Source organism: Pseudomonas azotoformans, assembly GCF_001579805.1.
Taxonomy (GTDB): domain Bacteria; phylum Pseudomonadota; class Gammaproteobacteria; order Pseudomonadales; family Pseudomonadaceae; genus Aquipseudomonas; species Aquipseudomonas azotoformans_A.
Map to the genome: position 1 here is coordinate 1,490,591 of NZ_CP014546.1, position 917,379 is coordinate 2,407,969.

802 protein-coding genes, 11 tRNA genes, 7 rRNA genes, 34 pseudogenes and 1 riboswitch (2 of these 855 only partly in view) are annotated in these 917,379 nt (G+C 60.3%); of the genes and pseudogenes, 430 read left to right on the top strand and 424 right to left on the bottom strand.

What is annotated here, in order from left to right:
• The 23 genes and pseudogenes from AYR47_RS06965 to rpmH form a co-directional block, all read right to left on the bottom strand.
• A pseudogene (locus AYR47_RS06965) lies at positions 1-871 on the bottom strand (Mu transposase C-terminal domain-containing protein) (it extends 1,299 nt beyond the left edge of the window).
• Positions 868-1,725: a TnsA endonuclease N-terminal domain-containing protein gene (locus AYR47_RS06970; protein ID WP_061433812.1), complete on the bottom strand. Its 858-nt coding sequence runs from the start codon at positions 1,723-1,725 to the stop codon at positions 868-870. The pseudogene AYR47_RS06965 and the gene AYR47_RS06970 overlap by 4 nt, the downstream one beginning before the upstream one ends.
• A gap of 278 nt (positions 1,726-2,003) precedes the next feature.
• Positions 2,004-3,836 (bottom strand): glutamine--fructose-6-phosphate transaminase (isomerizing), encoded by a 1,833-nt coding sequence (gene glmS, locus AYR47_RS06975; RefSeq protein ID WP_033900499.1) that lies wholly within the window; start codon positions 3,834-3,836, stop codon positions 2,004-2,006.
• 10 nt (positions 3,837-3,846) lie between these two features.
• Positions 3,847-4,614: a DeoR/GlpR family DNA-binding transcription regulator gene (locus tag AYR47_RS06980; RefSeq protein ID WP_061434700.1), complete on the bottom strand. Its 768-nt coding sequence runs from the start codon at positions 4,612-4,614 to the stop codon at positions 3,847-3,849.
• A 128-nt stretch (positions 4,615-4,742) separates the two neighbouring features.
• Positions 4,743-6,110, bottom strand: a complete 1,368-nt coding sequence (glmU, locus tag AYR47_RS06985; RefSeq protein WP_033900496.1) for a bifunctional UDP-N-acetylglucosamine diphosphorylase/glucosamine-1-phosphate N-acetyltransferase GlmU — start codon at positions 6,108-6,110, stop codon at positions 4,743-4,745.
• A 123-nt stretch (positions 6,111-6,233) separates the two neighbouring features.
• Positions 6,234-6,650, bottom strand: coding sequence for a F0F1 ATP synthase subunit epsilon (locus AYR47_RS06990; protein ID WP_003177061.1), 417 nt, complete (start codon positions 6,648-6,650; stop codon positions 6,234-6,236).
• A 44-nt stretch (positions 6,651-6,694) separates the two neighbouring features.
• Complete coding sequence (gene atpD, locus AYR47_RS06995; RefSeq protein WP_010207684.1) at positions 6,695-8,071, bottom strand: F0F1 ATP synthase subunit beta; 1,377 nt, start codon at positions 8,069-8,071, stop codon at positions 6,695-6,697.
• Positions 8,072-8,098: 27 nt separating this feature from the next.
• Positions 8,099-8,959 (bottom strand): F0F1 ATP synthase subunit gamma, encoded by an 861-nt coding sequence (atpG, locus tag AYR47_RS07000; protein ID WP_010207685.1) that lies wholly within the window; start codon positions 8,957-8,959, stop codon positions 8,099-8,101.
• A gap of 50 nt (positions 8,960-9,009) precedes the next feature.
• Positions 9,010-10,554 (bottom strand): F0F1 ATP synthase subunit alpha, encoded by a 1,545-nt coding sequence (atpA, locus tag AYR47_RS07005; protein ID WP_010207686.1) that lies wholly within the window; start codon positions 10,552-10,554, stop codon positions 9,010-9,012.
• A gap of 21 nt (positions 10,555-10,575) precedes the next feature.
• Positions 10,576-11,112: a F0F1 ATP synthase subunit delta gene (locus tag AYR47_RS07010; protein ID WP_010207689.1), complete on the bottom strand. Its 537-nt coding sequence runs from the start codon at positions 11,110-11,112 to the stop codon at positions 10,576-10,578.
• 12 nt (positions 11,113-11,124) lie between these two features.
• Positions 11,125-11,595, bottom strand: a complete 471-nt coding sequence (locus tag AYR47_RS07015) for a F0F1 ATP synthase subunit B (RefSeq protein WP_008439543.1) — start codon at positions 11,593-11,595, stop codon at positions 11,125-11,127.
• 56 nt (positions 11,596-11,651) lie between these two features.
• The gene (gene atpE / locus AYR47_RS07020) at positions 11,652-11,909 is read right to left on the bottom strand and encodes a F0F1 ATP synthase subunit C (RefSeq protein WP_002555987.1); all 258 of its coding nucleotides are present in this window, start codon (positions 11,907-11,909) and stop codon (positions 11,652-11,654) included.
• Positions 11,910-12,043: 134 nt separating this feature from the next.
• Entirely contained in the window at positions 12,044-12,913 is an 870-nt protein-coding gene (gene atpB / locus AYR47_RS07025; RefSeq protein WP_016978714.1) for a F0F1 ATP synthase subunit A, read from the bottom strand.
• Between the two features lie 16 nt (positions 12,914-12,929).
• Positions 12,930-13,337, bottom strand: coding sequence for a F0F1 ATP synthase subunit I (locus AYR47_RS07030; RefSeq protein WP_010565865.1), 408 nt, complete (start codon positions 13,335-13,337; stop codon positions 12,930-12,932).
• A gap of 148 nt (positions 13,338-13,485) precedes the next feature.
• Positions 13,486-14,358, bottom strand: a complete 873-nt coding sequence (locus AYR47_RS07035; protein ID WP_016970690.1) for a ParB/RepB/Spo0J family partition protein — start codon at positions 14,356-14,358, stop codon at positions 13,486-13,488.
• Between the two features lie 9 nt (positions 14,359-14,367).
• On the bottom strand, positions 14,368-15,165 hold the full coding sequence (locus tag AYR47_RS07040) for a ParA family protein (RefSeq protein ID WP_016978715.1): 798 nt from the start codon (positions 15,163-15,165) through the stop codon (positions 14,368-14,370).
• Positions 15,166-15,183: 18 nt separating this feature from the next.
• Positions 15,184-15,828 (bottom strand): 16S rRNA (guanine(527)-N(7))-methyltransferase RsmG, encoded by a 645-nt coding sequence (gene rsmG / locus AYR47_RS07045; RefSeq protein WP_033900490.1) that lies wholly within the window; start codon positions 15,826-15,828, stop codon positions 15,184-15,186.
• Positions 15,825-17,718 (bottom strand): annotated as a pseudogene (mnmG, locus tag AYR47_RS07050) (tRNA uridine-5-carboxymethylaminomethyl(34) synthesis enzyme MnmG). The gene rsmG and the pseudogene mnmG overlap by 4 nt, the downstream one beginning before the upstream one ends.
• 551 nt (positions 17,719-18,269) lie before the next feature.
• Positions 18,270-19,640, bottom strand: a complete 1,371-nt coding sequence (gene mnmE, locus AYR47_RS07055; RefSeq protein WP_033900487.1) for a tRNA uridine-5-carboxymethylaminomethyl(34) synthesis GTPase MnmE — start codon at positions 19,638-19,640, stop codon at positions 18,270-18,272.
• Positions 19,641-19,719: 79 nt separating this feature from the next.
• On the bottom strand, positions 19,720-21,402 hold the full coding sequence (gene yidC, locus AYR47_RS07060; protein ID WP_061434703.1) for a membrane protein insertase YidC: 1,683 nt from the start codon (positions 21,400-21,402) through the stop codon (positions 19,720-19,722).
• 2 nt (positions 21,403-21,404) lie between these two features.
• Positions 21,405-21,650: a membrane protein insertion efficiency factor YidD gene (gene yidD / locus AYR47_RS31880; RefSeq protein WP_010207715.1), complete on the bottom strand. Its 246-nt coding sequence runs from the start codon at positions 21,648-21,650 to the stop codon at positions 21,405-21,407.
• Positions 21,643-22,047: a ribonuclease P protein component gene (gene rnpA / locus AYR47_RS31885; RefSeq protein ID WP_016978720.1), complete on the bottom strand. Its 405-nt coding sequence runs from the start codon at positions 22,045-22,047 to the stop codon at positions 21,643-21,645. Before rnpA ends, yidD begins: the two co-directional genes overlap by 8 nt.
• A 16-nt stretch (positions 22,048-22,063) precedes the next feature.
• Positions 22,064-22,198, bottom strand: a complete 135-nt coding sequence (rpmH, locus tag AYR47_RS07070) for a 50S ribosomal protein L34 (protein WP_003213577.1) — start codon at positions 22,196-22,198, stop codon at positions 22,064-22,066.
• Between the two features lie 585 nt (positions 22,199-22,783).
• On the opposite strand from rpmH, the gene dnaA reads away from it, so the two are divergent.
• From dnaA to gyrB, 4 genes are read left to right on the top strand one after another with little or no spacing between them, the layout of a single operon-like run.
• Positions 22,784-24,301, top strand: a complete 1,518-nt coding sequence (dnaA, locus tag AYR47_RS07075; protein ID WP_061434704.1) for a chromosomal replication initiator protein DnaA — start codon at positions 22,784-22,786, stop codon at positions 24,299-24,301.
• A 38-nt stretch (positions 24,302-24,339) separates the two neighbouring features.
• Positions 24,340-25,443 (top strand): DNA polymerase III subunit beta, encoded by a 1,104-nt coding sequence (gene dnaN / locus AYR47_RS07080; RefSeq protein ID WP_016970682.1) that lies wholly within the window; start codon positions 24,340-24,342, stop codon positions 25,441-25,443.
• A 20-nt stretch (positions 25,444-25,463) separates the two neighbouring features.
• Positions 25,464-26,567 (top strand): DNA replication/repair protein RecF, encoded by a 1,104-nt coding sequence (gene recF, locus AYR47_RS07085; protein WP_012721452.1) that lies wholly within the window; start codon positions 25,464-25,466, stop codon positions 26,565-26,567.
• Between the two features lie 4 nt (positions 26,568-26,571).
• Entirely contained in the window at positions 26,572-28,989 is a 2,418-nt protein-coding gene (gene gyrB, locus AYR47_RS07090) for a DNA topoisomerase (ATP-hydrolyzing) subunit B (protein WP_016978723.1), read from the top strand.
• Between the two features lie 106 nt (positions 28,990-29,095).
• Here gyrB and AYR47_RS07095 read toward each other — a convergent pair whose 3' ends face one another.
• Positions 29,096-29,818, bottom strand: coding sequence for a response regulator transcription factor (locus AYR47_RS07095; protein WP_038847382.1), 723 nt, complete (start codon positions 29,816-29,818; stop codon positions 29,096-29,098).
• 254 nt (positions 29,819-30,072) lie between these two features.
• On the opposite strand from AYR47_RS07095, the gene AYR47_RS07100 reads away from it, so the two are divergent.
• Together AYR47_RS07100 and AYR47_RS07105 are read left to right on the top strand one after the other, a co-directional pair.
• Complete coding sequence (locus tag AYR47_RS07100; protein ID WP_420492053.1) at positions 30,073-30,990, top strand: FecR family protein; 918 nt, start codon at positions 30,073-30,075, stop codon at positions 30,988-30,990.
• 3 nt (positions 30,991-30,993) lie between these two features.
• On the top strand, positions 30,994-33,273 hold the full coding sequence (locus AYR47_RS07105) for a CHASE2 domain-containing protein (RefSeq protein WP_061434706.1): 2,280 nt from the start codon (positions 30,994-30,996) through the stop codon (positions 33,271-33,273).
• A 180-nt stretch (positions 33,274-33,453) separates the two neighbouring features.
• On the opposite strand, the gene AYR47_RS07110 is transcribed toward AYR47_RS07105, so the two are convergent.
• The 4 genes from AYR47_RS07110 to glyQ form a co-directional block, all read right to left on the bottom strand.
• Entirely contained in the window at positions 33,454-34,224 is a 771-nt protein-coding gene (locus tag AYR47_RS07110; protein ID WP_033900474.1) for a lysophospholipid acyltransferase family protein, read from the bottom strand.
• 82 nt (positions 34,225-34,306) lie between these two features.
• The gene (gene gmhB, locus AYR47_RS07115) at positions 34,307-34,843 is read right to left on the bottom strand and encodes a D-glycero-beta-D-manno-heptose 1,7-bisphosphate 7-phosphatase (protein ID WP_161630242.1); all 537 of its coding nucleotides are present in this window, start codon (positions 34,841-34,843) and stop codon (positions 34,307-34,309) included.
• A 2-nt stretch (positions 34,844-34,845) separates the two neighbouring features.
• On the bottom strand, positions 34,846-36,900 hold the full coding sequence (glyS, locus tag AYR47_RS07120) for a glycine--tRNA ligase subunit beta (RefSeq protein WP_061434708.1): 2,055 nt from the start codon (positions 36,898-36,900) through the stop codon (positions 34,846-34,848).
• On the bottom strand, positions 36,897-37,850 hold the full coding sequence (gene glyQ, locus AYR47_RS07125; protein ID WP_003187265.1) for a glycine--tRNA ligase subunit alpha: 954 nt from the start codon (positions 37,848-37,850) through the stop codon (positions 36,897-36,899). Before glyQ ends, glyS begins: the two co-directional genes overlap by 4 nt.
• Before the next feature lie 81 nt (positions 37,851-37,931).
• On the opposite strand from glyQ, the gene AYR47_RS07130 reads away from it, so the two are divergent.
• Together AYR47_RS07130 and AYR47_RS07135 are read left to right on the top strand one after the other, a co-directional pair.
• Positions 37,932-38,489 (top strand): DNA-3-methyladenine glycosylase I, encoded by a 558-nt coding sequence (locus AYR47_RS07130; RefSeq protein ID WP_061434710.1) that lies wholly within the window; start codon positions 37,932-37,934, stop codon positions 38,487-38,489.
• A 40-nt stretch (positions 38,490-38,529) separates the two neighbouring features.
• Entirely contained in the window at positions 38,530-39,417 is an 888-nt protein-coding gene (locus tag AYR47_RS07135) for a lysophospholipid acyltransferase (RefSeq protein ID WP_061434711.1), read from the top strand.
• 72 nt (positions 39,418-39,489) lie between these two features.
• Here the strand turns inward: AYR47_RS07135 and AYR47_RS07140 are convergent.
• The 5 genes and pseudogenes from AYR47_RS07140 to def form a co-directional block, all read right to left on the bottom strand.
• Positions 39,490-39,799, bottom strand: a pseudogene (locus AYR47_RS07140) (tetratricopeptide repeat protein).
• 19 nt (positions 39,800-39,818) lie between these two features.
• Positions 39,819-41,192, bottom strand: coding sequence for a Trk system potassium transporter TrkA (trkA, locus tag AYR47_RS07145; RefSeq protein WP_010207735.1), 1,374 nt, complete (start codon positions 41,190-41,192; stop codon positions 39,819-39,821).
• Between the two features lie 22 nt (positions 41,193-41,214).
• The gene (gene rsmB, locus AYR47_RS07150; protein WP_061434713.1) at positions 41,215-42,525 is read right to left on the bottom strand and encodes a 16S rRNA (cytosine(967)-C(5))-methyltransferase RsmB; all 1,311 of its coding nucleotides are present in this window, start codon (positions 42,523-42,525) and stop codon (positions 41,215-41,217) included.
• On the bottom strand, positions 42,522-43,472 hold the full coding sequence (gene fmt, locus AYR47_RS07155; RefSeq protein ID WP_033900458.1) for a methionyl-tRNA formyltransferase: 951 nt from the start codon (positions 43,470-43,472) through the stop codon (positions 42,522-42,524). The genes rsmB and fmt overlap by 4 nt, the downstream gene beginning before the upstream one ends.
• A gap of 68 nt (positions 43,473-43,540) precedes the next feature.
• Positions 43,541-44,047, bottom strand: a complete 507-nt coding sequence (def, locus tag AYR47_RS07160) for a peptide deformylase (RefSeq protein ID WP_016978734.1) — start codon at positions 44,045-44,047, stop codon at positions 43,541-43,543.
• Between the two features lie 135 nt (positions 44,048-44,182).
• Between def and AYR47_RS07165 the strand changes: the two genes are divergently transcribed.
• From AYR47_RS07165 to AYR47_RS07175, 3 genes are all read left to right on the top strand, one after another.
• Complete coding sequence (locus tag AYR47_RS07165; protein ID WP_061434715.1) at positions 44,183-44,959, top strand: hypothetical protein; 777 nt, start codon at positions 44,183-44,185, stop codon at positions 44,957-44,959.
• Positions 44,960-45,022: 63 nt separating this feature from the next.
• Positions 45,023-46,117, top strand: a complete 1,095-nt coding sequence (gene dprA / locus AYR47_RS07170; RefSeq protein ID WP_061434717.1) for a DNA-processing protein DprA — start codon at positions 45,023-45,025, stop codon at positions 46,115-46,117.
• 54 nt (positions 46,118-46,171) lie between these two features.
• On the top strand, positions 46,172-46,729 hold the full coding sequence (locus tag AYR47_RS07175) for an L-threonylcarbamoyladenylate synthase (protein WP_003170728.1): 558 nt from the start codon (positions 46,172-46,174) through the stop codon (positions 46,727-46,729).
• A 132-nt stretch (positions 46,730-46,861) separates the two neighbouring features.
• Here the strand turns inward: AYR47_RS07175 and AYR47_RS07180 are convergent, their stop codons facing one another.
• Entirely contained in the window at positions 46,862-47,839 is a 978-nt protein-coding gene (locus tag AYR47_RS07180) for a quinone oxidoreductase family protein (RefSeq protein ID WP_033900454.1), read from the bottom strand.
• A 159-nt stretch (positions 47,840-47,998) separates the two neighbouring features.
• Between AYR47_RS07180 and hemF the strand changes: the two genes are divergently transcribed.
• Both hemF and aroE read left to right on the top strand, forming a co-directional pair.
• Positions 47,999-48,931 carry an oxygen-dependent coproporphyrinogen oxidase gene (gene hemF, locus AYR47_RS07185; RefSeq protein ID WP_061434719.1) on the top strand — a complete coding sequence of 311 codons (933 nt, stop codon included), beginning with the start codon at positions 47,999-48,001 and terminating at the stop codon, positions 48,929-48,931.
• Positions 48,931-49,752 (top strand): shikimate dehydrogenase, encoded by an 822-nt coding sequence (gene aroE / locus AYR47_RS07190; protein ID WP_061434721.1) that lies wholly within the window; start codon positions 48,931-48,933, stop codon positions 49,750-49,752. Before hemF ends, aroE begins: the two co-directional genes overlap by 1 nt.
• On the opposite strand, the gene AYR47_RS07195 is transcribed toward aroE, so the two are convergent.
• The 3 genes from AYR47_RS07195 to betC form a co-directional block, all read right to left on the bottom strand.
• Positions 49,753-51,321 carry a SulP family inorganic anion transporter gene (locus tag AYR47_RS07195; protein ID WP_061434723.1) on the bottom strand — a complete coding sequence of 523 codons (1,569 nt, stop codon included), beginning with the start codon at positions 51,319-51,321 and terminating at the stop codon, positions 49,753-49,755.
• A gap of 160 nt (positions 51,322-51,481) precedes the next feature.
• The gene (gene choX, locus AYR47_RS07200; RefSeq protein WP_061434725.1) at positions 51,482-52,396 is read right to left on the bottom strand and encodes a choline ABC transporter substrate-binding protein; all 915 of its coding nucleotides are present in this window, start codon (positions 52,394-52,396) and stop codon (positions 51,482-51,484) included.
• A gap of 15 nt (positions 52,397-52,411) precedes the next feature.
• Entirely contained in the window at positions 52,412-53,926 is a 1,515-nt protein-coding gene (gene betC, locus AYR47_RS07205) for a choline-sulfatase (RefSeq protein WP_061434727.1), read from the bottom strand.
• A gap of 103 nt (positions 53,927-54,029) precedes the next feature.
• On the opposite strand from betC, the gene AYR47_RS07210 reads away from it, so the two are divergent.
• From AYR47_RS07210 to AYR47_RS07235, 6 genes are all read left to right on the top strand, one after another.
• A complete protein-coding gene (locus tag AYR47_RS07210; protein ID WP_061434728.1) occupies positions 54,030-54,980 on the top strand; it encodes a choline sulfate utilization transcriptional regulator in 951 nt (316 codons plus the stop codon).
• 31 nt (positions 54,981-55,011) lie between these two features.
• On the top strand, positions 55,012-55,341 hold the full coding sequence (locus AYR47_RS07215; RefSeq protein ID WP_028618611.1) for a DOPA 4,5-dioxygenase family protein: 330 nt from the start codon (positions 55,012-55,014) through the stop codon (positions 55,339-55,341).
• A 96-nt stretch (positions 55,342-55,437) separates the two neighbouring features.
• Entirely contained in the window at positions 55,438-56,397 is a 960-nt protein-coding gene (locus AYR47_RS07220; protein ID WP_033900439.1) for a 2-dehydro-3-deoxygalactonokinase, read from the top strand.
• 1 nt (position 56,398) lies between these two features.
• Complete coding sequence (locus AYR47_RS07225) at positions 56,399-57,019, top strand: 2-dehydro-3-deoxy-6-phosphogalactonate aldolase (protein ID WP_061434730.1); 621 nt, start codon at positions 56,399-56,401, stop codon at positions 57,017-57,019.
• Between the two features lie 47 nt (positions 57,020-57,066).
• Complete coding sequence (gene dgoD / locus AYR47_RS07230) at positions 57,067-58,215, top strand: galactonate dehydratase (protein WP_061434732.1); 1,149 nt, start codon at positions 57,067-57,069, stop codon at positions 58,213-58,215.
• 68 nt (positions 58,216-58,283) lie between these two features.
• Entirely contained in the window at positions 58,284-59,603 is a 1,320-nt protein-coding gene (locus AYR47_RS07235) for an MFS transporter (RefSeq protein WP_033900436.1), read from the top strand.
• Here the strand turns inward: AYR47_RS07235 and AYR47_RS07240 are convergent.
• The 3 genes from AYR47_RS07240 to trpB form a co-directional block, all read right to left on the bottom strand.
• On the bottom strand, positions 59,596-60,036 hold the full coding sequence (locus AYR47_RS07240; protein WP_033900434.1) for an anti-virulence regulator CigR family protein: 441 nt from the start codon (positions 60,034-60,036) through the stop codon (positions 59,596-59,598). The genes AYR47_RS07235 and AYR47_RS07240 overlap by 8 nt on opposite strands.
• A 136-nt stretch (positions 60,037-60,172) precedes the next feature.
• A complete protein-coding gene (gene trpA / locus AYR47_RS07245; protein WP_033900432.1) occupies positions 60,173-60,982 on the bottom strand; it encodes a tryptophan synthase subunit alpha in 810 nt (269 codons plus the stop codon).
• Positions 60,982-62,208, bottom strand: coding sequence for a tryptophan synthase subunit beta (gene trpB / locus AYR47_RS07250; RefSeq protein WP_016978751.1), 1,227 nt, complete (start codon positions 62,206-62,208; stop codon positions 60,982-60,984). The genes trpA and trpB overlap by 1 nt, the downstream gene beginning before the upstream one ends.
• A gap of 110 nt (positions 62,209-62,318) precedes the next feature.
• On the opposite strand from trpB, the gene AYR47_RS07255 reads away from it, so the two are divergent.
• Entirely contained in the window at positions 62,319-63,215 is an 897-nt protein-coding gene (locus tag AYR47_RS07255; RefSeq protein ID WP_033900427.1) for a LysR family transcriptional regulator, read from the top strand.
• On the opposite strand, the gene AYR47_RS07260 is transcribed toward AYR47_RS07255, so the two are convergent.
• Entirely contained in the window at positions 63,212-63,538 is a 327-nt protein-coding gene (locus AYR47_RS07260) for a DUF883 family protein (RefSeq protein ID WP_003170746.1), read from the bottom strand. The two genes, AYR47_RS07255 and AYR47_RS07260, sit on opposite strands and share 4 nt — an antisense overlap.
• A 156-nt stretch (positions 63,539-63,694) precedes the next feature.
• Between AYR47_RS07260 and AYR47_RS07265 the strand changes: the two genes are divergently transcribed.
• Positions 63,695-63,910 carry a dodecin gene (locus AYR47_RS07265; protein ID WP_007953919.1) on the top strand — a complete coding sequence of 72 codons (216 nt, stop codon included), beginning with the start codon at positions 63,695-63,697 and terminating at the stop codon, positions 63,908-63,910.
• A gap of 115 nt (positions 63,911-64,025) precedes the next feature.
• A complete protein-coding gene (locus AYR47_RS07270; RefSeq protein ID WP_028618619.1) occupies positions 64,026-64,253 on the top strand; it encodes a DUF1161 domain-containing protein in 228 nt (75 codons plus the stop codon).
• Between the two features lie 59 nt (positions 64,254-64,312).
• On the opposite strand, the gene AYR47_RS07275 is transcribed toward AYR47_RS07270, so the two are convergent.
• Entirely contained in the window at positions 64,313-65,314 is a 1,002-nt protein-coding gene (locus AYR47_RS07275; RefSeq protein ID WP_033900424.1) for an LLM class flavin-dependent oxidoreductase, read from the bottom strand.
• A gap of 217 nt (positions 65,315-65,531) precedes the next feature.
• On the opposite strand from AYR47_RS07275, the gene AYR47_RS07280 reads away from it, so the two are divergent.
• Both AYR47_RS07280 and AYR47_RS07285 read left to right on the top strand, forming a co-directional pair.
• Complete coding sequence (locus AYR47_RS07280; RefSeq protein ID WP_038851085.1) at positions 65,532-65,963, top strand: OsmC family protein; 432 nt, start codon at positions 65,532-65,534, stop codon at positions 65,961-65,963.
• Between the two features lie 109 nt (positions 65,964-66,072).
• The gene (locus AYR47_RS07285; protein ID WP_016969660.1) at positions 66,073-66,312 is read left to right on the top strand and encodes a DUF1161 domain-containing protein; all 240 of its coding nucleotides are present in this window, start codon (positions 66,073-66,075) and stop codon (positions 66,310-66,312) included.
• Here AYR47_RS07285 and AYR47_RS07290 read toward each other — a convergent pair whose 3' ends face one another.
• Complete coding sequence (locus AYR47_RS07290) at positions 66,313-66,735, bottom strand: PA0061/PA0062 family lipoprotein (protein WP_033900419.1); 423 nt, start codon at positions 66,733-66,735, stop codon at positions 66,313-66,315. It lies immediately after the preceding gene.
• Between the two features lie 142 nt (positions 66,736-66,877).
• On the opposite strand from AYR47_RS07290, the gene AYR47_RS07295 reads away from it, so the two are divergent.
• Positions 66,878-67,921 (top strand): aminopeptidase, encoded by a 1,044-nt coding sequence (locus tag AYR47_RS07295; RefSeq protein WP_061434734.1) that lies wholly within the window; start codon positions 66,878-66,880, stop codon positions 67,919-67,921.
• Between the two features lie 96 nt (positions 67,922-68,017).
• On the opposite strand, the gene AYR47_RS07300 is transcribed toward AYR47_RS07295, so the two are convergent.
• Together AYR47_RS07300 and AYR47_RS07305 are read right to left on the bottom strand one after the other, a co-directional pair.
• The gene (locus tag AYR47_RS07300; protein ID WP_033900415.1) at positions 68,018-68,677 is read right to left on the bottom strand and encodes an HAD family hydrolase; all 660 of its coding nucleotides are present in this window, start codon (positions 68,675-68,677) and stop codon (positions 68,018-68,020) included.
• A complete protein-coding gene (locus AYR47_RS07305) occupies positions 68,674-69,216 on the bottom strand; it encodes a gamma carbonic anhydrase family protein (RefSeq protein ID WP_033900414.1) in 543 nt (180 codons plus the stop codon). The genes AYR47_RS07300 and AYR47_RS07305 overlap by 4 nt, the downstream gene beginning before the upstream one ends.
• A gap of 54 nt (positions 69,217-69,270) precedes the next feature.
• On the opposite strand from AYR47_RS07305, the gene prlC reads away from it, so the two are divergent.
• From prlC to AYR47_RS07320, 3 genes are all read left to right on the top strand, one after another.
• Complete coding sequence (gene prlC / locus AYR47_RS07310) at positions 69,271-71,370, top strand: oligopeptidase A (RefSeq protein WP_177075791.1); 2,100 nt, start codon at positions 69,271-69,273, stop codon at positions 71,368-71,370.
• Positions 71,367-71,642, top strand: coding sequence for a YheV family putative zinc ribbon protein (locus AYR47_RS07315; RefSeq protein WP_010207776.1), 276 nt, complete (start codon positions 71,367-71,369; stop codon positions 71,640-71,642). The genes prlC and AYR47_RS07315 overlap by 4 nt, the downstream gene beginning before the upstream one ends.
• Before the next feature lie 124 nt (positions 71,643-71,766).
• Entirely contained in the window at positions 71,767-73,770 is a 2,004-nt protein-coding gene (locus AYR47_RS07320; RefSeq protein ID WP_061434736.1) for a M3 family metallopeptidase, read from the top strand.
• A 2-nt stretch (positions 73,771-73,772) separates the two neighbouring features.
• On the opposite strand, the gene AYR47_RS07325 is transcribed toward AYR47_RS07320, so the two are convergent.
• Positions 73,773-74,420: a phosphatase domain-containing protein gene (locus AYR47_RS07325; RefSeq protein ID WP_033900504.1), complete on the bottom strand. Its 648-nt coding sequence runs from the start codon at positions 74,418-74,420 to the stop codon at positions 73,773-73,775.
• Between the two features lie 231 nt (positions 74,421-74,651).
• On the opposite strand from AYR47_RS07325, the gene AYR47_RS07330 reads away from it, so the two are divergent.
• The 6 genes from AYR47_RS07330 (at position 74,652) to AYR47_RS07355 (ending at position 82,228) form a co-directional block, all read left to right on the top strand.
• On the top strand, positions 74,652-75,404 hold the full coding sequence (locus AYR47_RS07330) for a gluconate 2-dehydrogenase subunit 3 family protein (protein ID WP_033900409.1): 753 nt from the start codon (positions 74,652-74,654) through the stop codon (positions 75,402-75,404).
• Positions 75,405-75,406: 2 nt separating this feature from the next.
• Positions 75,407-77,191: a GMC family oxidoreductase gene (locus AYR47_RS07335; protein ID WP_033900403.1), complete on the top strand. Its 1,785-nt coding sequence runs from the start codon at positions 75,407-75,409 to the stop codon at positions 77,189-77,191.
• 12 nt (positions 77,192-77,203) lie between these two features.
• Positions 77,204-78,502 (top strand): cytochrome c, encoded by a 1,299-nt coding sequence (locus AYR47_RS07340; RefSeq protein WP_061434738.1) that lies wholly within the window; start codon positions 77,204-77,206, stop codon positions 78,500-78,502.
• Between the two features lie 81 nt (positions 78,503-78,583).
• Positions 78,584-79,642 carry a PA0069 family radical SAM protein gene (locus AYR47_RS07345; RefSeq protein ID WP_038851104.1) on the top strand — a complete coding sequence of 353 codons (1,059 nt, stop codon included), beginning with the start codon at positions 78,584-78,586 and terminating at the stop codon, positions 79,640-79,642.
• A gap of 227 nt (positions 79,643-79,869) precedes the next feature.
• A complete protein-coding gene (locus tag AYR47_RS07350; RefSeq protein ID WP_033899200.1) occupies positions 79,870-80,601 on the top strand; it encodes a carbonic anhydrase in 732 nt (243 codons plus the stop codon).
• An 85-nt stretch (positions 80,602-80,686) separates the two neighbouring features.
• The gene (locus AYR47_RS07355; RefSeq protein WP_061434740.1) at positions 80,687-82,228 is read left to right on the top strand and encodes a SulP family inorganic anion transporter; all 1,542 of its coding nucleotides are present in this window, start codon (positions 80,687-80,689) and stop codon (positions 82,226-82,228) included.
• 68 nt (positions 82,229-82,296) lie between these two features.
• Here the strand turns inward: AYR47_RS07355 and AYR47_RS07360 are convergent, their stop codons facing one another.
• Positions 82,297-82,944 (bottom strand): hypothetical protein, encoded by a 648-nt coding sequence (locus AYR47_RS07360; RefSeq protein WP_033899204.1) that lies wholly within the window; start codon positions 82,942-82,944, stop codon positions 82,297-82,299.
• Positions 82,945-83,311: 367 nt separating this feature from the next.
• Here AYR47_RS07360 and coxB point away from each other — a divergent pair, with 367 nt between their 5' ends.
• Genes coxB through AYR47_RS07380 form a run of 4 tightly spaced genes read left to right on the top strand, consistent with a single transcriptional unit; the run spans position 83,312 to position 87,580 of the window.
• Positions 83,312-84,439 (top strand): cytochrome c oxidase subunit II, encoded by a 1,128-nt coding sequence (gene coxB / locus AYR47_RS07365; RefSeq protein WP_033899206.1) that lies wholly within the window; start codon positions 83,312-83,314, stop codon positions 84,437-84,439.
• 58 nt (positions 84,440-84,497) lie between these two features.
• On the top strand, positions 84,498-86,084 hold the full coding sequence (gene ctaD, locus AYR47_RS07370; protein WP_033899208.1) for a cytochrome c oxidase subunit I: 1,587 nt from the start codon (positions 84,498-84,500) through the stop codon (positions 86,082-86,084).
• A 21-nt stretch (positions 86,085-86,105) separates the two neighbouring features.
• Positions 86,106-86,657 carry a cytochrome c oxidase assembly protein gene (locus tag AYR47_RS07375; protein ID WP_033899210.1) on the top strand — a complete coding sequence of 184 codons (552 nt, stop codon included), beginning with the start codon at positions 86,106-86,108 and terminating at the stop codon, positions 86,655-86,657.
• Between the two features lie 35 nt (positions 86,658-86,692).
• Entirely contained in the window at positions 86,693-87,580 is an 888-nt protein-coding gene (locus AYR47_RS07380) for a cytochrome c oxidase subunit 3 (RefSeq protein WP_061434742.1), read from the top strand.
• Between the two features lie 6 nt (positions 87,581-87,586).
• Here AYR47_RS07380 and AYR47_RS07385 read toward each other — a convergent pair whose 3' ends face one another.
• The gene (locus tag AYR47_RS07385; RefSeq protein WP_033899213.1) at positions 87,587-87,790 is read right to left on the bottom strand and encodes a twin transmembrane helix small protein; all 204 of its coding nucleotides are present in this window, start codon (positions 87,788-87,790) and stop codon (positions 87,587-87,589) included.
• Between the two features lie 28 nt (positions 87,791-87,818).
• On the opposite strand from AYR47_RS07385, the gene AYR47_RS07390 reads away from it, so the two are divergent.
• The 5 genes from AYR47_RS07390 to AYR47_RS07410 are packed head-to-tail and all read left to right on the top strand — an operon-like array spanning position 87,819 to position 91,742.
• Positions 87,819-88,583 (top strand): SURF1 family protein, encoded by a 765-nt coding sequence (locus tag AYR47_RS07390; RefSeq protein WP_061434743.1) that lies wholly within the window; start codon positions 87,819-87,821, stop codon positions 88,581-88,583.
• On the top strand, positions 88,549-89,133 hold the full coding sequence (locus tag AYR47_RS07395) for a hypothetical protein (RefSeq protein ID WP_061434745.1): 585 nt from the start codon (positions 88,549-88,551) through the stop codon (positions 89,131-89,133). The genes AYR47_RS07390 and AYR47_RS07395 overlap by 35 nt, the downstream gene beginning before the upstream one ends.
• Positions 89,134-89,143: 10 nt before the next feature.
• Positions 89,144-90,223, top strand: coding sequence for a COX15/CtaA family protein (locus tag AYR47_RS07400; protein WP_033899218.1), 1,080 nt, complete (start codon positions 89,144-89,146; stop codon positions 90,221-90,223).
• The gene (gene cyoE, locus AYR47_RS07405; RefSeq protein ID WP_033899221.1) at positions 90,211-91,110 is read left to right on the top strand and encodes a heme o synthase; all 900 of its coding nucleotides are present in this window, start codon (positions 90,211-90,213) and stop codon (positions 91,108-91,110) included. The genes AYR47_RS07400 and cyoE overlap by 13 nt, the downstream gene beginning before the upstream one ends.
• Positions 91,107-91,742, top strand: a complete 636-nt coding sequence (locus AYR47_RS07410) for an SCO family protein (protein ID WP_033899222.1) — start codon at positions 91,107-91,109, stop codon at positions 91,740-91,742. The genes cyoE and AYR47_RS07410 overlap by 4 nt, the downstream gene beginning before the upstream one ends.
• Positions 91,743-91,796: 54 nt before the next feature.
• On the opposite strand, the gene AYR47_RS07415 is transcribed toward AYR47_RS07410, so the two are convergent.
• Genes AYR47_RS07415 through AYR47_RS07425 form a run of 3 tightly spaced genes read right to left on the bottom strand, consistent with a single transcriptional unit; the run spans position 91,797 to position 94,300 of the window.
• Positions 91,797-92,567 carry a MetQ/NlpA family ABC transporter substrate-binding protein gene (locus AYR47_RS07415; protein WP_033899227.1) on the bottom strand — a complete coding sequence of 257 codons (771 nt, stop codon included), beginning with the start codon at positions 92,565-92,567 and terminating at the stop codon, positions 91,797-91,799.
• Between the two features lie 51 nt (positions 92,568-92,618).
• Entirely contained in the window at positions 92,619-93,293 is a 675-nt protein-coding gene (locus tag AYR47_RS07420) for a methionine ABC transporter permease (protein WP_010207814.1), read from the bottom strand.
• Positions 93,293-94,300, bottom strand: coding sequence for a methionine ABC transporter ATP-binding protein (locus tag AYR47_RS07425; protein WP_016978781.1), 1,008 nt, complete (start codon positions 94,298-94,300; stop codon positions 93,293-93,295). Before AYR47_RS07425 ends, AYR47_RS07420 begins: the two co-directional genes overlap by 1 nt.
• Positions 94,301-94,528: 228 nt before the next feature.
• Between AYR47_RS07425 and katE the strand changes: the two genes are divergently transcribed.
• Positions 94,529-96,658, top strand: a complete 2,130-nt coding sequence (gene katE, locus AYR47_RS07430) for a catalase HPII (RefSeq protein WP_061434747.1) — start codon at positions 94,529-94,531, stop codon at positions 96,656-96,658.
• A gap of 45 nt (positions 96,659-96,703) precedes the next feature.
• Here the strand turns inward: katE and AYR47_RS07435 are convergent, their stop codons facing one another.
• The 4 genes and pseudogenes from AYR47_RS07435 to AYR47_RS07450 all read right to left on the bottom strand — a co-directional run bounded on the left by AYR47_RS07435 (position 96,704) and on the right by AYR47_RS07450 (position 99,510).
• Complete coding sequence (locus tag AYR47_RS07435; RefSeq protein ID WP_033899234.1) at positions 96,704-97,423, bottom strand: PA5502 family lipoprotein; 720 nt, start codon at positions 97,421-97,423, stop codon at positions 96,704-96,706.
• Positions 97,424-97,460: 37 nt separating this feature from the next.
• Positions 97,461-98,249, bottom strand: coding sequence for a zinc ABC transporter permease subunit ZnuB (gene znuB, locus AYR47_RS07440; RefSeq protein ID WP_010207821.1), 789 nt, complete (start codon positions 98,247-98,249; stop codon positions 97,461-97,463).
• A pseudogene (znuC, locus tag AYR47_RS07445) lies at positions 98,242-99,028 on the bottom strand (zinc ABC transporter ATP-binding protein ZnuC). Before znuC ends, znuB begins: the two are co-directional and overlap by 8 nt.
• Positions 99,028-99,510 (bottom strand): Fur family transcriptional regulator, encoded by a 483-nt coding sequence (locus AYR47_RS07450; protein WP_028618648.1) that lies wholly within the window; start codon positions 99,508-99,510, stop codon positions 99,028-99,030. The pseudogene znuC and the gene AYR47_RS07450 overlap by 1 nt, the downstream one beginning before the upstream one ends.
• Positions 99,511-99,568: 58 nt before the next feature.
• Between AYR47_RS07450 and znuA the strand changes: the two genes are divergently transcribed.
• Entirely contained in the window at positions 99,569-100,498 is a 930-nt protein-coding gene (gene znuA, locus AYR47_RS07455; RefSeq protein ID WP_061434749.1) for a zinc ABC transporter substrate-binding protein ZnuA, read from the top strand.
• Between the two features lie 27 nt (positions 100,499-100,525).
• Here the strand turns inward: znuA and AYR47_RS07460 are convergent, their stop codons facing one another.
• Together AYR47_RS07460 and AYR47_RS07465 are read right to left on the bottom strand one after the other, a co-directional pair.
• Positions 100,526-101,479, bottom strand: a complete 954-nt coding sequence (locus tag AYR47_RS07460) for a homoserine kinase (RefSeq protein ID WP_033899242.1) — start codon at positions 101,477-101,479, stop codon at positions 100,526-100,528.
• A gap of 56 nt (positions 101,480-101,535) precedes the next feature.
• Positions 101,536-101,826: a DUF2782 domain-containing protein gene (locus AYR47_RS07465; protein WP_016978788.1), complete on the bottom strand. Its 291-nt coding sequence runs from the start codon at positions 101,824-101,826 to the stop codon at positions 101,536-101,538.
• Positions 101,827-101,900: 74 nt separating this feature from the next.
• On the opposite strand from AYR47_RS07465, the gene polA reads away from it, so the two are divergent.
• On the top strand, positions 101,901-104,678 hold the full coding sequence (gene polA, locus AYR47_RS07470; protein WP_061434750.1) for a DNA polymerase I: 2,778 nt from the start codon (positions 101,901-101,903) through the stop codon (positions 104,676-104,678).
• A 269-nt stretch (positions 104,679-104,947) separates the two neighbouring features.
• Here the strand turns inward: polA and yihA are convergent, their stop codons facing one another.
• Positions 104,948-105,589, bottom strand: a complete 642-nt coding sequence (gene yihA, locus AYR47_RS07475) for a ribosome biogenesis GTP-binding protein YihA/YsxC (RefSeq protein ID WP_010207832.1) — start codon at positions 105,587-105,589, stop codon at positions 104,948-104,950.
• Positions 105,590-105,781: 192 nt separating this feature from the next.
• On the opposite strand from yihA, the gene AYR47_RS07480 reads away from it, so the two are divergent.
• The 6 genes from AYR47_RS07480 (at position 105,782) to AYR47_RS07505 (ending at position 111,333) form a co-directional block, all read left to right on the top strand.
• A complete protein-coding gene (locus AYR47_RS07480; RefSeq protein ID WP_033899251.1) occupies positions 105,782-106,084 on the top strand; it encodes a c-type cytochrome in 303 nt (100 codons plus the stop codon).
• Between the two features lie 34 nt (positions 106,085-106,118).
• Positions 106,119-106,730 (top strand): c-type cytochrome, encoded by a 612-nt coding sequence (locus tag AYR47_RS07485; RefSeq protein ID WP_016978792.1) that lies wholly within the window; start codon positions 106,119-106,121, stop codon positions 106,728-106,730.
• Between the two features lie 168 nt (positions 106,731-106,898).
• Entirely contained in the window at positions 106,899-107,534 is a 636-nt protein-coding gene (dsbA, locus tag AYR47_RS07490; RefSeq protein WP_033899253.1) for a thiol:disulfide interchange protein DsbA, read from the top strand.
• 10 nt (positions 107,535-107,544) lie between these two features.
• Positions 107,545-108,423, top strand: a complete 879-nt coding sequence (locus tag AYR47_RS07495; RefSeq protein WP_033899255.1) for an endonuclease/exonuclease/phosphatase family protein — start codon at positions 107,545-107,547, stop codon at positions 108,421-108,423.
• Positions 108,420-110,468, top strand: a complete 2,049-nt coding sequence (locus AYR47_RS07500; RefSeq protein ID WP_061434752.1) for a GGDEF domain-containing protein — start codon at positions 108,420-108,422, stop codon at positions 110,466-110,468. Before AYR47_RS07495 ends, AYR47_RS07500 begins: the two co-directional genes overlap by 4 nt.
• 88 nt (positions 110,469-110,556) lie before the next feature.
• Positions 110,557-111,333, top strand: a complete 777-nt coding sequence (locus AYR47_RS07505) for an N-acetylmuramoyl-L-alanine amidase (protein ID WP_061434754.1) — start codon at positions 110,557-110,559, stop codon at positions 111,331-111,333.
• On the opposite strand, the gene AYR47_RS07510 is transcribed toward AYR47_RS07505, so the two are convergent.
• Both AYR47_RS07510 and algB read right to left on the bottom strand, forming a co-directional pair.
• Positions 111,330-113,117 (bottom strand): KinB sensor domain-containing domain, encoded by a 1,788-nt coding sequence (locus AYR47_RS07510; protein ID WP_061434756.1) that lies wholly within the window; start codon positions 113,115-113,117, stop codon positions 111,330-111,332. The two genes, AYR47_RS07505 and AYR47_RS07510, sit on opposite strands and share 4 nt — an antisense overlap.
• A 10-nt stretch (positions 113,118-113,127) precedes the next feature.
• Positions 113,128-114,474 carry a sigma-54-dependent response regulator transcription factor AlgB gene (gene algB, locus AYR47_RS07515; RefSeq protein WP_016978797.1) on the bottom strand — a complete coding sequence of 449 codons (1,347 nt, stop codon included), beginning with the start codon at positions 114,472-114,474 and terminating at the stop codon, positions 113,128-113,130.
• A gap of 379 nt (positions 114,475-114,853) precedes the next feature.
• On the opposite strand from algB, the gene AYR47_RS07520 reads away from it, so the two are divergent.
• The 5 genes from AYR47_RS07520 (at position 114,854) to AYR47_RS07535 (ending at position 119,230) form a co-directional block, all read left to right on the top strand.
• Positions 114,854-115,138, top strand: coding sequence for a hypothetical protein (locus AYR47_RS07520; protein ID WP_061449408.1), 285 nt, complete (start codon positions 114,854-114,856; stop codon positions 115,136-115,138).
• Between the two features lie 77 nt (positions 115,139-115,215).
• A complete protein-coding gene (locus tag AYR47_RS31890) occupies positions 115,216-115,380 on the top strand; it encodes a DUF1328 domain-containing protein (protein WP_003170804.1) in 165 nt (54 codons plus the stop codon).
• A gap of 2 nt (positions 115,381-115,382) precedes the next feature.
• Positions 115,383-115,850 (top strand): inhibitor of vertebrate lysozyme family protein, encoded by a 468-nt coding sequence (locus AYR47_RS07525; protein WP_061434758.1) that lies wholly within the window; start codon positions 115,383-115,385, stop codon positions 115,848-115,850.
• 720 nt (positions 115,851-116,570) lie between these two features.
• Positions 116,571-117,902 (top strand): glutamate/aspartate:proton symporter GltP, encoded by a 1,332-nt coding sequence (gene gltP, locus AYR47_RS07530; RefSeq protein WP_016978800.1) that lies wholly within the window; start codon positions 116,571-116,573, stop codon positions 117,900-117,902.
• 98 nt (positions 117,903-118,000) lie between these two features.
• On the top strand, positions 118,001-119,230 hold the full coding sequence (locus AYR47_RS07535) for a nucleoside recognition domain-containing protein (protein ID WP_016978801.1): 1,230 nt from the start codon (positions 118,001-118,003) through the stop codon (positions 119,228-119,230).
• Between the two features lie 93 nt (positions 119,231-119,323).
• On the opposite strand, the gene AYR47_RS07540 is transcribed toward AYR47_RS07535, so the two are convergent.
• The 20 genes and pseudogenes from AYR47_RS07540 to AYR47_RS07635 all read right to left on the bottom strand — a co-directional run bounded on the left by AYR47_RS07540 (position 119,324) and on the right by AYR47_RS07635 (position 139,735).
• The gene (locus tag AYR47_RS07540; protein ID WP_061434759.1) at positions 119,324-119,935 is read right to left on the bottom strand and encodes an ABC-type transport auxiliary lipoprotein family protein; all 612 of its coding nucleotides are present in this window, start codon (positions 119,933-119,935) and stop codon (positions 119,324-119,326) included.
• Positions 119,932-120,870: an MlaD family protein gene (locus tag AYR47_RS07545; RefSeq protein WP_033901541.1), complete on the bottom strand. Its 939-nt coding sequence runs from the start codon at positions 120,868-120,870 to the stop codon at positions 119,932-119,934. Before AYR47_RS07545 ends, AYR47_RS07540 begins: the two co-directional genes overlap by 4 nt.
• Before the next feature lies 1 nt (position 120,871).
• A complete protein-coding gene (locus tag AYR47_RS07550) occupies positions 120,872-121,675 on the bottom strand; it encodes an ABC transporter ATP-binding protein (RefSeq protein ID WP_061434761.1) in 804 nt (267 codons plus the stop codon).
• Positions 121,672-122,820: an ABC transporter permease gene (locus AYR47_RS07555; RefSeq protein WP_061434763.1), complete on the bottom strand. Its 1,149-nt coding sequence runs from the start codon at positions 122,818-122,820 to the stop codon at positions 121,672-121,674. Before AYR47_RS07555 ends, AYR47_RS07550 begins: the two co-directional genes overlap by 4 nt.
• 54 nt (positions 122,821-122,874) lie before the next feature.
• A complete protein-coding gene (locus AYR47_RS07560; protein WP_033901538.1) occupies positions 122,875-123,906 on the bottom strand; it encodes a DUF5924 family protein in 1,032 nt (343 codons plus the stop codon).
• A 71-nt stretch (positions 123,907-123,977) separates the two neighbouring features.
• Positions 123,978-125,360: a M16 family metallopeptidase gene (locus AYR47_RS07565; protein ID WP_061434764.1), complete on the bottom strand. Its 1,383-nt coding sequence runs from the start codon at positions 125,358-125,360 to the stop codon at positions 123,978-123,980.
• Positions 125,361-125,417: 57 nt separating this feature from the next.
• Positions 125,418-127,076 (bottom strand): Na/Pi cotransporter family protein, encoded by a 1,659-nt coding sequence (locus AYR47_RS07570; RefSeq protein ID WP_033901536.1) that lies wholly within the window; start codon positions 127,074-127,076, stop codon positions 125,418-125,420.
• Between the two features lie 211 nt (positions 127,077-127,287).
• Entirely contained in the window at positions 127,288-128,055 is a 768-nt protein-coding gene (locus AYR47_RS07575) for a TerC family protein (protein ID WP_033901535.1), read from the bottom strand.
• A 65-nt stretch (positions 128,056-128,120) separates the two neighbouring features.
• On the bottom strand, positions 128,121-129,428 hold the full coding sequence (locus AYR47_RS07580; RefSeq protein WP_016978810.1) for a CitMHS family transporter: 1,308 nt from the start codon (positions 129,426-129,428) through the stop codon (positions 128,121-128,123).
• Positions 129,429-129,669: 241 nt separating this feature from the next.
• Complete coding sequence (locus AYR47_RS07585; protein WP_033901534.1) at positions 129,670-131,631, bottom strand: DUF7844 domain-containing protein; 1,962 nt, start codon at positions 131,629-131,631, stop codon at positions 129,670-129,672.
• A complete protein-coding gene (locus AYR47_RS07590) occupies positions 131,628-131,948 on the bottom strand; it encodes a DUF2388 domain-containing protein (protein ID WP_061434766.1) in 321 nt (106 codons plus the stop codon). Before AYR47_RS07590 ends, AYR47_RS07585 begins: the two co-directional genes overlap by 4 nt.
• A 38-nt stretch (positions 131,949-131,986) precedes the next feature.
• On the bottom strand, positions 131,987-132,295 hold the full coding sequence (locus tag AYR47_RS07595) for a DUF2388 domain-containing protein (RefSeq protein ID WP_033901543.1): 309 nt from the start codon (positions 132,293-132,295) through the stop codon (positions 131,987-131,989).
• 80 nt (positions 132,296-132,375) lie between these two features.
• Complete coding sequence (locus AYR47_RS07600; protein ID WP_033901533.1) at positions 132,376-132,696, bottom strand: DUF2388 domain-containing protein; 321 nt, start codon at positions 132,694-132,696, stop codon at positions 132,376-132,378.
• A 136-nt stretch (positions 132,697-132,832) separates the two neighbouring features.
• Entirely contained in the window at positions 132,833-133,018 is a 186-nt protein-coding gene (locus AYR47_RS07605; protein WP_033901532.1) for a DUF1127 domain-containing protein, read from the bottom strand.
• 263 nt (positions 133,019-133,281) lie between these two features.
• Positions 133,282-133,497, bottom strand: a complete 216-nt coding sequence (locus tag AYR47_RS07610) for a DUF1127 domain-containing protein (RefSeq protein ID WP_010168694.1) — start codon at positions 133,495-133,497, stop codon at positions 133,282-133,284.
• A 318-nt stretch (positions 133,498-133,815) separates the two neighbouring features.
• Positions 133,816-135,310: pseudogene (locus AYR47_RS07615) on the bottom strand (acetyl-CoA hydrolase/transferase family protein).
• 179 nt (positions 135,311-135,489) lie between these two features.
• Positions 135,490-136,926, bottom strand: coding sequence for an NAD(P)(+) transhydrogenase (Re/Si-specific) subunit beta (locus AYR47_RS07620; RefSeq protein ID WP_033901530.1), 1,437 nt, complete (start codon positions 136,924-136,926; stop codon positions 135,490-135,492).
• Complete coding sequence (locus tag AYR47_RS07625; RefSeq protein ID WP_003187417.1) at positions 136,926-137,246, bottom strand: NAD(P) transhydrogenase subunit alpha; 321 nt, start codon at positions 137,244-137,246, stop codon at positions 136,926-136,928. The genes AYR47_RS07620 and AYR47_RS07625 overlap by 1 nt, the downstream gene beginning before the upstream one ends.
• A 15-nt stretch (positions 137,247-137,261) precedes the next feature.
• Positions 137,262-138,383 (bottom strand): Re/Si-specific NAD(P)(+) transhydrogenase subunit alpha, encoded by a 1,122-nt coding sequence (locus tag AYR47_RS07630; RefSeq protein ID WP_033901529.1) that lies wholly within the window; start codon positions 138,381-138,383, stop codon positions 137,262-137,264.
• Between the two features lie 452 nt (positions 138,384-138,835).
• On the bottom strand, positions 138,836-139,735 hold the full coding sequence (locus AYR47_RS07635; protein ID WP_061434768.1) for a LysR family transcriptional regulator: 900 nt from the start codon (positions 139,733-139,735) through the stop codon (positions 138,836-138,838).
• Between the two features lie 157 nt (positions 139,736-139,892).
• On the opposite strand from AYR47_RS07635, the gene AYR47_RS07640 reads away from it, so the two are divergent.
• The 9 genes from AYR47_RS07640 to AYR47_RS07680 all read left to right on the top strand — a co-directional run bounded on the left by AYR47_RS07640 (position 139,893) and on the right by AYR47_RS07680 (position 150,489).
• Positions 139,893-141,074 carry an acyl-CoA dehydrogenase gene (locus AYR47_RS07640; protein ID WP_003187423.1) on the top strand — a complete coding sequence of 394 codons (1,182 nt, stop codon included), beginning with the start codon at positions 139,893-139,895 and terminating at the stop codon, positions 141,072-141,074.
• Between the two features lie 12 nt (positions 141,075-141,086).
• Complete coding sequence (locus tag AYR47_RS07645; protein WP_061434770.1) at positions 141,087-142,307, top strand: CaiB/BaiF CoA transferase family protein; 1,221 nt, start codon at positions 141,087-141,089, stop codon at positions 142,305-142,307.
• 572 nt (positions 142,308-142,879) lie between these two features.
• Positions 142,880-144,416 (top strand): 16S ribosomal RNA (locus AYR47_RS07650).
• 82 nt (positions 144,417-144,498) lie between these two features.
• Positions 144,499-144,575: transfer RNA gene (locus AYR47_RS07655), tRNA-Ile, on the top strand.
• A gap of 30 nt (positions 144,576-144,605) precedes the next feature.
• A tRNA-Ala gene (locus tag AYR47_RS07660) sits at positions 144,606-144,681 on the top strand.
• Positions 144,682-144,930: 249 nt separating this feature from the next.
• A 23S ribosomal RNA gene (locus tag AYR47_RS07665) occupies positions 144,931-147,822 on the top strand.
• 162 nt (positions 147,823-147,984) lie between these two features.
• A 5S ribosomal RNA gene (rrf, locus tag AYR47_RS07670) occupies positions 147,985-148,100 on the top strand.
• 109 nt (positions 148,101-148,209) lie between these two features.
• Positions 148,210-148,325: ribosomal RNA gene (gene rrf / locus AYR47_RS07675) — 5S ribosomal RNA — on the top strand.
• Together the 16S, 23S and 5S rRNA genes with 2 tRNA genes alongside form the textbook arrangement of a ribosomal RNA operon.
• Before the next feature lie 283 nt (positions 148,326-148,608).
• A complete protein-coding gene (locus AYR47_RS07680) occupies positions 148,609-150,489 on the top strand; it encodes a methyl-accepting chemotaxis protein (RefSeq protein ID WP_061434773.1) in 1,881 nt (626 codons plus the stop codon).
• Positions 150,490-150,534: 45 nt separating this feature from the next.
• On the opposite strand, the gene AYR47_RS07685 is transcribed toward AYR47_RS07680, so the two are convergent.
• The 5 genes from AYR47_RS07685 to AYR47_RS07705 form a co-directional block, all read right to left on the bottom strand.
• Complete coding sequence (locus AYR47_RS07685) at positions 150,535-150,993, bottom strand: SRPBCC family protein (protein ID WP_033900072.1); 459 nt, start codon at positions 150,991-150,993, stop codon at positions 150,535-150,537.
• A gap of 18 nt (positions 150,994-151,011) precedes the next feature.
• A complete protein-coding gene (locus AYR47_RS07690; protein WP_061434775.1) occupies positions 151,012-154,389 on the bottom strand; it encodes an amino acid adenylation domain-containing protein in 3,378 nt (1,125 codons plus the stop codon).
• Entirely contained in the window at positions 154,386-155,333 is a 948-nt protein-coding gene (locus AYR47_RS07695) for a diiron oxygenase (RefSeq protein ID WP_061434777.1), read from the bottom strand. The genes AYR47_RS07690 and AYR47_RS07695 overlap by 4 nt, the downstream gene beginning before the upstream one ends.
• Complete coding sequence (locus AYR47_RS07700) at positions 155,330-156,088, bottom strand: DUF3050 domain-containing protein (RefSeq protein WP_033900078.1); 759 nt, start codon at positions 156,086-156,088, stop codon at positions 155,330-155,332. Before AYR47_RS07700 ends, AYR47_RS07695 begins: the two co-directional genes overlap by 4 nt.
• A 316-nt stretch (positions 156,089-156,404) precedes the next feature.
• Complete coding sequence (locus tag AYR47_RS07705) at positions 156,405-157,115, bottom strand: GntR family transcriptional regulator (RefSeq protein WP_061434778.1); 711 nt, start codon at positions 157,113-157,115, stop codon at positions 156,405-156,407.
• 367 nt (positions 157,116-157,482) lie between these two features.
• Between AYR47_RS07705 and AYR47_RS07710 the strand changes: the two genes are divergently transcribed.
• The 10 genes and pseudogenes from AYR47_RS07710 (at position 157,483) to AYR47_RS07750 (ending at position 167,765) form a co-directional block, all read left to right on the top strand.
• Positions 157,483-158,376 (top strand): TauD/TfdA dioxygenase family protein, encoded by an 894-nt coding sequence (locus tag AYR47_RS07710; protein WP_061434779.1) that lies wholly within the window; start codon positions 157,483-157,485, stop codon positions 158,374-158,376.
• A gap of 14 nt (positions 158,377-158,390) precedes the next feature.
• Positions 158,391-159,416, top strand: a complete 1,026-nt coding sequence (locus AYR47_RS07715; protein ID WP_061434780.1) for an ABC transporter substrate-binding protein — start codon at positions 158,391-158,393, stop codon at positions 159,414-159,416.
• Position 159,417: 1 nt separating this feature from the next.
• On the top strand, positions 159,418-160,269 hold the full coding sequence (locus tag AYR47_RS07720) for an ABC transporter ATP-binding protein (protein WP_033900086.1): 852 nt from the start codon (positions 159,418-159,420) through the stop codon (positions 160,267-160,269).
• An 11-nt stretch (positions 160,270-160,280) separates the two neighbouring features.
• Positions 160,281-161,129 carry an ABC transporter permease gene (locus tag AYR47_RS07725; RefSeq protein ID WP_061434787.1) on the top strand — a complete coding sequence of 283 codons (849 nt, stop codon included), beginning with the start codon at positions 160,281-160,283 and terminating at the stop codon, positions 161,127-161,129.
• A gap of 99 nt (positions 161,130-161,228) precedes the next feature.
• Positions 161,229-161,855 (top strand): TonB family protein, encoded by a 627-nt coding sequence (locus tag AYR47_RS07730; protein ID WP_061434789.1) that lies wholly within the window; start codon positions 161,229-161,231, stop codon positions 161,853-161,855.
• A 52-nt stretch (positions 161,856-161,907) separates the two neighbouring features.
• Positions 161,908-162,828 carry a LysR family transcriptional regulator gene (locus AYR47_RS07735; protein ID WP_061434791.1) on the top strand — a complete coding sequence of 307 codons (921 nt, stop codon included), beginning with the start codon at positions 161,908-161,910 and terminating at the stop codon, positions 162,826-162,828.
• 102 nt (positions 162,829-162,930) lie between these two features.
• Positions 162,931-164,466 (top strand): MFS transporter, encoded by a 1,536-nt coding sequence (locus AYR47_RS07740; RefSeq protein ID WP_061434793.1) that lies wholly within the window; start codon positions 162,931-162,933, stop codon positions 164,464-164,466.
• 15 nt (positions 164,467-164,481) lie between these two features.
• Positions 164,482-165,541, top strand: a pseudogene (locus tag AYR47_RS31900) (HlyD family secretion protein).
• Positions 165,538-166,980, top strand: a complete 1,443-nt coding sequence (locus tag AYR47_RS07745; RefSeq protein ID WP_061449409.1) for an efflux transporter outer membrane subunit — start codon at positions 165,538-165,540, stop codon at positions 166,978-166,980. Before AYR47_RS31900 ends, AYR47_RS07745 begins: the two are co-directional and overlap by 4 nt.
• A 221-nt stretch (positions 166,981-167,201) precedes the next feature.
• Entirely contained in the window at positions 167,202-167,765 is a 564-nt protein-coding gene (locus AYR47_RS07750; RefSeq protein WP_061434795.1) for a hypothetical protein, read from the top strand.
• A gap of 12 nt (positions 167,766-167,777) precedes the next feature.
• On the opposite strand, the gene AYR47_RS07755 is transcribed toward AYR47_RS07750, so the two are convergent.
• Both AYR47_RS07755 and AYR47_RS07760 read right to left on the bottom strand, forming a co-directional pair.
• Positions 167,778-168,482: a DUF3142 domain-containing protein gene (locus AYR47_RS07755; protein WP_061434796.1), complete on the bottom strand. Its 705-nt coding sequence runs from the start codon at positions 168,480-168,482 to the stop codon at positions 167,778-167,780.
• Complete coding sequence (locus tag AYR47_RS07760; RefSeq protein ID WP_061434797.1) at positions 168,479-170,647, bottom strand: hypothetical protein; 2,169 nt, start codon at positions 170,645-170,647, stop codon at positions 168,479-168,481. The genes AYR47_RS07755 and AYR47_RS07760 overlap by 4 nt, the downstream gene beginning before the upstream one ends.
• Before the next feature lie 161 nt (positions 170,648-170,808).
• Here AYR47_RS07760 and AYR47_RS07765 point away from each other — a divergent pair, with 161 nt between their 5' ends.
• The 6 genes from AYR47_RS07765 (at position 170,809) to AYR47_RS32515 (ending at position 175,662) form a co-directional block, all read left to right on the top strand.
• Positions 170,809-172,413, top strand: coding sequence for a glycosyltransferase family 39 protein (locus AYR47_RS07765; RefSeq protein WP_061434798.1), 1,605 nt, complete (start codon positions 170,809-170,811; stop codon positions 172,411-172,413).
• A 33-nt stretch (positions 172,414-172,446) separates the two neighbouring features.
• Positions 172,447-172,692: a DUF2789 domain-containing protein gene (locus AYR47_RS07770; protein ID WP_033900115.1), complete on the top strand. Its 246-nt coding sequence runs from the start codon at positions 172,447-172,449 to the stop codon at positions 172,690-172,692.
• A 101-nt stretch (positions 172,693-172,793) separates the two neighbouring features.
• On the top strand, positions 172,794-174,266 hold the full coding sequence (locus AYR47_RS07775; protein ID WP_061434799.1) for a Fic family protein: 1,473 nt from the start codon (positions 172,794-172,796) through the stop codon (positions 174,264-174,266).
• A gap of 127 nt (positions 174,267-174,393) precedes the next feature.
• Entirely contained in the window at positions 174,394-175,068 is a 675-nt protein-coding gene (locus AYR47_RS32510) for a hypothetical protein (protein WP_156487782.1), read from the top strand.
• A complete protein-coding gene (locus tag AYR47_RS31910) occupies positions 175,065-175,481 on the top strand; it encodes a hypothetical protein (protein ID WP_033900118.1) in 417 nt (138 codons plus the stop codon). The genes AYR47_RS32510 and AYR47_RS31910 overlap by 4 nt, the downstream gene beginning before the upstream one ends.
• A gap of 28 nt (positions 175,482-175,509) precedes the next feature.
• Complete coding sequence (locus tag AYR47_RS32515) at positions 175,510-175,662, top strand: hypothetical protein (RefSeq protein ID WP_156487783.1); 153 nt, start codon at positions 175,510-175,512, stop codon at positions 175,660-175,662.
• A gap of 4 nt (positions 175,663-175,666) precedes the next feature.
• On the opposite strand, the gene AYR47_RS31915 is transcribed toward AYR47_RS32515, so the two are convergent.
• Positions 175,667-175,960, bottom strand: a complete 294-nt coding sequence (locus tag AYR47_RS31915; protein WP_082461616.1) for a type II toxin-antitoxin system RelE/ParE family toxin — start codon at positions 175,958-175,960, stop codon at positions 175,667-175,669.
• Positions 175,957-176,235: a hypothetical protein gene (locus AYR47_RS07780; protein WP_033900182.1), complete on the bottom strand. Its 279-nt coding sequence runs from the start codon at positions 176,233-176,235 to the stop codon at positions 175,957-175,959. The genes AYR47_RS31915 and AYR47_RS07780 overlap by 4 nt, the downstream gene beginning before the upstream one ends.
• Positions 176,236-176,529: 294 nt before the next feature.
• Between AYR47_RS07780 and AYR47_RS07785 the strand changes: the two genes are divergently transcribed.
• The 35 genes and pseudogenes from AYR47_RS07785 (at position 176,530) to AYR47_RS07935 (ending at position 215,882) form a co-directional block, all read left to right on the top strand.
• Positions 176,530-176,940, top strand: a complete 411-nt coding sequence (locus AYR47_RS07785; RefSeq protein ID WP_061434801.1) for a MarR family winged helix-turn-helix transcriptional regulator — start codon at positions 176,530-176,532, stop codon at positions 176,938-176,940.
• A complete protein-coding gene (locus tag AYR47_RS07790; protein ID WP_061434803.1) occupies positions 176,937-179,015 on the top strand; it encodes an FUSC family protein in 2,079 nt (692 codons plus the stop codon). The genes AYR47_RS07785 and AYR47_RS07790 overlap by 4 nt, the downstream gene beginning before the upstream one ends.
• The gene (locus AYR47_RS07795; RefSeq protein WP_010214247.1) at positions 179,012-179,221 is read left to right on the top strand and encodes a DUF1656 domain-containing protein; all 210 of its coding nucleotides are present in this window, start codon (positions 179,012-179,014) and stop codon (positions 179,219-179,221) included. The genes AYR47_RS07790 and AYR47_RS07795 overlap by 4 nt, the downstream gene beginning before the upstream one ends.
• The gene (locus AYR47_RS07800; RefSeq protein ID WP_038842430.1) at positions 179,218-180,108 is read left to right on the top strand and encodes an efflux RND transporter periplasmic adaptor subunit; all 891 of its coding nucleotides are present in this window, start codon (positions 179,218-179,220) and stop codon (positions 180,106-180,108) included. Before AYR47_RS07795 ends, AYR47_RS07800 begins: the two co-directional genes overlap by 4 nt.
• On the top strand, positions 180,105-181,547 hold the full coding sequence (locus tag AYR47_RS07805) for an efflux transporter outer membrane subunit (RefSeq protein WP_033900123.1): 1,443 nt from the start codon (positions 180,105-180,107) through the stop codon (positions 181,545-181,547). The genes AYR47_RS07800 and AYR47_RS07805 overlap by 4 nt, the downstream gene beginning before the upstream one ends.
• A gap of 81 nt (positions 181,548-181,628) precedes the next feature.
• On the top strand, positions 181,629-182,261 hold the full coding sequence (locus AYR47_RS07810; RefSeq protein ID WP_033900124.1) for a hypothetical protein: 633 nt from the start codon (positions 181,629-181,631) through the stop codon (positions 182,259-182,261).
• A gap of 145 nt (positions 182,262-182,406) precedes the next feature.
• Positions 182,407-183,903, top strand: coding sequence for a YdgA family protein (locus AYR47_RS07815; RefSeq protein WP_033900126.1), 1,497 nt, complete (start codon positions 182,407-182,409; stop codon positions 183,901-183,903).
• A gap of 300 nt (positions 183,904-184,203) precedes the next feature.
• Positions 184,204-186,685: pseudogene (pgaA, locus tag AYR47_RS07820) on the top strand (poly-beta-1,6 N-acetyl-D-glucosamine export porin PgaA).
• A 12-nt stretch (positions 186,686-186,697) separates the two neighbouring features.
• Positions 186,698-188,695 carry a poly-beta-1,6-N-acetyl-D-glucosamine N-deacetylase PgaB gene (gene pgaB / locus AYR47_RS07825; RefSeq protein WP_061434805.1) on the top strand — a complete coding sequence of 666 codons (1,998 nt, stop codon included), beginning with the start codon at positions 186,698-186,700 and terminating at the stop codon, positions 188,693-188,695.
• A 2-nt stretch (positions 188,696-188,697) separates the two neighbouring features.
• Positions 188,698-190,038, top strand: coding sequence for a poly-beta-1,6-N-acetyl-D-glucosamine synthase (pgaC, locus tag AYR47_RS07830; RefSeq protein ID WP_061434806.1), 1,341 nt, complete (start codon positions 188,698-188,700; stop codon positions 190,036-190,038).
• 2 nt (positions 190,039-190,040) lie between these two features.
• Positions 190,041-190,523, top strand: a complete 483-nt coding sequence (pgaD, locus tag AYR47_RS07835) for a poly-beta-1,6-N-acetyl-D-glucosamine biosynthesis protein PgaD (protein ID WP_033900133.1) — start codon at positions 190,041-190,043, stop codon at positions 190,521-190,523.
• 366 nt (positions 190,524-190,889) lie between these two features.
• Positions 190,890-192,614, top strand: coding sequence for a ShlB/FhaC/HecB family hemolysin secretion/activation protein (locus AYR47_RS07840; protein ID WP_061434807.1), 1,725 nt, complete (start codon positions 190,890-190,892; stop codon positions 192,612-192,614).
• Between the two features lie 30 nt (positions 192,615-192,644).
• Entirely contained in the window at positions 192,645-195,887 is a 3,243-nt protein-coding gene (locus tag AYR47_RS33330; protein ID WP_061434809.1) for a two-partner secretion domain-containing protein, read from the top strand.
• A 118-nt stretch (positions 195,888-196,005) separates the two neighbouring features.
• Positions 196,006-201,168, top strand: a pseudogene (locus tag AYR47_RS33335) (hemagglutinin repeat-containing protein); the annotation flags it as partial.
• Positions 201,156-201,674: a hypothetical protein gene (locus tag AYR47_RS07855; protein WP_237142536.1), complete on the top strand. Its 519-nt coding sequence runs from the start codon at positions 201,156-201,158 to the stop codon at positions 201,672-201,674. The pseudogene AYR47_RS33335 and the gene AYR47_RS07855, both read left to right, overlap by 13 nt.
• A 120-nt stretch (positions 201,675-201,794) precedes the next feature.
• Positions 201,795-201,989, top strand: coding sequence for a hypothetical protein (locus AYR47_RS32520; protein WP_156487784.1), 195 nt, complete (start codon positions 201,795-201,797; stop codon positions 201,987-201,989).
• The gene (locus AYR47_RS31925) at positions 201,986-202,348 is read left to right on the top strand and encodes a hypothetical protein (RefSeq protein WP_082781566.1); all 363 of its coding nucleotides are present in this window, start codon (positions 201,986-201,988) and stop codon (positions 202,346-202,348) included. Before AYR47_RS32520 ends, AYR47_RS31925 begins: the two co-directional genes overlap by 4 nt.
• A gap of 36 nt (positions 202,349-202,384) precedes the next feature.
• Positions 202,385-202,639, top strand: a complete 255-nt coding sequence (locus tag AYR47_RS31930; protein ID WP_082461618.1) for a hypothetical protein — start codon at positions 202,385-202,387, stop codon at positions 202,637-202,639.
• Between the two features lie 308 nt (positions 202,640-202,947).
• Complete coding sequence (locus tag AYR47_RS07860) at positions 202,948-203,622, top strand: hypothetical protein (protein WP_033900135.1); 675 nt, start codon at positions 202,948-202,950, stop codon at positions 203,620-203,622.
• A gap of 659 nt (positions 203,623-204,281) precedes the next feature.
• Positions 204,282-204,554 carry a transposase gene (locus AYR47_RS32925; protein WP_237142538.1) on the top strand — a complete coding sequence of 91 codons (273 nt, stop codon included), beginning with the start codon at positions 204,282-204,284 and terminating at the stop codon, positions 204,552-204,554.
• A gap of 361 nt (positions 204,555-204,915) precedes the next feature.
• Positions 204,916-205,311 (top strand): SMI1/KNR4 family protein, encoded by a 396-nt coding sequence (locus tag AYR47_RS07865; RefSeq protein WP_033900136.1) that lies wholly within the window; start codon positions 204,916-204,918, stop codon positions 205,309-205,311.
• Between the two features lie 124 nt (positions 205,312-205,435).
• Positions 205,436-205,609, top strand: a complete 174-nt coding sequence (locus AYR47_RS32525) for a hypothetical protein (protein ID WP_237142539.1) — start codon at positions 205,436-205,438, stop codon at positions 205,607-205,609.
• Between the two features lie 348 nt (positions 205,610-205,957).
• Positions 205,958-206,743: a signal peptidase I gene (lepB, locus tag AYR47_RS07870; RefSeq protein ID WP_061434811.1), complete on the top strand. Its 786-nt coding sequence runs from the start codon at positions 205,958-205,960 to the stop codon at positions 206,741-206,743.
• On the top strand, positions 206,740-207,150 hold the full coding sequence (locus AYR47_RS07875) for a hypothetical protein (RefSeq protein WP_061434813.1): 411 nt from the start codon (positions 206,740-206,742) through the stop codon (positions 207,148-207,150). Before lepB ends, AYR47_RS07875 begins: the two co-directional genes overlap by 4 nt.
• 69 nt (positions 207,151-207,219) lie before the next feature.
• The gene (locus tag AYR47_RS07880; RefSeq protein WP_082781475.1) at positions 207,220-207,528 is read left to right on the top strand and encodes a hypothetical protein; all 309 of its coding nucleotides are present in this window, start codon (positions 207,220-207,222) and stop codon (positions 207,526-207,528) included.
• 17 nt (positions 207,529-207,545) lie between these two features.
• The gene (locus tag AYR47_RS07885) at positions 207,546-208,019 is read left to right on the top strand and encodes an RDD family protein (protein WP_061434815.1); all 474 of its coding nucleotides are present in this window, start codon (positions 207,546-207,548) and stop codon (positions 208,017-208,019) included.
• Positions 208,020-208,026: 7 nt separating this feature from the next.
• On the top strand, positions 208,027-208,461 hold the full coding sequence (locus AYR47_RS07890) for an RDD family protein (protein ID WP_033900148.1): 435 nt from the start codon (positions 208,027-208,029) through the stop codon (positions 208,459-208,461).
• A 260-nt stretch (positions 208,462-208,721) separates the two neighbouring features.
• Complete coding sequence (locus tag AYR47_RS07895; protein ID WP_033900156.1) at positions 208,722-209,303, top strand: hypothetical protein; 582 nt, start codon at positions 208,722-208,724, stop codon at positions 209,301-209,303.
• Positions 209,304-209,343: 40 nt separating this feature from the next.
• Entirely contained in the window at positions 209,344-210,024 is a 681-nt protein-coding gene (locus AYR47_RS07900; RefSeq protein WP_016976663.1) for a CsgG/HfaB family protein, read from the top strand.
• A 29-nt stretch (positions 210,025-210,053) separates the two neighbouring features.
• The gene (locus tag AYR47_RS07905; protein ID WP_025855472.1) at positions 210,054-210,416 is read left to right on the top strand and encodes a DUF4810 domain-containing protein; all 363 of its coding nucleotides are present in this window, start codon (positions 210,054-210,056) and stop codon (positions 210,414-210,416) included.
• Positions 210,413-211,063 carry a DUF799 domain-containing protein gene (locus AYR47_RS07910; protein WP_016976661.1) on the top strand — a complete coding sequence of 217 codons (651 nt, stop codon included), beginning with the start codon at positions 210,413-210,415 and terminating at the stop codon, positions 211,061-211,063. The genes AYR47_RS07905 and AYR47_RS07910 overlap by 4 nt, the downstream gene beginning before the upstream one ends.
• A 112-nt stretch (positions 211,064-211,175) precedes the next feature.
• Positions 211,176-212,828, top strand: coding sequence for a vWA domain-containing protein (locus AYR47_RS07915; RefSeq protein WP_061434817.1), 1,653 nt, complete (start codon positions 211,176-211,178; stop codon positions 212,826-212,828).
• A 22-nt stretch (positions 212,829-212,850) separates the two neighbouring features.
• Positions 212,851-213,423 carry an RNA polymerase sigma factor gene (locus AYR47_RS07920; RefSeq protein WP_033900162.1) on the top strand — a complete coding sequence of 191 codons (573 nt, stop codon included), beginning with the start codon at positions 212,851-212,853 and terminating at the stop codon, positions 213,421-213,423.
• On the top strand, positions 213,420-214,013 hold the full coding sequence (locus AYR47_RS07925) for a hypothetical protein (protein ID WP_033900170.1): 594 nt from the start codon (positions 213,420-213,422) through the stop codon (positions 214,011-214,013). The genes AYR47_RS07920 and AYR47_RS07925 overlap by 4 nt, the downstream gene beginning before the upstream one ends.
• A 972-nt stretch (positions 214,014-214,985) precedes the next feature.
• Complete coding sequence (locus AYR47_RS07935; RefSeq protein ID WP_235365395.1) at positions 214,986-215,882, top strand: SDH family Clp fold serine proteinase; 897 nt, start codon at positions 214,986-214,988, stop codon at positions 215,880-215,882.
• Between the two features lie 224 nt (positions 215,883-216,106).
• Here the strand turns inward: AYR47_RS07935 and AYR47_RS32530 are convergent, their stop codons facing one another.
• The 5 genes and pseudogenes from AYR47_RS32530 to AYR47_RS07950 form a co-directional block, all read right to left on the bottom strand.
• Positions 216,107-216,262 (bottom strand): hypothetical protein, encoded by a 156-nt coding sequence (locus AYR47_RS32530; RefSeq protein WP_156487785.1) that lies wholly within the window; start codon positions 216,260-216,262, stop codon positions 216,107-216,109.
• Positions 216,263-216,326: 64 nt separating this feature from the next.
• Complete coding sequence (locus tag AYR47_RS31940; protein WP_237142540.1) at positions 216,327-217,160, bottom strand: hypothetical protein; 834 nt, start codon at positions 217,158-217,160, stop codon at positions 216,327-216,329.
• 168 nt (positions 217,161-217,328) lie between these two features.
• A pseudogene (locus AYR47_RS33340) lies at positions 217,329-217,436 on the bottom strand (HNH endonuclease); the annotation flags it as partial.
• Positions 217,437-218,084: 648 nt separating this feature from the next.
• Positions 218,085-218,317, bottom strand: a pseudogene (locus AYR47_RS07945) (hypothetical protein).
• A gap of 385 nt (positions 218,318-218,702) precedes the next feature.
• A complete protein-coding gene (locus tag AYR47_RS07950; protein ID WP_061434820.1) occupies positions 218,703-219,440 on the bottom strand; it encodes a hypothetical protein in 738 nt (245 codons plus the stop codon).
• A 382-nt stretch (positions 219,441-219,822) separates the two neighbouring features.
• Here AYR47_RS07950 and AYR47_RS07955 point away from each other — a divergent pair, with 382 nt between their 5' ends.
• Entirely contained in the window at positions 219,823-220,374 is a 552-nt protein-coding gene (locus AYR47_RS07955) for a hypothetical protein (RefSeq protein ID WP_061434821.1), read from the top strand.
• A gap of 498 nt (positions 220,375-220,872) precedes the next feature.
• Here the strand turns inward: AYR47_RS07955 and AYR47_RS07960 are convergent, their stop codons facing one another.
• On the bottom strand, positions 220,873-221,574 hold the full coding sequence (locus tag AYR47_RS07960; protein WP_061434822.1) for a hypothetical protein: 702 nt from the start codon (positions 221,572-221,574) through the stop codon (positions 220,873-220,875).
• Between the two features lie 770 nt (positions 221,575-222,344).
• Between AYR47_RS07960 and AYR47_RS07965 the strand changes: the two genes are divergently transcribed.
• On the top strand, positions 222,345-222,899 hold the full coding sequence (locus AYR47_RS07965; protein WP_061434823.1) for a hypothetical protein: 555 nt from the start codon (positions 222,345-222,347) through the stop codon (positions 222,897-222,899).
• Between the two features lie 184 nt (positions 222,900-223,083).
• Here the strand turns inward: AYR47_RS07965 and AYR47_RS07970 are convergent, their stop codons facing one another.
• The 16 genes from AYR47_RS07970 to AYR47_RS08045 all read right to left on the bottom strand — a co-directional run bounded on the left by AYR47_RS07970 (position 223,084) and on the right by AYR47_RS08045 (position 233,873).
• On the bottom strand, positions 223,084-223,509 hold the full coding sequence (locus AYR47_RS07970) for a hypothetical protein (RefSeq protein ID WP_061434824.1): 426 nt from the start codon (positions 223,507-223,509) through the stop codon (positions 223,084-223,086).
• Positions 223,510-223,552: 43 nt separating this feature from the next.
• On the bottom strand, positions 223,553-224,155 hold the full coding sequence (locus tag AYR47_RS07975) for a tail assembly protein (protein ID WP_061434826.1): 603 nt from the start codon (positions 224,153-224,155) through the stop codon (positions 223,553-223,555).
• A gap of 12 nt (positions 224,156-224,167) precedes the next feature.
• Positions 224,168-224,548: a hypothetical protein gene (locus AYR47_RS07980; protein ID WP_061434828.1), complete on the bottom strand. Its 381-nt coding sequence runs from the start codon at positions 224,546-224,548 to the stop codon at positions 224,168-224,170.
• Positions 224,545-225,261, bottom strand: coding sequence for a hypothetical protein (locus AYR47_RS07985; RefSeq protein ID WP_335340609.1), 717 nt, complete (start codon positions 225,259-225,261; stop codon positions 224,545-224,547). Before AYR47_RS07985 ends, AYR47_RS07980 begins: the two co-directional genes overlap by 4 nt.
• Positions 225,262-225,562: 301 nt before the next feature.
• Entirely contained in the window at positions 225,563-225,925 is a 363-nt protein-coding gene (locus AYR47_RS32535) for a hypothetical protein (protein ID WP_156487786.1), read from the bottom strand.
• A complete protein-coding gene (locus AYR47_RS07995) occupies positions 225,922-227,715 on the bottom strand; it encodes a DUF927 domain-containing protein (RefSeq protein WP_061434832.1) in 1,794 nt (597 codons plus the stop codon). Before AYR47_RS07995 ends, AYR47_RS32535 begins: the two co-directional genes overlap by 4 nt.
• Positions 227,702-228,583: a toprim domain-containing protein gene (locus AYR47_RS08000; RefSeq protein WP_061434834.1), complete on the bottom strand. Its 882-nt coding sequence runs from the start codon at positions 228,581-228,583 to the stop codon at positions 227,702-227,704. The genes AYR47_RS07995 and AYR47_RS08000 overlap by 14 nt, the downstream gene beginning before the upstream one ends.
• Positions 228,580-228,807 carry a hypothetical protein gene (locus AYR47_RS08005; RefSeq protein ID WP_061434836.1) on the bottom strand — a complete coding sequence of 76 codons (228 nt, stop codon included), beginning with the start codon at positions 228,805-228,807 and terminating at the stop codon, positions 228,580-228,582. The genes AYR47_RS08000 and AYR47_RS08005 overlap by 4 nt, the downstream gene beginning before the upstream one ends.
• A complete protein-coding gene (locus tag AYR47_RS08010; RefSeq protein WP_061434838.1) occupies positions 228,800-229,087 on the bottom strand; it encodes a hypothetical protein in 288 nt (95 codons plus the stop codon). Before AYR47_RS08010 ends, AYR47_RS08005 begins: the two co-directional genes overlap by 8 nt.
• 106 nt (positions 229,088-229,193) lie before the next feature.
• Positions 229,194-229,511, bottom strand: coding sequence for a hypothetical protein (locus tag AYR47_RS08015; protein ID WP_237142541.1), 318 nt, complete (start codon positions 229,509-229,511; stop codon positions 229,194-229,196).
• Positions 229,512-229,983: 472 nt separating this feature from the next.
• A complete protein-coding gene (locus AYR47_RS08020; protein ID WP_061434839.1) occupies positions 229,984-230,658 on the bottom strand; it encodes a KilA-N domain-containing protein in 675 nt (224 codons plus the stop codon).
• The gene (locus AYR47_RS08025; protein WP_061434841.1) at positions 230,655-230,960 is read right to left on the bottom strand and encodes a helix-turn-helix domain-containing protein; all 306 of its coding nucleotides are present in this window, start codon (positions 230,958-230,960) and stop codon (positions 230,655-230,657) included. Before AYR47_RS08025 ends, AYR47_RS08020 begins: the two co-directional genes overlap by 4 nt.
• On the bottom strand, positions 230,961-231,221 hold the full coding sequence (locus AYR47_RS08030) for a helix-turn-helix transcriptional regulator (protein ID WP_061434843.1): 261 nt from the start codon (positions 231,219-231,221) through the stop codon (positions 230,961-230,963).
• A 96-nt stretch (positions 231,222-231,317) separates the two neighbouring features.
• A complete protein-coding gene (locus tag AYR47_RS08035) occupies positions 231,318-232,217 on the bottom strand; it encodes a DUF6387 family protein (RefSeq protein ID WP_061434845.1) in 900 nt (299 codons plus the stop codon).
• A 175-nt stretch (positions 232,218-232,392) separates the two neighbouring features.
• Positions 232,393-233,628, bottom strand: a complete 1,236-nt coding sequence (locus AYR47_RS08040; RefSeq protein WP_061434847.1) for a tyrosine-type recombinase/integrase — start codon at positions 233,626-233,628, stop codon at positions 232,393-232,395.
• 168 nt (positions 233,629-233,796) lie between these two features.
• Positions 233,797-233,873: transfer RNA gene (locus AYR47_RS08045), tRNA-Arg, on the bottom strand.
• A gap of 371 nt (positions 233,874-234,244) precedes the next feature.
• Between AYR47_RS08045 and gabD the strand changes: the two genes are divergently transcribed.
• The 3 genes from gabD to AYR47_RS08060 all read left to right on the top strand — a co-directional run bounded on the left by gabD (position 234,245) and on the right by AYR47_RS08060 (position 238,498).
• Complete coding sequence (gabD, locus tag AYR47_RS08050; protein ID WP_033898923.1) at positions 234,245-235,687, top strand: NADP-dependent succinate-semialdehyde dehydrogenase; 1,443 nt, start codon at positions 234,245-234,247, stop codon at positions 235,685-235,687.
• Between the two features lie 185 nt (positions 235,688-235,872).
• On the top strand, positions 235,873-237,150 hold the full coding sequence (gabT, locus tag AYR47_RS08055; protein ID WP_033898922.1) for a 4-aminobutyrate--2-oxoglutarate transaminase: 1,278 nt from the start codon (positions 235,873-235,875) through the stop codon (positions 237,148-237,150).
• Between the two features lie 139 nt (positions 237,151-237,289).
• Positions 237,290-238,498: an HDOD domain-containing protein gene (locus AYR47_RS08060; protein WP_061434849.1), complete on the top strand. Its 1,209-nt coding sequence runs from the start codon at positions 237,290-237,292 to the stop codon at positions 238,496-238,498.
• A 2-nt stretch (positions 238,499-238,500) separates the two neighbouring features.
• Here AYR47_RS08060 and AYR47_RS08065 read toward each other — a convergent pair whose 3' ends face one another.
• Both AYR47_RS08065 and desA read right to left on the bottom strand, forming a co-directional pair.
• Positions 238,501-239,502, bottom strand: a complete 1,002-nt coding sequence (locus AYR47_RS08065) for a sensor domain-containing diguanylate cyclase (RefSeq protein ID WP_061434851.1) — start codon at positions 239,500-239,502, stop codon at positions 238,501-238,503.
• A gap of 188 nt (positions 239,503-239,690) precedes the next feature.
• Positions 239,691-240,875 carry a delta-9 fatty acid desaturase DesA gene (desA, locus tag AYR47_RS08070; protein WP_033898911.1) on the bottom strand — a complete coding sequence of 395 codons (1,185 nt, stop codon included), beginning with the start codon at positions 240,873-240,875 and terminating at the stop codon, positions 239,691-239,693.
• Between the two features lie 166 nt (positions 240,876-241,041).
• Between desA and dibA the strand changes: the two genes are divergently transcribed.
• The 6 genes from dibA to AYR47_RS08100 all read left to right on the top strand — a co-directional run bounded on the left by dibA (position 241,042) and on the right by AYR47_RS08100 (position 247,220).
• The gene (gene dibA / locus AYR47_RS08075) at positions 241,042-242,958 is read left to right on the top strand and encodes a phosphodiesterase DibA (protein ID WP_061434853.1); all 1,917 of its coding nucleotides are present in this window, start codon (positions 241,042-241,044) and stop codon (positions 242,956-242,958) included.
• A gap of 235 nt (positions 242,959-243,193) precedes the next feature.
• Entirely contained in the window at positions 243,194-243,376 is a 183-nt protein-coding gene (gene oscA / locus AYR47_RS08080; protein WP_003170956.1) for a sulfur starvation response protein OscA, read from the top strand.
• A gap of 67 nt (positions 243,377-243,443) precedes the next feature.
• Positions 243,444-244,454, top strand: a complete 1,011-nt coding sequence (locus AYR47_RS08085; RefSeq protein WP_016975030.1) for a sulfate ABC transporter substrate-binding protein — start codon at positions 243,444-243,446, stop codon at positions 244,452-244,454.
• A 77-nt stretch (positions 244,455-244,531) separates the two neighbouring features.
• Entirely contained in the window at positions 244,532-245,350 is an 819-nt protein-coding gene (gene cysT, locus AYR47_RS08090) for a sulfate ABC transporter permease subunit CysT (protein ID WP_016975029.1), read from the top strand.
• A gap of 13 nt (positions 245,351-245,363) precedes the next feature.
• Positions 245,364-246,236 carry a sulfate ABC transporter permease subunit CysW gene (gene cysW, locus AYR47_RS08095; protein ID WP_010214166.1) on the top strand — a complete coding sequence of 291 codons (873 nt, stop codon included), beginning with the start codon at positions 245,364-245,366 and terminating at the stop codon, positions 246,234-246,236.
• 3 nt (positions 246,237-246,239) lie between these two features.
• Positions 246,240-247,220 carry a sulfate/molybdate ABC transporter ATP-binding protein gene (locus tag AYR47_RS08100; protein WP_033898897.1) on the top strand — a complete coding sequence of 327 codons (981 nt, stop codon included), beginning with the start codon at positions 246,240-246,242 and terminating at the stop codon, positions 247,218-247,220.
• 70 nt (positions 247,221-247,290) lie between these two features.
• Here AYR47_RS08100 and AYR47_RS08105 read toward each other — a convergent pair whose 3' ends face one another.
• Entirely contained in the window at positions 247,291-247,815 is a 525-nt protein-coding gene (locus tag AYR47_RS08105; RefSeq protein ID WP_061434855.1) for an Mpo1 family 2-hydroxy fatty acid dioxygenase, read from the bottom strand.
• An 83-nt stretch (positions 247,816-247,898) separates the two neighbouring features.
• On the opposite strand from AYR47_RS08105, the gene AYR47_RS08110 reads away from it, so the two are divergent.
• Together AYR47_RS08110 and AYR47_RS08115 are read left to right on the top strand one after the other, a co-directional pair.
• Positions 247,899-248,585, top strand: coding sequence for a Crp/Fnr family transcriptional regulator (locus tag AYR47_RS08110; protein ID WP_033898894.1), 687 nt, complete (start codon positions 247,899-247,901; stop codon positions 248,583-248,585).
• 38 nt (positions 248,586-248,623) lie between these two features.
• On the top strand, positions 248,624-248,989 hold the full coding sequence (locus AYR47_RS08115; RefSeq protein ID WP_061434857.1) for a response regulator: 366 nt from the start codon (positions 248,624-248,626) through the stop codon (positions 248,987-248,989).
• A gap of 16 nt (positions 248,990-249,005) precedes the next feature.
• Here the strand turns inward: AYR47_RS08115 and AYR47_RS08120 are convergent, their stop codons facing one another.
• Positions 249,006-250,010, bottom strand: a complete 1,005-nt coding sequence (locus tag AYR47_RS08120; protein ID WP_033898888.1) for an AraC family transcriptional regulator — start codon at positions 250,008-250,010, stop codon at positions 249,006-249,008.
• Between the two features lie 101 nt (positions 250,011-250,111).
• On the opposite strand from AYR47_RS08120, the gene AYR47_RS08125 reads away from it, so the two are divergent.
• The gene (locus AYR47_RS08125) at positions 250,112-251,206 is read left to right on the top strand and encodes a fatty acid desaturase (protein ID WP_061434859.1); all 1,095 of its coding nucleotides are present in this window, start codon (positions 250,112-250,114) and stop codon (positions 251,204-251,206) included.
• Here AYR47_RS08125 and AYR47_RS31945 read toward each other — a convergent pair.
• The 3 genes from AYR47_RS31945 to AYR47_RS08140 all read right to left on the bottom strand — a co-directional run bounded on the left by AYR47_RS31945 (position 251,097) and on the right by AYR47_RS08140 (position 253,747).
• Positions 251,097-252,032: a LysR family transcriptional regulator gene (locus AYR47_RS31945; RefSeq protein ID WP_033898884.1), complete on the bottom strand. Its 936-nt coding sequence runs from the start codon at positions 252,030-252,032 to the stop codon at positions 251,097-251,099. The genes AYR47_RS08125 and AYR47_RS31945 overlap by 110 nt on opposite strands.
• Positions 252,033-252,129: 97 nt before the next feature.
• Positions 252,130-253,299 carry a CynX/NimT family MFS transporter gene (locus AYR47_RS08135; RefSeq protein ID WP_061434863.1) on the bottom strand — a complete coding sequence of 390 codons (1,170 nt, stop codon included), beginning with the start codon at positions 253,297-253,299 and terminating at the stop codon, positions 252,130-252,132.
• Positions 253,286-253,747 carry a nucleoside deaminase gene (locus tag AYR47_RS08140; RefSeq protein WP_033898971.1) on the bottom strand — a complete coding sequence of 154 codons (462 nt, stop codon included), beginning with the start codon at positions 253,745-253,747 and terminating at the stop codon, positions 253,286-253,288. Before AYR47_RS08140 ends, AYR47_RS08135 begins: the two co-directional genes overlap by 14 nt.
• A gap of 108 nt (positions 253,748-253,855) precedes the next feature.
• Here AYR47_RS08140 and AYR47_RS08145 point away from each other — a divergent pair, with 108 nt between their 5' ends.
• The 12 genes and pseudogenes from AYR47_RS08145 (at position 253,856) to AYR47_RS08200 (ending at position 264,512) form a co-directional block, all read left to right on the top strand.
• Positions 253,856-254,707, top strand: a complete 852-nt coding sequence (locus AYR47_RS08145) for a LysR family transcriptional regulator (RefSeq protein ID WP_033898878.1) — start codon at positions 253,856-253,858, stop codon at positions 254,705-254,707.
• A 240-nt stretch (positions 254,708-254,947) separates the two neighbouring features.
• Positions 254,948-255,760 (top strand): energy transducer TonB, encoded by an 813-nt coding sequence (locus tag AYR47_RS08150; RefSeq protein WP_038850321.1) that lies wholly within the window; start codon positions 254,948-254,950, stop codon positions 255,758-255,760.
• A 54-nt stretch (positions 255,761-255,814) separates the two neighbouring features.
• The gene (locus AYR47_RS08155) at positions 255,815-256,534 is read left to right on the top strand and encodes a MotA/TolQ/ExbB proton channel family protein (protein WP_033898873.1); all 720 of its coding nucleotides are present in this window, start codon (positions 255,815-255,817) and stop codon (positions 256,532-256,534) included.
• Between the two features lies 1 nt (position 256,535).
• A complete protein-coding gene (locus AYR47_RS08160; protein ID WP_010565408.1) occupies positions 256,536-256,937 on the top strand; it encodes an ExbD/TolR family protein in 402 nt (133 codons plus the stop codon).
• 173 nt (positions 256,938-257,110) lie between these two features.
• On the top strand, positions 257,111-257,692 hold the full coding sequence (locus tag AYR47_RS08165; protein WP_033898867.1) for an alpha/beta hydrolase: 582 nt from the start codon (positions 257,111-257,113) through the stop codon (positions 257,690-257,692).
• A 50-nt stretch (positions 257,693-257,742) separates the two neighbouring features.
• On the top strand, positions 257,743-258,669 hold the full coding sequence (locus AYR47_RS08170) for a sigma 54-interacting transcriptional regulator (protein ID WP_061434865.1): 927 nt from the start codon (positions 257,743-257,745) through the stop codon (positions 258,667-258,669).
• A 126-nt stretch (positions 258,670-258,795) separates the two neighbouring features.
• Positions 258,796-259,578, top strand: a complete 783-nt coding sequence (locus AYR47_RS08175) for a MetQ/NlpA family ABC transporter substrate-binding protein (RefSeq protein WP_033898862.1) — start codon at positions 258,796-258,798, stop codon at positions 259,576-259,578.
• A gap of 302 nt (positions 259,579-259,880) precedes the next feature.
• Positions 259,881-261,251, top strand: a complete 1,371-nt coding sequence (locus AYR47_RS31950) for a TcdA/TcdB catalytic glycosyltransferase domain-containing protein (RefSeq protein ID WP_156487787.1) — start codon at positions 259,881-259,883, stop codon at positions 261,249-261,251.
• 336 nt (positions 261,252-261,587) lie between these two features.
• Positions 261,588-262,253 carry an amino acid ABC transporter permease gene (locus AYR47_RS08185; RefSeq protein WP_003187615.1) on the top strand — a complete coding sequence of 222 codons (666 nt, stop codon included), beginning with the start codon at positions 261,588-261,590 and terminating at the stop codon, positions 262,251-262,253.
• Positions 262,234-262,893 carry an amino acid ABC transporter permease gene (locus AYR47_RS08190; RefSeq protein ID WP_033898855.1) on the top strand — a complete coding sequence of 220 codons (660 nt, stop codon included), beginning with the start codon at positions 262,234-262,236 and terminating at the stop codon, positions 262,891-262,893. The genes AYR47_RS08185 and AYR47_RS08190 overlap by 20 nt, the downstream gene beginning before the upstream one ends.
• Positions 262,890-263,666, top strand: coding sequence for an amino acid ABC transporter ATP-binding protein (locus AYR47_RS08195; RefSeq protein WP_033898852.1), 777 nt, complete (start codon positions 262,890-262,892; stop codon positions 263,664-263,666). The genes AYR47_RS08190 and AYR47_RS08195 overlap by 4 nt, the downstream gene beginning before the upstream one ends.
• Positions 263,663-264,512: pseudogene (locus AYR47_RS08200) on the top strand (transporter substrate-binding domain-containing protein). The gene AYR47_RS08195 and the pseudogene AYR47_RS08200 overlap by 4 nt, the downstream one beginning before the upstream one ends.
• 41 nt (positions 264,513-264,553) lie before the next feature.
• Here AYR47_RS08200 and AYR47_RS08205 read toward each other — a convergent pair.
• The gene (locus AYR47_RS08205) at positions 264,554-265,714 is read right to left on the bottom strand and encodes an AAA family ATPase (protein WP_061449411.1); all 1,161 of its coding nucleotides are present in this window, start codon (positions 265,712-265,714) and stop codon (positions 264,554-264,556) included.
• A gap of 121 nt (positions 265,715-265,835) precedes the next feature.
• Between AYR47_RS08205 and AYR47_RS08210 the strand changes: the two genes are divergently transcribed.
• The 4 genes and pseudogenes from AYR47_RS08210 (at position 265,836) to AYR47_RS08225 (ending at position 273,222) form a co-directional block, all read left to right on the top strand.
• Positions 265,836-266,918 carry an efflux RND transporter periplasmic adaptor subunit gene (locus AYR47_RS08210; protein ID WP_061434868.1) on the top strand — a complete coding sequence of 361 codons (1,083 nt, stop codon included), beginning with the start codon at positions 265,836-265,838 and terminating at the stop codon, positions 266,916-266,918.
• Complete coding sequence (locus tag AYR47_RS08215) at positions 266,915-267,985, top strand: efflux RND transporter periplasmic adaptor subunit (protein WP_033898846.1); 1,071 nt, start codon at positions 266,915-266,917, stop codon at positions 267,983-267,985. Before AYR47_RS08210 ends, AYR47_RS08215 begins: the two co-directional genes overlap by 4 nt.
• Complete coding sequence (locus AYR47_RS08220; protein WP_061434870.1) at positions 267,982-271,035, top strand: efflux RND transporter permease subunit; 3,054 nt, start codon at positions 267,982-267,984, stop codon at positions 271,033-271,035. Before AYR47_RS08215 ends, AYR47_RS08220 begins: the two co-directional genes overlap by 4 nt.
• Before the next feature lie 2 nt (positions 271,036-271,037).
• Positions 271,038-273,222 (top strand): annotated as a pseudogene (locus tag AYR47_RS08225) (glycoside hydrolase).
• Positions 273,223-273,261: 39 nt separating this feature from the next.
• Here the strand turns inward: AYR47_RS08225 and AYR47_RS08230 are convergent.
• From AYR47_RS08230 to AYR47_RS08285, 12 genes are all read right to left on the bottom strand, one after another.
• On the bottom strand, positions 273,262-273,888 hold the full coding sequence (locus tag AYR47_RS08230) for a class I SAM-dependent methyltransferase (protein WP_033898832.1): 627 nt from the start codon (positions 273,886-273,888) through the stop codon (positions 273,262-273,264).
• 39 nt (positions 273,889-273,927) lie between these two features.
• Positions 273,928-274,572, bottom strand: coding sequence for a methionine ABC transporter permease (locus AYR47_RS08235; protein WP_033898824.1), 645 nt, complete (start codon positions 274,570-274,572; stop codon positions 273,928-273,930).
• Positions 274,562-275,677: a methionine ABC transporter ATP-binding protein gene (locus AYR47_RS08240; protein ID WP_061434872.1), complete on the bottom strand. Its 1,116-nt coding sequence runs from the start codon at positions 275,675-275,677 to the stop codon at positions 274,562-274,564. The genes AYR47_RS08235 and AYR47_RS08240 overlap by 11 nt, the downstream gene beginning before the upstream one ends.
• A complete protein-coding gene (locus tag AYR47_RS08245; RefSeq protein ID WP_016974992.1) occupies positions 275,674-276,489 on the bottom strand; it encodes a MetQ/NlpA family ABC transporter substrate-binding protein in 816 nt (271 codons plus the stop codon). Before AYR47_RS08245 ends, AYR47_RS08240 begins: the two co-directional genes overlap by 4 nt.
• A complete protein-coding gene (locus AYR47_RS08250; protein WP_033898813.1) occupies positions 276,486-277,865 on the bottom strand; it encodes an LLM class flavin-dependent oxidoreductase in 1,380 nt (459 codons plus the stop codon). Before AYR47_RS08250 ends, AYR47_RS08245 begins: the two co-directional genes overlap by 4 nt.
• A complete protein-coding gene (locus tag AYR47_RS08255) occupies positions 277,865-279,058 on the bottom strand; it encodes an SfnB family sulfur acquisition oxidoreductase (protein WP_061434874.1) in 1,194 nt (397 codons plus the stop codon). The genes AYR47_RS08250 and AYR47_RS08255 overlap by 1 nt, the downstream gene beginning before the upstream one ends.
• 25 nt (positions 279,059-279,083) lie before the next feature.
• Positions 279,084-280,325, bottom strand: coding sequence for an SfnB family sulfur acquisition oxidoreductase (locus AYR47_RS08260; RefSeq protein WP_061434875.1), 1,242 nt, complete (start codon positions 280,323-280,325; stop codon positions 279,084-279,086).
• Between the two features lie 187 nt (positions 280,326-280,512).
• Positions 280,513-281,277 (bottom strand): hypothetical protein, encoded by a 765-nt coding sequence (locus AYR47_RS08265; protein ID WP_033898808.1) that lies wholly within the window; start codon positions 281,275-281,277, stop codon positions 280,513-280,515.
• A 313-nt stretch (positions 281,278-281,590) separates the two neighbouring features.
• Positions 281,591-282,337 (bottom strand): L-cystine ABC transporter ATP-binding protein TcyN, encoded by a 747-nt coding sequence (gene tcyN / locus AYR47_RS08270; RefSeq protein ID WP_033898805.1) that lies wholly within the window; start codon positions 282,335-282,337, stop codon positions 281,591-281,593.
• 3 nt (positions 282,338-282,340) lie between these two features.
• Positions 282,341-283,006 carry a cystine ABC transporter permease gene (gene tcyL / locus AYR47_RS08275; protein ID WP_010214112.1) on the bottom strand — a complete coding sequence of 222 codons (666 nt, stop codon included), beginning with the start codon at positions 283,004-283,006 and terminating at the stop codon, positions 282,341-282,343.
• Entirely contained in the window at positions 283,006-283,800 is a 795-nt protein-coding gene (gene tcyJ / locus AYR47_RS08280; RefSeq protein ID WP_061434877.1) for a cystine ABC transporter substrate-binding protein, read from the bottom strand. Before tcyJ ends, tcyL begins: the two co-directional genes overlap by 1 nt.
• Before the next feature lie 175 nt (positions 283,801-283,975).
• Positions 283,976-284,968 carry a D-cysteine desulfhydrase gene (locus AYR47_RS08285; protein ID WP_061434879.1) on the bottom strand — a complete coding sequence of 331 codons (993 nt, stop codon included), beginning with the start codon at positions 284,966-284,968 and terminating at the stop codon, positions 283,976-283,978.
• A 165-nt stretch (positions 284,969-285,133) separates the two neighbouring features.
• Here AYR47_RS08285 and epsC point away from each other — a divergent pair, with 165 nt between their 5' ends.
• Both epsC and betT read left to right on the top strand, forming a co-directional pair.
• A complete protein-coding gene (gene epsC / locus AYR47_RS08290; RefSeq protein ID WP_033898799.1) occupies positions 285,134-286,060 on the top strand; it encodes a serine O-acetyltransferase EpsC in 927 nt (308 codons plus the stop codon).
• A gap of 260 nt (positions 286,061-286,320) precedes the next feature.
• The gene (betT, locus tag AYR47_RS08295) at positions 286,321-288,282 is read left to right on the top strand and encodes a choline transporter BetT (RefSeq protein ID WP_162834914.1); all 1,962 of its coding nucleotides are present in this window, start codon (positions 286,321-286,323) and stop codon (positions 288,280-288,282) included.
• 3 nt (positions 288,283-288,285) lie between these two features.
• Here the strand turns inward: betT and AYR47_RS08300 are convergent, their stop codons facing one another.
• Genes AYR47_RS08300 through AYR47_RS08310 form a run of 3 tightly spaced genes read right to left on the bottom strand, consistent with a single transcriptional unit; the run spans position 288,286 to position 289,771 of the window.
• Positions 288,286-288,534: a hypothetical protein gene (locus AYR47_RS08300; protein ID WP_061434881.1), complete on the bottom strand. Its 249-nt coding sequence runs from the start codon at positions 288,532-288,534 to the stop codon at positions 288,286-288,288.
• Between the two features lie 2 nt (positions 288,535-288,536).
• A complete protein-coding gene (locus AYR47_RS08305) occupies positions 288,537-288,995 on the bottom strand; it encodes a DoxX family protein (protein WP_061434883.1) in 459 nt (152 codons plus the stop codon).
• 44 nt (positions 288,996-289,039) lie between these two features.
• Entirely contained in the window at positions 289,040-289,771 is a 732-nt protein-coding gene (locus AYR47_RS08310) for an SDR family oxidoreductase (protein ID WP_033898784.1), read from the bottom strand.
• Between the two features lie 120 nt (positions 289,772-289,891).
• On the opposite strand from AYR47_RS08310, the gene AYR47_RS08315 reads away from it, so the two are divergent.
• The 3 genes from AYR47_RS08315 (at position 289,892) to mgrA (ending at position 293,418) form a co-directional block, all read left to right on the top strand.
• Positions 289,892-290,782 (top strand): LysR family transcriptional regulator, encoded by an 891-nt coding sequence (locus AYR47_RS08315; protein ID WP_033898782.1) that lies wholly within the window; start codon positions 289,892-289,894, stop codon positions 290,780-290,782.
• A 161-nt stretch (positions 290,783-290,943) separates the two neighbouring features.
• Positions 290,944-292,272, top strand: coding sequence for an OprD family outer membrane porin (locus tag AYR47_RS08320; protein WP_082781479.1), 1,329 nt, complete (start codon positions 290,944-290,946; stop codon positions 292,270-292,272).
• A gap of 108 nt (positions 292,273-292,380) precedes the next feature.
• Positions 292,381-293,418 carry an L-glyceraldehyde 3-phosphate reductase gene (gene mgrA, locus AYR47_RS08325; RefSeq protein ID WP_033898777.1) on the top strand — a complete coding sequence of 346 codons (1,038 nt, stop codon included), beginning with the start codon at positions 292,381-292,383 and terminating at the stop codon, positions 293,416-293,418.
• A 129-nt stretch (positions 293,419-293,547) separates the two neighbouring features.
• On the opposite strand, the gene tauD is transcribed toward mgrA, so the two are convergent.
• The 7 genes from tauD to AYR47_RS08360 all read right to left on the bottom strand — a co-directional run bounded on the left by tauD (position 293,548) and on the right by AYR47_RS08360 (position 301,664).
• The gene (gene tauD / locus AYR47_RS08330) at positions 293,548-294,384 is read right to left on the bottom strand and encodes a taurine dioxygenase (protein WP_033898765.1); all 837 of its coding nucleotides are present in this window, start codon (positions 294,382-294,384) and stop codon (positions 293,548-293,550) included.
• 11 nt (positions 294,385-294,395) lie between these two features.
• A complete protein-coding gene (gene tauC / locus AYR47_RS08335) occupies positions 294,396-295,223 on the bottom strand; it encodes a taurine ABC transporter permease TauC (protein WP_061434887.1) in 828 nt (275 codons plus the stop codon).
• Positions 295,220-295,999, bottom strand: a complete 780-nt coding sequence (gene tauB, locus AYR47_RS08340; protein WP_017254560.1) for a taurine ABC transporter ATP-binding subunit — start codon at positions 295,997-295,999, stop codon at positions 295,220-295,222. Before tauB ends, tauC begins: the two co-directional genes overlap by 4 nt.
• Before the next feature lie 16 nt (positions 296,000-296,015).
• Complete coding sequence (gene tauA, locus AYR47_RS08345; RefSeq protein WP_033898757.1) at positions 296,016-296,993, bottom strand: taurine ABC transporter substrate-binding protein; 978 nt, start codon at positions 296,991-296,993, stop codon at positions 296,016-296,018.
• Between the two features lie 165 nt (positions 296,994-297,158).
• The gene (gene gshA / locus AYR47_RS08350; protein ID WP_033898755.1) at positions 297,159-298,742 is read right to left on the bottom strand and encodes a glutamate--cysteine ligase; all 1,584 of its coding nucleotides are present in this window, start codon (positions 298,740-298,742) and stop codon (positions 297,159-297,161) included.
• A gap of 214 nt (positions 298,743-298,956) precedes the next feature.
• Positions 298,957-299,340 (bottom strand): PaaI family thioesterase, encoded by a 384-nt coding sequence (locus tag AYR47_RS08355; protein ID WP_016979039.1) that lies wholly within the window; start codon positions 299,338-299,340, stop codon positions 298,957-298,959.
• Positions 299,340-301,664 carry a Tex family protein gene (locus tag AYR47_RS08360; RefSeq protein WP_033898751.1) on the bottom strand — a complete coding sequence of 775 codons (2,325 nt, stop codon included), beginning with the start codon at positions 301,662-301,664 and terminating at the stop codon, positions 299,340-299,342. Before AYR47_RS08360 ends, AYR47_RS08355 begins: the two co-directional genes overlap by 1 nt.
• 356 nt (positions 301,665-302,020) lie before the next feature.
• On the opposite strand from AYR47_RS08360, the gene ompR reads away from it, so the two are divergent.
• Positions 302,021-302,761, top strand: a complete 741-nt coding sequence (gene ompR, locus AYR47_RS08365; RefSeq protein WP_016979041.1) for an osmolarity response regulator transcription factor OmpR — start codon at positions 302,021-302,023, stop codon at positions 302,759-302,761.
• A 117-nt stretch (positions 302,762-302,878) separates the two neighbouring features.
• Complete coding sequence (locus AYR47_RS08370; RefSeq protein ID WP_016979042.1) at positions 302,879-304,192, top strand: ATP-binding protein; 1,314 nt, start codon at positions 302,879-302,881, stop codon at positions 304,190-304,192.
• Between the two features lie 95 nt (positions 304,193-304,287).
• Here the strand turns inward: AYR47_RS08370 and rimK are convergent, their stop codons facing one another.
• The gene (gene rimK / locus AYR47_RS08375) at positions 304,288-305,193 is read right to left on the bottom strand and encodes a 30S ribosomal protein S6--L-glutamate ligase (protein ID WP_010214091.1); all 906 of its coding nucleotides are present in this window, start codon (positions 305,191-305,193) and stop codon (positions 304,288-304,290) included.
• Positions 305,190-305,673 (bottom strand): annotated as a pseudogene (rimB, locus tag AYR47_RS08380) (retropepsin-like aspartic endopeptidase RimB). Before rimB ends, rimK begins: the two are co-directional and overlap by 4 nt.
• Positions 305,674-305,969: 296 nt before the next feature.
• Between rimB and AYR47_RS08385 the strand changes: the two are divergent.
• Positions 305,970-306,377 carry an RNA-binding S4 domain-containing protein gene (locus tag AYR47_RS08385; RefSeq protein ID WP_016979044.1) on the top strand — a complete coding sequence of 136 codons (408 nt, stop codon included), beginning with the start codon at positions 305,970-305,972 and terminating at the stop codon, positions 306,375-306,377.
• A 39-nt stretch (positions 306,378-306,416) separates the two neighbouring features.
• On the opposite strand, the gene AYR47_RS08390 is transcribed toward AYR47_RS08385, so the two are convergent.
• Positions 306,417-307,217, bottom strand: coding sequence for a phosphatase PAP2 family protein (locus AYR47_RS08390; RefSeq protein ID WP_061434889.1), 801 nt, complete (start codon positions 307,215-307,217; stop codon positions 306,417-306,419).
• Positions 307,218-307,321: 104 nt separating this feature from the next.
• Between AYR47_RS08390 and hslO the strand changes: the two genes are divergently transcribed.
• Positions 307,322-308,224 carry an Hsp33 family molecular chaperone HslO gene (gene hslO, locus AYR47_RS08395; RefSeq protein ID WP_016979046.1) on the top strand — a complete coding sequence of 301 codons (903 nt, stop codon included), beginning with the start codon at positions 307,322-307,324 and terminating at the stop codon, positions 308,222-308,224.
• A gap of 179 nt (positions 308,225-308,403) precedes the next feature.
• Positions 308,404-309,945: a phosphoenolpyruvate carboxykinase gene (locus tag AYR47_RS08400; protein WP_016979047.1), complete on the top strand. Its 1,542-nt coding sequence runs from the start codon at positions 308,404-308,406 to the stop codon at positions 309,943-309,945.
• 57 nt (positions 309,946-310,002) lie between these two features.
• On the opposite strand, the gene AYR47_RS08405 is transcribed toward AYR47_RS08400, so the two are convergent.
• The 5 genes from AYR47_RS08405 to AYR47_RS08420 form a co-directional block, all read right to left on the bottom strand.
• Positions 310,003-310,866, bottom strand: coding sequence for a DMT family transporter (locus AYR47_RS08405; protein WP_237142542.1), 864 nt, complete (start codon positions 310,864-310,866; stop codon positions 310,003-310,005).
• 17 nt (positions 310,867-310,883) lie between these two features.
• Complete coding sequence (locus AYR47_RS08410) at positions 310,884-311,240, bottom strand: DUF1493 family protein (RefSeq protein WP_033898738.1); 357 nt, start codon at positions 311,238-311,240, stop codon at positions 310,884-310,886.
• 542 nt (positions 311,241-311,782) lie between these two features.
• A complete protein-coding gene (locus tag AYR47_RS08415; protein WP_061434894.1) occupies positions 311,783-312,382 on the bottom strand; it encodes a putative adenosine monophosphate-protein transferase Fic in 600 nt (199 codons plus the stop codon).
• Entirely contained in the window at positions 312,382-312,552 is a 171-nt protein-coding gene (locus AYR47_RS31955; RefSeq protein ID WP_016979054.1) for a YhfG family protein, read from the bottom strand. Before AYR47_RS31955 ends, AYR47_RS08415 begins: the two co-directional genes overlap by 1 nt.
• A 74-nt stretch (positions 312,553-312,626) precedes the next feature.
• Complete coding sequence (locus AYR47_RS08420) at positions 312,627-313,718, bottom strand: S8 family peptidase (RefSeq protein ID WP_061434896.1); 1,092 nt, start codon at positions 313,716-313,718, stop codon at positions 312,627-312,629.
• A gap of 164 nt (positions 313,719-313,882) precedes the next feature.
• Between AYR47_RS08420 and AYR47_RS08425 the strand changes: the two genes are divergently transcribed.
• Positions 313,883-315,820: a RecQ family ATP-dependent DNA helicase gene (locus tag AYR47_RS08425; protein WP_061434899.1), complete on the top strand. Its 1,938-nt coding sequence runs from the start codon at positions 313,883-313,885 to the stop codon at positions 315,818-315,820.
• A gap of 22 nt (positions 315,821-315,842) precedes the next feature.
• Positions 315,843-316,274 (top strand): acyl-CoA thioesterase, encoded by a 432-nt coding sequence (locus AYR47_RS08430; protein WP_016979057.1) that lies wholly within the window; start codon positions 315,843-315,845, stop codon positions 316,272-316,274.
• A gap of 25 nt (positions 316,275-316,299) precedes the next feature.
• On the opposite strand, the gene AYR47_RS08435 is transcribed toward AYR47_RS08430, so the two are convergent.
• The 4 genes from AYR47_RS08435 to AYR47_RS08450 all read right to left on the bottom strand — a co-directional run bounded on the left by AYR47_RS08435 (position 316,300) and on the right by AYR47_RS08450 (position 321,330).
• Entirely contained in the window at positions 316,300-316,779 is a 480-nt protein-coding gene (locus tag AYR47_RS08435) for a glycine zipper domain-containing protein (RefSeq protein WP_016979058.1), read from the bottom strand.
• A 381-nt stretch (positions 316,780-317,160) separates the two neighbouring features.
• Positions 317,161-319,509 carry an FdhF/YdeP family oxidoreductase gene (locus AYR47_RS08440; protein ID WP_061434900.1) on the bottom strand — a complete coding sequence of 783 codons (2,349 nt, stop codon included), beginning with the start codon at positions 319,507-319,509 and terminating at the stop codon, positions 317,161-317,163.
• Positions 319,506-320,345, bottom strand: coding sequence for a formate dehydrogenase accessory sulfurtransferase FdhD (gene fdhD / locus AYR47_RS08445; protein ID WP_033898725.1), 840 nt, complete (start codon positions 320,343-320,345; stop codon positions 319,506-319,508). Before fdhD ends, AYR47_RS08440 begins: the two co-directional genes overlap by 4 nt.
• Before the next feature lie 97 nt (positions 320,346-320,442).
• Positions 320,443-321,330 carry a LysR family transcriptional regulator gene (locus AYR47_RS08450; protein WP_033898722.1) on the bottom strand — a complete coding sequence of 296 codons (888 nt, stop codon included), beginning with the start codon at positions 321,328-321,330 and terminating at the stop codon, positions 320,443-320,445.
• A 132-nt stretch (positions 321,331-321,462) separates the two neighbouring features.
• Here AYR47_RS08450 and lysM point away from each other — a divergent pair, with 132 nt between their 5' ends.
• The gene (gene lysM / locus AYR47_RS08455; RefSeq protein ID WP_033898718.1) at positions 321,463-321,903 is read left to right on the top strand and encodes a peptidoglycan-binding protein LysM; all 441 of its coding nucleotides are present in this window, start codon (positions 321,463-321,465) and stop codon (positions 321,901-321,903) included.
• A 32-nt stretch (positions 321,904-321,935) separates the two neighbouring features.
• Here lysM and yrfG read toward each other — a convergent pair whose 3' ends face one another.
• Entirely contained in the window at positions 321,936-322,598 is a 663-nt protein-coding gene (gene yrfG, locus AYR47_RS08460; RefSeq protein WP_061434901.1) for a GMP/IMP nucleotidase, read from the bottom strand.
• A gap of 87 nt (positions 322,599-322,685) precedes the next feature.
• Between yrfG and nudE the strand changes: the two genes are divergently transcribed.
• Entirely contained in the window at positions 322,686-323,252 is a 567-nt protein-coding gene (gene nudE / locus AYR47_RS08465; RefSeq protein WP_016979064.1) for an ADP compounds hydrolase NudE, read from the top strand.
• Positions 323,249-324,085 carry a 3'(2'),5'-bisphosphate nucleotidase CysQ gene (cysQ, locus tag AYR47_RS08470; RefSeq protein ID WP_033898713.1) on the top strand — a complete coding sequence of 279 codons (837 nt, stop codon included), beginning with the start codon at positions 323,249-323,251 and terminating at the stop codon, positions 324,083-324,085. The genes nudE and cysQ overlap by 4 nt, the downstream gene beginning before the upstream one ends.
• Before the next feature lie 19 nt (positions 324,086-324,104).
• Here cysQ and AYR47_RS08475 read toward each other — a convergent pair whose 3' ends face one another.
• Genes AYR47_RS08475 through rfbB form a run of 7 tightly spaced genes read right to left on the bottom strand, consistent with a single transcriptional unit; the run spans position 324,105 to position 331,181 of the window.
• Entirely contained in the window at positions 324,105-324,560 is a 456-nt protein-coding gene (locus AYR47_RS08475) for a YiiD C-terminal domain-containing protein (protein WP_033898712.1), read from the bottom strand.
• Positions 324,561-324,586: 26 nt separating this feature from the next.
• Positions 324,587-325,963: a sigma-54-dependent transcriptional regulator gene (locus tag AYR47_RS08480; RefSeq protein ID WP_033898710.1), complete on the bottom strand. Its 1,377-nt coding sequence runs from the start codon at positions 325,961-325,963 to the stop codon at positions 324,587-324,589.
• Positions 325,960-327,768, bottom strand: coding sequence for a sensor histidine kinase (locus AYR47_RS08485; protein ID WP_033898706.1), 1,809 nt, complete (start codon positions 327,766-327,768; stop codon positions 325,960-325,962). Before AYR47_RS08485 ends, AYR47_RS08480 begins: the two co-directional genes overlap by 4 nt.
• Before the next feature lie 36 nt (positions 327,769-327,804).
• Positions 327,805-328,686, bottom strand: coding sequence for a dTDP-4-dehydrorhamnose reductase (gene rfbD / locus AYR47_RS08490; RefSeq protein ID WP_061434902.1), 882 nt, complete (start codon positions 328,684-328,686; stop codon positions 327,805-327,807).
• Complete coding sequence (gene rfbC / locus AYR47_RS08495; protein ID WP_033898696.1) at positions 328,683-329,228, bottom strand: dTDP-4-dehydrorhamnose 3,5-epimerase; 546 nt, start codon at positions 329,226-329,228, stop codon at positions 328,683-328,685. Before rfbC ends, rfbD begins: the two co-directional genes overlap by 4 nt.
• Positions 329,209-330,102 carry a glucose-1-phosphate thymidylyltransferase RfbA gene (rfbA, locus tag AYR47_RS08500; RefSeq protein ID WP_061434903.1) on the bottom strand — a complete coding sequence of 298 codons (894 nt, stop codon included), beginning with the start codon at positions 330,100-330,102 and terminating at the stop codon, positions 329,209-329,211. The genes rfbC and rfbA overlap by 20 nt, the downstream gene beginning before the upstream one ends.
• Entirely contained in the window at positions 330,099-331,181 is a 1,083-nt protein-coding gene (rfbB, locus tag AYR47_RS08505; RefSeq protein ID WP_033898694.1) for a dTDP-glucose 4,6-dehydratase, read from the bottom strand. Before rfbB ends, rfbA begins: the two co-directional genes overlap by 4 nt.
• Positions 331,182-331,333: 152 nt before the next feature.
• Between rfbB and AYR47_RS08510 the strand changes: the two genes are divergently transcribed.
• From AYR47_RS08510 to AYR47_RS08520, 3 genes are all read left to right on the top strand, one after another.
• The gene (locus AYR47_RS08510) at positions 331,334-334,234 is read left to right on the top strand and encodes an aminotransferase (RefSeq protein ID WP_061434905.1); all 2,901 of its coding nucleotides are present in this window, start codon (positions 331,334-331,336) and stop codon (positions 334,232-334,234) included.
• Between the two features lie 124 nt (positions 334,235-334,358).
• Positions 334,359-335,465, top strand: coding sequence for an agmatine deiminase (aguA, locus tag AYR47_RS08515; RefSeq protein ID WP_033898692.1), 1,107 nt, complete (start codon positions 334,359-334,361; stop codon positions 335,463-335,465).
• 234 nt (positions 335,466-335,699) lie between these two features.
• Entirely contained in the window at positions 335,700-335,915 is a 216-nt protein-coding gene (locus tag AYR47_RS08520; protein WP_033898691.1) for a hypothetical protein, read from the top strand.
• A gap of 59 nt (positions 335,916-335,974) precedes the next feature.
• Here the strand turns inward: AYR47_RS08520 and AYR47_RS08525 are convergent, their stop codons facing one another.
• Entirely contained in the window at positions 335,975-338,062 is a 2,088-nt protein-coding gene (locus AYR47_RS08525; protein ID WP_033898689.1) for a TonB-dependent receptor, read from the bottom strand.
• Positions 338,063-338,473: 411 nt separating this feature from the next.
• Between AYR47_RS08525 and AYR47_RS08530 the strand changes: the two genes are divergently transcribed.
• The 3 genes from AYR47_RS08530 (at position 338,474) to AYR47_RS08540 (ending at position 340,920) form a co-directional block, all read left to right on the top strand.
• Entirely contained in the window at positions 338,474-339,790 is a 1,317-nt protein-coding gene (locus AYR47_RS08530; protein WP_033898687.1) for an OprD family porin, read from the top strand.
• Between the two features lie 204 nt (positions 339,791-339,994).
• On the top strand, positions 339,995-340,198 hold the full coding sequence (locus AYR47_RS08535; RefSeq protein ID WP_016979078.1) for a tautomerase family protein: 204 nt from the start codon (positions 339,995-339,997) through the stop codon (positions 340,196-340,198).
• A gap of 20 nt (positions 340,199-340,218) precedes the next feature.
• The gene (locus AYR47_RS08540; protein ID WP_033898685.1) at positions 340,219-340,920 is read left to right on the top strand and encodes an SDR family NAD(P)-dependent oxidoreductase; all 702 of its coding nucleotides are present in this window, start codon (positions 340,219-340,221) and stop codon (positions 340,918-340,920) included.
• Between the two features lie 15 nt (positions 340,921-340,935).
• On the opposite strand, the gene AYR47_RS08545 is transcribed toward AYR47_RS08540, so the two are convergent.
• Positions 340,936-341,820, bottom strand: a complete 885-nt coding sequence (locus AYR47_RS08545; RefSeq protein ID WP_237142543.1) for an AraC family transcriptional regulator — start codon at positions 341,818-341,820, stop codon at positions 340,936-340,938.
• Between the two features lie 92 nt (positions 341,821-341,912).
• On the opposite strand from AYR47_RS08545, the gene AYR47_RS08550 reads away from it, so the two are divergent.
• Positions 341,913-342,437, top strand: coding sequence for a hypothetical protein (locus tag AYR47_RS08550; protein WP_237142544.1), 525 nt, complete (start codon positions 341,913-341,915; stop codon positions 342,435-342,437).
• Here AYR47_RS08550 and AYR47_RS08555 read toward each other — a convergent pair.
• The 6 genes and pseudogenes from AYR47_RS08555 to AYR47_RS31960 all read right to left on the bottom strand — a co-directional run.
• Positions 342,421-343,170: a hypothetical protein gene (locus tag AYR47_RS08555; RefSeq protein ID WP_033898681.1), complete on the bottom strand. Its 750-nt coding sequence runs from the start codon at positions 343,168-343,170 to the stop codon at positions 342,421-342,423. The genes AYR47_RS08550 and AYR47_RS08555 overlap by 17 nt on opposite strands.
• A gap of 13 nt (positions 343,171-343,183) precedes the next feature.
• The gene (locus tag AYR47_RS08560; protein WP_033898680.1) at positions 343,184-343,999 is read right to left on the bottom strand and encodes an acid phosphatase; all 816 of its coding nucleotides are present in this window, start codon (positions 343,997-343,999) and stop codon (positions 343,184-343,186) included.
• Between the two features lie 14 nt (positions 344,000-344,013).
• The gene (locus AYR47_RS08565) at positions 344,014-344,859 is read right to left on the bottom strand and encodes a MipA/OmpV family protein (RefSeq protein ID WP_033898677.1); all 846 of its coding nucleotides are present in this window, start codon (positions 344,857-344,859) and stop codon (positions 344,014-344,016) included.
• A gap of 15 nt (positions 344,860-344,874) precedes the next feature.
• Entirely contained in the window at positions 344,875-345,909 is a 1,035-nt protein-coding gene (locus tag AYR47_RS08570) for a DUF1254 domain-containing protein (protein WP_033898676.1), read from the bottom strand.
• 147 nt (positions 345,910-346,056) lie between these two features.
• Positions 346,057-347,041 (bottom strand): annotated as a pseudogene (locus AYR47_RS08575) (helix-turn-helix domain-containing protein).
• A gap of 166 nt (positions 347,042-347,207) precedes the next feature.
• A pseudogene (locus AYR47_RS31960) lies at positions 347,208-347,308 on the bottom strand (DUF3077 domain-containing protein); the annotation flags it as partial.
• A gap of 528 nt (positions 347,309-347,836) precedes the next feature.
• On the opposite strand from AYR47_RS31960, the gene AYR47_RS08580 reads away from it, so the two are divergent.
• Genes AYR47_RS08580 through acpS form a run of 7 tightly spaced genes read left to right on the top strand, consistent with a single transcriptional unit; the run spans position 347,837 to position 352,703 of the window.
• Positions 347,837-348,151, top strand: a complete 315-nt coding sequence (locus AYR47_RS08580; protein ID WP_061434909.1) for a hypothetical protein — start codon at positions 347,837-347,839, stop codon at positions 348,149-348,151.
• Complete coding sequence (locus AYR47_RS08585) at positions 348,148-348,510, top strand: helix-turn-helix domain-containing protein (RefSeq protein WP_061434911.1); 363 nt, start codon at positions 348,148-348,150, stop codon at positions 348,508-348,510. The genes AYR47_RS08580 and AYR47_RS08585 overlap by 4 nt, the downstream gene beginning before the upstream one ends.
• Positions 348,510-349,397 carry an ImmA/IrrE family metallo-endopeptidase gene (locus AYR47_RS31965; protein WP_164823619.1) on the top strand — a complete coding sequence of 296 codons (888 nt, stop codon included), beginning with the start codon at positions 348,510-348,512 and terminating at the stop codon, positions 349,395-349,397. The genes AYR47_RS08585 and AYR47_RS31965 overlap by 1 nt, the downstream gene beginning before the upstream one ends.
• A complete protein-coding gene (locus AYR47_RS08590) occupies positions 349,390-350,232 on the top strand; it encodes a thymidylate synthase (protein ID WP_141698111.1) in 843 nt (280 codons plus the stop codon). Before AYR47_RS31965 ends, AYR47_RS08590 begins: the two co-directional genes overlap by 8 nt.
• Positions 350,229-351,362, top strand: coding sequence for a nucleotide kinase domain-containing protein (locus tag AYR47_RS08595; RefSeq protein ID WP_228022250.1), 1,134 nt, complete (start codon positions 350,229-350,231; stop codon positions 351,360-351,362). The genes AYR47_RS08590 and AYR47_RS08595 overlap by 4 nt, the downstream gene beginning before the upstream one ends.
• A 9-nt stretch (positions 351,363-351,371) precedes the next feature.
• Positions 351,372-352,259 carry a nucleoside triphosphate pyrophosphohydrolase family protein gene (locus tag AYR47_RS08600; protein WP_061434913.1) on the top strand — a complete coding sequence of 296 codons (888 nt, stop codon included), beginning with the start codon at positions 351,372-351,374 and terminating at the stop codon, positions 352,257-352,259.
• Positions 352,260-352,292: 33 nt separating this feature from the next.
• Complete coding sequence (gene acpS / locus AYR47_RS31970) at positions 352,293-352,703, top strand: holo-ACP synthase (protein WP_082781481.1); 411 nt, start codon at positions 352,293-352,295, stop codon at positions 352,701-352,703.
• A gap of 34 nt (positions 352,704-352,737) precedes the next feature.
• Here acpS and AYR47_RS32540 read toward each other — a convergent pair whose 3' ends face one another.
• The 6 genes from AYR47_RS32540 to AYR47_RS08625 all read right to left on the bottom strand — a co-directional run bounded on the left by AYR47_RS32540 (position 352,738) and on the right by AYR47_RS08625 (position 358,717).
• A complete protein-coding gene (locus tag AYR47_RS32540) occupies positions 352,738-353,298 on the bottom strand; it encodes a primase 1D-like protein (protein ID WP_141698112.1) in 561 nt (186 codons plus the stop codon).
• Complete coding sequence (gene dgt, locus AYR47_RS08605; protein ID WP_082781482.1) at positions 353,295-354,788, bottom strand: dGTPase; 1,494 nt, start codon at positions 354,786-354,788, stop codon at positions 353,295-353,297. The genes AYR47_RS32540 and dgt overlap by 4 nt, the downstream gene beginning before the upstream one ends.
• 103 nt (positions 354,789-354,891) lie before the next feature.
• Positions 354,892-355,260, bottom strand: coding sequence for a hypothetical protein (locus AYR47_RS08610; RefSeq protein ID WP_068580260.1), 369 nt, complete (start codon positions 355,258-355,260; stop codon positions 354,892-354,894).
• Positions 355,257-356,237: an integrase domain-containing protein gene (locus tag AYR47_RS08615; RefSeq protein ID WP_061434917.1), complete on the bottom strand. Its 981-nt coding sequence runs from the start codon at positions 356,235-356,237 to the stop codon at positions 355,257-355,259. The genes AYR47_RS08610 and AYR47_RS08615 overlap by 4 nt, the downstream gene beginning before the upstream one ends.
• 909 nt (positions 356,238-357,146) lie before the next feature.
• On the bottom strand, positions 357,147-358,469 hold the full coding sequence (locus tag AYR47_RS08620) for a tyrosine-type recombinase/integrase (protein WP_061434919.1): 1,323 nt from the start codon (positions 358,467-358,469) through the stop codon (positions 357,147-357,149).
• Positions 358,470-358,641: 172 nt separating this feature from the next.
• A tRNA-Thr gene (locus tag AYR47_RS08625) sits at positions 358,642-358,717 on the bottom strand.
• Between the two features lie 183 nt (positions 358,718-358,900).
• On the opposite strand from AYR47_RS08625, the gene AYR47_RS08630 reads away from it, so the two are divergent.
• The gene (locus AYR47_RS08630) at positions 358,901-359,311 is read left to right on the top strand and encodes a lipoprotein (RefSeq protein WP_033896881.1); all 411 of its coding nucleotides are present in this window, start codon (positions 358,901-358,903) and stop codon (positions 359,309-359,311) included.
• Between the two features lie 181 nt (positions 359,312-359,492).
• Here the strand turns inward: AYR47_RS08630 and AYR47_RS32545 are convergent, their stop codons facing one another.
• Positions 359,493-359,774: a hypothetical protein gene (locus AYR47_RS32545; RefSeq protein ID WP_156487788.1), complete on the bottom strand. Its 282-nt coding sequence runs from the start codon at positions 359,772-359,774 to the stop codon at positions 359,493-359,495.
• A 257-nt stretch (positions 359,775-360,031) separates the two neighbouring features.
• On the opposite strand from AYR47_RS32545, the gene bcsQ (AYR47_RS08635) reads away from it, so the two are divergent.
• From bcsQ (AYR47_RS08635) to bcsQ (AYR47_RS08680), 10 genes are all read left to right on the top strand, one after another.
• Positions 360,032-361,066, top strand: a complete 1,035-nt coding sequence (gene bcsQ, locus AYR47_RS08635) for a cellulose biosynthesis protein BcsQ (protein WP_033896882.1) — start codon at positions 360,032-360,034, stop codon at positions 361,064-361,066.
• Entirely contained in the window at positions 361,063-363,282 is a 2,220-nt protein-coding gene (gene bcsA / locus AYR47_RS08640; protein WP_033896884.1) for a UDP-forming cellulose synthase catalytic subunit, read from the top strand. Before bcsQ (AYR47_RS08635) ends, bcsA begins: the two co-directional genes overlap by 4 nt.
• Entirely contained in the window at positions 363,279-365,546 is a 2,268-nt protein-coding gene (gene bcsB / locus AYR47_RS08645) for a cellulose biosynthesis cyclic di-GMP-binding regulatory protein BcsB (protein ID WP_033896885.1), read from the top strand. The genes bcsA and bcsB overlap by 4 nt, the downstream gene beginning before the upstream one ends.
• Positions 365,543-366,739 (top strand): cellulose synthase complex periplasmic endoglucanase BcsZ, encoded by a 1,197-nt coding sequence (gene bcsZ / locus AYR47_RS08650; RefSeq protein ID WP_061434920.1) that lies wholly within the window; start codon positions 365,543-365,545, stop codon positions 366,737-366,739. Before bcsB ends, bcsZ begins: the two co-directional genes overlap by 4 nt.
• Complete coding sequence (locus AYR47_RS08655) at positions 366,721-370,548, top strand: cellulose biosynthesis protein BcsC (protein ID WP_061434922.1); 3,828 nt, start codon at positions 366,721-366,723, stop codon at positions 370,546-370,548. Before bcsZ ends, AYR47_RS08655 begins: the two co-directional genes overlap by 19 nt.
• Before the next feature lie 16 nt (positions 370,549-370,564).
• Positions 370,565-371,230, top strand: coding sequence for an SGNH/GDSL hydrolase family protein (locus AYR47_RS08660; protein WP_028615346.1), 666 nt, complete (start codon positions 370,565-370,567; stop codon positions 371,228-371,230).
• Positions 371,230-371,895: a cell division protein FtsQ gene (locus AYR47_RS08665; RefSeq protein ID WP_033896888.1), complete on the top strand. Its 666-nt coding sequence runs from the start codon at positions 371,230-371,232 to the stop codon at positions 371,893-371,895. Before AYR47_RS08660 ends, AYR47_RS08665 begins: the two co-directional genes overlap by 1 nt.
• A gap of 17 nt (positions 371,896-371,912) precedes the next feature.
• Complete coding sequence (locus AYR47_RS08670; protein WP_033896889.1) at positions 371,913-373,328, top strand: MBOAT family O-acyltransferase; 1,416 nt, start codon at positions 371,913-371,915, stop codon at positions 373,326-373,328.
• A gap of 12 nt (positions 373,329-373,340) precedes the next feature.
• A complete protein-coding gene (locus AYR47_RS08675) occupies positions 373,341-374,465 on the top strand; it encodes an alginate O-acetyltransferase AlgX-related protein (RefSeq protein ID WP_061434924.1) in 1,125 nt (374 codons plus the stop codon).
• A 176-nt stretch (positions 374,466-374,641) separates the two neighbouring features.
• Positions 374,642-375,553, top strand: coding sequence for a cellulose biosynthesis protein BcsQ (gene bcsQ, locus AYR47_RS08680; RefSeq protein WP_033896892.1), 912 nt, complete (start codon positions 374,642-374,644; stop codon positions 375,551-375,553).
• Between the two features lie 241 nt (positions 375,554-375,794).
• Here the strand turns inward: bcsQ (AYR47_RS08680) and AYR47_RS08685 are convergent, their stop codons facing one another.
• The 5 genes from AYR47_RS08685 to AYR47_RS08705 form a co-directional block, all read right to left on the bottom strand.
• Positions 375,795-376,982: a methyltransferase gene (locus tag AYR47_RS08685; protein ID WP_061434926.1), complete on the bottom strand. Its 1,188-nt coding sequence runs from the start codon at positions 376,980-376,982 to the stop codon at positions 375,795-375,797.
• A complete protein-coding gene (locus AYR47_RS08690; RefSeq protein ID WP_033896924.1) occupies positions 376,963-377,652 on the bottom strand; it encodes an ABC transporter permease in 690 nt (229 codons plus the stop codon). Before AYR47_RS08690 ends, AYR47_RS08685 begins: the two co-directional genes overlap by 20 nt.
• 38 nt (positions 377,653-377,690) lie before the next feature.
• Complete coding sequence (locus AYR47_RS08695) at positions 377,691-378,386, bottom strand: ABC transporter permease (RefSeq protein WP_061434928.1); 696 nt, start codon at positions 378,384-378,386, stop codon at positions 377,691-377,693.
• Between the two features lie 74 nt (positions 378,387-378,460).
• A complete protein-coding gene (locus AYR47_RS08700; RefSeq protein ID WP_016979104.1) occupies positions 378,461-379,213 on the bottom strand; it encodes an ABC transporter substrate-binding protein in 753 nt (250 codons plus the stop codon).
• A 13-nt stretch (positions 379,214-379,226) separates the two neighbouring features.
• Positions 379,227-380,000 (bottom strand): ABC transporter ATP-binding protein, encoded by a 774-nt coding sequence (locus AYR47_RS08705; RefSeq protein WP_010213906.1) that lies wholly within the window; start codon positions 379,998-380,000, stop codon positions 379,227-379,229.
• A 554-nt stretch (positions 380,001-380,554) separates the two neighbouring features.
• On the opposite strand from AYR47_RS08705, the gene gabP reads away from it, so the two are divergent.
• Positions 380,555-381,946 carry a GABA permease gene (gabP, locus tag AYR47_RS08710; protein WP_033896896.1) on the top strand — a complete coding sequence of 464 codons (1,392 nt, stop codon included), beginning with the start codon at positions 380,555-380,557 and terminating at the stop codon, positions 381,944-381,946.
• Between the two features lie 54 nt (positions 381,947-382,000).
• Here gabP and AYR47_RS08715 read toward each other — a convergent pair whose 3' ends face one another.
• Together AYR47_RS08715 and AYR47_RS08720 are read right to left on the bottom strand one after the other, a co-directional pair.
• Complete coding sequence (locus AYR47_RS08715) at positions 382,001-382,414, bottom strand: hypothetical protein (protein WP_033896897.1); 414 nt, start codon at positions 382,412-382,414, stop codon at positions 382,001-382,003.
• A 4-nt stretch (positions 382,415-382,418) separates the two neighbouring features.
• Positions 382,419-383,405, bottom strand: coding sequence for an alpha/beta hydrolase family protein (locus AYR47_RS08720; RefSeq protein WP_061434930.1), 987 nt, complete (start codon positions 383,403-383,405; stop codon positions 382,419-382,421).
• A 183-nt stretch (positions 383,406-383,588) separates the two neighbouring features.
• On the opposite strand from AYR47_RS08720, the gene relB reads away from it, so the two are divergent.
• The 5 genes from relB to AYR47_RS08740 all read left to right on the top strand — a co-directional run bounded on the left by relB (position 383,589) and on the right by AYR47_RS08740 (position 387,132).
• Positions 383,589-383,783: a type II toxin-antitoxin system RelB family antitoxin gene (gene relB / locus AYR47_RS08725; protein WP_033896900.1), complete on the top strand. Its 195-nt coding sequence runs from the start codon at positions 383,589-383,591 to the stop codon at positions 383,781-383,783.
• A complete protein-coding gene (locus AYR47_RS31980) occupies positions 383,773-384,081 on the top strand; it encodes a type II toxin-antitoxin system RelE/ParE family toxin (protein ID WP_082461401.1) in 309 nt (102 codons plus the stop codon). Before relB ends, AYR47_RS31980 begins: the two co-directional genes overlap by 11 nt.
• Positions 384,082-384,122: 41 nt before the next feature.
• On the top strand, positions 384,123-385,088 hold the full coding sequence (locus tag AYR47_RS08730) for an arsenic resistance protein (protein ID WP_033896901.1): 966 nt from the start codon (positions 384,123-384,125) through the stop codon (positions 385,086-385,088).
• Between the two features lie 87 nt (positions 385,089-385,175).
• Positions 385,176-386,768 carry an ArnT family glycosyltransferase gene (locus AYR47_RS08735; RefSeq protein ID WP_061434932.1) on the top strand — a complete coding sequence of 531 codons (1,593 nt, stop codon included), beginning with the start codon at positions 385,176-385,178 and terminating at the stop codon, positions 386,766-386,768.
• 88 nt (positions 386,769-386,856) lie between these two features.
• On the top strand, positions 386,857-387,132 hold the full coding sequence (locus AYR47_RS08740; protein WP_061434934.1) for a hypothetical protein: 276 nt from the start codon (positions 386,857-386,859) through the stop codon (positions 387,130-387,132).
• Between the two features lie 126 nt (positions 387,133-387,258).
• Here AYR47_RS08740 and AYR47_RS08745 read toward each other — a convergent pair.
• From AYR47_RS08745 to AYR47_RS08760, 4 genes are all read right to left on the bottom strand, one after another.
• A tRNA-Phe gene (locus AYR47_RS08745) sits at positions 387,259-387,334 on the bottom strand.
• Between the two features lie 103 nt (positions 387,335-387,437).
• A complete protein-coding gene (locus AYR47_RS08750) occupies positions 387,438-387,710 on the bottom strand; it encodes an oxidative damage protection protein (protein WP_010213895.1) in 273 nt (90 codons plus the stop codon).
• Positions 387,707-388,774: an A/G-specific adenine glycosylase gene (gene mutY / locus AYR47_RS08755; RefSeq protein ID WP_061434936.1), complete on the bottom strand. Its 1,068-nt coding sequence runs from the start codon at positions 388,772-388,774 to the stop codon at positions 387,707-387,709. Before mutY ends, AYR47_RS08750 begins: the two co-directional genes overlap by 4 nt.
• On the bottom strand, positions 388,771-390,981 hold the full coding sequence (locus AYR47_RS08760) for an AsmA family protein (RefSeq protein WP_061434938.1): 2,211 nt from the start codon (positions 390,979-390,981) through the stop codon (positions 388,771-388,773). The genes mutY and AYR47_RS08760 overlap by 4 nt, the downstream gene beginning before the upstream one ends.
• A gap of 326 nt (positions 390,982-391,307) precedes the next feature.
• Between AYR47_RS08760 and AYR47_RS08765 the strand changes: the two genes are divergently transcribed.
• The 7 genes from AYR47_RS08765 to AYR47_RS08795 all read left to right on the top strand — a co-directional run bounded on the left by AYR47_RS08765 (position 391,308) and on the right by AYR47_RS08795 (position 397,053).
• Positions 391,308-392,969 (top strand): OFA family MFS transporter, encoded by a 1,662-nt coding sequence (locus AYR47_RS08765; protein WP_033896905.1) that lies wholly within the window; start codon positions 391,308-391,310, stop codon positions 392,967-392,969.
• A gap of 214 nt (positions 392,970-393,183) precedes the next feature.
• Entirely contained in the window at positions 393,184-393,777 is a 594-nt protein-coding gene (gene hisB / locus AYR47_RS08770) for an imidazoleglycerol-phosphate dehydratase HisB (protein WP_003218037.1), read from the top strand.
• Positions 393,777-394,415, top strand: coding sequence for an imidazole glycerol phosphate synthase subunit HisH (gene hisH / locus AYR47_RS08775; protein ID WP_061434940.1), 639 nt, complete (start codon positions 393,777-393,779; stop codon positions 394,413-394,415). The genes hisB and hisH overlap by 1 nt, the downstream gene beginning before the upstream one ends.
• The gene (locus AYR47_RS08780) at positions 394,416-394,673 is read left to right on the top strand and encodes a DUF2164 domain-containing protein (RefSeq protein WP_061434941.1); all 258 of its coding nucleotides are present in this window, start codon (positions 394,416-394,418) and stop codon (positions 394,671-394,673) included.
• A 39-nt stretch (positions 394,674-394,712) separates the two neighbouring features.
• Positions 394,713-395,450 (top strand): 1-(5-phosphoribosyl)-5-[(5-phosphoribosylamino)methylideneamino]imidazole-4-carboxamide isomerase, encoded by a 738-nt coding sequence (gene hisA, locus AYR47_RS08785; protein WP_003187784.1) that lies wholly within the window; start codon positions 394,713-394,715, stop codon positions 395,448-395,450.
• Between the two features lie 9 nt (positions 395,451-395,459).
• Positions 395,460-396,230, top strand: a complete 771-nt coding sequence (hisF, locus tag AYR47_RS08790; RefSeq protein WP_003171107.1) for an imidazole glycerol phosphate synthase subunit HisF — start codon at positions 395,460-395,462, stop codon at positions 396,228-396,230.
• A 67-nt stretch (positions 396,231-396,297) separates the two neighbouring features.
• The gene (locus tag AYR47_RS08795) at positions 396,298-397,053 is read left to right on the top strand and encodes a substrate-binding periplasmic protein (protein WP_033896910.1); all 756 of its coding nucleotides are present in this window, start codon (positions 396,298-396,300) and stop codon (positions 397,051-397,053) included.
• Here the strand turns inward: AYR47_RS08795 and AYR47_RS08800 are convergent.
• From AYR47_RS08800 to gpmI, 5 genes are all read right to left on the bottom strand, one after another.
• Positions 397,006-398,298: a Vps62-related protein gene (locus AYR47_RS08800; RefSeq protein ID WP_061434942.1), complete on the bottom strand. Its 1,293-nt coding sequence runs from the start codon at positions 398,296-398,298 to the stop codon at positions 397,006-397,008. The genes AYR47_RS08795 and AYR47_RS08800 overlap by 48 nt on opposite strands.
• A gap of 64 nt (positions 398,299-398,362) precedes the next feature.
• Positions 398,363-399,148 (bottom strand): divergent polysaccharide deacetylase family protein, encoded by a 786-nt coding sequence (locus AYR47_RS08805; RefSeq protein WP_061434943.1) that lies wholly within the window; start codon positions 399,146-399,148, stop codon positions 398,363-398,365.
• A gap of 1 nt (position 399,149) precedes the next feature.
• The gene (locus tag AYR47_RS08810; protein ID WP_033896914.1) at positions 399,150-400,466 is read right to left on the bottom strand and encodes a S41 family peptidase; all 1,317 of its coding nucleotides are present in this window, start codon (positions 400,464-400,466) and stop codon (positions 399,150-399,152) included.
• Positions 400,467-400,496: 30 nt separating this feature from the next.
• Entirely contained in the window at positions 400,497-401,792 is a 1,296-nt protein-coding gene (locus AYR47_RS08815) for a murein hydrolase activator EnvC family protein (protein WP_061434945.1), read from the bottom strand.
• A gap of 138 nt (positions 401,793-401,930) precedes the next feature.
• Positions 401,931-403,457, bottom strand: a complete 1,527-nt coding sequence (gene gpmI, locus AYR47_RS08820) for a 2,3-bisphosphoglycerate-independent phosphoglycerate mutase (RefSeq protein WP_033896916.1) — start codon at positions 403,455-403,457, stop codon at positions 401,931-401,933.
• A 151-nt stretch (positions 403,458-403,608) separates the two neighbouring features.
• On the opposite strand from gpmI, the gene AYR47_RS08825 reads away from it, so the two are divergent.
• The 3 genes and pseudogenes from AYR47_RS08825 to secB all read left to right on the top strand — a co-directional run bounded on the left by AYR47_RS08825 (position 403,609) and on the right by secB (position 404,800).
• Positions 403,609-404,022, top strand: a complete 414-nt coding sequence (locus AYR47_RS08825; RefSeq protein ID WP_010213877.1) for a rhodanese-like domain-containing protein — start codon at positions 403,609-403,611, stop codon at positions 404,020-404,022.
• A 1-nt stretch (position 404,023) separates the two neighbouring features.
• Positions 404,024-404,279, top strand: a pseudogene (grxC, locus tag AYR47_RS08830) (glutaredoxin 3).
• A 41-nt stretch (positions 404,280-404,320) separates the two neighbouring features.
• Positions 404,321-404,800: a protein-export chaperone SecB gene (secB, locus tag AYR47_RS08835; RefSeq protein ID WP_010213875.1), complete on the top strand. Its 480-nt coding sequence runs from the start codon at positions 404,321-404,323 to the stop codon at positions 404,798-404,800.
• 45 nt (positions 404,801-404,845) lie between these two features.
• Here secB and AYR47_RS08840 read toward each other — a convergent pair whose 3' ends face one another.
• Entirely contained in the window at positions 404,846-405,301 is a 456-nt protein-coding gene (locus tag AYR47_RS08840; protein WP_016979127.1) for a tRNA (cytidine(34)-2'-O)-methyltransferase, read from the bottom strand.
• On the opposite strand from AYR47_RS08840, the gene AYR47_RS08845 reads away from it, so the two are divergent.
• Entirely contained in the window at positions 405,300-405,740 is a 441-nt protein-coding gene (locus tag AYR47_RS08845; RefSeq protein ID WP_061434947.1) for a hypothetical protein, read from the top strand. The genes AYR47_RS08840 and AYR47_RS08845 overlap by 2 nt on opposite strands.
• A 405-nt stretch (positions 405,741-406,145) precedes the next feature.
• Here AYR47_RS08845 and ntrC read toward each other — a convergent pair whose 3' ends face one another.
• The 5 genes from ntrC to glnA all read right to left on the bottom strand — a co-directional run bounded on the left by ntrC (position 406,146) and on the right by glnA (position 411,525).
• Complete coding sequence (ntrC, locus tag AYR47_RS08850; RefSeq protein ID WP_016979129.1) at positions 406,146-407,582, bottom strand: nitrogen regulation protein NR(I); 1,437 nt, start codon at positions 407,580-407,582, stop codon at positions 406,146-406,148.
• On the bottom strand, positions 407,579-408,664 hold the full coding sequence (gene glnL / locus AYR47_RS08855; protein ID WP_016979130.1) for a nitrogen regulation protein NR(II): 1,086 nt from the start codon (positions 408,662-408,664) through the stop codon (positions 407,579-407,581). Before glnL ends, ntrC begins: the two co-directional genes overlap by 4 nt.
• 287 nt (positions 408,665-408,951) lie before the next feature.
• Positions 408,952-409,377: a cupin domain-containing protein gene (locus AYR47_RS08860; RefSeq protein ID WP_061434949.1), complete on the bottom strand. Its 426-nt coding sequence runs from the start codon at positions 409,375-409,377 to the stop codon at positions 408,952-408,954.
• A gap of 77 nt (positions 409,378-409,454) precedes the next feature.
• The gene (locus AYR47_RS08865) at positions 409,455-409,961 is read right to left on the bottom strand and encodes a chorismate mutase (RefSeq protein WP_061449414.1); all 507 of its coding nucleotides are present in this window, start codon (positions 409,959-409,961) and stop codon (positions 409,455-409,457) included.
• Between the two features lie 157 nt (positions 409,962-410,118).
• Entirely contained in the window at positions 410,119-411,525 is a 1,407-nt protein-coding gene (gene glnA, locus AYR47_RS08870; protein ID WP_016979133.1) for a type I glutamate--ammonia ligase, read from the bottom strand.
• 334 nt (positions 411,526-411,859) lie between these two features.
• Here glnA and thiI point away from each other — a divergent pair, with 334 nt between their 5' ends.
• Positions 411,860-413,314 carry a tRNA uracil 4-sulfurtransferase ThiI gene (thiI, locus tag AYR47_RS08875; RefSeq protein ID WP_033897709.1) on the top strand — a complete coding sequence of 485 codons (1,455 nt, stop codon included), beginning with the start codon at positions 411,860-411,862 and terminating at the stop codon, positions 413,312-413,314.
• A 139-nt stretch (positions 413,315-413,453) separates the two neighbouring features.
• On the top strand, positions 413,454-415,274 hold the full coding sequence (gene typA / locus AYR47_RS08880) for a translational GTPase TypA (protein WP_032890153.1): 1,821 nt from the start codon (positions 413,454-413,456) through the stop codon (positions 415,272-415,274).
• Positions 415,275-415,371: 97 nt separating this feature from the next.
• On the opposite strand, the pseudogene AYR47_RS08885 reads toward typA, so the two are convergent.
• Positions 415,372-415,807 (bottom strand): annotated as a pseudogene (locus AYR47_RS08885) (YkgJ family cysteine cluster protein).
• 240 nt (positions 415,808-416,047) lie between these two features.
• Between AYR47_RS08885 and AYR47_RS08890 the strand changes: the two are divergent.
• From AYR47_RS08890 to AYR47_RS08915, 6 genes and pseudogenes are all read left to right on the top strand, one after another.
• Positions 416,048-418,498 (top strand): glycogen/starch/alpha-glucan phosphorylase, encoded by a 2,451-nt coding sequence (locus AYR47_RS08890; RefSeq protein WP_033897710.1) that lies wholly within the window; start codon positions 416,048-416,050, stop codon positions 418,496-418,498.
• 84 nt (positions 418,499-418,582) lie between these two features.
• Positions 418,583-421,633: a DUF2339 domain-containing protein gene (locus AYR47_RS08895; protein WP_061434951.1), complete on the top strand. Its 3,051-nt coding sequence runs from the start codon at positions 418,583-418,585 to the stop codon at positions 421,631-421,633.
• Positions 421,633-422,989 (top strand): annotated as a pseudogene (locus AYR47_RS08900) (DUF3999 domain-containing protein). Before AYR47_RS08895 ends, AYR47_RS08900 begins: the two are co-directional and overlap by 1 nt.
• A gap of 109 nt (positions 422,990-423,098) precedes the next feature.
• The gene (locus tag AYR47_RS08905; protein WP_061434952.1) at positions 423,099-424,109 is read left to right on the top strand and encodes a class 1 fructose-bisphosphatase; all 1,011 of its coding nucleotides are present in this window, start codon (positions 423,099-423,101) and stop codon (positions 424,107-424,109) included.
• Between the two features lie 176 nt (positions 424,110-424,285).
• The gene (locus AYR47_RS08910) at positions 424,286-424,540 is read left to right on the top strand and encodes a lipoprotein (RefSeq protein WP_033897714.1); all 255 of its coding nucleotides are present in this window, start codon (positions 424,286-424,288) and stop codon (positions 424,538-424,540) included.
• A 30-nt stretch (positions 424,541-424,570) separates the two neighbouring features.
• Positions 424,571-425,140: a lipocalin family protein gene (locus AYR47_RS08915; protein ID WP_028615380.1), complete on the top strand. Its 570-nt coding sequence runs from the start codon at positions 424,571-424,573 to the stop codon at positions 425,138-425,140.
• 38 nt (positions 425,141-425,178) lie between these two features.
• Here AYR47_RS08915 and AYR47_RS08920 read toward each other — a convergent pair whose 3' ends face one another.
• A complete protein-coding gene (locus AYR47_RS08920) occupies positions 425,179-426,543 on the bottom strand; it encodes a formimidoylglutamate deiminase (protein ID WP_033897715.1) in 1,365 nt (454 codons plus the stop codon).
• Positions 426,544-426,690: 147 nt separating this feature from the next.
• Here AYR47_RS08920 and hutC point away from each other — a divergent pair, with 147 nt between their 5' ends.
• Together hutC and AYR47_RS08930 are read left to right on the top strand one after the other, a co-directional pair.
• On the top strand, positions 426,691-427,401 hold the full coding sequence (gene hutC, locus AYR47_RS08925; RefSeq protein ID WP_232920667.1) for a histidine utilization repressor: 711 nt from the start codon (positions 426,691-426,693) through the stop codon (positions 427,399-427,401).
• Positions 427,398-427,955 carry a HutD/Ves family protein gene (locus AYR47_RS08930; RefSeq protein ID WP_061434953.1) on the top strand — a complete coding sequence of 186 codons (558 nt, stop codon included), beginning with the start codon at positions 427,398-427,400 and terminating at the stop codon, positions 427,953-427,955. Before hutC ends, AYR47_RS08930 begins: the two co-directional genes overlap by 4 nt.
• 42 nt (positions 427,956-427,997) lie before the next feature.
• Here the strand turns inward: AYR47_RS08930 and AYR47_RS08935 are convergent, their stop codons facing one another.
• Complete coding sequence (locus AYR47_RS08935; protein WP_156487790.1) at positions 427,998-428,396, bottom strand: hypothetical protein; 399 nt, start codon at positions 428,394-428,396, stop codon at positions 427,998-428,000.
• 454 nt (positions 428,397-428,850) lie between these two features.
• Between AYR47_RS08935 and hutU the strand changes: the two genes are divergently transcribed.
• The 20 genes from hutU (at position 428,851) to AYR47_RS09035 (ending at position 453,294) form a co-directional block, all read left to right on the top strand.
• Positions 428,851-430,536, top strand: coding sequence for a urocanate hydratase (hutU, locus tag AYR47_RS08940; RefSeq protein WP_061434954.1), 1,686 nt, complete (start codon positions 428,851-428,853; stop codon positions 430,534-430,536).
• Between the two features lie 43 nt (positions 430,537-430,579).
• Entirely contained in the window at positions 430,580-432,025 is a 1,446-nt protein-coding gene (locus AYR47_RS08945; protein WP_061434955.1) for a purine-cytosine permease family protein, read from the top strand.
• A gap of 69 nt (positions 432,026-432,094) precedes the next feature.
• Positions 432,095-433,060, top strand: a complete 966-nt coding sequence (locus tag AYR47_RS08950; protein ID WP_033897718.1) for an ABC transporter substrate-binding protein — start codon at positions 432,095-432,097, stop codon at positions 433,058-433,060.
• 71 nt (positions 433,061-433,131) lie between these two features.
• On the top strand, positions 433,132-433,983 hold the full coding sequence (locus AYR47_RS08955; protein ID WP_010213842.1) for an ABC transporter permease: 852 nt from the start codon (positions 433,132-433,134) through the stop codon (positions 433,981-433,983).
• Positions 433,980-434,804, top strand: a complete 825-nt coding sequence (locus tag AYR47_RS08960; RefSeq protein ID WP_005783958.1) for a quaternary amine ABC transporter ATP-binding protein — start codon at positions 433,980-433,982, stop codon at positions 434,802-434,804. The genes AYR47_RS08955 and AYR47_RS08960 overlap by 4 nt, the downstream gene beginning before the upstream one ends.
• A gap of 16 nt (positions 434,805-434,820) precedes the next feature.
• Positions 434,821-436,329 carry a histidine ammonia-lyase gene (gene hutH / locus AYR47_RS08965; protein WP_061434957.1) on the top strand — a complete coding sequence of 503 codons (1,509 nt, stop codon included), beginning with the start codon at positions 434,821-434,823 and terminating at the stop codon, positions 436,327-436,329.
• Between the two features lie 32 nt (positions 436,330-436,361).
• On the top strand, positions 436,362-437,900 hold the full coding sequence (gene hutH, locus AYR47_RS08970) for a histidine ammonia-lyase (protein ID WP_156487791.1): 1,539 nt from the start codon (positions 436,362-436,364) through the stop codon (positions 437,898-437,900).
• A 98-nt stretch (positions 437,901-437,998) separates the two neighbouring features.
• Positions 437,999-439,408 (top strand): amino acid permease, encoded by a 1,410-nt coding sequence (locus AYR47_RS08975; RefSeq protein ID WP_033897720.1) that lies wholly within the window; start codon positions 437,999-438,001, stop codon positions 439,406-439,408.
• Positions 439,409-439,423: 15 nt separating this feature from the next.
• Complete coding sequence (hutI, locus tag AYR47_RS08980) at positions 439,424-440,629, top strand: imidazolonepropionase (protein ID WP_061434959.1); 1,206 nt, start codon at positions 439,424-439,426, stop codon at positions 440,627-440,629.
• A 12-nt stretch (positions 440,630-440,641) separates the two neighbouring features.
• The gene (gene hutG, locus AYR47_RS08985; protein WP_061434961.1) at positions 440,642-441,442 is read left to right on the top strand and encodes an N-formylglutamate deformylase; all 801 of its coding nucleotides are present in this window, start codon (positions 440,642-440,644) and stop codon (positions 441,440-441,442) included.
• A gap of 129 nt (positions 441,443-441,571) precedes the next feature.
• Complete coding sequence (gene choX, locus AYR47_RS08990; RefSeq protein WP_061434962.1) at positions 441,572-442,504, top strand: choline ABC transporter substrate-binding protein; 933 nt, start codon at positions 441,572-441,574, stop codon at positions 442,502-442,504.
• Positions 442,501-443,436 carry an alpha/beta hydrolase gene (locus tag AYR47_RS08995; protein ID WP_061434963.1) on the top strand — a complete coding sequence of 312 codons (936 nt, stop codon included), beginning with the start codon at positions 442,501-442,503 and terminating at the stop codon, positions 443,434-443,436. The genes choX (AYR47_RS08990) and AYR47_RS08995 overlap by 4 nt, the downstream gene beginning before the upstream one ends.
• A 102-nt stretch (positions 443,437-443,538) precedes the next feature.
• Positions 443,539-444,510 (top strand): prolyl aminopeptidase, encoded by a 972-nt coding sequence (pip, locus tag AYR47_RS09000; RefSeq protein ID WP_033897725.1) that lies wholly within the window; start codon positions 443,539-443,541, stop codon positions 444,508-444,510.
• A complete protein-coding gene (gene dtd / locus AYR47_RS09005; protein ID WP_016979155.1) occupies positions 444,507-444,944 on the top strand; it encodes a D-aminoacyl-tRNA deacylase in 438 nt (145 codons plus the stop codon). Before pip ends, dtd begins: the two co-directional genes overlap by 4 nt.
• Before the next feature lie 267 nt (positions 444,945-445,211).
• Positions 445,212-446,948 (top strand): glucan biosynthesis protein G, encoded by a 1,737-nt coding sequence (locus AYR47_RS09010; protein ID WP_061449416.1) that lies wholly within the window; start codon positions 445,212-445,214, stop codon positions 446,946-446,948.
• Entirely contained in the window at positions 446,941-449,511 is a 2,571-nt protein-coding gene (mdoH, locus tag AYR47_RS09015) for a glucans biosynthesis glucosyltransferase MdoH (protein ID WP_033897727.1), read from the top strand. Before AYR47_RS09010 ends, mdoH begins: the two co-directional genes overlap by 8 nt.
• Before the next feature lie 186 nt (positions 449,512-449,697).
• The gene (locus tag AYR47_RS09020) at positions 449,698-450,498 is read left to right on the top strand and encodes a transporter substrate-binding domain-containing protein (RefSeq protein ID WP_061434964.1); all 801 of its coding nucleotides are present in this window, start codon (positions 449,698-449,700) and stop codon (positions 450,496-450,498) included.
• A gap of 219 nt (positions 450,499-450,717) precedes the next feature.
• The gene (locus tag AYR47_RS09025) at positions 450,718-451,515 is read left to right on the top strand and encodes a transporter substrate-binding domain-containing protein (RefSeq protein ID WP_025999974.1); all 798 of its coding nucleotides are present in this window, start codon (positions 450,718-450,720) and stop codon (positions 451,513-451,515) included.
• Positions 451,516-451,607: 92 nt separating this feature from the next.
• Positions 451,608-452,567 (top strand): amino acid ABC transporter permease, encoded by a 960-nt coding sequence (locus AYR47_RS09030; RefSeq protein ID WP_061434965.1) that lies wholly within the window; start codon positions 451,608-451,610, stop codon positions 452,565-452,567.
• Positions 452,560-453,294, top strand: coding sequence for an amino acid ABC transporter ATP-binding protein (locus AYR47_RS09035; protein ID WP_033897730.1), 735 nt, complete (start codon positions 452,560-452,562; stop codon positions 453,292-453,294). The genes AYR47_RS09030 and AYR47_RS09035 overlap by 8 nt, the downstream gene beginning before the upstream one ends.
• On the opposite strand, the gene AYR47_RS09040 is transcribed toward AYR47_RS09035, so the two are convergent.
• The 12 genes and pseudogenes from AYR47_RS09040 to ubiE all read right to left on the bottom strand — a co-directional run bounded on the left by AYR47_RS09040 (position 453,289) and on the right by ubiE (position 463,454).
• Positions 453,289-455,196 carry a methyl-accepting chemotaxis protein gene (locus tag AYR47_RS09040; RefSeq protein ID WP_033897731.1) on the bottom strand — a complete coding sequence of 636 codons (1,908 nt, stop codon included), beginning with the start codon at positions 455,194-455,196 and terminating at the stop codon, positions 453,289-453,291. The genes AYR47_RS09035 and AYR47_RS09040 overlap by 6 nt on opposite strands.
• Before the next feature lie 106 nt (positions 455,197-455,302).
• The gene (locus tag AYR47_RS33345) at positions 455,303-456,175 is read right to left on the bottom strand and encodes a methyl-accepting chemotaxis protein (RefSeq protein WP_420492059.1); all 873 of its coding nucleotides are present in this window, start codon (positions 456,173-456,175) and stop codon (positions 455,303-455,305) included.
• A 33-nt stretch (positions 456,176-456,208) separates the two neighbouring features.
• A pseudogene (locus tag AYR47_RS33350) lies at positions 456,209-457,219 on the bottom strand (methyl-accepting chemotaxis protein); the annotation flags it as partial.
• A gap of 262 nt (positions 457,220-457,481) precedes the next feature.
• Positions 457,482-458,189, bottom strand: a complete 708-nt coding sequence (locus AYR47_RS09050; protein ID WP_061434969.1) for a 16S rRNA (uracil(1498)-N(3))-methyltransferase — start codon at positions 458,187-458,189, stop codon at positions 457,482-457,484.
• Entirely contained in the window at positions 458,186-458,974 is a 789-nt protein-coding gene (gene tatC, locus AYR47_RS09055) for a twin-arginine translocase subunit TatC (RefSeq protein WP_010213805.1), read from the bottom strand. Before tatC ends, AYR47_RS09050 begins: the two co-directional genes overlap by 4 nt.
• A complete protein-coding gene (gene tatB / locus AYR47_RS09060) occupies positions 458,971-459,375 on the bottom strand; it encodes a Sec-independent protein translocase protein TatB (protein WP_061434971.1) in 405 nt (134 codons plus the stop codon). Before tatB ends, tatC begins: the two co-directional genes overlap by 4 nt.
• 10 nt (positions 459,376-459,385) lie before the next feature.
• Positions 459,386-459,664, bottom strand: a complete 279-nt coding sequence (locus tag AYR47_RS09065; RefSeq protein ID WP_003171180.1) for a twin-arginine translocase TatA/TatE family subunit — start codon at positions 459,662-459,664, stop codon at positions 459,386-459,388.
• A 26-nt stretch (positions 459,665-459,690) separates the two neighbouring features.
• On the bottom strand, positions 459,691-460,023 hold the full coding sequence (locus AYR47_RS09070; protein ID WP_003187881.1) for a phosphoribosyl-ATP diphosphatase: 333 nt from the start codon (positions 460,021-460,023) through the stop codon (positions 459,691-459,693).
• Positions 460,024-460,025: 2 nt separating this feature from the next.
• Positions 460,026-460,418 carry a phosphoribosyl-AMP cyclohydrolase gene (gene hisI / locus AYR47_RS09075; RefSeq protein WP_032890216.1) on the bottom strand — a complete coding sequence of 131 codons (393 nt, stop codon included), beginning with the start codon at positions 460,416-460,418 and terminating at the stop codon, positions 460,026-460,028.
• 41 nt (positions 460,419-460,459) lie between these two features.
• Positions 460,460-462,064, bottom strand: coding sequence for a ubiquinone biosynthesis regulatory protein kinase UbiB (ubiB, locus tag AYR47_RS09080; protein WP_033897736.1), 1,605 nt, complete (start codon positions 462,062-462,064; stop codon positions 460,460-460,462).
• Positions 462,061-462,684, bottom strand: a complete 624-nt coding sequence (locus tag AYR47_RS09085; protein WP_033897737.1) for a ubiquinone biosynthesis accessory factor UbiJ — start codon at positions 462,682-462,684, stop codon at positions 462,061-462,063. Before AYR47_RS09085 ends, ubiB begins: the two co-directional genes overlap by 4 nt.
• Positions 462,684-463,454 carry a bifunctional demethylmenaquinone methyltransferase/2-methoxy-6-polyprenyl-1,4-benzoquinol methylase UbiE gene (gene ubiE, locus AYR47_RS09090; protein ID WP_033897738.1) on the bottom strand — a complete coding sequence of 257 codons (771 nt, stop codon included), beginning with the start codon at positions 463,452-463,454 and terminating at the stop codon, positions 462,684-462,686. Before ubiE ends, AYR47_RS09085 begins: the two co-directional genes overlap by 1 nt.
• 144 nt (positions 463,455-463,598) lie before the next feature.
• Between ubiE and AYR47_RS09095 the strand changes: the two genes are divergently transcribed.
• The 3 genes from AYR47_RS09095 (at position 463,599) to AYR47_RS09105 (ending at position 465,398) form a co-directional block, all read left to right on the top strand.
• Positions 463,599-463,874, top strand: a complete 276-nt coding sequence (locus tag AYR47_RS09095; RefSeq protein ID WP_033897739.1) for a polyhydroxyalkanoic acid system family protein — start codon at positions 463,599-463,601, stop codon at positions 463,872-463,874.
• Between the two features lie 105 nt (positions 463,875-463,979).
• Positions 463,980-464,402 carry a phasin family protein gene (locus tag AYR47_RS09100; protein WP_061434972.1) on the top strand — a complete coding sequence of 141 codons (423 nt, stop codon included), beginning with the start codon at positions 463,980-463,982 and terminating at the stop codon, positions 464,400-464,402.
• A 12-nt stretch (positions 464,403-464,414) separates the two neighbouring features.
• The gene (locus AYR47_RS09105) at positions 464,415-465,398 is read left to right on the top strand and encodes a phasin family protein (RefSeq protein ID WP_061434973.1); all 984 of its coding nucleotides are present in this window, start codon (positions 464,415-464,417) and stop codon (positions 465,396-465,398) included.
• A 61-nt stretch (positions 465,399-465,459) separates the two neighbouring features.
• Here the strand turns inward: AYR47_RS09105 and AYR47_RS09110 are convergent, their stop codons facing one another.
• From AYR47_RS09110 to AYR47_RS09135, 6 genes and pseudogenes are all read right to left on the bottom strand, one after another.
• Complete coding sequence (locus AYR47_RS09110) at positions 465,460-465,987, bottom strand: fimbrial protein (RefSeq protein WP_038844790.1); 528 nt, start codon at positions 465,985-465,987, stop codon at positions 465,460-465,462.
• A gap of 17 nt (positions 465,988-466,004) precedes the next feature.
• Positions 466,005-466,940: a fimbrial protein gene (locus AYR47_RS09115; RefSeq protein ID WP_061434974.1), complete on the bottom strand. Its 936-nt coding sequence runs from the start codon at positions 466,938-466,940 to the stop codon at positions 466,005-466,007.
• A 43-nt stretch (positions 466,941-466,983) separates the two neighbouring features.
• Entirely contained in the window at positions 466,984-469,545 is a 2,562-nt protein-coding gene (locus AYR47_RS09120; RefSeq protein WP_061434975.1) for a fimbria/pilus outer membrane usher protein, read from the bottom strand.
• Between the two features lie 122 nt (positions 469,546-469,667).
• Positions 469,668-470,423, bottom strand: coding sequence for a fimbrial biogenesis chaperone (locus AYR47_RS09125; RefSeq protein WP_061434977.1), 756 nt, complete (start codon positions 470,421-470,423; stop codon positions 469,668-469,670).
• Positions 470,424-470,429: 6 nt separating this feature from the next.
• Positions 470,430-471,206: a fimbrial biogenesis chaperone gene (locus AYR47_RS09130; protein ID WP_061434979.1), complete on the bottom strand. Its 777-nt coding sequence runs from the start codon at positions 471,204-471,206 to the stop codon at positions 470,430-470,432.
• A 63-nt stretch (positions 471,207-471,269) separates the two neighbouring features.
• Positions 471,270-471,852 (bottom strand): annotated as a pseudogene (locus tag AYR47_RS09135) (fimbrial protein).
• A gap of 368 nt (positions 471,853-472,220) precedes the next feature.
• On the opposite strand from AYR47_RS09135, the gene AYR47_RS09140 reads away from it, so the two are divergent.
• Complete coding sequence (locus AYR47_RS09140; RefSeq protein ID WP_237142545.1) at positions 472,221-472,895, top strand: response regulator transcription factor; 675 nt, start codon at positions 472,221-472,223, stop codon at positions 472,893-472,895.
• A 13-nt stretch (positions 472,896-472,908) separates the two neighbouring features.
• Here AYR47_RS09140 and AYR47_RS09145 read toward each other — a convergent pair whose 3' ends face one another.
• From AYR47_RS09145 to AYR47_RS09190, 10 genes and pseudogenes are all read right to left on the bottom strand, one after another.
• Positions 472,909-473,529, bottom strand: coding sequence for a TetR/AcrR family transcriptional regulator (locus AYR47_RS09145; RefSeq protein ID WP_033897748.1), 621 nt, complete (start codon positions 473,527-473,529; stop codon positions 472,909-472,911).
• 27 nt (positions 473,530-473,556) lie between these two features.
• Positions 473,557-475,239, bottom strand: coding sequence for a class II poly(R)-hydroxyalkanoic acid synthase (gene phaC / locus AYR47_RS09150; protein ID WP_033897749.1), 1,683 nt, complete (start codon positions 475,237-475,239; stop codon positions 473,557-473,559).
• Between the two features lie 89 nt (positions 475,240-475,328).
• Positions 475,329-476,174 (bottom strand): poly(3-hydroxyalkanoate) depolymerase, encoded by an 846-nt coding sequence (gene phaZ, locus AYR47_RS09155; RefSeq protein ID WP_016979176.1) that lies wholly within the window; start codon positions 476,172-476,174, stop codon positions 475,329-475,331.
• A 22-nt stretch (positions 476,175-476,196) separates the two neighbouring features.
• Complete coding sequence (gene phaC, locus AYR47_RS09160) at positions 476,197-477,876, bottom strand: class II poly(R)-hydroxyalkanoic acid synthase (protein ID WP_061434981.1); 1,680 nt, start codon at positions 477,874-477,876, stop codon at positions 476,197-476,199.
• 249 nt (positions 477,877-478,125) lie between these two features.
• Complete coding sequence (locus tag AYR47_RS09165) at positions 478,126-478,503, bottom strand: gamma-butyrobetaine hydroxylase-like domain-containing protein (protein WP_061434983.1); 378 nt, start codon at positions 478,501-478,503, stop codon at positions 478,126-478,128.
• Between the two features lie 83 nt (positions 478,504-478,586).
• Entirely contained in the window at positions 478,587-479,924 is a 1,338-nt protein-coding gene (gene hslU, locus AYR47_RS09170) for an ATP-dependent protease ATPase subunit HslU (protein WP_038844805.1), read from the bottom strand.
• A gap of 36 nt (positions 479,925-479,960) precedes the next feature.
• Positions 479,961-480,491, bottom strand: coding sequence for an ATP-dependent protease subunit HslV (hslV, locus tag AYR47_RS09175; protein WP_003171209.1), 531 nt, complete (start codon positions 480,489-480,491; stop codon positions 479,961-479,963).
• 256 nt (positions 480,492-480,747) lie between these two features.
• Positions 480,748-481,449: an SPOR domain-containing protein gene (locus tag AYR47_RS09180; RefSeq protein ID WP_025858692.1), complete on the bottom strand. Its 702-nt coding sequence runs from the start codon at positions 481,447-481,449 to the stop codon at positions 480,748-480,750.
• Position 481,450: 1 nt separating this feature from the next.
• Entirely contained in the window at positions 481,451-483,187 is a 1,737-nt protein-coding gene (argS, locus tag AYR47_RS09185) for an arginine--tRNA ligase (RefSeq protein ID WP_033897753.1), read from the bottom strand.
• 110 nt (positions 483,188-483,297) lie between these two features.
• Positions 483,298-485,516, bottom strand: a pseudogene (locus AYR47_RS09190) (primosomal protein N').
• Positions 485,517-485,731: 215 nt separating this feature from the next.
• Between AYR47_RS09190 and rpmE the strand changes: the two are divergent.
• The 3 genes from rpmE to AYR47_RS09205 all read left to right on the top strand — a co-directional run bounded on the left by rpmE (position 485,732) and on the right by AYR47_RS09205 (position 488,233).
• Positions 485,732-485,962, top strand: a complete 231-nt coding sequence (gene rpmE / locus AYR47_RS09195; protein ID WP_033897755.1) for a 50S ribosomal protein L31 — start codon at positions 485,732-485,734, stop codon at positions 485,960-485,962.
• Positions 485,963-485,976: 14 nt separating this feature from the next.
• A complete protein-coding gene (locus AYR47_RS09200) occupies positions 485,977-486,783 on the top strand; it encodes a thermonuclease family protein (RefSeq protein WP_033897756.1) in 807 nt (268 codons plus the stop codon).
• Positions 486,784-486,964: 181 nt separating this feature from the next.
• Entirely contained in the window at positions 486,965-488,233 is a 1,269-nt protein-coding gene (locus tag AYR47_RS09205; RefSeq protein WP_016979185.1) for a malic enzyme-like NAD(P)-binding protein, read from the top strand.
• 108 nt (positions 488,234-488,341) lie between these two features.
• Here the strand turns inward: AYR47_RS09205 and AYR47_RS09210 are convergent, their stop codons facing one another.
• Positions 488,342-490,801 carry a penicillin-binding protein 1A gene (locus AYR47_RS09210; RefSeq protein WP_420492060.1) on the bottom strand — a complete coding sequence of 820 codons (2,460 nt, stop codon included), beginning with the start codon at positions 490,799-490,801 and terminating at the stop codon, positions 488,342-488,344.
• Between the two features lie 221 nt (positions 490,802-491,022).
• On the opposite strand from AYR47_RS09210, the gene pilM reads away from it, so the two are divergent.
• The 12 genes and pseudogenes from pilM (at position 491,023) to AYR47_RS09275 (ending at position 506,980) form a co-directional block, all read left to right on the top strand.
• On the top strand, positions 491,023-491,676 hold the full coding sequence (gene pilM / locus AYR47_RS09215) for a type IV pilus assembly protein PilM (protein ID WP_061434987.1): 654 nt from the start codon (positions 491,023-491,025) through the stop codon (positions 491,674-491,676).
• Entirely contained in the window at positions 491,673-492,227 is a 555-nt protein-coding gene (locus AYR47_RS09220) for a PilN domain-containing protein (RefSeq protein WP_033897758.1), read from the top strand. Before pilM ends, AYR47_RS09220 begins: the two co-directional genes overlap by 4 nt.
• Positions 492,224-493,183, top strand: a complete 960-nt coding sequence (locus AYR47_RS09225; protein WP_061434989.1) for a pilus assembly protein PilP — start codon at positions 492,224-492,226, stop codon at positions 493,181-493,183. The genes AYR47_RS09220 and AYR47_RS09225 overlap by 4 nt, the downstream gene beginning before the upstream one ends.
• Positions 493,184-493,321: 138 nt before the next feature.
• A pseudogene (locus AYR47_RS09230) lies at positions 493,322-494,578 on the top strand (type IV pilus secretin PilQ); the annotation flags it as partial.
• A 4-nt stretch (positions 494,579-494,582) separates the two neighbouring features.
• The gene (gene aroK, locus AYR47_RS09235; RefSeq protein ID WP_016979191.1) at positions 494,583-495,101 is read left to right on the top strand and encodes a shikimate kinase AroK; all 519 of its coding nucleotides are present in this window, start codon (positions 494,583-494,585) and stop codon (positions 495,099-495,101) included.
• Positions 495,102-495,226: 125 nt separating this feature from the next.
• Positions 495,227-496,327: a 3-dehydroquinate synthase gene (aroB, locus tag AYR47_RS09240; RefSeq protein WP_033897761.1), complete on the top strand. Its 1,101-nt coding sequence runs from the start codon at positions 495,227-495,229 to the stop codon at positions 496,325-496,327.
• A 10-nt stretch (positions 496,328-496,337) separates the two neighbouring features.
• A complete protein-coding gene (locus AYR47_RS09245; RefSeq protein ID WP_061434992.1) occupies positions 496,338-497,903 on the top strand; it encodes an SPOR domain-containing protein in 1,566 nt (521 codons plus the stop codon).
• A gap of 353 nt (positions 497,904-498,256) precedes the next feature.
• The gene (gltB, locus tag AYR47_RS09255) at positions 498,257-502,702 is read left to right on the top strand and encodes a glutamate synthase large subunit (RefSeq protein WP_061434993.1); all 4,446 of its coding nucleotides are present in this window, start codon (positions 498,257-498,259) and stop codon (positions 502,700-502,702) included.
• 32 nt (positions 502,703-502,734) lie between these two features.
• Positions 502,735-504,153 carry an FAD-dependent oxidoreductase gene (locus AYR47_RS09260; RefSeq protein ID WP_033897764.1) on the top strand — a complete coding sequence of 473 codons (1,419 nt, stop codon included), beginning with the start codon at positions 502,735-502,737 and terminating at the stop codon, positions 504,151-504,153.
• 109 nt (positions 504,154-504,262) lie between these two features.
• The gene (gene hemE, locus AYR47_RS09265) at positions 504,263-505,330 is read left to right on the top strand and encodes a uroporphyrinogen decarboxylase (RefSeq protein ID WP_061434994.1); all 1,068 of its coding nucleotides are present in this window, start codon (positions 504,263-504,265) and stop codon (positions 505,328-505,330) included.
• Between the two features lie 134 nt (positions 505,331-505,464).
• Positions 505,465-505,716 carry a helix-turn-helix transcriptional regulator gene (locus AYR47_RS09270; RefSeq protein ID WP_033897766.1) on the top strand — a complete coding sequence of 84 codons (252 nt, stop codon included), beginning with the start codon at positions 505,465-505,467 and terminating at the stop codon, positions 505,714-505,716.
• Positions 505,709-506,980, top strand: coding sequence for a type II toxin-antitoxin system HipA family toxin (locus AYR47_RS09275; protein WP_061434995.1), 1,272 nt, complete (start codon positions 505,709-505,711; stop codon positions 506,978-506,980). The genes AYR47_RS09270 and AYR47_RS09275 overlap by 8 nt, the downstream gene beginning before the upstream one ends.
• 24 nt (positions 506,981-507,004) lie before the next feature.
• Here the strand turns inward: AYR47_RS09275 and AYR47_RS09280 are convergent, their stop codons facing one another.
• Positions 507,005-508,231 carry an MFS transporter gene (locus tag AYR47_RS09280; RefSeq protein ID WP_420492061.1) on the bottom strand — a complete coding sequence of 409 codons (1,227 nt, stop codon included), beginning with the start codon at positions 508,229-508,231 and terminating at the stop codon, positions 507,005-507,007.
• Between the two features lie 172 nt (positions 508,232-508,403).
• Here AYR47_RS09280 and AYR47_RS09285 point away from each other — a divergent pair, with 172 nt between their 5' ends.
• The gene (locus AYR47_RS09285; RefSeq protein WP_061434998.1) at positions 508,404-509,327 is read left to right on the top strand and encodes a LysR family transcriptional regulator; all 924 of its coding nucleotides are present in this window, start codon (positions 508,404-508,406) and stop codon (positions 509,325-509,327) included.
• Between the two features lie 95 nt (positions 509,328-509,422).
• Here the strand turns inward: AYR47_RS09285 and AYR47_RS09290 are convergent, their stop codons facing one another.
• From AYR47_RS09290 to AYR47_RS09385, 20 genes are read right to left on the bottom strand one after another with little or no spacing between them, the layout of a single operon-like run.
• Positions 509,423-509,866, bottom strand: coding sequence for a hypothetical protein (locus tag AYR47_RS09290; RefSeq protein WP_061435000.1), 444 nt, complete (start codon positions 509,864-509,866; stop codon positions 509,423-509,425).
• 26 nt (positions 509,867-509,892) lie between these two features.
• Complete coding sequence (locus AYR47_RS09295; RefSeq protein WP_016979200.1) at positions 509,893-511,119, bottom strand: beta-ketoacyl-ACP synthase; 1,227 nt, start codon at positions 511,117-511,119, stop codon at positions 509,893-509,895.
• Entirely contained in the window at positions 511,119-511,847 is a 729-nt protein-coding gene (gene fabG, locus AYR47_RS09300; RefSeq protein WP_061435001.1) for a 3-oxoacyl-ACP reductase FabG, read from the bottom strand. Before fabG ends, AYR47_RS09295 begins: the two co-directional genes overlap by 1 nt.
• Positions 511,844-512,305, bottom strand: coding sequence for an ApeP family dehydratase (locus AYR47_RS09305; protein ID WP_061435003.1), 462 nt, complete (start codon positions 512,303-512,305; stop codon positions 511,844-511,846). Before AYR47_RS09305 ends, fabG begins: the two co-directional genes overlap by 4 nt.
• Positions 512,302-513,468: a beta-ketoacyl-[acyl-carrier-protein] synthase family protein gene (locus AYR47_RS09310; protein WP_061435004.1), complete on the bottom strand. Its 1,167-nt coding sequence runs from the start codon at positions 513,466-513,468 to the stop codon at positions 512,302-512,304. The genes AYR47_RS09305 and AYR47_RS09310 overlap by 4 nt, the downstream gene beginning before the upstream one ends.
• Positions 513,465-513,947 (bottom strand): hypothetical protein, encoded by a 483-nt coding sequence (locus AYR47_RS09315; protein WP_061435005.1) that lies wholly within the window; start codon positions 513,945-513,947, stop codon positions 513,465-513,467. The genes AYR47_RS09310 and AYR47_RS09315 overlap by 4 nt, the downstream gene beginning before the upstream one ends.
• Entirely contained in the window at positions 513,944-514,678 is a 735-nt protein-coding gene (locus AYR47_RS09320; RefSeq protein ID WP_061435006.1) for a class I SAM-dependent methyltransferase, read from the bottom strand. The genes AYR47_RS09315 and AYR47_RS09320 overlap by 4 nt, the downstream gene beginning before the upstream one ends.
• Positions 514,675-515,922, bottom strand: coding sequence for an NAD(P)/FAD-dependent oxidoreductase (locus AYR47_RS09325; protein ID WP_191983000.1), 1,248 nt, complete (start codon positions 515,920-515,922; stop codon positions 514,675-514,677). The genes AYR47_RS09320 and AYR47_RS09325 overlap by 4 nt, the downstream gene beginning before the upstream one ends.
• Before the next feature lie 33 nt (positions 515,923-515,955).
• Entirely contained in the window at positions 515,956-518,268 is a 2,313-nt protein-coding gene (locus tag AYR47_RS09330; protein WP_061435007.1) for an MMPL family transporter, read from the bottom strand.
• Positions 518,258-518,848 (bottom strand): outer membrane lipoprotein carrier protein LolA, encoded by a 591-nt coding sequence (locus AYR47_RS09335; protein ID WP_061435009.1) that lies wholly within the window; start codon positions 518,846-518,848, stop codon positions 518,258-518,260. Before AYR47_RS09335 ends, AYR47_RS09330 begins: the two co-directional genes overlap by 11 nt.
• Positions 518,845-519,270, bottom strand: coding sequence for an acyl-CoA thioesterase (locus tag AYR47_RS09340; RefSeq protein WP_061435011.1), 426 nt, complete (start codon positions 519,268-519,270; stop codon positions 518,845-518,847). The genes AYR47_RS09335 and AYR47_RS09340 overlap by 4 nt, the downstream gene beginning before the upstream one ends.
• Positions 519,263-520,804, bottom strand: coding sequence for an HAL/PAL/TAL family ammonia-lyase (locus tag AYR47_RS09345; protein WP_061435013.1), 1,542 nt, complete (start codon positions 520,802-520,804; stop codon positions 519,263-519,265). Before AYR47_RS09345 ends, AYR47_RS09340 begins: the two co-directional genes overlap by 8 nt.
• Positions 520,788-521,723 (bottom strand): LpxL/LpxP family acyltransferase, encoded by a 936-nt coding sequence (locus AYR47_RS09350; RefSeq protein WP_061435014.1) that lies wholly within the window; start codon positions 521,721-521,723, stop codon positions 520,788-520,790. Before AYR47_RS09350 ends, AYR47_RS09345 begins: the two co-directional genes overlap by 17 nt.
• A complete protein-coding gene (locus tag AYR47_RS09355) occupies positions 521,720-522,454 on the bottom strand; it encodes a glycosyltransferase family 2 protein (RefSeq protein WP_033897782.1) in 735 nt (244 codons plus the stop codon). Before AYR47_RS09355 ends, AYR47_RS09350 begins: the two co-directional genes overlap by 4 nt.
• Entirely contained in the window at positions 522,447-524,117 is a 1,671-nt protein-coding gene (locus AYR47_RS09360) for an acyl-CoA synthetase family protein (RefSeq protein ID WP_061435017.1), read from the bottom strand. The genes AYR47_RS09355 and AYR47_RS09360 overlap by 8 nt, the downstream gene beginning before the upstream one ends.
• Positions 524,114-524,659: a hypothetical protein gene (locus tag AYR47_RS09365; RefSeq protein WP_061435018.1), complete on the bottom strand. Its 546-nt coding sequence runs from the start codon at positions 524,657-524,659 to the stop codon at positions 524,114-524,116. The genes AYR47_RS09360 and AYR47_RS09365 overlap by 4 nt, the downstream gene beginning before the upstream one ends.
• Positions 524,656-524,910, bottom strand: a complete 255-nt coding sequence (locus AYR47_RS09370) for an acyl carrier protein (protein ID WP_016979215.1) — start codon at positions 524,908-524,910, stop codon at positions 524,656-524,658. The genes AYR47_RS09365 and AYR47_RS09370 overlap by 4 nt, the downstream gene beginning before the upstream one ends.
• A 9-nt stretch (positions 524,911-524,919) precedes the next feature.
• On the bottom strand, positions 524,920-525,189 hold the full coding sequence (locus tag AYR47_RS09375) for a phosphopantetheine-binding protein (RefSeq protein WP_014716603.1): 270 nt from the start codon (positions 525,187-525,189) through the stop codon (positions 524,920-524,922).
• A complete protein-coding gene (locus tag AYR47_RS09380) occupies positions 525,167-525,979 on the bottom strand; it encodes a lysophospholipid acyltransferase family protein (RefSeq protein WP_061435020.1) in 813 nt (270 codons plus the stop codon). Before AYR47_RS09380 ends, AYR47_RS09375 begins: the two co-directional genes overlap by 23 nt.
• Positions 525,955-526,674, bottom strand: a complete 720-nt coding sequence (locus AYR47_RS09385; RefSeq protein WP_061435022.1) for a beta-ketoacyl synthase chain length factor — start codon at positions 526,672-526,674, stop codon at positions 525,955-525,957. Before AYR47_RS09385 ends, AYR47_RS09380 begins: the two co-directional genes overlap by 25 nt.
• 348 nt (positions 526,675-527,022) lie before the next feature.
• On the opposite strand from AYR47_RS09385, the gene AYR47_RS09390 reads away from it, so the two are divergent.
• Together AYR47_RS09390 and AYR47_RS09395 are read left to right on the top strand one after the other, a co-directional pair.
• Complete coding sequence (locus tag AYR47_RS09390; protein ID WP_033897787.1) at positions 527,023-527,793, top strand: ParA family protein; 771 nt, start codon at positions 527,023-527,025, stop codon at positions 527,791-527,793.
• 337 nt (positions 527,794-528,130) lie between these two features.
• Entirely contained in the window at positions 528,131-528,355 is a 225-nt protein-coding gene (locus tag AYR47_RS09395; protein ID WP_033897788.1) for a DUF6124 family protein, read from the top strand.
• On the opposite strand, the gene trxC is transcribed toward AYR47_RS09395, so the two are convergent.
• Positions 528,343-528,777 (bottom strand): thioredoxin TrxC, encoded by a 435-nt coding sequence (gene trxC / locus AYR47_RS09400; protein WP_033897789.1) that lies wholly within the window; start codon positions 528,775-528,777, stop codon positions 528,343-528,345. The genes AYR47_RS09395 and trxC overlap by 13 nt on opposite strands.
• Before the next feature lie 237 nt (positions 528,778-529,014).
• Here trxC and AYR47_RS09405 point away from each other — a divergent pair, with 237 nt between their 5' ends.
• Entirely contained in the window at positions 529,015-529,314 is a 300-nt protein-coding gene (locus AYR47_RS09405; protein ID WP_033897790.1) for a type II toxin-antitoxin system HigB family toxin, read from the top strand.
• Complete coding sequence (locus AYR47_RS09410) at positions 529,311-529,712, top strand: helix-turn-helix domain-containing protein (RefSeq protein WP_016979222.1); 402 nt, start codon at positions 529,311-529,313, stop codon at positions 529,710-529,712. Before AYR47_RS09405 ends, AYR47_RS09410 begins: the two co-directional genes overlap by 4 nt.
• Positions 529,713-529,751: 39 nt before the next feature.
• Here the strand turns inward: AYR47_RS09410 and selO are convergent, their stop codons facing one another.
• From selO to AYR47_RS33360, 5 genes and pseudogenes are all read right to left on the bottom strand, one after another.
• Entirely contained in the window at positions 529,752-531,215 is a 1,464-nt protein-coding gene (selO, locus tag AYR47_RS09415) for a protein adenylyltransferase SelO (RefSeq protein WP_033897791.1), read from the bottom strand.
• Between the two features lie 48 nt (positions 531,216-531,263).
• A complete protein-coding gene (gene mscK, locus AYR47_RS09420) occupies positions 531,264-534,605 on the bottom strand; it encodes a mechanosensitive channel MscK (RefSeq protein ID WP_061435024.1) in 3,342 nt (1,113 codons plus the stop codon).
• 50 nt (positions 534,606-534,655) lie between these two features.
• Positions 534,656-536,398 (bottom strand): potassium/proton antiporter, encoded by a 1,743-nt coding sequence (locus tag AYR47_RS09425; RefSeq protein ID WP_016977199.1) that lies wholly within the window; start codon positions 536,396-536,398, stop codon positions 534,656-534,658.
• A 309-nt stretch (positions 536,399-536,707) separates the two neighbouring features.
• A complete protein-coding gene (locus tag AYR47_RS33355) occupies positions 536,708-537,580 on the bottom strand; it encodes a methyl-accepting chemotaxis protein (protein ID WP_370694346.1) in 873 nt (290 codons plus the stop codon).
• A 30-nt stretch (positions 537,581-537,610) separates the two neighbouring features.
• Positions 537,611-538,372: pseudogene (locus AYR47_RS33360) on the bottom strand (MCP four helix bundle domain-containing protein); the annotation flags it as partial.
• A gap of 239 nt (positions 538,373-538,611) precedes the next feature.
• Here AYR47_RS33360 and AYR47_RS09435 point away from each other — a divergent pair.
• Positions 538,612-538,842 carry a hypothetical protein gene (locus tag AYR47_RS09435; RefSeq protein WP_016977201.1) on the top strand — a complete coding sequence of 77 codons (231 nt, stop codon included), beginning with the start codon at positions 538,612-538,614 and terminating at the stop codon, positions 538,840-538,842.
• On the top strand, positions 538,839-539,132 hold the full coding sequence (locus AYR47_RS09440; protein WP_016977202.1) for a cell division protein ZapA: 294 nt from the start codon (positions 538,839-538,841) through the stop codon (positions 539,130-539,132). Before AYR47_RS09435 ends, AYR47_RS09440 begins: the two co-directional genes overlap by 4 nt.
• Here the strand turns inward: AYR47_RS09440 and AYR47_RS09445 are convergent.
• On the bottom strand, positions 539,129-540,931 hold the full coding sequence (locus AYR47_RS09445; RefSeq protein ID WP_061435026.1) for an acyl-CoA dehydrogenase: 1,803 nt from the start codon (positions 540,929-540,931) through the stop codon (positions 539,129-539,131). The two genes, AYR47_RS09440 and AYR47_RS09445, sit on opposite strands and share 4 nt — an antisense overlap.
• A gap of 166 nt (positions 540,932-541,097) precedes the next feature.
• On the bottom strand, positions 541,098-545,051 hold the full coding sequence (putA, locus tag AYR47_RS09450; protein ID WP_061435028.1) for a trifunctional transcriptional regulator/proline dehydrogenase/L-glutamate gamma-semialdehyde dehydrogenase: 3,954 nt from the start codon (positions 545,049-545,051) through the stop codon (positions 541,098-541,100).
• 460 nt (positions 545,052-545,511) lie between these two features.
• Between putA and putP the strand changes: the two genes are divergently transcribed.
• The 4 genes from putP (at position 545,512) to AYR47_RS09470 (ending at position 550,801) form a co-directional block, all read left to right on the top strand.
• On the top strand, positions 545,512-546,996 hold the full coding sequence (gene putP, locus AYR47_RS09455; protein WP_033897796.1) for a sodium/proline symporter PutP: 1,485 nt from the start codon (positions 545,512-545,514) through the stop codon (positions 546,994-546,996).
• Positions 546,997-547,200: 204 nt separating this feature from the next.
• Positions 547,201-549,162 (top strand): type VI secretion system Vgr family protein, encoded by a 1,962-nt coding sequence (locus AYR47_RS09460; protein WP_061435030.1) that lies wholly within the window; start codon positions 547,201-547,203, stop codon positions 549,160-549,162.
• A gap of 21 nt (positions 549,163-549,183) precedes the next feature.
• The gene (locus tag AYR47_RS09465; protein WP_061435032.1) at positions 549,184-549,867 is read left to right on the top strand and encodes a DUF4123 domain-containing protein; all 684 of its coding nucleotides are present in this window, start codon (positions 549,184-549,186) and stop codon (positions 549,865-549,867) included.
• Positions 549,868-549,964: 97 nt separating this feature from the next.
• A complete protein-coding gene (locus AYR47_RS09470) occupies positions 549,965-550,801 on the top strand; it encodes a 23S rRNA (adenine(2030)-N(6))-methyltransferase RlmJ (RefSeq protein WP_061435034.1) in 837 nt (278 codons plus the stop codon).
• 51 nt (positions 550,802-550,852) lie between these two features.
• Here AYR47_RS09470 and msrA read toward each other — a convergent pair whose 3' ends face one another.
• From msrA to aceE, 4 genes are all read right to left on the bottom strand, one after another.
• The gene (msrA, locus tag AYR47_RS09475; RefSeq protein ID WP_061435036.1) at positions 550,853-551,500 is read right to left on the bottom strand and encodes a peptide-methionine (S)-S-oxide reductase MsrA; all 648 of its coding nucleotides are present in this window, start codon (positions 551,498-551,500) and stop codon (positions 550,853-550,855) included.
• Between the two features lie 73 nt (positions 551,501-551,573).
• On the bottom strand, positions 551,574-554,267 hold the full coding sequence (locus AYR47_RS09480) for a putative bifunctional diguanylate cyclase/phosphodiesterase (RefSeq protein WP_061435038.1): 2,694 nt from the start codon (positions 554,265-554,267) through the stop codon (positions 551,574-551,576).
• 305 nt (positions 554,268-554,572) lie between these two features.
• Entirely contained in the window at positions 554,573-556,213 is a 1,641-nt protein-coding gene (gene aceF, locus AYR47_RS09485; protein ID WP_061435040.1) for a dihydrolipoyllysine-residue acetyltransferase, read from the bottom strand.
• Positions 556,214-556,224: 11 nt separating this feature from the next.
• Positions 556,225-558,870, bottom strand: coding sequence for a pyruvate dehydrogenase (acetyl-transferring), homodimeric type (aceE, locus tag AYR47_RS09490; protein ID WP_033897804.1), 2,646 nt, complete (start codon positions 558,868-558,870; stop codon positions 556,225-556,227).
• Between the two features lie 383 nt (positions 558,871-559,253).
• Between aceE and glnE the strand changes: the two genes are divergently transcribed.
• Genes glnE through AYR47_RS09530 form a run of 8 tightly spaced genes read left to right on the top strand, consistent with a single transcriptional unit; the run spans position 559,254 to position 569,197 of the window.
• Positions 559,254-562,193: a bifunctional [glutamate--ammonia ligase]-adenylyl-L-tyrosine phosphorylase/[glutamate--ammonia-ligase] adenylyltransferase gene (gene glnE, locus AYR47_RS09495; RefSeq protein ID WP_061435042.1), complete on the top strand. Its 2,940-nt coding sequence runs from the start codon at positions 559,254-559,256 to the stop codon at positions 562,191-562,193.
• Between the two features lie 54 nt (positions 562,194-562,247).
• Positions 562,248-563,282, top strand: coding sequence for a lipopolysaccharide heptosyltransferase II (gene waaF, locus AYR47_RS09500; protein ID WP_033897809.1), 1,035 nt, complete (start codon positions 562,248-562,250; stop codon positions 563,280-563,282).
• Between the two features lies 1 nt (position 563,283).
• Positions 563,284-564,345: a lipopolysaccharide heptosyltransferase I gene (gene waaC / locus AYR47_RS09505; protein WP_038844400.1), complete on the top strand. Its 1,062-nt coding sequence runs from the start codon at positions 563,284-563,286 to the stop codon at positions 564,343-564,345.
• Positions 564,345-565,469, top strand: coding sequence for a glycosyltransferase family 4 protein (locus tag AYR47_RS09510; RefSeq protein WP_033897812.1), 1,125 nt, complete (start codon positions 564,345-564,347; stop codon positions 565,467-565,469). The genes waaC and AYR47_RS09510 overlap by 1 nt, the downstream gene beginning before the upstream one ends.
• Positions 565,466-566,272, top strand: coding sequence for a lipopolysaccharide core heptose(I) kinase RfaP (gene rfaP / locus AYR47_RS09515; protein WP_061435043.1), 807 nt, complete (start codon positions 565,466-565,468; stop codon positions 566,270-566,272). The genes AYR47_RS09510 and rfaP overlap by 4 nt, the downstream gene beginning before the upstream one ends.
• Positions 566,272-567,006 carry a lipopolysaccharide kinase InaA family protein gene (locus AYR47_RS09520; RefSeq protein ID WP_033897814.1) on the top strand — a complete coding sequence of 245 codons (735 nt, stop codon included), beginning with the start codon at positions 566,272-566,274 and terminating at the stop codon, positions 567,004-567,006. The genes rfaP and AYR47_RS09520 overlap by 1 nt, the downstream gene beginning before the upstream one ends.
• Positions 567,003-567,755, top strand: a complete 753-nt coding sequence (locus tag AYR47_RS09525) for a lipopolysaccharide kinase InaA family protein (RefSeq protein ID WP_061435045.1) — start codon at positions 567,003-567,005, stop codon at positions 567,753-567,755. The genes AYR47_RS09520 and AYR47_RS09525 overlap by 4 nt, the downstream gene beginning before the upstream one ends.
• Complete coding sequence (locus AYR47_RS09530; RefSeq protein ID WP_061435048.1) at positions 567,755-569,197, top strand: lipopolysaccharide kinase InaA family protein; 1,443 nt, start codon at positions 567,755-567,757, stop codon at positions 569,195-569,197. Before AYR47_RS09525 ends, AYR47_RS09530 begins: the two co-directional genes overlap by 1 nt.
• A gap of 26 nt (positions 569,198-569,223) precedes the next feature.
• Here AYR47_RS09530 and AYR47_RS09535 read toward each other — a convergent pair whose 3' ends face one another.
• Positions 569,224-570,612, bottom strand: a complete 1,389-nt coding sequence (locus AYR47_RS09535; protein WP_061435050.1) for a surface-adhesin E family protein — start codon at positions 570,610-570,612, stop codon at positions 569,224-569,226.
• Positions 570,613-570,688: 76 nt separating this feature from the next.
• The gene (locus tag AYR47_RS09540; protein ID WP_061435052.1) at positions 570,689-572,791 is read right to left on the bottom strand and encodes a TonB-dependent receptor family protein; all 2,103 of its coding nucleotides are present in this window, start codon (positions 572,789-572,791) and stop codon (positions 570,689-570,691) included.
• A 201-nt stretch (positions 572,792-572,992) separates the two neighbouring features.
• On the opposite strand from AYR47_RS09540, the gene AYR47_RS09545 reads away from it, so the two are divergent.
• The 8 genes from AYR47_RS09545 to AYR47_RS09580 all read left to right on the top strand — a co-directional run bounded on the left by AYR47_RS09545 (position 572,993) and on the right by AYR47_RS09580 (position 581,543).
• On the top strand, positions 572,993-573,349 hold the full coding sequence (locus tag AYR47_RS09545) for a YceK/YidQ family lipoprotein (protein WP_061435054.1): 357 nt from the start codon (positions 572,993-572,995) through the stop codon (positions 573,347-573,349).
• A 142-nt stretch (positions 573,350-573,491) separates the two neighbouring features.
• Positions 573,492-575,249, top strand: a complete 1,758-nt coding sequence (locus AYR47_RS09550) for a carbamoyltransferase family protein (RefSeq protein WP_033897821.1) — start codon at positions 573,492-573,494, stop codon at positions 575,247-575,249.
• Complete coding sequence (locus tag AYR47_RS09555; protein WP_061435055.1) at positions 575,233-576,363, top strand: glycosyltransferase; 1,131 nt, start codon at positions 575,233-575,235, stop codon at positions 576,361-576,363. Before AYR47_RS09550 ends, AYR47_RS09555 begins: the two co-directional genes overlap by 17 nt.
• Entirely contained in the window at positions 576,363-577,259 is an 897-nt protein-coding gene (locus AYR47_RS09560; RefSeq protein WP_033897824.1) for an antimicrobial resistance protein Mig-14, read from the top strand. Before AYR47_RS09555 ends, AYR47_RS09560 begins: the two co-directional genes overlap by 1 nt.
• On the top strand, positions 577,256-578,644 hold the full coding sequence (locus tag AYR47_RS09565; protein WP_061435056.1) for a PIG-L deacetylase family protein: 1,389 nt from the start codon (positions 577,256-577,258) through the stop codon (positions 578,642-578,644). Before AYR47_RS09560 ends, AYR47_RS09565 begins: the two co-directional genes overlap by 4 nt.
• A complete protein-coding gene (locus AYR47_RS09570; RefSeq protein ID WP_061435057.1) occupies positions 578,641-579,597 on the top strand; it encodes a glycosyltransferase family protein in 957 nt (318 codons plus the stop codon). The genes AYR47_RS09565 and AYR47_RS09570 overlap by 4 nt, the downstream gene beginning before the upstream one ends.
• 52 nt (positions 579,598-579,649) lie before the next feature.
• Positions 579,650-580,411 (top strand): hypothetical protein, encoded by a 762-nt coding sequence (locus tag AYR47_RS09575; RefSeq protein ID WP_061435058.1) that lies wholly within the window; start codon positions 579,650-579,652, stop codon positions 580,409-580,411.
• A gap of 46 nt (positions 580,412-580,457) precedes the next feature.
• The gene (locus AYR47_RS09580; protein ID WP_061435060.1) at positions 580,458-581,543 is read left to right on the top strand and encodes a glycosyltransferase; all 1,086 of its coding nucleotides are present in this window, start codon (positions 580,458-580,460) and stop codon (positions 581,541-581,543) included.
• On the opposite strand, the gene AYR47_RS09585 is transcribed toward AYR47_RS09580, so the two are convergent.
• The gene (locus AYR47_RS09585; protein WP_033897832.1) at positions 581,532-582,137 is read right to left on the bottom strand and encodes a toluene tolerance protein; all 606 of its coding nucleotides are present in this window, start codon (positions 582,135-582,137) and stop codon (positions 581,532-581,534) included. The two genes, AYR47_RS09580 and AYR47_RS09585, sit on opposite strands and share 12 nt — an antisense overlap.
• A 109-nt stretch (positions 582,138-582,246) precedes the next feature.
• Between AYR47_RS09585 and AYR47_RS09590 the strand changes: the two genes are divergently transcribed.
• From AYR47_RS09590 to AYR47_RS09615, 6 genes are all read left to right on the top strand, one after another.
• Positions 582,247-583,425: an O-antigen ligase family protein gene (locus AYR47_RS09590; RefSeq protein WP_061435062.1), complete on the top strand. Its 1,179-nt coding sequence runs from the start codon at positions 582,247-582,249 to the stop codon at positions 583,423-583,425.
• 9 nt (positions 583,426-583,434) lie between these two features.
• Positions 583,435-585,243, top strand: coding sequence for a lipid A export permease/ATP-binding protein MsbA (gene msbA, locus AYR47_RS09595; RefSeq protein WP_033897835.1), 1,809 nt, complete (start codon positions 583,435-583,437; stop codon positions 585,241-585,243).
• A 152-nt stretch (positions 585,244-585,395) separates the two neighbouring features.
• Positions 585,396-586,100 (top strand): sulfotransferase family 2 domain-containing protein, encoded by a 705-nt coding sequence (locus tag AYR47_RS09600; RefSeq protein ID WP_033897836.1) that lies wholly within the window; start codon positions 585,396-585,398, stop codon positions 586,098-586,100.
• A complete protein-coding gene (cysC, locus tag AYR47_RS09605; protein ID WP_033897838.1) occupies positions 586,093-586,701 on the top strand; it encodes an adenylyl-sulfate kinase in 609 nt (202 codons plus the stop codon). Before AYR47_RS09600 ends, cysC begins: the two co-directional genes overlap by 8 nt.
• Before the next feature lie 103 nt (positions 586,702-586,804).
• Positions 586,805-588,229 (top strand): bifunctional D-glycero-beta-D-manno-heptose-7-phosphate kinase/D-glycero-beta-D-manno-heptose 1-phosphate adenylyltransferase HldE, encoded by a 1,425-nt coding sequence (gene hldE / locus AYR47_RS09610; RefSeq protein ID WP_033897841.1) that lies wholly within the window; start codon positions 586,805-586,807, stop codon positions 588,227-588,229.
• Positions 588,222-589,157, top strand: coding sequence for an NAD-dependent epimerase/dehydratase family protein (locus AYR47_RS09615; RefSeq protein WP_061435064.1), 936 nt, complete (start codon positions 588,222-588,224; stop codon positions 589,155-589,157). The genes hldE and AYR47_RS09615 overlap by 8 nt, the downstream gene beginning before the upstream one ends.
• 112 nt (positions 589,158-589,269) lie before the next feature.
• Here the strand turns inward: AYR47_RS09615 and AYR47_RS09620 are convergent, their stop codons facing one another.
• The 4 genes from AYR47_RS09620 to AYR47_RS09635 form a co-directional block, all read right to left on the bottom strand.
• Positions 589,270-590,229: a hypothetical protein gene (locus AYR47_RS09620; RefSeq protein ID WP_028615485.1), complete on the bottom strand. Its 960-nt coding sequence runs from the start codon at positions 590,227-590,229 to the stop codon at positions 589,270-589,272.
• A 41-nt stretch (positions 590,230-590,270) separates the two neighbouring features.
• Positions 590,271-591,083, bottom strand: a complete 813-nt coding sequence (locus tag AYR47_RS09625; protein WP_061435066.1) for an aldo/keto reductase — start codon at positions 591,081-591,083, stop codon at positions 590,271-590,273.
• Complete coding sequence (locus tag AYR47_RS09630) at positions 591,080-592,249, bottom strand: NAD(P)/FAD-dependent oxidoreductase (RefSeq protein ID WP_061435067.1); 1,170 nt, start codon at positions 592,247-592,249, stop codon at positions 591,080-591,082. Before AYR47_RS09630 ends, AYR47_RS09625 begins: the two co-directional genes overlap by 4 nt.
• A 138-nt stretch (positions 592,250-592,387) precedes the next feature.
• Positions 592,388-592,723, bottom strand: coding sequence for a DMT family transporter (locus AYR47_RS09635; RefSeq protein ID WP_010213655.1), 336 nt, complete (start codon positions 592,721-592,723; stop codon positions 592,388-592,390).
• 102 nt (positions 592,724-592,825) lie between these two features.
• Here AYR47_RS09635 and AYR47_RS09640 point away from each other — a divergent pair, with 102 nt between their 5' ends.
• Positions 592,826-593,716 carry a LysR family transcriptional regulator gene (locus AYR47_RS09640; RefSeq protein WP_033897848.1) on the top strand — a complete coding sequence of 297 codons (891 nt, stop codon included), beginning with the start codon at positions 592,826-592,828 and terminating at the stop codon, positions 593,714-593,716.
• Between the two features lie 23 nt (positions 593,717-593,739).
• Positions 593,740-595,014, top strand: coding sequence for a lipid IV(A) 3-deoxy-D-manno-octulosonic acid transferase (gene waaA / locus AYR47_RS09645; RefSeq protein WP_061435069.1), 1,275 nt, complete (start codon positions 593,740-593,742; stop codon positions 595,012-595,014).
• Here waaA and AYR47_RS09650 read toward each other — a convergent pair.
• Complete coding sequence (locus AYR47_RS09650; protein ID WP_061435071.1) at positions 595,008-596,447, bottom strand: TolC family outer membrane protein; 1,440 nt, start codon at positions 596,445-596,447, stop codon at positions 595,008-595,010. The two genes, waaA and AYR47_RS09650, sit on opposite strands and share 7 nt — an antisense overlap.
• A gap of 193 nt (positions 596,448-596,640) precedes the next feature.
• Positions 596,641-596,746, top strand: a riboswitch (TPP riboswitch).
• A 149-nt stretch (positions 596,747-596,895) separates the two neighbouring features.
• Between AYR47_RS09650 and thiC the strand changes: the two genes are divergently transcribed.
• Together thiC and cytX are read left to right on the top strand one after the other, a co-directional pair.
• Positions 596,896-598,785 (top strand): phosphomethylpyrimidine synthase ThiC, encoded by a 1,890-nt coding sequence (gene thiC, locus AYR47_RS09655; protein WP_033897850.1) that lies wholly within the window; start codon positions 596,896-596,898, stop codon positions 598,783-598,785.
• A 138-nt stretch (positions 598,786-598,923) separates the two neighbouring features.
• Positions 598,924-600,213 carry a putative hydroxymethylpyrimidine transporter CytX gene (cytX, locus tag AYR47_RS09660; protein ID WP_061435073.1) on the top strand — a complete coding sequence of 430 codons (1,290 nt, stop codon included), beginning with the start codon at positions 598,924-598,926 and terminating at the stop codon, positions 600,211-600,213.
• On the opposite strand, the gene AYR47_RS09665 is transcribed toward cytX, so the two are convergent.
• A complete protein-coding gene (locus AYR47_RS09665; protein WP_033897852.1) occupies positions 600,182-600,919 on the bottom strand; it encodes an RsiV family protein in 738 nt (245 codons plus the stop codon). The two genes, cytX and AYR47_RS09665, sit on opposite strands and share 32 nt — an antisense overlap.
• Positions 600,920-601,110: 191 nt before the next feature.
• Here AYR47_RS09665 and AYR47_RS09670 point away from each other — a divergent pair, with 191 nt between their 5' ends.
• The 8 genes from AYR47_RS09670 to AYR47_RS09705 all read left to right on the top strand — a co-directional run bounded on the left by AYR47_RS09670 (position 601,111) and on the right by AYR47_RS09705 (position 609,912).
• Positions 601,111-601,728, top strand: coding sequence for an NUDIX domain-containing protein (locus AYR47_RS09670; protein ID WP_033897867.1), 618 nt, complete (start codon positions 601,111-601,113; stop codon positions 601,726-601,728).
• Positions 601,719-602,168 (top strand): DUF1249 domain-containing protein, encoded by a 450-nt coding sequence (locus tag AYR47_RS09675; RefSeq protein ID WP_003171323.1) that lies wholly within the window; start codon positions 601,719-601,721, stop codon positions 602,166-602,168. Before AYR47_RS09670 ends, AYR47_RS09675 begins: the two co-directional genes overlap by 10 nt.
• A gap of 97 nt (positions 602,169-602,265) precedes the next feature.
• Positions 602,266-603,081, top strand: coding sequence for a 3',5'-cyclic-AMP phosphodiesterase (gene cpdA / locus AYR47_RS09680; protein WP_061435075.1), 816 nt, complete (start codon positions 602,266-602,268; stop codon positions 603,079-603,081).
• 49 nt (positions 603,082-603,130) lie between these two features.
• The gene (locus AYR47_RS09685) at positions 603,131-603,739 is read left to right on the top strand and encodes a YqiA/YcfP family alpha/beta fold hydrolase (protein WP_061435077.1); all 609 of its coding nucleotides are present in this window, start codon (positions 603,131-603,133) and stop codon (positions 603,737-603,739) included.
• A gap of 45 nt (positions 603,740-603,784) precedes the next feature.
• Entirely contained in the window at positions 603,785-605,692 is a 1,908-nt protein-coding gene (gene parE, locus AYR47_RS09690) for a DNA topoisomerase IV subunit B (protein ID WP_033897857.1), read from the top strand.
• Positions 605,692-606,687, top strand: a complete 996-nt coding sequence (locus AYR47_RS09695) for an esterase-like activity of phytase family protein (protein ID WP_061435080.1) — start codon at positions 605,692-605,694, stop codon at positions 606,685-606,687. Before parE ends, AYR47_RS09695 begins: the two co-directional genes overlap by 1 nt.
• 73 nt (positions 606,688-606,760) lie before the next feature.
• Entirely contained in the window at positions 606,761-609,025 is a 2,265-nt protein-coding gene (gene parC / locus AYR47_RS09700) for a DNA topoisomerase IV subunit A (protein WP_061435081.1), read from the top strand.
• Between the two features lie 176 nt (positions 609,026-609,201).
• Entirely contained in the window at positions 609,202-609,912 is a 711-nt protein-coding gene (locus tag AYR47_RS09705) for a PqiC family protein (protein ID WP_033897860.1), read from the top strand.
• A gap of 186 nt (positions 609,913-610,098) precedes the next feature.
• Here the strand turns inward: AYR47_RS09705 and AYR47_RS09710 are convergent, their stop codons facing one another.
• Positions 610,099-611,601: an AhpA/YtjB family protein gene (locus AYR47_RS09710; protein WP_033898478.1), complete on the bottom strand. Its 1,503-nt coding sequence runs from the start codon at positions 611,599-611,601 to the stop codon at positions 610,099-610,101.
• Positions 611,602-611,734: 133 nt separating this feature from the next.
• On the opposite strand from AYR47_RS09710, the gene serB reads away from it, so the two are divergent.
• Complete coding sequence (gene serB / locus AYR47_RS09715; protein WP_028615502.1) at positions 611,735-612,949, top strand: phosphoserine phosphatase SerB; 1,215 nt, start codon at positions 611,735-611,737, stop codon at positions 612,947-612,949.
• A 49-nt stretch (positions 612,950-612,998) separates the two neighbouring features.
• On the opposite strand, the gene asd is transcribed toward serB, so the two are convergent.
• Genes asd through AYR47_RS09730 form a run of 3 tightly spaced genes read right to left on the bottom strand, consistent with a single transcriptional unit; the run spans position 612,999 to position 616,283 of the window.
• Positions 612,999-613,859: an archaetidylserine decarboxylase gene (asd, locus tag AYR47_RS09720; protein WP_033898477.1), complete on the bottom strand. Its 861-nt coding sequence runs from the start codon at positions 613,857-613,859 to the stop codon at positions 612,999-613,001.
• Between the two features lie 15 nt (positions 613,860-613,874).
• The gene (locus AYR47_RS09725) at positions 613,875-614,690 is read right to left on the bottom strand and encodes a rhodanese-like domain-containing protein (RefSeq protein WP_061435082.1); all 816 of its coding nucleotides are present in this window, start codon (positions 614,688-614,690) and stop codon (positions 613,875-613,877) included.
• 57 nt (positions 614,691-614,747) lie between these two features.
• The gene (locus AYR47_RS09730; protein WP_061435083.1) at positions 614,748-616,283 is read right to left on the bottom strand and encodes an HDOD domain-containing protein; all 1,536 of its coding nucleotides are present in this window, start codon (positions 616,281-616,283) and stop codon (positions 614,748-614,750) included.
• A gap of 166 nt (positions 616,284-616,449) precedes the next feature.
• Between AYR47_RS09730 and motA the strand changes: the two genes are divergently transcribed.
• Together motA and motB are read left to right on the top strand one after the other, a co-directional pair.
• A complete protein-coding gene (gene motA, locus AYR47_RS09735; RefSeq protein WP_016976894.1) occupies positions 616,450-617,301 on the top strand; it encodes a flagellar motor stator protein MotA in 852 nt (283 codons plus the stop codon).
• A gap of 3 nt (positions 617,302-617,304) precedes the next feature.
• On the top strand, positions 617,305-618,324 hold the full coding sequence (gene motB, locus AYR47_RS09740; RefSeq protein WP_033898472.1) for a flagellar motor protein MotB: 1,020 nt from the start codon (positions 617,305-617,307) through the stop codon (positions 618,322-618,324).
• A 164-nt stretch (positions 618,325-618,488) separates the two neighbouring features.
• Here the strand turns inward: motB and rsgA are convergent, their stop codons facing one another.
• Complete coding sequence (gene rsgA / locus AYR47_RS09745) at positions 618,489-619,520, bottom strand: small ribosomal subunit biogenesis GTPase RsgA (protein WP_033898469.1); 1,032 nt, start codon at positions 619,518-619,520, stop codon at positions 618,489-618,491.
• A 108-nt stretch (positions 619,521-619,628) separates the two neighbouring features.
• Here rsgA and orn point away from each other — a divergent pair, with 108 nt between their 5' ends.
• Positions 619,629-620,171: an oligoribonuclease gene (gene orn / locus AYR47_RS09750; RefSeq protein ID WP_003171343.1), complete on the top strand. Its 543-nt coding sequence runs from the start codon at positions 619,629-619,631 to the stop codon at positions 620,169-620,171.
• 63 nt (positions 620,172-620,234) lie between these two features.
• A complete protein-coding gene (locus AYR47_RS09755) occupies positions 620,235-620,849 on the top strand; it encodes a trimeric intracellular cation channel family protein (RefSeq protein WP_028615507.1) in 615 nt (204 codons plus the stop codon).
• On the opposite strand, the pseudogene queG reads toward AYR47_RS09755, so the two are convergent.
• A pseudogene (gene queG / locus AYR47_RS09760) lies at positions 620,846-621,911 on the bottom strand (tRNA epoxyqueuosine(34) reductase QueG). The gene AYR47_RS09755 and the pseudogene queG sit on opposite strands and share 4 nt — an antisense overlap.
• Positions 621,912-621,974: 63 nt before the next feature.
• Between queG and AYR47_RS09765 the strand changes: the two are divergent.
• The 12 genes from AYR47_RS09765 (at position 621,975) to AYR47_RS09820 (ending at position 636,324) form a co-directional block, all read left to right on the top strand.
• Positions 621,975-622,835 carry an NAD(P)H-hydrate dehydratase gene (locus AYR47_RS09765; RefSeq protein ID WP_033898465.1) on the top strand — a complete coding sequence of 287 codons (861 nt, stop codon included), beginning with the start codon at positions 621,975-621,977 and terminating at the stop codon, positions 622,833-622,835.
• Positions 622,823-623,293: a tRNA (adenosine(37)-N6)-threonylcarbamoyltransferase complex ATPase subunit type 1 TsaE gene (tsaE, locus tag AYR47_RS09770; protein WP_016976901.1), complete on the top strand. Its 471-nt coding sequence runs from the start codon at positions 622,823-622,825 to the stop codon at positions 623,291-623,293. Before AYR47_RS09765 ends, tsaE begins: the two co-directional genes overlap by 13 nt.
• A 15-nt stretch (positions 623,294-623,308) precedes the next feature.
• Complete coding sequence (locus tag AYR47_RS09775) at positions 623,309-624,730, top strand: N-acetylmuramoyl-L-alanine amidase (protein WP_033898464.1); 1,422 nt, start codon at positions 623,309-623,311, stop codon at positions 624,728-624,730.
• The gene (gene mutL, locus AYR47_RS09780; RefSeq protein WP_033898463.1) at positions 624,730-626,646 is read left to right on the top strand and encodes a DNA mismatch repair endonuclease MutL; all 1,917 of its coding nucleotides are present in this window, start codon (positions 624,730-624,732) and stop codon (positions 626,644-626,646) included. Before AYR47_RS09775 ends, mutL begins: the two co-directional genes overlap by 1 nt.
• Positions 626,646-627,617 (top strand): tRNA (adenosine(37)-N6)-dimethylallyltransferase MiaA, encoded by a 972-nt coding sequence (miaA, locus tag AYR47_RS09785; RefSeq protein ID WP_061435084.1) that lies wholly within the window; start codon positions 626,646-626,648, stop codon positions 627,615-627,617. The genes mutL and miaA overlap by 1 nt, the downstream gene beginning before the upstream one ends.
• A gap of 94 nt (positions 627,618-627,711) precedes the next feature.
• On the top strand, positions 627,712-627,972 hold the full coding sequence (gene hfq / locus AYR47_RS09790; RefSeq protein ID WP_016976904.1) for an RNA chaperone Hfq: 261 nt from the start codon (positions 627,712-627,714) through the stop codon (positions 627,970-627,972).
• 12 nt (positions 627,973-627,984) lie between these two features.
• Positions 627,985-629,286, top strand: a complete 1,302-nt coding sequence (gene hflX, locus AYR47_RS09795) for a ribosome rescue GTPase HflX (protein ID WP_016976905.1) — start codon at positions 627,985-627,987, stop codon at positions 629,284-629,286.
• A gap of 96 nt (positions 629,287-629,382) precedes the next feature.
• Complete coding sequence (gene hflK, locus AYR47_RS09800; protein ID WP_028615515.1) at positions 629,383-630,558, top strand: FtsH protease activity modulator HflK; 1,176 nt, start codon at positions 629,383-629,385, stop codon at positions 630,556-630,558.
• Positions 630,558-631,424 (top strand): protease modulator HflC, encoded by an 867-nt coding sequence (gene hflC, locus AYR47_RS09805; protein WP_010213607.1) that lies wholly within the window; start codon positions 630,558-630,560, stop codon positions 631,422-631,424. Before hflK ends, hflC begins: the two co-directional genes overlap by 1 nt.
• Before the next feature lie 294 nt (positions 631,425-631,718).
• Complete coding sequence (locus tag AYR47_RS09810; RefSeq protein ID WP_033898460.1) at positions 631,719-632,906, top strand: ATP phosphoribosyltransferase regulatory subunit; 1,188 nt, start codon at positions 631,719-631,721, stop codon at positions 632,904-632,906.
• A 54-nt stretch (positions 632,907-632,960) separates the two neighbouring features.
• Positions 632,961-634,250, top strand: coding sequence for an adenylosuccinate synthase (locus AYR47_RS09815; protein ID WP_003217505.1), 1,290 nt, complete (start codon positions 632,961-632,963; stop codon positions 634,248-634,250).
• 139 nt (positions 634,251-634,389) lie between these two features.
• Positions 634,390-636,324: a methyl-accepting chemotaxis protein gene (locus tag AYR47_RS09820; protein WP_061435085.1), complete on the top strand. Its 1,935-nt coding sequence runs from the start codon at positions 634,390-634,392 to the stop codon at positions 636,322-636,324.
• Positions 636,325-636,417: 93 nt separating this feature from the next.
• Here the strand turns inward: AYR47_RS09820 and AYR47_RS09825 are convergent, their stop codons facing one another.
• The 4 genes from AYR47_RS09825 to AYR47_RS09840 form a co-directional block, all read right to left on the bottom strand.
• Entirely contained in the window at positions 636,418-637,983 is a 1,566-nt protein-coding gene (locus AYR47_RS09825; protein WP_061435087.1) for an ABC transporter permease, read from the bottom strand.
• Positions 637,983-639,008: an iron ABC transporter substrate-binding protein gene (locus AYR47_RS09830; RefSeq protein WP_033898457.1), complete on the bottom strand. Its 1,026-nt coding sequence runs from the start codon at positions 639,006-639,008 to the stop codon at positions 637,983-637,985. Before AYR47_RS09830 ends, AYR47_RS09825 begins: the two co-directional genes overlap by 1 nt.
• A gap of 159 nt (positions 639,009-639,167) precedes the next feature.
• Positions 639,168-639,254: transfer RNA gene (locus AYR47_RS09835), tRNA-Leu, on the bottom strand.
• Between the two features lie 152 nt (positions 639,255-639,406).
• Positions 639,407-639,493: transfer RNA gene (locus AYR47_RS09840), tRNA-Leu, on the bottom strand.
• 224 nt (positions 639,494-639,717) lie between these two features.
• Between AYR47_RS09840 and rnr the strand changes: the two genes are divergently transcribed.
• The 13 genes and pseudogenes from rnr to AYR47_RS09905 all read left to right on the top strand — a co-directional run bounded on the left by rnr (position 639,718) and on the right by AYR47_RS09905 (position 657,755).
• Complete coding sequence (gene rnr, locus AYR47_RS09845; protein WP_033897406.1) at positions 639,718-642,345, top strand: ribonuclease R; 2,628 nt, start codon at positions 639,718-639,720, stop codon at positions 642,343-642,345.
• Positions 642,342-643,097, top strand: coding sequence for a 23S rRNA (guanosine(2251)-2'-O)-methyltransferase RlmB (gene rlmB, locus AYR47_RS09850; RefSeq protein ID WP_017734971.1), 756 nt, complete (start codon positions 642,342-642,344; stop codon positions 643,095-643,097). The genes rnr and rlmB overlap by 4 nt, the downstream gene beginning before the upstream one ends.
• A gap of 193 nt (positions 643,098-643,290) precedes the next feature.
• Entirely contained in the window at positions 643,291-643,713 is a 423-nt protein-coding gene (rpsF, locus tag AYR47_RS09855) for a 30S ribosomal protein S6 (protein ID WP_003236224.1), read from the top strand.
• A gap of 28 nt (positions 643,714-643,741) precedes the next feature.
• A complete protein-coding gene (gene rpsR / locus AYR47_RS09860; protein WP_002551829.1) occupies positions 643,742-643,972 on the top strand; it encodes a 30S ribosomal protein S18 in 231 nt (76 codons plus the stop codon).
• 36 nt (positions 643,973-644,008) lie between these two features.
• On the top strand, positions 644,009-644,902 hold the full coding sequence (locus AYR47_RS09865; protein ID WP_033897405.1) for a hypothetical protein: 894 nt from the start codon (positions 644,009-644,011) through the stop codon (positions 644,900-644,902).
• A gap of 18 nt (positions 644,903-644,920) precedes the next feature.
• Positions 644,921-645,367 carry a 50S ribosomal protein L9 gene (gene rplI, locus AYR47_RS09870; RefSeq protein ID WP_003171376.1) on the top strand — a complete coding sequence of 149 codons (447 nt, stop codon included), beginning with the start codon at positions 644,921-644,923 and terminating at the stop codon, positions 645,365-645,367.
• Positions 645,368-645,478: 111 nt separating this feature from the next.
• Positions 645,479-646,876 (top strand): replicative DNA helicase, encoded by a 1,398-nt coding sequence (gene dnaB / locus AYR47_RS09875; protein ID WP_016976916.1) that lies wholly within the window; start codon positions 645,479-645,481, stop codon positions 646,874-646,876.
• A 96-nt stretch (positions 646,877-646,972) separates the two neighbouring features.
• Positions 646,973-649,276 carry a YgiQ family radical SAM protein gene (locus AYR47_RS09880; RefSeq protein ID WP_038851243.1) on the top strand — a complete coding sequence of 768 codons (2,304 nt, stop codon included), beginning with the start codon at positions 646,973-646,975 and terminating at the stop codon, positions 649,274-649,276.
• Between the two features lie 108 nt (positions 649,277-649,384).
• On the top strand, positions 649,385-650,305 hold the full coding sequence (locus tag AYR47_RS09885; RefSeq protein WP_033897403.1) for a hypothetical protein: 921 nt from the start codon (positions 649,385-649,387) through the stop codon (positions 650,303-650,305).
• Positions 650,302-650,751 (top strand): hypothetical protein, encoded by a 450-nt coding sequence (locus AYR47_RS09890; protein ID WP_061435089.1) that lies wholly within the window; start codon positions 650,302-650,304, stop codon positions 650,749-650,751. Before AYR47_RS09885 ends, AYR47_RS09890 begins: the two co-directional genes overlap by 4 nt.
• Before the next feature lie 187 nt (positions 650,752-650,938).
• On the top strand, positions 650,939-654,229 hold the full coding sequence (locus AYR47_RS09895) for a transglutaminase family protein (protein WP_061435090.1): 3,291 nt from the start codon (positions 650,939-650,941) through the stop codon (positions 654,227-654,229).
• Between the two features lie 148 nt (positions 654,230-654,377).
• Positions 654,378-656,865, top strand: a pseudogene (locus AYR47_RS09900) (circularly permuted type 2 ATP-grasp protein).
• The gene (locus AYR47_RS09905; protein ID WP_038851235.1) at positions 656,865-657,755 is read left to right on the top strand and encodes a transglutaminase family protein; all 891 of its coding nucleotides are present in this window, start codon (positions 656,865-656,867) and stop codon (positions 657,753-657,755) included. The pseudogene AYR47_RS09900 and the gene AYR47_RS09905 overlap by 1 nt, the downstream one beginning before the upstream one ends.
• A gap of 46 nt (positions 657,756-657,801) precedes the next feature.
• On the opposite strand, the gene AYR47_RS09910 is transcribed toward AYR47_RS09905, so the two are convergent.
• Positions 657,802-657,984, bottom strand: a complete 183-nt coding sequence (locus AYR47_RS09910; RefSeq protein WP_033897398.1) for a hypothetical protein — start codon at positions 657,982-657,984, stop codon at positions 657,802-657,804.
• A gap of 332 nt (positions 657,985-658,316) precedes the next feature.
• Here AYR47_RS09910 and azu point away from each other — a divergent pair, with 332 nt between their 5' ends.
• On the top strand, positions 658,317-658,763 hold the full coding sequence (azu, locus tag AYR47_RS09915) for an azurin (RefSeq protein WP_033897397.1): 447 nt from the start codon (positions 658,317-658,319) through the stop codon (positions 658,761-658,763).
• Positions 658,764-658,821: 58 nt separating this feature from the next.
• On the opposite strand, the gene nadE is transcribed toward azu, so the two are convergent.
• The 3 genes from nadE to AYR47_RS09930 all read right to left on the bottom strand — a co-directional run bounded on the left by nadE (position 658,822) and on the right by AYR47_RS09930 (position 661,867).
• Positions 658,822-659,649, bottom strand: a complete 828-nt coding sequence (gene nadE, locus AYR47_RS09920) for an ammonia-dependent NAD(+) synthetase (protein WP_061435092.1) — start codon at positions 659,647-659,649, stop codon at positions 658,822-658,824.
• 3 nt (positions 659,650-659,652) lie between these two features.
• Positions 659,653-660,867 (bottom strand): nicotinate phosphoribosyltransferase, encoded by a 1,215-nt coding sequence (gene pncB, locus AYR47_RS09925; protein WP_016976927.1) that lies wholly within the window; start codon positions 660,865-660,867, stop codon positions 659,653-659,655.
• A 103-nt stretch (positions 660,868-660,970) separates the two neighbouring features.
• A complete protein-coding gene (locus tag AYR47_RS09930) occupies positions 660,971-661,867 on the bottom strand; it encodes a LysR family transcriptional regulator (protein WP_061435094.1) in 897 nt (298 codons plus the stop codon).
• A gap of 154 nt (positions 661,868-662,021) precedes the next feature.
• On the opposite strand from AYR47_RS09930, the gene amaB reads away from it, so the two are divergent.
• From amaB to AYR47_RS09975, 9 genes are all read left to right on the top strand, one after another.
• Positions 662,022-663,512 (top strand): L-piperidine-6-carboxylate dehydrogenase, encoded by a 1,491-nt coding sequence (gene amaB, locus AYR47_RS09935; protein ID WP_033897394.1) that lies wholly within the window; start codon positions 662,022-662,024, stop codon positions 663,510-663,512.
• 102 nt (positions 663,513-663,614) lie between these two features.
• Positions 663,615-664,892 carry an L-pipecolate oxidase gene (amaA, locus tag AYR47_RS09940; protein WP_061435096.1) on the top strand — a complete coding sequence of 426 codons (1,278 nt, stop codon included), beginning with the start codon at positions 663,615-663,617 and terminating at the stop codon, positions 664,890-664,892.
• A 374-nt stretch (positions 664,893-665,266) separates the two neighbouring features.
• The gene (locus tag AYR47_RS09945) at positions 665,267-666,403 is read left to right on the top strand and encodes a branched-chain amino acid ABC transporter substrate-binding protein (RefSeq protein WP_010213577.1); all 1,137 of its coding nucleotides are present in this window, start codon (positions 665,267-665,269) and stop codon (positions 666,401-666,403) included.
• A 259-nt stretch (positions 666,404-666,662) separates the two neighbouring features.
• The gene (locus AYR47_RS09950; protein WP_003188099.1) at positions 666,663-667,577 is read left to right on the top strand and encodes an ABC transporter permease subunit; all 915 of its coding nucleotides are present in this window, start codon (positions 666,663-666,665) and stop codon (positions 667,575-667,577) included.
• Between the two features lie 2 nt (positions 667,578-667,579).
• Positions 667,580-668,857 (top strand): high-affinity branched-chain amino acid ABC transporter permease LivM, encoded by a 1,278-nt coding sequence (gene livM, locus AYR47_RS09955; protein ID WP_061435098.1) that lies wholly within the window; start codon positions 667,580-667,582, stop codon positions 668,855-668,857.
• On the top strand, positions 668,854-669,729 hold the full coding sequence (locus tag AYR47_RS09960; protein ID WP_028615532.1) for an ABC transporter ATP-binding protein: 876 nt from the start codon (positions 668,854-668,856) through the stop codon (positions 669,727-669,729). Before livM ends, AYR47_RS09960 begins: the two co-directional genes overlap by 4 nt.
• Positions 669,726-670,442: an ABC transporter ATP-binding protein gene (locus tag AYR47_RS09965; RefSeq protein WP_033897392.1), complete on the top strand. Its 717-nt coding sequence runs from the start codon at positions 669,726-669,728 to the stop codon at positions 670,440-670,442. The genes AYR47_RS09960 and AYR47_RS09965 overlap by 4 nt, the downstream gene beginning before the upstream one ends.
• A 721-nt stretch (positions 670,443-671,163) precedes the next feature.
• Complete coding sequence (locus AYR47_RS09970) at positions 671,164-671,931, top strand: SDR family oxidoreductase (protein ID WP_033897391.1); 768 nt, start codon at positions 671,164-671,166, stop codon at positions 671,929-671,931.
• 192 nt (positions 671,932-672,123) lie between these two features.
• On the top strand, positions 672,124-673,029 hold the full coding sequence (locus AYR47_RS09975; RefSeq protein ID WP_061435100.1) for a cation diffusion facilitator family transporter: 906 nt from the start codon (positions 672,124-672,126) through the stop codon (positions 673,027-673,029).
• On the opposite strand, the pseudogene AYR47_RS09980 reads toward AYR47_RS09975, so the two are convergent.
• From AYR47_RS09980 to ureE, 5 genes and pseudogenes are all read right to left on the bottom strand, one after another.
• Positions 673,001-674,120 (bottom strand): annotated as a pseudogene (locus tag AYR47_RS09980) (AGE family epimerase/isomerase). The gene AYR47_RS09975 and the pseudogene AYR47_RS09980 overlap by 29 nt on opposite strands.
• Positions 674,121-674,244: 124 nt before the next feature.
• Positions 674,245-674,817, bottom strand: coding sequence for a HupE/UreJ family protein (locus AYR47_RS09985; RefSeq protein ID WP_033897388.1), 573 nt, complete (start codon positions 674,815-674,817; stop codon positions 674,245-674,247).
• Positions 674,818-674,839: 22 nt separating this feature from the next.
• Entirely contained in the window at positions 674,840-675,454 is a 615-nt protein-coding gene (gene ureG, locus AYR47_RS09990; protein WP_033897387.1) for an urease accessory protein UreG, read from the bottom strand.
• Positions 675,455-675,463: 9 nt separating this feature from the next.
• Positions 675,464-676,138 (bottom strand): urease accessory protein UreF, encoded by a 675-nt coding sequence (locus AYR47_RS09995; protein WP_033897386.1) that lies wholly within the window; start codon positions 676,136-676,138, stop codon positions 675,464-675,466.
• Positions 676,135-676,635, bottom strand: coding sequence for an urease accessory protein UreE (gene ureE / locus AYR47_RS10000; protein WP_033897385.1), 501 nt, complete (start codon positions 676,633-676,635; stop codon positions 676,135-676,137). Before ureE ends, AYR47_RS09995 begins: the two co-directional genes overlap by 4 nt.
• A gap of 277 nt (positions 676,636-676,912) precedes the next feature.
• Between ureE and AYR47_RS10005 the strand changes: the two genes are divergently transcribed.
• Positions 676,913-677,410 (top strand): C40 family peptidase, encoded by a 498-nt coding sequence (locus AYR47_RS10005; protein ID WP_061435101.1) that lies wholly within the window; start codon positions 676,913-676,915, stop codon positions 677,408-677,410.
• Positions 677,411-677,415: 5 nt separating this feature from the next.
• Here the strand turns inward: AYR47_RS10005 and AYR47_RS10010 are convergent, their stop codons facing one another.
• Positions 677,416-678,048, bottom strand: coding sequence for a TetR family transcriptional regulator (locus AYR47_RS10010; RefSeq protein WP_025857330.1), 633 nt, complete (start codon positions 678,046-678,048; stop codon positions 677,416-677,418).
• A 151-nt stretch (positions 678,049-678,199) separates the two neighbouring features.
• Positions 678,200-678,652 carry a hypothetical protein gene (locus AYR47_RS10015; RefSeq protein WP_038851220.1) on the bottom strand — a complete coding sequence of 151 codons (453 nt, stop codon included), beginning with the start codon at positions 678,650-678,652 and terminating at the stop codon, positions 678,200-678,202.
• Between the two features lie 359 nt (positions 678,653-679,011).
• Between AYR47_RS10015 and AYR47_RS10020 the strand changes: the two genes are divergently transcribed.
• Positions 679,012-681,081, top strand: coding sequence for an AsmA family protein (locus AYR47_RS10020; RefSeq protein WP_061435103.1), 2,070 nt, complete (start codon positions 679,012-679,014; stop codon positions 681,079-681,081).
• Here AYR47_RS10020 and AYR47_RS10025 read toward each other — a convergent pair.
• Positions 681,078-681,788: a ribonuclease T2 family protein gene (locus AYR47_RS10025; protein WP_061435104.1), complete on the bottom strand. Its 711-nt coding sequence runs from the start codon at positions 681,786-681,788 to the stop codon at positions 681,078-681,080. The genes AYR47_RS10020 and AYR47_RS10025 overlap by 4 nt on opposite strands.
• A gap of 206 nt (positions 681,789-681,994) precedes the next feature.
• The gene (locus AYR47_RS10030) at positions 681,995-682,525 is read right to left on the bottom strand and encodes a ferritin-like domain-containing protein (protein ID WP_016976947.1); all 531 of its coding nucleotides are present in this window, start codon (positions 682,523-682,525) and stop codon (positions 681,995-681,997) included.
• Between the two features lie 167 nt (positions 682,526-682,692).
• On the opposite strand from AYR47_RS10030, the gene AYR47_RS10035 reads away from it, so the two are divergent.
• A complete protein-coding gene (locus tag AYR47_RS10035) occupies positions 682,693-683,583 on the top strand; it encodes an esterase/lipase family protein (protein WP_061435105.1) in 891 nt (296 codons plus the stop codon).
• On the opposite strand, the gene AYR47_RS10040 is transcribed toward AYR47_RS10035, so the two are convergent.
• A complete protein-coding gene (locus tag AYR47_RS10040; protein ID WP_061435106.1) occupies positions 683,580-684,449 on the bottom strand; it encodes a DMT family transporter in 870 nt (289 codons plus the stop codon). The genes AYR47_RS10035 and AYR47_RS10040 overlap by 4 nt on opposite strands.
• Positions 684,450-684,546: 97 nt before the next feature.
• Here AYR47_RS10040 and AYR47_RS10045 point away from each other — a divergent pair, with 97 nt between their 5' ends.
• The 4 genes from AYR47_RS10045 to AYR47_RS10060 all read left to right on the top strand — a co-directional run bounded on the left by AYR47_RS10045 (position 684,547) and on the right by AYR47_RS10060 (position 687,482).
• Positions 684,547-685,335, top strand: coding sequence for an AraC family transcriptional regulator (locus AYR47_RS10045; protein WP_061435108.1), 789 nt, complete (start codon positions 684,547-684,549; stop codon positions 685,333-685,335).
• Positions 685,336-685,406: 71 nt separating this feature from the next.
• Positions 685,407-685,706 (top strand): PsiF family protein, encoded by a 300-nt coding sequence (locus tag AYR47_RS10050; RefSeq protein ID WP_005784310.1) that lies wholly within the window; start codon positions 685,407-685,409, stop codon positions 685,704-685,706.
• A gap of 123 nt (positions 685,707-685,829) precedes the next feature.
• A complete protein-coding gene (locus tag AYR47_RS10055) occupies positions 685,830-686,843 on the top strand; it encodes an AI-2E family transporter (RefSeq protein ID WP_016976954.1) in 1,014 nt (337 codons plus the stop codon).
• A gap of 60 nt (positions 686,844-686,903) precedes the next feature.
• On the top strand, positions 686,904-687,482 hold the full coding sequence (locus AYR47_RS10060) for a hypothetical protein (protein WP_033897377.1): 579 nt from the start codon (positions 686,904-686,906) through the stop codon (positions 687,480-687,482).
• Between the two features lie 254 nt (positions 687,483-687,736).
• Here AYR47_RS10060 and AYR47_RS10065 read toward each other — a convergent pair whose 3' ends face one another.
• The gene (locus AYR47_RS10065) at positions 687,737-689,005 is read right to left on the bottom strand and encodes an Hsp70 family protein (protein ID WP_061449417.1); all 1,269 of its coding nucleotides are present in this window, start codon (positions 689,003-689,005) and stop codon (positions 687,737-687,739) included.
• A gap of 238 nt (positions 689,006-689,243) precedes the next feature.
• Here AYR47_RS10065 and AYR47_RS10070 point away from each other — a divergent pair, with 238 nt between their 5' ends.
• Positions 689,244-690,182, top strand: a complete 939-nt coding sequence (locus AYR47_RS10070; protein WP_033897376.1) for a DnaJ C-terminal domain-containing protein — start codon at positions 689,244-689,246, stop codon at positions 690,180-690,182.
• Between the two features lie 25 nt (positions 690,183-690,207).
• On the opposite strand, the gene AYR47_RS10075 is transcribed toward AYR47_RS10070, so the two are convergent.
• The 12 genes from AYR47_RS10075 to urtA all read right to left on the bottom strand — a co-directional run bounded on the left by AYR47_RS10075 (position 690,208) and on the right by urtA (position 700,383).
• On the bottom strand, positions 690,208-690,489 hold the full coding sequence (locus tag AYR47_RS10075; protein ID WP_033897375.1) for a hypothetical protein: 282 nt from the start codon (positions 690,487-690,489) through the stop codon (positions 690,208-690,210).
• 122 nt (positions 690,490-690,611) lie between these two features.
• Positions 690,612-692,312, bottom strand: coding sequence for an urease subunit alpha (ureC, locus tag AYR47_RS10080; protein ID WP_033897374.1), 1,701 nt, complete (start codon positions 692,310-692,312; stop codon positions 690,612-690,614).
• 15 nt (positions 692,313-692,327) lie between these two features.
• Positions 692,328-692,636: an urease subunit beta gene (locus AYR47_RS10085; protein ID WP_038851206.1), complete on the bottom strand. Its 309-nt coding sequence runs from the start codon at positions 692,634-692,636 to the stop codon at positions 692,328-692,330.
• On the bottom strand, positions 692,633-693,166 hold the full coding sequence (locus AYR47_RS10090; protein ID WP_016976964.1) for a GNAT family N-acetyltransferase: 534 nt from the start codon (positions 693,164-693,166) through the stop codon (positions 692,633-692,635). The genes AYR47_RS10085 and AYR47_RS10090 overlap by 4 nt, the downstream gene beginning before the upstream one ends.
• 5 nt (positions 693,167-693,171) lie before the next feature.
• Complete coding sequence (locus AYR47_RS10095; protein ID WP_033897408.1) at positions 693,172-693,684, bottom strand: GNAT family N-acetyltransferase; 513 nt, start codon at positions 693,682-693,684, stop codon at positions 693,172-693,174.
• A gap of 9 nt (positions 693,685-693,693) precedes the next feature.
• The gene (locus tag AYR47_RS10100; protein WP_010213535.1) at positions 693,694-693,996 is read right to left on the bottom strand and encodes an urease subunit gamma; all 303 of its coding nucleotides are present in this window, start codon (positions 693,994-693,996) and stop codon (positions 693,694-693,696) included.
• Between the two features lie 3 nt (positions 693,997-693,999).
• Positions 694,000-694,839, bottom strand: coding sequence for an urease accessory protein UreD (locus AYR47_RS10105; protein ID WP_033897372.1), 840 nt, complete (start codon positions 694,837-694,839; stop codon positions 694,000-694,002).
• Between the two features lie 31 nt (positions 694,840-694,870).
• The gene (urtE, locus tag AYR47_RS10110) at positions 694,871-695,569 is read right to left on the bottom strand and encodes an urea ABC transporter ATP-binding subunit UrtE (RefSeq protein WP_033897371.1); all 699 of its coding nucleotides are present in this window, start codon (positions 695,567-695,569) and stop codon (positions 694,871-694,873) included.
• Between the two features lie 12 nt (positions 695,570-695,581).
• On the bottom strand, positions 695,582-696,415 hold the full coding sequence (gene urtD / locus AYR47_RS10115; RefSeq protein ID WP_161630258.1) for an urea ABC transporter ATP-binding protein UrtD: 834 nt from the start codon (positions 696,413-696,415) through the stop codon (positions 695,582-695,584).
• Positions 696,412-697,479, bottom strand: a complete 1,068-nt coding sequence (gene urtC, locus AYR47_RS10120; RefSeq protein ID WP_061435110.1) for an urea ABC transporter permease subunit UrtC — start codon at positions 697,477-697,479, stop codon at positions 696,412-696,414. The genes urtD and urtC overlap by 4 nt, the downstream gene beginning before the upstream one ends.
• The gene (gene urtB, locus AYR47_RS10125; RefSeq protein ID WP_061435112.1) at positions 697,479-698,981 is read right to left on the bottom strand and encodes an urea ABC transporter permease subunit UrtB; all 1,503 of its coding nucleotides are present in this window, start codon (positions 698,979-698,981) and stop codon (positions 697,479-697,481) included. The genes urtC and urtB overlap by 1 nt, the downstream gene beginning before the upstream one ends.
• A 136-nt stretch (positions 698,982-699,117) precedes the next feature.
• The gene (gene urtA / locus AYR47_RS10130; protein WP_061435114.1) at positions 699,118-700,383 is read right to left on the bottom strand and encodes an urea ABC transporter substrate-binding protein; all 1,266 of its coding nucleotides are present in this window, start codon (positions 700,381-700,383) and stop codon (positions 699,118-699,120) included.
• Positions 700,384-700,696: 313 nt separating this feature from the next.
• Here urtA and AYR47_RS10135 point away from each other — a divergent pair, with 313 nt between their 5' ends.
• Positions 700,697-705,298 carry a DUF4329 domain-containing protein gene (locus AYR47_RS10135; RefSeq protein WP_061435116.1) on the top strand — a complete coding sequence of 1,534 codons (4,602 nt, stop codon included), beginning with the start codon at positions 700,697-700,699 and terminating at the stop codon, positions 705,296-705,298.
• 2 nt (positions 705,299-705,300) lie between these two features.
• Here AYR47_RS10135 and AYR47_RS10140 read toward each other — a convergent pair whose 3' ends face one another.
• From AYR47_RS10140 to AYR47_RS10200, 13 genes and pseudogenes are all read right to left on the bottom strand, one after another.
• Positions 705,301-706,311, bottom strand: coding sequence for a FecCD family ABC transporter permease (locus AYR47_RS10140; RefSeq protein ID WP_033897365.1), 1,011 nt, complete (start codon positions 706,309-706,311; stop codon positions 705,301-705,303).
• Complete coding sequence (locus AYR47_RS10145; protein WP_061435118.1) at positions 706,308-707,255, bottom strand: ABC transporter substrate-binding protein; 948 nt, start codon at positions 707,253-707,255, stop codon at positions 706,308-706,310. The genes AYR47_RS10140 and AYR47_RS10145 overlap by 4 nt, the downstream gene beginning before the upstream one ends.
• Positions 707,252-708,040 (bottom strand): ABC transporter ATP-binding protein, encoded by a 789-nt coding sequence (locus AYR47_RS10150; RefSeq protein ID WP_061435120.1) that lies wholly within the window; start codon positions 708,038-708,040, stop codon positions 707,252-707,254. Before AYR47_RS10150 ends, AYR47_RS10145 begins: the two co-directional genes overlap by 4 nt.
• Complete coding sequence (locus tag AYR47_RS10155) at positions 708,040-710,148, bottom strand: TonB-dependent receptor (RefSeq protein WP_061435122.1); 2,109 nt, start codon at positions 710,146-710,148, stop codon at positions 708,040-708,042. Before AYR47_RS10155 ends, AYR47_RS10150 begins: the two co-directional genes overlap by 1 nt.
• A gap of 150 nt (positions 710,149-710,298) precedes the next feature.
• Positions 710,299-711,681, bottom strand: coding sequence for a PepSY-associated TM helix domain-containing protein (locus AYR47_RS10160; RefSeq protein ID WP_061435124.1), 1,383 nt, complete (start codon positions 711,679-711,681; stop codon positions 710,299-710,301).
• A gap of 43 nt (positions 711,682-711,724) precedes the next feature.
• Entirely contained in the window at positions 711,725-713,785 is a 2,061-nt protein-coding gene (locus tag AYR47_RS10165) for a TonB-dependent copper receptor (protein WP_061435126.1), read from the bottom strand.
• Positions 713,786-713,878: 93 nt separating this feature from the next.
• Positions 713,879-714,268: a DUF2946 domain-containing protein gene (locus AYR47_RS10170; protein WP_061435128.1), complete on the bottom strand. Its 390-nt coding sequence runs from the start codon at positions 714,266-714,268 to the stop codon at positions 713,879-713,881.
• Between the two features lie 11 nt (positions 714,269-714,279).
• Positions 714,280-714,763, bottom strand: a pseudogene (locus tag AYR47_RS10175) (copper chaperone PCu(A)C).
• Between the two features lie 47 nt (positions 714,764-714,810).
• Positions 714,811-715,206: a DUF2946 domain-containing protein gene (locus AYR47_RS10180; RefSeq protein WP_033897357.1), complete on the bottom strand. Its 396-nt coding sequence runs from the start codon at positions 715,204-715,206 to the stop codon at positions 714,811-714,813.
• A 94-nt stretch (positions 715,207-715,300) separates the two neighbouring features.
• The gene (locus AYR47_RS10185; protein ID WP_061435130.1) at positions 715,301-715,591 is read right to left on the bottom strand and encodes an addiction module antidote protein; all 291 of its coding nucleotides are present in this window, start codon (positions 715,589-715,591) and stop codon (positions 715,301-715,303) included.
• On the bottom strand, positions 715,588-715,896 hold the full coding sequence (locus tag AYR47_RS10190; RefSeq protein WP_061435131.1) for a type II toxin-antitoxin system RelE/ParE family toxin: 309 nt from the start codon (positions 715,894-715,896) through the stop codon (positions 715,588-715,590). Before AYR47_RS10190 ends, AYR47_RS10185 begins: the two co-directional genes overlap by 4 nt.
• 357 nt (positions 715,897-716,253) lie before the next feature.
• The gene (locus tag AYR47_RS10195; protein ID WP_061435133.1) at positions 716,254-716,973 is read right to left on the bottom strand and encodes a cobalt-precorrin-6A reductase; all 720 of its coding nucleotides are present in this window, start codon (positions 716,971-716,973) and stop codon (positions 716,254-716,256) included.
• Positions 716,970-718,175 carry a bifunctional cobalt-precorrin-7 (C(5))-methyltransferase/cobalt-precorrin-6B (C(15))-methyltransferase gene (locus AYR47_RS10200; protein ID WP_061435135.1) on the bottom strand — a complete coding sequence of 402 codons (1,206 nt, stop codon included), beginning with the start codon at positions 718,173-718,175 and terminating at the stop codon, positions 716,970-716,972. The genes AYR47_RS10195 and AYR47_RS10200 overlap by 4 nt, the downstream gene beginning before the upstream one ends.
• A 38-nt stretch (positions 718,176-718,213) precedes the next feature.
• On the opposite strand from AYR47_RS10200, the gene cobG reads away from it, so the two are divergent.
• The 5 genes from cobG (at position 718,214) to AYR47_RS10225 (ending at position 723,563) form a co-directional block, all read left to right on the top strand.
• The gene (gene cobG / locus AYR47_RS10205; protein WP_061435137.1) at positions 718,214-719,560 is read left to right on the top strand and encodes a precorrin-3B synthase; all 1,347 of its coding nucleotides are present in this window, start codon (positions 718,214-718,216) and stop codon (positions 719,558-719,560) included.
• A complete protein-coding gene (locus AYR47_RS10210) occupies positions 719,553-720,179 on the top strand; it encodes a precorrin-8X methylmutase (protein ID WP_033897351.1) in 627 nt (208 codons plus the stop codon). Before cobG ends, AYR47_RS10210 begins: the two co-directional genes overlap by 8 nt.
• The gene (locus AYR47_RS10215) at positions 720,179-720,910 is read left to right on the top strand and encodes a precorrin-2 C(20)-methyltransferase (protein WP_033897350.1); all 732 of its coding nucleotides are present in this window, start codon (positions 720,179-720,181) and stop codon (positions 720,908-720,910) included. The genes AYR47_RS10210 and AYR47_RS10215 overlap by 1 nt, the downstream gene beginning before the upstream one ends.
• On the top strand, positions 720,910-722,547 hold the full coding sequence (cobJ, locus tag AYR47_RS10220) for a precorrin-3B C(17)-methyltransferase (RefSeq protein ID WP_061435139.1): 1,638 nt from the start codon (positions 720,910-720,912) through the stop codon (positions 722,545-722,547). The genes AYR47_RS10215 and cobJ overlap by 1 nt, the downstream gene beginning before the upstream one ends.
• Before the next feature lie 236 nt (positions 722,548-722,783).
• On the top strand, positions 722,784-723,563 hold the full coding sequence (locus tag AYR47_RS10225) for a hypothetical protein (RefSeq protein WP_061435141.1): 780 nt from the start codon (positions 722,784-722,786) through the stop codon (positions 723,561-723,563).
• Here AYR47_RS10225 and AYR47_RS10230 read toward each other — a convergent pair.
• From AYR47_RS10230 to AYR47_RS10290, 13 genes are all read right to left on the bottom strand, one after another.
• Positions 723,560-724,156: a MarC family protein gene (locus tag AYR47_RS10230; protein ID WP_003171467.1), complete on the bottom strand. Its 597-nt coding sequence runs from the start codon at positions 724,154-724,156 to the stop codon at positions 723,560-723,562. The two genes, AYR47_RS10225 and AYR47_RS10230, sit on opposite strands and share 4 nt — an antisense overlap.
• Positions 724,157-724,281: 125 nt before the next feature.
• Positions 724,282-727,053 carry a hybrid sensor histidine kinase/response regulator gene (locus AYR47_RS10235; protein ID WP_033897347.1) on the bottom strand — a complete coding sequence of 924 codons (2,772 nt, stop codon included), beginning with the start codon at positions 727,051-727,053 and terminating at the stop codon, positions 724,282-724,284.
• 100 nt (positions 727,054-727,153) lie between these two features.
• Positions 727,154-728,446 (bottom strand): phosphoribosylamine--glycine ligase, encoded by a 1,293-nt coding sequence (gene purD / locus AYR47_RS10240; protein WP_033897346.1) that lies wholly within the window; start codon positions 728,444-728,446, stop codon positions 727,154-727,156.
• Positions 728,447-728,616: 170 nt separating this feature from the next.
• Complete coding sequence (gene purH, locus AYR47_RS10245) at positions 728,617-730,224, bottom strand: bifunctional phosphoribosylaminoimidazolecarboxamide formyltransferase/IMP cyclohydrolase (RefSeq protein WP_033897345.1); 1,608 nt, start codon at positions 730,222-730,224, stop codon at positions 728,617-728,619.
• An 82-nt stretch (positions 730,225-730,306) separates the two neighbouring features.
• Positions 730,307-730,627: a DNA-binding transcriptional regulator Fis gene (gene fis, locus AYR47_RS10250; RefSeq protein ID WP_002555375.1), complete on the bottom strand. Its 321-nt coding sequence runs from the start codon at positions 730,625-730,627 to the stop codon at positions 730,307-730,309.
• Positions 730,624-731,637 carry a tRNA dihydrouridine synthase DusB gene (gene dusB, locus AYR47_RS10255; RefSeq protein WP_016976994.1) on the bottom strand — a complete coding sequence of 338 codons (1,014 nt, stop codon included), beginning with the start codon at positions 731,635-731,637 and terminating at the stop codon, positions 730,624-730,626. The genes fis and dusB overlap by 4 nt, the downstream gene beginning before the upstream one ends.
• 185 nt (positions 731,638-731,822) lie before the next feature.
• Positions 731,823-733,055 carry a DUF3426 domain-containing protein gene (locus tag AYR47_RS10260; protein ID WP_033897344.1) on the bottom strand — a complete coding sequence of 411 codons (1,233 nt, stop codon included), beginning with the start codon at positions 733,053-733,055 and terminating at the stop codon, positions 731,823-731,825.
• Positions 733,056-733,085: 30 nt separating this feature from the next.
• Positions 733,086-733,964: a 50S ribosomal protein L11 methyltransferase gene (gene prmA / locus AYR47_RS10265; RefSeq protein WP_061435143.1), complete on the bottom strand. Its 879-nt coding sequence runs from the start codon at positions 733,962-733,964 to the stop codon at positions 733,086-733,088.
• 248 nt (positions 733,965-734,212) lie between these two features.
• Complete coding sequence (gene accC / locus AYR47_RS10270) at positions 734,213-735,574, bottom strand: acetyl-CoA carboxylase biotin carboxylase subunit (protein ID WP_010213490.1); 1,362 nt, start codon at positions 735,572-735,574, stop codon at positions 734,213-734,215.
• 17 nt (positions 735,575-735,591) lie between these two features.
• On the bottom strand, positions 735,592-736,053 hold the full coding sequence (accB, locus tag AYR47_RS10275; protein ID WP_017136744.1) for an acetyl-CoA carboxylase biotin carboxyl carrier protein: 462 nt from the start codon (positions 736,051-736,053) through the stop codon (positions 735,592-735,594).
• A 24-nt stretch (positions 736,054-736,077) separates the two neighbouring features.
• Positions 736,078-736,533 (bottom strand): type II 3-dehydroquinate dehydratase, encoded by a 456-nt coding sequence (aroQ, locus tag AYR47_RS10280; protein ID WP_010213488.1) that lies wholly within the window; start codon positions 736,531-736,533, stop codon positions 736,078-736,080.
• A gap of 145 nt (positions 736,534-736,678) precedes the next feature.
• On the bottom strand, positions 736,679-738,640 hold the full coding sequence (locus AYR47_RS33540) for a methyl-accepting chemotaxis protein (protein WP_061435145.1): 1,962 nt from the start codon (positions 738,638-738,640) through the stop codon (positions 736,679-736,681).
• Between the two features lie 53 nt (positions 738,641-738,693).
• Positions 738,694-740,364, bottom strand: a complete 1,671-nt coding sequence (locus AYR47_RS10290; RefSeq protein ID WP_061435150.1) for a response regulator — start codon at positions 740,362-740,364, stop codon at positions 738,694-738,696.
• Between the two features lie 388 nt (positions 740,365-740,752).
• Between AYR47_RS10290 and AYR47_RS10295 the strand changes: the two are divergent.
• The 5 genes and pseudogenes from AYR47_RS10295 (at position 740,753) to AYR47_RS10315 (ending at position 745,873) form a co-directional block, all read left to right on the top strand.
• Positions 740,753-741,731: pseudogene (locus AYR47_RS10295) on the top strand (DUF2333 family protein).
• 2 nt (positions 741,732-741,733) lie between these two features.
• Positions 741,734-742,270 carry an NUDIX hydrolase gene (locus tag AYR47_RS10300; RefSeq protein WP_061435152.1) on the top strand — a complete coding sequence of 179 codons (537 nt, stop codon included), beginning with the start codon at positions 741,734-741,736 and terminating at the stop codon, positions 742,268-742,270.
• Between the two features lie 182 nt (positions 742,271-742,452).
• Positions 742,453-742,824, top strand: coding sequence for a translation initiation factor Sui1 (locus AYR47_RS10305; protein ID WP_012722004.1), 372 nt, complete (start codon positions 742,453-742,455; stop codon positions 742,822-742,824).
• Positions 742,825-742,967: 143 nt separating this feature from the next.
• Positions 742,968-744,881: an arginine decarboxylase gene (gene speA / locus AYR47_RS10310; protein WP_033897339.1), complete on the top strand. Its 1,914-nt coding sequence runs from the start codon at positions 742,968-742,970 to the stop codon at positions 744,879-744,881.
• 98 nt (positions 744,882-744,979) lie between these two features.
• Positions 744,980-745,873, top strand: coding sequence for an alpha/beta hydrolase (locus tag AYR47_RS10315; RefSeq protein ID WP_061435154.1), 894 nt, complete (start codon positions 744,980-744,982; stop codon positions 745,871-745,873).
• Here AYR47_RS10315 and AYR47_RS10320 read toward each other — a convergent pair.
• Positions 745,818-747,156: pseudogene (locus tag AYR47_RS10320) on the bottom strand (MATE family efflux transporter). The gene AYR47_RS10315 and the pseudogene AYR47_RS10320 sit on opposite strands and share 56 nt — an antisense overlap.
• Before the next feature lie 152 nt (positions 747,157-747,308).
• Between AYR47_RS10320 and AYR47_RS10325 the strand changes: the two are divergent.
• Positions 747,309-752,207 carry an alpha-2-macroglobulin gene (locus AYR47_RS10325; protein ID WP_061435156.1) on the top strand — a complete coding sequence of 1,633 codons (4,899 nt, stop codon included), beginning with the start codon at positions 747,309-747,311 and terminating at the stop codon, positions 752,205-752,207.
• 35 nt (positions 752,208-752,242) lie between these two features.
• On the opposite strand, the gene AYR47_RS10330 is transcribed toward AYR47_RS10325, so the two are convergent.
• Entirely contained in the window at positions 752,243-752,536 is a 294-nt protein-coding gene (locus tag AYR47_RS10330) for a hypothetical protein (RefSeq protein ID WP_016977007.1), read from the bottom strand.
• Positions 752,537-752,626: 90 nt separating this feature from the next.
• Here AYR47_RS10330 and pbpC point away from each other — a divergent pair, with 90 nt between their 5' ends.
• The 6 genes from pbpC to AYR47_RS10360 all read left to right on the top strand — a co-directional run bounded on the left by pbpC (position 752,627) and on the right by AYR47_RS10360 (position 759,342).
• Positions 752,627-754,957 carry a peptidoglycan glycosyltransferase PbpC gene (pbpC, locus tag AYR47_RS10335; RefSeq protein WP_061435159.1) on the top strand — a complete coding sequence of 777 codons (2,331 nt, stop codon included), beginning with the start codon at positions 752,627-752,629 and terminating at the stop codon, positions 754,955-754,957.
• 53 nt (positions 754,958-755,010) lie between these two features.
• Positions 755,011-755,319, top strand: coding sequence for a MazG-like family protein (locus AYR47_RS10340; RefSeq protein WP_061435160.1), 309 nt, complete (start codon positions 755,011-755,013; stop codon positions 755,317-755,319).
• A complete protein-coding gene (locus AYR47_RS10345; RefSeq protein ID WP_033897334.1) occupies positions 755,312-756,061 on the top strand; it encodes a methyltransferase in 750 nt (249 codons plus the stop codon). Before AYR47_RS10340 ends, AYR47_RS10345 begins: the two co-directional genes overlap by 8 nt.
• A gap of 24 nt (positions 756,062-756,085) precedes the next feature.
• Positions 756,086-756,688 carry a DUF4136 domain-containing protein gene (locus AYR47_RS10350; protein ID WP_033897333.1) on the top strand — a complete coding sequence of 201 codons (603 nt, stop codon included), beginning with the start codon at positions 756,086-756,088 and terminating at the stop codon, positions 756,686-756,688.
• A 45-nt stretch (positions 756,689-756,733) separates the two neighbouring features.
• Positions 756,734-757,291 (top strand): DUF4136 domain-containing protein, encoded by a 558-nt coding sequence (locus AYR47_RS10355; RefSeq protein WP_033897332.1) that lies wholly within the window; start codon positions 756,734-756,736, stop codon positions 757,289-757,291.
• 104 nt (positions 757,292-757,395) lie between these two features.
• Positions 757,396-759,342 carry a pilus assembly protein TadG-related protein gene (locus AYR47_RS10360; RefSeq protein WP_061435163.1) on the top strand — a complete coding sequence of 649 codons (1,947 nt, stop codon included), beginning with the start codon at positions 757,396-757,398 and terminating at the stop codon, positions 759,340-759,342.
• On the opposite strand, the gene AYR47_RS10365 is transcribed toward AYR47_RS10360, so the two are convergent.
• On the bottom strand, positions 759,339-762,056 hold the full coding sequence (locus AYR47_RS10365; RefSeq protein ID WP_033897330.1) for a PAS domain-containing sensor histidine kinase: 2,718 nt from the start codon (positions 762,054-762,056) through the stop codon (positions 759,339-759,341). The genes AYR47_RS10360 and AYR47_RS10365 overlap by 4 nt on opposite strands.
• Positions 762,053-762,496 (bottom strand): TadE/TadG family type IV pilus assembly protein, encoded by a 444-nt coding sequence (locus AYR47_RS10370; RefSeq protein ID WP_033897329.1) that lies wholly within the window; start codon positions 762,494-762,496, stop codon positions 762,053-762,055. The genes AYR47_RS10365 and AYR47_RS10370 overlap by 4 nt, the downstream gene beginning before the upstream one ends.
• Positions 762,497-762,568: 72 nt before the next feature.
• Between AYR47_RS10370 and AYR47_RS10375 the strand changes: the two genes are divergently transcribed.
• Together AYR47_RS10375 and AYR47_RS10380 are read left to right on the top strand one after the other, a co-directional pair.
• The gene (locus AYR47_RS10375) at positions 762,569-763,018 is read left to right on the top strand and encodes a prepilin peptidase (protein WP_061435165.1); all 450 of its coding nucleotides are present in this window, start codon (positions 762,569-762,571) and stop codon (positions 763,016-763,018) included.
• A 126-nt stretch (positions 763,019-763,144) separates the two neighbouring features.
• Positions 763,145-763,933: a response regulator transcription factor gene (locus AYR47_RS10380; protein WP_061435167.1), complete on the top strand. Its 789-nt coding sequence runs from the start codon at positions 763,145-763,147 to the stop codon at positions 763,931-763,933.
• Between the two features lie 3 nt (positions 763,934-763,936).
• On the opposite strand, the gene AYR47_RS10385 is transcribed toward AYR47_RS10380, so the two are convergent.
• From AYR47_RS10385 to cpaB, 8 genes and pseudogenes are all read right to left on the bottom strand, one after another.
• Positions 763,937-764,206, bottom strand: a complete 270-nt coding sequence (locus AYR47_RS10385; RefSeq protein WP_061435169.1) for a DUF3613 domain-containing protein — start codon at positions 764,204-764,206, stop codon at positions 763,937-763,939.
• Between the two features lie 10 nt (positions 764,207-764,216).
• Positions 764,217-764,928: pseudogene (locus AYR47_RS10390) on the bottom strand (tetratricopeptide repeat protein).
• Between the two features lie 10 nt (positions 764,929-764,938).
• The gene (locus AYR47_RS10395) at positions 764,939-765,826 is read right to left on the bottom strand and encodes a type II secretion system F family protein (protein WP_033897324.1); all 888 of its coding nucleotides are present in this window, start codon (positions 765,824-765,826) and stop codon (positions 764,939-764,941) included.
• Between the two features lies 1 nt (position 765,827).
• Complete coding sequence (locus tag AYR47_RS10400; RefSeq protein WP_061435170.1) at positions 765,828-766,709, bottom strand: type II secretion system F family protein; 882 nt, start codon at positions 766,707-766,709, stop codon at positions 765,828-765,830.
• A 10-nt stretch (positions 766,710-766,719) separates the two neighbouring features.
• Positions 766,720-767,991: a CpaF family protein gene (locus AYR47_RS10405; protein ID WP_033897322.1), complete on the bottom strand. Its 1,272-nt coding sequence runs from the start codon at positions 767,989-767,991 to the stop codon at positions 766,720-766,722.
• Positions 767,988-769,181, bottom strand: a complete 1,194-nt coding sequence (locus AYR47_RS10410; protein ID WP_061435172.1) for a pilus assembly protein — start codon at positions 769,179-769,181, stop codon at positions 767,988-767,990. The genes AYR47_RS10405 and AYR47_RS10410 overlap by 4 nt, the downstream gene beginning before the upstream one ends.
• A complete protein-coding gene (locus AYR47_RS10415; protein WP_033897320.1) occupies positions 769,178-770,395 on the bottom strand; it encodes a type II and III secretion system protein family protein in 1,218 nt (405 codons plus the stop codon). The genes AYR47_RS10410 and AYR47_RS10415 overlap by 4 nt, the downstream gene beginning before the upstream one ends.
• Before the next feature lie 19 nt (positions 770,396-770,414).
• A complete protein-coding gene (gene cpaB, locus AYR47_RS10420; RefSeq protein WP_033897319.1) occupies positions 770,415-771,359 on the bottom strand; it encodes a Flp pilus assembly protein CpaB in 945 nt (314 codons plus the stop codon).
• Positions 771,360-771,690: 331 nt separating this feature from the next.
• On the opposite strand from cpaB, the gene AYR47_RS10425 reads away from it, so the two are divergent.
• On the top strand, positions 771,691-771,888 hold the full coding sequence (locus tag AYR47_RS10425; protein ID WP_033897318.1) for a Flp family type IVb pilin: 198 nt from the start codon (positions 771,691-771,693) through the stop codon (positions 771,886-771,888).
• 47 nt (positions 771,889-771,935) lie between these two features.
• Positions 771,936-772,334 carry a response regulator gene (locus AYR47_RS10430; protein WP_016977027.1) on the top strand — a complete coding sequence of 133 codons (399 nt, stop codon included), beginning with the start codon at positions 771,936-771,938 and terminating at the stop codon, positions 772,332-772,334.
• A 32-nt stretch (positions 772,335-772,366) separates the two neighbouring features.
• Here AYR47_RS10430 and AYR47_RS10435 read toward each other — a convergent pair whose 3' ends face one another.
• The 4 genes from AYR47_RS10435 to AYR47_RS10450 form a co-directional block, all read right to left on the bottom strand.
• Positions 772,367-774,049 (bottom strand): ShlB/FhaC/HecB family hemolysin secretion/activation protein, encoded by a 1,683-nt coding sequence (locus AYR47_RS10435; RefSeq protein WP_061435174.1) that lies wholly within the window; start codon positions 774,047-774,049, stop codon positions 772,367-772,369.
• A gap of 188 nt (positions 774,050-774,237) precedes the next feature.
• Positions 774,238-775,746, bottom strand: coding sequence for a collagen-like triple helix repeat-containing protein (locus AYR47_RS10440; protein ID WP_082781485.1), 1,509 nt, complete (start codon positions 775,744-775,746; stop codon positions 774,238-774,240).
• Positions 775,747-776,047: 301 nt separating this feature from the next.
• Positions 776,048-776,896: a MaoC/PaaZ C-terminal domain-containing protein gene (locus AYR47_RS10445; protein WP_061435176.1), complete on the bottom strand. Its 849-nt coding sequence runs from the start codon at positions 776,894-776,896 to the stop codon at positions 776,048-776,050.
• Between the two features lie 2 nt (positions 776,897-776,898).
• Positions 776,899-778,242 carry a 3-oxoacyl-ACP reductase gene (locus AYR47_RS10450; protein ID WP_061435178.1) on the bottom strand — a complete coding sequence of 448 codons (1,344 nt, stop codon included), beginning with the start codon at positions 778,240-778,242 and terminating at the stop codon, positions 776,899-776,901.
• 114 nt (positions 778,243-778,356) lie between these two features.
• Here AYR47_RS10450 and AYR47_RS10455 point away from each other — a divergent pair, with 114 nt between their 5' ends.
• The gene (locus AYR47_RS10455; protein ID WP_033897313.1) at positions 778,357-779,634 is read left to right on the top strand and encodes an acetyl-CoA C-acetyltransferase; all 1,278 of its coding nucleotides are present in this window, start codon (positions 778,357-778,359) and stop codon (positions 779,632-779,634) included.
• Between the two features lie 124 nt (positions 779,635-779,758).
• Positions 779,759-780,658, top strand: coding sequence for a PA4780 family RIO1-like protein kinase (locus tag AYR47_RS10460; protein ID WP_016977033.1), 900 nt, complete (start codon positions 779,759-779,761; stop codon positions 780,656-780,658).
• 106 nt (positions 780,659-780,764) lie between these two features.
• On the opposite strand, the gene cueR is transcribed toward AYR47_RS10460, so the two are convergent.
• The 3 genes from cueR to AYR47_RS10475 form a co-directional block, all read right to left on the bottom strand.
• Positions 780,765-781,166 (bottom strand): Cu(I)-responsive transcriptional regulator, encoded by a 402-nt coding sequence (cueR, locus tag AYR47_RS10465; RefSeq protein WP_028615607.1) that lies wholly within the window; start codon positions 781,164-781,166, stop codon positions 780,765-780,767.
• Positions 781,163-783,364 (bottom strand): heavy metal translocating P-type ATPase, encoded by a 2,202-nt coding sequence (locus AYR47_RS10470; protein ID WP_061435179.1) that lies wholly within the window; start codon positions 783,362-783,364, stop codon positions 781,163-781,165. Before AYR47_RS10470 ends, cueR begins: the two co-directional genes overlap by 4 nt.
• 66 nt (positions 783,365-783,430) lie before the next feature.
• Positions 783,431-783,811: a hypothetical protein gene (locus AYR47_RS10475; protein ID WP_016977036.1), complete on the bottom strand. Its 381-nt coding sequence runs from the start codon at positions 783,809-783,811 to the stop codon at positions 783,431-783,433.
• Positions 783,812-783,958: 147 nt separating this feature from the next.
• Between AYR47_RS10475 and AYR47_RS10480 the strand changes: the two genes are divergently transcribed.
• Together AYR47_RS10480 and AYR47_RS10485 are read left to right on the top strand one after the other, a co-directional pair.
• Positions 783,959-784,156 carry a heavy-metal-associated domain-containing protein gene (locus tag AYR47_RS10480; protein ID WP_061435181.1) on the top strand — a complete coding sequence of 66 codons (198 nt, stop codon included), beginning with the start codon at positions 783,959-783,961 and terminating at the stop codon, positions 784,154-784,156.
• A gap of 85 nt (positions 784,157-784,241) precedes the next feature.
• Entirely contained in the window at positions 784,242-785,435 is a 1,194-nt protein-coding gene (locus AYR47_RS10485) for a Bcr/CflA family multidrug efflux MFS transporter (protein ID WP_033897310.1), read from the top strand.
• An 8-nt stretch (positions 785,436-785,443) separates the two neighbouring features.
• Here AYR47_RS10485 and AYR47_RS10490 read toward each other — a convergent pair whose 3' ends face one another.
• From AYR47_RS10490 to AYR47_RS10500, 3 genes are all read right to left on the bottom strand, one after another.
• The gene (locus AYR47_RS10490; protein ID WP_010213424.1) at positions 785,444-785,626 is read right to left on the bottom strand and encodes a hypothetical protein; all 183 of its coding nucleotides are present in this window, start codon (positions 785,624-785,626) and stop codon (positions 785,444-785,446) included.
• Between the two features lie 145 nt (positions 785,627-785,771).
• A complete protein-coding gene (locus tag AYR47_RS10495; RefSeq protein ID WP_033897309.1) occupies positions 785,772-786,785 on the bottom strand; it encodes a zinc-binding alcohol dehydrogenase family protein in 1,014 nt (337 codons plus the stop codon).
• A 22-nt stretch (positions 786,786-786,807) separates the two neighbouring features.
• Positions 786,808-787,101 carry a putative quinol monooxygenase gene (locus AYR47_RS10500; RefSeq protein WP_016977041.1) on the bottom strand — a complete coding sequence of 98 codons (294 nt, stop codon included), beginning with the start codon at positions 787,099-787,101 and terminating at the stop codon, positions 786,808-786,810.
• 118 nt (positions 787,102-787,219) lie between these two features.
• Here AYR47_RS10500 and AYR47_RS10505 point away from each other — a divergent pair, with 118 nt between their 5' ends.
• Together AYR47_RS10505 and AYR47_RS10510 are read left to right on the top strand one after the other, a co-directional pair.
• On the top strand, positions 787,220-788,146 hold the full coding sequence (locus AYR47_RS10505; protein WP_033897308.1) for a LysR family transcriptional regulator: 927 nt from the start codon (positions 787,220-787,222) through the stop codon (positions 788,144-788,146).
• Between the two features lie 137 nt (positions 788,147-788,283).
• The gene (locus AYR47_RS10510; protein ID WP_033897307.1) at positions 788,284-788,973 is read left to right on the top strand and encodes an ArsR/SmtB family transcription factor; all 690 of its coding nucleotides are present in this window, start codon (positions 788,284-788,286) and stop codon (positions 788,971-788,973) included.
• 23 nt (positions 788,974-788,996) lie between these two features.
• Here the strand turns inward: AYR47_RS10510 and AYR47_RS10515 are convergent, their stop codons facing one another.
• Positions 788,997-789,950 (bottom strand): adenosine deaminase, encoded by a 954-nt coding sequence (locus AYR47_RS10515; protein ID WP_012722045.1) that lies wholly within the window; start codon positions 789,948-789,950, stop codon positions 788,997-788,999.
• Positions 789,951-790,144: 194 nt separating this feature from the next.
• Between AYR47_RS10515 and AYR47_RS10520 the strand changes: the two genes are divergently transcribed.
• Positions 790,145-791,236, top strand: coding sequence for a calcium:proton antiporter (locus tag AYR47_RS10520; RefSeq protein ID WP_016977045.1), 1,092 nt, complete (start codon positions 790,145-790,147; stop codon positions 791,234-791,236).
• Here AYR47_RS10520 and AYR47_RS10525 read toward each other — a convergent pair whose 3' ends face one another.
• From AYR47_RS10525 to AYR47_RS10550, 6 genes are all read right to left on the bottom strand, one after another.
• The gene (locus tag AYR47_RS10525) at positions 791,237-792,592 is read right to left on the bottom strand and encodes an 8-oxoguanine deaminase (protein ID WP_033897306.1); all 1,356 of its coding nucleotides are present in this window, start codon (positions 792,590-792,592) and stop codon (positions 791,237-791,239) included.
• 144 nt (positions 792,593-792,736) lie between these two features.
• Positions 792,737-793,423 (bottom strand): SDR family oxidoreductase, encoded by a 687-nt coding sequence (locus AYR47_RS10530; RefSeq protein ID WP_033897305.1) that lies wholly within the window; start codon positions 793,421-793,423, stop codon positions 792,737-792,739.
• A 35-nt stretch (positions 793,424-793,458) separates the two neighbouring features.
• Positions 793,459-794,040 carry an IMPACT family protein gene (locus AYR47_RS10535; RefSeq protein ID WP_033897304.1) on the bottom strand — a complete coding sequence of 194 codons (582 nt, stop codon included), beginning with the start codon at positions 794,038-794,040 and terminating at the stop codon, positions 793,459-793,461.
• A 12-nt stretch (positions 794,041-794,052) separates the two neighbouring features.
• Positions 794,053-794,712, bottom strand: a complete 660-nt coding sequence (locus AYR47_RS10540) for a TetR/AcrR family transcriptional regulator (protein ID WP_033897303.1) — start codon at positions 794,710-794,712, stop codon at positions 794,053-794,055.
• Positions 794,713-794,799: 87 nt separating this feature from the next.
• The gene (locus AYR47_RS10545) at positions 794,800-796,194 is read right to left on the bottom strand and encodes a uracil-xanthine permease family protein (RefSeq protein WP_061435183.1); all 1,395 of its coding nucleotides are present in this window, start codon (positions 796,192-796,194) and stop codon (positions 794,800-794,802) included.
• A 79-nt stretch (positions 796,195-796,273) separates the two neighbouring features.
• A complete protein-coding gene (locus AYR47_RS10550) occupies positions 796,274-797,194 on the bottom strand; it encodes a LysR family transcriptional regulator (RefSeq protein ID WP_016977051.1) in 921 nt (306 codons plus the stop codon).
• Between the two features lie 125 nt (positions 797,195-797,319).
• On the opposite strand from AYR47_RS10550, the gene AYR47_RS10555 reads away from it, so the two are divergent.
• The 10 genes from AYR47_RS10555 to AYR47_RS10600 all read left to right on the top strand — a co-directional run bounded on the left by AYR47_RS10555 (position 797,320) and on the right by AYR47_RS10600 (position 809,712).
• Positions 797,320-798,669: an aspartate aminotransferase family protein gene (locus tag AYR47_RS10555; RefSeq protein WP_061435185.1), complete on the top strand. Its 1,350-nt coding sequence runs from the start codon at positions 797,320-797,322 to the stop codon at positions 798,667-798,669.
• Positions 798,670-798,708: 39 nt separating this feature from the next.
• A complete protein-coding gene (locus AYR47_RS10560; RefSeq protein ID WP_033897299.1) occupies positions 798,709-800,202 on the top strand; it encodes a CoA-acylating methylmalonate-semialdehyde dehydrogenase in 1,494 nt (497 codons plus the stop codon).
• Positions 800,203-800,769: 567 nt separating this feature from the next.
• Positions 800,770-802,306, top strand: a 16S ribosomal RNA gene (locus AYR47_RS10565).
• A gap of 82 nt (positions 802,307-802,388) precedes the next feature.
• A tRNA-Ile gene (locus AYR47_RS10570) sits at positions 802,389-802,465 on the top strand.
• A 30-nt stretch (positions 802,466-802,495) separates the two neighbouring features.
• Positions 802,496-802,571: transfer RNA gene (locus tag AYR47_RS10575), tRNA-Ala, on the top strand.
• Positions 802,572-802,820: 249 nt separating this feature from the next.
• Positions 802,821-805,712: ribosomal RNA gene (locus AYR47_RS10580) — 23S ribosomal RNA — on the top strand.
• A gap of 161 nt (positions 805,713-805,873) precedes the next feature.
• Positions 805,874-805,989 (top strand): 5S ribosomal RNA (gene rrf / locus AYR47_RS10585).
• Between the two features lie 157 nt (positions 805,990-806,146).
• Positions 806,147-806,806, top strand: a complete 660-nt coding sequence (locus AYR47_RS10590; RefSeq protein WP_033898387.1) for a paraquat-inducible protein A — start codon at positions 806,147-806,149, stop codon at positions 806,804-806,806.
• Positions 806,793-807,416, top strand: coding sequence for a paraquat-inducible protein A (locus AYR47_RS10595; protein WP_033898388.1), 624 nt, complete (start codon positions 806,793-806,795; stop codon positions 807,414-807,416). The genes AYR47_RS10590 and AYR47_RS10595 overlap by 14 nt, the downstream gene beginning before the upstream one ends.
• Complete coding sequence (locus AYR47_RS10600; protein ID WP_033898390.1) at positions 807,409-809,712, top strand: PqiB family protein; 2,304 nt, start codon at positions 807,409-807,411, stop codon at positions 809,710-809,712. The genes AYR47_RS10595 and AYR47_RS10600 overlap by 8 nt, the downstream gene beginning before the upstream one ends.
• Before the next feature lie 41 nt (positions 809,713-809,753).
• Here AYR47_RS10600 and AYR47_RS10605 read toward each other — a convergent pair.
• From AYR47_RS10605 to mksB, 4 genes and pseudogenes are all read right to left on the bottom strand, one after another.
• A protein-coding gene (locus AYR47_RS10605) for an IS3 family transposase (RefSeq protein ID WP_167351249.1) occupies positions 809,754-810,976 on the bottom strand; the annotation gives its coding sequence in 2 pieces (ribosomal slippage) (positions 809,754-810,625 and positions 810,625-810,976; 1,224 coding nt in all).
• A 113-nt stretch (positions 810,977-811,089) separates the two neighbouring features.
• A pseudogene (mksF, locus tag AYR47_RS10615) lies at positions 811,090-813,931 on the bottom strand (Mks condensin complex protein MksF).
• Positions 813,928-814,635: an Mks condensin complex protein MksE gene (gene mksE / locus AYR47_RS10620; protein WP_012722059.1), complete on the bottom strand. Its 708-nt coding sequence runs from the start codon at positions 814,633-814,635 to the stop codon at positions 813,928-813,930. The pseudogene mksF and the gene mksE overlap by 4 nt, the downstream one beginning before the upstream one ends.
• Positions 814,625-815,902, bottom strand: coding sequence for an Mks condensin complex protein MksB (gene mksB, locus AYR47_RS10625; protein WP_033898394.1), 1,278 nt, complete (start codon positions 815,900-815,902; stop codon positions 814,625-814,627). The genes mksE and mksB overlap by 11 nt, the downstream gene beginning before the upstream one ends.
• Positions 815,903-816,089: 187 nt before the next feature.
• Here mksB and AYR47_RS10630 point away from each other — a divergent pair, with 187 nt between their 5' ends.
• Positions 816,090-816,836 (top strand): hypothetical protein, encoded by a 747-nt coding sequence (locus tag AYR47_RS10630; protein WP_050572370.1) that lies wholly within the window; start codon positions 816,090-816,092, stop codon positions 816,834-816,836.
• Positions 816,829-817,281, top strand: coding sequence for a ribosomal protein S18-alanine N-acetyltransferase (gene rimI, locus AYR47_RS10635; protein WP_005784514.1), 453 nt, complete (start codon positions 816,829-816,831; stop codon positions 817,279-817,281). Before AYR47_RS10630 ends, rimI begins: the two co-directional genes overlap by 8 nt.
• Before the next feature lie 11 nt (positions 817,282-817,292).
• Here rimI and AYR47_RS10640 read toward each other — a convergent pair whose 3' ends face one another.
• Positions 817,293-817,595 (bottom strand): hypothetical protein, encoded by a 303-nt coding sequence (locus AYR47_RS10640; RefSeq protein WP_033898397.1) that lies wholly within the window; start codon positions 817,593-817,595, stop codon positions 817,293-817,295.
• A gap of 154 nt (positions 817,596-817,749) precedes the next feature.
• Here AYR47_RS10640 and can point away from each other — a divergent pair, with 154 nt between their 5' ends.
• On the top strand, positions 817,750-818,394 hold the full coding sequence (gene can / locus AYR47_RS10645) for a carbonate dehydratase (RefSeq protein WP_003188288.1): 645 nt from the start codon (positions 817,750-817,752) through the stop codon (positions 818,392-818,394).
• Here the strand turns inward: can and AYR47_RS10650 are convergent.
• From AYR47_RS10650 to AYR47_RS10670, 5 genes are all read right to left on the bottom strand, one after another.
• Positions 818,391-818,915, bottom strand: coding sequence for a hypothetical protein (locus AYR47_RS10650; RefSeq protein WP_061435187.1), 525 nt, complete (start codon positions 818,913-818,915; stop codon positions 818,391-818,393). The genes can and AYR47_RS10650 overlap by 4 nt on opposite strands.
• Before the next feature lie 147 nt (positions 818,916-819,062).
• A complete protein-coding gene (locus AYR47_RS10655; protein ID WP_033898400.1) occupies positions 819,063-820,232 on the bottom strand; it encodes a hypothetical protein in 1,170 nt (389 codons plus the stop codon).
• 122 nt (positions 820,233-820,354) lie between these two features.
• Positions 820,355-822,055: an acid phosphatase gene (gene acpA, locus AYR47_RS10660; RefSeq protein ID WP_061435189.1), complete on the bottom strand. Its 1,701-nt coding sequence runs from the start codon at positions 822,053-822,055 to the stop codon at positions 820,355-820,357.
• A gap of 82 nt (positions 822,056-822,137) precedes the next feature.
• A complete protein-coding gene (locus AYR47_RS10665) occupies positions 822,138-822,458 on the bottom strand; it encodes a hypothetical protein (protein WP_033898402.1) in 321 nt (106 codons plus the stop codon).
• Positions 822,459-822,584: 126 nt separating this feature from the next.
• Positions 822,585-824,003 carry a short-chain fatty acid transporter gene (locus tag AYR47_RS10670; RefSeq protein ID WP_033898403.1) on the bottom strand — a complete coding sequence of 473 codons (1,419 nt, stop codon included), beginning with the start codon at positions 824,001-824,003 and terminating at the stop codon, positions 822,585-822,587.
• A 184-nt stretch (positions 824,004-824,187) separates the two neighbouring features.
• Here AYR47_RS10670 and AYR47_RS10675 point away from each other — a divergent pair, with 184 nt between their 5' ends.
• The 3 genes from AYR47_RS10675 (at position 824,188) to AYR47_RS10685 (ending at position 827,193) form a co-directional block, all read left to right on the top strand.
• On the top strand, positions 824,188-825,492 hold the full coding sequence (locus AYR47_RS10675; RefSeq protein ID WP_061435190.1) for an MFS transporter: 1,305 nt from the start codon (positions 824,188-824,190) through the stop codon (positions 825,490-825,492).
• Between the two features lie 70 nt (positions 825,493-825,562).
• Positions 825,563-826,699: an ImmA/IrrE family metallo-endopeptidase gene (locus AYR47_RS10680; protein WP_061435191.1), complete on the top strand. Its 1,137-nt coding sequence runs from the start codon at positions 825,563-825,565 to the stop codon at positions 826,697-826,699.
• Complete coding sequence (locus AYR47_RS10685) at positions 826,696-827,193, top strand: DUF4411 family protein (protein ID WP_033898408.1); 498 nt, start codon at positions 826,696-826,698, stop codon at positions 827,191-827,193. The genes AYR47_RS10680 and AYR47_RS10685 overlap by 4 nt, the downstream gene beginning before the upstream one ends.
• Before the next feature lie 40 nt (positions 827,194-827,233).
• On the opposite strand, the gene AYR47_RS10690 is transcribed toward AYR47_RS10685, so the two are convergent.
• Positions 827,234-828,604, bottom strand: coding sequence for a GntT/GntP/DsdX family permease (locus tag AYR47_RS10690; protein ID WP_033898410.1), 1,371 nt, complete (start codon positions 828,602-828,604; stop codon positions 827,234-827,236).
• Between the two features lie 242 nt (positions 828,605-828,846).
• Between AYR47_RS10690 and AYR47_RS10695 the strand changes: the two genes are divergently transcribed.
• The 3 genes from AYR47_RS10695 to AYR47_RS10705 are packed head-to-tail and all read left to right on the top strand — an operon-like array spanning position 828,847 to position 834,348.
• Entirely contained in the window at positions 828,847-830,067 is a 1,221-nt protein-coding gene (locus tag AYR47_RS10695) for a TolC family protein (protein ID WP_061435192.1), read from the top strand.
• 18 nt (positions 830,068-830,085) lie between these two features.
• Complete coding sequence (locus AYR47_RS10700; RefSeq protein WP_061435193.1) at positions 830,086-831,192, top strand: efflux RND transporter periplasmic adaptor subunit; 1,107 nt, start codon at positions 830,086-830,088, stop codon at positions 831,190-831,192.
• A gap of 18 nt (positions 831,193-831,210) precedes the next feature.
• Entirely contained in the window at positions 831,211-834,348 is a 3,138-nt protein-coding gene (locus AYR47_RS10705; RefSeq protein ID WP_061435194.1) for a CusA/CzcA family heavy metal efflux RND transporter, read from the top strand.
• Here AYR47_RS10705 and AYR47_RS10710 read toward each other — a convergent pair.
• The 3 genes from AYR47_RS10710 to AYR47_RS10720 all read right to left on the bottom strand — a co-directional run bounded on the left by AYR47_RS10710 (position 834,272) and on the right by AYR47_RS10720 (position 838,043).
• A complete protein-coding gene (locus AYR47_RS10710; protein ID WP_061435196.1) occupies positions 834,272-835,708 on the bottom strand; it encodes a heavy metal sensor histidine kinase in 1,437 nt (478 codons plus the stop codon). The two genes, AYR47_RS10705 and AYR47_RS10710, sit on opposite strands and share 77 nt — an antisense overlap.
• Complete coding sequence (locus AYR47_RS10715; protein WP_028618699.1) at positions 835,705-836,379, bottom strand: heavy metal response regulator transcription factor; 675 nt, start codon at positions 836,377-836,379, stop codon at positions 835,705-835,707. Before AYR47_RS10715 ends, AYR47_RS10710 begins: the two co-directional genes overlap by 4 nt.
• 344 nt (positions 836,380-836,723) lie before the next feature.
• Entirely contained in the window at positions 836,724-838,043 is a 1,320-nt protein-coding gene (locus tag AYR47_RS10720) for an OprD family porin (protein WP_061435198.1), read from the bottom strand.
• Positions 838,044-838,269: 226 nt separating this feature from the next.
• Here AYR47_RS10720 and AYR47_RS10725 point away from each other — a divergent pair, with 226 nt between their 5' ends.
• From AYR47_RS10725 to AYR47_RS10735, 4 genes and pseudogenes are all read left to right on the top strand, one after another.
• A complete protein-coding gene (locus AYR47_RS10725; RefSeq protein ID WP_033898422.1) occupies positions 838,270-838,602 on the top strand; it encodes a DUF2790 domain-containing protein in 333 nt (110 codons plus the stop codon).
• A 195-nt stretch (positions 838,603-838,797) separates the two neighbouring features.
• Positions 838,798-839,436: pseudogene (locus AYR47_RS33370) on the top strand (PAS domain-containing protein); the annotation flags it as partial.
• Between the two features lie 156 nt (positions 839,437-839,592).
• Positions 839,593-840,024, top strand: a pseudogene (locus AYR47_RS33375) (methyl-accepting chemotaxis protein); the annotation flags it as partial.
• Between the two features lie 53 nt (positions 840,025-840,077).
• On the top strand, positions 840,078-840,653 hold the full coding sequence (locus AYR47_RS10735; protein ID WP_061435205.1) for a flavin reductase family protein: 576 nt from the start codon (positions 840,078-840,080) through the stop codon (positions 840,651-840,653).
• A 3-nt stretch (positions 840,654-840,656) separates the two neighbouring features.
• Here AYR47_RS10735 and AYR47_RS10740 read toward each other — a convergent pair whose 3' ends face one another.
• The gene (locus AYR47_RS10740) at positions 840,657-841,541 is read right to left on the bottom strand and encodes a LysR family transcriptional regulator (RefSeq protein WP_061435207.1); all 885 of its coding nucleotides are present in this window, start codon (positions 841,539-841,541) and stop codon (positions 840,657-840,659) included.
• A 122-nt stretch (positions 841,542-841,663) separates the two neighbouring features.
• Between AYR47_RS10740 and AYR47_RS10745 the strand changes: the two genes are divergently transcribed.
• Complete coding sequence (locus tag AYR47_RS10745) at positions 841,664-843,001, top strand: MFS transporter (RefSeq protein ID WP_156487849.1); 1,338 nt, start codon at positions 841,664-841,666, stop codon at positions 842,999-843,001.
• On the opposite strand, the gene AYR47_RS10750 is transcribed toward AYR47_RS10745, so the two are convergent.
• Complete coding sequence (locus tag AYR47_RS10750; RefSeq protein ID WP_033898427.1) at positions 842,978-843,799, bottom strand: AraC family transcriptional regulator; 822 nt, start codon at positions 843,797-843,799, stop codon at positions 842,978-842,980. The genes AYR47_RS10745 and AYR47_RS10750 overlap by 24 nt on opposite strands.
• A 198-nt stretch (positions 843,800-843,997) precedes the next feature.
• Between AYR47_RS10750 and AYR47_RS10755 the strand changes: the two genes are divergently transcribed.
• From AYR47_RS10755 to ddlA, 4 genes are read left to right on the top strand one after another with little or no spacing between them, the layout of a single operon-like run.
• Positions 843,998-844,561, top strand: a complete 564-nt coding sequence (locus AYR47_RS10755) for a DUF2975 domain-containing protein (RefSeq protein WP_061435211.1) — start codon at positions 843,998-844,000, stop codon at positions 844,559-844,561.
• Positions 844,562-844,568: 7 nt separating this feature from the next.
• Positions 844,569-844,790: a helix-turn-helix domain-containing protein gene (locus AYR47_RS10760; protein ID WP_033898429.1), complete on the top strand. Its 222-nt coding sequence runs from the start codon at positions 844,569-844,571 to the stop codon at positions 844,788-844,790.
• A 33-nt stretch (positions 844,791-844,823) separates the two neighbouring features.
• A complete protein-coding gene (locus AYR47_RS10765) occupies positions 844,824-845,462 on the top strand; it encodes a LysE family transporter (protein ID WP_038842764.1) in 639 nt (212 codons plus the stop codon).
• A gap of 44 nt (positions 845,463-845,506) precedes the next feature.
• A complete protein-coding gene (ddlA, locus tag AYR47_RS10770) occupies positions 845,507-846,601 on the top strand; it encodes a D-alanine--D-alanine ligase (RefSeq protein WP_061435213.1) in 1,095 nt (364 codons plus the stop codon).
• Positions 846,602-846,627: 26 nt separating this feature from the next.
• Here the strand turns inward: ddlA and AYR47_RS10775 are convergent, their stop codons facing one another.
• The 4 genes from AYR47_RS10775 to AYR47_RS10790 all read right to left on the bottom strand — a co-directional run bounded on the left by AYR47_RS10775 (position 846,628) and on the right by AYR47_RS10790 (position 850,811).
• Positions 846,628-846,942, bottom strand: coding sequence for a helix-turn-helix domain-containing protein (locus AYR47_RS10775; RefSeq protein WP_061435214.1), 315 nt, complete (start codon positions 846,940-846,942; stop codon positions 846,628-846,630).
• A gap of 444 nt (positions 846,943-847,386) precedes the next feature.
• The gene (gene pgeF, locus AYR47_RS10780) at positions 847,387-848,139 is read right to left on the bottom strand and encodes a peptidoglycan editing factor PgeF (protein ID WP_061435216.1); all 753 of its coding nucleotides are present in this window, start codon (positions 848,137-848,139) and stop codon (positions 847,387-847,389) included.
• A gap of 26 nt (positions 848,140-848,165) precedes the next feature.
• Complete coding sequence (gene ggt, locus AYR47_RS10785; RefSeq protein ID WP_051422012.1) at positions 848,166-849,995, bottom strand: gamma-glutamyltransferase; 1,830 nt, start codon at positions 849,993-849,995, stop codon at positions 848,166-848,168.
• A gap of 36 nt (positions 849,996-850,031) precedes the next feature.
• Positions 850,032-850,811 (bottom strand): PhzF family phenazine biosynthesis protein, encoded by a 780-nt coding sequence (locus AYR47_RS10790; RefSeq protein ID WP_033898437.1) that lies wholly within the window; start codon positions 850,809-850,811, stop codon positions 850,032-850,034.
• Between the two features lie 179 nt (positions 850,812-850,990).
• Here AYR47_RS10790 and AYR47_RS10795 point away from each other — a divergent pair, with 179 nt between their 5' ends.
• A complete protein-coding gene (locus AYR47_RS10795) occupies positions 850,991-855,283 on the top strand; it encodes an AvrE-family type 3 secretion system effector (RefSeq protein WP_061435218.1) in 4,293 nt (1,430 codons plus the stop codon).
• A 2-nt stretch (positions 855,284-855,285) separates the two neighbouring features.
• Here the strand turns inward: AYR47_RS10795 and idi are convergent, their stop codons facing one another.
• The 5 genes from idi to AYR47_RS10820 all read right to left on the bottom strand — a co-directional run bounded on the left by idi (position 855,286) and on the right by AYR47_RS10820 (position 859,978).
• On the bottom strand, positions 855,286-855,828 hold the full coding sequence (idi, locus tag AYR47_RS10800; protein ID WP_051422014.1) for an isopentenyl-diphosphate Delta-isomerase: 543 nt from the start codon (positions 855,826-855,828) through the stop codon (positions 855,286-855,288).
• A 31-nt stretch (positions 855,829-855,859) separates the two neighbouring features.
• Positions 855,860-856,666 carry a class I SAM-dependent methyltransferase gene (locus tag AYR47_RS10805; RefSeq protein WP_061435220.1) on the bottom strand — a complete coding sequence of 269 codons (807 nt, stop codon included), beginning with the start codon at positions 856,664-856,666 and terminating at the stop codon, positions 855,860-855,862.
• A complete protein-coding gene (locus AYR47_RS10810) occupies positions 856,663-858,858 on the bottom strand; it encodes a cytochrome P450 (RefSeq protein ID WP_061435221.1) in 2,196 nt (731 codons plus the stop codon). Before AYR47_RS10810 ends, AYR47_RS10805 begins: the two co-directional genes overlap by 4 nt.
• A gap of 300 nt (positions 858,859-859,158) precedes the next feature.
• Positions 859,159-859,235: transfer RNA gene (locus tag AYR47_RS10815), tRNA-Met, on the bottom strand.
• A 191-nt stretch (positions 859,236-859,426) separates the two neighbouring features.
• On the bottom strand, positions 859,427-859,978 hold the full coding sequence (locus AYR47_RS10820) for an RNA polymerase sigma factor (protein ID WP_033896930.1): 552 nt from the start codon (positions 859,976-859,978) through the stop codon (positions 859,427-859,429).
• A 262-nt stretch (positions 859,979-860,240) separates the two neighbouring features.
• On the opposite strand from AYR47_RS10820, the gene AYR47_RS10825 reads away from it, so the two are divergent.
• Genes AYR47_RS10825 through sctU form a run of 11 tightly spaced genes read left to right on the top strand, consistent with a single transcriptional unit; the run spans position 860,241 to position 870,387 of the window.
• Positions 860,241-861,305 carry an HrpJ domain-containing protein gene (locus tag AYR47_RS10825; RefSeq protein WP_061435223.1) on the top strand — a complete coding sequence of 355 codons (1,065 nt, stop codon included), beginning with the start codon at positions 860,241-860,243 and terminating at the stop codon, positions 861,303-861,305.
• The gene (gene sctV / locus AYR47_RS10830) at positions 861,302-863,395 is read left to right on the top strand and encodes a type III secretion system export apparatus subunit SctV (protein ID WP_061435225.1); all 2,094 of its coding nucleotides are present in this window, start codon (positions 861,302-861,304) and stop codon (positions 863,393-863,395) included. The genes AYR47_RS10825 and sctV overlap by 4 nt, the downstream gene beginning before the upstream one ends.
• Positions 863,396-863,429: 34 nt before the next feature.
• The gene (locus AYR47_RS10835; RefSeq protein ID WP_061449419.1) at positions 863,430-864,329 is read left to right on the top strand and encodes an FHA domain-containing protein; all 900 of its coding nucleotides are present in this window, start codon (positions 863,430-863,432) and stop codon (positions 864,327-864,329) included.
• Complete coding sequence (locus AYR47_RS10840; protein WP_033896933.1) at positions 864,326-865,684, top strand: FliI/YscN family ATPase; 1,359 nt, start codon at positions 864,326-864,328, stop codon at positions 865,682-865,684. Before AYR47_RS10835 ends, AYR47_RS10840 begins: the two co-directional genes overlap by 4 nt.
• Positions 865,671-866,108, top strand: a complete 438-nt coding sequence (gene sctO, locus AYR47_RS10845; RefSeq protein WP_061435226.1) for a type III secretion system stalk subunit SctO — start codon at positions 865,671-865,673, stop codon at positions 866,106-866,108. Before AYR47_RS10840 ends, sctO begins: the two co-directional genes overlap by 14 nt.
• Positions 866,105-866,563, top strand: a complete 459-nt coding sequence (locus tag AYR47_RS32010) for a type III secretion system HrpP C-terminal domain-containing protein (protein ID WP_082781487.1) — start codon at positions 866,105-866,107, stop codon at positions 866,561-866,563. The genes sctO and AYR47_RS32010 overlap by 4 nt, the downstream gene beginning before the upstream one ends.
• The gene (locus AYR47_RS10855; protein WP_061435228.1) at positions 866,560-867,573 is read left to right on the top strand and encodes a FliM/FliN family flagellar motor switch protein; all 1,014 of its coding nucleotides are present in this window, start codon (positions 866,560-866,562) and stop codon (positions 867,571-867,573) included. The genes AYR47_RS32010 and AYR47_RS10855 overlap by 4 nt, the downstream gene beginning before the upstream one ends.
• A complete protein-coding gene (gene sctR, locus AYR47_RS10860; protein ID WP_061435229.1) occupies positions 867,570-868,223 on the top strand; it encodes a type III secretion system export apparatus subunit SctR in 654 nt (217 codons plus the stop codon). The genes AYR47_RS10855 and sctR overlap by 4 nt, the downstream gene beginning before the upstream one ends.
• Before the next feature lie 7 nt (positions 868,224-868,230).
• Positions 868,231-868,494: a type III secretion system export apparatus subunit SctS gene (gene sctS, locus AYR47_RS10865; protein ID WP_033896937.1), complete on the top strand. Its 264-nt coding sequence runs from the start codon at positions 868,231-868,233 to the stop codon at positions 868,492-868,494.
• Between the two features lie 10 nt (positions 868,495-868,504).
• Entirely contained in the window at positions 868,505-869,293 is a 789-nt protein-coding gene (gene sctT, locus AYR47_RS10870) for a type III secretion system export apparatus subunit SctT (protein ID WP_061435231.1), read from the top strand.
• Positions 869,290-870,387: a type III secretion system export apparatus subunit SctU gene (gene sctU / locus AYR47_RS10875; protein ID WP_061435233.1), complete on the top strand. Its 1,098-nt coding sequence runs from the start codon at positions 869,290-869,292 to the stop codon at positions 870,385-870,387. Before sctT ends, sctU begins: the two co-directional genes overlap by 4 nt.
• Here the strand turns inward: sctU and AYR47_RS10880 are convergent, their stop codons facing one another.
• The 17 genes from AYR47_RS10880 to AYR47_RS10960 form a co-directional block, all read right to left on the bottom strand.
• Positions 870,388-870,726, bottom strand: a complete 339-nt coding sequence (locus AYR47_RS10880; RefSeq protein WP_033896941.1) for a hypothetical protein — start codon at positions 870,724-870,726, stop codon at positions 870,388-870,390. It lies immediately after the preceding gene.
• An 11-nt stretch (positions 870,727-870,737) separates the two neighbouring features.
• The gene (gene hrpT / locus AYR47_RS10885; protein ID WP_033896942.1) at positions 870,738-870,941 is read right to left on the bottom strand and encodes an HrpT family type III secretion system protein; all 204 of its coding nucleotides are present in this window, start codon (positions 870,939-870,941) and stop codon (positions 870,738-870,740) included.
• Positions 870,938-873,079, bottom strand: coding sequence for a type III secretion system outer membrane ring subunit SctC (gene sctC, locus AYR47_RS10890; RefSeq protein WP_033896944.1), 2,142 nt, complete (start codon positions 873,077-873,079; stop codon positions 870,938-870,940). The genes hrpT and sctC overlap by 4 nt, the downstream gene beginning before the upstream one ends.
• Before the next feature lie 13 nt (positions 873,080-873,092).
• Positions 873,093-873,488, bottom strand: a complete 396-nt coding sequence (locus AYR47_RS10895) for a hypothetical protein (RefSeq protein WP_033896945.1) — start codon at positions 873,486-873,488, stop codon at positions 873,093-873,095.
• 1 nt (position 873,489) lies between these two features.
• Entirely contained in the window at positions 873,490-873,708 is a 219-nt protein-coding gene (locus tag AYR47_RS10900) for a hypothetical protein (RefSeq protein WP_033896946.1), read from the bottom strand.
• An 80-nt stretch (positions 873,709-873,788) separates the two neighbouring features.
• Positions 873,789-874,337 (bottom strand): type III secretion system stator protein SctL, encoded by a 549-nt coding sequence (gene sctL / locus AYR47_RS10905; protein ID WP_335340610.1) that lies wholly within the window; start codon positions 874,335-874,337, stop codon positions 873,789-873,791.
• A gap of 618 nt (positions 874,338-874,955) precedes the next feature.
• Positions 874,956-875,756 (bottom strand): type III secretion system inner membrane ring lipoprotein SctJ, encoded by an 801-nt coding sequence (gene sctJ, locus AYR47_RS10910; RefSeq protein ID WP_061435237.1) that lies wholly within the window; start codon positions 875,754-875,756, stop codon positions 874,956-874,958.
• Between the two features lie 491 nt (positions 875,757-876,247).
• Positions 876,248-876,448: a hypothetical protein gene (locus AYR47_RS10915; RefSeq protein WP_033896950.1), complete on the bottom strand. Its 201-nt coding sequence runs from the start codon at positions 876,446-876,448 to the stop codon at positions 876,248-876,250.
• A gap of 246 nt (positions 876,449-876,694) precedes the next feature.
• Entirely contained in the window at positions 876,695-877,633 is a 939-nt protein-coding gene (locus AYR47_RS10920; RefSeq protein ID WP_061435239.1) for a sigma 54-interacting transcriptional regulator, read from the bottom strand.
• Positions 877,634-877,935: 302 nt separating this feature from the next.
• Entirely contained in the window at positions 877,936-879,036 is a 1,101-nt protein-coding gene (gene ychF, locus AYR47_RS10925; RefSeq protein ID WP_033896952.1) for a redox-regulated ATPase YchF, read from the bottom strand.
• A gap of 21 nt (positions 879,037-879,057) precedes the next feature.
• Positions 879,058-879,642 carry an aminoacyl-tRNA hydrolase gene (pth, locus tag AYR47_RS10930; protein ID WP_010213318.1) on the bottom strand — a complete coding sequence of 195 codons (585 nt, stop codon included), beginning with the start codon at positions 879,640-879,642 and terminating at the stop codon, positions 879,058-879,060.
• Positions 879,643-879,810: 168 nt separating this feature from the next.
• On the bottom strand, positions 879,811-880,407 hold the full coding sequence (locus tag AYR47_RS10935; protein ID WP_033896953.1) for a 50S ribosomal protein L25/general stress protein Ctc: 597 nt from the start codon (positions 880,405-880,407) through the stop codon (positions 879,811-879,813).
• Positions 880,408-880,544: 137 nt separating this feature from the next.
• Positions 880,545-881,486, bottom strand: coding sequence for a ribose-phosphate pyrophosphokinase (locus AYR47_RS10940; protein WP_003171603.1), 942 nt, complete (start codon positions 881,484-881,486; stop codon positions 880,545-880,547).
• Positions 881,487-881,531: 45 nt separating this feature from the next.
• A tRNA-Gln gene (locus AYR47_RS10945) sits at positions 881,532-881,606 on the bottom strand.
• A gap of 36 nt (positions 881,607-881,642) precedes the next feature.
• On the bottom strand, positions 881,643-882,446 hold the full coding sequence (ispE, locus tag AYR47_RS10950; RefSeq protein ID WP_218169695.1) for a 4-(cytidine 5'-diphospho)-2-C-methyl-D-erythritol kinase: 804 nt from the start codon (positions 882,444-882,446) through the stop codon (positions 881,643-881,645).
• 49 nt (positions 882,447-882,495) lie between these two features.
• Positions 882,496-883,113 (bottom strand): lipoprotein insertase outer membrane protein LolB, encoded by a 618-nt coding sequence (gene lolB, locus AYR47_RS10955; RefSeq protein ID WP_061435242.1) that lies wholly within the window; start codon positions 883,111-883,113, stop codon positions 882,496-882,498.
• Positions 883,114-883,117: 4 nt separating this feature from the next.
• Positions 883,118-884,842 (bottom strand): tetratricopeptide repeat protein, encoded by a 1,725-nt coding sequence (locus AYR47_RS10960; RefSeq protein ID WP_061435244.1) that lies wholly within the window; start codon positions 884,840-884,842, stop codon positions 883,118-883,120.
• A 182-nt stretch (positions 884,843-885,024) separates the two neighbouring features.
• Here AYR47_RS10960 and hemA point away from each other — a divergent pair, with 182 nt between their 5' ends.
• The 6 genes from hemA (at position 885,025) to AYR47_RS10990 (ending at position 890,391) form a co-directional block, all read left to right on the top strand.
• A complete protein-coding gene (hemA, locus tag AYR47_RS10965; RefSeq protein WP_033896957.1) occupies positions 885,025-886,314 on the top strand; it encodes a glutamyl-tRNA reductase in 1,290 nt (429 codons plus the stop codon).
• A complete protein-coding gene (gene prfA, locus AYR47_RS10970; protein WP_061435246.1) occupies positions 886,311-887,393 on the top strand; it encodes a peptide chain release factor 1 in 1,083 nt (360 codons plus the stop codon). The genes hemA and prfA overlap by 4 nt, the downstream gene beginning before the upstream one ends.
• The gene (gene prmC, locus AYR47_RS10975; protein WP_061435248.1) at positions 887,394-888,224 is read left to right on the top strand and encodes a peptide chain release factor N(5)-glutamine methyltransferase; all 831 of its coding nucleotides are present in this window, start codon (positions 887,394-887,396) and stop codon (positions 888,222-888,224) included. It begins immediately after the preceding gene.
• Complete coding sequence (locus AYR47_RS10980) at positions 888,218-888,973, top strand: molybdopterin-synthase adenylyltransferase MoeB (protein ID WP_061435250.1); 756 nt, start codon at positions 888,218-888,220, stop codon at positions 888,971-888,973. The genes prmC and AYR47_RS10980 overlap by 7 nt, the downstream gene beginning before the upstream one ends.
• Entirely contained in the window at positions 888,966-889,760 is a 795-nt protein-coding gene (gene murI, locus AYR47_RS10985; protein ID WP_061435252.1) for a glutamate racemase, read from the top strand. The genes AYR47_RS10980 and murI overlap by 8 nt, the downstream gene beginning before the upstream one ends.
• Positions 889,761-889,872: 112 nt before the next feature.
• Positions 889,873-890,391, top strand: coding sequence for an acyloxyacyl hydrolase (locus tag AYR47_RS10990; RefSeq protein ID WP_033896963.1), 519 nt, complete (start codon positions 889,873-889,875; stop codon positions 890,389-890,391).
• A 72-nt stretch (positions 890,392-890,463) separates the two neighbouring features.
• On the opposite strand, the gene AYR47_RS10995 is transcribed toward AYR47_RS10990, so the two are convergent.
• From AYR47_RS10995 to AYR47_RS11050, 12 genes are all read right to left on the bottom strand, one after another.
• Positions 890,464-890,769, bottom strand: coding sequence for a YkgJ family cysteine cluster protein (locus tag AYR47_RS10995; RefSeq protein WP_033896965.1), 306 nt, complete (start codon positions 890,767-890,769; stop codon positions 890,464-890,466).
• A gap of 52 nt (positions 890,770-890,821) precedes the next feature.
• On the bottom strand, positions 890,822-891,307 hold the full coding sequence (locus AYR47_RS11000; RefSeq protein WP_033896966.1) for a DUF2878 domain-containing protein: 486 nt from the start codon (positions 891,305-891,307) through the stop codon (positions 890,822-890,824).
• Positions 891,300-892,571, bottom strand: a complete 1,272-nt coding sequence (locus tag AYR47_RS11005) for an SAM-dependent methyltransferase (RefSeq protein WP_033896967.1) — start codon at positions 892,569-892,571, stop codon at positions 891,300-891,302. Before AYR47_RS11005 ends, AYR47_RS11000 begins: the two co-directional genes overlap by 8 nt.
• Entirely contained in the window at positions 892,558-893,367 is an 810-nt protein-coding gene (locus AYR47_RS11010; protein WP_061435254.1) for a DUF1365 domain-containing protein, read from the bottom strand. The genes AYR47_RS11005 and AYR47_RS11010 overlap by 14 nt, the downstream gene beginning before the upstream one ends.
• Positions 893,364-894,611, bottom strand: coding sequence for an NAD(P)/FAD-dependent oxidoreductase (locus AYR47_RS11015; protein WP_033896969.1), 1,248 nt, complete (start codon positions 894,609-894,611; stop codon positions 893,364-893,366). Before AYR47_RS11015 ends, AYR47_RS11010 begins: the two co-directional genes overlap by 4 nt.
• On the bottom strand, positions 894,608-895,390 hold the full coding sequence (locus tag AYR47_RS11020) for an SDR family NAD(P)-dependent oxidoreductase (protein WP_033896973.1): 783 nt from the start codon (positions 895,388-895,390) through the stop codon (positions 894,608-894,610). Before AYR47_RS11020 ends, AYR47_RS11015 begins: the two co-directional genes overlap by 4 nt.
• Positions 895,387-895,809 (bottom strand): nuclear transport factor 2 family protein, encoded by a 423-nt coding sequence (locus AYR47_RS11025; protein ID WP_033896974.1) that lies wholly within the window; start codon positions 895,807-895,809, stop codon positions 895,387-895,389. Before AYR47_RS11025 ends, AYR47_RS11020 begins: the two co-directional genes overlap by 4 nt.
• Positions 895,802-897,247, bottom strand: a complete 1,446-nt coding sequence (gene phrB, locus AYR47_RS11030) for a deoxyribodipyrimidine photo-lyase (RefSeq protein ID WP_061435256.1) — start codon at positions 897,245-897,247, stop codon at positions 895,802-895,804. Before phrB ends, AYR47_RS11025 begins: the two co-directional genes overlap by 8 nt.
• On the bottom strand, positions 897,248-898,177 hold the full coding sequence (locus AYR47_RS11035; protein ID WP_033896976.1) for a MerR family transcriptional regulator: 930 nt from the start codon (positions 898,175-898,177) through the stop codon (positions 897,248-897,250).
• A 3-nt stretch (positions 898,178-898,180) separates the two neighbouring features.
• Positions 898,181-899,140 (bottom strand): YbgA family protein, encoded by a 960-nt coding sequence (locus tag AYR47_RS11040; protein WP_061435258.1) that lies wholly within the window; start codon positions 899,138-899,140, stop codon positions 898,181-898,183.
• A 113-nt stretch (positions 899,141-899,253) separates the two neighbouring features.
• Positions 899,254-899,469, bottom strand: coding sequence for a TIGR02450 family Trp-rich protein (locus AYR47_RS11045; RefSeq protein ID WP_033896978.1), 216 nt, complete (start codon positions 899,467-899,469; stop codon positions 899,254-899,256).
• Entirely contained in the window at positions 899,466-900,452 is a 987-nt protein-coding gene (locus tag AYR47_RS11050; protein WP_016977058.1) for an NAD(P)/FAD-dependent oxidoreductase, read from the bottom strand. The genes AYR47_RS11045 and AYR47_RS11050 overlap by 4 nt, the downstream gene beginning before the upstream one ends.
• Before the next feature lie 197 nt (positions 900,453-900,649).
• On the opposite strand from AYR47_RS11050, the gene AYR47_RS11055 reads away from it, so the two are divergent.
• Positions 900,650-901,549, top strand: coding sequence for a TIGR01777 family oxidoreductase (locus AYR47_RS11055; RefSeq protein ID WP_061435260.1), 900 nt, complete (start codon positions 900,650-900,652; stop codon positions 901,547-901,549).
• Positions 901,550-901,563: 14 nt separating this feature from the next.
• The gene (gene hemH / locus AYR47_RS11060) at positions 901,564-902,586 is read left to right on the top strand and encodes a ferrochelatase (protein WP_061435262.1); all 1,023 of its coding nucleotides are present in this window, start codon (positions 901,564-901,566) and stop codon (positions 902,584-902,586) included.
• Here hemH and AYR47_RS11065 read toward each other — a convergent pair.
• Positions 902,581-904,677, bottom strand: coding sequence for a TonB-dependent siderophore receptor (locus AYR47_RS11065; RefSeq protein WP_061435264.1), 2,097 nt, complete (start codon positions 904,675-904,677; stop codon positions 902,581-902,583). The genes hemH and AYR47_RS11065 overlap by 6 nt on opposite strands.
• Before the next feature lie 112 nt (positions 904,678-904,789).
• Positions 904,790-905,944, bottom strand: a complete 1,155-nt coding sequence (algW, locus tag AYR47_RS11070) for a Do family serine endopeptidase AlgW (protein WP_061435266.1) — start codon at positions 905,942-905,944, stop codon at positions 904,790-904,792.
• A gap of 101 nt (positions 905,945-906,045) precedes the next feature.
• On the opposite strand from algW, the gene AYR47_RS11075 reads away from it, so the two are divergent.
• From AYR47_RS11075 to cysN, 3 genes and pseudogenes are all read left to right on the top strand, one after another.
• Positions 906,046-906,804, top strand: a complete 759-nt coding sequence (locus AYR47_RS11075) for a Nif3-like dinuclear metal center hexameric protein (RefSeq protein ID WP_033896983.1) — start codon at positions 906,046-906,048, stop codon at positions 906,802-906,804.
• 136 nt (positions 906,805-906,940) lie between these two features.
• Positions 906,941-907,858, top strand: coding sequence for a sulfate adenylyltransferase subunit CysD (gene cysD, locus AYR47_RS11080; protein ID WP_005784641.1), 918 nt, complete (start codon positions 906,941-906,943; stop codon positions 907,856-907,858).
• A 9-nt stretch (positions 907,859-907,867) separates the two neighbouring features.
• Positions 907,868-909,767 (top strand): annotated as a pseudogene (gene cysN / locus AYR47_RS11085) (sulfate adenylyltransferase subunit CysN).
• A 58-nt stretch (positions 909,768-909,825) separates the two neighbouring features.
• On the opposite strand, the gene AYR47_RS11090 reads toward cysN, so the two are convergent.
• The 3 genes from AYR47_RS11090 to AYR47_RS11100 form a co-directional block, all read right to left on the bottom strand.
• Positions 909,826-910,719 carry an acyltransferase gene (locus AYR47_RS11090; protein ID WP_061435268.1) on the bottom strand — a complete coding sequence of 298 codons (894 nt, stop codon included), beginning with the start codon at positions 910,717-910,719 and terminating at the stop codon, positions 909,826-909,828.
• On the bottom strand, positions 910,720-912,819 hold the full coding sequence (gene pta, locus AYR47_RS11095; protein WP_033896986.1) for a phosphate acetyltransferase: 2,100 nt from the start codon (positions 912,817-912,819) through the stop codon (positions 910,720-910,722).
• 79 nt (positions 912,820-912,898) lie between these two features.
• Positions 912,899-913,189: a DUF3565 domain-containing protein gene (locus AYR47_RS11100; RefSeq protein WP_033896987.1), complete on the bottom strand. Its 291-nt coding sequence runs from the start codon at positions 913,187-913,189 to the stop codon at positions 912,899-912,901.
• On the opposite strand from AYR47_RS11100, the gene AYR47_RS11105 reads away from it, so the two are divergent.
• On the top strand, positions 913,188-913,673 hold the full coding sequence (locus AYR47_RS11105) for an FKBP-type peptidyl-prolyl cis-trans isomerase (protein WP_016976314.1): 486 nt from the start codon (positions 913,188-913,190) through the stop codon (positions 913,671-913,673). The two genes, AYR47_RS11100 and AYR47_RS11105, sit on opposite strands and share 2 nt — an antisense overlap.
• A 279-nt stretch (positions 913,674-913,952) precedes the next feature.
• Here AYR47_RS11105 and rpsT read toward each other — a convergent pair whose 3' ends face one another.
• Positions 913,953-914,231 carry a 30S ribosomal protein S20 gene (gene rpsT / locus AYR47_RS11110; protein WP_016976313.1) on the bottom strand — a complete coding sequence of 93 codons (279 nt, stop codon included), beginning with the start codon at positions 914,229-914,231 and terminating at the stop codon, positions 913,953-913,955.
• 253 nt (positions 914,232-914,484) lie between these two features.
• Here rpsT and murJ point away from each other — a divergent pair, with 253 nt between their 5' ends.
• The 3 genes from murJ to ileS all read left to right on the top strand — a co-directional run.
• The gene (gene murJ / locus AYR47_RS11115) at positions 914,485-916,023 is read left to right on the top strand and encodes a murein biosynthesis integral membrane protein MurJ (RefSeq protein WP_033896988.1); all 1,539 of its coding nucleotides are present in this window, start codon (positions 914,485-914,487) and stop codon (positions 916,021-916,023) included.
• A 119-nt stretch (positions 916,024-916,142) separates the two neighbouring features.
• On the top strand, positions 916,143-917,081 hold the full coding sequence (ribF, locus tag AYR47_RS11120) for a bifunctional riboflavin kinase/FAD synthetase (RefSeq protein ID WP_010213269.1): 939 nt from the start codon (positions 916,143-916,145) through the stop codon (positions 917,079-917,081).
• Positions 917,082-917,095: 14 nt separating this feature from the next.
• Positions 917,096-917,379: the 5' portion of an isoleucine--tRNA ligase gene (gene ileS / locus AYR47_RS11125; protein ID WP_033896990.1), read on the top strand. It continues 2,548 nt past the right edge of the window; only the first 284 of its 2,832 coding nucleotides appear in the window; it begins with the start codon at positions 917,096-917,098; its stop codon lies off the right edge, out of view.

The following is a 917,379-nucleotide window of genomic DNA, read 5'->3' on the forward strand; positions in this document are numbered from 1 at the left end:
GCAGGGGCCACGAAGCCAGTCACGGACGGTTCCAGAAAGGGGGCGGCAATCTTTTAGCCACTTACGCATTCCCTTACGGCCACGTTCAGTTTCAACCTCGTCGAAATATTGCTTTCCCCAATAATCGAACTGTCTAAAGGAAGGAATTTCCGATTCGGGTAGCAAACGACCGCCTGATTCTGGATTTTTCGACAGGTCTTTCGCGGTATAGAACCTCCTGAGCATCTCAACATAGGCGTTGGTTATCGTAGAAGTCTTATCCCCGACAAATAACGAGTAGCCGATACGGATACAGCGCTTATCCACTGCATCGATAACCTTGGTCGGTGAAACGGCAATACCTTGATACCTTGGCTTCCTACCCGGGGGCTTTGCGGGATCATACTTGCGCTCAGGAACTCCGACGCCCGCATAGTTTTTCAAGAGCGCATTTCGAACTTGGCCGTTGATCCAGTAACGGTACAGAAGCCGATAGATGCTCTTGCGCTGTATACCGAGCTCAACAGCTCTAGCGCCGACCATTTGACCCATCTCACCAGGAGCGAATATCTGACCTGGATAACCTGAGTCGATCAGGGGTGCGATGATGTTCCACTTTTCATCCCTTTCCCGCTTCTTTTTCTCATCCAAGTCATCCTCTAACACTAAGAGAAACTCAGGCGTAACGACCTTGGCTAGCTTCGTATCACCTGCAATGACGGATCCGCGAAGCTCCTCCAGGCCCTAAACCAATCGGTTGGCGGGGCGGATCCGTTAATTGGATCAAAACGACCGCATCGTATCGCTCATTGAGGTACAAGACCCTAACGAAGCCCGGCACGACGGAAAACTCAGTAAGCGGTTCGAAACAATCATTGACTTGGACTTTCATGATAGGCCCTCCGCCGTCAGTGAAATTTTCATTGGTTTCTCAATGATTTCAAATGTTGGTAGTGGTGCAGTCATTTGAATGGGAGTACCAACCAAATCTACCTTGATCGACTTAGCCCATATCAGGTGATGATATAAAGCCCGAGAGTCTTGATAGGAGATAAATAAACGTGCGGCAATCTTTCGCAGAGATTCAGCAGTACTCCACGGGTAGGGACGACAGCTCGCTAAGTGCCCCAGAAAATCTGTGTGTAATGATGGCTCTGCCAAGGCGCGCGGCAGTTGAGCGAACTTCCTGAGTAAGCCTAAATTTTTGATCAAATCGGGGCTGAACATTTCTTCGGTGACAATGGCCCAATCAACGTGTTGGCCAGTCCAGAAACGCTTTTCGATCTCAAATTTTTCCAACGTCCTCCTGGCTTTTTTGCCTTCGAGGTCACTGCGGTATTTGATTGTTCTGGCTACGGATTTAAAGCTGCCATCGGGCTTTTTTATCGTTAATAAAAAATCCGTGGTCATAACGTAAGGAAGCACTGTCTTCGGATACTTCGGGTATCGCACTCCCATAGAGCTCGCGATTGCTTGAGCACTTTCTCGCGGTAGCAGTGGATACTGTTCGCGTATATCCACAACATTTTCCGAAAATTCACATACCAAAAAATAAGCGCGTTCGAGGTCAGAAAAGAGGTGGTGGAGACGATCGATCTTCACACCTTGGATCTTGTGGGAGCGTCCTCTGGAAGGCACGTCTTGGACGCGCAGCCACGGCAGATAACTGGCACCAGCTCCGCTACCGAATCCATTCGAAATATGCCGCTGAATATCTGTCTCAGACGAAAACCTACGACCGCGCAATGCTACCTCCTTCGTCCGCCGGGACCGCCTCTCCTCGCCCTGAAAAATAGTTATAGGAAAAAATCGCCCACCCCCTGTTCATGGTACAGCCCTCTTTAGCCTACTCCCGGAGCGTGGCGAAGCGGAGAATCTAGACCGATGGCTCAGCCAAAAAATGGAAACCCCCGTAAATACGGGGGTTTCGGCCTTGTGTCAATCTATGTTACGGCGTGTCAATCTTTATTGTTAAGTGTCAATCTTTATTGTTAGAAGCCAGCGGGCCTCCAGGATGTGGCGGATTACTCCACGGTCACCGACTTCGCCAGGTTGCGCGGCTGGTCGACGTCGGTGCCTTTCAACACAGCGACGTAGTACGACAGCAGCTGCAGTGGAATGGTGTAGAGGATCGGCGACAGGGTGTCGTTGATGTGCGGCATGTTGATGACGTGGGTGCCTTCGCCGTTGGTCATGCCGGCTTTCTCGTCGGCAAACACCACTAGTTGGCCGCCACGGGCGCGGACTTCCTGCAGGTTGGACTTGAGCTTTTCCAGCAGTTCGTTGTTCGGCGCCACGGTGACCACCGGCATGTCGTCATCCACCAGGGCCAATGGGCCGTGCTTGAGCTCGCCGGCCGGGTAGGCTTCGGCGTGGATGTAGGAGATTTCCTTGAGCTTGAGCGAACCTTCCATCGCCACCGGGTATTGCGCGCCACGGCCGAGGAACAGGGTGTGGTTCTTGTCGGCGAACAGTTCGGCGACTTTTTCCACGGTGCTGTCCATGGCCAGGGCTTCGCCGAGGCGGGTTGGCAGGCGGCGCAATTCTTCGACCAGGGTGGCTTCGACGCCTTCGGCCAGGGTGCCGCGCACTTGACCCAGGGACAGGGTCAGCAGCAACAGACCCACCAGCTGGGTGGTGAAGGCTTTGGTGGACGCCACGCCGATTTCACGACCGGCCTGGGTCAACAGGGTCAGATCGGATTCACGCACCAGGGAGCTGATGCTGACGTTGCAGATCGCCAGGCTGGCCAGGAAGCCCAGTTCCTTGGCGTTGCGCAAGGCGGCCAGGGTGTCGGCGGTTTCGCCGGACTGGGAGATGGTCACGAACAGGGTGTCGGGCTGTACCACCACCTTGCGGTAGCGGAATTCGCTGGCGACTTCGACCTGGCACGGGATGCCGGCCAGTTCTTCCAGCCAGTAACGCGCAACCATGCCGGCGTGGTAGCTGGTGCCGCAGGCGACAATCTGCACGTTGCGCACTTTGGCGAACAGCTCGGCGGCCTGTGGGCCGAAGGCGTTGACCAGCACTTGGTTCTGGCTCAGGCGACCTTCCAGCGTGCGTTGCACCACAGCCGGTTGCTCGTGGATTTCCTTGAGCATGAAGTGGCGGTATTCACCTTTGTCGGCGGCTTCGGCGCCGTCGCGGTATTGCACGGCTTCGCGCTCGACGGACTGACCGTTAACGTCCCAGATCGCCACGCTTTCACGACGGATGTCAGCAATATCGCCTTCTTCCAGGTACATGAAGCGGTCGGTGACCTGGCGCAGGGCCAGTTGGTCGGAGGCGAGGAAGTTTTCGCCCAGGCCCAGGCCGATCACCAGCGGGCTGCCACTGCGAGCCGCGACGACGCGGTCCGGTTGGCTGGCACTGACCACGGCCAAGCCGTAGGCGCCGTGCAGTTCCTTGACCGTGGCCTTGAGCGCGACGGTCAGGTCGCCCAGGTCCTTGAGCTTGTGATTGAGCAGGTGGGCGATGACTTCGGTGTCGGTGTCCGAAGTGAACACGTAGCCCAGGCCCTTGAGTTGCTCGCGCAGCACTTCGTGGTTTTCGATGATGCCGTTGTGCACCACGGCCAGGTCGCCGGAAAAGTGCGGGTGGGCGTTGCGTTCGCACGGCGCACCGTGAGTCGCCCAACGGGTGTGGGCGATACCCAGACGACCAACCAGCGGCTCGCCGGCCAGGGCCTGCTCCAACTCGCTGACCTTGCCCGGACGGCGCATGCGCTCCAGCTTGCCGGCGTTGGTGAAGACCGCCACACCGGCGCTGTCGTAGCCGCGGTATTCCAGGCGCTTGAGGCCTTCGAGCAGGATCGGGGTGATGTTGCGTTCAGCGACTGCGCCTACGATGCCACACATGGTGTTTCTCCTAGATGATTGCCGCGCATATCAGCGTAATGCCGCGGGCTTGGATCTGGTCGCGGGCCTCAAGCGGCAGGCGATCATCGGTGATAAGGGTATGGACGCTGCTCCAGGGCAGTTCCAGGTTGGGAATCTTGCGGCCGATCTTGTCGGATTCGACCATGACCACCACTTCACGGGCGACCTCGGCCATGACGCGGCTCAGGCCCAGCAACTCGTTGAAGGTGGTGGTGCCGCGCTCCAAGTCGATGCCGTCGGCACCGATGAACAGTTGATCGAAGTCGTAAGAGCGCAGCACTTGCTCGGCGACCTGCCCCTGGAACGAGTCCGAATGCGGGTCCCAGGTGCCACCGGTCATCAACAGCACCGGCTCATGTTCCAGTTCGCTCAAGGCGCTGGCCACGTGCAGGGAGTTGGTCATCACCACCAGGCCTGGCTGGTGGCCCAGTTCGGGGATCATGGCGGCGGTGGTGCTGCCGCTGTCGATGATGATGCGGGCGTGTTCACGCAGGCGCATCACGGCGGCACGGGCGATGGCGCGCTTGTACACCGAGATGGGCTGGGCAGCGTCGCCCACCAACTCCTGGGGCATGGTGATTGCGCCCCCGTAGCGACGCAGCAGCAGGCCGTTGCTTTCGAGGGCGGCCAGGTCCTTACGGATCGTAACTTCCGAGGTTTCGAAACGCTTGGCCAATTCATCCACGCTGACTTCGCCCTGTTCATTGAGCAAGGTCAGGATGTTGTGGCGTCGTTGGGGCGTATTTCGTTTCGACATTTTGGCTTTAAGTTTCGTTTCGAAAGATAACGAAGGCAATCAAAACCTATTCCGAGAAAATCGTCAACCGGCAGGTATAAAAAAACCTGTGGGTGATTAGCCAACAGGTTTCAGTGAATGTGGATAACTCAGCTCTTTTTGATTTTGACCGGGCGCTTCCAGCCGTCGATGTTGCGTTGGCGGGCGCGGGCTACCGCCAGTTGAGACTTATCCACATCCTGGTTGATGGTCGAACCCGCCGCCGTGTTCGAGCCATCTCCGATGGAAACGGGGGCGATCAGCGAATTGTTGGAGCCGATAAATACGTCTTCACCAATGGTGGTCTGGTATTTGTTCGCGCCGTCGTAATTACAGGTAATGGCACCCGCGCCAATATTGCTGCGAGCCCCAATCACCGCATCACCGAGGTAGGCCAAGTGGCCAGCCTTCGCATCGTCACCCATTTTGGCGTTTTTCAGCTCGACGAAATTGCCCACGTGCGCCCTGGCGCCCATCACGGTTCCGGGGCGCAGTCGCGCAAACGGACCCGCATCGCTGCCCTCACCCATCACCGCGCCGTCCAGATGACTGTTGGCCTTGACCACCACGCCTTTGCGCAGGGTGCTGTCCTTGATCACACAGTTCGGGCCAATTACCACGTCGTCTTCGATGATCACGCGACCTTCGAGGATCACGTTGATGTCGATCAGCACATCGCGGCCAACAGTCACTTCACCCCGTACATCGAAGCGTGCCGGGTCACGCAAGGTCACGCCTTGGGCCATCAGGCGACGGCCTTCGCGCAATTGGTAGTGACGCTCCAGTTCAGCGAGTTGCTTGCGGTCGTTGGCGCCCTGCACTTCCATCGGGTCGTGGGGCTGCTCGGTGGCAACCAACAGGCCATCACTGACCGCCATCTCGATGACGTCGGTGAGGTAGTACTCGCCCTGGGCGTTGTTGTTGGACAGACGGCTCATCCAATCGCCGAGCTTATCGGCGGGGACCGCCAGGATCCCGGTGTTGCCCTCGGTAATAGCGCGTTGGGCTTCGCTGGCATCTTTGTGCTCAACGATAGCGGCAACCTTGCCATCGGCGTTACGCACGATGCGCCCGTAACCAGTAGGATCATCCAGTTCAACCGTCAGCAGGCCCATCTGCCCAGGCACGACGTGCTTGAGCAGGCGTTGCAGGGTTTCGACTTCGATCAGCGGCACGTCACCGTAGAGGATCAGCACGGTGTCGGCGCTGATGAAGGGTACGGCTTGGGCGGTGGCGTGGCCGGTGCCCAGTTGTTTGTCTTGCAATACGAAATTCAGATCGTCCGCGGCGAGGCGCTCACGTACCACATCGGCACCATGGCCGATCACCACGTGAATGCGCTGTGGATCGAGTTGCCGAGCGCTGTGGATAACATGGCCCAGCATGGAATTGCCGGCAACCGGGTGCAGCACCTTGGGCAGGGCTGAACGCATGCGGGTGCCCTGGCCTGCGGCGAGAATGACGATTTCAAGAGACATGAGTGGCTACCAATCCTGGGCGGTCCGACTTCAGACCAGAGAAGTGTTTTGCTGAAAAAGAAAAAGGGTAGCCGAGGCTACCCTTTTTAATCAATCGCGCATGAAGCATGACGGCGTGGCCGATTACTTCTTGCGGATCTGCTGGAGCGTGCGCAGCTGAGCTGCAGCCTCGGCCAGACGTACAGCAGCAGCGCTGTAGTCGAAGTCCGCACCCTTTTCGTTCAGGGCCTTCTCAGCAGCCTTGACGGCTTCCTGAGCGGAGGCTTCATCCAGGTCGCCAGCACGTTGCACGGTGTCGGCAAGTACCTTGACCATGTTCGGCTGAACCTCGAGGAAACCACCCGAGATGTAAAACACCTCTTTTTCCCCGCCTTGCTTGGTCAGAGTAATCGGACCTGGCTTCAAGCTGGTGATCAACGGCGCGTGACCCATGGCAATACCAAGGTCACCGAGTTCGCCGTGTGCAATCACCATCTCTACCAGACCGGAGAAGATTTCCCCTTCCGCGCTGACGATATCGCAATGGACTGTCATAGCCATCTGATTGCCTCAACCTGATGAGCGCCCGTTTCCGGGCGCCTGGATTACAGTTTCTTGGCTTTCTCGATCGCTTCTTCGATGCCGCCGACCATGTAGAACGCTTGTTCTGGCAGGTGGTCGTAGTCACCGTTGAGGATGCCTTTGAAGCCAGCAATGGTGTCTTTCAGGGAAACGTATTTACCCGATGCACCGGTGAAGACTTCAGCCACGAAGAACGGCTGCGACAAGAAACGCTGGATCTTACGAGCACGGTTTACCAACTGCTTGTCGGCTTCCGACAGCTCGTCCATACCCAGGATCGCAATGATGTCCTTCAGTTCTTTGTAACGCTGCAGCACGTACTGAACGCCGCGAGCGGTGTCGTAGTGCTCCTGGCCGATCACGTTCGGATCCAGCTGGCGCGAAGTCGAGTCGAGTGGATCGACCGCTGGGTAGATACCCAGGGAAGCGATGTCACGGGACAGTACGACGGTGGCGTCCAAGTGGGCGAAGGTGGTCGCTGGCGACGGGTCGGTCAAGTCATCCGCAGGTACGTATACCGCTTGGATCGAAGTGATCGAACCTTCCTTGGTCGAAGTGATACGTTCTTGCAGAACGCCCATCTCTTCAGCCAGGGTCGGCTGGTAACCTACTGCCGAAGGCATACGGCCCAGCAGTGCGGATACTTCAGTACCGGCCAGGGTGTAACGATAGATGTTGTCGACGAACAGCAGAACGTCGTTACCTTCGTCACGGAACTTCTCGGCCATGGTCAGGCCAGTCAGTGCTACGCGCAGACGGTTACCCGGCGGCTCGTTCATCTGACCGTAAACCAGTGCCACTTTGTCCAGAACGTTGGAGTCCTTCATCTCGTGGTAGAAGTCGTTACCCTCACGGGTACGCTCACCCACACCGGCGAACACGGAATAACCGCTGTGCTCGATGGCGATGTTACGGATCAGTTCCATCATGTTTACGGTCTTGCCTACACCGGCACCACCGAACAGACCGACTTTACCGCCTTTGGCGAACGGGCAGACCAGGTCGATAACCTTGATGCCGGTTTCCAGCAGGTCGTTGCCGCCAGCTTGTTCCGCGAACGAAGGTGCTGGACGGTGAATGCCCCAACGCTCTTCGGTGTCGATCGGACCCGCTTCGTCAATCGGGTTGCCCAGTACGTCCATGATCCGGCCCAGGGTCGCTTTACCGACCGGTACGGAGATGGCTGCGCCAGAGTCGACAACGTCCAGACCGCGCTTCAAGCCTTCGGTGGAACCCATCGCAATGGTACGAACTACGCCGTCGCCCAGCTGTTGCTGAACTTCCAGAGTAGTGTCCGCGCCTTGTACTTTCAGCGCGTTGTAGATGCTCGGTACGCTGTCGCGTGGAAATTCCACGTCGATAACGGCGCCGATGATTTGAACGATACGTCCGCTACTCATAGCTGGATCCTCTGAATATTTGAACCGTTAAACCGCGGCAGCGCCGCCGACGATTTCCGAGATCTCTTGGGTGATCGCAGCCTGACGCGCCTTGTTGTAGATCAGCTGCAAATCGCTGATCAGATCACCGGCGTTATCGGTAGCGTTTTTCATCGCGATCATCCGCGCCGCTTGTTCAGCTGCGTTGTTCTCGACCACCGCCTGGTACACCTGCGACTCCACGTAGCGCACCATCAAGCCGTCAAGCAGCTCTTTGGCGTCTGGTTCGTAGAGGTAGTCCCAGTGGTGCTTGAGTTCCTGATCCGGAGTCGCCACCAGTGGAATCAATTGCTCCACGGTTGGCTGCTGGGTCATGGTGTTGATGAACTTGTTGGATACCACGGAGAGGCGGTCAATCCGGCCTTCCAGGTACGCATCCAGCATCACCTTCACACTGCCGATCAAATCATTGATCGACGGCTCTTCACCCAGGTGGCTGATAGCTGCTACGACGTTGCCGCCGAAGTTGCGGAAAAAGGCCGCACCCTTGCTACCAACAACACACAGATCGATCTCGACGCCCTTTTCGCGGTTTACCGCCATGTCCTTGACCAGGGCCTTGAACAGGTTGGTATTCAAACCACCGCACAAACCACGGTCACTGCTCACAACCACATAACCCACACGCTTAACTTCGCGGTCGATCATGAAGGGGTGGCGGTATTCCGGGTTGGCGTTGGCCAGATGCCCAATTACCTGGCGGATACGCTCCGCATAAGGACGGCTAGCAGCCATGCGCATTTGTGCCTTGCGCATTTTGCTGACCGCCACTTTTTCCATGGCGCTGGTAATTTTTTGCGTGCTTTTGATGCTCGCAATCTTACTGCGAATCTCTTTTGCGCCTGCCATGTAACACCTATCAGGTTAGCAAGCGGGAGCCTTGCGGCTCCCGCTGCGGCTTACCAGGTTTGGGTGGCCTTGAACTTCTCGATACCGGCTTTGAGGCCAGCGTCGATTTCGTCATTGAAGTCACCCTTCACGTTGATCTTGGCCAACAAGTCGGCGTGATCGCGGTTGAAGTAAGCAATCAGCGCTTGTTCAAAGCTGCCGACCTTGGCGATTTCGACGTCAGTCAGGAACCCACGCTCAGCGGCATACAGCGACAACGCCATGTCAGCGATCGACATTGGGGCGTATTGCTTCTGCTTCATCAGCTCGGTAACGCGCTGACCATGCTCAAGTTGCTTACGGGTCGCTTCGTCCAGGTCAGAAGCGAACTGGGCGAATGCCGCCAGTTCACGGTACTGAGCCAGAGCGGTACGGATACCACCGGAGAGCTTCTTGATGATCTTGGTCTGAGCGGCACCACCCACACGGGATACCGAAACACCGGCGTTCACTGCAGGACGGATGCCTGAGTTGAACATGGCCGATTCCAGGAAGATCTGACCGTCGGTGATGGAAATCACGTTGGTCGGAACGAACGCGGAAACGTCGCCAGCCTGGGTTTCGATGATCGGCAGTGCGGTCAGGGAACCGGTTTTGCCGGTCACTGCGCCGTTGGTGAACTTCTCTACGTACTCTTCCGAAACGCGGGATGCGCGTTCCAGCAGACGGGAGTGGAGATAGAACACGTCGCCTGGGTAAGCTTCACGGCCTGGTGGACGGCGCAGCAGCAGGGAAATCTGGCGGTAAGCCACTGCTTGCTTGGACAGATCGTCATAAACGATCAGCGCGTCTTCACCGCGGTCGCGGAAGAATTCACCCATGGTGCAACCGGCATACGGTGCCAGGTATTGCAGTGCAGGCGATTCCGAAGCACTGGCAGCCACGATGATCGTGTTTTTCAGTGCGCCGTTCTCTTCCAGCTTGCGAACCACGTTGGCGATGGTCGATTGCTTCTGACCAATGGCTACGTAGACGCAGAAAATGCCGCTGTCTTTCTGGTTGATGATCGCGTCGATCGCCAGAGCGGTTTTACCGATCTGACGGTCACCGATGATCAGCTCACGCTGGCCACGGCCGACAGGGATCATGGCATCGACAGCCTTGTAGCCAGTCTGTACAGGCTGGTCTACCGACTTACGCCAGATCACGCCTGGAGCAACTTTCTCGACCGCGTCGGTCTCGGTGTTGCCCAGTGGACCTTTGCCGTCAACAGGGTTACCCAGTGCGTCGACTACGCGACCCAGCAGTTCCTTACCAACCGGAACCTCCAGGATGCGGCCTGTGCACTTGGCGCTCATGCCTTCAGCCAGAGACTGGTAAGCGCCCAGGATTACGGCACCTACGGAGTCCTGCTCCAGGTTGAGGGCCATACCGAAGACGCCGCCCGGAAACTCGATCATCTCGCCGGACATTACGTCGGCCAGACCGTGAATCCGCACGATACCGTCAGATACGCTGACGACAGTGCCTTCGTTACGGGCTTGGGAGGTCACATCGAGCTTGTCGATGCGGCCCTTGATAATTTCACTTATTTCGGAAGGATTGAGTTGCTGCATTGCTCTGCTGCCCCTTCAAACTCAAGATTTCAATGCTTCGGCAAGATTCGCGAGTTTGCCGCGAATCGAGCCATCGATAACCAGGTCGCCGGCGCGAATGACAATGCCCCCAATGAGGGACTTGTCTTCCGCAACTTGCAGGCGCACTTCCCGGTCGAGTCGTGCACTGAGAACCTTGGCGAGTTTGTCTTGCTGTTCTTGGTTCAATGCAAAAGCACTGGTCACTTCAACGTCTACCGACTTCTCTTGCTCGGCCTTGTACAGGTCGAACAGAGCGGCAATCTCCGGCAGAAGCAGGAGACGGTCGTTTTCGGCAACGACGTGGATGAAGTTCTGTACCTTCACATCGAACTTGTCGCCGCACACTTCAATAAAAGTGGCGGCCTTGTCTGCGCTCGTCAGTCGCGGGGCCTTGAGCACGCGCTGCATCGTGTCGTCTTGCGACACTGCTGCAGCCAGGCCGAGCATGGCTGACCAAGAGGCCAGCTGCTGGTGGGCCTGGGCGTGCTCGAAGGCTGCCTTAGCGTAAGGTCGGGCCAACGTGGTCAATTCTGCCATGATCGCCCTCGCTTAAATTTCAGCAGCCAGTTTGTTTACCAGCTCCGCGTGCGCGTTTTGATCGATTGTGGCACCCAGGATCTTCTCAGCACCGCCGACGGCCAGAGCACCCAGTTGGGCACGCAGCGCATCTTTGACACCGTTCAGTTCCTGCTCGATCTCGGCCTGAGCCTGAACCTTCACACGGTCAGCGTCGATACGGGCTTTTTCAACAGCCTCTTCAACGATCTGGTTACCGCGTTTCTTGGCTTGCTCAATGATTTCGGCTGCTTGAGCTTTCGCTTCGCGCAGTTGTTGACCCGCTTTATCTTGGGCCAACTCCAGGTCGCGAGCTGCTCGTGCTGCAGCGTCCAGCCCATCCGCGATCTTCTTCTGACGTTCGTGCAGAGCTGCGATGACCGGAGGCCATACGAACTTCATGCAGAAAACGACAAAAATCAAGAACGCTAAGGACTGACCAATAATGGTTGCATTAATGTTCACGCCAATACCTCGCTCATTCGTTGCACAACACACCAATCACTCGAAAAGACGAGTGATTAACCGGCGAGTTGACCAACGAAAGGGTTCGCGAAGGTGAAGAACAGAGCGATACCAACACCGATCATGGTCACGGCGTCGAGCAGGCCGGCGACGATGAACATTTTAACTTGCAGCATTGGAACCATTTCTGGCTGACGCGCTGCGCCTTCCAGGAACTTGCCGCCCAGCAGGCCGAAACCAATGGCAGTACCCAGGGCGCCCAGGCCGATCAACAGTGCAACAGCGATAGCGGTTAGACCAACTACAGTTTCCATCTTTCCTCCCGACTTTTACGTCGTATGGTTTAGGTTTTTTAGATTTTAAAGCGGTAAAACAAATCGTTTCATAGCCCGGTAGGGCCTACCTTCCCGTTTGACCGGGAAGGACATCAGACTAGTCGAGACTGGTCTTAATGGTTCTCTTCGTGCGCCATCGACAGGTAGACGATGGTCAGCATCATGAAGATGAAGGCCTGCAGGGTGATGATCAGGATGTGGAACACAGCCCACGCCCACTGCAGAACAATGCCCAGGCCGCTAAGCCAGAGCAGGCCGCTGCCGAACATCACAGCGATCAGAATGAACACCAGCTCGCCGGCATACATGTTGCCGAACAGTCGCAGAGCCAGGGAAATCGGCTTGGCGATCAGCGTCACGAATTCCAGCAGGAAGTTCACCGGGATCAGCAGGGCTTGAACGAAGATGTTCTTGCTGCCGAACGGGTGCAGGGTCAGTTCGCCGATGAAGCCGCCGATGCCCTTGATCTTGATGCTGTAGAAAATGATCAACGCGAAGACCGACAGGGCCATGCCCAGGGTAGCGTTCGGGTCAGTGGTCGATACGGCACGGAATGGAATGTGCGGGTCGCCGCTGATCGCCATGGCCAGCTGAGGAATCCAGTCAACCGGGATCAGGTCGACGGCGTTCATCAGGAACACCCAGACGAAGATGGTCAGTGCCAGCGGTGCGATCACCGGGCTACGGCCATGGAAGCTGTCTTTCACGCTGCCATCGACGAATTCGACCAGTACTTCAACGAAGTTCTGCAAAGCACCTGGTTGACCGGAAGTCGCCTTCTTTGCCGCCATGCGGAAAATGAAGACGAAGATCAGACCCAATGCGACCGACCAGCCCAGAGTATCCAGGTGGAAAGCCCAGAAGCCCATTTCTTTGGCCTCTGCTGCGGAGTGGGCAAAGCCCCAGCCGCCATTAGGAAGCTGACCGAAGGTCAGGTTCTGCAAGTGGTGCTGGATATAGCCCGAAGCGGTTGTTTCTGCCATGGTTGCCTCAAACGCCCTAAGGTTTCGAAAGTCTTGTTTTCATTAGCAGGGGAGCGAACCAGCTGACCAGTTGGGTCAACACGAAGACGCCGAATACAGCCAGCGGCGCCAATGGCTTCACACCTGCAAAGGTCAGTGCAAACAGCACTGCCGTCAAAATCAGTTTCCCTGCCTCGCCGGCATAAAATGACCGGACGATAGCCTGGGCTGCTCGGGCGCCGGAAAACCGAAAGGCCCTGTGAGCAAAATACATATTGGGCAGCAAGGCTATCAGGCCTCCGCAGAGTCCTGAATATCCGGCAACGACTCCATGCCAATACCAAAGCGCCAATGCGGCGATCAGCAAAATGACAAATTGAGCCAATAAAACCGGAAAAACGGCCAAGCGATGGAACGGCAACGTGTTTGGCGTGCGGGTTTCCATCACTCTTGCTCCTCAATGGTCGGCTGCCGGAAATCAATAACTTGGCATAATTTGTGCCGACAAAATGCGCGCAGAGTATAGGGGCGGTTCTGCCCCTATTCAACTGTCGGGTAGTGATTTCCGATCACACGCTACATAAGCAAATGTTTCAGCGGATGTGGGCAAGGACGCCCTGGAGCTCATCGAGCGAGTTATAACCGATGACCAATTGCCCTTTGCCTTTCTTGCCGTGGCGAATTTGCACCGCAGAGCCCAGGCGCTCGGCCAGGCGCTGCTCGAGACGGGCGATATCCGGATCAGGTTTGGCCGTTTCGACCGGTGCAGGTTTGCCGCTGAGCCACTGGCGAACCAGCGCCTCGGTCTGGCGAACGGTGAGCCCCCGTGCGACAACGTGTCGCGCCCCTTCAACCTGTTGATTTTCCGGCAAACCGAGCAAAGCACGGGCGTGCCCCATCTCCAGGTCGCCGTGGGACAACATGGTCTTGATGACTTCCGGCAGCGCTATCAAACGCAGCAAGTTGGACACGGTCACGCGGGATTTACCCACCGCCTCGGCCACTTGTTGCTGGGTCAGCTGGAACTCCTGCTGCAAACGCTGCAGGGCGATCGCTTCCTCGATCGGGTTGAGGTCTTCGCGCTGGATGTTTTCGATCAACGCCATGGCGATGGCGGTTTCATCTGGTACGTCGCGCACCATCGCTGGGATGGTTTCCTTACCGGCCTGCTGGCTTGCGCGCCAGCGCCGCTCACCGGCGATGATTTCAAAGCGGCCGCCGCCAATCGGGCGAACCACAATCGGCTGCATCACGCCCTGGGCCTTGATCGAATTGGCCAGTTCCTCCAGCGCCTGGGGATCCATGTCCCGGCGTGGCTGGTATTTGCCGCGCTGGATCAAGTCCAGGGGCAGGTGTTGCAGCTCGCGCTCGTCGGCCTGCACCGCTTGTTCTTCAAGCGATGTGACGGTCGGACCACTCAACAGTGCATCCAGTCCACGTCCGAGACCTCGTTTCTTGACGGCCATGGGGATTCCTTAAGTTGGCTGGGCTGCAGCGGTGCGTGAGTTGCGGCGTTGACGGCGAACCATCTCGCCAGCCAGGGCCAGGTAGGCAATGGCGCCGCGCGAGGACTTGTCGTACGCCAGCGCGGGCATGCCGTAGCTTGGCGCTTCGGCCAGACGGATGTTGCGCGGGATCACGGTGTCGTAAAGCTGATCACCAAAGTGTTCCTTGAGCTGCGCCGACACATCGTTCATCAGGCTCAGGCGCGGATCGAACATGGTCCGCAGCAGGCCTTCGATCTGCAGGTTCGGATTGAGCAACTCGGCGATGCGCTTGATGTTATCCACAAGGTCGCTCAACCCTTCCAGTGCGTAGTACTCGCACTGCATGGGGATAATCACCCCATCGGCGGCCACCAACGCATTCAGCGTCAGCATCGACAGCGACGGTGGGCAGTCGATCAAAATGTAATCGTAATTCTCGCGGATCGGCGCCAAGGCGCTGCGCAGACGGCTTTCCTTCATCTGCATTTCCAGCAGCACCACTTCCGCCGCGGTCAAATCGCGGTTGGCCGGCAGCAGTTGATAACCACCGTGTTCGGAGTAGTGCATGGCCTGGGCCAGGTCACACTCGCCAATCAGCAAGTCGTAGACCGAGTTTTCCAGGCCGTGTTTATCCACACCGCTACCCATGGTGGCGTTGCCCTGTGGATCGAGATCGATCAACAGCACCCGGCGCTTGGTGGCGACCAGGGATGCTGCGAGGTTGATGCAGGTGGTGGTTTTGCCCACGCCACCTTTCTGGTTCGCTATCGCGAATACCTTAGCCATTCTTGCTTGTGTTCCCAATCATGCCGTGCGGCGCAGTATCAGCAGATGGCGTTGGCCTTGGCAACCGGGTACGGCCAAGGCGTGTTCGCTATCGAGGTGGAAGTCTGCCGGCAATGCTAACAGCTCATCGCTTGGATGGACGCCCTTCATTGCCAGCCAGCGCGTATCGCGGTCGCCGAGGTGGCGTGTCCAGTTGCTGAAGTTCTCCATGCTGCTGAAGGCCCTGGAAACAATTCCGTTGAAAGGCTGTTCAGGCGTGAAGGCTTCGACGCGACTGTGGATAACGTGCAGGTTATCCAGCTTGAGTTCGAGTTTGACCTGGGTCAGGAAGCGGGTTTTCTTGCCGTTGCTGTCCAGGCAGGTCACTTGGGACTCGGGAAACAGGATGGCCAACGGAATGCCAGGCATACCGCCGCCACTGCCCACGTCCAACCAGCGACCGTTTTCGATGAAGGGCATCACGCTCAAGCTGTCGAGCAAGTGACGGGACACCATTTCGTCGGGATCACGCACCGCGGTCAGGTTGTAAGCCTTGTTCCATTTGATCAACAACGCCAAATACCCCAACAGCAACTCATGCTGGGTTTCGGTCAGGTCGACGCCCAACTGGCGTGCACCTGTGGATAACTCTTCTGCGTGTTGCGAGGTGACCAACGAACTCAAGCGCTTTGCTCCAACTGACGGCCCGCGCCGCGTTTTTTCAAATGAATCATCAACAGCGAAATGGCTGCCGGAGTGACGCCGGGGATACGTGAAGCCTGGCCCAATGTCTCGGGGCGAGTTATCCCCAGCTTGCTTTGGATTTCTTTCGACAGCCCGGAAATCCCGGTGTAATCGATATCCGCAGGCAGCTTGGTGTCTTCACTGGCGCGCAGGCGAGCGATCTCGTCCTGTTGGCGGTCAATGTAACCGGCGTATTTGGTCTTGATTTCGACCTGCTCGGCGACCTGGGGATCTTCTGCGCCCTGGCCCGGTCACTTCGACCAGACCAGCGTAGTCGATTTCCGGACGCGACAGCAGGTTGAGCAAGTTGTATTCGTGGGTCAGCGGCGTGCCGAATTTTTCAGCGATCGCGTCGCCTTGTTCGGTGCCAGGGCGAACCCAGGTGCTTTTCAGACGCTGTTCTTCCAACGCAATGCTTTCGCGTTTTTTGCAGAAGGCTTCCCAACGCGCGTCATCGACCAAGCCCAGCTCACGACCTTTTTCGGTCAGACGCAGGTCAGCGTTGTCTTCGCGCAGGATCAAACGGTATTCCGCCCGGGAAGTGAACATCCGGTACGGTTCCTGGGTGCCCAGGGTGATCAGGTCATCGACCAGTACGCCGATATACGCTTCGTCGCGACGCGGGCACCAGCTGTCTTTGCCTTGTGCACGCAATGCTGCGTTGGTTCCGGCCAGCAAACCTTGGGCGCCGGCTTCTTCGTAACCGGTAGTGCCGTTGATTTGGCCGGCGAAGAACAGACCGCCAATCACTTTGGTTTCCAGGCTGTACTTCAGGTCGCGCGGGTCGAAGTAGTCGTATTCGATGGCGTAGCCCGGACGCACGATGTGTGCGTTTTCCATGCCACGGATCGATTGCACGATCTGGATTTGCACGTCGAACGGCAGGGAAGTGGAAATCCCGTTCGGGTACAGCTCATGGGTGGTCAAGCCTTCGGGCTCGATGAACACCTGGTGGCTTTCCTTATCGGCAAAGCGGTGGATCTTGTCTTCGATCGATGGGCAATAACGCGGGCCGATCCCTTCGATTACCCCGGAGTACATCGGCGAACGGTCGAGGTTCGCGGCAATGATTTCGTGGGTGCGGGCATTGGTGTGGGTGATCCAGCAGCTCACCTGTTTCGGGTGCTGCTCTTTGGAGCCCATGAACGACATGACCGGAATCGGCGTGTCGCCGGCCTGTTCGGTCATCACCGAGAAATCCACAGAACGCCCGTCGATACGCGGCGGAGTCCCGGTTTTCAGGCGGCCGACACGCAGCGGTAATTCACGCAGGCGTTTTGCCAGGGCAATCGACGGCGGATCACCGGCGCGACCGCCGGAATAGTTCTGCATACCGATGTGGATAAGTCCGCCGAGGAACGTCCCGGTGGTTAACACCACGGATTCTGCGAAGAAACGCAGGCCCATTTGCGTGACAACACCCCGTACCAGGTCTTGTTCGACGATCAGGTCATCCGCGGCTTGTTGAAATATCCACAGGTTCGGCTGGTTTTCCAGGGTTTCGCGCACGGCCGCCTTGTACAGGATACGGTCGGCTTGAGCCCGGGTAGCCCGTACGGCGGGGCCTTTGCGGCTGTTGAGCACGCGAAATTGAATACCACCCTTATCGGTAGCCATGGCCATCACGCCGCCAAGGGCATCGATTTCCTTGACCAGATGGCTTTTGCCGATCCCACCAATGGCAGGGTTGCAACTCATTGCTCCGAGGGTTTCCACGTTATGCGTCAACAACAGGGTTTTTACGCCCATGCGTGCTGACGCCAGTGCTGCCTCGGTACCGGCATGACCGCCGCCGATGACGATCACTTCAAAACGGGAAGGGAAATCCACCACGCACCTCGTGCCTGCTTATGTAGGTAATCAGGAATTGTCTGTTGAAAGGGTTTTGGAGCAATGGCTGCAAGTATAGGGACTTAGCCCTTCCTAAAGAACCCTTTGCACAAAATTTAACCAGCTGTGGATGAATCACAGACAATAGAAATTAAAAGAGAGAAATTTATTAAATCTTTGTTTTTATGTTTATTTCTATGTAGCTACCTTTCTGTGGATAGATCTCTACAGGCCTTTGTTTACGCTGTGTACAGCGATTCAAAAGTCTGTGGTCATGTGCCAATGAGGGGCTTGGATAAGTGCTTTAAGCCTGTGGATTAAACAGGGGCTTATCCACAGGCGGTTTTTTACTCAGGTTTCAGGCCCTGTTATCAACTGGGCACAGAGGCGGTTATTCACAGGGCTTAATCCACAGAAAAGTGCCTGCGCGACCAAATGACGCCCACGCAAAAGCCGCCACAACCAGTGGAGTCGTTCAAAAAATGGATTGAAATGCCCTGAAGTGGGCGAAATAGACAGGCGCGAATGGCCTGTCTATGGGCAACGAGGGGTTATTTACCGATACAGAAGCTGGAAAAAATCCGCCCCAGTAGATCGTCGGAGCTAAATGCGCCGGTGATTTCGCCCAACAGTTGCTGTGCCTGACGTAAATCCTCAGCCAGCAGCTCCCCTGCGCCCGCCAAGGTCAGCTGTGCCCGGCCGTGCTCCAACGCTGCGCTCGCATGGCGCAACGCCTCCAGATGCCTGCGGCGTGCGCTGAAGCTGCTTTCCGAGGTCTGCTCGTAGCCCATGCAGGCCTTGAGGTGCTCGCGTAGCAACTCCAGACCATCCCCTGCCGCTTTCGCGCTCAGGCTGATGGTGACATGGCCATCGGCGCTGGTTTCCATGGCAATGGCCTCACCGGTCAGGTCGGCCTTGTTACGGATCAAGGTGACTTTCGCCGGGTCCGGTCGTTGCTCAAGGAATTCCGGCCACAGTGCAAAAGGGTCCACGGCCTCAGGCGCGGTGGCATCGACCACCAACAGCACCCGATCCGCTTCACTGATGGCTTTGAGCGCTCGTTCTACGCCAATCTTTTCCACCTGGTCATCGGTATCGCGCAAGCCAGCGGTGTCGACCACGTGCAGGGGCATACCGTCGATGTGGATATGTTCACGCAGGATATCCCGCGTCGTGCCAGCGATCTCGGTAACAATCGCCGCTTCACGCCCCGCCAGGGCGTTGAGCAGGCTGGATTTGCCGGCATTGGGCCGACCGGCAATCACCACGGTCATGCCATCGCGCAACAAAGCGCCCTGCCCGGCTTCACGCAGTACTGTGGATAACTCATCGCGGACTTTATCCAGCATCGCCAAGACGTGGCCATCGGCGAGAAAATCGATTTCTTCCTCCGGGAAATCAATTGCCGCCTCGACGTAGATACGCAGGCTGATCAACTGCTCGGTCAGGTTATGCACACGCAGGGAAAACGCACCCTGCAGCGAGCGCAGTGCATTGCGTGCTGCCTGTGCAGAACTGGCTTCGATCAAGTCAGCGATGGCTTCGGCCTGGGCGAGGTCGAGTTTGTCGTTCAGGAAGGCGCGTTCACTGAACTCTCCTGGGCGAGCCAAGCGGCAGCCCAATTGCAGGCAACGCTGCAACAACATATCCAGCACAACCGGGCCGCCGTGACCCTGCAATTCCAAGACATCTTCGCCGGTGAATGAGTTTGGTCCAGGGAAGTAAATGGCCAGCCCCTCATCCAACACACTTTTGTCAGCATCGAGGAATGGCCCGTAATGGGCATATCGCGGCTTCAATTCGCGGCCGCTGATAGCCTCGGCCGCCTTGCCGGCGAGCGGTCCGGAGATACGAACGATACCGACACCGCCGCGACCTTGAGCGGTAGCGACAGCAGCGATGGTTTCACGAGGAGCGCTCATCAGCAGGTTCCAGAACTAAAGTGACGGAAAGCAAAACGCCCCACTAGGGGGCGTCTTGAGTGGTTATCCACAGAGTAAATTACGTAGAGGCTTTTGCGGTAGCCGCTTCGATTTTACGTGTGATGTACCACTGTTGAGAGATCGACAACACGTTGTTGACCACCCAGTACAGCACCAGACCAGCAGGGAACCACAGGAAGAAGAAGGTGAAGATGATTGGCATCATTTTCATTACCTTGGCCTGCATCGGATCCGGCGGAGTCGGGTTCAAACGCTGCTGGATGAACATGGTCGCGCCCATGATGATCGGCAGGATAAAGAACGGGTCTTTGATCGACAGGTCAGTTATCCACAGCATGAACGGTGCCTGGCGCATTTCCACGCTTTCCAGGAGTACCCAGTACAGCGACAGGAATACCGGCATCTGTACCAGAATCGGCAAGCAACCACCCAGCGGGTTGATCTTCTCTTTCTTGTACAGCTCCATCATGGCCTGCGACATTTTCTGCCGGTCATCGCCATGTTGTTCTTTCAGCGCCGCCAGTTTCGGTGCTACGGCACGCATGCGCGCCATCGACTTGTAGCTGGCTGCCGACAGAGGGAAGAAGATCCCCTTGATCAGCATGGTCAGGAAGATGATCGAGAAGCCCCAGTTACCCACAATGCTGTGGATATGTTGCAGCAACCAGAAAATCGGCTGGGCGATGAACCACAGGAAGCCGTAATCCACAGTCAGTTCCAGACCTGGGGACAACTCTTTCAGCACAGCCTGGCTTTTTGGGCCGGCATACAGGGTAGCGCTGGTTTCAGCCTTGGCACCTGGTGCGACGGTCAACGCCGGGCCAGTGAAGCCAATGATGTAGTTGCCTTGGCTGTCCTTGCGGGTTTGAACCAGGTTCGCGTCACCTTTGCTCGGGATCCAGGCGGTCACAAAGTAGTGTTGCAGCCAAGCTACCCAGCCACCTTGGACGGTTTCTTTCAGCGAGCCCTTGTCGATATCTTTCATCGACACTTTTTTGTACGGCTCGTTACTTGTCCACAAGGCGGCGCCCAGGTAAGTCGCGGTGCCGGTGGCAGTGCTGGAAGAAGGATCGGAACTGGCGTCACGCTTGAGCTGGGCAAACAGGTTGCCGCTCCATGGTTTGTCGCTTTCGTTGTCGATCAGGTAAGTGACCTTCAAGTCGTACAGACCACGGGTAAAGCTGAAACGCTTGATGTAGTTGACGCCGTCGAGGCTGAATTTCAGGTCAACGTTCAACTGGTTCTGGCCATCAGCCAGTTGATAAGTCTTCTGTTCGGTCGAATAAACCGGACGACCGGTAGCACGTGCATCCGGACCGTTGGTGCCGGTCAGGCCACTTTGCGCCAGATAAGTACGTTCACCACCGTTATCGAACAGTTGGAACGGAACATCCGGATGGTCTTGGCGACGTGGATACAGCGGCAGTTTCAACTGCGCGATATCACCACCTTGTGGGTCGATAGCCAGGTCGAGCACATCCGTTTTAACGTGGATGAGGTCTTTATTGGTGACCACTGGCGTTTCTAAAGGGGCGCTTGTCTCGCCATTCGCGCTGGGAACATCGGCACTCGCGGACGCATTGTTACCCAGCGGGGTGTCCGGAATAGCCGGCGCAGCCTGATTGGTAGCAACATTCTGAGTCGGCAGGGCAGCTTGGCCGTAGTCCTGGTTCCACTGAAGAACCATGACGTAGGACACGATTGCCAGGGCGACGATCAGGATCGTGCGTTTAATATCCATGATTACTCGGCCATCGAAGAAGAACGGGAGGTAGGGATAGGTGGAACCGGGTCATAACCACCGGGATTCCACGGATGACAGCGACCTAAACGACGAAAGGTCAGCCAGCCACCGCGCAGAAGACCATGATTTTCTATGGCCTCTAACGCGTAGCAGGAACAACTGGGGTAGAAACGACAGTGGCTGGCCATCAGAGGACTAATGGCATAGCGATAAAACTGGATCGGAACGAGGGCCAGTTTACGCATCGGTACTGTCTACCCCTACAGTTTCGGTGTTGGCTACTGGAGCTGGTTTGTTGGTACGCGCCAGACGTTTCCAGAGCTTGCCGAAATGCTGAATCAATTCGGGGTTTTCTACATCACCCAAGCCTTTGCGCGCGACGATAACAATATCCCAACCAACCAGAGTGTCCTGGTGGAGGCGAAACGATTCGCGCATCAGACGCTTGAGGCGATTGCGCTCAACGGAGAGCTTTACGCTCTTCTTGCCGATCACCAACCCGAGACGGGGGTGATCAAGATCGTTGTTACGCGCAAGGAGCAGGAGATTTTTCCCCGGAACCTTGCCGGTGGGGGAGTCAAAGACTGCCTTGAAATGCCGGGGGGTTAGCAGACGCTTTTCCCGACTGAAGTCCTGACTCACCACCAGTACCGGATTATCAAACTGCCAGACGCGCACGACCTTTGGCGCGGCGACGCGACAGGACAGCACGGCCGTTCTTGGTGGCCATGCGAGCACGGAAGCCGTGAGTACGGGCGCGTTTGATGGTGCTTGGTTGGAAAGTACGTTTCATGGCGTTGTTACCTGGTTCGTCCACAACGGGCCGGAATGGCCCCCGTTTTAAGAGACCGGCGATTCTAGAGAAAGCAAGCCTCTAGGTCAATTTCCAACCAGCTTTTCCTTTAATTAGATCTCTGCCGCTCATTTACCGTTTTCTGTCCGCTCGGCTTTCTCAGGTCAGGGCATAGATATAAAAATAAAGAAGGAAGTTATTTAAAGCTTTTCTGTAAAGCTTATAAAAGCTAGGCAGCCAATCATCTGTGGATAACTGCCTTTAGGCCATATACCACGTGATGTACAGGGAATGACAACACGGGGGAGAAACGGTGCTCTGCCTGTGCTGCGCTGTCGGATAAGCTGTGGGTGGAATGGGTTGTTATCCACAGGCCAGTTACCCACAGACTTCCGCCCCCACTTGTACAACGACCTCAAGGGCGCTTATCCACAGAGCTTATGCACAGACCATTGGTCGCATTTATCACCGTTAACACGTTGATTTTGGCTGGCCTCTGATCAACCTACATGTGGATAAGTGGGCGGCTCGCCGCTACAATGGCGGCTGTTTTTGCCTCACCGGCTTTCAACTTAGGGGATATCCGTGTCAGTGGAACTTTGGCAGCAGTGCGTGGAGCTTTTGCGCGAAGAGCTGCCTGCCCAGCAATTCAACACCTGGATCCGTCCGCTACAGGTCGAAGCCGAAGGCGACGAGTTGCGTGTCTACGCGCCCAATCGTTTTGTTCTCGACTGGGTCAACGAGAAGTACCTGAGCCGCGTTCTCGAATTGCTCGATGAACATGGCAACGGCCTCGCGCCTGTTCTCTCCTTATTAATAGGCAGCAAACGGAGCTCGGCGCCTCGCGCTGCGCCGAATGCGCCATTGGCCGCGGCTGCGTCGCAAGCCCAGGCGGCGGCAGCACCTGCTGTCAGCGCGCCGACGCCTGCACCAGCGCCCTCCAAATCCTCTGCGCAGAAAAATGCAGCAGAGAATGAAGAGCCGTCCCGCGACAGCTTTGACCCGATGGCAGGTGCTGCCTCCCAACAGGCCCCGGTCCGCGCCGAACAGCGCACTGTGCAGGTCGAAGGCGCGCTCAAGCACACCAGCTACCTGAACCGCACCTTTACCTTCGAGAACTTCGTCGAAGGTAAATCCAACCAACTGGCTCGCGCAGCCGCCTGGCAGGTTGCTGACAACCCCAAGCACGGTTACAACCCGCTCTTCCTTTATGGCGGTGTTGGCTTGGGTAAGACCCACTTGATGCACGCTGTGGGTAACCACCTATTAAAGAAGAACCCGAATGCCAAGGTCGTGTACCTGCACTCGGAGCGCTTCGTGGCCGATATGGTCAAGGCCTTGCAGCTCAATGCCATCAACGAGTTCAAGCGGTTCTACCGCTCGGTTGATGCGTTGCTGATCGATGACATTCAATTCTTTGCCCGCAAAGAACGCTCCCAGGAAGAGTTCTTCCACACCTTCAACGCCCTGCTTGAAGGTGGCCAACAGGTCATCTTGACCAGTGACCGTTACCCGAAAGAAATCGAAGGCCTGGAAGAACGTCTGAAATCTCGCTTCGGTTGGGGTCTGACCGTTGCGGTAGAGCCGCCGGAGCTGGAAACCCGCGTCGCGATCCTGATGAAAAAGGCCGACCAGGCCAAAGTCGACCTGCCCCACGATGCGGCTTTCTTCATCGCTCAACGCATCCGCTCCAACGTGCGAGAGTTGGAAGGCGCGCTCAAGCGGGTCATCGCGCACTCTCACTTTATGGGCCGCGACATCACCATCGAGCTGATTCGTGAATCCCTGAAGGACTTGTTGGCACTGCAGGACAAATTGGTGAGTGTGGATAACATCCAGCGCACCGTGGCCGAGTACTACAAGATCAAGATTTCCGACCTGCTGTCCAAGCGCCGCTCGCGCTCGGTGGCACGCCCCCGTCAGGTGGCCATGGCGCTCTCCAAGGAGCTGACCAACCACAGCCTGCCGGAAATCGGTGATGTGTTTGGCGGACGCGACCACACCACGGTCTTGCATGCGTGCCGCAAGATCAATGAACTTAAGGAATCCGACGCGGATATTCGCGAGGACTACAAGAACCTGCTGCGTACACTGACCACTTGATGACACCAGCGCAGCTTATTAAGGCAAGGGACTAGACCATGCATTTCACCATTCAACGCGAAGCCCTGTTGAAACCCCTGCAACTGGTCGCAGGCGTCGTCGAGCGCCGACAGACCTTGCCGGTGCTTTCCAACGTATTGCTGGTAGTCGAAGGCCAGCAATTGTCCTTGACCGGTACTGACCTGGAAGTCGAGCTGGTCGGTCGTGTGCAGCTGGAAGAGCCCGCTGAACCCGGCGAGATCACCGTCCCGGCGCGCAAGCTGATGGACATCTGCAAGAGCCTGCCGAACGACGCGCTGATCGACATCAAGGTTGATGATGCGAAGTTGGTGGTCAAGGCCGGTCGCAGCCGCTTCACCTTGTCCACTTTGCCGGCGAATGATTTCCCGACCGTTGAAGAAGGCCCTGGTTCGCTGACCTGCAGCCTGGAGCAGAGCAAACTGCGTCGTTTGATTGAGCGCACCAGCTTCGCCATGGCTCAGCAGGACGTGCGTTACTACCTCAACGGCATGCTTCTGGAAGTGTCGGAAGGCATCATCCGCGCTGTGGCCACCGACGGTCACCGTCTGGCCATGTGCTCGATGCGCGCTGATATCGGTCAGCCAGATCGTCACCAAGTCATTGTGCCGCGCAAAGGTATCCTTGAATTGGCGCGTCTGCTCACCGAGCCGGAAGGCAACGTCAGCATCGTGTTGGGTCAACACCATATTCGTGCGACCACCGGTGAGTTCACCTTCACCTCCAAGCTGGTTGACGGTAAGTTCCCGGATTACGAGCGCGTGCTGCCTAAAGGTGGCGACAAGCTGGTACTGGGTGATCGTCAGGCCCTGCGTGAGGCGTTCAGCCGTACCGCGATTCTGTCCAACGAGAAGTACCGTGGCATCCGTCTGCAACTGGCCAATGGTCAGCTGAAAATCCAGGCGAACAACCCGGAGCAGGAAGAGGCGGAAGAAGAAGTGGGCGTCGACTACAACGGCGGCTCCCTGGAAATCGGCTTCAACGTGAGCTACCTGTTGGATGTACTGGGTGTGATGACTACCGAGCAGGTTCGCCTGATTCTGTCTGACTCCAACAGCAGCGCCCTGGTACAGGAATCCGATAACGACGACTCGGCGTATGTTGTCATGCCGATGCGTCTGTAATCATGCTCAGCAGAAGCTAGATGTCCCTCAGTCGCGTCTCGGTCACCGCGGTGCGCAATCTGCACCCGGTGACCTTCTCCCCCTCCCCCCGCATCAATATCCTCCACGGCGCCAACGGCAGTGGCAAAACCAGTGTGCTGGAAGCCATTCATCTGCTGGGGCTCGCCCGATCCTTTCGCAGCGCTCGCTTGTTACCGGTGATTCAGTACGAGCAATTGGCGTGCACCGTGTTTGGTCAAGTCGAACTCGCTGAAGGTGGGCACAGCAGCCTGGGGATATCCCGTGATCGCGGCGGAGAGTTCCAGATTCGCATTGACGGGCAAAATGCGCGCAGTGCCGCGCAGTTGGCAGAGATTCTGCCGCTGCAATTGATCAACCCCGACAGTTTCCGTCTGCTGGAAGGTGCGCCAAAAATCCGCAGGCAGTTCCTCGATTGGGGAGTGTTCCACGTGGAACCGCGTTTCATGGCCACTTGGCAGCGCCTGCAGAAGGCCCTGCGGCAGCGGAACTCATGGCTGCGGCATGGTACACTTGACGCCGCTTCGCAAGCGGCCTGGGACCGGGAACTGTGCCTGGCCAGCGACGAAATTGATGAATACCGCCGTGCCTATATCAAAGCCTTGAAACCAGTCTTTGAGCAGACCTTGAGTGAGTTGTTGGATCTCGAGGGGCTGACGCTGAGTTACTACCGTGGTTGGGATAAAGAACGTGAGCTGAGTGCAGTGCTCGCGACATCCTTGCAGCGGGATCAGCAAATTGGCCATACCCAGGCCGGACCCCAACGGGCTGATTTGCGTCTTAGATTAGGCGCTCACAACGCCGCGGACATCTTGTCCCGTGGTCAGCAGAAGTTGGTGGTGTGCGCGCTGCGTATCGCCCAGGGGCATCTGGTTAGCCAGGCCCGACGCGGACAGTGTATTTATCTGGTGGATGACTTGCCGTCGGAACTCGACGAGCAACACCGCCGCGCGCTATGCCGCTTGTTGGAAGAATTACGCTGCCAGGTGTTTATCACCTGTGTAGACCACGAATTATTGAGGGAAGGCTGGCAGACGGAAACGCCAGTCGCTTTGTTCCACGTGGAACAAGGCCGTATCACCCAGACCCACGACCATCGGGAGTGAAGGCATGAGCGAAGAAAACACGTACGACTCGACCAGCATTAAAGTGCTTAAAGGTTTGGATGCCGTACGCAAACGTCCCGGTATGTACATTGGCGACACTGATGACGGTAGCGGTCTGCACCACATGGTGTTCGAGGTGGTCGACAACTCCATCGACGAAGCTCTGGCCGGTCACTGCGACGACATCAGCATCATCATCCACCCGGATGAGTCGATTACCGTGCGCGACAACGGTCGCGGCATTCCGGTAGACGTGCATAAAGAAGAAGGCGTTTCGGCGGCAGAGGTCATCATGACCGTGCTCCACGCCGGCGGTAAGTTCGATGACAACTCCTATAAAGTTTCCGGCGGTTTGCACGGTGTGGGCGTTTCGGTAGTGAACGCACTGTCCGAAGAGCTGATCCTGACCGTGCGCCGTAGCGGCAAGATCTGGGAACAGACCTACATCCACGGTGTTCCAAAAGAGCCGATGAAAATCGTCGGTGACAGCGAAACCACCGGTACACAGATCCACTTCAAGCCATCGGCTGAAACCTTCAAGAATATCCACTTCAGCTGGGACATCCTGGCCAAGCGGATTCGCGAACTGTCCTTCCTCAACTCCGGTGTCGGTATCGTCCTCAAGGACGAGCGCAGCGGCAAGGAAGAGCTGTTCAAGTACGAAGGCGGCCTGCGTGCGTTCGTTGAATACCTGAACACCAACAAGACTGCGGTCAACCAGGTGTTCCACTTCAACATCCAGCGTGAAGACGGCATCGGCGTGGAAATCGCCCTGCAGTGGAACGACAGCTTCAACGAGAACCTGTTGTGCTTTACCAACAACATTCCTCAGCGCGACGGTGGTACTCACCTGGTGGGGTTCCGTTCCGCACTGACGCGTAACTTGAACACCTACATCGAAGCCGAAGGCTTGGCCAAGAAGCACAAAGTTGCCACCACCGGTGACGATGCGCGTGAAGGCCTGACCGCTATTATCTCGGTGAAAGTGCCGGATCCGAAGTTCAGCTCCCAGACGAAAGACAAGCTGGTGTCTTCCGAGGTGAAGACCGCCGTGGAACAGGAGATGGGCAAGTACTTCTCCGACTTCCTGCTGGAGAACCCGAACGAAGCCAAGCTGGTCGTCGGCAAGATGATCGACGCTGCCCGTGCCCGTGAAGCCGCGCGTAAAGCCCGCGAGATGACTCGCCGTAAAGGCGCGCTGGATATCGCCGGCTTGCCAGGCAAACTGGCGGACTGCCAGGAGAAGGACCCTGCCCTCTCCGAACTGTACCTGGTGGAAGGTGACTCTGCTGGCGGTTCCGCCAAGCAGGGTCGTAACCGTCGCACCCAGGCCATCCTGCCGTTGAAGGGTAAGATCCTCAACGTCGAGAAGGCCCGTTTCGACAAGATGATTTCCTCCCAGGAAGTCGGCACCTTGATCACGGCGTTGGGCTGCGGTATTGGCCGTGACGAATACAACATCGACAAGCTGCGCTACCACAACATCATCATCATGACCGATGCTGACGTCGACGGTTCGCACATCCGTACCCTGCTGCTGACCTTCTTCTTCCGTCAGTTGCCGGAGCTGATCGAGCGTGGCTACATCTACATCGCTCAGCCGCCGTTGTACAAAGTGAAAAAGGGCAAGCAAGAGCAATACATCAAAGACGACGACGCCATGGAAGAGTACATGACGCAGTCGGCCCTTGAAGATGCCAGCTTGCACTTGAATGACGAAGCACCGGGCATTTCCGGTGAGTCGCTGGAACGTCTGGTAAACGACTTCCGCATGGTGATGAAGACCCTCAAGCGTCTGTCGCGCCTGTACCCTCAGGAGTTGACCGAGCACTTCATCTACCTGCCGGCCGTCAGCCTGGAACAGTTGGGTGATCATGCAGCGATGCAGGATTGGCTGGCTCAGTACGAAGTGCGCCTGCGTACTGTCGAGAAGTCTGGCCTGGTGTACAAAGCCAGCCTGCGTGAAGACCGTGAACGTAACGTGTGGTTGCCAGAGGTCGAACTGATCTCCCACGGCCTGTCGAACTACGTCACCTTCAACCGCGATTTCTTCGGCAGCAATGACTACAAGACCGTGGTTACCTTGGGCGCTCAATTGAGCACCCTGTTGGACGACGGCGCTTATATTCAGCGTGGCGAACGCAAGAAGCAGGTCAAGGAATTCAAGGAAGCCCTCGACTGGCTGATGGCGGAAAGCACCAAGCGCCACACCATCCAGCGATACAAAGGTCTGGGTGAAATGAACCCGGATCAGCTGTGGGAAACCACCATGGACCCAGCCCAGCGTCGTATGCTGCGCGTGACCATCGAAGACGCCATTGGCGCGGACCAGATCTTCAACACCCTGATGGGTGATGCGGTTGAGCCTCGTCGTGACTTCATCGAAAGCAATGCCCTGGCGGTTTCCAACCTGGACTTCTGATCCCGGTAAGCCTGCCAAACTAAAAAGGCCAACGCTTAGCGTTGGCCTTTTTTATTGGGTGAAAATCAGCGAATTTGAAAATGCTCCACGTGGAACATCAGCGTAATCAGCCTTGAGAAGCTGCCGCCACACTCTCCAATCGATACCCATACCCATAGATCGTCAGCAACTGCCAACCCCGATCCGCCGTCAGCCCCAGCTTGTTTCGTAACCGGTAGATATGCGTATCCAGCGGCCGTGACGACACCATTTCTTCATGGGTCCAGAACCGCTCGTAGAGGTACTCGCGAGACAGTGGTCGGGCCAAGTTAGCGAACAGACAGCTGGCCAGACGGTACTCACGTTCCGTGAGGTTGATCGGTTTGCCCGCGCGGGTAACCGTCAACTCAGCGTCATCAAAGGTCAGGTCATTGAAGCTCTGCACTTCATGGGTGGCAGACTTCTGCAGGCCATGCCGACGCAGAACCGCCGTGACCCGTGCTTTCAATTCATTAGGACGGAAAGGTTTGCTGACGTAATCATCGGCGCCACTGTTGAGCGCGGTGACGATGTCGCTCTCGGCATCACGGCTGGTGAGCATGATGACGGCAGGTGGCGACTCCATGTGTTCGCGGGTCCAGCGCAGCAACGCGATGCCGGTGATGTCCGGCAATTGCCAGTCGAGTATCAGCAGGTCGAAGGTTTCCCGGCGCAGTTGGCGTAACAGGTCTTCACCGCGTTCGAAGCAATGCAGGGACCAAGGCTGTTCGGCGGTGCTGGGGATTTGTCGCAGTGTCTGTTCCACCCGGCGCAGTTCGGCGGGTTCGTCATCCAGTATTGCGACACGCATGGGTGGGTCCTTTCATTTGAAGAGTGCGACAGCCGTCGGCCGGTTTTTGAATCTGAAGAATTGTGCGCAGATTCATCGACCCCTCGGATCTCTCTATACGCTGGGATCAATGAGCGGTTAACCCATTGAAAGTCCTCGATACCAATGTGGGAAAGATACCGGCTCCTGACCCTAAGGAAAAGGATCAGCCGACGCATGCGCTGCCGTAAACTCCTGTGCGCTGATGTCTGTTGCCCTCTGGAACCCTGACTTGTATGAGCGCCATGTTTCTTTCTCTTAATTGCCTGCGCTGCGCCCTTCCCTCTTTGTTGATCATGATGGTGGGCTCGGCGGGCGCTGCTACAAAGGTTCGTGCGCCATACATCGACGATGACTTCCTGTGCCGGGTCCAGCCTCTGCCTGCCGTAGTCCAGCATCTCACCGGCGAAGCCTGGAAGCTCGATACCCGGGGCAAGATGATTCCCCTGCTCGAAGGCATGTCTATTGATGAACAGGAAGGTGTGAAGACCTCGGCGTCGGCGTTCGTCAGCCTGTTGCTGGGTGATGGATCCCGCGTGGTGTTGCCCTCTGATTCCCAGGTGCGGCTCCACTTGGAGAAGAAGCTGTCGATTCCCCGAGTGGTACTCGAACAAGGCCAGGCCGAGGCGTATGTGATCAAGCGTGCCAGCGATCATGATCGCTTCCAGATCGTGACGCCTGTAGGGGTGCTGGGGGTGCGAGGTACGCACTTTCGGGTGCGCAATGACGCTGAGCGATCGCTGTTGGAGGTGTTGGACGGTCAAGTCGCCGCCAACCGGGATCGGACAGGCGAGATCAAAGTGGCTGCACGCCAAGGCCTGCTCTTCAAGAAACAGGGCGACCTCAATCCTGTAGAACTGCTGGCCGCACCGAAGCTGATCGGCCAAGACGGCCAGAAAGGCGACGCGCCGGTCTGGAGCTTATACCTTCGGCCATTGCCCGGCGCCCAGCGCTACCGTGCACAGGTCGCCACTGACAAAACCTTTATGAACATCAAGCAGGAAAACTTTTCCAGCACGCCGAAAATGAGCTTCACTGGGCTCAAAGCCTCGTTCTATCACGTGCGCTTGTCGGCTTACGACGAAAACGGCCTGGAGGGAGAAACCGGGGTCTATGACATCTTCTACTACCCGCCCACTGCCCAGGTACGTTGACCAATGATGCTCTGGGGCAAGGCCGAGAAACGTCAACCCACCCATGCCCAGCGCCTGTTCCACGGCCTGGTGCGTGAATGGTTGTGGATAGGTTTGCTGCTGCTGCCCATCACCGCCTATCTGTCGCTGAGCCCGGGCCTGGCCTTGAACAATCCGTTATACGACAGCCTGCGTCGCCTCACACCACTACCTGTCCATCCCCGCATCCTGCTGGTGACGATCGATGATTCCAGCCTTAAGAAGCTAGGCCGATGGCCTTGGCCACGCAGCCTGCACGCCGACTTGATCGACCGCCTGAGCGCCGCGCAACCGTCGGCCATTCTGTTCGATGTGATCTTCAGTGAGCCCGGCGACCCCGCCAATGACAAACGCCTGGCTGAGTCGGTCTGCAACGCTGGCAATGTCTTGCTACCCCTGGTGCGTGAAGGTGCTGCGAACTACAGCCAACCGGACACGCAGATGATGCCGCTGCTCAAATGCGCCAAAGGGGTTGGCCACATCAATGTGGAAGCGGACAGCGATGGTGTGGTCCGCAGCCTCTACCTGCGTGAAGGCCCGCCCGATGCCACGGCACCGCAATTGGCCTGGCTGGCCTATGAGATGAGTGGCGGGTTGTCTGACATGCCGGGCGAGCCTCTGCAATCGCTCACTCAGCACTGGCATCGGGAGCACGCTATCCGTATCCCGTTCATTGCCCCTCATACGCATTTTCCCAGCGTGTCCTACGCGAGCGTATTGCGCGGTGAAGTGGCTCCCGAGCAACTGCGTGGTCGCCTGATCCTGGTGGGGTCGACAGCCTCCGGGATGGGCGATCGTTTCGTCACACCTGTGTCTTCGACGGTGGGCACCACGGCAGGTGTGGAGATCCAGGCCAACCTGCTCAATGGCTTGCTGCAAGGCCGCAGCATCGTTGATCTGCCAGGCTGGCTTGCGGCCTTGATGGCGACCTCATTGGTGGCATTGTTATTGGGCCTGCTGCTCTATCGTCCGCGCTATGCGTTGTGGATGACCCTGGGCTGCATGGGCGCCGCGTTACTCGGTTCCCTGGCCCTGTTGCGCCTAGGGCATTGGTGGTCGCCTGCGGCCTGTCTGATTGGTTTGCTGCTCAGCTACCTGATCTGGAACTGGCGCCGCCTCAGTGTGATCCTCGCCTATTTCGGCTGGGAACTGGCACGCCTGGACAACGAACCCAAAGTCCTGCCCGAACGCCGCCGTGCACCTGCCAGCAAAGGCGATGTGTTGCAGGCACGTATCTTTGCCCTGGAACAGGCCGTAAGCCGCACACGCGACACACGGCGCTTTATGGCCGATGGCCTGGAGTGCCTGCCGGTGGCAACCCTGATTACCGATCCCAAGGGCAATATCCTGCTGGCCAACCGCATCTCTCGGCAAGTGTTCGGCAATGATCTGGTCAACGAAAACCTGTTGGAGCAACTGGCGGACTTGGGCTACCCACCGCTGCACAATGGCGTGCGCCCTGCCCTGTCGGCGCTGGAGCTTGTGGAGTTCCGGGACATCCACCAACGCAGCCTGCGCATGGAGCTTGCGCCCTTGCTGCCGGCTGAAGGCGATGTCGCCCTTGGTTGGCTGCTGAGCCTGACGGATCTGAGCAAGGAGCGCGAAGCCCAGCAACACCGCGAGACCATGTTGCGGTTCCTCTCTCACGACCTGCGCGCACCCCATTCAGCGATCCTTGCACTGCTGGATGTGCATAACGGCGAGTCCCCAGTCTTTGCCCAGATTGAACAACAAGTTCGCCGTGCCTTGGGCCTCACTGAATCCTTCGTGCAACTGGCGAAAGCCGAGGCTGACGGTTACCAGTTCCAGCCGACGCTGTTCGCCATGTTGGTCATGGATGCATTTGACCAAGTGGCGCTAATCGCCCAGCTCAAGGGGATTCATCTGGTTCACGACTTGGACGAGGCCGATGAAGGCATGGTGTCGGCTGACCAATCATTGCTAACCCGCGCGTTGTTCAACGTGCTGGAGAACGCCATCAAGTATTCGCCTTCCGGGACGACCGTGAGGTTGAGGCACAGCAGCGCAGAAGGCTGGTTGGAGTGCCGTATCAGCGACCAGGGTCCAGGGATTGCCGCACAGGACCTGCCGGAGCTGTTCAGCCAATACCGCCGCTTCGATTCGTCCCAAGGCAGCGAAGGCCTGGGGTTGGGACTGACCATGGTCAAGGCTGTGGTAGAGCGTCACGGGGGGCGTATTAGTTGCGAAAGCGTGGTGGGCAAAGGCACCACATTCAGCCTTCAACTGCCGCTGCTGGAAGACTGAAAAACGTACTTTTCTGCTGTGCATAAAAAACCGGTCACAAGGACCGGTTTTTTATGCGGAAAAAACTTATGCACCTTTTCCGTGATTTTATGAGCTTGAGAAATATGTAAGTAAAACAGTCTCTTAAAAGACAAAAAAGGCGATTCGCCAACAAACCGTACACAGGTTATCCACAGATGATCAGATGACCGGCGTGTCGACTACAACCGGCTCTGGTGGCAGCGACCCCATGGCCCGTTGCTGCGCTTCATTCCACGCCTGGGCGCGGTCATTCAGCGCGGCGATGGCACGAGGTCCTTCACCTTCGGCGTACATCGGTTCGCCGATCACCACAGTGATGGTGCCTGCGCGTTTAGCCCAGCCGGTCTTTGGCCAGAACTTGCCGGCGTTATGCGCAATCGGCAGCACCGGCAGATGTGCATTGACCGCCAAAGCCGTGCCGCCGCGTGAGAACTTGCCTACCGTGCCGTAGGGCACACGTGTGCCTTCGGGGAAGATCAGCACCCAAACACCGTCCTTGAGCAGCTCATCGCCTTTCTTGGCCACATGCTTGAGCGCGGCCTTGGGGTTGTCACGGTCGATGGCGATCGGGCGCAGCATCGCCATGGCCCAGCCAAAGAACGGTACGTACAACAGCTCGCGCTTGAGTACCTGGCTCAGCGGCGAGAAGTACGCCGACAGGAAGAACGTCTCCCAGGTGCTCTGGTGGTTCGACAGAATCACGCAGGGCTGGTCCGGGACGTTTTCCGCGCCCTTGACCTCGAAGCGGATGTTCAGGAACACCTTGGACAGCCACAACGCGCAGCGGCACCAATAGACGTTGATAAAGCGATAGCGCGCCTTGAATGGCAAAAAGGGCGCAATAAAAAAGCTCAGGGTGCACCAGAGGAACGAACTGGTGCCCAGCAGCAGGTAAAAGAAAAAGGTTCTGATGGCCTGCAAAATCGACATGGCGGCATTTACCGTTGCGGGACGCGGCCCGCCTGCTAAAAGCGCACTCCCGAGCAATCCTTGTTCAGGAAGTCGAGGGTGGCTAGTTGTTGATAAGTTCTGCGGCAACGGCCGCCAGATCGTCAAAAATCAAGGTGCCTACCGGCAGGTTTTTCGCCTGGGTCTTTTCGCCTTTTCCGGTCTTAACCAAAACTGGCTGAGAGTCGACGGCTTTGGCCGCCTCCAGGTCACCGAGGCTGTCCCCGACGAACCATATCCCAGCTAACGGCACCTTGTAATGTTCTGCAATGGTTTTCAACATGCCAGGCTTGGGTTTGCGGCAATCGCAGCCCTCATCCGGCCCGTGGGGGCAGTACACCACCAACCCCACCTCACCGCCCTGCTCGGCCACTAACGTGCGCAAGCGCGCGTGCATGGCGTCCAGGGTGGCGATGTCGTAGTAACCACGGGCGATGCCGGACTGGTTGGTGGCGATGGCCACCGTCCAGCCGGCTTTGCTCAACTGCGCGATGGCCTCGATCGAGCCGGGCAGTGGAATCCATTCCGCCACCGACTTGATGTAAGCGTCGGAGTCGACATTGATCACCCCGTCCCGATCGAGAATCAGCAGTTTCAACATGGTCAGCTCAGCGTCGAAATGTCAGCAATGTTGACGAACAGACCGCGCAGGCGCGCCAGCATGGCGTAGCGGTTTTTGCGTACGCCGGCATCGTCGGCATTGATCATCACGGCTTCGAAGAACGCATCCACCGGGTCACGCAAGGTGGCCAGGCGCGCGAGCGCTTCGGCGTAGTTGCGCTCGGCGATCAGCGGTTTCACGGCCGTCTCCGCTTTGGCGATGGCCGAGTTCAGCGAGAACTCCTTGGCATCGGCAAACAGGCCTGGGTCGACGTCAGCATTGCCCAGGCCTTCGGCCTTGCTCAGCAGGTTCGATACACGTTTGTTCACAGCGGCCAGGGCGTCGGCTTCCGGCAGTTTGCGGAAGGCCTGCACGGCTTGTACGCGCTGGTCGAAGTCCAGCGCCGAACCCGGTTGCAGGGCACGTACCGCCAGGTACACCGACACGTCCACGCCTTCGTCTTCGTAACGCGCGCGCAGGCGGTCGAACACGAACTCCAGCACTTGCTCGGCCAGGCCGGCTTGCTTGACCTTGGCACCGAACTGGCCGACGGCAAACACCACGGCCTGGGTCAGGTCGAGGTCCAGCTTCTTGTCGATCAGGATACGCAGCACGCCCAGGGCCGCACGGCGCAGGGCATACGGGTCTTTGCTGCCGGTTGGCAGCATGCCGATACCAAAGATACCCACAAGGGTATCCAGCTTGTCGGCGATGGCCACCGCAGCGCCGGTCAAGGTGCTTGGCAGTTCAGCACCGGCACCGCGCGGCATGTACTGCTCGTTCAGGGCCAGGGCCACATCATCCGGCTCGCCGTCGTTGAGGGCGTAGTAGTAGCCAGCAACGCCTTGCATCTCCGGGAACTCGCCGACCATCTCGGTGGCCAGGTCGCACTTGGACAGCAGGCCTGCACGCGCAGCCCAGGCGGAACCGCCACCAATGCGTGGCGCAATGTAGGCGGCCAGCTTGGAAACGCGCACGGCCTTGTCGTAGACGCTGCCGAGTTTTTCCTGGAACACCACGTTCTGCAGGCGCAGGTTGAAGTCTTCCAGCTTCTGCTTCTTGTCTTGCTTGAAGAAGAACTCGGCGTCAGTCAGGCGCGGGCGAACGACTTTTTCGTTACCGGCGATGATCTGCTGCGGGTCCTTGCTTTCGATATTGGCCACGGTGATGAAGCGCGGCAGCAACTTGCCGTCCACGTCCAGCAGGCAGAAATACTTCTGGTTGTCCTGCATGGTGGTGATCAGCGCTTCTTGCGGCACGTCGAGGAAACGTTCTTCGAACGAGCACACCAGCGGCACCGGCCATTCAACCAGCGCGGTCACCTCGTCGAGCAGGCTTGGCGGCACGATGGCGGTGCCTTCCTGCAGGCGGGCCAGCTCTTCGGTACGCTTGCTGATCAGCTCGCGACGCTCGTTGGCGTCGGCCAGCACGTAAGCGGCACGCAGGTCGGCGGCGTAGTTGGCCGGCGAGGTGATGCGTACAGCTTCAGGGTGATGGAAGCGGTGACCACGGGAATCACGACCGGCTTTCTGGGCAAGGAGGGTGCAATCGATGACTTGGTCACCGAGCAGCATCACCAGCCACTGGGTCGGACGTACGAACTCTTCCTTGCGAGCGCCCCAGCGCATGCGCTTGGGGATTGGCAGGTCGTTCAGCGAGTCTTCAACGATGGTCGGCAACAGGCTGGCGGTCGGCTTGCCGGTGATGACCTGGCTGAAACGCAGTTTCGGGCCGCTCTGGTCGATCTCGCTCAGCTCCACGCCGCACTTCTTGGCAAAACCAAGGGCGGCTTGAGTTGGGTTGCCTTCGGCGTCGAAAGCCGCCTGGCGCGGTGGGCCGTCGAGGTTGATGCTGCGGTCCGGCTGCTGGGTTTCCAGCGCGGTCAGCAACACGGCCAGGCGACGTGGCGCGGCGTAGACTTTCTTCGCGGCGAATTTAAGACCCGCGGTCTGCAGGCCTTTTTCGATCCCGGCCAGGAACGCGTCGGCCAGGGTGTTCAGTGCCTTGGGTGGCAGCTCTTCGGTGCCCAGTTCAACCAGGAAATCTTGAGCACTCATTGTGCAGCCTCCAGCTTAGCCAACACTTCATCACGCAGGTCCGGGGTTGCCATCGGGAAGCCCAGCTTGGCGCGAGCCAGCAGGTAGGCTTGGGCGACGGAACGCGCCAGGGTGCGTACACGCAGGATGTATTGCTGGCGCGCGGTGACCGAGATGGCACGGCGGGCATCCAGCAGGTTGAAGGTATGGGAGGCCTTCAACACCATTTCATAGCTTGGCAACGGCAGCGGCTGGTCGAGCTCGATCAGGCGCTTGGCTTCGCTTTCATAGAAATCGAACAGTTCGAACAGTTTGTCGACGTTGGCGTGTTCGAAGTTGTAAGTGGATTGCTCCACCTCGTTCTGGTGGAACACGTCGCCGTAGGTCACTTTGCCGAACGGGCCGTCAGCCCACACCAGGTCGTAGACCGAGTCCACGCCTTGCAGGTACATGGCCAGGCGCTCAAGGCCGTAGGTGATTTCGCCGGTCACCGGGTAGCATTCGATGCCGCCCGCTTGCTGGAAGTAAGTGAACTGCGTCACTTCCATGCCGTTGAGCCAGACTTCCCAGCCCAGGCCCCAGGCGCCCAGGGTCGGCGATTCCCAGTTGTCTTCGACAAAACGGATATCGTGGACCAGTGGGTCCAGGCCCACGTGCTTGAGCGAGCCCAGGTACAGTTCCTGGAAGTTGTCCGGGTTCGGCTTCAATACCACCTGGAACTGGTAGTAGTGCTGCAGACGGTTCGGGTTTTCGCCGTAGCGGCCGTCAGTCGGGCGACGACTGGGCTGCACATAAGCGGCGTTCCAGGTTTCCGGGCCGATGGCCCGCAGGAATGTAGCGGTGTGGAAAGTGCCGGCGCCTACTTCCATATCGTAGGGCTGAAGTACCACACAACCTTGCTCGGCCCAGTATTGCTGGAGGGCGAGGATCAAGTCTTGGAAGGTACGCACGGCTGGCGTAGGCTGGCTCACGAAATTCACCTGTTACTTGGGCTGCGATTTAAAGAGCGGGAGTATACCCGATTCGGCCGCGCCACCATCCCCTGGAGCCTTATGCCACGCTGCTTTTGGTGTTCTGAAGATCCGCTGTACATGGCTTATCACGATCAGGAGTGGGGAACGCCGCTGCGCGATGCGCAGGGTTTGTTCGAGTTACTTTTACTCGAAGGGTTCCAGGCGGGCCTTTCCTGGATCACCGTTTTACGCAAACGCGAGCATTATCGAAAGGTCTTGTTTGGCTTTGATGCGCAGCGGTTGACGCGGTTGACTGATGACGAGATCGAAGCGCTGATGCAGGATCCAGGCATCGTGCGCAATCGCCTGAAGCTCAACGCCACCCGCCGCAATGCCGCTGCCTGGCTGGCGCTGGAGGACCCGGTGGGGCTGCTCTGGTCCTTTGTTGGTGGCCATCCCAAGGTCAATCACTTCAAGGACCGCAGCGAAGTGCCAGCGATTACACCCGAGGCTGAAGCCATGAGCAAAGCCTTGAAAAAAGCCGGTTTCACCTTCGTCGGGCCGACCATTTGCTACGCGTTCATGCAGGCCTCAGGCATGGTCATGGACCACACTCAGGACTGCGACCGTTACGCGGACTTGGCCAACGCCGGTTAGAATGCCGGCTTTGCGCACCACACACGATCAGGAGTGACCTGTGGAAAAGTTGAAAGGCGCCTTGCTGGTAGGCGCTCTCCGGTTGTTTGCCCTGCTGCCCTGGCGCGCTGTCCAGGCCGTCGGCACGGCGATTGGCTGGATCATGTGGAAAACCCCCAACCGCTCCCGCGACACGGTGCGGATCAACCTGTCCAAATGCTTCCCGGACATGGACCCCGTCGAGCGTGAAGCTTTAGTCGGCCGCAGCCTGATGGACATCGGCAAGTCCCTGACCGAAAGCGCCTGCGCTTGGATCTGGCCGGCCCAGCGTTCCATCGACCTGGTGCGTGAAGTCGAAGGCCTGGAGGTGCTGCACGAAGCCCTGGCCTCGGGCAAAGGCGTGGTCGGCATCACCAGCCACTTGGGCAATTGGGAAGTGCTGAACCATTTCTATTGCAGCCAGTGCAAACCGATCATTTTCTACCGCCCGCCCAAGCTCAAGGCGGTGGATGAGTTGCTGCGCAAGCAGCGCGTGCAACTGGGCAACCGCGTGGCGGCGTCGACCAAGGAAGGCATCCTCAGCGTGATCAAGGAAGTGCGCAAAGGCGGCCAGGTGGGCATTCCGGCGGATCCTGAGCCGGCAGAATCCGCGGGGATCTTCGTGCCGTTCTTTGCCACCCAGGCGCTGACCAGCAAGTTCGTGCCGAACATGCTCGCCGGTCACAAGGCCGTCGGCGTATTCCTGCATGCCCTGCGGCTGCCGGACGGTTCGGGTTACAAAGTGATTCTGGAAGCGGCGCCTGAAGACATGTATTGCACCGACACTGCTACGTCCTGTGCGGCGATGAGCAAGGTGGTAGAGCGGTATGTCGGCGCTTATCCGAGCCAGTACATGTGGAGCATGAAGCGCTTCAAGAAGCGCCCGCCGGGCGAAGAGCGCTGGTATTGATGCCGGCTTGACACTTGTAGTGAGCGAGCTTGCCTCGCGCGGGGCAAGCCCGCTCACTACAAAAGCACGCGTTTACACGCGGTCGAGTTTCTTCAGGAACACCGCCATTTCTTTTTCGGCCTGTTTGTCGCCATGGGGCCTGGGCCGCTTCGATGCCCTTCTCCCACGCCAGCCGCGCCGCCGCACGATCTTCCAGCCCCAACTGCGCCTTACCCAACAACTTCCACGCCGCCGAATACTTGGGGTCGAACTCCACGCATTTGTGCAGATGCTCGGCCGCCTTGGCGTTGTCCTTCAGGTCCAGATAACCCTTGCCCAAACCAAAACGCAGCAGGGAATTATCCACACCCTTGGCGAGCATTTTTTCCAGGGATTCGAGCATGCAGGCGTACTCCGTTGTGTCAGAAAAAGCTCAGGCCCACGTGGAACAGTTTCTCCACATCGCGGATATGTTTCTTGTCCACCAGGAACAGAATCACATGGTCCCCGGTTTCGATCACCGTATCGTCGTGGGCAATGATCACCTCTTCATCACGGATGATCGCGCCAATGGTGGTGCCCGGCGGCAAGCCGATATCGCGGATGGCCTTGCCGATCACTTTGCTCGACTTCGAGTCGCCATGGGCAATCGCCTCGATAGCCTCCGCCGCACCCCGGCGCAGGGAGTGTACGCTGACGATATCGCCACGACGCACGTGGGCCAGCAAGGTGCCGATGGTCGCCAACTGCGGGCTGATGGCGATGTCGATATCGCCACCCTGGATCAGGTCCACATAAGCCGGGTTGTTGATGATGGTCATCACCTTCTTCGCGCCCAGCCGCTTGGCCAGCAGCGATGACATGATGTTGGCTTCGTCATCGTTGGTCAGGGCCAGGAAGATATCCGCATCGGCGATGTTCTCTTCCATCAGCAGGTCGCGGTCCGAGGCACTGCCTTGCAGTACGACGGTGCTGTCGAGGGTGTCGGATAAATGCCGGCAACGTGCCGGACTCATCTCGATGATCTTCACCTGGTAGCGGCTTTCGATGGCTTCGGCCAAACGCTCGCCGATCTGCCCGCCGCCTGCGATGACGATGCGTTTATAGGTCTCGTCGAGGCGGCGCATTTCGCTCATGACGGCACGAATGTTCGCCTTGGCGGCGATGAAAAACACTTCGTCGTCGGCCTCGATCACCGTGTCGCCCTGGGGCAGGATCGGGCGGTCGCGTCGGAAAATCGCCGCGACGCGGGTTTCCACATTCGGCATGTGCTCGCGCAACTGGCGCAGTTGCTGGCCCACCAACGGGCCGCCGTAGTAGGCCTTTACGGCGACCAGTTGCGCCTTGCCGCCGGCGAAGTCGATCACCTGCAAGGCGCCCGGAATCTCGATCAGGCGCTTGATGTAGTGGGTCACCACCTGTTCAGGGCTGATCAGCACGTCGACCGGAATCGCGTCGTTGTCGAACAGCCCGGCGCGGGTCAGGTAGGCCGCCTCGCGTACACGGGCGATTTTGGTCGGGGTGTGGAACAGGGTATGGGCGACCTGGCAGGCGACCATGTTGGTTTCGTCGCTGTTGGTCACGGCCACCAGCATGTCGGCATCGTCGGCTCCGGCCTGGCGCAGCACCGTCGGGAACGATGCGCGGCCTTGCACGGTACGGATGTCGAGGCGGTCGCCCAGGTTGCGCAGACGCTCGCTGTCGGTGTCGACCACCGTGATGTCGTTGGCTTCGCTGGCCAAATGTTCGGCCAGCGTGCCGCCGACCTGCCCTGCCCCAAGGATGATGATTTTCATCCAGTCACTCCCTTAAAACCATTCAGCCGCGCGCGGCGGCGATCTTGATCAGTTTGGCGTAGTAGAAGCCATCGTGTCCGCCTTCTTGCGCGAGCAACTGGCGGCCGTGGGGCTGCTTGATACCGGCCGTGGTGGCGAAGTCCAGCTCCCGGGCGCCGCTGGTGCGGGCGAGGAAGGCTTCGATCACCTCGGTGTTTTCCGTCGGCAAGGTGGAACAGGTGGCGTAGAGCAGGATGCCGCCGACTTCCAGGGTCGGCCACATTGCGTCGAGCAGTTCGCTTTGCAGCAAGGCCAGGGCGGCGATGTCGTCGGGTTGGCGGGTGAGCTTGATGTCCGGGTGGCGGCGGATCACGCCGGTGGCCGAACACGGCGCATCGAGCAGGATGCGCTGGAAGGGTTTGCCGTCCCACCAGGTGGCGGTGTCACGGCCGTCGGCGGCGATCAGTTCGGCGCTGAGGCCCAGGCGCGCGAGGTTTTCGCGTACGCGCACCAGACGCTTGGCTTCCAGGTCGACAGCGACCACACCGGCCAGGTCCTTTTCGACTTCCAGAATGTGACAGGTCTTACCGCCTGGCGCGCAGCACGCGTCGAGCACGCGTTGACCGGGTGCCAGGTCGAGCAGGTCGGCAGCCAGTTGTGCGGCTTCATCCTGCACGCTGATCCAGCCTTCGGCAAAGCCCGGCAGGCTGCGCACGTCAGTGGCGGCTTCGAGCACGATGCCGTCGACGCTGTACACGCACGGCGTGGCGTTGATACCGGCCTCTGTGAGCAATTGCAGGTAGGCGTCACGGCTGTGATGGCGACGATTGACCCGCAGGATCATCGGCGGGTGCGCATTGTTCGCCGCGCAAATAGCTTCCCATTGCTCCGGCCAGAAGGCTTTCAGGGACTTTTGCAGCCAGCGGGGGTGGGCGGTGCGCACCACCGGGTCATGTTCCAGCTCGGCCAGCAGCGCTTCACTTTCGCGCTGGGCACGGCGCAGCACGGCGTTGAGCAGGGCCTTGGCCCAAGGTTTTTTCAGCTTGTCGGCGCAACCGACGGTTTCACCGATAGCGGCGTGGGCCGGTACGCGGGTGTAGAGCAGTTGATAGAGGCCCACCAGCAGCAGCGCTTCCACATCTGCATCGGCCGCCTTGAACGGCTTTTGCAGCAACTTGGTTGCCAACGCCGACAAGCGTGGCTGCCAGCGGGCCGTGCCAAAGGCCAGGTCCTGGGTGAAACCGCGATCGCGATCTTCGACCTTGTCCAGTTGGGTCGGCAACGAACTGTTCAGCGAAGCCTTGCCTTGGAGGACGGCAGCGAGAGCCTTGGCGGCGGCCAGACGTGGGTTCATTGCGCTGCCCCGAGGAGAGTACCCACGGCAAATTTCTCACGACGGCTGTTGAACAAATCGCTGAAATTAAGCGCCTTGCCACCGGGCAATTGCAGACGAGTCAGACACAACGCCTGTTCGCCGCAGGCGACCAGCAGGCCGTCCTTGCTGGCGCCGATGATCTCACCGTGAGCGCCTTTGCCCTCGGCCAAGGTGGCGGCCAACACTTTCAAGGCTTCGCCGTTGAGGGTGCTGTGGCAGATCGGCCACGGGTTGAACGCACGCACCAGACGCTCCAGCTCCACGGCCGGGCGGCTCCAGTCGATGCGCGCTTCGTCTTTGTTCAGCTTGTGGGCGTAAGTGGCCAGGCTGTCGTCCTGCACTTCACCTTCCAGGGTGCCGGCGGCCAGGCCGGCGATGGCCTGGATTACTGCGGGCGGGCCCAACTCGGCAAGGCGGTCGTGCAGGCTGCCGCCGGTGTCTTCGCCAGTGATCGGCGTAGTGACCTTGAGCAGCATCGGGCCGGTGTCCAGCCCTGCTTCCATGCGCATCACGGTCACGCCGCTTTCGCTGTCACCGGCTTCCACCGCACGCTGGATCGGTGCCGCACCGCGCCAGCGAGGCAACAGCGAGGCATGGCTGTTGATGCAGCCCAGGCGTGGGATATCCAGCACCACTTGCGGCAGGATCAGGCCGTAGGCCACCACCACCAACAGGTCCGGCTTCAGCGCCGCCAGTTCGGCCTGGGCCTCGGCATTACGCAGGGTCGGCGGTTGCAGCACGGGAATGTTGTGCTCCAGCGCCAGCTGCTTGACCGGGCTCGGCATCAGTTTTTGCCCACGACCGGCCGGGCGATCCGGCTGGGTGTACACCGCGACGATGTCATAAGGGCTGGCAAGCAGGGCCTTGAGGTGTTCGGCGGCAAATTCAGGCGTGCCGGCAAAAACAATGCGCAGTGGCTCGGTCATGGGAGGTCTCGGTTAAAAGCAGTCACAAAAGAAAAAGGCTTGCCGCAGCAAGCCTTTGGAAGGGGGCATCAAGCTTGCTGGCGATGCTTTTTTTCCAGCTTCTTCTTGATCCGGTCGCGCTTGAGCGTGGACAGGTAATCGACAAACAGCTTGCCGTTGAGGTGGTCGCATTCGTGCTGGATGCACACCGCCAGCAGGCCTTCGGCAATCAGCTCGAACGGCTTGCCGTCGCGGTCCAGGGCCTTGATCTTCACGCGCAGCGGGCGCTCGACGTTCTCGTAGAACTCCGGCACGGAGAGGCAGCCTTCCTGGTATTCGCCCATCTCGTCGGTCAGCGGTTCGAACTCCGGGTTGATGTACACCATCGGTTCGCTGCGATCTTCCGACAGGTCCATGACCACGACGCGCTGATGCACGTTGACCTGGGTCGCGGCGAGGCCGATACCCGGGGCTTCATACATTGTTTCAAACATGTCATCGACCAACTGACGAACCTTGTCGTCCACTACGGCCACCGGTTTGGCGATCGTGCGCAGGCGCGAGTCGGGGAATTCGAGGATGTTCAAAATAGCCATAAGCGTAATTGCTGCACATGTGAGGTAGAGGCAAATCGGCGTTGGGATGGACCCACACGGCCGGTGTGAAACCCTTAAAAGCCGCGAAGGCCAAGGCATTTCACGCGAACGCACATAATAAAGGAGATTCACCCCATGAGGAAATCGCTACTCGTCTTGCTGCTGTGGGCCCCGTTTTCCATGGCCCTGCTGCCCCCGCCCGTCCAGCGTCTGGAACAACCGACGCAACAGGCTATCCAGCGCTTCCTGTTGCATAACCGCATCCTTGATACACCCCAGGACCTGGACAATGCGCCGTACATCGTTGCTGCCGAGGCTGGTCGCGTGCTCGGCGCCAATGGCGAGCGGGTGTATGCCAGGGGCAACCTGGACCCTTCCCAACCCAATTACGGCATATTCCGACGCGGCAAGGTCCACACCGACCCTCAGACCCGAGAGCTGTTGGGCATCAACGCCGACGATATCGGTACCGCCCGTTTTGTCACGGCTGGCGACCTCACCACCCTGGCTGTGCAGCGTGTCACCCAGGAGGTACGCCCCGGTGACCGCTTGCTGCGTGCGCAAACACCCGTCGACCCGGCCGCTCTTGCTGTCACGCCAACGGCCGCCTTTATCGAAGGGCAGATCATCGATATTCCCAAGGGCGTGACCCAGATCGGCGTGCTGGATGCCGTAACCCTGAACAAAGGCCGTCGTGACGGCCTGGTCGAAGGCCAACTCCTCAGCGTGATCAAGACCGGCGCCACGGTGCGCGACCGCCTGACCGGCGCGCCGACGAAACTGCCCGACGAGCGCGCCGGCACCCTGCTGGTGTTTCGCACCTACGAAAAGCTCAGTTACGGCCTGGTGCTCAAAGCCTCACGACCGCTGGCGGTGATGGACCGTTTCGAGACTGCTCATCAAACACAATGAATAGCCTGCTAAATAAGTTACCAACAGAGTTATCCACAGCTTGTTACGGTCAAGGATGATCAGATGTTTCCGACAAATAGCCATGAAATTTCCCCATCAGAACTGGAAGCCCGACTACGCTTGCACAGGCTGCCGGAACTGGGTCAGAAACGTTTTCGCTTGTTGATCGAAGCGTTCGGCTCTGCCTCAAAAGCCATCAGTGCGCCTGCCAGCGCCTGGCGTTCACTCGGGCTGCCGGCCATCAGCGCCGATGCCCGGCGCAGTCATGAAATTCGCGATGCTGCCAGCGAGGCTTTGGCCTGGCTGGCCTGTCCGGCCCAGCATTTGCTGATGTGGGACCAGCCGGACTACCCTGCACTGCTTGCCCAGATTGATGATGCGCCGCCGCTGTTATTCGCCGCCGGTGACCCTGCAATCCTGGAAAAACCGCAACTGGCGATAGTCGGCAGCCGCCGTGCATCGCGTCCCGGCATGGACACGGCGGCGGCGTTTTCGCGCAGTTTGGCGAGCGCCGGTTTTGTCATCACCAGTGGCCTTGCGTTAGGCATTGACGGTGCAGCGCATCAGGCGGCATTGGATGTGGGCGGCCAGACAATCGGCGTGCTCGGCACCGGGCTGGAAAATTTTTATCCACAGCGCCACCGACGGCTGGCAGCGGCGATGATTGACCAAGGCAGCGCGGTGGTTTCCGAGTTCCCCCTGGATGCGCCGCCCCAGGCGGGTAACTTTCCCCGACGCAATCGAATCATCAGTGGCTTGTCCCTGGGCGTGCTGGTGGTGGAAGCCAGCATGGCCAGCGGTTCTCTGATCACGGCGAAACTGGCGGCCGAGCAAGGGCGCGAGGTGTATGCGATTCCGGGCTCCATCCATCATCCCGGCGCCAAGGGCTGTCATCAGTTGATCCGCGAGGGCGCGGTGCTGGTGGAGACCATCGAACACATCCTGGAAGGTTTGCGTGGTTGGCAGGCGTTGTCACGCCCTACCCCGATGCCGGTTGTCCATCCGTTGGTGGCACTGCTGCACGCGGCACCCCACACCAGTGAAGCCCTGGCGATTGCCAGTGGGCGGTCGTTGTCCCAGGTGCTGGCGAGCCTTACGGAGCTTGAGCTCGAAGGCCAGGTAATCTGCGAAAGCGGGCGCTGGCTTGCACGCTGCTAGGTTTTGTAAAGAAGATCGGTAAACTGCGCAGAGCTTTAGTCTGGAGAGTGAACAATGGTCAACCGGTGGCGTGTGCTGGAAACCGCACGAGAAATTCGCGCAGGCGCGGTGATTGCCTATCCAACCGAAGCGGTTTGGGGCCTGGGCTGCGATCCGTGGAACGAAGAAGCAGTAGACCGTTTGCTCGCCATCAAGAACCGTTCGGTGGACAAGGGCCTGATCCTGGTGGCGGACAATATCCGTCAGTTCGACTTTCTGTTCGAAGACTTCCCGCAGGACTGGATCGACCGCATGGCCAGCACTTGGCCAGGGCCGAACACCTGGCTGGTGCCCCATCAGGATTTGTTGCCGGAGTGGGTGACGGGTGTGCACGACACCGTTGCCCTACGGGTGACTGACCATCCGCTGGTGCGGGATTTGTGCTCGCTGGTAGGGCCGTTGATTTCTACTTCGGCCAACCCGCAAGGGCGCCCGGCGGCGCGCACGCGGATTCGCGTGGAGCAATACTTCCGTGGCCAGGTGGATCTGGTGTTGGGGGGCGCCTTGGGTGGGCGCAAGAACCCGAGCTTGATTCGTGATTTGGTGACTGGCGAGGTTGTGCGGCCTTCCTGAGACCGAGGTGCGGCCTTCGCGAGCAAGCCCGCTCCCACATTTTGATCGAGTTCCAACTGAAGGAATGCGGTCAAAATGTGGGAGCGGGCTTGCTCGCGAAGAGGTCCTTAAAGTCGCCGAAAATCTATAGCCTTACGGCAACAAAATAGTCGACCCAGTCGTCCTGCGCCCCGACAACTCCGTCTGCGCCTTCGCCGCCTCCGCCAGCGCATACCGCTGGTTGATATCAATGCGCACCTTGCCGCTCTGGATCATCGAGAACAGGTCATCCGCCATCGCCTGCAGGTTTTGCGGGTTGTTGGCATAGGTCGCCAGGGTCGGCCGGGTGACGTACAGCGAGCCCTTGGCCGACAGGATCCCCAAGTTCACCCCATCCACCGCGCCGGACGCATTGCCGAAACTCACCACCAGCCCCCGTGGCGCCACGCTGTCCAGCGAGGTCAGCCAGGTGTCTTTGCCGACGCCGTCGTACACCACCGGCACTTTTTTGCCGTCGGTCAATTCCAACACGCGCTGTGCGACGTCTTCCTTGCTGTAGTCGATGGTTTCCCAGGCACCGAGGGATTTGGCCAGGGCGGCTTTTTCCGGCGAACTCACAGTACCGATCAGCTTTACACCCAGAGCCTTGGCCCATTGGCAGGCCAGGGAGCCGACGCCACCGGCAGCGGCGTGGAACAGGATGGTTTCGCCGCCCTTCAGTTCATAGGTCTGGCGCAGCAGGTACTGCACGGTCAGGCCTTTGAGCATGGCGCCGGCGGCTTGTTCGAAGCTGATGTCATCCGGCAGGTGCACCAGGTTGGCGGCGGGCAGCACATGCAGTTGGCTGTAGGCGCCCAGCGGGCCGCTGCCGTAGGCTACACGGTCACCGACCTTGAACTGGGTGACTTCGCTGCCGACCGCGTCGACCACACCGGCGCCTTCCGCGCCCAACCCCGATGGCAATGCGGGCGGTGCGTACAGGCCACTGCGGAAATAGGTGTCGATGAAGTTCAGGCCAATCGCCTCGTTACGCACGCGAACCTGCTGCGGGCCGGGCTCTGCCGGCGTGTAGTCCACATACTCAAGCACTTCGGGGCCGCCATGGGCGCTGAACTGGATACGTTTGGCCATCTGCACTTCTCCTGGGTTCGAATCGCGTAGCCCCCTATCGGACTCCTAAGCTTGATCTTCGTCAACTGCGGTGCAACCGGGTGCAGTGGTATCCTGTGCGCCCATTTGCCGCCGACGCCCAATGGCCTCGCGTAGCTTTGCCCGATTCAAGGTGATGCCATGACTACCCGCACCGAGGCTGTAAAGGCCTACCTGCTTGACCTGCAAGACCGCATTTGCAGCGCCCTGGAAACCTTCGAGACGGACACTCGCTTTATCGAAGACGCCTGGACCCGGCCTGCCGGCGGCGGCGGACGCACCCGTGTGATCGAAAACGGTTCGGTGATCGAAAAAGGCGGCGTCAACTTTTCCCACGTGTTTGGCAGCGGTCTCCCACCATCTGCCAGCGCGCATCGTCCTGAATTGGCCGGTCGCGGCTTTGAAGCCCTGGGTGTGTCGTTGGTGATTCATCCGCACAACCCACACGTACCGACTTCCCACGCCAATGTGCGCTTTTTCATCGCTGAAAAAGAAGGCGAAGAGCCGGTGTGGTGGTTCGGCGGCGGTTTCGACCTCACGCCTTACTACGGCAATGAAGAAGACTGCATCCACTGGCACCGCGTGGCCGAGCAGGCCTGTGCGCCGTTCGGTCCAGACGTGTACTCGCGCTACAAAGCCTGGTGCGACACCTACTTCCACATCAAGCACCGCAACGAACCGCGCGGCATCGGCGGCCTGTTCTTCGATGACCTGAACGAGTGGGACTTCGACACCTGCTTCGCCTTCATCCGCGCCATCGGCGATGCCTACATCGACGCCTACCTGCCGATCGTGCAGCGCCGCAAGGCCACCGCCTACACCGAGCAGCAGCGCGAATTCCAGGAGTTCCGTCGTGGTCGCTACGTTGAATTCAACCTGGTCTACGACCGTGGCACCTTGTTTGGCCTGCAATCGGGCGGACGCACCGAGTCGATCCTGATGTCGCTGCCGCCGCAGGTGCGCTGGAGCTACGACTGGAAGGCCGAGGCCGGCAGCGAAGAAGCGCGCCTCACCGACTACTTCCTGCAAGACCGTGACTGGCTGGGCCTTACCGCGCCCAAGGCGGCTCTCTGATGGACCGCTATGTCGTGTTCGGCAACCCCATCGGCCACAGCAAATCGCCGCTGATCCATCGCATGTTCGCCGAGCAGACCGGCGAGCAGCTGGACTACAGCACCTTGCTGGCGCCGCTGGAGGATTTCACTGGCTGTGCCCGTGAGTTTTTTCTACAAGGTCGGGGTGCCAACGTCACCGTACCGTTCAAGGAGGATGCCTACCGCTTGGCCAACACCTTGACCGACCGCGCCCAACGCGCGGGTGCGGTGAACACACTGAGCAAACTCGTCGACGGCAGCCTGTTGGGCGACAACACCGACGGTGCCGGCCTGGTGCGTGACCTGACGGTTAACGCCGGGTTGAGCCTGCAAGGCAAACGCATCTTGTTGCTGGGCGCTGGTGGCGCGGTACGCGGCGCATTGGAGCCGTTGCTGGCCGAACAGCCCGCTTCGCTGATCATCGCCAACCGCACGGTGGAAAAGGCCGAAATGCTCGCTGAGTTGTTCGACGACCTGGGCCCGGTGTCCGCCAGTGGTTTCGATTGGTTGCGTGAGCCGGTGGACGTGATCATCAACGCCACCTCCGCCAGCCTGTCAGGCGATGTACCGCCGATTGCGGGCAGCCTGATCGAACCGGGCAAGACCTTTTGCTACGACATGATGTACGCCAAGGAACCGACCGCGTTTTGCCGCTGGGCCACCGAACAAGGCGCAGCCGTGGCGATGGATGGCCTGGGCATGCTGGTGGAACAGGCGGCGGAAGCCTTCTTCCTGTGGCGCGGCGTGCGCCCGGACTCGGCGCCCGTACTGGCTGAGCTACGCCGCCAGTTGGCGCTGTAATCACTCCTGGAACTGGATGGGGCAGCTGTCGGCCCCTTCCAGCTTTTTCAACTCTTCTACTACCTGCGGCCTGGCCCGGCGCAATGTCAGGCTGCGCCCCAACCCGCGCAAGCGCCGTGCTTCATGGTGCAGCATCTCCACCCCGGAATAGTCGATAAAGTTGATCTGCTGCGCCTCGATCACCACCCGTTCGCCCTGCAGGCTTTGCAGGCGTACTTGCAGGTAGTGGCTGGCGCCGAAAAAGATCGAGCCGCCCACCCGCAGCACATCTTCATCGCCATCGCGCCATTGCTGTACCCGTGGCTGCGAGGTGCGCTTGAGGTAGAAAAACAGCGACGCCAGCACCCCGGCGTAAATCGCTGTTTGCAACTCCAACAGCAAGGTGGCGACGCAGGTCAGGCTCATCACCACGAACTCGGCGCGACTGACGCGGAATAACGCGCGAATGCCGCGACGGTCCACCAAACCCCAACTGATCAGCAAGATGCTCGCGGCCATGCTCGGGATCGGAATATGGGCGATCAATGCCGCGCCAAACAGCGCAAACAGTGCCACCCATAACGCGGAAAACACGCCCGCCAACGGCGAACAGGCGCCCGCCTCGTAGCTGAGGCCGGAGCGTGTGAACGAACCGGCTGACAAATACCCGGAGAAAAATCCGCCAACGATGTTGGATAAACCCTGCGCTCGCACTTCCTGGTTGGCATCGAGCAATTGCTGCGAACGCGCCGACAGCGAGCGGGCAATCGACAAGCTGGTCACCAGCCCCAGCATGCCCACCGCCACGGCGCTCGGCAGCAGGCGCAGGATCACGTCCAGGTCCATGGGCAACGGGCTGAACGGCGGCAGTTTGCCGATAAACGAACTGACCAGCGCCACATGCCCGAACATCGCCGGCCACAGCCACGCCACCAGGCTGCCCAGCGCCAAGGCGATCAACAGGGTCGGCCAGCGCGGTACGAGGTATTTGAGCAGTGCCCCCACCAGCAAGGTACCGAGCCCGAGTATGAGTGAAGCGTGATCCCATTCGCCGCTATGGTGGATCAGTGCCAGCAGGCTATTGATCGCCGTGGCCTGGCTCGGTAAATCCAGCCCCAGCAGATTGGGCAGCTGCCCGAGCGCAATCACCACGGCGGCACCCAGGGTGAAACCGAGCACCACTGAATGAGAGACAAAATTCACCAGCGCGCCAAAGCGCAGCATGCCCAGCAGCCACTGGAAAACCCCGGCGAGGAAGGTGAGCAACAGGATCAGGGTGATGTAGTCCTGCGAGCCCGGCACGGCCAGCGGGCTGACGCTGGCGTAGAGCACAATGGAAATCGCCGCCGTGGGGCCGCAGATCAGATGCCAGGAGGAACCCCAGAGGCAGGCGATCAGCACCGGGATGATTGCGGCGTACAAGCCGTATTCGGGTGGGAGACCGGCGATCAGCGCGTAGGCAATTGACTGTGGCAAGGCGAGAACCGCGCCACTGAGGCCCACCATCGCATCCCGGCCGACGCTGGCGCGGGTCTGACGCGGGAGCCAGGCGAGGAAGGGGAAGAGTGTGTGGCGGTTGGGCCGGGGCATCGCGGACTCGGGTAGAAAGGTTTAGCGCAGAGTATCAGCACATATTGGTCCCTGTGGGAGCGGGCTTGCTCGCGAAAGCGGAGTGTCAGTTAACATTTACTCAACTGATCCGACGCCTTCGCGAGCAAGCCCGCTCCCACATTTGGATTGCATCAGGCCTTTAGAGCTTGGCTTTTACAGCGCCCAGCGCATCCTTGCCATCCACGGTCTTCACGCCCTCCAGCCATTTATCCAATACCGCCGGGTTGGCCTTGATCCACGCCTTCGCCGCATCGGCATTGCTGACCTTGTTGTTGGCCACCTCGGCCATGATGCTGTTTTCCATCTCCTGGGTAAAACTCAGGTTGGTCAGCAGTTTTCCTACGTTCGGGCAGGCCTGCGCATACCCTTTGCGGGTCAAGGTATACACGCTGCCGGTGTCACCAAAATATTTCTCGCCGCCCTTGAGGTAGTGCATTTTCAACTGCACGTTCATCGGGTGCGGGGTCCAGCCGAGGAAGGTCACGAATTTCTGCTTCTTAACCGCCCGCGACACTTCGGCGAGCATCGCCTGTTCGCTGGACTCCACCAGCTTCCACTGGCCGAGCGCAAAGTCGTTCTTCTTGATGATTTCCTGCAACGAAATATTCGCCGGTGCGCCGGAGCCGATGCCGTAGATCTTTTTGTCGAACTTGTCGGCAAATTTGTTCAGGTCGGCAAAGTCATGCACCCCGGCGTCCCACACATAATCGGGCACGGCGAGGGTGAACTCGGTGCCGTCGAGGTTTTTCGCCAGTTGCACCACGTCGCCATTGGCCACGAACTTGTCATAGAAACCCTGCTGGGCCGGCATCCAGTTGCCCAGAAACACATCCACCTGGCCGTCCTTGAGCCCGCCAAAGGTGATCGGCACCGCCAGGGTGTCGACCTTGGGTTTGTAGCCCATGCCCGTCAGCAGAAAACCGGTGATGGCATTGGTGGCCGCAATATCGCTCCAGCCCGGATCGGCCATCTTTACCGTTTCACAACTGGCGTCTGCGTAAACATTGGCGCTTCCCAGCGCCAGGAGCCCCAGCATCACAGTTAACTTTTGCATGGCCTTCCCTCAGTGTTATTGGTTTTGGCAGGGTTGTGGATAACGTGCCTTGCGCTCCAGGTCGTCGAGGTCGATATGGTTGCGCATGTATTGCTGACTGGCGTCCACCAGTGGCTGGTGATCCCAGCTCTTCAGCTTGCCCTGGGTCAGTGCTTCAAACACCAGACGGCGGCGGCGTTGGCTGGCGAGCACCTGTTGGTGGATCGCCGGGATATCCCATTTGGCCCGCGCCTCGTCCAGGAAGGCTGCAAACAGCGCCCGGTGTTGCTGCGACTGGCTGAGGTCTTCCTGCTCCCGTGGGTCGTTGTGTACATCGAACAGTAGACAAGGGTCGTCTTCGCTGTAGATGAATTTGTAGGCGCCCCGGCGAATCATCATCAGCGGGCTGATGGTGCCTTCGGCCATGTACTCGCCAAACACTTCGTCATGCCCGCCCTGCCCTTGCAAGTGCGGGACCAGCGAGCGGCCGTCCAGTGGCAGGCGCGGGTCCAGCTCGCCGCCGGCCAGTTCCACCAGGGTTGGCAGCAGGTCGGCGGTGGACACGGCTTTGCTCACGCGACCTGCCGCGAACTGTCCCGGCGCACTGACCAGCAGCGGCACGCGGGCGGCCATTTCAAACCAGTGCATTTTGTACCAAAGGCCCCGCTCGCCGAGCATGTCGCCGTGGTCGCCGGAGAAGATGATGATGGTGTCGTCGGCCAAGCCGGTGTCTTCCAGGGTTTGCAGCAGCTTGCCGACGTTGCTGTCGATGTAGCTGCACGCGCCGAAGTAGGCACGCCGTGCATCGCGGATCTTATCCACAGGCAGCGGCTTGTCCCACAGGTCGTAGACCTTGAGCAAGCGCTGGGAATGCGGGTCGAGATCGCTTTGCGCGGGTGTTGTAGGCAACGGGATGTCGGCATCGTCGTAAAGGTCCCAGAACGGTTTGGGAATGGTGTACGGGTCGTGAGGGTGAGTCATCGATACCGTCAGGCAGAACGGCTGGTCGCCGTCTTCGCGGATATGGTCGAACAGATATTGCTGCGCCTTGAACACCACCTCTTCGTCGAAATCCAGCTGGTTGGTGCGCACGCACGGCCCGGCTTGCAGCACCGACGACATGTTGTGATACCAGGTGGGGCGCACGTCCGGCTCGTCCCAGTTCACCGCCCAGCCATAGTCGGCGGGGTAGATGTCGCTGGTCAGGCGTTCTTCGTAGCCATGCAACTGGTCGGGACCGCAGAAGTGCATCTTGCCCGACAAAGCGGTGCGATAGCCGAGGCGGCGCAGATAGTGGGCATAGGTCGGCACGTCGGCGGGGAAATCGGCGGCGTTGTCGTAGGCGCCGATCTTGCTCGGCAACTGGCCACTCACCAGGGTGAAACGCGACGGCGCGCACAACGGGCTGTTGCAATAGGCGGCATCGAATACCACGCCCTGCTCGGCGAGGCGACTCAGGTTGGGCAACTTGATAGGCGAAGAACCGTAGAACGGAAGCAACGGGGCGGCCATTTGATCGGCCATGATGAAAAGAATGTTCTTGCGCTTCATGATCTATCGGCATTCCATAGGCGGTGTTTATGCCAGTGAGCATGCAGCCCATGAAAATTGGGGTAAAGCCCATGAAAAGCAATGTCTAGGATAAGCACAGCTTATGTATGAAGCCCTCGGTGACCTGTCCCTCGATTTGCTGCGCGCCTTCGAAGCCGCCGCACGCCATCGCAGTTTTACCGCCGCCGCGATGGAACTGGGCACCACCCAACCGGCCATCAGCCAGCAGATCAAGCGCCTGGAAGAACAGTTGGCGATCCGCCTGTTTGATCGCATCTACCGGGGCATCGAACTGACTGACGCTGGTGCCCTGTTGTTCGAGCATGTGCAAGGTGGTTTGCAGGGCATCAACCAGGGCTTGAGCCGGATCACCCAACAGGACCAGCATGAAGTGCTGCAAGTCGCCACCGACTTCGCCTTCGCCGCCTATTGGCTGATGCCGCGCCTGCATCGTTTTCACCAGGCCAACCCTCAGGTCGATGTGAGCCTGGTGACCAGCGAGCGCAATCACGCCACTTTGCGCAGCGATATTGACGTGGCGGTGTTGTTTGGCGACGGCCGTTTCAAGCAGGGCGACAGCCTGTGGCTGTTCAACGAGGAAGTGTTCCCGGTGTGCAGTCCGCAGTGGCTCAAGGAACAGGCGACACCGCTGACTGTGCAAAATTTGCACGATGTCCCCTTGCTGCACCTGCGCCAGGAAAACAACAGCCAGTGGTTCGACTGGAGCGGTGTGTTTCGCGAATTGGGCATCGCCAGCGCACCGACGCCCGGCCAATTGCGTTTCGACAATTACACCCTGTTGATCCAGGCGGCGATTGCCGGCCAGGGCGTGGCTATCGGCTGGCGGCACCTGGTGGATAACCTGCTGGAGCAGGGCTGGTTGTGCCGACCGGTGAGCGACACCGTCATCTCGCGCTTTGGCTATTACGTGGTGCAGCCCCAGCGCAAACGCCGAGGGCAGTTGGTCGAGCGCTTCGTCGACTGGCTGGTGGCAGAACAAGCCAGCAGCGCGCAGTCGCTGACCGGGCTGGCCCTGCCGTCCATTGCGGTCTAGCATCTGGCGCCTATTGGATCCGGAGTCCGCCATGCAACGTATCAAGGGCTACCACGCCCATATCTACTTCGACGCCAGCACCATCGAACAGGCGCGCACCCTGTGCGAAGACGCCGCCAAACTCTTCCCGCTGCGCATGGGGCGTGTGCACGAACGACCGGTGGGCCCGCACCCGGATTGGAGTTGCCAACTGGCGTTCGATCCCGAATACATCGGCGTGGTGCTGCCATGGTTGGTGATCCATCGCAACGGGCTGGTGGTGTTCCTGCACCCCGAGACCGGCGATGACTTGAAGGACCACACCGACTATGCGGTGTGGATGGGGGCGATGCGGGAACTGAACTTGTCAGCCTTTTCCTGAATAAAATCCCTAAATATGGGATTGATATTTATATATTGAGACTTGCGCCCGCGTAGGTTTATATTCGCTGCATCCGCTCAGAACTCAGGTGAAGCGATGCAGGCGCAATTGATCGCGCTCGATTGGGGGACCAGCTCCCTTCGTGCTTACAAACTCGGCCCCGCAGGCACCGTGCTGGAACAGCGCTCGCTGGCGTGGGGCATCATGCATTTGCCCGCCGAACCCCGGGACATTGCCGGTGTGCGTTGCAGCAACGGCTTCGAGTTGGCGTTTGATGCGGCCTGCGGGGATTGGCTCGACGCCGAACCGGGTTTGCCGGTGATTGCCTGTGGCATGGTCGGCAGCGCCCAAGGCTGGAGCGAAGCGGCCTATCGCAATACCCCGGTCGACGTCGCCAGCCTCGGCCAGGCGCTGCACCAGGTGCACAGCCTGCGCGGCGTGGACGTGCACATCGTGCCAGGCGTGATTGAGCAGGTCGGCTTGCCCAACGTAATGCGCGGCGAAGAAACCCAAGTGCTGGGCGTGCTGCAAGGGCTGGGCGCCGATGGGTTGATCGGCCTGCCGGGCAGCCATTCCAAGTGGGTCGAGGTGGTCGACGGCTGCATCACGCACTTCGATACCTTCATGACCGGCGAGCTGTTTGCAGTGTTGAGCAAACACAGCATCCTCGGGCGTACCCAGCAACCCAGCGAGCGATTCCAGGCCGAAGCCTTCGACCGAGGCGTGCACGTGGCGCTTTCCGAAGACGGCCAGCGCGGCGTGCTGTCCACCTTGTTCAGTGCCCGCACCCTCGGGCTCACCGGCGAACTCGCGCCTGACCAGCAGCCCGATTACCTGTCCGGCTTGCTTATCGGCCATGAACTCGCCGGTCTGCCCGACAGCGCCAAACACAAGCCGATCATCCTGGTCGGCGCCGCGCCACTTTGCACCCGTTATCAACGCGCCCTCGCCCTTTGCGGCTTTGCCCACGTCAGCCTGGCGCAGGAAGCCACCGAGCGCGGCCTGTGGCAACTGGCCGTGGCGGCCGGGCTCACTCAACCTGTATTGGAGGCCTGACATGCTCAAGCAAGCACTCGCGCAAAACGGTTTGATCGCCATCCTGCGCGGCATCCGCCCGGACGAAGCCCAGGCTGTCGGCCAGGTGCTGTACCAGGCGGGGTTTCGGGTGATCGAAGTCCCGCTGAATTCGCCCGACCCTTACACCAGTATCCGCACCCTGCGCGACAGCTTGCCCGCCGATTGCCTGATCGGTGCCGGCACGGTGTTGACGCCGGAGCAGGTCGAGCAGGTAAAGGCGGCCGGCGGCCAGGTGATCGTCATGCCCCACAGCGATGCCAAGGTGTTGCGTGCCGCCAAAGCTGCAGGCCTGTTTCTGTCGCCGGGCGTGGCCACGCCGACCGAAGCCTTCGCCGCACTGGCCGAAGGCGCCGACGTGTTGAAGCTGTTCCCCGCCGAGCAAATGGGCCCTTCGGTGATCAAGGCGTGGCTGGCGGTATTGCCGGCCGGCACCTTGCTGCTGCCGGTGGGCGGCATCACCCCGGACAACATGCAGGTATTTGTCGATGCCGGCGCCAAAGGCTTCGGGTTGGGTTCCGGGCTGTTCAAACCGGGTATGACTGTGGATCAGGTAGCGAGCCGCGCCCAGGCTTATGTCGCCGCCTGGAAAGCCCTCAGCTGAATCAAGTTTCGCGCCTACCGGCGCCGCATCTATAAGAGAGATAACAGATGAAAATCACGAAATTGACGACCTTTATCGTCCCGCCGCGCTGGTGCTTCCTCAAGGTCGAAACCGACCAGGGTGTGACCGGCTGGGGTGAGCCCGTGGTCGAGGGCCGCGCCCACACCGTGGCAGCGGCTGTCGAAGAACTGTCCGACTACCTGATCGGCAAAGACCCCCGCAATATCGAAGACATCTGGACCGTGCTCTATCGCGGCGGCTTCTACCGCGGCGGCGCGGTGCACATGAGCGCCCTCGCCGGCATCGACCAGGCGCTGTGGGACATCAAGGGCAAGGCCCTCGGTGTGTCGGTCAGCGATCTGCTCGGCGGCCAGGTGCGTGACAAGATCCGCGTGTACTCCTGGATCGGCGGCGATCGCCCGGCCGACACCGCCCGCGCTGCCAAAGAGGCGGTGGCCCGTGGTTTCACGGCGGTGAAGATGAACGGCACCGAAGAACTGCAGTTCGTCGACAGCTTCGAAAAAGTCGACCTGGCCCTGGCCAACGTCGCCGCCGTGCGTGACGCGGTGGGCCCCAACGTCGGCATCGGCGTCGACTTCCATGGCCGGGTGCACAAGCCCATGGCCAAGGTGCTGATGAAGGAACTCGACTCGTACAAGCTGATGTTCATCGAAGAACCGGTGCTCAGCGAAAACTACGAAGCACTGAAAGAGCTGGCGCCGCTGACCAGCACGCCGATTGCCCTGGGCGAGCGCCTGTTCTCGCGTTGGGATTTCAAGCGTGTGCTCAGCGAAGGCTATGTCGACATCATCCAGCCGGATGCGTCCCATGCCGGTGGCATCACCGAAACCCGCAAGATCGCCAACATGGCCGAAGCCTACGACGTGGCCCTGGCCCTGCACTGCCCGTTGGGCCCGATTGCCCTGGCGGCGTGCCTGCAATTGGACGCGGTCTGCTACAACGCGTTTATCCAGGAGCAAAGCCTGGGCATTCACTACAACGAGAGCAATGACCTGCTCGACTACGTGCGCGATCCGGGCGTATTCGACTATGACCAGGGCTTTGTGAAGATCCCCAACGGGCCGGGCCTGGGCATCGAGATCAACGAGGAATACGTGATCGAACGCGCGGCCATCGGCCATCGCTGGCGTAACCCTATATGGCGCCACGCCGACGGCAGCTTCGCCGAGTGGTAAGCACCCTGTAGGAGCCGGGCTGCCGGCTCCTGCAAGCCCTCAATAAACATAAGAAGAGGCAACCCCCCATGCACCCTGAATCCTTCACCGGGCAGGCTTCTTTAGTCACGCCTACCCGAAAGCGCTTCTTCATCATGGTGCTGCTGTTTATCACCGTGGTCATCAACTACCTCGACCGCAGCAACCTGTCCATCGCCGCCCCGGCCCTGACCAGTGAGTTGGGGATCGACCCGGTGCACGTCGGGCTGATTTTCTCCGCGTTCGGCTGGACCTACGCCGCCATGCAGATCCCCGGCGGCTGGCTGGTGGACCGCGTGCCGCCGCGCATCCTCTACACGGCGGCCCTGCTGTTGTGGTCCATCGCCACGGTCATGCTCGGCTTCGCCGCCAGCTTTATCGCGCTGTTCGTGTTGCGCATGGCGGTGGGCGCGTTGGAAGCGCCGGCCTACCCGATCAACAGCCGTGTGGTTACCACCTGGTTCCCCGAGCGTGAGCGCGCCACGGCGATTGGCGTTTATACCTCCGGGCAATTTGTCGGGCTGGCATTCCTCACGCCGGTACTGGCCTGGCTGCAACATGCCTTTGGCTGGCACATGGTGTTTGTCGCGACCGGTGGCGTGGGCATTGTCTGGGCGGTGATCTGGTACGCGGTGTACCGCGAACCGAAGGATTTCAAAGGCGCGAATGCCGCTGAAATCGACCTGATCCGTGAAGGTGGCGGCTTGGTGGATATGCAGGAAAAAGCCGCCAAGGCGCCGTTCAGTTGGGTCGACCTGGGCATCGTGTTGAGCAAGCGCAAACTCTGGGGGATCTACCTGGGGCAGTTCTGCCTCAACTCCACGCTGTGGTTCTTCCTGACCTGGTTCCCGACCTACCTGGTGAAATATCGCGGTATGGACTTCATCAAGTCCGGCCTGCTGGCGTCATTGCCATTCCTGGCGGCGTTTGTCGGCGTACTGTGTTCGGGGATCTTTTCCGACTGGCTGATTCGTCGCGGCGCGTCGGTGGGGTTCGCGCGCAAGTTGCCGATCATCGGCGGGCTGCTGATCTCCACGGCGATCATCGGTGCCAACTATGTGGATTCGACGGCGTGGGTGATTGCGTTCCTGGCGGTGGCGTTCTTTGGTAATGGGTTGGCGTCGATTACCTGGTCGCTGGTGTCGACCCTGGCACCGGCCCGCCTGTTGGGGCTGACCGGTGGGGTGTTCAACTTCATCGGCAACCTGTCGGCGATTGCCACGCCGATCGTGATTGGCTTTCTGGCCAGTGGCGATTCGTTTGCGCCAGCAATAACCTATATTGCGGTGCTGGCGTTGCTTGGGGCGCTCTCCTACATATTGTTGGTGGGCAAGGTCGAGCGGATCGAGTTAGATGAAAGCCCTAGTTGAGCACACCGTCCAGAATCTCATAGACGATGCCCGTACCCACGGCGATCAACACCACATCCGGCCCCGAACGGCGCCATTCATAGCCGGGATACACCGGCAGGCGCGCCAGGGCCCGGTTATCGAGACGTTCGCCGTAATAGCCGCGCGGCAGCGGCTGGCCCCGCACCAGGCGTACATTCGGCGGTGGCGGTGCGCCACGGGCGAACTGGCCGTGGTTGTCGTGGATGATCTGGCGGACCGGGCCGAAGTCTTGGGGCGGGCCGCCGCGACGGTTGTCCTGCGGGCCGCGATGGTCGTCGCCGCGTTGTTCGTGCTGGCCCTGCGGGCCGCCACGGTCAGGGCCGCCTTGGTCATAAGGCGCAGCCTGCACCAGGGCGCTGGCGCCAAGCACCAGCACGCCAAGGCCGGCAATCACGGTTTTGGGCATTTTCATCGGGTATTCCTCAGGGCACGCAAACAAAAAAGGGATTTCGAACGAGGTTCGAAATCCCTTGGTCTTGCTGTTTAGGCCGTGCCCGGGCGGGTTGATTCCTCTGTATCAGGAACTTTACCTACTGCTTACGGGGCCCTTACTTACGAGCGTTACGCACGCCTTCCGACAATGCCGCACACAGGCTCAGTACACCGTCGATGGCTTGCTGGTCATTCTTGGCGTTGGCGATGTGGTCGATCAGCGCCGAACCTACGACGACACCATCAGCCAAGCGGGCGATGGCCGCCGCTTGTTCCGGCGTGCGGATACCAAAACCGATGCTGATCGGCAGGTCGGTATGGCGACGCAGGCGGGTCACGGCTTCTTCGACGTGCTCCAGGGTCGCGGCGCCAGCACCGGTCACACCGGCCACCGACACGTAGTACACAAAGCCGGAGCTGCCATTCAGAACCGTCGGCAGGCGCACATCATCGGTGGTTGGCGTGGTCAGGCGGATGAAGTCGATACCCGCCGCTTGGGCCGGGTCACACAGTTCGCCGTTATGCTCGGGCGGCATGTCGACCACGATCAGGCCGTCCACGCCGGCTGCCTTGGCGTCGGCAATAAACTGCGGCACGCCGTATTTGTGGATCGGGTTGAAGTAGCCCATCAACACCAGCGGCGTGTCGTTGTTGTCCTGGCGGAACTCGCGGACCATCTGCAGGGTTTTCACCAGGTTCTGCTTGGCGTTCAACGCGCGGATGTTGGCCAGTTGAATGGCCGGGCCGTCGGCCATCGGGTCGGTGAAGGGCATGCCCAACTCGATCACGTCGGCGCCGGCGGCTGGCAAGCCTTTGAGGATCGCCAGCGAGGTGTCGTAGCCAGGGTCGCCGGCCGTGACGAAGGTCACCAGGGCGGCGCGATTCTGTTCTTTGAGCTGGGCGAAGCGGGTTTGCAGGCGGCTCATCAGTGTTTCTCCTGCTGAGAAGTTTCCATGTGGTGCATCACGGTCTGCATGTCTTTGTCGCCACGGCCGGACAGGTTGACCACCATCAGGTGATCCTTCGGCAGGGTCGGCGCGCGTTTGAACACTTCGGCCAGGGCGTGGGCGCTTTCCAGGGCTGGAATGATCCCTTCCAGGCGGCAGCATTTGTGGAAGGCGTCGAGGGCTTCATCGTCGGTCACCGAGGTGTATTGGACGCGACCGATGTCGTGCAACCACGCGTGTTCCGGGCCGATGCCGGGGTAATCCAGGCCAGCGGAGATCGAGTGGGCGTCGATGATCTGGCCGTCGTCGTCCTGCAGCAGGAAGGTGCGGTTGCCGTGCAGCACGCCCGGTACGCCACCGTTGAGGCTGGCCGCGTGCTTGCCGGTTTCGATGCCGTGGCCGGCCGCTTCAACGCCGATGATCTCGACGCTGGTGTCGTCCAGGAACGGGTGGAACAGGCCCATGGCATTGGAACCGCCGCCGATGCACGCCACCAGGCTGTCCGGCAGGCGGCCTTCCTGGGCTTGCAGCTGGTCGCGGGTTTCCTTGCCGATCACGGCCTGGAAGTCGCGCACCATTGCAGGGTAAGGGTGCGGGCCGGCCACGGTGCCGATCAGGTAGAAGGTGCTGTCGACGTTGGTCACCCAGTCACGCAGGGCTTCGTTCATCGCGTCTTTCAGGGTGCCGGTGCCAGCCACCACTGGGATCACTTCGGCGCCCAGCAGCTTCATGCGGAACACGTTGGCTTGCTGGCGCTCGATGTCAGTGGTGCCCATATAGATCACGCATTGCAGGCCGAAGCGCGCGGCCACGGTGGCAGTGGCCACGCCGTGCATGCCGGCGCCGGTCTCGGCGATGATGCGTTTTTTACCCATGCGCCGTGCCAGCAGGATCTGGCCGATGCAGTTGTTGATCTTGTGCGCGCCGGTGTGGTTCAGCTCTTCGCGCTTGAGGTAGATCTTGGCGCCGCCGCAGAATTCGGTCAGGCGTTCGGCGAAGTACAGCGGGCTTGGACGACCGACGTAGTCACGTTGGAAGTAGGCCAACTCCTCTTTGAATGCAGGATCTTCCTTGGCCGCTTCGTATTCGCGGGCCAGGTCGAGGATCAACGGCATTAAGGTTTCAGCGACGTAACGGCCGCCGAACGCGCCAAACAGGCCGTTGGCGTCTGGGCCGTTGCGTAGATCGGTCTGGGACTGAGTCATGGGACGCTCCAGGAAAGAAGGGGTGTGGGAAGCAATGAGGGCCACTCTACCCCTGACGTTCTACGCTGAAAACCGATAAGATCGCCACAACCTGTCAGGAAAACTCACAGATGAGCCGAGACCTTCCGCCCCTCAACGCCCTGCGTGCCTTTGAAGCGACTGCGCGCTTGAACAGCGTCAGTCAGGCCGCCGAGCAATTGCATGTGACCCACGGTGCCGTTAGCCGCCAGTTGAAGGTGCTGGAGGAGCATTTGGGTATCAGCCTGTTCGTCAAGGAAGGTCGCGGCCTTAAACTCACAGATGCGGGCGTTCGGCTGCGGGATGCCAGCGCCGAGGCCTTCGAGCGGTTGAGGGATGTATGTGCCGAGTTAACCCAGGCCAGTGCCGACGCGCCTTTCGTGCTCGGCTGTTCGGGCAGCCTGCTGGCGCGCTGGTTGATCCCGCGCCTGGGCCGCTTGAACGCAGACTTGCCGGACCTGCGCCTGCACCTGTCGGCGGGTGATGGGGATCTGGACCCGCGCCGCCCAGGCTTGGACGCACTGTTGGTGTTCGCTGAGCCGCCATGGCCGGCGGATATGCAGGTGTATGAGCTGGCCAGTGAACGCATCGGCCCGGTGATGAGCCCGCGCTTTGCCGGCTATGAACGTTTGCGCGAGGCACCCGCCGAGGCCTTGTGTGGTGAAAAGCTGTTGCACACCACGTCACGCCCGCAAGCCTGGCCCAGTTGGGCGGCGCAGCACGGCATCGAGCCCGGCGCGTTGAAACATGGCCAGGGGTTTGAGCATTTGTATTATTTACTGGAGGCGGCAGTGGCAGGATTGGGTGTAGCCATCGCCCCGCAGCCGCTGGTGGCCGAGGACTTGCGTGCGGGTCGCCTGGTGGCGCCGTGGGGTTTCAGTGAAACCCCGGCGCACCTGGCGCTGTGGCTGCCCAAGCGCGCCGCCGATGGGCGCGCCGGGCAACTGGCGCAGTGGCTCAAGGCTGAGCTACGGCGCGAACCGGTTTAGTCGCCGCGTTTGCACAGCAGATAAGCCGCGAGCAGGCCCAGTGCACCGACGGCGACGCCGGCTGTGGTCCATGGGTGCTCTTGTGCGTAGTCCCGGGTTGCAACACCGGTTTCGCGGATTTTGACTTTGCTTTCTTCGTAGGCATCGCTGATCAAGTGGCGGGAGTGCTTGAGGGCATTCTCGGCATTGCTTTTCAGGGCCTTCAAGGTTTTGCGCGACTCGTCGGATGCATCGTCCTTGAGGCTTTCCAAAGACTTGAGCAGGCTCGAAATCTCGGCTTCCATGCTTTCCAGCGACGCTTTGCGTAAAGAAGTGTTGGCCATGTGGACTCTCCTGAAGTGATTGAGTGGCGTGTGTAGATACCGACTGCGGCCGTTTCAGAAAGTGCAGTAAATCTGAACTTTCGGGTACGAACAGTCGCCAGAAGCAGTACGAACATTGACTGCTACGCTTGCTTAACGACCCTTAGGAGAACTGCCATGAGTGATCATCACACCTACAAGAAAGTTGAACTGGTGGGCTCGTCTACCTCCAGCATCGAAGACGCCATCAACAATGCGCTGGCCGAGGCCAACAAGAGCATCAAGCATCTGGAATGGTTCGAGGTGACTGAAACCCGTGGTCACATCAAGGACGGCAAGGCCGCGCACTTCCAGGTCACCCTCAAGGTGGGGTTCCGAATTGCCAGTAGTTGATCGCATCGGTTGAACTTGCTGACTGGCCGATTGCCATAACCTGCGCTACAACCAATGGGTGCCGATGCCACAAGCGTCGGCACGCTCTTTTCGATCAGCGCAAGGAAAGTAACGGATGAAGAAGTTCCTGTTAGCGGTAGGTTTGTTGAGCATTGCAGGCACGGCCCTGGCGGCGGGCAAGCCTTGTGAAGAGCTCAAAAGCGAAATTGCAGCGAAAATCGACGCCAAGGGCGCTTCGGGTTATTCGCTGGAAGTGGTGGATAAAGGCGCTGCGCCGAGCGATCACACAGTGGTCGGCACCTGCGAGGGTGGCACCAAGGAAATTGCCTACAAGCGCGGTTAATCCCGTGTTGCAGACATAAAAAACCGACGCGTTGCGTCGGTTTTTTTCGTCTGAAGGTTTTAGCCCTTCATCACCTGCGCCAGCAGCTCGTAGGAATGAATCCGGTCGGCGTGTTCGTACAGGTCGCTGGTGAAAATCAGCTCGTCGGCGCCGGTCTGCTCGATCAACACCTCCAGCTTGGCGCGGATCTTCGCCGGGCCGCCGACCATTGCCAGGCCCAGGAAGCTGCCGACCGCGTCTTTTTCATGGGGCAACCACAAGCCGTCCATGGTTTTTACGGGTGGACGCTGCACCAGGCTTTGCCCGCGCATCAGCGCAAGGATGCGTTGGTAGACGGAGGTAGCCAGGTAGTCCGCTTGCTCGTCGGTATCTGCCGCGACCAGGGGAATGCCGAGCATCACGTAGGGTTTATCCAGCACGGCTGACGGTTTGAAGTGATTGCGGTACACGCGAATCGCCTCATGCATCAGGCGGGGTGCGAAATGCGAGGCGAAGGCGTAGGGCAAACCGCGTTCGCCTGCCAGCTGTGCACTGAACAAGCTGGAGCCGAGCAGCCACACCGGTACGTTAGTGCCGGTGCCAGGCACGGCGATGATCCGTTGGTCGGGAGTGCGAGGGCCCAGGTAGGCCATCAGCTCAGCCACGTCTTCCGGGAATTCATCCGCGCTGCCGGAGCGCTCACGGCGCAGGGCACGGGCGGTCATCTGGTCGGAGCCGGGCGCGCGGCCCAGACCCAGGTCGATACGGCCGGGGTAGAGGCTTTCCAGGGTGCCGAACTGTTCGGCGATCACCAGCGGCGCGTGGTTGGGCAACATCACGCCGCCGGAACCGACGCGAATGGTCGAGGTACCACCGGCCAGGTAGCCCAGCAGCACCGAAGTGGCCGAACTGGCGATACCGTCCATATTGTGGTGCTCGGCCACCCAGAAACGGTTGTAGCCGAATTTTTCCACGTGCTGGGCCAGGTCCAGGGAATTGCGCAGCGACTGCGCGATGCTGCCATTGGCGCGTACGGGCACCAGGTCGAGGGTGGAAAATTTTACGTCGGACAGCGATTTCATAAGCCTGCTTCTCCAATGGGGGCGCAGGCTTCTTAGACGAACCAAAACCTGCCGCTTCATGTGCATGTCTATGCAATGAGGGCATATACCCGAGATTCAATAGCGACTCAGGAAATTTCCTACTTGATTGCTAGGTTTCTCTCACAAGATGAACTTTGCCAGTCCGACTATCCTCAGAACCCTTACTGACGCAAAACCACCGTTCGAGGAGACCGCTATGAGTATTGTGAAAAAAGCATCCGCGCATTGGGAAGGTGACCTGAAGACAGGCCTGGGGTCCATTTCCACGGAAACCGGCGTGCTACGTGAAGCGCCCTACGGCTTCAAGGCGCGTTTCGAGGGTGGCAAGGGCACCAACCCCGAAGAACTGATCGGAGCGGCCCACGCCGGCTGTTTCTCCATGGCCTTTTCCATGATTCTCGGCGATGCCGGGCTCAAGGCCGACAGCATCGACACCCAGGCTGAAGTAACCCTGGACCAGGTCGACGGTGGTTTTGCGATCACCGCCGTGCACCTGATCCTCAAGGCCAAGATTCCGGGTGCAAGCCAGGCGCAGTTCGATGAATTGAGCAAGAAGGCCAAGGAAGGGTGCCCAGTGTCCAAGGTGCTGAATGCGAAAATCAGCCTGGATGCCACGCTGGTCGGCTAATCCCTCTACTTCAGGAGCGAGCAGGCTCGCTCCTGAAGCCTCAAATATGATCGAATAGCCTGCAGCCTAAGCGCACATCCGTGCGCAGTGCATTCAGGGAGCTTCACACATGAAACGTTTTGCCTTGGCAATCATCTGCGGTGTATTGGCCACTTCGGCCGTGGCCGCGCCAAAAGATTGTGAAGAGCTCAGGAAAGAGATTGAAGTGAAGATCCAGGCCAAGGCGATTCCTTCGTACACCCTGGAAATCATCACCGCCGAAGAAGCCAAGAATCACGACAGTGCGATGATTGTCGGTTCGTGCGAAAACGGCACCAAGCGCATCATCTACCAGAAAAACAACGACTGATCAGATGCAGTTGACGCTGCGTTCCTCCGCGAGCAACTGACGCGCCGAGTCATATAGCCGGATATTCGGCGTGAAGGCCAGCGAGCGCCCTTCCAGCACGTAACGCTGGCCGGCCTGGAAGTGGTCGTATTCCAGGGTCATGAAGCAGGTGCGATACATCATCTGGCTGAGCCCACCCAAACCGCCGCCGGCCGGGACTTCAAAGTCGAAGCGCACCATCAGTTCGTGATGGCCGGGCGGGAATTGGAAGAAACGCCCATCCTCCAGGTTCTTGCCATCCAGGCGCTGCGCCATCACCAGCTTGGAACCCGGTGTCGGCGTGGTGAAGTCGACCCACGCTTGCTGTGGATCCGCCGGTGGCACGGGCGTGGTGGTGCAGGCACCGAGGAACAGGGCGGCAACGGGAAGCAAGAGCTGGCGCATGGCAGGCACTCAATGGGAAGGAAGTAGTGAGCCTGGCGCCGATGGCAGCAGACTCCCTATGAGTATAAACACGTCATGCCATGGAAAAATTCCGCACAGGCGCGATAGTCTGGCGAGCAAATTACCCAGGAGCGGTCGGGGCATGGTCAGGCGTTTTCTTCCAGGGGTGATGGTCTTGCTGCTCAGCGGCTGCTCCAGCGTGAGTTATTACAGCCAGTTGGTCAGCGGCCAATGGCAATTGCTGCGGGCCCGAGAGCCGGTGGCGCAGGTCATTGCCGATTCTTCCCGCCCGCCGCTGTTACGCGAACACCTGGTGCAATCACAAAAAGCGCGCACGTTCGCCAGTGAGCATTTGCACCTGCCTGACAACCAGAGCTACAGGTTGTATGCCGATATCGGTCGGCCCTATGTGGTCTGGAATGTGTTTGCCACGCAGGAGTTTTCCCTGTCCCCCGAAACCCATTGCTTCCCCATTGCCGGCTGTGTGGCCTATCGCGGTTACTACAACCAGGGCGCGGCGCGCGGTGAGGCGGCGTTGTTGAAACAGCGCGGCATGGATGTGTCGATCGGTGGCGTCGAGGCCTATTCCACCTTGGGTTGGTTCAACGACCCGATCATGAATTCGATGATGAGCTGGGGCGATGAGCGCCTGGCCACGTTGATTTTCCATGAGCTGGCGCACCAACGTTTCTATGTGAAGGACGACACCGAGTTCAACGAGTCGTTTGCCAATTTCGTCGAGCAAGAAGGCACGCGGCAATGGCGTGCTGCGCGGGGGTTGCCGCCGCAGAGCCTGTCGACGTCGAAGCAGCGTGACCAGTTTATCCAGCTGGTCCTCGACACCCGGCAACGCTTGGAAAAACTCTATGCCCAACCGCTGGCCGCTGATGCGATGCGTCAGGCCAAGGCGGCCGAGTTCGAGCGTTTGCGCAGCGAGTACCGGCAACTGCGCGACAGCCAGTGGGGCGGGGATAAGCGTTATGACGCGTGGATCAACCAGCCGATGAACAACGCGCGGTTGTTGCCGTTCGGGCTGTATGACCAGTGGGTGCCGGCGTTTGCGGCGTTGTTTGCACGGGAAGGTGGGGATTGGGTGAGGTTTTATAAGGCGGTGGAGAAGATCGGTGGGATGCCGATTGACCAGCGCAAAGCAGCGTTGAGGCAGTTGCAAGGTGATGGCCTTTAGGGCCTCTTCGCGAGCAAGCCCGCTCCCACATTCGGCCCCGTTCCTACCGAATAAATGCGGTCGAATGTGGGAGCGGGCTTGCTCGCGAAGGCGGTCTCAAGGCCGCTGTAGGAACGCCTGATGCATCTCACCCAATGTTTCAAAATGCCAAGTCGGCGCCTCGGCATTCAGCTCTTCGAAACTGCCAAACCCATACCCCACCGCTGCCGAATCCAACCCGTTGCTGCGCGCGCCGATCAGGTCATGCTTGCGGTCACCAATCATCAGGGTGGTGGCCGGGTCCAGGCCTTCCTCGCTCATCAAGTGGGCGATCAGTTCGACCTTGTTGGTGCGCGTACCGTCCAGTTCGCTGCCGTAGATCACCTTGAAGTGCTTGGCGAAATCGAAGTGCCGCGCGATCTCGCGGGCGAATACCCAAGGCTTGGAGGTGGCGACGTAGAGTTGGCGCCCCTGGCCGCTCAAGTCCTCCAGCAACGGCATCACGCCGTCGAACACGCGGTTCTCATACAAGCCGGTCACCTTGAAGCGCTCGCGGTAGAAATTCACCGCCTCCCAGGCCTTGGCTTCGTCAAAACCGTAGAACTGCATGAACGCTTGCAGCAACGGCGGGCCGATGAAGTGCTCCAGCTTGGTCAGATCCGGCTCGTCGATCCCCAGTTTGCCGAGGGCATATTGGATCGAGCGGGTAATGCCTTCGCGCGGGTCAGTGAGGGTGCCGTCCAGGTCGAACAGCACGGTTTGGTAGTGCAGGGTCATCGGTCGAATCCTTCAGCCAGGTGCAGGTCTTTGAGCTTCACGTAGTTCGCGGCGCTGTAGGTGAAAAAGGCGCGCTCCTTGTCAGTCAGCGGGCGGACTTGTTTAACCGGGCTGCCCACGTACAGGAACCCGCTTTCGAGTTTCTTGCCTGGCGGCACCAGGCTGCCGGCGCCGATGATCACGTCGTCTTCCACCACCGCGCCGTCCATGACGATGCTGCCCATGCCGATCAGGATGCGGCTGCCCACGGTGCAGCCATGCAGCATGACTTTGTGGGCGATGGTCACGTCGTCGCCGATCAGCAACGGGAAGCCCTCCGGATTGAAGGGCCCTGCGTGGGTGATGTGCAGCACGCAGCCATCCTGCACGCTGGTGCGCGCACCGATGCGGATGCGGTGCATGTCGCCGCGGATCACGGTCAGCGGCCAGACCGAGCTGTCGGCGCCGATTTCGACATCGCCGATCACCACCGCCGAAATATCGACAAAAGCCCCGGCGCCCAGGGCCGGCGTGTGGTTCTGATAGGTGCGAAGGGTCACGATAGCCTCTCTCTCTTCTGCTGATAGCTGCGGTGGGCGTTGATTGTAATTAAGATGGCCCCATCTTTGTTCTTACATGTTTCTTCAGCCAAGGTGCCAACCGTGAGCGCGAACAACCCGCTTCTGCAGTCCTACGACCTGCCGCCGTTCTCGGCGATCCGTGCCGAGCACGTCCAGCCGGCCATCGAACAGATCCTCGCCGACAACCGTGTCGCCATCGAAGGCATCCTGCAAAGTCAGGGGAAAAATCCGACGTGGGCCGGTCTGGTCCTGGCCATGGACGAACTGAATGACCGCCTGGGCGCCGCCTGGAGCCCGGTCAGCCACCTCAACGCCGTGTGCAACAGCGCCGAACTGCGCGAAGCCTACGAAGGCTGCCTGCCGGCGTTGAGCGCCTACTCTACCGAGATGGGCCAGAACCGTGCACTGTTCCAGGCCTTCGAAGCCCTGGCCAACAGCCCGGAAGCCGCCGGTTTCGACGTGGCGCAAAAAACCATCCTGGAACACTCCCTGCGTGACTTCCGTCTGTCGGGTATCGATCTGCCGCCGGAGCAGCAAAAACGCTACGCCGAAGTGCAGAGCAAGCTATCCGAGCTGGGCAGCAAATTTTCCAACCAATTGCTGGATGCCACCCAGGCCTGGACCAAACACGTCACCGACGAAGCCACCCTCGCCGGCCTGACCGATTCGGCCAAGGCGCAAATGGCCGCCGCCGCCCAGGCCAAAAGCCTCGACGGCTGGTTGATCACCCTGGAATTCCCAAGCTACTACGCGGTGATGACCTACGCCCAAGACCGCGCCCTGCGTGAAGAAGTCTACGCGGCCTACTGCACCCGTGCGTCGGACCAAGGCCCGAATGCCGGTCAGAACGATAACGGCCCGGTGATGGAACAGATCCTCGACCTGCGTCAGGAGCTGGCCAAGCTGCTGGGTTATGCGTCGTTCTCCGAATTGAGCCTGGCCACCAAAATGGCCGAGTCCAGCGACCAGGTGCTGAGCTTCCTGCGCGACCTGGCCAAGCGCAGCAAGCCGTTTGCCGCCCAGGACCTGCAGCAGCTCAAGGCCTACGCCGCCGAACAAGGCTGCGCCGACCTGCAAAGCTGGGACAGCGGTTTCTACGGCGAAAAACTCCGCGAGCAACGCTACAGCGTGTCCCAGGAAGCCCTACGCGCCTACTTCCCGATCGACAAAGTGTTGAGCGGCCTGTTTGCCATCGTGCAACGCCTGTATGGCATCGAGATCGCCGAGCAAAAAGGCTTCGACACCTGGCACCCGGATGTCCGCCTGTTTGAAATCAAGGAAAACGGCCAGCACGTCGGCCGTTTCTTCTTCGACTTGTACGCCCGCGCCAACAAGCGTGGCGGCGCCTGGATGGACGGCGCGCGCGACCGTCGCCGCAAAATCGACGGCGTACTGCAAAGCCCGGTGGCCAATCTGGTGTGCAACTTCACCCCGGCCGACAGCGGCAAGCCTGCCCTGCTGACCCACGATGAAGTCACTACCCTGTTCCACGAATTCGGCCACGGCCTGCATCACCTGCTGACCCGTGTTGAACATGCTGGCGTGTCCGGTATCAACGGCGTGGCGTGGGATGCGGTGGAGTTGCCGAGCCAATTCATGGAGAACTGGTGCTGGGAGCCAGAGGGCTTGGCGTTGATTTCCGGTCACTACGAAAGCGGCGAACCACTGCCCCAGGATCTGCTGGAAAAAATGCTCGCGGCGAAAAACTTCCAGTCCGGCTTGATGATGGTGCGTCAGCTGGAGTTTTCGCTGTTCGACTTCGAACTGCATGCCACCCACGGTGATGGCCGCAGCGTGGCCCAGGTGCTCGAAGGCGTGCGCGATGAGGTGTCGGTGATGCGTCCGCCGGCCTACAACCGCTTCCCCAACAGCTTCGCGCACATTTTCGCTGGCGGTTATGCGGCGGGTTACTACAGCTACAAGTGGGCTGAAGTGTTGTCGGCGGATGCCTTCTCCAAGTTTGAAGAAGAGGGCGTACTCAACGCTGAGACCGGCCGCGCCTTCCGCGAGGCGATCCTGGCGCGTGGCGGTTCCCAGGAACCGATGGTGCTGTTCGTCGACTTCCGCGGACGTGCGCCGTCGATTGACGCACTCTTGCGCCACAGCGGCCTGAGTGAGGACGCGGCAGCATGAGTGAAGGGCCTGTGATCACCAAAAAGCAATTTATCGCCGGGGCGGTCTGCCCGGCGTGCAGCGAGCCGGACAAGTTGAAGATGTGGACCGAAGACAACGTGCCCCATCGCGAGTGCGTGGCTTGCGGCTATACCGACACGCTGAATGACCAGGGGCTGTCGGTGCCCAAGGAATTGGGCACGCGGGTGAATACGTCTGCGTTGAAAGCCCCAGCGGACCCCAAGGTGCAGGCGGTGCAGTTCTTTCCTAATCCGAAGCTGAAAAAAGACTGACAACGTTGATGTCTTCGCCCTGAAACAAAAACTTCAGGGCGAAGAGCGTTAAGCATTTACACCCTTCTCTGCTGTGGCGTGTTCCAGGATGACAACTCCCTGTTGTTGTCTTCAAGGAAGCACCATGCCCGACCCCAATCCCTTGTTGCAGGATTATCACCTGCCGCCTTTCTCGGCTATTCGTGCCGAACACCTCGTGCCAGCTGTCGATGCGATCGTGCTGCACAGTCGCAACGAAGTCGCCCGCATCACCGCCAGCCAGCGGCACTATCCAAACTGGGATGATCTGGTGCTGGCGATGGAAGCCGTTACCTCTCGTATCGACGAGGTGTTAGTTGTGATCTCCCTCCTCGACAGCGTAAACACCGATCAGCAGTGGATGGAAGCCAGCGCGCAAGCCACTTTTCGGGCCGTAGAGTTCGTGAGAGAACTGACGAGTCATCGTGGGCTGTTCGACTGCTACAAAATGTTGGTTGAGAGCTCACCAGCAGCTCTGTTCGATGCGTCCCGTCAGAGTTTGCTGAGGCGCACCCTGAGTAGGTTTCGGCTAGCGGGTATCGAGTTGGAGCCCGCTGCGCAAAAAAGACTGGCGACGCTCGACCGTGAAATTGCCGGTCTCCAGCAATCGTTCCTGACTCGGTTGGAACAGGCCAACAGCGCGTGGCGCAAGCACATCACCGATGAATCAGTGCTGCAGGGACTTTCTTCGGCGCTCAAAGCGCGTATGGCACGCAATGCCCGTGCGGTTAACCTGCAAGGTTGGCTGATGACATTGAATGAGGAGAGTTACCGCGACTGCATGGCTTACGCGCAGAATCGAATATTGCGAGAGGAGATTTTCACCGCCCACAACACGCGTGCTTCTGACCTGGGTCCGCACGCCGGGCAGTTCGACAATGGTCCGTTGTTGCAGAGGCTGATGGTCAGCCGTAATCAAAAAGCCAAGCTATTGGGTTACACCAACTTTGTTCAATTGGCACTCGAATTCCAAATTTTGGATACCGATGATCAAGTGCTGGCTTTTATTCGTGACCAGATTTCGGTATCACGCACAGTCTTCGCCCATGACAAGCAGGCGATCACGGCATTGGGTCAAGAGCTTGGGCTGGCAGACCTGCAACGCTGGGACCACGCCTTTCTGGCGCAAATCATTCGGCAAAGAACCAGTGGTATTGCCGAAGAGGAACTGCGCGTCTATTTTCCCCTCGATACCACCTTATCTCGGTTGTTTGCGCTAGTGGGGCGTCTGTTCGACATCCAAATTATCGAACTGTATGGCTTCGACTCCTGGGCACCCGGGGTTCGCCTCTTTCAGCTACTGGATCAGGGTGAAGTGCTGGGTCAGATCTATTTCGTACCCTATCGGCAAAATGCCGCAGACTTCCCCTACGCATTATCGTTGAGAAACCGCTGGACTACGGCTGAAAGTCGCAGAGTGCAACCGATGGTCGTGCTCTTTAGCCAGTTTGAAGGGGCTCCTGATGAGCCTTGTTTGCTCGGGCATCGGCAGCTCAAGATCCTTTTTCATGAGTTCGGTCACTGCTTCCAGCACATGATGATGGGCTTAGGCTATCGCACCAAAATGGGCGTCGATGATGTGGGTATGGACAGTGCGGAATTTTGCGGTCAATTCTTTGAACGCTGGTGTGATTCACCTGAATGCCTTGTCTGGCTTTCCAGTCATCACGAAACGAGCGCGAATTTGCCTGAGACGTTAGCCCGGCAGCAAGTGGCGTATGCCAACACCCAGACCTCTTGGGCGCGTGCAGAGTCATTGACCATGGCGTTGTTTGATATCGAAGTGCACCGCACTCAAGGCGATGGCCGCACTATTGAGCAGATATTCGCGAGTGCCAACCGTGAAGTCGGGCACCTTCCGGCGCTGGACGCTGTGCGTTACGCCAATGGCTTCAGCCACATGGTGTCGGGATATGAAAGCGGATTTTATGCCTACCAATGGTCTGAAGTGCTGGCACGTGCAGCCTTCAAAAGGTTTGAGCAAGAGGGTGTGTTCAACCCGCAGACGGGTCGTGCGTTTCGCGAGCTCGTGCTTGCTCCCGGTCACTCTCGATCGTTGGTTGAATCGGTTCGGTTATTTTTAGACGTTACACCCGGCAACGCAGTTTGAATTCAGGAGCCAGTGTTGGCAGTGTTCATCCAACTCTTCATCGAACACAGGGCGAAGGCACTGGTGCTGCATTCTCCATTGAGTAACGCATGGCGTAACTTGGCGACATCGGCCCTCATCATGTAGCGAACACCGTCTTTGAAGCCATTGCTGGTGCCGAAGCCGCCCAAGGTCATCTCGTTCAACGCTTCCTCCTTGCTCCACCCCTGAATCACCACCCGATACATTGCCGCCATCAGGCCGGTACGGTCAGAGCCGTGCTTGCAATGCATCAGCACCGGGCCGTTGGTTTCGGCTTCCTGGATGGCTCTCAGCGCCGCCAGCACGTCGGAATCATCCACATGGTTGGTGCGATAAGTCAGCTGTACCTGGCGGATATCGGGGGATTTGAGCCAGTCGGCATCGGATTCCGGCAGGAAATTGATCACGGTGCCGATCTTGAGCTTTTCCAGCAGGGGCGCTGCGTTACTGTCCGGTAGCGCGCTGCGATAAAGCGTGGGTGTCATCTGGTGAAGGTTGTATTGGCTGCCCACTGGTTGTGCCCACTCGGGGGAACGGATGGAGATCGGCTCGTCGGCTTGAACGAAGGCACTGGAAAACAGCGCGATGAACGCGAGGCCGAAGGCCGGTAGCCATTGATTCTTGAGCATGGGTGACATGACCGAGCAGGAGATAGGTGAATGCCGCTCAGGTTGGTCCAAGGGGGGTCAATGATGTGTGAGGACGCCGTCAAAGAACCGTGAATCCTCAGTCTTTAGTCGCTGAAGCGCTTCTCTCGATGCATAGCCTGCTATCATTTGTAACCATTGATTGCCGAAAAAAGCCAAGCCGCTCACCAGAAGCCGGCTGATAAACCCGTGACCACATGATGAGGTGCCACCATGTCTGATCAAGATCAAGACAACCCCCGGCGTGACTTTCTGCGCAAATCCTTGACCTTGATCCCGGTGGTCACGGTTGCCAGCACCGGCCTTGGCGGCTCGATGCTGATGGCCACGCCTGAGCCGGCCCAGGCCGCGCCGGCCAAGCCTAAAGCCAGCGAAAAGGCCTACGAGCCCACGTATTTCACCGCCGAGGAATGGGCGTTTATCAACGCCGCTGTCGCGCAGCTGATTCCCGCCGATGCCCAAGGCCCAGGTGCCCTGGAAGCGGGTGCGCCGGAATACATTGACCGCCAGATGAACACGCCATACGCCAGCGGTGCCCTGTGGTTCATGCAAGGTCCGTTCAACGCGGATGCGCCGCCGGAGATGGGCTGGCAGAGCAAATTGGTGCCCAAGGAGATCTATCGTTTGGGCATTGCCGCGACGGATGCTTGGTCGAAAGCCTTCAACGGCAAAGTTTTTGCTGCGCAAGACAGCGCTACCCGAGACGATATGTTGCGCCGTCTGGAGGCTGGCGGCGGTGAGGTGACAGCGCATTTCGAGGCGGTGCCGCCCAAGATGTTTTTCAACCTGTTGTTGCAAAACACCAAGGAAGGCTTCTTCTGCGACCCGATCCACGGTGGCAACAAAGGCATGGTCGGCTGGACCATGATCGGCTTCCCCGGCGCTCGCGCCGACTTCATGGACTGGGTTGAACGCAACGAGCAATACCCTTTCCCGGCAGTTTCCATCCGCGGCGAGAGGGCATAAACGTGGCGACCATCATGAAGAAAGTCGATGCAGTGATCGTAGGCTTCGGCTGGACCGGCGCTATCATGGCCAAGGAGCTGACGGAAGCAGGCCTGAACGTGGTAGCGCTGGAGCGCGGCCCGATGCAGGACACTTACCCGGACGGCAACTATCCCCAGGTCATCGACGAATTGACCTACAGCGTGCGTAAAAAACTCTTCCAGGACATTTCTAAAGAGACGGTGACCATTCGCCATAGCGTGAATGATGTCGCCCTGCCCAACCGTCAGTTGGGTGCGTTCCTGCCGGGCAATGGTGTGGGCGGTGCGGGTCTGCATTGGTCGGGTGTGCACTTTCGGGTCGATCCGATCGAGCTGCGCATGCGCAGCCATTACGAAGAGCGCTACGGTAAAAACTTCATTCCCAAGGACATGACCATCCAGGACTTCGGCGTGAGTTACGAAGAGCTGGAGCCGTTCTTCGACTACGCAGAAAAAGTCTTCGGCACTTCCGGCCAAGCCTGGACAGTGAAAGGCCAACTGGTTGGCGAAGGCCGTGGCGGCAACCCGTACGCGCCCGACCGTTCCAACCCGTTCCCGCTGGAATCGCAGAAGAACACCGTCTCTGCACAGCTGTTTCAGAAAGCGGCTAGCGATGTGGGTTACAAACCCTACAACCTGCCATCAGCCAATACGTCGGGGCCTTACACCAACCCCTACGGCGCCCAGATGGGGCCGTGCAACTTCTGCGGTTTTTGCAGCGGCTACGTCTGCTACATGTACTCCAAGGCGTCGCCGAACGTGAACATCCTGCCGGCGTTGCGCCAGGTGCCGAATTTTGAACTGCGGCCCAATTCCCACGTGCTCAAGGTCAATCTTGACAGCACCAAGAGCAAGGCCACGGGTGTGACGTACATCGACGCCCAGGGCCGGGAATGCGAGCAACCGGCGGACCTGGTGATCCTCGGCGCGTTCCAGTTCCACAACGTGCGCTTGATGCTGCTCTCCGGTATCGGCAAGCCCTACGACCCGATCACCAACGAGGGCGTGGTGGGCAGGAACTTCGCCTACCAGAACATGGCGACCATCAAGGCGTTCTTCGACAAGGACACCTACACCAACAACTTCATCGGCGCGGGAGGCAATGGCGTGGCCATCGATGACTTCAACGCCGACAACTTCGACCACGGGCCCCATGGCTTTGTGGGCGGTTCGCCGATGTGGGTCAACCAGGCCGGTAGCCGGCCGATTGCCGGTACGTCCAACCCGCCGGGCACCCCCGCCTGGGGCAGCGCGTGGAAGCGTGCCACCGCCGATTACTACACTCACCAGGTGTCGATGGATGCCCACGGTGCCCATCAATCCTACCGGGGTAACTACCTGGATCTGGACCCGGTGTACCGCGATGCCTACGGCCAGCCGTTGCTGCGGATGACATTCGACTGGCAGGAAAACGACATCAAAATGAACCGCTTCATGGTCGAAAAAATGGGCAAGGTCGCTGAGGCGATGAACCCCAAGGCCATTGCCGTGCTCGGTAAAAAAGTCGGCGAGCACTTCAACACAGCGTCGTACCAGACCACCCATTTGAACGGTGGCGCGATCATGGGCACCGACCCGAAAACCAGTGCGTTGAATCGCTACCTGCAGTGCTGGGATGTACACAACGTGTTTGTCCCAGGCGCATCCGCTTTCCCACAAGGCTTGGGCTACAACCCTACAGGGCTGGTGGCGGCGTTGACCTATTGGTCGGCGCGGGCCATCCGCGAGCAGTACCTGAAAAACCCCGGCCCGCTGGTTCAGGCATAAGGAGCGATGACCATGAAAGCACTTGTTATCGCGACGTTTGCCCTATTGAGCAGTTGCTCGATCAGCGCGGCTGAAACCGACTTGGTCAAGCAGGGGGAATACTTGGCCCGCGCGGGTGACTGCGTGGCCTGCCATACCGCCAAGGGCGGTAAGCCATTCGCCGGCGGCCTGCCGATGGAAACCCCCATCGGCGTGATCTATTCCACCAACATCACCCCGGACAAGACCGGCCTGGGCGACTACAGCTTCGAAGACTTCGATAAGGCCGTGCGCCATGGTGTCGCCAAAAGCGGTAGTACGCTTTACCCGGCGATGCCCTACCCGTCTTATGCGCGTGTCAGCGAAAGCGATATGCAGGCGCTGTATGCGTATTTCATGAAGGGTGTTGAACCGGTCGCCCAGGAGAACAAGGACAGCGATATTCCCTGGCCACTGAGCATGCGCTGGCCGTTGGCGGCGTGGCGCTGGATGTTTGCGCCCGAGGTGGCCGACTACCAGGCGCCGGCTAACGCTGACCCTGTGATCAGCCGCGGTGCTTACTTGGTGGAAGGCCTTGGTCACTGCGGCGCGTGCCATACGCCACGGGCGTTGACCATGCAGGAAAAAGCCCTGAGTGCCGCTGACGGCAACGCCTTCTTGTCCGGCAGCGCGCCGCTGGAAGGTTGGATCGCCAAAAGCCTGCGCGGTGACCACAAGGATGGCCTCGGCAGCTGGAGCGAGGAGCAACTGGTGCAGTTCCTCAAGACCGGCCGCAGTGACCGCAGCGCGGTATTTGGTGGCATGAGCGACGTTGTCGTCCACAGCATGCAGTACATGTCGGAAAATGACCTGACGGCTATCGCCCGTTACCTCAAGAGCCTGCCGGCGGTGGATCCCAAGGATCAGCCGCACCAGTACGACAAGCAAGTGGCCGAGGCATTGTGGAAAGGCGATGACAGCCAGCGCGGCGCCTCGGTGTATATCGACAACTGCGCGGCCTGCCACCGTACCGATGGCCATGGCTACACGCGGGTGTTCCCGGCGCTGGCGGGCAACCCGGTGTTGCAGACGGCGGATGCCATGTCGTTGATCAACATCGTGTTGAACGGCGGCACCTTGCCGGCGACCCACACGGCACCGTCGACCTTCACCATGCCGGCGTTCGCCTGGCGGTTGTCGGACCAGGAAGTGGCGGATGTGGTCAGTTTCATCCGTGGCAGCTGGGGCAATCAGGGCGCGCCGGTGAAGGCCAGCGATGTGAAGGACCTGCGCCACAACGACATGCGCACTACCTCCGGTGATGACCTGGGGCAAGTGACGCAGAAGCACTGAGGCTTGCCTGACCGCCAAACGGCACTGGTCAGAACCCTTGCGCCTCGATACTGTATATAAAAACAGTATCGAGGCGCTTTCATGTCTACTCCGCTGCCGCCCCGTGGTCGGGGCACGGCCACCAACCTGCATAACCGCTTTGCGCCTACGGTGAGCGTGGCCGAGGACGATGGCTGGTTTCAGGAAGTGCCACCGACCCAGGGCACCGAAGTGCGTATCGAGACGGCCAAGAGCATCATCACCCGCAATAACTCGCCGGACTTGCCGTTCGATCGCTCCATCAATCCCTACCGTGGCTGTGAGCATGGCTGCATCTACTGCTATGCGCGGCCCAGTCATGCCTATTGGGACATGTCGCCGGGGTTGGATTTCGAAACCAAACTGATCGCCAAGACCAATGCCGCGGACGTGCTGGAGCAGCAGCTGTCGAAGCCGGGTTATGTGTGCGCGCCGATCAACCTGGGTTCCAATACCGATCCGTACCAGCCGATCGAGCGTGAGTACAGGATTACCCGGCAAACCCTCGAGGTGCTGCTGCGTTATCGCCATCCGGTGACCATCATCACCAAGGGCTCGCTGATTTTGCGCGACCTGGACCTGCTCACCGAGTTGGCGCGCCAGCGATTGGTGGCGGTAATGATCAGCCTCACCAGCCTGGACGATGAGCTCAAGCGCATTCTGGAGCCGCGCACGGCAGCGCCGAAGGCACGGTTGCGGGCGATTCGGGTGATGCGTGAGGCGGGGATTCCGGTGGGCGTGCTGTGTTCGCCGATGATCCCGATGATCAACGACAGCGAATTGGAGAGCCTGCTGACCGAGGCCCATGCCGCTGGCGCGCAAAGCGCGGCGTACATGATGCTGCGCCTGCCGCTGGAGGTGGCGCCGCTGTTCGAGGAGTGGCTGGCGGCGCATTATCCGCAACGCGCGGCTCATGTGATGAGCCTGGTGCGCCAGGTGCGTGGCGGTGAGGTGTATGACAGCCGTTTTGGCGTACGCATGCGCGGTGAAGGGCCGTTTGCCGATTTGCTGGCCCAGCGCTTCAGCAAGGCGATCAAACGCCTGGGACTCGATCGACGGGAAGGTTTCAATCTGGACTGCACGGCTTTTTGCCCGCCGGGCAGGCAGATGGCTTTGTTGTAGACTGAAGAGGAAAGGTTTGCCTTTCTTGTAGGAATGGTCTCACTTTGACATCACTGAAACCCGCGATCTAGAGCGGTTCATTCAGTTTGAGTTAAGTTTCGACGGTTACCTTGTTCAGCGAGTGACTGATGAGTCGGCGGCCCGGTTTTGAGGCGTTTGCAACTGTTCTCCCGACCCGGCGTCGAACTGACCTGAAAGCTCCCCTGCATTAATCAAGAGGATGAATCATGAGTGACCAGGATAAACAGCCGTTGGCTGCGTCGGCTTCAGCCCCTCAGGTGGCGGAAACCGCCGATGCAGCGCTTAAGCATATCGTTGACGGCTTTTTGCATTTCCATCACGACGTCTTCCCCCAGCAGGAAGAACTGTTCAAGAAACTCGCCACGGCCCAGAGCCCACGGGCGATGTTCATCACGTGCGCCGACTCGCGCATCGTGCCCGAGCTGATCACCCAGAGCTCGCCTGGCGACCTGTTTGTGACGCGTAACGTCGGTAACGTGGTGCCGCCGTACGGCCAGATGAACGGCGGTGTGTCCACGGCCATCGAATACGCGGTGCTGGCCCTGGGCGTGCAGCACATCATCGTCTGCGGGCACTCCGATTGTGGTGCCATGCGTGCGGTACTCAACCCCGCCAGCCTGGAGAAGATGCCAACAGTCAGGGCCTGGTTGCGGCATGCCGAAGTTGCCAAGTCCATGGTTGAAGACAACTGTGACTGCGCCAACGAAGGCGAGAGCATGAAGGTGCTGACCGAAGAAAACGTCATCGCCCAGCTGCAACATTTGCGCACCCACCCTTCCGTGGCTTCGCGCATGGCCAATGGTCATTTGTTTATCCATGGTTGGATCTACAACATCGAGACCAGTGAAATCCGGGCCTACGATGCGGACCAGTCAGCGTTCCGATCGTTGAGCGGCGACGGGCCGATTCCTTCCGCGACGCCTAAAGCGCGCTTCTAAAACACTTCCCTGCCGGGTAAAGCGGTGGCTGCCATGGACGCAGCCAGGCTTTGCCGCGCCCGGCGAATGCCTCGGGAGAGTCATCATGCGTGCTGCTCAATTGAAAGCTGTATTGCCACGGGAGCTGCTCGCCTCGGTGGTTGTGTTTCTGGTCGCCCTGCCGTTGTGCATGGGGATCGCGATTGCCTCTGGCATGCCGCCGGCAAAAGGTCTGATCACCGGGATCATCGGTGGCCTGGTGGTGGGTTGGCTGGCAGGCTCGCCGCTGCAGGTCAGTGGCCCTGCGGCTGGCCTGGCGGTGTTGGTGTTCGAGCTGGTGCGTCAGCACGGCATGCTGATGCTGGGCCCAATCTTGTTGTTGGCGGGCTTCCTGCAATTGGTGGCCGGGCGTTTGCGCCTGGGCTGCTGGTTCCGCGTCACGGCACCGGCGGTGGTGTACGGCATGCTGGCGGGGATTGGCGTGCTGATTGTGCTGTCCCAGATTCACGTGATGCTCGACGGCGCGCCCAAGCCTTCCGGGCTGGATAACCTGGCGGGGTTCCCGGCGGCGTTGGCCGAGGCGATCCCAACCTTGGGCGGCGGCCTGGGGTGGCAGGCGGGATTGCTGGGGTTGTCGACCATGCTGGTGATGTACGCCTGGGACAAATTGCGCCCGCAACGCCTGCGCTTTGTGCCGGGCGCCTTGTTGGGTGTGGGCCTGACCACTGGGGTCAGCCTGGTACTGGCGCTGCAGGTCAAGCGCGTGGAAGTCCCGGAAAACCTCGCTGACGCTATCGACTGGTTGCGCCCCAGCGACCTGCTCAACCTCGCCGACCCGCAACTGCTGATCGCCGCCTTCGCCGTGGCATTTATCGCGAGCGCCGAAACCCTGCTTTCCGCTGCGGCGGTCGACCGTATGCACAGCGGTCAGCGTTCTGATTTCGATAAGGAATTGTCTGCCCAGGGTGTAGGCAACATGCTCTGTGGTCTGGTCGGTGCCTTGCCGATGACCGGTGTAATCGTGCGCAGCTCGGCCAATGTGCAGGCCGGTGCGACCACCCGTCTGTCGGCTATGTTCCACGGCCTGTGGCTGCTGGCGTTCGTGCTGTTGCTGTCGAGTGTGCTGCAAAGCATTCCGGTGGCGAGCCTGGCGGGTGTGTTGGTGTACACCGGGATCAAGCTGGTGGACATCAAGGCGTTCAAGGCGCTGGGGCGCTATGGGCGTATGCCGATGTTTACCTATGCGGCCACGGCGTTGGCGATCATCTTTACCGACCTGCTCACCGGTGTGCTGGTGGGCTTCGGGTTGACGCTGGTCAAGCTGGCGTTCAAGGCGTCACGCCTGAAAGTGAGCCTGATCGATTTGCCTAAAGACGGTGAAATGGAACTGCGTCTGACAGGCGCGGCGACCTTCTTGAAAGTGCCGGCGCTCACCCAGGTGCTGTCGACGGTGCCTGAGGGGACCACCCTGCATGTGCCGTTGAGCAACTTGAGTTACATCGACCATTCCTGCCTGGAGCTGCTGGAGGAATGGGGGCGGGCCAATGCGGCCAAGGGCTCGACGCTGGTGATCGAGGCGCGTGGGTTGAAGCGAAGGCTGGAAGGTCGGGTCAGGACGACGACGGGGATAGGCTCCGCGCCAGCCTAACCACCCAGCAACCCTGTGGGAGCCGGGCAAACCCGGCTCCCACATTTGATCGTTTGCGACCCAGGAAACTAAGCCGGCTGATCCAACGCCAACTCAACCCCCAACTGCCGCGAAAGGCACGGCCAGCGCTTCCACGCGGCTTCCGTGTCTGGACTCTTGAGTGTCTCGCGGTAGGCTTCTACCGACTCCAGCGCAAAGCTGTCCTCATTAAGCATCTCGTCCACCGCCAAATGCACGGCTTCATCCAATTTGTTGGCGAACGCTTCGCCGATCAACTGGTGGGCGATCAGGTTAGCCACCGTGGTATCCGCCGGAATCAGCGGCTGGCCAAAGTGCTTGATATACAGATCATTCACCTCTTCAACCAATCGATGCGCCAGGTAGGCCTCGTCCAGCAGGCCGTCGAGGCCTTCGTGGCCGGCCAGGATCGCGGGTGGTTGCAGGAAGAAATGTTCGGCAATCTTCAGCACCGGCTTGATCTGGCTTTCGATTCCGGCTTCGCGGGCCACGTCGTTGGCGGCGTCCAGCAAATCCGGGACGAGGTCGATGTAGGCGCTGACAAAGCGGGTCATGACAATGTTGCGATCACCGTCAGCCAGGGAAATGGCCGAATGCAGGTGCGGCAATTGTTTTTCCAGTTGCTGGGCAAGCTGGCCCGTGCTGGCTTCGTGTTGATGGGCACGGGAAATCTGCTCGCGCAATGCGGCGGTGTTCATGAAAGCTCCAGTGATGCAGGCGTAGGAAAAGGGAGAGGATAAGGTAGCTCGTTTATACGAGCGCCTAAGACGCATTTGTCATAATTATTTCATGGTTATGCGCCCGCGTTATATCGAATTGCCATCGTTCGTCGGATAAACGATTCCGCCCCCGGTTTTATTAGCCCTGACCACCCATTTCTACTCATTTGCCCCTACACATTGCGGGGTTGCAGAGCCTGTCTATACTCGGATTTGTACGCGATTAGCTGATGACGCCAGACTGCATAAGCAGGCAAGGCCAGGCGGTTGTAAGCAGTATGGAAGCCGCTCCCTTCGACGCAGGTGCAAACCGGCGGGATAACAAGAACGATAAGGGGAACCCGCAATGATGCGACATCCACACGTTTGGATGGGCCTCCTGTTGTGGTCAGTATTCGGCCAGGCACATGCCGCCTGGACAACGAATATGGCGCCAGGGGCGACAGAAGTCAGTCACGCAGTGTTCGACCTGCACATGACCATTTTCTGGATCTGTGTGGTGATCGGCATCATCGTGTTTGGCGCGATGTTCTGGTCGATGATCGTTCATCGCCGGTCCACGGGCCAGGTCGCGGCCAAGTTCCACGAGAGCACCACCGTGGAAATCCTCTGGACCGTCGTGCCCTTGCTGATCCTGATCGCGATGGCCATTCCGGCTACCAAGACCCTGATCAATATCTACGACAGCAGTGAGTCGGATATCGATATCCAGGTCACCGGCTACCAGTGGAAGTGGCATTACAAATACCTGGGCCAGGACGTGGAGTTCTTCAGCAACCTGGCTACGCCCGCCGAACAGATCCATAACCAGGCCACCAAGGGCGAACACTACCTATTGGAAGTCGACCAGCCGCTGGTGTTGCCGGTGGGCGCCAAGGTGCGCTTTCTGGTGACCGCCGCTGACGTGATCCACTCCTGGTGGGTGCCGGCCTTTGCGGTCAAGCGCGACGCCATTCCCGGGTTCGTCAACGAGGCCTGGACCCGCGTTGAGAAACCCGGCATCTACCGTGGCCAATGCGCCGAACTGTGCGGCAAGGACCACGGCTTCATGCCCATTGTGGTCGAGGTCAAGTCCAAGGCCGACTACGAAACCTGGCTGGGTGAGCGCAAGGAAGAGGCCGCCAAGCTCAAGGAGCTGACCTCCAAAGAGTGGACGCTGGAAGAGTTGGTGGCCCGTGGCGACAAGGTCTACCACACCACCTGCGTGGCCTGTCACCAGGCCGAAGGCCAGGGCCTGCCGCCGATGTTCCCGGCGCTCAAGGGCTCCAAGATTGCGACCGGCCCGGCAGCTGACCACCTGAGCATTGTCTACCACGGCAAGCCTGGCACCGCGATGGCGGCTTTCGGCAAGCAGCTCTCGGAAGTGGACATCGCCGCCGTAGTGACCTACGAGCGCAATGCCTGGGGCAACAACAAAGGCGACATGGTCACGCCTAAAGACGTGCTGGCCATCAAGCAGGCGGAAAGCAAATGACCTCTCTCAAGGCGTTTACCTCGACCCGCCCCGCCCACCCGCTTGCAGGAGAACGGCCATGAGCGCTGTGATCGATGACCATGGTCACGCCGACCATGCCCACGGCCCCGCCAAGGGGTTGATGCGCTGGGTGCTGACCACCAACCACAAAGACATCGGCACCATGTACCTGTGGTTCGCCTTCGCCATGTTCCTGCTCGGCGGCTCGTTCGCCATGGTGATCCGCGCCGAGCTGTTCCAGCCCGGCCTGCAGATCGTGCAGCCGGCGTTCTTCAACCAGATGACCACTATGCACGGGCTGATCATGGTGTTCGGCGCGGTGATGCCGGCCTTCGTCGGCCTGGCCAACTGGATGATCCCGTTGATGATTGGCGCGCCCGACATGGCCCTGCCGCGCATGAACAACTTCAGTTTCTGGCTGTTGCCGGCGGCGTTCCTGCTGCTGGTTTCGACGCTGTTTACGCCCGGCGGCGGGCCGAACTTCGGCTGGACCTTCTACGCGCCGCTCTCCACTACCTACGCGCCGGAAAGCGTGACGTTCTTTATTTTCGCGATCCACCTGATGGGCATCAGTTCGATCATGGGCGCGATCAACGTGGTCGCCACCATCCTCAACCTGCGTGCGCCGGGCATGACCTTGATGAAAATGCCGCTGTTCGTCTGGACCTGGCTGATCACCGCGTTCCTGCTGATCGCGGTGATGCCGGTGCTGGCGGGCTGCGTGACCATGATGCTGATGGATATCCACTTCGGCACCAGCTTCTTCAGTGCGGCCGGCGGCGGTGACCCGGTATTGTTCCAGCACGTGTTCTGGTTCTTCGGTCACCCTGAGGTGTACATCATGATCCTGCCGGCCTTCGGCGCCGTCAGCTCGATCATCCCGACCTTCTCGCGCAAGCCGCTGTTCGGCTACACCTCGATGGTCTACGCCACGGCGAGCATCGCGTTCCTGTCGTTTATCGTGTGGGCGCACCACATGTTCGTGGTGGGCATTCCGCTGGTGGGCGAGTTGTTCTTCATGTACGCCACGCTGCTGATCGCCGTGCCCACCGGGGTGAAGGTATTCAACTGGGTCAGCACCATGTGGCAAGGCTCGCTGACCTTCGAGACGCCGATGCTGTTTGCCGTGGCTTTTGTGATCCTCTTCACTATCGGCGGGTTCTCCGGGCTGATGCTGGCGATCGCTCCGGCGGACTTCCAGTACCACGACACCTATTTCGTGGTGGCGCATTTCCATTACGTACTGGTGCCCGGCGCGATCTTCGGCATCTTCGCCTCAGCCTACTACTGGTTGCCGAAATGGACCGGCCACATGTACGACGAAACCCTGGGCAAGCTGCACTTCTGGCTGTCTTTCGTGGGCATGAACATGGCGTTTTTCCCGATGCACTTCGTCGGGCTGGCGGGCATGCCGCGCCGGGTGCCGGACTACAACCTGCAGTTCGCCGATTTCAACATGGTCTCGTCGATTGGCGCGTTCATGTTCGGCGCCACGCAGATCTTCTTCCTGTTCATTGTGATCAAGTGCATCCGTGGCGGCCCGCCGGCACCCGCCAAACCGTGGGATGGCGCTGAAGGCCTGGAGTGGAGCGTCCCGTCACCGGCGCCATACCACACCTTCACCACGCCGCCGGAGGTCAAATGAACAGGATGACGGGAGGCTGCCATGGCTGAGTCCGTGCCCACCAAGCGCCTGGTCACCCGCCTGCTGATCCTGGTGGTGGCGATGTTCGCCTTCGGCTTTGCGCTGGTGCCGATCTACGACGTGATGTGCAAGGCGTTCGGCATCAACGGCAAGACAGCCGGGCAGTACGAGGGCGAGCAGATCGTCGACCCTACGCGTCAGGTGCGGGTGCAGTTTTTGTCCACCAACGCCATCGACATGGTCTGGGATTTTTACGCCAAGGCTGACGAAGTGGTGGTCAATCCGGGCGCGGTGACCGAGATGCTGTTCGTGGCCCACAACCCCACCGACAAGCCGATGACGGCCCAGGCCGTGCCCAGTATTTCCCCGGCCGAAGCGGCGATGTACTTCCACAAGACCGAGTGCTTTTGCTTCACCCAGCAAGTGCTGCAACCGGGCCAGCGCATCGAGATGCCGGTGCGTTTCATTGTCGACCGCGACATGCCCAAGGATGTGAAGCATCTGACCCTGGCGTACACGCTGTTTGATATCACTGCGCGCCAACCGCCGGTGGCTGCCCACAGCGGCGGCTAGCTACTGTTTGCCCCCTCAATCAGGAGAGCGAATACATGTCGTCTCATGATACGTACTACGTACCAGCGCAAAGCAAATGGCCAATAATTGCCACGTTTGGCCTGTTGATCACGGTGTACGGACTGGGTCTGTGGTTCAACGACCTTAAAGCCGCGCGGGCGGAATCCCACGGCCCGTGGATCTTTTTCGTCGGCGGGCTGTTGCTGGCCTACATGCTGTTCGGCTGGTTCGGCGCGGTGATCAAGGAAAGCCGCGCCGGTTTGTACAGTTCGCAGATGGACCGCTCGTTCCGCTTGGGCATGACCTGGTTCATCTTTTCCGAGGTGATGTTCTTTATCGCCTTCTTCGGTGCGCTGTTTTACGTGCGCCACATGTCGGCGCCCTGGCTGGCGGGTGAAGGTTCAAAGGGCGTAGCGCACATGTTATGGCCGAACTTCGAGTTTGCCTGGCCGTTGCTGAATAACCCCGACCCGAAAATGTACCCGGCACCGGAAGGCACTATCAGCCCGTGGGGCCTGCCGCTGGTGAACACCATTCTGCTGGTGAGTTCCAGCGTGACCATCACCATCGCCCACCACGCGCTGCGTAAAGGCCATCGTGGTGCGCTGAAACTCTGGCTGGCGATTACCGTGCTGCTGGGCCTGGCGTTCCTGGGGTTCCAGGCCGAGGAATACATCCACGCCTATAAAGAGCTGGGCCTGACTTTGGGCTCAGGGGTATATGGCGCGACGTTCTTCATGCTCACCGGGTTCCACGGCGCTCACGTCACCATCGGCACGATCATTCTGTTTGTGATGCTGATGCGCATCCTCAAGGGGCATTTCAATGCCGAGCACCAGTTCGGTTTCGAGGCGGCCAGTTGGTATTGGCACTTTGTGGATGTGGTGTGGATCGGCCTGTTTTTCTTCGTCTATGTGCTGTGAGGCGCTTTACCACGGCGCATGAGACACCAGCTGGCCGCTGAAAAAGCCCCAGGCGATCAGCGCCACGGTGATCACGGCCAATACGACACGCACGGTCAAGGCAGTGACGAGGCGATTGGAGTTGCCCTCGTCCTTGACCAGGAAGACCAAGCCACTGAACAGGCTCACAACGGTCGCGATCAGCATCAGGGCAATAGCGGCTTTGAGCATGGTCGGGCTCCAACGGGATGGGCGGGCAATGAAAACAAGTATAGCCAGCGCCATAAAATGCTTTCGGCCGGGAATCGCACCGACATTGGTGGTGTTGGTGCTGCTGCCGTTGATGGTGGGTCTGGGGTTCTGGCAGTTGTCTCGCGGCCATGAAAAACAGCTGCTCGTGGACAGCTACGCCGAGCGGCGCACGGCTGACCCGATCAGCAGCATGCACCTCAACGACACGGCTGACCCGGCTTTCCGCCGCGTTCGTCTGCGCGGCCAATTCGACGCCGAACACAGCGTATTCCTCGATAACCGCATGCGCGACGGCAAGGCCGGCGTAGAGCTGCTGCAACCCTTCCACGACCAGGCCAGTGGATTGTGGCTGTTGCTCAATCGCGGTTGGCTGCCCTGGCCGGATCGGCGCACGCCACCCGCCTTCACCACGCCGGATCAGCCGTTGAATCTCGACGCCTGGGTGTACGTCGCCCCCGGCGAAACCTTCCAGTTGCATCCGGATCCCGCGACCGCGCAATGGCCACGCTTGCTGACGGCTTTGCACCCAGCAGCGCTTTGGGCTGAGTTGGGTCGCAACGGTTTCGCCTATGAGTTGCGGGCCGAAGCCGGCCCCGGCACCTACGAAACCACCTGGCCGATCGTCGCGATGGGCCCGGAAAAACATATGGCGTATGCCGTGCAATGGTTCGCCATGTCGCTGGCGTTGCTGGCGCTTTATCTCTACCTCGGATGGCATAACAAAAAGGAGAAGCCCCATGGGAGCGGCCACGAATCCACTCAACATGTCTGAAACCCCGGACCGGCGCAAAGGCCGTTGGCAGTTGATCCTGATCCTGATGATGGTGATCGGGCCCATGGCGCTGGCCACCTTTATGTACAAGCTGCAGTTCTGGGTGCCGGAAAGCCGCAGCTACCACGGCGAGATGATCGGCAACGGCCAGACCCGCGCCGACATTGGCGTACAGGCCGATGAGCAGCGCTGGCAACTGCTGGTGACCGCACCCACTGCCTGTGCAGCGGATTGCCAGCAATTGGTGTACCTCGCACGCCAACTGCAAATCAGCCTGGGTCGTGATGCCTCCCGCGCCAGCCATGCCTTGGCCAGCGCGCAGCCGGTGAGCGCGGAGTACGAGGCCAAGCTGAAAATTGAATACCCGCAGCTGCAACGCTACCCGCTGGACTTGTCGACCTTCAGCAAAGACGCCGCCGCGCCGGGTGATGCGCAACTGTGGATCGTCGATCCCCACGGCAACCTGGTGTTGCGCTACGACGCCAAGGTCAAGGGCAAGGATTTGCTCAACGACCTGCGCCACCTGCTGAAACTGTCGAACATCGGATAAGGGCATCGTCATGGCCAAACCTGGATTTCGCCTCGCGCTGTTTGCCACCTTGCTGGCGCTGATCGTCGTGCTGCTCGGCGCCTATACGCGGCTGACCCACGCCGGCCTGGGTTGCCCGGATTGGCCGGGCTGCTACGGCTTCATCAGCGTGCCCAAGACCGAAGCCCAGTTGGCTCATGCCGAGCTGCATTTCCCCGATACGCCGGTGGAGGCCGACAAGGGCTGGGCCGAGATGACCCATCGTTATTTCGCCGGCACCCTGGGCTTGTTGATCGTGTTGCTGGCCGCGCGTTCGTGGAGCCATCGGCGCGATCCGGGCCAGCCGGTCAAGCTGCCGCTGTTCCTGCTGGCGGTGGTCTTCGCCCAGGCGGCGTTTGGCATGTGGACGGTGACATTGAAGTTATGGCCGCAGGTGGTGACGGGGCATCTATTGGGCGGCTTTGCGACCTTGAGCCTGCTGTTTCTGCTGACCTTGCGCTTGTCCGGCGTATTGCCCGCGTTGATCGTGCCCAAGCGCCTGCAATATTGGGCGACGGCGGGCCTGGTGCTGGTGATCGGCCAGATCGCGCTGGGGGGCTGGGTCAGTTCCAACTACGCGGCGGTGGCCTGTATCGATCTGCCGACATGCCATGGCGAATGGTGGCCGGCGGCAGATTTCGCCAATGGCTTTCATCTGACCCAGCACATCGGGCCCAATTACTTGGGCGGGCAACTGGACAGCGAGGCGCGCACGGCCATCCACCTGACCCACCGCATTGGCGCCGTCATCGTCAGCCTGGTGCTGCTGGGCCTGGCCTGGCAACTGCGTGCAGTGGGCATGACGCGCTTGGCCGGCTTGCTGCTGATCGCCCTAGCGGCGCAAATCTGTCTGGGCCTGAGCAATGTGTATTTCCACTTGCCGCTGCCGGTGGCGGTCGGGCACAACGCTGGCGGCGCGGCCTTGTTGCTGACGCTGGTGCTCGTCAACTATCACGCCCGTACCAGTCTGGTCCGGGTACGCAACCAGTTGCCGTTCGGCTGGCGTTTTATCCCACGCAAACACGTATCGGGCCTCATCACCCTTAAAGGAGAGATGCCATGGCGACCTTGATCGGCGCGCGTCACAGCCAGGCGATCTGGCGTGACTACCTGGAGCTGACCAAGCCGAAAGTGGTGGTGTTGATGCTCATCACCTCCTTGGTAGGGATGTTCCTGGCAACCCGTGCGGGCGTGCCATGGACGGTGCTGGTGTTCGGCAACCTGGGGATAGCCCTGTGTGCGGGCGGCGCGGCGGCGGTGAATCACGTGGTGGACCGACGGATCGATGCCGTAATGGCTCGCACCCACAAGCGGCCGTTGGCAGAGGGGCGTGTATCGCCGCTGGCGGCGCTGGCCTTTGCATTGTTTCTGGCTGTTGCGGGATTGGCGCTGCTGTTGGCGTTCACCAACCCGCTGGCGGCCTGGCTGACCTTGGCTTCGCTGCTCGGCTACGCCGTGATCTATACCGGTTTTCTCAAGCGGGCGACGCCGCAGAATATCGTCATTGGCGGCCTGGCCGGCGCGGCGCCGCCGCTGTTGGGATGGGTGGCCGTCACCGGGCATGTCAGCGCAGAGCCCTTGTTGCTGGTGCTGATCATCTTCGCCTGGACCCCGCCGCACTTCTGGGCCCTGGCCATTCACCGCAAGGAGGAATACGCCAAGGCCGACATTCCGATGCTGCCGGTGACTCACGGCGAGCATTACACCAAGGTGCATATCCTGCTCTACACCTTCGCCCTGCTGGCGGTGAGCCTGATGCCCTATGTGATCCACATGAGCGGCCTGCTCTACCTGGTGTGTGCACTGGTATTGGGCGGGCGCTTTCTGCAATGGGCCTGGGTGTTGTACCGTGGCGGTCGGCCGCACGCGGCGATCAACACCTTCAAGTACTCTATCTGGTACTTGCTGCTGCTGTTTATCGCGCTGCTCCTCGACCACTACCTACTGTTGAACCTATGACTCGAACTCAAAAAACTGTCTTCATCCTGGTGGCCCTGGTGGCATTGATCATGGGCCTGACCGTCAACAAAGTGCTCTCGGGCAAAGGCCAGGGCGATCCCACCGCCTTGATCGACGCCGGTATCATCCTGTTGCCGCAAAGCCGTCAGTTGCCGCCGGTGACCATGACCAATCAGGAAGGCCAGCCGGTGGTGGTCAACGAATTGAAAGGCAAGTGGAGCCTGTTGTTCTTCGGCTACACCTTCTGCCCGGACATCTGCCCGACCACCCTCGCCCAGCTGCGCCAGATCAAGAGCGAATTGCCCAAGGAGGTTGTGGATAAGTTGCAGGTGATCTTGGTCAGCGTCGATCCGCATCGCGACACGCCGACACAGCTCAAGCAGTACCTGGGTTACTTCGATCCGCAGTTTGTCGGGTTGACCGGTGCCAATGTCGAGGAGGTGCAGAAGGTGTCGAATGCGGTGAGCATTCCGTTCATTCCGGCCGATACCAGCAAACCCAACTACACCGTTGACCACAGTGGCAACCTGGCGCTGATCGGGCCGGATGGGACTCAGAGAGGGTTCATCCGTGCGCCGTTGAACAACCAGAAGCTGGTGGCGCAGTTGCCTGCATTGTTACAGCGCCCATAAACAAAACCCCCATTCGACCGGGTCGGATGGGGGTTTTGTTGTTTCAGCGGTGGATCAGAACGCCGGCTTGATCGCGCCTTTGTACTTCTCTTCGATGAACTTCTTCACTTCAGGCGTGTGCAGGGCTGCAACCAGCTTCTTCACGGCGTCCGAGTCTTTGTTGTCTTCGCGGGTCACCAGGATGTTCACGTAAGGCGAGTCGCTGCCTTCGATGACCAGCGCATCCTTGGACGGGTCCAGCTTGGCTTCCAGCGCGTAGTTGGTGTTGATCAGCGCCAGGTCGACCTGGGTCAGCACGCGCGGCAGGGTGGCGGCTTCCAGTTCGCGGAATTTCAGGCTTTTAGGGTTGGCGGTGATGTCCTTGATGGTCGACAGGATGTTGGTCGGGTCCTTCAGGGTGATCAGGCCGTTCTTGGCCAGCAGCAACAGGGCGCGGCCGCCGTTGGTGGCATCGTTCGGGATGACCACGTTGGCGCCGCTTGGCAGCTCGTCCAGCTTCTTGTACTTGCTGGAGTAGGCGCCCAGAGGTTCCAGGTGCACAGCGCCAACGCTCACCAGGTGAGTGCCCTTGGCCTTGTTGAACTCATCCAGGTACGGCTGGTGCTGGAAGAAGTTGGCGTCCAAGCGCTTTTCAGCGACTTGTACGTTCGGCTGCACGTAGTCGGTGAAGACTTTGACCTGCAGGTCTACGCCTTCTTTGGCGAGGGCAGGTTTCACGAATTCCAGGATTTCCGCATGAGGCACCGGCGAAGCAGCGACCGTGATGGTCTCGGCGTGGGCGGAAAACGCGGCAACGGCGGCGAAAGCAACCAGTAGTTTTTTCATCCAACAAGCTCCTTGTTCGGGCATGTACCGGCGCGCGGCCGGCAATGGCCGTTATTTTCGAGAAAAGTGCACCACCAGCTTGTCGCCGACGGTTTGCAGAATTTGCACCAGGATCAGCAGCATCACCACGGTGACCACCATCACATCGGTCTGGAAACGCTGGTAACCGAAACGGATCGCCAGGTCACCCAGGCCACCGGCACCGACCACACCGGCCATCGCCGTGTAGGACACCAGTGTAATCGCCGTCACCGTAATCGCCGCGAAAATGCCAGGACGGGCTTCGGGCAGCAAGGCGTTGGTAATGATCTGGCGTGTGCTGGCGCCCATGGATTGGGTGGCCTCGATGATGCCGCGGTCCACTTCACGCAGGGCGGTTTCCACCAGGCGCGCGAAGAACGGCGTTGCCCCCACGACCAGCGGCGGAATTGCACCCGCTACGCCCAGCGAAGTGCCGGTGATCAGGACGGTGAACGGGATCATCACGATCAACAGGATGATGAACGGCAGCGAACGCAGGATGTTCACGATCAGCGACAGCAGCGCGTACAGGCCTTTCTGTTCGAACAGTTGGCGCGGGCTGGTCAGGAACAACAGCACGCCCAGCGGCAGGCCGAGCACCACGGTGAAGAACAGCGAGCCGAACAGCATGGTCATGGTGTCGCCGGTGGCGAGCCAGATTTCCGACCAGTCAATATTGGCGAAGAAACTCAACAGGACGTCCATTAGCGCAGGATCTCCATGTGGACGTCAGCGGCGGTGAAGCGCGCAAACGCGGCTTCCATGTCGCCACCGGTGACGGCGAGGGTCAATTGCCCGTAAGGGATGTCTTTAATGCGGTCGATACGACCGGCGAGGATGCTGTAGTCCACACCCGTTTCGCGGGCGACGGTGCCCAGCAATGGCGCGTAGGTCGCTTCGCCCTGGAATGTCAGGCGCACGATGCGGCCTGGCACATGGGCAAAGTCGTCGCGTTGCTCGTTTTCGTCGACCTGCTCGGACTCTTGCACGAAGCGCTTGGTGGTCGGGTGCTTGGGATGCAGGAACACATCGGCCACCGAGCCTTGCTCGACGATCACGCCCGCGTCCATTACGGCCACCTGGTCGCAGACGCGGCGGATCACGTCCATTTCATGGGTGATCAACACGATGGTCAGCTTCAACTCGCGGTTGATCTCGGCCAGCAGTTGCAGCACCGAGGCGGTGGTCTGCGGGTCAAGGGCGCTGGTGGCTTCGTCGCACAGCAGGATCTTGGGCTTGGTCGCCAGGGCGCGGGCGATGCCGACGCGTTGCTTCTGACCACCGGACAACTGTGCCGGGTATTTCTTGGCGTGGTCCGACAGGCCCACGCGCGCCAGCAATTCCGCGACGCGCAAGTCGATGTCCTTGCGCGACAATTCGCCGGCCAGGGTCAGTGGCAATGCCACGTTGTCGGCGACGGTCTTGGACGCCAGCAGGTTGAAGTGCTGGAAGATCATCCCGACCTGCTGGCGGAAACGGCGTAGGCCGTTGGCGTCCAGGGCGGTGACTTCTTCGCCGTCCACCGTGATCTGGCCGCCACTCGGTTCTTCGAGGCGGTTGATCAAGCGCAGCAGTGTACTTTTGCCCGCGCCGGAATGACCGATCAGACCAAACACCTGGCCGTTCTCGACGGTCAGGCTGGTGGGGTGCAGCGCGGGAATATCCCTACCGGCGACGCGGTAGGTTTTATGGACATTTTGAAACTCGATCACGTAGCGAACCTTGTGGGGCGCATGGAAAAGGGATCAGCGGTTAGCCGGGCGCGCATTTTAGCCTGTCCGTATAGCGTTTCTTAGCATTTATTTCGCATTCATCCAGCGATTTGGCAATAACGCGATCAAAGGTCATAAAAAAGGAACGGCCCAAAACCCCATCAGTCACTACTTAAGCAATGCGATTCCCGGGTGCCGTGCCTGGGTCTGAATAAGGAGTTTTGACTGATGAGTACGAAAAAGCCAAAGAGCGAACTCGCCGGAACCGACACCCTGGACCGTAAGAACACCAATGCCAAGCTGGAGGCCTTGGAAGAATTCCGCTCTGACGCGACTGGCCAGGCCCTGCGTACCAACCAGGGTGTAAAGATTTCCGACAACCAGAACAGCTTGAAGGTCGGCGCGCGCGGGCCTTCGCTGCTCGAAGATTTCATCATGCGTGAAAAGATCACGCATTTTGACCATGAACGCATCCCGGAGCGCATCGTGCATGCGCGCGGCACCGGTGCCCATGGTTACTTCCAGACCTATGAGAACCATTCGGCGCTGACCAAGGCCGGTTTCTTGCGTGATCCTGGGCAAAAAACCCCGGTGTTCCTGCGCTTTTCCACTGTGCAAGGCCCGCGTGGCTCCGGTGATACGGTACGCGACGTACGCGGTTTTGCCGTGAAGTTTTTCACCGACGAGGGCAACTTCGACCTGGTCGGCAACAACATGCCGGTGTTTTTCATTCAGGATGCGATCAAGTTTCCCGACTTTGTCCACGCGGTAAAACCCGAGCCCCACAACGAGATTCCTACCGGCGGTTCGGCCCACGATACCTTCTGGGACTTCGTGTCGCTGCAGCCGGAATCGGCGCATATGGTGATTTGGGCAATGTCCGACCGGGCGATTCCTAAAAGCCTACGGGCCATGCAGGGCTTTGGCGTCCATACCTTTCGCTTCATCAACGCTGAAGGGAAGTCCAGTTTCGTTAAATTCCACTGGCGCCCTACCGCCGGCACCTGCTCGCTGGTGTGGGACGAAGCGCAAAAGCTCGCCGGTAAAGATACCGACTACCATCGCCGCGATCTCTGGGAAGCGATTGAGATGGGCGATTACCCCGAGTGGGAATTGGGCGTGCAGGTGATTCCCGAGGATAAGGAGCATGCGTTCGACTTCGACATCCTCGATCCGACCAAGCTGATCCCCGAAGAACTGGTGCCGATCACCCCGCTGGGCAAGATGGTGCTGAACCGCAACCCGGATAACTTCTTCGCCGAGGTCGAGCAGGTCGCGTTCTGTCCGGGCCATATTGTGCCGGGGATCGACTTCTCCAATGACCCGTTGCTGCAGGGCCGCCTGTTTTCTTACACCGATACGCAAATCAGTCGACTGGGTGGGCCGAACTTTCATGAGTTGCCGATCAACCGCCCGGTGGCGCCGTTCCATAACGGCCAGCGCGATGCCATGCACCGCACCACCATCGACAAAGGGCGTGCGGCGTACGAACCCAACTCCATCGATGGCGGCTGGCCCAAGGAAACCCCGCCTGCGGCGCAGGACGGTGGCTTCGAGTCGCACCATGAGCGCATCGACGCCCATAAGGTGCGTGAGCGTAGCGAGTCGTTCGGCGATCACTTCTCCCAGGCGCGGCTGTTTTTCCACAGCATGAGCAAGCATGAACAGGAACACATTATTGCGGCCTACAGCTTTGAGTTGGGCAAGGTGGAGCGTGAGTTCATTCGCGCGCGCCAGGTGAATGAGATCCTGGCGAATATCGACCTTGAACTGGCCAAGCGTGTGGCGCAAAACCTGGGCTTGCCGGTGCCGAAGAAAGGCACGGTGCCGGAGCGCAAGACGTCGCTGTCGCGCTCACCGGCCTTGAGCCAGGCGAACCTGTTGTCGGGCGACATCAAGACGCGCAAGGTGGCGATTCTCGCGGCTAACGGTGTGGATGGCGCGGCGATCGAGGCATTGAAGAAAGTGCTGAAGGCCGAAGGCGCCCACGCCAAATTGCTCGGGCCGACCTCGGCACCGGTCACCACGGCGGACGGCAAGAGTTTGCCGGTGGATGCGTCCATGGAGGGCTTGCCGTCCGTGGCGTTCGACGCGGTGTTTGTACCCGGCGGCGCCAAGTCGGTAAAGGCGTTGAGCGAGGACGGCGTGGCGCTGCACTACCTGCTGGAGGCGTACAAGCATCTGAAGGCGATTGCGGTGGTGGGCGAGGCCAAGCAGTTGCTGGACCTGTTGAAGCTGGAGGTAGATGCGGGGTTGATCGTCGGTGGGGATGCCAAGGCGTTGAAGGCGTTTGTGGCGGCGATTGCCCAGCATCGGGTCTGGGATCGGGAGCCTAAGGCTAAGGCGATTCCGGCTTAAGCGTTAAAAGGATCGCTCCCACTGGGTGGGAGCGATCATCTTTTCTTACTCCGCCTTGCGCGGAATCAGCACCACCTGCGCCGGGATCTTCTTCAAGATCTGCCGGTGAATCTTCAGGTCATACCCCGAATCAATTCGCTTCACCCGTTTGGTCAGCAATGTGGCCAACCACGGGTAATCCTGGGTGCGCGGCGCCTGGATGGTCACATCGCACTGGTAATTCACCACGTCGGTGGCGATCGCATCCAGCTGATGACGCAGTTCTTCAATATCGGTGAGGTTCAGCGCCACCGTGGTACTGGGCGCCGCCGGGTCGATGACCTTGGCGGCGGGCTTGGCTTCGGCGGCTTTCAGGGCGGCTTCGGCTTTATCCAACTCGGCCTTGCGGGCGTGGGTGATGGCGCTGTTGACGCCGCCGGTCAGTGCGGGCGCCTTGGGCATCAGGGCGCGGGCGCGGCTCAGGGCGGTGGCAGCGGCGTTGACGTCACCCTTTTGCAACACGATCTGGCTGCGCTGCAGGTAGGCTTCTGCCAATTGGCGCTGATAGTTTTCTAGCGCCGGGTCGTTGGGCGACTGGGCTTGCAGTGCCGCCAACTGGTCTTCGGCGGTGGCCAACTCGCTGCTGGCCAGGTTTTGTTCCAGCTGCGCGATGGCCGCAGCGCGTGCGTCCGGGGCCTCGGGGGCGGCGGGCGGTGTGCTTTGACAGGCGCCCAGCAGCAAGGAAAATGCGGCAAGGAGCAGATAACGGGAGGTGAACGGCTTCATTCCTGCGACTCTCTATTTGCGCAAAAAGCGAGCAAGTCTACACCCCTCGACGGGGCAGGACAAAACTCAGCAGAAACAGGGCGGCGGCCGTGACCACAATCGATGGCCCCGCCGGCGTGTCCTTGAACCAGGACAGCGCCAGGCCCCCGCACACCGCAAGCATCCCCAGCAGGCTGGCGCCGATCGCCATCTGCTCCGGCGAACGGGCATGGCGCTGGGCGGCGGCTGCGGGAATGATCAGCAGCGACGTGATCAACAATACGCCGACAATCTTCATCGCGACAGCAATCACCACGGCGATCAACAACATCAGGGCCATGCGCAGGCTCGGCACGGGCAAACCTTCCACCGTGGCCAGCTCTTCATGCACGGTGATTGCCAGCAACGGGCGCCACAAGGCCACCAGCAAGACCAGCACGGCTGCGCTGCCGCCGAGAATCCAGGCCAGGTCGGTGGTGCTGATTGCCAGCAGGTCGCCAAAGAGGTAGGCCATCAGGTCGATGCGCACTTCATGCATGAAGCTCAGCACCACCAGGCCCAGGGACAGCGTGCTGGGCGCCAGGATGCCCAGCAAGGTGTCGGAGGCCAGTGGCTGGCGTTGTTGCAGGGTCACCAGCAGCACCGCCAGTAACAGACAGCCCACGGTCACGGCGATAGTCGGGCTGACATCCAGCAAGAAGCCCATGGCCACGCCCAAGAGCGCGGCATGCGACAACGTATCGCCAAAATAGGCCATGCGCCGCCAGACCACGAACGAACCCAGTGGGCCCGCCACCAACGCCAAAGCCAAGCCTGCCAGCAGGGCGTAGAGCAGAAAATCAGCCATGCTTGCAGCTATCTCCATGAACGTGGGTATGAGGTGTGGCGGGATCGTCGACCACGGCGCCATGCAGGTCATGGGCGTGGTCGTGATGGTGGTGGTAGATCGCCAGGCTTTGGGCGTTCTTGCCGAACAGCTCGACGAAGGCCGGGTCGCCGCTGACTTGTTCCGGGTGGCCGGAGCAGCACACGTGACGGTTGAGGCACACCACCTGGTCGGTGGTACTCATCACCAGGTGCAAATCATGGGACACCATCAGCACGCCGCAGCCATGGCGGTCGCGCAGGCGGGTGATCAGGCTGTACAGCTCGGCCCTGGCCGGCGACGTCGACGCCTTGCACGGGCTCATCCAGCACCAACAGTTCCGGCTCGCGCAACAAGGCACGGGCTAGCAGCACGCGCTGCATTTCGCCGCCGGAGATGCTTTGTACCGGGCTGTCGATCACCTGCTCGGCGCCGACCTCCTTGAGCGCCGCTTGCGCACGGGCACGGTCCACGCCCGGCACCAGGCGCAGGAAGCGCAACACGGACAGTGGCAGGGTCGGATCCACGTGCAGCTTCTGCGGCATGTAGCCGACACGCAGCTTGGGCTTGCGCCATACACTGCCGGTGTCGGGCTTGAGCAGGCCGAGTACGGCGCGCACCAGGGTGGTCTTGCCGGCGCCGTTGGGGCCGATCAGGGTGACAATCTGCCCAGGCTCCACGCTTAGCGCGATGTTATCCAGCACGGCTTGCCCGGCGAACGTGACCCCGACCTGTTCCAGGCGGATTAACGCGTTGCTCATCAAGCCCCCTGGCAGCCCGCGCACAGGCCGACCACTTCGACCGTTTGCCCTTCGACCCGGAAACCAACGTCGGCAGAGCTCTTGATGATGGCGTCGCTGATGCTTTTTTGTTCAAGCTCGATGGCGGCGTGGCACTCGCGGCAGATCAGGAACTGGCCCTGGTGCGCATGTTCCGGGTGGCTGCAGCCGACAAAGGCGTTCAGCGAGGCGATGCGATGCACCAGGCCGTTTTCCAGCAGGAAATCCAGCGCGCGATACACGGTCGGCGGCGCAGCGCGGCGGCCATCCTGCTCGCTGAGCACGCCGAGGATGTCGTAGGCGCCCAGCGGCTTGTGGCTCTGCCACACCAACTCCAGCACGCGACGACGTAGGGCGGTCAGGCGCAGACCCTTCTGTGTGCACAGGGTATCGGCCTCCGACAGCGCGGTATGCACGCAGTGAGAGTGGTCGTGGGGACGGCTGGCAAGCGGTGTTTTAGGCATGAGCGGCGACAGACATTTGATAGAGACGTTATTATGTTACCCGTTCCTACGCCATTGAGTGGTCATCGTGTCCCGACTTTTTCCCGTTTTTGTCGTATTTGTCACCAGTTTGTTCGTCGCGAGCGCCGCTCAGGCCGAGGTCAAGGTGCTGACCAGCATCAAACCGCTGCAGTTGATCGCCGCGGCCGTGCAGGACGGTGTTGCCGTTCCCGAGGTGTTATTGCCGCCGGGTGCGTCGCCGCATAACTATGCGCTGCGTCCATCCGACGTACGGCGCGTGCAGTCGGTGGACCTGCTGTACTGGATCGGCCCGGATATGGAAAGTTTCCTGCCGCGCGTGCTGAAAGGTCGTACGACTGCGACAGTGGCAGTGCAGGACCTGCCAGGCATGAAGTTGCGTCGTTTTGCCGAAGATAGCCACTCGCACGCCGATGAAGCCGACGAACACGACCACGATCACCGCCCAGGCAGCCTGGATGCGCATCTGTGGCTGTCGACGGTGAACGCTCGGGTGATTGCGGCGCGCATGGCGGCTGACCTGGCTGCCGCCGACCCGGCCAATGCTGCGCGTTACCAGAGCAACGTGAAGGCCTTCAATGACCGCCTTGATGCCCTGGATGCTCGCCTGAAAGCCCGCCTGGCGCCGATTGATGGCAAACCTTACTTTGTGTTCCACGAAGCCTTCGATTACTTCGAAGACGCTTACGGCCTCAAGCACACCGGCGTGTTCAGCGTGGCTGCTGAGGTACAACCCGGCGCCCAGCATGTGGCGGCGATGCGTACGCGTTTGCAGGAAGTGGGCAAGACCTGCGTGTTCAGCGAGCCGCCGCTGCGTCCGCGTTTGGCTGAAACGCTGGTCTCCGGCTTGCCGGTGAAGCTGGCGGAGTTGGATGCGCTGGGTGGTTACACCCCGGCTACCGCTCAGGGTTATGAGCAGGTGTTGGAGAAGTTGGGCAATGATTTGGCGGGTTGCCTGGAGTCCTTGTAGAAGCCGGCAAGCCGGCTCCTGCAAAGGTTAGAGTGCGAAGGGCAGGTGCACGGTAACCTGCTGACGCTGCACCAACCGATGCTCGAACTCCGCCGGGTCATGGATCAACACGTCCTGCCCGGCGAACGATTCAGCCGCGATCAGGCGTGACAACCAGAACCGCACACAGGCCACGCGCAGCATCGTCGGCCATAACTCGGCTTCCTTGGCGGTAAACGGTCGCAGACCTGCATAGGCCCCCAGCAATGCCCGTGCGCGTTGCCCATCGATCACGCCATCCGCGTCCGAACACCAGTCATTCAGGGCGATTGCCACGTCGTACAGCATCGGACCTGAGCAGGCGTTGTAGAAGTCGATCAGCCCTGTAAGGTGCGTCCCTTCGAACATCGCGTTGTCGCGGAACAGGTCGGCGTGCACGTTGGCGCGTGGCAGCGCGAGGATCTCAGCCTTGTGGGCTGCGATCTCGGTCAGTGCATCCTGCAGCAGGCCTTGTTGTGCGTCGTTCAAGTGCGAAATCAACTGCCCGCCTTCGCTGAGCATCCAGTCCAGGCCGCGATCGGTCTTGCGCTCCAACACCTTTTCACCTTGGGTTGCCAGGTGCAGATGGCCCAGCAGATCACCGACCTGCGCGCAGTGCTGCGCGTTGGCATCCTTGATGTGCTTGCCGGCCAGGCGCGGTTGCAGCAGTGCGGGTTTGCCTTTCAGCTCGCGCAGAGCCACGCCGTCGGTGGTGCGCAGGGCGTAGGGCACGGGCAGGTCGGCGTCGTGGAGCACGTCGAGCAGTTCGATGAAGAACGGCATTTCCGCGACCGGGCCACGTTCGACCAGGGTCAGGACGAACTCGCCCTGCTCCAGGCTGATAAAGAAATTGGTGTTTTCACTACCGGCGGCAATCCCCTGGAAGTCGATCAGGCGGCCGAGGCCGTAAGGGGCGAGAAAGGTTTCCAGCTCGGGCCGAGCCAGGGGGGTGAACACAGACATGGTTAAAACTGCCAGTACGGGCGCCGCAATGCGCGGCGCCAATTTAAGTTAAGAAATCATTTCCATTCGAAAATCTTCCATGACGGGATCAGCATATCCGGCTGGTCAGAGCGGATGAAGTTCGCATCGGTTCCGTCGGCGCGCACCAGGAAGTACGGAGGCGCGCCCTTCGGCGTTACCTTGATCGCATACAGGAAGCCGTTTTGGCGGTACTCCTGGATGGTCTTGTCGCCTTCCGTGCGAATGGTCACTTCCGGATCGCCCCCAGGGGCGCTGTCTGCCGCCATGGCAGCCATCGGAGCGAGTGCAATCAAGCCGGTCAACAGCAGGCGATTGAATGTACGCATGATAACCTTGTCCCTTTGTCGTCATTGGTCCGGCTATTCTAGCGCCTGACCCGCCGAAAAGGTTGATTCTGCTCATGAGCCAAGCACCCCTCGTCCTGGTGGACGGTTCTTCTTATCTGTACCGCGCCTTCCACGCGCTGCCACCGCTGACCACCTCCAAAGGCCTGCCCACCGGTGCGGTCAAGGGCGTGTTGAACATGCTCAAAAGCCTGCGCAAGCAGTACCCGAACAGCCCGTTCGCGGTGGTGTTCGACGCCAAGGGTGGGACCTTTCGCGATGACATGTACGCCGAATACAAGGCCAACCGCCCGAGCATGCCCGATGACATGCGCCTGCAGATCGAGCCCCTGCACCAGAGCGTGATCGCCCTGGGTTTCCCGTTGCTCTGCGTCGAAGGCGTCGAGGCCGATGACGTCATCGGCACCCTGGCCCGCAGCAGCGCGGCAGCCAACCGCCCGGTGGTGATCTCGACCGGTGACAAGGACATGGCGCAGCTGGTCGACGGGCACATTACCTTGGTCAACACCATGACCGGTAGTTCGATGGATATCGACGGCGTAAAGGAGAAATTCGGCGTCGCACCGGAGCAGATTATCGACTACCTGGCGCTGATGGGCGATTCGTCCGACAACATTCCAGGCGTTCCGGGCATTGGTCCCAAGACTGCTTCCGGCTTGCTCGTCGGCGTGAACGGCGGCATCAAAGAGCTCTATGAGCAGCTGGATATCGTGCCGACCCTGCCTATCCGTGGCGCCAAAACCCTGCCGGCCAAGTTGGAAGAGCATCGCGAGAGTGCATTTCTTTCCTACCAGTTGGCGACGATCAAGTGCGATGTGCCATTGGATGTCGGCCTGGATGACCTGCACCTGATCGAGCCGGATCGCGAGAAGCTGCTGGAGTTGTACACCCTGCTGGAGTTCAAGAGCTGGTTTGATGAAATACAGCGTGACGCCAAGCGTGTGGAGCTCAAGGCGGCGCCTGCTGTTGAGGAAGTCGTTGAGGCAGTGGCGCCAGCAGAGGCGAGCTACACCACGATTCTCGACCAGGCGACCTTCGACATCTGGTTGAAGAAGCTCAATGACGCGAAGTTGATCGCCTTCGACACCGAAACCACCGGTATTGACGCCCAACAGGCGCAGTTGGTCGGCGTTTCCTTCGCCGTCCAGCCCCATGAAGCAGCCTACATCCCGCTGACCCACTCCTACATCGGCGCGCCGGAGCAGTTGGATCGCGACACCGTGCTGCTGGCCCTCAAGCCGCTGCTGGAAGACCCGAGCAAGCTCAAGGTCGGCCAGCATGCCAAGTTCGACATGAACATCCTGGCCAACTGTGCCATTGGTGGCGATCCGGCGAATGGTATTACCGTGCGCGGCATCGCCTTCGACACCATGCTTGAATCCTATGTGCTCAATTCCACGGCCACCCGCCACGACATGGACAGCCTGGCCAAGAAGTACCTGGACTACGACACCGTCGCCTTCCAGGACATCGCCGGCAAAGGCGCCAAGCAGCTGACATTCGACCAGATCGCGCTGGAGCAGGCTGGCCCGTATGCGGCGGAAGACGCCGATATCACCTTGCGCCTGCACCAGGCGCTGTTTGCACAACTGTCCGCCATCCCGAGCCTGGCGAGCGTGCTCACGGAGATCGAAATCCCGTTGGTGCCGGTCTTGGCGCGTATCGAACGCCAGGGCGCGCTGGTCGACAAGGATCTGCTGGGCATCCAGAGCATCGAGCTGGGCAACAAGATGGTCGAACTGGAGCGCCAGGCGTTCGAGATCGCCGGCGAGGAGTTCAACCTGGGCTCGCCCAAGCAGCTCGGCGCAATCCTTTACGAGAAACTCGGCCTGCCGGTACTGAAGAAAACCGGCAAGGGCCAGGCCTCCACAGCCGAAGAAGTGCTGGCCAAGCTGGCCGAAGATGACTATCCGCTGCCCAAGGTGCTGATGCAGTACCGCAGCATGAGCAAGCTGAAAAGCACCTACACCGATCGCCTGCCGGAGCAGATCAACCCGCGCACCGGGCGCATCCACACCTCCTATCACCAGGCGGTGGCGGCCACCGGGCGCTTGTCGTCCAGTGATCCGAACCTGCAGAACATCCCGGTGCGTACCGCCGAAGGGCGGCGCATTCGCCAGGCGTTCGTCGCGCCCAAGGGCTACAAAATGTTGGCGGCGGACTACTCGCAGATCGAACTGCGGATCATGGCGCACCTGTCCAAGGACGAAGGCCTGATGAACGCCTTCCGCGACAACCTGGATGTGCACACCGCTACGGCGGCAGAAGTGTTCAAGGTCGAGCTGGGCGAGGTCACCTCGGATCAGCGTCGCAGCGCCAAGGCGATCAACTTCGGCCTGATCTATGGCATGGGCGCGCAGAAGCTCGGTAAGGACATTGGCGTCGATACCAAGACGGCCAAGGCGTATATCGATGTGTATTTCGCCCGTTATCCCGGCGTGCGCGAATACATGGAGCGCACCCGTGCCCAGGCGGCTGATCAAGGTTATGTCGAGACGTTCTTCGGTCGTCGCCTGTACTTGCCGGACATCAACTCCAACAAGCCCCAGGAGCGCGCAGCGGCAGAACGTACCGCGATCAACGCGCCGATGCAGGGTACGGCGGCGGATATCATCAAGAAGGCCATGGTGCGGGTGGACAACTGGCTGACTGAGTCAGGCCTGGATGCCAAGGTGATCCTGCAGGTGCACGATGAACTGGTGCTGGAGGTGCGTGAGGACCTGGTGGCGCAAGTCAGCGAGAAGATTCGCGAACACATGAGCGCTGCCGCACAGCTGGATGTACCGTTGCTGGTGGAAGTGGGCGTGGGCAACAACTGGGACGAAGCGCACTGAGTCCGGGACTCTGCCATCACCTTGTGTGGTGGCAGAGTGCTTTAGTGCGGAAATCGCCGTCGGTTATTTCAAATAGTTTTTCGAACCTGCCGGAACTTAACCCGTGAACTGCTACTCAGAGTTACTGAATGGGTGGTGAAGCCCTTCAATGCTCCTATGTTGTGTTAAGTGTTGGCAGATATCTGGACCCCGCCCTAGCGGTCCGGAACTTGAACCCCGAACTTCCCCTCCCCATACGAAGTCCGGGGTTTTTTTTGCCTGCAGAAAAGTTACTCGGCCAGTTCCGCGCCCTTGTCGGCCAATTCCATCCAGCCTGCCAGCACGGTGTAGGCCTCTTCCAGGCCCATGCGTTTTGGTGCCGAGAACAGCTGGATGGTGATCGCGTCACCCCAACCTTTACGGATTTCGGATTGCACTTTGAGCAGGGTGTTTTTGGCCGCGCCGTAGGTCAGCTTGTCGGCCTTGGTCAGCAGGATGTGCATCGGCATGCCGCTGGCGACCGCCCAGTCGAGCATCAACAGGTCGAAGTCAGTCATCGGATGGCGGATGTCCATCATCAGAATCAAACCCTTCAAACTCTCGCGGCCACCCAGGTAAGCCTCCAGGTGACGCTGCCAGTGCAGCTTCAACGGGATAGGGACTTTTGCGTATCCGTAGCCCGGCAGGTCGACCAGACGCCGATCATCGTCTAGCTTGAAGAAATTGAGGAGTTGCGTGCGGCCCGGGGTTTTCGAGGTGCGTGCCAGGCTGGCGTGGGTCAGGGTGTTCAGTGCGCTGGACTTGCCAGCGTTGGAGCGACCGGCAAAGGCGACTTCAAAGCCCTCGTCATCGGGGCATTGGTCAACTTTGGCGGCGCTGAGCATGAACGTGGACTGTTGGCACAGACCGAGGATGGGATTCTTGAGTTGCATGAGATTTCCGATGTGGGCGGTGCCGAAAAAGGGTGCGGCAAGCGGTGTCGTTTCCGTTTCAGTAGCGCCAGTATATAATGCCGCAGATTTTGTGTGTGCTTTGTCCCAGCGAAGGATGAGGTTCACGGGAGCGATAGACCTTTATTGCGCATTAGAACGCAAAACGCTCTCAAACCCTGAAATGGTCGACGTATGACCAAGTGGTTGCTCGCTATCGGTGTCCTGGTCCCGCTTTACGGCGCTCAGGCTACACAGGATCCGGAAGCGGTGTACAACCGAGTTTGCGTGGCTTGCCATGCCGGCCAGTTGCCCAACGCCCCCAGACGGGGTGACCAGGCAGCCTGGGCGCCAAGACTGGCGCAGGGCATGGACACGCTGGTGCAACACGTGACCCAGGGTTTCAAGGCAATGCCGCCGCGTGGTTTGTGCATGGACTGCAGTACTGAGGATTACCAGGCCGTCATTCAGTTGATGGTGAGTAAACCCGGTAGATAACTCTTAAACCCCTTAGCCGTAGTTGGATTAGCTGATGAACAAACTGATCGTGAGTCTGCTGTTGACCTTGGGCATCACCGGTGTTGCCCATGCTGCAGGCGACGCTACAGCGGGCCAGGCGAAAGCCGCCGTATGTGGTGCTTGCCATGGACCGGATGGTAACAGCCCGGCGCCGAACTTCCCCAAACTGGCCGGCCAGGGCGAGCGTTACCTGACCAAGCAGATGCAGGATATCAAGTCCGGCAAGCGCACGGTCCTGGAAATGACCGGCTTGTTGACCAACCTCAGCGATCAGGACCTGGCAGACATCGCGGCGTATTTTGCCAGCCAGAAGGGCAGTGTGGGAGCTGCCGATCCGAAACTGGTGGCCCGTGGCGAGAAACTGTTCCGCGGCGGCGACCTGGAAAAAGGCCTGCCTGCCTGCACCGGTTGCCACTCGCCCAATGGCGCGGGCATCGCCGCCGCCGGCTTCCCGCACCTGAGCGGCCAGCACGCTACCTATATCGCCAAGCAGTTGACCGATTTCCGCAAGGAAGAGGCCGGGCGAGCCAACGATGGCGACGCGGCAATCATGCGTACCATCGCCCGCAAGCTGAGTGATGAAGACATTGCGGCGGTGTCCAGCTACATCCAGGGCCTGCACTGAGGTGCACGCAACGTTAACACTCGATTAATCCCGCGATGCAAGCATAAAAAGGGTGGCCCAGGCCGCCCTTTTTTGTGGCCGGTGCCGTTACACTAACGAACTCATGCCCGCGTAGACCTGTCACAACAAAGGTCGCGTGAGGCGACTTTATTTGTCCAGGAGTAAAGCATGCGTAATCTGATCCTCAGCGCCGCTCTCGTCACTGCCAGCCTCTTCGGCATGACCGCACAAGCTGCCGACGTGCCGCTTGAAGCCGGTAAAACCTACGTTGAATTGGCCAACCCGGTTCCGGTTTCGGAACCAGGCAAGATCGAAGTGGTGGAGCTGTTCTGGTACGGCTGCCCGCATTGCTACGCCTTTGAGCCGACCATCAACCCGTGGGTTGAGAAACTGCCCAAGGACGTCAACTTCAAACGCATCCCTGCCATGTTCGGCGGCCCATGGGATGCCCACGGCCAGTTGTTCCTGACCCTGGAAGCCATGGGTGTGGAACACAAGGTCCACAACGCGGTATTTGACGCAATCCAGAAGCAAGGCAAGCGCCTGACCAAGCCAGACGAAATGGCTGACTTCGTGGCCACCCAAGGTGTCGATAAGGACAAGTTCCTGGCCACCTTCAACTCCTTCGCCATCCAGGGCCAGATCAAACAGGCCAAAGAGCTGGCGCAGAAGTACGGCGTGCAAGGTGTTCCTACCATGATCGTCAACGGCAAATACCGTTTCGACCTGGGCACCTCCGGTGGTCCTGAGCAGACCCTCAATGTTGCCGACCAGCTGATCGCCAAAGAGCGCGCAGCCAAGTAAGGGGCCCGTCATGCGCCGCTGGGGTACCGAACGTGGGGTTGGCCTGCATGACCCGCAGGTCAACGAACATCACCTGGAATCCACGGGCCTGCCGGCAGACAGCCGCCTGCGCCTGCTGAGCTTCAATATCCAGGTGGGTATCAGTACCGAGAAATACCGGCATTACCTCACCCGTGGCTGGCAGCACCTGCTGCCCCACAACGGGCGGGCCGGCAACCTGCAAAAGATCGGCAACCTGCTGAACGACTTCGACCTGGTTGCCCTGCAGGAAGCCGACGGCGGCAGCATGCGCTCCGGTTACATCAACCAGGTGGAACACCTGGCCCAGCTCGGTGCCTTCCCTTACTGGTACCAGCAACTCAATCGCAACCTCGGGCGCCTGGCGCAGCACAGCAATGGCGTGCTCAGCCGCTTGAAGCCCTCCGCCATCGAAGACCACCCGCTGCCAGGCCCCAAGGGCCGGGGCGCGATCCTTGTGCGGTTTGGCGAAGGCCCGGAAGCCTTGGTGGTGGTGATGATGCATCTGGCGCTGGGTGCCCGCACCCGCACGATGCAGTTGGCCTACATCCGAGAGCTGATTGGCAATTACAAACATCAGGTGCTGATGGGGGACATGAACACCCATGCCAGCGACCTGCTGCAAAATTCTCCGTTGCGCGACCTCGGGCTACTGGCGCCGCAAGCCGAAGCCACGTTCCCCAGCTGGCGTCCGCAACGCTGTCTTGACCATATCCTGCTCAGTCCGACTCTCACACTCGAAAGTGTGCAGGTGCTGGCGCAGCCCATCTCCGATCACCTGCCGGTCGCGGTAGAGATTCGTCTGCCGGGTTCGCTCACGGCTGATGCATTGCCCGCGTTGAGTTCCGGCCCTCGCGGACCCCTTGCATGAGCGACGACGCCCAGCGCTGGAAAGAAAAATACCTTAAAAGCATCGAGCAACAAGAAAAGCTCGAACGCCGTTGGGCCGCCCGTCTCGACCTGCTGCGCCGTGGGCTGGTGCGCAGCACCCTGGCCGCTGAAGGCACTGACCGCGCCGTCGACCAATGCATGAAGGAAATGCGTGACGTTGTTCGCACCGACGATATGGACGCCGCCCTCGCCGCCTTGCTGCCGCGCCTGGAAAAGGCGGTGCTGGATTCGGAGCAGCGCCGTGAAACCCGAGTCGATCAGATCAGCACCGCGCTGACGTCCCTGGTCACGCAACTGCAAAAGCTGCCGCTACCGCGTGAAGTGGCCCGTCCGCTGAAGACGTTCGCCAAGCAGCTAGACGGCCGAGTCAGCCAGGCGCGCGAGATTCCCTTGCTGCTCAGCGAATTGAGTGGCCTGCAAGGCCAGGCGCTGAACAACCTGGAGCCGGACGGCGAAACCCCGCGTCCGGGGCCAGGGCTTTTGCAGCGCCTGTTTGGTGCCAAGGACGTCGCGAACGAGGCGGTGGAGAACGAGGCGCCGCCCCGCCCGGCTCCGCAGCCTGCGCCGGCTAAGCCGGTCGCTACCGAGCCACAGCCGCCCGAGCAATCCGAGGAGCTGACGCAAGCGTTGCGCGCCTTTGCGCCGCAGCCTCAAGAAACGCTCGCCCCTGTCATTGAGCCCGTAGCGCCCGCCAGGTTGGCCGAGCCCTCCAGCGAAACCTTCGTCTACGAAGCCCCGCCTCAAGCCGCACTCCTTGAAACGCCCTTGGCGCGTGTCGAGCCCGAGCCTCAAGTCGAAGAGCCTGCGCCGGAAAGCGCGCTCGCCGCCTTCATCGAAACACCTGAGGTTCAGGTCGAAGCGCCGGAAGAGACCGTCATCGGCAGTCTGTCGCTTCCTCCGGTGCTGGAGGTCGAAGAGCCAGATCCCGACGAGCTGCAAGCGGATGGCACCTATGCCTTGCCCGACTCCCCGGAGCCGTCCTACAGCTCTGTGGCCAAGCACATCGAAGACACCCTGCTCGGCCTCTTGGAAGAACTCTCGCTGCCCGAGCGCCACCGGCCCCAGGCCGAAGCCATGCGCGAGCGCCTGGCCCATGGCCTGAACTGGTACGAACTGCTGCCGATCCTGGATGACCTGGCGGTGTTGATGCTGGCTATCACCGACAGCGGCCAGCATGAGTTCGAGGCATATCTCAAGCAGCTCAACGAGCGGCTTGAAGCCTTTCAGGGGCACTTGCAGGTCGCCAGCGATGGACACGCCGACAGCCGTTCTGCCGCCCGCGAGCTGGACACGCAGATCCGCGAACAGGTCGATGGCCTGCAAAGCAGCGTGCAGGAAGCTGCCGACCTGGACAGCCTCAAGCACGTGCTGGAAAGCCACCTTGAAGGCCTGCTTGGCACCATGGACGAGCACCAGCAGCAGCGTGATCTGCGCGAGCAGGAAACGGCAGCGCGTCTGAAAGGCTTGGCCGAGCGTGTCGCCAATATGGAACAGGAAGCCCAGGGCTACCGGGAGCACCTGGAGGTGCAGCGCCAGAAAGCCTTGATCGATCCGCTCACCGGGCTGCCCAACCGCGCAGCCTGGAGTGAACGCCTGGATCAGGAGGTCAACACCTGGCACCAGTGTGGCAACAACTTGTCGCTGGCGATGTTGGACCTGGATCATTTCAAACGTATCAACGATGGCTACGGCCACCTAGCGGGCGACAAGGTACTGAAGATCATCGCCAACGTGCTGCGCAAGCGTCTGCGCTCGACCGACTTTATCGCGCGCTTTGGTGGCGAAGAGTTTGTGTTGTTGATGCCGAACTCATCCCTGGCGGATGCGCTGGCGGCGGGCGAAGTGTTGCGCGCCGCGATCGAAGCGTGTCCGTTTCACTTCAAGGGCGAGCCGGTGACCATCACCGTTTCAATGGGTGTGGCGCAGTTCCAGCCGGGAGAGCGCAGTGACTTGGCGCTCAAACGTGCCGATGAAGCGCTGTACCGAGCCAAGGCGGCGGGACGGAACCAGGTGCAGGCCGCCTAAAAGATGTTCCATTTTGTAATTTGACGGTTGGGTCACAAAGGGTACGTTACACTGTTGCATTATCGTCTTCAGTGTAATGTCTTCCGCCATGAAATCCTTGTACTTCGCCTTTGTGTTTCTTCTGCTCGCAGGTTGCGCCAGCGGCCCGCGCCTGGACACCAGCCACCCTTCGGTGAATCACGACAACCGCGTGCAGTTCGTGGTCGTCCACTACACCTCCACCAACCTTGAACGCTCCCTGGCACTGCTCACCCACGGCCAGGTCAGCAGCCATTACCTGATCGGCGACGACGCCTCCGGCACCATCTACAAGCTGGTGGATGAGAGCCAGCGCGCCTGGCATGCCGGCGAAAGCGAATGGATGGGCCGTACCTGGCTCAACTCCAGCTCAATCGGCATCGAGATCGTGAATCCCGGCTACAAGGACACGCCGACCGGTCGCTTGTGGTACCCGTACTCCGAAGCGCAGGTTAAATCCCTGGTGGTGTTGCTCAAGGACATCAGCAAGCGCAATGGCATCGACCCCAAGAACATCATTGGCCACAGCGACATCGCACCGCTTCGCAAGTTGGACCCGGGCCCACTGTTCCCTTGGAAACACCTGGCGGATGAAGGGTTGGGCGTGTGGCCGAATGCCCAGGCTGTTGCGCGGTTCCAGATGCAATACGCGGCGGAACTGCCAAGCATTACCTGGTTCCAGGAAGAGCTGGCCCGCCTGGGCTACCAGACGCCCCAGACCGGCGAGTTGGATGTCGCCACGCGGCATGTGATCGCGGCATTCCAGATGCATTTCCGGCCGTCGCTGTTTGACGGCACACCGGATGCGGAAAGTGCCGCAATCCTGCGCGCGCTGAACCGAACTTAAAGCGGCAACGCCATGTAGAACTGAGTGCCCTGCCCCGGCCGCGAATACACGCCCATGCGGCCGCCGTGCAGTTGCACGATCTCCTTGCACAGCGCCAGCCCCAGGCCGGCGCCACCTTTCTTGCGGCCCACCTGGACAAAGGGTTCGAAGATCCGTCCCTGCTGGCCATAGGCGATGCCTTCGCCGTTATCTTCCACACTGACAATCACTCGTTCGCCATGACGACGCGCCTGCAGGCGAATTTGCCCGCCAGCCGCCGTGTGGCGCAGGGCGTTGCCCAGCAGGTTGTCCAGAACCCGCTCAAGCTGTGCCTGGTCTGCATACAATCGAGGCAGGTCGGATTGCGTTTCTACCAGCAGTTCGATGTTCTGCGCTTTGGCCGGCTCGACGAAACGCGCACGGGCATGTTCCAGCAGGTCAGTCACATCGCACGGGCCCAAGGTGAGTTTCTGCAGGCCGTTCTGGTAGCGAGAGAAGTTGAGCAGGTCGTTGATCAACTGCATCAAGCGCTGCATTTCTTCATTGACTGTATCCAGCAGGTCCGCTTCACGAGACTCTGCCGGGAACTTCGCACGCTCGCGAAACAACCCGAAGGCCATGTGCATGCCGGTCACCGGCGTGCGCAGTTCATGGGAGGCGCGTAACACGAACTCGCTGCGCACCCGCTCGAAGGCGCGTTGTTCGGTGACGTCGTGCAGCACCATCACTGCGCCGAGGATATGCCCCTGGGTATGGCTGACCGGGGTCAGGCTGTAGGTCAGCAGACGCAGCTCGCCTTCGACCTCCACTTCCAGATCGTCCGGTGCCCGCTCCAGGTTACCGCCGCGCAGGACCAGTTGCAGTTGCTCGTCCAGCTCGGGGCGTACGAGTGCCTCTCCCAGACCTTGACCGAGGCGTTCCTCGTCCCAGCCCAATTGGCGCTGGGCCACAGGGTTGAGGTGTTCCAGGCGGCCTTGGCGGTCAATCATCAGCAGGCCATCGTCGATGCTGTCGAGTACGGCTTGCAGGCGCTGTTGACCGGCCAGCAGTTCATCGACATTAGTTGCCTGATGCTGGCGCAACGCTTCGGCCATGATGCCGAAGCGGCGGGTCAGCTGGTTCATTTCCGCTGCGGACGAGATCGGCAGTGTCACTTCGAAGTCGCCTTGGCCGATTTTGTCGGCAGCTTTGGCCAGCGCTTCGATGGGGCCGCCAAACCGTCGGGCGATACCATGCGCCGTGACAAACCCGATGATCAGCACGGCGAGCCCCACCAACCCCAGCAATCCGGCGATTAATAGCGCACGTTCGCGGGATTTGTGTTCGCTGTTGCTGATGTTCTCCAACGCCTGCTTGTGTTCGTTGATCAGGCCGTTGCGCAACGTATTGAAGGTGTCGGTGAGTTTTTCCTTGGAGCCTGGAGGGGGCGTCGGTTGCTGGGACTCGTCAAACGCATCCAACAAAGCCTGATACTGGCCTCGGGCCTCACTGAAGCCACTCCCGCGATTGTCCCGCTGTTCATGGGCGATGCCCTGGTCGAGCAGGTCGAAGTAGCGTTGCTTGGACGCTTGCAGCGCCTCGGGGTCGGGGCGCTCCTCCAGCATCATGATCAATTGATCGCCCAGGCTCTGGCGCAGCTTGAGCCCAAGGTCCAGCGTAATGAAGTTGCTGCGAATCAGCGATTCCTGGGTCTTGGCCATTTGCATGACGCTGACCAGGCCCAGGATCAAACCCAACAGGGCGACGGTGATCAACGCTGAGATACTCAGGAACAGCCGAGTGCGCAGCTTCATCGCTAGCTTCATAAGGTACAGCTCACAGGTTGTACTGTTTGCGTTTGCGGTACAGGGTCGACGCGTCGATGCCCAAGGTGCGGGCTGCCTGGTCCAAGGTGTCGCTGGTGGCGAGCACGGCGCCGATATGGGCTTTTTCCAACTGATCCAGGCTCAGCGCCGCGCCGATGCGTGGGGCGTTGTTGCCAGGCTGTTCGGCCATTCCCAGGTGGGTGATCTCCACCTTTTCTTGCGGGCAGATGATGCTGGCGCGCTCCACGACGTTGCGCAGTTCGCGGATATTGCCCGGCCAGCGGTAGTTGAGCAGTGCTTCGCGTGCCTCATCGCTGAAGCCGCGCGCCGGTCGGGCGTATTCCTTGACGAAGCGCGCCAGGAAGCGGTCGGCCAGGGTCAGAATGTCTTCACTACGCTCGCGAAGCGGCGGCAGGTGCAAGGTGATCACATTGAGGCGGTACAGCAAGTCCTCGCGGAAGCGGCCGTCGCGGACCATGTCTTCCAGGTTCAGGTTGGTGGCGGCCAGTATGCGTACGTCGGCACGTCGAGTGACCGGATCGCCGACGCGCTCATATTCCTTGTCTTGGATAAAACGCAGCAACTTGGGTTGCAATGTGAGGGGAAAGTCGCCGATTTCGTCGAGAAACAGCGTTCCGCCGTCCGCTTGGTTAACGCGGCCCAAGGTACTTTCGCTGGCGCCGGTAAACGCACCGCGGCTATGACCAAACAACTCGCTTTCCATCAGTTCCGCCGTCAGCGATGGGCAGTTGATGGTGACGCAGGACTTCTTCGAACGCTTGCTCCAGCCGTGAATAGCGCGGGCGAGTTCGCCTTTACCGGTGCCGGATTCACCCAGGATGAGAATGTTGGCATCGGTGCCGGCCACCTGGCGCGCGGTTTCCAGCACCACCATCATTGCCGGGCTGTGGGAATCGAGGCCGTCTTTGGGCTGGCGAACTTCGCCTTCAAGGGCTTCGAGGCGCGCAGAGAGTTGGCGCACTTCCAACTGCTTGGCGGTGGCGAGGCGCAGTTGATCAGGGCTGCAAGGCTTGACCAGGTAATCGGCAGCGCCGGCCTGGATCGCATCAACAGCGGTATCCACTGCCGAATGAGCAGTGACGATCACTACACGCATCCAAGGCGCTTGGATGCGCATCTGGGCCAGCACATCCAGGCCATTGTCTTCGCCCAGTCGCAGGTCGAGGAAGCACAGGTCGAACACCTGGCGCTGCATCAAGGCATCGGCCTGAGCGGCGCTGTTTGCGGTGGCTACGGTGTAGCCCTCATCTTCCAGGCAATAACGGAAGGTGCGGAGGATCGCGGATTCGTCATCCACTAAAAGAATGCGGCCTTGAAGTTCCTTGGCTGATTCCATCTGTCCCGCGCTCCTTAAACTATGAATGATGGTGTTTAGTCCCGGAATAATCGGGCAAGTTGCATGGTTTATTCTGATCGATAAAAGGCAGCGTCGTGCAGCTATCTGCATCGTTTCCTACAAAGCCCCCGGCTGATGGCGTTTTCATGCCGTCTTGCCACTTCGGCAACACTCATTCCGTGTTCTATCCCTTGATCCGACCGCTGGCCATCGTGCATTTCGCACGGCGCTCAGAGGGGCATCGTGCAGGATGCTGGGGGTCAACCCAATCGGTAATATTCAACTCATTGATTTTATTGAGTTTTATTTTGTAAAAAAGCTGGCATGCACTCTGCAATATCTCTCCCAACGAATAATCAGAATGCGGGAGAACAGCAGCATGACTCGCCAAAACCTCAGCCCATTGCGTGTATCGCCACTGCGCTTGCAACAAGGCCTGTTTGCCAGCCTGGCCCTGATGGTCACGCTGATTGGCGGCCAGCAGCTGCAACATTGGCAGCAGAGTCAGCAGCACATCCCCCAGTTTGAACGTCCGTCCATGACCCAGACCCATTTCCGTTCCGTTGGCAGTGTTGCTGCCGATGTAACAGCCCCGCAGTTGCGGATGGTTGACCAGGAGTCCGCCCTGAGTGAACTGCCATCCCAAGAGCGTTGGGTGTTCTAGGCAACAACAGCCGTTCGTATTGAGCGGTTGCACGGCACTACCGCTGTTACCCCTATAAAAGCGTAAGGAGAATCACCATGTTGAGTTGGGCAATCACATTTCTGATCATCGCCATTGTGGCTGCAGTCCTGGGCTTCGGTGGTATCGCGGGCACCGCCACGGGTATCGCAAAAATTCTGTTTGTGGTCTTCCTGGTGATGTTCATCGCTTCCTTCTTCTTTGGTCGTCGCGGCCGAGGCTGAACATGACCACTTTGTCCCTTAAAGCTATTGCTGCCGTCCTGCTCTTGGGCGGCAGCGGCTGGGCGATGGCCGCCAACGACGGCCAATCCCGGGCCAATGAATTGCTCAGCGCGGACCCGCAATACCGCGAAACCTGGCAAGGCGTGGTGAAGAAAGAAGAACGCTTGCCGGAATGGGTAATGAACCTGTCGGGTACAGCCGAACAGATGAACGCCGTGGAAGAAGATGGCGACAAGTATTTGGTCGGGCCACTCTGCGAAACCGCTGACACGTGCCTGAACAAACGCCTGATCGTTGCCTTCAGCCTCGACAAGGAAGATGCCTACGCCATGTTGGTGGAAGTCCCGGCCGGCCTGCCGGCGGACAAATCCCCAACGCGGCACGCCGATTACCGTTTTATCGGTAAGCCGGATGAAGGCATGCAGAAGTTGCTGATGGAGCAGCTGAAGAAAGATCCGAATTGGTATTAGGTTCCGTCCGACGCTTCTGTCGTCTGCGGAGACTGCGTCCATAGAAAGAAGCCCCCTCGCTTCTTTCTGTTTGCATCGCTCGCCAAGGGCGGTGCATGACCAAGGGGCCGGGTTGCTCTGATCAATCGGGATCGGCGTGACCTACGGGTACAGGGAGTGCCTGCGCAAGGGCCGGGTCAGGCGAAAAGCTGCGACGCAGGTTCACAAGCTCATGGCTTGCTGAACTTGCGGCGGGCTTATTGCTCTTTTGTTATGCCTTCCTTAGTCGAATATTTCCCTTCTGCTTGTTCAGAACCATTTCTTGGTATGTCCGGTCGACCATCTATCGATAAATTTTGGTGGGGGCCATAGGACATTTCTGACACTAAACAACGGAATTCCCAGGCATTTCTGCCAGCTCACCACAGACGTCCTGATTCTCTGAGCGAGCCGGGTTTGGCCGGTTCACGGCATATTTGTCGGACAAAATGTCACATTTGAACTGACCGTTCGGACAGTTATTATAGAAAAAGGCCATGCCGATTCGGCATAGGGTAGGCGTTTACGGCATTAGACGTCGCTCCCTTGCATGGGAATAGTTGCGCCTTTTTTCGCCTGCCAGTAAGCCATTTCGGCCACGCTGCGGTGACCTTCCATGGAGGCAGATGCACACACTTTTTCGCTCTCGAGCGTTGCAGCTGGCGCATTTGCCTTAAGTTCACTTGAAGTAAGGGTAATGACATGAAGAAGGCAAAGCTAAGCCTCGCCTGGCAGATCCTCATCGGTTTGGTGCTGGGGATCGCAATCGGTGCAGTGCTCAACCATTTCAGTGCTGAAAAGGCCTGGTGGATCAGCAATGTGTTGCAGCCAGCGGGCGATATCTTTATCCGCCTGATCAAGATGATCGTGATCCCGATTGTGATCTCCTCGCTGATCGTCGGCATTGCCGGGGTCGGTGACGCGAAGAAACTTGGGCGTATCGGCGTCAAAACCATCCTTTACTTCGAAATCGTCACCACCATCGCCATCGTGGTCGGCCTGTTGCTGGCCAACCTGTTCCACCCAGGCGCTGGCATCGACATGAGTACCCTGGGTACCGTCGACATCTCCAAGTACACCGCCACCGCCGCCGAAGTGCAGCATGAGCACGCGTTCATCGAGACCATCCTCAACCTGATCCCGTCGAACATCTTCGCCGCTGTCGCCCGTGGCGAAATGCTGCCGATCATCTTCTTCTCGGTGCTGTTCGGCCTGGGCTTGTCGAGCCTCAAGCCTGAGCTGCGCGAGCCGCTGGTGACCATGTTCCAGGGCGTGTCCGAGAGCATGTTCAAAGTCACCCACATGATCATGAAGTACGCCCCGATCGGCGTATTCGCATTGATCGCCGTGACCGTCGCCAACTTCGGCTTTGCCTCCTTGCTGCCGCTGGCCAAGCTGGTGATCCTGGTTTACGTCGCCATCCTGTTCTTCGCCTTTGCGGTACTGGGCCTGATCGCTCGCCTGTTTGGCTTCTCGATCCTCAAGCTGATCCGCATCTTCAAGGATGAGCTGGTACTGGCCTACTCCACCGCCAGCTCCGAAACCGTGCTGCCGCGCGTGATCGAGAAGATGGAAGCCTACGGCGCGCCGAAAGCCATCTGCAGCTTCGTGGTGCCGACCGGTTACTCGTTCAACCTCGACGGTTCGACCCTGTACCAGAGCATCGCGGCCATCTTCATCGCCCAGCTGTATGGCATCGACCTGTCGGTTGGCCAGCAACTGATGCTGGTTCTGACCCTGATGGTCACCTCCAAAGGCATCGCCGGTGTACCGGGCGTGTCTTTCGTGGTGTTGCTGGCCACCCTGGGCAGCGTGGGCATTCCGCTGGAAGGCCTGGCGTTCATCGCCGGTGTCGACCGCATCATGGACATGGCGCGTACTGCCCTGAACGTGATCGGCAACGCCCTGGCCGTGCTGGTCATCTCCCGTTGGGAAGGCATGTACGACGACGCCAAGGGCGAGCGCTACTGGAACTCGCTGCCGCACTGGCGCAGCAAGGACGCCGCGCCGGCCGCCCAAGCGACCCGCAGCTGATAGCACTACAGCTCTAAAACAAACCCCGGATCATTCCGGGGTTTGTCGTTTCTGCCAGCCCCGCTATCATTCGCTCCATTCTTCGAGGGGTTCAACTGATGCTCAATGGCCTGTGGCTTGGCTTCTTTGTCGTGGCAATGGTGTCGGCACTGGCGCAATGGCTGGTCGGCGGTAACGCCGGGATTTTCGCGGCGATGGTCGAAAGCATTTTCGCCATGGCCAAGCTGTCCGTGGAAGTGATGGTGTTGCTGTTCGGCACCCTGACCTTGTGGCTGGGTTTCTTGCGCATTGCCGAGAAGGCCGGGATCGTCGATTGGCTGGCCAAGGCCCTCGGCCCGCTGTTCCGCCGCCTGATGCCGGAAGTGCCCGCCGGGCACCCTGCCATCGGCTTGATCACCCTCAACTTCGCGGCCAACGGCCTGGGCCTGGATAACGCGGCGACCCCCATCGGCTTGAAAGCGATGAAGGCGCTGCAGGAACTCAACCCGATTCCCAACACCGCGAGTAACGCGCAGATCCTGTTCCTGGTGCTCAACGCGTCCTCGCTGACTCTATTGCCCGTGACCATCTTCATGTATCGCGCCCAGCAAGGCGCCGCGGACCCGACGCTGGTGTTCCTGCCGATCCTGCTGGCGACTAGCGCCTCCACCCTGGTCGGCCTGCTCTCGGTGGCGATTATGCAGCGCCTGCGGCTGTGGGACCCGGTGGTGCTGGCCTATCTGATTCCGGGTGCACTGGTGTTGGGCGGTTTCATGGCGTTGTTGGCCACGTTGTCCGCGACGGCGCTGGCTGGCCTTTCGTCGATCCTGGGCAACCTCACGCTGTTCGGCTTGATCATGCTGTTCCTGGTGATCGGCGCGTTGCGCAAGGTCAAGGTGTACGAGGCATTTGTCGAAGGTGCCAAGGAAGGCTTCGACGTGGCAAAGAACCTGCTGCCGTATCTGGTGGCGATGCTGTGTGCCGTGGGCGTGTTGCGCGCTTCGGGCGCCCTGGATTTCGGCCTGGAAGGCATTCGCCATGTGGTCGCCTGGACGGGCATGGACACGCGCTTTGTCGATGCCTTGCCGACCGCGATGGTCAAGCCGTTCTCCGGCAGCGCCGCACGGGCGATGCTGATCGAGACCATGCAGACCCAGGGTGTGGACAGCTTCCCGGCGCTGGTGGCGGCGACGATTCAGGGCAGTACCGAGACCACCTTCTATGTGTTGGCGGTGTACTTTGGTTCGGTAGGGATCCAGCGCGCCAGGCATGCCGTGGGGTGTGCGTTGCTGGCGGAGTTGGCCGGTGTCGTGGCGGCGATTGCGGTGTGCTACTGGTTCTTTGGCTGAGGCTTAAATTGCTATCGCAGGCAAGCCAGCTCCCACATTTGACTGTGTTTACAAATCAAAAATGTGGGAGCGGGCTTGCCCGCGAAGAGGCCCTCAGCGTTTCGCAGCACTATTGCCTTGCTGTACCACCCAATCCACCACCTGTTTATTCAACTGATCCCCCGCCTGCCCAAACCCGGCCACTACCGCCGGTACCTTGGTGTCACTGACCGGCTGATGCACTTCAAACCGCCGGCTGGCAACAATCCGCTGATCACGCCCCCGCACCAACCGCGCATCCAGGCGAATCACTACCTCCACCGCACTGCCATGGTATTCACTCTGGAATGCCTGCAGTTGCCCGCCCAGCTCATAGTCGGACTGCAGATTGGTATCGTCGGTGCTCAGCAGCGTCACCCGGCCATCGCGCTGGAAGCCATCCATGAAGCGGTTGCGCAGCAGCACCGGCGACGGGTCGCTCCAACGCGAATTGGCATAACTGCTGATCAGGTCGCCATTGGGCACCACGGCAATGCGCGGGCTGTCGAGAAATTCGCTGGTCTGTGGCTTGTTCACGCGCAGTGACCAGCTGACCGGTGCGGCCTGGTTGGTGGTCTGTGCCGAGGCCAGGCGATACACATCCGACGGGTCGGCCTTGGGCAGGATCGAGCACGCGCTCACCAGTGCCAGGGCCACCGGGGCGATCATTTGGTAAGCACGCTTCATGGCGTGAACTCCTTGTTCTTGTCGCTGCCCAGCAGGTAACCGCTGGGGTTGGCTTCCAGGCGGCGGGAGATGGCGCGTAGCGAACCGAGGGTTTCGCGCAGTTCGCGCACGGCCGGCGCCAGTTCGTTGAGGCCTTGCATGCCGCTGTTCACCGAGTCCTTGTTGTTGGTCAACAAGGTGTTGATGGTCGCGGTGCTTTGTTCAAGGGATTTCATGGCCTGCTCGGCACTGCCGAAGGCCTGCTTGCCCTGTTCGTTGAGCAAGCCGTTGGCGTTGCGCATCAGCACGGTGGTCTGCTCCAGGGCGGCGCTCGCCTGTTTGCTCACCTGCATCAGTTGCTGCATCACCACCTTGATATCGCCGCGCTGGTCGGCGATGGCACCGGTGGTTTGTTGCAGGTTGTCCAACGTATTGCTCAGGCGTTCGACGTTCTCGCGGGAGAACATGTGGTTGGCGTTGTGCAGCAACAGGTTGATGCTGGTCATCAGGTCGTTGCTGTTGTTCAGCAGGCGCGCGATGGGCGATGGTGAGGCGATGATCTGTGGCAGGTTACCGTCTTTGCCCTTGAGCTCGGGACTCTGCGGGGTGCCGCCACTGAGCTGGATGATCGAGGTACCGGTGATGCCGGTCAGGGCCAGCTTGGCCTGGGTGTCTTCCTTGATCGGCGTCTGCCCGGCCAGGCGGATACGTGCCAGCACGCGGCGCGGATCCTTGGGGTCCAGGCTCAGGCTGATGACATCGCCCACCTTGATCCCGCTGTACTGCACTGAACTGCCCTGGGACAGGCCGCTGACCGCCTCGTTGAAGATCACTTCGTAGTCCTGGAAGGCGCTGTCGACGCTGGACTTGGCCAGCCACAGGCCGAACAGCATCGCGCCGACCACCACGATCACGCTGAACAGACCGATCATCACATGATGGGCTCGGGTTTCCATGTCATACCTCGTTAAGCGATTGAGCGGCATCCAATGCCGCGCGGCCACGGGGGCCGTGGAAATATTCGTGGATCCATGCATCGTCCGTTTCCGAGACGATATCAATGGCATCGGCCACCAGCACTTTCTTCTGAGCCAGCACCGCCACGCGGTCGGTGATGGTGTACAGCGTGTCCAGGTCGTGGGTGACCAGGAACACACTCAAGTCCAGCGCATCGCGCAGAGTCAGGATCAGTTGGTCGAATTGCGCCGCGCCAATCGGGTCGAGGCCAGCGGTGGGTTCGTCGAGGAACAGAATGTCCGGGTCCAACGCCAACGCGCGGGCCAGGGCGGCGCGCTTGATCATGCCGCCGGACAGTGACGCCGGGTACTTGTCGGCCGCAGACAGCGGCAGCCCGGCCAGGGCCAGTTTCACGGCGGCCAGATGCTCGGCGTCGCGGCGGCTGAGGCCGGCGTGTTCAATCAACGGCAGTGCAACGTTCTCGGTCACGGTCAGCGAAGAAAACAGCGCGCCCTTCTGGAACAGCACGCCGAAGCGCCGTTCCACCAGGGAGCGCTCATGTTCCGGCAGGCTCGGCAGGTTTTTGCCGAACACCCGCACCTCACCTTCGCTGGGCCGGCGCAGGCCGACGATGCTGCGCAGCAGCACCGACTTGCCGCTGCCGGAGCCGCCGACCACTGCGAGGATCTCGCCTTTGTACAAGTCCAGGTCGAGGTTCTCGTGCACGCTCTGGCTGCCAAAGCGATTGCACAGGCCGCGCACTTCAATCACCGCCTCGGCGGGCGCTCGGTGTTGACGACTCACCAGCCCATCTCCATGAAGAACAACGCGGCGACCGCATCCAGCACGATCACCACAAAGATCGATTGCACCACGCTGGAGGTGGTGTGGGCGCCGACCGACTCGGCACTGCCGCTGACCTTGAAACCCTCCAGGCAGCCAATGGCGGCGATCAGGAACGCAAAAACCGGCGCCTTCACCATGCCCACCAGAAAATGCTGCACGCCAATGTCCGATTGCAGCAGCGAGAGGAACATTGCCGGTGAAATATCCAGCGCCACGGCGCAGACCACGCCGCCGCCGACGATGCCCGAGAGCATCGCCAGGAAGGTCAGCATCGGCAGCGCCACCAGCAATGCCAGCACGCGAGGCAGCACCAGCAATTCCATCGGGTCCAGGCCCAGGGTGCGGATCGCGTCGATTTCTTCGTTGGCCTTCATCGAGCCTATCTGCGCGGTAAAGGCGCTGGCGGTGCGGCCGGCGATCAGGATGGCGGTCAGCAAGACGCCGAATTCCCGCAGGAAAGAGAACGCCACCAGGTCCACCGTGAAGATCGTCGCGCCGAAGCTTTTGAGCACCGTGGCCCCCAGAAAGGCCACCACTGCACCGACCAGGAAGGTCAGCAAAGCCACGATTGGCGCGGCATCCAGACCGACCTGTTCAAGGTGCGCAACCATCGGCGTCACGCGCCAGCGTTTGGGGCGGAAAATGCCACGTGCAAAGGTTTCGAGAATCAGGCCGATAAAGCCCAGCAGTTTCTGGGTGTCCTGCCAGACGGTATCCACTGCCCGGCCGATGCGCGCCAGCACCTGAATGCCCGCCGCTTCTTCCGGGGCTTTTTCCGGCACGCAAAAATCATTCAGGGCGCGGTAGACGGTCTTGAGCAGGGCGCGGTCGGCGGCCGACAGGCTGCAATCGGTCTGTTCGGCGGATTGCTCAATGCGGCTCGGCCCCAGCAACTCCACCAGCAGCGAGGCGCCGGCGGTATCCAGGGCACCGAGGCCGTTGAGGTCGATGCGTGCGCCAGCGTCGTATTGGCCGTCGAGCTTGTCCGACAGCTTCTTCAGGTTGGCATAGTGGGCCAGCGTCCAGTCCCCCGTAATCCTCAGCTGTGGCGGGGTGGTGGACGTGTCGAGGTGGGCTGCACCGGCCGTCGTAGGGGGGGTCATAAGCTCCGAGCTTGTTTGGCTATCCACAATTCCTACGTAATAGCACGAACCTGCCTACTTTGGGTTGTCCGTTTGTGCTGAGTCGGTCACTTTGAAGCGCAGCACGCCGATCACCTGCCCGTCTTCGGTCAGTACGCGTACCTGCCAGCGGCCTACGGCATCACCAGGGAAGTTCTGCTTGTGGGTCCAGGCGCGGTAGCCCTCTTTGCGTCCGCCATGAATGTCCAGGGCGATACGGTCGACTTCTTTGCCGTTGAATTGCCACACATGGTAAATGCGCTCATCCAACCCGCGCGGCGCGTTGATCGCGGTGTAGGCGTACAGCCCGCCGCTGCGCAGTTGGGCGGCGGTGACTTCCTTGAGGTCGTCGCCCGGCGTGCGGTCTTGCAGTTGTGTGCTGATCGCGACTTCGGTCATCCACAAAGTGGCCGGCGGCACCCAACTGCGCAGGAACCACCCGGCGCACCCAATGGCGGCCGTGACCCCGAGTAACATCGCCCAGCCTTTGACACTGCGCAGCGGCATACTCACGGCCAAGCTCGGAATCGACAACGCCATGGCCACGCCGAGGGCCAGCTTGTAACTCTCGGCCGTGGTCAGGTGCAGGATGATCGGCAGCGCGGTGAGCAGCGCGGCGAACAGTGTGAAGGTGTGCAGCGCAAGGAACAGTGAACGTTTGGGCGCCAGCCATTTGTAGTACAGCGGGTCGACGATCGACACCAGCGCCGCCGCGCCGAGCAGGCCGGTGAACACCGACTGGCCGCTGTTCCATGCCGTGGTGATGAAAAAGAACGGCAACACGAAGAACAGGCTTTCCTGGTGGATCATCTGGGTCGCATAGCGCAGCAACGGTTCGGGAATCTCCCGCTTGAAAACCTTGGTGAACAGTTGGGTGAAGCTGTTTTCCAGCATCAGCCACAGCCAGCTCACCAGCATGATCACCGCGATCCAACTGGCCATGCCCTGCTGGCGGTCAACCAGGATGAAACTGCACACACCCGAGATGAAGCCGCCGAGTGCAATCACCCCTGGGTAACGCTTCATCAGTTCGAGGACGCGGGTGATCAAGCGGGTCAGGTTTTGCATTCGGCGGTTCGCAGTCTTGTAGGAAAAAATCCCAAACAGAATAACGTCTTAGCCCGTCATCCGTTGCGTCATTACGCGATCCGTTTGCGATAACGCCGCACGCCGATCAACACAATGGCAATCAGACCGAGTAGACCGGCGCCGATCCAACTGAGCAGGTCGTAACTGAGCAGCGGTTTCTCGATGCGCCAGTAACCGGGTTGATTGAACACTTGGCGCATGGCCTGGTTGGTCTGGTCCAGGCTCACGGCCTTGATGCGTTTGACCGGGTCGCTGAAATGCCCGTTGTTGTAGTCACCGGAAGCGCTCCAGTAATAGTCGGCCAATGCGCTGTTGCCCTGCACGGCCCAGGCCTGGCGGGCGACGGCGGCCTGTTGCAGGCGGGCGAACACCGCCGGGTCGAGACCGTCTTTGAGCAACTGCGCCCTGAGGTCCTGGAGGACCTGTTCGGCGTTGGGGAGGTTTTCCCGCTCAAGGTCGGCATTCAGGCTGAGGAACCCGACGCCGCCAAGCACTTCGCGTTCGCTCCAAGGGCCGTAGGACAAACCGTGCTTGAGGCGCAGTTGACGGTACAGCGCCCAGTCGAGGTAGTCCTTGAGCAGGTCGTAGGTTTCGTCATGGCCGTCGTCCAGCACAGGTTCAGGGAACAACCAGTGCAGTTTGGCGCTATCGCCGACCCAGCCGTGGATCAGTTCGCGGTGGGCGGCGGCGGCATGCTGGATTTCCGGGAGTGCCGGGTGTTCCGTGGGTTCGACCGGGTCGAGCTGGCCATAGGTGCGTTCCAGATAGGCCGGCAGCAGTTTGTCGAGGTCACCGACGATGATCAAAGTCATGTTGTTGGGCGCGTACCAGTTTTTGCGCAGGCTCTCCAACTGGTCGCGGGTCAGATGGTCGACCTCGGCGCGTTCGGCGCATTTGAGGCCCAGTTCGACGGCCAGTTGATTACTGGCGGTGTGGCCCAGGTCCTGGCGGTCCAGCAGGCGTTGCAGGTGTGAGTAATGGCCGCCGTCTTCGCGCTCCACCACTCGCTTGGCCGCGTCGATATTGGCGTCGGTCAGTTCGGTGCGGGTGATGATCGCCAGCAGCAGGTCCAGCACCTTGCGCTGGTTTTGCGCGGGCGCTTCGATCACGAAGGTGGTGTCGGCGTTGCTGGTATAGGCGTTCCACTCGCCGCCCAGCGCCTGCATGCGGTCTTCCAGTTCACCTTCTCCACCGCCGTCAATGCCACTGAACAGCAAGTGTTCCAGCAGGTGCGGCAGCTCTTTGTCCTCGCAACTGAAGTCGTCCAGGCCCACGCCCACCACCAGGCGGATCGCCACATGCCCGCGTTCGGTGCCCGGTTTGAGCAGCAATTGCAGGCCATTGGGCAAGGTGTAGCCCTCGACTTGCAGGCGGTCAAAGGCGAAGGTATGGGCAGCACCCATGAGCAGGCAGGCGAACAACAGGCGACGCATAACAAGCTTCCTGGCGAGTGAGGTCAGTTTTAACTGACTTCACGGGCCATAGTACGTTCAGGGCGAATGTGTGATGTCGGCAATATCTTCGGCGGAGAGCGCGCCGGTGTCGGACGTTTCCAACACTACATAAGCACTGCTGCAAAACAACGAGTTGAGGCGTTTCATGTCCGCAATCAGCTCCAAGTGTAGGGAGCTGGTCTCCAGGCTCTGTACAATTTTTCGCTGCAGGCGACTCACGTGGGCGTGGGCCAGGCGCCGTTCCTGGGCGCGGAAGCGGCGTTTTTCGCGCAGCAATTGGCGGGCGCTTTCCGGGTCGGCGCTAAGGAACACTGACAGGCCCAGGCGCAGGTTGGCGATCAACTGGCTGTGCAGGCCGGTGAGTTCTTCCAGGCCCACTTCGGAGAATTGGCGACGCTGGGAAGTTTTCTGCTGCTGAACTTTGCGCAGCATGCGTTCGATCAGGTCGCCGGCCAGTTTCAGGTTGATCGACAGCTCGATGATTTCGGCCCAGCGGCGGCTGTCCTGTTCACTGAGGTCTTCGCGGGGCATTTGCGCCAGGTAGAGCTTGATCGCGCTGTACAGCGATTCGACATCATCACTGAGGCTGCGGATTTCCTGGGTGATGGCGGTCTGTTTGCCGCGTAGCACTTCCTGCATGGCGGTGAGCATGTTGTCGATCAGGTCGCCCAGGCGCAGGGTTTCACGGGCGGCGTTGGCCAGGGCCAGGCTTGGGGTGCTGAGTGCCGTCAGGTCCAGATGGCGCGGCTTGGCTTTGCCGTTGACCTCTTCACGCTCGGGCAGCAGCCAGGCGCATAGTTTTGCCATCGGGCCGATGGTGGGCAACAGGATCAGGCAACGGCTGACGTTGTAGAGCAGGTGGAAGGTGATGACCATGCCTTGAGCGCTGTAGTCCAGGCCATCCATCCACAGCACCAGCGGGTCCAGCACAGGAATGATCAGCAACAGGCCGATCAATTTGTACAACAGGCTGCCCAGCGCGACCTGGCGCCCGGCCGCGTTCTGCATGCTGGTGCTGAGGAAGGCCAGTACGCCGCTGCCGATGTTGGCGCCGATCACCAGGCCGATTGCGACATGCAAGCCGATCACGCCTGCGCCGGCCAGAGTCGCGGTCAGTAGGACAGCGGCCAGGCTGGAGTAGGAAATCATCGCGAACAAGGCGCCGACCAGGGCGTCGAGCAAGATGTCGCCGGTCAACGATGCGAACAACACTTTCACGCCTTGGGCATGGGTGATCGGCCCGGCGGCTTCGACGATCAGTTGCAGCGCAAGAATGATCAAGCCGAGGCCGATTCCCACGCGGCCCAGCTGCCCTGCCCGCGTTTGTTTGCGCGACAGGAAGAAAATCACCCCGAGAAAAATCAGCAGCGGCGACAGCCAGGACAAATCGAACGTCAGCACCCGCGCCATCAATGCCGTACCGACATCGGCGCCGAGCATGGTCGCCAGGGCGGGCATCAGCCCCATCAGGCCCTGGCCGACAAAGGAGGTCACCAGCATCGCCGTGGCGTTGCTGCTCTGCACCATGGCCGTTACCAGGATACCGGCGATAAACGCCAGCCAGCGCTTGGACATGTTCTGCCCGATGACTTGGCGCAGGTTGGAACCGTAGACCCGCAGGATGCCGGTACGGACGATGTGCGTGCCCCAGATCAGCAGGGTCACGGCGGAAAGCAGATTGAGCAAGGTCAGCATGCTCGGCCCCCCGTGTGGGTGCGCTCGAAAATGAGCGAAGGAAAGTTGCCGCGTGCCGCTCTACGTCTTGTAGTTAAGCTGTAGTTGGCGAATGGGCTCTGCGCCAGCATCGCATAGCTAAAGTGAGGATTGAAACAAAACTGTCATGAAATCAGCTTTTTGCGCATGCAAAAAAGGGGCTTATAAAAGCCCCTTTTTGTCTGGCTCGGGTTTATTGACCCGGAATGTCTTTGCGCAGTTTCACCGGGTCCTGCTGTTTTTTCTTTTTCGCGATGGCGGTGCGCATCTTGATGTTCACCGCTTCCACCGCCAGCGAGAACGCCATGGCGAAGTAGACGTAGCCTTTTGGCACGTGCACATCGAAGGATTCGGCGATCAGCACGGTACCCACCACCAGCAGGAACGACAGCGCCAGCATCTTCAGCGACGGGTGCTTGTCGATGAATTCGCTGATGGTGCCGGCTGCCAGCATCATCACCAATACCGCCACGACAATCGCCGCGACCATGACCGGGACATGGGACACCATGCCGACGGCAGTGATCACCGAGTCCAGGGAGAACACGATGTCGATGATGGCGATCTGCACGATGGTGTAGATGAACTTGCCACCCTTGCCGCCTGGCTCTTCGTGGGTTTCGTCTTCACCTTCCAGCGCGTGGTACATCTCCTGGGAGCTTTTCCACAGCAGGAACAGGCCACCGAAGAACAGGATCAGGTCGCGACCGGAAATGCCCTGGCCGAAGACCACGAACAGGTCGGCGGTCAGTTGCATTACCCAGGTGATCGACAGCAGCAACAGGATGCGCGTGACCATGGCCAGCGCCAGGCCGAAGATCCGGGTGCGCGCCTGCATATGCTTGGGCATGCGGCTGACCAGGATCGAAATCATGATGATGTTATCGATGCCCAGGACGATCTCGAGGGCCGTCAGGGTGAAGAAGGCAATCCAGATCTCCGGATTGGTCAGCCATTCCATGTGTATTCCTTTGAGCAAGTGTTAAACCGCGCAAGCTGCAGCGCCGCGCGGTTGAGTTGGTACGATTATAGAGTGCTGAACAGCGGAATAATCCCCATCAGCAAAGCGGCGACCATTATGCACAGGCACACCAGTACTGCCCACTTGAGGGTAAAGCGCTGGTGATCGCCAAACTCGATACCGGCCAAAGCGACCAGCAGGTAGGTCGAGGGTACCAGCGGACTCAACAAGTGCACCGGTTGACCGACGATCGACGCACGGCCCATTTCTGCAGCCGTGATGCCGTAGTGGCTGGCGGCTTCGGCGAGTACGGGCAGTACGCCATAGTAGAACGCATCGTTGGACATGAAGAATGTAAACGGCATGCTCACCAGCGCGGTGATCACCGCCAGGTACGGGCCCAGCGCCTCAGGGATGACGGCTAGCAGGCTCTTGGACATGGCATCGACCATGCCGGTGCCCGACAGGATGCCGGTGAAGATACCGGCCGCGAAGATCAGCCCTACCACCGCCAGTACGCTGCCGGAGTGGGCGGCGACGCGGTCTTTTTGCATCTGCAGGCATGGGTAGTTGACGATCATCGCGATACTGAACGCCACCATGAACAGCACCGGCAGTGGCAACAGGCCCGCAATCAGTGTGCACATCAGGGCAAAGGTCAGGGCGCCGTTGAACCAGATCAGCTTCGGACGTCGGGCGTCCGGGAATTGCGACACGCTGATTTCGCTGTGGTCGATCTCGTCGCCTTGCAGGTGCAATTCACCCAGGCGTGCACGTTCGCGCAGGCCGTACATGTAGGCGATCACCAGGATGGCGACGACGCCGGCGGCCATGGCCGGGATCATCGGTACGAAAATGTCCGATGGGTCCACATGCAGCGCACTCGCGGCACGGGCGGTCGGGCCGCCCCAAGGCGTCATGTTCATCACGCCGCCGGCGAGGATGATCAGGCCGGCCATGATCCGCGGGCTCATGCCGATGCGCTGGTACAGCGGCAGCATGGCGGCCACGCAGATCATGTAGGTGGTGGCGCCGTCACCGTCGAGGGACACGACCAGGGCCAGCACCGCGGTGCCGACCGAGACTTTCAGCGGGTCGCCCTTGACCATCTTGAGGATCTTGCGCACGGCCGGGTCGAACAGGCCGGAGTCGATCATCAGGGCAAAGTAGAGAATGGCGAACATCAGCATCACGCCGGTCGGCGCGAGCTTGGTGATGCCCGCGAGCATCATCGGGCCGATCTCCGGCGCGAAACCGCCGAACAGCGCGAACAGGATCGGCACGATGATCAGGGCGATCAGCGCGGACAGGCGCTTGGTCATGATCAGGAACATGAACGTGATGACCATGGCAAAGCCAAGGAAAGTCAGCATAGGAATACTCCAGGCGTAGCGCGGCTAGGGAATGGCGAACCGGGTGGGGGTCAGCGCAGAACGAAAGGCACGAGGCGTACGGGTGGAGTGGGGGCGAACAGGCGGGTACGAGCGGACATCGGGAATCACCATTGTTGTTGTTAACAGCCGGTCTGTTGCCGGCAGTGGGGGCGATCCTAGACGGGTAAGCTTTCAGCCAGCTTTCGCCGGCTGAAAGGGTGATGAAGGGTTGTTCGACGTTTCAGGGCAGTTCGAGGCCGCCCGCCGCCTTATGCAATGCCCGCAAATGCTCGCCCACCTGCTTGAGGTTGGCTTCGCAGGCGGCAATCTCGGCGGAGCGCGAGGGATCCAGCAGCGCCCTCACCTCTTTATCCAGCTCGCCGGTCAGCGATTGCAGTTGCTTCTGGCGCTCGGCGCTTTCCGATTCCAGGCGCTTGGCTTCCGAAGGTTGCGGCAGGCCATAGCCGCCGCTGCCCAGGAGTTCTGCCGGGCGGCTGAGGAAGCCGCTGTTGGCGAGGATCTGTTGCAGCGTGGCGTTGGCTTTCTCCATGCCGCCGTTTTTCAGCTCGCGGGCGCCGAGGTAGCGTTGTTTGACTTCGTCCTGGGCCAGCATCAACTGCTTGCGAAAGCTCGCCTGCTCAAGCAGCAACAATGCGGCGCTGGTGCGCAGATCGGCCTGACCGAACCACTGGCGACGCTCCTCTGCGCTGAGAGACAGCCAGTCTTCGACCTGGGTCTGTTTGATCGGCAGATGCTTGCGCAGTACATCGAACATCGCCTGGTAGCGCTCGCGGAAGGAGTCGAAGTGATAACCGAGGCGTAATGCCCTGCGTTTGTCGTCCAGTACGCTGGTGTCGGCCAGGCCGCGGGCGCTCAGTACTTCGAGCAAACCGTTGGGCGTGATGTTGTCCAGGCCAGTCAGTTGCGGGTTGGCGCTGCCGCTGCGTAACAGCTTCAGGCTCTCCACTGCACAGTTGTTGGAAATGAAGAAGTAGTTGCCGTCGTAGCTCCAGTGCATTTCGGCAGCATGCTCGACGGTGTCGTTGATTTCCTGGCGGGTCAGTTTCAACGGCACGGAGGCCAGGCCGCGCAACTCGGTCTTGGTGTACTCGTCGATCACTTGCGCCAGCGGCAGCACAAACAGGCGCGACGGGTATTTGCCGACCAGGCCGTCCCAGCTCGACAGCTGTACGTCACCGACAAATGCGCGGTAGGACAACACCAGGTGCTGGTCCAGATCCAGCCGACAATCCGGCCCGCGCGGCCGACCTGGCGCGCAGATCACCAGGCGCAACATGCTGTGGCCCCAGCGGCTCACCAGGTTCTGGTTGGCTTCGGCCAGCAGGTAGTCGATTTCGTAGACGCGCTCCGGGTCGACATGGCCCAGCGGCGTCTTGGCGAAATCGTTGCCGGCGTTCAGGAATGCGTAGGTGTTGGCGCAGGTGTCTTGATTCGGCGGCGCCCAGCCAAAGTGTTCTTTGTAGTAACGGAACAGCGAGGGGCGGCGACAGGCGTAGCTTGGGTCAAGCAGGAAGTATTCCATGTTGACTGCGACGAATTCCAAGGGGCTGGTGGTTTCGTAGATGTCCGGGCTGCGCGCGACCTGATGGTTGTTTTGTTCGCGCTCGCCACGACGGCCGACGTACTGCGGCCAGCCGGCAAGGTCCAGCAGGCGTGGGTCATCGCTGAGGGTAAAGCGTCGGTCATGCTGGCCGCGGCATTGATCCGGCAGGCCGATCAAGCCGGTGATGCTGTTCTGGCGGCTGCAGCGGTTGATCAGTGCGCGGTCTGATTTGGACCACAGGCGTGCACGGTCATAGATGTGCGTCAGTTCATGCAATACGGTGGCGAGCATTTCGCGGCGCACGGTGCCGTGGGGGCGATTGGTTTTCTGGGTGGCGGCGCTGCCGTCGGTCAGGCTGGCAAGCAGGTTGCGATTGAGGTCCAGCTCGGACACCAAGGAGGCTTGCCCGTAGGCGTTCTCGGGCATCTTGTCGGTCCAGCCGACATCAATACGCCGGTCCAACTGCTCGATGAAGCGCGGCGGCAAGGCGCGCATCGCTTCGTCGAGCAACGCCTGGCTGGCCTGCTGTTCAGCCGGGCTCAAGCCCTCGGTCTTGAGCCGCAGTTGCAGGCCGGCCTGGGCTGCGCTGGCACACAGCAGCACAACCCCGGCCAGGAGCCAGGCGGCCATTCGCCTCACAGTGCGAGGATAGCTTCGGCGAGGGTCTGGTCACTGGCGTCGCGGGCTTCCGGCAGACGGGTGCGCAGGGTGTCGAAGGCGGCTTCCAGGTGTGCGCCACGGATCTCGCCGTTGGTAGCGACGAAGCTGGCAGCGTCATCGTGGGCTTCGCGCACGACTTTGGAGTCGCGGATGGAAGTGGTGGTGTCCGAGGTGAAATCAATGGTGCGGCCAGAGGCGCGAACAATGATGTTACTGGTGGCCACCAGGGTGTGTGCCTGGGCAACGTCGGCCAACAACACCAGGCCAAGGGTGGCGGCAATCAGCGGGCTACGCATGGAATAACTCCAAATACAAAGATGGAATACAGAGATGATTATTGGACGAGAATTGCTTGCGCCAGTTCAAGGTCGCTGGCGTTAAGTTTTGGTTGGCTGTGGCGCAGATAATCCAGCGCTGACTCCAACCGTGCCCCCCGCCATTGGCCGCCAGTGGCGATAAACGCGGCAGCGTCATCCTGGGCGGCCATTATCACTTTTCTGTCGAAGGGTGCGGAAGTCACCTTGCTGGTGGCGTACGCACTGGCGACGGTGCTCTGCGTGGTCAGGTCGAAGGCCGAAGCCAAGGGCGACCAGGCGGCGCAAAGCAATACAGGAACTATTAACAGGCGGTATGAAAAAACCATGGGACTCGACAACTGAAAACGAGCGCCAAGGCTAGCGTAATGCCCGGGCGAGAGCCAGCGCCCAGGCATCAGCCCTGCATTCAGATCGCCAGGATGGCCTGGGCCAGTTGTACGTCAGTTGCGGTGTTCAGCTGCGGCGCTTGTTGGCGGATCTGGGCCAGGGCGCTTTCCAGTTTCACGCCACGGATGGCGCCTTCACTGGCTACAAAGCTGGCGGCGTCGTCACGGGCAGCGCGCACGACTTTGTTGTCGCGCAGGGACGAGGTGGCATCGGAAGTGGCGTCGGAGGTGGCCTTTAGCGCGCCGACGATGGAGTCGGTGGTCACGATGAAGCTGGTCGCGTTGGCGTTGGCTGCCAGGGCCAACAGGGCGGCGGCACTCAGCAGGCTAAGACGGGACATGGGATGACTCCTGTAGATGAACGGATAAGGTGGCGCAGGGCAGCTATTGGGGATCAGACGCCTGTACTGCGCGGTTCGCCACGTGGTGACTGGATATTAAGCCGCCGTTTATCCGTTCGGGAAGCATCTTGACTGCTTAGTCACGCCAGAACGGTTTGGACAGCTCGTTCATTCGGTCGCCGGGGCTGATGCCCAGGTCGGACAGTTCACGGCTATCAAGCTGCGACAGCTGGCGCCGTTCATAGGCCTGGCGCAGCCATTTGGCCACGGTCGAGGCCGCTTGGCGTAACAACCGTTTATAGCGGGGGGACGGCGTATCCATGGCGAGCACCTTTCATGAGGTCTTGGAGCACCATGTTGAGCGAGGGGATGTGACCGATACAGATACACTGAAGTTAAATTGTACTGCTTAGCTGTTGTATTTTTTAAACTGTACCTGTCGTCGAATCATGCCACTGTTTTCCGGTTGAAAACCCAAACCCCGAAAACAACAAAGCCCGCCTCCGGTTTCCCGTGGCGGGCTTTGCTTTGACAAATCAGGGTGCTGGCGGTGGATCCGGTAGGTCAGGGCCAGCGAGCGCTAAATCAGCGCCAGAAAGGCTTGCTCAGCTCTTCGTAGCGTTGAGCTTCGCTGATGCCTGCGTCAGCCAGCAGACGCGAGTCCAGACGAGCCAGTTGGTGGCGGCTGGAGATGCGGCGCTGCCACAACATCAGGTTGGCGATAACGCGCAGAGGCAGGGAGGCCTGGGTGTTTACAGCTTTTTCTTCGAAGAACAGATCGGAACTGAGTGTACGTTCCATGGTGACATCCTTCCGCTTGTGGCGGGATTAGGTAGTGGTTTAACTGATGCCAATGATCCTCTTCCGGCGCAAGACTCTCTAGATACAGTTCACCTGTATTGTGAGGGGCCAGTTAACTGTTTATAGGGGCTGTACTGTACGGAAATGGGGCAACTGTACCTGTCCGCACTAAAGTAGTGCGAAATGGGCATTTTTGAAGTGGGGTGTGGGATATTTCGGTAGGAATTGACCGGTACAGCAGTACAGTTTTTTCAAGAAATGCCGGCGGAGATGTCGAGCTGATGAAACTGTGTTTGCATCAGCCCGGATCTGTATCAATTACGCCTTGAGCATATGCCCGGATTCTTCCAGGTTGATGTGCCAGCTCAGTGCATCACGCAGGATGTGCGGCGTGTGCCCGCCGATGGCGCAGGCAGCGTTGAAGTAACTGTTCAGGGCGTCGCGGTAGGCGGGGTGCACACAGTTGTCGATGATCACCCGCGCCCGTTCCCGTGGCGCCAGGCCACGCAGGTCCGCAAGCCCAACCTCGGTGACCAGGATGTCGACGTCATGCTCGGTGTGGTCTACATGGCTGACCATCGGCACCACACTGGAAATCGCCCCGCCCTTGGCAATGGACTTGGTAACAAAGATCGCCAGGTGCGCATTGCGTGCAAAATCCCCGGAGCCGCCAATACCGTTCATCATCCGTGTGCCACAGACATGGGTGGAGTTGACGTTGCCGTAGATGTCGAACTCCAGCGCGGTGTTGATACCGATGATGCCCAAGCGACGCACCACTTCTGGGTGGTTGGAGATCTCTTGCGGGCGCAGCACCAGTTTGTCCTTGTACTTCTCCAGGTTGCCGAACACGTCGGCATTGCGACGTTCAGACAGGGTGATCGAGCTGCCCGACGCGAAACTCAGCTTGCCCGCGTCGATCAGGTCGAAGGTCGAATCCTGCAACACTTCCGAATACATGGTCAGGTCTTCGAATGGCGATTCGATCAGGCCACACATCACCGCGTTGGCGATATTGCCGATGCCGGCCTGCAACGGCCCGAGTTTGTTGGTCATGCGGCCGGCGTCGACTTCCTGCTTGAGGAAGTTGATCAGGTGATTGGCAATGCCTTGGGTGTCGCTGTCGGGCGGCGTCACGGTCGAGGCGGAATCGGCCCTGGTGGGTGATAACGATGGCGGCGATCTTTTCCGGAGGGATCGGAATCGCAGTGCTGCCGATCCGGTCATCGACCTTCACCAGTGGGATCGGCGTACGGGTTGGCCGGTACGTCGGGATATAGATGTCGTGCAACCCTTCCAGGTTCGGATTGTGCGCCAGGTTGATCTCGACGATCACCTGCTTGGCGAAAATTGCAAAGCTGGCCGAGTTGCCCACAGAGGTTGTCGGCACAATATGGCCTTGCTCAGTGATTGCGACCGCCTCAATCACGGCAATGTCCGGCAGCTTGAGTTGGTTGTTGCGCAGTTGCTCGACGGTTTCCGACAGGTGCTGGTCGATAAACATCACTTCGCCGGCGTTGATCGCCTTGCGCAAGGTGCTGTCGACCTGGAACGGCATGCGTCGCGACAGCACGCCCGCTTCGGTCAGTTGCTTGTCCAAGTCATTGCCCAGGCTGGCACCGGTCATCAGGGTGATTTTCAGCGGCGAGGTCTTGGCGCGCTCGGCCAGGGCGTGGGGGACGGCCTTGGCTTCACCGGCACGGGTGAAGCCGCTCATGCCGACGGTCATGCCGTCCTCGATCAGTGCGGCGGCGTCTGCCGCGCTCATGACCTTGTTCAACAACGAAGGCAAGCGGATACGATCACGGTACATGGATTGTTATCTCAGGCTACGGAAGCAAGGTGCGCAGTTTAGTGATTTCAAAAAAATTCGGCCCGCTACCATGGTCGAATGCCAGGCAGCGATTTAGAGCCTTTGGTCGGGTTTCATGCGGTCATAAAAAACCCCAGCCTACTGGAGGCCGGGGTTTCGAGTATTGCGCTGAAGCAGTGTTACTCGACGGCTTTGACCATGTCTTCGATGACCTTCTTGGCATCACCAAAGACCATCATGGTCTTGTCCAGGTAGAACAGCTCGTTATCCAAGCCGGCATAACCACTGGCCATCGAGCGTTTGTTGACGATGATGGTCTTGGCCTTGAAGGCTTCGAGGATCGGCATTCCCGCGATCGGTGAGTTCGGATCGTTTTTGGCTGCCGGGTTGACCACGTCGTTCGCGCCCAACACCAGCACCACGTCGGCCTGGCCGAACTCGGAGTTGATGTCTTCCATCTCGAACACCTGGTCGTAAGGCACTTCGGCCTCGGCGAGCAGCACGTTCATGTGGCCAGGCATACGGCCCGCCACCGGGTGGATCGCGTATTTCACGGTGACGCCGCGGTGGGTCAGCTTCTCGGTCAGTTCCTTGAGCGCATGCTGTGCGCGTGCCACGGCCAGGCCGTAGCCCGGAACGATGATCACGGTGTCGGCGTTGGTCAGCAGGAAGGTCGCGTCGTCGGCCGAGCCGGACTTGACCGGGCGCGCTTCTTTGGAGCCGGCTGCGGCACCCGCATCCGGTGCATTGCCAAAACCGCCGAGCAGTACATTAAAGAAGGAACGGTTCATCGCCTTGCACATGATGTACGACAGGATCGCGCCGCTGGAGCCCACCAAAGAGCCGGCGATGATCAGCATCGAGTTGTTCAGCGAGAAACCGATACCCGCCGCTGCCCAGCCCGAGTAGCTGTTGAGCATCGACACGACCACAGGCATGTCGGCGCCGCCAATCGGGATGATGATCAGCACGCCCAGCACGAACGCCAGGGCCAGCATCAGTGCGAAGGCGGTGAGGTTGCCGGTGAACATGAACGCCAGGCCCAGGCCAAGCGTCAGCAGGCCGAGCACCAGGTTCAATTTATGCTGGCCGCCAAACTGTACCGGTGCGCCCTGGAACAGGCGGAACTTGTACTTGCCTGACAGCTTGCCGAACGCGATCACCGAACCGGAGAAGGTAATTGCACCAATGGCCGCGCCGAGGAACAGTTCCAGGCGGTTACCGGCAGGGATTGCGTCGCCCAGATGTTTGACGATGCCCAGGGATTGCGGCTCGACCACCGCAGCAATGGCGATAAACACCGCTGCCAGGCCGATCATGCTGTGCATGAACGCCACCAGCTCCGGCATCTTGGTCATTTCAACGCGCTTGGCCATGATCGAACCGGCGGTGCCGCCGATCAGCAGGCCGACGATCACGTAGCCGATACCCGCTGTGGCCAGCTCAGCACCCAGTTTATAGATGAGGCCCACGGTGGTGAGCACCGCCAGCGCCATGCCGAGCATGCCGAACAGGTTGCCGCGTCGCGACGTGGTTGGGTGCGACAGGCCTTTGAGGGCCTGGATGAAGCAGATCGACGCGATCAGGTAGAGCGTCGTTACCAGATTCATGCTCATTACTTCGGCGCCTCTTCTTTTACTTTCGGGGCTTTCTTCTTGAACATCTCAAGCATCCTACGAGTCACCAGGAAGCCGCCGAACACGTTCACCGCCGCCAAGGCCACGGCCAAGGTGCCCATGGTCTTGCCCAGCGGGGTCACGGTAAGGGCGGCGGCCAGCATGGCGCCGACGATCACAATCGCGGAAATCGCGTTGGTCACCGCCATCAGCGGTGTGTGCAGCGCGGGGGTCACGTTCCAGACCACGTGGTAACCGACATAAATCGCCAGCACAAAGATGATCAGGTTGTAGATACCGGGGGAGATAAGCTCTTCCATCGTCTGAATCCCTGCTTAGGCGTTTTTGCGGATGACTTGGCCGTCGCGGCACATCAGGCACGCGGCGACGATGTCGTCTTCGAGGTTGATTTCAAACTGCCCTTCCTGGGTGAAGACCAGCTTCAGGAAGTCCAGCAGGTTGCGCGCGTACAAAGCTGACGCATCGGCGGCGACAGCGCCGGCCAGGTTGGTCGGGCCGCAGATGATCACGCCGTTCTCGACGACTATCTGGTCGGCAACCGTGAGCGGGCAGTTGCCCCCTTGGGCAGCGGCAAGGTCGATCACCACGGAGCCGGGCTTCATCTGTGCGACGGTTTCGGCGCTGAGCAGAGTCGGCGCTTTGCGGCCTGGAATCAGGGCGGTGGTGATGACGATGTCGGCCTGCTTGGCGCGTTCGTGCACCGCCAGGGCCTGGCGCTGCATCCAGCTGGTTGGCATCGGACGGGCGTAGCCACCAACGCCGACGGCGCATTCGCGTTCTTCATCGGTTTCGTAGGGCACGTCGACGAACTTGGCGCCGAGGGACTCGATCTGCTCTTTCACCGCCGGACGGACGTCAGACGCTTCGATCACTGCACCCAGACGTTTCGCCGTGGCGATGGCTTGCAAGCCTGCAACCCCCGCACCGAGGATCAACACGCGCGCAGCTTTGACGGTGCCGGCAGCGGTCATCAACATCGGCATGAAGCGCGGATAGTGATGAGCGGCGAGCAGCACGGCTTTATAGCCGGCGATGTTGGCCTGGGACGATAGCACGTCGAGGCTTTGAGCCCGAGAGGTACGCGGCGCAGCTTCGAGGGCAAAGGCAGTGACGCCTCGCTCGGCCAGCTTGGCGATGGTTTCGTTGCTGAACGGGTTGAGCATGCCCACCAATACGGTGCCGCTTTTGATCAGCGTGAGTTCGCTGTCGCTGGGGGCCACCACCTTGAGAATCAGCTCGGCGCCAAACGCCTCGTTGGCACTGCCAATGGTTGCGCCTGCCGTTTCATAGGCACTGTCCGTGATGCTGGCTTTAATGCCGGCGCCGCTTTGTACAGTGACCTTATGGCCCTGGCCGATCAGCTTCTTGATGGTTTCCGGGGTGGCAGCCACCCGCGTTTCACCGGTCTGGGTTTCGAGAGGAACACCAATGTGCACGTCAAATCTCCTGCATGATCTTTTTGCTTTTGATCTTTTTGTAAAAAGGCCAGTGCACCGCGAGTGGCGCAACTGGGGCGGCCGATCAGCACGATCCCGCTGAAATGACAGCGGGGCGCGGCATTTTGCAGGCGAACTTTACGGCCATCAAGGGATTATGACGGGTGACGAAAAATTAACTACAAGTCACCCTGTGACTGATTGTCGCAACAAGTGGAAATAACCTCTTCAAATACATGGGCTTAAAGGCCTGTAGGCGTTTTTGTAGCTTTTTGACATCTTTGATGTGAATAGTCGGTCATTGGCTTGTATTAGTCGCTACAAGCCATATAGATCATAGCTTTTAGCCCTATTTTTGCCTGGCAGATACAGTCTGTTGAAATGCGACATATACGTATATCTGTAGGATCCAAAATTTACTGACTACAAAGTCAGTAATATGGTTTAGACCTTTAAATACTGGGGCTGTAGCGCTGTGATTGTTCGATGAGCCAATCCCTGAATGCGTGCATCGAAGCTGATTCGACCTTTCTGTCAGGAATCATCAAGTAATAAGCCTTCGAGCTGCTCAGCGCCTCGGGACTCGCAATCATCAGTTGGCCCTCCTCCAATTCGCGTTGGATAAGGAACGGCGGGATCAGCGCGATCCCCATGTCATGCATGGCGGCTTGGGACAACATCGAGAATAGCTCGTAACGGGGGCCTGTCATGTCACGGGGTACGCTCAACTGCTGCGCGTTGAACCACTGGCGCCACGCGTAGGGTCTCGTCGTTTGCTGAAGGAGGGGCAGTTCTGCGATTTCCTGAGGGCTGAACTGCGTGCTGCAACCCAGCAGTCGAGGGCTGCACACGGGGACGGGGTTTTCTCCCATCAAGCGGTGCGATTCCGTGCCGGACCAGTCGGCATCGCCGAAGTAGATGGCGGCGTCAAATTCGGTGTCGGCAAACAGGAAGGGTCGTGTTCTGTTCGTCAGATTGACCGTGACTTCGGGGTGCTGGTGTTGAAAATCCTTGAGGCGAGGGATCAGCCACTGAGTGCCAAACGTTGGGACCACGGCCAGCTCGATGGTGTTAGCGCCCTGCTGACCCATGACGGAAAGCGTATCGCGCTCAACTGCGTCCAACTGTGTGGCAACGCGACGGCTGTAAGACAGCCCTGCTTCCGTCAGCTTTACCCCGCGCCGTGAGCGGCGAAACAGCTCGACACTCAAAAACTCTTCAAGGCTGGCGATCTGTCGACAGATGGCGCCTTGCGTGATCGAAAGCTCGTGCGCGGCCTTGGTAAAGCTCTCGTGGCGGGCCGCGGCTTCAAAACTGACAAGGGCGGTGGTACTGGGGATTTTCCTGCGCATATACCGTGTCCTCACATGTAAAGCGCATATGCGCGCTTTTCGTCGGTTTCGAAGTGAGAAATTAGCACAACCCTATGCGGAAACCTCGTTTGCCCTCCTCGCCTGTCGGGCCTAGGCTGGTTCCACGACTTCCGTTTCTTTCCGCGAGGACTTATTCATGGCTGGCAAGGCAAGCTTCAACTGGATCGATCCGCTGCTGTTGGATCAACAGCTCACCGAAGAAGAGCGCATGGTGCGCGACAGTGCTGAGCAGTTCGCCCAGGACAAGCTGGCGCCGCGTGTGCTTGAGGCCTTCCGCCATGAAAAGACTGACCCTGCGATTTTCCGCGAGATGGGCGAGACCGGTTTGCTCGGTGCGATGATTCCCGAGCAGTACGGCGGCAGCGGCTTGAATTACGTCAGTTATGGGTTGATTGCCCGCGAAGTGGAGCGTGTCGACTCCGGCTATCGCTCGATGATGAGTGTGCAGTCTTCACTGGTGATGGTGCCGATCAATGAATTTGGCACCGAGGCGCAGAAGCAGAAGTACTTGCCGAAGTTGGCGTCTGGGGAATGGATCGGCTGTTTCGGCCTGACCGAGCCCAATCATGGGTCTGATCCAGGTGCGATGATTACCCGGGCTCGAAAAGTGGACGGCGGTTACAGCCTGACGGGCGCGAAGATGTGGATCACCAACAGCCCGATTGCGGATGTGTTTGTGGTGTGGGGCAAGGACGATGCCGGCGATATCCGGGGCTTTGTCCTGGAAAAAGGCTGGAAAGGTCTGAGCGCACCGGCGATTCACGGCAAGGTCGGGCTGCGCGCCTCCATCACCGGTGAAATCGTCATGGATAACGTATTTGTGCCGGAAGAGAACATCTTCCCGGACGTGCGCGGTTTGAAGGGGCCTTTTACCTGCCTTAACTCTGCGCGTTATGGCATCTCTTGGGGGGCGTTGGGTGCTGCCGAGTTCTGCTGGCATACCGCTCGCCAGTACACACTGGATCGCCAGCAGTTCGGCCGTCCATTGGCGGCGACCCAATTGATCCAGAAGAAGCTGGCCGACATGCAGACCGAGATCACGCTGGCCTTGCAAGGCTGCCTGCGTCTGGGGCGTATGAAGGATGAAGGAACGGCAGCGGTTGAAATCACTTCGATCATGAAGCGCAACTCCTGTGGCAAGTCTCTGGATATTGCGCGTATGGCGCGCGACATGCTCGGCGGCAACGGTATTTCCGATGAGTTCGGTGTGGCGCGTCACCTGGTCAACCTGGAGGTCGTGAATACCTATGAAGGTACTCATGATGTGCATGCCCTGATCCTCGGGCGCGCGCAAACAGGTCTTCAGGCGTTCTATTAATAGGAGCACGGCATGGGCGCGCTTTCGCATCTACGTGTACTCGATCTATCGCGAGTACTGGCGGGTCCTTGGTCCGGGCAGATCCTTGCGGACCTTGGGGCTGAAGTGATCAAGGTCGAGCGGCCGGGCAGCGGCGACGATACGCGCGCCTGGGGGCCGCCCTTTCTTAAGGACGCCTATGGTGAGAACACCAGTGAGGCGGCGTATTACCTGTCGGCCAATCGCAACAAGCAATCGGTGACAATCGACTTCACGCGGCCGGAGGGACAGGCGCTGGTGCGTGAGCTGGCAGCCAAGTCGGACATCCTCATTGAAAACTTCAAGGTGGGCGGGCTTGCGGCGTATGGGTTGGACTATGAGTCGCTCAAGGAGATCAACCCCGAGCTGATCTACTGCTCGATCACGGGCTTTGGTCAGACCGGGCCCTATGCGGCGCGGGCAGGCTATGACTTCATGATCCAGGGGTTGGGCGGACTTATGAGCCTGACGGGGCGCCCCGAGGGGGATGAAGGTGCTGGCCCGGTCAAGGTAGGTGTGGCGCTGACTGACATTCTTACGGGGCTCTACTCGACGGTGGCGATTCTGGCGGCACTGGCTCATCGCGATCATGACGGTGGCGGGCAGCACATCGATATGGCGTTACTGGATGTGCAGGTGGCCTGCCTGGCCAACCAGGCGATGAATTACCTGATGACAGGGGCATCGCCGAAACGGCTGGGTAATGCGCATCCGAATATCGTGCCTTATCAGGATTTTCCCACCGCCGACGGTGACTTCATCTTGACGGTGGGTAATGACGGGCAATTTCGTAAGTTTGCCGAAGTGGCCGGGCAGCCGCAGTGGGCGGATGATCCGCGCTTCGCTACTAATAAGGTGCGGGTGGCGAATCGGGCGGAGCTGATTCCTTTGATTCGTCAGGCGACGGTGTTCAAGACGACGGCTGAGTGGGTGTCGCAGCTGGAACGGGTCGGTGTGCCTTGTGGGCCAATCAATGACCTGGCGCAGGTGTTCGCCGACCCTCAGGTCAAGGCACGTGGGTTGGAGATGGCATTGCCTCATGCGCTGGCGGGGATGGTGCCTCAGGTTGCCAGTCCGATAAGGCTGTCCAAGACGCCGGTGGAGTATCGCAATGCACCTCCGCTGCTGGGAGAGCATACGGCTCAGGTGCTTCAAGATGTATTGGGATTGGGTGTGGCGAATGTGGTTGCTCTGAAGGCGGCGGGTGTTATCTGAATCTTTTCTTCTATATAGAAGGTACTGGCGGCCCTTGATTGGTGGTTTTTTAATCAATTCTCACTAATTGATAGAAAAGTAAAATCAAGGGTTGACGGCAGATTTCATACGTCTATAATTCGCCCCACTTCCGGCGCAGTCGAAACGGAAAACTCCTTGGTAAACAATGAGTTATGTAGGTTTCGGCAGCAGGTTGCTTCAGTTCATCGAAGCCAAAAGGAAGTTGAAAAAGAGGTGTTGACAGCAGCGTGTAACGCTGTAGAATTCGCCTCCCGCTGACGAGAGATCGGAAGCGCAAGTGGTTGAAGTTGTTGAAGAAATCTTCGAAAGCTTCTGAAAATAATCACTTGACAGCAAATGAGGCTGCTGTAGAATGCGCGCCTCGGTTGAGACGAAAGATCTTAACCAACCGTTCTTTAACAACTGAATCAAGCAATTCGTGTGGGTGCTTGTGGAGTCAGACTGATAGTCAACAAGATTATCAGCATCACAAGTTACTCCGCGAGAAATCAAAGATGTAACCAACGATTGCTGAGCCAAGTTTAGGGTTTCTTAAAAACCCAAAGATGTTTGAACTGAAGAGTTTGATCATGGCTCAGATTGAACGCTGGCGGCAGGCCTAACACATGCAAGTCGAGCGGTAGAGAGAAGCTTGCTTCTCTTGAGAGCGGCGGACGGGTGAGTAATGCCTAGGAATCTGCCTGGTAGTGGGGGATAACGTTCGGAAACGGACGCTAATACCGCATACGTCCTACGGGAGAAAGCAGGGGACCTTCGGGCCTTGCGCTATCAGATGAGCCTAGGTCGGATTAGCTAGTTGGTGAGGTAATGGCTCACCAAGGCGACGATCCGTAACTGGTCTGAGAGGATGATCAGTCACACTGGAACTGAGACACGGTCCAGACTCCTACGGGAGGCAGCAGTGGGGAATATTGGACAATGGGCGAAAGCCTGATCCAGCCATGCCGCGTGTGTGAAGAAGGTCTTCGGATTGTAAAGCACTTTAAGTTGGGAGGAAGGGTTGTAGATTAATACTCTGCAATTTTGACGTTACCGACAGAATAAGCACCGGCTAACTCTGTGCCAGCAGCCGCGGTAATACAGAGGGTGCAAGCGTTAATCGGAATTACTGGGCGTAAAGCGCGCGTAGGTGGTTTGTTAAGTTGGATGTGAAATCCCCGGGCTCAACCTGGGAACTGCATTCAAAACTGACTGACTAGAGTATGGTAGAGGGTGGTGGAATTTCCTGTGTAGCGGTGAAATGCGTAGATATAGGAAGGAACACCAGTGGCGAAGGCGACCACCTGGACTAATACTGACACTGAGGTGCGAAAGCGTGGGGAGCAAACAGGATTAGATACCCTGGTAGTCCACGCCGTAAACGATGTCAACTAGCCGTTGGAAGCCTTGAGCTTTTAGTGGCGCAGCTAACGCATTAAGTTGACCGCCTGGGGAGTACGGCCGCAAGGTTAAAACTCAAATGAATTGACGGGGGCCCGCACAAGCGGTGGAGCATGTGGTTTAATTCGAAGCAACGCGAAGAACCTTACCAGGCCTTGACATCCAATGAACTTTCTAGAGATAGATTGGTGCCTTCGGGAACATTGAGACAGGTGCTGCATGGCTGTCGTCAGCTCGTGTCGTGAGATGTTGGGTTAAGTCCCGTAACGAGCGCAACCCTTGTCCTTAGTTACCAGCACGTAATGGTGGGCACTCTAAGGAGACTGCCGGTGACAAACCGGAGGAAGGTGGGGATGACGTCAAGTCATCATGGCCCTTACGGCCTGGGCTACACACGTGCTACAATGGTCGGTACAGAGGGTTGCCAAGCCGCGAGGTGGAGCTAATCCCATAAAACCGATCGTAGTCCGGATCGCAGTCTGCAACTCGACTGCGTGAAGTCGGAATCGCTAGTAATCGCGAATCAGAATGTCGCGGTGAATACGTTCCCGGGCCTTGTACACACCGCCCGTCACACCATGGGAGTGGGTTGCACCAGAAGTAGCTAGTCTAACCTTCGGGAGGACGGTTACCACGGTGTGATTCATGACTGGGGTGAAGTCGTAACAAGGTAGCCGTAGGGGAACCTGCGGCTGGATCACCTCCTTAATCGACGACATCAGCTGCTCCATAAGTTCCCACACGAATTGCTTGATTCATTGAAGAAGACGATAAGAAGCAGCCCGAAATTGGGTCTGTAGCTCAGTTGGTTAGAGCGCACCCCTGATAAGGGTGAGGTCGGCAGTTCGAATCTGCCCAGACCCACCAATTTTGTGTGGGAAACGCCTGTAGAAATATGGGGCCATAGCTCAGCTGGGAGAGCGCCTGCCTTGCACGCAGGAGGTCAACGGTTCGATCCCGTTTGGCTCCACCACTACTGCTTCTAGAAGTTGAAAGCTTAGAAATGAGCATTCCATCAAGATGATGGTGAATGTTGATTTCTAGTCTTTGATTAGATCGTTCTTTAAAAATTTGGGTATGTGATAGAAAGATAGACTGAACGTTACTTTCACTGGTAACGGATCAGGCTAAGGTAAAATTTGTGAGTTACTCAGTTTTGAGTATTATCGAATTTTCGGCGAATGTTGTCTTCACAGTATAACCAGATTGCTTGGGGTTATATGGTCAAGTGAAGAAGCGCATACGGTGGATGCCTTGGCAGTCAGAGGCGATGAAAGACGTGGTAGCCTGCGAAAAGCTTCGGGGAGTCGGCAAACAGACTTTGATCCGGAGATGTCTGAATGGGGGAACCCAGCCATCATAAGATGGTTATCTTACGCTGAATACATAGGCGTAAGAGGCGAACCAGGGGAACTGAAACATCTAAGTACCCTGAGGAAAAGAAATCAACCGAGATTCCCTTAGTAGTGGCGAGCGAACGGGGACTAGCCCTTAAGTGGCTTTGAGATTAGCGGAACGCTCTGGAAAGTGCGGCCATAGTGGGTGATAGCCCTGTACGCGAAAATCTCTTAGTCATGAAATCGAGTAGGACGGAGCACGAGAAACTTTGTCTGAATATGGGGGGACCATCCTCCAAGGCTAAATACTACTGACTGACCGATAGTGAACTAGTACCGTGAGGGAAAGGCGAAAAGAACCCCGGAGAGGGGAGTGAAATAGATCCTGAAACCGTATGCGTACAAGCAGTGGGAGCCCACTTTGTTGGGTGACTGCGTACCTTTTGTATAATGGGTCAGCGACTTATTTTCAGTGGCGAGCTTAACCGAATAGGGGAGGCGTAGCGAAAGCGAGTCTTAATAGGGCGTCTAGTCGCTGGGAATAGACCCGAAACCGGGCGATCTATCCATGGGCAGGTTGAAGGTTGGGTAACACTAACTGGAGGACCGAACCGACTACCGTTGAAAAGTTAGCGGATGACCTGTGGATCGGAGTGAAAGGCTAATCAAGCTCGGAGATAGCTGGTTCTCCTCGAAAGCTATTTAGGTAGCGCCTCATGTATCACTGTAGGGGGTAGAGCACTGTTTCGGCTAGGGGGTCATCCCGACTTACCAAACCGATGCAAACTCCGAATACCTACAAGTGCCGAGCATGGGAGACACACGGCGGGTGCTAACGTCCGTCGTGAAAAGGGAAACAACCCAGACCGTCAGCTAAGGTCCCAAAGTTATGGTTAAGTGGGAAACGATGTGGGAAGGCTTAGACAGCTAGGAGGTTGGCTTAGAAGCAGCCACCCTTTAAAGAAAGCGTAATAGCTCACTAGTCGAGTCGGCCTGCGCGGAAGATGTAACGGGGCTCAAACCATACACCGAAGCTACGGGTATCACGTAAGTGATGCGGTAGAGGAGCGTTCTGTAAGCCTGTGAAGGTGAGTTGAGAAGCTTGCTGGAGGTATCAGAAGTGCGAATGCTGACATGAGTAACGACAATGGGTGTGAAAAACACCCACGCCGAAAGACCAAGGTTTCCTGCGCAACGTTAATCGACGCAGGGTTAGTCGGTCCCTAAGGCGAGGCTGAAAAGCGTAGTCGATGGAAAACAGGTTAATATTCCTGTACTTCTGGTTATTGCGATGGAGGGACGGAGAAGGCTAGGCCAGCTTGGCGTTGGTTGTCCAAGTTTAAGGTGGTAGGCTGGAATCTTAGGTAAATCCGGGATTCTAAGGCCGAGAGCTGATGACGAGCTAACTTTTAGTTAGCGAAGTGGTTGATGCCATGCTTCCAAGAAAAGCTTCTAAGCTTCAGGTAACCAGGAACCGTACCCCAAACCGACACAGGTGGTTGGGTAGAGAATACCAAGGCGCTTGAGAGAACTCGGGTGAAGGAACTAGGCAAAATGGCACCGTAACTTCGGGAGAAGGTGCGCCGGTGAGGGTGAAGGACTTGCTCCGTAAGCTCATGCCGGTCGAAGATACCAGGCCGCTGCGACTGTTTATTAAAAACACAGCACTCTGCAAACACGAAAGTGGACGTATAGGGTGTGACGCCTGCCCGGTGCCGGAAGGTTAATTGATGGGGTTAGCTAACGCGAAGCTCTTGATCGAAGCCCCGGTAAACGGCGGCCGTAACTATAACGGTCCTAAGGTAGCGAAATTCCTTGTCGGGTAAGTTCCGACCTGCACGAATGGCGTAACGATGGCGGCGCTGTCTCCACCCGAGACTCAGTGAAATTGAAATCGCTGTGAAGATGCAGTGTATCCGCGGCTAGACGGAAAGACCCCGTGAACCTTTACTATAGCTTTGCACTGGACTTTGAATTTGCTTGTGTAGGATAGGTGGGAGGCTTTGAAGCGTGGACGCCAGTCTGCGTGGAGCCAACCTTGAAATACCACCCTGGCAACTTTGAGGTTCTAACTCAGGTCCGTTATCCGGATCGAGGACAGTGTATGGTGGGTAGTTTGACTGGGGCGGTCTCCTCCTAAAGAGTAACGGAGGAGTACGAAGGTGCGCTCAGACCGGTCGGAAATCGGTCGTAGAGTATAAAGGCAAAAGCGCGCTTGACTGCGAGACAGACACGTCGAGCAGGTACGAAAGTAGGTCTTAGTGATCCGGTGGTTCTGTATGGAAGGGCCATCGCTCAACGGATAAAAGGTACTCCGGGGATAACAGGCTGATACCGCCCAAGAGTTCATATCGACGGCGGTGTTTGGCACCTCGATGTCGGCTCATCACATCCTGGGGCTGAAGCCGGTCCCAAGGGTATGGCTGTTCGCCATTTAAAGTGGTACGCGAGCTGGGTTTAGAACGTCGTGAGACAGTTCGGTCCCTATCTGCCGTGGACGTTTGAGATTTGAGAGGGGCTGCTCCTAGTACGAGAGGACCGGAGTGGACGAACCTCTGGTGTTCCGGTTGTCACGCCAGTGGCATTGCCGGGTAGCTATGTTCGGAATAGATAACCGCTGAAAGCATCTAAGCGGGAAACTAGCCTCAAGATGAGATCTCACTGGAACCTTGAGTTCCCTGAAGGGCCGTCGAAGACTACGACGTTGATAGGTTGGGTGTGTAAGCGCTGTGAGGCGTTGAGCTAACCAATACTAATTGCCCGTGAGGCTTGACCATATAACACCCAAGCAATTTGCGTCGGCTCTCTAATCCAGAGCAACCAGATTGCGGTGTGTGAAGACGATAGAACCGAAAGTTCGAATCTTACAAAACACCGAAAGCTGTCACATACCCAATTTGCTGAAGCGAGGCACATGCCACGACTCAGTACCCGAATTTCTTGACGACCATAGAGCATTGGAACCACCTGATCCCATCCCGAACTCAGCAGTGAAACGATGCATCGCCGATGGTAGTGTGGGGTTTCCCCATGTGAGAGTAGGTCATCGTCAAGATTAAATTCCAGAACCCCTGTCTGCTAACGCTGACAGGGGTTTTGTTTATGTAGAAGCTCATGAATTTCACCGGCACGTTGCTCACTCAACGGTCTGGTACACAGAATTTCTTGACGACCATAGAGCATTGGAACCACCTGATCCCATCCCGAACTCAGCAGTGAAACGATGCATCGCCGATGGTAGTGTGGGGTTTCCCCATGTGAGAGTAGGTCATCGTCAAGATTGAATTCCGAAACCCCTGTCTGCTAACGCAGACAGGGGTTTTGTCGTTTAGGGCCAAAAATTACCACGCTTGGTAACCCCGCCGCATACATGTACCGCCGGTCGGTTTCCTACGTAAAAACAGGAAATGCCTCACAAATACCTAAGATTTGCCAAACCTTGGCCGAAAGCCTGACGAGCCATGCGTGCACCGAAATAGAGCGGCCCGAGAGTCCGCCTATACCGTTACATGGAATGTTCCACTCGGCACGCTCACCCCCCTTTGGCAAAAGAAGTCGATGAAATGAATCTCAAGTTCAGTCATAAAATTCTGTTGGCCGCGTCAGGCGTCGTGGTTCTAGCCTTCGCGTTATTCACCCTCTACAACGATTACCTGCAACGCAGTACCATCAAGCAGAACCTGGAGTCGTCCATCCAACAATCCGGTGAGCTCACCGCCAGCAGTGTGCAGAACTGGCTTAGCGGTCGAATACTGGTGCTTGAAAGTCTCACGCAAAACGTCGCTCACCAAGGCAGTGGAGCTGATCTGCCTGGCTTAGTCGATCAACCGGCACTTACCTCAAACTTCCAATTCACCTACGTTGGCCAAACCAACGGTGTGTTCACCCAGCGTCCGGACGCAAAAATGCCTGACGGCTACGACCCCCGTCAGCGTCCCTGGTACAAGCAGGCGGTGGCTGCAGACAAACCCATGCTCACACCCCCCTACATGGCTGCAGTGGGTGGGCAGATCGTGACAATTGCCATGCCGGTGAAGAAGAATGGCGAATTGCTCGGCGTAGTCGGTGGCGACCTGAGCCTGCAGACCCTGGTGAAGATCATCAACTCGGTAGACTTCGGCGGTATCGGCCATGCGTTCCTGGTCAGCGGCGATGGCCAAGTCATCGTCAGTCCTGATCAGGACCAGGTGATGAAGAACCTCAAGGACATCTACCCCGGCACCCAGGTACGCATCGAGAAGATGAACCAGGACGTTGTCCTCAATGGCCAGGACCGCATCCTGTCGTTCACTCCTATCAGTGGTTTACCCGGTGCAGATTGGTACATCGGTCTGTCGATTGATAAAGACAAAGCCTACGCACCGTTAGGCAAGTTCCGCACGTCTGCACTGATTGCCATGTTGATCGCCGTGGTTGCGATTGCAGTGCTCCTGAGCTTGCTGATTCAAGTCTTGCTGCGCCCGCTCACCACCATGGGTGTAGCGATGCAAGACATTGCCCAGGGTGAGGGCGACCTGACCCGTCGCCTCGCTGTGACTAGCAAGGACGAGTTCGGCGAAGTCGGCAGTGCCTTCAATCAGTTCGTAGAACGCATCCACGCTTCGATCTCGGAAGTGTCTTCCGCAACCCGTCAGGTCCACGATTTGTCCCAACGCGTAATGGCCTCGTCCAATGCCTCGATTATTGGTTCTGACGAGCAAAGCGCGCGTACCAATAGTGTGGCTGCCGCGATCAACGAACTGGGCGCTGCCACCCAGGAAATCGCACGTAACGCCGCTGATGCTTCACAGCACGCCAGCGGCGCCAGTGAGCAAGCCGACGACGGGCGCAAAGTGGTGGATCAAACCATCCTTGCAATGTCGGAGCTGTCGCAGAAAATCAGCCTGTCCTGCACCCAGATCGAGACGCTCAACGCCAGCACCGACAACATCGGCCATATTCTTGATGTGATCAAAGGTATCTCGCAGCAAACCAACCTGCTGGCACTCAACGCCGCCATCGAGGCGGCCCGTGCCGGTGAGGCGGGTCGAGGTTTCGCAGTGGTCGCTGACGAGGTTCGCAACCTGGCTCACCGCACCCAAGAGTCGGCCGAGGAGATCCACAAAATGATTACTTCGCTGCAAGTGGGCTCGCGTGAAGCGGTCACCACCATGAATGCCAGCCAGGCCTCCAGCGAAGAAAGCGTACAGGTCGCGAACCAGGCCGGTGAGCGCCTGGTCAGCGTGACACAGCGGATTGTTGAGATCGACGGCATGAACCAGTCCGTAGCTGCAGCTACTGAAGAACAGACGGCCGTGGTGGAAACCCTCAATGTGGATATCAACCAGATCAATCTGCTGAACCAGCAGGGCGTGACCAATCTCAATGAAACCCTGAAAGATTGCGATGCGTTGTCGCAACAGGCTAATCGATTGAAGCAATTGGTTGATAGCTTCAAGATCTGATCCGCTGATCAATCAGGCAGGAGCGAGTCATCTCGCACCTGCCACTTAGCCAAGTATCCGGCGGAGATTTTCCAGTGCGCTATCGGCGAAGTCCTGCACGAACTGTTCAAACCCTGTGTTTGCCCTGTCAATGGGCTCGGCAATGATTGTCCATGTCACCTTGGAACGCGCTGCTCCAAGGGCTTCCACACGGATCGCCGCCCACAATCTGGCCACACCGAGGGTGTTGTAGATCGTGGTCCAGGTCATTTGCATGGCCTGCTCGTCCCGGCTATTAAGTTGCTCCACCACACAGTTGCCATCGCGGAATAGCTTTGTACGCAAGGCGCCCACACCTGTGCCCCTCATTTCGATATGCGTCAGGTCAGGAATGAACACATCGAATCGGGCAAATTGTCCCACCATGTCCCACAGGCGAGGGGCAGGGCATTCGACCACGACGCATGCCACTATCGGCAGGCCGTTCGGGTTGCGAATTAACGTATCGGGTTGCAGCGCTTTCATAAGGTTGTCCTGAGGCGTTCAAAGAAAGCCGATGGCCTCGAGGTAGTTGCAGCCTTTACTCAACAGCGCCGAGTCTTTTTCGGGATAGTGGGCCCCCATTTGTTGTACACCCTGTCGCGCGTTGGCGTGACGAATCATTGAGGTGTCACCGATATCTTCGTCGAGACGGTCGAGATAAAAACCCAGCACGCCAAACAGTGCGTTGTCCTGGCTGACCGTTCGTAGCGACTGTTGCCATTGCGCAACGCTCACCCGCCTGAAACGGTGCCCCGCCCGGCTAAAGGCGTCCAAGTAATGCGCCCAGCTCAAAGGCTGCGGGTTGTGCAGGTTGAACACACTCCGATCGGCTTGAAAACGGTCGCAGTGAAACGCGATGAAACGAGCCAGAAAGTCCACTGGCATCAGGTCGAAGTTCAACGTCAGTCGTGGCAGCAGGCCCAATTGCAGTGACCCCTTGAGCATCAGCATCAGGCGATTTTTCTGCGGTTGGCAGACGCCTGTAAGGCTGTTGAAACTGATATTGCCGGGACGATGGATGTTCACCCAGGCCCCGCGTTCCACAGCGCGCCTCAATTGCCGTTCGGCGACCCACTTGGACAGGTTGTAGCCATTCTTGATGTAAAGCGGCAGCGTGGTCGCGGCGGGCGCTTCGAGGACATAGCCCTGGGCGTCGATACTGCTAGAAGCTGACAGTGTTGAGATGAAGTTGAAGACCTTCTTACAGTGCGTCTCACACAGACGCAGGCATTCAAGTATGGGGTCAACGTTGTCCCTGGTCAGTGATGCGTAGTCCTTGACGTGGTTGACCTGTGCCGCGTTGTGCACCAGTACGCCAAAACGTTTAGCGAGGGTCTCATAGGTATCGTTGGCCAAACCCAATCGAGGCAGGCTGATATCAGCCGCAAGTACCCGCACCCTGCTCAGGTCAAGATGTTCCAGGCGATACTCGTGTAACGCTTGGGTGAATCGCGCCATTGCCGACTGTCCGGGTTTCTCGCGTATCAGGCACGCTATCTCGGTTGCTCCAGTGGCCAACAATGCTTCGACGATATGGACACCCACAAAACTGTTGGCCCCCGTAACGATCATTTTGTAAGGATCGCCCACGCAAGCCGCGGGCAGCGTGTTGAGTGGCCACTCTTGTTGAGAGTCGCGAATCGCCTGGCTGTAGGGGGCGTCGGGTGGTTCGCCGTTTTCCACCAATGTTGCGAGCGTACGAATCGTCGGCGCCTCAATGAAGTGATTCAGCGAGAAGCTACGGCCGAATTGTTCGCGAAAACGCAGTAAGAGGGTCGACAGTAAAATCGAATGGCCGCCCAGGTCGAAGAAGCTTTCGTCGATAGACAATTCTTCCACGGGCAACGCCAGCAGCTCGATCCACAAGCAGGTCAATTGGCTCTGAAGCGGGGTTTGTGCGGCGCTCCGGGCAGTCTGCAAAGTAGGTTGGAGCGGTATTGCCAGCAATGCCGAGCGGTCAATTTTGCCGTTGCTGGAACACGGCATGCGTGGCAAAACGTCCCAGAAACCGGGTCGCATGTAGTCCGGCAGCCACTGTCGCGCGTGTTGCTGCAGGGCCGCCATGGTAGCCCCTAGTTCAGGTTGGGCAACAAAGCCACGGATCCTGCGGTCATGGTCGATCACCACCGCCACCTGGCGGTACAACCGGCTGTTGCGCAAGCACTGTTCAATCTCCTGCGGCTCGACCCGAAAACCACGAATTTTCACTTGATCATCACGCCGCCCCCCCATCACGATCCCATCGGCAGTCCACTGTGCCAGGTCGCCGCTACGGTAGGCACGCAAGGGCTGGCCTCCTGGGATTGCCAGCTCCACGAAAGGGCTGCTGGCCTGTGGTGGCGCGTTTACATACCCAAGGCTCACGCCAGGGCCGACGATATACACCTCGCCCATCACCTGTTCATCCACCGGTTGCCGGTGTTCATCAAGAATCAGAACCTGGCTGTTGGCGATGGGGTGGCCGAGATTGCGGTTGCTGTCACTGGGGCACAACGTCCGATGGGTGACCAGCACCGTGGCCTCCGTAGGCCCATAGAGGTTGTGAAGCTGGCACTGCTTCGCCAGATGCTCGATCACATGAGGTTCGCACACATCACCTCCGGTCAGCAGGTGCGTCAGGCCCAACGGTTGACCGAGCGGCAGAATGCTCAGCAGCGCAGGCGGCAGAAAGGCGTGGGTGACGCGCTGCCGATGGAGAAGATCCAGCAGTTGCTGAGGGTCTTGTCGTTGTTCTGCGCTGGGGACAATCAACGTGGCACCCGCTATCAGGGCGGGGAAAATATCGATCAGTGATGAATCGAAGCTCAGCGGCGAGAACTGCAAGACGCGCCCCTGTTCATCCAGGCTCACGCAGGACCTGAACCATGCTGTGAAATGTGCCAGGTTGGCTTGGCTGAGCAACACGCCTTTGGGTTGGCCGGTGGTGCCTGATGTAAAAAACATCATGCAGGGCGCATCGATATGAGGGCGGACGTGCACCAATGGGCGTGCGATGGCGGCGTCGCGGTGTTCGTTGCTGCTGACATCCAATGAAGTCAAACGCCCGCGTAATGGGTGCTGGCCGGTATCCAGCAATACCCGAGCGCCTGCGATGTCGAGCATGGTCTGCTGGCGATGAGTCGGGTGCTCCGGATCCAGCGGGAGGTACACTGCGCCGCAGCCCAGCACCGCAAGAATGCTGGCATACAGTTCGATAGATTTTTCCAGGCACACCCCCACGACTGCTGGCGTCTGCGCAGTCTCCAGTAAGGGACGTAATTGTTGCTGGATTGCTGAGGCCCGAGCATGCAGGTGACGATAGGTCACTTCGCTGGCACCTATGTTCAAGGCGGCCCGGTCTGCGAAAGTGTAAAAACTTGCCTGCAACCGGTTGATCAACGGCAACCTGGCCTCCTCTATCACAGCAGGGTCTGCGGTGTCGTTGAAGCGGTGGGTGAATGCCAGCGCCTCCAGTACTTCCAGACCTTGTTCAGGCCAGTCATTGGCGACGCCACTCAACGTGAACTGCCCAGAGTCCCGTGCGAAATCACTGACGTGCAGCGCGACCCATTCCACCAGCGCATGCGTTACCTGCTGGCGGAGCCTCTGGCCATTTCCACTGGGCTCGTCGGCGATGTTCAGTACAGCCATGAATTGTCGGCCGGGTCCATAGGCGCGCAGCTGCAGAGTGGGCAGCCCATAGCCGGTTAACGGGCCAACCCCAAGGCGTAGACTTAAGCCTGGCGTGTGATGATTTTGGTCTTGCAGCGACTGACTGCCGTCTTCGATCCACAGGTCGATGCTTTCATCACTCGAGATATGCCCATACTGTTCCAACTCCTGCCTGACAGCGCGCAAGGCGTTGCTGGCGCCGGCAAAGCTGATAGTCAGTCGCCTCATGCCACCCTCCCGGACGCTGGCAAGTAGTCGTTCAACGCTTGCGCCACACTCGGCGTTTGCAGCAAACCGCTGTGTTGGAGGAAGCCAAGAATATTGGCCATCAATGGATGCTGACGTGTGATGGGGAAGGCCAGCGCCGCGACTTCATCGCGTAATTCGCTGCGCAGGTGGGTGCTGATGTCGAGATGTTCGATCACGTACAGGTCGAAGTCTTTTTGCAGGTCGTTCGTCAGGTACTGGGCCAGTAGAACCGGCAGCACCTTGGCAATGCTGTTGCGGTCGTCCGCGCTCGCGGCCTGCCAGTACAAGCGTACGAGCCGTACCCAGAATTGTGCGTGGCGGCCTTCATCAAATAGGTGGTCGGCCATCAGGCCGCGGATGGAAGCTTTGACACTGGTGTCCTTGGAGAACGCGGCCACATCGTGAGTCACCGTGTTTTCGGCAATGGCCACCCCAATCAACGCGACGGCATCGCGCAGGTGGGCTGGCGCCTGTGCCTGTGCCGCCGGCAGTGCGCGGCTCAATTCGATTTCCCTCGGCAGTTCCAAGGGTTGTATACCGGTCATGGCCACGGTTTGCTGCAGGAAATCCAGCGCAACCAATGCGTGGTAGTCCTCGTCCACAACGACAGTCATTGCATCAACACGGCAGATCAGCGGGAAGTGCACCGAAAAGCGATTCTTGGCGATGCTGCGTGCAGTCTCGTCGACGATCTCAGTCTCGAATATCACCACGTCGTTGATGAATTTGTAGAAGCTCTGCACCAGTACAAAATCGCGCCACTGCGGGCAGTGTTCAAGAAAAGTCGCACTGAGTACCAAGGGCTGGCGGCACAGGGGATAGATCAGCTTGTCATCGCTCTCCAGCAAGCGGCGCGGGCGTGTGCGAATGGTTGCTCGGCGCTCCCAGTCGTGGACAATGGGTTGGTAGTCGGTGGCGTTCATGGGTGCACCTCCTGCAGTGAGGCGCGAACCTCATCCCACAACGCGATACGCCCCTCCACGGCAGCGAGCGCGGCGTCGTTGGCCTGTTGCGGGTATGCCGGGTCAGCGTTGGCCAGGCGTTCGAGCAACTGCTCTGCCGCCGGTCCATGATCTTGGGTGTCCAGTTCGATGTGACGCTTGAGATAGGCGCACAAGGTAGGCGCCTGGCGATGGATGAACTCATCAGATTGCAGGATGCGCTCGAACATCCCTGGGATGACATGCTCGCGACCGTGCAGGAAGGTTGCCGCAACACAATGGATAGGCGCATTTAGCGCAAGCTGCAATGTATCGCTGACGAAGCGAGCGACGCCGGGAAGGACCTCGATCGCCTGCAAGGCGGCAGTTGCTTCCAGGCCTTGACGTTGCAGCGCAACGAAGCGGTTGATCGACGAGGTATTGGCACCTACCTCCGCCATGGCCTCCAGATAGAGTTCGAAGTGGCTGCAATAGCCTGTCTCGGGATGCAGGTCTGATTCCTCACCCAGTATGACCTCATTGATCAAGCGCGCTGCGTGTGGGTCGGCAGGCGGTAGCCAGGGCAGGCGAGTGCAGGTCAGGTCCTGTTGCAGGCGTTTAGCGAGGGTCATGAAATCCCAGACAGAAAATACGTGGCTTTCCATAAAAAGTTGTAACTTTCGCAGGGAAGTTATTTCTGAAAATAACGAATGCCCGCATAACTGAAGTTTTGCTGTTTCAAGTAACGGTTGATGCATGGTTGGTGCCTATAAGTTGCCGCGTCTGCTGTGAAAAACAGCGATGAGTATTTGTAGTTGGCAAGAGGTGAGTAGCAGTAGACCAGTTGCTGGCGTGCAGGAGGACTCGATATGGGCGCTGCAACGTCTAGCGAAGTGTCTGGTTTAGTAATAAAAGATAATAAGCGGATTAAACAACTTTGCGGGCATACAAATGTGTTAGAAGTTTTGCTAAATAATATTTGCTGTAATCTAGTTGCTTTGTTGGAAGTGGGAAGTTTCTTCGGAGCGGGGCGCCAACCATTACTTAGTTCGCCCCGCAGCAGGAAAAGAAGCCTTAGTACGTGCCTTTTTTGGCGGGTGCACCCAAGCCGTTGAGGTAGGCCGTGATCACCTCCATGCCTCGCATCAAGTGGTTGCGCAGGGTCAGGATGCTTTCCTGGGTTTTTTTCTGCGCCACGAGGTTCAGTAGCTCGCGGTGATCTTCCTGGGATGTCTCGCCCAGGCCCATGGCCTCAAGGTTGTAACGCAGGAAACGCTCCTCTTCGTTCAAACCGTGCTCCACCAATTTGAGCAGCCGTTGGTTCGGGGCTTTGCCATAAAGTGCCATGTGAAACAGGCGATTGAGGCGTCCTATCTCTGAGTAGTCTTTTTCTTGTTCGAGGGCACAAATAAAGGCCTCCGCTTCGACGATATCGGTGTCAGTGAGCAAGGGAATCGACAGGCGCAACGCTTCAGACTCCAGCAACATCCGCAGTTCATAGGTCTCGGCCGAGTTGTCTTCGATCAACGGAGCAACGACGGCGCCCTTGTGCGTCACTACATGCAGCAGTGACTGGGCTTCCAGCTGGCGCAAGGCTTCACGCACCGGCATGCGGCTGACCCCGAACAGGCTGGCCAACTCCTGTTGGCGCATGGCAGTACCACAGGGCAATCGACCATCCAGGATGGCGTTGCGTAAGGTTTCTTCAATTACGGAACGCGCGAGATGGGCGGGAATAGGTCCGCTGATCTTGATGCTGTTCAAAGGGGTCGGCTTCTGCGTCACGGTTACGCTATCCTCCTTATTCGAATGGACGTGGCTAATTGGATCCAATGCACACTAGAGACTGCCCGTAAGCTTGTCAAACGGGCACAGTTTCGGCTTGTAAGCGTTTCAACATAGCGCTCCCAGCGCCCACAGCCAGCATTTATGGCGCCTTACGCATCCAAGTTCATCCAGCCTGCTTCAAGCGCCGACAATTGCAGCATCAGGTGTTATGGAATGAACACTTTACCGCTGTAATTTATTCCCCAGGGCCAAGCAGCGTGAGGTTGGGCCGGAACATTCCCGCATATCGATATTCATTAACGGTATTTAAATAGCCGTTCTTATATCTATAAAGTCACTCTCCTGTCTGACCGGGAGTGACCTCATGTCCGCCACCTCTACTGTTCCAACAGCGAACGCTACCGCCCAAACCTTCGAGATTCGTCCATTGCCCGGCAACGTCGGCGCCGAGATCATAGGCTTGGACTTGTCGAGACCGGTCAACGACCAGGATTTTGCACGTATCCACCGCGCGCACCTGGACCATCACGTCGTGGTGTTCCGCGACCAGCGCATCACCCCCGAACAGCAGATCGCTTTCAGCCGCCGCTTCGGTGTGCTGCAGATCCACGTGCTCAAGCAATTCCTGCTGGCCAACCACCCGGAAATCCTGATCGTCTCCAACATCATCGAAAACGGTCAATCCATCGGACTGGGAGACGCTGGAAAATTCTGGCATTCGGACCTGTCCTACAAAGAACTACCGAGCCTGGGCTCGATGCTTCACGCCCAAGAGCTGCCCTCTGAAGGTGGCGACACCCTGTTCGCCGACATGCACAAAGCCTGGGACCAACTACCCGCGCATCTGCGCACCGCCGTTGAAGGCCGCAGCGCCGCGCATTCCTACACCGCGCGCTACAGCGAAACCAAATTCGAAGGCAATTGGCGCCCCACACTGACCCCCGAGCAGCTTGCCCAGGTTGCGGAAGTGGTGCACCCCATCGTGCGTACCCACCCGGAAAGCGGCCGCAAGGCGCTGTTCGTCAGTGAAGGATTCACCACGCGCATCGTCGGCCTGCCGGAAGACGAAAGTCGCGACCTGCTGGCCCAGCTCTACGCCCACAGCGTGTTGCCGCAAAACATCTACCGCCACCCATGGCAGCCCCACGACCTGGTGTTCTGGGACAACCGCTCGCTGATCCACCTGGCCGCCGGTTGCCCGAGCCATCTGCGCCGCAAGCTGTTTCGCACCACCATCCAGGGCGACGCGCCTTTCTGATTCGGAGCACGACCATGTCCAGGAAAATTCCATTCGCACGGCTGGCCGCGACTGTCGGCCTGGGCGTCAGCCTGCTGGCTGGCAGCCTTGCTGCACCGACAGCCGCGCAGGCCGAAGGTGAGATCCGTATCGCCGAACAGTTTGGCATCGTTTACCTATTGCTCAACGTGGTGCGCGATCAGAACCTGATCGAAAAATACGGCAAGCAGGAAGGCATCGACATCAAGGTCGACTGGACTCAGCTGTCCGGCGGCGCCGCCGTCAATGACGCGCTGCTCTCCGGTTCCATCGACATTGCCGGTGCTGGCGTTGGCCCGCTGCTGACCATCTGGGACCGCACCCACGGCAAGCAGAACGTCAAGGCCGTCGCGTCCCTGGGTAACTTCCCGTACTACCTGGTGAGCAACAATCCCAAGGTCAAGACCATCGCCGATTTCACTGAGAAGGACCGCATCGCGGTGCCTGCGGTAGGCGTTTCTGTGCAGTCGCGCTTCCTGCAATACGCCGCCGCCAAACAGTGGGGCGACAAGGAATTCAATCGCCTCGACAAATACACCGTCGCCGTCCCGCACCCGGATGCAACCGCCGCCCTGATCGCTGGTGGCACCGAGCTGACCGGGCATTTTTCCAACCCGCCGTTCCAGGACCAGGCCCTGGCCAATCCGAACGTGCATGTGGTGCTGAACACCTACGACTTGCTCGGCCCGAACTCGCCGACGGTGCTGTTCGCCACCGAGAAATTCCGCAATGACAATCCGAAAACCTACAAGGCATTCGTCGAGGCGTTGACCGAAGCCGCGCAGTTCGCCCAGAACGACAAAGGGGCTGCGGCCGACACCTATATCCGCGTGACCAAGGCCAAGATCGGCCGTGCCGAACTGCTGAAAATCATCGACAACCCGCAGTTCGAATTCAGCGTCACGCCCAAGAATACTTATCCGCTGGCGGAATTCCTCTACCGCGTCGGCGCTATCAAGAACAAGCCTGAATCGTGGAAGGACTACTTCTTCCAGGATGCCAAGCCCCTGCAAGGAAGTTGAGATGAACGCGCCCTTGCAAGGCCACACGGCCAGCAACCTGAACACCGCCTTGCCGTTACTGGCGGTGGATAACGTCAGCCTGGAATACCGCACCCCCGAGCGCGTGGTGCGGGCCACCCATCAGGTGAGTTTCGAGATCGATCCCGCCGACCGCTATGTGCTGCTCGGTCCGTCGGGCTGTGGCAAATCCACCTTGCTCAAGTCCATCGCGGGGTTTATCAAGCCCTGCGAAGGCGAGATCCGTCTGCTGGGGCAAAAGGTCGAGCAACCGGGCCCGGACCGCATCGTGGTGTTTCAGGAGTTCGACCAGTTGCCGCCGTGGAAAACCGTCAAACAGAACGTGATGTTTCCACTGCTGGCCTCGAAAACCTTGAAGCGCGCTGAAGCCGAAGAGCGCGCGCTGCACTACCTCGACAAAGTTGGCCTCACGGCGTTTGCCGACGCCTATCCCCACACGCTTTCCGGCGGGATGAAGGCCCGTGTCGCCATCGCCCGTGCCTTGGCCATGCAGCCTAAAATCCTGTTGATGGATGAGCCCTTCGCCGCCCTCGACGCCCTGACCCGGCGCAAGATGCAGGAAGAACTGCTGCTGCTTTGGGAAGAAGTGCGTTTCACCCTGTTGTTCGTGACTCACTCCATCGAAGAGGCGCTGGTAGTGGGCAACCGTATCCTGTTGCTGTCGCCCCATCCTGGGCGCGTACGCGCGGAAATCCACAGCCATCAATACGACCTGCACAGCCTCGGTGGCGTGGAGTTCCAGGCGTCGGCGCGACGCATTCATCGCCTGTTGTTCGATGAAGCGCCCGAGGCCGAACGTGAGTTGGGTTTCGCTGATATCCGCATCGCGTATTAAGGGGAACATCCATGCGCCAGGAATATGAAATCACGCTCGAACCACTGCTCAGCGTTCCCGTGGAGCGCGAACTGCCCCTGCGCCAACGCCTGTGGCAACAAGGCTGGCTGCGCAAGGGCCTGATCCTGATCGTGCTCGCGATCCTCTGGGAAGCGGTTGCGCGTTATCAGAACAATGACTTGCTGTTGCCGAGCTTCTTGCAGACATCGGCCGCACTTTATGACGGCCTGCTCAGCGGCGAACTGCTGAGCAAGGTAAGCATTTCGCTGGTGGTGCTGATCAAGGGTTACCTGATTGGCATCGTGCTGGCGTTCGCCCTGACCACCTTGGCGGTGTCGACCCAACTGGGCCGCGATCTGCTGAGCACCCTGACCTCGATGTTCAACCCGCTGCCCGCCATCGCGTTGTTGCCGCTGGCGCTGCTGTGGTTCGGCCTGGGGCAGAACAGCCTGATCTTTGTGCTGGTGCACTCGGTGTTGTGGGCGCTGGCGCTCAACACCTATTCCGGGTTCCTAGGCGTGTCCGAAACCTTGCGCATGGCCGGGCGCAACTATGGCCTCAAGGGCATGCGTTTTGTGCTGTTCATCCTGATCCCGGCGGCACTGCCGTCGATCCTCGCAGGCCTCAAGATCGGCTGGGCATTTGCCTGGCGCACGTTGATCGCCGCCGAGTTGGTGTTCGGGGCCACCAGTGGCAAGGGCGGCCTGGGGTGGTACATCTTCCAGAACCGCAACGAGCTGTATACCGACAAGGTGTTTGCCGGGCTGGCGGTGGTGATCCTGATCGGCCTGATGGTGGAAAACCTGGTGTTTGACACCGTCGAGCGCCTTACTGTGAAGCGTTGGGGGATGCAGCGCTAAACAGGAATGATTGCTCTTTGCCCGACGTGAGCCCGATAATGCCGGCCGAATCTGACGCCGCCTTGGCGTCAGGCGTACTCGGTAAAAGGATTTACGACGATGCGGTTTTTTGTCTTGGCAGCAGCCTTGCTATTGTCGACCTCGGTCTTCGCGGAGTTTGTGCCCGAGGTGGTCAGCATGCCCAAGCCGCTTTATCCCAGTCACCTGACCTTCACCCAAGGGCATGCACGCATCAGCTTGAATATTCACAACGACGGTACGGTCAGTGATGTCAAAGCGCTCAGCGCCACCAAGCCGGCGTTTGGTGAAGCTGCCGTGGCCGCGGCTACACTCTGGCGCTTCAAGCCGTGGACGGTCACTACCGATCGGCCGGCGGTGCTCGACGCGCAGAACGATATGATTTTCACGCCCGAACCACCGAAGAAAGAAACGACTCAACTGACCTTCACCCAAACCACCTACCAATCCTGCAGCGCGCTGACGGAAGAAGTCAGCCAGTTCCGTCGTGAGCATCCCGCCCGTCCGTTGATCGCCATGAAGAGCTTTGCCATTACCCGTGTGGCGGTAATGTTTCCGGCGTTAAGCGGTAAAAGCGACTACAACGAAGGACTGGCCCGTGCCGACGAACTGGAAAACTCCCTGTCGGACATCGTGCGCAAATGCCAGGCTCATCCCAAAGCTGCTTACGCGGACTACCTGCCCCGTAACGTGAAGCGCTACCTGTAAAGCCTGCTACGATTGCGCCCAGTTCACTCTCTACGGGTCACGAGTGCTTGGCATGCAACTACCGGACATGAACCTGCTGGTCGCCCTTGATGCGTTGCTCGACGAAGGCAGCGTGGTTGGCGCCGCGCGCCGCATGAACCTCAGCCCGGCGGCCATGAGCCGCACCCTTACGCGAATCCGCGAAGCCGTGGGTGACCCGATCCTGGTGCGCGCCGGTCGCGGCCTGGTGCCGACGCCCAAGGCCCTGCAGTTGCAAGGCCAGGTACGCAACGTGGTGGAACAGGCGGCGCTGCTGTTCCGTTCGGCGGACCAAGTGGATTTGAGTACATTGCGCCGTCGCTTCAGCGTGCGCGCCAATGACTTTTTCATCGGCGTGTATGGCGGTCGCCTGTTCGACACCATGGAGCGCATGGCGCCATTGTGCGAGCTGTGCTTCGTGCCCGAGGGCGACACCGACGACGAAGCCCTGCGTGAAGGCCGCCTGGATTTGCGTGTGAGCAACACCATGCCGGTCACCCCCGAAGTGAAGGTGCAGAACCTGTTCTCCACCACCTTCGTCGGTTTGGCGCGGGAAGACCACCCGTTGTTCGATGAAGAAATTACCGCTGCACGCTTCGCCAGCTATTCCCATATCAGCATCTCGCGGCGCGGCATTGCCCGTGGGCCGATCGACACCGCGCTGAATGCCCAGGGCCTGGAGCGCCGCGTGGCGATGATCGCGCCTGGCTTTCACGGCGCGATGTTCATGCTGCCCGATTCCGACCTGCTGCTGCCGGTACCCAAGGAAGCGCTGTTGAGTGCCAATCGCCTGAAACTGCCCCTGCGCTCGTTCGCGTTGCCGATCTCGCTGCCGACGCTGGTCTTGGCCCAATCCTGGCACCCGCGATTCGACAAAGACCCTGCCCACCAATGGCTGCGCGAGACCATGCGCGAGAGTTGCCACGCCACCTGGCTTGAAGCGCAGCCAGTCTGATCATTGCGTCTGGCGCACTTATATCCTTCCAACAAGTAACTTTTTGTCATGTGTGTGCCTGATTAAACTGCTCAGGTATTTAACATTCCGAGTTACCTGTTCATGACGTCCCTCGCTGCCCCCACCCTCGCGGCCGCAGCCAAACCCACTGCCATGACCCCACCCGTATTCGGCCCGCGCATCATCGTCGGGCTGGTCGGCGTGTTGCTGGCGGTGCTGGTCTCTGGCCTCAACGAGATGGTCACCAAGGTGGCCCTCGCGGATATCCGTGGTGCGCTGTACATCGGTTTTGACGAAGGCACCTGGCTGGTCGCGGCCTACACCGCGACTTCCGTGGCGGCCATGGCGTTTGCGCCCTGGTGTTCGGTGACCTTTTCGCTGCGTCGCTTCACGCTGTGCGCCATCGGACTGTTCACTGTGCTCGGCATCCTGTGTCCGTTCGCGCCGAACTACGAAAGCCTGCTGGTGCTGCGCACCGTGCAAGGCCTGGCCGGCGGCGCGTTGCCGCCGATGCTGATGACCGTGGCCCTGCGTTTCCTGCCGGCCAACGTCAAGCTGTACGGCTTGGCCGGCTACGCGCTCACGGCCACCTTCGGCCCGAGCCTCGGCACGCCGTTGGCGGCGCTGTGGACCGAGTACGTCGGCTGGCAGTGGGCGTTCTGGCAAATCGTCGCGCCGTGCCTGCTGGCCATGGTCGCCGTGGCCTACGGCCTGCCGCAGGATCCGCTGCGCCTGGAGCGCTTCAAGCAGTTCAACTGGCGTGGCTTGCTGCTGGGCTTCCCGGCGATCTGCATGCTGGTCATCGGCATCCTGCAAGGCAATCGGCTGGACTGGTTCGAGTCGGGCCTGATCACCTTCCTGCTGTGTGGCGGCAGCCTATTGCTGGTGCTGTTCATGGTGAATGAGTGGTCGCAGCCGATACCGTTCTTCAAATTGCAGATGCTCGGCCTGCGCAACCTGTCATTCGCCCTGATCGTGCTGGCGGGCGTGCTGATGGTGCTGACGTCGGTGATCATCATCCCATCAAGCTTCCTCGCCCAGGTCCAGGGTTACCGTCCGCTGCAAACCGCGCCGGTGATGCTGCTGATGGCGATCCCACAGTTGATCGCGCTGCCGCTGGTGGCGGCGCTGTGCAACCTGCGCTGGGTCGATTGCCGTTGGGTGCTGGGGATCGGACTGAGCATGTTGGTGCTGTGCTGCGTGGGCAGTGCACACCTGACCTCGGAGTGGATTCGCGACGATTTCTATGGCCTGTACCTGTTGCAGATTTTCGGGCAACCGATGGCCGTGTTGCCGCTGCTGATGCTTTCTACCGGCAGCATCCAGCCCATGGACGGGCCGTTCGCGTCCGCCTGGTTCAACACCATCAAGGGCCTCGCCGCCGTGATTGCGACCGGCGTGATCGACACGCTGACCACCCAACGCCTGCACTTCCACTCGACCATGTTGGTGGACCGCCTGGGTAACTCGCCCCTGGCTGAAGGCGACGCGCCGGGCCTGGCGCACCGCCTGCACGAGCAGGCCGTGGTGCTGACTTCTTCGGATCTGTATTACGTCATGGCTGCGGTCGCAGTGGCGTTGATCCTGCTGATTTTCTGGATGCCCACGCGGATCTTTCCGCCCCGCGCACCGACTTGATAGAAAGGACTGTTCATGAAACGCAAAGACAAAATTGCCGTCTCCGTCATCGCCGTATTTGCGGTCGGCGTGTTGGTGTACCTGGTCGCGCCGGGCGTGCTGGGCAGCAAGCGCCAGACCACCAACGACGCCTTCGTCGCCGCTGACTTCACCCTGGTGGCGCCGCGCGTGGCCGGATTTATCAAGGAGGTGCTGGTGGAAGACAACCAGCGCGTCAAGGCCGGGCAACTGCTGGCGCTGATCGACGACCGCGATTTCCGCGCTGCCGCCCAGGCGGCCGACGCCGATACCTTGGTGGCGCAGGCCCAACTGAAAAACGCCACGGCGACCCTGGAGCGGCAAAGTTCGGTCATTGCCCAGGCCCAGGCCACCGTCGCGGCGGATCGCGCCGAAATGGCCTTCGCCGAACACGAACTCAATCGCTACAACCACCTCGCCGGAGTCGGCGCCGGCACCGTGCAGAACGCTCAGCAAGCCAAGACCCGTATCGACCAGGCCACCGCGCGCCTGGCCAATGCCACGGCCGTGCTGGCGGCGGAACGCAAGCAAGTGGAAATCCTCACCGCCCAGCGCGATGCCGCCGAGGGTGGGCTCAAACGCGCCCAAGCCGCGCTGGAACTGGCCAGTTTTCAACTGTCGTACACGCGCATCGTCGCGCCGGTGGATGGCATGGTCGGCGAGCGTGCAGTGCGGGTGGGCGCCTATGTGACGCCGGGCAGCAAGATCCTCGCGGTCGTGCCGCTGGAAGAGGCTTACGTAGTCGCCAACTTCCAGGAAACCCAGCTCTCCCATATGCATGCCGGCCAAGCCGTGCAGGTGCGTGTCGACAGCCTCGACGGTGAATTGCTCAACGGCCATCTGGAGAGCCTCGCGCCCGCGACGGGCGTGACGTTTGCCTCGGTCAAGCCGGACAACGCCACCGGTAACTTCACCAAGGTGGTGCAACGCATTCCGGTGAAGATCGTCCTCGAACCCAACCAGGCGCACATTGAGCGTCTGCGGGTCGGCATGTCGGTGGAAGCCAGCGTCGACACCTCGCCGGCCCGCGCAGCAGCGCGAGGTGGCTCAGCAATGAAACGAGTGGCCTGGCTCACCTTGAGCCTCATCAGCCTGAGCGCCTGCACGGTCGGTCCGGACTTCCACACGCCCCAGAACCCGCAAGTGACCCAATGGAGCGAGCCCCAGGGCCGCCAGGCGGCCAGCCGTGCGGTCAGTGATCCGTTGCAGGAACGCTGGTGGGATGTGTTCCAGGACGCGCAACTCTCGGCGCTTACACGCCGCGCGCTCACCGATAACCTCGACCTGAAACTCGCCAGCAGCCGTCTGCAACAAAGCCGCGCGGTACGCCAGGTGACCACCGCCGAGCGTTATCCGAACGTCAATGCCAACGGTGATTACCTGCGACAACGCAACAGCGGCAAAGGCTTGAGCGACCCGTCCGGCAACAATGGCCGTTCGGCGTTCAACCAGTGGGACATGGGCTTCTCGGCCTCCTGGGAGCTGGACTTCTGGGGCCGCGTCAAACGCGAAACCGAAGCCGCCGACGCCACCCTGCAAGTGGCCGAAAACGATCGTCGCGCGGTGCTGTTGTCAGTGTTGGCCGAGACCGCCCAGGACTACATCCAACTGCGCGGCGTGCAAAACACCCGCGCCGTCACCGAGCAAAACCTTGATGTCGCCCGCCACAGCCTCAAGCTGTCGCAGTTGCGCTTGGCGGACGGTGTGGCGACGGACCTGGACGTTGCCGAAGCCGCCGCTCAAGTCGCCGCCATCGAGGCGCGCCTGCCGGATCTGCAACAGCGTCAGGACCAGCTCATCAACGCCCTCAGTCTGTTGATGGGCGAGCCGCCACAAGCGCTGCACGCGCAGTTGTCCAAGGACGCCGCCGTGCCGCAAACCCAGCGCCAGGTCGCGATTGGTCTGCCGTCGGAGCTGGCCGAACGCCGCCCGGATATCCGCCAGGCCGAGGCGCATTTGCATGCCGCCACTGCGAGTATCGGTGTGGCCAAGGGCGATTTCTACCCACGCATTACCTTGTCCGGCAGCCTCGGCTCCCAGGCCATGCAACTGTCGGATTTTGGCTCCTGGGGATCTCGCGCTTTTGCCTTCGGCCCGCAGTTCAGCTTGCCGCTGTTCAATGGCGGGCGCCTGCAAGGCATGTTGAGCCTGCGTGAAGCCCAGCAACAGGAAGCGGCGCTGGCGTACCAACAAACCGTGTTGCGCGCTTGGCATGAAATCGATGACCAACTGACCCGCTACAACGCCAGCCAACTGCGCCGCGACAGCCTTGCCGAAGCCGTGCGCCAGAACCAGATTGCCCTGCGCACCGCGCAGCAGCAGTACGTTGAAGGCGTGGTGGATTTCGTCAACGTACTCACCGTGCAAAGCGCGCTGCTCGCCACGCAAGAGCAGTGGGTGGAAAGCTCGACGGGCGTGTCGCTGGCGATGGTCGGCTTGTACAAAGCGTTGGGCGGCGGCTGGGAATCGGTGTACCCGCTGAAAATCAAGGCGTGAAACGGGTGGTGGGCGTGTAGAACCTCACCAACAAGACCTATGTGTCGCAGTGCACCAGTGACCTGGATTGCTACTACGGCGAAGGGCGTACGGTGGTGTCGAGCCTGACCTACGACTGGTAGGCAGTCGGTTGTAGGACACGTCCTGATTGAGTCGGGTGTGAACTTTAAACGTCTCGCGAGCGTTAGCTTTTGGCTGGCCACCCTCGCGAGATACGGCCTATGTCTGTCGCTGAAGATCCCTATGCCACACCACGTTCCCGCCTGAGCTGGATGCCGGTTCGCGAACCGGTATTCCTGGTGGTCGCCCCGCGCAAACTCCTCGTCTTGGTGCTGCTGACCCTGGGCGGCTACTTTGCCTACTGGCTCTACCAGCAATGGACGCTTCACCAGCAAGCCAGCGGCAAGACGCTGTGGCCCTGGGTTCGGGTGATGTTTCCGGCGTGCTACTTCTGTTCGCTGATCCTCAGCGTGATGCGTGAACTGGAGCAGGGCGAGTCGGCCTACCATTGGTGGCCGCGCTGGCTGGCGGCGGTGATCTTTGTGGGAGGGTGCTTGCCGTTCACCGTGCTGTGGCTGTTGTCGCCGTTTGCCGCACTGGCTGTCGTTGCCTGCATCGCCGTGTTGCAGGTGGCGTTGGCGTTGCAGCTGCAGTGCGCGATCAATCACTTGGAGCAGGATCCCGAGGGAGAGGGAAACGCACGCCTGACGCGCGCCAATTGGCTGGGAATAGGCATCGGGCTACTGGGATGGGGCTTGCTTGTTACCGTCTGGGGCGCCGGATAAGAGAACGGCGTTTCAAGGGTTTTGCAAAAACACCACATACCCTCGAAACCACTCGCTCGTTTGCAAATACTTCGGTTCCTCCCACGTCCCGCCTTGAATCAAGCCGATCTTGAACGGCAACCCCAACCGGTTCATCCGTGGCAAATACGCCGCGTAATCCGGGATGCTGTGGCGCCCCTGATAAGTCTGCACCACCACTTCATCCACCACGCCCTTGAGTTGGGCGATGGCGGTGGGGTCGGCGTTGCTGCTCCAGTCCATCAGGCCGGTGATGCTCAGGCGCAGGTCGGCGGGCAGGCGCTGGCGCAGGCCGCGCAGGAAGTCGGCGTATTCGTGCAGGTACTGGGTGCGGGCGTCGAAGTCGATCTGAATGCCGACCACCGGATTGCCTGCATCGCGCCAGCGTTGTACCTGGCCAAGCAGTTGGGTGTAGACCTGTTCGGGCCAGCGCAGGGTATGGGCGCGGTAGACGATCCAGATGTCGCCCTGGGTCAGGCGTGGCACGCTGATGCCTTGGGCGATCATCTGCACGCCGCGCCCTGGCGCGCGGCGCGTGGAGTTGATCTGGCCCTGGAGGATGTACAGGCTTTTCGCCTGCTTGAGCACCGGCTGTGGCGTGACGCCGCTCCACAGCCAGAAAGCGTCATAGTCGCGGGCGTCGACGGCGCCGAAGGCCGGACTCGCCAGCAACAGCAAGCCGAGCCACAGGTGCTTCACCAGTAGTACTGCAGCGATTTGCCCCACTGGGTGTCGGCGTAGCTGGTTTTCAGCTGGCGGAACCAGGCTTTGCGCACGGCCGGCTGCACGTCGACGCCGCCGCAACTGTTGTAGCCCGAAGGTCCGTAGCAGTTGATGGCGCGGAACAGGGCGTAGGCCTTGTCGTTCTTGGGGGCCTTGGCGTTGCCGATCACCTGTTTGTAGCCGTCCAGGCGCGAGAAGGTTTCACCCTTGAAGTCCGATGCGCTGCTGCCCAGGCTGCCGGCGGCGCGTGCCTGCTCCAGCGGCATGCCGTCCAGGCCGTTACGCAGGATGAACTCACCCAGGCAGTTCAGGCCCTGTGGGTTCTTGGCATCGGCCTGCAAGGTCGCGGCGATTTGCGTAATACTCGGGCAGGCGTAGCCGGACTCGGCTTTGTCACCGTTCCACTGGAACAGCTTCAAGGTCTGGCTGGCGCTGTAGACATAACCCAGGCTGGTGCCCAGTTTGTCGTCCGGGGCAGCGGCTGGCAGTTGCTTGAGGTCGTCGGCGAAGGTGGCGTACTGGCCGCGCAGCAGGTCTTTGTAGAGCAACACGAATTGCGCGGTCTGGCGCTCCAGCGGGTCGCTGGCCCCGGCGATCTGCTGGCGCAGCAATTCAGGACCGGCGACGTTGCGCAGCAGGATGTAGCGCACCGGTTTGGCGCTGATCGGTGAATCGGCGGCAAACACCTTGGCCAACTGGCCGCTACGCTCGTAGTTCAGGGCCAACGCCAGCTCAAGCTGGTCGCGTTGCAACGGCAGTTTTGCCAGTGGCAGCAGTTGCAGCCAGAGCGCTTCGGCGCCTTTCCAGTCTTGCTTGGCTTCCAGGGCCAGGGCGCGCAGGGTCTGCTGGCTGAAGGCGAAGTAATTCAGGCTCGACGGAACGCTCTGGGGCAATTGTTTCAGCGCGGCGTCCGGCTGATGCTCGGTATACAGCGCAGACACCGCGAGCAAGTAGTCATACAGCTGCGGCGCGCCAGCGAACGCCGCTTTCTGCTTTTCCAGGTCGGCGCGAGAGAGGGCGGGCTGGTTGCCACCGCGCATCACCATCAGGTCACTGACAAACTGGATCATCGGCGTGGTGACGGTCTCGCTATTGACCATCAACAGCTTGAGGTCGGCTTCCTCCACCAGATCATCCAGCGACACATTGCGCTGCGCGTCAGTCGCTTCGGTCATCGCCCAGCCGAAGGCCTCGGCGAGTTTGGTGTTGTCACCGGCCAACCAGTAGACGCGACGCAACAGGCCACGGGCGGAGGCCAGGTAGTCGCCCTGTGGATAAGTTTTCAGGTAACCGAGGAAGCCTTCTTCGGCATCACTCAGGGCGGACTTATCCACATGCTCAAGCTGCGGCATGCCGTACTCGTCAAAGGCTTCAGCCTGGGCCTGGTTCAAGGAGGTACGTGCGGTCATGTACAGCGCGGTTTCCTTCAGCCAAGGCACCTGGCTGGTGCTGGCGGCGGCAAAACCGCGCTCAGCGTCACCGAAGCGGCCGCTGTAGAAGTCGGCGGCGGCTTGCAGGTAGGTACGGAACAGTTGGCCGTCGTGGGACTGGATCTGCTGGGCGTCCACCACCTGGCCTTCCCACGAACAGGCCTTGAGCAGTTGCAAGCGCGCCTTTACCAGCAACTCACGCTCGGCTGCCGGCATGTCGGCCTTGATCACCTGGCTGATGAAGGCCGTGGCGCTGTCATCATCGTTGCTGCGGCAACGGCTGCCTTCGCCAGTCAGGAACGCTTCGCCTGCGCTCTCGTACTCGTCGCGCTGGATGCCCAGGGGCTTGAGCAGCGTGTCGAGTTCAGCGGTGCGCGAGTTGTCCGGCTTGTTGTCGGGCTCATCGTTTGTCGCGGGAATAGGCGCCAGGCGATAGACCGGGAAGGGCACCAGGCCGAAGCCCTGGGACAGATCATCTTCGCTCAGGGCGTTGGGGGTGAGCGGTTCGGTCTTTTTGTCCGCCAGCAGCAGGCGCAGGTTGACGCGACTGTCGTTGCCGGGGCTCAGGAAGGGCAGGTTACTGCAGGAATCGAGGCTGTCACGCGAGACACGCCAATCGGGGTAGCACGAGTCGTCAGAGCTGGCCTGGGCCTGTTGGGTGATGCCGGCAAGCAGTGCCAGTGCCAGAGGTGACAGAAAACCGATGCGCATGTCGTGTCCTTGATCCTGAGTCCTTGGAGGGGGGCAATAATAGCGTGTTCCTACGGTTGCTTCGGAGAAGCCCTGCACAAATTGCTGATTTGTCCTAAAGTGGCGGTTGTTCGCGCGTGCGCATGTTTTGCCTTTGAAAAGGCAGTAGTAGAGGTGTCGAGGTGCGACGTTCAGTGGTAGCGCAAAATGAAAAAGTCGGGACGTTACCCGCACTCAGTCGCCTCAGTTGGGAAGGTGCCGGCTGGATCAGTCGTCTCTGGTGGGTGCCGATCCTGGCGCTGGCCATGGCCCTGCGGTTTTACAACCTTACGTCGGCGGCGATTTGGGGCGACGAGGGCTCTAGCCTGCTGCTCAGCGAATATGCCTTGGGCGACCTGTGGTTCCACGCGGCGCACGACGTGCACCCGCCGCTGTATTTTTTCCTGCTGCGCGGCTGGATCGAATTGTTCGGCGACAGCATCTGGTCGATTCGCGGCATGAGTGCCATTCCCGGCGTGGTGGCCGTGGGTCTGGGCATCTGGCTCACGCGGCAACTGTCCACCCGCCGTGCGGCGGTGCTGGCGGGGATCCTGCTGGCGCTGTTGCCGACGGCGGTGCGCTACAGCCAGGAAGTGCGCATGTATTCGCTGCTGGGCGTGTGGTTGCTGGGCGCCACGCTGGCGCTGGTGTACTGGGTTCGCCAACCCGAGCGCACGCGGTATCTGGCGGCGTATGTCGTCTTGATGACGGCCGGTTTCTACACCCATTATTTCACTGCACTGTGCGTGTTGGTGCACTGGGCCTATCTGAGTGTGCTGGCTGGCACGATGCCGCGTGACCAGCGGCTGATCACACGCCCGGCCTGGTGGGTGGCCAACGCCGCGATTGTGTTGCTGTACCTGCCGTGGCTGCCGAACCTGCTGGACCTGGTGCAGCATGTCGAACAGCTCAAGGTGGGCGGTGATATTGGCTGGGAAGAGCCGGTCAGCCTGTTCTCCCTGCCGTCGATGATGTGGCAGTTTGTGCTTCAAGACGAAGGCGTTGGTTTCTGGTCGCCGCTGTTCTGGCTGTTCCCGTTGCTACTGGTGGCTGTCGTGTTTGCCACCGCTTGGCGTGACCGTGAGCGCTATCGGCCGGCCAGCCTGTTGGCGCTGTTTTTCCTGTTGCCACTGCTGTTGGTCTACGGGGTGTCATTTATTTCCCCGGTGTTTATCGAACGTTACCTGACGGTGTATGCCCTGGGTTTGCCGATCCTGCTGGCGATGGCCATCGATCGTCTGCCATCGCGGTTTTCACTGCTGGGGGCGGCGCTGTTCGTGCTGTTTGTCGGCGTGGAACTGGTGGGGTTGAAAAACAATTTCACCGTGGACGAACACGACCAGTTCAACGTGCCGGTGGAGTTCGTCAACCGCAATTACCAGGAAGACGACCGCATCGTCCTCAGCGACATGATGTGGTACCTCAGCTACGTGTATTACGACCAGACTGACGCCCAGTTGCAGCTCTACACTCCGCCCAAACCCGACGGCACGCCCACCCGGCCGAATGCCTATGGCTTTGGCACGTTGGTGGACCAGGACGGCGGGCGCATCTACCTCGACCACCTGTCGGCATTGCCCGCAGAGACCCTCCGTGTATGGCTGATCAGCAGCAACGAAGCCCCCGACGACTTCGCCCCGCTGCCCGAAGGCTGGCGCGAACTCAGTCGCCAGGATGGCGGCGGCGCGCGGGCGCGGTTGTTCGTGCTGTGCAACGTACCGTCGGCACAACCCGAGGGCTGCCGCTAGACTGGGTTGACACTTTTCTATCAGGAGCCTGCCATGGAATCGCCCGTGCATAGCTTGCCGTCATTGTTCAAACAGCTGGGTTTGCCGGATGACCCGGTGAGTATCGAGAAGTTTGTGGCGGTTCACTCGCCGCTCAAGCCGGAGCTGAAACTGGCGGATGCGTTTTTCTGGACGGACAGCCAGAAGGCGTTTTTACGCGAGGAGATTCTGGAGGATGCGGATTGGGCTGAGGTGGTGGATGAGTTGAATTTGATGTTGCGGGGTGGGCGAGGGGTGTAAAAAAAACTTTGCTGAAACACGATAATGTAAAAAAAAATGGTGAGAGGTAAAAAAAACTGGGCTTTAATCGCTCAAGTGAATTTTTTCTGGGGAAGCTCACCTTGGCGACAGTCGGATATGCCTATCTCTGCGAATCGCTGGATTTAAAGGTCATCCCGCTTCAGCGCGTCGCGATGATTAAACCCGTGACCAGAATCACCTTGATCGGCAACTGCCTGGCGGTTCCGCATGCCGTCGCACCTGCGCAACATGCCCTGTTTGAGCACGTGCTGTTCGCACTCAAGCATGAGGGTGTGAATCTCGCCATACTTGCCCAGGTTTTTGAACGTCTTGGTCCGGAGCAATTTTTGGCCGGTTTGGCGGAGTCCCCCCATGGCGCCTTTATCCGTAAAGCCTGCTATTTGTGGGAAGGATTTACCGGGCGAGCGCTTGATTACGCACTACCTGTTCGGGGGCGTGTTGTTGCCTTGTTTGATCCCGAGCGCTATGTGACTGGCCCAAGCATCCGCAACAGTCGTTGGCGAATTGATTTTAATGGCCTGGGCTCTCTGCATTACTGCGCGACTGTGGAGAGAACGCCTGAGTTAGAGGCGTTGTTGGCGCTTGATGTGTTGGGTCGCGCCAAATCCTTCATGGCCATGCTCCCACCCGAAATGATGGACCGCGCGATCCAGTGGGCCTATCTCCACGAAACCCGCGATTCGTTCGCCATCGAAAAAGAACAACCCAGCGAAGAAAAATCCCGACGCTTTGTCCAGCTTTTACGCCAGGCCCACGAAGGGCGGCTGCTGACAGAGGACTACTTGGTCGAGCTGCAAAACAGCACCGTCTCCAACCCGTTCGACAAAGCCGTCGCATTCCGCCATGAACAAAACCACCTGCACAACGGCCTGCGTGGTGCAGCGGGTGTCAGCTATGTACCACCTGCTGCGGCGCTCTGTCAGGACCTGATGGAAGAATTGATGGCGTTCGCCAACCAGCCTGTGAGAGAGGTTGATCCATTGGTGGCGGCTGCCGTCACTGCTTTCGGCTTTGTGTTCCTGCATCCGTTCATGGACGGTAATGGGCGCCTGTCTCGCTTCCTGATCCACCAAACACTCTGCCACTACGGCGCGCTGGAGAACGGGCTGTTGTTGCCTGTTTCCGTTGCGATGAAGCACGAAGAGGCGGCCTATCTGGAGGCGCTCAAGTCGTTCTCCCAACCCAGGCGGGAATTCTGGAGCGTGACTTGGCTGGATGGCGATGAAATGGCCTTCGAGTTCATCGGCCACCCGTCGATTTACCGCTACTGGGACGCCACCCGCTGTGTCGAATTCACCCTGCAAATGGCTCGACGCGCATTGGAAGTGGAACTGCGTGAAGAAACCGAATTCCTCGACCGCTACGACCGCGTGATCAAGGCCGTGAACCAGCGTTATGACGTGCGCGGCAGTGATCTGTCGAAGCTGGTGATGATGTGCCTGGACAACGAGGGCAAGGTTTCGAAGCATCGGCGCAAGCAGTTTCAGTACAGCGTGGCGGAGGAGGTGTTTGAGTTTATCGAGGAGGAGACCCTGAGGTTAATCGGGGAGTAATAGGGCGATCCTGAAATTTTGTGGAGAATATGGGAAATGTCCTATTTCTTTATAGGACGCGGACTATGGTCGCAGCAGGCGTTTTTTCTTATCAAAGGGAGGACCTCCTATTGACAAGAGATGCGACATGCAAAAACTAATTCCGCGTAGACAACTACAAAATTTTGATCCCTCGACAATTGAACCTATAAGTCCTTTTTTTGCGACATCAATTGTTGAGTCTCAACTTTCCTCTACTGCCCATTTATTCGGTTTGTCTGAACTCATCCGTGAATGTGGTGTACGTTTGAGTTCGTGTGTAGCGAGGAATGAGCGAAAAGGAATACTTGAGAAAATTAAAAGTGGAGAGTGGCTGCTTATTTCAGAGCGGGTGGGTGCTTTAAATGACGCAGGTGCCAGGCGATGTATCCCTATCGGATTCTCTCCTCGCCAGCCTGAGAGCGAGGCGGCGGCAGGGCCAGGAAAATGGGCATTTTTTAGCATCGATTATGACGGAGTGAAAAACACCGCGATTATAGCCGCCAATCGATTAGGGTCTATGGGAGATCAAGGTCGAGTATTTGGTTCTGACGGTAAAGATTTAGCAAACACGACCAGAACACTCATTCAGCAATGGGTACCACTTAATGATTTCGAGGAGCACCGCATCGCGGATTCTGCTATCCGTCGATATGGCGAGCTGCGGCATACCCCGCAACGGTTTCTGGAAGGAGAGGACAAGTGGCAGGTTGGGGGGAAATCGTGGCACTGGCAGCCAGTTACGCAGGATGAGGCGTATGAGATAAAGGGTGGAACAAAATGAGCCGTCGTAGAATTTGGCTGTTGTGGGGAGCGATGGATGCGATTTATCTCATTTGGTACTCAATCAATAGTTTTTTAAATAACAGAATCCCGTATTTGACTGACGTAGTAAACGCGTCAACTGTTTTGCAGGAGCATAGTGTTGTGCAACTGTATATGTTTGTGTTGGCGTTAATTTTACACGTGTCAATATTTGCATCGTGCGCGATGTTTTTTTTTCAAAAAAGATCAGTCTGGTGGCTTGTCTTTTTCCAAACGCCTTTACGGCTTGTGCTTGTTATTCCGTCCGTTTCACTACTGTTAGTAGGCGCTCGAATCGCCCCGCATTACAGCCTGCCGTTAATGGCTGGCTTGATCGGCGCTTCGGAGATTCTAAAAGTCTGGAGCGTGTGGCGATGGAGCAGAAAAAGGTGATGCTTTTGTCTGTCGCGCCAGATCTTTCATGGTAACCCTGCCTCCAGAAATGATGGATCGCGCCATCCAATGGGCTTACCTCCAAGAAACGGGTGTCAGCCATGTACCACCTGCTGCGGCGCTCTGTCAGGAACTGATGAAAGAGGTGATGGCGTTCGCCAATCAGCCTCCGTTCGCTTGAGGCATCAATGGGGTACGCCACTTTCTGGAGGCCACTGGCGAGCGGTATGCACCAGAGCCACAATCCTCACCACGTTTGGCTCAAGTTGATAAGCGAGCCGGTAACTCGGATGGGGAATGACCTCGCGCGTTCCAGAGATTCGACCTGAGGGGCCTATTTCCGGGTTTTGGGCCAAGCCAGCTGCTGCGATGCTAAAACGCCGGTCCATGTCGGCAGCGGCCTGCGGGTTTTTATCGAATAGAAAATCCCAGATTTCTCGACGATCCTGCCCGGCCTCGGGCGTCCAGGTAACCCTCATTCAAGGTTATCTACTTGAGCGCGCCTCGCTGCAAATTCGGCCTCCAGGTCTTCGTTGGAAATCTCTCGGCCTGCCCGAATGGACGCGCGCGAGGCATCTACTTTGCGTTGTAAGAATTCGTCATATTCCCGTGTCTCCTGTTGAGACTGCACAAACTGACGCATCATTTCCCGCACGATTTGCGACGCCGGGCGATGCGAGGCTTCGCACTCTGCCATGAATTGGTCGCGCAACTCTGATTCCAGTTTCATAGTGAAGACGGCTAATTTGGTCACAGTTGAGGTCTCGAAATGGTATGTACAAAGTATATACATCGTAATTACCAATAGAAGTGAGGTCAGGCAGGAGGCGACTAACGGTTTAGAGCAATTCGGCCGATTGCACCCTCGTCGCTTCTCATCAAAATCCGGCACCCGCGCCCAAACCCGCTTTACTTACCCCAACCCCCCACCACCCATCCGCTAAATTGTTTCAAAACTTGACGCATTTGGATCCATCCACCATATTGATAGTTAGCAAACTAACTGTATGCGAACTATCCAGTGCCTCAATCCCTCGAACAACTCCAGATGAACCTCAGCAGCAGCATGGTGGTGGGCGCCCGTAACTGGCGCAAAATCTGCCAGACCACGCTGGTGAGCTATGGCATCTCCGAAGCCTGCGCCGTGCCGTTGTTGATGATCGGCCGCTTGGGCGATGGTGTGCATCAGGTCAAGGTCGCCCAGGCGTCGGGGATGGAAAGCCCGTCGCTGGTGCGCCTGCTCGACCGCCTGTGCACCGACGGTTATGTGTGCCGCACCGAAGACGTGCATGACCGTCGCGCCAAGGCGTTGAGCCTGACCGAGCGCGGCCGCGAGTTGGTGCAAGCGGTGGAAGTGCAACTGGTGCGCCTGCGTAAGGAAGTGTTGGTCGACATTCCCCACAGCGATATGGAAGCCGCGCTGCGAGTGCTGCGCGCCTTCGAGGCGGCGTCGCTTTGAACGGATTTTTTACCGGTTTCCCGCCCGCCCGTGATTGGTTCTACGGGGTGCGCACCTTTGCAGCCTCGATGATCGCGTTGTACATCGCCATGCTCATGCAAATGCCGCGTCCGTACTGGGCGATGGCCACGGTGTATATCGTTTCCAGCCCGTTTGTCGGCCCAACCAGTTCCAAGGCGTTATACCGCGCCATCGGCACGTTCATGGGCGCGGCGGCGGCGGTGATTTTTGTGCCGATGTTCGTGCAATCACCCTACCTGCTGGTGGTCGTGATTGCCTTGTGGACCGGCACGTTGTTGTTTCTGTCCATGCACCTGCGCACCGCCAACAACTACGCGCTGATGCTGGCCGGGTACACCTTGCCGCTGATCGCCTTGCCGGTGGTGGATAACCCGCTGGCGGTGTGGGATGTGGCCGAGGCGCGCACCGAAGAAATCTTCCTGGGTATCGCAGTGGCAGCGGTAGTGGGCGCGATGTTCTGGCCGCGCCGCCTGATGCCGGTATTCGATGGCTCGGTGGCCAAGTGGTTTGCCGACGCTCAGGTCTATAGCCAACGCTTTCTGACGCGCAACGTTGAGCCTGAAGAGATCAGTACCCTGCGCGGCGGCATGGTCACTACCTTCAACACCCTTGAATTGATGATCGGCCAGTTGCCCCACGAAGGCGCCCGGCCGCAGACGGTGCGCAACACCAAGGAACTGCGCGGGCGCATGATCCACCTGTTGCCGGTCATCGATGCGCTGGATGATGCCGTGTACGCCATCGAGCATCGCGCACCGGAGTTTCTTGATCCGCTCAAGCCTTTGTTGGAAGAAGCCAACGCCTGGCTGGAGAGCACTACCGAGCAAGCACCCCTGGAACGCTGGCGCGTGCTGCGTGACCAGGTCGACGCCGCTCAACCCCAGGGCGAAGCGCTGGACGACCGGCACACGTTGCTGTTCTCCAACGCGCTCTACCGCCTCGCAGAGTGGATCGACCTGTGGCAAGACTGCCGCAGCCTGCAAGCCGCCATCCAGTGCGAAAGCCAGGACACCTGGCGCGCCGTCTACCGCCATTGGCGCCTGGGCCGGCTCACGCCGTTCCTCGACCGTGGGCTGATGTTCTACTCGGCGTTTTCGACGGTCACCGCGATCATCGTTGCCTCGGTGCTGTGGATCCTGCTCGGTTGGACCGATGGCGGCAGCGCGGTGATCCTGGCCGCCGTCGCCTGCAGTTTCTTTGCCTCGATGGACGACCCGGCGCCGCAGATCTACCGGTTCTTTTTCTGGACCGCCATGTCGGTGCTGTTCGCCAGTCTCTACCTGTTTTTGGTGCTGCCCAACCTGCATGATTTTCCGATGCTGGTGCTGGCGTTCGCCGTGCCGTTTATCTGCATCGGCACGCTCACCGTGCAGCCGCGTTTTTACCTGGGTATGTTGCTGACGCTGGTGAACACCTCGTCGTTCATCAGCATCCAGGGCGCCTATGACGCCGACTTTCTCAACTTCGCCAACGTCAACCTGGCGGGGCCGGTGGGTTTGCTGTTCGCCTTTGTGTGGACGCTGATCGCGCGGCCCTTCGGCGCCGAGCTGGCGGCCAAGCGCCTGACGCGTTTCAGCTGGCGCGACATCGTCAGCCTCACCGAGCCCGCGACCCTGGCCGAACACCGGCACATGGCCGCGCAAATGCTTGACCGCTTGATGCAGCACCTGCCGCGCCTGGCCCTGATCAATCAGGACACCGGCACCGCCCTGCGCGATTTGCGCGTGGCGCTGAACCTGCTTGATCTGCTCGCCTATTCGCCGCGCATTCTCGGCGTGCCACGGGTGCTGCTCAACCAAGTCGTCGAAGGTGTGGGCGGTTACTTCAAAGCGTGCCTCAAGGCCGGTGAACGCTTGCCCGCGCCGAGCGGTCTGCTGATGACCCTGGACCGTACGCGCCGCGCCCTCAACGGCCAGGGCCTGCAAGACGAAGACGACACCCGCCTGCATCTGCTGCATGCGCTGGCGGGCTTGCGCCTGTCGCTGCTGCCGGGCGTGGAATTTATTGGCGGCACCGAGATGGAAGCGCCGCTGCCTGATGGAGCGCCTTTATGATCGGTGATCTGGATATCAGCGGGGTGTTCCTGCCCACGCTGCTGGTGCTGATGGGCATTACGTACGTGTTGTTCCTGGTGGTGCACGGGTTGTTGACCCGGCTCCACTTCTATCGCCTGGTCTGGCACCGGGCATTGTTCAATGTGGGGCTCTACGCGCTGTTGCTGGGCGCGGTGGACTCACTCAGTCGATACCTGATGACATGAAAAAACCTTTTTTGACCATCGGCCGTGTAGTCCTCACGCTGTTGATCGTGACGTTTGCGGTCGTCGTGGTGTGGCGCATGGTCATGTACTACATGTTTGCCCCCTGGACCCGTGACGGCCACATCCGTGCCGACATCGTGCAGATCGCGCCGGATGTGTCCGGGCTGATCCAGCGCGTGGACGTGCGCGACAACCAGTTGGTGACCAAGGGCCAAGTGCTCTTTGCTGTCGACCAGGACCGCTTCAAGCTGGCGTTGCGCCAAGCCCAGGCCGCCGTGGCCGACCGCCAGGAAACCCTGGCCCAGGCCCAGCGCGAGTACAAACGTAACCGCGGTCTCGGCAACCTGGTGCCCAGCGAGCAACTGGAAGAAAGCCAGTCCCGCGTAGCCCGTGCCCAATCGGCCCTGGCCGAAGCCCAGGTGACGGTGGATTCCGCCCAGCTCAACCTCGACCGCTCGGTGATCCGCAGCCCCGTGGACGGCTACGTCAACGACCGGGCGCCGCGTACCCAGGAGTTCGTCACCGCCGGGCGCCCGGTGTTGTCGGTGGTGGACAGCAATTCCTTCCATATCGATGGTTATTTCGAAGAGACCAAGCTCGACGGCATTCATGTCGGCATGGCGGTGGACATCCGTGTGATTGGTGACAACGCCCGCCTGCGTGGCCATGTGCAGAGCATCGTTGCCGGTATCGAAGACCGCGACCGCAGCAGCGGCTCCAACCTGTTGCCCAACGTCAACCCGGCGTTCAGTTGGGTGCGCCTGGCCCAGCGGATTCCGGTGCGCATTGCCTTCGATGATGTGCCGGCGGACTTCCGCATGATCGCCGGGCGTACGGCTACCGTCTCGATCATCGGCGATAAGGTTAAAGACGGAGACCAGCCATGAAGCAGCTGTTGGCGACCGCCGCGCTGGGTTTGCTGCTGTCGGCCTGCCAAGTGGTGGGGCCGGATTACACGCTGCCGGATAAAGCCGCCGTCAACCGTGGCGACCTGCAAGGGCAGATTGCGGGCGAGGGCAACAACGTTGTGTCGGCGCCGGTGCCGGCGGACTGGTGGAAGCTCTATAAAGACCCGCGCCTGGACGAGCTGGTGCGCCAGGCAATGGCCTCCAACACCGACTTGCGTGTGGCCGCCGCCAACCTGCAACGCGCGCGTTTCCAGACCCAGGAAGCGGAGTCCGCAGGCGGCTGGAGCGCCGGCGCCAAGGCGGAGGCCCAGCGCCTGCAAGAGTCGGGCGAAGCCTTTCTGCTGACAGAGAAAGTCCCAGTGGCCAATATTGGCAGCGCCAGCATCAGCACGTCCTACCAGTTCGACTTGTTCGGCACCCTGCAGCGCGGCATCGAAAGCGCCCAGGCCAGTGCCGACGCGGCCCAGGCGGCTGCCGACATCGCGCGTATCACCCTGGTGGCAGATGTGGTTCGTTCCTACACCCAGGTGTGCGCGGCCAACGAAGAACTGGCGATTGCCAACGAGTCCCTCGACCTGCAAGCCCAGAGCACTCAGCTCACCCAGCGCCTGCGTGACGCCGGGCGGGGTGATGAAACCCAAGTGACCCGTTCGCAGACCCAGTACAAATCCTTGCGCGCCGACATGCCACGCTACGAAGCGGCACGCCAGGCCGGGTTGTTCCGCCTGTCGATGCTGCTGGCCAAGCCGCTGGACCAACTGCCGGTGGGCACCGCCAGCTGCGCCGAGCTGCCGCACATCGCCCAGTTGCTGCCGGTGGGCGACGGCGCGACCCTGCTCAAGCGTCGCCCGGATGTGCGCCAGGCTGAACGCCAACTCGCCGCCGCGACTGCACGTATCGGCGTGGCCACCGGCGCGCTGTACCCGGACATCAGCATCGGCGCCACGGTGGGCACTGTCGGGATTCTCGATGACCTGGGCACTCCGGCGACCAACCGCTGGGGCTTTGGCCCGCTGATCAGCTGGTCGGTGCCGACCAACGGCGCCCGCGCCCGTATCCACGAAGCCGAGGCCGCGACCCAGGGCGCTTTGGCGCATTTCGACGGTGTGGTGCTCAACGCCATCCGCGAAACCCAAACCGGCCTCGCGCAATACACCGCGCAGTTGCAACGCCGCGACGCCCTGGCCGAAGCGGGCGAGTCTGCCCGCGAAGCCGCAGACCAGACCCACCGCTTCTTCCAGGCCGGCCGTGCGTCGTTCCTGGCCGACCTGCAAGCCACCCGCACCTACACCGATGTGCTCGCGCAACTGGCCGCCGCCAACACCCAGGTTGCCATGAGCCAGATCGACCTGTTCCTGGCACTGGGCGGCGGCTGGGAAAGCGGACGAACGCAACCTGCGCCGGCCAGCAAACCCTGAGCAAATAGCTATGCTTTGACAGGCGGATCGCCGTGACGATTCGCCTGACACTGCTCGCGTTTGCTCATGGGGATTCCAATAATGAAAAACCCTTATGCTCCCGCTTTCTGGTGCGTGCTCTTCGCACTGGTGCTGTTATCGGCTGCTTATTTCTACGGCGTCATGCTGGCTCACCAACTCGACAAGGCGATGGTGTTTCTCGACAGCGCATGCCTGGTGATCGGCACCCTCTCCATCGGCGTCGTGGCCTGGGCCTCCTACCAGAACCAACGGGTGAAGAAAAAACTCCTCGAACAAGGCAAGACTCGCGTGGCGATCTGGGACACCAAGGTCGCGTTGCGCCGCGTTGAGACCGTGTTCGACCGCTACTTCTGGGGCAGCTACTGGCAACCGGGGCGCACCTTTCAGGAGGTCATGGGCGACCTGACCGGCACGCCCCTGGAAAAAAGCCTCGAAGTCCTGAAAAAACAGTGCGTGGCACTCGATCAGCAAGTCGCGGACGGTAGGCACTGGCTGAATAACGCGCGGGAATTGTCCGACGTGGCCACGCAAATGGCCCGCGAGCGCTACCAACTGGACTTCTGCGACCCCAAGGCCGACACCCCCGGCAATGCCGTGATACACCGCGAGTTTGAGGTGCTGGTGTACACCTGGACGGCACGCCTGAAGAGTTTCGACCACCAGTTGGATGAAATTGAGCTGGAGTATTCCTGAACTAGTGCTGATCTGATCCCTCTGAAAAGCTGGGCCGTTCGCGGCCGCCAGTGCTAATCTTCCCCCGCTTTTGGCGGGCTTGAGCCAACCCTTATGGGTTCAAGGAAGACAGCCCACTTCTCACAGGATTTGATCAGGTCACTTCATGAATAAGCCAGCCGTTGTTCTTTTGGGTTTCGTTGTCGCCGTCGGCGTTGTCAGTGCAGGCGGTGCCTGGTACACCGGTAAGCAGCTGGAGCCGGTGCTGCAAACGGCGGTGCAAGACGCCAACAAGGAACTGCAACGTTCCATGGCCGGCGTCGACGGCACCGTGGCCCTGGAGCTGGTGTCCCTGGACCGTGGCCTGTTCAGCAGCACCGCGCACTACCGCCTCAAGGGCCAGGGCTCATTCTTCGGCGAGCAGAACCCGAACCCCGAGCTGCTGTTTGTCGACCATATCGAACACGGCCCGTTGCCGTTCTCGCGCCTGGTGTCGCTGAAGTGGCTGCCGGTCATGGCCACCAGTCACTATGAGCTGGAAAAAAACGCCACCACCGAAAAATGGTTCGCCGCCGCCAAAGACGTGTCGCCGCTCAAGGGCGTGGCCAATATCGGCTACAGCCGTTCGGTCACCGGCAACCTCGAATTGCTGCCGCTGGAATTCAAGGACGAGACCTCCTCGGTGAGCTTCTCCGGCCTGAACCTGGACTTCGACAGCACCGCCGAGGGCAAGAAGGTCAAGGTGGATGGCTACATGAACAGCCTCAAGCTGGACGTAGTCGACGCCAATGGCGCGCCGTTCAACGCCGAGCTCGCCGGCCTGACCGTGGCCAGCAACCTGGAAAAATCCACCTTCGGCTTCTACACCGGGCAGAACACCGTAGAACTGAGCGATACCAAGCTTACCTTCGGCCCGCAGAAAGCCGTGCTGACCCTCAAGGGCTTCGAGCAGAAAGACACCAGCGAAATCAAGGACAACAACATGTCCGGTCGCGTCGACTACAAGATCGACGAGATCGGCTACCAGGGCAAACCAGTCGGCTCTGCTGCCATGGCCCTGAGCTTGAAGAACATCGACGTGCCGTCCGGCCTGGTGCTGACCAAGCTGTATCAAGACAAAATGCAGCCGGTGCAGGCCGCTGCCGCCGCCGGTCAACCGGTGCCTGAGCTGCAACTGACCGAAGCCGAGCAGACCCTGGCAGAAGCCAACGTCAACCAATTGCTGGCCGCCAAGCCGCATCTGGCGCTGGAAAACCTGTCGCTGAAAACCACCCACGGCGAAAGCAAGTTCAATCTGGTGCTGGACCTGGCCAAGCCGACCTCCATGGAGCTGCCACCGGTTGAGTTGGGCAAGCAAATGGTCTCGCTGCTGGACGCCAACCTGACCCTGTCCAAGCCAATGATCGCTGACGTTGCCGCCCTGCAAGCGCAGGTCGGTGGTGTGACCGACCCTAAAGCCATCGAGCAGCAATCCCAGATGGCGAGCGAGATGGTCAGCGGCATGGCGGTCGGCACACAGCTGGCAACGCTGGTCGGCAGCGACGTGGTCTCCAAGCTGCATTACGCCAACAATGAAGTGACCTTCAACGGCCAGAAGATGACCGTCGAGCAGTTCATCGGCTTTGTGATGTCCAAGGTCGGTGCGGTCGGCGGCGCGCAGTAAAGATTTCGCCATCGCCCAGAAATAATTAATGGGGGAGCGGGGTTGTCCGCGATAAGGGTCAAAAGGCCGGCACTCATGTCGATTAGCCACCCTTCATCGCAGGCAAGGCCGCTCCCCCATTGGTTTTTCAGATTTGTAGGGCAATTCTGAACAATTGTTATGAATTGTCCTTTTTCATACAGGCGTCGGGGATAGTTCATACAGGAAAGCTAGGTCGGGTCACGAGACGCCGACACCCTGATGCAAATTGCTCAGGACCACCTATCGTTACAGCTTTCCGTGTGTAAGGAAGCTCACGATATGCTGCGAAACCTCCCACTCAGTGCCTCAGGCCGGTTACGGCTGCTCATCGGGGTAACCTTGTGCAGCCAGTTGCTGATGCCCACCTTCGCCATGGCCGACCCGGCTTATGACGCCCTGATCATCCAGGCGCGCAACGGCAATTTCACACCCGCCTTGACTCAACTGCGCCAACTGCCTGCCGAGCGCCAGACGCCAGGCCAGATCAGCGACCACCTGGTGATTGCCGGTTGGGCCGGCCAGGATGCCGAAGTGCTCAAGGTGTATGAGGCACAGGGTCAGAATCGCAACTTGACCGCCCAGGCCCTGGCCACGGTCGCGCGCACCTATCGCAACCAGAAGCAGTGGGCGCAGGCCGAGGCGGTCTATCGCAAGGCGTTGCTGCGGGAGCCGAGCAATGTCGACCTGCAACTGGGGCCTGGCCCTTACCCAGGCTGACGGCGGCAAAGCCAGCGAAGCGGTACAACGCGCTCGCGCGCTGGTGGCTGCCAAACCGGATGATCCGAATCGACGCATGGCCCTGGGCTATGCGCTGACCCGCGCGGGCTTGCAGTACGACGCGCTGCACGAATTCGACCAGGCGTTTGTCCGCGCAGGCGACAAGCCGGAAGTAGCCCGCGAATACGTCGTTGCCTTGCAAAAGGCACGTCTGCCCGAACCTGCATTGCGCCTGTCTGCCCAACGCCCCGGTCTTGTCGACCCGGTGACCCAGCGTCGCCTGGAAGGCGACCTGGCCGCCGAGCGCGTGCGCATGGCCGAGTTCGCCACGCGCACCGAGAAAGAACGCTACGTCATCGCCGATCGCGCCTTGCAGGGCTATGACCAACTCCTCGCCCGCTGGACCCCGGACCCCACGGCCAAAGACGACGTGGTGCGCTGGCGTATCGATCGCCTGGGTGCGCTCAAGGCGCGGGCGCGCACCGCCGAGGTGATCCGCGAGTACGAAACCCTCCAGGCCGAAGGTGTGCAGTTGCCCACCTATGCGGTGCGTTGGGTGGCCGCGTCCTACCTCGACCAGCGCCTGCCGGAAAAGGCGGCGCCGTTGTATCGCCAAGCGCTGAGCGCGCCCGATGCGGACGTGGGCGACCGCGTTGAAGACAGCACCGCTTTGTTCTATGCCTTGCTCGAAAACGACCAGGTGGACGAAGCGCGGGCCGTCGCCAAGAACCTGGCTGATAGCCAGAAACCCCGGGTTGAACTCAAGGGGCTGCCCATCGGCAACCCTAACGATGAGTGGATGGACGCCCAACAATTGGCCGCCCAGGCCGGCACCTATGGTTCCGACCTGCCGTCCAGCGAAAAGGCTCTGGAAGAACTGGTCGGCAAGGCGCCTGGCAGCATCGGCCTGCGCCTGGCGCAAGCCGAGATGTACCGCGCCCGCGACTGGCCACGGCGCGCCGAGCAATCGCTCAAGGAAACCGAAGCGCAAAGCCCGCGTGACATCGGCCTGGAAATGTCCCAAGGCTTCACCGCCCTGGACCTGCAGGAATGGCGTCAGCTCGACATCCTCACCGACGACGTGGTCGCCCGTAATCCCGACAACCGCCAAGTGCAGCGCCTCAGTCGCCTGCGCGATGTGCACGACATGGCCGAGTTGCGGGTCGAGGCCTACACCGGTAAAAGCTTCGGCGGCGGCAACAACGGCGATGCCGGTGCCGTCTCGGGTAGCCGCGACTGGGGCATTGAAAGCCGGATCTACACGCCGCCCATCGACGAAGACTGGCGCGTGTTCGCCGGTGCCGGCTATGCCACTGCCGACTTTGAAGAAGGCACCGGTCACCACCGTTGGCAAGTCGTTGGCGTAGAACGGCGTACCCGCGACATGACCATTGAAGCCGAGGTCTCCAACCACTCCTACGGCGATGGCTCCAAACAAGGCGCTGCCGTGTCGATTGCCCGCGACATCAACGACAACTGGCAATACGGCGGCAGCCTCGGCTACCTGCTGTCCACCACGCCGCTGCGGGCGTTGAATGAAGGGATCACGGCCAACGGCGGCAGCGGTTTTATCCGCTGGCGCGCCAATGAAAGCCGCGAGTGGAAACTGACCCTCAGCCCGTCCCATTTCAGCGACGGCAACGACCGCTTCGAAGCCTTGCTCAGCGGCCGCGAAGGCCTCTACAGCTCGCCCAAGGTGCAAGTAGACCTGGGCCTGGAAGTGGGTGCCAGCCGCAACAGCAAGGAGGACACGATCTACTTCAATCCGAAGTCAGACTTCACCGTGTTGCCTGTCCTCAACATCAATCATGTGCTCTATCACCGCTACGAGACCCAGTGGAGTCAGCAGTTCCAGGTCGGTGCGGGTACGTATAGCCAGCAGGATTATTCCACCGGTGGCATCGGTCTGGTGGGCTACGGCCAACGCTATCGCTGGAACGATGTGCTGGAAGCCGGCGCCAACCTGAGCCTGATCAGCCGACCTTACGACGGTGATCGCGAACGCGATCTGCGTCTGCTCGTCGACCTCACTTACCGTTTCTAGAAGAGCCTGACCATGACCGTCCTCAGCCGTTGCTTGTTGATTCTGGGCGTAATGCTGGCCAGTGCCTGTGCCCAGCAACCCGCGCCTTTCACTCCACCCGCCGAGCGGCCGACACCGGCCAACGAAGCGCCGTGGCCGAAAAACCATTTCCTGGGCATTGCCTACCACGACGTCGAGGATCGCGACCCCGATCAGGCGGTGGTGGCCGTGCGCACCGAGCGTTTGATCGAGCAGTTGGCCTGGCTGCGCGAGAACGGCTACAAGGCGGTCAGCGTCGACCAGATCCTGGCGGCCCGCAACGGTGGGCCTGAGTTGCCGCCCAAGGCGATCATGCTCAGCTTTGACGATGGCTATTCGAGCTTCTACACCCGTGTGATGCCGATCCTGCGTGCCTATCGCTGGCCGGCCCTGCTGGCGCCGGTGGGCTACTGGATCGACACGCCGATGAACCAACCGGTGGACTTCGCCGGCCAGCCACGGCCGCGTGGCGAGTTCCTGACCTGGCAGCAGATCCGCGAAGTGTCCCAATCGGGCCTGGTGGAAATCGCCGCGCACACCGACAACAACCACAAGGGCATCCTGGCCAACCCCCAGGGCAACCTGGAGCCGGCAGCGACCTCGCTGCGTTTTGATCCGGCCACCGGGCGCTATGAAAGCCAGGCGCAGTTCGATGCGCGGATGCGTGCTGACGTTGCAGCGATCTCCAACAAGATCCAAAAGGTTACCGGCAAGAAACCACGGGTGTGGGTGTGGCCTTACGGTGCCGCCAAAGGCACTTCGCTGGCGATCATTGGCGAGCAGGGCTACCAGATGGCCCTGACCCTGGAAGATGGCCTCGACAGCTCCAGTGACCTGATGAACAGCCCACGCTTCCTGGTCGCCTCCGACCCGGATGGCGAGCATTTCGCCAACAGCATGGTCGCGGTGCAAGCCAAGGCGCCGATGCGCGTGTTGCATGTGGACTTGGATAACGTCTACGACCCGGATCCGGCTCAACAGGCACGCAACCTCGACCAGCTTGTGCAGCGCGTGGTGGACATGGGTGCGGGCACTGTGTTCCTGCAAGCCTTCGCCGATCCCAAGGGTGACGGCCTGGTGCATTCGGTGTACTTCCCCAACCGCCACTTGCCGGTACGCGCCGACCTGTTCAACCGCGTCTCCTGGCAGTTGCACACCCGTGCCCATGCCAGCGTGTATGCGTGGATGCCGGTTCTCAGCTTCGCCCTCGACCCCAAGTTGCCCCGCGTAACGCGCTGGGACCCGAAAACCGGCCAGGTCGGCCTCGACCCGGACCAGTACAAGCGCCTGTCGCCGTTCGACCCGCAGGTGCGCAAGATTATCGGTGAGATCTACGAGGACCTGGCGCGCAACAACGCCATCGACGGCGTGCTGTACCACGACGATGCGGTGTTCAACGATTTCGAAGATGCCAGCCCCGCCGCGCTCAAGGCCTATGCCGCTGCGGGTCTGCCGGACACCATTGAGGCGCTGCGTGCCGACCCGGCCGTGATGCAGCGTTGGACCCGCTTCAAGAGCCGCTACCTGATCGACTTCACCAAGGAGCTGACTGCCAAGGTCCGCGCCATCGGTGGGCCGCAAATACTGACCGCGCGCAATATCTTCGCCGAGCCGATGCTCAACCCCGGCAGCGAAGCCTGGTTTGCGCAGAACCTGGATGATTTCCTGCAGACCTACGACTGGACCGCGCCCATGGCCATGCCGCTGATGGAAGGCCAGGAGTACAGCAACTCCAATGCCTGGTTGGAGAAGCTGGTCGCCACGGTCAAGGCGCGCCCCGGTGCCATGGAGCGCACCGTGTTTGAACTGCAAGCCAAAGACTGGCGCACCCAGGCCGCACCGGACATCAACGCCAAGCAGATGGCTGAATGGATGGGTGTACTCAAGCGCCAGGGTGTCACGAGTTTTGGCTACTACCCGGACAACTTCCTGGAAAACTCCCCGGACCTGAAGACTGTGCGTCCGGCCCTTTCCAACCAATGGAACCCTTGACCATGTTCGACAGACTCTTGGCTTTATTCGTGCTGGCATTGGTATTGGGTGTGCCCCTGGGCCTGATCTTCCTGGTCACCGGGCAGTTCCTGATGGACTTTGTGTTTTTCTACCCGCTGTTCATGTCGGCGTTGTGGATCGCAGGCGGCCTGTATTTCTGGCTGCACTGGGAGCGCCACTGGCCCTGGGAAGAAGACACACCGGCGCCGACCTTGGCCGGCAACCCGCTGATCTCGATCATCATCCCTTGCTACAACGAAGGGGATAACGCCGCCGACACCATCCATGCGGCACTGGGTCAGCTCTACCCGAACATCGAAGTGATCGCGGTGAACGATGGCTCCAAGGACAACACCGCCGCCGTGCTCGACGCCCTGGCGCTGGAGAACCCGCGCCTGCGCGTGCTGCACCTGGCGCAGAACCAAGGCAAGGCCGTGGCCTTGCGCATGGGCGCCGTGGCGGCGCGCAGCGAGTTCCTGGTGTGCATCGATGGCGACGCGTTGCTGGATAAAAACGCGGCGGCCTACATGGTGGCGCCCATGCTGGATAACCCGCGCCTGGGTGCTGTGACCGGCAACCCGCGCATCCGCACACGCTCGACCTTGATCGGCCGCGTACAGGTCGGTGAATTCTCTTCGATCATCGGCTTGATCAAGCGCACGCAACGGGTGTTTGGCCGGATCTTCACGGTGTCGGGTGTAGTGGTCGCGTTCCGTAAAAAGGCGCTGGACCGCATCGACTACTGGAGCACCGACATGATCACCGAGGACATCGATGTCAGTTGGAAGCTGCAGCTCGATCACTGGAGCATCTTCTACGAGCCCCGCGCCCTGTGCTGGATCCTCATGCCCGAAACCGTCGGCGGCCTGTGGAAACAGCGTCTGCGTTGGGCCCAGGGTGGCGCCGAGGTGCTGTTCAAGAATATCCGTGGCATCTGGCAATGGCGTCATCGCTACCTGTGGCCGCTGTTGTTCGAATACTGCCTGTCCACCGGTTGGGCGTTCACCTTCCTGTTGTCGGTGATCTTCTGGGGCGTGGGTAAATTTATCCCGCTGCCTCAAGCGATTGCGGTCGACTCCCTGATGCCACCGGCGTTCACCGGCTTGGTATTGGCCATGGTGTGTCTGTTGCAGTTTGCCGTGAGCATCATCATCGACCGCCGCTACGAGAAGGACCTGTGGAAAACCCTGTTCTGGACCGTGTGGTACCCGATGGTGTTCTGGCTGGTCAGCCTGTTTACCACCCTGGTCAGTTTTCCCAAGGTGTTGTTCAACCAGCATCAGAAGCGTGCGCGCTGGGTCAGCCCGGATCGCGGTATCAAACCCACTGAAGAGGAGGCGTGATCATGAAACTGGTCAGAACTCGCCAACGGCTGGTGATGTGGATCATCGACGTGCTGTTGACCCTGATGGCCTGGGCCGGCCTGATTTGGTTGCTGGCACGTGGGATCAGCTCGATGCTGGAGACCCACGATGGCCCGCGTATCGAAGCGCCGATCTTTGCCGCGCTCAATACCTTGCAGGTGTACCTGTGGATTGCATTGTTCAACGCCGTGATCCTGGTCACCTGGGCGCGCTACCAGCAACGCAAAGGGCGCAAGTTTGCCCAGCGTCGCGCCGAGGCCAAGGCGCTCACCGATAAGAACCTGAGCGAGAGCTTCAGTCTGGGCGAAGGTGACTTGGAGCAACTGCGTCGGCCTGGGGTGCTGGTGATCCACAACGATGAGGACGGTGGTGTGGCGCAGGTCAAATCCCATGTTTCCCGTGATGTGGAAAAGCCCGGGCTGACCCTGGTGCCTGGCAAGGACCAGAACAAAGACGCTGGCTAAGAAACATGCAGGAAGATCGTTCCCACGCAAGGTGGGAACGATCCGGTTTAATCCCGACAAATGGGATCCAATTCACAAAACCTCCGCGAACTTTTCTGCTTTTTCCGGTACTAACCTATCTCGGCAATAACTTGATGGCCAACTAATGGCAATTTATAAGTTATCCGACGAATCGCGATCAATAGTGCTGCCGCTTGTCGGAATAATAATTCCAGTGACAGGCCATGTATCTCTTTGATTATTTTTAGTTGTTATTAATCAACAGCTTGCATGATTAGCTAGTACGAATGTGCAACTAACTCTTGTTTTTGAGTTGGTGCAAGTTCGATGTTAGTTTGCCGGCCCTTGATTTTCGATGGATCGAACATGTCTTTGTTACTGCCACGGACTCGGTATCTGCTGTGCACTTTCCTGCTCGCCTATTTGAGCCTGAACAGCGCCACGGCCGCTCCTACGCCTGGGGATCAGGACCTGATCCGCGACCGCCAGAACCGCCTCCTCGAAGAGCAGCGCCGGCGCCTGGAAGAGCTCCAGGACCTGCCCGGCAAAGACACCCAGCCCCAGGCCCCGGCGCTGCCAGCGGACACCCGTTGCTTTCCCATCCAGGACATCGAACTCAAGGGCGCCGACAGCCTGTCCGGCGGCGACCGCAGACTGCTGCTCAAACCCTATGTCGGCCAGTGCTTGGGCGTTGCACAGCTCAATGAATTGCTCAAAGTCATCACTGACTACTACATCGCCAAGGGCTGGGTCACCAGCCGTGCCTACCTGCCGCAACAAGACCTCTCCAGCGGTCATCTCCAGGTGCTGGTGGTCGAAGGCAAACTCGAAGGTTTGAAGGGCGCACAGGGCAGCAATGTGACTGATCGCGAACTGGCGATGGCGTTTCCCGGCAAGGTCGGCGAGGCGCTGAACCTGCGGGAAGTCGAGCAACTGGTGGACCAACTCAGCCGCTTGCCCTCCAAGCAGGCGCAGATGGAATTGACCCCTGGCAGCCAGGTCGGCGGCAGTGAAGTGCGGGTCAAGAACACGCCACAAAAGCCCTGGCGTGCCAGCCTGTCACGCAACAACGACGGCCAGAAAAGTACCGGCGAACAGCAATGGGGCGCGGGCCTGGAATGGGACAGCCCGTTAGGCCTGGCCGATCAGCTGATTCTGCGTGGCGGCCACGACGCCATCAGCGACCACCAGAAAACCTCGAAAAGCAGCATGCTCTATTACAACCTGCCGTGGGGCTGGTGGAACTTCAGCTACAGCTACAGCGAGAGTGAATACCGCACCTTCGGCAGGGTCGATGACTTCAAGTTCAAGCAGAACGGCGACAGCCAGAACCACCAACTGCGCGCCGAACGCGTGATCCATCGTGACGATGTGAGCAAAACCTCGGTCAACGTCGGCCTGACGCACCTGCGCACCAACAACTACGTGCTCGACGCACGCCTGCCGACCAGCAGCAACCGCCTCAGCGAGTTCCAGGTCGGCCTCACCCACGGGCGGCGAATCGGCAGTGCCTTCGTCAACCTGGATGTGGGCATGCAAAACGGTATCGGTGCGTTTGATGCGCAAAGCAATCGGCAAGAACGGGACGCCCAGGGCAACCTCACGGCGACGCCGCGCTATCGCAAATACACCGCCACCATGAGCTACCTGCAACCCTTTACGTTGTGGGGCGAGTCGTTGAGTTTTTCCAGCCTCGCCACCGGGCAACGTAGTGAAGACGTCCTGTATTCACCGCAACGCATGAGCCTGGGAGGGTCCTACTCGGTGCGCGGTTTCAAGGACCAGCAACTGAACGGCGACAGCGGTGGCTACTGGCGCAACGAAGTGCGCTGGGCGCGACCGGTCACCCTGGACTGGATGCGTCCGGCCTTCGCCGAATACGGCGCCAGTGTCGGATATGACCAGGGCGTGATTCGCAACGATCGCTACAACGATGACGAGCATGGGCGCGTATCGAGTAATTCCGTCGAGCTGTTCGCCCGCGGCAAATACGTCAGCACCAGTGTGACCTTTGCCCATTCCCTGGAGCGACCTGGCGTGGTGACCGAGCGCGAAGCGCCGATCTATTTCCGCCTGGATTTCTTCCTGTAATTCAACGCCGCTGCCTTGAGATTTAAGAATATGGATGTTCGCCCTGCTTCTGCCCTGAAAAGCCTGTCCCAACGCGGCCTTGCGCTGGTCCTGGCCAACGCGCTGTTCTGGCAGCCGCTGCTGGCCAATGCTGACGGCATCGTGGTCAGCGGCCCGGGCACCAGCGTCGGCCAGGCGGGCAACGGCGTACCGGTGGTGAACATCGCCACGCCCAATGGCAGCGGCTTGTCCCATAACCAGTTCAAGGACTACAACGTCGGCCCCAATGGCGTGATCCTCAACAACGCCACGGGTGCGCTGCAGAACACCCAACTGGGCGGGATCATCGTCGGCAACGCGAACCTCAAGGGCGGCGCGGCGAACGTCATCCTCAACGAAGTCAACGGCGGCAGCCCCAGCCAGTTGCGTGGCTATACCGAAGTGGCGGGGCAGTCGGCCAAGGTCATCGTGGCCAACCCTTATGGCATCAGTTGCAACGGCTGCGGGTTTATCAACACCCCCAACGTCACGCTGACTACCGGCAAACCGGTGATCGATAAAGTCGGTCGCCTGGACCATTACCAGGTGGATGGCGGCGCCGTGACCATCGACGGCAAAGGCCTGAACGCCAGCAACGTCGACCGTTTCGAGATCATCACCCGTTCGGCCAAGATCAACGCGCAGATCAACGCACGCGAACTCACCGTGATTGCCGGTCGTAACGACGTCGATGCGCAAAGCCTTAAAACCACCGCACGTGCCGATGACGGCAGCGCCAAACCTGAACTGGCCATCGACTCCTCGGCGCTTGGCGGCATGTACGCCGGCGCCATTAAGCTGGTGGGCACCGAAGCCGGCGTGGGCGTGAAGCTCGACGGTACGCTGGCGGCCAGTGGCGGCGATATCCAACTGGATGCCAACGGCCACTTGAGCATGGCCCAGGCCGCCGCCAGCGGCGCGGTGGACATCAAGGCCGCCAGCCTCGACGCGAACGGGCCGGTCTACGCCGGCACCACGCTAAAGGCTAAAACCAAAGGCGAGCTGAAAAACCGCAAAAGCCTTGCTGCTCGCGACAGCATCACCCTGGCCAGCAATGGCCAACTGACCAACAACGGCATCATCGAAGCCGGGGTCAACGCCGATAACACGCGCAATGCCGGTGGCGACGTCACGCTCGACAGCCAGAACATCACCAACACCGGCCGGGTGATCGCCAATCGCAGCCTCACCGCCACCGCCGCACAAACACTGGATAACCAGGGCGCCACGATGAGTGCCAAGCAGGCGCTGAACGTTACCGCCGCCAGCGTCGACAACCGCAACAAGGGCCAACTGCTCAGCGACGGCGCACAGACCCTCACCGTCAGCGGCCTGCTGGACAACAGCCAGGGCGGCATCATCGATAGCACGGGTGCATTCACCCTGTACGGCAACCGACTGGACAACAGTGCCGGTAACCTCACGGGCGCAAGCTCCATCACCCTGGATTTACTCGGTGACCTGATCAACCGCAACGGCAAGCTGGCGAGCGTCGGCCCGCTGCTGGTTCAACGCGCCGCCCATGTGGATAACCAGGGCGGCAAGCTCGCCAGCCAGGGCCTGCTAACCCTGTTTGCCAACAGTGTCGATAACCAGAGCAGCGGGACGCTGGCCGCCAACGATGGCCTGGCGCTTACCACCACCGGCCTGCTGCAAAACGGCGGCAACGGGCTGATCCACAGTGAAAAGGCCGGTGTGACGATCACCGCCGGCACCCTCGCCAACAACGGCGGGCGCATCGCTGCCAAAGCCGGCGATGCGGTGATCGATGCCACCGATTTCAACAACGGCAGCGGCACGCTGTTGGCCCGTGATCGCATTCGCCTCAGCGGCTTGAATGTGGATAACGGCGGTGAGATCGCGGCCAACCAGATTGACCTGAAGCTGCAAGGCGCCCTGACCAACCGTGGCTTGATCGAGAGCGCCACGACCCTGGATGTCGACACCGCCAGCCTGACCAACAGCGGGCAGATGCGTGCAGTGGGCCAGGCAGGTAAAACCCGCTACGCCATCGGCGGCTTGCTGAACAACAGCGGCAGCCTGGAAACCGCCAACGACCAGTTGAGCCTCGCCGCCGGCACCTTCCAGAACACCGGCGGCAAAGTGCTGCACGTGGGCACTGGCGTGCTGGATCTGAGCGGCATCAGCCTCGACGATGTCGGCGGTAGCCTGGTGACCAATGGCGACCTGACCCTCGACAAAACCCATTGGACCAACAGCACCGCAATCCAGGCCGGACGCTTGACCGTCAATGTCGACAACCTGCAACAGACCGCCACCGGCAAACTGCTCGGCACCCGTGCACTGGTCGGCAAAGGCCTGGACTGGACAGTTGGCGGCACCGTCGCCAGCCAAGGCAGCCTCGACCTGTCCGTGGGCAACCTGCTCAATGACCATGGCCTGATCTTCAGCGGCGGCGACATGAACCTGCGGGTCGAGCGCCTGAAAAACCTCGGCGCCAACATTTACGCCATGGGTAACCTGCGCGTTGATCGCGACGGCCAGGGTGGGCTGGCGACCAGCATCATCAACAGCTCAGGGACCATTGAGAGCGAGCGCAACCTGACCCTGGCGGCCAGCACCATCCAGAATATCCGCACTGTGCTCACCACCGAGTCGGGCATCTACAGTGCGTCCATCACCCCCGTTGCCTGTGTCGAGGGCGTGACCGGTGGCGACTGTGACGGCGGCAAACAGAACCGTCCGTTCCAGATCACCCAGCGCGAACACCTGATCGTCAAGGAGGCTTCAGCCGCCTCCAGTATCACCTCGGCCGGCAACATGCTGTTGACCGGCGGTGATCTGCTCAACAGCAGCAGTAGCATCGCCGCCGGCGGTAACCTGAGCGTGCGGGTCAACCAGCTGAGCAACATCGGCCTGGTGACCCACGACACCCAGCACGACCGTTTCTTCATGTCTGAACGCGAGCGCAAGCCGCAAGGCTGGTACCTCTACGCAGCGAATTTCACCCGCCAGTATTCCGTTGACGGTGCTGGCTACGACGCCAACAACCTCGGCGGTCTTGAAGCAGGCATGGCCGCCTTTATCGGCATGATGCAAAAGGAGCTGGTCGAACTTGGCAAGACCACCGAACTGTCGCCCACCGACCAACGCTACGCCGCGGTCATCCAGGCAGGCGGCGCTGTGGATGTGGTGGCCCAGGCCCGGTATCGACAACACCGTGGTACGCGGCGGCTACACCTACGTGGGCAGCGGCGCCAATACCCAGGCGCCGGGCTACTCGACCCAGGTTAGCCTCAACCCGCAACTGCCGCCGGACGTTGCCCAGCAGCAGGTCAACCCACTCGGCCTGCCGGGCTTCGACCTGCCGACCGGGGAGAACGGGCTGTTCCACCTCAACGACGGTAAGGGCGTGAATGGCCTGCCGACCAGCCAGTTCGCGGCTAACCCGCACAAATACCTGATCGAAACCAACCCGCTGTTTACCGACATGCGTCAGTTCCTGGGCTCGGATTACATGCTGACCAAGCTCGGCTACGACCCCGACACGGCGCAGCGCCGCCTCGGTGATGGCTTCTACGAGCAGCGCCTGATCCAGCAAGCCGTGCTCGCCCGCACCGGCCAGCGTTTCATCGACGGCCAGACCAGCGATGCCGACCTGTTCAAGCACCTGATGGACAACGCCATCAGCAGCAAAAGCGCGTTGAACCTGTCGGTCGGCGTGAGCCTCACCGCCGAGCAGGTTGCGGCGCTGACTCACGATATCGTGTGGCTGGAAAACACTACCGTCGCCGGGCAGCAGGTGCTGGTGCCGGTGCTTTACCTTGCCCAGGCGAGCAACCGCCTGGCGCCGAATGGCGCATTGATTTCCGGCAGCGACGTCCGGCTGATCACCGGCAGCAACCTCAATAACGCCGGCACCCTGCGCGCCACCGGCAGCCTGTTGGCAAACGCCGGCGGCAACCTCACCAACAGCGGTCTGATGCAAGCCGGTGGGCGCCTCGACCTGCTCAGCGGCAACACCCTGAGCAACCGTGCCGGCGGCGTGATTGCCGGTGGCGACGTCAACCTCGTCGCCGGTGCCGACCTGCTCAATGAGCGCAGCGTGACCACTCACGAAAGCGCGAGTGCCTATCGCACTGAACGCAGCAACTTTATCGACAGTGCCGCGCGTATCGAATCTGCTGATGCACTGGCGTTGAAAGCCGGTGCCAACCTCAACAACGTCGGCGGCGTGCTCAAAAGTGCTGCGGATACCACGGCACAAGCCGCTGGCGACGTGAATATCATCGCTGCGCAAACGGTTAACAGCAGCGCCGTCGGCACCCGTTCGAGCTTCAAAAACATTGCACAGCAGGGCTCCGTGGTCGAAGCCGGCCGCGATTTGCACGTGATCGCCGGTCGCGACATCAGCGCCGTTGCCAGCCAGGTGGAAGCCAAGCGCGATGTGAACCTTGTCGCCACCCGCGACCTCAACGCCATCGCGGCGGCCAACGAGCAACATTCGTCATTCAATTCGAAAAAAGTCACCCGCATCGAAGACCACGTCCAGCAAGTCTCCAGCGTGATCAAGGCCGGTGGCGACGCCACCCTGAGTGCCGGGCAAGACCTGCAACTGGTGGCCAGCCAGGTGAATGCCGGTAGCGAGGCTTACCTGGTGTCCGGTAAAAACCTCAGCCTGCGCACCGCCGAAGACCAGGACTACAGCTTCTACAGCAAGACCAAGAAAACGTCCCAGGGCAAGAAATTCCGCCTCGACGAAACGGACGTTGTGAACAACGTCGGCAGTCTCGTCAGTGCAGGTACTCACAGCACCGTCGTAGCCGGTGCAGACCTGCTGCTGGCTGGCAGCGCGGTCACCGCCGAGAAAGGCGCGACGCAATTGGTCGCGGGCCAGGACGTGAACATCCTGGCCGTGAGCAATTCCGACAGCGCCCGCCATGAGCGCAAGGAGAGCAAAAGCAGCTGGGGCGGGCTCAAGTCGAGCAAGGTCCAGGACAAGGTCGACGAAAAACGCACCACCGCGATGGGCAGCATGGTCTCCGGCGAAACCGTCACGGTTGCCGCCAAGCGCGACGCTACCGTCACCGGTTCCAACCTGGTCAGCACCGGCGACCTCGCCGTGCAAGCCGGTCGCGACCTGACCATCGACGCGGCGCAAAACACCTTCGCCCGCACCGACATGCACAAGGAAAAAAATCGCGACCTGACCGGTGTGCTGACCGGCAACAAGCTCGGTCTGGATGACATGACCGGCAACCAGAAGCTGTATATCAACAGCTCCAAGCACAACGGCACGGCCAATGAGATGACCTTGACCGGCAGCACTATTGGCTCGAGTGCGGGCAATGTGTCGTTGACGGCGGGGCGTGAGTTGACGGTGGTGGCCAGTGATCTGGTGAGCACCAAGAACATGGAGTTGAGTGGTGCCAATGTCACCGTCACCTCGGGTGTGGAGACTGCCAGTCAGACCAGTAAGGACAGTTCGAAAAGTCTGGCAGTAGGCCGTGTTGTCGCGGGCTCTGTCGTCGATACCGCCAACAGCATTCGCGACGCCGCAGAGGTCGCTCGCAGTGCCGACGACCCGCGCCTCAAAGCGGTAAAAATCGCCCAGGCGGCGCTGTCGCTCTACAACCTCAATAACCAGGGCGGCGAGCTCAATAAGCAGAGCACCGGCTTCAAGAACAAAACCGGTGGCTCCGCCGGCAACGGTTCGCTGATCAAGATCGGCACCGAACTGGCTAACACGCGTACCAAGAGCAGCAGCGAATACGCGGCGCAGACCGTTCACCAGAGCAACCTCAACGTCGGGGGCAAACTGTCGATCATTGCTGCGGGCGACGCGCCGGGCACGTTGGGTGACCTGACGATTACCGGCAGTACGTTGAAAGCCGACAGCACGTTGCTGTCCGCGAAAAACAACATCCTGATGCAAAGCGCGCAGAACACCACCGACCGCAAAAACGATGGCTCACGCAATCGCACTGCCATCGGCGCCAGCTTCAACATCGGCGAGCAAAATGGCTTCACCCTCGACCTTGGCGCACAAACCGCCAAAAACTTGGGTTCGGGTGGCTCGGTTACCCAGGTCAACACCACGTTGGACAGCGGCTCGCTGGTACTGCGCAGCGGCCAGGACACCAGCCTGATCGGGGCACAGGTACGGGCTGATCGTATCGATGCCGACATCGGCGGCAACCTCAACATCCTGTCGCGCCAGGACACCGATACATCCAAGAGCAAGCAGGACAGCGCGGGCTTTGGTGCGAGCATCTGCGTTCCACCGTTCTGCTACGGCTCAACCGTGGCAGCGTCCGCCAACCTGGCGGCGTCGAAGATGAACAGCGACTACCAGGCTGTCACCGACCAGAGCGGTTTCTATGCCGGCAAAGGTGGCTACACCATCGACGTGGCCAAGAACACCACTTTGCAAGGTGCAGTGATTGCGAGTGAAGCCACCGCCGATAGAAACCTGTTGCTGACAGATCGACTGCTGGTCAGCGACATCAAGAACAAAAGCGAGATTGAGAGCAAATCGGCGGGCGTGAGCGTCTCCGGTTCATACAGTGGCGGCGTGGGCACGCTGACTCCAGGTGCCCTGTATGGCATGGCGCTTAATGATTCGGATCACAGCTATACGCGCAGCGCTGTCAGCGAAGGCGCGATCCTAGTGCGCAACCCCGAGGGCGCTAACGACCTCGTCGGTTTGAACCGCGACACAGCGAATGCTAACCAGCGCCTCGACAAGCCTGATGAAAAGGCCATGCAAGAGCGCATGGACTTGGTCAAAAGCTCGATGGAGTTGACCAAGGGGATTGGCGACGCGATTGCTGCGGCGAGGATCAAGGCCGCTGACGACCCTAATAGCGACGTCAACAAAGCGACCCGAGAAAAGCTCGTGCAGGAAGGGGTTGCTAACCCGACGCGGGATCAGATCAACCAACGTGCCCAGCAGGATTATGGCGTAGGGAGCAGCTTCCAGAAGGCCAGCCAGGCGGTAACGGCTGTGGTGCAAGCGGCCATGGGCGGTAGCGTCGGGGGCGCGTTGGCGGGGGCGGCGGCGCCGTATCTGGCAGAAACAATCAGGGACAGGACCAAGGGCGACCCCACAGCCAATCTGATGGCCCATGCGGTACTGGGTGCTGTGCTCGCCAAGGCTGGCGGTAACTCAGCACTTGCTGGCGCAGCCGGTGCTGTGGCGGCGGAAGAAACCGCCAGGCTGATCAAGGAGCATCTGTATGGCGTCGTCAGTAATGAAAGCCTGACCCAAGAGCAAAAACAGACAATCGCCAGTCTTTCGACCTTGGCGGGTGGCCTTTCTGGATCGCTGACCGGCAAGGGCGCGCTGGATGCGGTGGCAGCGGCGCAGGTTGGGAAAAACGCGGTTGAAAATAACCTGTTGAGCCCGGCTAACGAGTCTTTGCTACAAAAGGCTCGCGACGCGATCAAGCACAAAAAGTACACCATCGAGGACGCAAAGACGCTTATCGCGCTCGATCAGCAAGATCAGATTTCAGATGCCTTGGTTGAGCGCCTGCGCCGCAATTCAGACTCGATGTCGGCTGCCGATAAAGCCGCAGCACAGGCATACCTCACGGATTACGCAAACGCACTCGTTGCGGCGTATGGACAGGGTGAGGCTGATCGCCGCATCTACGCGCTTATGCGGCCCGGTCCTCTGCGACAAAGCAACGATGTGGCGTACGCGGCTGGGAGCTTCAATAAAGACGCTTCGCTAGAACGGCTCTATCCCGGCGATTTGTTGGCGCAGATGAACCGCTTTCCTAGCGAAAACGAACAGCTTTACCGCGACGCGCAACAGAAAATGCTCATTAACCAGCACTACGAAGGGGAGGCTGCAATTGGCACGCCTGCTTTGTATGTGCTGGGCGGGGGCGTGGGGTTGGCTGTACGGTTGGTGACCGCTGAGAGCGGCGTATTGCAGATCACTTATGGTGGCGTGCAGGCCTATAACGGTGACTCAAGCGACGGCGCCAAGAACATTTTCCTTGGGGCTTTGAACGCATCGGCTGCCGGTTTGCCGAGCGTGTTTAAAGGACAGTCGGTCGCCGGGTCTACTAAAGGTGTGGTAGCCAAGAATGAGAATGCTTTTGGGGGGCAGGGTGACTGGGAAACGAGTGTTCTGGTCGAAAGAAATGTTATACCGGCGACCCCAAAACCAATGGTTGATGCCGATGTTGTCACCCTCGCCAACGTTAACTATGGGCGTAGTCCTTTCTCAGAACTGAACGGCGCAATCGGCGAAGCGCGTGGATGGCACCAGACATTGGACTCCGGCCAGATAGGCGTCTCCGGTCCCGGAAAAGCATCGCTACCCGGTGCAGATTTCATTACGTATGATCCGTCGATTCGTTCACTGATTGTTTGGGACGCTAAGTATCGAGCGGAAGGGGGACGTTATCCTTCATCGGTGCCGGCTTCAAAACTGCAGGCCTGGCAAACCGAGATCGTAAATTCGGTCAAAAATATGCCAGAGGGACCGCATAAAACGGCAGCTGAAAATGCACTCAAGGCTGGCAGGGTCGAAGGCAAAATATTCAAATGGCCGCAATAATTCTGGAGGGTGTGGTGATGATTCCTTGGTCGTTGTTGCTTGAGCAAAAAGCAGGTGATGTCCTTGATACATCCGGAGCGGCACTTTCACTCATCGATGAGGGTGTTTATGGAACTTGCGATAATCAATTTTGCTTGGCCGACACCGTTAACGAGGATGGTCAGGACAAACTCCGATTAGTTTCTTTTTACTGGGCAACCAGCGAGGCAGCGTTTCGTCGAGCCTATTTCAGAGAAGTTGAACGTGATGACATGGCTGTCAGTAGTCCCCCTGCGGAATTGATACCAAAGACGGCAGGCACGACCTATGGTCAAATCAAGCAAGCGTTGAAGGCCGTGGGGGACGTTATGGAACATGCCTCTTACCGCATAATGTCCGATGGTGCCTTTGTTCACAAAAGCCTCGAGAACGCGTCAGTGGTCTACTATTTTCGCTCGACAGACATATTGGATGACGAGCTGCCCTATGCCATTTTGTGGAAATGTCGCGGGCTTGGTAACTATTAAAAAGCAGCAGGGGAAAATAGGGGGCAGAACACGATTACTGCTAAAACTTATATTGGTGGTCTGACCCCTATTTTCCACATTGACCTTGCGAATAGTAAGCCCGTTATTGCAGCTGGTGAGGTGAAAATTGTGCGCGGGGAAGTTAAATATATAGATAATACTTCTGAGCATTATGAACCTTCCGGTCGCGCTGCACAGATCGCAGCAGAAAATGCGTTCTCTCAAAAAGGACTTGATGTGACTGGTAAATACATAGAAAAAGTCTGGGTGCCAGATCTTGGTAATCCAAGAAAAGTTGCTTGGGTGCCAAAATGAATGACATTATTAAACAGTTTGATATTCTTTGTGATGTGGCTATGGCCGCTTTTAGTGAAGAGCTGGAAATTTCCTATGAGATGTCATTGTTAAATATTTTAGAGTTTGTAAAAAAACATCCGGACTATAGAGAGTGGTTTATAGATAGATTTAAACTGATTTTAACATCTAGGAACTCGCCATTTGAAGCTGTGGCATTTTGCATGCGTGAGTTGCTGTGGCCTGAAATAAAAGAATTTGTAATTTCAAAAATGAACCCTTCAGAAGATCCTCGTAGTGAGGCCCTTCGAAGTATATTGACCGCATATGATGAGTTTTGGCCGGATTCGGATCTTTATAGTTATTATAGTATGAGTTAGTTTGTGTAAAAATAAAGGGGGCGGATTTATTTAAATGTGACGCTGATCGGTAGGCTATTAATAAATCTGTCTCCTTTAATTCTGATACCTTTGCAGGCCGTGTTGAAGGCCTACGACAATATGCCAAAAGTACCATGTGCCGACTCTGATCCTGCTTTACGCGATGCTTTGCAAGCGGCGTTGGATTCAGGAAAAGCCAAGGTTCAAGGTGTAACAGTCAAAGTCGGTGTTCCCGCTTCCAGTAAAACAGGTATAGCAGAATTTAAGGTGGAACCATGGACCAAGAAGTAATTCAGTGCGAGCGTTCGGGCGTAAACTCGGAATGGCCCTCCTACAAAAGTGTGCTGGGGCGCATAGTCAAGGGGCCACACGTCTCAGATGAATACGAGTTGAATGGCATCCGTGAATATGTTGAGCGCGGCGATGCATTTGCGAAGCCATCAATGCCTGTACCGAATAGTGACAACGTTACGCGTAGTAGCTCCGAATGGATGGCCGTCACACGAGCCCACAAGGTATTGGCAAACGCACCAGATAATCCGCAATGGCTTCTGGAATTGGCCCATTGGCTGCGCTATTACCAAGTAGGAATTTGGCAGTTGTTCTTCTGGGCGGGCCAGTTCGACATTATTGCCAAAGCGGCAGGCAATGATCGACGCCGCCAAAACTACAGCATCCAAACCGCCACCAATATGATGGCCGCCATGGCGGTCCTAGGCTGGAAGGATGCCGTCATCCATCAGGGCTATCTCACCCATGCGGCTCTCAACCGTGGGCATCAATTAGTGATTGAGTACGAAGAGCAACACCGCCGCGCCCAAGCCTTTATGCTGCGCATGTTTGCCGATTGGGTGGGCGATGTCTCGCATCAATGGCCTGCTTATGCTTACGACGAACCCATCTACGAAGCCTTGTTGACCAAGTGGCGCACTCCAAGCCCCGACGATCTGATGCCCTGCCTGTTGGCCGCGTGTGACCGCCACACTTGGCAAACCGGCAAAGAGAGCCAGAAGAATTCCTACGACTTCAATCGGGACTGGCACTTGGAGCGCGTGCCAGTGGAAATTCTCTATATTCTGCGCCTGCGCCAGTGGGAAGGTTTAGCCAATCCGCAGAAGATTGATCATCCGCTGCTGGCCGCGCCCTTTGACCAATTGCCGCCCGAGCAACCAGTGCCTGAGTTGGACGAGTTGATGCGAGGTGTGCTCAAACGCGCGAGGGAAGACTGGCCAAAGTACGATGAAGTGTTGTCGTTGCCAGCATTGAGGAGTTGAATGGTGCAAAAGGTTGAGGCTCAGGCTAAAGCTTTCATTCGGTCCAATGGTTTCGATAGCATTGTTAGTACTGGGACAAGAACCCCATGAGTGCAGCAGATATAGAATTATAGTTTTACGCGTGTCCTGATAAAATGCTATCTATAAATCAGCGACATGCTGAAGTCATGGATAGGATGTCTCGGAATGGTGCTCCTTTAGGGTTTGCAGGTCTTTAGCTTCCGGCTACCCCGAGTTGTGGCGACGGGTTAGTCGCTACTTATACGGTTAAAATTCCCATCACAGGGGGATCGGGGTCAGACCACGTTTTCAGCGAAATCCATACAAGGGTTTAACTTTTTTTGTGATGTTTCATTAACGTATATAATGGTTTTCGCTATTTATAACGACTTGTGCTCTTTAAAAATTTTATTTAGTTGAAATCATTATTTTTTCTTTGCTTTTGTTGCAGGCGACTAAGCTGACCTCTTTCAGAAATCAAGGGGTTGTTATGGCTCGTTGTCCTCGGTTGTTGGTACCAGGTCTTCCGCTGCACATCATTCAGCGCGGAAATAATCGTTCGGTTTGTTTCTATTCAGAAGATGATTGAATTTTTTTAGATCCACCTCTTATAGCTTTTGTCGGAAACTCATGATTGCAAAATTCACGCGTGGTGTCTCATGACGAATCACGTGCATGTATTACTGACTCCAACTACCCATCTTGGTGCTGGTTCGTTAATGAAAGGGCTTGGTCAGCGTTATGTCCAAAATATAAATCGTACTTATCAACGCACAGGTACTCTGTGGGAAGGTCGTTATCTTTCTTGTATCGTGCAGCACGAAAGCTATTTGATGGCCTGTTATCGGTATATAGAAATGAATCCCGTCAGAGCGGGAATGGTGGATCATCCCGCTGAGTATCGTTGGATGAGCTACCGTGCAAATGCATAGCTGGAACCTTCAGCCCTTATAACGCCTCATGATTGTTATAAAGAATTGGGTAGTAATGTCGATCAGAGAACTGAGGCGTATCGTCGTCTCTTCAAGGATGAGCTTCAGCAAGAAGTAATCGACCAAATCAGAGGTGCTACAAATAGACATTACGTGTTCGGAACGGGAAAGTATTCGTCGCAGATAGCACAAGCTTTGGGTAAGCGAACCGTTAGAGGATTCGCTGGTCGCCCAAAGAGATGACTTTCAAATGTCAATGGTGGTCTGACCTCTATTTCCCCGGATCAACACCAAGGTGGCATCCACCGCGCCGGAAGCGTAGCGCGAGAAATTTTCTCAGACAAAAAATAGAGAGGTGGTAATGGAGAACTTTGAAGCCCTGATGCGCAAGAAAAAAGATGAGCATTTTTTAGATGGGCTCGTTGTTGTGGAGGAAGCTGTTTTACGTGCGATCCAAGCAGCTTTTCAGGATGTCCCCGAAGATTATTTGGCATTCTTAAGAACGTTCGGAGCTGGGGAGATTGACGATGCGGGCATCATGCTTTATGGCGGCTTTTTAGAGGCTGATGAAATTTTTGATGCAGGTACAGCGATAGCGCTACGGGATATTCGATTTTTCGGAGATGACATGCAGGGACGGTGTTTCGGCTTCGATGTGAGCGAGAACTGGGCTGTGGTAGAGGTAGACTCTTCTGACATGAGTGTTAGAAAGTTATGTGATAAATTTTCTTATTTTTTATATGGTTTGCTGAGTTGAGCTGTTGTGCATAGGAAAGCCGAAAATCTGACTTTGAAAAAATGATAAAAAAGGCGGCAATCCCCCGCAGATAAATTAGTCGGATTGTTGGAGGTTGCGGGCTCGTAGCGGAGAGCAATTAGACGTGGACTATTCGAGAATAATTGATCTTATCGAAGAGTCGGATTTCGTTGGGTTTGCTGATTATGGTGACGGGATTGCTGATGAGTGGATTTGTAAAGCTGAAACTTGTCTTGGGTTGAAATTGCAATATGGCTTGCAGTTGATTAATGAATATGAAGAAAAGCGCGGTCTGTAAGGTGGGTAAAGTGTAAAGAGGATGGACTTATTTATTTTAATAGGTCTGTTCCTTGTTCTCGAAGGAAAGAGACGGTAATGCGAAGAAATGAACCTTGGTGGGTCGCTGTCTATCTTCCTTGCGCCTGTGCGTTCGGCTTATTATTTATGTGTGTGTCCTTTCAGGTTGCCGGGTATTGGGTGAGTGGTGGCGAGGACGTGGTCTTGCTTATAAGAGAGAATATGCCGCTTTATCTGAAAATGGCTGGAGTTGGCTTTATTCTAGGTTTTGTCTTGTGGTTGTCTAATGTTCGTTGAATGTCGGATTTACTTGATTTATAGATGCTTTTTACCTCTTCAAGGATGATCAATGAAATCCGTAAAATACTCGCTCCTGGCCTTCCTCATGTCCTGCCTGGTGGCCGGCTGGGGCCTGGTGTATGTCGGCCGTATCAAGTGGGGTATCTGGGTCGCCGTGTTGCTGTATGGCGGTTTCGCGTTGTTGGGGGCGCTGGGGTTGGTCGCTACCCCCATTGGGCTGTACGGGCTATTTGCCTTCTTGATCACCGTCAAACTGGGCTCAGCCATCCTGTCCGCCGTGCTGGCTCGTCGCTACAACGGACCGCCCAATGTGCCACGCAAGCGTTTCCACGTCCTTTACGTCGGGGTGATGGTAATTGTGGTACTGATGCTCGATGTATTGCGGGTACCCCTGCTGGGGTTCAAAAATTACTACATCCCATCCGGATCGATGGTGCCGACGCTGTCCATTGGCGACTACATTCTGACGGACCTGCGCGCCGGTCCGCCCAAGGTGGGGGATATCGTGGTGTACCGCTGGAATGGCACTGAAGCGGTCAAGCGCGTGGCCGGTGTTGCTGGGGACACGTTAGCCCTGGTGAACGGTGAACTGATCCACAACGGCGAAAACCTCGGGTTGTTTCATGCACCGGCAAACCGCGTAAAAGGGCCTGAATCCCTTGAAATGGCACCGGTGACGGTCGAGCCAGGGCACCTCTTTTTGCTGGGCGACAACCGCTGGAGCAGCAACGACAGCCGCTTCATGGGCCAGGTCGCGGTTGAGGACGTGGTGGGCAAGGTGACGGGCATCTGGTTCTCAAATGAGCGGGCGCGTATCGGGACGACGTTCCCATGAGCCTTTCGAGTGGGGCGTGTCGGATTGTGCAGTGGCTGTGCCTGCTGGTGATGTGCGGCAGCGCCAGCGTATTCATATTGGCCTGGCTCAACCTCGACCGCAGCTCGTCAGTGCTGGGCGTGGCGGCCGGCGCCTTTGTGTGGTGCGGCATTGGCCTGTTGTTCGCGTTTGTGTTTGAGCGGTCTCGCACTGTCGCAGCCACGCTCCGGTTTATGTTGACTCGGACAGTGGCGCTGCTGATGCTTGCGGCGGCTGCGGCCTATCTGGTTGGCCTGCTGTGGGTCGAGCCGGAACGCGATTTTATGGAGTCTCAGTTAAAAGGGGCATCGTGCGGCAAGTACACGGGTGTGATTGAAAAAGGGTGGGAGCAAATCTGCGCTGATTCAAAGCAGCCGCAAACGCCTTGAAGCTGGCTGGGCTTGGATAGGCAGTCGGTTTGGTCCTTTTGATTTTTCAATGTTCGTTGAGCGTTTTTGATGATGAATCGATATGCAGGAAAGCCCTTTCTCCGTCTTCTTGAATGCTATGTCCTGTCGGCCATTGGTGCGCTGTCCGACCAGCAACGCGCCGATTTGACGGCACTCGAACCCAAATTGCACGAACTGTATGGGACGCAGGGCAGTTGGTCTGATGTCGTCGCCTCTCAGATGGAGTTTCCGACCTCCTTGGAGGAAAAAATCCGTGCTGTTTGGCGCACAAATTCGGCAAAATTCGCCCAGGCCGGTGTGCCAATCAACGGCGAAGACTTTGCCAGAAACTTTGTCGATACCAATTTTCCGTCTTAAAGCTGGAGCAACACCGCATGGACGCAAGCAACACCGCTAAACGCCCGACCATCCTGGCCAGCATCGGCCGCCGCCTGGCCGCGCGCCTCATCGACTGCGTCATCGCCGTGCTGATTTTTTTCATCCTCAAATTCGCCGCTGGGGCGCTGTCTGCCTACGTTCCTGCGGTGACGCCCAAGGCGGGTTTTCTTTCCGCGTTTTTTGCGGCCTTCGCCTACTTCCTGCTGGCTGATGCGCTCCCCAACGGCCAGAGCCTGGGTAAGCGCCTGCTGAGCATTGCCACCGTCGACCGCAAGACCCGTAAAGGCTGCAGCATTTCCCAATCATTCACGCGTAACTCCGGCGCGCTGGTGGTCATCGATTGGGTGTGGATCTTCATGGAGTCCAGGACGCGCCTGGGCGACATGTTCGCCAAGACCATCGTGATCCAGACCGGCAACCTGACGAGCGTGCGCGGCCTGGCGGATATTTATGACAATGGCCGGGGATAAGCACGTTATGGACGATTCAGTATCGGCTGCACAAACCTGGGACCTAGCCAGTCCGTTCCGGCGGTTGCTCGGCTATTTCATCGATATGGCCGTGGTGTTTTTCCTGCTGTTTTTGATGCGCAACCTGGACTACGCCTATCTCTATTTGCACTCGCTGGCGGGTCCGATGTTGTTTACTGGCTTGCGCTATGTGCTGATGTTCTCAGCCTTCGGGTACCTTTTGTTTTGCGATGCGTTACCCAACGGCCAGAGCCTGGGTAAGCGGGTATGCCGCACGGCGGTGGTGGGTTACCCGTATCCAATGAACTGCACGCTGTTCCAGTCGTTTTTGCGCAATGTGCCGAAGCTGCTGTTCAGTGTTCTGGACGGTCTTTTTGCACTGTTCGGTTTGCGCCGTCGCTTGGGCGATATGTTGGCCAAGACGATTGTGATCAACACGTGAGCAGGACGGGGAGGGTGCAGCCGTGGCCGGTTAGTAGAATGAGGCCGGCTGGCAAACCTTTTTATTTATCGCGTAAAGGCCAATAGCCACTATCGTTTTTGTTTTCCTGACAAAGCCTTAGGAGATTTCGCCAGAGGCTTGCACGCAAGCGCCAGGAAAACGGCGCTGCCAGGGCGTCAAAACAGCTTGAGAACGCCTTTCAACTCCGTAAAATGCCGCGATTGTTTAAGGCTCGATACTTTTCAGGGACGAATTCATACATGCGTGTGTTTGCCGTATTGCTCGTGGCCTGCCTTATGGCGGGCTGTGCTTCCAAGCCGGATTACTACATCTCCCCGGCGCCTGTGACCATTCCCAAGACTGCGACCTACTGGCTCGACACCTTCGACGTCGAGGTGGTGGGCAAGAACGAGCGCTTCCTGCCGGATGACAAAGTGCGCCAGCAACTCGGTGTCGATCTGGTCGACCGCCTGCTCAAGTCCAAGCGCTACGCCAGCAGCAAGGACAAGGCCGATTACCTGCTGGATGTGAACGTCATCTATACCCGGCGCATACAAGACACCCAAGGCGGTTTCATGACGGCCATCGTCGATGACAAGACCATCCTCGCCAGTGTCGACTTCAACTACCAGGTCAAGATCAAGAAAGCCGGCGCCGAGGTGCTGCATTTCTCTCAAGCTCGCCAAGGGCTGATGCCTGGCGGGTACAAGGGCGACTGGCAGAACATGAAAACCATGGCAGGGGTGCTGACCAATTCCGGCAACTCCAGCGTCGAGACCTTTTACACCGGTTTGTTGAGCCGATTCATCGTTGACGACCTGCGTGGCATTCCGTCCCGCTAGCGTCAGCTGCCGCACCCGTTTTCCCACTTAGGAGCACCCTGTGAAAACACTGTCCAAAATCCTGCTGTCCGGCTTCACCGCCGCAGCGCTGCTGACCGTGGCCGGTTGCGCCACGGAGAGCAACCGCGCCATGCCGGTGGAACAAGTCGCCAGCGCCAACGTCGCCTATTCCGGCGTGCGTGTACCGATTGCCGTGGGCAAGTTCGACAACCGCTCCAGCTACATGCGCGGCATCTTCTCCGACGGTGTTGACCGCCTCGGCGGCCAGGCCAAGACCATCCTGATCACCCACCTGCAGCAGACCAACCGCTTCAGCGTGCTGGACCGCGACAACATGGGCGAGATCTCCCAGGAAGCCGCGATCAAAGGCACTGTGCAGAAACTCAAGGGTGCTGACTACGTGGTGACGGGCGACGTGACCGAGTTTGGCCGCAAAGAAACCGGCGACCGCCAGCTGTTCGGCATCCTTGGCCGTGGCAAGACCCAAGTGGCCTACGCCAAAGTCGCGTTGAACATCGTCAACATCAGCACCTCCGAAGTGGTGTATTCCACCCAGGGCGCCGGTGAGTACGCGCTGTCCAACCGCGAAGTGATCGGCTTCGGCGGCACCGCCAGCTACGACTCCACCCTCAATGGCAAGGTCCTCGACCTGGCCATGCGTGAAGCCATCAACCGCCTTGTCGACGGCATCAACGCCGGCGCATGGAACCCACGCAACTGATCAGCAGCACCTCAAGGAGCAGTACAAGGATGAGCAAGGCAGTCAAGTTGGCGCTGATGCTGACAGCAGTGGCGACGGTCGCCGGGTGCCAGACGGCGCCCCAGCCGCTGTACCAATGGGAAAGCTACCAGCCGCAGGTTTACGAGTACTTCAAGGGCGAGCCCAAGGAGGCGCAGGTCGAGGCGCTGGAGCGGGATCTGCAGAAGATCAACGCCAGTGGCCGCAAGGCCCCGCCGGGTTACCACGCCCACCTGGGCATGCTGTACCTGAGCATGGGCAAGGATGACCAGATGGTGCAGGAATTCCGCACCGAGAAGGCACTGTTCCCTGAGTCTGCCTCGTACATGGACTTTTTGCTGAAAAACGCCAAGACCGGAGTCGCCACTAAATGAGCCTGTTGAAACTCACTGGCGCCTTGCTGGCCCTGGCCTTGCTCGGCGGTTGCGCAGCCCCCAAGACCATTGATTACACGGCCTACAAACAAGCACGACCGAAGTCGATCCTGGTCCTGCCGCCGATCAATGAATCGCCGGAAGTACAGGCGTCCTACAGCATGGTCTCGCAAGTGACCTACCCGTTGGCCGAAGCCGGCTACTACGTGTTGCCGATTGCCCTGGTGGACGAAACCTTCCGCCAGAACGGCCTGACCACCGCCAACGATATCCAGGCGGTGCCACCGGCGAAGCTGCATGACATCTTTGGTGCGGATTCGGCGCTGTACATCACCGTGACCAATTACGGCACCAAGTACATGCTGATCTCCAGCGACACCTCCGTGACGGCCTCGGCCAAACTGGTCGACCTGCGCACCGGCACCACCCTGTGGACCGGCTCGGCGCATGCGTCCAGCGAGGAAGGCAACAACAACGGCGGCGGCATCGTCGGCATGCTGATCACGGCGGCGGTCAAGCAAGTGATCAACAGTTCTACCGACGCGGCGCATCCGATTGCCGGTATCACCAGTGCGCGCCTGCTGTCGCCGGGCCAGCGCGCGGGGATCCTGTACGGTCCGCGTAACCCGAAATACGGCACTGACTGATTGAACGGTTCGGCGGGGCAGGTGTTTCTGTCCCGCCGAACGGTTTAACCCGAACAGCCAGCGCCTTGCGTCTGACCTTGTGAACGGATCATTCATTCACGAGGTTCAGCCCATGTCCCGTCCTCTGCTCTTCCTGCGTCCTGCTGCCCAGGGCTTTGCCGTTACCTTGCTGGTGACGCTGGCCGGTTGTGGGCTGTCCTCTTCCCACGATGTGGCCAAGCCTGACGAAGCGGCGCCAGTCTCCGAGCTGCAAAGCGCTCCAGTGCAAGGCGCGCTGGTTAAACGCATGCCGATGCCTGCACCTTTGAGCGCACGAAGGGTGATGCAGGAGTCCGTGGCAATGGACTACCGCAGCGAACCCCGCGAACAGTACGAAAACCTACCGGACAACCCGGTGCATCGCGTGGCTGAAACGCCGGTTTCAACCTTCAGCGTGGATGTCGACACCGGCAGCTACGCCAACGTAAGACGCTTCCTCAACCAAGGCAGCCTGCCGCCCGAAGGCGCTGTACGACTGGAGGAAATGGTCAACTACTTCCCCTACCACTACGCGCTGCCCACCGACGGCTCGCCCTTTGGCGTAACCGCCGAAGTGGCCGCCACACCGTGGAACCCTCACACCCAGTTGCTGCGCATCGGCATCAAGGCCTCCGACCGCGCCGTGGCGCAATTGGCGCCGGCCAACCTGGTGTTCCTGGTGGACGTATCCGGCTCCATGGACCGTCGCGAAGGTTTGCCGCTGGTCAAAAGCACCCTGAAACTGCTGGTTGATCAATTGCGCGATCAAGACCGTGTTTCTTTGGTGGTCTACGCCGGGGAGTCCCGTGTAGTGCTCAAGCCTACTTCGGGTCGTGACAAAGAGAAGATCCGCAACGCCATCGACCAACTCACTGCCGGCGGTTCAACGGCGGGTGCGTCGGGTATTGAGCTGGCCTACCAGATGGCCCGCGAAGGGTTTATCGACAAGGGCATCAACCGCATCCTGCTGGCCACCGACGGTGACTTCAACGTGGGTATCAGCGACTTCGACAGCCTCAAGCAAATGGCGGTTGAGCAGCGTAAAAGCGGCGTTTCCCTGACCACCCTCGGCTTTGGTGTGGATAACTACAACGAACATCTGATGGAACAGCTGGCCGATGCGGGCGACGGTAACTACGCCTACATCGACAACCTGCGCGAAGCGCGCAAAGTACTGGTGGACCAACTCAGTTCGACCCTGGCGATCGTGGCCCGTGACGTGAAATTGCAGGTGGAATTCAACCCGGCGCGCGTCAGCGAATATCGCCTGCTGGGCTATGAAAACCGCGCCTTGAAGCGTGAGGACTTCAACAACGACAAGGTCGACGCGGGTGAAGTCGGGGCCGGGCATACGGTCACTGCGCTGTACGAAATTGTGCCCAAGGGCGAGAAGGGTTGGCTGGAGCCCTTGCGCTACGCTGCTGCGCCGGCCGCCGAGGATAAATCCACTGAGCTGGCGATGCTGCGTGTGCGCTACAAGCCGGCGGCGGGTGGCGACAGCCAGTTGATCGAGCAGCCCATCAGCGCTGTGTCGAGCAAGGCCAGCGATGACCTGCGTTTCGCCGCCGCAGTGGCGGCCTTCGCTCAACAACTCAAGGGCGATGGCCGCTACACTGGCAGCATGAGCCTGCAGGACACCGCCGCACTGGCCCGCTCGGCCCGAGGCGACGACCCCTTCGGGCTGCGTAATGAGTTTGTGCAACTGGTGGAATTGGCCCAGAGCCTTAAACCTGTGGCCAAACCGTGAATAAAGGGAGTTAGCCGTCGATATGCCCGCTCCAGACGTCCTACCCAGCGACGAATCACTGCTGGCCCGATACCGAACCGGCGACAGCGCCGCGTTCGAAGCCTTGTACGCCCGGCACCGCCAGGGCCTGTACCGATTCCTTGTGTCCTTGAGCAACAAGACCGAACTGGCCGAGGAAATCTACCAGGAAACCTGGCTCAGCCTGATCCGCAGCGCCACCCAGCCACAAGGCCGGGCGAGTTTTCGTACTTGGTTGTTCCAGATCGCCCGCAATCGCCTGATCGATTACTGGCGCAAGCACGGCATCCACAACCCGCTGCACGACAGCTACGACGAGCAACTGCACGCCCAGGCCGACGACAGTGCCGGCCCCGAGCAGCAGCTGAGCCTGAGTCGCGACCAGGCGCGGCTCGACGCTGCGCTGCAAGACCTGCCCGAGGACCAGCGCGAAGTCTTCCTGCTGCGCCTGCACGGCGACCTCGAAGTGCCGCAAATCGCCGCCCTCACTGGCGCCCCGCTGGAAACCGTCAAAAGCCGCCTGCGTTACGCCCAGCAGAAACTGCGCCGCCTGCTGGCCGAGGAGATACCCGCATGACCGACTCCCGACACACCCCGGACCCCGACGACATGCTGCTCCAGCACATGCGTCAACACAGCACCGGCGAGCCGCCCGCGTCCCTCGACGCCTTCATCCTCAACACCGCCCGCCGCGAAGCCCCGGCACCGCAACCGAACCTGTGGCAACGCTGGCTGCAAGCCTGCCAACGGCCACGCTGGCAAATGGCATTCGCCACGGTTGCAAGCTTGGCGCTGATGATCGGCGTGGTGATGCGCTCACCTGTGCCGCAACCCGAAATCTCCACAGCGACCTTCTCCGCGCTGCATGAGCAAGCCGCGCCTGCCGCTGCGCCGCCAATGTCCGCACCTGCGCCCGTGGCCCGACTGGCCATCGCGCCCAATGCCGAACGTGCGCAAGTTATGGGATCGATGGCGGATGAGTCGAGCGCCAAGCTGAGTAAGCGCGCGCCGGTGGCGTTGCCTTCGTTGGAGGAGGGGCTGCAGGAAATCATCAACCTGCGTGACGTTGGGGAGACCAGAGCGGCAGATGAGAAGCTGTTGGCCCTGCATCAGCGCTTTCCGGAGGTGGACTTGCCGGCGCGGTTGGAGGCGTTGCAGAAACACTGAATCGTCGCCCACAAAAAAGCCCCAGGCCTTTCGACCTGGGGCTTTTTCAGCATATCTGGTGCCCCGGCGCCGTTTGAACCTGTAGGTAGTGTCCCCGTGTTTAAAGGGCTTTGTCTTCTTGTTGTTTCAAAGGGATACACCAGGGGATACACGGCGCTGTCTGCTGGGGTGTTTTTGGCCCGTTTCACGCTGGCTGAAAAAGCCGTCTAAGTTCGTTGTTCCATCCCCGACGAACGGTAACGTCATCACCATCACCATCACCATCACCACTCCTCTGATGGTTCAGTCCATAAGTGGCCCGCTTATCTCGCTCCTCACGTTTGGGGAGTCATCGCCACACTTTTGCGGCGATGGTGCTGGCGCCGTGTAGCAGTTCCACCACACAGAGGCATTCTTGCCAATCCCCCGCGCCAGCACTACCCCGAATCAGGGTAGTGGATGATTAAATGAACGAAAAATTTCCCGAATGCTCAAATTTCATGATAGGAGATGCTGAGCGGTAGTAGTCTGCCGCTGTATCTGGATGTATTCTGCGCTACGTTTTTTGGTGGCAGTATGATGGCGCTCTGATTTGCATCGTTGAGGCTTGTAAGCATTCTCTTACGTCTCATTGAGCCGATTGCTTACCGTCACCAGTCTCCAAATAGACTACGCTGGCCTTACGCCAGAAAAACGCAGGACGGTCGCTCTTTTAAAGAACGGCCGTTTTTTGCCGATGATGTAAATAGACCAAGCACACCAGGGTGGACCAGGAGGGGAAATGCACACTACTAAATCCTCAGCACAGAAACGCAAAGCTTTGTATGAGTCGCTTGTAGGCACCGCTGACACCCAGCGCGAGACTCAGGCTCACAGCCTTCAAGGCTCCAATCGAGATTTCGAGCTTTACAGCGCACTCGATTACTCGATCCAAACCACAGTAGCTACTGATACCAGAGCGATTGCACGGACTGCATAACCCGTATGCCCAACATGAACGATGTACTCCGTGAGATTCAGCAAGAAGCTGGAGCTCACGGAGATGCGGCTGCCGATATCGTCAGGCGTAAATATCTCGCAGCGCTAACCAAGCATACCGGACGCAACACCATTGCTTATTACTCCGGCTTCTTGACCTCGAATCCCAACAATCCTCACCTCTCTGTGAATGATGTCGACAAGAACTCGTTCATGGCGGCTGTGCATGGTTTTGATTTCGAGAAAGGGCTTGATCTGATTCTGCACACCCCTGGTGGTGACATTGGTGCAACTGAATCACTGGTCGATTATCTCCACCAGCTATTCGATAAAAATATTCGGGTGCTTGTGCCGCAGATAGCGATGTCTGCCGGAACAATGATCGCGTGCTCTGCCAAAGAGATCATCATGGGCAAGCAGTCGAGCCTTGGCCCCATCGATCCTCAAATCAGAGGTATCCCTGCTATTGGCGTCCTAGCCGAGCTGGATAAGGCTGCGAAAGACATCGAAGAAAACCCCCATAAGATCGAGATATGGCGGGTTATTTTGAATAAATACAATCCGACTCTCATCGTTAGCTGTGAACAAGCGATCGAATGGGCGAAAGAATTTGTTGAGTCTTGGCTCACAAGCACAATGTTTGAAGGTGACGCTCAGGGGCCTGAAAAGGCTGCCCGGGTGATCTCGCTGCTCAGTGAGTTTGATCACACCCGAAATCACAGCCGTCACTTCAATATGAACAAATGTCGGGACATTGGTTTAAACGTCACGGCCATGGAAGACGACGATAATCTTCAAGATTTACTGTTATCTGTTCACCACTGCTATATGCATGTAATGGATGGGGGGCGGATCGCAAAAATGGTTGAAAATCACCTTGGTATGGGGCAGATCCGAATCATTACCGCCTGAGTTTCCGGCGGATTTTATGAATTAAAGCTTGCAGTTATGCAGGCTTTTTTTTCGTCCGAAAACTTTCCAGTTCTGAGATATCCGGCCATAAGGTAGACCAAATTGGATAGTGGACTATCCGCCTGACCTCCCAATACGGTAGGTCAGGTTCCGGTAACCACCTGAATCTCGCAGGCGGTCTACAACCGCATTTCCCTGATAACACGCCTTGGCTCAGCTCCCCGTTAAAGGGCGCGCCGGGCGTCCTTCGTGAGCTGGTCGAGCGCCTGCTCCTCGAATGCCGCCGCCATTGCGCTGGCCTTCCTGACGATCAGCAGCGCCAGTTCCGGCGGAAACACCACCTTGTCGGCTGGTAGATAATCACAATCAATAACGGACACTTTTCGTTCCTTCGGCTGTTGGTTATCCGGGATTTTAATCGGACCATCGTGTTTTTTTGCTCTATTAATTTTCATATCTTAATAGATAAGGAGTGAGCTTTTCCGCTATCAATCGGCAAAGCTTTTTGTACTGAGCGTCAGTTAAAGCTTCACCTTTATTTGCACCGCAGTTTTGAAACGCAAACTCAACAGCTTCAGATAAAACACGATCTCTCTCTCTGGCTTCTGACATCGCTAATGCAACAGGTATCACTGCTTCAAGGCACTGTTGCATTTTGATTGGGTCGTATCTCTCATAATTGTATGTTGCGTAGACATCCTCCAGGCTCAACGGTATACGAACATTCAATGAAAGCTCTGTCCCTGTGATGGGATCGATCGCGTAACTCTTGGAGATGGCGCGCCCAGTATATTTTTCTGATAGGCACACGACCATTCGCTGTATACCAAAGTACTCCACATAACCCAGAAGAAGCCCAGACTCGGGGTCTCCTTGAATGGCTACGCAGTGCAAGGGGGTATTAATAGGGCGGTTCTCGACTAATTCCTGCTCATTGTAGTAGCCGAAGCACGGGCTGCCATCGTGCCGAAGGTACTCGATAGCCTGCTCGCATGTGTTAGATGCGATGCCGGCGCTGTACGCCAAGCCCAGCGCGGATTTAACGAGCGATTTACCAGATTTTGGGCCACCAAAGTCAAGGTTAAATTCCAGCATTCCGGATAAGTACTCATCTGTAGGCAGCAATTCGGAAGCCAATTTTTCTATATCTATGGTCGGATGTTTTCTTTTTACGCCCTGCAGAATTGACTTGGCTTCTTTGATGTCTCGGGCAAGTATTCTAATGCTCGTTTTGCCATCACTTGTCGATTCTTCAAAGCTTACTTTAGATGGTGACATTCCCCCTTTGCTGTGAAGTATTAGAGATCTACCTTCTGTGGTTGTGAATGTTTGCGAAGGAGGATTTCCTCGTTCTCTTTGAATGAAGAATATTAGACACAGTGGATTCAACTGCTTGCTGAGCTCCGTGTCCCATTCATCACCTGTAGTGCTGTTACAGTTCCTGCATAGAAAGCCTTTTATTTTTCTCCTGCCACCTATGCTATTGGGGATGACGTGCTCTCTCGAGTCATTCTCAGTGGTTATATTGATCTCGCATAAGCTGCAAAAATCCATCTACGAATCTCCGTTCTCGGTGACCTTGTTAGCGAGTGTAGCCTCCAGTGCGTTCCAGCTCCTTGACTGTTCCGGACGAGCAAGTATTCCCTAGACGAGCTTCAATCCTCAGTTTGCTGGGCGTCACGTTGCAGGCGCTGGAATCCACGCAAAAGGGGCGGTTTGGCCCTGGTTGTCGGCGAAAATCCGTCTAGGGCCTGTCTAGTATTGCCTGGCGCGCTAAGGATTTGTCTGGCCCGGTATTTCGCCACCCCATCCCGCCAGCGAGGGCCTGGATATCCATTTCACAGCAGCCTTGACGGCCACCTCTTAAATTCTTGACGAGGCTGGTGCTGGCCAAGCTGCGAGAATGCCCGCAAAGCCTTTCCACGCTTGGCTTTGAACGATCCGGTTGCTGGTGGCGCCAGATAAACCCGTCAAGACCTGTCAAGAATTTCGTCAAGGCTGGTCAAGGATGACGGTCGCGTTTGCCCGGTTCGACCGTGTGCCACTTGTCCCTCAAGTGACTGTCTCGGCTAGCCCCTTTTTCTGGACGGGGTAGCTATCCGGCCTCATGCCCGATCTGCCGCCAGCCTTTACTGGCTTTGGCCCGCGGGCCGAGTTGGATGAGCTGCGGCGTCTCCAGCCGTCCAGAGCCTGTCCAGAATCCTAGCCTGAGTCACGACTGCCCAGGCTGCCGGCGACGGTCAGCTCAGCAATGCCCTTGCGAATGAACACCAGGTTCTCGTCTAGCGTTTCCAGCGCGCCGCGCACGTTGTTGGCAATGTCGGCCGATCCGCGTGCTCGACCCAGTTGGAAAGCTCCTCCACCGCGGCGCCCAGGGCGAGTTGGTTTTGATTCAGGCGGTCGAACAGGCTGGCGATCAGTTTGGTGTCCGTCATGGTGGCTCTCCGTGTTTCGAAAGAGCGTAGCACCGGCGCAGTGAATGCCCGTAATCACCTTTACGTGGTTGCGTCTGCCGGCGGCAAAGTGGCCTGGCGATGTGATACGGGATTTCCCCGCATCTGCCCGCCCATAGGGGCCGCTGCGGGTTCTCAGGCGGCCACGCTCGCCGAATCTGTCTCATGCCTGTCTCACATTCGCCAGCGATTCGGTAAAGGGCAGGTAAAAGTAGGCGGGCAGAAAGCGCCGTATCCGTCTGGGGTCTGTCAGGGGTATCAGCTGCCACGCTGCGCCTGTTTGACGGGCTAGCCACGCGATAAGCCTCAGACGCCCACCCGGCGTGGGTCTGGTCTGATGGCTGCCTCGCATTCCGTCAAAGTGTGGTCAAAGTGGCGAGCCAGGCTTTACACGCATTGCGAAGCGCCGGGGGGCCGTATGGGTCTCTAAAGCCACACCCCACGCCTCTACCACCTCATCAGAGGAGAGCAGCCCGGTTGAGCTGACGCTTCCAGTCGCTTGGATCGTTATGTCCCCCAGCACGGCCATGTAGGCGGCAATGGTTTGTGGCAGAACCAGAAAACCGGAACCATGGCTGTCGTGAACCATTAGTTCACCCCGGCCGAGTGAAACACTATGGAGAAGCGCCCGATAAGTTCGATGGGTGAATTTGGACAGTTCCTGATAGAAAACTCTGCGTTCAGTAGCCGCTTCCACTCCATCTAAAGCTTCGATCAGCTTCCGGATTTCGCCATGAGAAATCGTGTCGTTCGCGTACCATTTCTTCAAAGCCACTTCGGCCTTTGGAGATTCCACGTGCAAATAGCGCATCACGTCGATCGCTTCAACTGCGTCACGGAAGACTCGCGCAACTGGCCGGTGCCGTGTCTCCTTCAGTAAGGCCACGCAGTCCAAGAGTGATGCCAGTAAGTCCATGGTGATTAGCCAAGTAGCCTTCTGCAGTGACTGCTCGTCGCGATGGTATTTCAGTGTGTGCGGCCTAAGGCGTTTGATGATTTCACGAAGCAGGGCATCGCATTCCCTGAGGAACTGGAACTGGGCTTCGTGCTCGTACGGGTTGTCGTAGGCCTCCTGGGGATGTCGACCCCAAACGATGCTGGGCATACTGTTCTCACTGAAGGTTTCGATAACCAATCATCGGTGTTTCCCCTGTGGGGGTAAACGCCTATACCGATCGTCCAGACAATATGCCGGTCGCCCTGCAGGTTGCCAGGCTAAATGCCTGTGTTTTGGTGGAAACCTCAGTGGAAACCTTCCATCTCCGACCATAACCTTTGATAACGGAGATACGCCAGCGCCTCTCCGGCTTTACGACTTGATCGCGAAAGGTCGGCGGGCGGTGCGGTTCGCGCGCAATGGTGGCTGCGAACTGTGTGCGAACCACCGGTGCGAACTGACGCGCGCGCATGCCATAGTGCTCGCTAACTTAAAGGCTTATCCACCTCTGGAGGCATTTTGTTAACCAATGATTTCAAGGAAGGTAACTATGTTCGCGGGCGCTAACGTTGGTGAAGTCTATAGAAAAACCTTTGAGCTGCTTTCTGAAGAAAATGATCGAGGTGCGGTTCTGCTGAGCGGAGTAATAACCGACGGCATTTTGGATGAGATGATTAAGGCGCGACTAATTGGCTTGCCCTCGGCTCGTAAGGGAACGCTCAGATTCCAATACGCGGCAAAGATAGACCTAGCGTTCTCCCTAGGCTTGATTTCGTTGGAAATGCTCACGCTGCTGCATAGTTTGCGTAATGCAAGAAATACTTTTGCTCATGAGGTGGTGAATAGCCTCAACGACGCTGCTATCTCTGGAGCTATCAAATCGGTGTTCGATGCGGTACCGAGCCTTTATGAAGGTTTCATGAGTAACTGGATTGCAAATTTGCAAGCCACTCTACGAGGCGTAGGCGTTGTGGACGAGGCGGTGATCGCTAGCGTTTCTCCCGGCGACAGGGCCAGATTCAACAACTATTTAGCACTGATTGCAGCTCGGCTTCATGAGGCGTCAATCAAGGTCGAGAAGCTGATTTTCTCGGGAATTTAGCTTTGCTCGGAACTATCCACAGCGGTAGCTGACGGTTCGCGCCATGGCGGCCGCGATCATCGCGTCCGAGCTAGCCATGTACTCACATCCGAGCGTACTAGCGTGCGAACCTCCGTTAGAACTTGCGGCCGGCCCGCATTGGCGTCCGTATACCGATCGTGAGTACCTGGCTGCGTACCAACTCCAGACAGTCGCTCCTGCCCGCACCCTGTGTGCGTGAAGACACTGCGTGAACCCCTGGCGGGGGAGAGCTTCGCGCATTGACCAGGTACGCGACGGACGTGTGCGACGAACTGCGCGAAGCACGCCGAGGGAGCTGGGCCCCAGCCTTCCGTGGGGTTGTTCTGCAAATTGGTCACTGATGGTGGTCACCGCGCTTGGTCACCACCCTGGCTCCGGCGTGAATCAACGCCAAACCGTGGATACCAGAGTGGATACCGCCCGATCGGAGCAGAGGCAGCGGTTAAATCAAAACTCACCGTGATCGGGCTCTATTCTTTATCCGCCGTTCAAGTCGGCATTCAACTGCGCCCAGATGTCGTGAAGTTCATCCTCGTAGGTATCGCCGAATGCTACACGTGCCGCTACGAGAGTAGCTATTGCATCAAGTCGCTCCTGAAATTCAACGATCGGAATTAGAACCTCTTCTGGAATGTGATCTACATGAACCCATTGGCCATGCTGTTTCTTCTTCGACGAGCCGTATCTTGACCAAGTATCCGCTATCTCGAGTTGGCCCATTTCATCGATCAGGTGACCTAAGGCCACCGGAGGCGCTGGGAGATCGAGCAAGTCACCGTAATCTAGAAGATGCTGATGGAGCTTTTGAAGATTATGACGACCTAGATCTCGCATCAATTCATCGCTCGGCTCATGCTGGGGTCGCCCGAGCTCTTTACGCATGTACGAAATATTGGTCAGCCATGACAGCAAGCCTTTCAACAATAATTCGATGGCGTGTCTCTGGAGGTAGAAGGCGGGTAGTCCTATTTCATCCAAAGTGCCTGTCGCACGTCCCTGTTCGATCAGCAGGGATGCTGAGTGGTGGTAGGCTTCGAAGTAATTCGGGTGACGCCAAAACCCACCAATCCTAGCCACGCCCGCTTCAAGATCACTTTTCCTTTGCTCAACACTCTTACCCCCAATCATTACTTTTTGGGTGTCGAGATTGGCGTGAAAAGGCTCATCAAATTTCGCCATGCTCTGCTCTCCTATTGGCTGATTGCTGCCGTACGCTTATTCGGCCGAGCTGTTGACAATAGTCAAGGTTTAGCGAGGTCGCACGGTTTTCAGGCAGCGATTAATTTGATGATTGGTAACCGGGCAGGGTGGTTACTCTTGGTGGTTACCAAAGTGGTTACTGCATCATCAAACGGTGGATACCGTCCGATCTGGTCAGCGCCAGCGACTTAACAAAACTTAACCTTTTTCAGGTCGAGAACTTGTCAAAACTTGACATCAAGCGCGCACCAGAACCTGACAAAACCTGACATTGGTTCGAGTGCGGGGCCTAGCGCGATGTTGAGAAATGTTGACATCGGATCGGCCTGGAGTCGATGAGAGCGCTCGCGGCCTGTTAGCAGAAGTTAGTCTCTTGAGAGGTTGGCCAGCCTATAACCCTGTTAACAATTATCAAGATTGGCGGGAGCCGGGCGACTCCGTGACGGAGATCCCTTTGATGGATAGTAGCCAGGGCGGGGTGGTTACTTTGGGTGGTTACCCGCGTGGTCTCCATGGCAGCTACGAACTGGTTGTCTTATGATCATGTCGGCCTCGTTGGGCGTCGGACGGCCTGGCAAATGTTGGCGTAAAATCTATGATTGGTGTTGGTAATCATCATAGTGCTGAGGGTGAGATTTTTCACTGGCATGCTTTGGCAATATGGGAAGGGCTGGTCAGTGTACAAAGAGCAGCATTTCAGACTTTTTGGCTTAAGTGCTTTAATTTTTATATAGGGGCTAGAGTATTCGATGGAAAGTATATTTGGCTTTTTTGAGAATCTTTTAAAAAATTTCACATGGGGGCGCTTAACCTTTCTTGCCTTTGCTCTTTTGCTAGCCGGGGGTGGGCTTTTTGTTTATGAGGCTTATACGGGAACCTTTAAGTTAAATCGAATCAGCGCCGAGCTGAAAATCGTCGAATCAATCGTTGAGTTGGAAAAAAAAGTAGAAAGCCTTCCTGATAGCTCACCAAGTAAGCGATATTTCGACAGGCTCATGTCGGAAGCGGGAAAAACCCCGATGGAGTTCAATTTTCAACCAGGCTTTCCGGCGCAGAAGCTGGAACGTATATTCTTCCAATGCTTGCCTTGGGCTATGCTGTTGGTACTAATTTTCTTCACGACATCAACCGGACGTAGTTCCGCTATCGCGGGTGTGATCGTGATCGGCAGCCCAATAGTTATTTTGGGGTATAACCTTCCCATGCTTGAGGAAGCTTGGGTTGTTAACTATTTGTATCCATGGGGGACATTGGTTTCAATATTGGCGTTTATTCTGGTATGGCAGCGCCGCAAGAAAGCCTGACTGGAAGCTCACTTTACTTTTTCTTATCGAGTGGCTGAGGTAGAGCAATGCCTGGGTGAAATGGGTAGCGTCGATAAAGCATCCCAACGATGCCGCCAGCGAAACAGACGATTTGGTCTGAGTGAGACCATATCGTCTGTCTCAAAGCGTGACAGAGCCGCCCGAAGGCGGCCCTGTCTTTTCGCTACAGCGTGGTGGGGAGAATGTCTAAAACACCGTCACCGCTGGTTGATATACGGTAGCTTTTTGCCTTTCCGCCGGTGACCGTTGTTTCTCGCTCTTGCCTCTCGGCACCCATCCCGCAGATGCCGCTTCCATGGTAGGCCGCACCGACAACAACAGCGCCCGCTGGGACGTGGAGAGCAACTCTCTCTCCAGGCTTGAGTAAGGCCGCCACTTTACCGTCTACGAAAAGACCAACCGAGCAAAGGCTTCCCGTATGACCCGAGTCTCGGGTCACCGACAAAGTGCCTGTACCAGGTGTCTCTTTCTGATAGGCAAAAACCCGATCAGGCGGCACCGCAACAGCATTTGTCATGGGCACCGGGGAAGTGGCGCATCCTGCCACCAGAGCGGCAAACAGGGCTATTGTTACAGCGGTCTTAAGCATGAGAGCTCCTTTTCATGAGAAGCAACAATAGCACCGTGTAAGGTCAGACTTGATCCTCGGCATAAATGGCGGCGCTGATGATCGCGCCGCCCCACCGCCGGCGGCCAATGCAAAGCGGTACCGGGTTGCCCGAGGCTGTGGTGTTTTTCGCTGATCCGAATGCATACCCGGGCACGTTCTCCGGCGCCGCGCTGGTCTTGAGACCACCAGCCTGTGGGCTGAGCATTTGGATAATGCCGCCGATGGACATTGCAGCGCCTGCCGAATACAGAAAAGGTGACGCAGCAGCGAACGGCGTGAAAGACAGCACGTATGCTGCTGCAATCAATATCCCGCCGACAATTGTCTGAAGCGAACCCGCGCGTTTACTACCTGTAATTACTGGTGCAATGGTGATGTCGCCGGTTCCGTTGTAGTTCAACTCCTTCTCGCCAATATTCCGTTTTTCGCGGAACACGGCGAACTCTAAACCTCGGGATTTGGCGTTCGATATAAAACGCTCAAATCCGGGTATCTGAACGCACAAGGCTTTGACTGCTTCCGCTGGGGAGCGTACTGCCAGTGGATAAGATTTTCCGAATTGTCGAAGGGCTCCGCGAAGTTTGAAGTTGATGACGGGCGTGTATTCGATCACTGATGCGGCCATGATCTATTTCTCCTACTTGTCGTTGGTGGTGTGGGTTGGTACTTCGGCGCCGATCTGCATGGCGAGCATCATTCGGGATGCCATGGCGTCGTCACGGATCGCCTTTTCGCGGCGCGGGTCAGGGTTCCACGCCCAGCAATGGATCGCCTGGTAGGCGCGAGCCCCGCTGAATGTCCCGCGCAAAAGGTCGGCCGAGATCCTTCCCTCGTCCTCTGTGAAAAATGGCCCGTCGATGGTCACCTTCTGCCCATCACGGACGTGTTGCACTTCCCATACGAGGTAGCCGCCATTCATGTTTGGGGCGTCTGCAAAATCCATGATCTTGCACGCTTCCGCGAAGCGCTCCCGGTACGTGGGTGCCTGGCTCGTTGTGTTGCTGTCTTGGTCTGTCATGTTTCCTCTATGCGCTGCTGGCGCTGGTCATGGGCAGGTGCCCGGTGGTGTTGCTCGGTGTCGCGCCACGTTTTCGTGATTCGCAAAACGTGGCGCGGAAAATAGTCAGTTGCCGACAATGCTGAGGGCTGGTGGCAGCTTTGGGCCGAACGGCGCACCAGGGCGAATGGGTCGGGTAGTTGGTCTTCTGGGCATTCCCTGATGAACCGGATCATGGCGGCGTGGCAGGCGCGATACAGCGGGCCACCGGCGCCCCATTCGTCGCTCTTGCGGTCGGCGCTGTCCTCTAGCTGGGATAGGTAGGCCACTCCGCGAAGGCTGGTGTCACCGTCTGCGCCGGGCTGTTGGCGATGTACTGGGTTGACGCCCAGCAGGTCGCACATCTGGTCGAATCCCAGCGCCTGCGCCAGCCCCTCACGGTCGAACATCAGTGATTGGCCAAACCCCGCAAGTGCGCTCCACGCTCCGCTGCGGGTGGCCTCCTGGTGTTCACGGGCCTGCTCCTCCAATTCAGCAATGGCCTGCCGGGTGAAGGGGAGGAATGCTTTCAACTTACCCGCTTGCCGGCGTAGGGCTCGCCGTTCACCGCGGATAACGTCGAGCTGGTCAGCAATGGCGCGACATATTCGCCGGGTGGAGATGAGCTGCGTGGCGGCGCTGATGCCGGATTTCATACCGATGTTGCACAAGCGGGTGATAAGGCTGGGCGTCATTGGTGCGCCTCCATAGGTGTGGCGTCGTAGCTGGCGCGCAGTTGGACGCCAGCCGTGCAATAGCGGCCGGTGGGCGCGTAGCAGCTCCGACAAACCATAATGTGGGTGAGGTACTGGTCACGGGCTTGCCGCCATTCGGGCGTGGCGGTGGCTGCGCTGGCGTGTGGGCTTGTGATGAGCCGGGGAGTGCGCTCGACAGGGTTGGCCAGCACCAGGCGCGGGCGAGGCCGGCTATCCACTTTTGGCGAGTCGACTCCGGCGATAGCTGGCGGCATGTGATCGAGCAGACCGGAAAGGAGGCTCATGCCGTCACCTCGCCCCGATCACTACTGATCCAATGTTCCTGTGATTTCGAAAACACCGGCAACAGCGGCAACAATGGCAACAGCCCCGTAAACCGTGGCCTCCAGGCGTTACCGATGCTGCCAAACTGTTGCCACCGGTTTTTTACCGGCAACAGTGATAACCAAATGAAGGGAAAGTGCGGGGCTCTTATGTTGAAAATGAGGTGTGCGTTGCCAGTTGTTGCCAATTTTTTTATAGGGTGGCAACGGCTGTAAGCCACGCCACACAAGGCCGTTGCCGGTGTTGCCACTGTTGCCAGTGATTCTAGGTTCCTGTGAACTTGGGCAATCTGGATTGCTGGTCTTTGAGTGACGTTCATACGCCACCGCCTTCACGATCCATGATGTCCGGATCGATCACATAGAGACGAGCCTGGCCACCACCAGGGAGTCGGTAGTTTTTGGTTTTACGCTCGTTGTCACGGCGTGCGAGGACGTTAGCGCTCTCCAGAGCCTTGATGATGCGAGATAGGCCATAGCCGTGCGCCGCCTCGATGAGCGCCGGCTTGTTGAACAGGTACAGGCGGTTGGTGCCCACCAGCTCCCAGTAACCGGCCCGGTTGAAAACCTTGGTGTCAGGCGTTTGATCGTCGACATCTGAAAAGCGGCTGCTACCGTGGCGGTCGATAAAGTCCAAGATGCCGGCCAGGATCTGGCGGTCTTCGGCGTTGCCGCTGCCAACCCGGCTGAGCCATTCGCCATACAGCAAGCGGCAGTCGGCGAGGGCGGTACCAGGTACCCAAGGTAGCAGGCCATACGCGATTGCCATTTCACCGGCTAGTGCGATCACGGCGAACCGATCAGCCACTCGGCCGGCCTGGGCGTTGTCTTCCACAAAACTGGCGCGTACCCCGGCAAAGTCTTCCAGTAGGCCGGCCCGGTCGTCGCTCTCGAGCAGTTTCTCGACAAAGGCTGGCCCAAGGTGGCCGTGGTGGGCGCCGACCGCTACGGTGAGCTGCCGGTGAAAGTCCGCTCCCTCAAGCCCGTGCAATTCGTCGAAGGCTCGGTGCGTGCGGGTACCGGCGTTAACGTCGACCATGCGCAACTCGGCGCCAGCGTGTGCGGCATTGCCGGATATGGCCGCGTGTTCAGAGAGTGAGCGCTCGCCGCTGGAGAGTGTCAGCAGGCGCCAGCTCAATTTGGCGCGGCCTTCGCGCTCACGGGTCATGGTGCCTTTGCCCTGGCCGTTGGCGAGGGAATACGCCATTTCCTGTACGCGCTTGGGGTCGGCGCGCTTGATCTCATCCAAGGGCAGGATGGTGTCATTCCGGCTCGATGCCTCGATCTCCAGGCCGCCCTTGGTCATGTCCCAACTGGCGGCGAACACGCCCGGGTCGCCCCATACCGACGATCCGATCAGTTGTGCCAGTGACTTGCCGCTTGAGCTGTCGCCCACCAGATGAACACCACCGCCCAGCACACCCACCAAACTCAGCAACGGGCCTGCCAGCGAGCAGCCGATCGCCAGCGTCAGTACCGGGTTGCCCGCGCACTTGGCAGCCACCTCTGATTGCCACAGCGCCAGCTCGCCACGCCGGCTGAAAAGTACCTGAGCCTTGTTGCTGGCCTGGTACCGCACATTGGCGCTACCGATGGTTCGCCCAGGCAGCACAAACGCGCCCGACTCATGCCAACCCGGCCGGCTGGTGGTGGCAAACACCTCTGCAGGATGCTGGTCGAGCAGGTACTCCATGAACGTGCCGCGCTTCTTGAGGGCGATAATGACGCCCATCCCGAACAAGGCACGCCGGGCGTCCTCGCCGCTGCCGCCGAACACTTCCATGGCGATGATCCATTCCTTGATGCCGCCCTCTGTGACTAGGCGTAGCAGCCGGCCCTCGCTGCCATCGTCGCTGTTGGTGGTGCGGGCGACGACGGTGACGGGGCTGGAGATCCACTCATCAGTGATAGGCCGGTCGCCGGTATCTCCCTCGGCGTCGTCCTGGTCAGCGGCGGCGCGCTTGAAGCTATGCCAGTAAACGCCCGGGCGCAGCTTGCGGCCCTTCTCATTGATCACCCAATGCTCATACACCGCCCAGCAGGGGCGATCTGGCGCAATGGTCGCGGCGTCCGGCCGAAGATTGATCACGTTGGTGTCAGGCTTGGACATGGGCGAGTTTCCAGTTGGCGAGGTCGTTGAAGTCGGTGAGGTCATCGGGAGCGCCTTCCGGCCACTCAGGGAAAGCCACTTGACCACCCACGGCCGCCGCTGCTGCGTTTGCCGCTGCGCGCCCCGGGTTGCCATCGGTGAGCCGGTCGTCGTCGCCGGCGATGACGATTGGTTGGCCCGGGTATCGAGCGCGAAGTGCTATCGCCGCCGGGATCAAGTTGCCCGCGTTCATGGCAGCGGCAACGACGTAGCCGCCGTGCTGGTGGAGGCTGGCGGCCGTCGCCCACCCTTCGCAGATGCAAAGCACAGAACCTGGCTGGATGATGCCCAGCGGCGAATAGGTGCCCTTGATCCGGCCGCCGAATAGGAAGCGCTTGTCGCCGTCCGGCCCGATCCTTTGCAGGTTGACCAAGCGCCCATCCAGGTACAGCGGGATCAGCAGGTCAGCGCCACGCTGGCGCAGGCCGTAGGAGCGAACTGCCTTGGCTACCAGATACGGGTGGTCGGGTGAGGCGCGGCGCGCATTGCGCCACCAGTGGTTGGCCTTCTCGGCGGCCTGCTGCTGGCGCTGGTGTTGCTCGGCTTCGCGCTGGCGCCGGGCTTGGTCAACTCGCTCGCGGATCTGGGCCGCCTCGCGGGCGTCCACCGGTTCGCGACTACACCAGGTGCTGGCGGCGCCGGCTTTCCAACTGCCGAACGCGCCGGATGCGATGCCGTCCAGGTACAGCACATACCAGCCGTTGAGCGAGCCAGGCTTATCCTCCGGCACACGGAATCGGTGGATTGCACCGTCGGGCTCTGGTAGCCAGTCGAGAGGGCCATAGACGGCCTGGAGCGCATCACGGAATTGGATCGTTGCGTCTGTCATGCGGCCCCCTTCGGCGGGGTAAACCGCTTGGCCAAGTGCTCCAGTTTCTGAGTCAGGCGCTCCAGCTCATTGCAGTGGTGGCCTTGATCGCCTTCCGAGATACGCAGCTCCAGGAAGCCGACCAGCGTTTCCACCAGCAGGGCATAGCTGGTGGTGTCGATGTGGGCGCCCGTGGCGGGCGGCACGCTGCTCCCCTTGCGCTTGATTGGGGTCACGTTACCCATGACTGACCTCCCGGCGATCAGCGCCAGCAAAGGCCCGGCAAACTTGACCGTTGTTCACACCGTGCCAGCGGGTAATGTCGTCGATTGAATCAACCAGGCAGGCCGTCACCTGAGCGCCAGCACTACGCATAACTACGCGCCCGCACTCTGCGTCGGCCTCGCTCAAGAACGGCCCTAGCAAAGCCTTGGGCACCTTCGGGTGGGTGACGAACCAAAGCTCTGTGGCTTTTTTCGGGCAAGCCGATCCCGTCGACGCAGATGCGCCGTTTTGAATTTTCATGCTTAACCTCTTAGGTCAGGGCGTCGGCGCTGCGCGTCAGTACACGGCTGCTGAAAGAAAAAAGTGAGGCTGATAAATAGGATCGAGGGTGAGCGCTCTGGCTGGTTCATAGGGCTACCCCGCGGTACGGCTGATCGCCGCCCAGATCGTCCGATCCGAATAGGGCTTGATTGACGGCTTTCCGGCTATCAAGCATGCGGTCGTGTTCCTCATGCGTACCGATCTCCGCCGCCACCCATTCAGGAAGCTCCTTGCGCCGACGCATTTCGTTGAGGTGCGTCCACCAGCGAGTTGCGTAACGTCGCTCCGCGGCGATGAACTCGGCCAGCGAGGCGCTTTGTTCGTCCAGCAGGTAGTGGGGTAACGGCAGCTGAGAGGCTGATGACGGGCTGCTCGTGTTGCGGGCCTCGCTGGCGTTGATCATTCCGCACCTCCGGAATGCTCCAGCTTGCGAACGATGGTCATGTGGGCGTTGTAGCGGGCAAGGCGAACTGAAAGTGAGGAGTTTGCGCGGAGGGCGCTCAGGGCCATGCGGCGGTGAGCAAATGCGCGAATCGCAGACGGATTTAGGGCAGGCATACGTGGAGCTCCTAACGTAAAGAGGGAGCTGCCACGTTCGTTACCAAGCGAATGGGTGGCAGCTGTGCGCAGGTTGGTAAACCGGGACGTTAGGAACCCGGCAGGCACGAATGCCTCCCACGCACAGCCGCCATAACACTTAACTGCGGGCACAAAAAAAGCGCCTGCAATCGTAATGGGGGCGCTGTTGCGCCTAACGTTCAGCGGGTTACCAAGCCCGATCGCTGAATTTGCAGCGACGGGCAAACCATACCGACGAGCGCGATTGCTTGCAACAAAAGATATCGACCGTTTGTCACTGATCATGAGCATAGCTGTCATGCGGCATCACTCCGAAGGTGCTTGGCCGTCAGGCTTTGGACGTAGCGCAACAGGGATGCTTTGCGGGCTGCGAAGTCCTTGCCCTGGCCGATCAGCAACACGTCGCGGATCTCGATCAAGGTAACCAGCACCAGCTCATGGGCGCTGAGCTCATCGCGATTGCGGCCGGCGAATTGTCCGGTGATCGCCTGGTTGATCAGTTTGGCTTCGTTGATGAAGTGGTGGCGCTGGGGAGTCTTGCCACTCTCCTCATGAGCGATTGCCAGAGCCTCACACAGACCGCGATAGCCGACGGCCGACTGTTGCCGCGCCTGCTGCCAATTACCTTGATCGCTGCGTACCAAGGCGTCGATCTGTTCGTCGCACCAGATTTCAAAGTCCACTGAGAGCCAGCGGGCGAACTTCACTGCCAGCTTGGGGTGGAGCCAGGTGCCGCTGGTGGAGGTGTTGCCGCGCCGGGTCTTCACCAGAGTAATGTGTGATTTTCCCACATTACTTTTTTCCATTCGCTCAGACAGCCGATTGATGTATTCCTTGGTCGAGTCGAGGCGTAACCATTGCGCAGGCTCTCTGCCAAAGCGCTCCGCTATCTCCGTTGCATGGAGCCAGCCGTCAGCATTGAAGCGCACGGCCTGGCCTTCGTAGTCGAAGGGAATTATGCGGGCTGTCATGCCGCCACCTTCGCGCCAGGTTCAGCGATTAGTGTGTAGACGGCAACACCACGGTGGATACGGCCCCACTCGTCCGTCATCGTGATGCGGCTGGTGATGATCTTGTAGCCGGCATTGCGCAAGTCGCAGATACGAGCACCAGGACGGCAGATGTTCAGTTCGCGCATGATGGTGAACGTATCAGCAGGCCCCTTACGAAGACGCGGAACAAGCCGTACTAGTTGGGCGTGGTTACTGGTATCGTAGAGGTGAGTTTTTTCTGGGCTGGCCTTATTGGGTTGGCCTTTTTTTTGGTCGGCCATTTATGCCGCCTCCCCTCGCAAGGCGATGCGCTGGCGCACCCAGGCGTGGACCTCAGCCAGCACAAAGCCAACTGGCGAACCACGCGACTTACTGTTGCTCAGCGGCACAGGACGGGGGAAGGTCGGGTCGTCTTTGAGGCGTTTGTAGACAGTGGCGCGGGCGAGGCCGGTGATGACTTCTACTTCAGGGAAACGAATGATGGTATTCGCAGGATCGAACCCTGTAGCGGAGGCAACTTCAAGTTGACGTAGGTTGCTCATATCTGTTTCCCGTTATTGATGAGGACGGGAACAGGTTAAGGAGATAGGTGAACGCCTTCGATCCGAGTTTAGGCGGGTGGAAGTTTCCGGAAGGTTTCAGCTTGAGAAAGTTTCCGGATTGGTCCTCGCCCGAGAGGCCGCTTCGACGGCTACCAGAGACTTAATCTCTGACAGATCGCGCATCAGCCCATCGGCTAGCGGCGCCACAGTCTTGCGTAAGTTGCTCTCTCCCGCGTCATATCTGCTGATCGCAGCAGACATTATGCGATCGGGAATATCGTTGTCTGTTTCCATCTCCCAGATTCTTAAGTCAAGGTAAGGCAGCAACCCATAGCGTGCCCACCGGTCGTAGAGGGGCTTGCCTCTTTTTGGGCTTGATTTTTTTTGGCCGGCTCTAGCGCCTCTCAGCCATGTGGAAAATGCTTCTTTTAGAGCGGCATCTGAAGCGCCAAGGTCAACCTGGACGATAGGAATCTCATTCCCGCCTCCACTGTAATGGCTGCCCTCTTCATCGTAATAGTTCAGCGACAACGGCGACGTAGCGTGTTCAACAGAATCCCACACCGAAATGGAGCTAGGGTTAATCGCCGCCCATCTTTTGCTGATCCCTTTTGCTGCTCTGCCGTTCCGCTCTGCTTCTAGGTCTCTGGTCCCTTGCCATACCAAGTCCATGACGCGTACTGATCTGATTGGCTGATTGTCGGCATGGGCCATCCACTCACTGATTTTTCCCTTTGAAGGGCTGTCGACAGGTCTTTCTCTAACACGCTTAGCTGACTCATTTATGGTCAGTGCCCAGAACTCTAGAGCAAATTCCAGCCACTGTTGTTCGCCGTGCTGAGAGATCCTTTCGTTGTAGAGGGGGTGTAACACGAGTAAGTCGTGACGGCGTTCTACTTGCTCGAGCCACTCAGCGGCACCAAATGATTCGCACCCCTGGTATTTAGAGAGATCGAACCACTCGGGCAAGTCGTTTATTCGATCAATCTTTGCCATCCTTCTGCCCTCCCAGGCGACCGCATATTGGATAGATCGGGCTCATAGGCGAAGAGGTCGTCTACCTATCGCTCCGTCGCATTAGGCCCATTAGGGCCGTCTTATGAATACTGGCTATCTGGACAGTGGTGGCTTTCAGTCTATATCTGTCTGTGTGCGCATTGGAAGGTCAGCGTCAGGCCCGCTTGATCGCCACGACATTACCCTTGGCCAAGGTGTCTAGATGGTCGGCATACCATTGCATCATGGTGGCACGCTGGGCCAGATACTGGGCTTTGTTGTAAACACCCGCTATGCCTTGCTTGATATGCGATAGCTGCGCCTCGATGTGGTTTTCGTCAAACCCGTGCTCGTTCAGAATCGTCGAGGCGATATGACGGAAACCGTGCCCGGTCTGGCGGCCTTCATAGCCGAGACGACGTAGAGCCATCAGAAAGACCGTGTTGCTGCGGGGCTTGGTGGTGTCGCTCCGACCAGGGAACAACATCGGGTAGGCACCAGTGATCACCTGCAGATTTCGCAGTAGCTCGACTGCCTGGATTGGCAGCGGCACTAGGTGTTCGCGTCGGCGTTTCATGCGCTCGGCCGGGATCGACCACAGAGCTTTATTTAGATCGAATTCCGACCATCGCGCTTCGCGCAGTTCAGACGGTCGACAGGCGAGCATGGAAAGCAGGTGCAATCCTATCCTCACGTCAGCGGTGCCGTATGCCCTGATCGCGCGCAAGAGAGCGGGAAGCTCATCGGGGGATACATGGGCATAGTTCTCGGCAGGCTTGGTCAGCAGGAATTTATGCAGCCCCTCCAGCGGGTTGTGAGTGGCTCGGCCTGTTACTCGGGCCAGGTCGTAAATCTCCCGGCACATGCCGCGTACGCGGCTGGTCTGTTCAATGATGCCCTTCTGTTCCATGGAGCGCAGGAACTCCATCCACTCCATGGGCAGGATCTCACGATAGATACGCTTACCGAATACCGGGAAGACGTGGAGTTCGAGCGCGCCAATCATTCGCACGGCGGTACCGGCTGTCCAGCTCAAGCGCTTGGACGCGTACCATTCCCGCGCTAGCGCTTCGAAGGTCTGGCTAGAGGCTTCAGCCTCTGCGGTCTTTCTGGCTCGCTTGGTGGCAAGGGGGTCTCCGCCCTTGGCGGCGTCCTCTCTCAGCACAGCCGCTTTCTGTCGGGCCTGTGAGCCGGATAGCTGGTGGGCGCCCGCGCCATAGCCGCCCAAGCCAAGCCATGACCACTTGCCGTCTGGCTTTTTGTAGCGCAATTGCCAAGACTTGTTACCGTCTGGGCGCACTCGCAGATACAGAGCGTTGCCGTCCAGCTCCCGGTATTCCTTGGCTTCTGGCTCCAGGGTGGCTAGCACGGTGTCGGCTAAAGGGCGGCGTTTTATCTCGCTGCGCTTCATGTTTCTTGTACCCCTCAGTTTCAATTATTTTAAAAGGTACATGAAGGGGTACACGAAGGGAAGATATAGGGAGAGCCAAGGAGAGATAGCCAGAAACAAGAAAGCCCGCACTAGGCGGGCTTCTTGAGGTGATTCGTAGACTGTCTGAGACAGGTCTAAACAGCTATATGGTGCACCCGGCGGGATTCGAACCCACGACCCCTGCCTTCGGAGGGCAGTACTCTATCCAGCTGAGCTACGGATGCTTGTGCGGGCGACATCATACCCATGTCGACCTTGGGCGTCCATGCTGGTCTTTGGGCGTTCACGTGTAGGAATTTGCCGTACAGAGGCCCTAAGCCGGGCACCACCGATCAGGGCGCAGGAACCCGACCCCTCTACGATGATCAGATAAATCCGATAGATGCGTCGTTTTTGTTCTTTTTTTCGAACAGACTATTGCCCTGCACCCCCATTGATCCTAGGATTCGTTTGAGATTTCAAACGCTCTGTCTCCCGCGTGCGCTTTCACTCCTTTTGCGCGCTGGGGCTGATTTCCCTGACGGCAGCCCACAAGGCGCCTTTCAACAACTCTAATTCGCTCCGCGCGCGCGCGGTGCTGTTAAGGAAAGCCGACATGCAGCTTAAAGATGCCCAGTTGTTCCGCCAGCAAGCCTTTATCGATGGCGCTTGGGTCGATGCGGACAACGGTCAAACGATCAAGGTCAACAACCCTGCCACGGGCGAGATTCTCGGCACCGTGCCAAAGATGGGCGCCGCTGAAACCCGCCGCGCCATCGAAGCCGCCGACAAGGCGTTGCCGGCTTGGCGTGCACTGACCGCCAAGGAGCGCGCCAACAAGCTGCGCCGCTGGTTTGAACTGCTGATCGAAAACCAGGACGACCTCGGTCGCCTGATGACCCTCGAACAAGGAAAACCGCTGGCCGAAGCCAAGGGCGAAATCGTCTACGCCGCGTCCTTTATCGAGTGGTTCGCCGAAGAAGCCAAGCGCATCTATGGCGACGTAATCCCTGGCCACCAGCCCGACAAGCGCCTGATCGTGATCAAGCAGCCGATTGGCGTGACCGCTGCGATCACCCCGTGGAACTTCCCGGCTGCGATGATCACCCGTAAAGCCGGCCCGGCCCTGGCCGCCGGTTGCACCATGGTGATCAAGCCGGCTTCGCAAACTCCGTTCTCGGCCCTGGCCCTGGTTGAGCTGGCGCACCGTGCCGGTATCCCGAAAGGCGTCCTGAGCGTGGTGACCGGCAGCGCCGGCGACATCGGCGGCGAGCTGACCAGCAACCCGATCGTGCGTAAATTGTCCTTCACCGGCTCGACCGAAATCGGTCGCCAGCTGATGGCCGAATGCGCCAAGGACATCAAGAAAGTCTCCCTGGAGCTGGGCGGCAACGCGCCGTTCATCGTGTTTGACGACGCGGACCTGGATAAGGCCGTCGAAGGCGCGATCATTTCCAAGTACCGCAACAACGGCCAGACCTGCGTCTGCGCCAACCGCCTGTACATCCAGGATTCGGTGTACGACGCCTTTGCTGAAAAACTCAAGGTTGCAGTGGCCAAGCTCAAGATCGGCAACGGTCTGGAGGAAGGCACCACCACCGGCCCGCTGATCGACGAAAAAGCCGTGGCCAAGGTGCAGGAACACATTGCCGACGCCCTGAAAAAAGGCGCCACGCTGCTGGCCGGTGGCAAGGTGATGGAAGGCAATTTCTTCGAGCCGACCATCCTGACCAACGTGCCGAAAGACGCTGCTGTCGCCAAGGAAGAAACCTTTGGCCCGCTGGCGCCGCTGTTCCGTTTCAAGGACGAAGCCGAAGTGATCGCGATGTCCAACGACACCGAGTTCGGCCTGGCCTCCTACTTCTATGCCCGCGACCTGGGCCGTGTGTTCCGTGTGGCTGAAGCCCTGGAATACGGCATGGTCGGCGTGAACACCGGGTTGATCTCCAACGAAGTGGCGCCGTTCGGCGGCATCAAGGCCTCGGGCCTGGGCCGTGAAGGCTCCAAGTACGGGATCGAGGATTACCTGGAAATCAAATACCTCTGCCTGGGCATCTAATCCGTCCGGCAAGGCATTGCAGTAAACGCAGAGGGCACGAGAGCGCTGACCCTTTGCGTGTTTCACCCCGTTATTCGTAGTGGCCGGGAACGCTGTGGCAGTCGATCATCGCATGCTGCCGCAGTTGCCTCCCCGCCACGTATTCCTTGGACCACGCCACCCGATGAGTGGCGAATGAGGACTTTATGAGCAAGACCAACGCATCCCTGATGAAACGCCGCGAAGCCGCTGTACCCCGCGGTGTTGGCCAGATTCACCCGATCTTCGCCGAATCCGCGAAGAACGCCACCGTGACCGACGTTGAAGGTCGCGAGTTCATCGACTTCGCCGGCGGTATCGCCGTGCTGAACACCGGCCACGTGCACCCGAAAATCATCGCGGCCGTGACCGAGCAACTGAACAAGCTGACGCACACCTGCTTCCAGGTACTGGCCTACGAGCCTTACGTGGAACTGTGCGAAAAAATCAACGCCAAGGTCCCAGGTGATTTCGCCAAGAAAACCCTGCTGGTCACCACCGGTTCCGAAGCCGTCGAAAACGCCGTGAAAATCGCCCGTGCCGCCACTGGCCGTGCTGGTGTGATCGCCTTCACCGGCGCCTACCACGGCCGCACCATGATGACCCTGGGCCTGACCGGTAAAGTCGTGCCTTACTCGGCCGGCATGGGCCTGATGCCAGGCGGCGTGTTCCGCGCGCTGTTCCCGAACGAACTGCACGGTGTGAGCGACGACGATTCCATCGCCAGCATCGAACGCATCTTCAAGAACGATGCCGAGCCGCGTGATATCGCTGCCATCATCATCGAGCCGGTGCAGGGCGAAGGCGGTTTCTACGTCGCGCCTAAATCCTTCATGAAGCGCCTGCGTGAACTGTGCGACAAGCACGGCATCCTGCTGATCGCTGACGAAGTGCAGACCGGTGCCGGTCGTACGGGCACCTTCTTCGCCATGGAACAGATGGGCGTTGCCGCCGACCTGACCACCTTCGCCAAGTCCATCGCTGGTGGTTTCCCGCTGGCGGGTGTGTGCGGCAAGGCCGAGTACATGGACGCTATCGCGCCAGGCGGCCTGGGCGGCACCTACGCCGGTAGCCCGATCGCTTGCGCCGCGGCCCTGGCCGTGATGGAAGTGTTCGAAGAAGAGCACCTGCTGGACCGCTGCAAGGCTGTCGGCGAGCGTCTGGTGACTGGCCTCAAGGCTATCCAGGCCAAGTACCCGGTGATTGGCGAAGTGCGTGCTTTGGGCGCGATGATCGCGGTCGAGCTGTTCGAAGGTGGCGACAGCCACAAGCCAAACGCCGCTGCCGTTGCCGCCGTGGTGGCCAAGGCGCGTGACAAGGGCCTGATCCTGCTGAGCTGCGGCACCTATGGCAACGTGTTGCGCGTGCTGGTCCCGCTGACCTCGCCGGACGAGCAGTTGGACAAAGGCCTGGCGATCATCGAAGAGTGCTTCTCCGAGCTGTAAGCGGAGGCTGACCTGATCGACAGGAAAAACCCGCTTCGGCGGGTTTTTTTATGCCCATCGCCGCACATTCAGGCCGTGTTCATTGTACGTAGGCGTCTGCATTGACTAAGGTGCAAGCATTGCCGATGGAGCGTGCTGGATGACTGCTGTTGATTTACCCGCTGTACCCCGCGTGTTGATTGCCGAGGCGGACCCTTGGTCGCGGGACCTGCTCAAGCAAGTGTTGTTGAATGTGCGCTGCGACGCGCGGCTGGATGTGTGTGCCGATGGTCAACAGGCGGCGACGTTGCTGCGGGAGAAAGCCTACGACCTGATCCTGGCCGATTGGGAGCTGCCGGGCATTGACGGCTTGAGCCTGCTGCGTAATGTGCGCCAGAAGCGCCGCTCGCCTGCGCTGCCGTTCATTCTGCTGAGCAGTCGCAATGACAGCGCCAGCGTGCGCGAAGCCTTGCCCCTGGCGCCCACGGCGTACCTGACCAAACCCCTGAATATGGAAGGGCTGACCCAGCGCCTGCAAGACCTGCTGCTCAATGAAGGCGAAACGGTGTACTGCGAGATTGCGCCGTTGTCACCGGGCATAACCTTGCCGGTGTTCCTTGAGCGCCGCCGCGAAGCGTCCGATGGCGCACCCTTGCGAGTCGATGTGAAAGCCGCCGTGCAACACAGCCTCGGGCCCGAAGGCCTGGACCTCACGCGCCTGGAAGACCGGGTGCGCATGGACCCGCAAATCACCGCCGTGCTGATCGCCGCAGCCAACAGCGCCGGCCATCACGGCAACCCCGTGCAAACCCTGCCTGCTGCCTTGCAAAAGCTGGTGCCGGGGCAAAGCATGAACTTGATTCTTGGTCTGGCGCTCAAGCACAACGTGGTGCTAGGTGACCCGGCTCTGGTGGCCTATGCCGAGCGCCATTGGCAACTGTCCCAGGACACCGCCGACTACGCCCGGCGCCTGGCACGCATGTTGGAGCTGGACCACGAACGCTGTTACAGCGCCGGTATCCTCCATCGGCTCGGTGACCTGGCGTTGTTGCGCTGCCTGGAAGACTGGCGCCAGGGCGGCGGTGCGCTGGATGACGAAGCGATTGGTGAATCGCTCTACACCTTTGGTGCCGCCTATGGTTCGGCACTGCGCGCGCGTTGGCGTTTGCCGCTGGAACTGCGCCAATTGATCGCGGCGATTTATTCGTTGGAGGGCGGTGTGTATGCCAGGGATGCACTGGTGGTGAACCTGGCGGCGCAGATGGCGCGTTTGACGGAACATGAAGGCTTGGAAGAGCTGGCCAGGGGCAAGACTGCGCGATTGCTCAAGGTCGGCTTGGCGGAGCTGACGCGGATCCGTAAGGCGTAGCGTCAGCCCGCAACGACGCGATTTTTGCCCAGTCGCTTAGCCTCGTACATCGCCGCATCGGCGCGGGCGAACAGGCTGTCCAGGGTCGAGTCTTGCTCCGTGAGGCTGGCCAGGCCCTGACTGATGGTCACGCTGAACGCCTGGCCCTCATAGCTGAAACTCAGCTCCTGTATCTCCCTGCCCAGCCGCTCCGCCACTTGCAAGGCCATCTCCGGCGCGCAACCGGGCAATACGGCAGCGAACTCTTCGCCGCCAATGCGCCCGAACAGGTCGCCACGGCGTAATACCCCGCGGCCGCTCTCGGCGATACGGCGCAACACCTGATCACCTTCCAGGTGGCCATAGCTGTCGTTGACGTCCTTGAAGTCGTCGATGTCCAGCAGCAGGAAGGCCAGCGGCGCACCTTGGGCACAGGCCGTATCGAAGGCTTGGTTGGCACACTCGAAGAAATGCCGACGGTTGCTGCTCTGGGTCAGCACATCGGTGGTGGCCAGGCGGTGCAGCTCCAACTCCATCTGTTTCTTATCGGTGATGTCTTCGGCCATGCCCACCACGATCAACGGCTCGCCGGGCTCGACCTGCTGGTTGATGTAGCACTTGTCGCTCAGCCAGCGGATCTGCCCGTCGGCGGTGATGATGCGGTACTCGCGGTCCTCCACGGCGCCTTGTTCCAGCACGCGGGCCAGGCTGTGCTCGGCGTAGTCGAGGTCTTCGGGGTGAATGCTGTTGCGCCATTCACGATGGTCGGCGAGCAGCAGGCCCGCGGAACGGCCGAAAACGCGTTCATAGGCCGGGCTCACATACAGCACGCGGCGTGTTTCCCAATCGATGGCCCACAGCACGGCGTTCACGCTCACCAGCATCGAACTCAACAGCTGCTCACGCTCGCTCAACCGCTCGACTTCACCCTGGGCATGCACCAGCGCCAACAGGGTCGCGGCGGCAGCCGGACGCGGATGTTCAGCGGTGGGCGGATCGGGCAAGTAGGGATTTTCGTGAACCATCGGCACAACTCTCTCTGGGCGCGCCGCAGGCTGGAGCAGCGGTCACTACAAGGGGCCACCATGATGGCGAAGTGTTCATTGAGAGAGGGGAATTGCAGTGAAGTTCCGTCAACAGGACCGATTGCCGGTGCCCGGTAAATGACGCCAAAAAGCTGATAGGTGGGAGAGCAAGCCCTCCCACCGCACCATCAGACCGCCGCAGGACGCAGCGAATAAGTCTTCAATTGGTGAGCAAAATCCCGCAGGGACTGGATGCCGCTGGCCTCGGCCTCATGCACCCATTCCTTGATCGCCGCGAGCATATCGTGGCCATTGGAACTGGTCTTGAGCCAGATCTGCTGCAGCGCCAGGCGCTTTTCGTAGATCACTTTCAGGGCCTGGCTGTGTTCCAGCATGCTCTGGATACGCACATGGTGGCGGTCATCCAGCAAACTGGTTTCCCGCGACAGCAGGCGCTTGGCACGGTGGAATTGGTGGCGAACGGAGTGATCGACCTTTTCCAGCTCCTGCTTGACCAGTGGGCCGATAACCAACTTGCGGTACTGGGCCATGATCTGGAAGCGGTTGTTGAGGATCGCCATGGCGGTGTCCATGTCCAGGTGGCCCTTGCCTTCCACGCGGTGGGCGATGGGCGCGACGCGTTGCACCTTGGCCAGGCGCAGGAAGCTAAAGACCTTGATCCAGGCCCAGCCCATGTCGAATTCCCACTTCTTCACCGACAGTTTGGCGGAGTTGGGGTAGGTGTGATGGTTGTTATGCAGCTCTTCGCCACCGACGATGATGCCCCATGGCACCAGGTTGGTCGCCGCGTCACGGCATTCGAAATTGCGATAACCCACGGCATGGCCCAGACCGTTGATCACACCAGCGGCCCAGAACGGAATCCACATCATCTGGATCGCCCAGATGGTGATGCCGATGGTGCCGAACAGCAGCAGGTCGATCACGCCCATGATTGCCACGCCCAGCAGCGGGTAGGGCGTGTAAATTTTACGTTCGATCCAGTCTTCCGGGCAGTTCTTGCCGTAGATGCGCAGGGTCTCGGGGTTTTCGGCCTCGGCGCGGTACAGCTCGGCGCCTTTGCGCATCACAGTGGACAGGCCCTTGATGACCGGGCTGTGCGGGTCGTCGACGGTTTCGCACTTGGCGTGGTGCTTGCGGTGGATGGCGGTCCACTCGCGGGTGTTCTGCGCCGTGGTCAACCACAGCCAGAAGCGGAAAAAGTGTTTCAGGCCGGCATTGAGCTCCAGGGAGCGATGGGCTGAATAGCGATGCAGATAGACTGTGACCGCAACGATGGTCACGTGGGTCATCAACAGAGTGACCGCCACCAGTTGCCAGGCTGACAGGTCAAGAAAACCGTTGTACCACATAGGCTGTATGGCCCTCAGATAAAGAAAAGAACAGCTCACGCATTATCACTAAGCCTACAGAGAAAACCAGCCGCCCTTTCAGATAGGAGTGACTGGATGTTTCTTATTCTATAATCCGCAGCCTTTGTAGGGCGATTCTGTTTTTTTGGTAAGGATTACTGACCATATGCTGTTTTCATACCGAGGTGCCCTACGTGCGGGGCTGGTATACCTGCTGGTTTCCGTTCTGTGGATCGGCGTAACCCAGCGCCTATTGATCGAGTTTCTCGATAACCCGAGTGAGCTGAACCACTGGCTGCAGGTGCGCGGCTATGTATGGGTGGCGCTCAGCGCTCTGGCGATTTACCTGATCTGCGCTCGGTTTGCCCGGGCCCATCAGCTGCAACAGCCCTTGAAAGAAAACCGTGAACGCCTGCGCCAGGCCGCCGCCGTGTTCGATTGCACCCGCGAAGGCGTGTTGGTCACCGACGCACAGGGGCTGATCGTGCACGTCAACCGGGCGTTCATGGAGATCACCGGCTACAGCCGCGAAGACGTCATGGGGCATCAGCCCAGCCTGTTCAAGTCCGGTCGCCATTCGTCGAATTTCTATCAACAGATGTTCCAGAGCCTGGAGCGCACCGGCGAATGGAGCGGTGAAATCTGGAACCGCCGTAAAAGCGGTGAGATTTATCCACAGTGGCAGACCATTCGGGTCATTCACGATGACCAAGGGCAGGTCAGCCATTACGTCGCGGTGTTTTCCGACATCAGCGCCATCAAGGACTCCGAGCACGAACTGGCCCACCTCGCGCACCACGATCCGCTGACGGACCTGCCCAACCGCCTGCTGTTCACCGACCGCGCCGAGCAGGCGCTGGCCTCGGCGCAGATCCACAAGCGCGGTTGCGCCCTGCTGTTGCTGGACCTGGACCACTTCAAGATCATCAACGACAGCCTGGGCCATAACGTCGGCGACCAGTTGCTCAAGCTGGTGGGCGAACGCCTCAAGGCGCTGTTTGGCCCTGGCGTTACGCTGGCGCGCCTGGGGGGAGATGAGTTCGCGGTGCTGGCGGAAAGTTGTCCACAGGTGGCCCAGGCGGCGGGCCTGGCGCAGCGCATGCTGGACGCGATGAAACAGCCCTTTATCTTCGACGGCCACCAGCTGTTTATCAGCGCCAGTATCGGGATAAGCCTGTTCCCCAACGATGCCCTGAGCGCCGAGCAGTTGCTGCGTAACGCCGATTCCGCGCTGTTCAAGGCCAAGAGCGCCGGCCGCGAAGGCTACGCCTTGTACACCGAGGAGCTGACTGCCCACGCGCAAAATCGCGTGGAAGTCGCCAGCGAGCTGCGCCGCGCCCTCGAACAGCAGGAGCTCTGCGTCTATTACCAACCCGTGCACGACCTGCACAGCAGCCGTCTGATCGGCGTCGAAGCGCTGGTGCGCTGGCAGCACCCGGAGCGCGGCCTGGTACCGCCGGGGGAATTTATCCCGATCGCCGAGCGCACCGGGTTGATTGCCGAGATCGATGCGTGGGTGATGGACCAGGCGTGTCGGCAGATGTGCCAATGGCTGGCTGATGGCGCCCCGCTGAGTTTTATCGCCATCAATGTGTCCAGCCGTCTGTTTGCGCGGCGTGAGCTGTATGAACAGGTCGCCCAGGTGCTGCATGACACGGGTCTGGATCCGGCCTTCCTCGAGCTGGAAGTCACCGAGAGCGCGGTGATGGAAGACCCGGAGGTCGCGCTGGAGCAGATGCACCGTCTCCGGGAGTTGGGGCTGCGCCTGGCGATCGATGATTTTGGTACGGGTTATTCGTCGCTGCTGCGCCTTAAGCGCCTGCCGGTGCAGAAGCTCAAGATCGACCAGGGCTTTGTTGCCGGGTTGCCCGGGGACGAAGATGACGCGGCCATCGTGCGCGTGGTGATCGCCCTGGCTAAAAGCATGGGCATGCAGGTGCATGCCGAGGGGATCGAGCAGGTCGAACAGGCGCGGTTTCTGTTGGATCAGGACTGCGATATGGGGCAGGGGTATTGGTTTGGCCGGCCGATGCCGGCGCAGGAAATTGATTGGTCGCGGGCCCCCGTAATCGGACAGGCATGACGCGATCAATGTGGGAGCCGGGCAAGCCCGGCTCCCACAGGGTTCAGTGGCACCCATAAAGAAGTATTTTCGAGCTGAAAGCTGTTGCAACCCCACGCCCCACCAGAAAATTCTTTCTGGTTATATAAACATTCTTAAATAGTATTTTTAAGAATATCCGCGCTTATCTACTATCGCTCTCACGCCGCAAGCAGTGCCGCCACTGCGAGGCACTATTCATTTCAGGAGCGAGACCATGAGCGCATCTCTACGTAGCGTCGACGGCCAGGACGAAGCAGCCATTTTGCGTGAGATCCAGAGCGCCTTGCGCGATCTGCGGTTTGGCGCGGTGGAAATCACTGTGCACAACGCGCAAGTGGTACAGATCGAACGCAAAGAAAAATTCCGTTTGCAGAACCCGGGTAACAAACCGAGCTAAGCACTGACGGCGATAGACCCGCACTTAATAAGAAAAAGCCAACACCCCAGAATTTTCAGGAGCTTCTATGTCGTCGATTCGCCGTTATGCCCTGGCCGCCCTGGCCAGCGCCGTGTTTGCAGGTTCCGCCGTTGCCAAGGACTACGAGTTGCTCAACGTCTCGTACGACCCGACCCGTGAGCTGTACCAGGACTACAACGCTGAGTTCACCAACTTCTGGAAACAGTCCCACCCAGGTGACAACGTCAAGATCCAGCAATCCCACGGTGGTTCGGGCAAGCAAGGCCGCGCGGTGATCGACGGCCTGCGCGCCGACGTGGTCACCCTGGCCCTGGCCGGTGACATCGACGAAATCGCCAAGCTGGGCAAGACCCTGCCGGAAAACTGGCAGACCCGCTTGCCGGACGCCAGTACGCCGTACACCTCGACCATCGTGTTCCTGGTGCGCAAGGGCAACCCTAAAGGCATCAAGGATTGGGGCGACCTGATCAAGAAAGACGTGTCCGTGATCACCCCGAACCCGAAAACCTCCGGCGGCGCCCGCTGGAACTTCCTCGCCGCCTGGGCCTACGGCCTGAAAGCCGGTGGCAGCGAAGCCAAGGCCCAGGAATACGTGAAAGAACTGTTCAAGCACGTACCTGTGCTGGACACCGGCGCTCGCGGTTCAACCATCACTTTCGTCAACAACGGTCAGGGTGACGTGTTGCTGGCCTGGGAAAACGAGGCGTTCCTGGCTCTGAAAGAAGATGGTGGCGCTGACAAGTTCGATATCGTCGTGCCGTCCCTGTCGATCCTCGCGGAGCCGCCAGTGGCCGTGGTCGACAAGAACGCCGAGAAAAAGGGCAACACCGAAATCGCCACTGAATACCTGAAACACCTGTACAGCCCGGCTGGCCAGGAGATTGCGGCGAAGAACTTCTACCGCCCACGCGATGCAAAAGTGGCCGCCAAATACGCCCAGCAGTTCCCGAAACTGGACCTGGTGACTATCGACAAAGACTTCGGCGGCTGGAAAACTGCCCAGCCGAAATTCTTTAACGACGGTGGCGTGTTCGACCAGATTTACACCGCGCAGTAAGCCGAGCAACAACCCGCCCACGGAGCCCGCATTCACCTGCGGGTTTTGTGTGTCAGTTCCCTTAACCAAGGACTCTTATGTCGCGTCGTATCTCCCCCGTCATACCCGGCTTCGGGCTGACGCTGGGCTACACCGTGGTGTACCTCAGCCTGATCGTACTCATCCCCCTCGCGGCGATGTTTGTACACGCCGCTCAACTCACCTGGGATCAGTTCTGGAACATCATCTCCGCACCGCGCGTGCTGGCGGCGTTGCAACTGAGCTTCAGCACCGCGCTGTACGCCGCGTTGATCAACGGCGTGATCGGTACGCTGCTGGCCTGGGTGCTGGTGCGCTACACCTTCCCCGGCCGCAAGGTCATCGATGCGATGATCGACCTGCCATTCGCCTTGCCCACCGCTGTCGCCGGGATCGCGCTGACCGCGCTGTACACGCCTAACGGCCTGGTGGGCCAGTTCGCCGCCGACCTGGGCTTCAAGATCGCCTACACCCCGTTGGGTATCACCCTGGCGCTGACCTTCGTCACGCTGCCGTTCGTGGTGCGCACGGTGCAGCCGGTACTGGCCGATATCCCCCGGGAAGTCGAAGAAGCCGCCGCCTGCCTGGGCGCCAAGCCGTTGCAGGTGTTCCGTCACATCCTGGTGCCCGCGTTGCTGCCCGCCTGGTTGACCGGTTTCGCCCTGGCGTTTGCCCGTGGCGTCGGTGAGTACGGTTCGGTGATCTTCATCGCTGGCAACATGCCGATGAAAACCGAGATCCTGCCGCTGCTGATCATGGTCAAGCTCGACCAATACGACTACCGCGGCGCCACGTCCATCGGCGTGTTGATGCTGGTGGTTTCCTTTGTCCTGCTGCTGCTGATCAACTTGTTGCAGCGGCGCATCGAACGTCCATAAGGAGGCGCGGAACATGTCCCAATCGTCTATTTCCGCCGCGTCCTCGGCCAACGCCGCCCGTCGTGGCAGTGCTGCATCGCGACGTATCCTGATCGGCCTTGGCTGGCTGGTGTTTGCGCTGTTTTTGCTGTTGCCGCTGTTTATCGTGGTGACCCAAGGCCTGAAGAACGGCCTCGGCGCGTTTTTTACCGCGATCCTTGAGCCCGACGCGTTGTCGGCGCTGAAGCTCACGGTGATCGCCGTGGTGATTTCGGTGCCGCTCAACCTGGTGTTCGGCGTCAGCGCCGCGTGGTGCGTGAGCAAGTACTCGTTCCGTGGCAAAAGCATCCTGGTGACGCTCATCGATTTGCCGTTCTCGGTGTCGCCGGTGATCGCCGGCCTGGTCTATGTGCTGATGTTCGGCGCCCAGGGCTTCTTTGGCCCGTGGCTGCAGGACCATGACATCCAGATCGTATTCGCCTTGCCCGGCATCGTGCTGGCAACCATCTTCGTCACCGTGCCCTTCGTGGCCCGTGAACTGATCCCGCTGATGCAGGAGCAGGGCACCCAGGAAGAAGAGGCCGCGCGCCTGCTCGGTGCCAATGGCTGGCAGATGTTCTGGCATGTGACCGTGCCGAACATCAAATGGGGTTTGATCTACGGCGTGGTGCTGTGTACCGCACGGGCCATGGGTGAGTTCGGCGCGGTGTCGGTGGTGTCCGGCCACATTCGCGGCGTAACCAACACCCTGCCGCTGCACGTCGAGATTCTCTACAACGAATACAACCACGTTGCCGCGTTTGCGGTGGCGAGTCTGTTGCTGATCCTGGCGCTCTTCATCCTGCTGCTCAAGCAGTGGAGCGAGAACCGTATAAACCGCCTGCGCGCCGGTGCGGCTGAGGAATAATTCATGTCGATCGAAGTCCGTAATGTCAGCAAGAACTTCAATGCCTTCAAGGCCCTGAACAGCATCAACCTGGACATCCAGAGTGGCGAGCTGGTGGCGTTGCTTGGCCCGTCCGGCTGCGGCAAGACCACCTTGCTGCGTATCATCGCCGGCCTGGAAACCCCGGATGACGGCAGCATCGTGTTCCACGGTGAAGACGTCTCCGGCCACGACGTGCGTGATCGCAACGTCGGCTTCGTGTTCCAGCACTACGCGTTGTTCCGCCACATGACCGTGTTCGACAACGTGGCGTTCGGCCTGCGCATGAAACCGAAGAACCAGCGCCCGAGCGAAAGCCAGATCGCGGTCAAGGTGCATGAGCTGTTGAACATGGTGCAGCTGGATTGGTTGTCGGATCGCTACCCGGAGCAGCTGTCAGGTGGCCAGCGCCAACGTATCGCCCTGGCCCGTGCCCTGGCGGTGGAACCTAAAGTGCTGCTGCTCGACGAACCCTTCGGCGCCCTCGACGCCAAGGTGCGTAAAGAATTGCGCCGCTGGCTGGCGCGTCTGCACGAAGACATCAACCTGACCTCGGTGTTCGTGACCCACGACCAGGAAGAGGCCATGGAAGTCGCTGACCGCATCGTGGTGATGAACAAGGGGGTGATTGAGCAGATCGGTTCACCGGGTGACGTCTACGAAAACCCGGCCAGCGATTTCGTTTATCACTTCCTGGGTGATTCGAACCGTTTGCACCTGGGCGAAGATAAACACGTGCTGTTCCGCCCGCATGAAGTGTCGTTGTCGCGGCATGAGCTGGAAGACCATCACGCGGCTGAAGTGCGTGATATTCGCCCGCTGGGTGCGACCACGCGTGTGACCTTGAAGGTCGAAGGCCAGAACGAACTGATCGAAGCCGAAGTGGTGAAAGACCACGATAGCCTGACCGGTCTGGCGCGCGGCGAGACGCTGTTCTTCAAGCCAAAGGTCTGGCAAAAAGCCTAAGCTTAAAAACACTGCATAACCCTGTGGGAGCTGGGCAAGCCCGGCTCCCACAGTGGATCTTCATTAATCTTCAAACCGTGGCACGTTTTTCTCTTGCGGCCACCGGACCCGAACGCTCCTCGATCTGCTGCTTGAGGTCATGGCGCAACCCCAGCAAAAACGCCAACTCCGCCACCACAAACAACGGCCCGACGATCAGCCCCGACACATCATCCACAAACGCCGGTTTCCTGCCTTCGTAGTAATGCCCGACAAACTGAATCACCCAGCCCACCACAAACATGCCGATACCGCTGCTCAGCCACACTAAAGTGCTCTGCGCCGCCAGCACATGCCCGGCCCACACCGACAAGCCCATCAACACCGTCATCAGCACGCCCAGCGCCAGTTCGAGTCGCAGGTAAAACCATGCCGAAAACAGCGCGAGCATAACGGCCGGTGAGATCCACACGCCACCTGCGGCCCACTCCGGGCGTGACAGCAGCACGGCCACCGCGACGACAATCAGCGGAATGCCGATAAAGTGGCTGGCAATATTGCGCGGGTCGCGGTGGTAGGCAGCGTATTGACTGAGGTGGTCGACGAGGCTTTTCATTGTTGTTCCTCCTGTAGGATGCTTGATCATGCCCTGTCACCCGGTGGCGAACTGTCAGCTGGGCGACAATCTTCGGAGTTCTCATGGACGCAGAGCAATGGCACGCGCGGTTGGCCACCGGTCATTGGTTCAGCCGCCTGCCGGGACCTTTTCAGCATAGCTTGCTGGCCCATGCCCGGCTGCGGCAGCTTACGGCTGGGCAGTACCTGTTCAAACGGGGTGATCCGCCTTGTGGTTTGTATGCGGTACTCGACGGCAGCCTGCGGGTCAGTGCGGTGAATGAGCAGGGCAAAGAAGCCATCCTCAGCCTGGTCGAGTCGCCCTACTGGTTCGGTGAAATCAGCCTGTTCGACGGTCTGCCACGCACCCACGATGCCTGCGCCGTCGGGCCGTGCACATTGTTGCAAGTGCCGCAGCAGGCGCTACTGAACATCCTGGATGAAAATCCCCGGTACTGGCGTGACCTGGCCTTGTTGATGAGCCAGAAATTGCGCCTGAGTTTTATCGGCCTCGAACAACTCAGCCTGATGCCGGCCTCGGTCAGGTTGGCCCATCGCTTGTTGATGATCGTCGAGGGCTACGGCGATATCGACCATTCAAAACGCGTGCTGCAATTGCCCCAGGAAGACCTGGCGGCAATGTTGAGCCTGTCGCGTCAGACCACCAACGCCTTGCTCAAGGACCTGCAAGCCCAGGGCATCGTGCGTTTGGGGTACGGAGAGATCGAAATCCTCGACGCGCATCGGCTGCGGGAGGCGGGGCACACCTGAGGGTGTTAGCCTGCACGCCTGATCAATCGAGGTGTGTTATGCGCGTGCTGTTAGTGGAACATGAGTCCGACGAGGCACAGCGGATGGCCTGGGGCCTGAACGAAGCCGGTTACACCGTGGAAGTGGCGGCCAATGGCATGGTGGCGTTGCGGCTGGTGGAAAGCACCGAATACGACCTGGTGATCCTGGATGTGATGTTGCCGGGATTGAATGCCTGGAAGTTGCAGCAGGCGATTCGCTTGAAGGGCAAGACGCCGATGTTGTTCCTGACGACCCCTGGGGGTATTGAAGACCGCCTGCGTGGGTTGGAACTGCATGAGGAAGACTATTTGCTCAAACCCTTCGAAGCCAAGGTTCTTGTTGTGCGGGTAAAGAAATTGTTGCGGCGTGATCGCGGGCGCTGAGTTGTTTGAGCGATCGCTATCGTAACCCATCCCTGAACTGCCCCGGCGTCATCCCCGTCCAGCGCTTGAACGCACGGTTAAAGCTGCTGGTATCTGCAAAACCGAGCAGATGGCTGATTTCCGCCAGTGAGCACTGCGGGTCCCGCAGGTGCAACAGCGCCAGGTTCTCACGGCACTCATTGAGCAGCGCATCAAATCGGCACCCCTCATCCGCCAGGTGCCGCTGCAAGCTGCGCAGGCTCAGGTGCAGCGCTTGGGCGACTCGCTCGGCGCTCGGTTCGCCGTCGGGCAACTGCGCTTCAATCACGCGGCGTACCTTGCGCTCCCAGGTCAGCGGTTGCAGTTGGGCGAGGGTGCGCTTGAGCACGGTTTCGTTATGTTCGGCCAGTTCGGGGTTGGCATCGTCCAGGTGGCTGTCGAAATCCTGCGCGGCGAACTCCAGGCGGTCCTCCTCCGCGCCGAAAAACACCGGCGCGCGAAATACTGTGTGCCATGGCTTGGGATCGGCCGGTTCCGGCCTTCGCAGGTACACCGCCAGCGGCGCGTATTCGCGCCCCAGGCGATTGCGGCAGGTACGCACATAGATCGCCGCAAACGCATCGATGGCCTCGAACGCCGGTGCCGGACTCTGGGCCGGTCGCAGCAAGCGAAAGCGGTAACGTTCTCCCTCCCGACTCAGTTCCAGCGTCAAAGCATCACTGACCACCTGGTGATAACGCACGATGCGCTCGAACACTTCCCGCAAGCTGCCACTGGCCACCAGCGCATAACCCAGCGCATGAAAGGTGGTGGGGCTGACAAATCGCGACACCCGCAGCCCAATCGCCGGATCACCACTGGCCTGCACCGCCAATTCCCACAGACGCGTGGTGGCCGACAGCGGGTAGCGGGCGTTGGGATCGTCCATCTGCTGCGGGTCGAGCCCGGCTTGCTGGCACAACGCGGCGCTGTCGAGGCCCAAGGCATCGAGCTGCTTGCGCAGGGCGCGGGTCCAGCTGGCGAGGGAAGTGGGTTCGGTCATGACGATTGGCGCTTGCGGTCAACAGGTTGGCGTCCGGGGCTAGCGTCCTGCCAGATCGCTTGGGGCAGGATGGGCGCATCAATACACAAGAGGATGGGAGCATGGACGGTACTTCTGCAAGTCCCCAACAGATGAACGCACAACAGCGCTCGGCGCATATCCGTGAAGTGGTGCTGGCCGAAGGCGTGCGCCTGCGCCAGCAACACCCTTGGTTGCTGCATCAGGATGCGTTGGGCGCGGGCATCCTGGCGTTTGCGCTGCTCGGCATGCTGGGCTCGGCGGCGCTCTATATCACGGGCCATATGGCCTGGTGGGTGTGCTTGTTGCTGAACGCGTTCCTGGCTTCACTGACCCATGAGTTGGAACACGACCTGATCCACAGCATGTATTTTCGCAAGCAGCGTCTGCCCCACAACCTGATGATGGGCCTGGTGTGGCTGGCGCGGCCGAGTACGATCAACCCGTGGGTGCGCCGCCACCTGCACCTCAACCATCACAAGGTCTCCGGCACCGAGACCGATATGGAAGAGCGCGCCATCACCAACGGTGAGCCCTGGGGCTTTGCGCGGTTGTTGATGGTGGGGGATAACGTCATGTCGGCCTTCATCCGCATCCTGCGGGCCAAGACCTGGAAGCATAAACTGGCGATCCTCAAGCGCTCGCTGCTGGTGTACGCGCCGCTGGCGCTGCTGCATTGGGGCGCGTGGTATGTGTTCCTCGGTTTTCATGCTGCCAATGGCGTCGCCAGTCTGTTCGGTGCGCCCATCGTGTGGTCTGCCGGCACCTTGCAGATGATGCAAGTGATCGATATCGCCGCCGTGGTGATCATCGGCCCTAACGTATTGCGCACCTTTTGCCTGCACTTTGTCAGCTCCAACATGCACTACTACGGCGATGTGGAACTGGGCAACGTGATCCAGCAGACCCAGGTATTGAACCCCTGGTGGATGTGGCCGCTGCAGGCGTTCTGCTTTAACTTCGGCAGTACCCACGGCATCCACCATTTTGTGGTGAAGGAACCGTTTTACATCCGTCAGATGACCGCCAGGGTGGCCCACAAGGTGATGGCTGAGATGGGCGTGCGGTTCAATGATTTCGGGACGTTTGCGCGGGCCAATCGGCTGGGTTTTCCACCGCCAGCAGGGTTTCGATCAGCGCCTTCGCCGCAGGCGACAAACGCACCCCAGCGCGGCTGATCACCCCGCAACGGTTGCTGAGGCTGTCAAGCGCGTGGGGCAGATTGCGCCAATGCAGCGCCTGCAATTGGCCGCTGGCGAATGCGTCGACGAAGGCTTCCTCGGCACCCAGGCCGATGGCGTCGGATTGCTTCACGATGGTGGCCAATGCGGCAAATTGTTCAAGCTCTATGGCGGGCGCAAAGTCGATGCGCCCACTGAGGTTGGCCAGCAGTTTGCGAATGCCAGGCGCAATCAGTGGCGTGGCCAGCGGGTAGCCGAACAGGTCGTTGGTGGAGAGGCTGTCCTTGGCCAGCAGCGGGTGCCCGGCGCGGCAGAAAAACACGCTGCGCCGAGGCGTCAGGGCCTGGGTCTGGAAGTTCGGGTCAGCCTCAAAGTGACGCACGTCGGCGATAAAGAACTCGATCTCTTCACGGTTCAGGCTGCGCCCGAGTTTCTCCCAGTTATCCACCTGCAAGGCAGTGCGCACCTTGGGATAGGTGGAGACAAAGCGTGCCATCGCCTGGGGCACCAGGTTCACGGCGGCCACGGCGTCGCTGCCCAAGCGCACTTCGCCCGCATCGAGTTTGGTCATGCGCGTGACTTCATGGCTCAGCAACGCCGCGCCTTGCACCAGGCTCAATGCGTGTTGCAGCACCACCTGGCCTTCGGGGGTGGGACGCAGGTCTTTGTTCGCGCGGTCCACCAACACGCAGCCGAACTCCTGTTCCAGGCCCTGGATGCTGCGGCTGAACGCCGGCTGCGTGATGCCCATGGCATCCGCCGCGCGCACGAAACTGCGGTGCTCGTTGAGCGCGATGAAGTAGCGCAGTTGGCGAAGGTCCATGGTATGCCCGGCATCCTTTGGGGGAACCGGGATTTTAAGGGGGTTGCTTATTCCGTCAATTAAGCATTCTTGTTTTATCTAGATCTTAAATGCATATCTATAGAGCGGGCGCCGTGCGGTAAGTGGCGGGGCTGAATACCCGGGTCACCACCAGCATCGCCACCGCTGTCACCGTCAGCACCACCCAGGCACTGATAAAACTGCCGGTGAGTTCACGCAGCCAACCGGTCAGCCACGGCGAAATCGCATTGATCAAAAAGCCCACGCCCTGCACGAACGCCGCCAGTTGCCCGGCTTGGCGCGGGTCGCGGTGGTGGTCGAGGGTCAGCAGCAGGCTCAGGGCAAAACACGCGCCCAGGCCGAAGCCACACAGCGCCACCCACAGATGGGGAAACTGCAACGGCGCCATCAGCAGGCCGAGATAGCCAATGGTTTGGGCCAGCAGGCTGATCCACAGCAGTGGCCGCCGATCAATCCCTCGTTGCGCCAGCACGGGCATCAACAGCGCGGCGATTACCTGGAAGATGGTCATGAAGGCCAGCAACGAGCCACTGGGCAACACATCCCATCCCAGTTGCTGGTAGTAGGCCGGCAGCCACGCAACCATGCTCATGTAGCCGCAATTTACCAGGCCGAAATACAGCGCCAGCAGCCAGGCGCGGCGATTGCGCAGGCCCTTGAAGGCGGGGATGACGTTCGCGCTTTTTGCCGCGCCCAGTGGCAACCAGGCCCACAACAGCAGCGCGGCCAAGGCCGGCAGCAACCACACACCGAGCCCGGCTTCCCACCGCTGAAAATGCGTGGCCACCACTGGGCTGATCAGCGCCGCCAGCCCACCACCGGCCATTAGCGAGGCAGAGTAAACCCCCATCGCCACCGGCACGCGGTGATGAAATTCGCGCTTGATCATCGCTGGCACCAACGCCTGGATCAACGCGACACCGGCGCCACCGAGCAACGCGGTCACCAGCAGCGTCGAACCCTGGCCCATCAGCCAGCGGGCCAGGCACGCCAGCAGGATCATCATCAAGCCCAGGGCAATGCCACGGCGTTCACCCAGTTGCGCTTCAACCCGCACGCCCACCAGCGCCACCAGGCCCATGCACACCACGGGCAGGCTGGTGAGCAGGGCGCTGCTCTGGAAGCTCAAGCCGGTGGCCAGGCGAATCTCACCGAGCAACGGGCTGATGGAGCTGAGGATCGGCCGCAGGTTGAGGCCCAGGACCACCAACAGGCCCCAGCCAGCGAGGGATTTATTCAGGGGCATGCAGGTTTTTCCAGTGCTGGTACAGCGTGGTCATGGCCGCATCCGGCAGATGCTGGATCGGCAGGCGCTGCTCGCTCACTGGCAGGCCCACCTGCTGCCCGATCGCCGCTGTCGACAGGCCAAAGGGCTCGGCCATTTCGTTGCTGGCGGCAAACACCACCCGTTCCACACCGCACAGATACATGGCGCTCAGGCACATCGGGCAGGGTTGGCCGCTGGCGTAGATCACGCAGCCATCCAGGCGCGTGCCGAGTTGCTGGCTGGCAGCGCGGATCGCCAACAATTCGGCGTGGGCGGTAGGGTCCTGGGTCAGATGGATTTCATTCACCGCTTCAACCAGCACTTCGCCGCCTTGCGTCAACACCGCGCCAAACGGTCGGCCACCCTGGGCGACGTTGGTCTGGGCAAGTTGGATCGCGCGTTGCAGGTGCTGGTGATCGTCGGTCATGGAAATCCCTCCGGGCATGATTGGAGGGTGAAGTATGGGTAGCCGTCAGAGTATTCTGAAATTAAATATAACCATGCCAACCAGTGGCAAATGGAATGGTAAGCGCCCATGTTCGATCCCGTATTATTGCGCAGCTTTGTCGCCGTCGTGGATTGCGGCAATTTCACCCGCGCCGCCGAGCGTCTGCACCTGACCCAATCCACGGTCAGCCAGCAGATCCGCCGATTGGAAGAGGCGGTGGCATGTCAGTTGCTGGACCGCGATCAGCGCCGCGTGGTCGCTACGGCGGAAGGCGAGCGCTTGCTGGCCTATGCGCGGCGCATCCTGGCGCTGCATGAAGAAGCCGCCGATGTGTTGATCAGCCAGCAAAGCGACGGCGTGTTGCGCCTGGGTGTGCCGGAGGACTTTGCATCCGAACGCCTCATGCCGCTGCTCTCGGCCTTTGTACTGGCGTTTCCAAGGGTGCGTCTGGAAGTCACCAGCGGCCTGGGCCCCGAGTTGCAGCGCCAGTACCGCAGCGGAGAGTTCGACGTGTTGTTGGTCAAGCAGATGGGCGACAGCGACGACTGCCTGGCCTCATGGCCGGAGCCCTTGTGCTGGGTGGACAGCCGCAGCACGCCGTCCCTGGGGCGCGATCCTCTGCCGTTGGTGGCATTTCCCGTAGGCGGCCTGTACCGCAATGAAATGCTGCAACACTTGGAAGTGGGCGGCTGGCGCTGGCGCATCGGGTACTCCAGCGCGAGCCTGGCGAGTGTGTGTTCGGCGGTGGCGGCGGGGTTGGGCATCAGTTTGTTACCCCGTCGCGTCGTACAGGCAGGGCATAGCGTGCTGGGCCCGGACAGCGGCTTGCCCAGGGTGCAGGGCGTGCGTCTGGCGTTGTATGGCCGCAGTGGCTTGGGCGCGGCTGGGCAAAGCCTACAACGCCAATTGCTTGATTTGTGTGCAAACAGCCCTGCCTGATCAATGCCTTTACTGAATATTTCTTATGCCTGAAAGGCATTCAAAAACAACGCCTTTGCGCCAGCCCCCGCAGGACGGGGCTTTGCCGTATCCAAGTGTTTCATTTATTCAATTTAGATCTATGTATAACTTTAAAGATTACTTTAAGAGATAAGCGTCTGGCCCCGATGATTCAACCCTCGACGGCCTTCCACGCAGGCCTGTCGGTTTTTTTGTTTCAAAACCGTAGGGAGTGAATCAATGGGCAATGTCCAGACCGCCGCCAGTGCACATGAGGCGCAATGGCGCCAGGCACCGGGTGGTGAGTTGGTCGACCTTGGCCGGCCGCACCGCGCGCCGTTGGGGCAGTTGCGCACGCAGAAAACGCCGAAGCGTTTCTCCAGCCGTCGCGAAGGGATCCTGCTGGGTTTGCTGGTGCTGGCCCTGCACGGCGCGGTGATCTACTGGGTGAGCCAGAAGCCGACCCCGGTGTTGCCGATCGTGCCGCCGGAAATTCCGCCGATGACGATCGAGTTTTCCCAACCGGCACCTCCCGTGGTGGAACCGCCGCCTCCCGTGCCGCCGCCACCACCGCCGCCTGTTGTCGAGCCACCGCCGCCGGTGGTGGATGAATTGGCCGCCAAGCCAGCGCCGCCTAAACCGATTCCGAAACCCAAGCCTAAGCCGGTTCCAAAGCCTGAGCCCAAGCCCGCACCGAAGCCGGTCGAGCAGCCGCCCGCGCCACCGACACCGGCACCACCTGCGCCGCCAGCACCACCGGCGCCGGCCCCGGTTACACCCGCTTCGGCCAACGCCGCGTACCTGAAGAACCCGGCGCCGGAGTACCCGTCACTGGCTCAGCGGCGCGGTTGGGAAGGCACGGTGTTGCTCAGGGTGCAGGTACTGGCCAGTGGCAAGCCGGGTGAGATCCAGATCCAGAAAAGCAGCGGTCGCCAGCAACTCGACGACGCCGCGCTGGCAGCGGTGAAGCGCTGGAGCTTTGTACCGGCCAAGCAGGGCGATGTGGCCCAGAACGGCTGGGTCAGCGTACCGATCGATTTCAAGATTCACTAACTATTCGGCTGCGGTGTGTTGCACACGCCGCGACCTGCACAGAGGGAAAACATCATGGCATTAGCATCTCCACTTGAATCCATCGAAAGCGCGGTGATCTGGCTGCTGGTGGTTTTTTCGGTCGCCACCTGGGGCCTGGCCCTGCTCAAGGGCGTGCAGTTCGGTCGCCTCAAAGCGCAGGATCGCAAGTTCCACAAACAGTTCTGGGCGGCGTCGAGTCTCGACTCGGCCGCCGAGCTGGCGGAAACCCAGCCGGGCGCTGCTGCTCGGGTGGCCCAGGCTGGTTACGCCGCGATCCAGGTGGGCGAAACCCCGCATGCGGCCGACCTGAGCCAGGCGATCAACCACCAGGACCGCCTCGAGCGGGCCCTGCGCCAGCAGATCGTGCGTGAACGCCGCTCCCTGGAAACCGGCCTGGCCGTGGTCGCCAGTATCGGTAGCACCTCGCCGTTCATCGGCCTGTTCGGCACCGTGTGGGGCATCATGGAAGCGCTCAAGGGTATCAGCGCTGCGGGCTCCGCCAGCCTCGAAACCGTGGCCGGCCCGATCGGTGCGGCGCTGGTCGCGACCGGTGTGGGTATCGCCGTCGCGGTGCCTGCGGTGCTGGTCTACAACTATTTCCTGCGTCGCCTGAAGCTGACCGCTGCCGACCTGGACGACTTTGCCCACGACTTCTACAGCCTGGCCCAGAAGAACTCCTTCCGCGTGCTGCTGCACCCGGCCCTGAACAAAACCAATGCCGGCAACCCGCAGAAAGTGAAGGAGGCGTCCTGAGATGGCCTTCTCCACGCAAGACAGCGATGAGGTGCTGAGCGAGATCAACGTGACGCCGTTGGTGGACGTGATGCTGGTGCTGCTGGTGGTGTTTATCGTCACCGCGCCGCTCTTGACCAACGCGATCCCGATCAACCTGCCCAAGACCGAGGCGGTCGCGCCGGTGGAGCAGAAGGATCCGCTGGTGGTGAGTATCGACGGCGCCGGCAAACTGTTTATCAACAAGGATGAAATCCAGCCGGACCTGCTGGAATTCAACCTGCAGGCGGCCAAGGCCAAGGATCCCGATGTGCGGGTGCAACTGCAGGCTGACGATGGTGTGAACTACGGCGAAGTGGCGCGAGCCATGGCGTCTATCGAGCGCGCGGGGATTACCAAGCTGTCGGTGATTACCGCACGTTAATTGCAAAAGCCTCGACAATTTTTTGGCCGTCTCCTTGGCAGGGTGCGGCCTTTTTTTTGCGTAAAATCCTTTTGTGATTTTGGTTATTAATAAATAGCTTCTTATTCCTTAACGAATATAACCCCCGTCCCTATACTGTTCAGCAACGTTAAACGCTGCAGGAGGGCACACCCATGCACAGCGAGTCGATTCGTTACCTGATCGTGCCGGGCTGGCAAGGATCGCCAGAAGATCATTGGCAAAGTCACTGGCAGAACAGCCTGCCCAACAGCGCCCGCGTGGAGCAAGATGACTGGCTGACGCCACGTCGCGAAGACTGGGTCGCCGCGCTGGCCGAGGCCATCGCGGCCGACAGCACGCCGGTGATCCTGATCGCCCATAGCCTGGGCTGCATCACCGTGGCGCATTGGGCGGCCACCGCGCCGGTGCAGTTCCTGCGCCAGGTACGCGGCGCCTTGCTGGTGGCACCGGCCGATGTCGAGCGTCCTGCCTGTGCTCCCGCCTTGCGTAATTTCGCGCCCATCCCCACCGACCTGCTGCCGTTTCCGAGCCAGGTGGTCAGTTCCGACAACGACAGTGCCGTGAGCGCGGCTCGGGCCCTTGAGCTGGCCCGTCACTGGGGCGCTGAAGCCGGGATTCTGTCCGGCGCCGGGCATATCAATGTGAAGTCCGGTCACCAACGCTGGGAGCAGGGGTTTGCTTACCTGTACCGCCTGCAAAGCCGCCTTGAGCATCACGCCCGGCGCACTGCCTGAACACTTTTCAACGCCCCGTCCCTTAAGTGGATTGGGGGCGGGAGCCTGCCATGAGTCTGCATGAAACCTACGGCCAGCCGTTGCTGACCTTCCCCGACGCCGAAAAAAGCCCGCTGAGCATTCGCGCCAAGGCATTGGTGTTTGTCGATCCCCGTTCGCGTCAACTGCGCGAAGACCTCGAAAGCCTTGCACCACGCGCCTTGCCCGTGTTGATTCGCGGCGAGACCGGCAGCGGCAAGGAGCTGCTGGCGCGCCACATTCACCGTGGCAGCGACCGTACCGGTTTGTTTGTCTCGGTCAATTGCGGCGCCATCAGCCCGACCTACGCCGATGCCGAATTGTTTGGCTATGCCGCCGGTAGCCACAGCGGCGCGGTCAGCAGCCGGGCCGGTTGGTTTGGTTCGGCGAATGGCGGCACGTTGTACCTGGATGAGATCGGCGATTTGCCGCTGCCGATCCAGGTAAAACTGCTGGCCGCCCTGGAAAACCACGAAGTCACCCGCGTCGGCGCCCATCAGCCCAGCCCGGTGGATGTGCGCCTGGTCGCCGCCACCAGCATCGACCTGGCCCAGGCTGTGGCCGCCGGCAAGTTCCATGAGCGCTTGTTCCATTACTTGAGCGAAGGGCGGCTGGACTTGCCCGCTTTGCGCGAGCGTGTCGGTGACATCCTCTCATTGGCCGAGTACTTCCTGGGTATCTACAGCCAGCGTCTGGACCTGCCGGTGCCGCTGATCAGCGATGCCGCCCAGCGCGTGCTTGAACACCACAGCTGGCCGGGAAATACGCGTGAGCTGGAAAACGTCATTCACTTTGCGTTGCTGGTGAGCAGCGGCGATGAGATCCTGCCCGAGCATTTGAACCTGCCGGTCGCAGGTTCACCGTTGGAGCAGGTGCGGCGGATTTTCAACCGCGCCAGCCCCGTCGAGCAAGAAACCCTGCGTAAATTCCTACATGAACAAAATGGAATATCAACGTGAATAAAAGATATTGTTCGGGAATAAAAAATCTAGGTATTGTCCCTTCCACGCCGCGATAGCACTTCGCTGGCACACCTCATAAAAATGGTCGTCAGAGACGCCCCGGAATTCCGATAAGGACACTGCATGAAAAAGGTTCTGTTGTTTACCGCACTGGCGGCTGCCCTGACTGCAAGCTTCGCCCAGGCCAACGAGAAACTGGTCGTTGCCGCGACCCCGATCCCCCACGCCGAGATCCTCGAGCTGATCAAGCCGACCCTGGCCAAAGAAGGCGTGGACCTGCAGATCAAAGTCTTCACCGACTACGTTCAACCTAACACGCAGGTGGCCGAAAAGCGCCTGGATGCCAACTACTTCCAGACCCTGCCGTACCTGGAAAACTTCAACAAGGGTAAGGGCACCAATCTGGTGACCGTGGTCGGTGTGCACGTTGAACCCATCGGCGGCTACTCGAAAAAGATCAAGAACATCTCTGAGCTCAAGGATGGCGCCACTGTGGCCATCCCGAACGAAGGCTCCAACAGCGGACGTGCCCTGTTGCTGCTGCAAAAGAATGGCCTGATCACGCTGAAAGATCCGACCAATGCCCTGTCCACGCCGAAAGACATTGCCAGCAACCCGAAAAACCTGAAGTTCAAGGAACTGGAATCAGCGCTCCTGCCACGCGTGCTCGACCAGGTTGACCTTGACGTTATCAACACCAACTACGCCCTGGAAGCTGGCCTGAACCCAGCCAAAGACGCGCTGATCATCGAAGACGCCAAGTCGCCGTACGTGAACTTCCTGGTGGCTCGCCCGGACAACAAGGACAGCGACGCTATCCAGAAACTGTCCAAGGCCCTGACCAGCCCGGAAGTCAAAGCCTTCATCGAGAAGAAGTACAACGGCGCGGTCGTGCCTGCGTTCTGATGTAACTCAAAACCCCCTTCAAGGTTTGAACGCCGACGGCTTGCATTGCGTCGGCGTTTTTTTATTCCGGTTTTTTGATAAAGAAGAGAACTTAGATTAAAGGCGTTAAATAAATTATTGGTTGAAGGTCACCGTTGAGTTCATCGGCGGGCCTGATGGATTGTGTCTGAGTGTATCTTTAAATTGTCTTACATTTTACGTTTTGCTTAGTTGGTTTAGTAGGGCCAAGCTTGCGCGTGTTGTAAGAGTCATCGCATGGAGGCGCCCGTGAGTTCTACCAACTTTTGGAAGCCAATGTCATTATGATCAATTCCCTTTCTCCTTCCGATGTACGAATCCTTGTGGCTGGCTATGCGAATGAGGCTACTCATTCGCCATCTGCTGCAGGATTTGAAGCAAAATACCCTGCAAATCAGTTCAAGCCAGTCACCAATAATATTCACATGGTTTGGGTGGGGTCCAAGCCCGGTTCAAACCAGGATGCTTATTTAAGGCAGTGGGCCACAAAGAATCCGAACCATAAAATAATGTTATGGGTTGACTCTACTCAGTTTGATGCCTACGCAACTAATCAGTCGGCTCAGGCAAAAGCCGAAAGTGTTTACCCAAACTACCAGTCAGAAAGACCCGTTCGAGGGTTGTTCAGTCAGCTTAAGACAGCAATTAATAACCCGCTGCAATGGCCTCGCAATCAAATCGAGCAGAAGCAAGTTATTGCAGAACTTAATAAAGAACTTTTGTCTTCAGGTAACAAAGCATTGAAGGAAGCATTGCTGCCAGAGGGTGGAAAAGTTACGCCCCAGAACGCCTCTCAAGTGCTCAGTGCTTTTGAGCGTCACGCTTCACGTACCGATGACAAGTTTCATCAAGCAGAAGCCACCATTCTTGACCAGACGACAAAGTCCTGGGACCGCTACGCCAGTAACCCTCCCCGTGACACGACGACCCTGGCGGCTTTACAGGAGCGTTTCAGCGATCTGAAGAACGTGCAGATACGTGACTTGAGCAATCCTGCCGACATACGCCTGCAAAACAAGGACGTGTATCAGCATGAAATCATGGGCCGCAACGGCGGTTACGCCGCAGCTTCCGACGTCGCCCGGTATGAAATCGTCAATCACTATGGCGGCACCTACACGGATATTGACCTGGAAAGCGTGCGCCCGCTTGACGGCGCCTTAAATGCCCACCCAGACCTGATGCTGGTCGGCATGGCTGCAGGCAAGAGTGAGGCAAGTGGCAACGCCACCCCCTATTTTGCCAACGCGTTGTTCTCCAGCCACTCCCAGAGCGCGATGCTGAAGAGCCTGATTGATGACATCGGGGACAAATACCGTTCGATGAACGGCAATGAATACGCCGGCGATCGTTACTTCAGCCGTCCGAATAAAAGTACCATCGAAACCACCGGGCCCAATGCACTACGTGGGCATGTTGACAGGGTGATACAAGAAGCCAAAGGACGACCGGACCTGATCCGTAACGACGCCGCCTCCTCTGCAGAACGTATCTGGGACATGGCAAAGCCACAGAATAAAGAGTACTGGGGCCTGGTGGATTCCCACTTCAAATTCCCGGACAACTACGTCAACTTTGAGACCGAAGAACAGCAAAACAGCGCCACCAAAGCCATGGCGGGAGGTGCTGATCGGCAGCCTTCCACCCAAGGTTGAGCCTATGAAAAAAAGCCTCACTACGGTGAGGCTGTTTTTTTACAGCGCCTGACTATTGATCGCCCTGCGCAGCGCCATCAACCACTTCACCAACTCCTGCGGATCCATCGGTTTCACTTCCTGCATGGTTCAATCCCTCGAATCTCAGACCCCCCAACCATAGCTGCCACCCGGCAAACCCGCGAATCCGGTGGTTATCTTTTTGGGTGATATCAATATGCCATTTTGGTATTTAAATTTTCTTTTTTATACCTTTAAAGTTCGCGCTACCCGGCGTTACCCACGCCGGATCGGATTGCGCCCGCTGCATTACCCTTGCGGCGTCATGGACTGGAAATGACCTTCGATTTCGCTTTTATCCTCAGCACCCTGCCGGCTTTCCTCAAAGCCGTGGGCGTGACGTTGCAAGTGGGCCTGATCGCCATTGCCACCTCGTTGCTAGTGGCGCTGATCAATGCGGCGCTGCTGGTGTTTCGCACGCCGTACCTGTCGCGCCTGGTCGCGTTGTATGTGGAGCTGGCGCGTAACACGCCGCTGCTGATCCAGCTGTTCTTCGTGTACTTCGCGCTGCCGGCCCTGGGCTTCAATATTTCCGGGTTCTGGGCGGCGATCATCACCATGACCTTCCTCGGCGGTGCCTACCTCACCGAAGTACTGCGTGCCGGTGTGGAAGCGGTGCCGCTGGCGCAGATCGAGTCGGGCAAGTCCATCGGCCTGTCCGACTGGCAGCTGTTGCGCCATGTGATCCTGCCCCAGGCCGGCATCCTCAGCCTGCCGGCGCTGTTCGCCAATTTCATCTTCCTACTCAAAGAGACCACCGTGGTCTCCGCCGTGGCGGTGCCGGAGATTCTCTACACCACCAAGAGCTACATCGCCCTCTACTACAAGACCTACGAAATGCTCGCCGTACTGACGCTGATCTGCGTGTTGCTGTTCTTGCCGCTGTCGCTGTTGCTCAGCCGCCTGGAAAGGAGGCTCCAGCATGGCCAGTTCGGGTCTTGAGTTGCTGTGGGTGTCGTTGCCGCAACTGGGCAAAGGCGCTGCGCAAACCTTGTCGATTTCATTCTTGAGCATCGCCTTCAGCACTGTCGGCGGCGTGCTGTACGGCGTGCTGCGCACCTTAAACAACCGGTTGATCAACGCGGTGCTGCGGGTGTACCTGGAGCTGTTCCGCGCGATCCCGGTGCTGGTGTGGTTGTACCTGCTGTTTTTCGGCCTGCCGATTTTCTTCGGACTGAGCATTCCGAGCTTCTGGTGTGCAGTGCTGGTGCTCTCGTTGTGGGGCGCCAGCGAAGTGGGCGAGGTAGTGCGTGGCGCCTTGCATTCGTTGCCCCGTGGCCAGCGTGAAGCGGGGCTGTCGATTGGCCTCTCGGACCCGCAACTCTACGGCTATGTGCTGCTGCCCCAAGCCCTGAAACGCATGACCCCGCCGACCATCAACGTCTACACGCGGATCATCAAGACCAGCTCCCTGGCGGTGCTGATTGGCGTGGTGGATGTGATCAAGGTTGGCCAGCAAATCATCGAACGCACCTATGAGTCGGTATTGATCTACGGCGTGCTGTTCCTGTTTTTCTTCTTTATCTGTTACCCGTTGTCGGCCGCCTCCAAGGTGCTGGAACGGCGCTGGGCCCAAGCATGAGCGCATTGATCGAGTTCCAGGGTTTCAACAAATTCTTCGGCGAGGCTCAGGTGCTCAAGGGCATCGACTTGAGCGTGCAAAGCGGCGAAGTGGTGGTGATCCTCGGCCCCAGCGGTTGCGGCAAAAGCACCTTGCTGCGTTGCCTCAACGGCCTGGAAGTGGCCCACAGCGGCAGCCTGCGGTTTGCCGGCAAGGAGTTGTTGGGCAAACAAACCGACTGGCGGCAGGTGCGCCAAGACGTCGGAATGGTGTTCCAGAGCTACCATCTGTTCCCGCACATGAGCGTGCTCGACAACATCCTGCTCGGCCCGTTGAAAGTGCAAAAGCGCGACCCGCGCGAAGCCCGCGAACAGGCCGAGAAACTGCTGGAACGCGTAGGCCTGGCCGACAAGCGCGACGCCTTCCCGCGCCAGCTCTCCGGCGGCCAGCAGCAACGCATCGCCATCGTCCGTTCACTGTGCATGAACCCTCAGGTCATGCTCTTTGATGAGGTCACCGCCGCCCTCGACCCGGAAATGGTCAAGGAAGTGCTGGAAGTGATCCAGGGCCTGGCCCGCGATGGCATGACCCTGCTGATCGTCACCCACGAAATGGCCTTCGCCCGCGCCGTCGCTGACCGCGTGGTGTTTATGGAAGCCGGTCGCATCCTCGAACAGAACACCCCCGAGGCATTCTTTACGAACCCGCAAACCGCACGCGCGCAGCAGTTCCTGGAGAAGTTCTCCTTTGTTTCAACACTGCCCAAAAAACCTAAGGAACTTGCGCTGATATGAAAAAGTTACTGCTGCCACTGTTTGCCGTCGCTTTACTGGTCGGCTGCGATAAAAAGGCCGAAGAGCCTGTAAAACCTGCCGCTGTCAGTTACATCGACAAGATCAAGGCCCCGCGACAAGCTGATCGTCGGCGTATTCACCGACAAACCGCCGTTTGGTTTTGTGAACGAAGCCGGCCGCTACGTTGGTTTCGATACCGACATCGGTCGCCAATTCGCCAAGGACCTGCTGGGCGATGAAAACAAGGTCGAGTTCGTGGCCGTCGAGCCGGCCAGCCGCATTCCGTTCCTGCAAAGCGACAAGGTCGACCTGATCCTCGCCAACATGACCGTGACCCCGGAACGCAAGGAAGCGGTGGACTTCACCAACCCCAACCTGAAAGTGGCGGTGCAGGCCCTGGTGCCGAACGACAGCGCCGTAAAAAGCCTGAATGACCTGGCTACCCGCACCACCATCGTCACCACCGGCACCACCGCCGATATTTGGCTGACCAAGAACCACCCGGACTGGAAACTGCTCAAGTTCGAGAAAAACTCCGAGTCGCTGCAAGCGCTGTCCGCCGGCCGTGGTGATGCCTACGCCCAGGACAACCTGGTGCTGTTCAGCTGGGCCAAGCAGAACCCGGGTTACCGTGTGCTGGAAGAAAAACTGGGTGATGAAGCGCCGATTGCACCGGCCGTGAAGAAGGGCAACATCGAGTTGCGCGACTGGGTGAATGCCGAACTGGCCAAGTTGGGCGAGGAGAAATTCCTGCTCAAGCTGTACGACCAATATGTGCGTAAAGAGCTGAGCGATGACACCAAGCCTGAGAGTGTGATTGTTGAAGGCGGGAAGTGGCAGGGCTGATCTCTATTTGCTCGTTCCCACGCTCTGCGTGGGAACGAGCATTACTCCGGCCAATGCCACGCCGGCGCATCCAAAATCCCCTGGCCCACAATCCGGGTCTCCCCCAGCACCTTCTCCAACACAATCGAATTGCACCCCGCATCCTGCTGCAACGCTGCAATCAAGCGGCTGGCATGGGACACCACCCACACCTGGCACTGCTGGGACGCCTGGATTATCAAGCGCGCCAACGCCGGCAGCAGGTCCGGGTGCAAACTGGTTTCCGGCTCGTTCAGTACCATCATGGTCGGTGGCCGAGGTGTGAGGAGCGCTGCGATCAGCAGCAGGTAACGTAAGGTGCCGTCCGACAGCTCCGCCGCCGACAATGGCCGCAGCAAACCTTCCTGATAAAACTCAATCGCAAAGCGCCCACCCTGCAATGGTTGGATATTCAGGCGCGCGCCGGGGAAAGCATCGCTGACCGCACGCTGCAAGGCCTCGGGATCGCCGATTTCACGGATGGTCTGCAACGCCGCCGCCAGGTCGCGCCCATCGTGATGCAACACCGGCGTGCGTGTGCCCAGTTGTGGCTGACGCACCGGCGCGTCCATATCACTGCGAAAGTGATCATAAAAGCGCCAGCCACGGATGCTTTCGCGCAACAGCAACACCTCCGGTGAACCGCGCAGGTTGCCGACCTGATCGAACAGGCTGTGGTAGTTCGGCGTGTACTGGGCCAGCACATCCCAGGCGCGACCCTCACGCGCCCGCACCATCGGCCCGGAACGCTGCACCAGCAGGCTGGCCGGGCGGTAGAGGTGGCCGGCCCAGATGCATTCCTTCTTGACCTCGGGGTCGAGAGAGAAAAACGACTCGCTCGGTTCAGGCAGCCCCAAGGAAATGGCGTAGCTGAAATCCTCCCCGGCAAACCCCAGGCGCAGGCGTTTCACGCCTTGGCGCACGGTGGACTCAATCGGCACCTCGCCGTTGTGCATGCGCCGGCTGATACTTTCCGGCCCGGCCCAGAAGGTCGAGTCCAGCCCGCCCTCGCGGGCCAGCGCATTGATCACCCCGCCCTGGGCGGTTTCCGCCAGCAGGCGCAGGGCGCGGTACAAGTTGGACTTGCCGCTGCCATTGGGGCCGGTGACCAGGTTGAGTCGGTCCAGGGGCACTACCAATTTATTGATCGAGCGGTAATTGGCCACCGCGAGGGTCTTGAGCATGGGCATTCAGTCGGCGTGGGAACCATTGGAGTATGGGAGCCTCCATGCAGATAAGGAACCCTGAACTAAGCTCACAGTCGCATACACACTGGCACGTCGGCATCACGCACAAGGAGCCTGCATGGGCGGTCGCATTTGCACCTGTATTTTCGGAATTGGCCTACTCGCGCTGCTGAGCGGCTGTGGCGAGGAAAAGGCTGAGCCCAAGCAGCACTCGCGGGTATTCGTGCAGACCGTGCAGCCGGCTGACTTCGCCGCGGCGGTCACGCTGACCGGCGATATCCAGGCCCGTGTGCAAACCGACCTGTCCTTCCGCGTCGGCGGCAAGATCATCCAGCGCATGGTCGACGTCGGTGATCGGGTGAGCGCCAAGCAAGTGCTGGCCAAGCTCGATCCCAAGGACTTGCAGACCAACGTCGATTCCGCCCAGGCCCAGGTCGTGGCCGAGCAAGCGCGGGTCAAACAGACGGCCGCCGCCTTCGTGCGCCAGGAAAAGCTCTTGCCCAAGGGCTATACCAGCCGCAGCGAATACGACTCCGCCCAGGCCGCGTTGCGCAGCAGCCAAAGCGCCTTGGCCGCCGCTCAGGCCCAGTTGGCCAACGCCCGCGAACAGCTCGGCTACACCTCGCTCATCGCCGAAGCCCCCGGCGTGATTACTGCGCGACAAGCCGAAGTCGGCCAGGTGGTGCAGGCCACCGTGCCGATTTTCAGCCTGGCCCGGGATGGCGAGCGCGATGCGGTATTCAACGTCTATGAGTCGCTGTTGGTGGAGCCGCCGCCGGAGGCGCCGATCACCGTCAGCCTCTTGGATAACCCGAATATCAAGGCCGTGGGCAAGGTGCGTGAAGTTACGCCCGCCGTGGCCGCCAATACCGGCACCGTGCAGGTGAAAATCGCCCTGCAAGCGTTGCCCAAAGGCATGGAATTGGGCTCGGTGGTCAGCGCCACCGCCAACGGCCCGGCCAAGGCCAGCATCGAATTGCCTTGGGCCGCGCTGACCAAGGACCTCAGCGAACCCGCCGTGTGGTTGATCGACAGCGACGGCAAGGCCCAACTACACAAAGTCAGCGTGGCGCGTTATCTCACCGGCAAAGTCATCATTGGCGATGGCCTCAAAGGTGGCGAAAAAGTCGTGGTGGCCGGCGGGCAATTGCTGCACCCCGGCATGATTGTCGAGATTGCCCAGCAGGGAGCCCAGCCATGAAGCGCCTGACGGGAATATTCGCCGCCAGCCTGTTGCTGGTGGCCTGCTCCAAGGAAGAACCGCCACCCGAGCCTGTGCGCCCCGTGCTGTCGATGGAAGTGAAAGCCGAGGACCAGGAAAACCTCGGCCGTTTTGCCGGCACCATCCAGGCGCGTTATGAAAGCAACCTGGGCTTCCGCGTGCCCGGCCGCATTGCCCGCCGCGCCGTGGACGTGGGCGCCGAGGTGGAGAAGGGCGCCTTGCTTGCCGTCCTCGACCCCACCGACCAACAGAACCAATTGCGCGCCGCCCAGGGCGATCTGGCTCGTGTGCAGGCGCAATTCATCAACGCCCAGGCCAATGCCCGCCGTCAGCAGGAATTGTTCAACCGTGGCGTCGGCGCGCAGGCCCAGCTGGATATTGCCCAGACCGACCTTAAAACCACCCAGGCCTCTCTTGACCAGGCACAAGCCTCGGTCAACCAAGCCAAGGACCAACTCAACTACGCCGAACTGCGCACCGACCACGCTGGCATTGTCACCGCGTGGAATGCCGAAGCCGGCCAGGTGGTCAGTGCCGGTCAGCAAGTGGTGACCCTGGCCCGCCCGGATATCAAGGAAGCGGTGATCGACCTGCCCGCCGGCCTGGCCGAGCGCCTGCCCCATGACGTGGTGTTCCTGGTCGCCGGGCAACTCGACCCAAGTGTCAACACCACCGCCATCGTGCGCGAGATCGAACCCCAGGCCCAGAGCGCCACGCGCACCCGGCGCGCGCGGCTGACCCTGGCGGAAACACCGCCTGCGTTCCGCCTCGGCACAGCGATCAGCGTGACCTTGAGCACCGCCATTGCGCCACGCATCGAAGTGCCTTTGAGTGCCTTGCAGGAGGTCGACGGCAAGACCCGCATCTGGCTGCTCGACACCCAAAGCCAGACCGTGCAACCGCGCGACATCAGCCTGATCAGCCGTGACGCCAACAGCGCCTTGCTCAATGGCGGCGTCAAACCCGGCGAGCGTATCGTCACTGCTGGCGTGAACAGCCTGAAGCCTGGGCAAAAAGTCAAAATCGACGAGGACAGCCCGCGATGAAAGGGAGCTTCAACTTATCCGACTGGGCCCTCAAGCATCAGTCCTTCGTCTGGTACCTGATGTTCGTCGCGCTGCTGATGGGCGTGTTTTCCTACATGAACCTGGGCCGGGAGGAAGACCCTTCGTTCACCATCAAGACCATGGTGATCCAGACCCGCTGGCCAGGCGCGACCCAGGAAGAAACCCTCAAGCAGGTCACCGACCGCATCGAGAAAAAACTCGAAGAACTCGACTCCCTCGACTACGTGAAAAGCTACACGCGGCCAGGCGAGTCCACGGTGTTCGTGTTCCTCAAGGACACCACCAGCGCCAAGGCCATCCCGGAGATCTGGTACCAGGTCCGTAAAAAGATCGACGACATTCGCGGCACCTTCCCCCAGGGCTTGCAGGGCCCATCGTTCAACGATGAGTTCGGTGACGTGTTCGGCTCGGTGTACGCCTTTACCGGCGACGGCCTGTCGATGCGCCAGCTGCGCGACTACGTGGAGCAGGTGCGCGCCGAGATCCGTTCGGTGCCGGGGCTGGGCAAGGTCGAGATGATCGGCCAGCAGGACGAAGTGATTTACCTGAACTTCTCCACGCGCAAACTGGCGGCCCTGGGGATTGACCAGCGCCAGGTGGTGCAGAGCCTGCAGTCGCAGAATGCGGTGACGCCGGCCGGGGTGATTGAGGCCGGGCCGGAGCGGATTTCCGTGCGCACGTCGGGGCAGTTCGCTTCGGAGAAAGACCTCGCCAATGTGAATCTGCGGCTCAATGACCGTTTCTATCGCCTGGCGGACATTGCCGATATCAGTCGTGGCTATGTGGACCCGGCGCGACCGATGTTCCGGTTCAACGGCAAGCCGGCCATCGGCTTGGCGATTGCCATGCAGAAGGGCGGCAATATCCAGTCGTTCGGCAAGGCCCTGCATACGCGAATGGACGAGCTGACCGCCGACCTGCCGGTGGGCGTCGGCGTGCACAAGGTGTCCGACCAGGCGGAAGTGGTGGAAGAGGCTGTCGGCGGCTTTACCAGCGCGTTGTTCGAGGCGGTGATCATCGTGCTGGTAGTGAGCTTTATCAGCTTGGGCATGCGCGCCGGCTTGGTGGTGGCGTGTTCGATTCCGTTGGTGCTGGCGTTGGTGTTCGTGTTCATGGAATACAGCGGCATCACCATGCAGCGGGTGTCCCTGGGCGCGCTGATTATCGCCCTTGGCCTGCTGGTGGACGACGCCATGATCACCGTCGAAATGATGATCACGCGCCTGGAGAAAGGCGAAACCAAGGAGCAGGCAGCGACCTACGCCTACACCTCCACGGCGTTCCCGATGCTGACCGGTACGCTGGTGACGGTCGCCGGTTTTGTGCCCATCGGCCTCAACGCCAGTTCGGCGGGCGAGTACACCTTCACTCTGTTCGCGGTGATTGCCGTGGCGATGCTGGTGTCGTGGGTGGTGGCGGTGCTGTTTGCGCCGGTAATCGGCGTGCATATCCTCAGTGCCAAGGTGAAGCCTCACGATGCCGAGCCGGGGCGAATTGGCCGGGCGTTCAATGGCGGCATGCTCTGGGCCATGCGTAACCGTTGGTGGGCGATTGGCATCACCGTGGCGCTGTTTGTGGCGTCGGTGTTCTCCATGCAGTTTGTGCAGAACCAGTTCTTCCCGTCATCGGACCGCCCGGAAATCCTGGTTGACCTGAACCTGCCGCAAAACGCCTCGATCAACGAGACGCGCAAGGCCGTCGACCGCCTGGAAGCGATCATCAAGGACGACCCGGACATCGCGCGTTGGAGCACCTATATCGGTCAGGGCGCGATTCGGTTCTACCTGCCGTTGGACCAGCAACTGGAAAATCCCTACTACGCGCAGTTGGTCATCGTGAGCAATGGCCTGGAAGAGCGCGGCGAGTTGATCGCACGCTTGCAAAAGCGCCTGCGCGATGACTTCGTCGGCATTGGTAGCTTTGTGCAGCCGCTGGAAATGGGCCCGCCGGTAGGTAGGCCGATTCAGTATCGCGTGTCGGGCAAAGACACCGACCAAGTACGCAAACACGCCATCGAACTGGCGACCTTGCTCGACAAGAACACCCACCTGGGCGAGATCATCTACGACTGGAACGAGCCGGGCAAAGTGCTGCGCATCGACATCGCCCAGGACAAGGCGCGCCAGCTGGGGCTGTCGTCGGAAGACGTGGCGCAGTTGATGAACAGCGTGGTCAGCGGTGCCTCGGTGACCCAGGTGCATGACGATATCTACCTGATCAACGTGGTCGGCCGCGCCGAAGATGCCGAACGCGGTACGCCGGAAACCTTGCAGAACCTGCAGATCGTCACACCCAACGGCACCTCGATTCCGCTGCTGGCGTTCGCCACGGTGCGCTACGAGCTGGAGCAGCCGCTGGTGTGGCGCCGCGACCGTAAACCGACGATCACCATCAAGGCGTCGGTGCGTGATGAGATGCAGCCGACGGACCTGGTGAAACAGCTCAAGCCGGAGATCGATAAGTTCAGCGCCGGCTTGCCGGTGGGCTACAAGGTCGCCACCGGCGGCACCGTGGAGGAAAGCGGCAAGGCCCAGGGCCCGATTGCCAGCGTGGTGCCGTTGATGCTGTTCCTCATGGCGACCTTCCTGATGATCCAACTGCACAGTGTGCAGAAGATGTTCCTGGTGGCGAGTGTCGCGCCGCTCGGTTTGATCGGCGTGGTGCTGGCGCTGATCCCCACGGGCACGCCCATGGGCTTTGTGGCGATCCTGGGGATTTTGGCGCTGATCGGCATCATCATCCGTAACTCGGTGATTCTGGTGACGCAGATTCACGAGTATGAAGTGGCAGGTTATTCACCGTGGGATGCGGTGGTGGAGGCTACCGAGCACAGGCGCCGGCCGATCCTGCTCACGGCAGCCGCTGCAAGCCTGGGCATGATCCCCATCGCGCGTGAGGTGTTCTGGGGGCCAATGGCCTACGCGATGATTGGCGGGATCATCATTGCGACTTTGCTTACACTTTTGTTTTTGCCTGCGTTGTATGTGGCTTGGTACAAGATCCGCGAGCCCAAACACGAACAGAGCTGAACATGCCCCACCTCCTGCGCCACGGTTTGTTGATCTGCACGCTGTTGCTGTCACCCGTGGCTTTTGCCGGCACCGTTCTGGAAAACGCGCTGTGGCGGGTCGAACTCGACCCGGCCACCCTTGCGATCCGCGTGACCCCCAGCGGGCAACCGACGATACAAGCTTCCAGCGGCGTAGCGGCCCGTGCCGTCAGCCAGCTTGCCCACAGCGATCAGCAGGCCGATTGGCAATGGGATGATGGCGCCTTCCGTGTGAGCGCTACCCTTGAGCAGCGCGACCTGGCGTTGTCCATCCGTGCGCGTGCGCCGGGTGAAATCCCCATTCTTCAACAACCGGCCAGTGCCTTAGGCAAAGGCGTGATGTGGCCTTTGGCTGAAGGGCATTACGTACCCGCCGATAACGCCATCTGGAAGGCGTTCCTGCTGGAGCAAGGTGACTTCAACACCACCCAGGATCTCAGCCTGCCGCTGTGGGGTGTCGACCACGGCGCGTTTACGCTCAACTGGTTGCTGACCAATCCCTATAACAATCGCCTGCGTTGGCAACCGGACCAGGGCCCTGTCCTTGGCCCATGAATTCACCTCGCTCGACCCTGATGCGCCGATGACGTTGCGGTTGCACCTGGGCGATGGCGATCCCTTGGCCGGCGCCAAGCGCTATCGCCAGTGGTTGGTCGAGCAGGGGCGGTACGAGCCTTTGGCGGACAAACTGCGACAGACGCCCGAAGCGCAGAAGTTGCTGGGCGCCAGTCATGTCTACCTGTGGGGCAATGACCTGCTGGCGTTGGAGGATGTGCGGGATTGGCCGCTGTTGCTCCAGCGCTTGCGTAGACATGAACTCAAAGGCTTGCTGGACAAGGAGTCTGCCAAGGTACTGGCGCAGACCACGGCGTTGAATCGTTATGAGCAGACGGTGCTGCTACGAGGGCTGAACGCGGCGATCAACAAGAAAGCGCGGCAGAGTTGGCAGGTAGCAGAGCCTGATATGACACGGCTCGCTGCGCGCTACGGTGAATTGCGTGGCGAGTTGGCCGTGGACTTTGCCGGCGCCCTCAGTGAAAACCCGACAGCCTGGGGCAACCCGGTGATTCAATCGCTGAGCAACGCCGGCTTGCCCCGTGTGTTGCTGACCCTGGGCGAAGGCTGGGAAGGCGGGCTCTGGCACCCCGAGGCGATTCGCGCCGGTGTCGATGCGGGCTTCCTGATGGCGCCCTACGACTCCTATGAAACCGCGTTATCCGCCACGGAAAACCCCGACTGGACCACCGCCCACCTTGGCAGCAATGCCTACCGCGACTGCGCGATTGTGTTGAAGGGCGGCAAGCTCAAGACCGGTTTTCAGCAGTCCGGGCACTACACCGACCCGCGCTGTGTACGGCCGTTGCTGGAAGCGCGGGTGCAGGCCGTACAAGCCAAGGCTGGCTTCAACGCCTGGTTCCTGGATGCCTACGCCACCAGCATGGTGTTCGACAGCTACCGCGGCAGTGCACCGATGACCCAGGCGCAAAACGCCGAAGGTAACATCGACGCCTCTCGCTGGATCAATACCGCGCGCAAGTTGCCCACCGGTTCTGAAGACGGCAACGCCATCACGGCCCAGGGCATTCTGTTTGCTCATGGCATGCAGACGCCAGTGATGGGCTGGGGTGATCACGCGATGACCAAGGACAAGCAGTCACCCTATTACGTCGGTAACTGGTTCCCACCGGAGCAGCCGGCGGTGTTCTTCAAGCCGGTGCCATTGAAGGAGCCGTTTCGCACGGTGTATTTCGAACCGACGATGCGCCTGCCGTTGTATCAGGCGGTGTTCCATGGCTCGGTGATCACGACCCATCACTGGTTGTTCGACAGCCTGAAGCTGAGCAATGTGCAGGTTGAAAATGAGCTGACCCAACTGCTCTACAACGTACCGCCGCTGTATCACTTGAGTGCTGCGACCTTGAAGCAGCGACTGCCATTGATCCAACGCCAAGACGCCTTTTTCCGCCCACTGCATCAGCGTTTGGCCATGCAGGAAATGACCGGTTTTCGGTGGCTGACAGCGGATCGGCGGGTGCAGGAGACCACGTTTGCCGATGGGACGCGGTTGGTGGCGAATTTTTCCAGTCAGGAAAAAGCAGGGTATGTCGCTCGGAGTGTGACGGCGCTACTGAAGGGTGAAGAAGCCCAGGTTTATCAGGTGAAATAACCTGTGGCGAGGGAGCAAGCTCCCTCGCCACAAAAGCCGTCAGAGTTTGCGCCACACGCTGGCCAGCCAAGGCTGCTGCTCACGCGGCAGTCCGGCGGGGCGGTAGTAGTGTTCCAATTCCACAAAACCTGCGTGGGTGAGCAACGTTTGCCACGCCGCCAAGTCGTGATAAGACCCATAGCGCGGCCCATTCCAGCCTTCCTGATTCTCACCCCGAGGATTGGAGCTGAACAACACGCCCCCAGGCTTCAACGTCCCCTGCAACTGCTTGAGCACTCGCGGCAGTTCCTGCTTGGGAATATGAAACAGCACGGCATTGGCAAAAATCCCATCGAAGCGCTCGGCAGGCAGGTCCAGCTTAAGGAAGTCCTGCTGCAACACCTCGCAACCACTGTCTTCCCGCGCCATCTGCGCAAACCGCTCCGAGCCATCCAGGCCTACGGCGACGTGTCCCATACGCGTAAACGTCTGCAAATCCCGCCCCGGCCCGCAGCCAAAATCCAGCACGGTAAACGGCCCTGTGCCCTGGATATGCCTCAGCAAGGCGTCGATGTTCTGGCTCACATCATGATCGCGGGTGCCTTCACGGAAGTCCTCGGCCACCTTGTTGTAGTGGCCAAGGGTGGTGGAGGTGATCTGGTCGAGGTCGTCGGGCTTGAGGGGCATGGCAAGTAATACCGGGCACTGAGATGCCCCGACTATACCTCACCTCTTGTTGAGCACCCGCGCCAGGCGATCACCGCCCAACTGAATCACCGCCACCAGCATCACCAGCAACACGATCACCGTCAGCATGATCTGCGTATCAAAGCGCTGATAACCATAACGGTAGGCAATGTCGCCCAAGCCGCCCGCGCCAATCGCACCGGCCATGGCCGACGAGTTGATCATGGTGACCAAGGTGATGGTGAACCCGCCGACAATCCCCGGCAGCGCTTCCGGCAGCAGCACATGCCAGATGATGTGCCAGCGACGACAGCCCATGGCTTGCGCAGCCTCGATCAGACCGTGGTCGACCTCGCGCAGGCTCACTTCGGCGATGCGTGCAAAAAACGGCGTGGCGGCAATGGTCAGCGGCACGACGGCGGCCCATACGCCATAGGTGGTGCCGACGATCAGCCGGGTGAACGGGATCAACGCCACCATCAGGATCAGGAATGGAATCGAGCGGAACAGATTGACGAACGCCCCCAGCACGCGGTTAAGCGCCGGGGCTTGATAGATACCGCCTTTGTCGCTGGTCACCAGGAACACCGCCAGCGGAATGCCCACCAGCAGCGCGATCAATGACGACACGCCGACCATCAACAAGGTGTCGATGGCGCCCTGCACTAAACGATCAAACCACATAGCCCAGCACCTCTGCCTGTTGTGCCCAATTGCCGGCGCGGTTGCGCAACTCGCTAGCGTCGTGGGTCGATCCACTCACGGCCAGCAGCAGTTGCCCCAGGGCATGCCCTTGGATGCGTTCCACGCCACCTTGCAGCAAGCGCACGCGCCCGCCGAGTGCGCTGAACAGCGCGGCCAAGTCCGGCTCGTCGGTGTCGCTGCCGGTGAACTGCAAGCGCAGCACCACGGCGGCGTCGGCGGATGCCGGTGTGGCTTGCAAACAGCTCTGCAACTCGTCCGGCAGCCCGTGTTGCAGCGGTGCCAGCAGGGTTTTGCTGACGTCATGCTGCGGGTTGCCGAACACCTGCCACACCGGGCCTTGCTCAACGATGCGCCCGTGTTCCAGCACCACCACGCGGTCGCAGATTTCGCGGATCACCGCCATCTCATGGGTGATCAATACGATGGTCAAACCCAGGCGCTTGTTGATCTCACGCAGCAGGCCGAGGATCGACTGGGTGGTTTCCGGATCCAGGGCCGACGTGGCTTCGTCGCACAGCAGAATCTGCGGGTCATGCACCAGCGAACGGGCGATGCCCACCCGCTGTTTCTGCCCGCCGGACAGCTGCGCCGGGTAAGACTTGTGCTTGTCCTGCAAACCCACCAGTTCCAGCAGCTCGCGTACTTTCTGCTCGCGTTGCAGCTTCGGTACGCCTGCCACTTTCAACGGCAACTCGACGTTCTGCCACACCGTCTTGGCCGACATCAGGTTGAAGTGCTGGAAGATCATGCCGATGCGCCGACGCAGCTCCACCAGACGGTCTTCATCGAAGTCACCGATGTCGACCTGATCGATCAGCACGCGCCCGCTGCTGGGTTGCTCCAGGCGGTTGATGGTGCGGATCAGCGACGACTTGCCGGCACCGCTGCGGCCGATGATGCCGAACACTTCACCGCGCTGGATCGCCAGGTCGATGCCTTGCAAGGCATGCACGGTGCCGTCGTAGGTCTTGCCCAGGTTGATAAAACGCACATGGGCGCGGTTCAGGTCAGGGTGCAGTTCGGTCTGCTCGGCGTCCCTGGGCGGCAGGCCCAGGTCGCGCAGTTGGGCGTTGGCGGCGGTCATTTTTTATCTTCCCAGCCGACCTGGTAGAGCTTGCCCAGGGATTTATCCAGCGCAGCCCGCACGACTGGCGAATGTTGGTAGATGTCGACGAACTTGATCACCCGTGGGTCGGTTTTGCTTTTCGGCTGGATCACGAACTGGATCACGTATTCCGGGTGGTCAAGGCCGTCGAACAGCAGCGCCGATTCGGCATCGAAGGTCTTGGACAGGCGGATGTATGCCGGGTAGCCCTGCACCAGGTCGGCGTCGTCGTAGGCGCGTACCAGTTGCACGGCCTCGACCTGCAGGATCTTGATCTTCTTCGGATTGGAAACGATGTCCTCTTCGGTGGCCTTGTAGCCCACGCCCGGCTTGAGGGTGATCAGCCCGGCCTTGGCCAGCAGTTGCAGGCCGCGACCGCTGTTGATCGGGTCGTTGGCAATCGCCACGCTGGCGCCTTGGGGCAGGTCGTTGATGCTCTTGTACTTCTTCGAATACAGGCCGACGTTGTTGATGATCCCCGGCGCGTACGGCACCAGGTCAAAACCGGCGGCGGCCTTGGCGTTTTCCAGGAATGGGATGTGCTGGAAATAGTTCACGTCGATATCGCCGGCCGCGAGGCTGACGTTCGGCGCGATCCAGTCGGTAAATTCCACCAGTTCGACTTTCAGGCCTTGCTTGCCGGCTTCGGCGACGGCGGCTTCAAGGGGAATCGCAAAGGCCGCCGTGGTGCCGATTTTCAACGGCGCATCGGCGGCGAATACCGCCGAGCTGAACAGTCCGAAAGCCAGGGCCAGTGCTTTGACTGGGTGAGCGAGCAATGTCTTTTTCATAGGGTATTTCCAGTCAGAGAAGCCGTTTGGCGGTAGGTGGAGCCGGTGTGTTGTTCGGGCAGGCGGGCGTTGCCGTGGAAGACTTTTTCGCGCAGCGTGCCGGTCTCGTACGCGGTCTTGTAGGACCCGCGCTTTTGCAGCTCCGGCACCACCAGGTCGATGAAGTCCACGTAGCTTTCCGGCGTGACGATGCGCGTGAGGTTGAAGCCGTCCAGGCCGGTTTCGCTGATCCAGGATTCCAGCTCGTCGGCGACCTGCTCTGGTGAGCCGACCAAGGTGATGTAGCGGCCACCGAGGGCGTGCTGTTCCAGCAACTTGCGCCGGGTCCAGTCGTTGTTCTGCAGATTTTTGGTGGCCGATTGGATCGCGTTGCTTTTCACGTACTGGATAGGTTCGTCCAGCGTGTACTGGGCGAAATCAATCGCAGTAGACGCCGAGAAATGCGCCACGCCCGCCTCCGGACTGGCGTAGCTCAGGTACTCGGCGTGCTTCTCCCAGGCCAGCGCTACGGTAGCGCCCACGATCACGTTGAGGCCCATGAACACCTTGATGTCATCCGGGTTGCGCCCGGCTGCCACGGCGCTGGCGCGTACCTTGTCCACCTGCACCTTGGTCGCCGCCTTGTTCTGCCCGCTGATAAACACGCACTCGGCATGCCGGCCTGCGAACAGCAAACCCCGATCGGAACTGCCGGCCTGGAACAGCACCGGCGTGCGTTGCGGCGAGGGCTCGCACAGGTGATAACCCTCCACCTGGTAGAACTCGCCGTGGTGCTCGACCTTGTGCACCTTGCCCGGCTGCGCATACACCCGCGCTTTTGGATCGTTGAGTACCGCGCCGTCTTCCCAGCTGCCCTCCCAGAGCTTGTACAGCACCTCCAGGTATTCATCGGCCTGGTCGTAGCGACGGTCATGTTCAACCTGCTCGGTCAGGCCCATGGCCTTGGCGGCGCTGTCGAGGTAGCCGGTGACGATGTTCCAGCCGACCCGGCCACGGCTCAGGTGGTCCAGCGTGGACATGCGCCGGGCGAACAGGTACGGCGGCTCGTAGGTGAGGTTGGCGGTGAGGCCAAAGCCGAGGTTTTTAGTGACGGCCGCCATGGCCGAGACCAGCAGCAACGGGTCATTCACCGGCAACTGGATCGACTCCTTGAGCGGTACGTCTATCGAGTTCTGATAGACGTCATACACGCCGACGATATCGGCGATGAACAAGCCATCGAACAACCCGCGCTCAAGTGTTTGCGCCAAATCTGTCCAGTACTCAATGGTCTTGTACTGGGTTGATGTATCCCGTGGATGGGTCCACAGGCCGTGGTTGATGTGCCCGATGCAGTTCATGTTGAAGGCATTGAGCAGGATTTTCTTCTTGGCCATCAGATGGTCCCCCGCAGTGGCGGGTTTTCATCGTTGAGGTAGTAATTGCCCACCGCGTGGTACTTCCAACGCACCGGGTCGTGCAGGGTATGCACGCGGGCGTTGCGCCAGTGGCGGTCCAGGCCGTGCTCGGCCAGGGTCGCCTGGCTGCCGGCGAGTTCGAACAAGGTACTGCCGGCGGCCAGGGAAATCTCGGTACTCAAGGCGCGTACTTCAGCGACGGCGATGGAGGCGGCTGCAACCGTTTCGGCGTTGCTGTCGGCCTGGGCGCGGTCGAGGAATTCACCCGAGCGTTCCAGCAGCGCCTCGGCGGCGTGCAGGCGGATGCTCAGGTGACCGAAGCTTTTCAGGGTCAGTGGGTCTTCGGTGGCTTTGTCGTTGCCGGAATCGATCCATGGGCGGGTCTTGGTGCGCACAAAGTGCAACGCATCCTCAAAGGCCGCGCGGGCGATGCCCGTGTCGATGGCGGCGTGGAGGATCTGCGCCAGCGGACCGACGGTTGTGGGGCGTTCAAAGGCGCTCTGGAACGGGATCACGTCTTGCGCGGCGACCCACACGTTATCGAACACCACCGAACCGCTGCCCGTGGTGCGCTGGCCGAAGCCGCTCCAGTCGTCGATCACGCTCAGGCCTTCGCTGTCGCGCGGCACAAAAGCGAGTTGCTGCACGCCCTGTTCATCCACCACCGACGTGGGGATGCGTTGGGCGTAGATCGCGCCGGTGGAGTAGAACTTGCGGCCGCTGATTCGAAACCCGTCGCCGTCACGGGTGATTTTGGTGACGCGGTCATGAGCCGTTTTTGTGCCCAACTCTGCCAGGGCGTTGCCGAAGCGTTGGCCTGCAAGAACTTCGGCGTACAGGCGTTTTTGCTGCGCCGGGCTGCCGTTTACGCACAGCACTTCCAGGGCATAAAAATGGTTTTGCGGGATCTGGCCCAGGGAAGCATCGGCCTGGGCAATCAGCGCAATGACCTTGGCCAGGGTGACGTTGGACACGCCCGCGCCACCGTACTCCTTGGGCACGCTGATACCCCACAGGCCGGAGCGCGAGAATACATCCAGCTCAGGCAGCGGCAGGCGGCGTTCACGGTCGCGCTGGGCGCTGTCGCGACGGAAGTCTTCGGCCAGGTCGCTGGCGACAATAAGGGCTTGTTCGTCGCTGGTGATAACCGCGACGTTTGCAGAGAAAGTCATAGGTGTTCTCCAGAGGTCTGGTCGGTCAGATCCAGGAATGCCTGGCAGGCAACGTGCCGTTCAGTCGATAGGCGCCGATGGCGTGATATTTCCAGCGCACCGGATCGTGCAGGGTGTGCACGCGGGCGTTGCGCCAATGACGGTCGAGGTTGAATTCGGCGAGGGTGGCGCGGCTACCGGCCAGCTCGAAGAGTTTTTCGCTGACCAGCAGCGATACCTCGGTGGTCAGCACCTTGGCTTCAGCCACGGCAATCGACGCACGGGCCGCGGACTGCGCGGTGATCGGTGCAGCGTTGACCTGGTCCAGCACCTGGCCAGCCTTGCGCAGCAGGGCTTCGGCGGCATGCAGTTCGATCTTCAGCTTGCCGATATCGGCGATCACATACAGGTCATCACTGGCGCGTTCGACCTTGGCATCGATCCATGGGCGCGAGCGCTCGCGGACAAAGGCGATGGTGTCATCGAGCGCGCCGCGTGCGATGCCGGCGTCGATGGCTGCCTGGATCAATTGGGAGACCGCGCCTTGGATATTCGGGGTTTCGCCGATGCGCCAGTTTTCAACGACCCACTCGGCATCGACCTGCACTTGGTCCAGCAACACGGTGCCGCTGGCGGTGGTGCGTTGGCCAAAGCCGGACCAGTCATCGACGATGCGCAGGCCTTCGGTGCCACGGCGCACAAACGCCATGACCTGCTTGCCGTCATCGTTCAGCGCTTTGACCGCGACCCAATGTGCAAACAGCGCGCCGGTGGAGTAGAACTTCTGGCCGCTGATCACATAGCCGTCACCCTCAGCGGTGATGCGCGCCTTCAGTTCCAGGGTGTTTTTGGTGCCGCGTTCCGGGCCGCCATTGCCGATGCGCCAGCCGTCGAGGACGCTCTGGAACAGCTGCTTTTTCTGACGCTCGGTGGCGGCACCTTGCAACAGGTGCAGGATGCCGAAATGGTTCTGCGGAATCTGCCCGAGGGCCGGGTCCGCCGCACTGATGATCGCGAACACGTCGGCCAGGGTCACGAAAGACACCTGCGGGCCGCCGTATTCACGGGGAATGGAAATACTGCCCAACCCACTGCGGGTGAACTGTTCGAGCTGTGCCCATGGCAGCTTGCGCTGCTGGTCGCGCTTGGCGGCTTGCAGGCGCGCAGCCTGGGCGAGTTCATGGGCAGCCTTCAGCGCCTCTGCGTCGTTGCGCAGCACGGCGGCTGGCAACAGCAGGGGGGCAATGTCCAGATCGCTCTGGGGGGGTGTTTGAGCCAAGTTAGACATCAGCGCCGCTCCTTGGCTGCACGTAATGCCCTGGCGTTGTGCACCGGGGTAATCCTGACCATACCGACCTCGCATTCAATGAAATAAAAACAGAAAAATCAGCGATGTCCGGTGGTCCGGTGCATATACCCTAAGCGTGTTAAATATATAAATAAACTAACTTTTGGGAATATGCATAGAAGGTCTGTCACCCAGGTTCGCAGGGCGATCCCAGTGGGCGCGGTTGATAGATCAGCGCCGCCCCGGCCAGACGGGGCGGCGCCTCGGCGGCAATGCGTAACATGCGGGCGGGTGCCCAGCGTGAGTTGTTGCCGACGCGATCCAGAATGCAGTACGTCACTTCCAATCGGCAGTCGTCGCCGGCTTCGGTGATGATCGAGGAGGGCACCCATACCTGCATCGCCAGGCCGACTTCAACGGCCTGGATCTTTGGCAAGTCAAGGCGCACATCACCCCAGCGCAGGGTGATGGCATCGCCCGTGGCCATGTTGAGATAGGGCGCGATGGTCAGCGGGATACCGCGTCGCACCTGGCTGGCGTTGACGCCGAAGCGGCGGATGGTGTCGGGCAACCCCACGGGGGCGAGATTCTGGTTTTCGTTGCCGCACAGCGACGAGGGCTGGCCACCCGGAAAGAGCGTCTTCACCTGCACGCGCGTCACGGCCGAACGGGCAGGGGCGTGGCCCACTTGCATGACCTGGTAATGCACTTGGGTCGGGCCGTCCAGCACAAAACTCTCCGGCACCCGTAGATGGGTAAGTGTGCCGATCTTGCAGGCGGTCACCCGACGCGAAGCGGCAAAGCAATTGTTCCAGAACAGCTCGATCAGGTCGCCTTCATCCATGCCGGGATACGGCGCGATGTCGACCTGCAGGTGGGCGGCGGCGAGGGCATTGATGCCATTGCCGATGGCCTGGGGCAGCGTCGGGGCGGTGAGCAGGGGGGGCGTCATAAATAATCTCCTTGATGCAGCCAGCAGCAATCGCTCCGGCCCCTTGGCGCAGGCAAGCGCGGTGGGCCGAACAGAACGATTCAGTGAATAGCCGGGATAGGATCCAATCCTCTGGGCGCTAGATAAGAGGGTTGGGCGCGGAGCGTCAATGGCGGCAAAGGGCTAAACGGCGGGTTTGGAGATATTCAGAAGGGTCTGACTGGTGCGGGGATATTCGCGCGGGTGTGGTGGGGTGTTTTGCAGGTTGGAATGAGGACTTCGTGTAGGAACAGGCTTTGTATGGGAGCTGGCAAGCCAGCTCCCATACAAAGCTTCAGTGGGCGAGGAATTTGCTCAGAAACTGCTGGGTGCGCTCTTCCTTGGGGTTGGCAAACAACGCCTTGGCGTCGCCTTGTTCCACGATCACGCCCTTGTCGAAGAAGATCACCCGGTTGGCCACATCCCGCGCAAAGCTCATCTCGTGGGTGACGATGACCATGGTACGGTTTTCTTCGGCGAGGCTGCGGATGGTTGCCAGTACTTCACCCACCAGTTCCGGGTCGAGGGCCGAGGTGGGCTCGTCGAACAGAATCACCTCCGGTTCCATGGCCAACGCACGGGCAATCGCCACGCGTTGTTGCTGACCGCCCGACAGGCGCCGTGGATAGGCGTCTTCCTTGCCCGCCAGGCCGACCCTGGCGAGCAGCTTGCGACCCAGGGCGTCAGCCGCCTCCCGTGGCATCTTCTTGACCACGATAGGGCCTTCGATGACGTTTTCCAGCGCCGTTCGGTGGGGGAACAGGTTGAAGCTCTGGAACACAAAACCCACGTGCTGGCGCAGGCGCCGCACCAGGCTGGCCTGCTGGTTGATCGGCTTGCTGCTGTCGATCTCGATGTCGCCCACCTTGATGCGACCGCTGGTGGGTTGTTCGAGGAAATTCAGGCAGCGCAGGAAGGTGGTCTTGCCGGAACCGCTGGGGCCGATGATGGCGATGACTTCGCCTTCCTTGACCTCCAGGTCGATGCCGTTGAGGACCACCTGACCCTTGAATTGTTTGGTCAGTTTTTCAACCACGATCATGCTTCAGGACTCCAGGTCATGCCGGTTGACCCGGTCTTCCAGGCGATTCTGCAAATGCGCCAGGATGCTCGCCAAAATCCAGTAGATCAGGGCAGCGGAGAGATACATGGTGAAGATTTCGAAGGTCCGTGCCGACACCAGTTGCGCCTGGCGGAACAGCTCGGGCACTTGGATGGTAGCGGCCAGCGCCGTGTCCTTGACCAGCGAAATGAAGCTGTTGCCCAGCGGCGGCAAGGCCGTGCGCATGGCCTGCGGCAGGATGGCCCGGCGCAGGGTCTGCGCACGGGTCATGCCGATACTGGCCGCAGCTTCCCATTGGCCGCGCTCGATGGAACCGATGGCGGCGCGCAGGATTTCACAGGCATAGGCGGCCATGTTCAGCGAAAAGCCGATCATGGCCGCCGGGATCGGATCCAGCTCGATGCCCACTTGCGGCAAGCCGTAGTAGATCAAGAACAGCTGTACCAGCAAGGGCGTGCCGCGAAAGAACGACACGTAGACTCGGGCGAGCCAGCTCACCAGCTTGAAGCGCGACAGGCGCATCAAGGCCAGGCCGAAGCCCAGCAGCAAACCGAAAAACATCCCGCCGAGGCTGAGGATCACCGTGTAGTACGCGCCCTTGAGCAGAAAGGGCGCGGAGTCCAGCGCGAGTTGGAAACCTGCTTCCATTATTGAGTGACGTCAGCGTTGAAGTACTTCTCAGACAGCTTCTTCAAGGTGCCGTCGGCGCGCAGTTTGTCGAGGGCCTTGTTCACCGCGTCGAGCAGTTCTGGCTCGCCTTTGCGCAGGGCAATACCGGCTTCCTGACGGGAGAAGGCGTCGCCGGCTGCGGCGGTGTCAGGGGCTTTCTTGGCGTATTCCAGGGCGGCCAGGCGGTCGATCAGGATGGCGTCGATACGGCCGATGCGCAGGTCCTGGAACTTGGTCGGGTCGTCGTTGTAAGTCTTGATGAGGGCTTTAGGCTGATTGTCCTTGAGCCATTGTTCGTAGTTGGTGCCCAGGCCCACACCGACTTTCTTGCCGGCCAGGTCGTCGGCGGTCTTGATCGCGTCAACGTTCTTCTTCAGGACCAGTGCCTGGATACCGGAGACGGTGTAAGGCTTGGAGAAATCGTACTTTTTCTTGCGCTCTTCAGAGATGGTCACTTGGTTGACCACGGCGTCCAGACGCTTGGATTCCAGGGCGGCGAGGATGCCATCCCATGGAGTGGCCTGCAGCTTGACCTTCACGCCCAGCTCCTTGGCCAGGGCTTCGGACAGCTCCACTTCGAAACCGCTGAGCTTGCCGCTTTCATCGACGAAGCTGAACGGTGGGTAGGTGCCTTCCAGGCCGATTTTGATCTCGCCTGCTTTCTTGATGCTGTCCAGCTGTTCGCCAGCGACTGCTTGGCCGATCAGGCCAGCGCCGAGTGCCAGGCCCAAAGTGCCAACCAACAACGTGCGACGGAATACGGAAATAGTCATGAAGAGCCCCTGTGTTTTTTGTGTTGTGCGAAGCAGGTGACGCGGTAGTCGTATCCTGCCTTAAAGCGCGTAGCGCGTCTTCGCCTACGGCGCGATGATAAAGCCGGTTTTTAAGACTTGAAAATAATATTAAATCATTCGTTTATTCTTTTATGGAATAACATGGTCAGCATTTTTAGAACGCCGAGTCATAGGCGAACAACGCTGGCGCGCCACCGGTATGCAGGAAAATAATCGGCCCGTCCTCAATCCGTTGACGCCCGATGCCATCCAGCAAGCCGGCCATGGCCTTGCCAGTGTAGACCGGGTCCAGCAGCAGGCCTTCCTGGCTCGCCAGCAGCTTGACCGCCGCCAAGGTGCCGGCGTTCGGTTCGCCGTAGCGCGGGCCGAAGTACTCGTCCCACAGGATCACCTTGAAGGCCTCTGGAATTTTTACCCCCAGCAATTCGGCAGTGCGTTCGGCCAGGCCTTCTACTTTTGGGCGCTGGGCTTCTTCGGTGCGCGAGACGGTCACGCCGATCACAGGCAGGCTCGGTAACACTTCGCTCAAGGCCAACGCCAAGCCACTGTGGGTCCCCGCGCTGCCGGAGGCCAGGACCACGGCGGCGAACTCGATGCCACTGTCTTCGATCTGCCCGGCCAGCTCCAGCCCGGCGCGCACGTAACCCAATGCACCGAGGGCATTGGAGCCGCCGATCGGCACCAGGTAGGGCTTCTTGCCGTTGCTGCGCAGGCGGTCGGCGAGGGCGTTGAGCTGGTCGTCGATGTTGTCGAGGTTCTCGACCAATTCCACCTTGGCGTCGAACAACTCCAGCAGCAGGCGATTGCCGTTGCTTAGGTAATTGGGGTCTTCGGTGCCGGTGGGATTTTCCAGCAGGGCGACGCAGCCCAGACCGAGCTTGGCCGCCAGCGCGGCAGTCTGGCGCACGTGGTTGGACTGGATCGCGCCGGCTGTCACCAGGGTGTCGGCGCCTTGAGCGATGGCATCGGCGGCGAGGTATTCGAGTTTGCGCAGCTTGTTGCCGCCCATGGCCAGCGGCGTGGTGTCGTCGCGCTTGACGTAGATATCCCTGCCCAACCAGGCCGACAGCCGCTCGAGTTTTTCCAGGGCAGTGGCGCCACCCAGCAGTTCCAGGCGGTTAAAACGGTCGAGCTGTTGTTTGATCATGGCTACGCACGGTTGATGAGTATGGGGCGACTATAGGCAGGCACTTTTCATCGGGCAACCGTCAATCGCTTATTCCGGACGGTTCTTAGCATCACACCATTGGTTCTTAAGGGCGGCCAGGGTGCATACCGTAAAGTGATGGCCATTTCGTCAGGAGTGAATACCGTGAGTGAGCGTTCCAGTCATTGGCAATTACAGACCATCGTCAGCCAACTGCGCAGCGCCCGGGACCAGTGGCGAACGCGCAATGGGCGCTTGAGTGGAGAGCATGGCGGTCGTGAGTTGCCGTCCCGCGAGGCGGTGGCGCAGATTCTAGAGTCGTTGTGCGGCGCACTGTTCCCCATGCGCCTGGGCCCGGTGGACCTGCGTGAAGAGAGTGAAGATTTCTACGTTGGCCACACCCTCGATGTGGCGCTGAATGCCTTGCTCGGCCAGGCCCGCCTGGAGTTGCGCTACGCTGCACGCCAAGGCGCTAAAGACGACAGCGAAGTCGACACGCTTGCCATCCGCCTGATCCAGGATTTCGCCCTGGCCCTGCCGTCCCTGCGCAGTCTGTTGGACACTGACGTGCTGGCCGCCTACCACGGCGATCCGGCGGCGCGCAGCGTGGATGAAGTGCTGCTGTGCTATCCGGGCATCCTGGCGGTGATTCACCACCGCCTGGCCCACCACCTGTACCGTGCCGGCCTGCCGCTGTTGGCGCGCATCAGCGCGGAAATTGCCCACTCCGCCACCGGTATCGATATCCATCCCGGCGCGCAGATCGGACCGAGCTTTTTCATCGACCACGGGACCGGCGTAGTGATCGGCGAAACCGCGATTATCGGCGAGCGCGTGCGCATCTACCAAGCTGTGACGCTGGGCGCCAAGCGCTTCCCGGCAGACGAGGACGGGCAGTTGCAGAAAGGCCATCCACGCCACCCGATTGTCGAGGATGACGTGGTGATCTACGCCGGGGCGACGATCCTGGGGCGTATCACCATCGGCCAGGGCTCGACCATCGGCGGCAACGTGTGGCTGACGCGCAGCGTACCGGCGGGGGCGAATATCACCCAGGCCAACCTGCAACATGATGACGGCACGCAAAAGTGATGGCACTTCCCGTGAGCGCTGAGGACTAAGCTTGCCTTGGGCTGGCGTAGGAAATGTCTACCACTCAGCCCTGCGATTAGTCCCAGACCGCCCATCCATGTTTAACTTGAATACTCGTTCAAGTTAAACCCGGTGGTTCGCTGCCCGCTCACAACAGGAGGCTTACCTTTGCTGAGTCCGTTATTTACAGCCACATCTCACTCCCTCGGGGTGCATCGTTCATGAGTGCATCGTCCACCCCTACCAGCGGCCAGGTGCGCATGAACGCGCCGGTCTTCTACTTCGCCGCGACGTTTATCCTGCTGTTCGGCATCACGGTCATCGCTATCCCGCAACAGGCCGGTGCCTGGCTGCTGGCGGCGCAAAACTGGGCGGCCAACACGGTCGGCTGGTACTACATGCTGGCGATGACCCTGTATCTGGTCTTCGTGGTGGTCACCGCGTTATCGGGCTACGGCAAGATAAAACTCGGTGCCGACCACGACGAGCCCGAATTCAGTTACCTGTCCTGGGCCGGCATGCTGTTCGCCGCCGGGATCAGCATCACGCTGTTTTTCTTCTGCGTCTCCGAGCCGCTGACGCACCTGGTGCAACCGCCGCAAGGCGCGCCGATGAACGCCGATGCCGCGCGCCAGGCCATGCAGATCCTGTTTTTGCATTGGGGCCTGCACGGCTGGGGCGTGTTCGCGTTTGTCGGCATGGCCCTGGCGTATTTCGCCTACCGGCATAACCTGCCGCTGGCGTTGCGTTCGGCGCTGTACCCGCTGATCGGCAAGCGCATCAACGGTCCTATCGGTTATGCGGTGGATGGCTTCGGCATTATCGCCACGGTGTTCGGGCTTGGTGCGGACATGGGCTTTGGGGTGCTGCACCTCAATTCCGGGCTGGACTACTTGTTTGGCATTGCCCATACCCAGTGGATCCAGGTCGGTCTGATCACGCTGATGATGGGCGCCGCGATCATCGTCGCCGTGGCCGGTGTCGATAAAGGCGTGCGCGTGATGTCCGACATCAACATGCTGCTGGCCTGTGCGTTGCTGCTGTTCGTGTTGTTCGCCGGGCCCACCCAGCACTTGCTCAACACCTTGATCCAGAATATCGGCGACTACCTGGGCGCCTTGCCGACCAAGAGTTTCGACGTGTACGCCTACGACAAACCCAGCGACTGGCTGGGTGGTTGGACGGTGTTCTACTGGGCCTGGTGGATTGCATGGTCGCCGTTCGTGGGCCTGTTTATCGCGCGCATTTCCCGTGGCCGCACCATCCGTGAGTTCGTGTTTGGCGTGCTGCTGATCCCGCTGGGCTTCACCCTGGCGTGGATGTCGATCTTCGGCAACAGCGCCATCGACCAGGTGCTCAACCACGGTATGGCCGCACTCGGTCAGTCGGCCATCGATAACCCGTCGATGAGCCTCTACCTGCTGCTGGAAACCTACCCGTGGAGCAAAACCGTCATCGCGGTCACGGTGTTTATCAGCTTCGTGTTCTTCGTGACCTCCGCCGATTCGGGCACCGTGGTGCTGTCCACCCTGTCGTCCAAAGGCGGCAACGCCGATGAAGACGGGCCGAAATGGCTGCGGGTGTTCTGGGGTGCGATGACCGCGCTGGTCACCAGTGCCTTGCTGTTTGCCGGCAGCATCGATTCGCTCAAGTCGGCGGTGGTACTGACCTCGTTGCCGTTCTCGATGATCCTGCTGCTGATGATGTGGGGGCTGCATAAGGCGTTCTATCTGGAGTCGCAAAAGCAGATCGCCCAGTTGCATTCATTGGCACCGATTTCGACGGCTCGCAAGGGGCGCGGCGGCTGGCGCCAGCGTTTGAGCCAGGCCGTGCACTTCCCGTCGCGAGACGAGGTGTACCGTTTCCTTGACTCGACGGTGCGCCCGGCGATTGAAGAAGTGACGGCGGTGTTTGTCGAGAAGGGTTTGAATGTCGTGACGCAACCTGACCCCGCCAACGACAGTGTCAGCCTGGAAATCGGCCATGGCGAGGAGCGACCGTTCATCTACCAGGTGCAGATGCGCGGCTACTTCACGCCGTCATTTGCCCGTGGTGGGATGGGCTCCAAGGAGCTCAACAACCGTCGCTACTACCGGGCGGAAGTGCACTTGGCCGAGGGTAGCCAGGACTATGACTTGGTGGGCTATACCAAGGAACAGATCATCAACGACATCCTCGACCAGTACGAGCGTCACCTGCAGTTCCTGCACTTGGTGCGCTGAGGCTCAGGCCCTGAGGTACAGGGCCAGTGCCACCAGGGGCACGCCGAACACGCCACTGCCGATCACCAGTTCCGACACCAGGGGCTGGCCGGCAGTGACGCCCCCTACAGCGCCATTGACCACCGCCACCCCCAACCAGATCGCCACAAAGCTGTAGGCCAGAATGTGCCGGCTCACGCCAAGCTTCTGCCCGATCAACAGCATCAGTACCAGCAGGATCAAGCCGACGGTGATCACCAGGGTGGTGTGCATGTTCAGAGCTCCTTGCCCAGTGCGTTGTCCAGGGAATAGCGGCCAGCACCGCGAAACACCAGGTACAACGATAGCAGCGCCATCAGCACCGGGTACTCGATGCCTCGGTCGATCCACGGCCACGTCGGCCCCAGCAAGTAAGCAATGGTCAGCATCTGCACGGTCATCATGGCCGCGATCAGCCGTGTGCCCAGGCCGAGTATCAACAGCAATCCACCGACTGCTTCCAGCAAGGCCACCAGCAGGCCGATCAACTCCGCCTGCGGCAAGTGCAGGCGGTTCTGGATCAGATTGATGGAAGCCGCCATCGGATCGGCCATCGAACCATGGGCGTTGCCCAGCAATTTGGGCAGGCCGTGGGTGAGCATGATCACCCCAAAACCTGCGCGCAGCAGCGCATAGGCCAGGGGTTCGGCGTAGCGGTAAAGCGGGGCAAGTGCGGGGATCAACAAGGTTGGCATGATGGAGCTCCACAAAGAGAACATCGCTGGCCCGGATGTGTGACTTAGACCAGCCCGCCATTGGCGCGCAGGATTTGCCCATTCACCCAGCCACCGGCCGGGCTCACCAGAAACGCCACCACGCGGGCGATATCTTCCGGTTGGCCAAGGCGTTCCAGCGGCGGCATCTTGGCCATGCCCTGGATCTGCTCTTCGCTTTTGCCGTGCAGGAACAATTCGGTGGCGACCGGGCCTGGCGCCACGGCGTTGACAGTAATCCGGCGCCCGCGCATCTCTTTGGCGAACACTTGGGTCAGGGACTCCACCGCCGCCTTGCTGGCGATATACACCGCGTAACCTTGGAAGTTGAGGCCGACGGTGCTGCTGGAAAAGTTGACGATGCGTCCGCCGTCATTCAGGCGGGTGGCGGCTTCGCGCAGGGCGTTGAAGGTGCCACGGGTGTGGATATCGAAGTTCTGGTCGTAGAGTTCGTCGCTGTGCTGGGCCAGGGGCAGCGTCTTGAGGATGCCGGCGTTGTTGATCAGCACATCCACCTTGCCCAATTGCGCCTCGGTTTCGTCGAACAGGCGCTTGATGTCGGCGGGTTTGGCGACGTCGCCTTGGATCGCTATGGCTTGGTGGCCGGCCTGGCGCAGTTCCACTACCAGCTTCGACGCCTCGGTGGCGCTGCTGGCGTAGTTGATGGCCACGGCGTAGCCGTCGGCAGCGAGTTGCTTGGCGATGACGGCGCCAATGCCACGGGAGGCGCCGGTGATGATTGCTACTTGAGTCGTCATGATCTGGGTTCCTTGAACGGGGTGTGGAAGCAGATTCACATGTTTACCCAGGCCGATAAATGCGCCAGAGTTGCCTTGACTGTTCAATAATCGCCAACAATCGGCGTGTAGGAGTGCAGCGTGGATCAAGTCAAAGCCATGAAGGTCTTCGTGCGGATTTACGAGCGTTCCAGCTTCACACTGGCGGCCGATGACCTGAATCTGCCCCGTGCGACCCTGACCCACACCCTCAATCAATTCGAGGCCTGGCTCGGCACGCGCTTGTTGGAACGCAGCACCCGGCGTGTGCGCCCGACCCTCGATGGCGAGGCGTATTACCAACGTTGCGTGCAGCTGCTCGCGGAGCTGGAAGAGGCCGAGCTGGCGTTCCGCAGCGTGGCGCCCAAGGGGCGTTTGCGCGTGGACCTGCACGGCACGCTGGCCAAGTATTTTGTGGTACCGGCGCTGCCGGAGTTCATGGCGCGTTACCCGGATATCGAGCTGTCCATCAGTGAGGCGGATCGCTTTGTCGACCTGATCGCCGAGGGCGTCGATTGCGTGCTGCGTGCCGGCACCCTGGGGGATTCCGCGTTGATTGGTCGGCGCGTCGCCAACCTGCGCCAAGTGACCTGCGCGAGCCCCGCCTATCTGCGCAAATTCGGAGAACCCAAGAGCCTGGCCGAGCTGAGTGAACACCGCGCGGTGAACTACGTTTCACGCACCACGGCCAAGCTGTTTCCGTTCGAATTCATGGTCGATGGCGAGTTGCAGGAAGTGAGTATCGAAGGTGCATTGTCGGTGTTCGGCGCGGAGATTTATTCGGCCAGTGCGGTGGCCGGACTCGGCATTATCCAGTGCCCGCATTACCGCATGGCCGAGCTGATCGAGCAGGGCGTGATGCGAGAAATTCTCCAGGAAACACCGCCACCTTTGATGCCGGTATCGGTGCTGTATCCACAGAATCGACACATGTCGCCGAGGGTGCGTGTGTTCGTCGACTGGCTCGCGGAAATCTTCGAAAATGCCCGATAACCCGCGTAGTTAAAGGGTTTCATAAATTTAATTTCATCCGCCTACATCGCGTTTTGACGCGCAACTGTCATCTGGCCACTGCGTAATTGTGTGAAGCGTTTGACGCTTTCATTTCAGAACAGTGACGGAGACCGGTAACAATGAAGACGTTGATAAGCCCTATGGTGGGTGCCGCCATGGCGAGCTTTATGCTGTCCGCCCACGCCGATTTTATCGATGACAGCCACGCCGATGTGACCCTGCTCAACCGCTACCTCAACCAGCAGGGGCGTGATGTGGTGAACAGCAACGCCAAGGCCCACAGCATTCGCGATTGGGGCCAGGGGTTCGAGTTCAACTTCAAGTCCGGCTACACCGAAGGCCCGGTGGGTTTTGGCCTGGACCTGCAGGCGTTCTACGGGTTGAAGCTGGACTCCGGCGGTGACCTCAATGACAAGGAACACCAGGGTCGCTACCCCGGCAGCATGTTCCCGCTGGACAACGGCAAATCCGCCGACCAGTTCGGTGTGTTGAGCCCGACGTTCAAGATGCGTTTCGCCAAGGATGAACTGCGTGTCGGCACGCTCTACGGCAACAACCCGATACTCGCCAACACCGACGGGCGCCTGTACCAGCAGACCAACACCGGTGTGCAACTGGTGTCCAAAGACCTCAGCGACTTCACCTTCACCGGCGGCGATATCTTCAAGACCAAGATTCGCAACGAAACCGGCGACCAGGGCATGATCACCGCCGGCGGCACCAAAGAGAGCGATCGCTTCCTGTTCGGCGGTGCGGATTACACCGGCATCCAGAACACCACGGTCAGCCTGTGGTATTCCAACCTTGAGGATTACTACCAGCAGTTCTTCCTCGGTGCCAAGCGCCATGACGCGTTATCCGTGGGTGCCATCGACACCGACCTGCGTGTATTCCGCAGCCTGGGGGTGGGCGGCAACGCCGACGGTGACAAGGACTACGCCGCGAGTGGTCTGTACGGCGACGGCGTGAACAAAGGCCGCATCAACCAGACCACCGCCAGCTTGCTTGAGAGCTACAGCCTCGACGGCCACACCGTCGGCCTGGGTATCCAGAAAAACAGCGGCGACAGCGACTTCCCGTACCTGGACTCCGGCCTGAACAGCGGCGACAACCGCCAGGGCCCAGGCTCAGGCGCCGACACCCCGGCGCTGACCAACATGCAGTTGAATAAATTTCAACACGCCGGTGAGCGCACTTGGCTTGCGCAGTACAAGTATGACTTCGGTAAGCTTGGCCTCACGGGCCTGACGTTCTCCGCTGCCTATGCCCACGGCGATGACATCCGCACGGCTCAAGGCACTACCAGCGAATGGGAACGTAACGTCGCCGTGGCTTATCAAGTGCCCACCGGCACTCTCAAGGGCCTGGGTGTGACCTGGAAAAACGCCCACGCCAGCCCGGACATCAGCGGTGCCACCGTGCAAGACGAAAACCGCTTCTATGTGAGTTATGTCGTTCCACTCTGGTAGGCAATTGCTGTAGAACGGAACGGCAGACTTAAGCGATTCAGCTGGTTAAAAGGCCTGGGAATAACCTTATTCCCAGGCCTTATTTGCCGACGTCCAAGAGAGGATTCGATGACTTACATTGCTGCCGAAAACCGCTATGAATCTATTCCGTATCGCCGCGTAGGCCGCAGTGGATTGGTGCTGCCTGCACTGTCCCTGGGCCTGTGGCACAACTTTGGCGACAGCACCCCGATCGACACACAGCGCGCTCTGTTGCGCACCGCGTTCGACCTGGGCATCAACCACTTCGACCTGGCCAACAACTATGGCCCGCCCTATGGCAGCGCCGAGATCAACTTCGGCCGCTTGCTGCGCGAAGACTTCAAGCACTACCGCGACGAACTGATCATCTCCAGCAAAGCCGGCTGGGACATGTGGCCCGGCCCTTACGGCCAGGGCGGCGGCTCACGCAAGTACGTGCTGGCCAGCCTCGACCAGAGCCTGCAACGCCTGGGCGTCGACTACGTGGACATCTTCTACTCCCACCGTTTTGACGCCGACACCCCCCTGGAAGAAACCGCCAGCGCCCTCGCCACTGCCGTGCAGCAAGGCAAGGCGTTGTACATCGGGATCTCGTCCTACTCGGGCGTGAAAACCCGCGAAATCGCCGCGCTGCTCAAAGAGTGGAAAGTGCCGCTGCTGATTCACCAGCCGGCCTACAACCTGCTCAACCGCTGGGTGGAAAAAGACCTGTTGGACACCACCGAAGAGCTCGGCGCCGGGGTGATCGCGTTCACGCCGCTGGCCCAGGGTCTGCTGACCGACAAATACCTCAACGGCGTGCCGGCGGATGCACGGGTGAACCGTCCGGGTGGTGGTTCGTTGCAGGCCAAGCACCTGTCCGAAGCCAACATCGCCCACGTGCGTGCGCTGAATGAAATCGCCCAACGCCGTGGCCAGAGCCTGGCGCAACTGGCATTGGCCTGGACTCTGCGTGATCCACGGGTGACCAGTGCGCTGATCGGTGCGAGCCGGCCGGAGCAGATTATCGAGAACGTCGGGGCGTTGAAAAATCTGCATTTCAGTGCAGAAGAATTGGCGGAGATTGATCGGTTTGCGCTGGAAGGTGGGATTAACTTGTGGGAAAAGCCGTCCACTGCTGAATAATCTGACGCCACTCGATCAAATTGTGGGAGCGGGCTTGCTCGCGAATGCGGAGTGTCAGTCAACAGATGTACTGACTGATCCACCGCCTTCGCGAGCAAGCCCGCTCCCACATTTAATCCTCGGCGGGATTTAGAACGGCACATCTCCCAAAATCGTCGCCCGGTGCATCACCCGCCGCTGCGGCCGGTAATCATCCACCGCGTAATGCTGCGTCACGCGGTTATCCCAGAACGCCACATCGTTTTCCTGCCAACGCCAACGAATGGTGAACTCCGGGCGTGTCGCGTGGGCAAACAGCAGCTTCAGAATCGCCTCGCTCTCCGCCGGTTCCAGCTCGTTGATCCTGGTGGTAAACCCATCACTGACAAACAGCGACTTACGCCCACTCACCGGGTGCGTGCGCACCACCGGATGCGACAACGGCGGGTTCTTCTTGCGGGTCTCTTCCCAGCGCGCCAGGTCTTCGGCGGTGTTGCCAAAGCGCTCCAGCGGGAAGGATTTGGTGAAGTCGTGGGTCGCGGTCAGCCCGTCGAGCAGGCGCTTCAACGGCTCGGACAACGCCTCATACGCCGCAATCCCGCTGGCCCACAGCGTATCGCCGCCAAACGCCGGCAGCAGCTTGGCGCTGAGTACGGCGCCCAACGCCGGGGTGGGCAGGAAGGTCACGTCGGTGTGCCACACGGCGTTGTCACGCACGTCGGTGACGGCGGTGTCGAGGATCAGCACTTCGGGCTGTTCCGGCACATTGGGGTAGATCGGGTGGATATGCAGGTCACCAAAATTCGCCGCGAATCGCGCTTGCTGTTGCGGGTTGATCGGTTGATCGCGGAAGAACAGCACCGAGTGGGTGAGCAACGCCTGTTCAATGGCATCTCGCTCTTCAATGTTCAACGGCTGGGTGATATCGACGCCACTGATCAGGGCACCCAATGCGGTGCTGATGGGGGTAACGGTCAGGCTGCTCATGCGGTTCTCACTCAATGTGCCTGGCCATGCCACGGCACTAATTTACGCTGCAGGGCGCGCAGGCCCATTTCCATGGCGAAGGCGATCAGGGCGATGACCAGGATGCCCAGCACCACCACGTCAGTGACCAGGAACTGCGCCGCCGACTGCACCATGAAACCCAGGCCGCTGGTGGCCGCGATCAGCTCGGCGGCGACCAATGTCGACCAGCCCACGCCCAGGCCGATGCGCACGCCGGTAAGGATGTCGGGCAGCGCGCTTGGCAGGATCACATGGCGAATCAACTGGGCGCGGGTGGCGCCCAACGACTGTGCGGCGCGCAGCTTGGCCGGGTCGACCGTGCGCACACCGGTCGCGGTGGCGATGGCAATCGGCGCGAAGATCGCCAGGTAAATCAGCAGCACCTTGGACAGTTCGCCAATGCCGCACCAGATCACGATCAGCGGCAGGTAGGCCAATGGCGGGATCGGGCGGTAGAACTCGATCAGCGGGTCGAGAATGCCACGGGCGATACGGTTGGAGCCGATGGCGATCCCCACCGGCACGGCAGTCAGCACGGCAAAGCCCAAGCCCAGGCCGATACGGCTGAGGCTGGCGCCCAGGTGTTGCCAGAGGGTTGAGTCCATGTAGCCCGTGGTCGCCAGCAGCCAGCCTTTTTGCAGCACGGCAGACGGCGGCGGCAGGAACAGTGGTTCGATCAAACCGGTGGCGGTCACGGCCCACCAGATAACCAGCAACGCGACCAGGGTCAGCAGGCTGATCCAGCGCGTGCTCAAGCTGCGGCGCAGCGGGATAACGGTATGCACCACCGGCTTGGCGGCGAGTTCGTAGCTGCTCATGCGGACACCTGCCGTTGGGAGAACACTTTGCCCAGCACGTGTTCGCGGGTTTCGATAAAGCGCGGGTCGGACTTGATCGCCCGCGCCGACTCACCGGCGGCGTAGCGTTGGCCGAAGTCCAGGCTCAGGCGTTCGACGATCTGGCCAGGGTTGGGCGCCAGCAGGATCAGGTCAGTGGCGAGGAAGACCGCTTCTTCGATGTCGTGGGTAATCAGGAACACCGGCTTGGCCGTGCGCCGCCAGACTTGCAGCAGCAGCTCCTGCATCTGTTCGCGGGTGAAGGCGTCGAGGGCGCCGAAGGGTTCGTCCATCAGCAACACGCGAGGGTCGGCCGCCAGCGCGCGGGCGAGGCCGACACGTTGCTTCTGCCCACCGGAAAGTTGCCAGATGCGGCGGCTGTCGAAACCGGCCAGGTCTACCAGCGCGAGCATTTCCCGAGCGCGCACTTCACGTTGCGCCTTGGGCACACCGGCCAGCTCCAGGCCGAAGCCGACGTTGGCCAACACATCCTGCCAGGGCAGCAGGGCGTCGTCCTGGAACACCACGCCGCGTTCGGCGCTCGGGCCTTTGACCGGCACGCCATCAAGCGTAATGCGCCCGGCCGACGGTTCGACAAAGCCGGCAATCAGGTTCAACAGCGAAGTCTTGCCACTGCCGGACGGGCCGAGGGCCACCAGCAATTGCTGGGGCCCCAGGTCGATTGAAATGTCTGACAGTACCGGTTCTGTGGCGCCTGGGTACTGTGCGCTGATGCGCTCCAGTTGTAGCAAGGCCATCGCGATGAACTCCTGATCAATTAGTAATGAACTTGGCGCTGACGTACGGGGCGTAGTCCGGCAGCACGGCGTCGACCTTGCCTTGCTCCTTGAGGAACGCGGCGGTATCGGTCACGGCCTTGGTGGTCGGTGCGCCCAGCAGGGTCACTTGGTCAGCGGCCAGCGGGTAGACGTTGCCTTGCAGCAGCAGTGGGATGTCGCTGGCCTTGGCGCCGGAGAGTTTCACCAGTTTTTCGACGTTGCCTTTGTCGGCGAGCCAGGCTTGTGGGTCTTTACGGTAGGCGGCGTAGGCATCCAGGGTGACTTTGGCAAACGACGTGACGATTTCCGGGTGCTTCTCGGCAAAATCCTTACGCACGATCCAGGCATCGAAGGTAGGCGCGCCAAACTTGGCCAGTTCGCCGGAGGTGATCAGCACCTTGCCGTTTTCCTTGGCCACGCCCAGGGCAGGGTCCCAAACGTAAGTAGCGTCGATATCACCACGCTTCCAGGCGGCGATGATCGCCGGTGGTGCGAGGTTGAGGATGGTTACTTTGGACGGGTCGATGTTCCAGTGCTTCAGCGCGGCCAACAGGCTGTAGTGACCGGTGGACACGAATGGCACGGCGATTTTTTTGCCGATCAGGTCCTGCGGGCTGTTGATCCCCGAACCGTCGCGCGCTACCAGGGCTTCGGCGCCGCCGATCTGGGTGGCAACGAGGAAGGTTTCCACCGGCACTTTGCGGGTGATCGCGGCGGTCAGGGGGCTGGAACCGAGGTAGCCAATCTGCACGTCGCCGGACGCGATGGCGGCGATGATATCGGCGCCATTGTCGAATTTGCGCCAGTTGATCTTGGCGTTGGTGGCTTTTTCATAGGCGCCATCGGCCTGGGCGACTTTGGCCGGGTCCACGGTGGTCTGGTAAGCGATGGTCACATCCGCCGCCTGGGCAAACAGGCTGGCACCGGCCAGGGACAATGCGGCCAAGAGGCGCAGAGGGGTAAGCAGTTTCAAGGGGAAGCTCCTCAATCAGGCGGCCGAGGGTCGGCGTGTGAGGAGACTAAATGATCTAAGAATCCGAAAATAAATAACATTTTCGAATTAGCTTATGAGGAGAAAAATGTTGCCTGTAGTGAGCGGGCTTGCCCGCTCACCACAGTAAATTACCCCAACATTTTTTTAGTTGCTGATGGCGAGGATGCTGGCCTGGTAAGAGCCAACAAACACGTCAAAATCACCCACTTCGTTCTGCTCCAGCTCTGCCTGCTGTGCCAGCGATTTGCGTGCCAGTTCTTCAAACTGCGCTTGCTCTTCGGCCGGCAGCGGTTCGCTGCGGAAATGCTCGGCGTGCAGTTGGCTCTGGTGCAGGGAGAACTGCGCAAAGCTTTCCTTGCGCTCGGCCATCGCCGCCAACACCTGGGCCGACGGGGTCAGGGACGAATCCTTGACCTTGGCCAGTTGGGCATCCAGCGCTTGGCTGTGCTCGGTGATGCCGTGGCTTTCATCCAGCAAGGCGGCCAGTGGCGCAATCTGCTCCAGCAGCTCGGCAGCCCACTCCTTCATGTCCACAGGCTGGCCCAGACGCTGCAATTGCAGGCCGGGACGACGACCTTCCTTGACCACGCTGAGGAAGTTGGAGGTGGCGTTGCCGCACTCGTTGTCGGCGAACAGCGGGCTGTCGTTCAACGCGCAGTACAGCAGGAAGGCGTCGAGGAAACGCGACTCCGGCAGGTCGATGCCCATCGGCAGGAACGGGTTGATGTCCAGGCAGCGCACTTCGATGTACTGGATGCCACGGGCCACCAGCGCCTGGATCGGCCGTTCGCCGGTGTAGGTCACACGCTTGGGGCGGATGTTGGAGTAGTACTCGTTTTCGATCTGCAGGATGTTGGTGTTGAGCTGTACCCACTCACCGTCCTGATGGGTTCCGATTTCGACGTACGGTGCGTAGGGCGTTGCTACCGCTTCACGCAGGCTGTCGGTGTAGCTGCTCAAATCGTTGTAGCAAGGCGTGAGGCCGGCCTGGGCGTTGCTCTGGTAACCCAGGTCGCTCATGCGCAGGCTGGTTGCGTAGGGCAAGTACAGCGTGTCGGCGTCGAGTACTTCCAGCTGGTGCGAGCGACCCCGCAGGAAACCGGCGTCCAGGGCAGGGGATGCACCGAACAGGTACATCAGCAGCCAGCTGTAACGGCGGAAGTTACGAATCAGCGCGATATAGGCGGTGGACTGGTAGTCGCGGTCAGTGCCGACAAATCCTTCAGTCTCTTTAAGCAACGGCCACAGCGCTTCCGGCAACGAAAAGTTGTAGTGGATGCCAGCGATGCACTGCATGGTCTTGCCATAACGCAGGGCCAAACCCTTGCGATACACGTACTTGAGCTGTCCGATATTGGACGTGCCGTAGTAGGCAATCGGAATATCTTCCTCAGCCGGCAACGGGCACGGCATTGAGGGGCTCCACAGGTATTCGCTGCCCAGCTTGGTGTAGGCAAAGCGATGGATCTTGTCCAGGCTGCTCAGGGTATCGGCCGGGTTGGGCAGGGCGGGAGTGATGAACTCCAGCAGCGATTCCGAGTAGTCGGTGGTGATCTGTTCGTGGGTCAACGCGGCGCCCAGGGCTTCAGGGTGCGGCGTTTGCGCCAGTCGACCCTCACCGGTGACACGCAGGCATTCGCGCTCGATGCCGTGCAAGCACTGCTCTAGCAGGGAGAGGTGTTCGCGCTTGCCGAGCAGGGCCAGGCGGCGGTTGAGAAGTTCGCTCAAGTTGGATTCCTTCACGCGTCAGTCGCCCCAATATGGGGGTGGGCAGGACGGTCTACAAGGGTGAAGTTAAAACTGGCGTGATCGCCTGGTTTAGAGTCGATTTAACCCGCTCTGAATATGCCGACTTCACTCCATGAATTTGGCTACAGCGCAGCGAGAAAATTCCGACGCCGTGATTGCAGCGCCGAAATTAACTCAAATCGGGGGTGGGGAGCTATAGGACAGCGAAGGTGCCCTGTGCTTTTGCGACAAGTCTTTCGTCTTGATACACGTCTGCCTCGACCACCAGCGTGCGGCGACCGGCATGAATCACCCGGCTGGTGCACAGCACGTCACCGTCGGACACGGCGCGGATATAGTTGATCTTGCACTCGATAGTCGCGCTCTGCTGGTCGAAACCATGGGAGCTGGAACAGGCCAGTCCCATCGTAATGTCCACCAGGCTGAAAATCGCCCCGCCATGGAGCTTGCCCGCGCGGTTGCGCAGTTGCGGCTCCAGGGTCAGGGCCACCTCGGCAACGCCTTCTTCAAGGCGTTGCAGGCGGCAGCCGATCAGTTCGCTGAACGCGCTCTGGGTCAAACCGGCTGGGATTTCCATCAGCGTTTCTTCAACTGTTTGGCGTTGGCGAACAGCGAGGCCATGGCGTTGTTGCTTGGCGCTGCGGTGGCGGTTTCTTTGCGCGGTGCATTGTTCTGCGACTGGCGCGGTGCCGAACCCGGACGAGCTCCACGGGCACCGTCGATTTTCTCGCCGGGGGTGTCGCTCATGCGCATCGACAGGCCAACGCGTTTGCGCGGGATGTCGACTTCCATCACCTTGACCTTGACCACGTCGCCGGCTTTCACCGCTTCACGCGGGTCTTTGATGAACTTCTCCGAAAGCGCGGAGATATGCACCAAACCGTCCTGATGCACGCCGATGTCCACAAAGGCGCCGAAGTTGGTCACGTTGGTGACCACGCCTTCGAGGATCATGCCCAGCTCCAGATCCTTGAGGTCTTCGACGCCGTCCTGGAACTCGGCGGTCTTGAACTCGGGACGTGGGTCGCGGCCAGGTTTTTCCAGCTCTTGCAGGATGTCGGTGATGGTCGGCACACCGAAGGTTTCGTCGGTGTACTTCTTCGGATCCAGGCGTTTGAGGAACGCAGCATCGCCGATCAGCGAGCGGATATCGCGGTCGGTCTCGGCGGCGATGCGCTGCACCAGCGGGTAGGCTTCGGGGTGGACTGCGGAAGAATCCAGCGGGTTGTCGCCGTTCATTACGCGTAGGAAGCCGGCGGCTTGTTCGAAGGTTTTCTCGCCCAGGCGCGCGACCTTTTTCAGCGCTGCACGGGTTTTGAACGCGCCGTTTTCGTCACGGTGGGTCACGATATTCTGCGCCAGGGTGGCGTTGAGGCCGGAAATACGCGCCAGCAAGGCGACGGAAGCGGTGTTCACGTCCACGCCCACGGCGTTTACGCAGTCCTCGACCACCGCGTCCAGGCCTCGTGCCAGTTTCAGCTGCGACACATCGTGCTGGTACTGGCCGACACCGATGGATTTAGGGTCGATCTTCACCAGCTCGGCCAGTGGGTCCTGCAGGCGACGGGCGATAGACACTGCGCCACGGATCGACACGTCGAGGTCCGGGAACTCCTTGGAAGCCAGTTCCGAGGCCGAATATACCGAAGCGCCGGCCTCGGAGACCATGACCTTGGTCATTTTCATGGCTGGGTATTTCTTGATCAGCTCGGCGGCCAGCTTGTCGGTTTCACGGCTGGCGGTGCCGTTGCCGATGGCGATCAGGTCTACCGCGTGCTTGGCGCACAGGGCAGCCAGGATGGCCAGGGTCTGGTCCCATTTGTTGTGCGGCACGTGCGGGTAAACGGTGGCGTGGTCCAGCAGCTTGCCGGTGGCGTCGACCACGGCAACCTTGCAGCCGGTGCGCAGGCCCGGGTCGAGGCCCAGGGTGGCACGCGGGCCGGCCGGGGCCGACAGCAGCAGGTCGTGCAGGTTGTGGGCGAACACGTTGATCGCCTCGGTCTCGGCGCCGTCGCGCAGCTCGCCCAGCAGATCGGTTTCCAGGTGGGTGTAGAGCTTGACCTTCCAGGTCCAGCGCACCACTTCACCGAGCCACTTGTCCGCAGGACGGTTCTGATTCTGGATGCCGAATTGTTGACCGATCATGCCTTCGCACGGGTGCATGGTGCCCGGCAATTCGTCGCCGACCTTCAGCGCGGAGCTGAGAATGCCTTCGTTGCGGCCACGGAAAATGGCGAGCGCACGGTGGGACGGCATGCTTTTCAGCGGTTCGTCGTGTTCGAAGTAATCGCGGAACTTGGCGCCTTCCTCCTCTTTGCCGGCGATGACGCGGGCACTGAGAATGGCTTCCTGTTTCAAGTAAGTGCGCAGTTTTTCCAGCAGGCTGGCGTCTTCGGCGAAGCGCTCCATGAGGATGTACTTGGCGCCTTCGAGGGCGGCCTTGACGTCCGCGACGCCTTTTTCGGCGTCGATGAAGCGGGCGGCTTCGGTGTCCGGGGTCAGCGACGGGTCGTTGAACAGACCGTCGGCCAACTCGCCCAGGCCGGCTTCCAGGGCGATCTGGCCCTTGGTGCGGCGCTTCTGCTTGTACGGCAGGTAGAGGTCTTCGAGGCGGGTCTTGGTGTCGGCGAGCTTGATGTCGCGCTCAAGCTGTGGAGTCAACTTGCCTTGTTCCTCGATGCTGGCGAGGATGCTGATGCGCCGTTCGTCGAGTTCTCGCAGGTAGCGCAGACGCTCTTCCAGGTGACGCAGTTGGATGTCGTCGAGGCTGCCGGTCACTTCTTTACGGTAACGGGCGATGAAAGGCACCGTGGAGCCTTCATCCAGTAGAGCGACGGCCGCTTCGACCTGTTGTGGGCGTACACCGAGTTCCTCGGCGATGCGGCTGTTGATGCTGTCCATAAAACCACCTGAAATTCTGAAAAGCAGCTCGCAGGCCCGGAAAACAAGGCCCTGGGAGGCTGGTTGAGCGGCCCGACTGGCGCCGCTGCCTGGGTCAATAGGCAGCCTATTGACCCTCGAAATCGAAAAAATCACACAAGCGGGTAAAAAAAGCCTCGGCAGCAAACGGTAACGATCTGAAGTTGCCCTGCACGACGGCGCCGCATTATAACCAGCGTTCTGTCCTTGGGGGGGATTGCGCCAACGGTTGTAGGGCGCGGGTTCGCTGGCAGTTGAGGAAAAATCTGCTAACAATGCACACGGTGCGTATAACGGCAGCTAGGCCATAATGCGCGCCGAGATAAGAGGAGCATCTAATGAGCAGCACTGCACAAACTGCTGAAGGCGAAAAAATTCTCATCGTTGACGACGACCCGGGGCTGAGCAGCCTGCTGGAGCGCTTCTTCAACTCCAAGGGCTACCGTGCCCGCGCGGTGCCGAACACCGAGCAGATGGACCGCCTGCTGGGGCGTGAAGTCTTCAACCTGGTCGTACTCGACCTGATGCTGCCCGGCGAAGACGGCCTGACCGCCTGCAAACGCCTGCGCGGCGCGAACAACCAGATTCCCATCATCATGCTCACCGCCAAGGGCGATGAGCTGAGCCGCATCAAGGGCCTCGAGCTGGGCGCTGATGACTACCTGGCCAAGCCGTTCAACCCCGACGAGCTGATGGCTCGGGTCAAAGCCGTATTGCGTCGCCAGGCACCGCCGGTTCCAGGTGCCCCAGGCAGCGAAGACGAGAGTGTCACCTTTGGCGACTACGAACTGTCGCTGGCGACCCGTGAGCTCAAGCGTGGCGATGAAGTGCACATGCTTACCACGGGTGAATTTGCTGTGCTCAAGGCCCTGGTGATGAACGCTCGCCAGCCGTTGACCCGCGACAAGCTGATGAACCTGGCCCGTGGCCGGGAATGGGACGCTCTGGAGCGCTCCATCGACGTGCAGATTTCCCGTCTGCGCCGGATGATCGAGCCGGATCCATCCAAGCCACGGTACATCCAGACGGTATGGGGCGTGGGTTATGTGTTTGTGCCGGACGGCAATAAAACCAGTTGACCGGTGATTTGCAGGGGCGGGCATCCTGGCGTTTGACTCCATGAGGGTCGACGGGATGTCCGGCGTCTGCAATTCTGCGAGCGCCGCTCGTTTCTGCAAGGTATCTAGCAGTCTTCTATGAAAACCCCGCTGTGGTTCCCCCAAAGTTTTTTCTCCCGCACCCTTTGGCTGGTGCTGATCGTCGTTCTGTTTTCCAAGGCACTCACACTGGTTTATCTGTTGATGAACGAGGACGTGCTGGTGGACCGGCAATACAGCCACGGTGTCGCCTTGACGCTGCGCGCCTATTGGGCGGCAGACCCGGAGAACCGCGAGAAGATCGCCAAGGCCGCGACCCTGGTGCGCGTCGCCGGTGCAGGTGTGCCGGAGGGCGAGCAGCATTGGCCCTACAGTGAGATCTACCAACGCCAGATGCAGGCAGAACTGGGTGAAGACACTGAGGTGCGGCTGCGTATGCATGTGTCGCCAGCGTTGTGGGTGCGCGCGCCAAGCCTGGGCGAAGATTGGTTGAAAGTACCGCTGTACCCGCACCCGCTGCGGGGGCAGAAGATTTGGAACGTATTGGGTTGGTTCCTGGCGATCGGTCTGCTTTCAACGGCCTCAGCGTGGATTTTCGTGCGCCAGCTCAACCAGCCGCTTAAACGCCTTGTGTTTGCCGCCCGTCAATTGGGCCAGGGGCGCAGCGTGCGTCTTCCGGTCAGCGATACGCCGAGTGAGATGACCGAGGTGTACGGCGCGTTCAACCAGATGGCGGAAGACGTCGAACAGGCCGGGCGCGAACGCGAGTTGATGCTGGCGGGGGTGTCCCATGACCTGCGCACACCGTTGACGCGATTGCGCTTGTCTCTGGAGCTAATGGGCAACCATAGCGACCTCACTGACGACATGGTCCGCGACATTGAGGACATGGACGCGATCCTCGACCAGTTCCTGGCGTTTATCCGCGATGGCCGTGATGAAGTGGTTGAGGAGGTCGACCTGACGGACCTGGTGCGTGAGGTGGTCGCGCCCTACAACCAGAACGGTGAGCAGGTACGTATGCGCCTGGAGCCGATCCAGCCGTTTGCGTTGCGTAGAGTGTCGATGAAGCGCCTGTTGAACAACCTGATCGGCAACGCCTTGCATCACGCCGGTTCCGATGTGGAAGTGGCGGCCTATGTGTCCGGCGACAGTGCTGCGCCTTATGTGGTGCTGAGCGTGATGGACCGGGGCGCAGGCATCGACCCGGACGAGTTGGAAGGCATCTTCAACCCGTTCACCCGTGGCGACCGTGCCCGGGGTGGCAAAGGCACAGGGCTAGGGTTGGCGATTGTGCGGCGGATTGCCTCGATGCATGGCGGCAATGTTGAGTTGCGCAACCGAGAAGAGGGTGGCCTGGAGGCGCGGGTGCGGTTGCCGCTTGGGTTGATGTTGCCTAGAGATGCGGTCTAGAAACAGCTGCAACCACCAAGCTTAAAGCTGCAAGAGAAAAACGGATCGCTTTTGCCTCTCTTGCAGCCTATAGCTTGAAGCTACAATCTGCTTCTCTAGCCCTTGCCCTTGGTCCTCGTCATATTCGGCCCACCATTCTTCTCCAGATGCTGAATGATGATCCCCGCCACATCCTTCCCGGTGGTGGTTTCAATGCCTTCCAGGCCCGGTGACGAGTTCACCTCCATCACCAGCGGCCCGTGATTGGAGCGCAGGATATCCACACCCGCCACACTCAACCCCATCACCTTGGCGGCCCGCAGTGCCGTCATGCGTTCTTCCGGCGTGATCTTGATCAGGCTGGCGCTGCCGCCACGGTGCAGGTTGGAGCGGAACTCCCCCGGCTTGGCCTGGCGCTTCATCGCCGCAATCACCTTGTCGCCCACCACGAAGCAGCGGATATCCGCACCGCCGGCTTCCTTGATGTATTCCTGCACCATGATGTTCTGCTTGAGGCCCATGAACGCCTCGATCACGGATTCGGCCGCTGTCGCGGTTTCACACAGCACCACGCCGATACCCTGGGTGCCTTCCAGCACCTTGATCACCAGCGGCGCGCCGTTGACCATGTCGATCAGATCGGGGATGTCGTCGGGGGAGTGGGCAAAGCCCGTCACCGGCAGGCCGATACCCCTGCGCGACAACAGTTGCAGCGAGCGCAGCTTGTCCCGTGAACGGGCAATGGCGACCGACTCGTTGAGGGGAAACACCCCCATCATTTCGAACTGGCGCAACACCGCGCAGCCATAGAACGTCACCGAGGCGCCGATGCGTGGGATCACCGCATCAAACCCCTCCAGCGGCTTGCCCCGGTAGTGGATCTGCGGCTTGTGGCTGGCAATGTTCATATAGGCACGCAACGTGTCGATCACCACCATTTCGTGGCCACGTTCGGTGCCGGCCTCAACCAGGCGGCGGGTGGAATACAGACGCGGGTTTCGCGACAGCACAGCAATCTTCATGCAGCACCTGGGACAGAAAGAGTAGAGACCGGGAACACCGGCTTGTCTTGAACGTACTTGATGCCGGGATTGACCACCAGTTGGCCGTCAATCAAGGCTTTGGAACCCAGCAACAGTCGGTAACGCATGGCTTTGCGGCAGGCCAGGGTAAATTCCACCCGCCATACCCGATCACCCAGCGCCAACGTGGTGCTGATGACATAGCGCACCTGCGCATGGCCGTTGGAGCTCTTGATGGTTTTCATCGTCACCAGGGGCGCTTCGCAGCGGCGGTGACGCAGTTGCACAACGCTGCCCAGGTGCGCGGTAAAGCGCACCCACTTCTCACCGTCGCGCTCAAACGGCTCGATATCGGTAGCGTGCAGGCTTGAGGTGCTGGCACCGGTGTCGATCTTTGCGCGCAGGCCCTGCCACTCCCAAGTCGGGAAGTGCCACCCACTCACGCAGACCCACAACGGTCAAATGGTCAAATGTCTTCAATATGGATAACCGGCATTTCAGAAATGTTTCGTAGTTGTCGAGGACAGTAACGTCCAACGGCTCACGGAGTGTGACAATCCCTTGCCATCACTGAGGCTAGGTGCCGAATTCGCGGTATTCACGCAGAATAATCGGCAAATGGCGACAGATATCTCTCAAGCTTCAATAATCAGTGAGTGCTTGGGCAAGGCACGCAAAACTCGAGGTGTCTGGCGTATCTTAGGTGAGCCTTGAGGTTTATGCGTCGAAGGGTTCCAAGAGTAAGGTTGCGACATTTTTCAGAGCGAGGAATTCAAGTGGCTCAAAAGCAGGAAGAGGAAGAAAAGGTCCGATTGGACAAGTGGCTGTGGGCCGCGCGTTTCTATAAAACCCGTGCCTTGGCCAAGGCCGCTATTGAGAGCGGCAAGGTGCACCATCGCGGCGAGCGCTGCAAGCCGGGCAAGGAGCCGCGTGTCGGCGATGAGTTCCAGATTCGTGTCGGGTTTGATGAAAAGACGGTCGTGGTTCAGGCGCTTTCCATCGTGCGCCGTGGTGCGCCTGAAGCGCAGGCGTTGTACACCGAGACCGAAGCCAGCATCGCCAAGCGTGAAAATGCGGCCGCGATGCGCAAGGCGGGCGCCACGGGCATGACCACCGATGGCAAACCGAGCAAGAAGCAGCGCCGCGACCTGTTCAAGTTTCGCGGCAGTGGCAATGATGATTGACGGCGACAGTGGGGGAGCAAGCTCCCTCACCCTTGGCCATCACGTTGGGCGAACCACACTCAGTCGACTGATCAGCGGCATGTGCTGAAGCAGGCCGAACACCGGTGCGGTCACCCGCAACAACCCGCTCGAAACCTTCGCCGCAAACGGCGTGTAATACCCCCATCCCAATGCCAACAGTGCCAGCAACACCCCACCGATGTAATCGTCCTGGCCCCAATGCGCCCCCGCCACCAGGCGCGGCATCATGAACAGCAGCGCCAGGCCCCAGATCACCAGCACCTGACCAATGCGCTTGGCGAACACCGTCATGAACATCCCCCAGATCAACAGCACCGACGCGTGATCCCCTGGAAAACTCTGGCTCGAACGGTCCTTCAATTCCCAGGTCTTCTCCAGCCCCGGGAAGTAGTCGCTCATCTGGATCGCGCCACTGATCACCATCGACGGGCTGCTGTGTTGCCAACCCATGTGCGCCGCGAACTTGGAAAACAGCATGCGGATAAACAGCAACAGCAGCAGAATGCCGACAAAACCTAACAATGCCTGGCGCACCTGCACGGCCTTGAATACCCAGTCGCCGCGAATCAGCAGCGTCAGCAGAATCACGCCGACCACCGCATCGAACGGCCGCAAACTGGCTACCGCCCACACGTGCAGCCAGGTCAAGTTGCTGGCCAGCGGGTCATTGAGCAGATGAAACAGCCACTCGTCGAAAAGCACACACAGCATCTGGCCCGTGGGCCACAGCCAAAAACACAGCAGTGCGATAGCGAGTAGATTGCAAAAGGCCCATCGCCCGAGGTTCCACTTGGCTTGGAACAAACCCGGATTGTTCATAAACTGTCCCCCACGGCTCTAAAAAACCGCACCAAAACGGTGCTAAAGCGTTTAATTCTATAAACCTTGTAATCAATTTGTCATCAATTCAGATACCCAGACCTATGACTGATCTACCGGATACCGACTTCACCCAACGCTTCATCTTTGACGAGAGCGACGCCCGCGGCGAGCTGGTCTCGCTGGAGCGCAGCTATGCCGAAGTCCTCGCCAAGCACCCCTATCCGGAGCCGGTCGCGCAACTGCTCGGGGAGCTGATGGCAGCGGCGGCGCTGCTGGTGGGTACCATGAAATTCGACGGGCTGCTGATCCTGCAGGCACGTTCCGAAGGCCCCGTGCCGATGCTGATGATCGAGTGCTCCAGCGAGCGCGAAATCCGTGGTTTGGCCCGTTACGAGGCCGACCAGATTGCCCCGGACGCCACCTTGTCCGACCTGATGGCCAACGGCGTGCTGGCGATCACCGTCGACCCCACCGAAGGCCAGCGCTACCAGGGCATCGTCGACCTGGACGGCGAAACCCTGTCGGACTGTTTCACCAACTACTTCGTGATGTCCCAGCAGGTCGGCACCAAGTTCTGGCTCAACGCTGACGGCAAACGCGCCCGCGGCATGCTGTTGCAGCAATTGCCACCAGATCGCATCAAGGACGAAGACGAGCGCACCGACAGCTGGCGCAAGCTGACGGCCCTGGCCGGCACCCTCACCGCTGAAGAGCAACTGGGCCTCGACAACGAAACCATCCTGCATCGCCTGTACCACGAAGAAGCCGTGCGACTGTTTGACGCACAAGGCCTTCACTTCAATTGCAGTTGCTCGCGCGAGCGCTCGGCCAATGCCTTGGTCAGCCTCGGCCTGGAAGATGCGCAAAACCTGGTGGTAGAGCACGGCGGGCACATCGAGATCGACTGCCAGTTCTGCAACGAGCGCTACCTGTTCGATGCGGCCGATGTCGCCCAATTGTTCGCCGGCGCAGGCATCGACACCCCTTCCGACACCCGCCACTAAAACGTTTAAGCACAGGTAAATCACCTGACAAACGCCGGATTAGCGCAGTTCTGACGGGAGGGCCCTACTCTTTTTGGGCTTTTCTGGCATAATCCGGCCCACTTTTTTCGCGGTAGTAGTGCGCAACTTTCTACTACAAAACGTTTGGAGCACTCGGCCATAGGCCGACGGGGAACCTCATGACGCAAGCCAACAACGCCGTATACACCGATCTGAGTGTTGACGATCTGGTTAAAGAAGCCCTGCAGCGTGGTGAAGGCGTGCTCGCCGATACTGGCGCGCTGGTCGTCGAAACCGGTCACCGTACTGGCCGTTCGCCGGTCGATCGTTTCATCGTTGAAGAGCCTTCCACCCAGGCTTCCATCGCCTGGGGCCCGATCAACCGCAAGTTCCCGGCCGACAAGTTCGATGCCCTGTGGGCTCGCGTCGAGGCCTTCAACAACGCGCAAGAGCATTTCGTTTCCCATGTTCACGTAGGGGCTGCCGAAGACCACTACCTGGCCGTGAAAATGACCACTCAGACTGCCTGGCAGAACCTGTTCGGTCGTTGCCTGTTCATCAACCCGGCCCAGTACAACCCGGCCGGTCGTGAAGAGTGGCAAGTGCTCAACGTGGCCAACTTCGAATGCGTGCCAGAGCGTGACGGCACCAACTCCGACGGTTGCGTGATCCTCAACTTCGCCCAGAAAAAAGTGCTGATCGCCGGCATGCGTTACGCCGGTGAGATGAAGAAAGCCATGTTCTCGGTGCAGAACTTCCTGCTGCCGGCTTCCGACGTGCTGCCAATGCACTGCGCCGCCAACATCGGCGAAGCAGGCGACGTGACCCTGTTCTTCGGTCTGTCGGGCACCGGCAAAACCACCTTGTCCGCCGACGAAAGCCGTTACCTGATCGGTGACGACGAACACGGCTGGGGCGAAGGCGTGGTGTTCAACATTGAAGGCGGTTGCTATGCCAAGTGCATCGACCTGTCCGAGAAGAACGAGCCGGTCATCTGGAAAGCCATCAAGCACGGCGCCGTGCTGGAAAACGTGGTGATCGACGAGGCCAAGCACGCCGACTACACCAACGTCAGCCTGACCCAGAACAGCCGCGCGGCCTACCCGCTGGAGCACGTTGCCAAGCGTTCCGAGAAGAACCTGGGCGGCGAGCCAAACGCGGTAATCTTCCTGACCTGCGACCTGACCGGCGTACTGCCGCCTGTGTCGATCCTCAGCGAAGAACAAGCGGCCTACCACTTCCTGTCCGGCTACACCGCACTGGTGGGCTCGACCGAAATGGGTTCCGGCGGCGGCATCAAGTCGACCTTCTCCACCTGCTTCGGCGCACCGTTCTTCCCGCGCCCGGCTGGCGAATACGCAGAGCTGCTGATCAAGCGCATCCGCGGCTTCGGCTCCAAGGTCTACCTGGTCAACACCGGCTGGACCGGCGGCGGCTACGGCGTCGGCAACCGCTTCAACATCCCGACCACTCGCGGCGTCATCGCAGCGATCCAGAGCGGCGCGTTGATCGGTGCCGAAACCGAACACCTAGACACCATCAACCTCGACGTGCCACTGGCCGTACCGGGCGTTGAAACCGGCCTGTTGAACCCACGTAACACCTGGGCTGACAAGGCTGCCTACGACGAAGCGGCGAAGGCACTGGCGGGTCTGTTCATCGAGAACTTCAAGAAGTTTGAAGTGAGCGATGCGATCAAGGCTGCGGGTCCTAAGTTGTAAGATTCGAGCGTTGTGAAAAAGCCGCCTCTTGCAGGCGGCTTTTTTGTGCGCGAACGCTTAGTCGGCGATGTGCAGAACCACCGCGCCGACCAGTACCAGCACAACCCCCACCACCTGCACCACCGACAACCGCTCCTTGAAAAACACAAACCCCAAAATCGCTGCAATCCCGCCTGACAACGTACTGATCACCGTCACCACCGACACCGACCCCGCCATCGCCCCCCAGGAAAACGCCGAGAACCCACCCAGGTTCATCAAGCTTGCACCGGTCAGCGTTGCGCAGTTTTTCAGCGGTGGGATTTTCAGGCCGTCCTTGATCTTCAGCACCATCACCACCAATACGCAGAGCCCCACCAGGTAACCGAGCCACAGCGTGGTGATCGGTCCCAGCGCGGGCAGTGTGTAGCGGCCTTGCAGCCAGAAGCTGGTGCCGTACAGCAAGGCGGCGAGCATGGCGTAGGCGATCGACTGGCGAGGGTTGTTGTGGGGGACGCCGTTGTCTTTATGAATGCTGGAGAGGATCACGCCGATCACGCACACGGCGATGCAGCCCAGTTGCGTCAGGCTGATGTGCTCGCCGCTGGCCCAGGACAGCAAGGTGGTCACCACGCCGTAGGACGTCACCAGCGGCGCGACGATGGCGGCTTTGCCAAGGGCGAAGGCCTTGGACAGCGCCAGGGCGCCGGAGACGGTGAGCAGGGCGGCGGCGACGCCCAGCAGCCACACGCTCAGCGGGGCGTCGAGGGATTTGAGCAGCAAGCTTGGGAGAATGACCAGCAGCACAGTCATGATCAGGAAGCCGAGCGCTTGGCCGAAATACACCGCGCGTTTAACGCCCACGGCTCTGGCGTTGAGGCCCACGAGAAAATCCGTACCACCCCAGAGCAGGGCGGACAGCAGGCCCATTGTTACGTCCATGTAAGGTCCTTAGTGTTTCAGCTCAGGTTTTCCAGCGTCTGCGTGTCCCAGCTTTGAGTCTTGATGGCCAGGTAGAGCATGCCGAGGGTCAGCGGCACTTTTTCGCCGCGCCCCTTGGCGCGGCGTTTGAGAAACACATCGAACACCGGCGGGTTGAAGTAACGATAAGTGTCGAAGTCGCCCAGGTCGAGCGCGAATTCCTGCTCCAGGGCTTCCATCAGTTGCTTGGCCTCACTGCCGTCGCAGCCGAGGTCGAAGTTGATCGAGGTTTGCAGGCGGATCGTCTTGTGTTTGGGCAGGCCGATTTCTTCGTGCAGCAGTTGCAGGAGTTGCTGCATGACGGGGTCTTCGGGGAAGTTGGGCGCGAGGTTCATGGTGGGGGCACGCAGGAGTGGGTGATTAGCTTTTACTTTGCAATAGATATTCTGTGTGCTCAATAACCCAATGCCTGTTACAAACACCGCTATAGGCAGACTTTCAAGCTGCGCTTCTCTCATCCATGAGGTGGCATGCAACAGAAGTATTGGGCCGGTTACCAAGAGGCAGAGCCCAACCCATCTTCTGAGTACGGGCGACTTTATTGCCCTGTCGATTATGGTAACCAGTGCGAGGAGGAGGGGCAGATAGATCCACTGGGTGTATTCGCTCATCGTCTTGGCCGCTCTGGAGCTGTAGAGCTCTCGCCGATATGTTGAGTCCTTTCGATGTTCAAAGGTATTTGCCGGGGGCTGTTGAAAGGGCGCTAGTTTCAGTCAGAGAAAGGTGAGTTTTGTAGAGGGGCGGGCAGGAGTTTTAAGCAGTTTCGGAAGGGGATGTCGAAGCGTTTGGAGGTTTCTTACAGGGCTTTCCGGGATTTGCGGCTTGCAGTGACTTAACAGCGAAACAGGTGAGTGGTGTGCGGCGAGCTGGCATGTGGTCAGTTGCCAACAGGCCGACTCACACACCGCTCAAAAATCGCCTCCAACCCCCGGTAATCACACGCCACCGCATCAATATTCGCCGGTATCCACGCCGCGTGTTTCACCAGCCACCAGTTCACCGAAAACCCGGCGTTGACGATGATCTGTTCGAACAAGATCCGTTGCGCCCGGCCGTTGCCTTCGCGGAAGGGGTGGATAACGTTGAGGTCGCCGTAGGCCTCGGCAATCTGTGTGATCAGCTCAGCCTGACTCACACCCACATACCAGTTCGCCTCTTGCATGCGCCGGATGATCTTCGCCGCTTCCGGCGGGATGCGTTCCGGGGTGCAGAACAGGGTGTCGCCTTTCTGGATGTTGACGCTGCGCAATTCGCCGGCCCAGTCGTAGAGGTCGCTGAACAGGGTGCGGTGGATGTGTTGCAGGCGGTCGAGGTCATAGGGCGGAGGGAAGAGCGGGAGGTTGCCTACGGCGATTTCGGATAATTCCCGCTCGGCTTGGTGCAAGCGGGCCTCGTCGTGCAAATCGAGGCGGTTGCGCAGCACGCTACTACCGGGATAGCAGTACGGATCCTGGCCCACCCCATATTTGTCGAGCATCAGCGTGGCGTGTTGCGGTACTTGGCGAGGACGGCTTCGCGGGTCGGCAGGGGTTTGTCGACGTCGGCGGGTTGGGTGTCGAACCCTTCCAGGCGCAGGCTGGCCAGGTAATTGGAACGGCGGATCTTGTGGTAGTGATCCTGTTTTTGCTCAAACGTCGGTTCGCTCATGGCAGCGTACTCCTGGGTAGCAAGGCTTTATTGTAGCGCAATGCTTCAGAGGGTAGGCCGGAGAAAAAATCACATCAACGCGTCCCAGTGGGGGCATTGTCTGTTTGCGCAATGGCTACGGGACGCGAGGCTGCGTCGAGGTCCATCAACCCTCGGCCATAGGCTTCGCTGTTGGCGTAGACACCCGTTCGATTCGCCGTACTGAGCAGGCGCTCACGCACTTGTTGCGGTGTCATCTCGGGAAAGCGACTCTGCAATGCCGCCAAGGCACCACTGACCAACGCCGCGGCCGGCGAGGTGCCGGCGGTGGGTCCGTAGCTGCCATCCTTGTTGGTGGTCAGCAACCCAGCAGCACCATCGCCTCCTGGCACCGCGATGCACCAGCGTGCCGCGAGGCCGCAATAATTGGATTTGAGATTGATGGCCGTGCCGTCGTTCTTGAGGGCCATGACGGCAATCCAGCCTTTCTCCAGTTCCGGAACCAGCGCGGGTAGGCCGGGTTCGGCGAGTGGCTCACGCTTGACCTCGTTACCTGTTGAAAAGACGAATACAGCCCCTTCGCCCACTAGCTTTTTTGCCACGCCCAACGAGTCACCCATCAGGCGTTCGTAGATGGGAACCTCGTTGGTGTTGGCTTCAATGGGGTTCGCCCATGAGTTACTGAAAATGCGTGCCCCTTTGCTATAGGCCAGCTCCCAGGCCTGGGCGATTTCACTGTCGAAGTAGAACGGCTCCTTATCATCACCGAAACGCATGGGGATCAACTGGGCGTTGAAGGCGATGCCGTGGATGCCCTGGTCATTCTTGTTGGCGGCGAGAATGCCGGCCATCTGGGTGCCGTGGCCCTTGATGTCGAGGGTGCCGGGCTGCTGTGTCACAAAGTCATAGCCCGGATCGGCTACACGGCCGTAGAACTCGGGCAATGCCTGGTTGAGCCCAGAGTCGATCAGCGCGACTTTAACGCCCTGGCCAGTGCCACCCCGCGCGTAGAGGGAGGAGGCTTTGACAATGGGCAGGGCTTTTTGCTCGAAGTATTCGGGTGTTTCAAAACGCTGTGTATCCGGTTCGGCAGGTATTGGGGCGGGGGCATTTGCACAGCCCAGCAGCAATAACGACAGCGTGAACACGACGAGGTGTTGCAGTGAAAACAGTGTGCATCGAGACATCCACGACTCCTTGTCGGGGGTAGGTGATCTGGCGTGTTACTGTCTGCGTTTTTGCGCGGGCTTGCTGGTTTTCTCTGTATCAGTTTGTAGCGTTTATCCCCGACCTTTTCTTGATCGCTGATCTATGTTTTTGATTCCTTCAGCGGTCAACGGAGTGACAGCCTATGCACGACACCCTCCAGCAGGTTTTTGGTTATCCACAGTTTCGCCTGGGTCAGGAAGAGACGGTCAGCGCCGTGCTGGCCGGCCGTTCGGCAGCGGCTATTTTTCCAACGGGGTCGGGCAAGTCCCTGTGTTATCAGCTGTCGGCGGTGCTGCTGCCGCACCTGACGCTGGTGGTGTCACCGCTGTTGGCGCTGATGCAGGACCAACTGGGTTTCTTGCAGCGCCACGGTATTTCGGCGGGCAGTATCGATTCGGCCCAGAGCCGCGAGGACGCCAATGACGTGATGGCCCGCGCGCGTTCCGGCGAGTTGAAGATCCTGATGATTTCTGTTGAGCGCCTGAAGAACGAGCGCTTTCGTAACTTCCTGCAAAGCGTGCAGATCTCGCTGTTGGTGGTGGACGAGGCGCACTGTATTTCCGAGTGGGGCCACAACTTCCGTCCGGACTATTTGAAGCTGCCGGACTACCAGCGTCAGTTCAATATCCCACAAGCGCTGCTGTTGACGGCTACAGCGACGCCCAAGGTGATTGCCGACATGCAGGCGAAGTTCGCCATTGCACCGGACGATGTGGTCACCACGGGCTTTTACCGGCCCAATCTCAACCTGTTGGTGGAGCCGGTCAGCGGTGCGGACAAGCGTCGACGGTTGGTGCAATGGATGGGCGAGCGTGCCGATCAGCCGAGCATCGTCTACGTCACCCTGCAGAAAACCGCCGAGCAGATTGCCGAGCATTTGAACCGCAACGGCATCCAGGCCGAGGCCTATCACGCCGGTTTGCCTCACGATAAACGCGAGGGTATCCAGCAGCGTTTCATGGGCGGGCGCTCCAATTGCATCGTCGCCACCATCGCGTTTGGCATGGGCATCGACAAAAGTGATATCCGCAATGTGGTGCACTTCGACCTGCCCAAGTCCATCGAGAACTACAGCCAGGAAATCGGCCGCGCGGGGCGTGATGGGCAACCGTCCGATTGCCTGGTATTGGCCAACCGCGACAGCCTCAATGTGCTGGAAAACTTCGTGTACGGCGATACACCGGAGCAGGAGGGCATTCGCCGGGTGCTCGACGAGTTGCAGGCCGCGCGAGGCGATGGGCAGTGGGAGTTTTTGCTCAGGTCTTTGTCGGACCACAGCAACATCCGCGAGCTGCCGTTGAAGACGCTGCTGGTGCAGTTGGAGCTCAAGGGCGTGATTGCGCCGCGTTATGCGTTTTATGCCGAGTACCGTTTCAAGTACCTGATCGAACCCGAGGCTTTGCTCGCGCGTTTTACGGGTGAGCGGCAGCAGTTTGTCGCGGCGATCATCCAGGTGTGCAAGCGGGCCAAGACTTGGGCGACGGTGGATTTCGACGCGCTTTATCAACAGCACAATGCCGAGCGTAGCCGGGTGGTGAAAGCGCTGGACTACTTCCAGGAGCAAGGCCTGATCGAGCTTGAGAGCAAGCAGATGACCGAGGTCTACAGCTTGCTTGATACCGAGTTTGACCCTGATGTCATGAGCAAAGAGTTATACACAGGCTTCAAGCAGCATGAGGTAGGTGAGGTCGCACGGATTCACGCCATGCTCGATCTGTTCGCCACCGAACACTGCCTGGGTCAACGCCTGGCGCAGTATTTCGGCGATGAAAACGCGCCCCAGCGTTGCGGGCATTGCTCGGTGTGCCACGGCCATGTTGCGCACCTTCCGCCGCCGCCAGGTTTGCCGCCGCTTGTGGATAAAAACTTCATGGGGCTGTGCGGTGATTTTATCCACAGGCATCATGAACACACCGGCCACTTGCCTGGGGCGGAACGCCTGACGCGTTTCCTTGGCGGCATCAGCGTGCCGTTGTTTACCAAGTTGAAAGCACGGGGCATTCCGGGTTTTGCTGCGTTGGAGGATTATCCGTACGCCGAGGTCCGCGAGTGGGCCCAGGCCCATCTGAATGACCTGTAAACCCATTTCACGAGACTTGCCCATGTCTGATTCAGTGCCACAACGCGCCGATTACCCGCACTTCCAGCCGATCATTACGCGCTGGCACGACAACGATGTGTATGGTCATGTGAACAACGTGACGTACTACAGCTTTTTCGACACGGCGGTGAATACCTACCTGATTGAGCAAGGTGGGCTGGATATTCATGACGGTGAAGTGGTGGGATTCGTGGTGAGTTCGGCGTGCGATTATTTCGCGTCGATTGCCTTTCCCGAACGCATCGAGATCGGCTTGCGGGTAGGCAAGCTGGGCAATAGCTCAGTGCAGTACGAATTGGCGGTGTTCAAGCAGGGCGAAGAAGAGGCCTGTGCGGCGGGGCGCTTTGTGCATGTGTTTGTGGAGCGGGGTTCGAACCAGCCGGTGACGATTCCGGGGATGTTGCGCGAGGCGTTGCAGCGGTTGGTGGTGTAGGCGCGAACGCCTACACCCTCAGGCCTTAGCGGTGACGGTAGTGATGCTTGTTCTTGCGATGGCCATAGGCATGACCGCGGCCACGGTGATCATCGCGGTCATAGCGACGGTTATCACGCCCACGGGAGCGACGATCATCGTCATCGCTCTTGTTGCCCATGTAGTTACCCAACGCGCCACCAGCACCGCCGCCGGCCGCTGAGCCGATCAGTGCGCCAGTGCTGCCGCCGACACTGCGGCCCACCACGTTGCCACCGGCCGCGCCCAAGGCGCCACCAATGGCCGCTTCGCCACGGCTGCGTTTGTCCGCACCCACCGCGCTGCCGCCTGCGCCGCCCAGGGCTGCGCCGATGGTCGAGCCGGTGTTGCCGCCGATCGACTGGCCGACTACCGAACCTAGAACCCCGCCCAATGCGCCGCCCACACCGGCTTCGGTGGTGCCACCGGCCATGGCTGCGCCACTGACCAGGCCAAGGGACAACAAGAGAATCGAGGAGAACTTCATTAGGGGAGACCTCAAGGGGATGACGGCGCGATCCTGAGGCTGTATCGGGGTGGTGACAATAGAAATCCGACCAGTAACACGAGTTGTACACAATTCGCTAAGTTACTGTTTTTGTTGGGGAACTTAAGTCGTTTTTGTGAGTCTTTAACTACTTCGGAATGGCCGCTTTTATGCAAAAGCGGCCTTTTTTGTGCCCGGGATTCCTGTGGCGAGCGGGCTTGCCCCGCGTTGGGCTGCGAAGCAGTCCTGAAACAGGCCACGGATTCTTTCAGTCAGACTGCGGCGGTTTTATTGGGCGGCTGCGCCCCCCAACGCGGGGCAAGCCCGCTCGCCACAACAGCCAGCTCACTACAACAAACCTGCCCAGCGCAACAGTCTTGATCAGGCCGAACGAGCCATGATCAGGCCATTGTCACTCGCCGCTTCCAAACGAATCGCCACGAACTTCGACGTCGGCGTATGGCTGCCATCCCCCGTGCTTTCCAGCGGCACCAGTGGGTTCACTTCCGGGTAATAGGCCGCAGCCTGCCCAGCCGGAATATCAAACGCCAGCAGGGTGAAGCCCTTTACGCGGCGCTCGCGACCGTCTTCCCACAGCGACACGATGTCGGCCTTCTGTCCCGGCTTGAAGCCCAGGCGGATGATGTCGGCTTCGTTGACGAACAGCACATCACGCTGGCCCTTGACCCCACGGTAGCGGTCGTCCAGGCCATAAATGGTGGTGTTGTACTGATCGTGGGAACGCATCGATTGCATGATCAGGTCGGGCACACGACCGGTCGCATGAGTGCGTTCGTGGATCAGGTCCTTGGGCAGGATATTCGGACGGAAGTTGGCGCGGCCCGACGGGGTGTTCCAGCGACGTGCACCGGCGGAGTTGCCCAGGTAGAAGCCACCCGGATTCTTGATCTTCTCATTGAAGTCCTTGAAGCCCGGAATGGTGTCGGCGATCAGGTCGCGGATGCGCCCGTAATCGGCCACCAGCCAGTTCCAATCCACCGGCTTGCTGCCCAGGGTGGCGGCAGCGATGCCGGCCAGAATCGCAGGCTCCGACTTCATCAGCTTCGACAGCGGCTGCAATTGGCCGTTGGAACCGTGGACCATGCTGAACGAGTCTTCCACCGTCACCGCTTGCGGGCCGTCGGCCTGGATGTCGATGTCGGTACGGCCCAGGCACGGCAAGATCAGCGCGTCTTTGCCGTGCATCAGGTGGCTGCGGTTGAGCTTGGTGCTGATCTGCACGGTCAGGTCGCAATTACGCAGGGCTTCGAAGGTGCGCGGGCTGTCCGGCGTGGCTTGGGCGAAGTTGCCACCCAGGCCGATAAACACCTTGGAGCGGCCTTCAAGCATGGCGTGAATCGCTTCGACCACGTTGTGGCCATTGACGCGCGGCACCTGGAACTGGAAGCGCCGTTCCAGGGAGTCGAGGAACGCCACGGGTGGACGTTCGTTGATGCCCATGGTGCGGTCGCCCTGCACGTTACTGTGGCCACGCACCGGGCACAGGCCGGCGCCTGGGCGGCCGATGTTGCCGCGCAGCAGCATCAGGTTGGCGATTTCCTGGATGGTCGGCACCGAATGGCGGTGCTGGGTGATGCCCATCGCCCAGCACATGATCACGTTCTTGCCTTTGGCGTACATGCGCGCCGCTTGCTCGATCTCCACCAGAGTCAAGCCGGACTGTTCGACGATTTCATCCCAGGAGGTGTCGTCGATCTTGCCCAGGTAATCCAGCACGTTGGCGGTGTGTTCGTTGAGGAAGTCGTGGTCGAACACGGCTTCTTTGCCTTCGGCCTGGGCCTGGCGTTCCCACAGCAGCAGGAACTTGGCCATGCCGCGCAGGATGGCCATGTCGCCACCCAAGGCCGGGCGGAAGTAGGCGGTGTTGGTCGGTTTGTCACCGTTGGTGAGCATTTCCAGCGGGTGTTGCGGATGCTGGAAGCGTTCCAGGCCGCGCTCTTTCAGCGGGTTGATGCACACAACCTGGGCGCCGCGTTTGACCGCCTCGCGCAGCGGTTCGAGCATGCGCGGGTGGTTGGTGCCGGGGTTCTGGCCCCAGACGAAAATCGCATCGGCGTGTTCGAAGTCATCAAAGGTCACGGTGCCTTTGCCGACGCCCACGCTTTGCGCCAGGGCAACGCCGCTGGCTTCGTGGCACATGTTCGAACAGTCGGGGAAGTTGTTGGTGCCGTAGGCGCGCACGAACAGTTGATACAGGTACGCCGCTTCGTTGCTGGCGCGGCCCGAGGTGTAGAACTCGGCCATGTCCGGGCTCGGCAGGGCGTTGAGGTGCTTGCCGACCAGGTCGAAGGCCGCTTCCCAACTGATGGGCTGGTAGCGGTCGGTTTCGGCGTCATAGCGCATCGGCTCGGTCAGACGGCCTTGGTATTCCAGCCAGTAGTCGCTTTGCTCCAGCAGGGCGGTCACGCTGTGTTTAGCGAAGAACGCCGCGTCGACGCGACGCTTGGTGGCTTCCCAGTTCACCGCCTTGGCGCCGTTCTCGCAGAACTTGACCATGCCGCTTTCCGGCGAGTCGCCCCAGGCACAACCGGGGCAGTCGAAGCCGCCGTTCTGGTTGGTCTTGAGCATCATGCGCAGGTTTTTCAGCGCGTTGTCGCTGGTCAGCCAGGCCTGCGCCACGCTGATCAGTGCGCCCCACCCACCCGCAGCGCCTTTGTAAGGCTTGTAGCGCGGGGTGGGGGTTTGGTCGGCTTGGTGGTGCTGGCTCATGGCTGGTTCTCCATCGCAGGGCTGTAGACCCGCGGCGCACTTTTCTGCGGCAGGTGGATGAGATTGAGGTTATGCCGGCGGGCCCATTGCAGGGCCAGTCCGGTGGGTGACGACAGGCTGACCAGGGTCTGGATGCCCGCGCGCAGGACCTTCTGGATCAACTCCAGGCTGCAACGGCTGGTAACAATCGCCAGGCCGCCTTCGGTCGGAATCTTTTGGCGGATCAAGGCGCCGATCAATTTATCCAGGGCGTTGTGCCGGCCGATGTCTTCACGACCGAGCAACAACTCGCCCTGGCCGTTCATGAACACGGCCGCATGCACGGCGCCGCTGTATTGGCCCAGGGGCTGAAAGGCGCTGATGCGTTGGCGCAGGCCATCCAGCCACTCGGCGGGCGGCAAGGGCGCGCCGGGCAATACCTGGAGGTCTGGCAGGGCCTGTTCAACGGCTTCCACGCCACACAAGCCACAGCCGCTGGCGCCAGCCAACTGGCGGCGCTGTTGTTTGAGGTTCCAGAAGGCGCGGCTGGAGATCTGCACCTGAGCGTATTGGGCTGAGCCCGAACCGCTGAGTTTCAGATCATAAATATCGCTAACATCGGCGATAATGCCGCTACCGATGCTGAAACCGACAATAAAGTCTTCCAGGTCCGTCGGCGTCACCAGCATCACCGCTTGGCTGATGTCGTTATAGGCAATCGCCAACGCCACTTCTTCCGCCAAGGCTGTGCTGGCGGATTCTGTGTGTTCGAGATTGCAATACTGGTAGCTCTGGCTGGCGGCGGGCGCTGGCGTTTCGAGAGCGGGCGCCGCGCAGACTGGGCGCTTGGCGTTCATGGGGCAGTACCACCGGCGGATTGATCAGTGTTTAGACTAGGCGCGACAAAGCGTCGCGTCTAATTGCCAGTACTGATCTACCGATAGATGACGTCGATCAAGATTCGTTTGGCGATTTCTGATACAGCGCGAAACACGCCTCCGCCAGTGCTGAGCGCGGCGCGCTGCGGCGCATGATCAGCCCCAGGCGTGCGAGGGTGTGGGCGTCCTCGATCGGCTGCAGGCGCAGGTGTTCGGTGAGTGCGTCCAGGCCCCCATCCAGCGGCATCACCGCGCAACACAATCCACCGTGCACGGCTTGTAACAATTGATGGACGGCGTCGGTCTGCAGCAGCGGTTGCGGGTTGAGCCCACGGCTGTGGAAGTTGTGGTCGATGGATTGGCGAAAGTGCATGCCGCTGGTGAGCATGCCCAACGGCAGTTCGATCAGCGCCTCCCAGCTCAACGGCGTATCACCGAAACTGAAGAAGCGCTGGTCGTAGAGCAGGCCCATGCGGGTTTCGCCCAAGGCCAGCGAGTCGAAGCGCTCGTTGTCCAGGCGTTCCAGGTAGGACACGCCCAAATCCAGCCGGTTACTCGCCAGTTGTTCCAGGATCTGCTCCGAGCTGAGCGCGGAGAGCTCAAAGCGCAGGCTTGGGTGTTCCTTATGCAGTTGCTGCATCAAGGCCAAAGGATCAAAGCTCGACAGTGGCACCACGCCCAGGCGCAATGTGCCCACCAGGTTGCCGCGACAAGCCGCCGCCTCGGCCTGCAAACCGTCATAAGCCGCCAATACCGTGCGTGCCCACGCCAGCACGCGCTCGCCGGGTGCGGTAAAGCCTTCGAAGCGCTGGCCACGATTGACCAATGGCAGATCAAGCTCTTCCTCAAGGTTGCGCAGGCGCATCGACAGGGTCGGTTGGGTGATGTGGCAACGCGCCGCCGCCTGGCCGAAGTGACGGGTTTCGTCGAGGGCGATGAGGAATTTCAGCTGTTTGATGTCCATCTTCGCTCCAGGGCTTATTCCAATGGCGGGGGGATTCTAGCGCGTTTGGGTCTTTGGCCGGGCCGGAACCCAAATCCGTAGGACTGGTCTAGTCTTGGGCATCTGGAACTCAAATCCCAAGGAGAGCGCACTATGAGCATTTTCAGCTTTATCAAGGAAGCCGGCGAAAAGATTGTCGACCTGTTGACGCCGGGTAATGCAAACGCCAGCGAGCAGTTGAAGGACCATGTGTCCAAAGTGGGTCTGGGTAATCCGAATGTGCAGACCACAGTGGATGGCGACAAGGTGACCGTGACCGGTGAAGTCGCCACCCAGGAAGAGAAAGAGAAGATCCTGTTGGCGCTGGGCAATATCGCCGGTGTGGCCAGTGTGGATGACCAGATCACCGTATCCGGCCCGGCCGTGGCTGCCGCCCGTTTTGTCGTGGTAAAAAAGGGCGACACCCTCAGCGCGATTTCCCTGGCGGTGTATGGCAACGCCAACCAGTACAACAAAATCTTCGAGGCCAACAAGCCGCTATTGTCGCATCCGGACAAGATTTACCCAGGGCAGACTTTGCGTATTCCTGAGTAAGCAGCACGCTGTAGGGGCGGGCGTGTCCGCTCCTACAACCCGATAATCAGCTCGCGATAATCCCCCACCGCTGCAAACTCCGCCGTGTTCTTTGGCCCCTTCTGGCTGTCTGGCTCCTTCACCGCCAGCAAATGCCCGACGCCAAACGCCTGGGCGCTGCGCAGGATCGGCAAGGTATCGTCGATAAACAGACTGCGGGCCGGGTCGAAGTGGATGTCGGCTTGCAGAGCATCCCAGAACTGCGGGTTTTCCTTGGCGAAACCGTAGTCGTGGGAGCTGATCAACCGTTCGAAATACGGCGCCAGTTCAATGCGTTCCAACTTCAATGACAGCGAATCACGATGAGCGTTGGTGATCAGGATCACGCGCTTGCCGGCCTGTTTGATTGCCGCCAGGAAGGTGTCGGCGTCAGGGCGCAGGGCGATCAGGTGGGCGGTTTCCAGCTTGAGTTCGCGTACCGGGATCTTCAGTTCCGCACTCCAGAAATCCAGGCAATACCATTGCAACTGTCCGGCGTTACGCTCGAACAGGGGCTGCAACTCCATCTCGGCCATGGCGCGGCTTACACCGTGCAGCTCGGCGTAGCGCTGGGGCAGGTGCTCCATCCAGAAGTGGTTGTCGAAATGCAGGTCGAGCAGGGTGCCGTCCATGTCCAGCAGGACAGTGTCGATGGCGTGCCAGGGCAAAGAAGGCATGGGGCGGTCTCATGTAAGTAAAAATATCCGACACAGACAATCGGAAAAGCCACGGTATAGTAACCCGATCACGCCAAGGAGCCGCTCATGCGCCAGAAACCCACCGTCCTCGCCCGCGAAATAGTCGCCAGTAGCCGTTTGTTCCGCGTGGAGGAAGTGCAACTGCGCTTTTCCAATGGCGTTGAACGGACCTACGAGCGCCTGGTGGGCCGCGGTGCCGGTTACGGCGCGGTGATGATCGTGGCAATGATCGACGCGGACCATGCATTGCTGGTGGAAGAATACTGCGGCGGTACCGACGAATATGAGTTGTCGTTGCCCAAAGGGTTGATCGAACCTGGCGAAGACGTACTGGCGGCGGCAAACCGCGAACTCAAGGAAGAGGCCGGCTACGGCGCCCGTCAGTTGGAGCACCTCACCGAACTGTCGCTGTCGCCAGGCTACATGAGCCAGAAAATCCAGGTGGTATTGGCCACCGATCTCTATGAAGAACGCCTGGAAGGCGATGAACCTGAGCCGATGCGTGTGGACCGGGTCAACCTGCGCGAACTGTCGATGCTCGCGCAAAACGAGCAATTCAGCGAAGGCCGTGCCCTGGCTGCGCTGTACCTGGTACGAGACCTGTTGACCCAGCGTGGAGCGTTTACCGCATGAGCGAACTGTTTTTAGGCCACCCGTTTATTGCCCCTGTGATCGAACTGGCTCGTCAGGCCGGTGAAGTGATTTTGCCGTACTGGCGTGCTGACGTGGCCGTGACCTCCAAGGCTGATGATTCGCCCGTGACGGCAGCGGATCTGGCCGCTCATCACCTGATCCTGGCCGGCCTGACCGCGCTGGACCCGAGCATTCCGGTGTTGTCCGAGGAAGACGCCGACATCGACCAGAGCGTGCGCGCCGGCTGGCAGCGCTGGTGGTTGGTGGACCCATTGGACGGTACCAAGGAATTTATCGCCGGCAGCGAAGAATTCACCGTGAACATCGCCCTGATCGAGCAAGGCCGCGTGGTGTTCGGCGTGGTGTCGATGCCCACCAGCGGCCGTTGTTACTTCGGTGGCGCTGGCCTGGGCGCCTGGCGCTCGGATGTGAATGAAGCACCCAAGCAGATCCAGGTGCGCGAGGCACCCGCAGCAGGTGAGTCGTTTACCGTGGTGGCCAGCCGTCGGCATTCCAGCCCTGAGCAGGAGCGTTTGCTGGACGGCTTGAGCGAGGGCCTGGGCGCATTGAAGCTGGCGAATATCGGCAGCTCGTTGAAGTTCTGCCTGTTGGCTGAAGGCAGTGCCGATTGCTACCCGCGACTGGCGCCGACTTCCCAGTGGGACACGGCGGCCGCCCAAGGTGTACTGGAAGGGGCGGGAGGCGAGGTGTTGGAGTTGAGCGGTGAACCGTTCAGCTATCCGGCGCGGGCATCGTTGTTGAATCCGTTCTTTCTGGCGTTGCCGGCGAAGGCGGCTTGGCGTGAGCGGTTGCTGACGCTGGCCCGTTCCTGAGGCATTTGTGGGGTGGCGGTTAGCGGTGTAGGACGTACTGGCCTGTGAAGGCAACGGCGCGTTCTTCGCTACCTTCATTCACAATCCACGTCTCCAGCGTCAACCGCGCGCGGCCATAGCGCTTGTAGGTCGCCAGGAACCGCTGCCACACCTTTTCCTCGGGTGCTGTGCAAATCGCGGTCGCATCCCGCGTGACCGGCAGCGGATAGCTGATCTGTCCTTCCTGAATCACAATATGCCCGTCCTCAATCCCTTCTTCCCGCAACTGCAAGTGCAGCCAGCCCCAGCCCGCCAGTACCGCGCCGCAATATAAACTTCCGCCGAACATGGTGCTTTTGTGGTTGATGTTGGCTTGCAAGGGCAGATGCAGTTCCAGCCGCCCCTGTTTCCAGTCGAGCACCTTGAGGCCCATTTCCCGGGTGAGGGGGATGTCGTGGTGCAGGATGGATTCCAGGTAACGGCTGTCGCGGTTCATGGCGGCCTCTTGGCGGGTGGGGGCTGTCATTCGTCGTCGCTGCTTTGGTTGGCGAAGTTCAGGCCATGCTTGCGCAGCTTGTCGTGCAGGGTCTTGCGCGGTACGCCCAAGGCTTCAGCGAGGCTGCGCATGGAGCTGTGGGGGCGGGTCAGCTCGGCGGCGATCAGGCTTTTTTCGAACTGCTCGACTTGCTCGCTCAGGCCGCCAGGCGTGGAGGTCAGCACGCCAGCTGATGGATTGTCCGGTGTGTTGTCCAGCGCCAGTTCCAGGCCCAGAGCAAAGCGCTCGGCGGCGTTCTGCAATTCGCGCACATTGCCTGGCCAGCTATGGCGCAGCAGCAGCGCGCGCTGGCCGGGTTGCAGTTCGTGCAGCGGCAGGCCGTGGCGGCTGCTGGCCTCATCGGCGAAGTGCTGGAACAGCATCAGCGCATCCTCGCCCCGCTCGCGCAGCGGCGGAATACGCAGCGGCGCGACGTTGAGGCGGTAATACAAGTCGGCGCGGAAACGGCCCTGGTCGGCCGACTGGCGCAGGTCTTCCTTGGTCGCGGCGATGATGCGGATATCCAGCGGGATCAGCTGATTGCCGCCCAGGCGCTCCACCACCCGCTCCTGCAACAGGCGCAGGAGTTTCACCTGTACATCCAGGCTCATGCTTTCGATTTCATCGAGGAACAAGGTGCCGCCGTTGGCGAATTCGAACTTGCCGATACGGCGTTTCTGCGCGCCGGTAAAGGCGCCGGGTTCGTGGCCGAACAGTTCGCTTTCCACCACCGACTCGGCCAAGGCGCCTGCGTTGATCGCCACAAACGGGCCGCTGCGGCGGCTCGACAAATCATGCAGCGCGCGCGCTACCACCTCTTTGCCGGCGCCGGTTTCACCGAGGATCAGCACATCGGCCTTGGTCGCGGCCAGGGCGCCGATCTGCTCGCGCAGGCGCAGCATTTGCGGCGAGTGGCCCACCAGGCGCGTGCTCAGTTGCTGGCGGTCGCTGAGAGCAAGACGCAGGCTGCGGTTGTCCAGCACCAGCCGGCGCAGGGCCAGGGCGCGGCGCACGCTGTCGAGCAGGGCGTCGCTGGCAAACGGTTTTTCCAGGAAGTCATAGGCGCCGGCGCGCATAGCTTGCACCGCCAGCGGCACGTCGCCGTGGCCGGTGATCAGCAGCACCGGCAGGTCTGGGTCCTGGCCATGCAGTTCGGCGAGCAGCTCCAAGCCGTCCATGCCGGGCATGCGGATGTCGCTGACCACCACGCCCGGCCAGTCCCGCGACAGGCGCGCGGTGAGGCCGGTGGCTTCGCCCAGGGTCAGGACCTTCAGCCCGGCCAGGTCCAGGGTCTGGCACAGGGCCTGACGCAGGTGTGGATCGTCGTCGATCAACACCACCTGAATCTGGTTATCGATACTCATACACTGCGGTCCTCGGACGGTTGCAGACTGACGCCCGGCGCACCGGCACGCAATTTCAAGGTTAACAGCGCGCCGCCTTCCTTGTGGTTGGCAAACAGCAGTTCGCCGCCAAAGGCACGCATCAGGGTGTCACAGATTGCCAGCCCCAAGCCAAGCCCCTGGGTGCGGGTCTTGGTGGTGTAGAACGGCTCGCTGGCGCGGCCCAGGGCCTCCATGCAAAAGCCCGGGCCGTTGTCGCGAATGTACAGGTTGACGCCCTGTTCGGTGGTTTCGGCACTCAGCCAGAGTTTACGCGGCGGGCCTTTTTCGGTGAGCGCGTCGAGGGCGTTGGCCAGCAGGTTGCCCAGCACCTGACGCAGGCGGGTTTCACCGGCCTGGACCCACAGCGTCGCTTCGGGCAAATCGCGGATCAGCTCGACCTCCATCGACCGCCGCCGCTTGGCCAGCAACGCCAGTGCATCATCCAGGGCCGGTTGCAGGGCCACACTCTCGGGCGCATGGCGGTCGCGGCGGGCAAAGGCGCGCAGGTGGGCGATGATCGAGGCCATGCGCCCGGTCAGCTCGCTGATCAGTTTGAGATTGCCCCGTGCATCGGTGGTGCGCTCATGGTCGAGCAGGATTTCAGCATTCTCTGCATAGCTGCGAATCGCCGCCAGGGGCTGATTGAGTTCATGGCTGATGCTCGCCGACATGGTGCCCAGCGCCGACAGTTTGCCCGCCTGCACCAGGTCATCCTGGGCGCGTACCAACTCCTGCTGGGCGTGTTCGCGCTCCAGCACTTCCTGTTTCAGGCGCCGGTTGAGGCCTTCGAGGTCACTGGTCCGCTCCACCACCCGCGCTTCCAGCTCGCGACGGGCCTTGGCTTCGAACGCAATGCGTTCCAGGTAATGGCGGCGACGTTGCATCATCAAACCGAGCAGCAACATCAACACCAACAGCGTAGCGCCGCCCACGGCGACCACCGTGCGCACCGGGCGGTTGATCAGCGAGCGCGGCGCGAGGATTTCCACGTTCCAGCCGGTTTCGGCGATGGCCGTGGATTGGCGCAGCCAGGCGGTGTTGCTCAGGCTCAGCGGCTGTGGATCGCGGGTCGGGTAGGGCTGGATGGCGATGATGGCCTGGCGTTCTTCAGCCGTCAGTGGCCGGGTGGCGCGGAATCGCCATTGTGGGCGTGAGGTCAGGATCACCACGCCATTGTGGTCGGTGACCAGCAGTTGCTCCGGGGTGTTGCCCCACAGGCTTTCGGTGTGGTCCAGGTCGACCTTGACCACCAGCACGCCGATGATCGTATCGCCATCACGCACGGCGGCGGCGAAAAAGTAACCACGCTTGGCCGAGGTGGTGCCCAACCCGAAAAACCGCCCCAGGCGTCCGTCCATGGCCTCGCTGAAATAAGGCCGGAACGAGAAGTTGCGCCCGACGAAGCTGTCTTGCTTGTCCCAGTTGGACGCGGCCAGGGTCTTGCCGGTGGTGTCCATCAGGTACATCACCTCCACCCCGGCCTGGGCGGCGACGTCCTTGAGCAGCAGGTTGGCGTTGACCAGGTTGGTGCTGACCCCAGGCGCATCCAGCGCGGTGCGCAAGGCCGGCAAGTCGCCGAGAATCTGCGGCAGCACCTCATAACGGTGCAGCGTGCCAAGTAAGTTGGCCACGTACAGGTCGAGGGTCTGGCGGTTCTGGCCGGCCAGCTCACTACGGTAATAACGCTCGGCCAGGTGCTCCAGCGGCCACAGCAGCGGTGCCAGGCACAACGCCAACAAGGCGAGGCTGCGCCAGCGGGGTCTACGTGGGAGGGGTGGAGTCATGGGAGTCGTGCGCCTGTGGGTACAGGCGCATTATGCCTAGTGCAGCTCTGCAAGACACTCGCGCAATGCGTCTTGCCAGTGGGGCAGGCTGACGTGCCATTGCTGCCGCAGACGGCTGCAATCGAGACGCGAGTTCAGCGGGCGCTTGGCGGGTGTTGGATAAGCGCTAGAAGGGATCGGCTCCAGTTCGGCGCAGACCTTTCCCTGTTTGCGCAGGTGCTCGCCAATGGCCTCGGCAAAACCGAACCATGAGGTTTCGCCTGCGGCGGTCAGGTGGTAGAGACCCCATTCCCCTGATTTGCCGGCTTGCCAGCGCTCGATCAATGCACGCGTGCTGTTGGCAATGCTGCCGGCCCAGGTCGGCGCGCCGATCTGGTCGGCAACGATGCGCAGTTGTGGCTTCTCCTGCAGCAAGCGCTGCATGGTCAGCAGGAAGTTCTTGCCGTGGTTGGAGTAGACCCAACTGGTGCGCAGGATCAGGTATTGGCCGCCGACGGCCGCAATGGCCTGCTCGCCGGCCAGTTTGCTCTGGCCGTAGACGCCCAGCGGGTTTGGCGTATCGGCTTCGGTGTAGGGCGCTGGCTTGCTGCCGTCGAACACGTAGTCGGTGGAATAGTGGATCAGCGGGATGCCTAGGGTTTTGGCTTCCTCCGCGAGAGCACCGGGGGCAATGGCGTTGATGGCGAAGGCGGCGTCCGGCTCGCTTTCGGCCAGATCGACCGCAGTGTGGGCAGCGGCGTTGATGATCAGGTCGGGACGATGGTTGCGCACTTGCTGGCGAATGTGGTCTGCGTTAGCCAGGTCAAGCTGGCTGCGGCCCAGAACCACGAGTTCGCCCAGGCCTTGGAGCCGAGTTTGCAGTTCATGGGAGACTTGGCCGTGTTGGCCGGTGATGAGAATTTTCAAGGACGCGGTCATGGAAACAGATCCGCATCTCTGAGGCTTATGCCGTTTTGATCCTTGGCGGATAAGGTTGGGGAACCGTTGAGTTGCCAGTCGATATTGAGTTCTGGATCGTCCCAGCGGATGCAGCGTTCGGCAGAGGGGGTGTAGTAGTCGGTTGTCTTGTAGAGGAACTCGGCGTATTCGCTGAGCACTACAAAGCCATGGGCAAACCCCGGAGGAATCCACAGTTGGCGGCTGTTGTTCGCAGATAACCGCACGCCTGCCCACTTGCCGAATGCCGGTGAACTGCGGCGGATATCGACCGCTACATCCAATACTTCCCCGGCAGTCACACGCACCAGCTTGCCTTGGGCGTGTTCCACTTGGTAGTGCAGGCCCCGCAACACGCCTCGTTGCGAACGTGAGTGGTTGTCCTGCACAAACTCTTGTTGCAGCCCGGTAGCGTGGGCAAAGTCCCGGGCATTGAAACTCTCATAGAAAAAACCGCGTTCATCGCCAAAAACCTTCGGCTCGATGATCAAAACACCGGGCAACTCAGTGGCGGATACATTCATATGGATTATCCCCTGCGAGGGTGAACAAGTATTGACCATAGCCGGTCTTGCCAAAATATTTGGCCCGTTCCAGCAAATACTCACGATCAATCCAGCGATTCTGGTAAGCAATTTCTTCCAGGCATGCCACTTTCAGGCCCTGGCGGTGTTCAATGGTTTGCACATACAGCGAGGCTTCCAGCAGGCTGTCGTGGGTGCCGGTATCGAGCCAGGCGAAACCTCGGCCGAAGCGTTCCACATGAAGGTCGCCGCGCTTGAGGTAGGCGTTGTTCACGTCCGTGATCTCCAGCTCGCCGCGGTGCGAGGGCTTGACCGCCTTGGCGATGTCGATCACGTCGTTGTCGTAGAAGTACAGGCCGGTTACGGCATAGGGTGACTTCGGCTTGAGAGGCTTTTCTTCGATGGAGAGGGCCCGGCCTTCCTGGTCGAAATCGATCACGCCAAAACGCTCCGGGTCCTTGACCCAGTAGCCGAATACCGTGGCGCCGGAAGGACGCTTGGCTGCTGCACGTAGTTGATCGCCGAAATACGCACCGTGGAAAATGTTGTCGCCCAGGATCAGGCAGACAGGATCAGTGCCTATGAATTCTTCGCCGATGATAAATGCCTGGGCCAGACCATCCGGAGAGGGTTGTTCCGCATAGCTGAACCGCACCCCGAACTGGCTGCCATCCCCGAGCAGGTTGCGGTACTGGGGTAAATCCACCGGGGTGGAAATTATCAGGATGTCCTTGATGCCCGCCAGCATCAGTACCGAGATCGGGTAGTAGATCATCGGCTTGTCATACACCGGCAGCAATTGCTTGGACACGCCCAGGGTAATGGGGTGCAAACGGGTGCCTGAGCCACCGGCCAATACGATTCCCTTCATCATGCAATCAGATCCTTCATGTCGGTATTGCCCAATCGTTCACCCTGATAACTACCGTCCTGCACCCTGCGGCACCACTCCAGGTTATCGAGGTACCACTGCACGGTCTTGCGCAGACCGGTCTCGAAGGTTTCCTCAGGAACCCAGCCTAGCTCACGTTCGATCTTGCTGGCATCGATTGCATAACGCTGATCGTGGCCTGGGCGGTCTTTGACGAACGTGATCAGGTCGGTGAACCGCTCGACGCCGGAGGGGCGTTGTGGTGCCAATTCTTCCAGCAAACCACAGATGCCGCGTACGACGTCGATGTTTTTTTGCTCATTGTGGCCACCGATATTGTAGGTCTCGCCAACGACACCTTCGGTTACAACCTTCAGCAATGCGCGCGCATGGTCTTCTACGAAGAGCCAGTCACGCACCTGTAAACCATCACCATAGACCGGGAGTGGCTTGCCGGCGAGTGCGTTGAGTATTACCAGCGGAATCAGCTTCTCCGGGAAGTGGAACGGCCCGTAGTTGTTTGAGCAGTTGGTCAGCAAGACGGGCAGGCCGTAGGTACGCTGCCATGCGCGCACCAAGTGATCGGACGCAGCTTTGCTGGCCGAGTAGGGCGAGCTGGGTGCGTACGGGGTGGTCTCGGTGAACAGGTCGTCTACGCCATGCAGGTCGCCATACACTTCGTCGGTCGAGATGTGGTGGAAACGAAAGGCGCTCTTGGCCGGCTCTGCCAACCTGTGCCAATAAGCGCGGGCAGCTTCCAGCAGGCTGTAGGTGCCGACGATATTGGTCTGGATAAAGTCCGATGGACCGTCAATGGATCGGTCGACATGAGACTCTGCCGCCAAATGCATGATCGCCTGGGGCTCGAAGCGCTCCAGCACGGTACTGACGGCGGCCTGGTCGATGATATCGGCTTGGACAAACTCATAGCGGCTGTTGGACGCGATGCTGCTCAGCGACTCCAGGTTACCGGCGTAAGTGAGTTTGTCCAGGTTGAGCACTTCGTGCTCGGTATGTTGAATCAGGTGGCGGATCAGGGCGGAGCCGATAAACCCGGCGCCACCGGTGATGAGAATGCGCATGTCGGAGGGCCTTTTCCTTAGACGGACATCAAGCGAGTGAAGCATAGCTTGAGTTGTGTGGCGGTCAGGAGCAAGTGCGGCATGCCTCAGGGGTTGCCTAATCCCCCTGAACAATGGCGATATACACGCCTAAAAAAGCCGAGGCCAACCCCATGCTGCTCGCCACCCTGATCCATCGCGCCAGTCTACCCTGCCCGCAAGTAGGCCCCGACCAGGCGGCTCGGTTGCTCGAACAGCATTACGGCCTCACTGGCACCTTGCAATCATTGGGCAGCCAACAAGACCTCAACTACAAAGTCGACAGCCCTCGCGGCCGGTTTGTTCTGAAAATCTGCCGGGGTGACTACGCCGCGTTAGAGCTGCACGCCCAACACGCCGCACTCAATAGCCTGCAGGCTGTACGCGTACCCAAGGTCATCAAGTCCTTGACGGGGGACGAGCTGTTGACCCTGAGCCTCGACGGCCAGGCCCTGCACGTGCGGGTGCTGGACTATATCGATGGCCAGCCGTTGACCCATCTGCCTCACCTGGGGCGCAGGGTGATCGCCGGGTTTGGTGACCTGTGTGGGCGCATGAGTCAGGCGCTGGCGCGGTTCGAGCATCCGGGCCTGGACCGCACGCTGCAATGGGACCCGCGCCACGCGCAGGCTTTGATCAAGCATCTGCTGGCGACGCTGGACAATCTTGCGCACCGCCCGGCACTGGAGCAAGTGGCCGAGCAGGTCGAAAAGCGTATCCGACCCCTGGCCGATCACCTGCCTTGGCAAGCGGTGCATATGGACATCACTGACGACAACGTGGTGTGGCAACGTGATGCTCAACGTCATTGGCAACTTCAAGGCGTGATCGATTTCGGTGACCTCGTGCACACCTGGCGCATTGCCGATCTGTCGGTGACTTGTGCGGCATTGCTGCACCACGCCGACGGCGATCCCTTTGCGATCTTGCCGGCGATCCAGGCGTGTCACGCGGTGACGCCGTTGCAGCACGAAGAATTGCAGGCGCTGTGGCCGCTGATTGTCGCCCGTGCGGCGGTGCTGGTGTTGAGCAGTGAGCAGCAGCAACGCTTGGATCCGGATAACAGTTACCTGCTGAAAAACGCCGAGCATGAGTGGGAAATCTTCCACGTGGCGACGTCAGTGCCGTTTGAGTTGATGGAGGCGGCGATTCTGGGATGTGTCAGTCAGGCGCCCGCACCGATCGCCAGCCAGGGTTTTGCGCCCTTGTTGCCGGGGTTGGTGGGGCGCGAGTTTGCGTTGATCGACCTGGGCGTCCTCAGCCCGCATTTTGAGGCAGGAAACTGGGAGCAATCCGGCATTGATCAGCGCCTGTTACAGGAAGCAGCGGCGGTGCATGGCCTGGCGGCGAGTCGTTATGGGCAATACCGTTTGTCGCGTACCGAGGCCGACAGCGCGAATGAGCCAGAGACGTTCCCGCTGCATGTCGAACTGCACGTGCCGTTGGGTACCTCCGTCGAAGCGCCGTTTGCAGGTGTTGTGCGACGGGACGCCCACGGTGAGCTGCAGGTACACAGCAGCGAGGCAAGCGTGCGGCTATGGGGCGTTAAAGCACAGCTTCAGCCAGGTGCTGCGGTGCTGAAGGGCCAGGTGATCGGTGAGGTCGAAGGCCCGCTCACCGTGCAATTATGCCGTTTTGACTGCCCCGCCCCGCTGTTCTGCACACCTTCCCGGGCACAGGCTTGGCAAACGCTGTGCCCATCGCCGGCCGCGTTGTTGGGGCTGGCCTGCGATGCCGAGCCCGAGCTGGACCCCGAGGCCCTGCTGGCCCGTCGCGACGCCAGTTTCGCCCGTTCGCAAAAGCATTATTACGTCGACCCGCCGCGCATCGAACGTGGCTGGCGCAACCATCTGATCGATATGCAGGGCCGTTCCTACCTGGACATGCTCAACAACGTCGCAGTGTTGGGCCACGGCCACCCGCGGATGGCGGCGGTGGCGGCGCGGCAGTGGTCGTTGCTCAATACCAACTCGCGTTTCCACTACGCGGCGATTGCCGAGTTTTCCGAGCGCTTGCTGGCGCTGGCGCCTGAGGGCATGGACCGGGTATTCCTGGTCAACAGCGGCACTGAGGCCAATGACCTGGCGATCCGCCTGGCCTGGGCCTACAGCGGCGGGCGCGACATGCTCAGCGTGCTGGAGGCTTACCATGGCTGGTCGGTGGCGGCGGACGCGGTGTCCACCTCGATTGCCGATAACCCTCAGGCATTGAGCAGCCGTCCGGACTGGGTACACCCGGTGACCGCGCCCAATACTTATCGAGGCGAGTTCCGTGGGCAGGACAGTGCGCCGGATTACGTACGAAGCGTGGAACACAACCTGGCGAAAATCGCCGCGAGCAAACGCCAACTGGCGGGTTTCATCTGCGAGCCGGTGTATGGCAATGCCGGTGGTATCTCGTTGCCGCCGGGCTATTTGCAGGAGGTGTACGGACTTGTCCGCGCCCAGGGCGGCGTGTGCATCGCCGATGAAGTGCAAGTGGGTTACGGCCGGATGGGGCATTTTTTCTGGGGCTTTGAAGAACAGGGCGTGGTGCCCGATATCATTACCATGGCCAAGGGCATGGGCAATGGCCAGCCGCTGGGCGCGGTGATTACCCGGCGTGAAATTGCCGAAGCGCTGGAGGCCGAAGGTTACTTTTTCTCGTCGTCGGGAGGCAGTCCTGTCAGTTGCCGCATTGGCATGGCGGTGCTGGATGTAATGGAAGAGGAAAATCTGTGGGAAAACGCCCAGGTGGTTGGCGGGCATTTCAAGGCAAGGTTGGAGGAACTGATTGATCGTCATCCATTAGTCGGTGCCGTCCATGGTTCCGGTTTTTACCTCGGGCTGGAGTTGGTGCGCGACCGGCAAACCCTGGAACCGGCCACCGAAGAAACCACGTTGCTGTGTGATCGCCTGCGGGAGCTGGGGATTTTCATGCAGCCCACGGGTGACTATTTGAACATTCTCAAGATCAAGCCGCCGATGGTCACGTCCCGGCGTAGTGTGGATTTTTTCGTCGACATGCTGTCGAAGGTGCTCGATGAGCAACTGTGATTAATCGATTGTTATCGGCTAATCATTGTAATATTCACCCGCTATCATCCTAAGTTGCTTTTAAAGCCGATTTTTATCCGCTATAAAGTCGGCCTTCACCCCCCCATTCGGAGTCCTGATCGCCATGACCACCCTGCACAGCACCCCCCGCGCCGATGGCTTTCATATGCCTGCCGAATGGGCGCCACAGACCCAGACCTGGATGATCTGGCCTGAGCGCCCGGACAACTGGCGCCTGGGTGGCAAACCGGCGCAAGCCGCTCATGTGGCGGTGGCCAAGGCCATTGCTCGGTTTGAACCGGTCACCGTGGCGGTATCCGCCGGCCAGTACGAAAATGCCCGCGCACGCCTGGATGTGCCGAATATCCGCGTGGTCGAGATGTCCAGCGATGACGCCTGGGTGCGCGACACCGGCCCAACCTTCGTGATCAACAACAATGGCGAAGTGCGCGGCGTGAACTGGGACTTCAATGCCTGGGGCGGTTTTGATGGTGGCCTGTATTCGCCGTGGAACCGCGACGCCCAGGTCGGCGGCAAGATCCTCGAAATCGAACGCGCACCGCGCTATCGCACCGAAGGCTTTGTGCTGGAAGGCGGCTCGATCCATGTGGACGGCGAAGGCACCCTGATCACCACTGAAGAATGCCTGCTCAACCGCAATCGCAACCCACACCTCGGTCGTGCCGAGATCGAAGCCGTGCTGAGTGCCAATCTGGCTGTGGATAAAATCATCTGGCTGCCGGACGGTCTGTTCAACGACGAAACCGACGGCCATGTGGATAACTTCTGCTGCTACGTGCGCCCAGGCGAAGTGCTGCTGGCCTGGACCGACGACCCGCAAGACCCGAACTACGCGCGTTGCCACGCCGCCATGGACGTGCTGCAAAGCAGCACCGACGCCCAGGGACGCTCGTTCACAGTGCATAAAATGCCGATCCCAGGCCCGCTGTACGCGACCGAGGAAGAATGCGCGGGCGTCGACCCGGTTGACGGCAGCCAGGAGCGCAATCCGACCGTGCGGCTGGCCGGTTCCTACGTCAACTTCCTGATCGTCAACGGCGGCATCATCGCGCCGAGCTTCGACGACCCGCTGGACAGCCAGGCCAAGGCCATCCTGCAGGACCTGTTCCCGCAGCATGAAGTGGTGATGGTGCCGGGCCGCGAACTGTTACTGGGTGGCGGCAATATCCATTGCCTGACCCAACAGCAGCCAGCGCCGCACAAAAATTGAGTGCAGTTGTAACAGCACCATGACGACGAACCGGCGCTGATCGGTTCAGGCGTCCACAACAAGCCCGCGGCCCAGACAGGTCGCGGGCTTTTTTGTGTCCAAACGCCTATGGGCCCGAGACATTGGCATAGCTCTTGTATCGCCGTTGTGACAGTAGCCCAAGGCGATGACTGCGCAGTTCTGTCATAAACCTTGAGTAAGTTAGCCGCTCACGCAGTAGGAGAGAGCGCTGAAATGAATGCCGATATCAACCTGATGTACACGCGCACGTTCCACCCTTTGCGGGTCAACGGCGACGCGATCCATGCGCTGGCGCTCTGGTTGAAGGAAAACGGCTCGCGGCAGATCAGGCAACCGCCTGACCTGCGCAGCGTGATGAGTGAACGTTACCCGGCGGGGTTGTTCAGTGAGGATGAAGTGCACGCGCTGTGTGAGTTAATGAATAACTAAAGGAACACCAAAATCAAATGTGGGAGCAGGCAAGCCAGCTCCCACACGGACCGTGTTCTTCAGAAGCTGTAGGTACCTGTCACCACCAGGCTACGCGGCTCACCTGGCTGAATCTGCGCCACACTGGTCGCCGATGCGTAGTAATTTTTGTCCGCGATATTGTTCAGCGCCGCCCTCACGTCCCATTCCTTCTGACGGAACCCGGCCAGCGCATCCCAACGGCCATAACCCGGCAACACCACGGTGTTGAGGCTGTCGGCATAGCGGTCGCCCACCAGCGTCAGGCCGGTTTCTGCGTACCAGCCCATTTCCGGCTTCCAGGTGATGAACAGGCTTGCATTGCGCTTGGCCACATCGCTGACGCGCTTGCCTTCGAAGCCGTTGTTGTCCTTCTCGACCTTGGCATCCTGCAGGCCGACACCGCCGCGTACATACCAATTGCCGACGAGTTTGCCGGTGGCGGTCAGCTCCACGCCGCGTGAGCGCTGCAAGCCGCTGAGCAGGGTGATGGTGCGGTCCAGCGGGTCGCTGGTGCGGCGGTTGTAGAGTTCCAGCTCGTACACCGCCAGGGTGGTGCTCAGGCGGTCGTCGAGCCAGTCGCTCTTGACCCCGATTTCCTTCTGCTTGGTCAGCTCGGGGCTTAGGTCGTTGACGCTGCCGGCAGCATTCGGGGTGATACCGATCAAGCCGCCCCCCGCTGGGGAAAACGTCTTGCTCCACGACGCGTAGAACGAGTGGTGCTCCAGTGGCGTCCACACCAGGCCGAACCGCGGGCTGGTGCTGTGGCTTTTGACAGCCTGCTGGGCGTGGGTCAGCTTGTTCTTGGTATCCACTTCAAAGCGGTCGTAACGCAGGCCGCCCAGGACTTGCCACTGATCATTCAGGCGCAGTTGGTCCTGTACATAAAGTGCGCGGCTTTCGACTTCGGTGTGGTTGTTGCTCGACACGCTCATGCGCCCGGTATGGCTGAGGTTGCGGTTGGGCTGGTTGAGGTCCAGGCTCGGCACGGCCTGGCCGCCTCGGCTGACGGCAGTGGCGGTGTACAGCTTCGGATCGCGGCGCTGGCTGCCCAGTTCGAGGCCGGTCAGCAGGCGGTGTTCCAGGCCGTAGGTGCTGAAGCCACCTTCGAGCTCGACGTTGTTGAAGATATTGAGGGTGGTGAGGTCTTGCTGCCAGCGCTGGCGCGTGACGCTGTTGTTCGCCGGCACGTAGGCGGTTTGGTAGGTATTGTCGAAATCACTGTCGAGCTTGAACACACCGAGCGTCTGGCGCAATTGCCAGTTGTCGTTGAGTTCATAGGCCAGCTTGGAGCGCAGCGACTGGGATTTGTCGTCGATGTAATCGCGGTTATCAAAGTAGGTGGTGCTGCGGTTTACATCCGCCGGGCGACCATTGACGCCGGGAATGCCACGGTCGGGCGTGCGGTTGTAGCGGCTGTATTCGTATTGCACCAGCCAGTTCAGGTCCGGCGTGAGTTGCCAGTTCATGGACGGTGCGAACAACTGGCGATTGCCGCTGACGCCGTCGCGGAAGCTGTTGTTGTCCTGGTTGCCCATGTTCAGGCGCAGGCTGATGTTATCCGTGGGGTCAGTGCTGAGGTCGGCGTACAGACTGCGCAAGTCGTTACTGCCGCCCTGAGCTTCGATACTCGATTTATGCCCGGCCATCGGCAGCTTGCTCACGCGGTTGACGATCCCTCCCTGACCGCCTCGCCCGTAAAGCACGGCTGCTGGCCCCTTGAGCACTTCGATGCGCTCGATGTTGTGCAGGTCGCGCACATATTGGCTGTCGTCGCGAATGCCATCCAGATAGAAGTCGTTGCTCGCGTCGAAACCGCGGATGCGCAAGCTATCGAAGCGCGTGTCGGCGCCGCTGCTGACGTTAGGGATGCCGCTCAACGCCTGGCCCAGGTCATTGGTGCCATAGGACCGCAGGCTTTCGGTCTTTACCGAGTCGATGGCCTGGGGCACATAACGCACGGGTGTGTCGGTGCGAGTGGCGGTGCTGGTTTCCTTGACGCGCGGATCGTCTTCGTCAGCTTCGGCGCTGATCGACGTTTCGGGCAAAGTCGTGGCCGCACAGGCAAAACCGGCAGACAGCAGAACAGAAAGCCCAAGGGTGATGGGCGTCAGGCGAGGGGCAGGCATGGAGAAATGTATCCGAATTGTTTGGGAGGAAATTGCGCGTTAATGGTAATGCTTTGCATTTGCGTGCGTTATCTATTACCAAACGTATCGGCTTTGAAATGTGTTACGGAATGTGTTTTTTGCCGTTTTGAATGCGGTTTTTTGTCGCTTACAGGACCGCTGTAGGCGCTTCCTTAGAATTATTTCGCCTAAATACAGACGATTCGCGAAATTGACACATAGTTCCGGGCGCGACTAGGATTGCGCCCAACGCCTGTGGCTAACCGCCATGACTCATCCAATAAAAAAGGCCCGCGGCCTGTTAAGTCGTCCGCGGGCCTTCTTTTTTCCGGAATCAGTCGACACCAGAAAAAGCATTACGGAGCCTGGTGTCATAGCGCGTACTCAACCAGAAATAAGGAATACAAAAAAATGTTGAAGCAACGGATGAGTCTGATCGCTCTGGGGATTTTGAGCGCATCGACAGCAATGGCAAACGACCAGGACCAGTCCAAGGGTTTTATCGAAGACAGCCACCTGAACATCGCCGCACGTAACGCCTACATCAGCCGTGACTACAAAAATGGCAAGCAAGATAAAGCCGAATGGGGCCAAGGCTTCATCGGTAAGCTCGAATCCGGTTTCACCCAAGGCACCGTCGGTGTGGGTGTGGACGTGATCGGCCAATACGCTATTCGTCTGGACGGCGGTAAAGGCCGCGCCGGCGCCGGCGGTATCGACTTCTTCAAACAGGGCAATGGCACCACCAACCCTGACGGCTCGAACAACCCTGGCTCGGCACCACACGACCTGGCCAAGGGCGGCGCTGCCGTGAAGTTCCGCGTTTCCAACACCGTGCTCAAGTACGGTGATCAGTTCCCGGCTGTACCTGTGCTGCAGTACGACAACTCCCGTCTGTTGTCGGAAACCTACACCGGTACCTCGATCGTTTCCAAAGAGATCGCCGGTCTGCAACTGGACGCGGGTCACTTCACCAAAGAAGCCCGTAAGAGCATGGAAGGCACCGACAGCGGTCGCCTGAAAAGCATCGACTACATCGGTGGTAGCTACAAATTCACCGAGAGCCTGTCGGCCGCGCTGTACGCCTCCGACATGCAGGACGTGCTGAAGAAGCAATACGTCAACGTCAACTACGTGCTAGCCCTGCCAGAGAAGCAGTCGCTGACTTTTGACTTCAACGGCTACAAAACCAAGCTGGACAAGAGCTTCGCGCTGGAAAACCAGAAAGACGAAAACGCGCGTGACAACAAAATCTGGAGCCTGGGCGCCACGTGGGCTGTTGGCCCGCACAGCTTCACCGTCGCTCACCAGCGCAGCACCGGCGACACCGGCTACCTGTACGGCGGCTATCGCAATGCCGGCGGTATCGGCGATGGCGGTAACACCATCTTGCTGGCCAACTCCTACTGGTCCGACTTCAACGGCAAGGACGAGCGTTCTTGGCAACTGGGCTACGGCATCGATTTCGCCACCTTCGGCGTACCAGGCCTGACCTACAACGTTGCCTACGTTCGCGGTACCAACATCGACGACGGTACCAACCGTGGCGATGGCACCGAGCGTGAAATCTGGAACCAGTTCAAATATGTGGTTCAGAGCGGTCCAGCCAAAGACCTGAGCCTGCGTGCTCGTGCCTCTTGGTTGCGCGTCTCCAACAACGCTGACCAGTACAACGTAGGCGGTAACGAAATCCGTCTGTTCGCCGACTACCCGATCAACGTTTTCTAATTGATCCGGCGTCGCGCCTGATTCCAGGCGATAAAAAACCCCGACTGGTTCGGGGTTTTTTTATGCCTGGCATTCCAGCGCTGTCTTGTTACACCGCAGTACGAATGAAGTACCCGGCCCCACCTTTATCCCCTCCCGACGCAAGCCTAAATTGGCCCCACTGCCCACCCATCACCCCGATGGCCGGCCACTGGAGTTATCGCCATGCCATTTGTCAGCCTGCGTATCACCCGTGATGGCGTTACCCCTGAGCAAAAAGCCCAGGTCATCGCTGAGTTCACCGAAACCCTCGAACGCGTCCTGCACAAACGCCCGGACCTGACCCACATCGTCATCGAAGAAGTCGATACCGATAACTGGGGCTACGCCGGCATCACCACCACCGAATACCGCAAATCCCAAGCCTGAATCCCTACTGGAGAACCCTCATGAAAAAAGTTGTCATCATCACCGGCGCATCCCAAGGTATCGGCGCCGCCGTGGTCCAGGCTTACCGCGCCCTCAACTACCGCGTAGTCGCCACGTCGCGCTCGATCCAGCCTTCCACTGACCCGGACATCCTCACCGTCGCCGGCGACATCGCCGACCCGGCCACCGCCCAGCGCGTCATCCGCGAAACCCTGGCCACCTTCGGGCGCATCGACAGCCTGATCAACAACGCCGGTATCTTCATCGCCAAGCCGTTCACGGCCTACACCCAGGAGGACTACGCCAATGTGCTCGCAGTGAACCTCAACGGCTTCTTCTACATCACCCAACTCGCCATTGCCGAGATGGAAAAGAACCACGCCGGTCACATCGTCAACGTCACCACCAGCCTGGCGGACCACGCCATTGACGGCGTGCCGTCGGTGCTCGCCAACCTCTCCAAAGGCGGGCTGAATTCAGCGACCAAGTCCCTGGCGATCGAGTACGCCAAGCGTGGCATCCGGGTGAACGCGGTGAGCCCAGGGATCATCAAGACGCCGATGCACGGCGCAGAAACCCACGCGGCGCTGGGGCAATTGCACCCGGTCGGGCATATGGGGGAAGTGAGTGATATCGCCCAGGCGATCGTCTATCTGGAACGTGCTGGGTTTGTCACCGGCGAGATTCTGCATGTTGACGGTGGGCAAAGCGCGGGTCATTGATACACACGTCCCGGCCTAACCCGGCCGGGCGTTGTCCTCTCGTGGCGAGCGACCAAAAAAGGCTTTGTAAGCTCGGCTGAACGCCGCCTCGGATTCATAGCCAATTGCAAAGCCGATTTCGCCAATGCGACCGTCCTGTCTGGACAGCATGGTTTTCGCCAGGGTCAGGCGCCATTCATTTTGATAACGCAGCGGCGAGCGCCCGACCAGCGTAGTGAAGCGTTCACAGAAGTTCGAGCGTGACATCCCCGCAATTTCCGCCAGCGCGTCGATACGCCACTGCGTGCCCGGCGTTTCGTGAAGGGCCTTCAGCGCTCGGGCGATACGTGCATCCGACAGCCCACCCAGCCATCCAGAAGCAACACCCTGCTGCACCCAGGTGCGCAGGATGCGAATCACCACTAAGTCGATCAGGCGCGAAATCATCAACGCACCGCCCGGTTGCGTGTCATGGGCTTCAAGCAGCATGAAATGCAGGATGCCTTCCGCCCAGGCGGCAGCTTCAGCGTGCGGGATATGAATCAGCCGCGGCAGGGCAAACAGCATGGCCTGGAAACTGCTCGCGTCGAACCAGAAGCGGCAGATGACCACGCTGGTGGCCCCATCCACCGCCGTCATCACGAGGCCCGCAGGACCGTGGGGCAGCAGGATGACATCGCCTGGGTTCAAATTCTGTGCCGGTTGATCGGCCACGTCCAACTGCAGTTGGCCTTGCTGAAGCACGCAGATATGCGCGCTCTTTTCATCAAGATCGAGGGTCTGCGCGTCCGCAAGCGTGCAGGCATAAACGCGGTCGCCCGTCAGACGGATCTGCGCCAGCACCTGGGACAGCAAATCGCCCTTGGCCAGCCCTTCCAGTTGCATTTCCGGATGAATGATCAAGTTTTCCAAGGGATTCATCATATCGGTCCAATCCCGCCGTCACTAAGCTGATCCCCGAGATCATAGCGTGCCGGCGTCATCGAGATGAACGTTTGCAACGTTGGCCGTTTATGCACGTCATCCAATTACATGGGAACACTGAAATGTTCGGAATCTCCGCCCTTGGCTGGCTTCACACCCTCGGCAGCCTGCCGGCTATCCCACTGGCCGCCTACATGTTTATCAAGCACGGGCGCATCGTGCCTCGGTCGGTACCGGGAGTGTTTTATTTCGTGTCGATGCTGATCGGTGGCCTCACCGTGTTCCTGGTGGCGCATCAGCCTGTCAGCAACATCATCGGCGTCATTACCCTTGCGCTGCTGTTGGCAGGTTACGGGGTAGGGCACTTGGCCTGGTTGGGGCGGGCGCGTGTCTACTTGGAAACGATCTTTTTGAGCCTGACCGCGTTCTTTCTGATGGTGCCCACCGTTTCCGAAACGTTGCGTCGCGTTCCCGATGGCCACCCCTTCGTGACAGACCTGCAATCGCCCGTGTTGCTTGGCGCACAGGCGAGTATCGCGGTGGCGCTGGTGATCGGCTTGACGGCACAAATGGTCCATCTGCGCAGAAAGGCGCGTCTCAGAACCGCCCACTGATCCCCAGCAACGGCCCTTTCTGGACGATGTCGTAGACGAAACCATCGTGACGATAATTCACGCCCATCGCCCGGTAGCCGGCCACTGCCGAGAAGCCGGGCCAGAACTCCCAGCCCGCCAGCGCCGCCAGGTCCCAGTCTTGCTTGGACTGCCCCGCGCCTGCCATGCCCCAGGATGACAACCAGAACCGCTCATTCAACGCATAGTGCCCGCGCAGCCCGGCCATGGCGTCGGCCCAGGTGGCGCTGTCGGAGCCGGATCGCCCGCCAGCGGGCCCACCATGCAAGGTGAGGGTGGTGCTGCTGTACCAGACGCGCATCCCGCCGGCCACATCCAACCGCCGGTCTGCATCCCCCCACACGGTATAGCCACCTCCCAGGAATCCGGAGGCGGTCTTGCTTTCCACCTCAAGCTTGTTGGCAAGGATGCCTCCAGGCAGGCGGCTGCGGGTGTCAGTGTCGATGTACATCAGGTCGGCGAGCACGCTGTAGGGACCACGACGCGCCTCGCCCATCAGCATCACCGACATATCCACCGTGCGTGCGATGTCGGAGAAGTCGGACTTGATAAATTGGGTGCCGGTGCTGCGATGGCCCACGTGCCCACGGATACCGGCGCCCCACAGGTAAGGTCCGCCGTTGAAGGTCCAACCCTCGCCGTCGGCGGCCGTGGCCAAGGTGGGCATTGCCGCAAAGGCGCCCAACACCAGCGTCAGGCGTCGTAAGTGCATCATGGCGTTTCTCCGATCAGTGCTGGGTCAGCGAGAGCGCCACGCTTTCCGCCCCACAGTCTTGCGTAGGTTTCAGACCGGCTTTTTGAGCCGCCTTGACCTCCTCCTTCGCCGCCGCCAAATCCGCCAGGAACGCTGGATTGGCATGCAAGCTCGCCACCGTCGCCGCGCCCATGATGCGACCGGCATCCACGTCGCTTTGCCAATGTGCGTCGCAGATGACGCGGCTCTGGCCGAAGGACAATCCACGGGTCATCAACTCGGTGGCGCGCGCCGGCTGAATCTCGGCCAGCAGCAGTCCCCAGGCCCAACCGGCAGCAGAGTGGCCGGACGGCCAGGAACCATCCGTGCGCAGCAGGGGTTCCATATCCTTGCGGCAGGTGCCTTCGTTATGTGCCACGAAAGGTCGGGTGCGGTTGTAGGCGTTCTTCCCGGCGTAGGTGGAGCCGCCGGCATCCGTCAGGGTGCGCTGCATCAAGGTATAAAGATGTGGCGTGTTTTTCTCGGTGATCGGTGTACCCATCGCGCAGGAGAAGGCTTGTGCCGGGCCCGGGAAGGCCAGCTCCGCGTCTGCCGCCGCAAGTTTTTCCCGGGCTGTGCCGCGTAGCGACAATGCAGCGCGCCGCGCTTCTTCATCCCGTGCAAGGGCTGCGGAGTCCGATTTGGGTGGCGCGCCAAGCAAGGCCAGGCGCAATGGCAGATCCTTCGCGTCAAGATAGCCAGGGGCAAGCTTGAAATGCGGGTCTGTGATCTGGGTGACGGGCTCGTCGGCAAACGCCAGCCCCGCGCCGATCAGGCCTGCCAGCCCCAGCAACATCTGATGTGTGTTCATTGATTGTTCTCTGATCAGAATCGGTACAAGGCATTCAGATAGGCGCCTGCGCCCACCTTTTCACCCGTCAGCGGGCTGTTGCGTGCGTCGGAGACCAGGGCGTAGGTCTTGAGGCCGCCTTCCAGCGCCAACTGTGGCTGCCATTGCCAGGTGAGGCCGAGCTTCAAGGTCACGTCACGCATGCCGCCGCCGGGGTGGTATTCATCGAACTGGGTGCGCGCGGCTTGTTGGGCCGTGACGCCATAGCGGGCCATCATGTCGTTCTCATTGCTCCAGGTGCCGTACAGCGTCGAGTCCAGGGTTAACGTCGAAGACAGTGCGTAGGCGGTGGCGAAGCCGGCTTCCAGGTATTTGGTACGGCCGAGGTTTTCGCCGCCGTAGTTGCGACTTTCGCTGGCTTGCAGGCCGCGAACGAACAGGCGCCCGGCGGGCAGGATCCAGTAGGCTTCTGCGCCGATCAGGGCCGTGCTGTCCAGGTTGCCCATGCCCTTGAGGTAGTCGTCACGGCCGCCCAGGGTGTGGATTCTTTCTTTGCGCCCCTGGTCGTACCCCAACAGCAGCGCTACGCCGAAGGGCGATAGCCCCGGCAAGTCCCAGCGCAGCCCGTCCGGGAAGGCCGCGGTGAACTTGCCCCAGTTTTCAGTCGGCAACACGGCCTTGAGTTTCAGTGACGGAAACGCCGCGTAGTGCGACGAACCTTCGTACAACGGGCCGACCGCCAGTCCGCCGCCAACCGTGACGGACGGCTCGCTGTTTGAGTCGTCTGCGTACGCTGGTAACGCCATCGCCACGGCGAGAGTGATACCTGTAATGAGTGTCGTCGGATGCTTGAACACGTTTGAACCACCGAGCGTTGTCATCGATTCTTTCCTGAATTAGAGAGCGACAGGCTGCGGCGTCGGAAAACGCCATTGGCCACTCAAGATCTCGTCACTCGGCTGATACAGCCGAACCGTGTAGTTCCAACCGGGCGTAGTCGGCAGGCAATTGGCGATCTTTCCGTCACAGCCGCCGAACTGGATGACAATCGAGCCGTCAGCACTTTTCTGGGCGGTTAAATTGTTCAGCGAATAAGCGTCATACGGGTTTTGCTGGAAGTAGCCGTCTGCGTTGTAAACGCTGACAGACCAGAAGCTTTTCACCGGAACATCGCCGACCTTGAGTCGGTAAACGGTCTTGCCGTCGTTCGCAGGCATCACGCCGCCGAGGTAGATGGCGTCCTTGGCCGGGTTGCCGCCCCATCCCGTGGCCGTGCCGATCAGGTGATGAATCGGATTGACCTTGCCCTTGGGACCAAACGACTGGTTGTAGTCGGGAATCGTCGAGCCCAGCACTTCAAGGGCTTCGCGCACTTTAGCCTGGCTGGCCGGGTCCCACTTCGGTACGACGAACTCCCCAACCTTGGCTTGTTCGACCGTGATTGCGTCCTGCAGTCCATGCACCTTTTTCAGGTCTTGGCGGTTCGTGGGGTCGAAGAAGGTGCGCACAGCGACAAACACATAACGCGTGCCCACCGCCTCTTTCGTCAGCGTCCGGCGACCGGCGCCGTAGGTGACGATGGGCACGTAGTGGTCTTCATTGATCACAGCCATCGACATGAACCGCCCCTCGGCCTCAGGCAAGGCGATCGTGACGGGCCCGGCATCGAGGTCGAACACCGCTGATGAATAGAGTGTGTCCCGATTCATCCGCACCACATTCTGGGCGTCGATGGGCACGGCTTCGCGACTATGAACAAAGCGGCCCAAGCTGCCGGTGGCAACCATTTTGCCCAAGTAGAGATCGGACTCGGCACGCGCAAAATTATCCACACCCACCGGTATCGCCGCCTCCGGGGATGACTGAGCGTGCGCACTTCCAAAAGCAGCCAGCGCCAGGGCGAAGAGGCAGGCCGTGGGTGATTGAGACATTGAAACCTCGAGGTTTTATAAGTTGGCGTTGATTTTTTGACTGTATAAGAACGCCCTGGCGCGAACTTGCCATTTGATGCCAAAAGCTCAGCGAGCGGGCACGCGAAGGCCTCCGCTGAGCGGTGCCGGAAGGTTTAAGCGAGGGGGTTAACGATCTTGTTTCAAGAGGGCGCGATAGCGCGACGGTGGGCTGCCGGTCCAGCGCTTGAAGGCACGGGTAAAGTGCGCGGGATCGCTGTAGCCGACCATGTAGGCAATTTCAGTCGCGCTGTACCGGCCGCTGGCAATCAACTGAAGGGCTTCACTGCGACGTGTCTCGTCACGCAGTGCGTCGAAGTCGATGCCGCAATGTTCCAGGCGTCGTTGCAGCGTTCGCACAGACAGCCCGATCTTTCTGGAAATAGTGACGAGCTTGGAGAGTTCCTGATCGGCAATCTGCTGGGCTAGCACGTCGGCCGCTGCCGAGGTCGAGTTCAAGGCTTGGGTGGTTTTCCAGGCGACATCCCGGACAGGCCGCAGGGGGATCTCAAGCAACTCTCGATCAAACTCGATCATGTTGTAGTCGGCGTTCATGACCAGGTTCGGGCCCAGATACTCCTCAAGCGCCTCGTCGCCTCGCTCTCGCGGGCTCTTCAAATGCACCCGTATGGCGCCAGGCGCACCCGACATGAGCGGCACTTTCCTGAGCACAGCCAGCGTTCCGAAAATCACCTGCTTGGGGTCTGCGCCATGGTGCCCGGTAAAGTGTTGGATCAACTTTGTCGTACGGCCTTCGGTGACAATCTTGACTTCGCTGCCCTGGTGCAACAAATCCGTATGCACCGCCGCTGCTGCACAGGCTTGAGCCAAACTGGTGGAACCCAGAATCAACTCGCCCCACAGGCCCGGTTGAGCGCACATCGGTCAAATGCCCGATCATCGCTCCACCGAAAGGGTCCTGGGCGATGGCAGCCATTTCATTCGCGATATGAAAGCACGCCGCACGCGGCACCCAGGCTTCAGGGTTTTGGAAGACATGCGGGGAAATGCCAAAACGCCGAAAGAACTCCAACGGCGATACCCCGCGCATGCTCAGGTAGGGCGCGATCTGGCGAAGCGTGCTGAGCTTGATGGCGGGCGGGGCATTCGTCATGGGGATTGTCTCGGCCATGATGTCTTGGACGTTGAGGTGCTTGGAGCAGGGTAGCAGAGGGTGGCGCTGTTTATGGTTGAGTAAACAGCAGGAATGGGCGGGTGACAAATCGGGGGATCCCTTACGTAGCCCCGGCCCTCTCAGGGTGGGGCTCTTCAGGTGGGGGTTACTGCCTCGTAGTGCCGGTTGACTCCAACACCTTCACCACACATCAATCACCGCCTTGCTCATCTCCTGCAGGTAATGCGACGCCCAGGCATACGGGTCTAGGGGCGCTTGGTGCGCCTGCATCTTGCCGGGCTCTCAGGCCCGATCGCTGAATTGGCAGCGATGGAAGGGAGGGGAGCGTGGTGGAACGGGGGGGCAATCGGGGATGCTGATGGGATGGGTGCGAAAAAAAGCAGGGTAGTGTTTTGAGCGTGGACGTTTAGTGGGCATTTTCAGGAAACGACGCCCAGAGTTTCTCGCGTTTTCCAAACCCCAGAAACCACAAAGCCCCGCATTGCGGGGCTTCGAGATATGGTGCGGCACCAGGAGTCGAATTAAACACATAAATTATTGATAAATATTAATTTTTATTTTTTTAATCACATCGTCTACCTCTATTACTACCCTGATAGGGAGCAAAAAACATCGCTGTTACTACGGGTGGGTGAATCTCTGCGACGTTTCTTTGCGTCCTGTCACTGACCCTATTTCATCCAGCAAAAAAAAGTACAAGAGAAGGATCTTGTGAATTCTTAAAATGGTGGTAAGATTTTCTTACTAGCGGTAAGAATTTTAGGGAGATTCTGTATGAATGCTGACTTTGTGCGGGAAAAGCTCGTAGAGGTCCTCCAGCTCATCCAAGCCACAAGCGGGCTTGATTGTCCAAAGCTGGAAGGTACGACGAAGCCAACGGAAGCACTAGCTGAGTTTGACAGTAAAATCTGGCCTGTCGCTATCGGCATACTTGCATCGAAGCTTGATATTTCGATTGCCGATGACGTAAATATTTTCGCCCAGGAGAAAAGTTGTATCGCTCTGACTATAGATGAAACTGTGGCAGTAGTGATGAAGCTTGCTGAGGAGCAGTCTGGAGAGACTGTTAAGCAGGTTAAATTGAAATGATGGATACACAGCAGTCAAAGCGCGCTCTAATCGCAGATCGATTGCGGGAAGCCAGAAAAATGGCTGGCTTGTCGCAAGGGCAAGTCGCCAAATTGCTTAATATGCACAGGCCAACTGTATCTGAGATTGAAGCAGGTAATCGTAAGGTGTCTGCAGAAGAGTTAGGAGCGTTCGCAGAAACCTATGATGTCACTGTTCCGTGGCTGATGGGGGAGACACCTGAGCAGTTAGACATTGATGATCCTCGCCTGCAGCTCGCGGCAAGAGAACTGAGCAAACTTAAATCTGAGGATTTAGATAAATTGCTTAGGCTTTTAGCTTCGATGAGGGATTCAAATGATAAAACGGGAGACGCCTGATGAGTGCAGAGACAGGGCAAAAATCGTCTACCGTCCAGGCATTGGCAATGAAAGGCATGCAGGCATCAATTACTGCGAGAACTAAAGCAGGAATCGACCTAAAAAGTCCAATATGCATATATGACCTTTGTGAAAAATTAAAAGTAATAGTGCGTTTCAATGACATAAACATGGAGGGCATGTACGACCGAGAGCCAAAGCCGAGAATTCACCTCTCATCCTTGAGGCCTTTGGCTCGCAGAGCTTTTACATGTGCGCATGAGCTTGGGCACCATATCTTTGGACACGGCTCAACGATAGACGAACTTAATGATAGCCAGTTGAGTAGTGCAAGCCGTCCACCAGAAGAAGTACTTGCAGATGCGTTCGGAGCATTTGTTCTAATGCCGACACTGGGGGTAAAAGAAGCATTTCATTTAAGAAACTTAGATCCTAATAAAGCTAGTCCTTTGGAGCTTTTTGCCATCGCATGTAGTTTTGGGGTGGGGCAAGCAACGCTTGTCAATCACTTAGCTTATGCGCTGAAACTGATAAACCCGGTTCGACGAGATCAATTGGGAAAAGTTACTCCTAAAGCAATCAGATCAGAAATACTGGGCGAAGTAGTATCTGAGCCCCTTACAATCGTGGATCACCATTGGCTTTCCCCGACGCTCGACATGGAAGAGGGCGCACTCGTTTTGTTACCGGCTGGCGTCGCATTAGATATCACCGTATTGATGCCAGAGAAGGAGCTTGCGAGTGGTAGGCTATTCAGAGCAACGAAAACTGGTATCACGAGAGTAGTACTACCGGGTACATCTTGGGCGCTTTATGTAAGGGTCTCTCGCAAAAGATATGTTGGCTTAGCTCGGTTTCGCCATTTGGAGGATGCATCTGATGACTAAACGAATTGCTGTTGTGGACGGACCATTGCTGATAAATGAGGATAGCCTTTCAAAGGCTTGGGCCAAGGCTATCTTGCATGTAATTGGGCATACCGGTCATGAGATCGCACCTTTAGTACTAAGCTTCACTGGTTTCGATGAGACAGGTAAAGCGAACGAGCATGCTGGCGTGAGAGCTGCCCTGGATCAATTGTTGAGCGCAAATGATCACAGATCTGTGTCTGATGTAGCTCATACTATTTTTCCACAGCGTATTTGGCAAATCGCACAGGGCAATCGAGCCTATTTTTACTCGTTGTATCAAGATGTGTTCCCCAGGTATCGAGCGATGAATGCAAAGGGGAATCGACGCGGTCTGTATTTTGAACGACTTATAGATTACAAACGCGGTCCAAATGACGGCAATCAGTTGGAATGGATACTCTCTCAGTATAATGGCAGAGCTGGAGTGAGGAGGTCGATGTTTCAAGCCAGCATATTCGATCCTGAGAGAGACCATATAGCGGATGCACAGCTTCAGTTTCCATGCATGCAACAAATCAGCTTTGAGCCTACTAAAGATGGATTGGTTGTAAATGCTTTCTATGCAACGCAGCAGTTATTTGTCAAGGCGTATGGCAACTATTTGGGGATTGCTCAGCTAGGTGCGTTTATGGCCAATGAAATGAACATGAAGTTGAGCCGAGTAAATGTCATTGTTGGTGTGGCTAAGCTCGAGAGAATAACAAAGACCAATGAAGCGTTAGATCCGTTAATAGCGGAATGTAAGAAATGTATTGAGGGCGAACTATTAGAGTCTGATGTGAGAGCTTCTGAAGTCGGGGCTGTGGCGTGAAGAGGGGTGAAAATGTTCGGTTGGACTTCGGTTCGGAAAAAGAAGCTAGTATTTCTGTACCGTCGAAAAAAGTGATTTCTCATCTGCTACCAATAAAAATAACAGAGGCATATGATACATATTGGAAATTCGCAGTTGAAAGACAGAATATTTTCTTTCGACGTCTAGAAAGTAGCCCCAAACCTTGGACAGTAGACCCCATTTTATCTGTTCATAAATTTACCAATGCGTATCGTGCATCCGATAGAGTAAGTCAATATTTAATAAGAAACGTTATCTATAGAAAGGATCTTCCGAGTTCTGTAAATGAAGTTTTTTTCAGGGTAATGCTTTTTAAGATTTTTAACAAAATTGAAACGTGGCAGCTCTTAGAAAATGCCTTTGGTTTGATAACGTATGAGGATTATAGTTTTAATTCTTACGACCGTATTTTGAGTCAGGCAATGGCTTCTGGGAGGCGCATATATTCGGCCGCATATATTATGCCTCCGGGAAGTTCGGCTTTTGGGCATTCGGCGAAACATCAGAATCACCTGAAGCTATTGGAAATGATGATGTCCGATGAGTTGGCAAGTAAACTTGCGAGCTTACACAAAATGCAGCCAGCCTTCGAACTTTTTAAAAGCTACCCTACGATTGGGGATTTTCTTGCCTATCAGTTTGTTACGGATGTCAACTACAGCGAAATAACTGATTTTACAGAAATGGATTTTGTTATACCTGGCCCCGGCGCCCGAGACGGATTACGGAAGTGTTTTGAATACACGGCAGGACTCAATGAGGCTGAGTTGATCCGGCTAATGGTTGATAATCAAGAGCTTGAGTTTGAAAGATTGGGTCTAGAGTTCAATTCTTTATGGGGAAGGAGATTGCAGTTAATTGATTGTCAGAACCTTTTTTGTGAAGTGGATAAGTATTCTAGAGTTGCTCATCCAGATATAAGTGGGATATCGGGGAGGACTAAAATTAAGCAGAAATTTACTCCAACAGGCCCCATAGAGTTTCCTTGGTACCCTCCAAAATGGAAGTTGAACAACAAGATTGCTGAAGATGCTGTGGCTCGCCACGGGGTCGATATTAAAGAGCTGTCTGAAGATGAAGAGTTTCGCCAGACCAAAATGATACTATAGGAGCGTTTTATGGAACTTAATGCTTATCAGCAACAAGCGCAATTCACTGATCAAGTAGCTCTGCGAGGTAACAGCGCACTTGATTCGAATGTTATTGTACCGCTTCTCGGTCTTGCCGGTGAGACTGGTGAGTTATTAAGTGAATATAAAAAGCACCTACGGGATGGTAAGTCACACTTGTTATTCAAGGATCGGGTAGCTGAGGAACTGGGTGACTTACTTTGGTATGTTGCAAACGTCGCAGAAAAATTTGATCTTAAACTCGAAGAAATTGCTCAAAAAAACCTGCACAAAACTTTGGGCCGCTGGGGGGCACCAGGCTCACTTTTGACTAATTTTGATTCTGGGTATGAACATGGTGAAAGCTTTCCTAGAAAGTTTGAAGTCGAACTTCGCGAAGTCTCCGCTGAGGGGGGCACTAAGATTCGTACTTTTATTGATGGGGTCAAGATTGGCGATGATTTGACTGATAATGCTGATGACGCTGACGGATATAGATTTCATGATGTCTTTCATTTGAGTTATGTTGCGATTCTTGGATGGTCTCCCGTGATTCGTAAGCTACTTGGACGGAAACGGAAGAGTATTTCGAAAGTAGATGAAGTGCAAGATGGCGGGCGGGCTCAGGTTATTGATGAGGCCGTTGCTGCGTTGGTTTTCGATTATGCTAAGGAACATAATTGGCTTGAAGGTGTGGGTGATATTGACTACAAGTTACTTCGCACTATTAAAGGTATTACTTCTCTGTTGGAAGTAAAACAACGGACGATGGGAGAGTGGCAGAGAGCCATTTTAACTGGGTTTGATGTTTGGAGAAAGGTTTTGGCTAACTCCGGAGGCTTGATTGTTGTGGATCTAGATAGTAAGTTGCTGAGCTACGTTGAGGCTGATGAGTGATTGATTGTTAATTCGAATTCAAAGGAGTGTCCGATGAAGATGCCAATGGCGGCAGGTTATCTAAAAGGTCACGGTGTCGATATTGTAGACATTGATCGTTTTTCAGTATTGCTAAATGTTGAATTCGAACCTTTTCTTAGTCGATATTTTACAAGTGTTGAGTTGAATTCGATAATTGGAAGCTCTTCTGGTTTAGAGAAATTGGCTGGAAAATTTGCTGTAAAGGAATCCGTATTAAAAGCTCTGGGAGTGGGGTGGGGTAATGGAATCTCATTCGTCGATGTCGAAGTTTATAATCACGACAGCGGCGCTCCCGCCGTCAGGCTTTTCAGGCGGTTAGCGGAGCTAGAGACTGAAATGAATATCACGGGATGGCTCGTAAGCTGTACTCATACAAGGACTATCTCTATGGCTAGTGTTGTAGCTGTAGGAGCCAATCCTTAGTATGGATTTGAATTATCTTAATGCTATGTGTGATTTATATTATTCGAGTCGGCGATTTCAGATATTGCTGGGTATTTTTACTCCAACGTAGTGCGGCATATCCAGCTATTAGGCGGTGCCCTATCCAGCGAGTATCAACTATTGAGATAGTCCCTGGAGCGCTGGCAAGGAGTAATAACCCCATAAATTTTATCCACTCGTCATGGGTGAGTAACTTTTCGCCATATCCGTGATATGAACGACCACTTTCATAGATGTTAAATTTTAGATTTGAGTGTTTTTCAATCCAACTCAAGTTCTCTTCGGATGGTTTGGTTGGTTGTGAAAAGTCGATCATTGGTATATGTAATTTTTTGTTCTTATTTATTAGTTCTGAGTGTAATGCTAGCTCGGAGTCGCTAGGTAAAGCTTCTAGTTGTTTATTGAGCCAAGCTGGTGTTAAATCTTTAGCTCTAATGGGGATTATTATGCGCGCATCGTCTACCTGCTGTGGGCAATACTGATAAATTGACACGTGTGCGGTCCACTCCCCCTTCAGTTCATTAAGCCAAAGGGGTGTCATTTCAATTGGATGCGACTCCAAGATGGAACTCATATGTTGTTTGCTCCGCCACCGTATAAGCGCCGATATGTTACTATTGCAAAATCATCCGTCATTCCTGACAGGTAATCCACAATCAAGTGCGCTCTTGCTATCCATTCAAGTAGCTCGAATCGTTTTTTTGAATTTTTAGTTTTCCGTATTTCAAGCAATGTATGCTCGTATACTTTTATGTGCTTGCGAGGTAGAAAACTTTGTAGCGTTGAAGCTAATGCCGAGCCTGTAGCCTTGGGTTGTACTTTATTGATTAAAAGCTGTTCTGCATCATTGCTGGATAGGTCAAGCAAAAGGCCAAATCTATCTAGGATGCCGGTAACTACTTGAAAGCCGACAAGCTCTCTTTCCCTGATAACGGCACTGGAGTATAGATATTCTTTCGAGAACTTTCTGATGATATCTAGCAGTGCTTTAGCAGCTTTTGATTTATCAAGAAGTGAGAAATATTCACCCGCCTCTATTTTAGCATGATGTCTTATATATAGCTGGCATGAACGGTCAACCAAAACATTTGTCACAGTGGTTCGGAAGGCGGTAAACCATGCAGGATCTTCGGAGTGTTCCAGTGGCAATGAGTTGAGAATTTCCATTGCAATTCTATTTTTATTGAGCTCTCCTAAGCCGGTCCGTAACGCAAATACAACATCATAGCATCTGACAATGTTCTTTTCTAATGCATCCTCAATGTCGCTTAAGCAATATGATATGTCATCCGCAGCTTCCATTATGTATGACAACGGATGCCTGGACATCGTATTTATACTTAATTTGCTTTGTAATTCTGAAAGTATTTTTTTCTCACTATGGAATACTCCTGATTTTTTCACAGTTTTACCATTTTGGACCTCGCCAATACGTTCAGGGGTCCATGGGTACTTTAGTGTTGCAGATAATTGTGAGTAAGTTAGATTGTAGCCAAATTCATCTTTGTTCCATTGCAACCTTGTTGCCATCCGGAAACCTTGGGGGTTGCCGTCAAAATATGTAAAGTCCTGGTACAGTTGGGTGAATTCAGAATGATGATATTTAGAGAATTTTTCTTTGTTTTTTTCGATTCTAGCAGCAAACCACTCTTGGATTGACGCCTCTCCGAAGTGCCCAAACGGTGGGTTTCCCAGGTCGTGCATCAAGCATGAAACTTCGACAAACGAGATGAAGGCGTTGGTTCTATAAAGGGTCTCTATGTTATTTTTTTCTCCGAGCATCCCTTTTTCGAATAGCTGCTCTGAAATCTTTTCCGCTAGGTAACGTCCAATTGATGCTACCTCTAGGGAGTGTGTAAGTCTCGTTCGTACCGATGCGTTCCACTCTTGTGGAAAGGCTTGAGTTTTGGATTGAAGCCTGCGAAATGCTGCAGAAAATAATACTCGCCCCCGGTCACTCGCTGCCTGCATCGCGAGATTTCTACCAGAAGGGCCAGCAGAGTCGCGTCTGCGAATATCCGTAAGCATAGAGAGATAAAACTGAGATATTCGTGATTCGCTCATGACAATCCTTATCTGATATTCGCTGACGAGCCTTGCCACTGCTAAGTCGGTTTTGGGCGCTACGCCCAAAGGTGGCCTTTGGGTTCACCTTATCCGTTTGATTTCAAGGACACAAAGGTTTCAGGGGGGCTCGTCTGTGGGTGATCGCCGTTGCCGTATTGTCTTGCCCGATGAGGTTAGCTCGGGTCTTTCTCAAAAAATGCTTCCATGATTCGTATTTCTGAATCCGCCTGCTGATGATGCAAGCCGTCAGCGAGTAATAGTACTGAGTGGAGGCGGACTTTTCCTGGAGAAAAACCTCTAGAAACCAAAGGACGTGTTTCATCTGCCAGCTCCATGGCGTTTTGCGTTGCCAGCGCTGCTCGATGGCCATCTGCATTACTCGTGCTTGCCTGACGTGGCGGCGTTGAGAGGCGGGCGCGCCTTTCAGGGTACCGCTCAGAAACAACTCCATATCGAATGCCTTACTCATGCTCGGCCACCAATGTAAGCCGACACCACGTCGATACGACCGTGTCCCAGCTCATAGCTGATTTGTGCTCGGGCTTCCTGATCGAGGTGATGATCAAGTTGGTAGCAATTGCCACCGTTGATGGGGGCAGGATGCTGTGTGATTTGCTCATAGCGTTCGCACGCATAGGTCGCCCGCAATTCGTGGAAGCCCTTGAGGTTGTGCGTATGGAGAATCTCCCGTGCGGGGCGAACGATTACCTGTTGGAAATCGAGGTAGCGTTCATTTGCTGCAAGCAGGTTGCGGCTACCATGGGGCGAGACTTGAAGGGCGAATGCCAGTGCGTCGCGGATGTGCTCATCCACCGTTATCCACCGAGGGGCCGAGGCTCCCGAGCGGCCACCTTTGGTGCCGTCCTGGATGTTGATCCTCCCGAGTTGCTCGGCTTCCCGTTGCAGTCGAGGAAGGTCGGCCAAAATGGCCTCGCGTAAGCGCATTCCGGCGGCTCGCACCAAGTGCACGATGGCGGCAGCGCGTTGCATTTGGTGTTCGCGGAGTACGTCCACGATCCGTTTCACATGTTCGCGATCTTGGCCTTGCGGTACCGATTGACGAACACTGATGCGCCGCATTCCCAACGCCTTGCTCGGACTCACGACCTTCACATACTGATCACCTCGAAGCGCAGCCATGGTCCGGTTCACGCTGGACAATCGGTTTTGCGCGGTGGCGATGCCTATAGCGCCTTGTTCAACTTGCTGACGCAGATATCCGGCGTATTCCAGCAGGGTCTGCCGATCAATTTGTCGCGCATCGTTAATTCCTGGTCCATCCTCCGACCGACACCACCGAACAAACGTCTGCCAGCGATCACTGTGCGCTTTAACGGTCCCATAGTGTCCGCCGCCGAACATGTCTTTCAGCGCTTGCAGCCCGGCATAGCTCAGTTGCCGACCATAGCCAAAATTCCGCCCGTCCCGTCTACCTACCAGTGCCATGATCAAACTCCTCTCGAAGCCAAACCTTTAAGACTTTCCCCACGTCATCCCGCCAAGGATGTTGAGTGTTATCAGGGATCAAGGCCCCTGCGACCTGTGAGGGTTGTCCACTAACGCGGGACTGGCGGCTCTTTACGACCGGGAGCTTGGGCATCTCATGATCTGGCCTCCTGAACACTTCCGAGGAAGTGGGCGGGTGGGGGCTGCATCGGCTGACGAAACCAACGCCGCGAGATCCTGAGTCAGGTAAAAGCAGTGATGCGATGACCGGGGCATGCCTGACTGTCAGTCAGGTGCAGTCCGTTCCTTGGGCTGCGGCACCATCATCTGCATCGCTGTTGCTGGTGACTTCGGTGTTTGTCACGCCGATTGTCACGAGGGGGAATGCCGCAAAGCCTTGTACGAGGTGGCCTGCAGCAGTGGTAGGAGCGCCCGTCTCTTTCCAGAAGAAAGAGACGGGCGCAGGTTGGCGCAAGGAATGGCCAAGCGGATAGGTTGCTGCAGGGCAGCTATGCAAGGGGATGAGTTGCCGCAGTGGGCACACTGGTAAAAGTAGGCATCCATCACATCGCTGTGACCGTGCGAGCCGCCGGACGCTAATCGCACTTTGGGAGAACCACCATCGTGTGGCGTAGCCTTAAAGGTACTGGCTACCTGGGTTGCTGTCGACGACAGCGCTTTGCCCGGTCTTTTCTACGCCTGTGGATAATTCGGGTCAAGGCTCGAATTTTCGGGAGTTCTGCGGCTGTGGATGAAATTATCCACCGGTGGAAATCAGTGGTTTTCCATAGACAGTTGTGTGGGCTTCAGATTTTTTAAGTGAGGTCCATCCAAGCAGGGCGGCTTTGCAGCCCTGTTTGGATGGACCCGCGTGGACAAGCGGATCACTGAGATATAAAGACCGAGCGCTTACTCAGTTGCGCCACGTTTTGCTTTTAAGCGAGTGACGTTCGGTCCGGTCTGGTTCGCGAATTCGTGTGGAGTGACATGCTCCTGCCGGTTGGCCTCCAGGTACCGGCTCCACCAGTTCATGATCAGCCTTCGCTCCTCGATGAACTCGGCCTTGTGGATGTAAGCGGCGCGGACGTTGTTGCGCTCCTTGTGGCTCATCTGCCGTTCAATGGCTGTCTCCGACCACAATCCTGACTCGATCAGTGCGCTACAGGCCATCGAACGAAATCCATGCCCGCAGATATCGGTTTTGGTGTCGTATCCCATCGTCCGAAGCGCGTTGTTTACGGTATTTTCAGACATGGGCTTCCAGGGTTTGGCATCCCCTGCGAAGACCAATGCGAATTTGCCTGTGAGTGCATGGATTTTTTCGAGTAGCGCCACTGCTTGCGGCGATAAGGGTACTAAATGGATATCCCCTGCCATCTTCGTACCCCTTGTGGAAAAGGGTACTCCTTCCAGCGCGGGGCGAGTGTCCGGTATCTCCCAGGTGCCGCGCTTGAGGTCGAACTCGCTCCAGCGTGCGAAACGCAGCTCGCTGGATCGTACAAACACATGCAGCGACAGCATCACCGTCAGACGGGTAAGTGCCCGGCCTTTATAAGTGTCGATCCGCTCCTGCAGTTCCGGCAGTCGCGATAAGGGTAGAGCGGGGCGATGCACCACCCGCGGGGCCTTGATCGAGCCTTCGAGGTCGTAAGCAGGGTTTATGGTGATAAGCCGGAGGCGCTTTGCCTCGCGCATGATGCTCTGCAGGTAGTTTTGTACCCTTAAAGCAACGTCTATCGTTCCGCGCTTCTTGATCGCTTCCAAGGGCTGCATAAGGTCATGGGTGTCGAGATCAACAATGGCGCGTGCGCCGATCAGCGGGAATACGTGGGTTTTGAGGCGGCTCATCACTGTCTTGGAATGGCCTGGTGCCCACTTGGCCGACATTTCCGTATGCCAGTCGAGCGCAACGCTTTCAAAGGTTCTGCCTTTGATTACGGCTTCCGCCTTAGCTTGGTGTTTGGTCTCTATAGGATCAACGCCATCCGCCAGCATTCGCTTGACTTCCAAGCGCTTGCGGCGCGCATCGGCGAGGCCAATGGCGGGGTAGTTGCCGAACGAGGTCAGTCCTTCCCGTCCGTCAGGTTTGACGTAACGGAGCCGCCAGCCTTTGCGGCCATTGGGTTGGACTAGGAGATAGAGGCCATCGCCGTCGAAAAGCTTGTAGGCGCGGTCTGTAGGTTTTGCCAAGCGGCAAGCTGCGTCGGAGAGCGGAGCTGTGGTGCGCGACATAAGGGTACTCCCTTTTATCGAAGTGACCTGTATCCCAAACTCTACCCTTAAAACGGCTGGAATCCACCAGATTTTGACGTAACCCGACAGAACCCCAAAACGAAAAAACCCGCCAGAAGGCGGGTTTTTCGGGGGTTCCAGAGATTTTGAAAGCCTTCTCTGGAACCTTGTGTGGTGCCGGCACCAGGAGTCGAACCCGGGACCTACTGATTACAAGTCAGTTGCTCTACCAACTGAGCTATACCGGCGTGTTAGGGCGACGATTATAGCGATTGGCAAGGTTCTGTAAACCCCTGAATTCTGACTATTTTTGCAGAACCCAAGGTTTTTTCATCCGCGCCCCTTTTTCCGATCAGCAAGGGTAGGATTCTTCCTAAGCCGCCGAAGGGTCAAACCCGGTGCAATCTCATCCCATCTAAAGGAAGCCCCACGTGAAACGGACTCTCTCCCTGTCCCTCATCCTCCTCACTGCCGCGCTCAGCGCGTGTTCCTCCAATAAGCCCGGTAATGACCCTGCCCTGGTCGGTACTTGGAAAGGCTTGCGTACCGAAACCGGCAAATGCCAGTTCCTGTCGTGGACCAATAATCTCAAGCCTGACGGGCGCTTCGTCATTACCTTCTACCGCGATGCGCAGCAGACCCAGGTGATCCAGACCGAGCAGGGTTCATGGTCAGCGGCCAATGGCAAGAATGAGTTGCGCACGGACGGCGTACGTTCGCCGGATGTGTACACCTACAAGCTGCTCGACGCCGACACCGTTCACTACGTGAGCGTATCGTCGGACCCTACCAGCGATTGCCAGGATGACTACGCGTTCACCGAGCGCCGCGTGCGCCAATAAGGCTGGCGCGCTCCAAAACCGGGCGCTCGGGTGCCCGGTTGTTATAGGTATCAACGCCTCTTCCCATAGTTCTTCCCGAACTTCTTGTAGTCCATTGCCCATTTCTGCCTGCATTTGCAGCAAAAGCCTACAGGCTGACTGCGATCAATTTGGTTTAGTGAATGGACGGTATCCTCCGGGCTTAGCAGATTGAGTGCCCTGGTGGTGTCATGCGGCGCGGGTTTTGCTTCGCTGTCCAGCGGCGGTGCCTGTTACTCACCGACACACGGGCCGTGGCTTCGCGGGCGATTTGGATCAACCGCTCGGCTGGTTTTCCCTTGAATACAGGTGAGGTTTCCGTATTCTGTGGCGCGATATAAACCGTCAGGCTAATCGCGGTTTCATGTAGGCAATTTTTCGAGACAATGTTGGGCAATCGAATATTTGTTGATGGGTGTGTCAGTTTTGCGCCGTTCTTGTCCATCTGGACAACAATTTTCGCGAATTAACAGTGCAAGTTCATGTTCTTACAACGAATGCATTTTTTATCACAATAAAGTCATAAAAATGGCGCCACACCGTTCGTCGGATTAAATTGAACTAAAAGCATCAAAATACTGACACCATCAATGTGATATCACAGAATGCGCCCGACACCACATAACTAGAAAAATACAAGGTCAGCCTATTGCTGACCTTTTTATCGCCTTTAAAGCGCAAACAGGTGGGGAGGGGCAGTGAGTGAGTCGAGCAGATGACATTTCAAAACTATTCAACAAGCTGGGTGCCAACCCGAGTGGCTACCGCGAGATCGACTTTGTCCATGAGTTCATCGAGGACGATGTAGAGGTCTTGGTAGCCCCCGTCGCGACTCCAGCCCTGCCTGAAATTGAAGCGCCGTCAGCTCCCCTGTTGCGTCTGCTGGAAGAGCTGAGCCAAGGCGAAGCCGACCACCTGCAGCCGCCCGAAGTGGTGGAGGGGCGTGACGGCGAAATGTATTCGGAGCAATCGAGCCCCAACGTCGTGGTGGTTGTCTCGGTCAAAGGCGGCGTCGGCCGCAGCACCCTGACCGCTGCGATTGCCAGCGGCTTGCAGCGCCAGGGCCGCCCGGCGCTCGCCCTGGACCTGGACCCGCAGAACGCCTTGCGTCACCACCTGTGCCTGGGCCTCGACATGCCTGGCCTCGGCGCGAACAGTTTGCTCAATGAAAGCTGGGAAACCCTGCCTGAACGCGGCTTTGCCGGTTGCCGCCTGGTGGCGTTTGGTAGCACCGACCACGAGCAGCAGCAGAGTCTGAACCGTTGGCTGGGCCAGGATAGCGAGTGGTTGGGCCAACGCTTGGCCGACCTTAAATTGAATGGCCAGGACACCGTGATCATCGACGTCCCGGCCGGCAATACCGTGTACCTCGGCCAGGCAATGTCGGTGGCCGATGCGGTGCTGGTCGTCGTGCAGCCGGACGTGGCCTCGTTCAGCACCCTCGACCAGATGGACAGTGTGCTTGCGCCGTACTTCAACCGCGAAAAACCGCCACAGCGCTTTTACGTGATCAACCAGTTGGACGCTGCCCACCGCTTCAGCCTGGACATGGTCGAGGTGTTCAAGACCCGTCTGGGTGCTGCCCTGCTGGGCACGGTCCACCGCGATCGCGCGTTCAGTGAAGCCCAAGCCTACGGTCGCGATCCCCTCGACCCCACCGTCAACAGTATCGGCAGCCAGGACGTCCACGCCCTGTGCCGCACCTTGCTCGAACGCATCGACTCGGACCTCCCATGACCGACAATACGTCCTCCACGCCCTTCGTCGAAGGGCGCGCTGAACAGCGCCTAAATGGCGCGATTGCGCGCTTCAATCGGTGGCCTGCGGCGCTGCGTACGGTGCTGGTTGTTGCCAGTTGCGTGCTCGGCGCCCTGTTGTTGCTGGGCATTATCAGCGCACCGCTCGACCTCTACAGCCAGTGCCTGTTTGCCGGTGTGTGCTTCCTGGCGGTGCTGGTGCTGCGCAAAATTCCCGGACGCCTGGCGATCCTCGCGCTGGTGGTGCTGTCACTGGTGGCGTCATTGCGCTACATGTTCTGGCGGCTCACCTCCACCCTCGGGTTCGAGACCTGGATCGACATGTTCTTCGGCTACGGCCTGGTCGCGGCCGAGTTCTACGCCTTGATCGTGCTGATCTTCGGCTACGTACAAACCGCCTGGCCATTGCGCCGCACGCCGGTGTGGTTGAAGACCGAGCCCGAAGAGTGGCCGACGGTCGACGTGTTTATCCCCACGTATAACGAAGCGCTGAGCATCGTAAAACTGACCATCTTCGCCGCCCAGGCAATGGACTGGCCCAAGGACAAGCTGCGCGTCCACGTGCTGGACGATGGCCGCCGCGACGACTTCCGTGACTTCTGCCGCAAGGTCGGCGTGAACTACATTCGCCGCGACAACAACTTCCATGCCAAGGCCGGTAACCTCAACGAAGCGTTGAAGGTCACCGACGGTGAATACATCGCCCTGTTCGATGCCGACCACGTGCCGACGCGCTCCTTCCTGCAAGTAAGCCTGGGCTGGTTCCTCAAAGACCCGAAGCTGGCGATGCTGCAAACGCCGCACTTCTTCTTCTCGCCAGACCCGTTCGAAAAGAACCTCGACACTTTCCGCGCCGTGCCCAATGAGGGCGAACTGTTCTACGGCCTGGTGCAGGACGGCAACGACCTGTGGAACGCCACCTTCTTCTGCGGCTCCTGTGCGGTCATCCGCCGTAAACCGCTGCTGGAAATCGGCGGTGTAGCCGTCGAGACCGTGACCGAAGACGCCCACACCGCGCTCAAGCTCAACCGCCTGGGCTACAACACCGCTTACCTGGCCATCCCGCAAGCTGCGGGCCTGGCCACCGAAAGCCTGTCGCGCCACATCAACCAGCGGATTCGCTGGGCGCGAGGCATGGCGCAGATCTTCCGCACCGACAACCCGCTGCTGGGCAAGGGCCTCAAGTGGGGCCAGCGCATCTGCTACGCCAACGCCATGCTGCACTTCTTCTATGGTTTGCCGCGCCTGGTGTTCCTGACCGCGCCGTTGGCTTATCTGGTGTTCGGGGCGGAGATTTTCCACGCGTCGGCGCTGATGATCGTTGCCTACGTGTTGCCGCACTTGGTGCACTCAAGCCTGACCAACTCCCGGATCCAGGGGCGTTTCCGTCACTCGTTCTGGAACGAGGTGTACGAGACGGTACTGGCCTGGTACATCCTGCCGCCGGTGCTGGTGGCGTTGGTCAACCCCAAGGCCGGTGGCTTCAACGTGACCGACAAGGGCGGCATCATCGACAAGCAGTTCTTCGACTGGAAACTCGCGCGCCCGTACCTGGTGTTGCTGGCGGTGAATCTGGTCGGCCTGGGCTTCGGTATCCATCAGTTGATCTGGGGCGATGCGTCCACTGCCGTGACGGTAGCGATCAACCTGACCTGGACCCTCTACAACCTGATCATCACCAGCGCCGCCGTGGCCGTGGCTTCGGAAGCGCGCCAAGTGCGTTCCGAGCCGCGTGTCAGCGCCAAGCTGCCGGTGAGCATCATTTGTGCTGACGGCCGTGTGCTTGAAGGCACGACTCAAGATTTCTCGCAAAACGGCTTCGGCTTGATGCTCTCCGATGGTCACTCGATCACCCAGGGTGAGCGCGTGCAATTGGTGCTGTCACGCAACGGCCAGGACAGCTTGTTCGATGCCCGCGTGGTGTTCAGCAAGGGCGCGCAGATCGGTGCCCAGTTCGAACCCCTCAGTCTGCGCCAGCAAAGCGAGTTGGTTCGCCTGACCTTCTCCCGCGCCGATACCTGGGCCGCGAGCTGGGGCGCCGGCCAGCCGGATACACCGCTGGCGGCCCTGCGTGAAGTGGGCTCCATCGGCATCGGCGGCTTGTTCACCCTGGGCCGCGCCACCCTACACGAACTGCGTCTGGCCTTGAGCCGCACCCCCACAAAACCGCTAGATACGCTGATGGACAAGCCATGACCTCGAAGATATTCGCTCGCCCTCATCCGCGCCGTGCACTCGCGCTGATGATCGCCTCGCTGATGGGCCTCAACACCCTGGCGCAAGCTGCCGAGCAAGCGGTTGCCACCGTGCCGGTGCAAAGCACCGATAACGGCTACAGCCTGACCCTCAAGCAGCTGGGCCGCCGCGACACCATGAACCTGCAAGGCGTGGAGTCGTCCGACAGTGTCAACTTCGATATCCGTGCCGATGAAGTGGTGAAGGGTGCGCAACTGCTGCTCAAGTACAGCTACTCGCCGGCGCTGCTGGCCGACCTGTCGCAGATCAACGTGTTGGTCAACGGCGAAGTCGCCGCCAGCCTGGCGCTGCCCAAAGAAGGCGCGGGCATCCAGCAAGAGCAACTGGTGCAGCTTCCGCCGAAGCTGATCACCGAGTTCAACCGCTTGAGCCTGCAGTTCATCGGCCACTACACCATGTCCTGCGAAGACCCGCTGCACAGCAGCCTGTGGGCCAAGATCAGCAACAGCAGCGAGCTGAAAGTGCAGGTTGAGCCGATCGTGCTCAAGGACGACCTGGCCGTGCTGCCGCTGCCGTTCTTCGACAAGCGTGACGCGCGCCAGGTCAGCCTGCCGTTCGTGTTCGCCACTGCACCCGACAGTGCCGCGCTGGAAGCGGCCGGTGCCTTGTCTTCATGGATCGGCGGCCTCGCCAGCTACCGGGGCGCGACGTTCCCGACCACCCTCGGCGAGCTGCCGGCCAAAGGCAACGCCATCGTACTGGTGCAAACCGCCGATGCGCTGGACGTGCACGGTGTTGCGGTCGCCAAGCCGACCGGCCCGACCCTGACCCTCATCGCCAACCCCAATGACGCCAACGGCAAACTGCTGATCGTCACCGGGCGTGACGGCGAAGAACTCAAGCGCGCCGCCAACGCGGTCGTGCTGGGCAACCCGGTATTGGCCGGCAACAGCGTGGTCATCACCAAGCTCGACACCCTGGCACCGCGCCGTCCGTACGACGCGCCAAACTGGCTGCCAAGCAACCGCCCGGTGCGCCTGGGCGAGTTGATCGAACAGCAGAAACTCAGCGTGTCGGGTTACAACCCAGGCGCGATCAGCGTCGACATGCGCCTGCCGCCGGACCTGTTCAACTGGCGTGAAGAGGGCGTGCCGCTCAAGCTCAAGTACCGCTACACGCCGCAGCAGGTGTCGACCAACTCGTCGTTGCTGATCGGCCTGAATGATCAATTCATGAAGTCTGTGGCCTTGCCGTCGGTGACCAACCTGGGCGGCGGCCAGACCCTGCTCGACCAGTTGAAGAAAGACGAAAGCCTGCCGCGCGAAGTGACGACCCTGCTGCCGATCAGCTCGGCATCGCCCAAGTCCAAGCTGCAACTGCGCTTCATGTACGACTACATCAAAGAAGGCGAATGCCGCGACATTATCGTCGACAACATGCGCGGTTCAGTCGACCCGGATTCGACCCTCGACGTCACCGGCTACCAGCATTACATCGCCATGCCGAACCTGGGCGTGTTCAACGACTCCGGCTTCCCGTTCACCCGCCTGGCTGACCTGTCGGAATCCGCCGTGGTCATGCCCGACAACTTCGGCACCGACGAGTTGACCGCCTACTTGACCGTGATGGGCCGCTTCGGCGAAGCCACCGGCTACCCGGCCACCGCCGTCAAAGTGGTGCAGGCCAAAGACGTGCAAAGCGTTGCCGACAAAGACCTGCTGGTGCTCGCCACCGCCGCCAACCAACCGCTGCTCAAGCAGTGGCAGCAATACCTGCCGGCCACCAGCGATGGTGAGCAGCACCAGTTCCTGCTGTCTGACCTGCCACGTTATGTCCGTAGCTGGGTCAGCCCGGACCCGGCGGGCAATCAGCACCCGGCCAATGCCGGCATTACCTTCAAGGGCCTGAGCAACAGTACTTGGCTGGCGGGCTTCCAATCGCCACTCAAGAGCGGTCGCAGCGTGGTGCTGATCGCCAGCAACCAGCCGCAGGGCCTGCTGGAAGCCACCTCGGCGCTGATCGGCGGTGACGACTACAAAGACTCGATCCAGGGCAGCCTGGCCGTAGTGCAGGGCACCACGATCAGTTCGCTGGTAGGTGACGAGCAGTACTACGTCGGCAAGCTCAACTACTTCAAATTCATGCAGTGGCAACTGTCGCAGAATCTGGGCTGGATGCTGTTGATCACCTTCCTCGGCCTGGCGGTGGTGACCAGCCTGATCTACCTGTCGCTGCGTGCACGTGCAAAACGGCGGTTGGCATGAGCCCGCTCAAGAGCGTGGCCCTGGCTGCACTGGGCGCGGTGATGTTTGCCGGTAGCGCGCAGGCGCAAACCTGTGACTGGCCGCTGTGGCAGAACTACGCCAAGCGCTTTGTGCAGGACGATGGGCGGGTGTTGAACTCGTCGATGAAACCCACCGAGAGCAGTTCGGAAGGGCAGTCCTACGCGATGTTCTTTGCGCTGGTCGGTAATGACCGTGCGAGCTTCGACAAGCTGTGGACCTGGACCAAGGCCAACATGTCGGGCTCCGACATCGGCCAGAACCTGCCGGGTTGGCTGTGGGGCAAAAAAGCCGATAACACCTGGGGCGTGATCGACCCGAACTCTGCGAGCGACGCTGATTTGTGGATGGCTTACGCCTTGCTCGAAGCGGCTCGCGTGTGGAATGCACCGCAGTACCGCGCCGACGCACAATTGTTGTTGGCCAACGTCGAACGCAACCTGATCGTGCGCGTGCCCGGCCTGGGCAAGATGCTGTTGCCGGGGCCGGTGGGCTACGTGCATCCGGGCGGTTTGTGGCGTTTCAATCCGAGCTACCAGGTGCTTGCACAACTGCGTCGCTTCCAGAAAGAACGCCCGAACGCCGGTTGGAACGAAGTGGCTGAAAGCAACGCGCGCATGCTCGCCGACACCGCCAGCAACCCCCACGGCCTCGCGGCCAACTGGGTCGGTTATCGCGCGACCAGCGCCAACGCCGGGCTGTTTGTAGTCGACCCGTTCTCCGATGACCTGGGCAGTTACGACGCGATCCGCACCTACATGTGGGCCGGCATGACCGCCAAAGGCGATCCATTGGCGGCGGCGATGCTCAAGTCGCTGGGCGGTATGTCCCGCGCCACGGCTGCATCGGTCACCGGCTTCCCGCCGGAAAAAATCCACGTGCTGACCGGCGAAGCCGAGAAAAACAACGGCTACACGCCGATGGGTTTCTCCGCATCGACCATTGCCTTCTTCCAGGCCCGAGGCGAAACCGCCCTGGCGCTGCTGCAAAAGGCCAAGGTCGACGACGCACTCGCCAAGGCCCTGGCGCCTTCGGCACCGGAGAGCGCGCAGCCGATCTACTACGACTACATGCTCAGCCTGTTCAGCCAGGGCTTTGCCGATCAGAAGTACCGTTTTGAACAAGACGGTACGGTCAAATTATCCTGGGAGGCCGCATGCGCCGTCACACGCTAGCCATTGCGATTCTCGCCGCCCTGGTCTCGACGGCCAGCGTCGCTGAAACCAGCGACCCGCAGGCCCTGCTGATCGAGCAGGGTTACTACTGGCAGTCGAAAAAGAACCCTGAACGCGCGCTGGAAACCTGGCAGAAACTCTTGAGCCTGAGCCCCGAGCAACCGGATGCGCTGTACGGCATCGGCTTGATCCAGGTGCAACAGAACCGTCCGGCCGAAGCGCAAAAGTACCTGGCCCGCTTGCAGGCGCTGAGCCCGGTGCCGCGCCAGGCGTTGCAGCTGGAGCAGGACATCACCGTGGCCGTGCCGGACAACGCCAAGTTGCTGGAGCAGGCCCGTGAGTTGGGTGAGCCCGACGACGAGCGCGAAAAGGCCGTGGCCTTGTACCGCCAGGTTTTCCAGGGCCGCCAGCCCCAGGGCCTGATCGCCCGTGAGTACTACAACACCTTGGGCTTCACGGCCAAGGGCACCAGCGAAGCCATCGCCGGCTTGCAGCGTTTGTCCCGTGAACGGCCGAACGACCCGATCGTTGCGTTGTTCCTCGCCAAGCACCTGGCGCGCAACCCGGCCACCCGGCCTGACGGCATTCGTGCCCTGGCCAAACTGGCACCGAACAATGACGTGGGCGGCAACGCCGATGAAACCTGGCGCTTCGCACTGATCTGGCTCGGCCCGCCGAAGCCGGACCAGGTGTCGCTGTTCCAGCAGTTCCTCACCGTGCACCCGGATGACGCCGAGATTCGCGCGCTGATGAACAAGGGCATTGCCCAAGGCAAAGGCGGCGGCACCTGGCAGCGTGACCCGCAGATGACCAAGGCCTTCAAGGCGCTGGATGACGGCGACCTGAAAACCGCCGAGCCACTGCTGGCCGCGCGTCTTGCGCAAAAATCCAATGACGTCGATGCCCTCGGTGGCATGGGCGTATTGCGTCAACAGCAGGAACGTTACAGCGAAGCCGAAAACTACCTCGTCCAGGCTACCCGTTTGCCCGGTGGTGCCGCGTGGCAGTCGGCCCTGAACGACGTGCGCTACTGGAACCTGATCAGCCAGAGCCGCGACGCCCAACGCGCCGGCCGCAGCGCCCAGGCCCGTGACCTGGTGGCCCAGGCCGAACGTTTGAATCCAGGCCAGCCAGGCGCAGCGGTCGCGTTGGCGGGTTTCCAGTCTCAGGACAACCAGTTCGAAGAAGCCGAAGCCGGCTACCGTAAGGTGTTGGCGCGTCATCCCGGTGACCCGGATGCCTTGAGTGGCTTGATCAACGTGTTGTCCCAGTCGGGTCAACCGGATGAGGCCTTGAAGCTGATCGACTCGGTGTCACCGGCGCAGCGCGCCAAGTTCGCGCCGAGCGTGAAAATCAACGCATTGCGCGCGACCCAGGTCGGCAAACTGGCGGAGCAACGCGGTGACGTGAAAGGCGCACAAGCGGCCTACCGCCAGGCTCTCGACGCTGACCCTGAAAACCCGTGGACCCGTTTCGCCCTGGCGCGCATGTACCTGCGCGACGGCCAGATCCGCAATGCCCGTGCGTTGATCGACGGCTTGCTCAAGACTCAGCCCAACCAGCCGGACGCGCTGTACACCAGCACCCTGTTGTCGGCGCAGCTGAGCGAGTGGAAACAGGCCGAGACGACCCTGGGGCGTATCCCCACGGCGCAGCGCACGGCCGACATGAACGAGCTGGCGATCGATATCGCGCTGCACCAGCAGACCGACGTGGCCATCGAAACCGCCCGCCGTGGCCAGCGCCCGGAAGCCTTGGCATTGCTGGGGCGCTCTGAACCTCTGACCCGTCAGAAGCCTGAGCGTGTGGCTGTGTTGGCCGCCGCCTATGTGGAAGTCGGCGCCGCGCAGTACGGCCTGGACATGATGCAGAAGGTGGTGGAGAACAACCCCAACCCGACGGTCGACCAGAAACTGCTGTACGCCAACGTGTTGCTCAAGGCCAACAAGTACAGTGAGGCGGGCGAAATCCTGCGTGAAGTGCAGGGCCAGCCTTTGAGCGAAATCGGTCGCCAGCGCTATGACGACCTGATTTACCTGTACCGGGTCAAACAGGCGGATGCCCTGCGCGAGAAGAACGACCTGGTGGCCGCCTATGACATGCTGTCTCCGGCGTTGGCCCAGCGTCCCAATGACGCGCTGGGCGTCGGCGCGCTGGCGCGGATGTACGCCGCCAGTGGCAACGGCAAGAAGGCGATGGAGTTGTACGCGCCGCTGATCCAGCAGAACCCGAACAACGCACGCCTGCAACTGGGCCTGGCGGACATCGCCCTGAAAGGCAATGACCGCAGCTTGGCGCAGAGCGCCAGTGACAAGGCGCTGGCCCTGGAGCCGGGTAACCCGGAGACGCTCACCTCGGCCGCGCGTATTTACCAGGGGCTGGGCAAGAACAGCGAAGCCGCTGAGTTACTGCGCAAGGCCCTGGCGATTGAAAACGCCATGAAGGCCAAGACCCAAGTGGCCCAGGCTGGCGCCCCAGGTACATCGTATAACCCGTTCGTAGGCTTGCCGGGCCAGCGTCGCCAGGTCACCGACCTGACCGTTGCTGGCGCCGTACCGCCGCCGATCGATGCGCCAACCAAGTCCGTGACGTCCAGCGCCTTTGCGAGTGCGACGTCCAACGACTTGAGCGATCCGTTTGTGCCGCCGTCGAGCATTGCCTCCGTCGACAGCCCCGAGCTGAGCCCGGCGCGACGTGCGCTGGATAACATCCTGCGTGACCGTACCGGTTATGTGGTGCAAGGCTTGAGCGTGCGCAGCAACAACGGCGAGAAAGGCTTGAGCAAACTCACCGATGTGGAAGCGCCGTTTGAAGCGCGTATGCCAGTGGGCGATAACACGGTGGCGCTGCGGGTGACGCCGGTGCATTTGAGCGCTGGTAGCGTTGGCGATGATGCTGCATCACGCTTCGGCGGCGGCAAGGTCACCTCACCACGGACCCAGAATGCTACCGGTGTTGGCTTGGCCGTGGCTTTTGATAACCCTGATGAAGGCCTCAAGGCCGACGTCGGCGTAAGCCCGTTGGGCTTCCTCTACAACACCATCGTCGGCGGCGTGAGCGTGTCGCGTCCGTTCGAGGCCAATTCGAACTTCCGCTATGGTGCAAATATCTCTCGGCGTCCAGTCACCGACAGCGTCACTTCCTTCGCAGGCTCCAAAGACGGCGACGGTTACAAGTGGGGCGGCGTGACCGCCAACGGCGGGCGTGGCGAGTTGAGCTACGACAACCAGAAACTGGGTGTTTACGGCTACGCCTCCTTGCATCAACTGATGGGCAACCACGTTGACGACAATACGCGCATGGAGTTGGGCAGCGGTATCTACTGGTACCTGCGTAATAACCCACGCGACACCCTGACCTTGGGTATCAGCGGTTCGGCGCTGAGCTTCAAGGAGAACCAGGACTTCTACACCTACGGCAACGGCGGCTACTTCAGCCCGCAGCGCTTCTTCTCCCTGGGCGTGCCGATTCGGTGGGCGCAGAGCTTTGATCGCTTCAGCTACCAGGTAAAAAGTTCGGTGGGCGTGCAGTATATCGGCCAAGATAGCGCGGATTTTTTCCCGGGCCGCAAAGACCTCGGTACCCAGGAATACAAAAGCTCGGACAAAACCGGCGTCGGCTACAGCTTCAACGCTGCCGCCGAATACCGCCTGAGCTCGCGGTTCTACCTGGGTGGCGAAATCGGTGTCGATAACGCCCAGGACTACCGCCAGTACGCCGGTAACGCTTATCTGCGCTACTTGTTCGAAGACCTGAGCGGGCCTATGCCATTGCCGGTCAGCCCGTACCGTTCACCTTATTCCAACTGATTAATCGGAGTCATTCATGCCTGTTTCTGCGATTGCCGGCCTAACCATGCTGGTATTGGGCGAAAGTCATATGAGCTTTCCCGATTCGTTGCTCAACCCGTTGCAAGACAACCTCACCAAGCAAGGCGCGGTGGTTCACTCCATCGGTGCGTGCGGTGCCGGTGCGGCGGATTGGGTTGTCCCGAAAAAAGTCGAGTGCGGTGGCGAACGTACACCGACTGGCAAGGCCGTGATCTATGGCAAGAACGCCATGAGCACCACGCCGATCCAGGAGCTGATTGCCAAGGACAAGCCCGACGTGGTCGTGCTGATCATCGGCGATACCATGGGCTCTTACACCAACCCGGTGTTCCCCAAAGCCTGGGCCTGGAAAAGCGTGACCTCGCTGACCAAGGCCATCACCGACACCGGCACCAAATGCGTGTGGGTCGGCCCGCCATGGGGCAAAGTCGGTTCCCAGTACAAGAAGGATGACACCCGCACCAAGCTGATGTCGTCGTTCCTGGCCAGTAACGTGGCGCCGTGCACCTACATCGATTCGCTGACGTTCTCCAAACCGGGCGAGTGGATCACCACCGACGGCCAGCACTTCACCATCGACGGTTACCAGAAGTGGGCCAAGGCGATCGGTACTGCCTTGGGTGACCTGCCGCCATCGGCCTACGGTAAAGGAAGCAAATAATGAAACGGATGACCCTGGGCCTGGCGACCTTGCTCGCCAGCGTCAGCGCCTACAGCGCCGACATCCCGTTGTACCCGACCGGCCCGGAGCAAGACGCAGCGTTCCTGCGTTTTGCCAACGGCACCCCCGGCGAATTGAAGCTGGTGGCCGACGGTTCCAAGGCCAGCCTGGTGTTGAATGGCGACAAAGCCGTGTCGGCCTTTTTGCCAGTGGTCGGCGGTGACAAGCCGATCAAAGGCGTGTTGAGCAGCACCGGCAAAAACACCGATTTCTCCGTGAAAGTGGCGCCGGGCGAATTCGCCACGGTGGTTGCGCTGGTCGATGCCAAGGGCGCCACGCGCCAACTGGTGGTGCGCGAAGTGCCGGACGACTTCAACGCACTCAAAGCCTCCCTGGCCTTTATCAACGCCGACGCCACCTGCGCCGACGCCAGCCTGGAAGCCGTGACGCAAAAGGCCGAGTTGTTCAAGAAGGTCGCGGAAGGCGCGGTGCAGCGTCGCATGATCAACCCGGTGGAACTCTCGGTGCAGCTCAAATGCGCCGGCGCGCCGGTTGGCCAGCCGCTGACGTTTACCCTCAAGGCGGGCGAGCGCTACAGCGTCTTGGCCGTTCCTTCAGACAAAGGCTCGAAGTTGCTGTTCGCCTCTGACGCACTCGCTAACTGATCGGGCCCGACACCACCATGGTCTTTGCCTCACTCGAATTCCTCACGCTGTTCCTGCCGGCCTTCCTGTTGATCTATGCCCTGGCTCGTCCGAGCTGGCGCAACGTCATCCTGTTGATCGGTAGCTGGTTGTTCTACGGCTGGTTGAGCCCGTTGTTCCTGTTCCTGCACATGGTGTTGACCGTGGTGGCCTGGATCGGCGGCCTGCTGGTGGACCGCTCCCGTGAGGATGGCAAAGGCCGGGTGCGCCTGTTGATTGCGTTGATCGTGTTCAACACGGCGGTGCTGTGTTGGTACAAATACGCCAACATCGTCGCTGGCACCGTGAGTGAGGTGATCACCTGGTACGGCTATATGCCGCTCGATTGGCAGCGCGTGGCCTTGCCGGCCGGCCTGTCGTTCATCGTGTTGCAGGCGATTTCCTATCTGGTGGATGTGCACCGTCATACGGTGCCGGTGGAGCGCAGCTTCATCAACTACGCCACTTATATCTCGATGTTCGGGCATTCGATTGCCGGTCCGATCATCCGTTACGACTGGGTCCGCCGTGAGCTGAACCAGCGTTATTTCAATTGGCCGAATTTCTCCCTGGGCGCGCGCCGCTTCATGATCGGCATGGGCATGAAAGTGCTGGTGGCTGACACCTTGTCGCCGCTGGTGGACATTGCCTTCCACCTGGAAAACCCAAGCCTGGTGGACGCGTGGATCGGTTGCCTGGCGTACTCGCTGCAACTGTTCTTCGACTTTGCTGGTTATAGCGCCATGGCCATCGGCCTGGGCCTGATGCTGGGCTTCCATTTCCCGGAAAACTTCAACCGGCCGTACCTGGCCAGCAGCATCCAGGACTTCTGGCGGCGCTGGCACCTGTCGTTGTCCAGCTGGTTGCGCGACTACCTGTACATCGCCCTGGGCGGTAACCGTGACGGCGTGTGGCGTACCTATCGCAACCTGTTCCTGACCATGGCGATTGCCGGGTTGTGGCACGGCGGTGACAGCTGGAACTACCTGTTGTGGGGTTCGGCCCATGGCGTGGCGTTGTGTGTTGACCGCGCTTGGTCGCGTTCGAGCCTGCCGAGCATTCCGCCGGTGCTGTCGCACGTCCTCACGTTGCTGTTTGTGTGCCTGGCCTGGACCTTGTTCCGTGCGCCGGACTTCCACTCGGCGCTGACCATGTATGCCGGCCAGTTCGGGATGCATGGCATGGGCCTGGGTGACGCGATGGCTGTGGCCATGCGCCCGGCCCATGGCATGGCGGCTTTGCTGGGCCTGGTGTGCATCATCGCGCCGATCTGGCAGGTGCGTTGCGAACAGCGTTTCGGCACCCAGCCGTGGTTCGTGGTGGCGGCTTCGCTGTGGCCGGTGGCCGGGTTTGTGTTGTCGTTTGCGCTGATTGCCAGCCGCGACGCCGTACCGTTTCTGTACTTTCAGTTCTAAGGACGCCCGACCATGCCTGCTCCTACCGCGCCGACTCCACCGAGCGACCTGGCCGTTCGCACCAGCCCCCTGGCGGCCTGGGTGTTGGTGCCCTTTTTGGCGGCAGGGTTGTTGTCCTGCGCCTGGCTGATGGTAAAGGGACCGATCAGTTACGTGCCGGCCAAGGTCGACAGCGACATGCTGCTGCACGGCGACCTTACTCACCGTTTTGCCAAGGAACTGGCCAAGGCGCCGATGGCGATCCAGGCCGCGAACCTGGAGCGTGGTGGTAGCTGGCTGGCGTTTGGCGACACTGGGCCACGCGTGCGTCCGGGGTGCCCCGGCTGGTTGTTTATCAGCGATGAGCTGCGCATCAACCGTCACGCCGAAGCCAATGCCCAGACCAAGGCCCAGGCGGTGATCGACCTGCAAAAACAACTGGGTCAAAAAGGTATCGATCTGCAAGTGGTGGTGGTGCCGGACAAGAGTCGCATTGCCGCTGCCCAACGCTGTGGCCTGTACCGCCCCGCGGTGCTCGATAGCCGGATCCAGGACTGGACCCAGTTGTTGCAGGCGTCCGGCGTTTCCGCGCTGGACCTGACCGATACGCTCAAGCCGTTGGGCGCCGAGGCTTACCTGCGCACGGATACTCACTGGAGCGAAATCGGTTCAAACGCCGGTGCCCAGGCCCTCGCGCTGCGTATCCAGCAGCGCGGCATCAAGGCCACGCCGGAGCAAACCTTCGACATCACCCAGGCGCCGCTCGCCGTGCGTCCCGGTGACCTGGTGCGCCTGGCAGGTCTTGATTGGTTACCGCCCAAGTTGCAGCCGCCAGGGGAGTCGGTCGCGGCCAGCACCGCCCATGAAACCGGTGGCGCGACCAGCAATGCCGATGACCTGTTTGGCGACGCCGGCTTGCCCAATGTGGCGCTGATCGGCACCTCGTTTTCGCGTAATTCCAACTTTGTTGGCTTCCTGCAGAAGGCCCTGAATGCGCCGGTCGGCAATTTCAGCAAAGACGGTGGCGAATTCTCCGGCGCGGCCAAGGCCTATTTTGAAAGCCCGGCGTTCAAGCAAACGCCGCCTAAGTTGTTGATTTGGGAGATTCCGGAGCGGGATCTGCAAACGCCCTACGATGCGATCAGTATTGGTCAGTAATTTGACTTTTTGCCGTTTGTCTAAAAAATAGACAACTATCTCATCAAAATAATGACACTTTTACGCGCCTGAAGCAGACTGCTTGCACTAGGGCGACCACAAAAAGACCTGCGGTAAGCAGTCGTATCAGCTGACCTTTTCACGTCTTTGAGCTTCGCCGTGATGAGAGGTTTGTGATGGGCATTACTGAGGGTCTTTTAGCCTTGCTCGGCAAGGATGTCTGCCAGGATGAACGCGGCATGGCATCGCGTTTGCATTTCTTCGGCAGCATTCCCGGCCAAGACGAGCGCGCCGCCAACGAAAGCGCCACGCCTGCGCCCGCCATGACCTTGCGCCCGAAAGTGGTGGCGCTGGTGTCGATCAATGGCGGTGTTGGCCGAAGCACCCTGGCCACTGCTTTGAGCAGCGGCCTGCAACGCCAGGGCGAGTCCGTCGTGGCGCTGGACCTGGACCCGCAGAACGCCTTGCAACATCACTTCGGGGTCAGCTCTGCATTGCCGGGCATTGGGCGCACCAGCCTGGAGCATGGGCAGTGGAGCCAACTCCAACAGCTCAGCTTTGCCGGTTGCCAGGTCATCACCTTTGGCGAAGTCGATATCCCCCAGCAGGAAAGCCTGGAGCGCTGGCTCAAGCACGAGCCGCACTGGCTGGCTCAACACCTCGCGTCTCTGGACTTGAGCGCACGGCATACGGTGATCATCGATACCCCCGCCGGTAACAACGTCTACTTCCATCAAGCATTGAGCGTTGCCGACGTGGTGCTGGTCATCGTGCAGGCCGATGCTGCGTGCCTGGGCACCCTTGACCATCTGGATGTACTGCTTGCCCCGCATCTTGAGGCTCAGCACCCGCCGCGCGTGCACGTGGTTATCAACCAAGTGGATGAAAGGAGTGCCTTCAGCCTGGACATGGTCGAGGCCTTCACACAGAGGCTTGGGAAAGCGGCGTTGCAAGTGCACCGCGACATAGCGATCAATGAAGCGCTGGCTTTTGGTGTCGACCCGTTGGATAGCGTGGAGAAGGGGCTGGCAGCTGACGATATCAACGATATTTGTCGGCTGTTGAAGGCGCCTAAAACAAGCGTCTGAAGCGCTGGTTATACGCTGAACGCCAGATGCTTATGCACAATCGGTTGGATGCACCTGTCACTAAACAGCCATTTTGTGGAGCGGTTCTCATCACGCCGCAACTGCCTGTTTTGCGTGCGTTTTATTTTGTGAACAAAAAATGACCAGCTCGGTTTATGACCTGTAGTGCAGATATCTACAGGCTCCGTAAAGATTTCATCAACAGAGTTATCCACAGGCTCTGCTGCAACCATTTTGCCCCTTAATCGCGCTCGGCAAGCACCATCAAGTTGCGCGGCGTCAGTGCGGGTTCGCAGAACGTGCCTACCTGGACCCTGTAGCCGTTTTCGCTAAGAAACAATGCTCGATCCAGCACCAGCCACATTTCCAGTGGGCGCCGAAACAGACCACGTACCAACTCCAGATTCCTCACCTGCGCCAAGCGGCGCCAGCCGTGTGCCTCCAGCGCCGCCCAATCCTGATCGCCTGTGGATAACCCTTTGAGGTTGGCCAGTTCCTGGCAGTAGTCGGCAAAGGGTTTGTCCAGCCAGCTCGCGGCCAGGGAGGGCGTGGGCAGGTACTCGTCGACGCCACGAAGTTCGCGTTGCAACTGATCGAAGCCCAAGCGTCGCGCCATGGATGTGTCCCTTTGCAGGCGTACCCGTTTGCCTGCAGTGACGGTTTCGCTCAGCGGCAAGCCGAGGTCATCAATCGATAACTGCAGGCGTGACGCGCGGCCTGCGTTGGAGAGTGGCAGGTAGGCTTGAGCGTTTATTCGGTTGTAGCAACAAGGCGCCAGCGCGAGCTGTTTGCAGCCGGCTTTGCTGGCCAGTTGCAGCAGGCGCATATGCAGGTCGCCACAGGCATGCAGGGCAACGGGTGTGTGTTCGGGACTGATTGCCACGTCGGCCATCACGTCTTGCAGACGATGGGTGACTGCCAAGCGGTGATGGTCGCTCAAGGCTTGGCCTGCGGCGATCAGCGCCGGGTCGTATTCCAGGCAGGTCAGTGCTTGATCGGCTTCTAGCAGGCGGCGGCCCAGGTGGCCTTTGCCTGCACACCAGTCCAGCCAGTGTGTGGGCACTTGCTTGAAATGCAGTGCGGCGCCGAAGGCTTCGATCTGGTCCCACTTGCGGCCAGGCACATCAACGTTCAGGCGATGGCGAGCGGTAGGCAGGGGTTGCGTCGGTAACTTATCCACAGCGCTGAGCTGGCGAGCTTGCGCAGCGAGTTGTGGAAAAGGTGCCGGTGCCAGCAGGTCATGGGGTTGGTTATGACTGGCCTCGGCATCGGCCAGCGAGCGCTGGCGCAGCCACTGGGCGAGGTCCGGATGCTGGGTTTCCCAAGGGAGCTGGCGATGCGTAAAGGGCCGTGGTTTCCACAGCCCTTGGTGCTCGATCAGGAACGCATCCAGTGCCTGGAAGCGTGCCTCAGCGTCCCTGGCAGGCATCGACGCGCAGCCAGCGTTCCAGCAGTTTGAAGGCCCGTACCAGGATGTAAGCCATCAACAGATAGAACAGGCCGGCGGCGAAGAAGATCTCCACCGGTAAATAGGTACGGGCGATGATGGTCCGTGCCATGCCGGTCAACTCCAGAAGGGTGACGGTACTTGCCAGGGCGCTGGCCTTGAGCATCAGGATCACTTCGTTGCTGTAAGCCGGCAGGCCGATGCGCGAGGCGCGTGGCAGGATGATGTAGAACAGCGTCTTCGGCTTGGACATGCCCAGGGCGCGCGCCGCTTCAATCTCGCCGGGCGGGATAGCCTGGATCGCGCCGCGCAGGATCTCGGCGATGTAGGCGGCCGTGTGCAGGGTCATGGTGGCGGTGGCACACCAGAACGGATCGCGCAGGTAGGGCCACATGAAGCTCTCGCGCACCGTGTCGAACTGCGCCAGGCCGTAGTAGACCAGGAACAACTGCACCAGCAAGGGTGTGCCACGGAAGAAGAAAATGTAGGCGTAGGGCAGGGCGCTCACATACCAACGGCGTGAGGAGCGAGCGATACCCAGCGGGATCGCCAACAGCAGACCGGCGATCACCGCAATGGCCACTAGCTCCAGCGTGAGGGTTGCGCCTTGGGCCAATCTTGGCAGCCACTTGATGATCACGGCCCAGTTCAAGCCCAGGTCAAAATGCGCCAGCCAGCTGTAGTCGCCGCTCATTGGGTGCTCCTCGCAAAGCCGCGGGCGGCGCGTTTTTCCAGGAAGTACATGCCGGTCATAGCCAGGACCGTGAGGCCCAGGTACATGAACGCGGCCACCATGAAGAAGGTGAATGGCTGCTTGGTGACGGTTACGCCGATCTGCGCATGGCGCATGATTTCTTCCAGGCCGATCACCGACACCAGTGCGGTGTCCTTCATCAGGATCATGAACAGGTTGCCCAGGCCCGGCAGGGCGATGCGCCACATCTGCGGCATGATCAACCGGGTGAAAATCCTGAACCTCGACAGTCCCAGCGCCACACCGGCTTCGCGGTGGCCCTTGGGAATCGCCAGAATCGCGCCACGGAACACTTCCGTCGCGTAGGCGCCAAAGCACAGGCCCAGGGCGATCACCCCGGCGGCAAAGGCGCTGAGGGAAAGGTCGGGGTTACCGAAGAACTCGCCAAGGGCACGCATCAGATTGACCGTGCCGAAATAAATCAGCAGTACCCACAACAGTTCGGGAATGCCGCGAACAATGGTCGAATACGCACCGCCCACCCACTGCAGTGGCTTGTACGGCGAAGTCTTGGCCAAGGCCCCGGCAAGGCCGAGCACCAGCCCAAGGCACAGGGCCGTGAGCGCCAGTTTGACGGTCATCAGCGCGCCAGCGGCGAGCGCCGGGCCGAATCCGTAGAGATCGAAATTCATGGTGTTTTCATATCGCGGCAGGCATTGCAAAAAGCCGACGCGCTCAAGTGAGCGCGTCGGGCATACCGTTCAGATCATTCGATGCTGAAAGGGAAGTACTTGTCGTTGATCTTCTTGTAGGTGCCGTCTGCCTTGATCTCTGCCAGGGCTTTGTTCAGGCGCTCGCGCAGTGGGTCGCCCTTGCGTACGGCGATACCGATCTTGTCGCTTTCTACAACCGGGTCGCCTTTGAATTCATAGGCTGAACCGTCTTTGCTCTTGAGCCATTCGTACTGCACGTACTTGTCGGCGAGGATGCCGTCCAGGCGACCAGAGGTCAGGTCGAGGTAGGCGTTTTCCTGGGTGTCGTACAGCTTGGCGGTGGTGTCCGGCAGCTTGTCTTCCAGGTAGGTGCCGGCCAGCGTCGCGCGTTGGGCGCCGATGGTCTTGCCCTTCAGGTAAGTCGCGTCGGTCTTGAAGTCCGCAGTGGCTTTAGGCGCGATGAACTGCAGCTTGTTGGAGTAGTACGGGTCGGTGAAGTCGACGGCTTGCTTGCGCTCGTCGGTGATCGACAACGAGGACACCAGGAAGTCGAACTTCTTGGCGTTCAGGGCCGGGATGATGCCGTCCCAGTCGGACACATACACTTCGCACTTCTCGACTTTCATCTTGGCGCACAGGGCGTCGCCGATGTCTTTGTCGAAGCCGACGACGTTGCCGCTGGCGTCTTTATTGTTGAACGGCGGGTAGGCCGCTTCGATCCCCATTTTCAAGGTTTCTGCCATGGCCGTGGCGCTGAACGCCATCGAGACGGCCGCGGCCAGAAGGAATTTTTTATAGTTCTGCATGCATGTTGCTCCGTTAGCGGTTGCTGGACATGAATTGTTTGCAGCGCGCCGAAAGCGGGTTTTCAAACACCTGCTGTGGCGATCCTTGCTCTTCGACCAGGCCCTGGTGCAGGAACACCACTTCACTGGACACCTGGCGGGCGAAGCCCATTTCATGGGTGACCAGCAGCATGGTGCGGCCTTCTTCGGCCAGCGCGCGGATCACATTAAGTACTTCCTGAACCATTTCCGGGTCAAGCGCCGAAGTGGGCTCATCGAACAGGATGACTTTAGGCTGCATCGCCAGGGTGCGTGCAATGGCCGCCCGTTGCTGCTGGCCGCCGGACAATTGCGCGGGGTAAGCGTGGCGTTTGTCAGCAATGCCGACCTTGGCCAGCAAGGCTTCGGCCACTTCGATGGCTTCGGCCTTGCTTTGGCCAAGCACGCGACGAGGGGCCTCGATGATGTTGTCGAGGATGCTCATGTGCGGCCACAGGTTAAAGTTTTGAAACACAAAACCGATTTCGCTGCGCAGGCGGTTGATCTGCTTACCGTCGGCGGCCATCAGCTCGCCGTTTTTTGCGGCCTTGAGCTTGAGTTCTTCGCCGGCGACCAGGATCTGGCCCTGGTGCGGGTTTTCCAGCAGGTTGATGCAGCGCAGGAAGGTGGACTTGCCGGAACCGGAGGAACCCAGGATCGAGATCACATCGCCGTCGCGAGCGGTCAGCGAGATACCTTTAAGTACCTCCAGCTCACCATAGCGTTTATGCAAGTTGCGGATTTCAAGCGCGGGCGTGGCCTCGGCCATGTGGGGTCCTCATTGTGTTCGTTGCGATCCTGCTGTTGGGCCGCCTTCCTGGCGAGGCGCCAAGCTAGCATAGCGTCTTGATGGCAGCCAACAGCATGGCCGGCGGTAAACAGGTGGTGTGCGGCAGGGTGTCGCATCGGCACAGCAGCGTGTCGCGCCATCAACAACCGAACATCCGTTTGAACCCGAAAAACCGCAGGCTTCGCGTAAAAAAGGGCGCGATGGTGCCAGCTTTGGCCGGGTGTTGGAAGGGTTAACCGGGCAAACGGTGCATATCAGCCCTTTTGTAGGGCGTCACGTACTTTTTGTGTGTGTTTATGGTGCGTTTATTCGTCTTGAATGTGAGTCGCACGGTAACGCTATAGCGGAATGCCATTGTTCTCAATGACTTGCGAGTCGTGTTGAAACGTCCTACAGCCCGCGTCAATCGCGGCTCTGTAACATTTTGGCGCAAATCTTGCGTAAAAAATAAAGAACGCCCTGTTGGTTTCTTTTCACGAGAAAGATCCCGGGCCGGGCGGACCGTTTTCGCAATTCCTCGTAAAGGTGTGTCAATGAGTAGTACGCAAAGCTCCAATGACCTCGAACAGGGGCTCAAACCGCGTCACGTCACCATGCTGTCGATTGCCGGCGTTATTGGTGCCGGTTTGTTTGTTGGCTCCGGCCACGCGATTGCAGCTGCCGGCCCGGCCGTACTGCTGGCCTATGCCGCAGCGGGCACGCTGGTGGTATTGGTGATGCGCATGCTGGCCGAAATGGCCGTGGCGTCGCCGGACACCGGTTCGTTCTCCACTTACGCCGACCGGGCGATTGGCCATTGGGCCGGTTTCACCATCGGCTGGTTGTACTGGTGGTTCTGGGTATTGGTGATTCCATTGGAAGCCAACGCGGCGGCGACCATTCTGCATGCCTGGTTCCCGGACGTGGCCATTTGGGCCTTTACGCTGATCATCACTTTGCTGTTGACCGCGACCAACCTGTTCAGCGTGAAGAACTACGGCGAGTTCGAGTTCTGGTTTGCGTTGATCAAGGTTGTGGCCATCGTCGGCTTCGTGATCCTCGGCCTGGCCGCGATCTTCGGCTTCCTGCCGACCAGCCAGGTCAGCGGCGTTTCGCATCTGTTCGACACCCAAGGCTTCATGCCCAACGGCATGGGCGCCGTGTTGGCGGCAATCCTGACCACCATGTTCTCCTTCATGGGCACCGAGATTGTCACTATCGCGGCAGCTGAGTCGAAGAACCCAGGCCAGCAGATCACCAAGGCCACCAACTCGGTGATCTGGCGCATTGGTTTGTTCTACCTGCTGTCGATCTTCATCGTGGTGTCCCTGGTGCCATGGAACGATCCGACCCTGGCGGCCGTTGGTTCCTACCAGACCGTGCTGGAGCGCATGGGCATTCCGAATGCCAAGCTGATCGTCGATCTGGTGGTACTGGTTGCGGTGACCAGCTGCTTGAACTCGGCGCTGTACACCGCCTCGCGCATGCTGTTCTCCCTGGGTCGTCGCGGTGATGCGCCGGCGGTGGCCAAGCGCACCAACAAGAGTGGCACGCCTTACTGGGCGGTGTTGCTGTCGACTGGCGCGGCGTTCCTGGCGGTATTCGCCAACTACGTGGCCCCTGCGGCAGTGTTCGAGTTCCTGCTGGCCAGCTCCGGCGCCATTGCGTTGCTGGTGTACCTGGTGATCGCGGTGTCGCAACTGCGCATGCGCCAGAAGCGCACGGCGGCGGGCGAGAAGATTGTTTTCAAAATGTGGCTGTTCCCAGGCCTGACCTACGCAGTAATGGTGTTCATCGTGGGCACGCTGACCATCATGCTGTTCCAGGAAGCGCACCGGGTCGAGATCATTGCGACCGGCGTGTTGAGCTTGCTGGTAGTGGCGGCGGGGCTGATTGTGGCGAGCCGTCGCAAGGCGCAGAGAGTGGGTGCTGCGGTGCTGAATTGATCTGTTGAAGAAAACAATAAGGGAGCCATTGGGCTCCCTTATTTATGTGTGCAATCAGTCAGCCGAGCTGGTCAGCGCTTGTGAGGCCGCCACGTAATCCGCCTGGAATTCCGGCGACTCGATCCACGCCAGTGCCGCGGCTTCATCATCGGTATCCGTAACCCACTGGCGATATTCGATCAGCGCCGCGAGGATAAAGTCGGTGGCTTCTTCCTCGCCTTCCTGCTCCAGCACCAGTGCCAGCAACGGGTGGGCCAGGAACACCGCGCACAGGGTCTGCTGGCTGGTTTCGCCAGCGGTGCGCATCTCTACGAATAGTTCGGTCAGATCCACTGACTCAAGGTCAATGCGGCTGTCATCGCCGGCAAACGCATCCGGCTTGGTCGCGACGGCGCGCTGCGTGCGGTTCTGCTTGGCCTTGGCCTTGGCCCGGTGGGCACGTTTTTGCTGCTTGTTTGGCGAGGCCATGGGCTCAGCGTCCTAGGGTTTTGGGTCTGGGTGGGGTATTGAAGCGCAGGTTGGGGGAAATCCCAAGGGTATCTGCAGTCAATTGGCCGTTTTGAAGCCACGCCAGTGCAATCGGCCACAACCGATCCTGATACTCGCTGCGAAAAAATGCGAAATGTCCGACTGTTTTTTCGCCTATATCCTCAGGCGCTATCCGTAAATGAGTGCACTCACTGCCGTCGAAATAACCCAATAACCGTTCGATGGCGGCGACGGTCCCGAACGGATCGTCGGTAATGCTGATTGCCAGTATCTGCGCCTTCACGCGACTGAACGGCAACTCATCCAGGGCTCTTCCGCTGGGGCGTGTTTCATATCTGGGCGTCGGGGTGCTCCAATCCCGCACCACGCCCGCCGGTGTATCTTCCAGCCAGCCCAGGCGCTTACCGGGAAAGTGTCCGCACAGCGCGGTCAGTAGCGGCATCATCACATGCCACTTGGCAAACATCTGCCAGCGCACACTTGCTGCGTAATCGCGCCAGTACGCAAATTGCGCGCCCACGGTCACCATTCGCCGAATGACCGCACCCGACGCCCCGAGCCCTGCCGCGCAGCCACCGAAGCTGTGGCCGACCACATCAATCGGCTGCCCCGGGAACTCCCGTTGCGCACGTTGCAACATGGCCTCGAAATCCAGCACGCCCCAGTCCGACCATGAAGCCTTGAAGCCGCGCAATGAGCCGCTGCGGGATTCGCCGATGCCACGGTAGTCGTAGGTGATGACGTCAAAGCCGTTGGTGAACAGGTAGTCGGCGAAGCGGGCGTAGTGGCGGCAGCGCACGGAGGTGGCAGCGTTGATGATGACCACGGGGCGTGTGGGATCGGTTCTGATGTGGCGCCAGGTGAAGCCGCCTAGCAGGTGGCCGTCGGCGGCGGGCTCCTTGAAAGGTTCGCCGTGGTCGCGCGCCGGTGAGGCCGAGGGCAATCGCAAAGAGGCGTCGTTCAAATTCATTGGGTTTTCGGCCTTTATAGGTTTCTTATTTTTTTAGTAACAGTTCACCAGTTTGCCAGTAGTTGCACCGCGTCTGGCAGGGTCATTAACCTTCGATACCCGCTGATAAAGCCATACATCCGAGAGGAACGACAGCAAACCATGGACCGATTAGACTGGCAGGCATCCATTAAGGAGGTCTCTATGAGCATCCCACTTTCTCCCATCGTTTCTGAGTTTGAAACTGAAGAGCAGGCTGCCAGCTATGACCGTTGGTTCCGTGCCAAGGTGCAGGCTTCGATTGATGATCCTCGACCTAGTATTCCGCATGATGAGGCTCTGGCTGAGGTTGAGAGGATGTTAGAAGAGAGGCGCAAGGCTCGCCGTGCTGCTCGTTAAGTGGCGACCCGAGGCTATTGTGGCCTTGACTGAAATTATTGATTTCATTGAGCAGTACAACCCCGTTGCAGCGGCTTCGCTGCACCGTATCATTGTTGCTGCTACTGAACATTTGTCTTCAATGCCGTATGGATTCAAGCAAGGCCGCTTGTCAGGCACTCGGGAAATGGTCGTTCATCCAAACTATTTAGTTGTGTATCGAGTGATGGAGCAGGTTGAAATTCTGACCGTACTGCACACACGTCAAGAATACCCCTCGGATGCAATCGTTCCGCTCCACTCGACCTTGCGCCAATAGATGCATAGGCTTACACCTTTGCGATCTACCAAGGCGTTTTCATGACCCGCGATACCCTCGAACGCAACCAGATGCCTTTGTACTTCGTAGTCGTGCTGCTGGCTGCCGGTTTCGGCCTGCTCGCCCCCTCATTCGCCCACCACCTCAGCGCACTGATCACACCCACCATCGCGGTGCTGATGTACGCAATGTTCCTGCAAATCCCCTTTCTGGACGTGCGCCAAAGCCTTAGCAACAAACGCTTCCTGTCGGCATTGCTGCTCGCCAACTTCATCCTCATTCCGTCACTGGTATGGGCATTGACCCAAGGCCTGGCAGGACGCCCGGCACTGCTGGTAGGGGCGTTGCTGGTATTGCTGACCCCGTGCATCGACTACGTGGTGGTGTTTACCCATATCGGCAAGGGCGATTCGCGGCTGATGCTGGCGGCGACGCCGGTGTTGTTGTTGCTGCAGTTGGCGTTGTTGCCGATCTATCTGAGCGTAATGCTCGGTACGCAATCTGAGGTGGTGGTGGAGGTGGGGCCGTTTATCGAGGCGTTCTTCCTGCTGATCGTGGTGCCGATGGTTCTGGCGGTGCTCACCACTTCCCTGGCACGGCGATCATCGCTCGTCAGTGCCTGGAACGACGCCTGGGCCTGGATGCCGGTGCCAGCGATGGCGCTGGTGCTGTTTGTGGTGATCGGCTCGCAAATCACCTCGGTGGTGCGGGATATCAACCTGTTGCTGCCGGTGATCCCGGTGTACATCGCTTTCCTGTTGCTGGCGCCGTTGATGGGCGCGCTGGCATCGCGGCTGTTTGCGCTGCCTGCGGTGACGGCCAGGGCGGTGACGTTCAGCGCATCGACGCGCAATTCACTGGTGGTGTTGCCCTTGGCGCTGGCGCTGCCGGAGGATGTGCGCGGGTTGGCGGCGACAGCGGTGATCCTGCAAACCCTGGTCGAACTGCTGGGTGAGTTGATTTACGTTCGATTGATCCCGAAATGGGTGTGGCCCGTGGGTCGGTAAACACCGGAATATTCAGGTCTGTTCAGGCGCTATTCAGCAGGGCAGTCGGCACCATAAGTCGGCGCCCCTTACTTGACAGGTCAACCGATGGATCACCGCAACCGTTTTCGCCTGGAGTCCCTGGGCATTTTCCTGTTCGCCCTGCTGTTGTTCACCCTGGGTATCTGGGATCAGCAGCCCCAAGGGTTTGACGGACGCTGGGCGCTGTTCCTGCAAGAAATGTTTCGCCATGGCGCGAGTCTTTTCCCGACCACCTATGGTCAGCCCTACGCGGATTACCCCGGCACCGCGACGTTCTTCAGCTATGTGTTTGCCCGACTGTTGGGCGCCCCTAACCATTTGGCGAATGTACTGCCCACCGCCCTGGCTTCTGCGGGCGTGGTGGCCGTGGTCTATCGCCTGCTGGTCCCGGCGAATCGCCAGTGGGCGCTGCTCACTGTGTTGTTGACCTTGCTCACGACCCAATTGCTCGAAAAATCCCGCTCAGTCTGCCTGGATCAGATGGTGGCATTGTTGTGTGTGGGAAGTTTCTACCTGCTGCACAGTGGCGGGCGCTGGAGGCGGCTTGCGGTGTTTCCGTTGTTCGTCCTGGGCTTTGCGATACGCGGGCCGCTGGGATTGATCGAAGTCTGTGGCGTGGTGTGCGTGTACTGGGCGTTGGGCAAGCCTGGGGAGCGGGTGAAACAGGTGCTGGTTCACGGCGCTGTTGGCCTGGTGTTGCTGGCAGCCTGTTGGTGGTTGCTGGTGAAGTTGGCGCGCATCAGCGGGGGTGACGCCTTTGCCGACGAGGTGTTCAAGATGCAGGTGGGCGGCCGCCTCGATGAAACCGGCGAGCCGTTCTATTTCTACTTCCAACTGAGCCTGTACCGCTACTTCCCGGTGGTGCCGTTGGTGCTGGCCACCATGATTGCGCTGCGTCATCGCTGGTCCGAGCGGCTCGAAGGCGATATGCAACTGGTGGTGCGACTCGGCGCCTGCGGCTTGATGATCTTGCTCGGGCTGTCGGTGCCGCACTTCAAGCGTGCCTATTACATCCTGCCCATGGTGCCGATGTTTGCGGCTGTCGCGGCCTATGGGCTGCTCCAGGCGCCGAGTTGGCTCTCGGGCGTGCGCCGATGCTACGAAGGGCTGGTCGTGGCGCTACCGGCGTTGTGCGTGGTTGTAGTCTTTGTCTGTCGGCATGGGTGGCAAAAGCATGGTTACTGGCCCGACGTTTCGCTGCCGCTGTTGATGGGTGTGCTGGTGGTGCTGCAAGTGGCAGCGCTGATGGCCTGGCGGCGAGCGGGGCGGTTGGTGTGGCTCAGCCTGATCGCATTGCTGGCGCAATGGTTGTTATTGGTGGCGGTGGTGGAGCCGTCCAAGGATATGCAGTTCGATACCCGCAAGTTTGTCGGTCAGGTAGAAGCGTTGCGTGTCGAGACGCCTGGGCCGCTGGTGTTTATCAATTTGGGGCGAGACACCTGGGCGGTGCGCTACATGATGAACCTGGATCATGATGAGCAACCGCTGTTTATCGGCGGTCAACAGCTTGAGGGCTTGGAGGGCTTGCCTCGACCTGCCTGGGTAATCGTGTCGCGCAAGGAGACCGCACTGCTGCAGGGAACGCCGCTTGAGCGTCAGGCGCCGACCTTTGAGGGGCGGTTGAACGACAATCCGCTGATGGTGTTTTTGCTGAAATGAATCAGCAAGTTGCTGTATGTTCGCTGGCTGAGTGACCGATCGGTCACTCAGTCGAACTTTTTTTTGGAATTGCCGTACTGGAAGCATCATGGACATGACGAAAAAGGACTTTAAGCGGCCTGACTGTGGCCACGTGATCGGCCGTTCGCGAATTGGCTGGTTGAGCATCTGCTTCGACGGCGGCTGCAGCTACCCGGCGATGATCAATGTGCTGAGGGCGGTCTTCAAGCGCTATGGGCGCCTGGTGCGTTTTGGCGAGAAGCTGTCGGCCCAGGGGTGGATTGATCGGGTCGAGGAGCGGGGCTTTCAGTTCTCCGATCAGGAGCGTGTGGCGGTGTTTACGTTGATGTGGGATGGCAAGTGAAAGATCTTCTGGGGCGATGCTGAATCGCCTCAGGCTAGATCGATAAATCCGAGGCAACAAAAAACCCGCACTAGGCGGGTTTTTTGTGTGTTTCAGATGACGTTTGCACCACCTGAAACTGAATAGTGGTGCCCAGAGACGGAATCGAACCGCCGACACGGGGATTTTCAATCCCCTGCTCTACCGACTGAGCTATCTGGGCAACGGGGCGCATTAAACGGGTTTTTCAGGGGGTCGTCAAGCAAGTTTTCAAAAAATATTTAATTATTACCGTCGCTTACGTGCAGACCCCGGTTTTTGATCAATTATTGAGCAGGCGGCACGTAGCCGTCGGCCTTGGCGTAATCTTCGCCGGAAAAGAACTTGTCCATTTCGCCCGCCAGGTATTTACGGTCTTCGGCGTTCATCATGTTCAGGCGTTTTTCGTTGATCAGCAGGGTCTGGTGTTTCAGCCAGTCGCCCCAGGCTTTGGCGGAGACGTGCTCGAAAATGTCCTGGCCCTTGGCGCCTGGGTACGGAGGGCGTTCGAGGCCTGGCAATTCTTCTTTGTACTTGCGGCACATGATGGTGCGGGTCATGACGGAACTCCTGCATTCAATACATCGGCCGCGCGCTTCAGCAGTTTTTTTACCGGGGCAGCAAGGCCCAGGCGCGGCGGGGTGGCGAGGTTATACCAGAGCCAGTCGGCCTCGGCCACGTGATGGGCGGTTTCCTCGACCTGGACCAGCCAGGGTTCGATGGCGAGTTGGAAGTGGCTGAAGGTGTGGATCAGCCCCGGCAGTGCCTGTTGCGTGCCCAGCTCCAGCGCGTGCTGGTTGGCCAAGTGTTCCAGGTCTTGCAGGTCATCCAGCTCCGGCAAACTCCACAGGCCGCCCCACAGGCCGGTCGAAGGGCGGCGGTAAAGCAGGATCGCGCCCTCGGCATTGGCCAGCAACGGCATCAGCGTGCGCTTCTGCGGGATGGTCTTGCGTGGCTTGGGGATCGGGTAGCGCGTTTCCAGGCCAAGCATGTGGGCTTCGCAGCCTTTTTCCAGCGGGCACAATAGGCAGCTGGGTTTGCTGCGGGTACAGAGCGTGGCGCCCATGTCCATCATCGCCTGGGTGTAGGCGTTGACGCGATCATGGGGCGTGAAGCGTTCTGCGGTGGCCCACAGTTGCTTGGCCACCTTGGGCTCGCCTGGGTAGCCCTCTTGCGCGGTAAAGCGCGCCAGTACACGTTTGACGTTGCCGTCGAGGATCGGCGCACGCAGGCCCATACTCAGGCTGGCGATTGCGCCGGCGGTGGACAAGCCGATGCCAGGCAGCTCGGTGAGCTTCTCGACATCCCTGGGAAACTCGCCGCCGTACTCGGCCACGACAATCTTCGCGGTTTTTTGCAGGTTGCGCGCCCGGGTGTAGTAACCCAGGCCGGTCCACAGGTGCAGCACTTCATCTTCCGGCGCGGCGGCCAGAGCCTCGACCGTCGGCAGCGAGGCCATGAAGCGGTCGAAGTAATTGAGCACGGTGCTCACCTGGGTCTGTTGCAACATGATCTCCGAGACCCACACCCGGTAAGGCGTGATGCCCTGTTGCCAGGGCAGGTCGTGGCGACCGTGGCGGTCGTACCAGTCCAGCACCGCCGTTGAAAACTGCTCGTTTCTCATCGTTTGAACAGGCCTTTCAAAGCATCTTTGAGCTGTGGGTTCACCTTGTCGAGCTTCTCTTCCAGCTTTTCGTTCAGGCGGTTGCCGGCGGCCTTGATGGCGACCTGGCCGAGGCCGTCCTTGTCCAGGCGGCAGGCCTTGGCGCCCAGTTCCAGCGGGCCACGGCAGCGCAGCGGCACTTCGATGCCCTGGAAGTTCGAGCCCACCTGGCAGGCTGGGTCCGGGGTTTCGCGCTGGTCGCCTTCGACGATGATGCCGACGCGGTAGTCCATGCCCAGCACGCGCAGGTCGACGTCGCCGTTGCCGTTGACGGTCAGGCCTGGGATGCGCACTTTCAGGTCAGGGTTGCTGGCCACGCCGTTACGGAAGGTCAGGTTGCCCTTCAACTCCTGGAACGGTGTGTCCTTGCCTTGCGGCGTGCTGCTCAAGGTCTTGCGGTTGAGCAGGGCAATGCCGGTGCACAGTTGCTGTTCGAGGTTGGCGTTGAGCAACACACCGTTGTTGATCACAAAGCTGGCGGTGCCGTTGAGGCTGTCGATCAGGGCTTTCTGGCTATTGCCGCGACCCGTGAGATTGCTGTCGAGGGTGATCTGGCCCTTCACCGGCGGGTTTTGCCCTTGGGCTTGCAGGATGCGTTCGACCGGCACTTGCTTGATATGGCTTTGCAGCGCCAGCACCGGAATATCCTGGCGCACGTCAAGCGTACCGTTGGCCTGGAAAGTGCCGTTGTAGAGGCCGCCGCTCAAGGTGTCGAGCTTGAGCTGGCCATCGATGCCGGACGCTTTGAGCGCCGCATTCTGGATCGGCAGCTTGCTCAGGGTCAGTTGACCGAAGGCCAGGTCGGCATTCACATCCAGCGTGCGCAGTCGCGCCAGCGGCAGCAGTTTGTCGGTGCTCCAGGCGCCTTTGGTCGGCGCGTCAGGCAGCGGCGTGGTGCCGCCGGCGGCCATGGCACCGGCTTCGCTGTTCTGTACTTCGGCCTGGCGGGCTGCGGCTGCGCCCTTGGCGGATTCAGACTTGGCCGGCAGATAGTTGTCGGCGTTGAACGTATCGCCCTTGAGCTGGACGCGCAGGGATTGCTTGGCAAAGTCTTCCACGGCCAGACGACCGGTGAAGGTGCTGCCGTCGAGTTTCAGGTTCAGGTCTTCCAGGGCCAGGCTGGTCGGCGTGCCTTTGAGGCGGCTGACCAGTTCGACCTTGCTCAGGCTGCCCTCGGCCATCGGCGGCAACGGGTGGCCGATGCCATCGAGGAACTTGGCCAGGTCAAACTGGGCGATGGACAGCGCGCCGCTGAGTTGCGGGGTCTTGTCCAGGTCGTTGACCTTCAGCTCGCCCAAGGCGCGCAGTTGATTGGCCGACAACTTCATGTTGGTCCATTCGGCGATATTGGCCGCCTGGTCCACCAGCAATTGGCCCTGGGTGGAGAACGTCACGGTCTTGCCTTGCAGCGGCTCGCCCGTGGCTTCGCCGGTGATCTTCATGTCTTCAAGCTGATAGCGCTTGAGCGCACGCTGGATACGCAGGTTGCCGTTGAGCTCGGTCTTGACGCGCATTACCGGTTGGTTGCTGCCGAAGAAGGCGGTGAGCTTCACCGGAATGCTGGCACCTTCGTGCACGGCGCCGGCGCTCAGTTGGATGCTTTCGGCGCTGAACTGCTTGCCGGTCTGCTCGTCGTTGTATTCAACGCGGGCGTTGTTGACCGTCAGGCTGTCGATGTCCAGGCGGATGGGCTTCGAGGGTTTTTCCGGTTCGGTCTCGGCAGGTTGCTCGGTCGAGCCAGGGCTGCCGACGGTCGCCTCGCTGACGTTCTTGCCGATGTCTTCCCAGTTGCCGTGGCCTTGCTTGTCACGGTTGAGGCGCAGGTTCAGGCCTTCGACGCGTACATCGCTCATCTGCACTTCTCGGCGCAACAGCGGCAACACGCGTACAGAGAGGCCGAGCATCTGCAGGTCGGCGAACGGTTGGGTCGGCGCGGTCAGGGTCGCCACGCTGGCTTCGTGCAGTTCCAGGCCAAGCCAGGGGAACAGGCTCCAGCCGATATCGCCATTGAGCGTCAGCTCGATGTGGGCCTTGTCGCGGGCAATCTGGCGAATCTCGTCTTTATAGTCGTTGGGATCGAAGAGATGGGTCAGGGCAAAGCCTAGAGCCACAATGATCAGCAACAGCCCGAGAAGTACCAGACCCAGGATTTTGCCGAACGCTTTCATGGGCGAGTCCTTGTATGTCGATTTCAAAATTTAGCCGCAGAGTATAACGCCCGACGGCCTGCGTCAGTGCCCCGATCGTTACATTGTATCCAGGGACGGGGAAACGGGTTTCTGGCGTCAAACAAAACAGATTTCCCGAAAAAGGTGATATCAGTTTGGTTTTTCTGTCATCCACAGGTGCTAATCTGCGCAGGTTCGTCTGCCTTCTGCGACATAGCGTCGCGCTTAAATGGAGCTTTACTCAACAACAACGGCCAACGCTTTGCGTGCAAGGCCGAGGGAGAGAGCGCCTGACGGACACATACTAACAACTGGGGGAAACACCAATGAGCACTAGCACTGCGGCGGGTTCAACTGCCGCACAGCCTGCGTTCCTGTCCAAGGAACGCATTATCGCCAAGCCCGGCTTCAACCGCTGGCTGGTTCCACCGGCCGCCTTGGCCATCCACCTGTGCATCGGCATGGCCTACGGGTTCTCGGTGTTCTGGCTGCCACTGTCCAAGGCGCTGGGTATCACCAAACCGGTCGCCTGCGCGCCGGACATGAGCTTCATCAGCCAAGTCTTCTCGTCCCAATGCGACTGGCCCATCTCCATGCTGGGCTGGATCTACACCCTGTTCTTCATCTTCCTGGGCTGCTCGGCAGCGATCTGGGGCGGCTGGCTGGAACACGCCGGACCACGTAAAGCCGGTGTGGTATCGGCATTGTGCTGGTGCGGTGGCCTGTTGATCTCGGCGTTGGGTATCTATACCCACCAGATCTGGCTGATGTGGATCGGCTCCGGGGTCATCGGTGGTATCGGCCTGGGCCTGGGCTATATCTCGCCTGTGTCGACCCTGATCAAGTGGTTCCCGGACAAGCGTGGCATGGCCACCGGCATGGCGATCATGGGCTTCGGCGGTGGCGCGATGGTCGGTGCCCCGTTGGCAGCGGCACTGATGGGCCATTTCGCCACCCCAGACAGCGTGGGCGTATGGCAGAGCTTCCTGGTGATGGCTGCGATCTACTTCGTGTTCATGATCGGCGGCGCCTTGTCCTACCGCGTTCCGCCGACCGGCTGGAAGCCTGAGGGCTGGACCGCGCCGGCGAAAAAAGCCAGCAACGCGATGATCACTCACCGTCACGTACACGTGAACGTAGCGTGGAAAACCCCGCAATTCCGCCTGGTCTGGTTGGTGCTGTGCCTGAACGTCTCCGCCGGTATCGGCATCCTCGGCATGGCTTCGCCACTGCTGCAGGAAGTGTTCGGCGGCAAGCTGCTGGGTGTGGATGTGCCGTTTGGCCAACTGGATGCGGGCCAATTGGCTTCCATCGCTGCCATCGCCGCAGGTTTCACCGGTCTGTTGAGCCTGTTCAACATCGGTGGCCGGTTCTTCTGGGCGTCGTTCTCCGACTACCTGGGCCGTAAAAACACCTACTTCGTGTTCTTCGCTCTGGGCTTTGCCCTGTACGCGCTGATCCCGAACCTGGGTCATCTGGGCAACGTGGCGCTGTTCGTGGCCGCGTTCTGCATCATCCTGTCGATGTACGGCGGTGGTTTTGCGACCGTTCCGGCCTACCTGGCTGACCTGTTCGGTACACAGATGGTCGGTGCGATCCACGGTCGTCTGCTGACAGCCTGGGCTGCGGCGGGTGTGCTGGGCCCGGTACTGGTGAACTACCTGCGTGAGTATCAACTGAGCATCGGCGTAGAGCGCGCCGCTGCCTATGACATCACCTTGTACATCCTCGCCGGCCTGCTGGTGCTGGGTTTCATCTGCAACCTGCTGGTTCGTCCAGTGGCCGACAAGTACTTCATGACCGACGCCGAACTGGCCGCCGAACAGGCGCTGGGCCACGACAAAGGCGCGGACGCGACCACTTCCCTGGAGTGGAAAGCCGCCCCTGGCACCGTGCCGTTGGCAATCGCTGCGTGGCTGGTGGTGGGTATTCCGTTGGCGTGGGGTGTGTGGGTGACCCTGCAGAAGACGGCGGTACTGTTCCACTAAGTTGCAGTAATCAGATAGGCCTGGCTCCTGTGGGAGCCGGGCTTGTTGTGGCAAGCCCGCTCGCCACATAAGCGGGTACCCACATGTATGCACATGTCTATCCCCGACATTCCTCGCTTCAACTCGTCAGTCTTATCCCCTCCGATGTTTCTGTTTAGCGCCCGCGCCCCTATAATGGCTGCCTTTTTCGCCCAATGATTTTGCGGAGCTGGTGATGGCCGAACGTAAGGCGTCCGTCGAGCGCGACACTCTGGAAACCCAGATCAAAGCCTCGATCAACCTGGATGGCACCGGAAAGGCCCGATTTGATATCGGTGTACCTTTTCTTGAGCACATGCTGGACCAGATCGCCCGTCACGGGCTGATCGACCTGGATATCGTCAGCAAAGGCGACCTGCACATCGACGACCACCACACGGTGGAAGACGTGGGCATCACCCTCGGCCAGGCGTTTGCCAAGGCCATCGGCGACAAAAAAGGCATCCGTCGCTACGGCCACGCCTATGTCCCGCTGGACGAAGCGCTGTCGCGCGTAGTCATCGACTTCTCCGGCCGCCCAGGCCTGCAGATGCACGTGCCCTACACCCGCGCCACCGTGGGCGGCTTTGACGTCGACCTGTTCCAGGAATTCTTCCAGGGTTTCGTCAACCACGCACTCGTCAGCCTGCACATCGACAACCTGCGCGGCACCAACACCCACCACCAGATCGAAACCGTGTTCAAGGCTTTCGGCCGCGCGCTGCGCATGGCTGTCGAGCTGGATGACCGCATGGCCGGGCAAATGCCCTCGACCAAGGGCGTCCTGTAATGCAGACGGTCGCGGTTATCGATTACGGCATGGGTAACCTGCACTCGGTGGCCAAGGCCCTCGAACACGTAGGGGCCGGCAAGGTGCTGATCACCAGCGATGCCAGCGTGATTCGCGAAGCCGACCGGGTGGTGTTTCCCGGCGTCGGCGCGATTCGTGATTGCATGGCCGAGATCCGCCGCCTGGGCTTTGACAGCCTGGTGCGCGAAGTCAGCCAGGACCGTCCGTTCCTCGGTATCTGCGTGGGCATGCAAGCCTTGCTCGACCGCAGTGAAGAGAACGACGGCGTCGACTGCATCGGCCTGTTCCCAGGCCAGGTGAAGTTCTTCGGCAAGGACCTGCACGAAGACGGCGCTCACTTGAAAGTCCCACACATGGGCTGGAACGAAGTCAGCCAGACCGTCGACCACCCACTGTGGCACGACATTCCGGACCTGGCGCGTTTCTACTTCGTGCACAGCTACTACATTGCCGCCGGTAAACCGGGCCAGGTGGTGGGTGGCGGTCACTACGGCGTCGATTTCGCCGCCGCGTTGGCCGAGGGTTCGCGCTTTGCCGTGCAGTTCCACCCGGAGAAGAGCCATACCCATGGCCTGCAATTGCTGCAGAACTTCGCCACCTGGAACGGGCGCTGGTAAATGACCAGGAAGCCGAAGCAGCCGGTCTTGAGCCTCACACCTGAGCAGGAGAGTGAGGCTACCCTCAAGATCAAGCGCTTCATGGAGGATCGCTTCGAGCTCAAGTTGGGTTCGTTCGAGGTTGCCGAGATTCTTGAGCTGTTCACCACTGAAGTGGCTCCGCATTATTACAACAGGGCGATTTTCGATACGCAGACGCTCCTTAAAGAAAGGTTCGAAAGCATCGAAAGCGACCTGTGGTCGCTTGAGAAACCCTGATTTCCCAAGCATTGCTGAATATCGAATAAGGTTTGCCAGATGCTGATTATCCCCGCTATCGATCTCAAGGACGGCGCTTGCGTCCGTCTGCGCCAAGGCCGCATGGAAGACTCCACCGTGTTCTCAGATGACCCGGTGAGCATGGCTGCCAAATGGGTGGAAGGGGGCTGCCGTCGTCTGCATCTGGTGGACTTGAACGGCGCCTTCGAAGGCCAGCCAGTCAACGGCGAAGTAGTGACCGCGATTGCCAAGCGCTACCCTAACCTGCCGATCCAGATCGGCGGCGGTATCCGCTCCCTGGAAACCATCGAGCACTACGTCAAGGCCGGCGTGAGCTACGTGATCATCGGCACCAAGGCCGTGAAGGATCCTGCGTTCGTTGCCGAAGCTTGCCGCGCGTTCCCAGGCAAAGTGATCGTGGGCCTGGACGCCAAGGATGGCTTCGTCGCCACTGATGGCTGGGCTGAAATCAGCACCGTGCAAGTCATCGACCTGGCCAAGCAGTTCGAAGCCGACGGCGTGTCCGCCATCGTTTATACCGACATCGCCAAAGACGGCATGATGCAGGGCTGCAACGTGCCGTTCACCGCCGCGTTGGCCGCTGCGACCAAGATCCCGGTGATCGCTTCCGGCGGCATCCACAACCTGGGCGACATCAAGTCGCTGCTGGACGCCAAGGCGCCCGGCATCATCGGCGCCATTACCGGTCGCGCGATCTACGAAGGTACTTTGGACGTCGCCGAAGCCCAGGCTTACTGCGACGCCTACAACGGCTGAGGACTGACCATGGCGCTGGCCAAACGCATCATCCCTTGCCTGGACGTCGACAACGGTCGCGTGGTCAAGGGCGTCAAGTTCGAGAACATCCGTGACGCCGGCGACCCGGTGGAAATCGCCCGTCGCTACGATGAGCAAGGTGCCGACGAGATCACCTTTCTCGACATCACCGCCAGCGTCGACGGCCGCGACACTACGTTGCATACCGTGGAGCGCATGGCCAGCCAGGTGTTCATCCCGCTGACCGTGGGCGGCGGCGTGCGCACCGTGCAAGACATCCGCAACCTGCTCAATGCCGGCGCGGACAAGGTCTCGATCAACACCGCCGCGGTGTTCAACCCGGAGTTTGTCGGCGAAGCCGCGCAACACTTCGGTTCGCAATGTATCGTGGTCGCCATCGACGCCAAGAAAGTCTCTGGCCCTGGTGAAACCCCGCGCTGGGAGATCTTCACCCATGGCGGGCGCAAGCCGACCGGCCTGGACGCAGTGGAGTGGGCAATGAAGATGGAAGGCCTGGGCGCGGGTGAAATCCTGCTGACCAGCATGGACCAGGACGGCATGAAAAACGGCTTCGACCTGGGCGTGACGCGTGCCATCAGTGATGCGCTGGGTATTCCGGTGATCGCTTCCGGCGGCGTCGGCAACCTGCAACACTTGGCCGACGGCGTCATCGAAGGCCACGCCAGTGCAGTGCTGGCGGCGAGTATTTTCCACTTTGGCGAATACACCGTTCCCGAGGCTAAAGCCTACATGGCTGCGCGCGGTATCGTCGTTCGCTGAATGCTGCTGGACACCATGGCAAGTGCGCGGCACTCTCTGCGCTTGCCATGGATTCCGGTAGCCCTTCATGTTCAAACATCTTCTGCTTGCCCTCGCCAGTACGTCCATCCTTTTGGCGGGCCCGGCCCACGCCGAGGAGCCGTCTGACACCGCCCTGGTGTTGCTGACGGAAAACTTCCCGCCGTACAACATGGCGAAAAACGGCAAGAACTTCGCCAAGGAAGACAACATCGAAGGCATCGCCGTGGACATCGTGCGCGAAACCTTCAAGCGTGCCGGCATTTCCTACAACCTGACCTTGCGTTTTCCTTGGGAGCGCATCTACAAACTCGCCCTGGAAAAGCCCGGTTACGGCGTGTTCGTGATGGCGCGCCTGCCGGACCGTGAAGCCCTGTTCAAATGGGTCGGCCCCATCGGCCCGGACGACTGGGTGTTGCTGGCCAAGGCTGACAGCAAAATCCAACTGACGGACCTTGAGCACGCACGGCGCTACAAGATTGGCGCGTACAAAGGCGATGCCATCGCCGAGACCCTGGAGAAGCAGGGACTCAATCCGGTCGTTGCGCTGCGTGACCAGGACAACGCGCAAAAGCTGATGGATGGCCAGATCGACCTGTGGGCCACCGGTGATCCGGCGGGCCGTTATCTGGCCCGCCAGGTCGGGGTGACTCAACTCAAAACCGTCTTGCGTTTCAACAGCGCCCAGTTGTATCTGGCGCTGAACAAAGACGTGCCGGATGAGGTGGTTGCCAAGCTTCAGGCGGCACTCGATCAGTTACGGGGTGAGGGTGTCGTCGAACAAATTGTAGCTCGTTACCTCTAGCTCAGGCTGAGCTAACGGCGGGATCGAGGGCGCAAGTGTCTCTTCGGGTTGCGGCTCGGACTCTCGGGATTCGCTCAGGTAAACGTGATCGCCATTGGTATAGCTGACCGTGCCTGACACTTGGCTGCCGTCCTGGCGTAACAGCCGGTATTCACTGTGCAGAAGGTAGGCCGCAACGGCTTTGTTCGGCGCAATGTAGGTGACGATTTCCAGTGGCGACGGTTGGCTCCAGCCTTTCGCCGAGCGTTGCATATGGGTGAACTCGCGCTGCAGATGCGCTGAGAAGGCCGGATCAAAGGCGGGTGCGTACACGGGCCACTCTTGGCTCAGGTCGACATTTGTATTGAAGGCCAAGGCTTTGGCATTGCCTCCTTGCTCGCCTTTGGTGGCGGTCCACATGAATGGCTGGCTGGTTGCCTCAGTGTTGTGCCCGAAGCCTGCGAGCATGTGGCGATCGGTGCGCTCCAGCCGGTAAACCGGTGACGACTGAAACTGTTCGACTGCTGTCAATTCCGGGTCTTTTACACAGAACCATGGAATCTCGCATACCTGGAGAGTCGGCGTGGTTTCTTCAAGGGTAGGGCTTTCAGTGCCGACGAGAACGGGTGTTGGCGGCAGGTCGTTGAGCGGCGCGGTCAGTGCCAGGCGTAGCGAATAGGTTGCAAGGCCTGGCCTGGCATAGCTGTTATTGGCGACGAACGTGCCGGGAGCCAAGTAGATTTCTCCCGCTGATGCATCGGGAGGCATGATCGACCATGTGCTCAAATCGCTGGCGGAACCGCTGCCTTTGTCATTCCAGATCAGCTCGCCCACGTTGGACGCCACCACCAGATCTTCGCGTACACAGCGCACGGCATGGCGCGAGGGTTTGTCGTAGTTCACGCCGTACACCAGTCCCATCGCCACATAGCCCTGTGGTGGTATGGGGCGCCAGATAGATGCGTTGCTGAGTGCACCGGTGCCTTCGTCGTGCCACACCAATTGGTAATCCACTGGCGGGCGCAGCGCTGTGCCATCGACTTTGTTGGCGTCGCTGACCACGGCGACGACGTTGCTTTGATTGATGTTGCGATAGTGATTGACCGCAATGTCGCCCAAGGAAAAAAACGGGTTCAGTGCGTCGGACGCTGTGCTGGGGCGCCACAAGCCGATGGCGCTGTGCGCGCCCGATCCCTTGTCGTTCCACAGGGGCAGGAATTCGTTGGTGAAGCTGATGAGCAGATCGTTGAATTGCAGAGGGTTCATGGGTGAATTCTCCAGTTGATGGACGCCTCAACTATCGGAGAATGAACGCGGTGCCGAGCGGTATCTATCTACGGGCTGGAAGGTAGATGCCGTTTTTTCCATGGCCTGCCATCGCCTGGTTGCTGCGCACGCTGATCATCAACTTGATATCGATCCAGTCGACGCCCCGGGCCTTGAGCTTGGGCAGTTCGCGCTCAAGCACCGCGAGGGTCTGTGGGTAGGGGTGACCGATCATTACCGCCGAGCCCTGCTTATGGGCCAGTTTGATCGCCGTTTGCAGTTGCGTGGTGATCGCCGCTTCGGTGCGCTCGTCATCGAGGAATACATCCCGTGAAACATGGGCCAGGCCAATCTTCTGGGCCTCGGCCGCCGCCACGGTTTGCGCGCTGGTGCGGCTGTCGACAAAGAACTTGTTGCGCCGTTGCAGTTCAGCCATCAACCAGGCCATGGCGGCGGGTTGCGCAGTCATGCGGCTGCCCATGTGGTTGTTGATCCCGGCGGTGTAGGGCACGGCCTTGAAGGCAGCGTCCAAGCGCTTGCCGAGTTCTTCGATGGGCAGCTCGGGGTGCCAGGCAAACGGACCGGTGGCCGGATCCATGGGCATATGCAGGATCACGATCTTGCCGGCCCTGTGCGCTTCGCGGGCGAATTCGGCTGCGTGGGGCGTGTCGGGCATGATTGCCGTGGTCACCGGCCCAGGCAAGGCCAGCACACGCCGATCCCTGGGCAGGTTTTGCCCAAGGTCGTCGATGATGAGGGTCAGGTAGGCTTTGGGCGGCTCGTTGGCCGGGGTCGCGTGGGCGAATCCAGCCAGGCTGCACAGCACAGCGATGATCAGGGCAAAACGCATATCAACGGCTGCGCGTGATGCTCAGGCCCTTGAGCAGGCTCAGCGCCTGGGCCAACTGGTAATCGTCGTCCTGCGGCATCGGCTTGGCTTTCTTGCTGCTGCCGGTTGGCTGGTCGGCACCGCCGTTGCCATTGCCCAGGTGACCTTGCAGATCGGCCTCTTTGTAGTACTCGCTGTCGATCTCGTTGGTGATCTTGGCCTTGCGCACCTCGATGTCCGGCACGATACCTTGGGCCTGGATCGAACGGCCATTCGGCGTGTAGTACAACGCGGTGGTGATCTTCAGCGCACGGTCGTTGTTCAGCGGCAGCACGGTTTGCACCGAGCCTTTGCCAAAGCTGGTGGTGCCCATCAATACACCGCGTTTCTGGTCTTGCAGGGCGCCGGCGACGATCTCCGAGGCCGAGGCGCTGCCGCCGTTGATCAGCACGGCCAGGGGCACGTTTTCGCTGAGGTCGTTGCCGGTGGCCGAGAAGCGCAGCTCGGAGTTGGCGATACGGCCCTTGGTGTAGACGATCAGGCCCTTGGTGATGAAGTGGTCGACCACTTCCACCGCCGACTGCAGCACGCCACCTGGGTTGTTGCGCAGGTCGAGCACGATGCCGTTGAGCTTCTTGCCATTGTCCTTGCGCAGCTTGGCCAGGGCCTTGGCCACTTCGTCACCGGTCTTGACCTGGAACTGGGTGATGCGGATGTAGCCGTAGCCCGACTCCAACAGCTGGCTCTTCACGCTCTTGACCACAATGGTCGCGCGGGTCAGCGTCACGTCGAACGGGTTGCCGCCGTCGCGCACCAGGGTCAGGGTGATTTTCTGGCCGATCTTGCCGCGCATCTTGTCGACGGCTTCGGTCATGGTCTGGCCACGGGTCGGCTGGCCGTTGATCTTCACGATGAAGTCGCCGGCCTGGATGCCGGCCTTGGACGCCGGAGTGTCATCGATCGGCGAGACCACCTTGACGTTGCCGTCTTCGGAGCCGACTTCAATGCCCAGCCCGCCGAACTCACCGCTGGTGCTTTCCTGCAGCTCGGCGAAGTCTTCCGGGCCCAGGTAGGCGGAGTGCGGGTCGAGGTTGCTGAGCATGCCCTTGATGGCATTTTCCAGCAGGGTCTTGTCATCTACGGGTTCGACATACGCGGCTTTGATCCGGTCCATGACCTCGGCAAAGGTGCGCAACTCGTCCAGCGGCAACGGCGCCTTGGTGGTCGCGGCCGAGGCAGCAGGTGCCGCCGGAGCGGCCTGGTCGGCAAATGCCAGAGGCGCGCCGATCACCAGGGCGATCGTCAGGGCCAGCGAAGTGAGGCGGGACAAATGCAGCATGTCGAACGAACTCCTAATGTAGATGCAGCCCTATCCTTGGGAACGGCACCATTGTGCAGGATCGCTCGGGCGACCCTGCTGACGAATAGCGAAGTACAGCGCCGGGGTGTCCTGGCCACCACTGTTACCGACAGTGGAGATGGATTCACCGGCTTTTACAACATCACCTGCCGACTTGAGTAAAGTCTGATTGTGGCCGTAAAGGCTCAAATAGCCATTACCGTGGTCAAGAATCACCAACAAACCGGCGCCGCGCAGCCAATCGGCAAACACCACGCGCCCACCGTGGACGGCGTGCACCTGGCTGCCGGCGGAGGCGCTGATCATCACGCCATCCCACTTCGCGCGGGTGTCATCGCCACGGGTTTCCCCAAAGCGTGCCAGTAATCGACCATCAACGGGCCATGGAAGTTTGCCGCGGGCTGAAGCAAAAGGGCCGCCGAAGTTTTCACCGGCGCTGGAAACCAGCGGGCCAGGCGCTGCACGCGCCGGTTTACGCGGTGCTGGCGCGTCCGAGGTGGCAGCCAGCTCGGCCTCACGCTGGCGCTTTTTTTCGGCTTCCTGCTGGGCGATCAGCGCTTTCTGCCGCGCTTCTTCGGCCTCACGTGCCTGGCGGGCCAGGGTTTCTTCGATGGTCTTGAGCACTTTGGCCAGGTCAGCCTGGTCCTGCTCGCGGGCCTGCAGCTTGGCGTCACGGGCCTTTACGTCATCATTGAGTTTGGCCAAGGCCAGTTGGCGTTCCTTGCGGACCTTGTCCAATTCGTTGCGCTGAGTGTCGAGGGCGACTTTCTGGTCTTGCAGCTGCGATTGCTGGTTGCCGATTTCCTGCTCGACGTTGACCAACTGGCGCAGGGTCTCATTGAAGCTTTTGAGTTGCTCCAGGCGGGCCTTGCTCAGGTAGTCGTAGTAGGTCAGGGTGCGCGCGAATTTCTCGGGGTTCTGCTGGTTGAGCAGCAACTTTAGGTATTCCTGGCGGCCGTTCTGGTAGGCGGCACGGGCCTGGATCGCGATCAGGCGTTGCTGTTCAACGCGTGCGCTCTGGAGTTTTTTTTTCTCAGCGTCGAGTCGCTCCAGTTCCGACTCGCTCTTCTTTAATTCTTTCTGCAGCTCCTGGACCTGCTTCTCCAGCTTGCCCATCTCGGTTTCCGTGCCGCGCAGGTCTTTCTGCACCCCGGATTTCTCTTCCTGGAGCTTGCCGAGCAGTTTTTTCAGCTCGGTAATATCCTGACGCGTAGCGTCCAACTGTTGTTGGGTTTGTGCGCGCTCATCGGCAAACGCCGGTTGGAGCAGGCAGACAAGAGCAAGGGTAATCAAGGCGCGAAGCATAGAGGCGGGCGACACCAGGGAAATGGACGGCCTAGTATGCCCGCCAAGCGCAGCAAAAAAAACGCCTCAAAGCCAACTGCTTTGAGGCGTTCGTCATAAAAAGCCGTTTAGGGCGATTTAATCGGTTGGTTTAAGGGGTTAAACCAATATCGAAGTACCGGTCATCTCCACCGGCTTCTCCAACCCCATCAGCATCAGCATAGTCGGCGCCACATCCGCTAGCACGCCGCCATCACGCACCTTGAAATCACGCTTGCCGACATAGATGAACGGCACTGGCTCGGTGGTGTGGGCGGTGTGGGCCTGGCCGGTGGATTCGTCGGACATCTGTTCGCAGTTGCCGTGGTCGGCGGTGATCAGTGCTTCGCCGCCGACCTTTTCCAGGGCATCGACAATGCGGCCGACGCACAGGTCCAGGCATTCCACGGCCTTGGTCGCGGCTTCCAGGTTGCCGCTGTGGCCGACCATGTCGCCGTTGGCGTAGTTGACCACGATCACGTCGTAACGCTGGTGTTCGATGGCGTCGACGATCTTGTCGGTGACTTCCGGTGCGCTCATTTCCGGCTGCAGGTCGTAGGTGGCGACCTTTGGCGATGGGATCAGGATGCGTTCTTCGCCTGGGAACGGCTCTTCGCGGCCACCGGAGAAGAAGAAGGTCACGTGGGCGTATTTTTCGGTTTCGGCAATGCGCAACTGGGTCTTGCCGTTTTTCGCCAGGTAATCGCCCAGCACGTTGTCCAGGCTGCCCGGTGCAAAGGCGGCGGGAGCCGGGATGCTGGCGGCGTACTGGGTCAGGCCCACGTACTGCACTTTCGGCTGGCGGGCGCGTTCGAATTCCTTGAAACCGTCTTCGACAAACACACGGCTCAGTTCGCGGGCGCGGTCGGCGCGGAAGTTCATGAACACCACGGCGTCGCCGTCTTCTACCTTCACCGGCTCACCAATAGTGGTGGCCTTGACGAATTCATCGCTCTCGCCACGGGCGTAGGCGGCTTCCAGGCCTTCCTGGGCGGTGGCGGCGTGGAATTCGGCCTGGCCGTCGACGATCAGGTTGTAGGCCTGGGAGACGCGGTCCCAGCGGTTGTCACGGTCCATGGCGAAGTAACGGCCCACCAGGCTGGCGATGCGGCCTTTGCCCAGCGCTGCGAAGGTGGCGTCGAGCAGTTCGATGGACGATTGCGCGCTTTTCGGTGGGGTGTCGCGGCCGTCGAGGAAGGCGTGCAGGTAGATTTTGTCGGCGCCGCGCTTGAAGGCCAGTTCGGCCATGGCCACCAGATGGTCCTGGTGGCTGTGGACGCCGCCATCGGACAGCAGGCCCATGAAGTGCACGGCCTTGCCAGCGGCCACTGCTTTATCTACCGCGGCGCAGATGGTCGGGTTCTCGAAGAACTCGCCATCGCGGATCGCTTTGGTCACGCGTGTGAAGTCTTGGTATACCACTCGTCCGGCGCCGAGGTTCATGTGGCCGACTTCCGAGTTGCCCATCTGGCCGTCCGGCAGGCCTACGTCCATGCCGGAACCCGAGATGAGTCCGTTGGGCACGGTGGCGGTCAGGCGGTCGAGTACCGGCTTCTTGGCCGCGTATACCGCGTTGTCGTGGTGGCTTTCACTGTGTCCGAAGCCATCGAGAATTATCAGGACCAAAGGTTTAGGCGTAGTAGTCATAGATCCTCTCGCGGCGGTAATAAAGGAAGACAATTGAAAAGGGAGTGGCAGTTTAAAGCGAAGTTCCGACCACGTCACCGCTTTACGGGGGTTGGCCCCCCCTGACGGCTGTGTATACTTACCGCCATTTTAACGCCCTGGAACCTCCTTGATGGTTGATCACCTGATTGCATTTGCCACTGCCCACTATCTGCTTGTGGGTGCCTTCGTCATCCTGCTGGCGCTGCTGATCGCTCACGAATTGAGCCGCGGTGGCCGCAGCCTGAGCACGGCGGAGCTGACCGCGCTGGTCAACAAGGACGAGGCCGTTGTCGTGGACATCCGCCCAGCCAAGGATTTCGCCACCGGCCACATCGTCGGTGCCCTGAACATTCCTCAGGACAAGCTGATCGCGCGCCTGGCCGAGCTGGAAAAGCACAAGGCCAAGACCATCATCCTGGTCGACGCCCAAGGCCAGCACGCCGGCACCCACGCCCGTGAAATGCTCAAGACCGGTTTCACCGCGGCCAAGCTGTCCGGTGGCATCAGCAGCTGGCGCGCCGATAACCTGCCGCTGGTGAAGTGATATGAGCCAGGTTGTCGTGTATTCCAGCGATTGGTGCCCTTACTGCATGCGGGCCCAAGGCCCTGCTTGAGAAAAAGGGCGTTGCCTTCGAAGAAATCAAGGTCGACGGCAAACCCCAGGTGCGCGCCGAAATGGCCCAGAAGGCGGGGCGCACGTCCGTGCCGCAGATCTGGATCGGCGCCAGGCACATCGGTGGTTGCGACGACCTGTTCGCCCTTGAGCGCGCCGGTAAACTCGATGCGCTGCTGCTCGTCTGACTCCTAAACCCTAAAAGACCCCAAGATCACAAGGATCTGCGATGACTGACCAACAGAACACCGAAGCTGCAGAAGCCCAAGCGCCACAGTTCTCGCTGCAGCGCATCTACGTGCGTGACCTGTCGTTCGAAGCGCCGAAAAGCCCGGCCATCTTCCGCCAGGAATGGACCCCTAGCGTTGCGCTGGACCTGAACACCCGCCAAAAAGCTCTGGAAGGTGACTTCCACGAGGTGGTGCTGACCCTGTCCGTGACCGTCAAGAACGGCGAAGAAGTGGCCTTCATCGCTGAAGTGCAACAGGCCGGTATCTTCCTGATCCAGGGCCTGGACGAAGCGTCCATGAGCCACACCCTGGGCGCGTTCTGCCCGAACATTCTGTTCCCGTATGCCCGCGAGACCCTGGACAGCCTGGTCACCCGTGGCTCGTTCCCAGCGCTGATGCTGGCTCCGGTGAACTTCGATGCCCTGTACGCTCAAGAGCTGCAGCGCATGCAACAGGAAGGTTCGTCGACGGTTCAGTAAACCGCCGATGCAACCCATAAAAAAGCGCCGTGACCGGCGCTTTTTTTATTTGAACCCGAGCTGGCGCCAACCTTCATAGACAGCAACCGCCACGGTATTGGACAGGTTCAGGCTGCGGCAGCCCTCGCGCATCGGCAAACGCAGGCGATGACCGTCGGGCAGCGCGTCAAGCACTTCCGCCGGCAGGCCCCGGCTTTCCGGGCCGAACAGGAAGGCGTCACCTTCGGCAAAGCTGACATCATGGAACGGCTGCGAACCCTTGGTGGTGAACGCGAACAACCGTGGGTGGCCCAGGCTTTCCAGGCAACTCGCCAGGTCTGCGTGGCGCTGGAGCGTGGCGTACTCGTGGTAGTCCAGCCCGGCGCGGCGCAGGCGCTTGTCGTCCATGTCGAAGCCCAAAGGCTCGATCAAATGCAGGTGGCAGCCACTGTTGGCGCACAGCCTGATAACGTTGCCGGTATTCGGCGGAATTTCTGGTTGAAAAAGGATGACGTGAAACATGCACGGCTCCGAAGGTAAAGATGCGCTGCATTCTACCCCCGAAGAGGACCCAAGACCGAAGCTAATGCCACGGGTCATGGGCTCTTTGGCAATTGTTGGCTTGATGGTGGGCCTGATGATCGGCCGCCTGACAACGCCAGACCCAGTCGAGTTGCAACAGGTCGAGACCGCAGCGGACGGCGTAGTGGTGTGGTTCAACAGCGAACCCAAGCTGCACGGCGAGCATATCGACGGCACCGTAGCGCTGCTGTTCGACGCGCAAGGCAAGGCTGGCAGTGGGCAACTCAAGGTCAATGACAAGGACGTGAACTGGCGGGTGCGCAAGACCGATGGCGGCCTGCTACTGAACCTGGTGGCGGCTCGGCCGTTGCGCGGGGAATGGAGAGGGGAAAAGACTGAAGGCCGCTGGCGGCTGGAGATCCATCTCCAAGAGCAATAAAAGAGGGAGTTCCCGGCCTGCCTGTACCAGGGCTCCCAAAACGGGGTGAAGCTTTTAAAGCTTCGGTGTTAAAGAGGGAATCCCCGGCCTGCCTGTACCGAGGTTCCCCAAAGTGGTGTGGAGCGCGACGCGATTCGCATCAAGCACCCCGGGTGTAAAGAGGGGATTCTCGGCCTGCCTGTACCAAGGTCCCCGAAACTGGGTAGTACAAGGGTTGTTGCAGGGCGCGTGCCAGAGTCGCCAAAGTGTGCCAAAAAATTTCTCCAGAAAGCGCAAAGCCCCGGAATACGGGGCTTTGGTGTTTTAGGCTTTTAGATTTTCATCAGTGAGGCCGAAGTCTCATAGGTTGGATCCATGCCCAATGGCGGTTCATGGTGCATTGAAGCGGTGCACCTTTAGCCCTCGTCAGCCCTCGTCGCCCTCGTCATCGTCACCACCATCGACCTTCATCCCCAATTCCTTGATCTTGCGAGTCAGGGTATTGCGGCCCCAGCCCAGTAACACGGCGGCATCGCGACGGCGACCGGCGGTGTGCTTCAGGGCGGTTTCGATCATGATCCGCTCGAACGCCGGCACGGCGCTGTCCAGCAGGTTCGACTGGCCGCGAGCCAGGGCCTGGTCGGCCCATTGGCGCAGGGCCTGCTCCCAGTTGGTCACAGGGGCCGAATCCTGCGGCAGGCTCAGCAGCTCCGGCGGCAGGTCGCTGATGTGCACTTCGCGCCCGGACGCCATCACCGTGATCCAGCGGCACGTGTTCTCCAGCTGGCGCACGTTGCCGGGCCACGGCAGGTTCTTCAGGTATTCCTCGGTCTCGCTTTTTAGCAGTTTTGGCTCGACGGCCAGCTCCTGGGCGGCGCGGCTGAGGAAATGGCGGGCCAGGGTGGGAATGTCTTCGCGGCGGTCCGACATCCGTGGAATGTGAATGCGGATCACGTTAAGGCGATGGAATAAGTCTTCACGGAATTTACCGGCGTGGACCAGAGTTTCCAGGTTCTGGTGGGTCGCCGCGATGATGCGCACATCCACCTTGACCGGCGTGTGCCCGCCCACGCGATAGAACTCACCGTCCGCCAGCACCCGCAGCAAGCGGGTTTGGGTGTCGGCCGGCATGTCGCCGATTTCGTCGAGGAACAAGGTGCCGCCGTCCGCTTGTTCAAAACGCCCACGACGCAGGTTGGCCGCGCCGGTGAACGCGCCTTTTTCGTGGCCGAACAGCTCGGACTCCATCAAATCCTTCGGGATAGCCGCCATGTTCAGCGCAATGAACGGCGAGGCCGCCCGTGGGCTGTGGCGGTGCAGCGCATGGGCCACCAGTTCTTTACCGGTGCCCGATTCGCCGTTGATCAGCACGGTGATGTTGGAGTGGCTCAAGCGCCCGATGGCGCGAAACACTTCCTGCATCGCCGGCGCTTCGCCGATGATTTCCGGGGTGCGGGTCAGGGCCGGTGGGGCTTCCTGGCTCTGCTGTTCCTGGGCGTGCTGGTTGGCGCGCTTGACCAGCGCCACCGCCTCGTCCACGTCGAACGGCTTGGGCAAATACTCAAAGGCGCCGCCCTGATAGGACGCGACAGCGCTGTCCAGGTCCGAGTGCGCGGTCATGATGATCACCGGCAGGCGTGGATGCTGCTCGCGAATCCGCGCCAGCAGGTCCAGGCCGCTGGCGCCGGGCATGCGGATGTCGGAGATGATCACGTCGGGCTGCTGGCGTGCCAGGCGGCTCATCACCCCGTCGGCGCTGTCGAAGCTCTGGGTGGTCATGCCTTCCTGTTGCAAGGCTTTCTCGAGGACCCAGCGGATAGAACGGTCGTCATCGACGATCCAGACAGTTTCACTACGGCTCATGTCGATGGGGCTCCTTGTTCCAGTGGCAGAAAGATCGAGAAGGTGGTGTGGCCAGGATGGCTCTCACATTCGATCAGGCCCTGATGCTGGCTGATGATGTTCTGGGTAATGGCCAGGCCCAGCCCGGTACCGTCTGGGCGGCCGCTGACCATGGGAAAGAAAATGGTTTCCTGGAGTTCCGCAGGAATGCCCGGACCGTTGTCGATGATCTCGACCTTGGTCACCAGTCGATGGCGCACGTGGCCGATGGTGAACTGGCGCAGGGCGCGGGTGCGCAGGCTGATGCGGCCCAGGCGCAGCTCGTTCTGGCTGCTGATGGCCTGCATGGCGTTGCGCACGATATTGAGTACCGCCTGGATCATCTGTTCGCGGTCGATCAGTACATCCGGAATACTGGGGTCATAGTCGCGCACCAAGGTGATGCAGCCCTGGCTTTCGGCCTCGACCAGTTGGCAGACACGCTCCAGCACTTCGTGCACGTTGGTCATCGCCAGCGACGGCAGCTTGTTGGAGCCGAGCATGCGGTCCACCAGGTTACGCAGGCGGTCGGCCTCTTCGATGATGACGTTGGTGTAGTCCTTGAGGTTCTCGTCCGGCAGCTCGCGGGCCAGCAACTGCGCCGCGCCACGGATGCCGCCGAGTGGGTTCTTGATTTCATGGGCCAGGCCGCGCACCAGCATCTTGCTGGTCTCCTGCTTGGACAGCTGCGCTTCCTCCTTGGTGATGCGCAGCAGGCGGTCACGGGGGTGCACTTCCAGCAACAGCAGGGTGGCACCGTTGCTCAGGATGGGGGTCACGGCGTAGTCGACGGTCAGCGTCTGTCCCGTAAGCGCCGTGAGCATCGCCTCGCGCTTGGTGAACGGGTGCGCCTGCTCCACCGCCTGGCGCAGCGAGCTCAAGGCTTCGGCCGACTCGGTGAACAATTCGCTGATGAACTGCCCATGGCTGCGCTGGCCGCTGATAGCCAGGAGCATCTCCGCCGCCGGGTTCATGTACTCAAGGCGCAGGTCGTCATTGAGCAGGATGGTCGCGGTGGTCAGGTTGTCGAGTAGCAAACGGTGCAGTGCATCGCTGATGGTCATCAGGACCTCTTTTGGAGCAAGGCGCGGGCTTGAGGCACACGCTGATACAAGGAAAATGCAAAAACCAAACCAAGGCTCCGAAAAGAAGCGTGCAAGCCCTGAAATGGGGGTTTTAGGCGCGAAACTGTGGCGTTCTGCCAGCTTGCTCGGGAAGTTTCGAACCAAAATGGGCTGGACAGGTGGGAAGGGTGCAGCCTATCGCACCAATATAGTGCGGTTTTGTGAAGGTTGTTCAGGAAGTGGTGAGCGGACCGTTTTCTATATGAGGTGAAAACGATCCGCAGCGGTCAGTGTTGCTCTGACAGCGGCATGCCTGGGGTGCCCGCATAAAACACCAGAAGCTCCACCGGGGTGTCTCCGGTGACGCCGCGATGCTCGGTGCCCACCATCTCGGCCAGGGCTTGGCCTTGCCTCAAGGTGCGCGTAGCCCCGCTGCTGCGGGCTTCAACGGTCAATTCACCCGAAACAATGTAGGCGGCGTTGGGCATGGGGTGGGTGTGCCAGGGCAGTTGCGTGCGCGCAGGGATCTTCAGGCGTATCAGCGTGAGCTGCGGCGGGCCAGCGGGGTAGGCCCTATAGGGCATGCCGTCCCACGACTCGCTGCTTTCAAGCAATACTTCTTTCTCGATTTGCGTAGCGTCCTTTGGTTGGGCGCCGCAGCCAAGCAGCGTTAAACCCAGCATTGTTGCGATCAAACACTTGCAGATATCCATGGTTCCATCCTGTTCGGTCAGTGAACAGGCAGGCTATGGCGATTGATCGCAGTGAGGATGCAGGACGGCGCCTCAAATCAAGTAGGTCGCGTACACAATTCTGCGGTGGCACGGATCATCGCCAGTTGACGCAACGGATCGTTCAGCGGCTCATGCACGGCTTCGGCCAGCCACTGTGGGCACTGTGGGTCAGTGCGCTGTGGGGTGAAGTCCGCCAATTGCTGCAGCAGGCGTTTTTGCAGTTCGTCCAACTGCGGGCGGATCTGTTTCACCAGGTCCGGCCGCGGATCGTCAGGCGCCTTGCCCTGGAACTGCCAGTCGGACAGATGGGTGTACTGCACCAGCTTGTTCGCCTCGATCTGCGCCGCGAAAAACTGCTCGACGGCGGCAGGTGCCAGCTTATATTCCGGTGCTTGGGCGACGACGCTGGCGATCACTTCTTGTTCGCGCTTTTTGTCCTCTACAGGCTTGTGGCTATCCCATTTGCTCAGGGCTACCTGGTCGGCGATCTCCAGGCGTTCGGCGATGCTGTTGAGCAGCGGGGCGAGCGTGGCGGGCGCCGCAGAGGCATTGGCGCTGATCATTAGCAGGGCAAAAGCGATTCGCAGGTTCAAGGTCGGTTTCCTTGTCGGGCAGTTGGGCGAGGTCTCAATAGTGAGGGTGTCAGGCTTTTATGTCAGGCAAAAAAAACCTCCCGAAGGAGGTCTTTTTCATCACGCTACGTTAAATAGCGCTACCGGATCAGCAGCTGTAGTACAGCTCGTATTCCAGTGGGTGTACGAAGGTGCGAACCTTGATTTCTTCTTCGCTTTTCAGGCCGATGTAAGCGTCGATGAAGTCGTCGCTGAACACGCCGCCTTTGGTCAGGAACGCACGGCCCTTGTCCAGCTCTTCCAGGGCTTCTTTCAGGCTGCCGCACACTTGTGGGATCTCTTTGGCCTCTTCAGGCGGCAGGTCGTACAAGTTTTTGTCGGCGGCGTCGCCAGGGTGGATCTTGTTCTGGATACCGTCCAGGCCGGCCATGACCAGGGCCGCGAAGGCCAGGTACGGGTTGGCTGCTGGATCCGGGAAGCGGGCTTCGATACGGCGAGCGCGAGGGCTGGACACGTAAGGAATACGGATCGAAGCGGAACGGTTGCGTGCCGAGTAGGCCAGCATTACCGGGGCTTCGAAACCTGGGACCAGACGCTTGTAGGAGTTGGTCGACGGGTTGGTGAAGCCGTTCAGGGCCTTACCGTGCTTGATGATACCGCCGATGAAGTACAGGGCAGTGTCGGACAGGCCGGCATAACCTTCGCCAGCGAAGGTGTTCTTGCCATCTTTGGCGATGGACAGGTGAACGTGCATACCCGAACCGTTATCGCCGTACAGTGGCTTAGGCATGAAGGTAGCGGTACGGCCGTAAGCGACTGCAGTGTTGTGTACGCAGTACTTCAGGGTCTGTACTTCGTCAGCCTTGGCAACCAGGGTGTTGAACTTCACACCGATTTCGTTCTGACCGGCAGTGGCCACTTCGTGGTGGTGCACTTCGATGACCAGGCCCATGTCTTCCATGGCGTTGCACATGGAGGTACGGATTTCGTGGTCGTGGTCGAACGGCGGAACTGGGAAGTAGCCACCTTTGATACCTGGACGGTGGCCATGGTTGCCGCCTTCCACGTCCTGGTCGGACATCCAGGAGCCTTGTTCGGAGTAGATCTTGAACATGGAACCGGAGATGTCGGACTTGAACTTAACCTGGTCGAAGATGAAGAATTCTGGCTCCGGGCCTACGAATACGGTGTCACCGATACCGGTGGACTTCAGGTATTCCTCGGCACGCTTGGCGATCGCACGTGGGTCGCGGTCGTAGCCTTGCATGGTCGAAGGCTCGATCACGTCGCAGACCAGGATCAGGGTCGGCTCTTCGGTGAACGGGTCGAGTACGGCAGTGCTGTCGTCCGGCATCAGGATCATGTCGGAGGCTTCGATGCCTTTCCAGCCAGCGATGGAGGAACCGTCGAACATTTTGCCTTCTTCGAAGAAAGCTTCATCCAGCGCGTCGCGAGCCGGCATGGTCACGTGGTGCTGAGTGCCTTTGGTGTCCGTGAAGCGCAGATCAATCCATTTAACGTCATGATCTTTGATGAGTTGAACCGACTTCGACATAGTGTCCTCCGGGTGGCTTCGGGCTGGGGTAGTGGAGTTAGCCCTTAGAATGTGGGTGATGCCGGCGCGGATAGTCCGCCATGGCAACCTGCCTCACAAGAGAGCAAATTGCATGCCAGTGCGCCAACATGGGTTTTCTGCTCCAAAAACGCCCCTATAAAGGTGCATTGCGACAAAAGCCCAAAAATAGCGCACCGCAATGTAGCGCAAAGGCGCACAAATGCACCTCTTTAGTGCGTTGCGCTTGCGATGCATATTAACTGGTTAAACCTTGAGCGATTTCCGCTATAATCCGCGCCCCCCTTTTTCAGCAGGCCCGGCGCGCGCTGTTTCCATGAAATTAATCGTAAAAGTCTTCCCCGAGATCACCATCAAAAGCCGACCGGTACGGACGCGTTTCATCCGTCAATTGGCCAAGAACATCCGTGCCGTGCTCCGCGATCTGGACCCGGCTGTGGTGGTGAACGGCGTGTGGGACAACCTCGAGCTGGAAACCCGTGTCACCGAGCCCAAAGCCTTGAAGGACATGACCGAGCGCCTGAGCTGCATGCCGGGCATCGCGCATTTCCTGCAGGTGGATGAGTACCCGCTGGGCGACTTCGACGACATCACCGAGAAGTGCAAACAGCACTACGGCAGCGAGCTGGAAGGCAAGATCTTTTCGGTGCGCTGCAAGCGTGCCGGCAAGCACACTTTCAGCTCCATGGACGTCGAAAAATACGTCGGCAGCAAGCTGCGTCGCGAGTGCGGCGCAGCCGGAATTTCCCTGAAAGCGCCACAAATTGAAGTGCGCATGGAAATTCGCGACCAACGGTTGTTTGTCATCCACAGCCAGCACAACAGCATCGGCGGTTATCCGTTGGGTGCCCTGGAACAGACCCTGGTCTTGATGTCCGGCGGTTTCGATTCCACGGTTGCTGCTTACCAGATCATGCGCCGCGGCCTGATGAGCCACTTCTGCTTCTTTAACTTGGGCGGGCGTGCACACGAATTGGGCGTGATGGAAGTCGCGCACTTTATCTGGAAGAAGTACGGCAGCTCCCAACGCGTGCTATTTGTGAGCGTACCGTTCGAAGAAGTGCTGGGCGAAATTCTCGGCAAAGTCGATAACGGTCATATGGGCGTGGTATTGAAGCGTATGATGTTGCGCGCCGCGTCGCAGATTGCCGACCGCTTGCAGATCGACGCACTGGTGACCGGTGAGGCGATCTCCCAGGTGTCCAGCCAGACGCTGCCGAACCTGTCGATCATCGACTGCGTTACCGAGAAGCTGGTGTTGCGCCCGCTGATCGCCAGTCACAAGCAGGACATCATCGACCTGGCAGAAGAAATCGGCACCGCCGACTTCGCCAAGCACATGCCTGAGTACTGCGGGGTCATTTCGGTGAATCCCAAGACCCACGCCAAGCGTCACCGCGTGGAGCATGAAGAGAAAGAATTCGACATGGCGATTCTGGAGCGTGCGCTCGAGAACGCCAAGCTGGTCCCGATCGATCGCGTGATCGACGAACTGGGCCAGGATGTGAAGATCGAAGAAGTCAGCGAAGCCCTGGCCGGCCAGATCGTCATCGACATCCGTCACCCGGATGCCGCTGAAGATGAGCCGCTGGAAATCGCCGGCATCGACGTACAAACGCTGCCGTTCTATGCATTGAACGCGCGTTTCAAGGAACTGGATAACAGCCGTCAGTACCTGCTGTATTGCGACAAAGGCGTGATGAGTCGCCTGCATGCCCACCATTTGCTCAGTGAGGGGCATGCCAATGTGCGCGTTTATCGACCGAGCTAAGAGCCCGGGGCTGTTTGCCTGTGGCCTGCGTCACCGGCCCCCCGACTCTGCCGTCAAGCTGTAACGGCAAGGCCTGACTCTACTGTTAATCGCTGCCACGACCTGTCAGCACACCGAATCCTCTGATCGAGATACACAAGTGATCGAAAATCTACGTAACATCGCCATCATTGCTCACGTTGACCATGGTAAAACCACCCTGGTAGACAAACTCCTGCGTCAATCCGGCACCCTGGAGCGCAACGAGCTCAACGACGAGCGCGTGATGGACTCCAACGACCAGGAAAAAGAGCGCGGTATTACCATCCTGGCTAAAAACACCGCTATCAACTGGAACGGCTACCACATCAACATCGTGGACACCCCGGGCCACGCCGACTTCGGCGGCGAAGTAGAACGCGTAATGTCGATGGTTGACTCCGTTCTGCTGCTGGTTGACGCTCAAGACGGCCCTATGCCGCAAACCCGTTTCGTGACCAAGAAGGCTTTCGAAGCCGGCCTGCGTCCGATCGTGTGCATCAACAAGGTTGACCGTCCAGGCGCGCGTCCGGACTGGGTTCTGGACCAGATCTTCGACCTGTTCGACAACCTGGGTGCCACCGAAGAACAGCTGGACTTCAAAGTCGTCTACGCCTCGGCCCTGAACGGTATTGCCGGTCTGGAACACACCGACATGGCTGAAGACATGACCCCGCTGTACCAGTCGATCGTCGACAACGTACCAGCGCCGAAAGTTGACCGTGACGGCCCGTTCCAGATGCAAATCTCGGCACTGGACTACAACAGCTTCCTGGGTGTTATCGGTGTTGGCCGTATCGCTCGTGGTAGCGTCAAGCCGAACACCCCGGTTGTCGCCATCGGCGCCGACGGCAAGAAGCGTAACGGTCGTATCCTGAAGCTGATGGGTCACCACGGCCTGCACCGTATCGACGTTGAAGAGGCTTTCGCCGGCGACATCGTATGCGTGAGCGGCATGGACTCCCTGTTCATCTCCGACACCCTGTGCCAGCCGGACAACGTCGAGGCCATGAAGCCTCTGACCGTTGACGAGCCAACCGTTTCCATGACCTTCCAGGTAAACGACTCGCCATTCTGCGGTAAAGAAGGCAAGTTCGTGACCTCCCGTAACATCAAGGAGCGTCTGGACAAAGAGCTGCTGTACAACGTTGCTCTGCGCGTTGAAGAAGGCGACTCGGCTGACAAGTTCAAGGTTTCCGGCCGTGGTGAGCTGCACCTCTCGGTACTGATCGAAACCATGCGTCGCGAAGGCTTCGAAATGGGCGTTGGTCGTCCAGAAGTGATCATCCGTCAGGTTGACGGCGTGAAGCAGGAACCTTTCGAAAACGTCACCATCGACACCCCGGAAGAATCCCAGGGCAAGGTGATGGAAGAGATGGGCCTGCGTAAAGGCGACCTGACCAACATGGTGCCGGATGGCAAAGGCCGTGTGCGTCTGGAATACAACATCCCTGCGCGTGGTCTGATCGGTTTCCGTAACCAGTTCCTGACCCTGACCAACGGTGCTGGCATCCTGACCTCGATCTTCGATCGCTACGACACCATGAAGTCCGGCGACATGTCCGGCCGTCAGAACGGTGTTCTGGTATCGGTAGAAACCGGCAAGGCGCTGACCTACTCCCTGGAAACCCTCCAGGCGCGTGGCAAGCTGTTCGTTGAACACGGTCAAGAGATCTACAACGGTCAGATCGTTGGTCTGAACAGCCGTGACAACGACATGGGCGTCAACCCAACCAAAGGCAAGAAGCTCGACAACATGCGTGCTTCGGGCAAAGACGAAACCATCGCTCTGGTTCCACCTGTTCGCTTCACCCTGGAACAGGCCCTGGAATTCATCCAGGACGACGAGCTGTGCGAAGTCACGCCTAAGTCGATCCGCCTGCGTAAGAAGATCCTGGACGAAGGCGAGCGTACCCGCGCTGCCAAGAAAGCCAAGAACTGAGTTAACTCAGGCTGAATGAAAAACGCCCCCGGTCGAAAGGCCGGGGGCGTTTTTTTGTGCCTGCGATAGGGCCCTAAAGGGCACTACATAGCTTGGATCAGAACTTGTCGAGGGTCTTGAACTTAGTCTCGCGCACCACTTCCTTCGGCTTATACGCGCAATACCCCGGCCGCGGCCCGATTTTCGGGTGATTGCGGCAAGTATCCGGGCGCTTGTCATAAATAGTGCAGAAGCGCGTCTTACGATCCAGGAACAGGCAATCGTTGTTGCTCATGCGCTGCAGGGTAAAAATCTCGGATTTGGAATTGAAGCGCTCGACGATGCCTTCCTTTTGCAGCCGCTTGGCGATGTTCTTCGCAGGGTCGCCGAGTTCGAACTCATCGACCAGGCCCGATGCGGATCAGGTCCTTGACCTTCACTTCCACCGGCAGCGTGCAGCAGCTGGACACGCAACCACCGCACATGTGCGCGGAATATTTCTGCCACGTTTCGAGACGGTCGAGTTCCGCGGCGGCGATCAATTGAGGCTTCATCAGGGTTCCAAAAGGTGGGGCTGTATCCGGGCGCGCGATCATACCGGGATTGGTGATTTTTTGAACAATATTTTGTGGGTTTCGGCCAGAAGGTGCGCGTTTGCCAAAAGCAGGCACGGCCAATGCATCAAAACCCTGCAAAGGTAAATGCGTTAAAAAAGTGCCGAACCAGAGCGTCTACCGTCTGTCAGACCGTCTAGGCTCTAGCAACTCCTTCTATCTCGCCCGAGGTCGCAATTGATGTCTCAGGAACCACTTGCACGAGAAGCAGAGGTAGCCGCATTTCGCGATGCCGTCTTGACCAAACTCACCTACGCGGTGGGCAAGGACCCGGATCACGCCTTCGACCACGACTGGTTTGAAGCCATTGCCCTGGCCGCACGCGACCAGATGGTCGATCACTGGATGGACCACACCCGACGCATCTACCGCAAAGGCCAGAAGCGGGTTTACTACCTTTCCCTGGAATTCCTCATCGGCCGCTTGCTCTATGACAGCCTGAGCAACCTCGGCGTGCTGGAGATTGCGCGCGAAGCGCTATCGGAGCTGGGCGTCGACCTGGAGCGCATCCGCCTGCTGGAGCCCGATGCCGCGCTCGGCAACGGTGGCCTGGGCCGCCTGGCGGCGTGCTTCATGGAAAGCATGTCGACCCTGGGTGTGGCCGGCCACGGTTATGGCATCCGCTATGAACACGGCCTGTTCCGCCAGGCGATTGTCGATGGTTGGCAACAGGAGCAGACCGAACACTGGCTGGACTTCGGCAACCCCTGGGAATTCGAACGCCCTGAAGTGGTGTACCCGATCGGCTTTGGTGGCAGCGTCGAAACCCTGGATGACGGCACCGGCAAAATGGTTCAGCGGTGGACCCCCAATGAAACCGTGCGCGCCATTGCCTATGACACGCCGGTGGTCGGCTGGCGCGGCGCCAGCGTCAACACCCTGCGCCTGTGGCGTGCCCGTGCGGTGGAAGACCTGCACCTGGAGCGCTTCAACGCCGGTGACCACCTGGGCGCCGTCGCCGAAGTAGCGCGTGCCGAAAGCATCTCCCGAGTGCTTTACCCGGCCGATAGCACCGAAGCGGGGCAGGAACTGCGCCTGCGCCAGGAATATTTCTTCGTCGCCGCCTCCCTGCAAGACCTGCTGCGCCGCCATAAGAACATGCACGGCTCGGTGCTGAGCCTGGGCGAACACGCCGCGATCCAGCTCAACGACACCCACCCGTCCATCGCCGTGGCCGAGTTGATGCGTCAGTTGGTGGACCTGCACGACATTCCATGGGAAGCCGCGTGGGATGTCACTGTCGAAACCCTTTCCTACACCAACCACACCTTGTTGCCTGAGGCATTGGAAACCTGGCCTGTAGGCTTGATGGAGCGCATGCTGCCCCGGCACATGCAGATCATCTACCTGATCAACGCCCAGCACATCGATTCGCTGCGCGCCAAAGGCATCCATGACTTTGACGTGCTGCGCGCGGTGTCCCTGATCGAAGAAGACAACGGTCGTCGCGTGCGCATGGGCAACCTGGCGTTCCTCGGCTCCCACAGCGTCAACGGCGTGTCCGGCCTGCATACTCAATTGATGCGCAGCACCGTGTTCTCCGAGCTGCACAAGTTGTACCCGGAGCGCATCAACAACAAAACCAACGGCATTACCTTCCGCCGCTGGCTGTATCAGGCCAACCCCAAGCTCACGTCCATGCTGGTGGAAGCGCTCGGCCCGGACATTCTCGACAAGCCCGAAGAACGGCTGGTGGAGCTTGAGCCATTTGCCGAAAAACAGACGTTCCGCAAGGCCTTTGCCGAGCAGCGTCTGCACAGTAAGCGGGCGCTGGCGGACATCATTCATGAGCGCCTGGGCATTGCGGTCAACCCGGCGGCGATGTTCGACGTGCAGGTCAAGCGGATCCACGAATACAAGCGTCAACTGCTCAACCTGCTGCACACCGTGGCGTTGTACCAGGCGATCCGCGCCGAACCGGGCACCGACTGGGTGCCGAGGGTGAAGATCTTCTCCGGCAAGGCGGCGGCCAGTTATCACCAGGCCAAATTGATCATCAAGCTGACCAACGACATCGCCCGTACGGTCAACAACGACCCGACCGTGCGCGGTTTGCTCAAGGTGGTGTTCCTGCCCAACTACAACGTCAGCCTGGCGGAAAGCATCATCCCGGCGGCGGACTTGTCGGAGCAGATTTCCACTGCCGGCTTCGAAGCGTCGGGCACCAGCAACATGAAATTCGGCCTCAACGGCGCGCTGACCATCGGCACCATGGACGGCGCCAATGTGGAAATGCATGAGCGTGTGGGCGCCGAGCACATGTTTATCTTCGGCCTCAGTGCGCAGCAGGTTGAAGCCCGTAAACACGCGGGTGAGTTCAACGCAGGTCCTGATATCGCGGCGTCTCACCGCTTGAACGACGTGCTGCAAGCGATCCGGGGCGGGGTGTTCTCGCCGGATGATCCGGGCCGCTATGTAGGGTTGATCGATGGGCTGATCGACTACGACCGCTTCCTGGTGTGTGCCGACTTCGATTCGTACTGGGACGCCCAGGCGCGGGTCGAGGCGCATTGGCATGATTCCAAGGCCTGGTGGCGTTCGGCGGTGCTGAATACGGCGCGTATGGGCTGGTTCAGTTCGGATCGTACGATCAGGGAGTACGCCACGGAGATCTGGAAAGCCCTCGACTGAGTTTTCCAGATCTGTGCCCCAAGGCCCAACCTCTGTTGGGCCTTGTCGATATACTAGGCCTCGGTTTGCTTAGGGATATCGACCATGCAATGGATTTTCATGCTGATTGGCCTGGTGCTCGGCTGGACGCTCGACGAGTCGTTCAGTGATGCGGGCATGGGTGCGCTGCTGGGGTTGGGCATTGGCCAGGCGATACGCCTGGCGCAGCTGTCGGCCAAGGCGGACCAGCAGGCACGTCAGTTGGAAACCACGCAGAAATCGCTGATTGCGCTGGGCGAACGCCTGCGGCAGTTGGAAGTCCCAGCGCCTGCAAGCAGCATGAGGGTTGAACCCTCTGTTCCCGAATCGGCACCTGTCGCCAAGTCACCCGAATTGGTGTGGGAGCTGCCTGCCGAATTGGCACCCGTTGCTCTGGTCCCTGAGCAGAGCCAGCCGCTGTTGGATGACGTGTGGACGCCAGCGCCGACGGCTAAAGAACCCGCAACCCCTAGCGGCCCCAACCTGATCGAACGCGCCATCGAGGGGGCGCGCAATTGGCTGCTCGGCGGCAACACCGTGCTGCGCGTCGGCGTGGTGCTGTTATTCCTCGGCCTGGCTTTCCTGCTGCGTTATGCCACTGAAGGCATGGTGGTGCCGATCGAGTTGCGTTACGCCGGTGTTGCCGCCGCTGCATTGGGCCTGCTGGGCCTGGGCTGGTGGCTGCGGCTGCGCAACAGCAACTACGGCTTGATGCTGCAAGGCGCGGGGATTGCGGTGTTGTACCTCACGGTGTTTGCGGCGATGCGTCTGCATCCGCTGATCGATCCTGGCGCGGCAATGGGGTTGCTGGTCGCCGTCACGGTATTTTCAGCGATCCTGGCGATCACCCAGGATGCGCTCGGGCTGGCTTGTGCGGCAGCGTTGGGCGGTTTTGCGGCGCCGATCCTGGTATCGACTGGCGCCGGAAGCCATGTGGCGCTGTTCAGCTATTTTGCGTTGCTCAACGCCGGCATTCTCGCGATTGCCTGGTTCAAAGCCTGGCGCCTGCTGAACGTGATCGGTTTTGTGGGCACCTTCGGGATCGGTTTCGCCTGGGGCATGCGCTCCTATACGCCGGAGCTGTTGTGGAGCACCGAGCCGTTCCTGATCCTGTTTTTTGCGATGTACCTGGCTATCGGCCTGTTGTACGCCCGGCGCACATTGCTGGAGGTGGGCGAGGGCGACAGCCTGGGTGCGCAATGGCGCAAGGGCGACTATGTCGACGGCACCTTGTTGTTCGGCCCGCCTCTGGTGGGTTTTGGCTTGCAGTTCGCGCTGGTGCAGCACCTTGAGTTTGCCGCTGCGTTCAGTGCGCTGGGCCTGGGCATCCTTTACATGGTCTTGGCCCGTGTACTCAGTGGCGGGCGCGCCGTGCTCCTGACGGAAACCTGTCTGGCCCTGGGCGTGATCTTCGCCAGCTTGGCCATTCCCTTGGGGCTCGATGCACGCTGGACGGCTGCGGCGTGGGCCGTCGAAGGCGCCGGCATCTTCTGGCTCGGTCTGCGCCAGCATCGCCCTGTGGCGCGCGCGTTCGCCTTGTTGCTGCAACTGGGTTCGCTGCTCGCCTTCCTCAGCGAGCTGCGCGATGGCCAGAACACGTTGCTGCAGGGGCCTCCACTAGGGGCGTTGTTGCTGGGCGCGGCATTGTTGTTCAGCTTTTATCAACTACACAAAGCCGCGCCGGAACAGACCCGGCGTTGGGAGCGCATCGGCGCTCCGGCACTCGCCGTACTCGGCCTGGGTTGCGCCTACCTTCTGGCGCCGCTGTTGTTTTCGACCCAAGGCAGCATCGTCAGTTGGGCAGTTGCTGGCCTCGCGACCCTGTGGGCGGGTCAGCGAATCGGCTCGCCCGTGGTGGTGCGCTGTGGCATTGCTGTGCAAGTCCTTGCCGGCGCGCTGTTTGCGCTCGACCCGGTGAACAATGCCTGGACACCGATGATCATTGCCTTGGCGGCAATGCTCGGCGCCTGGCGCTTGTTCAGTGGCCGCTTGTCCGCAGGTCTTTTGGCCTGGGGCGTGGCGTGGTGGGCGCTGGCGGTGATCATTGAAGTGTGGCGCTTGGCGCCTGCACCTTTGCATGCTGCGCTGTTGCTGCTGGCGGCTGCGCTGAGCGGGGTGATCTGGACAACACTGGCGCTGCGTTTGCGCTGGGTGGCGTTGGGTATCGCCAGCACGTTGCTGATGCCTGCGGCGGGCCTGGTGTTATGGGGCGCGTGGACCGAGTATTACCACCCGGCCGCGCAGTTCGGCTGGCTGGCCTGGCTGGCGGTGTTCACGGTGCATTTCATCTCGCTGCGGCGTTTAGCAACGGTGGTGCCCGGCAAAGTGCTGAGCGCGGCTCACGTACTCGGCTGCTGGATGCTGATCGGCGTGCTGGCGCTGGAACTGCGTTACGGCTTGCTGGTGCTGTCGAGCGAATACAACGCCTGGCGCTGGCTGGGCTGGGCGATCCTGCCAAGCCTGTACCTGGTGCTGGCCGCCGCGCCGCGCAGTTGGCCGTGGCCAGTTTGCGCGTACCCAAGGGAGTACCGCGTGCTCGCCGTATTGCCCCTGGCGGTGCTGATGCTCGGTTGGTTCTGGCTGGCAAATATCTTCAGTGACGGCACGGCCAAGCCGCTGCCCTATGTGCCGCTGCTCAACCCGCTGGACCTGGGCCTGCTGTTCGCATTGCTGGGCATTTACCTGTGGTTGCGCAGTGTGGCGCCGCAGCGCGGGCCGCGTGTCGAGTTGATCGCCCAGGGCGTGGCAGGCATTTCCCTGTTTGCCTTCTTTACCGCGCTGGTGATGCGCACCGCCCACCATTGGAGCGGCGTACCGTTTCATCTGGATGCGCTGCTGGAGTCCATGCTGGTGCAGGCGGGCCTGTCGATCATCTGGACCCTGATCGCCCTCGGCCTGATGATCGGCGGCCACCTGCGCCATCGTCGCGAAGTGTGGCTGATCGGCGCGGCACTGATTGCCGTGGTGGTGGCCAAGCTGTTTTTTGTCGAGCTGAGTAACCGTGGCGGCTTGGCGCGGATTGTGTCGTTTATCGGCGTGGGCGGTTTGTTGCTGGTGGTGGGCTACTTTGCGCCGCTGCCGCCCAAACGCGTTGAAACTGAGGGAGCGTCCTCTTGATGGGCAAGCTGAGTCTGAGTGGGTTGACGGTGTGGATGCTGTGCTCGGCGGCGTTTGCTCAAGAACGTCCGGCTGATTTCGCCACCCAGGTGCCGCTGGCCGTGAGCGGCACGGGTCCCTGGTATCGCCTGGAGCTGCCATTGGCGGTTCAACTAAGTGCACGTCACGCCGATCTTAGCGATGTGCGGGTATTCAACGCTGCCGGTGAACCCCAGGCCTATGCGTTGTCGCGTCAGTCCGCGCAACGCTACGAGACTCGCAACGTCACCGACGTGAAGTGGTTCCCGCTATACGCTGCCGATACCGAGCAAGCCTTGCCCGACGTGGTGATGAAGGCCACCACCACAGGCACCTTGGTGGAAATCACGCCATCCTCTGCGCCCAAACCCGGCAAGCAAGTGCTGCGCGGCTGGGTGTTGGATGCCAGTGCAATCAAGGCGCCTTTGCAGCAATTGAGCCTGGACTGGAGCCATGACCAGGAGGGCTTCCAGCGTTTCAGCATTGAAGCCAGTGATGACTTGCAGCACTGGCAAGCCTGGGGCGATGGGCAAGTGGCGCGTTTGTCATTTGCCGACGAACGGGTCGAGCAGCATGACGTGAGCCTGCCGGGGCAATCGGCGCGTTACTTGCGCCTGGTCTGGCAAGGCCAGGCGGCGCCATTGCTGACCTCTGCCCAGTTGGTGAGTGCCACCCGCAGCCACTTGGCCCTGCCATTGGTATGGTCGCAACCCTTGGCGGGCACGCGGCTCAAGGCCGGGGAGTACAGCTGGCAGTTGCCCACGGGGCTGACTCTTGAGCGGCTGCGCATCGAGTTGAAACAACCCAACACTTTGGCGCCCGTGACGCTGGCGGGGCGCAGGGACAGCCAGCAGGCCCTGGCAGCCCCTGAGCAATGGCGTGCTGTATCGCCTGACCCAGAATGGCCGGGACGTGGTGCAGGATGAATTGCAGCTGCCGGGCCAGACGGTTGCCGAGCTCAAGTTGACTGTCGATGAGCGCGGTGGCGGCCTGGGTGTCGAGGCGCCGGCGCTGCGTTTTGCGGTACGTGCCACGCAATTGGTGTTCCTGGCACGGGGCGAGCCGCCGTTCACCCTGGCGTTGGGCAATGCGTCGGCCAAGGCGGCGAACCTTCCGCTCTCGACCTTGATCCCCGACTACAGCGCCGAGCGTCTCAAGACGTTGGGGCAGGCAACGGTCACCGGGGAAATCGCCACTGCGCCGCCCGCCGTCGCGCCCGCTGCCGATGCCGGAGCAGACTGGAAAAAACTCGGTCTTTGGGCCGTGTTGCTGCTCGGCGTGGCGGCACTGGGCGCCATGGCCTACAGTTTGCTGCGCAAGCCGCCGGTGGCACGTTAAATAAAGTCCATGAACTCTATTGGGTTTAAATCCTCTGATAGGAGGAAATACGCCCCGACTCGCGTTAAACTGCGCGGGTTTTCAAGCCCCCCCTTTTCCGGAGCCTTACATGTCCCGCGTTACCTTGAGTCGCTATTTGATTGAGCAGACCCGCAGCAACAACACGCCTGCCGATCTGCGCTTCCTTATCGAAGTGGTGGCGCGTGCTTGCAAGGAAATCAGCCACGCCGTGTCCAAAGGCGCACTGGGTGGTGTCCTGGGCAGCATGGGCACCGAAAACGTGCAGGGCGAAGTGCAGAAGAAACTCGACGTGATCTCCAACGAGATCCTGCTCGAAGCCAACGAATGGGGCGGTCACCTGGCCGGCATGGCGTCCGAAGAAATGGACAATGCCTACCAGATCCCCGGCAAATACCCGAAAGGCGCCTACCTGTTGGTGTTCGACCCACTGGACGGTTCGTCCAACATCGACATCAACGCACCAGTCGGCACTATCTTCTCGGTACTGCGTTGCCCGAACGAATACCTGAGCCAGAACGAGCCGCTGAACGAGAAAGCGTTCCTGCAGCCAGGCACCCAACAGGTTGCTGCCGGCTATGCTATCTACGGCCCACAGACCATGCTGGTGCTGACCTTGGGCGACGGCGTTAAAGGCTTCACCCTGGACCGCGAGATGGGCAGCTTTGTACTGACCCACGAAGACATCTCCATTCCTGCTTCTACTCAGGAATTTGCGATCAACATGTCCAACCAGCGTCACTGGGAAGAGCCTGTGACCCGCTACGTGGGCGAGCTGATGGCTGGCGAAGAAGGCCCGCTGAAGAAAAACTTCAACATGCGCTGGGTGGCCGCAATGGTTGCCGACGTGCACCGTATCCTGACCCGTGGTGGCCTGTTCATGTACCCACGCGACAGCCGCGAGCCGTCCAAGCCAGGCAAACTGCGCCTGATGTACGAAGCCAACCCGATGTCCTTCTTGGTTGAGCAAGCCGGCGGCGCGTCCACCGACGGCCACCAGCGCATCCTCGACATCCAGCCTGAAGGCCTGCACCAGCGTGTGGCGGTGTTCCTGGGCTCGAAGGAAGAAGTTGAGCGTGTGACGGCGTATCACAAGAAGTAAGTTGATGCGATAAGTGGCCGGCATTGTTGTGAGCCGGTTCACCCCTGAAGAAGCCCCGAAACGTTTCAGCGTTTTCGGGGCTTTTTTGTTTTCGCTCATCGGGAACCAGACACCTCTTTTCCCTTCTAAGCTTCTGGCAGATACCCACGCTGCTTCGTCCCTCCAGGAGTTTTTCCATGTCGTTACGCCGTCTCGCTTTGCTGGCTTTTTGCGTGCTGTTGGCCGCTTGCAGCAAGGTCAACCAAGAAAATTATCAAAAATTGTCGGCTGGCATGGCCAAGGCTGAAGTGGAGTCGTTGCTGGGTAAGCCGACCGATTGTTCCGGCGCGCTGGGTATGTCCAGCTGCACCTGGGGCGATAAAAACAGCTTTATCAGCGTTCAATATGCCGGTGACAAGGTTCTGATGTTTTCCGGGCAAGGCCTGAAGTAAACCGGGGCGAGAGCCTGCGGGAGAAGAAGAATGATGCGTTTTGTTTTGTTCCTTTGTGCCAGCCTGTTTTTGGCGGGCTGCGCCAGCCATTCTGGCGATGATCTGCAACCCAAGACAGCGAGCAACGTCAACCTCAAGCGTTACCAGGGCACCTGGTATGAGTTGGCCCGATTGCCGATGTACTTCCAGCGCAATTGCGCGCAGTCCGAAGCCCGCTACACCTTGCTGCCCGATGGCGACATGTCGGTGTTCAACCGCTGCCTGACGACCGAATGGAAGTGGGAAGAAGCCAAGGGCACCGCCACCCCGCAAGTGCCGGGCAAGACCGACAAGCTCTGGGTGGAATTCAACAATTGGTTCACCGCGCTGTTGCCGGGCGTCGCCAAGGGCGATTACTGGGTGCTGTACGTCAGTGATGACTACAAGACCGCGATTGTGGGCAGCCCGAGCCGGCGGTACATGTGGATATTGTCGCGCACGCCGACGGTCAGTGCGGACACCCGCGAAGACCTGCTGAGCAGGGCGCGGCAGCAGGGGTATGACACCACGCGGTTGATCTGGCGCACGTCGGACAAGCAGATGGCGAAGACCTCGCAGTAAGTAAAAAAACCGCCGCCCGGATAAGGCGGCGGTTTTTTTCAGCCCAGCAAATCCCTCAAGACGTGCGTGAACGCCCGGCTGCTTTCTTCCTCACCGGCATGATGCCCATCGCGCACCACCCAATTTCCGTTCACCAGCACATCCCGTACCTGCCGATCGCCGCCCGCGAACAGCCAGCGGTTGAGAATTCCGTCCTCAGTCGCCGTCGCCAGGTACGGATCATTACCGTCCAGCACAATCCAATCCGCACGCTTGCCCACTTCCAGCCGACCAATCGGCTGCCCCAACGCCTGGGCACCGCCGTCCAGCGCGGCGTCAAACAGCGTACGGCCGACCATCGGCTGATCACTGCGATACAAACGATTACGCCGCTGATCGCGCAGGCGCTGACCATATTCCAACCAGCGCAGCTCTTCTACCACGCTCAATGACACATGGCTGTCGGAGCCGATACCCATGCGTCCGCCCTGGGCCAGAAAGTCCACCGCCGGGAAGATCCCATCACCCAGGTTGGCCTCGGTGGTCAAGCACAGGCCAGCAATCGCGCGGCTCTTGGCCATGCGTGCGACTTCATTCGCATCGGCATGAGTGGCATGCACCAGGCACCAGCGCTCATCCACTTCAATATTGTCATACAGCCATTGCAGCGGGCGTTTGCCGCTCCAGGCCATGCAGTCGTCGACTTCCTTTTGTTGTTCGGCGATGTGGATATGCACCGGGCACGCCTTGTCGCTGGCGGCAAGCACATCATTGATTTGCTGCGGCGTCACCGCGCGCAGCGAGTGGAAGCACAGCCCCAACTGCTGCGCCGGTTGTGCGGCGAGGAGGGGTTTCAGCTGCGCCTGCAGGTCCAGGTAGTTTTCAGTGCTGTTGATAAACCGCCGCTGGCCTTCATTCGGCGCCTGGCCGCCAAACCCCGAGTGGGTGTACAGCACGGGCAGCAATGTCAGGCCAATCCCGCTGCTGGCCGCCGCCTGGCTGATCTGTCGCGACAGTTCCGTGCGATCGGCATACGGTTGACCGCTGACGTCATGGTGCACATAGTGAAATTCAGCCACCGACGTGTAGCCGGCCTTGAGCATTTCGATATACAACTGGCGCGCGATCACCTGCAATTGGTCCGGGCTGATCTTGCCGACCATGCGATACATCAGGTCGCGCCAGGTCCAGAAACTGTCATTCGGGTTGCCAGCAACTTCCGCCAAACCCGCCATGGCGCGTTGAAACGCATGGGAATGCAGGTTCGGCATACCCGCTAAAACCGGGCCTCTCAGCCGTTCGGCAGCCTCTGCGCTGGCATTGGCCTCAACCTTTGTCAGCAGCCCATCGGCGCTCACTTCAAGACGTACATCGTTGGCCCATCCATTAGGCAGCAGCGCGCGTTCGGCAAAGAAAGCGGACATGATCAAGGCACCCCGGTCGTGTGTTTATTTGTATATACATATACAGACGTTTGCCTGCTCGGTAAACTCCGGCAATCTATGCATCTTTTCCCCCTGCAAGGATTCCCTGTGCCGACTCCGCCTGCCAAGTCTTCGCTGGCTGCCCACATGGACGAAAGTCCGGCGCCCTTGTATGCCCGCGTCAAACAGATGATCAGCCAGCAGATTCTCAACGGCAACTGGCCGCCCCATTACCGCGTGCCGTCGGAGAGCGAACTGGTCAGCCAGCTGGGTTTCAGCCGCATGACCATCAACCGCGCCCTGCGCGAGCTCACCGCTGAAGGTTTGTTGGTGCGCATGCAAGGTGTCGGCACCTTTGTCGCTGAGCCCAAGAGCCAGTCAGCCCTGTTCGAAGTGCATAACATTGCCGATGAGATCGCCTCCCGCGGTCATCGGCATACCTGCCAGGTCATCCACCTGGGCGAAGAGGCTGCCGGTTCCGAGCGCGCCGTCGCCTTGGAGATGCGTGAAGGCGGGCGCGTTTTCCATTCATTGATCGTGCACTTCGAAAACGATATTCCCGTGCAAATCGAAGACCGTTTCGTCAACGCCTTGGTCGCGCCGGAATACCTGCAACAGGATTTCACCCAACAAACGCCGTATGCCTACCTGAACCAGGTGGCGCCGCTGACCGAAGGCGAGCACGTGGTGGAAGCCATCCTTGCCGACGCCGCCGAGTGCAAGCTGCTGCAGATCGAACCCACCGAGCCGTGCCTGTTGATTCGCCGACGCACCTGGTCGGGCCGCCAGCCGGTGACCGCCGCGCGTTTGATCCACCCCGGTTCCCGTCACAGCCTGGAAGGACGCTTCAGTAAATGAGTTCCGTAAAAGTCTGGCGCGCCGCCGATTACGTACGCATGCCTTGGAAAAACGGCGGCGGCAGCACCGAAGAAATCACCCGTGATGCCGGTACAGGGCTGGATGGCTTTGGTTGGCGCTTGTCGATTGCGGATATCGCGGAATCCGGCGGCTTCTCCACCTTTGCCGGCTACCAGCGCGTGATCACCGTGATCCAGGGCGCCGGCATGGTGTTGACCGTAGACGGCGAGGAGCAGAGCGGGTTGCTGCCGCTGCAAGCCTTTGCGTTCAAGGGTGACAGCCAGGTGTCATGCCGTTTGATTACCGGGCCGATCCGCGACTTCAACCTGATCTATTCTCCCCAGCGTTACCACGCACGGCTGCAATGGATCGATGGCGAACAGCGCTTCTTCAGCACCGCGCAGACGGTGCTGGTGTTCAGTGTTGCGGATGAAGTGAAGGTGCTGGACCAGAAACTTGGTCATCACGACTGCCTGCAAGTGGACGGTAACACTGACCTGCTGGAGGTTGCCGTGAGCGGTCGCTGTTGCGTTATCGAACTGAGCAACCGCTGAGCGCTTGTATGGCCGGCGCTCAGCCAGTATGGAGAGATGGGTTTACTTAACGCACATTAGTTGAAAGCCCATCGAAGAATCGCCAGCGGGTTTGTTGTCTCCCACTTTCAGCGTTAAAACGTTGACGTAGTTGATCGCCGGGACGCTCCCCAACTTGGCGTGGCCGTAGAAGATGTGATCATTGGAGCTGACGTCCGTCACCGACACGGTGCAAAACCGTGGCGCGTCCTTGAACACTCCCGGCACAAACCTGACTTTGTAATCGGAGAAGTAATCAGGTTGGGCGGTGAGTTTCACGTCCTTGATCCACTTGGGTGACTGCGCAGTAACTTTTCCTGTTTTATCAAGGGTCGCAGTAAAGGTGGCGGCAATGGCCTGGACTGAAGCCATGCTTGTCGCCATGAGTACGATAAAGATGCCTGCCCGTTTTAGAGTGGTCACGATAAGTCTTCCAGGGTGTTGGGTGTGTGAACGCCGACTCTAAACCACTGAATATACGAAAAAATCCGTTTTTACTGGGCTACAGATAACTCAGAAAAATCGTCGTTGGGACGCGCCTTTTGCCTGGCAGGCCAGGCGCGCTATTTCACTGCTACGCATGCCCACCCTCGCTTCCCAACCGTGCGCACCATTTTGTTACCGAATGCCCCAATGCGGCGCAACGCTGCGTTGGGGTGACAAACTCCTCTCCCGGCAAGAAACGGCTGCAAGAAATTTCATCAAGCCTCAAAGCCTCAATTTCCAAGGCTTGCACACCCCTCCACGAAAAATCCCGACGACGCCTTTCTAAAGTTGGCCGCTTGATTGCATATGCTTGTATGTACAAGTAAAGATGTGTGCGTAAGACTCTCCTTCGCACCATCCATGTTCGCGCATCGTGCCGAGGAGTCCAGCAGTGACCGATTTTTCTAAAGCCAAGCCTACAAAATACCGCGACGTCGAAATCCGTGCCGCCCACGGTAACAAGCTCACCGCCAAAAGCTGGCTGACTGAAGCGCCGCTGCGCATGCTGATGAACAACCTCGACCCGCAAGTGGCCGAGAACCCGAAAGAATTGGTGGTGTACGGCGGTATCGGCCGTGCGGCGCGCAACTGGGAGTGCTACGACCAGATCGTCGAGAGCCTCACTAACCTGAATGACGACGAAACCCTGCTGGTGCAATCCGGCAAGCCGGTCGGCGTGTTCAAGACCCACAGCAATGCCCCGCGTGTACTGATCGCCAACTCCAACCTGGTGCCGCACTGGGCCAGTTGGGAACACTTCAACGAACTGGATGCCAAGGGCCTGGCCATGTACGGCCAGATGACCGCGGGCAGCTGGATCTACATCGGCAGCCAGGGCATCGTCCAAGGCACCTACGAAACCTTCGTCGAAGCCGGTCGCCAGCATTACAACAGCCACCTGACTGGCCGTTGGGTACTCACCGCCGGTCTCGGCGGCATGGGCGGCGCGCAACCTTTGGCCGCAACCCTCGCCGGCGCGTGCTCGCTGAACATTGAGTGCCAGCAGGTCAGCATCGACTTCCGCCTCAACAGCCGTTATGTCGACGAACAAGCCACCGACCTCGACGATGCTTTGGCGCGTATCGCCAAGTACACCAAAGAAGGCAAGGCCATCTCCATTGCGCTGCTGGGTAACGCCGCAGAAATCCTGCCGGAGCTGGTCAAGCGCGGCGTGCGCCCGGACATGGTCACCGACCAGACCAGCGCCCACGACCCACTCAACGGCTACCTGCCAGCCGGCTGGACCTGGGACGAATATCGCGCCCGCGCCAAGACCGAGCCGGCTGCTGTGATCAAGGCCGCCAAGCAGTCGATGGCTGTGCACGTCAAAGCCATGCTGGAATTCCAGAAACAAGGCATCCCGACCTTCGACTACGGCAACAACATCCGCCAGATGGCCCAGGAAGAAGGCGTGGAAAACGCCTTCGACTTCCCAGGTTTCGTCCCGGCCTATATCCGTCCACTGTTTTGCCGTGGCATCGGCCCGTTCCGTTGGGCGGCACTGTCCGGCGACCCACAAGACATCTACAAGACCGACGCCAAGGTCAAAGAACTGATCCCCGACGACGCTCACCTGCACAACTGGCTGGACATGGCGCGCGAGCGCATCAGCTTCCAGGGCCTGCCGGCGCGTATCTGCTGGGTGGGCCTGGGCCAGCGCGCCAAGCTCGGCCTGGCGTTCAACGAAATGGTACGCAGCGGCGAGCTGTCGGCACCGGTGGTGATCGGCCGTGACCACCTCGACTCCGGCTCGGTATCCAGCCCGAACCGCGAAACCGAAGCCATGCAGGACGGTTCCGACGCCGTGTCCGACTGGCCGCTGCTCAACGCCTTGCTCAACACCGCGAGCGGCGCGACCTGGGTTTCGCTGCACCACGGCGGCGGCGTGGGCATGGGCTTCTCCCAGCACTCCGGCATGGTCATCGTCTGCGACGGTACCGACGAAGCGGCCGAGCGTATTGCCCGCGTACTGCACAACGACCCGGCCACCGGGGTGATGCGTCACGCAGACGCCGGCTACCAGATCGCGATTGATTGCGCCAAGGAGCAGGGCTTGAACCTGCCGATGATCAAGTAAGCCAGCACCCCCCTGAAAACAATCCATCAGAGGTTGAACATCCATGGCTGCAAATGACACCACCCCGTTGATCGAGAAACGTTCGATCGACTACATCCCGGAAGCGGAAAGACACGGTCGTCTATTGAGCCAGTTCACCCTGTGGATGGGTGCCAACCTGCAGATCACCGCGATTGTCACCGGGGCCTTGGCCGTGGTGCTGGGCGGTGATGTGTTCTGGTCGTTGATCGGCCTGTTGGTCGGTCAATTGATCGGCGGCGGCGTGATGGCGTTGCATGCGGCGCAAGGGCCCAAGCTGGGATTGCCGCAGATGATCTCCAGCCGGGTGCAGTTTGGCGTGTACGGCGCGGCGATTCCGATCGTGCTGGTGTGCCTGATGTACCTCGGCTTCACCGCCACTGGCACCGTGCTGTCCGGCCAGGCGCTGGGCCAGTTGTTCGGGGTCAGCGACAGCACTGGCATCTTGATTTTCGCCAGTGTCATCGTGCTGGTCACGGTGCTCGGTTATCGGGTGATCCACTTCATCGGTCGCGTTGCCAGCGTCATTGGCGTGATCGCCTTTGTCTACCTGTTCAGTCGCCTGATGAGCCAGACCGACGTTGGTGCACTCCTGCAGATCCGCCACTTCAGCTGGAGCAGTTTCCTGCTGGCGGTGTCGCTTGCGGCGTCCTGGCAGATCGCTTTCGGCCCTTACGTGGCGGACTACTCGCGCTATTTGCCGAGCAAGACCCCTTCGGTAAAAACCTTTCTCGCCGCCGGTGCCGGCTCGGTGATTGGCGCGCAGGTGGCGATGGTTCTCGGCGTGTTTGCCGCGGCCATGTCCAACGGGCAATTCGCCGGTCATGAAGTGGCCTACATCGTCGGCTTGAGTGGCACTGGGGCCACTGCGGCGCTGCTGTACTTCAGCATCGCGTTCGGCAAGGTCACCATCTCCACGCTGAACTCCTACGGCAGCTTCATGTGCATTGCCACCATCATCAGCGGCTTCCGTGGCCGCCTGGAGGTCACGCGCTTGCAACGCCTGATGTTCGTGCTGGCGATTGTCGGCACCGCGACCTTGATCGCCTTGCTCGGCCAGCATTCGTTCCTCGGCGCGTTCAAGTCTTTCATCCTGTTCCTGCTGGCGTTCTTCACGCCCTGGAGCGCGATCAACCTGGTGGACTACTACTGCATCACCCGTGAGCGTTATGACGTGCCGGCGCTGGCCGATCCGAACGGTCGCTACGGTCGCTGGAACCTGCTGGGGATCAGCGTGTACGTGTTCGGCGTGCTGGTGCAATTGCCGTTCATCTCCACCAAGTTCTACACCGGTCCTTTGGTGGCCGCGCTGGGTGATGTGGACATTTCCTGGATCATCGGTCTGGTACTGCCGGCAGCGCTGTATTACCTGTGTGCGAAAAAATGGCACGGCACGGTGCCCGATCAACTGATCCTGCCAACAGAGCAGGGCGCTATACCAAGAACAAACGGGCTGGCGACACAAGCCTGATGGGACGTGGACAGGGCAGGATGCCTACTGACTGCCGTAATCCATTTCAAGATTGGGAGCGTCACAACAATGAAAATGCATAAGACCCTGATGGCCACCCTGCTCTCTGCAGGTTTGCTGGCAAGCGCTGGCGCCCAGGCGGCCGGCTGGTGCGAATCCGGCAAGCCGGTGAAATTCGCAGGCCTGAACTGGGAAAGCGGCATGTTGCTCACCGACATCCTGCAAACCGTGCTGGAAAAAGGCTACGACTGCAAAACCGACAGCCTGCCGGGCAACTCCATCACCATGGAAAACGCCCTGAGCAGCAACGACATCCAGATCTTTGCCGAAGAGTGGGTGGGCCGCAGTGAGGTCTGGAACAAGGCCGAGAAGGCCGGCAAAGTCGTCGGCGTCGGCGCCCCGGTAGTCGGTGCCATCGAAGGCTGGTACGTGCCGCGTTATGTGATCGAAGGCGATGCCAAACGCAAGCTGGAAGCCAAGGCCCCCGACCTGAAAAACATTGCTGATCTGGCCAAGTACGCCTCGGTGTTCAAGGACCAGGAAGAACCCTCCAAAGGCCGTTTCTACAACTGCCCGGCCGGTTGGACTTGCGAGCTGGACAACAGCGAAATGCTGAAAAGCTACGGCCTGGAAAATTCCTACACCAACTTCCGCCCAGGCACCGGCCCGGCGTTGGATGCAGCGGTGTTGTCGAGCTACAAGCGTGGCGAGCCGATCCTGTTCTACTACTGGTCGCCAACCCCGCTGATGGGCCAGGTCGACCTGGTCAAGCTGGAAGAAAAACCCGGTGTGGATAAAAGCGTGAGCATCAAGGTCGGCCTGTCCAAGACCTTCCACGAGCAAGCCCCGGAACTGGTGGCCGTGCTGGAAAAGGTCAACCTGCCGATCGACCTGCTGAACCAGAACCTGGGTCGCATGGCCAAGGAGCGAATTGAGTCGCCAAAACTGGCGAAAATTTTCCTCAAGGAACATCCTGAAGTCTGGCACGCCTGGGTGAGCGACGACGCAGCCAAGAAAATCGACGCGGCCTTGTAGGTCAAGCGTGCCCGGCTACCCTGAGGGGCAGCCGGGCGCCTGGCCACAACCCACTGGATCGAGAGCACGATATGTTTCCTGAGAGTTTTACGTTTTCCATCGCCGACTGGGTCAACGGTTGGGTGGACTCATTGGTCACCAACTACGGTGATGTGTTCCGGCACATTTCCGACACCCTGCTATGGGCCATCGTCAACCTGGAAGGGCTGCTGCGCGCAGCGCCCTGGTGGCTGATGCTGGCCATCGTCGGCGGCGTCGCCTGGCACGCCACCCGCAAGGTGGTGACCACGGCGGTGATCGTCGGTTTGCTGTTCCTGGTGGGCGCGGTTGGCCTGTGGGACAAGCTGATGCAGACCCTGGCCTTGATGATGGTCGCCACGGTGATCTCGGTGCTGATCGGCGTGCCGCTGGGCATTCTGTCCGCACGCAGCAATCGCCTGCGCTCGGTGCTGATGCCACTGCTCGACATCATGCAGACCATGCCGAGTTTCGTGTACCTGATCCCCGTGCTGATGCTGTTCGGTTTGGGCAAGGTCCCGGCGATTTTCGCCACCGTGATCTACGCCGCGCCGCCGCTGATCCGCCTCACCGACTTAGGGATTCGCCAGGTCGACGGCGAAGTCATGGAAGCCATCAACGCCTTTGGTGCCAACCGCTGGCAGCAACTGTTCGGCGTGCAACTGCCGCTGGCGTTGCCGAGCATCATGGCCGGGATCAACCAGACCACCATGATGGCGCTGTCGATGGTGGTGATCGCCTCGATGATCGGAGCCCGTGGCTTGGGTGAAGACGTCCTCGTCGGCATCCAGACCCTCAACGTCGGCCGTGGCCTCGAAGCCGGGCTCGCGATTGTAATTCTCGCAGTGGTCATCGACCGCATTACCCAGGCCTATGGTCGTCCACGGCATGAGGCGAGCAAATGACTACTGTCAGCAAAATCGAAGTTAAAAACGTCTTCAAGATCTTCGGCGCCCGCTCTAAGGATGCGCTGGCCATGGTCGGCCAGGGCAAGACCAAGGACCAGGTGCTGGCCGAGACCGGTTGCGTGGTCGGCGTGAACGATTTGTCGTTGAGCATCGGCACTGGCGAGATCTTCGTGATCATGGGGCTGTCGGGTTCCGGCAAGTCCACGCTGGTGCGCCACTTCAACCGCCTGATCGACCCCACCAGCGGCGCGATCCTGGTGGACGGCGAAGACATCCTGCAACTGGACATGGAAGCCCTGCGCCAATTCCGTCGGCACAAGATCAGCATGGTGTTCCAGAGCTTCGGCCTGCTGCCCCACAAGAGTGTGCTCGACAACGTCGCCTACGGCCTGAAAGTGCGTGGCGAAACCAAGCAGGTCTGCGCCGAACGCGCCCTGCACTGGATCGAAACCGTGGGCCTCAAGGGCTACGAAAACAAATACCCGCACCAGCTTTCCGGCGGCATGCGCCAGCGCGTCGGCCTGGCCCGCGCCTTGGCGGCGGACACCGACATCATCCTGATGGACGAGGCTTTCAGTGCACTCGACCCACTGATCCGCGCCGAGATGCAGGACCAGTTGCTGGAGCTGCAAAAGACCCTGCACAAAACCATCGTCTTCATCACCCACGACCTCGACGAGGCCGTGCGCATCGGCAACCGTATTGCGATCCTCAAGGATGGCAAGCTGATCCAGGTCGGCACCCCTCGGGAGATCCTGCATTCGCCGGCGGATGAATATGTGGATCGGTTTGTTCAGCGGCGGGCGGCGGTGGTTTGAATTGAAGAGGTCAACCATGTTCCAGGCAGCAAAAATCATCATTGCCGACGCCCCGCTGCGCTGGCAGGACGTCGTCGCCGTCGCCCGCCAAGGCGCGGTGCTTGAACTCTCGGGCCAGGCCTGGGCACGCATCGACAATGCCCAGGCCATCGTGCAACGCATTGTCACCAGCGGTGAGCGCGCCTATGGCGTGAACACCGGCCTGGGCGCGCTGTGCAATGTGTCGCTCAAGGGCGAGCAACTCAGCCAGCTGTCGCGCAATACTTTGCTGAGCCATGCCTGTGGCGTTGGCCCGGTGCTGAGCGACGAGCAGACCCGTGCGATCATCTGCGCGGCGATCATCAACTACAGTCATGGCAAATCCGGCCTGCATCCGCAGGTGGTGCACTCGTTGCTGGCGTTGCTCAACCACGGCATCACACCGCAAGTGCCGTCCCAGGGTTCGGTGGGTTACCTGACCCACATGGCCCATGTGGGCGTGGCCTTGTTGGGCGTGGGCGATGTGAGTTACCGAGGCCGCATCGTTCCGGCTCAAGAGGCCTTGAGCGCGGAAGGATTGCATCCGGTCGTGCTTGGCGCCAAGGACGGCCTGTGCCTGGTCAACGGCACGCCGTGCATGACCGGCCTGAGCTGTCTGGCCCTGGCCGACGCCCATCACTTGCTGCAGTGGGCCGACGTGATCGGCGCCATGAGTTTTGAAGCCCAGCGCGGCCAGATCGACGCGTTTGACGAAGAGATCATCGCCTTAAAACCGCACCCTGGCATGCAACACGTCGGCATCAACCTGCGCGCCTTGCTCGATGGCAGTGAAGTGATCGCCAGCAGCAAAGGCATCCGCACCCAGGACGCCTTGAGCATCCGTTCGATCCCACAGATCCACGGTGCAGCCCGCGACCAGGTGGAACACGCCACCCGCCAGATCGAGACCGAACTCAACAGCGCCACCGACAACCCGCTGGTACTCGGCACGCCAGACCATTACCGCGTGGTGTCCCAGGCCAACCCCCACGGACAATCCGTGGCACTGGCGGCGGACATGCTGGCAATCGCCATGGCCGAAATCGGCTCGGTGGCCGAACGCCGCCTGGACCGCCTGATCAACCCGCACGTCAGCGGCTTGCCGGCGTTTCTGGTGAGCAACCCTGGGGTCAACTCCGGGATGATGATCGTGCAGTACGTCGCCGCTTCGCTGTGTGGGCAAAACCGCCAGTTGGCGCAACCGGCGGTGCTCGACAACTTCGTCACCTCGGGCCTGCAGGAAGACCACCTGAGCATGGGCACCAATGCCGCGCTCAAGCTGCACCAGGTGTTGGCCAACGTGACGCAGATCCTCGCTATCGAGTACTTGCTGGCGGCCCAGGCGTTCGAATTCTTGAAGGACCAGCGCTTCGGCGCCGGCACCGACCGCGCGTGGCGCCTGTTGCGTGAAGTGGTCCCGGCCTACGAGCAGGACCGCTGGCTGGCGCCGGACATTGCGGCCGCTGCCCAACTGCTCAAAGACACCGACTTACCGAATTTGCACTGAAGCCTTATTCAAAAGAACAATTCAAAAGGAGTATGAATGTGACTGCGCTAAACCTGATTCCAGGCCAACTGAGCCTTGCCCAACTGCGAGCCATCTACCAGCAGCCGGTAACCCTCAGTCTGGATGACAGCGCCACGGCGCAGATCGACGCCAGTGTTGCTTGCGTGGAGCAGATTCTCGCCGAGAACCGCACCGCCTACGGCATCAACACCGGTTTCGGCCTGCTGGCCTCGACCCGCATCGCAAGTGTTGACCTGGAAAACCTCCAGCGTTCCCTGGTGCTGTCCCACGCCGCCGGCGTCGGTGAGCCGATCAGCGATGCCCTGGTGCGGCTGGTCATGGTGCTCAAGGTCAACAGCCTCAGCCGTGGGTTCTCCGGGATCCGCCGCCAGGTGATCGACGCGCTGATCGCGCTGATCAACGCCGAGGTGTACCCGCATATTCCGTTGAAAGGTTCGGTCGGTGCCTCCGGCGACCTGGCGCCCTTGGCGCACATGTCCCTGGTGCTGCTGGGCGAAGGCAAGGCGCGCTACAAGGGCGAATGGCTGGAAGCCACCGACGCGCTGAAAGTCGCCGGCCTGACGCCGCTGACCCTCGCCGCCAAAGAAGGCCTGGCGCTGCTCAACGGCACCCAGGTGTCCACCGCGTACGCCCTGCGTGGCCTGTTCGAAGGCGAAGACCTGTTCGCCAGTGCCCTGGCATGCGGCGCGCTCACCGTGGAAGCAGTGCTGGGTTCGCGCTCCCCCTTCGACGCACGCATTCATGCCGCACGCGGCCAGCGTGGGCAGATCGATTCAGCAGCAGCCTATCGTCACCTGCTGGGCGAAAGCAGCCAGGTGTCTCAGTCGCACCAGAACTGCGACAAGGTGCAGGATCCATACTCGCTGCGCTGCCAGCCGCAAGTCATGGGCGCGTGCCTGACCCAGTTCCGCCAGGCCGCCGAGGTGTTGGTGGTAGAAGCCAACGCCGTATCGGATAACCCGCTGGTCTTTGCCGCCGAAGGTGACGTGATTTCCGGCGGTAACTTCCACGCCGAACCGGTGGCCATGGCCGCCGACAACATGGCACTGGCCATCGCTGAAATCGGCTCGCTCAGCGAGCGCCGTATCTCGCTGATGATGGACAAGCACATGTCGCAACTGCCGCCGTTCCTGGTGGGCAATGGTGGTGTGAACTCCGGCTTCATGATCGCCCAGGTGACCGCTGCCGCGCTTGCCAGCGAAAACAAGGCGCTGGCCCATCCCCATAGCGTCGACAGTCTGCCGACCTCGGCCAACCAGGAAGACCACGTTTCGATGGCCCCGGCTGCGGGCAAGCGCCTGTGGGAAATGGCCGAGAACACCCGTGGCGTTCTCGCCGTGGAATGGCTGGCCGCGTGCCAGGGCCTGGACCTGCGCGAAGGCCTGAAAACCTCGCCTGCGCTGGAAAAAGCGCGCGGGATCCTGCGCGACAAAGTGGCGTTCTATGAGAAGGACCGTTTCTTCGCACCGGACATCAACGCCGCCAGCGAGTTGTTGGCCAGCCGCTGCCTGAATGAGCTGGTGCCGGCCAAGCTGCTGCCGAGCCTCTAAGGGCGACATTCTGTAGTGAGCGGGGCAAGCCCGCTCACTACAGTTGTCAGGCGACAGGGTCGAAATTTTCTCGGGATAAAAATAACTAGGGAAGAGAAATGCACCAGCAAGAGAAAGGATTGAAACGCGGGCTCAGCGCCCGACATATTCGCTTCATGGCACTCGGTTCCGCGATCGGCACCGGGCTGTTCTATGGCTCCGCCTCCGCCATCCAGATGGCCGGTCCCGCTGTGCTGCTGGCCTACCTGATCGGCGGCGCCGCTGTATTCATGGTGATGCGCGCCCTCGGCGAAATGGCCGTGCACAACCCGGTGGCCGGTTCGTTCGGCCAGTACGCCAGCACCTACCTGGGCCCCATGGCCGGGTTTATCCTCGGGTGGACCTACGCCTTTGAGATGATCATCGTCTGCCTGGCCGACGTCACCGCCTTCGGTATTTACATGGGCTTCTGGTTTCCCGACGTCGCGCGTTGGGTCTGGGTGCTCGGCATTGTGTTTTTGATCGGCGGCCTGAACCTGTGCAACGTCAAAGTGTTTGGCGAAATGGAGTTCTGGCTGTCGCTGCTCAAGGTCGGTGCCATTGTGGCGATGATCCTCGGCGGGTTTGGCATCATGCTGTTCGGCATTCATTCGGCCGGTGAAACCCAGGCCAGCGGCCTCAGCAATCTGTGGGCCCACGGCGGTTTCATGCCCAACGGCATTGGCGGCCTGATCGCCTCGTTCGCGGTGGTGATGTTTGCCTTTGGCGGCATCGAAATCATCGGCATCACCGCCGGTGAAGCCAAGGACCCACAGCGCGTGATCCCCAAGGCGATCAACGCGGTGCCGCTGCGCATCCTGTTGTTCTACGTTCTGACCCTGTTCGTGCTGATGGCCATCTATCCATGGCCGCAAATCGGCAGCCAGGGCAGCCCGTTCGTGCAGATCTTCAGCAACCTCGGCATCGGCTCGGCGGCGACCATTCTCAATATCGTGGTGATCTCGGCGGCCGTTTCGGCGATCAACAGCGACATCTTCGGTGCCGGCCGCATGATGTACGGCCTGGCCCAGCAAGGGCAGGCGCCCAAAGGCTTTGCGCAATTGTCGAAACACGGCGTGCCGTGGATGACTGTTGTGGTGATGGGCGCGGCGCTGCTCGGCGGTGTGGTGCTCAACTACCTGATCCCGGAAAACGTGTTCCTGCTGATCGCCTCGATTGCCACCTTCGCCACCGTGTGGGTGTGGCTGATGATCCTGTTCACCCAGGTCGCCATGCGCCGTTCGATGACTAAAGAGCAGGTGGCCGAACTGAAATTCCCCGTGCCGTTCTGGCCCTATGCGCCGGCGGCCGCCATTGTGTTCATGCTGTTCGTGTTTGGCGTGCTGGGTTACTTCCCGGACACCCAGGCCGCTTTGCTGGTCGGTGCTGTGTGGATCGTGCTGCTGGTGGTGGCTTACCTGCTGTGGGTCAAGCCCGCTGCCGGGCAAGCGGCCAAGGTCCATTACGACCCGGCTTTGTCTCATCGTTAATCTAGGGAGGCGTTGATGAAAACGCTTTGGCAACACTGCCACGTCGCAACCATGGCACAGGGCAAATACTCGATCATCGAGGATGCCGCCATGGTGACCGTCGGTTCGCTCATCGAGTGGATCGGCCCCCGCAGCCAGGCGCCCACGGCGGATTACGCCCAGGTGCATGACCTGCAAGGCGCGTGGGTCACCCCCGGGCTGATCGACTGCCACACCCACACGGTGTTCGGCGGCAACCGCAGCGGCGAGTTCGAGCAACGCCTCGAAGGCGTGAGCTACGCCGAGATCGCGGCCAAGGGCGGCGGTATTGCCAGCACTGTGCGTGCCACCCGTGCGGCGACGGAAGATGAACTGTTTGCCAGCGCTGAAAAACGCCTGCGCAGTCTGCTACGCGATGGCGTGACCACCGTGGAGATCAAGTCCGGCTACGGCCTGGACCTGGCCAACGAACGCAAGATGCTGCGCGTCGCCCGTCGCCTTGGTGAAGCGCTGCCGGTCAGCGTGCGCGCCACGTGCCTGGCGGCCCACGCGTTGCCGCCGGAATACAAGGACCGCGCCGACGACTACATCGAGCACATCTGCGCCGAGATGCTGCCGGCCTTGGCGGCGGAAGGGCTGGTGGACGCGGTGGATGCGTTTTGTGAATACCTGGCGTTTTCCACCGAGCAGGTGGAGCGCGTGTTCAAGGTTGCCCGGCAACTCGGCCTGCCGGTGAAACTGCACGCCGAGCAACTCTCATCGCTGCACGGCTCCAGCCTGGCGGCGCGTTACCAGGCGCTGTCGGCGGACCACCTGGAGTTCATGACCGAAGAAGACGCCATCGCCATGGCCGCTGCCGGCACCGTCGCGGTGCTGCTGCCGGGCGCGTTCTACTTCCTGCGCGAAACCCAGTTGCCGCCGATGGACGCCCTGCGCAAGCACGGCGTGAAAATCGCCATCGCCAGCGACCTCAACCCCGGCACCTCGCCGGCTCTGTCGGTGCGCCTGATGCTGAACATGGCCTGCACACTGTTCCGCATGACCCCGGAAGAAGCCTTGGCGGGCGCCACTCAACATGCGGCCACTGCGTTGGGCATGGGCGATACCCACGGCTCCCTGGAAGTGGGCAAGGTCGCGGATTTCGTCGCCTGGCAGATTGATCGTCCTGCCGACCTGGCCTATTGGCTGGGCGGCGAGCTGGATAAACGCGTCGTGCGCCATGGCGTCGATGTCACTGTTTGAGGAGTACTGTTCGTGGATAAGGTTCTGAACTTCAAACAAGGCCGTGTGCCGCTGCTGATCAGCATGCCCCACGCCGGCCTGCGCCTGACGCCTGCTGTCGAGGCGGGGTTGATTCCCGAGGCGCAAAGCCTGCCGGACACCGATTGGCATATCCCCACGCTGTATGACTTTGCCGAGGCGCTGGGTGCTAGCACTTTGTCGGCAGAATATTCCCGATTTGTGATCGACCTGAACCGGCCATCCGACGACAAGCCGCTGTATGTCGGCGCCACCACCGGGCTGTATCCGGCGACGCTGTTCGACGGCGTGCCCTTGTTCCGCGAGGGGCTGGAGCCGAACGAGACCGAGCGCGCCAGTTACTTGCAGAAAATTTGGGGCCCGTATCACCGCACCCTGCAGGAGGAACTGGCACGGCTCAAGGCCGAGTTCGGCTACGCCTTGCTGTTCGATGCGCACTCGATCCGTTCGGTCATCCCGCACCTGTTCGAAGGCAAGCTGCCGGACTTCAACCTCGGCACCTTCAATGGCGCCGCCTGTGATCCGGAACTGGCCAGCCAGTTGGAAGCTATTTGCGCGACGCATCCGCAGTACACCCATGTGCTGAACGGGCGCTTCAAGGGCGGCCACATCACCCGGCATTACGGTGACCCGGGCCAGGATATCCACGCGGTGCAGCTGGAGCTGTGCCAGAGCGCCTATATGGAAGAGTTCGAGCCGTTCCGGTATCGAGCGGATCTGGCCGAGCCGACGCGGGTGGTGCTCAAGCAATTGTTGCAAGGTTTGTTGGCGTGGGGGCAGAAGCGCTACGGCTGACCGTCTGTCGCCTGGGTGCAAAACCCGGTCGCCACAGGTCGCTTTTATCGAGGTCTCGCTGGGTAAGGTTGTGGATACGGCGCGTCAGACGCCACTCCTACAATAAAGCTGCCGAGTGAGACCTCTTCCATGAAAAAACTGTTGTTGACCCTCACCGGCGCCGCGTTGCTCAGCGCCAACGCCATGGCCGCCGAACCGGCCTCCTGCAATAACATCCGCATGGGCGTGGTCAGTTGGACCGACGTGGTCGCCACTTCCGGCATGGCCGACGTGCTGCTCAATGGCCTCGGCTACGACAGCAAGCAGACCAGCGCCGTGCAGCAGATCATCTTTGCCGGCATCCGCGACAAGCGCCTGGATATTTTCCTCGGTTACTGGAAACCGGCGATGGACAACAACATCGCGCCGTTCCTGGCGGCCAAGCAGGTCAAGGTATTCGATACACCCAGCCTCGCCGACGCCCAGGCCACCCTGGCCGTGCCGCAATACGTGGCGGATGCGGGCTTGAAGACCTTCGCCGATATCGCCCGTTTCAAGGACAAGCTCGGCGGCAAGATCTATGGCATCGAGCCGGGCAGCGGTGCCAACACCGATATCCAGAAAATGATCGACACCAACCGCTTCGGCCTTGGCGGCTTCAAGTTGGTTGCCTCCGGTGAAGCCGGGATGCTGGCAGCGGTGCAGCGCGCGGTGAATCGCAAGGAATTCGTGGTGTTCGTCGGTTGGACCCCGCACCCGATGAACATCAATATGAAGATGGCCTATCTCACCGGCAGTGAAGACGTATTCGGCCCCGACGAAGGCCGCGCCACCGTCTCCACCGTCACCGCGCCGGATTTTGCCGAGCGCTGCCCCAACGCCAATCGCCTGTTGGAAAACCTCACCTTCACTGCCGCCCAGGAAAGCCAGTTGATGGTGCCGATCATGGAGCGCAAATCGCCGCAGGACGTGGCCAAGCAATGGCTGCGTGATCACCCCGAGGATTTGCAGCGCTGGCTGGCTGGGGTCAAGGCGCTCGATGGCAGCGATGGGGCGGCGGCAGTGCAGGCGAGTCTTAAATGAGTCGATACCCGATCTCGCCAGAACTGGCAGCGTTCGTGGAGAAGACTGAGTCCTTCACCCGTGACGACTCATCGCTGGCGGGCTTACGCCAAAACTACGACAGCATGTGCCAGGCATTCACCCCGGCGAAACCCGAAGGCTTGCAGGTCGAAGACCTGACCCTGGCCGGCGTAGGCGTGCGCAGTTATCTGCCGACCTCGCCGGTTCCTGCTGATGGCTGGCCTTGCCTCCTTTATATGCACGGCGGCGGTTGGGTCGTCGGCGGGCTGGATTCCCACGATTTCATCTGCTTCGAGCTGGCCACGGCCTTGCAGGTGTTGGTGATCGCCATCGATTATCAGCTGGCGCCTGAACACCCGTTCCCGGCCGCCTATGAGGATTGTCGCGCCGTGTGGCAGGCCATCCAGGCGGGGCAGGCGCCGTATGCCATCAACCTGCGGCGCCTGGTGGTCATGGGCGACAGTGCAGGCGGCAACCTGGCGGCAGCATTGTGTATGGGATTGCGCGACGACGGGCAACCGTTGCCGCGCGCCCAGGTCTTGATCTATCCGGGGTTGGGCGGCCCCTGCGACTTGCCATCGCGGCGCGACTGCATGGACGCGCCCTTGCTCAGCAGCGCCGACACCGATGGCTACCTGGCGCTGTACCTGCAGGGCAGCGACAGGCCGTCGCCCTACGCGATGCCGCTGTCGGCCGCAGACTTCAGCGGTTTGCCCAAGGCGTTGATCGCCGTGGCCCAGTTCGACCCGCTGCGCGACGACGGCATGCTCTACGCCGAACGTCTGCAGGCGGCAGGCGTGGCCGCCGTGCTGTATCCCGGCAAAGGCCTGGTCCACGGCTGCCTGCGGGCGCGGCGGCAAGCGCCGGAAGTGGACCGGCTCTATGAATACCTGCTGGACTACCTGGGGAGCGAAGGGCTGACACAGGTCTAAGTGCTCTAGGACATGCTCATTGCACAATTCGGGTTTATAGTGCCAGACGGCAAAATAAAAGACGTCCCCCAGGGATGAACCCGACCCCTTACGGAGCGCGCAATGCAGACTTGGTTCCCGCAGATCAAACCCCACGCCCGGCACGATCTGGCCGTCGATGACATCCACACGCTGTACGTCGATGAAAGTGGCTCCCCCGAAGGCTTGCCCGTCGTCTTTATCCATGGTGGCCCGGGTTCCGGTTGTGATGCCCAGAGCCGTTGCTATTTCGACCCTAACTTGTACCGCATCGTCACCTTCGACCAGCGTGGCTGCGGGCGCTCCACCCCGCGCGCCAGCCTGGAAAACAACACCACCTGGGACCTGGTCGCCGACCTTGAGCGCATCCGCGAGCATCTGGGCATCGACAAGTGGGTACTGTTCGGCGGCTCGTGGGGCTCGACCCTGTCACTGGCCTACGCGCAAACCCATCCCGAGCGTGTGCTCGGCCTGATCGTGCGCGGCATTTTCCTGGCCCGGCCGCAGGACATCCATTGGTTCTACCAGGAAGGCGCGAGCCGCCTGTTCCCGGATTACTGGCAGGACTACATTGCGCCGATCCCGCCGGAAGAGCGTCACGACATGATCGCGGCCTACCACAAGCGCCTCACCGGCAACGACCAGATCGCCCAGATGCACGCGGCCAAGGCCTGGTCCGGCTGGGAAGGGCGCATGCTCGGCCTGTGCCCGAGCCCGCAGCATGTGGAGCGGTTTTCCGAGCCACAGCGCGCGCTGTCCATCGCGCGGATCGAGTGCCACTACTTCACCAACAACTCCTTCCTGGAGCCCAACCAGCTGATCCGCGATATGCACAAGATCGCCCATCTGCCTGGCGTAATCATTCACGGGCGCTACGATATGATTTGCACTTTGGATAACGCCTGGGAGTTGCACCAGGCGTGGCCCAACAGTGAGTTGCAGGTGATTCGCGAGGCCGGCCATGCCGCGTCCGAGCCCGGCATCACCGATGCCTTGGTGCGGGCGACCAGCCAGATGGCACGTCGCTTGCTCGACCTGCCGCCCGAAGAAGCATGAAGGGCCTGCTGCAACGGGTGCGCGGCGCCCGGGTCGAGGTTGCGGGCGAAATCGTCGGCGCCATCGACCAGGGGTTGCTGGTGCTGGTGGCCGTCGAGCCTGCGGATACGCCGGAGAGTGCCGATAAGCTGTTACACAAGCTGTTGAACTATCGGGTGTTCAGCGACGACGAAGGCAAGATGAACCTGTCGTTGAAGGATATCGACGGCGGTTTGTTGCTGGTGTCGCAGTTCACCCTGGCGGCGGATACCAAGAGCGGGCTGCGGCCGAGCTTCTCTACAGCGGCCCCACCGGCCCTGGGAGCGGCGCTTTTTGATCACTTGCTGTTACAAGCGCAACAATTGCATGGCAAGGTGGCGTCAGGGCGTTTTGGCGCGGATATGCAGGTGCATTTGGTCAATGATGGCCCTGTGACCTTCCTCTTGCAGACGTGAATGTATTAAAAACGACTTTTAATGCCTAAAAACGCAGGGTTTCGCTACAAATACTTCGTTATCCCTGATGCGTTGTTTCGCGGGCTACTAGATAATCGCGCGCTACGGGGATCAGCGTTGTTTGGTCCATTTTTGACTTAGGTAGAGACTTGTCCGACAACCCATGGGGAATCATTTTGCCCCAGGGGAGTCGGAACAATGCTCGCCAACCTGGCATATAGATAGCTGGCCGTTGGTTTTTTGATCTGTTTTCGGCGAGGGTTGCTCGTGATTGTTAGTCCCTGTAATGCACCAAAATTGTCTGCCAAACGGTTACGAAACGCACTGGTGACGGGCTCCGCCCTGTTTTGCCTGTTCGGCGCGGGTCAACTGTGGGCATTCAGTCTGGATGATGTGTCGGCCAAGGCAAAAGAGCTGGCCGGGCAGAAATACGAAGCTCCGCGCAGCAATCTGCCGAACGAATTCCGCGAAATGAAGTTCGCGGACTATCAGAAGATTCGTTTCCGCAACGAAAAAGCCGAGTGGGCTGATCAAAACACCCCGTTCAAGCTGTCCTTCTATCACCAGGGTATGCACTTCGATACACCGGTGAAAATCAACGAAGTCACCGCCGACAGCGTCCAGGAAATCAAATACGACCCGACGCGCTTCGATTTCGGCGACGTGAAGTTTGATCCTAAAGCCACCGAACAGCTGGGTTATGCCGGCTTCCGTGTGCTGTACCCGATCAACAAGGCCGACAAACAAGACGAAATCATGACCATGCTCGGCGCGAGCTACTTCCGCGTAGTCGGCAAGGGCCAGGCGTACGGTCTGTCTGCCCGTGGCATGGCGATCGACACTGCATTGCCGTCCGGCGAAGAATTCCCGCGTTTCACCGAGTTCTGGATCGAGCGTCCAAAGCCGGGCGAGAAGCAGTTGGTGATCTTTGCCCTGCTGGACTCCCCACGGGCGACCGGCGCGTATCGCCTGATCCTGCGTCCGGGCACCGACACCATTGTCGACGTGAAATCCCAGATGTTCCTGCGCGACAAGGTCAGCAAACTGGGCGTTGCCCCGTTGACCAGCATGTACCTGTTCGGCGCGAATCAGCCTTCCAAAGTGCTGAACTACCGTCGTGAGCTGCACGATTCCAGCGGTCTGTCGATCCATGCCGGTAATGGCGAGTGGATCTGGCGCCCACTGAACAACCCAAAACACCTGTCGGTCAGCAACTTCACCGTAGAAAACCCGAAGGGTTTCGGCCTGCTGCAACGCGGTCGCGACTTCAGCCACTACGAAGACCTCGACGACAACTACGACAAGCGCCCAAGCGCCTGGATCGAGCCTGAGGGCGACTGGGGCAAAGGCACCGTCAACCTGGTAGAGATTCCGACTGCCGATGAAACCAACGACAACATCGTTGCGTTCTGGAGCCCTGCGGAACTGCCGGAAGTCGGCAAACCGCTGGACGTTTCCTACCGCCTGCACTGGACCATGGACGAAAAAGCCTTGCACCCGGCCGACAGCGCCTGGGTCAAGCAGACCCTGCGTTCTACCGGTGATGTGAAGCAATCCAACCTGATCCGCCAGCCTGACGGCAGCGTGGCTTACCTGGTGGACTTCGAGGGCCCGTCCCTCAAGGCCCTGCCGTCGGATGCCCCGGTGCGCAGCCAAGTGAGTGTCAGCGACAACGCTGAACTGGTTGAGAACAGCGTGCGCTACAACGAACACACCAAAGGCTGGCGCCTGACCCTGCGCATGAAGATCAAGGACGCAGGCAAGCCGACCGAAATGCGCGCGGCGCTGGTGCAAGATGTTGCCCCACCTGCGCCTGAACAGGACTCGAGCCACGTGCTCAAGGCTGACAAGGTCCTGGCCAAGCAGCACGAGAAACAGGCCAAGAAAGACGCGAAAGACAAGGAAGCCAAGCAGCCAGAAGCTGCCCCAGCCACACCGGAGCCGATCAAGACCGAACAAGTCCTGACCGAAACCTGGAGCTACCAGTTGCCTGCCGATGAGTAATTCTCAAGTCCAGCCAGAAACTCTGCAGGAGTATCTGGCGCATCTACCGATGACCGCTGAGCAGCGCGCCGAACTGGCGGGCTGCACATCCTTCACCGAGTTGCACGAGCGCTTGTCGTCCTCGACCTTCGACGCGCCGGTCGACGCCGCCCAGGCGTCGGTTGGCACGCGGTTGACCCTCAACACCGCCGAAGAGCTGCAAGACGCCGAAATGCTGGCGGTCGACGCTGCTGGCCGCGTGTGCCTGAAGGCCACGCCGCCAATCCGTCGTACCCGCGTGGTGCCGGAGCCGTGGCGCACCAATATCCTGGTGCGCGGCTGGCGCCGACTCACCGGGCGCAGCAATCCTCCGGCGCCGCCGAAGGATGAGCGTGTATTGCCGGCTGCGCGCTGGCGTACGGTCGGTTCGATCCGTCGTTACATCCTGCTGGTGCTGATGCTCGGCCAGACCATCGTGGCTGGCTGGTACATGAAAGGCATCATGCCGTACCAGGGTTGGTCGCTGGTCGACTTCGACGAAATCCGCAACCAGACCCTGCTGCAAACTGCCACCCAGGTACTGCCATACGCTTTGCAAACCAGCATCCTGATCATGTTCGGGATCCTGTTCTGCTGGGTGTCGGCCGGTTTCTGGACCGCGTTGATGGGCTTCCTGGAATTGCTGACGGGTCACGATAAATACCGGATCTCCGGTAAAAGTGCCGGTGACGAGCCGATTCCAAAAGACGCCCGTACCGCGCTGGTGATGCCGATCTGCAACGAAGACGTGCCTCGGGTATTTGCCGGTTTGCGCGCCACGTTCGAATCGGTCGCCGCAACCGGTGACCTGGACCGCTTCGACTTCTTCGTGCTCAGCGACAGTAATGACGCCGACATCTGCATCGCCGAGCAGCAAGCCTGGCTCGACGTGTGCCGCGAAGCCGGTGGCTTCGGCAAGATCTTCTATCGCCGCCGTCGCCGTCGCGTAAAGCGCAAGAGTGGCAACCTCGACGACTTCTGCCGTCGTTGGGGCGGTGACTACAAGTACATGGTCGTGCTCGACGCGGACAGCGTGATGAGCGGCGAGTGCCTGACCAGCCTGGTACGCCTGATGGAAGCCACGCCGGATGCCGGGATCATCCAGACCGCGCCGCGTGCGTCGGGCATGGACACCCTGTATGCGCGCATGCAGCAGTTCGCTACCCGCGTGTATGGCCCGCTGTTCACCGCCGGCTTGCACTTCTGGCAGCTGGGTGAATCCCACTACTGGGGTCACAACGCAATCATCCGCATGAAGCCGTTCATCGAGCACTGCGCCCTGGCGCCGTTGCCGGGCAAAGGCGCGTTCGCCGGTTCCATCCTGTCCCACGACTTCGTTGAAGCGGCGTTGATGCGCCGTGCCGGCTGGGGCGTGTGGATTGCCTACGATTTGCCGGGCAGCTATGAAGAGTTGCCGCCGAACCTGCTGGACGAACTCAAGCGTGACCGTCGCTGGTGCCACGGCAACCTGATGAACTTCCGCCTGTTCCTGGTGAAGGGCATGCACCCGGTGCACCGTGCGGTGTTCCTGACCGGCGTGATGTCCTACTTGTCGGCGCCGTTGTGGTTCCTGTTCCTGGTGCTGTCCACGGCCCTGCTGGCGGTGAACACCCTGATGGAACCGCAGTACTTCATGGCGCCACGCCAGTTGTACCCGCTGTGGCCGCAATGGCATCCGGACAAGGCGGTGGCGCTGTTCTCCACCACCATCGTGTTGCTGTTCCTGCCGAAACTGCTGAGCATCATCCTGATCTGGGCCAAGGGCGCGAAAGAGTTCGGCGGCAAGTTCAAGGTGACCTTGTCGATGCTGCTGGAGATGCTGTTCTCCATGCTGCTGGCGCCGGTGCGGATGATTTTCCACACCCGCTTTGTACTCGCCGCGTTCCTCGGCTGGGCTGCGACCTGGAACTCGCCGCAGCGTGACGACGACTCCACCCCATGGAGCGAAGCGGTCAAGCGCCACGGTCCGCAAACCGTGTTGGGCTTCCTGTGGGCCCTGCTGGTGGTGTGGTTGAACCCGAGCTTCCTGTGGTGGTTGGTGCCGATTGTGGGGTCGCTGATGCTGTCGATCCCGGTGTCGGTGATCTCCAGCCGTGTCGGGCTGGGCCTCAAGTCCCGCGACGAGAGCCTGTTCCTGATCCCCGAGGAATACAATCCGCCGCAAGCGTTGCTGTCGACCGAGCAGTACACCCACGAAAACCGTTGGCATGCGCTGAACGATGGCTTCGTGCGCTCGGTGGTCGACCCGCAGCAGAACGCCCTGGCCTGCGCCTTGGCGACCTCGCGTCACCGTGAAGCGGAGCCGATCGAGTACCTGCGTACCGAACGTGTGCGTCACGCGTTGAAAGTCGGCCCGGCCGGCCTCAACAACGGTGAACGCCTGGCTCTGTTGAGCGACCCGGTCGCCCTGGCTCGCCTGCATGAGCACGTCTGGAACGAAGGCCATGCCGAGTGGCTCGCCGCCTGGCGTGACTCGATCAAGGCTGATCCACACGCGCCGTTGCTACCGTTGCAACCGCTGTCGTCCCAGGCCCAACCGGCCTGATTCAGACGCCCCCGAGGGTTCTCCTCGGGGGCGTTCCAAGCGCTGGTCCTACAGCGTTTTCCGCTCCCTCCTATCTCCTGCTAACGTCTTGTTTTTTCGAAACAAAAGTCCCTCGTCCGAGGCATATTGCCGTGCCCGTGACTGAGTTAGCATCGCCCCGGATTTGGACTTGCCACAGGGGTATTCATGAGCAAAGGCTATTGTTTGGCGCTGCTGCTAAGCGCTGCCGCATTGATTCACATGGGGTTGGCGCAGGCCGGCGCGATTGACGACGCCGTTCGACGCGGCGTGCTGAAGGTCGGCACCACACCCACCTATGTGCCCTTCGAAATGACCGACAAACAGGGGCGAATCATCGGCTTTGAAATCGACCTGCTCAAGGTCATGAGCCAAGCACTGGGTGTGGAACTTGAGTTGGTCGCAGTGCCCTACACCGAGCTGGTGGCGGGGTTGCAGGCGAAGAAATTCGACCTGATCGGCAGCGGCATGACGGTCACCCAGGAGCGCAACCTCAAGCTGAATTTCAGCGACTCGTTCATTGTGGTCGGCCAGTCCGTACTGTTGCATCCGAGCCTGGCGGGCAAGGTCAGCAGTGTCGAAGACCTGGACGACGCCAGCTACCGGATCGCCACCACCGAAGGCACCACCGGTGAGCTGGCGGCGCGACGGTTTCTAGGGGCGGCCCGACTCAGCAGCTTCTCAACACCGGAGGAAGGAGTACGCCAAGTGGTACAGGGCAAGGCAGATGCTTTTATTTATGACGCGCCCTACAACCTGATCGCCCTGAACCGCCCGGAAAACACCACGCTACTGGCGCTCGAGCAACCTTTCACGTTTGAACCGCTGGCGTTTGGCTTGAAAAAAGGCGATTTCGACAGCCTCAACTGGATCAATCATTTTCTCAACCAGATTGCCCAGGACGGCACCTACGATCGTCTTCACGATAAGTGGTTTAAAGACACCGCCTGGCTGGCGGAGATCGACTGAAAGTCATAACTGCTTACATATCAAACCGTTGCTTCCATCGACCTTGCATGTGTCTACATCTGCCCTTTGCTGCGCGGTTGTGGGGCTTTTCCGACATACGCCGACAACAAATAGCCGTGAAACCTTTGTGACAGCAGGCGAGTGGGTTAGGATCGCACCCCGAAATGGTGCAGCCCGTTTGCGCGCCGACCTCATAAGAATCGTTCAGGGGACTTGATGATGAAAAAGTATCTTTCGATGCTGCTGCTTGGCGTCACCGCGCTGGTCGCGGTCAATGCGGCCCAGGCCGGCGCCATCGATGATGCGGTCAAGCGCGGCACGCTGAAAGTCGGCATGGACCCGACCTACATGCCGTTCCAGATGACCAACAAACGCGGCGAAATCATCGGTTTCGAAGTGGACATCCTCAAGGCCATGGCCAAGTCCATGGGCGTCAAGTTCGAGCCAATCTCCACCGGCTACGACGGCATCATCCCGGCCCTGCTGACCAACAAGTTCGACATGATCGGCAGCGGCATGACCCTGACCCAGGAACGCAACCTGCGCCTGAACTTCAGCGAACCCTTCATCGTGGTCGGCCAGACCCTGCTGATCCGCAAGGAACTGGAAGGCACCATCAAGTCCTACAAAGACCTGAACGACGAGAAATACCGCCTGACCTCCAAGCTCGGTACCACCGGCGAAATGGTGGCCAAGAAGCTGATCTCCAAGGCCAAGTACCACGGCTATGACAACGAGCAGGAAGGCGTGCTGGATGTGGTCAACGGCAAGGCCGATGCCTTTGTGTATGACGCGCCGTACAACGTTGTGGCCGAGAAAAAGGTCGGTAACGGCAAGCTGGTGTACCTCGAAGAACCCTTCACCTTCGAACCTTTGGCGTTCGGCCTGAAGAAAGGCGACTACGACAGCATCAACTTCATCAACAACTTCCTGCACCAGATCCGCAACGACGGCACCTACGATCGCATCCATGACAAGTGGTTCAAGAGCTCCGAGTGGCTCAAGGACATGGAATAAGGCTGGTTTGTAGTGAGCGGGCGGTGCGACGATTCGACAAGCCCGCTCACTACACAAAGGCGTTTGCCTTAGACTTTTTTGGATGTTGAGTAATGAAACAGAAAAAAGCCCAATGGCCCTGGCACCTGCTGACCGTGGTCGTGCTGGTCGGCCTGGCTGGCGCCTTGTACTACGCCACGTCGCTGATGTCCTACGAGTGGCGCTGGAACCGTGTACCGCAATACTTCGCCTACCAGGCTGAAACGTCCCAGCGCGCCGCTGATATCTCCACGGTCGTCGAGTTGGTACGCAAAGGCGATATCGCCGAAGTGACCTTGCGCAACGACGCGGGCGCCGAGCAAAAGCTGACCGTTGCCGACAACAGCCTGCAAGTGGCGCGTGGCGACGATGTGGCCGAAGGCGATGTGGTCGGCGTGACCCGCCATTGGGCGTTGGGCCCACTGATGTGGGGTTTGTGGACCACACTGTGGCTGTCTGTTGTCTCTGGCATCCTTGGCTTGATCATCGGCCTGGCGACCGGGCTGTGCCGCTTGTCCAGCAACCCGACCTTACGAGATTTGTCGACGATCTACGTCGAACTGGTACGCGGCACGCCGCTATTGGTGCAGATCTTCATTTTCTACTTCTTTATCGGAACGGTGCTCAACCTGTCCCGTGAATTTGCCGGGATCGCCGCGCTGTCGCTGTTCACCGGCGCCTACGTGGCGGAAATCGTCCGCGCTGGCGTGCAGTCCATTACCCGTGGCCAGAACGAAGCCGCGCGGTCCTTGGGCCTGAGCGCGAGCCAGTCAATGCGCCATGTGGTATTGCCGCAGGCGTTCAAGCGCGTGCTGCCGCCATTGGCTGGGCAATTTATCAGCCTGGTGAAAGACACTTCGCTGGTCTCGGTGATTGCGATTACCGAATTGCTCAAGAGCGGCCGTGAGGTGATCACCACCTCGTTCTCGCCTTTTGAAATCCTGTTCTGCGTCGCAGGCCTGTACCTGCTGATCAACCTGCCGCTGTCGAAAATGGCCAGCCGGCTTGAGCGGAGGCTCGCGCAAAGTGATTGAAGTCCGCGATCTGGTAAAAGTCTTCGACACCCGTGGGCAGGTGGTCCGCGCGGTCGACAACGTGACCACCCAGGTGGCCAAGGGTGAAGTGCTGGTGGTGATCGGCCCGTCCGGCTCCGGCAAGTCCACCTTCTTGCGCTGCCTCAATGGCCTGGAAGAATTTGACTCGGGCTCGGTGAGCATCGACGGCCTGCAACTGGCCGACCCGAAGACCGACGTGAATGCCTATCGCCGCGAAGTCGGCATGGTGTTCCAGCATTTCAACCTGTTCCCCCACATGACGGTGCTGGAAAACCTGTGCCTGGCGCAGAAAGTCGTGCGCAAGCGCAGCAAGAAAGAGCGCGAGGCCAAAGCCCTGGCGTTGCTGGAAAAGGTCGGAATTGCACAGAAGGCCAATGAGTTTCCATCACGCTTGTCCGGTGGCCAACAGCAGCGCGTCGCGATTGCCAGGGCCCTGGCGATGGACCCCAAGGTCATGCTGTTCGACGAGCCCACCTCGGCGCTGGACCCGGAAATGGTCGGCGAAGTGCTGGACGTGATGAAGACCCTGGCCCTGGAAGGCATGACCATGGTCTGCGTTACCCACGAAATGGGCTTTGCCCGTGAAGTGGCTGACCGCGTGCTGTTTTTCGATCATGGCAAACTGCTGGAAGACGCCGCCCCGGCTGCGTTTTTCGATGCGCCGAAAGACCCACGGGCCCAAGCTTTCCTGCGTCAGGTCCTATAACCTGAATTTGCCCACCAGCGCTTGTAGATCCAGGCTCAGCCGGGTTAGTTGAACACTCGCCGCCGCCGTCTCCTCACTGGCGGCGGCAGTTTGTTCGGACACATCGCGCACCTTCAACACACTGCGATTGATCTCTTGCGCCACCGCGCTCTGCTCCTCGGCGGCAGCGGCGATCTGCGGGTTCATTTCCTGGATGATCGACACCGTGCGGATAATCGCCGCGAGTGCATCGCCTGCATCACGGCTCAGGTCGACGCTGTAGTCAGTCAGGGCGCGGCTGCCGTCCATGATATCGGCCACCTGCTGGGTGCCGGTGTGCAATCCGAGTATCAGCCCTTCGATCTCTTCAGCGGATGCCTGCGTGCGTAAAGCCAGGCTGCGCACTTCGTCTGCGACCACGGCAAACCCTTCGCCTGCCGAGCCAGCCCGCGCGGCTTCAATGGCGGCGTTCAACGCCAGCAAGTTGGTCTGCTGCGACACGGACTTGATCACGTCCAGCACGCCGCCGATCTTTTGGCTCTCCTGTTGCAGTGCAATCATCGCCTGGCCGGCGCGCGCCATTTCGTGGGCCAGATGACCAATCTGCTCGACGGCCTGCCCGACAACCTTGTCGCCAGCCGTGGCTTGTTCATCGGCCTCCCTGGCCGCCGCCGAGGCTTGTTCGGCATGTCGCGCGACCTCCTGGGCAGTGGCGAGCATTTCATTCATCGCGGTGGCCACCTGGTCGGTTTCGTCCCTTTGGTTACTGACCCCGGCGCGGGTCTGTTCGGTGACGGTGGAGAGCTGGGTGGCCGCGCTGGCGATCTGCCGGGCGCTGTCGCCGATGCCGCTGATCAAACTGCGCAGGTTGCGAGACATTTGCGCGATGCTTTGCTGAAGTTGGCCGAGTTCATCCCGACGCTCCACCACCAGGTTGTCGCTCAGGTTGCCCTCGGCGATGCGGTTCGCCGCGGCCAAGGCCTGACGCAACGGTAGGGCGATTTGCCGGGCGATCCACCAGGCCGCCAGCGCACCCAGCAACAGTGCGGCAACCGTGACGCTCACCAGCAACAGGCGAGTCTGTTGCGCCTCACCGTCACGCTTGACGATTTGCCCCTCGCTCACCCGGTCGGTTTTTTCGAGCAACTGGTTGAGTTGTTGCTCGAAGCGGTTCTGCACGGTTTCAGTCGTGACTTGAGCGTCCTTCAGCGCCAGTAACTGCGCGCGATAATTGGCCAGGTCGGTTTTGAGCAGGGCCGAGTCCACGGGCAGCTCCGTGACGGCGGCTTGAGCGATGTCCAGAGCATCGAGTGTTGTACCGAGCACTTCGACATAGGCTTTTAGCGATTCGGCAGCCCAGGCAGGGCTGCGGGCACGCTCTTCAGCTTGTTCCATGGTTTGCCGCAGGTTCTCGATGGCATCGAGTGCTTTTTGATCCTGCTGGTCGGGTAGTTCACTGGCTAATTGGGCGAGGGTGTCGCTGGCTTGTAGGGCGGATTTGCGCAGCACAGGCCGGGTGGTTTCGCGTTGTTCGATCAGCGGCGACAGTTCAACGAGTGCCGTTTTGAAGCTGACCACCAAACCCTTCGCTTCCTGGATACGTTGCAGGTCGGCTGTGTCTTTCAGGTGGTTTTGCAGGTAGTCGAGGTGCTGGTCGATTTTTTCGATCTGCAATTTCATTTTGCTTAGGCTGGCGGTGTCCGTCAGGGTGCGGTACACGATACGGTCGGCGCGCATGGCTTCTGCCACCGCGGCCAGCTTGCCCAGCTCGGTCAGGTTGCCCGAACGAAATAGCACGGCATTCAAGGCTTGCCAGCCGGTCATGGCGATGATGAAGCTGAGGATCAGCACCTGACCAAAACCCAGTGCGAGCTTGAGGCGGACGCTGGCATTGACCAGCAAGCGGGTCAGCCGAGAAAACATGATGAACCTCCGAATCTGAAGAAGCGTTTCGCAACAAAGGAAACGCTAATTCGATTCGGTGTAACGCTGGGCTGATAACTACGTAGGACGTTTCACAAATTTTGGATCAGATCCGGAAACGCCCCACCAGCGTTTGCAGGTAAATCCCCAAGCGGGCCAGCTCGGCACTGGATGCAGCGGTTTCTTCACTGGCCGACGAGGTCTGTTCCGACACATCGCGCACGTTCAACACGCTGCGGTTGATCTCTTCCGCCACTGCGCTTTGTTGCTCGGCGGCCGTGGCGATCTGTGAGTTCATCGCCTGGATGGTTGAGACCGTGCGGGTGATACTCGCCAAGGCGCTGCCGGCGCGGCGGGTCAGTTCGACGCTGCTGTCGGTCAAGCCACGGCTGTTGTCCATGATGGTCGCCACCTGCTGAGTGCCGCTTTGCAGGCCGACGATCAGCTCTTCGATCTCTTCGGTGGACTTCTGGGTGCGCTGGGCCAGGCTGCGCACTTCGTCCGCCACCACGGCGAAGCCACGCCCGGCTTCACCGGCGCGCGCGGCTTCAATCGCGGCGTTGAGGGCCAGCAGGTTGGTTTGCTGGGCCACGGACTTGATCACGTCGAGCACGCTGCCGATCTTGTCGCTTTCGCGCTTCAGGTCACCCATGGCGACCGTGGAGTTGCCCACTTCGGTGGCCAGGCGTTCGATCTGAGCGATGGCTTCGCCGACCACCTTGTCGCCTTCACGGGCCTGCTGGTCAGCCGCCACGGCGGCTTCGGAGGCCTCCTCGGCGTTGCGTGCCACTTCCTGCACGGTCGCGGTCATTTCGTTCATGGCGGTGGCGACCTGGTCGGTCTCGACCTTCTGGCTGTTGACCCCGGCGCTGGTCTGTTCGGTCACGGCCGACAGTTGCTCGGCGGCGCTGGCGATCTGGGTGACACCGTCGCTGATACCACCGATCAGCTCGCGCAGGCCGACGGTCATGCTTTGCATGGCCCGTTGCAGTTGGCCCAGTTCGTCCTGGCGCGTGGAGGTCAGGTTGTGGCTCAGGTCACCGGAGGCGACGCGCTCGGCCACCTTGAGAGTCTGGTTCAGCGGGATGACGATCTGGCGCGTGATCGCCCAGGCGGCCACCAGGCCGAAGATCAGCGCCAACACGGTCGCCAGCAGCAGGAGTTGTTTGGCCTGCGCGGCGTCGGTGTCGCGCACCACGGTTTGCGAGGTGGTGAGTTTTTCGCTGTGGGCCTGCAGGATGTCACCCTGGGCGCTCATGATTTTCAGCGCCTCGGCGGCAGCGGTCTGTGAGTCACGGTACTGGCTGACGGCCGCGCGGTAGGCCTGCAGCGAGGTGCTGGCCTGCTGCAGGTTGGTCTGGTACTGCGTGGGCAGTTGGCCTTCCAGTTCGGTGATCTTCTTGATGGCGTTATCAATCGCATCGAGGGCCGGCTGTTCAGCCTCGACCTTGGCGCTGTAGGTGTAGCCGCGCACCTGGAAACGCGCTTGCTGAATCAGTTTGCTCAGGTCGACCACGCTGTTGAACAGGGTGACGCTGTCGCCTTGCAGCAGGCTTTTTTCGACCTCGCTGACTTTTTCCACGGCGTTGTCGGCGGTGTCGCCCAGTTTGCTGCGGGCACCTTCGCGCTTGAGCCCGGCCTGGACCATGGCGGCAAAGGCTTTTTTGTATTGGTTCAGGGCGTCTTGTTGCTGTTCCACAAGGGCCTTGTCGTCGGGTTGCTCGATCAGGTCGGCGGCGGTTTTCAGGCCACTGTCCAGTTTGGTGATCAAGTTGTTGACCGCGTCGGTGCCTTGTTCGCCGCGCCGCATTTCGAAGTCCAGGCGTGCCAGGCGCAAGTCCTTGGTCAGGCCGTTGAGGCTGGAGATATAGCCCAGCTTGTCACCGCGACTGATCACGTCGCCCAGGCCGGTCCAGCCGGTGAAGGTGATCAACAACGTCAGGATCAACACCAAGCCAAAACCTACGCCCAGCTTGCGATTGACACCCACATTCCCCAGCTTTTCGGCTAACCAACGATACATGCTGCGAACTCCCCTGAAACAAGGCTTGGACTTATTAAGAGCTTATCGGCAGCGTAGGTGAGTTCTGTAGCAACAAGGTCGAATGTCGGAGAGGGTTTGTGTGGTGAGCGGGCTTGCCCCGCGCTGGGTGGCGGAGCCGCCCTAAACCCAGGCATCGCGGTCTTGCTGATACACTGCGGCGTCCTTGTTGGGGCCGCTGCGCAGCCCAGCGCGGGGCAAGCCCGCTCACCACAAAAAGCCCATCCATCCGGAGTAAGCGGGGTTAGAACAAGCGGGCGAGCAGGGCGGTGACGGCAGTTTCGACGCGCAGGATGCGGGCGCCGAGTTGTACCGGCTGCAAGCCGGCCTTGGTCAGCAGGTCCACTTCATAGGGGATCCAGCCACCTTCCGGGCCGATCGCCAGGGTAACCGGCTGGTCCAGCCCACGCGGGCAGGCCGGGTAATCACCGGGATGACCGATCAGGCCCAGGGTGCCGGCGGTCATGGCTGGCAGGCGGTCTTCGACGAACGGCTTGAAGCGTTTTTCGATGATGATCTCGGGCAGCATCGTGTCCCGCGCCTGTTCCAGGCCGAGGATCAGTTGCTCGCGAATCGCTTCAGGTTCCAGGAACGGGGTTTGCCAGAAGCTTTTTTCGACGCGGTAACTGTTCACCAGCACCACCTTAGGCACGCCCATGGCGGCCACGGTTTGCAGCACCCGACGCAGCATCTTCGGGCGTGGCAGGGCCAGCAGCAGGGTTAGCGGTAATTTGGCCGGTGGCGGCTGGTCGAAGCTCACTTGCAGCTCGGCTTCGGTGGCTTCCAGGCGCAGCAGTTGCGCATTGCCCATCAGCCCGCCGATGCGGCCGACGCGCAGGCTGTCGCCGACGGCGGCGCGATGGACTTCCTGCATGTGCACCAGGCGCCGATCACGCAGCACCACACGGTCGGCCGCGATGAAGTCGGCCTCTTCGAGGAGCAGCAGGTTCACGGCTGGGTCGCTGGCGGCTGGTCGTCGTCGGGTTGGTCATCCGGGTGTTCGCCGCGCTTGCTGATCAAGCCGCTGAACAGGATGCCGATCTCGAACAGCATCCACATCGGCACGGCCAGAAGGGTCTGGGAGAAGATGTCCGGCGGCGTAAGGATCATGCCGACCACGAAGCAGCCGATGATCACGTACGGGCGGATTTTCTTCAGGTACGCCACGTTGACCACGCCGATCCATACCAGCAGCACCACGGCTACCGGGATTTCGAAGGCCACGCCAAAGGCGAAGAACAGCGTCATCACAAAGTCGAGGTAGCTGGTGATGTCGGTCATCATTTCCACGCCGGCCGGGGTGGCGGCGGCGAAGAACTTGAAGATCAGCGGGAACACCAGGAAGTAGGCGAACGCCATGCCGGTGTAGAACAGCAGGATGCTCGACACCAGCAGCGGCACGGCGATGCGCTTCTCATGCTTGTACAGGCCCGGCGCGATAAAGCCCCAGATCTGATGCAGGATCACCGGGATCGCCAGGAACAGCGAGACCATCATGGTCAGCTTCAACGGCGTGAGGAACGGCGACGACACGTCGGTGGCGATCATCGTCGCACCGGCCGGCAGGTATTGGCGCAGCGGCGTGGAGACGAAGGTGTAGATCTGCTGGGTAAAGGCGAACAACCCGGCAAAGATGATGAAGATGGCCGCTACGCAACGCAGCAGGCGGGTACGCAGCTCGGTGAGGTGCGAGACCAGCGGCATATGCTGGTCGTTTTCCGGTTTATCAGCGCTCATGGGGCTCGCGGCGGCAATGTAGGGTCATGGGGCGCGGGCGACGCGGTGGGCGTCGGCGCAGGCTCGGTGGGCGCGGTCGGTGCCACGGGGGCGGCTTCGGCAACCGGTGCAATGCTGTTTTCAGGCACAGGCTCCGCCGGTTTGGCGGGCTCCTGCACCGGCGACAGAATCTTCCGGGCCTCCTGCTCCAACGACAGGATGTGCTCGTTGTGCAGTTGCCGGCGGATCTCGTCCGCACCGATTTCCCGTTCAACTTCCTGTTTGATTGCGTTGAAACTGCGTTTCAGGCGCCCGATCCACAGGGCGGCCGTGCGTGCTGCACCGGGCAGGCGTTCCGGCCCCAGTACCAGCAGGGCCACGAGGCCGACGAGCAGCAGTTCAGAGAAGCTGATACCAAACATTAGTCAGTGCTCACGAGTCTTTGCGGGTCGGCTCTTCGACTTTCTCAGCCTGCACGTCGAAGGTGCGACGCTCGGTGATCGGCTGGGTGGCCTGCGGGTGCACAGGCTGCGCCGGAGGCACTGGGTTGGCGGCCGGGTCGGCCGGTTTTTCGTCGTCGTTCATGGCCTTGCGGAAGCCCTTGATCGACTCGCCCACATCGGTGCCCAGGTTTTTGAGTTTCTTGGTGCCGAACACCAGTACCACCACCACCAGAATGACGATCCAGTGTTTCCAGTCAAAAATGCCCATGCTGCAAATCCTCAAGTCTTAGTTATTCAGGCGGACGGGCGCGAGGCTTTCTCGGCATGCCCGGACAAGCCGAAGCGTCGGTCCAGTTCATCCAGCACAGCCTGCGGATGCTGCCCCAGTTGGGCGAGCATGACCAGGCTATGGAACCACAAGTCAGCGGTCTCGTAGATTACATCGCTGTAATCACCGCTGATTTGCGCGTCCTTGGCTGCAATGATGGTCTCGACGGATTCTTCGCCGAGCTTTTCCAGGATCTTGTTCAAGCCCTTGTGGTACAGGCTGGCGACGTAGGAACTGTCGGCATCCGCGCCTTTGCGGTCTTCCAGCACCTGGGCCACGCGGTTCAGGGTATCGCTCATGTCTAGTGTCCTGCCGAGTAGATGGCGTGCGGGTCTTTGAGCACCGGCTCGACGGTCTTCCATTCGCCGTTCTCGAACACGCGATAGAAGCAACTGTGACGGCCGGTGTGGCAGGCGATGTCGCCGATCTGCTCAACCTTGAGGATCACCACGTCGGCGTCGCAGTCGATGCGCATCTCGTGCAGGGTCTGCACGTGCCCGGACTCTTCGCCCTTGCGCCACAGTTTGCCACGCGAGCGTGACCAGTAGATGGCGCGCTGCTCAGTGGCGGTGAGGCTCAGGGCCTCGCGGTTCATCCAGGCCATCATCAGCACGCGCCCGGTCTTGTAGTCTTGGGCAATGGCCGGCACCAGGCCGTCACTGTCCCACTTGATCTCGTCCAGCCAGTCTTTCATGTTCGGCTCCGGCAATTTGCGACAGTGTATAACCGGATTGGCTATCGACGCACGATCAGATAAACACCCACGGCGACCATGATGCCAGCCGGCCAGTGGCCCAGTTGGTTCAGCGGGCCACCGATGGCCAGCATCACCCCGCCGACCAGGTGCGCAGCGCCCAGCAGGCGCAGGAACCAGTCGTCCTTGCGCTGCTTCCAGGGCGGCGCCGGGTCCTTGGCGTGGGGCTGGGACATGCGCTCCAGCAGGTCGCGGGTCATGTTGGCCAGGTGCGGCAGTTGTTCCATCTGGCTATGCAGGTTGCCCAGCACGGTTTTCGGGCTCATACGCTCGCGCATCCAGCGTTCGAGGAACGGCTGGGCGGTGTTCCACAGGTCAAGGTCAGGATACAACTGGCGGCCCAGGCCTTCGATGTTCAGCAGGGTTTTTTGCAGCAAAACCAACTGCGGTTGCACTTCCATGTTGAAGCGTCGCGCGGTCTGGAACAGGCGCATCAACACCTGGCCGAAGGAAATATCTTTTAACGGTTTTTCAAAGATTGGCTCGCACACGGTGCGGATCGCCGCTTCGAATTCGTTGAGCTTGGTTTCTGCCGGCACCCAGCCCGAATCAATGTGCAACTGCGCCACGCGGCGGTAGTCGCGCTTGAAGAAGGCGAACAGGTTGCGCGCTAGGTAGTCCTGGTCTTCCGGGGTCAGGCTGCCGACGATGCCGCAGTCGATCGCAATGTACTGCGGGCTCCACGGGTTCACGGTGCTGACGAAGATGTTGCCGGGGTGCATGTCGGCGTGGAAGAAACTGTCGCGGAACACCTGGGTGAAGAAGATCTCCACGCCGCGCTCGGCGAGCATCTTCATGTCGGTGCGCTGGTCTGCCAGGGTTGCGAGGTCGGTGACCTGCACGCCGTAGATGCGCTCCATCACCAGCACTTTCGGGCGGCACCAGTCCCAATACACTTGCGGCACGTACAGCAGGGGCGAGCCTTCGAAGTTGCGCTTGAGCTGGCTGGCATTGGCGGCTTCGCGCAGCAGGTCGAGTTCGTCGTAGATGGTTTTTTCGTAGTCGGCGACCACATCCACCGGGTGCAGCAGGCGCGCATCGGCCGAGAAACGCTCGGCGGCGCGGGCGAGGATGAACAGCCACGCCAGGTCCTGGCCGATGATCGGCTTGAGGCCGGGGCGGATCACTTTCACCACCACTTCTTCGCCAGTCTTGAGCTGCGCCGCGTGCACTTGGGCCACGGAGGCCGACGCGAGAGGCTCGACGTCAAAGCGGCTGAAGACTTCGCTGATCTTCTTGCCCAATTGTTCTTCGATCAGCGCCATCGACTGTTGGGAGTCGAACGGCGGTACGCGGTCCTGCAGCAGCATCAGCTCGTCGGCGATGTCTTCAGGCAGCAAGTCGCGGCGGGTCGAGAGGATCTGTCCGAACTTGATGAAGATCGGCCCCAGGTCCTGCAACGCCAGGCGCAGGCGCGCGCCACGGCTGAGCTCCAGCTTCTTGCGCGGGAACCAGCGCCACGGCAGCACATAGCGCACCGCCAGCAGGAACCACGGCAGGGGCAGGGCGAACAGCAGGTCATCGAGTTGGTAGCGGATTACGACGCGCTGGATACGAAACAAACGGCGGACGGCGAGCAGCTTCATGCGTTATCGCTTGGATCAAGGGAACGGCTCAGGCGCTCGAAGCGGGCCTCAAGGCGTTCCAGGTCGATTTTGGCCTTGTCGAGTTCACGAAAGCGCGCTTGCGCTTCCCGTTCTCCGACCAGGGTGCGCGATTCTTCGCTCAGGTATTCGGCGAGGTTCTGGTTGAGGCTGGCGAACCCTTGTTGGTACCAGCGCGAACGACTGCGCAGGTGCCCGCTGATCAACTGGGTGGCGACGGGGCCGATCCAGCGTGACAGCTCGTATTCCCAGTCCAGTTCCAGGTCTTGCAGCACGGCGGCCAGGTCCATCAGCACCGAACTGTCGCCTTCCAGCTCCACTTCGGCGCTGTGCAGGATGGCGGTCTTGTTGCGGCTCAGGGCCAGGTGCAACAGGCTCGATGCCGGCGCACGCAGGGTGCAGTCGGCTTCGGCGGCCCACTGGGTCGCGAGCATCAGGCCTTCATCGCTGGGCAGGATAAACAGCTGCAAGGCGGGGCTACGGCAGTCGACGGCAATCACTTTGCCATTGAGGTGCGCAAGCCGCGCCAGGGCGGTGCTGTCCAGGCGCAGCACACGGTTGAGGCCGTGTTCAACGCTGGCGAGAAAGCCTGCGAGCAACATCAGGGCTTGATGCCACGGTGCAGGGCGACGATACCCGAGGTCATGTTGTGGTAGGTCACGCGGTCGAAACCGGCTTCTACCATCATCGACTTCAGGGTTTCCTGGTCGGGGTGCATGCGGATCGATTCGGCCAGGTAGCGATAGCTCTCGGCGTCATTGGTGATCAGCTTGCCCATCAACGGCATGAAGGCGAAGGAGTAGGTGTCGTAGACCTTGGACATGATGGCGTTGGTCGGCTTGGAGAACTCCAGCACCAGCAGGCGGCCACCCGGCTTGAGCACGCGCAGCATCGAGCGGATCGCGTCTTCCTTGTGGGTAACGTTACGCAGGCCGAAGGCGATGGTGACGCAGTCGAAATGGTTGTCGGGGAATGGCAGTTTTTCTGCGTCGGCCTGGACGAATTCGATATTGCCGGCCACGCCTTTATCCAGCAGGCGGTCGCGCCCGACCTTGAGCATCGAGCCGTTGATGTCGGCCAGTACCACTTGGCCAGTCGGGCCCACCAGCTTGGAGAACTTGGCCGCCAGGTCACCCGTGCCGCCGGCGATGTCCAGCACACGGTTGCCAGGGCGAACACCCGACAACTCGATGGTGAAACGCTTCCACAGGCGGTGCATGCCGCCCGACAGTACGTCGTTCATCAGGTCGTACTTGGCCGCGACCGAGTGGAACACCTCAGCGACTTTTTCCGCTTTCTGGCTTTCCGGGACGTTCTTGAAGCCGAAGTGAGTGGTGGGTTCGGCATCGCTGCCTTTGCGCTGATCAGTCATATCGCTGTCACCAAAAGAGAATGCGGGACATGATAATCCCCAAGGCCTGCTTTGTCTTGGCAAGGCTGCAGGTAAGATGGGTGGTCACCGAGACCTTTTGCCGCATCGAAGGTATTCACGTCCCTATAAAGAGGAGTCATTGCAATGGCCCGTATAACCGTTGAGCGCGCACATTCACTGGGTAAAGAGGGCGCGCGGGCGAAGGCCGACAAGTTGGCGCACAAACTCAAAGAGCAATATGGCCTGGAGCCGTCGTGGTCCGGCGATACCTTGAACCTCAAGCGTTCGGGGGTTAAGGGCACGGTATTAGTCACTGAAGATTCGTTGCGCATCGATGTGGAACTGGGCCTGTTGATGTCGGCCATGAGTGGCACCATCAAGTCCGAAATCGAAAAAGCCCTGGATAAAGCCTTGGTGTGATCCGTCTGTTCTTAGGGTGCCGATTCTAATTTTCCAGCCTACTTTGTGCCCAAGCCCTCAACTCCTGCGGGCCGTTCCTCCCCCCTAATCTGCGTGAGGTGCACCATGGCCAAAGTTATCCTGAAGAAAAAAATCGACGCCCAGACCACTACCCTGAGCGAGGTTAAATCCTACGCCCGCAAGATCTGGCTGGCAGGACTTGGTGCTTACGCCAAGGTTGGAAGCGAAGGCAGCGAGTACTTCAAAGAGCTGGTTAAGACCGGTCAACATGTTGAAAGTAAAGGTAAAAAAGTTGCAGTTGAACAACTTGAGGCCGCCAACAGTCAGATTGACCAAGTAAAGAGTAATGTCTCCTCCGTCAAAGGTCTGGTAGAAGTTCAGCTGGATAAAGTTGAAAAAGCTTTTGATACTCGCGTTGCCAGTGCCTTGAATCGAATCGGCATTGCGTCTAAACATGACGTTGAGACACTCTCTGCTAAGCTCGAAGAGCTGACGACATTGCTAGAACGTGTCGCGCGTAAACACTAAGGAGACATCGGGATGGCTGTTAAAAAGACTACTCAGAAAGAAGGCAGCTCGTGGGTCGGGGAAGTTGAAAAATATTCCCGTAAGATCTGGCTTGCTGGTTTAGGCGTGTACTCGAAGGTTAGCAGTGACGGCGGCAAATACTTCGAGACTTTGGTCAAGGACGGCGAGAAGGCCGAGAAGTTGACCAAAACCACGGTTGGTAAAAAAGTTGAAGCCGCCAAGGCAACTGCCGGCTCCGCCAAGTCGAGCATTTCTGACACGTGGGGCAAGTTGGAAGAAACTTTCGACAAGCGCCTTAACAGTGCCATTTCGCGACTGGGCGTGCCGAGCAAGGCAGAGCTGAAGACGCTGCACAGCAAGGTCGATACCCTGACCAAGCAAATCGAAAAACTGACCGGCGCTAAAGTGGCTCCCGCGAAAACGGCTGCTGCAAAACCGGCTGCCAAGCCTGCGGCTAAAACCGCAGCGGCCAAACCGGCTGCGAAATCGGCCGCCAAGCCTCTGGTAAAAGCGGCCGCCAAACCTGCTGCCAAGGCTCCTGCCAAAGCAGCGGCTAAACCAGCCGCCAAGCCTGCGGCAAAAACCGCCGCTGCCAAACCGGCCGCCAAGCCTGCCGCTAAACCAGTTGCCGCTAAAGCTGCTGCCAAGCCAGCCGCCAAACCAGCAGCCAAGGCCGCCGCTAAACCAGCCGCCAAGCCTGCGGCCAAAACTGCAGCTGCAAAACCCGCTGCCAAGCCAGCCGCTGCGAAACCTGCAGCCAAGCCGGCCGCCGCGAAACCGGCTGCCAAGCCTGCTGCAGCCAAGCCCGCGGCAAAACCAGCCGCCGCGAAGAAGCCAGCGGTAGCAAAAAAACCAGCAGCACCCAAGCCTGCTGTTGCGGCCAAGCCTGCTACTGCGCCGACCGCTTCCACAGCCAACTCGGTGTCCGCACCGACCCCTGCTGCTGTGACCCCGACTGCAACGCCGGCAACCCCGACGCCATCCAGTCAGTCCTGATTTTTCCCAGGACACAAAAAATGCCCGGCCTGCAAAGGCCGGGCATTTTTTTGCGTCTGTATCAGTTGTAAGTGATAGACACGGTCACAGCGCTGGCCAAGCTGCCTTGAGTGATGGCTTCACCGGTTTTATGGTAAGCCGCTGCAAGCGCAAGGACAGCTTTGTTGCCGCTGGTTGCAACCGTTCGGCTGCGCTGGTCAGGGGTGCCATTGGCCGGGATGGTTGAAAGCGCGGGTGCGCGATGCGCCAGTAACAGCGCGGTGCCTTTCGAGCCACCGGTATTGGCAAATAACTCGCCATTGCCCGCTGAGGGCGTGCCGGTAAACAGGAAGATCACGTTGCGGATATCGGATTCACAGTCGGCGGAGACCTCGAAATCGAGCTGCCCGGCGGAGGGGGTCGCGTCCAGGTCGGAAATCTTGATGGTTGGCAAGGTAAGGGTGCGGTTCTCGTCGCCGGCGGCCAGGTTGCAGGTGCCGGCGTCGACCTGCCCGGCAAAGGTCAAGGTGCCGGTTGTCGCGGCCTGGGCGCTGAAGCTGGCGAGCCCGCCGGTCATTGCCAACAGAAGGGGAATGCTGCGTAGGTACATCGGGTTTTCCTCAGGTTTCAGTTGTAGGTGATGTTGACGGTGGCGGTACTGGCCAGGGAGCCTTGGCTGACCGTGCCGTTTTTGTGATACGCGGCGCTAAGTGGCAAGACCGCGCGGTCGCCGGACACCGCCACGGTGCGTTCCTCGTTGGCGCTGATGGTCTGGGGCACGCCGTTGAGGCGTGAGTACAGCCACAGGTCTACGCCGCCGGCAGTGCCGGTGTTGTCGAAGAGCAGGGGGTTGCCCGGCGCCGGGGTGCCGCTGAAACGGAATGTGACGTTGGCCGCGTCGCTGCACTGGGCGGTCAGCTCGAAGTCATGTACGCCCGCGTAGACAACGTCCTTCAAGGCGCTGGCTTGTATCGTGGGGAGCGTGATTGTGCGGTTGACGTCACCGGCGGCCAGGTCGCAGGTGGCGGCGGGCCTGACAAAGCGCACCGCGTTGCCGAGGTCAAGACGGTAAACCTCTGGGGTGTGTATCCAGCGGTGCTCCCAGAGGTTTCCGGCCGGGATCGTTCCGTCTGTGACAGGCCCCATTTTGTAAAAGTGCGCCGTCGCAGAGGTGTAGCTGGGGATCTTGCCGTATACCTGCTGGGGCGGCTGGGTGTGAATGGCGAAGAACGCTTCGTTGGCGCCGTCGGCCCACATCAGGGAAATGCGTACGCCAATACCGGGGACTTCGGTGCGGTAGATGAGGGAGCCTGGGTATCGCTGGTCCGGGTATCGCCCGACATACCATCGGCGCACAGCCACAGGGCAATTGGCGACGAAGGCCGGAGAAGGACCGCTGAATGCCTGGCTGGTGATGAGGCTTCCGTCAGGCAGGCTGTCCGGCACCGTGATGGTCGCCGGCAGGTTGAGGGTCAGCGTTGAGTCTGGATACCGATCGCAATACGCTTGGGCGGTCAGCGGCAGGCTCAGTACTGTCAAAACGAATTTGATGGAGTGTTTCATCTTCAGTCCCGTCGTAAGAAATAGGGCGTTCGAGCGCACCTGATCAACCGTTGGCCGCGGCTTGGCAAGTGCCTGCGTCCAGATGGCGCAATCGGTTGCCGCCCTCCGGCCCCCGCTGCGGACCCACGCCGTATTGCAACCGGCAAGAGGCATTGCCCCCCCACTTGACCTTCAGTTGCCCCTGCGGGCGAGAGACCCGCACAAAGGCTTTACCGCCTTGCCCGACAATGCCGACGCTGGCGCCGTCTTCATCGAACACATCCGAACCGAACGGCAGCGAGCTACCGTCCTCGCGCAGGGCCGTGATCAAGATCGCCTGGCCGCTGACCGTGTCGAATTGCAGCTTCACCACCGAGCCCGCACGGGGTGCGACGTTTTGCGCGGCGGTCTTGAGCTCTACGTCGACGGACAGGTCCTTGGGGTCCAACTCGACCACGTTCTGGCGATAGGGAGTGAGGTGGGGCACCACGGCATAACCGCGCTTGCCGACCTGGGCGCCGTGGTTGCCGTTGATCCGCGCACCCTGCGCGTCAGGCGCCTGGACGATGCCAAGGGTGTCGCCCAGTTCCGGGGCGAAAATCACGCCATCGGCGTGGGCGACGATGCCGCCGGTCATGCCGAGGGAGGTTGCGCGGTAAGCATTGCTTTGTCCGAAACCTGCGGACAGCACGCCATGGCTGGCCTGGTATTTCATGTCGGCGGTCACTGAGTTGCTGCTGCCCTGCGTGCGACTGCCGCCCACGCCGTAGCTGAATTGGCTGCGTTCGCCCAGGGTGCCGCCGAGGTTCATCCGATCACCGCTGCTTTGATCGCCGCGATAGGCGGTGGTGGTCAGGGTGGGTGCGCGAGCGTCGCTGCCCAGGGGCAGGCTCAGGGTCAGTTCCACTTGTTTGTCGACCCGCTCGCTCAGCAAATCCTTGGTGCGCTGGGCACTGACGGTGTAGTGCAAGCCCTTCCAACTGCCGCTGTAGCCGGTGGTGAAGGTCAGGTTGCCGCTGCTGCGATTCCAGTAGTTTTGCGAGGAGCCGGTCAGGTAGACCGTGCCGTTCGCCAGGCCTTGGTTGAGGCTGATGTCCATCCTGTCGCGCAGGCGCGAGACGTTATCCAGGTTGTTGCCGTCGATGGCGAGGTCGCGAACCCGTGCAGCGTCAGCGACGCTCAGAAAGCCCTGCGTGGAGTAGCGGTAGGCGCCGAGGGCAAAGTGGGTGCCGGTGTCGGTGAAATTCTTGCTGTAGCGCAACTGCAGGCTTTGTCCTTGACGAGCGCCGTGGCCCGGTAGTGCTGCGTTCGAGTGGGTCAGGTCAAGGGACAGTGCGCCATACGGCGTATTGAACGCCGCCCCCAGCAGCTGCGACAGATAGTCGTCACCCGCCACAGCGCCGGTGTAGCCGGTCAGCAGGTTGCTGAGGCCGTGCTGGTAAGTGGCTTGCATCAGCCTGGGGGGATGACGCAGGCCGATTTCGTCGAGCAGGCCGGCGCTCAGCGAATAGCGGCTATGGCCGGTGCGCAACAGGTTGGCGTTGGCGGCGAACGGCACGATGAATTCGCGCTGACGGCCGTCGGCCTCGGTCACTGTGACAGTCAAGTCGCCGCCATAGCCGGTGGCAAACAAGTCGTTGAGCACGAACGGGCCAGGCGCGACCGACACTTCATCCAGCAACACACCGCGCTGACGCACGGTGACCCGCGCGTTGGTCTCGGCGATGCCGCGCACGACCGGGGCAAAACCGGTCTGGGAATCCGGCAGCATCCGATCATCGCTGAACAGGCTGGCACCGCGCAGGCGCACGCTGTCGAACAGCTGGCCTGGGGTATAGATCTCGCCGACCATCAGCTGTGATCGCAACGGGCTCAATTCGCGCTGCACATAGGTGCTGCTGCTCTGGTAGCCCGCGACGGCATCGGTCTGGCTGAAGCTGCCGTTGTGGCGCCAGTGCCAGTCACCCAGGTTGAGCCCGGTGTTCAGGCCCAAGTAATGAGAGTCGATGGAGCGACCATTCGTACGCGTCGTGAAGGTGTTGGCGTTGTAGCGCACAAACGCCGCATCGACCCCGCCGTCCCAGTGTTTGGGGTCGACATACCCGCGCGCTTTACGCGCCAGGTAGATCTGTGGAACCTGCAACGTCAGGCGGTTTTCGCCCGAGTCGAATTGAGCGGTGCTGCCTGGCAGGTAGGTTGCAATGTCTTCGCAGGGGGCGAATGCGGGAATAGGCGCCTGACCGGCTTCGGCGGGTTGATTGTGTGGCGCCTCCAAGTCGATGCCAAACCTGAGCACGGCGTCGCGCTCCAGGCACATCTGTGCAGCGTCCCGGCCCTTGACCGCGACGAACGTCAGGGTTTCACGGCCGATCCACTGGCCATTGAGATAAACGTCGGTGCGGTAACTGCCGGGCAGCACCACGTTGCCCTGGCTGAATTTGGCGATATCGACCTGCCGGCCGCCCACGCCATCCGGAAAGAAGGCGGGGTTGAACCCGACGCTCTCGGCACCTTGGGCGCCCACGGCATAGGCGCTGCTCAGCAGCCAAAGGCAGCGCGTCATCAGCGTCCAACGATGACGTGCAAGGAGCCAGCTGTTCGGGCTGGCGTGGATGTTCAGACTCATGTGTACCCTTTCCAAAAATGGGCGCTGTCCGAATTCAGGCAAAGCAAAGCCCTGCCCCGAGAAATGGGCATCAGACGAACGTGTGCAGTGAGGTCAGTCGTTGGCCAGACTGGCCGTGTGGGTCATGTCGAGAGCGGGCTGCTGTGGGTGCTGCGCACCCCGTAGTCGTCGAGCGTCTGGAACTCCACGGTGGCGGCGCTGCCCGGGGGCTTTTTGAGGCTGGGCAGTTCAAAGCGCGTGCGACCGCCAGGCGGCACCATGTTCCCGGCACCTGAAGCCGAGGGCTTGCGTGCATGACGCTGCTGAGCGTCCAGCACGTCGACCTGCTCGAAGGTCACGTGATAGGGCGTGGGGTTATAGACTTCCAGGGCCTGGCCGTGCTCGGTCGACTCACCTCGCCATTGCAGTTTTCCGGGCGCGGCGTCGACGCCATACGGCAGGTTCGGTGGCCGGAAAAACAGCTTGATCCGCGAACGGAAGGCCAGTTGCAGCTGATTGGCCTCCTGGGAATGCGCGGGCACCTCCAGCAGGTTGAACCAGAACAGGCTTTCCCGTTCCGTCGGCAGGCTGTCACCCGTGTACGCCAGGCGTAGAACCTGTTGCTTGCCCGGTTCCATACGAAAGATCGGCGGCGTGGCGATAAACGGCACCGTGGCCCGATCCGGGGTGGAGTGTTCGTCACCGCTGTCCAGCCACACCTGGATCAGCACGGGCGCCTGGTTCTTGCTTTCCAGCCGGACCGTCACCTCCTTGTCGTCCTGTGGGTAGATGATCCGGGTGCTGCTGATGACCACGCTGGCCTGCGCGGCGGCGCTCAGCAGTGCAAAGGCCAACGCGATCAGGCGGGCCGACAGGTGTGAAGCGAAAACGGCGTTCATGGTCTGTTACCCGGCGACTGGAGGCGTAAGGTCTGCCGAGTGGCGAACGCGGGCACCGAAGTCGCTGACGGCGGTGAATTCGACCTTGAGCGCACCGTTAGGGCGTTCGCGCAGCGACGGCAGCGCGAATACTTTCACGTCGCCGGCCGGCATCATCAGGCTGTCGTTGGCTTCCTTGTTGGCGGCTTTGCCGAAGCGCCTTCCTTCGCTCACCAAGACCACTGAACTCAGGGAAACATGGTACGGCGTGGGGTTGGTCGCTTGCAGGGCATAGCCCTGGTGGTGGGCAACCAGTTTCCATTGCAACTTGGACGCCGCGCTGCCCACCGAGTAAGGCAATGCCTGCGGTCGCAGAAACACCCGCAAGCGAGTGCGAAAGGCCAATTCGATCTGGTTGTTCTGTTCGGCACCGGCGGTCAGCGGTGGGACTTCCAGCACGTTCAGCCAGTACAGGCTTTCGCGGTCGGCGGCCGCGCCCTCCCCGGAATAGCGCAGGCGCAGCGCCTGTTGCTGGTGCGGCTCGATGCGGAAGATCGGTGGCGAAACGGTAAACGGCGTCTGCGCCGTGACTGGCGTGGAGCGGATGTCGCCCGTGTCCAGCCAGGTTTGTACCAGGGCCGGGCGGTCACCTTTGTTTTCCAGGCGCACGACCACTTCCTGCTGATCGGCGGGGTAGATCACGCGGGTGCCATAAATAATGACCCCAGCCTGGGCGGGAAATGCGTGTAGCAGTAACCCTGCGATACCCCAGGTGGCAAGCGCGAGGCAGACCAGCTTTTTCATGCTCAATGTTCTCTACGAATCAGGCGGATGGGCCTGCCTGGCAACTGCAGGCCCGCTTGCGGTTTAGTTGTCGTACACGACCATGAAGCCGACGCGGGTCTTGACCGTGCCTTCAGTTGCGGCACCGCTGGCGTACATCTGCGCGGGCCAGTGGGATGACCGCCTGGTTGTCGGCGATCACTACGCCTTCGGATTTTTCGGTGTAGACGTTGATCGGCAAGCCGTTACGGTTCGTCACTTCAACCTGGACGTTCTTGGCGTTGGTGGTGTCGGACGGGTCATCGTAGCCGTCGATGTTCAAGCGTCCGGTTGCCACATCAATGGCCGGGCTGGTGGGGTCGAAGGCAACCATCGCGGTGCGGCCGTTGGTGCAGCCACCTTCGCCAGGCGCACCAATGCGAATGGTGAAACCGGTGAGGTTGGCGCGATCACCCGGCTTCGCCAGGCGTGCGGCAGACACACCGCCGAGGTTGACGTCTTTGACCACGGCACCGGTGCCCGGCGCTGCGCCTTCGATGGTGCAGGTCGTATCGTTCACCAGCCCGGTGAAATTGATGGTTCCGTCGTTGGCGGCGTGTGCCGTTTGCGATACGGCCGCAGCCAAGGCAAGTGCGGCGGCAAGGGTGGAGAAAGTGTTGACTGTCATAGAGCTCCCAATCGTGAGTTATTTGCGTAACCCGCCGCACAGTGATGTGCTGCATCGGTAATTTGTTTCGTTTTTTTACCGAATTGCGGGGAGCTCTAATTTGGCTGGGAACGTTAACGATGCCTATAGAGATGTAACGAGATTTATCTCGTAATTGTTCGAAGTCCAAAATATTAATTAAAACAATTGTATGGGTCTGCGTCTGTAAGAATCAGGTGTAAGGCATATATGTAGGATTAAGTTGTAAGGGCGGGTCGAGTTGATTTTTCTATGTTGAAGCATCAAAAAAGCTGCGCTATACCCTGTTCGTGCAATGAGCGTATTTGAACTAAGTTGTACCTACTTGGGCGAACTTTCTGGTGGCCGATATGCACACCATCATGTTGTTGGATGATCACGAGATGGTTCGACAGGGGATCGAACTGGGCCTGCGTAAAGAGACCGATCTGGATGTCATCGGCTCATTCAGCACGTCCAGGGCGTTACTGGATGCGCTCACACAGCGACCTGCGGATGTGGTGGTGATGGACTTTACGCTGGGGCCGTCGGACATCGATGGCCTCAGCCTGATCCAGATGCTGAGCCGGCGCTTTAAGCGCTGCAAGGTGCTCGTTGTGTCGTCGCACTGCACACGTGCAAGGGTCACGCTGGCGCTGAAGGCTGGAAGCCTGGGGGTACTGGGCAAGACCCAACAGCTCACGGAATTGGTCGTGGCTATTCGAACCGTCGCCCAAGGGCGGATTTACCTGCAACGTTGCATGTTGTCGGTATTGCAGGAGGGTGAGTCTGCTTTGCGGCAGATGAATATCGAGTCGAAACTTGAAACGGCTATGCCGTTGCGATTAAGTGGCGCTTTAACGCCCAAAGAACAAGAAGTATTGCGTTGTTTTTTGGATGGCATGTCCGTGAACTCAATTGCGGCAAAGTTTTCGCGCAGTGCAAGTACCATCAGTACACAAAAACAATCGGCTTATCGAAAGCTGGGGATCAGGACCGACAGTGAACTTTTCATGTTCACTAAACAGTTTGGTCGACCTGATTGATTTCAATGAGTCTTTAAGTCGGATTGTCCAGATAACGCAGCGCCCATTGCTCTGTGGCCTGTCGTGCCGGCGACTGCAGATGGGGCGCCACCAGCATCATGATCTGGTAGATCACTACTTGCACCTCACCTTCGCGATCGAGAATCCGCTGGTAATCCAGGGAGAACAGCAAGGTCATGGTGATTTGCTCAACCAGTTGCCCCAGCGCCTGGGTGTCGCTGACCAATTGCCCGGCGGCCTTGAGCCGTGCCAGCAGAGACGCCAAGGTCCGTTTGAGCGCCGTCAGCAGGTTGCGAATGCCCTTGGCCAGCTTTGGCAGGCGTCCCGCCAGGTTCGACAAGTCCTGGAACAAGAACCGGTAATGCGCCATGCGCTCGACGATCAGGTGCAGGAACAGCCAGTAATCCTCGGCTTCCAGTTGCGCGTCCGCCGGAGGGTCGAGCAGGGGCGCCAACTCATTCTGGAAACGCTCGAACAACCCGAGCACCAACGGTTCCTTGCCATGGAAGTGGTAGTAGAGGTTGCCGGGGCTGATCCCCATTTCATTGGCCACCTCCATGGTCGACACGTTCGGCTCGCCCTTTTGGTTGAACAACTGCAGGGCACATTCAAGGATACGGTCGCGGGTCTTCATCCAGTCTTCTTAATGTGATCGTTGAGCTCAGCGCACGCGCACATAGGTGCCGGGCGCCGCTTCCATCGGTGGGTAATTCTGGTTGCCCAGGGCGGTAAGGGTTTCCCGTTGCGCGCCGGAGCGCTGCTGGATCCAGTCCAGCCACTGCGGCCACCAACTGCCTTCGACGTGGTTGGCGTCGTAGTACCAGGCGCGCGGGTCGCTGCTCAGCTTGGGGTTCTCGACGTAGTTGGCCTTGGGGTTGCCCGGCGGGTTGAGAATGCTCTGGATATGCCCGCTGTTGGACAGCACGAAGCGCCGCTCGCCGCCCAGCAATTGGGTGGAGCGATACACCGCGTCCCACGGCGTGATGTGGTCGTTGATGCCCGCCACACTGAAGCTGTCCACCGTGACCTTCTGCAAATCGATTGGCGTGCCGCACACTTCCAGGCCACCGGGATGACTCAGCGGGTTGTGCTTGAAGAAGTCCAGCAGGTCGCCGTGCAGCGCGGCGGGCAGGCGCGTGTTGTCGTTGTTCCAGTACAGGATGTCGAAAGCCGGCGGTTCCTTGCCCAGCAGGTAGTTGTTGATCCAGTAGTTCCAGATCAGGTCATTGGGGCGCATCCAGGCGAACACCTTGGCCATGTCGCGGCCGTCCAGCACGCCTTGCTGGTAGGAGCGGCGCTTGGCCGCTTCCAGGGTTTGTTCATCGGCGAACAGGGTGGCGGGGCTGTCGATCTGGCTGTCCAGCAGGCTCACCAGGTAGCTGGCGCTGGAGATGCGGCGCAACTGGCGCTTGGCTTGCAAGTGCCCTTGCAGTGCGGCGATGGTCAGGCCACCGGCGCAGGCGCCCATCAGGTTGACCTCACGGGCGCCGGTGATCGCGCGGCACACGTTGAGCGCTTCTTCCAGCGCAGCGACGTAGGTGGACAGGCCCCATTCGCGATGCCGCACATCCGGATTGCGCCAGCTGACCATAAAGGTCTGCAGGCCATTCTTGAGGGCGTACTGCACAAAGCTGTTGGCGGGGCTCAAGTCGAAAATGTAGTACTTGTTGATTTGCGGCGGCACGATCAATAGCGGCTTGGCGTACTGCTTTTCGCTCATGGGTTTGTACTGGATCAGCTCCAGCAGCTCATTGCGAAACACCACCGAGCCTGGGGTGGTGGCGACCGTCTTGCCCACCTCGAAGGCGTGCTTGCTCACCTGGCGCGGCAGGCCATTGTTGTGCAGCAGGTCTTCGAACAGGTTGGTCACACCGCGCACCACGCTGTTGCCGCCGGAATTGAGCAGTTCCTTGATCGCCAGCGGGTTGAGCAGGGTGTTGGAAGGGGAGACCGCATCGTTGATCAACGAGAAAGCAAAATGCGCTCGGGCGCGGTCATCGGCGCTCAGGTTGCTGTCATCGATCCAGTGGCGCGTCTGCTTCTGCCAGCTCAGATAGGCTTGCAGGCTACGCCGGTACAGCGGATTGAGTTTCCAGGTGGGGTCGGTGAAGCGGCCGTCGTTGGGGTTGGGTTCGTGCACGGTTTCACCGAGCAGCACGCGGCCCAGTTGACCGCTCAACGCCCAGGCATGGCGAGCGGTATGCACCGGGTTGCGCAAGCCATGGGCGGCCACGCTGCGCAGGGTCGACAGCAGGTCCCGACCGCGCAGGCCGGTGATCGCATTTTGCGCATTGATGAACGCGGCAGGGGTGGGCGCCGGGTTCGTCACGGGTCTTTCTCGCATGAGCCAACACTCCTTCGTCAAGCCATCAAACAGGCACGCCAATTCAGAACCATAGCCGGTTCCTGGCAAGTTGCGCGGCGGTGTGGTCCTTACACGGCCGGTCGCGGATGGATCACCGCGCGCATGCGCTCCTCTTCGAGAAATTTCATGATGATCGGCGCCACGGCTTCCGCCCGGGTGATCAGGAACAGGTGGCCGTCATCGATGATGTGCAACTGTGCATTGGGGATGCGCCAGGCCAGCATGCGCATGTTGATCAGCGGGATCAGCGGGTCATCGTCCCCCGCCAGCACCAGGGTGGGTTGGCGGATCTTGTGCAGCCAGTGGATGCTGGTCCAGCCCAACCCGGCGAACAGCTGCCAGTAGTAGCCCAACTTGCCGGCCGAGCGCACTTTGCTCGCGTGTTCGGCGGCCAGTTTCGAATCGCGGCGGAACGAGCCGCCGTAGATCATCGGCGCGATGCGCACCACATGGGACGGTTGGATGTAACGGCGCGGGCTGGCCATCAACCACAACACTTTCGGCTTGCCCGGCACCATCACCGCACCCGCCGCTGTGGCCGCCAGGATCAGCTTCTTGCAGCGCTCCGGGTAGTCGTAGGCAAACTGCTGCGCCAACGCGCCCCCCCAGGACACACCCACCGCGTTCACCTGGCCATAGTCCAGGTAATCGAGCATACGTGCGGTGAGCTTGGCCAGGCCGGGAAAGCGGTACGGTCGATTGGGTGTGGAGGAACCGCCCACGCCGGGCACATCGAACGCGATCACTTCCAGGTCTGGGTCCAACGCCTGGACGAACGGAAACACCAACTCAAGGTTGGCGCCGATGCCATTGAAGATCAGCAACGGCGTCAAGTGAGGCTTGCCCGGGCGCACCGCCGTGCGGATGGTCTGGCCATCCAGGTCGATGGTGCGGAAGATGAACGGTTGCGGCATGGGCTTACCCTACGGGTGAGGATTATCGTTCGTGTACATAAGTGCCCGGCGCCGCTTCGGCCGCCGCATAGGTTTTGTTACCCAGGCTTGTAGGTGCTTTCTTCAACTTACCCGCCCGTTCCGCCTGCCAGGCTTGCCAATGCAGCCACCACGAATCGGTGTGCTTGGTGGCATTCTCCTGCCACTCCAGCGGCTTCGCCGTCAGGCTGTCGCTGGTCTGGTAACGCGCCTTGGGGTTGCCCGGCGGGTTGAGGATGCTCTGGATATGCCCGCTGCTGGACAGCACGAACTCCACCTTGCCGCCAAACAGCTGCGCCGATTTGTAGCACGACTGCCACGGCGTAATGTGGTCATTGGTGCCAGCCAGGGAATAGATATCGGCAGTGACCTGCTTGAGGTCGATGGGCGTGCCGCACACTTCCAGTGCGTTGGCGCGCACCAGTGGGTTGTTCTTGAACAGCTCGATCAGGTCACCGTGGAATGCCGCCGGCAACCGCGTGGTGTCGTTGTTCCAGAACAGGATGTCGAACACCGGCGGTTCGTTGCCCAGCAGGTAGTTGTTGACCCAGTAGTTCCAGATCAGGTCGTTGGGCCGCATCCAGGCAAACACCTTGGCCATGTCGCGGCCTTCCAGCACGCCGGCCTGGTAGGAGTGGCGCTTGGCCGCCTCCAGGGTCTGTTCGTCGACGAACAGCGCTACCTGGGTGTCCAGCGTGGTGTCGAGCACACTCACCAGCAGGGTCAGGGCGTTGACCTTCTTCTCTCCCAGCGCCGCGTAGTGGCCGAGCAGGGCGGTGCAGGTGATACCCCCCGAGCAGGCGCCGAGCATGTTCACATCTTTGCTGCCGGTAATCGCCGTGACCACATCCACCGCTTCCTTGAGCGCCTCGATATAGGTCGACAGGCCCCACTCGCGCTGGGCCTTGGTCGGGTTGCGCCAGCTGACGATAAAAGTCTGCTGGTTATTGCGCAGGCAGAAGCGCGCCAGGCTCTTCTCAGGGCTCAGGTCGAATACATAGAATTTGTTGATCTGCGGCGGCACCACCAGCAGCGGGCGTTCGTGCACCTGTTCGGTGATCGGCTTGTACTGGATCAGCTCCAGTACGTCGTTGCGAAACACCACGGCGCCTTCGGTCGTGCCCAGGGTCTTGCCCACTTCAAAGGCGCCCATATTGACCTGGCTCGGCATGCCGCCGTTGTGCACCATGTCCTTGGCCAGGTGGGACAGGCCATCGAGCAGGCTCTTGCCGCCGGTTTCAAAGAAACGTTTGACCGCCGCCGGGTTGGCCGCGCTGTTGGTGGGCGCCATGGCTTCGGTCATCAGGTTGATCACGAAGTGGCCGCGGCTGATGTCCTGTTCCGACAGGTTGCTGTCGCCGATCCAGTCGTGCAGTTCCTTGCGCCACGCCAGGTAGGTTTGCAGGTAGCGTTTGTAGAGCGGGTTCTGGCTCCAGGCCGGGTCCTGGAAACGACGGTCGTCGTTCTCGGGCACCAACGCGGATTTGCCGAACATCACGTTCTTCAACTCGACGCCAAAATGCGCGACGTGCTTGACGCTGTGCAACGGTTGTTTGATGGCTTGGGTCAGCACCATCTTCGCCGAGGCGAGTAAATCCTTTTTACGTAACGCGATGATCGGGTTGAGCCCCAGGGTGTTTTCCGAGGCCTGGCGTTTCAAGTCATCGTTATTCTTGTTACTCATCTACGACGCTCCATTGTCCGAAAGACGAGTACCGGGGACCGCTGCGCACCCAGTTTCGATACACAACACAAGCCTGGTACTGCGACTCGGGTGACCGTTGATACCGCATCGTCAAATGCAGGGAACTTGCCAGCTCCATTGGTTACCCGAGTTTAATTTTTTTCGCAAGCGGACCAATCGTTGGTCACGCGACAGGGCATTCAAGCAGATGAAATTAGAAAATGCCCTCTAAAGAGCAAGAGGCCTGTGCTAGAGCATCAGCCGTACGACCGACTGATCCGGATCGCGGGTTTTGCCGGCGGCTTTGAGTTCGGCCAGATAATCGACCCACAACGCGTCTTGGCGCACGGCGAGTTGGTAGAGGTAGTCCCAGGTGAACAGTCCGCTGTCATGACCGTCGTCGAAGGTCAATTTCAGTGCGTACTGGCCAGCGGGTTCTACCTTGGTCAACCGAACGTTGAGCTTGCCGAATTGCAGGATGGGTTTGCCGTGCCCCTGGACCTCGGCGGAAGGCGAGTGGGTGCGCAGCAGCTCGGCGGGGAGTTGGTACACCTCGTCGGGCCCGTAGGTGAGGCCGAGGGTGTTGGAGGTTTTGTGCAGGTTTACAGCGGTGGGAAATTTTGACATGGGTGCCTCCAGCGGCAAGCCTTAAGCTACAAGCGGCAAGTTGAATGGGCTCAACTTGAAGCTTGTAGCTTACAGCTTGAGCTTTACAGAATGTAGCGCGACAGATCTTCGTTCTGCGCCAATTCGCCCAAGTGGCTGTTGACGTATTCAGCGTCGATCTTGATCACTTCGCCATTCTGCGCGCCAGCCAAATCACCAGCACTGAAGGAGACTTCCTCCAGCAAACGCTCCAGCAAGGTGTGCAAACGACGGGCACCGATGTTCTCGGTCTTCTCGTTGACCTGCCAGGCGATCTCCGCCAGGCGCTTGATGCCGTCCGCTTGGAATTCGATACCCAAGCCTTCGGTTTTCAGCAGCTCACGGTATTGCTCGGTGAGCGACGCGTGCGGCTCGCTGAGGATGCGCTCGAAGTCGCCTGGGGTCAGCGCCTTGAGCTCCACGCGGATCGGCAGGCGACCTTGCAGCTCTGGGACCAGGTCGCTTGGCTTGCTCAGGTGGAACGCGCCGGAGGCAATAAACAGGATGTGGTCGGTCTTGACCATGCCCAGCTTGGTGTTCACCGTGCAGCCTTCGATCAGCGGCAGCAGGTCGCGCTGTACGCCCTCGCGGGACACATCGACACCGCCGGAGTTGCCGCGCTTGGCCACCTTGTCGATCTCGTCGATAAACACGATGCCGTGCTGCTCGACCGCTTCCAGGGCCTTGGCCTTGAGTTCTTCCTCATTCACCAGGCGCCCGGCTTCTTCGTCGCGCACCAGTTTCAGCGCTTCCTTCACCTTGAGCTTGCGGCTTTTCTTCTTGCCCTTGCCCATGTTGGCGAACAGGTTCTGCAACTGGCTGGTCATTTCTTCCATGCCAGGCGGGGCGGAGATGTCGACGCCGGAGACTTCAGCGACTTCGATCTCGATTTCCTTGTCGTCCAGTTGGCCTTCACGCAGGCGCTTGCGGAACAGCTGGCGGGTGTTGGAGTCCGAGGCAGGCGCGGCGTCTTCGTTGAAACCCATGCGTGCCGGTGGCAGCAGGGCGTCGAGGATGCGTTCTTCGGCGGCGTCTTCGGCGCGGTGGCTGACCTTGGTCACTTCCTGTTCGCGCAGCATTTTCAGGGCGGCGTCGGCCAGGTCACGGATGATCGACTCGACGTCGCGGCCCACGTAGCCCACTTCGGTGAACTTGGTGGCTTCGACCTTGATGAACGGTGCATTGGCCAGCTTGGCCAGGCGACGGGCGATTTCGGTTTTACCGACGCCGGTCGGGCCGATCATCAGGATGTTCTTGGGCGTTACTTCAACGCGCAGTTCTTCGGGCAGTTGCATCCGGCGCCAGCGGTTACGCAGCGCAATGGCTACGGCGCGCTTGGCATCGTCCTGGCCGATGATATGGCGGTTGAGTTCATGGACGATTTCGCGGGGAGTCATGGACATAGTGTTTGGCGGCCTCAAGCGGAATAAGCCTACGGCTTACTCAGCGAGGTCCTGCTCCTCAATGGTCTGGTTGTGGTTGGTGAACACGCAGATATCACCGGCAATACCCAGGGCGGTCTCGACGATTTCGCGAGCCGACAGGTCGGTTTTCTTCAACAGTGCGCTGGCGGCCGCTTGGGCGTAGCCACCGCCGGAACCCATGGCGATCAGGCCATGTTCAGGCTCAACCACATCGCCGTTGCCGGTGATGATCAGGGAAGCGTCTTTGTTGGCGACGGCCAGCATGGCTTCCAGGCGGCTGAGGGAGCGATCGGTGCGCCATTCTTTGGCGAGTTCAACCGCAGCGCGCACCAGGTGGCCCTGATGTTTCTCTAGCTGGCCTTCGAAACGCTCGAAAAGGGTGAAAGCGTCGGCGGTAGCGCCGGCAAAGCCCGCGAGAACCTGGCCGTGGTACAGGCGACGCACTTTCTTGGCGTTGCCTTTCATCACGGTATTACCCAGGGAAACCTGGCCGTCGCCGCCCATGACGACTTTGCCGTGGCGACGTACTGAAACGATGGTGGTCAAGGGGAGAGTCTCCACGCAGCGGGGCGAAAATGCCCTGATGGAAACTGATATGGGGGTGGTGGGGGGGATTTCAACTGTAGGACGGGAGGGTGGACGAGTGGTGTTTATAGGCCTTACACAATTTTGAGGACACCCGAAACCAAATGTGGGAGCTGGCGTGCCTGCGATGGCGGTGTGTCAGTCACTGAAAATATTGACTGTTACACCGCCATCGCAGGCACGCCAGCTCCCACAATTGTACTGTGTTGGCTGCGAGCTAGCGGCTCTGGCGTTGTTGTAACAACAGGTTGCTAAAGCCCGCGCCAGCCAGTTGTTTCTGCGCCACGGTCAGCTGTTCACGGTTGCTGAACGGCCCCACCAGCACGCGATACCAGGTCGCATCCTTCACCGTACCCGACTCAACCGTCACCGACTGCCCCAGCAGAATGATCTGCGCCCGCACGCGATCCGCATCCGCCTGTTTCGGGAACGAACCCGCTTGCAGGAAGAACTTCGTCACCGGCGCGGCTTTGGTCTCGGCAACCGGCGGTGCTGGCGGCGGCGTAATGCCAGCCAGCGCAGCCTGGGCGCGCGCCGTGTCGATTTTCGCCGCTTCCGCTGGGGTGACCGGGGTGGTCGGTACCTGTGGCGTCGGCAGGGTTTTCTCCGGCACGGCGTCAGGCGGCACGATCACTTCCGATTCCGGCAGCAGCGTGTAGAAGTCGTACTTCGGCTTCACAGGTGCGGTCGGGCTTGGCGCCGTCTTGTTGGCTTCGGCCATTTTCGTGGCCTTCTGCTGTTCCTGCTTGACCCGTTTGACGTCATCGCCCTTGCCCGGATCCAGCTTCATCAGGAACACGATAAACGCACCGACGGTGAGGCCGATCGCCATCCACAACCAGCCCGGGATCGGCTTCTTCGCCGGGGCCTGGTAGCGGCTGGCGCCGCGCTTGGGTGCAGGTTTTTTCTTGGCAGCCAACTTACATACGCTCCAGAGTTTCCAGGCCCAACAGTTCCAGGCCTTGCTTGAGGGTCCGTCCCGCCAAGGCGGCGAGGCGCAGGCGGCTTTGCTTCTGGGCTTCGTCGTCGGCGCTCAGGATCGGGCAGTTCTCGTAGAAGCTGGAGAACAGGCCCGCGACTTCATACAGGTAAGTGCACAGGATATGCGGCGTGCCTTTCTCGCCGACGCTGTTCAGCACTTCGCCGAATTGCGCCAGTTTGGCGGCCAGTTCCTGTTCGTGCGGGGCGTCCAGCACGATCTGGCCTTCAACCTCGCTGAAGTCCTTGCCCAGCTTGCGGAAAACGCCCGCCACACGGGTATAGGCGTAGAGCAGGTACGGCGCGGTGTTGCCTTCGAAGTTCAGCATCAGCTCGAAGTTGAAGCTGTAGTCGCTGGTGCGGTGCTTGGACAGGTCGGCGTATTTCACCGCCCCGATGCCCACCACGCGGGCGATGTTGCGAAGGTCGGCCTCGGCCAGCTCCGGGTTCTTTTCCTTCACCAGGTTGTAGGCACGTTCCTGGGCTTCGGTCAGCAGGTCGATCAGCTTCACGGTGCCGCCGTCACGGGTCTTGAACGGGCGGCCATCGGCGCCGTTCATGGTGCCGAAGCCCATGTGTTCCATGTGCATCGGGTGGGTGACGAAGCCGGCGCGACGCGCCACTTCGAACACCTGCTGGAAGTGCAGGGCCTGGCGCTGGTCAACGAAATACAGCGCGCGATCAGCCTTGAGCACGCCGCTGCGGTAGCGCACGGCGGCCAGGTCGGTGGTAGCGTAGAGATAGCCACCATCGGCCTTGACGATGATCACCGGCAGCGGTTCGCCTTCGGCGGTCTTGAACTCTTCGAGGAACACGCACTGCGCGCCGTTGCTTTCTACCAGCAGGCCTTTGGCCTTGAGGTCGTTGACCACGTTGATCAGGTCGTCATTGTAGGCACTTTCGCCCATCACGTCGGCCATGGTCAGCTTGACGTTGAGCAGCTCGTAGATTTCCTGGCAGTGGGACAGGGAAATCTCACGGAAGCGGTTCCACAGCTCCAGGCATTCCTTGTCACCGGCTTGCAACTTGACCACCAGGCCACGGGCGCGGTCGGCGAATTCTTCGGATTCATCGAAGCGCTTCTTGGCGGCGCGATAGAAGTTTTCCAGGTCCGACAGCTCGTTGCTGGTGATCGGGTTTTCCTGCAGGTAAGCCATCAGCATGCCGAACTGGGTGCCCCAGTCGCCCACGTGGTTCTGACGGATCACGGTGTCGCCGAGAAATTCCAGGACCCGCGCCACGCCGTCGCCGATGATGGTGGAGCGCAGGTGGCCCACGTGCATCTCTTTGGCCAGGTTCGGTGCCGACAGGTCAATCGCCACGCGTTGCAGCGGGCCGGCTTTGCGCACGCCGATCTTGGCGTCGGCCAGGGCCGCATCCAGGCGCGAAGCCAGGGCCTGGGTGTTCTGGAAGAAGTTGATGAAGCCTGGGCCGGCGATTTCAGCCTTGGTGACGCTTTCGTCCACCGGCAGCGCGGCGATGATTTTCTCTGCCAGGTCGCGCGGCTTCATGCCCGCAGGCTTGGACAGCATCATCGCGATGTTGCTGGCGAAGTCACCGTGGGTCTTGTCGCGGGTGTTTTCCACCTGGATCGCCGGCGTCAGGCCTTCAGGCAACACACCTTCGTTGACGAGTTGGGTGAGGGCTTGTTGGATCAGCTGGCGAATGGTGTCTTTCATGGTGTTCTCTTTCAACCGCAAGCGGCGGCGCGCGATGCGCAGGTGGAAAAACTGGGCATTATCCGTGGCGAGGGCGGGCTTGCCAACCTTCGCGGGACCTATGGCCAGGCTTAATACAAATCTACCGGGTCTACGTCCAACGACCATCGCACTTGGCGACCGCTGGGCATTTGCTCCAGGGCAAGCAACCAGCTACTTAATAGTCGATGCAGGGGCGCGCGCGAGGTTGCCTGCAAGAGTAGCTGAGCGCGATAACGTCCGGCGCGGCGCTCCATCGGGGCGGGCACCGGGCCGAGCAGTTCGATACCGCTCAGGCCCAGTTCGCCGAGCAAACGTTCGGCGGCGCTGCACGCCTCATCCAGAAAACTTTCCGCCTGCCCTGGTTTGTGGGCTTCGGCGCGCAGCAGGGCCAAATGGGAAAACGGCGGCAGGCCCGCCGCGCGACGTTCGCTCAGCGCCTGCTCGGCGAAGGCGAAGTAGCCTTGTTCGGTCAGCTGGATCAGCAGTGGATGGTCGGCCAGGTGAGTCTGGATGATCACCCGGCCGGGTTCTTCGGCGCGGCCCGCACGACCGGCGACCTGCACGATCAACTGCGCCATGCGCTCGCTGGCGCGGAAATCCCCGGAGAACAACCCGCCATCGGCATCCAGGATCGACACCAGGGTCACCCGTGGAAAGTGGTGCCCTTTGGCAAGCATCTGCGTGCCGATCAGGATGCATGGGTGGCCTTTCTGGATGGTCGCGAACAACTGGTTCATCGCGTCCTTGCGCGAGGTGCTGTCGCGATCGACCCGCAAAACCGGGTAATCCGGGAACAGAATGCCCAGGCGCTCTTCAGCCCGTTCGGTGCCGGCGCCCACCGGTCGCAGGTCGACTTTGCCGCACTGCGGGCAGTGGCGCGGTACGCGTTCCACATGGCCGCAGTGATGGCAGCGCAGTTCGCCGTAGCGCTGGTGCACGGTCATGCGCGCATCGCAGCGCTCGCATTCGGACATCCAGCCGCAGTCGTGGCACAGCAGGGTCGGTGCAAAACCGCGCCGGTTGAGGAATACCAGGACCTGTTGGCCAGCGGCGAGGGTCTGGCCGATGGCTTGTTGCATCGGCCCGGAAATCCCGCTGTCCAGTGGACGGCTTTTGACGTCCAGGCGCAGGAATTTGGGTTGCTTGGCGCCACCCGCGCGCTCGTTGAGGCGTAGGAGGCCGTAACGCCCGGTGTAGGCGTTGTGCAAGCTCTCGAGTGATGGCGTGGCCGAGCCCAGCACAATCGGGATGTCTTCCTGGCGTGCACGCACCAGTGCCAGGTCGCGGGCGTGGTAACGCAAGCCTTCCTGCTGTTTATAGGAGCCGTCGTGCTCCTCGTCGATGATGATCAGCCCGGGGTTTTTCATCGGGGTAAACAGCGCTGAACGGGTGCCGATAATAATGTCGGCCTCGCCATCCCGTGCGGCCAGCCAGGACTCCAGGCGCTCACGGTCATTGACTGCCGAGTGCACCAGGGCGATGCGCGCGTTGAAGCGCTGTTCGAAGCGCGCCAGGGTCTGTGGGCCCAGGTTGATCTCGGGGATCAGCACCAGCGCCTGTTTGCCGGCTTGCAGGGTTTCGCGGATCAACTGCAGATAGACTTCGGTCTTGCCGCTGCCGGTGACGCCCGCCAGCAGGAACGCGTGGAAACTGTCGAAGCCGGCGCGAATCGCTTCATAAGCGGCGCGTTGCTCGGGTTCAGTGGCAGTTCCGGTTGGGCCAGCCAGTGTTCGTGGCGGGCATCCGGGGCGTGCTTGCGGATTTCCACCTGCACCAGGCCCTTGGCGAGCAACAGGTCGAGGCTGTCTTTGCTCAGCATCAACTTGCTTAATAGCTGATGGGCCACGCCATGGGGGTGCTGGGCCAGTGTCGCCAGGGCTTCACGCTGGCGCGGGGCGCGTGCGATGCGCGGGTCGTCGAGGCGCGCACCGGGCACCATCGACCAGAAACGTTCCTGGCGCGCTTCGGCCAGTTCGCCCTGGCGCAGCAGTACTGGCAGCGCCCAACTGAGCGTATCGCCGAGGCTGTGCTGGTAATACTGGGCGGTCCACAGGCACAGCTTGAACAGGGCAGGCGGCAACGGTGGGGTGGCGTCGAGCATCGCCAGCGCAGGCTTGAGCTTTTCCGCCGGGACTTCGCTGTGGTCCGCGACTTCCACCAGAATGCCGATCATTTCGCGCCGGCCAAACGGCACGCGCACGCGCATGCCCGGCTGCAACTGCGCCCGCAGCACGCCGGCCGGGGCCCGGTAATCGAACAGGCGGCGCAGGGGCGAGGGCAGGGCTAGGCGCAAAATGGCGTCGGGCACGCGGGGGGTCTCATATAAAGGCAGGCGGTGGCGCAGGGGCGGGAGCCTAGCAGACGGGGGAGGGCTTGGGTATGCCATGGTTTTCTGATGAAAGGCGGTTTTCAGCCGGATACGCGGCTTGCGCGATTAAAAAGGTCTGGTAGAATCCGCGGCCTAATTACGTGCGGTATTCGACAATAGTGTCGAGTGGCGGCACGCTAGCCCGAGGAAGTGCCATGAAAGCCGATATCCATCCAGCGTACGAAGTCATCGACGTAACTTGCAGCTGCGGCAACAAGTTCCAGACCCGTTCGAACCTGTGCAAGCCACTGGGTACTGACGTATGCAACGAGTGCCACCCGTTCTACACCGGTAAGCAGAAAACTCTGGACACCGGCGGCCGCGTACAGCGCTTCGCAGATCGCTTTGGTGCTTTCGGCAAGAAGCCTGCTACTCCAGCAGAGTAAGGCTCAAAAGCCTTATGGGCTTTTGCCAGCTGTTGAAAAAGGCGTCCCTTGTGGGCGCCTTTTTTGTGCCTGGGATTTGGCTGCCGGCTGCCCAGGCCGAGGTGTTTTGCCCCGCGCCGGCCTCCTTGGTCCCGGTAGAAGTGCAGCGCGTGGTGGATGGCGACACGGTGCGCCTCACGGATGGCCGCAGCGTGCGGATGATCGGCCTCAATGCCCCGGAAACTGGCAAGAAAGGCCGCCCCGACGAGCCTTACGCGGTTGCTGCCCGCCAGCGTTTACAGGTATTGGTCGACGCGAGCGACGGTCGCGTCGGGTTGGTGCCTGGGCGCGAGAGCAAGGACCGCTATGGCCGCACGTTGGCCCACCTGTACGGCGCGGATGGCGAGAATCTTGAGGCGCGGCTGCTGGCCGAAGGCCTGGGCTTTCAGGTAGGTGTTGCGCCCAACGTCGATCTTGTCGACTGCCAGCAGGCCGCTGAAAACAGCGCCCGTGATACGCGGTCGGGCCTGTGGCGGCAATCTCCGGTGCAAAACGTGGCCCGGCTCAAGCAATCCGGCTTCGCCTTGGTCAGCGGCCGGGTGAGCAAGATCGAACGCAATCGCGGCGGAATCTGGATCGAATTGCAGGGTTCACTGGTATTACGCATTGCACCCGACCTCGTCAAACAATTCGACTCTGCAACCCTCAGTGGTCTGCAAGGCAAGGCAATCGAGGCGCGTGGCTGGGTGCAGGATCGCGCCAAGCGCGGTGGCCTGAAAAACGGCCACGCACGTTGGGTACTGCCATTGACCGACTCCAGCATGCTCAAATCGACTGATTAAGAAAAAATTGTAGACATTTTTTTAATCGATTGTGAACAGTTGAGCCCTTGTATCCCGTGGCTCTTGGCCAAAAGTCGTAGCGCAGGGCCCTTGACACCTGTGACTGCCCAGTCTTGTAGGGACTTTGCGACACGCGTATCCTCGGCGGTCCGTCGACCAACAGTAAAAGCGGAATGCCGATATGTCTGATTTGAAAACTGCCGCTCTCGAATATCATGCCCATCCTCGTCCAGGAAAGCTGAGTGTAGAGCTCACCAAAGCCACTGCCACCGCTCGCGACCTGTCGCTGGCCTACAGCCCTGGTGTTGCCGAGCCCGTACGTGAAATCGCCCGCGACCCTGAACTGGCGTACAAGTACACCGGCAAAGGCAACCTGGTTGCAGTGATTTCCGATGGCACCGCGATTCTGGGCCTGGGCAACCTCGGCCCATTGGCTTCCAAGCCAGTCATGGAAGGTAAGGGCGTGCTGTTCAAGCGCTTTGCCGGCATCGACGTTTTCGACATCGAAGTCGACTCCGAAAGCCCGCAGGCTTTCATCGACACGGTCAAGCGCATTTCCATCACCTTCGGTGGCATCAACCTGGAAGACATCAAGGCACCTGAGTGCTTCGAGATCGAAAAGGCCCTGATCGAACAGTGCGACATTCCGGTATTCCACGATGACCAGCACGGCACCGCGATTGTTACTGCGGCCGGCATGATCAACGCCCTGGAAATCGCTGGCAAAACCCTGGCTGACGCACAGATCGTCTGCCTGGGCGCCGGCGCTGCGGCCATCTCCTGCATGAAGTTGCTGGTGAGCATGGGCGCCAAGCTGGAAAACATCTTCATGGTCGACAGCAAGGGCGTGGTCCAGTCCGAGCGTACCGACCTGAACCAGTACAAGGCGATGTTCGCTCACGCCACCGACAAGCGCACCCTGGCTGACGCCCTCGACGGTGCAGACGTGTTCGTCGGCCTGTCCGGCCCTAACCTGCTGAGCGCCGAAGGCCTCAAGTCCATGGCGGCCAACCCAATCGTATTTGCTTGCTCCAACCCTGATCCAGAAATCTCTCCGGAACTGGCGCACGCCACCCGTAGCGACGTGATCATGGCCACTGGCCGTTCGGACTACCCGAACCAGGTCAACAACGTATTGGGTTTCCCGTTCATCTTCCGTGGTGCCCTGGACGTTCGCGCCAAGCGCATCAACGAAGAGATGAAAGTGGCTGCCGCCAACGCCCTGCGCGAACTGGCCAAGCTGCCGGTGCCTCAGGAAGTGTGCGACGCCTACGGTGGTATCAAGCTGGAATTCGGTCGTGAGTACATCATTCCGAAACCAATGGACAAGCGCCTGATCACCCTGATCTCCGATGCCGTGGCCAAAGCCGCCATCGAGACCGGTGTGGCCACCCTGCCGTATCCGAAGCACTACCCGCTGCAAAGCGTGGATGATGTGTTCAACGGCTAAGCCGTTGTAGCGCACCAACAAAAAGCCCCGGCTCTTGCGAGTCGGGGCTTTTTTGTGGCGAATCATTTTGTGCTGGGCAGGCTCTTGCGGTGAGCCCTGCTTCCTACCTCAGAACAGATCAATCGGCGCCGCCTCATCCGCCGGCAGCGGGCTGCCAGGCACAACGCCATTGCCCAGCTCGTTGACCGACGGCGGCGTGTCTTCGCTCTTGAACAGTTCGAAGTACGCATTCGGCGTGCTTGGCGACGCTGCACGGCCACTCACCGGGTCGATGCGCAGGCTGAGGATACCTTCCGGCTCCGGCTGGGTATGCGGCGGCTTGTCCTTCAGGGCGGCGCCCATGTAGCTCATCCAGATCGGCAGCGCGACGGTGCCACCAAACTCGCGGCGACCCAGGCTTTCCGGTTGGTCGTAGCCGGTCCACACGGTGGTCACGTAATCGGCGTTGTAACCGGAGAACCAGGCATCCTTGGATTCGTTGGTGGTACCGGTCTTGCCCGCGATATCCGGACGGCCCAGGGCCAGGGCGCGGCGGCCGGTGCCCTTCTTGATCACGTCTTCCAGGATGCTGTTGAGGATGTAGGTGGTACGGCCATCCACGATGCGCTCGGCCACGGCAGGCGCCTGCGGCTCGGTGGCGGCAGCGTTGGTGGCAGGTGCGGCACCTGGCGTCGGCTCAATGGTGATACCGCCATTGCTTGGGGCCGCCAGCCCATCCGTCGCCGCCACGCCATTGACCACATCCCCCGGCACTCGCGGCGGGTTGGCGGTGAACAGGGTGTCGCCGTTACGGCTTTCAATCTTGTCGATCAGGTACGGCGCGATCTTGTAGCCGCCGTTGGCAAAGGTGCTCCAGCCGGTGGCGATTTCCATCGGTGTGAGGGTCGCGGTGCCCAGGGCCAGGGACAGGTTTGGCGGCAGGTCCGACTTGTTGAAGCCAAAGCGCGTCATGTAGTCAATGGTCTTGCCGACGCCCATGGCCTGCAGCAAGCGGATCGATACCAGGTTACGCGACTTGTACAGCGCTTCGCGGATACGGATCGGGCCGAGGAAGGTGTTGGTGTCGTTCTTCGGGCGCCACACCTTGTCCAGGTACTCGTCGACAAACACGATCGGCGCATCGTTGACCAGGCTGGCGGCGGTGTAGCCATTGTCCAGCGCGGCGCTGTAGATGAACGGCTTGAAGCTCGAACCCGGCTGGCGCTTGGCCTGGGTGGCGCGGTTGTAGTTACTTTGCTCGAAGGCGAAGCCACCGACCAGAGCGCGGATTGCACCATTCTGCGGGTCCAGCGACACCAGCGCGCCCTGGGCGAGCGGCACCTGGCTGAACTTGAGGCTGTCGTCCTTCTGGCGTTGCACGCGGATCAAATCACCCACCTGGGCCACGTCAGACGGCTGCTTGGGCAGCGCGCCCATGCTGTTGGTGTTCAGGAAGGGACGCGCCCATTTCATGCTGTCCCACGCTACATGGGCTTCGCCGGTGCGGGTCAGCACCTGTACGCCGTCTTTCTTGACCTGGGTGACGATAGCCGGCTCCAGGCCACTGATGGCGCGCTGCTTGCCCAGTTCGGTGGTCCACGCGCTCAGGGTCTTGCCTGGCAGGCGTGATTCAGGGCCACGGTAGCCGTGGCGCTGGTCGTAGGTGATCAGGCCGGAATGCACCGAGTCATTGGCGATTTCCTGCAGGTTGCTTGGCACCGTGGTGGTCACCCGGAAACCTTCGGTGTAGGCCTCACTGCCATAGCGGCCGACCATCTCGGCGCGCGCCATTTCAGCAATATAAGGCGCGTTCACTTCCGGCGTCGGCACGTGGTAGCTGGCGTTCAGCGGTTCGGCGATGGCGCTTTCGTAAGCGGCCTGGTCGATCTTGCCCAGCTTGTACATGCGGCCCAGGATCCAGTCGCGGCGTTCTTTGCTGCGCGCCGGGTTGGCCAGGGGGTTGAAGCGTGAAGGGGCCTTGGGCAGGCCGGCAATCATCGCCATCTGCGCCAGGCTGGCGTCACGGATGGACTTGCCGTAGTAGACCTGCGAAGCCGCCTCGATGCCGTAGGCACGGTTGCCCAGGTAGATCTTGTTGACGTACAGCTCAAGGATCTCGTCCTTGGTCAGCTGGCGTTCGATCTGCAGCGCCAGGAGGATCTCGGTGGCCTTGCGCGAAAAGCTGCGCTCGCTGGTGAGGAAGAAGTTCTTCGCCACCTGCATGGTGATGGTGCTGCCGCCGGACTGGATGTGTCCGCTTTTTACCAGTTGTGTCGCCGCACGCACCAGGCTGCTGGGGTCGACGCCATAGTGGTTGGCAAAATTATCGTCTTCAGCCGACAAAAGGGCGCTGATGAAATTGGGCGGAATATCGGCAAAACGGATCGGTGTGCGGCGCATTTCGCCGAACTCCGCGATCAGTTTTTCATCGCTGCTGTAGACCCGCAAAGGAATCTGCAACTGGATACTTCTGAGGGCCTCTACCGAGGGCAAACCCGGACTAAGGTAGAGGTAGGCCCCGCTGAGCACGAGCAGCAGCCCGCAAACGATGGCGACAATGGAGTACCCGAAAAACTTCAGCAGACGAATCAAGGCTTTTGGATTTCCAGAGAAAAGAATGAGTTAGGCGTCGGGGCATGCATGGCAAACGATGGATCGACCCGAGCTGCAGATAAAAAGCGGGAAAAAACGCTGGGCATTAAAGCATTTTTCGACTTGGGACGTCATTCGCACCTGTTCAACAAATCGACCGAATGCATGGCGCCCAGCGGCAATCAGGCGGTATGACAGGCAAAGCTTTAGGGAGTTTTATGGGAAAGGGATTTTTCACGGGAAAAGGCGGCACCTTGCTGGGTGTTGACATCAATGACACGGCCATCCGCTTGATCGAGCTGGGCCGTTCAGCTTCAGGCTACAACGTTCAAGGCTACGTCACACAGGCGCTGCCGGCGCAAGCGGTAGTCGATGGCACGCTCCTTGATCTCGACGGCGTAGGGCGCGCCCTGCGCAGCGCGTGGTCGCGGTTGTCGACTTCGGTTCGTGGTGCTGTCGCTGCGGTGTCCGGGCCCTCGGTGATCACGCGGATGATCGAGATGGACGCCGGGCTCTCTGATGATGAGATGACCTGGATGATCCAGATGGAGGCGGACCAGTACATTCCTTATCCGCTGGATGATGTGGCTATCGACTTTCAAGTGCGCGGGCCGACGGCCCTGGATCCGAGTCGGGTCGAGGTACTGCTGGCTGCATGCTTGCAGGAACACGTGGAGGCCCGCGAGGCGGTTTTGACCCTGGCGGGGCTGGTGCCGAAGGTGATCGATATCGAAGCGTTTGCATTGGCGCGCGCTTGCCGTCAGGATTTCGCCAGCTTCACGCCGAGCCATCGCGTCGATGGTGCACAATGGGCCGTGGATGCCCAGGGGATGGGAATTGCTTGCGGGTTGGCCCTGAGGAGTTTCGCTTGAAGACACGAATCAACCTACTGCCTTGGCGTCAGGCGCTGGCAGAGCGGCGACGCAAGTATCTACTGGCGTGCTTGCTGGCGTTCGCCTGTGCGGCGCTCGCGACCGTGTGGCTGGCGGACCAGGTCATCGACCAGGCCATCGATCGTCAAGTGACCCGCAATGACCATCTGGGCAAGGAGGTCATCGGCCTGGATTCACGCATCAAGACCATCGACGATCTGCAGGAGCAAAGCCAGCAATTGGCCCAGCGCATGAAAGTCGTGCAAGACCTGCACGATGCCCGCTCGCCAGGCGCGCAGCTATTGGACCAACTGGCGCGCGCGGTCCCCGACGGCGTGCACCTGCATGAAGTGGTCGCCAAGGGCGATACGGTCAGTATCAGCGGCAGCGCTGAGTCCAGCCAGGACGTCGCCCAATTGATGCGTCGCCTGGAGGCGGCGGAAGGTGCCCATTCCACGCGTCTGCAGCATGTGCGAACGGATGGCGCGCGCGGTAACAATGAATTCCAGCTGATGGTGCGTCAGGGAGAGTCCTCCGAGGCTCAACCTTGAGCCTGCCAAGGCTCAATCTTTCTGCACTCACTCACAACGCTGCAAAATGGCCCCTACCTGGCAAGGCCCTGTTGGGCTGTGCGCTGGCGGGCGTGGTGTTTGTGGTGGGCGACCTTGTGTACCTGAGCCCTTCGCGGGAGCGGTTGCGTCAGGTCGAAGCGCGGGAAGTGGCCCTACAACAGCAAATCGCACACAAGACTGGCCTGGCCGCCAGCCTTGAAGCGCGCGCACAGCAGCTTCAACGGATGCAAGTTAAGGTCAATGAACTAACGCAGGCGTTGCCCGGCGAGTCCGAAATGCCTGGCTTGCTCGAAGATATCGCGCGCCTGGCACTGGCCAATGGCTTGCTGGTCGAGAGCGTCACGCCGTTGGATGAGGAGTCTCAGCCGTTCTTTCACGAACAACCCGTGCAGGTCGGCGTCATGGGCACTTATCACGATCTGGCAATGTTCCTCACGGGTCTGGGCAGCCTGTCGCGCATCGCTACGGTGCACGATATGGCCCTGCGGCGTGATGGCAAGCTGCTGCGTCTGGACCTGCTGGTCAAGACTTACTGGCATGCGCAGGGCGGCGGGCAGCGTGTACCGCGACAGCTTTTTGCCTACGACTTGTCGGGGTTGCGTGATCCCTTTCAACTGCTCGCAGCGCAGGTCGACCCTGTGAAGGGGCGGCCGGCCCGGGCGCCGGATCTCACCCGGCCGCGTGGCGTGCTGGAAAGCCTCGCGGTTGACCAGTTTGAAATGGTCGGCACGCTGTCCCGTGGGGTGCAGGTTTTTGCCTTGCTACGTGCTGCCTCCAAGGTCCATCGCCTGGCGGTCGGAGACTACTTGGGGCCGGACCATGGTCGGATCACGGCCATCCATGAGCGCGCTATAGAACTGGTCGAGCTGTTTCCCGATGGTCAGGGCGCATGGCTGGAACGCCCGCGAACCTTGTTGTTAAACATCAACTCATAACGGAATCAAACAATGAAAAGGACTTTCTCGTCCTTCGGTGTGGCGCTATGGATAGCGTTCACGGCACCGATGGCTGCTGCTGTGCCCAATCGTGTGGATCTGATCCAGTTGCCGCCACCCGGCGTCGGTACACTGAGCGCCTACACAGGCGATAAGATCACCCTCAACTTCCAGAGCATCGAGTTGCGCACCGCGTTGCAACAAATTGCCGATGTGGCGGGCCTCAACTTGGTTGCCAGCGATGATGTGCAAGGCTCGATCACCCTGCGTCTCAAGGAGGTGCCCTGGGATCAGGCGCTGGACCTGGTGCTGCAAGCCAAGGGTCTAGACAAGCGGGTCAAGGCCGGTGTGTTGCTGGTGGCGCCGGCCGAGGAACTGGCTGCGCGTGAGCTGCTGACGCTGGAATCGCGCAAACAGATGGCCGAATTGGCGCCGTTGCGCCGGGAGCTGCTGCAAGTCAATTACGCCAAGGCGGCGGACCTGGCCAAGTTGTTCCAGTCGGTCACCGGCCTTGAAGGCGTGACCGATGAGCGCGGTTCGGTGGCGGTGGATGATCGCACCAACAACATCATCGCCTACCAGACCGTTGAGCGGCTGGAGGAGCTGCGGCGGATCGTGGCACAGCTGGATATTCCGGTACGCCAGGTGATGATCGAGGCGCGGATTGTCGAGGCCAATGTCGATTACGACAAAAGCCTCGGCGCACGTTGGGGTGGGCGGCTCAATCGGGGCAACTGGGGTGCCGGGGGCATTCCGAAACCTCAGCCTGAAGGCTCGGAACCGCCGGAAAATCCACCCAGTTCGCCTTTCGTGGACTTGGGATCACTCACCGGCACTTCGGGCCTCGGCATCGCCTATATCACCGACAACCTGCTGCTGGACCTGGAACTCACCGCCATGGAGAAAACCGGCAACGGTGAAATCGTCTCGCAACCCAAGGTGGTCACGTCCGACAAGGAAACCGCGCGCATCCTCAAAGGCACCGAAATTCCCTATCAGGAATCCAGCTCCAGTGGCGCTACGTCGGTTTCATTCAAGGAGGCCTCGCTATCGCTGGAAGTCACCCCGCAAATCACCCCGGATGACCGTGTGATCATGGAGGTCAAGGTCACCAAGGACGAGCCCGACTACCTGAACAAACTCAACGACGTACCACCGATCAAGAAGAACGAGGTCAACGCCAAGGTGCTGGTCAAGGACGGCGAGACCATCGTCATCGGCGGGGTTTTCTCCAATACCCAAAGCAAAGTGGTAGATAAAGTGCCATTTTTGGGCGATGTGCCGTATCTTGGCCGCCTTTTCCGGCGCGATGTGCTGGCGGAGAAAAAATCCGAGCTGCTGGTATTCCTGACTCCGCGTATTATGAATAACCAGGCGATTGCTGTGAGTCGTTGATTCTGTGCGAAATTTGATTCTTGTAGGACCGATGGGCGCTGGAAAAAGCACCATCGGCCGTTTGCTGGCCAAAGAGCTGCGCCTGCCGTTCAAAGATTCCGACAAGGAAATTGAATTGCGCACGGGTGCCAATATCCCATGGATCTTCGATAAGGAAGGCGAACTGGGCTTTCGTGACCGCGAGCAGGCGATGATCGCCGAGCTGTGCGGCCTCGACGGCGTGGTATTGGCCACCGGCGGTGGCGCAGTGATGCGCGAAGAAAACCGTCGCGCGCTGCATGCCGGTGGTCGGGTGGTCTATCTGCATGCGTCGGTCGAGCAGCAGGTGGGCCGCACCGCCCGCGATCGCAATCGCCCGTTGCTGCGCACGGCCAACCCGGAAAAAACCCTGCGGGACCTGCTCACGCTGCGCGATCCCCTGTATCGGGAAATCGCCGATCTGGTGGTGGAAACCGATGAGCGGCCACCTCGGATGGTGGTCCTCGACATTCTTGAGCGCCTGCAACGGCTGCCACCCCGTTAAAGCCCGGCTCGAAATGCGCTATTCTCGGCGGCGCGCTATCACCCTGTGGGGTGTGGCGTAGAGCCATCAGGTGACGTCAGAACGTGACGTCATCGGTCGTCACAATATCTCTAACGCGGGGACACATGCAGACACTTAAGGTCGATCTAGGCGAGCGCAGCTACCCGATCCATATTGGCGAAGGTCTGCTGGACCAGCCCGAGTTGCTCGCACCGCATATTGCCGGGCGGCAAGTGGCGATCATCTCCAACGAAACGGTCGCGCCGCTGTATCTTGAGCGTCTGAGCCGCAGCCTGTCGGCCTATTCGGTGATCTCCGTGATCCTGCCCGACGGCGAAGCCCACAAGAACTGGGAAACCCTGCAACTGATCTTTGATGGCCTGCTCACCGCACGTCATGACCGCCGCACCACCGTGATCGCCCTGGGCGGCGGCGTGATCGGCGACATGGCCGGCTTTGCGGCGGCCTGTTACCAGCGTGGCGTGGACTTTATCCAAGTGCCGACCACGTTGCTGTCCCAGGTCGATTCGTCGGTGGGCGGCAAGACCGGCATCAATCACCCGCTGGGCAAGAACATGGTGGGCGCGTTCTACCAGCCTCAAGCCGTGCTGATCGACACCGCGACCCTCAACACCTTGCCGCCGCGCGAGCTGTCGGCGGGCCTGGCGGAAGTCATCAAGTACGGGTTGATCTGCGATGAGCCGTTCCTGGCCTGGCTGGAAGAACACGTCGACGCGTTGCGCAACCTTGACCAAGTAGCACTCACCGAAGCGATTTCCCGCTCCTGCGCCGCCAAGGCGCTGGTGGTGAATGCCGACGAACGGGAGTCCGGTGTACGGGCCACCCTCAACCTGGGCCACACCTTCGGCCATGCGATCGAAACCCACATGGGCTATGGTGTGTGGTTGCACGGGGAGGCTGTAGCGGCTGGCACCGTGATGGCATTGGAGATGTCGCAGCGCCTGGGCTGGATCAGCGCCGAGGAGCGTGATCGCGGCATCCGCCTGTTCCAGCGCGCCGGTTTGCCGGTGATCCCGCCGGAGGAGATGACTGAGGCGGATTTCCTCGAACATATGGCAATAGACAAGAAAGTGATCGACGGTCGACTGCGACTGGTGCTGCTGCGCCACATGGGCGAAGCGGTGGTGACCGACGATTATCCGAAAGAGATTTTACAGGCCACGCTGGGAGCGGATTACCGCGCCCTGGCCCAGCTTAAAGGTTAATAAGATCCCGATGACTAGTTTGCATGCCGACGAGGCGTTCCTCGGCCATTACCAGTTAAGCCACGACCCTTTTGCTCCACGGGTGCCTGGCTTCAAATTTTTCCCGGCCCAGCGCAAGCCAGTGCTTGGCCAGCTGCACCACCTCGCACGTTACAGTCAGCTGCTGCTGGTCGTGACCGGCCCGCTGGGCAGCGGCAAGACCCTGCTGCGCCAGGCCCTGGTGGCCAGCACCAACAAGCAGTCGGTGCAGAGTGTGGTGGTGTCGGCCCGTGGTGCCGGTGATGCGGCGGGCGTTCTGCGCCAAGCCGCCCAGGCGCTGGACGTGGCGACTGCCGAGCCGAATGCGATCCTCAAGCAAGTGGTGCAGCTGGGCCTGACCGGCCAGGAAGTCTACCTGCTGGTGGATGACGCCGAGCAGCTCGACGAATCCGCCCTGGAAGCGCTGCTGGCGCTGGCAGCCGGTACGCCGGAAGGTCGCCCGCACGTGTTCCTGTTTGGTGAGTCGTCGCTGATCGCCGAGTTGGAGCAGATCAGCGGTGACCAGGAGCTGTTCCACGTCATCGAGCTGCAGCCGTACGAAGAGGAAGAAACCCGCGAATACCTGGCTCAACGCCTTGAAGGCGCAGGGGCCGGTATCGAACTTTTCTCCGCTCAGCAGATCTCTGATATTCACGAAAGCTCCGACGGCTGGCCTGGCACCATCAACCAGGTTGCCCGCGATGCCATGATCGAAGCCATGATTGCCAGCCGCACTGCGGTCAAGCGTCCAAAGATGGGGTTCACTATGCCTAAGAAACACGTATTGGCTATTTCCGCCGTTGTCGTGGTCGCTGTCGCCGCCGCCTGGTTGATTCCAGGCCGCAGCAAGGCACCGACCACGGCCGGCGCGCCAACCGAACAGGCGCAGTTGCCACTGGGCAAGCCCACGCCAAACGTCGAGTTCGCCAACTCCGGCCAACCGACCAACCTGCCGATGGTCGGCCAGCCTGTGATGCGCGGTCCGCTCGCCGAAGAAGCCGGTGGCATCTCCGAAGGCGACGACGGCGTGCCGCTGGAAGGCTCCAGCGCCACACCACCTACCGTGACCACCACTGCGCCGCCTGCGGGCGTTCCAGCGGGCCAGCCGGCTGCGGTTGCCAAGCCGACTCCGGCACCGACTGTCGCCACCGCCAAGCCAGCGCCTGTAACCAAGCCGGTCGCGCCTGCGCCAGCCGCCAAGCCAGCACCGGCTGCGGCTGCCAAGCCTGCTGAAAAACCGGCCGCCACCGTTGCTAAAGCCGGCGCTGCTGGCGGCAGCTGGTACGCCAGCCAGCCGACCGGCAACTTCGTGGTGCAGATTCTCGGCACCAGCTCCGAAGCCAACGCCCAGGCGTTCGTGAAAGAGCAGGGCGGCGAGTACCGTTATTTCAAGAAAGTGCTCAACGGCAAGCCTCTCTACGTGATCACCTACGGCAACTTCTCCAGCCGTGCAGCCGCCGATTCTGCGATCAAAACCTTGCCAGCGAAGGTCCAGGCTGGTAAACCTTGGCCTCGCACTGTTGCCAGCGTTCAACAAGAACTCGCAACAACTCGCTGAAGATCCGGCGGCCTTACCCAGGCCGCCCTCCCGGCACCTCAAAAAATAACCGCAAGTGCGTGCAGTCTCTAGAGACCGCGCGCTTTGTGGTGTCTGCGTCACAGTAGCTTTTGAGTCGTAGCGGTCAGAATTAAAAAAGTTTTGACTAGCACAGCATATCGCTTTAAACCTTTCATAAATGCGACATAGATTTGCGACATTTCGTCGCTAAATTTGTGAGCGTCTGTGTCGGTGTGTACAATGACCTCCCTTTTGCCCCCGCTAAGCCGGCGTACGTTCGGCGTGGAAGGTAACCGGTTGAATTGAAAAGAAATTTGCCTCGATATAAGAGGCAGCCTGGTGAGAAAGTGTCTATGAAAGCAGGTCTGTACCAACCCGATGAATTCAAGGATAACTGCGGTTTCGGCCTGATAGCCCATATGCAGGGCGAGCCCAGTCATACCCTTTTGCAAACGGCCATCGAGGCCCTGACCTGCATGACCCACCGCGGTGGGATCAACGCCGACGGCAAGACCGGTGACGGTTGTGGCTTGCTGATTCAAAAGCCCGACCAGTTCCTGCGCGCTGTCGCAAAAGAGCAATTTGCGGTCGACCTGCCCAAGCAGTACGCCGTGGGCATGGTGTTTTTCAACCAGGACCCGGTCAAGGCCGAAGCCGCCCGCGAGAACATGAACCGCGAGATCCTGGCCGCCGGCCTGCAACTTGTCGGCTGGCGCAAAGTGCCGATCGACACCAGTGTGCTCGGCCGTCTCGCGCTTGAGCGCCTGCCGCAGATCGAACAAGTGTTTATCGCAGGCAGTGGCCTGAGCGACCAGGACATGGCGATCAAGCTGTTCACCTCGCGTCGTCGTTCGTCGGTTTCCAACGCCGCCGACACCGACCACTACATCTGCAGCTTTTCGCACAAGACCATCATTTATAAAGGCCTGATGATGCCGGCGGACCTCACCGCCTTCTATCCAGACCTGAGCGATGAGCGCCTGCAAACCGCAATCTGCGTGTTCCACCAGCGCTTCTCCACCAACACCCTGCCGAAATGGCCGCTAGCCCAGCCATTCCGCTTCCTCGCCCACAACGGCGAGATCAACACCATCACCGGCAACCGCAACTGGGCCGTGGCCCGTCGCACCAAGTTCGCCAACGATTTGATGGACCTGGAAGAGCTCGGCCCGCTGGTTAACCGCGTGGGTTCCGACTCCTCCAGCATGGACAACATGCTCGAACTGATGGTCACCGGCGGCATCGACCTGTTCCGTGGCGTGCGCATGATCATTCCGCCAGCGTGGCAGAACGTCGAAACCATGGACCCGGACCTGCGTGCGTTCTACGAGTACAACTCGATGCACATGGAACCGTGGGACGGCCCGGCCGGCGTGGTCATGACTGACGGCCGCTACGCGGTGTGCCTGCTTGACCGTAACGGTCTGCGCCCGGCGCGTTGGGTCACCACCACCAACGGCTTCATCACCCTCGCGTCGGAAATCGGCGTGTGGGACTACAAGCCTGAAGACGTTATCGCCAAAGGCCGCGTGGGCCCTGGCCAGATTTTGGCCGTGGACACCGAAACCGGTCAGATCCTCGACACCGACGCCATCGACAACCGCCTGAAGTCCCGTCACCCGTACAAGCAATGGCTGCGCAAGAACGCCCTGCGCATCCAGGCGACCATGGAAGACAACGACCACGGTTCGGCTTTCTACGATGTCGACCAGCTCAAGCAATACATGAAGATGTACCAGGTCACGTTCGAAGAGCGCGACCAGGTGCTGCGTCCGCTCGGCGAGCAAGGCTACGAGGCGGTCGGTTCCATGGGCGATGACACGCCAATGGCCGTGCTGTCCCAGCGCGTGCGCACGCCGTACGACTATTTCCGCCAGCAGTTCGCCCAGGTGACCAACCCGCCGATCGACCCGCTGCGCGAAGCCATCGTGATGTCGTTGGAAGTGTGCCTCGGTGCCGAGCGCAACATCTTCCAGGAATCGCCTGAGCACGCCTCCCGCGTGATCCTCAGCTCGCCGGTCATTTCCCCGGCCAAGTGGCGCTCGTTGATGACCCTGGATCGCCCAGGCTTCGACCGCCAGATCATCGACCTGAACTACGACGAAAGCCTCGGCCTTGAAGCCGCTGTGCGCAACGTCGCTGACCAGGCCGAAGAAGCCGTGCGCGCCGGTCGTACCCAGATCGTGTTGACCGACCGCCATATCGCACCAGGCAAGCTGCCGATCCACGCTTCCTTGGCGACCGGCGCAGTGCACCACCGCCTGACCGAAAAAGGCCTGCGCTGCGACTCCAACATCCTTGTGGAAACCGCCACCGCCCGCGACCCGCATCACTTCGCGGTGCTGATCGGCTTCGGCGCCTCGGCGGTGTACCCATTCCTCGCGTACGAAGTGCTGGGTGACCTGATCCGCACCGGTGAAGTGCTGGGCGACCTCTACGAGGTGTTCAAGAACTACCGCAAGGGCATCACCAAGGGGTTGCTGAAGATCCTGTCGAAGATGGGCATCTCCACGGTTACCTCGTACCGCGGCGCACAGCTGTTCGAAGCCATCGGCCTGTCCGAAGAGGTTTGCGACCTGAGCTTCCGTGGCGTGCCGAGCCGTATCAAGGGCGCGCGTTTCGTCGACATCGAAGCCGAGCAAAAAGCCCTGGCAGCCGAAGCCTGGAGCGCGCGCAAGCCGATCCAGCAAGGCGGTCTGCTCAAGTTCGTGCACGGTGGCGAATACCACGCCTACAACCCGGACGTGGTCAACACCCTGCAAGCCGCCGTGCAGCAGGGCGACTACGCCAAGTTCAAGGAATACACCTCGCTGGTGGACAACCGCCCGGTGTCGATGATCCGCGATTTGTTCAAGGTGAAGACCCTGGACACGCCGATGGACATCAGCGAAGTCGAGCCGCTGGAGTCGATCCTCAAGCGCTTCGACTCTGCCGGTATCTCGCTGGGCGCCTTGTCGCCTGAGGCTCACGAAGCCCTGGCCGAAGCCATGAACCGCCTGGGTGCGCGTTCCAACTCCGGCGAAGGCGGTGAAGACCCGGCGCGCTACGGCACCATCAAAAGCTCGAAAATCAAGCAGGTTGCGACCGGTCGTTTCGGTGTGACCCCGGAATACCTGGTCAACGCCGAAGTGCTGCAGATCAAGGTGGCTCAGGGCGCCAAGCCCGGTGAGGGCGGCCAACTGCCGGGTGGCAAGGTCAACGGTCTGATCGCCAAGCTGCGTTACGCAGTGCCGGGTGTGACCCTGATTTCGCCGCCGCCGCACCACGACATCTACTCGATTGAAGACTTGTCGCAGCTAATTTTCGACCTGAAACAAGTCAACCCGCAGGCGCTGGTCTCGGTGAAACTGGTAGCAGAAGCCGGCGTGGGCACCATCGCCGCCGGCGTGGCCAAGGCCTATGCCGACCTGATCACCATCTCCGGCTACGACGGCGGCACCGGCGCTTCGCCGCTGACCTCCATCAAGTATGCGGGCGCACCGTGGGAACTCGGCCTGGCTGAAACCCACCAGACCCTGCGCGGCAACGACCTGCGCGGCAAGGTCCGTGTGCAGACCGACGGCGGCTTGAAAACCGGCCTCGACGTGATCAAGGCCGCGATCCTCGGCGCCGAAAGCTTCGGCTTCGGGACTGCGCCAATGATCGCCCTGGGCTGCAAATACCTGCGCATCTGCCACCTGAACAACTGCGCCACCGGTGTCGCCACTCAGAACGAAAAGCTGCGCAAGGATCACTACATCGGCACCGTCGACATGGTGGTGAACTTCTTCACCTACGTCGCCGAAGAGACCCGTGAGTGGCTGGCCAAGCTGGGCGTGCGTTCCCTCGAAGAGCTGATCGGTCGCACCGACCTGTTGGAAATCCTTGAAGGCCAGACCGCCAAGCAACATCACCTGGACCTCACGCCGCTGTTGGGCAGCGATCACATTCCGGCCGACAAACCGCAGTTCTGCGGCGTCGAGCGCAACCCGCCCTTCGACAAAGGCCTGCTGGCCGAAAAGATGGTGGAAATCGCCGGTTCGTCGATCAACGATGCCAGCGGTGGCGAATTCGCCCTGGATATCTGCAACTGCGACCGTTCCATCGGCGCACGCATCTCCGGCGAAATCGCGCGCAAGCACGGCAACCAGGGCATGGCCAAGGCGCCGATCACCTTCCGCTTCAAGGGCACTGCGGGCCAGAGCTTTGGCGTGTGGAACGCCGGCGGCCTGCACATGTACCTGGAAGGTGACGCCAACGACTACGTGGGCAAGGGCATGACCGGCGGCAAGCTGGTGATCGTTCCGCCAAAAGGCAGCGTCTACAAGACTCAGGACAGTGCCATCATCGGCAACACCTGCTTGTACGGCGCCACCGGTGGCAAGCTGTTCGCCGCCGGCACCGCCGGTGAGCGTTTCGCCGTGCGTAACTCCGGTGCCCACACCGTGGTGGAAGGCACTGGCGATCACTGCTGCGAGTACATGACCGGGGGCTTTGTCGCGGTACTGGGCAAGACCGGTTACAACTTCGGTTCGGGCATGACCGGCGGTTTCGCCTACGTGCTCGACCAGGACAACACCTTCGTCGACAAGGTCAACCACGAGTTGGTCGAGATCCAGCGGATCAGCGGCGAAGCCATGGAATCCTACCGGAACCACTTGCAGCACGTGCTGGACGAGTACGTCGAGGAAACCGGCAGCGAATGGGGCCGCAACCTCGCCGAAAACCTCGATGATTACCTGCGTCGTTTCTGGCTGGTCAAGCCCAAGGCTGCCAACCTGAAATCGTTGCTTTCCAGCATCCGTGCCAACCCGCAGTGATATGCGCCTGAAGAGTTTGATGAGGTTTTAACATGGCTGAACGTCTGAATAACGACTTCCAGTTCATCGATGTCGGGCGCAAAGATCCGAAGAAGAAACTGTTGCGTCAACGCAAGAAAGAGTTCGTGGAAATCTACGAACCCTTCAAACCCCAGCACTCGGCCGACCAGGCCCACCGCTGCCTGGGTTGCGGTAACCCGTATTGCGAATGGAAGTGCCCGGTGCACAACTTCATTCCCAACTGGCTCAAGTTGGTGGCCGAGGGCAACATCCTCGCCGCCGCCGAGCTGTCGCACCAGACCAACACGCTGCCGGAAGTCTGCGGCCGGGTGTGCCCGCAGGACCGTCTGTGCGAGGGTGCGTGCACCCTTAACGACGGCTTCGGCGCGGTGACCATCGGTTCGGTGGAGAAGTACATCACCGACACCGCGTTCGCCATGGGCTGGCGTCCGGACATGTCCAAGGTCAAGCCGACCGGCAAGCGCGTCGCCATCATCGGCGCCGGTCCTGCCGGCCTGGGCTGCGCCGACGTGCTGGTGCGTGGCGGCGTGACCCCGGTGGTGTTCGACAAGAACCCGGAAATCGGCGGCCTGCTGACCTTCGGCATCCCCGAGTTCAAGCTGGAAAAAACCGTCCTGAGCAACCGTCGTGAAGTGTTCACCGGTATGGGTATCGAGTTCCGCCTGAACACCGAAATCGGCAAAGACGTGACCATGGAGCAACTGCTCGAAGAATACGATGCTGTGTTCATGGGCATGGGCACCTACACCTACATGAAGGGCGGTTTTGCCGGTGAGGACCTGCCGGGCGTGTATGACGCGCTGGACTTCCTGATCGCCAACGTGAATCGCAACCTGGGCTTTGAAAAGTCGCCGGAAGATTTCGTCGACATGAAAGGCAAGAAGGTCGTGGTGCTGGGCGGTGGCGACACCGCGATGGACTGCAACCGCACCTCGATCCGCCAGGGCGCCAAGTCGGTGACCTGTGCCTATCGCCGTGACGAAGCCAACATGCCGGGCTCGCGCAAAGAGGTGAAGAACGCCAAGGAAGAAGGCGTGAAATTCCTCTACAACCGCCAGCCGATTGCGATTGTCGGTGAAGACCGCGTCGAAGGCGTGAAGGTGGTCGAGACCCGTCTCGGCGAACCAGACGCCCGTGGCCGTCGCAGCCCTGAGCCGATCCCGGGCTCCGAAGAAATCATCCCGGCGGATGCCGTGGTCATTGCTTTCGGTTTCCGCCCAAGCCCGGCGCCGTGGTTCGAGCAGTTCCAGATCCAGACCGACAGCCAGGGCCGCGTCGTGGCCCCGGAACAAGGCCAGTACAAGCATCAGACCAGCAACCCGAAGATCTTCGCCGGTGGCGACATGGTGCGTGGTTCCGACCTGGTGGTGACGGCGATCTTCGAAGGGCGCAATGCTGCCGAAGGGATCCTGGATTACCTGGGCGTCTGAGCCCTGATACCCGCGACAAATTGACCCGATAGACAAAAGGCACGGCTCATACCGTGCCTTTTGCGTCTGGCTCTGAGAAAATGCCCGCACTTTTTTTGCGGATGCCGACATGACTGCCCTCAAGAACGACCGTTTCCTTCGTGCCCTGCTCAAGCAACCTGTGGACGTCACCCCTGTGTGGATGATGCGCCAGGCCGGTCGCTACCTGCCGGAATACCGCGCCAGTCGCGCCAACGCCGGCGACTTCATGAGCCTGTGCATGAACCCGGAGTTCGCCTGCGAAGTCACGATGCAGCCGCTGGACCGCTACCCGCAACTGGACGCGGCCATCCTCTTCTCCGACATCCTCACCATCCCTGACGCCATGGGCCAAGGCCTGTACTTTGAAACCGGCGAAGGCCCGCGTTTCAAGAAGGTCGTCAGCACCCTGGCCGATATCGAAGCGCTGCCGATCCCGGATCCGCACAAAGACCTCGGTTACGTGATGGACGCCGTGAGCACCATCCGCCGCGAACTCAACGGCCGCGTGCCGCTGATCGGCTTCTCCGGCAGCCCCTGGACCTTGGCCACCTACATGGTCGAAGGCGGCTCGTCGAAAGACTTCCGCAAGACCAAGGCCATGCTCTACGACAACCCACAGGCCATGCACCTGCTGCTGGACAAGCTGGCGCAGTCGGTCACTTCCTACCTCAACGCGCAGATCATGGCCGGCGCGCAAGCCGTGCAGATCTTCGACACCTGGGGCGGCAACCTGTCGGCGGCGGCGTACCAGGAATTCTCCCTGGCCTACATGCGCAAGATCGTCAGCGGCCTGATCCGCGAACACGAAGGCCGCAAAGTGCCGGTGATCATGTTCACCAAGGGTGGCGGCCTGTGGCTGGAAAGCATTGCCGACGCCGGTGCCGACGCCTTGGGCCTGGACTGGACGTGTGACTTGGGCGAAGCCCGCCAGCGCGTGGGCAACCGCGTCGCCCTGCAAGGCAACATGGACCCGACCGTGCTGTACGCCAAGCCAGAAGCGATCCGCAGCGAAGTCGGCCGCATCCTCGCCAGCTACGGCAAAGGCACTGGGCACGTGTTCAACCTCGGCCATGGCATCACCCCGGAAGTGAACCCGGAGCATGCGGGTGCGTTCCTGCGCGCGGTGCATGAGTTGTCGGCGCAGTATCACGAATAATTGTTGCCCAATGAAAAACGCCCGGTTTATCCGGGCGTTTTTATTTGAGTTGGGCGGACGTAAGGTACTTGTAATGTCCGTTATTGCGGACATAATCACGGTATCTATCTTAAAAGTCCGTTCTGGGTGACATCATGTTGCTGGTTAATCCACCTGAGCTGGGTGAAAGAATACGGCAACTGCGTCGCGCCAAGGGCTATAGCCAAGCGCAACTGGCGGACCGTGCCAAGTGCAACCGCAAGACCATCATGGATCTTGAAGCGGGTGAAAATGTCGCGATGTATACCGTGTTCAGGGTGATTTCTGCCTTGGGAATGGCACTCGAAGTCGTCGATAAACGCATTGATCTCAAATCCCTGGCTGATCTGGTGGAGCACGATGAGTAGAGTCAAATTGCTCAACGTTGTCACCCCTCAGGGACATTCAGGCGAATTGTCCAAGGGCTCGCAGTTTGCGTTTTCCTATGCGTCTGCTGATGCCGAGCGTGAGGCATCGCTGGTCATGCCCTACGACCCGACGCCTTCAGTCAGCAATGTGCTGCATCCGATTTTCGATATGAACGTACCAGAAGGTTTTCTGGCCGATCAGATCAAGCGACGGATGGCTAAACACATGCAGGTGGATGAGATGCGCCTGTTGTCGATCATCGGTGGGAACCAGATTGGACGGCTGACGTACCAGAATCCTGCCGAGGCGTCGGTTCCCGTACAGGCTCAGGTAGGGCTCCAGCAAATACTGTCAGCCGACAGCTCTCAACACGTATTTGAATTTCTGGTAGAGACGTATTTCGAGTCGGGCATTTCCGGCGTGCAGCCCAAGGTGCTGGTACCCGATCTGGACAAGCTCGCGGGCAACCGCAAAACCATGCTCAGTTCTGATCTGATCGTGAAATCTGGCGCCGATGAGTACGCTCACCTGGCCCAGAACGAATTCCTCTGCATGGAAGCTGCCCGAATAGCGGGCATGGAGACACCGCCTTTCTGGTTGTCCGAAGGAGGCGATCTGTTTGTCATGGAGCGCTTTGACCTGACACCCTCGGGGCGGCTTGGTTTTGAAGACATGGCCGTGTTGTTGGGGCTCAACAAAGATCCCCATGACAATTACAAGTACTCCCAGAGCTACGAAACCCTCGCTGCGGTCATCAACCACGTGTGCGCGCAAGGTGAACCGCTGCGTGAACTTGAGCGGTTTTTCTCTTCGGTTTGCTTGTCGGTCATGGTGCGTAACGGTGATGCTCACCTGAAAAACTTTGGTGTGATCTATACCCATCCGGGAGCCCGCGAAACGGTACAAATGGCGCCGGTATTCGATGTCACAACGACCACCGTGTATGAGCATTACAATCCCAAGTCCGGTCGTTCATTGGTTGATCGCACCCTGGCAATCAAAATGAACAAGACGAAGGCTTACCCAGACCGTCAGCAACTAATGGAGTTTGGTCGTAAGTACTGTGCGGTGGAGAAGCCGAGTGTGATCATCGAGCGAATCGCAGAGGCGATGTCCGAGGCGCTCGGTACGCATCAGGCGCGCATCGACGTCGAACTGTTTTCGGCGATGCAAGCTGAGTGGGACGGGGGACGTGCCATGGCGCTCCATGACTCGGTGTCCACTGGGATGAAGCGAAAACCTGTGGTGAAAAAACCGCGATGAAGCGGTTTTTTCTTTAACACAACGTTATGCCGTTACCTGTCCCAACGGCGGCAACTTCGCCAACTTCAACGCCACCAGCAACGCGCCGATCAGCAGCGCGATGATGAACGCCCCAATCCCATTCCACCCGGCAAAATGCCAGAAGAACCCGCCCGCTGTCCCGGCAATACTCGACCCCACGTAGTAGCAGAACAGGTACAGCGACGACGCCTGCCCCTTGGCTTTCACCGCGCGGCGGCCGATCCAGCTGCTGGCCACGGAGTGGGCGCCGAAGAAGCCGAAGGTGAAGATCAGCATGCCCGGCACCACCAGCCACAGTGGAGTGAACAGGGTCAGGGCCATGCCGGCCAGCATCAGCACGATGGTGCTCCACAGCACACGACGGCGGCCGAGGCGGTCGGCCAGGGAGCCGATTTTCGCCGAGCTGTAGATACCCGAGAGGTACACCAGCGACAGCAGGCCCACCACCGCTTGGCTGAGGTCGTAGGGATCGGCCAGCAGGCGATAGCCGATGTAGTTGAACATCGTCACGAACGCGCCCATCAGCAGGAATGCTTCGAGGAACAGCCACGGCAGGCCTGCGTCCTTGAAGTGCATGACGAAGCCATCCACCAGGCTGCGCGGCTTGAGGCTGGTGGCGCGGAAGTTGCGCGATTCGGGGAGGATTTTCCAGAACACCGTGGCGGCAATCAGCGCCAGGGCGCCGATGATCAGCATGGCGGTGTGCCAGCTGACGAAGTCGATCAACACGCCGATGATCAGGCGCCCGCTCATGCCGCCAATCGCGTTGCCGCCGATGTACAAACCCATGGCCAGGCCGATGTGCTGCGGATGGATCTCCTCGCTCAGGTAGGTCATTGCCACGGCGGCCAGGCCGCTCAGCGACAAGCCCACCAGTGCACGCATGAACAGGATGCCTTCCCAGGTCGGCATCAGACCGCTGGCGATGGTGGCTAATGCGGCGCAGAACAGCGCGGAGACCATCACCGGCTTGCGCCCCAGGCGGTCGGAAATCGGTCCGGTAATCAGCAAACCGAATGCCAGCATCGCCGTGGCCACCGACAGGATCAGGCTGCTTTGTGCCGCATTGATGGAAAATTCGTGGGACAGCGCCGGCATCATCGGCTGCACGCAATACAGCAGCGCAAAGGTGGCGAAACCACCGGAGAACAGCGCCAGCACCGTGCGCATGAACATCGGCGTGCCTTTTTCGATGAACTCGTCATTGAGCTGGGCCACCACTTCATCCAGGGCGGTAGGCGGTACGTCTTGAGCGAGTGGAGCGACAGCAGCTTTCAAGGGGACCTCGGGGAGGAAGAGCGTGCCAGGACAGGCAATGCAAAAAAGAATATAGCTCCCTAATGATTCTTTCCAATATATTGTTCGACCTGTTTGATAGCTTTGACGACCTAATGAGGCTCCCATGGAATTGCGTCACTTGCGGTACTTCATCGCCGTCGCCGAAGAACTGCATTTCGGCCGGGCCGCGCAGGTGCTGGGCATCTCGCAACCGCCGCTCAGCCAACAGATCCAGGCGCTGGAACAGGAGGTGGGGGCGCGGTTGTTTGAGCGTACCAATCGTCGGGTCGAACTGAGCGAGGCGGGGCGGTTGTTCCTGCACGAGGCGCGATTGGTGCTGGCACAGGTCGACAAGGCGGCGGACGTAGCGCGCCGGGCGCAGTTGGGTGAACTGGGTGAATTGAAGATTGGCTTCACCTCGTCGGCGCCGTTCAACTCCAGCATCCCCCAGGCGATCTTTGCGTTTCGCCAGGCGTTCGCGGCGGTGCATCTGAACCTGCAGGAGATGAGCAGCACCGAAGTGGCCGAGTCGCTGGTGGATGAGTCGATTCAGGTAGGGCTGATGCGGCCGCTGCCGTTGCCGGATTCGCTGAGTGTGGTCGAGTTGATGCGTGAGCCGCTGGTGGCCGTGTTGAACGCCGGTCATCCTTTGGTGGAGGGCAGTGAACGGGGCTTGCACCTGGCGCAACTGGCGCAGGAACCGTTTGTATTTTTCCCACGCACCTACGGCAGTGGTCTCTATGCCCAGTTGCTCAGCCTGGCGCGTGACGCCGGCTTCAGCCCGCACTTTGCCCAGGAGGCCGGGGAGGCGATGACCATCATCGGCCTGGTGGCGGCGGGGTTGGGCGTGTCGGTGCTGCCGGCGTCATACCAGCGCATCCGCATTGATGGCGTGGTCTATCGCACGTTGCTGGATGAGGACGCGGTGACGGCAGTATGGCTGGTGCAGCGCAAGGGCGCGCAGACGCCGATGGCAGAGGCGTTTGTGGAGTTGCTGGTGGCGAGGGAGCTTGCTCCCGCTGGGCTGCGTAGCAGCCCTAAAACCTGACACCGCGATCTGCCGGAACAGTCGCGGTGATCTTACTGGGGCTGCTGCGCAGCCCAGCGGGAGCAAGCTCCCTCGCCACAGGGGGCGGTCCCGGTTTACTTGGTGGTGCCGGTTTGTTCAAACAACTGCGCCGCCGACCCCGCCTCATTCACGCCATTGCTGCGCAACCCCGCCATGATGTCGCTATCCAGGTTGTTCACCCAGCGGTTGTAGTTGCGATGGATCTTGCCGTCCTTGTAGCCCAAGTCGCGGCTGTCGCGGTAGGTGATGGCGTAGCTGTTGCGGGTGTAGCGGATGTCGATGGCTGCGTAGTATTGGTTACGCACGTTGATTTCGGCTTGCACCAGTTGCGGGCTCAGGCGTTGTACCGTCCACTCGCGCTTTTGCAGGGCGTTGACGATCACCGTTTTCATTTTTTCTTCGCTGACCTGGGCGTCGGCCGGCAGGTCGTGCTGGGTGTTGAGGATCGGCTTGTTGGTGCAACCGGCGGTGACCAACAGGGCCAGGGTGATCAAGGTGACGCGCAGCAAGGAAGACATTCCGTATTCTCCAATCGATTTAAAAGTCAGGACCAGCGGCGGAAGATCAGCGAGGTGTTGACGCCGCCAAAGGCAAAGTTGTTGTTCATCACGTAGTCGTGGTGCATCTCGCGGAACTCACCTTGCAGGTAATCCAGCTCGCCGCACTGCGGGTCGACCGAATCCAGGTTGAAGGTGTGCACGTATTGGTCGCGGTTCATCATCTCGATGCTGAACCACGACTCCAGCGCGCCGCACGCGCCCAAGGTGTGACCGAGGAAACTCTTCTGCGAACTGATGGGCATGCGGCTGCCGAACAGGCTGCTGGTCGCCAGCGTCTCGGCGATATCGCCCTGGTCGGTGGCGGTGCCGTGCCCGTTCACGTAGCCGATTGCGGATGGCTCCAGCCCGGCATCTTCCAGGGCCAGTTCCATCGCGCGGCGCATGGTTTTCTGTTCCGGGCGGGTGGTGTGCTGGCCGTCGGCGTTGCTGCCGAAACCGACCAGCTCGGCGTGGATATGCGCACCGCGCGCCAGGGCGTGTTCCAGTTCTTCAAGCACCAGCATGCCGCCGCCTTCGCCGATCACCAGGCCGTCGCGGCCGCTGTCGTAGGGGCGTGGGCTGGTCTGCGGCGCGTCGTTTTTCAGGCTGGTGGCGTAGAGCGCGTCAAACACCATGGCTTCGGTGGGGCACAACTCCTCGGCGCCACCGGCGAGCATCAGCGGCAGACGGCCGAACTTGATCGCCTCATAGGCATAACCAATGCCCTGGCTGCCGCTGGTGCAGGCGCTTGATGTAGGGATCAGCCGCCCGGTCAGGCCAAAGAAGATGCTGATATTCGCCGCCGTAGTGTGCGGCATCATGCGTACATAGGAGTTGGCATTCAGCCCCTCGGCCACCGAATTCAGCAGCATGTTGCCGAACGCCTTGATCTCGTCGGTGCTGCCGGTGGACGAGCCACAGGCCACGCCCATGCGCCCGTCCTTGATCGACTCGTCGCCCAGCAAACCCGCGTCCTGCAACGCCTGTTCCGCTGCCCACACCGCCAGGCGCGAGACCCGACCCATGCTGCGCAGTTGCTTGCGCGTCCAGTGCGCGGGTACGACAAAGTCGTCGATCGGCCCGGCCAGGCGTGTGTTCAATTCAGTAAAACGGTCCCACTCGTCCATGCGCCGAATGCCGCTGCGATTGGCGCGGAAGTTGGCGGATATGGTCGCCCAATCGCCGCCCAGGGAAGTCATGCCGGCCATGCCGGTCACTACGACGCGTTTCATCAGCACAGGCCTCCATTCACGGCCAAGACCTGGCGCGTGATGTAACCGGCTTCGGCCGACATCAGGAAGTTCACTGCACCGGCCACCTCTTCCGGCGTGCCCATGCGTTGCGCCGGGATCATCTTCATCAGTTCTTCCACCGGCACGTTTTCATCCAGCATGGCGGTGTCGATCAAGCCGGGGGCGACGCAGTTGACGGTGATCTTGCGCTTGCCCAGCTCGATGGCCAGGGCCTTGGCGGCGCCGATCAACCCGGCTTTAGAGGCGCTGTAATTGACCTGGCCGCGATTGCCGATCAGCCCGGAAACCGAGGTGATACACACGATGCGCCCGGCGGCGCGACGACGAATCATCGGCATCATCACCGGGTGCAGCACGTTGTAGAAACCGTCGAGATTGGTGCGCATCACCACGTCCCAATCGTCTTCCGACAAGGCCGGGAAGGCGCCGTCACGGGTCAGGCCGGCATTGAGCACCACGCCGTAATAAGCGCCGTGTTGCTCGACGTCAGCGTCGAGGATTTCCTTGCACGCAGCCCGATCCGCGACATCGAATTGCAGCACCCGCGCCTTGCGGCCCAGGGCTTCAACCTCGGCCTGCACTGCATCGGCGTCACTACGACCGCTGCGGCAATGCAGCACGATGTCATGCCCGGCCTGGGCCAGGCGCAGGGCGATGGCGCGGCCGATGCCACGGCTGGAGCCGGTGACCAGTACGGATTCAGTCATGGCGTTACGTCCTTCGATTCATCTAAATAGGTGGCCGCCTGGGGCGGTCGAAATACATTCAAGCGGGCGCTGGCCTGGATCCCATCACCGGTCAGGTGGCATTCGAACACACCCATGCCGTTGTCGTCTTCCAGGGAACGCAGGCCGTGGATCTTCAGCTCGGCGCCCGCCGGGAAGTGCTCCACGTTGCATTCGAACTTACGTGTGCCGAGCAGGAAGCCCAGTTCCACCGCTTCACCTTTCTGGCGCGCGCGGCAACCGGCGTAGGCGGCGACGCTTTGCGCCATCAACTCGATGCCGACCCAGGCCGGCAGGCTGCCGTCCGGGCGGTTGAACAGGCCGCCGGGTTTGACGCTGACGCGGGTGTGGATCTGCTCTTCATCGAACGACAGCACCTGGTCGATCAGGATCATGTCGCCCGCATGGGGCAGCAGTTCAGCGAGTGGCCAATCGATCATGGGGCCTCTCCGATAATCAGGCTGACGTTATTGCCGCCGAAGGCAAATGAATTGCTCATCAGGCAGCGCTTTCCCAGGGTTTCCGAGGCCTGCGCCCACTGCAAGGCGGGCAGGGCCGGGTCGGCCTGGCCGTCCCACACGTGGGGTGGGACACGGTTGTGAGCCAGGCTCAACCAACAGAACGCCGCTTCCAGCGCCCCGGCTGCGCCCAGGGTGTGGCCGCTCATGGGTTTGGTCGATGAGCAGGCCACGCCGTGCGGGAACAGGCTGGCGACGGCCAGGCTTTCCATGGCGTCGTTATGTTGGGTGGCGGTGCCGTGCAGGTTCAGGTAGCCGATCTGCTCAGGCTGCAATCGGGCGCTGGCCAAGGCCTTGCGCATCGACTGCAACGCGCCTTTGCCGGTGGGCTCGGGCGCGGAGATATGGTGAGCGTCGCAACTGGCGCCGCTGCCCAACAGGGCGATGGGCGCGGCTTGCTTGCTCATCAGGAACAGTACGGCCGCTTCGCCGATGTTGATGCCGTTGCGGTTCACCGAGAACGGATTGCAGCGCTCGTTCGACACCGCTTCCAATGAGCTGAAACCGTTGAGGGTCAGCTTGCACAGGCTGTCGACGCCGCCGCAGATCATCGCATCGCACACACCCAGGTCCAGCAGGCGCTGGGCACTCATCAAGGCGCGGGCGCTGGAGGTGCAGGCGGTAGAGATCACATAGGCCGGGCCGCTCAGTTGCAGCCAGTCGGCGAGGAAATTCGCCGGAGCGCTGAGTTCCTGCTGCTGGTAGTCGTAGTCACCGGGGAACTGGTGTTCCCGCAGAAAATGCGCGATGCCCCGACTGGCTTCGTCGATGCCCGAGGTGCTGGTACCGAGTACAACGCCGACGCGCGATGCGCCGTAGGTGTGGATCGCCTGGCGGATATCGCCCTCAATCTGCAACGCCGCTTCCAGCAGCAACTGGTTATTGCGGCTGCTTTGCTGGCCCAGTTCGGCGGGGATGGTCGCCAACTCGCCGTGCACACCGGCCACTGGCAACACGCGTTCCGGCACCCAGCCGCTTTCGGCGCGCATACCGGAGCAGTCGCCGGCAAACAGGCTGCGGCTGACTTCATCCTGGCCTCGGCCTAGGGCGCAGATCACGCCCAGGGCGTTGAGGTAGGCGCTCATCGGGCGGCCCCGAGCGGCGTGATGCGGTAGCTCAACGGCTGGCCGGTCATGTTCACGCTGAAGACCTCGGACGATTGATACACGATCTGCCAATGCCCCGGCAGGGTGCGCGTCAGGTCCATGGCCTGGGCGCTGGGGTAGAGCGCACGTACGTCATCGGCCGACGTCAGGGCAAACAGCAGTGCGGCGAACAGCTCGCGCGCCTGGGGATTGGGTGGCAGCAAGCCGTCAGCCTGCCATTCACCCTTGATCAGTTTTTGTCGGGCCTGTGGGATGCCCAACGGGTCCATCATCGACCAGCGAATGCCGCCGTTTTCGCGCTGGATCACCAACAGCCAGTCCTGGCTCTGGCCGTCGGCCAGGCGCTGCACATGCAGTTGCAGCGGCAAGGCCAGGGCAGGGGTTTTCTCCGGCAGCGGCGGCTGGCTGGCGCAGGCGCTCAGCAGCAACAGGCAGCCGATCAACAGCATGCGCATCATGGGGCAGCGCTCGTCAGAGGTTTGCGTGCCACGCAGTTGACCAATGTTTCCTCGCGCTGGCCCACCGGCGGCGCCTTGCGCAGGCCCCAGCGTTCCAGCAGGCCGAAGTCGCTGGAGCGGCTCCACCACAAGTACGGGTACGAGACGTTCTGCGGGCCAAATTCAAAGCCCTGCTCGCGGAGCATCTCCAGGTACTCCTCGGCGCTTTTCTGCACATGCATCGGGTGGCGGAATAGCCAGCGAATCACCCAGGTGTCGATATAGGCTTCGGTGGATTCGGCAAACAGCAGATAACCGCCCGGCTTGAGCACACGGTAGAACTCCTTGAGCGCGCGGTGTTGCTCGACCAGATGGTGGAAGGTCTGGTGGCAGAACAGGATATCGACGCTGGCGTCCGGCACTTGCAAGGTCGCGCAGTCGCTGCCGATCAGCTCGATGGCCAAGCCTTGGCGCTGGGCTTCTTCACGGCTCAGCTCCAGGCTGTGCGGGTCGGCGTCCAGGCCGATCAGGCGCTCGGGGGCGAACACCTGCTGCAAGTACTGGAACGACTTGCCCTGGCCACAACCGGCGTCGAGCAATACCGGCGCCTCTGGCAAGGGGTCGGTAAACAGGCTGCGCAGGTCGTTGATCGCCACGCGCAGCACATGGTGCTGCCAGGTGTGGCTGCGCAGGAACCAGAAGCCGAACTTGGTTTCCTCGACGTAGTTTTTACTCAGGTACTGGCTAGTCATACCGGCTCACTCGCACAAATCTCCGACAACATCCGCAACCGCCGCTTGGGCTCGCTGACAAACGGGTTGCGCTCATCCCACGCGTAGCCGGCGAGGATCGAGCAGATCATCCGGCGAATCTCCGGCGAGCTGTCCGGGTGATAGATCACATCCTGGAACGTCCCGGCATACCAGCCCTCGACGTAACAGCGGAAGGTGTCCACGCCGCGTTTCAAGGGCACGGCGAACTCGCTTTCCCAGTCGACGGTTTCGCCCTTGAGCTGACGGTGCAACACAGCGGCTGCCATGCTCGCCGAACGCATGGCGATGGTCACCCCGGAAGAAAACACCGGGTCGAGAAATTCCGCCGCATTGCCCAGCAAGGCAAAACCCGGCCCGTGCAGGGTTTTGACGTTGGCTGCGTAGCCGCCGAGGGTGCGCGCCGGGGTATCCCACACGGCGTTTTGCAGCACGCCGGCAAGGCTTGGGGTTTCATTGATAAAGCCGCGCAGGCAGGCGTCGAGGTCGCCATCACGGCCGTCGAAATGCTCCTTGGCCGCGACCACGCCCACCGAGCAACGCCCGTTACTGAACGGAATGGTCCAGAACCAGATATCACGCTGGGTGGGATGGGTGGTCACCAGAATCTTGCTGCGATCAAAACCTTGATGTTCGATGCGGTCTTCGACGTGGGTGAACACCGCCTGGCGTACGGGGAAGTCGGACGGCAGATCCAGGTCCAGCAGGCGCGGCAGCACGCGGCCATAGCCGCTGGCGTCGAGCACAAACTTGGCCTTGAGGTGGTACTCGGTGCCGTTCTCGCGGCGTACGTGCAGGTAACGGGATTCGCCCTGGAAGTCCACGCCGACGATGGTTTCGCCGTAGCGGATCTCCACGCCTTGCAGCGCGGCTTGATCGGCCAGCAACTTGTCGAACTCGCCGCGCTGCACCTGGAAGGTGGTCGGCTTGCCATTGCTGAAAGTGTCACTGAAATCAAATGCGCTGTAGCGCTCGCCCCAGGCGAACGCGGCGCCGGTTTTCAGCTGGAACCCCGCGGCCTGCACGGCGTCGAGCATGCCGGCTTCTTCGATGAAGTCGATGCAGTGGGACAGCAGGCTTTCGCCAATCGAGAAGCGCGGGAAATGCTGGCGCTCGATGATCAATACATCATGCCCTTTGCGCTTTAACAGCGCGGCGGCGATGGCCCCGGACGGACCGGCACCGATCACCACCACCTGGCGACGTTCCATTTCAACTGTGGGCACGAGGGCTCCTTGCCACATTGGCGATAATCACATTCATAAGGCGTGTTTCTGTTGCCCGGCCCAGGGTGCCAGCATAAAGCTGAATGCCAGGCCCAGGCTGACCGATAAGCCGAAATTGCTCACCGCCGGTGTACTGGACACCGCCAGCAGCCCAAACGACAACCAGGTCGTCACCGCTGCCAACAAGGTCCCCAAGAGACTGACCGCAGGGCCGCCGATTTGCTCGCGCATCAGGATCGCGTAATCGACGCTGATGGCCGTGACCAACAGCAGGCCGAACAGGCTGAATAGCGTCAGCGGTTGGCCGAGCCAACCGAGGCTGGCCAGGCTGCACAGGGCTGCCAGCAGCGGCAAGGCGACGATGCGCAAGGCCCCGCCGAAACCGAACGGCAGGATCAGCAGCAACACGATCAGCACGCAAGACATCAACTTCAATTCAGCGGCGCTGATCTGCGTGTCGGCGAACACCCGGTTCAAGTCGCCCAATCGGTCGACCAATTGCACGCCCGGCAAGTCCAGCGCCTGTACACGCAGCAAGGCGGGGTTGTTCAAGCCTTGCAGGCTGACCATGGCCGCCACGCCGCCCTCGACCTTGCCGAGCCACAGCGTGCGCCAAGGTTCGGCCATTGGGCCGGCCAGCGCGGCGTCGATGTCTTGGGTGGGCAGCGCTTGCAGGTGCGCGACTTCGGCTTGCAGGGCGCTGGCGGGCACGCCGAGGTCCAGCAGCGGCTGCCAGTGTTGCGCCAGGTTGTTCAGCGCATCACGCAGTTGTTGCTGTTCGGCGGGCTGGCTGACCAATTGATTGAGCGCCAGGTAGCCCTGGAGCTTGTCCATGTTCACCAACTGATCCAGGCGCTGCGCCAACGCGCTCTGACGCTCCAGCAGCTGTTGCTGGTTGTCCGCCCGCACCAGGAAGAACTGGCTGGTGGGTTGGAACCCGGTAATTCGCGCCACGGCCTGCGCCTCTTGCAGCAACTGCGGTGGTGCGCCGATCCATTGGCGGATATCGTTTTTGCTGTTCAGGTGCCACAGGCCACCGGCGCAGAACAGCAGCACCAGGGCCAGCAGGACCGCGCTCGGCACGCGCTTGAGCAGCGATTCGCGCACCAACCACAGGCATTCGGCGATGCGTAGCGGCCATTGCGCCGGGCGCAGTTCGACGCCCTTGAGCAGCGCCGGCAGCAGGCACACGGCGGACAGGTAGGCACCGACCAGGCCGGCGGCTGAGAAGATGGCGATTTGCGTCAAGGCCGGGAACGGCGTCCAGGCCAGCGCCAGGTAGCCGATGCAACTGGTCGCCAGGCTCAGGCTCAACCCCGGCAAGGTGATGCGCAACGCCGGCCAACTGCGCCACGGGTTCATGCTCCAGCTTTTCGACAGGTAGTGCAGCGGGTAATCCACCGCAACGCCGATCAGGCTGGAACCCAGCACCAGCGTCATCACGTGCATATGGCCGAACAGCGCCACACAGGCCACCGCGCCAAACAGCATGCCCACCAGCACCGGTACAAAGGCCAGCAACACCCGCCAGCGGCGGAAGGCGAGCAACAGCAACAACAGGATGCCGACGGTTGCGCCGCCGCCGACCCAGGTGATTTCCCGCGTGGCTTGCTGCTGACCATTGGCGGCGTAGAGCAAGCCGCTGGCGGCGAGTAATTGCGCGCCGTGTTCGCTGGCCTGCGCGCGACTGGCCTGGAGCAAATCCGCCACTTGCAGCGGCAGTTTCATGTCGAAGGCATTGCCGGTGGTGCGCGCACGCAGCAGCACCCAGCTCTTGCCGTCGGCATCGGCGATCAACGCGCCGCTACCGATATCCAGTTGCACCGAGCCGTGCTGCGGCTGGCTGTTCTGGATGCGCCCGGTAAGGCCCAGCCAGTCGTCCTGGCTCGGCACCAGGCTGAAGCCGGTAAAGGGGTCGAACAGCGCTTGCACGCGCTGTTGGATAAACGCGTCGGGCTGTTCGATCAGTTGTTCGCGGTCCTTGGCCGAGAGCATCGCCAGGCGCCCACGCAGCAATTGCTCGCGCAGCGCCGGCAGGTCGGCTTGCAGGTTCCATTGCACTTTTTCAAACAGCCCGCTGGTTTGCCAGCGCTCGCCCAATTGTTGCGCGACGGCCACGGCTTGCTGGCGGTCGGCATGGCCCACCAGCACCAACATCTCGCGGTTCAACGGTTCCTGCATGCGCTGTTCGGCTTGCTGTTCCAGGGCGTCCGGCGTGTTGCCCGGCACCAGTTCCATCAGGTTGGCCGACAACGGCGCGCCATGACGCCACTGCCAGCCGGCCAGGGCCAGCACGGCCACCAGCAGGATCAGGAACAGGCGTGGTAACAGGCGCTCACTGGGCAAAGTCGTGTTGCTCCGCTTCGCTCAGGGGTTGGCTGGCGGTGCTGTCCTGCATGCGCAAAACAGTGCTGTCGCCTTGGGTTTCCAGCAATTCGATGGTCTGCACCAAGTCGCCGCCGTCGATGTTGATCTGGGTGAACACCTGCTTGAGCAACAGTGAACGCGGGATCAGCGTGAGCTTCCATTGTTTCGCCTCGCCTTGCAGCTGCAATTCGAAGTCACGCTGCAAGCCGCTGCTGTCGCCCTGGAGCACGGCCAGGAACAGGCGATTCTGCTCGGCGCCGGCACTCTTGTTCGGCAGCAGTTGCCAGCCATTGGCGTCACGGCGGGCGATGCCCTGGGCGCTGATGCGGTAGTCCTGTTGCAATGGGGTTTTCAGCAGCCACAGCAGGCCGTGGTCTTTCGCCAGCACAAAGGTGCCTTTGCTGACCAAGGGCTGGGGCAGGGCGCGCAGGTGTTTTTCCTGGGTGAAGCTGCCGTGGATCACGCTGGGTTTGGCCAACTGCTCGCTGAGCTGTTGCAGATCGAAGGCGTGGGCATGCAGCGACAGCAGCAGCGCACCCAGAAAGGTGATCCATTTCATGACAGGGCCTTTTCGACGGCTTCGGTGAATACTTTGGGTGAGGCCAACTGCATCTCGCGACTGGCGATTTCCACTGCCACTTGCACGGTGCTGGCGCGGGTCAGACGTTCGCCACTGTCTCGGTCTGTGATCAGGTAATTGACCTTCAAACGGTTCTCCCACTCCACCAGGCTGGCGCGCACGTTGAGGGTCTGGCCGAACACCGCGCCGCGCACGTAGCGCAGCTGCATGTCGATCACCGGCCAGGCATAGCCGGATTCCAGCATCGCGGTGTAGTTGTGACCGATCTTGTCCAGCAACGCGCAGCGCGCGACCTCCAGGTACTTCACGTAATGCCCGTGCCACACCACGTTCATGGTGTCGACGTCAAAAAACGGCACGAGGATTTCAGTGTCGCAATGCAGCACGCCCTGGCTACGCATGCAGCCTCCAGTGTTGCTCGGCAATGCGTTGCAGGCACAGGCGCAGTTCGCCTTCGAGGGCGCGGTCTTCGATGACAGGTGGGAAGTCCTTGGCCAGTTCTTCGTGCATTGCTGCCAATGCGGGTGGCAACGGTCGCGCATCTTCGGCCTGGGCGCGCAGCCACACGCCTTGGTTGGCGGCGAGCAGCGTGGCAGCGGCGACCTGTTCGGTCAGCTCCAGCACACGGATCGCATCGCGGGCGGCGATGGTGCCCATGCTCACTTTGTCCTGGTTGTGGCACTCGGTGGAACGCGAGAACACGCTGGCCGGCATGGTATTTTTCAAGGCTTCGGCGGTCCAGGCGCTGGTGCCGATCTGCACGGCCTTGAAGCCGTGGTTGATCATGGCGCGGTCGGCTGGCGCGCCGGACAGGTTGCTCGGCAGGCCGTGGTTGTAGCGCACGTCCACCAGCAGCGCGAGCTGGCGGTCGAGCAGGTCAGCGACGTTGGCCACGAGGGTCTTGAGGCTGTCCATGGCGAAGGCGATGTGCCCGCCGTAGAAATGCCCACCGTGCAGCACGCGTTCTTCCTCGGCGTCGATGATCGGGTTGTCGTTGGCGCTGTTCAGTTCGATCTCGATGAACGAGCGCAGCCAGTTCAGGCTGTCAGCCAGCACGCCAAGGACGTGGGGCGCGCAGCGCAGCGAGTAACGGTCCTGCAGGCGATGCAACGGCGCGGTCGGCGCGTCGATGGCCAGGTCCTTGCGCAGCCAGGCGGCGACTTGCATCTGCCCAGGGTGCGGCTTGGCGGCGAACAGGCGCTCGTCGAAGTGTTCCGGGTTGCCTTGCAGCGCAACTACGTTCAGCGCGGTGATGCGCGTGGCCAGTTGCAGCAGGTAGTCGGCGCGGGCGAAAGCCAGGCAGGCCAGGCCGGTCATCACGGCGGTGCCGTTCATCAGTGCCAGGGCTTCCTTGGGGCGCAGCACCAGCGGTTCCCAGCCCAGCTCGCGGTGCACGTCGGCGGCTTGGCGGCGTTCGCCACGGAACATCACTTCGCGTTCGCCGGACAGGGTCGCGGCCACGTAGGACAGCGGCGTCAGATCACCGCTGGCGCCCACCGAACCTTCTTCCGGGATCAGCGGCAGCACGTCGTGTTCCAGGAAGGCATGCAGGCGTTCCAGCAGCTCCACGCGCACGCCGGACACTCCGTGGCACAGCGACTGCAAACGCGCCGCCAGCACGGCGCGGGTGGCCTGGGCGTCGAGCAGCTTGCCCAAGCCGCAACCGTGGAAGGTGTACAGATGACGCGGCAACGCTTCGACGTGCTGCAACGGCACCGCCACCACGCACGAGTCGCCGTAGCCGGTGGTCACGCCGTAGATCACGCCTTCCTTGTCCAGCAGCGAGTCGAGGAACTGCGCGCCCTTGGCGATGCGCTGGCGATAGGCGGCATCGTCCTGCAATTGGGTCGGCGCCTGACGGTTGGCCAGGGCCAACACGTCTTCGATGCGCAAAGCGCGTTCGCCAAAGGTTACCGGCTCAAGATGCGTCGTCATCGGTCTTCCAGAAAGGGTAAAAGTTGAACCATTGTTGGGGCGCTTCCAGGCAGAACTGGCCTAGGCGTGCGGCGTAGCGCGCGGTCCACAGGGCTATGACCTGCTCGCGGGTGTTGCGTTTCCATTCAATCAATTCAGCGAAAGGCTCAATGCTCAGGCGGTAGCGGCCTTTGTGCTTGAGGCACATCAGCAGGTTTACCGGGCATTTGAGCAGGCCGGCCAGCAGCCACGGGCCCTGGGGGAAGGCGGCGTCGTGGCCGAGGAAATCCACGCGCACCGTGCGCCCGCCGTGCAGAGGCACGCGGTCGCCGGCGATTGCCAGCCATTCGCCGTCGTCCAGGCGCTGGCTGAGCAGCAGCATGGTGGCCGGGTCCAACTCGCTGACCTGGATCAGGCGCAAATGGGTCGCCCCGGCTTCGCCCAGCAGGCGGTTGAATTGCTCGGCGTGCTTGGTGTGCACCAGCACGTTCATGGTGACCTGCTCGCCTATTTCGGCGAGGGCGCGACACACTTCGAGGTTGCCCAGGTGCGCGCCCACCAGCATCTGCCCGCGCTCGCCGCGCAGTTGCCCGCGCAATTGCGCCGGGTCGTTGATCTCGATCTGCTCCAGGCGCAGCTTACCGTTCCACACGTCGAGTTTGTCGAGCAGCGAGTCGGCAAACGCCATGAACTGGCCGAAGACTTTCCAGTGGCTGGGGCGCAGTTCATCGCGCCCGCTCCAGTCGGCCAGGCGCTGCTGGTACTGCCAGGCGCTGCGGCGCGCGGTGCGACCGAACAGGAAGAAGTACAACACGATGCCGTACAGCACCGGGCTCAACAGGCGGCGGCCAAGGACCTTGGCGGCGAAGGCGGTGAGTTTCATCAGCCAATAGCTGCCGCGTTCCTCGCGGTCGGCCCAGTGTTTGCCGCTGTCGCTCATGCCTGCCACCGTCGCCACAGGATCATCGGCGCGCGCACCAACATGCCGAAGAACAACCGGGTGTGCATGGCCGAGATGCGTACGTTGTCGCGGAACAGCCGGAAGTGCGACAGGCCGTCAGCGGGGTAATGCACCTGGGTCGGCAGCCAGCGCATCGGCTGGTTGCGCCAGGCCAGGCGCACCAGGATGTCGGAGTCGAAATCCATGCGTGTTCCGATGTAGGCCGAGTCCATCAGCGCCAGCACCGGCGCCAGCGGGTACACGCGAAAGCCGCACATCGAGTCGCGGATCTGCAGCGACAAGGTGTTGATCCACACCCACACGTGTGTCAGGTAGCGCGCGTACAGGCGGCCTTTGGGCACGCTGTCGTCGTATTCGGGGTAGCCGCAGATGATCGCGTCCGGGTGTCGGCGCGAGGTGTCGAGGAAGGTCTCGACTTCGCGCAGATCGTGCTGGCCGTCGGCGTCGACTTGCAGGGCGTGGCTGAAGCCCAGGCGTGCGGCCTCGCGGAAACCGGCCATGACGGCGCCGCCTTTGCCCTGGTTGGTGGGCAGGGTCAGCAGGGTGACGTTTTCCAAGGTGGCCAGTTGCGCCAGCACGGCGGCGCAGGCCGGGCTGCTGCCATCGTCCACCAGCAGGCAGGGCAGGCCACTGTTCAACAGACTCCGGACCACGGCGGGCACGGCGGCTTCGTGGTTGTAGACCGGGATCAGGGCGCAGGGGTTATGCATGCGCGGCCTCCAGTAAAATCCGGCCGCTGGAGCAGGCCGCGACGCCGTTGCGATAGGCGAAGTACAACTTGCCGCGCTCCCGGTCGAAGCGCAGATGCAGCTCTATTGCATCGCCGGGGCGGACCAATTGCTGGAACTTGAGCACTTCCATCCCGGCAAACGTTGCCGGTAAATCGAGCAGTTGCTGGCCCAGGTTGAACGCCCATTCCACCTGCACCACGCCCGGCAATACTGGGGTGACCGGAAAGTGCCCGCTGAAATAGGCCAGGTCTGGCGGGACGCTCAGTTGCAAGGTCCATTCGCCATCGGCTTCGACCTGCTCCAGTACTTCCGGGGCTTTCGGTCGTGGTGCTAACAAGAGCGCTTCGACCTGCGCCTGGGGCAGTTTGCCTTGGCTGTTCAGCGGCAACTGTCTCAGTAAACGCCAGCGACGCGGCAGCGCCAGGGCTTCGCAATGTTGGCTTAAGTGTTGGCGCAGGGTTTGGGTGAGCGTGCGTCGGCCCTGATTGCGCAAGGCATGCAGGCCTTCGGCACTCAGCACCACCAGGGCACCCAGGGATGCGCGGTTTTCCTGCACCACACCCAGGCGCGTTTCCGCGACCCACGGGTGAGTCATCAATGCGTGTTCCAGCATGGGCAGGGAGATGCGTTTTTCTTCCAGCTTGACGATGCGATCCAGGCGCCCGAGCAACTCGAAACGGCCATCGGCATGGATGCGCGCGGCGTCGGCGGTCTGTTCGACATGCCCTTCAGGCAAATACGGTGAAGCGATGCGCAAGGCGCCGTCGGCGTCCTGGCTCAGGTGCACGTCGGCAAACGGTTGCCAAGGCTGCGCACCCTGGCGCCAGGCGATACCGCCGGTTTCCGAACTGCCGAGGATTTCTGTGGGCCATTGTTGCAAACGGTCGTACAGGCTGCCGGCGGCTTCCACCGGCAATGCGCCGCCGGAGGAAAATACCCGTGACACCTGGCTCAGCGCCGGCCAGTCGAGATTGTCGCCCATGCGCTTGAGCAACGCCGGGCTGGCGACCCAGGCGAACCGGGCATGCTCGCGGCTGGCGCGCTGCAAGTCTTCTGGGAAGGCCAGTTGCTTGCGCACGAAAGTGCGGCCGGCGCACAGCGGCCACAACACACGAAATAGCAAACCGTAGATATGCTGGGTGGCGACGCTGCCGATGATGCAGGCGTCCTTAAGGTCCGGTCCCCACAGCGTTTCCAGGGCTTCGACCTCGTTGGCCAGCTGGCGCAGGGTCTTGTCGATGCGCTTGGGCTCGCCGCTGGACCCGGAGGTGCACAGGCTCAGGTCGCAAGCGTCCAGATCGAGTGCGGCAGCGGTCAGTGGCGCCTGGTACAGCGTGTCCAGGTCTGTCGCTTCGGTCAGCCAGGCATCGACGGCCTCGTCCCAGCGTTGGCGGGTCTGAGGTTGCAGGTCTGCGGGCAGCAACACGCTGACCCCGGCGCGCCAGGCGCCCAGCAGGGCAATCGCCAGCAGGCCGGCATCTTCCAGGTACACGGCCAGGCGCTGGATGCCGCGCGCTTGCAGGCCTGCGGCCAGGCTCAGGGACTGCGCCCACAACTGGGCATGGTTCATTGCAGGTTCGGTGGTGACCGGACGCTGTTCCAGCGGCTCAAGCAACAAGTGCTCAAGTTTCAACCCATTCATACGCGGCCTCGAACCCTTTGTCGTACCAGCCATTCCACGGCAAACAACAACCCCATCAGCCCGTAGGCGATCAGGCCGTTGTACAACGTCCACCAGCTCAGCGGCGCCCACAGGGTGAGGGCGGCGGCGAGCAGGCCATTACACAGAAAAAACACGCTCCACACCACGGTGACCTGGCGGGTATACACAATGGCATGCGGGGGCAGCACCGGATCGGTCATGCGCGCCAGGCGCTCGACCATCGGCGGGCCGTATTTGAGGCTCAAGCCAAACAACGCCAGCATGAACCCGCTGACCAGGCTCGGGTACCAGCGCAGCAAGTGCGGGTTGTCGAACCAGGCCAGCAGCAGGCAGAACACGATCACCGCCACTGCCATCCAGCGGGCGCCGGGGCGTCGCGCACCGGTCAGAGCGCGCAGCAGCCACAAACTGCCGAGCAGCAGGCCGAATTGCCACGGCGCAAAGTGTTCGGTGCCGTAATACACCGCAAAGGGGTACAGCAGCCCCGCCAACAACAGGCCAAGGCCGATCAGCCGGCTCATGCGGCAGGCGTGACCAGACGGTACACCGCCTCAACCACGTCGTTGACGGTGCGCACGGCCTTGAATTCTTCGGCGGCGATCTTCTTGCCGGTCTGGCGCTTGATGTGGTCGATCAAGTCGACGGCGTCGATGCTGTCGATTTCCAGGTCCTGGTACAGGTTGGCGTCAAGGGTGACGCGTTCCGGCGGCAGTTCAAACAGTTCCACCAAGGCGTCGCGCAAGGTGTTGAAAATATCGTCACGAGTTTGCATGGTCCGGTCTCAAGCTGCCTGTCTGGCCGTGACGAACGCCGCAAGGCTGGCCACGTTGGTGAAGTGATTGCGGGTGTCCTTGGCGTCGGCATCGATCTTGATACCGTACTTTTTCTGGATCGCCAGGCCCAATTCCAGGGCGTCTACCGAATCCAGGCCGAGGCCTTCGCCGAACAGGGTCTGCTCGCTGCCGATGTCGTCGACACTGATGTCTTCCAGGCCCAGGGCCTCGATGATCAGCGTCTTTATGTCGTGCTCAAGGCGGTGTTGGTCGCTCATCTTCGGCGAGCTCCTTAATAAAATAGTGGTGCAGGTAATCGTTGAGCTTGCGTGAGGCCTGGGGCGCGGGCCCCCTTGATGCGAACGCCTGTGGTTCTATATCGGCACCCACCCGCAAACTGAAGTGCACGCGGCATTTTGGGATGCGATACCAGGGTTCGGCCTTGGTCAGCGTGGTGGGGCTGACCTTGATCACCACGGGGGTGATGATTGTCGCACCGCGCAGCGCAATGGCGGCGCCGCCGCGATGAAAGGCAGGCGCCGCGCCGGGTGTGGTGCGGGTGCCTTCGGGAAAGATGATCAGGGTCTGGCCGCTGCGCAGGGCATCTGCCGCCGCATCGAGCATCTCGGCACTGCCGTCATTGCTGATATAGCCCGCGTCGCGCACCGGCCCACGGGTGAAGGGGTTCTGCCACAGGCTCTGCTTGACCACGCAATTGGCCTGGCGTACCAGGCCGATCAGGAACACCACGTCGATCAGCGACGGGTGGTTGGCGATGATCATCTGGCCTGGGCGGCCGAGGTTTTCCGCGCCTTCGACGCTGTAGGTGAGCACGCCTGCGCGCTGCATTAGGCGAATAAAGAACCAGAACAGCCAACTGATGGTGTGGCGGGCGCGGTTGCGGTGTTTGGCAGCGTCCCCTGGCAGGCAACTGAGCAACGGGAATACCAGCAAACGCAGGCACAGGCCGCCGAAGCCGAACAGCGCGAAGCTGGCGGCGGTGGCGAACAGACGCCAGTAGTAGGCGTCCCGTGGTTTTTCTTTCAGGGCTTGCGTTGCCAATTCCATACACGGTTCTTCCAGGCATGTTGGCAGGCGACCTGTTCGGTGAGCAGGGTGCGCAGCAGGTTCAGGGCGTGGGGCCACTGGGTTTGAGTGGGTTGGACAGTGCCGCTGCTCAGTTCCAACTGCCACTCGTCGCCCGGCGTCAGCAGCAGGCCAAGGGCGTAGGGAAACGGCACGTCGACAATCCAGCTGGCGTAGGCCTCGGGCGGCTGTTCTTCGGTGATCACCAGCAATACGGCCGGGGCACCTTCGTTGAGCAGGGCGGCGGCTTCGAGCATGCCGTGTTCCAGTCCGTCACCTGCGGCGGCGAGGGCGGTCATTTCGCTGGTTTCATTGCGCAGGATCGACCATAGGCCAATCACCGCGTTGTGCACTGACAGGCTGAACTGGGTCGGCGACAGCGGCTGGTCGTTGGCCAGGTCACTGAGGATGTCGAGGGTGCGCGGGGTCTCGCCATGCCGGGAGACAAACACCAGCGGCAGGTCCTGCAAACCCTCGGCCAGTGGCCAACCCACGCTGAACGCCATGCGCGCCAAGCGGCTCAGGCGGCGGCGTTGCATGGCCGGCAGGAATGACACATCGGGGCAGGCTTCGCTGGCAGGCAGCAACACCGGGGCTTGGCACCAGGCGCGCCAGTCGTCCACGCTATCGAGCCCTGGGGCCCAGGCGCGCCATTGGGCGATGTTGAAGTTGATCACTGAGAAGTTATCCCGCCCCTGCGGGCTTCCATGTGCGGCTTTTGGCCCCGAATACCGGGACAGGGAGCAATAGCCGAATGGCGCGCATTATCCCGGTGCCGTGGGGTTCTAGCAAACTTTGGTAAAGATTTGTGCACGGTTGATTACAAAATAGTGGAAAGGATTTACAGATTGTCCTTTACCAGGGGACTGATTGGATTGTCGGACCGTTCTTTTTAATCTGTCGGCTGCGTATGACAGGCAGGTCGCCGATCGGCCGTGATGCAGCAGTGCATGGATGAACGAGGTAGCTAACAGGCGCTTTTGCCCTCTACACTCGGACATTCATTGATACACGGAGGTTTTTCCATGCGGCGTGTGGTGTTCAATCAAAAAGGCGGCGTTGGCAAGTCCAGCATTGCCTGCAACCTGGCGGCAGTCAGCGCCAGCGAAGGTTATCGAACCCTGTTGGTGGACCTCGATGCACAAGCCAACTCAACCCAGTACCTCACCGGGTTGACCGGCGACGATATCCCAATGGGTATCGCGGATTTTTTCAAGCAAACCCTGTCTTCCGGGCCGTTTTCCAAGAAGAACAAGGTGGATATCTACGAAACCCCGTTCGACAACCTGCACGTCATCACTGCAACCGCAGAGTTGGCCGACCTGCAGCCCAAGCTTGAGGCCAAGCACAAGATCAACAAGCTGCGAAAGTTGCTGGATGATCTGAGCGAGGATTACGACCGGATCTACCTAGATACACCGCCAGCTCTGAATTTTTATGCGGTTTCGGCGCTGATTGCCGCTGATCGTGTGTTGATCCCTTTCGATTGCGACAGCTTTTCGCGCCAGGCCCTGTATGGCCTGCTGGCGGAAATCGAAGAATTGAAGGAAGACCACAACGAAGGCCTCGAAGTGGAAGGCATCGTGGTCAACCAGTTCCAGGCCCGCGCGAGTTTGCCGCAGCAGATGCTGGACGAATTGATTGCCGAAGGGTTGCCGGTATTGCCGGTGTACCTGGCCAGCTCCGTGCGCATGCGTGAGTCGCACCAGGAGAGCAAGCCGCTGATCCACCTGGATCCACGGCATAAGCTGACGCAGCAGTTTGTGGAGTTGCATAACCTGCTGGAAAACGCGTGATTGATGTCGATCCTTCTTACAGGGGGTGTAGGAAGGGTCTGGCTATAGGGGTTAAGCCTTGTAACGTTGCCTACAGGTACTCCAGAATCCGCTGGCTTGTGCGTCTGGATGGGCTTCTCTTAAGGTTCTCGGGCCACTGAATTCTCAGTGGTCGGGTTTAGTAGCCCGTGTTGAGACGTACAGCAAAATCGTCGATCAGGACCTTCCTGAATTTGATGGTGGCTGTACGGAGGGCGCTCTTGAGCGCGCCGGTTGCGTCTCCCGGTCTACTAACCTGCGTACAGCTGCCACCCCCGTTTAGTAGCGGTCGGTTGCGGCTCCTGCTCGGAGACGATCCATGGTTAACCTTTATACCGTCACCCCCAACCTCCCCACCGAAACCCTCGTCCTCAACAGCTACGAAACCTTCTCCTCCGTCCGCACCCTGTTGCTCAACCTGTCCAACGACCTCACCGGCGAACACCGCGACGTGGCACTGGCGATCCACCAATTGAGCGAACTGGGTGTACTGCTGGTCGGCCAGATGATGGACCGTGAAGCCCCGGTGGCTCACACCCCCTGACTGCGCAACCAGCTCATCAACTGCGGCAACGGAAACGCACCACTCTGGCGTGCCACTTCGCGGCCGTTCTTGAACAGAATCAAACTGGGAATCGAGCGAATCCCCAACTGCGCCGACAACTGCTGATTGGCCTCGCTGTCCAGCTTGGCCAACCGGCACTTGCCCGCCAACTGCCCAGCCGCCTGTTCGAACACCGGCGCAAACGATTTACACGGCCCACACCAGTCGGCCCACACATCCACCAGCAACGGCAAATCGCCTTTGACCTGGCTGGCGTAGTCGCCTTGCTTCAGCTCAAACGGTTTGTTCAGTAAAACCGGCTGCTTGCAGCGCCCGCATTTGGGCGCATCGCCCAGGCGTTCGCCGGGGATGCGGTTGAGGCCGTTGCAGTGGGGGCAGGGGATTACAAGTGGTTCGGACATGGTGAAGCTCCAACGAAAGCAGTCAGTGAAGCTCAATGTGGAGTCGGGCGAAGGTGTTATCAAGTTCTGAAGCGGCGTTGCATATGCTCACAGATTTTTGCGCGTCGATTGCGCGCGCCTATCTAGGCTGTGAAAGCGTGCTCGACAAAGCACCACCGGTCCGATCGGCTCTATAGCAAATTGCGATAGTCAGTGTTCGGGTATAACCTTCATAGCAAGATGCGATAGGGATGTTGCATGCGAGTGATCAGTGCGAAGCAAATACGAAATGCCAAGGAAAAATGGCCTCACTCAGCCAGTGCTCTGGATGAGTGGCATCGGAAGGTCAAAGTCATCAGCCCTGAAGATTTTGCGACGTTGAGAGCCGTTTTCCCGGCTGTGGATAAAGTTGGGGCGCTGCATGTGTTCAATATCGGAGGCAACAAGCTCCGCCTTGTTGCCATCGTGCGCTATCGAATGCAGCGCCTCTATATCCGGCATATTTTGGACCATCGTGAATACGACAAGGGTAAATGGAAGGAGTCATGGGAAAAATGAGTGTATTGATCGAGCAAGTCGCCGAGCATTGGCAGTTCGTGTCCCCCTTGTTGCGTAAGCCGAAAACCGAGGCTGATTACGATCTGTTGGTCGAGGCGCTCGACGAATTGCTGGATATCGTGGGGGACGATGAAACCCATCCGCTGATGGGGCTGGTCGATATCATCGGTGACTGGGTTGAGGCCTACGACTTAGAGCATTGGCCAATACCTGAGGCGAGCGGTGTCGATGTATTGCGGTCAATGATGCAGGAGCATGGCTTGACGCAAAGTGACCTGCCTGGGGTCGGCGCTCAGTCGGTTGTCTCAGAAATCCTGAGTGGAAAACGCCAGCTGAACGTTCGGCAGATTCGTTGGCTGGCGGAGTTCTTCAAGGTGCCGGTGGACATGTTCATCTGATCACGATCAAGGCGGTGGGTGATCTTCTGGATAGGCCTCCTACGACGAACAACTAATCTCCAAATGCTTCCCCCAATCCGGCGGGCGCTGTGCGTATTGCTCCATCCCTGCTTGCTCCTCAAACGGCTTGGAAAGCACTTCATGCAGCCGTCGCACCTCGCTGTAATCCCCGGATTCAGCGGCCGCGATGGCGTTTTGCGCCAGGTAGTTGCGCAAGATATACAGCGGGTTCACCGCCTGCATCCGCACACGGCGCTGTTCCTCGCTGTAGTCACCATCCCGTGCAGCACGCGCCTTGTACTGCTCGGCCCAGGCATCAAACCCGGCCAGGTCGACAAAGTCATCGCGCAACCGCGCCACGGCCAACGCCGCCGACTCATCTCCCAGGCGGCGGAAGAACAGGGTGTAATCCACGCCGCTGTTCTGCATCAGCTTCAATAAACGCTCCACCAACTGCTGGTCATCGTCTTCGGCGGTGGTGAGTCCCAGGCGGCGGCGCATCAGGTCCAGGTAGTTCGCTTGATACAGAGGCAGATACAGCCCAAGCGCTTCTTTCAAGGCGTCGACGCTGATAAACGGCGTCAGTGCTTGCGCCAATGCGCTGAGGTTCCACTGGCCGATCGGCACCTGATTGCTGAAGGAATAGCGCCCTTCATGATCGGAGTGGTTGCAGATGAAGTGCGCATCAAAGTCATCCAGGAACGCAAACGGCCCGAAGTCGAAGGTGATGCCGAGGATCGACATGTTGTCGGTGTTCATCACGCCGTGGCAGAAGCCATAAGCCTGCCACTTGGCGATCAGTTCGGCATTGCGCTCGACGATTTCGCGGAACATCGCCAGGTACGGCTCGGGCTGTTCGCGGCACTCGGGGTAGTGCAGGTTCAATACGTGTTCGGCCAACAGCGCCTGCTGTTCGGGCTTTTTGGTGTAGTAGAAGTATTCGAAATGCCCGAAGCGGATATGGCTGTGTGCCATGCGCAATACCATCGCGCCGCGTTCCTGCTTCTCGCGCCACACGGGTGTGTCGGAGCCGATCACGCACAGCGCGCGGCTGCTGGGGATGCCCAGCGCGTGCAGCGCTTCGGAGGCCAGGAACTCGCGGATTGAGGAGCGCAACACCGCGCGACCATCGCCCATGCGTGAGTAGGGCGTCATCCCGGCACCCTTGAGGTGCAAGTCCCAGTGCTCGCCCGCCTCGTTGTACACCTCGCCCAGTAATAAGCCACGGCCGTCACCCAGTTGCGGGGTGTAGCCGCCGAACTGATGCCCGGAATAGACCATCGCCCGGGGCTCCGCTTCGGCCCACAATTTGTGGCCGCCAAACAGCTCGGCAAATACCGGCGTTTCGGCCACGGCGGGGTCAAGGTCGAGCAGGGCCAGGGCGGCCTCGCTCGCCACAACCAGGCGCGGCGCGTCGAGGGGCTCAGGCAATACGTGGGTCGAGAACGCGTCGCCCAGGCGTGCGAAGCGGTTGTCGAAGGTCAGTTCGTCGAGGGCTTTCACCGGCCATCTCCAGCAGAATGTCCGAGCATTCTGCTGGGGATAGCGCGGTTAGTCGAGTTTGCTCGGCGGTGGTTCCTGCACGCCGCCGTCGTTGGCGGGCTTGGCGGGAGGGGTGTCGACTTCCACCAACTTGTATTCCTGGCCGTGGAGGTTCTTGAGGTAGACCTCCATCTGGCGGAACGAAATGTTGATGCTCTCTTTCTTGAACTCGCGATTGATAAAGCGGTTCACTTCGTCGATCACCGGGTTGCGGTCGCCTAGGTCGCGCACGTGCATGCGCAGTTCGTGGTCGAGGGTGCTTTCGCCGAAGTTGAGGAAGTACACGTGGGGCTCTGGCTCCTTCAGTACCCGAGGGTTGTCGCGGGCGGCCTTGAGCAGCAGTTCCTTCACGCGGTCCAGGTCGGAACCGTAGTCGACGCCGAGTTTAAGGGTGACGCGGGTGATGGTGTCGGTCAGCGACCAGTTGATCAGTTGCCCGGTGATGAAGGTTTTGTTCGGGACAATGATGTCCTTGCGATCAAAGTCGGTGATTGTGGTAGCGCGGATGCGAATCTTGCTCACCGTGCCCGACAGGTTGCCGATGGTGATGGTGTCGCCGATGCGCACCGGGCGTTCGAACAGGATCATGATGCCGGAGATGAAGTTGGCGAAGATTTCCTGCATACCGAAACCCAAGCCCACCGACAGCGCCGCCACCAGCCATTGCAACTTGTCCCAGCTCACGCCGAGGGTGGACAAGGTGGAGACGAAGCCGACGCCGGCAATCACATACGACAGCAACGTGGTGGTCGCATAGGCACTGCCCTGGGCCAGGTCCAGCTTGGACAGCACCAGCACTTCGAGCAGGCCGGGCAGGTTACGCGCCAGGGCGAAAGTGATGCCGATGATGATCAACGCACCGAGCAGGTCACCGATGCTGATCGGCACCATGCTGATATTGGCGCCGGTGCCGCTGGTGTATTCGTACAACGTGACGTTATCCAGGTACGAAAACACCGAGATCAGGTCCGACCACACCCAGTACAGCGCCGCGATAAAACCGCCGAGCAAGGCCAGGCGGATCAGGCGCATGGATTGTTCGTTGACCTGTTCGATGTCTAGGGTCGGTTCTTCGATCACTGCTTCACCGTCGCCGGCTTCCTTGGCGGCCTGGCGTTTGGCCAGGGCACGCGCATAGGCCAGTCGTCGGGCGGCAACGCCCAGGCCGCGAACGAAGGTGGCTTCGATCACAAGCCAGAACATCAGCAGGTACAGGGTGTTGATCAGGCGGTCACTGAGCTTGAGCGCGGTGTAGTAGTAGCCAAAGCACACGGCGATAAACAGCGCGACCGGCAGCGCGGTAAACAACAGGCCCACGGCCTTGCGGAACAGCGAGGCTTTTTCATGAGTCGGGCTGTTGAGCAACAGGCGCCCGAGCAGCCAGGCCATCAGCGCGTAGCAGGTGAGTACCACGCCGATGCCCAGCACGTCGTCGGCCAGCGCCGCCGGTTGGTGCTCGGCAATGGCCACCACGGCCACCAGGGCCAGTACCACCAGCCCGAGCTTGCGCACCCAACCTTGCAGGAATTCGACCTGGGGTTTTTCCCAGCGAAAGTGCAGTTCAGCCACGCCACCCGGCGCCAGGATGCGATAAGCGGTGTAGAACACCAGCCAGGCCTGGGCGATCTGCAGCAGCGCCGACCCGAGGTTGGCGTTCTGCCCACGGGCGTCGATCTGCAGCGCGTAGCCGCACAGCGCCAGGCCGAGGGACACCGGCATCGCCAGCAGGATATTGATCAGGATGGCCTGGGGCGTGTGCCACTGGCTGTCACGCTTGAAGTGGCCAATGTCCAGATGGACCTTGTTCAGGCGCTGGTACAGGTTTTTACGGCGCCACAGCAGCGCGCCAATCAACAGCAGCAGCGGCAGGAACAGCAGCGGGCGCTGGGTCAGGCCGTCATACAGCTCGCTGACGCTGGAGGCCCAGGGCAGGGTGGCGACTTGCTTGCTCAGGTGCGCCGGCACGGTTTCCAGCCATTCGGTGTCCAGCGGCTTGTTACTGGGGATCCAGAACATCTGCTCATCCAGCGTCGCGCGCAGGGTGGTGGCGGTGCTGAGCAGTTGTTTCTGGTTCAGTTGCAGGGTAATGGATTCGTTGAGCAGCGCGCTCAACTCACGGCTCAGGCGCTCCAGCAGGTCGCTGCGGGTGATCGCCAGTTCCAGCAGGGTGCGGCGCAGCTGGGGGGTGACGTCTTCCGGCGCTTGGTTGGCCAGCAAGTTATCCACATAGGCGCTCGGCGAACTGATCAGTTCGCGCTGCTGGTTGACCTCGAACTGGTACAGGCGAATGTTGGCGATGTCGTCCGCCAGGTCGCGGTCCACGGTCAGGCGTGGCAAGGCTTGTTTCTGTTTGTAGAGGATCTTGGACAGCAACAGGCTGCCCTTGAGCACGTTGATCTGCTCGTCCAGGGCCGAGTCGCTCTGGGTCACCGTGTCGAGTTGTTGCTTGGTTTTCAGGTTTTTCTGGGTCAGGTCATTGAGGCGGTCGGTGCTTTTGAGCAGGTAGTCGGACAGCTTCAGGTTGGCCGCGCTCTCGGTGGCGAGCAAGCTGCTGCCACCGGCTTTTTGCGCTTCGATGGACTGTTGGGTGACCGTTTGTTGGGATTGGGCCAGGCGCTTCTGGTTGATCAGGGTTTGCAGGTCCTGGATCTCTTGTTCCAGGCGCGCGGTTTTTTCCATCACCAGGTCGTGCTGGCTGTTGCCCAGGTCTTGCAGTTGGCTGTTGCCGGCCAGTTCCTGGCGGCGCAACGGGATCAGTGCGTTGAGGGCGGCGAGTTCGGCGTTGAGCTGGTTGCGCTGGTCGCCGGTCAGGGCCTTGCCGTTGTCCTTGCCGGCCTTGAGGATCGAATTGATCTGCAGGATGCGCGTCTGGCTGCTGCTGATTTCGGTCTGGGCGCGTTCGGGGCGGGTCTGGGCTGCGATGGACAGGCTGTTGGCGTCGGCCAGTTCTTTTTGCAGGTCGCCTTGCTGGGTGGTGCGCTGCACCAGCAGTTGCTCAAGCTGCGGCACCGGCAGGGTGGCGTAGCGCTGGGCGACCGGGATGATTTTGGTGGCCTTGAGCCGGGCCAGCTCGCGCTGGTTGTCGGCGGTCTCGCGCGGCGCGTCTTCCAGCTGGCGCTTGAGGTCGACCAGGCGCTGCTCGTAATCCTGCTTGTTGCCCAGGTAAGTCAGGGTCTGCTGCAGGATGGTCTGCAGGGCCTTCATGTCGGCGTCGGGCAGCTTGCGGTCGGGCAGCTTGTCCAGGGTTTGCTGGATGGCGTCGGCGCTGGGCGGGTCGGCCGCGTGAACGGTGCCGACACAAAGGGTCAGGCCCAGCAGGGCAGTGGCGAGGAACGTGCGCAGGGTAGGCATAGAGACCGGTCTTGCAAGGTGAAGAATCGGGGGCGTCGTCGCCCCGCAGTTTAGAGGAAGAGTCCGGGGCCCGGGCGACTTCCTTCGGGGAATCTGACGCCCACTTTGCCGATCTTGTTCCCGTCCATGACCGCGACGGTCCAGATGGTGTTGTTCCATTCCACCTGGTCGCCGACGATGGGCGCGCCGCCGACTTTCTGGGTGATGAAACTGCTCAGCGGCATATCCGGGTCGATGCCCTCCAGCTTCAGGCCGTACAGCGCGGAAACCGCGCCCAGCTGGGCGTCGCCTTCCAGCACGAAGTCGCCGAAGAAACGCAGGTCCAGACCGCGTTGCGGCGCCTGGCTGAACAGTTTGCCCAGGGCCGGCAGGTTGTGTTCATGGCCGATCACGCAGAGCAAATCGCCGACTTCCAGCACGGTACTACCCGACGGATGGAGCAGTTGCTGGCCACGGAACAGCGCAGCGATCCGCGTGCCTTCGGGCATTTTCAGCTCACGCAGGGCGGCGCCGATGCACCATTTTTCCGCGCCCAGGCGGTAGACGAACAACTCCCACTCGCTGGTGACGTGCACTTCCAGGGCAGCACGGGAAATCGGCGCCGGGTCCGGTGGTACGGTGACCTTGAGCAGCTTGGCCACCCACGGCAGGCTCGTGCCCTGCACCAGCAGCGACACCAGCACGATAAAGAACGCCAGGTTGAAGTACAGCTGCGCGTGGGGCAGGCCGGCCATCAGCGGGAACACCGCCAGAATGATCGGCACCGCGCCGCGCAGGCCGACCCAGGCGATAAAGGCTTTTTCGCGTCCGTGGAATGCCTTGAACGGCAGCAGGCCGACCATCACCGACAATGGCCGCGCAAACAGAATCATCCACAGCGCCAAGCCCAGGGCCGGCAACGCGATGGGCAGCAAGTCATGGGGCGTGACCAGCAGGCCCAGTACCAGGAACATGCCGATCTGTGCCAACCAGGCCATGCCGTCGAGCATATGCAAAATGCCATGACGGCTGCGCACCGGGCGGTTGCCGATCACCAGGCCGCACAGGTACACGGCGAGGAAGCCGCTGCCATGCAGGGCGTTGGTCACGGCGAACACGAACAGGCCGCCGGCGATCACCAGGATCGGGTACAAGCCAGTGGCCAGGTTGATGCGGTTGACCATTTGCAGCATCAGCCAGCCACCGCCCAGGCCGACCACTCCGCCGATGCCGAACTCGCGCACCAAGTGAGTCAGCAGACTCCAGTGCAGGCCGGTCTGGCCGCTGGCCAGCATGTCGATCAAGGTGACGGTGAGGAACACCGCCATGGGGTCGTTGCTGCCGGATTCGATTTCCAGGCTGGCAGTGACCCGTTCGTTGAGGCCCTTGCCGCCGAGCAGCGAGAACACTGCCGCGGCGTCCGTGGAGCCGACAATCGCGCCAATCAACAAGCCTTGGATGATATTGAGGTCAAACAGCCAGGCCGCAGCCATGCCGGTGAGGCCGGTGGTAATCAACACCCCCACCGTGGCCAGCGATAACGCCGGCCAGAGTGCCACGCGGAAACTCGCCACCCGTGTGCGCAAACCGCCATCGAGCAGGATCACGGCCAGGGCGAGGTTGCCCACCAGGTAGGCGGTTGGGTAGTTATCGAAGATGATGCCGCCGCCATCGACGCCGGCGACCATGCCCACGGCCAGGATGATCACCAATATCGGGATCCCCAGGCGGGACGAAAGAGAACTCACCAGAATGCTCGCACTCACCAGCAACGCGCCGATCAAGAACAGGCTGTTGATGGTCGTCGCATTCAAAGGCAGTACTCCAAGAGCAAACAAGACGGGGCGCAAACTGACCATGCAGTCTGCGTGCCAGCGATTCTAACCTGTTGAATTGCTGCGCTGTCAAAAAGCTTTTTCTGATTAGTGCAGGGTTAATGTGGAAGCTGGCTTGCTGTAGTGGGCAGGGCCCTTGTAGTGAGCAGGCTTGCCCTGCGCTGGGCTGCGGAGCAGCCCCAACAGGAACACCTCATGTTTACAGACAGTATGCGGTGACTGGTTTTGGGGCTGCTTCGCAGCCCAGCGCAGGGCAAGCCTGCTCACTACAGGGTTCTGTGGTGTTCGTTACAGGCGGAAGCGGCCGACCATTCCGTTCAAATCCACCGCCAGGCGCGACAGTTCACTGCTCGCCGCGCTGGTCTGGCTGGCGCCGGTTGCCGATTGCACCGACAGATCGCGGATGTTCACCAGGTTGCGATCCACTTCCCGCGCCACCTGGGCCTGTTCTTCCGCCGCGCTGGCGATGACCAGGTTGCGTTCGTTGATCTCGACGATCGCGGTATTGATGGTATCCAGCGACATGCCGGCGCCTTTGGCGATGTTCAGCGTCGATTCGGCGCGTTCGGTGCTGTTGCGCATTGAGTCTACCGCGTGCTCGGTGCCGGCCTGGATACTGCCGATCATCCGCTCGATCTCGCTGGTGGATTGCTGCGTGCGATGGGCCAGGGCGCGCACTTCATCGGCGACCACTGCAAAACCGCGACCGGCTTCACCGGCACGCGCCGCTTCAATCGCTGCGTTCAGGGCCAGCAGGTTGGTCTGGTCGGCCAGGCCGCGAATCACATCCAACACCTTGCCGATGTCGCGCGACTCATTGGCCAGGTCGCCAATCAGCGTGGCCGTGGCTTGCACGTCGCCGCTCATGCGTTCGATGGCGCTGACGGTTTCCTGCACCAGGTCACGGCCATCGCCGGCGGAGGTGGTGGCGTTGCGCGAAGCTTCGGAGGTGCTCACAGCGTTGCGGGCGACTTCTTCGACGGCGCTGGTCATCTCGTTCACCGCCGTGGCGGCTTGTTCGATTTCGTTGTTCTGCTGGGTCAGGCCGCGGGCGCTTTCGTCGGTGACGGCGTTCAGTTCCTCGGCTGCCGACGCCAGTTGGGTCGCTGACCCGGCGATGCGTTGCAGGGTGTCGCGCAGCTTGTCCTGCATCTTGGCCATGGCGGCCAGCAGGCGCCCGGCTTCGTCGTTGCCGTCGACCTTGATCGGCCGCGTCAGGTTGCCTTCGGCCACTTCTTCGGCGGCTTCGAGTGCCTGGGAAATAGGCAGGGTGATACTGCGGGTCAGCAGCCAGGCGAACAGCAGGGTCAACGCCGTGGCGATCACCAGCAGGCCGACCACCAGGTCAAAGGCCAGGTTGTATTGGTCTTCGGCTTGCTGATTGGTGGCCAGGGCCATCTTGTTGTTGATGTCCAGCAGGCGGGTGAGCACGGCGTTGACCTGCTCGGAGTTGCTCAGCAGTTCGGTGTTGAGCAGGGCGCGCAGTTCTTCCACTTGATTGGCGCGCGACAGGCTCTTCATGCGCTCTTCAATCTGATGGTACTGGCCCAGCAGGCGTACGTATTCGTCGTAGGTCGAGCGCTCTTCGCTGCTCTCGATGAGTTTTTCGTAGATGCCCTGGGCCGTGCGAATCTGCTGGTTACGTAGTTCAAAGGCTTCCAGGGTCTTTTGCTGAACCTCCGGCTCGCGGTTGGTCAGCAGGCGGTACGACAGCACCCGCAATCGCAGGGTCAGCTGGGTAAATTCATCGAGGGCACGAATGCTCGGCACGCTGGACAGGGTGATGTCTTCGGTGGCGCCACGGATCTTGCTCATCTGGTTCAGGGCAAACACACCGAGAAACAACATCAACGCGCCAATAAACGCGAAGCCGAGGAAGGCCCTCGGAGCGATATTCATATTACGAAGCGACATGCGGGAATCCTGGGGGAGAAGCGCGATCCGTGCGGCCATGAGACGGGGTGTCCCTCTCTATCGGTCGTACGACTAAAGTCTAAAGGGGCGTGTGCGGTTTTGTCGCATCTGACGAGGGGTTTCGCCGATTCAGGAACCAGATCCGGTAAATGCAGTCACTAAGGCTCGAAAGTGCGGCCCGGCCCTTAAAAATCGGGCTGCGCGCCGGGGATAACCCTGGCATCCGAGGTGAATTTTCTTTATCGTCACCGCCCTTTGAAAAAGCCCGAGAAATCAAAATGTTAGAAGCATCCCTCAGCCAATTGGAACAACTCGTCAGCGACCTAGTACAGCAGAACCAGGACCTGCTGGGCACCAACGAATCCCTCAAGGCGGAACTGGCCCGCGCCAAGGACGAGAACGACAGCCTGCAACTGAACCTGATGGAGCAGGAAGAAAAGCACGGCGCCACCGCCGCGCGTATCCAGGCGCTGGTTGAGCGTGTGAGCGCAGGGCCTGTCGGCGCATGAGTGAAGGGATAAAGGTCGTTTCGATTCTCGGAGAGGATTACTCGATCAAGGCTCCGGCCGGGGAAGAGAAAACCCTGATGCACGCCGTGACCCTGCTCAAGGCGTCCCTGGCCACCACCAAGAAGAAGTACCCGACCCTGATCGGTGACAAGCTACTGGTGCTGGCGGCGCTGAACCTGTGTGCCGAGCAGATCGAAATGCAGCAGGCGCACCAGCAGGAACTCGACCGTTACCAAGAGCAAGTCAGCGCCACGGTCGATGTGATTTCCAAGGCGATCGGAACGCCTTAGAACCACTCATCTTGCATGCCGAGGCACGTGTCATCACGGGCCTCCAAGATTGCCAGTTCATGATGGCAGCTCGGCACTTCCCAGGTCAGGAAGTACCGGGCGGCCTGGAGCTTGCCTTTATAGAAGGCCACATCCGCCGCATTGCCCTTGGCCAAGCCGGCTTCGGCGTGAATCGCCTGTTCCAGCCAGCGCCAGCCAATCACCGTATGCCCGAACACCTTCAGGTACAGCGCCGAATTCGCCAGGCTGCTGTTGACCTTGCCGTGGGCGAGATCCGTCAGCAAACCGAGGGTGACGCTTTGCAGGCGGTTGACCAGTTGCTCCAGCGGTTCCCTCAGCGCGGTAAGGCTTGGGTATTCCTGGGCGCGGGCGCCGGCTTCGGCGATCAGTCGGATGAGTTGCTTCAAGCCCGCGCCACCGTTCTGCGCCAGTTTGCGCCCGAGCAGATCCAGGGACTGGATGCCGTGGGTGCCTTCGTGGATCGGGTTCAGGCGGTTGTCGCGGTAGTACTGCTCCACCGGGTATTCGCGGGTGTAGCCATGGCCGCCGAGAATCTGGATCGCCAGTTCGTTGGCCTTGAGGCAGAACTCCGACGGCCAGGATTTGACGATGGGCGTGAGCAGGTCCAGCAGTTCGTGGGCTTGTTTGCGTTCGGTTTCGGTGGCCAAGGTGGTGGTGTCGTCAAACAGCCGTGCGGCGTAGAGGCCGAGGTCGAAGGCGCCTTCCACGTAGGATTTTTGGGTAAGCAGCATGCGCTTGATGTCCGCGTGCTGAATGATCGAGACCGGTGCGGTCTTGGGATCTTTACTGTCGGGCAGGCGACCTTGCGGGCGTTCGCGGGCGTACTCCAAGGAGTAGAGGTAGCCGGCGTAACCGAGCATGACCGCGCCCATGCCGACACCAATCCGCGCCTCGTTCATCATCTGGAACATGCAGCTCAACCCCTGGTGCGGCTTGCCCACCAGATAGCCGACGCAATTCCCGTTATCGCCGAAGTTAAGCGCGGTGGACGTGGTGCCACGCCAGCCCATCTTGTGGAACAGCCCGGCCAGCAACACATCGTTGCGCTCGCCCAGGCTGCCGTCGTCGTTGACCAGGAACTTGGGCACGATAAACAGCGAAATACCCTTCACCCCGGCCGGCGCGTCCGGCAGTTTGGCCAGCACCATGTGCACGATGTTTTCCGACAGCGGGTGGTCGCCGCCGGAAATGAAGATCTTGTTGCCTTTGAGTCGATAGCTGCCGTCAGCCGCAGGCTCTGCGCGTGTACGAATATCTGACAGCGAAGAACCGGCGTGGGGTTCGGTGAGGGCCATGGTGCCGAAGAAACGGCCGTCGATCATGGGTTGCAGGAAGCGTTGTTTCTGATCCTCGGTGCCGAAGCTTTCAATCAGGTTGGCGGCGCCCATGGTCAGGAACGGGTAGGACGTGGATGCGGCGTTGGCCGACTGGAAGTGCGCGAAACAGGCTTGGGACAGCAGGGTCGGCAGTTGCATGCCACCCGCTTCGAAACTGCGCGCGGCGTTGAGGAAGCCGGCTTCCAGGAAGGCGTCCACGGCGGGTTTCACTTCCGGGATCAGGATGGCCTGGCCGTCTTCGTAGCGCGGTTCGTTTTCGTCGTTCTTGCGGTTGTGTGGGGCGAAGTACTTCTCCGCGATGGTGCGGGCGGTGCTGATGGCTGCATCGAAGGTTTCGCGGTTGTGCTCGGCAAACCGCTCACGCTGGGTCAGGCCCTCGGCATCGAGGACTTCGTACAGCTCGAAAGCCAGATTGCGGGAACTGAGCAGCGACTCGGACATGGCGGATTACCTTTAGAAAAGTATGCCGCAGTCTAGGAGTGCTGATAAAAACGGGGAAGGAAGATAGATGGGGGTGATGGGGCGGCACAAGTTGCAAGCTTCAAGCTACAAGTAAGAGCGCGATGCTTTTACTTGCAGCTTGTAGCTTAAAACTTGCCGCTGCTGATCAGCCGATAGTCATCAGGCTGGCGTTACCGCCCGCCGCAGCGGTGTTGACGCTCAACGCTCGCTCAATCACCAAGCGCTCCAGCGCAATCGCCGTCTCGCCTTGCGACAAGCCATGCACCCCGACAATCGCCCCACCACGCTGCGCCACTTGCTGGCACACCGCACGCAGTTGGTCGGAATCACCGTGATGCAGAACTGCATCAAACACCACGTCGTCCTTGGTCCAGTCGGCCACGCGCTTTATCTTCGCCTGAATCTCCTTCGGCAGGCGTGGGAACAAGGCTTTGGTCAGGTCGGATTCGGGCCATACCGCCGAGCCGCCCACAGCCAACACTGCCGCCAGTTGCGTCAACAGGTCGCCTTCCACTTCCGCCAGGCACAGTACGTGCTCGCGGGGCAGGATGGCGTAGCTGTTGCGTTCGCCGGTCGGGCCAGCCAGTTGGCGGGTGATACCGCTTTGCGATTGCGCGGCGAACTGGCTGCACAGGGCACTCAGGTCGCTGAACTTATTGCTGTCAGCCCAGGTTTTCAGGGCGGTCAGCGGCTGGCTCATGGCGTCACGTAGGCGCACGTCTGGTGCGGCCAATGCGTCGCCGCGTACGAAGGATTGCTCAATGGCATTCGTAGGGCGCGTCGACAGCAGGCGGTACAGGTACAGCGGGCCACCGGCTTTCGGGCCAGTGCCCGACAGGCCCTCGCCGCCGAACGGTTGCACGCCGACCACCGCGCCGACGATGTTGCGGTTCACGTAGACGTTACCGGCATGGACGTTGTCGATCACCTTGGCGATGGTCTCGTCGATACGGGTGTGCACGCCCAGGGTCAGGCCGTAGCCGGAAGCGTTGATCTGGCCGATGAGTTGGTCGATTTCTTTGCGCTTGTAGCGCACCACGTGCAGCACTGGGCCGAAGATCTCGCGTTGCAGTTCGTCGAAGCTTTCCAACTCGATCAGGGTCGGCATCACGAAGGTGCCACGCTTGATCTCTTCACCGTCGGCAATCGCTACCTGGTACACATTGCGGCCTTTGTCGCGCATGGCCTGGATGTGTTTCTCGATGCCGGCCTTGGCTTCGGCGTCGATCACCGGGCCGATGTCGACGGACAGGCGCTCCGGGTTACCCAAGCGGCATTCCGCCATGGCGCCCTTGAGCATTTCGATGACACGGTCTGCCGAATCTTCCTGCAGACACAGCACGCGCAGGGCCGAGCAGCGTTGGCCGGCACTGTCGAAGGCCGAGGACACCACGTCGATGACTACTTGTTCGGTCAGCGCCGAGGAGTCGACGATCATCGCGTTCTGGCCACCGGTTTCGGCGATCAGCGGGATCGGACGGCCCTGGGCATCCAGACGACCGGCGACATTGCGTTGCAGCAGGCGCGCCACTTCGGTGGAGCCAGTGAACATCACGCCTTTGACGCGATCATCACCCACCAGGCGGGCACCGACGGTTTCGCCTTGGCCCGGCAGCAATTGCAGCACGCCTTCCGGAATACCGGCTTCCAACAGGATGCGCACGGCTTGCGCGGCCACCAATGGGGTTTGCTCGGCAGGCTTGGCCAGTACCGGGTTGCCGGCGGCCAATGCGGCGGCGACTTGGCCGCTGAAGATGGCCAGCGGGAAGTTCCACGGGCTGATGCAGACCACCGGGCCCAGCGGGCGGTGGGCGTCGTTGGTGAAGTCGTTACGTGCCTGCACCGCGTAGTAGCGCAGGAAATCCACGGCTTCACGCACTTCGGCGATGGCGTTGGCGAAGGTCTTGCCGGCTTCACGGGCCAGCAGGCCCATCAGCGGTTGGATCTCGCCTTCCATCAGGTCGGCGGCACGTTCCAGGATGGCGGCGCGCTCGGCGGGCGGGGTGGCCTGCCAGATCGGACCGGCGCTGATGGCGCACTGGATCGCGTTGTCGACGTCTTGAACGGTGGCTTCTTGTACGTGACCGACCACGTCACGCAGGTCGGACGGGTTCAGTACCGGTGCGGCGGGTTGCTCGCTGGAGGCGCAGCCGAGCATCGGCGCCGCTTTCCAGTGGTTGTGCGCGGTGGCCAGCAAGGCGCAGGACAGCGACGCCAAGCGGTGTTCGTTGGCCAGGTCGATACCGGCCGAGTTGGCACGGTCGCTGCCGTACAGGTCACGCGGCAAGGGGATGCGCGGGTGCGGCAGGCCGAAGCCGCCTTCCAGCGTGGCCATTTGCTCGATGCTGGCCACTGGGTCGGCCACCAGCTCCTGAATGGAGATGGATTGGTCGGCAATGCGGTTGACGAACGAGGTATTCGCGCCGTTTTCCAGCAGGCGACGCACCAGGTAAGCCAGCAGCGTTTCGTGGGTGCCAACCGGTGCATACACGCGGCATGGACGGTTCAGCTTGCCTTCGGAAACCTTGCCTACAACCTGCTCGTACAGCGGTTCGCCCATGCCGTGCAGGCATTGGAACTCGTACTGGCCGGGGTAATAGTTCTGACCTGCGATGTGGTAGATGGCCGACAGCGTGTGGGCGTTGTGCGTGGCGAACTGAGGGTAGATGACTTCCGGCACCGACAGCAGTTTGCGTGCGCAGGCAATGTAGGAAACGTCGGTGTACACCTTGCGGGTGTAGACCGGGTAGCCTTCCAGGCCTTCGACTTGGGCGCGCTTGATCTCGCTGTCCCAGTACGCGCCTTTTACCAGGCGGATCATCAGGCGATGGCGGCTGCGGCGCGCCAGGTCGATGACGTAGTCGATCACATACGGGCAACGCTTCTGGTAGGCCTGGATCACGAAACCGATGCCGTTCCAGCCGGTCAGTTGCGGCTCGAAGCACAGGCGTTCGAGCAGGTCCAGGGACAGCTCCAGACGGTCGGCTTCTTCAGCGTCGATGTTCAAGCCGATGTCGTATTGCTTGGCCAGCAGGGTCAGGGACAGCAGGCGCGGGTACAACTCGTCCATCACACGCTCGTACTGCGCACGGCTGTAGCGCGGGTGCAGGGCCGACAGCTTGATGGAAATGCCCGGACCTTCATAAATCCCACGGCCGTGGGACGCTTTACCGATCGAATGAATGGCTTGTTCGTACGAGGCCAGGTACTTCTGCGCGTCGTGTTCAGTCAGCGCGGCTTCACCGAGCATGTCGTAGGAGTAGCGGAAGCCCTTGGCTTCGAACTTGCTCGCGTTGGCCAGGGCCTCGGCAATGGTTTCGCCGGTGACGAACTGCTCGCCCATCAGGCGCATCGCCATGTCGACGCCCTTGCGGATCATCGGCTCGCCGCTCTTGCCGATGATGCGGCTCAGGGACGAGGTGAGGCCCGCTTCGTTGTGGGTGGCGACCAGTTTACCGGTCAGCAGTAAGCCCCAGGTCGCGGCGTTAACGAACAGCGACGGGCTGTTGCCCAGGTGCGGCTGCCAGTTGCCGGTGCTGATCTTGTCGCGGATCAGTGCGTCGCGGGTGCCCTTGTCCGGGATACGCAGCAGCGCTTCGGCCAGGCACATCAGTGCTACGCCTTCCTGGGACGACAGGGAAAATTCTTGCAGCAGGCCCTGAACAATACCGGCACGGCCGCCGGCACTCTTCTGGTTACGCAGTTTTTCAGCGATCGAGGCGGCCAGCTTGTTGGTGGCTTCGGCCATCGGGGCCGGCAGTCGAGCCTGTTCGATCAGCATCGGCACCACTTCCGGCTCGGGGCGGCGGTAAGCGGCGGTGATCGAGGCGCGCAAGACGGATTGCGGCAGGATGCTCTCGGCGAACTCCAGGAAGCACTGGTGGGCGTGGTCGGTCTGAACCTCGCCCGCATCGTCGGCGTCTTTGCTGCTCAAACCATTGAGTTCGGTCAGGGTTGCACCACCCTCCAGTTTCTCCAGGTAATTGAAAATCGCCTGCTTGATCAGCCAGTGCGGCGTGCGATCAATGGAGGTCGCGGCAGCCTTCAGGCGCTCGCGGGTCGGGTCGTCGAGTTTGACCCCAAGGGTGGTCGTAGCCATTTTCTTATCCTCATGGGTGCCACTACCGAGTGGCATCAGCTGGCGGCAAGATTAGCTTTGCGCATGCAGAGGTGCAACCGGGTGCAACCCTTTTTGTTCAGGAAATTTTCGATCGTGATCGGGAAAAAAATACACCGCCGACGGATTGCGCTCCGCCTTGGTGCGTTTGCTTCTGAGATCGGCTGTTCTTGCTCCGAAAAGGAGCAAAAACAGGCTGTTTTCCGCAAAACATATCCAGGTGCAACTTATTCTCACGAAACTGGTTGCACCTTATTTGCTTTGTTGAATAGCATTCGCGCCCAAGGTGCAACCACCTCAACGAGTCGGTTCATCGGCTGACGGCTTTCCTGGGGAAACGTCAGTCATAAATGCGCGGCACGCAGCTACGTCTACCTACTTCCAGTGGGTGGCCGTCTGACAGACCGCTGCTACATAAAAACAAAGCCAGGGCGTCACTCTTATGAGCGTTAGTAATCCAACCCTGATCACGTTCGTGATCTACATCGCAGCAATGGTGCTGATCGGCTTCATGGCCTATCGCTCCACCAACAACCTTTCCGATTACATCCTGGGCGGTCGCAGCCTCGGTAGCGTGGTGACTGCCTTGTCGGCCGGCGCTTCCGACATGAGCGGCTGGTTGTTGATGGGCCTGCCGGGCGCGATCTACATGTCTGGCCTGTCGGAAAGCTGGATCGCCATCGGCCTGATCGTCGGTGCCTACCTCAACTGGCTGTTCGTTGCCGGTCGCCTGCGGGTCCAGACCGAACACAACGGCGACGCCCTGACCCTGCCGGATTACTTCTCCAGCCGTTTCGAAGACAAGAGCGGCCTGCTGCGGATCATCTCCGCCGTGGTGATCCTGGTGTTCTTCACCATTTACTGCGCTTCCGGCATCGTCGCCGGTGCCCGCCTGTTTGAAAGCACCTTCGGCATGTCCTACGAGACTGCGCTGTGGGCCGGTGCTGCAGCGACCATTGCCTACACCTTCGTCGGTGGTTTCCTGGCAGTGAGCTGGACCGACACCGTACAAGCCACGCTGATGATTTTCGCGCTGATCCTCACGCCGATCATCGTGCTGCTGGCCACCGGTGGCGTCGACACCACGTTCCTGGCCATCGAAGCCAAGAACCCTGACAACTTCAACATGCTGAAAAATACCACCTTCATCGGCATCATCTCGCTGATGGGCTGGGGCCTGGGTTACTTCGGCCAGCCGCACATCCTCGCGCGTTTCATGGCGGCGGACTCGGTGAAGTCGATCGCCAATGCGCGTCGCATCTCCATGACCTGGATGATTCTGTGCCTGGGCGGCACCGTGGCGGTGGGTTTCTTCGGTATTGCCTACTTCTCGGCGCACCCGGAAGTTGCGGGCCCGGTCAACGAGAACCACGAGCGTGTGTTCATCGAACTGGCCAAGCTGCTGTTCAACCCGTGGATTGCCGGGGTACTGCTGTCGGCCATCCTGGCGGCGGTGATGAGCACCTTGAGCTGCCAACTGCTGGTGTGCTCCAGCGCCCTGACCGAAGACTTCTACAAGACCTTCCTGCGCAAAAACGCCTCCCAGCTTGAGCTGGTATGGGTCGGTCGCCTGATGGTGCTGGTGGTTGCACTGATCGCCATCGCCATGGCGGCCAACCCGGAAAACCGCGTACTGGGCCTGGTGAGCTACGCCTGGGCCGGCTTCGGCGCCGCGTTTGGTCCTGTGGTGCTGATCTCGGTGATCTGGAAAGGCATGACCCGCAACGGCGCACTGGCCGGTATCCTGGTTGGCGCGATCACTGTGATTGTGTGGAAACACTTCGAACTGCTGGGTCTGTACGAAATCATCCCAGGCTTCATCTTTGCCAGCCTGGCGATCTACTTCGTGAGCAAGATGGGCGCACCGACTGCCGGTATGGTCGAGCGTTTTGATGCTGCGGAAAAAGACTACAACCTCAATAAGTAATTCGCTGGGTGTTTAGCGCCAAGTGAGTTGAAAGAAAGGCCCGCGTCCTACGGATTGCGGGCCTTTTTTTGCGTGCGTTTTACGTCGGTCCGAAGAGGATTCAGACGCGTCTGTGTAGGGCTTTACTGATTTAGCGGCGACCTGCTCAGCCAGGGGGAGCCGTGATGCAGAATCGGTCCTCCACACCTAGCAGAGAAACACCGGATGTTCGCTCCTGCCAATCAAAGCGCCTTCACCCTGACCCTCGATGGGGAGCCCAGTGAATTCCAGGTCCACGGGTTCATGGGAGATGAATTCATCAGCCTGCCTTTTCGCTTTGACCTTGAGTTGGTCAGCGAACAGTCCGATCAAGACCTTGAGAGGCTGCTACACCGCCAAGCGTTCCTGGGGTTTGACGCCCATGGTCATGGGATTCATGGCCTGGTGTATCGGGTGGCGCAGGGCGATTCGGGCAGACGCCTTACCCGTTACCAGATCACTCTGGTGCCGCAGTTGGCTTATCTGGAACACAGCACCCATCAGCGGATTTTTCAGAAGAAAACGGTGCCCGAGATCATTGCGCAGGTATTGGAGGCTCAGGCTATCCAAAGTGATGCCTTTGCGTTTCAACTGAGCGGCAAGTATCCGCAGCGTGAATACTGTGCTCAGTTCGGTGAAACCGATCTGGAGTTCATTCAGCGCCTATGTGCCGAATCGGGCATTCACTATCACTTCCAGCACAACCCTGAGCGACACCTGATGGTGTTTGGCGACGATCAAAGTGTTTTTGCGCAGCCTGATCAATCCACGCCGTATTCGCCTGGTACCGGGATGGTTGCCGACGAGCCGGCGATCAAGCGCTTTATGCTGCGGCTGAAGACGCGTACCACTGGCGTGAGCCTGCGGGACTACGATTTCCAGAAGCCGGGCCTGACGTTGGAAAGCGAAGCATCCAGTCGGCTGCGGCCCTCCCTGGATGACCAGCGCTACCCTGGGCATTTCACGGATCGTGAGCGTGGCAAGTACTTGGCGCAACGACTGCTGGAGCGTCATCGCAGCGATTACTGTCAGGCCAGTGGCGCTAGCGACCAGCCGGCGTTGGTGACAGGGCAGTTCTTGAAGATGACTGGGCACCCGCGTCAGGAATGGAATGATTTATGGCTGGTTACCCAGTTGCACCATGTAGGGCACCAACCTCAGGTGCTTGAGGAGTCTGTGGGCGATGAGTCGCCTCAAGGCTACAGCAATGACTTTGTTGTAACGCCCTGGGACGTAGCGTTTCGAACACCTCTGATTATGTCTCGGCCTCAAATAGCGGGTTACCAGAACGCAGTGGTGACCGGCCCTGCCGACAGCGAAATCCATTGCGACGAATACGGTCGGGTCAAGGTGCAATTGGCGTGGGATCGCGATGGCGAACACAACGACCATTCCAGCTGTTGGCTGCGGGTTGCCAGCGGCTGGGCGCATGATCGTTATGGGGCGGTATTGATCCCTCGGGTGGGTATGGAAGTGCTGGTGGGCTTCGTCAACGGCGACATGGATATGCCGCTGGTCATGGGCTGCCTGCCCAATGCGGCCACCCAGACTCCCCTCGATTTGCCGGCCGACAAGACCCGCAGCATCTTTCGCAGCCAGAGCAGCCCTGGAGGGGGTGGCTACAACGAGCTGCGCATCGAGGACCGCAAGGGGGCCGAGGAAATCTACCTGCGCGCCCAGCGGGATTGGACGCAGCACGTGCTGCATGACCTTCGGGTAAAGGTGGACGGTGAGTCGCATCACGAACTGCAAGGCGAGGAGCAGCGCATCATCCATGGCAACCGTCTGACCGACCTGAAGCAAGACGACCACTTGATGGTGGGCGGCTCACGGCAGGTTAGGGCAGGGCAGACCATCCAGATAGGCGCGGGGCAAAGCGTTGTGATCGAGGGCGGCGCAACCGTCACGATTCAGGCGGGCGGGCAGTCGATCACGCTGTCTGCGGGCGGGATTTTCAGCAGTGTGCCGATCCAGCTTGGCAGTGCGCCCGCTGCTACTGCAGCGCCGTTAACGCCTGGACTGAAGGAAACATTGCTGGCGGTGATCCCCGCTCCGCTCAGCCGCGTGCAAGTGGCCAGCCTGAAGCGCAGCGCGCCGTTTTGCGAGGAATGCGAGCGTTGCAAAAACGGCCAGTGCGGCCCCATCTGACTTTTAAAGGGACTTACGAAGATGCAGCAACCTATGTTGCCTGGTGAACAGATGTTTGCAGTGCTGGGCGCTGCCAGCGACGCCAAACCCCTTGACGCTTGGCGGGCGCTCGCCGCCGGGGGCCCCCTGCACCCCGTTTGGGCCGGCACGGCCTATGCGGCATGGGACGAGGTCATGCCCTATGTAGGCATCGTCGAGCCGGGCAGTCCTTTCCTGGAATGGGCCGCCTCCACTGATGCCACGGATTGGGGGTGGTTGGCCCTATCGACCCACCCGCTAGTAACCGTGATTGCACACCTGCAAGGGCTGACCAAGGTGTACCTGCCCGATGGCCAGGAAGTGTTCTTACGGTTCTGGGATGGTGCTCAATTCCTGCCGATTCTTCAGCAGGCGGGCGATGAGCTATTGCCGGTTTTCCAGCGCTACGTGATCAACGGCCAGTCGCTGACTGTCGCCACCGGCCCAGTCACTGCCGCCAAAGCGAGCCCGTGGTGGCGAGTGCCTGCGCCGTTACTGCAACATCTGGCCGAGCAATCGCCGCAAACCCTGATCGATAACCTCCTGCAAGGGCTCGAAGAGCAGCGCCCCGACCTCCACACCGCGTTTATTCCGACGACCTTGCGGCACAAGGTCGCCTACTTCACGCGCCGCCGCGACGTCAGCCATCAGGGTTTGGCGGACTATCTGGCTTCAGAGTTGAGTTGAACCCAGCGCGCCCCTTCGACTTAAGCGCCGCCCGGCACACCGCACTGCACCAACGCCCGCGTAAAAGGTAAACTTCGCCCCCTGCGCAGGAGCAACCATGAATTATCGTCACGCCTTTCACGCCGGCAACCACGCCGATGTCTTCAAACACCTGACCTTGACCCGCCTCATCGCCCTGATGTCGCGCAAGGAGCAGCCGTTCGCCTACCTCGACACCCACGCCGGGATTGGCCTGTACGACCTGCAGGGCGACCAGGCCAACCGTACGGGTGAATACCTGGAAGGCATTGCGCGCCTGTGGGGCGAAAGCGACCTGCTGCCGTTGACCGATGATTACATGCGCGTGCTGCATGAGATGAACCCGGACGGCCAGTTGCGTTACTACCCCGGCTCGCCGGAACTGGCGCGACGCCTTACCCGCCCCCAGGACCGCGTGCTGCTCAATGAAAAACACCCGGAAGACGGCGTGCTGCTCAAGGACAACATGAAGGGTGATCGTCGGGTGAAGGTTCACCTGGGCGAAGGCTGGCATGTGCCGCGTGCCTTGTTGCCGGTGCCGGAAAAGCGCGCATTGATGCTGATCGATCCGCCGTTCGAAAAACTCGACGAGATGCAACGCTGCGCCGCTTCCCTCAAGGAAGCCGTGAGCCGCATGCGCCAGACCGTCGCCGCCATCTGGTACCCGGTGAAAGATCAACGCCTGTTGCGCCGTTTCTACCAGGACCTGGCCGGCACCGGTGCGCCGAAGTTGCTGCGTGTGGAATTGCTGGTGCATCCGCTGGACACACCCAACACCCTGACGGGCTCGGGCCTGGCGATTGCCAACCCGCCGTGGGGCTTGGAGGAGGAGTTGCGCGAGCTGCTGCCGTGGTTGTCCAAGCAGCTGGGTCAGACCCAGGGCGGGTGGCAGATGGATTGGTTGATCGCTGAGTAAATAGTTGCCTGTCAGGACACTATCGCGGGATTGCCCGCGATGCTTTTGGCCTTAGATCGGGCAGGTCACGCCCGTGCCGCCAATCCCGCAATACCCCTGCGGATTCTTCGCCAGGTATTGCTGGTGGTACGCCTCGGCAAAATACACCGTCGGCGCTTCTTCGATCTCGGTGGTGATCGCACCCAGGCCAGCCTTGGTCAACTCACCCTGATAAGCCTCGGCGCTCGCCTGCGCTGCCGCCAGTTGCTCCGGCGTGGTCGCATAGATCACTGAGCGGTACTGGCTGCCGATGTCGTTGCCTTGGCGCATGCCCTGGGTCGGGTTGTGCAGTTCCCAGAACATCTTAAGCAGGTCTTCGTATTTCACCTTGGCCTGGTCATACACCACCAACACCACTTCGCTGTGGCCGGTCAGGCCCGAGCAGACTTCTTCGTAGGTCGGGTTCGGCGTATAGCCGCCGGCGTAACCGACCACGGTGCTGACCACGCCATCGCGCTGCCAGAACCGGCGCTCCGCACCCCAGAAGCAGCCCAGGCCAAAGATCGCAAAACCGACGTCGTCCAGGAATGGACCCAGTAGCGGGTTGCCGTTGACGAAATGCGTCTCCGGCAGGTTCATCGGGGTTTCACGGCCAGGCAGAGCTTGTTCTTGAGTGGGCAGCACGTTTTTGTTCACCAGAATTTCCGAGCGCAAGACCATGATCAGTCCTCTCGTCAGGTTGAGTTAGCGGTAAAGATTCAGACAGCCAGTGTGCCCGAGTGTTACGGCGCTGTCAGGCGATTGGCCCGCGCGGGTAGCGTTTGAGCATCGCCAGCAGCTCTGCACCGGGGATCGGCCGGTCAAACAGGTAACCCTGGCCAACATCGCAACGGTGCCGGCGCAGGAACGCCAGTTGTTCGGCGGTCTCGATGCCTTCGGCCACGACCTTGAGCTTGAGGTTGTGGGCCATGGCGATCACGGCCGAGGTGATTTCCATGTCGTCCTGGTTATCCGGGATTTCGTGGATGAAGCTGCGATCGATCTTGATGATGTCGATGGGGAATTTTTTCAGGTAACTCAGCGACGAGTAGCCGGTGCCGAAGTCGTCCATGGCCAGGGTCAGGCCAAAGCTTTTCAGTTGATCAAGCTGCAGGCGTGTGTCTTCGGTGGCTTCCAGCAGCAGGCCTTCGGTGAGTTCCAGCTCCAGCAGGTTGGCCGGCAGCTGTTCTTCCTTGAGGATCGCGGCAATCGAGGCCACCAGGTCCGGGTCGGAGAACTGCTTGGGCGACAGGTTGATCGCCACCTGCAAGTTGCCCATGCCGCCGGCGCTCAGTTGCTTGCTCATGCGGCAGGCCTGGCGGGCGATCCATTTGCCGATGGGGATGATCAGGCCGGTCTCTTCCGCCACGCTGATGAATTGGTCCGGGCGGATCATGCCCTTTTCCGGATGGTTCCAGCGCAGCAGCGCTTCCATGCCCAGCAGGCGGCCGCTGCGCAGGCACAGCTTGGGCTGGTAGAACACGTCCAGCTCGTTCTGGGTGAGGGCGCGGCGCAGGTTGTTCTCGACGAATAGCTTGTAGCTGGCTTCGGCGTTCAGCGCTTCGGTAAACACTTGGACCTGATGCTTACCGTTGGCCTTGGCCTTGTGCAAGGCCAGGCCGGCGTTGCGCATCAGGGTCTGCGGGTCGCGGCCATGCAGCGGCGCGCAGGCCAGGCCCACGGAACCGGTGACGCTGATCAATTGGTTGTCGACGAACATCGGTTTGTCGAGCGTCGCCAACAACTGGCTGGCAACCTGCTGGCCGCTCTCCAGGTCGGTGTCATCGAGCAGCACCGCGAATTCGTTACTGGCAAACCGCGCCAGGCTACCACCGGCACTCAGGCTGTTGCGCAAACGCCGCGCGAGGCTGATCAGCAGCTTGTCGCCGGTCTGATGGCCAAGGCTGTCGTTGATGCGCTTGAAGTTGTCGATGTCCACCAGCAACAGGCTGATCGGGCTGTCGCTGTCGCGGGCAAAGCGTTCGTCGAGGTTGCGGATGAACGCCGGGCGGTTGCCCAGGTTGGTCAGGTTGTCGGTGTAGGCCAGGCGCTCGATGCGCTGCTGGGCCAGCTTGGTCTGGGTGATGTCTTCGTAGATGCCGATGTAGTGGGTCAACTCGCGGTTGTCGCCATACACCTTGGAGATCGACAGCTGGCCCCAGTAGGGTTCGAGGTTTTTGCGCCGGCTCTTGAATTCACCCTGCCAGCTGTTGCTCTTGGCCAGGCTCGACGGCGCATCGAACAGCAATTCACTGAGGTTTTCCAGCGCCGGCAACTGGGCCAGGCGGTGGCCGTGGACCTCTTCGGCGCTGTACTGGGTGATCGCGGTAAAGCTCGGGTTGACGTACTCGACTATGCCGTCGCAATTGACCAGCAGAAAGGCGTTGGCACTTTGCTCCACGGCGCGCTGGAACAGGTGCAGGGCGCTGGTCGCGGTACGGCGGTTGTGGTTGTTGATGACCTGCGCGAACTGATCGGCCAGCTCGCCGGCAAAGGCGATTTCGTCAGCCTGCCAGGCGCGGGTGCTGCCGCTTTGTTCCAGGCACAGCACGCCCACCACATGGCCGTCGACGCGAATGCTCGCGTCGAGCATGGCGTGAATGTCTTTGTCGCGCAGGCTGTCGGCCATTTCCCGGGTGCGTGGATCGCGCAGCGCATTGGTGGCGTCGATCGCCCGGCTGCTGTGCAAGGCTTCCAGGTAGTCCGGGAAGCAGCTGGCATCGATGGATTCAGGCAGGTGGTGCTGCTCGTCGGCGCGGTGGTAGGCCGAGATCGGCACCAGGCGCTGACCTTCGAGGTTCCAGATGCTGGCGCAGTCAATCTGGTAGATATCACAGGCACTGCGGGTGATCAGCTCGGCGGCTTCTTGCAGCGAATTGTTAGCTGTGTAGCGCTGGCGGGCCAGCAGCAGGATCAGCTCCTGCTGGGCGCGCACCCGCTCCAGGTGCTGCAATTGTTCCTGCTGGGCGCGCTGGTTGAGCTCCAGGGCGATCTGCAGGCGGCTGTTCTGGTTCTCCAGGTCTGCCGTCGGGGCAGCGGTGGGAATCTCGCTGAACAGGCCGTCGACCACCATCAAGTAACCGCGCAGCAGGTGGCGATTGTGTTGTTTGTAGGCCTCGCCCATCTCCAGCAGGCTCAGCGGCCCGTCGCTGGTGTGCAGGGTGTAGCGCACCAGGTAATGCGGGCTCTGGGTCAGTTGCTGCTGGATGGTGTCGTGCAGTTGATAGCGTGCCTGGGGCTCCATCAGGCTGGCGTAGGGCGTGCCGATCAAGGCACACAGCTCGACCGCCGGCAGGCCGAATTGGCGTTCGCAATTGGGGTCGAGGTAAAGGAGGGCCCAGCTTGCCTCATTCAGCCGCTCGAAACGCAGCATACCGAGGCGCGAAGGCACCGGTAACTGCGTCACTACCTCGGCCGCCATACGGGCGACATCGGGTTGGCTTTTCATGGGGGAAACTCACTTGAAATTACGCGCACGGCGCCGGGCTCACGCCCTCTTTTCTGTTGCCTGCGGCAAGGTTGCATCATGCGGCGCGGGCTGACAAGAGAGGATGAAGGCTAAGTGCTATAAGGGTGTTATCGGCCGCGAAAGGGATTTCTGCAATCGGGGTGATGGAAGGTGTACAAGCCTGTTTTTGTTGTCCAACAAACCGGCAAAAAAAGCCCCGCCAAGTGGCGGGGTTGAGGTACGAGCGTGGCGCTCGAAAATCGGTGCAACCAGGCCTCCCGGGTGAACGGGAGGCCTGTTCGTGCTTACAGCAGGATGGTGCGGATGTCGTTCAGCAACTGGCTCAGACGCTGGGTGAAGCGAGCCGCAGCAGCGCCGTTGATCACACGGTGATCGTAGGAAAGCGACAGCGGCAGCATCAGCTTCGGCTGGAACGCTTTACCGTCCCACACAGGCTGGATGGTGGCCTTGGACACGCCCAGGATCGCCACCTCCGGCGCATTGACGATTGGCGTGAAGCCAGTGCCGCCAATGTGGCCGAGGCTGGAGATGGTGAAGCACGCGCCCTGCATGTCGTCCGGGGTGAGCTTCTTGTCGCGGGCCTTGGCAGCCAGTGCAGCGGCTTCGGCAGCGAGTTGCAGCAGGCTCTTCTGGTCGACGTTCTTGATGACCGGTACCAGCAGGCCATCCGGGGTGTCGACGGCAAAGCCGATATGCACGTACTTCTTACGGATGATTGCCTTGCCGCTTGGCGCCAGCGAAGCGTTGAAGTCCGGCAGTTCCTTGAGCAGGTGCGCGCAGGCCTTGAGCAGCAGTGGCAGCACGGTCAGTTTCACGCCGGCTTTTTCGGCCACGGCTTTCTGCGCAACGCGGAAAGCTTCCAGGTCGGTGATGTCGGCCTGGTCGAACTGAGTCACGTGCGGGATGTTCAGCCAGCTGGCGTGCAGACCGGCCGCGCCGATTTGCATCAGGCGGGTCATCGGCACTTCTTCGATTTCACCGAAGCGGCTGAAGTCCACGGTACGGATCGGCGGAATGCCCGAACCACCGGTAGCGCCGCCAGCAGCCGGAGCTTCCTTGGCTTTCTGCATCATGGCCTTGACGTAGACCTGCACGTCTTCCTTCAGCACGCGACCGTGAGGGCCGGTGGCCGACACAGCGTTCAGCTCAACGCCGAACTCACGGGCCAGCTGACGCACGGCAGGGCCAGCGTGAACCTTGGCACCGCTTGGCGCAGGTGCGGCAGCAGCAGGGGCCGGTGCGGCCTCGGCTTTTGCAGCAGGTGCAGGCGCAGTAGCCGGTGCGGCTTCAGCCTTGGCGGCGGGAGCGGCGGCCGGGGCCGGCGCAGCAGCAGGTGCAGCGCCTTGTACTTTCAGCTTGAGGATGAAGTCGCCAGTGCCGACTTCGTCTTCCAGCTTGACCGCGATGCTTTCCACTACGCCAGCAGCCGGCGAAGGGATTTCCATGGAGGCCTTGTCGGACTCCAGGGTGATCAGCGACTGGTCGGCTTCGACGGTGTCGCCGACCTTGACCAGCAGCTCGATGATCTTGGCCTTGCCCGACGAACCGATGTCCGGCACGTGGATATCCTGGACGCTGGCGGCGGCAGGTGCAGCAGCCGGGGCCGGAGCGGCCTCGGCAGCCGGCTTTTCAGCAGCGGGCGCAGGTGCAGCAGCGGCAGCAGGCGCTGCCGCAGGGGCCGCATCAGCGGCACCTTCGATTTCCAGTTCCAGCAGTTCGTCGCCTTCTTTCAGGCGGTCGCCCAGCTTCACTTTCAGGCTCTTGACCACGCCGGCCTTGGGGGCAGGGATTTCCATGCTCGCCTTGTCCGATTCCAGGGTCAGGATGCTCTGGTCGGCTTCGACGGTGTCGCCGACCTTCACAAACAGCTCGATTACTTCACCTTCACCGCTGCCGATGTCAGGTACGCGAATGAGTTCGCTCACAAAAAATCTCCTCAGCAGTCCAGTGGGTTGCGTTTTTCCGGGTTGATCCCGAACTTGACGATAGCGTCTGCCACCACCTTAGGTTCGATCTCACCACGGTCAGCCAAGGCTTCCAGGGCTGCCAACACCACGAAGTGACGGTCAACTTCGAAGAAGTGACGCAGCTTCTTGCGGCTGTCACTGCGACCGAAACCGTCGGTGCCCAGGACTTTGAATTCCTTGGACGGGACCCACTGGCGAATTTGTTCAGCAAACAGTTTCATGTAGTCGGTCGAAGCGATCACCGGACCTTTACGGCCATTCAGGCACTCTTCAACGAAGGTGAGCTGTGGCTTCTGGCCAGGGTGCAGGCGGTTGTGACGCTCTACGGCCAGGCCATCGCGACGCAGTTCGTTGAAGCTGGTAACGCTCCACACGTCAGCGCCGACGTTGAACTCGTCACGCAGGATCTTCGCCGCTTCACGCACTTCGCGCAGGATGGTGCCGGAGCCCATCAGCTGTACGTGGTGCGCTGCTTCCTTGGTGTCTTCTTCGAGCAGGTACATGCCCTTGATGATGCCTTCTTCCACGCCAGCCGGCATTGCAGGCTGCTGGTAGGACTCGTTCATCACGGTGATGTAGTAGAAAACGTCCTGCTGCTCTTCGGTCATCTTCTTCATGCCGTCCTGGATGATCACCGCCAGCTCATAGCCGTAGGTTGGATCAAAGGTGCGGCAGTTCGGGATGGTGGCAGCCAGGATGTGGCTGTGACCGTCTTCGTGTTGCAGGCCTTCGCCGTTCAGCGTGGTCCGGCCAGCGGTACCGCCGATCAGGAAGCCACGGGTACGGCTGTCGCCTGCTGCCCACGCCAAGTCGCCAATACGTTGGAAGCCGAACATCGAGTAGAAGATGTAGAACGGCAGCATCGGCTGGTTGTGGCTGGAGTACGAAGTACCGGCAGCGATGAAGGAGCTCATGGCGCCCGCTTCGTTGATGCCTTCTTCGAGGATCTGGCCCTTCTTGTCTTCCTTGTAGAACATCACCTGGTCTTTATCGACTGGCTCGTAGAGCTGGCCGACGGAGGAGTAGATGCCCAACTGACGGAACATGCCTTCCATACCGAAGGTACGGGCCTCGTCCGGGATGATCGGAACGATGCGCGGGCCGATTTCCTTGTCCTTGACCAGTTGCGCCAGGATGCGCACGAAAGCCATGGTGGTGGAGATTTCACGGTCGCCCGAGCCGTCGAGGATAGCCTTGAGGGTGCTCAGGTCTGGCGTCGGTACGCTGAAGCTGTTGGCGCGACGCTGAGGCACGAAACCACCCAGTGCGGCGCGACGTTCGGCCAGGTAGCGGGCTTCGGCGCTGTTCGGCTCCGGCTTGAAGAACGGCAGGTTCTCCAGCTCTTCGTCCTTGACCGGGATGTCGAAGCGGTCGCGGAACAACTTCAGGCTGTCGACATCGACTTTCTTGGTGTTGTGCGCAGTGTTCTTCGCTTCGCCGGCACCGGTGCCATAACCCTTGATGGTCTTGGCCAGGATGACGGTCGGTTGTTCTTTGTGGTTGACCGCTTCGTGGTACGCCGCGTAGACCTTGTACGGGTCGTGGCCGCCACGGTTGAGTTTCCAGATTTCGTCGTCGGACAGGTCTGCAACCATTGCCTTGAGTTCAGGCGTGTTGAAGAAGTGTTCACGCACGAACGCGCCGTCTTTGGCTTTGTAGTTCTGGTACTCGCCGTCGATGACTTCGTCCATGCGACGTTGCAGGATGCCGTCGACGTCCTTGGCCAGCAGTGGGTCCCAGAAACGGCCCCAGATGACTTTGGTCACGTTCCACTGAGCACCGCGGAACACGCCTTCGAGTTCCTGGATGATCTTGCCGTTGCCGCGAACCGGGCCGTCGAGGCGCTGCAGGTTGCAGTTGATGACGAAGATCAGGTTGTCCAGCTTCTCGCGGCCAGCCAGGGAGATGGCGCCCAGGGATTCCGGCTCGTCACACTCGCCGTCGCCCAGGAAGCACCAGACTTTCTGCTTGCCTTCAGGGATGAAGCCACGGGCTTCCAGGTACTTCATGAAGCGCGCCTGGTAGATCGCCTGGATCGGACCCAGACCCATGGAAACGGTCGGGAACTGCCAGAAATCAGGCATCAGCCAAGGGTGCGGGTACGACGACAGGCCGTTACCGTCCACTTCCTGGCGGAAGTTGTTCATGTGTTCTTCGGTGATGCGGCCTTCCATGAACGCACGGGCGTAAACGCCTGGAGAAGTGTGGCCCTGGAAGTAGATCAGGTCGCCGCCGTGTTCGTCGGTCGGGGCCTGGAAGAAGTAGTTGAAGCCGATGTCATACAGGGTTGCGCTGGATGCGAAGCTGGAGATGTGACCGCCCAGGTCCGAATCTTTCAAGTTCGTGCGCATTACCATCGCCATGGCGTTCCAACGTACCAGCGAGCGAATGCGGCGTTCCATGAACAGGTCGCCAGGCATGCGTGCTTCGTGGGTAACAGGGATGGTGTTGCGGTATGGCGTAGTGATGGCGTAAGGCAGTTGCGAGCCGCTGCGGGTCGCGAGTTCGCCCATACGGGTCATCAGGTAGTGAGCACGGTCTTCGCCTTCTTTGTCGAGAACCGATTCCAGGGCGTCCAGCCATTCCTGGGTTTCGACGGGATCGAGGTCTTGCATGGCTTGCTCCAGGGCGGAAAGGCTACCAGAATCGGTTGCCTGAAGTTTGCGACTGGCCTTGTGGGCAGACGACATAAATTCTTGGATGGCCGAAGGTTGCTTCGGCGTCCTGTAGTTTTACTACAAATCGTCGGCCATTTCAGCCTTTCGAATGTATATACGAGTAGTAAAACTACACAAGACTGAGCGTATGGCTCGGTCTGGCTGGTGAGCATAATCGTTATTGTTGATCTTTTGCGAACAAGAAAAGGTGAATGTTTGATGTTGGCTGCCAAAATGAAATTAATTTCAGCTATTTCTAACCTTTGTTCGACAGTCCTTCATAGAGCGTGGTTCTTGCGTTCACAGCCACACGCCATTTACGCGCCGAACAAGGATAGACCATGAGCCTTCCAACACTCGCCGAACTACCGGCGATTCTCTTGCCAAAAGCCCAGCGGGCCGAGCAGTCATTTCGTGACGCAGTGGCCGCGCTGGACGACGATCATGGACTTTCTGCGTGGACGCCGCAACGGTGGGCCGACTTCACCCGCGTGTGCGCGGCCAGTGATTTCGTCATTGAACAGAGTGTTCGTGACCCTTTGATGTTGCTCGAACTGGTGGCCTGGGGCGAGTTGGACCGTGGTTTCGCCCCTGATGAGCTGTGCGGGCAAATGGCTGGCGCCGTGCAACAAGCCGAAACAGAAGATGAGCTGGGACGTGTGCTGCGTCGCCAGCGTACGCGCCAGCAGGTGCGCATCATCTGGCGCGACCTGACCCGCCAGGCGGACCTGGTGCAAACCTGCCGCGACCTCTCCGACATGGCCGACGCCAGCATCGACCAGGCCTACCAATGGCTGTACCAACGCCACTGCGTGCAGTTCGGCACGCCCACCGGCCGGCGCAGCGGCGAGCCGCAGCACATGGTGATCCTGGGCATGGGCAAGCTCGGCGCGGTGGAGCTGAACCTGTCGTCGGATATCGACCTGATCTTCGCTTACCCCGAGGGCGGCGAAACGGTGGGTGTCAAACGCTCCCTGGACAACCAGGAGTTTTTCATCCGCCTGGGTCAAAAGCTGATCAAGGCCCTCGACCCGATGACCGTCGACGGCTTTGTGTTCCGCGTCGACATGCGCCTGCGGCCTTACGGTTCAGCGGGTGCGCTGGTGCTCAGTTTCAATGCGCTGGAGCAGTACTACCAGGACCAGGGCCGCGACTGGGAACGCTACGCCATGATCAAGGCGCGCGTGGTGGCTGGCGATCAGGTGGCGGGTGCGCAGTTGCTGGACATGCTGCGACCGTTTGTCTATCGCCGCTACCTGGACTTCTCCGCCATCGAAGCGCTGCGCACCATGAAGCAGTTGATCCAGCAGGAAGTGCGGCGCAAGGGCATGGCCGACAACATCAAGCTGGGCTCGGGCGGTATCCGTGAAGTGGAATTCATCGCCCAGGCCTTCCAACTGATCCACGGCGGTCGTGACCTGAGCCTGCAACAGCGGCCGTTGCTCAAAGTGCTCGGTACGCTGGAAGGCCAGGGCTACCTGCCGCCGGCGGTGATCGCCGAATTGCGCAATGGCTACGAATTCCTGCGCTACACCGAACACGCGATCCAGGCGATTGCCGACCGGCAGACGCAAATGCTCCCGGACGGCCCGGAAGACCAGGCGCGCATAGCCTTTATGTTGGGCTTTGCCGACTGGACCGCCTTCCACGAGCGGCTGATGTACTGGCGCGGTCGGGTGGATTGGCATTTCCGCCAGGTGATTGCCGATCCTGACGAAGAAGAGGGCGAAGAAAGCGAGTTGGTGGTGGGCGGTGAGTGGTTGCCGCTGTGGGAAGAATCCCAAGATGAAGAAGCGGCTTGCCGCCAATTGGCTGAAGGCGGCTTTACTGATGCGACCAAGGCGCTCAAGGCGTTGGCCGGCCTGCGCAGCAGCCCGCAATTGCGCGCCATGCAGCGTTTGGGGCGTGAGCGGCTGGATGCATTTATTCCACGCCTGCTCGCCCAGGCGGTCGAGCACACCAACCCGGACCTGGTGCTGGAGCGCGTGCTGCCATTGGTCGAAGCCGTCGCGCGGCGTTCCGCTTATCTGGTGCTGCTCACGGAAAACCCTGACGCCCTGCGTCGCCTGTTGACCCTGTGCGCCGCCAGCCCGTGGATCGCTGAGCAGATCACCCGCTTCCCGCTACTGCTCGACGAGCTGCTCAACGAAGGCCGTCTGTTCAAGCCACCCTTGGCGCCTGAATTGGCCGCCGAGTTGCGCGAGCGTCTGACGCGCATCCCGGAAGACGACCTTGAGCAACAGATGGAAGCCCTGCGTCACTTCAAGCTGGCCCACCGCCTGCGCGTGGCCGCTTCGGAAATCGCTGGCAGCCTGCCGCTGATGAAAGTCAGTGACTACCTCACTTGGCTTGCTGAGGCCATCCTCGAACAAGTATTGGCCTTGGCCTGGCGCCAGACCGTGGCGCGCCATGGCTCGCCGCAACGCGTGGACGGCACCCTGTGCGATCCTGGGTTCATCATTGTCGGTTATGGGAAAGTCGGCGGGATCGAACTGGGGCATGGTTCGGACCTGGACCTGGTGTTTATCCACGATGGCGATCCACAAGCGGAAACCGATGGCGCCAAGCCGATCGACGGGGCGCAGTTCTTTACGCGCCTGGGCCAGCGCATCATTCACTTGCTGACCACGCAGACCAACTCCGGCCAGCTGTACGAAGTCGACATGCGCCTGCGGCCTTCCGGCGCGTCCGGTTTGCTGGTGAGCTCGCTGGGTGCGTTTGACCGCTATCAACAAAATGAAGCCTGGACCTGGGAGCATCAGGCCTTGATTCGCGCGCGGGTGCTGGTGGGCAGCCAGGATGTGGGCCAGGCGTTCGAGCAGGTTCGTGCCAAAGTGCTGGGGCAGCAACGCGATCTGGCGAAGCTGCGCCAGGAGGTCAGCGAGATGCGTGCCAAGATGCGTGACAACCTGGGCACCAAGACCACGGCGGCCGGCACCGGCGCCAATGCCTTCGAGGCCACGGCGGCGTTCGACCTCAAGCAGGACGCCGGAGGTATCGTCGATATTGAATTTATGGTGCAATACGCGGCTTTGGCGTGGTCTGCGCAACATCCATCGTTGCTGCGCTACACCGACAATATCCGCATTCTGGAAGGCCTGGAGCAGGTGGGCTTGATGCCTGCCGCCGATGCCCATCTATTGCGCGAGGTGTATAAGGCCTACCGTTCCGCCGCGCACCGCCAGGCCTTGCAAAATGAGGCCGGCACGGTGGCCGGGGATCAGTTCGCCGACGAACGGCGCCAGGTGATGCGAATCTGGCGAGAGCTGGGGTTGAGCTGAAACACTATTAGGGCGGGGAGGCATAAGCCTCCCCGCATCGTTTGTGGAAACTACATGAATATTCTGATCGTTGGGCCCAGTTGGGTCGGTGACATGGTGATGGCGCAGACACTGTTCCAGTGCCTGCGTATGCGCTACCCGGACTGCCAGATCGACGTACTTGCCCCTGAGTGGAGCCGGCCGATCCTCGAACGCATGCCGCAAGTGCGCAAGGCCCTGAGCTTTCCGCTCGGCCATGGCGCGCTGGAGCTGGCGACCCGCCGTCGCATCGGTAAATCCCTGGCGGGCGAATACGACCAGGCGATCCTGCTGCCCAATTCGCTCAAGTCGGCGTTGGTGCCGTATTTCGCCGGTATCCCCAAGCGCACCGGTTGGCGTGGCGAATTCCGCTACGTGTTGCTCAATGACGTGCGCACCCTGGACAAAGCCCGCTATCCGCTGATGATCGAGCGCTTCATGGCCCTGGCCTACGAGCCGGGGGCCGAGTTGCCCACGCCGTATCCGCGTCCGAGTTTGCAGATTGATCCGGTGAGCCGTGACGCCGCCCTGGCCAAGTTCGGCCTGGAACTCGACCGTCCTGTCCTGGCGCTGTGCCCCGGCGCCGAGTTTGGTGAGTCTAAGCGCTGGCCGTCGGAGCACTACGCCAAGGTCGCCGAGGCGAAGATCCGCGAAGGCTGGCAGGTCTGGTTGTTTGGTTCGAAGAAAGACCATCCGGTGGGCGAAGACATTCGCCAGCGCCTGATTCCGGGCCTGCGTGAAGAGGCGGTCAACCTCAGTGGTGACACGTCCTTGGCCGAAGCCATCGACCTGCTGTCCTGCGCCGACTCGGTAGTGTCCAACGACTCCGGCCTGATGCACGTCGCCGCCGCGCTGAACCGCCCGCTGGTGGCGGTGTACGGTTCCACATCGCCGGGCTTCACGCCGCCGTTGGCCGACAAGGTCGAAGTGGTGCGCCTGGGCCTGGAGTGCAGCCCGTGTTTTGATCGCACCTGCCGTTTCGGTCACTACAACTGCATGCGCCAGTTGCTGCCGCAGCCGGTGAACGAAGCCTTGCAGCGGTTGCAGAGCTCTGCGGTCGAGGTCCGATAGTTTGCGCGTACTGGTAATCAAGACCTCATCCCTGGGCGATGTGATTCATGCCTTACCGGCCCTGACCGACGCGGCGCGGGCGATTCCCGGCATCCGATTCGACTGGGTGGTGGAAGAAGGCTTCGCCGAGATTCCCACCTGGCACCCGGCGGTCGATAAGGTGATCCCGGTGGCGATCCGCCGCTGGCGCAAAAATATCTGGCAGACCCTCAAGAGTGGTGAATGGCGGCGCTTCAAGCAGCAAGTCCAGTCGACCAAATATGACCTGGTGATCGATGCCCAGGGCCTGCTGAAAAGCGCCTGGCTGACCCGCTACGTGCGTGCGCCCATCGCGGGTTTCGACAAGCATTCCGCGCGCGAGCCGATGGCTGCACGTTTCTATTCCCGTCGCCTCGCCGTGGCGCGTGGGCAGCACGCGGTGGAGCGGCTGCGTCAGCTGTTCGCCGTGGCCCTCGGTTATGACTTGCCCAAAGGCTTGGGCGACTACGGTCTGAGCACTGAAAAGCTCCTGGGCCTGCCGCCGAAAAAGCCGTTTGTACTGCTGCTGCACGGCACCACCTGGGACACCAAACACTGGCCCGAAGCCTACTGGCGTGAGCTGGCCGAGCGCATGGGGCGTCTGGGCGTCGACGTGAAATTGCCTTGGGGCAACGCTGCCGAAAAAGCCCGCGCCGAACGCTTGGCCCAAGGCCTGCAAAACGCCGAAGTGCTGCCCAAATTGAACCTGGCCGGCGTCGCCCGCGTACTGGCCGGCGCCCGCGCCTGCGTAGCGGTGGACACGGGCCTTGGTCACCTGGCCGCCGCGCTGGATGTGCCGACCATTTCCCTGTTCGGCCCGACCAACCCAGGCCTCACCGGCGCCTATGGCAAGGGCCAGATTCACCTGGCCAGCGACTTCCCTTGCGCGCCGTGCCTGCAAAAGCAATGTACCTATCAACCGACGGCCGACGACCTGCGTCGGTTCGACATCAAGCGCGAGTCGCCGCTGTGCTTCACGCGCCTGAACCCTGAGCGTGTGGCAAGCCGACTGAGCACGTTGTTATTGGCTGAGGAGCTGCACTGATGCAACTGGCTTTTGTGCTGTACAAATATTTCCCCTTCGGTGGCCTGCAGCGCGACTTCATGCGCATCGCCCTGGAGTGCCAGCAGCGCGGCCATCAGATTCGTGTCTACACGCTGATCTGGGAAGGCGACATCCCGCCCGGCTTTGAGGTGCTGGTGGCGCCGGTCAAGGCGTTCTTCAACCACCGGCGCAATGAGAAACTCAGCGCCTGGATGGCCGCCGACCTGGCCAAGCGCCCGGTGGACCGTCTGATTGGCTTCAATAAAATGCCTGGCCTGGATGTGTATTACGCCGCCGACGGCTGCTTTGAAGACAAGGCGCAAAACCTGCGCCACTCGCTGTACCGCTATTTTGGCCGCTACAAGCACTTTGCCGAGTACGAGCGCGCGGTGTTCGCCAAGGACGCCAAGACCGAAGTCTTGATGATTTCCGAAGTGCAGCAGCCGCTGTTCATCAAGCATTACGACACACCGCTGGAACGCTTCCACCTGCTGCCGCCGGGCATTGCCCAGGACCGCCGCGCGCCGCCGAATGCGGCTGAAATCCGTGAAGGGTTCCGTAAGGAGTTCAACCTGGGCGCCGACGATTTGCTGCTGGTGCAGATCGGCTCGGGCTTCAAGACCAAGGGCGTTGACCGCAGCCTCAAAGCCGTTGCCGCGTTGCCGTCTGAGCTGAAAAAACGTACGCGCCTGTTTGTCATCGGCCAGGACGACCCCAAAGTATTCCAACTGCAAAGCGCTACGTTGGGGCTGGGGGACAATGTGCAGTTCCTCAAGGGCCGCAGCGATATCCCGCGTTTCCTGCTGGGTGCTGACCTGTTGATCCATCCGGCGTACAACGAAAACACCGGCACGGTATTGCTTGAAGCCCTGGTGGCCGGGCTTCCGGTGCTGGTCTCGGCCGTATGTGGTTATGCCCACTACATCGCTGAAGCCGACAGCGGCCTGGTGCTGGATGAGCCGTTCGAACAAGCGCAGCTCAACCAGTACCTGGCGAATATGCTCACTGACACTGCACAGCGCGCGGCCTGGAGCCGCAATGGTTTGGCCTTCGCTGAGACGGCCGACCTTTACAGCATGCCGCAGCACGCTGCGGATGTGATCCTGGCGGAGCCAAAACGATGAAGTTGATTCTTGCCGAACCGTTCAAGACGTTATGGGCCGGGCTTGATGCCTTTGCCGAAGTCGAGAAGCTGCAAGGCGAAGTATTCCGCGAGCTGGCGGCGCGTCGCACGCTGCGTACCGTGGTGGAAGGCCGTCCGTACTTTGTGAAAATCCACCGTGGCATTGGCTGGGGCGAGATCTTCAAGAACCTGATCACCGCCAAGCTGCCGGTGCTGGGTGCGGGCCTTGAGTGGGCGGCGATTCATCGCTTGCAGGAACTCGGCGTGCCCACCATGACCGGCGTCGCCTTCGGTGAAAAAGGCAGCAACCCGGCCGACCAGCACTCGTTCATCATCACAGAAGAGCTGGCGCCAACCCTCAGCCTGGAAGATGTGACGATCAATTGGGTGGCCGAGCCTCCGCCGCCTGCGTTGCGTCATGCGCTCACCCATGAACTGGCACGCATGGTCGGCGACATGCACCGTGGCGGTGTGAACCACCGCGATTGCTACCTGTGCCACTTCCTGCTGGACACGGCCAAGCCCATCGATGCGAAGAACATCAAGCTGTCGGTGATCGACCTGCACCGTGCCCAACTGCGCGCGCACTTGCCGTTGCGTTGGCGCGACAAGGACCTCTCCGCGCTGTACTACTCGGCGCTGGAAATTGGCCTGACCCGTCGCGACAAGCTGCGTTTCCTCAAGGGTTACTTCCGCCAGCCGCTGCGCCAGATCCTGGCCGAGCAATCGGCGTCGTTGAACCTGATGCAGCGCAAGGCCGACAAGCTGTATGCGCGCAAGCTACGTTACGGGGATGCGATCTGATGGCGGGTTGGAACCTGGAACCGGCCTACGCGAACCTGGCGGATGATTTTGGCAGTCTTGAAGCGGTATTCGCCCTGCAAGGCGAGCGCCTGACCCGTGACCCATTGTCGGAAGTGATCCGCGTAGAGCGTGGCGGGGTCAATTACTACGTCAAGCGCTACACCGGCGCCGGCAAGGGCCTGCGGCGTTACCTGGGCAAGCCTCGGGTCAAGTCCGAGTGGCAGAACCTCAAGCGCTTCGCCAAGTGGGGCATTCCCACTGCCGACGTGGTTGCCTGGGGCCTGGAGCGCAAAGGCCTGGCCTACGACCGTGGGGCGATGATCACCCGCGAGCTGCCGAGGACAGAAGACCTTTCGGTGCTCGCCGAGCGCAACGATGCGCGCCTGCGTGACCCCAAGTGGGTCAACGCGGTGAGCCGCCAGCTCGCCGAGTACACGCGCACCATGCACGATCATCGCTTTACCCATAATGATTTGAAGTGGCGCAACCTGCTGATCGATGACCAGGCCACCCTGTACCTGATCGATTGCCCCAATGGCGACTTCTGGCGCGGGTTCTGGCTCAAGTACCGCATCACCAAAGACCTGGCCTGCCTGGACAAGGTGGCCAAGTATCATCTGTCCGCCACCCAGCGCCTGCGTTTCTACATGCAGTACCGTCAGCGTCGGCACTTGAGTGCATCGGATAAAGAGCGGATTCGCCACGTGGTGAAGTTTTTCGAGGGACGCGAATGAGTGATTTCCTGGCGGCTGAAGACCGTGCGCTGCTGGCGCGCCACGGCCTGGCGACGTTCGACGCCTTGTGGGCCAAACAGCTGGACGCGGTGGATGAACCCAATACCAGCCGTGGTGGCTGGAGCAGCGTGTTCCGCCTCGAACTCGACGGCCAGGGTTATTACCTCAAGCGCCAGAGCAATTACCTGACGCGCAGCTTGCACCGTCCCTTTGGCGAACCGAGTTTTTCCCGCGAATTCCGCAATATCAGCCGTTACCGCAAGCTCGGCATTCCGGCCTTGCAAGCGGCGTTCTACGGCGAGCGTAAAGTCAACGGCGAACATCGCGCCATGTTGCTGACTCGCGCCCTGGACGGCTGGAATGACCTGGATTCGCTGCTGGAGCAATGGCCTTCATTGAGCGATGCCCAGCACCACGCGATCTTGCTGGCCTGCGGTCAACTGGCGCGTCGGCTGCACAGCGTCGGCCAGGTGCATGGCTGTTTTTATCCCAAGCATATTTTCCTGCAGGCTACCGGCGACGGTTACGCCGCGCAGTTGATCGACCTGGAGAAAACCCGCCCGCTGCTGTTCGGCTGGCGTGATCGTGTCAAGGATCTGGAGCCGTTGTTGCGTCGCGCACCCCAATGGTCTGATGCGCAGGTGCGCCAACTGTTGGCGGCGTATCTGGCACTGCCTGCGGACAGTTCGTTGGTCGACACCTGGTTCCAGCGCCTGAGCGCCCGCCGTAGCCACAAGGAAAACCGTTGATGCGTTTGTCCGAGCTGAAAACCGCCGGCCGTTCCCCCGACTTGCCCCTGACCCTTGAACTGGCCGATGCGGCGGGCCCCGGCCAGTTGCAATTGCTGAGCCTGTTGCGCGTGCTGCCGGGCGAGCGCTACGTAGGCGCTGCCGTGTGGCGTGGGCGCCCCGTGCTGGCCAAGTTGCTGGTCGGCAGTAAGGCGGCGCGGCATTTTCAGCGTGAGCTTACGGGTGTGCGCCTGCTTGCCGAGCAAGGGCTGACCACGCCGTTGTTGCTGGCCGATGGTTTGCAGGAAGGCGAGGGTGGCTGGTTGCTGTTTGAATTTATTGAAGGCGCCGAAAGCCTGGCTGACGCCTGGCATGCCGTCGAAGGTCTGCCGCCGCTGGCCGACGAGCAAACCGCGGTACTCGCCGAAGCGCTGGGCGCGATTGCGCAGATGCACACCCAGGGCCTGTGGCAGGAAGACCTGCACCTGGACAACCTGCTGCGCCAAGACGGCAAGCTGTACCTGATCGATGGCGCCGGGATTCGCGTGGAAGAGGCGGGCAAACCGCTGTCGCGCAACCGCGTACTGGAAAACCTCGGCGTGTTTTTCGCTCAGTTGCCGAAGAACCTTGAGCCGTTTACCGAAGAGCTGTTGGTGTATTACCTGCTCGGCAACGGCGAACACGCCTTGCCGCTGGAAGCCCTGGAAAAACAGGTGCGCAAAGTCAGCGCCTGGCGCCTGAAGGACTTTCTCAACAAGGTCGGCCGCGAATGCACGCTGTTCAGCGTGCTGCGTGGGCCGTTTGCCCTGCGTGCCATCCGCCGCGAGGAAGAAGCTGCGATGCTGCCGGTGCTGGAACAGGCCGATGCGCTGCTCGACCAGGGCCATCTGTTCAAGACCGGTGGTGCCGCCACGGTGGCCAAGGCAGAAGTGGCCGGTCGTGCGTTGGTGATCAAACGCTACAACATCAAGGGTTTCGCCCATTGGCTCAAGCGCTTCTGGCGCCCGAGCCGCGCCTGGCATTCCTGGCGCGAAGGCAATCGCCTGACCTTTCTTGGCATCGCCACGCCCAAGCCGCTGGCCGTGCTGGAAAAGCGTTTTTTCTGGCTGCGCAGCCGTGCCTACCTGGTGACCGAACTCATCACGGGGCCGGACATCATCGAGCGCTTTGCGCCCTACGTTGAAAAAGGCAATGCGCCGGAAGATGAGCTGCTGGCCCTGGATCACCTGTTTGCCGAACTGATCCGCGAGCGCATCAGCCATGGTGATTTCAAAGGCCACAACCTGTTCTGGGACAAGGACCGCTGGTCGTTGATCGACCTGGACGCCATGCGCCAACACAGCTCCGCCGCGAGCTTCGCCCCGGCGTTTGCCAAGGACCGCGCGCGGTTTATGCGCAACTGGCCTGAAAGCAGCGCGTTGTATCAACTGATCGATCAGCGCCTGCCTAAACAGATCGCCTGATCCGTTTAGGCCTCAGTTTGCCGGCGCTATTGCGCGTTGACCAGCGTGGTACGGGTTTTGTATTTGCCCTGGATAAAGTCCTGGCTGGCGAAGAAATACCCATAGTCCTGCAGGTACATGACCGTGCCGGTTGCCTGGTAGTTATCGCCAGCAGCCGTGCAATTGAGCTCTTTCGCGTTGCCACTCAGTGCCGAATTGACTTTGCTGGCCGGCAGTTCGCGTGCGACGACGCAGGTCGAATCACGGGAGAGCAGGCGGTCCTCTTCGGCGGTGTTGCGATTGCGCTCTTTCACCTTGAAGCCCAGCGTTGTGCCGACCGGCATGTGCTTCCAGTCGCCGGTGAAACTGAGTTGTTCAAGGTGGCTTGCGGCCGAGACGTTCAACCCGCGCAATTCAAATCCGCCTTGGAATGTCAGGCTGAACAATCCACGGAACGTCGTGATGTGGGCGGTCGAGAACTTAGTCACGCGGCGGGCTTTAAGTTGGTTTTCTGCAGCGCCGGGCTCAATGAATACGTCGGTTTGCAGGCTGGAGGAGCCCAGGTCGCGCTTCTCCACAAGGTGATGGAGTGACTGAGGGGCAGCGGGCATGCCCAGGGCAGAGATGGCCGCCGTTACCGTTGCGGGAACGGGCGGTGGTGTCAGGGTTTCCTGGACCTTGTCGCGTGCAACGGCGACCGGCAACTGCGCAACGGTTGACGAACATGCAGCTTTGAGCAGGGGCTGGCTTTCCGCCTCGGCGCTGCTGAAGGGCTGGTCAATGGGGACGGCGACGACGTTGCCGAAGGTGACCTTGTTGTTTTGGGTGAGGCTGAAAGCCGCCAGGGTGCGATAAGTCTGGCGATTGCAGTTGACCTCTAAATGGATACGCGTCTGGGCGTAGGGCATTTTCTTGAGTTTGTTGATCAGGATGAGCGGCTCATCGTAGGCGCCCCAGAACTCCACTTTCTCGCCCACGGTCTTGAGGCTGGCGCGGTCGATGAGCAACTGGCGTTGAGTCTCTGTCGTGCTGACGAGACGCCAATCCGGGCGCGGCGTGCGGGCGCAAGCGTCGGTAAAGCTGGTGTTCTGTTGCAGTTCGCCAATCACTGCTGGCACCAGGTCGCGCATGACCGTGATGCGAGTAGGCTGGCCCTCGCGCCCTGGGGTGCCGGGGGCTTCTAGATACAGCAGGCTCCCGCTCGGAGTGGTGCAGGATGCCTGGATCTGCGCGATATCCGGCACGGAGGTGTTGTTGGTCAGGGTGACGTGAACCTGGTAACTGAGGTCGTCGCCATCGCGCATGATCGAGTCGGCCAATAGCGGCTTCTTGAGCATGTCTTTATACGGGGCGTCGGCCTTGTCGCCGCTCTTCAGCCCTTGCGCGCCGCAACCACTGAGCAGGCCTAGGGCGACGATAACCGCGATGTGTTTCATGAGCGTTCCTTGCAGAGATGAGAGGTGATCAGGGCCTTTCGACCCGCCGCATCGCGTTTTGTGCGGGGCGCGCTGATCAGAATTGATACTCCGCCCCTGCACCCGCATACCAGGAGCGCCCCGGCGCGGCCTCGTAATAGCGGTTGTTGCCATCGCCGACGATCACCGAGCCGACGTACTGGCGGTCGAGCAGGTTATCCAGGCGCAGGGTCTGGTGGAAGGTCCAGTGTTCGACTTTCTGCTCAAAGCGCGCGCGCCAGTTGAACACGCTATAGGCCGGTGCGGCGTGTTGGCTGTTGGTGTCTTCGACGTAGACCTTGCTGCGGTACAGGCCTTCGATGGCGGTGCTGACCCAGTCTCGGGGTTTCCAGTTCAGCTCGGCGAACAGCGTGGTTTGCGGTACGCCGGGCAGGTAGTTGCCCTTGTCGACGGCAGTGTTGCCGCCGCTGACGAAGTCACTGTCATAGGTGGCTTGCAGGCGGGTGTAGGCGAGGTTGGTGCTCCAGTGTTCGCTGAGCTGGCTTTCGATGCCCAGTTCGAAGCCGCGGCGCAGGGTGCGGCCGGCGTTTTGATAAGTCGTACGGCCGCCGCTGGATTGCTGCACCACCAATTCGTCTTCGGTCGTGATCTGGAAGACGGCGGCGTTGATGCGCGTGTCCTGGCCGACGCGTGCTTTCAGGCCAACCTCATATTGCGTACTGACCGAAGGCTTGAGCGCAAAATTGAAACCGTTTGAACTGCTGGAATAAGCCGATTCAGCTTGCGTCGGGGTTTCAAAGCCTTTGCCTGCGCTGACGTAGCCGTGCAAGTCAGGCGTGAACGCGTACATGACGCTGACTGACGGTGTGTTCTTCTGGTAAGTCTTGCTGCCGCTGTCGTTGCCGTCGCTGAGGAAGTGGTCGTCGACCTTCATTTCCATGGTGCTGTGGCGTAGCCCTGCTTGCAGCGTCCAGTCACCCAGTAACCAGTTGGCTTGCACGAATGGGTCAAGGCTGGTGGCGGTGTCGATTTCGTCGCGGCCAAGTGCGCCTTTCACGCCGTGAACGCCATTGACGGTGTTGGAATAGCCTTGGCGATCATCCTGGCTGCGGTCGTAGTCGAGCCCGGCGATCAGGGTCAGGTCGCCCGGGACGCTGGTGATGGGTTGCAACCAGTGGACGGAACCGCCGTAGAACTTGCGGTCGAACGCCACCACGCCGCCGCGTGCATTGGCGGGGTTGGTCACGCCACTGGCGAACTTGTCAGGGATCGACAGATACTGAATCACACTCCGCCGCCCCGTATAGGCATTCACCTGCAACGTCGCATCGCCGATGTATCGCTCGTAATTCAGGCCCAATTGCTGATGATCGATGCTTTTGCGCGTGTTGTAGGTCAGCGCATTGGCACTCACCGAGCGTGGATCGGCCTTGTACGCCGCCCAGGTCTGCCCCAGCGGATCCTGCGTGCCGTTCTGTTCCAGGCTGCTGTAGATCAGCGCGAGTTTGCTGTCGTCATCCGGTTGGAAGTTGAGCTTGGCGAAGGTCTGGTCGCGGCGCGCGCTGCTGTGGTCGCGGTAGCCGTTGGTGTCCATGCGTGAGGCGTCGAGCACAAAGCCTGCGCCATTTGTCGCGCCCTCGGCGGTCAGGTGGTTCTTGTTCAAGCCGTCGCTGCCCACCAGGGTCTCGGCGCCGATGCGTGGCGGGCCTTCGCCGTCGCGGGAGAACATCTGGATCACGCCGCCGGCGTTGCTGCCATACAGGGTGGCCGCCGGGCCGCGCAGGACTTCGATGCGCTCGGCGGTGTCGAGGTTGAACGTGGCGGCCTGGCCCTGGCCGTCTGGCGTGCTGGCAGGGATACCGTCGGCGATCAACTTGAGACCGCGTACGCCGAAGGCCGAGCGGGCGCCGAAGCCGCGGGAAGAAATCTGTAGGTCCTGGGCGTAGTTCTGGCGGTTCTGCACCACCAGGCCGGGCACGCGAGACAGGACCTCGGAGGCATTGATGCCCAGTTGGCCGTCGCTGATCTGCTCACGGCTGACGCCGTCGACCGAGTAGGGCAGGTCGAAGGTCGGGCTGGCGCTGCGGGAGCCGGTGACCACGCTGGGGTCCAGGATCAGCGGTGCGTCGTCAGCCCGCGCGGCATCACTCAAGGCGAGCAAACCGGGCAGCAACAAGGTGAAGCGGGCGAGGGTTTTCATGGGTCAGCCAGAATCCGTGGCGCGTTGTATAGGAGGTAAACGCGCAAAGGGACGCGAGTTTAGTGACTTGGGCGAGATTTATCATTTAGGAATCGTCTTACGCTGCACATCGGAGGTGCCACCCTGGGACATCAGCCTTTGCGATGTTAGCGTGGCAGGCCTTGGTAACGACAATGGCCGATGGGTCAAAAGGAGGGGGTCATGAGGATTGGGTCGAAAGTCGTGTGGCTTGTGCTGTGCTGTCTGCTCACCGGTTGCGGAACCGTCACCACGGTCTTCCGTCCCGATGCGGTCGCCAGCCAGAACCTCAAGGACTCGCGTAGCCACTGCGAGAACGTGCCACGTATCTACAGCGGGGTGATCTACAACTTTTGCACGCTCAATGGCGAGCCGGCCCCCGACAAGAGCCTGACAAGCAATAGCCTGAAAGACCATAGCGGTGCCGCGCTACCTTTCGTTGCCGTCGATTTCATTGCCTCCGGCGTGGTCGATACGCTGGTGTTGCCCTACACCCTTTACCGCCAGAGCAAAGACGGCAGCATCGAGATCTTCCGCTGATCCTTCTTGCCACTCGCCGCTAACAGCTCCCCCCTGCTTTTAAGCTATAATCCCGCCCTTTAGCTGTTTCCTGCCCAGGCGGGAAGCACACTTTTTCGCGGCGTAACCCGCCTGCATGCAGACTAAAAGAGGCTAGACCCCTGTGGCATTGACGATTCTTGGCCTGTCCGGCGCCCTTAGCCATGATCCTTCCGCAGCCTTGTATATCGACGGCAAGCTGATCGCGGCCGCCGAAGAAGAGCGCTTCGTACGCGACAAACATGCAAAGAACCGCATGCCCTACGAGTCGGCGAAGTTCTGCCTGGAACAGGCCGGCATCAAGCCTTCCGACGTTGACGTGGTGGCGATTCCGTTCGCCCCGATCAGCCTGTTCGGTGAGGCGCGCTGGCACTACGCCAAGCGTTACTGGTACGCCCCGGACCGCGCCCTCGACGCGATCCTGATGGGCAACCGTCGCTACAAACGCTATCGCAACAAGATCGTCTGGTGCCTGGAGCAACTGGGCTTCGATCCGAAGAAAATCAAGATCGAACCGGTTGAACACCACCTGGCCCACGCGTCCAGCGCCTACCACTGCTCCGGCTTCCAGGAGAAAACTGCGATCCTCGGCATCGACGGTAAAGGTGAGTACGCCACCACGTTCTTCGGCTACGGCGAGAACGGCAAGATCCACAAGATCAAGGAATTCTACGACCCGGACTCCCTCGGCGGCCTGTACGGCGCAATTACCGAGTTCCTCGGTTTCGAGATGCTCGACGGCGAGTTCAAGGTCATGGGCATGGCGCCGTACGGCGATGCCAGCAAATACGACTTCTCGCGCCTGGCCTCTTTTGAAAACGGCGAGCTGGTGATCAACACCGACTACGCCAACGTCATCGGCCTGCGCCGCTATAAAGAGAAAGGCAAAGGGTTCTACTTCTCGCCAAAACTGATCGAGTGGCTGGGTCCGAAGCGCGAAGGCGATATCGCCGACGAGCCGTACATCCACTACGCCGCCAGCATGCAAGCGCTGTTCGAGAAGCTGGCCCTGCAGATGATCGACCACTACCTGGGCGACATCCTGAAAGACACCGGCAAGCTGGCCTTCGCTGGCGGCTGCGCGTTGAACGTCAAGCTGAACCAGAAGATCATTGCCCGTGACGACGTCAAGGAGCTGTTCGTACAGCCGGCGTCCGGCGATGCCGGTACGGCGGTCGGTGCGGCGGCTTATGTGTCCCACGCCCGTGGTGTGCCGGTGGAGAAGATGGAACACGTCTACCTCGGCCCGTCCTACAGCAACGAAGAGGTGATTGCGGCGTGCGCCAAGCACGAGAGCAAGCCCGTATGGCGCAAGATCGACAACATGCCCCAGCGCATCGCCAAGATCATGGTCGACGGCAACCCGGTGGCCTGGTTCCAGGGCCGCATGGAGTTTGGCCCGCGTGCCCTCGGCGGTCGTTCGATCATCGGTTGCCCAAGCGCCACCGGCGTGGCTGATCGCATCAACCACCAGATCAAGTTCCGCGAGCGCTGGAGGCCTTTCTGCCCGTCGATGCTCGACACCGTCGCCCCGCAGATGATCAAGGTCGATCACCCGGCGCCGTTCATGACCTTCACCTTTGAAGTGGCTGAAGAGTGGAAGACCCGCGTGCCGGAGGTGGTCCATGAAGATGGCACGTCCCGCGCCCAGGTGCTCAAGCGCGAATACAACCCGCGTTACTACGACATGATGAAAGAGCTGGAAGTGCTCACCGGTAACGGTGTGTCGCTGAACACCTCGCTCAACCGTCGTGGCGAAGCGATGATCTGCTCGCCCAAAGACGCGCTGGACATGTTCTTCGGCTCTGACCTGCAATACCTGATCATGGAAGACATCCTGGTCGTCAAAGACGGCGTGGACCCTTATGACACGGTCGGCTGAACGCCACGTCCTGCAGTTCTGCCACGGCTATGACGGGCCGTTCCTGGACTGCGCGCGGCAATACGCCAGCCTGTTCGCAGGCTCCGGCTACAAGGTGACCACGGTGTTTCTCACCGGGGTTGCCGACCCTGAAGTGGCGGCGGGTTGCGCCAGTGATGAGGTGCTGTTCATGGAGTTCAGCTCGAAGGCCATTCGTGGCCTCAAGCTGGGCGCCATCGCCGAGATGCGTAAGATTGCCGCCTCGCGCAATTTCAGTTTCTGCATCGCGCACCGCGCCAAGCCGATCTACGTGGCGTTGCTCGCCACGCGGTTGCAGGTGATCGGTGTGCACCATGCTTTCGGTGATTATCAGCGCCGTGGCCGCCGCCTGTTCGCGTCGATCTTCCGCAAGCGCCTGAGCCTGCTGGGGGTTTCCGACGCCGTGCGCGATGACATCCGCCGCTGCCTGCCGAGTTGGCCGGCGGCGCGTATCCAGACCTTGTACAACCGCATCGATGTGCAAGCCCTGCAAGCCCAGCAGGTTTCCAGGGATGACGCGCGGGATGCCCTGGGGTTGTCGCCGGATGAATGGGTGGTCGGCAATGTCGGCCGCCTGCACCCGGACAAGGACCAGGCCACCCTGCTCAAGGGTTTTGCCTTGGCATTGGCGCAATTGCCGGTTGAAAGCCGCCTGGCGATCCTCGGCACCGGGCGCCTGGAGCAGGGCCTGAAGGAGCTGGCCCGCGAGTTGGGGATTGCCGACAAGGTGCTGTTCCTCGGCCAGGTGCCGGAGGCGCGCCGCTATTTCCGCGCGTTTGATGTGTTTGCGCTGAGCTCCGATCACGAACCCTTCGGTATGGTGCTGCTGGAAGCCATGGCCGCTGGCGTACCACTGTTGGCCACCGCGTGTGGTGGTGCACGGGAAGTGGTCGAAGGTGTTGGCATCCTGTTTCCGTTCGGTGACGCCGAGCACCTGGCCCAAGGGCTGTGCCATCTGGCCGCGATGGACCCACACCAGCAACACCAGTGCGCAGAGCTGATGCTGGAGCGCCTGCACGCACGATTCTCGGATCAGGCGGTGCGCGACACTTTCTGGCAATTGCCCCATGTCATTGAACTGACCGCGAGGGCTTGATGCTCAATCGATTCCAAGGCTGGCGCGAGCGCGGCTGGTGCGTCGTCGAGGCACCGACCTACCACGAGGCCTGGCAGCGTTTTGGCGGTAGCGTCGCGACCCATCCGCAAGTGATCGAGCGTCTGGCTGGGCTGGCGCAGATTCCTGTGCGATACCTGGCCTGGGAGCAGGCGGGTGAACTCAAGGCGTGCATTGCCACCTGGGGGCGCGACCTGGCGCTGTCCAAGGACGTGCTCAAGCGCAGTGGCAAGAAAGGCCTGTTCGACCTGGGCAATGCCGAGGTGATCCTGCCGGCCGCCGCCGATGCGCAGGCGCCTTTGCGCCAGCGTGCACGCTACCTGTCGACGTTGAACGAAGGCCGCTTCAGCGGCCTCAAGCCCCAGGCCGAGCAGTTGGCCATGGCGCGCACTCCGGAAGAGCTGTCGAAGAAATTTCGCTACAACCAGCGCCGCGAACTGCGTTTGCTGGAAGAGGCGGGCGGCGTGGTACGGCCTGTCAGCGAGTTTTCCAGCGCAGAGCTGGCGGCCATCTATTGTGACCTGTTCCTGCGCCGCTGGGGCTTCACAGCCACTGGCGCCGAGCGCTTGGCTGAAGTGATCGAGCTGATGCGCGAGTGGTTGATCGGCTCGGTGATTTTTCTGAATGACGCGCCTATCGCGATTCAGTTGGTGTATCGGGTCGAATCGCCGGAGTGGATCAGTGTCGAGTACGTCAACGGCGGGGTCGATCCTGAAACCCGTGCCTTCAGCCCCGGTAGCGTGTTGAGCTTTCTTAATACCCAGAGTGCCTGGGAGCAGGCACGCGAAGTCGGCAAGCCGTTGCGCTTCTCCTTTGGCCGGGCCGACCGCGAGTACAAGGACCGTTGGTGCAACCCCGTGCAGGTATTCAGCGTATGACCCGTAAGCAGCAACTGCTCAAGCGCCATCGGCGCAACAAGCGCACGGCGCTGATGGTTGGCTTATTGCTGCTGGTGGTGATCGGCATCCTGGTGGCCTGGTGGTTGCCATTGCTGTTGGCCGTGCTGGCCTGGATCGCCCATGAGGCCTGGTTTGCCGACCATCTGTTCTATGCGCCTAACGAGGATTACCAATACCGTTTTGCAGCGGACGCCGAGGTGCCGGGCGTGCGCCTGGAACATGGGCGCTTGCTACTGGACCAGCCGGTGGACGCGGACGCAACGCGGGTGCTGGCGATCAAGATCAAAAGCACGTGGCTGGGACGCTTCCTTGACCCGAGCATTGAACTGGCGGGCGACCGGCAAACCTTTGAGCGCGGCGTCAACGGCGTGCGTTACCTGAACCTCAGTGGTTTGGCGCTGAACGAGTTGCCGTTGCGCGGTCGGCATTGCCGAGTGATCGGCACGCCGCGCCTGTGGGCCTGGAACCACCCGGATTACCGCACGCAGCGCGTGATGGTGATCGCGCCCCATGCCGACGATGCCGAATTGGCGGCGTTCGGCCTGTACAGCCAGGCTGAAAAGCCTTGGATCGTCACCCTGACGGCGGGCGAAATCGAAGCCGAGCATTACCAGCAGATGGGCCTGGACGCGGTCGAAGCCGCGCGCATCAAGGGTCGCCTGCGCGCCTGGGACAGTATCGCCGTGCCGCTCTGGGCGGGTGTGCCGCAAGCCCATTGCGTGCAATTGGGTTACTTCTGCCTGCAATTGCAGGCGATGCAAGCCGCTCCGGATCTGCCGTTTGCTTCCCGTGAAGCCGAGATGACAGACGTTCGGCCGTTCCGCCAATTCAATCCGTTTAAATTGCCGGCGGACAGCGATGGCTTGCCGACCTGGAACAACCTGTTGGCCGACCTGCGCCAAGTGTTGTTGATGGCGCGTCCAGAGGTGATTGTGCTGCCGCATCCGGTATTGGACCCGCATCCAGACCATATCTGCGCGCAGCACGCGGTTCTGGAAGCCTTGCAAGGTCTTGAGTGGCAGCCGACGACAGTACTCGGCTACGCCAACCACTTGCACGACAACGACCGCTGGCCCATGGGCGACGCGGGCACCGGCATTGCGTTGCCGCCGCTGTTCGACGCGACCGAAGAGCTGCTGCCCTGCAGCCTGCCTCTGACGCTGACACAGCAGCGTGACAAGGCCATGGCGCTGGGCATGATGCATGACTTGCAACCGTCACCGCCCTTCAAGCGTCGCGTACGGCGTTGGCTGCAGCGAGTGTTGGCGGGCCGTGCGCAGTCGCCGTATGGTGAGAACGAATTTTTCCGCAAGGCCGTACGACGGCATGAGCTGTTCTGGCGTTTGGGAAAGGATAAGTCATGAAAGTCTTGTTTTTGGTGCAGAAAGAGCAGCGCGCCATCCTCGATCGCTTGTACGAAGGCGTGGCCGAGCACTGCGAATGCGATATCCGTTGGTTGAGCAGCGATGAGCAGCGCAACCTGCGCGGTTACTTCCGGCGTGAGGTCGACGTGACCCGCTACGACCGCATTGTGTTCTTCCTGCGCTTCAAGCAGGAAATCCGCCAGGCCGGGTTTATCCGTACGATCCCGAACCTGGTGATCCTCGAACACGACGCCTACCAGAACTACATTCCTTGCAAATACACCGGTAAATTCAGCGCTCATTACCGACGATTGCCTTGGGCGCGGGTGATCAGCTCCGGCTACATGGTGACCGAACGGCTGCGCGCCGAGGGCTTTGACGCAGTGTTCGTGCCCAAGGGCTATGATCAGGCGCTGTTGCAGCCGCAGGAGCGTGAGCGGGATATCGAGTTGGCGTTTGTCGGCAGTACCAACAGCGTCGCCTACAGTGGTCGCAAGGCGCTGCTCGATGAACTGGCACAGGTTGAGCCGTTGGTGGTCACACGCACCAAATCCGGTGAAGAATATTGCGCCACGCTCAACCGGATCCGCTTTTTCGTCAGCGCCGATGTGGGCATGGGCGAGTACATGATCAAGAATTTCGAAGCCATGGCCTGTGGATGCGTGCTGCTGGCATTCGATCAGGGCGCCGAGGAAAACGCGGCCCTGGGGTTCGAAGAGATGGTCAATGTGGTGTTCTACAAGGACATCCCACAGTTGCAGGAAAAGCTGGCCGTGTTACGGTCCAATCCGCAGTTGGCGGCCGATATTGCGCGCAAGGGCCAGGACCTGGCCGTCAGCCAGTTCAGCTTTGCCAGGATCGGCCAGCGGATTGCCGAAGCCCTCGAGCCGCCGCTGCGGCCCCGTGCACCATTGAGTGTGCTGGAAAGGTTGCGCCTGAAGCTGGGCGTTTGATATCGGCCAGGTGGTCGCAAATGATGGCTATATGATATTGTCGAGGCCTTGAATGCAATTCTCTGATCAAAGCGACATAACGCTCGTAGTGACCAGTTGTGGTCGCTTCGATTTGTTAAAGCGCGCGCTCGAGAGCTTCGATCTGTTTAATACGGCTGATATACGTGAGGTCTTCATTACCGAAGACTCTGGCGATGAAGCCGTACGCCATGCGGTTCCTGAGCACTGGCGCAGCCATTGCACTTTCTTGATCAACCGCCCGAAGCTTGGGCAGTTGGCATCTATCGACTTGGCCTACGAGTCGGTCAAGACTCCCTACATATTCCATTGCGAAGATGACTGGGCGTTTTATCGACCAGGCTTCATCGAAGATTCCAAGGCGGTATTGGAGCAGCGACCCGATATTTTGCAGGTGTGGTTGCGCAACTACGTATACGACTTGCAGGTACACAGCCCTTACATCCATTTAGGGCCGCGTGAGGTGATCGGCGGGGTGCCATGTTATCCCCTGCTGTCCGACAAGCCAGAGTGGCAGGGCTTTTCGTTGAACCCGGGGTTGCGACGCGTCAAGGAGTACAGGTTGTGCGCGCCTTACGCCGGGTTCGAGGGTGAGAAGGGGCTATCGAAGCGTTATGCACAGCTGAACCTGGCAGCCGTGACGCTGGAGGGCGATGCGGTTCTGCATACCGGTTTTGGTTTGCATGTGGCGACGGCAGAGGAGCGTTTGACCAAGGTGCGTCGTAAGCGGCGAGAGCGGGTCAAGCTGGCAGTCATGCTGGTACTGGGTGTCGGTATCGGCTGGTTGATCCATTAAGAACAGACGACAAGCCACAACAACGCCGCAAAAGGTCATTTTTTCGATGAGTATCATCAACATCATGTGGGCCGGTGGTTCTGCATTCGCTTCGGTGCAGAAGGTTCATCAACAGATACTTTCCCACGCCATTTGCCGTGCACCGATCAATACCTGGCTGCTTCAAGGTCATTCGCAAGAGGATGAGCGGGCATTGGAGTGGCACCTCTCTTCTGCCCGGCTCAAGGGCCGGCACTTGTGGAAGTTGCTGATGCCCTGGATGCGTGCGCGCTTCCAGAAAGCGTTGCCTGACGATGTAGAGATTGTGCTGATTGATGGGGTTGGCGTGGCTCGGGTGATGTTGCCGGTGCTCAAGCGTTTGCCGCACGTACGCGCCGTCGTGGTGTTTCATGGTGTCACACGCATGCGCCGGGCGGACGAGAAGCTGTTTGAACAGTTTCCGGCTACACAGCTGACCCTGGTGGCCGTTTCGCAAACCCTGGCTCACTCGATCGAGCGTTTCCTGCAGCGGCCGGTAACCGTGCTGCGCAGCGCGTTCGATCCCGTGGCTTTTCGTGCTGCCGCGCTTTCTCGGGAGCAGGCGCGCACTCGTCTTGGCCTTCCGTTGGACGGCTCGCCCGTACTGGGTGCAGTAGGCCGGTTGGTCGACGGCAAAGGGTTCAGCTGTTTGCTGGAGGCGTTTGCCGGTGTGTCGGTGCATCAGCCGGATGCGCGGCTGGTGATAATCGGTGAGGGGGCGGCGAGGGATACTCTGGAGGCGCGTATCGAGCAGCTCGGCTTGCAGGGCAAGGTTTCGCTGCCGGGTCATTTACCGGACGCGGCGACGCTGTACCGGGCCTTTGACTGGGTCGCCATTCCGTCGACGCAAGAGGGCTTGGGGTTGATCCTGCAAGAGGCCGTGATGGCCGGTGTGCCCGTATTGACCAGCGAATTGGCCGTGTTCCGCGAGCAACTGGCGGACGCCGGCTGGTACGCCCCTTCAGATAATGCACAGGCCTGGGGCCGCTTGATGGAGCACGCCTTCGCGACTTCGGCCCAGGACGTGCTCGACGCTCAGTCCCGGGCCCTGGCGCCGGAGCAAGCCTGGAAGGACTTCAGTGAAACCTCCCAGCGCCTGTTTTCATGCCGCTAAGAGCGCTTGCTCCAGTGCTTGCATTGGAAAGCGTTCGTTCAGCTTCTCGCGTGCAATATAGCGTGCGAAATGTTGCAAGTTGCGCCGCGCGAGCTCCGCGTTCAGCGGCGCGCGCAAAAAACGCATGTCCGCCACATCGATCAGGCCCATTTCGTTATCAGGTGTAACAACGATATTGCCCAAATGCAGGGAGCGGAAGTAGATTCCCGCACCATGCAAACGGCGGATAAGTGCCACCAGCGGGTCGAGGTTCGATTGCCAGTCAAAGCCTTCCTTGTTGGAGATCTGGCGCAGCGTTTCACCCGGCAACGGGCGATACAGCACGGCGGTCATGCCGGGCGCGGCCAGCTGGAAGAACGCAAGCACGGTCAAGGTGGGGATGCCACGTTGTTGCAACTGCGCCACGTTGTCGATGAAGCGCTTGGAGTAGGGGCGAAACAGCGCCGATGAAAACAGGCGCTTGCGGCGAAACAGTTTGAGGATATTCCCGTCAGCCAGCAGGTAGACCTTAGGGCCATAGCTGTCCTTTTCGAGGATGCGGGCACCTTCAATCATCGCGTTTAAATCGGCTTGGGGAAGCCTTGAACATTGCATCGTCGGAAAGCCTTGTAGGAGTCGCGGGCACAGTGATCGGTAATAATGCCGAAAGTTTTGGGTTTTAACCATGCCGCGTTGGCGGAGTGGACGTATTCAGGAGCGGGTGATGCAAGCAAGTCGTTGGGCGCAGGTATGGATGATTTTCGGGTTGCTGTGGTTTTTGCTGGCGATTGCCTTTGCGCCGACCAACAAGATTTATCAACAAGGCTTGACCCTGTTTCTCTGGTTGCCCGCCATGGTGTTTGCCTGGTCGGCCCGTGAGCGCTTGAAGGAAGTCTGGCGCAAGCAGCGTTGGATGTGCCTGATGGTGGCGGCGTTGGCCGTCTGGGGTGCCATCAGCCTGTTATGGACTAATGCCGAAGATCCCTCGCGCGAGGTCAAGCGCCTGCTGTACATCGGCGTATTCCTGCTGTTTTTCCCGGTGTTTGCCTGTGGGCAGACCGAGCGAATCATCCGTGTGATGCAGTGGGGCGGTTTTGGATTGGCCTTGTCGTCACTGGTTGCGATCATCAAGTTCTACGGCGTTGAGCACAATGCCTGGTTTGCGCGCCTCGAGGGCTTGGGTCAGTTGTCCCACCCGATTCTGGGAGCTTATGTGATTGGTCTTGCTGCCGTCTGGCTGTTGCATTGGCTGCCACGTGGCCGCTGGATGCAGGTTGCATGGGTCGTGTCCATCGCATTGCTTGGGCTCTTCGTCGTGCTGAGCCAGAGCCGGGGGGCTGCACTGGCCTTGCTGCTGACCGTCGTGGCAATGCCGGCCTGGTGTCGTGATCGTCGTACGGCAGTGATCGCCATTGGCGCCGTCATCGCGGCGCTGGCGGTGTTCTTCGCCATGCAATCGTTGATGCTTGCTCGCGGCGTTTCTTATCGACCACAGATCTTCATGTCTGCCATGCAGATGATTGCCGAGCGCCCGTGGACCGGCCTGGGGTTGGGAGGGGACTATAAAGTCCTGGCTGAGGGCGTGTATTTCGATCATGCCCACAACCTGTTCTCCCACGTTGCTATCGAACTCGGTCTGCCCGGCCTGCTGCTGTGGTGCGGCCTGTGGTTCGGCGTGCTGTGGCAAGCCTGGAAAGCCCGCGACACGCTCTACGGCAAGGGTGTCATCGGTATGTGGGTGTTCTCGTCCCTGGCCATGCAGTTCGATGCTGCCAGCCTGACGGGCACTCCGCGGGCCGAGTGGTTTATCTCATGGCTGCCGATTGCGCTGGCGACTGCCTTGGTCTGGGCTCGGGCCAACCCCGACGCATGTGATAAAGTTCGCGTCCTACCCAATCAGTGAGCTCGACACATGAGTGACGCACCGCCCAAAGCGGACCAGGAATCCAGCCTGAAAATCTATTTCAGGCTGCTGGGCTATGTGAAACCGTACATCGGCATGTTCATGCTGAGTATCGTGGGCTTCGTGATCTTTGCTTCCACCCAGCCGATGCTGGCCGGGATCCTCAAGTACTTCGTGGATGGCTTGAGCAATCCCGACGTGGTGTTCCTGCCCAAGATCCCGTTGTTCAAGGACCTGAAGCTGTTGATGGCCGTGCCGCTGCTGATCATCCTGATCGCCGCGTGGCAAGGCCTCGGCTCGTTCCTGGGCAACTACTACCTGGCCAAGGTCTCCCTGGGCCTGGTGCATGACCTGCGGGTCCAGTTGTTCAACAAGCTGCTGGTATTGCCCAACCGTTATTTCGACACGCACAACTCCGGCCACCTGATTTCGCGCATCACCTTCAACGTGACCATGGTCACTGGCGCCGCCACGGATGCGATCAAGGTGGTGATCCGTGAGGGTCTGACGGTGGTGTTCCTGTTCGGCTACCTGCTGTGGATGAACTGGAAGCTGACCTTGGTCATGCTGGCGATCCTGCCGTTGATCGCAATCATGGTGGGCAGTACCAGCAAGAAATTCCGCAAGCAGAGCAAGAAAATCCAGGTGGCGATGGGCGACGTCACCCACGTGGCCTCGGAGACTATCCAGGGTTACCGCGTGGTGCGCAGCTTCGGTGGCGAAAGCTACGAAGAACGCCGTTTTGCCGCGGCCAGCCAAGGCAACACCGACAAGCAACTGCGCATGAACAAGACCGGCGCGGTCTACACGCCGATGCTGCAACTGGTGATCTACACCGCCATGGCGGCACTGATGTTCCTGGTGCTGCTGCTGCGCGGCGATGCCACGGCGGGTGACCTGGTGGCCTACATCACCGCAGCGGGCCTGTTGCCCAAGCCGATCCGCCAACTGTCGGAAGTCAGCTCGACCATCCAGAAAGGCGTCGCCGGTGCCGAAAGCATCTTCGAGCAGTTGGATGAAGAGCCTGAAGTCGACAGCGGCACCGTGGAGCGTGACCGCGTCAGCGGTCGCCTGGACGTGCGCAACCTGAGCTTCACCTATCCAGGTGCCGAGCGTGAAGTGCTGAAGAACATCAGCTTCACCGCAGAGCCTGGGCAGATGATCGCCCTGGTCGGCCGCTCGGGCAGTGGCAAGTCCACACTGGCCAGCCTGATCCCGCGTTTCTACCACCACGAAACCGGCAAAATCCTGCTGGACGAGGTGGAAATCGAAGACTACCGCCTGCGCAACCTGCGCCGGCATGTGGCCCAGGTGACCCAGCACGTCACGTTGTTCAACGACACGGTGGCCAACAACATCGCCTACGGCGACCTGGCGGATGCGCCGCGTGAAGACATCGAGAAAGCTGCCACCGATGCCTATGCCATGGACTTCATCGCCGAGCTGCCCAAAGGCCTGGACACTGAAGTCGGCGAAAACGGCGTGCTGCTCTCCGGCGGTCAGCGCCAGCGCTTGGCTATCGCCCGGGCACTGCTGAAAAATGCTCCGCTGCTGATCCTGGATGAGGCGACTTCGGCGCTGGATACCGAGTCCGAGCGGCATATCCAGGCCGCGCTGGACAAGGTCATGAAGGGCCGTACCACCCTGGTGATCGCACACCGACTGTCCACCATCGAGAAAGCCGACATGATTCTGGTGATGGACCACGGTGAAATTGTCGAGCGTGGTACGCACGTGGAACTGCTGGCCATGGGCGGCTATTACTCGCGCCTGCACGCCATGGGCCTGGATGAGCCGGTAACGGCCAACATCACCTGATGTGCCGGGGCGCGCAATGCGCCCCGGTGTTTGTATCAAGTCCCTTACAGGCTTGACCAAAGCCAAATAATTCACTGCCTATCGTTTGTTATGTTGGCCTTCTCGATTCGATTGACGAACGAGAGGGCTAACCTTCTTGCGTGGGTAATGGAATGTTGCAACGTCTGTTCTGGAAATTGCTTCCCAAATCCCAGCGGGTTTTTCTGCTGGGGCGTTTATCGGTGGTGGACCGCCAAGCGGTGAACAAATCCCTGTCTGGGGTGGCCACGCTTGCGCCGGCTTTCAAACGTCACAACTGCGTATTTATCCATGTGCCCAAGTGCGCTGGCAGCAGCGTCTGCTCGGCACTCCTCGACGGGCGTTGGCCGGGGCATCTGCCGTATTACTGGTATCAGCAGCAGTTCCCCGAGCATTGCGAGCGCAGTTTCAAATTTGCCTTCGTGCGGGACCCGTTGGAGCGCGCCTACTCGGCCTACACCTACTTGCGCAGCAACCATATGGGCAGCCGTGATCTGCACGCCCAGGCATTGGTATGCAGCTACCGCGACTTCGATCATTTCGTCGGCAACTGGCTGCACCCGGAGAACCTGCGCCGCCAACTGCATTTCGCCCCTCAGACCGATTTTCTGGTCGATCACATGGGCCAGATGGCCATGGACTTTCTTGGGCGCCAGGAGTCCCTGGAGAATGACTTCCAGCAGGTATGCGAACGCCTCGGCGTGAGCACATCCCTGCCACATTTGAATGTTTCACTGAGGCGGCGCAGCGAATCGGTCAAGGACTTTTGTACCCAGCGTACGCGCCGCTTGGTCCGGCGTGCCTATCAACGTGATTACGAGGTCTTGGGGTATGAATAGTCAGTCGCTCTCCAGTGGTTCTGCTTCTATCCGACCCTTTGCCTTATCGTTGTCGGTCGCCGCACGGGCAGCACTCAAGCACCAGCAGCCTTGCTGCCTTTGGCTGACGGGGTTGTCCGGGTCCGGTAAGTCGACCTTGGCCAACGCTCTGGAAGTGCAACTCAACGAGCAGGGCCGGCATACCTTCGTGCTCGATGGCGATAACTTGCGCACGGGATTATGCAATGACCTGGGCATGAGTGATGCGGCGCGCAAGGAAAATATCCGGCGCATCGGCGAGGTAGCGCGGCTGATGGTGGACGCGGGTCTGATCGTGATCGTTTCGGCGATTTCCCCGTTCAGCGCTGATCGGGCAACCGCCAAGGCACTGTTCGGGCCGGGGCAGTTTTTCGAGGTCTACATCAGTACGCCGTTCGAGGTGTGCGCACGGCGTGATCCCAAGGGGTTGTACCGTGCGGCACTGGAAGGCCGGATCAAAGCCTTCACCGGGCTGGACAGCCCCTATGAAGCGCCGATCAAGGCTGACTGCGAAATCAATACCGATGAAGTCGAACTGGCCGACGCGGTGGATCACATTTTGGCGGTACTGTTCAAAAAATGATCAGATTTCGCATGTGATGCATCCCACATAAAGCTCTCGAACTAGGCGGCGCTCACCCTGTGCTAATATCGCGCCCCTGTTCATTTTGTATGTGGGATGCTCCATGAAGTTGTCCATGCCGCGATTCGATCAAGCCCCTGTCTTGGTGGTCGGCGATGTCATGCTCGACCGTTACTGGCATGGCGGTACCTCACGGATTTCCCCTGAGGCGCCGGTACCGGTAGTCAAGGTCGAGCAAATCGAAGACCGTCCGGGCGGCGCTGCCAACGTTGCCCTCAATATTGCCGCCCTCGGCGCCCCGGCCTCCCTGGTCGGCGTGACCGGCGACGACGAAGCCGCCGACAGCCTGGCCAACAGCCTGCGCGGTGCCGGCGTGCGCGCGCTGTTCCAGCGCATTGCCCACCAGCCGACCATCGTCAAGCTGCGGGTCATGAGCCGTCACCAGCAACTGCTGCGTATCGATTTTGAAGAACCCTTCGCCACCGATGCCCTGGCCCTCAGCGGCCAGGTCGATGAGCTGCTCGAAGGCATCAAGGTGCTGGTGTTGTCCGACTACGGCAAAGGCGCCTTGCGCAACCACCAGGTGCTGATCCAGGCCGCCAAGGCCAAGGGCATTCCGGTACTGGCCGATCCCAAGGGCAAGGATTTCTCGATTTATCGCGGAGCCAGCCTGATCACGCCGAATCTCAGCGAGTTCGAAGCCATCGTCGGCGGTTGCGCCGATGAACACGACCTGGTCACCAAGGGCGCCGCGCTGATGGCCGACCTCGACCTGGGCGCCTTGCTGGTCACCCGTGGCGAGCACGGCATGACCTTGCTGCGTCCGGGCCACCCGGCGATGCACCTGCCGGCACGTGCCCGTGAAGTGTTCGACGTTACCGGCGCTGGCGACACCGTGATCTCCACCCTGGCCGCCTCGATTGCGGCGGGCGAAGAACTGCCCCACGCCGTGGCCCTGGCCAACTTGGCGGCGGGCATCGTAGTGGGCAAGTTGGGTACCGCTGCCATCAGCGCACCTGAATTGCGCCGTGCGATCCAGCGCTCCGAAGGCTCGGAACGCGGTGTGCTGACCATCGAACAATTGCTGCTGGCAATTGACGACGCTCGTGCCCACAACGAAAGCATTGTGTTCACCAACGGCTGCTTCGACATCCTGCACGCCGGTCACGTGACTTATCTGGAACAGGCGCGCGCCCAAGGCGATCGCCTGATCGTCGCGGTCAACGATGACGCGTCGGTCAGCCGCCTCAAAGGCCCTGGCCGTCCGATCAACAGTGTCGACCGTCGCATGGCGGTGCTTGCAGGTCTGGGCGCGGTGGACTGGGTGATCAGCTTCCCTGAAGCGACCCCGGAAAACTTGCTGGCCCAGGTCAAGCCGGACGTGCTGGTCAAAGGTGGTGACTACTCCGTCGACCAAGTGGTAGGGGCGGATATCGTCAGCGCCTACGGTGGCAAGGTCAAAGTACTGGGCCTGGTCGAGAACAGCTCGACCACCGCCATTGTCGAGAAGATCCGTAACAATGAGTAACGCTGATAAGTGGGTTCTGATCACCGGCGGCGCCGGCTTTATTGGTTCGCACCTGGTCGACGCGCTGCTTGCCAAAGGCTACGGCGTGCGAGTGCTGGATAACCTGTCCACCGGCAAGCGCAGCAATTTGCCGCTGGACAATCCACGCGTCCAATTGCTCGAAGGTGATGTGGCGGATGCCGATCTGGTAGCCCGCGCCGCCGTCGGCGCAACAGCAGTGGTGCACCTGGCGGCAGTGGCCTCGGTGCAGGCCTCGGTGGATGATCCGGTCAGCACGCACCAGAGCAATTTCGTCGGCACCTTGAATGTCTGCGAAGCCATGCGCAAGGCCGGCGTCAAACGTGTGGTGTATGCCTCCAGCGCGGCGGTGTATGGCAACAATGGCGAAGGCGCTTCGATTGACGAAGACACCACCAAGGCGCCACTGACGCCCTATGCGTCCGACAAGCTGGCCAGTGAGTTCTACTTTGACTTCTACCGTCGCCAGCACGCGCTGGAGCCGGTGATTTTCCGCTTTTTCAATATCTTCGGGCCTCGCCAGGATCCGTCATCGCCGTATTCCGGCGTGATCAGCATCTTCAGCGAGCGCGTGCAGCAGGGCGTGCCGATTGCCGTGTTCGGCGATGGCGAGCAAACCCGTGACTTCATGTACGTGGAAGACCTGGTGGACGTATTGGTTCAGGCGATTGAAGCGCCGACCGCACCGCTGGGCGCGATCAATGTGGGCTGGAACCGCACCACTACCCTCAAGCAGGTATTGCAGGCGCTGGAAGAGATTGTCGGCAACTTGCCGGCGGTGACTTACGGTCCGGCGCGTTCTGGGGATATTCGCCACTCGCGGGCGAACAATCAGCGGTTGTTGGCGAGCTTCACACTCCCCGAGCCCACACCCTTGAAGGTCGGGCTGGAGCGCTTGCTCAAAGGCTGACGCGATTTGTAGTGAGCGGGCTTGCCCCGCGCTGGGCTGCGTAGCGGCCCCAAAAAAACGCCGGAGCGCTACGCACTCCAGCGCGGGGCAAGCCCGCTCACTACAGTCTGATTCAGGCCTTGGCTTTTTTCTTAGGCACGATCTTGCGCAGCACCCGCTGTGCCAGGCGCTTCAATTTCGACTCTTTCTCCGGCTCCGCCAACCCTTGCTGGCGTAGCCAATCCTTCCAGCGAATCCGCTCTTCACGCACCAGCCAGCCTTCCTGCTGGGCGAAGCTTTCCGCCAGGTACAAACCGCGAGTACTCGCCGGGTACAGCTGGTCTTTCTTGACGGTGTACAACTCGGCCAGAGGCTGGCCGTCTTTCAACGGCATCAGGTACAGGTCAGGACGCTGGCGGTCCAGGCGTGCCACCAGTTGATCGCCTTCCAGGCGCTCGTCCACATGGAACAGGCTCAGGGACTTGGCTTCCTTGGGCACTTCCAGGCGCAGGTCATAGATCAGTTGCAGAGAGGCGGTGGGCAGGTGAACGTAGGCGCGCGGGCGCTCGATCAATTGGGTGGTGGCGCAACGTACCGGGCGGGCGGCACCGGACAGCGGGCTGAGGCGAAAGGGCAGGGCTTCACGGTAATGCAGCGCGGCGGAATAAGGCGCCGGTAGCCAAGTGTCGTTGAAGCGTCCGCCCAGCCAGCCTTCCGGCGTCTCCAGCAGGCACTCTTCGGCGATTTCCTGGATGGCGGTGTGCAGCGGCAGGTTCAGTTCATGGGCGGGTACGTAGCCGGAGATCAGCTTGAGCACCACATCGCCACGGTCTTGGCGGCGTTGGCGCACCAGCACCCAATAATCGCGGTTTTGCCAGTGCAGGGTCAGGCGTACCGATACCCCGAGGTTGGCCAGTTCCAGGGCGAAGCGCTCTGGGTCGGCCACTTCCACCGGTTTGCGCCGTTGCAGGGTCTGGGCAAAGTTGAGCGGCATGCCGACGCTCTGGTAACTCAGGCCTTCGGGGGTGGCTTCCACGTGCAGCGGCAGTGTCTTGAAGTTGCTGGGGTTTTTTCTTATGAGCGTTCGCGGCATGTCGGCTCCTTCTTGCGACGGGGTCGGCCGCGTGGGCGGCATCAGAGTTGACGAATGACCTGGGCAGCGGTCGCCACGTTATGGGCCAGGTGCAGCGGATTGATGGTCCCGACAATAGCACTGGCGACGCCCGTTTGCGCAAACAACAGCATGAAACTCGCACGAATTGGATCCATTCCAGACTCCAGGCAAACGTGACCACTGGCCAAGGCCTTTTTCACCAGGATGCCCTTGCCATGGGCGGCCGCATAATCAATGACGGCTTTCTCGGCCTGTTCGTTCAAATTGTAGGTGACCATGGCGCAATCGCCCTGTTCCAGAGCCTTCACCCCGCCTTCGACGGTTTTGCCGGAGAAGCCGAAACCGCGGATTTTGCCTTCTTTTTTCAGCTCGGCCAGGGTCTGGTAGACCTCGCAGTCGTTGAGGATGTGCAGGTCGTTACCGTCGGAGTGCACCAGCACCAGGTCGATAAAATCGGTTTCAAGTCGTTTCAAACTGCGCTCGATCGACAGGCGGGTGTGAGCCGCGCTGAAGTCGTGGGTGGATGCGCCATTCTCGAACTCTTCCCCGACCTTGCTGACAATCACCCACTCCTTGCGTTGGCCGCGCAACAGCGGGCCCAGGCGTTCCTCGCTCATGCCATAGGCCGGCGCGGTGTCGATCAGGTTGATGCCCAGTTCGCGGGCCTGTTGCAACAGCATGCGCGCCTCGTCATCACCGGGAATCTGGAAGCCGCTGGGGTACTTCACCCCTTGGTCGCGGCCCAGCTTGACGGTGCCCAGGCCCAGTGGCGAAACCATCAGGCCGGAGTTGCCCAAGGGGCGATGCAGGTCGTGCAGGGTGGGCAGGCTCATGGCAACAGTTGCTCCCAGGCAGGGACGCCGATGGCGGGTTTTGGCAGGTCGGGCAGCGGCTCGCTGGCGCTTGGGCGAATGCCGTCACGTTCCAGGCTGTTGATCACCCGATCGGCGAAGTCCGGCGCCAGCGCCAGTTTGGTCGGCCAGCCCACCAACAGGCGGCCTTCCTCGGCGATGAAGGCATTGTCGGGACGGGTGAGGCCCGATTGCAGCGGCTCGGCACGGTCGACGCGCAGGGTGGCCCACTGGGTTTGGCTCATGTCGATCCACGGCAACAGCTGAGCAAGCTCTTTCTGCGCCGTGGCGATTTGTTCTTGCGGCGTGCGCGCCACGCCATCGGCTTCGGCAATGTCGCCGCCCATGTACCACACCCAGTTGCCATCGGCGGCCGGGTGCGTGGTGACGGTGATGCGCGGCTTGGTGCCGCCGCCCAGGCAGTGGGCATACAACGGCTTCAGGCCAGGGCCTTTGGCGATGATCATGTGCAAAGGGCGCTTCTGCATCGCCGGCTGGCTCAGGCCCAGCGCGGTCAGCAGATCTGCCGTGCCCGCGCCGGCACTCAGCACGATGCGCTGGGCGCGGATCTCGCGGCCGTCCACTTTCAGGCCGCCGAGTGTGTTGCCTTCCAGCAGGGGCTCGATGTGCTGCCCGGCGAGCAAACCATCACCGGCCAGTTGCGCGAGGCGCTCGATCAGGCTCGGCACGTCGATGACCAGCTCGGCAAGGCGATAGACCTTGCCCTTGAATCGACGGTCTTGCAGGGCTGGCGGCAGGTCGTCGCCCTTGACCTGATCGACACGGCCACGCACGGCCTTACTGGCGAAGAAGCTGGTGAGGTTGCCTGCGAGGGTGCCGGGCGACCACAGGTAATGGGCTTCGGACAGCAGGCGCACGCCGGTCAGATCCAACTCACCGTTGCCCGCCAGCGCTTCACGCCAGCGGCGCGGCATGTCGGCAATGGCTTCGGAGGCGCCAGTGAGCGCGCCGTGCAGGGCGTATTTCGCACCGCCGTGAATGATCCCCTGGGACTTCACGCTTTGCCCACCCCCCAAGGTGGCGCTTTCCACCAACACCGTGGAAAACCCCTGGCGGCGCAGGCGCGCATTCAGCCAGAGGCCGGCAACCCCGGCGCCGACAATCAGAACGTCGGTGGAAATAGGCATGCGCGCGGGACCTCTGGCGTAGAAAAAGGAGGGCTAGTATAGCGCGCAGCTGCAAGTTATCAGCTGCAAGCGGCAAGTTAGACGCCGACCGCGCTGCTTTTTCTTGTCGCTTGCCGCTTAAAGCTAGCGGCTGCTTTCCTAGTGCCCGGCGGTTTTCGAGAACAACTGGATCACCACCACGCCCAACACAATCAGGCCCATCCCCAGCATCGCCGGGATATCCAGCTTCTGCCCGTAGATAAACAGCGCCGCGATGCTCACCATCACAATGCCCATCCCGGCCCACACGGCGTAGGCCACGCCCACCGGCACCGTGCGCACCACCAGCGTCAGCATCCAGAACGCCACGCCGTAGCCGACGATCACCAGCAACAGTGGGATCGGCGTACTCCAGCCCTTGATGGCCTTCATGGACACGGTGGCGATCACTTCCGAGCAGATGGCAATGGCCAAGTAGTAGTAAGCGACGTTCATGGGTCAATCCTCGGGGTAAAGCAATCAGATAAGGCTGGCATTCTAGAGTTTAATCAGATGGGGTAAAGTCATTACCTATCTGAATTGGAGATGGGTTGAGCCATGAGCGTGCAATGGGATCTGGAGCAGATGCGCCTGTTTGTCAGCGTCGCCGAACAGCGCTCGTTTTCGGCCGTGGCGCGCCAACAGCGCAAGGCGCAGTCGGCGGTGAGCAATGGGATTGCAATGCTGGAGGCGGACCTCGGCGTCAGCCTGTTCGAGCGTAGCAGCGGCCGCCAACCACGGTTGACCGAAGCCGGCAGCGTATTGCTGGAGGAAGCACGCGAAGTGCTGCGCCAATGTGAGCGCCTCAATGGCCGGGCGCTTTCACTGACCCGCGGCGAGGAGGCGTGCCTGCGCCTGGCCCAGGACGAAGCCATGCTGTTTCAGCCGGTCCTCGACAGCCTGGAAGCCCTGGCCGGCGAATACCCGTTGCTGGAAGTGCAGCTGTCCAGCGCCGCCCAAGGCGATGTGGCGCGCAAGTTGGTGGAGCGCAAGGCTGACCTGGGCCTGCTGTTCTATCACGACCAGATCCCCGAAGCCTTGGAGCGACGGGTGGTCGGCAGTGTGGAGATGGTCACGGTGTGCGGTGTAAATCACCCACTGGCCAAGGAGCAATACGTGACGTGCCAACGCCTGGCGCAGTTCCGCCAGTTGCTGATGTCGACCCAGACCAGCGTGTATCCCGGCAGCGAAGCGGCCAGCCCGCTGGTATGGCGCGCCGACAGTTTCTACGTGTTGGCCGAGTGGCTGATGAGCGGCCTGGGTTGGGCCTGGCTGCCCCGGCATATCGTGCAGTACCCGACCTATCAGCAACAGATGGTGGAGCTGGACAGCGAATGGACGCCGCCGGCCCTGGTGGTGGAGTTGGTCTGGCGCCGCGACGAACACCTGGGACCTGCCGCGCGCTTCCTGGCCAAACGATTTGCCGAGTGCTTGCAGGCGATCGACTGAAAAAGCCGATAAACTCCGCCGCCATGAATAGAACTCTCTACAGCTGTCTGTTTTACCTGGCGCTGCCGTTGGTGGCTTTACGTCTGTGGCTGCGCGCGCGCAAGGCGCCGGCCTATGCCAAGCGCGTCGGCGAACGTTTCTCCTATGGCCTGCCGGTGATGCAGCCCGGCGGGATCTGGGTGCATGCTGTGTCGGTAGGCGAGAGCATTGCCGCCGCGCCCATGGTGCGCGGGTTGCTGGCGCGTTATCCGACGCTGCCGATCACTGTTACCTGCATGACGCCCACCGGGTCCGAGCGCATCCAGGCATTGTTCGCCAACGAGCCACGCATCCAGCATTGCTATTTGCCGTATGACTTGCCGTGCGCGGCCAGACGTTTCCTCGACCGTGTGCAGCCGAAACTGGCGGTGATCATGGAAACCGAGCTGTGGCCCAACCATATCCACGCCTGCGCCCAGCGTGGGATTCCGGTGGCATTGGCGAATGCGCGGCTGTCGGCGCGTTCGGCCAAGGGCTACGCGCGCTTTGCCAAGCTGACGGCGCCGATGCTGGCACAAATGAGCCTGTTCGCCGTACAGACGCACGCCGAAGCCCAACGCTTCCTGAGCCTCGGCGCTCGGCCGGAAACCGTCGAAGTCACTGGTTCGATCAAGTTCGACCTGACCATCGACCCCGAGCTGCCAGCGCGGGCCGCCGCGTTGCGCGCGCAATGGGGCGCCAGCGAACGTCCGGTATGGATCGCCGCGAGTACCCATGAAGGTGAAGATGACGTCGTCTTGGCAGCCCATCGCCAATTGCTCGAAAGCTATCCCAACGCGCTGCTGATCCTGGTGCCGCGCCACCAGGAGCGCTTCGGGCCGATGTTCGAGCTGTGCCAGCAGCAAGGTTTTGCCACCGTGCGTCGCTCCAGCGGCGAAGCCGTCACCGCGCAAACCTCGGTTCTGCTCGGCGACACTATGGGCGAATTGCTGTTTCTCTACGCTTTGGCCGACAGCGCTTTTGTCGGCGGCAGCCTGGTGGCGACCGGCGGGCACAATCCCCTGGAGCCGGCGGCATTGGCCAAGCCTGTGATCATGGGGCCGCACGTGTTCAACTTCCTCGAAATCACCACGATGATGCGTGAAGCCGGGGCGTTGCGCGAGGTGGATGACGCCGAAGGCTTGGCCGAAGCCGTGCGCCAGTTATTCGAACTGCCGCAGGATGCGCGCAAGATGGCGCAGGCGGGACTCAAGGTGATGCAGGCCAATCAGGGCGCGTTGAAGCGCTTGCTGGATGGCCTGGGGCGTTTGCTTCAATAGCCGGGGCGGGCTTTCAATTGCTCGGCGGCGGCTTTGGCCAGGTCCGGCGGCAGGAAGTCGCGGTCCGGGTTGTAGTCAGCCTTTAAGTAGCGCGCCAGGTCCTGCAAGTCACCTGGGTTCAAAGTGCCTGCCGCCTGCTTCAAGCGCAGGTTGTCGAGGATGTAGTCATAACGGCTGTTGTTGTAGTTACGCACCGACGCGTAGAGCTGGCGTTGTGAATCCAGCACATCGACGATGTTACGCGTACCCACCTGATAACCGATTTGCGTGGCTTCCACCGCGCTCTGGTTGGAGATGATCGACTGGCGGCGCGCTTGCACCTGCTCCACATCGGTGTTCACCGCACGGTGCAGGTTGCGGGTGTTTTCCACCACCTGGCGGCGCAGGCCTTCGCGCTGTTGCTCGGTCTGGCCCAGGCGCGAGTAGGACTCACGCACTTGCGAGCTGGTCAGCCCGCCGCTGTAGATCGGGATGCTCAGGCGCAGGCCGATGGTGCGTTGTTCCACATCGCCGCGGTACGGCGTGCCGAAGGCATTCGGGTTGCTGAAACCCAGGGCGTCGTTGTCACCTTTTTCGTATTGCGCCACGGCGTCCAGGGTCGGGGCATGCCCGGCCTTGCGCTGCTTGAGGGTTTCTTCGGCGGCGGTGACGGCGTAGTTGCTGGCCAGCAGGTTGAGGTTCTGGCGGCCGGCGGTTTCTACCCAGGCCTTGGCGTCGTTCGGCAGCGGTGGTAGCACCGGCAGCGTGTGGACAATGCCCTGGATCGAGTTGTATTGGCGGTTGGTCAGCGTGATCAAGGCTTCGAACGCGTCCTCCACCTGGCGTTGGGCCAGGATGCGGTTGGCGCGGGCGGTGTCGTAGCTGGCCTGGGATTGCAGCACGTCGGTCTTGTCCGACAGGCCGACGTCGAAGCGCTCGTTGGACTGGTCCAGTTGGCGCTTGAAGGCATTCTCTTCGGCCTTGGTCGACGCCAGGTTGTCCTGGGCGCGCAGCACGGCGAAGTAATTTTCGGCGCTTTGCAGGATCAGGTTCTGCTCGGTGGCCGACAGTTGCAGCGCCGCCTGCTCGTTGGTGGCCTCGGCCGCCTGCAGTTGGAACCAGCGGTCGGCGCGGAACAGCGGCTGGCTCAAGGTGGCCCGCCAGGAATGCGCATCGCGGTTGGCGGTGGCGGCGGGCGTGTCGATCTGGGTGCGCACGTTATTGATGTCGGCGCCACCGGTCAGGTTCGGCAGCAGCCCGGCGCGGGCCTGGGGCACCACTTCTTTTTGCGCGCCGTATTGGGCGCGGGCGGCGGCCAGGTCGGCGTTGTTGTCCACCGCTTCCTGGTAGACGCTGACCAAGTCAGTTTTAGCGGACAAGGGCGCTTCAGCTGCCCAGACCATTCCGTTGGTCGCACAAGACACGGCGAGAGCCAGTGAAAGTTTGCGCAGCATGAGGCGATCCCTAGATAAATATTATGGATGTAATTTCGAGCCCAAGGCTAAGGCTCGCCTTTTGTGGCGTCAAGCCTTAAGCAGTTCCCGAGTGTAGTGGCGCGGTCACCGCACAACAATCTGCAAAAGAGCCATTCATCACGCTGAATGCACCGCCATTGGCAATTTGCCCACGCCATGGTCTAGACTGGCCGCGTTCTTGTCGGGGTGCCTTGTTGGAAGGCTGAGATCGGTAAATACCGGATCCCGTTGAACCTGATCAGGTTAGCGCCTGCGTAGGGAACAAGATTTCTCGTCACCCGGCGAGTCCTCTTGTGCTTCGTCCGGGTTGTTGTTCGTTTTTTGAACAGCTCTCGTGCGCCAAGCACAGCACTGGTTTCAGTGCGTCCATCCGTCACAGGTTCGCTCCGACAAAAATCCACCGCCTGGATAAGTTGGAGAGCCCGTGATGACGACAAAACTAAAAAATACCGTGCACCTGAGTGAATCGGCCAAGGTCGACTCCGGCTCTGTGCAACCCTTTACCCGCTCGCAAAAAATCTACGTACAAGGCACCCGCCCGGACATTCGCGTGCCGATGCGTGAAATCAGCCTGGACGTGACCCCCACCGACTTCGGCGGTGAAATCAACGCGCCGGTCGTGGTCTATGACACCTCCGGCCCGTACACCGACCCTAACGTCATCATTGACGTGCGCAAAGGCCTTGGCGATGTACGTTCGCCGTGGATCGAAGTGCGTAATGACACCGAGCGCTTGCCTGGCCTCAGCTCGCATTTCGGCCAGCAACGCTTGAGCGATGCCGAACTCACCGCGCTGCGCTTCGCCCACGTGAAGAACCCGCGTCGCGCCAAGGCCGGCGCCAACGTCACGCAGATGCACTACGCGCGCAAAGGCATCATCACCGCCGAGATGGAATACGTCGCTATCCGCGAAAACATGAAGCTGGAAGAAGCCCGCGCCACTGGCCTGCTCGACCAGCAACACGCCGGTCACAGCTTTGGCGCCAGCGTGCCGAAGATCATCACCCCGGAGTTTGTGCGCGAAGAAATCGCCCGTGGCCGCGCGATCATCCCGGCCAACATCAACCACACCGAACTGGAACCGATGATCATCGGCCGTAACTTCCTGGTGAAGATCAACGGCAACATCGGCAACAGCGCCCTGGGTTCGTCCATCGAAGAAGAAGTGGCGAAACTGACCTGGGGCATTCGCTGGGGTTCGGACACCGTGATGGATTTGTCCACCGGCAAGCACATCCACGAAACCCGCGAGTGGATCATCCGCAACTCGCCCGTGCCGATTGGCACCGTGCCGATCTACCAGGCCCTGGAAAAAGTCGGCGGCGCCGCCGAAGACCTGACCTGGGAGTTATTCCGCGACACCCTGATCGAACAGGCCGAGCAAGGTGTGGATTACTTCACCATCCACGCCGGCGTGCTGCTGCGCTATGTGCCGCTGACCGCCAAGCGCGTCACCGGCATCGTGTCCCGTGGCGGTTCGATCATGGCCAAGTGGTGCCTGGCGCACCACAAAGAGAACTTTACCTACACGCATTTCGACGAAATCTGCGAAATCATGAAGGCCTACGACGTCAGCTTCTCTCTCGGCGACGGCCTGCGCCCAGGCTCGATTGCCGACGCCAACGACGCCGCGCAATTCGGCGAGCTGGAAACTCTCGGCGAGCTGACCAAGACCGCCTGGAAGCACGACGTGCAAACCATGATCGAAGGCCCTGGCCACGTGCCGATGCAGTTGATCAAGGAGAACATGGACAAGCAGCTCGAATGCTGCGACGAAGCGCCGTTCTACACCCTCGGCCCGCTGACCACCGACATTGCGCCGGGCTATGACCACATTACCTCCGGCATCGGCGCGGCGATGATCGGCTGGTTCGGTTGCGCCATGCTCTGCTACGTCACGCCTAAGGAGCACTTGGGCCTGCCGAACAAGGATGACGTGAAGACCGGGATCATCACCTACAAGATCGCCGCCCACGCGGCTGACCTTGCCAAAGGCCATCCGGGCGCGCAGATCCGCGATAACGCCTTGAGCAAGGCGCGTTTCGAGTTCCGCTGGGAAGACCAGTTCAACCTGGGCTTGGATCCGGATACCGCGCGTTCGTACCACGATGAAACCCTGCCGAAGGACTCGGCCAAGGTCGCGCATTTCTGCTCCATGTGCGGGCCGAAGTTCTGCTCGATGAAGATCACCCAGGAAGTGCGTGAATACGCGGCCAACCAGCGCATTGAAACGGTGGATGTGGATGTGGCCAAAGGCTTGGCCGAGCAGGCGGAGCGGTTCAAGCAGGAAGGCAGTCAGCTGTACAAAAAGGTCTGATCCGGGACTGTAGTTGTCCTTAATGGCCTCTTCGCGAGCAAGCCCGCTCCCACATTTGGAACGCATTCCAAATGTGGGAGCGGGCTTGCTCGCGAATGCAATCTCCCAAACAACAAATGTTCCTCAGAGATAACACCCTTGAGCATTCAACCGAGTACTTACTCCCCGGACATCGCAGTACCGAGCGACAAAAGAGTCTTCGGCGCCCGCGACCTGTTCTCCCTGTGGTTCTCCCTCGGCATCGGCCTGATGGTCCTGCAAACCGGCGCCTTGCTTGCGCCGGGCCTGGGCCTGTCCGGTTCGTTGCTGGCGATTTTCCTCGGCACCCTGGTGGGTGTCCTGTTGCTGGCCGCCGTCGGCGTGATCGGCAGCGACACCGGCCTGTCCGCCATGGCGGCCCTCAAGCTCAGCCTTGGCGCCAAAGGCGCCAGCCTGCCGGCGCTGCTCAACCTGCTGCAGTTGATCGGCTGGGGTTCGTTTGAAATCATCGTGATGCGCGATGCAGCCAGCCTGTTGGGCACGCGGGCGTTCAGTGACGGCAGCCTGCTGGCCAGCCCATTGCTGTGGACCCTGTTCTTCGGCGGCCTGGCAACGCTGCTGGCGGTCAGTGGCCCGCTGACCTTTGTGCGCCAGATTTTGCGCAAATGGGGCATCTGGCTGCTGCTCGCCGCCTGCCTGTGGCTGACGTGGAATTTGTTCGCCAAAGCCGACCTCGCCGCACTCTGGGCCAGGGCGGGTGACGGTTCGATGCCATTTGCGGTGGGTTTTGATATCGCCATCGCCATGCCGCTGTCGTGGCTGCCGCTGATCGCGGATTACTCACGCTTCGGCAAGCGTGCCAAAAGTGTGTTCGGCGGTACCGCGCTGGGGTTCTTTATCGGTAATTTCTGGCTGATGAGCCTGGGTGTGGCCTACACCCTGGCGTTTGCGCCGAGCGGCGAAGTGAACGCGCTGTTGCTGGCGTTGGCCGGGGCTGGCCTGGGGATCCCGCTGCTATTGATCCTGTTGGACGAATCGGAAAACGCCTTCGCCGATATTCACTCGGCGGCGGTTTCCAGCGGGATATTGCTGCGCCTGAAGGTCGAGCACCTGGCGCTGGCGATTGGCGTGATCTGCACGCTCATCGCCTGCTTTGCGCCATTGGCTCAGTACCAGAACTTCCTGCTGCTGATCGGCTCGGTATTTGCGCCGCTGTTTGGCGTGGTGCTGGTGGATCACTTCATCCTGCGCCGTCGTAGCGGGGGAGCCTTAGCCAGCCTGCGCTGGCCGGCGTTAATCGCCTGGCTGGGTGGCATTGCGGTTTACCACCTGCTGGCCAATCTGTATCCGGACATCGGCGCGACCCTGCCGGCGCTGGTGCTGGCAGGGCTGTTGCAGCTGATCCTGGGCCGGGCCTTCAGCGGCGCGCAGGCACCAGTTCAGGCTTGAGGATGCCTTCCAGGCGCGAGTACGGAATCTGCAACTCGACGTGGCCCAAGGCATACGGCGCGATGGTGGTGGTGGGGTACTTGAGGATCACGCCACCGTAGGTGAGCGCCACGTTCGGGGTTTTCTGGAAGGGGTACTGTTTCACGTACTCCGGCTCCAGGCTCAGGCGGGTGCTGATCAGCCAGCTGTTATGGGCCACTTGGGCGGCTTTCCAGAAGGCGTCTTCCTTGCCGGGCAGCAACATGTCGGTGAGGGTCAGGGCCTTTTGCTGCTGGCGCGAATAGTTGATGAAAGCACGGCCTGGCTCGCCGTGGGTGGCGCCCTGGTCCAGGTAGCTGGAGAGTTCGATGATCACCAAGCCGTCATGCTGCTCACGTACCTTGGCCTGCAAGTACATGCTGTTGCGTGGAGCGGCCGTGCGCAGGAACTGCTCGCTGTAGGTCGCGAGGCTGGTTGGCAGCGGGTCGGCCTGGGTCATTTCCAGCAGGCGCTGTTCGATCAAGGCGTCCAGCTTGGGCTCCTTGGCAAAGTGCACCGTGTCGATGTTCACCAGCGGGCAATCGGCGCTGGCGCAGCCTGGCTTGCTTTGCTCGGTGGCGTCGCGGGTGGCGTCCAGCGGGGCTTTATAGCTGGGCTGGAACAGGCTTTGGCAGGCACCGAGGGTCAATGCGATACAGGCCACGGAGGCGATTTTTAAAAGCGACATGTAGGGTCTTCGTCCGTCGATAAGAGCGAAATTGTGCAGCTTCGACTACCGGCAAGGCAGTCAGTTCGCCACTAAGCTGATTAGAGTGAGTTTGACGCCCGCCGTCTATCCCGGCAACTGGAAAGGGGCTGCATCCAGAGGCATGAGCGCGTTAGGATGGCGCCAATTGCGCAGGTTCAACGGGGATGGATATGACGGATTTTGCAAAGTCGGCGCCGGACAAGATCGAAATTGTTCAGCACGACAATCTCTACAAAGGCTTCTACAAGCTGGATCAGATACAACTGCGCCATGAAAAATTCGACGGCAGCATGAGCCGTGTGATCAACCGCGAAGTGTTTGTTCGTCATGATGCCGTGTGTGTATTGCCCTACGACCCGCAGCGCGATGAAGTGGTGTTGAACGAGCAGTTTCGCGTCGGAGCCATGGGCCGTACCGACAACCCCTGGATGATCGAGATGGTCGCCGGCCTGATCGACAAGGACGAGCAACCCGAGGAGGTTGCACACCGCGAAGCCGAGGAGGAAGCTGGGCTGACATTCTCCGCGTTGTGGCCGATCACCAAGTATTTCCCGTCGCCCGGCGGCAGTACCGAATATGTGCACTTGTACCTGGGTCGCTGCGACAGCGCCGGTGTGGGGGGCGTCCATGGATTGGAAGAAGAAGCTGAAGATATCCGCGTCACCGTCTGGGCCTTCGAAGATGCCCTGCAAGCGGTGCGCGACGGCAAAATTTCCAACGCAGCCAGCATTATCGCCCTGCAATGGCTTGCGCTTAATCGCGCGGAAGTGAGGGGGTTATGGCAGTAAAGGCACGGGAACGTTATCGAGTCGACCTGATCGGGCTGCAAGCGGCTTGCGAGGCCAACTACGCGCGGCTGATGCGCTTGCTCCCCGACATGCGCCATGCCCCGGAGGCCCGCCGTATCGGCGTGACCCACGGCGACCAGATGCTCGGCGTGCTGGCGCTGGAAGTTATCGTCAATTGCCCGTACACCACCACCTTGCGCGTACGTCAGGAACACAGCCTGCCCTGGCTGCCGGTGCCGCAGTTGGAAGTGCAGGTGTACCACGACGCGCGGATGGCCGAAGTCATCAGCGCCGAACATGCACGACGCTTTCGCAGCATCTATCCTTACCCCAACGTGTTCATGCACCAGCCCGATGAGAAAGCACAGCTCAATGTGTTCCTCGGTGAATGGTTGAGCCATTGCCTGGCCTTGGGCCATGAGTTCGAAGTTGTGCGTTAGATGTGAACTGCATCTGCTTCCCAAGGTTTCCTCTTGTGTCCTGCCCCAGCATAATCACGCCACACGTCCATTCCTGTGATTGCCTTGGGAGAGCGCCTTGCCGAGCGTATCCACTGTGAGTCCCGATGCGCCCGCATTGCTGGTGCAACTGTCCGACAGCCATTTGTTTGCCGAGGCCGACGGTACGCTGCTGGGCATGAACACCCGCGAAAGCCTGCAAGGCGTCATTGAGCTGGTGCGCGCGCAGCAGCCGCGCATCGATTTGGTGTTGGCCACGGGGGACCTGTCCCAGGACGGCACGCTGGAGTCGTACCAGCAATTTCGCGACATGACCCGGCAGATCGACGCCCCGGCGCGCTGGATTCCTGGCAATCATGACGAGCCGCAGATCATGGCTCACGCTGCCGTGCACAGCGATCTGCTGGAGCCGGTGGTCGATATCGGCAACTGGCGCGTGACCCTGCTGGATTCCGCCGTACCCGGTTCAGTGCCGGGCTACCTGCAAGACCAACAGCTGCAGCTGCTCGCCCAGGCCCTGAGCGAAGCGCCGAACCGTCATCATCTGGTGTGTTTTCACCATCATCCGGTGCCCATCGGTTGCGCCTGGATGGACCCCATTGGCTTGCGCAATCCTGAGGCATTGTTTGCCGTGCTTGACCGTTTTCCGCAGGTGCGGGCGGTACTGTGGGGGCATGTGCACCAGGAAATCGACCGCGAGCGCAACGGCGTGCGCCTGCTGGCATCGCCGTCCACCTGCATCCAGTTCGCACCGGGCAGCGAGGATTTCAAGGTCAGCGAGCAAGCGCCGGGCTACCGCTGGCTGCGGCTGCATGCCGACGGACGGTTGGAGACCGGGGTAGAGCGCTTGGTCGGCTTCGCGTTTACGGTGGATTACGGTAGCAACGGCTACTGAGATTTACCTGTAAACTGCGCCTTTTTGGCGCAAGCATGGAGAGCCCGGCATGTCCGCTTCGATCCTGTATATCCACGGTTTCAACAGCGCGCCTGCGTCCAACAAGGCCACTCAATTGATCACCGTAATGGGTGCCATTGGCCTGGCCGACCAATTGCGCGTACCGGCCCTGCATCACCATCCCCGTCAGGCGATTCCTCAGTTGGAAGCCGCGATCGCTGAACTGGGGCGGCCACTGCTGGTCGGCAGCTCACTCGGCGGCTACTATGCAACCCATCTTGCCGAGCGCCATGGCCTCAAGGCGCTGCTGGTAAACCCGGCGGTCAACCCTCACCGGATGTTCGACGGTTACCTGGGCACCCAGAAGAACCTCTACACCGATGAAACCTGGGAACTGACCCACGACCACGTCACGGCGCTGGCCGAGCTGGAAGTACCGGCTCCCCAGGATGCGGCGCGGTATCAGGTGTGGTTGCAGACCGGGGATGAAACCCTGGATTATCGCCTCGCCCAGCAGTATTACCGGGCCTGTGCCTTGCGCATCCAGGCCGGCGGCGACCATGGTTACCAGGGGTTCGCCCAGCAATTGCCGGCCATGTTGAGCTTTGCCGGCATTGGCGCAGATCAGTATCAATCCTTCGATTTTTCTTCATTGTAAGAATCGCAGGTCACTTTTTAATCGAACGACTCACGACGAGACCCCATGGCCACTCCCAGCGCTAGCTCTTATAACGCCGACGCCATCGAAGTCCTCTCGGGCCTCGACCCGGTGCGCAAACGCCCCGGCATGTATACCGACACCAGTCGGCCGAACCACCTTGCCCAGGAAGTCATCGACAACAGCGTCGACGAAGCCCTGGCCGGCCACGCCAAGTCGGTGCATGTCATTCTCCACGCTGACCATTCCCTGGAAGTGTCCGACGATGGTCGCGGCATGCCGGTGGACATCCACCCTGAAGAGGGTGTGCCCGGCGTTGAGCTGATCCTCACCAAGCTGCATGCTGGCGGTAAGTTCTCTAACAAGAACTACCAGTTCTCCGGTGGCTTGCACGGTGTGGGTATTTCCGTGGTCAACGCCCTGTCTACGCTGGTTCGCGTCAGGGTCAAGCGCGACGGCAACGAGTACGAGATGACGTTCGCCGATGGCTACAAAGCCACCGACTTGGCAGTGATCGGCACCGTTGGCAAGCGCAATACCGGCACCAGCGTGTACTTTGCACCGGACCCGAAATATTTCGATTCGCCAAAATTTTCCATCAGCCGCCTCAAGCACGTGCTCAAGGCCAAGGCCGTGCTGTGCCCAGGCCTGCTGGTGACCTTTGAAGACAAAGGCACCGGTGAGAAGGTCGAGTGGCACTACGAAGATGGCCTGCGCTCGTATCTGGAGGATTCCGTCAGCGACTTCGAGCGCCTGCCCAACGAGCCGTTCTGCGGCAGCCTGGCCGGTAATAAAGAAGCCGTGGACTGGGCGTTGTTGTGGCTGCCGGAAGGTGGCGACAGCGTGCAGGAAAGCTACGTCAACCTGATCCCGACCGCTCAGGGCGGCACCCACGTCAACGGTTTGCGCCAGGGCTTGCTGGATGCCATGCGCGAATTCTGCGAATACCGCAGCCTGTTGCCGCGCGGCGTGAAGCTGGCGCCGGAAGACGTGTGGGAGCGCATCGCGTTCGTGCTGTCGATGAAAATGCAGGAGCCGCAATTCTCCGGCCAGACCAAAGAACGCCTGTCGTCCCGCGAGGCAGCGGCGTTTGTCTCCGGCGTGGTCAAGGACGCGTTCAGCCTGTGGCTCAACGAACACCCTGAACTGGGCCTGGCCCTGGCGGAACTGGCGATCAACAACGCCGGCCGTCGCCTGAAGGCCAGCAAGAAGGTCGAGCGCAAGCGCATCACCCAGGGCCCGGCATTGCCCGGCAAGCTGGCCGATTGCGCCGGGCAAGACCCGATGCGCTCCGAGCTGTTCCTGGTGGAAGGTGACTCCGCCGGTGGTTCCGCCAAGCAAGCACGGGACAAGGAATTCCAGGCGATCCTGCCGTTGCGCGGCAAAATCCTCAACACCTGGGAAGTCGATGGCAGCGAAGTCCTGGCCAGCCAGGAAGTGCACAACATCGCCGTGGCCATTGGGGTAGACCCAGGCGCGGCGGACATGAGCCAACTGCGCTACGGCAAGATCTGCATCCTCGCCGACGCCGACTCCGACGGCCTGCACATCGCCACGCTGCTGTGCGCGCTGTTCGTGCAGCACTTCCGCCCGCTGGTGGATGCCGGCCACGTCTACGTCGCCATGCCGCCGTTGTACCGGATCGACCTGGGCAAGGAGATTTACTACGCCCTGGACGAGGCTGAGCGCGACGGCATTCTCGACCGCCTGGTGGCCGAGAAGAAGCGCGGCAAGCCACAGGTCACACGATTCAAGGGCCTGGGTGAAATGAACCCGCCGCAGCTGCGCGAAACCACCATGGACCCCAACACTCGGCGCCTGGTGCAGTTGACCCTGGGCGACGACTTCGCCGCCACCTCGGAAATGATGGACATGCTGCTGGCGAAGAAACGCGCACCGGACCGCAAATCCTGGCTGGAGTCAAAAGGCAACCTGGCCGAGGTTCTGGGCTGATGCGCACAGGTTTCGCCCTGGCGATCCTGATGTTGAGCGGGCTGGCGGCTACCCCAGTGGTTGCCGCACCCGTGGCTGAGCTGAAGCTGCTGTCCGAGCACCCGGTGGATGGCATGCGCGGCGGTAACCTGTCGGGCCTGGCCTTGTGTGGCACGGAGTTGTGGACGGTTTCCGACCGCGATGATGACCAGATCTACCGCCTGGATATCAGCGCGCCGACCTGGCAGGCCGAGGCGGTAAAGATCGACGTGCCACCGGTGCCCGAGTCCGGGTTGCCCTGGGGTTTGCGTTCGCGCACCAAGGCCGCATCGTTCATTCGCGGTGGTGACTTGGACTTTGAAGGCATCACCTGCGATGCCGCTGGCAACCGCTACATAGTCAGTGAAGCCCATGCGGCGGTGCTGCAAGTGCCGGTGACGGGCGCGCCTGAGTGGTTGAAGATCGCGCCGGGCATGGTGCGTGAAGCGCGCGCCAGCGGCATGCTGCTGCACTTCAATGCATTGTTTGAAGGCCTGGCGATCAACCCCGAAGGCAACCAGATTTGGCTGGCCGCTGAGCGCGAAAGACGTGGACTGATCTCGATCAAGCGTCCGCAAAGCCTGTGGGACTGTGACGGCCCCTGCGTCTTGTTGAGCGAGGCCGGCCAGGAAGTGCAACCGGCCCAGTTCCCGAACGCCAAGGCGGTGTCCAAGGATTTCGCCGACCTGGCGCTGTTCAACGGCAAGCTGTTTACCCTGGAGCGCAATGCGTTCCAGATTTGCCGGCGGGATGCGGTCACGGCCAAGGTCGAGCTGTGCTGGTCGTTTGCCGACGAGACCCTAACGCCCGAGCGGCGTTATCCCCAGCCCTATGGCCTGGCCGAAGCCCTGGTGGTGGATGCCGACGGTGCCTGGCTGGGCATCGACAACAACTTCGGCCCGCGTGCCGATGGTGAAAAGCGCCCCGTGGTCTATCGTTTCGCCGCCCCTGCCGGTGGCTGGAGCGCTCGCCCATGAGCCCCTGTTTTTTTGAATTGACCCGGTGCAGCGGCAGTTCCGCAGCACCTTACCCGACCATGATGAGGCCCGCATGAGTGACATCCTCGCAGACAGCTTAGATGGCGTAGAACGCCGGTCGCTGGCTGACTTCACCGAAAATGCCTACCTCAACTACTCCATGTACGTGATCATGGACCGTGCCTTGCCGCATATCGGCGACGGCCTGAAGCCTGTACAACGGCGCATTATCTACGCCATGAGTGAGTTGGGCCTGGACGCCGATTCCAAGCACAAGAAGTCGGCGCGTACCGTCGGTGACGTGCTCGGTAAGTTCCACCCCCACGGCGATTCCGCCTGCTACGAAGCCATGGTGTTGATGGCCCAACCGTTCAGCTATCGCTACACGCTGGTAGACGGCCAGGGCAACTGGGGTGCGCCGGATGATCCCAAGTCGTTCGCTGCGATGCGCTACACCGAGGCACGCCTGTCGCGTTACTCGGAAGTCCTGCTGAGCGAGTTGGGCCAGGGCACCGCTGACTGGGGGCCTAACTTCGACGGCACTCTCGATGAACCGCTGGTGTTGCCGGCACGTTTGCCGAATATCCTGCTCAATGGCACCACCGGCATCGCCGTCGGCATGGCCACCGATGTGCCGCCGCATAACCTGCGCGAAGTCGCCACCGCGTGCGTGCGCTTGCTGGATGAGCCCAAAGCCACGGTGGAACAGCTCTGCGAACACATCCAGGGCCCGGACTACCCGACCGAAGCGGAAATCATCACGCCGCGCGCCGACCTGCTGAAGATGTACGAAACCGGCAAGGGCTCGGTGCGCATGCGCGCCGTGTACCACATCGAAGATGGCGACATTATCGTCACCGCGCTGCCGCATCAGGTGTCCGGTGCCAAGGTGCTGGAGCAGATCGCCGCGTTGATGCAGGCCAAGCCGTCGAAATTGCCGCAGGTTGCCGACCTGCGTGACGAATCCGACCACGAAAACCCCTGCCGCATCGTGATCATCCCGACCAACAGCCGGGTCGACCACGAAGTGCTGATGCAACATCTGTTTGCCAGCACGGACTTGGAGTCCAGCTACCGGGTCAACGTCAACATCATCGGCCTGGACGGCAAGCCGCAGCTGAAAAACCTGCGCAACTTGCTGGTGGAATGGCTGGAGTTCCGGGTGCAGACCGTGCGTCGCCGCCTGCAATTCCGCCTGGATAAGGTCGAGCGTCGCCTGCACCTGTTGGACGGCTTGCTGATCGCCTATCTCAACCTGGATGAAGTGATCCACATCATTCGCACCGCCGAACACCCGAAAGCCGAGCTGATCGCGCGTTTCGAGCTGAGCGAGATCCAGGCTGACTACATCCTCGACACCCGCTTGCGTCAGTTGGCGCGGCTGGAAGAAATGAAGCTGCGCGACGAACAAGATGCGCTGCTCAAGGAACAAGCCAAGCTGCAAGCGCTGCTGGGCAGCGAAGCCAAGCTGAAGAAGCTGGTGCGCAGCGAGCTGATCAAAGACGCGGAAACCTACGGCGATGACCGTCGTTCGCCAATCGTCCAGCGCGCCGAAGCCAAAGCGCTGACAGAAACCGAACTGCTGCCAAACGAGAAAATTACCGTCGTTCTGTCGGAAAAGGGTTGGGTTCGTTCCGCCAAGGGGCATGATATTGACGCCACTGGTTTGTCGTACAAGGCTGGCGACGGCTTCAAGACCGCCGCCGCCGGGCGTTCCAACCAGTTTGCGGTGTTTATCGACTCCACGGGGCGCAGTTATTCGGTGCCGGCCCACACCTTGCCATCCGCAAGGGGGCAGGGCGAGCCGTTGACCGGGCGCCTTACACCGCCGCCCGGGGCGAATTTCGAGTGCGTGCTGCTGCCGGACGACGATGCGCTGTACGTGATCGCCTCCGACGCGGGCTACGGGTTTGTGGTGAAAGGTGAAGACCTGCAGGCGAAGAACAAGGCGGGCAAGGCTTTGCTGAGCCTGCCGAACAACGCCAAGGTGATCCTGCCTCGTCCGGTGGACGACCGCGAGAGCAACTGGCTGGCGTCGGTGACCACTGAGGGGCGTTTGCTGGTGTTCAAGATCAGCGACCTGCCGCAGTTGGGCAAAGGCAAGGGCAACAAGATCATTGGTATTCCCGGCGAGCGGGTGACCAGTCGCGAAGAGTACGTGACCGACATCGCAGTGATCCCGGAAGGCGCGACGTTGGTGCTTCAGGCCGGTAAACGTACCCTGTCGTTGCGTCCTGACGACCTTGAGCACTACAAGGGAGAACGTGGCCGGCGTGGTAACAAATTGCCACGTGGCTTCCAGCGAGTGGATGCTTTGTTGGTGGAAACACCGGTTTAAGGCGGATTAGAGCCCTCGATCTACGATTTAACCCGTAGATCGACGCTTTGGCGCTGGAGTCATGGCGCATATTCACGGATGATATGGCCTTTCCAGCGCCGGCGTGGCCGAGCGTGTTTAGGTTATTTTTAGTATTACATTGTGGTTCGCCTTGTGGCAGCCACCTGGATGGGATGATGACTGCTCCACGCCTTCCTTTATTTTTTGTGCTCGCTGGCCTTTTGGGGTTGGCGGGTTGCAGCACACACCAGCCGGTGTCGCTGTACCAGCTGGACAGCGGAAGTCCGGCTCAACCTGCACAGACCGCCGGCATGGCTGTCTTGCTGGGCCCGGTGGTCGTTGCCGACTACCTGCAACGCGAAACACTGCTGCAACGTCAGAACGACGGCAGCCTGCAAGGTTCAACCGATGGCCGTTGGGCGGGTAGTTTGTCCTCCGACATCAACCAATTGATGTTGCGCCAGGTGGCGGGTCAACTGGACAGCCAGCGTGTGGTGCTGGCGCCCGCGCCGACTGGTTTTACCCCGGATGTGCAGGTGTTGCTGACCATCACCCGTCTTGACTCCGGTACGTCGCAACCGGCGATCCTCGATGCGCAATGGCGCTTGATCGATCGTCGTGGCCAGGTCCGCGATAACCGCATTGTGCACCTGCAGGAACAACACACCGGTACCACCGCGTCTCAGGTCCAGGCTCAGGGCGTGTTGTTGCAGCATCTGGCACAGCAGTTGTCGGTGGCCCTCAAGCCATTGGCCAACCAGCCGCCGATTGCCGAAGCGCCGCGCAAGCAAAGCGCCCCGGTACAGGCTAAGCCGGCAGAACCGCAGAAGCCGAAGATGCCGATGGCAACGCCGATTCGTACGGATATGGAAGTGTTCAGGTTCTGATCTGAATCGCAGATACAAAAAAGGCCCGCTGATTCAGCGGGCCTTTTTTTGTGCGATTTTGGTAGCACTGAAGATCAACTGTGGGAGCGGGCTTGCTCGCGAAAGCGGTGGCTCAGTCACCAATGTATCCGACTGACAATCCGCATTCGCGAGCAAGCCCGCTCCCACACAAGCCCACTCTGTTGCTCAGGGCTTGCGGGTCTCGTGCATCCGCGCCAACTGCCGCTCCAGCATCGACGGATACGGTTCCATCAACCGCTCCACACAGCTGGCACCCTCGGGGCTGGCAATCGGGCGGATTCGTGCGCGTTGGCGGATCAGCGTGTCTTCGCTGATCTTGCGCTCCACCAGCAACAGGTTGCGACTGTGTTGCGACAGCGCCAGGGCGTCCTGGGCGCTCTCGGTGAGCAGCAGGTCGATCTGGGTCATGCCAAACAGGTCATCGCTCACCGTCAGGCCCAACTGCAGTTGCAGCGTGATGCCACTGTCGGCCACTTCGATCTGCAGGGCATGGCCCAGGGCGCGCAGCAACTCGCCGCAGCAGATGGCGTTGGTCAGGTAGTCTTCGCCGCTGTCTTCACTGTGGAACAGCATCAAGGTACTGCCATCGTTCAGGGTGTGCAGTTCGCTCTGGTACAGCGACGCGGCCTGGTCGAGGCAGTCGCGGTAGCGCTCCAGCAGCTCGGTCAGGCGTGCGCGGGGCAGGCGACGCAGTTGGTCCTGAGCGCCCAGTTGCACCGCCAGTACAGCGCTGAACTGAGGTTCGGTATTCTTCACCGGGGTGGGTTTTGGTGCGACGGCCGGTGCGCTGGCCGAGGTGTCGCGCAGGTCGGCGAAGGGGTCTTCGTCGTCCAGTTCGTCTTCTTCGGCTTTGAACGCCTGGCGGGTGGCAGGCTTCAGGCCCGCTACCGGTGCGTCCTGCACTTCAAACTCAGGCTCGTCGTCGTAGTCGGTTTCGTCGAACTCAGGCTCTGGCTCCACTTCGCGCACCACCGGTTCCGGGGCGAAACTGGCGTGCAGCTGGCGGGCGAGGTCGCCGATTTCATCCTGGCGGTCAGTGGCCGGGGTGTGCTCGTCGATATCGCGCAGCCAGATGCGCAACTGCATCAGCGGCGTGGAGATGTGCCGGCCCAGGCGCAGGCTCAAGGCCAACGCCAAGGCCAGCAGAATTGCGCTCAAGATGCCCATGCTTTGCAGGCTGATGGTCATCGGCTGCTGGAATTGCTGCATGTCCAGGCTGATGCGCAGTTGGCCGGCCTTCACATCCTGAAACGTAATGTTGCTCTGGTACAGGCCTTCGGCTTCACCCAGCAGGCCGTTTTTCGGGCGCTGCCCGGCTTCGGCCATGATCCGGTTGTCCACGCTGTAGATGGCGGCGTGGGCCACCAGCGGGTTCTTGGTCAGGTTGTTGAGCAGCACGTTGAGGCTGAGGATGTCGTTGGACACCAGCAGCTCAGTCGCCGAGGTGGCGGTCTGGGTGGTCAAGCTCTCGCCCAGGGCGTCGGCTTGCTCGTGCATGGCCTGTTTGAACTGCAAACCCATCACGCAGGCGTAGATCACCAGGGCCAGGGCGACCAGGATCACGTTATGGCTGGCGATGCGTAATGCGATCGGTACACGGCGGTGGCGCAGTGCCCGGAAGATCAGCAGGAAGAAATTATCGGTTTTTACTGGCGTGGGCCGGTTCACTTGCGCTCGGCTCTTGGTCCGTGAAGTTGACGCGCAGTATAGCGACAGCCCTAGAACCGGCAAAGCGCTGGCTGTGCCCGATGGTCACTGAAAGTGGGTAGAATGCGGTTTTTTTCCAGCCTGGGGGTGCGCCTTGCGCGAAATTGTCCTGATTAACATCACGGGGGAAGACCGCCCAGGTCTGACCGCAGCCATTACCGGCGTTCTGGCCCAGGGTGGTGTGAACATTCTCGACATCGGCCAGGCGGTGATCCACGACACCTTGTCGTTCGGCATCCTGGTCGAGATTCCGAGCACTGAACAGGCGTCTTCGGTACTCAAGGACATCCTGTTTACGGCTTACAAGCTGGATCAACAGGTGCGCTTCACCCCGGTGTCCGAAGAGGACTACCAGCAATGGGTGGCCGGCCAGGGCAAGAAACGCCATATCGTGACGCTGCTGACCCGCAAGGTCACCGCGGAACAATTGCAACGCGTCAGCTCCATTACCGCGCAGTACGGTCTTAATATCGACCATATCGACCGTCTGTCGGGTCGTATGCCGCTGGATACCCCGGCCGACAAGGGCAAGGGCTGCATCGAGTTCTCCGTGCGCGGTGAACCGGCCGACCCTCAGGCCCTGCGCGCCGAATTCCTCAGCGTGGCCCAAGAGCTGAACGTCGACATCGCCTTCCAGGAAGACTCGCTGTTCCGCCGCAACCGCCGTCTGGCGGTGTTCGACATGGACTCCACGCTGATCGAAGCCGAAGTCATCGACGAATTGGCCAAAGCGGCCGGCGTGGGCGAGCAGGTTTCCGAAATCACCGAACGCGCCATGGCCGGTGAACTGGACTTCCGCGCCAGCTTCAAGGAGCGCCTTGCGCTGCTTAAAGGCCTGGACGTGAGCGTGCTGGACTCCATCGGCGCCTCCCTGCGCCTGACCGAGGGCGCCGAAACCCTGTTCGCTGAACTCAAGCGCCTGGGCTACAAGACCGCCATCCTGTCCGGCGGCTTCACCTACTTCGCCAAGCAATTGCAGGCCAAGCTGGGCATCGACTACGTGTTCGCCAACGAGCTGGAAGTGGTGGATGGCAAGGTGACCGGCGTGGCGGTCGAGCCGATTGTCGACGCTCAGCGCAAGGCGGACCTGCTCAAGGAATTGGCGCACAAGGAAGGTTTGCGTCTGGAGCAGACCATTGCGGTCGGCGACGGTGCGAATGACTTGCCGATGCTGGCGATTGCGGGGTTGGGTGTGGCCTTCCGTGCCAAGCCGCTGGTGAAGCAATCGGCCAAGCAGGCGATTTCGACGTTGGGCTTGGATGGCGTGTTGTATCTGCTGGGCTTCCGTGATCGCGACGGTCAGCTGTAACTCGCTCTAACTGGTAAATGTGGGAGCCAGGCCAGGCTCCCACCTTCAATCAGGCTTTCGGAAGACCGATGCCTTGGCCCATCTGTACCGGAGTGCCAGCGGCCAGCTCTTCAGCCCACTTCACCTGATCCGGCCCAAACAGCACAATCGCGGTCGAACCCAGCTTGAAGCGACCCAGCTCCGCACCTTTCTCCAGATGAACCGGTGCGCGCGCAGCTTCGTCATAGCGGAAGGTTTTCAGCTCGCGCTTCGGCGGCGTTACCAGCCCAGCCCACACGGTTTCAATCGACGCCACAATCATCGCACCCACCAATACCACGGCCATCGGGCCGCGTTCGGTGTCGAAGATGCAGGCAACGCGTTCGTTGCGCGCGAACAGCTCAGGTACGTTTTCAGCGGTAGTCTGGTTGACCGAGAAGATGCGGCCCGGGATGTAGACCATCTCGCGCAGCGTGCCGGCCAGCGGCATGTGTACGCGGTGGTAGTCCTTCGGCGACAGGTAGATGGTGGCGAAATCGCCGCCCATGAACGGCGCCGCTACGGCCGAGTCGCCGCCCAGCAATTCCAGCACGCTGAAGCTGTGACCTTTGGCCTGGAACACCCGGCCATGCTCGATTGGGCCCAACTGGCTGACCGCACCATCGGCGGGGCTCAACACCGCGCCTGGGGTTTGATCCAGTGGGCGGGCGCCATCTTTCAGGGCGCGGGTGAAGAAGGCGTTGAAGTGCTCGTAGGCGGTCACGTCTTCAACCAGGGCCTGGGACATGTCCACTTGATAACGCTTGGCGAACCAGCTGGTGAAGGCATTCTTGAACCAGCGCACGCGGCACTCGGCAATGCAACCGGCCAGACGCGATAGCAAGTGGTGCGGCAGCAAGTACTGGCTGAGGATAAACAACTGCTTTTTCATAACTGTCCTTAAACCTTAAATCTCGACGGGGGTGTCGGGGTGGTTGCCCCATTCGCCCCAGGAACCGGCATAACCTTTGACTCGCGGATAACCGAGCGCCTTGGCCACCAGGTAGGTGAAGCCAGAACGGTGGTGAGTCTGGCAGTGGGTGATGATTTCTTTGTCTTTGGTCAACCCGAGGTCTTCGAGGATCTGCGGCATGTCGCGGCGGATACGCAGGTTGCGCGCCTTGTCCATGCCGGCAGTCCATTCGAAGTTCACCGCGCCGGGGATGTGCCCGCCTTTGGCGGCGAGGACCTTCTCGCCGGAATACTCCAGCGGACCGCGTGCATCCCAGATGCCCAGGTCGGCGGCACCCAGGCGGCTTTGCAGGTATTCGCGGGTGGCGGTGGGGCCATCGTGCAACGTGAGGCTGACCGGGCCGCCGACGGGGGCGGGCACGTCGGTGGATACCGGGTGCTTGTCTTCCAGCCAGGCCAGCAGGCCGCCGTCCAGGTAGTGGTACTTCTGGTGGCCGATCACGTCGAGCATCCAGATGAATCGTCCGGCCCAGCCGCCGCCTTCGTCGTCGTAGACCACGTAGGTGGCGTCCGGGGTGTGGCCCAGTTCGCCGAACAGCTTCTCAAGATCAGCCTTGTTGGGCAGCAGGCCGGGCGCCGGGGGCTGCCCCAGTTGGGTGCGCTTTGGGTCAACGAAATGCGCGCCGGGGATATGCCCTTCGGCGTAGCGGGCGGCACTGGTGAGGTCCACCAGTATCAGGTGTTCGGTATCGAGGCGACCAAGCAGGTCGCTGGATTCGATCACCAGCGGCAAGCCAGAGAAGTCAGGCATGTGAGGTCTCCTGGGCACAAATGTTGGCGATAAAAGACGGCGATTGTAGCGCAAGCATCAGGCGCTGCGGTTGGTAAAGCAGTGCAGGGCTTTCTCGATGCATTGGGCGGTTTTGCCGAAGGCCTGCACGGTGGTTTCCGAGAACGGCCCGCCGCCCTGGTCGGCCACCATCAGCATAACCACCTTGCCATTACAGCTCAGCGAGCGCAGCAACAGGTGTTCGCCGGTGAACAGGCGACGCAGGATCGGCGGCAGCAAGGCCGAGAACTGCGCATGGTTTTCAGGGTTGAGGCGTACCTGCGCGGATTTTTCCAGCAAGCGCTGCAAGAGCGTGCTGTTGACCACATCCAGGCTCAAATTGGCCGCATCCTTCGGCAGGCCATCGACCTGGTGCACACGCAAGGTGCTCATGGCGCGGTCAGCCATCAACAGCATGACCCGCTGCATGCCACTGGCCACCAGGGCCTCCTTGGCGCAGGTGGTCAGGTGCATGGCGTTGGCAAAGCGGCTCGGTTCCACCAGCAGTTCGGTGCAGCGCTTGCGCCACACGGCCAGGGCCTCAGCGGTGGGCGGTGGCGCTGGAAGCAGGCCGCGATGAATCTTTTGTACATGCCACGGCCAGATCAGCGACAGCGCCGGGTGCCAGAGGTCAGGCATCAAGGTGGTGCGGGCGCTGGTGACGGCCTGCTGGTGGACCTGCTGCTGCACCTCGCCCAGGGGCTGTTGCAGGTACAGCGCTGTGAGGAGTTGCCAGCGTTCGGTGTGCGGGCAGGTCCAGGATTCCTGGGCCGACATCGCCAGGCCGTTGGCCAGCAGCACGGTATTGGCCGGTTGGTTCAACCAGCGGCGCAGGTTGGGTTCGGCGTCGAGCAATTGCTGGTGGCGCAGTGGGTCGTCTTCGCGGGCGATGTGCAGCGCCTTGACCAGCAAGCGCTGCTCGCTCATCAGCAGCTTATAGCCCTGGGACACCCAGATCGGCAGGTGCCAGGCTTCGGTCAGGCCGACGCACAGGTCCAGCAGGCGCACGCCGAACAGTGCCTGCTCAACCTCGCGCGCCGATTGGCCTTTGTGGATCACCCGCAGTTCCCATTCTTCCAGGAGCTTGGGGTAGGCGACCGCCATCGGCCACAGCGGCGACAGAAACAGCAGGCTGCCCCAGTGAATGTCCTGCCACAGTCGCGCCAGGCGGCTGCCGAACAAACCGTTGGCTTGTTGCGATGCGTGCTGGCTGACCAACAGCAGTTGGCGCAACGCCACGGGGATCTCATTGGCCGGCACCGACGGCAGGCGCGCCAGCAGTTCTTCGGCGCGCTTGAGGCCCAGGCGGTTGAGCGCCACTTCGAGGTTTTCCGCCGGTTCCGCCAAGCTGCCATGGGTATGGCTGTTGGCCTCGCGCATCACGCTGAGCACAAGCGCCGGGCTGCTTTGCATCAGCTCGGCAATATCTCGCAATGAACTGCGGCTGTCGCGGATGCCTTTGCACACCCGGTCGTGACTGGCCTGGGGCACAGGCAGCAGCACATCGTCCAGGCGCTTGATCCAAGCGGCGAGAGAGTTGGGTTTTGCACTTGGGACTGTCGTTTCATTAGCCATGATAGGGGCGCGATCATCACTTGCGGTCTACACGCCCGGAGCGGGCCGAACTGGCTTTTCGCCTTAACGGGCTATAGTCTGGCGCAGTTTTGCCGATAAGTAGAACAAGAGTTTTCTGCTACACCCAATATGTCCATGAACCCGACGGCGCAAGTACTCATCCCCTATGGCTAAAATTATCGGCATCATCGTCGTCATCGCAAGTGTGCTCGGTGGCTACGTCCTGTCCCACGGTAAAATTGCGGCGTTGATCCAGCCCTTTGAAGTGCTGATCATCGGTGGTGCGGCGTTCGGCGCATTCTTGCAGGCCAACCCCGGCTACATGACTATGCACGTGGTCAAGAAGTCGCTGGGGATGTTCGGTTCGCGCTTCACTCACACGTTCTATCTGGAAGTGCTGGGGCTGGTCTACGAGATCCTCAACAAGAGCCGCCGCGAAGGCATGATGGCCATCGAGGCCGACATCGAAGACGCCGCCGCCAGCCCGATTTTCGCCAAGTACCCGGCTGTGCTCAAAGATGAGCGCATGACCGCCTACATCTGCGACTACCTGCGCATCATGTCCTCCGGCAACATGGCCCCCCATGAGCTGGAAGGCCTGTTCGACATGGAGTTGTTCAGCCTTAAAGAAGAGTTGGAGCATCCTTCCCACGCCGTGACCGGCATCGCTGACGGTATGCCGGGTTTTGGTATCGTCGCGGCGGTACTCGGTATCGTGGTGACCATGGCGTCCCTGGGCGAGGGCGACCAGGCCGCCATCGGCATGCACGTGGGTGCGGCACTGGTGGGTACGTTCTTCGGTATTCTCGCGGCCTACGGCTTCTTCGGTCCGCTTGCGACCTCCCTGGCCCATGACGCCAAGGAAGAAATCAACCTGTACGAATCGATCAAGGCCAGCCTGGTCGCTTCGGCTTCCGGCATGCCGCCGTCCCTGGCGGTGGAGTTTGGCCGCAAGGTGCTGTACCCGAAGCATCGCCCAAGCTTCGCCGAGCTGGAACAAGCGGTTCGCGGTCGTTAAGCCATGGAAAACAACCAGCCGATAATCATCAAGCGCGTCAAGCGCTTCGCTGCGGGGCACCATGGCGGCGCCTGGAAAATCGCCTTCGCCGACTTTGCGACGGCGATGATGGCGTTCTTCCTGGTGCTGTGGCTGATGTCCACCGCCACGCCCGAACAGAAGATCGCCATCGCTGGCTACTTCAAAGACCCGATTGGTTTCTCGGAAAGCGGCACGCCCTTCGTGATCGACCTGGGTGGCTCGCCGCAATTGGCGCCTGAGCGCACCATCAACCCGGAAATCAAGACCGAGTCGCCCCAGGAGAAAATCCCGATCGAGCGCGACACCGTCGAGTCCATGGCTGAGCAGGTCGAGCAGGAGCGCCTTGAGCTGCTGCTGCAAGAGCTGCAGACCAAGGTCGAAGAAAACCCGCAACTGCTGAAATTCAAGGACCAGATTTCTTTTGAAATCACGCCGGAAGGCTTGCGCATCCAGATCACCGACGCCGCCAACCGGCCGATGTTCGACTCCGGCAGTGCGCGCCTGAAGCCGTACTTTGAAGACATCCTGCTGGCCATGGCCGACACCATCAAGGCGGTGCCGAACAAGATCAGCATCAGCGGCCACACCGACGCCAAGCCATACGCGGGCCAGGGTGATTTCGGCAACTGGGAACTCTCGGCCAACCGCGCCAACGCCGCGCGCCGCGCGCTGGTTGCCGGCAGTTATCCGGACCCGCAAGTGGCGCGCGTGGTGGGGTTTGCTTCGTCGCAGCTGTTTGATCATCAAGACCCGTTCAACCCGGTCAACCGCCGGATCGATATCGTGGTGCTGACCAAAAAGGCTCAGCGTGCGATTGAGGGTGATCAACCGCCGACGCCGCAACCTACCCCAGGCGCAGGCGCGCCGGGAGAGGTGCCGGCCGATCCGAACGCGATTCCACCAGGACAGGAGCCGTTGCCGGCGCATGAACTGCGTCAGAAGCTGAACTTGTTTGACGATGGTGGGGTGAAGGATCCTACGGTGCCGGGTACCGGTTCGTAAGCTTCACAAACAAAAAGGCCGCGATGATCGCGGCCTTGTTGTTTCTATCTGTGGGGTGAGCTTTCTGTGGCGAGGGAGCTTGCTCCCGCTGGACTGCGCAGCAGTCCCCAACTTTTTAGGGGCGCTGCGCACCCCAGCGGGAGCAAGCTCCCTCGCCACAAGGCTCAGTAACTGCTCTCCGGCAAACTCGCAATAATCGACCGATAGCTGTTCATCCGCTGCTGCTGCACACGCCCATCCTCCAGCGCCTTGAGCAATGCACAGCCCGGCTCACGGTCGTGTTTGCAGTCGCGGAAGCGGCAGGTGCCGATCAGGTCGTTGAATTCGATGAAGCCTGCTTCCACATCGCTGCGGCTGACGTGGCCGAGGCCGAATTCGCGGATACCGGGGGAGTCGATCAGCTCACCGCCGCCGGGGAAGTGGAACAACCGCGCGGTGGTGGTGGTGTGAGTACCCTGGCCGGACAGTTCCGACAGTGGGCCCACGCGGGTTTCGACTTCCGGCAGCAGGCTGTTGACCAGCGAGGATTTACCCACGCCCGACTGGCCGACAAACACGCTGATGCGCCCGTCCAACTGCTGTTGCAGCTGTTCCATGCCATTGCCGTGATGCGCCGAGACTTCCAGCACCGGGTAGCCGAGCGTGCGGTACACCGCCAACAGGGCATTCAGTGCCGGGGCGTTCTGCTCGTCGATCAGGTCGAATTTGTTCAACAGCAACAGTGGGCGGATGCCAGCGTGCTCGGCGGCGACCAGGTAGCGGTCGATCAGGTTGGCATGGGGCTCGGGCAGTGGCGCGAACACGATGACGATCATGTCGACGTTGGCCGCCACCGGCTTGAGCTGGCCACGGCTGTCCGGGCGGCGCAGTTCGGTGGTGCGTGGCAACTGGGCGACAATCACGCCGATGCCTTGGTTGCCGGCACGCCAGACCACTTGGTCGCCGGTCACCAGCGCAGGCAGGTTGGCGCGCAAGTGGCAACGGAACACTTGGCCTGCGAGTTCGCCTTCGAGCGCCTCGACTTCGACCTGCACACCAAAGTGCGCGATCACCAGGCCCGTTTGTTCAGGGCCCAGGTCGCCGCCTTCAAGCGCTTCCACGGCGGAGGATTCACGTTTGGCGGCGCGAGCGGCGCGTTCACCTTGAATCTTTTCGATGCGCCAGTTTTGGCGACGGTTGAGCTGGCGTTTGGCCATGGGTGTTCCGTGTCGATAATGCAAAGGTTGGGTAAAACGGTCGCGAGTCTAGCACGCCCCCGCCTGCTAAACTGCGCAGCTACGCCAAGGTGCCAAGAGAATCAAGCCATGCAAAACCCACAGAACCTGATTTGGATCGATCTGGAAATGACCGGTCTGAACCCCGACACCGACGTCATCATCGAGATGGCGACCATTGTCACCGACAGCAACCTCAACACCTTGGCCGAAGGTCCGGTGATCGCCATCCACCACAGCGATGCCGTCCTTGCCACCATGGACGAGTGGAACACCCGCACCCACGGCAACTCCGGCCTCACCCAGCGCGTGCGCGACAGCCGCATCAGCATGGCCGAAGCTGAGGCCGAGACCATCGCCTTCCTGGAAAAGTGGGTGCCCAAGGGCAAGTCGCCGATCTGCGGCAACAGCATCTGCCAGGACCGTCGCTTCCTTTATACCCACATGAAAGGGCTGGAAAGCTACTTCCATTACCGCAACCTGGATGTGTCGACACTCAAAGAGCTGGCCGCGCGTTGGGCGCCGGAAGTCAAAGACAGCTTCCATAAAGGCAGCACACATTTGGCGCTGGATGATATTCGCGAGTCGATTGCCGAGCTGCAGCATTACCGCAAGCATTTCATCAAAGCGTGACGCCCCCTTTTGGTGCCGTCAGCAAATGATTAGACTGCCGGCCTCAATGCAAGGATCGCCCTCATGCTGCTGATGCTCTACCTCATCGCCATCACCGCCGAAGCCATGACCGGCGCGCTGTCGGCCGGGCGACGCGGCATGGACTGGTTTGGCGTAGTGCTGATCGCGTGTGTGACAGCGCTGGGTGGCGGTTCAGTGCGTGACGTGCTGCTCGGGCATTACCCGCTGACCTGGGTCAAGCACCCGGAATACCTGGTGCTGACCTCGATTGCCGCACTGGTGACGATCTTTATTGCTCCGCTGATGCGTCGCCTGCGCTCGCTGTTCCTGGCGCTGGACGCCGTGGGCCTGGTGGCGTTCACCCTGATTGGTTGCATGACCGCGCTGGAAATGGGTCACGGCATGTTGGTGGCCTCGGTCAGTGGTGTGATCACTGGGGTTTTCGGTGGCATCCTGCGCGACATCTTCTGCAACGACATCCCGCTGATCTTCCGCCGCGAGCTGTACGCCAGCGTGTCGTTCCTCGCCGCCTGGTTCTACATGCTCTGCCTTTATCTGGAACTGCCCAGCGAGCAGTCGATCCTGCTGACCCTGTTCAGCGGCTTTCTATTGCGGCTGTTGGCGATCCGTTTTCACTGGGAAATGCCCAAGTTCGTCTACAACGACGACGTGCACTAACGGCTGGCGTGCTGGTTCAGCGCCCATTCCACGTGTTCGCGCACCAGCTCCGACGGGTAATCCCGGCGCGCCTTCAAGGCTTCCAGCACCGGAATACTCGACGGCGCATTGCCCAGGCCCACCGCCAGGTTGCGCAGCCAGCGCTCGTAGCCGGCACGACGCAGCGGTGAGCCTTCAGTACTGCTGAGGAATTTATCCTCGTCCCACATAAACAGTTCGGCCAGCTCCGCGTTATCCAGGTTGTGGCGCGGTTTGAAATCGCTTTCGGCGGTGGAGCGGGCGAAACGATTCCATGGGCATACGATCTGACAGTCATCACAGCCGAATACCCGATTGCCGATCAGTGGGCGCAAGTCCTCTGGGATCGCGTTCTTGAGCTCGATGGTCAGGTAGGAGATACAGCGCCGCGCGTCCAATACATAGGGGCCGACGAAGGCGTTGGTGGGGCAGATATCCAGGCAAGCGGTGCAGCGGCCGCAGTGTTCGGTGCTGTGAGGGGCATCGATCGGCAACGGCAGGTCGACGAATAGTTCGCTCAGAAAGAAGTAACTACCGGCCTTGCGATTGAGGACCAGGGTGTTTTTACCGATCCAGCCCAGCCCGGCTTTTTCGGCGATGGCTTTTTCCAGCACGGGCGCGCTGTCGACAAAGGCGCGGAAACCGAACGGGCCCGATCTGCGCTTGAATGCGATCAGCCAGTTGCTGCACGCGCTTGCGGATCAGCTTGTGGTAGTCACGGCCCAGGGCGTAACGCGAAATGTAGGCTTTTTCTGGCTTGGCCAGCAATTGGGCCATTTGCGTGTCGCCCGGCAGGTAATCCATGCGCAGCGACACCACGCGCAAGGTGCCCGGCACCAGTTCGTCGGGATGGGAGCGTTTGCTGCCATGGGCGCCCATGTAGTCCATCTCGCCGTGGTAGCCCGCGTCGAGCCAGCGTTGCAGGTGCTGCTCATGCTCGGCCAGGTCCAGGCCGCTGATGCCGACTTGTTGAAAGCCCAGCTCGCGGCCCCAGTCTTTGATCGATTGGGCGAGGGCGGGCAGATCGGACGTAATAGCAGGCATGAGACACGGGAAACCACAGGTTAGATGCGTATAATTCTGCCAGACATCGGAGCTTGAAGACGCATGCCGCAGACAAATCACGCAATAACCGACGTACAGCCCCTGTTGCACGGCCATTTGCCGCAACTGACAGTGCGTTCGCCGGACGCCCATAAAGGCCAGTTTGGCCACCTGTTGGTCATTGGCGGTGACCACGGCTTTGGCGGCGCCGCCTTGCTGAGCACCGAAAGTGCCTTGCGCAGTGGCGCGGGCATGGTGTCCCTGGCGACGCGCCCGGAACACGTGCCAGCCGCTTTGGCCCGCTTGCCGGAAGTCATGACCGTCGGCGTCAGCTCGGCCAACCAACTGATGGGCTTGTTGGAAAAGATCTCGGTCATTGTGATCGGGCCTGGGCTGGGTGAAGCGTCCTGGGGCAAAAGCCTGCTGTCCGTCGCCGCCAACGCCAAGCAGCCGCAAGTCTGGGATGCCGACGCCTTGAATCAGCTCGCCAATGGCGGCATCAGCTTGCCAGCCAACAGCGTGATCACCCCGCATCCGGGGGAGGCTGCGCGGTTGTTGGGCCTTTCGACAGCCGAGGTTCAGGCCGATCGTCTTAAGGTGGCGCGCGCGTTGAGTCAGACATTCAATGCAGTGGCTATCCTCAAGGGGGCTGGCAGTTTGATTGCCAGCCCGGACGGACGTGTTTCACGCTGTGACCAAGGCCATCCGGCGATGGCAACGGCGGGGCTAGGTGATGTCCTGGCCGGGCTGGTGGGCGCGTTGCTGGCCCAGGGCATGCCGGCCTATGAGGCAAGCTGCCTGGCGGTTTGGTTGCATGCCACGGCGGGTGATCGCCAGGGCACCTTTGGTCGCGGCTTGGCTGCCAGCGACTTGATACCCGCCATTCGTCAATTGCTGGAGGAGCAGTCGCCGTGTCTGAAGTAATCCTTTTTTTGGCCGATGAAGAGGCCATGGTTGCGTTCGGGCAACGCATTGCGCAGGTGACGGCGGGTGCAGGGCTGATCTTTCTGGAAGGTGACTTGGGGGCGGGCAAGACCACGCTATCCCGAGGGATTATCCGAGGGTTGGGCCATACAGGGGCAGTAAAAAGCCCTACGTTCACCCTGGTAGAACCCTACGAGATCGGCGCAGTGCGCGCCTTCCACTTTGACCTTTATCGTCTGGTTGACCCCGAAGAGCTCGAATATATGGGGATCCGGGATTACTTCGATGAAGATGCGTTGTGCCTGATCGAGTGGCCAGATAAAGGCACAGGCTTTTTGCCAAAGCCTGACATGACCATTACCATTACGCCGCATGAGCATGGACGTCAGTTGAAGTTGTTGCCCCAGAGCGCGCGCGGCCAGTCGTGGTGCGCCGCTTTGGCATTGGAATTCAAATAATTGGTGGGGTTAGGTATGCGCTTTCGCGCGTTGGTTGCTGTCGTGGGGGTGTTGCTTGCGGCAATGACTGTCAATGCTCTGGCTGCTTCACAGGTGAAGAGTGTTCGCCTGTGGCGAGCGCCGGATAACACGCGACTGGTGTTCGACCTGTCTGGCCCGGTCCAGCACAGCGTCTTTACCCTGACGGCGCCTGATCGCCTGGTGATCGACATCAACGGCGCGACCCTGGCCGCGCCGTTGAAAGTGTCCACTGCCAATACCCCGATTACCGCCATGCGCTCGGCCCAGCGCACGCCGACTGATCTGCGTGTGGTGATCGACCTGAAAAAGGTCGTGACCCCGAAAAGCTTCTCCTTGGCGCCCAACGCCCAGTACGGCAACCGGTTGGTGGTCGACCTGTTCGACAATGCCGCCGATGCCAACCCGCCGCCTGCACCGCCTCCAAGCGTCGCGACTGTCCCGGCGGTGCCGGTCAACCCGTCGCAACCACAGGTCAAGCTGCCTCCGCCGCCACCGGCTCCCGCCGGCAAGCGTGACATTATCGTGGTGATCGACGCCGGTCACGGCGGCGAAGACCCCGGTGCCTCCGGCTCACGCGGCCAGCATGAAAAAGACGTGGTGCTGGCGATTGCCCGTGAACTGCAGCGCCAGATCAACGCGATGAAAGGCTACCGCGCTGAGCTGACCCGTACCGGCGACTACTTCATTCCGTTGCGCGGCCGTACCGAAATTGCCCGCAAGAAAGGCGCTGACCTGTTCGTATCGATCCATGCCGACGCCGCGCCTTCTACCGCAGCCTTTGGCGCCTCGGTGTTTGCCCTGTCGGATCGCGGCGCGACGTCTGAGACCGCCCGCTGGCTGGCCGACAGTGAAAACCGTTCCGACTTGATCGGCGGGGCGGGTAACGTCTCCCTTGATGACAAAGACAAAATGCTCGCCGGCGTACTGCTCGACTTGTCGATGACCGCTTCGCTGACGTCCAGCTTGAACGTGGGCCAGAAGGTCCTGAGTAACATCGGCCGGGTCACCTCGCTGCACAAACAGCGCGTGGAACAAGCAGGATTCATGGTGTTGAAGTCGCCGGATATCCCATCGATCCTGGTGGAGACCGGGTTTATCTCCAACTCCAACGAGGCCTCGAAGCTGGCCAGCGCCAGTCACCAGCAAGCGCTGGCGCGTTCCATCAGCGCCGGTGTGCGCCAGTTCTTCCAGCAGAATCCGCCACCGGGCACCTACATCGCCTGGCTGCGTGACTCCGGGAAAATCGCCCAAGGCCCGCGCGACCATCGCGTACAGCCCGGCGACACCCTGGCCATGCTGGCTGTGCGTTTCCAGGTGTCGGCCGCGACCTTGCGCAGCGCCAACAACCTGAAGACCGATGAATTGAAAGTCGGCCAGGTGTTGACCATCCCTGGCACCGAATTGGCGGCGCAGTAATGAGCGACTCGATCCTGGATAACGGCTCACGCATCGAACTGCTCAGCCCGCGCCTTGCCAACCAGATTGCGGCGGGCGAGGTGGTGGAGCGTCCGGCATCGGTGATCAAGGAGCTGCTGGAAAACAGCATCGACTCCGGCGCCAAGCGCATTGATGTCGACGTGGAGCAGGGCGGCGTCAAGCTGCTGCGCGTGCGTGATGATGGCAGCGGTATCTCGTCCGACGACCTGCCGCTGGCCCTGGCCCGTCACGCCACCAGCAAGATTCGCGACCTGGAAGACCTTGAGCGGGTGATGAGCCTGGGCTTTCGCGGTGAGGCCCTGGCGTCCATCAGCTCTGTGGCGCGCCTGACCCTGACGTCCCGCACCCGCAGCGCCGAGCAGGCCTGGCAAGTGGAAACCGAAGGTCGCGACATGGCGCCTCGGGTCCAGCCGGCAGCCCATCCCGTCGGTACGTCGGTGGAAGTGCGCGACCTGTTCTTCAACACCCCGGCGCGGCGCAAATTCCTCAAGGCCGAGAAAACCGAATTCGATCACCTGCAGGAAGTCATCAAGCGCCTGGCCCTGGCCCGCTTCGATGTGGCATTCCACCTGCGGCATAATGGCAAGACCATCCTCAGCCTGCACGAAGCCCACGATGACGCCGCGCGTGCTCGCCGGGTGTCAGCGATATGCGGGCCAGGTTTCCTGGAGCAGGCGCTGCCGATTGAAATCGAGCGCAATGGCCTGCGGCTGTGGGGTTGGGTCGGTTTGCCGACCTTCTCCCGCAGCCAGGCGGACTTGCAGTACTTCTTTGTGAACGGCCGTGCGGTGCGCGACAAACTGGTGGCCCACGCGGTGCGCCAGGCCTATCGCGACGTGCTTTTCAACGGGCGTCACCCGACGTTTGTGTTGTTCTTTGAGGTCGACCCGTCGGTGGTGGACGTCAACGTGCACCCGACCAAGCACGAAGTGCGCTTCCGTGATGGGCGCATGGTGCATGACTTCCTTTATGGCACCTTGCACCGCACCCTGGGTGATGTGCGTCCGGATGATCAGTTGTCTGCGCCTATTGTGACCGCAGTGGTCCGTCCGAGTGGTCCGGAAGCTGGCGAGTTCGGCCCTCAAGGCGAAATGAGCCTAGCGGCCAACCTGCTGCAATCGCCGCAGTCGCAACCTACCTATACCGCGCCGAACTCCGGCGCCGGCTCGGGTTATCAATACCAATACACGCCACGCCCTCAATCGGCGGTGCCGGTGGCCGAGGCCCAGGCGGCTTACCGTGAGTTTTTCGCGCCGCTGCCAGGTGCCGAAGCGGGCGCGCCTGTGGCTTTGCCAGAAGGTGGCGGGGATATTCCGCCGCTGGGCTACGCGTTGGCGCAGCTCAAGGGTATCTACATCCTGGCGGAAAACGCACATGGTCTGGTGCTGGTGGACATGCATGCCGCCCACGAGCGGATCATGTACGAACGCCTCAAGATCGCCATGGCCAGCGAAGGCCTCAGCGGCCAGCCGCTGCTGGTGCCGGAGTCCCTGGCCGTCAGTCAGCGTGAGGCCGATTGTGCCGAAGAGCACCACGGCGTGTTCCAGAAGCTAGGCTTTGAGTTGCAGCGCCTGGGCCCGGAAACCCTGGCCATCCGCCAGATTCCCGCGCTGCTCAAGCAGGCCGAGGCCAACCGCCTGGTCGCCGACGTGCTGGCGGACCTGATGGAATACGGCACCAGTGACCGTATCCAGGCGCACATCAACGAGTTGCTCGGCACCATGGCCTGCCACGGCGCCATCCGCGCCAATCGCCGCCTGGCCCTGCCGGAAATGAACGGCCTGCTGCGCGACATGGAAAACACCGAGCGCAGCGGGCAATGCAACCATGGCCGACCGACCTGGACCCAGATGGGCCTGGACGATCTGGACAAACTGTTCTTGCGCGGCCGTTGATGAGTGCCTTGCCCCCCGCGATCTTCCTGATGGGCCCCACGGCCGCCGGCAAGACCGACCTGGCCATCGAGCTGACCAAAGTGCTGCCGTGCGAGCTGATCAGTGTCGACTCTGCCCTGGTTTACCGGGACATGGACATCGGCACGGCCAAGCCTTCCAAGGAGCTGTTGGCCCAATACCCGCATAAGCTGATCGACATCATCGATCCGTCGCAGAGCTATTCTGCCGCGGATTTTCGCACCGATGCCCTGGCGGCCATGGCCGATATCACCGCGCGGGGCAATATTCCGCTGCTGGTGGGCGGCACGATGCTCTATTACAAGGCTTTGCAGGAAGGTCTGGCGGATATGCCGCCGGCCGATGCCCAGGTGCGCGCCGAGCTTGAAGAAGAGGCTCTACGCCTTGGCTGGCAAGCCTTGCACGACCAGTTGGCCTCCGTGGACCCGGTGTCCGCCGCGCGCATTCACCCCAATGACCCGCAGCGCCTCACTCGCGCCCTGGAAGTCTGGCGCGTGAGCGGGCAGACCATGACTGAACATCGCCTGAAACAAAGTGCGCAAAGTGCTGACGCAGGCGCATCTGGCGCGTCACAATTGCCCTATACTGTGGCGAATCTGGCCATCGCTCCGGCAAATCGCCAGGTGCTGCATGATCGAATTGCACAAAGATTCACAATTATGTTGGAACAGGGGTTTGTGGACGAGGTCGTAGCTCTGCGTTCCAGAGGTGACCTGCATCCAGGGTTACCTTCGATACGTGCTGTAGGCTACCGCCAAGTCTGGGATCATCTGGATGGCAAGCTGACGTCAGCCGAAATGCAGGAACGCGGCATCATTGCCACGCGCCAGTTGGCGAAACGCCAGTTCACCTGGTTGCGCAGCTGGAGCGATTTGCACTGGCTGGACAGCCTGGACAGCGACAATCTGTCACGCGCCTTGAAATACTTGGGAACGGTCTCCATATTGAGCTGAGTCCTTGCAATTGCCGTCTATCCTTGGGGGTGTGACGGCCATAAGCTATCTATTTTCCGATTTTTTATTATTGATCCTTAAAGGAGTGCGGCACATGTCAAAAGGGCATTCGCTACAAGACCCTTACTTGAATACTTTACGTAAAGAGAAAGTGGGGGTTTCCATCTACCTGGTCAACGGTATCAAGCTGCAAGGCACGATCGAGTCGTTCGACCAGTTCGTGATCCTGCTGAAAAACACCGTCAGCCAGATGGTCTACAAGCACGCTATCTCGACAGTCGTTCCTGTTCGTCCAATCCGTCTGCCTAGCGCAGCCGGTGATGAAGCAGCTGACGCTGAGCCAGGTAACGCCTGATAGGAGTCTCCTTTGTTCTTTGAGCGCCACGGTGGTGGTGAGCGGGTCATTCTCGTTCACTTGGATGGACAGGACCCTGAGGCGCGCGAAGATCCGCAGGAGTTTCAGGAGTTGGCAAATTCGGCCGGCGCCGAGACCGTTGCGTTTTTTAACGTGCCGCGTCATCGGCCAACCGCCAAATTCCTGATTGGCAGCGGCAAGGTCGAGGAACTGCGCGACCTGGTCCATGCCGAAGAAGCCGATCTGGTGATCTTTAATCACGTCCTCACGCCCAGTCAGGAACGTAACCTCGAACGTGTCTTCGAGTGTCGCGTGATCGACCGTACCGGTCTGATTCTCGATATTTTTGCCCAGCGCGCCCGTACCCATGAAGGCAAGCTCCAGGTTGAACTGGCCCAGCTTGACCACATGAGCACCCGCCTGGTCCGCGGCTGGACTCACCTTGAGCGTCAAGGTGGCGGCATCGGCATGCGCGGTCCGGGTGAAACCCAGCTCGAAACCGACCGACGCCTGTTGCGGGTTCGCCTGCGCCAGATCAAGGGTCGTCTCGAGAAAGTGCGCAGCCAGCGTGAGCAATCGCGCCGTGGGCGTACCCGCGCGGATATCCCGACCGTGTCCCTGGTGGGCTATACCAACGCCGGCAAATCCACACTCTTCAATAATGTGACGAAATCGGACGTGTACGCGGCCGACCAACTGTTCGCCACCCTCGACCCGACCTTGCGCCGTCTGGATCTGGACGACCTGGGGCCGATTGTCCTGGCCGACACCGTGGGTTTCATTCGTCACTTGCCGCACAAGCTGGTCGAGGCATTTCGGTCTACGCTCGAAGAGTCGAGCAATTCCGACCTGCTGTTGCACGTGATCGATGCGGCTGAACCGGATCGCATGTTGCAGATTGAACAGGTGATGCTGGTGCTGGGCGAGATTGGTGCCCAGGACTTGCCGATCCTCGAGGTCTATAACAAACTCGATTTGCTTGAAGGCGTTGAGCCACAAATCCAGCGCGATGAGAACGGCAAGCCCCAGCGGGTCTGGCTGTCGGCGCGTGATGGCAGTGGTCTTGAGTTGCTTGAACAGGCCATTGCCGAGTTGCTCGGCGGCGATTTGTTCGTTGGCACCTTGCGCTTGCCCCAGCGTTTTGCTCGACTGCGTGCACAGTTTTTCGAGTTGGGCGCGGTACAGAAAGAAGAACACGACGAAGAAGGTGTCAGCTTGCTGGCCGTTCGATTGCCGCGCTCGGAGCTCAATCGGCTGGTCAGCCGTGAGGGCGTTGTACCGACAGAGTTCATCGAACAACACACTTTGCAATAAAAGCCTCCTAAAGCGGTTGTGCCGCAGTGGCAGGCATTCTGTAGCATTGGTCGGCGCGCCGTGGGTGCGTCTTTGCTTTATCAGATGGAGAGCGCTATGGCTTGGAATGAGCCGGGTGGCAACTCGAATAATCAGGATCCTTGGGGTGGTAAACGCCGCAATAATGGCGACCGCAAGGGGCCACCAGATCTCGACGAGGCCTTCCGAAAGCTGCAGGAAAGCCTGAATGGGTTGTTCGGTGGTGGAAAAAAACGTGGTGGTGACGACGGCGGTCGCACAAGCAAGGGCGGCGGCTATGGCCTGCTGGGCCTGGGTCTTGTCGTGCTGGCGGCCGTATGGCTATACAGCGCCGTCTACGTGGTGGACGAGCAGGAGCAAGCCGTGGTGCTGCGCTTCGGCAAGTACTACGAGACAGTCGGCCCTGGCCTGAACATCTACTTCCCGCCGATCGACAAGAAGTACATGGAAAACGTCACGCGTGAGCGTGCCTACACCAAGCAGGGCCAGATGCTGACCGAAGACGAGAACATCGTCGAAGTGCCGCTGACCGTGCAGTACAAGATCAGCAACCTGCAGGACTTCGTGCTGAACGTTGATCAGCCGGAAATCAGCCTGCAACACGCTACCGAAAGTGCCCTGCGCCACGTCGTCGGTTCGACCGCGATGGACCAGGTGCTGACCGAAGGTCGTGAATTGATGGCCAGCGAGATCAAGGAGCGCCTGCAGCGGTTCCTCGATACCTATCGCACCGGTATCACCGTTACCCAGGTGAACGTACAGAGCGCAGCCGCACCGCGTGAAGTGCAGGAAGCCTTCGATGACGTGATCCGTGCCCGTGAAGACGAGCAGCGTTCGCGCAACCAGGCTGAAACCTACGCCAACGGCGTCGTGCCGGAAGCCCGTGGTCAGGCCCAGCGCATCCTAGAGGATGCCAACGGTTACCGCGACGAAGTGGTCTCCCGCGCCAAGGGTGAGGCGGATCGCTTTACCAAGCTGGTCGCCGAGTACCGCAAGGCGCCGGAAGTCACGCGTGAGCGTCTGTACCTGGACACCATGCAGGAAGTCTTCAGCAACACCAGCAAGGTTCTCGTGACCGGCAGCAAAGGTGGGCAGAACAACCTGCTGTACCTGCCGCTGGACAAGATGATCGAAGGTGGTCGTAGCAGCACCAGCGCACCGTCCACCGGTTCCAATGCCGCTGCCAACGAAGCGAGCGCCCGTGCGGCCGCTGACTTGCTGCAACAGCAAACACGTACCAGGGAGAGTCGTTGATGAGCAATAAATCGCTGACCGCCCTGATTGTGGGCGTCGTCGTGGTCATCGCTGCCTGGAACTGCTTCTACATTGTGGCTCAGACCGAGCGTGCGGTGCTGCTGCAATTCGGTCGCGTGGTCCAGGCGGATGTCCAGCCGGGCCTGCATGTGAAAGTCCCCTACGTCAACCAGGTGCGCAAGTTCGACGCCCGCCTGATGACCCTGGATGCACCGACACAGCGCTTCCTGACCCTGGAAAAGAAAGCCGTGATGGTTGACGCCTACGCCAAGTGGCGCGTCAAGGATGCCGAGCGCTTCTACACCGCGACCTCCGGCCTCAAGCAGATTGCTGACGAGCGTTTGTCGCGCCGTCTGGAATCGGGCCTGCGTGACCAGTTTGGTAAGCGCACCCTGCACGAGGTGGTATCCGGTGAGCGTGACGCGCTGATGGCTGACATCACGCGTTCGCTGAACACGATGGCAGAGAAAGAACTGGGCATTGAAGTGGTTGATGTCCGGGTCAAGGCGATCGACCTGCCGAAGGAAGTGAACCGCAGCGTGTTCGAGCGTATGAGCACCGAGCGTGAGCGTGAAGCCCGTGAGCACCGCGCCAAGGGTAACGAGCTGGCAGAAGGTATCCGTGCAGATGCCGATCGTCAGCGCCGTGTACTGCTGGCCGAAGCCTATCGCGAGTCTGAAGAGGCCCGTGGTGATGGCGATGCTCAAGCTGCGGCGATCTATGCCAAGGCCTACGGCCAGGACCAGGAGTTCTACGCGTTCTACCGTAGCCTGCGCGCCTACCGTGAAAGCTTCGCGAACAAAACCGACGTCATGGTGCTGGACCCAAGCAGCGACTTCTTCCGCTACCTGGAAAAGTCCAAGTAACCAGCCTGTGATTCTGTAGGTTTCACTCCCGTCGGGCGGCTAAAACGCCTGGCGGGGTGATCCTTTCAGAAAACGGGTGTATGATGCGGCAGCCGGGAAATTCCCGGCTTTTTTGCGTCTGCATGTTTGATTCGGCAGGCGTGACAGGTTTTTCGAGGAAAGTGCCCGACGAGGCCGATTACAGGCCGTTCGTCACGTCGCTCTTGCGCGTGGTTTATGCAGGGGGCGGGTATTTTCTGCTTCACTCAAGGCTCGGCCGAGGGCTGGCCGCCCGGATCAAAGGGGAATGGCGTAATGGCAACGGTAGACCGCTGGCTGCTGCCAGATGGCATCGAAGAAGTACTGCCACCAGAAGCTGCGCGCATCGAAGTAGCGCGTCGCCAGGTGTTGGATCTGTTCCAGAGCTGGGGTTACGAGTTTGTCGTGACCCCCCATATCGAGTACCTGGAATCCCTGCTGACCGGCGCGGGCCAGGACCTGGATCTGCGCACCTTCAAGGTCATCGACCCGCAATCGGGCCGGCAAATGGGTTTCCGTGCCGACATCACGCCGCAAGTGGCGCGCATCGATGCGCACACCCTGCGTCGCGAAGGTCCGAGCCGCCTGTGCTACGCCGGCAGCGTGCTGCATGCACAGCCGCGTGCGTTGTCGTCGTCCCGCAGCCCGATCCAGCTGGGCGCCGAGTTGTACGGCGATGCGAGCCCGAGCAGCGACGTTGAAGTGATCAGCCTGATGCTGGCCATGCTGCAACTGGCTGATGTGCCGGATGTCCACATGGACCTGGGCCACGTCGGTATCTACCGTGGCCTGGCCCGTGCGGCTGGTTTGTCTGGTGAAGTGGAACAACAGCTGTTCGATGCCCTGCAACGCAAGGCCATCGATGAGGTGATTGCTCTGACCGCGGGCGTGCCTGCCGACCTGGCTGACATGCTGCGTGCACTGGTCAACCTGTGCGGCGGCCGTGAAGTGCTGGTGGCTGCCCGCGAGCGCCTGGCCAATGCGCCGGCGCCGGTACTGGCTGCACTGAACGACGTACTGGCGATTGCCGAGCAGTTGTCGGCGCGCTTCCCGGAGCTGCCGCTGTACTTTGATCTGGGTGAGCTGCGCGGCTACCACTACCACACTGGTGTGGTGTTCGCCGTCTTTGTACCGGGCGTTGGCCAAGCCATCGCCCAAGGTGGTCGTTATGACGATATCGGCGCCGACTTCGGTCGTGCGCGTCCGGCCACTGGATTCTCCACCGATTTGAAAACCCTGGTGACCCTGGGGCGTGCTGAGGTCGAGCTGCCGTCTGGTGGCATCTGGATGCCCGACAGTACGGACGCAGCACTCTGGCAGCAGGTTTGCCAGTTGCGCAGTGAGGGTCAGCGTGTCGTCCAGGCTTTGCCTGGGCAGCCATTGGCCGCCGCCCGTGAAGCGGACTGCGACCGGCAATTGATTCTGCAGAACGGGCTTTGGCAAGTATCGCCACTGGCTTCTTGAGTTTTCCTGCCGGCCATCGCCGGCACCAAGTTTGCGCGAATGAGGACAAGTGTTATGGGTAAGAATGTCGTAGTCCTGGGCACCCAATGGGGTGATGAGGGCAAAGGCAAGATCGTTGATCTGCTGACCGAACATGCTGCCGCCGTAGTGCGCTACCAAGGTGGCCACAACGCTGGCCACACCCTGGTCATCGATGGCGAAAAAACCGTCTTGCACCTGATCCCGTCGGGCGTTCTGCGCGAAGGCGTGCAGTGCCTGATCGGCAACGGCGTGGTGGTTGCACCTGACGCCCTGCTGCGTGAGATCACCAAGCTGGAAGAGAAAGGCGTACCGGTGCGCGAGCGCCTGCGTATCAGCCCGTCCTGCCCGCTGATCCTGTCCTTCCACGTTGCGCTGGACCAGGCCCGTGAAAAGGCCCGTGGCGAGCTGAAGATCGGTACCACCGGTCGCGGCATCGGCCCAGCGTACGAAGACAAGGTTGCACGCCGTGGCCTGCGTGTGGGCGACCTGCTCAACATGCCGCGCTTTGAAGACAAGCTGCGTGAATTGGTGGATTACCACAACTTCATGCTGGTCGGTTACTACAAAGAGCCAGCCATCGAGTTCGAGAAAACCCTGGCCGAGTGCAAGGAATACGCTGAGCTGCTCAAGCCGCTGATGCTGGACGTGACCGCCGAGCTGCACGACCTGCGTCGCGCTGGCAAAGACATCATGTTCGAAGGCGCCCAAGGCTCCCTGCTGGACATCGACCACGGTACCTACCCGTACGTGACCAGCTCCAACACCACCGCGGGTGGCGTTGCGACCGGTTCCGGCGTTGGCCCGATGTTCCTGGACTACATCCTGGGCATCACCAAGGCTTACACCACTCGCGTAGGTTCGGGTCCGTTCCCGACTGAGCTGTTCGACGACGTCGGCGCTCACCTGGCCAAGCAAGGTCACGAATTCGGCGCGACCACCGGCCGTGCTCGTCGTTGTGGCTGGTTCGACGCCGTTATCCTGCGTCGCGCTATCGATGTGAACAGCATCTCGGGCATCTGCCTGACCAAGCTGGACGTACTCGACGGCCTGGAAACCATCAACATCTGCATCGGCTACAAAGATGCCGAAGGCAAGGACGTTGCTCCGACCGACGCCGACAGCTACGTGGGCCTGCAGCCTGTGTACGAAGAAGTGCCGGGCTGGACCGAATCGACCGTGGGCGCCAAGACCCTGGAAGAGCTGCCGGCTAACGCCCGTGCCTACATCAAACGTGTCGAAGAGCTGATCGGTGCGCCGATTGACATTATTTCGACAGGTCCGGACCGCAACGAAACCATCGTTCTGCGTCACCCGTTCGCTTAATAAGCTGTTGATGTAAAAAGCAAAGGGCTCCTTCGGGAGCCCTTTGTCGTTTCTGTCGCCTGGGCGGCACGACCCTTGCTTTGGTTCTTTCTTTCGCGGTGCTATCAAATTAATGGCACCCGTGGTGGAGGGATTCCCGATGTCTGCCGTTCTCTCATTGTTACAAAGCCGTCTGTTGCGGCCGGTGTTCGTTACCCTAGGTATCGCCCTTTTGGTGCAAGTGCTGGTGGCCGTCGCCCTGACGCGAAGCACCGTCACCGCGCTGGAGGCTGATTTGGGCAATCGCCTGGGTATCGACAGCCAGAAACTGTCGGGTGAATTGGCCCAGGCCGGTAAAGAAGTCACGTCCAGCCTGGACAGCTTGTCGACCAGTACCCGTCAGCGTCTGACAACGGGGCTTTCAACCCGCCTGCAGGAAGAGCAGAAGCAGCTGCGTGCGACCCTGGAAAAAGACCTGAAAGACTCCGCCAATGACATGGCGCAACTGCTGGCCTCGGTGGCGCCCCGCGCTATGTGGGACAGCGACGTGCCGACGCTGTCGGAGTTCGCCCGGCGTGCCCAGCGTAATCCCAACGTGCTGTTCGTGGTCTATGACGACGCGGCGGGTGAGCATCTGACCCGCTACCTCAACCGTGAAAACCCGATCAACCAGGCGCTGTTGGAAAAGGGCAAGGGTGACCGCGCCCTGGATAAGGTGTTGGATGCGGCCAAAGATGATCCTTCGGTGTTCTATGTCGAGGCGTCCATTAGCCCCAACGGCGTGGAGATCGGCAAGGTGCGCATGGGGGTTTCCACGGCCGCAGTGGAGGCTGATCTGGCCGCGCTGGATAAGCGTTTCGCCGCACTGATCGCCAGCGGTGACCAACTGGTGGGCGACAGCCTCAAGGGGGCGGCGGCCGATAGCGCTGCCGCCATGGGCGCGCGCCTGCAATCCGCGCAAGCCACCGCCACCCAAATGACGGCCAACACCACCAGCGCCGTCCAGGACGCCGCCGGCACCTTGCGCTGGCGCATCGGCATGGGCTTGGCGCTGGTCGGTTTGGGCGTGTTGCTGTTGATCGCCATCGTGTTGGGCCGTCGCGTGGTCAATCGTTTGAAGTTGCTGATTGCTGCCATGGATGACTTGGCGGCGGGCGAGGGTGATCTCACCAAGCGCGTGCAAATCAGCAGCAAGGATGAAATCGGCGACATGGCTTCGGCGGTCAATCGCTTTGTGGATAAGTTGCAGCCCATCGTGCGCGAGGCGGGGGATGTGGCCCAGCGCACCTGCGTGGAAATCGGCGCGATGACCCTGCGCAATGCCGGTGCTGACGCTGCGGCCGGTTTACAGCGCGATGAAGTGGCCGAGAGCTTGCGCGCACTGTCGCAGATGGCCGACGAGGCGCAAGCCGAGAGCCATGCGATGCAGGCGGCGTTGCAGCAGGTGGTGGATATTCGCCAGGCCACGGATGAGAACTCGCGGACCTCGGCTGAGGTCGGCAGTTTGATCGAGGCGCTGGCGGGCCAAGTACAAGCGGGCTCCACGGTTATCGAGCGCTTGGCCCAGCAAAGCCAGCAGATCGAGGTGGTGCTGACCGTGATTCATGGCATTGCCGAGCAAACCAATTTGCTCGCCCTCAACGCCGCAATCGAGGCGGCGCGTGCGGGTGAGACCGGTCGCGGCTTTGCGGTGGTGGCGGATGAAGTGCGTGCGCTGGCGAGCAAGACCCAAAGCTCCACCGGCGATATCCAGGCGCATATCGTGGCGTTGCAGCAGGGCGCGCGGGAGGCGGTGGAAACCATCGGCAAGGCCGGGCGTCAGGCTAATGAAGGTTTGCTGGTGCTGCGTGACAGCGTGCGCTTGCAGCAGACGGTGCAGGCCTCGGTGGAGCAGGTGCATGCGGCGATTGGCTTGGCGACACGCGCGGCCGAGCATCAAGCGCAGGGTGCCCATGCGGTGCGGGGTAGGGTCGAGGTGATCCATGCCCAGGCCGAACGTGCCGCCCAGGCGGTGGTGGAGACCACCGCCAGTGGCAAGGTGCTGGATGGGCTGGCGGCGCAGTTGAAGGCGAGCCTGGGGCAGTTCAGGGCTTAGCGTCGTCAGTGCTGGCCCCTTCGCGAGCAAGCCCGCTCCCACATTTGGAATGCATTTCAAAATGTGGGAGCGGGCTTGCTCGCGAAAACGATCTTAACGGCTCAGATACATCCGAGTCGTTAGCAGATAAACCGGCAACCCCGACACCAAAATCAACAGCGCCGCATATGGCGCTGCAGCCGCGAATTCAACATTCGAGGTATGCGCCCACACCGCCGTCGCCAAGGTATTCAGCCCCGTTGGGCTCAGCAGCAGCGTCGCCGTCAATTCCTTCATCGCATCCAGAAACACCAGCGCAAACGCCGCCCCCAATGCCGGGAAGATAATCGGCAATGTCACCCTGCAAAACGCACCGAACGATGAAGCCCCCAACGTGCGTGCAGCCTCTTCAAGCTGCGGCGCAGCCTTGTTCAGCGCGGTACGGATCGGCGCCTGGGCCAGCGGCAAAAACAGCAGCGCATAAGCAATCAACAGCAATGCCGAGGTCTGGTACAGCGCCGGCACATAGTGCAGGGCGAAGTACACCAGCGTCAGCGCAATCACCAAGCCGGGCAGGGCGTGCAGCAGATACGGCAGGCGTTCGGCCCAGATCGCCAACTGGCCTTTGTAGCGCACCACCAGCAACCCGACCGGCACCGCCAGTACCAGGCAAAGCGCGGCGCCGCCCAGGGACAGTGCCAATGAAGACAGCAGCGCCTCACCGATTTCTGCTACTGGGAAAGCGGCAGAAGATCCCACCGCCAACCAATAACCGAGCATCCCCAGCGGAATCCCGCTGCCGATGATCGCCAGCGCCAGGCAATACACTTGGCCCAACGGCGCCCATTGACCCAGTCGAACCTGCTCCGCATGCCGCGCCGCGCCCTGGCCAATACGCACATGCCGGCCCTTGCCGCGCACGCGCAACTCCAGCCACAGCAGCGTCAGGCACATCAACAGCAACACCGCCGAGAGCATCGCGGCATTCGCATTGCTGAACTCGAGCTCGAACTGTTGGTAGATGGCGGTGGTAAAGGTCTGCAAACCGATGATCGACAGCGCGCCGAACTCCACCAGCATATGCAGTGCGATCAACAATGCCCCGGCCAGCAGCGAAGGCCACAGCAGCGGCAAAGTGATGCGAAAGAACACGCCCCAGCGATTCAGCCCCAGGGTGCGGGCCGACTCTTCCAGGGAGGGATCAAGATTGCGCAGGGTCGCTGCCACCGGCAAAAAAACCAGCGGGTATTTCGACAGGCTCATCACCAGGATCGCCCCGCCAAGCCCTTCGAAACTGGCGCTCAGCGATACCCAGGTAAAGCTGCTGACAAACGCCGGTACCGCAAACGGCAGGCACAGGATCACGCCCCAGATGCGTCGCCCTGGCAGATTGCTGCGCTCCAGCAGCCAGGCCAGGGATAGGCCGATCGCGCCACACGTCACCGTCACCCCGATCATCAGCGCCATGGTATTGCGCAGCAACCCGAACACATAAGGCCGCCAGAGCAGGTGCACCGCCTCCGCCCAACCGGCTTGCCACGCCTTGAGCCCGACATAGGCCAGCGGCAGCAAGCTCAAGCTGACCAGCAACAGTACGGGCAGCAACAACCAGATCGACGGGCGCTTGCGCCTAGGGCTGAACCCCCCGCGCAGGGCGGGGGCGGGTAGCGATGGGTTCATCAGTTCAAGCCAACGTCACGTTCCAGATCCAAGGCTTCTTCGGCGTTGCCCAGGTCGGCGGGGGTGACTTTCGGCGGTTGCAGTTCGCTGAAAGGCTTGAGGCCACGGTTGGATTCCATGCCTTTGCGCAGCGGGTATTCGGCCGAGGTGTTGGTGATGACGCGCTGGCCTTCTTCACTGGCCATGAACGCCAGCAGTTGCTGGGCTTCTTTCGGATGCTTGCTGGATTTCAGCGCCGCCGCCGAAGACACGGTGATCAAGCCACCGGCATCGCCATCGGTGAAGTAATGCAGTTGGGAGTCCAGGTTGGTTTTTTCTTTCTTCAGGGCGAACCAGTAGTAGTTGTTCACCAGTACGGTGGCCACTTCGCCATTTTCAACGGCTTTGAGGGCGACCATGTTGTTGCTGTACACCTTGCCGAAGGCGCGCAGGCCGGTCAGCCATTCTTCGGCGGCTTCACGCCCGTGCAGCTTGATGATCGCCACGGCCTGTTCCTGGAACGCGCCGCTGGTGGGCACAAAGCCGACCTTGCCTTGCCACTCGGGGCCGGCGAAATCCAGCACCGATTTCGGCAGGTCTTTTTCCGCGATCAATTTAGGATTGAACGCCACGACGCGGGTGCGTGCGGTCACGCCCATCCAGTCGCCGTTGGCGCCGACGTAATCCTTGGGCAATACGTCGAGGGTGCTGGCGTCGATCTTGGCCAGCAGGCCTTGCTCGCCGAGTTTGTTCAGGGGTGGCGATTCTTCGGTGTAGATCACGTCGGCAGGCGAGCGGTCGCCTTCTTCCACGACCTGGCTGGCGAGCTGATTGCTGCTGCCTTTGCGCACGTTGACGTGAATGCCGGTCTTGGCTTCGAAGGCTTTGGCGAGTTCATCGCCGACTTCTTTGTGCTGGCCGTTGTACAGGGTCAGGGAAACCTTGTTGGCGGAGTAGGCGGTGGGCGAGAGCAGGGTCAGGCCGAGTAGAGTGATGGTCAGGCCACGCAGAAGGGATGTCTTGAGATGGGTATCGCGGATCATCATCCGGGTTGTTCCTCACTTGTATGCAACAAATACTTACAAGGATAAACGATAAAGTTTCTCAGGTGCGGGCGAGGGGGGAAATCGCTGGGAAAGTTTCCGAGATGAGGTTTTTAAAGCCCGGAAACGAAAAAACCCGCTTTCGCGGGTTTGATCTGAATTTGGTGCCCAGGAGAAGACTCGAACTTCCACGACCTTGCGATCACCAGCACCTGAAGCTGGCGTGTCTACCAATTTCACCACCTGGGCATTATCAGCAGCGCTTGCGCTGTTGATGGGACGAACTATACGGAGGGCTTTTTGATCTGTAAACCCCTGATTCGAAAAAATAAATCAAGTTTTCCGTTAAAAATCAAAGACCTGAAACGAAAAAACCCGCTTTCGCGGGTTTGATCTGAATTTGGTGCCCAGGAGAAGACTCGAACTTCCACGACCTTGCGATCACCAGCACCTGAAGCTGGCGTGTCTACCAATTTCACCACCTGGGCAGCATCAACAACGTTGCCGTCGTCGATGGCGCGCACTATACGGAGGGGATTTTAAGCTGTAAAGCCCTGCCACGAAAAAAGCCTGGAAAATTTCGCCAATGGTCGTGCAAGGTGCCTGCCGGGGGCTGCAAAGGGCTTTAAAAGGCTTGTTGGCGTCTGAAATTTCCCGTTTCAATACGCGTATGCCAAACTAACCCGCATATAGACAAGGTGAAAACTCTCTAATGGCCGATTGGCAGTCCCTCGATCCCGAGGCCGCTCGTGAAGCGGAAAAATATGAAAACCCTATTCCTAGCCGCGAACTGATCCTGGCGCATCTCGCCGATCGGGGTTCGCCTGCTAGCCGTGAGCAGTTGGTTGAAGAATTCGGTCTGACCACCGAAGACCAGCTCGAAGCCCTGCGCCGCCGTTTGCGTGCCATGGAACGTGATGCTCAACTGATCTACACCCGCCGTGGTACTTACGCGCCTGTGGATAAGCTCGACCTGATCCTGGGCCGCATTGCCGGCCACCGTGATGGTTTCGGCTTCCTGATCCCCGACGACGGCAGCGATGACCTGTTCATGAGCCCGGCGCAAATGCGCCTGGTGTTCGATGGCGACCGTGCCCTGGCGCGCGTTTCCGGCCTGGACCGTCGCGGTCGCCGTGAAGGCGTGATCGTCGAAGTGGTGTCCCGTGCCCACGAGTCCATCGTCGGCCGTTACTTCGAAGAAGGCGGCATCGGCTTTGTGGTGCCGGATAACCCGAAGGTCCAGCAGGAAGTGCTGATCACTCCGGGCCGTAATGGCGCCGCCAAAGTCGGTCAGTTCGTCGAGGTGAAGATCACCCACTGGCCAACGGCACGCTTCCAGCCCCAGGGCGATATCGTTGAAGTGGTCGGCAACTACATGGCGCCGGGCATGGAAATCGACGTTGCGCTGCGCACCTACGATATTCCCCACGTCTGGCCTGAGGCTGTGCTCAAAGAAGCCGGCAAGCTCAAGCCTGAAGTGGAAGAGAAAGACAAAGAAAAACGCATCGACCTGCGCCATCTGCCGTTCGTCACCATCGACGGCGAAGATGCCCGCGACTTCGACGATGCGGTCTACTGCGAAGCCAAGCCAGGCAAGCTGCGCCTGTTCTCCGGTGGCTGGAAGTTGTACGTCGCGATTGCCGACGTGTCCAGCTACGTGAAGATCGGTTCGGCCCTGGATAACGAAGCCCAGGTGCGCGGCAACTCCGTGTACTTCCCTGAGCGCGTGATCCCGATGCTGCCCGAGCAGCTGTCCAACGGCCTGTGCTCCCTGAACCCGAAAGTCGACCGTTTGGCCATGGTGTGCGAGATGACCATCTCGAAAACCGGCGAAATGACTGACTACCAGTTCTACGAAGCGGTGATCCATTCCCAGGCGCGCCTGACCTACAACAAGGTCAGCACTATCCTGGAAACGCCGAAGACCAGCGAAGCCAAGGCCCTGCGTAGCGAATACGCTGGCGTGGTGCCGCACCTCAAGCAGCTCTATGCGCTGTACAAGGTGTTGCTGGGCGCTCGTCACGTACGTGGCGCGATCGACTTTGAAACCCAGGAAACCCGGATTGTCTTCGGTTCCGAGCGCAAGATCGCCGCAATCACCCCGACCACGCGTAACGATGCGCACAAGCTGATCGAGGAATGCATGCTGGCCGCCAACGTGGCCACCGCTGAATTCCTGAAGAAGCATGAAATTCCAGCGTTGTATCGCGTGCACGACGGCCCGCCGCCGGAGCGTCTGGAGAAGCTGCGTGCATTCCTCGGCGAGCTCGGCCTGTCCCTGCACAAAGGCAAGGACGGCCCGACGCCGAAGGACTACCAGGCTCTGCTCGCCAGCATCAAGGACCGTCCGGATTACCATGTGATCCAGACCGTCATGCTGCGCTCGCTGAGCCAAGCGGTGTACAGCGCTGACAACCAGGGCCACTTCGGCCTGAATTACGAGGCGTACACCCACTTCACCTCGCCGATTCGCCGTTACCCGGACCTGCTCACGCACCGCGCGATCCGCAGCGTGATCCACTCCAAGCAGAACACCCCGCACGTCAAGCGCGCCGGTGCCATGACCATTCCGAAAGCACGGATCTATCCGTACGACGAAGCGGCCCTGGAACAGCTGGGCGAACAGTGCTCCATGAGCGAGCGCCGCGCCGACGAAGCCACCCGCGACGTGGTGAACTGGCTCAAGTGCGAGTTCATGAAAGACCGCGTAGGCGAGACTTTCCCTGGTGTGATCACTGCCGTGACCGGCTTTGGTCTGTTTGTCGAGCTGACCGACATCTACGTCGAAGGCCTGGTGCACGTCACCGCGTTGCCGGGTGACTACTACCACTTCGACCCTGTGCACCACCGCCTGGCGGGCGAGCGCACCGGTCGCAGCTTCCGTTTGGGCGATACCGTGGAAGTGCAGGTCATGCGCGTCGACCTCGACGAGCGCAAGATCGACTTCGGCATGTCCGACAAGCCAGCCGAATCGCCGGGCAGCCGTAAAAAACGCGGCAGCGAACCGACCAGCAAAGGCAAGGCAGCACCTGCTAAAGCAGCGACCGCCGAGCCTGCACCTGCCAAGGCCGGTCGTCGTCCGTCCGCGAAGGAAAAGGCCCCCGAAGCCTACCGCCCAAGCGATGCGGCGGCGAAAAACGCCGAGCTGCGCAAGAGCCGCGAGTTGAAGCAGCAGTTGCTCAACGAAGCCAAAAGCGGTGGTAAAGCGGCGTCTGGGGGAAAGTCCCGCGGGGCGGAAAGTCCGTCGAGCAAGCCAAGTAAACACCGTAAAGGCCCGCCAAAAGCGGGTTCGGGCCCTGCCAAGAGTGGCGGGTCGCGCAAACCTAAGGCCAAGTCATGAGTCTGGAAAAAATCTACGGCGTGCACGCCGTAGAAGCACTGCTGCGTCACCACCCTAAACGCGTCAAGCAAGTGTGGTTGGCCGAAGGCCGCAGCGAGCCGCGCGTGCAAGCGCTGGTTGAGTTGGCGACCCAAAACAAGGTTGCCATCGGCCAGGCCGAGCGTCGCGAAATGGACGTGTGGGTCGAAGGCGTCCACCAGGGCGTCGTGGCGGACGTCAGCCCGAGCCAGGTCTGGGGCGAGGCGATGCTCGACGAGCTGCTTGATCGCACCGAAGGCGCGCCGTTGCTGCTGGTGCTGGACGGCGTGACCGATCCGCACAACCTCGGCGCCTGCCTGCGTTCGGCAGATGCTGCCGGTGCGCTGGCGGTGATCGTGCCTAAAGACAAGTCCGCGACCCTGACGCCGGTCGTGCGTAAGGTCGCCTGCGGCGCGGCGGAAGTGATTCCTTTGGTGGCTGTGACCAACCTGGCGCGCACTCTGGAGAAACTCCAGCAGCGCGGCCTGTGGGTTGTGGGCACGGCAGGCGAGGCCGAGGTCAGCATTTATGACCAGGACCTCACCGGCCCAACCATCCTGATCATGGGCGCCGAGGGCAAAGGCATGCGTCGCCTGACCCGCGAACACTGCGATTACCTGGTCCATCTGCCGATGGCTGGTAGCGTCAGCAGCCTCAACGTGTCGGTTGCCACCGGCGTGTGCCTGTTTGAAGCCCAGCGCCAGCGTGGCGCCAAGGCCAAATCGAAGAAATGATCCACCCGCAGTGATTGGTGATTGTTCAAATAATCACCAATCACCTTGCACGCTTCCTCCCCCTTCTCTACAATTGCGCCCCTTGCCTTCCTGGCGGGCACCGATGTGCCTCCCTGCGGCAAGATCCATAAGTGTCATTCACTCCTTGTCTGACCGTTTTTGAGCGGCAGGCTACAACCCGTAAGGAGCATTCATGCGTCATTACGAAATCATCTTTTTGGTCCACCCGGATCAAAGCGAGCAAGTCGGCGGCATGGTTGAGCGTTACACCAAGCTGATCGAAGAAGACGGCGGCAAAATCCACCGTCTGGAAGATTGGGGCCGTCGTCAACTGGCCTACGCAATCAACAATGTTCACAAGGCTCACTACGTGATGCTGAACGTTGAGTGCACTGGCAAGGCCCTGGCCGAGCTGGAAGACAACTTCCGCTACAACGATGCTGTGATCCGTAACCTGGTCATCCGTCGCGAAGAAGCCGTTACCGGCCAATCCGAGATGCTCAAGGCTGAAGAAAACCGCAGTGAGCGCCGTGAGCGTCGCGACCGTCCTGAGCACGAAGGCGCTGATAGCGCTGATAGTGATGACAGCGACAACAGCGATAACGCTGACGAGTAATCCACGGACCTTTTAAGGAGCCTATCAAATGGCACGTTTCTTCCGTCGTCGTAAATTCTGCCGCTTCACCGCTGAAGACGTGAAAGAGATCGATTACAAAGATCTCAACACTCTGAAAGCCTACGTATCCGAGACCGGCAAAATCGTTCCAAGCCGTATCACCGGTACCAAAGCACGTTATCAGCGTCAGCTGGCCACCGCTATCAAGCGCGCCCGCTTCCTGGCCCTGCTGGCCTACACCGACAGCCACGGCCGCTGAGACCGGGCAGTCGACAAGTAGTAAGGGATTGAATGCATGCGCGCCTTAGCTGAGTTCATCATGCGCGGTCGTGTGCAGGCCACTCTCGTAGTGGCTGGATGTGCAGCATTGCCGTTGTTGTATTGGTTGGCTGCTGCCGCTGGGTGCCTTGTGCTCCTGCGGCGCGGTTTGCAGGATGCCCTGGGTATCCTGGCCCTGGGAGTCGTGGCCGCCTTGATCTGGTGGCTGCAACTGGGCGAACCCAAAGTGCTTCTGGTGCTGCTGGGGTCGTCGAGCCTTGCGTTGGTTTTGCGCGCAAGTGAGTCCTGGGTCCGCACGCTGCTGGTCAGCGTGGCATTGGGGTTGGTGTTTTCGGTGTTGATTGACGCGGCTTTCCGCCCGCAAATCGAGGTACTGTCGCAAGAGATCGCCAAGATCCTGCCGATGGCCCTCGGGGAACTCTACCAGCAGCTGTCGGTAGAAGAGCGAGCGCGACTGGCAACACTGATTGCACCGGCCCTGATCGGCCTGATGGCGGTAATGATGCAGATCGTCAGTTTGCTGAGCCTGATGCTTGGGCGATATTGGCAGGCGTTGTTGTACAACCCGGGTGGTTTTGGTCGCGAATTTCGCAGTATCAGAATCCCCGTGGGCCCGGCGATGTTGCTGCTGGCACTCATGATGGTCGGACCGTACTTCGGTTCACAAGCCACCCTGCTAGTGCTGTTTTGCAGCGTACCGCTGGTGTTTTCCGGACTGGCCCTGATTCACGGGCTGGTCGCGCAGAAGCGCCTGGCCAAGTTCTGGCTGGTGGGGATGTACGTAACGATGCTGGTGTTCATGCAACTGATCTATCCGTTACTCGTGGTTTTGGCCATTGTCGACGGCCTGATTGATTTTCGCGGTCGTCTGGCGCCGAAAGACGCCGATAACGCGAACGGTGAAGGTTAAAAGTTAGAGGATTTTCACATGCAACTGATCCTTCTGGAAAAAGTCGCCAACCTGGGCAACCTGGGCGACAAAGTGAACGTTAAGGCCGGTTACGGTCGTAACTACCTGCTGCCATACGGCAAAGCCACCGCTGCAACCGCTGCCAACCTGGCTGCGTTTGAAGAGCGTCGTGCTGAGCTGGAAAAAGCAGCAGCAGACAAAAAAGCTTCGGCCGAAACTCGCGCTGCCCAACTGGCTGAGCTGGAAGTGACTATCACTGCCACCGCCGGTGACGAAGGCAAGCTGTTCGGTTCGATCGGCACCCACGACATCGCTGATGCACTGACCGCCTCCGGCGTTGAAGTGCAGAAGAGCGAAGTTCGTCTGCCGAACGGCACCATCCGCAACGTAGGCGAATTCGACGTAGCCGTGCACCTGCACGCCGAAGTTGAAGCCACCGTACGCGTTGTCGTGGTAGCAGCTTAAGCAGCACCTAACTGACTGGCACCTCGCGTGCCAGGCAGTTAACATCGGGCACGATCCTGTTTACAGGTCGTGCCTTTTGTTTTTCTACACACCCCTAAATTCCAAGTGGCCATGAACGATATTTCAGCTCCTGAGCAATACGATCTGCAAACCGCTGCCCTGAAGGTGCCGCCGCATTCCATCGAGGCCGAACAGGCCGTGCTCGGTGGTTTGATGCTGGACAACAACGCCTGGGAACGCGTGCTGGATCAAGTCTCGGACGGTGACTTCTATCGCCATGACCACCGCCTGATCTTCCGCGCCATCGCCAAACTGGCCGACCAGAACTCACCGATCGACGTGGTGACCCTGGCCGAGCAGCTGGACAAGGAAGGCCAGACCTCCCAGGTCGGCGGCCTCGGCTACCTCGGCGAACTGGCGAAAAACACGCCGTCCGTCGCCAACATCAAGGCTTATGCCCAGATCGTCCGCCAGCGGGCCACGCTGCGGCAACTGATCGGCATCAGCACAGAGATCGCCGACAGCGCCTTCAACCCGGAAGGGCGTACCGCCGAAGAAATCCTCGACGAAGCCGAGCGCCAGATCTTCCAGATCGCCGAGGCCCGCCCGAAAACCGGCGGCCCGGTCGGCGTCAACGAGCTGTTGACCAAGGCCATCGACCGTATCGACACCCTGTTCAACACCGACGCGGCCATCACCGGTATTTCTACCGGTTATGCGGACCTGGACGAGAAGACCAGCGGTCTGCAGCCGTCCGACTTGATCATCGTCGCCGGTCGTCCCTCCATGGGTAAGACCACCTTTGCGATGAACCTGGTGGAAAACGCCGTGCTGCGCAGCGACAAGACCGTCCTGGTGTACTCCCTGGAGATGCCCGGTGAATCGCTGATCATGCGGATGCTCTCGTCCCTGGGCCGTATCGATCAGACCAAGGTGCGTTCCGGCCAGCTGGAAGACGACGACTGGCCGCGCCTGACCTCGGCGGTCAACCTGCTCAATGACCGCAAGCTGTTCATCGACGACACCGCGGGTATCAGCCCCTCGGAGATGCGCGCACGTACCCGCCGCCTGGTGCGTGAACACGGCGACATCGCGCTGATCATGATCGACTACCTGCAGTTGATGCAGATCCCGGGCTCCAGCGGTGACAGCCGGACCAACGAGATTTCCGAGATCTCCCGGTCCTTGAAGGCCCTGGCCAAGGAATTCAACTGCCCGGTGGTGGCGCTGTCCCAGCTCAACCGTTCCCTGGAACAACGCCCCAACAAGCGCCCGGTGAACTCCGACTTGCGGGAATCCGGAGCGATCGAGCAGGACGCCGACGTGATCATGTTCGTGTACCGCGACGAGGTGTACCACCCCGAGACCGAGCACAAGGGCATTGCCGAGATCATCATCGGCAAGCAGCGGAACGGCCCCATCGGTTTTATCCGCCTGGCCTTCATCGGTAAGTACACCCGCTTCGAGAACCTCGCGCCGGGCAGCTACAACTTCGACGACGACGAATAACCCGTCTGCTCAATTCCGACCATTACCGTCGGAATTGGTCAAAATTTGTGCTATATTCCGCGCCCGCGATTTTCCATCTCAACACCGGTCACCGTCATGCAAACAGCCAAGCCGTTATTTGACTATCCCAAGTACTGGGCCGAATGTTTCGGTCCAGCGCCATTCCTGCCGATGAGCAGGGAGGAGATGGATCAGCTTGGCTGGGATTCCTGCGACATCATCATCGTCACCGGTGATGCGTACGTTGACCATCCGTCGTTCGGCATGGCGATCATCGGCCGGCTGCTGGAGTCCCAGGGCTTTCGCGTCGGGATCATTGCCCAGCCGAACTGGCAGTCCAAAGACGACTTCATGAAGCTCGGCGAGCCGAACCTGTTCTTCGGCGTCGCGGCCGGCAACATGGACTCGATGATCAACCGCTACACCGCCGACAAGAAAATCCGTTCCGACGACGCCTACACCCCTGGCGGCATGGCCGGCAAACGCCCGGACCGCGCCAGCCTGGTGTACAGCCAGCGTTGCAAGGAAGCCTACAAGAACGTGCCGATCGTACTCGGCGGCATCGAAGCCTCCCTGCGTCGCATCGCCCACTACGACTACTGGCAGGACCGCGTGCGCAACTCGATCCTGATCGACGCCACTGCCGACATCCTGCTGTACGGCAACGCCGAGCGTGCGATTGTCGAGGTTGCCCAGCGCCTGTCGTGGGGCCACAAGATCGAAGACATTACCGACGTGCGCGGCACCGCGTTCATTCGCCGTGACACGCCAGTGGGCTGGTACGAAGTGGACTCCACGCGTATCGACCGTCCGGGCAAGATCGACAAGATCATTAACCCGTACGTGAATACCCAGGACACCCAGGCCTGCGCCATCGAGCAGGAAAAAGGTCCGGTGGATGACCCGGAAGAGGCCAAGGTCGTACAGATCCTGGCCAGCCCGCGCATGACCCGCGACAAGACCGTGATCCGCCTGCCGTCGGTGGAGAAAGTCCGTGGCGATGCGGTGCTCTACGCCCACGCCAACCGCGTGTTGCACCTGGAAACCAACCCAGGCAACGCCCGCGCCCTGGTGCAGAAGCACGGCGAAGTGGACGTGTGGTTCAACCCGCCGCCCATCCCCATGACCACCGAAGAAATGGACTACGTGTTCGGCATGCCTTACGCCCGCGTCCCGCACCCGGCGTATGGCAAGGAAAAGATCCCGGCCTACGACATGATCCGTTTCTCGGTGAACATCATGCGTGGCTGCTTTGGCGGCTGCACCTTCTGCTCGATCACCGAGCACGAAGGCCGCATCATCCAGAACCGCTCCGAAGAGTCGATCATCCGCGAGATCGAAGAGATCCGCGACAAGGTCCCAGGCTTTACCGGCGTGATCTCCGACCTCGGCGGCCCGACTGCGAACATGTACCGCATCGCCTGCAAGAGCCCGGAAATCGAATCCGCGTGCCGCAAGCCATCGTGCGTGTTCCCCGGCATCTGCCCGAACCTGAACACCGATCACTCGTCGTTGATCCAGCTGTACCGCAGCGCCCGTGCGTTGCCGGGTGTGAAGAAGATCCTGATCGCCTCCGGCCTGCGCTATGACCTGGCCGTCGAGTCGCCGGAATACGTAAAAGAGCTGGTCACCCACCACGTGGGTGGCTACCTGAAGATTGCCCCGGAACACACCGAGGAAGGTCCGCTCAACCAGATGATGAAACCGGGCATTGGCAGCTATGACAAGTTCAAACGCATGTTCGAGAAGTACACCAAGGAAGCGGGCAAGGAGCAGTACCTGATTCCTTACTTCATCGCCGCTCACCCCGGCACCACCGATGAAGACATGATGAACCTGGCCCTGTGGCTCAAGGGCAACGGCTTCCGTGCCGACCAGGTGCAGGCGTTCTACCCGTCGCCGATGGCCACCGCCACCGCGATGTACCACTCGGGCAAGAACCCGCTGCGCAAGGTTACCTACAAGAGCGACGCGGTGACCATCGTCAAGAGCGAAGACCAGCGCCGTCTGCACAAGGCCTTCCTGCGCTATCACGACCCGAAAGGCTGGCCGATGCTGCGTGAAGCGCTGACCCGCATGGGCCGTGCCGACTTGATCGGGCCAGGCAAGGACCAACTGATCCCGCTGCACCAGCCAAGCACCGACAGCTACCAGAGTGCCCGTCGCAAGAACTCGACGCCGGCCGGCAGCCATAAGGTCGCCAAGGAAACCACCACCAAGATCCTCACCCAGCACACCGGTTTGCCTCCTCGCGGCAGCGACGGCAGCAACCCGTGGGACAAGCGTGAGCAAGCCAAGGCCGCCGCCCAGGCGCGCAACAAGCAGGCCGCCAAGGAACGCAGCGATGCGGCCAAGGGCAAGGGCGGCAAGCCTGCGCGCAAGCCGGTGGTGCCGCGTTGATCGCAGCCTGAATATGCAAAACGCCAGCCTCGTGCTGGCGTTTTGCTTTCTAGGCGCTGGGTGGGCGGTTTGTTAAGGTGGCGCCCATTCAGTTCAAGGAAGAAAAACATGGCTAACCCCCTGGCCGGCATCGGCATGGATTCCAACCGCTCACAGTTCATGGCGCGCCAGCGCATCGAAAGCCAGATCAACCTGCCGCGCCTGTTTGCAGCCATCGACGCCGATCCCGCCATCGTCGGCGCGGGTGTCGTGTACATCGACGCCGATTTCAACGTGGTGACCCTGCGCGAATTCCAACCCATCTGCAGCATCGCGCCTAAGCGGTTGATCCTGCGTGAGGCGCAGAAGTACATCGCACCCACGCAATTCGCCCAGCAGGTGCAAGACAATCCACGCGAATCGCGATTAGTGGGCGAAGCGGTGAATACCACCTTGTCATGTGCTGGTGCGGTGATCGGATGGATTGTGGTGCTCAGTGGTTCGGTCGCGGTTCCGTTTTCGGCGGGGGCCAGTTCGGTGGTCGTGGCACTCGGCTACACCGCCGCCGCCGCCAGTTCAGTGCAGTGTTTCGCCAGCGGCTATCGCACCGTGAATGAAATCCGCAACCCCGCCAAGAATGATCAGCTCGACAGCGAAGAGTGGTACCAATACACCATGATTGCGTTGGATGCCGCCTCGTTGGTCGGGGTGGGTGCATCGTCGCTGGCGACGCTCAAACTGGTCCGGCTGAACAAAGCGACCACCGGGAAAAGTGTAAGAGAGGTGCTCCGTGGCTTGAACCGTCAGGAGCGTGCCAAACTCACGAAGGAGCTATTGAGCATCAACGACCCGCGCCTCACGTCGAAGATGATCAAGTTGAAGCAACTGTCTGGCGAGCTGCCAAAGCGGTTTACGCCCACTGAGGTCAAGCACGCGACGGTGACGCAAATCAAGGATGCCTTGGGCGCTGCCATCGGTTTCACCGGCAGCGCGGTTTCGGGGAACGTGCGCACGATTGCCGTAGGGTTGTATGAGGAAGCCGAGCAATGAGCGAATTTCCCAGTATCCGCCGCTTTCTATCGACCTATTTTCCGGTGTTCATGGGGGCGATATTCGCCTCCATTTTTACCTTGGTGTTTGCGGTACCGCAGTTTTTCGACAGTTATTTACCCGGCCTTTCTATGGAGGACAACGCCAAGTATTCCTTCCTGGGAGGCATAGCACTCACCTTGGTCGTTGTGCATTGCAACTTCATGATTGCCCGTGGACATCCGCAGTGGGTATGGCCACTGATAGGGCTACTGGGGCTCTGCTTTCTGGGTGTATTGCCCACCTTCAGTGATCAGCCGCACCGGTTCATGTTTGGCTTGGGCTTGCTGTTCCCGTTAATCGGGCTGCTACTGCTCAACAGCCAGCGCCACCGCGAAATGCGCCAGAAACTGCGCGAAGTGCGCCTCCTGCGTGAAGCCGTGATTGCCCGCCACAAATCCCTGTGATTGGGTAGATTCCCCACCCACCTTCACACCGACGCCACAAATATGTGCGTCACTTGCACCATGGCACCGCCGTTGGCGCTGTTTTGGTGCTGTACTGCACCGGGTCTTACGATAAAGCGCAATGACCGCCGCTCTGGCATAAGTCTTGCGCGCTTTGTTTCCATGCCCTGGCTCGCAGGAGGCCGCCGTGTCGATTCATGTCGCGTTGCACCACGTTACGCATTACCGCTATGACCGCGCTGTCGAACTCGGCCCACAGATCGTGCGCTTGCGCCCGGCGGCCCATAGCCGCACGCGGATTCTGTCCTACGCGCTGAAAGTGCTGCCCGAGCAGCATTTCATCAACTGGCAGCAGGACCCCCAGGGCAATTACCTGGCGCGGTTGGTGTTCCCGGAAAAGACTGACGAGCTGCGCATCGAAGTCGACCTGGTCGCTGAGATGGCCGTATTCAACCCCTTCGACTTTTTCCTCGAACCCTACGCCGAGAAAATCCCCTTCAGCTACGCCGCCGACGAGCAGCGTGAGCTGGCGCCGTACCTGGAAACCTTGCCATTGACGCCGAAGTTCGCCGCGTACCTGGCGGGTATCGACCGCACGCCGCTGCCGGCCGTGGACTTTTTGGTGGGCCTCAACCAGCGCCTGGCGGCTGATATCGGCTACCTGATCCGCATGGAACCGGGTGTACAAACCCCGGAATACACCCTGAAAAACGCCTCCGGTTCATGCCGCGACTCGGCTTGGTTGCTGGTGCAGATCCTGCGTAACCTGGGGTTGGCGGCGCGGTTTGTGTCCGGCTACCTGATCCAACTCACTGCTGACGTCAAAGCCCTCGATGGCCCCTCCGGCACGGAAGTGGATTTCACCGACCTGCACGCCTGGTGCGAAGTGTATTTGCCCGGCGCCGGCTGGATCGGCCTGGACGCTACCTCCGGGTTGTTCGCCGGTGAAGGCCATATTCCGTTGGCGTGTAGTCCCGATCCATCCTCCGCCGCACCGATCAGTGGGCTGGTGGAGCCTTGCGAGTGTGAATTCACCCACGAAATGTCGGTTGAGCGGATCTGGGAGGCGCCGCGCGTCACCAAGCCCTACACCGAAGAGCAATGGCTGGCGATCCAGGCCTTGGGGCGTCAGATTGATGGCGACCTGCTCAAGGACGACGTACGTCTGACCATGGGCGGCGAACCCACCTTCGTCTCCATCGACGATCCCGACGGCGCCGAATGGAACACCGCCGCGCTCGGCCCGGACAAGCGCCGACTGTCCGCCGAGCTGTTCCAGCGAATGCGCAAGCACTACGCCCCGAAGGGTTTGGTGCACTTCGGCCAAGGCAAGTGGTACCCCGGTGAGCAATTGCCGCGTTGGTCGCTCAATTGCTACTGGCGCCGCGACGGTGTGCCGATCTGGCACAACAGCGCGTTGATTGCCGATGAGCAAGAGGACTACGGCGCGGATGGCGCACTGGCCGGGCGTTTCCTGGCCAGCGTCGCAGAGCGCCTCAAGTTGCCGGCGCGCTTCGTTTTCCCGGCCTTCGAAGACAATTTTTACTACCTGTGGCGCGAAGGTGCGCTGCCGCAAAACGTCACCGCCCAGGACCCGCGCCTGAGCGACGACTTGGAGCGCGAACGCCTGCGCAAGGTGTTCAGCCAGGGTCTGGATAAAGTCATCGGCCAAGTGCTGCCGTTGGCGCGCACGGCGGCCAATGACCGTTGGCAAAGCGGGCGCTGGTACCTGCGTGACAACCACTGCCGCCTGGTGCCGGGGGATTCGCCGTTGGGCTATCGCCTGCCATTGGCCTCGCAGCCGTGGGTGACGGCGGCGGAGTACCCGTTTGTGCACCCGACTGACCCGAACCAGGATCAGCCGGAGCTGCCGTCCACCGCGCAGCTGCAAAGCCACGATGAGCCCGCGCCGAGCGATGAACGCGTGCCACAGGTGGACGAGTCCGCCGACTGGCTGACCCGCACCGCCCTGTGCGCCGAAGCGCGGGAAGGGCGCCTCTATCTGTTCATGCCGCCCCTGGAGCGTGTTGAAGACTATCTGGAGCTGGTGGCCGCCATTGAATCCACCGCTGAAGAGCTGCATTGCCCGGTATTGCTGGAAGGCTATGAACCACCCTCCGATACACGCCTGAGCAACTTCCGCGTGACGCCGGACCCGGGTGTGATCGAGGTCAACGTGCAGCCATCCGCCACCTGGGACGAGTTGGTGGAACGCACCGAATTCCTCTACGAAGAGGCGCGGCAAACGCGCTTGACCACCGAGAAATTCATGATCGACGGGCGCCACACCGGCACCGGCGGCGGTAACCACTTCGTGTTGGGCGGCGCGACGCCCAAGGACTCACCGTTCCTGCGCCGACCCGATCTGCTGCGCAGTCTGATCAGCTACTGGCACAACCACCCCTCGCTTTCCTACCTGTTTTCCGGCCTGTTCATCGGCCCGACTTCCCAGGCTCCAAGGGTGGACGAGGCGCGCAACGACGCGTTGTACGAGCTGGAAGTCGCCTTCGCACAAATGCCAGAGCCCGGCGAAGAATGCCCGCCCTGGTTGGTGGACCGCCTGCTGCGCAACCTGCTGATCGACGTGACGGGCAACACCCACCGCGCCGAATTCTGCATCGACAAACTCTACTCGCCGGACGGCGCCACCGGCCGCCTCGGCCTGTTGGAGCTGCGCGCATTTGAAATGCCGCCCCACGCCCGCATGAGCCTGACCCAGCAGTTGTTGCTGCGCGCCTTGGTCGCGCGTTTCTGGCACGAACCCTACGCGCCGCCGAAGCTGGCGCGGTGGGGCACGGAGTTGCACGATCGTTTCCTGTTGCCGCATTTCATCGAGCAAGATTTTGCCGATGTGATCGTCGAACTCAACGCCGCTGGCTACCCGCTGCGCGCCGAGTGGTTTGCCGCGCACCTGGAATTCCGTTTCCCCAAAGTGGGTGACTACGCCGTCAGCGGGATCGAACTGGAGCTGCGCCAGGCCCTGGAGCCCTGGCATGTACTGGGCGAGGAGGGCGCTGTGGGCGGCACCGTGCGTTATGTGGATTCGTCCCTTGAGCGCCTGCAAGTCAAGTTGACCGGGCTTCCTCCGCAGCGCTACCTGCTGACCTGCAACGGCATCCCGGTGCCGCTGCAAGCCACTGGGCGAGTCGGTGAGTTCGTCGCTGGCGTGCGTTATCGCGCCTGGCAACCGGCCAACTGTCTGCAACCGACCATCCCGGTGCATGCGCCGCTGGTGTTCGACCTGCTGGACACCTGGATGCAGCGTTCGCTGGGTGGATGCCAATACCATGTCGCCCATCCGGGCGGGCGCAATTACGACAGCTTGCCGGTGAATGCCAACGAGGCAGAGAGCCGGCGCATGGCGCGGTTTTTCCGGTTGGGGCATAGCCCAGGGAAGCTCTACGTGCCGAGCGTGGTCGTGAACGATGAACTACCGATGACCCTGGATCTGCGCCGCTTCCCCCATAAAAATGACTGAACGCGATCCCTCTGTGGGCGCGAGCTTTTGTGGTGAGCGAGCTTGCCTCGCGCGGGGCAAGCCCGCTCACCACAAAAGCCGGGGCCTACAGGGGATTTGCAGTGTTTGTTGAGTTAATCTGAGCCCCCTTGCCTCTGCCGAGCGTTCCATGTCCGACTTGCTCGACCGTTACCCGCTGACCGCGGGCACCTATCACGAACTGCTGGATGACAGCGGCGCAGTGCGTGCCCATTGGCGACGCCTGCTGGACCACCTGCAACGCAGCACACCGGCGCAACTGGCCCAGCGCCAGGCATTGCTGACCCGGCAGATCCAGGAAAACGGCGTGACCTATAACGTCTACGCCGACCCCAAGGGCGCCGACCGCCCGTGGGAGCTGGATTTGCTGCCCCATGTGCTGGCGGCTGATGAGTGGCAGCACCTGTCGGCAGGTATCGCCCAGCGTGCGCGCCTGCTCAATGCGGTGCTGGCGGATCTGTACGGCCCGCAGCGTCTGATCAAGGAGGGTTTGCTGCCGGCGGAGCTGGTGTTCGGGCATAACAATTTCCTGTGGCCGTGCCAGGGCATCCAGCCGCCGGACGGTGCGTTCCTGCACCTGTACGCCGTGGACCTGGCGCGCACGCCGGATGGCCGCTGGTGGGTCACCGCCGACCGTACCCAGGCCCCATCCGGTGCCGGCTATGCGCTGGAAAACCGCACCATCGTGTCCCGCGCCTTCCCGGATCTTTACCGTGACTTGCAGGTGCAGCACCTCACCGGTTTCTTCCGCACCTTGCAGGAAACCCTGGCCCGCCAGGCGCCCGGTGATGACCAGCCGCCGCTGATCGTGCTGCTGACGCCCGGCCGGTTCAACGAAAGTTACTTCGAGCATCTTTACCTCGCCCGCCAGCTCGGCTACCCACTGGTGGAAGGCGGTGACCTCACCGTGCGCGACAGCACCGTATTCCTGAAAACCCTCAGCGGCCCTACGCCGGGTACACGCGATCATGCGTCGACTCGACGATGACTTCTGCGACCCGCTGGAGCTGCGCACCGACTCGGCCCTCGGCGTGCCGGGTTTGCTGGATGCCGTGCGCCAAGGCAACGTGCTGGTGGCCAATGCCCTGGGCAGCGGCGTGCTGGAATCTCCGGGTTTGCTGGGCTTTCTGCCGAAGATCAACGAATTCCTGTTTGGTGAAAAACTGATTCTGCCGTCCATTGCCACCTGGTGGTGCGGTGAGGCGCCGGTGCTGGCCGAAGCGCTGGAGAAACTGCCGGAGTTGCTGATCAAACCGGCGTTTCCGTCGCAGAGTTTTGCGCCGGTATTCGGCCGCGACCTCAACGACGAACAACGCCAGGCCCTGGCTGAGCGCATGCGCGCGCGGCCCTACGCCTACGTCGCCCAGGAGCTGGCTCAATTGTCCCAGGCGCCGGTGTGGCACACCGTGGATGACCACCTGCAACACCGCGCCATCGGCATGCGCGTATACGCCGTGGCCAGCGACGACGGTTACCGTGTACTGCCCGGCGGCCTGACGCGGGTGGCCGCAGAGGCCGACGCCGAAGTGGTGTCGATGCAACGCGGCGGTGCGAGCAAGGACACCTGGGTGCTTGGCGAACGCGCCGCCGGTGGCGAACACTGGCGTGCACAGCGTGCGATTGGCACCCATGACCTGGTGCGCCGCGATCCCTATCTACCGTCCCGCGTGGTGGAAAATCTGTTCTGGTTCGGCCGTTACTGCGAACGCTGCGACGACAGCGCGCGTTGGCTGCGTATCGTGCTGGCGCGTTATGTGGACGGCGACGATCCGTTGGCTTTGCAGGCTGCCGTCGAGCTGGGCGAAAACCTGCGCCTGCTGCCGGAGGAGGGCGAATTGCCCGAACGCCTGCTGGCGGCCCTGCTCGGAGATGACTGGCCATCGAGCCTTCGCGCCAACCTGCAACGCTTGCAGTGGGCGGCGTCGCAAGTGCGCGGCAAGTTGTCCCGGGAAAACTGGCAGGCCCTGGTGGAGCTGCAGCGCGAAGCCATGGAGCTGGAAAGCGAATCGCCGGATTTTGGCGAGTTGCTGGACTTCCTCAACCGCCTGGTGATGTCCCTGGCGGCGCTGTCCGGGTTTGCCCTGGATGATATGACCCGCGATGAAGGCTGGCGTTTCCTGATGATGGGCCGACGCATCGAGCGTCTGCAATTCCTGAGCAGCAGCTTGGCGGCCTTCCTGCGCGGTGTGGCAGTGTTCGATCAGGCCGGGTTGGAGTGGTTGCTGGAACTGGGCAACAGCAGCATCACCTACCGTTCGCGTTACCTGGCGGTGCCGCAGTTGATCCCGGTGCTCGATTTGCTGCTGCTCGATGAGCAGAACCCGCACGCAGTGTTGTTCCAGCTCAAGCTGGTGAGCCGCACGCTGCGACGTCTCAATGATGACTTTGGTGTGCCTCGGGAAACCGGCCTGGGCCCCTTGGTGGAACGCCTGGCGCGATTCGACCTGGGTTGCCTTGAGAACCCGTTGTTCGGCGAATCCAGCGTGCGTGCCGCGCTGGACGGCCTGGCCGACCTGCTGCAAGCGGTGGCCGATGAGAGTGGGCAAGTGTCGGATCGCCTGGCCTTGCGTCACTTTGCCCATGTGGATGATGTCAGCCAGCAAACGGTGTCGGTGTGATGAGTGCGCGCTACCAGATTTTCCACGATACCCATTACCACTACGACAGCCCGGTGTCCCTGGCCCAGCAGTTGGCGCACCTGTGGCCACGGCCGTGCGCCTGGCAGCGTTGCAGCTTGCAGCAACTGGATATCAGCCCGGAACCGACCTCGCGCCGCGATGAGCTGGACGTGTTTGGCAACCCGATCACGCGCCTGGCATTCGAGCGGCCCCATGATGAATTGCTGGTGAATGCCGGGCTGACCGTGGAAGTACTGGCGCGGCCTGCGCTGGACTTCCAGCTGTCGCCGGCCTGGGACCAGACCCGCGACAGCCTGACCTACAGCAGCCAGCCGATGTCCGATGCGCTGATCGAAGCCTGCCGCTACCGTTTCGAATCGCCCTACGTGCACTTGAAGAAAACCTTCGTCGAATTCTCCGAAAGCTGTTTTCCTCCTGGCAAACCCTTGCTGCTGGGCGTGCAGGCGTTGATGGAAAAGATCTTCAGCGAGTTCACCTTCGATGCCGAGGCCACCCAGGTCGCCACGCCGCTGGTGGAGGTGCTGGAGCGCCGTCGCGGCGTGTGCCAGGACTTCGCCCACCTGATGCTCGCCTGCCTGCGCTCGCGGGGCCTGGCGGCGCGTTATATCAGCGGTTACCTGCTCACCCAGCCGCCGCCAGGCCAGCCACGGCTGATCGGCGCCGATGCGTCCCACGCGTGGGTCTCGGTGTATTGCCCGGTTTCGGGCTGGGTGGATTTCGATCCGACGAACAATGTGCAGCCGGCACTGGAACACATCACCCTGGCCTGGGGCCGGGATTTTTCCGATGTGTCGCCGTTGCGAGGGGTGATTCTGGGGGGAGGGAGCCATGACCCGGAGGTGCGGGTGACGGTGATGCCGCTGGAATAACAGTTGATTGTGCCGAGCCGGGCAGGCCGGCTCAGCACAAAGGAATTTATTCAGCCGGATCTTTTGGTGTTTCGGTCTCGTCGCTCGTTTCTTCACCATCAACATCGGCGTTCAGCCCATTGGCCTCTTCATCTGCAGCGGCTTTCTTGCGTTGCAGTTTTTCCTCTTTCTTCTGCTCCTTGGCCAAGTCTCTCTGACGTTTGGCGAAGGAGTAATTAGGTTTGGCCATGGGCGATCCTCTAGGGTCGAAGGTGAGGGTGGCGGCGCGCAGCTGCCTTGGGACGACATGGTAGCAGCTTCAGGGGGCGCTTGGCCTTCACTTACCGCAGGCGTAGGCGGCCAGCAGGCCGTTGAACAGTTGGTTGAGGTGCATGGCGCGGACTCCGATGGGTGATGAGCCGATCATAGCCAGGGGGTTGTACTTTGGCTGGTAGATTGTGTTGATAAGTCTGATAGCCTAAAGTTGTATACAATCTGTTGATTCAGATCATAAGAATTCCTGCCTGGTTCAGGCACCCTTGTCGCAATACGCGTTTTTTAAACCCTGCCTTGGAGATTCACATGTTTGCCAAACTCGTTGCTGTTTCCCTGCTGACTCTGGCGAGCGGCCAGTTGCTTGCTGCAGAGTGCAAGGTCACTGTCGACTCCACCGACCAAATGTCCTTCAACACCAAAGCCATTGAAATCGACAAAAGCTGCAAGACGTTCACCGTCGAGCTGACCCACTCCGGCAACCTGCCGAAAAACGTCATGGGTCACAACTGGGTGCTGACCAGCGCCGCCAACATGCAGCCGGTTGCTACCGACGGCATGGCCGCCGGCATCGACAAGGACTACCTGAAGCCGGGTGACGACCGCATCATCGCCCACACCAAGATCATCGGTGCCGGCGAGAAAGACTCGGTGACCTTCGACGTGTCGAAGCTGGCCGCTGGGACTGACTACGCATTCTTCTGCTCGTTCCCAGGCCACATCTCGATGATGAAAGGCACTGTGACCCTGAAGTAAGCCGACTCTTGTCGAAAAAAAAGCGCCTGTTCAGGCGCTTTTTTTGTGCTCGCTCATATCAAGGCGCAAACGGCATGACCCGCTTGTGCTCGGTCTTGCGATACGTGTCGCAGATGATCCTGAACGCCTCTTCACGCACCGGCTCGCCGTGCAGGAAGGCATCGATCTCGGCATAGGTCACGCCGTGTGACGCTTCGTCCGGCTTGCCCGGCGACAGGTCTTCCAGGTCCGCCGTCGGCACCTTCTCCACCAATGACTCCGGCGCACCAAAGTGCCGCGCAATCGCACGCACCTGGTTTTTCACCAGCCCGCTCAACGGCGCCAGGTCGCACGCGCCGTCACCGAACTTGGTGAAAAAGCCCATCACCGCTTCCGCCGCATGGTCGGTGCCGATCACCAGGCCACCGGCTGCGCCGGCGATGGTGTACTGCGCCACCATGCGCATGCGCGCCTTGGTGTTGCCCAGCACGAAATCGCGGGACACCGCGGCCTTGCCTTCAAACGCCGCCACTTCATTGGCCAGGGCTTTGACGGCCGGTCCGATGTTCACGGTGTGGCGCTCGTCCGGCTCGATAAAATCTACCGAGGCGGTGGCATCGATTTCGTCGAACTGGGTTTCGTAAGGCAGTCGCACCGCAATAAAGCGGTAAGCCTCATCACCGCTGTTCTCGCGCAGCGCTTTCACCGCGCGTTGGGCCAGCAGGCCTGCGGTCAGGGAGTCGACGCCACCGCTGATGCCCAGCACCAGCGTCTTGAGCCCGGAATTGCGCAGGCAGTCCTGGATAAAGGTCACGCGGCGGGCAACCTCGGCCTCAAGGGCGGCCTGGTCGTGGAACGGCGCTTGGACCTTGAGCTGTTCAGCAATCTCACGCTGTACGGCTTGCATGATTCACTCCTTGCTAGAGATGGCAGGTACTTTGAAAACATGACGCAAATAGGCGACGAAATTCGGGTCGGTGCAGTGGGTCTTGCCCGCTTCATCGGAGATCTTCGCGACGGGCTGGCCATTGCAGGCGGTCATTTTAAGCACGATGCTCATCGGTTCCACACCTGGAATGTCGCAGGTCAGGTTGGTGCCGATGCCAAAGCTCACATTAATGCGACCGCGCAGCGCACGGAAAATCTCCAGGGCCTTGGGCAGTGACAGGCTGTCGGAGAACACCAACGTCTTGCTCATCGGCTCGATGCCGAGTTTGTGGTAGTGGGCGATGGCTTTTTCTGCCCATTGCACGGGATCGCCGGAGTCATGGCGCAGGCCGTCGAACAGCTTGGCGAAGTACAGGTCGAAGTCGCCCAGGAATGCGTCGGTGGTGATGCAGTCGGTCAGGGCGATGCCCAGCAGGCCACGGTATTCGCGAACCCAGCAGTCGAGCGCGGCGATTTGGCTGTCGATCAGGCGCGGGCCGAGTTGCTGGTGGGCCATGATCCATTCGTGGGCCATGGTGCCCAGCGGTTTCATGTCCAACTCGCGGGCCAGGTGCACGTTGCTAGTGCCGACAAAACGGCCGGGGAAGTCGTGCTTGAGCACGCTGACCACTTCTTCCTGCACCCGGTACGAGAAGCGCCGACGCGTGCCAAAGTCGGCCACTTGCAGCTCCGACAGTTCATCGCTGCTGGCATTGGCGGTCAGCCAGTCGAACTTGCGGTACAGCTGCTCGCGGGCCTGCTCGAGGATCACGGTCTGGTAGCGGTAGCGGTTACGCACTTCGCTGACGATGGCCAGCATCGGCACTTCAAACAGGATCACATGCAGCCACGGCCCGCGCAGGCGGATGAATAATTCGCCGTTCTCGATACCGGTCTGCACATAGCGCAGGTTGAAGCGGAACAGCCCGAGAAAGCGCAAAAAGTCCGGCTTCATAAAGCTGATGCGTTCCAGGAAACCCAACTGGTCGGGGCTCAGGCTCAGCTCGGCGAGGCGTTCGATCTGGTAGCGGATCTCCGCCAGGTACGGGCGCAGGTCTTCGCTGTTACGGCAACGGAACTCCCATTCAACTTCCACGTTGGGGTAGTTGTGCAGCACCGCCTGCATCATGGTCAGCTTGTAGAAGTCGGTGTCGAGCAAGTTCTGCACGATGCGATCGGCAAACACACTCTCGCTCATAACGGGAATCTCCAGACGGGTCGGCGATGGGCGCCGACCTTTACGCACAATTAAGGAAGGGGGCTAGTGGCGCATAGACGTGGGTCGGTTTGCCAGTGTTTTTTCAGTCGGCATCCACCTGCTCCATCATCCACTTCACAAAATCGCGCACCTTGGGCACCTCCGCCGAATGCTCGGGGTAGGCCAGGTAATAGGCATCCTGGCTCGGCATTGCATGCTGCCAGGGGATCACCAGCTTGCCGTCGGCCAGTTCCTCTTCCACCAGGAATCGCGGTAGCAGCGCCACACCACAGCCGACTTGGGCTGCACGAATGCACATATAAAAGGTGTCGAACCGCGGCCCATGATAGCTGTGCTCGGTCTGGTAGCCCTGGCTGGCGAACCAGTCATGCCAGCCCTGGGGGCGTGAGGCGTTTTGCAGCAGCACCAGGTTGCTCAGTTGCGTGGGGTCGGTGAAGGGCTGCGCGGGCAAACTCTCGGGTGCGCACACCGGTACAAGCTCTTCGCTGAACAACTTCAGGCTCTCGGTGCCGGGGCGTGAGCCCTGACCGAAGTAGAACGCCATGTCGGCCTTGCCTTGCAGCAGCTCATCCGGTTCCTGTTCATTGCACAGGTCCAGGTGGATCTGCGGGTGACGCAGCCGCCAGCCCTTGAGGCGCGGCACCAGCCAGCGCGCGCCGAAGGTGTAGGGCGTGGAGACGCGCAGCACTTCGGTTTCGCCGCCGTAGGAGCGCAGGTAGTGGGTGGACATCTCCACCTGCGTGAGGATTTTTCTCACTTCCACTAGATACAAATCCCCGGCCGGAGTCATCTGCAAGCGCCGGCGCACGCGGCGGAACAGCAGGTGCTGCAGCAACTCTTCCAGCTGCGCCACCTGCTTGCTCACCGCGCTCTGCGTGAGGTTCAGTTCCTCGGCGGCGCGGGTGAAGCTCAGATGACGGGTGGAGGCTTCGAAGCACTGCAAGGCGGTGATCGAGGGCAAATGTCTTTTGTTCAGCACGGCGTGCCTCTTTTTATGCTTTGCATGAATAAACGGAATGATATCTCGCCTAATCGTCGTTTGTTGGCAAGTCTTGGGCCAGCTACAAATAAGGCCTGGATCGCCGTGTCGCCAGCGGCGCAATTTTTCTGTTTGTAGATTGAAGGAGTGACCCATGGTTGCCGCATTGCTTGATCGTCTCGGGGTAAACCCGGCGCTGTACCAGTCGGGCAAGCAGCCCGTGCATTCGCCGATCGATGGCAGCCGTATCGGCAGTGTGCACTGGGAAGGTGCCGCCGAGGTGGAGCAACAGGTCAGTCGCGCCGAGCATGCATTCGAAGCCTGGCGCAAAGTGCCGGCACCGCGCCGTGGCGAACTGGTGCGCCAGTTCGGTGACGTGTTGCGCGAATACAAGGCCGACCTGGGCGAGCTGGTGTCCTGGGAAGCCGGCAAGATCACCCAGGAAGGCCTGGGCGAAGTGCAGGAAATGATCGACATCTGCGACTTCGCCGTTGGCCTGTCGCGCCAGTTGTACGGCTTGACCATCGCCTCCGAACGCCCAGGCCACCACATGCGTGAAACCTGGCATCCGCTGGGCGTGGTTGGTGTGATCAGCGCGTTCAACTTCCCGGTCGCCGTGTGGGCGTGGAACACCACCCTGGCGCTGGTGTGCGGTAACGCCGTGATCTGGAAGCCCTCGGAAAAAACCCCGCTCACTGCGCTGGCCTGCCAGGCATTGTTCGAGCGCGTGCTGAAAAAATTCGATGGCGCCCCGCAATACCTGAGCCAAGTGATCATCGGCGGCCGCGACGCCGGTGCTGCACTGGTGGACGACCCGCGCGTCGCGCTGATCAGCGCCACCGGCAGCACCCGCATGGGCCGTGAAGTGGCGCCGAAAGTCGCCGCCCGTTTTGCCCGCAGTATCCTGGAGCTGGGCGGCAACAACGCGATGATCCTCGGCCCAAGCGCCGACCTGGACATGGCCGTGCGCGCCATCCTGTTCAGCGCCGTCGGCACCGCTGGCCAGCGCTGCACCACTCTGCGCCGGCTGATCGCCCATGAGTCGGTGAAGGCAGAAATCGTCACCCGCCTCAAGGCCGCCTATTCCAAAGTACGCATCGGCCACCCGCTGGAAGGCAACCTGATCGGCCCGCTGATCGACAAGCACGGCTTCGACAACATGCAGGACGCCCTGGAACAAGCCTTGAGTGAAGGCGGCAAGGTGTTCGGCGGCAAGCGCCAACTGGAAGACACGTTTCCGAATGCCTACTACGTCTCGCCGGCCATTGTGGAAATGCCCGAGCAAAGTGACGTGGTGTGCACCGAGACTTTCGCCCCGATCCTCTATGTAATCGGCTACAACGACTTCAACGAAGCCCTGCGCCTGAACAACGCCGTGCCTCAAGGCCTGTCGTCGTGCATCTTCACCACCGACGTGCGTGAAGCCGAGCAGTTCATGTCGGCGGTGGGCAGCGACTGTGGCATTGCCAACGTCAACATCGGCCCGAGCGGCGCGGAAATCGGCGGAGCGTTTGGTGGCGAGAAAGAGACCGGCGGCGGGCGTGAGTCGGGTTCGGATGCGTGGCGCGGGTATATGCGTCGCCAGACCAATACCGTCAATTACTCGCTTGAGCTGCCATTGGCACAAGGCATTACATTCGATTGATTCCAGCCTCAAGTTGCAAGCTGCAAGCTCCAAGTTAGAAGCAGTCTGGCTTTTAGCTTGCCGCTTGTAGCTTGAAACTTGCCGCTGCTCCCAGGAGCAGATATGCAGACAAAATGTTTATGGGAACACCTCACCCCCAGCCGGCCCGACCGTGCGGCGCTCAAGGGCGAGGTCAAGGTGGATGTGTGCGTGATCGGCGCCGGGATCACCGGTTTGTCGGCGGCCGTTCATTTGCTGGAACAAGGTAAAAGCGTCGCCGTGCTGGAAGCTCATCGCACCGGCCATGGTGGTTCCGGGCGTAATGTGGGGCTGGTCAACGCCGGCATGTGGATCCCGCCGGACGAGATCGAAGCCGGTTTCGGCGAAGCAGTGGGCAGCCAGCTCAACCGTATGTTGGGTGCGGCGCCGTCCCTGGTGTTCAGCCTGATCGATAAATACAACATCGATTGCCAATTACGCCGTGAAGGCACCTTGCACATGGCGCACAACGCCCGTGGCGAGGCGGATTTGCGCAGTCGTGAAGCGCAATGGAAGCGCCGTGGCGCGCCAGTCGAGTTGCTTACCGGCCAGGCTTGTGAACAGGCCACGGGCACCAAAAAGATCGCCGCCGCCTTGTTGGACCGCCGTGCCGGCACCTTGAACCCGATGGCCTACACCAGTGGCTTGGCCAATGCTGCGGCGGGGCTGGGCGGGCAGTTGTTCGATCATTCGCCGGTCACTCAGCTTGAGCGCCAGGGTTCGCACTGGTCGGTGCAGACCGCACAAGGGTCAGTGCAGGCTGCACAGGTGGTGATCGCCTCCAACGCCTACACCGAAGGCGAGTGGACCGAGTTGCGGCGCAATTTCTTCCCCGGCTATTACTACCAGGTCGCGTCGGCCCCACTGACGGGCGACGCCGCCCAACAGATCCTGCCCGGTGGCCAGGGCTCATGGGATACGCGCCAGGTGCTGAGCAGCATCCGTCGCGACGCCGATGGCCGTTTGTTGCTCGGCAGCCTGGGCAACGGCAACCAGAAGCCCGCGTGGTTCCTCAAGGCGTGGGCCGATCGGGTGCAGCAGCACTACTTCCCGTACCTCAAATCGGTGCAGTGGGAGTTCACCTGGACCGGCTGTATCGCCTTCACCCCAGACCACTTGATGCGTCTGTTCGAACCGGCGCCCGGCCTTGTGGCAGTCACGGGCTATAACGGTCGTGGCGTGACCACCGGCAGTGTGGTCGGCAAGGCATTTGCCGACTACTTGTGTCACCAGAATCCCCAGGCGCTGCCGATTCCCTTCGCGCCGATGCAGTCATTGGCCGGGGTGGGCTTGCGCAGCTGCCTGTATGAAGCCGGGTTCTCTCTGTATCACGCCGGCCAATGCCTGAGGATCGTGATCTGATCAGCGAAATACCGCTCAGAAGCCTGCATTTTCTTAGCAGGCTACTAATCTGTATTGGTGCAAGTCGTAGCAATCACGCACTGTAAATGTGCAGTTCCGTTACGCCGTTTGTTACAGCGCCAGGAACTGTTGTTTATAGGCTTGGTTGCAGGTACGACCTGCCACGGTTGTACTTTTTGGATCCATTGGTTGCACCTCTGGACGCTAGAGGGTTGCACGTCCTGGCGAATGGAGCCGAAACACCTGCAATAACAATGACACCGTGTCTTTTTGAAGAATAAAAACGTAATGGCACGCGCCTTGCTCTGGGCTTTCAGTGAAAGGTTTGAATGCAAGTTGTCGTGCCAAAAATCAAAAATATCGGAGCACCACTCATGTCCCAGACGTTTTACAAGAAAGGTTTTCTGGCCCTCGCCGTTGCAGCGGCGCTGGGTGTTTCTACGTTTGTTCAAGCTGATGTGAAGATCGGCGTCGCGGGGCCCATGACGGGCGCCAACGCCGCTTTCGGTGAGCAGTACATGAAGGGTGCCCAGGCGGCAGCCGATGTGATCAACAAGGCCGGCGGCATCAACGGCGAGAAAATCGTGCTGGTAGCCGGCGATGATGCGTGTGAACCCAAACAAGCCGTGGCCGTGGCCAACCGCCTGGCCGACCAGGACAAAGTGATCGGCGTGGTCGGGCACTTCTGCTCCTCCAACACCATCCCGGCCTCCGAGGTGTATGACGAAGCCGGCATCATCGCCATCACCCCAGGCTCCACCAACCCACAAGTGACCGAACGCGGCCTGGGCGCCATGTTCCGCATGTGCGGGCGTGACGACCAGCAAGGCATCGTTGCCGGCGACTACATCGTCGACGTGCTCAAGGGCAAGAAAGTCGCGGTCATCAACGACAAGGACACCTACGGCAAAGGCCTGGCCGACGCCACCGCTGCCCAGTTGACCAAGCGCGGCGTCAAGCCGGTGCTGGAAGAAGGCCTGACCCGTGGCGAGAAAGACTTCAGCGCCCTGGTCACCAAGATTCGCTCCACCGGTGCTGACGTCGTGTACTTCGGCGGCCTGCACCCGGAAGCCGGTCCACTGGTTCGCCAGATCCGTGAAGCTGGCTTGAAAGACGTCAAGTTCATGTCCGATGACGGCGTGGTCACCGACGAACTGGTTGCCACGGCTGGCGGCGCGCAATACGTCGACGGCGTGTACATGACCTTCGGCGCCGACCCGCGCCTGCTGCCAGACAGCAAGGCCGTGGTGGAAGAGTTCCGTAAAAACGGCACCGAGCCGGAAGGCTACACCCTGTACGCCTACGCGTCGGTCCAGGCCTTGGCCGCTGGCTTCAACGGCGCCAAGTCCAACAAAGGCGAAGACGCCGCCAAATGGCTCAAGGCTCACCCGGTGAAAACCGTCATGGGCGAAAAAGCCTGGGATTCGAAGGGTGACCTGAAGATCTCCGACTACGTGGTTTACCAGTGGGATAAAGACGGCAAATACCACCAGCTGGAAAAACAGAAGTAAGCACCACGCCTGATCTTCTGTAGGCGCGGGCTTGCTGTGGCGAGGGAGCTTGCTCCCGCTGGAGTGCGTAGCACTCCCAAACCGTTCACCGAGCTACATCTGATGTACCTCGATCGCCCAGTTTGGGGCTGCTTCGCAGCCCAGCGGGAGCAAGCTCCCTCGCCACATTAGCGCGCTCCGACAGGAGTAAACCTCTGTTTTCCTCCAGAAGCGCCGCACACCCACCGGTGTGCAGGTGCTCACCGCGTGAGATTGCGTTATGGATGGTATTTTCCTGCAGCAACTGGTCAACGGCCTGACCCTCGGGTCGGTCTATGGCCTGATCGCCATCGGCTACACAATGGTCTATGGCATCATTGGCATGATCAACTTCGCCCACGGCGAGGTTTATATGATTTCCGCTTACCTCGCGGCGATCAGTCTGGCACTGCTGGCTTACTTCGGCATCGAATCCTTCCCGCTGCTCATTCTCGGCACCTTGATCTTCACCGTTGTCGTCACTGGCGTATACGGCTGGGTCATCGAGCGTGTCGCCTACAAACCGCTGCGCAACTCTACCCGACTGGCACCGCTGATCAGCGCCATCGGTATCTCGCTGATCCTGCAGAACTACGCGCAGATCGCCCAGGGCGCCAAGCAACAAGGCATTCCCACCCTGCTGGCCGGGGCCTGGCGTGTCGATATCGGCACAGGCTTCGTTCAGTTGACGTACACCAAGGTGTTCATCCTCGTGGCGGCGTTTGCCGGCATGGCGTTGCTCACTTACATCATCAAATACACCAAGCTCGGCCGCATGTGCCGCGCCACTCAACAAGACCGCAAGATGGCGTCGATCCTCGGCATCAACACCGACCGGGTGATCTCCTATGTGTTCGTCATCGGCGCCGCCATGGCGGCATTGGCCGGCGTGTTGATCACCCTCAACTACGGCACCTTCGACTTCTATGCCGGCTTCATCATCGGCATCAAGGCGTTTACCGCAGCGGTACTCGGCGGCATCGGCTCCCTGCCTGGGGCGATGTTGGGCGGGATCATCCTCGGTATCTCCGAGTCGTTGTTCTCGGGGTTGATCAACTCTGACTACAAAGACGTGTTCAGTTTCTCCCTGCTGGTGGTGATTCTGATTTTCCGTCCCCAGGGCCTGCTTGGTCGCCCACTTGTGGCGAAGGTGTAAACATGTCTGCTGCCAAACCCATCGATATCAAGAAAAGTGTAGTCGATACAGTCCTCGCCGGGCTGATTTCACTGGTCGTGTTCGGTCCGATCGTCGGCGTGGTCCTCGACGGCTACAGCTTCAACCTGGAACCGGCCCGCGTGGCCCTGTTGGTGGCCATCGTGATGGTCGGCCGCTTTGCCATGAGCCTGTTCCTGCAAACGCCCAAGGGCCTGAAGATCCTGCAGGGCTTCGAGAGCACCGGCTCTGGCGTGCACGTGCTGGCGCCGGACTACAAGTCGCGGTTGCGCTGGATCATCCCGGCATTGATCGTGATCGCCATCGTGTTCCCGATCTTCACCAACAAGTACCTGCTCACCGTGGTGATCCTCGGCCTGATCTATGTGTTGCTCGGCCTGGGCCTCAACATCGTGGTCGGCCTGGCAGGTCTGCTCGACCTGGGTTACGTGGCGTTCTACGCCATCGGCGCCTACGGCCTGGCACTGGGTTATCAATACCTGGGCCTGGGTTTCTGGACGGTGCTGCCGCTGGCGGCCATCGCCGCAGCGTTGGCGGGGTGCATACTCGGGTTCCCGGTGCTGCGAATGCACGGTGACTATTTGGCCATCGTGACCCTGGGCTTTGGTGAAATCATCCGCCTGGTGCTCAACAACTGGCTGTCGTTTACCGGTGGGCCCAACGGCATGCCGGTGCCATCGCCGACCTTCCTCGGCCTGGAGTTCGGCAAGCGCGCGAAGGATGGCGGGGTGCCCTTCCATGAGTTCTTCGGCATCGACTACAACCCCAACATCAAATTCCTGTTCATCTACATCGTGCTGTTCCTGGTGGTGCTGGCCGTGCTGTACATCAAGCATCGCCTGACCCGCATGCCGGTCGGCCGCGCCTGGGAGGCCTTGCGCGAAGATGAGATCGCCTGCCGTTCCATGGGGCTGAACCATGTGTTGGTCAAACTTTCGGCGTTCACCATCGGTGCATCGACGGCGGGTTTGGCTGGGGTGTTCTTTGCCAGCTACCAAGGCTTCGTCAATCCGTCGTCGTTCACCTTCTTCGAGTCGGCGCTGATCCTGGCCATCGTGGTCCTGGGTGGTATGGGCTCGACGGTGGGCGTGGTGATTGCGGCGTTTGTTCTGACCGTCGCGCCTGAACTGCTGCGCAGCTTCTCTGAATACCGCGTACTGCTGTTCGGCGTGTTGATGGTGGTGATGATGATCTGGCGACCACGCGGGTTGATCCGCATCAGCCGGACCGGTGTGACCCCACGTAAAGGAGTGGCGCCATGAGCAAGGAAGTCGTCCTCTCCGTTGAGCACTTGATGATGCACTTCGGCGGCATCAAGGCCCTGAGCGATGTGAGCCTCAAGGTCGAACGCAACTCGATCTTCGCCTTGATCGGCCCCAACGGCGCCGGCAAGACCACGGTGTTCAACTGCCTCACCGGCTTCTACAAAGCCAGCGGCGGCAAGATCCAACTCAACCTTCGCGGCAAGCAGACCGACGTGATCCAGTTGCTCGGCGAGCGCTTCCAGCCCACCGACTTTGTGTCGCCCAAAAGCTTCCTCAGCCGGGTGTACTACAAGATGTTCGGCGGTACCCACCTGGTGAACCGCGCCGGCCTGGCGCGGACGTTCCAGAACATTCGCCTGTTCAAGGAAATGTCGGTGGTGGAAAACCTGCTGGTGGCCCAGCACATGTGGGTCAACCGCAACATGCTCGCGGGCATCCTCAACACCAAGGGCTACCGCAAGGCCGAAAGCGACGCGTTGGACCACGCGTTCTACTGGCTCGAAGTGGTGGACCTGGTCGACTGCGCCAACCGCCTGGCCGGCGAACTCTCCTACGGCCAGCAGCGCCGCCTGGAGATCGCCCGTGCCATGTGCACGCGGCCGCAGATTATCTGCCTGGATGAACCGGCTGCGGGCCTCAACCCCCAGGAAACCGAAGCCCTCAGCGCGATGATTCGCCTGCTGCGCGACGAACACGACCTGACGGTGGTGCTGATCGAACACGACATGGGCATGGTGATGAGTATTTCCGACCACATCGTGGTGCTGGACCACGGCAACGTGATCGCCGAGGGCGGGCCGGACGCGATCCGTAACGACCCGAAAGTGATTGCCGCCTACCTGGGCGCTGACGAAGAGGAGCTTGTATGAACGGGCCTATCCTCGAAATGAAGGACCTGGACGTGTATTACGGCCCGATCCAGGCCCTGAAAAAAGTCTCGCTGCACATCAATGAAGGCGAAACTGTCAGCCTGATTGGCTCCAACGGCGCGGGCAAATCCACGCTGCTGATGTCGATTTTCGGCCAGCCACGGGCCGAATCGGGGCAGATTCTCTACAACGGCGTCGACATCACCCATAAGTCGTCGCACTACATCGCGTCCAACGGTATTGCGCAGTCGCCGGAAGGGCGGCGGGTGTTCCCCGACATGACCGTCGAGGAAAACCTGCTGATGGGCACCATCCCCATTGGCGACAAGTTTGCTCAGGAAGACATGCAGCGCATGTTTGAGCTGTTCCCACGGCTCAAGGAGCGACGTACCCAGCGTGCCATGACCATGTCCGGCGGCGAGCAGCAAATGCTCGCCATCGCCCGCGCGCTGATGAGTCGGCCCAAGCTGTTGCTGCTGGATGAACCGAGCCTGGGCCTGGCGCCGATTGTGGTGAAGCAGATCTTCTCGACGTTGCGCGAGCTGGCCTCCACCGGGATGACAATCTTTCTGGTGGAACAGAACGCCAACCATGCGCTGCGCTTGTCGGATCGGGCGTATGTGATGGTCAACGGCGAGATTCGCCTGACGGGCACCGGTAAGGAATTGCTGGTGAATGAGGAAGTGCGCAACGCCTACCTCGGCGGTCATTAACGAATAGATATTCTTGGTATGACCTGTGGGAGCTTCGGCTCCCACATTCATGTTGAGACTGTCCACAGAGCTTTCTGGAAATTGTGGAAAACAAATCCAGCCCCCCTCCAAAGCGCGACATATAGCCGCCGCAAATCCCTGTTTTGTCACAGTTTTGACTTGTCCCCATCCGCTGTGGAACCGGCTGTGGGTAACGTGGGAGTAGCTGGCTGTAAGCCAATGAATCCGAGGCTTGTAGCGCGGCGGTTGTTTTTTGATCAGGCGGTTTTTGGTCGCCGCTCCAAGCCTTTGTCAACCTGTTTAAAGACACAGGTATATGACCGAAATATGTCCCGCCAGCCTGTGGATAAGTCTGTGACTAAACTCTGGAAAGACCGCCGCAGAGGCCGGAATGACTGGCCTGGAGCCATCGTTCTGATTTTGCGATCGGCGACAGGCCTACATACGCCCCGGCCAAGGTCAAGCAAAAAACTTTCTAAAACCGCCTGTAGCCCTTGTGTATAGCGGCTTGGAGCATTTTGTAGTTGCCCCCAAAGACTGTGGGCGCAGTTGTGGATAACCTGCGCGCACATAGCTGCAAGCCACGGCCTGTATGGCTTTTATAGAGTTGATTGAAAAGTGATCAGGCGTGTATCAAGTTGTGTGCTTAGCGGTTGCCGCCATCGCGGTGTACGGGCATTCTGCTGGCAACTTTTTTCCCGATGCCCGCAAGGAGAACACCATGTCCGACACGTTGTTTATTACTGGCGCAACCTCAGGTTTCGGCGAAGCCTGCGCCCGTCGTTTTGCCGAAGCCGGCTGGAAACTGGTGCTCACCGGCCGTCGTGCCGACCGCCTGAATGCGCTGGTCGAAGAACTATCCAAGCAGACTGAAGTGCATGGCCTGGTCGTGGACGTGCGGGACCGCAAAGGCATGGAAGACGCCATCGCCAACCTGCCGCCGTCGTTCGCCAAGCTGCGCGGGCTGATCAACAACGCCGGCCTGGCCGTGGGCACCGACCCAGCGCCCAAGTGCAGCCTCGACGATTGGGAAACCATGGTCGACACCAACATCAAGGGCCTGCTGACCACCACTAATCTGCTGCTGCCACGCCTGATCGCTCACGGTCGTGGTGCGGGTATCATCAACCTGGGTTCCATCGCGGGTAATTACCCGTATCCGGGCAGCCACGTGTATGGCGGTTCCAAGGCGTTCGTTAAGCAGTTCTCGCTGAACCTGCGTTGCGACTTGCAAGGTACTGGCGTGCGCGTGACCAACATCGAGCCGGGCCTGTGTGAAAGCGAGTTCTCGCTGGTGCGCTTCGGCGGTGATCAGGCGCGGTATGACGCGACTTATGCGGGTGCCGAACCTATCCAGCCGCAAGACATTGCCGACACGATCTTCTGGGTCATGAACACGCCGGCGCATGTGAATATCAACCGGTTGGAGCTGATGCCGGTGAGCCAGACGTGGGCTGGGTTTGCGATTGAGCGCGGCGCTAAAGCTTAAGACCGATCGCTGCTGTGGCGAGGGAGCTTGCTCCCGCTGGGGCGCGAAGCGGCCCTAAGATTTTGGGGCCGCTGCGCAGCCCAGCGGGAGCAAGCTCCCTCGCCACGATCGGCCAAAACAGGTCATAAGGTACACTCACTGCCTGAAAACCCCTCCGTACTGTGCGGATTTAAGGTTTTAACGGGAGGAAATGTGAGTAACCGAGGTGAGCAGGCACTGCTCAAACAATCGACCATCCTGATGTTCGCCGTCGCGATCGCCGGGATTGTCACGGGTGTGATTTCTGGCGCCCAATCCATTCTGTTCGACGGCTTTTTCTCGTTGATCGCCACCGCCATCAAGGTGTTGATGCTGATCACGGCCAAGCTGATCGCCAAGAAAAGCAACGAGCGTTTCCAGTTCGGCTATTGGCACCTGGAACCCATGGTGCTGCTGATCGAAGGCAGTTTCCTGTTGCTGATCGCCATCTATGCGTTCCTCAATGGCGTGTTCGGCATTATCAATGGCGGCCGCGAGATCGAGTTGGGGTTGGTGATCATCTACGCGGCGGTGTTTACCGTCGTCGAGTTCGCCTACTTCTTCTACGTGCGTTATCGCAATCGCCAGCTGAAATCATCGCTGATCCAGTTCGACAACATCAGCTGGCTGGTGGACGCGATGCTGTCGGTAGGCTTGCTGATCAGCTTTCTGGCGGCGCTGTTGCTCAAGTCCCAGGGCTATGGCGAGTGGGCGGTGTATGTCGACCCATTGATCCTGATCCTGCTGGCCCTGAGCATGCTGGCGCCGGCGTTCAAGATCCTGCGCCCGGCCTTGCGCGAGGTGCTGGGAATCGCGCCGGACCAGTTGGACGACACCGTGCGCGAAGTGATGGAAGCGGCGCAGGCCAAGCATGGTTTTGACGACTACGTGTCGTACGTGCAAAAGCACGGGCGGGCGCGGTTTATCGAGATTCATGTGGTGTTGCCGGCGGATTACCCGGTGGATAACGTCGCGACCCTCGACGGGCTACGCGAAGAGATATCCACAGGGCTCGGCACGCCGGATGCGGCGCGCTGGCTGACGATCAGCTTTACCGGAGATCGCAAGTGGATTGCATAAGGCCCTGGTAACAGGTTGCCAAGTGATACGGCGTGGTCGACGGCATGTCCCGTCGGCTCACGGCGCCCTGAGCATCCAGGCATTCATTCCAGCCTTTTGCATGCAGGAAGTGCTGTTGCAGCGCCAGCAATTGGCGTTGCAGCACGGCTGCGCTGTGGGGGCGCAAGGTCAGTGCCCGCAGGTACTCGGGCCTGGGCCCAGATACGCTGGGTGCCGTCGCGCACCGTACCGTCCAGCGCCAGCATGCCGCTGACCGCACCGCTGAGGTTATCTACACCCTTGAGTTCTGCGTAGGCGAACGCCCGGGTCAGTGACGCATGCAGCGGCGTACCGCGCAGCACGTCCGAAGACTCCAGCAAGAAGAACCATTCGAACTGGTGCCCCGGTTCGAACCAGTTATCCACAGCGCCCAGCGGTTTTTCCATCATCACGCCGTGCTGGCGGTCGATGAAGCGCTGCTGCATGGCCGTCGCCAACGCCAGCAGGGCGGCTTGCACGTTGGCGTCTTCACGCACCGCGAGGGTGGCGAGGAAACCTTCGGCCAGGTGCATCAGCGGGTTTTGCAGTGGGCCGGACTTGAGCGATGACCAGTTGCGCTCCAATACGGCCTCGTACAGACCGTCGCCTGTGGAGAACCGCTCGGCGACCACTTCCAGGGCGGCGTTGAGCACCGACTCCACCAACGGCTCACGCACCTTGGCCCAGTAATGGGCGCAGGCAAAGATGATGAAGGCGTGGGTGTAGAGGTCTTTGCGCTTGTCCAGCGGCTGACCGGACGGGTCGATGCTGTAGAACCAGCCGCCGTGCTCGGCGTCGTGGAAGTGCCGTTGCAGGGAGCGAAACAGTGCCGCTGCGCGTTCTTCAGCAAAGGCCGCGCCGGGCTCGCCGATCAGGCTGGCAAACAGGTACAACTGCCGGGCGCAGGCCATCGCGCGGTAGCGTTGCGGGGGCAGTGGCTGATGATCGGCGTCCAGCGCCTCATAGGGCAATGCCAGGTCGGCATTCCAGCCCGGGCCTTGCCAGAGCGGCACGATCAGGCTGTGGAAGTGCGTAAGCACGGTGTTCAAGGAGGGTTGGGAAGCGCTGGGCATTGGCTGGCGTCGTCACGGCAGGGGTGTAGGCGCGCATGGTAGCAGAGGGGCAGCCTTGAGTTGTGAGCTGCAAGCTGCAAGTCAGCGCAAATCAGCCTTACTTGCAGCTTGGAGCTTGCGGCTGTTAGCTGGCGAGCAGCCACACCCCCGTCGCCGCCGAAGCCGCCCCCGCAATCCGCACCAACGGCGCCGCCGCAGCCGGCAGGAAGCGTACCACCGCATATCCGGCCGCGTGCAGCACGGCAGTCGCACCGACAAAACCCGCGGCATACGCCCACGGGCTGGACATGTCTGGCAGCTCCAGACCATGCGCCACACCATGGAACAGTGCGAACAAGGCCGTGGCCCCCACCGCCATGAACAACGGCGGACGCACCGCCAGCGCCACCGCCAGGCCCAGGGCCAGCACCGACGCGGCAATCCCGCTTTCCAATGCCGGCAACGCCAGGCCTTCAAAACCCAGCACGCCGCCAATCAGCATGGTGCCGACAAAGGTGCACGGCAACGCCCAACGCGCGGCGCCTTTTTGTTGGGCGGCCCACAAACCGACCGCGACCATCGCCAGCAAGTGGTCGATGCCCCCCAGAGGATGGCTGATACCGGCCACCAGGCCGTTGTCGCCATGGCCCGGGTGAGCGAAGGCCAGGGCAGGGGCCAGCAGCAGGGCGGCGGCGGTGAAGAGTTTCTTGAGGCTCATGGACAGGTTCCTTATGGGTTGATCAGGCGGCGGTCAGCAGGCCTTGGCGTTCGATGAAGGCGACGATGTCCTCCAGGCCGACACCGGTTTTCTGGTTGCTGAACACAAAGGGTTTGCCGTTGCGCATGCGGGTGGTGTCGCTGTTCATAAGCTCCAGCGACGCGCCGACCAAGGGCGCCAGGTCGATCTTGTTGATCACCAGCAGATCGGACTTGCAGATGCCAGGCCCGCCCTTGCGCGGCAGCTTGTCGCCGGCGGACACGTCGATCACGTAGATGGTCAGGTCCGACAACTCCGGGCTGAAGGTGGCCGAGAGGTTGTCCCCGCCGGACTCCACCAGGATCAGGTCCAGGCCCGGGAAACGACGGTTGAGCTGGTCGACGGCTTCCAGGTTGATCGAGGCGTCTTCGCGGATCGCCGTGTGCGGGCAGCCACCGGTTTCAACGCCGATGATGCGTTCCGGCGCGAGGGCCTGGTTGCGCACCAGGAAGTCAGCGTCCTCGCGGGTGTAGATGTCGTTGGTGACCACTGCCAGGTTGTAGCGATCACGCAGCGCGAGGCACAGGGCCAGGGTCAGGGCCGTCTTGCCGGAGCCCACCGGGCCGCCGATGCCGACACGCAAAGGTTGTGAGTTCATATGCTTCTCCTAGGAACGAAACAGTCGGCTGTATTGGCGCTCGTGGGCCATGCAGGCCAGGGACAGGCCGAACGCGGCGCTGCCGAAATGGTTGGGTTGGATACGGTTGGCGTCCTGCTGGGCTTGTTGCAGCAACGGCAGCAGTTCACTGGTCAGGCGTTGGGCGGCTTGCTGGCCCAAGGGCAGGGTTTTCATCAGCACAGCCAATTGGTTTTCCAGCCAGCTCCATAGCCAGGCGGCAAGCGCGTCGGCGGGGCTGATGTTCCAGGCGCGTGCGGCCAGGGCCCAACCCAATGCCAAATGCGGTTCGGCGCACTGTTGAAGAAATAGGCGGGCGGCGTCGTCCAGTTCCGGCAGGCCGTTGAGCAGTTGTTGCAGGGAGTAGCCCATCTGCCGGCTCTCCTGGTACAGCTCGCGGGTCTCACGGCTGGCGCGATGTTCTTCGCACAGCTGGGCCAGGCGCGGCCAATCGGCCTCAAAGGCGGCTTGGCAATGGGCGAGCAGAACGGGTGCCTCGAAACGTGCGAGGTTGAGCAGCAACTGATCGCTGATCCAGCGCCGTGCACTGGCAGCGTCGTTGACGCGACCGTTCTCCACTGCCATTTCCAAACCCTGGGAATAGCTGTAGCCACCAATCGGCAATTGCGGACTGGCCAGACGCAACAGCGCCCAGGCTGGGTTCACAGACGCACGCCGAACTGGTGCAGCTTGGGCGGGTAGTTGAAATCTTCATCGCCATGGCGCGAATGATGATGCCCGCCGCCATAGGCGCCATGTTCCGGCTGGAATGGCGCTTCGAGGGTCTGCGTCTGCGCGCCCAGCTGTTCGAGCATGGCCTTGAGCACATAGTCTTCCAGCAGGCGTAGCCAGCCATCGCCCACTTGCAACGCCACGTGGCGGTTACCCAGGTGATAGGCCGCGCGCGTCAGTTCAAATGCGCTGCTGCAGGTGACGTGCAGCAGTTGTTCAGGCCGGGCGCACACGCGTACGACACGTCCGTCTTCAGCCTGTAGGAATTCGCCATCGTGCAGCGGTGGCTGGCCGCGCTCCAGGAAAAGGCCGACGTCTTCACCGTCAGCACTGAAACAGCGCAGGCGGCTTTTGCTGCGAGCTTCGAAGTTCAGCAGCAACTCGGCGGCCCAGAGGGTTTGGGGGGCGATTCGGCGGTGGATCACCAGCATCAGGAAGCTTCCAGCTATGAGCGATGAAACAGCTAGAGCAAGGGGCTTGCCAACCTCGATGGGGAGTAGGAATTGCCTGTAGGCAAGGAGGGGTGTGCCACTAAACAGGGCGAGGAAGAATGGATGGCGTGCGCCAAAGTGGTGCGCGATGTTGCTTGTTGCACGGGTGATGGGCGTTTTCAGATTTTCCCTACAGGGTATGGGGAATCGGCGTTCATCGCCTTTCCTGCGAGATCATTAGGCTGTGCGCCGTGTTTAATTCACTGCGACGTTCATCATGTTCAAGTCTTTTTGTTATCTGGTTATTGTCAGTCTGTCTTTCGCGCTTTCATCGGCCTCTGCCAATCTGAAGTCTTATCCGTCCTTCAGCACTTCTCTGAAACAAGCGTCTATCGAGGATGTGGTCGACCGCGCCCACGAACTGCTGGGTACGCCTTACAAGTGGGGTGGCACCTCGGCGGATCAGGGGTTTGATTGCAGCAGCCTGCTGGTCTATCTGTTCAAGACCGAAGCCAACATTCAGATCCCACGCACCACCGCGGCCATGCAGCGGTCAACGGCCGCGACCATCAAACGCAATGCGCTCAAGCCCGGCGATGCGGTGTTTTTCAAAGCCAACGGGCGCGGCCAGGTCAGCCATGTGGGTCTCTATATAGGCGATGGCAAATTCATTCATTCGCCGCGAACCGGCAAGCGCATCCGTATCGATTCATTGAGCAACGACTACTGGAACAAGAACTACACCACCGCCAAGCGCTTTCACACAGCAGGTTGATGGCTTTATTCGGTACTGCCCAGGCCTTGCCAGTGCTTCAAGCCGATAAAGATAAAGCGCAACTGCTGGGTGATTTTCGCCTGGGGCGTGAGGTGGTCAGGCAGGGCCTGGGCCGGTGGGTCGATGATGTCGGGGAGGGTGGCGAACACACTTTTGACGATCAGGTCGGCCATCACATGCAGGCCTTCGGCATCCAGGTGCTGCAGTTTGGGCATGAACGTCAGGTCGGCCGCCAGGTCGCGGGTGATGTCTTCACGTAGCGCCCCGATGGCCTGGCGCACGGCCAGGCAGCCGCCGTATTGCTCGCGGGCCAGGAACAGGAATTGCGAACGGTTGGCCGAGACCACATCGAGAAAGATCCGTACGGAGGCATCGATTATGCCGCCCATCACGAATTCGTTATGGCGCACCAGGCGGATAGTGGCGCGGAAGGTCTGGCCGACTTCACTCACCAACACAAGCCCCAGCTGGTCCATGTCGGCAAAATGCCGGTAGAACCCGGTGGGCACGATACCGGCCGTCTTCGCCACTTCGCGCAGGCTCAGGCTGCCAAACCCACGGCCACACTCCATCAGATGGCGGGCTGCGTCCATCAGGGCTAGGCGGGTCTGTTGCTTCTGTTCGGCGCGGGGCAGCATGGGCGGACGGGCTTTGTCGGCAAGTACAGCGACGCACTCTAGCAAAACAGGTCTGTTGGCGTCGAACTTGGCAGGGGAAGGGCGTGATGCGATCTACAGGAAAGCAAAAGCCCGATCGGCAGATCGGGCTTTTTTCTCGGCCACCACGGGGTTAGCTCTGTGCTTGATGCAGTTCTTGCAGACGGTCAGCACCGCCTTCAGCAACGCCTTCGGTGTAGGCACGTTTGTTGGCTTGTTCAGCGCCGCCTTCGACCAGACCTTTCTGTTCCAGGCGATCACGACCACCTTCGGCAACAGCGTTGCGTTCCAGCAGGCGATCAGCACCACCTTCAACCAGGCCTTTTTGTTCCAGGCGGTTGCGGCCGTTTTCGGTCAGGCCTTCGGTGTAAGCGCGTTTGTTGGCTTGTTCCGAACCATTTTCAGCCACAGCGCCTTTGGCGTAGTCACGGTTCTCTTCTTCTTGCGAACCGCTGCGAGCGACGGTCTGGCTGAACGGAACGGCGTCCGCTTTGACTTGTGGGGTGGCCTGTTCGGCGGCTGGCAGGGCAAAGGCACTGGAAGCCAGGATGGATAACAGGGCGGTAGCGAGTAATTGGCGTTTCATGATGGGTTGCTCCTTGGGAGGGCGATAAAGTGGGTACAGGGCTAATGCTACTCTCGATAAGTCGATATAAAAGTTCATAAACACAATGGTAATAATCAACAGAATTGATTGTTCTAGGCGGAGGCTCTAGAACGGGCCTCTCAAGCACGCGGTTTTGCACCGGTGTGGGTATTTTCGACACGCACGCGGGTAACAATGGTGCGTCGTCGTAGGGGGAATCTGTCGAAGTGGTCAGAAATTGAGGTTTTTCCAGGCAAATCGGGGATCGGGTTAAACCCCCAGGCGGTTTACCAGTCGTAGTTCTATAAGCTGTCCTTAAAGGCTGTCACCCAGCCAGTCGTATTCAGGAGTCCTGTGCAATGACGCGCACTCGTAAAATCGTCGCTTGGAGCTGCGCCAGCTTCGCTTTGTTAATCGCCGTGGTGGTGTTGGTCGTGGTGTTCTTTGACTGGAACCGCATCAAGCCGCCCCTCAATGCCAAGGTTTCCGAAGAATTGCATCGACCCTTTGCCATCAACGGCAACCTGGCGGTGGTGTGGGCGCGTGAGCCCGATGAGGGTGGCTGGCGCGCCTGGGTGCCATGGCCCCATGTGATCGCCGAAGACCTGACCCTGGGCAACCCGGACTGGTCGAAAACCCCGCAAATGGTCACCCTCAAGAAGGTCGAACTGCGCATTTCGCCCCTGGCATTGCTGGTGCAGCGGGTGGTGATCCCGCGTATCGACCTCACCGAGCCGAGCGCGCAGTTGCAGCGCCTGGCCGATGGCCGCGCCAACTGGACCTTCAAGTTCGACCCCAAGGACCCGAACGCCGAGCCTTCCAACTGGGTGGTGGACATTGGTGCCATCGGCTTCGACAAAGGCCATGTGACCCTCGACGACCAGACCCTCAAGACCCAACTGGATGTGATCATCGACCCGCTGGGCAAACCGATCCCGTTCGGCGAAATTGTCGGCGACGCCGATGCCAAGAAGGCCCTGGAAAAAGGCTCCGCGCCCCAGGACTATGCGTTCGGCCTCAAGGTCAAAGGCCAGTACCACGGCCAGAAACTCGACGGCAGCGGCAAGATCGGCGGACTGCTGGCCTTGCAGGACGCGGCCAAGCCGTTCCCGCTGCAAGCCCAGGTCAAGATTGCCGACACCAGCATCGCCCTGGCCGGCACGCTGACCGATCCGCTGAACCTCGGCGCGCTCGATTTGCGCCTGAAGCTCGCCGGTTCCAGTCTGGGCAATCTCTACCCGTTGACCGGCGTGACCCTGCCGGATTCGCCGGCCTATTCCACCGACGGTCACCTCATCGCCAAGCTGCACGAAGCCAGCGGCGCCTCGTTTCGCTATGAGAACTTCAACGGCAAGATCGGCAACAGCGATATCCACGGCAGCCTCGCCTACGTCGCCAGCCAGCCACGGCCCAAGCTCAGTGGCGCGCTGGTGTCCAACCAATTGCTGATGACCGACCTCGCCCCGCTGATCGGCGCCGACTCCAACGCCAAGCAAAAAGCCCGTGGCGGCGACAGCAAACAGCCGGCCACCAAGGTGTTGCCGGTGGAAGAGTTCCGCACCGAGCGCTGGCGCGTCATGGACGCCGACGTGGAATTCACCGGTAAGCGCATCGTGCACAGTGCCGATCTGCCGTTCACCGACCTCTACACCCACCTGGTCCTGAATGACGGCGAACTGAGCCTCGAACCCCTGCGTTTTGGTGTGGCCGGCGGCAAACTGGATGCGCAGATCCGCCTCAACGGCCGCATCACGCCAATGGAAGGTCGCGCCAAACTCACCGCGCGCAACTTCAAGCTCAAGCAACTGTTCCCAACCTTCGAACCGATGAAAACCAGCTTTGGTGAACTCAACGGTGATGCCGACATCTCCGGACGCGGCAATTCCGTAGCAGCCCTGTTGGGCAGCTCCAACGGTGACCTGAAGATGCTGATCAACGACGGCGCCATCAGCCGCAGCCTGATGGAAATCGCCGGGCTCAACGTGGGTAACTACGTGGTAGGCCGCTTGTTTGGTGACAAGGAAGTGAAGATCAACTGCGCGGCGGCGGACTTCGGCATCAAGACGGGCCTGGCGACCACGCGCTTGTTTGTGTTCGATACTGAGAACGCCATCATCTACATCGATGGCACCGCGAATATGGCCACCGAGCAACTGGACCTTACCATTACCCCGGAATCGAAAGGCTTTCGCCTGTTCTCCCTGCGTTCACCGCTGTACGTCAACGGGCCGTTCATCAAGCCCAACGCGGGTGTGAAAGCCATTCCACTGGCGTTGCGGGGGGCGGGCATGGTGGCGCTGGGTGTGATCGCCGGGCCGGCGGCCGGGTTGCTGGCGTTGGTCGCGCCGAGTGGTGGTGAACCGAATGAGTGTGCACCGTTGTTGCAGCAGATGAAGGAAGGCAAGGCGCCGAAAACAGTAAAGGGCTAGCCTCCTGCGGGGATGAAGATCGCGTCCGATGTGCAGGGGATGCCAATTTGAAGGAAAGGATCCTGCTTGTAAGGCGTGCCGTCTGCATTGATTGAATAGAACGCTTCATGTAGATACTGCTTGCCGTCCAAGACGAAGCAACGGAAAGAGACATGGGTGGGGAATGCGTTTTTGAGTTGGGCGAGCGTCACACCGCGGCCTATCCAAGTGTTGAACATCGGCTCAATGTACATCACGGATTTTCTCAGTCTGACGATATCATTGAAATAGTTGACATCCGTTTGGCCGGAGCAAGTCCCGTGTTTCTTCCACTCGTATCTAAACATTCCCTGCGGGGCCGCGGTGACCAACTGGGCGATCGCGGGAGTGTTGGAAATCTGTTCCAGTGTGTTGTCGCTGATATCACACGCTGTGGTTGATTGACAGCTGGGAGCCGTGTTGCAAGAGGCAGGGTGGCGATTGGTTTTCTGCCCGACACTGTTGTTATAGGGCCAGATGCCGTGGGTCAGAAACGTTTGCGGTGGTTTAGTGCACCCTGTCGTTTCAGGCTTTAGCTTGCAGAAACTTGGCTGCCAGGTCACTGCGTAGACCAGGTATTTGAAGCCCTCGCTGCTTGGGGTGATTTCCTCATTTGCATCCAAGGCCTGAGCACCCTGACTGATGAAGAAAGCTGCGAGGGCTGCAGGAATGAACATGGTTTTGTTCATTTGCCGATACTCCATATTCAGTTGCTTGACGGTATTGTCAGTGACTGCTGGACGTATCAAATAGCCCTGTTTTCGACAAGATGTCTACTGTCAACACTAACAGGTAGACGCAGGTTTTCTCTTGCAGTGATTGCGGACAAAGTAAGCCCCAAGTGTGAGCGGCCGCTCCCTTTGGGGCTTTACTGGAGGCAGTTGTCGATGCCGGTCTAAAGGCTTTCTAAAATATCCGCCATATCGTCCGCATGCTCTTCTTCCTGAGCCAGGATCTCTTCAAACAGACGACGCGTAGTCGGGTCTTTATCGCCAATGTACTGGATGATCTCGCGGTAGCTGTCTACCGCAATCCGCTCGGCGACCAGGTCTTCGTAGACCATTTCCTTGAGGTCCTTGCCGGCCACGTATTGGGCGTGGGAGTTCTTGGTCAGCAGGTCCGGGTTGAACTCCGGCTCACCGCCCAGCTGCACGATGCGCTCGGCGAGTTTGTCCGCGTGTTCGGCTTCCTGGGTGGCGTGTTCGAGGAACTCGTCGGCGGCGACGGACGCCTTGATACCGCTGGCCATGAAGTAGTGGCGCTTGTAGCGCAGCACGCAGACCAACTCGGTGGCCAGCGATGCGTTGAGCAGGCGGATGATTTCTTCGCGGTCGGCGTCATAACCTTCGGTCACTGCACCGTTTTCGACGTTCTGGCGGGCGCGGCTGCGCAGGGTCGCAACGTCAGTCAAGTTTGCTTCGGTCATCTCAATCTCCTGGTACTAATCCGGTTTTGCGCCACGCTCTGCCGGCGTGATCGCTCCAAGTTGTGAGTCCCGCGTCACGCAAAAAGTTTTATCGGATTTATGTCATCAGCGCGTCGCGGGACTGGGCTAGCCTCTGGTGGTCTTTCCTGATCAAGGACGTTCGGCCCATGCCGCAGTCGTTAGCCACGCGTTACCCCCTGGTGCTGGTCCCCGGCATGCTCGGGTTTGTGCGCCTGGGGTGGTTTCCCTATTGGTACGGCATCGTCCCAGCGCTACAGGCAGGCGGGGCGCAGGTATTTCCCGTGCAGGTGGCGCCGCTGGACTCCAGCGAGGTGCGTGGCGAGCAATTGCTGCTGCAGATCGAGCGCATTCGGCGTGAAACGGGGGCCGACAAGGTCAACCTGATCGGCCATAGCCAGGGCTCGCTCACCGCTCGGTATGCGGCGGCCAAGCGCCCGGAATGGGTGGCGTCGGTCACGTCGGTGGCCGGGCCCAACCATGGCTCGGAGCTGGCGGACCATATTCACCTCAATTACCCGGTGGATGGCGTGAAGGGGCGGATCATGAGCGCGCTGTTTCACGGGGTCGCCTGGCTGATGGGCGTGCTGGAAACCGGCTATCGCGGACCGCGCTTCAAGGCGGACTTGCAGGCCTCCCACCAATCGCTGACCAGTACGGGCGTGGCGCTGTTCAATCAGCGCTATCCACAGGGGTTGCCGTCGACATGGGGCGGGCAGGGGCCCGAAGAGGTCAACGGCGTGCGGTATTACTCATGGTCCGGCACCTTGCAGCCGGGCATCACCGACCGGGGGCGCAACCTGTTCGACGGTACGCATCGCAGTTGCCGCCTGTTCGCCCGCAGCTTTGTGCGCGAAAAGGGCCAGTGTGACGGCATGGTCGGGCGCTATAGCTCACACCTGGGGAAGGTGATAGGCGATGACTACGCCCTGGACCACTTCGATATCGTCAACCAATCCCTGGGCCTGGTGGGCAAGGGCGCCGAGCCGATCCGTCTGTTTGTCGAACATGCCCGACGCTTGAAGGAGGCCGGGGTTTAACGCACCGGCGTGGTCCAACGCTCCGACATAATCACCCCGCCCAAGGTCAGCAAGCCGCCCACCAGGTGGTACAGCGCCAATTCTTCCTTCAGCACCACGGCCGCAATCAACGCGGTGATCAACGGCAGCAGGTTGAAAAACAACGTCGTGCGGCTCGGGCCCAAGGTCTTTACCGAATGCATCCACGCCAGCGGCGCGACCATCGAGGCCAACAGGCACGCATACAGCACCAGCGGAATGTTCGCCCAACCCAAGCCGGCCTTCGCCGAGAACAGGAACAGCGGAAACAGCACCACCACCGCCACCAGCACCTGCAGATACAGCAACACCAACGGCGGCAGGCGCAGCTGCCATTTCTTCAACAGGGTGCTGTAGACCGCGTAGGCCAGGGTCGCGACCAGCATCATGCCGTCGCCCAGGTTGACCCCGTGTTGCAGCAGTGCGTCGAGGCTACCGGCGGAAACCACCACCACCACACCGGCGAACGACAGCACGGCACCAGTCATCGCGCCGTAGGTGAGGCGTTGGCCGAGGCTGATGATCGCTGCTGTGAGTGCCATCAACGGCATCAACGACAGGATGATGCCCATGTTGGTCGCCGTGGTCAGCGACGCGGCGTAGTACGCCAGGCTCTGGTACACCGCCATGCCTAGCACGCCGAGGATGAACACCTTGCCCAGGTTCGGACGGATCAACGCCCAGTTGGCGATCACCGGCTTGATCATGAACGGCGTGAACAGCAGCGCCGCCAGCAACCAGCGGTAAAAGCCGATTTCCGCCGGGAACAGTGCGCCCACGGCCAGCTTGTTGACGACGGTGTTGCCGGCCCAGATGAAAATGGCCAGCAAGGGATACGCGTATTGCATCGAAAGAAACCCAGTGTGTTGATGAGGCAGGATTATCCATTGTCTGGATCGAAGCCTATACTGCGATCCAGACAAACCACCTCTGTATCCAGACAATATGGCCAAGCACAACGTACGCCTTGCGGATTTCCCCCAGCTGCCGAGCCCGGTGTACTTCCGTTATTCGGACTTCGCCCCCGATACCGAGTGCACCCCGCACCAGCACTTCTGGGGTTCGTTGGACTACTCGGCCAGTGGCGTGATGCGCATGGAAGTGGCTGGCAACCGCTTTATGTCGCCGCCGCAATACGCGGTGTGGGTGCCGCCGCATACGCAGCACAGTTCCTACAACGCCGAGGCGATCGTCTATCACTCGGTCGGGTTGGCGCCGGAACTCTGTGAACAGTTGCCCCAACAGCCGTGCACCCTGGCGATCAGCGATATCCTCAAGGCCATCCTCAGCGATTTCGCCCAGCGTGATGTGAACATGCCGCAGACCGAGTCCGATATCCGCCTGGCCCAGGTGCTGGTGGACCAGCTCAAGCAGGCGCCGATCCACGAATGCTTTTTGCCTTACGCCCGTCACCCCGGCTTGCTTGGCGTACTCGAAGGCATGCAGGCCGACCCTGCCGATAACCGGCCCCTGGCGCACTGGGCCGAGCAAGTCCACGTGAGCGAACGCACCCTGGCGCGCTTGTTTGTGCGGGAGCTGGGCATGAGCTTCGGCGAATGGCGTCAACGCCTGCGCTACCTGGCAGCCATCGAAGCCCTCGACAGCCCGCGCAGCGTGCAACACGTGGCGTTTGACCTGGGCTACAGCACCGCGTCAGCCTTCATTGCCATGTTCCAGCGCCAGGCGGGCTGCACGCCGGAGCAGTACCGACGGACGCATATCCGTAGCCGGTGAAGTTGTAACAGGCTTTGACTACACTGCTGGGTAGGCCGTGCCGCCCGGCACGGTAACAGGGAGAAAACTCCATGAAGATGCTGCGAATTCCGCTGTTGATGATGGGCCTGCTGCTGTGTTCCCAGGGTTTTGCCGCCACTGCCCAGCAAAACAAAATGACCACCTGCAATGCCGAAGCGACCACCAAGACGCTCAAGGGTGATGACCGCAAGGCCTTCATGAAGACCTGTCTGTCGGCCCCGGCGGCCAATGACGCCAAGACCCTGACGCCGCAGCAGCAGAAGATGAAGGATTGCAATGCCTCAGCGAAAACCAAGGCGCTGACCGGCGATGCGCGCAAAACCTTCATGAGCACTTGCCTCAAAGGCTGATCACACAGGTGGGAGCAGGCAGCCTGCTCCCACACTTGATCGCATTCACCACTGACCCACTCGCTTGATTCTCTCAAGGCTGGCAGACTGCCCATCCTTTAACGCCGTTCGTTTTGAGGCTGTATGCCAACGTTTTCTCAGCGTCACGTGATATTGCTGGCCAGCTACATCATCATTTTCGGCGGACTGCTGCTGGTACTGCCGCTCAAATTACTGCCCAGCCTGCTGGCCGGTCTGTTGGTGTTCGAGCTGGTCAACATGCTCACTCCCCAACTGCAACGGCTGATCGAAGGCCGGCGCGCGCGCTGGCTGGCGGTGGCCTTGCTCGGCACCTTGATCGTCAGTGTGCTGACTTTGATCTTCGCCGGTGCCATCAGCTTCCTGCTCCATGAAGCGGAAAACCCTGGCGCTTCCCTGGACAAATTCATGGGGGTGGTCGACCGCGCGCGCGGCCAGTTGCCGCCGTTCCTCGACGCTTACTTGCCTGCCAGTGCCGCCGAGTTCCGCGTGGCCATCGGCGACTGGCTAAGCAAGCACCTGAGCGAACTGCAGCTTGTGGGTAAGGACGCCGCCCACATGTTCGTCACCCTGCTGATCGGCATGGTGCTCGGTGCGATCATCGCCCTGCAGCGCGTGCCCGACCTGACCAAACGCAAACCCCTGGCCGCCGCGCTGTTCGACCGCCTGCACCTGCTGGTCCAGGCCTTTCGCAATATCGTCTTCGCACAGATCAAGATCGCCGCGCTCAACACCGCCTTCACCGCCGTGTTCCTCGCCGTTGTGTTGCCGCTGTGCGGGATTCACCTGCCGCTGACCAAAACCCTGATCGTTCTGACCTTCCTGCTCGGTCTGCTGCCGGTCATCGGCAACCTGATGTCCAACACGCTGATCACCATCGTCGCGCTGTCGCTGTCGATCTGGGTGGCGGTGGCGGCGTTGGGCTATCTGATCGTGATCCACAAGATCGAATACTTCCTCAATGCGCGCATTGTGGGCGGCCAGATCAGTGCCAAGTCGTGGGAGTTGTTGTTGGCGATGTTGGTGTTTGAGGCTGCGTTTGGCTTGCCGGGAGTGGTGGCGGGGCCGATTTATTACGCGTATCTCAAGAGTGAGCTGAAGCTCGGCGGGATGGTTTGACGCGATAACGCAAGTGCTTTGGCTTCACAAACTTTAAAGGGACTTAGAGGGAAACCCGCAGTGAGCGACAATATCTATGCGCCGCCAACGGCGCAGTTGAGCGATACGGTTAAGACGTCGCCTGAGTTTTACGTCATTTCCAAAAAGAAGCTGCTGATTCTCAGCGTGCTCAGTTTTGGGCTGTACACCTATATCTGGTCGTATAAAAACTGGCGCTTGTACAAGGATTTCCACCAGTTGGATATCAGGCCTTTGGCGCGGGCCATTTTCTTCATCTTCTTCATGCATCAGTTGTATCGCCGGGCTGATGATCGGGTAGCCCGTAGCGGTCGGAAATTCGATTTTGACTTCGAGCAGTGGGCGACCGTGTTCGTGGTGGTCACCGTAGGGTCACGGGTTTTCGAGATGGCCGCGAACCGGATCGACAGCTGGTTGGCCTACAAACCCCTGGTCATCCTGGCAGTGCCGCTGTGTGCCTACATCCTCCAGCAAGCCCAGGGCCTGATCAATTTTGCAGCGGACGACCCGGAAGGCATGAGCAATAACCGTTTCACGCTATGGAACTACCTGGTGATCGTGCCGGGTGTGGTCATGTGGTGCCTGACAGGGCTTGGGCTTTGGGCCATCTACCACCCTTAGGCACCACTCTAAAAAGGACTGCGCCATCACTACGGATTTGAAACTTGCGTTTTGCGCCATGGCGTTTAGAAAGTAGTGTGCCGAACTGAGTCTTTGTGGTGAGCGGGCTTGCCCCGCGCTGGGCTGCGTAGCAGCCCCAAAACCTGCAGGCAAGGAGTGCCAGATACGCTGCATTTCTCTTTACTGGGGCTGCTGCGCAGCCCAGCGCGGGGCAAGCGCGCTCACTACAGGAAGCTCGCTCAGCATTCGACAGATCAGTGCCCGTAGCGCTTGCTGGCCTCAATTGCCAGACCACTGCCGATACTGCCAAAGATATTGCCTTCCACATGCCGCGCATTCGGCAGCATCGCCGAAATGCTGTGGCGCAGCGCCGGGATCCCGCTGGAACCGCCGGTAAAGAACACCGTGTCCACCTGCGCCACGCTCACCGTAGCGTCGTTGAGCAGTTGCGTCACGCTACCGCGCACACGCTCCAGCAAGGCGTCAATGGACGACTCGAACAACGCCCGGCTCAGGTCCACACTCAGGCCGGCTTCGATACGGTCCAGCGCCACGTGGCGGCTGTCTTCGTGGGTCAGCTGGATCTTGGTTTCTTCCACTTCCATGGCCAACCAGTGCCCGGCGCGCTGTTCGATCAACTTGAACAGGCGATCGATGCCGCCGGTGTCTTCGATGTCGTAGCGCATGCTGCCCAAGGCCAGTTGGGATTTTTGCGAGTACACCGAGTTGATGGTGTGCCAGGTGGCCAGGTTCATGTGGTGGCTGGTGGGCATGTAGGCGCCGCTTTTCATGCGGCTGCCGTAGCCGAACAGCGGCATCATGCCGTTGAGCGAGAGCTGCTTGTCGAAGTCGGTACCGCCGATGTGCACGCCGCCGGTGGCGAGGATGTCGCTCTGGCGGTTGTCGTTGTGACGGCGGTCCGGCGACAGACGGACCAGGGAGAAGTCAGACGTACCACCGCCGATATCGACGATCAGTACCAGCTCTTCTTTCTGGATGGTGGATTCGTAGTCAAACGCGGCCGCAATCGGCTCGTACTGGAACGAGATGTCCTTGAAGCCGATCTTGCGCGCCACGTCCACCAGGGTGTTCTCGGCTTCCTGGTCAGCCATCGGGTCGTCATCGACGAAAAACACCGGGCGGCCCAGCACCACTTCTTCGAACTCACGGCCGGCGTTGGCTTCGGCGCGGCTCTTGAGCTGGCCGATAAACAGCGCCAGCAGGTCGGTGAACGGCATCGCCGTGCCGAGCACGCTGGTGTCGTGCTTGATCAGCTTGGAACCCAGCAGGCTCTTGAGCGAGCGCATCAGCCGGCCTTCGTAGTTTTCCAGGTACTCGTGCAGCGCCAGGCGACCGTACACCGGGCGACGTTCCTCGAAGTTGAAGAACACCACCGACGGCAGGGTGATCTTGTCGTCCTCCAGCGCAATAAGCGTCTCCTCGCCGGGGCGGATCCAGCCGACGGTGGAGTTGGACGTGCCAAAGTCGATGCCGCAGGCACGGGCTGGGGATGAGTTTTCCATGACAATCAGGTTCCGGTTGAAAAACGGCCGCGCAGTGTATGCCAGTCGAGGGCGGATGCGTAGGCCGACCATCTGTTAAATCTTCCTTGAAACCTGGCGATTCGCCCCCACATCTGCTGCATACGGCAAGTGCCGATAACACTTTGACGCACCCCCAGGCCACAAGACTCAACAGGTGCAATGCAGCGCACGTTGTGCCCCGGGCTGTGCGATCTCGATTAAGGATGGTGAACCGCCGATGGATTTCAAAGACTACTACAAGATATTGGGCGTAGAGCCGACGGCCGACGACAAGGAAATCAAGGCGGCCTATCGCAAGCTCGCGCGTAAATATCACCCGGATGTCAGCAAGGAAAAAGACGCCGAAGCCAAGTTCAAGGACGCGTCCGAAGCCTATGAGGCGCTGAAAAGCGCCGACAAACGCGCCGAATACGACGAACTGCGCAAATACGGCCAGCATGGCCAGCCGTTCCAAGGGCCACCGGGCTGGCAGAGCCGTGGCGGTTTTGGTGGCGGCGGTGGCGGTGAGGACTTCTCGGACTTCTTCAGCTCGATCTTCGGCTCCCGTGGCGATGCTTTCGGTGGCGGCCAGCGTCGTCCTGCCGGGCGCAAGGGCCAGGACGTGGAGATGCAACTGACCGTGTCCCTTGAAGAGACGTTGTCCACCGAGTCCAAGCAGATCAGCTTCCAGGTGCCGCAATATGACGCCTCGGGCCGACATGTGAGCAACACCACCAAGAGCCTGAACGTGAAGATCCCGGCCGGTGTGGCCGACGGCGAGCGCATCCGCCTCAAGGCGCAGGGCGCGCCGGGGATCGGTGGCGGGGCCAATGGCGACCTGTACCTGATCATCAAGTTTGCGCCGCATTCGAAGTTCGAAGTCGAAGGCGAAAACCTGGTGATCACCTTGCCGCTGGCACCGTGGGAACTGGCGCTGGGCGCCGAAGTGGCCGTGCCGACCCTGACCGGCAAGATCAACCTCAAGGTGCCTGCCGGCAGCCAGAACGGCCAGCGGATGCGCGCCAAGGGTCATGGTTTGCTGAACAAGGCCGGGGAACGAGGGTTCCTGTACATCCAGCTCAAGGCCGTGATGCCCAAACAGGCGGATGATGAGACCATCGCCCTGTGGCAGGAACTGGCGAAAAAGGCCGCGTTCAACCCTCGGGAAAACTTCTGAAAAATAGCCGCCGCGCGCTAACGGTCTAGCGCTGCGGCCTTCGTCGGTCATGCTGCAACTGCCCGGCAGGTACACCAGCAGCAAGCCCGCCCTGGTGGCCAGCCACAGGCGCGGGCGCAAAAACCTGAACGACATTGAGGCCCACCTGGGGGCGATCTAGGACATCAGAGCGTTTGCCGAACCACGGCTCAAAGCGGCGATCCAGCAGCAGTTCAGCCTGGACCTGGATGTCAACAACGTCTATTTCGCGCGCAAGTACGGCTTCAAAAGCCGCGATGACCTGTATGGATTTTTGGTCTTTGAGCAAACGCGCGATTCAGCCCTCAGTTACCGTTATCGCGGCTTGTTGTTGCTGGGCACCTTGACGGGGCGCCTGATGGGTCGGCTTCCCGGCAAGGCCCTGACGCCATGGGCGCCAGGGTTGTTGGCTCAGAACAGGAAATAACGCTGGGCCATCGGCAACACCTCGGCCGGTTCACACCACAGCAACACGCCATCGGCCTTAACCTGGTACGTCTGTGGGTCCACCTCGATATCCGGCAGGTAATCGTTGTGGATCAAGTCGGTTTTCTGCACGTTGCGGCAGCCCTTGACCACCGCTATCTGCTTTTTCAACCCCAGTGTTTCGGGCAAACCGGCGTCCTGGGCGGCCTGGCTGATAAAGGTCAGGCTGGTGGCGTGCAGCGAGCTGCCGAAGCTGGCGAACATCGGGCGGTAGTGCACTGGCTGCGGTGTGGGGATCGAGGCGTTGGCATCACCCATCAGGCTGGAAGCAATCGCGCCGCCCTTGAGGATCAAGGTCGGTTTGATGCCGAAAAATGCCGGGCGCCACAGCACCAGGTCGGCCCACTTGCCCACCTCAATGGAACCGACGATGTGGCTGACGCCGTGGGTGATCGCCGGGTTGATGGTGTACTTGGCGATGTAGCGTTTGGCGCGGAAATTGTCATTGCCGGGGCCGTCGCCGGGCAGTGGGCCGCGCTGTTTTTTCATCTTGTCGGCGGTCTGCCAGGTGCGTGTGATCACCTCGCCCACGCGGCCCATGGCCTGGCTGTCGGAGCTGATCATCGAGAACGCGCCGAGGTCGTGCAGGATGTCTTCGGCGGCGATGGTCTCGCGGCGGATGCGGCTTTCGGCGAAGGCGACGTCTTCGGCAATGCTCGGGTCGAGGTGATGGCAGACCATCAGCATGTCGAGGTGTTCGTCGATGGTGTTGCGCGTGAACGGCCGCGTCGGGTTGGTGGAGCTGGGCAGTACGTTGGCGAAGCCGCAGGCCTTGATGATGTCCGGCGCGTGGCCGCCACCGGCACCTTCGGTGTGGTAGGTGTGGATGGTGCGGCCCTTGAGGGCAGCGAGGGTGGTTTCGACGAAGCCGGATTCGTTGAGGGTGTCGCTGTGGATCGCCACCTGCACGTCGTATTCATCGGCAACGCTCAGGCAGTTGTCGATGCTCGCCGGGGTGGTGCCCCAGTCTTCATGCAGCTTCAAACCGATGGCGCCGGCCTTGACCTGTTCGATCAACGGCTCCGGCAAACTGGCGTTGCCCTTGCCGGTAAAGCCGATGTTCATCGGGAACGAATCGCTGGCCTGGAGCATGCGCGCCAGGTGCCATGGGCCCGAGGTGCAGGTGGTCGCGTTGGTACCGGTGGCAGGCCCCGTGCCGCCGCCGATCATGGTGGTGACGCCGCTGGTCAGCGCTTCTTCGATCTGCTGCGGGCAGATGAAATGCACGTGGCTGTCGATGCCGCCGGCGGTGAGGATCATGCCTTCACCGGCAATCACTTCGGTGCTGGCGCCGATGGCCATGGTCACGCCGGGTTGGATGTCCGGGTTGCCGGCCTTGCCGATGGCGTGGATGCGGCCGTTCTTCAGGCCGACGTCGGCCTTGACGATGCCCCAGTGGTCGATGATCAGCGCGTTGGTGATCAACGTGTCGACCACTTCATGGGCGAGCAACTGGCTTTGGCCCTGGCCATCGCGGATCACTTTACCGCCGCCGAATTTGACTTCTTCGCCATAGACGGTGAAGTCCTGTTCGACTTCGACAAACAACTCGGTGTCGGCCAGGCGGACCTTGTCACCGACGGTGGGGCCGTACATGTCGGCGTAGGCTTGTCTGGAAATTTTCATGTGTATGTCCTCAAGTTATTCCAGATTGCCCATGATGCGTGCGGCAAAACCGAACACTCGGCGCCCGCCACTCAAATCCACCAACTCCACCTCCCGACTCTGCCCTGGCTCAAACCGCACCGCCGTCCCCGCCGGAATGTTCAACCGCATGCCGCGACTTGCCGCACGATCAAACGTCAGCGCGTCATTGGTCTCGAAAAAATGATAATGCGAACCCACCTGGATCGGCCGGTCGCCACTGTTGGCCACGCTCAGGCTGATCGTGCGGCGGCCAACGTTGAGTTCGATATCGCCAGGCTGGATCTGATATTCACCAGGAATCATGCAGGTTGCCCCAGGGTCTTGAAGTAGATGGCGGTCGGGCTGTAGCGCCCGTCCGGGCTTTGGCAGTAGTCGGGCAGTTCACCGATCTTGGTGTAGCGCAGCGACTGGTAGAAGGCTTCGGCGGGGGAGCCGGCCTCGGTGTCCAGGTACAGCAGGCCGCGCTTGTGCTGGCGCGCGGCGAGTTCCAGGGTGCTCATCAATTGCTGGCCGAGGCCATGGCGGCGCGCGCTGCTGTGCACCAACAGCTTTTGCACCTCGGCGCGGTTGAGGCCGTTGGCTTTCTGGCACAGCGCCAATTGCACGCTGGCAATCACCTGTTCATCACGCACCACCACCCACAGCAACAGGCTGGTGTCTTCGATGCTCGCCTGCACGCTGCGCAGATACTCGCGGGCCTGGGCCTCGTCGAAGTCGGCCATGAAGCCGACGGACGCGCCATGCCTGACCGCGTCCAGCAACAGCTCGATCAAGCCCAGGCGATAGTGGGCAAAACTTTCCGCATTGACTCGACGCAGTTGCGCGGCGTTCATCGACGTCACTCCTTGGGCGGTTCGGCGCCCGGGTTCAAGGCCAGTTGCATGAAGGTCAGGTCCAGCCAGCGGCCGAACTTGATGCCCACTTGGGGCATCTGCCCGGTGGTGATGAAGCCCTGGCGCTCATGCAGGCGGATCGAAGCCTGGTTGCCGCTCTCGATGGCGGCGACCATCACGTGTTTGCCGCACGCGCGTGCACGTTCGATCAGCGCCGCCATCAGCAACGGACCGAGGCCCTTGCCGCGTTGGTCGCTGCGCACATACACCGAATGCTCGACGCTGTAGCGGAAACCTTCGAACGGCCGCCAGTCACCGAAAGAGGCATAACCGGTGACTTCAGCGTTTTCCACCGAGACCAGGATCGGGTAACCCTGGGCATGCCGCGCACTGAACCAGGCCTGGCGGTTGCCCAGGTCCACCGGTTGTTCGTTCCAGATCGCCGTGGTGTTGAGGACCGCGTCGTTGTAGATATCGCGGATCGCCGGCAGATCATTTTGGGTTGCGTCACGAATCATCATCAGGCCTCACGCAATCGGCTGGTGCACGGTGACCAGCTTGGTGCCGTCGGGGAAAGTGGCTTCCACCTGGATATCCGGGATCATTTCCGGGATGCCTTCCATCACTTGTTCGCGGCTGAGCAGGGTGGTGCCAAAGTGCATCAGGTCAGCCACGGTGCGGCCATCGCGGGCGCCTTCCATCAGGGCGGCGGAGATGTAGGCGATGGTTTCCGGGTAGTTGAGCTTCACGCCGCGCGCGAGACGGCGCTCTGCCACCAAGCCTGCGGTGAAGATCAGCAGTTTGTCTTTTTCCCGTGGGGTCAGGTCCATGGTTCAGGTACTCCAGATTCGGGGGGGGACGGCTTCACGGCCCAGCACGGCGGGGCGTAACAGGCGCCATAAATCGATCAGCCAGGCGCGGGCATGCAGCGCTTCGCTGGCCAGGCAGCGGGCGACCAGCAGGCCCGGCAATTGGGTCAGGTCACCGCGCACTGCGTGGGGCAGGGCGCGGCAGGTGTCGAGTAATTCAGGGTCGATATCGGCCGTCAGCAGCAACGTGGCAAACACGGGTTGCCCGTCCAGCCCGATGGGCGAATCGAGCAAACCGTCGGCGCCGACAATGCGCTGGCGTTCATGCCAGAGCAACTGACCGTCGCGGCGGATATCGAGGTGTGATTGAAAGTGGCCAAGCTCAAAACGCTCGCCGCTGGCCGGGCGGCCGAGGGCGACCACATCCCAGTAGAACAAGCGCGCATCGCCTTGCAGTTCGATGCGCGTGGTGAGTTCGGCCTGGGCGGCGCTGAACACGATGGTTTCCTGGGGCAGCCATTCCAGCGTAGCGCCTGCTTCCACGGTGAGGTCCAACTGCTGAAACGCAGGGCCCTTGGCGCGATACCATTTGGCTGCGCCAGGGCTGGTCAACTGGGCCCAGGCGCCTGCACCGACGTGGGCGCTGATGTCCAGGCGATCACCCCCGGCAATGCCTCCGGGCGGGTGCACGATGATGTGCTGGCACACCTCGGGGCCTTCGGCGTACAGGTGTTTTTGCACGCGCAACGGGCCGAGGTGGCGGCGCATCACCGGCCGCGTGGTGTCGCCGAAACGCGCGTAGCCGAGTTCCAGCTCGGCGTGCCAGCTGGGGGTGAACAGGGCAGGAGTAACGGGCAGGTTCATGGCAAAGAGCTTATCGTTAGGAGGCTACAGATTAGATGGTTACCAGGCCGCGCACACCCTCACTTTCCATATTTTCACCTCGGCCCTGCTGCACGATTTCACCACGGGACATCACCAGGTATTGGTCGGCCAACTCGGCGGCAAAGTCGTAGAACTGCTCCACCAGCAGGATCGCCATATCGCCGCGCTCCGCCAGTTTCTTGATCACCGCGCCAATCTCCTTGATCACCGAGGGTTGAATGCCTTCGGTGGGTTCGTCGAGGATCAGCAAGCGCGGGCGACTGGCCAACGCCCGCCCAATCGCGAGCTGTTGCTGCTGGCCGCCAGACAAATCACCGCCACGCCGATGTTTCATCTGCAGCAACACGGGGAACAGTTCGTAGATGAATGCCGGGACTTCCTTGGCCTCTGAACCGGGGAAGCGCGAGAGCCCCATCAAGAGGTTTTCTTCCACCGTCAGCCGCCCGAAAATTTCTCGGCCCTGTGGCACGTAGGCGATACCCGCGTGCACGCGTTGGTGCGGCTTGAAACCGGTGATGGCGCGGCCTTCCCAATTCACCGCGCCTTCTTTGGCCGGCAGCAAGCCCATCAGGCACTTGAGCAGGGTGGTCTTGCCCACGCCGTTACGGCCGAGCAGGCAGGTCACTTCGCCGATCTTCACGTCAAACGACAGTCCGCGCAGGATGTGGCTACCGCCGTAATACTGGTGCAACTTGTCGACTTGCAGCATGTTCAGCTCTCCTCAGCGGCCCAGATAGACTTCGATCACCCGCTCGTTTTCCTGCACCTGTTCCAGCGACCCTTCGGCCAGCACGCTGCCCTGGTGCAACACGGTAACGTGGTCGGCAATCGAGCCGACAAACCCCATGTCGTGTTCCACCACCATCAGCGAATGCTTGCCCGCCAGGCGCTTGAACAGTTCGGCGGTGAATTCGGTTTCCGCGTCGGTCATGCCCGCCACCGGTTCATCCAGCAGCAATAGTTGCGGGTCCTGCATCAGCAACATGCCGATTTCCAGGAATTGCTTCTGGCCGTGGGACAGCAACCCCGCCTGGCGCTGGGCCGAAGCGGTCAGGCGGATGGTGTCGAGCACTTCATCGATACGGTCTTTCTGCTCGCCGCTCAAGCGTGCGCGCAGGCTGGCCCATACGGATTTGTCGGTCTTCTGCGCCAGCTCCAGGTTTTCGAACACGCTGAGGGCTTCGAACACCGTCGGCTTCTGGAACTTGCGGCCGATACCGGCCTGGGCGATCTGCACTTCACTCATGCTGGTGAGGTCGAGGTTTTCGCCAAACCAGGCGGTGCCGTGGCTGGGCCGGGTCTTGCCGGTGATCACGTCCATCAGCGTGGTCTTGCCCGCGCCATTGGGGCCGATGATGCAGCGCAGCTCGCCGACGCCGATGTACAGGTTCAAGGTGTTGAGCGCCTTGAAACCATCAAAGCTGACGCTGATGTCTTCCAGGCTCAGGATGGTGCCGTGGCGGGTGTTGAGACCCTTGCCGGCCGCCTGGCCAATACCGATGGCATCGCGGCCGGCGCCTGCATCGAAAATAGGTTCAAGCATGACGTTCCTCATTTCTTCAGCAGGCCGATAACGCCCTTGGGCAGGTACAGGGTGACGATGATGAACAGCGCCCCGAGGAAGAACAGCCAGTATTCCGGGAACGCCACGGTGAACCAGCTCTTCATGCCATTGACCACGCCAGCGCCCAGCAGCGGGCCGATCAGCGTGCCGCGCCCGCCCAGAGCGACCCATACGGCAGCTTCGATGGAGTTGGTCGGTGACATTTCGCTGGGGTTGATGATGCCCACCTGCGGCACATACAACGCTCCTGCCAACCCGCACAGCACTGCGCTCAGTACCCACACGAACAGTTTGAAACCGCGCGGATCGTAGCCGCAGAACATCAGGCGGTTTTCCGCATCACGCAGGGCGGTCAGCACTCGGCCGAACTTGCTGCGCGCCAGGCGCCAGCCGATGAACAGGCTCGCCACCAACAACAGCACCGTGGCCCCAAACAACACCGCCCGCGTGCCCGGCTCGGTAATGCCGAAGCCGAGGATGCTGCGGAAATTGGTGAAGCCGTTATTGCCGCCAAAACCCGTTTCGTTCCTGAAGAACAACAGCATCCCGGCAAAGGTCAGGGCCTGGGTCATGATCGAGAAATACACGCCTTTGATCCGTGAGCGAAAGGCGAAGAAGCCGAACACCAAGGCCAATAGGCCAGGCGCTAAAACCACCAAGCACATGGCCCAGAGGAAGTGCTGAGTGCCGACCCAATACCAGGGCAATTCGGTCCACGACAAAAAGGTCATGAACGCTGGCAATTCATCGCCGGACGCCTGGCGCATCAGGTACATGCCCATCGCGTAGCCACCGAGGGCAAAGAACAGGCCGTGGCCGAGGGACAACATCCCGGCGTAGCCCCACACCAGGTCCAGCGCGAGGGCGACGATGGCGTAGCACAGGATCTTGCCCACCAAGGTCAGGGTGTAGGCCGACACATGCAGCGGGTTTTCCGGTGACAGCAGTGAACACAATGGCAGCGCCAGCAGCAGCGCGAGAATCACCACGCCCACCGCGATCGTTACCTTCGGGCCGGCCTTTTGCGTGGCCGTGAGCATCAATGGCTGGTTCATCAGTCGATCACCCGTCCTTTCAGTGCGAAGAGTCCTTGCGGGCGTTTCTGAATAAACAGAATGATCAGCGCGAGGATCAGGATCTTGCCGAGCACGGCGCCGATCTGCGGCTCCAGGATTTTGTTGGCGATGCCCAGGCCAAAGGCGGCCATCACGCTCCCGGCCAACTGGCCGACACCGCCGAGTACCACGACCAGGAACGAATCGATGATGTAGCTCTGGCCCAGGTCCGGGCCGACGTTGCCGATCTGGCTCAGCGCCACTCCGCCCAGCCCGGCGATACCGGAACCGAGGCCAAACGCGAGCATGTCCACCCGCCCGGTGGGCACGCCGCAGCAGGCCGCCATGTTGCGGTTCTGGGTCACGGCACGCACGTTGAGGCCCAGGCGGGTCTTGTTCAGCAGCAACCACGTCAGCACCACCACGCACAGCGCGAAGCCAATGATCACAATCCGGTTGTACGGCAGCACTAGATTGGGCAGCACTTGAATGCCGCCGGACAGCCAGGCGGGGTTGGACACTTCGACGTTCTGCGCGCCAAACACCAGGCGCACCAGCTGGATCAGCATCAGGCTGATACCCCAGGTGGCGAGCAAGGTTTCCAGCGGGCGGCCATACAGGTGACGAATCACTGTGCGCTCTAGCGCCATACCGATGGCGGCGGTGACAAAAAACGCCACCGGCAGCGCGATCAGCGGGTAGAACTCGATGGCTTGCGGCACATAACGCTGCATCAGCATTTGCACCACATAGGTGGAGTAGGCGCCGAGCATCAGCATCTCGCCGTGGGCCATGTTGATCACGCCGAGCAGGCCAAAGGTGATCGCCAGGCCCAGCGCCGCCAGCAGCAGGATCGAACCGAGGGACATGCCGCTGAAGGCTTGTCCGAGGATCTCGCCGAACATCAGTTTGCGCTTGACCTGCGCCAGGCTGGTTTCGGCGGCGGTGTGCACGGCGGCATCGGTTTCTACGCCGGGGGCGAGCAAGGCTTCCAGGCGTGTGCGCGCCAGCGGGTCGCCGGTGTTGCCGAGCAAACGCACGGCGGCGAGGCGCACGACCGGGTCAGGGTCGACCAGTTGCAGGTTGGCCAGGGCCAGGCTGAGGGCGGTATGCACGTCCTCGTTGGTCTCGCTGGCGACTTGCTGATCAAGGAATTTCAGCTGCGCGGGTTGCGCGCTTTTTTGCAGGGTTTGTGCGGCTGCGAGGCGCACCTTGGGGTCGGCGGCGAGCAGTTGCTGGCTGGCTTGGACGTTGTCGATCAGCCCGCGCAGCCGATTGTTCAGGCGCACGGTCTTGGTTTCACCGTTGAGCGTGAGTTGGCCTTGTTGCAGGGCATCCACCAACTCGATGCGTGCCGGATCGGGCTGGGCGGCCCAGTCTTGCAGGAGCTTGGCTTGTTGGGCCGGGTTGGCGGCCAGGAAGTCTTCGACGTCGCTGGCGTGTGCGGCGAAAGGCAGCAACAGCAGGATGGCGAGGATGAAGCGGTAAAAGGCAGTAGGCATACAAGTGTCCTGATCGTGCGCGGACAGTGTGGGAGCGTGCTTGCTCGCGAATGCGGTGTGTCAGTCAATACATCTGTTACTGATCCACCGCATTCGCAAGCAAGCCCGCTCCCACATTTTTTGACCGAGTCGGGCTTTAGTTGCTCTTCACGGCGTAATCCGGCTTCTTGTCATTGCCCGGAATGTACGGGCTCCACGGCTGCGCCCGGATCGGCTCCTGGGTCTGCCACACTACCGAGAACTGACCATCCGCCTGGATCTCACCAATCATTACCGGCTTGTGCAGGTGGTGGTTGGTCTTGTCCATGGTCAAGGTAAAGCCCGACGGCGCGGCAAATGTCTGCCCGGCCAGCGCTTCACGCACTTTGTCGACGTCGGTGGACTTGGCTTTCTCCACCGCCTGCGCCCACATATGGATGCCCACGTAAGTGGCTTCCATCGGATCGTTGGTCACGGCTTTGTCCGCGCCCGGTAGGTTGTGTTTCTTGGCGTAGGCTTTCCAGTCGGCGACGAACTTCTGGTTCACCGGGTTCTCCACCGACTGGAAGTAGTTCCACGCGGCGAGGTTGCCCACCAGCGGCTTGGTGTCGATGCCGCGCAGTTCTTCTTCACCCACGGAGAACGCCACCACCGGCACGTCGGTGGCTTTCAAACCCTGGTTGGCCAGCTCCTTGTAGAACGGCACATTGGAGTCGCCGTTCACGGTGGAGATCACGGCTGTCTTGCCGCCGGCGGAGAACTTTTTGATGTTGGCGACGATGGTCTGGTAATCGGCATGGCCGAACGGGGTGTAGACCTCTTCGATGTCTTTATCCGCTACGCCTTTGGAGTGCAGGAACGAACGCAGGATCTTGTTGGTGGTGCGCGGGTACACGTAATCGGTGCCCAGCAGGAAGAAGCGCTTGGCGCTGCCGCCTTCTTCGCTCATCAGGTATTCCACCGCCGGGATCGCCTGCTGGTTTGGCGCCGCACCGGTATAGAACACGTTCGGCGACATCTCTTCGCCTTCGTATTGCACCGGGTAGAACAGCAGGCCATTGAGTTCTTCGAACACCGGCAACACGGATTTGCGCGACACCGAAGTCCAGCAGCCGAACACCACGGCCACCTTGTCCTGGGTCAGCAACTGCCGGCCCTTTTCGGCGAACAGCGGCCAGTTCGACGCCGGGTCGACGACCACCGGTTCGAGCATCTTGCCGTTCACCCCGCCCTTGGCGTTGATCTCGTCGATGGTCATCAGCGCCATGTCTTTAAGCGAGGTTTCGGAGATGGCCATGGTGCCGGACAGCGAATGCAGGATGCCGACCTTGATGGTCTCGGCGGCCTGGATCGTCCAGGTCATGCCCATGGCGGCAATGGATGCCGAGAGAGTGAAAGCCTTGATCAAGCTGCGACGCTTCATGGTGCAATCTCCGTGACCGATTTTTCTTGGATGGCTGATAGGAGAGGAGATAGCAAAGGCTGTGCCGAAGTTGTCAAAGCCTGGCAGGTGAGGGGCAGAGAGGGGCGGGAAGGGCCATGGCGCGCACCATTGTGGCGCTTGTTGAACGCTCGTGTGCACGGCGATGGGCTGTTGTGGTGCCTGCTGACGTTGTGTGGCGCACGCCAGCAGCCCACGAACAACCGGACTACTTATCTACCGATTTAACGTCGTGCCCGGTGCCGAGAATGAAGCGCCAGGACATTGTGTCCTGGCATCATCTCAAGGAGTGGTCATGGCTATCAGATTGTCACGCGAAGAGCGGGCAGCCAGTTCGAACCGTGGGGCTGCAAAGTTGCCCACGCTAAGCCCGGCGTTTATCAAGGAAACCGATGCGGCCTACTGGGCGCATTTGCACATCGGCGAACGCCGTGATGTGGAGTACGGCGGGGTGATCGTGCGCGATGCAGCCGGCCTGTATTTCGCAAGTTACCCGTTCCAGGGTGGGACCCTGCAGTTTGATCTGCGCGATGTATTGGCGTTGGGAGACGATGGCCTCTTTCTACAGCCGTCGGGCTATACCTGTGTGGCCAGTTACCACTCCCATCCTGCGCAACATGCACATATCAATAGCCGAAACCCCAGTTTCGATGAGCGTATGACCAAGGCATTTCTTGGGTTTTTCTCCGGTACGGACTTTTACTCGGATGTGTATGAGCGTAATTTTTTCCCCTCGGCTTATTTGTCCGGCCCGGACGGTTCGCTGATTCGCCACACCCCCAGCGGTTCGCCGGCGGAATTCAGTTTTGCATTGTGGGTACAGGCCGGGAAGCCTGCCAACAGCCCCGTGGGGGTTTACGGCCCCTTTGATCAGTTCATCAAGAAGGTTTCCAGCTTCGGCTCGCTGAGCTTTATCGTGTCAACCGATTGGTGGGGAGGCTCCGTCGGGCGGGTCCCGGCTGATTGGGTAGTGTTCGAACCCTTTGCCTCCTCCGAAGTCACCGAGCAACCGTTGTGTTCAAGTGTCTACGACCAGGCGAAGCTGGCGGTGATGACGGCGCTACCTTCGCCGGCGCCAGAGTCTCAGGTGGGTTTTGTGCTCAAGCACCTCACCCAAGAACGCTACGTGGCCACCGTGGCAGCCCCCGGGCATGCGCCGTTGTTTGCGTTGGATGGCGTGTTTCCAAAAGGCCCTGACGGTACGCCGCAATTGCCTTTCGACTATCGCCTGGAGGCCATTTACTTCAGCGACTGGTACGCCAAAGAGGAGGTGTCGGCCCGGGAAGACTGGCTCGCCAGTGTGTTTTTCTCCCCGGCACAGGTGGTCGCGGCGATTCAACAGGGGCAAAGCACTGAGAAGTTGCACGCTCCCAGCCGTGGGCTGGACCTGTACATGCGAGCCTTGGACCACACCCTACTTCAACTCAAGGTGCCTTCGGCGGCGTTGTCCACCGAGCTGTTCAAGCGCGCGAGTGACGGCACGATCAATGACAACGGCGCCCAGGCGGCGCTGACCGCAGGCACCTTGAGCCCGCGCAACTATGTGCGCAGGGTGATCGACGCCACGCCGCTGTGGGTGGTGCAGTCCGGAGGGCTGTGGCATGAAGTGGGCAGTGTGGATAATCGCTCGGCGTTGTTGAGCCCACTTTACTCGGCCACACTGAGTCACTCGTTTTTCTCCGCCCGTGATGCGGCAGTGTATGCCCATGAGCAAGTCGGCCATCAACGCAGCTTCTACTACGGAGGCTATGTACTAAAGAGCACGGATGGCCGTTTTGTGATCACCCAACCGCTGGAAAGTGTGGTGCATCCTTTTGCGTCCACGCTGTTTTTTCCGGTGAACGAACCTGGCCCGCTGATTCCGCCAGAGTCTTACGAACTGCATGCCCGTTATGGCTCCCACACGGAGCTGTCGATGGTCGACCCCGAGTGGGTCAAACAGCGGGGCTGGTCACGGGACGAAGCCTTGATTAACTTGCAGGTGTTTTCCACCGAAGAGATGTACTCGATCATTCAGGATCGACGGGTGGCGTACTTGTCCGGGGCTGAGGACTGCCTGTTGGAGTACACGCCGAATCAGTCGCCTGAAGAAGCGTTGCTGCTGGCCAATATCGCGCCTGGTGCCGGGGAGAACAGCCTGGGGCGGCGCCTCGATCGCGGTGAGATCCGGCCGGGCGATTGGGTGCGGCGCCTGGCCGTGGCTGGGGAGTTCAAGATCGTTCAGGGCAATGCATTGTGGGGGCCACGTTCGGTGGTCTACAGCGATTGGTCGCCCAATTTTACCTATGCCCCACGATCCGGTCCGCCTGATTACATAACCTATGGCGGTATCTTTACCAGCGCCGATGAGGCGGCTCGAGACGTGCAATCGCGAGTGCAGGGGCGTCGGTTGCCGGAAGAGGCGTGCTTTGCCTTTGTGCTCAAGCATGAAAGCTGGCTACAGTTCATCGCCACCGAAGTGGTTGGCGCGCGCACCGTAGAAGAACTGTTCAAACTGAACCGTCTGTTTCCCCGTGTACACCGGCGGGACCTCTACCGACTGCCCGAGGGGTTTAGGCTGCATTCCTTATTCCGCTCGCAGCAATGGTCGCCTCACTGGCTGTCGGGCGCCTCTGGCTGGTTAACACAGCATTTCGTCATGCCCGACGTATTGTTGGCCGCGCTCACTCGCGCTCTGGAGGATGAAAATGCACGCATGGCGATTTACTTTTCCACGCTTGACGGCGCGCTGTTACGGTATAGACCCTCGCCTATAAACCTGGAAAAGGGTGGCGAGGCCGACCGCTTACTGGGGGAGGCAAAAACCCAACTGGCTTCCGGTGCGAAGACACCGCAGGCGTTTATCCAGGACTGGGCGGCCAGGGGCGACCTGCAAGTGGTGCGTGTCAGCCTTTACTGGGACAAGGTCGGGCTGGTCGGTACTGAGTGGAACGGCTATGAACACATTGCGCCGCGCCGTTTGACCCCGTGTTTCGCGTTTGCCGATGATGCCGTGCGCCACGCCCAGACATTGGTCGGTAATGGGCACAAACGCACGTATGGCGGGGTCGTCCTGCAGTTGGTCAATGGGCTGTTTGTAGCGACAGAGCCCCTGCTGATTCCTCCTCAGGGCGCGACACTGAGTTGGGTCTACCCCGATGCTACGATTGCTACCGGGCTTTACCCAGGTGGCAGTACCCTCGTTGCCAACTACCGGTCGTTGCCGGAGCGAGAGGTGCCCATACTGCTGTCGCCGACGCAAAAAGCCGTTTACCAAAGCATGATTCCCACTGAGGTACTGGCTCATCTACTGCGCCAGACCACTAAGATCAAACGTCAATACGTGTTCGGCCCCACCGGTTCGATACTCAGCTATCAATTGTCAGACACTATTGATGAGGCGCAGCTCAAAAAAAGCCTGAATCTCAATGGCCGCTACACCGGCGACTTCGTTGACAATTTCGCAGAACAGAAAATGCGTACCCAAGCCCTGCTGCCTCAGGACTTCGTCGAGAGTGTGGTCCGCGCCGGCGAGTTGCGCGTGGTGCAGGGCGATACCTTGTGGGGTAGCCCCAGGCTGTTAAGACCCAGGTTTGCACTGAATCAATATCAGGCCAAGCCATGGGAGGTTATCTCGGCGGTTGCTGACGCGCCGTGCGGTCCGATTTTTACCCGTGCTTTGGATGCCGTGCGGCATATTCAGCGCCGTTGGCAGCCACAGGCGCGTGTTGCCATCGGTTATGTACTCAAGGCCTTCGGGCGGGAGTTTTACATGGCCACCCAGCCCCAGCTCAGAGATAGTCATGAGAATTTGAGGGCGATTTTCCTTGATGGAAAAGTACCCCAGGGTTATTCGATTATTGGCGTGTATTTGTGTGCGTCGACCGAAACGATCGCTACGGCTGACGATGCAATGGCCCAGCATTTTTTTGCACCAGCGAGGATTGCCCAAGCGCTGCAGTTCATGACCACGCCTCGCAACGGGAACACGTTGCCGTTGTACCTGCTGTGCGCTGACGGCGCGCTGCTTGGGTATACCGTGCCCAAGACGGCGTCCGTGTCGGAACGCCTGGAAAAGGTGAGTCAGGACGCCACGCAACTGCGAGATGGCACGCTGACGGTGCGTGACTATGTCGTCAAGTTGGCTGAGCTCGGTGAGTTGCAAGTCAGGCTCACTAGTGAAATATGGGGGCGCAAGGAGCGTGTCAATGCGCAGTGGCAGCCCAAGCGGGCGGCCCACACGTTTACCAGTGATCCCTATTTCCATTCGTTCTGCGGGCCGCTGTTCTTCTTTGCCGACGACGCCGCGCGTTATGCCCAGCAGTTGATCGCGCCGTTCCACGCCAAGACGTATCTGGGGGCCCTGCTGGTGCCCCCGCGCCTATCGGGGTTTGTTGCGATTGACCCTGTGGAAGACCGGCCCGGGCTTGGCAACAGTACGCTGGAGTGGTTCTTCTGGCTCGGGCACGCCGGGTTCGACATACCGGCGGGTCACGACCTGCATGACTACAAAATTGCTGCGGTGCATGCGTTCTTCAAGTCAATCCCGTACACCAGCAGTCTCAAACCACTGGACATCAGCCTGCTACCCAATTTTGTCTCCACGCAGGATCTGAACAACTACCTGTCGGTGGTCATCAGCAATCTCCCTGATGCCCAATGCATCTACCTATCTTGCCGGGGGGGTGGCCTGCTCAAGTACGTACCCGCAGTGTCGAGCGCGGAGTCGACACTGCTTAGCGCTCGGGCGGAGCCTGCGCCCAGTGCATTGGTCAGTCATTTGTGCCGTTTGGGCAGCTTGTCGGTATTGATCACTGACACGTTCTGGAAAAGGCGAGGGGTGCTGGGGGTCGAATGGGCAACGGTCAGTGGGGAGGCCGGCGAGCCCTGGTATGGGCGTGCAAAAGACGAACTCTAATCTCAGCGCCTGCGCATCAACCCGATAAAAAACAACCCGCCAATCGCCGCTGTGGCCACTCCGATGGGCAGGTCTTCGGGGGCGATCAGCGTGCGCGCAGCCACATCGACCCAGACCAGGAACAGGCTGCCGAGGAGCGCGCACACCGGCAGTAACCGTCGATGCTCGGCGCCCACCAGGCGCCGGGCAATGTGCGGGATCATCAGGCCGACAAAACCGATGGAGCCACTGATGGAGACCAGCACGCCGGTCATCAGCGAGGCCACCAGAAATACCTTCAGCCGCACGTTGCGCGCATTCAGGCCCAGGGTCACGGCGGTCTGTTCGCCGGCCATCAGTGCATTCAATGGGCGAGCCATGCCCACCAGTACCAACAGGCCCATCAGCACTGTGGCGGCGGGAATCGCCAGCAGTTCCCAACGTGCCAGGCCCAAGCCGCCGAGCATCCAGAACATCACCGCCGAGGCGGCGCGATGGTCGCCCATGAACAACAGCAGATTGGCTGCCGCCATCATTACAAACGACACCGCCACGCCGCACAGCAGCAGGCGATCACTCTCCAGCCGGCCGTTGCGACTGGCCACTGCCAGCACCACCAGCATGCTCAGCAGTGCGCCGATAAAGGCGGCGATGGGCAACGTGAGCAAGCCGACGACTTCGCCCACATGCAGCACCACAATCACCGCGCCGAGGGTGGCGCCGGAGGTCACGCCGAGCAGGTGCGGGTCGGCCAGCGGGTTGCGCGTGACGGCCTGCAATACCGCGCCGATCAATGCCAACCCGGCGCCCACCAACGCGCCCAGCAACATGCGTGGTACTCGGATCAGCCAAACAATGTGTTCCTGCCCGGCGGGCCAGTTCACCTCGCCGATGCCGCAGGTTTTGTACACCACGATCCGCCACACCACGTCGACCGGCACTCGCGCCGGGCCGAAGCCCAACGAGATGACACAGGAGACGAAGAGCACCACAGCCAGGACGATGAGCAGCAAGGCATAGCGACGGCTGATCATTCGCCGTGAAACCCCTTGGCCAGCGTCTCGACGGCCAGTACGTTATCGATGCCCGGCGTGGCTTGTACGTAAGGGATCACGATAAACCGTTGGTTCTTGATCGCGTCCACCGCTTGCAGCGCCGGGTTATTCATCAGGAACGCCTGCTTCTGCTCGGCGGTGATTTCGCTGTAGTCGACGATCACGATCACTTGCGGGTTGCGCTCCACCACGGTTTCCCAATTGACGCGGGTCCAACTGGCATCGACGTCATCGAGAATATTGCGCCCACCGGCCGCCTCGATCAGCGCCTGGGGCATGCCCAGGCGGCCTGAGGTCATGGCGCGGTCTTCGCCGCTGTCGTAGAGGAACACCCGGGGTTTGCCTTCGGGCAGGTTTTTCTGCACCTCGTCGACCTGCGCCTGCATTTGCGCGATCAGCGTATTGGCGCGGTCCTGCACGTCGAAAATCTTGCCCAGGTTGCGCAGGTCGTTATAGGTGTCTTCCAGCGTCGCGGCCGGGCGTTTCATCACGAAGGCACAGGATTCGGTCAGCTCGTACACGTTGATGCCCAAGGGTTGCAGGGTACTTGGCGTGAGGTCGCCGCCCACGCGCATGCCGTAGTCCCAGCCGGCGAAGAAGAAGTCCACGTTGGCGTCGAGCAGGGTTTCCACCGACGGGTATTTGCTCGCCAACTCCGGCAGGCCGTCGAGGATCTCGGCCATTTGCGGGGTGACTGACTTCCAGCCGGTCACGCCGCTGTAGCCGGCCATGCGCGGTTTGAGGCCCAGGGCGAGCATCATCTGGGTCATGTTGATGTCGTGGCTGACTGCGTGTTTCGGCGCTTCCTGGAAGGTCACGTTGCGGTTGCAGCTTTTGACGGTGACCGGGTAATGGGTCGCTTCGGCGAACGCGTGGGCAGTACCGAACAGCAACGCGAGAGATAGCAGGGAGCGCAGGATCATGGTTGGGTTATCCAGGTGATTCGGGGGTAGCCGGACAAAGGGTGGGTGTCGATCAGTGCTTCGACGCCAAACACCTCGCGTAGCAACTCGGCGGTCAGTACATCATGGGGCGTACCGCTGGCGACGATGCGTCCGTGGTTGATCACGTACAGGCGATCACAGAAGGCGGCGGCCAGGTTCAGGTCGTGGATGCTGGCCAGAGTGCCGATGTTGAGGCGCTTGACCAGCCTCAGCAGTTCAAGCTGATAGCGTGGGTCGAGGTGGTTGGTGGGCTCGTCGAGGATCAGCAGTTGCGGTTGCTGGGCCAGGGCGCGGGCGAGGATCACACGCTGTTTTTCACCGCCGGAGAGGGTGGCGAAGGCGTGGTCTTCGAAGCCTTGCATGCCGACGGACGCCAACGCATTTTGCACCAGTTGCCGGTCATGCAAGGTGTCTCCATCGAACACGCCCTTGTGCGGCGTGCGGCCCATGGCGACGACTTCATCGACCCGCAGCCCAAAGGCATCGGGAAACTCCTGTAGCACCACCGCGATGCGCTGCGCACACCATTTTGAACTCTGCTTCCACAGGTTCTGATGTTCCAGCCGCACATCACCCTGTTCCGGTTTGCTGAACCGGTAGGCGCAGCGCAACAGGCTGGTCTTGCCGCTGCCATTGGGGCCGATCAACCCGACGAACTCTCCCGCACCGACCTGCAGGCTCGCATCACGCAGGTGGAACCGGTGATGGCAGTGGCCGTGGTCCGACGGCGTCCAGGCCAGGTCGGTGAGGGTGAGTGAAGTCATCAGAAGCTGTAGTCCGCGGTCACGAAGAATGAGCGTGGCTCGCCGAGGATCCACTGTTGCCCGTCGTTGTACTGGCTGACGGCATAGGTGCGGTCGAACAGGTTATTCAGTTGCAGGCCCAGGGTGGTGTTGCGCATGGCTTGCCACGACACGCTGGCGTCGACCACGGTGTAGCTCGGCAGCTCGTTCTGGTTGGCCATGTCGGCATATCGGGCATCGACATAACGCACACCGGCACCGGCGCGGATGTCGTCGGTCACGGCTTTGCTCAGCCACAAGTTGGCGGTACGGCGTGGCACGTCCACCGGGCGGTTGCCGTCGCGCGAGACTTGCACGCCGTTGACGTCCTGGCTGAAGTCGTCGTACTGCGCATGCACGATGGCGGCGTTGGCTTGCAGGGCCCAGGCGTGAGGCAGTTGCAGGTCGAGGCTGGCTTCCAGGCCTCGGGAGGATTGCTGGCCGACTTGCTGCTGATGGTCCGGGTCACCCGGAATGTCGGTGAGTAGTTTCTTTTTGACGATGTGATAAGCCGCTAAGGTCCATTCGCCGCGTTGGTCCCAGAAGGCTTGCTTGATGCCGATCTCGGTCTGCTTGGCGGTGGACAGGTCGAACTGCTGCTGGCTCGGGCTCAGGGAGATCAGGCCACCGACGCCGTCGGTGCTGGTGGAATACTGGCCGTACACCGAGGTGTCGGGCGTGATCGCGTAGACCAGGCCGGCTTTCCAGTTATTGCCGGTGAGGGTTTTGTCGGACTGGCTGCCATCGCGCAGGCCCTCACGTTCGACGTGGGCGTAGTCGCGGCGAAGGCCGGTGATCAGCGACAGTTGGTCGGTGAGTTGCAGACGGTTTTCGGCGAAGCCGGCGACGGTTTTGGTGGTGGTGGAGAACAGCGGCAGGAACGCGCTGTTGCTTGCAAACTGCCCCGGTTCCGGGTGGTTGACGTCGATGGGCTGGCCATCGCTGAAGGTGTCTGTGAACGGTGAATTACTGGCCAGGCGAAAGCGAATCCGGTTGTACTCCACGCCAGTCACGGTCTGGCTGTCGAGGCCGAACAGCGTGTGCTTGAAGGTGAAGGTCTGGCGGTCGCCCACCTGCTCCTGATTGTGCTTGATGCCGAAGTTGCCGCTGCGTGTGAGCTGGCCGTTGGTGAAGTTGTAGTTCTCGGCGTTCTGCCAGCGGCGCTGGTTTTTCAGGTAGTACAGCTCGTTGGTGGCGCTGACACTGTCGTTGAGCTGCCATTCGCTGGTCAGGCGCGTCCATTGGTCGTTGTAGTGCTGGGTATCGTTGTTGACGTTGTAATTCTTGTCGCGCAGGCCCTTGTGCAATTGGCCGTTGATCAACGGCGTACCGAAGTAGTTCTGCGGGCGCTGGTCGCCGTAGTCGCTGGCCAGGGTAAAGCTCAGGTTGTCCGCCGCCTGCCAGCGCAGGGCGCCGCTGACGAAGTCGCTGCTGGAGTCGCCACGGTCGATGAAACCGTTGCTGCGCAGGCGATTGAGGTTCAGGCGATAGCTCAGGGTATCGGTCAGTGAGCCGCCGCTGTCCAGGGCTTGCTGCTGGCGATCATAGGAACCGTAGCCCAGGCGGATGTGGTTTTCGATCTCGCCTGCAAACGGCTTTTTCGGCACGGTGTTGATCACTGCACCGGTGGCGCCTTCGCCATACAGCACCGAGGCTGGGCCGCGTAAAACGTCCACGCGCTCTACCGACCAAGTGTCCACCGGGAAGGTCGAGGTACCCATGCCCATGTACATGCGGTTGCCGTCGTACAGCTGCATCACCGAACCCTGGCCGGTAAAACCACGGGCCGACAACGAGGTGCCGCCATCGCCCGGCGTGCCGGTGCGGCTGATGCCGGTGGCGCGGGAGATTGCGTCCTGCACACTGGCATCGCCGCGTTCGCGGATCTGCGCGCCGGTCTGGCTTTCGACGCTGCCAGGGGTTTGCAGCGACGTGAGGTTCAAGCGCGAGCCGGCGGTGGTCGGGGTCTTGAGGTCGACGCGTTCGTCATCCAACGCGGGCGCGGTGACGGGGCTGGCGGGCAGGGTCAGGGCTTGGGCACTGTTATGCAGGGCGAGCAGGCACAGCCCGGACGCAAGGTACTTGTTCATCGGTCGATCAGTCTTCTAGGAGGAGTACTCGCCGCAGGGCGCGGCGAGCAACGATAACGCAGAAAGTGTTATAAGTTAACACTTATTCGCTGCGCGGCCAAAGTCCGCGCAAGGCTACAGAAAGGCTCTGCGCCGGGCATCTCGCCTGTTTCATGCAGAACCTGAGGCGGATTCACGTTGCGCAAAAAAGCGTGAAAGCACCAGGCGGTCCAATGCCCACACCAGGATCAACGAGGCACCCACCAGCGGAAAAATGATCGCCAGGGCGAGCATGATCACCATCGCGGTTTTCCACTTCGGCAGGTCATGGCGCAGCGGCGGAACGCCCAGCCCGCCATGAGGCCGACGCTTCCACCAGATCACCACGCCACTGACGGCGCTGAGCAAAATCATCAGGCAGATCAGCAGCACGATCAGCTGATTGACCCAGCCGAACATCTTGCCTTCGTGCAGCATCACGCCGGTCTCGGTGGCCCGCGCGACCAGGTTGTAATGTTCCCAACGCACATCGGCCAGCACCTTGCCGGTGTATTGGTCCACGTGCAGGGTGGCGTCATTGCGTGGGTCGTTGGCGAACACCGCGACGGTGAATACACCTTCGGCGGTGGTGGGGAAGGTGATGCTGTAGCCGGGCTCGACGTGACGTGCATTGGCCAGGTCGACCACCTGCTGCAAGCGCAAGGTGGGCGCCGCCGGACCCGAGTGCATGGCGCCGTGGTTCATGTGTTCGGCGTGGTCGCCGGACATCGGCATCGGCGTGTTTTCCATGGCCCAGGGCACGGTCTGTTGGCTGGCGGTATTGAGGACGCGCGCCTGCTGATCGGACTGCGGCACGTTGTTCCACATTGCCGCCGGAAAGGTGTTCCACAAATCAGCGTATTGCTTGCCCCAGAAACCGGTCCAGGTCATGCCGCTGAGTAACATCACCAGCAGCAATGACGCGCCCCAGAAACCGGTGACTGCGTGCATATCGCGCCAGAACACCCGGCCACGACTGTTGACGCGAGGCCATAGAACACCCGCCGAGGACTTGCCGCGCGGCCACCACAGGTACAGGCCCGACACCACCAGCATCACACCCCAACCGGCGGCGAGTTCCACCAGGCGATCACCGACGGTGCCGATCATCAGCTCGCCGTGCAGGGCGCGGGCGATGGCTTGCAGGTTGTATTTCGAGTCCTGCTCGCCGAGGACCGTGCCGCGATAGGGATCGACGAACACGTTCACTTCGCGGCCTCCGTTGTGCATCACGAATTGTGCACTGCTGGTGGCGTCGGCCGGGGGCAGGTATTTGCTGATCGCAGCGTTAGGGTAAGCAGCTTTGGCGCGCTGCAGTTGCTCGTCGGCGCTCAGGGCGTGCTCGGCGGTTTGGACCTTGAGCAGTTCGCCGTACATCAGCGGGTCGAGTTGGGGTTTGAACAGGTAGATGATGCCGGTCAGTGCCAGCAGCACCATGAAAGGGGCGACGAACAGGCCGGCGTAGAAGTGCCAGCGCCAGGCCAGGTTGTAGAAGGAAATCTTTTGAGTGCTCATCGGGGGCTCCGCAAGGCATTAATTTTTTATGTCCGTGATGCTTTTAGAAGCTCATATCGACTTTGGTCCAGAGCGTGCGCCCCGGCTCCTTGATGGCCTGCGGGTCACTGGCCGGGTAGCCGAACCCGGCGTTGCCGGCCAGGTTCAAGTGCTCGGCGTAGGCCTTGCCGAACAGGTTGTCGACGCCGGTGCTGACCTTGAAGTGTTTGTTGATGCGATACGCCGCGTTCAGCGAGAACACGCCAAAACCGCCGCTCTTATCGAAGTCCTTGCCGACCACGTTGCCCTTGTTCGGGTCGATGCGGTTTTGTGCGGCGACCACACGCCACAGCGCGCCGGCACTCCAGTCATCTTCGCTGTAGGTGAGGCCCAGGCGTGCATCCAGTGGCGGCATTTGTGGCAGCGCCTTGCCGTCGCTGCTGTTCTTGCCCCAGGCGTAGGCGAGGGTGGCGTCGGTTTTCCAGTGGCGCGTCAGTTTGTACGCCGCGCCCAATTCGCCGCCCATGATGCGCGCGTCGACGTTACGGGCCTGGGAGGTGGTGCCCATCATGCCGGGGCGGTAGTCGAACAGGATGAAGTCCTGCACCCGACCGACGTAACCCGAAGCCCAGGCTTCAAGGTCTTCAGCTTTGTATTGCGCGCCGAAATCGAGTTGGGTGGTCTTCTCTGGCTTCACGCCGTCGAAGGCATTCACTGAACCGCTCGCGCCGGTGTTGGGCGAAAACAGCTCCCAGTAATCGGGGAAACGCTCCGAGTGGCCCAGGCCTGCATAGAGGGTGGTGGGGCTGTCGGCCAGGTCGTGTTCATAGCGCACGAAGCCGGAAGGCAAGGTGTCGGCGCGAGTGTTGTCGGCGGTCGGGTTGGGCCGCGTCATCATGCCGGAGCCGGTGCTTTGCCGGAAGTCCTTGGCCGAGGCGCGGTCCAGACGCGCACCGGTGATCAGCCGCTCGCGGTCGGCGGCGTACCAGGTGAGTTCGCCGAACACGCCGTAGTTATGGAAGTTGGCGTCCTTGACCCGTGGCAGGTCCTTGTAGGTGTCGATGCCCATGCTGCTGCGCTGGCGATGTTCGTTGGTCTGCGCATCCAGGCCGCTGATCAACTGCACATCGGCCCAGCGCCAGGTGGCCTTGATCCGCGCGCCGAGGGTGCGGCGATCAACGTTGGACGCCATCGGCCCGGCCATCATCCCGGTGCCGGAGGGCGTGCGCAGACTGTAGTTGTCCATCACGTGGTCGGCGTAGTTGTAGTAGACCTGGGCTTCGACCTTATCCAGCACGTCGCCGATATTGGATTTTTCGAAACGCAGCCCCAGGCTTTCCCGCAGGAATTGCGAGCCATCCATGCCGCGTCCGGCGTAGCGCGCTTCGCCATCGCCCCGGCCGGCAGTGAGTTCCAGCAGGGTGTCGGCGTCGGGGGTGAAACCGACAGCGACGTCGCCGTTCCATTTGTCGTAGCGCGAGGCGACGGTGTCGTTGTTGCCGTCCTTGTAGTCATCGGCATGGGCCTGGTTGCCGATCACCCGTACATAGCCCAGTGGGCCACCGGCCGCCGCGTCGATGACTTTGTCAAAGCGCCCGTTGGAACCGGCCAGCACGCTGGCGTTGAGTCGCGTGCCCAGCTCGCCGAATTGCTCAGGCTCACGCTCGAACAGCACGGTGCCAGCCGACGCTCCAGGGCCCCAGAGCACGGTCTGCGGGCCTTTGATGACGGTGAGCTTGTCGTAGGTTTCCGGTGAGATGTACGAAGTGGGCGCGTCCATGCGGCCGGGGCAGGCGCCGAGCATCATGCTGCCGTTGGTGAGGATGTTCAGGCGCGAGCCAAACATGCCACGCAGCACCGGGTCGCCATTGGTGCCGCCGTTGCGCACCAGGGCGAAGCCGGGGATGGTCTTGAGGTAGTCGCCGCCATCGCTGGCAGGCACCGGTTGGCGCGGGTCTTTCGGGTTGGTGATCACGGTCAGCGGTGAGCTGGGGGCGATCGCCGTGATGACGGTGGGGCTCAGTTCATTTTCGTCGGCGTGAGCTACCGGGGCCAGCAGTGCGCCGCACAGAACGGCGAACACGGGAGTACATCCCAAACGGGTGTCAGCAGAAAACCTGGACATGACAAATTCCATCAATCAATCGTAAACAACACGGCCAGCAGCCTGCGGCTGTCTGTCTAAAGTCGGCCGGGGTGAAGTAACGCTGTGAAGTGCTTACGAAACGATGGGCGGCGCGCGGCTGCGGGCGCCGGGGAAGATGCTCTGCCGGGCATGGCCCAGGCGCGTGGCGGGGGTGAGGGCGTTGGCGGGTGGCGGACTGCTCAGGGTGAAGGTTGAAACGCCGCCGGGCAGGGCGGGGCAGCTGTAGAGCAGGTCGCAATAGCCGCACTTGGACCAGAGGGCGTGGTGTTCGTCAGGGGCTTTTGGATGATGGGAGTCGCCGTGGTCCATCGGCATGTCCATCGACATACCGGCGTGATGATCCATCGGCATCGCTTGGGAAATCAGCGGACCGATAAAGATCATCAGCATGGCAAACAGGCTGATCCAACCGCCGCGCCTTACGCGGGCGTGCGGGGAGAGCCTGGCGCGAGGGGCGCCCATCGAATGTCAGCCTATTGCGGGTGCTTGTGCTCGTGGCTGGCCATCGGCGGTACTTTCTGCACCGACACGTCCACCTCGACCTTGCCGGCTTTTTCGAAGGTCAGGGTCAGCGGGAATTGCTTGCCGTCGGCCAACAGGCTGCGGTCTTTGAGGCCGAGCAGCATCACGTGGTAGGCCATCGGCGCGAAGGTCAGGTCACCCTTGGCCGGCACGGCGACGCTGGGCACTTGCTGCATCTTCATCAGGTCGCCTTGCATGACGTGTTCGTGCAACTCGGGCCTTGTCCGCCACCGGCGTTTCGACGCTGAGCAGGCGGTCCGGGGATTCGCCGGTGTTATGAATCACAAAATAGGCGGCAACAGTCGGCGCATTCGGCGGCAACTCCTGGGACCAGGGTTCGCTGACCACCAGGTCGCCGGCCTTGTAGTCCTCGGCATTGGCAGCACTGAACACCGGCAGCAACAACGCAGCCAGAAGCAGGGAAGATTTGAGCATGGCAGTTCTCCAGAACGGTTCTAAACGCAGTTCACTTGCGAAGAAAATCAGACCGTTGGAGAGGCGCGGGGGTTGAGGCTTGGCCATTGCTGGCGCGGGGTGGGGCTTTGCAGCCGGGCCGGCGGCAGGCTCTGCGAGGTATTGAATTGCGTGAGGTACAACTGCGGCACATGCCCCGGCAACGCCACCAATGGCGCCGAGCCCGAGCAACACCAGCAATGTTGCATGGTGGAATGATCGTCCTGCTGCGGCGCCGGAATCTCCAGCTGGCCCAGGGCGATGGTCTTCAGGCTCGCACCATTTGAGGAACAGAAACTGCCCCACAGCAACTGCTGCACCGGGTCCTGGGACTGTTGCATCGCGCTGGCCATCGGCATGGCAAAGGCGTTGAACAGCACTGCGAGGCAGGCGATCCAGGCGATTGCAAAGCGTTGACGGGCCATGGCGGACAATCCGTAGGGTTAAACGATCAGGGGGGTATTTAGCCTGATCGTGGGGGATAAGTAAAAACAGGGCATGTGGTTTGGTGTCGCAGTGCTATCGGATAGCGGTGGCGTGAAACTTGAGGCCCAACGCTTTCATGACTTTCATGATAGTCGCGAATTCGGGATTACCAGTGGCGGAGAGGGCTTTGTACAGGCTTTCGCGGCCGAGGCCGGCGTCGCGGGCGATTTGGGTCATGCCCTGGGCGCGGGCGATGTTGTTCAGGGCTGATCGAATCAGCAAGCCGTCGCCGGAGTCCTCTTCGAAAGAGGCTTCAAGGTACTCGGCCATGTCCTCGGGAGTCTTGAGGTGCTCAGCTATGTCGAAGTCTTTAAATTGAGTCATGAGTCATTCCTTATTCCAAATTCATCGGCTATTTCTTTAGCGCGCTGGATGTCGCGTTTTTGCGTGGATTTATCGCCACCTATCAACAGCAGGTAAACCACCTCATCAACGCGTGTGAAGTAAACCCGGTATCCAGGGCCATAGTGGATGCGCATTTCTGATACGCCATTTCCTACGGGTGCACAGTCTCCGAAGTTACCCCTCGTTGCGTTATCCAATCTTGTCAACACACGACCGCGGGCTGGCCTGCTGCGTGACGAATCAAGCCACTCTTGAAACTCGTCGGATCTCTTGAATCGAATCATGTTTGATCGTATTCCTTGGGATACAGAATGGCAAGTTGCGATGCGCTGCAAAAGCAGTGCATCTCCATCGCGGATGCTGGTGCGAGCTCGCGAGCTCGCGAGGAGAGAGGTTAGGGCGGGGGCTTTTGGCTGAGCCAGCCAGCTGGTTCGAAAGTGTTTGTAGGGGGATTCGGCTTTTATGAGAAGGCCAAATGGTTGGTCATTTTTCGGGTTATTTGAACCGAGAGGAATTGCTCGGCGTTGCGCAATTGATTGAGCTGGCGCAATTGCTCGCGAAGGCGGAGTGTCGGCCAATAGATTTGGTGACTGACGCACAGCCTTCGCGAGCAAGCCCGCTCCCACAGGGATTTGTGGTGGTTAGAGAGTGTTGATTGCCTGTAGTACCTCAGGCACGGTGGTAAATTCTCTATCTACCTGAGCCAGAACGGGCCGCTTCAACACCAACACCGGCACCCCCAACTCCCTTGCCACTTCCAGCTTCGGCTCCGTCGCCGTGCTGCCGCTGTTTTTGCTGATCAGCACATCAATCCCACGCCGCTCAAACAACACCCACTCATCCTCGATCAAAAACGGCCCCCGCGCGCCAATCACTTCGCAGCGCTCATTGCCCGGGTACACATCCAGCGCGCGCAACGTCCAGAACTGCTCCGGCGGGATCTCATCAAGGTGCTGCAACGGCTCGCGGCCAAGCGTGAACAGCGGACGCTTGAAGGGTTTGAGCGCTTCAATCAACGCGGCCCAATCACTGACCTCGCGCCAATCATCTCCCGCCTGCGGCTGCCACGCCGGGCGGCGTAAGGCCCAGCAGGGGACGCCGCTCAACTGCGCGGCCTCGGCCGCATTGCGGCTGATTTGTGCTGCATACGGATGGGTTGCGTCGAGAATCAGGCAAATCCCCTCATCCCGAACAAACTGCGCCAAGCCTTCGGGCCCGCCGTAACCACCCACCCGCACTCGGCATATCAGGTCAGTCGGCACTCGGCCCACACCGGCCAAACTGTAGATATGTTCCGGGCCCAACGTACGGGCAATGGCCAACGCTTCAGTCACACCGCCCAACAACAGGATGCGCTTCATAGCGGCTTGACCACTTCCAGCAAGGTGATCGGCAACGCCTGGCGCCAGGTATCAAACTCCCCCAACGGCTGCGCCTGGGCCACGTGGATGCGCGTCAGTTCGCCGCCATGCCGGGCGCGCCAGTCCATCAAGGTCATTTCACTTTGCAGGGTCACGGCGTTGGCGACCAAGCGCCCGCCCGGCCGCAGGTGTTGCCAGCAGGTATCGAGCACGCCGTCGCGGGTGACGCCGCCACCGATGAAGATGGCGTCCGGTGCCTCCAGTCCGCTTAACGCCTCGGGCGCTTTGCCGCGAACCAGTTGCAGGCCCGGCACGCCCAGGGCGTCGCGGTTGTGTTCGATCAGGCCTTGGCGACCTTCATCCGCTTCAATCGCCACTGCACGGCAACTCGGATGAGCGCGCATCCATTCAATACCAATGGAGCCACTGCCCGCGCCCACGTCCCACAGCAGTTCGCCGGGCATCGGCGCGAGGCGGGCCAGGGTCATGGCGCGTACATCGCGTTTGGTCAGTTGGCCGTCGTGTTTGAAGGCTGAATCCGGCAGGCCCGCCAGGCGCGACAGGCGGGGTGTTTCGCTGGAGGCTACGCAATCAATGGCAACCAGATTCAAATCGGCGATTGGCACGTGCTGCCAATCAACCGCCAGCCCGTCGATGCGCCGCTCATGCGCGCCACCCAAATGTTCAAACACGCTCAAGCGGCTCGGCCCAAACCCGTACGAAGCCAATAAAGCGGCAATCAACGCCGGACTGCGCCCGTCATTACTCAACACCAACAACCGCACCCCACTGGCCAGTTGCGCATTCAGCGCCGCCAGCGGCCGGGCCACCACGGATAACGTCACCACTTCCTGCAACGGCCAGCCCAACCGCGCTGCCGCCAACGACACCGACGAAGGTGCGGGCAAGATCAGCAATTCATTCGCCGCCACCTGCCGCGCCAGACTCGCGCCCACGCCATAGAACATCGGGTCCCCACTGGCCAACACACACACAGGCGCACCGCGCCGCGCCAGTACCGGTTCCAGGGAAAACGGGCTCGGCCATAACTCCCGCTCGCCGCGAATACACACCGGCAACAGGTCCAACTGGCGCTGAGCACCTATAATCCGCGTGGCGCGCAACAGGGCATGCCGGGCATTCCTGCCCAGCCCCTTGAAGCCGTCTTCACCGATGCCTACAACCGTCAGCCAGGGCGACATAAAGATTCCTTGAACGACATCCGACGGGCAGGCTTTTCATGCCGCCGGACAAAGCAGGCATAATACCGCGCCTTTACCCATCAACCGGTAGCCCCGTGAACCCAACGCCCGCTGTGAATACCTTGCGCCCCTCGGCTTGTCCGGGGTTGCTGCGTATTGTCCAGGCGCTGGACGGCGGCATTTGTCGGATCAAATTGGCCGGTGGTTCGATCACTGCCGCCCAAGCCCACGCGGTGGCGGATGCCGCCCAGGCCTATGCGGGCGGGGTGATCGAGGCGACCAACCGCGCCAATCTGCAGATTCGTGGGATTGGCACTGAAGAAAGCGCGCTGATTGCGATGCTGCTGGCAGCCGACCTTGGCCCCAGCAATGCCGCCGGCGACGACGTGCGCAACCTGATGCTCAGTCCCAGCGCCGGTATCGACCCGCAGATGCTCTTCGACACCCGCCCGTTGGCCGAACAGATCCTCAATACCCTGCAAAGCCACCCGCGTTTTCATGAGCTGTCGGCCAAGTTCGCTGTGCAACTGGATGGCGGTGAAGCGTTGGCGATGCTCGAACATCACCATGACCTGTGGCTGTCGGCGTTCGTACGGGAGGGCGAGACGCTTCTGGCCTTTGGCCTGGCGGGTTGTCCGGCGCTGGATGCGCCGCTGGCCGCCGTGCCATTGGACCAGGGCCATGCACTGGTGGTGGCCGTGCTGGAAGCATTTCTGGACATCGCCACGCCAGAACAGACGCGTATGCGGCATCTGTCTGTGGATAACTTATTGAGTCGTCTAACACTGCCGCTGCTGCCCTCCGATGGCTTCAACCGCACGCCCAGTGGCGCTTTGCAGCACCTCGGCACTTATCCACAAGCGCAAAAAAATCAGTACTATGTCGCCGCTATCGCGCCCTTGGGCCGCCTGGATGCGACGATGCTCAAGGGCGCCGCGCAACTGGCCAGCGAATACGGCGACGGCACGCTGCGTTTCACCCCCTGGCAGGGCGTGCTGCTGCCCAACATTGAAAAACCTCGCGCCGTGACCGAACGCCTGGCGCAGCTTGGCTTTCTGTGTTCAATCGACCAGCCCCTGGCGCGCATGACCGCCTGCACCGGCTCCTGCGGCTGCGGCAAGGCCCTGGCCGACACCAAGGCCGACGCGGTGCAACTCGCTGCCCTGGACACCGGGCACAACGTGCACCTGTCCGGCTGCCCGCGCTCCTGCGCCGCCGCACACACCGCGCCGGTCACCTTGCTGGCGGTGAGCCCCGGCCACTACGACCTCTATTTTCGCGAGGCAGCCCACCCCGGTTTCGGCCGGCTGCACGCACGCAACCTTTCTATTGAAGCGACGGGCGCCCTGCTGCGCGCCCGCCCACGGAGCAACACCGATGATTGATTACATCCGCGACGGTCAGGAGATCTATCGCAACTCCTTCGCCATTATTCGCGCGGAAGCCAAGTTGGACCGCATCCCGGCTGATTTGGAGAAACTCGCGGTGCGGGTGATTCACGCCTGCGGCATGGTCGACGCCATCGACGGCCTGCAGTTCTCCGAAGGGGCGGGCAAGGCCGGGCGCGATGCGCTGGCTGCGGGCGCGCCGATCCTGTGCGATGCGCGGATGGTCTCCGAAGGCGTGACCCGCGCACGCCTGCCGGCCAATAACCCGGTGATCTGCACCCTGCGCGATGACAGCGTTCCAGACCTGGCGCGGGAGTTGGGCAACACCCGCTCCGCCGCCGCCCTGGAGCTGTGGCGCCCGCACCTGGAAGGTAGCGTGGTGGTGATCGGCAACGCACCGACCGCGTTGTTCTATCTGCTGGAAATGCTGGATGCGGGCGCGCCGAAACCGGCGTTGATCCTCGGCTTTCCGGTGGGTTTTGTCGGCGCCGCCGAGTCCAAGGCGATGCTGGCCGCCGACAGCCGTGGCGTGCCGTTCGTGATCATGCAGGGCCGCCTGGGCGGCAGCGCCATGGCCGCCGCTGCGGTGAATGCCCTCGCCACGGAGGTCGAATAATGCAGGCACGCGGACGTTTGATCGGCCTGGGCGTGGGCCCCGGTGACCCGGAACTGATCACCCTCAAGGCCCTGCGCCTGCTGCGCGAATCGCCCGTGGTGGCGTACTTCGTGGCCAAGGGCAAGAAGGGCAACGCCTTCGGGATCATCGAAGACCACTTGGTGCCGCAACAGACCTTGATGCCGTTGGTGTACCCGGTGACCACTGAAGTGTTGCCGGCGCCGATGTCTTACGAACAGGTGATCAGCGATTTCTACGACGCCGCCAGCGTTGACGTCGCCGCACACTTGGACGCCGGCCGTGACGTAGCGGTGATCTGCGAAGGCGACCCGTTCTTCTACGGTTCCTACATGTACCTGCACGACCGCCTCGCCGAGCGCTATGAAGCGCAGGTGATTCCAGGCGTGTGTTCAATGCTCGGCGGTGCCTCGGTGCTGGGCGCGCCGCTGGTTTACCGCAACCAGAGCCTGTCGGTACTCTCGGGTGTGTTACCCCATGACGACCTCAAGCGCCGCCTGGCGGATGCCGATGCGGCCGTGATCATGAAGCTGGGTCGCAACTTCCCGAAAGTGCGTCAGGTGCTGGAAGAGCTCGGCCTCGCCGGGCGTGCACTGTATGTGGAACGCGCCACCATGGCCAACCAGAGGATCGTGCCGCTGGATCAGGTCGATCCATCGTCGTCGCCGTACTTCTCGCTGATCATCGTGCCCGGTGAACGGTGGCAAGGTTGATGAGCCCGGCGATTGTCATTCTGGGCCAGGGCAGCCTGGCCACTGCGCGCAAGATCCAGCAGGTCTACCCCGGCGCTTTGATCCACGGCCTGGCCGGACGGGTCGACGGCGCGGACCAGGCCTACAGTGAATTCGGCGCGACCCTGCGCCAGCTCTATCAGCAAGGTACGCCGCTGATTGCGCTGTGCGCGGCCGGTATCGTCATTCGTACCTTGGCGCCGCTGCTGCTGGAAAAAGGCGAAGAACCCGCCGTGCTGGCCGTGGCCGAAGACGGCAGTACGGTGGTGCCGTTGCTTGGCGGCCTGGGCGGTGTGAACGTGATGGCGCGCGAAATCGCCGCTGCGTTGAACGTGGCCGCTGCGATCACCACCAGTGGCGAGCTGCGTTTCGGCACCTGCCTGCTCAATCCGCCAGCGGGTTATGAACTGGCCGACCTTGAACTGGGCAAGCGCTTCGTCTCCGACCTGCTGGCCGGCGAAAGCGTGCGCATCGAAGGCGCCGCGCCGTGGCTCGACCAGGCCAACCTGCCCCAGGACCAACAGGCACGCCTGGCGATTCACGTGGGCAGTAACGCGCGCGCGCCTGCTGCCGATGAATTGCTGATCTATTCGAAGAATGTCAGCGTGACCTGCAACCCAGGTGCGCAACTGGCTGAGCGTGTGCGCACGGCGTTGCATGAGGCGGGTATCGCCGTGCAATCCCTGGCGTGCCTGTTGGCCAGTGATACGCAGATGGCCGAGGCGTCGTTGCATGCAGCCGCGTTGGAGCTGGGTGTACCGCTGCGGTTTGCCAGCGTCAGCCAGGACGCGGATATCGTCATCAACGTTGCCGAGCAACCCCTGGACCTGGCGCAAGTCGGCCGTGTGCGTGGTCGCCTGGCTGTGATCGGCCTGGGCCCCGGCGCCGCCGAGTTGATGGTGCCAGCGGTCAAGGCAGAACTGGCGCGTTGCACCGACGTGCTCGGTTACGAAACCTACGTGCGCATGGCCGGGCCCTTCCGGGACGATCAGGTGCAGCACTGCACCGACAACCGCGAAGAAATGCAGCGTGCGCGCCATGCCTTCGAACTGGCGGCCCAAGGTCGCTCGGTGGTGGTTGTGTCGTCTGGCGACCCCGGCGTGTTCGCCATGGCCGCTGCGGTGATCGAAGCCCTGCACGAATCCAGTGATCCGGCCTGGCATCAGGTCGACCTGGAAATCCTGCCGGGCGTTTCGGCCTCGCTCGCCACCGCCGCCCAGGCGGGTGCGCCGTTGGGCCATGATTTTTGCGTGATGTCGCTGTCGGACAACCTCAAGCCGTGGTCGATCATCGAAAAACGCCTGGACCTGGCCTCCCAGGCCGACCTGGCGCTGGCGTTCTACAACCCGATCTCGCGCTCGCGGCCGTGGCAGCTGGGACGTGCGCTGGAAATCGTCGCACTGCACCGTACGCCTGAAACGCCGGTGGTGCTGGGCCGGGATATTGGCCGGCCAGGCCAGACCCTGCGCGTCACTACCCTGGGGCAACTGACGCCGGAGCAGGTGGACATGCGCACCATGGTGTTGATCGGTTCGTCCACCACCGCCACCTTCCCGCGTGCCGGTGGCGGTGAGTGGGTGTACACGCCGCGCTGGTACGGCGAGAAACCCGCCTCCTGAAAAGGGCCCCTCGGGTGCCTGAAAGCTCCGAATGACCCAGGGATTTTCCTGGCGTTGTCCGGGGCTTTTTCTTTTTTCTGCGACGAAATCCGGAAGCCCGCCAGGCATGCCGCGTGATTGCTGGGCGGCGCGGTTTGACGGGGGGCGCCAAGGGATGTTTGTCGTCTGGAAAACGCTCCAGCCAGTGGACTAGGGTGGACATAAGCCCCGAGTTGGGGTGCTTGTGGAGAACCAAAATGGAGCGACATCACAGAAGGATCAACAATAAAAAAAGGCGCAAATTGATTGCCGCCTACAAGTTGCCGGGAGCGTCTGGAGCGCTTAAGGCTTTGCCGTTGGACATAGAGGACGACTTCAACGCCGCCGTGGTCAACAACAGTGTCATCTCGTTTGCCGAAGGCTTGTCCGGCTTGAACCGGGAGTACGTGCGCAAGAGCTATTTGCTGGCCAGCAGCTATGTCAGCGATGTGTTGAAAGTACAGCGCGGTACCGAGGGTTGGTACGACGAGTTCATCACGGTGATGGTCAGCCTGGGGTGGCTGCCGGTGCGCAGCCGCTTCGAACGGGTTTCACGTTCCGGCAAGGGCCTGACCGTGCAATGGGCGGCGCTGAATATCATCACCACCCTGCTGGCGTCGACCTCATTGTCCGGGTACTTGCTGAGCACTTTGCCGAAACTGGCGGCCGATGCTTTGGACGCATTGAAGCAGGCGCCGGGGACGTTCGAACTGTTCAAACGCAACAGCGCGGTACACCAAGGCGGCGACTTCGGCCTGGCGTCCTGTGCCGAAACGGACGGTGAACTGATGATGGTGCTGGTGACCTACAGCAGCCATGGCGTGAGCAAGCAGATAGGGCTGCCCTTCCTGGAGTGGGACAGCTCTTCGTTCGAGGCCTTCAGCGGGCAGACGTGCCTGGTACTGAATACCTCGGTGGTCAACGAAAAGACGATCCAACTGATGCGCGAGAGTGCGGGCGACAAAGTGCAGTTGGCGATCGCCAAGTACCGGATCTAAGGCACCAGGTAACCGCGCACACCGGTGAAGATGATTTGCGCGGCCAGGGCGCACACAAACAACCCCATCAACCGACTGACAATCTGCAAACCCTGGTCACCGAGGATGCGTTCGATCCGGTTGGACAGGTACAGCACCACGCCCACCGTGAGGCTGGCCAGGGCGATACTGAGGATGGCGGTGAGCTTGTCATCCCAGTGCGGCTGACTCACCCCCATGACCAGCAGCGCACCGATGGTGCCGGGGCCGACGGTGAGGGGAATGGTCAGCGGCACGATGGTCACGTCCTGCTGCACGTTGTCGGTCTGCACCGCCGACTTGCCCTGAGCCATGCCCAGGGCGGAGATAAACAGCACACTGCCGGCGCCAATGCGGAAGGCGTCGACGGTGATGCCGAACACGCTGAAAATCACGCGGCCGAACAAGTAGAGCAACACGCTCGATACCAGGGTCGCCAACGCCACCTTCCACGCCAGGCGGCGCCGTTCTTTGCTGGAGTAGCCACGGGTCAGGCTGATAAAGCAGGACAGCACGAAGAACGGGCTGTAGAGCACCAGCATTTTCAGGTAGACGCTGAATAACACGTGGAGCATGGGGGCGGCTCGCGATGGGAGAAGATTGGGGGAAGTCTATCAGGCGAAACAGTGCAAATGTGGGGGCTGGCTAGCTGTGATGAGTAGGCCCGCTCACCACAAAAAAAGCCCACTCACCTTTCAGGCTAAGAGGGAGCGTGTTCGGGTCGCTGCTGACGCTGCGCCACCCAGAACTCCACCAGCTCACGCAACTGCGACAACTCCACCGGCTTGGCCATATGCCCGTCCATCCCGGCCTGGCGTGCGCGTTCTTTATGTTCCGACAGGATGTGGGCCGTCAGCGCCACCACCGGTGTGCGAATACGCTGGTGGCTGACTTCCCACGCGCGCAGTTGCTGGGTGGCCGAGAAGCCATCGAGGATCGGCATTTCACAGTCCATCAACACCAAGTCATAGCGCTGGGCTTTCATCGCTTCCAGCGCTTCTTCGCCATTGCTGGCAGTGTCCGGGTTGAGATTGAGCTTACCGAGCATGCCACGGATCACTTTGGTGGAGATGCTGTTGTCTTCAGCCACCAGGATGCGGAAATCCGTCGGCACGGTGATGGCCGCCGGCGAATTGAGGACCGGGCGAGGTGGAACGTTGCCCTTGCTGCGTTGGGTCAGTTCGTCGGCCAGGGTGGTCTTGAGCGTGTAGCCGGCAACGGGCTTGGCGAGGATGCGCTTGATCCCGCAATTGCGCGCGATGATCTTGCTCGGCGCGTTGCTGATGCCGGTGAGCATGATCAGCAGGATGTCGTGGTTCAGGCTCGGGTCTTCCTTGATCTTCGCCGCTAGTTGCATGCCGGTCATGCCCGGCATGTTCTGGTCCAGCAGCACCACGTCGAAGTAATCGCGCAGGTGCGCCTTGGTGCGCAGCAGTGCCAGGGCTTCCTTGCCCGATGGCACGGCGCTGACGTTGAGGCCCCAGGCCGAACATTGCTGCACCAATACTTTGCGGCAGGTGTCGTTGTCGTCCACCACCAGCACCCGTGCGCCCTTGAGTGGGCCGTCGAGGTCGGAGGTCGGGTGTTCCAGGCGTTCCGGGTCCAGCGGCAGGGTTAGCCACAAGGTGCTGCCCTGGTGGCTGCCGCTCTTGATGCCGAACTCGCCGTTCATCAGCAGGATCAGTTGGCGGGCGATGACCAGGCCCAGGTGACCGTTCAAGCGGGTGGCCGAGAAGAAATTCTTGCTGTGCAGTTCGCTGTGCAGCAGCGCGTCACGCTCGGCGGCCTCCATCGGCAGGCCGCTGTCCTGCACGGCGATGCGCAGGCGCGGCTTGGTGCTGCGGTCATCCAATGCGACCACGATCAGCACTTCGCCTTCGTCGGTTTTCTGCAGGGCGTTTTCCAGCAGGCTCAACATGGCCTGGCGCAGGCGCGTCGGGTCGCCGCTGATCACGCGGGGCACCTGGGGCTGGATAAAACTGATCAGCTCGACGTTCTGTTGTTCAGCCTTGGCGCGGAAAATACTCAGGCAATCTTCGATCAGCGCGTTGAGGTCGAACTGCACGTCATCCAGTTCGATCTGGCCGGATTCCAGCTTGGAGATGTCGAGGATTTCGTTGATCAGCGTGAGCAGTTCATTACCGGCGCTGTGGATGGTCTGCACGTAGTCGCGCTGTTTCACCGACAGCGGCGTACCCAGCAACAGTTCGGTCATGCCCAGCACGCCGTTCATGGGGGTGCGGATTTCGTGGCTGATCTTGGCCAGGAACTCGGCCTTGGCGGCAATCTCGGCATTGCTCGCCGCCAAGTCGCGGCTGAGGCTGAAGCGCGCTTCGACAATCGCGCGCTGGCGTTCGCCCAGCGCCAGGCTCATCAACAGGCCGCTGAGGCAGATGAAGGCCAGCAACGTGACGATCAGGCCCTGGGGCGAGACCATCGTCAGGCCCAGCAGTGCAGGCAGGATGATCAGCGTGCCGATGTTGAACACCACCATCGCCGCCACGAACAGGCGGGCCGGACGGTAGCCTTTCTGCCAGTGGTAGGCCGAGACGAACAGCATGCTCAAGCCGGCCAGGGCCACCAGGGCATAGGTGATGATGTTCAGCGGCAGGGTGTTGACGAACAACAGCAGCAGGCCGCACAGCACGATGAACAGGATGTCGGCCATCAACAGCTTGTTCAGCGGGTGTGGCCCCAAAGGCATGAAGAACCGATAGGCAAACATCAGCCCGCACGGCGCGGTCAGCAGCAGGGCCAGGTAGGCGCCTGGGGTCTGGATAGCGTGCCAGTTCGGCAGCCAAGGGCCGATCAGGTTCAGCAGCAGCGCGAGGCTGAGCATCAGCAGGATTTCGCAGGCCGCCAGCCACAGGCTACTGCGTGAGCGGTGGTAGGCGAAACGCGTGAGGTTGTGCAGGATCAGCATCAGCAGACAGCCGAACAGCAGTCCGTAGATCAGCGTCTGCGTCTGGTCGGCGGCGGCGAGCACGGCCGGTTCCAGGGTGATATACGGGCGCAGTTCATGTTCCGAGACCAGGCGCAGGTAGACCTCTAGGGGCTTCTGGCTCTGGGGCATCGGCAGCATGAAGTCGCTGCTGGGCAATGGGCGCTCGGCCTGGGGCTGGCGTGTGCCGGTGCTTTGTTGCTCCACCAGGGTGTCGCCGTCCAGTACATAGAGGCTCAGGTGGGACAAATCCGGGGCAAAAACCCGCAGCACTTGTTCGTGCTTGCCGGGTTGCAGCTTGAAACGCACCCACAACGCACCGTCCGGTTCCGCGGCGGTAAGGCGGTCCAGTTCGATGGGGCTGAATTGATTGGTGTAGCGCGAGGAACGGATGTCGCTCAGTTGCAGGTCGGCCTGTTCATCAAGCAATACTGCCCAGCCACTGCCTTGCGCGGCGGCCTGGGCCGGGAACAAGCAGAGCAGTGTCAGCAGACTGACAGTGAAACCTATGGCGATCCTGAGCCAGCGCACGGCGAAATCCCTTCGTAGGTTGATGCACGGTTAACTATGCGCGGGTAGGCCTGCATACGGCAAGGGCCAGAGGCCCTTGCCTAGCCGAACGGATAGCGGCTTACTGGCTTTCGCCACGCTCCCGCGCAATGGCGCGATAGCCGATGTCCTTGCGATAGAAGCAGCCTTTCCAGTCGATTTTTGCAGCCAGCTTATAAGCCTGTTGCTGCGCGGCGTCGACGCTGGCGCCCATGGCGGTAGCGCACAACACACGGCCACCGGCGGTCACGACCTGGCCATCCTTGAGCGCAGTGCCCGCATGGAACACTTTGCCTTCCAGCGTAGCAGCCGCGTCGAGACCTTCAATCACGTCGCCCTTGGCGTAATCGGCAGGGTAGCCACCGGCCGCCAGCACAATGCCGACGCTCGGACGTGGATCCCACTGGGCTTCTACCTTGTCCAGGGCCTGGGCCAGGGCAGCTTCCACCAGCAACACCAGGCTCGATTGCAGACGCAGCATCACCGGTTGGGTTTCCGGATCGCCGAAGCGGCAGTTGAACTCGATGACTTTCGGGTTACCGGCTTTGTCGATCATCAGGCCGGCATACAGGAAACCGGTGTACACATTGCCTTCGTCGGCCATGCCACGCACGGTCGGCCAGATCACCAGGTCCATGACGCGCTGGTGCACGTCGGCGGTGACTACCGGGGCAGGGGAGTAGGCACCCATGCCGCCGGTGTTCGGGCCGGTGTCGCCGTCGCCGACGCGTTTATGGTCCTGGCTGGTTGCCATTGGCAGGACGTTCTTGCCGTCGACCATCACGATAAAGCTGGCTTCTTCGCCGTCGAGGAATTCCTCGATCACTACGCGCGAACCGGCGTCACCAAAAGCATTGCCGGCGAGCATGTCGCGCACAGCGTCTTCGGCTTCTTGCAGGGTCATGGCGACGATCACGCCTTTGCCGGCGGCCAGGCCGTCGGCCTTGATCACGATCGGCGCACCTTTTTCACGCAGGTAAGCCAGGGCCGGCTCGATCTCGGTGAAGTTCTGGTAGTCGGCGGTCGGGATCTTGTGGCGCGCCAGGAAGTCCTTGGTGAACGCCTTGGAGCCTTCCAGCTGGGCCGCGCCGGCGGTTGGGCCGAAGCAATCCAGGCCACGGCTGCGGAACAGGTCCACTACGCCGGCAACCAGCGGGACTTCCGGGCCGACGATAGTCAGGGACACATTTTTTTCAGCAAAGTCGGCCAACTGTTCAAGGGCCAGCACGTCGATAGCGACGTTCTCGCACTTGGCTTCAATGGCGGTACCGGCGTTGCCGGGTGCTACGAATACTTTCTGGACGCGCGGGTCCTGGGCAACTTTCCAGGCCAGGGCGTGTTCACGGCCACCGCTGCCAATGATGAGGACGTTCAAGTCAGACTCCTTCGGAGGAAGTTACAAGCTGCAAGCTAAGAGCAATCTGTATCGCTCTGAAGGCAGCCTGCAGCTATGAATTTTAGAGGCTACAACCAGCAGCAAAAGCGACAAAGCTTTGCTTTTACTTGCTGCTTGCAGCTCGAACCTTGCCACTCCACGCTAGTGGATCAGTGGCGGAAGTGGCGCATGCCGGTGAAGACCATGGCGATGCCGGCTTCATCAGCGGCGGCGATGACCTCAGCATCACGCATCGAACCGCCCGGTTGGATCACGGCGGTCACGCCTGCCTTGGCGGCGTTGTCCAAACCGTCACGGAACGGGAAAAATGCATCGGAAGCCATTACCGAACCCACAACCTGCAGGCCCGCATGTTCAGCCTTGATCGCGGCGATACGCGCCGAGTTCACGCGGCTCATCTGGCCGGCGCCGACACCGATGGTCTGGCGATTCTTGGCGTAGACGATGGCGTTGGATTTAACGTATTTGGCCACTTTCCAGGCGAAGATCAGGTCGTTGATCTCTTGTTCGGTCGGCGCGCGCTGGGTCACGACTTTCAGGTCTTCGCTGCCGATCATGCCGATGTCGCGGCTCTGTACCAGCAAGCCGCCATTGACGCGCTTGTAGTCCCAGGCAGCGGCACGTTCAGCCGACCATTCGCCGCAGGCCAGCAGGCGCACGTTGGCTTTGGCCGCCACGATGGCACGGGCTTCCTCGCTGACGCTTGGGGCGATGATCACTTCAACGAACTGACGCTCAACGATCGCCTTGGCGGTCTCGGCATCCAGCTCACGGTTGAAGGCGATGATGCCGCCGAACGCCGACTCGGTGTCGGTGGCGTAGGCCAGTTCGTACGCCTGGCGGATACCGCCTTCAGCGTCCGGGCTCACCGCCACGCCGCACGGGTTGGCGTGCTTGACGATCACACAGGCTGGCTTGACGAAGCTCTTCACACATTCCAGCGCGGCGTCGGTGTCGGCCACGTTGTTGTAGGACAGCTCCTTGCCTTGCAGCTGGGTCGCGGTGGCGATGCCCACTTCGGCCGGCTTGGCTTCTACGTAGAACGCCGCGCTCTGGTGCGGGTTCTCGCCGTAGCGCATTTCCTGGGCCTTGATGAACTGGCTGTTGAAGGTGCGCGGGAACTGGCTGCGGTCTTCGGTGGACAGTGTTTCAGCCGTCTGGTTAACAGTGCCCATGTAGTTGGCGATCATACCGTCGTAGGCGGCGGTGTGTTCGAACGCCTTGAGCATCAGGTCGAAGCGCTGGGCGTAGGTCAGGCCACCGGCCTTCAGGCTTTCCAGCACGTTAGCGTAATCGCTGGCGTTGACCACGATGGCCACGTCTTTGTGGTTCTTGGCCGCCGAGCGCACCATGGTCGGACCGCCGATATCGATGTTTTCGATGGCGGTCGGCAGGTCGCAGCCTGGCTTGTTGATGGTGGCTTCGAACGGGTAGAGGTTCACGGCCACCAGGTCGATCGGCTTGATGCCGTGCTCGGCCATGATCGCGTCGTCGGTGCCGCGACGGCCGAGGATGCCACCGTGGATTTTCGGATGCAGGGTCTTGACCCGACCGTCCATCATTTCTGCGAAACCGGTGTAGTCCGCCACTTCCACTGCGGCCACGCCGTTGTCCTGCAGCAGTTTGAAGGTCCCGCCCGTGGAGAGGATTTCCACGCCGAGGGCTTCCAGCTCCCGGGCAAATTCGAGGATCCCGGTCTTGTCGGAGACACTGATCAAGGCGCGGCGGATCGGCAGGCGGGTAGTCTGGTCGGTCATTTCAATTTCCATCAAAAGCAAAGGAGTCAGCAAAAAAGGCGACCGTTTTTTACGCGGGCGCCTTTCTGGTTTGATTGAATGCTTACAACAAATCGTACTGCTTGAGCTTTTTGCGCAAGGTGCCACGGTTGAGGCCCAGCAGCTCACTGGCTTTGGTCTGGTTGCCCTTGACGTAGTTCATCACGCTTTCGAGCAGGGGCGCCTCGACTTCGGAGAGCACCAGGTTGTACACGTCCGTGACGGAAGCGCCCTCAAGGTGGGCGAAATAATTGTGCAGCGCCTTCTCGACACTCCCGCGAAGGGTCTGGCCTTCTTCGCTCGGCGTGTTGAGGTGCTGTTTCAAATTGACGTTGTCGCTCACGGGTGTTGTTCCACTCACTAAAGTCTCGGTCATCATCGTCATGCGGCCACCCCCTCTCCGTCCCCTGTCCCCAGGCTCTTGTAACGCTCGCTGAAGAACTCACGAACGTTGGCGCACTGTGCTTCCGTATCATCCAAACGATTGAAGTGGGCGCGAAACTCCCTGGCGCCCGGCAGGGTTGCGAGATACCAGCCGACATGCTTTCGAGCAATGCGTACTCCCATCACGTCCCCATAGAAGGCGTGCAGGGCGGCCAGATGCTCTAGCAGAATACGTTCCACCTCGATCAGCTCCGGTGCCGGCAACACTTCGCCAGTACGCAGAAAATGCTCGATCTCACGAAAAATCCACGGCCGCCCCTGGGCAGCCCGGCCAATCAACAAACCATCGGCACCGGTCGCGTGCAGCACGCGCCGGGCTTTCTCGGCGGAGTCGATGTCGCCATTGGCAAACACCGGCATCGACACCGCCTGCTTGATCGCGGCGATGGTGTCGTACTCGGCTTCACCGGTGTAAAGGTCGGCGCGGGTGCGGCCATGCACCGCCAGCGCTGTAATGCCTGCCTGTTCAGCGATCTTTGCCACTGTCAGGCCGTTCTTGTTGTCCCGGTCCCAACCGGTACGGATCTTCAGGGTGACCGGCACATCCACTGCGGCGACAACGGCCTGCAGGATCTCGGCAACCAATTGCTCATCTTTCAACAGGGCGGAACCGGCGGCCTTGTTGCAGACCTTCTTGGCCGGGCAGCCCATGTTGATGTCGATGATCTGCGCCCCCAACTCCACGTTGGCCCGGGCCGCATCCGCCAGCATCTGTGCATCGCCACCGGCGATCTGTACCGAGCGCGGCTCGGGATCACCTTCGTGGATCATGCGCATCCGCGATTTGCGGGTGTTCCACAAGCTCATGTCGCTGGTGACCATTTCCGAGACTACAAGACCTGCGCCCAAACGCTTGCACAGCTGACGAAAGGGCTGGTCGGTAACCCCCGCCATCGGGGCGAGGATCAAGCCGTTCTGCAATGTATATGGGCCGATGCGTACCGCCGACATAGGACTTCCCTGTTGTGGGGCCGGATCATTAGAGTTCGAAAAAGGGTTGGCATGATACCCGCTCTCGATGACTGGATAAAGGCTGAATTGGATAAAATCTGAACAGTTATTTCTTTATCGCCACCGGTTTGGTTGCGCAAAGGAAAGTCAATAACCTGCCGTCAAATCTCAATGCACGAACCGATTCACTCGGGCGAGTGAAAGCTCAGGCTGTAATTCACGGCTTTGTTGCCGGGATCGAGGATATCCAGGGAGATATGGATCGGGGTTTGCGAGGGCATTTCGCTAACACCGGCCAACTCACCGCTGAGGTATTCGGCGGGCTTGAAGCGACGACTGGCAATCAGGCCGCCATTCAAATCGGCAAACCGCAGCTCCAGCAGCGGGAAGGGCTGGGAGAAGGTCGCGCGGTTATAGATGATCGCGTCCACCACCAGTGCCCCGGCGAAATCCGGGTGGCTGCGTACCACCAGGTTGCTGCTCTTGATGTGGGCGATATCGACCCTTGATGGCACGGTGCAGCCCAGTGTGGGGCACAATTGCTGGAACCACGGGCGATAGGCGTCCTGGCGGGCCAGGTCGTCGAATTGATAGGCGATGTACTGGCCGGCAAGACCGCCGGCGGCGATCAGGACCAGCAACAGCCAGACCAGCCGACGGCCCCAGCCCGACGGGCGCTTTTGTGCGTAGAGGTGCAGCGGGTCGTCTTCGAGGTCCAGCAGTTGGTCGTCTTGCACGCTCGTTTCGGCGCGCGAGCGCTTGCGACGGGGTTTGGGGCGTTCTTGGGGTTCTACGTCATCGGCCGATTGGGTCAGCGGCGTAAACGGCGGGTCGATGTCGTCATCGTCGGGCGTTGAACGCAGTGGCGGCTCATCGTCGATATCGTCGGTGTGGAACGACATGGAGGGTTCGGTGCGCTGCTGAGTCGCAGGTTCAGGCACGTCTTCAGTGACGTGGATGCGCTCTTCAGGCGGCTCGCTGAACAGGCTCGCCGCCCATTTCTCTTCTTCGGCCTTGACCGTGTCGCGGCTGGCGCTGAAGGATTCTTCCTTTTGGCGGCGGTCGGTGCCGGGCTGGCGACGATCTGCGCCCATCGGCAACGTGTGCTGAATCTCGCGGCGTTCCAGCTTGGCCAGTTCTTCGTCTAGGTCCAGGTTGTCCAGGTCCAGCTCTTCGGCAGTCCACTGCTTCTGGCTGATGGCTCGCGCGGGCTCAGGCGTCAGCTCTGTCGGCACTTCTGGCACTTGCGGCTCAGGCGCGGACGCCTGGCCGCGCTGCTCCAGCAACTGACGAGCGGCATTGAACACTTGCAGGCACGAGCCACAGCGCACCACGCCACGGGCCACGCTCAATTGAGCGTGGTTGACGCGAAAGCGGGCTTGGCAGTGCGGGCACTGGGTGACGAAACTGTCGGTCATGCGGCTATCCGATTCAGGCAAGCGCTCATTCTAGCGCCGACGACCGCTGATGCGTACCCAGCCATCGCGGTTGGCGATCGGGTCCAGCTCGAAATCCTTGGCGTAGGCGGCAGCGACGTCTTCGCCTTGCTCGGCCAGGATGCCCGACAGCGCCAGGCGCCCGCCCGGCTTGACCAGGCTCGACAATTGCGGTGCCAGGGACACCAGCGGGCCGGCGAGGATATTGGCGACCAGTACGTCGGCCTGCACCTGGGGCAAGTCTTCAGGCAAATACAGTGGGAATTTGCCTTCAGGGACATTGTTGCGTCCGGCGTTATTGCGGGAGGCTTCCAGGGCCTGCACGTCGATATCGGTGCCCACGGCTTCCTTGGCGCCCAGCAACAGGGCGGCAATCGCCAGGATCCCCGAGCCGCAGCCGAAGTCCAGCACGTGGCTGTCGGTCAGGTCCTGGCCATCCAGCCACTCCAGGCACAGCGCGGTAGTGGGGTGGGTGCCGGTGCCGAACGCCAGGCCCGGGTCGAGCAGCAGGTTGACCGCGTCTGGCTCAGGCGCGGCGTGCCAGCTCGGCACGATCCACAGGCGCTGGCCGAAACGCATCGGCTGGAAGTTGTCCATCCAGCTGCGTTCCCAGTCCTGGTCTTCGATGACTTCGCTGTGATGCTCCGGCAGCGGGCCGCCGGTGAGCAACTCCATATGGGCCAGCACGGCGGCGGCATCGGTGCCGTCTTCGAACAGGGCCAGCAAATGGGTGTGGGACCACAGCGGAGTGGTGTTGAGTTCAGGCTCGAAGATCGGCTGGTCTTCGGCGTCCATGAAGGTCACCGAAACAGCGCCTACCTCGAGGAAAGCGTCTTCATAGGTTTCGGCTTGTTCTGGGCTGATGGCGAGACGGACTTGCAGCCAAGGCATGGCGGGCACCTTTGAAAAAATGAATGTGCGACTACATCTGTCGCGAAAGCGCGGGAGTTTACGCGAGAGCGGAGTGTGTGGCGAGGGAGCTTGCTCCCGCTGGGGCGCGAAGCGGCCCCGCTCTGTTTAAAAGAATGGGACTGCTGCGCAGTCCAGCGGGAGCAAGCTCCCTCGCCACAGTGGCCTTTGAGTTATCGGCGGCCAAAAACAACAAAACCGCCCGAAGGCGGCTTTGTTGGGTGGAACGCTTACTGGTTAGCCAGCTTGTGTTCCAGGTAGTGAATGTTCACACCACCTTCGCAGAAGCCTTCATCGCGGACCAGGTCCCGGTGCAGCGGGATGTTGGTCTTGATGCCGTCAACCACGATTTCGTCCAGGGCGTTGCGCATACGGGCCATGGCCTCGTCGCGGGTGGCGCCCCAGGTGATCAGCTTGCCGATCAACGAGTCGTAGTTGGACGGAACCTTGTAGCCGCTGTACAGGTGCGAATCCACACGTACGCCGTTGCCGCCGGGCGCGTGGAAATGCTTGACCAGGCCAGGGCTTGGGATAAAGGTTTTCGGGTCTTCGGCGTTGATGCGGCACTCCAGGGAGTGGCCGTGCATCTTCACGTCGTCCTGGGTGAAGGACAGCGGGTTGCCGGCGGCGATGCTGAGCATCTCCTTGACGATGTCGATACCGGTGACCATCTCCGACACCGGGTGCTCTACCTGCACGCGAGTGTTCATCTCGATGAAGTAGAAACGACCGTTCTCGTACAGGAACTCGAAAGTGCCCGCGCCACGGTAGTTGATGTCGATGCACGCCTTGACGCAACGAGCCAGTACTTCCTGACGCGCTTTTTCATCCAGGCCTGGTGCCGGAGCTTCTTCCAGAACCTTCTGGTGACGACGTTGCAGCGAGCAATCGCGGTCGCCCAGGTGGATGGCGTGGCCTTGGCCGTCGGACAGCACCTGCACTTCCACGTGACGTGGGTTGGTCAGGTACTTCTCCAGGTAGACCATCGGGTTGCCGAACCAGGCGCCCGCCTCGGAGCGAGTCTGCTTGGCCGCTTCGATCAGGTCTTCTTCCTTGTGCACCACGCGCATGCCGCGACCACCACCGCCACCGGCGGCCTTGATGATCACCGGGTAGCCGACTTCGCGACCAATGCGCAGAGCGGTTTCCTCGTCTTCCGGCAGTGGGCCGTCGGAACCTGGAACGGTTGGCACGCCGGCCGCGATCATGGCGTCCTTGGCAGAAACCTTGTCACCCATCAGGCGAATGGTTTCGGCTTTCGGGCCGATGAAGGCGAAGCCGGACTTTTCCACCTGTTCGGCAAAATCGGCGTTTTCCGCGAGGAAGCCGTAGCCAGGGTGGATGCCATCAGCGCCGGTCACTTCCGCGGCCGCGATGATGTTCGAGACTTTCAGGTACGAGTTCGTGGCCAGTGGCGGGCCGATGCAGATGCTTTCGTCCGCCAGTTTCACGTGCATCAATTCGGTATCGGCCGTCGAGTAAACAGCGACGGTCTTGATGCCCTCTTCCTTACAGGCGCGCAGGATACGCAGCGCGATCTCGCCGCGGTTGGCGATCAGGACTTTTTGCAGTTTCTTCGCAGGTTTCAACATCGAAGGCGCTCCGCGGTTCAAACGATGGTGAACAGCGGCTGGTCGTACTCAACCGGCTGACCGTTTTCTACCAGGATGGATTCGATGACGCCGGCTTTTTCCGCGGTGATGTGGTTCATCATCTTCATCGCTTCCACGATGCAGATGGTGTCGCCCACTTTCACGGTTGCGCCGACTTCAACGAAGGCTGGCGAGGTCGGTGCCGGGGTGCGGTAGAAGGTACCGACCATTGGCGACTTGACCACGAAACCGTTCAGCGCAGGAGCAGCTGGAGCGGCAGGTGCAGCGGCAGCAGCAGGTGCGGCGGCTGGAGCAGCAGCCGGCGCCGGTGCTTGCATCTGTGGCGCGTAGAACTGTTGGGCCGGGGTCTTGCTGTGGCGGCTGATCCGTACGGACTCTTCGCCTTCCTTGATTTCCAGCTCGTCGATACCGGATTCTTCCAGCAGTTCGATCAGTTTCTTAACTTTACGGATATCCATGAATCATCAACTCCCAAGGGTCGGTCAGGGGCGCTTGGCCGGTTGTTCAAGTTGTTCCAGGGCGGCCTCCAGGGCCAGTCGGTAACCGCTGGCGCCAAGGCCGCAGATCACACCTACCGCTACGTCGGAGAAGTAGGAGTGATGGCGGAAAGCTTCGCGTTTGTGCACGTTCGACAAATGCACTTCGATGAATGGGATGCTCACCGCCAGCAATGCGTCACGTAATGCAACGCTTGTGTGTGTAAAAGCGGCGGGATTGATCAGGATAAAGTCCACGCCTTCGCCACGCGCGGCATGGATGCGATCAATCAATTCGTACTCGGCATTGCTTTGCAGGTAGAGCAGATGGTGGCCGGCTTCACGCGCCCTGCGTTCCAGGTCGAGGTTGATCTGGTCCAGGGTGACTGCCCCGTAGACGCCCGGTTCACGGGTGCCGAGCAGGTTCAGGTTGGGTCCGTGAAGAACCAGTAAGGTCGCCATCGGCTGTTCCTTGTTATTGATGTGGGTACGGCAGAACCCGGCGACTATGCCGCAAAGCCTTTGTGACTGTCCAGTTCTATGCAGTAGGCAGCACGATTAGCGAGGATAGCGCGAAATTTGTGACTGTGAGGCCGGATTCGGTCAGTTACACACGAAACGCCTGCACGGCGGTGTTGAGCTGCCCACCCAACACCAGCAAGTGCTCACCTTGGCTGCGGCCTTGGCCGATTCGCAGCAAGTTGTCCTCACCCAACTGGTGAATCCGCTCGCTGTTGTCGCGAATCTCACTGACGGCGCCACTCTGCTGTGCCGTCACATCGGCGATGCGCACGGCGGTGTCGGAAATGGTCTGGATAGCCCCGACGATTTCATCCAGCGCGCCGTCCGCTGCCTGGGCTTGCTGGGCGGTGGCCTCGGCGTGCTCGACCTGGGCACGCATGCCTTGCACCGATTGATGGGCGGCGCTTTGCAGGCCGGCGATCAGGGTCTGGATCTCTGCGGTGGCGCCGGCGGTGCGCTGGGCCAGGGAGCGGACTTCGTCGGCCACTACGGCAAAACCACGTCCGGCCTCACCGGCGCGGGCGGCCTCGATGGCGGCGTTGAGGGCGAGCAGGTTGGTCTGGTCGGCAATCGAGCGGATCACCGTCAGCACGCCGCCGATGGTGGCGGACTCTTCGGCGAGTTTTTCGATCATCTGCGCATTCTGCTGTACTTCGCCCACCAGGGCATGCAGCCCGGTCAGGCTCAGGCCGATCACGCGTTGGCCTTGCTCCACTGCCTGACCAGCACTGCGACTGGCGCCCGCCGCCTGGCTGGCATCGCCCGCCACTTGCTGGATGGTCGCTTCCAGCTCACCCAGCGAATCACGGATCTGCGCGGTATCCCCGGCCTGGCGTTCGGCGCCGTCGTGCAGGCCGCTGCTCAGTTCGGCCAGCGCACGGCTGCTGCCGGCGACTTCCTCGGCGTTGCCGCGAATGGTGCCGACCAAATCCACCAGATAAGCCCGTAGGCGGTTCAGGGAAGCTTCAATGTCGTGCAGCTCACGGTTGGTCTTGCCCAGGGCAATCGGCTGGCTGAAATCACCTTCGGCCCAGGTCGACAGGGCCGGTGCCAGGTTGGTCAGCACCCGTGCCAGGCGGCGTTGCAGGGTGTCGATCAGCAGCGCGATCAGCAGGATCAGGCCGATCATCACGCCTTGCATCAGGCGCACTTCGCCCTGGATTTTACCGTGCTGCGCGCGCACTACGGGCTCCAGGCCGGCGATGGCTTGTTGCACGGTGTCGATTTTCTGGTGGGTCTTGGCGGCCAGGTCGGTGCGTTGCTGGATCTGTTCGCGGGTGCGCTTGAGTTCGGCGGGGTAGCGGGTGAGCAGGCTGTTGAGTTCGCGCTTGAGGTCGACGCCTGTGTCCTGGGCTTCGGTTTTCTCGGTGTTCTCCAGGCCCATCAGCGCGGAAAAGTCGTCGGCGCTGGATTCGGCGCTGGCTTTCACACCCAGCAACGGCAGCTGTTCCAGCACATCGGCTTGGCTGCGGATGCTACCGACTTCGCGCTCCACATCATCGGCCAGTTCCGCGCGCCCACTGCTCACCAGCTTGTCGCGGGCCAGGGACAGTTTGCCCAGGTGCTGCGACGCAGCCAGCAAAGGCGGCAGATAACGGGCTGCTTCAGCGGAGTTCACACCGATGGCGTACTGACTCAATTGCTCCAGGTTCGCGCCTAATTCGCGTTCGGCCTGGAGCAACAAGGCTTGAGGATCGCCCGCCAGTTTGCCGGCCGCCAGCAAGTCGGTCTTGCTGAATGCATCCAGGTCCACCAGGCTCGGGCGTAGGTTTTGCGCGAGGTCCGCTGGCAACTCATCCAGATGCTGCAACAGGCTTTCCAGGCTTTGGCTGGCGCTGCTCAAGCGCAGGGCGTCGCCGCTGGACAGGTAGTCGTCGATATTGCGCGCGGCCTGGTTCTGGAACGTCTGGGACAACCCCAGGTAGCGCTCCATCAGCAAATACGGCCGTTCCAGCGCGCGCTGCGACCACCACAGGGTCGCGCCCAGTGCCAGGCACACGGCCACCAGAAGAAGGGTATTCAGATTGGTCAGCAGCTTCAGGCGCATGCGTGGTTTCAACCGACAGCAAAAGATAAGTGCCTGAAGTTATTGCGTTTTCATTACAGGGTTATGACCGAATCAATGGATTCTGGTGAAAAGGTGGCACTTTGCTTTGATGTGCGCGCGGCTTGCACGCGGTTGCGTCCCGCATCCTTGGCGCGGTACAGCGCCTCGTCGGCCTGGGCCGCCATCATCAGGCTGTCGGAACCATCGCATAGCTCCACCAGCCCGGCGCTGAAGGTGCACCACAAATCCTGGGGTTGGGCGGGGTAGTGGATTTCGGCAAAGCGCCCACGGATTTCATCCAGTACTTTGCACGCCGATTCCAGGTCGGTGTCCGGCATCACAATGGCGAACTCCTCACCGCCGTAGCGCCCGATGTAATCAGTCTTGCGCAGACGCTGCTTGAGAAACAGCGCCAGGCTCTTGATCACACGGTCACCCATGGGGTGGCCGTGGCTGTCGTTGACCCGCTTGAAGTGGTCGATATCGAGCATGGCAAAGCTCAGCGGCTTGTTCTCGCGGCGCGCGCGGAAGCTGCAGTCTTCGAGCAATTGCAGGATGTGGGTGTGGTTGTACAGGCCGGTCAGGCTGTCACGCACCATCCGCGCCTTGAGGTTGCGCGCACGCGCGGCGCGGTTGCGCACGGTGGTGATCAGGTGGCGCGGCTTGATCGGCTTGGTGAGGAAGTCGTCGCCGCCTTCGCTCATGGCGTCCAGCTGTTTGTCCAGGTCGTCTTCGGCCGACAGGTAAATGATCGGCACGCTCACATAACGGTCGTTATGACGGATGACCTTGGCCAGTTCAGTGCCGGTACAGGCGGGCATGTACATGTCGAGGATGATCAGGTCGGGCTGGAAGTCCGCCAGTTCGGCCATGGCCTGGATCGGCTCGATCAGCGTGCGGGTGACGATGCCGGCGCTGTTGAGCAGGCGCTCGGTGTGCAGCGCCTGGGCCCGGGAGTCGTCGATGATCAGCACTTTGTACGGTTCGTACTGGGCGACGCAGGTCAGCACTTCGATCTTTTCCAGCAGGCTGGAGGCCTCCAGCGTGCCGGTGAGGAATTCCTGGCCGCCAGCGCGCACGGCGGCCAGGCGGGTCGGGGTGTCCGTTTCGTGCAGGCTGAAAAACAGCAGCGGCAGCTTTTGCTCCAGGCCTTCCTGGGCTTCGGCGGCGAGCTTGAGGCCCAGGCCGGTGCCACAGAAGTCTACGTCCATCACAATCGCCGAAGGCAGGCGCTCGGCCATTGACGCGCGAAAGGCCGCCACGCTGTCGAGGGACTGAGCACTCATGCCAAAGAATTCCAGCTGCTTGGCCAGGCGCTCGGCGCGGTCGTGATCGGCCAGCATCACGTAGATCGGCTTGCGCATGGGCGGCAGGAAGGTTTGTTCGAGCTGGTCGCCCTGGCGCAGGCCGGTACGGGACAGGCGCTGCATCAAGCGGTTGAGTTCGGTGATCAGGTGGCTGCTCAAGCGGCCACGGTTTTCGTCCACCGCCTTGAGGGATTCACCGATATGACGCGCCAACTGGCCGTGTTCGGGCTGTTCGAAGCGCTCGGCAAAACGCAGCAGGCGCAAATTGGCCTCGCTGAGTTCGGACAGGTCGGCGCCGGACCATTCGCTGCGTTGCAGGCGCTGCCAGATCTCAAGAATTTGACGTGCCTGATGAATTACCCGCTGGGCAAAATGCTGCTTGAGGCGCTCACGGCTGGGGTCTTCTGGCTCGGTCATATCCTGACTACTAGTTAGGGTGCATGCTGAGGTCGACTGATGGCTCTATGCTAGCACCTCTTTCCGATGGGATGAGTGTCATACGTCAATAAACTGCGTGCCCGTCGCATTCAGTTGCTGACTGGAGGGTCGCGCTGCGTAAAAAGCGTGCATCCTTTATAGTCGAACGTCCCTTGTGCGCCAGTTTGGCGAAAAGCCCCGCAAGGGTGGGCACGATGGGGTAGGGTTGTGGTCGGAGTGTTTGAACGCACGCCATCAATTCAAGTGCATGAACTCAAGTGATTGAAAGGATATCGCCATGCTGGACTGGAAAAACCGTGCAGGCAGCGCCAAAGGCCCCGCGCCTGAGCCCAAGTCGGCCAACCGCGGCTATTTTCGTACCGTGCTGATGAGCCGCGCCGTGCTCAGCGTGCTCGGGCCTGTACCTGTTGGTCACCGGCGCCCTGGGTTGGTACTGGAGCGAAGAGCCGGCGCTGTTTCCGGTGCAGCAGAATGCGCAGCTGGCTGCCGAGAAGGAAGGCAAGCAGATGGTGGTGGGCTACACCACGGTCGAAACCCTCAAGACCGTGGTCGGCACCTTGCTGAACAAGCCCGGTGGCTACATTTCCAACGACCGCTTCCCGCCAGGCCTGTGGATGGACAACATGCCGAGCTGGGAGTACGGCGTGCTGGTGCAGGTGCGTGACCTGACCCGCGCCCTGCGTAAAGACTTTGCCCGTTCGCAGTCGCAGTCGGCCGAAGACGCGGACTTGGCCAAGGCCGAGCCACGCTTCAACTTCGACAACAAGAGCTGGGTGCTGCCATCCAGTGAGTCGGAATACCAGGAAGGCATCAATTCCCTGAGCCGCTACGAAGCACGCCTGTCCGACCCGAACCAGCGCGGCGCGCTGTTCTATGCGCGTGCCGACAACCTGAACAACTGGCTGGGCGACGTCGCTACGCGCTTGGGTTCGCTGTCGCAACGCCTGTCGGCCAGCGTCGGCCGGGTGAAGCTGAACACGGCACTGAAAACCGAAGCCCTGGCGCCGGGTGAAGTGCCGCAGGTCGATGAAGAAGTGGTGGAAACCCCATGGATGCAGATCGACAACGTGTTCTACGAAGCCCGTGGCCAGGCTTGGGCCTTGTCGCACTTGCTGCGTGCCATTGAAGTCGATTTTGCCGATGTACTGGCCAAGAAGAACGCCACGGTCAGCGTGCGCCAGATCATTCGTGAGCTGGAAGCCTCGCAAGAACCGGTTTGGAGTCCTATGATTCTTAACGGCAGTGGCTTCGGGGTACTGGCGAACCATTCGCTGGTGATGGCCAACTACATTTCCCGGGCAAACGCTGCAGTGATCGACTTGCGTCAGCTCCTCAACCAGGGTTGATGATGGACGCTACTCAAAAGGAGGCCGCACACCGCGCGGCTTCCGATGCTGAACTGATCTGCTGGGTCGACGAGCAGGACCACCTGCTCGGTCATCTCGTGCGGTCCGACCTTCGCCAGCGCGGCCTGATTGGCCGTTGCACCTTCATATTCCTGTTCAACTCCAAGGGTGAGCTGTGTGTGCATCGGCGCACCCTGAGCAAGGCGTTGTACCCCGGTTTCTGGGACACGGCGGCGGGCGGCATGGTGGCGCAGGGAGAGTCGTATGCCGTGTCGGCAGCGCGCGAGCTGGAAGAGGAATTGGGTGTCGGTGGCGTGGAATTGGTCGAACATGACCACTTCTATTTCGAAGATGGCGACAGCCGGCTCTGGTGCACCTCCTACTCTGCCGTCTGGGACGGGCCACTGCGTCTACAGCCGGAAGAGGTCATGGAGGCGCGCTTTTTACCCCTTGAAACAGTCCTGCAGGAGGCTGGGCAAAAGCCTTACTGCCCGGATGCCCAGGAAGGGTTGCGGCGTTATCTGGCCTCGCGTCGCTAAAGTTGCATAAATTGGCGCCATTTGACTCTTAGCAAGTCGGCTTTTTGTGGTTACACTGCGCGACTTTTCACCCGAACCGCCTTGGCGGTCCGGTAGCGCTGCCCCTGCCTGAGTGGGGCTTCGCGGTCGGTTCACCGCTTTGCGGGTGCCGATCAGTCTTCATCCTCCCAAGAGGATTGCCGGTGGCCAAAAAAGCCGCATCCTTCGCCGCCCTTGGTGGCCTGGTATTTTCCACCGACGCAGGTCGACACTGCCCGGACTGTCGTCAGCCCGTGGATTCGTGTACCTGCAAACAGACCCTGATCCCTGAAGGCGACGGTATTGCCCGCGTGCGACGCGAGAGCAAAGGCCGTGGCGGCAAGACGGTGACCACCATCACCGGCGTGCCGTTGGCCGAAGAAGCCCTGAAGGAACTGGCCACGACGCTGAAAAAACGCTGTGGCACCGGAGGCGCGTTGAAAGACGGCGTCATCGAGATCCAGGGCGATCACGTCGAGTTGCTGTTGGCCGAGCTGATCAAGCTCGGGTACAAGGCCAAGAAGTCCGGCGGCTGAAAGCCTCTTCCCGACCTGTGTCTAAACTCTGTCCTGCGCGTGGGGTCCTACCTTGCACGCAGGCAAATCGTCATTTTCATTCTTTAGACTGCGCCAGCCTCTGATAGGGGCGGTGCCTTCGACTTCATTTATAGGGGACTTCGATGTCCGTACGACGCACACGCAAAGACGATGGCAGCCAATGGACAGTTGCGGACAGCCGCAGTGTTTACGGGATTCGCCATTGGGGGGCCGGGTATTTCGCGATCAATGATGCCGGTCGCGTTGAAGTCCGTCCGAACGGCCCGAACAGCACGCCGGTCGACCTTTACGAACAAGTCGACGAGTTGCGCAAAAGCGGCCTGTCGTTGCCGTTGCTGGTGCGCTTCCCCGACATCCTGCAAGACCGTGTACGCCAGCTGACCGGCGCTTTTGATGCGAACATCGAGCGCCTGGAATATCAGAGCAAGTACACCGCGCTGTACCCGATCAAGGTGAACCAGCAGGAAGCGGTGATCGAGAACATCATCGCCACCCAGAACGTGTCCATCGGCCTGGAAGCCGGCTCCAAGCCCGAGCTGCTGGCCGTGTTGGCCCTGGCGCCGAAGGGCGGCACCATCGTCTGCAACGGTTACAAGGACCGTGAGTTCATCCGCCTCGCGCTGATGGGGCAGAAGCTCGGCCACAACGTGTTCATCGTGATCGAGAAAGAATCCGAAGTTGAACTGGTGATCGAAGAAGCCGCCAGCCTCAAGGTCAAGCCACAGGTTGGCCTGCGCGTACGTTTGTCGTCGCTGGCATCGAGCAAGTGGGCGGACACCGGTGGCGAGAAATCCAAGTTCGGCCTTTCGGCGGCGCAACTGCTGTCCGTGGTCGAGCGCTTCCGCGCGGCCGGCCTGGACCAGGGCATCCGCCTGCTGCACTTCCACATGGGCTCGCAGATCGCCAACCTGGCTGACTACCAGCACGGGTTCAAGGAAGCCATCCGTTACTACGGCGAACTGCGCAACCTCGGCCTGCCGGTGGATCACATCGACGTCGGCGGCGGCCTGGGCGTGGACTACGACGGTACGCACTCGCGTAACGCCAGCTCGATCAACTACGACATGGACGACTACGCCGGCGTGGTCGTGGGCATGCTCAAGGAATTCTGCGACGCGCAGAGCCTGCCGCACCCGAACATTTTCTCCGAAAGCGGCCGCTCCCTGACCGCCCACCACGCCATGCTGGTGGTGCAGGTCACCGACGTCGAGAAACACAACGACGAAATCCCGGTGATCGAGAATAAAGAAGCCCTGCCGGAAACCGTGCAATGGCTGGTGGACCTGCTGGGTCCGACCGACATCGAGATGGTCACCGAAACCTACTGGCGTGCGACGCACTACATGAGCGACGTGGCTACCCAGTACGCCGACGGCAAGCTGACCCTGGCCGAGAAAGCCTTGGCCGAGCAATGCTACTTCGCCGTGTGCCGCCGCCTGCACAACTCGTTGAAGGCCCGCCAGCGCTCGCACCGCCAGGTACTGGACGAACTCAACGACAAGCTGGCCGACAAGTACATCTGCAACTTCTCGGTGTTCCAGAGCCTGCCGGACACCTGGGCCATCGGCCAGGTATTGCCGATCCTGCCGCTGCACCGCCTCGATGAAGAGCCGCTGCGCCGCGCCGTGCTGCAAGACCTGACCTGCGACTCCGACGGCAAGATCAAGCAGTACGTCGACGAGCAGTCCATCGAGACCAGCCTGCCGGTGCATGGCTTGAACGAAGGTGAGGACTACTTGCTGGGTATCTTCCTGGTCGGTGCTTACCAGGAAATCCTGGGCGACATGCACAACCTGTTCGGTGACACCGACTCGGTGAACATCTACCAGCGTGAAGACGGTTCGGTGTACAGCGCCGGTATCGAGACCCACGACACCATCGAAGACATGCTGCGCTATGTGCACTTGTCGCCGGAGGAGTTGATGACGCATTACCGTGACAAATGCGCGAGCGCGAAGATCAGTGCGTCGGAGCGTACCCAGTTCCTCGACGCGTTGCGCCTGGGCCTGACGCGGTCTTCGTACCTGTCCTCGTAACCGCGTAAAACTCGGTCTTTGTGGTGAGCGAGCTTGCCTCGCGCGGGGCAAGCCCGCTCACCACATTAGTCTGTCTTCACACGTATAAGGGGTTGGCGATGTCGAGAGTATTCTTGCAAGCGTTCACCCTGGTCGTCGCGGCATGCCTTGCGGCCTGCTCGCCCATCAAAGTGCTCAACGCACTCACCCCCTCCAACACCTTCACCAAAACTTCAGCCATCGCCTACGGCAATGATCCCCGGCAAAAGCTCGATATCTACCGACCTGCCCCGGCTATCTCCAATGCTCCAGTCGTGGTGTTTTTCTACGGCGGCAGCTGGAACAGCGGCTCCAGGAGCGACTACGGCTTTGTCGGCGAAGCCCTGGCCTCACGCGGCATCGTGGTGGTGATCGCCGATTACCGACTTTACCCGCAAGTGCGTTATCCCGCTTTCCTCCAAGACAACGCCCACGCCGTTGCCTGGACCTATCAACACGTCGCCCAATATGGTGGTGATCCCCAACAGCTCTATGTCATGGGGCATAGCTCCGGCGCCTATAACGCGTCGATGCTGGCGCTGGATGCGCGTTGGCTGAAAGAGGTTGGCCTGACGCCGTCAATTTTCAAAGGCTGGATCGGCCTGGCCGGGCCCTATGACTTTCTGCCGATTGAAAACACTGACGTGAAACCGGTGTTTTTCTTCCCTGATTCACCGCCGGATTCCCAGCCGATCAACCACGTCAGCCATGACGCACCGCCCAGCCTGCTGATCGCTTCGAAGGACGACAAGCTCGTCAATCCCAAACGCAATACCGGTGGGCTGGCTGAGCAATTACGGTCGGCGGGTGTGCCGGTGGAGGAAGTCTATTTCGGCAAGACCAACCACCAGACGCTGGTGGGGGCAATCGCCAGACCTTTGCGTTGGTTGGCGCCGGTGCTGGACCGTGTCACCGCGTTTATCCAAGCCACTGGTCCTGCCGGTTCAAGCGCCAGGCAATCGCCCACAAAGTAAGGCTGCGCAGGGCCATGAACAGCAGGAAGGTTATCCACAGCCCGTGGTTGCCCAAACCCTGCAACGCCCAGGCGAAGGGCAGTGTCAGCAAGACGGTCAGCAGCATGCCATTGCGCATCTCCCGCGCGCGGGTGGCGCCGATGAATAGGCCGTCGAGCAAGTAACTCCACACCGCAATCAACGGCAGAATTGCAAGATAGGGCAGGTAGAGGTCGGCGGTTTCGCGCACGCTGGGGATGTCGGTCTGCATGGCGATAAACAGGTGGCCGGCCACTGTGAAGAGCAGCGCAAAGCCGATGCTCGCGATCAACGACCAACCGCCGGCCACCACCAATGAACGGCGCAAGGCCTGGCGGTCATGGGCGCCGATGGCGTGGCCGCACAGGGCTTCGACCGCATGGGCCAATCCATCCAAGGCATGGGCGGCCAGCAACAGGCCGTTGAGCAGCAGCGCGTTGGCGGCCACGGTGGCGTCGCCCAGGCGCGCGCCTTGCACCGTGATCATGAAAAACACCGATTGCAGCGCGAGGCTGCGGATAAAAATGTCGCGGTTGACCGCCAGCAGCGGGCGCCAGCTCTCCCACAGTTTGAGTGCGGCCCAGGCAATATGGCCGGGGTAGGCGCGCAGGGCTTTCTGCGTCATCGCCAGGCCGAGCAAAGCGCCGGTCCATTCCGCCACAACGGACGCACGCGCCGAACCGACCACGCCCCAATCCAGTCCGAGGACGAACCACAGGTTCAACGCGATGTTGACCAGGTTGGTGGTCAGCAGGATCGCTAACGGCGCCCGCGCATTTTGTGTGCCGAGAAACCAGCCGACCAATGCGTAGCTGGCCAGTGCGGCGGGCAGGCCGAACAGGCGGGTGTGGAAAAAATCCTGGGTCAGTTGATTGAGTTCGGGAGAGGGCTGCATCCACTCCAAGGCCAGATGGCTCAGCGGAATGCCCACCGTACCCAAGAGCATCGCCAGGCCCCAGTGCGAGCAGCAGGCCTTGCAGCAGGATCTGCCGCAGCGCCGCCCCGTCATTGCGCCCGGCAGCCTGGGCGGCGAAACCGGTGGAACCCATGCGCAGGAAACCCATGGCCCAGGCGAGGAAGGTGTACAGGCTGGCGCCGACCGCGACGGCGCCCAACTGGTGGGCGTGGGGCAGGTGGCCGATGACCATGCTGTCCACCAGCGCCACCAACGGCACCGAGATATTCGACAGGATCATCGGCGCGGCCAGGGCCCAGACGCGGCGGTGGGTGGGGCGATGGCGCCAGTCAGTGAGTAAGGTGGGCATGCAGGCTCCTTCAGAGGAGCGGCATTGTAACCGGGCATTGGCAGCGCGGCAGAACCAAACCACCCTCCGTCGGTCAATGTGACCAGCACCTCATCGGCCCCACGCGGGCTGATATATAGTTCACCCTCGGCCCCTCCCACTACGAGTGCCCCATGCTTAACAAAGGACTGTTCCTGGCTTGCGCGCTGGCCCTGCTGAGCGCCTGCGATTCCTCCGATAAACCGGCTGCCCCGACCGCGCCCGCGGCGGCGACGATTGCGCCCAAACCGGCCAAGGCCGTGGTGGATGTGGCGGCGCTAAAACAGCGTTACGCCGGGCGCGAGTTGAGCGTGGTGGACGTGTCCGAAGTGCAGCTCGACGGCGCCAGCACGCTCTCCGTGAGCTTTTCCATTCCGTTGGATCCCGATCAGAAATTCGCCGACAAACTGCACTTGGTGGACAGCAAGTCCGGCAAGGTCGATGGCGCCTGGGAAATCTCCGACAACCTGATGGAATTGCGCCTGCGCCACCTGGAACCGCAGCGCAAACTGGTGCTCACGGTCGACGCCGGTGTGAAGGCCGTCAACGACAATACCCTCGCCGCCGAGTACAGCGCGCGCCTGGAAACCCGCGACCTGCAAGCCACTGTCGGCTTTGCCAGCCGTGGCACCTTGCTGCCGACGCGCCTGGCCGAAGGCCTGCCGGTGATCGCGCTGAACGTCGACAAGATCGACGTCGAATTCTTCCGCATCAAGCCCGAATCCCTGCCCACCTTCCTCGCGCAATGGGGCCGCAACACCAGCCTGCAAAGCTATGAATCCCGCGAACTGCTGCCGTTGGCCGACCTGGTCTACGGTGGCCGTTTCGACCTGAACCCGGCGCGCAACACCCGCGAAACCCTGCTGCTGCCGATCGCCGGCCTCAAGCAATTGCAACAGCCAGGCGTGTACCTGGCGGTGATGCGGGCTTCGGGCACCTACAACTATTCCCAACCGGCCACGCTGTTTACGCTGAGTGATATTGGCCTGTCGGTGCACCGTTACGCCAATCGCCTGGACGTGTTTACCCAGGCGCTGGAAGGTGGCAAGGCGTTGGACGACGTCGACCTTGAAGTACTCGACGCCGAAGGCCGTGTGTTGGGCCAGGGCAAGACCGAGAAGGGTGGCCACGCCGAGTTGCCATTACCGAAAAAGGCCCAGGTGCTGCTCGCCAAGCAAGGTGAACAGACCAGTATGTTGCGCCTCGACAGCGCCGCGCTGGACTTGGCCGAGTTCGACATCGGCGGCCAGCCCTCCCACCCTTTGCAGTTCTTTGTATTCGGCCCGCGTGACCTGTATCGCCCTGGCGAAACCGTGCTGCTCAATGCCCTGCTGCGGGACAAGGACGGCAATGCCGTCAAGCCGCAGCCGGTGAGCGTCGAAGTGCGTCGACCCGATGAGCAGGTCAGCCGCAAATTCGTCTGGGATGCCGACGCCTCTGGCCTTTATCAATATCAACTGCAACTGGCTGGCGAAGCACCGACCGGGCGCTGGCAGTTGGTGTTTGACCTGGGCGATGGCAAGCCGCAGTTGTATGAATTCCTTGTCGAAGACTTCCTGCCCGAGCGCCTGGCGCTGGAACTCAAGGGAAGCGACACCCCGCTGAAGCCGGCGGACGACGCGGTGATCCAGGTCAACGGCCGTTACCTGTACGGCGCGCCTGCCTCGGGCAATCGCGTCAGCGGCCAAGTCTATGTGCGGCCGTTGCGCGAAGCGGTCAAGTCGCTGCCGGGCTATCAGTTCGGCTCCGTCACCGAAGAGGAAATGAGCCAGGATTTCGAACTGGAAGAAAGCGTGCTCGACGCCAAGGGCCAGGAAGCGCTGACCCTGGAAAGCAAATGGGCCGAGGCCAAGTCGCCGCTGCAACTGATCGTGCAGGCCAGCCTGCAAGAGTCGGGCGGACGGCCGATCACCCGGCGCCTGGTGCAGCCGATCTGGCCCGCCGAGCAACTTCCGGGCCTGCGCGGACTGTTTGATGGCAAGGAAACCAACGGCGACGGCCCGGCGGAATTCGAAGTGCTGCTGGCCAACCAGGACGGGCAGAAGCTCGCCGCGCCGAACCTCAAGGTGCGCCTGGTGCGTGAGCGCCGCGACTACTACTGGAACTACTCCGAGAATGACGGCTGGAGCTATCACTTCAACGAGAAATTCCTCAACCTCGACGAGCAGACCCTGAACATCAAGGCGGGAGACACTGCCAAAGTCAGCTTTCAGGTGGAGTGGGGCCCGTACCGCGTCGAGGTCGAAGACCCGCAGACCGGCTTGGTCAGCAGCCTGCGCTTCTGGGCTGGCTACCAGGCCCAGGACAACACCGAAGGCGGCGCCGTGCGACCCGATCAGGTCAAGCTGGCGCTGGATAAACCGGCCTACGGCGATGGCGATACGGCTAATGTGACCGTCACGCCGCCGGCGGCCGGTAAGGGCTACCTGCTGGTGGAGTCTGCGGAAGGTCCATTGTGGTGGCAGGAAATCGAGGTGCCGGCTGAAGGCAAGAGCTTCGCGGTGAAGCTTGATCCGAAATGGTCGCGTCATGATTTGTATGTCAGCGCCTTGGTGATCCGCCCCGGCGAGCGCAAAGCCAACATCACGCCTAAACGTGCAGTAGGCCTGCTGCATCTGCCGTTGGATCGCACCCAGCGCAAGCTTGGCGTGACCCTCAGCGCGCCGGAAAAAATGCGCCCCAAACAGCCGCTCACCGTGAAAATCGCCGCCAAGAATGCCGATGGCAGCGTGCCGAAACAGGTGCATGTACTGGTTGCTGCCGTGGACGTGGGCATCCTGAATATCACCGAATACCCGACGCCGGACCCGTATTCCAGCTTGTTTGGTCGCAAGGCCTACGGCGTGGACCAATTCGATATCTACGGTCAGTTGATCGAAGCCGGCCAGGGCCGATTGGCCAGCCTGGCATTTGGTGGCGATGCGGCACTCGCCAAGGGCGGCAAGCGCCCGGACACCAGCGTGACCATCGTCGCCCTGCAAAGCGCCCCCGTGACGTTGAACGAGCAAGGCGAGGGCGAAGTCAGCGTCAATATTCCCGACTTCAACGGCGAACTGCGCCTGATGGCCCAGGCCTGGAGCGACGATCGCTACGGCATGGCCGAAGCCAAGACGGTGATTGCCGCCCCGCTGATTGCCGAGCTGTCGGCGCCGCGCTTCATGGCGGGTGGCGACCAGACCACGTTGGCGCTGGACCTGTCCAACCTGTCGGGCAAACCGCAGAAACTTGATGTGCAATTGAGCGCCGATGGGCAGTTGGAGCTGGTCAACAGCGGCGCGCAAACCGTCGAACTCAAGCAAGGCCAGCGCACCACCCTGCGTATCCCGGTGAAAGCCTGGGGCGGGTTGGGGCAGGGCAAGGTCAAGGTGACGGTGAATGGCCTGGACCTGCCGGGTGAGAACCTGCCGCCGTTTACGCGCGAATGGACCCTGGGCGTGCGCCCGGCTTATCCGGCGCTGCTCAAGCACTATCGCGCGGTGCTGAAGGATCAACCGTGGAGCTTGCCGGCGGGGACGCTGGATCAGTTCGATGCCTCGGGACGCCAGGCGCTGCTGAGCCTGTCGAGTCGGCCGCCGCTGAACCTCGGTGCGCAGATCAGTGCGCTCAAGGCCTACCCTTACGGTTGCCTGGAGCAGACTGCCAGCGGTCTATATCCGTCGCTGTACGCCGATGATGCGCTGCTCAAGCGCCTGTCGATCAAAGGCGAGTCGGACAGCGAACGCAAACGCAAGATCGAGCTGGGCATCGAACGCCTGCTGGGCATGCAGCGCTACAACGGTAGCTTCGGGTTGTGGGGCGCGGATGGCGAAGAGGAATATTGGCTGACGGCTTACGTCACCGACTTCCTGCTGCGCGCTCGCGACCAGGGTTTCGCGGTGCCGCCTGAAGCCTTGAAAAAGGCCAGCGAGCGTCTGCTGCGCTACGTGCAGGAACGCAACCTGATCGACGTCGATTACAGCGACAATGCCGACCACACCCGCTTTGCCGTGCAGGCCTACGCGGGCATGGTGCTGGCGCGCAGTCAGCAGGCGCCGTTGGGCGCGTTGCGCAGCATCTTCGAACGCCGCAGCGATGCGCGCTCCGGTCTGCCGCTGGTGCAATTGGCTATCGCATTGCAGAAGATGGGCGACCAGCCGCGTGCGGACCAGGCGTTGCTCGCCGGCCTGGCGGCGCAGCGCAATGCCAATGAATGGCTGGCCGATTACGGTAGCCCGTTGCGCGACCAGGCGATGATCTTGGCCTTGCTGGAAGAAAACGACTTGGCCAAGGGCAAGCGTGAGGAGCGCTTGTTCACGCTGTCGGATCAACTGGCGGCCAGCCCGTATTTGTCGACTCAGGAGCGTAACTCGCTGTTCTTGGCCGGGCGTCTTGGGTTTGCCAAGCCTGATGCGAACTGGCAAGTGTCATTGACGGGCAGTGGCGGTGTGCAGGAACTGAACAATCAGCAGTCGACGCTGGAATTGGAAGGCAAGTGGCTGTCCAGTGATCTGACCTTGAGCAATCAGGGTGAGACGCCGGTGTACCAGCAACTGACGATTTCGGGTTATCCACAGGTGCCACCGGCACCGGGTGGCGACAACCTGAGCATCCGCCGCGAATACCTGGGCATGAACGGCCAGCCGTTGAACCTGCGCAGCCTCAACAGTGGTGATCTGGTGCTGGTGCATTTGGCGGTGAGTGCCAAGCAGCGGGTGCCGGATGCGTTGGTGGTGGACCTGTTGCCGGCTGGCCTGGAGCTGGAGAACCAGAACCTGGCGCAAAGCGCCGCCAGCCTGGAAAACGCCAGCAGCCAAGTGAAGGAGTGGCGTGAGTCGATGCAGAACGCATCGCTCAAGCACCAGGAGTTCCGTGATGACCGTTACGTGGCGGCGATCAACCTGGAAGGCTCCGGCACCACGCACCTGCTGTACCTGGCACGTGCCGTGACACCAGGTACTTACCGTGTGCCACCGCCGCAAGTGGAGTCGATGTACCGGCCGAACTGGCAGGCGGTGGGTGAGACGCCGGCGGATCTGGTGATCAAGGGGCGTTAATGTAAAACGGGGCCATGTTCGTCATGGCCCCGTTGTTAATGCACAACCCAGCTCAGTAGCCACAGGCCCAACAGCAACCAGATAATCCCCATGATGATCGACGCCCGCATAAAGGCGCGCACCGCCGAGTACAGCAGCATCAGGCCGATGATCAGGGTGATGATGCTGATGATCGAGGTGTCCATGCCCAAGGTGCGGGACAGGCCATCGATAAAGTTGCCACCGGCATTGGTCAGCGCACCGAACAGGCCGCTGAGCCCGTCGACGATAAAACGGATGATGGAACCGAGCGCCTGGCCCAACCAGCCGAAAAAGCTTTCTACCTGCATATGTGTGTCCTGATGAGAAGGTGGGCGTATCTGTGCCTTTGGTTGTTATTGCAACAGGCTAGTTCCCTACCAGCATAGAGGTTTGCCCGTTTGAGTTTGCGTTTAGTTGCCCGTTGGACCTTGGCCGGCCTGTTGTTGGTGGTGGCCTTGCTGTGGCTGGCCGACCGCATCTGGCCGCTCCCCTTGCCCAAGGATGACCTGGCGCGGGTGGTACTGGCCGAGGATGGCACGCCGTTGTGGCGGTTTGCCGATGCCAATGGCGTGTGGCGCTACCCGGTGCAGACCAGCGAAGTATCGCCGTATTACCTGGACGCGCTGCTGACTTATGAGGACCGCTGGTTCTACCAGCATCCCGGTGTGAATCCGCTGGCGCTGGCGCGGGCGACCTGGCAGAACCTCACGGGTGCGCGGGTGGTGTCGGGCGGCAGCACCTTGTCGATGCAGGTGGCGCGGTTGCTGGATCCGCATTCACGCACCTTCCACGGCAAGTTGCGCCAGTTGTGGCGCACGGCGCAGTTGGAATGGCACCTGTCCAAGGGCGAAATCCTCAACCTCTACCTGAACCGCGCACCGTTCGGCGGTACGTTGCAGGGTGTGGCGGCGGCCAGTTGGGCCTACCTGGGCAAATCCCCTGCGCAACTGACCCACGCCGAAGCCGCCTTGCTCGCCGTTCTGCCCCAGGCGCCCAGCCGTTTGCGTCCGGATCGCCATCCCCAACGTGCCCAGCAAGCCCGCGACAAAGTCTTGCGCCGCCTCGCGGAGTTCCAGGTCTGGCCACAATCGGCCGTCGATGAAGCCCTGGAAGAACCTTTGCTGCTCGCCCCACGCCTGGAGCCGAGCCTGGCGCCCCTGCTCGCGCGCCGCCTGAACCGCCCCGACAGCCCGCCGCTGATCCGCACCACTCTGGATGCCACGTTGCAACGCCGTCTTGAAGACCTGCTGCTGGGTTGGCGCGCGCGGCTGCCGGAGCACACGTCCGCCGCGATCCTGGTGGTGGAAGAGGAAAGCATGGCCGTGCGCGCCTACCTCGGCTCGGTGGATATCAACGACGCCAAGCGCTTCGGCCATGTGGACATGATCAGCGCCTTGCGTTCGCCGGGCTCCACGTTGAAACCGTTTCTCTATGGCATGGCCCTGGATGACGGCCTGATCCACTCCGAATCCCTGTTGCAGGACGTGCCCCGGCGTTATGGCGATTACCGGCCGGGTAACTTCTCCATGGGGTTTACCGGTGCAGTGCCGGCGAGTACGGCACTATCGAGCTCACTTAACCTGCCGGCGGTGCAGTTGCTGGAGGCCTATGGGCCCAAACGCTTTGCTGCGCAAATGCGCATCGGCGGTGTGCCGTTGGCGCTGCCGGCGTTGGCCGAACCGAACCTGGCGCTGATCCTGGGCGGCGCAGGCAGTCGCCTCGAAGACCTGGTGAGCGGCTACAGCGCCTTCGCCCGGGACGGCAGGAGCGCCGCTATTCGATTACAGCCGGACGATACGCTCAGGGAGCGGCCGTTACTGTCGCCAGGGTCCGCCTGGATTGTGCGGCGTATCCTCAGCGGCCAGGCGCGGCCCGACCGTGACCCGCGTGCCGAGTTGGTGCAACGCCCGGTGCTGGCCTGGAAGACTGGCACCAGCTACGGCTTTCGCGATGCCTGGGCCATCGGCGTGGGACCGCGTTATCTGATCGGCGTGTGGATCGGCCGCCCGGACGGCACGCCGGTGCCGGGCCAGTTCGGCCTGGCCTCGGCCGCGCCGTTGATGTTGCAGGTGCATGACGTGCTGACCAACCGCGACAGCCAGCGCGGCATCAGCGCCCCCGTCAAACCGGTGCCGGCCAATGTCGGCGTGGCGGCGATCTGTTGGCCGCTGGGCCAGCCCATGAGCCGCAGTGACCCCAATTGCTGGCGCCAGCGTTTTGCCTGGACCCTGGATAACACCACGCCGCCCACCTTGCAGGCACTGGACCAGCCGTTGAGCGTGGGTTTGATGGAAAGCGTGTGGGTTAATGCCAAGGGCTTGCGGGTCGACGCCCATTGCCCCGGCGCCGAGCCGAAAAACATCGCCCTGTGGCCCGCGCCGCTGGAGCCCTGGCTGCCACGGGTCGAGCGCCGCGAAGCGCGTATCCCGGCCGCCGATCCCGAGTGCCCGCCTCCGGCATTGGCCGCGTCGTCGCCGTTGTCGATTGTCGGCGTGCGCGAAGGTGACCAACTGCGCCTGCCCGCCGCCAGCCAACAGGCCCTGCGCCTGAAAATCTCCGCCTTGGGAGGGAGCGGGCGACGCTGGTGGTTCCTCAATGGCGCGCCGCTGGGGGACAGCGCCAACCAGGACTTTATCAACACCAGTTTCGAGCGCCTGGGCCGCTACCAGCTGAGTGTGCTGGATGAGGCGGGGCAGACGGCCAGGATCGAATTCAGTGTGGTGGATTAACTTGCCTTCCGGCGCTTTCGGCCCGAAGCTATCCCCCTTCAGGAGCCTGCCGCATGAACCTCGAACACCTCACCGAACGCCTGCACCGCATCCGCGATACCAACAATTGGAAACAATTCCACAGCCCGAAAAACCTGGCCATGGCCGCCAGCGTGGAAATGGCCGAGCTGGTGGAAATCTTCCAATGGCTGACCGAAGACCAGTCGCGCCAGCTGCCGGCCGACACACTCGCCCATGCCGGGCAGGAAGTCGGCGATATCGTGCTGTACCTGCTGTTGCTGTGCAGCGAGTTGGGCTTGGACATGAACGAGGTGGTACTCGCCAAGTTGGCCGACAGTGAACGGCGGTTTGCCCATGAGTGATCGTCATTTCGACCAACTGGCCACGCGTTTCGCCGAGAAAATCTACGGCGGTGCCAAAGGCGCGATTCGCCTGGCGGTGCTCCAGGCCGACCTGACCGAGGCCCTGCCGAAACGCCCTTTGCGCGTGCTGGATATCGGCGCGGGCCTGGGCCATATGTCGCTGTGGTTAGCCGAACAAGGCCATGAGGTCACCCTGGCCGAGCCCGCCGAGCCGATGTTGGAAGGCGCCCGTCAACGCTTCGCGGATGCCGGGCAAACCGCCACCTTTATCCATGCACCCTGGCAGGACCTGCTCGGCCAACTCACCGAACCCTACGACCTGGTGCTGTGCCACGCCGTGCTGGAATGGCTGGCCGAGCCCCACGCGATCCTGCCGGTGCTGCACCAACTCACGGTGCCCGGCGGCTGGCTGTCGCTGGCGTTCTACAACCGCGATGCGCTGATTTACCGCAACCTGCTCAAAGGCCACTTCCGCAAAATGCGCAAGAACGATATGGCCGGCGAAAAGCAGAGCCTGACGCCGCAACAACCTCTCGATCCCCGTGAGTTGGCGGCGCAACTCGATGGCCTTTGGCAGGTCGAAAGCCAAAGCGGCGTGCGGGTGTTCCACGACTATATGCCGGTGGAATTCCAGGCCCGCGCCAATTTGCAGGACCTTTTGGAGATGGAACTCGCTCACCGTCGTCACCCAAGCTTTGCCGGACTTGGGCGTTATTTGCACTGGATTTGCCGTCCGGTTTAAGCGGCCCAGTCTGCGGAGGTCGAAATGCGTCGTCTCTGTTTGATCCTGTTGTCCCTGGTTTTGGGCGCGTGTTCCAGCCCGAACCCCTATGTTGCCGCTTCGGCGCCGATCCCTCCGGCGCCGCCCCAGGCGGCCAATACCTTTGATGCCAGCGCCTACCCGGCGCCCGTGCGCGACTACGGCGCCTACCGCAATTGGGCCTGGCGCAACGGCCAGTTACCGGCGGGCACGGCCTGGGCGGATTCAGCGCAGATTGCCGAAGCGGTCAGCGGTGCCCTTGATCAACGCGGGCTGCGCCCCTTGCATGACAATCGCCCGGCGGACCTGTTTGTCAGCGCCGACGTGCGCCTGGAGAAGCGCCTCAAGCAGGTCCAGGATGACTACGGCTACGGTTACGGCGGCTACAACCGCTATGGCAATGGTTACGGCATGTACAACTCGGTGCCGATCGTGCGCACCTATGAAGTGCAGGTCGTGGTGGTTCGCGTCAACCTGTTCGATGCCCGCACCGGCCAGCCGGTGTGGAGTGCCAGTGCGGAAACCGGCAGCCAGGGAAGCCTCAGTGAGCGGGGAGATGCCTTGCGCCAGGCGGTGCAAAAGGCGATGACGGCGTATCCTCCCAGTTAACAGCTATTCTCATCTTTAGCGCGGGTCGCTCTTTGGAGATAAACCATGTTTCGTCGTATCGCTACGCTTGCTGTTGTAGTGCTGCTGGGCGGTTGCCAGACCAGCCAGGTCAACCACGATTTTGACGCCAGCCGGGACTTCGGTGCCTACCGCAGCTGGGCCTGGAAAGACCCGGCGCTGCAATACCGTCCGGATGATCCGCGCATCAAGAGTGACCTCACCGAACAGCGCATCCGCCAGGCCGTCGGCGAGCAACTCGACCAGCGCGGCCTGCGCCCAGCGGCGCCGGGCAGCAAGGCTGACCTGAATGTACAGGCCTACCTGATCGTCGAAGACCGCCAGCAACAAGTCACCACCAACTATGGCGGCGCCTGGGGCGGGCCGTGGAACGGCTATTGGGGCGCGCCGATGTACAACGAAACGCGCAACATCACCTACAAAGTCGCCACCATCCAGATCGACCTGCTCGACGGCAAGGACGGCAAGTTGGTGTGGCGCGGCAGCGACGAACAGATGATGGCCACCTCGCCCAACCCCCAGGACCGCGACAAAGCCATCCGCACCACCGTCACCCGCGTCCTTTCCAGCTACCCACCGCACTAGAAATACCTTCCGCCAGTCGCCAATGTGGCGACTGGCCAGCGCGCACCTGAAGCCTTGTCTACACTCCAAACCAACATTGGAGAGTAAGCGCTAAGGAGTGCCTGATGTCTCCCCAACTGGGTTCCCGGCAGCGTGGTGCGATTGGCTTGATGGCGGCAGGCACCCTGGCGGTGGCCATGGTGTTCATGCTGCTGGCGGTGGACAGCGGCCGCCTGTACCTGGAAAAGCGCCGGTTGCAGTCCATCGCCGACACCGCCGCGTTGGAAGCCGCCGGTCGTGGCGGCCTGTGCACGCCCTCCACCACGGCCAATGACTACGCCAAGGAAAACGCCGCGCGCAACGGTTTTACCGTGGTCGCCGGCGACAACAGTCGGGGCCTGGCCGTGACCTGCGGCACCTTGCCCACCAATGCCAGCAATATCCGTGTGTTCGTCGCTGATGCGACCAAGAACGACGCCATACGCGTGGTCGCAACGCGCAGTGTCATGACCAGTCTCGCCAGTGGTATCTGGAACATGTTCAGCGGTGCGCCGGTTGCCGCTCAGACGATATTGAGTGCCACCGCCGTGGCTGCGGCTGCGCCACCGGTGGCGCAACTGACCATTCGCAGCAGTCTGGCCTCCGTGAATTCGGCCAACTCCCCGTTGCTGAACCTGGTGATCGGCAATCTATTGGGCGGCAGCCTGTCCCTGACGGCCGCAGGCTGGAATGGCTTGCTGACGACGAACTTGAACCTGCTCAGCTATCTGGATCAGTTGGCGATTGATTTGAAAATCAAGGCGGGCGACTACGACGCGCTGCTAAGCACCGCGGTCTCCGCCCGCCAGTTGCTCGACGCCGCCGTGACGATCCTGCAGAAAAACGGTGCGGTCGCCTCGGCGGTCATCAATGATTTGATTACAGTGAAAGCCATTGCTCCGAATACACAGCTTCTTAAGGTTGGCGATTTGCTGAAAGTCGCCACCGGGACGCCGGCGGCAGCTTTGAATACCAGTGTGCAGTTGTTTCAGTTACTGGAGACCGTGGCGCAGCTCTCCAGTAGCAAAAGTGCGGTCAGTGCGGCAGCCCAAGTGAATATTCCGCTGGTAGGCACCGTCTCGATCCAGACCAAAGTCATCGAGCCACCGCAAATGTCGGCGATTGGCAATCCACTAAAGGCCAAGGCGGGGCTTTTGAATAACCCGCGAACGGATCAGATTTTTGTGCGGACGGCCCAGGTACGCACCTTGGTCACGATTGATGCGCCGATCATCAAGGTGGTGTCGGGGGTTTCATCGATTCTGAGCGGGCTTGCGACGCCGGTATCCAAGGTGGTCGGTGGTTTGTTGAACTTGAATCTTCTGGATGTGGTGGCCGGTGTCGTGTGCTTAGTGGGGTGTAATGTCGCTGACGTGGATATCACCCAGACCTTGTCCATCTATATCGAGGCGGCCAGTGCAGAGAGCCACGTGACGGACTTCAGTTGCGCCACGCCGGCCACCAAGTCGTTGACGGTGCAGGCCACCACTTCACTCGCCACCCTGGGTGTGGGTTATGTTGATCCGGTGTCGGCATTTTCATCGTCTGCGGCAGTGAATGTGCAGCCGGTGAGGCTGATCGACTTTGGCCAACGCTTTTGCCTGCTGACGTTGGTGTGTGGTCCGCGCACCCCCGGTGTCGGCGGCGGCCTGAATCTGAGAGCGTTGTCCACCATAGCCGAGCAAACCAATACGTTGGTGTTTAATCCGGTGAATGACATCAACGCGGCAACGATCTACAAAAAACCACCCGGCACCGCCGATATCCTGTTTAGCCTGGGCAATACCCTGAACGGTCTGCAGGTCACCTACGTGCCGCCCAGCGGCAGCACACCCAACCCGGCGAACGGCACCGTGACCAGCGCATTGGCGACCATCATCAGCTCGGTGGTCAGCCTTGTCCAAAACGTCCTGTCGCCGATACTCGACCCCATCGTCAACACACTGCTCTCGGCGCTGGGCATCAGCCTGGGCAACGCCGAAGTCGGCGCCAACCTCAGTTGCCACATGGGCCGCGCCTACCTGGTGATTTAACTCACCGGCAACTCCACACAAAACCTCGCGCCGTGCTCGCCATTGGCGACGCTCAGGCGCCCACCCATGTTTTCCACGATCCCGTAGCTCACCGACAAACCCAAGCCGGTGCCCACGCCGATCGGCTTGGTGGTGAAGAACGGCTCGAAAATCCGCTCCAGCAACCGTGTGTCAATGCCGCCACCGTTGTCCTCCACCCAGATGCGCACGTGCCGGCTGTCATGCTCGCAGTGCAGGGCGATCCACGGGCGGAACCCAGGATCCTTTTCCCGTTTGCTCAATAGCGCATCACGGGCGTTGACCATCAGGTTGATCAGCACTTGCTCAAGCTGGTCGACATGACCTTTGACCTGCGCCGTGAAGTCCGCAGGTGTGATGCGCAGGTCCACGCCCTTGCCGCGCAGGCCTTCGCCGAGCAGCGACAGGGTGCCTTCCACTGCCTGTGACGGGTCGAAGGGCTGTTGTTCGATTTCCGAGCGGCGGCCAAACACACGCATATGGTCCACCACGCGCGCCGCGCGCTGTACCTGGGTGTCGATGCGCTGGAGCTTTTCGGTTAGGTAGTCGATCTGCGCGTCGCCGTTGCTCAGGCGCTTGAGCACATTGACGATGGCCATGCGCATCACGTTCAGCGGCTGGTTGATCTCATGGGCCAGGCCGGTGGCCATTTCGCCGAGGGTGGCCATCTTGGCGCTCTGGGTCAGTTGCTGCTGGGAGCGGCGCACTTCGGTGTTGTCGCGGCCCACCGCTTGCACCTCCACCAGTGTGCCCTGTTCGTCGAACACGCCCCGGTCCGACCATACCCACCAGGCATGTTCGCGGCCGGGCAGTTCCAGACTGATTTCGGCGGTGCTGACCGGGAATTCCGGGGTCAATTGTTCGATGCGTTGCACAAAGGCCAGGCGTTGTTCGTCCGACAGCCAGTGCCCCAGGTTCAGCCCCGGCAATTGCGCCGGCGGGCATTCCAGATAATTGGCCAGCGGTGTGTTGCCGAAGGTCAGAGTCAGGTCCGGGTGATAGCGGCAGATCATCGCCGGGGAGTCTTCGACCAGGATGCGGTAGCGCTCTTCGCTCTGTTTGATCTGCTCGGCGGCCAGGGTCGCCTCGGTGACATCCAACCACAGGCCGACGGCTTCCACTGGCAGGCCGAGGTCGTCGCGCAACAGCTTGGCTTCGTCCAGCAGCCAATGGTAATGGCCTTGTTTATCGCGCAGGCGGTAACGGCTGCGCACGTTGCCTTCACGCAGTAGCTGGCGGCTGCGCTCGAAGTACAGCTCGCGGTCTTCGGGGTGGATCAGCGAGGCCAGGCTGTCAGGGTTGCAGTCGGCCAGGGTCCAACCCAGCAGCGGCAGCAGGCTGTCGCTGAAGAACGCCGGGTGCAGGGCGCCACTGACATAGCGCTGCACATAGATCACCGCTGGCGAGCTGGCGATCAGGTTGTCCAGGCGCGCATGGGCGGCGGCGGCTTGCAGTTGCTGGTTCTTGATGTCGCTGATGTCGAGCATGAAGCCGATCCAGCGCCGGTGATCACCCACGCCCAGCACCTGGCCCTGGACGCGATACCACAGGGGGTTGTGCTCGGCGTCGGTGCGTTGCAGGCGCACGCTGGTCATCAAGGGTTTGCCCAGGGCTTGCAGGTCGTGCAAACGGCTGTTGAACGCCTGGCGGTCGGCGGGGTGGATCAGTTCAAGCCACTGGTCCAACGGCTGGCGGGTTGGGCCGTCATCCTGGCTGAGGCTGTGCAGCAACTGCGGGGCCAGTTGGATCTCTTGGGTGGCCGGCAGCAGTTCCCACCAGCCGGTGCCGAGCAGGCCTTGCAGGGCTTCCATACGGTCGAGCTGTTGGTGGTTGCGTTGCTCGCGCAGTCGGCTCAACAACGGGGCGGCGAGGGCGGCGGTGAGGTTCAGCCAGTCCCGCTCGTTGGTATGTTGCTGACCGCTGTAGAAGCCGCAGAGCAACCAGGCGGCAACGCCCTGGCTGTCACGATAAGGCACCAGGAACCCATCGGCATTGCCGAAAATGCTGTGCAGGCGCGGGTTGTCGCTGCGCTCCTCGGCCAGGCTCAACGGCGTGTTGCCATTGGCACTGTCCAGGCTGGTGCCCAGGTGCTGGCCGGTCTGCCACAAGGCGGGTGCATCGTGGGCGGCGTAGTGGTTGTAGATCCGCCAGCCCTGGTTTTCTTCGTCGAGCAAGGCCATGGCCACGCAGGGGATGTGCCAGCGCTGGGCCAGGCTGCGCAGGTGCTCGTTGAACACCTCGGGCAGGCGGGTCAGGCTGCACACCCGCAACTGCTCGCTCATCTGGCAGGCCAACTGATGGTTCTGCTCGCGATGCTGGGCCAGTTGTCTACCGGCCAGCAAGTCGCTGACGTCCTGCAGGTGCAAGCGCCAGCCGTCGTCTTCGGGCTCGATCCAGCCCCGGGTGTGCAGGGTCCGGCCGGCGACGCCCTGGAAGTCCAGGTCCAGGCTCTGGTGTTGCCAGTCGGCGGGCTGGCCTTCGATACTCAAGGCGCTGTTGGCGCACAACAACTCGCGCAGCAAGGGGCGTGATTCATGGGGGGCGAGCAGCGCGCGCAGGGTGCCACTGAAGTCCAGCACACGGCCCTGAGCATCCAGTAGCAGGTGCAGCCCTGGCACAGGGGCGCCGGGCGTATCGAGTGCGAGCGCGCTGCTGCGGCCGAGCAGGCGCCCGAAGAGCTTGTCCCCCGAGGTCAAAGCTGCAGACTCGAACTGACCAACAGGTTGGCCGGCAGATTCGGCACGGTGCCGATGACCGGCAACACCAGCGCCGGGAATACCGAATAGAGGCGGCTGGTGGGGTACTTGATCGAAACGGTCAGCGTGTTGCCGGTGTAGGTGGCAGTGATCAGGTCGTCCGAAAACTGGAAACTGGCCGGGATCCACTTCAGCTGGTTTTTTGCCGTTGTCTTGGCGAGTGTGGTCACCTGCGTGGGATAAGCGGTGCCGGCGGCCACCGGGTCCACCGACATCGCCTGGCGCACGCCTTCCGCCGCCGCCTGGTTGAACGACTGCAACATCAGCAGCGGCAGGCTATAGCTGATCAAGCCATAAAACACCGCAAAAAAGATCCCGAAGACCAGGGCGAACTCAATCGCGGCTGCACCTTTTTGCTTTCCAGGCAGGCCTGTTTTCATGACTGCGTCTACCCTGACGGCTACTACTTGATATCAGCATAGAATCATTCAGCGAAAAGGGATGTTTTTTACGTGATCCATAGCGTGGTGATACTGCTCTGGTTGGGACTCTGCGCGTTGCAGGACATGCGTCAACGGCAAATCGCCAACAGCTTGACCCTGGGGGCGGCGTTGTTGGCGTTGATCTACCTGGTGTGGACGGGTACGACCTGGTTGGGTGCGCCCGCCACCGATGGGGGCTGGGCCTTCGCCGTGGCGCTGTTGCTGACCTTGCCGGGGTATGCGCTGGGCCGCTTTGGCGCAGGGGATGTGAAGCTGTTGGCCGCCCTGGCCCTGGCGAGCAATCTGGATGCCTTATTGTGGTCGTTGATCGGTGCCGCCGTGTTTCAGGGCGCCTGGGTGCTTATCCATCAAAGGCTTAGCGCGCGCCGCGGGGTATCGTCACCGGGCGTGTCAACAAAGCAGCCATATGCCCCCTTTGTATTGACAGGGTTTGTGCTTTACTGGCTTTGGATCCATTAGTCGCAGAAGGCCTCTATCGCTATGTACATAGTCGGAAAGTAGGTCTAGGTTTATTGAGTGGATGCATAGGATTCTTCGTCAAAAAGGATAGGTCAATCTTTTGGCTTGCCAGGCATGGAGTAGCGCGTGAACAAGCTTACCTCGGCGGTGAAAGTGCTCGTGGTCGACGATCAACCGTTGATCGTTGAAGAGCTCTGCGAATTTCTTGAAAGCAGTGGTTACCGCTGCGTCCCGTGTGAGTCCAGCCGACACGCCTTGAAGCGCTTCAGCGAAGACGCCGAGATCGGCCTGGTGCTGTGCGACCTGCACATGCCGGACATGGACGGCATCGAGCTGGTGCAGGCCATGCAGAAGGTGGCGGGCAAGGCGCGGGCGTTCGAAGCGATCATGCTCACCGGGCGCGCCGACAAACAGGACGTGATCAAGGCCCTGCGTGCGGGGATCTCGGACTACTACCAGAAACCGATCAATCTCGACGAGTTGCTCGAAGGCCTGCAGCGCCAGGAAGCGGCATTGGAGGAGCGGCAGAAAGAACTGCAACTGGGGCACCTGAACCAGAAGCTGCAATACCTTTCCGAATCCATCAATGACCTGTACCAGGACCTCGACAAAGTGCGTCGCAGCCCAAGCGCCGGGTTGGCCGATGAGGCCGATCTGGTTGCCGAAGACGCCGGGCCGATGGAAATTCCGACCATCTTCAACCAGCTGTCACCGCGCCAGCTTGACGTTGCGCGCCTGGTGGGCAAGGGCCAGACCAACTACCAGATCGCCTGCGAACTGGGGATCACCGAGAACACCGTCAAGCTGTACGTGTCCCAGGTATTGCGCCTGACCCATATGCATAACCGCACCCAACTGGCACTGGCCTTGTCGCCGAGCAACTCGGCGATGCGCCAGCGAGTGACCGCCCATTGAGCGTCACTGGCTCTTGCCGCCTTTAGAACCCCCACCCGACTCCGATTCATAAAACTCCGGAATCGGGTGCTTGTGACTGTCCAGCCAACGCTGCAAGGACTGCTCCCGTTCCGCGGGCGTGGCCCTTTGCGGCGTCGGCGAAGCGGCCCGCCCATTGATCTGCAACGCCATCCAGTTTTCCGTTTCCGCCTGCTGCGGTGATGACGGGCCGGGTTCGATGGCCATGGCACCCAGTGGTAACAGCGCCAGCCCGATCAGGTAATGTGCTTTCATCGATCACTCCTTACTTGAGGCTCACCGGCAGGCCATCGCGAACTGTCGCGACTTTGCGCGCCGCCGTGCGGGCACCCTTGAGTTTTTCCGCACGGGCCTGGGCGTCCGTGACTTGCTCGCGGCTCAGGCCCAGTTGGCTGACCACTTTGGCCGCTTGCCCCCAGTCATCCTGATAGATCAACAGCGTTACCAGGTTGACGGCGGCCAACGGGTCGCCCTGCTTGAGTTCGATGGCGGTCATGAACTCAAAGCGAGCGTCTTCCACGCGCAATTGGTTGAGGTACACCACGCCCAAGTCATTGCGGATCTTTTCGTCGGTGGGCGCCAGCTGTGCCGCGCGTTGCAGGTGCGCCATGGCCAGTCCGTTGTCACCCTTGGCGACTGCCAACTGCCCCAGGGCCGTGCTCGCCTTCGGCGGTCATGCAGGTGCCGAGAAGGCTGCGGTACAGCGGCTCGGCTTCACTGCGCCCGAGCAGGCGGTACGTGCGGGCCTTGCGCTGACGCACCTGAGGCAAGGCGTCGGGCAGGTTCTGCAGGTTCGCCAGGCTGGCGTGCAGCTTGCCTTCGTTGGCTAAATCATCGGACAGGTTGAGCGCCAGTTCCTGCTCCGAACTCGGCTTGGCGCAACTGCCCGGCGAGGTCAGCGCGGCCCAGGGTGATTGGCCGTTGGTGGCGCAGCCGCCGAGCATCAGCAAGGCCATGCCGGCAATCAGTACTTTCATCAACGTCTCCTCAAAAATGGACCAACGCACGGGCGATGCCGATAAAGGCCGGGCCGCCGAGCACGATCAGCAACGCGGGAAACAGGAACACCATCATCACCACTGACATCTTTGCCGACATCTTCGAAATGTATTCCTGCAGGCGGGTCAGGCGGCGGTCGTCGAGCAGTTGCTTGAGCGCCAGCAAGGACTTCATCGCGCCGCCGCCCTGCTGGATCAATTGTTGGAGAATGATGCAGGTGTCCGTGAATTCATCCACCTCCAGCAAACGCGCGGTCTTGCCCAGTTCTTCGCCCAGCTCCAGCCCGGAGTCGACCCGCGCCAGGATCAGGCGCAATTCATGGGTGAGGTGAGGGAGCAAGCGTTGGGCTTCGGTGCCCAGTACGCGTAATGATTGTTCAACTGCCATGCCCGATTCGAAGAGGATGCGCAGCAGCGGAATGAAGGTTGAGATTTCTTTGGCGATGGCCTGCTGACGATGCCTGGCGGCGGCGGCCAGCACGCGTTTAGGTAGCAGGTAGCCGATGCCCAGGCCAAACAGGGGCGCAATCCAGGCGGGGTCCATGTCAGGGAAAAAAATCTGCTGGCCGAGAAAAGTCAGGCCCAAGAGCACGATCGGCAAGCCGATCTGAAAGGCCGCAAACAACGAGCGTTGGCTGGCCTTGCGCCAACCGATGCGGTTGAGCAGCACCTGGGTCTCGTTGTCCAGGCTGACCGAGCGCTGTGCCAGGCTGCTTGCGCCGAGTTGACGCAACAGCGTACCGAACTTGGCATCGCCACCCATGCGCCCTTGCAGGCGTTCAGCGACCTGGCGATCACGCCGGCGGTTTTCGAGCAACTGGCCGCCCACCAAGACCAGGGCGGCGAGTAACAACAAGGCACAGGCCAGCAGTGCCATCTCAGACACTCCTCAGCATGCGCCACATGAGCAAGGTGCCGCTGATGTCCATGGCCAGCGCGCTGAACAGCATGATGCGCCCCGTGCCGTCGTTCCACATGGTCATCAGGTAATCGGGATTGACGATGATGAAGTAGCCCACGATCAGTATCGGCAGCCCGCCGAGCACGTAGGCGGTCATGCGGGTTTCACCGGTCATGGCCTTGAGTTGACGGGCGCCCTGTTCCCGTTCGCGGATCATCTTGATCAGGTTTTCCAGCAGCTCACTGGCATTGCCGCCATAGCGGTGGTTGACCTTCAAGCCCAGGGCGAACAGGCGGAATTCGTCCTGTTCGTAGAACTCGGCAAAGTCGCTGACCGAGTCCGGCAGGCTGACGCCCATGCGCACGTTGCGCTGCACACGGCCCATGGCTTCCTTGAGCGGGTTTTCAGTGCTCTCGACGCCACCCAATACGGCATCGGCCAAGGTTCTGCCGGATTTGAGGCTGCGTACGCTGTGGTCAAGCAACTGCGGCAGTTGCTCGACCATGCGTTGCACGCGGCGTTGATAACGCCAGCTGATGTACACCCGCAGGAACAGGGGGGGCCCCACGATCATTGCGATCAGGCCCAAGCCATCGGCCAGCAGCCAGCCCAACAATGCGCCGATCACCCAGGCGCTCACCCACAGGCCAAGGCGGTCGGTGGGTTTGCCCAACCCGGCGCGCTGAAACATCCGTTCAAGGCCCGTCCACGTGGTGTTGACGTCCTGTGCTTCGGGCTGGCCCTGGCCGAGGCGTTCCAGTACGCGGTCGGTCTGGGCCTTGCGCAGGCCATGCTGAAGTTGCCAGAACGATAGGCCGATCAGCAGCAGGCAAACAATCAACAACACCGGTCCTATCATCACGCGCTCCCTATGACTGCAAGGCCGATTCACGGCGCAGTTTGTCGCCGGCCGGGTTGATGGCCTCGCGCAGGAAGCCGAAGCCGGTGCGCCGGTCCAGGCGGAACAGGGTGTTGGTGACATACACGTCTTCGCGCACGCCGACCACCTCCACCACTTCGCTGACGCAGCGACGGCCATCAGGCATGCGCGTCAATTGGATGATCACGTCCAGCGCAGCACAGATCATCTGGCGCAGGGTTTTTTCGGCGACCACACGGCCGGTCAAACCCACCAGGGTTTCCAGGCGCAGTAACGCATCCTGGGCATTGTTGGCATGCACGGTGCTCATGGAACCGTCGTGGCCGGTGTTCATGGCGGTCATGACGTCGAGTACTTCCACGCCACGGATTTCCCCGAGGATGATGCGGTCCGGGCGCATCCGCAGGGCGTTGCGGATCAGGTCGCTGGAACGCACTTCGCCATGGCCCTCGGCGTTCGGCGGACGGGTTTCCAGGCGCACCACATGGGGATGGCCCAGTTGCAGTTCGGCGACGTCTTCGATGGTCACCAGGCGTTCATGGGGGTTGATCAACTGGCTGAGGATGTTCAGCAGTGTGGTCTTGCCGGTGCCGGTGCCGCCGCTGATCAAGATATTGCAGCGCTTGCCCACGGCCTCCTGGAAGAACTCGAAGATGCTTTGATCAATGGTCTGCATGGCGACCAGGTCGCTGCTCTTGAGCATGTCCTTGCGGAATTTTCGGATCGACAGGCACGGGCCATCCAGGGCAATCGGCGGGATGATCGCGTTGACCCGGCTGCCATCGGGCAAGCGCGCATCCACCATCGGTGAGGACTCATCCAGGCGCCGGCCCAGCGGCGCGAGGATGCGTTGCATCACACGCTCCACGTGGTGGTCGTCGATAAAGCGCAGGTCACTCTGGTGCAGCAGGCCATCGCGTTCGATAAACACACGGTGCGGGCCGTTGACCAGGATCTCCGTCACCGAGGGGTCACGCAGCAGCACTTCCAGCGGGCCGAAACCGGTGAGTTCGTCGACGATTTCTTCGGCCAGGCGCTCCATCTCATAACGCGAGATCGCCAGGCGCATGCGCGTGATGTATTCGGAGACCTTGTCGATGACAAACTGCGCCAGGGACTGGCGCGTGCCTTCGAGCAGGTTTTTACCCGACTCCTCGATGGCGTCGATGATGTAGCGGTGCAGCACCAGCTTCAGGCCATCGTGATCGCTGTTGCCACCGGCAGTGCGGGCCGGGCCGCCAAACAGTTTTTCGCCGTTCATCGTCCTGACCCCAGGATGCGTTCAAACCAGCGCATTGAAGGTTTTGCCAAGCCTTCGGAACGCTTCGCCAGGCGCTCGCCCAAGGTGCGCACGGCTTGGGTCAAGGGTTCACGCGGGGCCAGGGCAAACAGGGTCTGACCCTGGTTTTTCACATTCAGGCGCAGCTCGGCGCTCAGGGGCAGCACAGCGATGCACTCAAGGCCGAAGCTTTTTTCCAGGGCTTCGGTGTCGGGTGCGCACGCCTTGATGTAGCGGTCCACCACCAGCTTGGCGTGATCGAGTTTCATGCCTTTTTCGCGCCAGCGGTTGAGTATCGCCAGGTTGCGGCGACAGTCCAGTACGCTCTGGTCGGTGCACCACAGCAGTTTGTCGCAGTGGCTGACAAAGGTGCGCAGGGCTTCGCTGTCGGGTTGCCCGGTAATGTTCACGACGATGTGCTGGAAATGTTGGCGCAGCGCACTGAGCAACATGAACAGTTCGGCGGCACTGGTGAGTTTGAGCGGTTCGTCACCGGTGGCGTAGGCCAGGATGCGCAAACCATCCAGGGCGGTGGTGAAGGCGCTGTTGATCAGGGTGGTGTCGAGGCGACGCAAATGCCGCAACGCATCACCGAAATTAAACGTGCTCTCCAGACCCAGCAAGGCCAGGCTGTCGCTGCGCGGCAGGCCGAGGTCGAGCAGCAGGGTTTGCTGCCCGCTTTTCTGTACGACCAGCGCCAGGTGGGTGGCCAACATTGCTCCATCGGCATTGCTCTGGGTGCCAAACAATACGGTCAGGCCGCCCAGCTGTGTGTTGGGCGTGACGGTGGGCAGGCGCTTGCTCAAGCGTCGCACCAGGCCCGCCACTTCACTGGAGCGCGAACCGTAGGCGACGAAATCGCGGGCGCCGGCGCGCATCGCATTCAGGACCAACTGGTTGTCCATGCCATCGCCCAGGGCGACCACGGCGAGCATCGGCTTGGCTTCCAGTGCGCCTTCGATGAGTGCGCTCTGGGCCACAACGTTTTCGCGGTCCAGGCCGACGAACACCAGGTTGGCGAAGGTCACGTCCACCAGCGCCAGCAGTTCGTCGAGGCTGCCGGTGCCGGCACTGACGACTTGGCCCAGGGGCGCCAGGGCGCCCTGCAGCCACTCCAGATCAGTGGTGTTGCGGGTGATGGCGAGAAAGGTCTGGCTCAGGCTATCGCTCATTGGGAAAGTCCACTGCGACGGTCGAAGTTGCCGTTTTCCAGGAAGAACAACCGATACCAGTTCGGATCATAGTTGCGCAGTTTTTCGCCCGGCAGGGAGGGCAGTTGCGCGTTGGCCGCCAGCGGTTGCACCAGATGCGGCGTGACGATCATCAGCAGTTCCTTCTCTTCGCGGCTGATGTTGGAGTCACGAAAAAATGCGCCTAGGATCGGGATATCGCCCAACCCCGGAAACTTGCTGATGGTTGAGCGGTTATTGGTGCTGATCAGGCCGCTGATCACAAAGCTTTCGCCATCGGCCAGGGACACGCTGGTGTCGGTTCGACGGACCGTCAGGGCCGGCACCTGGATGCCTTCGATCTGGACCGCGTTGCTGTAGTCCAACTCGCTGACTTCCGGCGCCACCTTGAGGGTGATGCGGTTGCGGTCAATCACTGTAGGGGTCAGGGTCAGGCGAATACCGAACTCTTTGTATTCGATGGAAATGGTGTCGCTACCGGCACTGGGTACCGGCACTGGCACCTCGCCGCCAGCCAGAAAGGAGGCACTCTGGCCGCTCATGGCCACCAGGCTTGGCCGTGCCAGGGTGTAGGCAAAACCGCTGCGTTCCAGCGCGTTGATCATGGCTGAGACACGACCGCCGCCAAAACCGATATTGAAGTTGCTGCTGCTGATTGCCAGGGCCTGGGTGGTGGGCGTGGGGAACAGCAAGTTGGGGCTGCCGAAAAAAGCGTTCTTTGCGGTGCCGAGGATCGTGGTGCTGGCCTCTTTGAGCTTGGTACGACTGACCTCGACAAAGCGGATATCCGTCTGCACCTGGCTGGGCAACAGCGGATCGTCCGACGGCGACAGCGACAAGCTGGTCAAGGCCGACGTCGCCTTGCCTTTGACGAACACCATGCTTTGGCGCGGCGTGCTGGCGCAGGCGGTCCAGACCATCAGGCTGGTGGCGCCGGACGAGACACCGGTCAGCAGAAAATTGCGGTCACCATTGACCCGCACATCGGCGATTCTCGGGTCGCCGATGGCCAGGCGCGTAATTGCCACTGGCGATTGCAGCTCTTGTTGCAGGCCTTCTCCCACCTCGACCACGGCGGGCAACTGGCCCAAGGCGCTGCAGTTGCCCGGCGCCGCCACGGCCATGCCGACCGGCAGGCTCGACAGCATCAGGGCCCAGGCCAGTTGCGTGAACAGGGGTGCGTAGCGATGGCTCATTCAAGGCATCCTTGCTCGATCACGGAGTTTGTGGCGCCGCTTGGGCGCCGCGAATCACTTCAATGCCACGGCGTACGCCGGGTCCAGCGGTGGAGGTTTGGGCGACACGTTTGGGCGGGCCGACCAGGGCCAGTTGGGTGAATTGGTAGAGGTCGCGGTTGGCGCTTTCCAATCGCTCTGACGCATCGCTTTCGCCGGCCCAGTAGCGGCTGAGCAGTTGTTCCTCGGCGCTGCGCACGGCCAGGCGCAACACACCGGCTTGGGCCGCGAGCATCAGGCGGCTTAACAATGGCTCCGGCACGGCCAGCACCACGGTGCGTGCGCCGGCTCGGCGTTGGGCAGCTTGGACGCGTTCTTCAGGCGTGGCCGGAGGAGGAACCGCAGGTTTGCCATCGTTGGCCAGGCCCAATTGGTCACCGACGCTGAGCAGGCGCATGGCCGGAAGAACGATCTGCGCCGACTGTTCGGCGTTGCCCGCATCTTGGCGCAGGAACAGCAGCACATCCACGTAGTCGCCGGGCGTCAATTGACCTCCGGCGCCGCTCACTTCATCCACCGCTACGGCCAGGGCGCGCTCGTTCGGGCGGATCATGCGTGCGAGTGGGCCGCCGGCGCTGAAGCTTTCTTCGGTGAGCCACGTGCCCGCGCCCAGCGTACGCAGGGGCGTGCGGCCGATGGCCTGGTCGAGTTGGGTCAGGCTGCCGGCGGGTGCGGTGAGCAGTTTTTCGACGGCCAGGTCGGCGGCGGTCAACGGAGTAAAGGCGGACACGTCATGTACCAGCACGACCACCGGTTGGCGAGTCTGGTCTTCAACGGCAGCGACGGTGTTATCAACGGAAACGACAGGTGCGGCAGGGGCGGCTACAGGCTCCGGTGCGCGGCTTAAAACAAGCCCCCAGTACCCGGCGATCAAGGCCCCGATCAGCAGCAAGCCGGCCAGGACCATGCTGATGCGACTGTTCATGACGGCTCTCCCTTTCCCGTTGCACTGCACACCCGCTTAATCCGAATGGGTTAATCCGCAACCTGGCTGTGATGAACATCTAACGATTTGGCTATTTGAAGGTAGCTCAGCTAGGACGAAATGCCATTACCCCAGGAAAAATTTATCTGAACTATAAAAGCAGCCTTTCAGGGTGCGGGTTTATGGCGTCAACTTTACGACTAATACTTTGTGATTAATCCGTTATTACAGTTGTGAGGCTGAGGTTTGTTGACAATGCTCTAGTAGCACGCCGCGATCATCTGGTACTAGAGCCGTTCCGGCTTCCAGTGGCGTTTTAGGGAGAAGTCTTATGTTCCTTGACCTGGTGTTGAAGCTTTATATCCAAACGCAACTATTTTTCAGCCGCAAAGAGGGAGCCTCAGGTATTGAGTACGCCATTGTCGTCGCGTTGGTTGCGCTCGTTATTGTGGGGGCAGGGACAGGGCTGGGAACTAAGATTAAAAATATCTTCACCAATATGACCACTAATATGCCGACCGGGACCTGATTTATCTGTGGTAGCCGTTATGATTATCCCTTCTTGAAGGTAATGCCATGAGCGCGTCCTCACGCCAGCAAATTCTATTGGTGGACGACGAAGAGGACGCCTTGATCGAACTCGCCGAATCCCTCGAAAACGAGGGATTTGTCTGTTTCACTGCCACTTCCGTCACCTTCGCCCTGCAAGAATTGACACTTCACCCGGACATCGCGCTGGTCATCACGGACCTGCGCATGCCCGAGGAAAGTGGCATTTCCTTGATCAAGCGCCTGCGCGAACACACCTCACGCTCACACCTGCCGGTGATTGTGATGTCGGGTCATGCGGAAATGGATGATGTGAGCGACATGTTGCGCCTGCAGGTGCTGGACCTGTTCCGCAAACCGATCTACCTGGTGCGGTTGATCGATACCTTGAACAACCTGTTTCCTCTCCCCAAAACCAGACTGTAGGCGCCTCTATCCCAGGCGCCTACAGGGTCCGGTTACAGCTGGTAGCTGAAACTCAACGAATACCGCGGCCGCCGGTCGTAGCTGTCCAACGCCACGTCCGACATCGGCTTGGCGACTTCCAGCGCGATGTTGTAGTACTTGGCATCACCAAAGCGCAGGCCCAGCGCCGCCGATGACAGGTCGTTGCCTTTGACCGGCACGTCGTTGAACCAGGTCTTGGCACGGTCGAACACCACGTAGGGTTGCAGAATCCTCACCCAATCGCCCGCGCGGTTGTAGCTGTAGTTGACCTCGTAGGCCAGGCCCCAGCCCTTGTCGCCGGTGCCCTGGTCATCCGGGTAGCCGCGGCCGAAGCTCTGCCCGCCGAAGGTGGCGCGTTCGCTGTCGGGCAAGTAATCGTTGCTCCAGTAGAGCGCGCCGGATAGCACGCCTTGCCAGTTATCGAACAGCTTGTTGCTCTGCACGCCGGACAGGCGCAGGCGGAAGAAGTCGAGGTCCTGCTTGAGGCCGCCGAAATCCGTGCGGGTCTTGGCGCCCAGACCATTGATACCTTGGTAGATGCCGCCGCTGATGATGCGCAACTGCGTGGTGTCGGCCTTGCGCCAGTCACCTTCGAATGCCAGGGCGCGCAGGTCTGTTTCCAGTTCAAAGCGTTGTGGGAAACCGTCGATCTTGTAGCGGTTGGTCTGGTCGACGGCGTAGAGGCGCGTGCCCAGGCTCAATGACTCGCTGGGCGAGGCGATAAAGGGGTGGCTGAGACCAATGGAGTAACGGTCGATTTCCTGGTGTGGCTTGAGTTCAAGGCCGTCGCCCAATTGCAGCCCGGTCTTGGGATCGGCGCGGTAGCGTTCGCCCGAGAGCGCAAGTTGGGTGCCCTCGGCGTTGATGAATTGGCTGTAGCTCGCTCGGTAGTAATGCTCTTTGTCTTCGCCCGGTGGGAACAGGCCGCTGACGCTCAGTTGTTCGCCCATGGACGTCCACGAGTTGCTGGTGGCGGTCAGCAGCGCTTGGGTGCCGCCGCGGTTGGCTTCATTGAGGCTCATGCTAGTGGTAAAGGGTTTGCGGCTGGCAGTGACCTGCATATGCGTGCCGCCATCGGTGGTGTTGGGTGGCGGCACCAGGGCTTGCACGGTGAGGCCAGGGATGGCGCTCATCAGCGTGGTGTAGCGTTCGAAGGTCTTGCGTGTAAGCGGGCGCTCGGCCTTGAGTTTTTCCGCCAGCTTGTCGATGTAGGACGAGACCGAACCGGTGTCGCCTTGCACTTGGTAATCGCGGATATAACCCTCTACCAACACCACTTGTACCAGGCCGCCTTCGAAGCGTTGTTCCGGCAGATAGGCATAGGACAGCAGATAGCCGTCCTCTTGGTAGCGGCGGGTAATGCTGCGGGTGGCTTCGATCAGTTGCGCCAGGTTGGTTTCATGGCCAATCAGCGGCTCGAAAACCTGGGCGACTTCCTTGAGCGGGTACACCGTGCCGCCGTCGATCTGCAGTTTGCGGATGGTCACTTTGGTATCCATCAGCAGCGGTTGCCCGGCGGTCGCCGCTGGCACCGAAACCTGGGTCGGTGTGGCGGCTGGTCGGTAGGCGTCGGCGGGCAGGTTGGGCACGGGCAGGTTGCGGATGGTGTCGTTGCTGTTGAGGAAACTGGGTAGGGTATCGGCGTGGGCGTAAGCACTGAGGGTGAGCAACAACAACGGCGTCAAAGCGCGCATAGGACACTCCATGGTCAAAATTGCTGCAGCGTTTCGCAGATTCCCGCCGGGCTCTGGGGGCGCGGTTCGGGGGACTTTCAGGGGTCGATCACTGACCAAAAAAAAAAGACGAGAGACTTAGTGGGGTCTCTCGTCTCAACCAAGCGTAGGCGCTGTAGGTGAGGCCGTCTAATCGGCCAGGTGCAATTCTATTTTTTGCCAGTCAGGCCACCCAACAGCCCGCCCAGAAGACCACCGTTCGCATTGGCGCCTGCCGAGGCACCGGCACCCACATTCAGGCCACCACCGAGCAGGCCGCCGCCGGTGTTGGTGCCGCCGGTGACCAGGCCGCCAATCGATGCCACGGTGCCACCCACTGCGGTCACGGTGCCGCCCAAGGCGTTGGTGACCGGGTTGGCATTGGTGCCGCTGATTTTGCCACCGAGGCTGCTGACGGCGCCGCCGACATTCGTGACCAGGCCGTTGACCGGGCCACCCAGGCCGGTGGCATTGCCGACGTTTTGGGTCAGGCTCTGCACGCCGCTGGTGACGGGGTTGAGTGCGTTGCCGATCGGGCCGGTCAGCCCGGCTACCGGTGCGCCTGCCGCCGTGTTCGGTGTGCCGCTGCCGCCCAGGAGAGTGCCCAGCGAGGCGACGGTGGTGCCGGCTTTGACGCCGGTCACGCCGGTCGCGCTGACCACGCCATTGGTGCTGCCCGCATCCAGGCCGCTGCCAGCGCCTGCGATGATGCCGCCGATGAGTTCAGGCAAGCCCAGCTGGTTAGTGCCGCCGCCGGTCCCACCGCCGCTGCCGCCACCATTGCTATCTGCATCCGGGTCGACATAACCACTGGCCTTGCCGACCACGGTGCCGACACCATTGAGCACGTCGCCCACGGCTCCGGTCACAGGGTTGCCGGTGCCGCCTGCGCCAGCGACTTTATCGCCGAGGCCGTCGACGGTATCGCCGACTTTTTGCAGCAGGCCGCCCACGGGCTTGTCGAGACCGGTGGCGGTGCCGACTTTACCGGTGGTGTTTTCCACCAGGGAGACCACCGGCACCAACACTTTCGCGCCTACGGTGTTGGTGACCGAACCGAGTGGGCCGGTGGTGCTGGCGGTGCTGAGGGTGTCGCCGAGCATGGTGACGGCATTGCCGACCTTGCCCACCACATTGCCGACGACCGGTGCAGCGCCGCCGACTACAGGCACGTTGCCCAGCAGGGTGGCGACGTTAGTACCGGTGACGGTCACGCCATCGCCCAGGTCGGAAACCCCGTTGGCCACGCCAGCGACGGTTTTGCCCAGTGCATTGCTGTCAGTGCCCAGCGAACCCAGGCCGTCTGAAAGGCCGGTGCCGATGCTGCCGACGGCGTTGCCGGTCGCGTTGACCAGGCCACCGGCAGTGGCGCCCACGATTGGCAGGCTGCCAAGGGTGGTGCCCAGGCTGCGGACGGTGCCGCCGAGGCCGGTCACGGTATCGCCGACGGTGTCGACCACCGTGGCGGTGACCAATGGCGTCGAGCCGCCGCCGGGGTTGGTGCCAGGGTCGGTGCCGCCACCGGTACCACCACCCGTACCGCCGCCTGCGCCAGCGCCGGCATCGGAAGATCCACCACTGTGATGCCCACCGCCACCGCTGCTGCAGCCGCCGAGTGCCAGTGCTACTGCCAGGGCCAGCGCGGTACTTGCTTTCCAAAACACGACTTGAGTTTTCATGATTGAGTTCCTTGCACCTGTACAACCTTGGTTGTCTTCAAACACTCGCTATTTCTGGGGATAGCGATATGTTTGTCCGTGTGGCTATAACAGCCCCGGCGGTGCGTTCGCTCAATGCTCTACTTGGTATTAACGATTTATATACGGCGCAGGTGTACCGTTTAAGTAACTAATACCAAGGGTATATGGCGAGGATGTATCAAGATGTATATGTGTTAATTATCAATGACTTGAATAGAAAAGCGGACTTTAAAAAGTCCGCTATAACTTAGGGTATATATATACAATTAATCGAGTTATTTCAGGTGATCGGCCGCCACTTGCCTACCATATGTTCAATATCGCCCGCGCCTTTCAACCACAACTCACCGCTGGAACCCGCGGCGCTGGCCAATAACGTCACTTCACCGGGCAGGCGCACGGGTTTTCTGAACTCGACGCTGATCTCGATATTGGCGGTGGGCAAGTGTTCGCCAAGGGCTGCGAGGGTGTGCGCCTTGTTCCACAACCCGTGGGCGATGGCCTGGGGGAAACCGAACAGCTTGGCGGTGATGGCGCTGAGGTGAATCGGGTTGTAGTCGCCGGCAACCCGTGCATAACGGCGGCCGATATCGGCGGGGGCTTTCCAGCGGGTCAGTTCGCTGACCTGGGTAGGGGAGGGTTGGGCGTCATCTTCGGGTTCGCCTTCCAGCTTTACGCCCCGGCACAGCATGCGGCTTTCGGCTTCCCATAGCAGACCGAGTGAGTCCTCGACGGTGGTGATCAGATCGAAGATTGCGCCTTTGGGGTGGGGCCTGAGATTTTGCGCGTGGACAGCGATGGACAACTCACTGACACCCCCCAGCGGGCGATGAATGCGGATGCGGTTACTCAGGTGAATCAACCCCAGCAACGGGAAGGGAAATTTTTTGTCGGTGAGCAGTTGCATCTGTAACCCGAAGGCCAGGATATGTGGATAGGTCGCCGGCAGGATCGGGCTCTGCGCAAAACCGCAGACCTTACGATACGCCGCCACCTGCTTGGGATCGATGCTCACCCGGCAGCGCAACCCCTGCTCGGGCAGTGTGTTGCCGGTGATCTTGCGTTTGAGCGCCGCGCGCCAATACAGCGGCAGTAGGGATGGCGTAGTGCCTAACGTCTTCCATTGCATGCTTATGCTCCCAAGAGGCTTTGCCCACACACCCGCAACGCTTGCCCGCTGACCGCACCGGAGCCCGGTTGGCCGAGCCACGCCACTGCTTCGGCGACGTCCTGCGGCAGGCCGCCCTGGCCCAGCGAACTCATGCGTCGTCCGGCCTCACGCAAGGCAAATGGAATATGCGCAGTCATCTGGGTTTCGATAAAACCGGGGGCCACCGCATTGATGCTGATGCCACGCGCCTTGAGCAGCGGTGCCCACGCTTGGGCGAGGCCGATCAATCCCGCTTTGCTCGCGGCGTAATTGGTCTGCCCACGGTTACCGGCAATGCCGCTGATGGAAGCCAGCAACACTACGCGGGCGTTGTCATGAAGGGTGCCGCTGTCGAGCAGCGCCTGGGTCAGCACTTGGGGCGCATTGAGGTTCACCGCCAGCACCGCGTCCCAGTATTCCGGGGTCATGTTGGCCAGGGTCTTGTCACGGGTAATCCCGGCGTTGTGCACCAAGATGTCGAGGCCATCGGGCAGGTGTTCGATCAATTGGCTGGCGGCATCTGCGGCGCAGATATCCAGCGCGACCGTGCGTGCGCCCAGGCGCGCCGCCAGGGCTTCGAGGTCGGCCTTGGCCTGGGGCACGTCGAGCAGGATCACCTCGGCGCCATCGCGGGCCAAGGTTTCGGCGATGGAGGCACCGATGCCTCGGGCAGCACCGGTGACCAGCGCCTTGCGCCCGGCCAGGGGCCGCGTCCAGTCCTCGACAGGTGTGGCGCAAGCTTCCAGGCGAATGACCTGGCCGGAGATATAGGCGCTCTTGGGCGAGAGGAAGAAGCGCAACACCCCTTCCAATTGATCCTCGGCACCGTCGCCCACGTAGAGCAATTGCAACACGCCGCCGTTGCGCAGTTCCTTGGCCAGCGAACGGCTGAACCCTTCCAGGGCGCGCTGGGCGCTGGCGGCGAAGGGATCGCTGAGGCTTTCCGGCGCGCGGCCGAGGATCACCAAGTGCGCGCTGTTATCCAGGTTCTTCAGCAGCGGCTGGAAGAATTCACGCAGCTGTTTGAGTTGATCGGTGTGTTGCAACTCGCTGGCGTCGAACACCACGGCCTTGAGCTTGGGACCGTGGCCGGGGATCCACGTCGATGTCTCGGTGCCGTAGGTATAAATCGCGTCGGTAAGCTTGTGGGCAAACGCCTGTACGTTGCCCGCCAGCGCGCCGCCGCTCAGCAGCAATGCACCTTCCACCGGACGCAGGCGCCCGGCTTGCCAGCGTTCCAGGCGTACCGGTGACGGCAGGCCAAGGGCGGCGACCAGGCGATGGCCGAGGCTTGAGTTGGCGAAGTCGATATAACGGTCAGACATGGAACGCTCTCCGAAGGCTGGGGTTCAAAGGGTTGACCACCCCGGGGTGGCACTCGTTCGATTGAGCCTAGGCTAGGCTGAATGATTCCACCCATAACCATAAGGGAGCTTTCCATGACTCAATTGCGCCGTGTGGCGATCATCGGCGGTAACCGCATTCCGTTTGCCCGCTCCAATGGCCCTTATGCCACGGCGAGCAACCAGGCGATGCTGACCGCCGCCCTGGAAGGCCTGATCGAACGCTACAACCTGCACGGCTTGCGCATGGGCGAGGTGGCCGCTGGCGCCGTGCTCAAACATTCCCGCGACTTCAACCTCACCCGTGAATGCGTGCTCGGTTCGCGCCTGTCGCCGCAAACCCCGGCCTATGACATCCAGCAGGCGTGCGGCACCGGTCTGGAAGCGGCGTTGCTGGTGGCCAACAAGATTGCGCTGGGCCAGATCGAATGCGGGATTGCCGGTGGGGTGGACACGACGTCTGATGCGCCCATTGGAGTCAATGAAGGCCTGCGCAAGATCCTGTTGCAAGCCAACCGCAGCAAATCCGTGTCAGATAAATTAAAAGTCCTGTTACAACTTCGTCCCCATCACCTCAAGCCGGAACTGCCGCGCAACGGCGAACCCCGTACCGGTTTGTCCATGGGCCAGCACTGCGAATTGATGGCGCAAACCTGGCAGATCCCCCGCGCCGAGCAGGACCAACTCGCCCTGGAAAGCCACCAGAAAATGGCCGCTGCCTACGCCGAAGGCTGGCACAACGATTTGCTCACCCCGTTTCTAGGCTTGACCCGCGACAACAACCTGCGCCCCGACCTGACTCTGGAAAAACTCGCCGCCCTCAAGCCGGCTTTTGAGCGCAGCGAAAAGGGTACGCTCACCGCCGGTAACTCCACGCCGCTCACCGATGGCGCCTCGCTGGTGCTCTTGGGCAGTGAAGCCTGGGCCAAGGAGCGCGGCTTGCCGATCCTCGCGTACTTGCGCGATGGCGAAGCGGCGGCAGTGGATTTCGTCAACGGTGCCGAAGGCCTGCTGATGGCGCCGGTGTATGCGGTGCCACGCTTGCTGGCGAGGAACGGTCTGACGTTGCAGGACTTCGATTACTACGAGATCCACGAAGCTTTCGCTGCCCAAGTGTTGTGCACGCTCAAGGCCTGGGAAGATGCGGACTACTGCAAGACACGCCTGGGTCTTGATGCCCCCCTGGGTGCCATCGACCGCAGCCGGCTCAATGTAAAGGGCAGCTCCCTGGCCGCCGGACACCCGTTTGCCGCCACGGGTGGACGTATCGTCGCCAATCTGGCCAAGTTGCTGGATGCGGCGGGCAAGGGCCGCGGGCTGATATCCATCTGTGCGGCAGGCGGGCAGGGCGTTACGGCGATCATTGAACGCTGAAACTGGCCTATTGGTTGCATTCTTGAGTGATCAACGGTCGGTAGCCCCTCCCACCGACGCGCTGATTGCCGTATAACGAGTGCCATACGCGTATTTGGTAATAAAGGACCCACAATAAAAGCTGATGAAGACTCCTAAACGCATTGAACCCCTGATCGAAGACGGTCTGGTCGACGAAGTGCTGCGCCCACTCATGAGTGGTAAAGAAGCAGCTGTTTATGTGGTGCGCTGCGGCAACGAATTGCGTTGCGCCAAGGTTTACAAGGAGGCGAACAAACGAAGTTTTCGTCAGGCATCCGAATACCAGGAAGGCCGTAAGGTCCGTAACAGCCGGCAGGCCCGGGCCATGGCCAAGGGCTCCAAGTTCGGCAAGAAAGAGACCGAAGATGCTTGGCAGAACGCCGAAGTGGCGGCGCTGTTCCGCCTGGCCGGTGCGGGCGTTCGCGTGCCCCAGCCGTTCGACTTTCTCGAAGGCGTGCTGCTGATGGAGTTGGTGGCCGACGAGTACGGCGATGCGGCGCCGCGTCTGAACGACGTCACGCTGGAACCGGACCAGGCGCGCGAATACCACGCCTTCCTGATTTCCCAGATCGTGTTGATGCTGTGTACCGGCCTGGTGCACGGTGACCTGTCCGAGTTCAACGTGCTGCTCACGCCGACCGGCCCGGTGATCATCGACCTGCCCCAGGCGGTGGATGCGGCGGGCAATAACCACGCCTTCAGCATGCTGGAGCGCGATGTGGGCAACATGGCGTCCTACTTCGGGCGCTTTGCCCCGGAGCTGAAGAAGACCAAGTACGCCAAGGAAATGTGGGCGCTGTATGAAGCTGGCACCCTGCACCCGGCCAGTGTCTTGACCGGTGAGTTTGACGAGCCGGAAGAACTGGCGGATGTCGGCGGCGTGATCCGCGAGATCGAAGCGGCGCGGTTGGACGAGGAGCGTCGCCAGGCGATCCGCGCAGCGGATGATGCGCCACCGAGCAAGGTGCCGGACGAGCCACCGCCACCGCCGTGGATGCAGTGATCTTTGGGTAGATGAAGATCAAAGCTGTGGGAGCGGGCTTGTTGTGGCGAGGGAGCAAGCTCCCTCGCCACAAGCCAGCTCCTACAGTTGTTTTGTGTACGCCTGGTCAGGCGCAACAGCTACCGGACGCCAACTCCTTGAGAATCGGACAATCCGGCCGATGATCGCCCTGGCAGTGCTCCACCAGGTCCTGCAAGGTATCGCGCAGTTGCCCCAGTTCCAGAATCTTCTGGTTCAGCTCATCGATATGCTGGCGCGCCAAGGCTTTTACGTCGGCGCTGGCCCGTTGCCGGTCCTGCCACAGGGTCAGCAGCTTGCCGACTTCCTCCAGTGAAAACCCCAGGTCCCGCGAACGCTTGATAAACGCCAGGGTGTGCAAGTCATCCTGCCCGTATACGCGATAGCCACTGTCGGTACGATGCGCGGCTTTGAGCAGGCCGATGGATTCGTAGTAGCGAATCATCTTGGCACTCAACCCACTCTGGCGCGCGGCTTGGCCGATGTTCATGGGCGCTGATCCTCCAGGTTCTTGGGCTTCCACGTCTTCAACAGTAACGCATTACTCACTACGCTGACGCTGGACAAGGCCATCGCCGCGCCGGCCAGCACCGGGTTGAGCAGGCCAAATGCCGCCAGGGGAATGCCGATCAGGTTATACACAAAGGCCCAGAACAGGTTCTGGCGGATCTTGGCGTAGGTCTTGCGGCTGATCTCCAGCGCGGCCGGTACCAGGCGCGGATCGCCGCGCATCAGGGTGATGCCGGCGGCGTGCATCGCCACGTCGGTGCCGCCGCCCATGGCGATGCCGATGTCGGCAGCGGCCAGGGCCGGGGCGTCGTTGATGCCGTCACCGACCATGGCCACCACGCCGGTTTTTTTCAACTCGGCGACGGTGGCGGCTTTGTCGGCGGGCAGTACTTCGGCGTACACATCGTCGATACCCAACGCCTCGGCCACCACGCGGGCGCTGCCGCGATTGTCACCGGTGAGCAAATGGCTGCTGATGTGCTGGGCCCTGAGTTGCTCCACCGCTTCCAACGCGCCGGGTTTGAGCGTGTCGCCAAAGGCGAACAGCCCAAGCACTCGGGGTTGTGGGCCTTGCTCGATCAGCCAGGACAAGGTGCGGCCTTCTGCCTCCCAAGCCTTGGCTGATTCGGCCAACCCGCCTGCGTTCAAGCCGCTTTCTTCCAGCAGGCGACGATTGCCCAGGGCCAGTTGCAGACCCTCCAGCGTGCCGGCGATGCCGCGTCCGGTCAGGGATTGGCTGGCCGTTACGTCAGCCACCTTCAGCCCTTTTTCATCACAGGCATCCAGCACGGCTTTGGCCAGCGGGTGTTCACTGCCCCGTTGCAACGCGCCGGCTTGCTGCAGCAGCAAGGCCTCATTGCCATCCACGGCCGCCAGGTGCGCAATTTTTGGCGCGCCGGAGGTGAGGGTGCCGGTCTTGTCGAAGACCACCGCGCTCACTTCATGGGCGCGTTCCAGGGCTTCTGCGTCCTTGATCAAAATGCCGTGGCGCGCGGCAACACCGGTGCCGGCCATGATGGCGGTTGGCGTCGCCAGGCCCAGGGCGCAAGGGCAGGCGATCACCAACACGGCGACGGCATTGATGATCGCGGTCTCCAGGGGCGCGCCATACAGCCACCAGCCCACCAACGTCATCAACGCCAGCACCAGCACGGCCGGAACGAATACCTGGCTGACTTTATCCACCAGTTTCTGGATCGGTGCCTTGGCGGCCTGGGCGTCTTCCACTAGGCGGATGATCCGCGCCAACACGCTTTCGGCACCGAGGGCCAGGGTGCGCACGAGCAGGCGACCTTCGCCATTGATGGCGCCACCGGTAACCTGATCGCCGGGTTGTTTCGGTACGGGCAGGCTCTCGCCACTGATCAGGGCTTCGTCGGCATGGCTTTGGCCCTCGACGACTTCACCGTCCACCGGGAAGCGTTCACCGGGTTTTACCAGCACCAGATCATTGAGTTTCAGGGCATTGATGGCGACCTCTTCTTCACGGCCTTCAATCACCCGAATCGCCCGCTCCGGACGCAAGGCTTCCAGGGCGCGGATAGCGCTGGCGGTCTGGCGCTTGGCGCGGCTCTCCAGGTATTTACCGAGCAGCACCAGGGCGATCACTACCGCCGAGGCTTCGAAGTACAGGTGCGGCGCCATGCCAGGGTGCGCCGTGAGCCATTCATAAATACTCAGGCCGTAACCGGCGCTGGTGCCGATCGCCACCAGCAGGTCCATATTGCCAGCACCGGCACGCACGGCTTTCCAGGCGGCGATATAAAAGCGAGCGCCAAAGATGAATTGCACGGGGGTGGCCAGGGCGAACTGCGCCCAGGCGGGTAGCATCCAGTGCAGGCCGAGCGGTTCCACCAGCATCGGCAGCACCAATGGCAAAGCCAGCAGGATCGCCAGCAGCAGCGACCAACGATCGCGGTGCAGACGCTGGGCTTGATTGGCGTCGGTGGCGGTTTCGCTTTGGGGCAGGGTGGCGGTGTAGCCGGCTTTGTCGACGGCGGCGATCAACACGCCGGGGTCCATCTGGCCGAGTACTTCGATATGGGCGCGCTCATTGGCCAGGTTGACGCTGACGCTTTGCACCCCCGGCACCTTGCCCAGCGCACGCTCGACCCGGCCGGCACAGCTGGCGCAGGTCATGCCGCTGATGGGCAGGTCAAAGGTGGTGGATCCATTCATGGGGCAGTCCTCCAAGAGAAGTTGCCCCTAGGATCAACCTTGACCTGTGGGGAAGGTCAAGCGCCTTCAGTATTCCAATTTGGCGGCTTTGAGATACATCCCATCCGGGCCCTGGGCAATGCGCAATTTGCGCACATCACCGGCCTTGAGCGTGATGTTCTGCGCCGGTGGCGCCAGCATCCCCGGCAGGCAACCAGGGGATTGGCCCGGCAGCAGCTTCAGGCGCAACGACAGATTGCCCGCCGGCAAGTTGAACGACGTAGCCTGCTCCTGGAACAGCCGGCCCGCGAGCTGGTCATTCAGGTACAGGCCGATTTCGCAGTTGGTCGGCACTTCCAGGCGTTCCCGGGAAATGATCAGCACCGCATAGTCTTCTGCGGCGAAGGCTTGGGGCGCAGCGGCCGACAAGCTCATCAGGCCCGCAAGGGCAAAAAACGACCAGCGCATGGCGAATGCTCCGTGGTGTGAATCAAAGATGGATGAAGCTTGGCCTTAGAAGCGGCCAAATACCAGCCCGGCAGAAGGTTTCAGAACTTGACCTTGCCATCGTGGCAAGGTCGAGACTGGGTTCAACCTCATCAAAGGAGTCATGTCATGCAAGTATTCAGCGTTGAAGGAATGACCTGCGGCCATTGCGTTCGAGCGGTGACCCAGGCCGTGCAGAGCAAGGACCCGGCGGCCAGCGTGAAGGTCGACCTGGCGGCCAAGGAAGTGGGCGTCGAAAGCCGTTTGTCTGCCGAGCAAGTGATCGAGGCGATCACCGAAGAGGGCTACAGCGCCAAGCTCGCCTGATACGGGTAAATAGTTAGCGAGCTATCGTGTTCAATGCACCCAAGCGCGGCTAGACTATCGGGCTGCCGTCTCACTTGGGTGCCCGATGAACCTTCGCATAATCCTGATTCTGGGTGCCTTGAGCGCCTTCGCGCCGTTGGCGATCGACTTTTACCTGCCCGGCTTCCCGGCCATGGCCAAGGCTTTCGCGACCGATGAAAAACACATCCAGCTGACCCTGGCGGTGTATTTCGCTGGCCTGGCCATCGGCCAATTGATCTACGGCCCACTGGCTGACCGCTTTGGTCGACGCGGCCCGCTGCTCAGTGGTGTCACGCTGTTTACCCTGGCTTCATTTGCCTGCGCCTTTGCGCCGTCCCTGGAGTGGCTGATCGCTGCGCGTTTTGTGCAAGCCCTCGGCGGCTGCGCGGGCATGGTGATTTCCCGTGCGGTGGTCAGCGACAAATGCGACGCGGTAGGCTCGGCCAAGGTGTTTTCCCAGTTGATGCTGGTCACCGGCCTGGCGCCGATCCTCGCACCGCTGGCCGGTGGTTTGATGGTGGGCATATGGGGCTGGCAGTCGATTTTCCTCGCCCTGTCGATCTTCAGCGTGATGGCGGCCATCGCCGTGGCCGTCGGGCTGCCGGAAACCTTCCCGGCCCATCAGCCGCGCCAGCCGTTATCCGGGTCGCTGCGTCGTTATGCGGCGCTGTTGTCGGACCGGGTTTACCTCGGCTATGCCCTCACCGGTGGTATCTCGATTGCCGGGATGTTTGCCTACATCGCCGGTTCACCTTTCGTATTTATTCAGCTCTATGGCGTGCCTGCCGAGCATTACGGCTGGCTGTTCGGTTCCAACGCTGCGGGCTTTATCCTGGTGGCGCAAGTCAATGCGCGGTTGCTGTCCAAGCGTGGCCCGGCGTTCCTGTTGTCGCGCAGTGTCTGGGTCTATCTGCTGGCCGCGTTGAGCTTGCTGGGTATTGCGGCGCTGCGCACTGACGCGTTGTGGCCATTGCTGGTGCCGCTGTTTATCTGCATCGCCAGCCTGGGCTGCATTTTGCCGAATACCTCGGCCTGTGCCATGAGTGGGCAGGGTGCAAGGGCGGGTAGCGCTTCGGCGTTGCTCGGTTGCATTCAGTTTGGCGTGGCGGCAGGCGCGGCATCGTTGGTCGGGGTTTTGCACGACGGCACGGCGATGCCGATGGCGATGGTCATCAGCCTGTGCGGTGTGTTGGCGGTGACGATTGCGATGTCGACCCAGCGCCTGCAACGCAAACGGGCCTTGCAGGCGCAGGTCTGAACAGCGGATCAGCCAGCGGCGGAGCGTTGCTGGCTGTTCGGAAAACGGTGAGGGGCCTGGATACGGGCTTGCAGGGTGTCGGCAAAGGCACGGGCCTCGGCCTCGGTGCGGAAGGTGAAGGCGTCCTGGTCGAGACGGACCTGCCATTTATTGCCTGCGGATTTTGCTAACGCTTTTATCAGGATTTTCATTGCTGACTTCCTCACGTAAAAGAATCGTGGCAAAGGCGGCCAATATAAACCCGAATACGCTCACAAAGATGACAAAGGTCAACTCTCTGACTAGCGGTGTCGTCCATTACCCACATGAATAATGGACGACCCTGACAGCTATTTTTTAGAAGCCTTCCAGCACGATCTTGCCCTTGGCCTTGCCACTTTCCAGCAGCGCGTGGGCACGGCGCAGGTTTGCCGCATTGATCACACCGAAGTGCTCACCCACGGTGGTTTTCAGGGTGCCTGCGTCGATCAGTTCGGCCACGCGATTGAGCAGGTTGTGCTGTTCGATCATGTCCGGGGTCTCGAACATCGAGCGTGTGTACATGAACTCCCAGTGCAGCGACAGGCTCTTGCGCTTGAGTTTGCTGACGTCCAGCGCCTTGGGGTCGTCGATCAGTGCCAGCTTGCCCTGGGGTTGCAGGGCTTCCACCAGGTGGTCCAGGTGATGATCGGTCTGGGTCAGGCTGGCAACGTGGGTCACTTGCGGGTGGCCGGCAGCTTTCAGCGCTTCGCTCAGCGGTTGGCTGTGGTCGATCACCAGGTCAGCGCCGAGGGCTTTGGTCCACGCTTGGGTTTCCGGACGCGAGGCGGTGCCGATCACTTTCAAGGCGGTGAGCTGGCTGGCTAGTTGAGTCAGGATCGACCCCACGCCACCGGCGGCACCGACGATCAGCAGGCTCTGGCCTTCGTCTTGTGTACCTTCCTGCACTTGTAGGCGTTCGAACAGCAATTCCCAGGCGGTGATGGCGGTCAGCGGCAACGCGGCGGCGTCTGCAAAACCCAGGCTTTTCGGCATATGCCCGACGATGCGCTCGTCCACGGTGTGCAATTCGCTGTTGCCGCCAGGACGCACCAGGGAACCGGCGTAGAACACCTTGTCACCGGCCTTGAACAGCGTTACGTCGCTGCCGACTGCCTTGACCACACCGGCCACGTCCCAGCCCAGTACCTTGGCGGCGCCATTTTCCGGGGCGACGTTCTGGCGCACCTTGGTGTCCACCGGGTTGACCGAGATGGCTTTGACTTCCACCAGCAAGTCACGCGGGCCGGGGACAGGCGCGGGCAGTTCGATGTCTTGCAGGGCGTTTGGATCGTTGATCGGCAGTGAGGCGTAGTAGGCGATGGCTTTCATGATGGCTCCAGGAAAAGGGGGATCAGGCGAGGAATTTCAGGCGCTTGAGCTCGAAGTGTTCGAGCACATCCGCGGCCTTGGCGCGAAAGCTCTGGATGTGCGCGCTCTGGTCGTGGTCGGCCAGCGCCGCGTCGTCGCTCCAGCGTTCGAGCATGTAGAAGGTTTCGGGGTGTTGCAGATCCTGGTGCAGGTCGTACTGCTCGCAACCGGCTTCCAGGCGCGTGGGCTCCAACAGGCCGCGCAGCAAGGTTTCCAGGGTGGCCTGTTGGCCGGGTTTGGCGATCAGCGTGGCAATGACGTTAAAGGCGGTGGACATATTCAACTCCAGACACGTGATGAACGGGATGCACAGATGATTGGCTATTTCCCGCGCAGATAAAACCCGCTAAAACTGCAGTCTGTTTCAACAAAACTTTGATAATGAGCGGAAGAGCATGCTGCGTTTTGATGATTTGCAGTTGTTTGTGCGTGCGGCAGACCTGGGTAGCTTGTCCGCAGCAGCCAGGGTAATGGACCTGTCGCCTGCGGTGGCGAGTGCGGCGCTCAAGCGCATCGAACAGCAACTGGGCACACGCTTGCTGGCGCGTTCCACTCGCAGCCTGCGCCTGACCGCCGAAGGCGAGGGCTTCCTGGAGTATGCCCGTGCGGCCTTAAGCTCGCTGGATGAAGGGCGACGCTTATTGGCCAGCGGGCAGGACCATGTCAGTGGTGTGCTGCAGTTGTCGGCCCCGTCGGATTTCGGACGCAATCAGCTGTTGCCGTGGTTGGATGAATTCCAGCGTGACTACCCGCAACTCACCGTGCGGCTGTTGCTGGGCGACCGGATCGCCGATCTGTTCCGCCAGCCGGTGGATATCGCCTTGCGCTATGGTGAGCCTGAAGACTCCAGCCTGATTGCGCTGCCCATCGCCCCGGACAATGTGCGTGTGCTGTGTGCGTCTCCCAGCTACCTCGCGCGTTATGGCGAGCCTCGGCACCTGGAGCAACTGGCCCAGCACAATTGCCTGCTGTATATGCTCGGCAGCCGGGTCCACGATCACTGGAGCTTTCACGACGGTAAACGTGAAATCAGCCTGACCGTCACCGGAGACCGCTTCAGTGACGATGCCGATGTGGTGCGGCGCTGGGCGGTGGCGGGCGTGGGCATTGCCTACAAGTCCTGGCTGGATGTGAGTACCGACGTGCTGGCCGGGCGCTTGCGCCTTATCCTGCCGGAGCTGCGGGGCGAGCGCACGCCGCTCAATCTGCTGTGTGCCCACCGCGCTCAACTGAGCAAACCCATTAACTTGTTGCGGGAAATGCTCGTGTCCCGTTGTGCGACATTGACCGGCCAGCTGCCAGAGCGATCCGGCACCACGTAAAGGACTCCATCAAAGCAGGAAATTTCACTCAGACCCTGTCCCTCTCTACGCTGTCAGACGCCATGGAACCGGCGGTTTGCGCCCCTATACTTTGGTGCCTACCTCAGCAGAAAAATAAATCGACAGGGAGTGAAAAGATGGAAGCTGCACCTTGCATCAGTCAGATCGCCAGCTTGCTCGCCGAGCCCAAACGTACTGCCATGCTGTGGGCCTTGATGGATGGCTCGGCCAAGTCGCCCGTCGAGTTGGCGACGCTTGCCGGCTTGTCACCGACCTCCGCCAACGCGCATTTGGCGCGAATGACGGCCAGTGGTGTATTGCGGGTGGAAGCCCGGCGTGGCAAGCGCTTGTTCCGTGTCGCGGCGCCTGATGTCAGCGCCGCCATCGATGCCTTGGCCAGGACCACCATGGCCTGCGCCGCACGCTGCGCGCCGGATGCTCTGCCTCCGGCCCTGGTGGCTCCCGCATTGTTACGCCATGCACGCCTGTGCCATGGCCACCTTGGCGGGGAATTGGGCGCGCAGTTGTACCAGCACCTGCTGGAAGCGGATTGGATCGAACGTCATGAGCACCGCACCGATATCACGGTCAAGGGCGCGCAGCGCCTGGCAGGCCTGGGTATTTTTACCCAAGCCCTGGCGTCGCCGCTGGTATGCAATTGTTTCGACTGGAGCCAGCACCAACCTCATCTGGGTGGTGCGCTGGGGGCGGGGTTGTTGCAACTGTTTCTGCAGTCGAATTGGATCACTGTGATCAATGAGTCTCACGCTTTACGGGTCAACGCCGTAGGGCACAGGGAAATCACCCGATTGGCCATGTCTGTGTGACATAGCCAATCGCTTTTACTCAGTCATGGCTTTACGAGGCGCGCATCCAGGCTGTTCTGCGCCAGGCGTTTGGCCTGGTCCTGGGTCATGCCCAGCGAGGTGTACAGCGCGTGGAAGTTCTCGGTGACATAACCGCCGAAGTAGGCCGGGTCATCCGAGTTCACCGTCACCTTCACGCCACGCTCCAGCATGTCGAGGATGTTGTGCTGGGCCATGTCGTCGAACACGCACAGCTTGGTGTTGGACAGTGGGCAGACGGTCAGCGGGATCTGCTCGTCGATGATGCGCTGCATCAGACGCTCGTCTTCGATGGCGCGCACGCCATGGTCGATACGCTGGATTTTCAGCAGGTCGATGGCTTCCCAGATGTACTCGGGCGGGCCTTCTTCGCCGGCGTGGGCCACGGTAAGGAAGCCTTCGTGGCGGGCACGGTCGAACACGCGCTGAAACTTGCTCGGTGGGTGACCCATTTCCGAGCTGTCCAGGCCCACGGCCACGAATGCGTCACGGAACGGCAAGGCCTGGTCCAGGGTTTTCTCGGCCTCGGCTTCGCTCAGATGGCGCAGGAAGCTGAGGATCAAGCCGCTGGTGATACCCAGTTGCTGCTCGCCATCTTTCAGCGCAGCGGCGATGCCGTTGAGCACCACTTCGAACGGGATGCCACGGTCGGTGTGGGTCTGCGGGTCGAAGAAGGGTTCGGTGTGGATCACGTTCTGCTCTTTGCAGCGCAGCAGGTAGGCCCAGGTCAGGTCGTAGAAATCCTGGGAAGTGCGCAGCACGTCGGCACCCTTGTAATACAGGTCGAGAAACTCTTGCAGGTTGTTGAAGGCATAGGCCTTGCGCAGGGTTTCGACGTCGTTCCACGGCAGCGCAATCTTGTTGCGCTCGGCCAGGGCAAACAGCAGCTCAGGCTCCAGCGAGCCTTCCAGGTGCAGGTGCAGTTCAGCCTTGGGCAGGGCGTTGAGCCAATCGTACATTTTCAAAGTTCTCATCAGGTGCAATGGCGGCATTCTACAGGCCATGGCCGAAATAATCGGCAAAACCTGACCAGCAGGATTGTTTTCGTTGCATTCGCGCAAGGGCCGCGTGAACTAAGGTGTAACGAAACGTTAGCGGCGTGACGCAGTCTGTACCCCATCAATGACTGATTTGCCGCACTAAAAGGCCCGGAATGCTCACATCCCTCAAGCAAGAAAAATTCATGCTGCTGGCGCTGATTGCCGCCATCGCCGCCTACCCGTTGGAGCACTGGATGCTGCACAGCGGGCAGATCACGGCGTTGCTGGCTGGCGTGGTGCTGATCGGCTTTATCGTGGTGGCGTCGATGCGCGTAGCCCACCATGCCGAGCAACTCGCGGAAAAAGTCGGCGATCCCTACGGCACCATGATCCTCACCCTTGCCGCCGTACTGGTGGAAGTGGTGATCCTGGCGATCATGATGAGCAACGAACCGTCGCCCACCTTGGTGCGGGACACCATTTATTCCGCGGTCATGCTCGACATCAACGGCATCCTCGGCCTGGCCGCGCTGATGGGCGGCATCAAGCATGGCGAACAGTCCTACAACGATGATTCGGCCCGCACCTACAGCGTGATGATCCTCACCGCCATGGGCGTGTCGATGGTGGTGCCGGAGTTCATCCCCGAAGCGGACTGGAAAATCTACTCGGCCTTTACCATTGGCGCGATGGTGGTGTTGTACACCCTGTTCCTGCGTATGCAGGTGGGGCCGCACAGTTACTTTTTCAGCTACAGCTACCCGGAAAAACGCCGTAAGAAGTTGCCGGAAGATGAGCAGGCGCCGCCGGTCAACCTGGCATTTTCCATCGGCACCCTGGTGTTTGGGGTGATTGTGATCGGCGCATTGGCCGAGGTGATGTCCAAGACTCTGGATCTTGGCCTGGAAGGTACGGGAGCGCCGCCGGTGATCACGGCGATTGTGGTCGCGGCGATTTCGGCTGCGCCGGAGATTTTGACGGCATTGCGCGCCGCGTTGGCCAACCGCATGCAGTCGGTGGTCAACATTGCGTTGGGGGCTTCGCTGTCGACGGTGATCCTGACGGTGCCGGTGATGGAGGCGATGGCGCTCTACACCGGCCAGCCGTTCCAGATGGCAATGACCCCGGTACAGACCGTGATGGTGTTTATCACGCTGATTGTCAGCGCGATCAACCTCAACGATGGCGAAACCAACGCCATCGAAGGGATGACCCATTTTGTGCTGTTTGCGACCTTTATCATGCTGTCGCTGTTGGGGTTGTAGTTAGCCGGCGATCAACTGCCGCGCGGCCTGGGTGTGATCGGCGATCAAGCCCTTGAGATCCAGACCTTCGACCTGGCCGTCGATCACGCGCCATTTGCCTGCAATCATCACCCGGTCCGCACGGTCGGCGCCGCACAGCAGCAGCGCCGAAATCGGATCATGGCTACCGGAGAAGCGCAGCTCGTCAAGCTTGAACAGCGCCAGGTCGGCCTGTTTTCCGACGGCCAATTCACCGATATCCGTACGGCCCAACAACTGTGCCGAGCCTTTGGTCGCCCAGCCCAGCACGCCTTGCGGGGTGATCTTTTCCGCGCCGTAACGCAGTCGCTGGATATACAAAGCCTGGCGCGCTTCAAGGATCATGTTCGACGCATCGTTGGACGCGGAACCGTCCACGCCCAGGCCGACAGGTGCGCCGGCGGCGAGCAGGTCCAGGGTCGGGCAGATGCCGGATGCCAGGCGCATGTTCGAGCTTGGGCAATGGCAGATGCCGGTGCCGGCGGCGCCCAGGCGTGCAATTTCATCCGGGTTGAAGTGAATACCATGGGCCAGCCAGGTGCGCGGGCCGAGCCAGCCGACGCTGTCCAGGTAGTCCACGGTGCGCAAGCCGAAGCGCTGCAGGCAGAAGTCTTCTTCGTCGAGCGTTTCGGCAAGGTGGGTGTGCAGGCGCACGTCCAGGCGGTTGGCCAATTCGGCGCTGGCTTCCATGATTTCCGGGGTCACGGAAAACGGTGAGCAAGGCGCCAGTGCGATCTGGATGTGCGCGCCGTCACCACGTTCATGGTATTCGTGGATCAGGCGTTGGCTGTCCTCAAGGATGACTTGGCCTTGTTGCACCGTTTGTTGCGGTGGCAGGCCGCCGTCGGCTTCGCCCAGGCTCATGGAGCCACGGGTGAGCATGGCGCGCATCCCCAACTCGCGGACGCTTTCCACCTGTACGTCGATGGCGTTTTCCAGGCCGTCGGGAAACAGGTAGTGATGGTCCGCCGCCGTGGTGCAGCCCGAAAGCAGCAATTCAGCCAATGCGACTTTGCTGGCGAGGGCGAGTTTTTCCGGGGTGAGCCGCGCCCACACCGGATACAAAGTTTTCAACCAGGGAAACAACGGCTGATTGACCACCGGCGCCCAGGCGCGAGTCAGGGTTTGGTAGAAATGATGGTGGGTATTGATCAGCCCCGGCAGGACCACATGTTCACGCGCATCGAACACTTGGGTGCAGGGCTGCGCAGGTTCTTGGCCTTGGGGCAGCACTTCGGTGATCACACCGTCTTGCAGTACCAGGCCGCCACGGGCATCGAGGCCATTGGCGGTGAAAATCGCGAGGGGGTTTTTTAACCAGATACGGGTCGCAGGCATTGGCCGGCTCCTCTGAATGATGGGTTCAGGTTTGCCAGCTCAGTGTTGCCCTGTCTGCTGATCCAGGGTCGCCGGTGAGGGCGAGGGGGCAGTCTACGCGCGGATCGTTACCGACGGCAATCGGTCGATAACGATCCGGAGGGTTTACCAGGCGATGGTGTCGCCTTTGTAATCGATAAAGTGATGGCCGCCCTTGCCGGTGTAGGCGTTCACCTGGTCCACCAGGCCGCGCACGCTGGTGTCGACGTCGATGTGTGCGTTTTCGCCACCCATGTCGGTCTTCACCCAGCCTGGGTGCAGCGACAGCACGGTCAGCTTGTGATCGCCCAACTGAGTGATGAAGCTGTTGGTCATGGAATTGAGTGCCGCCTTGCTGGCTTTGTACAGCGCCAGGTCGGAGCCGTCGGGGATGGTCACGCTGCCCAGTACCGAACTCATGAAGGCCAGCACGCCAGTGTCCTTGCGGATCTGCCCGACAAAACGCTGGGCCAGGTTGATCGGCGCTACGGCGTTGGTGAAGAACAACTGGCCGACTTCTGCCAAGGTGGCGTGGCCCGGCTCCTGATTGGCGGGGCCTTTGACACCGGCGTTGACGAACAGCAGGTCGAAGGTGCGTTCCTTCAGGCGTTGGCTCAGGGCGATCACGGCTTGCTGGTCGTCCATGTCGAGTTTCTCGATCTGTACTGGGCCCACGGCTTTCAGGGCATCGGCCTTGCTCGGATCACGCACGGTGGCGGTCACGTCCCAACCGTCCTGCAACAGTTGCTTGACCAGGCCAAGGCCCAGCCCACGCGAGGCGCCGATGATCAATGCGGTTTTTGGCGTAGACATGAAAAGCTTCCTTTAAGCGTCGCGGTTCAGGGATTTCAGCGTTGGAGCAGGATACGCCCACGGCTGAGGTCTGCGAGTTGAATTTGCAGGGTGTCGATATGCGCTTCGCCCAAGGCGAGTTGCAACTCGACGCCGTTGGCGGTGAAGGTTTCTTCGACCACCAGCCCGCCCAGTTCTGCAACGCGCAGTTTAACCAGATTCAGCTCGGCGAAAGCGCAGGCGCAGCTCAACGGTACGCGGCTGATCAACTCAATGCGTTCGGCCGTTTGCAGGCATTTATTGGCGCCGCCGCCGTAGGCGCGGGCCAGACCGCCAGTGCCCAACTGAATGCCGCCGTACCAGCGAATTACCAGCACCGCGACCTGGTCAAAACCCTGCGCCTCGATGGCGGCCAGAATCGGTCGGCCAGCAGTGCCGCCGGGTTCGCCGTCGTCATTGCTGCGGTACTGGTCAGCGAGTTTCCAGGCCCAGCAGTTGTGCGTGGCATTCAAGTCGCTGTGCTGCTCGAAAAACGCCTGGGCGTCTTGCGCGCTGGTGATGGGCGCCGCGAGGGTGATAAAGCGGCTTTTGCGTATTTCTTCACGAAACTCGCAAAGGCCGGTGAGCGTGAAAGGCATAAGTCGCTTCGTTTAATAGGCGGGCTTGACGCCACAGCCTTTGAGAATGATGTGGATCAGGTTGGTGCCGGCGTCTTCCATGTCCTGCTTGGTCAGCTTGGTGCGCCCGGTGACGCGGCAGATCTGGGTGGCGAAGTCGGCGTAGTGCTGGGTGCTGCCCCACAGCAGGAATATCAAGTGCACCGGGTCGATGGGGTCCATCTTGCCGGCATCCATCCAGGCCTGGAACACCGCCGCGCGGCCGCTGAACCAGGCGCGGTAGTCCTGGCTGAAGTATTCGGTCAGGCATTCGCCGCCGCTGATGATCTCCATCGCGAAGATTCGCGAGGCCTGGGGTTGGCGGCGTGAGAACTCCATCTTGGTGCGGATGTAGCGCGTGAGGGCCACGGCCGGGTCATCTTCGGCGGTCAGCGCGTTGAAGGTGCTGTCCCACAGTTCGAGGATGTTGCTGAGTACCGCGATATAAAGACCGAGCTTATTGGTGAAGTAGTAATGCAAGTTGGCCTTGGGCAGCCCGGCACTGGCAGCAATGGTGTTCATGCTGGTGCCTTTGTAGCCATGACGCGCGAACTCATCTTCAGCAGCCTGGAGAATCGCTTGTTCGTTCTTTTGCCGAATGCGGCTGGCGGGCTTACCGGCGTGGTTGCTGTGGGCAGGAACTTCGAGGCTCATGGAGGTTTCCGTGCTGATCGATAGAGACGACGTGTGCACAGATAACCCACCCTCAAGCCTCAGACAAGTCCTGATGCAATAAAACCGTCAAAGCGATTCCAGCGTGTCGCTTTCCGGTGCGTGGTTTGCGGCAGTCGTGGTTGCCTTGGCTTCGGGCAATAACAGGCACAACACAATCGCGGTCAGCCCGCCGCTGGTGATGGCGGAGTCGAACAGGTTCTGTACCAGCGTCGGCATCAGGTGCAGCAGGTTCGGTTGCGCGGCGATGCCCAGGCCGACGCCAAACGAGGTGGCGATGATCAGCATGCTGCGTCGGTCCAGCGGCGCCTGGGCGAGGATGCGCACGCCGGCGGCGGCCACGCTGCCGAACATCACCAGGGTGGCGCCGCCCAACACCGGTTTGGGGATTTGTTGCAGTACCGCGCCAATCAATGGAAACAAGCCGAGGCAAAAAAGCACCACGCCTATGTATAAACCGACGTAACGGCTGGCCACGCCGGTCAGTTGGATCACGCCGTTGTTTTGCGCAAAGGTAGTGTTGGGGAAGGCGCTGAACGTAGCGGCGATCATGCAGCTCACGCCATCACCGAGTACGCCGCCCTTGAGCCGGCTTATATAAGAGGGGCCGCTGATGGGCTGGCGGGCGATCATGCAGTTGGCGGTGAGGTCGCCGACGGTTTCGACGCTGCTGATCAGATAAATCAGCGCGATCGGCAGGAAAGCGCTCCAGTCGAAGCTGAAACCGAAGCGGAACGGAATCGGCAGGCTGACCAGAGGGAGGTCGGGCAGGGCTTGCGGCACGAGCTTGCCGCTGAACCAGGCGGCCAGGCTGCCGAGGGCCAAGCCGATGATGATGGCCGAGAGGCGTACCCAAGGCGTATTGGAACGGTTGAGCAGAATGATCGTCAGTACGACGAACACGCCCAGCGCCAGGTTGATCGGGGCGCCGAAGTCGGGGGCGTTGAAGCCGCCGCCGAGGTCAGTGATACCGACCTTGATCAAGCTGATGCCGATCAGGGTGATGACAATCCCGGTCACCAGAGGCGTGATGACCCGACGCAGTTGCCCGATAAAGCGGCTCAGCACGATCTGCACCACAGCGCCGAAAAAGCACACCCCAAAGATCATCGCCATGATGTCTTCCGGGCTGCCGCCGCGTTGTTTTACCAGGAAGCCTGCCGATAGCACTGCGCCAAGAAACGCAAAGCTGGTGCCTTGCAGGCAGATCATCCCAGCTCCGATTCCAAATGGCCTGCGCGCCTGAATGAAAGTGCCTACACCGGAAACCATCAGCGCCATGCTGATCAGGTAGGGCAAGTGGGCAGTCAGCCCAAGGGTGGAGCCGATGATCAGCGGTGGGGTGATGATGCCGACAAATGCAGCGAGTACATGTTGCAGTGCGGCGAGAAAAGCCGGGGCGGGTTTTGGGCGATCGTTGAGGCCGTAGATCAGGTCGCTGCTGTTGGACGCTTCTGGTGACATGGCGGGAAAACTCGAGGTCTATGTCCTCGGGCTGTTGCAAAAAACTGTCCAACTGCTCAGCTTTCGCTTCGGAGCCGAATTAGCGGGTTGCCGCGAGACTTTCCAGGAAGCTTTCCAGCACCAAATGGGGGCGTCGGCCCTTGCGCGTGACCGATGCGAGGCTTAAATCGTAAAAACGTGTAGTCGGTTTCAGCGCACGCAGTCGGCCTTGCTGTACCCACAGGCTGGCGTAGTGGTCGGGCAGATAGCCGATATAGCGGCCGGTGAGAATCAGGAACGCCATGCCTTCCCGGTCCGAAGCGCTGGCGGTGCAGTTGAGCGCCTGGTAATGGGCCTGGATCTCGGCGGGCAGGCGGAAGGTCGGGGCGATCGCGTCTTGGGCATCGATGCGTGCGTCGTCCAACTGCTTGTTGTCGGCGTAAAACAGCGGGTGACCCACCGCGCAGTAGAGCAATGAACGCTCACTGTACAGCGGCTGATATTCCAACCCCGACAAGGCGCTGGCCTGGGGCACCACGCCGACATGCAGGCGGCCGTCGAGTACGCCTTGTTCGACTTCGTTGGGGGCGATCATGCGGATCTGGATCTGCACATCCGGACCACGTTCCTTCAACTGCGCAAGTGCGTGAGTGATGCGCATGTGGGGCAGGGTGACGAGGTTGTCGGTGAGGCCGATGATCAACTCGCCGCGCAAGTGCTGGTGCAAACCGTTGACCTCGGTGCGGAAGCTTTCCAGGGCGCTCAATAATTGCAGTGCGGATTGGTAGACCTCGCGGCCCTCTTCGGTCAGTGAGAAGCCGGCGCGGCCGCGTTGGCACAGTCTTAATCCGAGCCGTTGTTCAAGATCGCTCATTTGCTGGCTGATCGCCGAGCGCCCGATGCCCAGCACGGTTTCCGCCGCCGAGAAGCCGCCGCATTCGACCACGCTGCGAAAGATGCGCAGCAGGCGGATATCGAAGTCGCTGACTTGGGCCAGGGGATCGGGTCGACGGCTGCTCATAGTTTAGTGAAGGCCTGACTGAAGGTTAGAAGAGTTGAATTTCACCGACTTTATCGCCGTGGCAATTTAGCTGCAACAACGCTTTTCAATCCCGACGCTGCCTTTTGCCCTGCGAGGTTTTGCTGATGAACATGCCCGAAAACGCCCCATCGTCCCTGGCCAGCCAATTGAAGCTGGACGCGCACTGGATGCCGTACACCGCCAACCGTAACTTCCAGCGCGACCCGCGGCTGATCGTGGCGGCCGAAGGTAGCTGGTTGACCGATGACAAGGGACGCAAGGTGTACGACTCATTGTCGGGCCTGTGGACCTGTGGTGCCGGGCATACCCGTAAGGAAATCCAGGACGCGGTGGCCAAGCAATTGGGCACTCTGGACTACTCGCCGGGCTTCCAATACGGTCATCCGTTGTCCTTCCAACTGGCGGAAAAGATCACCGACTTGACCCCTGGCAACCTGAACCATGTGTTCTTCACCGACTCCGGCTCCGAGTGCGCCGATACGGCGGTGAAGATGGTGCGTGCCTACTGGCGTCTGAAAGGCCAGGCCACCAAGACCAAAATGATCGGTCGCGCTCGCGGTTATCACGGTGTGAACATCGCCGGTACCAGCCTGGGTGGCGTTAACGGTAACCGTAAGATGTTTGGCCAGGCGATGATGGATGTCGACCATCTGCCGCACACCTTGCTGGCGAGCAATGCTTTTTCCCGTGGCATGCCGGAGCAGGGCGGTATCGCGCTGGCCGATGAGCTGCTCAAGCTGATCGAGTTGCATGACGCGTCGAACATCGCTGCTGTTTTCGTCGAACCAATGGCCGGCTCTGCGGGCGTGCTGGTGCCGCCACAGGGTTACCTCAAGCGTCTGCGTGAGATCTGCGACCAGCACAACATCCTGCTGGTGTTTGACGAAGTGATCACCGGCTTCGGCCGTACCGGTTCGATGTTCGGTGCCGACAGTTTCGGCGTGACCCCAGACCTGATGTGTATCGCCAAGCAAGTCACCAACGGCGCGATCCCGATGGGTGCTGTGATTGCCAGCAGCGAGATCTATCAGACCTTCATGAATCAGGCGACGCCGGAGTACGCGGTGGAATTCCCCCACGGCTACACCTACTCGGCGCACCCGGTCGCTTGCGCGGCCGGCTTGGCGGCATTGGACCTGTTGCAGAAGGAAAGCCTGGTGCAAAGCGTAGCCGAAGTCGCACCGCACTTTGAGAATGCGCTGCATGGCCTGAAGGGCAGCAAGAACGTGATCGATATCCGCAACTACGGCCTGGCCGGTGCGATCCAGATTGCCCCGCGTGACGGTGATGCGATCGTGCGTCCATTCGAGGCCGGCATGGCCTTGTGGAAAGCCGGCTTCTACGTGCGTTTTGGCGGTGACACCTTGCAGTTCGGGCCAACCTTCAACAGCAAGCCGCAGGACCTGGATCGGCTGTTCGATGCGGTCGGCGAAGTGCTGAACAAAGTCGACTGATTTCTCCTTCTATATAGAACAACTTTTCAGGAGCCCTGCATGAGCCTTATCCAGCATTTGATCAACGGTGAGTTGGTCAACGACAGCGGTCGCAGCGCCGACGTGTATAACCCGTCCACCGGCCAGGTGATCCACCAGGTGCCGTTGGCCAGCCGCGAAACGATTCAACAGGCGATCGACTCGGCCAAGGCGGCGTTCCCGGCCTGGCGTAATACACCAGCGGCCAAGCGTGCCCAGGTGATGTTTCGTTTCAAGCAATTGCTGGAGCAGAACGAAGCGCGTATCTCGCAGTTGATCAGCGAAGAGCATGGCAAGACCCTGGAAGACGCTGCCGGTGAATTGAAGCGCGGGATTGAGAACGTGGAGTACGCGTGCTCGGCGCCAGAGATTCTGAAGGGCGAGTACAGCCGTAACGTAGGACCGAACATTGATGCGTGGTCGGATTTCCAGCCTCTGGGTGTAGTCGCTGGTATTACGCCGTTCAACTTCCCGGCGATGGTGCCGTTGTGGATGTATCCGCTGGCAATCGTCTGCGGTAACTGTTTCATCCTGAAACCATCGGAGCGTGATCCAAGTTCCACGCTGTTGATCGCACAGTTGTTACAGGAGGCCGGTCTGCCTAAAGGTGTGCTGAGCGTAGTGCACGGCGACAAGGGCGCGGTGGATGCGCTGATTGAGGCGCCGGAAGTGAAGGCGCTGAGCTTCGTAGGCTCGACACCGATTGCTGAGTACATCTATTCGGAAGCCACCAAGCGTGGCAAACGCGTGCAGGCACTGGGTGGTGCGAAGAACCATGCGGTACTGATGCCGGATGCGGACTTGGATAACGCCGTGAGTGCACTGATGGGGGCGGCGTACGGTTCTTGCGGCGAGCGCTGCATGGCGATCTCTGTGGCCGTGTGCGTGGGCGACCAGGTGGCGGATGCCTTGATTGCAAAGCTGGTGCCACAGGTCAAGGCACTGAAAATTGGTGCGGGTACGTCCTGCGGTCTGGATATGGGGCCACTGGTTACAGGCCAAGCGCGTGACAAAGTCAGTGGCTATATAGAAGACGGCGTGGCAGCGGGGGCTACGCTGGTGGTTGACGGTCGTGGCTTGAGTGTTGCCGGGCATGAAGAGGGTTTCTTCCTCGGTGGCAGCCTGTTCGACCGTGTAACGCCGCAGATGCGCATCTATAAGGAAGAGATCTTCGGGCCAGTACTGTGCGTGGTCCGGGTGAATAGCCTGGAAGCGGCGATGCAACTGATCAATGATCACGAATATGGTAACGGCACCTGCATCTTTACCCGTGACGGTGAAGCGGCGCGTCTGTTCTGTGACGAGATTGAAGTGGGCATGGTGGGCGTTAACGTTCCGCTGCCGGTGCCGGTGGCGTATCACAGCTTTGGTGGCTGGAAGCGCTCGTTGTTTGGTGACCTGCATGCGTATGGGCCGGATGGGGTACGTTTCTATACCCGTCGCAAGGCGATTACCCAACGTTGGCCGCAGCGGGCCAGCCATGAAGCGTCGCAGTTTGCTTTCCCCAGCTTGTAATGTGGGCTGAAAGCCGGCCCCTTGGGGCCGGCTTTCGCGTTTTTGGGGCTTTTCTGACTTATATGACAGAAATATGAAGAAAGGCATTGACGGCAGATTCCAGATGTCTATAATTCGCCCCACTTCCGGCGCAGTCGAAACGTAAAACTCCTTGGTAAACAATGAGTTATGTAGGTTTCGGCAGTAGGTTGCTTCAGTTCATCGAAGCCAAAAGGAAGTTGAAAAAGAGGTGTTGACAGCAGCGTGTAACGCTGTAGAATTCGCCTCCCGCTGACGAGAGATCGGAAGCGCAAGTGGTTGAAGTTGTTGAAGAAATCTTCGAAAGCTTCTGAAAATAATCACTTGACAGCAAATGAGGCTGCTGTAGAATGCGCGCCTCGGTTGAGACGAAAGATCTTAACCAACCGCTCTTTAACAACTGAATCAAGCAATTCGTGTGGGTGCTTGTGGAGTCAGACTGATAGTCAACAAGATTATCAGCATCACAAGTTACTCCGCGAGAAATCAAAGATGTAACCAACGATTGCTGAGCCAAGTTTAGGGTTTCTTAAAAACCCAAAGATGTTTGAACTGAAGAGTTTGATCATGGCTCAGATTGAACGCTGGCGGCAGGCCTAACACATGCAAGTCGAGCGGTAGAGAGAAGCTTGCTTCTCTTGAGAGCGGCGGACGGGTGAGTAATGCCTAGGAATCTGCCTGGTAGTGGGGGATAACGTTCGGAAACGGACGCTAATACCGCATACGTCCTACGGGAGAAAGCAGGGGACCTTCGGGCCTTGCGCTATCAGATGAGCCTAGGTCGGATTAGCTAGTTGGTGAGGTAATGGCTCACCAAGGCGACGATCCGTAACTGGTCTGAGAGGATGATCAGTCACACTGGAACTGAGACACGGTCCAGACTCCTACGGGAGGCAGCAGTGGGGAATATTGGACAATGGGCGAAAGCCTGATCCAGCCATGCCGCGTGTGTGAAGAAGGTCTTCGGATTGTAAAGCACTTTAAGTTGGGAGGAAGGGTTGTAGATTAATACTCTGCAATTTTGACGTTACCGACAGAATAAGCACCGGCTAACTCTGTGCCAGCAGCCGCGGTAATACAGAGGGTGCAAGCGTTAATCGGAATTACTGGGCGTAAAGCGCGCGTAGGTGGTTTGTTAAGTTGGATGTGAAATCCCCGGGCTCAACCTGGGAACTGCATTCAAAACTGACTGACTAGAGTATGGTAGAGGGTGGTGGAATTTCCTGTGTAGCGGTGAAATGCGTAGATATAGGAAGGAACACCAGTGGCGAAGGCGACCACCTGGACTAATACTGACACTGAGGTGCGAAAGCGTGGGGAGCAAACAGGATTAGATACCCTGGTAGTCCACGCCGTAAACGATGTCAACTAGCCGTTGGAAGCCTTGAGCTTTTAGTGGCGCAGCTAACGCATTAAGTTGACCGCCTGGGGAGTACGGCCGCAAGGTTAAAACTCAAATGAATTGACGGGGGCCCGCACAAGCGGTGGAGCATGTGGTTTAATTCGAAGCAACGCGAAGAACCTTACCAGGCCTTGACATCCAATGAACTTTCTAGAGATAGATTGGTGCCTTCGGGAACATTGAGACAGGTGCTGCATGGCTGTCGTCAGCTCGTGTCGTGAGATGTTGGGTTAAGTCCCGTAACGAGCGCAACCCTTGTCCTTAGTTACCAGCACGTAATGGTGGGCACTCTAAGGAGACTGCCGGTGACAAACCGGAGGAAGGTGGGGATGACGTCAAGTCATCATGGCCCTTACGGCCTGGGCTACACACGTGCTACAATGGTCGGTACAGAGGGTTGCCAAGCCGCGAGGTGGAGCTAATCCCATAAAACCGATCGTAGTCCGGATCGCAGTCTGCAACTCGACTGCGTGAAGTCGGAATCGCTAGTAATCGCGAATCAGAATGTCGCGGTGAATACGTTCCCGGGCCTTGTACACACCGCCCGTCACACCATGGGAGTGGGTTGCACCAGAAGTAGCTAGTCTAACCTTCGGGAGGACGGTTACCACGGTGTGATTCATGACTGGGGTGAAGTCGTAACAAGGTAGCCGTAGGGGAACCTGCGGCTGGATCACCTCCTTAATCGACGACATCAGCTGCTCCATAAGTTCCCACACGAATTGCTTGATTCATTGAAGAAGACGATAAGAAGCAGCCCGAAATTGGGTCTGTAGCTCAGTTGGTTAGAGCGCACCCCTGATAAGGGTGAGGTCGGCAGTTCGAATCTGCCCAGACCCACCAATTTTGTGTGGGAAACGCCTGTAGAAATATGGGGCCATAGCTCAGCTGGGAGAGCGCCTGCCTTGCACGCAGGAGGTCAACGGTTCGATCCCGTTTGGCTCCACCACTACTGCTTCTAGAAGTTGAAAGCTTAGAAATGAGCATTCCATCAAGATGATGGTGAATGTTGATTTCTAGTCTTTGATTAGATCGTTCTTTAAAAATTTGGGTATGTGATAGAAAGATAGACTGAACGTTACTTTCACTGGTAACGGATCAGGCTAAGGTAAAATTTGTGAGTTACTCAGTTTTGAGTATTATCGAATTTTCGGCGAATGTTGTCTTCACAGTATAACCAGATTGCTTGGGGTTATATGGTCAAGTGAAGAAGCGCATACGGTGGATGCCTTGGCAGTCAGAGGCGATGAAAGACGTGGTAGCCTGCGAAAAGCTTCGGGGAGTCGGCAAACAGACTTTGATCCGGAGATGTCTGAATGGGGGAACCCAGCCATCATAAGATGGTTATCTTACGCTGAATACATAGGCGTAAGAGGCGAACCAGGGGAACTGAAACATCTAAGTACCCTGAGGAAAAGAAATCAACCGAGATTCCCTTAGTAGTGGCGAGCGAACGGGGACTAGCCCTTAAGTGGCTTTGAGATTAGCGGAACGCTCTGGAAAGTGCGGCCATAGTGGGTGATAGCCCTGTACGCGAAAATCTCTTAGTCATGAAATCGAGTAGGACGGAGCACGAGAAACTTTGTCTGAATATGGGGGGACCATCCTCCAAGGCTAAATACTACTGACTGACCGATAGTGAACTAGTACCGTGAGGGAAAGGCGAAAAGAACCCCGGAGAGGGGAGTGAAATAGATCCTGAAACCGTATGCGTACAAGCAGTGGGAGCCCACTTTGTTGGGTGACTGCGTACCTTTTGTATAATGGGTCAGCGACTTATTTTCAGTGGCGAGCTTAACCGAATAGGGGAGGCGTAGCGAAAGCGAGTCTTAATAGGGCGTCTAGTCGCTGGGAATAGACCCGAAACCGGGCGATCTATCCATGGGCAGGTTGAAGGTTGGGTAACACTAACTGGAGGACCGAACCGACTACCGTTGAAAAGTTAGCGGATGACCTGTGGATCGGAGTGAAAGGCTAATCAAGCTCGGAGATAGCTGGTTCTCCTCGAAAGCTATTTAGGTAGCGCCTCATGTATCACTGTAGGGGGTAGAGCACTGTTTCGGCTAGGGGGTCATCCCGACTTACCAAACCGATGCAAACTCCGAATACCTACAAGTGCCGAGCATGGGAGACACACGGCGGGTGCTAACGTCCGTCGTGAAAAGGGAAACAACCCAGACCGTCAGCTAAGGTCCCAAAGTTATGGTTAAGTGGGAAACGATGTGGGAAGGCTTAGACAGCTAGGAGGTTGGCTTAGAAGCAGCCACCCTTTAAAGAAAGCGTAATAGCTCACTAGTCGAGTCGGCCTGCGCGGAAGATGTAACGGGGCTCAAACCATACACCGAAGCTACGGGTATCACGTAAGTGATGCGGTAGAGGAGCGTTCTGTAAGCCTGTGAAGGTGAGTTGAGAAGCTTGCTGGAGGTATCAGAAGTGCGAATGCTGACATGAGTAACGACAATGGGTGTGAAAAACACCCACGCCGAAAGACCAAGGTTTCCTGCGCAACGTTAATCGACGCAGGGTTAGTCGGTCCCTAAGGCGAGGCTGAAAAGCGTAGTCGATGGAAAACAGGTTAATATTCCTGTACTTCTGGTTATTGCGATGGAGGGACGGAGAAGGCTAGGCCAGCTTGGCGTTGGTTGTCCAAGTTTAAGGTGGTAGGCTGGAATCTTAGGTAAATCCGGGATTCTAAGGCCGAGAGCTGATGACGAGCTAACTTTTAGTTAGCGAAGTGGTTGATGCCATGCTTCCAAGAAAAGCTTCTAAGCTTCAGGTAACCAGGAACCGTACCCCAAACCGACACAGGTGGTTGGGTAGAGAATACCAAGGCGCTTGAGAGAACTCGGGTGAAGGAACTAGGCAAAATGGCACCGTAACTTCGGGAGAAGGTGCGCCGGTGAGGGTGAAGGACTTGCTCCGTAAGCTCATGCCGGTCGAAGATACCAGGCCGCTGCGACTGTTTATTAAAAACACAGCACTCTGCAAACACGAAAGTGGACGTATAGGGTGTGACGCCTGCCCGGTGCCGGAAGGTTAATTGATGGGGTTAGCTAACGCGAAGCTCTTGATCGAAGCCCCGGTAAACGGCGGCCGTAACTATAACGGTCCTAAGGTAGCGAAATTCCTTGTCGGGTAAGTTCCGACCTGCACGAATGGCGTAACGATGGCGGCGCTGTCTCCACCCGAGACTCAGTGAAATTGAAATCGCTGTGAAGATGCAGTGTATCCGCGGCTAGACGGAAAGACCCCGTGAACCTTTACTATAGCTTTGCACTGGACTTTGAATTTGCTTGTGTAGGATAGGTGGGAGGCTTTGAAGCGTGGACGCCAGTCTGCGTGGAGCCAACCTTGAAATACCACCCTGGCAACTTTGAGGTTCTAACTCAGGTCCGTTATCCGGATCGAGGACAGTGTATGGTGGGTAGTTTGACTGGGGCGGTCTCCTCCTAAAGAGTAACGGAGGAGTACGAAGGTGCGCTCAGACCGGTCGGAAATCGGTCGTAGAGTATAAAGGCAAAAGCGCGCTTGACTGCGAGACAGACACGTCGAGCAGGTACGAAAGTAGGTCTTAGTGATCCGGTGGTTCTGTATGGAAGGGCCATCGCTCAACGGATAAAAGGTACTCCGGGGATAACAGGCTGATACCGCCCAAGAGTTCATATCGACGGCGGTGTTTGGCACCTCGATGTCGGCTCATCACATCCTGGGGCTGAAGCCGGTCCCAAGGGTATGGCTGTTCGCCATTTAAAGTGGTACGCGAGCTGGGTTTAGAACGTCGTGAGACAGTTCGGTCCCTATCTGCCGTGGACGTTTGAGATTTGAGAGGGGCTGCTCCTAGTACGAGAGGACCGGAGTGGACGAACCTCTGGTGTTCCGGTTGTCACGCCAGTGGCATTGCCGGGTAGCTATGTTCGGAATAGATAACCGCTGAAAGCATCTAAGCGGGAAACTAGCCTCAAGATGAGATCTCACTGGAACCTTGAGTTCCCTGAAGGGCCGTCGAAGACTACGACGTTGATAGGTTGGGTGTGTAAGCGCTGTGAGGCGTTGAGCTAACCAATACTAATTGCCCGTGAGGCTTGACCATATAACACCCAAGCAATTTGAGTCGACTCTCTAATAAAGAGCATCAGATTGCGGTGTGTGAAGACGATAGAACCGAAAGTTCGAATCTCACAAAACACCGAAAGCTGTCACATACCCAATTTGCTGAAGCGAGGCCTATGCCACGACTCAGTACCCGAATTTCTTGACGACCATAGAGCATTGGAACCACCTGATCCCATCCCGAACTCAGCAGTGAAACGATGCATCGCCGATGGTAGTGTGGGGTTTCCCCATGTGAGAGTAGGTCATCGTCAAGATTAAATTCCGAAACCCCATTTGCGAAAGCAGATGGGGTTTTGTTTTGGGCGGTCGAAAACTTCAGCGCCGCGAACCTCCCGACAAATTTGCACAGTTATTTCTGAACCAGACCACTAGAATAGGCACCTAACCTTTTTTAGAGTCCGAGCCCTACTTATGCCCGATCCGGTTGATGCCCTAGAGGTATCGGATTTACCACTGGACGACCTGGTGGCATGCCATGAGTGCGACTTGCTGATGCGCAAACCAGTGCTCGCCCTCGGCGAAAAAGCCCAATGCCCGCGTTGCGGTTACGAGCTGTACGCTCACCGCCACAACGTCGTTGAGCGAAGTCTCGCCCTGGTGCTGGCGGCGTTGCTGTTGTACATCCCCGCGAACTTTCTGCCGATCATGCAGCTCAATCTACTTGGGCAGTCCTCTGAAGACACCGTGTGGAGCGGCGTCGTCGCCCTGTTCGATACCGGCATGCAAGGCGTCGCCGCTGTCGTCTTCCTGTGCAGCATGGGGATTCCCTTGCTCAAGCTGCTTTGCCAGTTGGCAGTGTTGCTCAGTATTCGCTGGAATATCGGCCGTAGTTATGGACTGCTGTTGTACCGTATTTACCATCACATGAAAGACTGGGGGATGTTGGAGGTCTATCTGATGGGCGTCCTGGTGGCGATCGTTAAGCTCGCCGATATGGCCGCCATCACGGTAGGCCTCGGTCTTGTCTGCTTTGTCAGCTTGTTAATGGTTCAGGTGTTGCTTGAGGTGGTGATGTCGCCCCACCAGATCTGGCAAGCGTTGTCAGGAGAGGATGAACATGCGGGCGATTGATGCAGGCATTCTGATTTGTACCGAATGCCATGAGTTGAACAAACAAGACGCCGACAGCGACGAGCAAATTTGCACGCGTTGCGGTGCGCTGATCCATGCTCGTCGCCCCAACAGCCTTGCCCGCACATGGGCGCTGCTGATCACGGCGGCCATCTTGTACATTCCCGCCAATTTGTTGCCGATCATGACCATCAATTCCCTTGGTCAGGGCGATCCCAGTACCATCATGGCCGGTGTGATCCAACTGGTGCAGCATGGCATGTTCCCCATCGCCGCTGTGGTGTTCATTGCCAGTATCCTGGTGCCCACGTTCAAGCTGGTCGGCATAGGTCTGCTACTGTTCTCGGTGCAGCGTCGCCAACCGCTGTCCGCGCAACAACGCATCGTGATGTACCGCTTTATCGAATTCATTGGCCGCTGGTCCATGTTGGATATCTTCGTGATCGCCATCCTGGTGGCGGTTGTAAACTTTGGGCGACTTGCCAGTGTCGAGGCCAATCTCGGTGCTGCAGCGTTCGCCAGTGTGGTGATCTTGACGATGCTTGCCGCAGTAACTTTCGATCCCCGACTGATTTGGGATAACACGGAGTCGGACGACGACCATGAGTGATTTGCCTAAAGCTAAAACCCGCCCAGCGTCCAACTGGTCGGCTATTTGGGTGCTGCCCCTGATTGCGCTGATCATCGGTGGATGGCTGGGATGGCGTGCCTATTCCCAACAGGGCATCGATATCCAGGTGCGCTTTGAAAGCGGTGAAGGCATTCAGGTCAACAAGACCGAAGTGGTTTACAAAGGTATGCCGGTAGGTAAGGTCAAGGCCCTGGCCCTGGATGATGAGGGCAACAATCGCGGGGTGATCGCCACCATCGAGATGAACAAGGACGTCGACCAGTACCTCAAGACCAATACGCGCTTCTGGCTGGTCAAACCGAGCGTCACCCTCGCCGGTATCACCGGCCTGGAAACCTTGGTATCAGGTAACTACATTGCTGCCAGCCCAGGCGATGGTGAGCCCACACGCAAATTCAAAGCGCTCTCTGAAGAGCCGCCTTTGTCCGATGCCAAGCCCGGCCTGCACCTGACCGTCAAGGCCGACCGCCTTGGCTCCCTCAACCGTGGCAGTCCGGTGTTCTACAAGCAGATCCAGGTCGGCCAGGTCAAAAGCTACCTGCTCTCCGAGGACCAGAGTACTGTCGAGATCAAGGTCTATATCGAACCGACCTACGCCAGCCTGGTGCGCAAACACACGCGTTTCTGGAACGCCAGCGGCATCAGCATCGACGCCAATCTTTCCGGTGTGAAAGTCCGCAGTGAATCACTCTCCAGCATCGTCGCTGGCGGCATCGCTTTTGCCACGCCGGAGAACCGCAAGGACAGTCCGCCGACTGATCCGAGCCTGCCCTTCCGCCTGTACGAAGATTTCGATGCGGCCGCGGCCGGCATCAGGGTCAAGGTCAAGCTCACCGATTTCGAAGGCCTGCAGGCGGGGCGTACGCCAGTCATGTACAAAGGCATTCAAGTCGGCAGCCTGAAAACCCTGAAGATCAACCCTGACCTTTCCAGTGCCAACGCAGAACTGACGCTCGATCCTTTGGCCGAAGACTATTTGGTACAGGACACTCAATTCTGGGTCGTCAAACCGTCTATCTCCCTGGCCGGTATCACCGGGCTTGAAGCCTTGGTCAAGGGTAACTACATCGCCATCCGCCCAGGCGACAAAGGCACCCCTCCACAAAGGGAGTATGTCGCTCGTGCCAAGGCGCCGCCGTTGGATCTGCGTTCCCCTGGCCTGCACATGGTGTTGTTCACTGACAACCTCGGCTCCCTGGATGTCGGCAGCCCGATCCTCTACAAACAGGTCAAGGTCGGCTCGGTGCAGAGCTACCAGTTTTCGCGCAAGAACAAGCAACTGGTGATCGGCGTCCACATCGAGAAGGAATACGAGAACCTGGTCAACGGCTCGACGCGCTTCTGGAATGCCAGCGGCGTCACCCTGACCGGTGGCCTCACCGGTGGTATTCAGGTCAAGAGTGAGTCGCTGGCCAGCCTGATGGCCGGCGGGATCGCCTTCGAAACCCCGGAACCGAATGTCCCGTTGAAAAAGCGTATTCCGCGTTTCCGTCTATTTGCCGACCGCGAGGCCGCCAATCAACACGGCACCTTGGTGACCATCAAGGTCGACCGTGCCGACGGCCTGCGTCCTGGCACACCCGTGCGTTTCAAAGGCCTGGACGTGGGCAAGATTGAAAGTGTTGATCTCAGCGCCGACATGCAGTCGGTACTGCTCAGCGCACGTATCAACCAAGTGGCGGACCGCATTGCACGCGTCGGCAGCCAGTTCTGGGTGGTCAAGCCTGAGCTGGGCCTGATGAAAACCTCCAACCTGGAAACCCTGGTCACCGGGCAATACATCGAAGTGCAACCGGCTGCGAAAAACGCCGGCCCGCAAAAGAGCTTCGTCGCGTTGGACCAGCCGCCTGAAGCTGTGCATCAGGAAGCTGGCCTGAGCCTGACCCTCAGCGCCGCACGCCGTGGTTCGCTGAAGGAAGGTGTACCGGTCACTTACCGTGAAGTCACCGTGGGCAAGGTCACCGGCTACGAGTTGGGCCAGACCGCAGACCGCGTACTGATCCATATCCTGATCGAACCTAAGTACGCTCCCCTGGTACGTGGCGGCAGTCGCTTCTGGAACACCAGCGGCTTTGGCCTCGACTTCGGTCTGTTCAAAGGTGCCACCGTACGCACGGAGTCCCTGGAAACCCTGGTTGCCGGCGGCATCGCCTTCGCCACACCCGACGGCGAACGCATGGGCAACGCCGCCCGCCCACAACAAACCTTCCCGCTGTTCGACAAGTTCGAAGATGAATGGCTGACCTGGGCGCCTAAAATTCCACTCGGCAAATAAGCGCTGTCTAGTCCTGAAATAGGTTTACACCTGTTTCAGTCTCAAAACGCCCGATGCACCGCATCGGGCGTTTTGTATTTCAGGGACAGGTGTGGCCGTTCCCCGTTGTAGATCAGCACCGACTCATCCACCATTTTCACTGCGTCCGCCAGATTTTTAGGGCGATACAGCAGGAACTCGGTCTTCAAAATGCCGTTTATCCTCTCCGCCAGAGCATTCTGGTAGCAGTCATAGCCGTCGGTCATTGAGCACCTGACGCCATGACTAGCGTGCAAGCGTTGATAAAGCTCAGAGCAGTATTGGGCTCCACGGTCTGAGTGATGGATCAGTGGCAGCGTGCTTCGGCGCTCACCAACTGCCTTTTCCATCGCCTTGATTACCGACTCGGTATGCAAGCTCTCATGCACATGATGGCCTACGATCTTGCGCGAGTAGGCGTCTGTCACCAGGCTCACATAAGCCACGCTTTCCTGTGTCGGCAGGTAGGTGATGTCTGCAACCCAGACCTGCTCTGGCCTATTGGCCACTATCTGCTCATGACCTGCTTTGAGCAGGTTAGGGTGTCGGCGAAAACGGTGATGGCTGTCCGTCGTTTTGTGGTATGCCCGTTTGCGTACAACCAGTTCTCGAGCGTTGCGCAGGATGCTAAACAGGCGGTCTCTGCCGACCCGAACTGATGCACCAACTTCAACGCTCATCAGGTAATGCAGCTTGCGCGTGCCTATCCGTGGCTGACGGCGGCGCTTTTCAAGAACAAAGTCCATGACCTCTTGATCTTGACGAGCCCTCTCGTCGAAAACCCGATTGCGTTGGTAATACGCTTGGCGCGAAATGCTCATAAACAGGCAAGCCCTCGTGATGCTCAGGCCTTGGATTTGCCCTTGCGAGAGGACTTGCCGGGTCGCTTTTTTACGACGGAAACACCGTAGTCATTTTTCAGAACATTCACGACGGCTTCGAAGAATTGCGCTTTCTGATTGCTTAGCGCCAGCTGTTCTTCGAGCTCTTTGATCCGCTGCTCGGGGGTCAGCGGGAGGGTTGGCTCGGTCATGGACCTGCTCCTCGGCTCTCGAATTGACGCGCCTTGGCTCCAGTCCTGCCGGCCGTGCTTGCGTAGCCAGACCAGTACTGTGGACCGGCCCTGAATGCCGTAGCGCCGTTGAGCCTCTTTATAACTCAACTCGCCCTTTTCGACCTGGTCTACGACCGATAATTTAAAGGCTAGCGTGTAGTCACGCTGGCTCCGCCTTTTGCCCGAATCCATTGACTCCTCCTGAAGATAGGTCAGAAGGCGTAAACCTTATTCAGGACGGGACACGCTCATAAAAAAGGCCGCGATCCAGAAGATCGCGGCCTTTTGCATTTCAGCGAATCAAATCAGACTTCATCCAGCTCCGGCTCGTTCGCCTGTACATTCATCGTCGCCTTCACCACATCATGGCGACGGATGTACTTCCAGTCCGCCTCATCGATATAGATCCCGTTCGGCCCGCTGCCGCCTTCCAGGTCGATTGCCACCTGCGCCGACACCTGCGGCTTTACACTGGCCAGAATCGGCACGAAGCCCAGCTGCAAGCTGGTTTCCAGCAGCGCCGCCTGGTTTTTCTCGTCGATGTCCGCCGCCTCGTCGAGGTAGTACGGTAGACGCACGCGCCCGGCCTGGTCGCGGTCCATCAAGTGCAGCAACAAGTACATGTTGGTCAACGCCTTGATGGTCATGGTGGTGCCGTTGGACGCCGCGCCATCGATGTCGGTGTGAATCACCGGCTGGCCGTGTACCTTGGTGATCTCGAACGCCAACTCGAACAAGTCCTTGAGGCCCAACTGGTTATGGTTGGCGGCCACCAGGCGCGCCAGGTATTCCTTGGCTTCTTCGTTCTTGTTGTCCTGCTCGGCGCTTTGGCTCAGGTCGAACACCGACAGCGTCTCGCCTTCTTCATACTGGCCGGCACTGTGGATGATCTGGTCGATATGCTTGAGCGCTTCCTTGTTCGGCGCCAGCACGATGCGGAAGCTTTGCAGGTTGGAGACCTGGCGTTTGTTGATCTCGCGGTTGAACAACGCCAACTGGTGCTCAAGGCTGTCGTAATCGCTGCGGATATTGCGCAGGGTCCGCGCAATGTCGGTGACCGCCGCACGGCGTGCCTTGCCCAACGTCAGCGCTTCATCGGTACGGTGTGCATAGGCGTTGATCAGCAACTGCAGGCGACGCTCAACGTCATCCTCGCTGTCGAACTTGGCCACGCCCTTGAGGCGCACCTGGGCATACAGCGCTTCGATCTGGCCATCAGCGCGCAACAGGCCTTGCCAGCTGTCCTGATAGTCATTGAGCAGCGGCAGCAGGTTGTCCATGGAATCGTCGACCGGGTCCATGAACGGTGTGCCGAACGGTAGGTCCGCCGGCAACAGCTGGCGACGGCGCAACGCGTCATCCAGAGTGCGCTGCTTGGCTTCCATGTCGCCAATCTGACGGCCCACCAGTTGCAGCTTGGCCGAGAGTTGCTGAACGCGCTCGGTGAACGCATCGCTGGAGCGCTTCAACTCGTCCTGCGCTGCTTCCATCTGCGCCAGGTTTTCCAGCTTTTCGCCTTCTTCTGCGCTCAGGGTTTGCGCACGGCGGAAGTCTTCCAGGGCTTTTTGCGCATCCAGCACCTGCTGGTACAACGCTTCGGTCTGGGTCTTGCTCGCAGCGCGATCAGACGCGACAGCCTGCTGGGTTTTCAGCTGCTTGAGTTCTTTCTCCAGGCGTTCTTTCTGGTCACGCAACGCCGCGCGGTCTGCCAAGGCTTGCAACGCAGGCGGTTCGATGTGGGAGATGTCGATGGACAGCCCCGGCACCTCAAAACGCTCGCCCTTGAAGCCATCGAGGATCTGCTCCAGGGATTTAACCCACAGGCCATCCTCGTCCAGCGTGATGCCATGCGCGCCCAATGGCAGGCTGAACAACGAACTGTTGAACAGGCGCATCAGACGCTCGACATCCGGCTGTGAGAATTCTTCCCGCAGTTTCGCGTAGCTGTTGTTGTCGGCGTGGTCGAGTTGCTGCTTGACCGACTTCAAGCGCTTTTCCAAATCACGCAGACGCTCGTCCAAATCCTCGGCGCTGAACTGTCGCGACTGCGCCAATGCGCCCGCCAGTTCATCGTGAGCATCCTTGGCTGCCAACAGCTGTTGCTCCAGCACCTTCACGTCATCCACCAACGCAAAACGGTGCTTGAGTACCGACAGCTCGCCCAACCAACGCTGAATTCCGCTGATTTCCCGCTCCAGGCGCATCAACTCCTGGGTGCCGCCGCGTTGGTCGTTCTGCAGCGCGTCTTGCTCGTTGCGGTAATGCTCGGCCTGGATGGTCAGTTCTTCCTTGCGCGCACTGGCGTAGTCCGACCAAGTGCCCAGCAGCGAATCGAGCAACGGCGACAGGCGATGCAACTTGCCGCGCAACACGTCGCGCTGGCGAACGCCATTGGACAGGGCTTCAACCAATGGGCCGGCGGCGACCAGCGAGTTGTAGTCCTGTTCCATGCGTCGCACATCACGGAAGGCTTCTTCGCACGCCGCAATGTAATCTACGCTACCGGAGCGCAAGCTATGTTCGAAGGCATCCAGGAACAGTTGCTTGAGCTTGGGCCGCGGTGATTTCGCGCATATGCAGCAGGTTTATAAACAGCGCGCGGAAGGTCTTCAGGCTCTGCTCACTGGTAGAACGCAGCGGAATCAGTGTGAGGTCCAGCGGGATCGACGTGTGGCCGCCTACCAGCAAGCGACGCAGTTCATCCGGCTTGAGTTCGTAGGCTTTCAGGCCTTCGCGCTCAAGGTTGGTGAACAGTTCTTTCTGACGCAGGCAGGTGTCGTTCTTCTGGTAGTGAGCCAGGTCCAGCTTGCCCGCATAGGCAAAGAACTGGTGACCGAAACCACCGCCCGGGCCACGCCCGACCACGCCGATCACATGCGGGCCGTGGGGCAGGGAGACTTCCACCAGGATGTAGCTGGTGTCGGTGGCAAAGTAGAAGCGCCGCGATTGTTCCAGGGTGTACTTGCCGAAACTCATGTCCGACATGCGCGCCAGGATCGGGAACTGCAAGGCGTTGATCGACGCGGATTTACCCAGGTTGTTCGCGCCATACACCGACAGGGGTTCTTCCAGCGGGAACAAACCCAGGCTGTAACCTGCGGTATTCAATAGGGCGAAGCGGCGGATGCCGTAGCGTTCCTTACTCATGCGTCGGTCTCCTGTTCTTCGGCAATGGCGCGGGCCAGGGCGTCTTCTTCGCTTTCGTCGGCAAAGTCACTCAAGTCCAGTGGGTCATCGGTTTTCAGCAATTTCTCATCGCTGTCTTCATCGATGATCACCGGTGCCGGCAGTGGCAACACGCTGTGGACGCTGGCCGCCAGGTCACGGTCTTGCTGCACCGACAGGCACACATCAAGGAAGCGGTGCATCGGCGGCAGGAAGCGATAGATGCCGTTGTCTTCGCTGGCAAAACCCAGCTGTGTCATGCGGCGCATGATTTTTTCTTCGAGTTCTTCCTGGGTCTGCACTTCGGCCTGGATAAACAGGTCGCGGTACTTCTCCAGCAGCGACGGCAGTTCATCACGGCCCAGGCTGCCACCATCGAGCACGGCAATCGGGTCGCGGCCCTGGTCGGCCAAATGCTCGACGATGATGAAGGTGAACAACGCCAGGCGCTGGGCGGTCTTGTTCACCTGCGCACTGGCGATGGCGGAGTCCGGCACGAAGTAGTAGAAACCCCGCGTATCGCACACCAGTTCAAAGCCCAGGGCCTTGAATAGCGTGCGGTACTGGTCCTGGAAGTTCGACAGTTGCGCGTACAGCTCCGGGTCGCGGCGGCTGACGTGGTAACCCTTGAACAGCTCGCGAAAGATCGGCGCCAGCTGGGACAGTTCGGATAGATCAAGATGCATGGGGTGTACTCGCAGAGTGCTCGGCGGCGTCGGATCCGACCGGGAGCAGGGCGAAGGAGCGCAGGCTGACCTGGTGCTCGGTGGTGTGGTACTCGCGGCGTTCCAGGCGTTCGCGCTTGAAGCGTTTTTCTCGGGACAGCCGTGAGAACCAGTACAGCAATTCGTCGGTGGCGCCGTCCGGCTCCTGCTCCAGCAGCCAGGTCATCAGGTCCGGCATCGGCAGCGCGTCTTCGCAGCGTTCGAGCATTTCCTTGACCGTACGCGGTGCGCGCTGGGCGTCTCCCTTGTGGGATTTGTGCGCCTTGGGGAATTTTGCCGGTTTCGGCTCGAAATTCGCCAGGGCGTAGACATAGGCTTCCACTTGGCTGGCACTGCCGAGGAAGGTGCTTTGCGGGCGGGTAAACATCGGCATCGCGGCCTGTGGCACCGCGTCCAGCCCTTTACGGCGGATGGCCGACAGGGCCAGCGCCGCGCCACGGGTCACGGCGTTGTGCCGCCGTGCTTCTTCACGCAGCGGCAGCAGCAGTTCGCGGGCATGACGCAAGGTCAGCTGGGCGCTGGTCTGCATTTCGAGGATGCGCGCATGGGTGCGCAGCAGCATGTCATCGTCAACCAAATGGCCGAGGCGCTGTTGCTCGGTGAGCATGCGCAGCAGCACATTTTCCACCTTGCGCACGCCTTGTTCGAAGGCGCCATCGGCGTTCACCAGTTGGATCATCGGTTCGACGTACTCGTCCCAGGTCGCCAGGACTTCGGCGTAACGCTGGCGCAACGGGATCTGCCGGTCGCTGGTCTTGGCCCGGTCGGCCACGGCGGCGAGGGCCTGTTCGTCGTTGGCGAGTTTTTTCAGCACGTCCCGCACGCGCATATCGAGCAGGCGCAGTTGGCGGGCGAGGTCGTGGCCATCACGGATGTCGAAGGCGTCCTGGATATAACCCGCCAGGCGCTCGAGATGGCGCAGGTAGGCTTCGATTTCCAGGCACAGGCCAAGCCGGTGCTCCTTGCGAAGATAGGCCAGGAAGTCGTGGATCTGTGCGTTGAGCTCGAAACGGTTCGGGCTTTTGGCGACAGGCACCAGGATATCCAGGCGAATCCACACGTCCAACAGGCTGGTAATGTCCTGCGGCGTGCTGTCCAGTTGTTGGGCCGCCAGTTGCGCGCGCAACTCGCCAAGGCTCAAGGTGCCTTGGTCGAAGTGTTCGCACAGTGGCTCAAGCAGGGCCCAGTGTTCGGCGAGGGCGCGCAAGACGCGCTTGGGTTCGATCATCGGAATGGCCGGCTGGTTGGCGATTAAAAGTCGCGATTGTACTGCATCGGACGCGGGATTTATCCACAGCCGGTCAGTGCGCAGTGGGCGATTGTTGCCGAACAGCGGTAGAATCCCCGCTCTTTAGTTATCCACAAGTGGCCGAGCTGTGCTTATCGAGTCCCGACGTCGCGCTTACTTGACCGCCATGCAGGTGGTCAACTGGCTGCCCCGCACCGAACTGCCGTTTGCCGCGCCGTCGCGGCCCGAGCTGTTGCAGGCGCTTGAGCCCTATGAGGCGTTCGAGTCGTCCGGCGAGGAGGCGGCCGCGCCAGTGGCGGTGGTCAAGCCTGCGCCTGAAGCGCGCCCGGTCGTTGAACGGGCCAAGGTCGAAGTACCGCGCCCGTCGCCGGTGACTAAAGCGGCCAAAGTCGTGGAAGAGGCGGCCCCGGTGGTCAAGGCCCCGGTGGTGCCGCCGCCGCGTTTCGCCCTGCAGTTGCTGCGAGCCGGCCGCTGCCTGTTGCTGGTCGAGTTGCCCACCGGCGAACGTTTCCAGACCCGCGACCCCGCCTACATGCTGCTCAAGGACATGCTGCGCGCCGCCGGCCTGCCCGACAGCCCGCAAATCGTCGGCGACCCGGTGCGCTGGCCGCTGCTGGTGCGCGGCAACATGGACCAGGGCCCGGAAGCCGCGCGGGATTTTGTGCAAGGTTTTGTGTCTGCGCGCCTGGAAGACGAACCCTGCGTGTGCCTGTGGCTGATTGGCCTTCCCGCTGTGCGCTTTGCAGGCGAAGCCAATGCCGAAGCCTGGTACCGCGAACTGCAGGTCGAAGGCCTGGGTTCGGTATGGGCCCTGCCGGGCCTGGAATTATTAATGGAAGAGCCACAGCGTAAGGCTGATGTCTGGCAAGCCATGCGCCGGCTGATGGCGCGCTGGAAAACAACCGATGAGTGAGGCTTTATCCTTTCGCCCGATGACCGAGGCTGACCTCGACGCCGTGCTGAAAATCGAATACGCGGCGTTCAGCCACCCCTGGACCCGCGGGATCTTTCTCGACGGGTTGGGCAAGTACCAGATCTGGTTGATGTTCGAAGGTGAGCAGCAGGTAGGGCATGGTGTGGTACAGATCATCCTCGACGAGGCCCACCTGCTGAACATCACCGTCAAACCGGAAAACCAGGGACGCGGCCTTGGCCTGGCGCTGCTGGAGCACCTGATGTCCCGCGCCTACGCCGCCAGTGCGCGTGAGTGCTTCCTGGAAGTGCGCGACAGTAACACCGGCGCTTTCCGCCTGTATGAGCGTTATGGCTTCAACGAAATCGGCCGTCGGCGGGATTATTATCCCGCCGTGGGTGGCCGCGAAGATGCGGTCGTCATGGCCTGTACCCTGGTCGACTGACCGCGCCTGACCTAGCGGTTTCCGTCCAGCGGATCCCGCTTCGCCAATTCAGCCTCATCCAGGCCATTGCCGCCGCCAATCTCGTCCTCGTCCACGATACTCAGGTCGTAATCCGCCGGATTATCTTCGCCTTCCTCCCTGGCATCCCGCGCGCCATCCTCAGGGATCAAGGTTTCCGGCGTTAAATCATCACCGGTCTGCGCCGAGGGTTCATCCTGGTCAAAATCCAGCTCGCGCATCGAACCCATGCGATCTTCATTGTCATCAATGGGTTCGGGCTGCGTAGCGCCGTAGGGACGTCGTGATTCAGTCATGGCCTATCCTCATACTGTGGGGCTTATAGTGTGTGGACAGGCTGCGCGGCCCAAAGATTCAAGCTAATTCACGCTTGTTATTCACCAGCAGGGCGTGACCTGGACGTGGGGTTGTCAGTCACAAAACTGCGCATCATTCCTGAGGCTTTCCCTGATGAACGAACTACAAGACCTGCTTGATAACAATGAACGCTGGGCGGACGCGATCAAACAGGAAGATCCCGAATTCTTCGCCAAGCTCGCCCGCCAGCAAACTCCGGAATACCTGTGGATCGGCTGTTCCGACGCCCGTGTGCCGGCCAACGAGATCGTCGGCATGCTGCCGGGTGATCTGTTCGTGCACCGCAACGTGGCCAACGTAGTGCTGCACACCGACCTCAATTGCCTGTCGGTGATCCAGTACGCAGTGGACGTGCTCAAGGTCAAACACATCCTCGTTACCGGCCACTACGGCTGCGGCGGCGTGCGCGCCTCGATGCAGGACCGTCAGTTCGGCCTGATCGACGGCTGGCTGCGCACCATTCGTGACCTCTATTACGAAAACCGTGACGTGCTGGCCCAGTTGCCAACTGAAGAAGAGCGCGTCGACCGTATGTGCGAGCTGAACGTGATCCAGCAAGTGGCCAACGTCGGCCACACCAGCATTGTGCAAAACGCCTGGCACCGGGGGCAGAGCCTGTCGATCCATGGCTGCATCTACGGCATCAAGGATGGACGCTGGAAGAGCTTGAACACCACGATCAGTGGCTTCGAGCAATTGCCGCCGCAGTATCGCCTGCGTCCGTTGGGTGAGGCCTAAGGGCCGTCGTGGCTGCGCTTCTGTTCCAGGAAGCGCAGCCCCTCTGTGTTGATTTGTTGCTTCCCTCCTTTGATCCAGCCTCTGCAATGAGGGGCGCCGCAATGGCAAGAAAATTGGCGGTGCAAGCTGTCGAACGTCAACGTGAAGTCGAGTGTGATCCAGCTGCCGGCGGTGACTTTCGCCACCGTCCACAGCTCCAGGTAGTCCGTGTCGGCACACGTATTGGGAGCGCACGAGTGACGAATCAGGCTCATGAACCATCGGTCATACAGGTAAATGCGCGAAGAAATCTGGAACGCATGTTGCCCCAGTTCACTCAACGCATAGCCGGATAACCTGGCAATACACGTCTGACTGTCAAAATTGATGCGGGCCTTGATCCCTATGGACTCACCTTCTCGGTTGTTAACCACTTGAAACTCGCGGCTTGAGGGGTAGCCGCTTGCAGGAGATAGGTTCGCGAAAGGGTAAAGGCAGTCACTCACAGCAGTTTTAGCCTTGTCCATGGCCTGAGTTTTCATAACTCTCCTTGGCTAGGCTGCATCGACCTGCGGGTGGTGTCTGACTACCAGTCTTGCAGCGGATGGGCGCGGTTCAAGACTCGCTGAACGTGGATCCGATTTCTACTGTCAATGTTGACAGTAGAAATCGGTCGTTTTTTGTGCGATTTACAGCGCAGGCGCTGTGATGGCGGGGGCTGGGGCGGCGTTTTTCAGCTGTTTCAACTGGCCTTTGATGGCGGGTGTAGCGCACTTGGCATTGGCATCCACCGAGGTCATATGGCGCACCGAGGTGTAGAACAATTCACACGTCTGCTCCTTGCGCGTGACCTGCCAGGTATTCATGCACGCCTTGAGCAACACGTTCGGATCACTCGCGGGTTTCTGACCCATTCCGGCCTGCCAGCAGGCGGCGCTCAGATCCTGACCCATCACCTTCAAGCCGGCCTCATCGGCTTTCTGCTCGTTGCCATCGTAGGTGTCGGGGCTCGCGGCATACCAGATATAACTCGGGTGATTGGCGCCCAGCACTGACACGCTTTCGCCCGGCGTCGGGCTGATCTGTGCCAGGCTCAGCACGTTCACGGTCTGCCCATACTGCTGCTTGATCCAGCTGCGTACCGGTGCGCCAAATGCCACCATCGGCAATGCGCCTTTGGCGGACAGGCTCAGTTCCTGGACCATGCGCGTCTGGTAATCGGTGAAGTAGCTGTAGACGGTTTCCAGGTCCTTGCCCGCGTTGGAAGGCGCGGCGATAGGCGCAATATCGATGATGGTCTGGTAAGCCGGCGTTTCGGTGGCCGGGATGCCGTTATCCGTGAGCAACGTGGCCCAGCGGTCGGTGGTGGCCGATTCCAGGTAATCCTGGGCCTGGGTCAGCGAATAATCCGGAGGGAAGTGCAGCAGTTCGATGCTCTTGCGGTTTTCCAGGGCCATGCCCAACGGCAGGAACAGGTACCAGTTGTAGGCCCATTTGCCGTCAGTGTTGAGTTTGTTGGCGCCTTGGTAGGCCAGGTCGGCGGTATTGAGCAGCGTGGTCAGGGGTTGGCCGTAATTGTCAGGCACACCGCTGAAGGTCGCTGACACCTGCCCGTCATGGGTCTTGACGCTGACTTTTGCGCGGCTGTAGCCATCCCGTTGCAGGCTCTGGTTCAAGTAATGCTCGGCAGTCTGTTCCAGCGTCCATGGCCGAAAGCAGATCACATTGCAATTGTTGGGGAAGGCGAACAGTTGGGTCACGCGTTGCGTACTCCCCAATGGCACCTCGATGTCGGCCTGTACGACCGCACTCGCCATCAGTGCGGCCAGGGTGAAGGACAACCTGGTCGGTTTAAACATTGTTGTTTCCTTGTCAGCGAAAGCCCGTCTGCGCGGGGTGAAAGCCCACCTCCACACAGTAGCGGTTGACCAGGAAAACCGCGTGCTAAATCGCCAGGTGTGTCGCTATTGGATAAGAAAACCTACAGGCTGAACTGCAACGCGTTGCTCAAGTCGCCCATGGGCTTCTGGCCACGGGCGGTCATCGCGTCATCGCGTTGCTTGAGGCCGTCCAAGGTCTCCAGCTGGAATACGCGGGTGATCAAGCGCAGGATCGACGCCGTGTCATAAACCGTATGGTCAACGGTGCCCTTACGTGCGAACGGCGACACCACAATGGCCGGGATCCGCGTGCCAGGGCCCCAACGGTCGCCCTTGGGCGGTGCCACAGGGTCCCACCAGCCGCCGTTTTCATCGACGGTTACCACGACCACCATGTTTTTCCACTGCGGGCTCTCTTGCAGCACCTTCAGGGCGCGGGCGATATGGCGGTCGCCCGAGGCCACGTCGGCATAGCCCGCGTGCATGTTCAGGTTGCCCTGAGGCTTGTAGAAGGTCACGGCGGGCAGTTTGCCGGCCTGCGCGTCAGCAAAGAACTTGTTGGTGCTGGACTCGTCACCCAGGCCGCCATCGCGCAGACGCTTGTCACGCTCGACGCGATTCTCCGGACCCTGCTGCTTGAAGTAGTTGAATGGCTGGTGGTGATACTGGAAGTTAGGGATCTTCGGGATGCCGCCCGAATCCTTGAACTGATCCAGGGTGGCTTGCCACGCACCGGCATACCAGGCCCAGTCGACATTCTTTTTCGACAGCTTGTCACCAATATGTTCGTGGGTTTGCGGCACCAGCACATTGGGCAGGTCGGGTTTAGAGTAATCCGGGCTTTCCGGATCGCGGATCCAGGTCGGCCAGTAGGGCGGGGCCAGGGTATTCACGCCGTAACCGTCTGGGGTCAACGCGCTGGGACCAAACTGCGGTGGGCCGGTCATGGCGCTGGCTGGCGACTTGTCCAGCGGCTTGAGGCGCGGGTCGGTGGGGTCATCGCTTTGCAGCGTGGCGATCTGCGCCTTGGCCACCGATTGCGCAGCATTCGGATAAAACGGCGCGGTGGCGCTGATCAGGTACTGGTGGTTGAGGAACGAGCCACCAAACGCACCCTGGAAGAAGTTGTCGCAGAGCACGAACTCCTTGGCCACGTCCCACAGGCGCAGGGAATAACGGCTCTGGGCGTAGTGACCCATCACCAGGCCACCCGAATCGGCCCAGGCGACGAAATTGTCATTTTTACCGCCGTTGATCTGCATCTGGTTCTGGTAGAACACGTGCCACAAGTCGCGGGTGACCAGGCTCAGGGGCAGGTCTTCAGCATTCGGGCCCTTGAGCGCGAACGGCGCGTTGGGCAGGTTTTCCTGGAATTGCACTTCACTGGGGTAGGTCACCCCGTCCACCGATTGCGGCCCGACTTGCAGCACGCCACCCCAGGCCGGTGGCAGGGTAGTCAGCAGGCTACCGTCGCGGTCGCGTTGTTGGGTATCGGCGGCGGACAGCGCCGATAGCGGCTTCTCCACACCAGGGAAATCTGCAAACAGGTTATTGAAGCTGCGGTTCTCGGCATAAATCACCACCACGGTTTTCACCTGGTCGTGCAGTGCCTTGTCCAGTTCTTGTGGGGTGAGCGGACGGGACACCGGTTTTCCTGGTGCTTCGCCGGCGTTGCCGCAGGCACTCAACGTCGCGCCGACCCCTAACACCGCCGCGCCCCCCAGGAAACGCCGGCGGCTGGTGTCGACCGGTGGTTGGGCGGCGGAATCAGGAGAAGGGCGGTCTTCGTGCTCGTCACTCATTGCGGGGGAGTCCTTGGCGAGATGTTGCAAGATATTTCGCAGGACGGTAGCAATGCAATGTGACGGAACGAAGACACTGATTTCACAGCAGGCGCAGTGCCAGCTGGCTGCCCGCGCGCAAGTACTCGACCTGGGCCGTCACCGCATCCTTGACGATGGCCTCGCCGGTGTCGGTCAGCTTGGGCTTCTTTGCATCGATGACACTGGTCTGCAACAGCTGCATCGCCACGTCGATCGATTTCTGGAACGCGGTGATGTTGTTATGCAGGCCGAATTCCTTGATCACGGCGGCCATGCGGCGGTCGGCGTCGTCGCGCAAGATTCGGTATTCAGTGACCGAAACGTTATCGTCCTTGTAGATATCAGTGATTAGTTCTTCCAGTGATTTGGAGAGGGGCGTCATCGGATTTTCCTTGGTTTCAGGTGAGGAGGAATCCGAGACAGGTTAATCAAAGGCGTTGATGGGAGGAGTCAGGGGTTGCCGTTGTCTGGAGTAGGACAACCCCACGCGATTAATCGGAAGATGCGGTCAAGGCATGACCGGCGGCAAATACTTCAACGTCGTCCCCAACGCCCACAGCAAGAACAACACCAGCGGCGTGTGCACCAACAACTGTACGAACGAAAACCCAATCAAATCCCGCGCCTTCAGCCCCAGCACGCCCAGCAACGGCAGCATATAGAACGGGTTGATCAGGTTCGGCAGCGCCTCGGCGGCGTTGTAGATCTGCACCGCCCAGCCCAGGTGATATTGCAGGTCATTGGCGACTTGCATCACGTAGGGCGCTTCGATGATCCACTTGCCGCCGCCCGACGGAATGAAGAAACCGAGCACCGCCGAGTACACGCCCATCAGCAGCGCGTAGGTGTCGTGGGAGGCGATGGACGTGAAGAAGGTCGAAATGTGGTGGGCCAGGGTCTGGCCGTCACCGCCTTTCACCACCGTCATCAGCGCGGCAATCGAGCCGTACAGCGGGAACTGGATCAGCACGCCGGTGGTGGTGGGCACCGCACGGGCCACCGCATCGAGGAAGCTGCGCGGGCGCCAGTGCAGCAGGGCGCCGACCATGATGAACAGGAAATTGTAGGTGTTCAGCCCCGAAATTGCGCTGATCGCCGGCTTGGTCGAAAACTCGTGGAACAGCCAACCGGCTGCCAGCAGCGCCAGCAGGATGGTCAGCAATGGACTGTGTTCCAGCCATTCACCGGGTCGCGTCGGTGCTTGAATCTTTGGCAGGTTGAACGCCGGGTCGACGCCACAGGCCTTGGCATCACGCGCGCTGTTCGGGCCGGGCGCGGTAGCGTAGGCGATGATCAGCGAGACCACGATCAACGCCAGCAGCAACACGCCGGATTGCCACAGGAAGATGGTGTCAGTGAACGGGATCACCCCCGTGATCGACAGAATCGACGGCGGCAGGCTGGCCGGGTTGGCCTGCAACTGCGCGGCGGACGACGACAACCCCAGCGCCCATACGGCGCCCAGCCCCAGATACGCCGCCGCACCGGCCGCGCGGTAATCCATCTTCAAATCCGTACGACGCGCCAGCGCCCGCACCAGCAAACCGCCGAATACCAGAGACAGGCCCCAGTTCAGCAAGGAAGCGACCATCGAGATCAACGCCACCCAGGCCACGGCCGAGCGGCCGTTCTTCGGGATACGCGCCAGGCGGTCGATCAGTTTCACCGCGGGCGGCGAACTGGCCACCACATAACCGCCGATCACCACAAAGGCCATCTGCATGGTGAAGGGGATCAGGCTCCAGAACCCGTCGCCGAACGCTTTGGCGGCCTCGGTCGGCGCGGCGCCCATGCCCAGGGTCGCCACGGCGACGATGATCACGGCGAGGGCGGCAAACACCCAGGAATCGGGAAACCAGCGTTCGGCGAAATTGGAGCAACGCAGGGCAAATCGGGCATAGCGGCTTTCTTCGATAGCGTCGGCCACGAGTCTTTCCTCTTATAGTTATTAGGTGCAGGCAATTTTCCGGCATGTTCCGCTACGGCCATTGATATGGGAATGCAGTTATCTTCATCGATCCATGAGGAAAACAAATATATCTGTCGTGATTGCCATCAATGGGCTCAGCTCATAACCTGCACGCCATTTTGTTTGTCTGCCGAGCCTCCACATGACAGCCACCTTTCCTGCACAGGCGCAGCGTTTTTCCCGCTCCGACTACAAAACCCTGGGCCTGGCCGCCCTGGGCGGTGCCCTGGAAATCTACGACTTCATCATCTTCGTGTTTTTCGCGCTGACCTTGAGCCAGCTGTTCTTCCCGCCGGAAATGCCCGAGTGGCTGCGCCTGCTGCAAAGTTTCGGCATTTTCGTCACCGGATACCTGGCGCGCCCGCTGGGTGGCATCCTGATGGCTCACTTTGCCGATCATCTGGGACGCAAGCGCGTGTTCAGCCTGAGCATCCTGATGATGGCGCTGCCCTGCCTGCTGATTGGGATCATGCCGACCTACGCGCAAATCGGTTATTTCGCACCGCTGATCCTGCTGGCGTTGCGCGTGCTGCAAGGCGCGGCGGTGGGCGGTGAAGTGCCGAGTGCCTGGACCTTCGTCGCTGAACACGCGCCGCCCCAGCATCGCGGTTACGCCCTGGGCTTCCTGCAAGCTGGCCTGACCTTCGGCTACCTGCTCGGTGCGTTGACGGCGACCCTGCTGGCGCAAGTTTTCACCCCGGCCGAAATCCTCGACTACGCCTGGCGCTTTCCCTTCCTGCTCGGCGGTGTGTTTGGCGTGATTGGCGTGTGGCTGCGCCGCTGGCTCAGCGAAACCCCGGTGTTCCTCGAAATGCAGGCCCGCCGCCAGGCCGCCGCCGAACTCCCCCTGCGCACCGTGTTGCGTGACCACCGCGCCGTACTGCTGCCGGCGATGATCCTCACCTGCGTGCTCACCTCCGCCGTGGTGGTGTTGGTGGTCATCACCCCGACCATGATGCAGAAAACCTTCGGCATGAGCCCCAGCCACACCTTCGCCTTGAGTGCCTTGGGCATCGTGTTCCTCAATATCGGCTGTGTGCTGGCCGGCTTGCTGGTCGACCGCATCGGCGCCTGGCGCGCGGTGCTGGTCTACAGCCTGTTGCTGCCGGTGGGGATTGCGGTCCTGTACGCCAGCCTGATCAGCGGCGGCATCTGGCTGGGCGCGGCGTACGCCGTGGCGGGCTTGAGTTGCGGCGTGGTGGGCGCGGTGCCGTCGGTGATGGTCGGCTTGTTTCCGGCGCAGGTACGGGTGTCGGGGATCTCCTTTACCTACAACATTGCCTACGCGCTGTGGGCGAGTACCACGCCGTTGTTGCTGATTGCGCTGATGCCGACCAGCCCGTGGATTTGCGTGGGGTATTGCTTGGTGATGGGGGCGGTGGGGGTGGTGAGTGTGGCGCTGTTTGGTAAGCGCCACACGGTAGACGCTGTTACAAATGGCACCTAGGGCCATCAATTGACGGGGGTTGATGCCATTTCTATAGTCACTTCAACTTCTGGTTGGCATGTAGAACCCTATGACTCAGACCGCCTTTATCAACTTCGCCATCCTGTCCTGGTCTCGCCAGCGGGCGGGGTTGTCTGAGGCGCAAATTGCCAGAGGCCTTACAGTCAGCGTCGAAAAAGTGAAAGCGTGGGAGAAGGGTCAGAACCTTCCCACGTTCAACCAAGCGCAAAAATGGGCCCTTATCGCGCAAGTACCCTTTGGCTTCCTCTTTCTCAAGGCTCCGCCGCAGGAGCACCTTCCTCTTCCTGACCTGCGTACTGTGGGTGGCGTTTTTCCAGACAAACCCAGCTTGAACCTGCTGGACACAGTGCGAGACGTGCTGCGTAAACAAGATTGGTACTTGGAGTACCTACAGGATCAAGAACGCTCTGCGCTGCCCTTCGTGGGAAGTTTCCACAGCCGTTCGCCTATCAAGGAAGTGGTAACAGATATTCGTCGCGTACTCGGCGTGACGGATGACTTTGCTCGTATGACTTATGAAGACTATTTCAGGGCTTTGGTGAGTGGCGCTGAGGAGGCAGGCATTCTTGTCATGCGCAGCGGTGTTGCCTTGGGAAATACCCACCGCAAACTGGATGTCAGCGAATTTCGAGGATTTGCGATCAGCAACGCTCTAGCCCCCGTGGTTTTCATCAACAGTGCGGACGCACCCACGGCACGCCTTTTTACCTTGATGCATGAGCTGGCGCATATCTGGATTGGTAGCACGGGGGTATCTGATGGCAGCAGTCACAGCGCGCGTCAGGAAGAAGCTTTTTGCAATTCGGTAGCGGGGGAGTTTCTGGCACCGGAGCTCGTCTTTCGAGCGCAATGGGATTCGAACGTGCACTGGGAGCAAAACCTTGCGCCGCTGGCTGGGCGCTTTCGGGTCAGCATGTTGGTGATTGCACGTCGTGCCCGTGATCTCGGCTATATCAGCAGTGATCAATACGGCGCTTATTACCGTCGGATCTTGCAGGAATATCGAGATAAGGGCGGTAATGGAGGAGATTACTACCGCACGGCAGCTATTCGAAACAGTACCCGGTTGAGCAAGGCCGTCCTGGCAGAAGCGCAGAGCGGCCGAATTCTGCTACGAGACGCAGGAAAACTGCTGGGTGTGCAGCCTGCCAAGCTGAAGACTTATGGGATGAAGCTATCGGCATGAAGCATCTACTGGATTCGAATACGCTGATTGAGGCCAAAAATCGCTATTACGGAATGTCGATTTGCCCAGGATATTGGGCGTGGATTCTTCAACAGCATCAGGCTCTGGAAATTGCCAGTATCGTGCCGGTAAGGGATGAATTAGCCAGAGGCAATGATGATTTGACCCAGTGGGTTAAAGGCAACGCGCACCTGTTCGAGGACTCCAGCGATGAGCCAACTCAAACCGCGTTTGGGCATATCGTCGCAAAGATTGCGCAGCAGATGCCTGCAATGAAAGCCGGAGCGTTTGAAGAGTTTCTCGAGGGCGCAGATCCCTGGTTGATTGCCAAGGCAATGACCACCGGCGCAGTGGTCGTCACGCATGAGGTCTACAACCCTGACATCAAGCGTAAGTTCACGATTCCCAATGTGTGTTCTCTGTTTGGCGTGCCTTACATGAACACATTTGAATTACTCGGTAAGCTCGATGCTCGTTTTGTTCTGCATCACTGATTGAGTGAGGGGAAGGATACTTCCCCTCGACGTGGCAATTTCAAGTCAGGAAGTGCCAGAACAGCAGCGTACCGATCAAGCCAACCACCGAAACAATAGTCTGCAACACCGACCACACCCAGATCGTCTGCTTCAACTGCAAGCCAAAGTATTCACGCACCATCCAGAACCCGGCGTCGTTGACGTGGCAGAAGAACACCGAGCCGGCGCCAATCGCCAAGGCTACCAACGAACTCTGCGTCGCCGCGAGACCTGCCATCATCGGCGCGAGGATGCCGGCGGTGGTCGTCGTGGCAACGGTGGCCGAGCCAGTGGCTTGGCGCAGCGCAACTGCAATCAACCACGCGAGTAGCAGGTAGGGCATGTGCGCGCCTTCGGCGACCTTGCTGATGGTCTGGCTCACGCCGGCATCCAACAGGGTTTGCTTGAGGCCGCCGCCGGCGCCGATGGTCAGCAGCAACACGGCAATGGGCGCGAGGGCCTTGCGTAGGGTGTTGCCGACCTCGGTGCGCGGCATGCCGGCGGCCCAGCCCAGGCAGATGACGGCGGCGATCACGGCCAGGCCGAGGGCGATCAGCGGTTCGCCAAGGAATTTCAGGGTCAGGCCGAGGGTGCTTTCAGCCGGCAGTGCGACCTTGGCCAAGGTGCTGCCCAACATCAGAATCACCGGCAACAGAATAATCAACAACGACACTGCAAAACTCGGCTGGCGCGGTGCCTTGGGCGGTGCGCTGAACAGCGCGCCGATATCCGCAGGCTCATCCACATGCAGGCGCTTGGACAACCAGTTGCCGTAGATCGGGCCCGCCAGGATCACCGCCGGTACCGCGATGCAGAAACCCAGCAACATGGTCAGGCCAAGGTCGGCGTGCAGCGCGCCTACCGCAATCAGTGGCCCTGGATGGGGTGGCATCAGGGCGTGCAGGGTGGTCATGCCCGCCAGTGCCGGGATGGCGATTTTCAGCAGCGGCTGGTTTGAGCGCTTAGCCATCACAAAGATGATCGGCACCATCATGACCAGGCCCACTTCGAAGAACAGCGGCAAGCCGATCACCATGGCCACCAATGCCATCACCCAGGGCAGTGACTTGCCCTTGCCCAACCCGAGCAAGGTCGTGGCGATGCGGTCGGCTGCACCGGATTCCGCCATCAGCGCGCCGAGCATCGAGCCCAGGGCGATGATGATCCCGGCTTCACCGAGGATCGCGCCGGCACCTTTACTGAACGCCTTGGCCACTTCTTCAGGCGGCAGGCCCGCGCCGACCCCGGCGATGAACGTGCCGATCAGGATCGACAGGAACGGCGGCAATTTGGTCGCACTGATCAGCACGATGATGCTGGCGATGGCCAGCAGTACACAGAACATAAGGCGGGTGTCGTGAACCATCCACGCGGCAGTCGATAACTCCAAAACGGGACTCCTTATCGAACAGGTTTGGGAAATTGTTTCTTTTTGTTTCCTGCCCGAAAAGCATACCTGATCCCGCGATGGCCAAGTGCTTATGTGCCGTTTTGGTGCGATCAGCGGTAAGGCGCCGTGAGGCCCGCCGCAGAGCCATTGCTGTCGGATTTGTAATCTTTGCTCCACCGCCCTGATAAGTCGTGACAGCTACATTGCCCCCGCTTGTACTTCATGGGCGTGGAACTCTCGTTATGGCAATTTCCGTTAGAAAACTTCTGGGGGCGGGCGTGTTGTGGGTGGTTGCCAGCGCGAGCCAGGCACAAACCCTCACCCTCGACTCGGCCCTGCAAACCGCCTTCGCCAACAACCCGGAACTGGCGGCAGCACAATGGGACATCGACATTGCCCAGGGTGGTCGCCAGCAGGCCGGGTTGATCCCCAATCCGGTGGCCTCCTGGGATGTGGAGGACACCCGTCGTGACTCCCGCACCACCAGCATCAAGATCAGCCAGGCCCTGGAACTGGGTGGCAAGCGGGGGGCGCGAATCGACGTGGCGTCCCGCGCCCAGGACGCCGCCGCGCTGACATTGGAGCAGCGCCGCAACACCCTGCGCGCCGAAGTCATCGACAACTACTACGGCGCTTTGCGTGCCCAGGAACGCCTCGACTTGGCGCAGCGTTCCATGACGGTGGCGGAACGCGGGCTGGTTGTCGCCAACGGTCGGGTGACAGCAGGCAAGGCCTCACCGGTGGAGGCCACACGGGCCCAGGTGCAGTTATCGGAGATTCGTCTGGAACTCGACCGCGCGCAGATTGGCCTTACCGATGCCTATCGTCGCCTGGCCGCCAGTACTGGCAGCGCCGCGCCGAACTTCCAGGCCGTCGCCACACAAAACCCGTCAACACCGACCGTGCCGTCGGCCACCCAGTTGCTGGCGCGCCTTGAGCAGACCACCGAGTTGCGCCTGGCCGAACTGAGCATCCAGCAAAACGAAGCCAGCGTTGGCCTGGAAAAAGCCCAGCGCATTCCCGACCTCGACGTGTCCATCGGCAGCCAGTACGACGCCAGCGTGCGCGAGCGGGTGAACCTGGTGGGCGTGTCGATGCCGATCCCATTGTTCAACCGCAACCAGGGCAACGTTCTCGCCGCTACCCGCCGCGCCGATCAGGCCCGCGACCTGCGCAACGCCACCGAACTGCGCCTGCGCACCGAAACCCGCCAGGCCTTGGACCTGTGGCAGTCCGCGAATACCGAGGTGCGCGCGTTTAACCAGCAGATCCTGCCCGCCGCCCAAAGCGCGGTGGACAGCGCCACCCGTGGTTTCGAAATGGGCAAGTTCAGCTTCCTCGACGTGCTGGACGCCCAGCGCACGCTGATCGCGGCCCGCACCCAATACCTCAACGCCACCGCCCAGGCCACCGATGCCTGGGTGCGTATCGAACGGATTTACGGCGACCTCGCCCGGTTTTGATTTTTCCTGGAGTCCTTTATGAACAACAAACATGGCGTGGCGCTTGCCGTCGCCTTGAGCCTGATGCTGTCCAGCTTTGCAAGGGCCGACGAAGAAGAAGGCGAGCTTGAACTCACCGAGCAGCAGATTCAGGCCGCTGGCATTCAGGTCGCCCAGGCTCAACCGCGTTCGATCAGCACGTTGCTGGTGCTGCCGGGTGAAGTGCGCTTTGACGAAGATCGAACCTCCCACATCCTCCCGCGTACGGCGGGCGTGGTGGAGTCGGTAAAGGTCAACCTCGGCCAATCGGTGAAGAAAGGTGAGCTGTTGGCGGTGATCGCCAGCCAGCAGATTTCCGACCAGCGCAGCGAATTGGCGGCCAGCGAGAGACGGGTCGAACTGGCACGCACCACCTTCCAGCGCGAACGCCAATTGTGGCAAGACAAAATCTCCGCCGAGCAGGATTACCTGCTGGCGCGCCAGGCGCTGCAGGAAGCCGAAATCGCCCTGAACAATGCCCGCCAGAAGATGACGGCTCTCAGTGGCAGCGCCGTATGGGTGGGCGGCAATCGCTATGAGCTGCGTGCGCCGTTCGCTGGCGTGGTGGTGGAAAAACACTTGGGTGTCGGTGAAGTCGTGAGTGAGACCACCAACGCCTTCACTCTTTCGGACTTGACCCAGGTGTGGGTGACGTTCGGCGTGTTTCCCAAGGATTTGAACAAGGTGCGAGTCGGCAAGCCGGTCAAGGTCAGCTCTACGGAAATGGGCACCGAAGTGCAGGGCACTGTGGCCTATGTCGGCAGCCTGCTGGGTGAACAAACCCGTACGGCCACCGTGCGCGTGAGCGTGCCCAACCCTGACGATGCTTGGCGTCCTGGTTTGTTTGTCAGCGTGCAACTGGCCACCGACACGTTCCAGGCCAAGGTCACCGTCCCCCAGGAGGCGATCCAGACCGTCGAGGACAAACCTTCGGTGTTCATGCGCACCGAGCACGGGTTTGTCACCCGTCACCTGGAGCTTGGCGCGAGCGAAAACGGCTACGTCGAAGTACGCCAAGGTCTCGACGCCGGCGCACAGGTGGCCACCGTTGGCAGCTTCATTCTCAAGTCCGAACTGGGCAAAGGCTCGGCCGAACACGCCCATTGATCCCGCGAGTGATTCCCCATGTTTGAGCGCCTTATCCAATTTGCCATCGAGCAGCGCATCATCGTGCTGCTGGCGGTGCTGTTGATGGCCGGTGTCGGCATCGCCAGCTATCAGAAACTGCCCATCGACGCGGTGCCCGACATCACCAACGTGCAGGTGCAGATCAACTCGGCCGCGGCCGGGTATTCACCGTTGGAGACCGAGCAGCGCATCACCTTTCCCATCGAAACCGCCATGGCCGGCTTGCCGGGTTTGCAGCAGACGCGTTCGCTGTCGCGTTCCGGTTTGTCCCAGGTCACGGTGATCTTCAAGGACGGCACGGACCTGTTCTTCGCTCGCCAATTGGTCAATGAGCGCCTGCAAGTTGCCCGTGAGCAATTGCCCCTGGGCATCGAGACGGCGATGGGGCCGATTTCCACCGGGCTGGGGGAAATTTTCCTATGGACCGTCGAGGCCAAGGACGGCGCACTCAAGGACGATGGCACGCCCTACACACCAACCGATCTGCGGGTTATCCAGGACTGGATCATCAAGCCGCAACTGCGCAATGTACCGGGCGTGGCCGAGATCAACACCATCGGCGGCTTCGCCAAGGAATACCAGATTGCACCCGACCCCAAGCGCCTGGCCGCCTACAACCTGACCTTGAATGACCTGGTCACGGCGCTGGAACGCAATAACGCCAACGTCGGCGCCGGCTATATCGAGCGCAGCGGCGAGCAACTGCTGATCCGTGCGCCGGGGCAATTGGCGTCCATCGACGACATCGCCAATATCGTCATCACCAGTTCGGATGGCACGCCGATTCGCGTGCGCAATGTGGCCCAGGTCGAGATCGGCCGTGAGCTGCGTACCGGTGCCGCCACCGAAAATGGCCGCGAAGTGGTGCTGGGCACGGTATTCATGTTAATCGGCGAAAACAGCCGCAGCGTGTCCCAGGCCGTGGCGAAAAAACTTGAAGAGATCAACCGTTCGCTGCCTGAAGGCGTGGTCGCCGTCACCGTCTACGACCGCACCAACCTCGTCGAAAAAGCCATCGCCACCGTGAAGAAAAACCTCTTCGAAGGTGCGCTGCTGGTGGTCGCGGTGCTGTTCCTGTTCCTCGGTAATATCCGCGCCGCGCTGATCACCGCGATGGTGATTCCCCTGGCGATGCTGTTCACCTTTACCGGGATGTTCACCAACAAGGTCAGTGCCAATTTGATGAGTCTCGGCGCGCTGGACTTCGGCATCATCGTCGACGGCGCGGTGGTGATCGTCGAGAACGCTATCCGCCGCTTGGCTCATGCCCAGCAGCGCCATGGACGACTGCTGACCCGCAACGAGCGCCTGCACGAAGTGTTCGCCGCCGCCAAGGAAGCACGGCGGGCGCTGATCTTTGGCCAACTGATCATCATGGTGGTGTACCTGCCGATCTTCGCCCTCACCGGGGTGGCCGGGAAGATGTTTCATCCCATGGCGTTTACCGTGGTGATTGCCCTGCTGGGCGCGATGATTCTGTCGGTGACCTTTGTCCCGGCGGCGATTGCGCTGTTCGTCACCGGCAAGGTCAAGGAAGAAGAAAATATCGTCATGCGCAGCGCGCGTCGGGTCTATGCACCGGTGCTCGACTGGGTGATGGCGCGCCGTCCGCTGGTGTTCGGCCTGGCCGTGTTGACCATCGTTGCGTCAGGCGTTGTCGCCAGCCGCATGGGCAGCGAATTTATCCCCAGCCTCAGCGAAGGCGATTTTGCCCAGCAGGCCCTGCGCGTGCCCGGCACCAGCCTGACGCAGTCGGTGCAGATGCAGCAGCAACTGGAAAAAACCTTGATGGCCCAGGTGCCGGAAATCGAGCGGGTCTTCGCGCGCACTGGCACTGCGGAAATTGCTTCGGATCCGATGCCACCGAACATTTCCGACAGCTACGTGATGCTCAAACCCAAGGACCAATGGCCGGATCCCAAGAAGTCCCGCGAAACCCTGATCGCTGATATCCAGCGTGCCAGTGCGATTGTGCCGGGCAGTGCGTACGAGTTGTCGCAGCCGATCCAACTGCGTTTCAACGAGCTGATTTCCGGGGTGCGCAGCGATGTGGCGGTGAAGGTGTTCGGCGATGACATGACGGTGCTCAACAAGACCGCCGGGGAAATCGCCGAGACCCTGCAAAAGCTTAGTGGCGCCTCGGAGGTCAAGGTTGAACAAACCTCTGGCCTGCCGGTACTGACCATCAATATCGACCGCGACAAGGCCGCGCGATTTGGCCTGAACGTGGGGGATGTGCAGGACACCATCGCCGTCGCTGTCGGAGGGCGTCAGGCCGGTACGTTGTACGAAGGCGACCGGCGTTTCGACATGGTCGTGCGTTTGTCCGACGCGTTGCGCACCGATATCGACGGGCTGTCGCGGCTGTTGATACCGGTGCCGGGTAATGCGTCTGGCCAATTGGGTTTCATTGCGTTGTCCCAAGTGGCCAGCCTGGACCTGGTGCTCGGCCCGAACCAGATCAGCCGCGAGAATGGCAAGCGCCTGGTGATCGTTAGCGCCAACGTGCGGGGACGGGATATCGGTTCGTTCGTCGAGGAAGCCGAGGCGGCCATCCTCGCTCAGGTGAAAGTGCCAGCGGGCTACTGGACCACCTGGGGCGGCCAGTTCGAACAGCTGAAGGAAGCCTCCGAGCGCTTGCGCATCGTGGTGCCGGTGGCGCTGCTGCTGGTGTTTGGCTTGCTGTTCATGATGTTCAACAACCTCAAGGATGGCCTGCTGGTGTTTACCGGCATTCCATTCGCCTTGACCGGTGGGATCATGGCGTTGTGGCTGCGGGATATTCCGCTGTCGATCTCGGCGGGGGTGGGCTTTATTGCCTTGTCCGGCGTGGCGGTGTTGAACGGCCTGGTGATGATTGCGTTCATCCGCAACCTGCGCGAGGAAGGGCGCTCGTTGTCGATGGCAATCAACGAAGGCGCGCTGACCCGGCTGCGTCCGGTGTTGATGACCGCGTTGGTGGCGTCCCTCGGATTTATCCCCATGGCGCTCGCCACCGGCACCGGCGCTGAGGTGCAGCGGCCGCTGGCGACGGTGGTGATCGGCGGGATTATTTCTTCTACGTTGCTGACCTTGCTGGTGCTGCCGGCGTTGTATCAATGGGCGCATCGCAAGGACGAGGAAACACCAGGCTGAACCGTGTAAACCGGCCCGGCTGGCTGCTGACGTCGGCGTGCCCCTGATGCAGGCGCATGATCGACTGCACAATCGCCAGCCCAAGGCCGGTGCCGCCTTCGGCACGGGCGCGGCTGTTGTCGGCGCGGTAGAAACGTTCGAACAGGTGGGGCAGGTGATGGGCTTCGATACCGCGCCCTGGGTTGCCCACCGACAGCGACACGTTCTGGTCGTAGCTTTCCACCAGCAGCAACACACTGGAAGCATCGGGGGTGTGGCGAATGGCATTGGACAGCAGGTTGGAGATGGCGCGCTGGATCATCAGGCGATCCCCCATCACCCAGGCATCGCCGCGCAGGCTCAGGGTGATGTGCTTGTCTTCGGCGCTGAGGGCGAACAGCTCCATCACCCGCTGTGCTTCCTGTGCCAGCGACACCGGGGCAAAACCGGCGCGCGCGGCGGGATGGCTGACCTGAGCGAGGAACAACATGTCCGAGACAATCCGCGACAGGCGCTCCATTTCCTCGGTGCAGGATTCCAGGCTGGCTTTGTATTCCTGCGAAGGCCGCTCGCGGGACAAGGTCACCTGGGCCTTGCCCATCAGGTTGGTCAACGGCGCGCGCAGTTCGTGGGCCAGGTCGTCGGAGAACTGCGACAGTTGCTGCACCCCGGCGTCGAGGCGATGCAGCATAACGTTGATGCCCTCGGCCAATTCGCCCAGCTCCTTGGGCAGGTTGTCCAGGGACAGGCGATGGGTCAGGTCCTGGGTCGTGACCTTGGCCGCCACGCGGCTGAACTGTTGCAACGGCGCGAGCCCGCGCTGCACCAGCCACCAGGCGCCCATGCCGATCAGGATCAGCAACATCGGCAGGGCGATTACCGTGGAGCGCAGATAAGCACTGAGCAACGCTTCATCATCGGAGCGGTCCAGCGATAGCAGCACGCGGACATACTCGCCCCCTTGCAAGGGCATCAGGCGCGTCGCACTGAGGATGCGATTGCCCTGGCCATCGACCCAGTTCAAATAGGCGAGGTTTTTGCCGGTGGGCACGTCAAGCAGCAGCGGTTGCTGGGGCTTGGCGCCGACGCTGAGCAGTACCGGTGCATCGGGCCTTGCGCCGAGGATGGTCAGGTAGATGTTGTCGTGGCCCATCACCAGGTCCAGCAGTGAATGAGGACGGTTGGTGATGCGGTGTTCATCGAGGCCCTGGTTGAGGGTATGGGCCAGTTGCTCCATTTTGTTTTCCAGGCCCTTGCGCGCGAGCTTGTCCAGTTCGTGCGTCAGGGCCAGGTATGCCAGGCTCGCCAGCAGCACCACCAATCCGGCGCCCATCAGGCTGACCGTCAGCCCCAGGCGCATCGACAGGCTGCTGGTCTTCATGGGCGCGCCTCCAGCACATAACCTACACCGCGAATGGTATGGATCAACTTCACCTCGCTCTGGTCATCGACCTTGCCGCGCAGACGGCTGATGGAGACTTCCACCACATTGGTGTCGCAGTCGAAGTTCATGTCCCAGACCAGCGAGATGATCTGCGTGCGGGTCATCACTTCGCCGGCCTGGCGCATCAGTACGTGCAACAGGGCGAATTCCTTGGTGGTCAGGTCAATCCGACGATTGCCGCGATAGGCACGGTGTCGGCGGGGGTCCAGTTCCAGGTCCGAGACGCGCAGCACGTCTGGCAGCGGGATGTGCTCGCTGCGCCGCAACAAAGTGCGCACACGGGCCAGCAGCTCGGGAAATTCGAAGGGCTTGACCAGGTAATCATCGGCGCCCATGTCCAGTCCCTTGATCTTGTCGGCCAGCCGGCCGCGCGCGGTGAGCATCATTACGCGCTGGTTGCCGTCGCGGCGCAGTTGTTCCAGCACTTCCCAGCCGTCGGTGTTGGGCAAGTTGACGTCGAGGATCACCAATTCATAGCTGTGTTGCCTGGCCAGGTGCAGGCCATCAATGCCGCTGGCGGCGCAATCGACCACATAACCGCTTTCGGTCAGGCCTTGCTGCAGGTAGTCGGCGGTTTTTTGTTCGTCCTCAACCACAAGGATACGCATGGGGGTTACCTTCAAAGAAAACGAAAAGGGGCATGGCCTCATGGCGAGGCTGAGTAGGCTGTAGGAAAACTCTGAAGCGTGAAGTAGCTTTAGGGTCAAGCCGCGTCAGGCGGGTGCGACGATTCGTCACTGACCCAGCACACAAAAAAAACGCCCCAATCGGGGCGCAAAAAGTTCATCTCTGTTCCAAAGGAGCTACACAAAAGCCGCAGAGATGAGTTGTGTTCGATGTGCAGTGTAAAAAGTGCAACTTAACGGGAGGGTGAGGCCAATATTACAGTTCTGACAGACTTCAACTTGTGAACAGATGTAGCGCATCGGCAAGTGAATGTAATTGGCCTCGCTTAAAGCACGGCAATGGGATACTCGACAATCAAGCGAACTTCTTCCAGGTCCGATTCAAATGCACTTGAGCGCACTGTCGCCTGGCGCAGTCGCAGCGATAAGTCCTTCAAGCGGCCACCTTGCACCACATATTTGGCCTCGATGTCCCGCTCCCAGCGGCGTTGATCGGTGAGCGGGTTGCCGGCCGCGTCACGGCGCATGTACACCGCGTTGGCGTTGCTGTAGTCAGCGCCGGTGCCTTTGCCGTAGCGGGTCATGAACGACAAACCAGGAATGCCGAACGCCTGCATGTCCAGGTCGTAGCGCAGCATCCACGAGCGTTCCTTGGGCGAGTTGAAGTCGCTGTACTGGATCGAGTTGTTGAGGAAGATCGAGTCGGACTGGCGCAGGTAATCGAAGTCGTCATCGCCATTGTTGCGTTGGTGCGAGACGGCTAGGCTGTGGGCGCCGACCTTGACCCCGAGCCTGGCGCTCCAGATGTTGTTGTCGAATTCGCCCAGCAGCTTTTTACCTTCGTCCACAGCCTTGTAGTAGTTGAAGTCGCCGAACAGCGAGACGTCTTCGCCCAGTGGATAGTTGCCGGCGGTGCCGAAGTAGTATTGGTCCCAGGCGTCTTTCAAGCGGCTGCTGTAGAGGCTGACGCTGAGGTTTTTGTTGACGGTGTAGTCGCCGCCGAAATAGCCGATCCAGGGCGAGTCGACCGGGCCTGCGTAGAAGGTGGCAAAGCCCTTGTCCATGCCGCTTTGCGTCGGCTGGCTCATGCCGCTCAAGCGCCCACCCTGCAAACTCAGGCCCTCAAGGCTGGTGTTTTGCGCGGTGACGCCGCGAAAGCTTTCCGGCAAAACACGTGAATCTCCGTAAGCCACGACCGGGGTCAGCGGGAATACATCGCCGGCCTTGATCACGGTATCCAGCACACGCAATTTCGCGGCGCCACCGAATTTGCTGTAGCTGTCTTCCGGGCGGTTATCGCTGTCCACCGGCAATACGCCGAACGAGCCTTTGCCACCGCTGCGGCCGGTGCCCGAATCCAGCTTCACGCCGACCATGGCGAATGCGTCCAGGCCAAACCCCACGGTGCCCTGGGTAAAACCGGATTCGAAGCGCCCAATCAATCCCTGCGCCCAGGCTTCTGAGTAGCCGTTGCCGGTGGGGCTGGACTGGCCCTTGCGATCATCGCGGTTGAAGTAGAAATTACGTGCCAGCACGTTGAAGCTGCTGCCTTCGATAAACCCCTCGGGTTTCTCTTGCGCCGCCACGGCGGCCAAGGGCAAGGCGGCGCACAGTGAAAGGGGAAGGCTGTAGTGACGGATACGCATGGTTCGCTCCTAAGTAATGGCAGTTTTCAGCTTCTTATGGGAGTGGGCGTTCTTATTGATCTGGCCCGGGCTGATAGTTGCAAACCGTGGATAACGAAGAAGTGGCGTGAAGATTACAATTCTGGAAGCTCGCCGTTATCTAACAAATAAGTAATGTTCTGGTGAAGATTGCGTCAGGGTCAGTTGGTTAGTCTCGGCACTGAACTTTTCAACCGAGGAACTAACCATGAACTTTTATAAAATCGCGCTGGGCGTGTTAACGGCAGTTTTATCGTTCGGTGCATTGGCTGAAGGCGGGGGCGATCGTACGTTCGCGCTGATGATGGAGCGCAATCAGAAAGCCATGGCCGACTATGCCGCCAAAAAGGGCAAGCCGGCGCCCGAGGTGCAGGCGTACCGCTATGGCATGAAGCTGGACATCGCCAAGGTGGTCAACGTCACGCCGCCGATCCGTTCGTGCAACCCGGTGCCGTCGCGCATGACCTACGAAGACTCCAGCGGCAAGCTCAATACCCTTGAGTACCAAGTGATGGGCGTGTGCCGAAACAATGGCAGTTGATGGATCCAAAAATATTGTTGGACCTGAGGCTAAAGCCCTCTTCAGAAAACGCCGACAGCGCCGATGCAGGTCAGATCACTCTCCCCATTTGACCATCGGTGCCCCATGTTCAACACCCGTTTGAAGCAGGAGCTGTCGGCTCTTCGCGAAGAATTGTCCAGCTTGAATCAGGTCAAGGAGAGCCTGGAAAGCGAAATGCTGTGCCTGACGCTGGACGCCGAAGGCCGGGTGGAGTGGGCCAATGCCAACTTCCTGCAAGAGTTGGCCTATCAGAGCGGCCAACTGCTGGGGCGAAAGATCGAAGATCTGGAGCCGGTCCATGTGCGTCGGGATGAATTCCAACAGCGCTTCAAGAACGCCCTGGTGCGCGGCGAGCACTTCGCCGGCACCGTGCGCCTGATGCGTGGCAACGGCCAGGAAGCCTGGCTGCGTTCGATTGTGCAGCCGGTGCGCAGCTCAGATGGGCGCATCAAGCATTTTTCGATTTACTCCAGCGACCTCACCCGCACCATCGAGGCTTCTCGCGAGCACGAAAACCTGATCACTGCGCTGGTGCGTTCCACCGCCGTGATCGAGTTCGACCTCGGTGGCCACGTGCTGACCGCGAACGACCGGTTCCTGGGTGGCATGGGTTACAGCTTGGCGCAGATCCAGGGCAAACATCACCGCATGTTCTGCGAGCCGGAGGAATACAACAGCACCGAGTACCAGGACTTCTGGAAACGCCTGAACGCCGGTGAGTTTGTCGCGGCGCGCTTCAAGCGTGTCGACAGTCATGGCCGTGTGGTGTGGCTGGAGGCGACGTACAACCCGGTGCTGGACGCCACCGACCGGCTGTACAAAGTGGTCAAGTTCGCCACGGTGATCACCGATCAGGTCAATCAGGAACAGGCGGTGGCCGAGGCCGCGAACATTGCCTACAGCACTTCGCTGCAAACCGATAACAGCGCCCAACGCGGCACTACCGTGGTGACCCAGGCGGTGGATGTGATGCGCGACCTGGCCAAGCACATGCAACAGGCTGGCGAGGGCATTGAGGCGCTGAACGCTCAATCCCAGGTGATCGGGACCATCGTCAAGACCATCAGCGGCATTGCCGAGCAGACCAACTTGCTGGCGCTCAACGCGGCCATTGAAGCGGCGCGTGCAGGCGAGCAGGGGCGTGGTTTTGCGGTGGTGGCCGATGAAGTGCGGCAGTTGGCCTCGCGTACCAGCAAGGCGACCGAGGAGATTGTCGGCGTGGTGCGTCAGAACCAGGACATGGCGCGCGATGCTGTGAGCCTGATGACTGAGGGTCGCCTGCAAGCCGAGCAAGGCCTGGCCCTGGCGGCCGAGGCGGGCACGGTGATCGTGGAGATCCAGGACGGCGCGCAAAAGGTGGTCAGTGCGGTAGGGCAGTTCGCCAACCAACTGTCGAGTTGAGCCTGGGGCTTCAGGTATCGTAGGCGCTTTCTTGCATGAAGAGCCGACCGTCCATGAGCCCTACCCACCGTCGCCCCGTTCCGCTGTCCAAGGCCTATCGTTTGCTCAACCACGGCCCGACCGTGCTGGTGAGCGCCGCGCACAACGGCCAACGCAACATCATGGCGGCTGCCTGGGCCATGCCGCTGGATTTCGAACCGCCGAAAGTCGCCGTGGTGCTGGACAAGGCTACCTGGACCCGCCAACTGCTCGAAAGCGCTGGCACCTTTGTGCTCCAGGTGCCTTGCGTGGCCCAGGCCGATCTTGTGCAAACCGTGGGTAACACCACCGGCGCCGACACTGACAAATTTGCCGCCTACGGCTTGCAGACGTTCAAGGGTGAACACACCGAAGCGCCGTTGCTGGAAGGTTGTGTGGCCTGGCTTGAGTGCCGTCTGCTGCCCGAGCCTCACAATCAGCAGACCTACGATCTGTTCCTCGGTGAAGTGGTGGCGGCCTATGCCGACGCGCGCGTATTCAGCGACGGCCGCTGGCATTTTGAAGGCCATGATGAACTGCGCACCTTGCACCATGTGGCGGGCGGGCATTTCCTTACCATCGGCCAGCCGATTGATGGGCGTCAGCTCTAAGCCTTACCAGCGTGCGTTTGCCAGTGCTTCGGCAAACGCCATCAACTTCGGGGAATACTGCCGGGACGGCGGATAGACCAGCGAGATCGCTCGACTGCGCCCGGCGACGTCTTCCAGCACCGGAACCAGGCGCCCGGCCGCGAGGTCGTCGCGCACGGCAAAGTCCATTACCTGGGCAACGCCAAAACCACCCACGGCGCCGTCCACCAGCGCATCGCCGATATCGAAGATCAGCCGCCCTTCGACGCTGACATCCTGCACCCTGCCGTCGATCATGAACTGCCAATCCACCAGGCGGCCGCTGCGTAGATTGCGTACGGTGAGGCAGTTGTGGTGCTTGAGGTCATCGACGCAGTGCGGAGTGCCGAAACGTGCGAGATAAGCGGGTGCGGCGACCGTGACCCAACGCAGTGGCGGTAGGGCGCGGGCGATCAGGCGCTGGTCCTGGATCTCGCCGGTACGCAGCAAGGCATCGAAACCTTCATCGACGATATCCACCAGGCGATCGGTCATCACTGCCTCGATGCGTAGCTCGGGGTAACGCAGGGTCAATTCGCCGATCACCGGCATCACCACTTTGCGTCCGAACAGCGACGGCGTGCTGATCTTCAACAGGCCGGACGGGTTGCTGCGTCGGTCGAGCATCAGTTTTTCGGCTTCGGCCAGTTCCGCCAGCAACGGTGCACTGCGCTCGTACAACATCTGCCCGTCGGGGGTGAGGCTGACGCTGCGCGTGTTGCGTTGCAGCAGGCGAACCCCCAGCTCGCTTTCCAGGCGCGAAATGGCGCGGGACAGACCGGACTGGGTCAGCCCCAGGTCACCGGCAGCGCGGGTGAAACTGCGGGTTTCGGCCACGCGGACCAGCAGGCGAACAGCGTTCAGATCCATGATTAAAGTCATTACTGAAAGAGTGATAGCGGTATTTATCATCGATCAGGCATGAAAGAAACTGATGCTCTCTTATTTTCGGACAGGACGCTGTGATGTCTCCTTCTCGACCCTCAGGCTGGATGCTGACGTTGCTGGCCACCGCGCAATTGATCATCGCGCTGGACGCCACCATCGTGTTTGTTGCCCTGCCGCAGATCGGCATGCACCTGGATTTTTCCGCCCAACAACTGCAGTGGGTGGTCAGCGCCTACAGCGTGGCATTTGGCGGGTTCTTGCTGTTGGGTGGCAGGGCCACCGATTTGCTCGGCAAACGACGTTTGTACCGGGTGGGGCAGTCGCTCTACGCCCTGGCCTCCCTGGCGGCTGTGCTGGGTGGCAGCGCGACATTGCTGGTACTGGCGCGGGCGGTGCAGGGTGTGGGCGGCGCGATGCTGTTCCCGGCCACGCTCGCGCTGATCAACACCCACTACGCCGAAGGGCCGGCGCGCAACCGTGCGTTTGCCGTGTGGAGTGCGGCGTCGGCGGCCGGGCTGGCGTTGGGCGCGTTGCTGGGCGGCGTGCTGACCCAGGTGTGGGGCTGGGAAGCGGTATTTCTGGTGAACGTGCCTCTGGCGGGCGGCTGTGCGTGGGCGGCGCGGTACTGGATCCCCGCTGATGGTGAGCGTGCGGGTGGACGCAACTTTGATATCAGCGGCGCGTTGACTGTGACCGTCGGCGGTACCTTGCTGGTGTTCTCGTTGGTACAAGGCCCGGAATGGGGCTGGACGGCACCGTCCACCCTCGGCTGCCTGGTCTTGGCATTGGCACTGCTCGGGCTGTTCGCCTGGATCGAGCACCGAGGCCGCGACCCGCTGATGCCGCTGCGCCTGCTTGCTTACCGCGAACTGCGCATGGCCATGGTGCTGACGGCGGTGTTCATGAGCAGTTTTGGCGTGCAGTACTACTTCCTCGCGTTGTACTACCAGCAGGTCTACGGCTACAGCGTATTGCAGGCGGGGCTGGCGTTCTTGCCGGCGACGTTGGTGTGTACGTTCGGCATCTGGTTGGCAGAGCGCTCGCTGGTTCGGCTGGGTTTGCGCAACACCTTGGTCTGCGGGCAACTGGCGGGGGCGGTGGGCATTGCGCTGGTGGTATGGGCGCTGCCGACCGGCGTGGGGTTCTGGTCGTTACTGCCGGGGATTTTCATCCTGAGTGTCGGGCAAGGCATGACCTGGACCGCGATGTGGGTGGCGGCGGGCCTGGGTATCCGGCAAGGGGAGCAGGGCGTGGCGGCGGGGATGGCGTCCACCAGCCAGCAGATAGGCGGGGCGTTGGGGTTGGCGGTGCTGGTGTCGGTAGCGAGCGCCGGTGGCATCGAGCAGGCGTTGTGGTGGAGCGCGGCGATCGCCCTGGCAGGCGCGGTGTTGGCACTGTGTCTCAGGCAACCGGCCGGGTTATCTGTTCTGGAAACGGTCTGACATTTTTACCCAGCGCGACGGTGGCATGCCGTAGGTGCTGCGAAATTGCCGGGTCATGTGACTCTGGTCGGTGAAACCGGCGGTCATTGCCGCGTCGACCAGCGATTGGCCTTGGGCCAATAGGCTGCGCACCAAGTCCAACCGACGCATGGTCAGGTAGCGGTAGGGGCTGGTGCCGAACAGCAATCGAAAATCCCGCGACAGCGCCCAGCGGTCGCGACCGGCATGGTCGGCCATCTCATCCAGGGTTATGCTGCGGCCCAGGGCGCCGTGGATAAATTCCCGGGCACGCTCGGCGGCCACGTAGTCGAACGTCTTGCGGCTGATGATCCCGCCCGAGACGTTGCTCAAGGCGTGGGCCAGGTCGAACAGGGCGTCCTGTTCCTGCAACGGGTCGATGGGGTTATCCAGGTTCTGCAGCAACACTTCGCTGGCGCGAAACAGCCGTAGGTCGGTGGACAAACCATTGGGGATAAACGGCAGTGGCTTGCCGCCGAGGATCTGTTGGATCAGCGACGGCTCGACATAAATCATCCGGTACTTGAAGCCCTCATCACTGCCTGCGTGACCGTCGTGGGTCTCATCGGGGTGCAGCACCATGGTGGTGCCGGGCAGGCTGTGGACCATGTCTCCACGATAGTGAAAGCTTTGCACGCCGGTCAATGTACGCCCGATGGCGTAGGTGTCATGGCGATGCGGGTCGAAGGCAAAGCCGGCAAAGTACGCCTCGATACGGTCCAGGCCACTGGCATGCGGGGCGCGGTGCAGCCAGTCGAGAGTGGCGGTGGGTTTGCCCATGGTGGTGTGTCACAAAAAAGAGAGGGAAGTACGTTAACCCAGTCTGGCGCGGGTTGTCTGCCGAGTCTTGAATGATCGTGCGGGTTTCTGCTTGTGAGCGTCAAAGGGTTGGATTTGTATTGTTTTATAATGAATTATTATTGTTTTACGATAATTTTGTGGTTATCTTGCCTCGACATTCCTTCAGAGAGGCCTTTCATGAATACCCAACGTCTTGCTCAACTCAGCCAGCGTATGTCGATGATCACCCTGCTGCTGATCATCAGCATGTTGGTGCTCAACGCGGCTGTCTGGCTGTTTCCGGTATTGAGTTCTTCGGCCGACGGGCTTGGGTTTGGCTTCGCGCTGAGCGATCGCCAGATTCAAGGGCGTGCCGAGCAGGTGGCGTTGTTTCCCTTCTGGCAGATCCTGGGGGGGATCGTGTTGTCCAGTGTTCCCTTGATGGCACTGGCGTCCGGTCTGAATCACCTGCGCAAGCTGTTCAAGAATTATGCGCGAGGCGAGTATTTCTCCAGTGCGGCAGCGTTGCATCTGGGTCAGGTTGGCAAAGCAGTGGCGATCTGGGTGTTGCTGGATTTCTTATGTGAGCCACTATTGAGCGTCTGGGTGACCATGAACGAGCCGGTCGGCCAGCGGATGATCAGCCTGAGCGTGACGGCGCCCAGCTTTGTTGCCCTGTTTCTGGCTGCCTGTATTGCGGTAATCGCGCGTATCCTGTTGCAGGCCAGTGAAGTGGATTCTGAAAACCGTACTTTTGTTTGAGATCGACATGCCCATTGTGATTGAGTTGGATGTCATGCTTGCCCGGCGCAAGGTCAAGTCCAAGGACCTGGCGGCGGCCATCGGGATTACTGAACAGAACCTTTCCTTGCTCAAGCAGGGCAAGGTCAAAGGCATCAGGCTCGGGACGCTGGATGCCATCTGTACTTACCTGGATTGTCAGCCCGGTGACTTGCTGGTTCATACGCCAGAGCCGGTTGCCGACCAGTAGAGCCTTATCAACACTGCGAAGAAGGATCATTCGATGCTGCTTTCCAACCTGCCATACGCTGCGCCGTTGTTGTCATTGGCCCTGCTCTGGACGGTCGCGGTGGTGACACCGGGCCCCAACTTTTTCAACACCGCACAACTGGCGGCCAGTTGCTCACGTCGCCATGGCGTGGTGGCATCGGCCGGAGTGGCCACCGGAACTGTCATGTGGGGGCTCGCGGGCGGCTTGGGCATCAAGTCGCTGTTTACCGCCGCGCCCATGCTGTACATGGCGTTCAAGATCATCGGCGGTTGCTACCTGATTTATCTCGGCCTGAAACTGTTCAAACGCTCGGCACCCGCCATGAGCCAGAGTGTGCTGCCGGACGAGGCGCGTCGTTCGCTGTTCTCCGCTTGGCGCCTGGGGTTGCTGGGCAACTTGTCCAACCCCAAGGCGGCTCTGTTTGTGGCGACCATCTTCGCGTCCACCATGCCACCGTCTCCCTCGCCGATGCTGCTGACCCTGGCGGTCATGACCATGGCCACCTTGTCGTTCAGCTGGTATTCCTGCGTGGCCCTGGTGTTTTCCAGTGAGCGCATGGCCGACCTTTACAGCCGCTCGCGCAAGTGGCTAGACCGCTTTGCCGGTGGCTGCTACCTGCTGTTCGGTGCACATCTGGTAGCGAATCGCTGACCGCCCGTGGTAAGAAGCCTTACTTTCAACAGTGAGGCCGGGTCATGAGCAAGGTGCGGGTAGGTATTATTTTTGGTGGCCGGTCGGCCGAGCACGAAGTCTCGTTGCAATCGGCGCGCAACATTGTTGACGCGCTGGACCGCTCCCGTTTCGAGCCGGTGTTGATCGGTATCGACAAGGCCGGCCATTGGCACCTCAACGATACGTCGAACTTCCTGCTCAACCAGGAAAACCCGGCCCTGATCGCCCTCAACCAGTCCAACCGCGAGCTGGCGGTGGTGCCCGGCAAGGCCAGCCAGCAACTGGTGGAGACCTCGGGTTCGGGCCTGCTGGAACATGTGGATGTGATTTTCCCCATCGTCCACGGCACCCTCGGCGAAGACGGTTGCCTGCAAGGCTTGCTGCGCATGGCGGACCTGCCTTTTGTCGGTTCCGACGTACTCGGCTCGGCGGTGTGCATGGACAAGGACATCAGCAAGCGCCTGCTGCGCGATGCCGGCATTGCCGTCACCCCGTTCATCACCCTGACCCGCAGCAACGCGGCGCGCACTTCGTTCGAGGCTGCGGTGAACAAGCTCGGCCTGCCGATGTTCGTCAAACCCGCGAACCAGGGTTCTTCGGTAGGTGTGAGTAAAGTAGGCGACGAAGCCGAGTACTTCGCCGCCGTCGAACTGGCCCTTGGTTTTGATGAAAAGGTGTTGGTTGAATCCGCCGTAAAAGGCCGTGAAATCGAATGCGCCGTGCTCGGCAACGAAAACCCCATCGCCAGCGGTTGTGGCGAGATCGTGGTGAGCAGCGGTTTCTATTCCTACGACAGCAAATACATCGACGACCAGGCGGCCCAGGTAGTGGTGCCCGCCGACATCAGCCTGGAAGCCAGCGAGCGCATTCGCGGGTTGGCCATCGAGGCGTTCGAGGTGCTGGGCTGTTCCGGTCTGGCACGGGTCGACGTGTTCCTCACGGACGAGGGTGAAGTGCTGATCAACGAAATCAACTCACTGCCCGGCTTCACCCGCATCAGCATGTACCCCAAGCTGTGGCAGGCGGCGGGGATGAGCTACAGCGAACTGGTGAGCCGGCTGATCGAGTTGGCGTTGGAGCGGCATGCGGGGCGTAAGGCGCTCAAGATCAGCCGGTAGTCACTGCCCAGGACTGGGTAACGCTATCAGGCGTTACTGAGGACTTCCCGAAACACGTCCGGTCTGATCGCTGCAATATGCAGCAGCGATCGAGCTGCGCCAGAAGGCGATCGGCGGCCTTGCTCCCACTCTTGGAGGGTTCTTACCGAAACCCCCAAAAGCTCAGCAAACTTGGGTTGCGACAACCCTGTCTTACTTCTTGCTTCGGCCGCTTGAGTGACCTCTACCTGGTGTACTGCACCGTATCGCCCCGCTTTGACATCCTGAACAGCCGCCAGTAATTCTTCGCCGATATTGCGCTTGGCGTCACGTTCCTTCAGCTGTTTCTCAGTGAGTGGCATGGTTCATTTCCTTCGCGATTTTGTACAGGGTGTGCGCTGGAATGCTTTCGGTTGCATTCTTGCCATAAATCAGTAGTGCAACCAGGGCTCCACAAGCCAGCTGTGTGGTGTAGATGATCCTAACTGAGCCACTTTTACCTCGGCCATCCAGGCACCAGCGCACTTTCCGGCATCCACCTGAGCCTGGTACAACGCTACCTGCTTCAGGATGGCTGGCTAGAAAAGCCATGAAAATGCCTCTTTCCTCTTCGGTCCAATAGTCAGGCCACAGCCTGCTGAACAACGGAGATTCTATGATCGTCAACACGCGAAATTCTACGTCCTTGACGTAGCCTCTGGCAAGAAAGGGCGAGCCAGAAAATCGCAGGAGAAAAGGAGAGACTCAAGGGGCCTTTTATCGCAAAACGTGACACCCACGTTACGCAATGAAGGTATGAGTAGGGCCTAAGAAAGTGGTTTGTAGGTTTTCTCTCGCGGCCCCGTGCGAGCAATCCACGAATAAATCAATGTCTTCACCTCCTCCGGGTGGTGCGTCCTTCGGCGGTAGCTGGCAAAGGTGGGTGACGTGCAGTAAGTGCACACCTCACTCACCTCGATCTGATCCCGCCGCAGGCCGGCCGCTTGCAGCAACATCACGCCATAACCACTCAAATCAAACCACGCACTTGCGGCTTGCCGGGGATGGGGTGGTGCGATTTCAGGTGGTAGCAATGGCGCGGGTTGCACCACGCTCCACGGCGCTCGCCCGCTTAACCACAAGTGCCCCTGATCCGCCTGGAACTGCGTGATAAACGCCTCGCTCACCTCATAACAGCACGGCTTGATCGACGGCCCTATCGCCACCCGCAACTGGTCGGCGGCAACGCCTTCATCCGCGAAGCGCTGCACGGTGTTAGCAATAATCCCTGCGTGCAATCCCTTCCATCCGCCATGCACTGCGGCGACTTTCTCGCCATTCTTTGAGGCAATGAGAATGGGCAGGCAATCGGCGGTGATTACCGCGATGGGCTGATGCTCGCCGGTGCACACGCCATCTGCCTCTACCGTATTGGGCACCTGATCCGCTTGCCATTCAATCACTGACGCGCTGTGTACCTGCTTGCAGATAAACACTTCTTGCGGGCGCAGTGGATCATTGATCGAACAAAAACCGTGGTCGACGCCAGGAATGGCGCCGAGATTGTCTGCCTGTTGCAAGAGCGCATTCTCCGTTGATTGAATCGTCAGTCGCCAACCGCTGCGCCTTCGCGCCGAGGGTCGGCGCCGCCGCTCAGCGACAGCTTGCCCTGGGCATCCCGCGTGCGGACGATGGCCTGGATGCCGCTGGTCATATCGATTTCGCTCAGCGCATGGCCTTTGTCCTTGAGGGCCTGTTTCAGCGCGGGGCTGAACAGGCCGGTTTCCAGTTCGGTCGCGCCATTGCGGCTGCCGAAGTTAGGCAGGCTGATGGCGGTTTGCGGGTCGAGTTTCCAGTCGAGCATCGCCACCAGGGACTTGCTCACGTACTCGATGATTTGCGAGCCGCCGGGCGAGCCGACCGTGGCCAGTAACTCGCCGCTGTTGCGCTCGAACACCAGGGTTGGCGCCATGGCCGAACGCGGGCGTTTGCCGGGCTCGACGCGGTTGGCGACGGGCTGGCCATTTTCTTCAGGGATAAACGAGAAGTCGGTCATCTGGTTATTGAGCAAGAAGCCCTGCACCATCACATGGGAGCCGAATGCCGCTTCCACCGTGGTGGTCATCGACACGGCGCCGCCCAGGTCATCCACAGCGACCACTTGCGAGGTGGAAATGCGCAGCGGCGAGCGGTCCGGCGCGTAAGCCACCTGGATGCCCGCAGGTACGCCCGGCTTGGCGATGCCCATGCTGCGCTCGCCGATCAAGGCCGCACGCTTGGCCAGGTAGTCCGGTGCGACAAGACCCGCCACCGGCACCGGAACGAAGTCCGTGTCGGCGACATAGAGCGCGCGATCGGCAAACGCCAGGCGCCCAGCTTCGGCCAGCAGATGCACGGCTTCCGGTGTGGGCTCAAGGCCGGCAGGCGACGGGCTTTTCACTGGGAGCATGGGGGCGATGGCCAGGGCGGGATCGCGGGCCTCCAGCGCCTGCAAGGTGCCGAGGATTTGCGCGATGGCGACTCCACCGGATGACGGCGGCGGCATACCGCAGACTTTCCACTGTTTGTAGTCGGTGCACAGCGGCGTACGCTCCTTGGCGGTGTAGCCCCTGAGATCCGCCTGGGACAGGCTGCCCGCGTTGCGATGGCCCTGCACCTTGCGCACGATTTCATCAGCAATCGGCCCTTGATACAGCGCATCCGGGCCTTCCTTGGCGATGCGTTTGAATACATTGGCCAGTGCCGGGTTTTTCAACAGGGTACCGGTGGCTTTCGGCGTGCCATCGGCGTTCAGGAAGTACGCCGCCATGTCTGGCGATTGTGCGATAGAGCGGTCGGCTGCGATCAGGCTGTGCAGGCGTGGAGAAATCGCGAAGCCCTGTTCCGCCAAACGGATTGCCGGCTCGAACAGCTCGGCCCATTGCAGGTGACCGGTCTTCTTGTGAGCCATCTCCAGTGCTCGCAATACCCCAGGCGTGCCGACCGAACGCCCACCAATCTGCGCCTCTGGGAATGTCATCGGCTTGCCATCAGCCTTCAGGAACAACCGCTCCGTCGCCCCGGCCGGTGCGGTCTCACGGCCGTCATAGGCGTGCACGGTTTTTCCATCCCACAGCATGATGAATGCGCCACCGCCGATGCCGGATGATTGCGGCTCCACCAGGGTCAATACCGCCTGCATCGCAATTGCTGCATCAATCGCCGAACCGCCTTTGCGCAGCATTTCGCGTCCAGCCTCGGCCGCCAGGGGGTTGGCGGCGGCGGCCATATGGCGCTCGGCGTGTTGGGTGGTGAGGTCGGTGCGATAGCCTGAACCCAGTTCGGGAGCCGGTGGCTGTTCGTTGACAGAGGTATTGCATGCAGCCAGGGCGAGGGCTGCGGCAATCACCGACAGTTGACGGCGGGAAATCGAAAACACGCGCTGAACTCCGTTCATTTTGAGAATGATCTGTTGTCCTTGGGGTACTGCGTTTTACAGGTAAATCGTGCCTTGCAGGTAGAGCACGGCATGGCCGGAAATGATCACGCGGTCACCCTTGAGTTCGCAGCGCAGTTGGCCGCGGCGCGTTCCGCCTTGTTCCGCTGTCAGTTGCGACTTGCCCAAGCGTTCGGCCCAGAACGGCGCCAGTGAAGTGTGGGCTGAGCCCGTGACCGGGTCTTCATTCACACCCACGTTGGGGCCGAACCAGCGCGAAACGAAATCAAAACGCGCGCTTTTGGCGGTCACTGCAATCCCGCGTTTCGGCAAGCCTTTGAGGCGGGCGAAATCCGGCTTCAGTGCGGCGACTTGCGCTTCGTCTTCCAGCAACACGATGTAGTCATCGGTGCTGAACACGTCGGCCTGTTCAATGCCCAGCGCGCTCAACATTCCGTCGGGTGGTTCGCAGGGTTGGGGTTGCTTTGCCGGGAAGTCCATCGCCAGTTCATTGCCGTTGCGGGTCACCCGCAGTTCGCCGCTGCGTGTCGCAAAGCGCAACACTTCAGGCGCGTCCGGCAGTTGGTGAATCAGCACCCACGCCGCCGCAAGTGTGGCGTGGCCGCACAGGTCCACTTCGACCTCCGGCGTAAACCAGCGCAGCTCGTAGAACCCGTCACGGGGCACGAAGTAGGCGGTTTCAGAGAGGTTGTTTTCTGCCGCGATGTTTTGCAGCTGCTCATCGCTGAGCCACTCGGTCAGCGGGCAGACAGCGGCCGGGTTGCCGCCGAAGACGGACTGGCTGAAAGCGTCGACTTGATAGATATCCAGTTTCATCGAGAGCACTCCGTGTAAGGGTGGAGCCGGACACTAACAGTGGGTCAGGCAAGCGTCAAAATACAGATGAGCGGTTTTTTCCTGCGCATGCAGTCGCCGTTATGGAAAAGCCTGCCTGGAACCAAACAGGGCGGATACCCACTAGACAGCTGTGATGAATTTTGTTTGGGAGTATTGCCATGCGCACAGAATTGAAAGCTCTCTTTAAGCTGCAGCATGACCTGGTGGAACGCTTGAAGAGGCCGGCCCAGGAACCGCCTCCGCCCGTGTTGTTGCACTATCAATCGTTGCAACCGACTTCGATGCAGTTCGATGTGTCCCTGCGCGATGGCAAGGTGCAGGCTGATACGACACTCACCGGGCGTGAGATTGCCCGCCACCTCAACCAGCCCGATAAGCACTATGTGGCTGATGGTCCTTCTGTAGCAGGTACGTTGCGGATGAAGGATGAGCGCCAGTACGTGTTTCACATCCAATCCACGCCGTCTGTTGCTGCGGTGTTCAAAAGCAGTCTTGCGGATACAACCGGCGGCGCTGGCGAGAGCCCGGGGCGCGCGCATGTGGGGAGCGTCAGCGCTGTTCAGACGACGGTGGATGGCCAGCAGTTTCGCCTGGATGGCCAGCGCCTGTTTCGTTTTGAACCGCTCACACTTTCCTGGGTGCCCGATGCGGATAGCCGGGCCTTCAGCCGCTTAGGCCTGACCCATGAGGGGCAGCTGCTGAAGACACCTTCGAGCTTCGAAGACAGTGATACGCAAGGTCATACTACGGTGTTGCTGAGGCAAGGGGCTGATGCCTCCTATGTGCATGTTTTTGGAAGCACCCCGCAGCCGATGCGCCTGGTCGATGAGGCCGGTTTGCCCGTGCAAGTGACCCGTATCGGGTTATCGGGAAACACCGTGCATGGCGCGACCACGGACGGTGAGTGGGTCCGGGCAGACCTGCGCATGGCGCACGATGGCAAATTGCTGTTGGTTCGTCAGCCCGTCGACTCGCTGGAGCAGGCATTGAGGGGGGCGGTCAATGTCGAAGGCTTCTTTCATGATGATCAAGGACAACTCAATGCCAAGGTGCGCGACGCACGGCAGCAATTGCACAGTGTACCCTTGCGTGAAGCAAGTGATCTTCGTCCGCAATGGAACCTCAGCGACGTACTGGTCAAGGGCATTGAGAAAGGCCTGCGTCTGCCCAGTCAACAGGCACTGGCGGCGGCGGTCGACCTTGGACAGCGGGGCAAGGTGGCGTTGGACGCAGGCAGCCTGCTGACCTGGGACGCGGCGGCGCAACGTTGGCAAGACACTGCTCAACCTGGCGTCGAACATCTGGAGCGCGGGTTGGATGGTCGTGCCTACGTGCTGCAAGACGGGCAACTGAAGGCCGTGGCCATCGGTAAAGTGCGCGACCCGCTGATTGAGGGGGCCAGTCATGATTTGGCCGCGCTTCCCATTCCGCGCCCGCAGGTGTCTGTTGACGAAGTGCTTGCAGGCAATGATCAGCGACGCATTACCGGATTCGCGGTCGTGGACGGGCGCAATTTTGTCACCGTCGATCAGAATCACCAGCTTCAGGTTCATCACGATGGGGATGCGAGGCCGCTTCACGCGTCGCCTTCGATTGATATAAAAACACTGGCCTTGGATCACGTGGGTAATCTTTATGCGCACACACAGGGCGGTGAGCTGTTCAGGTTGGATCGTCAGGCCTGGCAGGGCAATACCGCGAGCGCGCAACGTTGGAGCAGGGTTGAATTACCGGGTCGCCAACCGTTGGAGTCCTTGCGCACGGGGGCTGACCATCACCTGATCGGAGGGTGGGATCAGCAGTTTTTCCAACTGGACAATGCTTCCAGCAGCGCAATGGAGTGGGGCCCGCTGCTATTGGCGCCCCAGGCGCCGTCGCTGGCCGACACGTTGGCGAGCACGCCAATGCGCGCGCAGTTCTCCGGAGGGGCACTGACGGTCAGCAGTAATGTCTTGGGACAAACCCGTGAAGGGATACCGCTCAAACGTTCATTTTTCCAAGGCATCAGCGCGCACTTTCACCCCCTGGAGGCCCTCGGCCAAAAGGCTAAAGGCGTTGCGCAACATTTCAATGGCCGCAAAGGATTGGAGAGCGTTTACGCTGACGATCAACGATTGCACCAGCAACTCAATACGCTCGCTCAGAGCCGACCGGTTTCTGCTGATCTCAATCATCGGCTCGCTGCCCTGAGCGAACCTGGGCCGCGACAGGCACTGGCCGAACAGATCCGCCAGGCGTTGACGCAGGTGGAGCAGAGCAGCCAGTCAAGCGCGCGCCGCTTGGGTGATGCACACGGTGTTGCGTTTGACCCTCAGCCCACATTGAACCGGGCGACCATTACGCCAGATTCGACGCTGCACTCGCTGTATGAAGCGTTCAAGAGAGTCTCTCCTTCGCCGGAAAAGTCGACCGCCGTGTTGCTGGCCAACTTCGAAGGGCAGGGTTTGTCGCTGCCCAAGTCCATGCCCGAGCGCAAGCGAAACCTTGACCACCCCTCGGCGCTGATCGAGGGCGACCTGATCCATCATGCGAGTACGCTCAAGCAGTTGGCGGACCTGGTACAGGCGCTCGACGCTACGTCGGGCCATAGCCCTAGCGCCTTGACGCGTATAGAAACGTCTCTGCGCGATGTCATGCAAGCGTTCCAGGATAGCCCTGTGCACACGTTGGCCAGCCAAGGCATTGCCAGTTACGAGCAGGCGGAATCGTTGTATGGCAATTTCAAACTGTTGGCCAAGGACTTTGGTACGCCTGGCTCTGCGCTTCATTGGCATCTTTCGGGTCTGTTGGGGTTGCCCAAGGATGCGTCGATCAAAGAGGCGATGACGCAGCAGGTACAGCAACTGGGCAATGGCCAGACCCTTTCTCCGAGCCGAACCCAAGGTAAAACCCTGGGGTTGATCTTGACGGGGATAAAACCGGTCGCCCCTGTGGAGTTTTTTCTGGAGGCATCCGCGTCCCACACTCATGGTGTGAGTATCAGTCGTACCGACAAAGGTGCCCGCGTTGAAATCAGCACGGACAACGCGCGACGGTTGGTGGGTTCGGTGGCTTCGGGTGTGACGCTGGGAGGTGGGGCAGGTGCGGTGAGGCCAGGCTTGAGGGTGGCTGCGGAATTGAGCGCAATGGTGGCAAAAAATAAGGGATCCAGCATTGGCTTTGATGTGAAAGAGTCAGACTTTGGCAAGATGATGGCGATCCTGACCGGCGAGACCGGGACCGTCTACGACTTACTGGCGCTGGGCGAGGGGCACTCGGCCGGCACAAGCTCGAAACTCAGTGGCGACGTTAACCTGGACGCACTTGCGCAATTGCGTTTGATGTACAGCCCTCAGGAGGACATCGCCGCCCTCGACTCAGTGATCCGCGCGGGCATTGGTGGGGTGGGCAACCTCAATCTCGCGCATGCGGACAAGAGCCAATCAAGCGCGCGTACCGCACAAGGCACCCGCCACGGTAGCGCCGCTGGCGCGCAGCTTCTGCGACAGGGCGGAGTAGGGGCCAATAGCGTGCCGCTCGGCGCGTTGGTGTTGGGCAATGCTGGCAGTGGTGGCCCCAGCGCGATTGCGTTCGCGCTGCCGGAGTTATCGGTCATGGTGCGGTTTGATCGCGGGGTATCCCAGGCCTTCAATTTTGCCTTCAAACATCCGCAACCGGTGAGCCAGTCGCAGGTTGATGAGCTCAAACGCAGCGTGTCGCTCTACTCGCCGACGTTCAGGCGGGAGCTGGCATCGACCGAGCTGTCGGAGGGCACAGTGGATCAACAGTTGGCCACTCTGCAGCAGTTCCTCGCGACTCATCCGTCCCTTGCAACAAAACCGGACGCCTATCACGCGATCAGCCAATCACTCGACAAGCTGATGAACCAGCAAAACCTGGCAAGGAATGGGTTGCGCCAACTGGCGTCGGTTGAGTCATCGGTCACCCGTGTCGGCTTGCGGGACGATGGGCGCCATGCCTGGCTGGATGATGTAGCGCCGGCCAACAAAGCAGCGATTGAACAATGGATGAAGGATGATCCGCAGTTTGCCCAGGTGCTCGATCAGTTGCAGCGTGGCGAAGGCACTTCAGTCACGCTTGGCATGGAGCTCAAGCCAGAGGTCCTGCGAGCGATAGAGCGCAGTCACCTTGCCGGAGAAAGTACCGAGCCGCTGGTCAAGCGCGCATTGAGTGATCGCAACAATCTGCGGGTCAAGCACATGAGCCTGAGCTACACCGCCACCCAGTCCCATGGCATGTCGATACCCGCTATGACGAATCTCAGTTTTTCCAGCAGTGCCGGCTTGAGTCATTCCCAGGCGCGCGTCAATGCAGACCTTGAATACGGACAGGACTCCGACAAGCCATTGCGAATGAACCTGAACGACACGCTGGGTAGTCTGCCGCGCCCTGATCTGACGATTGACCTGGGAGACCTGCGCGTGAGGACGCAAGGTCTGTCAGCGAGCTGAACTCATTCCTGAAAGGTGGGTGTGTCGAATGTAGGGTGCTGCGCTAGCAGGTGGCGCCACTGCATTCGAAACCAGGGCGTGAAGTGTGCTGCCGGATCTGAGAGTTGGGCTGAGACTTCAGCACGGCTCAGCCACTGGACCTCGCTGACCTCTTCGACGGCCGGCGAGACCACCGTGTCAGATTGAGCAACCAATACATGGCATAACTCATGTTCCGCACCGATCACCCCAAAGCGCGCATGGTATTCAAAACTGTACAGGAAGCGGCAGGAGGCGCGGACCCCCAGCTCTTCGCGCAGGCGACGACACGCTGCGTCCAGAACAGTCTCGCCAGGCGCCGGATGGCTGCAGCAGGCATTCGACCAGAATCCAGACCAAAGCATTTTGCCTGCGGCACGACGTTGAATCAGGTGACGCCCGACACTGTCGATCAGGTGAACCGAAAATGCGCGATGAAGCTGGCCCTCCCCCAGGTGTGCGTCGCGTTTATCACACACACCAATCTGACGATCGTGTGCGTCGACCAAAATCACGGAGTCTGTCATTCGGTGTCCTCTTTTGTTCAGTCACGGCTGTCTAGTCGCGCTCGCGCACTTGCCCCCAGGCGCTGATGAACGTCAACGCTGCCTCGGTGAAGGTCGCAGAGGCGCGCAGCCTGGCCATGGCATCAAGGTCATCCTGAGTGAGCAGCCCGAGCTTCAGTAACGCCGGTCCGGCTTGTGCTGTCGTTGCCGCCCAGAATGCGTCGGCCGGGCTGTTGTCGCCGATGCGGCCTTCCAGGGTGCGATACCCGATATTGCACAGTCCCCGTTCACCTAGCCGGTCGGGGAGCGTATCGGCCCAGAGCATGTCGGAGCCAATGGACTGCTCCAGGAGCGTGAAACCGGCCTGAGCGATTTTCCGGAACAGTGGGTTCGCCGTTCTCAAGCTGGGTCGCAAGCTCAAATCTTCGATCACCAGCCAGCCGCCCGGACGGACCCAGGTGGTTGCTCTGGTCAGTATGTCTTCACGCTCGGGCAGGTGGCACAACAAGGCCCTGACGTGCACCAGGTCAAAATAGGCGGCGGGGAAATCATCGGTCGCGGCATTATGCGTGACCACTTGAATGCCGGGTATGTCGTTGAGAAACCGGGTGTCAATGTCGGTGGCAATGACCGTCGCGTCGGGATGGCGCTTGCTCAGCCAGCCAGCGAATGATCCGGCACCGGCGCCGAGGTCAAGAAGGGTCAGTTTGTCCGGAAGAGGCAGTTGGCCAAACACTGTTTGGCTCAGCGGGTCAAAGGCACGCTCCAGGGTGCGCATCCGCGCCAACTGGCCGGCATGCTGATCACCGAGATAGCTGTTGGTGTAGCCGGGCTCCTCGGCTGGGTCAGTGGTGCTCACAGTACGACCTCCAGTCGAGGAGGGCAGCGGTTAAGAAAACCGTGTTCGGCGGGCTGGAACCCTGGAGCCCAGCGCACGTCTGGAAAGGTCTGTAGTAACAGGCGAGCGCCGAGGGTGATTTCCATCCGTGCAAGCATGGATCCCAGGCAGAAATGACGCCCTGCGCCGAACGCAAAGTGATTCGTCTCCTGATGGGGGCGCGACAGAGTGAAGATGTCCGGATCGGTGAACTGGTGCGGATCACGGTTGGCCGAGCCGATCAGGCACGCCAGGGTCGCGCCACAAGGAATGGTTCCGGACGGCAGCTCCAGCGATTCACGGGCCTCCCGGAGAATGAGTTGCAAAGGAGGGTTGCGTCGCAAGGTTTCAGCGAGCGCATTGTCCATCAAGTCCGGATCAGCCATCACTGCTTCTTTCACGCCGGGCTCGTTCAGCAGGTTGACGATGAGGTTTGCCAAGGCACCGTGACTGGTCTCACTGCCGGCCGTCATCAAGATCGCGCAATAGGCCCGCACGAACGCCTCGGACAAGGGCTGGCCGTCAATCCGCGCGGCCACAAGATGTGAGATCAAATCGTCGGTGGGTGCCGCGCGACGGGCGTCGATGTGGGGCCGGATGAAGTCGTAGAAACTGTCACGGTTGGATAATCCACCGGTCAACAGGGTCGGATCCTGTCGATAGTTGCCCATGTAGGCGAAGCCGATGGCACACCAGTTCTTCAGCCGAGCGACTTCCTCCGGGGTTTCAGCCGGGAGCCCCAGCGCGCGAGCCATCACCCGGACGGGCAGCACTGAGGTGAAATCGGCAACGAGGTCCACCTGGCAACGGCCACGCATCTGCGCCAGCAGGTCCATGCTCACCGAGGTGACCGATGCTTCAAGGACTGTGAGGGCCTTGCTGCGGAACGACGGGCTCAGCAACGCTCGATGCTGGGCGTGTTCACAACCGTCCATGGCCACAATGGTGTGCCCCAGCAACGGTCCGATTTGCCAGCTGTAGTTGTTGCTGCTCGTTCCGGGGTGGGTCAACGCGGCTTTGACATCCGCATAACGGCTGACCAGCCACACGTCCGTAGGCTCGTCGTAGACAATGGGCAGCGTGGTACGCAAACGCTCATAAAGGGGGTAGGGGTCGATTTCGAATTGCCGGGATTTCAGGGTAGGGGGGATGCACGCCAGGTCCACCTGTCGGTTGGCCTGACCCGTGGCGTCGGTGGCCTGCAGGTGATACCGGGAAACGTTCTTGTGCCAATCGCCCGCCGCTCGGGCAACCTGGCGCAGCCGCTCCGGGTCGGTAGCGGCGGAAGCCCGGTGGGGCCGAGCTGAGGCCTGGGTGAATGCCTCGACGGCTGTATTCAGCATGTGCAGGGCCGCTTCGATCGACTCAGGCCAGTCGGTGCCATGGGTGTCCGCTAGAATGGAGACCAGGTTGAAGCGCTCGCCACACACCACATCTTTGGCAATCGAGTGGATATCGTTCGTCCAGGTGATGATATCGGCAGCGTGCTCGCGGAGTGTGTCCCACCCTTCGATGTTGTCTGAATGCTCGTAGGGATCGAGCGTTTCGGCTGCGTCGATGAGATCAAAGAAGAACAGTGCACCGAACGAATCCCGTCGCAACGGCAGATATTCGGCCAGCGTGAGCGCTGTGCCGGTTTCGCGCATTCTCACCAGGGTCGCCTGCGCACGCAAATGCCCGAGTAAATTGCGTACAAGCCGATGCCGCCAACGCTCGTCACCCCAGCTCCGTGTCCGTGGCCACAGATCATCGATCAGGACACTGAGCATTGGGTCATCAAGCCGGCCGATTTCATCGAGTGAGTCGACACCGTCGCTCTCGGTTATGGACTGCACCGCTGCGACGAAACGTTCCAGCACGCCGTTTTCGGCCCAGGGGCCGTCATCGATCCGGTCATCGAGTGTGAGTGCCCACAGATACCAGCACACCAGGGTTTCGGCCTGGTGCGTCGGGGCTTGTCCGCACAGCGCTATTCCCAGGTCGAGCAGCGCAGTGGTGCTTAGCCGGTGCGCACCCCGACGGCCGATCAAGCCGTATCGTTGCGCCCAGGCCAGGGCATGCTCGCGCAACCGATGGCTGTCAGAACGTGGCGGCGGGCAGGAAAACGGAAGCAGTATTTCGGGAATGATCAGCGGTGCTATCGGCATGAAGCGCCCCTCTGAATAATTTGTCATATGACATCCTTGTTACATGTCCAAGCAACCTCCACGGGTGGGAGGTTCAGGGCAGCGTGGCTGTGTTCAAGCCCTGAGGAGAATGCTTGGAAGTAAATGGCTTTGGATGTCAGGTGTTTCCGAGGGTGGCACGGGAAACCCCGCAAAACTGAAGGCGAAATGGGTTTCAGGAAGGAGGGCGTTCAGGAAAAGGCGCTGTCAGGCTGTGGTGTTTTGAAACGCCAGAAACAAGAAAGCCCGCACGAGGCGGGCTTCTTGAGGTGATTCATAGACTGCTGTAGACATCTATGGATCGGTACTTGGTGGCTACACAGGGACTTGAACCCCGGACCCCAGCATTATGAATGCTATGCTCTAACCAACTGAGCTATGTAGCCAAGTGGCGCGCATTATTCGCGTAGAACGGGAATGCGTCAAGTATTTATTTTGAATTTTTATCTACGCTTTCAACTGTTTAAGCGAAATCAGCGGATCTGGCGACGAGTGGATCAGTATTCGCCCTGCCGAGGCCCCGCAAAATGTGATCGCGTTGAGCAGATATCCCTGCCGCTCAACGCGTGCACTGATGCTAAGGGAGTTTCGGACTGTGCGTGGCGCGTTTGAGCTGCTCGCGGGCCCGTGACAGGCGTGAGCGCACGGTGCCGATAGGAATGTCCAGCGCGTCGGCGGTGTCCTGATAGCTGCCGTCGGTTTCCAGTGAGGCGTACAGCGTCTTGCGCATTTCCGTCGGCAGATGATCGATAGCGCTCAGGGTTTTTTCCAGGCGACGGTTGACCTCAAACTCCCAATCCAGATTGTGGTTGTCCTCCTGGCCGTGCCAGAGCGACTCATCAAACTCGCAATGCACGGGCTTGGCGTACAAGCGCCTGAAGTGATTGCGGATCAGGTTTTGCGCGATACCGCACATCCACGTACTGAGCGTGGCATTACCGCTGAAACGCTCTCGGTTGCGCCAGGCTTCCAGGTAAGTCAATTGCAGAAGATCATCCGCATCTTCCGGGTTGAGTACGCGCTTATGAATGAAGCGCCGCAGTTTTTTTTGCTGGTCGTCTGTCAGGTGAAGCATGAATTGAGGCGAGCTGCCAACGAGGTGCGCTAAAGCTTCAATAGGGATATTCATGAATGTTTCCTTGGTGTAGACGCAGTCGAAAAGGTGTCGACGGGAACCCCTTTTGCACTGGCTATGCCAAGAAAATAATTTTCATAACTTTCTGATTTATATCGATAATTTTTTTTGAAATGTATTTTTTCGTGCAGCCCTTTGCATAGAGCCTTGAAGGTCTGTGCAAGTCTTTTCAAACTTTTCGTGTGATCTGACTTTTTGGAACCATTTGCGCTGGCCTTGCCACACAGGGAAACACTCTTCCTGTTCAGGTCTGTCCATGAAAGTCGAATCCTCCCCCGATGTGCAAACGGTCCAGCGCCCGGATGAGCCCGCTGTCAACCAGACCTCCACGCCAGCCCCGACAAACGGCGTGGACGAACTTGCGCTTTTGTTCAATCAGGAAGTGGACGCCAACAGCCGACCGCTGGGCGAGCGGAAGTTGAACCTGCGCGTGCTTGAGATCAAGCATCTCGACGCCCTGTATCGTCAGTTGGGCCATCCGGTCAAGAAGACGCTGGCATTGGTGTCGCTGATGGTCCGGGAAGCATTGCGGCAGCGGGCAGACGTTGGGAAGTTGCTGGAGATCTTTGAGGGCGATCCCGCACGCGCGTTTTTGGTGCTCAAACATGTGCGGGACCAGGCTGAGACTGAGTCGCGTCCGTCCGAAGCGGTCTTGGCACGCGATGCAATGGCCAGGCTGGAGGTTCGCTTCGAAGGAGAGATCCAAGTAGGCCTGAAAGTCGCTGCCGCGCTGCAGAAAGGCGAGGTAGACCCAAAGGAGTTGGGCGTGCTGCGAACGCTCTATTACTCCAATGTGGTCGCGCGCCAATCGTTGGCGACGATGATGCAGTCCCTGTTGGGTCTGTACGGTGGTGAAGCGTTCACCAGTGGGATCAAGGTGATGCAAAAGGTTTTGGCGAATGATATTGCTGCCGAGAGGCCAATGAGACCCTCACCTCTGTTGCTCACTTTGCTGCAGGGCCTGCAGAGCTGTATGCGGCTCAGCGGGGTGTTGTCCGGTTGTCACGCGCTGCTGCACCGCCTGGGTAGTGATCACGACGCCTTGAGCCTGCTCCAGCGCCTGCTGGTGGTTGCCGGGAGTGGCATTTCGGCTAGCGAAATCCTACGGTTAGGCAGCGATTTAGGGAGCGCGTCGAAACTCCAGCAATTAGTGGCCCTGAATTCCCTTTACCCGTTATTCCAGCAATTGCCTTTGGCGATATGGCTCGACGGTCGGGTACGCGAAGAAACCTTGCGTGGCTTTCTGGCGGTGATCGGTGAGCTGGACCGGATGACGCGTGGCCCCGCGCGTTTTCCCGGTGAGCTGGGGGTCATGGCGTGACAGCGCTTTCGGCCATCAACGGTTTTCTGCTCAAGGTCGCGCAACGCGCAGAAGTGCTGGGCGCCGTGGTGGTGATGGCCATCGTGTTCATTTTTATCGTACCGCTGCCCACTTGGCTGGTGGACATCCTGATCGCGCTCAACATCTGCATCTCATGCCTGTTGATCGTGTTGGCGTTGTACCTGCCAGGCCCCCTGGCGTTCTCTTCGTTCCCGTCGATCCTGCTGTTGACCACCATGTTTCGCCTGTCTCTGTCGATTGCCACGACACGCCTGATCCTGCTGGAGCAGGACGCCGGAGACATCGTCGAGGCCTTCGGCAACTTTGTGGTTGGTGGCAACCTCGCCGTGGGGATGGTGATCTTCCTGATCCTGACCCTGGTCAACTTCCTGGTCATCACCAAGGGCTCGGAGCGGGTGGCCGAAGTGGCCGCGCGTTTCAGCCTGGATGCGATGCCCGGCAAGCAGATGTCCATCGACAGCGACTTGCGGGCTGGCTTGATTGACGGCATGCAAGCGCGGGACAAACGGGAGCAATTGTCCCGAGAGAGCCAACTGTTCGGGGCCATGGACGGGGCCATGAAGTTCGTCAAAGGCGACGCCATCGCGGGCCTGATCATCGTTGTGGTGAACTTGCTGGGTGGTTTTTCCACCGGCATGTTTCAGCACGGCTTGAGTGCTTCCGAGTCCATTTCGCTGTACTCGGTATTGACCATCGGCGACGGCCTGATCGCACAGATCCCGGCGCTGCTTATTTCCCTCACCGCCGGCATGATCATCACCCGTGTGGCGCCGGACGGACGCAAGGGCGCCAGCAACATGGGCGCCGAAATTGCCCGGCAAATGACCAGCGAGCCCAAGAGTTGGATGATCGCCTCGGTGGGTATGCTCGCCTTTGCCGCGGTACCCGGCATGCCCACTGGAGTGTTTATCCTCATCGCGCTGGTCACTGGCAGCCTGGGGTACTACCTGATGCGCCAGCGTCAACGGCAGGAGCAACCTGCTGCAGAAACCGCCGAAACGGTGCGTCCTGAAGAGAACGGGCGTGAGGACTTGCGTGGGTTTGATCCGTCGAGGCCCTACTTGCTGCAATTCTCCCCGGTGCTACGGGGGACGCCTGAGGTGACGGATCTTGTTCACTCGATCCGCCAGGCCCGAAATGCACTGGTCGCCAATATCGGCTTGACGCTGCCACCGTTCGAGGTGGAACTCGACGACTCACTGGACGACGATGAAATGCGCTTCTGTGTCCACGAAGTGCCCATGGTCAAGGCATCTGTGGTCAGCCATGTGGCGGTGGAGCGTAAAGCGCTGACGGTTGAGCCAGCACATGCCATTCCAGGGTTGGTGGAACGCGATGAACAGGATTGGCTCTGGTTGGCGCCGGATGATCCGCTGCTCGATGATCCGCAGTTGGAGCGCTTCACCTCGGCGAGCCTGATCGTTGAGCGCATGAAGCAGGCGATGATGCTCAGCGGGCCGCAGTTCCTGGGGATCCAGGAGAGCAAGTCGATCCTCAGTTGGCTGGAGCACAACCAACCGGAACTGGTCCAGGAACTGCAGCGGATCATGCCACTGTCGCGTTTTTCGGCAGTACTGCAACGCCTGGCCAGCGAGGGTGTGCCGTTGCGCGCCGTACGGCTGATCGTTGAGTCGCTGATCGAGTACGGCCAGCATGAACGCGAGCCGGACGCGCTCGCCGACTACGCGCGCATTGCGCTCAAGGCACAGATCTACCACCAGTACAGCGAAGCTGACGGCCTGCATGCCTGGTTGCTGTCGCCGCACACTGAAAACATCCTGCGTGAGGCGCTGCGCCAGACCCAGACCGGGGTGTTCTTCGCCCTCGATGACGCACACAGCGCGGCGTTGGTCAGCCTGCTCAATCAAGCCTTTCCCGTTCGCCCCAAACTCAAGAGCGTGATGCTGGTCGCACAGGACTTGCGCAGCCCGCTGCGCACGCTGTTGCTGGAGGAGTTCAACCACGTGCCGGTGCTGTCCTTCGCTGAGCTGGGCAGCTCTTCCAAGGTCAAGGTGCTGGGGCGCTTCGACCTGGCCCAGGACGAGTTGATGCGTGGTGCAGTGGCATGAAGACTTGGCTATGTCAGGCCTGGAGGGCTCGCTGATGTTTGAATTGCGAGTGCTTGATGGGCGGCATCAGGGGGCTGCGCTGCCCTTGTTCGGAGAGCAGTGGAGCATCGGTGCCCACGCCGATGCTGACCTGGTGCTAAGCGATCCAGGCGTCGCCGAGCAGCATGCCCGGCTGCGACTCATCGACTCGAACTGGTCGGTGCAGGCTGAGGCCGGGTTGCTGGAGGATGCAGAGGGTCAGGCGCTGGCGCAGATTGCGCATCTGGCGCTGAACGCCACGTTTTTGGTGGGCAACGTACGGTTGTGCGTCACGTTGGCCGATGAGCCCTGGCCCCAGGCTGCAGCCCCTGCACCGGAGGTGTCGCCACGGGTCAGTGAGCCGGTGCCGGTGCTTAAGTTGTCGGCCATTTCGCACGCTCAGCAGAAGCGTCTGATTACGCTGGTGCTGGTGGTGACGGTGATCTTCATTGTGGTGGGCATGGCGTCCACCGGGAAGCCTGAGGCCCAGGCCTCGCTGATGCCGCCTGTGGTGCAAAAGCACGAACTGGCCTCACCGTTTGAGGTCCGCCAGCAGTTGTTGAAGATGCTCGGCGAACGTGAATTGAACCAGCGCGTCAGTTTGCAAGTGATCAATGGGCAGGTCGCGCTCAGTGGGGACGTCTCACAGGATGATGTTGAGCTGGTCGCACGCATGCTCAGCCGTTTTGGCGAGCAGTTCGACAGCGCCGTGCCGGTGATCAGCCGTGTGCGCGCACGCGATGGGACGTTGCCGTTCAAGATTGTGCAGATCGTGGGCGGGCCCAATGGTCACGTGGTCCTGGAGGAGGGCAGCCGCCTGTTTGTCGGGGATGAAGTCGACGGCCTGCGCCTGGTGCTGATCGACAACAGCAAGGTGGTGTTCGATGGCGTACAGCGCTATGAGGTGCGCTGGTGAGTGCGGAACTGCAAGCACGCCTGGAAGCCTGGCAGCAACGCCAGGTCCAATCGCTGGCCACCTTCGCACCGGTGACCATGCGGGGGCGCATCCAGCGCGTCAATGGCATGTTGTTGCAGTGTCGGCTGCCTCAAGCGCGTATTGGTGATCTGTGTCGGGTCGAGAAAAAGCAGGGCGACTACATGCTGGCCGAAATCATCGGTTTTGATCAGCAGGACGCGGTGCTCAGCGCCCTGGGCAATCTGGAAGGCGTGCAGGTGGGCGCGGGGGTGGAGCGTCTTGGGGTCTCGCATCGGGTGCAGGTCAGCGAGGCTTTGCTGGGCCAGGTGCTGGACGGCTTCGGGCGACCGATCACGGGAGAAGGTCCGAGTGCGTTTGTCGAGGCTGACTCGCCGGACTCCAGCGCCGTGTTGTGTGAGGCGCCGTTGCCGACTGATCGACCGCGCATCAACCGCGCGTTGGCCACCGGCGTGCGTTCGATCGATGGCCTGTTGACGCTGGGTGAAGGCCAGCGCGTGGGCCTGTTCGCCGGGGCCGGTTGCGGCAAGACCACCTTGTTGGCCGAGATCGCTCGTAACGTGGAGTGCGATGTCATCGTGTTCGGCCTGATCGGCGAGCGGGGTCGGGAACTGCGTGAATTCCTCGATCATGAACTCGATGAGCAACTGCGTTCCAAGGCCGTACTGGTGTGCGCCACGTCCGACCGTTCCAGCATGGAGCGAGCCCGTGCAGCCTTTACGGCCACGGCATTGGCTGAGGGTTTTCGGCGTGAGGGCAAGCGAGTGCTGCTGCTGATCGACTCCCTCACCCGATTCGCCAGGGCCCAACGCGAGATCGGCCTGGCTGCCGGCGAACCTCTCGGCCGCGGTGGCCTGCCGCCTTCTGTGTACAGCCTGCTGCCGCGCCTTGTAGAGCGCGCCGGGTTGACCCGTGAGGGGGTGATCACGGCGATCTACACCGTGTTGATCGAGCAGGACTCCATGAACGATCCAGTGGCCGATGAAGTGCGCTCGTTGCTCGACGGCCACATCGTGTTGTCTCGCAAGTTGGCGGAGCGTGGGCACTATCCCGCCGTGGATGTGCTGGCGAGCCTCTCGCGGATCCTGAGCAACGTCGCCGAGCCTGTGGATATCCAGGCGGGCACGGCGTTGCGACGCTTGTTGTCGGCCTATCAGCAGATCGAACTGATGCTCAAGCTGGGGGAATACCAGCCCGGCAGCGATGCCTTGACCGACCTGGCGGTGGACAGTCGCCAGGCGGTGGATAATTTCCTGCGCCAGGACTTGCGCGAGCCTGCGCCGATGGCGACGACGCTTGAGCAACTCAAGGAGCTGACGGCCTATGTCCCATTCTGATGGGCTGCTCGGCGAAGTCGAGACACTGCGCCGCCTGCGCCGCCTGCGCCGGCACCGGGCAGACCGGGCTGAGCGTGCCTTGCGTGAGGCGAGGCGGGCCCAGCAGGCCCTGCTTGCCAATATCCGCCAGGCCGAGGCTGCACTTGAGCAGATCCGGCGTGATGAGGCTGAACGAAGCGCCCAGTTGCTCAGTGAGCACCAGGGCCAGGTATTGAACCTGCAGGCGCTGAAGTCCTGGGGCGCGCAGGAACGTTCCTTATCGGCCAATACCCGGCGGGGCATGGGGCAATTGGAAGCCTTGCAGGGCCAGCAGGAAGAACGACAGACCTGCGTCGGCAGAGCCCAAATGCAGGTCACCGCCTGCCTGCGACAGGTGGAAAAACTTCAGGAGTTATCTCTTTTACTGGCGCAGGAGCCGACATGACCCAGGTTTCAGATAAACCCGCCGAGCGTCCACGCCCGCGTGACAGACGAGAGGAGCGAGAGCCCGCAATGGTGGGCGTCCTGCCTGCAGAGCTGACGCGATTGTTTTCCCAGTTGTGGGCGGATGAGGGGGAGGACTCTGGGGCAGGGCCTCAGCTATCGGGAACCAAGGCGTCGGGCGCTGCGGCGATGATCGAGGCGCTGGCCGAGCAACTGGTACCTCGCCTGCAGGCCGCGTCGCAGTGGCCGCTGCAGGCGGTGTTGTACTTGCCTCGCCTGGGGCGGATCAACGCCAGTGTGCGCCGTGAACAGAACGCCTGGAGTATCGACCTGGACGCACAAGATGATGCGACGGCGCGCTGGCTGAATGGCGTGCGGCAACAGGTTGAGGACCGCTTTACACAATTGTTGGGGCAAACGGTCAGCCTGCTGCTTCCCTCTATCGGGGCTGCATGATGATTCCGGCAGTGCCGCTGCCTCGGGTCAGTGGCGACATAGTTGCCGCACGCCGTCGTCTCGGGCGCGGCTTGCGCTTGCCCTTCGACGTCGCGGGGCAGCGTGGTGAGTTATGGCTCGAACCGGGTCGTGCGCCCACTGCGGGCCAGTCATTGTGCTTCGAAACGGCACGCGGGGTGCTGGCGCTGGCCGAGGCTGGTCCCTTGCTCAGTCTGCTGGGCGAATGCCCGGTGACCTTGGCCAAGACGGGCAACGATCCGGACTCCTGGTTCTGGGCGTTGTTCCAACACCACCTGAGCCCGCAGGTGCAAACACTGATGGGCCATGTGCGACTGCTGGATGTCGAGCGCCCCAAGGGGTTTGGTTGCCGACTCAGCGTGACGCTGGGGGCCTCCCGGGCAATGGGCTATCTGTGGCTGACGGCCGAGAGCTTCCTCGCGTTGTGTGATGCCGGGTCGTGGCGCAGCAACGCCGCGCCGTTGCCTGCGTCGTTTCAACTGGCAATTGCCGTGACCCTTGGACGCCTGCAATTACCGATTGCACAGGTACGTGGCCTGCGGGCTGGGGATGTGCTGATACCAGAACAGAATTTTTTCCAGGCCCAGGGCGCTGGCCACGTACAGGTTGGCAGGCAGCGGCTGCATGGGCGTATTGACGATGACGCAGGCGCGTTGTGTCTGACACTGACTTCGATTGAGGGTACCTCCATGGATGAAGAATTTATCGCTCCCGACTACTCGGGGTATGACGAAGATGAACCCGTTGTGGACGTATTCGGTCATGAACCTTTCGACGAGTTGAGCATGGCGTTGAACATACGCTGCGGAACACTGAACCTCACCCTGGGCGAGTTGCGCAGCCTCGCCCCCGGTGCCGTACTGGGTGTCGCCGGTTATGCGCCCGGCATGGCGGGTCTCTATTACGGCGACCGGCCGATCGGCCTGGGACAGTTGGTGGAAGTCGACGGGCGCCTGGGCTTGCAGTTGTCCCGCGTGATGTTCGCCGGATGATCCTTCAAGGGCTGGATCCCTTAGTTCTCGCGGTCTTCCTGGCGGCATTGTCATTGATGCCCATGCTGTTGATCGTCTGCACTGCGTTCCTGAAAATTGTGATTGTGCTGATGATCACCCGCAACGCCATCGGTGTGCAGCAGGTGCCGCCCAGCATGGCCATCAATGGCATCGCGCTGGCGGCCACGCTATTCATCATGGCCCCGGTGGGGTATGAAATCGCCGAACACGTCAAAGCCTCACCCTTGGACTTGAGCAACGTGCAAATGCTTCTGCAGACAGGCAGTGAGGCGATCAAACCGCTACGTGCCTTCATGCTGCGCAACATCGACCCGGATGTGCTGACGCACCTGTTGGAGAACTCCAAGCGCTTGTGGCCTGCGCAGATGGCCGAGCAGGTGCGGCGCGAAGACTTGATCCTGGTGATCCCGGCCTTCGTGTTGTCGCAGCTGCAGGCGGGGTTCGAGATCGGCTTTCTGATCTATATCCCCTTCATCGTAATCGACCTGATTGTCTCCAACCTGCTCCTGTCGCTGGGCATGCAAATGGTCTCGCCGATGACTATTTCCCTGCCGCTGAAATTGCTGTTGTTCGTGATGGTGTCCGGCTGGTCCCGGTTGCTCGACAGTCTGTTCCTCTCCTACCTCTGAGTGCCGTATGGAACCTATCGTGCTGTTCAAGCAGGGCATGTTGCTGGTGGTGGTGCTGTCGGCGCCGCCGTTGATCGTGGCGGTGGTGGTGGGGGTGTTGACCTCTCTCGTGCAGGCATTGATGCAGGTACAGGACCAGACATTGCCCTTTGGTATCAAGCTGGTGGCCGTGGGTATCACGCTGATCATGACTGGCCGCTGGATTGGCGTGGAGTTGATCCAGTTGATCAACCTCACCTTCGAAATGATCGGCCGTTCGGCCCTGAACTGAGGCCCTGCCCATGCTGCTCTATCTCGAATACCTGCCCAGCCTGCTGATCGGCATGGCGCGTATCTACCCCTGCGGCATCCTGGTGGCGGCGTTCTGTTTTCAACACATCCGGGGCATGCCGCGACATACCCTGGTGATGGTGATGGCATTGATGCCCGCACCGGGAATTCATGCCGCATTAGCCAGCCAGGATTACTCCGCAATCATGCTGGTTGCGTTGCTGCTCAAGGAGGTAGCGCTGGGTATTTTACTGGGTGTGTTGCTGGCAATGCCGTTCTGGATGTTCGAGTCTGTGGGAGCGCTGCTGGATAACCAACGCGGCGCCTTGGCCGGTGGTCAACTCAACCCTTCGCTGGGGCCGGATGCGACGCCGATTGGGCATTTGTTCAAGCAACTGGCGATCTTTCTGCTCATAACCAGTCTCGGGTTGGGAGCATTAACCCAGGTGATCTGGGACAGCTACCTGATCTGGCCACCCACCCTGTGGTTTCCGCTGCCTGCGGCGAACGGCTTTGATGTGTTTATCGGCCTGCTGGGGGATACGTTCACCCACATGATGCTCTATGCCGCCCCCTTTATTGCGGTGTTGCTGTTGCTGGAGTTCGGCATCGCACTGTTGGGGGTCTACAGCCAGCAGTTACAGGTAAGTACCCTGGCGCCACCGGTCAAGAGCCTGGCGGGCATTGGCATCCTGTTGTTGTACTTTGCGCTGCTGCAGGATCTGATCGTCGGGCGTATAAGCCTGCTGGGCGACCTTAAACATTCATTGGGCGTTTTGCTCAAGGTCGCAGTGCCATGAGTGACTCAGGCGAAAAAAAGCACCCGGCGTCCGCCAAGAAACTGCGTGACCAACGCAAGAAAGGCCAGGTCGCCCAGAGCCAGGATGTCGCAAAGCTGCTGGCGCTGACAGCGATCAGTGAAATTGCCTTGGCCACCGCCGAGACCAGCCTGCAACGCTTCCAGCAATTGATGCTGTTGCCGATGTCACGGCTGAACCAGCCCTTCACGCGTGCGCTGGAGGAGGTGCTGTTCGACGCGCTGCGGGTGTTCTTTTCATTTGCCCTGTTGATGGCCGGGGTCGCGATTACCACGAAGCTGATCAGCAGTTGGATGCAGTTCGGACTGCTGTTTGCGCCGGAGGCCTTGAAGATGGATTTCAATCGCCTCAACCCCGTCAGTCAGGTCAAGCAGATGTTCTCTGCCCAGCAGTTGATGAACCTGCTGATGAGCGTGGCGAAAGCCTTCCTTATCAGTTTGATTCTGTATGTGGTGATCTGGCCCGCAGTGGGCACGCTGATCAACCTGGCCACCAGTGACCTGCAAAGCTACATCGTGGCGTTGATCGCGCTGTTCCGTCATCTGCTGCACGTGTGCCTGGGCATGCTGCTGGTGCTGGCGCTTGTCGACATGATCCTGTCCAAGCACTTTTTTGCCAAGCGCATGCGTATGACCCAAGTGGAAGTCGTCAAAGAGTACAAGGACATGGAGGGCGACCCCCATGTGAAAGGGCAACGCCGTTCGTTGGCGTACCAGTTGGCTCAGGAAGAACCAAAGGTCAAGCTGCCCAAGCTCGAGGAGTCCGACATGCTGGTGGTCAACCCGACGCACTATGCCGTCGCGCTGTATTACCGTCCGGGTAAGACACCACTGCCGATGTTGGTGAGCAAAGGTACGGATGATGAAGCCCGCACATTGATCCGCCGCGCCAAGGCGGCCGACGTGCCGGTGATCCAGTGTGTCTGGCTGGCGCGCACGCTCTATACGAAAAAACTGGGCGCTGGTATCCCACGCGAAACCTTGCAGGCCGTGGCGCTGATTTACCGGACCCTGCGTGAGCTCGATGATGAGGCCAAGCGCGAAACCCTGGAGCTTCCCGAGCTTGAGCGACGCTGATCACGTGTCCAAGGCTTGCAGGGTGGCCAGCGACAGCATCCGGCTGAGGATTCTGTCGAGCGTGCTGGTGGTTGCCGGCAATGCATGCCAGATCACCAGGGCATGCTGAGGGTCGAGGTAGATAAAGCAGCCATCGAACGCGACTGCCTGCTCAAAGCGTCGCTCTAGCACCCGTTGCAATTGCCCGGCCTGCAAAGCCTCACGCGCGATGCACAGGGCCAACCCTGGTCGCTGGCCGGCGCGTTGTGCGCAAACCTTGATGCCGGGCGCCAGGGGCAGGTGAGCGGGTGCGCCACTCACCAGGTTGTCGAAAAATACCTGCCGTGGGTCGTCGGGCATTTCCGGAGGCCTCAGCGTTCCAGTGATACCGTTTGGTAATCCGCCCGCTCACCGGAGGGGGCGGGCTCGACGCGCATCTGCGGCGGCCACCAGATCACCATTTTGTCTTGGCTCGATTGCGGGCGTGAGCATGAATCACCTTTGCACGTCGGCGTACAGCCGGTGAAGAGCATCGCGGCGCCGATCAAGGTGACGCACAACAGTCGGTTCATCATGGTGTGGCCTTCTGAGCTGGAGTGATCAAGGAGGGGCGGGGCACACTGAGGTGTTCATCCTTCACCACCGGGCGCATGGCGATAAATACCTCGGCTTCTTCACCCGGCTTGAGCCAGGCGCGCGGCCAGACAGTGACCGCCAGGGTCTGCGAGTTGCTGCATTCCTTTTCATCGATACGCACATTACGTTTGAACTGGTTGCGCAACACCACAACCGCCACGTTGTATTCCGGGCCGGCGTACCACTGGCTGCGCTCGCTATTGAGCGCCAGCAAATCACGGGTGCTGCACAAGGTGTTCAGCGCCAGAGGCATTGGTGCCGCACTGAAAGACTTGGGGACTTCTCCACTGACCAAGCGCGCCAGCGTGGTGATGATGTCACTGCGTTTGATCACCGGCTGATGCGGTGAGTAGCGTCTGGCCAACGGTGTGAGGGCCGCTTGCAACTCGGCCTGATCGTCCTGTGGCAAGTAGCGCGACGGGTCGTCCTGGTCCCCGATCACGCGGGGTGTGAGGATGAACAAGCGCTCACGTCGATTGTTGTGGCGTTCTGTCGAGGAAAACAGCGCCTTGCCCAGCAACGGAATATCCCCCAGCAGCGGGATCTTCTTTTGCTGGTCGGAACTGTCGGTGACATGGAAGCCACCCACTACCAGCGAACGCTTCTCCTGCATCACGGCCTGGGTGCTGACCTTGCCCCGGCGAACGTCGGGGTGATTGGGGTCTCGCTCGGGATTGGTTTCGTCGAAATTACCGTCTTCGATATCGATGGCCAAATGGATCTGGTGAACGCCTCGGCCCGTCGTTACCCGGGGAACCACTTGGAGGCTGGTGCCCACCGTGACGGGTAAAATGGTTGCGTAATCTCTACCGGGGGTGATGTATTGGGTGCGGTTGAAGTCGATCACCGCCGGTTGGTTTTCCAGGGTGAGCACAGAAGGATTGGAGACCATGGTTGCCAGTCCCTTGGCCTCCAGCGCGCGGATATCGGCGTAGAAACGATCGCGGTTTTCAATCGACACCTGCGACGAGGTGCCAGGCGCCATGTTGACGCCGCCGCGGAAGCGACTGTTCTGGAAACCCCAGTTCACCCCGAATTCACGCAATTGCGTCCGTTCGATATCGAGAATGATCGCATCGATTTCGATCAGTTTGCGTGCGACGTCAAGTTGGGTGATCAACTCGCGGTACATGGCCTGGCGCTCCGGCAGGTCATAGATCAGCACGGCATTATTGCGCACATCGGCTTCGACGCGGATGCGGCTGTTGGATGTCGGCGCCCGCTTGGTCATTGTGGGGCCGGCGTCCAACTGCCCTGTGTTGCCATTTGCACCGAGCATTTGGCCCAGCAACGGGTTGCCCAGCCGAGGCGCGTTGAGTGTCAGAGGGGATGGCTGGGATGAGGTGGGTTGGCTCATCCCCGAAAGCGTTGAGGCGGAACGGGGTTCCAAGAGTCCCCGCAAAATGCTCGCTACGCCGGGAACGACGAGTTTTTCACCTCGGTAATCCACGGTGCGGTCTGCCGCGTTGGCAAATTTGAGCGGGAAGCTGAGAACGCTCTGCTTTTCGTCCGCCGAGCGGCGTTTGCTGCTGAACTGCTTGATCTGTTCGATGTAGGTTTTGGGGCCGGAGACCAATACGACACCGTCTTCGGGCAATTCGCCCCAGCCGAAACGGCTATCAAGCAGGCCGATATCGGTCAGCGCTTGCTTGAGGTCTGAAATAGTTTCCGAGGAGACTTCCAGGCGCGCGGATTCCTGCTGGTCCAGCGTGCTGATGAATAGGGTGTTGTTGTAGAGATACCACTGAAACCGGTGTTCAACCCCGAGTCTATCCAGCATGGACTGTGGGGTATTTGCGCGGATCTTGCCGTTGACGTCGCCTTCCAGCAGACCTTCGATTTGCAGTTGTGTGCCAAAGGTCTGGGCGAAGTCGTCGAGTACGTCCCGTAGCGGTTTGTGCTCGGCCTCGTAGGCGTAGGCGGTGTTTTTCCACTCGCTGGGGATGGCCGCCACTGCATGTTCTATTGGGACCAGCAGACAGGAAAGCAGGGCGATGCTGTACCCAAGTGTTCGTCGGGACGAAGCATCAGGCGAAGTTGGGCGCAAACTGCGCCGCTTGTGGGTCTTATTCTTCATAGAAGTTCTCTGGTTAGTACGACAGTGAACGTAGTGAGGTGGGCTTGAGGTGCTGGGGTGTGCGAGCAAGGCGAGTGAACGTGGAGCGCCAGGTGTCGCGTTGGTTGAGCAGGGTTTCAAGGCAGGCAGATACCTCCGTCTCGCTCGGACCGTTGCGCAAGGTTTGCATCAGCCAAAGCTCGCCACTCTCGGCGTTTCGAACCAGAGTGCCTTGGAAGAAGTTCAGGCTGGCTGCACCTAGGCGCAGCCAGCGTTGCAATGTCGTATTATCTAAGGGGCGCGCGGTCAACTGAACCTCCAATAAAATGAAGGTTTCTTGACGTTTCAAAATAATGGTGTCGTCACTTTCGAACACGGTGAGTTGTTGTTGTTCGTGATGGATTAACCAGTCACGGATAAGCGCTTTCATGTTATTGAAAACTTTCAATAGTTGTTTTCAAAGACAATTGCTCAATTCGCAGGTTCTCAGTGAACATTGAATTGGTCGCCGTTGCTTGCATTGATAACTTAAGGAATAGTTCTGCGTCCTGTTCATTTTCCATACCGCCTTCCGGGAAAGCATCAAGTTTTTTATACACGGAGTCGGCGATTTTGAATGCTTGGTATGAAAGGGCCTTAGGAAGCGTCATAAGAATTCCTTTGAGATTCTATTGTGGGTGTTTTTATTGACCGGGCCGATCTTGTTTTTGAGTGTGCTGGATATGTGGAGTCAGATGTCGATCCTGAACTCTTTACTGTGTTTGAAAAAAGTAGCGCGCATGGAACTCCAGCTAATACGAAAGTCCCCCTCATCCGTCTTCAATACCAGTGTCTTAGGAAGTATTGCTTCGTCTGCTTGGAGTTTCCAAATGGTTGTCTTCTCATCAACGAGGTGGCGTTTTATTTCATCAAAATCATCTGGGTGGCAGAGTAGGATCGCGCTGATTTCGTGGACATGATTCGTCAGCAATTGTTTCAAAAGAGCCGCCAGCCTAGTGGGCGCTGGCGTTTCGTCCAGCAAACACCGAATCGCCTCATTGGTGATCGAACTTGCGTATTGCTCGAGGTTGTCACACATGGTTTGACGGTCATGCTCCCAGCGTTTGAGCTGAGCATCAGCGCGTTGCCAGACGACCAGCGACGCCTCCTCCCTCAATAGCTCACATCTTTTTTCTGTCAAGCTCAGCAATTCGTCGGCTTGTTCATTGGCGTGCTTCAAGAGTTGCTCTGCTTGCTTCCAATTTTCAAGTTCTTCCCGTGGGATCAGGGGGCGTGGCAATCCACTCTTGTCCTTGGACAACTCAATCACATACCGGCATAACATCATTGACCTCCTTACCCGTATGAGTCTGGGGCTAGAGAGTGGCTTGGAGAGGCGTTGACACGCCAAATGACTGCTTGCCAGAGCGTGCCTAATCGGCTGCTCGCGCTCTCGAGGCAGGCATGACTCTTTTCCACCGCATCTACCCTCTGACGGGGAAAGCGCAATCGGAGTCGTTGCCAGATAGCAGGTTCGAGCCAGTTATGCAGCAGTTGTAATGGGTCGGCATCAAGTGACAGCATTGCAGGCGGTAGTGTCTTGGATAGCCGACTGCACCACTGGTGATGACTTTCACTCAAAAGGGATGCCACCTGAGGATTGAGCGTGTCGTGTGCGAGCGTCAGCGCCAAGTCGAGTTGTTCATTGGATGCGAGGGCTAGTCGCAGCACAGTGGGTTGGAGGGCAGGAGGTAAGCAGGCATTCACACCCATGAATACACCCGGTACTGATCCTCTGCTCCGAGAAAGCGCGTTAATCGCACCGTGCAAACCGTCCTTCCATTCTTCATCGGCATACCGCCAAGGGAATGCCCACCATTGAACCCAGGCCAGGTATTCACTCATGGGGTATTCGGTGCTATGCGTCATGTGCAGGGCCGATAGATCCGTTAAGCAGAGACGAGTCGTGTGGAGGGCGCTGACGCCGACGGTGCAGAAAGAGTGCGGCAACCACAGCTGCCACCACGCCGAGCAGAAACACGATTACGCAGTTCCGCCAAAAGCCAAGATCCTCGCCAGGTACCAAGAAAGGTCCCAAATACACTAGGCGTTGCTGTTCCTGGTAGACGGTCGCAGGTACGAATATCACGCTGAGTTTTTGCGGGTTGTCGATTGCCGTAGCCATTCCTGGAATGCTGCTAGCCACCATCCTGCGAACGCGCGCTCGGATGTTATCGGGATCCAGGCGTGGATCGTGTTTTATGAATACCGATGCAGACGCGGGCTGGACCGGCTCACCTGGTGCGATGCGTTCTGGCAGTACCACGTGCACACGGGCAACGATGACACCATCAATGTTGGACAGCGTAGCCTCGAGCTCTTGGGACAAGGCATAGATGTAGCGCGCCCGTTCTTCCAGTGGCGTGGAGATAACGCCTTCCTTGCGAAACGTAGCGCCCAGTGTGGTCCTCGCCACCCTGGGCAAGCCTGCGGCTTCCAATGTGCGTACGGCGCGTCCGATGTCGCTTGCGTTGACCGTCACGACCACACCATCTTTGGCCGGGATCTTTTGCGCGCGGATATGTTTATCTGCCAATTCTGCTATGACTTCATTCGCTTCTTGCTCAGAGAGTTGCCGGTGAAGTTCGACACGATCGCCACAGCCGTTCAGCATGATTGCGGCTGCCAATAATAATGTGAGAAGGAAAAAGTTTTTCATGATAACTACTGTAAGTTAGACACTTTATCAATGCCTTGAGTGGTCTTGGCAAGGCATTTTGCTAGCAGTTGGGAGGTGACTTGGATGTTGGCCAATAAGCCTGGGAACTTACGAAATTGAGCAATATCTAGTTCTTTGCTGGTTGATTTCAGCAGATGCACCATACTTTTTCTTGACGTTGATAGAGGGCTAATGGCGTCGGCCGCTGCGGGGGGTAAAACAAGGCTGGAGCGGGGGAGGGGGGCCGTTGTTGAGTGTTCGAGTTGTGATGCAAAAAAACAGGAGTCTCTGCTGCATGTCGACACATCGTCTGCCATATCGGCAGAGGTGAGGCCTGGGTTTTTGCTAGAGCCAACGTATTCTATGATTTTCATAAGGTGCCTATTATATGAAACATCTACAAAAGACTTTCGCGAATAGAAGTGAGCGCTCACTGCCGGTTGAGGTAGAGGGCGACCTCTCGGGCGGAATTGCCCGAGAGGTATCGATTATCAGGTCTTAGCAACTTGGAGAAGGTCGTTCATGAATTTTTTATCGACTTGCTGCTTAGCTGCGGCAAGGTTTTTGGCTTTACTTTCTTCGTTTAGCTGCGACGCATCGCCTGCATCTGCGCCGCCTCCACTCGAGGGGCCACCGAAGCCTCCCTGACCAAAATATGGAGAGGGCGGGGCGTAACCGTTGATTGAGCTCATAGATATACTCCAGTTGTTGATTTCCACGTGCATGTGATGTGCTGTTGATCATGTTAGTGCGTCAAATTTTCACACAATATAATCTTGGCACTAGATATGTGGTGTGTAAGGCGAAGGGGTTCCGTGCAGCTGTTTTCCTAAATGTTTCAAGGCGTGTGGCTGAGTCGCCTGATATGTTTATTTGTTGCTTAAGTGCTGAGGCGCTGAGTGAAGTCGATCGGGCCGTTGTAGGGCGGGTATATGCTTTTAGCAATGGCGCGATCTATCCAGTGATATTTCCAGCTGTTTCATCCTGTAATATAACGTACGCTTGGGAACCCCCAATTCCATTGCCACGTTATCTACACAGTGCTGATGATGAAGTAACGATTGTTCAATCAGTGTTTTTTCAATTTGTTGCAGGCGTGTTTTCAGGTTCGTCTGCCTATCAGCCTGGTCAATCATGGGGATCAAAAGCGGTGGCAACCCCAATACGAACCGTTTGGCGGTGGAGCGCAACTCGCGTACATTGCCCAGCCACGCGTGGCACAGCAGTTGTTGCAACAGTTCGCCAGGCGGCGGCGGTGCACTACATTTGAACTGATCGGCTTCCTCGCGAATCATTTTCAGGAACAGGGGAATGATATGTTCACGCCGGTTCCGGAGTGCCGGAAGTTGGATGTTCACGACACTCAGGCGAAAGTAAAGATCGCGCCTGAAGGTGCCGTTCTCGACCATCAGGTGCAGCGAGTGCTGTGCCGACGCGATGACGCGCATGTCTACCGCGATGAAGCGAGTCGAGCCCAGGCGCTCAACACCACGCGACTCCAGCACACGTAACAGCTTCGCCTGCAGGTTCAATGGCATGCTGTCGATTTCATCCAAATACAACGTGCCTAAATGAGCCGCCTCGACGAATCCCGCCCGTGATTGCATGGCTCCCGTGAAGGCGCCGCTGTTGACGCCGAACAGCTGGCTTTCTGCGAGGCTTTCCGGAATCGCTGCGCAATTCACCGCGATGAAGCTCCCCCGTCGCCCGGATAAACGATGGATTCGCTGCGCTAAGGTGTCCTTGCCGGTTCCCGTTTCTCCCAGCAGCAAAATATCAATATTGAGCGAGGCAGTGCTGCTCAGTATTTCTTCAATGTCGGGGCCTTCAAGCAGTGAAACATTCGCTTTATTGTCCAGGGTGTCAGAGGCCGACATTGCATGATTGCTCCATAATCGTTATTGCTTCGCTATTGGTGTGTAGGCTCGGTTCAGTAGATAGAATTCTATAAGTGTTGTCACTTGTTGTTGATCGTGTTGGTCGCCAATATTGTGTAGGATAAGTTTGGTTTTGACTTGGATTTAATTTCTCGTCACAAGACTTGGGAATGTAAGTAGGGGAAGTCTGAAAAACTCTAATGCTTGGCGTGCGTATTGTTAAGTGCAGATAAACAGCGCCCACAAAAAAGCCGATGCAATGCATCGGCTTTTTTATTTGCGATATAAACCGCAGTTAACGCTTACACGTTAAAACGGAAGTGCATCACATCGCCATCTTTAACAATGTATTCCTTACCTTCCAAACGCCACTTACCCGCTTCCTTGGCACCGGCTTCACCCTTGAATTGGATGAAGTCGTTGTAGGCGATCACTTCAGCGCGGATAAAGCCTTTTTCGAAGTCGGTGTGGATCACGCCAGCAGCCTGCGGTGCGGTAGCACCGACCTTGACGGTCCAGGCGCGGACTTCTTCGACACCGGCGGTGAAGTAAGTCTGCAGGTGCAGCATTTCATAGCCAGCGCGGATCACACGGTTCAGGCCAGGCTCTTCCAGGCCCAGGGCCTCGAGGAACATGTCTTTTTCTTCGCCGTCATCCAGTTCGGCAATTTCTGCTTCGATCTTGTTGCATACCGGTACTACGATCGCGCCTTCTTCGTCGGCGATGGCCTTGACTACGTCGAGCAGCGGGTTGTTCTCGAAGCCGTCTTCGGCAACGTTGGCGATGTACATTACGGGCTTGGTAGTCAGCAGGTGGAAGCCCTTGATCACCGCTTTTTCGTCGGTGCTCATGTTCTTCATCAAGCTGCGCGCAGGCTTGCCTTCGGTGAAGTGAGCGATCAACTGCTCCAGCAGGCCTTTCTGGACCACGGCGTCCTTGTCACCACCCTTGGCGTTGCGTGCGACTTTCTGCAGTTGTTTCTCGCAGCTGTCGAGGTCGGCAAAGATCAGTTCCAGGTCGATGATCTCGATGTCGCGCTTGGGGTCGACGCTGTTGGAGACGTGAATCACGTTCTCGTCTTCAAAGCAGCGGACCACGTGGGCGATGGCATCGGTTTCACGGATGTTGGCCAGGAACTTGTTGCCCAGGCCTTCACCTTTCGAGGCGCCGGCAACCAGGCCAGCGATGTCGACGAATTCCATGGTGGTCGGCAAGATGCGCTTCGGATTGACGATGGCCGCCAATGCCGCCAGGCGCGGGTCCGGCATGGCCACGATACCGCTGTTAGGCTCGATGGTGCAGAAGGGGAAGTTCTCCGCTGCAATACCGGACTTGGTCAGAGCGTTGAACAGGGTGGATTTGCCGACGTTGGGCAGGCCGACGATGCCGCAATTGAATCCCATGGTGTTTCCCCTCGGTAAGAGTCAGGCCTTCTGGCTGTGCAGGTTTTTCATCGCGCGGTTCCATTCACCGGCGAAGATATCCGGCAGCACGCCGAGGGCAAAGTCGATGCTGGCATCGAGTTTTTCCTGTTCGGCGCGTGGCGCACGACCCAGGACGAAATTTGAAACCATACTGGCAACGCCTGGGTGGCCAATGCCGAGCCGCAGACGGTAGAAATTATTCTGATTGCCCAGCTGCGCAATGATGTCGCGCAGGCCATTGTGCCCGCCATGCCCGCCGCCCAGCTTGAGCTTGGCAACACCGGGTGGCAGGTCCAGTTCGTCATGGGCCACCAGGATTTCCTCGGGTTTGATCCGGAAGAAGCCCGCAAGCGCCGCGACAGCCTGGCCGCTGCGGTTCATGTAGGTGGTGGGAATCAGCAGACGAACATCCTGACCTTGGTGCGAAAAGCGCCCGGTCAGGCCAAAATATTTGCGATCAGCCACCAGGTTCACACCTTGCGCGTGGGCGATGCGCTCAACAAAAAGGGCCCCCGCGTTATGCCGGGTCTGTTCGTATTCGGCGCCTGGATTTCCCAGGCCAACGATCAGTTTAATGGCAGTCACGACAGGGGCCCTTCCTTTGGAGTTGTGGATAACATCACCGCAACCAAGTGTGCGGCGAAAGTGGACGACAGAAGCTATTTACTCAAGAGTAAACGCCGCGTTATCGCCCGCTTTCTCGCTACGTTCCGGTCCGCGATGTTTCCTCAAGCTCCGGCAATACAGAGTGAATTACTCTGCAGCGCCTTCTTCAGCTTCTGGAGCAACGCGTGGAGCGTGAACGTTGGCAACCGCTTTGTCATCACCGTGAGCCAGTGCAACAAACTCAACGCCTTTAGGGGCTTTGAGGTCGGACAGGTGAACGATAGCGCCGATTTCCAGAGCCGACAGGTCGACTTCGATGAACTCAGGCAGGTCTTTCGGCAGGCAGGTCACTTCGATTTCGTTCAGGACGTGCGAGATCTCGCCGCCTTTCTTGACCGGAGCGTCTTCACCAACAAAGTGCACAGGCACGATAGCGGTCAGTTTCTGGCCAGCTACAACGCGAACGAAGTCAGCGTGCATGATGAACTGCTTGGACGGGTGACGCTGCATCGCTTTAACGATGACGTTCTGCTTGGCGCCGTCGACGTTCAGCTCGATAACGTGGCTGTAGGCAGCTTCGTTTTCGAACAGCTTGGCGATTTCCTTGGCCAGGATGGTCACGGATTCAGCAGGCTTGTTACCACCGTATACAACGGCTGGGATGTTGGCGGCGTGACGCAGGCGGCGGCTCGCACCTTTCCCCAGGTCAGTACGCGCTTGAGCGTTCAGAGTAAAGTCAGTCATTTTGTATCTCCAAAATAGCCATCATCGAGGGGCGTTTGCGACCAGCGCCGTACTCGACATGGGCAAAAAAGCCCCGCCCCAACAGAATGTCGGGGCGGGGCGCTTTTCGTCAGTGGGATGTGCCGAAGGTGTGACCCTTAGCGGAACATCGCGCTGATCGATTCTTCATTGCTGATGCGGCGGACCGCCTCGGCAACGACCGGTGCGATATCCAGTTGACGGATACGCGCACAGGCTTGAGCAGCGGCGGACAACGGGATGGTGTTAGTCACCACCAGTTCGTCCAGCACGGAGTTCTCGATGTTCTCGATCGCTCGGCCCGACAGCACAGGGTGTGTGCAGTAGGCGAAGACTTTAGCCGCACCGTGCTCTTTCAAGGCTTTCGCCGCGTGGCACAGGGTGCCGGCGGTGTCGACCATGTCATCAACCAGAATACAGGTACGCCCTTCGACATCACCGATGATATGCATCACTTCAGAGTGATTGGCTTTCTCACGGCGTTTGTCGATGATCCCGAGGTCCACGCCCAGGGATTTGGCAACAGCCCGTGCACGCACGACACCACCAATGTCCGGGGACACGATCATCAGGTTTTCAAAGCGCTGGTCTTCGATGTCATCCACCAATACGGGGGAGCCGTAGATGTTATCTACCGGAATATCGAAGAACCCCTGGATTTGGTCAGCGTGCAGGTCAACCGTGAGAACACGGTCGATACCTACCACGGTCAGCATGTCAGCGACGACTTTCGCGCTGATAGCCACACGTGCGGAACGCGGACGGCGATCCTGACGGGCATAACCAAAGTAAGGGATTACAGCTGTGATTCGAGTCGCTGAGGAGCGGCGGAAGGCATCAGCCATCACGACGAGTTCCATCAGGTTATCGTTGGTCGGAGCGCAAGTCGGCTGAATAATGAAGACGTCTTTACCGCGGACGTTTTCATTGATCTCGGCTGTAATTTCACCGTCGGAAAACTTACCGACAGAGATGTCACCGAGAGGGATATGCAGCTGACGTACGACACGCCGAGCCAGATCGGGGTTAGCATTCCCCGTAAAGACCATCATCTTGGACACGCGCAGTACCTAGAGGCTGAGGGTAACCTGGATGAGTATAGAAAATGGCAGGGGCGGCTGGATTCGAACCAACGCATGGCAGGATCAAAACCTGCTGCCTTACCGCTTGGCGACGCCCCTGTATCTGTTGCAACGAGTGCCTAACACTCGGTTCCTTTAGAGCAGACTTTGCAGCTTGCGATGCAACATCGAAACGTTGCTTCCCTTTGCTACAAACCCTGTAAGGGTCTCTGTAAGAAGGGCCGAGACTTTATCAGCTTCAGCTTTGCTTGGGAAGCCCCCAAACACACAACTTCCAGTTCCGGTTAATTTTGCTTCGGTAAATTTACCTAACAAATTCAAAGCGTTACGTACCTCTGGATAACGCCTTGCTACAACCGGTAAGCAGTCATTTCGACTGTTTCCCTTGGGAACGGGGCGCACTTTAATGGGAGAAGAGTTACGTGTCAACAACGGATCTGAAAAAATTTCTGCTGTACTTACAGATACTTGCGGCACAAGCACGACATACCATGGCTCTTCGGGGTATTCCGGGCTGAGTTTCTCCCCAACGCCCTCGGCGAAAGCCGCGTGCCCACGCACGAAAACCGGGACGTCGGCGCCCAGTGTCAGGCCCAGCGCGGCCAGGCGATCATCGTCCCAACCCAGTTGCCACAAGTGATTCAGACCCAGCAATGTGGTTGCGGCATTCGAGCTGCCGCCGCCGATTCCACCGCCCATGGGCAAAATTTTATCGATCCAGATATCGATACCTAGCCCGCATCCGGATTGTTCCTGAAGTTTTTTCGCCGCCTTCACGATCAGGTTGCTGTCGTGAGGCACGCCTTCGAATTCGGTATGCAGCTTGATCACGCCATCGTCGCGCACGGCGAAGGTCAGCTCATCGCCGTAGTCAAGAAATTGAAACAGCGTCTGCAACTCGTGATAACCGTCTTCACGGCGACCGAGAATGTGCAGCATCAAATTGAGTTTGGCCGGGGAGGGCAGTGTCAGTGTTTGTGCCGTCACGTTATTGCCCCAGCTTGCGCGGTTGCCAGTCCTTGATCACCAGCGTGACGTCAAGGTCGGGGCCATGCAGTTTGATGCGCTCGGGCAGCGAATAACCGCTTTGCTCTACGTAGCTCAAATATTCCACCTGCCAGCCATCCTGCTCCAGTGTGGCCAGGCGGCTGTCGCCATTGAGGCTCAGGCGGCTCTTGCTGTCAGGCGCGGGCAGGCCGCGTACCCACCAGACCAGGTGAGACACCGGCAGCTTCCAGCCAATTTGTTCTTCCAGCAGCGTTTCCGGCGAAGTCGCTTCATAGCGCCCCTGATTGGCCACCTCGAGGCTGACTTGCCCTGGTCGACCGGTCAGGCGCGCTGCGCCACGCCCCAGCGGGCCGGACAGGCGGATATCGTAGTAGTCCTGGCGTTGCAGCCAGAACAAGGTGCCGCTGCCGGAATCCTTCGGCGCGCGAACCCCGACTTTGCCTTCGATCTGCCAGCCGTCGATGCTGCTGAGCTGATCTTTATGCTGCTTCCATTGCGCCGGGTTGCCCTGGCCTACAACGGATTCACGGGCGCCGAAACCCGCGCAACCGGCGAGCAGGGCGATGAAGCTGAAAACGACAATGTGGCGCAAGAACATAAGCTTAAAGGGTCTCGGATCCGGTCAGGCGCAGGATGGTGCCGCGCAGGATGGGGCTTTCGGGTTGTTCCTTGAGGAATTTTTCCCAGATCTGGCGTGCTTCGCGCTGTTTGCCATTGGCCCACAGCACTTCGCCCAGGTGAGCGGCAACTTCCTGGTCGGGGAAGCGCTCCAGCGCCTGGCGCAGCAAGCGTTCGGCTTCGTCCAGGTTGCCCAGGCGGTAATTCACCCAGCCCAGGCTGTCGAGTACGGCCGGGTCTTCCGGGTTGAGCTTGTGGGCTTGTTCGATCAACACCTTGGCTTCGTCATAACGCGTGGTGCGGTCGGACAAGGTGTAACCCAAGGCGTTGAGGGCCATGGCGTTATCGGGGTCGCGCTTGATGATCAGGCGCAGGTCTTTTTCCATTTGTGCCAGGTCATTGCGTTTTTCCGCCTGCATGGCGCGGGTATACAGCAGGTTCAAATCGTCGGGGAATTGCAACAAGGCTTGTTGCAGCAGTTTCCAGGCGCGCTCGCCCTGATTGTTGGCCGACAAGGTCTCAGCCTGAATCAGGTACAGCTGGATCGCATAGTCCGGCTCGGCATCGCGGGCCGCAGCCAGGCGTTTTTCCGCCTCGTCGGTGCGGCCGTTGCTCATCAGGATATCGGCCTGGCGCAACTGGGCTGGCAGGTAATCATTGCCGGGGCCAACCTGGGCGTATTCGAGCAGGGCGGCCTGTGGATCGTTGCGCTCCTCGGCGATGCGGCCAAGGTTCAGGTGCGCCGAATCCACGTGGCTCTCGCGCTGGATCAACTCTTCCAGGTAGCCCTTGGCCTCGTCCCAGGCCTTGGCTTCCAGGCACACCAGTGCCAGGGAATAGCGCAATTCGTCATCGTCCGGGTATTGCTGGACCAAGCTGGCGAACTGCACTTTGGCGTCCTCCATGCGGTCCTGCTCCACCAGCATGCGCGCGTAGGTCAGGCGCAGGCGTTTGTCTTCCGGATACTTCTTGATGCTTTTTTCCAGCAGTGGAATCGCTTCCTTGCCGCGATTGAGGTTCTGCAGCAGGCGCGCACGCAACAGGATCGGGGCGATTTCGCCTTCTTCCGGCGGATTCTGCTCCAGCAGTTTCAGCGCGGCGTCGGCTTCGTCATCCTGTTGCAGCAGCAAGGCCTTGCCGAAAATCAGTTGGCTGTTCTTCGGATGTTTTTGCAGCAGGCGGTCGAAGCTCTTCATCAAACCGTTGCGCGTGTCCTGGTCCGTGTCGGCCGCCGACAGCGCGAGGAAGTCGAAATGGGTGTCGCCCTTGCCCTGCAGGACCTTCTCCATATAGACCATGGAGTCGTCATAGCGCCCGGCGCGTGCCAGTTGAACGGCCGCCGCGCGTTGGGCTTCCAGGTCGTCCGGTGCGTTTTTGGCCCAGATCAGCGACGTGTCCAGCGCAGCCTGGTCGGCGCCCAGGTACTCGGCGATGCGGAACGCGCGCTCGGAAATCCCCGGATCCTGAGTGTTGATGGCCTGGGTCACGTAGTTATCCAGGGCAATGTCGAAACGATTGCGCTGGCCGGCCAGCTCCGCGCTCAGCAGGCTGAACACCGTTTCTTCAGTGAACGAGGAATAAACCTTGGGCTTTTCAGGGGCGGGGGTGCTGTCTTCCACCGGCGGCGTACCGTCCGGCGACACGGGTGCCATGGCCTGGCAGCCGCTGAGGAAGACAAAAGCAAGGAGCAACGCGGAAGATCTATTCATATAGGAAAAGGACGACTAACCTGCGGTCGGATCATCATGACACAAGCCTTCGGCCAAACATAACCGAGTCTCAATGGGTGCCTTTATAGACACAAGGCATTAGGACAATAGCTTACGGTGGTTGTTCTGAATCTTTCGAAGTAGGACAATTGTCGGCTTCCCGACATCATCAGCGATATTGAATGGCCTTCCTCGCACTCGGTATTAACCACAAGACTGCCTCCGTAGACGTGCGCGAGCGCGTGGCGTTTACGCCAGAGCAGTTGGTTGAGGCCCTGCAGCAGCTCTGCCGGCTCACCGACAGTCGCGAAGCTGCGATCCTTTCGACCTGCAATCGCAGCGAGCTTTATATAGAGCAGGAACATCTTTCAGCGGATGTCGTACTGCGCTGGCTCGCCGATTACCACCATTTGGATCTCGACGACCTGCGCGCGAGCGCTTACGTGCACGAAGAGGATGCGGCAGTTCGTCACATGATGCGTGTGGCGTCCGGTCTCGATTCGCTGGTGTTGGGCGAACCGCAGATTCTTGGCCAGATGAAGTCCGCCTATGCCGTGGCGCGCGAGGCCGGTACTGTTGGCCCGTTATTGGGTCGTTTGTTCCAGGCCACCTTCAATTCCGCCAAGCAGGTACGCACTGATACCGCCATCGGTGAAAACCCGGTATCCGTGGCGTTTGCTGCCGTCAGCCTGGCCAAACAGATTTTCAGTGACTTGCAGCGCAGCCAGGCCCTGCTGATCGGCGCCGGCGAGACCATCACCCTGGTCGCCCGCCACCTGCATGACCTGGGCGTGAAGCGCATTGTGGTCGCCAACCGTACCCTGGAGCGGGCGAGCATCCTTGCCGAGCAGTTCGGTGCGCATGCCGTGTTGCTGGCGGATATCCCGGCCGAGCTGGTGCGCAGCGATATCGTCATCAGCTCGACCGCCAGCCAGTTGCCGATCCTGGGCAAGGGCGCGGTCGAGAGCGCCTTGAAGCTGCGCAAGCACAAGCCCATCTTCATGGTGGATATTGCCGTTCCACGGGATATCGAACCCGAAGTCGGCGAGTTGGACGACGTTTACCTCTATAGCGTCGACGATCTGCACGAAGTGGTCGCCGAAAACCTCAAGAGCCGCCAGGGCGCCGCCCAGGCGGCCGAAGAGATGGTCAGCACCGGCGCCGAAGACTTCATGGTGCGCCTGCGTGAATTGGCGGCGGTGGATGTGCTCAAGGCGTATCGTCAGCAAGGCGAACGCCTGCGCGACGAAGAGCTGATCAAGGCCCAGCGTTTGCTGGCCAACGGCAGCAGCGCCGAAGAAGTGCTGATGCAACTGGCGCGCGGTCTCACCAACAAATTACTCCATGCGCCCAGCGTACAATTAAAAAAGCTTACCGCCGAAGGCCGCCTCGATGCGCTGGCCATGGCCCAGGAACTCTTTGCCCTCGGTGAGGGCGCGTCAGATAGCTCTTCGGATAAAAAACCGCAATGAAAGCGTCACTGCTCAATAAACTGGACGTGCTCCAGGACCGTTTCGAAGAACTGACCGCCTTGCTTGGTGATGGCGAAGTCATCTCTGATCAGGCCAAATTCCGTACGTATTCCAAGGAGTACGCGGAAGTTGAGCCAATTGTGACCACCTATGGGCAGTGGCTTAAAACCCAGGCCGACCTCGAAGGCGCCCAGGCACTGCTCAAGGATAGCGACCCGGACATGCGCGAAATGGCCGTGGAAGAAGTCCGCGAAGCCAAGGACAAGCTGGCTGCGCTGGAAGGCGACCTGCAACGCATGCTGCTGCCCAAAGACCCGAATGACGGACGCAACGTATTCCTTGAAATCCGTGCCGGCACCGGCGGTGACGAGGCGGCGATTTTCTCCGGCGACCTGTTCCGCATGTATTCGCGGTATGCCGAGCGTCGCGGTTGGCGGGTAGAAATCCTCTCCGAGAACGAAGGCGAGCACGGCGGCTATAAAGAAGTCATCGCGCGGGTTGAAGGCGACAACGTCTACGGCAAGCTTAAGTTCGAGTCCGGCGCACACCGCGTACAACGTGTGCCGGCGACCGAGTCCCAGGGCCGAATCCACACCTCGGCGTGCACCGTGGCCGTGCTGCCCGAGCCGGATGAGCAGGAAGCCATCGAGATCAACCCGGCCGACTTGCGCGTCGACACCTACCGCTCGTCGGGCGCTGGCGGTCAGCACGTCAACAAGACCGACTCCGCCATCCGCATCACTCACTTGCCGTCGGGCATCGTGGTGGAATGCCAGGAAGAACGCTCCCAGCACAAGAACCGTGCACGGGCCATGTCCTGGCTGTCGGCCAAACTCAACGACCAGCAGACCAGCGCCGCCGCCAACGCGATTGCCAGCGAACGCAAGCTGTTGGTGGGCTCGGGCGACCGCTCCGAGCGCATCCGTACCTACAACTTTGCCCAGGGCCGGGTCACCGACCACCGGGTCAACCTCACGCTTTACTCCCTGGACGAGATTCTCGCCGGTGGCGTGGACGCCGTGATCGAGCCGTTGCTTGCCGAATACCAGGCCGACCAATTAGCGGCGATAGGTGAATAAATGACCATCATCGCCAGCCTGCTGCGCGCCGCCGACCTGCCTGACTCGCCTACCGCGCGCCTGGATGCCGAATTGTTGCTGGCGGCGGCCCTGGGTAAGTCCCGCAGCTACCTACACACCTGGCCCGAGAAAATCGTCAGCAGCGAACACGCGCTGACGTTTGCCGGCTACCTGCAACGCCGTCGCAGCGGTGAGCCGGTGGCGTATATCCTGGGCCAGCAAGGTTTCTGGAAGCTGGACCTGGAGGTCGCGCCCCACACGCTGATCCCGCGCCCGGACACTGAGTTGCTGGTGGAAGCCGCCTTGGAGTTGTTACCGGCCACGCCCGCCAAGGTCCTTGACCTGGGCACTGGCAGTGGCGCCATCGCCTTGGCCTTGGCCAGCGAACGCCCGGCCTGGCAAGTCACCGCCGTCGACCGTGTGTTGGAAGCCGTGGCCCTGGCCGAGCGCAACCGTCAGCGATTGCACCTTAATAACGCCACTGTGTTGAACAGCCATTGGTTCAGTGCGCTGCAAGGTCATGCCTATGACCTGATCATCAGCAACCCGCCGTACATCGCCGCCAACGATCCGCACCTGGTAGCGGGCGATGTGCGCTTTGAGCCGGCCAGCGCGCTAGTGGCTGGCCATGATGGCTTGGACGACCTGCGCCTGATCATCAAACAGGCCCCCGCTCATCTGAATGCGGGCGGCCGCCTACTGTTGGAGCATGGTTACGATCAGGCCCCGGCTGTGCGCGACCTGCTGCTGAGTGAAGGTTTCGAAGACGTGCACAGCCGCATCGACCTCGGCGGCCACGAGCGCATCACCCTGGGACGCCGGCCGTGCTGACCGATCAGGAGCTGTTGCGCTATAGCCGACAGATTCTGTTGCAGCATGTCGACATCGACGGCCAAATACGCCTGAAAAATGGCCGAGCCTTGATCGTCGGCCTCGGTGGCCTGGGCGCGCCCGTTGCGCTGTACCTGGCGGCGGCGGGCGTGGGCGAATTGCATCTGGCGGACTTCGACACCGTCGACCTGACCAACCTGCAACGCCAGATCATCCATGACACCGACAGCGTCGGGCAGACCAAAGTCGATTCGGCCCTGCGCCGCCTGACGGCCTTCAACCCCGAAATCACGTTGATTGCCCACCGCGCCGCGCTGGATGCCGATTCACTGGCAGCAGCGGTCGAAGCGGTGGACGTGGTGCTTGATTGCAGTGACAATTTCTCCACCCGCGAAGCGGTCAACGCGGCTTGCGTCGCGGCCGGCAAACCGTTGATCAGCGGTGCCGCCATTCGCCTTGAAGGGCAACTGTCGGTGTTCGATCCGCGCCGCGCCGAGAGCCCGTGCTACCACTGTTTATATGGGCACGGTAGCGATACCGAACTCACCTGCAGCGAAGCCGGCGTGGTCGGCCCGCTGGTGGGGCTGGTCGGTAGCCTGCAAGCGTTGGAAGCCTTGAAACTGCTGGCCGGTTTCGGTGAGCCCCTGGTGGGCCGTTTGTTGCTGATCGATGCCTTGACCACGCGTTTTCGCGAGTTGCGCGTCAAGCGTGACCCCGGTTGCAGCGTGTGCGGGAAGCAACATGGTTAAGGGCGCGCCAATCGGTGTGTTCGATTCCGGTATCGGCGGGTTGACCGTGCTGGACGAAATCCAGCAACTGCTGCCCCACGAATCACTGCTGTATGTGGCCGATTGTGGGCACATCCCCTACGGTGAGAAAAGCCCGGCATTTATCCTTGAGCGTTCGCGGCGGGTGGCGGCGTTTTTCCGGGAGCAGGGCGCCAAGGCGTTCGTGATTGCCTGTAATACCGCCACGGTCGCCGCCGTTGCCGACTTGCGCCTGGATTTTCCCGATTGGCCGTTGGTAGGCATGGAGCCCGCCGTCAAGCCCGCAGCTGCCGCTACCCGCAGTGGCGTCGTCGGCGTGCTTGCCACCACCGGCACGCTGCAAAGTGCCAAGTTCGCCGCCTTGCTCGACCGCTTCGCCACCGATGTGAAGGTCGTGACCCAGCCGTGCCCGGGCTTGGTCGAGCTGATTGAAAGCGGTGACCTGAACAGCCCAGCCCTGCGCCAGATGTTGCAGGGTTACATCGAACCGCTGCTCAGCGCCGGCTGCGACACCATCATCCTCGGCTGCACCCACTACCCCTTCCTTAAGCCACTCCTGGCGCAGATGCTGCCCCCCAGCATCACCCTCATCGATACCGGCGCCGCCGTAGCCCGCCAGCTCAAGCGTCTGCTGGACGAGCGCGACCTGCTGGCCGACGGCAACCCTGAACCCGCGCAGTTCTGGACCAGCGGCGATGTGTATCACCTAAGAAATATCCTACCGACACTATGGAAATATCCGGGCGATGTGCGAAGCTTCGCTTCGTGAAAAATTCGTGAAATACCGGCGTTATAAGCTGGAACTTCTGACTACACGCCAGCTTCTATAGCGAGATAGCCTGTACAAAACCATATAACTTCGTTTGGAAAGGATGTTTCTTATGAAGCGCTTGTTCTGTTTGGCCGCGATTGCGGCCGCTGTAGTGGGGCACTCTGTTTCGGCGCAGGCCGCTGGCCTGGAGTTCGGTGTGGGGAGCACCAGCGATTCGACCATGACCTATCGGCTGGGGCTGACATCGGACTGGGACAAAAGCTGGTGGCAGAGCGATACCGGTCGACTGACCGGCTACTGGAGCGGCGCCTACACCTATTGGGACGGTGACAAGCGCGCCAGCGTCAGCAGCCTGTCGTTCTCGCCGGTGTTTGTGTATGAGTTTGCCGGGGAGAGGGTCAAACCGTACATCGAAGCGGGGATTGGCGTGGCGGTGTTCTCGCGCACCAAAGTGGAAGACAACAACATCGGCCAGGCTTTCCAGTTCGAAGACCGCTTGGGTTTCGGCCTGCGCTTTGCGGGCGGACATGAAGTGGGCATTCGTGCCACGCATTATTCCAACGCGGGCATCAGCAGCAACAACGATGGGGTAGAAAGTTACTCGGTGCACTACACCCTACCGCTGTAACCCTCCAAAAGAACTGTGGTGAGCGAGCTTGCCTCGCGCGGGGCAAGCCCGCTCACTACAAAAGCCAAGGGATCAGCGGTAGGCCGTTGCGATCCCTTCGCGCTCGGTCAGGCACTCCGGCGCCCCCATCTCGAACTCCCGGCAGATCAGCGGCCGTCGCTCGTAGATCGTGCACATCATCGTGTCCCGATCCAGCGCCGCGCACCAGCCGTCGTCCAGACGCAACATCACTTCGCCGCCCCAGTCATCGGTATCGATATAGCGTTCCGGCACACCGGTGTCGGTGATCAGCATGACTTCCAGCTGGCAGCAGCAGGCCGCGCACGTCGAGCAGGTGACGGCGGGTTCGGTGATTTGGGTGTGGGGGATGTTGGACATGGCGGCAGCTTCAAGCTTTGAGCGGCAAGCTGCAAGTAAAAGCCGACCGACTTCAGTTTTTTGTGGCAGCGTTTGCGAGCAGGATAAAGAGCAAAGCCCACAGCAGTGCCAATGCGACCAGGCTTGCACCCAAGGAATAACCGAAGTTCACCCCGGCAAGTTGACTACCGGCGTAGTAAGACATCGGGCCGCCCACGCTGCCCAGTAAAGCGGCACGCCACCAAGGCTGAGTGCTCCAGGCCAGGCAATGACGCAGTGTGGTCGCCAATAACGCCCAGAGCATTATCAACCACAGCGGAATCAACGGCCCAGGCTCGCTGAACTGGAAAAACCCCACGGTGCGTAACAACGTATCTATCAACGTGCCCAATAAGGTCACGCCCAGGATCAACCTGCCGTCCTCAGCCCACGAACTTATCCACAGCAGGTGAATCGCCAGCGCAGCCAGCCCAACGAGAAGCCACAAACTGTCGCCACCCAGCACACACGCAAACCAACCGCACTGAAACAGCACGGCGTTGGCCAGCGTCTTAAGCACTGAAGCGCCCGAGCAGCGGCGGGTTGATCGCGGACGGCTTGGCCAGCAGCAATTGCGCGGTGCCGATGGTGCGCTCCATAAAGCCACCTTCGCAGTAGCACAGGTAGAACTCCCACAGCCGCAGGAAGTATTCGTCGTAGCCCAGTTCTGCAAGGCGGCCGTGTGCGCGGCGAAAGTTCTCATGCCACAGGCGCAAGGTTCGCGCGTAGTGCAGGCCGAAATCTTCCATGTGCAGCAGGTTCATGTCGGTGTCGCGGCTGACGATCTGCAGCATCTTTTGCACGCAAGGCAGAGCGCCGCCGGGGAAAATGTAGCGCTGGATAAAGTCGACGTTGGTTTTCGCCTGTTCGTAGCGTTGGTCACGAATGGTGATGGCTTGCAGCAGCATCAGGCCGTCGCTCTTGAGCAGGTGCGCGCACTGTTTGAAGTAGGTCGGCAGAAAGCGATGGCCCACCGCCTCGATCATCTCGATGGACACCAGTTTGTCGTACTGGCCAGTAAGGTCGCGGTAATCCTGCAACAGCAGCGTGACCTGGTCCTGCAAGCCCAGGGCTGCGATGCGTTTTTCGGTGTAGGCGAACTGCTCCTTGGACAAGGTCGTGGTGGTGACCTTGCAGTCATAATGCTGCGCGGCATACAGCGCCATGCTGCCCCAGCCGGTGCCGATCTCCAGCAGGTGGTCGCTCGGTTTGAGCGCCAGCTTCTGGCAGATGCGCTCCAGCTTGTTCAGTTGCGCCTGCTCCAAAGTGTCGTCGGCGGTCAGGAATTGCGCCGCCGAGTACATCATGGTCGGGTCGAGGAATTCTTCGAACAGGTCATTGCCCAGGTCGTAGTGGGCGGCGATATTTTTCTGCGAGCCCTTGCGTGTATTGCGATTGAGCCAGTGCAGGCCCTGGGTGAACGGACGGGCCAGGCGAGCGAGGCCGCCTTCCATTGCGTCGAGCACATCGAGGTTGCTGACCATCACGCGAACCACTGCTGTGAGGTCCGGGCTGCTCCAGTAACCGTGGATAAATGCCTCACCGGCGCCGATAGAACCGTTGGCTGCCACCAGGCCCCACACGGCCGAATCAAGGATCTGGATTTCGCCCAGCAGGTGCGCTTCGCGTGCGCCGAAGACTTGCCGCTCGCCGTCCTCGATCACCACCAACTGGCCATGGCGCAATTGGCTGAGTTGACGCAGCACGGCCTTGCGCAGCAGCGCGGCGGTCATGCCGTTGACGTTCAGGCGATGGGTCTTGACCGATAAGCTAGGGGATTTCATGGCGGCGATCCTTGGTGTACCCGACTGCAGTGCGAGAGGCGCCATCGGCGGCCCGGTGGGAAAAAATCGGTGTGCGTTTGAGCAACAGGCGCAGGGCCTGCCAATAGATCGCGAGGCAGGTCTTGGCGGTCATCCAGGGAAAGCGCCACAGGTAGCGGTGCAGGCTCGCGCGGTTGAGCGTCTCTTTTTGCAGGCTCAAGGTCGCATCGAAGACTTTCAGTTCGCCTTGCCAATCGGCCATGTGCACGCCGAGTCTGGCGGCGGGCGGGCTGAAGCTCATGCGGTATTCCAGGTCGCGCGGCAAGAATGGCGAGACATGGAAGGCCTTGGCCACGGCGAAGTGTTGGTGCTCCTCCGCAGCCAGGGCCTGGGCCGGCAGCACGTAGTGATAACGCTCGCGCCATGGGGTGTTGGTCACTTCACACAGGATCGCGGCCAGACGTCCGTCGCTCTCGAAGCAGTAGAAGAAACTCACGGGATTAAAAGCCAGGCCCCAACTGCGGGCCTGGGTCAGTAGGCAGATAACGCCCTGGGGTGTGCGCCCCAGCGCCTTGCCGACTTCCTGGCGCACCGCATCGCTCAAACTCATGCCGGTGCGCGTCAATTCACGCAGGTAGTCCTGCTGGCGAAAACCGAAGGGCGCCAGGCGGCTACGTCCGGCCAGGGGCGAAAGGCCAAGCACTTCGTGTTCTTCGCTCAAATCCAGGTACAGCAAGCCGATGCGGTAGCGAAAGGCATGGGCCTTGGGCGCAAACCGGCGATGGGCAATCCAGCCGCTGTACAGGGCGCTGTTCACAGGGTTTCCCCAAAGGCTTGGGCCACGTGCAGCGCGCTGACCACGCCGTCTTCGTGGAAGCCGCTGGCCCAATAGGCGCCGCAATAAAAGGTATTGCGTACGCCCGAAATTTCTTCCCGACGCCCTTGAGCGGCCACCGCCGCCAGACTGTATTGCGGGTGGGCGTAGGTGTAGCGGGCGAGCACCTTCAGCGGGTTGATCATCGGCGTCTGGTTGAGGCTGACGCAAAAGGTGGTGGCGCTGTCGATGCCTTGCAGGATGTTCATGTCATAGGTCACGGCCGCCTGCTTCTGCGCCGTGCCGCTCAGCCGGTAGTTCCAGCTGGCCCAGGCCAGTTTGCGGTCGGGCAGCAGACGGGTATCGGTGTGCAGCACCACGTCGTTGTCGGCGTAGGGCAGGGCACCGAGGATGTCTTGTTCGGCCTGGCTCGGGTCGGCCAATAACGCCAGGGCTTGGTCGCTGTGACAGGCGAAGACCACGCGATCGAATGCCTCACTACCGGCCAGGCTGTGGATAACCACGCCGTCGTCGCTGCGCTCGACGTTATGCACAGGGCAATTGAGGCGGATCTGTTCACGAAAGCTGCGGGTCAGCGGTTCGATGTAACGGCTGGAGCCCCCCTCGATCACGCACCATTGCGGGCGGTTGCTCACTGACAGCAAACCGTGGTTCTTGAAGAAACGCACGAAGAACTGCAAGGGGAAACCCATCATGTCGGCCAGGGACATCGACCAGATCGCCGCGCCCATCGGTACGATGTAATGGCGGATAAACCGCTCGCCATAACCGTTGGCGTCGAGGTAGTCGCCCAGGGTCATCTCGGCGCTGATGCGCTGTTCCTGCAGGTCGAGCGGCGCCTCGCGATTGAAGCGCAAGATGTCACGCAGCATGCCCCAGAACCCCGGCGACAAAATATTGCGACGCTGGGCAAACAAGCTGTTGAGGTTATTGCCGTTGTATTCGAACCGAGTGTTTTCGTCGCACACCGAAAAGCTCATCTCGGTAGGTTTGAACGTCACCCCGATCTGCCCAAGCAGGCGAATGAAGTTGGGGTAGGTCCAGTCGTTGAATACGATGAAGCCCGTATCCACCGCATAGCTTTTACCCTCGACAGTCACGTTGACCGTGTGGGTATGCCCGCCGATGCGGTCGCCCGCTTCGAACAGCGTGACCTCATGCTGGCGGCTGAGCAGGTAGGCACTGGTCAGCCCCGCGATACCGCTGCCGATGATAGCGATCTTCACAGGTCGTCCTTCTTCGGCGGTGGGCTGCGTAGCATGCGCTTGCCGATGACCAACTGCGCGCGATTCGGCAGTTTCGACAGCGGCCAGAGGGCGGCAATGAACAGCGCGGGAAAGGCAATCTCCAGAGGACGCTTTTCCAGCTTGTTGAAGATATGCTTCGCAGCCTTGTCCGCCGGCCAACTGAGTGGCATGGGGAAGTCATTGCGTTCGGTGAGCGGCGTGTCGACAAACCCCGGGCTGATCACTGTAACGTCGATATTTTCCGGCGACAGGCTGATGCGCAAGGATTCGAACAGGTAGCGCAGGCCGGCCTTCGACGCACCGTAGGCTTCGGCGCGGGGCATCGGCAGGTAGGTCACGGCGCTGGCGACTCCCACCAGATGTGGCGTGTGCCCTGCGCGCAACAGTGGCAGCGCGGCTTCGATGCAATAACTGCTGGCCAGCAGGTTAGTGCGCACCACGTGCTCGATGATCGATGAATCAAACTGCTGTGCGTCTACGTACTCACAGGTGCCTGCATTGAGGATTACGGTGTCCAGCGAACCCCAGACCACGCCAATATGTTCACCGATCTCGCGCACGGTCTGGCTGTTGGTCAGATCGCCCGCTACTACCAGCACTTGGCCGGGATAACGTTGCGCGAGCGCTTCCAGAGGCCCTTTGGTTCGGGAACTCAGCGCTACATGGGCGCCGCTGTTGAGCAACTCCACGGCCAGCGCGGCCCCGATGCCACTGCTGGCGCCGGTCAGCCAATAACGACGGGGCACTGTGCTGCTCATCCCATTCTCCTTTTCAGCCAACTGATGACGCTGCCCAGTACGGGCAAGTGTTCGTACAGCAGGGCGCCGGCATCGAAGTAATCTCGATGGCGGTACACCTTGTCACGCCACATCAAGTGCGAGCAGCCTTCCACGCGGATGACCTTGCCGCCCGCCAGGCGCGGGTGGCAGAAACTCATTTTCCAGCGCAGGTAACCTTCGCCTTCGGCCACCTGGTCGAAGCCGTGGAAGTCGAAGCGCAGTTGGCTGACGTTGCTGTACAGCTCTGCGAAGTAGCGGTGCAGGGCGGGCAGGCCGTGGACTTCGTGCAGCGGGTCGGCAAAGGCGATGTCCGGGCTGTACAGGTTGTCGAGCAAATGCAGGTTGTGCTTGTCGAGCGTGGCGAACGCCTGGGCGAATCGGCGCAGGAAATCACTCATGTTCGCCCCCGACAGCATGGCGCGAAGGTAGGCTGCGGAAGGCGGCCAGGGCGCGTTCGCGGGATTTCTTCAGGTCGACAATCGAACGCGGGTAGTCGGCCACGCCGAACAAGCCGCCGACGGCTTCGGGGTTGTGCACTTCTTTTTTATTCAGCGCGGCCAATTCCGGCAGCCAGTGCTTGATGAAAATGCCCTCGCTGTCGAATTTCTCCGACTGACTCAACGGGCTGAATATCCGGAAGTACGGCGCCGAATCAGTGCCGGTGGACGAGCTCCACTGCCAGCCGCCGTTGTTGGCAGCTAGGTCGCCATCGATCAAGTGGCGCATGAAGAAACGCTCGCCTTCGCGCCAGTCGATCAGTAGGTTCTTGGTCAGGAACATCGCCACCACCATGCGCAGGCGGTTGTGCATCCAGCCGGTTTCCAGCAGTTGGCGCATGGCGGCGTCGATGATCGGCAAGCCGGTACGCGCTTCCTGCCAGGCGGCCAGGTCCTTGGGCGCGTTGCGCCAGGCCACGGCTTCGGTCTCGGGGCGGAACGCGCGATGGCGTGAGACCCGTGGGTAACCCACCAGGATATGTTTGTAAAACTCTCGCCAGAGCAGTTCGTTGATCCAGGTGATGGCGCCCATGTCGCCACTTTCGAACTCGCCGCCGTTGGTTTGCAGCGCGGCATGCAGGCACTGGCGCGGCGAAACCACGCCCGCCGCGAGGTAGGCAGAGAGCTGGCTGGTGCCGGGCTTGGCGGGGAAGTCGCGCTCGTCCTTGTAGTAGCTGATTTGCTGGTCGGCGAAGGCGTCGAGGCGACGCCGGGCTTCGTCTTCACCGGCAGGCCAGAGGGCGCGCAGTGCTTCGCTGGGTGGTTCGAAACCATCGACCGTGTTCGGCACGGGATCGCTTTTGAGCTTGATCGGTGCCTGGGCTTTTGGTGCTGCGACCATGCGCGGCAGAGCGCTGTGCAGGCGGGTGTAGCAAACCTTGCGGAACTGGCTGAACACCTGGAAATACGTGCCCGTCTTGGTCAACACGCTGCCGGGTTGGAAGAACAGTTGATCAAGGTAGCTGTGGAACGTCACGCCATCGGCTTCCAAGGCCTTGGACACCGCAGCGTCCCGACGACTTTCGTGGATGCCGTATTCCTCGTTGACGTGGACCGACTCAACCGACAGTTCACGGCACAGTTTGCTCAATACGTCGGGCGCCTTATCCCAGGTGGCCGCAGTGCGAATCAGCAGGGGGATGTTCCGCGCGCCCAGCGTCTTGCTCAGGTCTTGCAGGTTACGTAGCCAAAAGTCGACTTTGCACGGCGCATCGTCGTGGGCGAGCCATTGCTGCGGCGTGATCAGGTACACGGCGGCAATCGGTCCTCGCTGGCTCGCGGCGGCCAGGGCGGTGTTGTCGTGTAGGCGCAGGTCGGTGCGCAGCCAGATCAAATGCATTTAAACGAGTCCACGCTGGATCAATAGCTGGTGGGCCGACAACAGCTCTTCGGCGACGAACAAATCAGGGATGTCCTGGGTTAATACGGTCAACTCGGCCTGGTGGATGCATACCGTTGGTCCGACCATCAATTTTGGGCAACTGACGCCACTCAAAAGTTTTGCGAAAACCGACAGGTGGAGCGCCTTGCTCGAATACAGCAGCACGGCGCGCGGTTGCAGGTGCTCCACTGCCAGCGCCAGTTCGCCGGCAGGCAGCGGCCAGTCGAACACTTCCACCGGGCAATCGGCGCTGCTGGCGAGCCAGGCGCTGAGCCACAGGTGCGGCTCCAAGGGCAGGTCGGATTGATTCACCAGCAGCAGCGGCGCGCCATGCAGCTGGCGATTGTTGTGATAGATGCGCGCACCAAACTTGCTACGCAGCCAGGACAGGAAAAACACCCGCTCCATCTGTGCGCCGAACTGGCCTTGCCAGCGTTGTTCCAACTCCTGCAGCAATGGCAGCAGCAGTTGCTCGCACAGCGTGCGCGGCGGGTATAGCGCCATGGCTTGGTTGAAGGCGTCATCCACCCGGCGCTCGGCCAATTCGCTGATGGCCTGCACCAGGGTCTGGCGCAAGGTGTGCCATTCGTTTTCCACGGCATCGGGAACGCTGAGGGCTGAGTCGATCAGGCCTTTGACCTGGCTCACCGGCACGCCGCGATTGAGCCAGGTGAGGATGGTGTGGATACGTTGCACATGTTCGGCGCTGAACAACCGATGGCCCTTGGGCGTGCGCTGGGGCACGATCAGGCCATAGCGGCGTTCCCAGGCGCGCAGGGTCACGGCGTTGACGCCGGTCTGGCGCGCCACCTCGCGGATCGGCAGCCAGCCGTCTTCGAGGGCTTGGGCGATGTCTTCGCCGGGTTCGTCTTGCAGGGCAGCTTTCATGGGCTAGATCGCATTTCGCAGGCTGAGGTTTTCCGGGTGCGGTTGCAGGTAGGCCTGCTGCGCGATGTAGCAGTCCGGGTGTTGGCGAAAGTGGTGCTTGAGCAGGGTCAGTGGCACCACCAGCGGCACGATGCCTTGGCGGTACTGGCCGATGACGGTCTGCATTTCCTGCTTGTCGTCGGCACTGATGACTTGTTTGAGGTAACCGCTGATGTGTTGCAGCACATTGGTGTGGGTGCCGCGGGTGGCGCATTGGCTCAGGCCTGTCATCAGGTCGCTGAAGTAACAGGCGGCCAATTCATCGAGGTGGGTCTCTTTGGTCATGCTGCCCAGCAGGTGGCCGAGGCTTTTGTAGTGCGCCGGGCTGTGGGCCATCAACAGGTATTTGTAGCGTGAATGGAAGGCCAGTAGGCGGTGGCGGGTCAGCCCTTCAGCCAACAGCTGTTGCCAATCGGCGTAGACGAAAACGCGGGTCAGGAAGTTTTCCCGCAGCACCGGGTCATTCAATCGACCGTCTTCTTCCACCGGCAGATTGGGGTGACGCGCGCAAAAGGCTTGGGCGTAGATGCCGCGCCCACCACCGTCGACTGGGGTGCCGTTGTCGCGGTAGACCTTGACCCGCTCCAGGCCGCACGAGGGTGACTTTTGCATGAAAATGTAACCGCACAGGTCGGTGTGTTCTGACGCCATCTGCTGGCCGTAATCGTCCAGCGGCTGGGTGACGTTCAGTTCGCGGTGCACCGTGCCGACAGCTTGCGGGTGGGCCGGGTCACCCACCAGGCGGATCGGTTCGCGGGGAATGCCCAGGCCGATGGCGACCTCGGGGCACAGCGGCACGAAGTCGAAATAGTCGGCAAGGGTCTGGCTGCACAGCAGGGATTGTTTATGGCCGCCGTTGAAGCGCACGTTCTCGCCCAGGAGGCAGGCGCTGATGGCGATCTTTGGTTTGGTGGGGCTGGACATAAACGAACCTCTGCAAGATTCCTGTACAAGGCTTAAATCTTGTACAACTAAATCCCATCATAGATTCGATGCTGTACAAGTCAAATTTTTTGTACAAGTTTTTCGCAGGGCAATTATTTCCAGCCGATTTTCCAGGCGTCGGCATTTTGCAGGGTTTGCCAGGCGAAGCGTTCGGCGCGTCGGGTCATGACGGCTTGCAGTTCGATTTCCAGCACCACGCCTTCTTCATCCCGAAACAGTTCGGTGACCAAAAAGTGTTTTTCTTTGTTGCGAGGATGAGCTGCTGTCCATTTCGACAGCAGCAATTTAGCCGGATTGATGCGGTTCATTGCAGGTGTTCGATCAAGCGTCGCGCGGCTTCCTGGCCACTGAGCCAGGCCCCTTCGACCCGGCCCGACAGGCACCAGTCGCCACACACGTACAAGCCCAGGTCGGCATCGGCGAGCACGCCGAATTCGTGGCTGCTGGACGGTCGCGCATAGAGCCAGCGGTGCGCCAGGCTGAACGACGGCGCGGGCATGGCGCTGTGCAGCAATTCGGCGAAGGCGCCGTGCAGGTGCTCGATTACCGCCTCCTTGGGCAGGTCCAGGTGGGCCTTGCTCCACGTGCTGGTGGCGTGCAGTACCCACGTGTCGAGGTGGGTGTCACGTCCCGGTTTGCTGCGGTTACGCGCAAGCCAATCGAGGGGGCTGTCTTGCACGAAACAGCCCTCCATCGGCGTATCCAGGGGCTTGTCGAACGCCAGGGCGATGGCCCAGGTAGGGTCCATTTTCACGCCGGCGGCGGCACTGGCCAGCTTGGGCGCGGCGGCCAGCAGGGCGGTGGCCTGCGGCGCTGGGGTGGCGATGATCACGTGGCTGAACGGGCCGTGGTTTTCGCCGTCGGCATCCAGCAGGTTCCAGTGTTGCTTGCCCTGGAATACCTCGGTGATGCGGCAACCGAACGCCACTGGCAGGTCGTCGAGCAGGGCGCGGGTGATCGCACTCATGCGCGGCGTGCCGACCCAGCGGATCTGTTCATCGGGGGAGGGCGTCAGCTGGCCGGACTTGAAATTGTACAGCTGGGGTTTCCATTGCTCGGCCCAGCCATTGCTTTGCCAGCGTTGCACTTCGTTGACGAAGCGCCGGTCGCGTGCGGTGAAGTATTGTGCGCCCATGTCCAGGGAGCCGGCATCGCTGCGCTTGCTGGACATGCGGCCACCACTGCCGCGGCTTTTATCGAAGAGTTGTACAACGTGCCCCGCGTCTCGTAACGCTCGGGCGGCGGAGAGACCGGCGATGCCGGTGCCGATGATCGCGATGGGAACAGTCATGGGAGGCCTCGTTTTACCGTTGGGTACAGACTACGCCGACACCAATAGCTGTACAATATTGTTTTTTGGTATAAGTTTTGGCTTACCTGTTCTTACGGCGTGACCTATTGTTAAAGCAGAGGCTTAATCCAACGTTACGCCCGCTGCTTATAAAATAGACCAGTGCGGGGCGGCGAACGTTACATGAGGAAGATCCCATGCACATTTTGCTGACCGGCGGTACTGGCCTGATCGGCCGCCAACTCTGCCAACACTGGCTTGCGCAGGGGCATCGGCTGACGGTGTGGAGTCGTCAGCCGGAACAGGTTGCCAAGCGATGCGGCGCTCAAGTCGCAGGCGTCGAACACCTGCAACAGGTGATCGGCCCGGTGGATGCGGTCATTAACCTGGCCGGCGCGCCCATTGCTGATCGCCCCTGGACCCACAAGCGCAAGGCGTTCTTGTGGAGCAGCCGCATCAGTCTGACTGAAAACTTGCTGGCATGGCTTGAAGGTCTGGAGCAAAAACCAGCGGTGTTGATTTCCGGTTCAGCGGTTGGCTGGTACGGCGACGGCGGCGAGCGGGAATTGACCGAAGCCAGCGGCCCGGTGCAGGACGATTTCCCCAGCCAGTTGTGTATCGCCTGGGAAGAAACCGCCCAGCGCGCCGAAGCCTTGGGCATTCGTGTCGTGTTGGTGCGGACCGGCCTGGTGCTGTCGGCCGAGGGCGGCTTTTTGTCGCGGCTGTTGCTGCCCTTCAAACTGGCGCTGGGCGGGCCTATCGGCGATGGTCGGCAGTGGATGCCGTGGGTGCATATCCAGGATCAAATCGCCCTGATTGATTTTCTTCTGCACAAGCCGGATGCCCGTGGTCCTTATAATGCCTGCGCGCCACACCCGGTGCGCAATCGCGAATTTGCGAAAACCCTGGGCCAGGTGCTGCACCGTCCGGCGTTCATGCCGATGCCGGCCTTTGCATTGAAGGTGGGCCTGGGCGAGTTGTCTGGCCTGTTGCTGGGTGGGCAGAAGGCGGTGCCCGAACGCTTGCTGGCCGCCGGTTTCACTTTCCAGTTCACTGAGTTGCGCGCGGCCTTGGACGACTTGTCCAGCCGCCTCTAGAGATAGGATGTTGCATGACGGATCACGCGTTGTTACTGGTCAACCTGGGCTCGCCAAAGTCCACCTCGGTGGCCGATGTGCGCAGTTACCTCAATCAGTTCCTGATGGACCCTTATGTGATCGACCTGCCGTGGCCGGTGCGGCGCTTGCTGGTGTCGCTGATCCTGATCAAGCGCCCCGAGCAGTCGGCCCACGCCTACGCGTCCATCTGGTGGGATGAGGGCTCGCCGTTGGTGGTACTCAGTCGTCGTTTGCAGCAGCGGATGACTTCGCAGTGGACCCAAGGCCCGGTGGAGTTGGCGATGCGCTATGGCGAGCCGTCCATTGAAACTGTGCTGACACGTCTCGCCGCCCAGGGCATTCGCAAGGTTACCCTGGCGCCGCTTTACCCGCAGTTCGCTGACAGCACCGTGACCACGGTGGTGGAAGAAGCACGGCGTGTGGTGCGAGAGAAAAAACTCGACCTGCAATTCGCCACCCTGCAACCGTTCTACGATCAACCCGAATACCTCGACGCCCTGGTGGCCAGTGCCAAGCCGCATTTGCAGCAGGACTACGATCATCTGCTGTTCAGCTTCCACGGCCTGCCGGAACGCCATCTGCAAAAACTCAACCCTGGGCATACCTTCGATGGCGCCACCGATTGCTGCGTGAACGCGTCCCCCGAAGTGCGCGCCACCTGCTATCGCGGGCAGTGCTTCAGCGTCGCGCGGGACTTTGCCGCGCGCATGGGTCTGCCGGAGGATAAATGGTCAGTGGCCTTTCAATCGCGCCTGGGCCGGGCCAAATGGATCGAACCCTACACCGAAGCTCGCCTGGAAACCCTGGCCCAGCAAGGTGTGAAAAAGCTGCTGGTGATGTGCCCTGCGTTCGTTGCTGATTGCATCGAAACGCTGGAGGAAATCGGCGATCGCGGGTTGGAGCAGTTCCGCGAGGCCGGGGGGGAGGAATTGGTGCTGGTGCCGTGTCTGAATGATGACCCGCAGTGGGCGAAGGCGCTCAATACCTTATGTGAAAGAGCGCCGGGCTCCCTATAGGCTCAGCGTCAAACTGACTGTTAGATTGCGCGGCTCACCGGGGTTGATCCAATAGTTGCTGTAGGACCGCTCGAAGTACTTCTCATCAAACAGGTTGTTGAGGTTCAGGCCCACGGTGACGTTCTCCGTGGCCTTGTAATGCGCCAGCAGATCGACCGTGTGATAGGCCGGCAGCTCGAAATTCGTGCCGGCCTCACCGGAACGATCGCCCACATACGTGAACGCCGCGCCCAGGTCCGAGCCGCGCAATGCGCCATCCTGGAACTCATACACGCCCAAAAGACTGCCGCTGCGCTTGGCCACGCCAAGGATGCGGCTGCCGGCCGGAATGGCTTTTTCGCCTTTGGTTACTTCAGCGTCGATGTAGGCAAACGCGCCAATCACCCGTACGGCATCGGTCACTTGCCCAGTCAGTTGCAGGTCAAAACCCTGGCTGCGCGCCTTGCCCACGGCGCGGTTGAGGTTGGTGGCCGGGTCCAGGGTCAGCACGTTTTCCTTTTCGATATGGAAGGCGGCGAGGGTGGCGCTGAGGCGGTCGTCGAACAGCTCGCTCTTGATCCCCACTTCATAACCCACGCCTTCTTCGGGCTTGAAGGATTTGTTGTTGGCGTCCAGGCCGCTGTTGGGCTTGAACGATGTGGAGGCGTTGGCAAACACCCCGACCTGCGGTGTGAGCTGATAGAGCAGGCCGGCGCGTTGGGTAAAAGCGTCGTGGGTCTGCTGGCTCTTGGCGTGGTTGCGGGTGAAGTCGTCGATGCTCTGTTCGAAATGCTCGAAGCGCGCACCGAGCATGCCGCGCAGGCGGTCGGTGAAGATGATCTGGTCCTGCAGGTTCAGCGCGTGGCTTTTGGTCTGTTCGAAGAAGTCGGTGCCGGAGCGCGCGCCGTTGGGTTTGGGCTGGCCGTAGACCGGGCGGTAGATATCGATGGCGTACGGGCTGCCGGCGATAGCGGTCACGCGCTCCTTCTTGCGGTAGTCCTCGTATTCGGTGCCGACCAGCAGTTCGTGTTGCCAGCTGCCGATGTCGAACAGGCCGCGCAGCTCCAGCTGGGTAATGCTGTCGTGCCAACCCGTCGAGCGTTCGCGGTAGCGGCGGTTGACGGTGTGGCCGTCGGCGTTCAGCGCGCGGTTTTCCGAGGCGTCGCCCCACAGGCTGCCTTGCTTGTAGTGGCTGGCCAGGCGCAGTTTCCAGGCGTCGTTGAGGTGATGTTCGAGGGTCGCCTGAATGCGGTTGTTGTGGTTGTCGATGTCGCCGTCGTTGGGTTCGCCGAGGAAGGTGGAGCGGGATATACCGGGGGCGTCGACGATGCCACGGTCGAAGGTGGAGCTGTGGCGCACGAATTCGCTTTCCACCAGCAGGCTGGTGTCCGGGTCCAACTGCCAACTGAACGAAGGCGCGACGAATACCCGCTTGCTCTGCACCTGGTCGCGGAAGCTGTGGTTGTCTTCCACTGCCAGGTTGACCCGTGTCAGTACCTTACCTTCGCTGTCCAGCGGGGTGTTGACGTCCACGGCGGTGCGATAACGGTCCCAACTGCCGGCGCTGGTTTGCAGGGTGGTGAAGGCTTCAGGCTGGGGCTTCTTGGTGACGATGTTTACGGTGCCGCCGGGATCACCGCGGCCGTACAAACTGGCGGCGGGGCCCTTGAGCACTTCGATGCGTTCGATGTTCGCCGCGTCCGGTGTGCTGGGGTAGCCACGGTTGGCGCTGAAACCATCCTGATAGAACTCCGACGTGGTGAAGCCGCGCACGCTGTATTCGTAGAGGGTCAGGCCACCGAAGTTGTTCTGCTTGGACACGCCGCCGGCAAACTCCAGGGCGCGTTCTACGTTGGTGCTGCCCAGGTCCTTGAGCACCGTGGCGGGAATTACGCTGATGGATTGCGGGATGTCACGAATCGCGGTGTCGGTCTTTGTCGCGCTGGCCGAGCGGTTGGCGCGATAGCCTTTGACGGGGCCGGCGGCGGACTCATAGGCGTCGGTGGTGACGCTGATGGTGTCGAGTTCCAGGGTGTTGTCTTCGGCATAGGCGGGGTCGAGCAGCAAACCCAAGGCCAGGCCAGCCAAGGGGGCGATTCTTCGAGACGGCATGATAGAGCGTTCCAATAGCGATATTGAAACAATATAACATGCCAAATGAGAGTGGCTTGCCTTGAAACATCAACTTACAGGTGCCCGCGAATGGGCACCTGGACGAGGCGCTTTATTCCTCTTCTTTGATCGGTGCCGGCGGTGGACGCAAACCGATTTCCGCCAGCAACTTGATCTCCTTGCCGTTGCGCATCACCTGGATCGCCACCTTGTCGGTCGGCTTGATCCGCGCCACCTGGTTCATCGACTTACGGCCATCACCCGCCGGTTCACCATTGATGCTGAGGATCACATCCCCTAGTTGCAGGCCGGCTTTCTGCGCCGGGCCATCGCGGAAGATCCCGGCGACCACGATGCCTGGGCGTCCGGTCAAGCCGAAGGACTCGGCCAGTTCCTTGGTCAACGGTTGCACTTCAATCCCCAGCCAGCCACGGATCACCTGCCCGTGCTCGATGATCGACTTCATCACTTCCATCGCCAGCTTCACGGGGATCGCAAAACCGATGCCCTGTGAGCCGCCGGACTTGGAGAAAATCGCCGTGTTGATACCGGTCAGGTTGCCATTGGCATCCACCAGCGCACCGCCGGAGTTGCCCGGGTTGATCGCCGCATCGGTCTGGATGAAATCTTCGTAGCTATTAAGGCCTAACTGATTACGCCCGGTGGCACTGATAATGCCCATGGTCACGGTCTGGCCCACACCGAACGGGTTGCCGATGGCCAATGCCACGTCACCGACGCGCAAGCCATCGGAACGGCCGAGGGTGATGGACGGCAGGCTTTTCAGGTCGATCTTGAGTACCGCGAGGTCGGTTTCCGGGTCGCTGCCCACCACGCGGGCCAGGGTTTCGCGGCCGTCACGCAGGGCCACCACGATCTGGTCGGCGCCGGTGGTCACATGGTTGTTGGTGAGGATGTAGCCTTCTGGGCTCATGATCACGCCCGAACCCAGGCTGGATTCCATGCGCCGCTGCTTGGGCCCGTTGTCGCCGAAGTAGCGGCGGAACTGCGGGTCTTCAAACAGCGGGTGCGCCGGTTTGTTGATGACCTTGGTCGTGTACAGGTTGACCACCGCCGGGGCGGCGATGGTCACCGCGTCGGCATAAGTCACCGGGCCTTGCACCACCGCGCTGGTCTGCGGTGCCTGTTGCAGGTTCACATCCAGGCTGGGCAGGCCCACCAGCTCGGGGTAACGCTGAATAATCAGCATCGCGATCAGCACGCCAGCCAACAATGGCCATCCAAAAAAACGCAGCGCCTTGAGCATCAAGTAAGTCCTGACAGGTTGCAGGGGGCGAGAGAGCGCCCATAATGTCGCGCATTATACGAGGCTGTGACGCCTGCGAACGGGATATTTAGGAGTCTTTTATGGCCGTCCCCCTTACCACCCTCGTCGAGGAAGCGGACCGCTACCTCGGCAGCGCCAAAATTGCCGATTATTGCCCCAATGGCCTGCAGGTCGAGGGCCGCCCGCAAGTGATGCGCATCGTCAGTGGCGTGACGGCAAGCCAAGCCCTGCTGGACGCGGCCGTCGAAGCCCAGGCCGATTTGATCCTGGTACACCACGGCTATTTCTGGAAAGGCGAAAACCCCTGCATCACCGGCATGAAGCAGCGTCGCCTCAAGACCCTGCTCAAGCACGACATCAGCCTGTTGGCCTACCACCTGCCGCTGGACCTGCACCCCGACGTCGGCAACAACGTGCAACTTGCCCGTCAACTCGACATCACCGTCGAAGGCCCGTTGGACCCGAGCAACCCCAAGATCGTCGGCCTGGTCGGCTCCCTCGCCGAGCCCTTGTCGCCCCGTGATTTCGCGCGCCGCGTGCAGGAAGTCATGGGCCGCGAACCGCTGCTGATCGAAGGCAGCGACATGATCCGCCGCGTCGGCTGGTGCACCGGCGGTGGCCAGGGCTACATCGACCAGGCGATTGCCGCTGGCGTCGACCTGTACCTGAGCGGCGAAGCCTCCGAGCAGACCTTCCACAGCGCCCGCGAAAACGACATCAGCTTCATCGCCGCCGGCCACCACGCCACCGAGCGCTACGGCGTACAGGCCCTGGGTGATTACCTGGCGCGGCGCTTTGCCCTGGAGCATCTGTTCATCGACTGCCCCAACCCGATTTGAGGGCCAAACCTGGGGGCATATTCATATACCGTTTCGATCTAGCTGGCTCCCTGAATAGAAGCAGGTGCTGTGCTAGCATGCCCCGCTCGAACACGGCCCGCTGGCCGTCCATAAGATCGTTTTTCCGTGAGTAACCATGGTCGACAAACTGACGCATCTGAAACAGCTGGAGGCGGAAAGCATCCACATCATCCGCGAGGTCGCCGCCGAGTTCGACAACCCGGTGATGCTCTACTCGATCGGTAAAGACTCCGCCGTGATGCTGCATCTGGCACGCAAGGCCTTCTTCCCGGGCAAACTGCCGTTCCCGGTGATGCACGTCGACACCCGCTGGAAATTCCAGGAGATGTACAAGTTCCGCGACAAGATGGTCGAGGAGCTGGGCCTGGACTTGATCACCCACGTGAACCCGGACGGCGTGGCGCAGGGTATCAACCCCTTCACCCACGGCAGCGCCAAGCACACCGACATCATGAAGACCGAAGGCCTCAAGCAGGCGTTGGACAAACATGGTTTCGACGCCGCTTTCGGCGGTGCCCGTCGCGATGAAGAGAAATCCCGCGCCAAAGAGCGCGTGTATTCGTTCCGCGACAGCAAGCACCGCTGGGACCCGAAAAACCAGCGGCCCGAGCTGTGGAACGTCTACAACGGCAACGTCAACAAGGGCGAGTCGATCCGTGTGTTCCCGCTGTCCAACTGGACCGAGCTGGACATCTGGCAGTACATCTACCTCGAAGGCATCCCGATCGTGCCGCTGTACTTCGCCGCCGAGCGTGAAGTGATCGAGAAGAACGGCACGTTGATCATGATCGACGACGACCGCATCCTCGAGCACCTGTCCGACGAAGACAAAGCCCGAATCGTCAAAAAGAAAGTACGTTTCCGTACCCTTGGCTGCTACCCGTTGACGGGCGCGGTGGAGTCCGAAGCCGAGACGCTGACGGACATCATTCAGGAAATGCTCCTGACGCGAACTTCCGAGCGCCAGGGCCGTGTCATCGACCACGATGGTGCAGGCTCGATGGAAGATAAAAAACGTCAAGGCTATTTCTAAGGGGCTGTCATGTCGCATCAATCTGATTTGATCAGCGAGGACATCCTCGCCTACCTGGGCCAGCACGAGCGCAAGGAAATGTTGCGCTTCCTGACCTGCGGCAACGTCGACGACGGCAAGAGCACCCTGATCGGGCGCCTGCTGCACGACTCCAAGATGATCTACGAAGATCATCTGGAAGCCATCACCCGCGACTCGAAGAAGTCCGGCACCACCGGCGACGATATCGACCTGGCACTGCTGGTCGACGGCCTGCAGGCCCGAGCGTGAGCAAGGCATCACCATCGATGTCGCCTACCGCTACTTCTCCACCGCCAAGCGCAAATTCATCATCGCCGACACCCCCGGCCATGAGCAGTACACCCGCAACATGGCCACCGGTGCCTCCACCTGTGACCTGGCGATCATCCTGATTGACGCACGTTATGGCGTGCAGACCCAGACCCGTCGCCACAGCTTCATCGCCTCGTTGCTGGGCATCAAGCACATCGTGGTGGCCGTCAATAAGATGGACATCAACGGCTTCGACCAGAGCGTATTCGAGCAGATCAAGGCCGATTACCTGAAGTTCGCCGACGGTATCGCGTTCAAGCCGAGCACCCTGGCGTTCGTGCCAATGTCGGCGCTCAAGGGCGACAACGTGGTGAACAAGAGCGAGCGTTCGCCTTGGTACACCGGGCAGTCGCTGATGGAGATCCTCGAAACCGTCGAGATCGCCAACGACCGCAACTACACCGACCTGCGTTTCCCGGTGCAGTACGTGAACCGTCCGAACCTGAACTTCCGTGGTTTCGCCGGCACCCTGGCCAGCGGCATCGTGCACAAGGGCGACGAAGTCGTGGTGCTGCCGTCGGGCAAGAGCAGCCGCGTCAAATCCATCGTCACCTTTGAAGGTGAGTTGGAACACGCCGGCCCAGGCCAAGCCGTGACCCTGACCATGGAAGATGAGATCGATATCTCCCGTGGCGACCTGCTGGTACACGCCGACAACGTGCCGCAAGTGACCGATGCCTTCGACGCCATGCTGGTGTGGATGGCCGAAGAGCCGATGCTGCCGGGCAAGAAATACGACATCAAGCGCGCCACCAGCTACGTGCCGGGTTCCATCACCAGCATCGTGCACCGCGTGGATGTGAACACCCTGGCCGAAGGTCCGGCGAGTTCGCTGCAACTGAACGAAATTGGCCGGGTCAAGGTCAGCCTCGACGCCGCCATCGCCCTGGACGGTTACGACAGCAACCGCACCACCGGCGCGTTCATTGTCATCGACCGTTTGACCAACGGCACCGTGGCAGCGGGCATGATCATCGCGCCGCCGGTCACCCACGGCAGCTCGGCGCAACACGGCAAGCTGGCTCACGTCGCCACCGAAGAACGCGCACTGCGCTTTGGCCAGCAACCGGCCACCGTGTTGTTCAGTGGCCTGTCGGGCGCCGGCAAGAGCACCTTGGCCTACGCGGTTGAGCGCAAGCTCTTCGACATGGGCCGTGCGGTGTTCGTGCTGGATGGCCAGAACCTGCGTCACGACCTGAACAAAGGCTTGCCGCAGGACCGGGCTGGGCGTACCGAGAACTGGCGTCGTGCCGCTCACGTAGCGCGTCAGTTCAACGAGGCGGGCCTGCTGACCCTGGCCGCGTTCGTGGCGCCGGATGCCGAAGGCCGCGAACAGGCCAAGGCGCTGATTGGCAGTGATCGTTTGCTGACCGTCTACGTGCAAGCGTCGCCGTTGGTGTGCGCCGAGCGTGATCCGCAGGGCCTGTACGCGGCGGGTGGGGATAACATCCCTGGCGAATCCTTCCCGTACGACGTGCCGTTGAATGCCGACCTGGTGATCGACACCCAGGCCTTGTCGTTGGAAGAAAGCGTCAAGCAAGTGCTAGAGCTGTTGCGTCAGCGCGGCGCGATCTAAAGATCGCAGCCACAAAAAAGCCCGCCATCGAGTGATCGATGGCGGGCTTTTTCATGAATTATCGAGGGTACTGGGTATGCAGCTTTTCCAGTAATGCGTCCTTGTCTTCCCACAACCGGTTGATCCAACCCTGGAACGCCGTCCGGTACTCCCCATCCTGCTCATAATTCTTGCCAATGAACGCGGCCGGGATCTGCACTTCTTCAAACTGCACCACAACGTCCTGCACATTCCCGCACAGCAAATCCCAATACCCAGGGCGACCGGCGGGGTAGTGAATGGTCACATTGACCAATGACTTCAACTGCTCACCCATCGCATCCAGCACAAACGCAATGCCACCGGCTTTAGGCTTGAGCAGATAACGGAACGGCGACTTTTGCTGTGCATGCTTGCCCGGGGTAAACCGCGTGCCTTCGGCAAAGTTGAAAATGCCCACCGGGTTGTCGCGAAACTTCGCACAGGTCTTGCGGGTGGTTTCCAGGTCCTTGCCTTTCTTTTCCGGGTGTTTTTCCAGGTAGGCCTTGGTGTAGCGCTTCATGAACGGAAAGCCCAGAGCCCACCATGCCAGGCCAATCACCGGCACCCATATCAGCTCCTGTTTCAGGAAGAACTTCAGCGGACGAACCCGCCGGTTCAGCACGTATTGCAGCACCATGATGTCGACCCAGCTCTGGTGGTTGCTGGTCACCAGGTACGAGTGCTGATAGTCCAGCCCCTCCAGGCCGGTGAGGTGCCAGCGCGTGCGCCGCACCAGGTTCATCCAGCCCTTGTTGTTGGTCACCCAGGCTTCATGGGTGTGGTTCATCAGCCATTCGCTGAAGCGCTTGGCAAACGGCAACGCCTTGAACAGCGCCACGATAAACAGGAACGAACACAACAGGATCGTGTTCAGCGCCAACAACAGCGACGCAATCACCCCGCGCACGGCGGCAGGTAGAAAATCCAGCATTTAGATATCCATAGGTCGGTTGGCGGCTTGGATCGCAGTGAGCGCGATGGTGTACACGATGTCGTCTACCTGGGCGCCGCGCGGCAGGTCGTTGACCGGTTTGCGCAGGCCTTGAAGCATCGGCCCCAGGCTCACGCAATCGGCGCTGCGCTGCACGGCCTTGTGGGTGGTGTTGCCGGTGTTGAGGTCGGGGAACACAAATACGGTGGCCTTGCCGGCGACCTGGCTGTTGGGCGCCAGTTGCCGGGCAACGTTTTCGTTGGCGGCGGCGTCGTATTGCAGCGGCCCGTCGATCAACAACGAGCTTTGCTGTTCGTGGGCGAGCAGGGTGGCTTCGCGGACTTTTTCCACTTCCTCGCCGCTGGCCGAGTCGCCGCTGGAATAGCTGATCATCGCCACGCGCGGCGTGATGCCGAATGCCGCCGCCGAGTCGGCACTTTGCAACGCGATCTCCGCCAATTCGGCGGCGCTTGGGTGCGGGTTCATCACGCAGTCGCCGTACACCAGCACCTGCTCGGGGAACAGCATGAAGAACACCGACGACACCAGCGTGCAGCCCGGCGCCGTTTTAATCAGCTGCAGGGCAGGGCGGATGGTATTGGCGGTGGAGTGGATGACGCCGGACACCAGGCCGTCCACTTCGTCCAGCGCGAGCATCATGGTGGCGATCACCACGGTGTCTTCCAGCTGCTGCTCGGCCATCGGCGCGTTGAGGCTCTTGCTCTTGCGCAGCGCGACCATCGGCTCGACGTAGCGCTGGCGGATCAGGTCCGGGTCGAGAATCTCCAGGCCTTCGGGCAATTCGATGCCCTGGGCGCGGGCGACCGCTTCCACGTCCGCCGGCTTGGCCAGCAACACGCAGCGCGCAATGCCCCGCGCCTGGCAGATCGCGGCGGCTTGCACGGTCAGTGGTTCGCTGCCTTCGGGCAATACAATGCGTTTGTTGGCGGCCTGGGCGCGCTGGATCAACTGATAGCGGAACACCGCCGGCGACAGGCGCATCTCCCGTGGCGTGCCGCAACGCTGATGCAACCAGCGCGCATCCAGATGGCTGGCGACGAAGTCGGTGATGATCTCCGCACGTTCGCGATCATCAATCGGGATTTCCTTGTTGAGGCTGTTGAGCTGGTTCGCCGTGTCGTAGGAACCGGTGCTCACCGACAACACCGGCAGCCCGGCCTGGAACGCGCCACGGCATAACTCCATGATGCGCGGGTCGGGCAGGGTGTCGCTGGTCAGCAGCAGGCCGGCCAGGGGCACGCCGTTGATCGCGGCGAGGCTGACGGCGAGGATGATGTCGTCGCGGTCGCCGGGGGTCACCACCAATACGCCGGGCTTGAGCAGCTCCACGGTGTTACGCATGGTGCGGGCGCAGATGATGATTTTGGTCATGCGCCGGGTTTCGTAGTCGCCGGCGTTGAGGATCTGCGCGCCCATCAGGTCGGCCACGTCACGTGTGCGCGGGGCGTTGAGTTCCGGTTGATAGGGAATGCAGCCGAGCAGGCGGAAATCACCGCTGCGCAACAGGGGCGAATGCTCTTTGAGGCGCGCCGCGAAGGCTTCCATGCTTTCGTCGGTGCGCACCTTGTTGAGGATCACGCCGAGCACTTTCGGGTCTTTCGGCCCGCCGAACAGTTGGGCCTGCAATTCCACGCGCCCGGAGAGTTCGGTGAGCACTTCGTTTTCCGGGGCCGAGACCAGGATCACTTCCGCATCCAGGCTCTTGGCCAGGTGCAGGTTGACCCGCGCCGCATAGCTGGCGCTGCGGGTCGGCACCATGCCTTCGACGATCAGTACGTCCTTGCCCACGGCGGCTTGTTGGTACAGCGTGATGATTTCTTCGAGCAGTTCGTCGAGCTGGCCGTCGCCGAGCATGCGCTCCACGTGGGCCAGGCCCAGGGGCTGTGGCGGCTTGAGGCCATGGGTGCGCGCCACCAGTTCGGTGGAACGCTCGGGGCCGGTATCGCCGGGGTGTGGTTGGGCAATCGGCTTGAAGAACCCGACTTTCAGCCCGGCCCGCTCAAGGGTACGCACCAGCCCCAGGCTGATGGAGGTCAGACCCACACCAAAATCGGTGGGCGCGATAAAAAAAGTCTGCATGCGAATTCTCTGAAGGTGCATGGCTTCGGTGAGGCTCTATGGTTGAACGTCTACCGGGAATCAGGCGCCAAGGTTATCGTTATTCGTGTGCTTGCGCACACCAGCCGCAGGCAAAGGGCTGGCCTATTTTTTCAAGGCGTTGCGCGGGGTCGAGTACCCAGGCGCGGGACTGCCAGGGTGGCTGGTGGCGCAGGTGCTGGGTGTGGCCACAGGACAGCTCCGCAACCCAGTGCTGGTCGTCATCCTGATGGAACCCGATGATGAAGGATGCCGTTGATCGGTCCCGTCTGTCCGGGTTCTGTTCGCTTTCGGGCAAATCCTTGTTTAGACTTGTCCGTTCTTCATTCTTATGCAAAAGGTCTCGCCCCATGACGATCGCCGCTAACAAGGCTGTCTCCATCGACTATACCCTGACCAACGACGCTGGTGAGGTCATCGACAGCTCCGCCGGCGGCGCGCCGCTGGTCTACCTGCAAGGCGCAGGTAACATCATCCCAGGCCTGGAAAAGGCTCTGGAAGGCAAGAACGTCGGTGATGAGCTGACCGTTGCCGTAGAACCTGAAGATGCCTACGGCGAGTACTCGGCCGAACTGGTCAGCACCCTGAGCCGCAGCATGTTCGAAGGCGTTGACGAACTGGAAGTGGGCATGCAGTTCCACGCTTCCGCGCCAGACGGCCAAATGCAGATCGTGACCATCCGTGATCTGGACGGCGACGACGTGACCGTCGACGGCAACCACCCTCTGGCTGGCCAGCGCCTGAACTTCCAAGTGAAGATCGTTGCTATCCGCGACGCTTCCCAGGAAGAGGTGGCCCACGGCCACGTCCACGGTGAAGGCGGTCACCAGCACTGATTGATGTAGTAATCAGTTGCTAGCAAAAACGCCCCGACTGGTTCGGGGCGTTTTTTTTGTGCCCAAAAAGTGACTCAGGCGCGGCTCTTTTGTGGCGAGGGAGCTTGCTCCCGCTGGGGCGCGAAGCGGCCCCCGCTCTTTGAAAAGACTAGGACTGCTACGCAGTCCAGCGGGAGCAAGCTCCCTCGCCACAGGCACAAACAAAAATGCCCCACACCTTTCGGTCCGGGGCATTTCTTAACTGTTGCGTAACCTGGGTTACGCGGCAGTTGTTACCACTTAGGCTGCAGCAGCGACGCTCAGAGCCTTGATGTGGCCATTCAGACGGCTCTTATGACGAGCGGCCTTGTTCTTGTGGATGATGCCTTTATCGGCCATGCGGTCGATAACTGGCACAGCCAGAACGTAAGCTGCTTGAGCTTTTTCAGCGTCTTTGGTGTCGATGGCTTTAACTACATTCTTGATGTAGGTACGAACCATGGAACGCAGGCTGGCGTTGTGGCTGCGACGCTTCTCAGCCTGTTTTGCACGTTTTTTGGCGGAAGGTGTGTTGGCCACCGTCGAGCTCCTCGAAAGACTTTTTAGGAAATAGCAAACAAAATAGGCCGCGAATCATGCCGATGACTTGATGGGTTGTCAAGGGCGGCTGATGCGAACTGCTGAGTGGTCGATCTGAAGAGGCGGGTGATTTATTTCCGGCGCTTGACCTGTAAACTCGCGAGCTTTGGCTCTGTGCTGTTGCAGGCGCGCAGTATCGCATAAACAGGCGCTTTGTTCGCCTGCTCTTTATCTAAAGGCGCAAACTCTTTCAATGAATCTGCTCAAATCGTTGGCTGCCGTCAGCTCTATCACGATGATCTCCCGGGTTTTGGGGTTTGTGCGTGACACCCTGCTGGCGCGCATTTTTGGCGCCAGCATGGCCACGGATGCGTTCTTTATTGCCTTCAAACTGCCCAACCTGCTGCGGCGGATCTTTGCCGAAGGCGCGTTTTCCCAGGCCTTCGTGCCGATCCTGGCCGAATACAAGACCCAGCAGGGCGAAGAAGCCACCCGCACCTTTATTGCCTACGTCTCAGGCCTGTTGACCCTTGTTTTGATGCTGGTAACCGTCCTCGGCATGCTCGCCGCGCCCTGGGTGATCTGGGCCACGGCGCCTGGTTTTGCCAATACCCCGGAAAAATTTGCGCTGACCACCGACCTGCTGCGGGTGACCTTTCCTTATATATTGCTGATCTCCCTGTCTTCCTTGGCTGGTGCGATCCTCAACACTTGGAACCGTTTCTCAGTGCCGGCCTTCGTGCCGACCCTGCTGAACGTCAGCATGATCATCTTCGCGCTGTTCCTCACGCCTTACTTCGATCCACCGGTGATGGCCCTGGGCTGGGCCGTACTGGCCGGCGGCCTGGCGCAATTGCTCTACCAACTGCCGCACTTGAAAAAGATCGGCATGCTTGTGCTGCCGCGCCTGAACCTCAAGGACACCGGCGTATGGCGCGTGATGCGCAATATGCTGCCGGCGATCCTCGGTGTGTCGGTCAGCCAGATTTCCCTGATCATCAATACGGCGTTCGCCTCGCTGCTGGTGTCCGGCTCGGTGTCGTGGATGTACTACGCCGACCGTCTGATGGAGTTGCCGTCCGGCGTGCTGGGCGTGGCGTTGGGCACGATTCTGCTGCCGACCCTGGCGCGCACCTATGCCAGCAAGGATCGCCAGGAGTATTCACGCATTCTCGACTGGGGCCTGCGCCTGTGCTTTGTATTGGTGCTGCCATGTGCCCTGGCGCTGGGGATCCTGGCCGAGCCGTTGACCGTGTCGCTGTTTCAATACGGCCAGTTCGATGCCCATGACGCCTTGATGACCCAGCACGCGCTGGTCGCCTATTCCGTCGGCCTGCTTGGCATTATCGTGATCAAAGTGCTGGCTCCCGGCTTCTATGCCCAGCAGAACATCCGTACGCCGGTGAAAATCGCGATATTCACGCTGATCGTCACGCAACTGCTCAACCTGGTGTTTATCGGCCCGCTGGCCCACGCCGGCCTGGCCCTGGCGATCAGTGCGGGTGCGTGCATCAACGCCGGGCTGTTGTTTTACCAATTGCGTAAGCAGCAGATGTTCCAGCCGCAGCCAGGCTGGGGCCTGTTTGCCCTCAAGTTGCTGGTGGCGGTGGCCATGATGTCGGCCGTGCTGCTGGGCCTGATGCACTTCATGCCGGCGTGGGATGAAGGCCAAATGCTGGAGCGCTTCATGCGTCTTGGCGTGTTGGTCGTCGCGGGCGTGGTGGTGTACTTCGGGATGTTGCTGCTGCAGGGCTTCCGCCTGCGGGATTTCAATCGCAAGTCCCTGGGTTAGAGAGTTTGCCGCGATAAAACCGTTGTTTTATCGATTCGATCCATTTGGCCTGTGCTGTTGCCTGTCGTCCGGGGCCGGGTGTGGTTATAATCGACCACTTTATGAGCAAGAAGCGCGTTATGCAGCTGGTTCGAGGTCTCCACAACCTGCGCCCCGAGCATCGGGGCTGCGTCGCCACTATTGGCAACTTTGACGGTGTTCACCGTGGCCACCAGGCTATCCTGGCTCGGCTGCGCGAACGCGCGGTCGAGTTGGGCGTGCCCAGCTGCGTGGTGATTTTCGAGCCACAGCCGCGGGAATACTTCACCCCCGAAACCGCGCCAGCCCGCCTGGCCCGCCTGCGGGACAAGCTGCAATTGCTGGCTGAAGAGGGCGTGGACCGTGTCCTCTGCCTGGCCTTCAACCAGCGTTTGCAAAGCCTGAGCGCTGCCGAGTTCGTCGACCGTATCCTGGTCGATGGCCTGGGCGTGCAGCATTTGGAGGTCGGTGACGATTTCCGCTTCGGTTGCGACCGTGTCGGGGATTTCGATTTCCTGCAACACGCGGGCGTCAACCAGGGTTTTACCGTCGAAGCCGCGCAAACCGTCGAACTGGACGGCCTGCGCGTGAGCAGTACCCAGGTGCGTAACGCCCTGGCTGCTGCCGACTTCGCCTTGGCCGAGCGTTTGCTCGGTCGCCCGTTCCGCATTGCCGGGCGGGTCCTGCACGGCCAGAAGCTGGCGCGCCAATTGGGCACGCCAACCGCCAACGTGCAACTCAAGCGCCGTCGTGTGCCGCTGACCGGGGTCTACCTGGTGAGCGTCGACATCGACGGCCAATCGTGGCCCGGAGTCGCCAACATAGGCGTCAGGCCCACGGTTGCAGGTGATGGCAAGGCCCACCTGGAAGTACACCTGCTGGATTTTGCCGGTGATCTGTATGACCGGCGTTTGACGGTGGTTTTCCACCAGAAGCTGCGTGAAGAGCAGCGTTTCGCCTCCCTTGAGGCGTTGAAAACGGCGATCAATGCGGATGTCGCCGCCGCCCGTGCACTAGCCGCACCTAGCGCCCATCGCTAACCGAAGAGCCTTAAATGACCGACTATAAAGCCACGCTAAACCTTCCGGACACCGCCTTCCCAATGAAGGCCGGCCTGCCACAGCGCGAACCGCAGATCCTGCAGCGCTGGGACAGTATTGGCCTGTACGGAAAGTTGCGCGAAATTGGCAAGGATCGTCCGAAATTCGTCCTGCACGACGGCCCTCCTTATGCCAACGGCACGATTCACATCGGTCATGCGCTGAACAAGATTCTCAAGGACATGATCCTGCGCTCGAAAACCCTGTCGGGCTTCGACGCGCCGTACGTGCCGGGTTG

Coding starts and splice junctions, on each gene's coding strand:
- glmS (WP_033900499.1), bottom strand. CDS start 3,836: ATGTGTGGCATCGTAGGCGCAGTCGCTGAACGCAACATCACCCCGATC.
- AYR47_RS06980 (WP_061434700.1), bottom strand. CDS start 4,614: ATGTCGAAACGAAATACGCCCCAACGACGCCACAACATCCTGACCTTG.
- glmU (WP_033900496.1), bottom strand. CDS start 6,110: ATGTCTCTTGAAATCGTCATTCTCGCCGCAGGCCAGGGCACCCGCATG.
- AYR47_RS06990 (WP_003177061.1), bottom strand. CDS start 6,650: ATGGCTATGACAGTCCATTGCGATATCGTCAGCGCGGAAGGGGAAATC.
- atpD (WP_010207684.1), bottom strand. CDS start 8,071: ATGAGTAGCGGACGTATCGTTCAAATCATCGGCGCCGTTATCGACGTG.
- atpG (WP_010207685.1), bottom strand. CDS start 8,959: ATGGCAGGCGCAAAAGAGATTCGCAGTAAGATTGCGAGCATCAAAAGC.
- atpA (WP_010207686.1), bottom strand. CDS start 10,554: ATGCAGCAACTCAATCCTTCCGAAATAAGTGAAATTATCAAGGGCCGC.
- AYR47_RS07010 (WP_010207689.1), bottom strand. CDS start 11,112: ATGGCAGAATTGACCACGTTGGCCCGACCTTACGCTAAGGCAGCCTTC.
- atpE (WP_002555987.1), bottom strand. CDS start 11,909: ATGGAAACTGTAGTTGGTCTAACCGCTATCGCTGTTGCACTGTTGATC.
- atpB (WP_016978714.1), bottom strand. CDS start 12,913: ATGGCAGAAACAACCGCTTCGGGCTATATCCAGCACCACTTGCAGAAC.
- AYR47_RS07030 (WP_010565865.1), bottom strand. CDS start 13,337: ATGGAAACCCGCACGCCAAACACGTTGCCGTTCCATCGCTTGGCCGTT.
- AYR47_RS07035 (WP_016970690.1), bottom strand. CDS start 14,358: ATGGCCGTCAAGAAACGAGGTCTCGGACGTGGACTGGATGCACTGTTG.
- AYR47_RS07040 (WP_016978715.1), bottom strand. CDS start 15,165: ATGGCTAAGGTATTCGCGATAGCGAACCAGAAAGGTGGCGTGGGCAAA.
- mnmE (WP_033900487.1), bottom strand. CDS start 19,640: ATGAGCGCTCCTCGTGAAACCATCGCTGCTGTCGCTACCGCTCAAGGT.
- yidC (WP_061434703.1), bottom strand. CDS start 21,402: ATGGATATTAAACGCACGATCCTGATCGTCGCCCTGGCAATCGTGTCC.
- yidD (WP_010207715.1), bottom strand. CDS start 21,650: ATGCGTAAACTGGCCCTCGTTCCGATCCAGTTTTATCGCTATGCCATT.
- rpmH (WP_003213577.1), bottom strand. CDS start 22,198: ATGAAACGTACTTTCCAACCAAGCACCATCAAACGCGCCCGTACTCAC.
- dnaN (WP_016970682.1), top strand. CDS start 24,340: ATGCATTTCACCATTCAACGCGAAGCCCTGTTGAAACCCCTGCAACTG.
- recF (WP_012721452.1), top strand. CDS start 25,464: ATGTCCCTCAGTCGCGTCTCGGTCACCGCGGTGCGCAATCTGCACCCG.
- gyrB (WP_016978723.1), top strand. CDS start 26,572: ATGAGCGAAGAAAACACGTACGACTCGACCAGCATTAAAGTGCTTAAA.
- AYR47_RS07095 (WP_038847382.1), bottom strand. CDS start 29,818: ATGCGTGTCGCAATACTGGATGACGAACCCGCCGAACTGCGCCGGGTG.
- AYR47_RS07100 (WP_420492053.1), top strand. CDS start 30,073: ATGAGCGCCATGTTTCTTTCTCTTAATTGCCTGCGCTGCGCCCTTCCC.
- AYR47_RS07105 (WP_061434706.1), top strand. CDS start 30,994: ATGATGCTCTGGGGCAAGGCCGAGAAACGTCAACCCACCCATGCCCAG.
- AYR47_RS07110 (WP_033900474.1), bottom strand. CDS start 34,224: ATGTCGATTTTGCAGGCCATCAGAACCTTTTTCTTTTACCTGCTGCTG.
- gmhB (WP_161630242.1), bottom strand. CDS start 34,843: ATGTTGAAACTGCTGATTCTCGATCGGGACGGGGTGATCAATGTCGAC.
- glyS (WP_061434708.1), bottom strand. CDS start 36,900: ATGAGTGCTCAAGATTTCCTGGTTGAACTGGGCACCGAAGAGCTGCCA.
- AYR47_RS07130 (WP_061434710.1), top strand. CDS start 37,932: ATGCCACGCTGCTTTTGGTGTTCTGAAGATCCGCTGTACATGGCTTAT.
- trkA (WP_010207735.1), bottom strand. CDS start 41,192: ATGAAAATCATCATCCTTGGGGCAGGGCAGGTCGGCGGCACGCTGGCC.
- rsmB (WP_061434713.1), bottom strand. CDS start 42,525: ATGAACCCACGTCTGGCCGCCGCCAAGGCTCTCGCTGCCGTCCTCCAA.
- fmt (WP_033900458.1), bottom strand. CDS start 43,472: ATGACCGAGCCACTGCGCATTGTTTTTGCCGGCACGCCTGAATTTGCC.
- def (WP_016978734.1), bottom strand. CDS start 44,047: ATGGCTATTTTGAACATCCTCGAATTCCCCGACTCGCGCCTGCGCACG.
- AYR47_RS07165 (WP_061434715.1), top strand. CDS start 44,183: ATGAGGAAATCGCTACTCGTCTTGCTGCTGTGGGCCCCGTTTTCCATG.
- dprA (WP_061434717.1), top strand. CDS start 45,023: ATGTTTCCGACAAATAGCCATGAAATTTCCCCATCAGAACTGGAAGCC.
- AYR47_RS07175 (WP_003170728.1), top strand. CDS start 46,172: ATGGTCAACCGGTGGCGTGTGCTGGAAACCGCACGAGAAATTCGCGCA.
- AYR47_RS07180 (WP_033900454.1), bottom strand. CDS start 47,839: ATGGCCAAACGTATCCAGTTCAGCGCCCATGGCGGCCCCGAAGTGCTT.
- hemF (WP_061434719.1), top strand. CDS start 47,999: ATGACTACCCGCACCGAGGCTGTAAAGGCCTACCTGCTTGACCTGCAA.
- aroE (WP_061434721.1), top strand. CDS start 48,931: ATGGACCGCTATGTCGTGTTCGGCAACCCCATCGGCCACAGCAAATCG.
- AYR47_RS07195 (WP_061434723.1), bottom strand. CDS start 51,321: ATGCCCCGGCCCAACCGCCACACACTCTTCCCCTTCCTCGCCTGGCTC.
- choX (WP_061434725.1), bottom strand. CDS start 52,396: ATGCAAAAGTTAACTGTGATGCTGGGGCTCCTGGCGCTGGGAAGCGCC.
- betC (WP_061434727.1), bottom strand. CDS start 53,926: ATGAAGCGCAAGAACATTCTTTTCATCATGGCCGATCAAATGGCCGCC.
- AYR47_RS07210 (WP_061434728.1), top strand. CDS start 54,030: ATGTATGAAGCCCTCGGTGACCTGTCCCTCGATTTGCTGCGCGCCTTC.
- AYR47_RS07215 (WP_028618611.1), top strand. CDS start 55,012: ATGCAACGTATCAAGGGCTACCACGCCCATATCTACTTCGACGCCAGC.
- AYR47_RS07220 (WP_033900439.1), top strand. CDS start 55,438: ATGCAGGCGCAATTGATCGCGCTCGATTGGGGGACCAGCTCCCTTCGT.
- AYR47_RS07225 (WP_061434730.1), top strand. CDS start 56,399: ATGCTCAAGCAAGCACTCGCGCAAAACGGTTTGATCGCCATCCTGCGC.
- dgoD (WP_061434732.1), top strand. CDS start 57,067: ATGAAAATCACGAAATTGACGACCTTTATCGTCCCGCCGCGCTGGTGC.
- AYR47_RS07235 (WP_033900436.1), top strand. CDS start 58,284: ATGCACCCTGAATCCTTCACCGGGCAGGCTTCTTTAGTCACGCCTACC.
- AYR47_RS07240 (WP_033900434.1), bottom strand. CDS start 60,036: ATGAAAATGCCCAAAACCGTGATTGCCGGCCTTGGCGTGCTGGTGCTT.
- trpA (WP_033900432.1), bottom strand. CDS start 60,982: ATGAGCCGCCTGCAAACCCGCTTCGCCCAGCTCAAAGAACAGAATCGC.
- trpB (WP_016978751.1), bottom strand. CDS start 62,208: ATGACTCAGTCCCAGACCGATCTACGCAACGGCCCAGACGCCAACGGC.
- AYR47_RS07255 (WP_033900427.1), top strand. CDS start 62,319: ATGAGCCGAGACCTTCCGCCCCTCAACGCCCTGCGTGCCTTTGAAGCG.
- AYR47_RS07260 (WP_003170746.1), bottom strand. CDS start 63,538: ATGGCCAACACTTCTTTACGCAAAGCGTCGCTGGAAAGCATGGAAGCC.
- AYR47_RS07265 (WP_007953919.1), top strand. CDS start 63,695: ATGAGTGATCATCACACCTACAAGAAAGTTGAACTGGTGGGCTCGTCT.
- AYR47_RS07270 (WP_028618619.1), top strand. CDS start 64,026: ATGAAGAAGTTCCTGTTAGCGGTAGGTTTGTTGAGCATTGCAGGCACG.
- AYR47_RS07275 (WP_033900424.1), bottom strand. CDS start 65,314: ATGAAATCGCTGTCCGACGTAAAATTTTCCACCCTCGACCTGGTGCCC.
- AYR47_RS07280 (WP_038851085.1), top strand. CDS start 65,532: ATGAGTATTGTGAAAAAAGCATCCGCGCATTGGGAAGGTGACCTGAAG.
- AYR47_RS07285 (WP_016969660.1), top strand. CDS start 66,073: ATGAAACGTTTTGCCTTGGCAATCATCTGCGGTGTATTGGCCACTTCG.
- AYR47_RS07290 (WP_033900419.1), bottom strand. CDS start 66,735: ATGCGCCAGCTCTTGCTTCCCGTTGCCGCCCTGTTCCTCGGTGCCTGC.
- AYR47_RS07295 (WP_061434734.1), top strand. CDS start 66,878: ATGGTCAGGCGTTTTCTTCCAGGGGTGATGGTCTTGCTGCTCAGCGGC.
- AYR47_RS07300 (WP_033900415.1), bottom strand. CDS start 68,677: ATGACCCTGCACTACCAAACCGTGCTGTTCGACCTGGACGGCACCCTC.
- prlC (WP_177075791.1), top strand. CDS start 69,271: ATGGCCCCATCTTTGTTCTTACATGTTTCTTCAGCCAAGGTGCCAACC.
- AYR47_RS07315 (WP_010207776.1), top strand. CDS start 71,367: ATGAGTGAAGGGCCTGTGATCACCAAAAAGCAATTTATCGCCGGGGCG.
- AYR47_RS07320 (WP_061434736.1), top strand. CDS start 71,767: ATGCCCGACCCCAATCCCTTGTTGCAGGATTATCACCTGCCGCCTTTC.
- AYR47_RS07325 (WP_033900504.1), bottom strand. CDS start 74,420: ATGCTCAAGAATCAATGGCTACCGGCCTTCGGCCTCGCGTTCATCGCG.
- AYR47_RS07330 (WP_033900409.1), top strand. CDS start 74,652: ATGTCTGATCAAGATCAAGACAACCCCCGGCGTGACTTTCTGCGCAAA.
- AYR47_RS07340 (WP_061434738.1), top strand. CDS start 77,204: ATGAAAGCACTTGTTATCGCGACGTTTGCCCTATTGAGCAGTTGCTCG.
- AYR47_RS07345 (WP_038851104.1), top strand. CDS start 78,584: ATGTCTACTCCGCTGCCGCCCCGTGGTCGGGGCACGGCCACCAACCTG.
- AYR47_RS07350 (WP_033899200.1), top strand. CDS start 79,870: ATGAGTGACCAGGATAAACAGCCGTTGGCTGCGTCGGCTTCAGCCCCT.
- AYR47_RS07355 (WP_061434740.1), top strand. CDS start 80,687: ATGCGTGCTGCTCAATTGAAAGCTGTATTGCCACGGGAGCTGCTCGCC.
- AYR47_RS07360 (WP_033899204.1), bottom strand. CDS start 82,944: ATGAACACCGCCGCATTGCGCGAGCAGATTTCCCGTGCCCATCAACAC.
- coxB (WP_033899206.1), top strand. CDS start 83,312: ATGATGCGACATCCACACGTTTGGATGGGCCTCCTGTTGTGGTCAGTA.
- ctaD (WP_033899208.1), top strand. CDS start 84,498: ATGAGCGCTGTGATCGATGACCATGGTCACGCCGACCATGCCCACGGC.
- AYR47_RS07375 (WP_033899210.1), top strand. CDS start 86,106: ATGGCTGAGTCCGTGCCCACCAAGCGCCTGGTCACCCGCCTGCTGATC.
- AYR47_RS07380 (WP_061434742.1), top strand. CDS start 86,693: ATGTCGTCTCATGATACGTACTACGTACCAGCGCAAAGCAAATGGCCA.
- AYR47_RS07385 (WP_033899213.1), bottom strand. CDS start 87,790: ATGCTCAAAGCCGCTATTGCCCTGATGCTGATCGCGACCGTTGTGAGC.
- AYR47_RS07390 (WP_061434743.1), top strand. CDS start 87,819: ATGAAAACAAGTATAGCCAGCGCCATAAAATGCTTTCGGCCGGGAATC.
- AYR47_RS07395 (WP_061434745.1), top strand. CDS start 88,549: ATGGGAGCGGCCACGAATCCACTCAACATGTCTGAAACCCCGGACCGG.
- AYR47_RS07400 (WP_033899218.1), top strand. CDS start 89,144: ATGGCCAAACCTGGATTTCGCCTCGCGCTGTTTGCCACCTTGCTGGCG.
- cyoE (WP_033899221.1), top strand. CDS start 90,211: ATGGCGACCTTGATCGGCGCGCGTCACAGCCAGGCGATCTGGCGTGAC.
- AYR47_RS07410 (WP_033899222.1), top strand. CDS start 91,107: ATGACTCGAACTCAAAAAACTGTCTTCATCCTGGTGGCCCTGGTGGCA.
- AYR47_RS07415 (WP_033899227.1), bottom strand. CDS start 92,567: ATGAAAAAACTACTGGTTGCTTTCGCCGCCGTTGCCGCGTTTTCCGCC.
- AYR47_RS07420 (WP_010207814.1), bottom strand. CDS start 93,293: ATGGACGTCCTGTTGAGTTTCTTCGCCAATATTGACTGGTCGGAAATC.
- katE (WP_061434747.1), top strand. CDS start 94,529: ATGAGTACGAAAAAGCCAAAGAGCGAACTCGCCGGAACCGACACCCTG.
- AYR47_RS07435 (WP_033899234.1), bottom strand. CDS start 97,423: ATGAAGCCGTTCACCTCCCGTTATCTGCTCCTTGCCGCATTTTCCTTG.
- znuB (WP_010207821.1), bottom strand. CDS start 98,249: ATGGCTGATTTTCTGCTCTACGCCCTGCTGGCAGGCTTGGCTTTGGCG.
- AYR47_RS07450 (WP_028618648.1), bottom strand. CDS start 99,510: ATGCCTAAAACACCGCTTGCCAGCCGTCCCCACGACCACTCTCACTGC.
- AYR47_RS07460 (WP_033899242.1), bottom strand. CDS start 101,479: ATGTCTGTGTTCACCCCCCTGGCTCGGCCCGAGCTGGAAACCTTTCTC.
- AYR47_RS07465 (WP_016978788.1), bottom strand. CDS start 101,826: ATGCGTACATTCAATCGCCTGCTGTTGACCGGCTTGATTGCACTCGCT.
- polA (WP_061434750.1), top strand. CDS start 101,901: ATGAGCCAAGCACCCCTCGTCCTGGTGGACGGTTCTTCTTATCTGTAC.
- yihA (WP_010207832.1), bottom strand. CDS start 105,589: ATGCAACTCAAGAATCCCATCCTCGGTCTGTGCCAACAGTCCACGTTC.
- AYR47_RS07480 (WP_033899251.1), top strand. CDS start 105,782: ATGACCAAGTGGTTGCTCGCTATCGGTGTCCTGGTCCCGCTTTACGGC.
- AYR47_RS07485 (WP_016978792.1), top strand. CDS start 106,119: ATGAACAAACTGATCGTGAGTCTGCTGTTGACCTTGGGCATCACCGGT.
- dsbA (WP_033899253.1), top strand. CDS start 106,899: ATGCGTAATCTGATCCTCAGCGCCGCTCTCGTCACTGCCAGCCTCTTC.
- AYR47_RS07495 (WP_033899255.1), top strand. CDS start 107,545: ATGCGCCGCTGGGGTACCGAACGTGGGGTTGGCCTGCATGACCCGCAG.
- AYR47_RS07500 (WP_061434752.1), top strand. CDS start 108,420: ATGAGCGACGACGCCCAGCGCTGGAAAGAAAAATACCTTAAAAGCATC.
- AYR47_RS07505 (WP_061434754.1), top strand. CDS start 110,557: ATGAAATCCTTGTACTTCGCCTTTGTGTTTCTTCTGCTCGCAGGTTGC.
- AYR47_RS07510 (WP_061434756.1), bottom strand. CDS start 113,117: ATGAAGCTAGCGATGAAGCTGCGCACTCGGCTGTTCCTGAGTATCTCA.
- algB (WP_016978797.1), bottom strand. CDS start 114,474: ATGGAATCAGCCAAGGAACTTCAAGGCCGCATTCTTTTAGTGGATGAC.
- AYR47_RS07520 (WP_061449408.1), top strand. CDS start 114,854: ATGACTCGCCAAAACCTCAGCCCATTGCGTGTATCGCCACTGCGCTTG.
- AYR47_RS31890 (WP_003170804.1), top strand. CDS start 115,216: ATGTTGAGTTGGGCAATCACATTTCTGATCATCGCCATTGTGGCTGCA.
- AYR47_RS07525 (WP_061434758.1), top strand. CDS start 115,383: ATGACCACTTTGTCCCTTAAAGCTATTGCTGCCGTCCTGCTCTTGGGC.
- gltP (WP_016978800.1), top strand. CDS start 116,571: ATGAAGAAGGCAAAGCTAAGCCTCGCCTGGCAGATCCTCATCGGTTTG.
- AYR47_RS07535 (WP_016978801.1), top strand. CDS start 118,001: ATGCTCAATGGCCTGTGGCTTGGCTTCTTTGTCGTGGCAATGGTGTCG.
- AYR47_RS07540 (WP_061434759.1), bottom strand. CDS start 119,935: ATGAAGCGTGCTTACCAAATGATCGCCCCGGTGGCCCTGGCACTGGTG.
- AYR47_RS07545 (WP_033901541.1), bottom strand. CDS start 120,870: ATGGAAACCCGAGCCCATCATGTGATGATCGGTCTGTTCAGCGTGATC.
- AYR47_RS07555 (WP_061434763.1), bottom strand. CDS start 122,820: ATGACCCCCCCTACGACGGCCGGTGCAGCCCACCTCGACACGTCCACC.
- AYR47_RS07560 (WP_033901538.1), bottom strand. CDS start 123,906: ATGCAAAACCTGACCCGCTTGATCACCCGCGTCCTCGAACTGATGAAG.
- AYR47_RS07565 (WP_061434764.1), bottom strand. CDS start 125,360: ATGCGTCGCCTGTTGTTCGCCTGCCTGCTCATGGGTGCTGCCCATACC.
- AYR47_RS07570 (WP_033901536.1), bottom strand. CDS start 127,076: ATGCTGACCTTGCTCAATCTGCTTTCCGCCGTGACCCTGCTGATCTGG.
- AYR47_RS07575 (WP_033901535.1), bottom strand. CDS start 128,055: ATGGAATGGCTGACCAATCCGGAGATCTGGATTGCCTTCTTCACCCTG.
- AYR47_RS07580 (WP_016978810.1), bottom strand. CDS start 129,428: ATGCTGACTTTCCTTGGCTTTGCCATGGTCATCACGTTCATGTTCCTG.
- AYR47_RS07590 (WP_061434766.1), bottom strand. CDS start 131,948: ATGCGTAGCCCGCTGATTGCCGCCACCCTTGGCCTGGTGTTGTTGGCC.
- AYR47_RS07595 (WP_033901543.1), bottom strand. CDS start 132,295: ATGGTTTTTTCATACCGCCTGTTAATAGTTCCTGTATTGCTTTGCGCC.
- AYR47_RS07600 (WP_033901533.1), bottom strand. CDS start 132,696: ATGTCCCGTCTTAGCCTGCTGAGTGCCGCCGCCCTGTTGGCCCTGGCA.
- AYR47_RS07605 (WP_033901532.1), bottom strand. CDS start 133,018: ATGGATACGCCGTCCCCCCGCTATAAACGGTTGTTACGCCAAGCGGCC.
- AYR47_RS07610 (WP_010168694.1), bottom strand. CDS start 133,497: ATGGAACGTACACTCAGTTCCGATCTGTTCTTCGAAGAAAAAGCTGTA.
- AYR47_RS07620 (WP_033901530.1), bottom strand. CDS start 136,926: ATGAGCATGAATCTGGTAACGACGCTCTACCTGATCGCGTCGATCTGC.
- AYR47_RS07625 (WP_003187417.1), bottom strand. CDS start 137,246: ATGGAAGAGCTTATCTCCCCCGGTATCTACAACCTGATCATCTTTGTG.
- AYR47_RS07635 (WP_061434768.1), bottom strand. CDS start 139,735: ATGCGCAGGAAAATCCCCAGTACCACCGCCCTTGTCAGTTTTGAAGCC.
- AYR47_RS07640 (WP_003187423.1), top strand. CDS start 139,893: ATGGCTGGCAAGGCAAGCTTCAACTGGATCGATCCGCTGCTGTTGGAT.
- AYR47_RS07645 (WP_061434770.1), top strand. CDS start 141,087: ATGGGCGCGCTTTCGCATCTACGTGTACTCGATCTATCGCGAGTACTG.
- AYR47_RS07680 (WP_061434773.1), top strand. CDS start 148,609: ATGAATCTCAAGTTCAGTCATAAAATTCTGTTGGCCGCGTCAGGCGTC.
- AYR47_RS07685 (WP_033900072.1), bottom strand. CDS start 150,993: ATGAAAGCGCTGCAACCCGATACGTTAATTCGCAACCCGAACGGCCTG.
- AYR47_RS07690 (WP_061434775.1), bottom strand. CDS start 154,389: ATGAGGCGACTGACTATCAGCTTTGCCGGCGCCAGCAACGCCTTGCGC.
- AYR47_RS07695 (WP_061434777.1), bottom strand. CDS start 155,333: ATGAACGCCACCGACTACCAACCCATTGTCCACGACTGGGAGCGCCGA.
- AYR47_RS07700 (WP_033900078.1), bottom strand. CDS start 156,088: ATGCATCAACCGTTACTTGAAACAGCAAAACTTCAGTTATGCGGGCAT.
- AYR47_RS07710 (WP_061434779.1), top strand. CDS start 157,483: ATGTCCGCCACCTCTACTGTTCCAACAGCGAACGCTACCGCCCAAACC.
- AYR47_RS07715 (WP_061434780.1), top strand. CDS start 158,391: ATGTCCAGGAAAATTCCATTCGCACGGCTGGCCGCGACTGTCGGCCTG.
- AYR47_RS07720 (WP_033900086.1), top strand. CDS start 159,418: ATGAACGCGCCCTTGCAAGGCCACACGGCCAGCAACCTGAACACCGCC.
- AYR47_RS07725 (WP_061434787.1), top strand. CDS start 160,281: ATGCGCCAGGAATATGAAATCACGCTCGAACCACTGCTCAGCGTTCCC.
- AYR47_RS07730 (WP_061434789.1), top strand. CDS start 161,229: ATGCGGTTTTTTGTCTTGGCAGCAGCCTTGCTATTGTCGACCTCGGTC.
- AYR47_RS07735 (WP_061434791.1), top strand. CDS start 161,908: ATGCAACTACCGGACATGAACCTGCTGGTCGCCCTTGATGCGTTGCTC.
- AYR47_RS07740 (WP_061434793.1), top strand. CDS start 162,931: ATGACGTCCCTCGCTGCCCCCACCCTCGCGGCCGCAGCCAAACCCACT.
- AYR47_RS07745 (WP_061449409.1), top strand. CDS start 165,538: ATGAAACGAGTGGCCTGGCTCACCTTGAGCCTCATCAGCCTGAGCGCC.
- AYR47_RS07750 (WP_061434795.1), top strand. CDS start 167,202: ATGTCTGTCGCTGAAGATCCCTATGCCACACCACGTTCCCGCCTGAGC.
- AYR47_RS07760 (WP_061434797.1), bottom strand. CDS start 170,647: ATGCGCATCGGTTTTCTGTCACCTCTGGCACTGGCACTGCTTGCCGGC.
- AYR47_RS07770 (WP_033900115.1), top strand. CDS start 172,447: ATGGAATCGCCCGTGCATAGCTTGCCGTCATTGTTCAAACAGCTGGGT.
- AYR47_RS32510 (WP_156487782.1), top strand. CDS start 174,394: ATGCAAAAACTAATTCCGCGTAGACAACTACAAAATTTTGATCCCTCG.
- AYR47_RS31910 (WP_033900118.1), top strand. CDS start 175,065: ATGAGCCGTCGTAGAATTTGGCTGTTGTGGGGAGCGATGGATGCGATT.
- AYR47_RS32515 (WP_156487783.1), top strand. CDS start 175,510: ATGGTAACCCTGCCTCCAGAAATGATGGATCGCGCCATCCAATGGGCT.
- AYR47_RS31915 (WP_082461616.1), bottom strand. CDS start 175,960: ATGAGGGTTACCTGGACGCCCGAGGCCGGGCAGGATCGTCGAGAAATC.
- AYR47_RS07785 (WP_061434801.1), top strand. CDS start 176,530: ATGAACCTCAGCAGCAGCATGGTGGTGGGCGCCCGTAACTGGCGCAAA.
- AYR47_RS07795 (WP_010214247.1), top strand. CDS start 179,012: ATGATCGGTGATCTGGATATCAGCGGGGTGTTCCTGCCCACGCTGCTG.
- AYR47_RS07800 (WP_038842430.1), top strand. CDS start 179,218: ATGAAAAAACCTTTTTTGACCATCGGCCGTGTAGTCCTCACGCTGTTG.
- AYR47_RS07805 (WP_033900123.1), top strand. CDS start 180,105: ATGAAGCAGCTGTTGGCGACCGCCGCGCTGGGTTTGCTGCTGTCGGCC.
- AYR47_RS07810 (WP_033900124.1), top strand. CDS start 181,629: ATGAAAAACCCTTATGCTCCCGCTTTCTGGTGCGTGCTCTTCGCACTG.
- AYR47_RS07815 (WP_033900126.1), top strand. CDS start 182,407: ATGAATAAGCCAGCCGTTGTTCTTTTGGGTTTCGTTGTCGCCGTCGGC.
- pgaB (WP_061434805.1), top strand. CDS start 186,698: ATGACCGTCCTCAGCCGTTGCTTGTTGATTCTGGGCGTAATGCTGGCC.
- pgaC (WP_061434806.1), top strand. CDS start 188,698: ATGTTCGACAGACTCTTGGCTTTATTCGTGCTGGCATTGGTATTGGGT.
- pgaD (WP_033900133.1), top strand. CDS start 190,041: ATGAAACTGGTCAGAACTCGCCAACGGCTGGTGATGTGGATCATCGAC.
- AYR47_RS07840 (WP_061434807.1), top strand. CDS start 190,890: ATGTCTTTGTTACTGCCACGGACTCGGTATCTGCTGTGCACTTTCCTG.
- AYR47_RS33330 (WP_061434809.1), top strand. CDS start 192,645: ATGGATGTTCGCCCTGCTTCTGCCCTGAAAAGCCTGTCCCAACGCGGC.
- AYR47_RS07855 (WP_237142536.1), top strand. CDS start 201,156: ATGGCCGCAATAATTCTGGAGGGTGTGGTGATGATTCCTTGGTCGTTG.
- AYR47_RS31925 (WP_082781566.1), top strand. CDS start 201,986: ATGAATGACATTATTAAACAGTTTGATATTCTTTGTGATGTGGCTATG.
- AYR47_RS32925 (WP_237142538.1), top strand. CDS start 204,282: ATGACGAATCACGTGCATGTATTACTGACTCCAACTACCCATCTTGGT.
- AYR47_RS07865 (WP_033900136.1), top strand. CDS start 204,916: ATGGAGAACTTTGAAGCCCTGATGCGCAAGAAAAAAGATGAGCATTTT.
- lepB (WP_061434811.1), top strand. CDS start 205,958: ATGAAATCCGTAAAATACTCGCTCCTGGCCTTCCTCATGTCCTGCCTG.
- AYR47_RS07875 (WP_061434813.1), top strand. CDS start 206,740: ATGAGCCTTTCGAGTGGGGCGTGTCGGATTGTGCAGTGGCTGTGCCTG.
- AYR47_RS07880 (WP_082781475.1), top strand. CDS start 207,220: ATGATGAATCGATATGCAGGAAAGCCCTTTCTCCGTCTTCTTGAATGC.
- AYR47_RS07885 (WP_061434815.1), top strand. CDS start 207,546: ATGGACGCAAGCAACACCGCTAAACGCCCGACCATCCTGGCCAGCATC.
- AYR47_RS07890 (WP_033900148.1), top strand. CDS start 208,027: ATGGACGATTCAGTATCGGCTGCACAAACCTGGGACCTAGCCAGTCCG.
- AYR47_RS07895 (WP_033900156.1), top strand. CDS start 208,722: ATGCGTGTGTTTGCCGTATTGCTCGTGGCCTGCCTTATGGCGGGCTGT.
- AYR47_RS07905 (WP_025855472.1), top strand. CDS start 210,054: ATGAGCAAGGCAGTCAAGTTGGCGCTGATGCTGACAGCAGTGGCGACG.
- AYR47_RS07910 (WP_016976661.1), top strand. CDS start 210,413: ATGAGCCTGTTGAAACTCACTGGCGCCTTGCTGGCCCTGGCCTTGCTC.
- AYR47_RS07915 (WP_061434817.1), top strand. CDS start 211,176: ATGTCCCGTCCTCTGCTCTTCCTGCGTCCTGCTGCCCAGGGCTTTGCC.
- AYR47_RS07920 (WP_033900162.1), top strand. CDS start 212,851: ATGCCCGCTCCAGACGTCCTACCCAGCGACGAATCACTGCTGGCCCGA.
- AYR47_RS07925 (WP_033900170.1), top strand. CDS start 213,420: ATGACCGACTCCCGACACACCCCGGACCCCGACGACATGCTGCTCCAG.
- AYR47_RS07935 (WP_235365395.1), top strand. CDS start 214,986: ATGAACGATGTACTCCGTGAGATTCAGCAAGAAGCTGGAGCTCACGGA.
- AYR47_RS31940 (WP_237142540.1), bottom strand. CDS start 217,160: ATGTCACCATCTAAAGTAAGCTTTGAAGAATCGACAAGTGATGGCAAA.
- AYR47_RS07950 (WP_061434820.1), bottom strand. CDS start 219,440: ATGCCCAGCATCGTTTGGGGTCGACATCCCCAGGAGGCCTACGACAAC.
- AYR47_RS07955 (WP_061434821.1), top strand. CDS start 219,823: ATGTTCGCGGGCGCTAACGTTGGTGAAGTCTATAGAAAAACCTTTGAG.
- AYR47_RS07960 (WP_061434822.1), bottom strand. CDS start 221,574: ATGGCGAAATTTGATGAGCCTTTTCACGCCAATCTCGACACCCAAAAA.
- AYR47_RS07965 (WP_061434823.1), top strand. CDS start 222,345: ATGGAAAGTATATTTGGCTTTTTTGAGAATCTTTTAAAAAATTTCACA.
- AYR47_RS07970 (WP_061434824.1), bottom strand. CDS start 223,509: ATGCTTAAGACCGCTGTAACAATAGCCCTGTTTGCCGCTCTGGTGGCA.
- AYR47_RS07975 (WP_061434826.1), bottom strand. CDS start 224,155: ATGGCCGCATCAGTGATCGAATACACGCCCGTCATCAACTTCAAACTT.
- AYR47_RS07980 (WP_061434828.1), bottom strand. CDS start 224,548: ATGACAGACCAAGACAGCAACACAACGAGCCAGGCACCCACGTACCGG.
- AYR47_RS07985 (WP_335340609.1), bottom strand. CDS start 225,261: ATGACGCCCAGCCTTATCACCCGCTTGTGCAACATCGGTATGAAATCC.
- AYR47_RS32535 (WP_156487786.1), bottom strand. CDS start 225,925: ATGAACGTCACTCAAAGACCAGCAATCCAGATTGCCCAAGTTCACAGG.
- AYR47_RS07995 (WP_061434832.1), bottom strand. CDS start 227,715: ATGTCCAAGCCTGACACCAACGTGATCAATCTTCGGCCGGACGCCGCG.
- AYR47_RS08000 (WP_061434834.1), bottom strand. CDS start 228,583: ATGACAGACGCAACGATCCAATTCCGTGATGCGCTCCAGGCCGTCTAT.
- AYR47_RS08005 (WP_061434836.1), bottom strand. CDS start 228,807: ATGGGTAACGTGACCCCAATCAAGCGCAAGGGGAGCAGCGTGCCGCCC.
- AYR47_RS08010 (WP_061434838.1), bottom strand. CDS start 229,087: ATGAAAATTCAAAACGGCGCATCTGCGTCGACGGGATCGGCTTGCCCG.
- AYR47_RS08015 (WP_237142541.1), bottom strand. CDS start 229,511: ATGATCAACGCCAGCGAGGCCCGCAACACGAGCAGCCCGTCATCAGCC.
- AYR47_RS08020 (WP_061434839.1), bottom strand. CDS start 230,658: ATGACAGCCCGCATAATTCCCTTCGACTACGAAGGCCAGGCCGTGCGC.
- AYR47_RS08025 (WP_061434841.1), bottom strand. CDS start 230,960: ATGGCCGACCAAAAAAAAGGCCAACCCAATAAGGCCAGCCCAGAAAAA.
- AYR47_RS08030 (WP_061434843.1), bottom strand. CDS start 231,221: ATGAGCAACCTACGTCAACTTGAAGTTGCCTCCGCTACAGGGTTCGAT.
- AYR47_RS08035 (WP_061434845.1), bottom strand. CDS start 232,217: ATGGCAAAGATTGATCGAATAAACGACTTGCCCGAGTGGTTCGATCTC.
- AYR47_RS08040 (WP_061434847.1), bottom strand. CDS start 233,628: ATGAAGCGCAGCGAGATAAAACGCCGCCCTTTAGCCGACACCGTGCTA.
- gabD (WP_033898923.1), top strand. CDS start 234,245: ATGCAGCTTAAAGATGCCCAGTTGTTCCGCCAGCAAGCCTTTATCGAT.
- gabT (WP_033898922.1), top strand. CDS start 235,873: ATGAGCAAGACCAACGCATCCCTGATGAAACGCCGCGAAGCCGCTGTA.
- AYR47_RS08060 (WP_061434849.1), top strand. CDS start 237,290: ATGACTGCTGTTGATTTACCCGCTGTACCCCGCGTGTTGATTGCCGAG.
- AYR47_RS08065 (WP_061434851.1), bottom strand. CDS start 239,502: ATGGTTCACGAAAATCCCTACTTGCCCGATCCGCCCACCGCTGAACAT.
- desA (WP_033898911.1), bottom strand. CDS start 240,875: ATGTGGTACAACGGTTTTCTTGACCTGTCAGCCTGGCAACTGGTGGCG.
- dibA (WP_061434853.1), top strand. CDS start 241,042: ATGCTGTTTTCATACCGAGGTGCCCTACGTGCGGGGCTGGTATACCTG.
- oscA (WP_003170956.1), top strand. CDS start 243,194: ATGAGCGCATCTCTACGTAGCGTCGACGGCCAGGACGAAGCAGCCATT.
- AYR47_RS08085 (WP_016975030.1), top strand. CDS start 243,444: ATGTCGTCGATTCGCCGTTATGCCCTGGCCGCCCTGGCCAGCGCCGTG.
- cysT (WP_016975029.1), top strand. CDS start 244,532: ATGTCGCGTCGTATCTCCCCCGTCATACCCGGCTTCGGGCTGACGCTG.
- cysW (WP_010214166.1), top strand. CDS start 245,364: ATGTCCCAATCGTCTATTTCCGCCGCGTCCTCGGCCAACGCCGCCCGT.
- AYR47_RS08100 (WP_033898897.1), top strand. CDS start 246,240: ATGTCGATCGAAGTCCGTAATGTCAGCAAGAACTTCAATGCCTTCAAG.
- AYR47_RS08105 (WP_061434855.1), bottom strand. CDS start 247,815: ATGAAAAGCCTCGTCGACCACCTCAGTCAATACGCTGCCTACCACCGC.
- AYR47_RS08110 (WP_033898894.1), top strand. CDS start 247,899: ATGGACGCAGAGCAATGGCACGCGCGGTTGGCCACCGGTCATTGGTTC.
- AYR47_RS08115 (WP_061434857.1), top strand. CDS start 248,624: ATGCGCGTGCTGTTAGTGGAACATGAGTCCGACGAGGCACAGCGGATG.
- AYR47_RS08120 (WP_033898888.1), bottom strand. CDS start 250,010: ATGACCGAACCCACTTCCCTCGCCAGCTGGACCCGCGCCCTGCGCAAG.
- AYR47_RS08125 (WP_061434859.1), top strand. CDS start 250,112: ATGGACGGTACTTCTGCAAGTCCCCAACAGATGAACGCACAACAGCGC.
- AYR47_RS31945 (WP_033898884.1), bottom strand. CDS start 252,032: ATGGACCTTCGCCAACTGCGCTACTTCATCGCGCTCAACGAGCACCGC.
- AYR47_RS08135 (WP_061434863.1), bottom strand. CDS start 253,299: ATGCCCCTGAATAAATCCCTCGCTGGCTGGGGCCTGTTGGTGGTCCTG.
- AYR47_RS08140 (WP_033898971.1), bottom strand. CDS start 253,747: ATGACCGACGATCACCAGCACCTGCAACGCGCGATCCAACTTGCCCAG.
- AYR47_RS08145 (WP_033898878.1), top strand. CDS start 253,856: ATGTTCGATCCCGTATTATTGCGCAGCTTTGTCGCCGTCGTGGATTGC.
- AYR47_RS08150 (WP_038850321.1), top strand. CDS start 254,948: ATGGGCAATGTCCAGACCGCCGCCAGTGCACATGAGGCGCAATGGCGC.
- AYR47_RS08155 (WP_033898873.1), top strand. CDS start 255,815: ATGGCATTAGCATCTCCACTTGAATCCATCGAAAGCGCGGTGATCTGG.
- AYR47_RS08160 (WP_010565408.1), top strand. CDS start 256,536: ATGGCCTTCTCCACGCAAGACAGCGATGAGGTGCTGAGCGAGATCAAC.
- AYR47_RS08165 (WP_033898867.1), top strand. CDS start 257,111: ATGCACAGCGAGTCGATTCGTTACCTGATCGTGCCGGGCTGGCAAGGA.
- AYR47_RS08170 (WP_061434865.1), top strand. CDS start 257,743: ATGAGTCTGCATGAAACCTACGGCCAGCCGTTGCTGACCTTCCCCGAC.
- AYR47_RS08175 (WP_033898862.1), top strand. CDS start 258,796: ATGAAAAAGGTTCTGTTGTTTACCGCACTGGCGGCTGCCCTGACTGCA.
- AYR47_RS31950 (WP_156487787.1), top strand. CDS start 259,881: ATGATCAATTCCCTTTCTCCTTCCGATGTACGAATCCTTGTGGCTGGC.
- AYR47_RS08185 (WP_003187615.1), top strand. CDS start 261,588: ATGACCTTCGATTTCGCTTTTATCCTCAGCACCCTGCCGGCTTTCCTC.
- AYR47_RS08190 (WP_033898855.1), top strand. CDS start 262,234: ATGGCCAGTTCGGGTCTTGAGTTGCTGTGGGTGTCGTTGCCGCAACTG.
- AYR47_RS08195 (WP_033898852.1), top strand. CDS start 262,890: ATGAGCGCATTGATCGAGTTCCAGGGTTTCAACAAATTCTTCGGCGAG.
- AYR47_RS08205 (WP_061449411.1), bottom strand. CDS start 265,714: ATGCTCAAGACCCTCGCGGTGGCCAATTACCGCTCGATCAATAAATTG.
- AYR47_RS08210 (WP_061434868.1), top strand. CDS start 265,836: ATGGGCGGTCGCATTTGCACCTGTATTTTCGGAATTGGCCTACTCGCG.
- AYR47_RS08215 (WP_033898846.1), top strand. CDS start 266,915: ATGAAGCGCCTGACGGGAATATTCGCCGCCAGCCTGTTGCTGGTGGCC.
- AYR47_RS08220 (WP_061434870.1), top strand. CDS start 267,982: ATGAAAGGGAGCTTCAACTTATCCGACTGGGCCCTCAAGCATCAGTCC.
- AYR47_RS08230 (WP_033898832.1), bottom strand. CDS start 273,888: ATGCCCCTCAAGCCCGACGACCTCGACCAGATCACCTCCACCACCCTT.
- AYR47_RS08235 (WP_033898824.1), bottom strand. CDS start 274,572: ATGTGGTTTGATCGTTTAGTGCAGGGCGCCATCGACACCTTGTTGATG.
- AYR47_RS08240 (WP_061434872.1), bottom strand. CDS start 275,677: ATGACCGCCGCCAACGCCCAACTGCGCGACCTGGGCCTGCCGCCCAGG.
- AYR47_RS08245 (WP_016974992.1), bottom strand. CDS start 276,489: ATGAAAAAGACATTGCTCGCTCACCCAGTCAAAGCACTGGCCCTGGCT.
- AYR47_RS08250 (WP_033898813.1), bottom strand. CDS start 277,865: ATGGCCAAGAAGAAAATCCTGCTCAATGCCTTCAACATGAACTGCATC.
- AYR47_RS08255 (WP_061434874.1), bottom strand. CDS start 279,058: ATGACTTTCTCTGCAAACGTCGCGGTTATCACCAGCGACGAACAAGCC.
- AYR47_RS08260 (WP_061434875.1), bottom strand. CDS start 280,325: ATGTCTAACTTGGCTCAAACACCCCCCCAGAGCGATCTGGACATTGCC.
- AYR47_RS08265 (WP_033898808.1), bottom strand. CDS start 281,277: ATGACGCCCCCCCTGCTCACCGCCCCGACGCTGCCCCAGGCCATCGGC.
- tcyN (WP_033898805.1), bottom strand. CDS start 282,337: ATGATCGTGGTTGAAAAACTGACCAAACAATTCAAGGGTCAGGTGGTC.
- tcyL (WP_010214112.1), bottom strand. CDS start 283,006: ATGGAAGCAGGTTTCCAACTCGCGCTGGACTCCGCGCCCTTTCTGCTC.
- tcyJ (WP_061434877.1), bottom strand. CDS start 283,800: ATGACTATTTCCGTATTCCGTCGCACGTTGTTGGTTGGCACTTTGGGC.
- AYR47_RS08285 (WP_061434879.1), bottom strand. CDS start 284,968: ATGATCAAACAACAGCTCGACCGTTTTAACCGCCTGGAACTGCTGGGT.
- betT (WP_162834914.1), top strand. CDS start 286,321: ATGAACGCGCCGGTCTTCTACTTCGCCGCGACGTTTATCCTGCTGTTC.
- AYR47_RS08300 (WP_061434881.1), bottom strand. CDS start 288,534: ATGCACACCACCCTGGTGATCACCGTCGGCTTGATCCTGCTGGTACTG.
- AYR47_RS08305 (WP_061434883.1), bottom strand. CDS start 288,995: ATGCCAACCTTGTTGATCCCCGCACTTGCCCCGCTTTACCGCTACGCC.
- AYR47_RS08310 (WP_033898784.1), bottom strand. CDS start 289,771: ATGACGACTCAAGTAGCAATCATCACCGGCGCCTCCCGTGGCATTGGC.
- AYR47_RS08320 (WP_082781479.1), top strand. CDS start 290,944: ATGGTGGGTGCCGCCATGGCGAGCTTTATGCTGTCCGCCCACGCCGAT.
- mgrA (WP_033898777.1), top strand. CDS start 292,381: ATGACTTACATTGCTGCCGAAAACCGCTATGAATCTATTCCGTATCGC.
- tauD (WP_033898765.1), bottom strand. CDS start 294,384: ATGAGCAGCCTGACCGTTACCCCCATCAGCACCGCATTGGGTGCCCTG.
- tauC (WP_061434887.1), bottom strand. CDS start 295,223: ATGAGCAGCTACGAACTCGCCGCCAAGCCGGTGGTGCATACCGTTATC.
- tauB (WP_017254560.1), bottom strand. CDS start 295,999: ATGGCCTTGCTACAACTGGAGCGCATCAGCGCACAGTACCCAGGCGCC.
- AYR47_RS08355 (WP_016979039.1), bottom strand. CDS start 299,340: ATGGAAATCCCAGCCGGTTTGACCCAGAGCGCGTTCAGCGAACTGATC.
- AYR47_RS08360 (WP_033898751.1), bottom strand. CDS start 301,664: ATGGACAGCATCAACAGCCGCATCGCCGAGGAACTCGGTGTACGCCCA.
- ompR (WP_016979041.1), top strand. CDS start 302,021: ATGAGCAGCACTGCACAAACTGCTGAAGGCGAAAAAATTCTCATCGTT.
- AYR47_RS08370 (WP_016979042.1), top strand. CDS start 302,879: ATGAAAACCCCGCTGTGGTTCCCCCAAAGTTTTTTCTCCCGCACCCTT.
- rimK (WP_010214091.1), bottom strand. CDS start 305,193: ATGAAGATTGCTGTGCTGTCGCGAAACCCGCGTCTGTATTCCACCCGC.
- AYR47_RS08390 (WP_061434889.1), bottom strand. CDS start 307,217: ATGAACAATCCGGGTTTGTTCCAAGCCAAGTGGAACCTCGGGCGATGG.
- hslO (WP_016979046.1), top strand. CDS start 307,322: ATGACTGATCTACCGGATACCGACTTCACCCAACGCTTCATCTTTGAC.
- AYR47_RS08400 (WP_016979047.1), top strand. CDS start 308,404: ATGACGCAAGCCAACAACGCCGTATACACCGATCTGAGTGTTGACGAT.
- AYR47_RS08405 (WP_237142542.1), bottom strand. CDS start 310,866: ATGGACGTAACAATGGGCCTGCTGTCCGCCCTGCTCTGGGGTGGTACG.
- AYR47_RS08410 (WP_033898738.1), bottom strand. CDS start 311,240: ATGAACCTCGCGCCCAACTTCCCCGAAGACCCCGTCATGCAGCAACTC.
- AYR47_RS08415 (WP_061434894.1), bottom strand. CDS start 312,382: ATGCTCGACAAATATGGGGTGGGCCAGGATCCGTACTGCTATCCCGGT.
- AYR47_RS31955 (WP_016979054.1), bottom strand. CDS start 312,552: ATGAGCGAACCGACGTTTGAGCAAAAACAGGATCACTACCACAAGATC.
- AYR47_RS08420 (WP_061434896.1), bottom strand. CDS start 313,718: ATGTCTCGATGCACACTGTTTTCACTGCAACACCTCGTCGTGTTCACG.
- AYR47_RS08425 (WP_061434899.1), top strand. CDS start 313,883: ATGCACGACACCCTCCAGCAGGTTTTTGGTTATCCACAGTTTCGCCTG.
- AYR47_RS08430 (WP_016979057.1), top strand. CDS start 315,843: ATGTCTGATTCAGTGCCACAACGCGCCGATTACCCGCACTTCCAGCCG.
- AYR47_RS08435 (WP_016979058.1), bottom strand. CDS start 316,779: ATGAAGTTCTCCTCGATTCTCTTGTTGTCCCTTGGCCTGGTCAGTGGC.
- AYR47_RS08440 (WP_061434900.1), bottom strand. CDS start 319,509: ATGAGCCAGCACCACCAAGCCGACCAAACCCCCACCCCGCGCTACAAG.
- fdhD (WP_033898725.1), bottom strand. CDS start 320,345: ATGAACGCCAAGCGCCCAGTCTGCGCGGCGCCCGCTCTCGAAACGCCA.
- AYR47_RS08450 (WP_033898722.1), bottom strand. CDS start 321,330: ATGGACATCAAACAGCTGAAATTCCTCATCGCCCTCGACGAAACCCGT.
- lysM (WP_033898718.1), top strand. CDS start 321,463: ATGAGCATTTTCAGCTTTATCAAGGAAGCCGGCGAAAAGATTGTCGAC.
- yrfG (WP_061434901.1), bottom strand. CDS start 322,598: ATGCCTTCTTTGCCCTGGCACGCCATCGACACTGTCCTGCTGGACATG.
- nudE (WP_016979064.1), top strand. CDS start 322,686: ATGCGCCAGAAACCCACCGTCCTCGCCCGCGAAATAGTCGCCAGTAGC.
- cysQ (WP_033898713.1), top strand. CDS start 323,249: ATGAGCGAACTGTTTTTAGGCCACCCGTTTATTGCCCCTGTGATCGAA.
- AYR47_RS08475 (WP_033898712.1), bottom strand. CDS start 324,560: ATGAACCGCGACAGCCGTTACCTGGAATCCATCCTGCACCACGACATC.
- AYR47_RS08480 (WP_033898710.1), bottom strand. CDS start 325,963: ATGAGTATCGATAACCAGATTCAGGTGGTGTTGATCGACGACGATCCA.
- AYR47_RS08485 (WP_033898706.1), bottom strand. CDS start 327,768: ATGACTCCACCCCTCCCACGTAGACCCCGCTGGCGCAGCCTCGCCTTG.
- rfbD (WP_061434902.1), bottom strand. CDS start 328,686: ATGACCGCGTCCTTGAAAATTCTCATCACCGGCCAACACGGCCAAGTC.
- rfbC (WP_033898696.1), bottom strand. CDS start 329,228: ATGAATGTATCCGCCACTGAGTTGCCCGGTGTTTTGATCATCGAGCCG.
- rfbA (WP_061434903.1), bottom strand. CDS start 330,102: ATGATGAAGGGAATCGTATTGGCCGGTGGCTCAGGCACCCGTTTGCAC.
- rfbB (WP_033898694.1), bottom strand. CDS start 331,181: ATGCGCATTCTCATCACCGGTGGCGCCGGGTTTATCGGCTCCGCCCTG.
- AYR47_RS08510 (WP_061434905.1), top strand. CDS start 331,334: ATGCTGCTCGCCACCCTGATCCATCGCGCCAGTCTACCCTGCCCGCAA.
- aguA (WP_033898692.1), top strand. CDS start 334,359: ATGACCACCCTGCACAGCACCCCCCGCGCCGATGGCTTTCATATGCCT.
- AYR47_RS08520 (WP_033898691.1), top strand. CDS start 335,700: ATGAATGCCGATATCAACCTGATGTACACGCGCACGTTCCACCCTTTG.
- AYR47_RS08525 (WP_033898689.1), bottom strand. CDS start 338,062: ATGCCTGCCCCTCGCCTGACGCCCATCACCCTTGGGCTTTCTGTTCTG.
- AYR47_RS08530 (WP_033898687.1), top strand. CDS start 338,474: ATGTTGAAGCAACGGATGAGTCTGATCGCTCTGGGGATTTTGAGCGCA.
- AYR47_RS08535 (WP_016979078.1), top strand. CDS start 339,995: ATGCCATTTGTCAGCCTGCGTATCACCCGTGATGGCGTTACCCCTGAG.
- AYR47_RS08540 (WP_033898685.1), top strand. CDS start 340,219: ATGAAAAAAGTTGTCATCATCACCGGCGCATCCCAAGGTATCGGCGCC.
- AYR47_RS08545 (WP_237142543.1), bottom strand. CDS start 341,820: ATGAATCCCTTGGAAAACTTGATCATTCATCCGGAAATGCAACTGGAA.
- AYR47_RS08550 (WP_237142544.1), top strand. CDS start 341,913: ATGCACGTCATCCAATTACATGGGAACACTGAAATGTTCGGAATCTCC.
- AYR47_RS08555 (WP_033898681.1), bottom strand. CDS start 343,170: ATGATGCACTTACGACGCCTGACGCTGGTGTTGGGCGCCTTTGCGGCA.
- AYR47_RS08560 (WP_033898680.1), bottom strand. CDS start 343,999: ATGAACACACATCAGATGTTGCTGGGGCTGGCAGGCCTGATCGGCGCG.
- AYR47_RS08565 (WP_033898677.1), bottom strand. CDS start 344,859: ATGACAACGCTCGGTGGTTCAAACGTGTTCAAGCATCCGACGACACTC.
- AYR47_RS08570 (WP_033898676.1), bottom strand. CDS start 345,909: ATGTCTCAATCACCCACGGCCTGCCTCTTCGCCCTGGCGCTGGCTGCT.
- AYR47_RS08580 (WP_061434909.1), top strand. CDS start 347,837: ATGAATGCTGACTTTGTGCGGGAAAAGCTCGTAGAGGTCCTCCAGCTC.
- AYR47_RS08585 (WP_061434911.1), top strand. CDS start 348,148: ATGATGGATACACAGCAGTCAAAGCGCGCTCTAATCGCAGATCGATTG.
- AYR47_RS31965 (WP_164823619.1), top strand. CDS start 348,510: ATGAGTGCAGAGACAGGGCAAAAATCGTCTACCGTCCAGGCATTGGCA.
- AYR47_RS08590 (WP_141698111.1), top strand. CDS start 349,390: ATGACTAAACGAATTGCTGTTGTGGACGGACCATTGCTGATAAATGAG.
- AYR47_RS08600 (WP_061434913.1), top strand. CDS start 351,372: ATGGAACTTAATGCTTATCAGCAACAAGCGCAATTCACTGATCAAGTA.
- acpS (WP_082781481.1), top strand. CDS start 352,293: ATGAAGATGCCAATGGCGGCAGGTTATCTAAAAGGTCACGGTGTCGAT.
- AYR47_RS32540 (WP_141698112.1), bottom strand. CDS start 353,298: ATGAGTTCCATCTTGGAGTCGCATCCAATTGAAATGACACCCCTTTGG.
- dgt (WP_082781482.1), bottom strand. CDS start 354,788: ATGAGCGAATCACGAATATCTCAGTTTTATCTCTCTATGCTTACGGAT.
- AYR47_RS08610 (WP_068580260.1), bottom strand. CDS start 355,260: ATGAGTAAGGCATTCGATATGGAGTTGTTTCTGAGCGGTACCCTGAAA.
- AYR47_RS08615 (WP_061434917.1), bottom strand. CDS start 356,237: ATGGCACTGGTAGGTAGACGGGACGGGCGGAATTTTGGCTATGGTCGG.
- AYR47_RS08620 (WP_061434919.1), bottom strand. CDS start 358,469: ATGTCGCGCACCACAGCTCCGCTCTCCGACGCAGCTTGCCGCTTGGCA.
- AYR47_RS32545 (WP_156487788.1), bottom strand. CDS start 359,774: ATGGACAAGAACGGCGCAAAACTGACACACCCATCAACAAATATTCGA.
- bcsA (WP_033896884.1), top strand. CDS start 361,063: ATGACCGACAATACGTCCTCCACGCCCTTCGTCGAAGGGCGCGCTGAA.
- bcsB (WP_033896885.1), top strand. CDS start 363,279: ATGACCTCGAAGATATTCGCTCGCCCTCATCCGCGCCGTGCACTCGCG.
- bcsZ (WP_061434920.1), top strand. CDS start 365,543: ATGAGCCCGCTCAAGAGCGTGGCCCTGGCTGCACTGGGCGCGGTGATG.
- AYR47_RS08655 (WP_061434922.1), top strand. CDS start 366,721: ATGCGCCGTCACACGCTAGCCATTGCGATTCTCGCCGCCCTGGTCTCG.
- AYR47_RS08660 (WP_028615346.1), top strand. CDS start 370,565: ATGCCTGTTTCTGCGATTGCCGGCCTAACCATGCTGGTATTGGGCGAA.
- AYR47_RS08665 (WP_033896888.1), top strand. CDS start 371,230: ATGAAACGGATGACCCTGGGCCTGGCGACCTTGCTCGCCAGCGTCAGC.
- AYR47_RS08670 (WP_033896889.1), top strand. CDS start 371,913: ATGGTCTTTGCCTCACTCGAATTCCTCACGCTGTTCCTGCCGGCCTTC.
- AYR47_RS08675 (WP_061434924.1), top strand. CDS start 373,341: ATGCCTGCTCCTACCGCGCCGACTCCACCGAGCGACCTGGCCGTTCGC.
- bcsQ (WP_033896892.1), top strand. CDS start 374,642: ATGGGCATTACTGAGGGTCTTTTAGCCTTGCTCGGCAAGGATGTCTGC.
- AYR47_RS08685 (WP_061434926.1), bottom strand. CDS start 376,982: ATGCCTGCCAGGGACGCTGAGGCACGCTTCCAGGCACTGGATGCGTTC.
- AYR47_RS08695 (WP_061434928.1), bottom strand. CDS start 378,386: ATGAATTTCGATCTCTACGGATTCGGCCCGGCGCTCGCCGCTGGCGCG.
- AYR47_RS08700 (WP_016979104.1), bottom strand. CDS start 379,213: ATGCAGAACTATAAAAAATTCCTTCTGGCCGCGGCCGTCTCGATGGCG.
- AYR47_RS08705 (WP_010213906.1), bottom strand. CDS start 380,000: ATGGCCGAGGCCACGCCCGCGCTTGAAATCCGCAACTTGCATAAACGC.
- gabP (WP_033896896.1), top strand. CDS start 380,555: ATGAGTAGTACGCAAAGCTCCAATGACCTCGAACAGGGGCTCAAACCG.
- AYR47_RS08715 (WP_033896897.1), bottom strand. CDS start 382,414: ATGGCCTCGCCAAACAAGCAGCAAAAACGTGCCCACCGGGCCAAGGCC.
- AYR47_RS08720 (WP_061434930.1), bottom strand. CDS start 383,405: ATGAATTTGAACGACGCCTCTTTGCGATTGCCCTCGGCCTCACCGGCG.
- relB (WP_033896900.1), top strand. CDS start 383,589: ATGAGCATCCCACTTTCTCCCATCGTTTCTGAGTTTGAAACTGAAGAG.
- AYR47_RS08730 (WP_033896901.1), top strand. CDS start 384,123: ATGACCCGCGATACCCTCGAACGCAACCAGATGCCTTTGTACTTCGTA.
- AYR47_RS08735 (WP_061434932.1), top strand. CDS start 385,176: ATGGATCACCGCAACCGTTTTCGCCTGGAGTCCCTGGGCATTTTCCTG.
- AYR47_RS08740 (WP_061434934.1), top strand. CDS start 386,857: ATGGACATGACGAAAAAGGACTTTAAGCGGCCTGACTGTGGCCACGTG.
- AYR47_RS08750 (WP_010213895.1), bottom strand. CDS start 387,710: ATGACCCGCACCATCATGTGCCGCAAGTACAAAGAAGAATTGCCAGGC.
- mutY (WP_061434936.1), bottom strand. CDS start 388,774: ATGAGAAACGAGCAGTTTTCAACGGCGGTGCTGGACTGGTACGACCGC.
- AYR47_RS08760 (WP_061434938.1), bottom strand. CDS start 390,981: ATGAAAGCGTTCGGCAAAATCCTGGGTCTGGTACTTCTCGGGCTGTTG.
- AYR47_RS08765 (WP_033896905.1), top strand. CDS start 391,308: ATGAGCACTAGCACTGCGGCGGGTTCAACTGCCGCACAGCCTGCGTTC.
- hisB (WP_003218037.1), top strand. CDS start 393,184: ATGGCCGAACGTAAGGCGTCCGTCGAGCGCGACACTCTGGAAACCCAG.
- hisH (WP_061434940.1), top strand. CDS start 393,777: ATGCAGACGGTCGCGGTTATCGATTACGGCATGGGTAACCTGCACTCG.
- AYR47_RS08780 (WP_061434941.1), top strand. CDS start 394,416: ATGACCAGGAAGCCGAAGCAGCCGGTCTTGAGCCTCACACCTGAGCAG.
- hisA (WP_003187784.1), top strand. CDS start 394,713: ATGCTGATTATCCCCGCTATCGATCTCAAGGACGGCGCTTGCGTCCGT.
- hisF (WP_003171107.1), top strand. CDS start 395,460: ATGGCGCTGGCCAAACGCATCATCCCTTGCCTGGACGTCGACAACGGT.
- AYR47_RS08795 (WP_033896910.1), top strand. CDS start 396,298: ATGTTCAAACATCTTCTGCTTGCCCTCGCCAGTACGTCCATCCTTTTG.
- AYR47_RS08800 (WP_061434942.1), bottom strand. CDS start 398,298: ATGAACCCTCTGCAATTCAACGATCTGCTCATCAGCTTCACCAACGAA.
- AYR47_RS08805 (WP_061434943.1), bottom strand. CDS start 399,148: ATGCGTTTTGCCCTGATCATCGCTGTGCTGTGCAGCCTGGCTGGATTC.
- AYR47_RS08810 (WP_033896914.1), bottom strand. CDS start 400,466: ATGCTGCATTTGTCCCGCCTCACTTCGCTGGCCCTGACGATCGCCCTG.
- AYR47_RS08815 (WP_061434945.1), bottom strand. CDS start 401,792: ATGCTTCGCGCCTTGATTACCCTTGCTCTTGTCTGCCTGCTCCAACCG.
- gpmI (WP_033896916.1), bottom strand. CDS start 403,457: ATGACTACTACGCCTAAACCTTTGGTCCTGATAATTCTCGATGGCTTC.
- AYR47_RS08825 (WP_010213877.1), top strand. CDS start 403,609: ATGGTTGATCACCTGATTGCATTTGCCACTGCCCACTATCTGCTTGTG.
- secB (WP_010213875.1), top strand. CDS start 404,321: ATGACTGACCAACAGAACACCGAAGCTGCAGAAGCCCAAGCGCCACAG.
- AYR47_RS08845 (WP_061434947.1), top strand. CDS start 405,300: ATGCACGGCTCCGAAGGTAAAGATGCGCTGCATTCTACCCCCGAAGAG.
- AYR47_RS08840 (WP_016979127.1), bottom strand. CDS start 405,301: ATGTTTCACGTCATCCTTTTTCAACCAGAAATTCCGCCGAATACCGGC.
- ntrC (WP_016979129.1), bottom strand. CDS start 407,582: ATGAGCCGTAGTGAAACTGTCTGGATCGTCGATGACGACCGTTCTATC.
- glnL (WP_016979130.1), bottom strand. CDS start 408,664: ATGACCATCAGCGATGCACTGCACCGTTTGCTACTCGACAACCTGACC.
- AYR47_RS08860 (WP_061434949.1), bottom strand. CDS start 409,377: ATGGATATCTGCAAGTGTTTGATCGCAACAATGCTGGGTTTAACGCTG.
- AYR47_RS08865 (WP_061449414.1), bottom strand. CDS start 409,961: ATGATCAGCGCCAATGCCTCTGCGGCGCCCGCCACGCTCGCCCCGCTG.
- glnA (WP_016979133.1), bottom strand. CDS start 411,525: ATGTCGAAGTCGGTTCAACTCATCAAAGATCATGACGTTAAATGGATT.
- thiI (WP_033897709.1), top strand. CDS start 411,860: ATGAAATTAATCGTAAAAGTCTTCCCCGAGATCACCATCAAAAGCCGA.
- AYR47_RS08890 (WP_033897710.1), top strand. CDS start 416,048: ATGTCTCAGGAACCACTTGCACGAGAAGCAGAGGTAGCCGCATTTCGC.
- AYR47_RS08895 (WP_061434951.1), top strand. CDS start 418,583: ATGCAATGGATTTTCATGCTGATTGGCCTGGTGCTCGGCTGGACGCTC.
- AYR47_RS08905 (WP_061434952.1), top strand. CDS start 423,099: ATGTCCCGCGTTACCTTGAGTCGCTATTTGATTGAGCAGACCCGCAGC.
- AYR47_RS08910 (WP_033897714.1), top strand. CDS start 424,286: ATGTCGTTACGCCGTCTCGCTTTGCTGGCTTTTTGCGTGCTGTTGGCC.
- AYR47_RS08915 (WP_028615380.1), top strand. CDS start 424,571: ATGATGCGTTTTGTTTTGTTCCTTTGTGCCAGCCTGTTTTTGGCGGGC.
- AYR47_RS08920 (WP_033897715.1), bottom strand. CDS start 426,543: ATGTCCGCTTTCTTTGCCGAACGCGCGCTGCTGCCTAATGGATGGGCC.
- hutC (WP_232920667.1), top strand. CDS start 426,691: ATGGACGAAAGTCCGGCGCCCTTGTATGCCCGCGTCAAACAGATGATC.
- AYR47_RS08930 (WP_061434953.1), top strand. CDS start 427,398: ATGAGTTCCGTAAAAGTCTGGCGCGCCGCCGATTACGTACGCATGCCT.
- AYR47_RS08945 (WP_061434955.1), top strand. CDS start 430,580: ATGGCTGCAAATGACACCACCCCGTTGATCGAGAAACGTTCGATCGAC.
- AYR47_RS08950 (WP_033897718.1), top strand. CDS start 432,095: ATGAAAATGCATAAGACCCTGATGGCCACCCTGCTCTCTGCAGGTTTG.
- AYR47_RS08955 (WP_010213842.1), top strand. CDS start 433,132: ATGTTTCCTGAGAGTTTTACGTTTTCCATCGCCGACTGGGTCAACGGT.
- AYR47_RS08960 (WP_005783958.1), top strand. CDS start 433,980: ATGACTACTGTCAGCAAAATCGAAGTTAAAAACGTCTTCAAGATCTTC.
- hutH (WP_061434957.1), top strand. CDS start 434,821: ATGTTCCAGGCAGCAAAAATCATCATTGCCGACGCCCCGCTGCGCTGG.
- hutH (WP_156487791.1), top strand. CDS start 436,362: ATGAATGTGACTGCGCTAAACCTGATTCCAGGCCAACTGAGCCTTGCC.
- AYR47_RS08975 (WP_033897720.1), top strand. CDS start 437,999: ATGCACCAGCAAGAGAAAGGATTGAAACGCGGGCTCAGCGCCCGACAT.
- hutI (WP_061434959.1), top strand. CDS start 439,424: ATGAAAACGCTTTGGCAACACTGCCACGTCGCAACCATGGCACAGGGC.
- choX (WP_061434962.1), top strand. CDS start 441,572: ATGAAAAAACTGTTGTTGACCCTCACCGGCGCCGCGTTGCTCAGCGCC.
- AYR47_RS08995 (WP_061434963.1), top strand. CDS start 442,501: ATGAGTCGATACCCGATCTCGCCAGAACTGGCAGCGTTCGTGGAGAAG.
- pip (WP_033897725.1), top strand. CDS start 443,539: ATGCAGACTTGGTTCCCGCAGATCAAACCCCACGCCCGGCACGATCTG.
- dtd (WP_016979155.1), top strand. CDS start 444,507: ATGAAGGGCCTGCTGCAACGGGTGCGCGGCGCCCGGGTCGAGGTTGCG.
- mdoH (WP_033897727.1), top strand. CDS start 446,941: ATGAGTAATTCTCAAGTCCAGCCAGAAACTCTGCAGGAGTATCTGGCG.
- AYR47_RS09020 (WP_061434964.1), top strand. CDS start 449,698: ATGAGCAAAGGCTATTGTTTGGCGCTGCTGCTAAGCGCTGCCGCATTG.
- AYR47_RS09025 (WP_025999974.1), top strand. CDS start 450,718: ATGAAAAAGTATCTTTCGATGCTGCTGCTTGGCGTCACCGCGCTGGTC.
- AYR47_RS09030 (WP_061434965.1), top strand. CDS start 451,608: ATGAAACAGAAAAAAGCCCAATGGCCCTGGCACCTGCTGACCGTGGTC.
- AYR47_RS09040 (WP_033897731.1), bottom strand. CDS start 455,196: ATGTTTTCTCGGCTGACCCGCTTGCTGGTCAATGCCAGCGTCCGCCTC.
- AYR47_RS33345 (WP_420492059.1), bottom strand. CDS start 456,175: ATGCAAAGCATGACCGTCGGCCTGCGCGAGCTGATCGGTGGTATCAGC.
- tatC (WP_010213805.1), bottom strand. CDS start 458,974: ATGAGCGCTGATAAACCGGAAAACGACCAGCATATGCCGCTGGTCTCG.
- tatB (WP_061434971.1), bottom strand. CDS start 459,375: ATGTTTGGTATCAGCTTCTCTGAACTGCTGCTCGTCGGCCTCGTGGCC.
- AYR47_RS09065 (WP_003171180.1), bottom strand. CDS start 459,664: ATGGGCATTTTTGACTGGAAACACTGGATCGTCATTCTGGTGGTGGTG.
- AYR47_RS09070 (WP_003187881.1), bottom strand. CDS start 460,023: ATGAGCGATACCCTGAACCGCGTGGCCCAGGTGCTGGAAGACCGCAAA.
- hisI (WP_032890216.1), bottom strand. CDS start 460,418: ATGAAAGACTGGCTGGACGAGATCAAGTGGGACAGTGACGGCCTGGTG.
- ubiB (WP_033897736.1), bottom strand. CDS start 462,064: ATGAAGCTGCTCGCCGTCCGCCGTTTGTTTCGTATCCAGCGCGTCGTA.
- AYR47_RS09085 (WP_033897737.1), bottom strand. CDS start 462,684: ATGTTGCTCGCAGGCTTTCTCGCCAGCGTTGAACACGGCCTCAACCGT.
- ubiE (WP_033897738.1), bottom strand. CDS start 463,454: ATGACTGATCAGCGCAAAGGCAGCGATGCCGAACCCACCACTCACTTC.
- AYR47_RS09095 (WP_033897739.1), top strand. CDS start 463,599: ATGGCCCGTATAACCGTTGAGCGCGCACATTCACTGGGTAAAGAGGGC.
- AYR47_RS09100 (WP_061434972.1), top strand. CDS start 463,980: ATGGCCAAAGTTATCCTGAAGAAAAAAATCGACGCCCAGACCACTACC.
- AYR47_RS09105 (WP_061434973.1), top strand. CDS start 464,415: ATGGCTGTTAAAAAGACTACTCAGAAAGAAGGCAGCTCGTGGGTCGGG.
- AYR47_RS09110 (WP_038844790.1), bottom strand. CDS start 465,987: ATGTACCTACGCAGCATTCCCCTTCTGTTGGCAATGACCGGCGGGCTC.
- AYR47_RS09115 (WP_061434974.1), bottom strand. CDS start 466,940: ATGAAACACTCCATCAAATTCGTTTTGACAGTACTGAGCCTGCCGCTG.
- AYR47_RS09120 (WP_061434975.1), bottom strand. CDS start 469,545: ATGAGTCTGAACATCCACGCCAGCCCGAACAGCTGGCTCCTTGCACGT.
- AYR47_RS09125 (WP_061434977.1), bottom strand. CDS start 470,423: ATGAACGCCGTTTTCGCTTCACACCTGTCGGCCCGCCTGATCGCGTTG.
- AYR47_RS09130 (WP_061434979.1), bottom strand. CDS start 471,206: ATGAAAAAGCTGGTCTGCCTCGCGCTTGCCACCTGGGGTATCGCAGGG.
- AYR47_RS09140 (WP_237142545.1), top strand. CDS start 472,221: ATGCACACCATCATGTTGTTGGATGATCACGAGATGGTTCGACAGGGG.
- AYR47_RS09145 (WP_033897748.1), bottom strand. CDS start 473,529: ATGAAGACCCGCGACCGTATCCTTGAATGTGCCCTGCAGTTGTTCAAC.
- phaC (WP_033897749.1), bottom strand. CDS start 475,239: ATGCGAGAAAGACCCGTGACGAACCCGGCGCCCACCCCTGCCGCGTTC.
- phaZ (WP_016979176.1), bottom strand. CDS start 476,174: ATGCCGCAACCGTTCATCTTCCGCACCATCGACCTGGATGGCCAGACC.
- phaC (WP_061434981.1), bottom strand. CDS start 477,876: ATGAGTAACAAGAATAACGATGACTTGAAACGCCAGGCCTCGGAAAAC.
- AYR47_RS09165 (WP_061434983.1), bottom strand. CDS start 478,503: ATGTCAAAATTTCCCACCGCTGTAAACCTGCACAAAACCTCCAACACC.
- hslU (WP_038844805.1), bottom strand. CDS start 479,924: ATGTCCATGACTCCCCGCGAAATCGTCCATGAACTCAACCGCCATATC.
- argS (WP_033897753.1), bottom strand. CDS start 483,187: ATGAAAGACACCATTCGCCAGCTGATCCAACAAGCCCTCACCCAACTC.
- rpmE (WP_033897755.1), top strand. CDS start 485,732: ATGAAAGCCGATATCCATCCAGCGTACGAAGTCATCGACGTAACTTGC.
- AYR47_RS09200 (WP_033897756.1), top strand. CDS start 485,977: ATGGGCTTTTGCCAGCTGTTGAAAAAGGCGTCCCTTGTGGGCGCCTTT.
- AYR47_RS09205 (WP_016979185.1), top strand. CDS start 486,965: ATGTCTGATTTGAAAACTGCCGCTCTCGAATATCATGCCCATCCTCGT.
- pilM (WP_061434987.1), top strand. CDS start 491,023: ATGGGAAAGGGATTTTTCACGGGAAAAGGCGGCACCTTGCTGGGTGTT.
- aroB (WP_033897761.1), top strand. CDS start 495,227: ATGCAGACACTTAAGGTCGATCTAGGCGAGCGCAGCTACCCGATCCAT.
- AYR47_RS09245 (WP_061434992.1), top strand. CDS start 496,338: ATGACTAGTTTGCATGCCGACGAGGCGTTCCTCGGCCATTACCAGTTA.
- gltB (WP_061434993.1), top strand. CDS start 498,257: ATGAAAGCAGGTCTGTACCAACCCGATGAATTCAAGGATAACTGCGGT.
- AYR47_RS09260 (WP_033897764.1), top strand. CDS start 502,735: ATGGCTGAACGTCTGAATAACGACTTCCAGTTCATCGATGTCGGGCGC.
- hemE (WP_061434994.1), top strand. CDS start 504,263: ATGACTGCCCTCAAGAACGACCGTTTCCTTCGTGCCCTGCTCAAGCAA.
- AYR47_RS09270 (WP_033897766.1), top strand. CDS start 505,465: ATGTTGCTGGTTAATCCACCTGAGCTGGGTGAAAGAATACGGCAACTG.
- AYR47_RS09275 (WP_061434995.1), top strand. CDS start 505,709: ATGAGTAGAGTCAAATTGCTCAACGTTGTCACCCCTCAGGGACATTCA.
- AYR47_RS09285 (WP_061434998.1), top strand. CDS start 508,404: ATGGAATTGCGTCACTTGCGGTACTTCATCGCCGTCGCCGAAGAACTG.
- AYR47_RS09290 (WP_061435000.1), bottom strand. CDS start 509,866: ATGTCTTCCTTGCTGCGCGTCACCTTGATCACCCTGGCCCTGTTGGTC.
- AYR47_RS09295 (WP_016979200.1), bottom strand. CDS start 511,119: ATGAAACGCGTCGTAGTGACCGGCATGGCCGGCATGACTTCCCTGGGC.
- fabG (WP_061435001.1), bottom strand. CDS start 511,847: ATGACTGAATCCGTACTGGTCACCGGCTCCAGCCGTGGCATCGGCCGC.
- AYR47_RS09305 (WP_061435003.1), bottom strand. CDS start 512,305: ATGATCGATTGGCCACTCGCTGAACTGCTGCCCCATGCGGGCGACATG.
- AYR47_RS09310 (WP_061435004.1), bottom strand. CDS start 513,468: ATGAGCGCCTACCTCAACGCCCTGGGCGTGATCTGCGCCCTAGGCCGA.
- AYR47_RS09315 (WP_061435005.1), bottom strand. CDS start 513,947: ATGATGCGCATGCTGTTGATCGGCTGCCTGTTGCTGCTGAGCGCCTGC.
- AYR47_RS09320 (WP_061435006.1), bottom strand. CDS start 514,678: ATGACTAGCCAGTACCTGAGTAAAAACTACGTCGAGGAAACCAAGTTC.
- AYR47_RS09335 (WP_061435009.1), bottom strand. CDS start 518,848: ATGAAATGGATCACCTTTCTGGGTGCGCTGCTGCTGTCGCTGCATGCC.
- AYR47_RS09340 (WP_061435011.1), bottom strand. CDS start 519,270: ATGCGTAGCCAGGGCGTGCTGCATTGCGACACTGAAATCCTCGTGCCG.
- AYR47_RS09345 (WP_061435013.1), bottom strand. CDS start 520,804: ATGACGACGCATCTTGAGCCGGTAACCTTTGGCGAACGCGCTTTGCGC.
- AYR47_RS09350 (WP_061435014.1), bottom strand. CDS start 521,723: ATGAGCGACAGCGGCAAACACTGGGCCGACCGCGAGGAACGCGGCAGC.
- AYR47_RS09355 (WP_033897782.1), bottom strand. CDS start 522,454: ATGCATAACCCCTGCGCCCTGATCCCGGTCTACAACCACGAAGCCGCC.
- AYR47_RS09360 (WP_061435017.1), bottom strand. CDS start 524,117: ATGAATGGGTTGAAACTTGAGCACTTGTTGCTTGAGCCGCTGGAACAG.
- AYR47_RS09365 (WP_061435018.1), bottom strand. CDS start 524,659: ATGAGCCGGCTGATCGGCCTTGGCCTGTTGTTGGCGGGGCTGCTGTAC.
- AYR47_RS09370 (WP_016979215.1), bottom strand. CDS start 524,910: ATGCAAACTCGTGACGATATTTTCAACACCTTGCGCGACGCCTTGGTG.
- AYR47_RS09375 (WP_014716603.1), bottom strand. CDS start 525,189: ATGAGCGACCAACACCGCCTTGAGCACGACATAAAGACGCTGATCATC.
- AYR47_RS09380 (WP_061435020.1), bottom strand. CDS start 525,979: ATGGAATTGGCAACGCAAGCCCTGAAAGAAAAACCACGGGACGCCTAC.
- AYR47_RS09390 (WP_033897787.1), top strand. CDS start 527,023: ATGCGGCGTGTGGTGTTCAATCAAAAAGGCGGCGTTGGCAAGTCCAGC.
- AYR47_RS09395 (WP_033897788.1), top strand. CDS start 528,131: ATGGTTAACCTTTATACCGTCACCCCCAACCTCCCCACCGAAACCCTC.
- trxC (WP_033897789.1), bottom strand. CDS start 528,777: ATGTCCGAACCACTTGTAATCCCCTGCCCCCACTGCAACGGCCTCAAC.
- AYR47_RS09405 (WP_033897790.1), top strand. CDS start 529,015: ATGCGAGTGATCAGTGCGAAGCAAATACGAAATGCCAAGGAAAAATGG.
- AYR47_RS09410 (WP_016979222.1), top strand. CDS start 529,311: ATGAGTGTATTGATCGAGCAAGTCGCCGAGCATTGGCAGTTCGTGTCC.
- mscK (WP_061435024.1), bottom strand. CDS start 534,605: ATGCCTACCCTGCGCACGTTCCTCGCCACTGCCCTGCTGGGCCTGACC.
- AYR47_RS33355 (WP_370694346.1), bottom strand. CDS start 537,580: ATGGCCAAGATGCAGGACAAGCTGCGCGACACCCTGCAACGCATCGCC.
- AYR47_RS09435 (WP_016977201.1), top strand. CDS start 538,612: ATGTTAGAAGCATCCCTCAGCCAATTGGAACAACTCGTCAGCGACCTA.
- AYR47_RS09440 (WP_016977202.1), top strand. CDS start 538,839: ATGAGTGAAGGGATAAAGGTCGTTTCGATTCTCGGAGAGGATTACTCG.
- AYR47_RS09445 (WP_061435026.1), bottom strand. CDS start 540,931: ATGTCCGAGTCGCTGCTCAGTTCCCGCAATCTGGCTTTCGAGCTGTAC.
- putA (WP_061435028.1), bottom strand. CDS start 545,051: ATGGCTACGACCACCCTTGGGGTCAAACTCGACGACCCGACCCGCGAG.
- putP (WP_033897796.1), top strand. CDS start 545,512: ATGAGCGTTAGTAATCCAACCCTGATCACGTTCGTGATCTACATCGCA.
- AYR47_RS09460 (WP_061435030.1), top strand. CDS start 547,201: ATGTTCGCTCCTGCCAATCAAAGCGCCTTCACCCTGACCCTCGATGGG.
- AYR47_RS09465 (WP_061435032.1), top strand. CDS start 549,184: ATGCAGCAACCTATGTTGCCTGGTGAACAGATGTTTGCAGTGCTGGGC.
- AYR47_RS09470 (WP_061435034.1), top strand. CDS start 549,965: ATGAATTATCGTCACGCCTTTCACGCCGGCAACCACGCCGATGTCTTC.
- msrA (WP_061435036.1), bottom strand. CDS start 551,500: ATGGTCTTGCGCTCGGAAATTCTGGTGAACAAAAACGTGCTGCCCACT.
- AYR47_RS09480 (WP_061435038.1), bottom strand. CDS start 554,267: ATGAAAAGCCAACCCGATGTCGCCCGTATGGCGGCCGAGGTAGTGACG.
- aceE (WP_033897804.1), bottom strand. CDS start 558,870: ATGCAAGACCTCGATCCCGTCGAAACCCAGGAATGGCTGGACGCCCTG.
- glnE (WP_061435042.1), top strand. CDS start 559,254: ATGAGCCTTCCAACACTCGCCGAACTACCGGCGATTCTCTTGCCAAAA.
- waaF (WP_033897809.1), top strand. CDS start 562,248: ATGAATATTCTGATCGTTGGGCCCAGTTGGGTCGGTGACATGGTGATG.
- AYR47_RS09510 (WP_033897812.1), top strand. CDS start 564,345: ATGCAACTGGCTTTTGTGCTGTACAAATATTTCCCCTTCGGTGGCCTG.
- rfaP (WP_061435043.1), top strand. CDS start 565,466: ATGAAGTTGATTCTTGCCGAACCGTTCAAGACGTTATGGGCCGGGCTT.
- AYR47_RS09520 (WP_033897814.1), top strand. CDS start 566,272: ATGGCGGGTTGGAACCTGGAACCGGCCTACGCGAACCTGGCGGATGAT.
- AYR47_RS09525 (WP_061435045.1), top strand. CDS start 567,003: ATGAGTGATTTCCTGGCGGCTGAAGACCGTGCGCTGCTGGCGCGCCAC.
- AYR47_RS09530 (WP_061435048.1), top strand. CDS start 567,755: ATGCGTTTGTCCGAGCTGAAAACCGCCGGCCGTTCCCCCGACTTGCCC.
- AYR47_RS09535 (WP_061435050.1), bottom strand. CDS start 570,612: ATGAAACACATCGCGGTTATCGTCGCCCTAGGCCTGCTCAGTGGTTGC.
- AYR47_RS09540 (WP_061435052.1), bottom strand. CDS start 572,791: ATGAAAACCCTCGCCCGCTTCACCTTGTTGCTGCCCGGTTTGCTCGCC.
- AYR47_RS09545 (WP_061435054.1), top strand. CDS start 572,993: ATGAGGATTGGGTCGAAAGTCGTGTGGCTTGTGCTGTGCTGTCTGCTC.
- AYR47_RS09555 (WP_061435055.1), top strand. CDS start 575,233: ATGACACGGTCGGCTGAACGCCACGTCCTGCAGTTCTGCCACGGCTAT.
- AYR47_RS09560 (WP_033897824.1), top strand. CDS start 576,363: ATGCTCAATCGATTCCAAGGCTGGCGCGAGCGCGGCTGGTGCGTCGTC.
- AYR47_RS09565 (WP_061435056.1), top strand. CDS start 577,256: ATGACCCGTAAGCAGCAACTGCTCAAGCGCCATCGGCGCAACAAGCGC.
- AYR47_RS09570 (WP_061435057.1), top strand. CDS start 578,641: ATGAAAGTCTTGTTTTTGGTGCAGAAAGAGCAGCGCGCCATCCTCGAT.
- AYR47_RS09575 (WP_061435058.1), top strand. CDS start 579,650: ATGCAATTCTCTGATCAAAGCGACATAACGCTCGTAGTGACCAGTTGT.
- AYR47_RS09580 (WP_061435060.1), top strand. CDS start 580,458: ATGAGTATCATCAACATCATGTGGGCCGGTGGTTCTGCATTCGCTTCG.
- AYR47_RS09585 (WP_033897832.1), bottom strand. CDS start 582,137: ATGCAATGTTCAAGGCTTCCCCAAGCCGATTTAAACGCGATGATTGAA.
- AYR47_RS09590 (WP_061435062.1), top strand. CDS start 582,247: ATGCAAGCAAGTCGTTGGGCGCAGGTATGGATGATTTTCGGGTTGCTG.
- msbA (WP_033897835.1), top strand. CDS start 583,435: ATGAGTGACGCACCGCCCAAAGCGGACCAGGAATCCAGCCTGAAAATC.
- AYR47_RS09600 (WP_033897836.1), top strand. CDS start 585,396: ATGTTGCAACGTCTGTTCTGGAAATTGCTTCCCAAATCCCAGCGGGTT.
- cysC (WP_033897838.1), top strand. CDS start 586,093: ATGAATAGTCAGTCGCTCTCCAGTGGTTCTGCTTCTATCCGACCCTTT.
- hldE (WP_033897841.1), top strand. CDS start 586,805: ATGAAGTTGTCCATGCCGCGATTCGATCAAGCCCCTGTCTTGGTGGTC.
- AYR47_RS09615 (WP_061435064.1), top strand. CDS start 588,222: ATGAGTAACGCTGATAAGTGGGTTCTGATCACCGGCGGCGCCGGCTTT.
- AYR47_RS09620 (WP_028615485.1), bottom strand. CDS start 590,229: ATGCCGCGAACGCTCATAAGAAAAAACCCCAGCAACTTCAAGACACTG.
- AYR47_RS09625 (WP_061435066.1), bottom strand. CDS start 591,083: ATGAGCCTGCCCACCCTGCACGACCTGCATCGCCCCTTGGGCAACTCC.
- AYR47_RS09630 (WP_061435067.1), bottom strand. CDS start 592,249: ATGCCTATTTCCACCGACGTTCTGATTGTCGGCGCCGGGGTTGCCGGC.
- AYR47_RS09635 (WP_010213655.1), bottom strand. CDS start 592,723: ATGAACGTCGCTTACTACTACTTGGCCATTGCCATCTGCTCGGAAGTG.
- AYR47_RS09640 (WP_033897848.1), top strand. CDS start 592,826: ATGAGCGTGCAATGGGATCTGGAGCAGATGCGCCTGTTTGTCAGCGTC.
- waaA (WP_061435069.1), top strand. CDS start 593,740: ATGAATAGAACTCTCTACAGCTGTCTGTTTTACCTGGCGCTGCCGTTG.
- AYR47_RS09650 (WP_061435071.1), bottom strand. CDS start 596,447: ATGCTGCGCAAACTTTCACTGGCTCTCGCCGTGTCTTGTGCGACCAAC.
- thiC (WP_033897850.1), top strand. CDS start 596,896: ATGACGACAAAACTAAAAAATACCGTGCACCTGAGTGAATCGGCCAAG.
- AYR47_RS09665 (WP_033897852.1), bottom strand. CDS start 600,919: ATGTCGCTTTTAAAAATCGCCTCCGTGGCCTGTATCGCATTGACCCTC.
- AYR47_RS09670 (WP_033897867.1), top strand. CDS start 601,111: ATGACGGATTTTGCAAAGTCGGCGCCGGACAAGATCGAAATTGTTCAG.
- AYR47_RS09675 (WP_003171323.1), top strand. CDS start 601,719: ATGGCAGTAAAGGCACGGGAACGTTATCGAGTCGACCTGATCGGGCTG.
- AYR47_RS09685 (WP_061435077.1), top strand. CDS start 603,131: ATGTCCGCTTCGATCCTGTATATCCACGGTTTCAACAGCGCGCCTGCG.
- parE (WP_033897857.1), top strand. CDS start 603,785: ATGGCCACTCCCAGCGCTAGCTCTTATAACGCCGACGCCATCGAAGTC.
- AYR47_RS09695 (WP_061435080.1), top strand. CDS start 605,692: ATGCGCACAGGTTTCGCCCTGGCGATCCTGATGTTGAGCGGGCTGGCG.
- parC (WP_061435081.1), top strand. CDS start 606,761: ATGAGTGACATCCTCGCAGACAGCTTAGATGGCGTAGAACGCCGGTCG.
- AYR47_RS09705 (WP_033897860.1), top strand. CDS start 609,202: ATGACTGCTCCACGCCTTCCTTTATTTTTTGTGCTCGCTGGCCTTTTG.
- asd (WP_033898477.1), bottom strand. CDS start 613,859: ATGAAAAAGCAGTTGTTTATCCTCAGCCAGTACTTGCTGCCGCACCAC.
- AYR47_RS09725 (WP_061435082.1), bottom strand. CDS start 614,690: ATGCCTGACTTCTCTGGCTTGCCGCTGGTGATCGAATCCAGCGACCTG.
- AYR47_RS09730 (WP_061435083.1), bottom strand. CDS start 616,283: ATGGCTAATGAAACGACAGTCCCAAGTGCAAAACCCAACTCTCTCGCC.
- motA (WP_016976894.1), top strand. CDS start 616,450: ATGGCTAAAATTATCGGCATCATCGTCGTCATCGCAAGTGTGCTCGGT.
- motB (WP_033898472.1), top strand. CDS start 617,305: ATGGAAAACAACCAGCCGATAATCATCAAGCGCGTCAAGCGCTTCGCT.
- rsgA (WP_033898469.1), bottom strand. CDS start 619,520: ATGGCCAAACGCCAGCTCAACCGTCGCCAAAACTGGCGCATCGAAAAG.
- orn (WP_003171343.1), top strand. CDS start 619,629: ATGCAAAACCCACAGAACCTGATTTGGATCGATCTGGAAATGACCGGT.
- AYR47_RS09755 (WP_028615507.1), top strand. CDS start 620,235: ATGCTGCTGATGCTCTACCTCATCGCCATCACCGCCGAAGCCATGACC.
- AYR47_RS09765 (WP_033898465.1), top strand. CDS start 621,975: ATGCCGCAGACAAATCACGCAATAACCGACGTACAGCCCCTGTTGCAC.
- AYR47_RS09775 (WP_033898464.1), top strand. CDS start 623,309: ATGCGCTTTCGCGCGTTGGTTGCTGTCGTGGGGGTGTTGCTTGCGGCA.
- mutL (WP_033898463.1), top strand. CDS start 624,730: ATGAGCGACTCGATCCTGGATAACGGCTCACGCATCGAACTGCTCAGC.
- miaA (WP_061435084.1), top strand. CDS start 626,646: ATGAGTGCCTTGCCCCCCGCGATCTTCCTGATGGGCCCCACGGCCGCC.
- hfq (WP_016976904.1), top strand. CDS start 627,712: ATGTCAAAAGGGCATTCGCTACAAGACCCTTACTTGAATACTTTACGT.
- hflK (WP_028615515.1), top strand. CDS start 629,383: ATGGCTTGGAATGAGCCGGGTGGCAACTCGAATAATCAGGATCCTTGG.
- hflC (WP_010213607.1), top strand. CDS start 630,558: ATGAGCAATAAATCGCTGACCGCCCTGATTGTGGGCGTCGTCGTGGTC.
- AYR47_RS09810 (WP_033898460.1), top strand. CDS start 631,719: ATGGCAACGGTAGACCGCTGGCTGCTGCCAGATGGCATCGAAGAAGTA.
- AYR47_RS09815 (WP_003217505.1), top strand. CDS start 632,961: ATGGGTAAGAATGTCGTAGTCCTGGGCACCCAATGGGGTGATGAGGGC.
- AYR47_RS09820 (WP_061435085.1), top strand. CDS start 634,390: ATGTCTGCCGTTCTCTCATTGTTACAAAGCCGTCTGTTGCGGCCGGTG.
- AYR47_RS09825 (WP_061435087.1), bottom strand. CDS start 637,983: ATGAACCCATCGCTACCCGCCCCCGCCCTGCGCGGGGGGTTCAGCCCT.
- AYR47_RS09830 (WP_033898457.1), bottom strand. CDS start 639,008: ATGATGATCCGCGATACCCATCTCAAGACATCCCTTCTGCGTGGCCTG.
- rnr (WP_033897406.1), top strand. CDS start 639,718: ATGGCCGATTGGCAGTCCCTCGATCCCGAGGCCGCTCGTGAAGCGGAA.
- rlmB (WP_017734971.1), top strand. CDS start 642,342: ATGAGTCTGGAAAAAATCTACGGCGTGCACGCCGTAGAAGCACTGCTG.
- rpsF (WP_003236224.1), top strand. CDS start 643,291: ATGCGTCATTACGAAATCATCTTTTTGGTCCACCCGGATCAAAGCGAG.
- rpsR (WP_002551829.1), top strand. CDS start 643,742: ATGGCACGTTTCTTCCGTCGTCGTAAATTCTGCCGCTTCACCGCTGAA.
- AYR47_RS09865 (WP_033897405.1), top strand. CDS start 644,009: ATGCGCGCCTTAGCTGAGTTCATCATGCGCGGTCGTGTGCAGGCCACT.
- rplI (WP_003171376.1), top strand. CDS start 644,921: ATGCAACTGATCCTTCTGGAAAAAGTCGCCAACCTGGGCAACCTGGGC.
- dnaB (WP_016976916.1), top strand. CDS start 645,479: ATGAACGATATTTCAGCTCCTGAGCAATACGATCTGCAAACCGCTGCC.
- AYR47_RS09880 (WP_038851243.1), top strand. CDS start 646,973: ATGCAAACAGCCAAGCCGTTATTTGACTATCCCAAGTACTGGGCCGAA.
- AYR47_RS09885 (WP_033897403.1), top strand. CDS start 649,385: ATGGCTAACCCCCTGGCCGGCATCGGCATGGATTCCAACCGCTCACAG.
- AYR47_RS09890 (WP_061435089.1), top strand. CDS start 650,302: ATGAGCGAATTTCCCAGTATCCGCCGCTTTCTATCGACCTATTTTCCG.
- AYR47_RS09905 (WP_038851235.1), top strand. CDS start 656,865: ATGAGTGCGCGCTACCAGATTTTCCACGATACCCATTACCACTACGAC.
- AYR47_RS09910 (WP_033897398.1), bottom strand. CDS start 657,984: ATGGCCAAACCTAATTACTCCTTCGCCAAACGTCAGAGAGACTTGGCC.
- azu (WP_033897397.1), top strand. CDS start 658,317: ATGTTTGCCAAACTCGTTGCTGTTTCCCTGCTGACTCTGGCGAGCGGC.
- nadE (WP_061435092.1), bottom strand. CDS start 659,649: ATGCAAGCCGTACAGCGTGAGATTGCTGAACAGCTCAAGGTCCAAGCG.
- pncB (WP_016976927.1), bottom strand. CDS start 660,867: ATGAGCGAGAGTGTGTTTGCCGATCGCATCGTGCAGAACTTGCTCGAC.
- amaB (WP_033897394.1), top strand. CDS start 662,022: ATGGTTGCCGCATTGCTTGATCGTCTCGGGGTAAACCCGGCGCTGTAC.
- amaA (WP_061435096.1), top strand. CDS start 663,615: ATGCAGACAAAATGTTTATGGGAACACCTCACCCCCAGCCGGCCCGAC.
- AYR47_RS09945 (WP_010213577.1), top strand. CDS start 665,267: ATGTCCCAGACGTTTTACAAGAAAGGTTTTCTGGCCCTCGCCGTTGCA.
- AYR47_RS09950 (WP_003188099.1), top strand. CDS start 666,663: ATGGATGGTATTTTCCTGCAGCAACTGGTCAACGGCCTGACCCTCGGG.
- livM (WP_061435098.1), top strand. CDS start 667,580: ATGTCTGCTGCCAAACCCATCGATATCAAGAAAAGTGTAGTCGATACA.
- AYR47_RS09960 (WP_028615532.1), top strand. CDS start 668,854: ATGAGCAAGGAAGTCGTCCTCTCCGTTGAGCACTTGATGATGCACTTC.
- AYR47_RS09965 (WP_033897392.1), top strand. CDS start 669,726: ATGAACGGGCCTATCCTCGAAATGAAGGACCTGGACGTGTATTACGGC.
- AYR47_RS09970 (WP_033897391.1), top strand. CDS start 671,164: ATGTCCGACACGTTGTTTATTACTGGCGCAACCTCAGGTTTCGGCGAA.
- AYR47_RS09985 (WP_033897388.1), bottom strand. CDS start 674,817: ATGAGCCTCAAGAAACTCTTCACCGCCGCCGCCCTGCTGCTGGCCCCT.
- ureG (WP_033897387.1), bottom strand. CDS start 675,454: ATGAACTCACAACCTTTGCGTGTCGGCATCGGCGGCCCGGTGGGCTCC.
- ureE (WP_033897385.1), bottom strand. CDS start 676,635: ATGCTGGTGATCCACCGCCGAATCGCCCCCCAAACCCTCTGGGCCGCC.
- AYR47_RS10005 (WP_061435101.1), top strand. CDS start 676,913: ATGTTCAAGTCTTTTTGTTATCTGGTTATTGTCAGTCTGTCTTTCGCG.
- AYR47_RS10010 (WP_025857330.1), bottom strand. CDS start 678,048: ATGCTGCCCCGCGCCGAACAGAAGCAACAGACCCGCCTAGCCCTGATG.
- AYR47_RS10015 (WP_038851220.1), bottom strand. CDS start 678,652: ATGAAACGCCAATTACTCGCTACCGCCCTGTTATCCATCCTGGCTTCC.
- AYR47_RS10020 (WP_061435103.1), top strand. CDS start 679,012: ATGACGCGCACTCGTAAAATCGTCGCTTGGAGCTGCGCCAGCTTCGCT.
- AYR47_RS10025 (WP_061435104.1), bottom strand. CDS start 681,788: ATGAACAAAACCATGTTCATTCCTGCAGCCCTCGCAGCTTTCTTCATC.
- AYR47_RS10030 (WP_016976947.1), bottom strand. CDS start 682,525: ATGACCGAAGCAAACTTGACTGACGTTGCGACCCTGCGCAGCCGCGCC.
- AYR47_RS10035 (WP_061435105.1), top strand. CDS start 682,693: ATGCCGCAGTCGTTAGCCACGCGTTACCCCCTGGTGCTGGTCCCCGGC.
- AYR47_RS10040 (WP_061435106.1), bottom strand. CDS start 684,449: ATGCAATACGCGTATCCCTTGCTGGCCATTTTCATCTGGGCCGGCAAC.
- AYR47_RS10045 (WP_061435108.1), top strand. CDS start 684,547: ATGGCCAAGCACAACGTACGCCTTGCGGATTTCCCCCAGCTGCCGAGC.
- AYR47_RS10050 (WP_005784310.1), top strand. CDS start 685,407: ATGAAGATGCTGCGAATTCCGCTGTTGATGATGGGCCTGCTGCTGTGT.
- AYR47_RS10055 (WP_016976954.1), top strand. CDS start 685,830: ATGCCAACGTTTTCTCAGCGTCACGTGATATTGCTGGCCAGCTACATC.
- AYR47_RS10065 (WP_061449417.1), bottom strand. CDS start 689,005: ATGGAAAACTCATCCCCAGCCCGTGCCTGCGGCATCGACTTTGGCACG.
- AYR47_RS10070 (WP_033897376.1), top strand. CDS start 689,244: ATGGATTTCAAAGACTACTACAAGATATTGGGCGTAGAGCCGACGGCC.
- ureC (WP_033897374.1), bottom strand. CDS start 692,312: ATGAAAATTTCCAGACAAGCCTACGCCGACATGTACGGCCCCACCGTC.
- AYR47_RS10085 (WP_038851206.1), bottom strand. CDS start 692,636: ATGATTCCTGGTGAATATCAGATCCAGCCTGGCGATATCGAACTCAAC.
- AYR47_RS10090 (WP_016976964.1), bottom strand. CDS start 693,166: ATGAACGCCGCGCAACTGCGTCGAGTCAATGCGGAAAGTTTTGCCCAC.
- AYR47_RS10095 (WP_033897408.1), bottom strand. CDS start 693,684: ATGATTCGTGACGCAACCCAAAATGATCTGCCGGCGATCCGCGATATC.
- AYR47_RS10100 (WP_010213535.1), bottom strand. CDS start 693,996: ATGGACCTGACCCCACGGGAAAAAGACAAACTGCTGATCTTCACCGCA.
- AYR47_RS10105 (WP_033897372.1), bottom strand. CDS start 694,839: ATGAACCTGCCCGTTACTCCTGCCCTGTTCACCCCCAGCTGGCACGCC.
- urtE (WP_033897371.1), bottom strand. CDS start 695,569: ATGCTGCAAGTCGACAAGTTGCACCAGTATTACGGCGGTAGCCACATC.
- urtD (WP_161630258.1), bottom strand. CDS start 696,415: ATGAGGAACGTCATGCTTGAACCTATTTTCGATGCAGGCGCCGGCCGC.
- urtC (WP_061435110.1), bottom strand. CDS start 697,479: ATGAACCAGCCATTGATGCTCACGGCCACGCAAAAGGCCGGCCCGAAG.
- urtB (WP_061435112.1), bottom strand. CDS start 698,981: ATGCCTACTGCCTTTTACCGCTTCATCCTCGCCATCCTGCTGTTGCTG.
- urtA (WP_061435114.1), bottom strand. CDS start 700,383: ATGAAGCGTCGCAGCTTGATCAAGGCTTTCACTCTCTCGGCATCCATT.
- AYR47_RS10135 (WP_061435116.1), top strand. CDS start 700,697: ATGGCTATCAGATTGTCACGCGAAGAGCGGGCAGCCAGTTCGAACCGT.
- AYR47_RS10140 (WP_033897365.1), bottom strand. CDS start 706,311: ATGATCAGCCGTCGCTATGCCTTGCTGCTCATCGTCCTGGCTGTGGTG.
- AYR47_RS10145 (WP_061435118.1), bottom strand. CDS start 707,255: ATGATCCTGCGCTCCCTGCTATCTCTCGCGTTGCTGTTCGGTACTGCC.
- AYR47_RS10150 (WP_061435120.1), bottom strand. CDS start 708,040: ATGACTTCACTCACCCTCACCGACCTGGCCTGGACGCCGTCGGACCAC.
- AYR47_RS10155 (WP_061435122.1), bottom strand. CDS start 710,148: ATGAACAAGTACCTTGCGTCCGGGCTGTGCCTGCTCGCCCTGCATAAC.
- AYR47_RS10160 (WP_061435124.1), bottom strand. CDS start 711,681: ATGAGCACTCAAAAGATTTCCTTCTACAACCTGGCCTGGCGCTGGCAC.
- AYR47_RS10165 (WP_061435126.1), bottom strand. CDS start 713,785: ATGTCCAGGTTTTCTGCTGACACCCGTTTGGGATGTACTCCCGTGTTC.
- AYR47_RS10170 (WP_061435128.1), bottom strand. CDS start 714,268: ATGGGCGCCCCTCGCGCCAGGCTCTCCCCGCACGCCCGCGTAAGGCGC.
- AYR47_RS10180 (WP_033897357.1), bottom strand. CDS start 715,206: ATGGCCCGTCAACGCTTTGCAATCGCCTGGATCGCCTGCCTCGCAGTG.
- AYR47_RS10185 (WP_061435130.1), bottom strand. CDS start 715,591: ATGACTCAATTTAAAGACTTCGACATAGCTGAGCACCTCAAGACTCCC.
- AYR47_RS10190 (WP_061435131.1), bottom strand. CDS start 715,896: ATGATTCGATTCAAGAGATCCGACGAGTTTCAAGAGTGGCTTGATTCG.
- AYR47_RS10195 (WP_061435133.1), bottom strand. CDS start 716,973: ATGAAGCGCATCCTGTTGTTGGGCGGTGTGACTGAAGCGTTGGCCATT.
- AYR47_RS10200 (WP_061435135.1), bottom strand. CDS start 718,175: ATGTCGCCCTGGCTGACGGTTGTAGGCATCGGTGAAGACGGCTTCAAG.
- cobG (WP_061435137.1), top strand. CDS start 718,214: ATGCCGCCGGACAAAGCAGGCATAATACCGCGCCTTTACCCATCAACC.
- AYR47_RS10210 (WP_033897351.1), top strand. CDS start 719,553: ATGATTGATTACATCCGCGACGGTCAGGAGATCTATCGCAACTCCTTC.
- AYR47_RS10215 (WP_033897350.1), top strand. CDS start 720,179: ATGCAGGCACGCGGACGTTTGATCGGCCTGGGCGTGGGCCCCGGTGAC.
- cobJ (WP_061435139.1), top strand. CDS start 720,910: ATGAGCCCGGCGATTGTCATTCTGGGCCAGGGCAGCCTGGCCACTGCG.
- AYR47_RS10225 (WP_061435141.1), top strand. CDS start 722,784: ATGGAGCGACATCACAGAAGGATCAACAATAAAAAAAGGCGCAAATTG.
- AYR47_RS10230 (WP_003171467.1), bottom strand. CDS start 724,156: ATGCTCCACGTGTTATTCAGCGTCTACCTGAAAATGCTGGTGCTCTAC.
- purH (WP_033897345.1), bottom strand. CDS start 730,224: ATGACCGACCAGACTACCCGCCTGCCGATCCGCCGCGCCTTGATCAGT.
- fis (WP_002555375.1), bottom strand. CDS start 730,627: ATGACGATGATGACCGAGACTTTAGTGAGTGGAACAACACCCGTGAGC.
- dusB (WP_016976994.1), bottom strand. CDS start 731,637: ATGTCGGCGGTACGCATCGGCCCATATACATTGCAGAACGGCTTGATC.
- AYR47_RS10260 (WP_033897344.1), bottom strand. CDS start 733,055: ATGACCGACAGTTTCGTCACCCAGTGCCCGCACTGCCAAGCCCGCTTT.
- prmA (WP_061435143.1), bottom strand. CDS start 733,964: ATGCCTTGGCTGCAAGTCCGTCTCGCCATCAGCCCAGAACAAGCCGAA.
- accC (WP_010213490.1), bottom strand. CDS start 735,574: ATGTTGAAACCTGCGAAGAAACTGCAAAAAGTCCTGATCGCCAACCGC.
- accB (WP_017136744.1), bottom strand. CDS start 736,053: ATGGATATCCGTAAAGTTAAGAAACTGATCGAACTGCTGGAAGAATCC.
- aroQ (WP_010213488.1), bottom strand. CDS start 736,533: ATGGCGACCTTACTGGTTCTTCACGGACCCAACCTGAACCTGCTCGGC.
- AYR47_RS33540 (WP_061435145.1), bottom strand. CDS start 738,640: ATGCGCCTGAAGCTGCTGACCAATCTGAATACCCTTCTTCTGGTGGCC.
- AYR47_RS10290 (WP_061435150.1), bottom strand. CDS start 740,364: ATGACCGAGCCAGAAGACCCCAGCCGTGAGCGCCTCAAGCAGCATTTT.
- AYR47_RS10300 (WP_061435152.1), top strand. CDS start 741,734: ATGGACGCTACTCAAAAGGAGGCCGCACACCGCGCGGCTTCCGATGCT.
- speA (WP_033897339.1), top strand. CDS start 742,968: ATGTCCGTACGACGCACACGCAAAGACGATGGCAGCCAATGGACAGTT.
- AYR47_RS10315 (WP_061435154.1), top strand. CDS start 744,980: ATGTCGAGAGTATTCTTGCAAGCGTTCACCCTGGTCGTCGCGGCATGC.
- AYR47_RS10325 (WP_061435156.1), top strand. CDS start 747,309: ATGCTTAACAAAGGACTGTTCCTGGCTTGCGCGCTGGCCCTGCTGAGC.
- AYR47_RS10330 (WP_016977007.1), bottom strand. CDS start 752,536: ATGCAGGTAGAAAGCTTTTTCGGCTGGTTGGGCCAGGCGCTCGGTTCC.
- AYR47_RS10340 (WP_061435160.1), top strand. CDS start 755,011: ATGAACCTCGAACACCTCACCGAACGCCTGCACCGCATCCGCGATACC.
- AYR47_RS10345 (WP_033897334.1), top strand. CDS start 755,312: ATGAGTGATCGTCATTTCGACCAACTGGCCACGCGTTTCGCCGAGAAA.
- AYR47_RS10350 (WP_033897333.1), top strand. CDS start 756,086: ATGCGTCGTCTCTGTTTGATCCTGTTGTCCCTGGTTTTGGGCGCGTGT.
- AYR47_RS10355 (WP_033897332.1), top strand. CDS start 756,734: ATGTTTCGTCGTATCGCTACGCTTGCTGTTGTAGTGCTGCTGGGCGGT.
- AYR47_RS10360 (WP_061435163.1), top strand. CDS start 757,396: ATGTCTCCCCAACTGGGTTCCCGGCAGCGTGGTGCGATTGGCTTGATG.
- AYR47_RS10370 (WP_033897329.1), bottom strand. CDS start 762,496: ATGAAAACAGGCCTGCCTGGAAAGCAAAAAGGTGCAGCCGCGATTGAG.
- AYR47_RS10385 (WP_061435169.1), bottom strand. CDS start 764,206: ATGAAAGCACATTACCTGATCGGGCTGGCGCTGTTACCACTGGGTGCC.
- AYR47_RS10395 (WP_033897324.1), bottom strand. CDS start 765,826: ATGGCACTGCTGGCCTGTGCCTTGTTGTTACTCGCCGCCCTGGTCTTG.
- AYR47_RS10400 (WP_061435170.1), bottom strand. CDS start 766,709: ATGATAGGACCGGTGTTGTTGATTGTTTGCCTGCTGCTGATCGGCCTA.
- AYR47_RS10405 (WP_033897322.1), bottom strand. CDS start 767,991: ATGAACGGCGAAAAACTGTTTGGCGGCCCGGCCCGCACTGCCGGTGGC.
- AYR47_RS10410 (WP_061435172.1), bottom strand. CDS start 769,181: ATGAGCGATAGCCTGAGCCAGACCTTTCTCGCCATCACCCGCAACACC.
- AYR47_RS10415 (WP_033897320.1), bottom strand. CDS start 770,395: ATGAGCCATCGCTACGCACCCCTGTTCACGCAACTGGCCTGGGCCCTG.
- cpaB (WP_033897319.1), bottom strand. CDS start 771,359: ATGAACAGTCGCATCAGCATGGTCCTGGCCGGCTTGCTGCTGATCGGG.
- AYR47_RS10425 (WP_033897318.1), top strand. CDS start 771,691: ATGTTCCTTGACCTGGTGTTGAAGCTTTATATCCAAACGCAACTATTT.
- AYR47_RS10430 (WP_016977027.1), top strand. CDS start 771,936: ATGAGCGCGTCCTCACGCCAGCAAATTCTATTGGTGGACGACGAAGAG.
- AYR47_RS10435 (WP_061435174.1), bottom strand. CDS start 774,049: ATGCGCGCTTTGACGCCGTTGTTGTTGCTCACCCTCAGTGCTTACGCC.
- AYR47_RS10440 (WP_082781485.1), bottom strand. CDS start 775,746: ATGAAAACTCAAGTCGTGTTTTGGAAAGCAAGTACCGCGCTGGCCCTG.
- AYR47_RS10445 (WP_061435176.1), bottom strand. CDS start 776,896: ATGCAATGGAAGACGTTAGGCACTACGCCATCCCTACTGCCGCTGTAT.
- AYR47_RS10450 (WP_061435178.1), bottom strand. CDS start 778,242: ATGTCTGACCGTTATATCGACTTCGCCAACTCAAGCCTCGGCCATCGC.
- AYR47_RS10455 (WP_033897313.1), top strand. CDS start 778,357: ATGACTCAATTGCGCCGTGTGGCGATCATCGGCGGTAACCGCATTCCG.
- AYR47_RS10460 (WP_016977033.1), top strand. CDS start 779,759: ATGAAGACTCCTAAACGCATTGAACCCCTGATCGAAGACGGTCTGGTC.
- cueR (WP_028615607.1), bottom strand. CDS start 781,166: ATGAACATCGGCCAAGCCGCGCGCCAGAGTGGGTTGAGTGCCAAGATG.
- AYR47_RS10470 (WP_061435179.1), bottom strand. CDS start 783,364: ATGAATGGATCCACCACCTTTGACCTGCCCATCAGCGGCATGACCTGC.
- AYR47_RS10475 (WP_016977036.1), bottom strand. CDS start 783,811: ATGCGCTGGTCGTTTTTTGCCCTTGCGGGCCTGATGAGCTTGTCGGCC.
- AYR47_RS10480 (WP_061435181.1), top strand. CDS start 783,959: ATGCAAGTATTCAGCGTTGAAGGAATGACCTGCGGCCATTGCGTTCGA.
- AYR47_RS10485 (WP_033897310.1), top strand. CDS start 784,242: ATGAACCTTCGCATAATCCTGATTCTGGGTGCCTTGAGCGCCTTCGCG.
- AYR47_RS10490 (WP_010213424.1), bottom strand. CDS start 785,626: ATGAAAATCCTGATAAAAGCGTTAGCAAAATCCGCAGGCAATAAATGG.
- AYR47_RS10495 (WP_033897309.1), bottom strand. CDS start 786,785: ATGAAAGCCATCGCCTACTACGCCTCACTGCCGATCAACGATCCAAAC.
- AYR47_RS10500 (WP_016977041.1), bottom strand. CDS start 787,101: ATGTCCACCGCCTTTAACGTCATTGCCACGCTGATCGCCAAACCCGGC.
- AYR47_RS10505 (WP_033897308.1), top strand. CDS start 787,220: ATGCTGCGTTTTGATGATTTGCAGTTGTTTGTGCGTGCGGCAGACCTG.
- AYR47_RS10510 (WP_033897307.1), top strand. CDS start 788,284: ATGGAAGCTGCACCTTGCATCAGTCAGATCGCCAGCTTGCTCGCCGAG.
- AYR47_RS10515 (WP_012722045.1), bottom strand. CDS start 789,950: ATGTACGATTGGCTCAACGCCCTGCCCAAGGCTGAACTGCACCTGCAC.
- AYR47_RS10520 (WP_016977045.1), top strand. CDS start 790,145: ATGCTCACATCCCTCAAGCAAGAAAAATTCATGCTGCTGGCGCTGATT.
- AYR47_RS10525 (WP_033897306.1), bottom strand. CDS start 792,592: ATGCCTGCGACCCGTATCTGGTTAAAAAACCCCCTCGCGATTTTCACC.
- AYR47_RS10530 (WP_033897305.1), bottom strand. CDS start 793,423: ATGTCTACGCCAAAAACCGCATTGATCATCGGCGCCTCGCGTGGGCTG.
- AYR47_RS10535 (WP_033897304.1), bottom strand. CDS start 794,040: ATGCCTTTCACGCTCACCGGCCTTTGCGAGTTTCGTGAAGAAATACGC.
- AYR47_RS10540 (WP_033897303.1), bottom strand. CDS start 794,712: ATGAGCCTCGAAGTTCCTGCCCACAGCAACCACGCCGGTAAGCCCGCC.
- AYR47_RS10545 (WP_061435183.1), bottom strand. CDS start 796,194: ATGTCACCAGAAGCGTCCAACAGCAGCGACCTGATCTACGGCCTCAAC.
- AYR47_RS10550 (WP_016977051.1), bottom strand. CDS start 797,194: ATGAGCAGCCGTCGACCCGATCCCCTGGCCCAAGTCAGCGACTTCGAT.
- AYR47_RS10555 (WP_061435185.1), top strand. CDS start 797,320: ATGAACATGCCCGAAAACGCCCCATCGTCCCTGGCCAGCCAATTGAAG.
- AYR47_RS10560 (WP_033897299.1), top strand. CDS start 798,709: ATGAGCCTTATCCAGCATTTGATCAACGGTGAGTTGGTCAACGACAGC.
- AYR47_RS10590 (WP_033898387.1), top strand. CDS start 806,147: ATGCCCGATCCGGTTGATGCCCTAGAGGTATCGGATTTACCACTGGAC.
- AYR47_RS10595 (WP_033898388.1), top strand. CDS start 806,793: ATGCGGGCGATTGATGCAGGCATTCTGATTTGTACCGAATGCCATGAG.
- AYR47_RS10600 (WP_033898390.1), top strand. CDS start 807,409: ATGAGTGATTTGCCTAAAGCTAAAACCCGCCCAGCGTCCAACTGGTCG.
- mksE (WP_012722059.1), bottom strand. CDS start 814,635: ATGCATCTTGATCTATCCGAACTGTCCCAGCTGGCGCCGATCTTTCGC.
- mksB (WP_033898394.1), bottom strand. CDS start 815,902: ATGATCGAACCCAAGCGCGTCTTGCGCGCCCTCGCCGAACACTGGGCC.
- AYR47_RS10630 (WP_050572370.1), top strand. CDS start 816,090: ATGCAGGTGGTCAACTGGCTGCCCCGCACCGAACTGCCGTTTGCCGCG.
- rimI (WP_005784514.1), top strand. CDS start 816,829: ATGAGTGAGGCTTTATCCTTTCGCCCGATGACCGAGGCTGACCTCGAC.
- AYR47_RS10640 (WP_033898397.1), bottom strand. CDS start 817,595: ATGACTGAATCACGACGTCCCTACGGCGCTACGCAGCCCGAACCCATT.
- can (WP_003188288.1), top strand. CDS start 817,750: ATGAACGAACTACAAGACCTGCTTGATAACAATGAACGCTGGGCGGAC.
- AYR47_RS10650 (WP_061435187.1), bottom strand. CDS start 818,915: ATGAAAACTCAGGCCATGGACAAGGCTAAAACTGCTGTGAGTGACTGC.
- AYR47_RS10655 (WP_033898400.1), bottom strand. CDS start 820,232: ATGTTTAAACCGACCAGGTTGTCCTTCACCCTGGCCGCACTGATGGCG.
- acpA (WP_061435189.1), bottom strand. CDS start 822,055: ATGAGTGACGAGCACGAAGACCGCCCTTCTCCTGATTCCGCCGCCCAA.
- AYR47_RS10665 (WP_033898402.1), bottom strand. CDS start 822,458: ATGACGCCCCTCTCCAAATCACTGGAAGAACTAATCACTGATATCTAC.
- AYR47_RS10675 (WP_061435190.1), top strand. CDS start 824,188: ATGACAGCCACCTTTCCTGCACAGGCGCAGCGTTTTTCCCGCTCCGAC.
- AYR47_RS10680 (WP_061435191.1), top strand. CDS start 825,563: ATGACTCAGACCGCCTTTATCAACTTCGCCATCCTGTCCTGGTCTCGC.
- AYR47_RS10685 (WP_033898408.1), top strand. CDS start 826,696: ATGAAGCATCTACTGGATTCGAATACGCTGATTGAGGCCAAAAATCGC.
- AYR47_RS10695 (WP_061435192.1), top strand. CDS start 828,847: ATGGCAATTTCCGTTAGAAAACTTCTGGGGGCGGGCGTGTTGTGGGTG.
- AYR47_RS10700 (WP_061435193.1), top strand. CDS start 830,086: ATGAACAACAAACATGGCGTGGCGCTTGCCGTCGCCTTGAGCCTGATG.
- AYR47_RS10705 (WP_061435194.1), top strand. CDS start 831,211: ATGTTTGAGCGCCTTATCCAATTTGCCATCGAGCAGCGCATCATCGTG.
- AYR47_RS10710 (WP_061435196.1), bottom strand. CDS start 835,708: ATGAAGACCAGCAGCCTGTCGATGCGCCTGGGGCTGACGGTCAGCCTG.
- AYR47_RS10715 (WP_028618699.1), bottom strand. CDS start 836,379: ATGCGTATCCTTGTGGTTGAGGACGAACAAAAAACCGCCGACTACCTG.
- AYR47_RS10720 (WP_061435198.1), bottom strand. CDS start 838,043: ATGCGTATCCGTCACTACAGCCTTCCCCTTTCACTGTGCGCCGCCTTG.
- AYR47_RS10725 (WP_033898422.1), top strand. CDS start 838,270: ATGAACTTTTATAAAATCGCGCTGGGCGTGTTAACGGCAGTTTTATCG.
- AYR47_RS10735 (WP_061435205.1), top strand. CDS start 840,078: ATGAGCCCTACCCACCGTCGCCCCGTTCCGCTGTCCAAGGCCTATCGT.
- AYR47_RS10740 (WP_061435207.1), bottom strand. CDS start 841,541: ATGGATCTGAACGCTGTTCGCCTGCTGGTCCGCGTGGCCGAAACCCGC.
- AYR47_RS10745 (WP_156487849.1), top strand. CDS start 841,664: ATGCTGACGTTGCTGGCCACCGCGCAATTGATCATCGCGCTGGACGCC.
- AYR47_RS10750 (WP_033898427.1), bottom strand. CDS start 843,799: ATGGGCAAACCCACCGCCACTCTCGACTGGCTGCACCGCGCCCCGCAT.
- AYR47_RS10755 (WP_061435211.1), top strand. CDS start 843,998: ATGAATACCCAACGTCTTGCTCAACTCAGCCAGCGTATGTCGATGATC.
- AYR47_RS10760 (WP_033898429.1), top strand. CDS start 844,569: ATGCCCATTGTGATTGAGTTGGATGTCATGCTTGCCCGGCGCAAGGTC.
- AYR47_RS10765 (WP_038842764.1), top strand. CDS start 844,824: ATGCTGCTTTCCAACCTGCCATACGCTGCGCCGTTGTTGTCATTGGCC.
- ddlA (WP_061435213.1), top strand. CDS start 845,507: ATGAGCAAGGTGCGGGTAGGTATTATTTTTGGTGGCCGGTCGGCCGAG.
- AYR47_RS10775 (WP_061435214.1), bottom strand. CDS start 846,942: ATGCCACTCACTGAGAAACAGCTGAAGGAACGTGACGCCAAGCGCAAT.
- ggt (WP_051422012.1), bottom strand. CDS start 849,995: ATGAACGGAGTTCAGCGCGTGTTTTCGATTTCCCGCCGTCAACTGTCG.
- AYR47_RS10790 (WP_033898437.1), bottom strand. CDS start 850,811: ATGAAACTGGATATCTATCAAGTCGACGCTTTCAGCCAGTCCGTCTTC.
- AYR47_RS10795 (WP_061435218.1), top strand. CDS start 850,991: ATGCGCACAGAATTGAAAGCTCTCTTTAAGCTGCAGCATGACCTGGTG.
- idi (WP_051422014.1), bottom strand. CDS start 855,828: ATGACAGACTCCGTGATTTTGGTCGACGCACACGATCGTCAGATTGGT.
- AYR47_RS10810 (WP_061435221.1), bottom strand. CDS start 858,858: ATGACAAATTATTCAGAGGGGCGCTTCATGCCGATAGCACCGCTGATC.
- AYR47_RS10820 (WP_033896930.1), bottom strand. CDS start 859,978: ATGAATATCCCTATTGAAGCTTTAGCGCACCTCGTTGGCAGCTCGCCT.
- AYR47_RS10825 (WP_061435223.1), top strand. CDS start 860,241: ATGAAAGTCGAATCCTCCCCCGATGTGCAAACGGTCCAGCGCCCGGAT.
- AYR47_RS10835 (WP_061449419.1), top strand. CDS start 863,430: ATGTTTGAATTGCGAGTGCTTGATGGGCGGCATCAGGGGGCTGCGCTG.
- sctO (WP_061435226.1), top strand. CDS start 865,671: ATGTCCCATTCTGATGGGCTGCTCGGCGAAGTCGAGACACTGCGCCGC.
- AYR47_RS32010 (WP_082781487.1), top strand. CDS start 866,105: ATGACCCAGGTTTCAGATAAACCCGCCGAGCGTCCACGCCCGCGTGAC.
- AYR47_RS10855 (WP_061435228.1), top strand. CDS start 866,560: ATGATGATTCCGGCAGTGCCGCTGCCTCGGGTCAGTGGCGACATAGTT.
- sctR (WP_061435229.1), top strand. CDS start 867,570: ATGATCCTTCAAGGGCTGGATCCCTTAGTTCTCGCGGTCTTCCTGGCG.
- sctS (WP_033896937.1), top strand. CDS start 868,231: ATGGAACCTATCGTGCTGTTCAAGCAGGGCATGTTGCTGGTGGTGGTG.
- sctT (WP_061435231.1), top strand. CDS start 868,505: ATGCTGCTCTATCTCGAATACCTGCCCAGCCTGCTGATCGGCATGGCG.
- sctU (WP_061435233.1), top strand. CDS start 869,290: ATGAGTGACTCAGGCGAAAAAAAGCACCCGGCGTCCGCCAAGAAACTG.
- AYR47_RS10880 (WP_033896941.1), bottom strand. CDS start 870,726: ATGCCCGACGACCCACGGCAGGTATTTTTCGACAACCTGGTGAGTGGC.
- hrpT (WP_033896942.1), bottom strand. CDS start 870,941: ATGATGAACCGACTGTTGTGCGTCACCTTGATCGGCGCCGCGATGCTC.
- sctC (WP_033896944.1), bottom strand. CDS start 873,079: ATGAAGAATAAGACCCACAAGCGGCGCAGTTTGCGCCCAACTTCGCCT.
- AYR47_RS10895 (WP_033896945.1), bottom strand. CDS start 873,488: ATGAAAGCGCTTATCCGTGACTGGTTAATCCATCACGAACAACAACAA.
- AYR47_RS10900 (WP_033896946.1), bottom strand. CDS start 873,708: ATGACGCTTCCTAAGGCCCTTTCATACCAAGCATTCAAAATCGCCGAC.
- sctJ (WP_061435237.1), bottom strand. CDS start 875,756: ATGAAAAACTTTTTCCTTCTCACATTATTATTGGCAGCCGCAATCATG.
- AYR47_RS10915 (WP_033896950.1), bottom strand. CDS start 876,448: ATGAGCTCAATCAACGGTTACGCCCCGCCCTCTCCATATTTTGGTCAG.
- AYR47_RS10920 (WP_061435239.1), bottom strand. CDS start 877,633: ATGTCGGCCTCTGACACCCTGGACAATAAAGCGAATGTTTCACTGCTT.
- ychF (WP_033896952.1), bottom strand. CDS start 879,036: ATGGGATTCAATTGCGGCATCGTCGGCCTGCCCAACGTCGGCAAATCC.
- AYR47_RS10935 (WP_033896953.1), bottom strand. CDS start 880,407: ATGACTGACTTTACTCTGAACGCTCAAGCGCGTACTGACCTGGGGAAA.
- ispE (WP_218169695.1), bottom strand. CDS start 882,446: ATGCTGCACATTCTCGGTCGCCGTGAAGACGGTTATCACGAGTTGCAG.
- lolB (WP_061435242.1), bottom strand. CDS start 883,113: ATGTTCTTGCGCCACATTGTCGTTTTCAGCTTCATCGCCCTGCTCGCC.
- AYR47_RS10960 (WP_061435244.1), bottom strand. CDS start 884,842: ATGAATAGATCTTCCGCGTTGCTCCTTGCTTTTGTCTTCCTCAGCGGC.
- hemA (WP_033896957.1), top strand. CDS start 885,025: ATGGCCTTCCTCGCACTCGGTATTAACCACAAGACTGCCTCCGTAGAC.
- prfA (WP_061435246.1), top strand. CDS start 886,311: ATGAAAGCGTCACTGCTCAATAAACTGGACGTGCTCCAGGACCGTTTC.
- prmC (WP_061435248.1), top strand. CDS start 887,394: ATGACCATCATCGCCAGCCTGCTGCGCGCCGCCGACCTGCCTGACTCG.
- murI (WP_061435252.1), top strand. CDS start 888,966: ATGGTTAAGGGCGCGCCAATCGGTGTGTTCGATTCCGGTATCGGCGGG.
- AYR47_RS10990 (WP_033896963.1), top strand. CDS start 889,873: ATGAAGCGCTTGTTCTGTTTGGCCGCGATTGCGGCCGCTGTAGTGGGG.
- AYR47_RS10995 (WP_033896965.1), bottom strand. CDS start 890,769: ATGTCCAACATCCCCCACACCCAAATCACCGAACCCGCCGTCACCTGC.
- AYR47_RS11005 (WP_033896967.1), bottom strand. CDS start 892,571: ATGAAATCCCCTAGCTTATCGGTCAAGACCCATCGCCTGAACGTCAAC.
- AYR47_RS11020 (WP_033896973.1), bottom strand. CDS start 895,390: ATGAGCAGCACAGTGCCCCGTCGTTATTGGCTGACCGGCGCCAGCAGT.
- AYR47_RS11025 (WP_033896974.1), bottom strand. CDS start 895,809: ATGAGTGATTTCCTGCGCCGATTCGCCCAGGCGTTCGCCACGCTCGAC.
- phrB (WP_061435256.1), bottom strand. CDS start 897,247: ATGCATTTGATCTGGCTGCGCACCGACCTGCGCCTACACGACAACACC.
- AYR47_RS11035 (WP_033896976.1), bottom strand. CDS start 898,177: ATGAAAGCTGCCCTGCAAGACGAACCCGGCGAAGACATCGCCCAAGCC.
- AYR47_RS11040 (WP_061435258.1), bottom strand. CDS start 899,140: ATGTCCAGCCCCACCAAACCAAAGATCGCCATCAGCGCCTGCCTCCTG.
- AYR47_RS11045 (WP_033896978.1), bottom strand. CDS start 899,469: ATGAACCGCATCAATCCGGCTAAATTGCTGCTGTCGAAATGGACAGCA.
- AYR47_RS11050 (WP_016977058.1), bottom strand. CDS start 900,452: ATGACTGTTCCCATCGCGATCATCGGCACCGGCATCGCCGGTCTCTCC.
- AYR47_RS11055 (WP_061435260.1), top strand. CDS start 900,650: ATGCACATTTTGCTGACCGGCGGTACTGGCCTGATCGGCCGCCAACTC.
- hemH (WP_061435262.1), top strand. CDS start 901,564: ATGACGGATCACGCGTTGTTACTGGTCAACCTGGGCTCGCCAAAGTCC.
- AYR47_RS11065 (WP_061435264.1), bottom strand. CDS start 904,677: ATGCCGTCTCGAAGAATCGCCCCCTTGGCTGGCCTGGCCTTGGGTTTG.
- algW (WP_061435266.1), bottom strand. CDS start 905,944: ATGCTCAAGGCGCTGCGTTTTTTTGGATGGCCATTGTTGGCTGGCGTG.
- AYR47_RS11075 (WP_033896983.1), top strand. CDS start 906,046: ATGGCCGTCCCCCTTACCACCCTCGTCGAGGAAGCGGACCGCTACCTC.
- cysD (WP_005784641.1), top strand. CDS start 906,941: ATGGTCGACAAACTGACGCATCTGAAACAGCTGGAGGCGGAAAGCATC.
- AYR47_RS11090 (WP_061435268.1), bottom strand. CDS start 910,719: ATGCTGGATTTTCTACCTGCCGCCGTGCGCGGGGTGATTGCGTCGCTG.
- pta (WP_033896986.1), bottom strand. CDS start 912,819: ATGCAGACTTTTTTTATCGCGCCCACCGATTTTGGTGTGGGTCTGACC.
- AYR47_RS11105 (WP_016976314.1), top strand. CDS start 913,188: ATGACGATCGCCGCTAACAAGGCTGTCTCCATCGACTATACCCTGACC.
- AYR47_RS11100 (WP_033896987.1), bottom strand. CDS start 913,189: ATGGGGCGAGACCTTTTGCATAAGAATGAAGAACGGACAAGTCTAAAC.
- murJ (WP_033896988.1), top strand. CDS start 914,485: ATGAATCTGCTCAAATCGTTGGCTGCCGTCAGCTCTATCACGATGATC.
- ribF (WP_010213269.1), top strand. CDS start 916,143: ATGCAGCTGGTTCGAGGTCTCCACAACCTGCGCCCCGAGCATCGGGGC.